General features: G+C 37.4%; 835 protein-coding genes, 2 tRNA genes, 13 pseudogenes, 1 CRISPR repeat array and 1 riboswitch (2 of these 852 only partly in view). Of the genes and pseudogenes, 466 read left to right on the top strand and 384 right to left on the bottom strand.

From position 1 onward, the window contains the following. On the top strand, positions 1–1,827 hold the 3' portion of the coding sequence (rapA, locus tag AC07U8_RS07140; RefSeq protein ID WP_034617785.1) for an RNA polymerase-associated protein RapA. It extends 1,011 nt beyond the left edge of the window; the window shows 1,827 of its 2,838 coding nt (coding positions 1,012–2,838); its start codon lies beyond the left edge, outside the window; its stop codon occupies positions 1,825–1,827. Between the two features lie 478 nt (positions 1,828–2,305). Continuing rightward, positions 2,306–4,000 (top strand): AMP-binding protein, encoded by a 1,695-nt coding sequence (locus AC07U8_RS07145; RefSeq protein WP_034617787.1) that lies wholly within the window; start codon positions 2,306–2,308, stop codon positions 3,998–4,000. Positions 4,001–4,163: 163 nt separating this feature from the next. On the opposite strand, the gene AC07U8_RS07150 is transcribed toward AC07U8_RS07145, so the two are convergent. The 3 genes from AC07U8_RS07150 to fabR all read right to left on the bottom strand — a co-directional run bounded on the left by AC07U8_RS07150 (position 4,164) and on the right by fabR (position 6,999). Continuing rightward, a complete protein-coding gene (locus AC07U8_RS07150) occupies positions 4,164–5,180 on the bottom strand; it encodes an AI-2E family transporter (RefSeq protein WP_004820310.1) in 1,017 nt (338 codons plus the stop codon). A gap of 248 nt (positions 5,181–5,428) precedes the next feature. Further along, positions 5,429–6,259, bottom strand: a complete 831-nt coding sequence (gene dapB, locus AC07U8_RS07155; protein WP_270384555.1) for a 4-hydroxy-tetrahydrodipicolinate reductase — start codon at positions 6,257–6,259, stop codon at positions 5,429–5,431. A gap of 44 nt (positions 6,260–6,303) precedes the next feature. Then, positions 6,304–6,999 carry an HTH-type transcriptional repressor FabR gene (gene fabR, locus AC07U8_RS07160; RefSeq protein WP_004721706.1) on the bottom strand — a complete coding sequence of 232 codons (696 nt, stop codon included), beginning with the start codon at positions 6,997–6,999 and terminating at the stop codon, positions 6,304–6,306. A 142-nt stretch (positions 7,000–7,141) separates the two neighbouring features. Between fabR and AC07U8_RS07165 the strand changes: the two genes are divergently transcribed. The 4 genes from AC07U8_RS07165 (at position 7,142) to AC07U8_RS07180 (ending at position 10,543) form a co-directional block, all read left to right on the top strand. After that, complete coding sequence (locus AC07U8_RS07165) at positions 7,142–8,209, top strand: ferredoxin reductase (protein WP_270384557.1); 1,068 nt, start codon at positions 7,142–7,144, stop codon at positions 8,207–8,209. Between the two features lie 12 nt (positions 8,210–8,221). Next, the gene (locus AC07U8_RS07170; RefSeq protein ID WP_004721703.1) at positions 8,222–9,316 is read left to right on the top strand and encodes a fatty acid desaturase family protein; all 1,095 of its coding nucleotides are present in this window, start codon (positions 8,222–8,224) and stop codon (positions 9,314–9,316) included. Between the two features lie 105 nt (positions 9,317–9,421). Then, a complete protein-coding gene (locus AC07U8_RS07175; protein WP_004820316.1) occupies positions 9,422–10,057 on the top strand; it encodes an SMI1/KNR4 family protein in 636 nt (211 codons plus the stop codon). Positions 10,058–10,222: 165 nt separating this feature from the next. Further along, positions 10,223–10,543: a nucleoside triphosphate pyrophosphohydrolase family protein gene (locus AC07U8_RS07180; RefSeq protein WP_004721698.1), complete on the top strand. Its 321-nt coding sequence runs from the start codon at positions 10,223–10,225 to the stop codon at positions 10,541–10,543. A 99-nt stretch (positions 10,544–10,642) separates the two neighbouring features. On the opposite strand, the gene AC07U8_RS07185 is transcribed toward AC07U8_RS07180, so the two are convergent. The 3 genes from AC07U8_RS07185 to AC07U8_RS07195 form a co-directional block, all read right to left on the bottom strand. After that, positions 10,643–11,413: a sulfite exporter TauE/SafE family protein gene (locus AC07U8_RS07185; protein WP_004820319.1), complete on the bottom strand. Its 771-nt coding sequence runs from the start codon at positions 11,411–11,413 to the stop codon at positions 10,643–10,645. Positions 11,414–11,554: 141 nt separating this feature from the next. Continuing rightward, entirely contained in the window at positions 11,555–13,759 is a 2,205-nt protein-coding gene (locus AC07U8_RS07190) for a TonB-dependent receptor family protein (RefSeq protein WP_270384567.1), read from the bottom strand. 185 nt (positions 13,760–13,944) lie between these two features. Further along, a complete protein-coding gene (locus tag AC07U8_RS07195; RefSeq protein WP_004721692.1) occupies positions 13,945–14,652 on the bottom strand; it encodes an SIMPL domain-containing protein in 708 nt (235 codons plus the stop codon). A gap of 499 nt (positions 14,653–15,151) precedes the next feature. On the opposite strand from AC07U8_RS07195, the gene AC07U8_RS07200 reads away from it, so the two are divergent. Next, positions 15,152–16,525, top strand: coding sequence for a diaminobutyrate--2-oxoglutarate transaminase (locus tag AC07U8_RS07200; RefSeq protein ID WP_004721690.1), 1,374 nt, complete (start codon positions 15,152–15,154; stop codon positions 16,523–16,525). A 3-nt stretch (positions 16,526–16,528) separates the two neighbouring features. After that, positions 16,529–18,061, top strand: coding sequence for a pyridoxal phosphate-dependent decarboxylase family protein (locus tag AC07U8_RS07205; RefSeq protein WP_034617801.1), 1,533 nt, complete (start codon positions 16,529–16,531; stop codon positions 18,059–18,061). Between the two features lie 170 nt (positions 18,062–18,231). Here the strand turns inward: AC07U8_RS07205 and AC07U8_RS07210 are convergent, their stop codons facing one another. From AC07U8_RS07210 to mutS, 4 genes are all read right to left on the bottom strand, one after another. Further along, positions 18,232–18,951: a D-Ala-D-Ala carboxypeptidase family metallohydrolase gene (locus AC07U8_RS07210; RefSeq protein ID WP_004721687.1), complete on the bottom strand. Its 720-nt coding sequence runs from the start codon at positions 18,949–18,951 to the stop codon at positions 18,232–18,234. Positions 18,952–19,091: 140 nt separating this feature from the next. After that, a complete protein-coding gene (gene fdxA, locus AC07U8_RS07215; RefSeq protein ID WP_004721686.1) occupies positions 19,092–19,415 on the bottom strand; it encodes a ferredoxin FdxA in 324 nt (107 codons plus the stop codon). A gap of 346 nt (positions 19,416–19,761) precedes the next feature. Continuing rightward, on the bottom strand, positions 19,762–20,295 hold the full coding sequence (locus AC07U8_RS07220) for a GNAT family N-acetyltransferase (RefSeq protein WP_416241969.1): 534 nt from the start codon (positions 20,293–20,295) through the stop codon (positions 19,762–19,764). Between the two features lie 175 nt (positions 20,296–20,470). Beyond that, positions 20,471–23,125: a DNA mismatch repair protein MutS gene (gene mutS / locus AC07U8_RS07225; RefSeq protein WP_270384578.1), complete on the bottom strand. Its 2,655-nt coding sequence runs from the start codon at positions 23,123–23,125 to the stop codon at positions 20,471–20,473. Positions 23,126–23,356: 231 nt separating this feature from the next. On the opposite strand from mutS, the gene AC07U8_RS07230 reads away from it, so the two are divergent. Further along, positions 23,357–23,503: a hypothetical protein gene (locus AC07U8_RS07230; RefSeq protein WP_270384580.1), complete on the top strand. Its 147-nt coding sequence runs from the start codon at positions 23,357–23,359 to the stop codon at positions 23,501–23,503. Here AC07U8_RS07230 and AC07U8_RS07235 read toward each other — a convergent pair. Continuing rightward, positions 23,485–24,084, bottom strand: a complete 600-nt coding sequence (locus AC07U8_RS07235) for a TetR/AcrR family transcriptional regulator (RefSeq protein WP_270384582.1) — start codon at positions 24,082–24,084, stop codon at positions 23,485–23,487. The genes AC07U8_RS07230 and AC07U8_RS07235 overlap by 19 nt on opposite strands. A gap of 112 nt (positions 24,085–24,196) precedes the next feature. On the opposite strand from AC07U8_RS07235, the gene AC07U8_RS07240 reads away from it, so the two are divergent. Continuing rightward, positions 24,197–24,526, top strand: a complete 330-nt coding sequence (locus AC07U8_RS07240; protein WP_004820336.1) for a darcynin family protein — start codon at positions 24,197–24,199, stop codon at positions 24,524–24,526. A gap of 57 nt (positions 24,527–24,583) precedes the next feature. Here AC07U8_RS07240 and AC07U8_RS07245 read toward each other — a convergent pair. Next, positions 24,584–24,852: pseudogene (locus AC07U8_RS07245) on the bottom strand (carboxymuconolactone decarboxylase family protein); the annotation flags it as partial. A 768-nt stretch (positions 24,853–25,620) separates the two neighbouring features. Then, on the bottom strand, positions 25,621–25,995 hold the full coding sequence (locus AC07U8_RS07250) for a DUF1090 family protein (protein WP_270384585.1): 375 nt from the start codon (positions 25,993–25,995) through the stop codon (positions 25,621–25,623). Between the two features lie 390 nt (positions 25,996–26,385). On the opposite strand from AC07U8_RS07250, the gene AC07U8_RS07255 reads away from it, so the two are divergent. The 6 genes from AC07U8_RS07255 to AC07U8_RS07280 all read left to right on the top strand — a co-directional run bounded on the left by AC07U8_RS07255 (position 26,386) and on the right by AC07U8_RS07280 (position 33,473). Continuing rightward, entirely contained in the window at positions 26,386–26,928 is a 543-nt protein-coding gene (locus AC07U8_RS07255; protein ID WP_270384586.1) for a fimbrial protein, read from the top strand. Positions 26,929–26,990: 62 nt separating this feature from the next. Further along, positions 26,991–27,737, top strand: coding sequence for a fimbrial biogenesis chaperone (locus AC07U8_RS07260; protein WP_056515329.1), 747 nt, complete (start codon positions 26,991–26,993; stop codon positions 27,735–27,737). A 17-nt stretch (positions 27,738–27,754) separates the two neighbouring features. Next, the gene (locus tag AC07U8_RS07265; RefSeq protein WP_494737579.1) at positions 27,755–30,349 is read left to right on the top strand and encodes a fimbria/pilus outer membrane usher protein; all 2,595 of its coding nucleotides are present in this window, start codon (positions 27,755–27,757) and stop codon (positions 30,347–30,349) included. Next, on the top strand, positions 30,346–31,635 hold the full coding sequence (locus tag AC07U8_RS07270; protein WP_494737580.1) for a fimbrial protein: 1,290 nt from the start codon (positions 30,346–30,348) through the stop codon (positions 31,633–31,635). The genes AC07U8_RS07265 and AC07U8_RS07270 overlap by 4 nt, the downstream gene beginning before the upstream one ends. Next, complete coding sequence (locus tag AC07U8_RS07275; protein ID WP_494737581.1) at positions 31,635–32,375, top strand: fimbrial biogenesis chaperone; 741 nt, start codon at positions 31,635–31,637, stop codon at positions 32,373–32,375. Before AC07U8_RS07270 ends, AC07U8_RS07275 begins: the two co-directional genes overlap by 1 nt. Positions 32,376–32,465: 90 nt before the next feature. Then, complete coding sequence (locus AC07U8_RS07280; protein ID WP_004820352.1) at positions 32,466–33,473, top strand: AraC family transcriptional regulator; 1,008 nt, start codon at positions 32,466–32,468, stop codon at positions 33,471–33,473. 171 nt (positions 33,474–33,644) lie between these two features. Here the strand turns inward: AC07U8_RS07280 and AC07U8_RS07285 are convergent. Continuing rightward, positions 33,645–34,187 (bottom strand): annotated as a pseudogene (locus AC07U8_RS07285) (integrase core domain-containing protein); the annotation flags it as partial. Between the two features lie 320 nt (positions 34,188–34,507). On the opposite strand from AC07U8_RS07285, the gene moaA reads away from it, so the two are divergent. The 12 genes from moaA (at position 34,508) to AC07U8_RS07345 (ending at position 46,756) form a co-directional block, all read left to right on the top strand. After that, on the top strand, positions 34,508–35,566 hold the full coding sequence (gene moaA / locus AC07U8_RS07290; RefSeq protein ID WP_004820354.1) for a GTP 3',8-cyclase MoaA: 1,059 nt from the start codon (positions 34,508–34,510) through the stop codon (positions 35,564–35,566). 95 nt (positions 35,567–35,661) lie between these two features. Beyond that, complete coding sequence (gene moaCB, locus AC07U8_RS07295; RefSeq protein ID WP_004820356.1) at positions 35,662–36,585, top strand: bifunctional molybdenum cofactor biosynthesis protein MoaC/MoaB; 924 nt, start codon at positions 35,662–35,664, stop codon at positions 36,583–36,585. Continuing rightward, on the top strand, positions 36,582–37,799 hold the full coding sequence (locus AC07U8_RS07300; protein ID WP_494737582.1) for a molybdopterin molybdotransferase MoeA: 1,218 nt from the start codon (positions 36,582–36,584) through the stop codon (positions 37,797–37,799). Before moaCB ends, AC07U8_RS07300 begins: the two co-directional genes overlap by 4 nt. 35 nt (positions 37,800–37,834) lie before the next feature. Then, complete coding sequence (gene mobA, locus AC07U8_RS07305) at positions 37,835–38,458, top strand: molybdenum cofactor guanylyltransferase (protein ID WP_494737583.1); 624 nt, start codon at positions 37,835–37,837, stop codon at positions 38,456–38,458. A 49-nt stretch (positions 38,459–38,507) separates the two neighbouring features. Further along, positions 38,508–38,759 carry a MoaD/ThiS family protein gene (locus AC07U8_RS07310; protein ID WP_494737584.1) on the top strand — a complete coding sequence of 84 codons (252 nt, stop codon included), beginning with the start codon at positions 38,508–38,510 and terminating at the stop codon, positions 38,757–38,759. A gap of 1 nt (position 38,760) precedes the next feature. Continuing rightward, the gene (locus tag AC07U8_RS07315) at positions 38,761–39,240 is read left to right on the top strand and encodes a molybdenum cofactor biosynthesis protein MoaE (protein WP_004820364.1); all 480 of its coding nucleotides are present in this window, start codon (positions 38,761–38,763) and stop codon (positions 39,238–39,240) included. Between the two features lie 131 nt (positions 39,241–39,371). Continuing rightward, positions 39,372–41,801: an FdhF/YdeP family oxidoreductase gene (locus AC07U8_RS07320; protein ID WP_494737585.1), complete on the top strand. Its 2,430-nt coding sequence runs from the start codon at positions 39,372–39,374 to the stop codon at positions 41,799–41,801. A gap of 81 nt (positions 41,802–41,882) precedes the next feature. After that, positions 41,883–42,671: a formate dehydrogenase accessory sulfurtransferase FdhD gene (gene fdhD, locus AC07U8_RS07325; protein ID WP_151803144.1), complete on the top strand. Its 789-nt coding sequence runs from the start codon at positions 41,883–41,885 to the stop codon at positions 42,669–42,671. Between the two features lie 41 nt (positions 42,672–42,712). Next, positions 42,713–43,456 carry a molybdate ABC transporter substrate-binding protein gene (modA, locus tag AC07U8_RS07330; RefSeq protein ID WP_034614135.1) on the top strand — a complete coding sequence of 248 codons (744 nt, stop codon included), beginning with the start codon at positions 42,713–42,715 and terminating at the stop codon, positions 43,454–43,456. Positions 43,457–43,465: 9 nt separating this feature from the next. Continuing rightward, entirely contained in the window at positions 43,466–44,155 is a 690-nt protein-coding gene (gene modB / locus AC07U8_RS07335) for a molybdate ABC transporter permease subunit (RefSeq protein ID WP_004820372.1), read from the top strand. A 4-nt stretch (positions 44,156–44,159) separates the two neighbouring features. Continuing rightward, positions 44,160–44,780, top strand: a complete 621-nt coding sequence (locus tag AC07U8_RS07340; protein ID WP_494737586.1) for a molybdenum ABC transporter ATP-binding protein — start codon at positions 44,160–44,162, stop codon at positions 44,778–44,780. 275 nt (positions 44,781–45,055) lie between these two features. Beyond that, the gene (locus AC07U8_RS07345) at positions 45,056–46,756 is read left to right on the top strand and encodes an Hsp70 family protein (protein ID WP_494737587.1); all 1,701 of its coding nucleotides are present in this window, start codon (positions 45,056–45,058) and stop codon (positions 46,754–46,756) included. A gap of 50 nt (positions 46,757–46,806) precedes the next feature. Here the strand turns inward: AC07U8_RS07345 and AC07U8_RS07350 are convergent, their stop codons facing one another. Continuing rightward, positions 46,807–48,771, bottom strand: coding sequence for a molecular chaperone (locus AC07U8_RS07350; protein WP_494737588.1), 1,965 nt, complete (start codon positions 48,769–48,771; stop codon positions 46,807–46,809). Between the two features lie 588 nt (positions 48,772–49,359). Between AC07U8_RS07350 and AC07U8_RS07355 the strand changes: the two genes are divergently transcribed. From AC07U8_RS07355 to AC07U8_RS07485, 27 genes and pseudogenes are all read left to right on the top strand, one after another. Further along, positions 49,360–51,105 carry a ShlB/FhaC/HecB family hemolysin secretion/activation protein gene (locus AC07U8_RS07355; RefSeq protein ID WP_434277755.1) on the top strand — a complete coding sequence of 582 codons (1,746 nt, stop codon included), beginning with the start codon at positions 49,360–49,362 and terminating at the stop codon, positions 51,103–51,105. Positions 51,106–51,175: 70 nt separating this feature from the next. Continuing rightward, positions 51,176–62,518, top strand: a complete 11,343-nt coding sequence (locus AC07U8_RS07360) for a two-partner secretion domain-containing protein (RefSeq protein WP_494737589.1) — start codon at positions 51,176–51,178, stop codon at positions 62,516–62,518. A gap of 1 nt (position 62,519) precedes the next feature. Beyond that, positions 62,520–62,840 (top strand): hypothetical protein, encoded by a 321-nt coding sequence (locus tag AC07U8_RS07365; protein WP_494737590.1) that lies wholly within the window; start codon positions 62,520–62,522, stop codon positions 62,838–62,840. 757 nt (positions 62,841–63,597) lie between these two features. Then, the gene (locus AC07U8_RS07370; protein WP_494738583.1) at positions 63,598–63,711 is read left to right on the top strand and encodes an HNH endonuclease; all 114 of its coding nucleotides are present in this window, start codon (positions 63,598–63,600) and stop codon (positions 63,709–63,711) included. A gap of 31 nt (positions 63,712–63,742) precedes the next feature. Further along, a complete protein-coding gene (locus AC07U8_RS07375; protein WP_494737591.1) occupies positions 63,743–64,213 on the top strand; it encodes an SMI1/KNR4 family protein in 471 nt (156 codons plus the stop codon). Between the two features lie 216 nt (positions 64,214–64,429). Beyond that, positions 64,430–64,702 carry a hypothetical protein gene (locus AC07U8_RS07380; protein ID WP_494737592.1) on the top strand — a complete coding sequence of 91 codons (273 nt, stop codon included), beginning with the start codon at positions 64,430–64,432 and terminating at the stop codon, positions 64,700–64,702. Positions 64,703–64,744: 42 nt separating this feature from the next. Beyond that, positions 64,745–64,915: pseudogene (locus AC07U8_RS07385) on the top strand (HNH endonuclease); the annotation flags it as partial. Between the two features lie 167 nt (positions 64,916–65,082). After that, entirely contained in the window at positions 65,083–65,400 is a 318-nt protein-coding gene (locus AC07U8_RS07390) for an SMI1/KNR4 family protein (RefSeq protein ID WP_494738584.1), read from the top strand. Positions 65,401–65,626: 226 nt separating this feature from the next. After that, complete coding sequence (locus tag AC07U8_RS07395) at positions 65,627–65,968, top strand: hypothetical protein (RefSeq protein WP_494737593.1); 342 nt, start codon at positions 65,627–65,629, stop codon at positions 65,966–65,968. 222 nt (positions 65,969–66,190) lie between these two features. After that, positions 66,191–66,751, top strand: coding sequence for a hypothetical protein (locus AC07U8_RS07400; protein WP_494737594.1), 561 nt, complete (start codon positions 66,191–66,193; stop codon positions 66,749–66,751). 80 nt (positions 66,752–66,831) lie between these two features. Beyond that, positions 66,832–69,615 (top strand): annotated as a pseudogene (locus tag AC07U8_RS07405) (hemagglutinin repeat-containing protein); the annotation flags it as partial. 8 nt (positions 69,616–69,623) lie between these two features. Continuing rightward, positions 69,624–69,932: a MafI2 family immunity protein gene (locus AC07U8_RS07410; RefSeq protein ID WP_434277752.1), complete on the top strand. Its 309-nt coding sequence runs from the start codon at positions 69,624–69,626 to the stop codon at positions 69,930–69,932. Positions 69,933–70,272: 340 nt separating this feature from the next. Next, positions 70,273–70,872, top strand: a complete 600-nt coding sequence (locus AC07U8_RS07415) for a hypothetical protein (RefSeq protein WP_434277750.1) — start codon at positions 70,273–70,275, stop codon at positions 70,870–70,872. A gap of 143 nt (positions 70,873–71,015) precedes the next feature. Further along, on the top strand, positions 71,016–71,414 hold the full coding sequence (locus AC07U8_RS07420) for a hypothetical protein (RefSeq protein ID WP_434277748.1): 399 nt from the start codon (positions 71,016–71,018) through the stop codon (positions 71,412–71,414). Between the two features lie 320 nt (positions 71,415–71,734). Then, positions 71,735–72,139, top strand: coding sequence for a hypothetical protein (locus AC07U8_RS07425; protein WP_239046004.1), 405 nt, complete (start codon positions 71,735–71,737; stop codon positions 72,137–72,139). A 38-nt stretch (positions 72,140–72,177) separates the two neighbouring features. Further along, positions 72,178–72,564 (top strand): ribonuclease toxin immunity protein CdiI, encoded by a 387-nt coding sequence (gene cdiI, locus AC07U8_RS07430; protein WP_434277746.1) that lies wholly within the window; start codon positions 72,178–72,180, stop codon positions 72,562–72,564. Positions 72,565–72,731: 167 nt separating this feature from the next. Then, a complete protein-coding gene (locus AC07U8_RS07435; protein WP_494737595.1) occupies positions 72,732–73,022 on the top strand; it encodes a hypothetical protein in 291 nt (96 codons plus the stop codon). A gap of 1 nt (position 73,023) precedes the next feature. After that, entirely contained in the window at positions 73,024–73,428 is a 405-nt protein-coding gene (locus AC07U8_RS07440; protein WP_494737596.1) for a hypothetical protein, read from the top strand. Between the two features lie 56 nt (positions 73,429–73,484). After that, positions 73,485–73,898: a hypothetical protein gene (locus AC07U8_RS07445; RefSeq protein WP_494737597.1), complete on the top strand. Its 414-nt coding sequence runs from the start codon at positions 73,485–73,487 to the stop codon at positions 73,896–73,898. 601 nt (positions 73,899–74,499) lie between these two features. Continuing rightward, positions 74,500–74,991 carry a hypothetical protein gene (locus AC07U8_RS07450; protein ID WP_494737598.1) on the top strand — a complete coding sequence of 164 codons (492 nt, stop codon included), beginning with the start codon at positions 74,500–74,502 and terminating at the stop codon, positions 74,989–74,991. Positions 74,992–75,072: 81 nt separating this feature from the next. Beyond that, a complete protein-coding gene (locus AC07U8_RS07455) occupies positions 75,073–75,267 on the top strand; it encodes a hypothetical protein (RefSeq protein ID WP_494737599.1) in 195 nt (64 codons plus the stop codon). Between the two features lie 78 nt (positions 75,268–75,345). After that, positions 75,346–75,684, top strand: a complete 339-nt coding sequence (locus tag AC07U8_RS07460) for a hypothetical protein (protein ID WP_494737600.1) — start codon at positions 75,346–75,348, stop codon at positions 75,682–75,684. A 155-nt stretch (positions 75,685–75,839) separates the two neighbouring features. Then, on the top strand, positions 75,840–76,004 hold the full coding sequence (locus AC07U8_RS07465; protein ID WP_494737601.1) for a hypothetical protein: 165 nt from the start codon (positions 75,840–75,842) through the stop codon (positions 76,002–76,004). Between the two features lie 3 nt (positions 76,005–76,007). Then, positions 76,008–76,454 carry a hypothetical protein gene (locus AC07U8_RS07470; RefSeq protein ID WP_494737602.1) on the top strand — a complete coding sequence of 149 codons (447 nt, stop codon included), beginning with the start codon at positions 76,008–76,010 and terminating at the stop codon, positions 76,452–76,454. 188 nt (positions 76,455–76,642) lie between these two features. Continuing rightward, on the top strand, positions 76,643–77,026 hold the full coding sequence (locus AC07U8_RS07475; protein ID WP_494737603.1) for a hypothetical protein: 384 nt from the start codon (positions 76,643–76,645) through the stop codon (positions 77,024–77,026). A 146-nt stretch (positions 77,027–77,172) separates the two neighbouring features. Then, on the top strand, positions 77,173–77,577 hold the full coding sequence (locus AC07U8_RS07480; RefSeq protein WP_494737604.1) for a hypothetical protein: 405 nt from the start codon (positions 77,173–77,175) through the stop codon (positions 77,575–77,577). Positions 77,578–77,951: 374 nt separating this feature from the next. After that, positions 77,952–78,938: an AraC family transcriptional regulator gene (locus AC07U8_RS07485; RefSeq protein ID WP_105714281.1), complete on the top strand. Its 987-nt coding sequence runs from the start codon at positions 77,952–77,954 to the stop codon at positions 78,936–78,938. 214 nt (positions 78,939–79,152) lie between these two features. Here AC07U8_RS07485 and AC07U8_RS07490 read toward each other — a convergent pair whose 3' ends face one another. After that, the gene (locus AC07U8_RS07490; protein WP_244015961.1) at positions 79,153–79,851 is read right to left on the bottom strand and encodes a DUF1826 domain-containing protein; all 699 of its coding nucleotides are present in this window, start codon (positions 79,849–79,851) and stop codon (positions 79,153–79,155) included. A gap of 596 nt (positions 79,852–80,447) precedes the next feature. On the opposite strand from AC07U8_RS07490, the gene AC07U8_RS07495 reads away from it, so the two are divergent. Genes AC07U8_RS07495 through AC07U8_RS07515 form a run of 5 tightly spaced genes read left to right on the top strand, consistent with a single transcriptional unit; the run spans position 80,448 to position 85,361 of the window. Further along, positions 80,448–81,695, top strand: coding sequence for a dienelactone hydrolase family protein (locus AC07U8_RS07495; protein ID WP_244015605.1), 1,248 nt, complete (start codon positions 80,448–80,450; stop codon positions 81,693–81,695). A 17-nt stretch (positions 81,696–81,712) separates the two neighbouring features. Next, positions 81,713–82,504: an SDR family oxidoreductase gene (locus AC07U8_RS07500; protein ID WP_314338596.1), complete on the top strand. Its 792-nt coding sequence runs from the start codon at positions 81,713–81,715 to the stop codon at positions 82,502–82,504. A gap of 55 nt (positions 82,505–82,559) precedes the next feature. Next, positions 82,560–83,798 (top strand): styrene monooxygenase/indole monooxygenase family protein, encoded by a 1,239-nt coding sequence (locus tag AC07U8_RS07505; protein ID WP_494738585.1) that lies wholly within the window; start codon positions 82,560–82,562, stop codon positions 83,796–83,798. Positions 83,799–83,826: 28 nt separating this feature from the next. Further along, positions 83,827–84,363, top strand: coding sequence for a flavin reductase family protein (locus AC07U8_RS07510; RefSeq protein ID WP_004721623.1), 537 nt, complete (start codon positions 83,827–83,829; stop codon positions 84,361–84,363). Between the two features lie 50 nt (positions 84,364–84,413). Continuing rightward, the gene (locus AC07U8_RS07515) at positions 84,414–85,361 is read left to right on the top strand and encodes a SphA family protein (protein ID WP_004820388.1); all 948 of its coding nucleotides are present in this window, start codon (positions 84,414–84,416) and stop codon (positions 85,359–85,361) included. Positions 85,362–85,478: 117 nt separating this feature from the next. Here the strand turns inward: AC07U8_RS07515 and AC07U8_RS07520 are convergent, their stop codons facing one another. The 5 genes from AC07U8_RS07520 to AC07U8_RS07540 form a co-directional block, all read right to left on the bottom strand. Next, positions 85,479–86,537, bottom strand: coding sequence for an AraC family transcriptional regulator (locus AC07U8_RS07520; RefSeq protein ID WP_004721620.1), 1,059 nt, complete (start codon positions 86,535–86,537; stop codon positions 85,479–85,481). Positions 86,538–87,118: 581 nt separating this feature from the next. Then, positions 87,119–88,150: an anthranilate 1,2-dioxygenase electron transfer component AntC gene (antC, locus tag AC07U8_RS07525; protein ID WP_004721619.1), complete on the bottom strand. Its 1,032-nt coding sequence runs from the start codon at positions 88,148–88,150 to the stop codon at positions 87,119–87,121. Positions 88,151–88,161: 11 nt separating this feature from the next. Then, positions 88,162–88,653, bottom strand: a complete 492-nt coding sequence (gene antB, locus AC07U8_RS07530) for an anthranilate 1,2-dioxygenase small subunit (protein ID WP_004721618.1) — start codon at positions 88,651–88,653, stop codon at positions 88,162–88,164. A 2-nt stretch (positions 88,654–88,655) separates the two neighbouring features. Continuing rightward, positions 88,656–90,071 (bottom strand): anthranilate 1,2-dioxygenase large subunit, encoded by a 1,416-nt coding sequence (gene antA / locus AC07U8_RS07535; protein WP_270386809.1) that lies wholly within the window; start codon positions 90,069–90,071, stop codon positions 88,656–88,658. A gap of 390 nt (positions 90,072–90,461) precedes the next feature. After that, positions 90,462–90,854 (bottom strand): hypothetical protein, encoded by a 393-nt coding sequence (locus AC07U8_RS07540; protein WP_004820393.1) that lies wholly within the window; start codon positions 90,852–90,854, stop codon positions 90,462–90,464. 362 nt (positions 90,855–91,216) lie between these two features. Here AC07U8_RS07540 and AC07U8_RS07545 point away from each other — a divergent pair, with 362 nt between their 5' ends. The 4 genes from AC07U8_RS07545 to AC07U8_RS07560 all read left to right on the top strand — a co-directional run bounded on the left by AC07U8_RS07545 (position 91,217) and on the right by AC07U8_RS07560 (position 95,839). Then, the gene (locus AC07U8_RS07545; RefSeq protein WP_004721612.1) at positions 91,217–92,560 is read left to right on the top strand and encodes a spinster family MFS transporter; all 1,344 of its coding nucleotides are present in this window, start codon (positions 91,217–91,219) and stop codon (positions 92,558–92,560) included. Positions 92,561–92,650: 90 nt separating this feature from the next. Next, complete coding sequence (locus AC07U8_RS07550) at positions 92,651–93,652, top strand: AraC family transcriptional regulator (protein ID WP_270386807.1); 1,002 nt, start codon at positions 92,651–92,653, stop codon at positions 93,650–93,652. Positions 93,653–93,735: 83 nt separating this feature from the next. Continuing rightward, positions 93,736–94,842 (top strand): NAD/NADP octopine/nopaline dehydrogenase family protein, encoded by a 1,107-nt coding sequence (locus AC07U8_RS07555; protein ID WP_494738586.1) that lies wholly within the window; start codon positions 93,736–93,738, stop codon positions 94,840–94,842. 1 nt (position 94,843) lies between these two features. Continuing rightward, positions 94,844–95,839 (top strand): 3-hydroxybutyryl-CoA dehydrogenase, encoded by a 996-nt coding sequence (locus tag AC07U8_RS07560; RefSeq protein ID WP_494737605.1) that lies wholly within the window; start codon positions 94,844–94,846, stop codon positions 95,837–95,839. A 54-nt stretch (positions 95,840–95,893) separates the two neighbouring features. Here the strand turns inward: AC07U8_RS07560 and AC07U8_RS07565 are convergent, their stop codons facing one another. After that, positions 95,894–96,361, bottom strand: a complete 468-nt coding sequence (locus AC07U8_RS07565) for a MarR family winged helix-turn-helix transcriptional regulator (protein WP_004721604.1) — start codon at positions 96,359–96,361, stop codon at positions 95,894–95,896. Positions 96,362–96,508: 147 nt separating this feature from the next. Here AC07U8_RS07565 and AC07U8_RS07570 point away from each other — a divergent pair, with 147 nt between their 5' ends. The 12 genes from AC07U8_RS07570 (at position 96,509) to AC07U8_RS07625 (ending at position 110,409) form a co-directional block, all read left to right on the top strand. Further along, on the top strand, positions 96,509–97,621 hold the full coding sequence (locus tag AC07U8_RS07570) for an amidase (protein ID WP_034614176.1): 1,113 nt from the start codon (positions 96,509–96,511) through the stop codon (positions 97,619–97,621). An 18-nt stretch (positions 97,622–97,639) separates the two neighbouring features. Next, positions 97,640–98,806, top strand: coding sequence for an acyl-CoA dehydrogenase family protein (locus AC07U8_RS07575; RefSeq protein WP_105714294.1), 1,167 nt, complete (start codon positions 97,640–97,642; stop codon positions 98,804–98,806). Positions 98,807–98,849: 43 nt separating this feature from the next. Continuing rightward, positions 98,850–99,377, top strand: coding sequence for a nuclear transport factor 2 family protein (locus AC07U8_RS07580; protein ID WP_034614181.1), 528 nt, complete (start codon positions 98,850–98,852; stop codon positions 99,375–99,377). Between the two features lie 30 nt (positions 99,378–99,407). Then, on the top strand, positions 99,408–100,685 hold the full coding sequence (locus AC07U8_RS07585) for an aromatic ring-hydroxylating oxygenase subunit alpha (RefSeq protein WP_004721598.1): 1,278 nt from the start codon (positions 99,408–99,410) through the stop codon (positions 100,683–100,685). Between the two features lie 10 nt (positions 100,686–100,695). Further along, complete coding sequence (locus AC07U8_RS07590) at positions 100,696–101,181, top strand: aromatic-ring-hydroxylating dioxygenase subunit beta (protein WP_004721595.1); 486 nt, start codon at positions 100,696–100,698, stop codon at positions 101,179–101,181. A gap of 11 nt (positions 101,182–101,192) precedes the next feature. Continuing rightward, the gene (locus AC07U8_RS07595) at positions 101,193–101,930 is read left to right on the top strand and encodes an SDR family NAD(P)-dependent oxidoreductase (protein WP_034614183.1); all 738 of its coding nucleotides are present in this window, start codon (positions 101,193–101,195) and stop codon (positions 101,928–101,930) included. A gap of 34 nt (positions 101,931–101,964) precedes the next feature. Next, positions 101,965–102,918, top strand: coding sequence for a PDR/VanB family oxidoreductase (locus tag AC07U8_RS07600; protein WP_004721592.1), 954 nt, complete (start codon positions 101,965–101,967; stop codon positions 102,916–102,918). Positions 102,919–102,986: 68 nt separating this feature from the next. Beyond that, a complete protein-coding gene (locus tag AC07U8_RS07605) occupies positions 102,987–103,943 on the top strand; it encodes a p-hydroxyphenylacetate 3-hydroxylase reductase component (protein ID WP_494737606.1) in 957 nt (318 codons plus the stop codon). Between the two features lie 144 nt (positions 103,944–104,087). Continuing rightward, positions 104,088–105,002, top strand: a complete 915-nt coding sequence (feaR, locus tag AC07U8_RS07610) for a transcriptional regulator FeaR (RefSeq protein ID WP_034614190.1) — start codon at positions 104,088–104,090, stop codon at positions 105,000–105,002. Positions 105,003–105,210: 208 nt separating this feature from the next. Next, a complete protein-coding gene (tynA, locus tag AC07U8_RS07615) occupies positions 105,211–107,526 on the top strand; it encodes a primary-amine oxidase (protein WP_494737607.1) in 2,316 nt (771 codons plus the stop codon). 83 nt (positions 107,527–107,609) lie between these two features. After that, positions 107,610–108,887 carry a hypothetical protein gene (locus AC07U8_RS07620; RefSeq protein ID WP_494737608.1) on the top strand — a complete coding sequence of 426 codons (1,278 nt, stop codon included), beginning with the start codon at positions 107,610–107,612 and terminating at the stop codon, positions 108,885–108,887. Positions 108,888–108,921: 34 nt separating this feature from the next. Next, on the top strand, positions 108,922–110,409 hold the full coding sequence (locus tag AC07U8_RS07625; protein ID WP_494737609.1) for an NAD-dependent phenylacetaldehyde dehydrogenase: 1,488 nt from the start codon (positions 108,922–108,924) through the stop codon (positions 110,407–110,409). 171 nt (positions 110,410–110,580) lie between these two features. Here the strand turns inward: AC07U8_RS07625 and AC07U8_RS07630 are convergent, their stop codons facing one another. From AC07U8_RS07630 to AC07U8_RS07660, 7 genes are all read right to left on the bottom strand, one after another. Continuing rightward, entirely contained in the window at positions 110,581–113,070 is a 2,490-nt protein-coding gene (locus AC07U8_RS07630; RefSeq protein WP_494737610.1) for a penicillin acylase family protein, read from the bottom strand. Between the two features lie 267 nt (positions 113,071–113,337). Continuing rightward, a complete protein-coding gene (pcaD, locus tag AC07U8_RS07635) occupies positions 113,338–114,156 on the bottom strand; it encodes a 3-oxoadipate enol-lactonase (protein ID WP_494737611.1) in 819 nt (272 codons plus the stop codon). 10 nt (positions 114,157–114,166) lie between these two features. Beyond that, entirely contained in the window at positions 114,167–115,381 is a 1,215-nt protein-coding gene (gene pcaF / locus AC07U8_RS07640) for a 3-oxoadipyl-CoA thiolase (protein ID WP_494737612.1), read from the bottom strand. 155 nt (positions 115,382–115,536) lie between these two features. Further along, complete coding sequence (locus tag AC07U8_RS07645) at positions 115,537–116,190, bottom strand: 3-oxoacid CoA-transferase subunit B (protein ID WP_166783377.1); 654 nt, start codon at positions 116,188–116,190, stop codon at positions 115,537–115,539. A gap of 2 nt (positions 116,191–116,192) precedes the next feature. Next, positions 116,193–116,876, bottom strand: coding sequence for a 3-oxoacid CoA-transferase subunit A (locus AC07U8_RS07650; RefSeq protein ID WP_004721570.1), 684 nt, complete (start codon positions 116,874–116,876; stop codon positions 116,193–116,195). Positions 116,877–117,012: 136 nt separating this feature from the next. Then, entirely contained in the window at positions 117,013–117,303 is a 291-nt protein-coding gene (catC, locus tag AC07U8_RS07655) for a muconolactone Delta-isomerase (protein WP_004820442.1), read from the bottom strand. Between the two features lie 14 nt (positions 117,304–117,317). Beyond that, positions 117,318–118,427: a muconate/chloromuconate family cycloisomerase gene (locus AC07U8_RS07660; RefSeq protein ID WP_494737613.1), complete on the bottom strand. Its 1,110-nt coding sequence runs from the start codon at positions 118,425–118,427 to the stop codon at positions 117,318–117,320. A gap of 118 nt (positions 118,428–118,545) precedes the next feature. Between AC07U8_RS07660 and catM the strand changes: the two genes are divergently transcribed. Then, positions 118,546–119,463 carry a cis,cis-muconate-binding transcription regulator CatM gene (catM, locus tag AC07U8_RS07665; protein ID WP_494737614.1) on the top strand — a complete coding sequence of 306 codons (918 nt, stop codon included), beginning with the start codon at positions 118,546–118,548 and terminating at the stop codon, positions 119,461–119,463. 192 nt (positions 119,464–119,655) lie between these two features. Here the strand turns inward: catM and AC07U8_RS07670 are convergent, their stop codons facing one another. The 3 genes from AC07U8_RS07670 to catA (AC07U8_RS07680) form a co-directional block, all read right to left on the bottom strand. After that, on the bottom strand, positions 119,656–121,218 hold the full coding sequence (locus AC07U8_RS07670; RefSeq protein ID WP_494737615.1) for a dynamin family protein: 1,563 nt from the start codon (positions 121,216–121,218) through the stop codon (positions 119,656–119,658). After that, positions 121,218–122,474, bottom strand: coding sequence for a GTPase (locus tag AC07U8_RS07675; protein WP_494737616.1), 1,257 nt, complete (start codon positions 122,472–122,474; stop codon positions 121,218–121,220). Before AC07U8_RS07675 ends, AC07U8_RS07670 begins: the two co-directional genes overlap by 1 nt. A gap of 85 nt (positions 122,475–122,559) precedes the next feature. Further along, on the bottom strand, positions 122,560–123,504 hold the full coding sequence (gene catA / locus AC07U8_RS07680) for a catechol 1,2-dioxygenase (protein WP_004721555.1): 945 nt from the start codon (positions 123,502–123,504) through the stop codon (positions 122,560–122,562). A gap of 556 nt (positions 123,505–124,060) precedes the next feature. Here catA (AC07U8_RS07680) and AC07U8_RS07685 point away from each other — a divergent pair. Beyond that, a complete protein-coding gene (locus tag AC07U8_RS07685; protein ID WP_494737617.1) occupies positions 124,061–125,326 on the top strand; it encodes an OprD family outer membrane porin in 1,266 nt (421 codons plus the stop codon). A 586-nt stretch (positions 125,327–125,912) separates the two neighbouring features. Here AC07U8_RS07685 and AC07U8_RS07690 read toward each other — a convergent pair. The 3 genes from AC07U8_RS07690 to AC07U8_RS07700 are packed head-to-tail and all read right to left on the bottom strand — an operon-like array spanning position 125,913 to position 128,504. Continuing rightward, positions 125,913–126,035 carry a DUF2474 family protein gene (locus tag AC07U8_RS07690; RefSeq protein WP_096733783.1) on the bottom strand — a complete coding sequence of 41 codons (123 nt, stop codon included), beginning with the start codon at positions 126,033–126,035 and terminating at the stop codon, positions 125,913–125,915. A gap of 14 nt (positions 126,036–126,049) precedes the next feature. After that, positions 126,050–127,054, bottom strand: a complete 1,005-nt coding sequence (cydB, locus tag AC07U8_RS07695; RefSeq protein ID WP_096733784.1) for a cytochrome d ubiquinol oxidase subunit II — start codon at positions 127,052–127,054, stop codon at positions 126,050–126,052. Beyond that, positions 127,047–128,504 carry a cytochrome ubiquinol oxidase subunit I gene (locus tag AC07U8_RS07700; protein WP_494737618.1) on the bottom strand — a complete coding sequence of 486 codons (1,458 nt, stop codon included), beginning with the start codon at positions 128,502–128,504 and terminating at the stop codon, positions 127,047–127,049. The genes cydB (AC07U8_RS07695) and AC07U8_RS07700 overlap by 8 nt, the downstream gene beginning before the upstream one ends. 344 nt (positions 128,505–128,848) lie before the next feature. On the opposite strand from AC07U8_RS07700, the gene AC07U8_RS07705 reads away from it, so the two are divergent. From AC07U8_RS07705 to AC07U8_RS07730, 6 genes are all read left to right on the top strand, one after another. Beyond that, positions 128,849–129,241 (top strand): CidA/LrgA family protein, encoded by a 393-nt coding sequence (locus tag AC07U8_RS07705; protein ID WP_081409330.1) that lies wholly within the window; start codon positions 128,849–128,851, stop codon positions 129,239–129,241. Continuing rightward, positions 129,238–129,933, top strand: a complete 696-nt coding sequence (locus tag AC07U8_RS07710) for an LrgB family protein (protein ID WP_494737619.1) — start codon at positions 129,238–129,240, stop codon at positions 129,931–129,933. Before AC07U8_RS07705 ends, AC07U8_RS07710 begins: the two co-directional genes overlap by 4 nt. 255 nt (positions 129,934–130,188) lie before the next feature. Continuing rightward, on the top strand, positions 130,189–131,985 hold the full coding sequence (locus AC07U8_RS07715; RefSeq protein ID WP_494737620.1) for a sigma-54-dependent Fis family transcriptional regulator: 1,797 nt from the start codon (positions 130,189–130,191) through the stop codon (positions 131,983–131,985). Positions 131,986–132,499: 514 nt separating this feature from the next. Then, positions 132,500–133,381 (top strand): transporter, encoded by an 882-nt coding sequence (locus AC07U8_RS07720; RefSeq protein ID WP_494737621.1) that lies wholly within the window; start codon positions 132,500–132,502, stop codon positions 133,379–133,381. Positions 133,382–133,476: 95 nt separating this feature from the next. After that, positions 133,477–134,931: a benzaldehyde dehydrogenase gene (locus AC07U8_RS07725; RefSeq protein WP_494737622.1), complete on the top strand. Its 1,455-nt coding sequence runs from the start codon at positions 133,477–133,479 to the stop codon at positions 134,929–134,931. Positions 134,932–134,964: 33 nt separating this feature from the next. Next, complete coding sequence (locus AC07U8_RS07730) at positions 134,965–136,080, top strand: NAD(P)-dependent alcohol dehydrogenase (protein ID WP_494737623.1); 1,116 nt, start codon at positions 134,965–134,967, stop codon at positions 136,078–136,080. 100 nt (positions 136,081–136,180) lie between these two features. Here AC07U8_RS07730 and tatC (AC07U8_RS07735) read toward each other — a convergent pair whose 3' ends face one another. The 6 genes from tatC (AC07U8_RS07735) to AC07U8_RS07760 form a co-directional block, all read right to left on the bottom strand. Further along, complete coding sequence (tatC, locus tag AC07U8_RS07735; protein WP_034616039.1) at positions 136,181–136,966, bottom strand: twin-arginine translocase subunit TatC; 786 nt, start codon at positions 136,964–136,966, stop codon at positions 136,181–136,183. Further along, entirely contained in the window at positions 136,963–137,445 is a 483-nt protein-coding gene (tatB, locus tag AC07U8_RS07740) for a Sec-independent protein translocase protein TatB (RefSeq protein ID WP_315077297.1), read from the bottom strand. Before tatB (AC07U8_RS07740) ends, tatC (AC07U8_RS07735) begins: the two co-directional genes overlap by 4 nt. Positions 137,446–137,462: 17 nt before the next feature. Then, positions 137,463–137,681: a Sec-independent protein translocase subunit TatA gene (gene tatA, locus AC07U8_RS07745; RefSeq protein ID WP_004721526.1), complete on the bottom strand. Its 219-nt coding sequence runs from the start codon at positions 137,679–137,681 to the stop codon at positions 137,463–137,465. Between the two features lie 565 nt (positions 137,682–138,246). Then, on the bottom strand, positions 138,247–139,008 hold the full coding sequence (locus AC07U8_RS07750) for an SDR family NAD(P)-dependent oxidoreductase (RefSeq protein ID WP_494737624.1): 762 nt from the start codon (positions 139,006–139,008) through the stop codon (positions 138,247–138,249). Between the two features lie 25 nt (positions 139,009–139,033). Then, positions 139,034–139,987, bottom strand: coding sequence for a C-terminal binding protein (locus tag AC07U8_RS07755; RefSeq protein ID WP_494737625.1), 954 nt, complete (start codon positions 139,985–139,987; stop codon positions 139,034–139,036). After that, positions 139,987–141,132, bottom strand: a complete 1,146-nt coding sequence (locus tag AC07U8_RS07760) for a fumarylacetoacetate hydrolase family protein (protein ID WP_239045962.1) — start codon at positions 141,130–141,132, stop codon at positions 139,987–139,989. The genes AC07U8_RS07755 and AC07U8_RS07760 overlap by 1 nt, the downstream gene beginning before the upstream one ends. Positions 141,133–141,423: 291 nt before the next feature. On the opposite strand from AC07U8_RS07760, the gene AC07U8_RS07765 reads away from it, so the two are divergent. From AC07U8_RS07765 to tatC (AC07U8_RS07840), 16 genes are all read left to right on the top strand, one after another. Further along, positions 141,424–142,908: an aldehyde dehydrogenase family protein gene (locus tag AC07U8_RS07765; protein WP_494737626.1), complete on the top strand. Its 1,485-nt coding sequence runs from the start codon at positions 141,424–141,426 to the stop codon at positions 142,906–142,908. A 3-nt stretch (positions 142,909–142,911) separates the two neighbouring features. After that, positions 142,912–144,429 carry a xylulokinase gene (gene xylB / locus AC07U8_RS07770; RefSeq protein WP_494737627.1) on the top strand — a complete coding sequence of 506 codons (1,518 nt, stop codon included), beginning with the start codon at positions 142,912–142,914 and terminating at the stop codon, positions 144,427–144,429. A gap of 16 nt (positions 144,430–144,445) precedes the next feature. Then, positions 144,446–145,093 carry an HAD family hydrolase gene (locus tag AC07U8_RS07775; RefSeq protein WP_494737628.1) on the top strand — a complete coding sequence of 216 codons (648 nt, stop codon included), beginning with the start codon at positions 144,446–144,448 and terminating at the stop codon, positions 145,091–145,093. Between the two features lie 39 nt (positions 145,094–145,132). Then, on the top strand, positions 145,133–145,972 hold the full coding sequence (locus tag AC07U8_RS07780) for a MurR/RpiR family transcriptional regulator (protein WP_494737629.1): 840 nt from the start codon (positions 145,133–145,135) through the stop codon (positions 145,970–145,972). A gap of 47 nt (positions 145,973–146,019) precedes the next feature. Continuing rightward, on the top strand, positions 146,020–146,733 hold the full coding sequence (rpiA, locus tag AC07U8_RS07785) for a ribose 5-phosphate isomerase A (protein WP_004820490.1): 714 nt from the start codon (positions 146,020–146,022) through the stop codon (positions 146,731–146,733). Between the two features lie 242 nt (positions 146,734–146,975). Next, positions 146,976–148,085 (top strand): sugar ABC transporter substrate-binding protein, encoded by a 1,110-nt coding sequence (locus AC07U8_RS07790; protein ID WP_327858482.1) that lies wholly within the window; start codon positions 146,976–146,978, stop codon positions 148,083–148,085. Between the two features lie 46 nt (positions 148,086–148,131). Beyond that, a complete protein-coding gene (locus AC07U8_RS07795; RefSeq protein ID WP_494737630.1) occupies positions 148,132–149,661 on the top strand; it encodes a sugar ABC transporter ATP-binding protein in 1,530 nt (509 codons plus the stop codon). A gap of 49 nt (positions 149,662–149,710) precedes the next feature. Beyond that, positions 149,711–150,709, top strand: a complete 999-nt coding sequence (locus tag AC07U8_RS07800) for an ABC transporter permease (protein ID WP_494737631.1) — start codon at positions 149,711–149,713, stop codon at positions 150,707–150,709. A 30-nt stretch (positions 150,710–150,739) separates the two neighbouring features. Then, positions 150,740–152,254: an aldehyde dehydrogenase (NADP(+)) gene (locus AC07U8_RS07805; RefSeq protein ID WP_494737632.1), complete on the top strand. Its 1,515-nt coding sequence runs from the start codon at positions 150,740–150,742 to the stop codon at positions 152,252–152,254. 188 nt (positions 152,255–152,442) lie between these two features. Next, on the top strand, positions 152,443–153,624 hold the full coding sequence (locus tag AC07U8_RS07810; RefSeq protein WP_494737633.1) for a maltoporin: 1,182 nt from the start codon (positions 152,443–152,445) through the stop codon (positions 153,622–153,624). Positions 153,625–153,818: 194 nt separating this feature from the next. After that, positions 153,819–154,859 carry an NAD(P)-dependent alcohol dehydrogenase gene (locus tag AC07U8_RS07815; protein WP_494737634.1) on the top strand — a complete coding sequence of 347 codons (1,041 nt, stop codon included), beginning with the start codon at positions 153,819–153,821 and terminating at the stop codon, positions 154,857–154,859. Positions 154,860–155,556: 697 nt separating this feature from the next. Continuing rightward, positions 155,557–155,826: a lipase secretion chaperone gene (locus tag AC07U8_RS07820; protein ID WP_494738587.1), complete on the top strand. Its 270-nt coding sequence runs from the start codon at positions 155,557–155,559 to the stop codon at positions 155,824–155,826. Between the two features lie 106 nt (positions 155,827–155,932). After that, positions 155,933–157,696 carry an alkaline phosphatase D family protein gene (locus AC07U8_RS07825; RefSeq protein WP_494737635.1) on the top strand — a complete coding sequence of 588 codons (1,764 nt, stop codon included), beginning with the start codon at positions 155,933–155,935 and terminating at the stop codon, positions 157,694–157,696. Between the two features lie 144 nt (positions 157,697–157,840). Continuing rightward, on the top strand, positions 157,841–158,065 hold the full coding sequence (gene tatA / locus AC07U8_RS07830; RefSeq protein ID WP_494737636.1) for a Sec-independent protein translocase subunit TatA: 225 nt from the start codon (positions 157,841–157,843) through the stop codon (positions 158,063–158,065). Between the two features lie 17 nt (positions 158,066–158,082). Further along, entirely contained in the window at positions 158,083–158,601 is a 519-nt protein-coding gene (gene tatB, locus AC07U8_RS07835) for a Sec-independent protein translocase protein TatB (RefSeq protein WP_494737637.1), read from the top strand. Continuing rightward, positions 158,598–159,371 carry a twin-arginine translocase subunit TatC gene (tatC, locus tag AC07U8_RS07840; RefSeq protein ID WP_096733793.1) on the top strand — a complete coding sequence of 258 codons (774 nt, stop codon included), beginning with the start codon at positions 158,598–158,600 and terminating at the stop codon, positions 159,369–159,371. Before tatB (AC07U8_RS07835) ends, tatC (AC07U8_RS07840) begins: the two co-directional genes overlap by 4 nt. A gap of 127 nt (positions 159,372–159,498) precedes the next feature. Here the strand turns inward: tatC (AC07U8_RS07840) and AC07U8_RS07845 are convergent, their stop codons facing one another. Together AC07U8_RS07845 and AC07U8_RS07850 are read right to left on the bottom strand one after the other, a co-directional pair. Next, the gene (locus tag AC07U8_RS07845) at positions 159,499–160,503 is read right to left on the bottom strand and encodes an SUMF1/EgtB/PvdO family nonheme iron enzyme (RefSeq protein WP_494737638.1); all 1,005 of its coding nucleotides are present in this window, start codon (positions 160,501–160,503) and stop codon (positions 159,499–159,501) included. After that, entirely contained in the window at positions 160,500–162,182 is a 1,683-nt protein-coding gene (locus AC07U8_RS07850; RefSeq protein WP_494737639.1) for an arylsulfatase, read from the bottom strand. Before AC07U8_RS07850 ends, AC07U8_RS07845 begins: the two co-directional genes overlap by 4 nt. Before the next feature lie 730 nt (positions 162,183–162,912). On the opposite strand from AC07U8_RS07850, the gene AC07U8_RS07855 reads away from it, so the two are divergent. Further along, positions 162,913–163,242: a hypothetical protein gene (locus AC07U8_RS07855; protein WP_096733796.1), complete on the top strand. Its 330-nt coding sequence runs from the start codon at positions 162,913–162,915 to the stop codon at positions 163,240–163,242. 77 nt (positions 163,243–163,319) lie between these two features. On the opposite strand, the gene AC07U8_RS07860 is transcribed toward AC07U8_RS07855, so the two are convergent. From AC07U8_RS07860 to AC07U8_RS07875, 4 genes are all read right to left on the bottom strand, one after another. Then, complete coding sequence (locus AC07U8_RS07860) at positions 163,320–163,910, bottom strand: tetratricopeptide repeat protein (protein WP_315077247.1); 591 nt, start codon at positions 163,908–163,910, stop codon at positions 163,320–163,322. Positions 163,911–164,174: 264 nt separating this feature from the next. Continuing rightward, on the bottom strand, positions 164,175–165,887 hold the full coding sequence (locus AC07U8_RS07865) for an electron transfer flavoprotein-ubiquinone oxidoreductase (RefSeq protein ID WP_209826412.1): 1,713 nt from the start codon (positions 165,885–165,887) through the stop codon (positions 164,175–164,177). Positions 165,888–166,063: 176 nt separating this feature from the next. Then, positions 166,064–167,314 (bottom strand): MFS transporter, encoded by a 1,251-nt coding sequence (locus AC07U8_RS07870; RefSeq protein WP_494737640.1) that lies wholly within the window; start codon positions 167,312–167,314, stop codon positions 166,064–166,066. Positions 167,315–167,375: 61 nt separating this feature from the next. Next, positions 167,376–168,527 carry an acyl-CoA dehydrogenase family protein gene (locus tag AC07U8_RS07875; RefSeq protein ID WP_494737641.1) on the bottom strand — a complete coding sequence of 384 codons (1,152 nt, stop codon included), beginning with the start codon at positions 168,525–168,527 and terminating at the stop codon, positions 167,376–167,378. Positions 168,528–168,855: 328 nt separating this feature from the next. Here AC07U8_RS07875 and AC07U8_RS07880 point away from each other — a divergent pair, with 328 nt between their 5' ends. After that, positions 168,856–170,073 carry a CaiB/BaiF CoA transferase family protein gene (locus AC07U8_RS07880; RefSeq protein ID WP_494737642.1) on the top strand — a complete coding sequence of 406 codons (1,218 nt, stop codon included), beginning with the start codon at positions 168,856–168,858 and terminating at the stop codon, positions 170,071–170,073. A 190-nt stretch (positions 170,074–170,263) separates the two neighbouring features. Next, positions 170,264–171,109, top strand: a complete 846-nt coding sequence (locus tag AC07U8_RS07885; RefSeq protein ID WP_004721467.1) for an IclR family transcriptional regulator — start codon at positions 170,264–170,266, stop codon at positions 171,107–171,109. Positions 171,110–171,189: 80 nt separating this feature from the next. Here AC07U8_RS07885 and AC07U8_RS07890 read toward each other — a convergent pair. Continuing rightward, positions 171,190–171,315: pseudogene (locus AC07U8_RS07890) on the bottom strand (enoyl-CoA hydratase); the annotation flags it as partial. Between the two features lie 50 nt (positions 171,316–171,365). Here AC07U8_RS07890 and AC07U8_RS07895 point away from each other — a divergent pair. Further along, the gene (locus tag AC07U8_RS07895) at positions 171,366–172,337 is read left to right on the top strand and encodes an NAD(P)H-dependent flavin oxidoreductase (protein WP_494737643.1); all 972 of its coding nucleotides are present in this window, start codon (positions 171,366–171,368) and stop codon (positions 172,335–172,337) included. A 63-nt stretch (positions 172,338–172,400) separates the two neighbouring features. Here AC07U8_RS07895 and AC07U8_RS07900 read toward each other — a convergent pair whose 3' ends face one another. The 6 genes from AC07U8_RS07900 to AC07U8_RS07925 form a co-directional block, all read right to left on the bottom strand. Then, positions 172,401–173,576, bottom strand: coding sequence for an MFS transporter (locus AC07U8_RS07900; RefSeq protein ID WP_494737644.1), 1,176 nt, complete (start codon positions 173,574–173,576; stop codon positions 172,401–172,403). 89 nt (positions 173,577–173,665) lie between these two features. After that, the gene (locus AC07U8_RS07905) at positions 173,666–174,508 is read right to left on the bottom strand and encodes an IclR family transcriptional regulator (protein WP_004721464.1); all 843 of its coding nucleotides are present in this window, start codon (positions 174,506–174,508) and stop codon (positions 173,666–173,668) included. Positions 174,509–174,629: 121 nt separating this feature from the next. Then, positions 174,630–175,835, bottom strand: coding sequence for a 3-oxoadipyl-CoA thiolase (locus AC07U8_RS07910; protein ID WP_494737645.1), 1,206 nt, complete (start codon positions 175,833–175,835; stop codon positions 174,630–174,632). Positions 175,836–175,849: 14 nt separating this feature from the next. Next, entirely contained in the window at positions 175,850–177,373 is a 1,524-nt protein-coding gene (locus AC07U8_RS07915; protein WP_494737646.1) for a 3-hydroxyacyl-CoA dehydrogenase, read from the bottom strand. A gap of 88 nt (positions 177,374–177,461) precedes the next feature. Then, on the bottom strand, positions 177,462–178,223 hold the full coding sequence (locus AC07U8_RS07920) for an SDR family oxidoreductase (RefSeq protein WP_209826407.1): 762 nt from the start codon (positions 178,221–178,223) through the stop codon (positions 177,462–177,464). A gap of 29 nt (positions 178,224–178,252) precedes the next feature. Further along, on the bottom strand, positions 178,253–179,041 hold the full coding sequence (locus tag AC07U8_RS07925) for an enoyl-CoA hydratase (protein ID WP_315077223.1): 789 nt from the start codon (positions 179,039–179,041) through the stop codon (positions 178,253–178,255). A 312-nt stretch (positions 179,042–179,353) separates the two neighbouring features. Between AC07U8_RS07925 and AC07U8_RS07930 the strand changes: the two genes are divergently transcribed. The 6 genes from AC07U8_RS07930 to AC07U8_RS07955 are packed head-to-tail and all read left to right on the top strand — an operon-like array spanning position 179,354 to position 185,815. Continuing rightward, positions 179,354–180,508, top strand: coding sequence for an acyl-CoA dehydrogenase family protein (locus AC07U8_RS07930; RefSeq protein WP_105712995.1), 1,155 nt, complete (start codon positions 179,354–179,356; stop codon positions 180,506–180,508). A gap of 57 nt (positions 180,509–180,565) precedes the next feature. Beyond that, positions 180,566–181,861, top strand: coding sequence for an MFS transporter (locus AC07U8_RS07935; RefSeq protein ID WP_494737647.1), 1,296 nt, complete (start codon positions 180,566–180,568; stop codon positions 181,859–181,861). 47 nt (positions 181,862–181,908) lie between these two features. Then, entirely contained in the window at positions 181,909–182,577 is a 669-nt protein-coding gene (locus AC07U8_RS07940; protein WP_004721455.1) for a 3-oxoacid CoA-transferase subunit A, read from the top strand. Then, positions 182,577–183,230: a 3-oxoacid CoA-transferase subunit B gene (locus AC07U8_RS07945; protein ID WP_034614881.1), complete on the top strand. Its 654-nt coding sequence runs from the start codon at positions 182,577–182,579 to the stop codon at positions 183,228–183,230. The genes AC07U8_RS07940 and AC07U8_RS07945 overlap by 1 nt, the downstream gene beginning before the upstream one ends. Positions 183,231–183,271: 41 nt before the next feature. Beyond that, positions 183,272–184,588 (top strand): outer membrane trimeric porin-like protein DcaP, encoded by a 1,317-nt coding sequence (gene dcaP, locus AC07U8_RS07950; RefSeq protein ID WP_056512965.1) that lies wholly within the window; start codon positions 183,272–183,274, stop codon positions 184,586–184,588. Positions 184,589–184,606: 18 nt separating this feature from the next. After that, positions 184,607–185,815: an MFS transporter gene (locus AC07U8_RS07955; protein WP_494737648.1), complete on the top strand. Its 1,209-nt coding sequence runs from the start codon at positions 184,607–184,609 to the stop codon at positions 185,813–185,815. A 25-nt stretch (positions 185,816–185,840) separates the two neighbouring features. Here AC07U8_RS07955 and AC07U8_RS07960 read toward each other — a convergent pair whose 3' ends face one another. Further along, on the bottom strand, positions 185,841–186,275 hold the full coding sequence (locus tag AC07U8_RS07960) for a PaaI family thioesterase (RefSeq protein ID WP_494737649.1): 435 nt from the start codon (positions 186,273–186,275) through the stop codon (positions 185,841–185,843). A 330-nt stretch (positions 186,276–186,605) separates the two neighbouring features. Here AC07U8_RS07960 and AC07U8_RS07965 point away from each other — a divergent pair, with 330 nt between their 5' ends. Further along, positions 186,606–188,408, top strand: coding sequence for an acyl-CoA dehydrogenase C-terminal domain-containing protein (locus AC07U8_RS07965; protein ID WP_494737650.1), 1,803 nt, complete (start codon positions 186,606–186,608; stop codon positions 188,406–188,408). Between the two features lie 40 nt (positions 188,409–188,448). Next, positions 188,449–189,237: a 2-(1,2-epoxy-1,2-dihydrophenyl)acetyl-CoA isomerase PaaG gene (paaG, locus tag AC07U8_RS07970; RefSeq protein ID WP_494737651.1), complete on the top strand. Its 789-nt coding sequence runs from the start codon at positions 188,449–188,451 to the stop codon at positions 189,235–189,237. An 824-nt stretch (positions 189,238–190,061) separates the two neighbouring features. On the opposite strand, the gene AC07U8_RS07975 is transcribed toward paaG, so the two are convergent. From AC07U8_RS07975 to AC07U8_RS07985, 3 genes are all read right to left on the bottom strand, one after another. Next, positions 190,062–191,018 (bottom strand): 3-hydroxyacyl-CoA dehydrogenase NAD-binding domain-containing protein, encoded by a 957-nt coding sequence (locus AC07U8_RS07975; RefSeq protein WP_494737652.1) that lies wholly within the window; start codon positions 191,016–191,018, stop codon positions 190,062–190,064. Positions 191,019–191,225: 207 nt separating this feature from the next. Beyond that, the gene (locus tag AC07U8_RS07980) at positions 191,226–192,011 is read right to left on the bottom strand and encodes a 3-hydroxybutyrate dehydrogenase (protein WP_096733811.1); all 786 of its coding nucleotides are present in this window, start codon (positions 192,009–192,011) and stop codon (positions 191,226–191,228) included. Between the two features lie 33 nt (positions 192,012–192,044). Next, positions 192,045–193,469 (bottom strand): GntP family permease, encoded by a 1,425-nt coding sequence (locus AC07U8_RS07985; protein ID WP_004820560.1) that lies wholly within the window; start codon positions 193,467–193,469, stop codon positions 192,045–192,047. A 652-nt stretch (positions 193,470–194,121) separates the two neighbouring features. Here AC07U8_RS07985 and AC07U8_RS07990 point away from each other — a divergent pair. From AC07U8_RS07990 to AC07U8_RS08005, 4 genes are all read left to right on the top strand, one after another. Beyond that, a complete protein-coding gene (locus AC07U8_RS07990) occupies positions 194,122–195,003 on the top strand; it encodes a LysR family transcriptional regulator (protein ID WP_494737653.1) in 882 nt (293 codons plus the stop codon). A gap of 148 nt (positions 195,004–195,151) precedes the next feature. Next, entirely contained in the window at positions 195,152–195,853 is a 702-nt protein-coding gene (locus AC07U8_RS07995) for a CoA transferase subunit A (RefSeq protein ID WP_004721433.1), read from the top strand. 2 nt (positions 195,854–195,855) lie between these two features. Then, entirely contained in the window at positions 195,856–196,503 is a 648-nt protein-coding gene (locus tag AC07U8_RS08000; RefSeq protein WP_494737654.1) for a 3-oxoacid CoA-transferase subunit B, read from the top strand. Positions 196,504–196,654: 151 nt separating this feature from the next. Then, positions 196,655–197,833 (top strand): thiolase family protein, encoded by a 1,179-nt coding sequence (locus AC07U8_RS08005; protein WP_096733812.1) that lies wholly within the window; start codon positions 196,655–196,657, stop codon positions 197,831–197,833. 161 nt (positions 197,834–197,994) lie between these two features. Here AC07U8_RS08005 and AC07U8_RS08010 read toward each other — a convergent pair whose 3' ends face one another. The 9 genes and pseudogenes from AC07U8_RS08010 to sbnA form a co-directional block, all read right to left on the bottom strand. Beyond that, entirely contained in the window at positions 197,995–198,309 is a 315-nt protein-coding gene (locus AC07U8_RS08010; protein WP_494737655.1) for a BrnA antitoxin family protein, read from the bottom strand. Then, positions 198,302–198,576: pseudogene (locus AC07U8_RS08015) on the bottom strand (BrnT family toxin). The gene AC07U8_RS08010 and the pseudogene AC07U8_RS08015 overlap by 8 nt, the downstream one beginning before the upstream one ends. A 126-nt stretch (positions 198,577–198,702) precedes the next feature. Beyond that, positions 198,703–200,931, bottom strand: a complete 2,229-nt coding sequence (locus AC07U8_RS08020) for a TonB-dependent receptor (RefSeq protein WP_494737656.1) — start codon at positions 200,929–200,931, stop codon at positions 198,703–198,705. A 162-nt stretch (positions 200,932–201,093) separates the two neighbouring features. Beyond that, positions 201,094–201,867 carry an HpcH/HpaI aldolase family protein gene (locus AC07U8_RS08025; RefSeq protein WP_419261767.1) on the bottom strand — a complete coding sequence of 258 codons (774 nt, stop codon included), beginning with the start codon at positions 201,865–201,867 and terminating at the stop codon, positions 201,094–201,096. Further along, positions 201,860–205,387 (bottom strand): IucA/IucC family protein, encoded by a 3,528-nt coding sequence (locus AC07U8_RS08030; RefSeq protein ID WP_494737657.1) that lies wholly within the window; start codon positions 205,385–205,387, stop codon positions 201,860–201,862. The genes AC07U8_RS08025 and AC07U8_RS08030 overlap by 8 nt, the downstream gene beginning before the upstream one ends. Beyond that, positions 205,384–206,589 carry an MFS transporter gene (locus AC07U8_RS08035; RefSeq protein WP_239045927.1) on the bottom strand — a complete coding sequence of 402 codons (1,206 nt, stop codon included), beginning with the start codon at positions 206,587–206,589 and terminating at the stop codon, positions 205,384–205,386. Before AC07U8_RS08035 ends, AC07U8_RS08030 begins: the two co-directional genes overlap by 4 nt. 3 nt (positions 206,590–206,592) lie before the next feature. After that, entirely contained in the window at positions 206,593–208,287 is a 1,695-nt protein-coding gene (locus tag AC07U8_RS08040) for an IucA/IucC family protein (protein ID WP_494737658.1), read from the bottom strand. A gap of 17 nt (positions 208,288–208,304) precedes the next feature. Continuing rightward, positions 208,305–209,318 carry a 2,3-diaminopropionate biosynthesis protein SbnB gene (gene sbnB, locus AC07U8_RS08045; protein WP_419261771.1) on the bottom strand — a complete coding sequence of 338 codons (1,014 nt, stop codon included), beginning with the start codon at positions 209,316–209,318 and terminating at the stop codon, positions 208,305–208,307. 22 nt (positions 209,319–209,340) lie between these two features. Then, positions 209,341–210,345: a 2,3-diaminopropionate biosynthesis protein SbnA gene (gene sbnA / locus AC07U8_RS08050; RefSeq protein ID WP_004820582.1), complete on the bottom strand. Its 1,005-nt coding sequence runs from the start codon at positions 210,343–210,345 to the stop codon at positions 209,341–209,343. Between the two features lie 486 nt (positions 210,346–210,831). Here sbnA and AC07U8_RS08055 point away from each other — a divergent pair, with 486 nt between their 5' ends. The 14 genes from AC07U8_RS08055 to AC07U8_RS08120 all read left to right on the top strand — a co-directional run bounded on the left by AC07U8_RS08055 (position 210,832) and on the right by AC07U8_RS08120 (position 230,002). Beyond that, positions 210,832–213,033 (top strand): TonB-dependent receptor, encoded by a 2,202-nt coding sequence (locus AC07U8_RS08055; RefSeq protein WP_494737659.1) that lies wholly within the window; start codon positions 210,832–210,834, stop codon positions 213,031–213,033. Between the two features lie 545 nt (positions 213,034–213,578). Continuing rightward, positions 213,579–217,163 (top strand): type VI secretion system Vgr family protein, encoded by a 3,585-nt coding sequence (locus AC07U8_RS08060; RefSeq protein WP_494737660.1) that lies wholly within the window; start codon positions 213,579–213,581, stop codon positions 217,161–217,163. A gap of 68 nt (positions 217,164–217,231) precedes the next feature. Then, the gene (locus AC07U8_RS08065; protein WP_494737661.1) at positions 217,232–222,292 is read left to right on the top strand and encodes an RHS repeat-associated core domain-containing protein; all 5,061 of its coding nucleotides are present in this window, start codon (positions 217,232–217,234) and stop codon (positions 222,290–222,292) included. A 1-nt stretch (position 222,293) separates the two neighbouring features. Continuing rightward, positions 222,294–222,752 carry a hypothetical protein gene (locus tag AC07U8_RS08070; protein WP_494737662.1) on the top strand — a complete coding sequence of 153 codons (459 nt, stop codon included), beginning with the start codon at positions 222,294–222,296 and terminating at the stop codon, positions 222,750–222,752. A gap of 317 nt (positions 222,753–223,069) precedes the next feature. Then, positions 223,070–223,318 (top strand): hypothetical protein, encoded by a 249-nt coding sequence (locus AC07U8_RS08075; RefSeq protein ID WP_494737663.1) that lies wholly within the window; start codon positions 223,070–223,072, stop codon positions 223,316–223,318. 17 nt (positions 223,319–223,335) lie between these two features. Further along, the gene (locus AC07U8_RS08080; RefSeq protein ID WP_494737664.1) at positions 223,336–223,536 is read left to right on the top strand and encodes a hypothetical protein; all 201 of its coding nucleotides are present in this window, start codon (positions 223,336–223,338) and stop codon (positions 223,534–223,536) included. 89 nt (positions 223,537–223,625) lie between these two features. Further along, a complete protein-coding gene (locus AC07U8_RS08085) occupies positions 223,626–224,048 on the top strand; it encodes a hypothetical protein (RefSeq protein ID WP_494737665.1) in 423 nt (140 codons plus the stop codon). Positions 224,049–224,152: 104 nt separating this feature from the next. Further along, positions 224,153–224,602, top strand: a complete 450-nt coding sequence (locus AC07U8_RS08090; protein ID WP_494737666.1) for a hypothetical protein — start codon at positions 224,153–224,155, stop codon at positions 224,600–224,602. Next, positions 224,599–225,093: a hypothetical protein gene (locus AC07U8_RS08095; protein ID WP_494737667.1), complete on the top strand. Its 495-nt coding sequence runs from the start codon at positions 224,599–224,601 to the stop codon at positions 225,091–225,093. The genes AC07U8_RS08090 and AC07U8_RS08095 overlap by 4 nt, the downstream gene beginning before the upstream one ends. A gap of 104 nt (positions 225,094–225,197) precedes the next feature. Then, complete coding sequence (locus tag AC07U8_RS08100) at positions 225,198–225,638, top strand: hypothetical protein (protein WP_494737668.1); 441 nt, start codon at positions 225,198–225,200, stop codon at positions 225,636–225,638. A 366-nt stretch (positions 225,639–226,004) separates the two neighbouring features. Continuing rightward, positions 226,005–226,442: a hypothetical protein gene (locus tag AC07U8_RS08105; protein WP_494737669.1), complete on the top strand. Its 438-nt coding sequence runs from the start codon at positions 226,005–226,007 to the stop codon at positions 226,440–226,442. Between the two features lie 12 nt (positions 226,443–226,454). Beyond that, complete coding sequence (locus AC07U8_RS08110; RefSeq protein ID WP_494737670.1) at positions 226,455–227,606, top strand: tetratricopeptide repeat protein; 1,152 nt, start codon at positions 226,455–226,457, stop codon at positions 227,604–227,606. 111 nt (positions 227,607–227,717) lie between these two features. Next, complete coding sequence (locus AC07U8_RS08115) at positions 227,718–228,440, top strand: tetratricopeptide repeat protein (RefSeq protein WP_494737671.1); 723 nt, start codon at positions 227,718–227,720, stop codon at positions 228,438–228,440. Positions 228,441–228,817: 377 nt separating this feature from the next. Further along, positions 228,818–230,002, top strand: a complete 1,185-nt coding sequence (locus AC07U8_RS08120; protein WP_494737672.1) for a hypothetical protein — start codon at positions 228,818–228,820, stop codon at positions 230,000–230,002. A gap of 112 nt (positions 230,003–230,114) precedes the next feature. Here the strand turns inward: AC07U8_RS08120 and AC07U8_RS08125 are convergent, their stop codons facing one another. Together AC07U8_RS08125 and AC07U8_RS08130 are read right to left on the bottom strand one after the other, a co-directional pair. Continuing rightward, complete coding sequence (locus AC07U8_RS08125; RefSeq protein ID WP_096733824.1) at positions 230,115–230,948, bottom strand: DMT family transporter; 834 nt, start codon at positions 230,946–230,948, stop codon at positions 230,115–230,117. A gap of 75 nt (positions 230,949–231,023) precedes the next feature. Continuing rightward, the gene (locus AC07U8_RS08130) at positions 231,024–232,004 is read right to left on the bottom strand and encodes a LysR family transcriptional regulator (protein ID WP_004721384.1); all 981 of its coding nucleotides are present in this window, start codon (positions 232,002–232,004) and stop codon (positions 231,024–231,026) included. 100 nt (positions 232,005–232,104) lie between these two features. Between AC07U8_RS08130 and AC07U8_RS08135 the strand changes: the two genes are divergently transcribed. The 6 genes from AC07U8_RS08135 to cntB all read left to right on the top strand — a co-directional run bounded on the left by AC07U8_RS08135 (position 232,105) and on the right by cntB (position 239,695). After that, positions 232,105–233,217, top strand: coding sequence for a tartrate dehydrogenase (locus AC07U8_RS08135; protein ID WP_004721382.1), 1,113 nt, complete (start codon positions 232,105–232,107; stop codon positions 233,215–233,217). Between the two features lie 42 nt (positions 233,218–233,259). After that, entirely contained in the window at positions 233,260–234,915 is a 1,656-nt protein-coding gene (locus AC07U8_RS08140; protein WP_151802785.1) for a BCCT family transporter, read from the top strand. After that, positions 234,912–235,865: an alpha/beta hydrolase gene (locus AC07U8_RS08145; RefSeq protein WP_494737673.1), complete on the top strand. Its 954-nt coding sequence runs from the start codon at positions 234,912–234,914 to the stop codon at positions 235,863–235,865. The genes AC07U8_RS08140 and AC07U8_RS08145 overlap by 4 nt, the downstream gene beginning before the upstream one ends. 66 nt (positions 235,866–235,931) lie before the next feature. Continuing rightward, the gene (gene cntA / locus AC07U8_RS08150; protein WP_151802783.1) at positions 235,932–237,047 is read left to right on the top strand and encodes a carnitine monooxygenase subunit alpha; all 1,116 of its coding nucleotides are present in this window, start codon (positions 235,932–235,934) and stop codon (positions 237,045–237,047) included. 128 nt (positions 237,048–237,175) lie between these two features. Further along, on the top strand, positions 237,176–238,627 hold the full coding sequence (locus AC07U8_RS08155; protein WP_270384667.1) for an NAD-dependent succinate-semialdehyde dehydrogenase: 1,452 nt from the start codon (positions 237,176–237,178) through the stop codon (positions 238,625–238,627). Positions 238,628–238,738: 111 nt separating this feature from the next. Further along, positions 238,739–239,695 carry a carnitine monooxygenase, reductase subunit CntB gene (gene cntB / locus AC07U8_RS08160; protein ID WP_287838825.1) on the top strand — a complete coding sequence of 319 codons (957 nt, stop codon included), beginning with the start codon at positions 238,739–238,741 and terminating at the stop codon, positions 239,693–239,695. Between the two features lie 192 nt (positions 239,696–239,887). Here the strand turns inward: cntB and AC07U8_RS08165 are convergent, their stop codons facing one another. From AC07U8_RS08165 to AC07U8_RS08200, 8 genes are all read right to left on the bottom strand, one after another. Next, positions 239,888–240,769: a SphA family protein gene (locus AC07U8_RS08165; protein WP_270384672.1), complete on the bottom strand. Its 882-nt coding sequence runs from the start codon at positions 240,767–240,769 to the stop codon at positions 239,888–239,890. Positions 240,770–240,843: 74 nt separating this feature from the next. Further along, on the bottom strand, positions 240,844–241,764 hold the full coding sequence (gene catA / locus AC07U8_RS08170; protein ID WP_270384674.1) for a catechol 1,2-dioxygenase: 921 nt from the start codon (positions 241,762–241,764) through the stop codon (positions 240,844–240,846). Between the two features lie 124 nt (positions 241,765–241,888). Next, positions 241,889–242,950 (bottom strand): NADH:ubiquinone reductase (Na(+)-transporting) subunit F, encoded by a 1,062-nt coding sequence (locus tag AC07U8_RS08175; RefSeq protein WP_096733830.1) that lies wholly within the window; start codon positions 242,948–242,950, stop codon positions 241,889–241,891. Between the two features lie 11 nt (positions 242,951–242,961). Further along, the gene (locus AC07U8_RS08180) at positions 242,962–243,324 is read right to left on the bottom strand and encodes a phenol hydroxylase subunit P4 (RefSeq protein WP_034615115.1); all 363 of its coding nucleotides are present in this window, start codon (positions 243,322–243,324) and stop codon (positions 242,962–242,964) included. Positions 243,325–243,418: 94 nt separating this feature from the next. Beyond that, positions 243,419–244,945, bottom strand: coding sequence for an aromatic/alkene/methane monooxygenase hydroxylase/oxygenase subunit alpha (locus AC07U8_RS08185; RefSeq protein WP_004820631.1), 1,527 nt, complete (start codon positions 244,943–244,945; stop codon positions 243,419–243,421). A gap of 67 nt (positions 244,946–245,012) precedes the next feature. After that, positions 245,013–245,282 carry an MmoB/DmpM family protein gene (locus tag AC07U8_RS08190; RefSeq protein ID WP_004721361.1) on the bottom strand — a complete coding sequence of 90 codons (270 nt, stop codon included), beginning with the start codon at positions 245,280–245,282 and terminating at the stop codon, positions 245,013–245,015. Between the two features lie 12 nt (positions 245,283–245,294). Next, positions 245,295–246,296, bottom strand: coding sequence for an aromatic/alkene monooxygenase hydroxylase subunit beta (locus tag AC07U8_RS08195; RefSeq protein ID WP_151802777.1), 1,002 nt, complete (start codon positions 246,294–246,296; stop codon positions 245,295–245,297). Positions 246,297–246,314: 18 nt separating this feature from the next. Next, positions 246,315–246,605 carry a phenol hydroxylase subunit gene (locus tag AC07U8_RS08200; RefSeq protein ID WP_004820638.1) on the bottom strand — a complete coding sequence of 97 codons (291 nt, stop codon included), beginning with the start codon at positions 246,603–246,605 and terminating at the stop codon, positions 246,315–246,317. Between the two features lie 405 nt (positions 246,606–247,010). Between AC07U8_RS08200 and mobR the strand changes: the two genes are divergently transcribed. Further along, positions 247,011–248,693, top strand: a complete 1,683-nt coding sequence (gene mobR / locus AC07U8_RS08205) for a phenol degradation transcriptional regulator MobR (RefSeq protein ID WP_494737674.1) — start codon at positions 247,011–247,013, stop codon at positions 248,691–248,693. A 337-nt stretch (positions 248,694–249,030) separates the two neighbouring features. Here mobR and adeS read toward each other — a convergent pair whose 3' ends face one another. Together adeS and adeR are read right to left on the bottom strand one after the other, a co-directional pair. After that, positions 249,031–250,110, bottom strand: coding sequence for a two-component sensor histidine kinase AdeS (gene adeS / locus AC07U8_RS08210; RefSeq protein WP_270384680.1), 1,080 nt, complete (start codon positions 250,108–250,110; stop codon positions 249,031–249,033). Continuing rightward, a complete protein-coding gene (adeR, locus tag AC07U8_RS08215) occupies positions 250,100–250,831 on the bottom strand; it encodes an efflux system response regulator transcription factor AdeR (RefSeq protein ID WP_004721351.1) in 732 nt (243 codons plus the stop codon). Before adeR ends, adeS begins: the two co-directional genes overlap by 11 nt. Before the next feature lie 136 nt (positions 250,832–250,967). On the opposite strand from adeR, the gene AC07U8_RS08220 reads away from it, so the two are divergent. The 11 genes from AC07U8_RS08220 to AC07U8_RS08270 all read left to right on the top strand — a co-directional run bounded on the left by AC07U8_RS08220 (position 250,968) and on the right by AC07U8_RS08270 (position 265,981). Continuing rightward, a complete protein-coding gene (locus AC07U8_RS08220; protein ID WP_270384683.1) occupies positions 250,968–252,212 on the top strand; it encodes an efflux RND transporter periplasmic adaptor subunit in 1,245 nt (414 codons plus the stop codon). Further along, a complete protein-coding gene (locus AC07U8_RS08225; RefSeq protein WP_494737675.1) occupies positions 252,209–255,325 on the top strand; it encodes a multidrug efflux RND transporter permease subunit in 3,117 nt (1,038 codons plus the stop codon). Before AC07U8_RS08220 ends, AC07U8_RS08225 begins: the two co-directional genes overlap by 4 nt. Before the next feature lie 502 nt (positions 255,326–255,827). Beyond that, positions 255,828–256,685 (top strand): energy transducer TonB, encoded by an 858-nt coding sequence (locus tag AC07U8_RS08230; protein ID WP_270384687.1) that lies wholly within the window; start codon positions 255,828–255,830, stop codon positions 256,683–256,685. A 41-nt stretch (positions 256,686–256,726) separates the two neighbouring features. After that, on the top strand, positions 256,727–257,323 hold the full coding sequence (locus tag AC07U8_RS08235; protein ID WP_270384689.1) for a biliverdin-producing heme oxygenase: 597 nt from the start codon (positions 256,727–256,729) through the stop codon (positions 257,321–257,323). A gap of 31 nt (positions 257,324–257,354) precedes the next feature. After that, positions 257,355–257,780: a YbaN family protein gene (locus AC07U8_RS08240; protein ID WP_004721341.1), complete on the top strand. Its 426-nt coding sequence runs from the start codon at positions 257,355–257,357 to the stop codon at positions 257,778–257,780. A gap of 17 nt (positions 257,781–257,797) precedes the next feature. Continuing rightward, a complete protein-coding gene (locus AC07U8_RS08245; protein ID WP_004820653.1) occupies positions 257,798–258,235 on the top strand; it encodes a Fur family transcriptional regulator in 438 nt (145 codons plus the stop codon). Positions 258,236–258,512: 277 nt separating this feature from the next. Then, positions 258,513–259,034 (top strand): sigma-70 family RNA polymerase sigma factor, encoded by a 522-nt coding sequence (locus AC07U8_RS08250; protein ID WP_209826368.1) that lies wholly within the window; start codon positions 258,513–258,515, stop codon positions 259,032–259,034. Then, complete coding sequence (locus AC07U8_RS08255) at positions 259,035–260,048, top strand: FecR family protein (protein WP_494737676.1); 1,014 nt, start codon at positions 259,035–259,037, stop codon at positions 260,046–260,048. It begins immediately after the preceding gene. Between the two features lie 275 nt (positions 260,049–260,323). Then, positions 260,324–263,458 carry a TonB-dependent receptor gene (locus tag AC07U8_RS08260; protein ID WP_494737677.1) on the top strand — a complete coding sequence of 1,045 codons (3,135 nt, stop codon included), beginning with the start codon at positions 260,324–260,326 and terminating at the stop codon, positions 263,456–263,458. 203 nt (positions 263,459–263,661) lie between these two features. After that, the gene (locus AC07U8_RS08265; protein WP_004820661.1) at positions 263,662–264,423 is read left to right on the top strand and encodes a Slam-dependent surface lipoprotein; all 762 of its coding nucleotides are present in this window, start codon (positions 263,662–263,664) and stop codon (positions 264,421–264,423) included. Between the two features lie 67 nt (positions 264,424–264,490). Continuing rightward, positions 264,491–265,981 carry a surface lipoprotein assembly modifier gene (locus AC07U8_RS08270; RefSeq protein ID WP_494737678.1) on the top strand — a complete coding sequence of 497 codons (1,491 nt, stop codon included), beginning with the start codon at positions 264,491–264,493 and terminating at the stop codon, positions 265,979–265,981. A 133-nt stretch (positions 265,982–266,114) separates the two neighbouring features. Here the strand turns inward: AC07U8_RS08270 and AC07U8_RS08275 are convergent, their stop codons facing one another. Next, entirely contained in the window at positions 266,115–266,810 is a 696-nt protein-coding gene (locus AC07U8_RS08275; RefSeq protein WP_494737679.1) for an alpha/beta hydrolase, read from the bottom strand. A 201-nt stretch (positions 266,811–267,011) separates the two neighbouring features. On the opposite strand from AC07U8_RS08275, the gene AC07U8_RS08280 reads away from it, so the two are divergent. Next, positions 267,012–267,908, top strand: coding sequence for an AraC family transcriptional regulator (locus AC07U8_RS08280; protein ID WP_494737680.1), 897 nt, complete (start codon positions 267,012–267,014; stop codon positions 267,906–267,908). A 228-nt stretch (positions 267,909–268,136) separates the two neighbouring features. Further along, positions 268,137–268,514 carry a hypothetical protein gene (locus tag AC07U8_RS08285; RefSeq protein ID WP_004820668.1) on the top strand — a complete coding sequence of 126 codons (378 nt, stop codon included), beginning with the start codon at positions 268,137–268,139 and terminating at the stop codon, positions 268,512–268,514. Positions 268,515–268,611: 97 nt separating this feature from the next. Here the strand turns inward: AC07U8_RS08285 and AC07U8_RS08290 are convergent, their stop codons facing one another. Beyond that, positions 268,612–269,847, bottom strand: a complete 1,236-nt coding sequence (locus AC07U8_RS08290) for a pyridoxal phosphate-dependent aminotransferase (RefSeq protein WP_004820670.1) — start codon at positions 269,845–269,847, stop codon at positions 268,612–268,614. A gap of 221 nt (positions 269,848–270,068) precedes the next feature. Between AC07U8_RS08290 and AC07U8_RS08295 the strand changes: the two genes are divergently transcribed. Then, positions 270,069–270,248, top strand: a complete 180-nt coding sequence (locus tag AC07U8_RS08295) for a hypothetical protein (RefSeq protein ID WP_004721316.1) — start codon at positions 270,069–270,071, stop codon at positions 270,246–270,248. Between the two features lie 101 nt (positions 270,249–270,349). On the opposite strand, the gene AC07U8_RS08300 is transcribed toward AC07U8_RS08295, so the two are convergent. From AC07U8_RS08300 to AC07U8_RS08310, 3 genes are all read right to left on the bottom strand, one after another. Further along, positions 270,350–271,801, bottom strand: coding sequence for a sensor domain-containing diguanylate cyclase (locus tag AC07U8_RS08300; protein WP_494737681.1), 1,452 nt, complete (start codon positions 271,799–271,801; stop codon positions 270,350–270,352). A 186-nt stretch (positions 271,802–271,987) separates the two neighbouring features. After that, a complete protein-coding gene (locus AC07U8_RS08305) occupies positions 271,988–273,391 on the bottom strand; it encodes a sensor domain-containing diguanylate cyclase (RefSeq protein WP_494737682.1) in 1,404 nt (467 codons plus the stop codon). 137 nt (positions 273,392–273,528) lie between these two features. Beyond that, complete coding sequence (locus AC07U8_RS08310; protein ID WP_096733844.1) at positions 273,529–274,308, bottom strand: A1S_2505 family phage non-structural protein; 780 nt, start codon at positions 274,306–274,308, stop codon at positions 273,529–273,531. 177 nt (positions 274,309–274,485) lie between these two features. On the opposite strand from AC07U8_RS08310, the gene uvrB reads away from it, so the two are divergent. From uvrB to AC07U8_RS08350, 8 genes are all read left to right on the top strand, one after another. Next, a complete protein-coding gene (gene uvrB, locus AC07U8_RS08315; RefSeq protein WP_004721309.1) occupies positions 274,486–276,507 on the top strand; it encodes an excinuclease ABC subunit UvrB in 2,022 nt (673 codons plus the stop codon). Positions 276,508–276,644: 137 nt separating this feature from the next. After that, positions 276,645–277,235, top strand: coding sequence for a lipocalin family protein (locus tag AC07U8_RS08320; protein WP_034613701.1), 591 nt, complete (start codon positions 276,645–276,647; stop codon positions 277,233–277,235). Between the two features lie 144 nt (positions 277,236–277,379). Continuing rightward, a complete protein-coding gene (gene rarD, locus AC07U8_RS08325) occupies positions 277,380–278,309 on the top strand; it encodes an EamA family transporter RarD (RefSeq protein WP_494737683.1) in 930 nt (309 codons plus the stop codon). Between the two features lie 112 nt (positions 278,310–278,421). Beyond that, positions 278,422–280,122, top strand: coding sequence for a hypothetical protein (locus AC07U8_RS08330; protein ID WP_494737684.1), 1,701 nt, complete (start codon positions 278,422–278,424; stop codon positions 280,120–280,122). 354 nt (positions 280,123–280,476) lie between these two features. Further along, positions 280,477–281,934 carry a glyceraldehyde-3-phosphate dehydrogenase gene (locus tag AC07U8_RS08335; RefSeq protein WP_096733847.1) on the top strand — a complete coding sequence of 486 codons (1,458 nt, stop codon included), beginning with the start codon at positions 280,477–280,479 and terminating at the stop codon, positions 281,932–281,934. 148 nt (positions 281,935–282,082) lie between these two features. Beyond that, the gene (locus AC07U8_RS08340; protein WP_494737685.1) at positions 282,083–282,550 is read left to right on the top strand and encodes a hypothetical protein; all 468 of its coding nucleotides are present in this window, start codon (positions 282,083–282,085) and stop codon (positions 282,548–282,550) included. Positions 282,551–282,673: 123 nt separating this feature from the next. Further along, complete coding sequence (locus tag AC07U8_RS08345) at positions 282,674–283,408, top strand: MFS transporter (protein ID WP_096733849.1); 735 nt, start codon at positions 282,674–282,676, stop codon at positions 283,406–283,408. 12 nt (positions 283,409–283,420) lie between these two features. Then, complete coding sequence (locus AC07U8_RS08350) at positions 283,421–284,101, top strand: hypothetical protein (protein ID WP_270384785.1); 681 nt, start codon at positions 283,421–283,423, stop codon at positions 284,099–284,101. Positions 284,102–284,161: 60 nt separating this feature from the next. Here AC07U8_RS08350 and AC07U8_RS08355 read toward each other — a convergent pair whose 3' ends face one another. Then, on the bottom strand, positions 284,162–285,013 hold the full coding sequence (locus AC07U8_RS08355) for an SDR family oxidoreductase (RefSeq protein WP_270384738.1): 852 nt from the start codon (positions 285,011–285,013) through the stop codon (positions 284,162–284,164). Between the two features lie 126 nt (positions 285,014–285,139). Between AC07U8_RS08355 and AC07U8_RS08360 the strand changes: the two genes are divergently transcribed. Beyond that, positions 285,140–285,514, top strand: a complete 375-nt coding sequence (locus AC07U8_RS08360) for a winged helix-turn-helix transcriptional regulator (RefSeq protein WP_004721299.1) — start codon at positions 285,140–285,142, stop codon at positions 285,512–285,514. A gap of 68 nt (positions 285,515–285,582) precedes the next feature. Here the strand turns inward: AC07U8_RS08360 and AC07U8_RS08365 are convergent, their stop codons facing one another. The 5 genes from AC07U8_RS08365 to AC07U8_RS08385 all read right to left on the bottom strand — a co-directional run bounded on the left by AC07U8_RS08365 (position 285,583) and on the right by AC07U8_RS08385 (position 290,163). Then, positions 285,583–286,227, bottom strand: a complete 645-nt coding sequence (locus AC07U8_RS08365) for a DUF2238 domain-containing protein (protein ID WP_270384741.1) — start codon at positions 286,225–286,227, stop codon at positions 285,583–285,585. 102 nt (positions 286,228–286,329) lie between these two features. Beyond that, complete coding sequence (gene purB / locus AC07U8_RS08370) at positions 286,330–287,718, bottom strand: adenylosuccinate lyase (RefSeq protein ID WP_034613672.1); 1,389 nt, start codon at positions 287,716–287,718, stop codon at positions 286,330–286,332. Positions 287,719–287,774: 56 nt separating this feature from the next. Next, complete coding sequence (gene hflD, locus AC07U8_RS08375) at positions 287,775–288,506, bottom strand: high frequency lysogenization protein HflD (RefSeq protein ID WP_004820699.1); 732 nt, start codon at positions 288,504–288,506, stop codon at positions 287,775–287,777. A 30-nt stretch (positions 288,507–288,536) separates the two neighbouring features. Beyond that, complete coding sequence (gene mnmA / locus AC07U8_RS08380) at positions 288,537–289,673, bottom strand: tRNA 2-thiouridine(34) synthase MnmA (RefSeq protein WP_034613669.1); 1,137 nt, start codon at positions 289,671–289,673, stop codon at positions 288,537–288,539. A gap of 4 nt (positions 289,674–289,677) precedes the next feature. Further along, positions 289,678–290,163, bottom strand: a complete 486-nt coding sequence (locus tag AC07U8_RS08385; RefSeq protein WP_004820704.1) for an NUDIX hydrolase — start codon at positions 290,161–290,163, stop codon at positions 289,678–289,680. A gap of 607 nt (positions 290,164–290,770) precedes the next feature. On the opposite strand from AC07U8_RS08385, the gene AC07U8_RS08390 reads away from it, so the two are divergent. After that, positions 290,771–291,253 (top strand): hypothetical protein, encoded by a 483-nt coding sequence (locus AC07U8_RS08390; protein WP_004820707.1) that lies wholly within the window; start codon positions 290,771–290,773, stop codon positions 291,251–291,253. A gap of 127 nt (positions 291,254–291,380) precedes the next feature. Here the strand turns inward: AC07U8_RS08390 and AC07U8_RS08395 are convergent, their stop codons facing one another. The 4 genes from AC07U8_RS08395 to AC07U8_RS08410 form a co-directional block, all read right to left on the bottom strand. After that, complete coding sequence (locus AC07U8_RS08395) at positions 291,381–291,923, bottom strand: gamma carbonic anhydrase family protein (RefSeq protein WP_034613668.1); 543 nt, start codon at positions 291,921–291,923, stop codon at positions 291,381–291,383. Positions 291,924–292,057: 134 nt separating this feature from the next. Continuing rightward, positions 292,058–293,206: a D-alanyl-D-alanine carboxypeptidase PBP5/6 gene (gene dacC / locus AC07U8_RS08400; RefSeq protein WP_004820709.1), complete on the bottom strand. Its 1,149-nt coding sequence runs from the start codon at positions 293,204–293,206 to the stop codon at positions 292,058–292,060. A gap of 141 nt (positions 293,207–293,347) precedes the next feature. Then, positions 293,348–293,722 carry an MCR_0457 family protein gene (locus AC07U8_RS08405; RefSeq protein WP_004721274.1) on the bottom strand — a complete coding sequence of 125 codons (375 nt, stop codon included), beginning with the start codon at positions 293,720–293,722 and terminating at the stop codon, positions 293,348–293,350. A gap of 183 nt (positions 293,723–293,905) precedes the next feature. Then, entirely contained in the window at positions 293,906–294,271 is a 366-nt protein-coding gene (locus tag AC07U8_RS08410) for an MCR_0457 family protein (protein ID WP_034613664.1), read from the bottom strand. Between the two features lie 116 nt (positions 294,272–294,387). Here AC07U8_RS08410 and surE point away from each other — a divergent pair, with 116 nt between their 5' ends. The 3 genes from surE (at position 294,388) to AC07U8_RS08425 (ending at position 297,144) form a co-directional block, all read left to right on the top strand. Further along, positions 294,388–295,173 (top strand): 5'/3'-nucleotidase SurE, encoded by a 786-nt coding sequence (gene surE / locus AC07U8_RS08415; protein ID WP_270384753.1) that lies wholly within the window; start codon positions 294,388–294,390, stop codon positions 295,171–295,173. Between the two features lie 106 nt (positions 295,174–295,279). Continuing rightward, positions 295,280–296,116 carry a peptidoglycan DD-metalloendopeptidase family protein gene (locus tag AC07U8_RS08420; RefSeq protein ID WP_004820715.1) on the top strand — a complete coding sequence of 279 codons (837 nt, stop codon included), beginning with the start codon at positions 295,280–295,282 and terminating at the stop codon, positions 296,114–296,116. Between the two features lie 95 nt (positions 296,117–296,211). Further along, positions 296,212–297,144, top strand: a complete 933-nt coding sequence (locus AC07U8_RS08425) for a LysR family transcriptional regulator (protein ID WP_004721269.1) — start codon at positions 296,212–296,214, stop codon at positions 297,142–297,144. A 131-nt stretch (positions 297,145–297,275) separates the two neighbouring features. Here AC07U8_RS08425 and AC07U8_RS08430 read toward each other — a convergent pair whose 3' ends face one another. Further along, positions 297,276–298,487, bottom strand: a complete 1,212-nt coding sequence (locus tag AC07U8_RS08430; RefSeq protein ID WP_270384756.1) for an aspartate aminotransferase family protein — start codon at positions 298,485–298,487, stop codon at positions 297,276–297,278. A gap of 165 nt (positions 298,488–298,652) precedes the next feature. Between AC07U8_RS08430 and grxD the strand changes: the two genes are divergently transcribed. Further along, positions 298,653–298,994: a Grx4 family monothiol glutaredoxin gene (gene grxD, locus AC07U8_RS08435; protein ID WP_004820720.1), complete on the top strand. Its 342-nt coding sequence runs from the start codon at positions 298,653–298,655 to the stop codon at positions 298,992–298,994. A gap of 258 nt (positions 298,995–299,252) precedes the next feature. Here the strand turns inward: grxD and AC07U8_RS08440 are convergent, their stop codons facing one another. Then, positions 299,253–301,871, bottom strand: coding sequence for a Lon protease family protein (locus AC07U8_RS08440; RefSeq protein ID WP_494737686.1), 2,619 nt, complete (start codon positions 301,869–301,871; stop codon positions 299,253–299,255). Between the two features lie 181 nt (positions 301,872–302,052). On the opposite strand from AC07U8_RS08440, the gene AC07U8_RS08445 reads away from it, so the two are divergent. From AC07U8_RS08445 to rpmE, 4 genes are all read left to right on the top strand, one after another. After that, positions 302,053–304,248 (top strand): AmpG family muropeptide MFS transporter, encoded by a 2,196-nt coding sequence (locus tag AC07U8_RS08445; protein WP_494737687.1) that lies wholly within the window; start codon positions 302,053–302,055, stop codon positions 304,246–304,248. Positions 304,249–304,538: 290 nt separating this feature from the next. After that, a complete protein-coding gene (gloA, locus tag AC07U8_RS08450; RefSeq protein ID WP_004820725.1) occupies positions 304,539–304,940 on the top strand; it encodes a lactoylglutathione lyase in 402 nt (133 codons plus the stop codon). Positions 304,941–305,289: 349 nt separating this feature from the next. Beyond that, positions 305,290–306,270, top strand: a complete 981-nt coding sequence (locus AC07U8_RS08455) for a bile acid:sodium symporter family protein (protein WP_004820726.1) — start codon at positions 305,290–305,292, stop codon at positions 306,268–306,270. A gap of 238 nt (positions 306,271–306,508) precedes the next feature. After that, positions 306,509–306,733 (top strand): 50S ribosomal protein L31, encoded by a 225-nt coding sequence (rpmE, locus tag AC07U8_RS08460; protein ID WP_004721254.1) that lies wholly within the window; start codon positions 306,509–306,511, stop codon positions 306,731–306,733. Between the two features lie 147 nt (positions 306,734–306,880). Here the strand turns inward: rpmE and AC07U8_RS08465 are convergent, their stop codons facing one another. Genes AC07U8_RS08465 through epmB form a run of 3 tightly spaced genes read right to left on the bottom strand, consistent with a single transcriptional unit; the run spans position 306,881 to position 311,882 of the window. Further along, a complete protein-coding gene (locus AC07U8_RS08465) occupies positions 306,881–309,118 on the bottom strand; it encodes an EAL domain-containing protein (RefSeq protein ID WP_494737688.1) in 2,238 nt (745 codons plus the stop codon). Further along, the gene (locus AC07U8_RS08470; protein WP_034612070.1) at positions 309,100–310,851 is read right to left on the bottom strand and encodes a cyclic-di-GMP receptor FimW-related protein; all 1,752 of its coding nucleotides are present in this window, start codon (positions 310,849–310,851) and stop codon (positions 309,100–309,102) included. The genes AC07U8_RS08465 and AC07U8_RS08470 overlap by 19 nt, the downstream gene beginning before the upstream one ends. A 14-nt stretch (positions 310,852–310,865) precedes the next feature. Further along, complete coding sequence (gene epmB, locus AC07U8_RS08475) at positions 310,866–311,882, bottom strand: EF-P beta-lysylation protein EpmB (protein ID WP_004721248.1); 1,017 nt, start codon at positions 311,880–311,882, stop codon at positions 310,866–310,868. A 340-nt stretch (positions 311,883–312,222) separates the two neighbouring features. Between epmB and efp the strand changes: the two genes are divergently transcribed. From efp to AC07U8_RS08535, 12 genes are all read left to right on the top strand, one after another. Beyond that, positions 312,223–312,792, top strand: a complete 570-nt coding sequence (gene efp, locus AC07U8_RS08480) for an elongation factor P (protein WP_004721246.1) — start codon at positions 312,223–312,225, stop codon at positions 312,790–312,792. 398 nt (positions 312,793–313,190) lie between these two features. After that, complete coding sequence (locus tag AC07U8_RS08485; RefSeq protein WP_004820734.1) at positions 313,191–315,290, top strand: carbon starvation CstA family protein; 2,100 nt, start codon at positions 313,191–313,193, stop codon at positions 315,288–315,290. Positions 315,291–315,322: 32 nt separating this feature from the next. Next, positions 315,323–315,625: a YbdD/YjiX family protein gene (locus AC07U8_RS08490; protein WP_004721243.1), complete on the top strand. Its 303-nt coding sequence runs from the start codon at positions 315,323–315,325 to the stop codon at positions 315,623–315,625. 197 nt (positions 315,626–315,822) lie between these two features. Beyond that, positions 315,823–316,848 (top strand): 2-dehydropantoate 2-reductase, encoded by a 1,026-nt coding sequence (locus AC07U8_RS08495; protein WP_494737689.1) that lies wholly within the window; start codon positions 315,823–315,825, stop codon positions 316,846–316,848. 141 nt (positions 316,849–316,989) lie between these two features. Further along, positions 316,990–317,949, top strand: coding sequence for an AAA family ATPase (locus AC07U8_RS08500; protein ID WP_244015720.1), 960 nt, complete (start codon positions 316,990–316,992; stop codon positions 317,947–317,949). Between the two features lie 12 nt (positions 317,950–317,961). Further along, on the top strand, positions 317,962–318,870 hold the full coding sequence (locus AC07U8_RS08505; RefSeq protein ID WP_494737690.1) for a DUF58 domain-containing protein: 909 nt from the start codon (positions 317,962–317,964) through the stop codon (positions 318,868–318,870). Positions 318,871–318,879: 9 nt separating this feature from the next. Next, positions 318,880–320,895, top strand: a complete 2,016-nt coding sequence (locus AC07U8_RS08510; RefSeq protein WP_494737691.1) for a transglutaminase TgpA family protein — start codon at positions 318,880–318,882, stop codon at positions 320,893–320,895. 44 nt (positions 320,896–320,939) lie between these two features. Next, positions 320,940–321,016: transfer RNA gene (locus AC07U8_RS08515), tRNA-Val, on the top strand. A gap of 177 nt (positions 321,017–321,193) precedes the next feature. Then, positions 321,194–322,405, top strand: a complete 1,212-nt coding sequence (locus AC07U8_RS08520; RefSeq protein ID WP_494737692.1) for a tyrosine-type recombinase/integrase — start codon at positions 321,194–321,196, stop codon at positions 322,403–322,405. A gap of 13 nt (positions 322,406–322,418) precedes the next feature. Further along, positions 322,419–323,462, top strand: a complete 1,044-nt coding sequence (locus AC07U8_RS08525) for a metallophosphoesterase (RefSeq protein WP_494737693.1) — start codon at positions 322,419–322,421, stop codon at positions 323,460–323,462. A 459-nt stretch (positions 323,463–323,921) separates the two neighbouring features. Continuing rightward, positions 323,922–324,848 carry a phage/plasmid replication protein, II/X family gene (locus AC07U8_RS08530; RefSeq protein ID WP_494737694.1) on the top strand — a complete coding sequence of 309 codons (927 nt, stop codon included), beginning with the start codon at positions 323,922–323,924 and terminating at the stop codon, positions 324,846–324,848. Positions 324,849–324,863: 15 nt separating this feature from the next. Further along, the gene (locus tag AC07U8_RS08535) at positions 324,864–325,073 is read left to right on the top strand and encodes a helix-turn-helix transcriptional regulator (RefSeq protein ID WP_199935116.1); all 210 of its coding nucleotides are present in this window, start codon (positions 324,864–324,866) and stop codon (positions 325,071–325,073) included. Between the two features lie 75 nt (positions 325,074–325,148). Here AC07U8_RS08535 and AC07U8_RS08540 read toward each other — a convergent pair whose 3' ends face one another. Continuing rightward, complete coding sequence (locus AC07U8_RS08540) at positions 325,149–325,553, bottom strand: XRE family transcriptional regulator (protein WP_494737695.1); 405 nt, start codon at positions 325,551–325,553, stop codon at positions 325,149–325,151. Between the two features lie 116 nt (positions 325,554–325,669). On the opposite strand from AC07U8_RS08540, the gene AC07U8_RS08545 reads away from it, so the two are divergent. Then, the gene (locus AC07U8_RS08545; protein ID WP_494737696.1) at positions 325,670–326,662 is read left to right on the top strand and encodes a hypothetical protein; all 993 of its coding nucleotides are present in this window, start codon (positions 325,670–325,672) and stop codon (positions 326,660–326,662) included. A gap of 50 nt (positions 326,663–326,712) precedes the next feature. Then, entirely contained in the window at positions 326,713–327,063 is a 351-nt protein-coding gene (locus AC07U8_RS08550) for a hypothetical protein (RefSeq protein ID WP_494737697.1), read from the top strand. Positions 327,064–327,200: 137 nt separating this feature from the next. Here the strand turns inward: AC07U8_RS08550 and AC07U8_RS08555 are convergent, their stop codons facing one another. Beyond that, a complete protein-coding gene (locus tag AC07U8_RS08555; protein WP_494737698.1) occupies positions 327,201–327,797 on the bottom strand; it encodes a recombinase family protein in 597 nt (198 codons plus the stop codon). Between the two features lie 205 nt (positions 327,798–328,002). Here AC07U8_RS08555 and AC07U8_RS08560 point away from each other — a divergent pair, with 205 nt between their 5' ends. Together AC07U8_RS08560 and AC07U8_RS08565 are read left to right on the top strand one after the other, a co-directional pair. Continuing rightward, positions 328,003–333,072, top strand: a complete 5,070-nt coding sequence (locus AC07U8_RS08560; protein WP_494737699.1) for a hypothetical protein — start codon at positions 328,003–328,005, stop codon at positions 333,070–333,072. Positions 333,073–333,854: 782 nt separating this feature from the next. Next, complete coding sequence (locus tag AC07U8_RS08565; protein WP_096733908.1) at positions 333,855–334,115, top strand: hypothetical protein; 261 nt, start codon at positions 333,855–333,857, stop codon at positions 334,113–334,115. A gap of 319 nt (positions 334,116–334,434) precedes the next feature. Here the strand turns inward: AC07U8_RS08565 and AC07U8_RS08570 are convergent, their stop codons facing one another. After that, the gene (locus AC07U8_RS08570; protein WP_419261819.1) at positions 334,435–334,902 is read right to left on the bottom strand and encodes a BLUF domain-containing protein; all 468 of its coding nucleotides are present in this window, start codon (positions 334,900–334,902) and stop codon (positions 334,435–334,437) included. Positions 334,903–334,941: 39 nt separating this feature from the next. Further along, positions 334,942–335,391, bottom strand: a complete 450-nt coding sequence (locus AC07U8_RS08575) for a BLUF domain-containing protein (RefSeq protein WP_419261820.1) — start codon at positions 335,389–335,391, stop codon at positions 334,942–334,944. A gap of 1,101 nt (positions 335,392–336,492) precedes the next feature. Here AC07U8_RS08575 and AC07U8_RS08580 point away from each other — a divergent pair. From AC07U8_RS08580 to AC07U8_RS08600, 5 genes are all read left to right on the top strand, one after another. Next, positions 336,493–336,651, top strand: coding sequence for a DUF1328 domain-containing protein (locus tag AC07U8_RS08580; RefSeq protein WP_004721227.1), 159 nt, complete (start codon positions 336,493–336,495; stop codon positions 336,649–336,651). 102 nt (positions 336,652–336,753) lie between these two features. Beyond that, complete coding sequence (locus AC07U8_RS08585) at positions 336,754–337,023, top strand: hypothetical protein (protein ID WP_004721225.1); 270 nt, start codon at positions 336,754–336,756, stop codon at positions 337,021–337,023. A gap of 25 nt (positions 337,024–337,048) precedes the next feature. Continuing rightward, positions 337,049–337,249 (top strand): hypothetical protein, encoded by a 201-nt coding sequence (locus AC07U8_RS08590; protein WP_004820756.1) that lies wholly within the window; start codon positions 337,049–337,051, stop codon positions 337,247–337,249. A 586-nt stretch (positions 337,250–337,835) separates the two neighbouring features. Next, positions 337,836–338,447 carry an NAD(P)-dependent oxidoreductase gene (locus AC07U8_RS08595; RefSeq protein WP_004820758.1) on the top strand — a complete coding sequence of 204 codons (612 nt, stop codon included), beginning with the start codon at positions 337,836–337,838 and terminating at the stop codon, positions 338,445–338,447. 1,299 nt (positions 338,448–339,746) lie between these two features. Further along, on the top strand, positions 339,747–340,004 hold the full coding sequence (locus AC07U8_RS08600) for a hypothetical protein (protein WP_096733911.1): 258 nt from the start codon (positions 339,747–339,749) through the stop codon (positions 340,002–340,004). A gap of 123 nt (positions 340,005–340,127) precedes the next feature. Here AC07U8_RS08600 and AC07U8_RS08605 read toward each other — a convergent pair whose 3' ends face one another. Continuing rightward, positions 340,128–341,006, bottom strand: a complete 879-nt coding sequence (locus tag AC07U8_RS08605; RefSeq protein WP_209826344.1) for an ATP-grasp fold amidoligase family protein — start codon at positions 341,004–341,006, stop codon at positions 340,128–340,130. Between the two features lie 1,737 nt (positions 341,007–342,743). Here AC07U8_RS08605 and AC07U8_RS08610 point away from each other — a divergent pair. The 3 genes from AC07U8_RS08610 to AC07U8_RS08620 all read left to right on the top strand — a co-directional run bounded on the left by AC07U8_RS08610 (position 342,744) and on the right by AC07U8_RS08620 (position 344,056). After that, positions 342,744–343,004, top strand: coding sequence for a hypothetical protein (locus AC07U8_RS08610; RefSeq protein WP_224965320.1), 261 nt, complete (start codon positions 342,744–342,746; stop codon positions 343,002–343,004). A gap of 359 nt (positions 343,005–343,363) precedes the next feature. Further along, positions 343,364–343,567, top strand: coding sequence for a hypothetical protein (locus tag AC07U8_RS08615; RefSeq protein ID WP_034612074.1), 204 nt, complete (start codon positions 343,364–343,366; stop codon positions 343,565–343,567). A gap of 81 nt (positions 343,568–343,648) precedes the next feature. Further along, on the top strand, positions 343,649–344,056 hold the full coding sequence (locus AC07U8_RS08620; RefSeq protein WP_303577037.1) for a hypothetical protein: 408 nt from the start codon (positions 343,649–343,651) through the stop codon (positions 344,054–344,056). A gap of 235 nt (positions 344,057–344,291) precedes the next feature. On the opposite strand, the gene AC07U8_RS08625 is transcribed toward AC07U8_RS08620, so the two are convergent. After that, positions 344,292–344,843, bottom strand: coding sequence for a DUF2799 domain-containing protein (locus tag AC07U8_RS08625; RefSeq protein ID WP_494737700.1), 552 nt, complete (start codon positions 344,841–344,843; stop codon positions 344,292–344,294). Positions 344,844–345,970: 1,127 nt separating this feature from the next. Between AC07U8_RS08625 and AC07U8_RS08630 the strand changes: the two genes are divergently transcribed. The 3 genes from AC07U8_RS08630 to AC07U8_RS08640 all read left to right on the top strand — a co-directional run bounded on the left by AC07U8_RS08630 (position 345,971) and on the right by AC07U8_RS08640 (position 349,337). After that, positions 345,971–346,327 (top strand): hypothetical protein, encoded by a 357-nt coding sequence (locus AC07U8_RS08630; RefSeq protein WP_004721210.1) that lies wholly within the window; start codon positions 345,971–345,973, stop codon positions 346,325–346,327. 262 nt (positions 346,328–346,589) lie between these two features. Then, positions 346,590–346,769, top strand: coding sequence for a ribbon-helix-helix protein, CopG family (locus AC07U8_RS08635; RefSeq protein WP_004721206.1), 180 nt, complete (start codon positions 346,590–346,592; stop codon positions 346,767–346,769). A 510-nt stretch (positions 346,770–347,279) separates the two neighbouring features. Then, entirely contained in the window at positions 347,280–349,337 is a 2,058-nt protein-coding gene (locus AC07U8_RS08640; protein ID WP_494737701.1) for a TonB-dependent receptor domain-containing protein, read from the top strand. Positions 349,338–349,662: 325 nt separating this feature from the next. Next, positions 349,663–350,591: direct repeats of the CRISPR family, unit length 28 nt; unit sequence GTTCACTGCCATATAGGCAGCTTAGAAA. Between the two features lie 317 nt (positions 350,592–350,908). Here the strand turns inward: AC07U8_RS08640 and AC07U8_RS08645 are convergent. Beyond that, positions 350,909–353,125, bottom strand: coding sequence for a TonB-dependent siderophore receptor (locus AC07U8_RS08645; protein ID WP_494737702.1), 2,217 nt, complete (start codon positions 353,123–353,125; stop codon positions 350,909–350,911). A gap of 254 nt (positions 353,126–353,379) precedes the next feature. Further along, positions 353,380–353,901 carry an RNA polymerase sigma factor gene (locus tag AC07U8_RS08650; protein ID WP_151802073.1) on the bottom strand — a complete coding sequence of 174 codons (522 nt, stop codon included), beginning with the start codon at positions 353,899–353,901 and terminating at the stop codon, positions 353,380–353,382. Between the two features lie 298 nt (positions 353,902–354,199). Between AC07U8_RS08650 and AC07U8_RS08655 the strand changes: the two genes are divergently transcribed. The 7 genes from AC07U8_RS08655 (at position 354,200) to AC07U8_RS08685 (ending at position 366,784) form a co-directional block, all read left to right on the top strand. Beyond that, the gene (locus AC07U8_RS08655; protein ID WP_151802072.1) at positions 354,200–355,408 is read left to right on the top strand and encodes an efflux RND transporter periplasmic adaptor subunit; all 1,209 of its coding nucleotides are present in this window, start codon (positions 354,200–354,202) and stop codon (positions 355,406–355,408) included. Between the two features lie 3 nt (positions 355,409–355,411). Further along, positions 355,412–358,525, top strand: coding sequence for a multidrug efflux RND transporter permease subunit (locus tag AC07U8_RS08660; RefSeq protein ID WP_494737703.1), 3,114 nt, complete (start codon positions 355,412–355,414; stop codon positions 358,523–358,525). Continuing rightward, positions 358,522–361,617 carry an efflux RND transporter permease subunit gene (locus tag AC07U8_RS08665; protein ID WP_494737704.1) on the top strand — a complete coding sequence of 1,032 codons (3,096 nt, stop codon included), beginning with the start codon at positions 358,522–358,524 and terminating at the stop codon, positions 361,615–361,617. Before AC07U8_RS08660 ends, AC07U8_RS08665 begins: the two co-directional genes overlap by 4 nt. 18 nt (positions 361,618–361,635) lie before the next feature. Then, the gene (locus AC07U8_RS08670; protein WP_494737705.1) at positions 361,636–363,033 is read left to right on the top strand and encodes an efflux transporter outer membrane subunit; all 1,398 of its coding nucleotides are present in this window, start codon (positions 361,636–361,638) and stop codon (positions 363,031–363,033) included. An 884-nt stretch (positions 363,034–363,917) separates the two neighbouring features. Next, entirely contained in the window at positions 363,918–365,237 is a 1,320-nt protein-coding gene (locus tag AC07U8_RS08675) for an NCS2 family permease (RefSeq protein WP_004820795.1), read from the top strand. Between the two features lie 121 nt (positions 365,238–365,358). Then, on the top strand, positions 365,359–366,360 hold the full coding sequence (locus AC07U8_RS08680) for an adenosine deaminase (RefSeq protein ID WP_004721186.1): 1,002 nt from the start codon (positions 365,359–365,361) through the stop codon (positions 366,358–366,360). Between the two features lie 70 nt (positions 366,361–366,430). Continuing rightward, a complete protein-coding gene (locus tag AC07U8_RS08685; protein ID WP_494737706.1) occupies positions 366,431–366,784 on the top strand; it encodes a hypothetical protein in 354 nt (117 codons plus the stop codon). A gap of 99 nt (positions 366,785–366,883) precedes the next feature. Here the strand turns inward: AC07U8_RS08685 and AC07U8_RS08690 are convergent, their stop codons facing one another. Further along, positions 366,884–367,435 carry a cytochrome b gene (locus AC07U8_RS08690; RefSeq protein WP_004721181.1) on the bottom strand — a complete coding sequence of 184 codons (552 nt, stop codon included), beginning with the start codon at positions 367,433–367,435 and terminating at the stop codon, positions 366,884–366,886. Between the two features lie 224 nt (positions 367,436–367,659). Here AC07U8_RS08690 and AC07U8_RS08695 point away from each other — a divergent pair, with 224 nt between their 5' ends. Next, entirely contained in the window at positions 367,660–368,037 is a 378-nt protein-coding gene (locus tag AC07U8_RS08695) for a hypothetical protein (protein WP_494737707.1), read from the top strand. 249 nt (positions 368,038–368,286) lie between these two features. After that, complete coding sequence (gene rnhB, locus AC07U8_RS08700) at positions 368,287–368,856, top strand: ribonuclease HII (RefSeq protein WP_209826331.1); 570 nt, start codon at positions 368,287–368,289, stop codon at positions 368,854–368,856. A 79-nt stretch (positions 368,857–368,935) separates the two neighbouring features. Here rnhB and csrA read toward each other — a convergent pair whose 3' ends face one another. From csrA to AC07U8_RS08725, 5 genes are all read right to left on the bottom strand, one after another. Then, positions 368,936–369,187 carry a carbon storage regulator CsrA gene (gene csrA, locus AC07U8_RS08705; RefSeq protein WP_004721174.1) on the bottom strand — a complete coding sequence of 84 codons (252 nt, stop codon included), beginning with the start codon at positions 369,185–369,187 and terminating at the stop codon, positions 368,936–368,938. Positions 369,188–369,429: 242 nt separating this feature from the next. Then, entirely contained in the window at positions 369,430–370,710 is a 1,281-nt protein-coding gene (locus tag AC07U8_RS08710; RefSeq protein ID WP_004721171.1) for an aspartate kinase, read from the bottom strand. A 63-nt stretch (positions 370,711–370,773) separates the two neighbouring features. Continuing rightward, positions 370,774–373,467, bottom strand: a complete 2,694-nt coding sequence (alaS, locus tag AC07U8_RS08715) for an alanine--tRNA ligase (protein WP_171066878.1) — start codon at positions 373,465–373,467, stop codon at positions 370,774–370,776. A gap of 243 nt (positions 373,468–373,710) precedes the next feature. After that, positions 373,711–374,487, bottom strand: coding sequence for a PA3715 family protein (locus tag AC07U8_RS08720; protein ID WP_151802066.1), 777 nt, complete (start codon positions 374,485–374,487; stop codon positions 373,711–373,713). Positions 374,488–374,534: 47 nt separating this feature from the next. Next, positions 374,535–375,281 (bottom strand): PA3715 family protein, encoded by a 747-nt coding sequence (locus AC07U8_RS08725; protein ID WP_419261830.1) that lies wholly within the window; start codon positions 375,279–375,281, stop codon positions 374,535–374,537. Positions 375,282–375,474: 193 nt separating this feature from the next. On the opposite strand from AC07U8_RS08725, the gene AC07U8_RS08730 reads away from it, so the two are divergent. Then, positions 375,475–376,497 (top strand): type I glyceraldehyde-3-phosphate dehydrogenase, encoded by a 1,023-nt coding sequence (locus AC07U8_RS08730; protein WP_494737708.1) that lies wholly within the window; start codon positions 375,475–375,477, stop codon positions 376,495–376,497. Between the two features lie 126 nt (positions 376,498–376,623). Next, entirely contained in the window at positions 376,624–376,920 is a 297-nt protein-coding gene (locus tag AC07U8_RS08735; protein ID WP_209826329.1) for a hypothetical protein, read from the top strand. A 50-nt stretch (positions 376,921–376,970) separates the two neighbouring features. On the opposite strand, the gene AC07U8_RS08740 is transcribed toward AC07U8_RS08735, so the two are convergent. Continuing rightward, entirely contained in the window at positions 376,971–377,270 is a 300-nt protein-coding gene (locus AC07U8_RS08740; RefSeq protein ID WP_004721162.1) for an AzlD family protein, read from the bottom strand. After that, positions 377,267–378,010, bottom strand: a complete 744-nt coding sequence (locus tag AC07U8_RS08745) for an AzlC family ABC transporter permease (RefSeq protein WP_494737709.1) — start codon at positions 378,008–378,010, stop codon at positions 377,267–377,269. Before AC07U8_RS08745 ends, AC07U8_RS08740 begins: the two co-directional genes overlap by 4 nt. A gap of 157 nt (positions 378,011–378,167) precedes the next feature. Between AC07U8_RS08745 and AC07U8_RS08750 the strand changes: the two genes are divergently transcribed. Further along, positions 378,168–378,623: an Lrp/AsnC family transcriptional regulator gene (locus tag AC07U8_RS08750; protein WP_167468978.1), complete on the top strand. Its 456-nt coding sequence runs from the start codon at positions 378,168–378,170 to the stop codon at positions 378,621–378,623. Here the strand turns inward: AC07U8_RS08750 and AC07U8_RS08755 are convergent. Next, positions 378,620–379,192 carry an RNA 2'-phosphotransferase gene (locus AC07U8_RS08755; protein ID WP_096733929.1) on the bottom strand — a complete coding sequence of 191 codons (573 nt, stop codon included), beginning with the start codon at positions 379,190–379,192 and terminating at the stop codon, positions 378,620–378,622. The two genes, AC07U8_RS08750 and AC07U8_RS08755, sit on opposite strands and share 4 nt — an antisense overlap. A 37-nt stretch (positions 379,193–379,229) precedes the next feature. Next, positions 379,230–379,640, bottom strand: coding sequence for an Lrp/AsnC family transcriptional regulator (locus tag AC07U8_RS08760; protein WP_096733930.1), 411 nt, complete (start codon positions 379,638–379,640; stop codon positions 379,230–379,232). Between the two features lie 124 nt (positions 379,641–379,764). Here AC07U8_RS08760 and AC07U8_RS08765 point away from each other — a divergent pair, with 124 nt between their 5' ends. Next, positions 379,765–380,307, top strand: coding sequence for a cysteine hydrolase family protein (locus tag AC07U8_RS08765; RefSeq protein WP_096733931.1), 543 nt, complete (start codon positions 379,765–379,767; stop codon positions 380,305–380,307). A 71-nt stretch (positions 380,308–380,378) separates the two neighbouring features. On the opposite strand, the gene AC07U8_RS08770 is transcribed toward AC07U8_RS08765, so the two are convergent. Beyond that, positions 380,379–380,888, bottom strand: a complete 510-nt coding sequence (locus tag AC07U8_RS08770; RefSeq protein WP_494737710.1) for a hypothetical protein — start codon at positions 380,886–380,888, stop codon at positions 380,379–380,381. A 315-nt stretch (positions 380,889–381,203) separates the two neighbouring features. On the opposite strand from AC07U8_RS08770, the gene AC07U8_RS08775 reads away from it, so the two are divergent. The 5 genes from AC07U8_RS08775 (at position 381,204) to AC07U8_RS08795 (ending at position 386,074) form a co-directional block, all read left to right on the top strand. After that, positions 381,204–382,370: an ATP phosphoribosyltransferase regulatory subunit gene (locus tag AC07U8_RS08775; protein ID WP_056510528.1), complete on the top strand. Its 1,167-nt coding sequence runs from the start codon at positions 381,204–381,206 to the stop codon at positions 382,368–382,370. A gap of 70 nt (positions 382,371–382,440) precedes the next feature. Next, entirely contained in the window at positions 382,441–383,760 is a 1,320-nt protein-coding gene (locus AC07U8_RS08780; RefSeq protein ID WP_004721148.1) for an adenylosuccinate synthase, read from the top strand. A 179-nt stretch (positions 383,761–383,939) separates the two neighbouring features. Continuing rightward, the gene (locus tag AC07U8_RS08785) at positions 383,940–384,731 is read left to right on the top strand and encodes a M48 family metallopeptidase (RefSeq protein WP_004820958.1); all 792 of its coding nucleotides are present in this window, start codon (positions 383,940–383,942) and stop codon (positions 384,729–384,731) included. A gap of 140 nt (positions 384,732–384,871) precedes the next feature. Beyond that, positions 384,872–385,177 carry a hypothetical protein gene (locus AC07U8_RS08790; RefSeq protein WP_004820960.1) on the top strand — a complete coding sequence of 102 codons (306 nt, stop codon included), beginning with the start codon at positions 384,872–384,874 and terminating at the stop codon, positions 385,175–385,177. Positions 385,178–385,288: 111 nt separating this feature from the next. After that, the gene (locus tag AC07U8_RS08795) at positions 385,289–386,074 is read left to right on the top strand and encodes a M48 family metallopeptidase (RefSeq protein WP_004721143.1); all 786 of its coding nucleotides are present in this window, start codon (positions 385,289–385,291) and stop codon (positions 386,072–386,074) included. Between the two features lie 94 nt (positions 386,075–386,168). On the opposite strand, the gene AC07U8_RS08800 is transcribed toward AC07U8_RS08795, so the two are convergent. Together AC07U8_RS08800 and crp are read right to left on the bottom strand one after the other, a co-directional pair. Beyond that, positions 386,169–387,218: an NADP(H)-dependent aldo-keto reductase gene (locus AC07U8_RS08800; protein WP_096733934.1), complete on the bottom strand. Its 1,050-nt coding sequence runs from the start codon at positions 387,216–387,218 to the stop codon at positions 386,169–386,171. A gap of 329 nt (positions 387,219–387,547) precedes the next feature. Then, positions 387,548–388,258, bottom strand: a complete 711-nt coding sequence (gene crp, locus AC07U8_RS08805) for a cAMP-activated global transcriptional regulator CRP (RefSeq protein ID WP_004721139.1) — start codon at positions 388,256–388,258, stop codon at positions 387,548–387,550. 151 nt (positions 388,259–388,409) lie between these two features. Between crp and AC07U8_RS08810 the strand changes: the two genes are divergently transcribed. Further along, positions 388,410–388,832 carry an OsmC family protein gene (locus tag AC07U8_RS08810; protein WP_004721138.1) on the top strand — a complete coding sequence of 141 codons (423 nt, stop codon included), beginning with the start codon at positions 388,410–388,412 and terminating at the stop codon, positions 388,830–388,832. Between the two features lie 184 nt (positions 388,833–389,016). Here the strand turns inward: AC07U8_RS08810 and AC07U8_RS08815 are convergent, their stop codons facing one another. The 4 genes from AC07U8_RS08815 to AC07U8_RS08830 form a co-directional block, all read right to left on the bottom strand. Then, positions 389,017–389,820 carry a peptidoglycan DD-metalloendopeptidase family protein gene (locus AC07U8_RS08815; protein ID WP_494737711.1) on the bottom strand — a complete coding sequence of 268 codons (804 nt, stop codon included), beginning with the start codon at positions 389,818–389,820 and terminating at the stop codon, positions 389,017–389,019. Positions 389,821–390,062: 242 nt separating this feature from the next. Continuing rightward, entirely contained in the window at positions 390,063–392,030 is a 1,968-nt protein-coding gene (locus AC07U8_RS08820; protein ID WP_494737712.1) for a family 2A encapsulin nanocompartment cargo protein cysteine desulfurase, read from the bottom strand. Next, complete coding sequence (locus tag AC07U8_RS08825) at positions 392,005–392,937, bottom strand: family 2A encapsulin nanocompartment shell protein (protein WP_004721119.1); 933 nt, start codon at positions 392,935–392,937, stop codon at positions 392,005–392,007. Before AC07U8_RS08825 ends, AC07U8_RS08820 begins: the two co-directional genes overlap by 26 nt. 210 nt (positions 392,938–393,147) lie before the next feature. Beyond that, positions 393,148–393,636 (bottom strand): rhodanese-like domain-containing protein, encoded by a 489-nt coding sequence (locus AC07U8_RS08830; RefSeq protein ID WP_004820984.1) that lies wholly within the window; start codon positions 393,634–393,636, stop codon positions 393,148–393,150. 604 nt (positions 393,637–394,240) lie between these two features. Between AC07U8_RS08830 and epsC the strand changes: the two genes are divergently transcribed. Continuing rightward, entirely contained in the window at positions 394,241–395,149 is a 909-nt protein-coding gene (epsC, locus tag AC07U8_RS08835) for a serine O-acetyltransferase EpsC (protein ID WP_004820985.1), read from the top strand. A gap of 57 nt (positions 395,150–395,206) precedes the next feature. On the opposite strand, the gene AC07U8_RS08840 is transcribed toward epsC, so the two are convergent. After that, a complete protein-coding gene (locus AC07U8_RS08840; RefSeq protein WP_494737713.1) occupies positions 395,207–396,355 on the bottom strand; it encodes a hypothetical protein in 1,149 nt (382 codons plus the stop codon). A 267-nt stretch (positions 396,356–396,622) separates the two neighbouring features. Between AC07U8_RS08840 and clpB the strand changes: the two genes are divergently transcribed. After that, positions 396,623–399,202 (top strand): ATP-dependent chaperone ClpB, encoded by a 2,580-nt coding sequence (gene clpB / locus AC07U8_RS08845; protein ID WP_004820987.1) that lies wholly within the window; start codon positions 396,623–396,625, stop codon positions 399,200–399,202. 501 nt (positions 399,203–399,703) lie between these two features. After that, positions 399,704–400,168: a hypothetical protein gene (locus AC07U8_RS08850; protein WP_151802052.1), complete on the top strand. Its 465-nt coding sequence runs from the start codon at positions 399,704–399,706 to the stop codon at positions 400,166–400,168. 18 nt (positions 400,169–400,186) lie between these two features. Here the strand turns inward: AC07U8_RS08850 and rlmKL are convergent, their stop codons facing one another. After that, positions 400,187–402,391 (bottom strand): bifunctional 23S rRNA (guanine(2069)-N(7))-methyltransferase RlmK/23S rRNA (guanine(2445)-N(2))-methyltransferase RlmL, encoded by a 2,205-nt coding sequence (gene rlmKL / locus AC07U8_RS08855; RefSeq protein WP_004721106.1) that lies wholly within the window; start codon positions 402,389–402,391, stop codon positions 400,187–400,189. 189 nt (positions 402,392–402,580) lie between these two features. Between rlmKL and AC07U8_RS08860 the strand changes: the two genes are divergently transcribed. From AC07U8_RS08860 to AC07U8_RS08895, 8 genes are all read left to right on the top strand, one after another. Next, complete coding sequence (locus AC07U8_RS08860) at positions 402,581–403,192, top strand: LysE family translocator (RefSeq protein ID WP_494737714.1); 612 nt, start codon at positions 402,581–402,583, stop codon at positions 403,190–403,192. Between the two features lie 164 nt (positions 403,193–403,356). Further along, positions 403,357–403,716, top strand: a complete 360-nt coding sequence (locus AC07U8_RS08865) for a hypothetical protein (protein ID WP_096733940.1) — start codon at positions 403,357–403,359, stop codon at positions 403,714–403,716. Between the two features lie 111 nt (positions 403,717–403,827). Continuing rightward, positions 403,828–404,421, top strand: a complete 594-nt coding sequence (locus AC07U8_RS08870) for a hypothetical protein (RefSeq protein ID WP_096733941.1) — start codon at positions 403,828–403,830, stop codon at positions 404,419–404,421. A 94-nt stretch (positions 404,422–404,515) separates the two neighbouring features. Further along, complete coding sequence (locus tag AC07U8_RS08875) at positions 404,516–405,532, top strand: aspartate carbamoyltransferase catalytic subunit (RefSeq protein WP_004721095.1); 1,017 nt, start codon at positions 404,516–404,518, stop codon at positions 405,530–405,532. 16 nt (positions 405,533–405,548) lie between these two features. Continuing rightward, on the top strand, positions 405,549–406,784 hold the full coding sequence (locus tag AC07U8_RS08880) for a dihydroorotase (RefSeq protein ID WP_004820993.1): 1,236 nt from the start codon (positions 405,549–405,551) through the stop codon (positions 406,782–406,784). Positions 406,785–406,977: 193 nt separating this feature from the next. Next, positions 406,978–408,528, top strand: a complete 1,551-nt coding sequence (locus AC07U8_RS08885; protein WP_494737715.1) for an OmpA family protein — start codon at positions 406,978–406,980, stop codon at positions 408,526–408,528. Positions 408,529–408,672: 144 nt separating this feature from the next. Then, positions 408,673–409,707 carry a lysozyme inhibitor LprI family protein gene (locus AC07U8_RS08890; RefSeq protein WP_096733944.1) on the top strand — a complete coding sequence of 345 codons (1,035 nt, stop codon included), beginning with the start codon at positions 408,673–408,675 and terminating at the stop codon, positions 409,705–409,707. An 88-nt stretch (positions 409,708–409,795) separates the two neighbouring features. Beyond that, a complete protein-coding gene (locus AC07U8_RS08895; protein WP_494737716.1) occupies positions 409,796–410,575 on the top strand; it encodes a Rossmann-like and DUF2520 domain-containing protein in 780 nt (259 codons plus the stop codon). Between the two features lie 42 nt (positions 410,576–410,617). Here AC07U8_RS08895 and AC07U8_RS08900 read toward each other — a convergent pair whose 3' ends face one another. Continuing rightward, complete coding sequence (locus AC07U8_RS08900) at positions 410,618–410,776, bottom strand: hypothetical protein (protein WP_004721086.1); 159 nt, start codon at positions 410,774–410,776, stop codon at positions 410,618–410,620. Positions 410,777–410,905: 129 nt separating this feature from the next. Next, on the bottom strand, positions 410,906–412,309 hold the full coding sequence (locus tag AC07U8_RS08905) for an aminotransferase-like domain-containing protein (RefSeq protein WP_494737717.1): 1,404 nt from the start codon (positions 412,307–412,309) through the stop codon (positions 410,906–410,908). A 155-nt stretch (positions 412,310–412,464) separates the two neighbouring features. Here AC07U8_RS08905 and AC07U8_RS08910 point away from each other — a divergent pair, with 155 nt between their 5' ends. Continuing rightward, complete coding sequence (locus AC07U8_RS08910) at positions 412,465–413,319, top strand: hypothetical protein (RefSeq protein WP_494737718.1); 855 nt, start codon at positions 412,465–412,467, stop codon at positions 413,317–413,319. 56 nt (positions 413,320–413,375) lie between these two features. Here the strand turns inward: AC07U8_RS08910 and trmB are convergent, their stop codons facing one another. Both trmB and AC07U8_RS08920 read right to left on the bottom strand, forming a co-directional pair. After that, positions 413,376–414,092, bottom strand: a complete 717-nt coding sequence (gene trmB, locus AC07U8_RS08915; protein WP_096733948.1) for a tRNA (guanosine(46)-N7)-methyltransferase TrmB — start codon at positions 414,090–414,092, stop codon at positions 413,376–413,378. Positions 414,093–414,231: 139 nt separating this feature from the next. Further along, complete coding sequence (locus AC07U8_RS08920; RefSeq protein ID WP_494737719.1) at positions 414,232–415,155, bottom strand: LysR family transcriptional regulator; 924 nt, start codon at positions 415,153–415,155, stop codon at positions 414,232–414,234. A 93-nt stretch (positions 415,156–415,248) separates the two neighbouring features. On the opposite strand from AC07U8_RS08920, the gene AC07U8_RS08925 reads away from it, so the two are divergent. The 3 genes from AC07U8_RS08925 (at position 415,249) to AC07U8_RS08935 (ending at position 417,910) form a co-directional block, all read left to right on the top strand. Then, on the top strand, positions 415,249–415,671 hold the full coding sequence (locus tag AC07U8_RS08925) for a PACE efflux transporter (protein ID WP_494737720.1): 423 nt from the start codon (positions 415,249–415,251) through the stop codon (positions 415,669–415,671). Between the two features lie 199 nt (positions 415,672–415,870). Beyond that, positions 415,871–417,130 (top strand): putative DNA modification/repair radical SAM protein, encoded by a 1,260-nt coding sequence (locus AC07U8_RS08930; RefSeq protein ID WP_494737721.1) that lies wholly within the window; start codon positions 415,871–415,873, stop codon positions 417,128–417,130. Beyond that, positions 417,131–417,910: a TIGR03915 family putative DNA repair protein gene (locus AC07U8_RS08935; RefSeq protein ID WP_494737722.1), complete on the top strand. Its 780-nt coding sequence runs from the start codon at positions 417,131–417,133 to the stop codon at positions 417,908–417,910. Positions 417,911–418,175: 265 nt separating this feature from the next. Here the strand turns inward: AC07U8_RS08935 and AC07U8_RS08940 are convergent, their stop codons facing one another. The 3 genes from AC07U8_RS08940 to AC07U8_RS08950 all read right to left on the bottom strand — a co-directional run bounded on the left by AC07U8_RS08940 (position 418,176) and on the right by AC07U8_RS08950 (position 420,444). Next, positions 418,176–418,985, bottom strand: a complete 810-nt coding sequence (locus AC07U8_RS08940) for a siderophore-interacting protein (protein WP_494737723.1) — start codon at positions 418,983–418,985, stop codon at positions 418,176–418,178. A 152-nt stretch (positions 418,986–419,137) separates the two neighbouring features. Beyond that, positions 419,138–419,653: a GNAT family N-acetyltransferase gene (locus AC07U8_RS08945; protein WP_494737724.1), complete on the bottom strand. Its 516-nt coding sequence runs from the start codon at positions 419,651–419,653 to the stop codon at positions 419,138–419,140. A gap of 188 nt (positions 419,654–419,841) precedes the next feature. Next, on the bottom strand, positions 419,842–420,444 hold the full coding sequence (locus AC07U8_RS08950) for a TetR/AcrR family transcriptional regulator (RefSeq protein WP_494737725.1): 603 nt from the start codon (positions 420,442–420,444) through the stop codon (positions 419,842–419,844). A gap of 134 nt (positions 420,445–420,578) precedes the next feature. Between AC07U8_RS08950 and AC07U8_RS08955 the strand changes: the two genes are divergently transcribed. Further along, positions 420,579–421,805, top strand: coding sequence for an MFS transporter (locus AC07U8_RS08955; protein WP_494737726.1), 1,227 nt, complete (start codon positions 420,579–420,581; stop codon positions 421,803–421,805). A 248-nt stretch (positions 421,806–422,053) separates the two neighbouring features. On the opposite strand, the gene dctA is transcribed toward AC07U8_RS08955, so the two are convergent. After that, positions 422,054–423,337 (bottom strand): C4-dicarboxylate transporter DctA, encoded by a 1,284-nt coding sequence (gene dctA, locus AC07U8_RS08960; protein ID WP_209826303.1) that lies wholly within the window; start codon positions 423,335–423,337, stop codon positions 422,054–422,056. 296 nt (positions 423,338–423,633) lie between these two features. Here dctA and AC07U8_RS08965 point away from each other — a divergent pair, with 296 nt between their 5' ends. Beyond that, on the top strand, positions 423,634–424,173 hold the full coding sequence (locus AC07U8_RS08965; RefSeq protein ID WP_151802038.1) for a type 1 glutamine amidotransferase domain-containing protein: 540 nt from the start codon (positions 423,634–423,636) through the stop codon (positions 424,171–424,173). A gap of 46 nt (positions 424,174–424,219) precedes the next feature. Here the strand turns inward: AC07U8_RS08965 and AC07U8_RS08970 are convergent, their stop codons facing one another. Then, positions 424,220–424,492: a putative quinol monooxygenase gene (locus tag AC07U8_RS08970; RefSeq protein WP_096733956.1), complete on the bottom strand. Its 273-nt coding sequence runs from the start codon at positions 424,490–424,492 to the stop codon at positions 424,220–424,222. A gap of 885 nt (positions 424,493–425,377) precedes the next feature. Between AC07U8_RS08970 and atzF the strand changes: the two genes are divergently transcribed. The 3 genes from atzF to AC07U8_RS08985 are packed head-to-tail and all read left to right on the top strand — an operon-like array spanning position 425,378 to position 431,523. Beyond that, positions 425,378–427,210 (top strand): allophanate hydrolase, encoded by a 1,833-nt coding sequence (gene atzF / locus AC07U8_RS08975; protein ID WP_209826569.1) that lies wholly within the window; start codon positions 425,378–425,380, stop codon positions 427,208–427,210. Between the two features lie 14 nt (positions 427,211–427,224). Beyond that, on the top strand, positions 427,225–430,827 hold the full coding sequence (gene uca, locus AC07U8_RS08980; RefSeq protein ID WP_494737727.1) for an urea carboxylase: 3,603 nt from the start codon (positions 427,225–427,227) through the stop codon (positions 430,825–430,827). Positions 430,828–430,830: 3 nt separating this feature from the next. Further along, a complete protein-coding gene (locus tag AC07U8_RS08985) occupies positions 430,831–431,523 on the top strand; it encodes a GntR family transcriptional regulator (protein ID WP_151802035.1) in 693 nt (230 codons plus the stop codon). Positions 431,524–431,614: 91 nt separating this feature from the next. Here AC07U8_RS08985 and AC07U8_RS08990 read toward each other — a convergent pair whose 3' ends face one another. The 3 genes from AC07U8_RS08990 to AC07U8_RS09000 form a co-directional block, all read right to left on the bottom strand. Further along, positions 431,615–432,652 carry a jacalin-like lectin gene (locus tag AC07U8_RS08990; protein WP_096733959.1) on the bottom strand — a complete coding sequence of 346 codons (1,038 nt, stop codon included), beginning with the start codon at positions 432,650–432,652 and terminating at the stop codon, positions 431,615–431,617. Positions 432,653–433,049: 397 nt separating this feature from the next. Then, positions 433,050–433,126: transfer RNA gene (locus AC07U8_RS08995), tRNA-Ile, on the bottom strand. A gap of 591 nt (positions 433,127–433,717) precedes the next feature. Further along, positions 433,718–433,864, bottom strand: a complete 147-nt coding sequence (locus AC07U8_RS09000; RefSeq protein ID WP_494737728.1) for a hypothetical protein — start codon at positions 433,862–433,864, stop codon at positions 433,718–433,720. Positions 433,865–434,175: 311 nt separating this feature from the next. Between AC07U8_RS09000 and AC07U8_RS09005 the strand changes: the two are divergent. After that, a pseudogene (locus tag AC07U8_RS09005) lies at positions 434,176–434,345 on the top strand (hypothetical protein). A 426-nt stretch (positions 434,346–434,771) separates the two neighbouring features. Here the strand turns inward: AC07U8_RS09005 and AC07U8_RS09010 are convergent. The 3 genes from AC07U8_RS09010 to AC07U8_RS09020 form a co-directional block, all read right to left on the bottom strand. Further along, positions 434,772–435,005, bottom strand: a complete 234-nt coding sequence (locus tag AC07U8_RS09010) for a DUF2171 domain-containing protein (protein WP_494737729.1) — start codon at positions 435,003–435,005, stop codon at positions 434,772–434,774. A gap of 211 nt (positions 435,006–435,216) precedes the next feature. Next, positions 435,217–436,323, bottom strand: coding sequence for an OmpW/AlkL family protein (locus AC07U8_RS09015; RefSeq protein WP_004821080.1), 1,107 nt, complete (start codon positions 436,321–436,323; stop codon positions 435,217–435,219). Between the two features lie 466 nt (positions 436,324–436,789). After that, positions 436,790–437,218 (bottom strand): MAPEG family protein, encoded by a 429-nt coding sequence (locus AC07U8_RS09020; protein WP_494737730.1) that lies wholly within the window; start codon positions 437,216–437,218, stop codon positions 436,790–436,792. 747 nt (positions 437,219–437,965) lie between these two features. On the opposite strand from AC07U8_RS09020, the gene AC07U8_RS09025 reads away from it, so the two are divergent. The 3 genes from AC07U8_RS09025 to AC07U8_RS09035 all read left to right on the top strand — a co-directional run bounded on the left by AC07U8_RS09025 (position 437,966) and on the right by AC07U8_RS09035 (position 441,399). Further along, positions 437,966–438,529, top strand: a complete 564-nt coding sequence (locus tag AC07U8_RS09025) for a 1-acyl-sn-glycerol-3-phosphate acyltransferase (protein WP_494737731.1) — start codon at positions 437,966–437,968, stop codon at positions 438,527–438,529. 106 nt (positions 438,530–438,635) lie between these two features. After that, positions 438,636–439,385, top strand: a complete 750-nt coding sequence (locus AC07U8_RS09030) for a YebC/PmpR family DNA-binding transcriptional regulator (protein WP_004821088.1) — start codon at positions 438,636–438,638, stop codon at positions 439,383–439,385. 559 nt (positions 439,386–439,944) lie between these two features. Beyond that, entirely contained in the window at positions 439,945–441,399 is a 1,455-nt protein-coding gene (locus AC07U8_RS09035; RefSeq protein WP_034612843.1) for a hypothetical protein, read from the top strand. A gap of 245 nt (positions 441,400–441,644) precedes the next feature. On the opposite strand, the gene AC07U8_RS09040 is transcribed toward AC07U8_RS09035, so the two are convergent. Further along, on the bottom strand, positions 441,645–442,118 hold the full coding sequence (locus AC07U8_RS09040; protein WP_494737732.1) for a GrpB family protein: 474 nt from the start codon (positions 442,116–442,118) through the stop codon (positions 441,645–441,647). Between the two features lie 164 nt (positions 442,119–442,282). Then, the gene (locus tag AC07U8_RS09045; RefSeq protein WP_004721004.1) at positions 442,283–442,756 is read right to left on the bottom strand and encodes an Lrp/AsnC family transcriptional regulator; all 474 of its coding nucleotides are present in this window, start codon (positions 442,754–442,756) and stop codon (positions 442,283–442,285) included. 299 nt (positions 442,757–443,055) lie between these two features. Between AC07U8_RS09045 and AC07U8_RS09050 the strand changes: the two genes are divergently transcribed. From AC07U8_RS09050 to AC07U8_RS09070, 5 genes are all read left to right on the top strand, one after another. Continuing rightward, complete coding sequence (locus AC07U8_RS09050) at positions 443,056–443,838, top strand: HesA/MoeB/ThiF family protein (protein WP_494737733.1); 783 nt, start codon at positions 443,056–443,058, stop codon at positions 443,836–443,838. Between the two features lie 39 nt (positions 443,839–443,877). Beyond that, positions 443,878–445,176, top strand: coding sequence for an ABC1 kinase family protein (locus tag AC07U8_RS09055; protein WP_004721001.1), 1,299 nt, complete (start codon positions 443,878–443,880; stop codon positions 445,174–445,176). A gap of 108 nt (positions 445,177–445,284) precedes the next feature. Continuing rightward, positions 445,285–445,665, top strand: coding sequence for a dihydroneopterin aldolase (folB, locus tag AC07U8_RS09060; protein WP_004720998.1), 381 nt, complete (start codon positions 445,285–445,287; stop codon positions 445,663–445,665). After that, the gene (locus AC07U8_RS09065; RefSeq protein WP_419312144.1) at positions 445,622–446,053 is read left to right on the top strand and encodes a 2-amino-4-hydroxy-6-hydroxymethyldihydropteridine diphosphokinase; all 432 of its coding nucleotides are present in this window, start codon (positions 445,622–445,624) and stop codon (positions 446,051–446,053) included. Before folB ends, AC07U8_RS09065 begins: the two co-directional genes overlap by 44 nt. 26 nt (positions 446,054–446,079) lie before the next feature. Next, complete coding sequence (locus AC07U8_RS09070) at positions 446,080–446,604, top strand: COG3650 family protein (RefSeq protein WP_244015827.1); 525 nt, start codon at positions 446,080–446,082, stop codon at positions 446,602–446,604. 120 nt (positions 446,605–446,724) lie between these two features. On the opposite strand, the gene coq7 is transcribed toward AC07U8_RS09070, so the two are convergent. Both coq7 and AC07U8_RS09080 read right to left on the bottom strand, forming a co-directional pair. Then, positions 446,725–447,360, bottom strand: coding sequence for a 2-polyprenyl-3-methyl-6-methoxy-1,4-benzoquinone monooxygenase (gene coq7 / locus AC07U8_RS09075; protein ID WP_494737734.1), 636 nt, complete (start codon positions 447,358–447,360; stop codon positions 446,725–446,727). Position 447,361: 1 nt separating this feature from the next. Continuing rightward, positions 447,362–448,681: an MFS transporter gene (locus AC07U8_RS09080; protein WP_244015829.1), complete on the bottom strand. Its 1,320-nt coding sequence runs from the start codon at positions 448,679–448,681 to the stop codon at positions 447,362–447,364. 175 nt (positions 448,682–448,856) lie between these two features. On the opposite strand from AC07U8_RS09080, the gene AC07U8_RS09085 reads away from it, so the two are divergent. Next, positions 448,857–451,601 carry an autotransporter assembly complex protein TamA gene (locus AC07U8_RS09085; protein ID WP_004821104.1) on the top strand — a complete coding sequence of 915 codons (2,745 nt, stop codon included), beginning with the start codon at positions 448,857–448,859 and terminating at the stop codon, positions 451,599–451,601. Positions 451,602–451,636: 35 nt separating this feature from the next. Next, positions 451,637–456,178: a translocation/assembly module TamB domain-containing protein gene (locus AC07U8_RS09090; protein WP_494737735.1), complete on the top strand. Its 4,542-nt coding sequence runs from the start codon at positions 451,637–451,639 to the stop codon at positions 456,176–456,178. 361 nt (positions 456,179–456,539) lie between these two features. On the opposite strand, the gene AC07U8_RS09095 is transcribed toward AC07U8_RS09090, so the two are convergent. After that, positions 456,540–458,168: a long-chain-fatty-acid--CoA ligase gene (locus AC07U8_RS09095; protein ID WP_494737736.1), complete on the bottom strand. Its 1,629-nt coding sequence runs from the start codon at positions 458,166–458,168 to the stop codon at positions 456,540–456,542. A 712-nt stretch (positions 458,169–458,880) separates the two neighbouring features. Between AC07U8_RS09095 and AC07U8_RS09100 the strand changes: the two genes are divergently transcribed. From AC07U8_RS09100 to AC07U8_RS09125, 6 genes are all read left to right on the top strand, one after another. Further along, positions 458,881–459,093 (top strand): hypothetical protein, encoded by a 213-nt coding sequence (locus tag AC07U8_RS09100; protein ID WP_004821110.1) that lies wholly within the window; start codon positions 458,881–458,883, stop codon positions 459,091–459,093. Between the two features lie 152 nt (positions 459,094–459,245). Further along, complete coding sequence (locus AC07U8_RS09105; protein ID WP_494737737.1) at positions 459,246–459,953, top strand: hypothetical protein; 708 nt, start codon at positions 459,246–459,248, stop codon at positions 459,951–459,953. Between the two features lie 34 nt (positions 459,954–459,987). Then, positions 459,988–460,953: a 2-hydroxyacid dehydrogenase gene (locus tag AC07U8_RS09110; protein WP_004821115.1), complete on the top strand. Its 966-nt coding sequence runs from the start codon at positions 459,988–459,990 to the stop codon at positions 460,951–460,953. A 172-nt stretch (positions 460,954–461,125) separates the two neighbouring features. After that, on the top strand, positions 461,126–462,523 hold the full coding sequence (locus AC07U8_RS09115; RefSeq protein ID WP_494738588.1) for a M48 family metalloprotease: 1,398 nt from the start codon (positions 461,126–461,128) through the stop codon (positions 462,521–462,523). A gap of 149 nt (positions 462,524–462,672) precedes the next feature. Next, complete coding sequence (locus tag AC07U8_RS09120) at positions 462,673–463,032, top strand: hypothetical protein (RefSeq protein ID WP_494737738.1); 360 nt, start codon at positions 462,673–462,675, stop codon at positions 463,030–463,032. Between the two features lie 38 nt (positions 463,033–463,070). Further along, a complete protein-coding gene (locus tag AC07U8_RS09125; protein ID WP_494737739.1) occupies positions 463,071–463,631 on the top strand; it encodes a GNAT family N-acetyltransferase in 561 nt (186 codons plus the stop codon). 124 nt (positions 463,632–463,755) lie between these two features. Here the strand turns inward: AC07U8_RS09125 and AC07U8_RS09130 are convergent, their stop codons facing one another. Beyond that, positions 463,756–464,202, bottom strand: coding sequence for a GatB/YqeY domain-containing protein (locus AC07U8_RS09130; RefSeq protein ID WP_004720970.1), 447 nt, complete (start codon positions 464,200–464,202; stop codon positions 463,756–463,758). Positions 464,203–464,240: 38 nt separating this feature from the next. Beyond that, positions 464,241–464,456, bottom strand: coding sequence for a 30S ribosomal protein S21 (gene rpsU / locus AC07U8_RS09135; RefSeq protein WP_001136722.1), 216 nt, complete (start codon positions 464,454–464,456; stop codon positions 464,241–464,243). Positions 464,457–464,601: 145 nt separating this feature from the next. Here rpsU and tsaD point away from each other — a divergent pair, with 145 nt between their 5' ends. Then, positions 464,602–465,618 (top strand): tRNA (adenosine(37)-N6)-threonylcarbamoyltransferase complex transferase subunit TsaD, encoded by a 1,017-nt coding sequence (gene tsaD / locus AC07U8_RS09140; RefSeq protein ID WP_239045761.1) that lies wholly within the window; start codon positions 464,602–464,604, stop codon positions 465,616–465,618. 68 nt (positions 465,619–465,686) lie between these two features. Here tsaD and AC07U8_RS09145 read toward each other — a convergent pair whose 3' ends face one another. Then, positions 465,687–466,226 (bottom strand): hypothetical protein, encoded by a 540-nt coding sequence (locus AC07U8_RS09145; protein WP_270382198.1) that lies wholly within the window; start codon positions 466,224–466,226, stop codon positions 465,687–465,689. Positions 466,227–466,336: 110 nt separating this feature from the next. On the opposite strand from AC07U8_RS09145, the gene AC07U8_RS09150 reads away from it, so the two are divergent. Continuing rightward, entirely contained in the window at positions 466,337–467,683 is a 1,347-nt protein-coding gene (locus tag AC07U8_RS09150) for an esterase-like activity of phytase family protein (RefSeq protein WP_303576213.1), read from the top strand. Between the two features lie 127 nt (positions 467,684–467,810). Here AC07U8_RS09150 and AC07U8_RS09155 read toward each other — a convergent pair whose 3' ends face one another. Then, on the bottom strand, positions 467,811–468,869 hold the full coding sequence (locus AC07U8_RS09155; RefSeq protein ID WP_004720964.1) for a type II asparaginase: 1,059 nt from the start codon (positions 468,867–468,869) through the stop codon (positions 467,811–467,813). 306 nt (positions 468,870–469,175) lie between these two features. Further along, positions 469,176–470,411: a pyridoxal phosphate-dependent aminotransferase gene (locus AC07U8_RS09160; RefSeq protein ID WP_004720962.1), complete on the bottom strand. Its 1,236-nt coding sequence runs from the start codon at positions 470,409–470,411 to the stop codon at positions 469,176–469,178. Positions 470,412–470,562: 151 nt separating this feature from the next. Here AC07U8_RS09160 and msrB point away from each other — a divergent pair, with 151 nt between their 5' ends. The 4 genes from msrB (at position 470,563) to AC07U8_RS09180 (ending at position 473,035) form a co-directional block, all read left to right on the top strand. Continuing rightward, positions 470,563–470,982 (top strand): peptide-methionine (R)-S-oxide reductase MsrB, encoded by a 420-nt coding sequence (gene msrB, locus AC07U8_RS09165; protein WP_494738589.1) that lies wholly within the window; start codon positions 470,563–470,565, stop codon positions 470,980–470,982. Then, positions 470,979–471,461 carry a glutathione peroxidase gene (locus AC07U8_RS09170; RefSeq protein WP_494737740.1) on the top strand — a complete coding sequence of 161 codons (483 nt, stop codon included), beginning with the start codon at positions 470,979–470,981 and terminating at the stop codon, positions 471,459–471,461. Before msrB ends, AC07U8_RS09170 begins: the two co-directional genes overlap by 4 nt. 35 nt (positions 471,462–471,496) lie before the next feature. Next, complete coding sequence (locus AC07U8_RS09175) at positions 471,497–472,342, top strand: AraC family transcriptional regulator (RefSeq protein ID WP_494738590.1); 846 nt, start codon at positions 471,497–471,499, stop codon at positions 472,340–472,342. A 72-nt stretch (positions 472,343–472,414) separates the two neighbouring features. After that, entirely contained in the window at positions 472,415–473,035 is a 621-nt protein-coding gene (locus AC07U8_RS09180) for a LysE family translocator (RefSeq protein WP_494737741.1), read from the top strand. Positions 473,036–473,280: 245 nt separating this feature from the next. Here AC07U8_RS09180 and AC07U8_RS09185 read toward each other — a convergent pair whose 3' ends face one another. Together AC07U8_RS09185 and AC07U8_RS09190 are read right to left on the bottom strand one after the other, a co-directional pair. Next, positions 473,281–476,451, bottom strand: a complete 3,171-nt coding sequence (locus AC07U8_RS09185; protein ID WP_494737742.1) for an efflux RND transporter permease subunit — start codon at positions 476,449–476,451, stop codon at positions 473,281–473,283. Between the two features lies 1 nt (position 476,452). Then, positions 476,453–477,628 (bottom strand): efflux RND transporter periplasmic adaptor subunit, encoded by a 1,176-nt coding sequence (locus tag AC07U8_RS09190; RefSeq protein ID WP_154130188.1) that lies wholly within the window; start codon positions 477,626–477,628, stop codon positions 476,453–476,455. Between the two features lie 431 nt (positions 477,629–478,059). Here AC07U8_RS09190 and AC07U8_RS09195 point away from each other — a divergent pair, with 431 nt between their 5' ends. After that, positions 478,060–480,237, top strand: coding sequence for a TonB-dependent receptor (locus tag AC07U8_RS09195; protein ID WP_494737743.1), 2,178 nt, complete (start codon positions 478,060–478,062; stop codon positions 480,235–480,237). 51 nt (positions 480,238–480,288) lie between these two features. Here the strand turns inward: AC07U8_RS09195 and dapC are convergent, their stop codons facing one another. From dapC to AC07U8_RS09225, 6 genes are all read right to left on the bottom strand, one after another. Then, positions 480,289–481,458: a succinyldiaminopimelate transaminase gene (gene dapC, locus AC07U8_RS09200; protein ID WP_016539515.1), complete on the bottom strand. Its 1,170-nt coding sequence runs from the start codon at positions 481,456–481,458 to the stop codon at positions 480,289–480,291. 28 nt (positions 481,459–481,486) lie between these two features. Then, positions 481,487–484,153, bottom strand: coding sequence for a [protein-PII] uridylyltransferase (gene glnD / locus AC07U8_RS09205; protein ID WP_004821140.1), 2,667 nt, complete (start codon positions 484,151–484,153; stop codon positions 481,487–481,489). A 26-nt stretch (positions 484,154–484,179) separates the two neighbouring features. Then, entirely contained in the window at positions 484,180–485,388 is a 1,209-nt protein-coding gene (gene purT / locus AC07U8_RS09210) for a formate-dependent phosphoribosylglycinamide formyltransferase (protein WP_004821142.1), read from the bottom strand. Between the two features lie 189 nt (positions 485,389–485,577). Beyond that, a complete protein-coding gene (locus AC07U8_RS09215) occupies positions 485,578–486,075 on the bottom strand; it encodes a metal-dependent hydrolase (RefSeq protein ID WP_004821144.1) in 498 nt (165 codons plus the stop codon). Between the two features lie 167 nt (positions 486,076–486,242). Next, a complete protein-coding gene (gene ygaH / locus AC07U8_RS09220) occupies positions 486,243–486,578 on the bottom strand; it encodes an L-valine transporter subunit YgaH (protein ID WP_056510745.1) in 336 nt (111 codons plus the stop codon). A gap of 1 nt (position 486,579) precedes the next feature. After that, on the bottom strand, positions 486,580–487,317 hold the full coding sequence (locus AC07U8_RS09225) for an AzlC family ABC transporter permease (protein WP_234623976.1): 738 nt from the start codon (positions 487,315–487,317) through the stop codon (positions 486,580–486,582). 102 nt (positions 487,318–487,419) lie between these two features. Here AC07U8_RS09225 and AC07U8_RS09230 point away from each other — a divergent pair, with 102 nt between their 5' ends. Then, entirely contained in the window at positions 487,420–487,902 is a 483-nt protein-coding gene (locus AC07U8_RS09230) for a hypothetical protein (RefSeq protein ID WP_494737744.1), read from the top strand. 75 nt (positions 487,903–487,977) lie between these two features. Here AC07U8_RS09230 and AC07U8_RS09235 read toward each other — a convergent pair whose 3' ends face one another. After that, on the bottom strand, positions 487,978–488,385 hold the full coding sequence (locus tag AC07U8_RS09235; RefSeq protein ID WP_419312107.1) for a hypothetical protein: 408 nt from the start codon (positions 488,383–488,385) through the stop codon (positions 487,978–487,980). A 168-nt stretch (positions 488,386–488,553) separates the two neighbouring features. Next, positions 488,554–489,255 carry a Crp/Fnr family transcriptional regulator gene (locus tag AC07U8_RS09240; RefSeq protein WP_494737745.1) on the bottom strand — a complete coding sequence of 234 codons (702 nt, stop codon included), beginning with the start codon at positions 489,253–489,255 and terminating at the stop codon, positions 488,554–488,556. A 332-nt stretch (positions 489,256–489,587) separates the two neighbouring features. Here AC07U8_RS09240 and AC07U8_RS09245 point away from each other — a divergent pair, with 332 nt between their 5' ends. Next, a complete protein-coding gene (locus tag AC07U8_RS09245) occupies positions 489,588–490,130 on the top strand; it encodes an Mpo1 family 2-hydroxy fatty acid dioxygenase (protein ID WP_494737746.1) in 543 nt (180 codons plus the stop codon). 222 nt (positions 490,131–490,352) lie between these two features. On the opposite strand, the gene AC07U8_RS09250 is transcribed toward AC07U8_RS09245, so the two are convergent. The 9 genes from AC07U8_RS09250 to AC07U8_RS09290 all read right to left on the bottom strand — a co-directional run bounded on the left by AC07U8_RS09250 (position 490,353) and on the right by AC07U8_RS09290 (position 500,284). Then, positions 490,353–490,964, bottom strand: coding sequence for a superoxide dismutase (locus AC07U8_RS09250; RefSeq protein ID WP_494737747.1), 612 nt, complete (start codon positions 490,962–490,964; stop codon positions 490,353–490,355). Between the two features lie 464 nt (positions 490,965–491,428). Next, positions 491,429–492,520: a redox-regulated ATPase YchF gene (ychF, locus tag AC07U8_RS09255; RefSeq protein ID WP_004720929.1), complete on the bottom strand. Its 1,092-nt coding sequence runs from the start codon at positions 492,518–492,520 to the stop codon at positions 491,429–491,431. Between the two features lie 350 nt (positions 492,521–492,870). Continuing rightward, entirely contained in the window at positions 492,871–493,530 is a 660-nt protein-coding gene (locus tag AC07U8_RS09260; protein WP_004720927.1) for a methionine ABC transporter permease, read from the bottom strand. Then, the gene (locus AC07U8_RS09265; protein WP_004821158.1) at positions 493,511–494,581 is read right to left on the bottom strand and encodes a methionine ABC transporter ATP-binding protein; all 1,071 of its coding nucleotides are present in this window, start codon (positions 494,579–494,581) and stop codon (positions 493,511–493,513) included. The genes AC07U8_RS09260 and AC07U8_RS09265 overlap by 20 nt, the downstream gene beginning before the upstream one ends. Before the next feature lie 11 nt (positions 494,582–494,592). After that, complete coding sequence (locus AC07U8_RS09270) at positions 494,593–495,429, bottom strand: MetQ/NlpA family ABC transporter substrate-binding protein (protein ID WP_494737748.1); 837 nt, start codon at positions 495,427–495,429, stop codon at positions 494,593–494,595. Between the two features lie 10 nt (positions 495,430–495,439). Further along, complete coding sequence (locus AC07U8_RS09275; RefSeq protein ID WP_303576197.1) at positions 495,440–496,321, bottom strand: MetQ/NlpA family ABC transporter substrate-binding protein; 882 nt, start codon at positions 496,319–496,321, stop codon at positions 495,440–495,442. A gap of 55 nt (positions 496,322–496,376) precedes the next feature. Then, positions 496,377–497,810: an LLM class flavin-dependent oxidoreductase gene (locus AC07U8_RS09280; RefSeq protein ID WP_494737749.1), complete on the bottom strand. Its 1,434-nt coding sequence runs from the start codon at positions 497,808–497,810 to the stop codon at positions 496,377–496,379. After that, a complete protein-coding gene (locus tag AC07U8_RS09285) occupies positions 497,810–499,042 on the bottom strand; it encodes an SfnB family sulfur acquisition oxidoreductase (RefSeq protein WP_494737750.1) in 1,233 nt (410 codons plus the stop codon). Before AC07U8_RS09285 ends, AC07U8_RS09280 begins: the two co-directional genes overlap by 1 nt. A gap of 36 nt (positions 499,043–499,078) precedes the next feature. Beyond that, positions 499,079–500,284 carry an SfnB family sulfur acquisition oxidoreductase gene (locus AC07U8_RS09290; RefSeq protein WP_494737751.1) on the bottom strand — a complete coding sequence of 402 codons (1,206 nt, stop codon included), beginning with the start codon at positions 500,282–500,284 and terminating at the stop codon, positions 499,079–499,081. Positions 500,285–500,680: 396 nt separating this feature from the next. Between AC07U8_RS09290 and AC07U8_RS09295 the strand changes: the two genes are divergently transcribed. The 4 genes from AC07U8_RS09295 to AC07U8_RS09310 all read left to right on the top strand — a co-directional run bounded on the left by AC07U8_RS09295 (position 500,681) and on the right by AC07U8_RS09310 (position 505,772). After that, on the top strand, positions 500,681–501,445 hold the full coding sequence (locus AC07U8_RS09295; RefSeq protein WP_004821170.1) for a glutathione S-transferase family protein: 765 nt from the start codon (positions 500,681–500,683) through the stop codon (positions 501,443–501,445). 71 nt (positions 501,446–501,516) lie between these two features. Then, positions 501,517–501,891, top strand: a complete 375-nt coding sequence (locus AC07U8_RS09300; RefSeq protein ID WP_004720910.1) for a hypothetical protein — start codon at positions 501,517–501,519, stop codon at positions 501,889–501,891. Positions 501,892–502,210: 319 nt separating this feature from the next. After that, positions 502,211–502,480, top strand: a complete 270-nt coding sequence (locus tag AC07U8_RS09305; protein ID WP_004720907.1) for a hypothetical protein — start codon at positions 502,211–502,213, stop codon at positions 502,478–502,480. A gap of 652 nt (positions 502,481–503,132) precedes the next feature. Further along, on the top strand, positions 503,133–505,772 hold the full coding sequence (locus tag AC07U8_RS09310) for a bifunctional aconitate hydratase 2/2-methylisocitrate dehydratase (protein WP_209826267.1): 2,640 nt from the start codon (positions 503,133–503,135) through the stop codon (positions 505,770–505,772). A 657-nt stretch (positions 505,773–506,429) separates the two neighbouring features. On the opposite strand, the gene AC07U8_RS09315 is transcribed toward AC07U8_RS09310, so the two are convergent. After that, positions 506,430–506,858, bottom strand: coding sequence for a hypothetical protein (locus AC07U8_RS09315; protein ID WP_494737752.1), 429 nt, complete (start codon positions 506,856–506,858; stop codon positions 506,430–506,432). A gap of 128 nt (positions 506,859–506,986) precedes the next feature. On the opposite strand from AC07U8_RS09315, the gene AC07U8_RS09320 reads away from it, so the two are divergent. Continuing rightward, complete coding sequence (locus tag AC07U8_RS09320) at positions 506,987–507,319, top strand: helix-turn-helix domain-containing protein (protein ID WP_004720899.1); 333 nt, start codon at positions 506,987–506,989, stop codon at positions 507,317–507,319. Between the two features lie 351 nt (positions 507,320–507,670). Here the strand turns inward: AC07U8_RS09320 and mqo are convergent, their stop codons facing one another. Both mqo and AC07U8_RS09330 read right to left on the bottom strand, forming a co-directional pair. Beyond that, positions 507,671–509,317, bottom strand: a complete 1,647-nt coding sequence (gene mqo / locus AC07U8_RS09325; protein ID WP_004720897.1) for a malate dehydrogenase (quinone) — start codon at positions 509,315–509,317, stop codon at positions 507,671–507,673. Between the two features lie 319 nt (positions 509,318–509,636). Further along, entirely contained in the window at positions 509,637–510,122 is a 486-nt protein-coding gene (locus AC07U8_RS09330) for an Lrp/AsnC family transcriptional regulator (protein WP_004720894.1), read from the bottom strand. A gap of 793 nt (positions 510,123–510,915) precedes the next feature. Between AC07U8_RS09330 and AC07U8_RS09335 the strand changes: the two genes are divergently transcribed. The 5 genes from AC07U8_RS09335 to AC07U8_RS09355 all read left to right on the top strand — a co-directional run bounded on the left by AC07U8_RS09335 (position 510,916) and on the right by AC07U8_RS09355 (position 516,565). Next, a complete protein-coding gene (locus AC07U8_RS09335) occupies positions 510,916–511,899 on the top strand; it encodes an ion transporter (protein ID WP_151801695.1) in 984 nt (327 codons plus the stop codon). A 170-nt stretch (positions 511,900–512,069) separates the two neighbouring features. Beyond that, positions 512,070–512,522 (top strand): hypothetical protein, encoded by a 453-nt coding sequence (locus AC07U8_RS09340; RefSeq protein ID WP_096733998.1) that lies wholly within the window; start codon positions 512,070–512,072, stop codon positions 512,520–512,522. Positions 512,523–512,853: 331 nt separating this feature from the next. Continuing rightward, on the top strand, positions 512,854–514,074 hold the full coding sequence (gene gltS, locus AC07U8_RS09345) for a sodium/glutamate symporter (protein ID WP_004720888.1): 1,221 nt from the start codon (positions 512,854–512,856) through the stop codon (positions 514,072–514,074). Positions 514,075–514,574: 500 nt separating this feature from the next. Further along, the gene (locus tag AC07U8_RS09350) at positions 514,575–515,291 is read left to right on the top strand and encodes a hypothetical protein (RefSeq protein ID WP_166782570.1); all 717 of its coding nucleotides are present in this window, start codon (positions 514,575–514,577) and stop codon (positions 515,289–515,291) included. A 260-nt stretch (positions 515,292–515,551) separates the two neighbouring features. Beyond that, positions 515,552–516,565 (top strand): diguanylate cyclase domain-containing protein, encoded by a 1,014-nt coding sequence (locus AC07U8_RS09355; RefSeq protein ID WP_494737753.1) that lies wholly within the window; start codon positions 515,552–515,554, stop codon positions 516,563–516,565. 223 nt (positions 516,566–516,788) lie between these two features. Here the strand turns inward: AC07U8_RS09355 and AC07U8_RS09360 are convergent, their stop codons facing one another. The 3 genes from AC07U8_RS09360 to AC07U8_RS09370 form a co-directional block, all read right to left on the bottom strand. Continuing rightward, positions 516,789–517,697, bottom strand: a complete 909-nt coding sequence (locus AC07U8_RS09360; RefSeq protein ID WP_494737754.1) for an alpha/beta fold hydrolase — start codon at positions 517,695–517,697, stop codon at positions 516,789–516,791. 602 nt (positions 517,698–518,299) lie between these two features. Beyond that, complete coding sequence (locus AC07U8_RS09365; protein ID WP_004720882.1) at positions 518,300–518,758, bottom strand: DUF441 domain-containing protein; 459 nt, start codon at positions 518,756–518,758, stop codon at positions 518,300–518,302. A gap of 108 nt (positions 518,759–518,866) precedes the next feature. Next, positions 518,867–519,325 (bottom strand): RrF2 family transcriptional regulator, encoded by a 459-nt coding sequence (locus AC07U8_RS09370; protein ID WP_004720880.1) that lies wholly within the window; start codon positions 519,323–519,325, stop codon positions 518,867–518,869. A 102-nt stretch (positions 519,326–519,427) separates the two neighbouring features. Between AC07U8_RS09370 and AC07U8_RS09375 the strand changes: the two genes are divergently transcribed. The 3 genes from AC07U8_RS09375 to AC07U8_RS09385 all read left to right on the top strand — a co-directional run bounded on the left by AC07U8_RS09375 (position 519,428) and on the right by AC07U8_RS09385 (position 521,504). After that, positions 519,428–520,336 (top strand): NAD(P)/FAD-dependent oxidoreductase, encoded by a 909-nt coding sequence (locus AC07U8_RS09375; RefSeq protein WP_494737755.1) that lies wholly within the window; start codon positions 519,428–519,430, stop codon positions 520,334–520,336. A 107-nt stretch (positions 520,337–520,443) separates the two neighbouring features. After that, on the top strand, positions 520,444–521,166 hold the full coding sequence (locus AC07U8_RS09380; RefSeq protein WP_315080261.1) for a pseudouridine synthase: 723 nt from the start codon (positions 520,444–520,446) through the stop codon (positions 521,164–521,166). A 2-nt stretch (positions 521,167–521,168) separates the two neighbouring features. Next, positions 521,169–521,504, top strand: a complete 336-nt coding sequence (locus AC07U8_RS09385) for a peptidyl-tRNA hydrolase (RefSeq protein ID WP_209826262.1) — start codon at positions 521,169–521,171, stop codon at positions 521,502–521,504. A 21-nt stretch (positions 521,505–521,525) separates the two neighbouring features. Here AC07U8_RS09385 and AC07U8_RS09390 read toward each other — a convergent pair whose 3' ends face one another. From AC07U8_RS09390 to AC07U8_RS09400, 3 genes are all read right to left on the bottom strand, one after another. Next, the gene (locus AC07U8_RS09390; RefSeq protein WP_209826261.1) at positions 521,526–521,969 is read right to left on the bottom strand and encodes a GNAT family N-acetyltransferase; all 444 of its coding nucleotides are present in this window, start codon (positions 521,967–521,969) and stop codon (positions 521,526–521,528) included. Positions 521,970–522,063: 94 nt separating this feature from the next. Continuing rightward, positions 522,064–522,375 carry a type II toxin-antitoxin system RelB/DinJ family antitoxin gene (locus AC07U8_RS09395; protein ID WP_004720870.1) on the bottom strand — a complete coding sequence of 104 codons (312 nt, stop codon included), beginning with the start codon at positions 522,373–522,375 and terminating at the stop codon, positions 522,064–522,066. A gap of 107 nt (positions 522,376–522,482) precedes the next feature. Further along, complete coding sequence (locus tag AC07U8_RS09400) at positions 522,483–523,400, bottom strand: pseudouridine synthase (protein WP_494737756.1); 918 nt, start codon at positions 523,398–523,400, stop codon at positions 522,483–522,485. A gap of 147 nt (positions 523,401–523,547) precedes the next feature. On the opposite strand from AC07U8_RS09400, the gene tsaE reads away from it, so the two are divergent. From tsaE to hfq, 4 genes are all read left to right on the top strand, one after another. After that, positions 523,548–524,006, top strand: a complete 459-nt coding sequence (gene tsaE / locus AC07U8_RS09405) for a tRNA (adenosine(37)-N6)-threonylcarbamoyltransferase complex ATPase subunit type 1 TsaE (protein WP_209826259.1) — start codon at positions 523,548–523,550, stop codon at positions 524,004–524,006. 65 nt (positions 524,007–524,071) lie between these two features. After that, positions 524,072–526,081 carry a DNA mismatch repair endonuclease MutL gene (mutL, locus tag AC07U8_RS09410; RefSeq protein ID WP_494737757.1) on the top strand — a complete coding sequence of 670 codons (2,010 nt, stop codon included), beginning with the start codon at positions 524,072–524,074 and terminating at the stop codon, positions 526,079–526,081. Between the two features lie 6 nt (positions 526,082–526,087). Further along, positions 526,088–527,032, top strand: coding sequence for a tRNA (adenosine(37)-N6)-dimethylallyltransferase MiaA (gene miaA / locus AC07U8_RS09415; RefSeq protein ID WP_004720866.1), 945 nt, complete (start codon positions 526,088–526,090; stop codon positions 527,030–527,032). A 90-nt stretch (positions 527,033–527,122) separates the two neighbouring features. Beyond that, the gene (gene hfq / locus AC07U8_RS09420) at positions 527,123–527,638 is read left to right on the top strand and encodes an RNA chaperone Hfq (RefSeq protein WP_004720864.1); all 516 of its coding nucleotides are present in this window, start codon (positions 527,123–527,125) and stop codon (positions 527,636–527,638) included. 164 nt (positions 527,639–527,802) lie between these two features. Here the strand turns inward: hfq and AC07U8_RS09425 are convergent, their stop codons facing one another. Together AC07U8_RS09425 and AC07U8_RS09430 are read right to left on the bottom strand one after the other, a co-directional pair. After that, positions 527,803–529,119, bottom strand: coding sequence for a peptidylprolyl isomerase (locus AC07U8_RS09425; protein ID WP_004821208.1), 1,317 nt, complete (start codon positions 529,117–529,119; stop codon positions 527,803–527,805). Next, the gene (locus AC07U8_RS09430) at positions 529,119–531,569 is read right to left on the bottom strand and encodes an LPS-assembly protein LptD (RefSeq protein ID WP_494737758.1); all 2,451 of its coding nucleotides are present in this window, start codon (positions 531,567–531,569) and stop codon (positions 529,119–529,121) included. The genes AC07U8_RS09425 and AC07U8_RS09430 overlap by 1 nt, the downstream gene beginning before the upstream one ends. Positions 531,570–531,688: 119 nt before the next feature. Between AC07U8_RS09430 and AC07U8_RS09435 the strand changes: the two genes are divergently transcribed. The 27 genes from AC07U8_RS09435 to AC07U8_RS09565 all read left to right on the top strand — a co-directional run bounded on the left by AC07U8_RS09435 (position 531,689) and on the right by AC07U8_RS09565 (position 553,118). After that, complete coding sequence (locus tag AC07U8_RS09435) at positions 531,689–532,708, top strand: aminoglycoside phosphotransferase family protein (protein ID WP_494737759.1); 1,020 nt, start codon at positions 531,689–531,691, stop codon at positions 532,706–532,708. Further along, complete coding sequence (gene murU / locus AC07U8_RS09440) at positions 532,705–533,394, top strand: N-acetylmuramate alpha-1-phosphate uridylyltransferase MurU (RefSeq protein ID WP_004821212.1); 690 nt, start codon at positions 532,705–532,707, stop codon at positions 533,392–533,394. The genes AC07U8_RS09435 and murU overlap by 4 nt, the downstream gene beginning before the upstream one ends. Positions 533,395–533,500: 106 nt before the next feature. Continuing rightward, positions 533,501–534,133: a 16S rRNA (guanine(527)-N(7))-methyltransferase RsmG gene (rsmG, locus tag AC07U8_RS09445; protein ID WP_004821214.1), complete on the top strand. Its 633-nt coding sequence runs from the start codon at positions 533,501–533,503 to the stop codon at positions 534,131–534,133. 24 nt (positions 534,134–534,157) lie between these two features. Next, positions 534,158–534,940 carry a ParA family protein gene (locus AC07U8_RS09450; RefSeq protein WP_004720853.1) on the top strand — a complete coding sequence of 261 codons (783 nt, stop codon included), beginning with the start codon at positions 534,158–534,160 and terminating at the stop codon, positions 534,938–534,940. Further along, positions 534,937–535,827, top strand: coding sequence for a ParB/RepB/Spo0J family partition protein (locus tag AC07U8_RS09455; RefSeq protein WP_004720851.1), 891 nt, complete (start codon positions 534,937–534,939; stop codon positions 535,825–535,827). The genes AC07U8_RS09450 and AC07U8_RS09455 overlap by 4 nt, the downstream gene beginning before the upstream one ends. Before the next feature lie 35 nt (positions 535,828–535,862). After that, entirely contained in the window at positions 535,863–536,495 is a 633-nt protein-coding gene (locus AC07U8_RS09460; RefSeq protein ID WP_004821216.1) for a MotA/TolQ/ExbB proton channel family protein, read from the top strand. A gap of 20 nt (positions 536,496–536,515) precedes the next feature. After that, positions 536,516–536,938 carry an ExbD/TolR family protein gene (locus AC07U8_RS09465; RefSeq protein ID WP_004821219.1) on the top strand — a complete coding sequence of 141 codons (423 nt, stop codon included), beginning with the start codon at positions 536,516–536,518 and terminating at the stop codon, positions 536,936–536,938. 3 nt (positions 536,939–536,941) lie between these two features. Next, the gene (gene msbA, locus AC07U8_RS09470) at positions 536,942–538,672 is read left to right on the top strand and encodes a lipid A export permease/ATP-binding protein MsbA (RefSeq protein WP_244015867.1); all 1,731 of its coding nucleotides are present in this window, start codon (positions 536,942–536,944) and stop codon (positions 538,670–538,672) included. 6 nt (positions 538,673–538,678) lie between these two features. Next, on the top strand, positions 538,679–539,695 hold the full coding sequence (gene lpxK, locus AC07U8_RS09475; protein WP_494737760.1) for a tetraacyldisaccharide 4'-kinase: 1,017 nt from the start codon (positions 538,679–538,681) through the stop codon (positions 539,693–539,695). Positions 539,696–539,699: 4 nt separating this feature from the next. Beyond that, complete coding sequence (kdsB, locus tag AC07U8_RS09480; protein ID WP_096734010.1) at positions 539,700–540,461, top strand: 3-deoxy-manno-octulosonate cytidylyltransferase; 762 nt, start codon at positions 539,700–539,702, stop codon at positions 540,459–540,461. Between the two features lie 66 nt (positions 540,462–540,527). Then, on the top strand, positions 540,528–541,508 hold the full coding sequence (locus AC07U8_RS09485) for a DNA polymerase III delta subunit-related protein (RefSeq protein WP_494737761.1): 981 nt from the start codon (positions 540,528–540,530) through the stop codon (positions 541,506–541,508). 26 nt (positions 541,509–541,534) lie between these two features. Then, positions 541,535–541,876 carry a PilZ domain-containing protein gene (locus AC07U8_RS09490; protein ID WP_004821228.1) on the top strand — a complete coding sequence of 114 codons (342 nt, stop codon included), beginning with the start codon at positions 541,535–541,537 and terminating at the stop codon, positions 541,874–541,876. Positions 541,877–541,903: 27 nt separating this feature from the next. After that, entirely contained in the window at positions 541,904–542,677 is a 774-nt protein-coding gene (locus AC07U8_RS09495; RefSeq protein WP_004720827.1) for a TatD family hydrolase, read from the top strand. 87 nt (positions 542,678–542,764) lie between these two features. Next, the gene (locus AC07U8_RS09500; RefSeq protein ID WP_004821232.1) at positions 542,765–543,379 is read left to right on the top strand and encodes a TetR/AcrR family transcriptional regulator; all 615 of its coding nucleotides are present in this window, start codon (positions 542,765–542,767) and stop codon (positions 543,377–543,379) included. Between the two features lie 5 nt (positions 543,380–543,384). After that, complete coding sequence (locus AC07U8_RS09505) at positions 543,385–543,951, top strand: prepilin-type N-terminal cleavage/methylation domain-containing protein (protein WP_034610211.1); 567 nt, start codon at positions 543,385–543,387, stop codon at positions 543,949–543,951. Beyond that, complete coding sequence (gspI, locus tag AC07U8_RS09510; protein ID WP_004821236.1) at positions 543,938–544,321, top strand: type II secretion system minor pseudopilin GspI; 384 nt, start codon at positions 543,938–543,940, stop codon at positions 544,319–544,321. Before AC07U8_RS09505 ends, gspI begins: the two co-directional genes overlap by 14 nt. Continuing rightward, on the top strand, positions 544,321–544,977 hold the full coding sequence (gene gspJ / locus AC07U8_RS09515) for a type II secretion system minor pseudopilin GspJ (protein WP_494737762.1): 657 nt from the start codon (positions 544,321–544,323) through the stop codon (positions 544,975–544,977). Before gspI ends, gspJ begins: the two co-directional genes overlap by 1 nt. Before the next feature lie 47 nt (positions 544,978–545,024). Continuing rightward, positions 545,025–545,981, top strand: coding sequence for a type II secretion system minor pseudopilin GspK (gene gspK, locus AC07U8_RS09520; protein WP_151801675.1), 957 nt, complete (start codon positions 545,025–545,027; stop codon positions 545,979–545,981). Between the two features lie 232 nt (positions 545,982–546,213). Further along, positions 546,214–546,810, top strand: a complete 597-nt coding sequence (locus AC07U8_RS09525) for a 6-pyruvoyl trahydropterin synthase family protein (RefSeq protein WP_004821241.1) — start codon at positions 546,214–546,216, stop codon at positions 546,808–546,810. A 74-nt stretch (positions 546,811–546,884) separates the two neighbouring features. After that, positions 546,885–547,598, top strand: coding sequence for a uracil-DNA glycosylase (ung, locus tag AC07U8_RS09530; RefSeq protein ID WP_004821244.1), 714 nt, complete (start codon positions 546,885–546,887; stop codon positions 547,596–547,598). Next, on the top strand, positions 547,595–548,716 hold the full coding sequence (locus AC07U8_RS09535) for an enoyl-CoA hydratase/isomerase family protein (protein WP_034610216.1): 1,122 nt from the start codon (positions 547,595–547,597) through the stop codon (positions 548,714–548,716). The genes ung and AC07U8_RS09535 overlap by 4 nt, the downstream gene beginning before the upstream one ends. Positions 548,717–548,722: 6 nt before the next feature. Further along, on the top strand, positions 548,723–549,247 hold the full coding sequence (gene tadA / locus AC07U8_RS09540) for a tRNA adenosine(34) deaminase TadA (RefSeq protein WP_151801674.1): 525 nt from the start codon (positions 548,723–548,725) through the stop codon (positions 549,245–549,247). 85 nt (positions 549,248–549,332) lie between these two features. Continuing rightward, entirely contained in the window at positions 549,333–549,767 is a 435-nt protein-coding gene (locus AC07U8_RS09545; protein WP_419261902.1) for an SRPBCC family protein, read from the top strand. Between the two features lie 11 nt (positions 549,768–549,778). After that, complete coding sequence (gene cmk, locus AC07U8_RS09550) at positions 549,779–550,468, top strand: (d)CMP kinase (protein ID WP_004821249.1); 690 nt, start codon at positions 549,779–549,781, stop codon at positions 550,466–550,468. Positions 550,469–550,586: 118 nt separating this feature from the next. After that, on the top strand, positions 550,587–552,269 hold the full coding sequence (gene rpsA / locus AC07U8_RS09555; RefSeq protein ID WP_004821252.1) for a 30S ribosomal protein S1: 1,683 nt from the start codon (positions 550,587–550,589) through the stop codon (positions 552,267–552,269). A 159-nt stretch (positions 552,270–552,428) separates the two neighbouring features. Then, the gene (locus AC07U8_RS09560) at positions 552,429–552,731 is read left to right on the top strand and encodes an integration host factor subunit beta (RefSeq protein WP_004720793.1); all 303 of its coding nucleotides are present in this window, start codon (positions 552,429–552,431) and stop codon (positions 552,729–552,731) included. Between the two features lie 21 nt (positions 552,732–552,752). Further along, entirely contained in the window at positions 552,753–553,118 is a 366-nt protein-coding gene (locus AC07U8_RS09565; protein WP_004821255.1) for a lipopolysaccharide assembly protein LapA domain-containing protein, read from the top strand. 141 nt (positions 553,119–553,259) lie between these two features. Here the strand turns inward: AC07U8_RS09565 and AC07U8_RS09570 are convergent, their stop codons facing one another. The 6 genes from AC07U8_RS09570 to AC07U8_RS09595 form a co-directional block, all read right to left on the bottom strand. Further along, entirely contained in the window at positions 553,260–554,327 is a 1,068-nt protein-coding gene (locus tag AC07U8_RS09570; RefSeq protein ID WP_151801672.1) for a fimbrial protein, read from the bottom strand. A 15-nt stretch (positions 554,328–554,342) separates the two neighbouring features. Continuing rightward, positions 554,343–556,847, bottom strand: a complete 2,505-nt coding sequence (locus tag AC07U8_RS09575) for a fimbria/pilus outer membrane usher protein (protein WP_494737763.1) — start codon at positions 556,845–556,847, stop codon at positions 554,343–554,345. Positions 556,848–556,871: 24 nt separating this feature from the next. Then, entirely contained in the window at positions 556,872–557,576 is a 705-nt protein-coding gene (locus AC07U8_RS09580) for a fimbrial biogenesis chaperone (RefSeq protein ID WP_419261905.1), read from the bottom strand. Between the two features lie 86 nt (positions 557,577–557,662). Further along, the gene (locus AC07U8_RS09585; protein WP_004720781.1) at positions 557,663–558,199 is read right to left on the bottom strand and encodes a fimbrial protein; all 537 of its coding nucleotides are present in this window, start codon (positions 558,197–558,199) and stop codon (positions 557,663–557,665) included. A 1,082-nt stretch (positions 558,200–559,281) separates the two neighbouring features. After that, positions 559,282–559,617 carry an AzlD domain-containing protein gene (locus tag AC07U8_RS09590; RefSeq protein ID WP_419261906.1) on the bottom strand — a complete coding sequence of 112 codons (336 nt, stop codon included), beginning with the start codon at positions 559,615–559,617 and terminating at the stop codon, positions 559,282–559,284. 1 nt (position 559,618) lies between these two features. Continuing rightward, on the bottom strand, positions 559,619–560,281 hold the full coding sequence (locus AC07U8_RS09595) for an AzlC family ABC transporter permease (RefSeq protein ID WP_419261907.1): 663 nt from the start codon (positions 560,279–560,281) through the stop codon (positions 559,619–559,621). Between the two features lie 116 nt (positions 560,282–560,397). Between AC07U8_RS09595 and AC07U8_RS09600 the strand changes: the two genes are divergently transcribed. Together AC07U8_RS09600 and pyrF are read left to right on the top strand one after the other, a co-directional pair. After that, positions 560,398–560,946 carry a helix-turn-helix domain-containing protein gene (locus tag AC07U8_RS09600; RefSeq protein ID WP_004821271.1) on the top strand — a complete coding sequence of 183 codons (549 nt, stop codon included), beginning with the start codon at positions 560,398–560,400 and terminating at the stop codon, positions 560,944–560,946. 103 nt (positions 560,947–561,049) lie between these two features. Beyond that, complete coding sequence (gene pyrF / locus AC07U8_RS09605; RefSeq protein WP_004821273.1) at positions 561,050–561,745, top strand: orotidine-5'-phosphate decarboxylase; 696 nt, start codon at positions 561,050–561,052, stop codon at positions 561,743–561,745. 204 nt (positions 561,746–561,949) lie between these two features. On the opposite strand, the gene AC07U8_RS09610 is transcribed toward pyrF, so the two are convergent. Beyond that, the gene (locus tag AC07U8_RS09610) at positions 561,950–562,858 is read right to left on the bottom strand and encodes a LysO family transporter (RefSeq protein ID WP_034610237.1); all 909 of its coding nucleotides are present in this window, start codon (positions 562,856–562,858) and stop codon (positions 561,950–561,952) included. 88 nt (positions 562,859–562,946) lie between these two features. Beyond that, on the bottom strand, positions 562,947–564,470 hold the full coding sequence (locus AC07U8_RS09615) for a flavin-containing monooxygenase (protein WP_096734021.1): 1,524 nt from the start codon (positions 564,468–564,470) through the stop codon (positions 562,947–562,949). A gap of 154 nt (positions 564,471–564,624) precedes the next feature. On the opposite strand from AC07U8_RS09615, the gene AC07U8_RS09620 reads away from it, so the two are divergent. Then, positions 564,625–565,635 carry an AraC family transcriptional regulator gene (locus AC07U8_RS09620; protein WP_096734022.1) on the top strand — a complete coding sequence of 337 codons (1,011 nt, stop codon included), beginning with the start codon at positions 564,625–564,627 and terminating at the stop codon, positions 565,633–565,635. 108 nt (positions 565,636–565,743) lie between these two features. Further along, a complete protein-coding gene (zapE, locus tag AC07U8_RS09625; RefSeq protein WP_004720770.1) occupies positions 565,744–566,892 on the top strand; it encodes a cell division protein ZapE in 1,149 nt (382 codons plus the stop codon). A gap of 203 nt (positions 566,893–567,095) precedes the next feature. Here the strand turns inward: zapE and AC07U8_RS09630 are convergent, their stop codons facing one another. Then, positions 567,096–568,448, bottom strand: coding sequence for a TrkH family potassium uptake protein (locus AC07U8_RS09630; protein WP_004720769.1), 1,353 nt, complete (start codon positions 568,446–568,448; stop codon positions 567,096–567,098). A gap of 8 nt (positions 568,449–568,456) precedes the next feature. After that, entirely contained in the window at positions 568,457–569,107 is a 651-nt protein-coding gene (locus AC07U8_RS09635) for a potassium channel family protein (protein WP_004720766.1), read from the bottom strand. Positions 569,108–569,351: 244 nt separating this feature from the next. On the opposite strand from AC07U8_RS09635, the gene AC07U8_RS09640 reads away from it, so the two are divergent. Continuing rightward, positions 569,352–569,897, top strand: coding sequence for a hypothetical protein (locus tag AC07U8_RS09640; protein WP_494738591.1), 546 nt, complete (start codon positions 569,352–569,354; stop codon positions 569,895–569,897). 48 nt (positions 569,898–569,945) lie between these two features. Continuing rightward, positions 569,946–570,443 (top strand): hypothetical protein, encoded by a 498-nt coding sequence (locus AC07U8_RS09645; RefSeq protein ID WP_494737764.1) that lies wholly within the window; start codon positions 569,946–569,948, stop codon positions 570,441–570,443. A gap of 57 nt (positions 570,444–570,500) precedes the next feature. Here the strand turns inward: AC07U8_RS09645 and AC07U8_RS09650 are convergent, their stop codons facing one another. Continuing rightward, on the bottom strand, positions 570,501–570,902 hold the full coding sequence (locus AC07U8_RS09650; protein ID WP_494737765.1) for a hypothetical protein: 402 nt from the start codon (positions 570,900–570,902) through the stop codon (positions 570,501–570,503). Between the two features lie 101 nt (positions 570,903–571,003). After that, positions 571,004–572,542, bottom strand: coding sequence for a threonine ammonia-lyase, biosynthetic (gene ilvA / locus AC07U8_RS09655; RefSeq protein WP_209826240.1), 1,539 nt, complete (start codon positions 572,540–572,542; stop codon positions 571,004–571,006). A 115-nt stretch (positions 572,543–572,657) separates the two neighbouring features. Between ilvA and rpiA (AC07U8_RS09660) the strand changes: the two genes are divergently transcribed. The 5 genes from rpiA (AC07U8_RS09660) to AC07U8_RS09680 all read left to right on the top strand — a co-directional run bounded on the left by rpiA (AC07U8_RS09660) (position 572,658) and on the right by AC07U8_RS09680 (position 575,446). Beyond that, positions 572,658–573,329, top strand: a complete 672-nt coding sequence (rpiA, locus tag AC07U8_RS09660) for a ribose-5-phosphate isomerase RpiA (protein WP_034610544.1) — start codon at positions 572,658–572,660, stop codon at positions 573,327–573,329. A 99-nt stretch (positions 573,330–573,428) separates the two neighbouring features. Beyond that, positions 573,429–574,100: a M48 family metallopeptidase gene (locus AC07U8_RS09665; RefSeq protein ID WP_494737766.1), complete on the top strand. Its 672-nt coding sequence runs from the start codon at positions 573,429–573,431 to the stop codon at positions 574,098–574,100. A gap of 52 nt (positions 574,101–574,152) precedes the next feature. Beyond that, positions 574,153–574,509, top strand: coding sequence for a VOC family protein (locus AC07U8_RS09670; protein WP_154129753.1), 357 nt, complete (start codon positions 574,153–574,155; stop codon positions 574,507–574,509). A gap of 28 nt (positions 574,510–574,537) precedes the next feature. After that, complete coding sequence (locus tag AC07U8_RS09675; RefSeq protein ID WP_154129752.1) at positions 574,538–574,960, top strand: bleomycin resistance protein; 423 nt, start codon at positions 574,538–574,540, stop codon at positions 574,958–574,960. A gap of 54 nt (positions 574,961–575,014) precedes the next feature. Continuing rightward, complete coding sequence (locus tag AC07U8_RS09680) at positions 575,015–575,446, top strand: GNAT family N-acetyltransferase (RefSeq protein WP_154129751.1); 432 nt, start codon at positions 575,015–575,017, stop codon at positions 575,444–575,446. On the opposite strand, the gene AC07U8_RS09685 is transcribed toward AC07U8_RS09680, so the two are convergent. Both AC07U8_RS09685 and AC07U8_RS09690 read right to left on the bottom strand, forming a co-directional pair. After that, complete coding sequence (locus tag AC07U8_RS09685) at positions 575,436–576,257, bottom strand: alpha/beta fold hydrolase (RefSeq protein WP_494737767.1); 822 nt, start codon at positions 576,255–576,257, stop codon at positions 575,436–575,438. The two genes, AC07U8_RS09680 and AC07U8_RS09685, sit on opposite strands and share 11 nt — an antisense overlap. A 3-nt stretch (positions 576,258–576,260) precedes the next feature. Then, complete coding sequence (locus tag AC07U8_RS09690; protein ID WP_494737768.1) at positions 576,261–577,013, bottom strand: HD domain-containing protein; 753 nt, start codon at positions 577,011–577,013, stop codon at positions 576,261–576,263. Positions 577,014–577,462: 449 nt separating this feature from the next. Between AC07U8_RS09690 and AC07U8_RS09695 the strand changes: the two genes are divergently transcribed. The 5 genes from AC07U8_RS09695 (at position 577,463) to clpA (ending at position 583,292) form a co-directional block, all read left to right on the top strand. Then, positions 577,463–578,563 carry a GGDEF domain-containing protein gene (locus AC07U8_RS09695; RefSeq protein WP_494738592.1) on the top strand — a complete coding sequence of 367 codons (1,101 nt, stop codon included), beginning with the start codon at positions 577,463–577,465 and terminating at the stop codon, positions 578,561–578,563. A gap of 120 nt (positions 578,564–578,683) precedes the next feature. Further along, positions 578,684–579,733, top strand: a complete 1,050-nt coding sequence (gene argC / locus AC07U8_RS09700; RefSeq protein WP_034610273.1) for an N-acetyl-gamma-glutamyl-phosphate reductase — start codon at positions 578,684–578,686, stop codon at positions 579,731–579,733. Positions 579,734–579,815: 82 nt separating this feature from the next. Continuing rightward, positions 579,816–580,559, top strand: a complete 744-nt coding sequence (locus tag AC07U8_RS09705; RefSeq protein WP_004720739.1) for a DUF6776 family protein — start codon at positions 579,816–579,818, stop codon at positions 580,557–580,559. A 21-nt stretch (positions 580,560–580,580) separates the two neighbouring features. Then, entirely contained in the window at positions 580,581–581,006 is a 426-nt protein-coding gene (clpS, locus tag AC07U8_RS09710) for an ATP-dependent Clp protease adapter ClpS (RefSeq protein ID WP_004720737.1), read from the top strand. A 9-nt stretch (positions 581,007–581,015) separates the two neighbouring features. Further along, on the top strand, positions 581,016–583,292 hold the full coding sequence (gene clpA / locus AC07U8_RS09715) for an ATP-dependent Clp protease ATP-binding subunit ClpA (protein WP_004720735.1): 2,277 nt from the start codon (positions 581,016–581,018) through the stop codon (positions 583,290–583,292). Between the two features lie 61 nt (positions 583,293–583,353). Here clpA and AC07U8_RS09720 read toward each other — a convergent pair whose 3' ends face one another. Next, positions 583,354–584,262, bottom strand: a complete 909-nt coding sequence (locus AC07U8_RS09720; protein WP_494737769.1) for an alpha/beta hydrolase — start codon at positions 584,260–584,262, stop codon at positions 583,354–583,356. A gap of 220 nt (positions 584,263–584,482) precedes the next feature. Between AC07U8_RS09720 and AC07U8_RS09725 the strand changes: the two genes are divergently transcribed. Beyond that, positions 584,483–584,836, top strand: a complete 354-nt coding sequence (locus AC07U8_RS09725; protein WP_151803110.1) for a YnfA family protein — start codon at positions 584,483–584,485, stop codon at positions 584,834–584,836. A gap of 13 nt (positions 584,837–584,849) precedes the next feature. Here the strand turns inward: AC07U8_RS09725 and AC07U8_RS09730 are convergent, their stop codons facing one another. From AC07U8_RS09730 to AC07U8_RS09750, 5 genes are all read right to left on the bottom strand, one after another. After that, the gene (locus AC07U8_RS09730; RefSeq protein WP_494737770.1) at positions 584,850–585,917 is read right to left on the bottom strand and encodes a hypothetical protein; all 1,068 of its coding nucleotides are present in this window, start codon (positions 585,915–585,917) and stop codon (positions 584,850–584,852) included. A gap of 134 nt (positions 585,918–586,051) precedes the next feature. Further along, positions 586,052–586,282, bottom strand: a complete 231-nt coding sequence (locus AC07U8_RS09735; RefSeq protein ID WP_004720727.1) for a hypothetical protein — start codon at positions 586,280–586,282, stop codon at positions 586,052–586,054. Positions 586,283–586,524: 242 nt separating this feature from the next. After that, a complete protein-coding gene (gene trmA, locus AC07U8_RS09740) occupies positions 586,525–587,607 on the bottom strand; it encodes a tRNA (uridine(54)-C5)-methyltransferase TrmA (protein WP_151803112.1) in 1,083 nt (360 codons plus the stop codon). Between the two features lie 162 nt (positions 587,608–587,769). Next, entirely contained in the window at positions 587,770–588,669 is a 900-nt protein-coding gene (locus AC07U8_RS09745) for a LysR family transcriptional regulator (protein WP_004821316.1), read from the bottom strand. A gap of 88 nt (positions 588,670–588,757) precedes the next feature. Then, positions 588,758–589,186 carry a guanosine-3',5'-bis(diphosphate) 3'-pyrophosphohydrolase gene (locus AC07U8_RS09750; protein WP_494737771.1) on the bottom strand — a complete coding sequence of 143 codons (429 nt, stop codon included), beginning with the start codon at positions 589,184–589,186 and terminating at the stop codon, positions 588,758–588,760. 121 nt (positions 589,187–589,307) lie between these two features. Between AC07U8_RS09750 and AC07U8_RS09755 the strand changes: the two genes are divergently transcribed. Beyond that, entirely contained in the window at positions 589,308–589,643 is a 336-nt protein-coding gene (locus AC07U8_RS09755; RefSeq protein ID WP_004720717.1) for a hypothetical protein, read from the top strand. Between the two features lie 212 nt (positions 589,644–589,855). Here the strand turns inward: AC07U8_RS09755 and AC07U8_RS09760 are convergent, their stop codons facing one another. Then, on the bottom strand, positions 589,856–590,809 hold the full coding sequence (locus tag AC07U8_RS09760) for a LysR substrate-binding domain-containing protein (RefSeq protein ID WP_494737772.1): 954 nt from the start codon (positions 590,807–590,809) through the stop codon (positions 589,856–589,858). 345 nt (positions 590,810–591,154) lie between these two features. On the opposite strand from AC07U8_RS09760, the gene AC07U8_RS09765 reads away from it, so the two are divergent. The 3 genes from AC07U8_RS09765 to AC07U8_RS09775 all read left to right on the top strand — a co-directional run bounded on the left by AC07U8_RS09765 (position 591,155) and on the right by AC07U8_RS09775 (position 595,250). Beyond that, positions 591,155–592,378 (top strand): acyl-CoA dehydrogenase, encoded by a 1,224-nt coding sequence (locus AC07U8_RS09765; protein WP_096734036.1) that lies wholly within the window; start codon positions 591,155–591,157, stop codon positions 592,376–592,378. Positions 592,379–592,626: 248 nt separating this feature from the next. Next, a complete protein-coding gene (locus AC07U8_RS09770; RefSeq protein WP_494737773.1) occupies positions 592,627–593,943 on the top strand; it encodes an MFS transporter in 1,317 nt (438 codons plus the stop codon). 77 nt (positions 593,944–594,020) lie between these two features. After that, positions 594,021–595,250, top strand: a complete 1,230-nt coding sequence (locus AC07U8_RS09775) for a CaiB/BaiF CoA transferase family protein (protein ID WP_494737774.1) — start codon at positions 594,021–594,023, stop codon at positions 595,248–595,250. A gap of 149 nt (positions 595,251–595,399) precedes the next feature. Here the strand turns inward: AC07U8_RS09775 and ppk1 are convergent, their stop codons facing one another. From ppk1 to AC07U8_RS09795, 4 genes are all read right to left on the bottom strand, one after another. Next, positions 595,400–597,505: a polyphosphate kinase 1 gene (gene ppk1, locus AC07U8_RS09780; RefSeq protein WP_315078775.1), complete on the bottom strand. Its 2,106-nt coding sequence runs from the start codon at positions 597,503–597,505 to the stop codon at positions 595,400–595,402. 206 nt (positions 597,506–597,711) lie between these two features. After that, a complete protein-coding gene (locus tag AC07U8_RS09785; protein ID WP_494737775.1) occupies positions 597,712–598,182 on the bottom strand; it encodes a hypothetical protein in 471 nt (156 codons plus the stop codon). A gap of 95 nt (positions 598,183–598,277) precedes the next feature. Then, a complete protein-coding gene (gene argF, locus AC07U8_RS09790) occupies positions 598,278–599,198 on the bottom strand; it encodes an ornithine carbamoyltransferase (RefSeq protein WP_004720705.1) in 921 nt (306 codons plus the stop codon). 128 nt (positions 599,199–599,326) lie between these two features. Further along, entirely contained in the window at positions 599,327–599,980 is a 654-nt protein-coding gene (locus tag AC07U8_RS09795; RefSeq protein WP_004720703.1) for a TetR/AcrR family transcriptional regulator, read from the bottom strand. Between the two features lie 236 nt (positions 599,981–600,216). Between AC07U8_RS09795 and prpB the strand changes: the two genes are divergently transcribed. Together prpB and prpC are read left to right on the top strand one after the other, a co-directional pair. Then, positions 600,217–601,101: a methylisocitrate lyase gene (gene prpB, locus AC07U8_RS09800; protein ID WP_004720700.1), complete on the top strand. Its 885-nt coding sequence runs from the start codon at positions 600,217–600,219 to the stop codon at positions 601,099–601,101. Between the two features lie 4 nt (positions 601,102–601,105). Further along, positions 601,106–602,242, top strand: coding sequence for a bifunctional 2-methylcitrate synthase/citrate synthase (prpC, locus tag AC07U8_RS09805; RefSeq protein ID WP_004821331.1), 1,137 nt, complete (start codon positions 601,106–601,108; stop codon positions 602,240–602,242). A 56-nt stretch (positions 602,243–602,298) separates the two neighbouring features. On the opposite strand, the gene AC07U8_RS09810 is transcribed toward prpC, so the two are convergent. The 3 genes from AC07U8_RS09810 to AC07U8_RS09820 form a co-directional block, all read right to left on the bottom strand. After that, positions 602,299–602,886: a hypothetical protein gene (locus AC07U8_RS09810; protein WP_419338289.1), complete on the bottom strand. Its 588-nt coding sequence runs from the start codon at positions 602,884–602,886 to the stop codon at positions 602,299–602,301. A gap of 12 nt (positions 602,887–602,898) precedes the next feature. Continuing rightward, positions 602,899–603,522 carry a hypothetical protein gene (locus AC07U8_RS09815; RefSeq protein WP_166782533.1) on the bottom strand — a complete coding sequence of 208 codons (624 nt, stop codon included), beginning with the start codon at positions 603,520–603,522 and terminating at the stop codon, positions 602,899–602,901. A 204-nt stretch (positions 603,523–603,726) separates the two neighbouring features. After that, on the bottom strand, positions 603,727–605,397 hold the full coding sequence (locus AC07U8_RS09820) for an FMN-binding glutamate synthase family protein (RefSeq protein ID WP_004821337.1): 1,671 nt from the start codon (positions 605,395–605,397) through the stop codon (positions 603,727–603,729). A 186-nt stretch (positions 605,398–605,583) separates the two neighbouring features. Here AC07U8_RS09820 and AC07U8_RS09825 point away from each other — a divergent pair, with 186 nt between their 5' ends. Continuing rightward, on the top strand, positions 605,584–605,799 hold the full coding sequence (locus tag AC07U8_RS09825) for a hypothetical protein (protein WP_494737776.1): 216 nt from the start codon (positions 605,584–605,586) through the stop codon (positions 605,797–605,799). 99 nt (positions 605,800–605,898) lie between these two features. Beyond that, complete coding sequence (locus AC07U8_RS09830) at positions 605,899–606,354, top strand: DUF6896 domain-containing protein (protein WP_494737777.1); 456 nt, start codon at positions 605,899–605,901, stop codon at positions 606,352–606,354. 231 nt (positions 606,355–606,585) lie between these two features. Here the strand turns inward: AC07U8_RS09830 and AC07U8_RS09835 are convergent, their stop codons facing one another. Continuing rightward, a complete protein-coding gene (locus AC07U8_RS09835; RefSeq protein WP_494737778.1) occupies positions 606,586–607,749 on the bottom strand; it encodes a ribosomal protein uL16 3-hydroxylase in 1,164 nt (387 codons plus the stop codon). A gap of 404 nt (positions 607,750–608,153) precedes the next feature. Between AC07U8_RS09835 and AC07U8_RS09840 the strand changes: the two genes are divergently transcribed. From AC07U8_RS09840 to AC07U8_RS09850, 3 genes are all read left to right on the top strand, one after another. After that, the gene (locus AC07U8_RS09840; RefSeq protein WP_494737779.1) at positions 608,154–608,396 is read left to right on the top strand and encodes a type II toxin-antitoxin system ParD family antitoxin; all 243 of its coding nucleotides are present in this window, start codon (positions 608,154–608,156) and stop codon (positions 608,394–608,396) included. Beyond that, entirely contained in the window at positions 608,389–608,682 is a 294-nt protein-coding gene (locus tag AC07U8_RS09845) for a type II toxin-antitoxin system RelE/ParE family toxin (RefSeq protein WP_494737780.1), read from the top strand. Before AC07U8_RS09840 ends, AC07U8_RS09845 begins: the two co-directional genes overlap by 8 nt. Before the next feature lie 195 nt (positions 608,683–608,877). Beyond that, on the top strand, positions 608,878–609,399 hold the full coding sequence (locus tag AC07U8_RS09850; protein ID WP_494737781.1) for a hypothetical protein: 522 nt from the start codon (positions 608,878–608,880) through the stop codon (positions 609,397–609,399). Positions 609,400–609,446: 47 nt separating this feature from the next. Here AC07U8_RS09850 and AC07U8_RS09855 read toward each other — a convergent pair whose 3' ends face one another. Beyond that, positions 609,447–610,040, bottom strand: coding sequence for a Maf family protein (locus AC07U8_RS09855; RefSeq protein ID WP_494738593.1), 594 nt, complete (start codon positions 610,038–610,040; stop codon positions 609,447–609,449). A gap of 21 nt (positions 610,041–610,061) precedes the next feature. After that, positions 610,062–610,445 carry a DUF2237 family protein gene (locus AC07U8_RS09860; protein ID WP_004720680.1) on the bottom strand — a complete coding sequence of 128 codons (384 nt, stop codon included), beginning with the start codon at positions 610,443–610,445 and terminating at the stop codon, positions 610,062–610,064. Positions 610,446–610,584: 139 nt separating this feature from the next. Here AC07U8_RS09860 and AC07U8_RS09865 point away from each other — a divergent pair, with 139 nt between their 5' ends. From AC07U8_RS09865 to AC07U8_RS09890, 6 genes are all read left to right on the top strand, one after another. Next, the gene (locus tag AC07U8_RS09865; RefSeq protein WP_105712728.1) at positions 610,585–611,772 is read left to right on the top strand and encodes a phosphoglycerate kinase; all 1,188 of its coding nucleotides are present in this window, start codon (positions 610,585–610,587) and stop codon (positions 611,770–611,772) included. Positions 611,773–611,920: 148 nt separating this feature from the next. After that, positions 611,921–612,199 carry a hypothetical protein gene (locus AC07U8_RS09870; protein ID WP_154129743.1) on the top strand — a complete coding sequence of 93 codons (279 nt, stop codon included), beginning with the start codon at positions 611,921–611,923 and terminating at the stop codon, positions 612,197–612,199. 128 nt (positions 612,200–612,327) lie between these two features. After that, positions 612,328–613,365 carry a class II fructose-bisphosphate aldolase gene (gene fba, locus AC07U8_RS09875; RefSeq protein WP_004720677.1) on the top strand — a complete coding sequence of 346 codons (1,038 nt, stop codon included), beginning with the start codon at positions 612,328–612,330 and terminating at the stop codon, positions 613,363–613,365. Between the two features lie 115 nt (positions 613,366–613,480). Further along, on the top strand, positions 613,481–614,332 hold the full coding sequence (locus AC07U8_RS09880; protein ID WP_494737782.1) for an EamA family transporter: 852 nt from the start codon (positions 613,481–613,483) through the stop codon (positions 614,330–614,332). Between the two features lie 101 nt (positions 614,333–614,433). Further along, positions 614,434–615,042 carry a GNAT family N-acetyltransferase gene (locus tag AC07U8_RS09885; protein WP_494737783.1) on the top strand — a complete coding sequence of 203 codons (609 nt, stop codon included), beginning with the start codon at positions 614,434–614,436 and terminating at the stop codon, positions 615,040–615,042. A gap of 152 nt (positions 615,043–615,194) precedes the next feature. Then, a complete protein-coding gene (locus tag AC07U8_RS09890; protein ID WP_494737784.1) occupies positions 615,195–615,806 on the top strand; it encodes a GNAT family N-acetyltransferase in 612 nt (203 codons plus the stop codon). Positions 615,807–615,828: 22 nt separating this feature from the next. Here the strand turns inward: AC07U8_RS09890 and AC07U8_RS09895 are convergent, their stop codons facing one another. The 7 genes from AC07U8_RS09895 to AC07U8_RS09925 all read right to left on the bottom strand — a co-directional run bounded on the left by AC07U8_RS09895 (position 615,829) and on the right by AC07U8_RS09925 (position 620,321). Next, positions 615,829–616,371, bottom strand: a complete 543-nt coding sequence (locus AC07U8_RS09895; RefSeq protein WP_494737785.1) for a CbrC family protein — start codon at positions 616,369–616,371, stop codon at positions 615,829–615,831. Positions 616,372–616,411: 40 nt separating this feature from the next. Further along, positions 616,412–617,452 carry an AlbA family DNA-binding domain-containing protein gene (locus tag AC07U8_RS09900; RefSeq protein WP_419338282.1) on the bottom strand — a complete coding sequence of 347 codons (1,041 nt, stop codon included), beginning with the start codon at positions 617,450–617,452 and terminating at the stop codon, positions 616,412–616,414. 201 nt (positions 617,453–617,653) lie between these two features. Beyond that, entirely contained in the window at positions 617,654–618,292 is a 639-nt protein-coding gene (locus AC07U8_RS09905) for a DUF4304 domain-containing protein (protein ID WP_494737786.1), read from the bottom strand. 21 nt (positions 618,293–618,313) lie between these two features. Then, positions 618,314–618,913: a hypothetical protein gene (locus AC07U8_RS09910; RefSeq protein ID WP_494737787.1), complete on the bottom strand. Its 600-nt coding sequence runs from the start codon at positions 618,911–618,913 to the stop codon at positions 618,314–618,316. Positions 618,914–618,960: 47 nt separating this feature from the next. Beyond that, positions 618,961–619,272 (bottom strand): hypothetical protein, encoded by a 312-nt coding sequence (locus AC07U8_RS09915; RefSeq protein ID WP_494737788.1) that lies wholly within the window; start codon positions 619,270–619,272, stop codon positions 618,961–618,963. 21 nt (positions 619,273–619,293) lie between these two features. After that, a complete protein-coding gene (locus AC07U8_RS09920; protein ID WP_494737789.1) occupies positions 619,294–619,644 on the bottom strand; it encodes a hypothetical protein in 351 nt (116 codons plus the stop codon). A gap of 26 nt (positions 619,645–619,670) precedes the next feature. Then, positions 619,671–620,321, bottom strand: coding sequence for an A1S_1983 family putative colistin resistance protein (locus AC07U8_RS09925; protein ID WP_004720662.1), 651 nt, complete (start codon positions 620,319–620,321; stop codon positions 619,671–619,673). A gap of 100 nt (positions 620,322–620,421) precedes the next feature. Between AC07U8_RS09925 and ispF the strand changes: the two genes are divergently transcribed. Next, positions 620,422–620,913 carry a 2-C-methyl-D-erythritol 2,4-cyclodiphosphate synthase gene (ispF, locus tag AC07U8_RS09930; RefSeq protein ID WP_151957366.1) on the top strand — a complete coding sequence of 164 codons (492 nt, stop codon included), beginning with the start codon at positions 620,422–620,424 and terminating at the stop codon, positions 620,911–620,913. Between the two features lie 204 nt (positions 620,914–621,117). On the opposite strand, the gene rpsT is transcribed toward ispF, so the two are convergent. Beyond that, positions 621,118–621,384, bottom strand: coding sequence for a 30S ribosomal protein S20 (rpsT, locus tag AC07U8_RS09935; RefSeq protein ID WP_004720657.1), 267 nt, complete (start codon positions 621,382–621,384; stop codon positions 621,118–621,120). 213 nt (positions 621,385–621,597) lie between these two features. On the opposite strand from rpsT, the gene AC07U8_RS09940 reads away from it, so the two are divergent. The 9 genes from AC07U8_RS09940 (at position 621,598) to AC07U8_RS09980 (ending at position 631,676) form a co-directional block, all read left to right on the top strand. After that, positions 621,598–622,263 (top strand): Rossmann-fold NAD(P)-binding domain-containing protein, encoded by a 666-nt coding sequence (locus AC07U8_RS09940; RefSeq protein WP_494737790.1) that lies wholly within the window; start codon positions 621,598–621,600, stop codon positions 622,261–622,263. A gap of 12 nt (positions 622,264–622,275) precedes the next feature. Beyond that, entirely contained in the window at positions 622,276–622,788 is a 513-nt protein-coding gene (gene rraA, locus AC07U8_RS09945) for a ribonuclease E activity regulator RraA (RefSeq protein WP_494737791.1), read from the top strand. A gap of 42 nt (positions 622,789–622,830) precedes the next feature. Then, positions 622,831–623,616 (top strand): glutathione S-transferase N-terminal domain-containing protein, encoded by a 786-nt coding sequence (locus tag AC07U8_RS09950; RefSeq protein WP_494737792.1) that lies wholly within the window; start codon positions 622,831–622,833, stop codon positions 623,614–623,616. A gap of 150 nt (positions 623,617–623,766) precedes the next feature. Continuing rightward, positions 623,767–624,150, top strand: coding sequence for a DUF6678 family protein (locus AC07U8_RS09955; protein ID WP_494738594.1), 384 nt, complete (start codon positions 623,767–623,769; stop codon positions 624,148–624,150). A 182-nt stretch (positions 624,151–624,332) separates the two neighbouring features. After that, entirely contained in the window at positions 624,333–625,274 is a 942-nt protein-coding gene (locus tag AC07U8_RS09960) for a Dyp-type peroxidase (protein WP_494737793.1), read from the top strand. 120 nt (positions 625,275–625,394) lie between these two features. Further along, positions 625,395–625,751: a hypothetical protein gene (locus tag AC07U8_RS09965; protein ID WP_244015908.1), complete on the top strand. Its 357-nt coding sequence runs from the start codon at positions 625,395–625,397 to the stop codon at positions 625,749–625,751. Between the two features lie 296 nt (positions 625,752–626,047). Further along, positions 626,048–629,509, top strand: coding sequence for a transcription-repair coupling factor (gene mfd / locus AC07U8_RS09970; protein ID WP_154129758.1), 3,462 nt, complete (start codon positions 626,048–626,050; stop codon positions 629,507–629,509). A 229-nt stretch (positions 629,510–629,738) separates the two neighbouring features. Further along, complete coding sequence (locus AC07U8_RS09975) at positions 629,739–630,173, top strand: HIT domain-containing protein (RefSeq protein ID WP_004720642.1); 435 nt, start codon at positions 629,739–629,741, stop codon at positions 630,171–630,173. A gap of 54 nt (positions 630,174–630,227) precedes the next feature. After that, a complete protein-coding gene (locus AC07U8_RS09980; protein WP_004720640.1) occupies positions 630,228–631,676 on the top strand; it encodes an adenylate/guanylate cyclase domain-containing protein in 1,449 nt (482 codons plus the stop codon). Between the two features lie 98 nt (positions 631,677–631,774). On the opposite strand, the gene fdx is transcribed toward AC07U8_RS09980, so the two are convergent. The 8 genes from fdx to AC07U8_RS10020 form a co-directional block, all read right to left on the bottom strand. After that, a complete protein-coding gene (gene fdx, locus AC07U8_RS09985) occupies positions 631,775–632,113 on the bottom strand; it encodes an ISC system 2Fe-2S type ferredoxin (RefSeq protein WP_004720638.1) in 339 nt (112 codons plus the stop codon). A 15-nt stretch (positions 632,114–632,128) separates the two neighbouring features. Continuing rightward, entirely contained in the window at positions 632,129–633,988 is a 1,860-nt protein-coding gene (hscA, locus tag AC07U8_RS09990; protein WP_494737794.1) for a Fe-S protein assembly chaperone HscA, read from the bottom strand. Positions 633,989–634,053: 65 nt separating this feature from the next. Continuing rightward, a complete protein-coding gene (hscB, locus tag AC07U8_RS09995) occupies positions 634,054–634,569 on the bottom strand; it encodes a Fe-S protein assembly co-chaperone HscB (protein WP_004720634.1) in 516 nt (171 codons plus the stop codon). 100 nt (positions 634,570–634,669) lie between these two features. Beyond that, the gene (gene iscA, locus AC07U8_RS10000) at positions 634,670–634,990 is read right to left on the bottom strand and encodes an iron-sulfur cluster assembly protein IscA (protein WP_151803435.1); all 321 of its coding nucleotides are present in this window, start codon (positions 634,988–634,990) and stop codon (positions 634,670–634,672) included. A 45-nt stretch (positions 634,991–635,035) separates the two neighbouring features. Beyond that, positions 635,036–635,422, bottom strand: coding sequence for a Fe-S cluster assembly scaffold IscU (iscU, locus tag AC07U8_RS10005; RefSeq protein WP_004720629.1), 387 nt, complete (start codon positions 635,420–635,422; stop codon positions 635,036–635,038). Between the two features lie 110 nt (positions 635,423–635,532). After that, positions 635,533–636,750, bottom strand: a complete 1,218-nt coding sequence (locus AC07U8_RS10010; protein ID WP_004720627.1) for an IscS subfamily cysteine desulfurase — start codon at positions 636,748–636,750, stop codon at positions 635,533–635,535. Between the two features lies 1 nt (position 636,751). Continuing rightward, positions 636,752–637,225: an Rrf2 family transcriptional regulator gene (locus AC07U8_RS10015; RefSeq protein ID WP_004720625.1), complete on the bottom strand. Its 474-nt coding sequence runs from the start codon at positions 637,223–637,225 to the stop codon at positions 636,752–636,754. Positions 637,226–637,375: 150 nt separating this feature from the next. Next, positions 637,376–638,029: a hypothetical protein gene (locus AC07U8_RS10020; protein ID WP_004720623.1), complete on the bottom strand. Its 654-nt coding sequence runs from the start codon at positions 638,027–638,029 to the stop codon at positions 637,376–637,378. A 268-nt stretch (positions 638,030–638,297) separates the two neighbouring features. Between AC07U8_RS10020 and AC07U8_RS10025 the strand changes: the two genes are divergently transcribed. From AC07U8_RS10025 to AC07U8_RS10035, 3 genes are all read left to right on the top strand, one after another. Further along, a complete protein-coding gene (locus AC07U8_RS10025; RefSeq protein ID WP_004821389.1) occupies positions 638,298–638,783 on the top strand; it encodes a phasin family protein in 486 nt (161 codons plus the stop codon). A gap of 160 nt (positions 638,784–638,943) precedes the next feature. Next, positions 638,944–639,216 carry an HU family DNA-binding protein gene (locus tag AC07U8_RS10030; protein WP_004720620.1) on the top strand — a complete coding sequence of 91 codons (273 nt, stop codon included), beginning with the start codon at positions 638,944–638,946 and terminating at the stop codon, positions 639,214–639,216. 129 nt (positions 639,217–639,345) lie between these two features. Continuing rightward, positions 639,346–641,220, top strand: a complete 1,875-nt coding sequence (locus AC07U8_RS10035) for a SurA N-terminal domain-containing protein (protein ID WP_494737795.1) — start codon at positions 639,346–639,348, stop codon at positions 641,218–641,220. A 122-nt stretch (positions 641,221–641,342) separates the two neighbouring features. Here the strand turns inward: AC07U8_RS10035 and AC07U8_RS10040 are convergent, their stop codons facing one another. After that, the gene (locus AC07U8_RS10040) at positions 641,343–642,263 is read right to left on the bottom strand and encodes an AraC family transcriptional regulator (RefSeq protein WP_151803437.1); all 921 of its coding nucleotides are present in this window, start codon (positions 642,261–642,263) and stop codon (positions 641,343–641,345) included. Between the two features lie 191 nt (positions 642,264–642,454). On the opposite strand from AC07U8_RS10040, the gene AC07U8_RS10045 reads away from it, so the two are divergent. The 3 genes from AC07U8_RS10045 (at position 642,455) to AC07U8_RS10055 (ending at position 646,118) form a co-directional block, all read left to right on the top strand. Continuing rightward, complete coding sequence (locus tag AC07U8_RS10045; protein WP_096734064.1) at positions 642,455–643,672, top strand: alkane 1-monooxygenase; 1,218 nt, start codon at positions 642,455–642,457, stop codon at positions 643,670–643,672. A gap of 248 nt (positions 643,673–643,920) precedes the next feature. Beyond that, positions 643,921–644,400 carry a winged helix-turn-helix transcriptional regulator gene (locus tag AC07U8_RS10050; RefSeq protein WP_004821399.1) on the top strand — a complete coding sequence of 160 codons (480 nt, stop codon included), beginning with the start codon at positions 643,921–643,923 and terminating at the stop codon, positions 644,398–644,400. Between the two features lie 419 nt (positions 644,401–644,819). After that, entirely contained in the window at positions 644,820–646,118 is a 1,299-nt protein-coding gene (locus AC07U8_RS10055; protein ID WP_494737796.1) for a hypothetical protein, read from the top strand. Positions 646,119–646,214: 96 nt separating this feature from the next. Here the strand turns inward: AC07U8_RS10055 and AC07U8_RS10060 are convergent, their stop codons facing one another. The 4 genes from AC07U8_RS10060 to tusD all read right to left on the bottom strand — a co-directional run bounded on the left by AC07U8_RS10060 (position 646,215) and on the right by tusD (position 647,695). Next, the gene (locus AC07U8_RS10060; RefSeq protein WP_004821403.1) at positions 646,215–646,526 is read right to left on the bottom strand and encodes a TusE/DsrC/DsvC family sulfur relay protein; all 312 of its coding nucleotides are present in this window, start codon (positions 646,524–646,526) and stop codon (positions 646,215–646,217) included. A 101-nt stretch (positions 646,527–646,627) separates the two neighbouring features. Then, positions 646,628–646,912: a DsrH/TusB family sulfur metabolism protein gene (locus tag AC07U8_RS10065; protein ID WP_105712710.1), complete on the bottom strand. Its 285-nt coding sequence runs from the start codon at positions 646,910–646,912 to the stop codon at positions 646,628–646,630. A 20-nt stretch (positions 646,913–646,932) separates the two neighbouring features. Then, on the bottom strand, positions 646,933–647,283 hold the full coding sequence (locus AC07U8_RS10070; protein WP_166782519.1) for a hypothetical protein: 351 nt from the start codon (positions 647,281–647,283) through the stop codon (positions 646,933–646,935). 43 nt (positions 647,284–647,326) lie between these two features. Beyond that, a complete protein-coding gene (gene tusD / locus AC07U8_RS10075; protein WP_004720599.1) occupies positions 647,327–647,695 on the bottom strand; it encodes a sulfurtransferase complex subunit TusD in 369 nt (122 codons plus the stop codon). A 69-nt stretch (positions 647,696–647,764) separates the two neighbouring features. On the opposite strand from tusD, the gene AC07U8_RS10080 reads away from it, so the two are divergent. After that, positions 647,765–648,769, top strand: coding sequence for an SDR family NAD(P)-dependent oxidoreductase (locus AC07U8_RS10080; protein WP_004821408.1), 1,005 nt, complete (start codon positions 647,765–647,767; stop codon positions 648,767–648,769). Between the two features lie 156 nt (positions 648,770–648,925). After that, positions 648,926–650,320 (top strand): class II fumarate hydratase, encoded by a 1,395-nt coding sequence (gene fumC / locus AC07U8_RS10085; RefSeq protein WP_004821410.1) that lies wholly within the window; start codon positions 648,926–648,928, stop codon positions 650,318–650,320. A 164-nt stretch (positions 650,321–650,484) separates the two neighbouring features. Here fumC and AC07U8_RS10090 read toward each other — a convergent pair whose 3' ends face one another. Next, positions 650,485–651,408 carry a metal-dependent hydrolase gene (locus AC07U8_RS10090; protein WP_151802977.1) on the bottom strand — a complete coding sequence of 308 codons (924 nt, stop codon included), beginning with the start codon at positions 651,406–651,408 and terminating at the stop codon, positions 650,485–650,487. 566 nt (positions 651,409–651,974) lie between these two features. Between AC07U8_RS10090 and cpaA the strand changes: the two genes are divergently transcribed. Both cpaA and cpaB read left to right on the top strand, forming a co-directional pair. Then, positions 651,975–653,771, top strand: a complete 1,797-nt coding sequence (gene cpaA, locus AC07U8_RS10095; protein WP_494737797.1) for a metalloendopeptidase CpaA — start codon at positions 651,975–651,977, stop codon at positions 653,769–653,771. Continuing rightward, positions 653,771–654,478 (top strand): metalloprotease secretion chaperone CpaB, encoded by a 708-nt coding sequence (gene cpaB / locus AC07U8_RS10100; protein ID WP_494737798.1) that lies wholly within the window; start codon positions 653,771–653,773, stop codon positions 654,476–654,478. The genes cpaA and cpaB overlap by 1 nt, the downstream gene beginning before the upstream one ends. A gap of 128 nt (positions 654,479–654,606) precedes the next feature. On the opposite strand, the gene AC07U8_RS10105 is transcribed toward cpaB, so the two are convergent. Beyond that, positions 654,607–655,287 (bottom strand): hydrolase, encoded by a 681-nt coding sequence (locus AC07U8_RS10105; RefSeq protein WP_004821422.1) that lies wholly within the window; start codon positions 655,285–655,287, stop codon positions 654,607–654,609. 129 nt (positions 655,288–655,416) lie between these two features. Here AC07U8_RS10105 and AC07U8_RS10110 point away from each other — a divergent pair, with 129 nt between their 5' ends. The 9 genes and pseudogenes from AC07U8_RS10110 (at position 655,417) to AC07U8_RS10150 (ending at position 662,373) form a co-directional block, all read left to right on the top strand. Further along, a complete protein-coding gene (locus AC07U8_RS10110) occupies positions 655,417–656,313 on the top strand; it encodes a LysR substrate-binding domain-containing protein (protein ID WP_494737799.1) in 897 nt (298 codons plus the stop codon). A 200-nt stretch (positions 656,314–656,513) separates the two neighbouring features. After that, the gene (locus AC07U8_RS10115) at positions 656,514–657,005 is read left to right on the top strand and encodes a hypothetical protein (protein WP_004821426.1); all 492 of its coding nucleotides are present in this window, start codon (positions 656,514–656,516) and stop codon (positions 657,003–657,005) included. An 878-nt stretch (positions 657,006–657,883) separates the two neighbouring features. Continuing rightward, entirely contained in the window at positions 657,884–658,486 is a 603-nt protein-coding gene (locus tag AC07U8_RS10120) for a nitroreductase family protein (protein ID WP_494737800.1), read from the top strand. A gap of 65 nt (positions 658,487–658,551) precedes the next feature. Further along, a pseudogene (locus AC07U8_RS10125) lies at positions 658,552–658,737 on the top strand (AraC family transcriptional regulator); the annotation flags it as partial. A gap of 252 nt (positions 658,738–658,989) precedes the next feature. Further along, the gene (locus AC07U8_RS10130) at positions 658,990–659,427 is read left to right on the top strand and encodes a DUF2946 domain-containing protein (RefSeq protein ID WP_004720578.1); all 438 of its coding nucleotides are present in this window, start codon (positions 658,990–658,992) and stop codon (positions 659,425–659,427) included. A gap of 135 nt (positions 659,428–659,562) precedes the next feature. Then, entirely contained in the window at positions 659,563–659,727 is a 165-nt protein-coding gene (locus tag AC07U8_RS10135) for a hypothetical protein (RefSeq protein ID WP_252720720.1), read from the top strand. Next, positions 659,718–661,154 carry a cytochrome ubiquinol oxidase subunit I gene (locus AC07U8_RS10140; protein WP_004720575.1) on the top strand — a complete coding sequence of 479 codons (1,437 nt, stop codon included), beginning with the start codon at positions 659,718–659,720 and terminating at the stop codon, positions 661,152–661,154. Before AC07U8_RS10135 ends, AC07U8_RS10140 begins: the two co-directional genes overlap by 10 nt. Then, complete coding sequence (gene cydB / locus AC07U8_RS10145; RefSeq protein WP_004821432.1) at positions 661,154–662,158, top strand: cytochrome d ubiquinol oxidase subunit II; 1,005 nt, start codon at positions 661,154–661,156, stop codon at positions 662,156–662,158. Before AC07U8_RS10140 ends, cydB (AC07U8_RS10145) begins: the two co-directional genes overlap by 1 nt. A gap of 107 nt (positions 662,159–662,265) precedes the next feature. Continuing rightward, positions 662,266–662,373: a DUF2474 family protein gene (locus AC07U8_RS10150; protein ID WP_004821434.1), complete on the top strand. Its 108-nt coding sequence runs from the start codon at positions 662,266–662,268 to the stop codon at positions 662,371–662,373. Positions 662,374–662,633: 260 nt separating this feature from the next. Here the strand turns inward: AC07U8_RS10150 and AC07U8_RS10155 are convergent, their stop codons facing one another. From AC07U8_RS10155 to AC07U8_RS10175, 5 genes are read right to left on the bottom strand one after another with little or no spacing between them, the layout of a single operon-like run. Then, positions 662,634–663,836: a DegT/DnrJ/EryC1/StrS family aminotransferase gene (locus AC07U8_RS10155; RefSeq protein WP_494737801.1), complete on the bottom strand. Its 1,203-nt coding sequence runs from the start codon at positions 663,834–663,836 to the stop codon at positions 662,634–662,636. Between the two features lie 53 nt (positions 663,837–663,889). Next, on the bottom strand, positions 663,890–664,288 hold the full coding sequence (locus tag AC07U8_RS10160) for a DMT family transporter (RefSeq protein ID WP_004821438.1): 399 nt from the start codon (positions 664,286–664,288) through the stop codon (positions 663,890–663,892). Then, positions 664,285–664,644 (bottom strand): EamA family transporter, encoded by a 360-nt coding sequence (locus AC07U8_RS10165; protein ID WP_004821440.1) that lies wholly within the window; start codon positions 664,642–664,644, stop codon positions 664,285–664,287. The genes AC07U8_RS10160 and AC07U8_RS10165 overlap by 4 nt, the downstream gene beginning before the upstream one ends. After that, complete coding sequence (locus AC07U8_RS10170) at positions 664,641–665,531, bottom strand: alpha/beta hydrolase (RefSeq protein ID WP_096734075.1); 891 nt, start codon at positions 665,529–665,531, stop codon at positions 664,641–664,643. The genes AC07U8_RS10165 and AC07U8_RS10170 overlap by 4 nt, the downstream gene beginning before the upstream one ends. Continuing rightward, complete coding sequence (locus AC07U8_RS10175) at positions 665,528–666,247, bottom strand: MtnX-like HAD-IB family phosphatase (protein ID WP_096734076.1); 720 nt, start codon at positions 666,245–666,247, stop codon at positions 665,528–665,530. The genes AC07U8_RS10170 and AC07U8_RS10175 overlap by 4 nt, the downstream gene beginning before the upstream one ends. 367 nt (positions 666,248–666,614) lie before the next feature. On the opposite strand from AC07U8_RS10175, the gene AC07U8_RS10180 reads away from it, so the two are divergent. The 4 genes from AC07U8_RS10180 to AC07U8_RS10195 all read left to right on the top strand — a co-directional run bounded on the left by AC07U8_RS10180 (position 666,615) and on the right by AC07U8_RS10195 (position 670,864). After that, on the top strand, positions 666,615–667,370 hold the full coding sequence (locus AC07U8_RS10180; RefSeq protein WP_419261961.1) for a MipA/OmpV family protein: 756 nt from the start codon (positions 666,615–666,617) through the stop codon (positions 667,368–667,370). A 76-nt stretch (positions 667,371–667,446) separates the two neighbouring features. Further along, positions 667,447–668,880: an aspartate aminotransferase family protein gene (locus tag AC07U8_RS10185; RefSeq protein ID WP_494737802.1), complete on the top strand. Its 1,434-nt coding sequence runs from the start codon at positions 667,447–667,449 to the stop codon at positions 668,878–668,880. Between the two features lie 23 nt (positions 668,881–668,903). After that, the gene (locus tag AC07U8_RS10190; RefSeq protein ID WP_315079314.1) at positions 668,904–669,974 is read left to right on the top strand and encodes a peptidogalycan biosysnthesis protein; all 1,071 of its coding nucleotides are present in this window, start codon (positions 668,904–668,906) and stop codon (positions 669,972–669,974) included. Next, positions 669,971–670,864 carry a hypothetical protein gene (locus tag AC07U8_RS10195; protein ID WP_315079249.1) on the top strand — a complete coding sequence of 298 codons (894 nt, stop codon included), beginning with the start codon at positions 669,971–669,973 and terminating at the stop codon, positions 670,862–670,864. Before AC07U8_RS10190 ends, AC07U8_RS10195 begins: the two co-directional genes overlap by 4 nt. A 230-nt stretch (positions 670,865–671,094) precedes the next feature. Here the strand turns inward: AC07U8_RS10195 and AC07U8_RS10200 are convergent, their stop codons facing one another. The 3 genes from AC07U8_RS10200 to AC07U8_RS10210 all read right to left on the bottom strand — a co-directional run bounded on the left by AC07U8_RS10200 (position 671,095) and on the right by AC07U8_RS10210 (position 673,823). Further along, positions 671,095–672,333 (bottom strand): type II toxin-antitoxin system HipA family toxin, encoded by a 1,239-nt coding sequence (locus AC07U8_RS10200; RefSeq protein ID WP_494737803.1) that lies wholly within the window; start codon positions 672,331–672,333, stop codon positions 671,095–671,097. A gap of 13 nt (positions 672,334–672,346) precedes the next feature. After that, the gene (locus AC07U8_RS10205; RefSeq protein ID WP_051065603.1) at positions 672,347–672,688 is read right to left on the bottom strand and encodes a helix-turn-helix transcriptional regulator; all 342 of its coding nucleotides are present in this window, start codon (positions 672,686–672,688) and stop codon (positions 672,347–672,349) included. Positions 672,689–672,905: 217 nt separating this feature from the next. Further along, entirely contained in the window at positions 672,906–673,823 is a 918-nt protein-coding gene (locus AC07U8_RS10210; RefSeq protein ID WP_494737804.1) for a LysR family transcriptional regulator, read from the bottom strand. Between the two features lie 106 nt (positions 673,824–673,929). Between AC07U8_RS10210 and AC07U8_RS10215 the strand changes: the two genes are divergently transcribed. The 7 genes from AC07U8_RS10215 (at position 673,930) to AC07U8_RS10245 (ending at position 679,513) form a co-directional block, all read left to right on the top strand. Continuing rightward, positions 673,930–675,168 carry an acyl-CoA dehydrogenase family protein gene (locus AC07U8_RS10215; protein WP_494737805.1) on the top strand — a complete coding sequence of 413 codons (1,239 nt, stop codon included), beginning with the start codon at positions 673,930–673,932 and terminating at the stop codon, positions 675,166–675,168. A 133-nt stretch (positions 675,169–675,301) separates the two neighbouring features. Continuing rightward, positions 675,302–676,423, top strand: coding sequence for a phosphotransferase family protein (locus tag AC07U8_RS10220; RefSeq protein ID WP_034610477.1), 1,122 nt, complete (start codon positions 675,302–675,304; stop codon positions 676,421–676,423). Further along, the gene (locus tag AC07U8_RS10225; RefSeq protein WP_494737806.1) at positions 676,420–677,118 is read left to right on the top strand and encodes a histidine phosphatase family protein; all 699 of its coding nucleotides are present in this window, start codon (positions 676,420–676,422) and stop codon (positions 677,116–677,118) included. The genes AC07U8_RS10220 and AC07U8_RS10225 overlap by 4 nt, the downstream gene beginning before the upstream one ends. Before the next feature lie 43 nt (positions 677,119–677,161). Continuing rightward, a complete protein-coding gene (locus AC07U8_RS10230) occupies positions 677,162–677,905 on the top strand; it encodes an SDR family oxidoreductase (protein WP_004720558.1) in 744 nt (247 codons plus the stop codon). 101 nt (positions 677,906–678,006) lie between these two features. Continuing rightward, positions 678,007–678,279 carry a hypothetical protein gene (locus AC07U8_RS10235; RefSeq protein ID WP_239045664.1) on the top strand — a complete coding sequence of 91 codons (273 nt, stop codon included), beginning with the start codon at positions 678,007–678,009 and terminating at the stop codon, positions 678,277–678,279. Between the two features lie 117 nt (positions 678,280–678,396). Beyond that, positions 678,397–679,110, top strand: a complete 714-nt coding sequence (locus AC07U8_RS10240; RefSeq protein WP_494737807.1) for an SGNH/GDSL hydrolase family protein — start codon at positions 678,397–678,399, stop codon at positions 679,108–679,110. Positions 679,111–679,198: 88 nt separating this feature from the next. Further along, the gene (locus AC07U8_RS10245; protein WP_096734085.1) at positions 679,199–679,513 is read left to right on the top strand and encodes a hypothetical protein; all 315 of its coding nucleotides are present in this window, start codon (positions 679,199–679,201) and stop codon (positions 679,511–679,513) included. Positions 679,514–679,642: 129 nt separating this feature from the next. Here the strand turns inward: AC07U8_RS10245 and AC07U8_RS10250 are convergent, their stop codons facing one another. Next, the gene (locus tag AC07U8_RS10250; RefSeq protein ID WP_494737808.1) at positions 679,643–680,002 is read right to left on the bottom strand and encodes a hypothetical protein; all 360 of its coding nucleotides are present in this window, start codon (positions 680,000–680,002) and stop codon (positions 679,643–679,645) included. A 526-nt stretch (positions 680,003–680,528) separates the two neighbouring features. Here AC07U8_RS10250 and AC07U8_RS10255 point away from each other — a divergent pair. Then, positions 680,529–681,230, top strand: coding sequence for a hypothetical protein (locus AC07U8_RS10255; protein ID WP_494737809.1), 702 nt, complete (start codon positions 680,529–680,531; stop codon positions 681,228–681,230). A gap of 320 nt (positions 681,231–681,550) precedes the next feature. Here AC07U8_RS10255 and AC07U8_RS10260 read toward each other — a convergent pair whose 3' ends face one another. After that, the gene (locus tag AC07U8_RS10260) at positions 681,551–682,252 is read right to left on the bottom strand and encodes an alpha/beta fold hydrolase (protein WP_494737810.1); all 702 of its coding nucleotides are present in this window, start codon (positions 682,250–682,252) and stop codon (positions 681,551–681,553) included. A gap of 115 nt (positions 682,253–682,367) precedes the next feature. Between AC07U8_RS10260 and AC07U8_RS10265 the strand changes: the two genes are divergently transcribed. Then, a complete protein-coding gene (locus AC07U8_RS10265; protein WP_494737811.1) occupies positions 682,368–683,351 on the top strand; it encodes an AraC family transcriptional regulator in 984 nt (327 codons plus the stop codon). 6 nt (positions 683,352–683,357) lie between these two features. On the opposite strand, the gene AC07U8_RS10270 is transcribed toward AC07U8_RS10265, so the two are convergent. The 3 genes from AC07U8_RS10270 to AC07U8_RS10280 form a co-directional block, all read right to left on the bottom strand. After that, a complete protein-coding gene (locus AC07U8_RS10270; protein WP_494737812.1) occupies positions 683,358–684,599 on the bottom strand; it encodes a Bcr/CflA family multidrug efflux MFS transporter in 1,242 nt (413 codons plus the stop codon). Between the two features lie 176 nt (positions 684,600–684,775). After that, positions 684,776–685,150, bottom strand: a complete 375-nt coding sequence (locus tag AC07U8_RS10275) for a Cif family virulence factor (protein ID WP_096734091.1) — start codon at positions 685,148–685,150, stop codon at positions 684,776–684,778. A gap of 139 nt (positions 685,151–685,289) precedes the next feature. Then, positions 685,290–686,249 (bottom strand): LysR family transcriptional regulator, encoded by a 960-nt coding sequence (locus AC07U8_RS10280; protein ID WP_494737813.1) that lies wholly within the window; start codon positions 686,247–686,249, stop codon positions 685,290–685,292. 106 nt (positions 686,250–686,355) lie between these two features. Here AC07U8_RS10280 and AC07U8_RS10285 point away from each other — a divergent pair, with 106 nt between their 5' ends. Further along, positions 686,356–687,105, top strand: coding sequence for an SDR family oxidoreductase (locus AC07U8_RS10285; protein WP_494737814.1), 750 nt, complete (start codon positions 686,356–686,358; stop codon positions 687,103–687,105). 295 nt (positions 687,106–687,400) lie between these two features. Here AC07U8_RS10285 and AC07U8_RS10290 read toward each other — a convergent pair whose 3' ends face one another. Beyond that, on the bottom strand, positions 687,401–687,886 hold the full coding sequence (locus tag AC07U8_RS10290; RefSeq protein WP_494737815.1) for a hypothetical protein: 486 nt from the start codon (positions 687,884–687,886) through the stop codon (positions 687,401–687,403). Positions 687,887–688,068: 182 nt separating this feature from the next. Between AC07U8_RS10290 and AC07U8_RS10295 the strand changes: the two genes are divergently transcribed. The 3 genes from AC07U8_RS10295 to AC07U8_RS10305 all read left to right on the top strand — a co-directional run bounded on the left by AC07U8_RS10295 (position 688,069) and on the right by AC07U8_RS10305 (position 690,234). After that, complete coding sequence (locus AC07U8_RS10295) at positions 688,069–688,422, top strand: hypothetical protein (protein ID WP_494737816.1); 354 nt, start codon at positions 688,069–688,071, stop codon at positions 688,420–688,422. Positions 688,423–688,523: 101 nt separating this feature from the next. Next, positions 688,524–689,417, top strand: coding sequence for a hypothetical protein (locus AC07U8_RS10300; RefSeq protein ID WP_494737817.1), 894 nt, complete (start codon positions 688,524–688,526; stop codon positions 689,415–689,417). A gap of 226 nt (positions 689,418–689,643) precedes the next feature. Then, a complete protein-coding gene (locus AC07U8_RS10305) occupies positions 689,644–690,234 on the top strand; it encodes a uracil-DNA glycosylase family protein (RefSeq protein ID WP_096734093.1) in 591 nt (196 codons plus the stop codon). Positions 690,235–690,240: 6 nt separating this feature from the next. Here AC07U8_RS10305 and AC07U8_RS10310 read toward each other — a convergent pair. Together AC07U8_RS10310 and AC07U8_RS10315 are read right to left on the bottom strand one after the other, a co-directional pair. Then, positions 690,241–690,731: pseudogene (locus tag AC07U8_RS10310) on the bottom strand (pyridoxamine 5'-phosphate oxidase family protein). Positions 690,732–690,889: 158 nt separating this feature from the next. After that, on the bottom strand, positions 690,890–691,753 hold the full coding sequence (locus tag AC07U8_RS10315; RefSeq protein WP_167468942.1) for a DMT family transporter: 864 nt from the start codon (positions 691,751–691,753) through the stop codon (positions 690,890–690,892). Between the two features lie 168 nt (positions 691,754–691,921). Here AC07U8_RS10315 and AC07U8_RS10320 point away from each other — a divergent pair, with 168 nt between their 5' ends. Both AC07U8_RS10320 and AC07U8_RS10325 read left to right on the top strand, forming a co-directional pair. Continuing rightward, complete coding sequence (locus AC07U8_RS10320; protein WP_096734095.1) at positions 691,922–693,319, top strand: aminotransferase-like domain-containing protein; 1,398 nt, start codon at positions 691,922–691,924, stop codon at positions 693,317–693,319. Between the two features lie 79 nt (positions 693,320–693,398). Then, positions 693,399–694,049 (top strand): class I SAM-dependent methyltransferase, encoded by a 651-nt coding sequence (locus tag AC07U8_RS10325; protein WP_096734096.1) that lies wholly within the window; start codon positions 693,399–693,401, stop codon positions 694,047–694,049. Between the two features lie 48 nt (positions 694,050–694,097). Here AC07U8_RS10325 and AC07U8_RS10330 read toward each other — a convergent pair whose 3' ends face one another. Next, the gene (locus tag AC07U8_RS10330; protein WP_494737818.1) at positions 694,098–695,576 is read right to left on the bottom strand and encodes a phospholipase D family protein; all 1,479 of its coding nucleotides are present in this window, start codon (positions 695,574–695,576) and stop codon (positions 694,098–694,100) included. Positions 695,577–695,767: 191 nt separating this feature from the next. On the opposite strand from AC07U8_RS10330, the gene AC07U8_RS10335 reads away from it, so the two are divergent. The 3 genes from AC07U8_RS10335 (at position 695,768) to AC07U8_RS10345 (ending at position 699,009) form a co-directional block, all read left to right on the top strand. After that, on the top strand, positions 695,768–696,877 hold the full coding sequence (locus AC07U8_RS10335; protein WP_004821485.1) for an S-(hydroxymethyl)glutathione dehydrogenase/class III alcohol dehydrogenase: 1,110 nt from the start codon (positions 695,768–695,770) through the stop codon (positions 696,875–696,877). Positions 696,878–697,034: 157 nt separating this feature from the next. Then, positions 697,035–697,343, top strand: coding sequence for an I78 family peptidase inhibitor (locus tag AC07U8_RS10340; protein WP_494737819.1), 309 nt, complete (start codon positions 697,035–697,037; stop codon positions 697,341–697,343). A gap of 256 nt (positions 697,344–697,599) precedes the next feature. After that, on the top strand, positions 697,600–699,009 hold the full coding sequence (locus AC07U8_RS10345; RefSeq protein WP_494737820.1) for a serine hydrolase domain-containing protein: 1,410 nt from the start codon (positions 697,600–697,602) through the stop codon (positions 699,007–699,009). A gap of 151 nt (positions 699,010–699,160) precedes the next feature. On the opposite strand, the gene AC07U8_RS10350 is transcribed toward AC07U8_RS10345, so the two are convergent. Together AC07U8_RS10350 and AC07U8_RS10355 are read right to left on the bottom strand one after the other, a co-directional pair. Next, positions 699,161–700,729 (bottom strand): ATP-binding cassette domain-containing protein, encoded by a 1,569-nt coding sequence (locus AC07U8_RS10350; protein ID WP_494737821.1) that lies wholly within the window; start codon positions 700,727–700,729, stop codon positions 699,161–699,163. A gap of 356 nt (positions 700,730–701,085) precedes the next feature. Continuing rightward, positions 701,086–702,291 carry an amino acid aminotransferase gene (locus tag AC07U8_RS10355; RefSeq protein WP_096734101.1) on the bottom strand — a complete coding sequence of 402 codons (1,206 nt, stop codon included), beginning with the start codon at positions 702,289–702,291 and terminating at the stop codon, positions 701,086–701,088. Between the two features lie 347 nt (positions 702,292–702,638). Between AC07U8_RS10355 and AC07U8_RS10360 the strand changes: the two genes are divergently transcribed. Beyond that, positions 702,639–703,409 (top strand): alpha/beta fold hydrolase, encoded by a 771-nt coding sequence (locus AC07U8_RS10360; RefSeq protein ID WP_494737822.1) that lies wholly within the window; start codon positions 702,639–702,641, stop codon positions 703,407–703,409. A 101-nt stretch (positions 703,410–703,510) separates the two neighbouring features. Here AC07U8_RS10360 and AC07U8_RS10365 read toward each other — a convergent pair whose 3' ends face one another. Further along, the gene (locus AC07U8_RS10365; RefSeq protein ID WP_494737823.1) at positions 703,511–704,698 is read right to left on the bottom strand and encodes a benzoate/H(+) symporter BenE family transporter; all 1,188 of its coding nucleotides are present in this window, start codon (positions 704,696–704,698) and stop codon (positions 703,511–703,513) included. A 484-nt stretch (positions 704,699–705,182) separates the two neighbouring features. Here AC07U8_RS10365 and AC07U8_RS10370 point away from each other — a divergent pair, with 484 nt between their 5' ends. After that, a complete protein-coding gene (locus tag AC07U8_RS10370) occupies positions 705,183–705,665 on the top strand; it encodes a hemerythrin domain-containing protein (RefSeq protein WP_096734104.1) in 483 nt (160 codons plus the stop codon). A gap of 185 nt (positions 705,666–705,850) precedes the next feature. Here AC07U8_RS10370 and AC07U8_RS10375 read toward each other — a convergent pair whose 3' ends face one another. From AC07U8_RS10375 to AC07U8_RS10385, 3 genes and pseudogenes are all read right to left on the bottom strand, one after another. Next, the gene (locus tag AC07U8_RS10375; RefSeq protein WP_494737824.1) at positions 705,851–706,225 is read right to left on the bottom strand and encodes an Imm41 family immunity protein; all 375 of its coding nucleotides are present in this window, start codon (positions 706,223–706,225) and stop codon (positions 705,851–705,853) included. Between the two features lie 314 nt (positions 706,226–706,539). Further along, positions 706,540–706,754: pseudogene (locus AC07U8_RS10380) on the bottom strand (DUF2171 domain-containing protein). 557 nt (positions 706,755–707,311) lie between these two features. Then, positions 707,312–708,928, bottom strand: coding sequence for a hypothetical protein (locus AC07U8_RS10385; RefSeq protein WP_096734106.1), 1,617 nt, complete (start codon positions 708,926–708,928; stop codon positions 707,312–707,314). 384 nt (positions 708,929–709,312) lie between these two features. Between AC07U8_RS10385 and AC07U8_RS10390 the strand changes: the two genes are divergently transcribed. After that, the gene (locus AC07U8_RS10390; RefSeq protein WP_151803392.1) at positions 709,313–710,476 is read left to right on the top strand and encodes an MFS transporter; all 1,164 of its coding nucleotides are present in this window, start codon (positions 709,313–709,315) and stop codon (positions 710,474–710,476) included. A 55-nt stretch (positions 710,477–710,531) separates the two neighbouring features. Here the strand turns inward: AC07U8_RS10390 and AC07U8_RS10395 are convergent, their stop codons facing one another. Both AC07U8_RS10395 and AC07U8_RS10400 read right to left on the bottom strand, forming a co-directional pair. Continuing rightward, complete coding sequence (locus AC07U8_RS10395) at positions 710,532–711,227, bottom strand: LrgB family protein (RefSeq protein ID WP_494737825.1); 696 nt, start codon at positions 711,225–711,227, stop codon at positions 710,532–710,534. Then, entirely contained in the window at positions 711,227–711,667 is a 441-nt protein-coding gene (locus AC07U8_RS10400) for a CidA/LrgA family protein (RefSeq protein WP_494737826.1), read from the bottom strand. Before AC07U8_RS10400 ends, AC07U8_RS10395 begins: the two co-directional genes overlap by 1 nt. 99 nt (positions 711,668–711,766) lie before the next feature. Here AC07U8_RS10400 and AC07U8_RS10405 point away from each other — a divergent pair, with 99 nt between their 5' ends. Together AC07U8_RS10405 and AC07U8_RS10410 are read left to right on the top strand one after the other, a co-directional pair. Next, on the top strand, positions 711,767–712,666 hold the full coding sequence (locus AC07U8_RS10405; protein WP_494737827.1) for a LysR family transcriptional regulator: 900 nt from the start codon (positions 711,767–711,769) through the stop codon (positions 712,664–712,666). Between the two features lie 333 nt (positions 712,667–712,999). Beyond that, positions 713,000–713,236, top strand: a complete 237-nt coding sequence (locus AC07U8_RS10410) for a VF530 family protein (protein ID WP_004720475.1) — start codon at positions 713,000–713,002, stop codon at positions 713,234–713,236. Between the two features lie 352 nt (positions 713,237–713,588). Here AC07U8_RS10410 and AC07U8_RS10415 read toward each other — a convergent pair whose 3' ends face one another. Then, positions 713,589–713,927: a hypothetical protein gene (locus tag AC07U8_RS10415; RefSeq protein ID WP_353159610.1), complete on the bottom strand. Its 339-nt coding sequence runs from the start codon at positions 713,925–713,927 to the stop codon at positions 713,589–713,591. 414 nt (positions 713,928–714,341) lie between these two features. On the opposite strand from AC07U8_RS10415, the gene AC07U8_RS10420 reads away from it, so the two are divergent. From AC07U8_RS10420 to AC07U8_RS10435, 4 genes are all read left to right on the top strand, one after another. Continuing rightward, positions 714,342–714,911: a TetR/AcrR family transcriptional regulator gene (locus tag AC07U8_RS10420; protein WP_034613038.1), complete on the top strand. Its 570-nt coding sequence runs from the start codon at positions 714,342–714,344 to the stop codon at positions 714,909–714,911. A 145-nt stretch (positions 714,912–715,056) separates the two neighbouring features. Next, a complete protein-coding gene (locus tag AC07U8_RS10425; protein ID WP_209826176.1) occupies positions 715,057–716,076 on the top strand; it encodes an MBL fold metallo-hydrolase in 1,020 nt (339 codons plus the stop codon). A gap of 197 nt (positions 716,077–716,273) precedes the next feature. Beyond that, positions 716,274–716,822, top strand: a complete 549-nt coding sequence (locus tag AC07U8_RS10430; protein WP_494737828.1) for an RrF2 family transcriptional regulator — start codon at positions 716,274–716,276, stop codon at positions 716,820–716,822. 158 nt (positions 716,823–716,980) lie between these two features. Continuing rightward, positions 716,981–718,186, top strand: a complete 1,206-nt coding sequence (locus tag AC07U8_RS10435; RefSeq protein ID WP_494737829.1) for an NAD(P)/FAD-dependent oxidoreductase — start codon at positions 716,981–716,983, stop codon at positions 718,184–718,186. Between the two features lie 92 nt (positions 718,187–718,278). Here AC07U8_RS10435 and AC07U8_RS10440 read toward each other — a convergent pair. After that, positions 718,279–718,353, bottom strand: a pseudogene (locus tag AC07U8_RS10440) (type 1 glutamine amidotransferase domain-containing protein); the annotation flags it as partial. A 247-nt stretch (positions 718,354–718,600) separates the two neighbouring features. Next, entirely contained in the window at positions 718,601–719,230 is a 630-nt protein-coding gene (locus AC07U8_RS10445; protein WP_494737830.1) for a TetR/AcrR family transcriptional regulator, read from the bottom strand. 59 nt (positions 719,231–719,289) lie between these two features. On the opposite strand from AC07U8_RS10445, the gene AC07U8_RS10450 reads away from it, so the two are divergent. Together AC07U8_RS10450 and AC07U8_RS10455 are read left to right on the top strand one after the other, a co-directional pair. Then, positions 719,290–720,162, top strand: coding sequence for an alpha/beta fold hydrolase (locus AC07U8_RS10450; RefSeq protein ID WP_494737831.1), 873 nt, complete (start codon positions 719,290–719,292; stop codon positions 720,160–720,162). A 402-nt stretch (positions 720,163–720,564) separates the two neighbouring features. After that, on the top strand, positions 720,565–720,879 hold the full coding sequence (locus tag AC07U8_RS10455; RefSeq protein WP_494737832.1) for a hypothetical protein: 315 nt from the start codon (positions 720,565–720,567) through the stop codon (positions 720,877–720,879). Between the two features lie 82 nt (positions 720,880–720,961). Here AC07U8_RS10455 and metC read toward each other — a convergent pair whose 3' ends face one another. The 10 genes from metC to AC07U8_RS10505 all read right to left on the bottom strand — a co-directional run bounded on the left by metC (position 720,962) and on the right by AC07U8_RS10505 (position 734,368). Beyond that, a complete protein-coding gene (gene metC / locus AC07U8_RS10460; protein ID WP_494737833.1) occupies positions 720,962–722,131 on the bottom strand; it encodes a cystathionine beta-lyase in 1,170 nt (389 codons plus the stop codon). 400 nt (positions 722,132–722,531) lie between these two features. After that, positions 722,532–723,317 (bottom strand): enoyl-CoA hydratase/isomerase family protein, encoded by a 786-nt coding sequence (locus AC07U8_RS10465; RefSeq protein ID WP_494737834.1) that lies wholly within the window; start codon positions 723,315–723,317, stop codon positions 722,532–722,534. 301 nt (positions 723,318–723,618) lie between these two features. After that, complete coding sequence (locus tag AC07U8_RS10470; RefSeq protein WP_494737835.1) at positions 723,619–724,839, bottom strand: acyl-CoA dehydrogenase family protein; 1,221 nt, start codon at positions 724,837–724,839, stop codon at positions 723,619–723,621. A 169-nt stretch (positions 724,840–725,008) separates the two neighbouring features. Beyond that, a complete protein-coding gene (locus tag AC07U8_RS10475; protein WP_209826168.1) occupies positions 725,009–726,100 on the bottom strand; it encodes an OmpW/AlkL family protein in 1,092 nt (363 codons plus the stop codon). 153 nt (positions 726,101–726,253) lie between these two features. Beyond that, the gene (locus AC07U8_RS10480; protein ID WP_494737836.1) at positions 726,254–728,848 is read right to left on the bottom strand and encodes a helix-turn-helix transcriptional regulator; all 2,595 of its coding nucleotides are present in this window, start codon (positions 728,846–728,848) and stop codon (positions 726,254–726,256) included. A gap of 122 nt (positions 728,849–728,970) precedes the next feature. Beyond that, positions 728,971–730,185: an NAD(P)/FAD-dependent oxidoreductase gene (locus AC07U8_RS10485; RefSeq protein ID WP_209826166.1), complete on the bottom strand. Its 1,215-nt coding sequence runs from the start codon at positions 730,183–730,185 to the stop codon at positions 728,971–728,973. A gap of 46 nt (positions 730,186–730,231) precedes the next feature. After that, the gene (locus tag AC07U8_RS10490) at positions 730,232–731,764 is read right to left on the bottom strand and encodes an AMP-binding protein (protein WP_494737837.1); all 1,533 of its coding nucleotides are present in this window, start codon (positions 731,762–731,764) and stop codon (positions 730,232–730,234) included. Positions 731,765–731,791: 27 nt separating this feature from the next. Next, a complete protein-coding gene (locus AC07U8_RS10495; protein WP_494737838.1) occupies positions 731,792–732,292 on the bottom strand; it encodes a zinc-binding dehydrogenase in 501 nt (166 codons plus the stop codon). Positions 732,293–732,462: 170 nt separating this feature from the next. Then, positions 732,463–732,897: an alcohol dehydrogenase catalytic domain-containing protein gene (locus AC07U8_RS10500; RefSeq protein ID WP_494737839.1), complete on the bottom strand. Its 435-nt coding sequence runs from the start codon at positions 732,895–732,897 to the stop codon at positions 732,463–732,465. 28 nt (positions 732,898–732,925) lie between these two features. Continuing rightward, positions 732,926–734,368, bottom strand: coding sequence for an aldehyde dehydrogenase family protein (locus AC07U8_RS10505; RefSeq protein WP_494737840.1), 1,443 nt, complete (start codon positions 734,366–734,368; stop codon positions 732,926–732,928). Positions 734,369–734,650: 282 nt separating this feature from the next. Here AC07U8_RS10505 and AC07U8_RS10510 point away from each other — a divergent pair, with 282 nt between their 5' ends. Beyond that, positions 734,651–735,826: a thiolase family protein gene (locus AC07U8_RS10510; protein ID WP_494737841.1), complete on the top strand. Its 1,176-nt coding sequence runs from the start codon at positions 734,651–734,653 to the stop codon at positions 735,824–735,826. A 56-nt stretch (positions 735,827–735,882) separates the two neighbouring features. On the opposite strand, the gene AC07U8_RS10515 is transcribed toward AC07U8_RS10510, so the two are convergent. Continuing rightward, positions 735,883–736,320, bottom strand: coding sequence for a DUF2147 domain-containing protein (locus AC07U8_RS10515; protein WP_096734125.1), 438 nt, complete (start codon positions 736,318–736,320; stop codon positions 735,883–735,885). Positions 736,321–736,807: 487 nt separating this feature from the next. On the opposite strand from AC07U8_RS10515, the pseudogene AC07U8_RS10520 reads away from it, so the two are divergent. The 3 genes and pseudogenes from AC07U8_RS10520 to AC07U8_RS10530 all read left to right on the top strand — a co-directional run bounded on the left by AC07U8_RS10520 (position 736,808) and on the right by AC07U8_RS10530 (position 740,459). Further along, positions 736,808–737,547: pseudogene (locus tag AC07U8_RS10520) on the top strand (fatty acid desaturase). A 1-nt stretch (position 737,548) separates the two neighbouring features. Next, positions 737,549–737,710 carry a rubredoxin gene (locus tag AC07U8_RS10525; protein WP_096734127.1) on the top strand — a complete coding sequence of 54 codons (162 nt, stop codon included), beginning with the start codon at positions 737,549–737,551 and terminating at the stop codon, positions 737,708–737,710. 88 nt (positions 737,711–737,798) lie between these two features. After that, a complete protein-coding gene (locus AC07U8_RS10530) occupies positions 737,799–740,459 on the top strand; it encodes a winged helix-turn-helix domain-containing protein (RefSeq protein WP_494737842.1) in 2,661 nt (886 codons plus the stop codon). Positions 740,460–740,656: 197 nt separating this feature from the next. Here the strand turns inward: AC07U8_RS10530 and AC07U8_RS10535 are convergent, their stop codons facing one another. The 9 genes from AC07U8_RS10535 to AC07U8_RS10575 form a co-directional block, all read right to left on the bottom strand. Further along, positions 740,657–741,127, bottom strand: a complete 471-nt coding sequence (locus AC07U8_RS10535) for an Lrp/AsnC family transcriptional regulator (RefSeq protein WP_004720411.1) — start codon at positions 741,125–741,127, stop codon at positions 740,657–740,659. Between the two features lie 201 nt (positions 741,128–741,328). Beyond that, a complete protein-coding gene (locus tag AC07U8_RS10540; RefSeq protein WP_494737843.1) occupies positions 741,329–742,222 on the bottom strand; it encodes a LysR family transcriptional regulator in 894 nt (297 codons plus the stop codon). Positions 742,223–742,270: 48 nt separating this feature from the next. Continuing rightward, entirely contained in the window at positions 742,271–743,623 is a 1,353-nt protein-coding gene (locus tag AC07U8_RS10545; RefSeq protein ID WP_315075910.1) for an MFS transporter, read from the bottom strand. Positions 743,624–743,668: 45 nt separating this feature from the next. Beyond that, a complete protein-coding gene (salA, locus tag AC07U8_RS10550) occupies positions 743,669–744,955 on the bottom strand; it encodes a salicylate 1-monooxygenase (RefSeq protein WP_494737844.1) in 1,287 nt (428 codons plus the stop codon). Between the two features lie 491 nt (positions 744,956–745,446). Beyond that, entirely contained in the window at positions 745,447–745,701 is a 255-nt protein-coding gene (locus AC07U8_RS10555; protein WP_004720401.1) for a hypothetical protein, read from the bottom strand. A 168-nt stretch (positions 745,702–745,869) separates the two neighbouring features. Beyond that, a complete protein-coding gene (locus AC07U8_RS10560; protein ID WP_494737845.1) occupies positions 745,870–748,077 on the bottom strand; it encodes a TonB-dependent siderophore receptor in 2,208 nt (735 codons plus the stop codon). Positions 748,078–748,234: 157 nt separating this feature from the next. Next, on the bottom strand, positions 748,235–748,573 hold the full coding sequence (locus tag AC07U8_RS10565) for a DUF6616 family protein (RefSeq protein WP_494737846.1): 339 nt from the start codon (positions 748,571–748,573) through the stop codon (positions 748,235–748,237). Between the two features lie 68 nt (positions 748,574–748,641). Further along, complete coding sequence (locus AC07U8_RS10570; RefSeq protein WP_209826154.1) at positions 748,642–749,133, bottom strand: MarR family winged helix-turn-helix transcriptional regulator; 492 nt, start codon at positions 749,131–749,133, stop codon at positions 748,642–748,644. A gap of 423 nt (positions 749,134–749,556) precedes the next feature. After that, positions 749,557–750,165 (bottom strand): TetR/AcrR family transcriptional regulator, encoded by a 609-nt coding sequence (locus tag AC07U8_RS10575; RefSeq protein WP_209826153.1) that lies wholly within the window; start codon positions 750,163–750,165, stop codon positions 749,557–749,559. 179 nt (positions 750,166–750,344) lie between these two features. Here AC07U8_RS10575 and AC07U8_RS10580 point away from each other — a divergent pair, with 179 nt between their 5' ends. The 3 genes from AC07U8_RS10580 to AC07U8_RS10590 are packed head-to-tail and all read left to right on the top strand — an operon-like array spanning position 750,345 to position 753,212. Continuing rightward, on the top strand, positions 750,345–751,397 hold the full coding sequence (locus tag AC07U8_RS10580; protein ID WP_209826152.1) for a sugar phosphate isomerase/epimerase family protein: 1,053 nt from the start codon (positions 750,345–750,347) through the stop codon (positions 751,395–751,397). Positions 751,398–751,417: 20 nt separating this feature from the next. Next, positions 751,418–752,299 (top strand): alpha/beta fold hydrolase, encoded by an 882-nt coding sequence (locus tag AC07U8_RS10585; protein WP_494737847.1) that lies wholly within the window; start codon positions 751,418–751,420, stop codon positions 752,297–752,299. A 1-nt stretch (position 752,300) separates the two neighbouring features. Next, a complete protein-coding gene (locus tag AC07U8_RS10590; protein ID WP_096734140.1) occupies positions 752,301–753,212 on the top strand; it encodes an alpha/beta hydrolase in 912 nt (303 codons plus the stop codon). 107 nt (positions 753,213–753,319) lie between these two features. On the opposite strand, the gene AC07U8_RS10595 is transcribed toward AC07U8_RS10590, so the two are convergent. From AC07U8_RS10595 to AC07U8_RS10620, 6 genes are all read right to left on the bottom strand, one after another. Beyond that, entirely contained in the window at positions 753,320–754,345 is a 1,026-nt protein-coding gene (locus AC07U8_RS10595; protein ID WP_096734141.1) for an enoyl-CoA hydratase/isomerase family protein, read from the bottom strand. A gap of 15 nt (positions 754,346–754,360) precedes the next feature. After that, entirely contained in the window at positions 754,361–755,134 is a 774-nt protein-coding gene (locus tag AC07U8_RS10600) for an enoyl-CoA hydratase (protein WP_096734142.1), read from the bottom strand. A gap of 55 nt (positions 755,135–755,189) precedes the next feature. After that, positions 755,190–756,317, bottom strand: coding sequence for an acyl-CoA dehydrogenase family protein (locus AC07U8_RS10605; RefSeq protein ID WP_096735515.1), 1,128 nt, complete (start codon positions 756,315–756,317; stop codon positions 755,190–755,192). Between the two features lie 73 nt (positions 756,318–756,390). Continuing rightward, positions 756,391–758,043, bottom strand: a complete 1,653-nt coding sequence (locus AC07U8_RS10610; RefSeq protein ID WP_494737848.1) for an AMP-binding protein — start codon at positions 758,041–758,043, stop codon at positions 756,391–756,393. 103 nt (positions 758,044–758,146) lie between these two features. Next, positions 758,147–759,037: a 3-hydroxyisobutyrate dehydrogenase gene (mmsB, locus tag AC07U8_RS10615; RefSeq protein ID WP_096734144.1), complete on the bottom strand. Its 891-nt coding sequence runs from the start codon at positions 759,035–759,037 to the stop codon at positions 758,147–758,149. 15 nt (positions 759,038–759,052) lie between these two features. Further along, a complete protein-coding gene (locus AC07U8_RS10620) occupies positions 759,053–760,570 on the bottom strand; it encodes a CoA-acylating methylmalonate-semialdehyde dehydrogenase (protein ID WP_096734145.1) in 1,518 nt (505 codons plus the stop codon). 165 nt (positions 760,571–760,735) lie between these two features. Between AC07U8_RS10620 and AC07U8_RS10625 the strand changes: the two genes are divergently transcribed. Beyond that, positions 760,736–761,617, top strand: a complete 882-nt coding sequence (locus AC07U8_RS10625) for a LysR family transcriptional regulator (RefSeq protein ID WP_004821587.1) — start codon at positions 760,736–760,738, stop codon at positions 761,615–761,617. Between the two features lie 174 nt (positions 761,618–761,791). On the opposite strand, the gene AC07U8_RS10630 is transcribed toward AC07U8_RS10625, so the two are convergent. The 11 genes from AC07U8_RS10630 to AC07U8_RS10680 all read right to left on the bottom strand — a co-directional run bounded on the left by AC07U8_RS10630 (position 761,792) and on the right by AC07U8_RS10680 (position 776,529). Then, the gene (locus tag AC07U8_RS10630; RefSeq protein WP_096734146.1) at positions 761,792–763,699 is read right to left on the bottom strand and encodes an esterase/lipase family protein; all 1,908 of its coding nucleotides are present in this window, start codon (positions 763,697–763,699) and stop codon (positions 761,792–761,794) included. An 8-nt stretch (positions 763,700–763,707) separates the two neighbouring features. Then, the gene (locus AC07U8_RS10635) at positions 763,708–764,709 is read right to left on the bottom strand and encodes a T6SS immunity protein Tli4 family protein (protein WP_494737849.1); all 1,002 of its coding nucleotides are present in this window, start codon (positions 764,707–764,709) and stop codon (positions 763,708–763,710) included. After that, entirely contained in the window at positions 764,702–767,437 is a 2,736-nt protein-coding gene (locus tag AC07U8_RS10640) for a type VI secretion system Vgr family protein (RefSeq protein WP_494737850.1), read from the bottom strand. Before AC07U8_RS10640 ends, AC07U8_RS10635 begins: the two co-directional genes overlap by 8 nt. A 339-nt stretch (positions 767,438–767,776) precedes the next feature. Continuing rightward, on the bottom strand, positions 767,777–769,981 hold the full coding sequence (locus tag AC07U8_RS10645; RefSeq protein ID WP_494737851.1) for an OsmC domain/YcaO domain-containing protein: 2,205 nt from the start codon (positions 769,979–769,981) through the stop codon (positions 767,777–767,779). A 248-nt stretch (positions 769,982–770,229) separates the two neighbouring features. Continuing rightward, positions 770,230–770,820 (bottom strand): TerD family protein, encoded by a 591-nt coding sequence (locus AC07U8_RS10650; protein ID WP_004720371.1) that lies wholly within the window; start codon positions 770,818–770,820, stop codon positions 770,230–770,232. Between the two features lie 17 nt (positions 770,821–770,837). After that, the gene (locus AC07U8_RS10655; protein ID WP_004720370.1) at positions 770,838–771,554 is read right to left on the bottom strand and encodes a TIGR00266 family protein; all 717 of its coding nucleotides are present in this window, start codon (positions 771,552–771,554) and stop codon (positions 770,838–770,840) included. Positions 771,555–771,568: 14 nt separating this feature from the next. Beyond that, positions 771,569–772,876, bottom strand: a complete 1,308-nt coding sequence (locus AC07U8_RS10660) for a vWA domain-containing protein (RefSeq protein WP_494737852.1) — start codon at positions 772,874–772,876, stop codon at positions 771,569–771,571. A 116-nt stretch (positions 772,877–772,992) separates the two neighbouring features. Then, complete coding sequence (locus tag AC07U8_RS10665) at positions 772,993–773,571, bottom strand: TerD family protein (RefSeq protein WP_004821595.1); 579 nt, start codon at positions 773,569–773,571, stop codon at positions 772,993–772,995. A 2-nt stretch (positions 773,572–773,573) separates the two neighbouring features. Further along, on the bottom strand, positions 773,574–774,683 hold the full coding sequence (locus tag AC07U8_RS10670; protein WP_096734151.1) for a DUF475 domain-containing protein: 1,110 nt from the start codon (positions 774,681–774,683) through the stop codon (positions 773,574–773,576). A 16-nt stretch (positions 774,684–774,699) separates the two neighbouring features. After that, on the bottom strand, positions 774,700–775,275 hold the full coding sequence (locus AC07U8_RS10675; RefSeq protein WP_494737853.1) for a TerD family protein: 576 nt from the start codon (positions 775,273–775,275) through the stop codon (positions 774,700–774,702). A gap of 57 nt (positions 775,276–775,332) precedes the next feature. Beyond that, positions 775,333–776,529, bottom strand: a complete 1,197-nt coding sequence (locus tag AC07U8_RS10680) for a TerD family protein (RefSeq protein WP_494737854.1) — start codon at positions 776,527–776,529, stop codon at positions 775,333–775,335. Positions 776,530–776,975: 446 nt separating this feature from the next. Here AC07U8_RS10680 and AC07U8_RS10685 point away from each other — a divergent pair, with 446 nt between their 5' ends. The 5 genes from AC07U8_RS10685 to AC07U8_RS10705 are packed head-to-tail and all read left to right on the top strand — an operon-like array spanning position 776,976 to position 781,826. Continuing rightward, entirely contained in the window at positions 776,976–777,848 is an 873-nt protein-coding gene (locus AC07U8_RS10685; protein WP_228270434.1) for an ATP-grasp domain-containing protein, read from the top strand. A gap of 5 nt (positions 777,849–777,853) precedes the next feature. Beyond that, positions 777,854–778,975, top strand: coding sequence for a phosphoribosyltransferase domain-containing protein (locus tag AC07U8_RS10690; protein ID WP_151801416.1), 1,122 nt, complete (start codon positions 777,854–777,856; stop codon positions 778,973–778,975). Continuing rightward, positions 778,965–779,744, top strand: a complete 780-nt coding sequence (locus AC07U8_RS10695) for an HAD family hydrolase (RefSeq protein WP_224963503.1) — start codon at positions 778,965–778,967, stop codon at positions 779,742–779,744. Before AC07U8_RS10690 ends, AC07U8_RS10695 begins: the two co-directional genes overlap by 11 nt. Continuing rightward, positions 779,737–780,903 carry a cysteine protease StiP family protein gene (locus AC07U8_RS10700; protein WP_419262960.1) on the top strand — a complete coding sequence of 389 codons (1,167 nt, stop codon included), beginning with the start codon at positions 779,737–779,739 and terminating at the stop codon, positions 780,901–780,903. The genes AC07U8_RS10695 and AC07U8_RS10700 overlap by 8 nt, the downstream gene beginning before the upstream one ends. Beyond that, complete coding sequence (locus AC07U8_RS10705) at positions 780,900–781,826, top strand: HpcH/HpaI aldolase/citrate lyase family protein (protein WP_419262961.1); 927 nt, start codon at positions 780,900–780,902, stop codon at positions 781,824–781,826. The genes AC07U8_RS10700 and AC07U8_RS10705 overlap by 4 nt, the downstream gene beginning before the upstream one ends. 27 nt (positions 781,827–781,853) lie before the next feature. Here AC07U8_RS10705 and AC07U8_RS10710 read toward each other — a convergent pair whose 3' ends face one another. The 6 genes from AC07U8_RS10710 to AC07U8_RS10735 all read right to left on the bottom strand — a co-directional run bounded on the left by AC07U8_RS10710 (position 781,854) and on the right by AC07U8_RS10735 (position 788,551). Continuing rightward, the gene (locus tag AC07U8_RS10710) at positions 781,854–783,383 is read right to left on the bottom strand and encodes a helix-hairpin-helix domain-containing protein (protein WP_270382378.1); all 1,530 of its coding nucleotides are present in this window, start codon (positions 783,381–783,383) and stop codon (positions 781,854–781,856) included. Between the two features lie 43 nt (positions 783,384–783,426). Next, complete coding sequence (locus tag AC07U8_RS10715; protein ID WP_494737855.1) at positions 783,427–785,304, bottom strand: PP2C family serine/threonine-protein phosphatase; 1,878 nt, start codon at positions 785,302–785,304, stop codon at positions 783,427–783,429. Positions 785,305–785,443: 139 nt separating this feature from the next. Continuing rightward, complete coding sequence (locus AC07U8_RS10720; protein ID WP_494737856.1) at positions 785,444–786,496, bottom strand: TerY-C metal binding domain-containing protein; 1,053 nt, start codon at positions 786,494–786,496, stop codon at positions 785,444–785,446. A 104-nt stretch (positions 786,497–786,600) separates the two neighbouring features. Next, positions 786,601–787,236, bottom strand: coding sequence for a vWA domain-containing protein (locus AC07U8_RS10725; protein ID WP_209826129.1), 636 nt, complete (start codon positions 787,234–787,236; stop codon positions 786,601–786,603). Between the two features lie 14 nt (positions 787,237–787,250). Next, positions 787,251–787,895: a TerD family protein gene (locus tag AC07U8_RS10730; protein WP_494737857.1), complete on the bottom strand. Its 645-nt coding sequence runs from the start codon at positions 787,893–787,895 to the stop codon at positions 787,251–787,253. Between the two features lie 17 nt (positions 787,896–787,912). Further along, positions 787,913–788,551 carry a vWA domain-containing protein gene (locus tag AC07U8_RS10735; RefSeq protein ID WP_034613146.1) on the bottom strand — a complete coding sequence of 213 codons (639 nt, stop codon included), beginning with the start codon at positions 788,549–788,551 and terminating at the stop codon, positions 787,913–787,915. Positions 788,552–788,826: 275 nt separating this feature from the next. On the opposite strand from AC07U8_RS10735, the gene yddG reads away from it, so the two are divergent. After that, positions 788,827–789,747, top strand: coding sequence for an aromatic amino acid DMT transporter YddG (gene yddG / locus AC07U8_RS10740; protein ID WP_494737858.1), 921 nt, complete (start codon positions 788,827–788,829; stop codon positions 789,745–789,747). 179 nt (positions 789,748–789,926) lie between these two features. Here the strand turns inward: yddG and AC07U8_RS10745 are convergent, their stop codons facing one another. The 3 genes from AC07U8_RS10745 to AC07U8_RS10755 are packed head-to-tail and all read right to left on the bottom strand — an operon-like array spanning position 789,927 to position 794,100. Continuing rightward, positions 789,927–791,327: an aminotransferase gene (locus AC07U8_RS10745; RefSeq protein ID WP_494737859.1), complete on the bottom strand. Its 1,401-nt coding sequence runs from the start codon at positions 791,325–791,327 to the stop codon at positions 789,927–789,929. 28 nt (positions 791,328–791,355) lie between these two features. Beyond that, positions 791,356–792,759 carry an APC family permease gene (locus AC07U8_RS10750; protein ID WP_494737860.1) on the bottom strand — a complete coding sequence of 468 codons (1,404 nt, stop codon included), beginning with the start codon at positions 792,757–792,759 and terminating at the stop codon, positions 791,356–791,358. A 51-nt stretch (positions 792,760–792,810) separates the two neighbouring features. Beyond that, positions 792,811–794,100: a flavin-containing monooxygenase gene (locus tag AC07U8_RS10755; protein WP_209826125.1), complete on the bottom strand. Its 1,290-nt coding sequence runs from the start codon at positions 794,098–794,100 to the stop codon at positions 792,811–792,813. Between the two features lie 404 nt (positions 794,101–794,504). Between AC07U8_RS10755 and AC07U8_RS10760 the strand changes: the two genes are divergently transcribed. The 5 genes from AC07U8_RS10760 (at position 794,505) to AC07U8_RS10780 (ending at position 799,411) form a co-directional block, all read left to right on the top strand. Beyond that, the gene (locus tag AC07U8_RS10760) at positions 794,505–794,918 is read left to right on the top strand and encodes a RidA family protein (RefSeq protein WP_056511249.1); all 414 of its coding nucleotides are present in this window, start codon (positions 794,505–794,507) and stop codon (positions 794,916–794,918) included. 24 nt (positions 794,919–794,942) lie between these two features. After that, on the top strand, positions 794,943–795,614 hold the full coding sequence (locus AC07U8_RS10765; protein ID WP_315075836.1) for a DUF1028 domain-containing protein: 672 nt from the start codon (positions 794,943–794,945) through the stop codon (positions 795,612–795,614). Positions 795,615–795,649: 35 nt separating this feature from the next. Continuing rightward, positions 795,650–796,636 (top strand): LysR family transcriptional regulator, encoded by a 987-nt coding sequence (locus tag AC07U8_RS10770; protein ID WP_151801405.1) that lies wholly within the window; start codon positions 795,650–795,652, stop codon positions 796,634–796,636. Further along, positions 796,629–797,771 carry an acetylornithine deacetylase gene (gene argE, locus AC07U8_RS10775; RefSeq protein WP_494737861.1) on the top strand — a complete coding sequence of 381 codons (1,143 nt, stop codon included), beginning with the start codon at positions 796,629–796,631 and terminating at the stop codon, positions 797,769–797,771. Before AC07U8_RS10770 ends, argE begins: the two co-directional genes overlap by 8 nt. A gap of 158 nt (positions 797,772–797,929) precedes the next feature. After that, positions 797,930–799,411 (top strand): aldehyde dehydrogenase, encoded by a 1,482-nt coding sequence (locus AC07U8_RS10780; protein ID WP_494737862.1) that lies wholly within the window; start codon positions 797,930–797,932, stop codon positions 799,409–799,411. A gap of 103 nt (positions 799,412–799,514) precedes the next feature. Here the strand turns inward: AC07U8_RS10780 and AC07U8_RS10785 are convergent, their stop codons facing one another. Further along, positions 799,515–800,570, bottom strand: a complete 1,056-nt coding sequence (locus tag AC07U8_RS10785; RefSeq protein WP_494737863.1) for a Rieske 2Fe-2S domain-containing protein — start codon at positions 800,568–800,570, stop codon at positions 799,515–799,517. Between the two features lie 296 nt (positions 800,571–800,866). Here AC07U8_RS10785 and AC07U8_RS10790 point away from each other — a divergent pair, with 296 nt between their 5' ends. Further along, positions 800,867–801,799 carry a LysR family transcriptional regulator gene (locus AC07U8_RS10790; protein WP_004720328.1) on the top strand — a complete coding sequence of 311 codons (933 nt, stop codon included), beginning with the start codon at positions 800,867–800,869 and terminating at the stop codon, positions 801,797–801,799. Positions 801,800–801,993: 194 nt separating this feature from the next. On the opposite strand, the gene hpxO is transcribed toward AC07U8_RS10790, so the two are convergent. Next, a complete protein-coding gene (gene hpxO / locus AC07U8_RS10795) occupies positions 801,994–803,151 on the bottom strand; it encodes an FAD-dependent urate hydroxylase HpxO (protein WP_494737864.1) in 1,158 nt (385 codons plus the stop codon). 213 nt (positions 803,152–803,364) lie between these two features. Between hpxO and alc the strand changes: the two genes are divergently transcribed. Both alc and AC07U8_RS10805 read left to right on the top strand, forming a co-directional pair. After that, positions 803,365–804,372 (top strand): allantoicase, encoded by a 1,008-nt coding sequence (gene alc / locus AC07U8_RS10800; RefSeq protein WP_494737865.1) that lies wholly within the window; start codon positions 803,365–803,367, stop codon positions 804,370–804,372. A 4-nt stretch (positions 804,373–804,376) separates the two neighbouring features. Further along, entirely contained in the window at positions 804,377–804,871 is a 495-nt protein-coding gene (locus AC07U8_RS10805) for an ureidoglycolate lyase (protein WP_034617344.1), read from the top strand. Positions 804,872–805,080: 209 nt separating this feature from the next. Here the strand turns inward: AC07U8_RS10805 and AC07U8_RS10810 are convergent, their stop codons facing one another. The 15 genes from AC07U8_RS10810 to ureE form a co-directional block, all read right to left on the bottom strand. Continuing rightward, positions 805,081–805,803: an outer membrane protein OmpK gene (locus tag AC07U8_RS10810; protein WP_494737866.1), complete on the bottom strand. Its 723-nt coding sequence runs from the start codon at positions 805,801–805,803 to the stop codon at positions 805,081–805,083. A gap of 160 nt (positions 805,804–805,963) precedes the next feature. After that, on the bottom strand, positions 805,964–806,284 hold the full coding sequence (gene uraH, locus AC07U8_RS10815; RefSeq protein WP_494737867.1) for a hydroxyisourate hydrolase: 321 nt from the start codon (positions 806,282–806,284) through the stop codon (positions 805,964–805,966). Between the two features lie 33 nt (positions 806,285–806,317). Next, positions 806,318–806,839 (bottom strand): 2-oxo-4-hydroxy-4-carboxy-5-ureidoimidazoline decarboxylase, encoded by a 522-nt coding sequence (gene uraD / locus AC07U8_RS10820; protein ID WP_494737868.1) that lies wholly within the window; start codon positions 806,837–806,839, stop codon positions 806,318–806,320. 126 nt (positions 806,840–806,965) lie between these two features. Further along, a complete protein-coding gene (gene puuE / locus AC07U8_RS10825) occupies positions 806,966–807,931 on the bottom strand; it encodes an allantoinase PuuE (RefSeq protein ID WP_494737869.1) in 966 nt (321 codons plus the stop codon). Between the two features lie 80 nt (positions 807,932–808,011). Continuing rightward, complete coding sequence (locus AC07U8_RS10830; protein WP_494737870.1) at positions 808,012–809,070, bottom strand: hypothetical protein; 1,059 nt, start codon at positions 809,068–809,070, stop codon at positions 808,012–808,014. 15 nt (positions 809,071–809,085) lie between these two features. Continuing rightward, entirely contained in the window at positions 809,086–809,667 is a 582-nt protein-coding gene (locus tag AC07U8_RS10835; protein ID WP_494737871.1) for a histidine phosphatase family protein, read from the bottom strand. Positions 809,668–809,783: 116 nt separating this feature from the next. Further along, positions 809,784–810,401, bottom strand: coding sequence for a lysozyme (locus AC07U8_RS10840; RefSeq protein ID WP_151801395.1), 618 nt, complete (start codon positions 810,399–810,401; stop codon positions 809,784–809,786). A gap of 191 nt (positions 810,402–810,592) precedes the next feature. After that, positions 810,593–812,293, bottom strand: a complete 1,701-nt coding sequence (gene ureC / locus AC07U8_RS10845; RefSeq protein ID WP_315075813.1) for an urease subunit alpha — start codon at positions 812,291–812,293, stop codon at positions 810,593–810,595. Positions 812,294–812,307: 14 nt separating this feature from the next. Further along, positions 812,308–812,616, bottom strand: coding sequence for an urease subunit beta (locus AC07U8_RS10850; protein ID WP_151801394.1), 309 nt, complete (start codon positions 812,614–812,616; stop codon positions 812,308–812,310). Between the two features lie 28 nt (positions 812,617–812,644). Beyond that, positions 812,645–812,947 carry an urease subunit gamma gene (ureA, locus tag AC07U8_RS10855; RefSeq protein WP_004720298.1) on the bottom strand — a complete coding sequence of 101 codons (303 nt, stop codon included), beginning with the start codon at positions 812,945–812,947 and terminating at the stop codon, positions 812,645–812,647. A 100-nt stretch (positions 812,948–813,047) separates the two neighbouring features. Continuing rightward, positions 813,048–813,917 (bottom strand): urease accessory protein UreD, encoded by an 870-nt coding sequence (locus tag AC07U8_RS10860; RefSeq protein ID WP_096734181.1) that lies wholly within the window; start codon positions 813,915–813,917, stop codon positions 813,048–813,050. A 43-nt stretch (positions 813,918–813,960) separates the two neighbouring features. Next, positions 813,961–814,527, bottom strand: coding sequence for a HupE/UreJ family protein (locus AC07U8_RS10865; RefSeq protein WP_209826111.1), 567 nt, complete (start codon positions 814,525–814,527; stop codon positions 813,961–813,963). 79 nt (positions 814,528–814,606) lie between these two features. Next, positions 814,607–815,221 carry an urease accessory protein UreG gene (ureG, locus tag AC07U8_RS10870; RefSeq protein WP_004720292.1) on the bottom strand — a complete coding sequence of 205 codons (615 nt, stop codon included), beginning with the start codon at positions 815,219–815,221 and terminating at the stop codon, positions 814,607–814,609. Between the two features lie 58 nt (positions 815,222–815,279). Further along, complete coding sequence (locus AC07U8_RS10875) at positions 815,280–815,945, bottom strand: urease accessory protein UreF (protein ID WP_494737872.1); 666 nt, start codon at positions 815,943–815,945, stop codon at positions 815,280–815,282. Beyond that, positions 815,932–816,414, bottom strand: coding sequence for an urease accessory protein UreE (ureE, locus tag AC07U8_RS10880; RefSeq protein ID WP_494737873.1), 483 nt, complete (start codon positions 816,412–816,414; stop codon positions 815,932–815,934). Before ureE ends, AC07U8_RS10875 begins: the two co-directional genes overlap by 14 nt. A gap of 636 nt (positions 816,415–817,050) precedes the next feature. Here ureE and AC07U8_RS10885 point away from each other — a divergent pair. Continuing rightward, entirely contained in the window at positions 817,051–817,512 is a 462-nt protein-coding gene (locus AC07U8_RS10885; protein ID WP_034616595.1) for a universal stress protein, read from the top strand. A 35-nt stretch (positions 817,513–817,547) separates the two neighbouring features. Continuing rightward, a complete protein-coding gene (locus AC07U8_RS10890; RefSeq protein ID WP_034616593.1) occupies positions 817,548–817,991 on the top strand; it encodes a universal stress protein in 444 nt (147 codons plus the stop codon). 141 nt (positions 817,992–818,132) lie between these two features. Here AC07U8_RS10890 and AC07U8_RS10895 read toward each other — a convergent pair whose 3' ends face one another. Beyond that, positions 818,133–818,363 carry a hypothetical protein gene (locus tag AC07U8_RS10895; RefSeq protein ID WP_034616591.1) on the bottom strand — a complete coding sequence of 77 codons (231 nt, stop codon included), beginning with the start codon at positions 818,361–818,363 and terminating at the stop codon, positions 818,133–818,135. 465 nt (positions 818,364–818,828) lie between these two features. On the opposite strand from AC07U8_RS10895, the gene AC07U8_RS10900 reads away from it, so the two are divergent. Then, complete coding sequence (locus AC07U8_RS10900; protein ID WP_034616588.1) at positions 818,829–819,308, top strand: CinA family protein; 480 nt, start codon at positions 818,829–818,831, stop codon at positions 819,306–819,308. 129 nt (positions 819,309–819,437) lie between these two features. Further along, entirely contained in the window at positions 819,438–819,911 is a 474-nt protein-coding gene (locus AC07U8_RS10905; protein WP_494737874.1) for a hypothetical protein, read from the top strand. Between the two features lie 209 nt (positions 819,912–820,120). Here the strand turns inward: AC07U8_RS10905 and aroC are convergent, their stop codons facing one another. The 3 genes from aroC to AC07U8_RS10920 form a co-directional block, all read right to left on the bottom strand. After that, positions 820,121–821,215 (bottom strand): chorismate synthase, encoded by a 1,095-nt coding sequence (aroC, locus tag AC07U8_RS10910; protein ID WP_419311713.1) that lies wholly within the window; start codon positions 821,213–821,215, stop codon positions 820,121–820,123. Positions 821,216–821,227: 12 nt separating this feature from the next. Beyond that, positions 821,228–822,238, bottom strand: a complete 1,011-nt coding sequence (prmB, locus tag AC07U8_RS10915) for a 50S ribosomal protein L3 N(5)-glutamine methyltransferase (RefSeq protein WP_004720275.1) — start codon at positions 822,236–822,238, stop codon at positions 821,228–821,230. 114 nt (positions 822,239–822,352) lie between these two features. Beyond that, positions 822,353–822,736 carry a lysozyme inhibitor LprI family protein gene (locus tag AC07U8_RS10920; RefSeq protein ID WP_494737875.1) on the bottom strand — a complete coding sequence of 128 codons (384 nt, stop codon included), beginning with the start codon at positions 822,734–822,736 and terminating at the stop codon, positions 822,353–822,355. 368 nt (positions 822,737–823,104) lie between these two features. Between AC07U8_RS10920 and AC07U8_RS10925 the strand changes: the two genes are divergently transcribed. The 8 genes from AC07U8_RS10925 to gcvH all read left to right on the top strand — a co-directional run bounded on the left by AC07U8_RS10925 (position 823,105) and on the right by gcvH (position 830,652). Then, positions 823,105–823,410 (top strand): hypothetical protein, encoded by a 306-nt coding sequence (locus tag AC07U8_RS10925; RefSeq protein WP_494737876.1) that lies wholly within the window; start codon positions 823,105–823,107, stop codon positions 823,408–823,410. A 151-nt stretch (positions 823,411–823,561) separates the two neighbouring features. Next, the gene (locus AC07U8_RS10930; protein WP_004720267.1) at positions 823,562–824,935 is read left to right on the top strand and encodes an ABC1 kinase family protein; all 1,374 of its coding nucleotides are present in this window, start codon (positions 823,562–823,564) and stop codon (positions 824,933–824,935) included. A gap of 258 nt (positions 824,936–825,193) precedes the next feature. Continuing rightward, a complete protein-coding gene (locus AC07U8_RS10935; RefSeq protein ID WP_494738595.1) occupies positions 825,194–826,480 on the top strand; it encodes an acyl-CoA dehydrogenase family protein in 1,287 nt (428 codons plus the stop codon). Positions 826,481–826,504: 24 nt separating this feature from the next. Next, positions 826,505–827,704, top strand: a complete 1,200-nt coding sequence (locus AC07U8_RS10940) for an acyl-CoA dehydrogenase family protein (protein ID WP_004720264.1) — start codon at positions 826,505–826,507, stop codon at positions 827,702–827,704. Between the two features lie 136 nt (positions 827,705–827,840). Beyond that, positions 827,841–828,329, top strand: coding sequence for a GNAT family N-acetyltransferase (locus AC07U8_RS10945; RefSeq protein ID WP_034616573.1), 489 nt, complete (start codon positions 827,841–827,843; stop codon positions 828,327–828,329). A 256-nt stretch (positions 828,330–828,585) separates the two neighbouring features. Further along, positions 828,586–829,035: a MaoC family dehydratase gene (locus AC07U8_RS10950; protein ID WP_004720258.1), complete on the top strand. Its 450-nt coding sequence runs from the start codon at positions 828,586–828,588 to the stop codon at positions 829,033–829,035. Between the two features lie 93 nt (positions 829,036–829,128). Beyond that, complete coding sequence (locus AC07U8_RS10955) at positions 829,129–830,160, top strand: AraC family transcriptional regulator (protein ID WP_004720255.1); 1,032 nt, start codon at positions 829,129–829,131, stop codon at positions 830,158–830,160. Positions 830,161–830,277: 117 nt separating this feature from the next. Continuing rightward, complete coding sequence (gcvH, locus tag AC07U8_RS10960) at positions 830,278–830,652, top strand: glycine cleavage system protein GcvH (protein ID WP_004720254.1); 375 nt, start codon at positions 830,278–830,280, stop codon at positions 830,650–830,652. Positions 830,653–830,737: 85 nt separating this feature from the next. Here the strand turns inward: gcvH and AC07U8_RS10965 are convergent, their stop codons facing one another. Next, positions 830,738–831,073 (bottom strand): hypothetical protein, encoded by a 336-nt coding sequence (locus AC07U8_RS10965; protein ID WP_034616570.1) that lies wholly within the window; start codon positions 831,071–831,073, stop codon positions 830,738–830,740. A 99-nt stretch (positions 831,074–831,172) separates the two neighbouring features. Between AC07U8_RS10965 and AC07U8_RS10970 the strand changes: the two genes are divergently transcribed. Further along, entirely contained in the window at positions 831,173–831,769 is a 597-nt protein-coding gene (locus tag AC07U8_RS10970) for a DUF4291 domain-containing protein (RefSeq protein WP_034616566.1), read from the top strand. On the opposite strand, the gene AC07U8_RS10975 is transcribed toward AC07U8_RS10970, so the two are convergent. From AC07U8_RS10975 to AC07U8_RS11000, 6 genes are all read right to left on the bottom strand, one after another. Further along, positions 831,759–832,283: a hypothetical protein gene (locus tag AC07U8_RS10975; RefSeq protein ID WP_034616563.1), complete on the bottom strand. Its 525-nt coding sequence runs from the start codon at positions 832,281–832,283 to the stop codon at positions 831,759–831,761. The two genes, AC07U8_RS10970 and AC07U8_RS10975, sit on opposite strands and share 11 nt — an antisense overlap. A gap of 396 nt (positions 832,284–832,679) precedes the next feature. Beyond that, on the bottom strand, positions 832,680–832,934 hold the full coding sequence (locus AC07U8_RS10980) for a hypothetical protein (RefSeq protein ID WP_034616561.1): 255 nt from the start codon (positions 832,932–832,934) through the stop codon (positions 832,680–832,682). 1,709 nt (positions 832,935–834,643) lie between these two features. After that, positions 834,644–835,042 (bottom strand): Imm44 family immunity protein, encoded by a 399-nt coding sequence (locus AC07U8_RS10985; protein ID WP_034616555.1) that lies wholly within the window; start codon positions 835,040–835,042, stop codon positions 834,644–834,646. Positions 835,043–835,044: 2 nt separating this feature from the next. Continuing rightward, positions 835,045–836,070 (bottom strand): RHS repeat domain-containing protein, encoded by a 1,026-nt coding sequence (locus tag AC07U8_RS10990; RefSeq protein ID WP_413772478.1) that lies wholly within the window; start codon positions 836,068–836,070, stop codon positions 835,045–835,047. Positions 836,071–836,081: 11 nt separating this feature from the next. Further along, a complete protein-coding gene (locus AC07U8_RS10995; RefSeq protein ID WP_494737877.1) occupies positions 836,082–841,061 on the bottom strand; it encodes an RHS repeat protein in 4,980 nt (1,659 codons plus the stop codon). 35 nt (positions 841,062–841,096) lie between these two features. Continuing rightward, positions 841,097–841,444, bottom strand: coding sequence for a hypothetical protein (locus tag AC07U8_RS11000; RefSeq protein ID WP_034616551.1), 348 nt, complete (start codon positions 841,442–841,444; stop codon positions 841,097–841,099). Positions 841,445–841,556: 112 nt separating this feature from the next. Between AC07U8_RS11000 and AC07U8_RS11005 the strand changes: the two genes are divergently transcribed. The 4 genes from AC07U8_RS11005 (at position 841,557) to AC07U8_RS11020 (ending at position 843,021) form a co-directional block, all read left to right on the top strand. After that, positions 841,557–841,892, top strand: a complete 336-nt coding sequence (locus AC07U8_RS11005) for a hypothetical protein (protein WP_034616549.1) — start codon at positions 841,557–841,559, stop codon at positions 841,890–841,892. Between the two features lie 17 nt (positions 841,893–841,909). Beyond that, complete coding sequence (locus AC07U8_RS11010) at positions 841,910–842,224, top strand: hypothetical protein (RefSeq protein WP_034616546.1); 315 nt, start codon at positions 841,910–841,912, stop codon at positions 842,222–842,224. 96 nt (positions 842,225–842,320) lie between these two features. Beyond that, the gene (locus AC07U8_RS11015) at positions 842,321–842,656 is read left to right on the top strand and encodes a hypothetical protein (RefSeq protein WP_034616543.1); all 336 of its coding nucleotides are present in this window, start codon (positions 842,321–842,323) and stop codon (positions 842,654–842,656) included. A 56-nt stretch (positions 842,657–842,712) separates the two neighbouring features. After that, complete coding sequence (locus tag AC07U8_RS11020; protein WP_034616540.1) at positions 842,713–843,021, top strand: hypothetical protein; 309 nt, start codon at positions 842,713–842,715, stop codon at positions 843,019–843,021. 95 nt (positions 843,022–843,116) lie between these two features. Here the strand turns inward: AC07U8_RS11020 and AC07U8_RS11025 are convergent, their stop codons facing one another. The 7 genes from AC07U8_RS11025 to AC07U8_RS11055 all read right to left on the bottom strand — a co-directional run bounded on the left by AC07U8_RS11025 (position 843,117) and on the right by AC07U8_RS11055 (position 850,422). After that, positions 843,117–844,172, bottom strand: coding sequence for a 3-deoxy-7-phosphoheptulonate synthase (locus tag AC07U8_RS11025; RefSeq protein ID WP_348960944.1), 1,056 nt, complete (start codon positions 844,170–844,172; stop codon positions 843,117–843,119). A 495-nt stretch (positions 844,173–844,667) separates the two neighbouring features. Further along, positions 844,668–846,776: a sensor domain-containing protein gene (locus AC07U8_RS11030; RefSeq protein WP_034616534.1), complete on the bottom strand. Its 2,109-nt coding sequence runs from the start codon at positions 846,774–846,776 to the stop codon at positions 844,668–844,670. Between the two features lie 535 nt (positions 846,777–847,311). After that, positions 847,312–848,178 (bottom strand): MBL fold metallo-hydrolase, encoded by an 867-nt coding sequence (locus AC07U8_RS11035; RefSeq protein WP_419262983.1) that lies wholly within the window; start codon positions 848,176–848,178, stop codon positions 847,312–847,314. A 6-nt stretch (positions 848,179–848,184) separates the two neighbouring features. After that, positions 848,185–848,595, bottom strand: coding sequence for a DUF6691 family protein (locus tag AC07U8_RS11040; RefSeq protein WP_494737878.1), 411 nt, complete (start codon positions 848,593–848,595; stop codon positions 848,185–848,187). Between the two features lie 2 nt (positions 848,596–848,597). Further along, positions 848,598–849,014, bottom strand: coding sequence for a YeeE/YedE family protein (locus AC07U8_RS11045; protein ID WP_151802199.1), 417 nt, complete (start codon positions 849,012–849,014; stop codon positions 848,598–848,600). Between the two features lie 400 nt (positions 849,015–849,414). Further along, on the bottom strand, positions 849,415–850,158 hold the full coding sequence (locus AC07U8_RS11050) for an ATPase (RefSeq protein WP_494737879.1): 744 nt from the start codon (positions 850,156–850,158) through the stop codon (positions 849,415–849,417). 6 nt (positions 850,159–850,164) lie between these two features. Further along, the gene (locus AC07U8_RS11055; RefSeq protein WP_004821745.1) at positions 850,165–850,422 is read right to left on the bottom strand and encodes a hypothetical protein; all 258 of its coding nucleotides are present in this window, start codon (positions 850,420–850,422) and stop codon (positions 850,165–850,167) included. Positions 850,423–850,655: 233 nt separating this feature from the next. Between AC07U8_RS11055 and AC07U8_RS11060 the strand changes: the two genes are divergently transcribed. The 6 genes from AC07U8_RS11060 (at position 850,656) to AC07U8_RS11085 (ending at position 857,726) form a co-directional block, all read left to right on the top strand. Further along, positions 850,656–850,967 carry an ArsR/SmtB family transcription factor gene (locus AC07U8_RS11060; protein WP_004720219.1) on the top strand — a complete coding sequence of 104 codons (312 nt, stop codon included), beginning with the start codon at positions 850,656–850,658 and terminating at the stop codon, positions 850,965–850,967. A gap of 126 nt (positions 850,968–851,093) precedes the next feature. After that, complete coding sequence (locus tag AC07U8_RS11065) at positions 851,094–852,821, top strand: SulP family inorganic anion transporter (RefSeq protein WP_494737880.1); 1,728 nt, start codon at positions 851,094–851,096, stop codon at positions 852,819–852,821. A gap of 169 nt (positions 852,822–852,990) precedes the next feature. Continuing rightward, the gene (gene sstT, locus AC07U8_RS11070) at positions 852,991–854,187 is read left to right on the top strand and encodes a serine/threonine transporter SstT (protein ID WP_096734212.1); all 1,197 of its coding nucleotides are present in this window, start codon (positions 852,991–852,993) and stop codon (positions 854,185–854,187) included. 32 nt (positions 854,188–854,219) lie between these two features. Then, positions 854,220–854,894 carry a YoaK family protein gene (locus tag AC07U8_RS11075; protein WP_494737881.1) on the top strand — a complete coding sequence of 225 codons (675 nt, stop codon included), beginning with the start codon at positions 854,220–854,222 and terminating at the stop codon, positions 854,892–854,894. A gap of 15 nt (positions 854,895–854,909) precedes the next feature. Further along, the gene (locus AC07U8_RS11080; protein WP_004821753.1) at positions 854,910–855,446 is read left to right on the top strand and encodes a DUF2058 domain-containing protein; all 537 of its coding nucleotides are present in this window, start codon (positions 854,910–854,912) and stop codon (positions 855,444–855,446) included. Between the two features lie 192 nt (positions 855,447–855,638). Continuing rightward, a complete protein-coding gene (locus tag AC07U8_RS11085) occupies positions 855,639–857,726 on the top strand; it encodes a TonB-dependent receptor plug domain-containing protein (RefSeq protein ID WP_494737882.1) in 2,088 nt (695 codons plus the stop codon). A gap of 129 nt (positions 857,727–857,855) precedes the next feature. Here the strand turns inward: AC07U8_RS11085 and AC07U8_RS11090 are convergent, their stop codons facing one another. From AC07U8_RS11090 to AC07U8_RS11160, 15 genes and pseudogenes are all read right to left on the bottom strand, one after another. Beyond that, entirely contained in the window at positions 857,856–858,596 is a 741-nt protein-coding gene (locus AC07U8_RS11090) for an adenosylcobinamide-GDP ribazoletransferase (protein ID WP_034616781.1), read from the bottom strand. Continuing rightward, complete coding sequence (locus AC07U8_RS11095; protein ID WP_004821760.1) at positions 858,593–859,204, bottom strand: histidine phosphatase family protein; 612 nt, start codon at positions 859,202–859,204, stop codon at positions 858,593–858,595. Before AC07U8_RS11095 ends, AC07U8_RS11090 begins: the two co-directional genes overlap by 4 nt. A gap of 30 nt (positions 859,205–859,234) precedes the next feature. Beyond that, a complete protein-coding gene (cobT, locus tag AC07U8_RS11100) occupies positions 859,235–860,287 on the bottom strand; it encodes a nicotinate-nucleotide--dimethylbenzimidazole phosphoribosyltransferase (RefSeq protein WP_494737883.1) in 1,053 nt (350 codons plus the stop codon). Positions 860,288–860,367: 80 nt separating this feature from the next. Beyond that, positions 860,368–860,880: a bifunctional adenosylcobinamide kinase/adenosylcobinamide-phosphate guanylyltransferase gene (gene cobU, locus AC07U8_RS11105; RefSeq protein WP_419359718.1), complete on the bottom strand. Its 513-nt coding sequence runs from the start codon at positions 860,878–860,880 to the stop codon at positions 860,368–860,370. Next, entirely contained in the window at positions 860,868–861,536 is a 669-nt protein-coding gene (locus AC07U8_RS11110; protein WP_096734217.1) for a 2'-5' RNA ligase family protein, read from the bottom strand. Before AC07U8_RS11110 ends, cobU begins: the two co-directional genes overlap by 13 nt. A gap of 100 nt (positions 861,537–861,636) precedes the next feature. Continuing rightward, positions 861,637–862,311, bottom strand: a complete 675-nt coding sequence (locus tag AC07U8_RS11115) for an HAD family hydrolase (RefSeq protein WP_096734218.1) — start codon at positions 862,309–862,311, stop codon at positions 861,637–861,639. Between the two features lie 58 nt (positions 862,312–862,369). Then, a pseudogene (locus AC07U8_RS11120) lies at positions 862,370–863,968 on the bottom strand (histidine-type phosphatase). A gap of 70 nt (positions 863,969–864,038) precedes the next feature. Beyond that, positions 864,039–865,334, bottom strand: a complete 1,296-nt coding sequence (locus tag AC07U8_RS11125) for an MFS transporter (protein WP_494737884.1) — start codon at positions 865,332–865,334, stop codon at positions 864,039–864,041. A 140-nt stretch (positions 865,335–865,474) separates the two neighbouring features. Further along, positions 865,475–867,751: a TonB-dependent receptor gene (locus AC07U8_RS11130; protein WP_419262994.1), complete on the bottom strand. Its 2,277-nt coding sequence runs from the start codon at positions 867,749–867,751 to the stop codon at positions 865,475–865,477. Between the two features lie 10 nt (positions 867,752–867,761). Continuing rightward, positions 867,762–869,015 (bottom strand): MFS transporter, encoded by a 1,254-nt coding sequence (locus tag AC07U8_RS11135; protein WP_494737885.1) that lies wholly within the window; start codon positions 869,013–869,015, stop codon positions 867,762–867,764. Next, positions 869,003–869,383: a hypothetical protein gene (locus tag AC07U8_RS11140; RefSeq protein ID WP_419262996.1), complete on the bottom strand. Its 381-nt coding sequence runs from the start codon at positions 869,381–869,383 to the stop codon at positions 869,003–869,005. Before AC07U8_RS11140 ends, AC07U8_RS11135 begins: the two co-directional genes overlap by 13 nt. Before the next feature lie 9 nt (positions 869,384–869,392). Continuing rightward, on the bottom strand, positions 869,393–870,031 hold the full coding sequence (locus AC07U8_RS11145) for a GNAT family N-acetyltransferase (protein WP_096734224.1): 639 nt from the start codon (positions 870,029–870,031) through the stop codon (positions 869,393–869,395). A gap of 105 nt (positions 870,032–870,136) precedes the next feature. Further along, positions 870,137–871,945, bottom strand: a complete 1,809-nt coding sequence (locus tag AC07U8_RS11150; protein ID WP_209826090.1) for an IucA/IucC family protein — start codon at positions 871,943–871,945, stop codon at positions 870,137–870,139. Beyond that, complete coding sequence (locus tag AC07U8_RS11155) at positions 871,942–873,414, bottom strand: lysine N(6)-hydroxylase/L-ornithine N(5)-oxygenase family protein (RefSeq protein WP_494737886.1); 1,473 nt, start codon at positions 873,412–873,414, stop codon at positions 871,942–871,944. The genes AC07U8_RS11150 and AC07U8_RS11155 overlap by 4 nt, the downstream gene beginning before the upstream one ends. Then, positions 873,407–875,191, bottom strand: a complete 1,785-nt coding sequence (locus tag AC07U8_RS11160) for an IucA/IucC family protein (RefSeq protein ID WP_494737887.1) — start codon at positions 875,189–875,191, stop codon at positions 873,407–873,409. Before AC07U8_RS11160 ends, AC07U8_RS11155 begins: the two co-directional genes overlap by 8 nt. Before the next feature lie 795 nt (positions 875,192–875,986). Here AC07U8_RS11160 and AC07U8_RS11165 point away from each other — a divergent pair. Further along, a complete protein-coding gene (locus AC07U8_RS11165; protein ID WP_096734228.1) occupies positions 875,987–877,306 on the top strand; it encodes an NAD(P)/FAD-dependent oxidoreductase in 1,320 nt (439 codons plus the stop codon). Between the two features lie 110 nt (positions 877,307–877,416). On the opposite strand, the gene aqpZ is transcribed toward AC07U8_RS11165, so the two are convergent. The 4 genes from aqpZ to AC07U8_RS11185 form a co-directional block, all read right to left on the bottom strand. Then, positions 877,417–878,109 (bottom strand): aquaporin Z, encoded by a 693-nt coding sequence (gene aqpZ / locus AC07U8_RS11170; RefSeq protein WP_096735517.1) that lies wholly within the window; start codon positions 878,107–878,109, stop codon positions 877,417–877,419. A 343-nt stretch (positions 878,110–878,452) separates the two neighbouring features. Further along, on the bottom strand, positions 878,453–878,782 hold the full coding sequence (locus AC07U8_RS11175) for a YcgJ family protein (RefSeq protein WP_419263082.1): 330 nt from the start codon (positions 878,780–878,782) through the stop codon (positions 878,453–878,455). 724 nt (positions 878,783–879,506) lie between these two features. Next, positions 879,507–880,286 (bottom strand): APH(3')-VI family aminoglycoside O-phosphotransferase, encoded by a 780-nt coding sequence (locus AC07U8_RS11180; RefSeq protein ID WP_494737888.1) that lies wholly within the window; start codon positions 880,284–880,286, stop codon positions 879,507–879,509. Positions 880,287–880,528: 242 nt separating this feature from the next. After that, positions 880,529–881,365, bottom strand: coding sequence for an enoyl-CoA hydratase/isomerase family protein (locus AC07U8_RS11185; RefSeq protein WP_494737889.1), 837 nt, complete (start codon positions 881,363–881,365; stop codon positions 880,529–880,531). A 99-nt stretch (positions 881,366–881,464) separates the two neighbouring features. Here AC07U8_RS11185 and AC07U8_RS11190 point away from each other — a divergent pair, with 99 nt between their 5' ends. Continuing rightward, positions 881,465–881,875 carry a winged helix-turn-helix transcriptional regulator gene (locus AC07U8_RS11190; RefSeq protein WP_096734229.1) on the top strand — a complete coding sequence of 137 codons (411 nt, stop codon included), beginning with the start codon at positions 881,465–881,467 and terminating at the stop codon, positions 881,873–881,875. Between the two features lie 295 nt (positions 881,876–882,170). Here AC07U8_RS11190 and ybaK read toward each other — a convergent pair whose 3' ends face one another. Continuing rightward, a complete protein-coding gene (ybaK, locus tag AC07U8_RS11195) occupies positions 882,171–882,638 on the bottom strand; it encodes a Cys-tRNA(Pro) deacylase (protein WP_096734230.1) in 468 nt (155 codons plus the stop codon). A 158-nt stretch (positions 882,639–882,796) separates the two neighbouring features. Between ybaK and AC07U8_RS11200 the strand changes: the two genes are divergently transcribed. The 8 genes from AC07U8_RS11200 to AC07U8_RS11235 all read left to right on the top strand — a co-directional run bounded on the left by AC07U8_RS11200 (position 882,797) and on the right by AC07U8_RS11235 (position 890,813). Next, positions 882,797–883,432, top strand: coding sequence for a CDP-alcohol phosphatidyltransferase family protein (locus AC07U8_RS11200; RefSeq protein WP_004719997.1), 636 nt, complete (start codon positions 882,797–882,799; stop codon positions 883,430–883,432). A gap of 28 nt (positions 883,433–883,460) precedes the next feature. Beyond that, positions 883,461–885,209 carry a bifunctional alpha/beta hydrolase/class I SAM-dependent methyltransferase gene (locus AC07U8_RS11205; protein WP_151802178.1) on the top strand — a complete coding sequence of 583 codons (1,749 nt, stop codon included), beginning with the start codon at positions 883,461–883,463 and terminating at the stop codon, positions 885,207–885,209. A gap of 542 nt (positions 885,210–885,751) precedes the next feature. After that, positions 885,752–887,110: a phosphatase PAP2/dual specificity phosphatase family protein gene (locus tag AC07U8_RS11210; protein ID WP_494738596.1), complete on the top strand. Its 1,359-nt coding sequence runs from the start codon at positions 885,752–885,754 to the stop codon at positions 887,108–887,110. After that, a complete protein-coding gene (locus AC07U8_RS11215) occupies positions 887,107–887,535 on the top strand; it encodes a hypothetical protein (protein ID WP_494737890.1) in 429 nt (142 codons plus the stop codon). The genes AC07U8_RS11210 and AC07U8_RS11215 overlap by 4 nt, the downstream gene beginning before the upstream one ends. Positions 887,536–887,853: 318 nt before the next feature. Then, on the top strand, positions 887,854–888,594 hold the full coding sequence (locus AC07U8_RS11220; protein ID WP_096734234.1) for a lysophospholipid acyltransferase family protein: 741 nt from the start codon (positions 887,854–887,856) through the stop codon (positions 888,592–888,594). Continuing rightward, the gene (locus AC07U8_RS11225; RefSeq protein ID WP_494737891.1) at positions 888,591–889,535 is read left to right on the top strand and encodes a phosphatidate cytidylyltransferase; all 945 of its coding nucleotides are present in this window, start codon (positions 888,591–888,593) and stop codon (positions 889,533–889,535) included. The genes AC07U8_RS11220 and AC07U8_RS11225 overlap by 4 nt, the downstream gene beginning before the upstream one ends. Positions 889,536–889,563: 28 nt before the next feature. Then, positions 889,564–890,145: a hypothetical protein gene (locus AC07U8_RS11230; protein ID WP_004821805.1), complete on the top strand. Its 582-nt coding sequence runs from the start codon at positions 889,564–889,566 to the stop codon at positions 890,143–890,145. A gap of 131 nt (positions 890,146–890,276) precedes the next feature. Beyond that, the gene (locus tag AC07U8_RS11235) at positions 890,277–890,813 is read left to right on the top strand and encodes a lytic transglycosylase domain-containing protein (RefSeq protein ID WP_004821807.1); all 537 of its coding nucleotides are present in this window, start codon (positions 890,277–890,279) and stop codon (positions 890,811–890,813) included. A 121-nt stretch (positions 890,814–890,934) separates the two neighbouring features. On the opposite strand, the gene cysK is transcribed toward AC07U8_RS11235, so the two are convergent. Then, complete coding sequence (gene cysK / locus AC07U8_RS11240) at positions 890,935–891,933, bottom strand: cysteine synthase A (RefSeq protein WP_154130056.1); 999 nt, start codon at positions 891,931–891,933, stop codon at positions 890,935–890,937. Positions 891,934–892,165: 232 nt separating this feature from the next. On the opposite strand from cysK, the gene plsB reads away from it, so the two are divergent. Further along, positions 892,166–894,367 carry a glycerol-3-phosphate 1-O-acyltransferase PlsB gene (gene plsB, locus AC07U8_RS11245; protein ID WP_270382444.1) on the top strand — a complete coding sequence of 734 codons (2,202 nt, stop codon included), beginning with the start codon at positions 892,166–892,168 and terminating at the stop codon, positions 894,365–894,367. Positions 894,368–894,521: 154 nt separating this feature from the next. Here plsB and AC07U8_RS11250 read toward each other — a convergent pair whose 3' ends face one another. Together AC07U8_RS11250 and AC07U8_RS11255 are read right to left on the bottom strand one after the other, a co-directional pair. Then, complete coding sequence (locus tag AC07U8_RS11250) at positions 894,522–895,202, bottom strand: class I SAM-dependent methyltransferase (RefSeq protein WP_270382445.1); 681 nt, start codon at positions 895,200–895,202, stop codon at positions 894,522–894,524. A 32-nt stretch (positions 895,203–895,234) separates the two neighbouring features. Then, entirely contained in the window at positions 895,235–895,864 is a 630-nt protein-coding gene (locus tag AC07U8_RS11255) for a TetR/AcrR family transcriptional regulator (protein ID WP_034615342.1), read from the bottom strand. Between the two features lie 516 nt (positions 895,865–896,380). Here AC07U8_RS11255 and AC07U8_RS11260 point away from each other — a divergent pair. Together AC07U8_RS11260 and AC07U8_RS11265 are read left to right on the top strand one after the other, a co-directional pair. Further along, the gene (locus tag AC07U8_RS11260; protein WP_494737892.1) at positions 896,381–897,622 is read left to right on the top strand and encodes an OmpP1/FadL family transporter; all 1,242 of its coding nucleotides are present in this window, start codon (positions 896,381–896,383) and stop codon (positions 897,620–897,622) included. A 193-nt stretch (positions 897,623–897,815) separates the two neighbouring features. After that, positions 897,816–898,061, top strand: coding sequence for a hypothetical protein (locus AC07U8_RS11265; protein ID WP_270382447.1), 246 nt, complete (start codon positions 897,816–897,818; stop codon positions 898,059–898,061). A gap of 78 nt (positions 898,062–898,139) precedes the next feature. On the opposite strand, the gene AC07U8_RS11270 is transcribed toward AC07U8_RS11265, so the two are convergent. Further along, positions 898,140–898,898: a phosphodiester glycosidase family protein gene (locus AC07U8_RS11270; RefSeq protein ID WP_270382448.1), complete on the bottom strand. Its 759-nt coding sequence runs from the start codon at positions 898,896–898,898 to the stop codon at positions 898,140–898,142. A gap of 182 nt (positions 898,899–899,080) precedes the next feature. On the opposite strand from AC07U8_RS11270, the gene AC07U8_RS11275 reads away from it, so the two are divergent. Beyond that, positions 899,081–899,617, top strand: a complete 537-nt coding sequence (locus tag AC07U8_RS11275; protein WP_009584082.1) for a lecithin retinol acyltransferase family protein — start codon at positions 899,081–899,083, stop codon at positions 899,615–899,617. A 99-nt stretch (positions 899,618–899,716) separates the two neighbouring features. Here AC07U8_RS11275 and AC07U8_RS11280 read toward each other — a convergent pair whose 3' ends face one another. Together AC07U8_RS11280 and AC07U8_RS11285 are read right to left on the bottom strand one after the other, a co-directional pair. Next, complete coding sequence (locus AC07U8_RS11280) at positions 899,717–900,163, bottom strand: SRPBCC domain-containing protein (RefSeq protein ID WP_494737893.1); 447 nt, start codon at positions 900,161–900,163, stop codon at positions 899,717–899,719. A 110-nt stretch (positions 900,164–900,273) separates the two neighbouring features. Beyond that, a complete protein-coding gene (locus tag AC07U8_RS11285; protein WP_270382450.1) occupies positions 900,274–901,326 on the bottom strand; it encodes an aldo/keto reductase in 1,053 nt (350 codons plus the stop codon). A 102-nt stretch (positions 901,327–901,428) separates the two neighbouring features. Between AC07U8_RS11285 and AC07U8_RS11290 the strand changes: the two genes are divergently transcribed. Next, a complete protein-coding gene (locus AC07U8_RS11290; RefSeq protein ID WP_270382451.1) occupies positions 901,429–902,331 on the top strand; it encodes a LysR family transcriptional regulator in 903 nt (300 codons plus the stop codon). Positions 902,332–902,597: 266 nt separating this feature from the next. Here the strand turns inward: AC07U8_RS11290 and AC07U8_RS11295 are convergent, their stop codons facing one another. Beyond that, positions 902,598–902,918: a pyrimidine/purine nucleoside phosphorylase gene (locus tag AC07U8_RS11295; protein ID WP_270382452.1), complete on the bottom strand. Its 321-nt coding sequence runs from the start codon at positions 902,916–902,918 to the stop codon at positions 902,598–902,600. A 136-nt stretch (positions 902,919–903,054) separates the two neighbouring features. Further along, the gene (locus AC07U8_RS11300) at positions 903,055–904,776 is read right to left on the bottom strand and encodes a glutamine--tRNA ligase/YqeY domain fusion protein (protein WP_270382453.1); all 1,722 of its coding nucleotides are present in this window, start codon (positions 904,774–904,776) and stop codon (positions 903,055–903,057) included. A 168-nt stretch (positions 904,777–904,944) separates the two neighbouring features. On the opposite strand from AC07U8_RS11300, the gene AC07U8_RS11305 reads away from it, so the two are divergent. The 3 genes from AC07U8_RS11305 (at position 904,945) to nfsB (ending at position 907,045) form a co-directional block, all read left to right on the top strand. Then, positions 904,945–905,454 carry a peptidylprolyl isomerase gene (locus AC07U8_RS11305; RefSeq protein WP_004821835.1) on the top strand — a complete coding sequence of 170 codons (510 nt, stop codon included), beginning with the start codon at positions 904,945–904,947 and terminating at the stop codon, positions 905,452–905,454. 92 nt (positions 905,455–905,546) lie between these two features. Further along, a complete protein-coding gene (locus AC07U8_RS11310; RefSeq protein WP_494737894.1) occupies positions 905,547–906,293 on the top strand; it encodes a UDP-2,3-diacylglucosamine diphosphatase in 747 nt (248 codons plus the stop codon). A 98-nt stretch (positions 906,294–906,391) separates the two neighbouring features. Then, positions 906,392–907,045, top strand: a complete 654-nt coding sequence (gene nfsB, locus AC07U8_RS11315; RefSeq protein ID WP_315079651.1) for an oxygen-insensitive NAD(P)H nitroreductase — start codon at positions 906,392–906,394, stop codon at positions 907,043–907,045. An 80-nt stretch (positions 907,046–907,125) separates the two neighbouring features. Here nfsB and AC07U8_RS11320 read toward each other — a convergent pair whose 3' ends face one another. From AC07U8_RS11320 to pyrG, 10 genes are all read right to left on the bottom strand, one after another. Next, positions 907,126–907,734, bottom strand: coding sequence for a DUF4303 domain-containing protein (locus AC07U8_RS11320; protein WP_494737895.1), 609 nt, complete (start codon positions 907,732–907,734; stop codon positions 907,126–907,128). 82 nt (positions 907,735–907,816) lie between these two features. Further along, positions 907,817–909,061, bottom strand: coding sequence for a D-amino acid dehydrogenase (locus AC07U8_RS11325; protein ID WP_034615308.1), 1,245 nt, complete (start codon positions 909,059–909,061; stop codon positions 907,817–907,819). A gap of 172 nt (positions 909,062–909,233) precedes the next feature. After that, positions 909,234–909,322: riboswitch (glycine riboswitch) on the bottom strand. Between the two features lie 292 nt (positions 909,323–909,614). After that, positions 909,615–910,274, bottom strand: a complete 660-nt coding sequence (locus AC07U8_RS11330) for an Imm19 family immunity protein (protein WP_494737896.1) — start codon at positions 910,272–910,274, stop codon at positions 909,615–909,617. Between the two features lie 18 nt (positions 910,275–910,292). Continuing rightward, on the bottom strand, positions 910,293–911,561 hold the full coding sequence (locus AC07U8_RS11335) for a D-amino acid dehydrogenase (protein WP_004719943.1): 1,269 nt from the start codon (positions 911,559–911,561) through the stop codon (positions 910,293–910,295). A 543-nt stretch (positions 911,562–912,104) separates the two neighbouring features. Then, positions 912,105–913,241 carry a rod shape-determining protein RodA gene (rodA, locus tag AC07U8_RS11340; protein ID WP_004821848.1) on the bottom strand — a complete coding sequence of 379 codons (1,137 nt, stop codon included), beginning with the start codon at positions 913,239–913,241 and terminating at the stop codon, positions 912,105–912,107. A 99-nt stretch (positions 913,242–913,340) separates the two neighbouring features. Then, positions 913,341–914,060 (bottom strand): 2-C-methyl-D-erythritol 4-phosphate cytidylyltransferase, encoded by a 720-nt coding sequence (ispD, locus tag AC07U8_RS11345; protein ID WP_494737897.1) that lies wholly within the window; start codon positions 914,058–914,060, stop codon positions 913,341–913,343. Next, positions 914,023–914,409, bottom strand: coding sequence for a cell division protein FtsB (ftsB, locus tag AC07U8_RS11350; protein WP_004719933.1), 387 nt, complete (start codon positions 914,407–914,409; stop codon positions 914,023–914,025). The genes ispD and ftsB overlap by 38 nt, the downstream gene beginning before the upstream one ends. Before the next feature lie 404 nt (positions 914,410–914,813). Beyond that, complete coding sequence (gene eno / locus AC07U8_RS11355; RefSeq protein WP_004719930.1) at positions 914,814–916,103, bottom strand: phosphopyruvate hydratase; 1,290 nt, start codon at positions 916,101–916,103, stop codon at positions 914,814–914,816. Between the two features lie 45 nt (positions 916,104–916,148). After that, positions 916,149–917,006 carry a 3-deoxy-8-phosphooctulonate synthase gene (kdsA, locus tag AC07U8_RS11360; protein ID WP_004719923.1) on the bottom strand — a complete coding sequence of 286 codons (858 nt, stop codon included), beginning with the start codon at positions 917,004–917,006 and terminating at the stop codon, positions 916,149–916,151. 30 nt (positions 917,007–917,036) lie between these two features. Then, positions 917,037–918,677 (bottom strand): CTP synthase, encoded by a 1,641-nt coding sequence (pyrG, locus tag AC07U8_RS11365; protein WP_004719920.1) that lies wholly within the window; start codon positions 918,675–918,677, stop codon positions 917,037–917,039. Positions 918,678–918,906: 229 nt separating this feature from the next. On the opposite strand from pyrG, the gene AC07U8_RS11370 reads away from it, so the two are divergent. Next, a complete protein-coding gene (locus AC07U8_RS11370; protein WP_494737898.1) occupies positions 918,907–919,371 on the top strand; it encodes an internalin in 465 nt (154 codons plus the stop codon). A gap of 144 nt (positions 919,372–919,515) precedes the next feature. Here the strand turns inward: AC07U8_RS11370 and AC07U8_RS11375 are convergent, their stop codons facing one another. Further along, positions 919,516–920,934 carry an aspartate ammonia-lyase gene (locus AC07U8_RS11375; protein WP_494737899.1) on the bottom strand — a complete coding sequence of 473 codons (1,419 nt, stop codon included), beginning with the start codon at positions 920,932–920,934 and terminating at the stop codon, positions 919,516–919,518. A gap of 145 nt (positions 920,935–921,079) precedes the next feature. On the opposite strand from AC07U8_RS11375, the gene AC07U8_RS11380 reads away from it, so the two are divergent. Beyond that, positions 921,080–921,955: a LysR substrate-binding domain-containing protein gene (locus AC07U8_RS11380; RefSeq protein ID WP_209826063.1), complete on the top strand. Its 876-nt coding sequence runs from the start codon at positions 921,080–921,082 to the stop codon at positions 921,953–921,955. 290 nt (positions 921,956–922,245) lie between these two features. Here the strand turns inward: AC07U8_RS11380 and AC07U8_RS11385 are convergent, their stop codons facing one another. Further along, positions 922,246–922,746: the 3' end of a YheT family hydrolase gene (locus AC07U8_RS11385; RefSeq protein ID WP_151803513.1), read on the bottom strand. Its footprint extends 582 nt past the window's final position; the window shows 501 of its 1,083 coding nt (coding positions 583–1,083); its start codon lies beyond the right edge, outside the window — the gene reads right to left on this strand; it ends in the stop codon at positions 922,246–922,248.

Here is a 922,746-nt window from a genome sequence, read left to right on the forward strand (position 1 = left end):
CGTTTACTTGATCCACAACGTTTTAGTTCGCTTGATCGTTTCCTTGATGAAGAAGAGCAATATCATCACACTGCTAAAATTGCTGAAGTGTTGATGTCAGATTTGCCACTTGAAGCGGAACATTTGGCAGCGGTTGAAAAATTATTAGGTCATCCGATTGAAGATCAGCCTGAACATCGTTTCCGTGCAATTCATGAACTTTTAGACCGTCATGGTACTGGTCGTATCTTGTTCCGTAATACCCGTGAAGCAATTCAAGGTTTCCCTGGACGTGATTGCCAACCTGCACCATTGCCAGCACCAGAAAACTGGTCTAAAGATGGAAAATTACGTGAGCAAATGTGGCCAGAAGAACTGCAACTTGATGGCGCATGGATGGAAACAGACCCACGTGTTATGTGGTTGATGGAACGATTACGTTCTGATTTAAAACATAAAAAAGTACTGCTGATCGCACGTAGTGGTCCAGTTGTTGAAGCACTTGAAAACGCTTTACGCATCCACGCGGGTATTCGCACCGCAATGTTCCATGAAGGCATGAGCTTATTGGAACGTGACCAAGCAGCGGCTTATTTTGCTGAAGATTCTTATGGTGCACAGATTTTACTGTGTTCTGAAATTGGTTCAGAAGGGCGTAATTTCCAGTTTGCTTCTGATCTTGTGTTGTTTGATTTGCCAGCAAATCCAGATGTACTTGAACAGCGTATTGGTCGTTTAGACCGTATTGGTCAAGAAAATCGTATTCAGATTCATGTGCCTTATCTTGTCGGTACAGCGCAAGAGCGCATGTTCCGTTGGTATAATGAAGCGTTGAATATTTTTAGTAATATTTCGCCTACAGCACAAACCTTACAAGAAAACTTTATTGTCGATTTAAAAGATTGCTTATTGGATGATAAAGGCCAAGCCTTTGAAGAGCTTCTTGAAGCGGTCAATGTACAGCGTCAAGCGCTTGAAGTTGAATTGCAAGATGGTCGTGACCGTTTATTGGAATACAATTCATGTCGTCCGATCGTGGCACAAGAAATTGTTACTGCGCTTGAAGACTATGATGACAATACTTTGTTGCCAATGTTTATGAAGCGGTTTATGGCATCGACTAACATTGACTTTGATGAGCAAAGCAATGGTACGGTGATTATTAAACCAACCGATCAAATGCAAGTGCAAGGTTTGGATATCGACGAAGAGGGCATGACTGCAACCTTCTATCGTGATCAGGCACAGATCCGTGAAGACGCGCAATATTTAACACTTGAACATCCGTTTACTGAAAGTGTGATGGAAATTATCCGCACTCAATCTTTTGGTAGTACCAATGTTGCGATTCTAAAAACCAATGCACTTAAACAAGGCACGATCTTGTTAGAAGTTTGGTTTAAAGTGGATGTGGTCGCACCTAAGGCATTAAATTTACCTTCAAGTTTGCCGACACAATTGATCCGAGTGTTATTGACTGAAACGGGTCAGGATATTACTGCCAAGCTTGATCCAGAAATTATTAAGCCGTATTTACACCATTTAGATAGCAACAGCTGTCGTCAAGTGGTAAAAGCACGTCGTGAAGTGATTGAAGAACGCTATGCACAAGCTTTAGATATTGCTAAAGGTGTTTTACCGCAGTTAAAAGAACAAGCTAAAGAAATTTATGGTAGCAAATGGCAATATGAAATTGATCGTTTAAGCTATTTAAAACAATTTAATCCAAGTATTCGTGCAGATGAAATTGAACGTTTACAGAAATTCCAGAAAGAAGGTTTAAGCCTATTGGAAGGTGTTTCTGTAACACCAGAGGCGATTCAGGTATTGGTCGTGGTTAAACCTTAATTTAGCGCAATTTTATCTAGATTCTAAAAGCTCCTTCGGGAGCTTTTTTGATGTATATATTATCCAGATTTAAATAATCAATTATTGGGTTGTTTTTATTTATTTGATTTTAAATGTAAAAGTTATACCAATTTATAAAAATTAATTACTAGCATTGTACCATTTATATGACCATGTCTTGTATGGGGGGGCTATGGACCATTCATCAATTTCACCACATCATAGAAACCCCATGTATCATTGAATGAGATCTACTTTACAACAAAAATCAATGAACGATTTACAGGGAGTTTGTTGTATACATTGCAACCGTTTTTATGCTATTTAAATAGTGTACTTTGATCTCGATTTTTTCTTTTAGAGATAAAGTTTACCCACCCATGTAATTTGATCATTCAGTATTGTGTATCCAAATAGACAAGTTCGAAAGCAACGGTCTATAGCCAAGATAAAAACTTAAAATAATGGAAGAAATGATATGGAAAACAAGGATTTTGTTGAGTTTCATGATACCCATGTGCACTATCTACTTCATTGGGAAAAGCAATTACCGCAAAAAGATGTGTTTGTACAACCATTGGCCAATGGCAATGCAGTGCATTACACATGGTCGGAAGTTGCACAACAAGTTCGCAGTATGGCGAGTTATTTACAGTCTTTAAACTTGCCTGAAAAGAGTGCGATTGCAATTTATGGTAAAAATAGTGCGCATTGGCTTATGGCAGATTTAGCGATCTGGATGTCAGGTCATATCTCAGTCCCACTCTACCCAACACTCAATGCGGAAGGTGCAGCTTATGTACTCAACCACAGTGAAGCCAAACTCTTATTTATTGGAAAATTGGACGGTAAAGCGGATAGCTGGAATGAGGTAAAAACAATCATTCCGCAAGATTTAGCTTGCGTGCGTTTGGCATTATCACCTGAATTCGATGCACCGCAATGGAATGATATTGTGCAATCTGTTGCCCCACTAGAAAACCCAATCTTGCCCAATAAAAATGATTTAGCGACCATCGTTTATACGTCTGGTAGTACGGGTGTACCTAAAGGAGTTATGCAAAGTTTTGCGACACTTTTATCGGCTGCTCGTGAGCTCAGATTAACTTATCAAGTGACAATATCTGATCGAGCCTTATCTTATCTACCACTTGCACATGTTGCAGAACGTATTTTTATTCAATCTTCATTGATGGTTTGCGGTTTTACCGTGTATTTTGCAAATTCAATTGAAACCTTTGTTGAAGATTTGAATCGTGCCAAACCTACATTATTCTTTTCGGTACCGCGCTTATGGACCAAGTTCTATTTGGGCGTTAATGAAAAAATACCGCTCCATATACAAAAGGTTTTATTTAAAATACCTGTGTTAGGTAAGTTGGTTAAAAAGAAATTACTCACTAAACTCGGGCTAAATCATGTCCGTTATGCATTTACTGCTGCGGCACCGCTACCTACAGATATTATTTTATGGTATCGAAATTTAGGTTTAGAGTTACTTGAAGTCTATGGCATGACTGAAAATTGTGGTTATTCGCATGTGACACGTGTGGGGCAGTTTGCCAGTGGTTATGTGGGGCATGCCCAACCTAAAGTGGAGTGTAAAATTGATGAAAATGGTGAAATTCTGGTAAAAAGCCCAGGAACCATGTTGGGCTATTATAAAAATCCTGAAAAAACTGCAGAAGATATGACCGAAGATGGATTTTTACGTACGGGGGATTTGGGCGAGATCGATGCAGAAGGGCGGTTAAAAATTACGGGTCGAATTAAAGATATTTTTAAAACAAGTAAAGGCAAATACATCATGCCAGTTCCGACTGAGCAAAAAATCGGAAATCAGGCCTTAATTGAATCTGTATGTATTGGTGGTTCAAGCCAACCACAACCAGTTGCCTTTATTATGTTGGCTGAAGATATTCGTAACAGTCTGAAGCAGAACCCGAAGCGAGATGAAATTGAAAACGCCTTAAAAGCATTAAGAGTGAAGATCAATGAAGAACTGGAGCCTCATGCAAAAATCAGCTTTTTTGTCGTAGTCAATGAACCATGGACCATGGAAAATGATTTACTTACTCCAACGATGAAAATTAAACGTAATAAAATTGAAAGTCGCTATGAGCCATTCTTAGACGCTTGGGCACAACAGAAACGAGAAGTGGTCTGGGAATAAAAGTTTTTAACTACATTGGTATTATTAGCAAAAAAGCCTGAATTGTAATGTTGATCAACTCAGGCTTTTTTTAATTTTCTTCTTTTACAAAGTAATACTTCATACCTTTAAAAGAAGGGTTTCTTGATGACTCAAATGAACTATGTTTTAAATCATTTCAGCTTTAAATCATTTCGGCTTGTTTAAGTTCTAACTTGAGATAGGCATAGAAAATGGGTGCAACAATTAAACCCGCTAAGCCAAAGAACGACTCAAAGACTAACATTGCCAATAACACCTCCCATGACGCTGCATGGATTTTTGTGCCAATAATTTTGGCATTAATAAAGTATTCCAGTTTATGGATAAAAATCAGATAAAGTAATGCGATACCAGCGGTAGATACTGAAATGGTTAAACCTGCCATAACAATAATGGTATTGGAGAGTAAGTTTCCGACAATTGGAATTAATCCAAAAATAAAAGTCAGGATCACTAAGGTATTGGCAAAAGGTAAATGTATATCAAAAACAGGGAGGATCAGGTGAGAGAAAATCAAAAATAAAAAGGTATTGATTAACGAAATTTTAAACTGAGCAAACACCACATTTTTAAAAGATGAAGAAAGGTTTTCAATACGTGTGATCATGGCACGCTTAAATTCTGGCTGATCCGGCTGTGGGCGCAGTTGGTTTAATGAGACAAGGATCCCCACAATCATACCAATCAACATCGTGGCTAAATTATGTAAAAAGCCTGTTCCGGTACTTTTTAAGGTGGATAAATTATCTTTGATTAAATCAAAGGTTTGATCTTTTAATTCAGTGAGTGAATAAGGAATAAATCCTGGAATATATTGTGCCACTTCAAGTTGTAGTTTTTGTAAGGTCTGATCGACTTGGTCACTGATGGCATTGATTCCCGCACCTTGCAAATCGTGTTGAACAAAGCTGATTAACCCAGTAATGCTGAGCACAATCAAAGAAATAATAAAAATGGCAAGAATAATGCTAATGGTCAAGCGCGCTCTTTGACCATCAATATATCTTTCTGTAATGCTACCTAAACTATTGATGATTTCAAAAACAACAAAACCTGCAAAAAATGACGCTAAGAGATGCAAGGGAATCAGTAAAGACAAAAAGATCAGCATGAGTAAGTAACTTGCAATAATACTTTGACGATCATTTAACAGTTTCATGTGAATAGAGCTCAATTATACAATTGATGTATAGGGGAATATAAAAATACCAAGTTAGATTTATATCACTCTAACTCGTGGCGAGATAGCTATTTTTAAATACAAAGCTTAATTCAATGTGAAAATATTTGGTCTGAATACTGGGTGAAAAGTCTTTAAAAAACGTTATAGAAAGATAAAAGATCACTATCGTGGATTGATCAGAAAAATTTTACTGTTGCGTACATTGAGCAGTACATAGAGCGCTATTAAAGCGAGTGATTCAAATGAATCACGTCATGCATATTATATAAGCCAGCGGGTTGAGACATACACCACATTGCGGCACGAATTGCACCAGTCGCAAAGTTCATCCGATTGCTTGCAATATGTTTGATTTCGACCTGTTCCCCATGACCATAAAATATTGTGTTATGTTCACCAACAATGTCACCACCACGTATAGCTTGTAAACCGATCTGTTGGGGTGTTCGCTCAGTAACCTGAGCATGGCGTTGATAGACCGCTAAATCGCTGAGCAATTGTGCTCTGACTTGAGCAATCGCTTCTGCGTACATCAATGCAGTACCTGATGGCGCATCTATTTTTTGTCGATGGTGTGCTTCGATGATTTCAGCTTCAAATCCTGTACCTAATAATTGGGCAGCAACTCGAACCAGATCAATACTAAGATTGACGCCAATGGAATAATTGCCTGAATGCACGATAGCAATATCTTGTGCGGCTTGAGCAATGTGTTGATTTAATTGCTCAGATAAACCAGTGATACCAATAATCATCGGCTTTTTAGCGTGCTGACAAATTTTTAAATGTTGCGATAATGCTTCTGCTGTAGTGAAATCAATCACCACATCACAATGCTGAATGACGTCTTCCAAACGATCTGAAATGAGCACATTTAATGGTGCTATATTGAGATACTGTCCTAGTTCCTGACCAATCGCTGCACTTGCAACTCTTGCTGTAGCAACAGTGATGTTTAGTCCCGCATTGAGACAGGCCTGAACCAGCATTTGTCCCATGCGGCCAGTCACACCCAGTATGCCTACACGAATATTTTGTTGATTGTGACTGATCATAGGGTCTTGATACTTGTATTTAATAGGCTATGAAAGAATAGCTATTATTTAATTTGCGCTTCGTCTAAATGACGCGAACCTTCGAGTAACATACGAATCATCACCATGGTTTGTTCAGCGACTTCTTTACGTTCAGCAATCGGTAAATCAATCACCTTGGCACCCATATTAAATACCAGCTGAGTAATTGCTTTGGCGACTAAATCAGGATGGGTTAATTTACTGTGATTGATGCGTTCTATTCGAATCAAATCTTCTTGGAGTTCTTGTTGGAAATAATTAAGTTGTTTGTCTACAGCAAGTTTATATTGCTTTGATCCTGTATAACCTTCACGCAGTAGTAAACTGAGGTTACCTTCATCGGCATCTAGTTGTTCAATAAATACTTCAACTGAACTGCGAATAATACTGCTTTGTCTGATTGCCTTGATTCGAGCTTCATGCAAAATTTGACGAAGCACCACACCTGAACGATCAATCAGTTCAATCGCCAACTCATCAATATCTTTAAAGTGACGATAAAAACTATTTGGCGCAATCCCAGCTTCACGAGCAACTTCTCTTAAACTTAAAGAGGAAATACTTTTTTGCGGTCCAATCAAATTTAAGGCGGCTTGGAATAATTCTTCTTTGGTAATTGTCGCTTTGCGTCCAACAGTACGTACAGAAACTTTTTCAAGCTCATGAATTTGATCTTGAAGGGTAGCTGGGTTCTGAGGTAATACGGACGTTGGATTCATAAAGTATCAAATAGTTAAAATATTTTTTTCATTATAGCCTTTGTCATTACATAAATGAAATGTCTAGATACAATACACGCGTATATACAAATATATATACATGTGTATAATAATTAAAAATCACTCAGATGGTGAGCCTAGTATGCACGCTATTGAAAAGCAAAAATCTCCCGTAAACGCTATATTTGATATGGTGTTAGGTACTCATACGACTAATTTTTGGCTACAGAAAATTAATCCATTGTGGTCAGTTCAACAAGCTTTGGGGAAAATTGTTGAAAAAGAACAATCCGCCGCAGATACGATCAGCTTAACCATCAAAATTAACCGTTTGTTTAAAATGGGGTTAGCCGGGCAGCATCATCCAATCACTGTCGAAATCAATGGTCGTCGTTATGAACGTACCTATAGTCTGACTCAATTAGATACGCAACATGTATTACTCACGGCAAAAAAAGTAGAAAAAGGCATTGTGAGTAACTGGTTGTTTGAACATGCCCAAGTGGGTGAGGTGATTGAATTTGGTCGACCTTATGGTGATATGTTATTGCCTCAAGTTGTCAGTCCATTGATTCTGGTCGCTGCGGGCAGTGGTATTACGCCGATGTATAGCTTGATTCAGGCATTGGCAGCGAACCAGCAGCTTGATCGTCAGCCAGTACATTTAATGTATTGGGTTAAAAAAAATGCAGACGTTGCCTTTAAACAACAGTTTGAACAATTAGCCCAACAGTATCCCGATTTTAAATTTGATGTGTTCTATACCCAAGAAGTACCTGCGGATGCACGTTTAAATAATGAATATTTACATATCATTAAAAATCTTGAGCAAAGCACAGTGTATGTATGTGGTCCTTCAGGTTTTGTGGCAACAGCTGAACAATTATTTGAACAGGCCAAAGTACTCAAAAGCGAAGCATTTAGCCTAAGCCCCGTGATTTCTGATGACACAGGTTATATCAATGTCACATTAACCAAATCTAATAAAGTGGTTGCAATCCCTAAAGGTCAAGCCATTTTAGTTGGTTTAGAACAACAAAATATCAAACCAGAACATGGTTGCAGAATGGGTATTTGCAATAAATGCGCGTGTAATAAAGCACAGGGTGCCACAAAAAACTTAGTCAATGGTCAAGAAAATTTTGAACCGAATAATTTACTGAGAATTTGTGTAAATACTGCCCAAACTGATTTAGTTATTGATCTTTAAGCGAGTTTTATCATGAATATGCCAGTTAAAATTCAATATTTTAAAAACACCAAAAACCGTGAACTGACCCAGACTGAGCTGGATGCTTTAGCGCGCGAGCTGGATGCAATTAAGCAAGAAGTCTTAGATGATATTGGTGAAAAAGATGCCAAATATATCAAAAAAGTATATGCCGCTATTCGTTATAGCAGTATTTTAGGCCGAGCATGCTTATTTGCGGGTTGGTTCCCACCAGCATGGTTACTTGGTACAGGTTTACTGAGCTTTGCCAAGATCATGGAAAATATGGAACTCGGTCATAATGTCATGCATGGGCAATATGATTGGATGAATGATCCACGTTTTAAAGGTACAACTTACGAATGGGACATTGTTGGAACCTCTGACAACTGGCGCCAAACCCATAATTATAAGCATCATACCTATACCAATATCAAAGGGATGGATGATGATATTGGCTATGGTTTATTGCGTTTATTCCCAGAACAACGTTGGAAACCGGGTTTTTTATTGCAGCCTTTATATGCAATTCCGTTCTGTCTATTGTTCCAATGGGGCGTTGCGATTCAAAACCTTGAAATTGGTAAATTGGTTTATAAACGTAAAACGTGGGCGCAATTTAAAGAAGAGTGGAAGCCGACTCAAAAGAAAATTGGTAAACAGTTTTTTAAAGATTATCTTTTCTTTCCTGTGATTGCTGGCCCGGCAGCTTTACCTGTATTTACAGGTAATTTAGTTGCTAATGGTATCCGTAATATTTGGACATTCAGTATCATTTTCTGTGGTCACTTTACCAAAGATGTCGAAGTGTTCCCTAAAACTGTTTTACAGGATGAAAGTCGTGGACATTGGTATATGCGCCAGATTCGCGGTTCTTCGAATTTAACTGGTTCAGAAGCATTTCATATTTTGACAGGTCATTTGAGCCATCAAATCGAGCATCATTTATTCCCTGAAGTACCTGCTCGTCGCTATCGTAAAATGGCGCCTAAAGTTGAAGCGGTATGTAAAAAGTATGGTTTAAACTACAACAATGCAAGTTTGTTTAAGCAATATGGTCAAGTCCTTGGACGTATTGTGAAATATGCATTTCCATTTAAAAAATAGTTGATTTGCTAAAGCTAAAGCCACTTTTAAGTGGCTTTTTTATTGTCAATGATTGGGTTTTTCAGTAAAGTTTATTTGACTGTTATTAAGATAAATGAGAAGAACATGATTCAAAAACAATTAGAAAATATACAAAATTGGTTAGTGCAACATGCTGCAAAGATCGCAAATCAATCACTCAATCCTGCGGCAAGTATTTCAGATATAGAACAATTTGAACAAAGGCTTTCTAAACATTTACCTGATGATTTTAAACAGTTGTACTGTTGGCATAATGGGATGAATGAAGAGGAAAATTTAGGCAGTTTATTTTATGGTATGGAATTTTTATCGCTGACCAATATTGAAAATAAACGTGCTGATCTTGCGGATCTCGTTGATGAGTTGTTTGTTCTTCAACATGCTGACCCACAAATCAATCCAACCAATGCCCACCATCGGGATTGGGTCCAGTTTGCGCATGATGGTGGGCGCACAGGTTTGTATGTGGATTTAGCACCCACCGCCGTTGGTCAAATTGGCCAAGTGATCTTTATTGATCATGAATATGATGTTGGGATTTTGGTCGCCAACTCGATTACCGATTTACTTCAACAATTTTCAGATGATTTAGACAATGACTTATATCAGCTGAATGAAGATGCTTTAGAAGATGAAAATGAATTTTTAGAAAGTGATGCAGCTATTGATCTGGTCAATTGGCATATGAGTGAACGCTGGGCGCGCCCTGATTTTACTTAGCTTTTTTGAGAAAAATCATTTTATAAAATTATGTTTGAACGCTTCACTCATAAAAAGTGTATCAATAGCGATTATTGCTAGACACTCAATTTTGAACGCATTACATTTCTAATCGAATCAATTTTACAAAATCAAGTAAGCTCTAATTTTTAAACGAGCAAAATGATGGATCATAAAATAACGGTTGATGAGGTTGTAGCACGTTCAGTAAAAATCAGAGAACGTTATCATGAGCTAGAGCGAATAAATCATCATGCTGAATGGACAGTGCAAGAGGATGCGTTGGCATTTTTATCTGATGCTGGATTGGTTGGCAGATTAGTCATGGCGCAGACAGGGAAGTGGCTACACAAAGGCGATGCTCAACAAGAGTTGCAGCATAAGTTAGGTGAATGTGTTTGGTGGTTAGCCATTATTGCCAATGAATTAGATATGGATTTAACTGAAGCCACACAATACTTTTTAGATAAAGCTGAAAAGATTTGAATCTTTGGAAAAACTTCCATAGGAAGTTTTTTTAGAATCTTAGTTTAGAAGCCCGCATTTTGGTGGGCTTCATTCAATTTTTATATTAAGTATGAATGACTAACCGATAAATAAGTCATAGCCCATTCGGCCAATTAAAAATACCAGTAAAATTAAAAAGAAAATACGAATAAAACCACTTCCATATTTAAATGCTAAAGCTGTACCCGCAAGTGAGCCTAAAACATTGCAAACTGCTAAAATGATGCCAGCCATCCATAAAATATGCCCAGAAGGGATAAAGAAAAACATGGCAGCAATATTGGTGGCGACATTGACCAATTTGGCAGATGCAGAAGCATTTAAAAAATCAAAAGCAAATACTTTCACAAACAGAAAGAGTAAAAAACTGCCTGTCCCAGGGCCAAAAATTCCATCATAAAATCCAATTAAGGCGCCAAAAAATAAACCTAACGCAATTTCTTTCTTACCCGTCTGTAACACAGTATGGACTTTACCTAAGTCTTTTTTGGCAAAGGTGTAGATCGCAATCAAGATCAGTAAAAAGAATACGATATAACGCATCAACTCTTTCGGAATCAACGAAACTGACATTGCACCTAAAAAAGAAAATATAAATGCTGCCAACATTGTGGGTAATATAAGTTTCCAATTGATCGTAACTTTCTTAAAGTAAGCAAATGCAGAAGATACAGTCCCTGCCATGGCAATGATTTTATTGGTTCCAAAAACTGTGGCGAGACTTTGATTGGGAAAGGCATGCATTAGTGCTGGGAGTAGCACTAATCCACCTCCACCCACCGCAGCATCAATTAAACCCGCACAAAAAGCGAAGAAGCCTAAACTCAGAAGTATTGTCTCGTATTCCATTACAGATTGTTCTAACTGCTATTTTAAGAGAATAATCATAGAATATATTCAAATAAAAGTAATTAAAAAGCGCTAATCTCAATCTATGAGATTAGCGCTTTAGTTTTAAATGCTTTGTAAATCTACAAGTTTTTCAAAAAATTAGAAATCAACAGAAGTTTGTAGATAGAAAGTACGTGGCTGTCCTACGTATTTACCACCTGTAGAGTCAGATGAACGAGTAAAGTATTCTTGATCAAATAGGTTTTTAATCCCACCAGCAACTTTTAAACCGTAAAAATCTTGTCCAAAATCATAACCAGTACGTACCGCAAAAGTTGAGTAACCCGGGATATCACCAGTACGACCATCTGCCGTTTCAACAGTTTGGTAAACATTGCCTGAACCCGGCGCATGTTGTTTAGATTGAGCAAACATATCTGCATTGATAGACCATTTGTCAAAGCTATAACCAAGCCCTAAATTTCCAACATGTCTTGAATAATAAGGTAAGTCCTTACCATCAAATTTACCTGCCTCAGACACTGCTTTGGTAAATGTATAGTTACTATAGACTTTTAAGCCTTGCAGAGAGTCGTAGAGATTACCAAAGTCATAACTTAGGCCAAGCTCTACACCTTTATGACTGGTTGCACCTAGATTGGTCCAAATGCCTGTACCAATATTGTCAGGGCGTTCAAGTAATAATTCTTTATCAAAGTCTAAATAGAACACTGTAAATTCAGCATTTAAACCATTGCCGAGGTATTTTGTGCCGATTTCATAGTTGTTGGATTTTTCAGGATGCAGACCATCTAAAGTGGTTATCGCTTTATTTCCTTCAACTTTAGCCAATTGGTTATATTGTTGAGGACCAAAAGAAACCGCCGCATTGGCAAAGACATTCCACTGATCATTGAAATTGTATTGCACTGCAAGGCTTGGTAAAAACTCATCAGAATTGATTTTTGGATGTACCGTATTGATGAATTTACCATTTTGGAAGGCGGTATAATCATTATGGGTTTTAATTGACTCAAAACGTACACCCGGAGTAATGGTTAGTGCACCTAGACCAAAACGGTTATCAATATACACGGCATGGGCTTTGGTTCCACCTTCACTGCTGGTGTTGGCAAGACGTTCACCTGGTGTGCCTGTTGCAGTGTTATATTGTGCTGTACGACCCGAAAACTCTGAACTGTCTTCTTGTAAGTAGCGATAACCGACAGTGACTTCATTATTCATATTGCCCAAAGTGTAGGCGCGTGAATAACGTGGTTCAATGCCAAAATATTTATAATCACGTGGAGAATTACTAATTCGACTATTTGCAGTACCTTCTACAGCTGATTCTAGATCACTGGTACGGAATGAATCGACATAATAACCAAGGATTTCAAAGTTATTGAGTTCATCTTTATGGCTGTATTTAACAGAAACATCTGAACGACGGCCAGCAAAATAGTTACGGTATTGGTTTGACTGGTATGGGTTTTTGGCATAATCCGCAGTCGTTAAGCCTTCTGGCATTTCGCCACGACCTTCATAATGATGCAAATTAAGTGCAATCGAATCTGCATCTGTAAACTGATATGACGACTTTAACATGACGTCATCAATATCTATGTCGTTATTGGCTTCGCGATAGCCATTTCCTTTGGTTCCTGAATAAAGTAGCGCAAGACCTAAACCATTATCCATAGTACCGCCGATAAAGAGGTTTGGACTGTACTTGAGTTGGTCGGTACCTGTGGCGAATTCTGTGGTTAAACCAACAGAGCCTGATAGTTTTTCAGGGATTGCTCGAGTATTAAAGTTGATGATTCCCCCCACGTTTTGAGGCCCAAAGCGGACTGAACCTGCGCCACGAACAACGTCTACAGATTCAATATTGCCCATAGAAACAGGTGCCATAGACAATTGTGGTTGACCATAAGGCGCGAAGGATAATGGAACACCATCCATCAAGACCGTGGAGCGCGGTGATAGGCGAGAGGTTAAGCCACGCACCCCCAGATTGAGTGAAACATCACTCCCCCCTGTGCCATTGCTGTCCTGAACCTGAACCCCTGGCACTTGTTTTAACGCATCACGGATAGAGGTCACCGCAGATTCGTCCATTTTTTTACGATCGATAATGGTACGTGCACCTGCATGCTTGTGAACTTTTTCAGCATTGGCTGCTTCAAGCCAGTTTCCTTCAGCTTGTACGGTGATTGTTTTAAGTGTTTGTGTTGAAGTTTCTTGATTGTCTTCGGCAAAAGCAGCATTGGATATAAAGCTAAGTGAAACAGCAATTGCAAGGCTGAGATGTGAGGGTTTAAACAGGGTGAAGTCAGGTGTTCTATGGCTTGAAATTTTCATAAAGAGATAGGCATTTGAAATTGTGCGTATCTTAATCTCTTCAAGCATATTTTTAAATCAGGATGATTATCATTTAAAACTATTGTTTAATTCAAATTAATAGATTTTTTAATCAAATATTCACTTTTTTATATTGCAATAGCAAAAAACCGTGCATAAGCACGGTCTTTATACTCATCAAAAAATTATTTAAACTGGATCGAACCATTGGCATTGACTGTGATTTTTGATTCACCAGCGGCCATGTTCTGACCACCGACTGCATCGGCAGCTTCGAACTTAGCCATAGATGCACGCGCTGCATATACTGGTTGCGGATAAGAGTTGCTGGTATTGATGTTGATATTGACCAAGTTATAAGACGATTTATTCCATGCTTGCGTTAAAATTTGCGCACGTTGTTGGAAGTTCTTTGAAGCCTCAACCATCAATTCATTTTCAACTTTTTTACGTTGTTCATCAGACACTGTGAAATTAATCGATTGTGTTTGGAAGCTGGTTTGCAACTCGTTGATTAACTGGCTTGCCGCTTTAAAATCTTTACTTTCGATTTGAATTTCTGCACGACCACGCCATTCTTTCAATTTTTGGTTGTCATTGTCATAAACAGGATAAGTGGTTTGTGAACCTGTTTCGACTTTAACTTGTGGATACTTTTTCGAAATGCTAATGGCTTGATTCATTAACTGGGTAATTTGAGAAGATAACTCAGCAGGTTGCTTGTTGTTTTTCTCAATAAAAAGTACAGCATGCATTTCATCATTAGACACTTGACGTGTCGCATCTGCTTGAACGTTGACAATATTATAGTTTAACGGGTCATTTTCTGCTGCCATCGTCATTGTGCTCAGTGTGGTTCCCAAGAGTAAAGTAGTTAAAGCTAAATAACGCATAATGAATCCTTAAAATTGTTTGACTAAATTTTATGACCGAAAGATATATTGTATAAATTGAATCTGTTTTTAATCATAAATCTGGTTTGCGGAAAACTATGGCAGATTTTGTGGTGCATTTGTAATAATTTGCATATGAATTGCAATTTTATTTTGAGTAAAATATTTTAAAAATTAAAAGCTTATCGAGATTGGTTGTGATAAAAAGTGATCAGAATGGTTAAGATTTATAAAGTGATTTTAATTATCGGCTTTTCTTTGCTTTGTCACATAGTATGATGATAATAACCAATTAGATTTAGCTAAATGTTTTTTTCGATAAATGGAGTGTGGATAAGTACATAAAAGATATTTATTTTCTTGTAAAAAACTGTATTATCGCGCTCCTAGTTATGAAGATTAAAAGCACTCTAACTAGATTTCTATAAAGCACCGAGTCAAAGGACCACAAGTCACCCGACTTATTTCTTTCAACCCATATCAGAGATGGTAATTCGATATGAGCGTTACTTCTGTAAATCCTGCTGCCACTTCCACAAACGAATACTACTTGACTCGCCAAAGTCAGATGGAATCGAATGTTCGTAGTTATCCACGTAAATTACCGTTAGCGATAGCGGAAGCACATGGTTGTTGGGTTACCGATGTTGAAGGTACAAAGTACCTCGATTGTTTAGCTGGGGCAGGAACATTGGCATTAGGCCATAACCATCCTGCGGTGATTAAAAGTATTCAAGACACTTTAGCGAGTGGTCTCCCTTTACATACTTTAGATTTAACAACGCCTTTAAAAGATGCTTTCACTGAAGCACTGCTTGCACAACTTCCGGGTGGGCAAGAAGAGTATTGCTTACAGTTCTGTGGCCCATCTGGTGCAGATGGTACAGAAGCAGCGATTAAATTGGCGAAAACCTATACAGGTCGCAATACAGTTATCAGTTTCTCTGGTGGTTACCATGGGATGACTCATGGCGCGTTAGCGATGACAGGTAACTTATCTGCTAAAAATGCGGTAAATGGCTTAATGCCAGGCGTACAATTTATGCCATACCCGCATGAATACCGTTGCCCGTTGGGTGTTGGCGGTGAAGCAGGTGTTGATGCCTTAACTTATTATTTCGAAAACTTCATTGAAGATGTCGAAAGCGGTGTAACTAAACCTGCAGCTGTGATTCTTGAAGCAATTCAAGGTGAAGGCGGTGTGGTTACAGCACCTGCGAAATGGTTGCAAAAAATCCGTGAAGTGACTGAGCGTCATAACATTGTGTTGATTTTGGACGAAGTTCAAGCGGGCTTTGCACGTTCAGGCAAAATGTTTGCTTTTGAACATGCTGGTATTGAACCTGATGTTGTGGTGATGTCAAAAGCTGTGGGTGGTAGCTTACCATTGGCTGTTTTGGGTATTAAACGTAAGTTTGATGCTTGGCAACCTGCAGGTCACACAGGTACTTTCCGTGGTAACCAACTTGCAATGGGTACTGGTCTTGCAACGATCAATACCATTAAAGAGCAAAACCTTGCACAAAATGCGCAACAACGTGGTGATTTCTTACAAGCTGAATTGAAAAAATTAGCGCAAGAATTCCCATGTATTGGTAATGTTCGTGGTCGCGGTTTAATGATCGGTATCGAAATTGTGGATGAGCGTAAGCAAGCGGATCATATGGGTTCTCTTCCTGCGGATTCACAGTTGGCTGCTGCAATTCAAACGGCATGTTTTAACAATAAATTATTGTTAGAAAAAGGCGGCCGTAGCGGTACAGTGATTCGTTTACTTTGCCCATTGATCATTACTCAAGAAGAATGTGAAGAAGCTATTGCGCGCTTTAAGAAAGCGGTTGCAGAGGCTCTTATTGCAGTTCGAGGCGCTTAATTCATGGTAGATTTTGCAGAACATCGTAAAGCGTTACTCTGCAATGATGCTCAATCTATTGCTGACTATGAGTCAGCAATGGGTGAGGCGACTAAAGCGGTCGCAGCATGGTTGCAAAATGACAAAATGTATACAGGTGGGAGCATTAAAGAACTTCGTGAAGCGATTTCTTTTGCACCGTCTAAACAAGGTCTAGGTTTACACCAATCGCTTGAGCGTATGGTTGAGCTTTTCCTGAACAAAAGTTTGAAAGTACATCATCCGCACTCTTTAGCACATTTGCATTGCCCAACCATGGTGACAAGTCAAATTGCTGAAGTCTTGATTAATGCGACCAACCAATCAATGGACTCATGGGATCAAAGCCCAGCAGGTTCTTTGATGGAAGTTCAATTGATCGACTGGCTGCGTCAAAAAGTAGGTTATGGTGCAGGTCAGGCAGGTGTGTTCACCTCTGGCGGTACTCAATCTAATTTAATGGGCGTATTGTTAGCGCGTGACTGGTGTATTGCCAAGAACTGGAAAGACGAAAATGGTCTGCCTTGGTCTGTGCAACGTGATGGCGTTCCAAGTGATGCCATGCGTAATGTCAAAGTGATCTGTTCTGAAAATGCACATTTTTCTGTGCAAAAGAACATGGCGATGATGGGCATGGGCTTCCAATCTGTGGTGACTGTTCCAGTCAATGAAAATGCACAGATGGATGTTGATGCGCTCGAAAAAACCATGGCGCATTTACAGGCTGAAGGTAAAATCGTTGCTTGTGTTGTTGCGACTGCTGGGACAACCGATGCAGGTGCGATTGATCCATTGAAGAAAGTGCGTGAAATCACCAATAAATATGGCGCGTGGATGCATATCGACGCAGCATGGGGTGGTGCACTGATCTTATCCAATGACTACCGTTCAATGCTTGATGGTATTGAATTGTCTGATTCGATTACATTGGATTTCCATAAGCATTATTTCCAAAGTATTTCATGTGGTGCGTTCTTGTTGAAAGATGAAGCGAACTATCGTTTCATGCATTATGAAGCTGAATATTTAAATTCTGCTTATGATGAAGAACATGGTGTACCGAACCTAGTGTCTAAATCTCTACAAACTACACGCCGTTTTGATGCGTTGAAATTGTGGATGACGATTGAAAACCTAGGTGAAGAGCTTTATGGTTCAATGATTGACCATGGCGTTAAGCTAACTCGTGAAGTGGCAGATTACATCAGTGCTACTGCTGGTTTGGAAATGCTGGTTGATCCACAATTTGCATCGGTATTATTCCGTGTAATACCTGATAATTATCCAGTTGAATTACTTGATACTTTGAATCAAAACGTTGCAGATGAATTATTTGCGCGCGGTGAAGCCAATATTGGTGTGACTAAAGTTGGACAGGTTCAATCTTTGAAAATGACCACTTTAAGTCCAGTTGCAACTTTAGAAAACGTGAAGAATCTTCTTGCCTTGGTATTAGAAGAAGCTGATCGTATTAAAGATGCGATTGCTGATGGTACCTATACGCCTGCAATTGACTAGATTGATATCCAGTTGATTGACGTTTGAAATAGATTAATTTTATTTCAAAAAACGCCCGATGAATTTCATCGGGCGTTTTTTATTTAAGGGTGTTTTGATCTAAAATATGATCAAATACTTGGTTATAAAAAAGAGATCTTATTGATCTCTTTTAAATTGAATATAGGGTATTAAAAATTACACATTGAGCTATTACGGGTGAGATCAGGTCCCCAAGTACGATATCCTTGAGTATCAATATGGATTTGCCCTGAAGCATACAATCCCAAGCCCATGTTTAAGCTTTGGCCATACTGCGACCAGAACTGGCATAATTTGAATTTGGTGTGTTCGATATAGGCATAATCTTGAGGTTGCGGATTTTCTGGCCCAATACGGAAATCAATGGCTGAATTGAATAAGTGGCGTGAAGATCCAGCACCACCCGCACATTGGTTTAAAGGTAAGTCTCGATATACCGAGGTTACAGTGAAGTCAGTCAGAACTTTAGAGGCAACCAAGTATTTAAATACTTTTAATGTCGGTAGTTGATTACTCCAAAGCTCACGGCTTGGAATCATATATTCAGACTTACCACACTTGTCCCAATCCCGTGCAGTTTTAAATAACTCAAAACTAGGAATAATATTTCCAGCATTATTTTGTTCAAGAAAACGTTCATAATCACGTGCACGTGACTGATTGTCTCCATAGATCAACCATTGGCGATAAGATGAAGGCATCGTTTTAGGAGGAATGGGTCGCTCAATCGTAATTTTTTCTTCGGGGATGTAAATACGCTGACCATGCGACGTGCTAATTGTTGGATTCTTTTGAGGGGAAGATGTACATCCAGCCAGAATCATTGTAGTAACACCGACAGCAAGTAAACCTTTCAAAATAAATTTCATTCTCAATATTAGCTAAAGCAAGTAACGGGCTATTTTAGTCTAGTTTGGTGCGTGTATTATGGATAAATTGCAAATAAATGTACAATTTACATATTAAAATGCAAAAAGATCAGCCTAAGCTGATCTTTTTTATACAATACTTATTTTTCTAAGTATTGTAATTTATCGGCTTTACCATTCCACTCTTCACGATCTTCAGGTTGATCACCGATTTGAGTAATGTTTGGCCATTTTTGAGCAAGTTCAGCATTTAGTTCAATAAATACTTCTTGACCTTCAGGGAGTTCATCTTCAGAGAAAATTGCATTTGCAGGACACTCAGGTTCACATAGCGCACAGTCAATACATTCGTCTGGACTAATGACTAGGAAATTTGGACCTTCATAAAAACAGTCTACTGGACATACTTCTACGCAGTCTTGATATTTACACTTAATACAATTTTCAGTGACAACAAAGGTCATGGCGTCAGCTACCTAAAAATATGGTTCTAATTAATAATGCTGTATTTTAGGGAAAACGCCGCAAACTAACAATTGCTTTTATTGATATTTAATATAGAAGAACCTGCTAAATCAATTTTTTTTATAGAAAATTCTCCTAACTTGTGATGAATTATGCATTTTTTAAAATATGCGCTGTTATTTTGATGTGGCCATAGGTGAAAAAATGCTAAACATATTCAAAAAAGAACATAAATATGAGACTAAATCACAGAAACGAAATGGGATTATCGCCTTCGTGTGCTGGTTTTTTAGTCAGTCATTATCTTTAGAATTATTTAGAGCTGTATTTTCAGTATCCGTTAGATCATGACAATGTATAGATAAGATGAATATCTTCAGGTTCTAATTCCCATAATTGTTGATCAGGTTTTTCTAAGACCTGCGCGCCTTGTTTAAGATAAAAGTCGACAGTACGCTGTGTTGGTGTTGCTGAAATATACAGTTGTTGTGCACCAAGTTGCTCAGCTGATTTTATCGCTGAGTGCATGAGCTGTGTACCAAGACCAAGACCTTGATGATTTGCATCGACATAAAAATATTGTAATAGCTTCGCCTCTGGATAATCAGTGATGACTTGATTAGATACCAGTTGCACACCAATTAATCGATTCAATTGATTAAATGCGCCCACACATCGTCCACCTTGAATAAGATGCTGCTTTAACAGCGGGGGATCATTTTCTAAATGATATTCATCCCAGCTTTGCACATCATAAAAACAATCGACCAAATGTAAATTTTGCTTTTGTTGTAGATACATTTGAGTGATTAATTCACGTCGATCAATATGTTGCCAAATGAGATCTATATCGGAAAGCTGCAGGGGCTTAAGTGAAATATTGATATTATTCTCCTAAAACTTGGCATTCAATCACTCATTATGGAGTGCAATTTTACACTTTAGACTGGCTTAAGTTATCGTCTAGATTGCTATTTAAAGATCAATAGACGCAAGTTATTTCCAGCCTAAGTAGAGAGTTTCAAACTTACTTAGACTGGATAGCTGTTACTGCTTATGCATTTAGTGCTGCTTTTAATGCATAGAGGTGATCTAGCGCTTGGCGAGGCGTTAAATCATCGACATCAATATTTGCTAAAGCATCGAGTACAGGTGATGATTTTTCAACTTCAACGACTTTTTCAATCTCAATGATGTGTTCAAGCTTTTCAGGTTCAACGGTTTCAACTTCTGCAAATAAGTCATTTTGCACAACGGATTGCAATTGTTGCTGTTGTTGTTTCTCTAAAATTTTTAAACGCTTTTGCGCTTCTTTAATCACTCCAGCAGGGATCCCAGCAAGTTTTGCAACTTGTAAACCATGACTTTGACTGGCAGGACCTTGTTGAACTTTATGCAATAGAATCAAATTACCATTTAACTCTTTGGCCGTCACATGGTAGTTATCAATTGCCACTTCTTTTGAAAGCTCAGTTAATTCAAAATAGTGTGTGGCAAAGAGGCATAGACATTTGATTCGTTTGGTTAGATCAAGCACACATGCCCAAGCTAGAGATAGTCCATCATAAGTACTTGTACCACGACCAACTTCATCCATAAGCACCAAAGACTGATTGGTTGCATGGTGCAAAATTTGAGATGTTTCGGTCATTTCCACCATAAAGGTAGATTTACCCGTAGATAAATCATCAGCAGAGCCAATTCGAGTAAATATACGGTCAATCGGTCCTAACTTCGCAGTTTTAGCAGGGACGAAGCTGCCACAATACGCCAGCAAACTAATCAGTGCAGTTTGACGCATAAAGGTTGATTTTCCGCCCATGTTTGGCCCTGTAATGATCGCCATACGATGATTGAAATCGAGTAGGGTATCATTGGGGGTAAATGGCGTTTTACTGAGTGATTCAACTACAGGGTGTCGACCAGCGGTAATTTTAATCCCGATTTCTGGGCTATATTCAGGTCGGTTCCAATTATTCAAACGGGCTTGATGGGCAAAGTTTGCCAATAAATCGATATGGGCAATCGATGCACTCATCATTTGTAAATTGGCAATATCTGCTCTTAATTCTTCCAGTAACATTTCAAAGAGTAGTTTTTCTCGCGCAAGTGCACGTGATTCACTGGAAAGTACTTTATCTTCAAAAGATTTTAATTCTGGGGTGATATAACGCTCGGCATTTTTCAGTGTTTGACGACGGATGTAATGATCAGGCGCTTGTTCAGCTTGAGCACGGGTGAGTTCGATAAAGTAACCACTAACACGGTTATAACCAATCTTCAGGGTATTGATGCCCGTGTTTTCTCGCTCTTTGATTTCTAAATCAATCAGGAATTGGCCTGCGTGATCACGGATTTTACGCAGTTCATCAAGCTCATCATCAAAACCTTCTGCAATTACATTGCCATCACGCAATAGCACAGGAGGATGTTCAACAATGGCGGACAGTAAACGTTGGTGTAATCCATTAAAATCGCCCAATTCTTCATTCAATTGCACAATCAATTTAGATTGTTGAGTCTCAAGAATCGGTTGGATTGCATGTCTTAAAAATGGGATTTGTGCACATGCTTGACGAAGCTGCACCAAATCACGAGGACGTGCACTGCCAAGTGCAACACGGCTTAAAACCCGTTCAATATCGCCAATTTCTTTTAAGACTAAGCGAACAGGACTTTCATGGTAGCCTTTGAGTAAAGTATCCGTTGCATCTAAACGTGCATCTAAGATTTGAGTATCACGAATGGGCTGCATCAAGGTACGTGCCAGTAATCGTCCGCCCATTGCGGTTTGGCAGTCATTGATTAAGCTAAATAGCGAAGTACCGTGCTCAAATAATGGATCAATAATTTCTAAATTACGGCGTGTAACAGGATCAAGTGCAATAAAATCTGAGCTTTGTTCTAATTTAATTGAACGAATATGTGGTAACGCAGTTTTTTGAGTTTCTTTGGCATAATGAATCAGCGCAGCAGCCGCCGCTTTAGCCAAGGGTAGATGGTCAATACCAAAACCAGAAAGTGTGGAAACTGCGAATTGGTCACATAAGGTTTTTTGTGCGTTATTTAAATTAAAATCGACATTAGGTCGTTTGGTAATTGGACATTCAATTTGTCGTTTAATATCTTCAATAATATTTGGGTCGACTATGTCTTCATCGACCAATATTTCGCTTGGCATTAAGCGAGCTAATTCAATCGCCAAGCTTTCAGATTTAAACTCTTGTTGTTGAACTTTAAAAATACCCGCACTTAAATCCAACAGTGCCATACCAATTTGGTTTTGTTGGAAGCAGATCGCAACTAGATTCGATGCTTGTGTTGCGGTTAACAGGGCATCATCAGTTAATGTTCCAGGGGTGATAATTCGCACTACACCGCGTTCAACAGGTCCCTTACCTGTGACTTCACCAATTTGCTCACAGATGACAACCGCTTCGCCTTTTTTAACCAAACGCGCCAAATAACCTTCTGCAGCATGGTATGGAACACCTGCCATTGGAATAGGTTCACCATTGGCTTTACCACGATGAGTGAGGGTAATACCCAAAAGTTTTGCGGCTTTTTTAGCATCGTCAAAAAACAGTTCGTAAAAATCGCCCATGCGATAGAACATTAAAGAGTGTGGATGCTGCATTTTTACTTTTAGATATTGCTGCATCATAGGGGTGTGGGAGGATAAGTCAGCCATTGTTTCCATGCTATTCATGTATGTTAAATCTCTAAATTTAAATAATAAATAAGTTTATTTTGAAAGTTTGGCAATCTAACCAATTCTAACAACTTCTGTGCAAATCTGACCTAAGCAAAGGAAAAAGCATAGCTTTAGTGTACTTTTGTTCGTGCCAAAATTGAGTCAACAATGTGTGAGGAAACAAATTGGTTTCTCTCGGCCGTCATCTTAACAAATTGAGGCTGATTCACAAAAAGGAATCCGAAGATGAGTGCGGAAATTAGCAACAAAAAGAAAATGGAGTGTTCTGTTCGTACTATTGATAAGATGAAGAAGGGGGATATCTTAAAAAGTGATATTGTTAAAATTGAGACTTGGACTGCTCAGTTTTATCTTTATATAAGGGCTAAATAACCATATATTGCTCTTTCAACTCGTCGCTGTAGATCTTCTACATCAAATTCACCAGTCATACCCGCTGTATTAATCATCCCTTTACTGATGGCGATAATGTCTCTTGCAGTCTTGAGTGCATCAGTAATTTGAAATTTAGATAGAAGATTAGACAATATTTCCTCTAATTTGTATTGAAAAGACTCTTCTTCATAATCTTTTCCGATAAATATTGAGGCAGATTCAAGTATTAACGCTAAATTAGGACGACTCAATTGATGAAATACTGCTCTTTCTATAATCATTTTCAATAGCGTTTTTAAATCTAACCGCTCATTTTGTTCAATAATTTTTAAGACACTATTATAAAGTTGATCTCTTTCTCGTCTTATGAGTTCAACAATTAATGCATTTTTTGAAGGAAAGTATTGATACAGACTACCAATACTCACTCCAGCAGTATCTGCCACAATATTAGTATTAAATCCAGAGAATCCATCTGATTCAAGAATGCGAGCTGCTGCCTCCAGAATTATATCAAATGTGATTACTGAACGCGCTTGTCGCGGCCTTTTACGTGGGTTTGGAAAGGTTTCTGTCATGGTAAAAAATGCGAGTATTAAATGTGAGTAATGACTCATATAATGATTTGGTCACTCACTCATTACAAGCAAAATCATATATCAATTGAAATCAATAGTTAATGGAGAAACTATGTCTAAAATATTTACTTTTTTTATTCATTTAAAGGCATTACCCACTTGGCTTGCACTGCCCAGAGAATATCGTAATAACTTAGGTGAAAAGACAATTCAAGAAATATTGAAAAAATATAAATCTGTTAAAGTACGTTGGTATGATGCAGAGGCATTTAATGCTCGTGCTAGCGATATTGCAGTTTTCGAGACATCATCTTTACAGGAATACTATTTTGTAATAGATGCACTTAGAGACTCAGAAATATTTTCGACTCCATATTTTGAGCTTGTAGAAATTATTCCTGCAGTAGAAGATGGCTATATAGAATATGGAGAGTCTTTGTAACTGCCTAAAAAGCCCTTAAGTGAGGGCTATGAAGTTTTTACTATATCAATTGTTTGATTAATCTCTATCACCTAGCGTGATTCTTAATCTATTTAATGCTTCCATCAAAGAAATGCTTGCCGTTAGGTCAACTAGCTCTTTCTCAGTTAAACTCTCTCTAACCGTTTCAATTTTTTCAGCCAAAAATTTAATTGCTTCCGCATATTCTAAAATAAGTCTTTGTTTGTTGGTAAAGGCATTCGAATGTTTATAGCCTGGAATTTTGTCAATGATATCTCTTGGGTGAATCCAAAATCTCTTAATTCCTTGGAATGAAAAGCGCAGCAATCAATTTATCATTCTACGTACTTTGCAAATGGTCAAAATCATTTTTATTGAATCGAAAATTATTGGAATTAAAAGAAAAGGTTAGTATGAAAAATTATGGTATTCCGAAAAATAATAATTTCCATTGTTTTTTGAAGGTAAGGGGGGCAAGGTTTAACTATGCAGATTCAAAACAACTATTGATAATTTTACGATTTTGGACTGGAATTTAAACCTCATCGAGTATGGCTTCGTTTTTTATTGTTAGATGATTAATATTATTTAAAAACAATTAATTACGATAAATTAAAGTATCTATATATTTACAAATTCAATAATTGATTGCTTGGTTTGAAATAATTATATGATTAATTGTTTTAATGTAAAGTGTTTATATTTATAGAATTTTTCTGAGTATTTGGCATTTTTGTTTTATATGATAAACAAAATGTTTAAGATGTAAAGAAAACAATAATCAATAATTTTAAAATTTAACATCCAATTATTTTAAGCAATTATTGTTTTGTCAAAATCAAGCACAAAGGTTAAACGAAAATATAATCGAACTTATCTAAGGAAAGGTGATCATGCATTTATTCTCATTTCTATCTTCTTAACGAGAGTTAAATATCAAGGTTGGAATGATGGACAAATTAAAAAAGTATTGAAAGAAGCGACAAGTAAAGATTATGAATATTTATATTTTACTTTAAAAATGAGTTTAGATAAGGAAAATATTTAAGGTATATTGGAAATTCAGTTCAAAGGAACTGAATTTCCCTTTTTAATTATTGAAATTTTAATGTTTTTATTTCATTTTCTAAGGCTTCAATTTTACGTTCTTTCTTTTTAATCTTATTTAAATTTCCAGATTTTTGCTCTAGTTGTATTTCTGATTTAAGTTTTTGTATTTTAATTTCTTTTTCTTTAATTTTAGTGTCTGTTTTTTGCTTTAATGTCACATTATTGCAATGTATCTGATTTTCTTTTAGTGCTTTTTTAAGACCATTTATTTCGTATCTATTATTATGTTGTATCGCAATTTTTAATTTACTTTCGATTTCTTGTTGTTTTGATTCGCATGATTGAAAATTTTGAGCATTTGAAGTGTTAATTGATACGAAGATTATTGAGGCTGTAGCAATACATTTATAAAAATTCATTCAGGTAATTTCCTTTTTAGCGTTTGATTGTTTTTATTTTAGTTTGAAAAATATTTTTTTTTCAAGTTATTTGATAAATAAACTTGATAAATATGATTGATTTCATTTTATTTCTTTAAGTCATTATTAAAATTCAATAATTTGTCTTGTATTGGGTATTTTATTATTTTTGTTAAACTTATCACTCTTTTTCTTGTGAGTTTTTAGTAAATTTATCCAATTGAATTCAATAAATAATTTTTTAAAATAATAAATTTCTATTTAAATTTTTAAGAAAATTTGTTTTAAATGTATAAGTAATTTGTGTGAAATGTAAAGAATTGTTTATCGCTTAAAGATTATTATCCCCATAGTTCCATTCTGCTTTATTTATCATTTAAAGGTGTATTCATGAACTTAGTAAATCGTTTTCTAGCAATAGCAACTATGAGCATAATGGTTACAGGACTTGCAAATGCTGCACCGACTGTAACATTTCAAGGGGAAGTCACAGATCAAACCTGTCAGGCTTCAATCAATGGTGGAACCAATGGCGTGGTTTTACTACCTACGGTATCAGCAAATACGTTAACTTCTTCTGGTGCCACAGCAGGTTTGACACCTTTTACGATTAATGTCACAGGATGTACTGCACCTAGCTCAGATCTTGATATTAAAACAAAATTTTTAGGTCACTCAGTAACTACGAGTGGCAATTTAGGCAATGTAGCAACAGTTAATCCTGCTACTAATGTTGCGATTCAGTTGACTAAAGAAGCTGCTGGAACAACTTCAGTTGTTTTAAATGGGCCAACAGCTGTTGAAGGTCTGAAATTACTCAATGGTGCAACAAGTGCCAGCCATGATTTTGGTGCGCGTTATATTTCTGAAGTTGGTGGTGCAACACAAGGTGCTGTGACCTCAGTTGTTGAATACACCTTAAGCTATCAATAAGGTTTTATCTGATCTGCTACTTAAGTAGCAGATCAATCAATTTTTTGGTTGGAGTGGTAAAAATGAGTAGGTGGATCGTCAATATTATAAAAAGTCATATTTTGATTGGTGGCTTAACCATAATGTCCGCTGCCTTCTCAGGTGTAGTTCTTACAGGAACACGTGTAATTTTTCCTGATGGCCAAAATGAAAAAACGATTTACTTACAAAATAAAGATCAATATCCAAACCTTGTACAAATTTGGCTAGATGAAGGGGATGAAGATTCTACTCTTGAAAAAAGCAAAGCTCCCTTTGTTGTTAGTCCACAGATTTTTCGGATAAATCCAAATACTGGACAAACTGTGCGCTTAATATTTACGGGTGAGGAAAACGTCTCAAAGGATGTTGAGTCACTGTTTTATTTAAATTTTTCTGAGTTTCCTGCACTAAAAAAACAAGACAGCGATAGTAGCCGTTTAATGATTGTATTTAAGAATCGTGTCAAGGTTTTTTACCGTCCTAAAAATTTGAAAGGTTCTACAGCAGATGCTTATAAAAAAGTTCAATTTGCCTTGGAAAATGATGGAACAAAAAAGCAATTAAACATTCAAAATTCATCTGAATATTATGTGAATATTAAAGAATTAAGTTTAGTTGCTGGAAATAGCGAAATCGTGGTGAAAAAAAATGACTTAATTGCTCCAAAAGCTAAAGTTAATTGGGTAATAAATAATAATACGCATAGTTTAAAAGATTCAAAAATTAAACTCACCCTTGTTAATGATTATGGTGCTTTAGTCGTCCACGAGATTCCTCTGAATAAATAATAAGCGAGTATAATATTATGTTTGCTGAATATTTTGGCCGTAGAAGCTTATTGTCTATATTTTTAGTAGGTTACTTGATTGGTGGTAATAATTCTGCCGATGCAAATGATCATGTTAATAACGATGGTGAATATATATTTGATCAAGCATTATTCCGTGGACAATCTGATCATCAAATTAAGCTATTAGAACGTCTAAGTGAAAAAGAAGATATATTGCCAGGCTTTTACAAAGTGGATGTTTTTGTTAACAAGCAAATTATTGAACGTATGGATTTAAAGTTTGTAGAAAACCAACAAAAAAATATTTCACCATGTTTTGATTTAGTTGCTATAGAAAAATTAGGAATTTCAGAGCAAATTTTGATAAATATTAAAAAACAGCAAGATCAATGTGTTCTCTTATCAAATTATATTCAATCCAGCTCAATAGATTTTAATTTTGAAAAGCTTCGACTTGATATTAGTATCCCTCAAAATGATATGCATAATATTCCACGAGGCTATGTTAATGCATCCCAATGGGATGCGGGTGAAAGTATTGGTTTTATCAATTATCTGGGTAATTATTATCATACTTCATATCAATTACAGGGCCATTCGCAGACTCAATCTGCTGCATATGTATCATTAAATGGTGGTGTAAACATTGGAAAATGGCAATATCGTCAACAGTCTAATATTAATTATAGTCCAGAAATAGGGACAAAATGGACCAATATTCGTAGTTATATTTCTCGCCCTATAGAACCTATTCAAGGTGTACTGACTTTAGGGCAGACCTATAGTTCTGGAAAGTTTTTCTCAGGGTTAAGTTTTAATGGATTGAGCCTTAGTTCCGATGAAAGGATGTTACCTGATTCATTACGAGGCTATGCACCAACGATTCAAGGTATAGCTAAAACCAATGCAAATGTTTCTATATTGCAAAATGGTAAGGAGATTTATCAGACAACAGTAGCGCCAGGCGCGTTTAAAATTTCTGATTTATATCCTACAAATTTTAATGGCGATTTAATCGTTAAAGTTAGAGAAGCTGATGGAACGATTTCTCAGTTTAGTGTTCCATTTTCAGCTGTACCTGAGTCTCTACGTTTAGGTGCTTCACGTTATAACTTAGATGTAGGGAAAACTCGTGATATTGGAGAGGACACTTTTTTCTCTAATCTTACTTATCAACGAGGAATAAGTAATAGCGTCACTTTAAATTCAGGATTACGTTTAGCAGATGGTTATCAAGCTGGCCTCTTAGGCGGAACATATGCATCACATATCGGTGCTTTTGGTGCTAACTTAACTTACTCTAGAGCAAGTTTACCTGATGAAAATATAATAACAGGTTGGATGACTAACCTGACCTATAGTAAGACTTTTCAGCCTACCAACACGACAGTATCTTTAGCAGGCTATCGTTATTCAACTGAAGGATATAGAGATCTAGGCGATGTTATTGGGCTGAGGAATTCTTATAAACATGGTTATCGTTGGGAGTCATCGACTTACCAACAACGCTCCCGTTTTGAAATTACGCTGAACCAAAGCCTTGGTGATTACGGGATATTATTTTTATCAGGATCAGCACAAAACTACCGTGATGGTCGTGATAATGATGTGCAGGCACAAATTGGATACGGCAAAGCATTTCAAAATGGTTTGACGCTCAATCTGGCTGTAATGCGACAACATTATGCTTATGGCAATATCATCAACAATAGATTTGATGAAATAGATTCAAAGCTACTTGATAATCGTCAAGATACCTCAGTGAATCTTTCCTTGAGCTTTCCTTTAGGGCGATACAAAAAAGCAAATTTACCGAATTTAGATTTAGCTTACTCACATTCTGAAAACGCTAAAGAGTTTTATCAAAGTACATTGTCTGGTTCTTTAACTCAGGATCAATCACTGAATTATGCAGTAGGTCTCAGCCATGATCGAAATATGCAAGTGACGACTTGGAATACAAATCTCAATAAACGTCTAGACAATAGTAATTTAGGTCTAAATGCTTCAATGAGTGATAACTACTGGCAAGTTTCAACTAATCTGCAAGGCGCATTAGCGATGCATTCTGGAGGGATCACATTTGGTCCATACCTTGGTGAAACTTTTGCTTTAGTTGAAGCCAAAGGTGCTGAAGGTGCAAGACTCTTCAATGGTCAAGGTACACGAATTAATCATCAAGGTTATGCGCTGATTCCTGCAATTACACCTTATCGCTATAACAATATTTCATTAGAACCAAAAGGCATTTCTGATCGTGTTGAGATTGAAACAAATGATCAACGTATTGTTCCCTATGCTGGTGCAGCGGTAAAAGTAAAGTTTAAAACCAGAATGGGTTATCCATTACTCATCCAAGCAAAATTGGATGCTGATGAATTTGTTCCTTTAGGTGCTGATGTAATTGATTCGCAAAATAATGTGATTGGAATGGTGGGGCAAAGTGGTCAAATGTATGTTCGTACTCCAGCAAAGCAAGGGGTTCTAACTGTCAAATGGGGCGAAGAATCAGATCAGAAATGTGATGTTCATTATCAGCTGAATGATGAACTTCTTAAACAAACGATTATTCGTCTGGAAGAAACGTGTAAATCTGGAGAGTTGAAATGATCCGCACACAATTCAAAATATTAATTTTATTGGGATTCTTTTTATCTATCTTTGCCCATGCTAACTGTACAAAAGTGGGAAACTTTCTAGCAACTGATGGTACTACTGCGGCCATTGTGTTTGGAAAAGTAAACTTAACAAGTTTATATTTACAACCTGTTGGGAGTTTAATGGGGAGTGCTGTTGTCCCTCCAACAAGTTATACCTATGGTGGAGCGAATGCCTCGACAGTATTTTGGGAGTGTGACCTTACAGATTTACCGAATATCCAATTCTTGGTAGCTACAAATGGCGATGATCGAGTAGGGGGCTATTGGGATTTGGGTGGACTCTATGATGGGCTTCCCAATGTATATGCAACTTACTATAAGTATGTTGGTCTTAAACAAACAATGGATGGGGTAGTTTTAACTCGCTATTGGAAATCCTTGCCGGTCAAAAATTATCAAACTGTCGGAAGTAAAATACGAATTAGACTACAAGATATCCCATCGCTTTATGCAGAACTCTATAGAGTGAGCCGTTTAGCACCTCAGTCTGGTTCAGGTAGCGCTTATTGTGGAACTGGTATAGACAATCAAATCACAGTGGGTTCATATACCTGTATACAGCCTAATGCATATATTCAATTAAAAGGACCGGGTTTAACCAGTGATAATGTTGGAGAAGATTCGAATACAAATTATAGATTTTGGGGGGTGAATAATGGGATAGGCTATGGAATGCGCACTGGAAACTCACTTTCGAATCAACCAACTTGTGTTGCTCGCAATGCGACTCCTATTGTTTTTTTCAATACGATTAATACTCTAGCGCTTGGTGCAAATCAATCTGTACAAGAGAACTTTAATGTATCTATTGAATGTTCCAATCAAGTTACTTCAGGTACAGCAAGCAATCAGACTGCTATTGGAATACAGACTTCAAATGGTGCATTTGCAGCAGCACAACAATTAGGTTTAGTAAATGCCCAAAATGGTGTGACTGCTTTACTCTCAGATAATTATACTGATCCACAGTCAGCAAAAGGTGTAGGAATTTTCTTAAAAAACACAAATACTGGGACAGATATGAATTTTGTTGGTCAGCCAGGTTTAGCAGGTGGGGGTACAGCTGCAGGTTGGTATCCTGTACTAAGTGGAGCACAAACAGGGGCATCAACAGAATCAGGCTATACGCATTATCTACATAATTTTACCGCAATCTTAAAAAAACTACCTGGAACTGAACCGATTAAAGCTGGAAAAGTTAATTCCACAGCATATGTATTAGTTAAGGTGCAGTAATGAAAATAACAAAATTTACACTATTATGTATTTGTTTGTTTTATTCATTTCTATGTCAAGCTGGAGTATTGGCTGCTAAAACACGGATAGTTTTTAAGGACGGTGAGCATGAGCAAAGTCTAATGTTAGCAAATACTAATGACTATCCTATTATTCTACAAACATGGGTTGATCAAGGAGAAGGGGATCCTGATATTAATAATATGCCGTTTTTAATATTACCACCTTTTGTAAAACTCGCATCAAATGACATTCACGGGCTTAGAATTTTGTATAATGGCAAGGCTCTACCAAACGATAGAGAAACTGTTTTTTGGTTAAATCTATATGAAATACCAATGATTAAGCGTCATAGCGATCAAGCTGCATATATGAATTTAGCAATGAATACTCAGCTTAAATTATTTTATCGTCCTAAACAGATCGCAAAAATGTTGCCTGAAATGATAGTAGAAAAAATACATTTCAAAATCGTTGAACAAGATAAAAAAAATTATATCGAGTGTGAAAATCCCACGCCTTATCATGCTTCATTGATCAACTTAAAAATTGAAAGTCTTTCTCAAAAAATATATATACAATCAGAAATGGACATGATGTGCTACCCGTATTCAACTAAACGTTATGAAATAGCTGGTGAACTTAATAAAAATGATAATTTATATACACTTAGCTATGATTTTCTTGATGATGATGGTAATGCAATTCACTTTCAGAGAAATCTGAACCCATTTAGCTAATGATATAGAACCTTGGTATAGTTCTATATGTTCTAATAAAATCTGATGCTTAGCGATTAATCTTTTTTAGATGTACAGGGAAAATTAAAGATGAAGCGTATTTATAGTTTAAAGTCTGTGACGAGCGGTTTAATTGATTTGTTAGAGCTTTTTATTTTAAAAAAAAATTTAAATGTCGCTAAAATTGCAAACAATTTGTATGAAGACAAACGAATTCCATTCACTGAATGGTTAGCAATGTTGAAAGCAATTGAAGAAAAATATAATAGACCATCTCTAGGATTAGAAATTGCTAGATATGTAAAACCTTCACATTTAGGTATTTTAGGATACATCGGCTTATCATGTGAAAGCTTATATGATGCACTGCCTTTTTTTATTAAATATCAAAGGCTTTGTTATGATTTTATGCAAATGGAAGTTTCTATTGAAGATGAAAGCCTTGTTGTGTCATGGGAGTTTGATGCAAACTTTAAAGCAGGTAAGTTAGCGGATGAGACAATGATTGCTATATTTTTTAATATTGTAAACATCATTGTAGCACCCAATGTTGTGAAGTTGAACAAAGTGGAGTTTGTATTCGATCGACCCAAAAATCCACGTACTTATGAAAAATATTTTGATTGTAATATTGAGTTTTCGAAAAATAGAACAAGAATGCTTTTTGCGAAAAGCAATTTAGAGTTGCCCATAAATAAGGCTGATCCTGTTTTAAAAAATATTTTAAATAGGCAAGCAGACATTTTGTTGATTGAGCTACCAGAAGTCAATTCATTTGATGAATTGGTGCAACAAAATATTATCAAAGCTATTCATCAAGGTAATATCAATATTGAATATGTTTCCAAAAAAGTAGGTCTTCCTACGAGAATTTTTCAATACAAATTACAAAAACAAGGTTATACATTTAAGCAACGTCTTAACCAAGTTAGAAAAGGACTGGCATTACAATACCTTGAGGACAGGTCATTGAACATTAATGAGATATCAGCTTTACTCGCTTATAACGAACAAAGTTCTTTCAACCGAGCATTTAAAACTTGGTTTGGTATGAGTCCAATACAATGGAGAAAAGATTTTAATAAAGATGCTATTTGAAATAGGTAAAGTTAAAGAATTATATTTGTTTTGTTAAAATCACTAAGTTTTATTAGAAATGGCTTAGGAATTACTTCTGTTAAATTTACATGTACTCGCTCAAATCTGATCTGACAGTTACCCTTTTTTAGTGTGTCTGTCAGGTTAAATTTGAGCTAGATTCTTTTCAGCCTAAATTCGCTTCCCTTCAAGTAATCTTTCTAGTGGTGTGTGACCACTGCACATTTTTCTCCTGATAAGTTCGTTCAGTATTATAGAATTTTTCCAAACGTCTAGAGCCGCTTGTAATTCCGCTAAAGTACTATATAGCTTCTTCCTAAATGTAATTTGATAAAACTCTTGCAAGATCGTCTTTATGGAAACGCTCGCATATTCCATTCGTTTGTGGGAGTGCTGGTTTTGTTTTTGTGTGATCAATATCATTGATGACTAAACATAGCTCATAATTATGTTGTTCAACCTTACCGCAATTTCCAATACCCTATCTGTCAGGATACGCAGCATTGGTAGATCCTGTGACTGATAAAATGGTAATACAGGACCATTTAAAAGATCTGCTGCTGTAATCGGTATTTTCGTTGTATAGAGCTGGCAATGAATGACTTTGCTGTAGGTGTCGATGAAAGTTTGCAGATAGATTCGACCAACACCTTTGAGATTGCCAACGTAAAAGATATCTTTTGCTCCAAGATATCCTGGATGGTGTGTTTCTATTATGTTTGCCTTTGCGTTGGTAAATACGACCACGTTTTGGATCAAAGCAGATTAAAAGATTTCATCAATTTATCAAGGCCTGACAGTAGAAGATGAATGGCTTGTATGATAGGTTTTAGGTATGGGCTTGTTGATTTGTGAATGATATTGCTGAATAAGGTCATACGGACTGGTTTTACAACAAAGTTTAATAAGAAAGGCTGATCAGGCTTTGAATGAGCAAGGTTTAGGGTACCTAGATTAGGTGTTATTACTGGTTTATCTATTTTTGCCACGCAACTTTAATGAAGCAAAACTGTTTTTAAGTGCTGAGAAATAAAATGATGAAGGTATCAAAACAAAGCTCTGTAAGCATAAGCTCTGAAACAAAAAGCCAGTTTGAATCTATTTTATCAGCACATTTACCTGAATCGAAATTAGTTGATCAGTTTCAAAGACACAAAAGAAAACTAAGAATTTCGTTGACTGATCGATGTAACTTTAAATGCAGTTATTGTATGCCTGATCATCCGAGCTGGTTAGCTAAACAGGATATTTTAAGTTTTGAAGAACTTTATAGATTTTGCGAAGTGATGATTAAGCTTGGCATCACTCAAATTCGCTTAACGGGTGGCGAGCCGTTGATGCGAAAAGGGCTCGTGAATTTTATTTATACGCTTAATCAGTTAAGACCATTAGGTTTACAGCGTGTCTCAATGACGACGAATGCTTATTATTTAGAAAAATATGCAGTTGAGCTAAAACAAGCTGGGCTTGATGATCTAAATATAAGTTTAGACAGTATTGATCCAGCCACTTTTTTTAAAATGACTCAAAAACCCTTAACACCCGTATTAAAAGGAATTGAGGCGGCAAAAGCTGCAAATATTCCAATTAAACTCAACTGTGTTTTGGTCTATGGAGAGAATCATCAGGAAATATTGTCATTAACTGAGTGGGCTTATCAAAATGACTTTGAACTACGATTTATTGAATACATGCCATTGGATCAACCTGAGCATTGGAAGCGTGAGAAAGTCGTAGTTGAGGATGACATTATCAATATACTTTCGCCACATTTTCGCATCGATAAATTAGAACGAAATAATGACCCAGCCACAATATATACACTCAATCAACGTTTTAAACTGGGTATTATTTCCACCATCAGCAAGCCTTTTTGTCAAAGTTGTGATCGTTTGCGTTTAACCGCAACGGGTGAGTTATTTACATGTTTGTTTGCCAATACAGGTATTTCTGTTCGACATTTATTGGCTAAAGCTCAGGGAAAACAATTGATAGCAACAATTTTGGATACGGTTTGGCAAAAAAAAGCAGGCTATATTGCTTACCAAGCTGCACCCATTCGTAAGATTAGTATGCATTCTATTGGAGGTTGATTTTATACATAGATATAGAATTGTATCTGCTTATTTTATTTGAAATGAATTGCTTATTGTGAAGCTGTATATTATTTAAATTGACAGGATTTTTTATGAAAAATGTAGGTATGAAGCCTGAGAGTTATCGTATTGCTACAGCAAGTTCGGAGTTATTCGCGCCACCGCATTGTTTACAATTATTAGCAGAGGGCAATACGGAAAAAGGCGATGCACTAAAAACAGCACGAATCGCAGGGATTCTTGCAGCCAAACGTACCGATGAGCTTATTCCGCTTTGTCATCCTTTACCTATTTATCGAGCTGATGTCGATTTTGAAATACTAGCAGATCGCGTCAAGATTACGGCAACCGTAGAAACGATTGCACCAACTGGTGTGGAAATGGAGGCTTTAACTGCCGCAAGTCTGGCTGCGCTCACGATTTATGACATGTTGAAACCGCATTGTGAACCAGATGAGCTGATGATTGGTCATTGCAAGCTTGAATTGAAAAAGGGCGGGAAGTCGCACTTTAAACGCCATCTTCGACAAGCAGTATCAGCTGCGGTCATTGTGTTATCAGATAGTGTCGCTTCTGGCAAAAAACCTGATACAGCGGGACGTTCTGTGGTTGAAACCTTAACTGAGGCTGGATTTGATCCAATTCACTATCAAATCATCGCTGATGAGCCTTTGCAACTAAAACAATTGATTTCAGAGTTGGTGCAATCTTATGGATGCATTATTACGGTGGGTGGGACAGGCATAGGTAAGCGCGATATTACTGTCGATACGATAGAACCATTATTGGAACGAGAACTGAATGGCCTGATGGAAGCGGCACGTGCTTTTGGGCAAAGACGGACACCTTATGCTGCAATGTCTCGTGGTGTAGCTGGTTTTATTGACCGATCATTAGTCATTACTTTACCAGGCAGTCGTGGTGGCGCATCTGAATCTATGGCAGCGATTTTACCTGCCTTAGTGCATATCTTTGATGTATGTCGAGACTTACCACACCCAGGAGGTTATGAATGAGTTGTTCTGGTCAAGGATTAATAGGTCTAGATCAAGCATTGGCAGCTTATTCTACGGTTGAATCGCGAGCGGTTCAGACTCTGCCACTGGTAGAAGCACATCAACATTATCTGGCACAAGATGTTCTGTCTGAGATTGCATTACCTCTATTTACTCAGAGTGCAGTAGATGGCTATGCCTTAAAAAGTGAAGATATTCTTGCTGGTATTACCGTGTTTGAATTGGTTGGAGAAATACGCGCAGGTATTGAAGAATATATCCAGATCGAGTCTGGACAGTGTGTTCGAATTTTTACAGGCGGTAAATTGCCAGATTCGGCTGATACAGTTGCCAGACAAGAAATAGTATCTAAACTAGATAGCCGAATCAGCTTAAATCAAGCGCTTAACAAAGGGACGGATATTCGTTATCAAGGCGAAGAATTATCTATTGGGACAATATTGGCAAAGCAGGGCCAATATCTAAAAAGTGGCTTAGTTGCATCACTAAGTATGGCAGGGGTAAAAGAGGTCAGTGTTTTTAACCATCCTCGTATTGCTGTATTGATTACAGGCGATGAAGTCAGCAAAAGTCTTGATAATAGCGCTCAGGTTTTTGATGCGAATTCGCCAATGGTTTTAACATGGTTGAAGGAAAGAGGTTTTTACTCGATCCATTTAGAACATGTGATAGATGACGAAATTGTCTTGAAAAAGGCTTTAGCAAATGCCTTAGATCATTACGATTTAGTTATCACGACTGGCGGGGTTTCAGTTGGAGATTATGATTTGATTCGTCCTGTTTCTCTTGCATTAGGGGCAAATGAAATTTTTTGGCAAGTTGCTCAGAAACCAGGCAAACCGATTTATTTTGCTGAATATAAAAAACCAAACCAGACTTCCTATTTATTAGGGTTGCCGGGTAATCCAGCAGCAGTATTTGTTTGTTTAGAAATCCATGTGTTCACTTTGCTTAAAGCAATGCAAGGTTTAAAAGAACCTAAACTAGAATGGGAGAAGGCGAGCTTAAGTGAGGCTGTAAAAGGTGATAGTCGGGAACAACTGTTGCGTATGAAATTGAATGTTGATGAGCAAGGGCAACTTAGTGTTTCAAAACTCAAAAAACAGCAATCGCATATGCTAAGTAATTTAAGTGAAGCGAATGTCATTGGTCGAATTCCAGTGTTTAACAATGCTGAAAATTGCCCCAAATTCATTGAGTTCATTCGTCTTTAGTATTTTGAGTCTGATACGCTTGGGTAACAATAAAAATGTCTCAATATCCAAATACTGACTTAGTCATTTTAGCTGGTGGTCAAGCTAGACGGATGCAAGGTAAAAACAAACTTTTGCAGCAGTTTGATCATGAAATGCAACTGCTTAAAATCTATCATCAATTTTGTGATGAGGTCGCGAAAATTTGGGTAAATAGTCATCAGGACTGTATTGTTTATCAGGAGATCATCGCTGAAATAGCCTGTTTTTCAGATGATCAGGCGGGATTTTTAGGGCCATTAATGGGAATGAAAAGTGCATGGACACATGTAACTACAGATTATATTCTGTTTATTCCCTGCGATATTACTTTTATCCCTACAGATGTCTTATCAAAAATGCATCAAACTTTATTGGAGGCGGAAAATTCTCAAGCTGTATTTATCTCTATAAACGAACAAAACCTTTACCCCTTTTGCTTGTTGAAAAGAGACAGCTTAGCTACGCTTGAAAAGCATTTGGCTAACGAGCAATTAAGTATTCGAAAGTGCTTTGATGATTTAAAGCCACAAGTCGTTAAATATGAAAACCCTATAAGTTTCCATAGCATTAATTCAGAACAGGAGCTAAGACTATACCGTGAAGAATTACACATATTCAGTCGTTCAAATTCAAGTTAGTTCGCCCTGAATATTCACTGTTGGACTTATGCTTAAGCAAAGGTGTTAAATGGCAGAGATTCAAATTAAGATTGAAACTTATGGTGCAATTGAAAGGCTGTTACCTAAAGATTTAATTTTTTCTTGTGTTGAAAGTAGTATGGTCTTAGAAATTTTGCAGCAAATTTCTGATCAATATCCTGATTGCGCTAGTCTTTTAGAGAAGTGCGCATGTGCGATTGGTGAAGAAATTATTCCCCGTCGACATCGATTAACAAGCCATTGTACATTGGTTTTATTATCCCCTGTAGCAGGAGGCTAACATGACAAATGGATCTCGGATTAAGGAAACGGATCTGAGTTTAGATGATTTTAAAACCATCGATGATTTTCCTGAATGTGGTGGTATTGGAATTTTTATTGGAACGGTTCGAAATCACCATGAAGGTCGCAGTGTTAAGGCATTAAAATATACTGCTTATACGCCCATTGCTGAAAAAATGATTCGTGTAATTGAGCAAGAAATACAAAACAAATATGCAGTATCATATATTCAGGTCATTCATAGAATTGGCGCTCTAGAAATCGGAGGCAAAGCAATCATCGCAGTGGCTTATGCGCCGCATCGAAGAGAAGCTTTTATGGCGTGTGAAGAGGCTGTAGAACGTGTAAAACATGAAGTTCCAGTCTGGAAGGAAGAGTTTTACTCAGATGGTTCCAGTGAATATGTCGCTGGCTGTTGTATCCGAAAAGATGACGATGTTTCGCATAAACATCTTCATTTGAATTCACATTCTCATTAAGTCGTTGTAAATTAAGCTGCTTAAGTTATAAGAATGATGAATGATTATTATGAAAAGTTACCATGTAAAGTAAATGAATTTTTTCTTGAGCTGATTTTTTAATCAGATAAGCCATTAAAGAGGGCACTCAAATGAACGATTTAGAAAAAAATAAAGCTGAAACAGAAGGCCAAGAACGCCATATTCAGGAGAATACTAATTTCGCGCGTATCGAACCCTATACGCACCCAGCTGGAGGTTGGGGCGCTTTGTTGAGTGTTGCTAGAAATTTAAAAAGGCAAGAAGTCTTTGCCAAAGGCTCAATTACATTAATGAATATTAACCAACCGACAGGTTTTGACTGTCCTGGTTGTGCATGGCCTGAAAAAAAAGATACGCACGCATTTAACTTTTGTGAAAATGGTGCAAAAGCTGTTGCATTCGAAGCAACCAGTAAACGAGTTACTCCCGAATTTTTTGCGCATCACACGGTGAGTTGGTTAGCTGAGCAAAATGATTTTTACCTCGAAGATTTGGGGCGACTCACAGATCCAATACGTTATGACGCGGCTACAGATAAGTATGTCCCAATTTCTTGGGATGATGCATTTAAGCTTATCGCTCAACATCTTCAAGCTTTGGATCATCCAGATCAGGCTGCATTTTATACATCTGGCCGGGCAAGCAATGAAGCGGCTTTCTTGTACCAGTTATTTGTCAGAAGTTATGGAACAAATAACTTCCCTGATTGTTCAAATATGTGTCATGAAACCACCAGTATTGGTTTGAAGGATTCAATTGGGCTCGGCAAGGGGACCGTTACTTTAGATGATTTTGATCAAGCGGATACGGTATTTAGTTTTGGGCATAATCCTGGTACCAACCACCCTCGAATGTTAGGAACTTTACGTGAAGTATCGCGTAGAGGTGGAAATATTATTGCGATTAATCCAATCAAAGAACGTGGGTTAGAGCGTTTTCAGGATCCTCAAGCAGCAATTGAGATGATGACGAATGGCAGTACGCCCATTAGTCGTTTTTATTTCCAGCCGAAAATTGGCGGAGATTATGCGCTTTTGTTGGGGATGATGAAGCATCTTCACGAATGGGATAAGCAGGCAATACTCGCAGGTAAAACGGGGGTATTTGATCGGCAGTATATTGCTGAGAATACTGTTGGCTTTGATGAAATGTTAAAAGAAGTTGACCGAACAGAATGGCGTGATATTTATCAGTATTCAGGCCTCTCTCCAGAAAACTTAGAATCAATTGCTAAAATGTTTTGCGAGTCTGAGCGTTCGATTTTTTGTTGGGGGATGGGCATAACACAACATAGACACGGTACTGCGAATGTTCATATGTTGGCTAATTTACTTTTGGCGAAAGGACAGATTGGTCGTCCGGGAGCAGGCCTATGTCCAGTTCGTGGGCACAGTAATGTGCAGGGTGATCGGACCATGGGAATCAATGAATTACCAAGTACAAAAATGCTGGATGACATTGATCGTGTTTTTAACATTAAATCGCCACGCAAACATGGCTATGGTGTGGTAGAAACGATTAAAGCGATGTATGAGGGCGATGTTAAAGTCTTTATTGCTTTAGGCGGGAATTTTGCAGTTGCGACTCCTGACACCCCATATACTCAAGAAGCGCTAAAACGTTGCTCACTGGTGGTAAATATCGCAACAAAACTCAATCGTAGCCATCTCGTGTGTGGTAAAGACGCCTTGGTTCTTCCATGTCTAGGTCGTACCGAACTGGATAAGCAACTGAAAGGGAATCAGGCGATCTCAGTTGAAGATTCAATGAGTAATGTTCATTTATCCGCTGGGCGCAATGAACCTGCATCAAAGAACTTGCTTTCTGAACCTGATATTGTTGCACGAATGGCTGAAGCGACGTTACCTGACTCTAAAATTAAATGGCGTTGGTATGTTGAGGACTATGATCGTATTCGTGATTCTATTGAAGAGGTTTTTGAGGAATTTAAAGATTTCAATGGACGAGCCTATCAACCGGGTGGTTTCCATCTGATTCATCCTGCCAATGTTAAAGTTTGGAATACCCCCGTGGGTAAAGCACAATTCCTGATTACGCCATTAAGCCAAGTCTATAACGATCAAGAAAATCAATTTTCTGCCCAGTATACAAAGAGTAAAGTCTACACTTTAATGACGATTCGTTCGCATGATCAGTATAATACGACCTTATATGGCCTAGATGACCGCTATAGAGGTGTGTTTGGCCAGCGCCGTGTATTATTTATAAATCAACAAGATATTGAAGAAGCTGGTTTTGTTGCTGATCAATGGGTTGATATTGAAAGTGTATTCTCTGATGGGGTAAAAAGAGTCGTGAAAAGTTTCCGAATCGTTCCCTATAACATTCCACCAGGAAGTCTGGCCGCCTATTATCCTGAAACCAACCCACTGGTTGCGCTTTCAAGTCATGATCAATATGCCAAGATTCCAGCTTCAAAAAGTGTTCCTGTTATTTTACATGCTGGCGATGCACCTGAGCACTTCAATTTATTTACTGAAGTCGATCCTGAGAATGCAGAAAAAAAGGTTGAGATTTAATTATTTACTGGTTTAGTGCAGGAAACATGAAATTGGATAGTAACCTATGGTTGCTATCCTGAATGGTAAGGAAAGCTCAAGTTGGAACCACAATTTTCAGGTTATGCGTCAGTTCAAATTACACGATTTGATCAAGATAAAACAGATGTTCAGTTTGATCAGGTTGTTCAAGAATATCCGATTGCATTGGTTTATAACGGTATATCTCATGCGGTGATGATGGCTACACCAACTGATATCGCAGAGTTTGCAAAAGGATTTAGCCTTTCTGAAGGAATAATTGCAAGTTTAAAAGAACTTTACTCGCTTGATATTATTCACAACAATTTTGGTATACAGGTTGAGATGAAAATTTCATCAAAAGCTTTTATGGCACTAAAAGAACATCGCAGAATGCTGATTGGTAGAACAGGATGTGGTTTATGTGGTATAGAAAGTCTTCAACAACTTCAATTTTCATTACCAAAAATTAGTTCTACAATTCAATCAGAATGGTTAAGAGAAATTCCTAACGCAATCAAACAATTAAAAAACCAGCAAAAGATTACTGCTGTGACTGGCGGAGCGCATGCTGCTGCTTGGGTTGTGGAGGGGAACATTCATGCTATTTTTGAAGATGTTGGACGACATAATGCGCTAGATAAATTACTGGGTCATATCTCAGCAGAGAACTTTGATTTGTCAAAAGGATTTGTGGTGATGACCAGTCGAGCAAGTTATGAACTGATTAGAAAATGTGTTGTATTAAATATCGCATTACTTGCAACAATTTCTGCGCCTACCAGTATGGCAATAGAGATGGCACAAGCTTCAGGTCTCACATTGGCAAGCTTTTGTCGGGGTGACGGTTTTGTCCTTTATAGTCAGTAATGCTTAGCGAACAATTTTTTGTTATTCAAAGGAAGATGTCGATGAAAAAAATTTTATTTAGTTTAAGTTTGCTTGCCATGGGCCATGCTTATGCAGAAGATACAATCACAGTCTACGCTGCAGCCAGTTTAACCAATGTTCTAGCAGAACTAGATCAAAAATATGAAAAGAAAAATAATATAAAAATTAAAACATCTTATGCAGGTTCATCGACACTGGCAAAACAGATTGAAGCAGGGGCACCAGCCAATTTGTTTATCTCTGCCGATGAGCAGTGGATGAATTATTTACAAGATAAAAAATTGATTGACCCTAAAAATAGAAAGAATCTACTTGGCAATCGTTTGGTATTGATTAGCCCGAAAAATCAAAACATACAATTCAAAATGACTCCGTCCTTTGACCCGACCACCGCATTTAAAGGCAAGCTTTGTACAGGCGATACCAAAAGTGTTCCTGTTGGAAAGTATGCGAAGCAAGCTTTAACATCATTGCAGTGGTGGGAAAAAATTCAGCCGCGTTTAGTTCAAGCAGAAGATGTTCGCGTTGCACTGAATTTTGTGGCACGTGGTGAATGTAATGTGGGGATTGTTTATTTAACTGATGCTGCAATTAGTCCAGACGTTAAGGTTATTGCTGAGTTTCCGTTAAACACGCATACACCAATTGTTTACCCAATGGGGATGGTAAAACCGACCCCTGAAACTGTTAAGTTTTATCAATATTTACAAAGTAATGAAGCTAAAACTATATTTAAAAAATATGGCTTTAGCGTTCTCAATTAGAAATCGGTTATGTTTGATGTACTGTCACCAGCAGAAATTGAAGTCTTAAAACTCTCTTGTAAAGTTGCTGGTTTTTGTCTGATTTTTAGCTTGATTCCAGCCATTATCGTTGGCTGGATTTTGGCACGTAAAGATTTTTTCGGAAAATCATTATTTGAAACATTGATTTTTTTACCTTTGGTGTTACCGCCAGTTGTGCCAGGTTTTTTACTTTTACAAGTTTTTGGTAATCGCGGCTTCTTAGGGAAATATTTAACGGAGTTCGGCCTAGATTTTGCATTTAATTGGAAAGGTGCAGTCTTGGCTTCGGCAGTGATGGGATTTCCATTATTGGTCCAATCGATTCGTCTGGCGATTGAGCTTGTTGATCAAAAGCTAGAAATGGCTGCAAAAACTTTAGGTGCATCTGCATTTTCAACTTTTATGCATGTGACCTTGCCTTTAGCGAGTAGCGGTATTTTAATTGGTGCAATTTTATGTTTCTGTCGTAGTTTAGGAGAGTTTGGCGCAACCATTACATTTGTGGGCAATGTTGAGGGTGAAACCAGAACTCTACCGCTTGCGATGTATAGTTTGATGCAACAGCCTGATATGAATCATGCATTGCAACGTCTGATTATGATTTCATTGACTGTGGCATTTTTGGCATTATGGTTTGCACAGTGGTTTCACCGCTATCAAAAGAAAAAACAGAGTTAACGTAATGCATTTCGATTTTAAAATAACCCTGAAATTTAATAAATTTAATTTAAATCAGCAATTTAAGTCTGATGAAAGTGTTGTGGGATTATTTGGACATTCTGGTTCAGGTAAAACCAGCATTTTAAATGCGATAGCTGGCTTACGTACGCCACAACAAGGCTGGATCAAAGTGAACCGAGATACTTGGTTTGATCATCAAACAAAAATCAATATCCCCACTCAAAAACGCCGTGTGGGTTTAGTCTTTCAAGATGCCCAATTATTCCCACATAAAAATGTTATGGGGAATTTAAAGTTTGGATATAACCGAATTGATATTGATCGACGTCAGTTTGAGTTGGACTATATCATTGAATTATTAAAGCTGAGCCATCTGCTTGATCGGATGCCAATACACCTCTCTGGAGGCGAAAAACAGCGGGTGGCATTGGGGCGTGCGATTTTATATTCGCCGAATATTCTGCTATTAGATGAACCTTTATCTGCATTGGATGCAGAGCATAAAGCTGAAATTATTCCATTCTTTCAACAAATAAAGAATGAGATTAAAATTCCTATGTTATATGTGACTCATGATATCGAGGAAGTCAAACTGTTAACAGATACCATTTGGCATTTATGATGATTATCGATTGGGTTTAATTTAATTCATCCTTTGAAATTTTGGTGATTTAAGTGGGGGATGTGAACGAATCAAACAAGAACTCTTATGACTCTTCTAAACATCTAAAATATGGTGTTATGTCATTTTAGCGCTTTGAGTACACTGTAATTGGCTGTTTTACAAGGCGTTATACGGAATCAATTTATCCTGTGTATTCAGTTGCTAAAAGTAATTCTGATCTACTAGAATAGCTATAAACTTAATTTCTATTTTCATTAAAATACCAGATAACAATGACAGCATTAAAACCCTTAATAGCAATAGATCTTGGAACGAGTAATTCCTTAGTCAGTGTGTTTGAGAATGGTCAAGCACGAATTATTGAAAACGTTTATGGCACTAAATTAACGCCCTCAGCAATTGCACTGGATGAACAGGGGCAAATGCTTATCGGTCAGGCTGCACTGGAACTGAGAAGTAGTGGAAGGGAGGTTCTTACCAGTTTCAAGCGATTGATGGGAACAGCAAAACGGCTGAAGCTGGGGCAGCAGGATTTTTCTGCGACTGAACTTTCTGCGCTTATTTTAGGATCTCTAAAACAAGATGCTGAGCAGGTTTTGCAATGTGAGATTGATGAAGCAGTGATCTCAGTACCTGCATATTTTAATGATATCCAGCGACAGGCAACTATTGCCGCAGCAGAATTGGCTGGTTTAAAAGTCAGTCGATTAATCAATGAACCAACAGCAGCAGCACTTGCTTATGGACTTGGACAGACTGATGACAGTTGTTTCCTGATTTTCGACTTAGGTGGTGGCACATTTGATGTATCCATTGTTGAATTATTTGATGGTGTCATCGAAGTACGTGCCAGTGCAGGAGACAATTATCTTGGTGGTGATGATTTTGTCCAGCTGTTGATAAAGCAGTTTTGGAAGCAACATGCGCATGTTTTTAATTTTACAGAAAGCACCATACCTCATGATATTGAGACCGCTTTAAAGGCAAGAGCGCAGCATACCCTACATGTCCTGAGTAAAGAGAGCCAAACCCAACTCACTTTTAAATGGGGTGGTAAGGAAGCGAGTCTGGATATTAGCCAGCATGATCTGACCAATTGGGCTGAATCATTATTAATGCGGTTACGTCGACCACTTGAACGGGCTTTAAGGGATGCGCGGATTTTACCACAACAGGTTGATCAGATTATCATGGTTGGTGGAGCAACTCGAATACCTGCTGTTCGTAAACTTGTCACCAAACTTTTTGGTCGATTTCCATCCACCAGCATACAGCCAGATGAAGCAATTGTGCGTGGCGCTGCGATACAAGCAGGGCTAAAGGCCAAGGATCAAACCCTCAAAGAAGTTGTGTTGACAGATGTCTGCCCATTTAGTTTGGGTATAGCAGTGGGATCAGATGATCAGTTTTCCCCAATTTTGGAACGTAATATTGTGATTCCTGCGAGTCGAGTCAATACTTATACTGCAATGAATAAAGGACAGCGCGAGATATTCGTAAAGATATATCAAGGTGAGCATCGGCTATGCAGTGAAAATATTTTCTTAGGGGAATTAACAGTTGCTTTACCAGCCAATGATGAGTGCTTATCCATTGAGGTGCGTTTTTCCTATAATCCCAATGGTGTTCTTGATGTAGATGTTCATATCCCAGCCACAGGTGAGAATTTACAGAAAGTGGTTGTTAATCATCAGAGTACTATGTCTAAAGAACAAGTCGAAAAGGCCCGTAAACAGTTGCAGGATTTAAAGATTCATCCGCGTGAAAATTTAGTGAATAAAAGCCTATTACTTCGTGCCGAACGCTTGTATAGCGAACATACTGGCGATCTGCGTTTACAGATCGGGGAGCGCACTCAGCATTTTCACCAAATACTGAACCAACAGGATGATAGGCAGATCAGGGAAGTACGTCAGTATTTCGAGAAATTTCTCAATGAAATTGAAGACCTGAAGCTCTTTGATGAGTATTGATGATCAATCTTGTAGGACATCAGCCAATTATACTGATGTCCTGTATTTCCTTATGAAATATTCTGTTCCCGTTTAGTTTTTATACTAAGAAACAGATAAGAACCTATGACCAAAGGGATAATATAGGTCATAAGGGTTAGGTACATTATTCCGAGATAGGATAAGTATTTTAAGCACGAAGAGAATTTTCTGGTGTTGAGGGTTGTTAGGAGTAAAGCAGCGAATCCGATACAACCTAAATACATATAGGGTTGGGATTGAGCAGATACGAGGAAATAGGTAAAACTAAACATCCAGATTAGACGTAGACACACAATACCAATGCTTCTGTAGAAAATAGCCTTATCCGTTAAATTATGCGGTTGCTTGCGGTAACCAAAGATAGCAAACAGTGGTCGAAAAGAGTCTGGTAAGAGTAAAAAACCAACAGGAATTAAGCTATATACCAGTAACCAAGGATAGTTCGGATGTCCAATGGTATAATATATAAATGCGAAGCCACCACACAGTGTGACCAGACCAGCCAGCATCATCCATCTGTCGAAATGAATATAGCTACTTTGCAGCAGTTGATTCATATCAGGCTTTGCGACCAGTTGCAGGCAACCAAATAAAAAGACAGAAAGAAGTATCCAACCATAGCTCAGAACCTGATGTAGGGTAGGATTGAACCAATGGATAAAGCTGCACAAAACCAATCCAGTTAGAAACCAGATTTGACTGAATCGGATTAGTCGTGTTTCTTGATCTGAATGTGTCGTCATGATTGCATGAAAAGCTGGCTGAATCAGAAAAATAAAAAGTAAACTGAAGACTGCTGTGCTCAGTAAAATGGCTGCTCCTGTGAGCTGCTTTCCCCAAAATGTCTGCAAAAATACAAAGGTACTCATCGCAAATATTAGATCAATAACAATAAATTTTTTGTTTACAGCTAAACTTTTTAGAAAACTGAAATTAATATTCTGCTCAGTATTTGATAAATGAAACTGGTTAAGGAGATCCATTATTTTGAGCTGAGGATGATCTTTGCGAAGCTGTCTTTGCAATTTAAGCATGCGGAAAGGCTGGAATTTCTGTGGACCTGACAGTAGCTGTAATAGCTGATTTCGCTCAGATGGTAAACTTTGCAGCAATAATTTGTTGCTCTGATAAGTGTCCAATTTAGACTGCAAAACATTGCTATAGTAAGCATAATCGTAATGATGAATATCATCTGAATAGATAGTATTCCACAGATCAAGGAAGCGTGAATATTCGGGATTTAGCACATCAGCTTCAATTTCAGCAAGAGGTCCGAGGAGCTGATCCTTGATTTGAATCTGCTGGGCCAGTGTCAGCTCAGATTGCTCAGTGAGTAATTGGGTAAATTTATCAAATACAGTATCACTAATATTCTGATCCCAGAGTGCATCGCTAACCTGATGAAGCTGAGCTAAAGGTGAAGCACTTTCATGATCAGGGATATCCGTATCTGCTGAGGTCTGGTGATATGAGTATTCCTGATCATGATGAATTACAGTATCTTCTAAAGCAGATGGATCTGTAATAGCGGTACAACTGGCAAGCTCAAAGAAGTCTTCCAACTGAAACTGCTGTAATAAATATTTTAATCGTTCCAGATATTCTGTCTTTACACTTTGATCACTTACAGCCTGTAAGGCGATCCCAAATTGTATAATTGCATCCGTTATATTAAATTTAATATTTTGTGAGGTAATCTGTTGTTCAAGATCTACAAATAATATTTCAATTTGAGTAGATGTAGTTGAAGATATGTCGGTATCCGTCGTTACATTGACATCATAAATAATTGACGGTGTTACATCTTCTTCGTATTCAGATTCATAGGCCATCATTTCTGCTTCAGCCTGTGCTTCCTGAAGGGCTTCTCTTAGTAAAATGAAAGCCTCAGCTTGCGTATCCTGATCAATGGTTTTCAGTTGTCTTGCATAAGCCCGCTTTATTTCCCGTTGATCTGAAGTGGGTTCTATTGCCAGTCGTTGCCAGGCTGTCATTTATTCTACTCATTTTTCTAGTTAAGTATGCATCTTGGACCCAGATAAAGTAGGGGTAAGATGATTTTAGTTCAAACATTTTAATCATATTGGCTGAATTTACAATTAGTGTGGGCCTTAGAATAATGAAAAATAGATGATTGCTAAAAAAATACTCAAGCTCATTAGACGAAGGCTTCTGGTCGCTTAAAAATTATACATCTCAGGGTATTCTTTAAAAATTTTTAAAAATTACTTTGGTTCATGGTTTTAATATGTATTTAACTCAGCTATGTATAGAACTTAAATACTTAAAATTATTACAATCACAATGCGGCTTACCTCAGCGTTAAAAGAGTGGAAAAAACTAAAATTAAAAAAAATGAAATTGTTTAAATTTTTGATAAATAATAAATATTTAAAATAATGCTTAATCTTTATTTAAAGAAGAGCGAGAGGAGAAGCTTAATAGGTCTAGGTTTTTAATTACTCAAATGAAGTCAAAGTGAAAAAAGCATAAATTAAGCTAATCTATACAGCTTGTCCTATTTACAAAATGTCATAATTTCGAAATAATAAAACGTGAAATACATCACAATTACTATTGACATGAAAAATTTAGAATTAAATAAAGTTTCTTTAGCTGTTTTTTTAACGATTTTAGCAACAACGACTCAGGCTGCGGAACCACCATCAAATCCAACTTTGACGTTAAATCCTACTCAACGTCAGCAACAACGTGATGAAGCATTACAAAAGCAATTACAGCCCGAAGCTGTAGTGCAAACGGGACTAGAAAAACAACTTCAAACCCAAGCACAACTGAAATATCTAAAATCAAACAGCGAAGACGTGTGTTTTAAAATTAAAAAATTTGTATTGATTGGGGATGATGCACGTCAATTTACTTTTGCGATGCGTCCCGTCACGCAAGGCCAACATAATCTCATTGGCCGATGTATTGGGGTACAAGGCTTAAACCAAGCCTTAGATCTAATTCAAAACAGTATTATTAGTCATGGTTATGTCACCACCCGCATGCTGTTACCTCAACAGAACATTGCTTCAGGTGAGATTAAACTGCAAGTGATTGCTGGGAAAGTAGATCAAATTCAATTTGTTCAAGGGACGTCTAAGCGTGCTCACAAATTTAACGCCTTGCCTGTTCAGTCTGGGGATATTTTAAATATTCGGGATATTGAACAAGGTTTAGAAAACTTTAAACGCGTGCCGACTGTTGAGGCTGACTTTAAAATCAAACCCTCAGAACAGCGTAACCAACCTGGCTATAGTGATTTAGAGTTGGCATGGCAACAATCAAAACCCTACCGGATTCATTTAGGTGTTGATGATGCAGGCTCAGATTCAACTGGGAAATACCAAGGCACAGCAACCTTATCTTTAGACCATCTGTTTACTGCAAATGACTTGTTTTATGGCAGTTATAACCATGATTTGGGTGGGGGAGATCAAGGTAAACGCGGAACGGACGGCTATTATTTAAGTTATAGCATTCCACTCAAATATTGGTTACTCAGCACCAGTTATAGCCAGTCTGATTATAACCAAACGGTTGCAGGTGCCAGTGAAAGTTATAGCTATAGCGGCAAAAGCAAACTGATTGGGGCCGATTTATCTCGGGTACTTTACCGTGATGCCAAACGAAAAACCACCGCCAGTGTGGGAGGATGGTATCGGGAATCACAAAACTTCATCAATGATGTAGAAATTGAAGTACAACGTCGAAAAACCGGTGGCTGGAAAGCCAGTTTGGATCATACAGAATATCTAGCCAATGCGACTTTAACAGGCAATTTAACCTATAAACGCGGTACAGGTGCATTTAATGCAATGCATGCACCTGAAGAGCAATTTGGCGAAGCCTATACCCATGTCGGTATTTTACAAGCCAATGCCAGTCTGCAAGTGCCATTTAAAGTCGGTAATCAATCGCTACAGTATCTTGCTGAATGGCGAACACAGTACAGTAAAAAACCACTGACCCCACAAGATCGATTCTCGATTGGGAATCGCTATACCGTAAGAGGGTTTGATGGTGAACAAACTTTATTGGCAGATAACGGCTTTTTAGTCCGTAATGAAATCAGTGGCTCGATGTTTAAGCTTCCGATGCAATGGTACACAGGAATTGACTATGGTGAAGTTGGGGGTAAAACCGCACATGAACCAAATCCATTGCTGGGAACAAGTTTAATGGGTGCTGCCTTTGGATTACGTGGGCAAGTCTTAAAATCGGTCAATTATGACGTTTTTGTTGGGACGCCGTTAAAAAAACCAGACCACTTTAAAACAGACAATGTGACGACAGGATTTAGCCTGAACTGGATGTATTAATCCATTACATCCAATGTCCATATGCAACATTCAATCTTGAAAAAATATTAAAACATTTAGGTAAAACATTATGAATAAGAATCGTTATCGCGTTATTTTTAGTCAAGCACGTGGCATGTTTATTGCGGTTGCTGAGATTGTAAAAAGCCGTACAAAAACAGCGGGGCAATCACATAGCATTGGTGAAATCGAAATAGAGGATGTCACGGGTGCATCTTCAATCACCTATAAAAAACTCAATCCTGTCAATTTTGCTGTGGTGAGCCTATTGGGTGCAGCAATTTACACCTTGCCGATGGCAACCATCGCTGAAAGTCAAATTGTGGCAGATCGATCAGCACCAAGCTCACAACAAGCCACCATTCTAAACAGCAGCAATGGTTTGACCCAAGTCAATATTCAAACCCCAAGTGCAGGTGGTGTATCACGTAATACCTATACCCAGTTTGATGTGGGTCAGGAAGGTGCGATTCTAAATAACGCACGAAATAATACCCAAACCCAATTGGGTGGCTGGGTACAAGGCAATCCATGGCTCGCCAAAGGTGAAGCCAAGGTGATCCTGAATGAAGTGAACAGCAGTAATCCGAGTCAATTAAAGGGTTATTTGGAGGTTGCGGGTAAACAAGCGCAAGTGGTAATTGCCAACCCATCTGGCTTGATCTGTGATGGTTGTGGGGTGATTAACGCAGATCGTTTTACCTTAACCACAGGTCAAGCAGTAATGCATCAAGGTTATCTTGATTCATTCCGAGTACGTGAAGGGCAAGTCACGATTGAAGGGAAAGGCTTAAATGGAAGCTTAACCCCTTATACCGATATTTATGCACGTGCTTTAAACGTCAATGCGGGTTTATATGCCAATGAACTAAAAACCGTGTTGGGTCAAAACGACATCAATGTTCAAGATCCAAACTCAACAAAGATTAGCGCAACGACAAGTACCACATCTTCACCTACACCGAGCTTTGCCCTTGATGTTGGAAAATTAGGTGGGATGTATGCTGGAAAAATCTATTTGGTCGGTACTGAAAAAGGTTTAGGGGTACGTAATGCAGGCTCACTTAATGCCACGACAGGTCAAATGCATTTGAATACCAATGGTGATTTGACCAATACAGGCAATATGATTGCCAATAAAGATCAAATTCTAATTCAGGCAAGCAATGTAAAAAACAGCGGTAATATCAGTAGTACACAACAACAAATACAGATTCAAGCCGATAATATTCAAAACACTGGGCTGATTGCGACTCGTGATGAAATTAAGCTCAATGCTCAAGGCAAGATTGATAATAATGAGGGCGTGATCAACGCAGGACGAATTGATTTTACTGCGCAAAACTTAACCAATAACAAAGGTAAAATCGAGCAAACAGGTCAGCAACAACTCAACATTGCTGCAAAAAACTTAGACAATACTCAGGGCTTAATTGGTCAGGCAACCGTCGATCCTAGTGGGACAGGGCAAACACCAGGTGGAACCACATCGCCAAGTGTGACTGATCCAGAGCAACAGTCTTCAGCGCAAGACTCAAGTACGGTTGAAGTTGCACCCACAGACCTGACACCAAAAACTTTTGAAGCAGGAAATATTCAGATTGCTCAAGATATTGCCAATGTAGAAGGTGCAATTGTCAACAATGCTGAAATCAATCTTAGAGTTGAAGGCAGTATTAAAAACAATGGTGGTGAAATTCAACTGCCTGAATTGCAATTTAATGGGCAATACTTTGACAACCAACAAGGTAAACTCACTGCGAATGTGGTGAATATCACTGCACAACAGGTGGATAATCAAAAAGGTGTAATTAATGCCAATCAAAGCTTTGATTTAACCGCACAACAATTAAATAACGATCAAGGCCGTATACAAAGCGCCAAGACACTCAACTTAAATTCAGCTGAGATTGATAATCGCCAAGGTCAAATTCTTGCTGCGGATGCATTAACTCTAAATTCTGCAAACACCAACAATACCCAAGGCGTAATTGGTTCAGTCAATGCGGATGCCAAGCTGTCTATTCAAACTTTAGACAATCGTAAAGGGGAGATTTCGGCACAGAATGTACACCTGACAGGTCAGAGTTTAAACAATCAACAGGGTACAATTCAATCCAAAACAGCAGATCTAAACATCAATATTGATCAAATTGATAATGGTACGATGCAGGATTCAGCAGGTAATCTGATTGCTGCGCAAAATCTTAAATTGAATGCTCAGCAGTTACAAAGTACTGGGCAAATCTATGCTGGCAATAGTGCTGATTTAACAGTGAATCAGTTACAACAGCATGGTCAATTGGCTGCACAGAATAAAATCAAGGTTCAAGCAAATACCATTGTCAGCGATAAAAATGCAGTATGGGTCGCAGGTCTTGATCAAGACGGGAAACTAAGCAATACAGATGCCACACTGAATATTGATGCGCAACAGGTTCAGCTGGCAGGGAAAATTTTGGCAGGTGCTGAGTTGCAAATTAAAGCAGCTCAAACAGCAGACTTAAGTCAAAGTGAAAGCCAAGCCAAAAATATCAACATTGCAACAACCCAACTGAATACCAGCAATGCAAAAATTATTGCAGATGAGCAACTGGATTTAACCGCAACACAAAGTATTGTCAATGAAAAAGGGCAATATAGTGCAAAACAGATCAATCTTAATACAGCACAGTTGAATAACAACCAAGGTTTAATTCAACACACAGGTAAAAATGATTTTATTCTGGATGTCGCAAATCAGATTGATAACAATGCAGGGCAGATTATCAGTAATGCTACAGGTACTGTAATCAAGACCAATACACTGAACTCGGTTGCAGGTGAGATTTTACATGCAGGTGATCAACAGTTAAAAATCACAGCACAAAACCTACAAGGACAACAAGGCAAAATCCAAAGTAACAGCCATCTACAACTCGATCTAGGCATTGCTAATTTAGACCAAGCGCTTACATCTGCACAAAATATTGATTTGAATGCGGTTGAACTGAGCCATCAACAAGGACAATTGCTTCAAAGTGATGCTAATGGGCAGTTGAAAGTGAATGTTGCACAAACATTGAATAATAGCTCAGGTGTGATTAGTGCTGCTGGTAGCGCTCAGCTGAATGTTACTCAACTGAATAACAGTGCAGGTAAGCTTCTTGTAGATAAACAACTGGGGATAAAAGCTGATGATATCAACAATACACAAGGTACTGTATATACAGACGATTCGCTTAATATCATTGCAAAACATGGCATTAATAATCAGCAAGGTATCTTAGCAGCCAAACAAGCGGTATATGTAAAGGCGCAATCATTAAATAATACAGAGGGTACAGTTCAATCCGAACAGTCAAATCTTGATCTCAGTATCAGTGGGGCGCTGGATAATCAACGTGGAAAACTGCTGTCTAATCAAGATATCAGTATTCAAAGTCTAAGTTTAAACAATGCATCTGGAACAATTTTTTCTAATCAAGGCTTAAACTTAGATATAGACGGGGGAATTGAAAATCAGTCTGGTACAATTGCTGCCAATAACAATATCTCAGTTAATGCTCAATCATTAGATAATACTTCAGGGCAAATACGCTCTGAAAAACAACATTTAAATATTATTACTCAGCAAAATTTAAACAATGATTCAGGCATTATTGTGGCAGCAAAAAATGTTGCGATCACTGCACAGGATCTATCTTCTCAAAATGGACAAATTCAGGCCGGTCAACATGCTGATTTAACTGTTCAATCATTGGATAATACTGCTGGTACACTCTATGCAGAAGGCCAATTAAAATTAAATGCTTTAGCGCATATTAACAATCAAGATGGTGTTATCGCGGCTAACCAAGGATTTAATTTAAATGCAGCTTCATTATCAAATAATGCTGGTAAATTAATTGCACAGCAATCTGCAATGCAGCTCGATATTGCCAATGAATTAAGCAATATCAAAGGCGAGATTTCAGCCGCGCAAGACTTAACAATAAATAGCGGTCATTGGAATAATGTTGAAGGTAAAGCTGTAGCGGGTCAAAAATTACACCTAAATACCGCTACATTAGACAATCATCTTGGTGTGATTTATGCACAAGACCAGTCTAAGATTGTAGCCACTGGTCAAGTGAATAATACTTCAGGGATTATTGCGTCTAAACAGATTGATTTAACCTCACAATCTTTGCTTAATGATTTGGGTAAAATCAGAGCAGAACAAGGTTCGTTAAATTTATCTGTAGACAATGAGCTGAGTAATCTGTCAGGTGAAATATTTGCACAACAAGAAGCGAATTTAAAAGCACAGCAAATCAATAATCAAAAGGGTAAAATACAGAGTATTTTAAAAACCAAGATTGAAACAAACACTTTAGATAATCAATCTGGAACAATCTATAGCCAAGATCAACTACAACTGTTGGCACAGTCAGCAATTCAAAATCAGCAAGGTACAATCGCTGCACAAAAAGATCTACAGATAAACAGTAGAGATTTAAATAATCAGCAAGGCATTATTCAATCAGAACAGGGACGCGCAGATCTAACGGTACAAGGTGTATTGAATAATCATCAGGGCGAATTATTTGCAAGTAAAGGATTAAATGTTGTTGCTCAAGGGATTGATAATCGCTTAGGGCAAATCTCATCACTAGAAAAATTGAATTTAGACAGTCAATTACAAACATTGAATAATGAATCAGGCAAAATTTTAGCAGATCAAATTTTGCTAAAAACTGGCTTACTTAACAATAATTCAGGTTTGATCCAATCTAATTCTGAATTAAGCATCGATACCAATCAGCAGGATTTGTTGAATCAAAATTCTGGTGCTCGTGGTGGAATACTTAGCCAAGGAAAACTCAATCTAACCCATGTCCAACAATTATTAAATGATAACGGTATTCTTGCATCAGCAGACGATGTAGAAATCAGCGCACAGCAATTATCCAATCAAAAAGGACAAATCAATAGTCAAGGCAATCTAATGATTGCTCAACAACAGTCAGGCGGGCTGCTGAATAACCAAGGTCAAATTCAAGCATTAAAAAATATTCAAATTCATACCGACCAATTGAAAAATAGTGGTCAAGGCAGTCATATTGTTGCTGGTGAGGATTTATCAATCCAAGCGCAAGTGATTGACAATCGACAAAATTTAGATGATACGATTTTGGGTGGTTTAGATGCTCAAAATATCCAATTAAATGCACGTGAGTTAAATAACCAATCTGGTGGAATTAGAGCAAGCAAAGATGCATCACTTTTGATTCAGCAGAACTTTGATAATCAACAAGGCAGTGTGACGAGTCTAGGGACATTATTGATTGGTGATTCTCAAAAAACCTTAAATATTAATAATACTCAAGGGGAACTCATCGCACAAAATCGGTTAGCAATCAGTGCGAACAATTTAATCAATCAAGGTAAAATCATTAGCCTTGGTGATGCTGAATTGAATTTAAAGCAAAGTTATACACATCAGCAAGGTGATGAACTGAGTGCCAACGGTTTACTCAAGATCAATAGTGAACATGATTTCATCAATCAATCTGCCCTAAGTGCAGGCCAAGGCCTCACCGTCAATGCTCAGAATATTTTAAATCAAACTGGGGCAAGTATTAGCAGTATTGAAACGCATTTAATCGCCAACAATGTGCTACATAATCAAGGTTTAATTAATGGTGAGTTAACCCACTTAAAAGCAAATTTAGTCTGGAATGATGGTGCTAAAATTTATGGTGATCATATTGCTATACAAGCACAGACTTTAAATAACAAATCGAACGGATCTTGCGTCGGAGCAGAGCAGTGCTCTGCTCGTTCCTCCTCAGGCGCAGTTATTGCTTCACGTGGAGATATTGATTTAGGGATTGATATTTTAAATAACCAAGCAGGAGGTTTGCTCAATAGTGACTCAAAAGACAATGCTTGGATATTGAGTATGGGGCAATTAAATGTTGGGGGTTCGCTGGATGGTAATTATCAAGCACAAGGTCAAGCCCAACTGATTAATAATCGTAGTGCAACCATTGAGTCTCAAGGCAATATGCGACTCACTGCAAAAGAAATTCAAAATTTAAATGATAATTTTTCAGTACACCAAGTATTGGAGTCATCCAAATTTGTACACAGTTATGAGGATAATCGACATCCTGGTATTGATGTTGCAGATTTGCTTGTTGAGCTGGAGAGAGACAGTGGTTTTTACTGGCTTGTGTTAAGTGATGGGCGACGTTTACGTACCTATAATATTTTTGAATATGATAAAGAAACCTATGTTCCCGAAGTATTAACCAGCACACCTGGGCAAATATTGAGTGGGGGCAATATGTTGCTTCAATCTGATCATATCGTAAATGATCAGAGCCAAATACTTGCAGCAGGAGTATTAAAGGTAGAAGGAACTGATATTGATAACAAAGCGTATTTAGCAAATAAACTCATTCAATTTAAAAATCCCAAAAAATGGTTTTATGATTCTGGTCGAAAGAGTTCAATGGCCTATGCGCCTGCTGATGAGACAGAGCCATATCAGTTAAGTGGCCTTTATGGGGGCAATAAAGTTATTGCTGTTCCAACGACAGAGATTAAAGACAAGACCAATGACACTATTCAAGTGCATTTAACAGGTTCCAAACAAGCACAAGCACTTGAATATGAAAAACAACAGGCTCAACAAAAGCAAGTTGCAGTAGATGCTGGACAACAGGTCAATGTTCAACAATCAGAAAATGCACAAAATCAGCAGATTGGTGAACTTGATCCGAATGGTTCACAACAGCAAGTCCAACCAACTGAAAATCAAAAAGTTGATTCAGCTCAACAGCTAAATGCTTTAGACAAGCAGATGTCTGGGGTAGACAAAGCATCTGACTATGAAGTGCGTAGTGTAGAACAAAAGACAATTACCTTACCAAGTAATGCGTTGTATAGCACAACCAAAGATAGCCAAGCGCAGTATTTGGTAGAAACTGATCCAGCATTTAGCCAATATAAAAAATGGCTATCATCCGATTACATGCTGAGTGCACTTGGTTTAGATCCAGCAAATCAACAAAAACGCCTAGGTGATGGTTTTTATGAGCAACGTTTAGTCCAAGATCAAATTGCACAGTTGACAGGGCATCGTTTTTTATCTGGTTATGGTAGTGATGAAGAGCAGTATAAAGCTTTAATGAACAACGGCTTAACCTTTGCTAAAAGTTATAATTTACGTCCTGGAATTGCTTTAACTGCTGCTCAGATTGCACAGCTCACCAGTGATATTGTGTGGTTAGAAGAAAAAACCATCACATTGGCAGATGGGACAAGCAGTAAAGTACTGGTTCCACAAGTTTATGTTCGGGCAAGACCTGGTGATTTAAAAGGTGATGGTACTTTGATCAGTGCTGATCAAGTGCAAATGAATATGAACGGTGATGTGCTTAATCAAGCGACGATCGCTGGACGTGAAGCACTGATCATCAATGCAAATAATGTCAACCAATTGGCTGGACGAATGGAAGCCAATCGTGTTGGGATTAAAACGCAAAATGATTTAAACAATATTGGCAGTCAGATTGTTGCAAAAGAAGCAGCATCTTTTGATATTGGCGGAAATTTAAATGTAAATAGTACATTGACCAGTAATAATAAACAAAAAGGCCGGAGTAATTATGGTTTTACCGCTATAGATCGCAAAGCAGGGATCTATGTGGGTAATAACCAGACTAGCTCAGTGGAAGGTAGTGATAATTTAAAAACGACTTTAAATATCAAAGTGGCAGGTAATACCACATTGAAAGGCGCAGAAATTTTAAATAGCAATGGTTCAACTATTCTACAAACGCAAGGGGATGTAAATTTAGCGACATTACAAACAGAGCGGATTAACAATAGTTATAAAAATAATAAAAATTATGACTTTAGTACAACGCAACAAGATGTAGGTAATCAAATCGTTGCAAAAGGCGACTTAACATTGACTGGGAAAAATATTGATATTACAGGTTCTCAGGTCAGTAGTGTGCTAGGTCGGACGACTTTAAGTGCTGATGAACAACTCAATATTCAAGAAGGGCGTGCTCGTAGTACAGTTGAACATGCAGATGAAGTGAAGAAAAAGAGCTTTTTAAGCAGTAAAACAACCCAAACTTACCGAAAAGATAAGTCAGATGAGGGCATAGCCAGTACTGTTGATGGTAAGCAAGTCATTTTAGATGCTAAAAATGTCAAGATACAAGGCAGTGAAATAATTTCAGATGAATTAACGCAAATTCAGGCCAAAGAAAATGTCAGTATTGTAGGTGCTGAAAATAGCTATTTAAATTATGACGATAAAAAAGTTAAGAAATCTGGATTGATGTCGAGTGGTGGTATTGGTTTTAGTATTGGTTCAAAAAAAGAGCGCACAGAACAGGAGCAAACTAAGCATACCAACACTGGTTCAACAGTCGGAAGCTTAAATGGCAATACCAATATCATTGCAGGAAAAACATATCAACAAACAGGAAGCACAGTTTCATCAAAACAAGGTGATGTGAATATATTGGCACAACAAGTCAATATTGAAGCTGCAAAAGAACAAAGCACTCGTGACTATAAACATGAAATGGAACAAAAAGGTTTAACGCTTGCTGTGAATGTTCCAGTTGTGACCGCAGTGCAATCTGTATTGGATTCAGCGAAACAAGTTGGTCAAAGCAAAAATGACCGTGTCAATGCTATGGCGGCAGCCAATGCTGGATTTGATGCTTATCAAGCAGGACAATCACTGAGTAAATTGGCAGATACAGCAAAAGATCTTAGTAGTTTAGCTGCTAATTCAAATGTAAGTATAAGTATCACTTATGGTGAGCAAAAAAATACGAATTTTAGTCGTTCTGAGAGTAATACTGCTAGTCAAAGCCAAGTTTATGCGGGTGGAAAAACTAATATTGTCGCCACCGGTGCAGGAGACAAATCCAATATTAATATCATTGGCTCAGATGTTGTTGGAATGAAAGGCACTCATTTGGCAGCAGATCACGACATCAATATCAAAGCAGCAGAGCAAAATATAACGGAAGAGTCTGGGAATAAGAGTGCAGGCTGGAATGCTGGTGTTGCTGTCAGCTATGGTTCAAATGGACTAGCACTTGGTGTAACAGCAGGAGGGAATATTGGTAAAGGTAATGGTACTGGTACTGAAACTAGTTATGCCAACAGCCATGTTGGCTCTAAAGACAGTTTAACGACAATCAGTAGTGGTAATGCAACGAATATTATTGGCGGTCAGGTACAAGGCAAAGGTGTACAGATTGAAGCCAATGAGTTAAATGCAGAAAGTTTACAGGATAAAGCGAAGTATAATAGCAAACAGCAGAATATTTCAGGTCAAGCCACTGTAGGTTATGGGGCATCAGTTTCAGGAAGTTATAGTAATTCTAATATTAAGGCAAACTATGCTTCAATTAACGAACAGTCAGGTATTTATGCAGGAGATGATGGTTACCAAATCAAAGTGAATAAAAACACAGATTTAAAAGGTGCCATCATTACCTCTACACAGGCTGCAGAAAACTTAAAGAAAAATAGCCTAGATACAGGTACGTTGACTCATTCAGATATCCGTAATGTCAGTGAGTATGATGCCAAAGGCATAAGTATTGGTGGTGGGATAAATGTTAAAGGTAGTCAACCGAATACAGAAAATAGCTCAAATATCTCAGGCTATAATCCCTCAAGTTCAGGTGTGAATAAATCGCTTGGATTTGGCCTAGACAGTGAAAAAGATAGTAGCGTCACCAAGAGTGGTGTCAATACTCAAAATATTACGATTCGAGATGAACAAGCACAGCAAGCTTTAACAAGTAAAGCCGCTGAACAGATTAAGTCTGAAATACTGACTAATGTTACGACTGATACAGCAGGTGACAACAGTGGTGCACTTAAAAATAACTTTGACAAAGAAAAGGTTCAAAGTGAAATTAGTTTGCAGATGGATGTGACAAAGAGATTTGGGGAGAATGCACCGAAAGCTGTTGCTGATTTTGCTGAAAGTAAGGCAGATAGTTTAAGAAAACAAGGACAAGAGAACGAGGCAAGGAAGTGGGATGAGGGTGGAATATATCGAGTAGCAGCGCATTCAGCACTTGGTGCATTAATGGACGGAGATATCGCAAGCACATTAGCAGCTGGTGCGACAGCAAAAGCGGCACCAACATTAAATACGATTCAAGATCATGTGCAATCAAGTCTTGAAGCAAGTGGATTGTCCAAAAATGTTGCAGAAGGGTTAAGTAGTTTTGTAACAACTGCCGCCGCTTTTGGAATTGGAAATACTATTGGCGGAAATGCTTCAACAGGAGCTATTTCTGCAAATATTGATATGAATAACCGACAACTCCATGTTGATGAAATTGCGATGCTTAAGAAAGAAGCTGCTAAATTAGCCACTCGAAATGGTCAAATGAGTCGAGATGGCTATGAATACTGGTTTACCCTTTTATATAGTGTTGCCTATGGTAAGGTCGATACAGAGGGGCGTGAGCAACTCCTGGTTATGGCAAAGCAATGGGATAAAGCTGGTAAAGATACTAATGATTTTAGCTTACAGCAACTGTCCAAAAATATAAAATTTGCATCAAATATAGTTGATTCGATGGCAGGTAAAGTTTTAACTGATAGTAGTAATAAGCCAATTATGGAAAATGGTGCAGCTGTAAAAACGTTCCAAGCGACAGAAGCACAAAAGAAAAATACGTCATTATTTGGATATGATTCAAATACAGCTGGGTTGAAAGCAAAAGATGATCCGAAAAGTTATGGAAGTTCAGGTACAGCAAATAAAACAGCACAAGGTACTGTAAGAAGGGAAAATGAAGATTTAGTTGATGGTTTGGAAAGAGGGTCAAAAGGTGTGGTACCTGTTTTTCCTGAAATCGAAGTAATTGGCTTAGGGGCAGGAAAGTTAAGTAAAGAATTAACAGAAAAGGCAATTAAGGCGGTTGAAAATCAAGTTGCTAAACAAGTAGTTAAAGATGCTGAAAAGGAGGCTGTGAAAAAACAGGTTATTGAAAATAATGTTCGTAGCGATGATGATTTATGGTCTCGAGAGGCATTGTTTAAAGATGAAGTAAATAGACTAACTCAAGCAGCAGAGAAAATTTCAACTGCAAAGATAACTCAATCAACAGCGCCACGAGATTTAAACGAACAAGTGGTTTGGAATCAAGTATTGAAAAATCCAGAGAGTGGCACAATGTTGAAAGATATGAATTTTAACCCAGTTACTGGAAAATCAGATTATAGGTTTCCTGCAAGTCACGGTTTTCAGAAAATGGAAGTAATACATAAATTACCAGATGGTCAGAGTATTACTATTCATTATCAATATAATCAGCATACAAATAAAGCGTACGATATGAAGATAACAACCCCTAAACCTAAACCATCTTGGAGTAAATAAAATGAGATTTGTTGAGAAAAACTCTGGATTGAAAGGTATGGTAGGCTCTATATATTTAGTCAATGGAAAATACCATTACTTGTCAATGATCGAAAATTATATTGGGTTGAGGATTTTTTTTGAAAATGAAATAGATATAACTAGTAATGATTCATGTGAGTTATTTGAGTTTAAAGCTGCCTTGTATAATGATATGCGCCAAATGCACCCTGTTCTGTATAATATATTAAAAGAGGATTGGGATTTGTATATAGATATAGTTGAAGGTGTTCCAGAGGCTTGGCAAATTTTTCTTGATGAATTAAAAAAATTTGATAAGTAAAGAGGTATTTAAATAGTTAATAAGTCAGTTATAGATAATCGATTGGTAGTAAAACGTTCAAAGTGATAGATTCCAAAAAATATATTCTAACTAGATAGTGTAGCAATAAGATTTTCAGCGCTAACTAGTTCAGGTCTTGGTATTGGCCCTGTCGCAAGGAGACTGTTCCCAGTATCCTAGACACGAGACAGCCTCATTTTGAAGCTGCCTCAAATGCTTATGGGCTTAACCAGGTATTTATTTATGAGAAATATATGTGTTCCAATTTCATCTGAAGCAATGAAAAGATTAGATTTAGATGAAAATTTAAGAGAAGATTTAGTTGAATTAAATCTTTGTCAAGAAGAGTATGAGAATTAAAAAAAAATTGGTTATTTTTCTAAACTGAATAACCAGTTAGGGATTATGATAGATGATTATGAGGATGAAAAAATTATATATGAATCATTAGTTTTAGCATTAGATATTACGAATGATTTTTCAATAAAATACTCTGATAATGAAAAATTATGGAGAAAGATTAAGAAACTAATTTCAATTGCATTAGAAAAAAGAACTGCAGTTTTTTTCTTTTTTTAAAACAACGGCTTTTTGAACAATGATCGTAAGATTAACCTTTCTTAATTTTAAGTGATAATGTGAGAGATATCTGCCTGATTTGTAGGGGAGACACGAATGTGGGAAATGATTAAAAATGATTCAATAGCTAAGAGTAAATTTTGATCTGCTCAACTGTATTAATTGCGTTCAGAAAAAAATAGATGATTATACTTGGCATCACAATCCTCAATCTTCACCCAACACTATGCAATTGGTTCCTGAAGAAATTCATAGCAACAATTTAGTCCCCCATACAGGGCAAACTCACTGAAAATAAGTAAGTAAAAGAAAAGGAGAAAATAATGCGTGTTTATCAGGATAATGGTCAAAATTCATTAAATGAGATTCAAAGAGTCCAAGATGAATTAGGTTATTTTTTCCCAAAAACTTATATTGATTTAATGCTACAGCATGATACTCTTAGGCCAGAAGAAGATTGTTTTGATTTTATCAATTTTTATGGTAAGCAAGATGACAGAGATATTGTCTTTATTAGCTTTAAAGATAATCATCTAAATGGTAATATTTTAAAAAAGCAAAGTAATATATCTGATCTAAATAATTATGGAGTAAAAAATCTTGTTATATTGGGTAGATGTGGAAATGGAGACTATATTTGCTTTGATTATAGAGATAATATTAAAAGTAATGAACCGAAGATAGTATTGGTTTATCACGATGATTTTGTAGATTTTGACGATGGAACAAGTTCTATGGTCGTGAATAGTGTAGCAAATAATTTTGATGATTTTTTAAAATTATTACATGAGTAGTAGATATTAATAAAAAGGGCTGTTATTTTTTAGCAGGCCCTTCACTTTACTTGGTGGAGAAAAAATAAATATAAAAATAAAGATGTAATCAGCTTAATAGCAATATGCATAGTCAAATAATATTAGATGCTAAATTAAATACTTGTACAGGACAAATTGCTCAAAGACATGGTTATACAAAAGTTGAAGAAATTGAAAGCAGTGGAGGAGTAACATATGTCATATTCGGAAAATAGTGAATCTTTTAATGAAATATTAAGTGGTAAAAGGCCAAGTGAAGTATTCAATGCATTTCTTTTAGAGAGTAATATTTTAGATAAATATGACTTAGCAGATATGTTTTTAGCTCATTTTACAATGTTAGACAGCAAAGTTTTACCATTAATATGGAATTGGAGAAGTATAAAATCAATAAGAGGAATAAGTGATGAACAGTTTGATGAGCTAATTATTGAAAATATGAAGAATTCTGGTTATGAACTCCCTTAAAATACTATTTTTTTAATGGATTGTTAAAATTCTGAATTTTCATATAGTCAATTAGACCAATTGCGTTTAGGAGAATCTCAAATTAATGGTTATACATGGGACCACAATGCTCAATCATCACCAAAAAATATGCAATTAGTTCCAGCTGAATTTCATTCGAATAAAGCTGTACCTCATACAGGGCAAAATTCTTTATCAAGTGGTAATAATTAAGATAGGAAAATAAGATGCGTGTTTATGATGATAACGGACAAGTATCCTTAGATATAATACATGAAGTTGAGAGTAGTTTAGGATGTAACTTTCCGATGAGTTATATTAATTTAATAAAAGATCATGATGCTTTAGCCCCAGTTTAAAATATTTTTGATTTTAAAAATATTTATAAAAAAGACGATGAGCGTGATTTAAATTTTTTAAGTTTTAAATCTGATCATTTGGATGGTGATATTTTAAGCAATCAGGATAATGTAAATGATCTTGAAAATTATGGTATAAAAGATCTAGTTGTTTTTGGAATATGTGCAAATGGAGACTATATTTGTTTTGATTATCGAGAAGACTCTCAAACTTCAAATCCTAAAATAGTATTAGTTTATCATGATGATTTTGTGGATTTTGAAGATGGAATAAGTTCTATGGTTGTTAATGATGTAGCCAATAATTTTGATGATTTTTTAAAATTGTTACATGAATAGTAGATATTAATAAAAAGGGTTGTTATTCGCTTGACAGCTCTTATATTTGAATCTGTAGAGAAATAAAATATAAAAATTAATTTAAAGATGATAAATAATAAATATTTAAATTTATAAAAAATTATTCTAACTCATTAAGACTAGACAAAGTTTTCGTAGAGTTTGTTATAGATGGTAAAAAGCTAGATCCTGTAATGTTTGAGAATAAAGCTAGTGGAGGTATAAAATGAACAAGCAGATTGAAATTTTAAATGATATTGTTAAGTACATACATGTTAATAGTATTGTGAATTGTGATTCATTCATTTTTGAATATAAGTTCAATCCTGATGAGGGATGGGTAAATTTTCACTTAGATTATTGCAAAGATAATCAGAGTTATTTAGTTAGTATACAGGACTTTGCTTTTTCAACTTTAGATGATTTAAGTAAGAAACTTCATGATGAAATGCAATCACATACAGGTGGTGATTGGAGAAAGTTTATATTAACTGTAGATGGAAAAGGTAAAGCTAAAACGCAGTTTATTTATGAAATACAGTCATGTCTGGATGAATTTAATGATTAAACTAAACAACCCTGAAAAAGTATATTTTTAGTGTTGCAATATATTAATAACTTTAATATCGGTTGTAAGTAGTGGAAACGGTACAATAAGTTAATTTTTTGTGGAATCTGTGATGAATTTAAGTCATTAATTAGTTTTTTATTTTAAATGAAATTTACGTAGGTCTTGGATGGACTAATGTATACTTAACATCTAGACAATAAAATAGTATTTGGATTGATAATGCTTAAATATATATTACTTGGCGTTTTTTTGATTTTAGTTGCTGGTTGCCAAACAGTTAAGAATTCAGGAAATATTTATTCAGAAAAATCAGATGCTCGAATTCGCTTATACGGACAGAATCAAAAGCCGATGATATTAGAGTATGCGAAAAAGGGAAAAAAAGAAAAAGTAAATGTTGGGGGGCAGGCTGGTGATGCATTTTCTTCTTTGATAGGAACTATTAAAAATCAGAGCATTGGGATAGCTCAAACAGAGATGAGTAAAAATTTGAAAGATTATAATGGAGTATTCTCAAAAATCTTTTACAAAGAGTTTATTCTTCCTGTTGGAAGTACTGTATCTGTCCGTAATACATTTATTGGTTTGTCTAATCTATCAGAAAGTCTAACACGTTCTACAGTGCATTATGAAGGATCATGTACTTCTTCAGGCCTAAATTTTACTCCTAAAGCTGGAAAAGACTATGAAGCTGTACCTAAATATAATAGTTCGTCATGTGGGTTAATTCTTTTAGAAGTTGATTCAAATGGAAATACCGCAGAAATCAGTTTTAATTAGATGATGAATCTTTAATTTATTTTATGAAAGTGTCATTTTACAATTAATTAACTGTTTGTTGAATAAATCATACTGAAACATTGCAAGACCCTGTTACAGGTGTGCAAGCCTATCAAAGTTATAGTGACATCAAAGGCGGTTCAGTTGCTAAAGCTGAGGCTGGTATAGGTTTTAGTACCAGTAAAAATCAACAAAGCAATAGTTATGCAACTTCACAACCAAACCAGATCAGTGCGGGTGGTAATGTCAATCTCACCAGTACAGCAGGTGATATTCATTTACAGAATACTCAAGTCAAAGCGAAAGAAACAATAAGCTTAGGTTCGGCTAAAAATATTCTTTTAGAATCAGGACAAAGCCAAGAAAAGGCACAGGGGAAAAATAGTAATGCTGGCTTAAGTGTTGGTGTCGGTGCATCGGTCGGGGCGCAGACAGGTGCGTATATCTATGCTGAGGCAGGCTATGGTAAAGGCAGTAATCAGCTTGATCGCAATACGCATAGTCAAACGACATTAGAAGCCAATAAAGTGAGTTTGACGAGTAAAGGTGATACAACTTTGGCTGGCGCTAAAGCCACAGCAAATCGTATTGATGCGGATGTGGGAGGCAAGCTCAGTATCATCAGTCAACAAGACCAAGTTGAACAAAAGATAGAACAAAGTGGTGCAGGAGCACGTCTCCAAGCTTCATTGGGTACAGCATGGCAAGCGTCTGGAAATCTATCCAACAGTAGTGCAAACGGTTCATCTAATAGTGTGAATCAGCAAGCAGGCCTATTCGCTGGTGATGGTGGTTACCATGTCAAAGCCGATCAAGTTGATCTCAAAGGTGGTGCAATTGTTTCTACCGCGAAGAAAGAAAATAATGATTTAACTGCAAATCGTTTGACGTTTAGCGATATCAATAATAAGAGCAGTTATGATGCGACTTCGGTGAGTTTATCTGGTGGAACACGCTTTGGAGAAGAAACCAAAACAGATAATCAGGGAAATAAATATACCAATAACGTCAATTGGCGAGATAGCACGACCTTTAGCCCAAGCTTACCACAGCATGAATCTGACAAAGACAGTAGTGTCACTCGTTCAACCTTAAGCGAAGGTAATATTACGATTGGAGGTCAAGCAACAACGACCACAGCGTTAGGAATCCATAGTGATGCGAGTACAGCACATCGAAGTGTAGACACATTACCAAATCTACAAGAGATTATCGACAAGCAAAAAACTGTAGCAGATGCGACTTCAACCATTGTGGCAGCCACAAGAACCTATAGTCAAAATCAGCAAAAACAAGCGGAACAAGAGAAGAAAAACACTGAACAAACAGCGATAGCAGAACTACAAGCCAAAGGTGGAGAAGATTGGAATAAGTATCAAAACTCAAACAATGAAGCTGAAAAACAAGAACTTCTGAAAAATAATTCGCCTAGTTATAAACAAGCTTCAGAAACAGCCCAAGACTGGGGTATGGGTGGAGATAAGACTCGAGCAGTCAATGCTGTAACTATGGCAGTTACAGGTGCATTGGGTGGCCAAACAGATTTACAAGTTGCAGCCAATGCTCTTGCACCTTATGCAGCAAATATTATTGGAAAAGAGTTAGGTCATGGAGAGGACAAAAACAAAGCAGCTCAGTTGGCTGCCCATGCGATATTGGGAGCAGCACTTGCCTATGTAAATGGCGGTAACCCAGCTGCAGGAGGCAGTGCAGCGGTTGCAAGTGAAGCAGCAGCGGATTATCTCACTAATCAATACAAAGACAAAAAAGAATATCAAGATGTCAATGGAGAGTTCCAACCGAACCTTTTACCAGAAGATGTGAAGACTCAAATTCGAGATCTGACAGCAGCGATAGGAGCAGTGGTCGGTGGCACAGTTGGAGATTCAGCGTTTAATGCGCAGCTTGCTGGCGTAGTTGGACAGAATGCGGTGGAGAATAATTTATATGCAATTTTGACTCCTGATGGTAAAAAATATGATGGTAAGAAAAATACTGAATATTTAGAGGCTTTAAGAAGTTGTAGTCATGCGCAATGTGTAAATATGGTTTTAACCAATAATGCAAAAGATGCAATGAAAACTGCACCTGAAATATTAATACTCAATGGGTCAAATTACAAAGAGGGAGAAATCATTGGTGCTGGGTTACAATACCTCGTTGTTAAAGAAAATGGAGTTTTAAAGGCAAAATTATTACCACTCAATTACCAAGTGATTAATTCAATTAAAGACCTTGACTCTTCACGGGCCTTAGCGCAAGGAGGAGCATTAACAGCCCCATTGGCAAATTTAGTAAAAGGACTTCATGATTCAACTACAGGTCAATCAATACTGACAAATGAACAGCTAAGTATGGTCGATAGGGCTTTTGCAGCAATGGATGCGGCAGGAAGTTTTGGTATGATTACAGGGGCATTTTTACCTAAAGGAGTAAAAACTACAGGTAGCTCAAAAACAATTGAAGAAAATAATATTTATCGTGATAGTGATTCTTGGAGTAATAAACCTAGTGGTAAGCAGGAATATGATCCAATATTTGAACGTCTCAGTAAACAAATTGATACGACAATTGCGCAATCACAACGAAAGCATACATTGGGTGACTCTCAACATGATCATGGTAGTTATTTCAATAATGTTCAGGATGCACAAAAAGTATTAGATGCTTTTCATAAAGGAAATACTTCAATTGTAGGATATAATAAACAAGGGCAACCTATTGTGAAATATAATGATGTAAATGGAGTGTATTCCACTATTAATAAAGTGGGGGACAAGTTTGAATCTTCTACTAATTATTTTCTTATAAAAGGAACGAAAAAAGTGAGTATAGTTCCTTATAGTCCTAAAGGTCCTAAATAGGTGAAATTATGAATATATATCAAATAACATTTTTTTTAAGTCGTAGTTGTTTAGGTGAGATTTCTGATAATTTTAGAAGAATTTACTTTTCAGTTGAGAAAAACATTTTGACATTATATTTCTTATTGAGGGAAAAAAATGAAGATGATCTGGAAAATATTCAGTATGAGATTCTATCAAATTTTGAAATGTTACTAGAGGATGAGCATGAAGATTACACAGTCAATTATGAAATTATTATTGGTGATGAGAAATATTTAAAAGATTCTGACTTTAATATTCTTGTTGAGTTTTATAGAAAAAAAGAAAATTACTAAAATTATAGTAACCTGAGTTCGACCTAAAAATAGGTACAAAAAAGCCTTGATATCTGTAACATATCGGTTTCCAAGATAAAATACTACAGAACAAGGCTTTTCATGGAACATATTTGGTCTCTTTCATAAGTCATTATTTAGAAAAACCCCGAAAGCCGAAACTTTCGGTTTTTTTCACTTATGCTGTTGAATTAAAAATGGGGGTATTACCATACGAATATGGAGCAAGTTGTTGAAGCTGTACGTACTGCCCCAAATTATACTGAACGAACATCAATATGCTATGGTTTATGATGGAGTTGTTTGAGCGGAAAAGTGCTTGGCCAAAAGGAACAAAATAATGAGTAACTTAAATGTAGATTGGAAACCTGAGTTTGGGTTTATATATACTTGGTTTGCAATGGATAAAAACGGAAAAATAGCGGTTTTAGTTAACAATTCATTTGGTGATTTACCAAAAAAACTACTAGAGATAGATAATATCGAAAATTATTTAGATTATTTATCAGAGTTTATATGGGAGGAGTCTGATAGATATCCTAATTATCCACCAAAAAAATTAGGGAGCTTTGTTGTAGATTATTTCTCTAAATGGAGGAATAAGGAAATATCTAAAGAATTATTGGAAAAGGATTTGTTAGCTGATTTAAAAGAAAATAGAAATTATAGTGAAGTTAATCTTTCAGCTAATAAAGGTTTTTTTGTATATCATGCGATTGAAGGGAATAAAGAAGGAGATGACTATCCAATTGGGTATAATGGTGAAACAATTATGGGTGATTATTTTAGATATTTAATGCCAACAATATATGGTTCTATAGAAGATTTTCCTGAAGAGCTAAGGAAGTATATTGTTGTATCTGAAAATTTAGATTTCACAATTGATAGAATTTTAATAAATAATCAGATAAATACTTATTTTAATCGCTTAGCAGCTTAAAACCCTATGATTAAAAAATAAATAACCAATAATTTTAAAAGGAAATGATGAAAAATATGTCAAACTTATTTCAGTTCTGAAAAAATAAGAGTGATTGTTGCATTACATTGTCGTAGGGATAAATAAAATGTTTAAAGGTAATCATGAGTACAATCTATATTGGAAGACATACATATAAAGATCATCTTTTTGATGTACTAGAATGTGAAATGAGTTCGACATATTGGGATGCCATTGGTGTGTTGCTAGAGGAGGTTTTCTTATTAAACTATTCTGAATTCTATGATGGAATAGCAAGAGATGAGTTTTCATTATTTGAATATTATACATTTACAGAATTATCTTCTAATGATTTTAATTTAGTAATTAAATTGATTCGTGCATATATGCCTATGTTAAAAGAGGCGGTATGGGGAGAAAAAGTTTGGATTACTGATGTCCAGTTAGTTAAATCTAGAGCTCAGCAAGTTTGGTTTGAGTTACTTGAGCCGTTAGTTACAAAAGATGATCGATATGATGATACACTATCTATACCAAGATAATAGGGCTCTTGCGAATGTAATCTTTTAGATAATTTTAAATAAGATTAAGCTTTATAAATCATGAAACTTATTCTATTTTATAGAAATGAATTTATATGATTGTAAATTGTGTAATGTCACAGCTTGTATTTAAAGTTTAAATAGATGTACACATACATATCATCACATGATAGTAAGACCTCTATGATTTATTAATATAAAAGCTAGTCAATTGATATTTGGAGCAAATATGGATTGGCACAGAATACGCATTTTTTTGACTAATGCAAGAAGTCTAAAGTAAGTTATTAACCATATAATCCAAAAAATAGTAGATTTTAATGATAGATTTTTACATTAAGCAAAATTTAGATCTAGATAATCTAAGGAGTATCTTAATAGATATTTTAAATTTAGAAATAGATGATCTTTGTCTTATTGATTATGAAGAATTTACTCCAGAAAATAAAGTTCAAGATTTTAATAAGTTCAATGTAATATGTACTTATCAATTTTGTAAAGGGGATGTTTCTTTATTAGTAAATATAATTGATGGAGATAAACTGGATAATGATATTATAATTAAGAATTTGGAAACTATAGCAAAAAAAGATAAATTAGATTTTTATATTCCAGATGAAGATGATATGGATATGGGATCTTTTGTTCTTTATTCATCAAATGGGAAAATAATAAAAAACTTAGAAATACAAGAGGAAGAAGATAGTTATGTTTTTTTCTTATAGTTAAAACACTAAGAGGTTTAGAAAAAGTATGAACGGCTATGAATAATTGGCTTGATAATAATTGGGATGATATTTTACAAAAATACCCAGAAGCAAAACCTTTATTATCATATTTTATGGATTATTTTAGTACATGTGCTGGAAAGGATAATTTTATTGATATGATTAAGTTAGCTATCCGAAAGGAAGGAGCTAGTATTCAAGAGGTGGCAGATTATTCATTCACGAATGATGTTACAGATGATGGGGAAAGAGTAGATATTGTAGAGTTCTATTTTAATGAAGAATTGGATGGTACAGTACCTGTTAAAATGTTTGTTGAAGTCTTTGAAATAATAGCATTAGCATATGCTGAATATAACCCAGAGGATAAAGAACAGATTATTCATCTTATACCATGCCTCGAACAAGCTTATGGTATTTAACTGGAATTTTATCTATTGTTTTCTTCCAAGCAAGCTTTGATGAATTTAAGCTATTTCTTGTTTTGATTCTAATGCCCAGTGATATGCAAAGTAACTTACATATACATTGGGAAGAAATTAAAGAGTCTATAAATTCTTTCTTTAAAGTCCATTTTATACAAGATTAATTGGCATTAAATGTAATAAAATCAATAATGCTTCTGCCTCAAGTGGCAGAAGCATTACTTTTATGCTGTTTTATTGGTTACAAAACTCAGCCCAGTCAGATATCAGAGCTATACATTTTTCAAGATAAGCCCTGCGTCAATGATAATATTCAGAAAAACTTAAATAAAGCTGATTTTGTACCTGTTGATTTTAGGGTACTGTATCCTGAAAATCAAAAACTCTTTTTGGATTATATTAAGACAAGACCTAAAGTTGAACAAAATAAGATTATTATCATAAGAGGAGAGTAGCATGGGCGGCATGATATTTTTTAATCAGGATGAGGCAAAAGTTGGATTAGAAGATCGATGGGCTAGTGCATATGTAAATAGTAATTATTGGGATGCATTTGGAGACCTATTAGATGAGGTATTTCTACCAGATTACCAAGTATTACAAGAAAGTATTAAACCAGAAGAAGGTGAATATTTGAAGTTCTATACTTTTGAAAGTCTTAGTCAAGAAGATTTTAATTTATCAGTTAAATTGATTAGAAAGCATTTAGAGGGACTAACTCCTGATAATTGGAAGCCACGAGATTATATAAATGATATGGCTAAATGGCAGAGCATGGCACGTCAGGTATGGGAGGAAATTGCTGAACCGTATATTATTTTAGATAGTCGATATGATATTAAACTAATTCAGGATAATTGACTCCAGTAATTGCCAGAATCTCGGCAGTCTCAAATTATGATTATGAAGTAATTGTTATGGGATCAGGACGTATTATTTTTAGTCAAGATAAAGCTAAAAATATTGAAGAGCGATGGGCTGTAGAGTATCTCAACAGTTCTTATTGGGATGCATTTGGTGATTTACTGGATGAAGTTTTTTTACCCAATTATCCACAGGTACATGAAAGTATAAAACCCGAAGAGGGGGAATATCTAAAATTTTATACTTTTGAAGATTTAAGCAAAGATGATTTTAACCTGTCCGTTAAATTGATTAGGCAGCATCTTCAACATATGAAACCAGAGGATTGGCGTCCACGAGATTATATAAATGATATGGCTGAATGGCAGAGCATGGCACGTCAGGTATGGGAGGAGGTTGCTGAACCCTTTGTGGTGTTAGATAGTCGCTATGACAAAATTAATTTAGGATATAAGTTCTATTACTAGAGTATCTTCTTGTAATAGTGTGATGCCAAAAGTACCTATTGAGAGAAAGTAAAATGCTCAAAAAATTTGTAAATAAAATGATTGAATTAGAGCGGTATAGTGATTTGTTAGATCTTTTAAGTGAAGAATCACCTTATACAACGAATTCGATTAACAATATACCTAAATCAAAAGTGGAAATAGAACAATATGCGTATGCAGTAAGTCACATTCGTTTTCTAAAAAATTTGGACATACAGATGAACTAGTACTTGATGAAGATGGACGAGCATATCGTTGGAATATCGACTATTTTAATAAATGGTTAGAAAACGGTGTTAAAGGATTAGAGGAAAATGAAGTTGAAAGTTATTTGAAAGATCATTTTTAGGTACTTTATATAAATGAAGCAATAATCAATAGTATGACTGCTGAAATGGCTTAATGTTTAAAATATTTGAAGATTTAAATAAAATGATAGTAGTCTTTAAAAAATCATGATTGAAACTGTACTTTCAGAACATCTCGGCTATGAAAAGCATTAGCCTAAGAAAGGCACTATATGTTTAAGCTAGGATGTATTATGTTAATTTAAAAAAGGTTTAAAATAGGAAAAGCAAAAATGAAAAAAACAGTAACGATTTTAAGTTTAGTACTTTTATTGTCTGCATGTTCTACACCCTATCCAGACACTAGATCTCCTGAAGTACAAAAAAATCAATTAATTAAGTCTCTTAATGAATTAATTGGAAATTATAAAGTTTTGGACAGTCGCAATGATGATTACGCTAAATTTTCATCACTTAAAGTTACGAGCGAAATTAATCAGATGAATATTATGATGTTAAGTCAAGAAAATAAAATTTTTCAACTGAATGGGAAGGATTGTATAGGTCGTTACAAAGAGCAGGAAAAGGATGCTTTTATAATTTGTAGCAAACCATCTAAAAATGTAAATTTATTTACTTTTGAACGAGTTCTGAACGAAAGAAAAATAACAGATGGAGCTGTAGTCGGTGGGTTTAAACCATTAACTGTCAAAGAAGGGGATTATTTATTAAGTTATTGGACTATAAATGGAAGACCCCATCATTATATTTTAAAACGTCAATAATTAGGTATGATTAATAAAAAATTACTAAGTTTTAATTATTTAAAATAATTCATCAGTTATATTTTCTAATGGATTACACCTATGAAATATTCTCTGTATCAAAGCAAGCAACAAACTACTTCAGGGAAAGTCAGTGTAGGAACCAATGGGGCCAAGGCATCAGCTATTTTTAGTAAGTCAAATGTAAATGCCAATTATGCTTTTATAAATGAGCAGCCAGAGTTTTTACTGGAAATGATGGTTATCAGATCAAAGTTAAGAATAATATTGATTTAAGCAGTATTTTACACCTATTGAGGAATTTAAACGTAAATTTACTGGAAAGGCAATTTTTACAAATGGAGTTAAAAAGTAATGTTAATTTTTAATGATATAAAGAATAGTTTTGTAAATCATACGGTTACTAATTTAAAAGCGATATTAGTAGTTAAAAATGATTCAAGCCCCTATTTAATAGAAGAAGATAAAAACTACAACAATGAATTTAAAATTTATTTAAATTTTAAAGATTTAAAGAGTGTTCTTTTAAATAATATTGGTTGTTTGGTAGGGGGCGTAGAGTTATATTATGATGGTGTTATTGTAAGTGGTGTTGTAAAAAGAAGTAATTTAGAATCATTTGTTTTGGATGAAATTAATAAATTTTTATTAATTCGTGAGAATGAAGAGTTTAATATTTTAGAATTAGAATAGGATTTTTTGATATTGCAACGAGCGCTTAAAGTCGGTGTCAGCCAATTTAACTAAAGCTGATAAAATCATTTTTTTAAATGATGAAACAAATGAAGAATGGCTTTGTTGCATAAAAAGCAAAAAAATGGGATGAAGTAGGGATTTATCGAATTGCAATGTATACAGCTATTGGCTCTTTGGGTACAGGCTCAATAGATGGTGCGTTAAGAACAAGTGGTATTGCAGCAGTAGCCCCTACACTGAGTACAATTCAAGAAAATATGGTCAAAACGTTGACTGGCAAAGGAATGAAAGCTGGCACAGCAAATAAACAGGGTTAATTAATGATTTCGTACTCAATTCCATGTAAAAATAATTTTTCATCTAATTTTTTGTTTAATTTTATTAAAAATCAACTAGAACAAAACAATATTTCAGATATTAAGTTAATTTTTGATGAAGATCAGAAACAATTATATATAGATACTTTAAAGGCGAGAGTTTGGGTCGATATTTATAATATTGAAACAACTTTAAGTGATCTAAAGGATACGATGTTAAGTAAGTCGTTAATTTTAAGTTGCTTTCCTGATAAAAATGAAGATGATGTTTTATATTGTTATATGTATGATGTTAGTTCAAAAAGTAGAGATCCCGAAACAATAAAAATCATGAATAAATTAGCTTATGTATTATCTAAAAGTGAAAATAGTTTCATATTTGATGATAATGGTATTTTGGCTGGAAAATGTATTTACCTTCCGGATGAGATTAGGATTTTTATTATATAGGTGCTATGGTATTTGGAGTACTAGCTGTGGCGAACAGTAATCAAGTCTTAACTGCAGGACTTTAAGCAGGAGGAGCTAAAGTTGCAGTGCTATATTTGTCTTAAAATGACTGTTAGTAAAAATGAAGTAATTATTGGTCCACCAATAGAAGTGTCAAGTAAAAAAAAAGAATTAATAGGAAATAAAAAATGAATGAAATAGTAATTGAAACTTGTGAATTCTGTGGTGGTAAATTAAAAAGTTTAATTTTAGGTAATTTAAGTGGCTTGTTTTGTGATAATTGCCAACAATGGGCTGTTGTTACCACATATATCGCTCAAATTAATTTAGATGAAAATTTATATAAGATATATTTATTAAATAAAGAAAAAGCAGATAGCTCAAATATTAAATTAATTGCCAATATTTCTAATATAAATTTTTTAGAAGCAAAAAAGTTGTTAGATAATTCAAAGCCAATTATTTATGAAGGTAAAGCTATTGAAATTGTAAAGATTATCAAAGAATTAAAAAAAGCACATTTAGAATTTAAATGTATCCCAGAATTTCCTTGGCTAGAAAATGATAGCTAAGGAAGCATCTAGTTTTTCGGAGGCAGCAGCAGTAGTACAATGATAAATAATTTTTATGAAAAGAGTATAATTGTGGTTGATGCGAAAACTGGAAAAATCCAGATACTATCTCGACATAACCAATTTATAATTTTGAGGCAATAATTATGGGCGCAAGTTTATTTATTGGAATGAATGATAAGGGTCAAAAAGCATCAAATTTTCAAAGAACAGGAGACTTTGTAAATAGTCATTATTGGGATGCATTTGGTGATTTATTAGATGAAGTTTTTTTACCCAATTATCCGCAGCTACATGAAAGTATAAAACCCGAAGAAGGGGAGTATCTAAAATTTTATACTTTTGAAGATTTAAGCAAAGATGATTTTAACCTGTCCGTTAAATTGATTAGGCAGCATTTTCAACATATGAAACCAGAGGATTGGCGGCCACGATATTATATAAATGATATGGCTAAATGGCAGAGCATGGCACGTCAGGTATGGGCGGAAGTTGCTGAGCCATTTGTAGTATTAGATAGTCGCTATAATATTAAATTAAGTGAATTTTAGGATATAAGTTCTATGAGAATATCTTCTCAAATATTGCTATAAGTTATGATTTATTAGAGCCGATAATATCCATAATTATTTGTTATCTTTGAAATTATCTGGTTTTTAGATTTCTAATAGCATGTTAAAGAAAATAATTTTTACGTTGTAGTCAGACTTTTAAACGCTGGAGAACTTTTGCAAGGGTACTTATTGGGGGAATACTTGCATACCCAAATAGTATATAAGTTCTCAATTTAATTTGTTATAAAGAATGATACAAAATTGATTTTCTACATTGTTTATGGATGAACAGAGCTTAATATTTTAAGTAAAGGAATTGGCACGTAATTTGCCCCTTAATAAGTATTGAGCGTTAGCTAGGTGAAAAGAATATGTTATCACTAAGCCAAGAGATGGATCTAAATCACTATTCCCGTCAGGCAGAATTTGCACACAGTTTAATGTCCTCAATATGTGGGGAGCATCATTTAGATACGTGCGGTCGAAATGTCTTAGATTTTCATTATGAAGGGATTCGATTACCCCACAAGCGTATGGCGATCGGTAAGATCAGCTATGGTGCAAATGTACTCATTAACACGTCTAATTTAAGGGCATATAGTATTAGCTTGCCGATTCAAGGTAAGCAGACTTTAGCAATCAATGGCACCAATTATATTTCCAGTGCGGATAAAGGCCTAATTTTATCTAATGCAGATTTACAAGATTTAGCGATTGATAAAGATTGTAAAAAATATCAAGTGGTTATTCCTGAAAAAAGTATGCAGAAGGTGTTAGGCGAATTACTACGTCGGTCTGTTGAAGAGCCCGTGGTTTTCAATCCTGAAATGAGTTTGAAGATTGATCAGGGTATCGGGATGTGGTGGCAAAATATTGATCATTTTTTGTTGCTGCGATCTCAATACAAAAGTATGCAGGGCTTACAACTTTGGTCAGAGGATTATGAAAATTTCCTGATAAAAGCTTTATTACTCTCGCAAGAAAATAATTATTCAAGCTTGTTAAGATCCTTATCTGATCAACAAGCGCCAGAATACTTACGTAAGGTATGCGACTATATTCAGAAGTATGCCCATGAGGAGATTCGTGCAGAAGATTTGCTAAGATTAGCTGGCGTATCAAAGTCTAAATTATATGCTGAATTTCAGCAGTACTATGGAACAAGTCCTTTGACTTTTTTACGTAGATATCGTTTACAACAAGTTTATAAGACCTTAAGTACCTCTATGGATAAAAATATTTCCATTTCAAAATTAGCTTTCGATTGGGGATTTAATCACTTGGGCCGTTTTTCGCATGAATATCGTGAAGAATTTGGAGAGAATCCAAGTGAAACCAAGAATCGAGTAAAAATATAATCTGTGAATATATTCGCGCTTTTAACCTGATTCTTTCCAAAATGGGAAAGCGTTAATAAACCACTTTAGACTCTTGCTTAATGTGCGAGTCGTTGATTATTTTAAAATGGAATTACACAGCATTATTTACAAGCGCGTGCTTTGATCATTCTTTTTAGACTTGTCATCTCAAGAGGCAGTTTTTCTCTATTTATTAGGTATATTGGGGCATGATCTAACAAATTAACAACAATCTATATTCGCCATCCTTTTCAACGGGCGCTCGATGAACGCAAGGTAAAACCTGTTGGGTTGGATGATCTACCGCTAAGCGCCAAAGCTGTCCTGAGCCTAAATTTACAGGTTCTGAGTCGGGTTTTGGCTGGTAATGCAGATCAAAAAAATACTCTTGTAGAAAGGTTTCAAATTCCGTTTCAGGACCGTCATGTAATGCTTTAAGCTGTTCCCTGATTTCTGGGATCAAAATTTTTTGTTCCACTTGATCATTGGAGATGATGTCACTGGCAGCGCCATGATAGGTACATAAAAAAGTATCTGTTTCAATGGGCGAACGATCAACATGATACGAATATACATCTGTAGAAATGAAATCCAGATCTTGATCCCGTTCATAATGTTTAAGTAAATTCAGTGAAGGTGATGCACCGAAATCAGTTAGAAGCTGTATATCCCTTAAGATGACATCTCTTGCCAAAATGCCTTTTTCTGAAAGTTGTAGTGCTAAAAGATCTTCAGTGGAAACTTCGGTAATATTTTCTTTTAACTCAAGTTTAGACACAATTTCTTTAAAATCACCCAGCAAATCTCTGTTCCAACAAATAGCATTTATCTCGCCTTGAAATGTCGTATTTACAAGTTCAGAGAAAGTCGTTACAACACGAACTTGATTGTTGTCAGAAAATGCAGGGTGCATATTAGAATTTAATAAATCAGAAACCATGTCTAATATATTCACTCAGCTTGGTAGAATCAGCTTTATAGAAGTTGGGACGAATCGCACAGAAGCGTGCATTACATGTAGCATTAGACATAGCTTACTGAACAACAGGGTATTGTTGCAATGTATTGCTAAGTGAGATGGACTTTAACAATGGCTTTTATTGAGAACTTTTGCAAAATTGCAGATTTACTTATTTAACTATGGCTTATTGATGTGGTGAGCAAAATCTTGTTTAAGATAATGTTGTTCAGAATAGTAGATGACAAGATATTTATAAAAAGTGGCAATCGGCTTCTATCATAAGTCTTTATTAAAACCATAATTCAAGATAAAAGCCCTCTCATCCTCGCCTTAGCCCAAAGGCAATTTCAATATCAAAATGATTCGCTCAATATGTTCATTTTTGATTTATGAAAGATCTAACAATTTCTAAAAATAAATTTTATGCATTGAATTTTCATCTTTCACAGTATTCCGCACTGATTGGATAATCCTCGCAGATTTTGGACAGACGTTAAATACCTTTCACAGACATGATAACGCTAACGGTTAGGTCTGGAGTGGATGAAATGTCAGGTCAATATATTGAAGTAAAAACACAAACAGGGAAGTCATTTGCTGGGTATTTGGCAATTGCAGAGGGCGGAAAAGGGCCTGGAATTGTACTGTGTCAGGAAATTTTTGGTGTGAATGCAGCGATGCGTATCAAGGCTGATTTTTTGGCTGAGGAGGGTTATACCGTATTGGTACCAGATTTATTCTGGCGGACTGCACCTCGCATTGAACTGGGTTATACCGAGCAAGATTTCCAAAAAGCCTTTGAGCTTTATCAACACTATGATGAAGATCAAGGTGTAGAAGATATTCAAGATAGCTTGAATTTTCTCAAAACTTTAGAGAGTTGCGATGCCAGTGCAGGATTGGGTGTCGTTGGGTATTGTCTGGGTGGAAAACTGGCGTATCTGGCAGGTTGCCGTATTCCTGAAGTGGCCTGTGCTGTGGGTTATTACGGGGTAGGAATAGAGAAGGCACTCGATGAACTTGAAAATGCCAAAGGGCGAGTAGTTTTACATATTGCTGAATTAGACAAGTTTACACCGCCAGAGGCACGCCAAAAGATTCTGGATGCTGCCGCCCAATATAGCAATGTTCAGGCTTATGTCTATGAGGGTGTAGATCATGCCTTTGCCCGACCAAACAGCGAACATTATCACAAACCTTCCGCACGCTTTGCCCATGAACGCAGTATTACCGCACTGCATCAAAGTATTGGACCAGTTTATGATTTGGTTGCACTTTGGGAAGCGCATATCCGTTATGAATTTGATACACGCGATGTGCCTGCCACTATGGCAACCATGGTGGCGCAACCCTATGTCAATCATATTCCAACATTGACAGGTGGTGTGGGATATAGCCAACTTGCCCGTTTTTATCAATATCACTTCGTTCATCAAAATCCAAAAGATATGAAGATCACGTCGATCTCACGCACTGTCGGTTCAACACAGGTGGTGGATGAATTCATTATGAGTTTTACCCATGACAGTGCAATTGACTGGTTACTGCCGGGTGTCGCGCCAACAGGAAAGTATGTTGAGATTCCAATGTTGGGTGTGATTCAGTTTCGTGGCCCAAAACTCTGCCATGAACATATCTACTGGGATCAGGCATCTGTTCTGGTTCAAATTGGATTACTCAATCCTAAAGGACTACCTGTTGCTGGTGTAGAAACTGCTCAAAAACTACTGGATGAAGATTTGCCATCCAATACCCTCATGCCGTCTTGGTCAAGCAGCGAAGGCAAATCGTTTTAACTATCTAGGAGTGGAATATGGATATTCAATTGAACCAGAAAATCGCTGTGGTCAGTGGCGGCGCAACCCTGATTGGTCAGGCCGTAGTTCAAGCACTGGTTGATGCAGGCGCAAGAGTCATTATTCTGGATATTGACCAACAAGGACAGCAAGTGGCGGATGCCATGCACGGGCAAGCGCAATTTATTCAAACTGATTTAAGTAGTGATGTGGCGATTGTAAACGCAGTGAAAACAATTCACGACAGCTTTGGCAAAGTTGATTATTTGGTCAATCTGGCCTGTACCTATCTGGATGATGGCTTTAAATCCTCACGTGAAGACTGGCTACAAGCATTGAATATTAATCTGCTTTCAGCAGTCGAACTGACCCGTGCGTTTTATGAGGATTTAAAAACCAAGCATGGTGCGATTGTTAATTTCACCTCGATCTCCGCCAAATTCGCACAAACAGGACGTTGGCTTTATCCCGTTTCAAAAGCAGCGATGCGACAACTCACTCAGTCCATGGCGATGGATTTTGCAACAGATGGGGTGCGGGTTAATTCAGTATCACCTGGTTGGACATGGTCACGGGTGATAGCCGACGTCAGTGGCAATAACCGAAGTAAAGCTGATGCCGTAGCAGCTGACTATCACTTGCTGGGACGTCTAGGTCATCCCGAAGAGGTGGCCAATGTGGTGCTGTTTTTACTCTCGCCAGCCGCAAGTTTTGTGACAGGCGCAGACTATGCCGTCGATGGTGGTTACTCCGTCATGGGGCCTGAAGGGAATCAACCAGCTATTCCACGTTTAGCCGATGAAGCGTGATAGCAAATCAAACATTTAAAACACTCAATGAATTAAAAAATATGGGAGAACCATGATGCGTCGTATCGCTATAGTAGGAGCGGGTCAATCTGGATTGCAGCTCGGTTTAGGATTATTAGACACAGGTTATGAGGTGACGATTGTCACCAATCGTACTGGCGATGAAATTCGTCAGGGCAAGGTCATGTCGAGTCAGTGTATGTTTCACACTGCCTTGCAAACAGAGCGTGATGTTGGACTTAATTTTTGGGAAGAGCAATGTCCAGCGGTTGAAGGGATTGGATTTACACTGGTCAACCCAGAAACAAAACAGCCTGCCTTTGCATGGAGTGCGCGATTGGAGCGTTATGCACAATCGGTAGATCAGCGCGTCAAGATGCCGTACTGGATGGAAATGTTTGAGCGTCGTGGTGGTCAGTTGATTATTCAAGATGTTGGAATAGATGAACTGGAACAGCTCACTGCTGAATATGAGCTAGTCTTACTAGCCGCAGGTAAGGGGGAAGTGGTTAAACAGTTCGAGCGTGATGAAGCGCGTAGTTGCTTTGATAAGCCACAACGCGCGCTTGCTTTGACCTATGTAACAGGTATGAAGCAAATGTCGCCGTATTCTCGTGTGACTTTTAACGTGATTCCAGAAGTGGGTGAATATTTCTGTTTTCCAGCACTTACAGTTACAGGTGCTTGTGAAATTATGGTGTTTGAAGGCATTCCCGGTGGGCCGATGGATTGCTGGCAAGATGCGAAATCACCAGAACAGCATTTGCAAATGAGTAAAGATATTTTAAACAAATATGTGCCTTGGGAAGCAGCACGTTGTGAAAATATTGAATTAACCGACGCTGGTGGCTATCTGTCTGGACGTTTTCCACCGGGAGTGCGTAAACCGATATTAACCCTGCCATCTGGTCGTAAAGTTTTTGGTATGGCCGATGCGTTAGTGGTGAACGACCCAATCACTGGGCAAGGTTCAAACAATGCTGCCAAGTGTAGCAAAATTTATTTCGATGCCATTTTAGCGCATGACAATCAAACATTTACAGATGAATGGATGCAACAGACATTTGAACGTTATTGGGCATATGCCGAAAAAGTCGTGGCTTGGACCAACAGTTTATTGTTACCACCACAACCGCACATGATTGAGCTTTTGGCTGCGGCTGAGCAGAACCATGCCATTGCTTCGAGTATTGCCAATAATTTTGATAATCCACGCAATTTTGCCCCATGGTGGTTTGATCCAGAGCAGGCACAGCATTTTATCGAATCGAAAAGCTGTCAAAAAGTGGCTTAACAGGAAAGCAAAGTCAAAGGTGAATGGTATGAATATCAACACATCGCAGGAACTGGATTTAAAACCGATTGATACGGAAAATCCAAGAGAAATCCGCAACCTGTTAGGGCAGTTTGCTACAGGGGTTACGGTGATTACAACCCGTGGACGAGATGGACGAAAAATTGGGATGACAGCCAACTCGTTTTCTTCACTATCACTCGATCCGCCGCTGATTTTATGGAGTTTGTCAAAGACTGCACCAAGTTTATTAGATTTTACTGAGGCCGAATATTTTGCGATTCATATGCTGGCACAAGAACATCACTCACTTTCAGGGCATTTTGCCCGTGGTTCAGAGGATAAGTTTGCCAACATTGCACATCGTGAGTGTGAGCGCGGTTTACCGTTACTAGAAGATGTATTGGCAACATTGGTATGTAAAAACGTAAATCAATATGAAGGGGGGGATCATCTGATTTTTATTGGTCAGATTGAACATTATCAACATCGTATTGGTGAGCCTTTGGTGTTTCATGCGGGCAAGTATCGTATTGCTGCAGCGCATCCAGAACTGAGTATTTAACAGCAACAATCACGATCAATTTTGATCGTGATTTTTTTCGGGGATCGAAAATGAAAAATAATGTGATCAAAAGAGGTTTTCTTGCTGGAACAGTGGTCTTAACAGCGGTTGCAGCACAAGCCTATGATTTGCCGACGGTGAATTTGGGCATGACCAGTTTTCTGGATGGTGGGCTGCCTGCTGGGCCGGGGTGGTATTCTCAAACGTATCTACAAAATTATGATTCGAACAAGTTAAAAGACAATCAAGCTCATCGGTTAGCTTTACCCAAGACCGATTTAAATTATCAAGTCATTGTTGAACAAGTCAGTTATCTGTCCGATGTGCGTGTAGGTGAACATGCATCGTTAGGATTGAATGTGCTGATTCCATTTGTCAGTAAAATGGATATGGATGATGGTTTAAATAATGCCGCGATTAAAGCCCAAGGGGGTTTTGGTGATCTGATGATTGGGCCATTTATCCAGTTTGACCCAGTCATGGGCAAAGATGGGCCCAAATTCGTACAACGTTTTGAATTTCAGGTTAATTTACCGACAGGAAAATATGATCAGAATAAAAATATTAATCCGGGCAATAATGCCGTCTCATTTGATCCATACTGGGCAGCAACTTATTGGTTTAATCCCAAGTGGACGGTTTCTACACGTCTGCACTATTTGTACAATTTTAAAAATGATGATCCAAATTATAGCTTCGGTCTTGCAGATGATATTCAAGCAGGGCAAGCGATCCATGCCAATTTTGCAACAGACTATGCGCTTACACCACAATTACGCTTAGGGATCAATGGTTACTGGCTCAAGCAAATGACCGACACGAAAGTAGAGGGTGAAAAATTAACAGGCACACGTGAACAAGTGTGGGCGATTGGACCGGGGGCGATGTATAGCTTTTCTAAACATGATCATATCGTGACAAATGCCTATTTTGAACAGGATGCAAAAAATCGTCCTGAAGGAACTCGTTTGCAATTACGTTATATTCATCACTTCTAATTTGAAACGCTATGGCAACATACTGACAGATATACTTGACCTATTTAGATACGTCTAAATAGGTTTTTTAATTTTTTATAATGAATAAAATCTCTTTAACTAAAAATCATCGGTTGCTTAAGAATACGGCTTAAACCTAAGATCTTGCTGTTCAAGGGTGCTACGGCGTGTACATGAGGGCAATTCACCATAACGACGTTTATATTCCTGAGAAAAACGCCCAAGATGACTAAAGCCCCATTTAAACGCGACATCTGTGACTGAGACATGCTCATTTTGTAGCAGTTCCATATGCGCTTGTTCAAAACGCAACTCTTTTAAATATGACATTGGCGTGGTGTTTAAAAAGCTTTTAAATCCTGCAAACAAGGTACGTACGCTTACGCCTGCCTGTTCAGCCAGTTGTTCAATGGTTAAATTTGCGTGTAGATTTTCACGCATATAGGCTTCAGTACGTTTGACAAAATAAGGTGAAATGGCTTTTTCTCGGTACTGATCGATTTGATGCAATAAGCTGTTGGCTTGGCCGTAAATCAGGGCATTAAATAGACTGGATTCAAACTGCTTAAATGCCATTGGGTGATGCAAAGGATGCTGTTCACAAGCAAGCGCATCCATCAATGTACGCATCAATTGGAAAAAATAAGCACCGCCTTGGGTAGAAAGATCAAGCTTGGGTTCAAAAATAGGAGGGTGCTGCTGTGCGTCTGGAAGATGCTGGCGGCAGTGCTGTAAAAGGTCATCTTTATCAATTTTGAGAATCAGCTGTGGTGAGTTGGCATGCCAGCGCATTTTTAGCGATTGTTCGGGTGAAATTAGAGAGGCAACTTGCGGATAAGAAATAAATTTTTGTTGATTCATTTCAATTTCTGCATATCCCTGTGTTGGGATTTGAATCAGATAAAATTTTTCTAAATGGTCAGGTTCAATATAGACATCGGCACTGTATTCCAGACGACTGATGGATAATCGTCCTGCTTTAAGATGGTGCATGGATGAGTGAAAATCGTTTTGTTGTTGTACGATTTTTAATAGATGTGGTTTGAAGATTTGCCCAACACTTTTGCAGGTTTCGCCCAAGTCTTGATGCTGAAAGACTAAGTTTTGCGATGAAAAAATGGGACATTGCTGTAAATGACGTCCATTGAATTCCATAGTAGGATCGACCTGACTCATAAATATTCCTTTTGGCTGGCTTGTTTATTACAGCTAATCTTTATGTCACATGATGACCTGATTAAAAATGCACTAAACAATACTTAAAACTTTAAGTGGCTGGCAGTGATATAAAGAGTTAAGCAAAAAATAGACCAAGTAAAATACCTCGATACAACATATTTTTAGTCTAGTTTGGCGTGATCAAATCAATAAAAACGTCATGGTATTTTAAAAAAAATAAAGGATAGCGTTGATCATGCTTTGTACTCTTTATATGATCCTATTCCTTAAGATCTATCTCTATGTATAGCAAATCTGACTAAAATGATCAATTTATTTTTAGTTGTCTTTAATGATATAACTTATTGAATAATATAATTATATTAAAAACTCTCATATTATTTTAAATATCAGGATATCACAAAACTGAAATATTCAGACGACGTAGAAAAAATATCCAAATTCCATCAATAAATCATCCTATGATTTCGCTATTTAATAAGTTTTGTTGCCCAAATAAGATTTGAATCATCTTGAGCTTAACCCTGCTGTGAGTTGGTGTCATATCTTAAGATATGACACGCATTTTGTTGTTAAAACTAAGTTCTAACTGTATTGCTCTGTAAGAATTTCTCACTGTAAATCGAACAATCTTCGATAGACTGCTCATCTAGCCAAGATTTGACGGCTTCGATCATCGGTGGCGGGCCACATAAGTACATATCGAAGCGTTGTTGTTGAAGTTGTTGTTTATCCAGATGTTGATGGATATAGCCTGATTTTCCTTGCCATAGTTCTGAGGCGCTTGAAATGATCGGATGATAACTAAAGTCTTTGATCTTTTCTGCATAGGCGATCAAACGCTTTTGTTCACATAGATCGGCTTCTGTATTGACACCATAATAGAGTTGCACTGAGGGTTGATTTGGTTGATCGGCAATATTATCGAGCATACCTAAAAAAGCCGATAAGCCTGTACCACCTGCAATAAAGATTAGAGGGCGTTCAGCTTCACGTAGGTAAAAACTACCTAAAGGTGCTTCCATCATCAGGCTTTGTCCAATCTGACAACGTTCCCTGAGATAATTACTCATTACACCATCCGGAAGCAGACGAATTAAAAACTGAAGTTGATTGTTGGCATTAGGACGATTGGCAAATGAATAAGAACGCCAATCGTCAGTCTCTGGAATTTGTAAACGTGCATATTGACCTGGTAAAAAATTCAGTTCCTTGTCAAAACTACTGGCATCGAGATGCAAGATCGCGGTGGTTTCTGAAACCAATTCAACAGCAGTAACCACTGTGGTGATTTTTAAAGCTTCACCCGCATTACAGATTTCGGAACTATGATCGAAATAAAAAGCGGCATTAGACTTAACCCGTGTTTGGCAAGCCAGCATTTTACGTTCAGCCAAATCACGTTCGCTTAATGCATCCTCATCGACATATTCTTGTTCATAAATACCCGTTTCACATTTTCCCTGACAGGTTCCACAAACACCTTCACGGCAGTCAAGCGGAAGGTGGATTCCTTGACGAACTGCTGCATCCAACAGTAATTCATCTTCCTGTACCGCGATAAAAAATGTTCTACCATCGGCAAAGTTGAGTGCAACAGAATGACTCATTGTATTTCTCCTTAGACGTGATAGAAATCGAGAACCGAATCTATCTTGTCATTAAGCAATACGCTGTGTTGACGACGAATACGGAAGCTATCTTCAGTTGGACGGAGTAAATAAGTGGCATGACCATAAAAGCATCCTTCAAGGCCCTGACGATTATAAAGCGTGCGCCAGCTTACCTTTGCCTCAACCAAACCATCTTCTTGAGTCTTTACTTGTACATTGTGAATATTATGTTGAGTGCGCGGTAAAGGCGTTGCAGAAGCTGCTTTTCCAGTGCGGATACGGAACACACGATCTTCAAGTCCTGAACGATCGGGGTAATAAATATAGGACAAACCTTGATTGGGATCTTCAACGTAGTGATGGTCATCAATCCATTGTGGGATATGATATTCGCTGTCTTCATCATAGAGTTCGAGATAAGCATCCCAATCATAGCGATCACACAGTTCCGCTTTTTTATAAAGAAATTGAGAAACTGCAAAATGAAGTTCTAGAGACATGGTTACACCTCATCAGTAACAGATTGATTTAAAAAAGTGACTTCTTGCATCTTAAGTGCTTTTTTATTGAGTCCATTGAGGAGCAGGCGTTGCCAGTGACCATGCTGGTTGACATATAGTCCTTCATGAGTAATTTCACGTCCTGTGATCACCGGTTCAATACCAAGGTCTTGTGAATTTTGTGATGGGCCATAATTCCATTGGTGATAACCGCGTGAGATATCACTCCAGCGTTCTAAACGGCCCTGAAAGCCTTTTTGTTGTTCGCGGAATTCCACCAGATCATCTGGTGTACCCAATCCTGATACATTGAAAAAGTCTTCAAACTGACGAATACGGTTACGACGTGCCTCCGCTGATTCACCTTTGACACCAATACATTGGCTGATGACTTCGGTTTTATTCCATGCCACAGGACGGACAATACGCAGTTGTGAACTGATCTGATCCATAAAGAACAGGCTTGGATAAAGGTTGAGGTTACGTAAACGGTGCATGGCCCATTTAGCGCGCTTTTCCCCAAACCTTTCCAGCAGATAAGGCATCACCACATCATAACCAGGACGTACCGCTGGATTTGGCATATCGCTAAATAACACACTATGCCCATTTTTAAAGCTAAACCAGCCATCGTCAGTTTCGGCATCACCCGCACCTAATTTACTGTAATCGAGTGTGTCGAGTTCACTGCCATTGGCTGCATTGACTTGCTGGCGATGTTGAACGGTGGAAACATAGTTATAATGCACGGTACTGACATGATAGCCATCCAGACCATTTTCATTTTGTAGTTTCCAGTTGCCTGCAAAAGTATAAGCAGATTTACCTTGTAATACTTCAAGCTCACCTGTTGGTGATTGATCAACCATCAAGTCAAGAAACACTTTAGTATCACCTAAAAAGTCTTCCAGTGAATCTGTAGCCTGAGTATCCAGACTGACAAAAACAAATCCACGATAGCTGGCAATACGGCCTTGTTTTAAACCACGGCTGGATTTATCAAAATCTTCACAATATTCATTTGGCGCTTTGACCTTAACCAAACGCCCATCCGACTTATAACACCAAGCATGAAACGGGCAGGTGAATACAGACTGATTGCCTTTGGCCACACGGGTCAAGGTTGCACCACGATGCTCACAGGCATTGACCATGGCATGTAGTTCGCCTTTACCATCACGGCTGATAATGATCGGTTGTCGGCCAATCTGTACTGTAATGAAATCATTGTTATTGGCAATTTCACTTTCATGGCAAGCGTAAATCCAGACCTTTTCAAAAATGAGTTCCATTTCGAGATCAAATAGTTCTGGTTCGGTAAACATATCGCGAGCAATTCGATAAACACCATCATTTGGTCGAAAATCGATACAGCTGTGTACAAAATTTTGCCATTCGGCGAGGTTACGTGCAGTCATGGGCTCTTCCTCTATCCAATCAGTCCTTTGTTTGATTGAACCGCGATTTAAAGAAAGGCTCTATCCAGATTTTCCATGTGTTTATCCACTTTATGCAGATTAAATGCTTGGATACATTTTTGTGGAGAAGATTGCGATAGGATTTTTCAATCTGTTTTATACATAACAAGATGCATACTTTTGAAATAAATAATATTTTTGAACTGAACTTCGCCGTAATTTTGTTTTTTAAGTAAAATTCTAATGATGGGGATGAAAACAGACAAAGTGTTTGCCAAAAACGGGGGACTAAGCTTTAAGTCGCAACTCAATCATTTATATTCTAAATTGATATCTTATTGAACTTAAAGCGTTGCATTGAAAAATGAAGTTATTAAGACTGACGGCTATTTAAGGTAAAAAGGTTTCTTGTAAATAACTCCACTGCATTTTTCCTTGAATTTCTTCAATCAGTGCACAAGAACGTCGAACTAGAATTCCTGATTCCTTAGTGTGTTTTTCAGTATAGGTGAGAACAATGCTTTGTTCGCTTTGCATCAAAATTTGTTCATCATAAATTTCAATCTGTAGATCTGGCATCTTGCCCTGATTATTGCTAAACAGACCTTTGACATCGGCTAAGGAAAAACGCTTTCCAGCTGCGCCGACCATCTCAAAATGATCGGAAAAATATTCAATAAGTAGGGGAAGATCTTGTTCTGTATGTTTCCCGTTAAAAATACGTTCAATCAGTACGTGCATGCTATGTATACTTTCAATTGCATCTTGTTTTGACAGCGGCATATCCATTTCCTATGAGAGGTGTATTTTCTATATTATGTAAAAATAAATGTAAAATTCAATATTATTTTAGAATTAAATTTTTAGCGTATGTTTCGAGAATGCTCCCAAAAGTAATTTACAATTTAAAAATGTATTATCTTATTGATATATAATATTTTAAATGAAATAAATTTGTTCGAGTTGAGCATTGTGAAGTAAAAGGTATAACTATATACTTAAAATAACATGGAAAATTACATGTAAAAATAACTATAGTGGGTTAAGCTTTTATCAAGAAGGTGGATAGGAAATGGATATTTCCTTAAATACGCGACATCTTCTTAAAGATACCAATCATAAAAATGCATGGACAAGGAAGAAAAATGGATACTCATTCACCAGAGTCAACAGGCTCTCATTCAAATACATATGCATGGTATGTTGTTTCGCTGTGCATGTTGGCTTATATATTTTCATTTATAGATCGGCAAATACTGGCACTGATGATTGAACCAATTAAGGCTGATCTAGGTTTGTCAGATACCCAATTTAGTCTATTACATGGTCTCGCTTTTTCCTTGTTTTACGCCTTCATGGGGTTGCCACTGGCCTATTTGGCAGACCGATTTTCTCGACCAAAAATTATTGCAGTCGGGGTGGTGTTTTGGAGCATTGCAACTGCATTCTGTGGCTTAAGTAAAAACTTTATTCAACTGTTTTTAAGCCGTATGGGGGTTGGAGTGGGCGAAGCTGCTTTATCTCCAGCAGCGTATTCAATGTTTAGTGATATGTTCAGTAAGGACAAATTAGGCCGTGCTGTTGCAGTATATTCAATTGGTTCATTTGTCGGTGGAGGGATTGCTTTTCTGGTTGGCGGTTATGTGATTGGCTTGCTTAAAAATATGGACACCATTCAGGTTCCTTTATTTGGTGCATTAAGAGCATGGCAGGCGGCATTTATTATCGTGGGCTTACCTGGTGTGTTTATTGGCTTACTGGTGTTACTTACAGTGAGAGAACCGCAACGTAAAGGTCAGCGTTTAAATGCACAAGGTCAAGTTGAAAAGACCAATATGAAAGATGCGTTTAAGTTTATCAAAAAACATAGTCGTACTTTTACTTGCCATTATTTAGGTTTTACTTTCTATGCAATGGCGCTGTATTGCTTGATTAGTTGGTCACCAGCATTTTACATGCGTAAGTTTGGCCTTACACCGACAGAAGCAGGCTATATGCTAGGCACGGTGTTATTGGTGGCAAATATTCTTGGCGTATTCTGTGCAGGCTGGCTCAATGACTGGTTTATTCAAAAAGGACGTAAGGACGCGCCAATGATTACCGGTGTGATCGGAATCGTAGGATTAATTTTACCAATTATGGTGTTTACCCAAGTCAATGAGCTGTGGCTTTCTGTGGTATTTCTGGTTCCTGCCATGTTTTTTGCTTCTTTCCCAATGCCAATTTCAACCACAGCAATGCAAATGCTGGCACCGAATCAGTTACGCGCACAAATCTCAGCCGTATTTTTGCTGATCAGTAATTTGGTTGCAGTTGGAATCGGTACCACGTTGGTGGCATTGATTACAGATAAAATCTTTGAAAATCCACTGATGGTGGGGATGTCTTTGTCTATCGTGGGTACGATTTCATGTGTGTTGGCATTTATCTTATTGAAAAAGGGCTGTAAGGCATTTAGCGCCAGTATGCAGCAGGAACATGCCTCTTAATTCAATGGTATTCTCAATCAGTCACAACGCCCATTCTTTGTAATGGGCTTTGTGACTTGTTTGGTCAATCCATAATCAGGGAGTGAAAGGATGGAACAGTTTTTCAAGTTGGATTATCTAAATGAGCTGCTGTTGTTTAAATCGGATGATTATCAAACCATTAAAGATCAGGTCAGCTATTATTTAAGCCCTCATCGTTTTGAAGTGGAAGTACGTGAACCGTTAAATACCCGTTTAAATGGTTTTCGCTTTGGAAATTGTGCCTTGTACGATCTTAAATATAGCGCACCTGTGATGATTACCATTGATGACGTTTCCGATTTTTATTTATTTCGATTGACACTGGAAGGTCAATGTAAAGTCGGTATAGAAGACCAACAGGTGCTACAGTCAGTCGGGATTATGTCAATTACGCATCCACATACTCAACAGCAAATCCAGACCAATCAGCATTGCCGAAATATTATTTTAAAACTTGCTCAACATGATGTAGAAACCCAATTGTTTAAAATGTTGGGGCATACCAGTCATGAACCAGTTATCTTTGATATGAGCCTGTCCTGTACCGAAGAAGGCATAGACTCGATTATTGAAACCCTCAATTATTTGTGCCATGCCTATTATCATATTCAAAATTGGAGCTTTATCTCTGCGAGTTTTACCCAGTATTTAATTGAACTGATTTTATTGAAGATTCCAAATAACTATAGTGACCAGCTTAATTTGCAAAGACAGCATATTTTGCCCGGCTATCTAAAAAAAGCACAAAAATATATTCACAATCATTTAGAACAACCGATTTCATTAGCGGATTTAAGCCAGTGTTGTGAGGTGTCGATCCGTACATTGCAAAAAGGCTTTAGTCAGTATTTACAACAAACCCCAGTCGAGTATATCCGTGATCAGCGACTTGAACGGGTACATCTGGCTTTACAGCATGCTCAAACCAATGAAACAGTGACGGATATTGTGCTGCGTCACGGCTTCCAAAGTTTAGGGCATTTTTCTACGCTGTATAAAAAACGCTATGGGTGTTTACCTTCAAAAACTTTAAAAATGAGTCCTGTTCAAATGAGTACAATGCTTTCGTAAACTGAACAGGTGTTGCGTGTTTGGATAAGCCAGCAGGTTATTGCGCTTCTATGATGAATTGAAATAAATCAGGAAGAGCAATGATGAAAATTACAGTTTTAGGTGGCGGTCATGGATGTTATGCAGCTGCGGCAGAAATGGCTGAAAAAGGGCATGAGGTGCTGTTATGGCGCCGTGATTCAGATGCTTTACAACAACTTGCTGCCACTGGGCAATTAAAGATTAAGGATTATCAGGGCGATCGCACTGTGACAGTGGGTTTTGAAAAGAGTCAGATTAATTTGTCTGATGATTTGCAAAGCGCCATTGCACATGCTGAGTTGATTATTATTCCATTACCTGCGACCACACATGATGATTTAGCCCGTCAAGCAGCGCCATTTTTTAAAGCAGGGCAAGTGGTGTACTTACCACCAGCGACATTTGGTAGTTTTATCTTTGCCAAGGCGATGCAACAAGCAGGTAACACTGCGCAAGTGGCATTTGCAGAAACTGGGACTTTGCCTTATTTGGTGCGTAAACATGGGGTGAATCAAATTGTGATTAGTGGGTATGCGACCCGGTTACCCACAGGCGTATTTCCAAGCGTATTGTCACAACAAGCATTTCAAGTACTTAAGCAGGCTTATCCTAGCGTTGAACCCGTTGAGGACAGCTTAAGTGGTGCATTGATGAATGCTGGACCAATTATTCATCCACCTTTAATTTTGATGAATGCGGGTCCACTTGAACATTTTGAAGCGTGGGATATTCATAATGAAGGTACTCAACCCTCAATTCGTCGTGTCACCAATCAACTCGATGCGGAACGAATGCAAGTACGTGAAGCATTGGGATATGCCGCACCACATTTTCCTTTGGCGGATCATTATAATCATGAAGGTGAGGGTGATGAATGGATGTATGGACGTGGGGCACATGGAAAATTAACTGACAGTGGTGACTGGCGTGAGGATATCGACTTAGATTCACATCGCTATATGTTAGAAGACACTCGTTTAGGATTATCTTTTTTAGTTTCTGTGGGACGTTGGGCAGGTGTCGCAACCCCTGTTGCTGAGGGCTTATTGAATATCGCGTCAGCGGTCACGGGTAAGGATTTATATCAACAAGGACGTACTTTTGAGTGTTTAGGTCTTGCGGATAAAAGCCCAGCAGAACTGCAAGCGATTTTGCAACAAGGAGTCTAAAATGCAGATGATCGAAAAAATTGCGGTGCTCGGTGCTGGACGTATGGGCAAAGCTATTGCGATTGCTTTTGCCTATGCAGGACTAAACGTTGATTTGATTGATGCAAAACAACGCAGTGAAGCTGAATTTGAACAATATCAAACTCAAATTCGTGCTGATTTACAGCAAGAGTTAAAGTTGCTTGAGAAAATTCAGTTTATTCAAGCGGACCAGCAAGATTTTATTTTGGATAAGATTGCGATTTTATCTAAACAGGCTGCTATAGGCATATTGCCAAACTGTGCGTTGATCCTTGAGGCTGCACCAGAAGTAAAACAAGCCAAACAAGAAATTTTTGCTTGGCTGGATCAATATCTTTCACAGCAGTGTATTGTGGCTTCGACCACATCGACATTTTTAGTGACGGATATTGCGCAAATGATTTCGCATCCTGAGCGAGTGGTCAATGCACACTGGCTAAATCCTGCTTATCTCATGCCTTTGGTGGAGTTAAGCCGTTCTGACCAGACCTCAAATGAGGTGCTGACTCAGCTTAAGCAATTTCTACTGGTGATTGGTAAGGTACCTGTGGTTTGTAATGCCAAGGCGGGCTATATCGTGCCAAGGATTCAGGCCTTGGCAATGAATGAAGCGGCACGTATGGTTGAAGATGGAGTCGCTTCGGCAGAAGATATTGATATTGCTATTCGTACCGGTTTTGGTTTGCGTTTTTCTGTTTTAGGCTTATTGGAGTTTATTGATTGGGGCGGTGGTGATATCTTGTATTATGCCTCGCAATATTTGCAAAAAGAGCTGGGTGAGCGTTTTCGTACACCTGAAATTATTGCGGAAAATATGCGTCAGCAGCGTAACGGCCTACGCGAAAAGCAGGGTTTTTATAATTATGCGGATGTGGATATTCATCAATATAAACAAGATGTTTTGCGGACCTTTTCAGATCGAATTGAAAAAAGTAAGTTAAAACCGCCATTTAATATTTTACAGTCCACAACGTGATGAACCGAACAATTCGCCCATTGCATTCAGCTAATGGGCGTTTATTTAGAGCTTTTAGCTTGATGGCATCAAATTGAATAGCTTTTTCAACTGTGCATTTAACTGATGCAATTCTTCATCTTCAAAGGCATTTAAAATCCCAGATAAAGTCACTTGGCTGATTTGATTAATCTGCTCCACCAGTTCTTTGCCTTTGTCAGTGAGCTTGACCATCGAGATACGTTCATCAGACTCTGAAGAAAAAACCTGCACAATATCATCCTCAACTAGGCGATAAATGGCTTTGGTTGCTGTGGTCAATTTAAGGGTAGAGAGGTTGGCAATTTCGGTAATACTGGCTTGTTGCAAAGCATTGGTACTTAAAATAATTTTACGACGTGTATTGTCGATACCTAATTTTTTTATTGATTTTTCAATAAGTTGTGTGTATTTACCATTCACTTGAGAAATCCAAAAGAAAGGATAGCTTTGTAAGCTGCTAGGTTCATTATTAGGTAGAAATTGTTCTAAATGAGTAAGCATAGCAAAGTGATAACTTTATAAAGATGAATATTCATCATTATACAAAAATTAAAGAAAAAATCTTTGCTCTTTCTGATAAAAACATCTTGACAATTACATTACTTTTTCCGATATTGGTATTAAGTACAAAAATACATGGAAAAGTGAATGAATATTGTTGTACAAGACGTACAAATAGGACACGGTGCTTTAAAAGTCATGGTGAAAGATTCCATTGATATTCAAGGTCTAAAGACCATGATCGGGAGCAAAGCCTTGATGGATAAGCCTTCTGCAACAAAAAATGCAGAAGTGGTAGAGCGTATTTTGGCAGCGGATTGCCAAATTACCGCAAAAACCAATCTACATGAGTTGGCTTTTGGTATTACCGGGATCAATCCTGTTTTTGGCACTGCAATCAATCCTCAATATCCTGATCTAATTCCAGGTGGTTCATCGAGTGGGTCTGCTGCTGCCGTAGCCGCAGGTCTGGCTGATTTTACTTTAGGTACCGATACTGGTGGTTCAATTCGTATGCCAGCGGCATGTTGTGGCGTGTATGGTTTTAAGCCGACATTCAATCGCGTCAGTCGTCAAGGGATACATCCAGCCATGAGTTCGCTGGATTGCGTGGGACCATTTGCCGCTTCGGTTGCAATGATTGAAACCGCGATGCAGATAATCGATCCAAGTTTCCATGCTTTGGAAAAATTAGCGCATACGCCGAAACTGGCTTGGCTTGAGGTAAATGCGAACCCAACGGTATTGAACTGTATTCAGCAATTTCTTGCTCAGGCGAATCTGTCAGCTACACCAGTGAAATCTGAATGGTTTGAACCTGCTTATGATGCAGGGATGCAAATCATTAATTATGAAAATTGGCAGGCGTATGGTGAGTTAACCAAAACTGGTTTGCTGGGTGACGATATCCATGCTCGCTTGCTCAAATCTGCGCAAACCACTGCGCAACAAGTAAAAGAGGCGGAAGCGGTCAAAGCACAATTTATCAATGAAATTGATGACTTATTGGAAAAATATGATGCCGTGTTACTGCCAACCCTTCCGCAAATCCCACCCAAATTAATCGATGCAGAACATATGGTTGCACTGTTGAACTTAACTTCATTGGTGCGTCCATTCAATTTATCTGGACATCCGGCAATTTCAATACCGCTCAAAACCAGCGAAGGGCAACCAGTGGGTTTACAAATCGTGGCGAAACGAAATTCGGATGAGCTACTGTGTGCAATTGCGAAATATATCGTGGATGCCGCGCAATAAATGACAAGGAGTTGGGTAATGAATAATTTATCGACAAAGGAATTTGTAATGGACACAACAATAACGGAATTAGAAGCACTCTGTCAGGAGATTCGAGAACGGGCTTGTACAGGCGAGTTCGATAACCAAGCGTATGTGAGTCAAGACATCATCGATAAGTTAAAGCAGATTGGAGTCTATCGTGCATTGGTACCGAAACGTTTTGGCGGCAATGAATGGTCACCTCAACAATTTTGTGAGTTGATTGAACGTTTGTCTAAAGCAGATGGGTCCGTGGGCTGGGTTGCGAGTTTTGGGATGAGCCCTGCCTATTTGGGTAGCCTGCCTGAAGCAACGCTTGAAGAATTATATAAAGAGAGCCCAGATATTGTATTTGCAGCAGGTATTTTTCCGCCGCAACCCGCAGATTTAAGAGCTGACGGCGTGGTGGTAAAAGGTCGATGGAAATTTTCAAGTGGTTGTATGGGGGCCGATATTATTGGGGTGGGGATTAGTCCACAGGTCAATAACACCACACAAGGTCTCCCCCGTTTAGCAATTATTCCTGCAAAACAAGCGCAAATCGAAATGACTTGGGATACGGTCGGTTTAAAGGGAACAGGCAGTCATGATCTGTTGGTGGATAATGTCTTTGTAAACAATGACTGGACCTTTATTCGTGGTGAACCGTCCAAACTTTCGGAACCTTTTTTTAAATATCCATCACTGTCGTTGGCAACACAGGTGTTAACTGTGGTCGGGATCGGTGTTGCAGCAGCAGCGTTGGAAGAATTCCAAAAGTTAGCGCCAGGGAAATCATCCATTACAGGTGGTGCTGAAATTGCCAGTCGCCCCGTCACCCAATATGAATTTGCCCAAGTCGAAGCTGAGTTTAAAGCAGCACGTGTTTGGTTCTACGACACTATGCAAATCGTTTGGAATGAAATTATTGCAGGTGGTACGCCAACGCCAGAACAGATCAGTGAGATGCGTTTGTCTTGTACCCATGTTGCTCGAGTTTGTGCACGTGTAACGCGCAAAATTCAAATGCTGGCGGGCATGACTGCAATTTATACCCATAACCCATTTAGCCGTTTTGTGAATGATACCAATGTGGTGACTCAGCATGCCTTTATGGGTGATGCCACTTTACAAAATGCCGCTTTGGTGAGCTTTGGTATGCAGCCAGCACCCGGTTATTTATAAGCCGAATTTAAATAATCACGAGATGTCCAAGGATGAATATGACATGAATAGCCAGATAGATTTGACCGTTATCTTACAACGCTTAGAACAGCTCGAAGCGCAAAACGCGATTCGTAATTGTATTCATCGTTATATGGAAATTTGTGATGGATTAAATGCCAAGACTGACCTCAATGAATTAATGGATTTATTTGATCAGGACAGTATTTGGGAAGGGATTGGTGAGAAATATGGGCAATCTTTTGGTCGCTATACTTCATGGCAAGCCATTTTTGACATGTTTAAAAGCTATACCCAAACCGAATCACATTTTGTGATGAATGCGCATTTTGTCAGCTCAGAACAAATTTATATTGCCGGCGATCAGGCCAATGCAAGCTGGTTGATGTTGCAAACCTCGACCTTTCTCAATGGAGATAGCCATTTAAATGCCGCAAAACTCAGCGTGAAATTTAAACAGCAAACCGATGGTCTATGGAAGATCAAGCATTTTCAGACTGAAAATATTTTTAGTCGCCCCGTGTCTCACTGGAACAGTACAGCGATATTGCCAGTACCGTCTCAGCAATAAGTTATGGATAAATTGAAAAGGATAATGGATATGAACAGTATTATTCCAATGCAGAATATTAACATTGATTACAGCGAGTTAGTTCAAAGTGATCGTGCGCATACCTCTTTATATAAAGATGCGCGTGTCTTTGATGATGAAATGGAAAAGATTTATTACAGCACTTGGGTTTGGGTGGCACATGCCAGCGAAATTCCAGATGGTGGTAGCTATAAAACCATTAATATTGGTAAGCAACCTGTGGTCGTTGTACGTGACCGTAAGAAAAAAGTCCATGTATTGCTCAATCGTTGCCGCCATCGTGCAGCAACGGTATGTGAACATAAAAAAGGCAAAACCAACAGTTTTGTTTGCCCATATCACGGATGGAGCTATGCACTGGATGGTTCATTGCGTGGTGTACCTTCGCCTGAAAGTTACGGTGAGTGTCTGGATAAATCAGAGTTTCCATTGATTAGCCTACGTGTTGAAGAATACAACGGTATGATTTTCGCCACCTTTAAAGATGATATTGAGCCTTTAGCGGATTTCTTGGGCGCTGCGAAAAAATGGATTGATTTGTTTATGAAACAAGGCGCAGGTTATCCAATTAAAGTATTGGGTGAACATCGTTTCCGTTTCCCAGGCAATTGGAAAATCCAGCTGGAAAATACCACCGATGCTTATCATTTCCCCTTGGTACATAAGTCATTCTTAAGTTCAGTCGATGAGAAGACTGAAGAATTGTTTAATTTTGAAAATCAACCTGGCTATGTTGAAGACTTAGGCAATGGTCACAGTGTCATGGTGATGATTCCTGAGCTGGTGGATTTAGATGAAGAGTTGATGGAACGCCCAATTCAGGAACGTTTTGAAGAGCTTGCTCAAGCGTTACGTGATGAAGGACATGAAGAACTTGAAGTACGCCGTATTGTACGTGCTGTGGGTGGTTCTGGTTTTAACTTAAACCTGTTCCCGAACATTGCCTGTTCAATGGCGTTCTTCCGTGTTATGCAACCGATTTCAGTCAATGAAACTGAAATTCACCATTCTGTGATTACGATGGATGGTGGTCCACAGATTGCCAATCAATATCGCTTACGTCTACATGAACATTTCCAAGGTCCATTTGGTTTCGGTACGCCTGATGACTCAGAAGCGTGGGAACGTGTGCAACATGGTGCCAATGCTGGTCATGATTTATGGATCATGTTGAACCGTGGTTTACCCGGCGAAGTAAAAACTGAAGATGGCTTAAAGAGCGATGTCAGTGCAGAAACTGGAATGCGCGCTGCTTATCAGCAGTGGAAAAAGATGATGACGGCTTAAGGAGAGTAGCATGAACATGAATTTGCAATTATTAAATGAAGTGACTGCTTTTGTTTGGGCTGAAGCTGACATGTTAGACCACAGTGAATACCGTGAATGGCTCAATCTCTGGAATGAAAAAGGCGTGTATATCATTCCGATTGATCCGACACTCAAGGATTATGAAAATAATTTGAACTATGCCTATGACAACAATCATATGCGTACATTACGGGTAGAACGTTTGGAAAATGGTGAAGCGATTTCGACTGCACCCAAAGCCAATACCGTCCGTAGCGTGTCACGTATCCGTGTCGTAAAAGATGAGGATGGTGAAATCATTTTACGCTGTGCACAAAACCTCCGTGAATTCCGTAAGGAAAGCTTAAAACATTACACCGCAGATGTGATTTTTCATTTGGTTCGTGATCCAGAACAAGGCTTTAAGATCAATCGTAAAATTATCAACTTAGTCAACTCGACCGATACTTTGGCGGGTATCAGTTACATCCTCTAGGAGCGCAAAAAATGAAACAGGTTGTTTTAGTCACGGGCGCAGCATCTGGTTTAGGGAATGTGATCGCCGAATATTTTGCAGCACAGGGGCATCAAGTGATTGTCTCTGCCAGCAGCTTAGAAAAGGCTGAAAATGCCAAAGCACGTAGTCCTAATGCCGAGAATATGTTTGCGTTAAAACTGGATATTTCAGTTGAGCAAGATTTTCATGTTGCAGTGCAGTGGATTCAACAAAAATTCAGCAAATTGGATGTGTTGATTAATAATGCGACGGTCACCAAGGCAACCCCTGTTTTAGAGATTACTGCAGCTGACTTTGACTGGATCACTCAAGTGAATCAGCGAGGAACCTTTCAAGCGTGTCAGATTATTGGCAAATATATGGCAGATCAAGGCTATGGCCGTATCGTCAATATGGCTTCATTGGCAGGGCAAAATGGAGGCACTGCAACAGGAGCACACTATGCTGCAACCAAAGGTGCAATTGTGACTTTGACCAAAATCTTTGCCAAAGAGTTTGCTGCTAAAGGCGTGACTGTAAACGCCATAGCACCTGGGCCAATGGAATCACCGATTGTACACAGTGTGGTATCTGACGAAAAAATGGCGCAATTTATTCAAAATATCCCAGTCAAAGCATTAGGTAGTATGGAATTTATTGCTGAAACCTGTGCCTTGTTGGCAAGCCCAAGCGCAGCTTTTGTCACTGGGGCGACGTGGGATATTAACGGTGGATTATTTATGCGTTAAGCCTTGGGCGAGATGCATAAAAGGGAGATAAATCATGGCTACACTCTATAACGTGGTTGTCAGAAACCGTCATGTAGAAGGTGGGAATGTTGCAGTCATGGAGTTTGAATCTGCAAATTCTGCCACATTACCAAAAATTGAAGCAGGTGCGCATATTGATGTGCACTTACCCAATGGTATGGTGCGTCAGTACTCACTTTGCCAAAACCCAAAAGATGTTGGCATATTCCGACTGGGGATTTTACGTGATCCAGAATCGCGTGGTGGTTCAGTCTCGGCTTTTGATGATTTAAAAGATGGTATGCAAATACAGGTCAGTGAACCGAAAAACCTGTTTCCATTAGTCAAAGCCAAACATGCTGTACTGGTGGGTGGGGGGATTGGAATTACCCCTTTGATCACTATGGCCTATCAATTGGTACAAGAAAATGCATCTTTTGAACTGCATTATTGCGGGGCAAGCCCAGAGCAATGTGCCTTTGTCGATGAAATTAGAAATAGTGTATTGGCGCCATTTACCACCTTCCATTTTAAATCGGAAGGGGCCAGCCATCGTGAGTTTTTTCAATCTGCCATTCAGGACATAGACAAAGCAAGCCATATCTATACCTGTGGTCCCAATGGATTTATGGATTGGGTGATTAATTTGGCATTGACGCAAAATTTTCCTGAGCAACAGATTCATAAGGAATATTTTCAGGTTGAGGTTGAAACCAACGGTGATGCATTTGAAGTTGTTGCTGAGCGTAGCGGCAAGATCATCATGGTCAATGCCGAAGAAACCATTCTGCAAGCACTGGCACGTGAAGGGATTGAGATTGAAATGTCTTGCGAACAGGGCGTCTGCGGAACCTGTATGTGCGATGTGATCGAAGGTGAGCCTGATCATCGTGATGTGTATTTTACTGATGAAGAAAAAGCCAGTAATGAACAAATACTGGTGTGCTGTTCCCGTGCAAAGTCAGCACGATTGGTACTGGATATTTAATTGCTTTTAACAGGACGAAGCAATTTCAGATACCGAGCTAAATAGGATAAAAGATTCAGGAGAGAATAATGAATTCATTAAAATCAATGGATGAAATCAAAATAGATCCAATGCAATTTAGACGGGCATTGGGTAATTTTGCTACAGGTGTGACCATTGTGACGGCACAAAATGAGCAAGGCGAGAAGGTTGGAGTCACTGCAAATAGTTTTAACTCAGTGTCTTTAGACCCACCACTCATTTTATGGAGTATCGATAAAAAATCATCGAGTTTTTCTGTATTTGAGCAAGCTACACACTTTGCGGTAAATATTTTATCGGGTTCTCAAATTGAGTTATCCAATAAGTTTTCCCGTCGCAATATCGATAAGTATGAAGGTACAAGTTATCAGGTTGGTGAAGGTCAATCACCAGTTCTAGACCATTGTTCAGCAGTGTTTGAATGTGAACGGCATGAAATTATTGAAGGTGGTGATCACTGGATTATTATTGGCAAAGTCATTAAGTTTCATGATCAAGGGCGTAGTCCGTTGGTGTATCACCAAGGTGCGTATTCAGGCGTGATTCCTCATCCATTATTACAGCTTAAAGATACTGTAGAAGCAGAAGACTTAGGCGAATTACATCAAGGGCATTTATATAGTAATGTCTGTTATTTAATGAGTCGGGCGTTTAAATTTTATCAGACTGATTATATTCCGAAGCAGTTAATCACTGGATTTCGAACCAGTGAAGCAAGATTATTATTGGTGTTAGGCAGTGGTACCGCATCCAATAAAGCAGATTTACCACGTGATATTGCCATGCCGATGCGTGAGATCGAACAAGCTGCGCTTATCTTAAAAAAAGATGGTTTATTGATTGAAACGGAAGGTTTTTTTAAGTTAACGGAAAAGGGCAAGAAAACCGCACATTATCTGTTTGATATTGCCGATAGCCATCAAAATGAAGTTTTTGAAAAATATCCTGAAAATGAAAAGGAAATTTTTATTAAAATTTTAAAGGATATTGCGGGGATTGTATAAGACTTAATTAGCTGATAGGTTGAAAGGGTCTATCAGCTTTAGACTATTCGCTATTTATATAATAAAAAAAAGAATTTATGAGCGAGAAGTATATTTAATATCGATTTTTGAAAAGTTTAAACCGTAAAACAAGGAAGTGAGCGGATGAACCAATATGTACGTGATGCACTAATAACTTGGACGCGTAATATCAAAAATGTTTGCGGTAATTTTGAAACAGATTTTGATGGTACCCGTGATTTGTTCATTGGCGAAGTCGAATGTTTTTTATTGGGCGATACTGAGATCGCTTTTATTAAAAATAATGCAAACAAAATTGTCCGAAAAGCGGATGAAATCGATCGAGTAAATAATCGTTTTTGTTTTTTGATTTTGCAGTATTCGGGCAAAATACAGTTGAACTATAAAAATGAAACCTTGAGCCTCAATGAGGGCGATATTGTATTACTCGACCCAGTTGAAACAATTTCTATGTTTCCACAAGGCTTAGTCAGTCAAATTTCTGTGCATTTGTCGCGGGAAAAATTGTTGAAAGAAAATATTAGTTCTGAATATTTTGGCAAACTCATTACGCAAAATATGAGTGGTTTTTTACTTAAAAATATTATGAAAAATATGTCTGCTGAAAACATTAAACTTTGGTATGCAACTGAAGATGGTAATGCTTTTGAAGATGCCTTGATTGCTTTAATCAAGCCGACAATTAATTATAAAAATATGCATGATTCAAACAATCTTATGGAAAAAGCAGAGCGCTATATTATTGAAAATTTAGCCAAACCTGATCTGACACCTAAGCTGATTGCTGAGCATATTGGTGTATCATTACGGCATCTTTATCGATTATTTCTTCAAGAAAATTTATCGATTAACAAGTATATACAGCTCAAACGCTTAGAAAAAATTAAAGCAGATTTGCTTGATAAAAAAAATAAGCAAAGCTCGATTACCCAAATTGCCTTGAAATGGGGATTTTGGGATGGCGCGCATTTTTCAAAAATCTTTAAAAAAAATTATGGTGTCTCTCCTAAAGAATTTAGAGAGCATGTGTTGACTTAAGTCTTTTGTTTTTTGATGTCACTTCTAGACAAGTTCGAGGTCATTCCTGAACAAGCTAGCCCCATGCAAGTGTGTTGAAATTAAATCGATGAGAACAGTTAGGAACGACTGAATAAACTTAAAAATATTCAGTTTATCTCACGAATTTCACACATAGGAATGTGCATTTAACTATCTGTCTTAGATAGTTTAGGGATAGATGAAAAGGATGAAACTGATGCGTAAACAACGATTATTCAATGACATACAAAAAATATTGGCGCTTAACTTATCTATAGCTGCGAGCTTTTGGGGACTGAACACACAAGCTTATGCGCATGGTGGGCAGGCAGAATTAGTCCCTTTATATCAAAACATGAGCGAGCAAGGCGCTAAAGTTGTAAAAGATGATTTTACCAATACGTATATGATCAGCAAAGGCTCTATAGTGGTGAGAGCTAAACCAAATTCAGATCAGGTTTTAGTCAATGGTAAACCGTTAAAGTTAAGTGTGCCATTAGTTATTAAAGAGGGTAAGCCTGTTATTGGCAAAGACTTTTTCAATGAAGTATTTCAGTCTGGCTTAGATCAAACATTTAAAATTGAAAACACATTTCACCCACTCAATAGTTTAAATACAGAAGAAATCAAAAAAACATTTGAAAGTATTAATCGCTCAAAATATGCCTATAAAAATATGCGTTTTGCCGAGTTAAAGCTGAAAGAACCTGAAAAAGCCAAAGTGTGGGATTATTTCATTAACCACAAAGACTATAAAGAAGACCGTATAGCATCTTTTATTTTATTAAAAGGTAATCAAGCGATTGAAGGTGAGGTGAACCTTCATACTCAGCAAGTTACAAAATGGAATGTATTAAAAGATACACATGGAATGATCCTGCTAGATAACTTCGAGACAGTCCAGCGTGTGATTGAGTCAAGCAAAGAATATCAGGAAGCTTTACGTAAACGAGGCGTAACAGATGTTAAAAAGGTCATTACCAATCCTTTAACGGTTGGATACTTTGGCGGTAAGGATGGTTTAGACAAACAATTGAACGTTTTAAAAGTCGTGTCATATCTAGATACAGGCGATGGCAATTATTGGGCACATCCTATTGAAAATTTAGTTGCTGTGGTTGATCTAGATAAAGAAAAAATTATTAAAATTGAAGAAGGGGCAATGATTCCCGTTCCGATGGCAGATCGACCTTATGCGACTAAAAATACGCAACCCCCGAAAATTAAACCACTGAACATTATTGAACCTGAAGGTAAAAACTTCACAATTACTGGCCAGACTGTACATTGGGGAAACTGGTGTTTCCATGTTGGACTAGATTCTCGTGTTGGCCTACAGCTTTCAACCGTGACTTATAAAGATAAGGGTGTAAAGCGTAAAGTCATGTATGAGGGCAACCTTGGTGGAATGGTTGTTCCATATGGTGACCCAGATATGGGATGGTACTTTAAATCTTATCTAGACTCAGGTGAGTATGGTATGGGAACACTCACTTCATCGATTCAACTGGGAACAGATGCGCCAGAAAATGCGGTTTTACTGGATGCCGTGATTGCTGACTACAAAGGGCAGCCCCAAGTTATTCCAAATGCGATCGCAATTTTTGAGCGATACGCTGGACCTGAGTATAAGCATCAAGAAATTTTTGGTGATCAGGATGCAAGTGAAGCCCGCCGTGAGCTTGTGGTGCGCTGGATTAGTACGGTTGGAAACTATGATTACATGTTTGATTGGGTATTTGCTCAAAATGGTGTCATTGGAATTAATGCTGGTGCAACAGGAATTGAAGCTGTTAAAGGGGTTAAAGCGCGAACTATGCATGACAGTACTGCCAAAGAAGACACTAAATACGGCACGTTAATTGACCATAATATTGTTGGTACAACGCATCAACATATCTATAACTTCCGTTTAGATCTGGATGTCGATGGGGAAAATAATAGCTTTATGCATATGGACCCAGTCGTGAAGGTAAATGACAGAGGTGGTGTTCGTACAAGTACGATGCAAATTGACAGTCAGGTGATTAGCAATGAGCAAAACGCTGCTGAAAAGTTTGATCCGTCGACTATTCGTTTGCTAACGAACTTTAATAAGGAAAATAAACTTGGTAATCCAGTTTCTTATCAGCTGATTCCGTTTGCTGGCGGTACACACCCTGTGGCGAAGGGGGCAAATTTTGCCAAAGATGAATGGTTATTTAAACGCCTGAATTTTATGGATAAGCAAATTTGGGTGACGCAGTACAATGCCGATGAACGCTACCCTGAAGGTAAATATTCAAATCGCTCAACGCATGATACTGGTTTAGGACAGTTTATTCGTAACAATGACAATATTGAGAATAAAGACCTTGTGGTCTGGATGACGACAGGAACAACCCATGTAGCACGTGCTGAAGAATGGCCAATTATGCCAACCGAATGGGTTTATACCTTAATCAAACCGTGGAATTTCTTTGACAATACACCAACCTTGAACTTGGGTGATGAAAAAGAAAATACCCAGCATGGGCATCACTAAAGATGCCAATCAGCAAGTACGGGTAACCAATAAGTTACCCAAAACTTAGCGTCTTGTAGACTGTTCACAAAAAGGAATTTTGTATGAAAACGCTACTTTCTCAAGTGATGAGAGGGACTCTCTTTGTCTCAATTTTTTCAACTGTCTATGCAAGCGAAATAGAAATCCAACCGATTTTTGAAGTCACCTTGGGTGCTTTTAGCAGTGGGAAAAGTTATAACGGTGAAAACATAGCTGAGCAAAGAATAAATTGGCAAGAAGGGCATCTTAAATATGGTGCAAAAGGACAATACACATTGAATAACAACCAACTCTATGCTGGTTTGAGTGGGATTAGCTCAGCCACATTTGGAGAGGGGGATGCAGGACAAAATAGTAATGGTAAAGAACATAAAACTGATGTGAATGAATGGGTCATTGGTTTTAAAGATGGTACTCATAAAGATCAATTGACCACATATGATTTAAGTATTGGTCGACAAAATATAATGATTGGGGACGGTTTTTTTATTGCTGGTGATGCATTAAACCTAGGGAAACTACCCGCAGATGGCACATTAGACCGTGGAGGAGCCTATTATCTGGCGGCACGACGCAGTTTTGATTTTACCAGTCTGCTGCAATATAAATTGCAAGATCATACAACCTTAAAACTGGCCTATTTAAAATCGAATAATAAAGCACAATTTTCATCAGAACTCTTTGTAACTGATCTGATGTATCAACTTAATGATAAAGGTATCGGATTTACTTACTTAAATGTATTAGATCTTGACGATGCCGAGCATATTTCAGGGCGGGAAGATCTTAAAAATTATGCTTTACGTTTGAATTATCAACTTTTACCAGAATTACAAATTAAATCTGAATTTGTTGTTCAAGACAAAAAAGAACACCAAGAAAATGCCGGTTATTTAGGACTGAACTATAACTTTTTATCCTCAAAATATACGCCTTTGCTAGGCTATCGCTTTAGTCGTTTTTCAGACCAATATGATCCCATGTTTTATGGAAATACCGTGGGATTTGGAACATGGTTTCAGGGGGAGGTTGCTGGAAACTATGCGGGTCCTTTCAATAAAAATGCCGATATTCATCAAATATCTTACATGATGAATTTAAAAGAAAATTTTATATTAGGTGCTTTGGCACATAAGTTTAAAACAGTAAATAAAGCTTTAACAAATGTTGATGGACATGAGTTGGATGTGTTTTCGGTCTGGTCTGTAAATAAAAACGTTACCGTTATTCCGCTCATTGGGCTGTATAAACCGAAGCAAGATATCCATAGTGGCGGTACTCAAAACTATGATGATAAGACCAATCTATATGCTCAATTGATTTTGCAATATATCTATTAATTAAGCCTTTTAAAGTTAAACGTGAGGAATAAAAATGAATGAAGTCAAAATATTAGATAGCGTACAGACTTTTTTGAATAGAGCGCATGGACATTTTATTGACGGAAAGTGGGTTGCTGCTCAACATTCAAATAAAGTTGATATTGTAAACCCCTCTACCGAACAAGTCATTGCGCAGATCAGTATCGCTAGTCAACAAGATGTTGTAGATGCAGTATCCAGTGCAGATCATGCTTTTCAAAATGCTTGGGCTGAAACGACACCGTATCAACGTGGTGTAAAACTAAATAAATTGGCAGATTTAATTGAGCAATATGCTGAGGAACTTGCGCAACTAGAGTCTTTGTCTACTGGAAAATTAATTCATATTTCCCGTCATCTTGAAGTGGCACAATCTATTATTTTTTTAAGATATTTTGCTGGTTGGGCCACCAAGATTCATGGTCAAACCATGCAACCTTCTATTCCTTCTACACAAGGTGAAAAATATACCGCATTTACCTTAAGGCAGCCTGTTGGGGTCGTCGCGGGTATTGTTCCGTGGAATTTTTCACTCATGATTGGCATTTGGAAAATTGGTTCAGCTTTAACAACAGGCTGTAGCATTGTGCTGAAACCCAGTGAATTTGCCAGTTTGTCATTGCTACGTTTAGCTGAGTTAGCAATTGAAGCGGGTATTCCAGCAGGTGTGATCAATGTTGTGACGGGTAAAGGCGAAACTGGGCAATATCTGATTGAGTCACCCTTGGTTAAAAAGGTTTCTTTCACAGGCTCAGTACCTACGGGGATTGCTATTGGTAAGCTTGCGATGAGCAGTGATTTAACCCGTGTTAGCTTGGAGTTGGGGGGTAAAAATGCGATTGCCATTTTGGCTGATGCAAATATAGATGAGATTTTACCTACCTTGATACAAGCAACTTTTGTGCATCAAGGCCAAGTATGTGCATCGCCAGAACGTTTTTTTGTGCATCAGACAAAATATGATGAGCTTGTTGCAAAGCTTTCTAAAGCATTATTTCAATTTAAAATTGGATCGGCGATGGATGAAAGCAGTATGTTTGGTCCGCTGTCTAACCGGCCTCACTTTGATAAAGTAAAGCATTATTTAGATTTGGCCAAAGCCAATAATCAAATTATTGCTGGTGGAGATACTTTGCAACAAACAGGTTATTTTGTCGAACCGACTTTAATTTCTTTAAAAGCGATTGATGATCCATTATTTTTAGAAGAGACCTTTGGTCCAATTGTAGGATTAATGCCATTTGAAACGGATGAAGAACTCATTCAGCTGATGAATCATTCTCGGTTTGGTTTAACCGCAAGTATTTGGACCAACGATTTGTCCAAAGCTTTGCGTTTAATACCGAAAATTGAAGCGGGTACTTTATGGGTCAATATGCATACTTTTTTAGATCCGTCGGTTCCATTTGGTGGTGTGAAAGCTTCAGGAACTGGTCGAGAGTTTTCAGATGCATTTATTGAAGATTTCACTGAATTAAAATCAGTGATGATTCGCTATTAAAAATATGCATAGATTTTTAAAAGCAAGTAGCACTGTCTGAAAGAGTGGTATCGCTAGTGATCTAGTGATTGCGAATATAGGCTTGATAAGTTCTGAAAATATATAAGCTGAACAAGCTTTAAAATCGAAACAGCCCAATATATCTATATATTGGGCTGTTTCGAGTAAAAGTTAATAAGTTAAAGTCATACTTTGTTGTGTTGCTTGATCAATTTGCTTTTGGCTTACCGCATCATCCTTACATTGATAATTTTCAAATAATGGCAGCTGATCGGCAAAGTGTGGATCAGTCTTTCCATTGCGATGAATAAATCCACTTTGACCAGGTGCAAGAATTGAACACATGCTGACTTGATTGGGATTGAGTACCACTCTAAAGGTTGCACTCCCTGTATTCCCATAGGTGCTCAGCTGTTGTTGATGCGCCTGATCAGCCCATGGAATACCCACTGAGTTTTTGTTGGAGAATCCCATTGTGGCAACAGGAATTTTCCAATCATTGGGTTGGTCTGAATGATATTGTTTTGAAAGCTGAATTAAGGTGTTTTCCAAGGCAGTTAACACCACATCATCTGCTGATTGTCCTTTTAAGAAATCAACGGTTTGAACAACGCTGGCTTGTTTGCCTTGCAGTGCATTCCAGATTAGTTTGGATGCATTGGCAGGTTGTGTACTCCGTGGGTCATTATTTACTGGGTAAAGGGTATCTGTGTAACGTGCATAAATATTTTCGGATAGATTCGGTTTAAGCACCAATTCAATCATTTGATTGAGCCATGTACGCATAATGACAGGTGCTGCGCCTTGATAGAATTTAGCTTCACTGTCAGGACGAAGTTTGAAGTCCCAACTCGCCAATATCGGTGCGATTTTCTTTGCTAAAGGTGATGCGTTCGGGCTTTGCGCAGCTTTGACCATATAGGGGATAAAATAACGCGCATTCAGATCCGACCAAGCGCCCATTTTATTGATATCCCAAATGTCTTGTTGGCTTAATTTTGTTTTACTTTCTAGGGGTTCAATCAGTTCATTGACACGGTCAACATGAGAGAAGTTGGAGGAATCGGAACGTAAATCCGCATAAGCTTTATTGTTCCAACTGCTAATATAGCCTTTTTCAGGGTTATAGGCTTTGGGATTATCTGAGAAATCATAGAAACCCTGCCATTCCATTGAGCCATCACCTTGAGCAGGCAGTTGAATATGCTGGTTTTCAGGGCGGATCGGTAAACGACCCAATGCAGCGACACCAATATTATTTTGGGTATCGGCATAAAACCACGTAATCGAAGCCGCGACACGTTTGGCTTGATCTAGGAATTCTTGCCAGTTGCTCGCTTTTGCTGCATTGGCCCAGCCCAATAAAGTTTCAATCTCTACACCTTCCCAGCTACGTTTTTGTGCATAGGCGGTATGATTTTTTTCATCCCATGTGCTGACAAAGCCTTGTTTACTTTGATACACATCTAAAACATGGTCTGGTTGATTACGAACTTTAATTTTGATCTGTTGATGTTCAAAGGGAATATAACTGCCTTGATAACGATACTGCTTTGAATTGCTCGGATTTAAGCTGAGTTGATAGACGTCATTGGTATCAAGCGAACCGACAGTTGAACCCCAGGCAATTTTTCCATTGGTTCCAAATAAAATAGCAGGTAGACCGACAGGGGTAATCCCAGTGAGATTGTAGCCAGCACCATGTAACCCAACCGCATAAGTAATTGCAGGCGTGTACCAGCCTTGTTGAGGGCCATTATATAAAACCGTTTGGCCTTCTACCGTTTTATCACCTGTGACCACCCAGGCATTACTGGCTGTAGGGACGCCATCAACCACACTTTTACCCAATGCTATACGTGCTTGAGCTAAATAGTTTTTGGCTGCTTGGTCTGAGATAGGCGCTATACCTTTTAACATGTGTTGCTGACGTGCTGAAACTTGTGGTTTTGCTTTAGATTGAATAATTGTAGGAGCACTCGGATCATCTAACCAACGTAATTGCTGATAAACTTTTAATCCTGTTTCTGGACCTTTTTCTTTTTGTAGTTGAGTCAGTAAATCTAAATTTGAGACTTCTGAACTGGCTGAAAAAAAGCGATTGAGAATTAAACCCACCCAGACCATTGCGATATCTTCTTGCTGCCATGTCGATGGTTTAAAGTCATAATCAATAAATTCTTTAGGCAACAGCTCTGGATTGGCCAAAACCTCTTGGACACGCTTATTAAAACCAGCAGCATAACCATCGAAAATGGCACGATCTTCAGGAGAAAGTCGGGCAATTTGTTGTTTAATCTGTTCAGGATTAAAGCGACTATGGGTTGCAATATCATATTGTAGATAATCGGGACCGAGCACTTCAGCAACAGTGCCTAAACCTGTACGTTTTGACATTTCCATTTGAAATAAACGATCAGTTGCGACTGCATAAGCATAGCCATAAAAAAGACCATAAGTGTCCTTGGCATAGACATGCGGTGTGCCAAAATTATCACGTTGAATCGTGACCTGTTTTTGCACTGGGTTTGATTCTAAACGAGAGGATGAACTACATCCTGCAAGCAATAAACAACTTAAAACACCTAATTTGATTAAGTGGGGTTTATCGCTCAGTTGATTATTTGAGGGGCTTTTTTTCAATTGAAATATCCTTTTCATTATTGTTGAGAAATAGAGTATTGAGAAAGAAATGTTTTTAGACGGTTTCTAAAAACAACAGATTTATCGATATGCAGGTCCTGATTAAATAAAATGATTGTTATTTTTATATGTAATTTTCTATTACTTTGTGGGTATATATTTATACTTTTAAATAAATACACTTAATTTTATCTCATCATTTTATTTTAAATATGCTTTATCAAGTCTTGGTGAAATGCCAAAAAATAAAGGGATATGTTCTATCCCTTTATGCTGTTTCAAAAATTAAGTGTCAAAGATTAAGCGTCTAAGCTCAGTCGTAAGAATTTCAGAGAGGAATTTTTCAAGTGCAGCATTGAATGCTTCAGGACATTCAATATTTGAAATATGCGATGCTTGAATTTCTACAAGTTGGGATTGTGGAATGTGCTGTTGCATAAATTGCCCATCTGCAACTGTAGTTACGGGGTCTTGCGTTCCTGCGATGACCAAAACTGGAATCGTGATATCTTTGAGTTGATTGCGGACATCCGCTTTAGCCAAAGCCTCACAACAATTGGCATAACCTATTGCGCTGCCAGCACTTAAGTCGTTACACAGATTATTGACAATTGCAGGATGACTTTGGATAAAGGGATCTGTAAACCAACGTGATGCAGCGGTTGCTGCGATGCTGGTTAAACCTTGTTCTCGGACTAGTTGAGCACGATCTAGCCATGCTTGTTCTTGTCCAATTTTTGCTGCGGTATTGCTGATAACAACAGCATTAAATCGTTGTGGATAATGGATGGCTAACCATTGACCTGTTAACCCCCCCATAGAAATGCCACAGAAACTGGCTTTTTCAATATTTAAATGATCCAGTAATCGAATCACATCTTCAGCCAATTGGGGCAAGGTATAAGGACCTTGTGGCGCAGATGAAGAACCATGTCCACGGGTGTCATAGCAAATGACAAAAAAGCGTTCTTTAAAATAATTGAACTGCTTTTGCCACATGCCATAGTTGGTCCCTAAGGAATTTGAAAAGACTAGTGCAGGGGAATTAGGGTTTCCAAAACTTTGATAATTAATCTGTGCATCCGCTGATTGAAAAGTTGGCATTGCTCGTTCCTTAATTTTGATCAACACGTTGAATAATGAGTGCGATACCTTGTCCCACCCCAATACACATTGAACATAAGGCATATTCACCCTTGATTTGTTCAAGTTGATTTAAGGCAGTCGTCACCAGTCTGGCACCTGATGCACCCAAAGGATGACCTAAAGCAATCGCCCCGCCATTAGGATTTACGCGTACATCATCATCTGCCAAACCTAAATCACGGGTTACCGCCAAAGCTTGGGCAGCAAAAGCTTCATTCAGCTCAATCACATCTATTTGCGCTAAGCTAAGATCGGCTTGTTTAAGCAGTTTCTTAATTGCAGGCGCTGGCGCAAAGCCCATAATTCGTGGTTCAACACCCACAGTGGTTGCTGCAATAATTTTGCCACGTGGTTTTAATTGGTATTTTTCTACGGCTTCATCTGAAGCAATTAATAAGGCTGCTGCACCATCATTAATCCCAGACGCATTTCCCGCCGTGACCGTACCATCAGCTTTGACCACACCTTTAAGTTTTGTCAGTGCAGCTAAAGTGGTTGATGCACGTGGATGTTCATCGGTATCCACAAGCACAGCATCGCCTTTACGCTGTGGAATAGTGACAGGCACAATCTCATTTTGGAAAAAGCCTTGAGCTTGTGCTGCCGCAGTACGTTGTTGGCTATTTAGCGCAAACTGATCTTGATCCGCACGGTTAATATTGAATTGTTCTGCCACGTTTTCAGCAGTTTGTGGCATGCTGTCCACACCATACAATTCTTTGAGTTTTGGGTTGATAAAGCGCCAGCCCATGGTGGTGTCTTCAATCTTTTGACTGCGTCCAAAAGCACTGTCAGACTTGCCCATCACATAGGGCGCACGGCTCATGCTTTCTACACCACCGGCAATGATTAAATCTGCTTCATTGGCTTTAATGGCGCGAGCTGCCATGGCAATCGCATCCAGTGATGATCCACATAGACGGTTCACAGTGGTTGCTGGCACTTGATATGGCACACCTGCTAATAATGCTGACATACGCCCGACATTACGGTTATCTTCCCCAGCCTGATTGGCACAGCCATAGATCACATCATCGACTTGCTGCCAATCTACCGTTGGATTACGTTGTATCAATGCTTGAATTGGAATTGCACCGAGGTCATCTGCGCGTACTGGCGCAAGACCACCGGCATAACGACCAAATGGGGTACGGATGGCATCTATGATGTAAGCGTTTTTCATGTTGTTTATATCCTTAAATAATCTCCCTTGCGCTGCTACAGCAGCAGCTCACCTCTTTGTAAAAGAAGAAGTTCCCCTCTTTCATAAAGAGGGGTTAGGGGAGATTTAATCATTCCGTTAGGAGAGATTTAATCATTCCGCAAGGGAGGGATTTATTATCCCAGTGTCGCATCAATCAATTGAGCACCCGTCAAAGCCTGTAATTCTTCAAAGCTCAGACCTGCAACTTTTTCAAGCACTTTTAAGCCATCAGTGGTCACATCAATCACGCATAGGTCGGTATAGATACGATCAACACAATGCTTACCTGTCACAGGATAGCTCAGTTCTTCAACAATTTTAGGTTCACCTTGCTTAGTCACATGATCTGTGGTGATAAAGACTTTCTTGGCCCCTACAGCCAAATCCATTGCACCACCCACCGCAGGAATCGCATCTGGCGCACCCGTATGCCAATTGGCAAGATCACCATTAGCCGCCACTTGGAATGCACCCAGTACAGCAATATCCAGATGTCCACCTCGCATCATGGCAAAAGAATCACCATGATGGAAAAACGAGCCACCCGTTAGCATAGTCACATATTCTTTGCCAGCATTAATCAACTCAGGATCTTCTTCACCTTTGGCGGGTGGAGGACCAAAAGCCAATAAACCATTTTCAGAATGCAGGAATACATCTTTATCTGTTGGCAGATATTTTGAAATCTTGGTCGGTAAACCAATACCTAAATTGACATAAGCCCCATCAGGAATATCTTGGGCAACACGTTCAGCAATTTGGTCACGGCTTAGTTTTTGGTAGCTCATTGTTATTCTCCATTACCATTGGCTGCATCAACTGCAACCACATGCTGAACAAAAATTCCTGGGGTAATAATGTGTTCAGGATCGAGTTGACCTAATTCAACCACCTCTGAAACCTGTGCAATAGTGACATCTGCAGCCATCGCCATGATTGGACCAAAGTTACGTGCTGATTTGTTATAAACCAAGTTGCCCCAACGGTCGCCTTGATGTGCTTTAATCAGTGCGAAGTCTGCTTTAATTGGATATTCAAGCACGTAGTCTTTGCCATCGATATGACGGGTTTCTTTGCCATCTGCCAATAAGGTGCCAAAACCTGTTGGGGTAAACACTGCACCTAAACCCATTCCAGCAGCTTGAATACGACACGCGAGATTACCTTGAGGAACCAGTTCCAGTTCGATCTTGCCCGCATGATAGAGTTCATCAAATACCCAAGAATCAGACTGACGTGGGAAAGAACAAATGATTTTACGGACTGCACCCGATTTAAGCAGTTTAGCCAGACCGTAATCGCCATTACCTGCATTATTATTGACAATCACCAGATCTTTAACGCCAAGTTCAATCAGCCCATCGATCAGCTCTGCGGGCTGTCCTGCTGTTCCAAAGCCACCAATCATAATGGTTGCACCATCTTTGATGTGGGACAGAACCTCAGACAACGAGAGCTTACTTTTATCAATCATAAGACGAACCTTTTATCCATGTTTTTAAATTTCTATACATGCCGCATTAGCAAAGATAGACATGTATAGAAATTTAAAAAACTGTGAGAAAGAACTTATCTCACAGTTATTTGGTCAATGAATTTACACCCGCTGCTTAATGGTCATCTTCTCGAATTGAAGACGGATGACGGTTTAAGGCAGTCACTTCGATATTCATATAAGGATATAAAGGCAATCCCTGTAAAATATTGTGGAGTTCTTCATTGCTCTCTACATCAAAAATACTGGTGTTTGAGTATTGACCTGTAATACGCCAGATATGACGCCATTTCCCTTGACGTTGTAAATCTTGTGAATAAGCCTTTTCAATTGCTTTAATTTCATTGGCTTTTTCGACGGGCATATCGAGGGGGATGTGTACATCCATTCGTACTTGGAAAAGCATGTCAGCTCCTTGAATTATTGACGACGTAGGTTGTCGATTTTGTCTTGATCTAGTTCAATGCCGAGGCCCGGACCAGTTGGAATTTTGAGCTCAAAATTGCCATATTGAAGCGGTGTTTTTAAAATTTCTTCAGTCAGTAGCAGTGGGCCAAATAATTCAGTTCCCGCTGCGAGATTGCTAAATGTAGAGAAGGCATGTGCTGAGGCAATTGTTCCAACAGGACCTTCAAGCATAGTGCCACCATAAAGATCAATACCTGCCAGATTGGCGATTTTGCCAACTTCGCATGCTTCAATCAGACCACCAGATTGCGCAACTTTTACCGCAAAAACTGAGGCTGCATTGGTTTTTGCCAAGTTATAAGCACTTTGTGGACCAGTTAATGATTCATCTGCCATGATCGCGATATCAAACTTACGGCTAAGACGTTGCATAGCATCAATATTATGAATTGCACAAGGCTGTTCAATCAGGTCAACGCCACCATCTTGAAGCATTTGAATCCCTTTAATTGCATTCAGTTCAGACCAAGCACGGTTAACGTCTACACGAATTGAGATGTTTGCGCCCAAGGCTTTTTTGATTGCCAATACATGCTCAACATCTTGTTCAACAGGACGTGAGCCGATTTTTAACTTAAAGACATTGTGACGTTTTAACGCAATCATTTTTTCTGCTTCGGCAATGTCTTTTTCGGTATTACCCGACGCCAAAACCCAAAGCACAGGAATACTGTCACGTAAGCGACCGCCTAGAATCTCACTCAGGGGTTGACCTAAACGTTGCGCTTGAATATCTAATAATGCAGTTTGAACAGCACATTTCGCAAAACGATTACCGTTGATATTACGATGGATCACTTGCATTGTTTGGGCAATATTGGCACCAGACAGTGTTTTTAACAATGGCGCAAAATAGGTTTCAATATTGGTCTTTACACTTTCAGGGCTTTCTTCGCCATAACCTAAACCGCCAATTGTGGTCGCTTCACCCCAGCCAATTAAACCATCTTCAGTCGTGATTTTAATCAGGACCAAGGTTTGGGTTTGCATTGTCGCAACGGCCATCTTGTGAGGACGTATCGTTGGAATTTCGATTAACAGCGTTTCTATGGACTTGTACATCGTGGTTATTTCTTAAGTATCAATCTATTTATATACCCTAATTTAATGTAATATCTTTAACTAGGCCGATTTTGGTATTTTTAGATACTTAAAAGGTATATAAAAGGGATTTATAGAGATGGAATTAAGATATCTTCGTTATTTCGTTACGGTGGTCGAAGAGCAGAGTATTACCAAAGCTGCAGAGAAACTATGTATTGCTCAACCGCCATTGAGCCGTCAGATTCAAAAGTTAGAAGAAGAACTCGGTATTCTTTTATTTGAGCGTGGCACACGTCCAGTAAGAACAACAGAAGCAGGGCAATTCTTTTACCAACATGCGGTACAAATTTTGACTCATACTGCGCAAGCCACCTCTATGGCGAAGCGTATTAGTTCAATGAATACAATTGTCCGTATTGGTTATGTCAGTTCATTGCTGTATGCGTTACTGCCTCAGGTAATTTATTTATTTCGTCAAAATAACCCTGATATTCAGGTTGAGCTGATTGAATACAGTACCAAGGATCAAATCGAAGCACTCAAACTCGGTAAAATAGATTTAGGCTTTGGTCGTTTAAGAATTAGTGATCCATCGATTAAGCGCATTTTATTGTACAAAGAGAAATTAAAATTAGCCGCGCATAAAAATCATCATTTAACCAGTTATATCGATAAAGGTATTTATTTATCGCAAATTATCAATGAACCTATTTTTTCTTATCCAGCCACACAGAAGCCCAATTTTTCAACCTTGATTCAATCCATTTTTACCGAATTAGGCTTGGTACCGAAAGATATGATTGAAGTTCGAGAAATCCATATGGCTTTGGGCTTGGTTTCATCTGGGGAGGGGATATGCATTATTCCTGAAAGCGCCAGTGAAATAGGTATGAAAAATCTGGTCTATATTCCGATTTTGGATATAGAGGCCTATAGTCCTATTTCATTAGCCGTGAGAAATATGGATCAAAGTCCTTATTTACCTAAAATTTTAGAATGTATTCGACAAGTCTTTGAAGAAGAAGGGATTCCACTTCAACTCGATGGGGATTAATCGAGTATAGGTCTGCGCTGAGATCAAGCTAAAATCCCCTCATCCTCGCCTTCTCCCAACGGGAGAAGGGACTTTAATACCAATCTAATTCACTCAATATGATCATTTTTTGATTTATGAATGAGACCTATTGAGTTAATGATTTGAAACCATGATTTTAACATATTGATTTTAAAATGACGTTATCAGTCTTTATCCTTGCATTCTTAATGAATTCGCAATGTATTGCAGTTCCTGTTCGTCATTGATTAAGCCTTGCTGGACGATGGCAATTTGCTCTTGAAGATTGCTCAGCAGTTCTTGGCATTGTGCGATAACTTCATCGCTATATAGATCAAGCTTTTGCCACAAACTATGTGAGATCTCGCTATATAAACGGTCATGGCCAATGGCTAAGATTTCGGTTGCATCATCAGCATAAATTACTTCATACGCCAGATGCTCAGCAAACTGTAACGGACTGAGAGGGGCATATTGCAGTTGATAATCCGATAAAGTATTTGCAATATGTTGTGATAGAAGCTGTTGAGCCTGTTGGGTCAGTGCACTATACAATTCATCCACTGCTTGCTGCTCGGCATGTTGCTCTAATAAGCTTGGCAGGGTTGCAATCATACTGCGCCATGTTTGCGTAATGATTTGCTGTTTATGTTGCAGCAAAGCGCTCATGGCATTGCTTAGCTGCTGCTGTAATTGATGCAGTTGTGGCACAACTTCAAGTTGTAAGGGGGCTAGAATTTGCTCTTGTAAATGATGTAACAAGGCTTCCGCAGGTTTACGCTGTTTATAAGCCAGAGCAGGTTGGATCAAATGTAAAAGTGCATCAAATAAACGATTAAAACCTGCCATTTGCATGGCCTGATCATTGAAATCCGCATTTTTCAACATCTGAGAGGAGGTTGAAATTGGCGATTGCAATAGCACAGGATCAACTTGCATTGCGATCAGTTGGTCAATAGCACGGGTTTGAACATCGGTTTCTTGCAGATAACGTTGGTCAGAGGTTTTATTGCATAGCATCTGGCAAATGTCGCCATCGACTTCATCTTCTTCAAAATAATCACTGCGTGTAAGCACTGGCAATAACGGTTTATGTCGGCGTAATTCCTGCCCCAAAGCCGCTAATTCTTTGACTTGACCGGGTGAGGAGGAACTACTGAGCCAAAGGACACCATCCGCACTATCCATAAAGCGTTGGGTTAATGCTGCATTTTCTGGCGTAACGGAATGCAGTCCTGGGGTATCCAGTAAAATGAGATTGTTCGCTAAACAAACCCCTTGTAAGCGTGTGGTGGTTTCTGTGGCACCTTCTTTAAAACGCTCTTGACTATGGATAATTTGACCTGAGTCGAGATAAAAATATTCAACGCTTTGCTGGCGTCTGTGAAAACACTCTGCCACTACGTTACAGAATGAACTTTTACCCGCATTGAATTTTCCGAAAATCAGCAAGATAATCTTATCGTCAAAATGATCTGCGATGGATTGTGCCGCATGTAGGGTCTCTAATTGTGTTTCCCAATGGCTGAGATAGCTTTCAAGCTGTGAATTGAGTACTGCTATGTCTTGGGCAATCTGACAATGTGATGTCAGTCCAATGGGATTGATACGTTGTTTATTAAGATTGATCGCCAGTTGCTGATGCCAAGTGTGCATCTTATTTAAATGCAGGATGATGTCCTGTTCATGCTGATCAAAAGCTTTGCTACTCGCAATCAGCGTCTGAATCGAATCATGGGAATCATGGACGGTCATTATACCAGCTCCAAAGTGGTTGATGCCTGTTGAGCTTGTATGATGAGCTGCTGTTGCTGCTGCAAATTAAGTAATTGCTGTTGCAACTGCATTCGATCAGAAGACAATTCAAAATAATGGGCAAATTCATCATGTAAACGCTGACGACCTGATTCTTCGACAAAAATAAGATTGAGATCCTTACGCAGTTTGACTGAAACACCCATCACCGCAACCATGACCGTATCTAGACTGCGGACATTACTTTTCTGCGAATCAGGCAAACTCACCACACCATAGCGCACCAGATGGCTATTGATTTCGATACAGGCACGAGAATAAGCCACTTGAATACGGTTACGATCACGTTTGCCTGCGGTTACTTTATACATATTGGCAAAAGAATCTGGTTCTAGCGAATTATCCTGTCCAGAGACCTGTAGGACCGGTTGTAAATCTTGACGCACTTTATCTAATATTTGATTGAGATCACGCTCAAAATTTTGGCGTTGCTGCTGTAAGCTTGTTGTAAGTTGCTGAATGTTGCTTTGAATGGTTTCTAGGTGTTGGGATAAGCGCGTTTTGAGATCAACAATGATCTGTTTTTTTTCAAATTGACGTATTGCGGGGACTTGCTCAAGCATCCGATGAAGTGTGTGTTGTAGTTCGGGGATACCACTGCGTTGTACCAGTACGGGTTTGGAATTTTCGATACCTTGACGGTGCCGTGTAGCTGATACAGGTAGTACAGTTGCAGTTGGTGCTTGATTTTGAATGCTGCCAATAATCTGCGCTAAAACGGCTTGATCTGGAATTTGGTCAATTTGAGTAAGCAGCAGTAAGCTTTGACGTTGGGTTTGCTTTGCATCTTGCTCGAATTGCTGGAATAAGTGTAATTCATAAGGATCAAACTCACCTTCACGTACCGAATGGACCATTAGGCGAATATCTGCTTTATTCCACATCGCATCTTGAGCAAGTTGATCATCGATTGTCGCCACATCAGCATCCAAACCCGGTGCATCTAACCAACGGATATGATGTTGCAGATGTTCGGAGAGTGCTACCGTTTCTCGTTTATCCGCAACTGAGAAAATATCCTGACCAATAAGCTCATTTAACAGTCGGCTTTTACCATGATTATATTTGCCAATCACTGTAACCGTCGGAAATTGACCTGCCTGTAGAATGGCACGCAGTCGAGCCAGAGCTTTCGCATCTTCAGGTACAACGGCTAAAATAGTATTGCTTGCTGCATCAAAACTATGAATATCCATCTAAATATCTTTTCCATAAAATAAATCAGGCTAAACCGTTACAGCTCGCCTGATTTCAAGATTCACAAAATGACTTTTAGCTGAATTAAGCTTGTAGGCGAGGGCGGTCAACCACATGGTTATCAACACCATCTACAAGACGGCTAAGTCTGAGGTCAAATACCATTTCGGCAAATGGACCTTCAACACCGTTGGCTTGGATCGCTGCTGCATCTGTATGTTCGATTGCGTCAACCACAAGGCCTTCACGTGTTGCATAAGCGAAGTCATCATAGGTGTACGGGTCGCCAGCAACGTTAATTTGCGTGGTTAGTTTGCGATGACCATCTGCAGATACAAAGAAATGAATATGTGCAGGACGATTACCATGACGGCCTAATTGATTTAACAATTGTTGAGTTGGGCCTTCTGGTGGACAGCCATAGCCTGCAGGCAGAATCGTTTGTACACGGTATTGACCTTGAGCATCTGTCATAATGGTACGGCGCATGTTAAAAGGCTGTTGTTCGCCAGTTGGGTCAAAGTGTGAATAAAAACCTTTGGTATTGGCATGCCAGATTTCAACTTGTGCATTTGGCAGTGGTTGACCATCTGCAGCATAAATTGTACCGTGCAAAATCAGGGTATGACCATTTGGATCACTGCCATCATCCATACGAGCAAAACCTTGGGCAACAGGTGCACCTGCGACATAAAGTGGGCCTTCAATGGTACGCGGGGTTGGGTTCTCAATACCCAAAGCGGCATCAATTGCATCCATACGCATATCAAGGAAGTGGTCAAAGCCTAAACCAGGAGAAAGTAAGCCTGCTTCATGACTGGTACCTAGCTGGTTTAAATATGCAATTGCAGCCCAATATTCGTCAGAAGAAATCTCTAAATCTTCAATGGTCTTAAATAAGTCAGAAACCACCCGATGAATGATTTGCTTAGTACGAGGATTTCCACCGTCTTGCTCAAGTCCGCTGAGTAGGTTAATGAAATTCTGTACTTCTTCCGTTTCGAAAATTCTAATATTATTGGCTGTCATGGCTATCTCCTTAATCTTGCCATAATGCTGGCTTGCGTCATATCTTTTAAGATATGTTGTGCGTTGAGCCAGCATCATTCCTAATCTTGCTTGGTTCATAAATCCTTCTATATACCTTAATTGAATGTAATCCCCTTATCTAGACTGAATTCGGTATCTTTAAATACTTAAAAGGTATATTTAACCCGCTCAAATGATAAAACTGTGATGCTGTCATGCTATAGCTTGAAAATAACAATGTTGTTAGATCATCAAAACAATAAAAACTATTTATTTTTCAATATCTTAAAATGTATTTTTATAGATAAAAAATTTTTTATCTAGATTTAAAATAGCAGTGGTATGACTGAAAAGGTATAAACATATACCACATTATACATGGAAAATTACATTAATAATTCTGATAATGGGTAGTGCTGATGTATTTTCTTAATTATATCATTTTGAATTTATTTATATTTTAAGGAAGTGCAAAAGTTTTTGTCTGGAGGATAAGACAAAGAACACCCTAGAACTTACACAACAAGAATTTCAAAGATTCAGGAAAGGATTTCCCATGTTAAAGCTAAATCTGCTTTATAGAACTCAACGAGTTGCACTTTATACGCTGTTTGGATGTCTGAGTATAGATGCCGCTTATGCCGAGTTTTTAGAAGAGAGTAACACCAGTATTTATTTACGTAATTTCTATAATGAACGTGACTACGAAGATACCAAACATGACCTCGGCAGTTGGTCGCAGGCGGCATCTGGGCGCTTTGAATCGGGTTATAGCGACACTGCGCTACAAGTCGGTTTGGATTTTGGTTTTCAATATGCCCTACGTTTAAATAATCGTTATGATGAACGTTTAGATACCGTTTTTAAATATGACAAAAGTGAAGCCCAACAAGCACGGGATTATTTAAAATTAGGTGCCACCTTAAAACTTAAATATCAAAATACAGAGCTTAAAGTGGGGGAGCTTTTTCCAAAAACACCGGTTTTATTTATTGATGATTCTCGACAATTGGTGACGACCTATGCTGGGGTAATGTTAGAAAGCCAAGACATTCAAAATTTAAAACTGTCCGCAGGTCGTTTTACCCATGTCAATGCCCGAGATGATGATGAATATAGAAAATTCACTTTGGGCAACTCTACAGATCCCAACAAAAGAAGTGATGGTTTAAATTTTATCGGATTAGACTATAAGCTTACCCCTAACTTCACTGGTTCATACTGGTTTGGTCAGTTGGAAGATATTTATCAACAACACTATTTCAATGCGGTTTATACAGAAAAAGTCAATGAGACCAAGCTAAAAGTAGATGCGCGCTATTTTAATTATAAAGAGGATGGCGATGCTTATTTTGGAAACATCGATGTCCAGTCTGTAGGATTACAAGCGAGTGCACAACATGGTCCAAATACCTTTTTAGCGGGTGTGCAAAAGCATATGGGTGAGGACAATATTCCACTTTTAAATGGTTATGTTCCGCAAGGATATTTACAGACTTGGTCTGCAATTGCATTTTATAAAGCGAAAGAGTTTACTTGGCATGCCTTATATAGTTATGACTTTAAAGATCATGGCGTACCGGGCCTGAAACTGACCTTGCGTTATTTAAATGGTAGTGACATTTATCGGGCTGGCTTTAAGGATAATAAAGAAACCGAGAAGAATTTGATTGTAAACTATACTGTTCCAGAAGGACAGTTAAAGGGGCTTGGAGTGGAATGGCGCTATATTGATGCCAATATTAAATATGGTGTTGGAAACCTTCCAGGTAGAGATTTTGTGGAAAATCGTTTTATCACAACCTATACCTTTAAATTCTAATTTTTGCTTAATCCAATAAATTAAATGGTGCCCCTATTAAAAACAAGGGGCATCATCTTTAGTAGTCAGGACATTTAAGCGTCCAAGTATAGTTAACCTGTAAAAACTGAGACACAAGAATATAATTTCTCTTAATTAACATTTTTAATTAAATCAATTGTATGGAGAAAATAAATTGTTTGATTCTAAAAAGCTTGCAATGCCACACCTTACATTCAAAGTTTAAATATCTTTGCGTAGGCGATGCCTCCCTTTTTAGAGATAAAAAGGGACAAAAATCTTTCGTTTAACAGGGCTCTTGCGCTGCAAACAAAGCAGTGCTCTATTTTTGCTCATATACCCCCGCTCAACGGCGACATCCTTGTCGCCCCACGGTAGGATAAGTATCTATGCTTCGAAAGCACAAAAAGTGAATTGATAACCAGCAGTTTCTAAACGTTTATACAAATACTTAAGCTTCATTTCTGATCAATGACTTGATGCAAATCAGTTGTATAAATAATTAGGTGGTTTGGCTATAAATAAGGATAAGCATAGTTAAATGCTTATCCTTTCTTCGCTAGTCAGATCATCAACAGGTATATGCCTAATAGGCAAAACTAAGCATTAATCTAAACAAACCCGCAATTAAAGCCAATGCTGCAAAACCGAAACACCACAATAAAATAAACCATGTCGTAGGGTTGAGTTGTTTGATGTATTTGTTCATCTAAAACTCCTTGATCAATGGTAGCCTTCATCACCAATACGGACTTTGTCTCGGAAAACCCAGTAAGACAAGAAGGTATAAGCGATAATAATTGGGATCAGAATTGCCGCACCGACCAAGGTAAATTTAAGACTTGATTCTGGTGCAGCGGCTTGCCAAATTGAAACTGAAGGTGGAATGATGTTTGGCCATAAACTAATTACAAATCCAGTAAATGCTAGAAAAACCAATGCCAGCGTATAGACAAAAGGTTTGACCTCGTATCGTTGCTTACAAGCATGTAAAATTAAACCAGAAAAGAGTACAACTAAAATAGGCACAGGGCTGAAATAGATAAGGTTTGGTAAGGCAAACCAGCGCTGGGCAATTTCAGGATGTGTGATCGGGGTATAGATACTGACGGCAGCAAAAATAATCATTAACGTAATTAACAGCTTTGGCATCAGCGTATACATGATGTCTTGTAAACGCGCTTCCGTTTTTAAAATCAACCAGCCACAACCTAAAGTGGCATACATGACAACAACACCTAAACCAGTGAAAAGTGAAAAAGGGGTAAACCAATCCCATACACCGCCACTATAAATACCCGCAGTGGTTTGAATACCTTGGATATATGCACCAAGGATAACCCCTTGGAAAAAGCTAGATAAGATCGATCCCCAAATAAAGGCTTGATCCCATAAGTATTTGGTTCGAGTTGCTTTAAAGCGGAACTCGAAGGCAACACCACGGAAAATCAATGCGACCACCATAAAAATGATAGGAAGGTATAAAGCAGAGAGTACCGTAGAATAGACCAGCGGAAAGGCTGCAAATAATCCCGCACCGCCAAGCACCATCCATGTTTCGTTACCATCCCAGACAGGGGCGACCGTATTCATCATGACATCACGTTCTTGTCGGTCTGGAATAAATGGAAAGAGAATGCCAATACCTAAATCAAAGCCATCCATCACTACATAAATCAGTACACCTAAACCGATAATGCCGACCCATATTAAAGCGAGATCAATCATGATGTTTCTCCTTATTTTGATCTAGCGGCGCTTGTTGTCCATCGATTGGATCATCCACAGCACTGAGGGGGCGTAATGGGGTTTTAAAATGCCCTAAACCGGTTATTTCAGGATCTAAATGAGTTAAAAACTCAGGTCCAGATTTCATGAGTCTGAACATATAATAAATCCCTGCACCAAATACAACGGTATACACCAGTACAAAAATGATCAGACTGAGTCCCACTTGGTCTGCTGTTACCGTATGCGATAACGCATCTTTGGTACGTAATACGCCATAAACCACCCAAGGCTGTCTTCCTACTTCTGTTGTAACCCAACCTGCGAGTAAAGCGATATAACCCGTTGGGCCCATCACAATAGCGAATTTATGAAACCATGTAGACTCGTATAGCCGATTCTTTTTGCGTAGCCATAAGGCTGTTAAAGACAGCAATACCATTAACATGCCAAGACCCACCATGACACGGAAGCTCCAGAACACGATGCCTACATTTGGACGATCTTCAGCTGCAAAGTCCTTTAATCCAGTAACTTCGCCATCTAAGGAGTGGGTTAGAATCAAACTGCCTAAATAGGGAATACCGAATTCAGTTGTATTTTTTTCTTGTTGCATGTTTGGTGTCGCAAACAGCAGAAGTGGCATCGCATGGTCACGGTTGGTCTCCCAGTGTCCTTCAATTGCTGCCAATTTCGCTGGTTGGTGTTTTAAGGTGTTTAAACCATGGTTGTCGCCAATAACCACTTGTAAACAAGAGGTTACCAGCACCATCCATAAACCCATAGAGAATGATTTTTTAATTAATTCATCACGACGACCTTTAAGCAGATGCCAGCCAGCTGTGCCCACAACCAATAATGAAGACACTAAAAATGCAGCTGTTGCCATATGTGCAAAGCGATAGGGGAACGATGGGTTAAATACAATTGCCCACCAGTCTGTCGGGACAATGATGCCATTTTCAATTGCAAAGCCTTGTGGTGTTTGCATCCAACTGTTAGAGGATAAAATCCAGAACATTGAAATACAGGTTCCAATGGCGACCATAAGTGTGGCAAAAAAATGGGCTTTTGCGGTGACTCGGCCCCAACCAAAAAGCATGATTCCTAAGAAGCCTGCTTCTAAGAAAAATGCGCTTAAAACCTCATAGGTGAGCAATGGCCCCGTCACACTGCCTGAGATACGGGAGAACTCACTCCAGTTAGTACCAAACTGGTAGGCCATGACAATGCCTGAAACAACACCCATAGCAAATGCAACAGCAAAAATTTTAATCCAGTATTTGAATAGATCTTTGTAAACAGGGTTTTGTGTCCGTAACCATTTCCATTCCAGCAGTGCAAGGAAACAGGCTAAACCAATAGAGGTTGCAGGGAAAATAATGTGAAAAGACACAGTGAAAGCAAACTGAATTCTTGCCAGTTCTAGTGCAGTTAATCCGAGACTCATTGCATGCCCCATCGTTGCTTGAGGCATTGGATCGCTATAGACCCATGACCGTCATGATTAAGTTTGGAAAAAACCATAGATCGTTCCATAAAAACTACCTACTTAGAAATAATTATTATGATCTTGCACCATTATTTAGTTGGGATGTAGGTACAGAAAATGAGGAGAAAAAATATAACAGATTTTTAAAATATGGCTGAACTGTTATATTTTTATCGGCTGATTTTGTAGCTATATTTTTTCTTTAATGCACTGCAGACTACGGATATATCACTTAATTTCAAGTTGAAAAAAGGTATGTACCGTTAAATTTAGCTTGAGTCATGATGAATATACGGATGTAAATGACAGTGTTTTATACAATATCTGAGTTAACCACGATTAAGCGCGCGAGCTACCAAATCAGCTTGATTATAGCGATTTGGGGTTTTGCATATATGTTGCAAAAACTGTTGAATTTACCCATTGCATCAGGTGTTTTAGGTTTTTTTATATTGCTGATTTTATTGCAAATGCAATGGCTCAATTTGGAAAAGGTGAGTCTAGGTGCAGATATTCTGTTGGGTGAGCTGTTGTTGTTTTTTATTCCGCCAGTGGTCGGTGTGATTCAGTATCAGCAATTGCTTTTGATCAGTGGTTGGAAAATATTTCTGGTGATTTTACTCAGTACCGCTTTGGTGATGGCAAGCTCTGTGTTGATGGTGAAAATATTCTTGCAACAGGATGATATGGAATGACGGAGTTGTGGGGGATTTTTTACTTGCTTTGGACGGTACTGTGTTACTTCTTGGCAAAGCGCTTATTTGTTTTTACCCAGAAAATATATTTTTCTCCGATTATTGTGGTGCCTAGTCTTAGTATTATTTTGATCTTTATATTTCAGCATCGCTTTCAAGACTATTACCAATACACCCAATATTTGGTTGCCATGTTAGGACCAATTACAGTGGCATTTGCGATTCCTGTATTTCGTTATAGAGCGATCGTCAAACAATATTTTTTCGTTTTAATCGTCAGTTCTAGTGTGTCTATGCTGGTGGGAATCTTAAGTAGTTGGCTATTGGCAAGTATGTTTAATTTCGACGAAATTTTGAAAAATAGTCTTTTGGCACGTTCGATTTCTATTCCATTTGCCTTGGAATTGACTGAAAAAATTGGCGGCTCAATCAGTTTAATCCCCTTGTTTACGGTCATAACAGGCTTAGTGGGGATGTTATTTGGTGATTTTTTACTGTTATGGATGCGCTATAAAAACAGTATTGCACAAGGCGCCGCTCTAGGAAATGCCGCTCATGCGATGGGGATTGCGCGAGCAAGACAACGTCATGAGTTAGAAGGAGTGATTGCTAGTCTATCAATGATTATTTCAGGAATCATCATGGTGTTATTTGCACCCTTTATGATTTCATTGATTAAACATATTGTTTGATTTCATTTTATTTAGATTGAAAAATAACATTTAAGAGTGAAGTCTAGACTGCATTTAAAGACAGTATGCGATGTGCAATATAATTGATTTACATGAATATTTATTTTAAAACTCCGTATAGGATTTTGTGATGATGCAGATTTTGTGCTACATATTTAATTGTATTTAGCCCTTGTCATATTCTAGAGAGGGTGATTTTATATTGGGATCATCAAAGGGATGATCGAAAGCAACTGCTGGATTTGGAATAGGCTTATGGATGGGTTATCTGAATTTTCTTGGCAAAATATTAAATATAACTTTTACAATACTGGAGAACTGCCAGAGATTGTGCAACGAGACTCACCTATTTTACAGCTTTGGGAAAGTGCAAAAAATTCGGGCTTAAGTCCTTTCTCCAAAATCACTGACTTACACGAGTTTCCTGTCGCTGACCTTTCACAGGGCGATATAAAATTAGCCGCATTGGCTGAAGGTGTATTAAATGATGTCTGGCGCTTATTTGGGCAACAGGATGTTATCGTTTTCTTAATTAATCATCAGCTTAAAATTATTGCTGAACGTCACAATCCTGATTTAGATGACCAATATCATTATTTATGCACGGGTCGTATCATTGAGCCCTCTGTGTTTGGTGCGATTGCACCGACATGTAGTGTGATGTCTAAACAGCCTATGATCATGACAGGGCATCAACATTATCTGGATGAATTTTCGAATTATTCTTGTGCATCGGTTCCGATATTCAATGGCTGTGGTGATGTACTCGGTGCTTTAGATATCACTTCACCACAAGGGCTTTTGGCGAGCAATTGGTTGCGTCACTTACTTTACCAAAGTTATATTTTGGAAAATAAGATTATTCAGGCAGCACTACAACTTGATCAACGGGTCCTTTATTTTCAACATTCCAAAGATTTGCTGGACAATGCCTATACGGGCATGATCGTACTGGATCAATCAGGAAAAATCCTCAAAGCCAACCAAATGGCGTTGAAATTGCTGAATTGTTCTATTGAGCAATTGTTGCAGCAACCAATGGATCATTTTTTGCTAACCGAGCATTTGAATCCATTAAATTCGAGTGATTGTTTTTTAATTCAAAGTTTTGACCATGCATTTTTTTATGCCCAGCTACGTAGTGTGAATGGGCAGTTGCAGAATAAAACAAGCAAAATCACGACCCAGCATTTGCTTGATCAAGCGCTGAAAGCATTAAAAGCCGATATTCCTGTATTGATTACCGGAGAAACCGGCACAGGTAAGGATTATTTTGCTCAGCAGTTACATCAGAAGCTGGATGTAGATTTACCTTTTATTTCGATTAATTGCGGTGCAATACCAGATCATTTGCTTGAAGCAGAATTATTTGGTTATGAAGGCGGCGCTTTCACAGGTGCTAAACGGCAAGGCGAAAAAGGTTTAATTGAACTGGCAGATCAGGGCATACTCTTTCTCGATGAGATTGGTGATTTGCCTTTACATTTACAAGTGAAAATTTTAAGAGTGTTACAAGATCAGCAGTTCTATCGGGTTGGAGGACGTAAACCGATCAAGTCAGCATTTAAACTGTTATGTGCAACACATCAGGATTTAAAAAGTAAAATACAACAGCAGTCATTCCGCCGTGATTTATATTATCGTATTTGCGGTTTTCAGGTACATTTACAACCCTTACGCTTACGTCAAGATAAACAGATCATTTTACATCACGTTCTGGATCAATTCGGCATAGCGCAATGGTCGAGCCATGTAGAACAACAATTTAATAGGCACACATGGGAAGGAAATATTCGTGAATTAATTCATGTGGTGAAGCTATCCGCAGCGTTTAAAGACAGTGAAATTTTAAATCATTTATATTTACCTGAAGCTGATTTAGCGAATCAGCAGCAAAGTAAGCAACTGATATTCAATGAAAATAAAAACTTAAATAGTTTGACCAAGCAAATGATTGTGCAGGTGTTACAAGAAGAGAATGGCAATATCGCAAGGACAGCGAAGCGCTTAAATATCTCAAGAACAACGATTTATAAATATATTGGCAATTAATACTGATTTTATTGCAACGTTTACTCCATCCAAAGCTTGATCTTGGGACTGTATATTAGGTCTTGTCGGAACAGCTTTGGCTTTTTTTTTCTGATTGTTCATCATGCTAGGGCAACTCAAAGTTGCCTGAATATACACTTATTACGTACACATTATTTTTAAACTTAACTAACCCTTATTCTCGTTTTTAATCCTTATTCATATTTAACCCCTCATCCTTGTTTTAGGCCCCCAGTGATTGTCCATTGATTGGACAGTGCATTCTCAATGCTGTCCATTTATTGGACATTGGAAAGGTAACCTTATTTTAAGTCTATGATTATTAATTATAAAAATATTGGCACGCTAACTGCAAATATTCTATGGCTCATATTTGATTAAAACAAATCTATCAATCGATTTATTAAGTGTAGATGGTCGATTTGTCATGGATGAATCGATTGATTTTTGATTAAAAATTTAAACAAGTGCAATGAGCAGTGAAAAGGATGCTTGAAACTAAAGGGAATAGATGATGCGTTTTAGCAATAAAAATAGCCTGCTTGTTATGTTGAGTGGCATGTTTGTACAGTATAGCCATGCAATTGACGTAAACGTAGGGGATTATACAGCGTTGCCAAAAGGCACCAATGCAGGTGTGTTCTATTATCAACATAGTCAAATGGAGGGTTATTACCAAAATGGTGAAAAAACCAGAGCTGAATCTAAATCGGATATCGCTATCGCGCGCTTAATTCATTACACCGACATCGCTGGTTTACGTGCAACGCCTCAAATCATTTTACCATTTGGAACAATACGGCATACGCAAATTGGTGATACTGATTTAAACAATGCTTCAGGTTTTGCAGATCCAGTGATTGCTTCTGCATTTTGGCTGATTAATCAGCCTGAACAAGGTTCATCGGGTCGTTATCTGGCATTTACCCCATTTATTTATCTGCCACTTGGGCAATATGATCGAAATGATGCGGTGAATTTAGGCGAAAACCGATTTAAGTATGATCTTCAACTGGCATGGGTACAGCCGCTATATGGCAAGCTTGCTTTTGAACTTTATCAAGATGTGATTTGGTATGGAGACAACGATGAAGCGGGAAAGGGCGATCAAACACTTTCACAAGCGACCAGCTATCAAACTCAATTTAACTTACGCTACGACTTGAATTCTAAACAGAAAATCGCCCTCGGTTATGCCGCAAATTATGGGGGTGAACAACAATTGGATGGAATCAAACTGGATCAGAACATGGAAAAGCAACAAGCGCGATTGGAGTTTCAGCAAATGTTGAATGCAAAAACTCAATTAAGTGCGCAGTTGCTTTCAGACACACGAACGGAAAGCGGATTTAGGAAGGATTACGGTCTGAATTTTCGTGTTTTTTACATTTTTTAATTTAAAGCAGGTGTAACACATTGATTGCGTCATTTTTACAAGGATGCAGTTGGAACAGTAAAGCAATTGTCTAAATAAATTTTGAAGAGGTCAGAATGTCTATATTCACAAAAGAGCTTTGGGATAAAAAATTATTTAACGGTTCATGGCAGTCAGCCCAAGACACCTACAGTGTGATTGAGGTTGCAACAGGTCAAGTGCTTGGTGAAATCGGTTATGCCAGTGCCGCTGATGTGGTGAATGCCGCACAACAAGCCAAAGCCGCTCAACAACAGTGGTGGGCTTTAAATTACCAAGAACGTCAGGCAGTGTTTGAGCGAGCTGCTGTTTTACTGACAGAAAATCAAGCGGAAGTGATTGAGTGGTTGGTTAAGGAAAGTGGTTCATTACAACTGAAAGCGGGCTTTGAAGTAAGCATTGCGATTCAAGTGCTTAAACATTGTATTGCTTCACCTGCAACTGAACAGGGCACATTATTACCTACACAAAATGGCAAATTAAGTATAGCCAAACGCTTGCCCTTAGGTGTTGTTGGGGTCATTTCGCCATTTAACTTTCCACTGTACTTAGCTTTACGTGCTGTGGCACCTGCTTTGGCCTTTGGTAATGCGGTGGTGTTAAAACCTGATGAGCGTACAGCAGTGTGCAGTGGCTATGTGATTGCACGGATTTTTGAACTTGCAGGATTGCCAAAGGGGCTGCTGCATGTATTGCCAGGTGGGGCAGAAGTTGGTGAAGCACTGACTTTGGATAAAAATATTGCCAGTATCCAATTTACGGGATCAACCCAAGTTGGACGGATTGTTGGGGCGAATGCGGCAAAGACCTTAAAGAAAGTCTCTCTAGAACTGGGTGGGAAAAACTCACTGATTATTTTGGATGATGCGGATATTGAGTTGGCAGCAGAAAATATTGCATGGGGTGCATTTTTACATTCTGGACAGATTTGTATGACCTCTGGCAAGATTTTGATTCATCAAAAAATTTATCAACAGGTCAAACAGCGTGTCATTGAAAAAGTGCAGAATTTTGTGGTGGGGAACCCTTGTGACAAGAATGTCACCATTGGGCCATTGATCAATGCCAAACAAGCGCAACGTGTAGAACAATTGGTTAGTGCTGCGGTTAAAGAAGGCGCAACATTGGAAATCGGTGGACATGCCGATGGGGTGTTTTTTCAACCGACTGTACTGACAGATGTGACTGCAAATAATTCGATTTTTAGTGAAGAGATTTTTGGCCCTGTTGCCGTGTTGATTCCGTTTAGCTCAGATGAACAGGCCATTGAATTAGCCAATGACGGCGATTATGGGCTTTCAGCAGGCATTATTACCTCCAATGTAGGACGAGGTATGCAACTCGGTGCACAGCTCAAAGTGGGCTTGCTACATATCAATGATCAGACCGTAAATGATGAAACGGTCAATCCATTTGGTGGTTTTGGTTCATCAGGTAATGGTACGCGTATTGGCGGCCCTGCCAATGCCGATGAATTTACCCAGTGGCAATGGATTACTGTACAGGCTCAAGCGCCACATTATCCTTTTTAAACAATTAAATAAATCATTACAGGACGTTATAACATGAGTGAATTAAAAGATATTATTGCCGCAGTGACCCCATGTAAAGGTGCTGACTTTGAGTTGCAAGCTTTAAAAATACGTCAGCCTCAAGGTGATGAAGTATTGGTAAAAGTGGTTGCTACAGGAATGTGCCACACCGATTTGATTGTACGTGATCAATATTATCCGGTTCCGCTGCCTGCTGTTCTTGGACATGAAGGGTCAGGAATTATCGAGGCGATTGGCCCTAATGTAACCGAGCTTCAAGTGGGCGATCATGTGGTCTTAAGTTACGGGTATTGTGGAAAATGTACCCAATGCAATACTGGAAATCCTGCCTATTGTTCAGAGTTTTTTGGACGAAATTTTAGTGGGACAGATTCAGAAGGACAACATGCACTTTGTACCCACGATCATGGTGTGGTTAATGATCATTTTTTTGCCCAATCCTCCTTTGCAACCTATGCTTTAAGTCGTGAAAATAACACGGTTAAAGTGACCAAAGACGTACCAATTGAACTATTAGGACCACTAGGTTGTGGTATTCAAACAGGTGCTGGTGCATGTATAAATGCTTTAAAAGTGACACCGGCCAGTAGTTTTGTGACTTGGGGTGCTGGTGCTGTTGGTCTGAGTGCTTTGCTTGCGGCAAAAGTGTGTGGTGCTTCGATCATTATTGCTGTTGATATTGTTGAATCTCGTTTGGAGTTGGCAAAACAATTGGGTGCAACCCATGTGATCAATAGTCAAACTCAAGATCCTGTGGCGGTGATTAAAGAGATTACCGATGGTGGAGCCAACTTTGCATTGGAATCTACGGGGCGACCTGAGATATTAAAACAAGGTGTTGATGCACTGGGGATTTTAGGCAAAATCGCCGTGGTAGGTGCACCTCAATTAGGCACAACTGCACAATTTGATGTAAACGATCTGTTATTGGGTGGGAAAACCATTTTAGGTGTTGTTGAGGGGAGTGGCTCACCCAAGAAATTTATCCCTGAGTTAGTCCGTCTATATCAGCAAGGGAAATTTCCCTTTGACCAACTTGTAAAATTCTATGCATTTGATGAAATCAATCAAGCAGCGATAGATAGCCACAAGGGTATTACACTCAAACCGATTATTAAAATTGCATAATCTTGCATGGCATGCTCATCAATGAGCATGCCATTTCTTTGATTTTAAGCATTTTGGGGTCTAAATTTTGGGTTTAGTTTTTTAAGGTGGCAGGATGAGTTTAGCGCTTTCTTCGCTTTTCCAGTAATTTTCCAAATAATAAACCCAGCTCAAACAATAACCACATTGGGATCGCAAGCATAATCATGGAAATTGCATCAGGTGGTGTTACAAACATAGCGATAAAAAAACAGCCCACTATAATAAACCGGCGTTTTGCAATTAAACTCTGAGTGCTAACCACACCAATCAAAATCAATAAAAGTGTGATCATTGGAATTTCAAAAGTTACCCCAAACACCAAAAATAACTTTAAACAAAAGCTGAGATAACTATTGATATCGGTCATGGGTGCGACGGTTTCGGGAGAGACACTGATGAAAAAGTGCAGAATAGAAGGCAGTACAATAAAGTAAGCGAAGGCAATCCCTGCGTAAAATAATAGGATGCTACCTAACAACAAGGGAAGTGCCAGTGATCTTTCTTTTTCATAAAGTGCGGGTTTAATAAAACTCCAGAGCTGATAAATAATAAAAGGCATTGCCAGCAGAATCGCCACAAAAAAGTTAAGCTTAAAGGGTGCCATAAATGTTGCAGTAACATCTGTTGCGATCATGGATGAATTGGCAGGAAGTTGTGCTCTTAACGGTTCTGAGAGTAGTTGATATGTTCGATTGGCAAAAGGCAATAAACAAAAAAATAGTGCGAATAGAACCCCTACTGTTTTAAACAAATGTTGACGAAGCGCCACCAAATGTTCAATCAGTGGCATTTGCTGTAGTTCTTCAGACGGTAGGTCTTTTGCAATCACAGCGGGTGATGAAGATTGAGGGAGCTGTGTATTCATGCGATCACCTTTAATTTTACCGGAGATGAGGCTTTAGGCTCTGTCTGATGATCATTAGATGGTGGTTGATGCTGTAAATAGCTTTGTAAATAATAGGGTGTAAATACTGAGTAATACGCTTGATTACTCAATAAATTACAATAAATCAAACTGTTAAACTTTGTTGTTTTTTCAGTAGCGCTGCTCTGTAGCTGTTGTTTAGCGTCGCTTACCTCTGTTTGCTGCCGAAGTTCAGCAAGTTGGGATTGCATTTTTTGTTCAAGCTCGGCCATACGCTGCATTTCTTGTTGGACTTGCGCACGCAGTTCGGATAATCCGAGTTCACGGTCAATATCTTGTTTGGCATTGTTCACAAAATGCATGAGTTTGGCATACCATTTCCCCGCGAAACGAGCGGCCTCTGGCAGTTTTTCTGGTCCAAGTACCAGAAGAGCAATAATGCCAAACACAAAAAGTTCAGACATTCCAACATTAAACATCTATATCATCCCTAAACTTAGCTGTTAATGGTTGAGTCGGATGGTTTCTTGGTCTCCTCATGTTCAAGCGTGTTGGTCTCTTTTAATGCGATGTTTTCTTCCTCACGCATTGATTTTTTAAAGTCTTTGACTGCGCCGCCAACATCTTTACCAATATTTTTAAGCTTAGATGTCCCGAATAATAAAATAACCACAATTGCAAAAATGATCACATGCCAAATTGATAAACCAGCCATAGTGTTCTCCCTTGTTATTCCTGTCCATGAGAATTGATTTTTACTGTATTGAGATCAACATCCATTGATTCAATTCATTGTTTTAAATAACCTAATCATTTAGGGTCTTACATTTAAAAGCAGTACATTTAAAATGAATAGGTTTTGAGCGAGTAGGTTATAAGTTAAGTTTTTAAAAGAGAAAATTTCAATAAATTCACAAGAATTTTTTCTCTTTCAGCATCATTTTCACTTTGTTTGCCCAGTCAATTAAATTCCGTTTAATCCTTGGGATATTCTTGTTAAATCGTTTTTTAATATCGAAATAGCATTGAAAATAATCATTGCTATATTTCAGTGGTTGTTTTAGTCATCTCTCCTGTAATGGGTAAATTAAGCAGATAAGGCTTGAGTTGCTTTGGGCTATTCGGCTTGATTAAACAACAAGCCGCTCAACTGGATTGCTGATCCACTATATCTGTACCATACCCCATAATCTGATTCTGTTCCAATGCTTGAATAAGATCATCTTCCATTATTTTCGAGTTAGGCCCAAGCTTAATAGATCGCATTGAGCGTGTTGATTTTAAATACAGGTATAGCCAGCATCTGCCGTAATGATTGAACCTGTGATTAGACTTGAGGCATCTGAAGCCAGAAATTGCACAATAGACGCAATTTCATGCGCTTGCCCCATACGGTTAGCCGGTGTCATATCCAGCCATTGATTGACTAAGTGATCTTGGTTTTCAAGGTTTTTTAATAACGGTGTTTTAATATAGGTGGGGGCAACAGCATTCACTCGAATATGACGTTGAGCCCATTCAACTGCAAGTGATTTCGTTAAATGATGCACGCCTGCTTTTGAGGCATTGTAGTGACATTGCGGTTGTGGCACGTTGACAATCTGTCCTGACATTGAACCAATATTGATAATCGATCCTCGTCCAGCATCCAGCATTTGACGGGCAAAGCCACGACAAGTCTTAAAGATGCCAGTCAAGTTGATGTTGATGACATTATCCCACTCCTCATCTGTCATGTGCTCAGCTGGGGTATTCGTCACAATGCCCGCATTACATACCAATATATCCAGCGCTGGTAATGCTTGAGCAAGCGCATTAATCGCTGCACTATCCGTGACATCTAATCTTTCCGCACGCGCAAGATAGCCCTTGGCCTTTAACGCTTGTGCAGTTGTTGTTGCACGATCCAGTAAGATGTCGGTACAAATAACTTCGGCGCCTGTCGCAGCAAGTGCTTCAGCAATTGCTGCGCCTATGCCTTGACCTGCACCTGTGACCAGTGCCAGTTTATTGCTTAAGTCCATTTTCTTGCGATAATCCATATCTTTTCTCTTTGTCTTTTCCATTTTATGTGATGAGTGAGCATCGTAACGGTTCACCACGTAAACTGCGTAATGCTTCTTCAGCGGCTAAGCGCTGTAAGGTATCTACCGATGTATCAGAAAAAAACGCTGCATGTGGAGACATGATTAAATGAGGTGCTGTACGTAAAGGCGAGTCTGCTGGTAATGGCTCTTGTGCAAAGACATCGAGTCCTGCGCCTGAGATTTGTCCACTGAGCAAGGCTGCGGCTAATGCTGTTTCATCAATCAATCCACCTCTTGAGCAATTGATAATGATTGAACCCTGAGGCATTTTTGCCATCGCCTCAGCATCAATCAAATGACGTGTTACTGAGGTCAGTGGAACATGTAGCGATAAAACATGGGCAGAAGAAATCACTTGCTCCTGTGACATTAAGTGAACGCCTAGTGCTTTTGCTTGCGCTTCGGTGACATATGGGTCAAAGCCAATTATATGACAACCAAAGGCAGCGAGGCGTGAGACATAAGCTTTCGCAATACGTCCTAGCCCGATTAAACCTACAGTGGTATTACGCAACGAACGAATACCTGTAACCATTTGGTCGATCTTCCATTCACCTGCGCGGATACCTTGGTCATATTGATTGAGTTTACGTGCCATCATCAAGGTCATGGCAGCTGCATGATCAGCGACTTCTTCAATACCATAATCAGGTACATTACATACCTGTATCCCAAGTTGTTTTGCGGCGACGAGATCAACATTATCGACACCAACGCCATAACGTACAATGGTTGCACCAGTTGCCATGGCCTGCATCACACGATGGGTCATGGGTGCAAAGTTGTTGAGTACTACATTTGCTCCTGCAACGGCTTGTACTGTTTCTGCTTCACTACGGCATTGAAATGCAGCAAAACTTGCCCCGGCAACTTGCGCGGCTGCTTGCTCATGTCGTGTATTGCCAAAGGCTTGATCAGTGACCACTAATTTCATTAGAGCACTCCTCGTTTTACTAAATTACGCATCAGTGCACGGGTTCCATAAGTCCATGGTTGTGCTTGATCAGCATAAACAACAGTATTACGTAATGTGCCTAAAAGCGGAGTTGAGATTTCGACCACGTCACCTGGTTTATGGGTAAAGCCAGAACCTTGACCTTCTCGATCTTGTGTTGGCGCAAACATTGTGCCTAAAAATAACATAAAGCCATCTGGGTACTGATGCGAGTCATTGTAGGTTTGTGCGACCAGATGCGCGGGTTTACGACTGATTTCCGCCATATTGGAGTGTCCCGACATGCTGAAACCATCTTCTACACCAGTTACAGACATGTGAAGCGTGGCATTCTCAATATCGCTAAGGGTGAAATCTGAGTCAAATAGACGGATAAATGGGCCAATTGAACATGATGCGTTATTGTCTTTTGCCTTGCCGAGTAATAGCGCTGAACGGCCTTCAACATCACGTAGATTGACATCATTGCCCAGCGTCGCACCACGGATATTGCCTTGGCTATCCACCGCCAGCACTATTTCTGGCTCAGGGTTGTTCCATGCTGAAATCCGATTAATCCCCACTTGTGCACCATAACCAACAGCAGACATGGGTTGTGACTTGGTGAAGACTTCGGCATCTGGCCCAATCCCGACTTCGAGATATTGTGACCATAAACCTTCAGCGATCAAGGTCGCTTTAACTTCGGCTGCTTGTTCAGAACCCGCTTGAATATTCGATAAACTGCCGCCGATTAGTGTACCTATACGTTGACGTAATGCTTCGGCACGAGCTGGATCACCCGAGGTTCGTTCATCGATGACACGTTCAACCATACTTTTGGCAAAAGTAACCCCACAAGCTTTTAAGGATTGAAAGTCACAGGGTGCAAGTAAGCAAGGACGATCTGCGTGGTAACCCATTTCTGTAGGATCAAGCACCAAATCTTCAACTCTTCCAAGTACTTCACCTGTGAGTTGGTCAAAACGACCAGCAGGATCATGGTCAAGAAAATCAGCCATTGAGATGACCGACTCGGTGACATCAATCATTATGTTGTCACGTAAGATGACAACCGATGGCCCTTTGTGAGGAAGCCAAACACGTCCAACCAATTTGGCGCTGTTGAGTGATGTGGGTAACATGGAGAATCCTTCCTTTGTTTATCATTTGTTATATCTAGCAATACTACTTTTTAATTTTAGCTTTGGTCAAGTAGTGTATTGAGTATATGCAGAGATTATTCACTTATATTAATAGATTATGTATTTATATAATTGTTTTTTAATTATAAATTATTTTATTTTTATTGTTGATTTTGATGTTTTCCCAAAGGGTTTTTAGATAATTTATAAATTATTCTTGCATAAAAATAGTATTACTATATATTTTAACAATGAATAACAAGATTACTCGCATAGGAAGGCGTGAAGTAAATGATGAAAAATAATGCTTTAGCTGAATCAATCGCTGTACTCGACAGTACTTTATATATCGACGGAAAATTTTCTAAAGGCAAAGGGTCTCGCTTGCCTGTGCTAAACCCTGCAACGGGTGAGGTGATTGGTCATATTGCTGCAGCAACAACGGATGAGATTGATGCGGCTGTTTCTGCTGCACGTCATGCATTTGCTTCATGGTCTAAGCTTGTGCCAAAAACGCGCGCGATCGCTTTGCATCGTTTAGGCGACCTTATTGCTGCAGATGCCTTAAATATGGCAATGATCATGACAGCGGAGCAAGGCAAACCTGTTAATGAAGCAAAAGGTGAAATTCTAAAACTTGCTGAAGCATGTCATTTTTATGCTGAAGAAGCCACGCGAGTGCATGGTGAAATTATTCCCAATGATCAACAAGGATTCCAAAGTTTAGTGGTACGTGAACCGATTGGTGTGGTTGCTGCAATTACACCGTGGAACTATCCCGCTGAGTTGGTGGGATGGAAATTATGTGCCAGCCTTGCTGCTGGATGTAGCATTGTTATTAAACCTGCTGAATTGACGCCATTTACTGCTTTGGCAATTGCACAAAAATGTCATGTAGCGGGTATTCCTGCAGGTGTAGTCAATGTATTGACAGGTAAAGGCTCACAAGTGGGGCAGGCACTGGTCGAGCATCCGCAAGTGGATAAAATTGCATTTACGGGCTCAAGTGCAGTGGGTTTGCATATCCAACAAAGCTGCCCACAAGTGAAACGTCTGTCTTTAGAGTTGGGTGGCAATTGCCCGATGATTATCACCGCGAGTGCCGATCTTGATGCAGCGGTTAAAGGTGCAGCACGTCGTAGCTTCCGTAATTGTGGGCAAATCTGTATTGCGATTAATCGCATCTATGTGCATCGCGCAGTCTATGAGGAGTTTGTTACTCAACTTGCAGCGGCGGCTGATGCATTGAGTGTCGATAATGGCTTGGAAAATCCAGCCGCTGATCTCGGCGCAATGGCATCTGCTGAACCTTTGGATAAAACGCGTATCCATCTCCAAGATGCTTTGGCTAAAGGCGCACGATTGGTGGCTGGTGGTAAAGCACCAGAGGGGACTCAATATGCCAAAGGACATTTTTTTCGTCCAACTGTGATCGCGGATTGTAAGCATAGTATGCAAGTCATGAGCGAAGAAACGTTTGGTCCTTTGGTTGGGGTTGCGCCTTTTGATGATTTGGATGAGGCAATCAGCTATGCCAATGATACGCCTTATGGTTTAGCAGCTTATTGTTATGCTCAAAATTTGACAGAAATTCACCGGGTTTCAGCGGGTCTTGATTATGGCAATGTTGCGATCAATAACGTTGACGCTGGAATAATGAATGCTGCTTATGGTGGTCGTAAGCAAAGTGGCGTTGGCTACGAACATGGTCGTGAAGGATTGCTTGAATATTTTAATTTCAAACATATTCGTTTACACCACGGCGTGGAGAATTGATTTATGCAAGTACTTCTAGGGATAGATATAGGAACTTCAGGATGTAAGGCTTTATTGATCGATATTGAAGGAAAAGTTGTTGCAGCCGATATCGCAACTTATCCATTGTCTAGACCTCGACCAGGTTGGACAGAGCAAGATCCTGAATTGTGGGTGGAGGGTGCACGTCAGGCTGTCGCAGGGGTATTGGCCAAAGCGCCTCTAGTGCAAATATTGTGTATTGGCTTGTCTGGGCAAATGCATGGCTTGGTTCCACTTGATGCTTCACAGCAAGTTTTACGTCCAGCTATTTTATGGAATGATCAACGTAATCAAGCTGAATGTGATGATATTGTCGTGGCTGCTGGTGGCTTAGACGGATTGCTTGCGGCAACCAATAACAGAATGTTGGTGGGCTATACCGGTGGCAAAATTCTTTGGATGCAACGCCATGAGCCTAAACTGTTTGCGCGTATGCGTAGCATGTTGAACCCGAAAGATTATTTGCGTTTACGTCTGACTGGGGTGATTGCCACTGAAGTTTCTGATGCTTCTGGCACAGGCTTGTTTGATGTGCGCGCACGACAATGGGCGATGGGCTTGATTGAAAAGATAGGAATTAACCCTGAAATACTCCCACCGGTATTTGAATCACAAGTAATTTCAGGACACGTCTCAGCAGCAGGTGCGGCACTCTTCGGTCTTCCAGAGGGATTGCCTGTTGCGGGTGGGGGTGGGGATTCGGTAATTCAGACTTTTGGTTCAGGTGTGATTGAGCCGGGTGAACTGCAAACCACACTTGGTACAGGAGGGATTCTCGCTGCTGCCTTAGATACAGCACAAGAAAACCCAAAAGGTCGTTTGCAGGTTTTCTGCAATGTCGCTGCTGATAAATGGCATTGCATGGGTGTCTCCCTCAATGCTGGCAGTGCAATGAATTGGTTCCGTGAGAATTTTTGTCATATTGCTGACGGGCAACATCTGTCATTTGAGCAAATTGTTGCTAAAGCAACAGCGAGTACCGCGGGTGCAAAGGGTTTACTGTTTTTACCTTATCTTTATGGTGAGCGTTGTCCACATGCCGACCCTAAAGCGCGTGGCGCGCTTATCGGTCTCACTGCACGACATGATTGTGGTGATGTTGCTCGGTCTGTGATGGAAGGGGTGGTGCATGCCTTGGCGGATATGTATTCCTTAATGCAGCCATTAGGGATTGAAAAGCATGTGATTAAAGCTTCTGGGGGTGGTGCAAAGTCTACCCTTTGGCGACAAATCCAGGCCGATTTATTTGGTTGTGAGGTGGTGACGACCGATGGTGCTGCTGAAGGTGCCGCCTTTGGTGCTGCATTGGTTGCTGGCTTGGCAATGGGGGTTTGGCCCGATGCACAGAGTGCGATCAAAAACTTTCGGGCAATTTCTAGAGAACAGCCAAATTTGGCAGTCGCTGAGGTGTATGCACAAGCGCATGAAATGTATCGCAGTCTCTATCCCGTATTGGGGCAAACGCTTACCGCATTAAGTTCTCCAATTTTTGACCAATAATTCTCAGGAGTTTTTTATGACTGCTTATTCTGCATTTATCTTTGATTTAGATGGCACGCTGATTGATAGTGCGCCTGATATTGCGGAGGCTTTAAATATTGGCTTTGCTCAAAATGGTTGGCCCAAGCTTGAGGCGCATTTTGTTGAAAAATTTCTTGGCAATGGTCCACGTCGGCTGATTATCGATATTTTAGATGAATTGGATGTTGCATATGACGAAGTAACATTACAGCAAACTCTACAATGTTACCAACAGGCGTATCTGGCCAATCCTGCGGGGCATACCCGAATTTTTCCACACGTACGTGAAGATCTTGAGGCGTTAAAATCGGCTGGGATAAAATTGGGCATTTGTACCAACAAAACCCATGCAATCACTGCTAAAGTGTTGCAGCAATTGGGCTTGTCTGAATTATTTGATGTGGCCTTGGGTGCGGATGCGGTACCTGCCTGTAAACCAGATCCAAAACATTTGTTGGCTGTGGCGGACGCGATGAATTTGGTTACTGGTGGTTGGGCTTATGTGGGCGATACACCCATTGATCAACAAGCCGCAGTGGGTGCTGATGTGCCTTTTTTTGTTGTACCTTGGGGCGGTGGCCCAGAAGTGGAAATTTCTGCCAAGCAACGTTTAAGTCGTTTGGCAGATTTATTACAAGTTTGATTTGATGTGCTGTCAAGTGGCGGCGAGGAGTGTAGTGGTATGACCGTCAGTTTGTTACAGCGGATTCTTCAAGAAAGTGAAAATATGCATCGTGCTGAACGACGTGTGGCTGATTTTGTGGTGACATCCCCATCTAAAGTGATCCAGATGAGTATGGCGAGTCTGTCTGAAGTCTGTTCTGTTAGTGATCCAACCATTATGCGCTTTTGCCGCCGTTTTGGTTTTGAGGGTTATCAGGATTTAAAACTTCAGTTGGCGCAGAGCTTAGTGCCATCTGCACCATTTGCTTATGAGCAAATTATTCCCAATGACAGTATTGAAAATATTGTACGGAAAACCTGCCGTAATTCACTGAATGCAATTCAGCGCTTGGCTGAAGATTTAGTGCCAGAGCAAATCACGGCGGGAGCAGGTTGCCTACAAGCAGCAAATTGGGTTGGCATTTATGCTACAGGAATGTCTGAAATTAATGCTGTGGATGCAGAACATAAATTTCAACGACTGGGTATCCGCTGTCAGGCCTTGCTTGGTACAAAGCACCAACGTATTCATGCCGATAGCGCCAGACCTGAAGAAGTTATTTTGATTTATTCGCAGTCTGGACATACACGTAAAGTGGTTGAGATTGCCAGCATTGCCCGTAAACGTGGTGCAAAAGTGGTTTCGATTACGGCACATGATAGTCCATTGGCACAGATTTCAGATGTGCTGATTGCCGTGCAGCCTTATGAGCATACCGAGCTTATGACGCCGTTGGCTTCACGTCTGAACCATCATCTGGTGACCAATATGTTAGTCACTGCCATTGCAATCGCAAGTGGTAGTCAATTTCCTGATCAATTGCCGGCGCTTGACTTATGGCACACGGACAAGATTTGATCAATTAAAAAGCAGCAGTGAAGCCGCGTAAGTAACAGGAGTACTGAATGAGTAATCAACAGGATGAAGCAAAAAAAGTAGCAGGACGCCGAGTAATTCAGGATTTTATCCATGATGGTATGAAATTGGGCTTAGGTTCTGGAACGACGTCGCATTTTTTTGTTCGAGAGTTGGGTGCACACATCCGAGAACATGGATTAACCCTGACGTGTACCACCACTTCTCGTTCAACCATTGAGGTGGCACAACAGGTGGGGATTGAAATCACGGATCCCAATGAGATCGGTGAAATTGATCTGACCATTGATGGTCCAGATGAAGTTGATCACCAGTTTAATATGATCAAAGGCGGTGGTGCTTGTTTGCTTTGGGAGAAGATCATCGCACATGCTTCTAAACAAATGATCTGTATTTGTGATGAAACCAAGATTGTCGATTGTTTGGGTGGCTTTCCGCTTCCAGTTGAGGTGGTGCAATTTGCATGGAAGCAAACCTTAGTAATGGTTGAACGTGTACTTGCACAACATGGTATTGACAATATACGGATTGAACGTCGAATGCGTGATGGGCAACCCGTTATAACAGACAGTGGTCATTTTATTCTAGACTGCCATTGTGGGCCAATAATCAAAGATCCATCACCATTAGAGATTGAGCTTAATCGAATTCCGGGTGTGGTCGAAAATGGTCTGTTTACCCGTGAAGCGGTGGGGATGGTGGTGGCGTGTTTTGATGGAACCTCTTACGTCAAAATGCGATAATATAGTAAAACTATATTTTATGGTTATAAAACTAAAATCGATTTACCAGAATAAAATGGTTGATATTTCTCTTAAATATCCGTGTTTATTATATATTTAAGCTTTTTTTGTTTAATTTTAAGTATCTATTTATTGTATCTAAAGATTATTTTTTAAATATTCTGTATGGGATGTTATTGACAGTTTAATTAAAAATGTAGTATTACTAGGTTTAATAAATAAGGAATAAAGGAGATATTCCAATGACAAAATCAAATCAGGGCGGAATAACCCGCCGTAATCTATTTAAAAGCGCAGTTGCAGCAGGTATAGGACTGAGTTTGGGGGGAGGGCTGATAGGATGTAGTCGTTCTACATCAACCGCAACTCGTCTTTCAATTCCATATTCCAATAAAAGTCTTGATTACTACTTTTTTGTGATTCAGGAAGAAGCTGTTAAACGTGCGGTGCAAGCCAACTCAGGCGAGTTTCAAGCCACCAATGCAAACTTTGACAGTACCCGTCAGCTTGAGCAGTGGCAGAGCTTACTCTTATCAAAACCATCGGCGATTATTTCAGATTCAATAGACAGTCAGGCGATTGTTTCTGCCATCCAGCGCTATAACCAGCAAAAAATTCCTGTCGGTATTATCGATACGCCTGCGGATGGTGGTGATGTCGCAATTACTGTGAGTTTTGATAATTTTCAAGGCGGTGTCATTGCTGCAGAGGAGATTGTAAGTCGTCTGGTCAAAAAGTACGGAAAGCCAAAAGGTAAAGTCTTGAATTGTTTTGGTGCTTTGGCTTCTGTGGCATGGCGTTTACGTAAAGAAGGCATGGATTCAGTTTTTGCGAAATACCCAGAAATTACCTATTTGTCTCGACCGACTGAAGGGCAACTGGAAAAAATGCTGGCGGTAACTTTATCTACTTTATCTGAGCATCCTGATCTAGATGCAGTACATGCACCTTCAGATTCTCCTGCTCGCGGTATTGCGACTGCATTGCAACAAAGAAATCGTTGGAAGAAGGTCGGTGAGGAAGGCCATGTTATTTTCGTGACGATTGATGGTGAGCCAATTGCTTTGAAATGGATTCAGGAAGGCTATATGGATGCATGTGTATCTCAAGACCCAATCGCGTATGGTGAGATTGCAGTTGAAATGCTAACTAAGCATTCATTGAAGAATGCAGAAGTGCCTTTGGGTGAATACCACAACACCAAGTACTTTTGGGAAAAAGGCATCATCGTAAAAGGTAAAACAGGACCAACACTGATTATTCCTGCTTTTGTCATCAATAAGGACAATGCCAGTGATGCAAGACATTGGGGGGCCGTGGCTGAGAAGGATTGGGGCATTCCCTATGCTTAATTCGTATTGAGTAAAGCAGACTTGTTCCAGTGATGACAAATAAGCAATGTTGAGAGAAAAAATGGGATTACATGAACGGAATATTGATAAGGCAATTAATGAGAAGATCCTAAGCATTGACAATGTGACCAAAAGTTATGGTGTGGTTCAAGCACTACGTGGTGTCACGGTTGAGATTTGTAAAGGTTCTATTCATGGCTTGCTGGGTGAAAACGGTGCAGGTAAATCCACATTGGTTGGCATCATTTCGGGACAAGTCACCCCCACATCTGGGCGAATTATTTTAAATGGACGTGTACTTGAGCATGTTGATGTCAAAGCAATGGAAGCCGCTGGGGTTTTCTTGGTGACACAAGAGCCAATGATCATTGACAACATGACCGCAGAAGAAAACCTGATGCTGGGTATCTGGCCGAATAAAAAAGGTTTTATCGATTGGAAAACTTTGCGTGGCAATGCAAGTCGTATGCTTGAAGGGACCAATATCGATGCCAAAGCGCTAGCAGGGCATTTAAATGCGGTGGCACGACGTAAGTTAAATATTCTACGGGCGATGTTCTCTGGGGGTCGGGTGATTATTTTGGATGAACCAACAGCGGCATTAACCGTTGCTGATCGCCGTCAGTTATTTGATTTTATGCATAAATTAAAAGCTACGGGGGTAACGTTTATCTTTATCTCACACTACAACGATGAAATTCTTGAAATTTGTGATGCGGTGACTGTATTACGTGATGGCAGTTTGGCAGGTGGTTCTGACAATGTGAGTAACATGAGTTCTGAACAACTGACTGAGTTGGTGATCGGGAGAGATCTTGCGCTTTTTCAACGGGAGCGATGTGATTACACCGGTCAAATCCCTGCTGTTTGTTTAAAAAATATATATGGCAAAGATTTGGCCTTGCAACAACTGAACATTGGTCTAGGCGAAGTGATTGGATTTACAGGTTTGCCTGGCGCAGGTGCCAAAGAAATTGCTCGGGCAATCTTTGGATTGCATCCTGCAAAAGGCTCAATCTCAATGCATGGCGAAGATGCGCAACCTTTAGCAACATCTCCACATGAAGCCTTTGATATGGGAATTGCTTATCTTTCTGATGATCGTCGTCATGATGGGGCGGTGGGACAGATGTCAATTGGATCGAATATTGCGCTTTCTTCTTTATCACAACGCTCAAAATTGGGATTTATCGATCAACAGGCAGAGGATTCGGTGATTCAGCATTATTTTAACGCAATGGGGGTGAAAGCCCCCAATGTTGAATATGCAGTGGATACATTGAGTGGTGGTAATCAACAAAAAGTTTGCTTGGGGCGAGTGTTGGCAGCAAAGCCGCGATTGCTGATGGTGGATGAACCGACACGTGGAATTGATATTGGGGTGAAACAAGATGTATTGCGCATCATTGATGAACTTAGTCGTGCTGGTGTTGCGGTCATCATTGTTTCAACCGATATGGACGAATTGGTTCGTGTGGTCGACCGGGTGTGTATTTTTGATCAAGGGACTGTAAAAGAAACATTGACGGGTCAGGAGATTACCGTCGACCGTCTACGCGCATCCGTTCAGGCGTGATGTCACGAGACAATAATAAGGATAGATGCAATGAGTAAGGAGAGATGCAATGGGTAATGAAATAGCAGCAGACAATAAGATCACCAACATTACAGCAAAGAAAAATACCCGCGAAATTTTAGGTTGGGTGCTCCACAACGTGGTCTGGATTTGGTTGATCGCTTTGGTCATCATTTTTGGTGCATTTAATGAATACTTTCTTACCGTGTTTAATTTGCAAAATATTATGGTGCAGGCAACCGTTTTAGGGCTTTTGGGTTTGGCTGTTGCATTGCCATTGTTGATTGCTGAAATCGATCTTTCAATTCCAGCAAATGCAGGTTTTTCCGCTGCTGTGGGTGCACTTGCTTATTCTGATTGGGGATTACCTTGGTTTGCCGCGATTTTACTGGGCTTATTGGTCGGTACTTTTATTGGGTTCTTTAACGGTTGGTGTATCACCCAATTAAAAATGGTTGCACTGATCCAAACTCTAGCAATGATGATCATCCTTCAAGGTGCACTTTTGGCCTTAACACAAGGCAAAACACTGAATAATTTTGCAGAAGCTTATACCTGGATTGGGCAAGCAACCTTCGGGACTTGGCCATTAATGCCAGTGGTATTTCTGATCATGTTGTTGATTATTGGCGTGATGTTGAAACATACCGTTTTGGGTCGTTCAATCTATGCTGTAGGTGGAAATCCTGCTGCTTCACTCTCTGCGGGAATCCGAGTGAAGCGTATCAAAATTATGACCTATACCATTTCTGGGTTTCTTGCTGCTCTTGCGGGATTCTTACTGGCTTCATGGCAAATGGCGATTACATCAAATCAAGGCTCAAGCTATCTACTTTATGCGATTGCAGCGCCCATTATTGGTGGTGTCAGTGTATTTGGTGGGCGTGGCAATGTGAAAGGCGTATTGGGTGGTGTATTGCTACTCACGATCATTCAGGTCGGACTTGCAATTATCAATGTGCCTTCTTTTTATGTCGGAATGATTGGAGGAATCATGATTTTTATTGCAGTACTGATTGATGCTTTCCGTGTCCGTTATTTTGGTTAATTTACTCAACTTGATCGAGGAAAAAGCACAATGTCTTTTCAACCACATGGTCAGCACTTAATCGCAGGGAAGTGGATTGCGACTGATCAGACTTTTACCAATAACCCGATTGATGGTTCAGTATCTCGTTTTTCTGTCGGTCATCGTGAACTTGTCAATCAAGCGTGCCAAGCCGCAGAAGATGCTTTTTGCACTTATGGTTACTCAACGCTTGAGCAGCGCGCGACTTTTCTCAATGTCATTGCTGATGAAATCGAAGCTCGAGCAGATGCGATTACCCAGATTGGAACCCAAGAAACAGGGTTGCCCAAGGCTCGACTGGAAGGAGAACGTGGGCGTACTGTGGGGCAGCTGCGACTTTTTGCTGCACATATCTTGAAAGGTGAGTTTTTGGATCGCCGGCATGATGTTGCACTTGCGGATCGAAAGCCACTGCCACGTCCAGATATTCGTTTAATGCAACGCCCAATCGGACCAGTTGCAGTGTTTGGTGCATCAAATTTTCCGCTGGCATTTTCAACAGCAGGCGGGGATACAGCATCGGCATTGGCCGCAGGGTGTCCAGTTGTGGTTAAAGGGCATGAGGCACATCCAGGTACAGCGGAGATTGTTGCTGAAGCGATTCATGCTGCGATTGAAAAATGTGGACTGCACGCTGGTGTATTTAGTTTAGTCCACGGTGGAGCATTAGATGTTGGTCAAAGCTTAGTACAACATCCGTTGATTAAAGCGGTTGGATTTACAGGTTCGTTGCGTGGCGGACGTGCTTTATATGATCTTTGTGTTGCACGTCCAGAACCGATCCCGTTCTTTGGCGAATTGGGTTCTGTTAATCCAATGTTTATTTTGCCAAATGCAATTGCCAATCGTGGTGCTGAAATTGCCAAAGGCTGGGCTGAATCATTGACATTAGGCGCAGGTCAATTCTGTACCAATCCTGGGGTCGCCGTGTTGATCGAAGGTTTAGCAGCAGATGCATATATTCAAACTGTTGTAAAAACACTTGAATCTGTTCCAGCACAGGTTATGTTAACCGATGCGATTGCCGAGGCTTATCGTGAAGGGCAAAAACGTTTGGCAAATACAGCAAATGTAAGTGAAGTCTTTAGTTCAAGCAGTGATTTGCGTAATGCGAGTCCTTATCTGTTTGTTACAACAGGCAAAGCATGGCTGGAGAATAAGACCTTAGAACAAGAAGTATTTGGACCGCTGGGTTTAGTGGTTATTGTTAAAAATATCGATGAATTGATGCACGTGGCGAAGTCCCTTGAGGGGCAGATTACCTGTACGCTTCATCTTGATCAAGCAGATCATCACGTTGCAAGTCAATTACTGCCTGTACTGGAACGTAAAGCAGGCCGTATTCTTGCAAATAGTTTCCCAACTGGGGTTGAGGTATGTGATGCCATGGTTCATGGCGGACCCTATCCAGCTTCAACAAACTTTGGTGCAAGCTCTGTAGGCACGCTAGCGATTCGTCGCTTTATGCGTCCTGTGTGTTATCAAAATATTGCGGAAGACTTGCTTCCTGTGGATTTACGTTAAGTAAAAATCAAGCCTAATGTGCTTGAAAATAAAGGCAATGAGATGAATTAAAGGAGATGATTTTATCTCATTATTAAACTCTAAATCGAATTGAAATAAATATAATTTTAATGAGTGTGCTCTTTACTCCATCCAACTGAATGAATCAGAGGGATAAGGCAAACTCATGCTTAAAAAAGGAATTTAACATGAAAACAAACGTATGGATTGTTGGAACAGCGGTTTTTTTATTGTCGCAAATTACATCTGCGATTGAATTTGGTGGCTATTTCCGTACGGGAATCGGTGCAACTGAAAATGGCAAAACACAAGAGTGTTTTCGCCTCACGGGGGCGCCGACCAAGTATCGTCTTGGCAATGAATGTGAACAATACGGTGAGTTTTTTGCCCAACAAAACCTGATCAAATTAAAAGATAATTCCGAACTGAACATCAAAGGAATGCTTCAGTTCTATAACCAATATGGGCAAACATTAAGTTTTAATGACGACAATGGTTTTACCCGAATGAACCAAATTTATTTGGACTGGAGAAATATTTCCTATCTGAATGGGGCAAATCTCTGGGCAGGTAGGCGATTTTATCAACGTAATGACATTCACATGACTGATTTCTTTTATTGGAATCAGAGTGCTACTGGCTTCGGTATTGATGATTATAAAATCAATGACTTGTCCTTAAGTTATGTGTTTTCCCGAAAAGACAATGTATTTCAGGAAAAATATATCAATCGACATGATGTGACAGTGAAAGGGATTCCAATCGGTTCTAAAAATACAATCAATACAGGCTTGTCATTGATTGATGCAGATGAGATGGGCTGGGCATTGACAGTACAAAATGTCACGGCTGAGGTATTGAATGGTAAAAATACCGTGGCGCTACAATATGGTCAAGGCGCTGGAATCGGGCTGAGTTATACCGGTAATCCTGAACTGGATCGTGATACTTCTTCATTGCGCTTTCTTGAAATATTGGATTGGACTTCAGACAGTAAGAAATTCAATGGACAAGCTCAATTTATTTACCAAAAAGACCAACTCAAGAATCAACAAGATCGTGATTGGATTTCAGTGGGCTCTCGGGTGGCATATGTGGTTCAAGATCATTTTAAAATTTCCACTGAAATTGGCTATGACCAAATTAAGGCCAATGACCAAACCCGTAATCTGACCAAATTGACACTTGCACCAACCTGGTCGATAAAGGGCACAGGCTATTATGATCGCCCAGAACTGCGCCTTTATTATACCTATGCATTTTGGAACGATAATGAGCAAAAAATGCGTGATTTGGTGATGCCGAATAACAATTTTCACAATGTGAATCGTGGTTCAAACTTTGGTGCTCAATTGGAATATTGGTGGTAAGGCTTTAATTGATTATTCAAAAATGAGTGGTCTTATAAGATCGCTCATTTTAAAAAATGTGACTCAATTGAAAATATGACTCAATTAAAAATGACATCAACCATTGCAATAGAGCCACAGTGGAATACGTCAGCAGCAGAAAGTCAAAACAAAAAAAGCAACAACGGAAAACAACACCCAAGGAAGCAATCACAATGAAAGCATTGGTACTGGAAGAAAAAGATAAACTGCAAATTCGTGATATTGAGATCAATGAATATCTAAGCGCAACTGATGTACGCATTAAAATTGCCAAAGTGGGTATCTGTGGCAGTGACGTGCATTATTATCAGCATGGTCGAATTGGTGATTTTATTGTCAATGCACCAATGATTCTGGGGCATGAAGCGAGTGGGATCATTGTTGAAGTAGGTTCAGCAGTTCAACATTTAAGAATAGGCGATCGTGTATGTATGGAGCCTGGGGTTTTTGAGCCAAATTCTCCAGAAGCGATGCAGGGTTTGTATCATCTTGATCCGAATATTCAGTTTTGGGCAACACCGCCTGTACATGGTGTATTGCGTGAGACTGTGGTCCATCCTGCAAACTTAACCTTTAAGGTACCAGATCATGTCAGCCTTGAAGAAGCAGTGCTGGTTGAACCTTTGGCCTCAGGTGTACATGTGGCTCGCAAAGTGGGTATTTCACCTGGTGATACTGCTGTGGTTACTGGTGCAGGGACGATTGGTGCTTTAACGGCATTGGCATTACTCGCATCAGGTTGTAGTCGAGTTATCATTACGGATGTAAAACAGCAAAAGTTGGATTTTTTAGTCCAGCATTATGGTGAGCGTTTAATTGGATGTAATGTCGCACAGGAAGATTTAAAGTGCTTTGTGCAACGGCACTTTGTCGGTGGTGTCGACCTATTTGTTGACTGTAGTGGTCATGCAAGCGCAATTGCAGCAGCGCCCGATTGTCTAAAACCTGCGGGCAAACTGGTTTTTGTTGGAATGCCACAACACGCTGTGCCTATGGATATTGTTGCCATGCAGGTCAAAGAGATTGAGACAATTTCAATTTTCCGTTATGCAAATGATTATGAGCGTTCTATTGCGCTGATTGCTTCTGGTCAAATTAATGTGAAGCCGTTAATTTTAAAAAAAATTCATTTTAATCAAAGTATTCAAGCATTTGAGTTGGCGGCATCGGCACCTGCAGATGTGATTAAAATTATTATTGATTTTGATCTGTAATTTCTGAATCAGTAAGCGCTTAAATAGGCGAGGAGAGATATTTAAAAATGAAGCATTTAAAAATATGTACTCCCACCCAACAGCGACATCCATGTCGCCCTATAGTAGGACATCCTATGATTCAAAAGTACAAAAAACGAATTAATAACCAATAGTTTCTAAAAGTTTATACAAAAATATATGCTTTATTTATGATCAATGACTAGATATAAATCACTTGTATGAATAATGCGTTGGTTTGACTATATTTATTATACTAATTAAATGAAAGTTAAATAATAACCTTGGATGATAAAATTTTAATTTTTTATTTATAGTCTGACTTTTTTGATTATCATAAATAATAATTAAGCATTTAATATAATCATTTTTTTATTATTCAAGTGATTTTTATTTGTATGTTTAATTCAATTGAATTTACTAAAACCCTAAAAGAAAATACTTTATACATATCGGTCTTTATATTTGTCGTAATTTGTCAATGAATTCGTGGTGAAATGTCAATACGCATATTTCTAAATTTTATACTTTAACACTGTGTTGTGAATATTTATCAATAAAATTCCACAACTTTTATAACTTTAAGAAATGATTTAAATCAATACCAATCGATAAGACAGCACGAAGGATTTGTGAATCTTGGTATGTGTTTTAGTTTGAGACGACGATATAGATCATGACAAGAAAATTTTTATAAATACGCAAGGAGCGGTTAAAAGTGTTTGGTTCTGAAGTGACCGAACGGATGGAATCTGTTGATCAATCAAGAGCGCAATTTAAAAACCAAGCAGAAATATATATGCAAAAGCGAGGTGAAATTTTGCAGCGTGATTTAAATATGCTTGATCAGGAAAAATCAATTGAAGCGCTTAGAAAAGAAATTTTTAGTGACAGATATGATAAGCGGAGAATTATCAGTTTGGAAAAAATTTATGATACGGAAAAATCGCTAGATATTCTCAATTAATGCATGTGTATTCAATGAATCAATCTAGTGAATGGGACCGTAGAGAATAAATAAAGTTAGGTCTTATTTAGTATTTGTAATCTAGCCATAGTTTAAGGAGTAAAGTATGACAGCCAAAATTACACGACGAGAACTTATTCAAAAAAGCCTATTCGGTTTTGGTGCACTGTCTTTATCTGCGGGTTTTACGGGATGTAATGACAGTTCAGATCGAGAATCAACAACACTACAAGTCAATTTTGAACATGGGGTTGCCAGTGGAGACCCTTTACAAGATCGCGTGATTTTATGGACACGCTTAACGCCCAATGATAGCAGCGCACGTTTGCAAGTGACTTGGGAAATTGCTTTAGATGATCAATTCAAGCAAATCATTAAAACAGACAAAGTCACCACAGCAAAAGCACAAGACTTCACGGTGAAAGTTGATGCCACAAACTTAAAACCAGATCAACGCTATTTCTATCGTTTTAGCTTTGGCAATAAATTTTCACCAGTTGGACAAACCAAAACACTACCAATCAATCCGACCAAGGTCAGTTTTGCGGTATGTTCTTGCGCGAATTATCCAGCAGGGTATTTCTATGTTTATCGTGAAATGGCCAAGCAAGATGTTGATGTGGTGATTCATTTGGGTGACTATATTTATGAATATGGTCAAGGTGGTTATGCAACAGAAGATGCAGTGAAGTTAGGACGTACTTTGGCTGCGGACAATAATCAAGAAATTATCAAGTTAGATGATTATCGCAAACGCTATGCGTTATATCGTAAAGACAAAGATTTACAAACATTGCATCACCGTCACCCATTTATTGTGATTTGGGATGATCATGAGTTGGCAAATGATACATGGCGAGATGGTGCTGAAAATCACCAAGCCAATGAAGGGTCTTTCCTCGATCGTAAACTTGCAGCATTACAAGCGTACTTTGAATGGATGCCGATTCGCCCTATTTCCGCAAATGATCATCTCAATATTTATCGCCAGTTTGACTTTGGTACACTGGTGCAATTGACCATGTTAGATACCCGTATCCTTGCCAGAGATAAGCAACTGGAATATACCGATTATATCACCGCTTCTGGTATGGATTTTCAACGTTTTCAGACTGACTTAACCAATCAGAATCGAACCTTAATGGGGTATACCCAACGTGAATGGTTACAGCAAAAGTTGGCTCAATCCAAGGCAACTTGGAATGTATTGGGTCAGCAAGTGTTGATGGGTAAGATATTAATCCCTGCTGAATTACTGGTACCGTTGAGTGCAGTTCTGAGTGGAAACGCAACTCAAGAGGTTTTAAATCAAATCAATACGATGATCATGGAGTTAGTGCAACTGAAAATGCGTGTGCTACAGGGCGATCCAACATTGACCGCAATTGAAAAGGCACGTTTAACCACTGTCGCACCTTATAATTTAGATGCTTGGGATGGTTATCATGTTGAACGTGAAATTCTGTATAACACTTTAAAAGCATTGAACAAGAAGGTCGTAGTGCTGGCAGGTGATACCCATAATGCATGGTCATCAGAGTTGTATAGTCAGGCGGGTGATTTTGTCGGTGTCGAGCTGGCGACAAGTTCAGTGTCATCGCCGGGAATTGAAAAATATCTCAATATTCCAGTGGAACAGTTACAGCAGTTTGAAATGGCGTTTACCACACTGATTGATGAGTTGGATTATACCAATCTAAATCAACGTGGTTATCTGAATGTCAGCTTTACTGCAACGCAGGTTCAAGCGGACTGGATCTATGTCGATACCATTAAAGAGCCGCAATATACTGTGGATACAAAACGTGGGCATCAAGTGGTGCTGAATAACCAATTGGTCAATACCCGTTCGATTAAGAAAACTGCTTAATAAAAGCCTATTTAATTTTATATCGCCTGACTACTGAAGAAGATTTAGATGCTATTGCTATCGCGTCTTTTCTTCAGTAGTGCATGGTTTAGCTGTCTATGTACACATAATGAAATAACACAAGAATATCAGGAGTAAAAAACCATGGCTGGATTATCGATTTGGCACGTACTTATTTTTGCAATTGTGGTGATCTTACTTTTTGGCACATCTAAATTAAAAAATTTAGGTAAAGATGTCGGCGGTGCGGTGAAGGATTTTAAAAAATCAATTCAAGATGATGAAACAACCACTGCTGCACTGAATGAACCAAGAGCACAGGAACATCAAAATAGTAATACTGATGTGAACTCTACGGTAAAGCACTAAAACTGGAGAATTAACACATGCTTGATGTCGGATTTTCTGAATTATTGGTTTTTGGGGTTATTGCGCTGTTGGTGTTAGGGCCAGATAAACTCCCTGAAGCTGCGCGTTTTGTTGCGAAATGGTACAGTAAATTGAAACGTCTCATCAGCAATGTTCAGAACGACATTGACCGTGAATTACGCTTATCCGAATTGCGTGAACAGATGCAGAATGAGATGCGGCGTATTCAAGAATTAGAACAAAAAATGCAGGCGCAGATGCATGAGCTACAGCAATTATCGGCTATGCCTGGAGATGCTATACAGCCAGAACAAGCGCCAGCGCTATTAAAGAAACAGCAATTAGAACAACCGCAATTAAAAGAACAGCAAATAGCCCAGCTGAGGGTGAAGCAGATTTATCAACCTGTCTCACGTGATATTCCTACTGTCTATTTGCCAAGTATTTGGCTAAAACAGGCTAAATCTAATGATGACAAACTCAGCATTGTTCCTGTTCATTCCAAATCAATATCGCAATTGAAGGTGGCCGTATGACGTCAATGATACCGCAGCTGCAAGAGCAAGCTTCTGAAGAAGCGACTCAGCTTGAAGCAATGCCGATCACCCGACATTTGATGCTGTTGCGTCAGCATTTGTTTAAAATTATCGGGGTATTGATTGTGCTTTTTTTCTGTTTGTTGCCATTTGCAAACAGAACTTATTCAATGTTATCTGAACCATTGCGTGCCCAATTACCTGCCAGTTCGACCATGATTGCTACAGATGTAACTGCAACATTTATGGCACCTTTTAAACTGAATTTCTTTATTGCGCTAATGCTGGCGATGCCTTTTATTATTTATCAGATTTGGGCATTTATTAAACCTGCGTTGTATGAAAAAGAAAAGAATCTGGCATTGCCATTGTTATTGAGCAGTATTTGCTTGTTTTATTCAGGAATTGCCTTTGCCTATTTTATTGCATTGCCTTCGATTCTGCATTTTTTTATCAGTGTTTCACCCGATACCGTTGCGCCAATGACGGACATTAACAGTTACTTAAGTTTCTGTTTAAAACTCTTTTTGGTGTTTGGGGTCACTTTTGAAATTCCAATTATTACACTGGTATTGATTTTAATCGGTCTGGTCAGCACGCAAACGCTGGTGGAAAAAAGACGCTTTATTATTGTGGGCTGTTTTTTTATTGCGATGTTTGTCACGCCACCAGATGCTATTTCGATGATCATGCTGGCAATTCCAATGTGGATGTTGTTTGAATTGGGATTGGTATTTGGCAAGATGATTGAAAAACGTAAACGTGTATAAGCACTGATTTTTAGCGAAAGTGGTTAAGTGTTGCTTTGTTCTATTCAACCTTTCTTTTTTAAAGCAGGCAAATTTATATTTAAGTGTATAAATTCGCTACATCTTTAGATTTTAACCCATCCTTGTCTCATTGATGGGGGCGTAATACTGTTCTAAACCCCACATGCGTTGCAGCCAAATCAAACTCTTGCGGATAACGACTACTATTTCGATAACGAGAGCAATAACTTGAAGCACATAAGAAAGAACCACCTTTAATCACATATTGGGTTGCTGCGATGCTTTGCTGACGCAGATCCGTATAATTTCCCATATGTTGATCATGCGCGCCTTGATATACAGAAGAGGTCCACTCCCAAACATTACCAATCATATCGAACAATTGGAACGCATTGGCAGGGTAGCAACCGACAGGTGCCACATCTGCAAAATGGTCTTCTACAGAATTATGCAATGGAAATTCACCTTGCCAATAATTGGCTTGTGGATGTTGATGGGCATCCTGAGGCGCTTGATGCAGTGGCGTATCGACTGTTGAACCTGCTTTGGCAGCATATTCCCATTCTGGTTCAGTAGGTAAATCTCGTCCTAACCAAACTGCATAATGTTCAGCATCATTTTTGGTCACATAGCGAACAGGTTCAGCAGGGCGTGGAGCTTGACCCGAAGCGCCATTAGGCGTTTTCCAAGTGTAATCAGATTTGAGTTGCCACCACTGATTAGGCTGATTGGCATCTGGTGAAAATACAGCCGCCTGTTTCTGTTGCTCTGCATCGGTTATATAGCCTGTGGCTTTTACAAAACTGCTAAATTGCGCCACAGTCACTTCGGTTTGATCGATCCAGAAACCCTCAACTTGACGTTGTTTTTGCCCAAAATTAAGTTCATCGGGATAGGCTTTATCGGAGCCGAGCTGAAATGAGCCTTTGGCAATCCAAACCATCCCCGCTGTTGGCTTTTTTTGCCATGCATCAGGTAAACCTGAATAGTGTTCGCATTGCTGCAATGAACCAAGCTGTGTAGAAGCTTTACTGCTTTGTTTGGGAGAATGATGCGAGTCGGGCGTAACCTTATTGCAGCCTGTTACAAGAAACAGGCTACACAGTGCAATTAAAAGGGGACTAAACTTCATTGAATGTTGTATTCCTTGACTCCATTTTGTTGGGTATATTTGTTATACACATCAAGTAGTTCCTGTAGTTTTTCTGGATTATTTTGTGCAAGGTTTTGGGTTTCACCACGGTCATTTTTTAAGTTATATAATTCCCAAGTTCCCGTTCCTAGCTCTGCTTTACCTTGTAAAGCAATTTTCCATTCGCCTTGACGCGCATATTTACTGCCATGCAATTCATCGGCAAAACTAAAGTTTACAGGGCGAATCGCCTGTGCTTTATTTTCAAGCACCGATTTCCATGAGGAACCACTTGGGGTATTAATCTGACGGCCTTTATATTGACCTTGTGGGACGACAATATTGGCATAATCTAAAACAGTTGGGAAAACATCGAGCACTGAAGCAAAACCATGATAGGTTGCTTGCGCTTTGTTTTGATGAGGAAGTTTAACAATGGCTGGTGCTGTGGTTGCACCTTCACCCGCAGTATCTTTCCATAAATGGAAAGGCGCAGCACTGACTTCAGCCCAACGCGGACCGACATAGTGATAAGAACTGGATGTACCGACATTACTCACCCGATTATCAAAACCTGATTCGGCTCCATAATTACCACGGATAAAGCCTTCAGCCCCATTATCTGAAACAAAGAAAATTAAAGTATTGTCGTATAAGTTATTGCGTTTTAAATACTCAATCACGCGTCCAATATTGGCATCAAGATTTTCGACCATACCCGCATAGATTTCCATTCTGCGCGCTTCTAAGACTTTTTGCTCTGCGGACAGTTCATTCCATTTGCCATATTTTTGTGGTGCATTTTGTGTCGCAATCGGTTCGGCTGCAGTAAAGTTGGCTGGAATTAGACCAAGTTGTTTTTGGCGGGCAATACGACCATTACGAATCACATCATAACCAGCATCGTACACGCCACGATAACGGTCACGATATTCTGTTGGGGCTTGTAATGGCCAATGAGGTGCGGTGTAAGCAGCATAGGCAAAGAATGGTTTTCCTGAATTTTTACCTGACTCTAAATAACTAATTAGCTTATCGGTGAAGTAATTGGTTGAGAAAAAATCATCGGGTAAGGCTGAAATTGGAACAACTTTACCATCCTCTGTATAGGTGGCATTACGTTTGTAGGCACTAGGCGCTTGTTTAAAGTGTAAATCTAGACCTTGTAATAACGTAAATGAGTGATCGAAGCCTTTTACATGTGCGTTGGTTTCAGGGGTTAAACCGAGGTGCCATTTTCCGCTGATATAGGTTCGGTAGCCATTATCTTTAAGCACTTCTGCAATTGAGAGTGAGCGCTCATTTAAGTAGCCTTCATAGCCCGGTTGGCCTTTTAAGTGAGCAGGTGTGAGCTCAGCCATAGCACCAATGCCAGCTAAATGATGGTCTGTACCCGAAATTAATTGCGAACGCGTTGGTGAGCAGGTCGGGGCAGTATGGTAGTCCGTTAAAATCCGACCTTCTTTGGTCAGTGCGTCAATATTTGGAGTGTGTATTTCTCCACCAAAAGCGCCTAAATCCGAATAGCCTAAGTCATCTGCCATGATGAATAAAATGTTTGGTTGTTTCTTGGTTTCCACCACAGTATTTGAATGGTCGGAATCATTATTATTACATGCTGAAATTGAAAGGCTGAATAATGCAATGGAAAGTGTTGTAAACAGATTTTTATGAGACATACGTGTCGACTTGGTTTTCTAAAAAATTAGGCTGAGTTTAGAGTGTTAATTTTTATGGTAAAAATAATTAAAATTTGATTGTTAATCTAAAAAAAAGAAAAGCCCTCAATATGCTTCCGAATAGATATTGAAATCATTTAAAAGTAAGTATGTTGAGCTGTTTAATAAAACCAAAATACTTCTAGGCTTAAAAAAATGAACACCATCAGCTTATAGCAAGGCCTTGGATGTGCTTTAGGCATATTAGGAATGTTTTATATTTGTAATAGTTTAATACATGATATTCAAATACACCTTTATAATATCATTGGTTTTAGCATTGCAACAATTTGAATCTATCCAGCTCTACAATTTAATTTGATTAAACTTTAAACGCCGATGTAAATAAACAAGTCACTTTGGTTGCGAATGAATATTTTTTAAACAAAAATATACAGAACTGTCTGTTTTTATGTTGATGGAGTATTGATTAGTTGAAGATTAATGTGATAAATTCTACAGAATTAGAGGGAGATCTTTTTTTAAAGATTCTTGATGCCTTGATCCTATTTCCTTTCCCCAAGGGAAATAGGAGTTTTTAAGGCTGAATAAAAAAGCAATGGATAAAGATATTTATAAAAGACAGAAAATATATTATCTCAATACGGACTCAGATAAATTTTATTAAATAATGCATTTGTATGAGTTGTATTTTAAGAGTAATAATACGAATCTATAGGTAAGTATTACGATGAAAATTTATGAAATGATATTTCATAAAGGAACTTATGAACAAACACGCTTATTTTATATTCAGAATAATAAAGCTTCACGTCAGCATTTTATTGAAAATATGCGTTTAGAACTCGAGCAAGAACTCAAGGACTTCAATCTCAGTTGTAAGTCTAAGTATAAGCATGATTTATTTGCCTTGTACAAAAAAGTCCAAAAGGAAAGCCACTTACATTTAGATGCGATGGAAGATGAATTTATACAAAATTCAAAAGCCATTTTTGATCAATGTATTTGTTTAATTGTTAAAAGTCATGAGGTCTTAAATGTTGTAAAACCGCTGCTTTAAAAAAGCATCAGTCAAAATAAATAATCATTAAAAATCAATATTATAAATTAGTAAGTTGGTCGTTTTATTGTCTTCAATCATAGTGCAGCCAATTGTCGTTGCGCTAATTCATAGCCTTGATCTGCGGCTTTTTTTAACCATGCTTTCGCTTTGTTGATATCTTGAGGTAGACCTGAATTTCCATCTAAGTATAGAGATCCCAATTTAAATTGTGCTGACACATCACCATTTTCAGCCGACTTAAGATACCAATAATTTGCAAGATCTTGATCTTTCTTTATATTTTTCCCATCTGAATATTCTTCAGCTAAATTGTATTGTGCCATGGCATTGTTCTGATTTGCAGATTTGGTCAGCCATTCAATACCTTTACGGGAATTTTTACCGACACCTGATCCCCATAAATAACTCATTGCTAAACTAAGTTGAGATTTTGCATCACCCGCTTCAGCGGCTTTTTTAAACCAAAAAACACCTTTTTCTTCATCAAAGGACACACCCTGATTGCCACTGCTATAAAGATAACCCACTTGGTATTGCGCTTTTACGTCCCCATTGTTGGCTTTTTCGAGTAGCGCTTCAAAACTTTCTGCAAATACAAGTGTAGTGGGGAACAATGTAAGAATAATCAGAGGATACAGCAGTTTTTTAATTTTAAATTTCATCATTTTTTCAATCATTTGTGTCTTTTAATCAATAAAATTAAAGTGCAAAATTAAGTTATAGTCAACTTAATTTGAGCCAAGACTTATTCTATTTTGTCTTTCAAGCTTAGCTCCCTAGGGAACTAAGCTTACCTAAATAATGAAAATGAAGAGCTTATATCACTCAACAAATTGGGGTAAAAGACGCTGTTAATGCCACACAAAATTATCTAAACACTCGCATGTTTAGTGGTGAGCAGCATTAAAGCATCGTCCTAAGTATCCAGCTTACATATTTGGATAGTTAGGCCCACCACCACCTTCCGGTGTTACCCATGTGATATTCTGAGATGGATCTTTGATGTCGCAGGTCTTACAGTGAACACAGTTTGCAGCATTAATCTGGAAGCGCTTAGAACCATCATCATTTTCCATAATCTCGTAAACACCAGCAGGGCAGTAGCGTTGAGCAGGCTCATCCCATTTCGGTAAGTTGACATTGACTGGAATAGAAGCATCTGTCAGCTTTAAGTGAGCTGGCTGATTCTCTTCATGTACGGTATTGGATACAAATACAGAAGATAAACGATCAAAGGTTAATTTTCCGTCTGGCTTTGGATAGGTCGGTTTAAATGTCGCAGCATCTACAGTTTTTAATGCACTAAAGTCAGGTGCAAGGTCATGTAGGGTAAATGGTACTTTAAAGATATTTTGATCGATAAAGTTAAATGCACCACCCATCCATAAACCGAATTTATGCATTGCTGGACCAAAGTTACGCGAACGATGTAACTCTTCTTTTAACCAACTGTTGTTGAATTTATCAGTATAGGCAGTCAATTCTTTGGCAAAGAAATCTTCGCCTTCAGCCACACGCGCAACCGCTAAATCACCACCTTTCTCATGACCTGCTTGGATTGCTTCAAATACAGCTTCACCACACAACATACCTGATTTCATCGCAGTATGAGAGCCTTTGATTTTAGCAAAGTTTAAGAAACCAGCATCATCACCAATTAAGCAACCGCCTGGGAAGGTTAATTTAGGTAGTGAGTTTAGGCCACCTTTAACAACTGCACGTGCGCCATAAGAAATACGCTTACCACCTTCAAGATATTGCTTGATCAGTGGATGTGTTTTCCAACGTTGCATTTCCATAAATGGATATACATGTGGGTTGGTATAACTTAAGTCTACGAATGTTCCCAAAGTTACTTGATTATTATCAGCATGATATAGCCACCATCCACCAGATGTCGCAGTTTCTAAAAATGGCCAGCCTGAACCATGCATCACTAAACCCGGTTTATGTTTTGCAGGGTCAATTTCCCAAAGTTCTTTGATTCCGATACCGTAATGTTGCGGATCAGCATCTTGGTCTAAGTTGTATTTAGCAATTAGACGTTTACCAAGGTGCCCACGGCAACCTTCTGCAAAAATTGTGTATTTTGCATGAAGCTCGTACCCAGGGGTAAAGTTATGCGTTGGCTCACCATCTTTACCAATACCCATATCACCAGTTTGGATGCCTTTTACACAACCATCTTCATGATAAAGGATTTCTGAGGCAGCAAAGCCAGGGAAGATAGAAACTTCTAACTCTTCTGCTTTTTGACCTAACCAACGCACTACATTACCCAATGAAATAACATAGTTACCATCGTTGTGCATGGTTTTAGGAACCATCCAATGCGGTGCTTCTTGTGACTTTTCAGCAGACATGAGGAAATAAGTTTTGTCCTCAGTCACAGGTACATTTAAAGGTGCACCTTGTTCTTTCCAGTCAGGGAAAAGTTCATTGATTGCACGAGGTTCAAGTACAGCACCAGAAAGGATATGCGCACCAACTTCAGAGCCTTTTTCAACCACACAGACGGAAAGGTCTGGAAGATTGTTTTCAAGCGCTAATTGACGAATTTTAATCGCAGCAGAAAGACCCGCAGGGCCTGCGCCTACGATGACTACGTCAAACTCCATTGACTCTCGTTGTAAATCTTTCATAAAAAAGAAATCCTATTTCGCTTGGCGGTATTTTAATTTATTGGGGTAAAAATATCAAATAAAAAAGCATCAAAAAAGGGGCTGCTTGATGAGCAAATTCAAAATGATACCCACAAAAAAGCCAGCTAGATTTAGCTGGCTTTAAAATGAGATAACTGATTTTACAAGGTCTACTTTTACGATTTTTGCGGATCGTAGAGTTTTTCCTTGATGAAGAGGGCAGGAATAACACCGCAAATTAAATAAGCAGCTCCCATCACCACAAAACCTAAACCAATAGAACCACCCGACGCCAAGTAGCCAATCGTTGCAGGCGCAAGTGCTGCACCAAGACGCCCCACGTTATAGGCACCACCAATCGCTGTACCACGAATCGCTGTTGGGAAACTTTCCGTCATATAGGTGGCATTTACACCATAAGGAATACCGTATAAAAATCCGAAAGCGATCAATAAATATAAAATGTTGCTGGGTGAGTTATAAAAAACAATCAGTGGTAGAAAAATAGCAGTCCCAATCGCACCAAAGGCATAAGTAAAGCGACGACCAAATTTATCAGCCATCATCCCCGCAAGGACTTTACCGAGGATCATGGCGGTATAGGTACCGACCATATATGCGGTCATTTCCTTAAACTTCATGCCTAATTCACTTTCTAGATATGAAGGCATCCAGTTATTTACCCCATAATAACCAAATTGCAAGAAGCCTGCTGTGAGCGCCCACAAGATAAACATATTACGATTTCGTTTATCTTTAAAAATCAGTTTAAATGCTGAAGTTTCCTCAGCGTTTTTATCACGTGTTGGTTGTTGTAAACGAGACTGTTGCCATGCGAGTGGTTCTGGTACCAAAAGATGCATTAAAACAGCAATCAACACCGGTACAATGGCAACATAAAACAGCATACGCCAGCCATGATCTGGAATAATCCATCCAGCGAGTAGCGTTGCAACAATATAGCCAACCGTCCAACCTGCTTGTAAGGTACCCAATACCGTTGTACGGTAACGTGTAGGTACATATTCCGCCATCAAGGTATTGCAGGCAATATAAAGCGAGCCTAGTCCGAGAGAAGCAAAAAAGCGTAATAGACCAAATTCAAGAAAACTTTGGGTAAAGCCTAGTCCACATGTAAGTAGTGAGAAGGTGAGAATAGAAATAACCACGATCCGTACTCGACCAAATTTGTCACATGCCCATCCCCCAAATATCCCACCAACAGCCATACCCGCCAAGGTAAAACTACCCAGCATACCTGCCTGCACGGAACTTAAACCAAAATCTGCCTTAATACTGTTGAGACTATAAGACAGCAGCATCAGATCGGCACCATCCACCAACAAGGCTAAAAATGCAAAAATAAATGCAATTTTCCAAGTATGAGGCTGTATTGAAGAGAGATGTGTATTGTAGTTTGTCGCCATAATCCATTACCTACATTTGATTTACAGCACTTCAAATCGTTTTAAAGTGCCTAAAAATTAATTAAGACGCAGCACGAATCATATTTCGCGCAATAATCATTTGTTGAATTTGGGTGGTGCCTTCATAGAGACGGAATAAACGTACATCTCGGTAAAAGCGTTCAATGGCATATTCACTGATATAGCCAGAGCCACCATGAATCTGTACGCAGCGATCGGCCACGCGACCACACATTTCAGTGGCAAACATTTTTGCGCATGATGCTTCTGTGCTGACGTTGCGCCCAGCATCACGTTGTCTTGCCGCATCTAAAACCATACATTGCGCTGCATAAATTTCTGCTTTGGAGTCAGCAAGCATGGCTTGAATCAGTTGAAATTCAGCAATCGCTTGTCCAAATTGCTTACGCTCAAGGGCGAACTTTAAGGTATCGTCTAACATGCGTATGGCAGCACCGACACTGATTGCGGCGATATGTAAACGACCTTTATCCAAGACTTTCATTGCGGTTTTAAATCCGACACCTTCGACACCACCAATCAGTGCTGAGGCAGGAACCCGACAGTTTTCAAAAATCACATCACAGGTATGCGCACCTTTTTGCCCCATTTTTTTATCTGTTTTACCCAGAGAGATTCCTGCGGTTTTGCGATCTACGATAAAAGCAGAAATTCCACCAGCACCTTTAATGTCTGGATTGGTTCGTGCCATCACCGTAAATACCCCTGCATGAGGTGCATTGGTAATAAAGCGTTTGGTGCCATTTAAAATATAAAACTCACCTTCTTTTACTGCGCTGGTTTTCAAAGAGGCAGTATCTGAGCCTGCATCTGGCTCAGTTAGGCAAAAAGAACTGATCACTTCACCACGTGCTAAACGGGGCAAGAAAAATGATTTTTGAGTTTCGGTACCATCAATAATCAGGCCACTCGAACCGATTCCATTATTGGTGCCGATCAGTGAACGAAAGGCAGGCGAAGTACGTCCAAGTTCAAAAGCAATAGACACCTCTTCTTCCATGGTCAAGCCAAGACCTTCATATTCTTCTGGAATCGTCAGTCCAAACAAACCCAAAGCTTTCATTTGCTCAATGATGGCTTGAGGGATTTGATCTGTTTCTGCGACTTCATTCTCATGAGGAATAAGGACACCATCTACAAACTGTCGAATCATATCTACCAGTTGTTGGAGTGTTTCCTGATCTCGAATCATAGTCTTGTCCTTTGTACAACATGTTGAAAACATCGAGCTGATGTTGCTAAAACCCTGCATATTGATGCGATAGTAATCAAAGGATTAGTAGAAAACAATATATTTTGAAAATTAATTTCGCAATGCGGTATATTGTGCTTGTTTTCAGTTGGCTAATTATTTGATTTAATTAATCTATATTTGTTGAATAAAAATCATCACTTTTGATGAAAAAATTAAGTTTTATTTTTAAAGTTTTCTGTGTATATTAAAAATATATATCGCTATGCGAAATTTATGTTAAATAAATTTTCCTGTAGGAAATTAATCAAAGGTTAGTGGAATAAACATGGGTGCTTTAAATGGAATTCGTGTACTTGACTTAAGTCGAGTACTGGCTGGACCGTGGTGTGGACAGATTCTTGCCGATTTAGGCGCAGAAGTGATTAAGGTTGAAAGACCGAAACTAGGTGATGATACGCGTTCTTGGGGACCACCTTGGATGAAAGATGACGTCGGACAAGAGACACGAGAAGCCGCTTATTATCAGTCGACCAATCGCAATAAACTTTCTGTTGCAATAGATATTGCAAATCCTGAAGGACAGGCACTCATCAAAGCACTTATTCAAGATACCGATGTGGTCATTGAAAACTACAAAGCTGGTTCTTTGAAAAAATATGGCTTGGATTATGCTTCTTTATCAGAAATTAATCCTAAACTGGTTTATTGCTCGATTACGGGTTTTGGTCAAAATGGACCGAGAGCAGCAGAACCTGGCTATGATTTTATCATTCAGGGAATGGGTGGACTGATGTCCATCACGGGTGAAAAAGATGATTTGCCCGGTGGTGGTCCGCAAAAAGTAGGTGTCGCATTTTCAGACTTATCAACGGGACTATATTCAACCATTGCCATACAAGCTGCTTTGCTCAATCGTCATGTAACAGGTTTAGGGCAACATATAGATATGGCTTTACTTGATGTGCAAATTGCCACAATGGCAAATCAAGGAATGAATTATCTTTCATCTGGAAAAGTGCCAGTACGTTATGGCAATGCACATGCCAATATTGTGCCTTATCAATTATTTAAAGCCGCAGATCGAGAGTTTATCATTGCTTGTGGTAATGACACCCAGTTTATCCAACTGTGTAGAAGTATTGGTTTGCCAGAGTTACCCAATGATGTTCGATTTACCCGTAATGCAGATCGTGTTAAGCATCGTGATGAAGTGATAGAAATTTTATCAAAGCATTTTTTAAGCAAGACTGCCGATGAATGGGTAAGTGCAATTTATGCTGCTAAAGTGCCCGTTGGTGTGATTAATAATCTAGAACAAGCTTTTAATGAACCTCAAGTGCTTGCGCGAGAGATGCTGGTAGAAATGCAACATCCTCAACGTGAAAAACTTACTGTGGTCGGTTCTCCGATTAAGCTTTCACGTACACCTGTAGAGTATAGAAATGCGCCTCCTTTATTAGGCGAACATACTCAAACAATCTTAGGCCGTATTATCTCTCCAGCAAAACTTGATGAGTTAAAAGCCAAAGGCGTGATAGGATAGTTTTTAAATAGATGATGTGAGCAGTCTAAAGCCATTTTTTTCAATAAAATAAGCAAATTTAGACTTTTCACATCAAGATGGATGCATCGTTTTATTTTCAAAGTGAATCAGATGATTGCTTTTTGCTATTTATAGAAAAAATAGATTATAATTTTCGCAGTGCGAAACAAATATGTGAATTGGTATAACCATGAATGATGCCGTAGATGCAGAACAAACAGAAAAATTATTAGCGCCTTTGAGGCATGAGTTATTGCATCCGATTGAAGATATGCAAGATGAAAATGATCGTCAATTTATTACAGCTTTAGGACGTGGTTTAGAACTCTTACGTTGCTTTACCCCAAAACATCAGCATTTGGGTAATCAAGAGTTATCACAAATGACCGGTTTGCCTAAACCGACCATTACCCGTTTAACGCACACATTGTCACGTTTGGGCTATATCAAGCAGGTCCCAAATTCAAGCAAATTTCAACTTTCAGTTGGGGTTTTGGCGTTTGGTTACTCCATGCTTTCTAATGTGTCTATCCGTAATATTGCACATCCCTATATGAAAAATTTAGCGGATTATGCGGGTGCTGCTGTGGCAATGGCAACGCGTGATCGTCTAAATATGATTTATTTGGATGTGGTACAAGGCAAGGGCAATATGACCATGCGTCGTCAAGTCGGTACTTATTTACCGATTCATTTAAGTTCAATGGGACGTGCATGTCTGGCTGCAATGCCTGAAGATGAAAGAGAGTTTTTACTTGATGCAATCCGTAGCAAACATAAAGACGATTGGATCAAGATCAACCGTGATTTAGATAAGGCATTTAAAGATTATCAAGATTTTGGTTATTGTTTTTCAATTGGTGAATGGCATAAAGATGTCAATTCAGTGGCAGTTCCCTTGATTCATGAACAACATGGTCTATTGGTATTTAACTGCGGCGGACCAAGCTTTATTATGAACCGCGAAAAACTTGAAGAGGATATTGCACCGCGTCTTCTGCATATGGTGAATAATATCCGCACTGAAATTAGTTAATTTTATTGCTTTAAAACTGAAAGGCCAGCAACAATCTGCATTGTTGGCCTTTTTAATAAGATGCATGTTAAATAGTTTGCTTACGGAAAATGGGTGTTTTTTTTCATCAAGGTACTCAGAGCTTGTTTAAATTCGTCACCTTGCAAACAAAGTGAGAATACAGTGGACTCATGATCGATCAGATTTAATAAATCATCGACAAGCATAGGATGCTAAGAAATGAGCCTCTAAATATAAAATAGTGAGTGGAAAGAATATGAAAACCAAAATTACAGAATTATTTGAAATTGAACATCCGATTATTCAAGGCGGTATGCATTATGTCGGTTTTGCCGAGCTGGCTGCTGCAGTTTCAAATGCGGGTGGGTTAGGCATTATTACCGGTTTAACCCAGAGAACACCTGAAAATCTAGCAAAAGAAATTGCCCGATGTCGAGAAATGACCGATAAGCCTTTTGGTGTCAATCTAACTTTCTTACCCACAGTCAATACACCTGATTATCCGGGTTTTGTCGAGGCAATTATTAAGGGTGGGGTAAAAGTTGTAGAAACAGCAGGTCGTAATCCTGAACAGGTCATGCCTTATTTAAAGGCTGCTGGAATTAAAGTAATTCATAAATGCACTTCGGTTCGGCATAGTCTAAAAGCTCAAAAAATTGGATGTGATGCTGTTTCTGTCGATGGTTTTGAGTGTGGTGGGCACCCCGGTGAAGATGATGTACCGAATATGATTTTATTGCCTTTAGCTGCCGATAGCTTAGAAATTCCTTTTGTTGCATCAGGTGGTATGGCTGATGGACGCTCACTTGCTGCCGCTTTAGCCATGGGGGCGGATGGCATTAATATGGGAACGCGTTTTATTGCAACTCAAGAAGCGCCAGTACATGCAAATGTAAAACAAGCGATCCTGAATGCTACGGAAAGAGATACCCGTTTAATTATGCGTGCTTTACGTAACACTGAGCGTGTTATGAATAATGCGGCTGTAGAAAAAATTGTAGCCAAAGAAAAAGCACTTGGAGACCAGATTAAATTTGAAGATATCATTGAAGAAGTTGCAGGTGTTTATCCTAAAGTGATGATTGATGGCGATGTCAATGCTGGGGCATGGTCATGCGGTTTGGTTGCCAGTCTGATCCATGACATTCCGACATGTGATGAACTGGTCAACCGTATTGTAAAAGATGCAGAAGACATTATTCGTGGACGTTTATTCGGGCTTTTATAAATATCTATTTGAGTTCAGCTTTATCTAGATGATGAAAGACTGCTTTTAAAGATCAGCACAACACTATGAGTTGTGCTGATTTTTAGCATCTGTAAGACAATAATATAAACACAGCAGGGCAAAAACTAAGCCCAAGATACATACACCTGTCCAGCCAAAATGTTTCCATGCATAGCTTCCACTCGTGGTCCCTAAAGCACCGCCAGCGAAATAACCTGTCATATAAATCGCATTGAAACGTGACCGTAATTGTTGGTTAAGCTTAAAGACAATACTTTGATTGGTGACATGAACAGCCGAGAGTGAGGCGTAAAGGATAAGTAAGGCAATGATATAAAAGATAAAATGATAAGGGAGCAACAAAAACAATAGCCAACTTAAAATCAGACCGATACCACAACATATCGAAATTTTATGAATATAGCCTTGATCAATAAATTTACCGGAAAAATTGGCAACGAATGTCCCTAAAACACCGACAAACCCAAATAAGCCAATCGTAAAATCACTGAAAAAATAAGGCGCAGGAGCTAAGAGTAAAGACATGGTGGTAAAGGTTAAGCTTACACAGGCAAAGGTTAATCCACCAATATAGGTTCTGATTCTTAGGCGACGATTTTGAATAAAGATTTGCGGTAGTGAGTGAATTGTTTTGAGATAATTTTCAGATTTGGTTGGAGGAAATAAGCCAATATTACGGTACAAAATAATCGCAATGAGCAATAATAAAAAACCGCTGAGCAGATAAATAACATTCCAAGCAAAAAGCGTCGACATCATCCCTGATAATGAGCGTGCCAATAAGACACCCATCATTAACCCACTCAGTAAAAAACCAACAACACGACCACTAAGTTGAATTGGAACCAGACTGGCAGCCAGTGGTAACAACAGTTGGGCTGAACTAGAAAATAATCCTGTAATGATGGTACCGAGCATTAACAGATAAATATTGTGGGAAAAACCACTAATAATTAGCCCAATTGAGGCAAGCAGCATAAATATAAATAACAACTTACGCTTTTCAAGAATATCGCCTAAAGGCATTAAAAATAGCAGACCTGCTGCATAGGTGATTTGCGCTAAAGTAGGCACCCATGCTGTGGTGGTATCTGCTAAATTTAAACTTAGACTAATGGAATGAATCAGTGGTTGGCTAAAATAATTCCCACCAGTACAGATGCCTGCTGCAACTGCCATTAAAATAATGGTTGGGGTATAGAGAGTGTTTTTCATCATGCCTATGGTTTGTCATTATGAAATCGGAACTTTTAATCCACACAACCATGTATCTGCTGATTTTAAGCATCTGATTTTAATCATCGTTGTTAAGGCGTTTCACTCAAAGCATCTTGAATGTTGTGCACCATATGGATTAAACGGGGTCCAATTTCACCTTCAAGTTTTTCAGGGTTTAAATGAAAACTTGGTGCACCGCAGTTAAACACATAAAGACCATGTTTGGAGCTGACTAAAGGTACAGCAACAGAGTTTACTTCTTTATGCCATTCACCTAAAGAAAGGCAATATCCGTAATCTTGATAATCTCGGAAAGCTCGTTCTAAAGAACGTTTAATTGCAGGCCAGTTTTCAGCATTTTTTTGTTTAAGCGCATCCAGTAAAAAGTTACGCTCACGTTCAGGTGTAGCCGCCAAGCAAGCTCGACCCATGGAACTGCTGTGAATGGGTAGGGTTGAGCCGATGGGACGGCGCATATTTAAAGCAGTTTCGATCTGAACCACGTCGATATAGACCATGTTTAAACGGTCACGGGTTGCCATCGCAACCGGTGCTTGTACATATTGGCTCATTTCTTCCATATAGCGATGTGCAATATTACGGATAGAAATATTGGACAAGGCTGCATAGCCTAAAGATAAAACACCGATATCCAAGGTATATTTGGTGGAATTAGGTAGTTGTTTTAAATAGCCTAATGACACTAAGGTATTGGTTATCCGCGCAATGGTTGGTTTTGGTAAACCCGTCATTTTTGCCAGTTCTTGGTTACCCAAGACTTGATTGTTGGCAGAAAAACAACGTAATAGCTCTAAACCACGTGCTAAAGAAGCGATAAATTGGGGGTTATTTTCCCGATGAATATGTGAAATAGGATCAAGACGTATCTCATCAAAATTTATAGGTTGTTCAGTTTCTGAATTCTGAGACATTCAATACTCAAATATAATAAAGCAACAGTTTGGCTATTATATTTCGCTCTGCAAAATAAATCCATTCATCACTGCGCTGTTGTGATGAATGGATACTCGGTTAGTGATTAAACAGTCAATGTTATGACACGTTTTCAATCACCATGGCTAAGCCTTGTCCTACGCCGATGCATAAGCTAACGACAGCATATTTCTTATTACGGCGAATCAGCTCACGCGAAACTGTCAGTGCAAGACGTGCACCAGAAGCCCCAAGTGGGTGGCCAATGGCAATTGCACCACCATTTGGGTTGACACGCGGATCATTAAAATCAACATCTAAACCTTTTAAGCAAGATAATACTTGTGAAGCAAAAGCTTCATTGATTTCAATGATATCCATATCATCTAAAGTTAGCCCTGCACGTGCAACGGCTTTTTTGATTGCTTCGATTGGGCCAGCACCCATAATACGAGGTTCAATACCTGCTGCTGCTGCTGACAAGATTTTTGCCATTGGCTTTAAGCCATATTTTTGACCCGCTGCTTCGGAACCGATGAGTAGTGCAGCAGCACCATCATTAATACCCGATGCATTTCCGGCAGTGACGACACCACCTTCAAATAATGGTTTTAATTTGGTTAAGGCTTCAACCGTTGAGCTTGGGCGAGGATGTTCATCTTCAGAAACCAGTTTTGGTGGTAACTTTTTGCCTTGAAAGACTTCAAGTGGGGTAATTTCACCAGTAAAAAAGCCGTCTTGTTTGGCTGTTTGATACTTTGCTTGTGATTGGGCAGCAAATAAATCTGCCTGTTCACGGGTAATGCCAAACTCAACTGCGACATTGTCACCAGTTTCAGGCATTGAGTGACCACCGTATTGTGCAATCAGTTTTTTGTTTGGAAAGCGTGAGCCAATTGTGGTGTCGTAAATTTTGGCCTCACGGCTATAGGCAGTTTCAGCTTTACCCATCACAAATGGAGCACGTGACATGCTTTCTACACCACCTGCAATATACAAGTCGCCTTCGCCACAGGTAATGGCACGTGCAGAGTCAATCACAGCACCCAAACCACTTGCACATAAACGGTTTACAGTTTGGCCGGGAACAGTCACAGGTAAGCCCGCGAGTAATAGGGCATTTCTGGCAACATTACGACTGTCTTCACCACCTTGGTTGGTATCGCCTAAAATAACATCTTCAATCGCTGCGCCCGGAACCCCAGTTTTTTCAAGGAGCTTTTGCAAAACTGCCGCAGCTAAATCATCTGGACGTATTGAAGCGAGCTCGCCTGCATGACGACCAATCGGGCTACGTAAACCATCATAAATATAGGCATTTAACATTGAGAAGTTCCTTTTCAAAATCCAGAATTAAAAGTAAGCGGTAAATTTAATGCGACACGACGTTGTAACCATGGGCTAGGGCGATAGCGTGGGTCATAGGTGAGTGTTGAGATACGATTGAGAATGAGTAAGATTTTTTGGCTACCGATATGATCACCCCATTCAATAGGGCCAAAGGGATAGCCTAAACCTAAACGGACTGCGGCATTGATATCATCGACACTGGCAATATTTTGTTGTGCAATATCACAACCTAAATTAATCACCATGGCTAAAACACGTTGTGCCACAAAGCCAATACTTTCAGCGATCATGCTGACCATAGCACCATCTAAATTAAACATAGAGTGGGCTGCTTGACGATACTCCGTGCTTGTCGCCAGTGACGGCATTAACGTTCTATGTTTGCTTATGCCGTATAGCATATCTATGGCAACAGCTTGTTGTGGATTGACTTTTAAACGTGTCGCTGCTTGGGTGGTATCTTCACCATAGCAAGCGAGTAAACATAAACTCTCATGTAGTGGTTCTAAACCTGTATCTAAGACAATATTTTGTTGGATTAAATAATCTTCCAGTTGTCGTTTATCTTCAGCAAAATCAGCTGCAATCCAAACTTTTGGATAGTTGGTTAAACGCTCAACAAACTGTGCAGGTTTTTCACCTGTTTTTGTGCCTGTTTCATAGTGGTAAAAGCCTTGATTGACTTTACGCCCAAGTTGTTTGGCTTCAAGCATTTGTTTGGTCAATGGATTGGGCTTGTAACGGGCTTCTTCATAGTATTGATGATAAATCGACTCCATTACAGGATGTGATACATCCAGTCCTGTTAAATCCATGAGTTCGAATGGTCCCATTCTAAAACCAACACCATCTCTTAAAATGCGGTCAATTTCACTAATGTCACAGACGTTTTCATTTAAGATTTTTAACGCTTCGGTGCCATAGGCGCGCCCCGCATGATTAATAATAAATCCTGGGGTATCTTTGGCAACAACAGGTCGATGACCAAATGCACGTGACAACTCATTTAATGCAGCTACAATACGTGGATCCGTTTTTAATCCTTGGATTATTTCCACAACTTTCATCAGGGGTACCGGATTAAAGAAGTGGAAACCGACTACACGTTGTGGTTTTTTACAGTTTGCTGCAATGGCTGTGATCGAAAGCGATGAAGTATTTGAGGCTAAAATAGTGGTGTCTGAAACGATCTTTTCAAGTTGTTGCATCAACGCTTGTTTGATATCTAAACGCTCAACAATCGCTTCCACAATCAATTCACAGGCTTTTAAATCTTCAAGTTGAGCGGCAACGATCAAATGTTTGTTGGCATTTTCCGCCTGTTCAGCGCTGATTTTATTTTTATCGACCAGCTTTTGAAATGTTGCTGCCAGCTTTTCTTTGGCCTGTAGCGCAGCACCTTCTTTGGTGTCATATAAATAAGTGGTATGACCTGATTGTGCGGCAATTTGAGCAATACCGCTGCCCATAATGCCAACACCAATTACAGCCATGCTTTGAATATCATAAGTCATGTCGATCATCCTGATAACTGATCCAGATTAAACGAAAAATTAGAGATGGAAAAAATAGAAACGAAAGAAACCAGTACAGTTTGGTGGGTTAACTCAGACATTGTTTGTCACCATCAATCGGTAAAATTTGTCCAGAAATAGAGCAACCGCTTTCCGAGGCTAAAAATATACACAAATCGGCAATATGCTTTGGATTGACAAAATATTTGAGCGATTGATTTTTAAGTGCATTTTGCGTAACGGCATCCAAAGAAGTTTGCGCGACATCTGCACGCGCTTGTAACACCCGTTGAACTCGTTCCCCATCCACTGCACCTGGAAGTATGGCATTGACTCGAATATTGTCTGCACCAAGTTCCATCGACAATGTTTTGGTAAAACCAATTAATCCCCATTTAGAGGTCGCGTAAGCCAAACGATATGGATAGCCCAAACGTCCAGCGATCGATGACATATTGATAATGACACCTGCTTCCGACCGTTTTAAAAAGGGGATGGCGAGTTGGGTGATCGCAAAGGTACTATTTAAATTAAGGTTTAATACCGCACTCCAATCGGCAAAACTCAGTTCTTCTGCTGCAATGGTTGGGCCAGAAATCCCTGTATTATTGACCAGAACATCAATATGCCCCAGTTTGCTGATGGCATCACTAAACATAGATTTGATTTCATCATGGTTAGATAAATCACATGCATAAATATGTAGTGCAGGATAGGCCTTTTGGAATTGCGCTAAGCTTTCTGCATTGATATCACAAACGAAAACTTCATCGTGATGCGCTAAGAATGCTTCTGCAATACATCGTCCAATTCCTGAACCGCCTGCACTAATCAATACTTTTCTAGCCATTTCTATTCCATTGTTGTTATCAATTAAACTTATTTGCCTTGATATGAAGGTTTACGCTTTTCAATAAATGCTTGAATGCCTTCATTTTTATCTTCGGTCGAAAACAACAATTGAAATGATTTACGCTCCAATGCCAAACCTGCATTTAATGGAACATCTTCGCTCATTAAAGCAACTTCTTTGATTTGTTGCAGGGCAATGGGTGGCATTTTTGCCAGATTTTGCGCCATTTGAATAGCGGTTGAGATGGTCTGGTCATCTTCAGTAACTTGGGAAACCAGTCCAATGCTATATGCTTCTTCTGCTTTGACCATTACACCTGTCATGATCATACGCATCGCGTGGAATTTACCCACTGCACGGAAGAGACGTTGGGTTCCACCTGCGCCAGGCATTAAACCGACTTTAATTTCAGGTTGACCAAAAGTTGCGCCTTTACCCGCAATAATAATGTCGCTATGCATGGCAAGTTCACAACCGCCACCCAGTGCATAACCATTTACAGCAGCAATCACGGGTTTAGGACATTGCGCAATTGCATTCCAATAACGTTCTGTATGACGTAGCAACATTTCTGTGGAGGTCGCGCTTGCCATTTCTTTTAAGTCTGCCCCTGCGGCAAAAACTTCCTCACCACCTGTGAGCACAATGGCATTGATCTGGTCATTAAAACTTAACTCAGTAAACACTTGAGCCAGTTGCTGACGTAGCTGTGTATTTAAGGCATTTTTAGCCTCTGGACGATTAATCTTCACGATCGCTACTTTCTGAACAGAATAGTCAACTTCAATGAAACTGTTCCCTGTTATTTCACTCATTTTTTGATTCCTTGTTTCGCAGATCAAAACTATGTTTCTTTAATAATGCGTGTTTTGAAATTTATTTCAAGTATTTTTTGTTCCTCTCGGCACTTTATCTTCAGCATATTTTTATAAGTGATTGATATTTAATATTGGTAGAGTATAAAATTTCGCTTAATGAAATTAATTTTCAAAAAAGCTTGAAATTTGTGTTTTTAATCTCGTACTATGAAACACATTCGCAGTAAACAAGATTTAAAACAGGGTATCCATTACCCAGCTGGAATAGCTGATGGATGCAATGAAGCTACAAAAGAAGGGAGATCATAGATGATCCGTGATGAAGGAATGTTGCAACAGTTGCTCACAACAATTCGTGACTTTGTAAAAAATGAATTGATTCCACGTGAACATGAGGTTGCCGAGCAGGACAAAATTCCTGAGGATATCGTGCAACAAATGCGTGAATTAGGTTTGTTTGGGTTAACCATTCCAGAAGAATATGGTGGATTGGGAATTACCATGGAAGAGGAGGTGAATGTTGCATTTGAACTTGGACAAACTTCACCAGCATTCCGTTCACTGATTGGTACCAACAATGGTATTGGTTCAAGTGCGATTTTGATTGATGGTACACAAGAACAAAAACAAAAATATCTTCCTCGTTATGCCAGCGGTGAAATTATTGGTTCATTTTGCTTAACCGAACCTGAGGCTGGTTCAGATGCCGCCTCTTTAAAAACCAGTGCGGTCAAAGATGGTGATTTTTACGTTTTAAATGGTACCAAACGCTTTATTACCAATGCACCACATGCTGCTACTTTTACCGTGATGGCGCGGACCAATCCTGATATTAAAGGCGCAAGTGGTATTTCTGCATTTTTAGTTGAAGCCAATACGCCTGGGATTAGTTTGGGAAAAATCGATCAAAAGATGGGACAAAAGGGTTCTCATACTTGTGATGTGATTTTTGAAAACTGCCGCGTTCCAGCATCAGCACTGATTGGTGGGATTGAAGGTATTGGTTTTAAAACAGCCATGAAGGTTTTAGATAAAGGTCGTTTACATATTGGTGCATATAGCGTCGGTGTGGCTGAACGGATGTTAAATGACGCACTTCACTATGCCATTGAGCGTAAACAATTTGGTCAGCCGATTGCTAATTTTCAATTGATCCAAGCCATGCTTGCAGACTCAAAAGCTGAAATTTACGCGGCAAAATGTATGGTGCTCGATGCTGCGCGTCGCCGTGATAATGGTGAAAACATCAGTACAGAAGCATCTTGTTCAAAAATGTTTGCCACTGAAATGTGTGGTCGGGTCGCAGATCGTTGCGTACAAATTCACGGTGGTGCTGGTTATATCAGTGAATATGCCATTGAACGTTTTTATCGTGATGTGCGTTTGTTCCGTTTATATGAAGGAACCACGCAAGTTCAACAATTGATTATCGCAAAAAACATGATTAGGGACGCTACAGCCTAATAACAATTAGATGCCATGAGGCAGGGGATGCCTCATATTCCTTCTGAGGATATGGACATGACAACGGAAACAGTTACACAAAATAATAGCGGTAATAATGGTGCTGGAGAGGTGATTCAGACACCCAAAAAGATTTGGATTACGGCCTTTATCTTTGCATTTTTTACTTTGCTTTGTGATGGCGCAGATTTAGGCTTTTTAGCGTTAAGTTTGAACAGTTTAAAGGCTGAGTTTCATCTGAGCGGTGTACAAGCAGGAACTTTGGGCAGTTTGACACTGTTAGGTTCCGCCGTGGGTGGTTTAGTTGGTGGATGGGCTTGTGATCGCTTTGGCCGAGTACGGGTGATTGTATTCTTTATTGCTTTTTCTTCTGTTCTGACCTGTGCATTGGGTTTTACCCATTCATATATGCAATTTGCGATTTTAAGAACAGTCGGTGCAATGGGCTTAGGCGCACTTTATATTGCCTGTAATATTTTAATGTCTGAAATGGTACCGACCAAACATCGTTCTACTGTGTTGGCAACACTGATGACGGGCTATACCTTGGGGTCTTTACTTGCGACTTTGTTGGCAGGTCATATTATTCCTGAACATGGCTGGCGTTTCCTATATTGGCTTGCAATTACCCCGATTATTTTATCAGTACTGATGCATTTTATCGTACCTGAGCCTGAGTCATGGAAAAAAGCACGCCAATTAAAAGTCATTGCAACGCCACAAAATGCACAGCCTGTTAAACGTCAGAATCCGTATTGGGAAATTTTGAAAGATAAGAAACATGGCACCATGTTTGTGCTGTGGATTTTGAGTACCGGTGCTTTGCAATTTGGTTATTACGGTGTGAGTAACTGGCTGCCGGCTTATTTGGAATCTGATCTAGGAATCAAGTTTAAAGAAATGGCGATGTATATGGTCGGCACTTTCTTAATCATGATGTTTGCCAAAATTATTGCTGGGATTATTGCGGATAAATTGGGTCGCCGCGCTGTATTTGCATTCGGCACAATTGGCACAGCTCTATTTATTCCCGTGATTGTTTACCTTAACACGCCTGCCAATATTTTATGGCTCATGCTGTTCTTTGGTTTTCTATACGGCATACCGTATGCAATCAATGCTACGTATATGACTGAAAGTTTTCCAACCTCAATTCGAGGCTCGGCGGTTGGCGGTGCGTATAACATCGGTAAAGTGCTTTCAATTTTCTCTCCATTAACCATCGGTTATTTATCACAACATGGTTCGATTGGTTTAGGACTGTTGGTGATGGCTGGGGCGTACTTTATATGCGGTGTAATTCCATTGTTATTTATTAAAGACCGACTATTTAACCCGCAAAAGGCAGAGTGACAATTTGACCTGTCACGTCAATTTAAGGATGAAAAGGGACAAGCGAAATGATAAATAAAATCACCAGTGACATTGAACCGATTTTAAAGGCAATTCCTGATGGTGCAACCATCATGACCAGTGGTTTTGGTGTGACAGGTCAGCCTGCGGAACTGATTGAAGCCTTGATCGATTTAGGTAAAAAAGAGCTGACCATTGTCAATAACAATGCTGCCTCTGGTGATCGTGGTTTGACCAAGCTGATCATTGCAGGTTGTGTCAGAAAAATGATCAGTTCATTTCCAAAGTCAGCGGGTTCGACCGTATTTCAAGACTTATATCGTGCAGGAAAGATTGAGTTAGAACTGGTTCCACAGGGCAACTTAGCCTGTCGTATTCAAGCGGCAGGTGCAGGTCTAGGTGCAATATTTACACCGACAGGCTATGGCACAAAAGTCGCAGAAGGCAAAGAAACCAGAACCATTAATGGTCGAAACTATGTACTTGAGTATCCGCTTGAAGCTGACTTTGCTTTGATTTATGCCGATCAAGCCGATCGTTGGGGGAATTTGACCTATCGTAAGGCAGCACGGAACTTTGGCCCGATTATGGCAAAAGCGGCAAAAACAACCATTGTTCAAGTGAATCATACGGTAGATCTAGGAAGCCTTGATCCTGAGTGCATTATCACACCTGGGATTTTTGTACAGCATGTTGTCAAAGTAGGAGATATCTAATGTCAGTTCAAAAACGTTCTCGTGAAGATATCGCTCAGTTGATTGCTCAGGATATTCCCGAAGGAGCTTATGTCAATTTAGGTATTGGTTTACCTACCAACGTTGCGAAGTATTTACCTCAAGACAAAGAAATCTTTCTACACTCAGAAAATGGGGTTTTGGCCTTTGGCCCGCCACCCAAAGCAGGTGAAGAAGATGAGGACTTAGTCAATGCTGGAAAGGAATTAGTCACTTTGCTGGATGGTGGTTGCTTTATGCATCATGGAGATTCCTTTGACATTATGCGTGGTGGGCATTTGGATATCTGTGTGATTGGTGCTTTTCAGGTCGCAGTGAATGGCGATTTAGCCAATTGGCATACTGGCAAAGCTGATGATGTTCCCGCTGTAGGTGGTGCAATGGATTTAGCGGTGGGTGCCAAGTCAATTTATGTCTATATGGAGCATGTCACCAAAAAGGGCGAAGCTAAAATTGTCGATGCATTGAGTTATCCCATTACAGGCGAGCAGTGTGTAGATCGTATTTATACCGATTTATGCATTATTGAATTAAAAGATCACAAAGCCTATGTCACTGAAATGGTTTCGGGACTAAGTTTTGATGAATTACAGGCAGTAACGGGCTGCCCGTTGATAGATGCACGAGACGCTTAGTTTATAAGCGTAGGAAAAAAAGCTTCTTTAAGGATTAAAAGATGAAAAAATTAATTTTAGCTACAGCTTGCGCTGTGGCTTCAGGGACTATTTTTGCAAATTCACCAGTGACAGCAGAACAACGGATTAATCTGTTAGAGACAGAGCTGCAAAAACTCAAAGCAGAACTCGAAGCTCAAAAGCTGTCACAAAATAATTTGCAGGTCAAACAAGCAAAAATTGAAGAAAATGTAGAAAAAAATAAAGCACTTGAAACCGCGAAACCAATTGCACCTTCGTGGGTGACTTGGACAGACAATGTTAAAGTCTATGGAATTGCCCGACTTGATGCTGCAGTTGATTTTAAGTCCTCACCAGATTCGGGAGGAAGAACCACCAATAGCATAAACCGTACTCCGTTTGAAAGTGACAAACGTTCCGATCATGCCCGCTCAGATGCCATGATCAATGCCAGTCGAATCGGGGTGTATTTCAACAGTCCAGATAAGGCTGTAACAGGAAATATTGAAGCCGATTTCTTTGACAGTGCCAACATGGGTACAGGCGATGGTAAATTCCGTATTCGTCATGCTTTCTTTACTTATAAAGATTGGACTTTCGGTCAAACATGGTCTTTGATGTCCAATATGGAAACACGTACAGAGTCCGTCGATTATACTCAGTTTATGGGAACCTCTTATACCCGTACACCTCAAGTGCGCTATGACTGGAAGATAAATGGCAAGAGTGATTTAAAAGTCGCATTGGAATACACTGGATCTCGGGTTTCAGCATTCCCGACATTGACAGGTCGATATACGGTAAAAGAAGGTGCCTTAACGGCTTTGGTTCAAGGTTTTGTCAATGAAAAATCAGTAGATGTTGCGAAAGATACGGTTAAAAAAGTCAGTTGGGGCGCGGGTGCTGGTTTAAAATACCAACTAAGCCCAGCGCAATCTGTACAGGCGAATTATCAATATATCGTGGGTGATCAAAAATTCATGCCATATACCACACAAACTGGCCTGACAAATGCAACCAGTTTAAATGCGGCAGGTGATTTTTCTTTAAATGCGCAAAAAACAGATTTAGAGATGAATAAACTCAATAGCTTAAATATTGGCTATTCATATAAATTTAATCCGCAATGGCGTGCAAATTTATCTGCATCAATTTTTGATTTTGATGATGATTCAGCCTATGCAAAACTCAATCCTGACGCAAATAAGCGCTTAACGGATTATGCAGCTAATCTGTTTTATTCACCGGCTGAGCAAATTGATATTGGTATGGAATATCATCAAGGTAAGCGTGAAGTGTTTGATGGAAGAACAGCAGATGTTTCCCGCATTAACTTTGTGTCGATGTACAAATTCTAAAATAAGGTGAGCTGCGCAATGGAAAAAATAGTTCAACCTGACACAACGCATATCTTGTCAAAAAGCTTTATTTTCATCATGGCAATGGCATGTGGAATTTGTGCAGGTTCGAACTATTATAACCAGCCTTTGATTTATTCTATTGCAGAAGCCTTACAGGTCAATGCAGAACAAGTCGCTTTAACAATTGTGATCGGCCAACTCTCTTATGCCGTTGGTCTGTTTATCTTGGTGCCGCTCGATGATTTTTTTGAAAAGCGTAGCTATATTTGTCTGTTAATGTGCTGCACAGGTTTTGCCCAGATCGGGCTTTCTTTAAGTCAAAGCTTGCCCGTATTGTATGGTTTTACCTTTTTAGCCACCTTCTTTTCGATTACGACACAAGTCTTGGTGCCATTTGCTGCTGGTTTGGCGAGCCCTCAAAAAAGCCCGCAAATTGTCGGAACACTGATGAGTGGCTTGTTTTTAGGCATTCTCTTGGCCAGATCAATCGCAGGCTTACTTTCGACCGTTTGGTCATGGCATGCGGTGTATTTACTCAGTGGTATGGTGATTTTAGCTTTTGCAGTAGTGATGTGGCTTAAATTACCCGTTGCTCGAAAATCTCATCAATTAACAGTGCTGCAAATTTATCGTTCATTGTTTACATTGGCCGTTGATCAGCCACATTTAATTCGCCGCGGTCTGGCAGGTGGGATCGGCTTCGGTATATTGGCGTTGATCTTTACCACCATGACTTTTATTCTTGCCAATGCGCCTTATCATTTTAATGATTTCCAAATTGGCTTATTTGGCATAGTTGGTTTGGCGGGTGTGTTTGCAACCCCTTGGGCGGGAAAACAAATTGCCAAAGGATTGGAAAATAAAGTTGCACTGATTTGTATGTGGTTATTGGTACTGGCATGGATTCCACTGTTTTTTGCCCAACAGTCTTTGCTGGCTTATGCAGGAGGTGTGATTTTGGCTTATTTTGGTTTATCGGCCTTTCATGTACTTAACCAAAATCTGGTCTATCGAATTTCAGCACAAGCACGTTCTCGAATTAATTCTATTTATATGACATTGTATTTTGGTGGTGCTGCGTTGGGTTCTTTGGTTGCGGTCTACACGTGGAAACATTGGGGATGGAGTGTCTGTGTGGCTGTGGGTTTAGCCATGGCAATTCTAAGTTTTATAATTGATCGAATAGATTTTTATGCCATGAAGAAAACAGTGATAAAAGACTAAGCCACAAAAGGGCTTAGTCTTTTTATTATTTTCGTATGATCATCAGTATTGCCGTCGCAAAAGCATAAATTTTGCCATTTTCATCCACAATTTTGCCTTCTGTGGTAATGATATTACGTCCAGCATTAATCAGTTCAGCTTGTGCGTAGTAGGCGGTATCGATCTGCATTGGGCGAATCATTTTCACATTGAGATCAATCGTGCCATAACCCACGCCATATTCCAGCAAGGTATGTGCTGCACTTCCCGTTGCAGTATCTAAAGCAGTCGCACAAAAACCGCCATGGATTGTTCCTTGTATATTTCGATGCGCTTGACTTGGCGTAACCTTATACGTCGCTTTGCCTTTAGAAACTTCGATTAACTGCATAGGAATGGTTTGCGCCATGGGCGACGCTGAAATTTCACCATTTTTTAAAGCAGTTAAGAATTCAAGACCTGTGTATTGAGGGTTATCCATAAATCATCCTTGGAGTGTTTAAGCGATCTAATTACCATACTATAAAATTTAATTTTACGAAATAATATTTTGCTATACAAAATTATTTTTTAATCAAATATTATACTTGAATTTTGATTTATTAAAATATTATTGTTCAAATACAGCTTGTTGTGTCGGTTTGTCATATTTTTGGCGGTATTTTTGAATAAGTTTAACTAATAAAAATGAAAATAAATTTTGCAATAAGAAATTTATTTGATATTTTTAAGCAATCGTAAAATAAAATTGTCATCTAAGGGAAATCATCTCTATCTGCATCATTGGCAGAAGAACTGAAAGGGAAACACTATGCCTTTATACAAAGCACCACTGCGTGATATGCAATTTGTATTGCATGAAATGCTGCAAACAGAAGAAAACTACCAAAAACTACCCAAATATCAGGAAACGGTCAGTCGTGAATTGATCAATCAATATTTAGATGCCGCAGCAGACTTTTGTGAAAATGAGCTTGCACCCATCAATCAAAATGGTGATCAGGAAGGTTGTCATTTAAATCAGGGTGTTGTTACAACCCCAGCGGGATTTAAACAGGCTTATCATAAATATACTGAATTGGGTTTTACCTCACTGACGGCGGATCCTGAGTATGGCGGTCAAGGTCTACCTACTTTATTGCGTATTGCAATCTCAGAAATGCTGTGTGGTTCTAACTGGGCTTGGGCAATGTATCCAGGTTTATCGCATGGCGCAATGCGCACCATTGAACATCATGGTACAGCAGTACAGAAACAACAATTTTTAAGCAAACTGATTAGTGGCGTGTGGACAGGGACAATGTGTCTAACTGAGTCACATGCCGGTTCAGATTTAGGTTTGATTCGCACTAAGGCCGAACCAAACCCAGATGGAAGTTATGCAATTACGGGCGAGAAAATCTTCATTTCTGCTGGGGAACATGACCTTTCAGAAAATATTATTCATATTGTTTTAGCCCGATTACCACAAGCACCAGCGGGGACCAAAGGGATTTCACTGTTTATCGTGCCTAAATTTAACCTCGATGATGCAGGTGATTGCCAAGATCGCAATAAGGTTATCTGTAGTGCGATTGAACACAAGATGGGGATTCATGGCAATGCAACCTGTGTTTTAAATTTTGATGGGGCCAAAGGCTATTTAATTGGCCCTGAAAACCGTGGGCTAAATTGTATGTTTACCTTTATGAACACAGCACGTATTGGAACAGCTGTACAAGGGTTGGCTGCTTCGGAGATTTCATTTCAAGGTGCGCTGAGTTATGCCAAAGAACGTTTGGCGATGCGTGCTTTATCAGGCGCAAAATATCCAGATAAAAATGCTGATCCGATTATTGTGCATCCAGCTGTGCGTTCGATGTTAATGACGCAAAAAGCCTTTTCTGAAGGTGGTCGCGCATTGGCATATTTTCTGGCTCAGCATGTTGATATTGTTGAAACATCCAATGATCCTGAACAACAGAAAATCTCAGATGAATTGTTGGCATTTTTAACCCCGATTGCCAAAGCTTTTTTAACTGAATCAGGCAATGAAGCGGCAAAACACGGCGTACAAATTTTTGGTGGGCATGGATTTATTGTTGAACATGGCATGGAGCAAATTGTTCGTGATGCCCGTATCTCAACCTTGTATGAGGGAACCACAGAGATTCAGTCTTTAGATTTGCTGGCACGTAAGGTGCTCAAGTCGGATGGCAAACTATTAAAAAATATGACTAATTTAATTGAGCAGTTTATTGCAGCTAATCAATCAAATACCGTATTGGCAGCTTATCTGGAAAAACTGGCGGAACTCAAGCAACAGTGGTTATCAATCACAGACAGTGTTGCCAAAAAAGCACAGCAAAACCCAGAAGAAATTGGCGCTGTTTCAGTTGATTATCTGTATTTCTCTAGCTATGTCGTGTTTGCTTATCTTTGGGCACGTATGGCACAAGTAGCAGATGAAAAGTTAAGTCAAGCAACGCAGGACGAAAAATTTTATCAGGCTAAATTAACCACAGCGAAATTTTTCTTTCAAAAATTATTACATCGTACCCAAAGTCATGCAGCTGCTATTGCATCGGGCGCTGAAGCGGTAATGGAACTAGAACAAGATGACTTTGCTTTTTAAGCAGGGTCAGGAAGTTTTGTATTTAAATGAGTAAAAATAAATGGATTTTCAACATATTTTGATTCGTCAGGAAAATCGGGTGGGCTATTTAACCTTAAACCGTCCCGAGGTGCTTAACAGTTTTAATGAGCAAATGCATCGTGAAATTGCTGCAATTTTAGACCTGTGGGCGGTTTCTACTGAGATTAAAGCCATTGTAATCTCTGGTTCAGGTAAGGGCTTCTGTGCGGGTCAGGATTTAAGAGCGAGAAATAAAGAGGTGATAAGCGCAGCTGATTATGATGCAGGTGCTGCCTTAGAAAAATTTTATAATCCGTTAGTCGTTAAAATTTCCAATATGGCTAAACCTGTTGTGGCTGCGGTCAATGGCGTAGCGGCTGGTGCAGGGGCGAACTTGGCTTTGGCTTGCGATATTGTTGTGGCCAAGCAATCTGCTACGTTTATACAATCTTTTTGCAAAGTCGGTTTAATCCCAGATGCAGGTGGGACGTGGAATTTACCACATCTGGTGGGGCTTGCCCGAGCCAAAGGTTTGACCATGTTCGGGGATAAGTTATCTGCCCAGAAAGCCTTGAATTGGGGGCTTATTTGGGAGGTCTATGAAGATGATGCTTTTGATCAGGGCGTGATTGAATTGGCAGAACGTTTGGCAGAGCAACCAAGCAGTTCGATTTCGCTAATTAAAAAGGCCTTAAATACTGCCTCGCAAAATACTTTGGCTGAACAGTTACAGTTGGAACGAGAGTTACAGCGTATTGCTGGACAATCAGACAATTATAAAGAGGGTGTTGCGGCTTTTATCGAAAAAAGGAAAGCTAATTTTAATTGATCAAATCTATGCCTAATCATGTTTAACCAGTAAAAAATTAACAAAAAAGCACTCTCTTTGGAGAGTGCTTTATAATAATTAATCACTATTTTTTATTGTTGTTTACATGATGGTTTTTAACCTTAGCAAGCTAAATAGAGCTTTTATTTTTTATATATGAAGTAAGTTGCGAGAAGAGAAGGAATACCAAAATTAAGTAAAAATATTAAGAATTCTTCTTTAACCGCATATCCTGCTTGTATGCCCATATACATATTCCAGCTCATTGCTACAAACCAAATCAAGATGAACAGAATAAAAAATAATGTTGGACTAAAGCGACCACGTAATATTCGACTTATAAAAAGAATTGCAAGGAGTAGCATTATACCAATGAGAATCGTATAGAAAGTTCGCATATTGGGTCACCATTTGAATTAGGAATTGTTTGTATTTTTCATTCGTTGTACTGAAATTGCTTTACCACATTTGTTTTAACTTTATTTTATTGTTGAGCATAATACTTCCCTTATTTGGGCGACTTAATGATTAAAGTAGCGGATAAGACAACGATAACTGCTTTTAGTAGAACAATAATGATATGAAACTTGGCATGTCTATTCGAATTTTCGAACAATCTAAAAGCTGATGGGCATTTTTGATGTAATTCAAAAATAAGCAACAAGGTTCAGTCAGAAATTGTTGCTTGGGGTGCTTTGAAATGTTGATTCAATTTTGGAGCGGGAAGGTCAATGATCCTGTTTCCCTTGGCTAAATTTTTGAAGACTAAATTCTCCAGATGAGAATTCTGGAGAATCAATGAAGCTCACTTTTGTAAAACCCGATTAAGGCAAATCTAATTCTTTACGCATCTTTAAAGATCGAAGTAATGCCTGATCACGAATTAATTGAAGATTCTTATCGCCTAGTTTTTTAACAAACTGCTGAGTTTCTTCATTCAGCATCTCAATTTTTTCTTCAGACAAGGTATAAGGGTGCATATCAGCCCACCATTCAGACATCGGTTCACCTAAATGATGCATAGCAGCTTTAAATCCATGTTGATTGGCCAACTGCATATTTAAATAAGGACCAAATATTGCCCAACGTAATCCGGGGCCATTGGTGATGGCGATATCAATATCTTCTGCGCTACATACACCTTCAGAAACCAGATAAAATGCTTCTCTCCAAATTGCAGACTGTAAACGATTGGCGACATGGCCTTTGACTTCTTTCTGAATTAAAATCGGTTTTTTTCCCAATAATCTATAAAATTCAAAAGCATCATGGATATAGTTCGCTTGGGTTTTTTCTCCACCAATAATCTCAACCAACGGTAATAAATGTGGTGGATTAAAAGGATGGCCCAGTACAATTCTTTCAGGATATAGACAATCATGTTGAATATCTGAGATTTTTAAGCCAGATGAACTTGAGGCGATAATGCTATCTTTGGGGCAGTTTTGAGTGAGCTGTGCATATAAGTCTTTTTTTAGATCAATTCGCTCAGGACCATTTTCTTGAATAAAATCAGCATCTTTTACCGCATCTGCTAGATTTTGATAAAAAGTGAGATTTTTTAAAGTGTCTGAAACATAATGATCAGAAGAGGTGGTTTGCTCTTCAGCCAATTCGAACAGATCAAGTAAATAGGTTTGAACTCTATTTTTTAAATTTAATTCTGCATCAGCTGCAGGATCAAAAGCACTCACCTGAAATCCTTTACTTAAATAGAATGCTGCCCAACTTGCACCAATAACACCAGTACCAATAATGGCAACTTTATTTATGGGTTTCATATATTCATTTTCCTTGAATAACCTGAGAACGTTGGATTGTCTCGCTATGGCACATGACAAAGTGAGCCTTTCACTTTGATAAAAACTAAAGATAGAAAAACTAAAAAACAGTAGGGGAGGATTTCCCCCTACAAATGAATATGTATTACATCTGGTTAGATGATTTACATAGAGATAAATTCATGCTCATTGCAATCATCAACTGTATTATTGAGCGGTATAACCACCATCCATAACCACTGCTTGACCCGTCACCCCCGCCGCTTTTTCACTCGCCAAGAAAACGGCATAATCTGCAATTTCTTCTACATTGAGTAAGCGCTTTTGTGGCACCATGGCTAAAATGACATCTTCAAGTGCACTTGTTTCGCTGACATTACGGGTTTTGGCTAAATCTTTAATTTGACCACGTACTAAAGGTGTATCAACATAACCTGGGCATAATGCATTGACCGTGATTCCATCACGAGCAGATTCTAACGCTGCAACTTTAGTTAAACCGATCACCCCATGTTTGGCACTGTTATAACCCGCTTTTCCAGCAAAGCCGATTAAACCATTGATCGAAGCCATATTGATAATACGGCCATAGTTTTGTGCCTTCATGATTGGAAATGCATGTTTAATTCCAATAAAAGAACCCACCAGCATGACATTCAGTAGTTTTTGATAAATGGCAGTTGGAAACTCTTCGATGGCAGCAACATGTTGAAAACCAGCATTATTGATCAAAATATCCAAACGACCAAAGGTACTATGTGCTAGACCAATAGCAGCAGCATAAGCATCTTCATCTGAAACATCACAAGGTGCAGATAAGGCTTCAAATCCATCAGTTTTTAAGGCTAAAACTGCTTCATTACATTTGTCCGCATTCATATCCGAAATCACCACTTTTGCACCTTCAAGGGCAAATTTTTTGGCAATTTCAAGACCAATACCACTTGCTGAACCTGTGATAAATGCAACTTTATCTTTGAGAAGTTGACTCATTATTGACTCCCTGTGTTCATTTTGAAGATAAACTTAGACGATACCAAACCATGTAAATGCAGCAATTGCGACAAATACTGCAACTGTTTTAATGATGGTAATGGCAAAAATGTCTTTATAAGATTGTTTATGTGTAAGTCCAGTGACAGCAAGTAGGGTAATTACTGCGCCGTTATGCGGTAAGGTGTCCATACCGCCAGATGCCATTGCAACAATACGATGCATGACTTCAGCAGGAATGCCCATTGCAGCAATAGCTGTATTATATTGGTCAGCCATGGCACTGAGGGCAATACTCATACCGCCAGATGCTGAACCTGTAATCCCTGCCAAAACGGTTGTGGTGACTGCACCATTGACCAATGGATTGGTAAATGTATGACCTAAAGCATGGCTGATCACGGCAAAACCCGGTAAGGCGGCAATAATTGCACCAAAACCATACTCAGATGCAGTGTTCATCACAGCGAGTAAAGAACCACCTATACTTGCGTTTACACCTTCTTTAAAGCTGGTTGAAACACGACGATAATCGAACATAATCGCAGTGACAATCCCAACGATTAAAGCCAAACCAACTGCCCAAATCGCTGAAGTTTTTGCGACATCGACAGTGTAATTTGCTAGTCCAAGCGCATTAAAATCAAAGCCATTTGGATACCATGTTTTAATGGCTGTAGATAAATATTTATTCATCACTGCAACTAAAATTAAGGGAACAAATGCCATGAATTGACGTAGACCAGAACCATTATCTTGTTGCTGAGATTGATTTTCGAATTGTTGAAGTTCGGCTTCTGTTAAAGTAATACCCGATGCAAAGCCATCTCCATTGCGAGCAGCAACACGACGACGCCATTCCAGATAAGTTAAACCAACACCTAAAACAAAGATTGCACCGATAATCCCTAAAAATGGCGCTGCATAAATATTGGTTCCAAAAAATGTAGTTGGAATAACGTTTTGAATCTGAGGCGTACCCGGTAAGGCATCCATGGTAAAGGAGAAAGCACCCAGTGCAATCGTGCCAGGAATCAAACGTTTAGGGATATTTGCTTGTCTAAATAATTGGTTTGCAAAGGGATAGACTGCAAAAACTACGACAAATAAACTGACGCCGCTATAGGTTAAAATTGCCCCTAGCAGAACAACGGTAAGCATTGCATTTTTAGAGCCAATTAATTTAACAATCGTTTTGGCAATGGATTCAGCAATACCTGACATTTCAACGACTTTACCAAAAATCGCACCCAGCAAAAACACCAAGAAATAATCTTTAATAAAGCCCACCATTTTTGGCATAAACACACCAGAATAAAATGGTAAAACGTTGGCAGGGTTAATCAGCAAGACGGCCAATAAGGCACAAATCGGTGCCATGAGAATTACAGAAAATCCTCTGTAGGCTGTGTACATCAACAAGCCAAGAGAAAGTAAAATTATACCCAGTTCCCACATATTTTTACTCCGTCCTTAAAGAATATATGTCAAAACCCACCTTGTTTTTATTTCAAATCACGACAAGGCTATCTCAATCATAAAAATGCATTAGTGAGTGAAACCAATAAAAATGGATATCTAGAGAAATTAATCTTGATCAATAAATTTAGCTTTTATAAATCGTCCAGACTTATAAATTGGAATATCCATTTCCAAATGATGGATAAAACTATAATCCAAATTATTCGAGGCATTGTTTGAAAATATTTATGAGTCAATATGGAAAACTAATGAATAGAAACAAGTTTCATGAGGTTTTTGCGCAATAGGTCATAGATAAGCAAAAGAAAAAGCCAAATTGGATGTGCAGACGAATGAGTATATGTTGAGCGTTTTAATTTTATTTACAACAGTGATTTTATTGACAAGTATATTGCTTGAAATACGTCGTATATCGATTTTGTCCTGATTTAAATGCATAGACATATTTTTTACAGATCACATAAATTAAAAACTTTTATTAAGACATCAATCTGAGCAAAAGCGAGATCAGCTAGCATGGATTGATATCTTATTCTATAAGCAAATCGATAGCTCAAATGACTCATTTTAGGATCAAAACTCGCTTGGTTTAGCGTATTATAGAGCTATAAATCAGTTAGGTTGCCGTATGACACTCAAACAGTTAAAAGCTTTTTTAGTTCTTGCTCGGACATTGAATTATGCCAATGCTGCCAATGAACTTTGCCTAAGTCAATCTGCTTTAAGCTTAAGTATCAAAAGTTTAGAGGATGAGTTGGGTGGCAAGCTGTTTAAGCGCAATACCCGCCGTGTGGATCTTACTGCTGAGGGAAATTCGTTGATTCCATTTGCTAAAAAACTTTTGGCAAATTGGGAAGACATGGAAAGAGATGTCAAACAGCGTTTTAAATTACATCGTGGCACATTGAATATTGCCTCGATGCCTTTCGCAACACATGCTGTTTTACCTGCCGTACTGCATGAATTTAATAAGAATCATCCCAATATCAATTTTTCAATCCATGATATTCCCAATGAAAAAATTATTGAAAAAGTCCAAGAGGGCATTTTTGAAATTGGGATTTGTTTTGAACCGCAACACAATGATCAATTAATATTTAAGCCATTTTTCAATGAAGATTTTTTAGCACTACTTCCCAAGGATCATGAGTTGGCGCAGCATAAAAGTGTGACATGGCGTGAGCTGTATGCTTATCCTTTTATCACTTTACAGAAACCTTCGATCATTCGACACGTGGTGGAAGAGAAATGTTCACAAAATAATATGATCTTAGATTTAAAACTTGAGTGTCATCAGATTAGTTCATTGTCGCATTTTGTGGCTTTTGGTATGGGGGTCAGTGCGATTCCACGTCATTTTCAAAATTATATCGATAAAGAAAATAATGTCTTGGTTGAAATTGAAGAGGGCAATGTCAATCTTTCGGTTGGGATCATTTATAAAAAAGATTTTGAACTTTCTAATATTTCTTCGCAATTTATTGAAACGATATTGGCACACCAGTTTTAAAAAGAATGTTAGCCCATCATAAAGTCCACTGTTTCAGGATCAAATCAGATTAATGAGTTTTACTCATTAGACATTTGAAAGAATCAATTTCTAAAATAATTTGCTCGATGTTAATAATAATAATTCTAAAGGACATAGAGTTAAAACGATGAACAAAGTTGTCGCGAATGCACATGAAGCTTTGGCTGATGTGGTTGCAAACAACCAGACTTTTGCAGTGGGTGGTTTTGGATTATGTGGTATTCCAGAAGCATTGATTGATGCCTTAAAAGAAATTGGCGTAACGGGTCTAACTTGTATTTCTAACAATGCAGGTGTGGATGATTTTGGTCTAGGCAAGCTTTTACAAACCAAACAAATTAAAAAAATGATTTCATCCTATGTCGGTGAAAACAAAGAATTTGAACGTCAATATTTAAATGGTGAACTTGAAGTTGAGCTGACACCTCAAGGCACCTTGGCTGAAAAGTTACGTGCAGGTGGTGCAGGCATTCCAGCGTTCTTTACCCAAACAGGTGTTGGGACATTGATTGCCGAAGGCAAAGAAGTTCGCGAATTTGATGGTAAAGATTACATACTCGAACAAGCATTGGTTGCAGATATTGCTTTGGTAAAAGCCTATAAGGCAGATAAAGCTGGTAACTTAATTTTTCGTAAGACTGCACGAAACTTTAACCCTGAGTGTGCAATGGCTGGCAAATTGACCATTGTCGAAGTTGAAGAAATTGTTGAAATTGGTGAGTTAGATCCAGATTCAATTCATTTACCGGGCATTTATGTAAGTCGTATTGTTTTAAATGCGCAGCCTGAAAAACGAATTGAACAATTGACATTGAAGACGGAGATTTAATCATGGCTTGGACGCGTAATGAAATGGCTGAACGTGCAGCGCAAGAGCTTGAAGATGGCTTTTATGTCAATCTAGGCATTGGCTTACCCACCTTGGTTGCAAACTATATTCCTGACAATATCAATGTCTGGCTTCAATCTGAAAATGGCTTATTGGGGATTGATGAATTTCCAACACAAGCTACTGTCGATGCAGATTTAATTAATGCGGGTAAACAAACCGTAACTGCACGTAAGGGTGCTGCATTTTTCTCTAGTGCTGAATCTTTTGCCATGATTCGTGGTGGTAAGGTCAATATTGCCATTTTAGGATCAATGGAGGTTTCTGAAAAGGGAGATTTAGCCAACTGGATGATCCCAGGGAAAAAAGTAAAAGGCATGGGCGGTGCAATGGATTTGGTTGCTGGGGTACAAAAAGTCGTGGTGTTGATGGAACACTGTGCTAAAGATGGTAGTCCTAAAATCGTCGCTGAATGTTCATTACCGCTTACGGGTAGACTGGTCGTAAACCGTATAATTACGGATCTAGGAGTGATGGATATTACTCCTCAAGGTGTAGAGTTGATTGAATTGGCCAAAGATGTAAGCCTAGAACAGATTCAGGCGGCAACTGGGGTAGAACTGATCACCTCAAATCTCGTTGTGGCTTGATTGCGATAAAGCAAGCTTAAAATTCTAATGTAAGCAGCCAAGTTTAAATGCTAAGTCGCTTTGGCGGCTTAGACATGTTATCAATGGATATGCTATTTTCAAAAATACCCGCTTCAAAAGTATACGCATTTAAAATACAAGGTGAACTCGAATGGAAAAGATTGTCATCGTCGCTGCTGGTCGTACTGCAATGGGAAGTTTTCAAGGCAGTTTTGCAAGTTTATCTGCACCGGATTTGGGTGCAGTCGTCATTGAAAAAGTTGTTGAACAAGCTAATGTGCCTGTTGCTGATATTGATGAAGTAATTATGGGCTGTGTATTACCTGCGGGTTTAAAACAAGGTCCAGCACGTCAAGCGATGCGAAAAGCGGGTTTACCAGATCATGTTGGCGCAACCACAATCAATAAAGTCTGTGGTTCTGGGATGAAAGCTGCAATGCAAGCCAGCGATGCCATTAAAGCAGGAAGTGCCAAAATTATTGTCGTCGGTGGTATGGAGTCTATGACCAATGCACCGTATTTATTACCTAAAGCACGTTCAGGTTATCGGATGGGGCATGGTCAAGTGATTGATCATATGTTCCTTGATGGTTTGGAAGATGCGGGTACGGGGCGTGCAATGGGAAGTTTTGCACAGGAAATGGCGGATAAAAAGGGCTATAGCCGGGAGCAAATGGATGAGTTTGCAATTCGCTCACTAACACGTGCAAAAAAAGCGATTGCAGAAGGTTATTTTAAAGACGAAATCACGCCTGTTAAAGTGGCGTTACGTCAGGGTGAGATCACTGTAGATGTGGACGAAAATCCTGAAAATGCCAAGATTGATAAAATCCCAAGCTTAAAACCTGCATTTGCCAAAGACGGTACGATTACTGCTGCAAACTCTAGTTCAATCAGTGATGGTGCATCTGCATTACTGATCACATCGGCGTCAGAAGCGCAAAAGCGTGGCTTGACTGTGTTGGCTGAAATCAAAGGTTATACAACCAATTCCCAGCATCCTGAAGAGTTTACCATTGCACCTGTGGGAGCGATTGAAAAATTACTGAAAAATCTCGGTTGGTCTGTAGATGATGTTGATCTTTGGGAAATTAACGAAGCTTTTGCTATGGTCACTATGGCTGCAATTGATGCATTTAAACTTGATCCTGAAAAAGTCAATATTAATGGTGGCGCTTGTGCACTCGGGCATCCACTGGGTTCATCAGGTTCACGAATCATTGTGACCTTGATCCATGCTTTAAAACGCTTAGGTAAAACCAAAGGGATCGCAACACTTTGTATTGGTGGTGGTGAAGCAACAGCACTTGCAGTTGAATTAAGCGCGTAATTTATTGTTTATCGTAATAAATAGCTAAATAGTTTGTGATTCAAAATTAAAAAAGCCGGTCGTTTCAATACTGCCGGCTTTTTGCTGTTCTTTGTCATGTGAGTTTAGGTCGTATTTTGATTTTATTGGAATCGTTTAAAAATAAAATCTCGCTTGCATTTTCAAGGATTGTTCTTTAATTCTTGAAGCATAGCATCTCGAAGAATTTTGTTCATACGGGTCTGATAGCCATTGCCTTGAGATTTTAGCCATTGCATAACATCTGAATCAATACGGACAGTAGTCACTTGCTTGGTGGGCTTGTAAAAGGGATTTTGCACAGCATTTTTCCAAAATTTTTCATCGAGTTGAGGAATATCTGAAAAATCTATCTTGTTGTCTGGATGTTCAGCCAAAGTTTCAAGTCTTGCTTTTTGTTCATCTGACAAGGTAGGTGGATTATTCAAATCCAGTTTGTAAGTAACGGTTTTACTCATACTGTTTCCTCTCTTTTTTCTCTGCCTGATGTGCCGAAATGATACGGATATGATCAATCCCATCATGATCCTGTACAGTATGGGCAACCAGTAAAACAGCCTGCCCATATACCAAACCTATCGCTTGCCAGCGATATTCACCATTTTCAAAGCGATCTTGATGGTATAAGCATCATAGAAAACCAGTACTGCGTCTTCAAAAGTTACACCATGCTTTTTTAAGTTTATTTCTGCTTTATGCTCATCCCGTGAAAATTCAATTTCCATCACTGCATCGCTTTTTGTTGGTATAAAAATGTTAATACAAAAATGTAAAATTCAGTCAATTTCTCGACCAGAAATATAAAAAACAATAATGCCTTATAGATTTCTATAAGGCATCATCCTCAAATCTTACCATTTATGACTATAAGTCACTTTCAATGTTGCACCTGATGCGAGTAGATGGCTGGTGTTATTATTGTTACGGAGAAGTTGGCTGTATAAAGGATAGTATTTACGGTTAAACATATTTTCTAAGCCAATCGAAACAGTATCCTTTTTATTGAGGGCAAAACTACTGATTAAATCTGCAGTGGTATATGACTTCACATCATAACGACCAAAACTGTTGACACCGTTTAAGCGATAATCTTCTGAAGCAAAATATGTCGCTTGTAAACGATTTGTCCAAGTGTCTGTTGGGCTATAAGAAATGTATCCTGTTACTTTTAGTGGTGGGATACGATAACCCGTCATATCTTGTTCTTTATTGCTGTTCTGTGGGGTTTCACGACCTTTCATCCATGTAACACTTCCTCCAGTTCCCCATACTTTTGCATCATCAAGATAATCAAGAGTCGCTTCTACACCAGTCACTTTTTCTTTGGTACGCGTCAGTATCAAGCCATTGTTAAAGGATTGAACACCACCCAGATCTGACGTTGACTGAAACACCGCTAAGCTTGAGCTAAAATTATTAAAATGACCATTCCAACCGAGCTCGTAATTATCCACCTTAACCGGTTCAAGGAATGATGATGCTAAGTTAAATCCTTCTGTTGCATTACGGATCACCACCCCTACATCGGGCAATTGAAAACCTTGATTAAAAGATGCGTAAATTGAGTGCTGATCTGTTGGCTTAAAGGTGACATTGGCATTATATAACCATGCATCGGCCGTCACTTTACCACCCTTAACGGTATAAGGATTTGGTTTGCCTAATTGTGATAATGGAACAAAGCTATCTATTTTTGCATAACTGTCTTCATAACGTGTACCAACTTCAGCAGACCATTGCTCATTAAAATTATGCTTTAATTGCGCAAAACCACCGATGCTTTGGGTGGTTAATTCCGGTAAATAGATTAGTTTTCCATTTTTAACAAATTCTAAACCACCAGATTGGTCATAAATTGTAGGATCAAACGTGTCTAGAGGCATTTCGCTTTTTTCACGGCTAAAATCGCCACCCCAAACAATTGACGTATCACCTAAAAATTCTAGTGGGGTGTTTACGGTTAGGCGACTACCAAGAACATTATTGTTTTGATAAACCTGATCGACTTTTCCACCACGTGTACTGACTTTACGGGCATCAAATGGCGAGAAGCGAGTAAAAAAGTCTCGGTAATAGATTTGCGCGTCAACTTTGCTGCCAAATAAATCTTTATTGTTATAGGTTAAATTGTAGATTTGATTTTCATTTTTATTCTGGTCTTTTAATTTAAGCCCTTTGATTGCTTTCGCAGGTACGCTACCTGCAGGAAGTTTTGCTACACTTGGGTCAGAGGCATAGTCAGAATCTTGTTCAGCGTTATAGTAATTTGCTGCAAATTGTAGATATTGGTTGTCGTCAATGTGATAGCCAAGTTTACCGCCTACGCTATATGCATCCGCATCAAATAAATCACCTTGACTTGGTTCTGGTGCAACACGATCGCCTCGGGCATCGTATGGACTACCAATACGTTGATAGCCAAAATCAAATGCATAGTCAAAGTTATTTAAGCTTCCAGAAAAATATTGATGAATATCTCCACTTAAAGCATCTGTACGAAAGTTGGTCAAAGCGCTTTGTAGCCCAATCACAGTTTTTGCAGTCGGTTCACCGCCCGCCGCTTTGGTGGTGATTGAAATCGTTCCGCCAGCAGCACCACTTCCATAAATCGCATTACTGCCTCGAATGACTTCTATCCCCGTAATACTTTGAGGATCGATTGATGAAAGACCTCTTGATGTATCACGTGTCAAATTCATGGGTACGCCGTCAACCAAGATCAAGGCATTACGTCCGCGTAAAGTTTGCCCATAATCGGTAATTGTACGACTTGAATCAGATAAGCCAGGCACAACTTTGGCTAAAACAGTGGCGATATTTCCAGAAGACGCATTTTTTAGAAATTCAATTTGTTTTTCATCTAATTTGGTCACTTGTTTTGCAGAAGAGGAGAATTCATCTGAGCGTGATGCGCTGACAGTAATGGTCGGAAGCACTGCAGCTTTGTTCTCTGTATCTGTAGCTTCTGTGGGTGAAATAGCAAAAGAGGATTGCGATAAAAAGATGAACCCACCAATTGATATAAGTGGAATGATTTTTTTTACATCAGACTTCTTATTAAAAATTTTGTTGCTTTTCATCTTGCTTCCTTTTATCTCACCCTGAGATTGCTTTAAATTGACGAAAGTATAATTGAGAATGATTGTAATTCACAGTAACAAATAAACAAACAATAAAACATTTATATTCAGCTTAAATTTAATTGAGTGGAATAGCTGATACACCACTCAAGGTTTAGAGATCTATACAATTTCTTTATATGAATCAATATGAAACTGATGTGCTCGACGGGTAATACTGCGATCATCACCGAGCACAAAAAGTTTTACAGACTGGTGCTTCCACAATGCAATATCTTCAGGCTGGCGCGGAATTGCGCAGAAATATTTACCCTGTTGTTGAGTTTTGCTATATATCTCTTGGATCTTTGCTTGAACTTGCGGATGGCGCGTTTCCCAAGGAACGCCCATAGACTGAGAAAGATCTGCCGCACCTTCAAGAATAATATCGATCCCATCAATAGCTAAAATTTCATCGATATTTGCTACACCAGCTAAACTTTCAATCATTGCGACGACAACTGTTTCTTTGTGTGCGTGTTGCACAAAATCAGTTAAGCTCTGCATGCCATAGCGATTTAACCGAGTTGAATTTAAGCCCCTTTGTCCTAGGGGCATGTAGTGGCAATAATTCACAGCTTCTTGGGCTTGTTGTGCATTTTCTATACGTGGTATTACAATTCCAGTCACGCCAGCATCGAGTAAAGGTAAGATCAAGTGATTGGCGGTTAAGGGGACTCGAACCAATACATCAAGCTGTATGGTTCTAGCGGCTAAAATCATGCTTTCAACTTGGGATGTGCTAAATAAAGTATGTTCCAAGTCAATAATAATAAAGTCATAGCCAGCCAGCCCCAATTGCTCCACATGAATTGGCGAGGCAATAGAACAGAATATGCCATACAGTGACTCACCATTTTCCATGCGTTTTTTAAAGGGAACTGAAGTTTTATTCATATTCAATTTCCTTAATTAAACTCAACGGATTTGGGGTGGTTTGTACTCTTAATCGGATTTCTGGTAGGAAGCGACGACTTGCAAGTTGTTCAATATCGATGGTGTCATCTGTAAAGTTAAACAATTCATATCTTTGTGCAAATTCTGGATGCTTTTCTTTATGTTGATTGATGATCGATCTTAACATTGTCCAAAATTTGATTTCATCAAAATCATAATGCGTGTTTAGAAATATGGCCAGCTCCGCTAGATTGACAAACCAAAGTGCATCTTGGGTAAAATCTCTTAACTCATTTGCTGCGTGTGTTTCTAAAAAAGAATTCGGGTTAATTTTGGCATGTTCTTTAGGCGCGTCTTGTAACTCGGGTAATAGCTCTGGATTTCTTAACAAATGACGACTAAAGCGAATACCATCATGGAAATCTTTTAGAGCAGCTTTAACAGGTAGACCATCTTTGTGAATTAACACCATATTTTGTGCATGAGATTCCAATGCTAAGCCGTGACACCATAAAATATGCATAATTGGCAGATAGGCATTTTTTAATAACTTCTCTAACCAAAACTCGATCCCGTATTGTTTGATCCAGTGGTCTATCAGCGGTTTTTGGTCAGTATCAAGTTGCATTAGACCTGTAACTGGTGTTGCTGATTCGCCTTCATTGAGATAATGATAAATACTTTCACGCCAAATACAGGCCAGTGCGCCATATTGAACAGCTAAGGCGATCGGCTGATTGATAGAAAGTCCAGCAATTTCTCTTAAAATAACGGGTTTACGTTGTTTTTCTAAAATATGGTCTTGCTCAACGATTTTATACAGCCAGTCACTCATTTTTGCAGCATTTTGCACAGTATGTGGTGCTAAAACACGAGAGGTCGACGTGTTAACTAAATTCATCGCTAATTTTAGTGATAACGCTGAAATATCCGTGATGTTTGATAATGTTCGGATTGATTGTTGCGGTAAATAAGTAGGTCCAGCGATTTTCAATGGAATGATCAGTTGATTGCTGATTGCATCTTGATAATATAATTCAATAATTTTATCCCATTGCCAAGGATGAATGGGGCTAAGAATATAATCATTGAAATCAACTTGATGTGCTGTCAATTCCTCACGGATTGCGTGAAGGTCTTTGTCTGAAAAATGCTGTTTATACAGTTGATTTAAGTTGATCGTTTCACTCAAAACCAATTTGCATAAGCTTTTATGAGTAGCAGCCCATTGAACAGAGAATCCTTGGGATAATTCAGGTGAGTATTTTTGATTTTCCTTAAGATCAAAGCCTATTCTAGATTTAAAACTTGGATGATAGAGATGTGCATTGTTTATACGGGCTTCTTGCTCAATATATGACAGTGTTCTTAATGGTTGGTTGGGTGATAGACCCAGTGTTTGTGCATGTTTAACATAGGTAAGATTGAGCTCATCATTAAAGCTTTGCCATTTGATTGGATCTGCATCAATGATATGTTTTAAATCAGCCAATAATGCTTTTAAATTTGGATTGCTTGATGACTTTTGAACGGCATCATAACGCACTAAACTCGATGGATTTAATTTAATTCGGTTAAAACTAAAATGTTGTTTAGCGTCGCAGCTATAAAAAAGATCATCTGAAATAAAGAATTTAATTTGCCCATTTGATTTTTCGTAGTTAAAGGCATTTTCAAAGATTAATGCTTCTAATAATTGCCCGATGACACGTCTTTCCGCTTGGACTTTATAATCAATTTGTTGCGTAGCTTGAAGTGGGGTTAGTGTTTGAGCGCCTCTGTATTTATAAATCGGATTTTCAATATCAATCCAAATCGGGTTACCACCACTGTGATATAAGGTGTTCATCATATTTGCCTTAATAGGTAAAGTGAGAGAGTTAAGCAAAAGGTTGCAGTAGTGCTGTGCTTTATCTGAGAAGTTTTCATCGATCAGGGTTTGTCTGGTGGTTTGCCAAAGTTCACTTTCTTCAATAATGCTTACTCTTGATATCGCACTAATTAGATGCGCAATATGATTGATGACTAAATAATATTGCAGAAAAATCCATGCATCCTTTTGAGAAAACCAAACAGTGCTATCTTCAGAGACTGAGGAATAATCATTGAGCATCTCAGAAACCACACTAATCCCTTCCATATCACGAATAATCAGTCGAGCAGGGAAGCCTTGTTTAAATTCCATCAAACTGTTTTGCATATGGGCTTCAACACTAATCCCTTTATTTGCAAACAATTCAATCAGTGGAACCAAGGAAACTTGAATATATTGTTTCCACCAATCAGCAAGAAAGGCTTTTGAGTGACTATTTGGAAGTCCTTGGGCTTGTGCGGCCTGATCAATAAACGCCATTAAGGGGATCTGATGATGCTCATTTTCTTCGACTAAACCACCTAGCATCCGAGTATTTTCAAGCGTTTCCGTAGCTAATCCTGCGCGATATATAATGCCAAAAGAGCTTTCTAACTCAGGGATTTTGACAGTTTTGGTTGTAAGCTCTGGAAGAATAAGCATATTTTTATAGTGTTGATTGATCTGATGCTTAAGAATGATTTTACTGGCATCAATCGCTCTTTCCATTTCATCCATAGGGTTGTTACGAATAAAACTGGTAATACGCACATCAATGGAGAGTTTTAGAAAAATATTAGATTGCGGTAACCAAACGGTTCGTACTGAAGATGTAGGCCAAACGGTTTGTCCTAAAGCACCTAAATATCGGACCTCATGATTTTCTAAATAGCGTTTTAAGGAAGGATGTAGGAGTAAAAAATTTGCTTGCCACGGATGTGTAGGCAAAAGTTCATAATTTTCGAAGTCATCTTTAAGGCGCTGTCGTGCATGCTTCAAAACGTCTTCTTCAATCAGTTGATCAACATTATTATCGCTGACAAGTTTTTGGATTAAGGATGAATGCACTGCGAAGTAGTGTAACTGAAACGTCGCACCTAGCTCTGGGCTATACTTTTTCATATCCTCTTTAGAAAAGCCTAGATTGGCTTTTGAGGTCACATGAAATGGATGTCCATATAACATGCCTTGTTCAGCAGATTGAAAACTAGAGGCCAGTTTAGGCTTTATTTGATCTACGCTGTTTTCTAAAAAGAATTTGGTATTTTCGATACTGTTTGCGATTTCTGCATAGAGATTTTGATTTTGCTTTTTATCTTTAAATCGCTGATTTAACTTTAACTCATCGGTTATCATTTTAACCAACACTTTAGGATCAGTCAGACTTTTGACAGTCTTATCTTCAGTATTGAATACACAAAAAGAGCGCTGGTAACGATGATAACCTGTGCTTGAGAAATGCTGTATCGCACCATAGATGACTGAGTTAGATGCAGTAAATGGGTATGAAAAATAGGGTGAATTATTTGCGTCATGTATTGCTAAAGGTGAATCCTGTTCTGAGAGAATATGCTGTTCGAGTTGAACTTGAAGTTCACGAAAAAAAGTATTCAAGTATTGTTCAAAAAGCTTGTAAGACCATGCATCGGTGGTAATGATCGGGTTCATTCTTGTACCTCTTCTAAAATTGTATTGGTTAAAAATTTGTTTAAAGTCACGATTAATCCAGCACCAATAAAAAATAATGCAGTGCAAATTAACGCGGCAGTGATATTGAAAAATGAGTATGTAAGGGTGACCGCAATCGGTCCAAACAGTTGACCGAGAACAAAGGCACTGTTTGAAATACCAATCACTTTTCCTTGATTTCTTGCATCAGTTTTTAAAGAAATCGTATGAAAAATAGAGGGAATAAGTGCAGCGAAACAGAAACCTTGTATTAGTCTTAAGAGCAGCACTAACCAAATATTAGTGGTCCATGTCAAAGCCAGAACCGTGATTCCACAGATCAGTGTTGCACTGACAAAATTATGAAATGAATCGCCTCTTGCATCGTTGCGTTTCCCCCAATAGGTTGCAGCAAAAAATGCAGCGCCCCATGAAAGTGCGTGGATTGTTCCTGTTAAACTCGCAATAGATAAGGGTGTAGTTATATTTCGACTGATTTCACTGATATATAAGATAAAACAGGACACTAAACCGAACCCGCCAGCTTGAACAAAGGTTCCCGCACTGAGCCAAGAAAAAATTGTTCGATCAAAGGATTGCAGTGTTGATGGTTTTTTATCGGGTTCAGTGACAGATGTCTGTACAGGTTGGCTTAATAAAATGGCAGCAACTAAGATTAAAACGATGACAATATATGCTGTGGCATTGAGTAAGGTTTCAACTTTCCAATGGTCCATAAATATGCCCCCGAGTACCGGACCACATAGACAGGCCAGTGCGACACTGCTTTGGAGCTGTCCAAAGGCAAGACCCCGTTGTCGCTCGCTAGACAAGTAAGAGGTATAGGCATAAAGAATCACGGATAGACCGCAAAATCCTAATAGAATACGGGCAAAAATAAACACAAATAGATGCTGTGCTCCCGCCATTAAAAGTATAGAAATGCAGAAACCAGCCAAGGAAAGTAACAGTGCTTTTTTATGCCCAAATGTATCTGATAGATGACCAATAAGGGGGGCTGTAAATAGACTCCCTAGAGCTGGTGCTGACAGCGCTATACCTGCCCAAATGGCGGGTGTTGCCATTTGCGCCGTTAATTTTTCCATATATAGCGGCATGATCGGTATTAAGACCATCAAGCCAAAAGTCGAAAAAAATTGACACAGTAAAATAATCAAATGATCTAGGCGAGAGGAACGCATGATTTAGATATCCATGGTCTCATAGCAAGATTGGAATAAAGCATGGTAGGGATTTGACGTCATACCAATTTTACTTGGCATCCCTGTTGAATCAGCTTGTTGGGCTAATAAAGGGGTGAGTAATTGTTTGAATGGCCAATGGCTACTTTCAAAAACATATTTTTGAATACAGTTTTTCGATTGTTCAGAAAGCGCGGCAGTTTCTATAAAGTTGACAATAATCGCTTGGATCATTTCCCAGAAATCAATTTCAGTATGATCGGTATATTTCAATGTTGCTAATGCGATAGGGTATAGGTTGATTTGTATCCCGAGGGTTATAAAATAATTAAATAAATCCTCATTTTTATTAAAGATAAGATTGTTTGGTGTACTTGTATCAATTTTATAGATTGGCGGAACAAAACCACTGTTCTGAATCGCAGGGGTGCATATTCTTAAGGTGTCATGGTCACGCAGAATAAAGCATTTAAATTGATTGTCTTGGTAACATACAAGAGTGTTTTGACCATGACACTCAGGCATAACACCAAAAGACCACAGTGTGAGAAAAGTGTGAATAAAATGGGTACTCAAATCTTTAAGTAAGTTCCATTTGTCACCTGTTATACCTAAAGCTTGCCATGGATCAATATAAGGACAACTTAAAGCAGACATGCTAATTGGTGCTATATTTTTTTCTTGGCAAAAATGAGGTAAATGCCTCACTTGACAGCCGATAACACCTAAATTTTGTACCAACGGTTCTTGTTTTCCCAAGACCCACCAATGGGTTTCATTGCTTAAAAAGAGCTGATGTTTTAATGATGGTGTTTTGTCGATGACATCATTGAGAAAATCATATGCCGCATGACCGTTGGCTAAATATCGAGCAGGCATAGAGCGAATAGCACCCAAAGTTTTGGCATTGGTCGAGAGCTTTAAGTGCTGATTTGAATTTAAGTGATTGATTAAAGTTCGTAGCGAGGATGTTGGGCAACCAATTGCAGTGGCGAGGCCGAGGTCAATCCCTAGATATTTGTTTTCTTGAAATCTTAAATAGTCATGCTGTGTTTTAAGTACAGGTATTGCAAGGTATTCATTTGAGAGAGCCTGCATTTTTTCAATAATAAGATTTTTTTCCTCAGCAGGGAGAGCCAGTTCATCATGTGGAATGGATTCCATATTATTTATGACATCTGCTTTTTTAAATGCCCACCAATACACTTCAATTTCTTTTTGAGTAATGAGTGGACTGAGTTCACCTTTCGCATGTGCAAATGGATGAAATGCACGGTCAGCGACAAGCGAAAGTTGTTCACTTATTATGAGTGGCGAAGAAAAAGAAAGTGAGGATTGTAAGATTTGAGGAATTTTTTCAGCAGTAACTAAATTATCATGCCAATACGTAATGGCCTTTTGGTGGTTGATTGATGGCCACCATGAGGATTGAGTTAAATAATTGAAAACATCAGCAATCGCGATCTCAGTGGTCTGTTGACTCAACGTGTTATGAAGTAAAACTTCTGCTTTTGTGATATAGAAAGGATTTACACTATTTACTTTTAAGCAGTTGAAATGTAGTTCCAACTCACTACTCAGATGTATTACAAGATAAGGCTTTTTATAGACAATATGGTTTCTGAACTCACCATAATTTTCCATATAGAGCGCATCTATAGTTTTCTGAAGTTGTGTTGTGTAAATCCGATCTAACATGTGCATTGTTCCTATAATTATAAAAGTGGCAAAACTGTGCCAATATTTTGTTTTTGTGCAGCATTGAAAAACCATTTCGCACAAACAATATCGTCGATCGCCATACCCATTGGATTGAGTAAAATGATTTCATCATCATTTTCACGGCCATTTTTATGCCCAATAATGATGTCACCTAGTTCAGCATGTAGTTTTTCACGGCTAAATAAACCTTCTTCAACCAGCACATTGATGACTTTCTTTTCTCTATTGGATTGATCCCAGTCATCCACAATCACTTTGTCAACTTTGAGGAAAACTTCTGGTTCAATATCCATGATTGAGATATTTGAAACGAAGCAACCTTTTTTAAGCCATTCAAACGGGATATAAGGTTTGTCAGATACTGTGCAAGTGATTAATACATCTGCTTGTTCGATCGCCGACTTGGCAGTTTCATGAATTTCGATTTGAAGATTTGGATATTCGCCAATAAATAAAGCTTTAAGTTTTTCTGCAGCTTCTGGGTTTAGATCAAATAAATGTATTTTTTTAACTTGTGGGTATTGTTCTAAGACCGTTTTGATTTGCATTTGGGCAATCGGACCACAACCAATCACACTGATATCTGAGAAGTCTTTTTTAGCGAGATATTGAATTGATACACCAGTAATTGCCGCTGTTCTCATCGCACTAATTAAACTGCCTTCCATGATTGCCACGGGGTAATTTGTTTCAGCGTCATTTAAAACAATTAAGGCACTGGCACGAGGAATATTAAATTTCTTAGGATTATGTTGGCGAGAACCAATCCATTTGATCCCTGCAATAGGATCATTTCCAGCCAAATAACACGGCATGGCAATAATTCGGTCTGCAATATGGTCCGCACCTTGCCAACGTAAATAGGGTTTTAAGGGTTGTACAAACTGTTTATTTGCGTGAAGTGTGAGGCCTTCAGTAATTGCTTCGATAAACGAATTACTGTGATTTGCACCAAGATGGAGTAAATCTGATTGACTAAGGTAACGAAGGCTAGCCAAATTACTCATAAATATTTCCTAAAAAGTGGAGTTAAACAACGGATTGCAAAGTAAAATTTTCTTGATTGAGATGATTTTTATTGAAATGTCTTCTCTTGATCATTTCGAACCATTCTTCGTCATAAACTAAATCTAAATAACGATCGCCTCTATCTGCTAAAAGGGTTAAAACGCATGATCCAGAAGGGATGGTCGGGATAAGTTTTTTTATTGCTGAAATAGATGAGCCGCTAGATCCACCCGCAAAAATGCCTTCATGTTCGAGGAGTTCTCGGCAACCTAAAGCTGACTCATAATCATCAACATAGATGACATCATCTATTTCATCTGGGGAGAGTAGGGCAGGAACGGTACTTGCACCGATACCCGGAATTTCACGTGGGCCTGAGTGACCACCAAAGAGAACAGAACCGACGATATCGACTGCAATAACTTTTAAATGCGGGAATTTTTCTTTTAAGCGGCGAGATACGCCCATGATTGTTCCAGAGGTACTTGCACCAACAACCAAGTAATCAATACTGCGATCGATTTGATTTATGATTTCTTCCGCTTCACCATAATAGTGGCTTTTCCAATTGTTCGGATTTGCATATTGGTTGATCCAAACAGCATTGGGCAATTGGCGGCAAAGTCGTTGTACTGTATCTATTCTTGTTTTTAAATAACCGCCGTTTTGATCTTTTTCAGAGACCATTTCGATATTGGCTTTATAGAGCTTTAACATTTGTAAATTGGCTGAAGCAATTTTGGGGTCAATCACGGCAGTGAATTTTAGACCGTAAATTTTGCATGCCATTGCAAGTGCAATTGCTAGATTTCCCGATGAACTTTCAACAATGTGGCTATCTTTATGAATGAGGCCAGATTTAAGTCCCTCTTGTAACATATACAATGCAGGTCGATCTTTGATACTTCCACCTGGATTGAGTAACTCCATTTTTGCGACAACGGTGATGGATTGATCGGTAAACATCCTTGAGAGTCTGATTAAAGGAGTTTTACCTATGCAATCGAGAATATTGTTATGGATCATCGTTAGAATTCTCTGGTTTTATCTGTTGCAAATGATAATCATTATTGGTTTTGTTATTATTAAAATTTACGTGAAATTTGTTGTGTTTTGTAATTTTATTGAAGAGTAAACTGTGAGAGTAAGTAATGATATTGTTTTATAAGTTTTTGATAAATATAGTTTATATTTAATTATTGGCTTAAATTATAGTGAAATTTGATGACCATTTGATTAAAATTGTTAATCAATCACTAGAAAAAATTTATAAAGCAGATGGCTATCACATTTATTTTTATTAAAGAGAATTATCGCTAGAAAAATCTTAGAAACCTCAAATGAATCAGAACTGAAATTATAAAAAGGCAAAATAAATTAATAATTTATAAATTTTTGTACTGTGTTTTTCCTAGGTTGTTGGAATTGGCCATTAGAATATTATGTTTTACATCATTAATGCTAATGATTATTATTACGATTAAAATTCAGACCTACAACTGAGGAAACAGGATGCGCCTTTCCCAATTCAGCTTATGTGTTTTATCTATTGCAATCAGTAGTCAGTTATATGCACAGGATGAAACCTCGAATAATCAAACATCAGTTAGCAATGCTCAACAACAAGAATCTGTCCAGAAATTACCACAGATTGTTATTACAGCAACACGGTCAGAAAAAAGCATTGCAGATATTGCCGGGACTGTACAGAACATCAGCGGAGCAGAGGTACAAAAACAGGCTGGGGCTGGGCGAAAAGTGGCAGATGTTCTTGCTCAATTGGTTCCTTCACTGGCGCCGTCTAGTGGTACTGGAAGTAATTATGGCCAGACCATGCGAGGCAGAACGGTACTGGTGATGATTGATGGTGTATCTCAGACGGGGTCGCGTGATCCAGCTCGCCAATTGAACAGTATCAGTCCAGGTATGATTGAAAGGATTGAGGTTATTTCAGGAGCAACCAGTATTTATGGTTCTGGCGCAACGGGTGGGATTATTAATATCATTACCAAACGTGCTGACAAATCGAAACCACTGAGTTTTGAGACGAAATTAGGGATAACTTCTGCTGATAATTTCCGAGGAGACGGTCTGGCTTATGAAGCGGGTCAGAGCGTTTCTTTCAGCAATGATAAAATGGATGGTTTTCTTGGCGCGAACTATACCAGCCGAGGATCATTGTTCGATGCGAATGGGAATCGGATTGCGACTGAACCCAATCAGACCAGCCGTAATGATACAGATACGCTAGACATAAATGGGCGCCTGAATTTTAATTTGACAGATACACAAAGCTTGAGTTTTGGTGCGCAGTATTATAAGGATAAGCAAGATACTCGTTATCTACCTGATTATGGACCGAACTATACCATTGCTAAGGGGCCGCAGTCTGAACGGGCGATTAAGGGGCTGGAACTAAGTAATCAACCATTTACGGATCGTTATGCCTTTAATACTCAATATCAAAATGAGGATGTATTGGGGCAAACTGTAAATTTGGAAGCCTATTATAGAAATGAAAAAGGGCGTTTTTTCCCAGTTTATGCAGGTGGCGCTTCGGTCAATCAATCGCAATATACGGTTGATGTGGCAGGAATCCGCTCTACAGTTCAGTCTGATTTCAAACTTGCAGAACGTGATCTTAATCTGACCTATGGTCTGGATTATGACCGAGAAAAAGATACTCAGCATTATGACGTATTGTCTGTCAGCAATAACGGTATGATTTACAAGGATACAGGCGTAAAGCGAGATGCTGGTCCTGACACTGTAATTCAGAATATTGGTGCTTTTTTACAGGCAGATTATCAACTGACTGATCGCTTTAATCTACAAGCGGGAACACGTTATCAATATATCAAGGCAGATACAGATGCCTATACACCTTCTAGACAAACACAGCCTGTAGCGAGTGATTCAACAAATGCTGACAAGTTTTTGTTTAATTTAGGCGCAGTTTATAAACTCACTGATAATCAACAGTTATTTGCCAATTTCTCTCAAGGTTTTAGCTATCCAGATGTATTGCGGATGTTGCGTGATGTCTCAATTCTGACCGTTTCAACTGCGAATATAGAACCACTGACCGTCAATAGTTATGAGCTGGGTTGGCGTCTGCAAGATGATCAAAAACTTGATTTAGGAGTTACTGGCTTTTATAACACATCAGATAAAGTCATTCAGTTCAATGCTGACCGTTCAGTCAATATTGCTGATACTGATCAGCGTGTTTACGGTGCTGAAATGACTGCGGCATATCCAATTCTGGATGATTTTAAAATTGGTGGTACGCTGGCTTATACCCGTGGACAATATAAGGATGCGGCTGGTAATTGGCGTGAGTTAAATGCCTATCAGGTATCTCCAACTAAGGGAACTATTTTTGGTGAATGGAATAGTGATGATGGTTATGGATTCCGTGTACAGATGCTTGCTGTAAAAGGGACTGACAAAGCATTTGAAGACGATAAGATTGCGGCGAACAGTGATAAGGTGGTGCCAAACCGAGCTGCAAAAATCAAGGGTTATGCGATTATGGACACCCTAGTGAATTTCCCTGCGTATAAGGGGCGGGTGGATTTTGGAATTTATAACGTGTGGAATAAAGACTATCGCACGGTGTATAGCCAGCAGTCAGAAATTACCTTTTCACCTGTGTCTAGTATGCGGGCACAAGGGCGGACCTTTGGTTTGAGTTATACTTTTAATTATTAATTGATGTTAGCTAAAAGCTGGTGCTGAGTGTTTAATTTTCACTTATCACCAGTTTTTTATTATTTATATAAAACAAATTCTTAACCAAACATGAGTATCAAGTGTTGTCAAGAATTTAAAACAATAGGATGGATAAGCTATTTAGCGGATTTTTTAGCCATGTTTGTAGAGGTCTATTCTATTTGAGTTGTCGTTGCACAATTTAAAATGAATAAAAATTCAATGAGTACATGTTGTATCGCCCTAATTTTTGGTTCAAAGCTGTTTAGTTTACCCATACTGTTTAAAACACATTATGCCAATCGACCGAATCGAAATAAAGATAATCAAACATCAGCTCAGTGTGATAATCGTGTTTTAAGCAGGGGCGTATTTTTAAATAAATATTTGATAAAACAATGAGAAATTTTTATCTTTTATATGAGTTATAATAAAAATAGATGCAGTTTTGCTTAAATGTTAAGCACAAGATAGACTAGTCTGTATAGACAAAGCCCTAAATTTTTTAGTACAATTGATCACAATTTAGAATTAAATAATAACGCATGTCTAACAATATTTACGCTGCTTTGGAGCAGCTTGGCTTATCAGCACAAAAACGTGCGATTCACGTACAATTTTCTAATTCGGCGTTGAGCCAACAAGTGTTCCTACAACGTATCGATGGAACACATCAAATCAATGAGGGTGTTCGGCTCCAACTCATCTGTCTTGCGACGTCAGCAAGCATTCCTTTAAAAAGCTTTATTGGAACTCAAGCTGCAATCGATATTGTCACAGATAAATCTGAGTTAACCCGTATTTCAGGGATTGTGACCCAAGCCGATATTGGCGCATCTGATGGTTCTCTTACCATCTATCGTCTGACTGTAGAAGACCCAACAGCACTTTGGAAACATCGTAGAAACTCTCGAGTATTTATGAATAAGTCGGTTGTGGATGTGATCCAAACTGTATTCCAAGAATGGGCACAACGCAGCCCACTGTTTGCCTCAAGTCTAAGTTTAGATAAGAGTGGACTGAGCAAAGACTATGATGTGCGCCCATTCATTATGCAGGCTTCTGAAAGTGATTTTGACTTCCTGACCCGTTTGATGAGAAGTGAAGGGATTAACTGGCTGATCGATGAAGCACAACTTAAAGTGTCGAGTTCAACAGAACAAATCCAAGCACAAAAGCTTCGTTTAATTGATGATAATTCGCAATTTAGTGCCTTAGAACGCCGCAATATTCGCTTCCATAGAAGCAGCGCCGTAGAAAAAACTGATTCAATTACCAATTTTATTGGTCAGCGTTCCATTCAACCGACTTCGATACATATCCAGCGTTGGCAAGCTGATGTATTGGATATTGATGAAGGCGCTGGCAGTGTCCAAAGTAAACACAGCCATAGTGAAAATTATGACAATGCCAGTTTAGCTTTAGAACAAGCATGGCACTTTAGCCCTGCATGGATTCAAGACTTGAATGGCGAAGATGGTGCAACGCCATCGGGCAACAGTCAGATTGAAAAGTTTAACCAAAACCTCAGTAACTATTACGATTCACAAGCCAAACAATTTACAGCAACGTCAACTGTGCGCGATGCACATGTTGGTTATTGGTTTGAACTAAATGAACATCCTGAAATAGATCAACACTCAGGTGCAGACAAAGAGTTTTTAATCACGGCTAAAAGCTTTTATAACCAAAATAATTTACCTAAAGATCTCACTGATCAAGTCACCGCTTTAGTCCAACAAAGCAATTGGCAAACAAGTCAAATCACCAGCAACACGAGTGATGAACGTCAAGCCAGTAATTTAACCATTCAACGTCGTAACATCAGCACGGTTCCAGCTTATAACCCATTACAACACCGACCGATTGCATCACCACAACGGGCCAAAGTGGTGGGGCCAAGTGGAGAAGAAATCCATGTTGATGAATGGGGGCGTATCAAAGTCCGTTTCCTGTTTAGCCGTAATGAAGACAATACCCATGATGGCGGTGCGGGTTCTAATGACAACGATACAGATTCAGCTTGGGTCGATGTCCTGACCCCATGGGCAGGTGAAGGCTATGGGGCGCGATTTTTACCGAGAATCGGTGAGATTGTTGTTATAGATTTCTTTGATGGCAACATCGACCGTCCATTTGTGGTTGGGCGCATCCATGAAGCGCAACGTCATCCAAGCAAGTTTGATGACAAAGGCAAACTGCCTGATACCAAGAAGCTGGCAGGAATCAAAAGTCGAGAGTATCAGGGCAGTGGCTACAATCAACTGAGGTTTGACGATACTACTGGCCAAATCAGCAGCCAGTTACAGAGTAGTCATGGGGCCAGCCAACTCAACTTGGGCAAACTGAGTCACCCAAAAGACAAAGCGGAAAGTGATGATCGTGGTGAAGGTTTTGAACTTCGTACTGACCAATGGGGAGCCGTTCGCGCAGGGCAAGGTTTACTGTTTTCGACCTATAAACAAGACCAAGCCAAAGGTGATCACCTTGATTCAGAGTTTGCCAAAAAGCAACTTGAAGGCAGTCAGACCAACAGTAAAGCTTTAAGTGATATTGCCAAGAATCAAAAGACGGATGAAATAGAATCGATTGAGCAACTCAAAGCTTTTGCAGAAGAAATTGAAAAAGATGTTGCTAAGTATAAAAAAGCCATCATGTTACTCAGTTCTGTTGATGGGATTGCTTTAAGTACTCCTGAAGATATCCATCTTTCAGCCACAGGCATCATTAACCATACTGCGGGCGATAGCATCAACTTGAGTACCCAAAAGAATCTTTTGGGGCAAGCTTTAGGCAAAGTAAGCCTATTTGCTGCACAAGGTGGCATTAAAGCCATTGCAGCACAGAGTAAAGTTGAAATTCAAGCACAGTCAGACGCTTTAGATGTATTTGCTAAACTGGGGATTACCATCTCATCTACAGAAGATCGGATAGAAATCAGTAGTCCAAAAGAAGTGTTGATTACTGGTGGTTCATCACAGATTGCCCTAAATGGCTCAGGGATTTTCCCCAAAACAGGTGGGAAATTTGAGGTGAATGCAGGGCAGCACACATTTAAGCCGGGTGCCAGTGTCAGTAAATCAGCACAACTGCCGCCATCGAATCCGCTCAAAGGCGCACTCGACTTATTAAAAAGCTATGGTGGGCAAGACTTCTTTAAACAAACCGGCTTTAAAGTGATTGATTCATTTGGCAAGCAAGTGTCTGGCAAGCTGGATGGCAATGGCTTTGCCCAAGTGACAGGTATTGCACCTGGCCCTGCCAAAGTTGAATTTGAAACTGATCCACGGAGTGCATGGGATAAAGCAAGTCATTTTAACCGTGATTATACTTGGTCAGAAGAAGTGGTCGGTGGTGCCACAAGCTTTGCACAAAATGCTTTAAATTCAGTGGGACAAAATATGATGTCCCAACTCAAAAACAATTTATTCTCTTTGAATGCTGACTCATTGAAAGATATGGGCAAAAACGCTTTAAAAGACTTAGGCACACAAAGCTTGGGACAATTTAAAGAACAATTTACTCAAAGTGCATTAGGTTCCGTCTCTTCAGCATTGAATTTAAATTTATCTCCGTCACAGATGATGAATGTGGGACAGATGATTGCCAATCCAAGTCAATCCCTACAAAACATTAAAGATCAAGGCATCGATTTCTTTAAAGACCAAGCCTCAGCATTGTTTGCTCAACAGACCAGCGGTTTGGTTTCTAATATAACTGCTGGAACAGGATTTGGGTCATCACTGGGGCAAGGTTTTGTTGCAGAGTCATTTGGCGCTGCTCAAAATGGGTTAGATGCCCCAGTGAAAGTGGTGGATGATTTTATTAAAAAAGATGAGTATTTCTCTCGCTTCTTAACCTATAGCATTACCACTCGAAAAGGCGATGCATCAGTACCCACGATCCCGCAAAATATTCCTCAACAAGTCAGTCAGCCTGCGCCAATTTTGACTCAACAGACTCCACAAGCGACAGCACCTGTCGAAGTGAGAAAACCGCAGTCGATTTATGATATGGATAAGGATGTGGTACGGATGGATCTGGAAGAGTCTCGTTATGTCACCAAACAAGTGACTGTGCGGAAAACGGCTGCTGAACAACCAGATGTATATAACGCGCGAAATAAATAATTGAACATTTTTTGAATTTTAATTGATTGAAATTAAATTAAAAATTAGAACGTATTAAGGTTAAGCTTATGGCATTTATAGACAGTAAAAATCAGACCGCAGGGTCAAATACACAGCAACAACCAACCGCTAAAGAGACCAAGCCAGCGGTAGAGTTGGCAGTATTTAATTTGGCCAGCCTGACGCATACAGAAGACCATAAGTTTATCGCGCATCAAATCCAAAACTATTTACAGGCTTGTGGAAATACCAGCCTAGAACAGATCAAAGCAAGCGCCAATGTAGCGACAGTCGCCAATATCTTTGCATTATCCGGCAGTGTTTTAGACCTTATTTTATTTGCCACTGAACCCAAACAAGCTGAGGCAGGCGTACAACAATCGGCATTGTTAAGCATGAACTTAATCGGTTTATTTTTACAACCGGATACAGAAGCACATGTGCGTATGGCTTTACGTCCAATGCTGGGTTTAATGGCAGAATGTTTATACCCAGCCAATGGCAAAATCAAAGAAGCTGATTTACGACGTATGCAGCTACACTTAAATGCGCAGATGGCCGGCGATTTAGAAAAATTCCTACAAGAAACACAAAGTAAATTATCAGGTTTATTGTCGAGTGCTACGACATTAGGGACTTCAATTTTCCAAGCCTTTAGCAGCAGTGCTGTAGCTGGATTACCCAGCGTTGCTGCAGCGGGAGCCACAGCTGAAAAACGTGATCCCAGCAAGCAGTTTAGCAACTGGGCACAGCCATTGATTGATTTGTTGGGTACACCTGCACAAGCTGATATGACCGCAAAGATGACCCCGAATATCGCAACACGATTAACAGAAGAAGTGCTTAAGGCGACACCACAACTTGCTACAGTGATTCAACAACAAAGCAATGCAGGAACTCAATATAGCCTTGCTTGGTTGATTCAAGAAACCCTAAAAGCCATCCAAACTCAAGGTAAAAAAGCCACAGCCAGTGTGCCGTTAAACCAAACAGGCGAACATGAGCAGCATATCAATGGTGATATTTTAGAGTTTGTCACCTTACAACCTGATGCTTTAAATGATCCGATTTGTGCTACCAAACTAGCTGATTCAATGCCGAGTGACTCAGCAACCAAACATAGTATCAGTTATGCGATTGGTGCTGAGCGGGTTAATCATTCAGATTTTTATTTACCTAAAGTTGGTTTTGCCTTTAGTCGTCAATATAACTCTCAAATGAATGAGTTTGACCACAGTATGATCGGCGCACGTTGGATGATGCCATTTTCCAATGTGATCATACAAAATCAAAATGGGTATTTATTTATCGACAGCAATGGACGCAAACATCAACTGCCTGCTTCGATCGTTTATGAAAAATATTACGTACCCTTTGAAGGCTTTAGTGTCGCGCCACATGACGATGGAGATTTATTGCTGAATTTTGGTTCAGACTGGAATTTCCATTTTCATAGTTTTAATGCTGGAAAACATTATCACCTCGTTCAACAATTTAATGATCGGACTGATGAAAAGGTGGTTCTGACCTATTTACTGTTTGAACAATTTGCCTATTTACAGGCGATTGATTTTCAATTGAAGCGTGCTAAACACTTAGTCAAATTTGCTTTTAATGAACAAGCCAAAGTCATTGCCGCATTTGTCGATGATCAAGTGGAAGCATTGGCACGTTATGAATATGATCAACAAGGCAATCTGATCAAAGCCATTGATCAAAATGGACATACACGCAGTTATGAATATAACCATGCCCATCAATTGACCCGTTATACAGACCGTACTGGGCGTGGGCAAAATATTCGATATGACTCTACCGCACCCAAAGCTAAGGCGATTGAGGAATGGGCAGATGATGGTAGTTTTAAAACCCGTTTAGAATGGCATCCACGTTTGCGTCAAGTGGCCGTCTATGATGCTTATGAAGTTCCAACCTATTATTATTTTGATTTAGACGGTTTTACCTATCGTACTCGTTTAGCCGATGGTCGTGAAAAGTGGATATCTCGAGATAGTCAAAAACGGATTACGCGTCAAATTGATTTTGCAGGCTTAGAAACAGAGCAAGTCTATAACGTTCAAGATCAATTGGTGAAAATTGTACAGCCAAATGGTGGCATTATCCTGTTTGCCTATGATGAAAATGGTAATCTGACTGAAACTAAGGACCCAGAAGGCAATATCTGGAAAAAACAATATGATGCTGATGGCAATGTCAGCAAAGACATTAATCCTTTAGGACATATCACCCAGTATAAATATAATAATGACAACCAATTGGTTGAAGTGATTGATGCCAAAGGTGGCTCAAAGAAAATTCAATATAATGATCTTGGACAGATGGTGTCGTATACCGATTGTTCAGGGAAAAGTAGTGCTTGGGAATATGATGAAGACGGTACACTGACGGCACAAGCCTCTGCGGATGCACAACAGGTTCAGTATCTCTACAGTACTCAAGGTAAAGACCGAGGACAGTTACAAGCAATCATTTATCCTGATGGATTAAAAGAACAATTTGAACATGATGAAGAAGGGCGTTTACTTAAGCATACTGATAGTAAAGGCTTAATCACCCAATATAAATACAATCAAGTCGGGCTATTAGCGCAACGGGTCGATGCCAATAGAAACCAAATCGGTTACCAGTGGGATAAACAAGGTCGAATTCAAAAACTAAGCAATCAAAACCATGCCGAATATTTATTTGACTATAATCGTTTTGGGCAATTGGTGCGTGAACAAGCCTTTGATGGTGAAGAAAAGCATTTTACATATCATGACAATGGATTTTTATTTCAAATCCGCCAACCAAATATTCTGACTCAATTCGGCTATCATACGGATGGTTCGATCGCGTCAAAAACCTATACCCATTTGCAAACTCGACATCGTCAAGTTGAAGAATTTGAATACAACTTAAATAATCAACTCAGTAAAGCGACCAATACAGAAAGCCAAATTGATTTTTATCGCAATCAACTCGGACAATTGGTACGTGAGCATCAACACTATAAAGTAGCAAATCTAACCCCACTCACAGCAGTATTACGTTATGAGTACGATGAATTGGGGAATTTGACTCAAACCATTCGACCAGATGGACAAGTACAAGCCAATCTAAGTTATGGATCAGGGCATATTTATGGTATTGCTTTTAACCAACAAGATATGGTGGCATTCCAACGCGATGATTTACATCGTGAAACCATACGATTGCTGGCCAATGGTTTAGTGCAAACTAAGAATTATAATGATGTGGGCTTACTCAGCTCACAAATCATTCGCCCAGAACAAGAAACAGCGGACAGGGTACAATTTCAAGCAGAACGTCATTATCACTATGATAACAACTATTTGCTGACTCAAGTCGATGATAGTCGTCTAGGAAAGTTAAATTACCAATATGATCTAATCGGGCGTTTAATTAAAGCGCAAAACCCATATAAGACTGGAAGCTTTAGTTTTGATCCTGCGGGGAACTTAATTGATCCGATTGCCACACAAGCTGCGCAAGTGAAAAATAACTTGATTAGCCAGTATCAAGGCAAACATTATAAATATGATGCACAGGGCAATGTGATTGAAACCACTCAAGCAGGTCAGACCTTAAAACTCACTTGGGATAACTTAAATCGTCTGATTCAAAGTGACAGCAATGGTCAAATCACAGACTATGGTTATGATGTTTTTGGTCGCCGATTATTTAAGAATAATCATCAAGACCACAGCCTAACCTTATTTGGTTGGGATGGTGATCTAATGATATGGGAGTCATATCAAGCAAACCAAACTCAATCAAAACAGCAAGACTACACCAAACACTATGTTTATGAACCGAATAGCTTTGTACCATTATTACAGACAGGTTATGCTGGCTTTATTCAGCTGATAGAAACACCTGACTATCGCCAATTCCAAAACGTACCCTATTCGATTTATAAAGATCCTGTATGGAAAACTGAAACCAGAAAGAACAAAGCTGAATTAGAGCGCGTTTCCTTTTATCACTGTGACCAAGTCGGTACACCACAAACTTTAAGTAATGAGTTAGGGGAGTGTGTTTGGGAAATCAAACAGGATACATGGGGCACTGCTTTAGAAATTAATACAACAAACCAAGACAATCCATTGGAACAAAGTAATATCCGTTTTCAGGGTCAATATTACGATAAAGAAACAGGGCTACACTATAATCGTTATCGTTATTACGAACCGTATAGTGCAAGGTATGTAAGTAAAGATCCGATAGGATTATTTGGGGGTTTACATAGCACTAAGTATGTTAGTGATCCAAATCAGTGGGTGGATCCGATGGGGTTGATGGCAAAGAGTGAAAAGGAAAAGATGGCAGCGAATAATGCTTCTGTTCTAAAGAATAAAGCAAATGAAACTCAGTTAGCTAAGAGTAAATGGGGCGTTACAAAAGTAAGTGATTACTGGATTGGTCAACAAGAAATTTATAATCCAAATGGGGTTAACTTGGATCAAAAAGTTCAAAAGAAAGAGTTCTCGGGCATGATGGGAGCTAATTCTGCTATCAATGATTATAAAAAAAGAAATGGTAATTTTGAAGGTTGTAGTAGATGTTTTACACTAGATTATATTACTGGAAGTGTAGGAAAAGGGCCATTTTCTTTTGGTGTAAGTTTAAATACACATAACAATGATATTTTTATTTCACCGATAAATGTATCTATGCAAGGTGGCAAAGATTTAACTATGGGGGTTGGTGAAAGGGCGGTAAGTGTTCTAAAAAATTCAGCAGAATTAGCTACAAATTCACTTTTACCATTTAATACAAGTATAAGTTTTGGTCATATTTTTAACATAGCAAATGCAGATGATAGAGCAGGTGGTACTAATCAATTTTTAGGAGGTGAAGCAGTAACATTAAGTGCGACCCTTCCTCGGGTGCCAGTGGCTGTGGCAGCTACAACCTCATCAGGAAACCTTGAAAACTTAGCTCCATTATACGGGAAGCCTAATTTAAAGAAATTCATTAGAGAACCTATAGGGGGAGAAATTATGATTACAAATGGAAAAGGAGTAGACTTAAATAGGAGTAATTCTATACCATTAGAAGAAGTTGTTGACAAAGTAACTAAAAAAATTGGTTGGAAAGATTAATATGTTTAAATGCCTAGTTTTTGTTTTTGTTTTAATATTCATTAGTAGTTGTGCAATTAAAAATGATAAACATGATCGTGTTAATTATGAAGAATTATCTAAAGAATTATTTTCATCATATGACTATCGATATGAAATGCACAATTCAAAAGAAACATCTGATGGAAGTAATGTATACATTTTAAAAGATAAAATGAGTAAAGAAGAATTTGAAAATGTAGTCGAAAAAAAAATAATTAATAAAGGTTGGAAAAAAATACCAGCATTATTTGATGATCAATATATGTACTGTTACGATAGAAAAAATGCAATAAGTATAGTTTATCCAACCCGAGTAAATTATCGTAATGAAGATGGTAATAGTATGAGTGTGGGAGATGGAAATTTGGATAAATGGGTTGTGTTCTATGGCTATAATGTATATGGAACTACTAATTGTAAAAAATATTTTAAAAAATAATTTATGATTACACTAATCGCAGAGCTTATAATTAGTATTTTTATATCTAATCTGAAAGCAGAGAGTCATCCCTATTTATTTTTTTAGCGGTCAATTATAATTATTTTAATGATGATTATCTAATGCCTTTTAATGACCTAATATTTTTTTAATAGCACAAGCAATAAGAGTAATAGTTTTAGTAATTTTTCTTTTAATTGATTATTTGTTTCCTGGCAAGAAAGATAAATTTTTTAAAAATAGTCATTCTAATTAATTAGTCTATAAGCTATGATACAGCTTGTAAGTTGAAGGTCTTAAATAAAACTAGAGGTGTAATGAAAAAACTGATTGCAATAATAATGTTGTGCACTTTGTTTATTTCAAGTTGCATAATTAAAAAAAGTAATGTGCCAACTGATATCGTTTATAAAGAGGATTTTAATAAGGTTATAAATACTTATTTTGTTCAATATGAGCCAAAATCATTTAACCTTATTGATAAAGATTTCGCGCAATATATGGCTATTGATATAAGTAAGAAAAAGATGGATTTTTATGAATTTCAACAAGTTCAAAAAAATTAAATAGAAATGGATGGAAATTGGTTGATCAAAATGATGGATTGTTTAAATATTGTTTAAATGAATATCAGATTTTATCAATTCTATTTCCAAGTAAAAATAATCATTATGATTCCAAAGGTAATATATTTAAATATGATGATAAAAATAATTGGGCTCTAGAATTATATTTTAATGCTTATGGTGTTGATTATTGTATGGGATATTATAATAAGCCATAAAATATTAGCAATATGTAGTGCTGCGTTTTTACATAAATTATTAAGGATGATGTGCTATCAAGAGGTTTATTTATTTAAGGACTTTGATCTTGTTTTTGCAAGCTTGTAATGGCATACATAAAGATAGTTCTGAAAACAATGAAATTGAAGTTGAGAAAGAAGTTTCTTACTTGTTTGAAGGTCATAATTATGATTTAAAGGTAGGTATGCAACGAGGTTTTGCGAACTACTATAATGTATTTATTCCTAAGTCTGATTTATCCTTGTCTGATTTTGAAATGATAAAAAGTAAAATAGAGAAAAATTGGAAGTTGGTTTATACATCTGAGGATCAGTATGTGTTTTGTTATGATCGGTATAATCAAATGACAATTATTTATCCAGAAAAAATGGACTATTATGATAAGTTTGGGCAAAAATTATATATGAAATCTAGCTTGTTGGATCAATGGAATATAGGTGTTATTTATAAGAAAGAAGGAACGTCATATTGTAAGGATGTAAAATTTTAAACCAATAGATTTCTTGCGGAACTATAATTTATTGCTTTTAATTTTATTAAGATATTGATTTTTATTTATTTTAAAATTTTAGTTAATCTAAGGGATAAAACATATTGTATAAAATTATTTTTTTAATAATTTTGAATCTATTTTTACAAGCATGTAATGATATAGATAGTTCTAAAAGCAATGAAATTAATGTTGAAAAAGAGATTTCTTATTTATTTGATGGCTATAATTATGATTTAAAGGTAGGTATGCAACGAGGTTTTGCAAACTACTATAATGTTTTTATTCCTAAGTCTGATTTATCCTTATCTGATTTTGAAATGATAAAAAGTAAAATAGAGAAAAATTGGAAGTTGGTTTATACATCTGAGGATCAGTATGTGTTTTGTTATGATCGGTATAATCAAATGACAATCATTTATCCAGAAAAAATGGAATATTATGATAAATTTGGTCAAAAATTATACATAAAATCTAGTTCTCTTGATAAGTGGGGGATAAGTATAAAGTATATAAAAGAAGGAACGTCATATTGTAAGGATGCTGAATTTTGAATGGTTTTTTATTGACAAAACTAAAATCAACTTTGGATAAAACTTATAGATTAAAAATGCATAAAATATTCTTTTCTATACTAGGATTATCCTTTTTCTTGGTGTCTTGTGTAAATAATAATCCAAATGAAAAAAGAGTTGATATTCAAAATTTTTTAAAAATTGTTTTTAAAGGGTATAAATATGAGTATGAGCCTGGGATAGTGAAGCCTAATGCTGAAATGTCTAATATTTTGATATCCAAAGATAATATGAGTAAAGTTGAATTTTTTGGTGTTGAAGAAAAGTTAATAAAAGAAGGATGGGTAAGAAAGGATGTTTATAATGGATTATATATATATTGTCATGGTATTTATAATAAATTAGGAATTTTATATCCAGAAAAGAATGAATATTTTGATAGAAGTGGAAGTAGAGTTGTCTTTGGTGATTTTAATGATTGGTTGATTTATTATGTATATAATGATGATGGTGTAAAAGGTTGTGAGTAATTTATATGGAGTTTTTATTTAAAATTATTTGGCGTGAATGAAAATTAAGATAGTAGTTTTCTTGTGTTTAAGAAAAATTGAATTCAAACATGAGGTGTAATATTTTGAAAATAGGTGAAAATATAAAAACACTGTTCTGTATTATTTCAACGGTTAACTTGATCGCATGTACAGCAGGTCTGAGGCCAGATAATTCAGATAAGTATGCTTTTGATGATAAAATGATCAAAATATTGGGTTCTGATGTTAAAATAAGAAATGCAATAAATAAATCGCAAACACAGATTTCTAATGTAGAAGTTTCTAAGGATTCAAAAAAACTTTATGAAATAATAAAGATATTAAAACAAGATGGATGGGTACTCAAAGGACAGGGTAAAGGGGTTGATACATATTGTTTAGGTAGGAATAATCGTATTAATATTGTAACTGCTAATTCAGGTCCTGTAATTGATTATCAAGGCTCAGTGTTGACTCCAGGAGATTTTTCTGTAAATGGCGTTGCGTTTATGTATCTAATTTCTGGTGTTGATTCCTGCAATTAATCTATTGATTTTAATTTTTTAAGTGTGGATCACTTTTTAAATCAGCTGTTTAAGGGGGAGCTGTAGTTAATAGTTTATATAATTGATAACTTTCAAATGAAATTAACGACTGATCTGGTATAACTCTTTGGAATTTTAGAGCAGGTCTAGCCCAACCCATAAATATAGATTGGTTAAATTTAACAACGCTAAAAGTAATTGAAACAGGGTCGAATACTTAGAAAGTAGATTGGGATGGAGAGTAAATATATTATTCAGACAAATTCGCGGTAAATTTTTAAAAAGGATAACAATAGGTTTAATTGGTTATATTTTAGGAAATAAAAATAAGTATATAAATTTTATTTATTTGAACGAAGAGATAAAATGAATCATCGTATTTTTTATATATTTTTAAGTGTTTTTCTATTTTTAGTTATCTATATTTTAGGCTACATAGGTTTTGTTTTGTCTGAAATTAAAGCAATTGGCGGTAGTGCCCAATGGGGAAGCGTTAAAGTACTATTACTTCAAAAGGCTCCAGATAGAATCTGGATCAGTATGTTCTATAAAGAAATACATATGATTAAAGAAAAAAAAGAAAGTGATAGAGTAGATTTCTATTATTCAATAATTATATTGGGAGGAGATGCTTTTATATATGATGCTGAGGCAGAAGCAATATTGTATGAGTATATTAATGAGAATGATAAGAAAATTTTATTGAAAAAATTAAAAAAATTCATAAAAACAGAAGGTTATAATAAGTTGAGTTATGAGAACAAAAAATTAATCAATAAAAGAATTACCAATTTCGAAAAATAACAAGGCAAGAAAATGAATAAATTTTTGATTTTATATTTGATAGGATGGTTGAGTGGTTGTGTAAACTCAAAAGTGAGCATTGCCGAAGAGAAAAATCCAAATATAATTTCAATTCCATGTGAAATTGCAAATGAGTATGGCACGATCAAATGTGGACTGATCCCAATAAGTCTAAGAAATGAAGTCAATCAAAAATTGATACCAAATTGTCAAATAGACTTTGAAAATTTTAATGATAATAGTAAAAAGTGCTTAGAACAGAATGATAAAAGGCCTGCTGATGCCTATATCTTAGGAAATTTAAAATATTATAGAGAGTTTTATGATAAAAATGAGGCAAAGGGATTAAAATATATCGAATATGCTGCAGAGCATCAGAATCCTCAAGCAAAATTCTGGTTAGCTAAAAAATATGAAGCAGAAGGTAATATTAATTCTGCAACTATATTAATAAAAGAAGCAGCTAATCTAGGAAATCCTCTGGCAATACATAGTTTAGGTGCAAGATATAGCAGAGGGATTGGTGTAGATAAAAATTTACATCAAACATTATTATTATTGAATCAATCGAAAGAATATATTCCTGCTTCTTTTTCAGAGATAGCTTTGATTGAACTCCAAAAAGGTAATGTTGAGGGGTTTGTTAAATATAATAATATTGCAATTGATAAAAAGTATTGGTTTTCTTATGCTGATTTAGCTGTTTTGTACTTGGGAGAAATGCCCAATCTTGAAGGTTATCGTGATTTGGATAAGGTTATTGATTTTTCGAATAAATTAATAGAAAATAATGTTGCTGTAGGGTATGCATTGAAGGCTAGAGTATTACAATATAAATCAGATGGAGTTGCTAATCCTGAGATTTGTGATTTATATAAATTATCCTTTGATAAAGGTTATTTATCTGCTGGTTTAAGCGTTGGTTCTGAATATTTGTTAGGTAATAATTGTTCTAAAAATTATAAATTAGCATTAACTATTTTTAATTCACTATATAGTCATTCAGATCAAGACGTAAAAGTTGTAGCAGCCTCAAATTTAGGTTATATGTATCTAAATGGGTTGGGAGTTAATCGTGATTTAAATAAGTCAAAAGAATATCTAGAATATGCTAAAAACTATGGATTTCAGCCTGCTATGGATATGTTGAATAAAATCCAATAAATATTTAAAAACAGCATGTAGCCTCTAAATTACTTTATAAAGTAACAAATTCTATGAGCCAATGAATGAACCTGTATATATAATAAAGATATAAACATTAGGACAACGATAATGCTAAAGAAAACGCTCTTTATATTGTTAAGCAGTACAATTTTTACAGTACATGCAACTCCTGATTTTTTAAGCTATAAAAATTGCAGTCCGCTAAATTTAAGTGATGCAAATTTTAGTCTTTCATCGAAAGATGCCTTTCCTGAATATTCATACATCACTAAAAATTATAACTTTTTGACGTTACCGATTTCAGATCAAGATCAACGTTACTGTTTAATTATCAATAATAAAAATAAAGTGATTGTGGATGCTATTCCAACAATGTTAAGCGGTATGTGTGCTGGAAAGTGGGATAAGCAAAAAGATCTACCTATTTGGGAGGCTGATGTCGGTGGGGGAAGAGGCGCAGTTGTTTATATGAATTATTCAACAAGCCAAAATTTAAAGAAATTGAAAAAGTCTGAAAGATTAGAAATAGATGAAATAATTAAAAGTATAAATTGCCAATTGCCTGTATATAGCAAAAATGATATTCAAGAGCTTAATGATTCTGCATTTTATTTATATAAATTAGGTTATTACAATGAATCTTTAAGCATTTTAAACCATGTTATAAAGCTAGATCCAAGTAGAGCAATAGCTTACTTAAATATTGCCGATATATATGTCGCACAAAAAAATGAAGCTCTCGCTAGGAAAAATTACGCTATATATTATGCAGAGATGAAAAAATTAGGTCTTTTAAGCAAAGTGCCAAATAGAATTAAAAAATACTTATAGTTAGGTTTTTTTAGAGAAGATTTTTCTCTAATTATTTTATATTCATTAGGAAAATTCGCAAAGACTCCAGCAGGTATTCTATTAAGCTATGATGACATTCATGTCTGGCAGATTTCTGTTTATAAAAGTACATCAAAGTTAGCTGCATGTAATCAAAATTCAAACGATTTTATTGATTTTAAGACGCTTTGATTTGAATCGTTGTCATAAGTTTGGTTTTTCAATAAAACCTAAAATCACAGTTTTTTTACCCCCTTATCGTGATTGAATCAATCCGCATTAAACACAGTCTGTAAATTCCGACTTTATAGTTTGCCCATTGTTTGTTGTACATAAATTCTTCATTTTTATATGAGGTTAAACAAGGATGTACAACAATGAAGAAGTTATTTCTATTTATAGGTTCAATGGGGCTTTTGGTCAGCATGCCTAGTTTTGCAGCAGATTTAAGTATAGGTAACCCTAAAACAGAATCAGGTGAACTTAAACTTTCAGGCGCAATCCGTACCCGATATATGTACAAAGATTATATCGTTGAGGCAAATGAAGGCTCTAAAAACAAGGATTGGCAGCTTGCAGATATTAAAACAGTATTGAGTTATGAAAATCCAAATTGGATTGCCTCATTAGATCTACGCTGTTACCAATACAGCCGCTTATGTGACGGATTATTTCTAAAAGATGCTTGGGCTGGGTATAAAATTTCAGACCAACAACGCTTTACCGTGGGCTTTCAGTCAGTTGATTTTGGATTTGGTCGACTGTGGGGCAACAGCTATTATGAAACCTTGCTAAATACGGTTGGCTTAGAAGATATTCAAAATCTAGGTGCCAAGTATCAGTTTAAAAATGATCAATACAATTTTATTTTAGGTTTTTACCCAACAGATGGTGGTAATTATACAGGGACATCCAAAGACGCAAGTCGCTATAGTGGTAACTTTGTTCAAGCCGATGATTTAAGCCAAGGCACAGATATCGATGAAAAAAATATGTGGGTGACTCGCTTATCTAAAAAATTTGAGTTGGACCCAGCGCAAAAGTTTTCAACTGAGATAGGTGGTTCATTCTGGTACTCAGATCTGGAAAATAATCGCACGCAGCAAGATGGTCATCGAAGTACGTGGAGTGTATTTAGCACAACCAATTATCAAGCATGGCAATGGCTCTTCCTTGCAGGTGAACAGAACATTAAAAATGCCGATAATCTTTTGCCAAATAGCTCAACCATCGGAGCATTTGATTATCCCTACCAAGTGGCCAATAAAGGCAAATTTATGGCCAATGAAATTAATTACACTTTGGCTCAACCCTTTTATCAGTTAGAAAATATTAAACCTTATCTGTCCTATAGCCGTTTCTTTAAAGATCAAAAGGGCTATCAAGATTCAGATCGTTTAATTGCTGGGGTGTATTTTAATTATAAAGCAGTAGGGATTCAGGGCGAATATATTTGGAGTCGTAATGATCCAATGACAGGCGGTAGTGCCAATGGTCTTGCACAAGGCGACAGTAATCAGTGGAATAAATTATTTTACTTATCACTTGGTTATTACTTCTAAAATTAACATTGAAGATCAACCAGTCTATTTAAAATAGGCTGGTTTTTTCGATTATGCCTACGCCAGCCATTCTTAGGAATAGTTGGCACTTAGGAATAAACGGCTGTTAGGGTTAGGCAGCTCTTAGGATCAATGCCCCGATTAAAATAATACATGACGAGACAATACGTATCACATTAACTTGCTCTTTAAGAATAAAGATCGAAATTAGCGTAGCAAATAAAATCGAGGTTTCACGCAGTGCGGCAACAATAGCAACTGGTGCAAGTGTCATCGCCCACAATGCGAGTCCATAAGAGAAAAATGAGCCAATCCCGCCAATTAAACCGAAATGCCAATTATGACGAAAATAATTACCCATCTGGTGATATTGCATTTTCAAGGCAAACATAAAAAAGATCAGACCTGAGAGCACAAAGCTCCATAAGATATAAGAAATGGGTGATCCTGAGAGACGAATCCCATGACCATCCACCAAGGTATAGCCAGCAATTAAAACTGCATTGAGCAAGGCTAAGCCAATCCCTTTTCGTCCGGTTTGAGAGGTCGCGAAGATCATAGATAAAATGCCGATGGAAATGGTAATGATCCCAAGCCAAGCATTAAGTTCTAATGTTTCATGCAGCAAGAATGTCCCTAAAACTGCCACAATAAGCGGTGCAGTACCACGCATCAGTGGATAACTTAGTCCCATGTCAGCGACACGATAGATTTTGGCAACCATGCCAAAATAGAGAATCTGTATTCCCGTTGAGGCCAAAATATAAGGCCAACTAGCGCGATGTGGTATCGGGAAAAAGGGCAGCAGTAGCGCTGCTAAAACTGCTGCTGATGCAGTCACCAATACAGTGGTTAAAAATTTATTTGAGCCTGCTTTGACAATAGCATTCCATGTAGCGTGAAATGCCGCTGCGATTAAAATAAGGCCAAATATTGCCGTGCTCATATGCTGCCTGCATGTTCATGATTGAATTAATGTGCATGATGTTGTTAAAAAAAGAAAGCAGGCAGCTGATCTCGATTATAAAAATACCTTTTCAGCGTGCTGTGTTACCGATTCTACCGGTTGAATCAGTTGTCCACGTGATAGGTTCTGAACATGCTGCAATCGATTCTGTAATTCATTTTGGATAAACAGGATACAGGTCTGTAATTTAGACGAGCTTTTTAAACGTGACGGATAGACTGCCCATACATCGGCATCTTGCCAGTATTCAGGCAAAATATGCTGTAACTGACCGCTAATCAACTCATCTGCAACATCCCAAATTGAACGTAAGATAATGCCATGACCTTCGACTGCTAATTGGTGAATAATTTCACCATTGTTGGAGATAAAACGTGGGGTGACATGTACCGACATATCTTCTGAAGCGTGGCGTAATTTCCATAATACCGAAGATTGGTCACGTTCACTGATGGTTAAACAATCATGACTACGCAAATCGTCTAAACTTTCAGGCATTCCATTTTTCAGTAAATAGCTTGGTGCAGCACAAAAAATTCGGAAATTAGAAACCATTTTTTTGGCAATCATATTGGGTGCAATTTCATTGCCAATCCGAATATCCAGATCAATACTGTGTTGAATTAAATCTTTCGTATTATCAATTGTATCAAACTGAATTTCTAATTTTGGATACATGGTCAGCAGTTTAGACAGGATTGGTGCAACATGTTTCCGCCCAAAACCAAAGCTGCTGACAATATCAAGATGCCCTGTGGGGGTACTTAATGGGTTATTGACCAACTCACTGATTTCATCAAATTCATCCAAAATATGAGCGACTCGCTCCAAAATCAGTTTGCCATCTTCAGTCAAACTGACATGACGTGTACTGCGATGAAACAATTTACAGTTTAAATTGTTTTCTAAAATGTTGATACGCTTACTAATAAATGCAGGCGAAACACCCAGTTCCTCAGCAGAATCAACAAAACTTTTACGTTTTGCGACTGTGCAAAAAACCTTTAAATCCGATAGGTTAGGTAGATTATTCACGATCCGTGTCCATTGGGGTGATAGTTTTATTATTGATCATTTTTGCTGAAAATAGCATGTTTACAGCTAAGGATATTAACCAAAGGTGTAAGGGAGCGTTATGGCAAAAAAGTATAAAGTTGCGACGATTGCAGGCGATGGAATCGGGTTAGAAGTTCTACCAGAAGGGATCAAGGTTGTAAAGGCAGCTGCAGACAAATATGGCATAGCGCTACAGTTCGATGCGTTTGAGTGGGCAAGTTGTGATTACTATCTTGAACACGGAAAAATGATGCCCGACAACTGGTTTGAAATTTTACAGCAATACGATGCGATTTTCTTTGGTGCAGTGGGTTGGCCTGAAAAAGTGCCAGATCATATTTCTCTTTGGGGGTCATTGCTACAGTTCCGTCGTCGTTTTGATCAATATGTGAATTTACGTCCAGTACGTTTAATGCCAGGGGTGAAATGCCCACTTGCAGGTAAAAAACCGGGGGATATTGATTTCTACGTGGTACGTGAAAATAGCGAAGGTGAATACTCTGCGATAGGTGGTAAGGCTTTTGAAGGTACTGAGCGTGAGTTTGTTTTACAAGAAGCTGTGTTTACCCGTCATGGTGTAGACCGCATTTTGAAATATGCTTTTGAGTTTGCCAATCAACGCGATGCTAAAAAAGTTACCGCTGCAACCAAATCAAATGGTATTGCAGTCAGTATGCCGTATTGGGATGAACGTGTTGATGAGATGGCAAAACAATATCCGCAAATCAAGGCAGACAAACAGCATGTCGATATTTTGGCCGCGCGTTTTGTGTTACAGCCTGAACGTTTTGATGTCGTGGTTGCTTCAAACTTATTTGGTGATATTTTGTCGGATTTGGGACCTGCATGTACAGGAACGATTGGTTTAGCTGCTTCTGCAAACTTAAATCCAGAACGTAATTTCCCATCGTTGTTTGAACCTGTACATGGTTCTGCACCCGATATTTATGGTCAAAAAATTGCCAATCCAATTGCTGCAATCTGGTCTGGCGCAATGATGTTGGATTTCTTGGCAGATGGCGACGAACAGGTGGTTCAAGCAGGTCAAGAGATTATGCAGGCGATTGAACATGTATTGCTACATGGCCCAAAAACACCAGATGTGGGTGGAACAGCCAAAACGGACGACGTTGGAGATGCGATAGCAGCATTTGTAACACATCAAAAAATGGACTTATTCGCGATGGAGTAATCGCCCTTAGGGAATAAACAATCAGGATCCAAGATGGATTGAATGGATATGGATAATCAAAATACAAAACTTTATACAGATAAGACACTTGCAATAACCAGTCTTGCCGTTGTGTTTATTTCGGTGGCTGGTTTGGCAATTTACTCGACTGAATCTATACAGCTTGCTGCTCAATGGATGAAGTGGACAACATCTGTTTTTACTACACCAGTGCTTTTATTTGCATTTTTATCAATTATTTTTACCTTTGCTTTGGCGTTCAGTAAATATGGAAAAATCAAATTAGGTGAAGGCAAACCGCAATACAGTACCATGTCATGGATTTTCATGTTCATTTTATCGGGTATTGGTTCTTCGACCTTATATTGGGGCTTCTTAGACTGGGCTTATTATTATCAAACACCGGGTTTAAATTTAACTCCTGAATCTGCAGAAGCATTGAAATATAGCGTTGCTTACTCATTCTTTCATTCGGGATTGAGTGCTTGGTCGATCTATGCGCTGGCTTCAATTTCACTGTGTTATAGCTACCACGTCAGAAAGAATAAAGGCTTGAGTTTGGCTTCAATGATTGAAGCGGTCACTGGCTTTAAGGCAACTGGACCTGTTGGACGCCTTGTCGATCTGATGTTCTTGTTGTGTATGTTCGGTGCTTTAACAATTTCTTTGGTGCTGACTGCGGTGACTTTTACCAATATTTTGTCGCAGCTGACAGGTATCCCCAATACCTTTATGACCAAAGTGGTGATTATTTTTGCAGTATCGATTTTATTCGCCCTGAGTTCTTATGTGGGGATGGATAAGGGCATGCAACGTCTCAGCCATATGGTGTGTTTAGGTGTGGTGTTGTTTGCGATTTATGTGCTGTGCTTTGGGCCGACCCAATTCATTATGAATAACTCGCTGATGAGCTTTGGCTTAATGGCAACCAATTTTGTCGATATGAGTTTATTTACCGACCCAATGGGCGATGGAAAGTTCACCCGTGAATGGACCGTATTTTATTGGTTATGGTGGATTTCTTATGCACCGGGTGTGGCGTTATTTGTAACGCGTGTTTCAAAGGGACGTACCATCAAAGAAGTGATTCTTGCCATGGTCATCGGCGGTAGCGTTGGTTTATGGTTCATCTTTGGGGTGTTTGAAAACTACAGTGTCTATAACTTTATTCACGGTATGGTCAATGTGCCACAAGTTTTAAGCCAACAAGGTGGTGAAGTTGCGATTAGCCAACTGCTTGGTTTATTGCCTGCAGGCAAGCTGATGATGTGGATTTTCCTTGGGATTATGGTGATTTTTCTTGCAGCACATATGGATGCTGTGGGCTATGCAGTGTCGGCAACTTGTACCCGTGGTTTACGTGAGGGGCAAGACCCATCACCAAATGCACGTTTGTTCTGGTGTGTGATGCTAACCCTTGTCCCGATTGCGATGATTTTCTCTAAAGCACCTTTGGACACCATGAAGACCGCGACCATTGTGACTGCTTTGCCATTCATTGTGATTATTTTGATACAGACCTATGGCTTGGTGAAATGGTTGATTGAGGATTATTCAAAGGTTCCATCCCATCTGATAGAGCAAATGAGTTTTAGTGAGTTGGAATCTTTAGATCAAACAGATGCAAATAAACATATGCACATTGATGTTGCAATTGAATCCACTGCGGATAAAACCAGTCAAAAGGAATTGTCATGACACAACAACCGAGCATGCACTATAGATTGAGTGAAGAAATGCAGAGTCTGGTGTATTGGAGCAGCATTTATTCACCTGCGGATGATGATATCGATTCTATTCGGGCTGCGTATGATGCGATGTGCTTACATTACACCTTACCACGTGATGGTACGGTCAATATTGAAGATAAAACTGTGCCGCAGCTCAATCATCCAGTCAATGTTCGGTTGTATTCACCATTGGGTGAAGCACCAGCGACAGGTTGGCCATGTATTTTATATCTTCATGGTGGTGGTTGGATGGTGGGAAATCTTGATTCACATGAGTTTATCACTCGCTATTTATGTCGTGATTTAAATGTTGCTGTGCTAAGTGTGGATTATCGCTTAACACCAGAACACCATTTTCCAGCTGCATATGAAGACTGTGAAATGGTATATCACTGGCTCTATCAACATGGTCTGCAATGGAAGATTAATCCAAATCAAATTGTTTTGATGGGGGACAGTGCGGGCGGTAATTTAGCGGCTGCACTTGCAGTGCAATTACAACATACAGGGGCTCAAGCCTGTGGTCTGGCAATGATTTACCCATGTTTGAGTAGTGGTTTTGATACGGCATCCTGTCAGCAGCAAGCAGATGCACCGTTACTGTCGCTAGCGGATATGCATGATTACTTGCAAGCCTATGCGCCAAATACAAGCGACTGGCAGGACTTACGTTTATCACCACTGTTGGCACAGGATTTTTCTGATATGCCCCGTAGTTTTATTGCTGTGGCTGAGTATGACCCACTCAGTGATGATGGGCGTATTTTTGCTGACAAGTTAAAACAGGCCAATATTGCAACCGAATTTTATCTCGGTAAAGGATTACTACATGGCAGTTTACGGTTAGTACGTGACTGTCCTGTGGTGCAAGATTTATATCAGCGCATGCTGAATTCGTTAAAGCCAATGTTCAATTGATTTGAACATCAGCCAATTTTAAACAAACGGTCGTTAGGACAAAAAAGAGTTTAATGGAGTAAAAACATGAATGCAGTTGAAAAATTACCAGAAGATTTCTGTTCAAACCCAGACGTTGCTTGGACATTTCCCAAAGTGTTCTATACATCGTCTCAAGTTTTCGAGCTTGAAAAAGAAGAAATTTTTGCAAAAAGCTGGATTTGCGTTGCACACGGCAGTGAAGTGGCACAAGCCAATGACTATATTACCCGTAAGGTCATTGGTGAAAATATTATTGTGATTCGCGGTAAAGACAGCGTATTACGGGCTTTTTATAATGTCTGTCCGCATCGTGGACATGAGTTGTTAAGTGGCAGTGGTAAAGCGAAGAATGTGATTACCTGTCCTTATCATGCATGGACATTTAAGCTAGACGGAAGTTTGGCGCTGGCACGTAACTGTGATCATGTTGAATCCTTTGATAAACAAAACTCAAGTATGGTGCCTGTAAAAGTTGAAGAGTATGCCGGTTTTATCTTTATCAATATGGATGAAAATGCCACTTGTGTTGAAGATCAATTGCCTGAGTTTGCACAAAAGCTCAATGAAACTTGTGCGGTCATCAAAGATTTAAAACTTGCAGCACGCTTTGTGACGGAAACACCAGCGAACTGGAAAGTGATTGTAGATAACTATATGGAATGTTATCACTGCGGACCTGCGCATCCGGGCTTTGCCGATTCTGTTCAGGTGGATAAATATTGGCATACCACACATCAAAACTGGACCTTGCAATACGGTTATGCACGTTCTTCAGAAAAATCCTTCAAGCTGGATCCATCGGTACAAGATCCAACCTTTAGTGGTTTTTGGACATGGCCTTGCACCATGTTTAATGTGCCACCAGGCGGTAATTTTATGACCGTGATCTATGAATTTCCTGTAGATGCTGAAACGACATTACAACATTATGATATTTACTTTACCAATGAAGAACTGACTCAAGACCAAAAAGATTTGATTGAATGGTATCGTAATGTCTTCCGCCCAGAAGATTTAAATCTGGTTGAAAGTGTGCAACGTGGCTTAAAGTCACGTGGTTATCGCGGTCAAGGGCGAATCATGACGGATAAGCAACGTTCGGGGATTAGTGAACACGGCATTGCTTATTTCCAAAACCTCGTTGCGCAATATCACAAATAATCATTTAAGGGAGCCTCTCAAATTATCACTGGGGCCAAGAGCTCAATCATGTGTTATTTAGAGAAGCGCTCAAGTTAAAGGTGCGGCAAATAAAGTCGTACCTTGCTTTCAAACCATAGGATCATGACATGTCAAGTTTGCAAGGTAGTCCGCTATTTCAACAACGCGGATGGGTAAATGGTCAGTGGATCAATGCACAATCCAATGCCACTGTACCCGTCACCAATCCAGCAACAGGTGAAGAGATTGGGCTTATTCCCAATATGGGGGCGGCAGAAGCAAGCCTAGCGGTTGATGCTGCATATCAAGCCTTAGCAACGTGGAAAGCCTTAACTGCACAAAAACGCGCAGATTTATTATTGGCTTGGTATCAGTTGGTATTGGCACATGCTGACGAACTGGCTCGTATCATGACCATTGAACAAGGCAAGCCTTTGGCTGAAGCTTTAGGTGAAGTGAAATATGCTGCTTCATTTATTCAATGGTTCGCAGAAGAGGGCAAGCGAGTTTATGGTGATGTGATTCCTACCACCAATAATCAACAGCGTTTTATCATTACCAAGGAACCTGTAGGTGTGGTTGCCGCGATCACCCCTTGGAATTTCCCAATCGCTATGATTACCCGTAAAGCTGCGCCAGCTTTAGCTGCGGGTTGTACCATTGTGATTAAACCTGCCAATGAAACGCCTTATTGCGCCTTGGCCATTGCCAAACTTGCAGAAATGGCAGGGATTCCTGCTGGGGTGATCAATGTTGTAACAGGTCAGTCACAAGAAATCGGTGCAGTATTTACCAGTCATGAAAAAGTCAAAAAACTGACTTTTACTGGCTCAACACCTGTTGGTCGTTTATTGATGCAGCAATGTTCAGACACGATTAAAAAACTTGCGCTCGAACTTGGTGGAAATGCGCCATTGATTATTTTTGATGATGCGGATTTAGATAAAGCAGTACAAGGTGCAATTTTTGCCAAATTCCGTAATGCAGGGCAAACCTGTGTTTGTGCCAACCGTATTTATGTACATGACAAGGTTTATCCGGCATTTACTGAGAAATTTGTGCAAGAAGTTGAAAAGTTTAAGATTGGTAATGGTCTTGAAGAAAATGTACAGATAGGGCCTTTAATTAATGAAAAAGCCGTCCTTAAGGCTCAACAGTTGATTGATGATGCACGAAAAAAAGGTGCACAAGTGGCTTGTGGTGGTAAACAGCATGCACTTGGACAGACCTTTTTTGAACCAACCGTGCTTACTGATGTGGATCAAAGCATGGAAATTGTCAAAGAAGAAATCTTTGGGCCAGTGGCACCACTGATTCGATTTAGTGATGAAGCAGATGTGGTTGCCCAAGCCAATGACACCATCTTTGGTTTGGCAGCCTATGTGTATAGCGAAAGCATTTCACGGATCTGGCGTGTCGCAGAAAAACTTGAATATGGCATGGTGGGGATGAACTCAACTGCAATTTCAAATGAAGTGGTCCCGTTTGGCGGTGTGAAGCAATCAGGGGTAGGCCGTGAAGGTTCTAAGTATGGCTTAGAAGAATTCATGACCATTAAATATATGTGTTTAGGGCTATAGGATAAAGGCGTGTTGGACATTCATTGATGATCATCCAACACGCTGCCCTCCGATGAGAAAGCGCTTGAATAAGTACTTAAAAAAGCAACATGTGGTAAAGAGGATTTAGACATGGCAAGTCATTATGAAATGTTTGCATCAGTGGTCACAGGGGTAGAGCAACTTACACCATTGATCAAACGGTTTACATTTAAACGTCAGGATGGACAAAATTTTCCTCAGTTTAATGGGGGCAGTCATATCATTGTTAAAATGAATGATCAGCTTTCCAATGCCTATTCACTGATGAGCTGTGCTCAGGATCTTAGCACTTACCAAGTATGCGTACGCAAAGATGTAGAAGGTAAAGGTGGCTCGATCTATATGCATGAGCAATGCAATGAAGGCTGTGAAATTCTGATTTCAGAACCTAAAAATTTATTTCCACTGGCTGAAAATGGCGCAAAACATATTTTAATTGCGGGTGGGATTGGGATTACGCCTTTTGTGCCGCAAATGGATGAGTTGGCTGCACGTGGGGCAGATTACGAATTGCATTATGCCTATCGTTCGCCAGAGCATGCTGCACTGTTGCAAGAGCTTAAACAAAAACATGCTGAACATATTTTTAGTTATATCGATTCAGATGGGAAATGCCTTGATCTCGATCAATTAATTTCCGCACAGCCAAAGGGCACACACGTTTATGTCTGTGGGCCAAAGCCAATGATTGATGCGGTGATTGATCGGTGTAATTTTCATCGTTATCGAGATGAATATATTCATTGGGAACAATTTGCTTCAACCGTACCTGAAGATGGTGAAGCGTTTACTGTGGTTTTAGCGAAATCCAATCAGCAAGTTGAAGTTCAAGGCAACCAGACTATTTTACAGGCGATTGAAGCACTGAATATTGATGTTGAGTGTTTGTGTCGTGAAGGGGTGTGTGGTACTTGTGAAACTGCAATTCTAGACGGTGAGGCAGAGCACTTTGATCAGTATTTGAGTGATGATGAAAAGGCATCACAACAATCGATGATGATTTGTGTATCTCGTGCCAAAGGCAAAAAATTGGTATTAGATTTATAAATAATCCTTGGCGTAAACCGAAGTGATTTATGTTGATATATTGCAGCTTTACTTTAATCCGAATTGACGGTTTCTAAATTAACGCCGAATGAGTCTCATTCGGCGTTAATGACTGGTTAAGAGTATGATTTAACAACTACATTTGAGCATCAGCACAAAAAACCAAATACTGTTGAATGCAAAGCATAGCCACTAAAAAGCCCAAACAAATTTTAATACACTGGTATGGCCTTCAGGACGATTTTCAACATGAGTTTCTTTTAAATACTTTGCTTCAATTGACCAGTTTTTATCTTGATATTGTATTGCAGGACCAATTGCCAAAACTTGTCCACGCATCGCAATATTTTCACCCTGTTGCTTATCGGACTTGGTTTGCTTAAAAGCATAGCCTTCAACAGCCACTTTAACCTGATCAGTAAGTTTATATCCAAGACTATAATCACCAGCAAAATATTCCCCAGATTTGTATTGGGTATCATCATTTTCAGTATTAAAGCTATAAGAAATTTTAGTTGAAATATCTAAACCATTTTTTGGGGCATAGCTGTAAGCAAAAATCGGTCGAACAGTATTGTAGTTTTTGCCAATATTGGCGACCAAAGGCTGTTGTGCTGTGGCCTTATCATATTGACCTGTGGCGAGTACTGTTTCTATCGCAGCAATCCAGTGGTGATCTCCTTGATGCCAACCTAACATTGACCCCAACATTAAATCACCTAAGCCACTGTTATGATCTGACATCCCCGCTGCAGATAATCTGAGATCTACCATAGGCTGTATGGCATAGAAACCCAGTTGACCACCGAGATAGTTTTGTTCTGTCATCCAAACCAAACGGGGGATAAAGGCATTTACATCTAAATGAAAATTCGCTGGGCCATTATCAAAACTTCCAGCATGGTAATTTTGATAATAGCTTAATAGATACACGCCAGCGGGTGGTAGTGCGCCCGCCATCATACCTTCTGCACCGAGGGCAAATGAGTCAGCCCCATTTTCTGTGGCACAGGCAATGCTACTGGTTAAACCGAGCATTAGTGGAATTGAAAGTTTGAACATCAATTGTTTCATAGAAATTCCTTTTCAATGATATTTTTATTGCAGGTAGCTGTAGCTAAACGGGTTAAGCATCACTACATTGTTGACTAAGCGGCTACCCGACGACGATCAACCTTTGTAGAGGGGAGTTGATCAGCGTCCTTGACCAATTGGAAATTAAACTCGATATGTTTAAAGGCTTTATCTAAATTGTATTGTTTAATTTTCGCGAGATCCGTTACATCTAGCGCAGTAGCGATCAGTCCATCACGAGTAGCAAAGGCAAAGTCATCCCAAAGGTATTTGTCACCTTCAATATTAAATTGGGTGGTCAGTTTGCGATAACCTGGCGCAGAGACAAAGTAGTGAACATGCGAAGGGCGGTTACCATGTCGCCCCAACAAATTGAGTAAAGCTTGTGTTGTACCTTCAGGTGGACAGCCATAACCGACAGGCATGGTGGTTTGAGCGATATATTGACCTTGTGTATCGGTGAAAATACTGCGGCGTAAATTAAATGCAGATTGAGATTTATCAAAGAATGAATAGTTGCCTAAACTGTTGGCATGCCAGATTTCTACTTTTGCATTGGGAATAATCTGTCCAGCAGTGTCTGTGACAATGCCTTCAATGATTAAGGCATCGACATACCCAGATTCAGAGCCATCATCCATACGAGCAAAGCCAACGGACTCAGGCGCACCTGCAACATAAAGCGGTCCTTCAATTGTTCGTGGTGTTCCACCTGTAATACCGGCTTTAGCATCTGCTTCATCTGCACGTAAATCTAAATAATGTTCTAGCCCGAGACCTGCTGCCAAAAGTCCCAGTTCATTGGCTTGACCTGCATCTGTCAAATATTCTAAGCCTTTCCAAAGCTCGGTTTGAGACATATCTAAGTCTTCAATGGCTTGGAATAAATCACCAAGTAAACGAACAACGATTTGCTGAACACGCAGATTGACTTCACCTGTTGCTGTCGCGACATTCATTTGCTGAACGAGGCTATCGATTTGTTGTCTATTCATCATCATCTTCCTTTGATTGATATGAGTATTTGGCATGAGTATCTTGAGAGCGATCTGGAATCGGTGCAGATCACTCACGCTGGTGTTGGTATATTGGATAATTTAAGGGTTCAACCACTCAACTTTAGATGTGTCTAAAAAGTGCCGAACGTGATTGCCCATTTGCACCATCTGCAGCACTTAAAAAGCGTTCGGTATGGATGTCTTTTTCAAATAAACGGCTTTGCATCAAGGTGGAGATGGCGGCATCAATCATCGGTGGCGGGCCACATAAATATGCTTTGTGCCCACTGCATTTATTTTCAAAATAATTGGCAACCGCTTCATGTACATAGCCTGTAAACCCTGTCCATTGGTCTTCTGGCTTAGGCGCATTTAAAGCAGGGATGTATCTGAAATTTGGATATTCTTTGACAAGCTGTTCGAATTTTTCACGGTTATATAATTCAGCAACATCCCGTGCACCTTGGAACAAATAAATGATACGGGTGTCACCTTGTTCTAAAAGATCCAGAATCATCGATTGAGGGCTTGAAAGACCTGAACCACCTGCAATGAAAATGACATTTTGCTGATCAGACTTACGCACAAAAAATTGTCCATAAGGTCCTGAAAGCGCCATTTCTTCACCAACACTCAGTTCATCATGCACATAGCGTGTTGCAGCACCCCCTTGCACTTTACGAATATGTAATTCGATCAGATTTGCTTCGCTCGGTGTATTGGCGATTGAAAATGCCCGGGTTCCTTCAATATTGGGGAGTTGGATATTGATGTATTGGCCTGCTTGAAATTGCATTGGTCGATCAAGTTGAAGTCGAACACCTTTAATCGTCGGCGATAAATCCGTTATTTCAATGACTTTGGCTTGGTAGTCTTGGACTAAATAGCCTAAGAAATCCTCGTCTTCATCCACATCAGCTTCGATGACCATGTCAGATTCGGGCTTGCAACAACAAGCCAACACTTTATTTTCTTCACGTTCAATGTCCATAAGCGCAAAAGGTGAGGCTTCACCAACATCATAAAAACCGTCTGTGACTTGAACTTTACATGTACCACAAGTGCCATGTCCGCAAGCAAAGGGCAACCAAACACCTTGACGCAATGCTGCATCTAAAATGGTTTGATCTTCTTCAACTTGAATGATGGTTCCTGCTGGTTCAATCGTGACTTGATAGCTCATCTGTGTTCTCCTTAAACATGTGTGCCTTGGTAACCCGTTAGATCAGGCGTTACAAAGCGCAGGAGAGATTTATGATCAAAACCCAAATCTTCTAGGGACTTAGAAAAATCAGCCTGTAAAAGATTGCGGTTTAAACGGAATTCAACTTTAGACCAATCAATATGTTTAAAATCGGGATGTTGCTCAAAACCCGCCTGAATTTGTCCATCGATCAAGGCTTGTAAGCTTTGTTTTGGTGAAACCACAAAAGCATGTGCCGAACAAAATAGGGTGTGATGATCCCAACCAATAAACAACAACATGTTTTCGCCGTAATTTTGTTGTAGATCTAGTGGTTCAAATTGATATTTTTCAACAATCGCTTGTACAGTCATGGTGTATTTCCTTAAACTTTTGAATAAATCCTTGAGCGGATGCTGTCGAATTAGACAACATCCATTGCTTATTTTTTAATTTTTGGATGAGGGTTTAAGCTGCGTTGCCTTTCCACTTTTTCCAGCGCTGTTGGTCAGGTGAACCTTCAATATCGAGATTGTCTGCACCGACATTAAAGTTGTAGTAATCCCTTAAAATACTTTCTAAATCTGGACCACCACAGTTACCCTGCAAAATTTGATGTACAGGCAACCACGCTTGGATGTATTTCTCAGGTTCGCGTTCAAAAATGTCATGACAACCATCAGAGCAAGTGTGGTAACGCTCATCTTTGTAAATTGAATCGCGATAGCTAAATAGCGTTGGGTCACCATCCATTTCAGTAAAGGTCATGGGAATTTGGCACACTTGGCACAATTGAGGTAAACCCGCGCTATAGAAGCGTTTACCTTCAGCTTCCATTTTTCGAGCAAGTTCCCAACGTGGGCGATAGTATTTATCAAACGTGTCAGGATATTTTTCTGAGAGCCAATCCATTTCCTCATCTGTTGGAATCCACGTATGGAAGCCTGCTGCATGACCGAAGTTATAGAAAATCCACCATGCTTGATGCGAAACATGTTCTTTCTCTTTGCTAATCACTTCACTATATTTCGGCATACGGATCCCGTAGCGACTTAAGTCTTTAAACAAAGCGCCACCTGCTTCTTCAAAATAAGTTTCCCAAGCTTCTTTCCATGACATGACTTTATTGGGCAACATGTAATCCATCATCATGCCGACGATGGACAGCAGGCGAGTTCCTCGCCAGAACCATTTATCAATCCATTCTTGTACGATTGGCACATTATCTTCGTGCTGTTCCAGTAAGAATTTTACGATTTCCAGTCCTAGCGTCATGTGGCGTGCTTCGTCTGATTGTGCACTAAAGCCAAATGTTACGGTCGCCATATCACCGTTGTAAGCTGCTCCCGACATGAAAGGAACGAACAATAAGTTAGTTAAGACATATTCAAAGGCAAAGCTGATTGCTAATAAAAACTCAAAAGGCCCCGCTGAACGTGCATCTTCAAAGAATGATTTAGGTACAGACAAGTACCAGACACGGTCATGCATATGTGCCCAGTCTTGGAAGCCATCAAAGAACTTGTTGTAATGGCTCATCGCATGAATCTGGGTTTGTACATGACGTAATTCATCAATGGATTGCATTTGCGAGGCGATACGTGCACCAATGCCACTGAACTGACGCCCAACATGGGCATAGCCTTGGTAAGCTTGATACTCAAGCGGGGTTACTGCGGTTAAAAACAATTTAATCGCATTGACATAACGTTCATTTGAAACATTCATTTGCCCATTGTTTTGTGCAAAAGCATCAAAAATGGCATATAGCTTCTTTTCTTTTTCTGCTTGGTATTTCCAATAGTTATCCATGGTTAAACGGAAAGGATCTTCCCATTTCGACCAGTCGGTAATTTTGATGCCTTCAAACTCTTCATACGGAAAGGCATCTTTACGATCTGCATAGGAAAAGTCCCAATCTAGATCACGGGTGAGTATCCGATAACGTTCTTTGGCATTGAGCTTTTTATTGTTTACTTTGGCTTGGCTATTCATTTTGATCATCCTTTAACTTACCTGCAGCTGCCTGCTATTTATGCTTTAAATCTAGGGGAAGTACGGCTTAGTTCCACTTCAAGGTAAAACTGTCATCATCTTCATCAACATTGCCACCCAAGGTAATCATGTTGAGTTGTAGTTCTTGGATATCCCAGTTTTGCCCAAGTTTTTCTGATACTGTTTCTGCACGTACCACCAGCTCGCCAGTGCTTTCGACCCGAATCATCGCGGGAAGATATTGAATTGTTGCTTCAGGATTGTCCTGTTCAATCGCTTCAATGATGTAGCGTGAGGTGTCATTGTCTTGCAATGCTAAATAAACTTTAGAGGTCATGATGGCAAATCCTTATGCTGCTAAATCGAGTAAAATGTTGCCGGCTTTTTTGCTACGTTCAGAGATCTTATTTAGACCTGAATCAATCCCAGAATCCGTCAGTGCAGTTTGTGCCCAAGCACTAAATGCTTGCTTAACTTGTGGTAGTAATTCCGTGATCCATGATTGAATCAGGGTTTTATTGTCTTCAGATTCTGAAATAGCAGTTTTTAAAACACTGTCTGACCACTTCGCTAAATCAGTTAAACAGTCCTTCATAAATTCAGTAAGAATGGCAATATCACGCCCGCCATTTTCAACCAGCCATTCATCCAGCTGTCCAAAAACCAGCTCTTGTAACATGCTGTCAATCAACAGATTTTGCAGAATGTAAAGTTTGAACCAGTCTTGTTCGGTTAGGCTTTGTTCACAAAGTTTACGTAAGGGTTGCCAAGTTTCATCATTTAGCCAAGCGTGTTTGGCCTGTTGTAATGATTCACCTGTATTGCCATCGAGGATTAAGCCAATACGTGAAATGTATTGCGCCATACCGAGACGATCCATTGCTGCAAAAATACATGCTTGGGTGATGACAGTGCCATAACCATAGGCACTGCCTGACATCATATGTAAGTTGGCCGTTTGTTCGACATAGCGAAAAGGTAATAAACACTGGATGATTTTTTGTTTCACTTCATCACTGAGATTATTGACCAACTGACGTTTTTCAAAAAAAGCATAATGACTTTCAGCGGTATCTTGCAGACGTGCACGATGTTGCACATAAGCACCGTAATAAAATTGGCGAGGGTCTTTAAATGCATACCAATCTTGCATTTGCAAAGCCGTATGGGTTTTATCATTTAAGGTTTTATCTGGCTTCCATAAGGGGCGATAGTGAAAATTTGTCGAAGCTTGAATATCAAAGCTGACTTCTTGATAGCGTGTTGCGGGCTTGGCTCCAAAACGGCGTTCGATATACGCATAAGTCTGACGAATCGGTTGCAAATTGGATGTTTTAATTTCTAAAGTCATTACTTTCTCCTTGTAGAATTAAGCCTGATCGTCTTGATCAGAATGTTGGCGAGCATGATTTAAAACAGTCGGTTCAATGCCATAACGCCATTTATCTTCCTGCGCATCGTTCCAAGCTTGTTGTTCTGCGGTCATTTCAATGACATGATTAATTTCACAAAAATGCTGGAAAGCCTGTTGGGGGAGAATCAGTTCAACAAATAGCGTAGGGTCTTGAATGGCAAAATCGAACTCGACAAATTTGGCATTCCGTTCACCAGTAATACGGATATATTTGACCAATGCGGTAGGTTGTTTAGCGTCAATCATGTGCTTATCCTTTTATCAACATCAAAACAATTTCGATGTAGAGCTTCATGCTCATGTGCTAGGTTTGCTCTAGATATTCCAAAAGTCGTGCCAACTTTAAAATTTAATTAAAATTCAATTGTTTACTATTTATTGGTCATTAAGGTATGAAGAACGACAGCATTATTTTCATCAAATAATGAACCTAAAGAGATGCTGATTTCATCAAAAGATGAAACAGTGATTTTGATGGGAAAGGTCGAGTTAATGTTTATAAAAACCAATAACGACTTGATATTGATTAAAATAAAAACAATATACCTTAAAGGTATGAAAATATAAGAAAAGGTAGTGAAGCTTTTGGGTCAGAATTAGGTAATATCAAGATTGCATTCACAACGACATATAGCCAAGGATGGATATATCATGCCCCCAGCCAAAGATGTGAAGGTATATAAAAAAATACTGGAACAGAACAAAGATATTCAAGATTTACTCGATAAAATCGTTTTTGATGCTCAACACGGACAAATCTGGTTTGATGAAAATCGAATGCTGTTGATGCATACCAGTATTCTGGGCTTTTTAAGAAAAGATCTCTATCAAATGCTAGGGCTTGAACGCACTAAACGCTTTTTTATTCGTTGTGGTTACCAAGCTGGCATGCGCGATGCAGAAGTGACCTCAAAACTACGACCAAATTTAAATGAAGCAGAAGCTTTTATGGCTGGACCGCAAATGCATGGCATCCGTGGCATGGTACAGGTTGACGTCAATGAGCTGCATTTAAGTCATGATTTAAAACAGTTTTATGCAGATTTTAACTGGCTTAATTCATTTGAGGCAGAGGTGCATTTAAGTGAATTTGGTGCTTCGGACCAACCCGCTTGTTGGATGTTATTGGGCTATGCCTGTGGCTATAGCAGCTTTGTCATGGGGCAGACCATTATCTATCAAGAGACACATTGCGTTGCTCAGGGTGATGAGCATTGTCGAATCATTGGAAAGCCGTTGAGTGAATGGGAAAATGCCGATGAGTTGATTCGCTTTATGTCACCCGATGCCGTCTCAGATGAAATCATTGCCTTACAGGCGGAACTCAATCAATTAAAGAAAAATATCTATACCGATGCTGAAAGTGATTACACCATGTTTAATGCGGTTGGCGAGTCGGTCGCCTACCGCAAAGTCTGTGATCTACTTAAAAAAGCAGCAGGGAGTAAAGTCGCAGTTTTATTACAGGGTGAAACAGGCGTTGGCAAAGAAGCATTTGCACGGGGTATTCATAATGGCAGTCAGCGCCAAGCGCAACCATTTGTGGCTGTGAATTGTGCCTGTATTCCTCCTGATCTGATTGAGTCAGAACTGTTTGGGGTGGAAAAAGGCGCATTTACTGGTGCGGTTCAATCTCGAATGGGAAAATTTGAACGTGCCCATGGCGGAACTATTTTTCTAGATGAAGTGGTTGAGCTTTCACCGCGTGCACAAGCTGCGTTATTACGTATGCTGCAAGAAGGTGAATTTGAACGGGTAGGAGATAGTCGCACCCGCCAAGTCGATGTCAGACTTGTTGCTGCGACCAATGAGGATTTAGAGCAGGCCGTTAAAGATGGAAAATTCCGTGCAGATTTATATTATCGCTTAAATATTTTTCCTGTGATTATTCCGCCTTTACGTGAGCGAAGAGAAGATATTCCCTTGCTGATTAATCACTTTTTGGTACGCTTTGAAAATATGTATAACAAGACCCTAAAAGGGCTCAGTGATAAAGCGAAAAACTTTATGATGAAATATGATTGGCCTGGCAATATTCGTGAGTTGGAAAACTTGTTGGAAAGAGCCACCTTACTGACCGATCATCAACAGGAAATTAAATTGGACAGTTTGTTTCCTCAACATAAGGATTTAGAAGCAGTGGGTGAAACTGCACAATCGCTGATCAATGTAGAGGATTTATTTAGTGAGAATTTCTCTTTAGATCAACTTGAACAAAATATTATTCGTAGCGCTATGGACAAAAGCCAACAGAATGTCTCAGAAGCTGCACGTATGCTTGGAATTAGTCGGGCAACATTGGATTACCGTTTAAAGAAAATTACGCTAGGTTAAAATCAAATTTGCCTCAATAACCATAGACCAATAGCCATAGAAATGTGCTTGGATAGCGCTTTGATCAGCTTCAGGCCGCTATGTTATCTGTCTATAGTTGTTGATAGTTGTCAATTTAAAACAGATGAGTTGAATGTTTGTTTAAATGAGTCGATTTTATACTTGGATGTTGAACTCCTATTTTAAATATTTAAATAAAGATCTTTCATAAATCAAAAAATAATTATGTGGAGTGAACCCTATTGATATTGAAAGTTCCTTCTCCCACTGGAAGAAGGCTAGAATGAAGGCGCTTTTATGTTGATTTATGTTTTAAAAAAGGACTTATGAAAGAAGTCTAATTATCAGGCTTAAATAAAATACTAAAACAACTTCCCCCTAAAGCTTGTGACTTGGAATATTCAATCCGACCTTCATGCGCGATCATAATTGCATTGACAACAGATAGACCTAAACCGCTGCCACCATTCTTCTTGCCTCTGGATTCTTCAAGTCGATAAAACGCATCAAATATAAAGGGGATATGCTGATCTGCAATACCGGGTCCTTGATCTTCAATGGTTAAAACCAAACCTTCTGATTTTTTTTGGGTGCTAATCCGTAAAATCCCTGCCTGTGCATAACGAATTTCATTTTCAAATAACGCAATTAAAATCTGTTCAAGCCGTTGTCGGTCAAAAAAGCAGGCTTGATCTGATAAATTGGTTTCGATGACTAATTTTGCTTGATCAAAACGGTCTTGAAGTAAGTTTACAGATTGTGTAATGACGTCAGATAGACAAACTGACTCTAGGTTAAGTCGAAGTTGTTGATTATCCGCCAGACTTAGGGTTCTTAGATCTTCGATTAAAAATGACAATTGCTCAACTTGATTGAGCAAATTTTTTAATAGGGCTTTATCAGGGGTGAATATATCGTCAAGCACGCCTTGTAAGCGACCTTGTAAGATAGTCACAGGTGTTCTTAATTCATGTGCAATTGCGGCATTCCAAATAGATGCATTGTTGACTGAGATTTCCAGTTTTTCTGCCATACGATTAAAGTCATTGATCATCTTTGTGATTTCAGCGACAGAAGAGGGATTGTCCAATTGTGCTCTTACGGAAAGATTGCCCAAACTAATTTCTCTTGCTGCAATGGCTAAAGAATTTAGCGGGGCGATAAAGCGTTGCGCTAATTTTAATCCTAAATAAACAGAGGTTAGTGAACCGAATAAAGTCACCAATAAAATCCAAGTGAGATCAACAAAATTAAATGACCAGTCTTCGGAATTTAATTGTTCAAGTGAGACCAATTTAAACTCGATGGCGACAAAATAAGTTAAATAGCCAAAAATCAAGGAAAAGCAAGTGGTTAATAAACTCACTTTGGCCATGGTGATAATCAGCTGGCGGCTAATTCCGATATTATTTTTCATCATTTTGCCTTAAACGATAGCCAACACCACGGACATTGATCAGTAAGTCGGTTTGATGATGATCTTCCAGTTTTTTACGTAATTTACTGATATGGCTGTCTACAGTACGCTCTAAGGCATCACCATCGGGCAAGCAATGGTTCATTAATTCTGATCGGGTAAAAACCTTGTAGGGTGCTTGCGACATCAACGCAAGGATCTTAAATTCCGTTAAGGTAAGGTTTAACAGTGCTTTCGAATGTTCTTTGATAATGTATACACAAAGTGTTTCTGTATTAATTTCAATTGATTTAAAGCTAATGATTTGGGCTTTCGCCTGAGATGACATCGCACTTCTTCTCAATACGGCCTCAACTCTGGCAATAATTTCATTTGGATTGAATGGTTTTACCACAAAGTCATCAGCACCGATTCTAAGTGCTGTGACTTTATCCACTTCTTGATCTAATGCGGTCAGCATAATCACAGGGGTTTGTTTGGATTGACGAATATGATTTAAAACTTCCCAACCATTTAAGATCGGCAATTTCACGTCAAGAATCACCAGATCAATCTGTTGTTGCGCATGTATTTCAATGGCTTGCTGTCCATTAAGCGCTCTGAGCACATTGAAGCCATTTTTTTTCAGATAATGCTCCACAATATCGCCGATATCATAATCATCTTCAACGACTAAAATTTGTTTACTGGCTGGATCAGACGCAAAAGAAATATTGCCCATTACTGGATACTTTAAAATGGATACAGCCCCATCATAATTTATTTTTAGTGGTTATATCCACACAATCTCCACACTTTAGTGACGCTAAGTACACAAATATTGCCAATAATCGTCATATCTAGAACTCTGGGTGCAGATGATGCCTAAGCCTTATTTTTTTATTATTTTATTGGTTGTTTTAAGTGGGAGTGCGTTAACTGGATGTAATCGCTCAGGAAATGCTGAAGCAGAACAAGCACAGCAGGCTGCACCAGCCAAAGTCAGTATTTATACCGTTCAACAGCAAGATATTCATTTGATTGAAAACTTACCTGCACGTGTACAAGCCTATCGAATTTCAGAAATTCGCCCACAAGTTGGCGGAATTATTGAAAAGGTGTTGTTTACCCAAGGCAGTGAAGTTAAGGCTGGACAACCCTTATTTAAGATCAATTCGGAAATTCTTCAAGCAGATGTCAATAGTAATCAGGCTTTATTGGCAAAAGCACAGGCAGAAGTGGTGCGTCTAAAAACCCAACAGGAGCGATATCGACAACTGCTTCCTTCCAATGCCATTAGTAAACAGGAATTTAATAATACGGAAGCCGCTTATCAACAGGCTTTGGCTGAAGTTGCTCAAACCAAGGCAGCATTGGCACGACAAAATTTAAACTTACGCTATGCGACTGTACGCGCCCCGATTTCAGGTCAAATTGGTAAGTTGCTGGTAACCGAAGGTGCATTGGTCAGCACTAGTGATACCAATCCAATGGCTTTGGTACATCAGTTAGATAAAGTCTATGTTGATGTTAAACAATCAATCTCTGAATATGAGCAATTGCAAGATCGTTTGAATGATGGTTCGTTATTACAACGTGGCGGTGCTGAGGTCAGCATATCCAATAGTCAGGGTAAATTATATCCAGTGACTGGAAAGATTTTATTCTCAGATACCAGCGTAGATCCTAATACCGGTGACGTGACCATCCGTGTTGAAGTAAATAACCCTCAACGGAAATTATTGCCAGGGATGTATGTCAGAGTTGGTTTAAACAGAGCATCACAACCCAATGCCTTGCTTGTCCCAGAACAAGCTGTGCAAAGAGATATTTCAGGTCAAGCACAACTGCTGATTGTAAAAGCAAATCAGACTGCTGAAACACGTCCAGTGAGTTTAGGACAGTTATATAAAGGTTTCTATGTGGTGAATAGTGGAATTAAAGCAGGGGAAAAAGTCATCGTTGAGGGGCATGATCGAATTCAACAGCCAGAACAGCCTTTAAAAATAACCCAGTGGAAGTCGCAATACATAACCGATGTTGGGGGCACGCAAGCACAAAATAAGGGCAGTGATCAAAGCACGGCAGGTCAGTCTTCTCCGAATACAGGAGAAAAATTATGATATCGCAGTTCTTTATTAAACGGCCAATTTTTGCTTGGGTAATTGCACTCTTTATTATTCTGTTTGGTGTCTTAAGTATTCCAAAGTTGCCGATTTCTCGTTTTCCTTCAGTTGCACCACCTTCGATTAGTATCTATGCAACCTATCCGGGAGCAACACCAGAAACCTTGAATGATAGTGTTGTCACCTTGATTGAGAGAGAGTTATCGGGAGTAAAGAATTTACTTTATTACAGCGCCACCTCAGATGCCAGTGGTCAAGCGAGTATCACCGCCACATTTAAACCGGGGACTGATCCAGAGTTGGCTCAGGTAGATGTGCAAAATAAACTAAAGTCTATCGAACCGAGATTGCCACAATCGGTTAGACAGCAAGGCCTGATTGTTGAAGCGGCATCTTCTGGATTTCTGATGATGGTCGGAATCAACTCACCAAATGATCAATTTAAAGAAATTGATTTAAGTGATTATTTGGTTCGAAATGTGGTTGAAGAATTAAAACGGGTTGAAGGGGTAGGACGTATCCAATCCTTTGGATCTGAAAAGGCCATGCGTATTTGGATAGATCCAAACAAACTGGTGTCTTATCAGTTGTCGATTAAAGATGTCACAAATGCCATTCAAGCACAAAATACGCCTATATCTCCGGGAAGTGTCGGGAGTTTGCCGGCGGTCCAAGGACAGATGATTACACTGCCATTAACGGCTGAAGGGCAGTTAAGTACAGTTGAAGAATTTCAAAATATTACTTTGCGTGCCAACCAGAGTGGCGCACAAGTCACACTGAAAGATGTTGCACGAGTGGAGCTTGGGGCGCAAACCTATAGTTTTTCTATTTTAGAAAATGGAAAGCCAGCAACCGCTTTGGCGATTCAAATGAGCCCAGGCGGGAATGCAGTCAAGACCTCTGAAGCGGTCAAAGCAAAAGTTGAGGAGCTCAGTAAAGTTTTACCAAAGGGAATGCAATATTCGATTCCTTATGATACTGCACCGTTTGTTAAGATTTCGATTGAAAAAGTAATCATGACATTGCTGGAAGCAATGGTGTTGGTTTTCCTTGTCATGTATTTATTTTTACATAACATTCGCTACACTTTGATCCCTTCAATTGTTGCACCGATTGCACTTCTAGGCACATTTGCAGTGATGTTGATCAGTGGTTTTTCGGTCAATGTTTTAACCATGTTTGGTATGGTTTTAGCCATCGGTATTATTGTCGATGATGCGATTGTGGTGATTGAAAATGTGGAACGCATCATGGCAACGGAAGGCTTATCACCAGTTGATGCGACTTCTAAAGCAATGCAAGAAATTACCAGTCCAATCATCGGGATAACCTTGGTACTGGTGGCGGTATTTTTACCAATGGCCTTTGCCAGTGGTTCGGTCGGGATTATTTATAGACAATTTACCGTGACCATGGCGGTATCTATTGCATTCTCAGCATTTTTAGCACTGACCTTAACCCCTGCACTTTGTGCAACCTTGTTAAAACCGATTGAAGCCGATCATCAGAAAAAAGGCTTCTTTGCGTGGTTTGATCGCTTTTTTGATCGCGTCAATAAAAAGTATGAAGCAATTTTAGTGAAATTGTTGAAACACATTTTTACTGTGATGATTGTATTTGTTGTCCTGACAGGTTTCTTATTATTTGCGTTTAAAGCGATCCCAACCGCTTTTTTACCTGAAGAAGACCAAGGCTCATTTATCACCTCATTTCAATTGCCTGCAGATGCCAGTCAAGAGCGGACATTGACCATTGTAAAATCATTTGAGGAACATTTAAAAAGCAGAGAAAGTATTAAAGAAAATGTCTCTGTACTTGGGTTTGGCTTTAGTGGTTCTGGTAATAACACAGCCATTGCCTTTACAAATTTAAAAGATTTCAAAGACAGAAATACCTCCGCTGCAGATGAGGTTAACGCTGTAAATGCGGCGATGGCAGAAAGTGCAGAAGGTACGATTATGTCTGTTTTACCTCCTGCAATTGAAGAAATGGGAACAACTTCGGGCTTTACTTTACGTTTACAAGATCGCGGTAATCTTGGAATGCAAGCTTTGAATGAGGCACAAGCACAGTTGATTGGTCTTGCAGCAACCAGTAAAAAACTGGCTTATGTTTATCCAGAGGGTTTACCGCCAGGTAGTAATGTCGATTTAAAAATTGATCGGAATAAGGCAGAAGCTTTAGGAGTGAATTTTGCTGATGTGACAGACACCATTTCATCTTCAATGGGCTCAATGTATGTCAATGATTTTCCAAATCAGGGACGAATGCAGCAAGTGATTGTTCAAGTCGATGCCGATTCACGGATGAAAGTTACTGATATTCTAAATTTGAATGTGGTTAATAAGACTGGAGCACTGGTTAAACTGTCTGAGATTGTAACACCTGTGTGGACACAGTCTCCGCAGCAATACAATCGCTATAATGGACGACCATCATTGAGTATTGCAGGGGCAGGCGCAGAAGGGGTTTCTTCAGGAGTAGTGATGAAGGAAATGGAGCGATTGATTGAGCAATTACCAAAAGGAATTGGTTATGAGTGGACAGGGCAATCCTTGGAGGAAAAACAGTCAGAAGCACAAACCAATTTTTTATTGGCATTGTCAATGTTGGTGGTTTTCCTCGTCCTTGCCGCACTCTATGAAAGCTGGTCGATTCCATTGTCGGTGATGTTGGTTGTACCTTTAGGTATGATTGGTGCAGTGGTTGCGGTATGGATCCGAGGGATTCCCAATGATATTTTCTTTAAAGTGGGTTTAATTACCATCATTGGATTATCTGCAAAAAATGCCATTTTGATTGTTGAATTTGCCAAAATGCTAAAAGAAGAAGGAATGACTCTGATTGAAGCCACTGTTGCGGCTGCCAAACTTCGTTTAAGACCGATCTTGATGACATCCTTGGCTTTTACCGCTGGTGTGATTCCATTGGTGATTGCTACAGGTGCAAGTTCTGAAACTCAACATGCGATTGGTACAGGGGTTTTTGGTGGTATGGTCAGTGCGACGATACTTGCAATCTTTTTTGTGCCAGTATTTTTTGTGTTTATCCTCAGTGCTGTTGAGAAATTACGTGGCAAAGCTTTACCTGTACGTAAACTGCCTTAAGCGCTCTGCGTTAAGCTTTTAATTTTAAGTCTTGTGTTTTGTAGAGGATAAGCATTTGTCCTCTACAATATTTCTAAGTCCTCCATCGCATTTATTATATGCATTTATTTGAATGCCTAATTTTTCTTCCTATTATTTTTATCTCGTATAGTTTTCTTTAGATATACAGTTCAGTTGTTTTAACTGCATTATTTATATAAGTTTATTTTTTACATTTAAATAAATACGTTCAGTGGCCCACTGTTTTATCGTCAATTCATACTCTCTAAACCATTCTTATTTACATTTAATTACATTTCTCATTAGGCATTTTTGCCTTCTCATTCGTCTATATAGATAAAGGCAGTGTTTTTTAATTCACAGCAACTGATCTGATAGACGAAGCAGGAAGGATTCATGAACAGTACAACGCAATACAATAGATTGAGCAGACAAGAAAAGCACAGGGTTTTATTCAGCACTCAGCAAATGCGCTACATTTATTTGCGCTGTATCTAAGCCTATGTCTGCTGTAATTCTCGCTTCAAATGATAAGCAAAAATACTCTACGCTTTGTGGGGTAGTGATCAGTCATATATTGTTATTATGGTCTTTGTCTTATTTAAAAACAGATGTTCGTATTGAATCACATTCACCTGAAAATGCGATTCAAATTCGTTTTATCAGCTTGAACAAAACCGATGTTGTACAACAAAGCAGTACAAAGCTGCAGACGGCATCAGAGCAAGCTGCAACGCAATTAAAAGCACAACCTCAATCTACAGTAGCAACAGCGGTACAACATCAACAACAGGTCAAAGTGATACACAGTACTGAGTCAAAAAAGTTGAAGATGGATCAAACAACACAACAGACAACGAAAACACAAGAAAAAAAACCAACCGATCAACAGACGGAAAGTAAATCTGAATCAAATCGTCAGTCAACACAAACATTCACGGAAACAAAATCATCTGCGAATACTGAACAGACTGCTTCAGGTCAGTCAAATGAGATAGCCAAACGTGCAGGTGGTGAAGCAGGCAAAGACAATAAAAAAGAACAAAACCCTGCCTCTACTTCTCAACCACAGCAACCGCTTCCCGTGAGTCGGGTCGATGTACTCAGCTTTGGCAAGCTTAATTACGATGATCGCGAATTGCAAAACCAGCAGCGCTTGTTGGTTCTCACAATCAAAATCAATCCTCAAGGGCAGCCGATAGATGTCAGAGTAAAGCAAAGCTCAGGCATGAGTAGTTTGGATGAAAGAGCTATACAAGCTGCACAAAAAGCAAAATTTAAACCACATATTGTCAATGGTGAAGCATTGGCAATCGTGGTGGATTTTCCCATTCAGCTTAAGCTTGGTCGTAATCGCTGATTGGATCATTAAACAATGAAAGGGTTTATTTAGGAGTTTTTATGAACGCATCAACAGAAAAAGTGATCAGTAGCAGTTTAATGCAACGCTTGAAACAAGAAACACTGGCAGAGCATGAACGTATGGAAATCTTGATGCAGCAATCAGGCGCGTTTGAGAGTAAAGAAAATTATGCGCAATTCACCCTGTCGCAATATTATTTTCAGAAAGATGTTGAACATCTTTATCAAGATTCACAGGTTGAACAATTGATTCCCGATTTAGATGTGCGTGGGCGTTCCGATGCAGCTTTACAGGATTTAGCTGATTTAGGTTTAACGCCTCAGCAGCAGGGTATTGTAACCGATGAAATTAGTTTTCCACAATCTTTGGGCTGGATTTATGTTTCAGAAGGTTCAACTTTAGGCGCAGCATTTTTACTCAAAGAGGCTCAGGCTAGATTTGGCTTTAATGCTGATTTTGCTGCACGTAACTTAGCGGCATATCCAGAGGGTCGTGGATTAGTGTGGAAGCGTTTCAAGCAAAGCCTAGATGATGCAAATTTTAGTTTAGAGGAACAGCAATCGATTATTGAGGGAGCTATGCAAGGCTTTCATCGTTTTGGTGAACTTTTAGCACAATTAAAAACACTGAAATAAATAATTGATGATGGATAAAGGAAATCAAGCAATGAAGCAAACGGGGTCAGAGACCAATCTAAATACCAGCATTTCTATGTCGGAGCCGAGACTTGCAAAGTCATGGTTGGTTCGCTGGATCTGTATTGCACTGGCAGGGTTATGTCTGGTCTTAGGGACGATCGGTTTGGTGGTCCCTGGTTTGCCTACGTTTGATTTTTATTTTCTTGCGACGTTATTTGCTGCAAAGGGTTCGCAGCGAATGCATCAGTGGATTGTCAATAATAAAGTCATTGCTCCAATTTTACAGCAATGGCAACTCAAACGAACTTTGCCCGTAAAAGTAAAACTATTTTCTTTGGCCAGTATGAGTGTGGCTGCTGGAATTTTAATTTGGACTGTGCCTCATCCATGGGCAGTAGGGACCATTGTTTTGATGATGGTTTGTGTGCAATTGTGGATGTGGTTAAAAGCATAAATGAGGATAATCTCAGGATGGAAATCTTTGAATATTATAAAAATACTGAAGAACTTAAACGCTTGCTGTTGCAAGCAAACTTAAAAGTAACCACAACACGATTAACTGTACTGAATATTTTAAGAAATGCACAACGAGAGCTGACAGCAGCCGAAATTTTGTATAGTCCAGATTTAAAAGTGAAAAAATTATCTTTTGCTGGTGTCTATCAAACCCTGAAACAGCTTGTTAAAGCAGGATTGTTGGTTAAATTTAAGCTGGGCAGTGAACAAGCATTATATTCATTCAAGGGAAGTCAAACCAATATGAGAATATATTGTAAAAAGTGTAGTCAGTTGCAACAAATTAATGATGAGGCTTTAGAGCAGCAAATTCGAGGACTTATTTTAGAACATGGTGCAAGTTCATATCATCTTGTTATAGAAAAACCCTCTTGTCCTTATTGTAGTCATTAAAATAACATGCCAAAGGGTAGATTATTTTATGATAAAAATATCCATAAATAATAAATCGGAATTTAAACTGAATGATAACCAAGATATTGAGGTTCAATGGGCATTAACTATTGATAATTTAACTTTATTTTTTAAGTATATTAAATGATCAAATAGAACATAAGGATGTACATAAACTAAAAAATAATCATATATACGGGGATTTTCTCTCAGGGTATCTTGACATTTAAATGATAATTATTATCATTTAATAGACCATCAAAGAGTTGATCCTATTGTGAACAAAAATCCTGCATTTGTAGATCAATTGTACCGTAATCACCAATCTTGGTTGCATCAATGGCTTAGAAAAAAAGTAGGCAATAGTGAGCAAGCCGCAGATTTGGTACAAGATACGTTTATTAAAATTCTGCAAACGCGTGATGAACTTTTTGGAGTAAAAGAACCTCGTGCATATCTGGTGACTATTGCCAGAAATTTAATGATTGATCAGGTGCGCCGTAAGCGCATAGAGCAAGCTTATCTGAATGAATTAAGTCAGATGGAATATATTCTGGATACAATTCCTTCACCAGAAGATCAGCTTCAAATTGTTCAAGCGATTGACCAGATTTGTCAGGCTTTGATACGCGTCTCTGAAAAAGCACAACAAGCTTTTGTGCTCCATTATTTTGAAGGTTTAACCCATAAAGAAATTGCAGAAATCATTGGTGTTTCAACCAAGATGATTCAAAAATATCTAGCAACGTGCCTCGTGCAATGCTACGCACTGAAACAAGAGAAGGATTTGTTTGAGTAAATGATTGAAGAAGAGAAGAGTAAGCAAAAATTAATCGAAGAAGCAGCGGAATGGATTGTGCTGCTGAGTACCGATGATGATTTACTCAAAAGGACAGCGCAAACAGATTTTGATGCTTGGAAAAGCAAGAGTCCACAACGCCAAAAAATTGCTCAAGATATCGAGCAATATATTACTTCGATTCAAAAACTGGTACAGAATCCACAACAACAGAAAATGACCCAATCTGTATTAAAAACTGGTTTACATAGTGCCCGTAAGCAAAAAAATATGCGCTATGGTGGAATTTTAACGGTGATATTGTGTTGCGTAGGGGATATTTATAGTTATTTTATTTATCATCCAGTGTCATATCTAACCGCCGATATTAAAAATCATGCAGGAGAATGGAAAACCCAAACCTTAGCAGACGGTTCACAACTTAAACTCAGTGGTCAGAGTGCGGTTAATCTAGACTTCTCAGCAAATCAGCGTGTTGTGGAGTTGGTTCAAGGGGAAATATTTGTAGATGTGGCCAAAGACAAAGCCCGTCCTTTTATTGTCAAAACCCAATATGGTCAAATTGAAGCATTGGGAACTGCATTTAGTGTTCAATATCAGCCAGACGCGACTGGGCTTAAAATGCTACATTCCAAAGTGAAAGTTCAGTCCTCGAAACAAGAGTTAGATCAAACCAAAACATCTTCTGTGATTGTGACAGCAGGGCAAGAAGTCATACTTGATCGAAATGGTATACAACCTATACATACTTTTAATTTATACAATGAACAGCAGAAATGGAATCAACGGCATTTGATTGTTGAAAATATGTCTTTGTCAAAAGTGCTAAATGAGTTGAATCGAAACAGCAAAGAAAAAATTATATTTAACGCTGCAAAGTTAGAAAAAATTAAGGTCAATGCTGTATTACCTTTAGATCATACCGAAAGTGCATTGCAATTATTAAGCAGTGTATTCCCTCAGCTAAATGTCTATCAAATCACCCCATATTTCACAGTTGTGACTTTGCAATAAACAGCATGATTTAAGCACTTGGTTTGAATCATGCTGTTTAGCTTTAAATTAAGCCTAAAATTCTAGGATAAAATTCATATCGTTTTTAATAATTGATTGATAAATATGACAAATAATAATTTTGTGAAAATAAAAGATAGATCATTTAAATTTATTTTGAATAAATGGTTCCACTTTTTCAATTCTTGTACGTCATAGTAAGTAGAAGCAAATATTAGGAATACATTTAATTTAATATATTGAATGATTCTTATTTACATTTACTGGAGCGTAAAATGAGTGAAGCTGTTTGCGGTCAAAAGCATCCAAAATATTCTTTCAAAGTGACATCATTGGCATTGGCGATTCATCTCGTTTGTGTGGGTGTAGCAATAACAGTCGTGACACAAAGCACTTATGCGCTCAGTACAGAAACGCAGTCATATCATATTCCAGCGGGTTCACTTGCCAGTGTTCTGAATACCTTTGCCGAGCAAGCGGGGACCTCGATTGCAATTGATGCAAATCAGCTCAAAGGTAAAAGTAGCTTAGGTTTAAGTGGACAATATAATTTAGAAAATGGCTTTCAACATATTTTAGCAGCAACCGAGTTTACTGTGGTGAAAGTCGGAAATGGCTATATATTGAAGCATGTGGATAAAGCTGAAATTAGACCCATTCCAGTACAATCTCAGCCGATGATAGCTGATCAAGAAAATGTCGTACAACTTAGCCCAATGACTGTTTTTGGCACAGTCAGTCGCGATACAAAAGGGCAGAATGATGTTTATGATCAAGATATTTCTAGCGTTTATGCCAGCAAAGAGCAAATAGAACGATATAAAGGTGCTCAGCCAGCAGACTTATTCAAGGGAATGGTCGGCGTATACAGTGGTGATGCCCGAAACAGTGGTGCTTTAGATCCAAGTATACGTGGTGTTCAAGGACCGGGCCGTGTTCCTGTCCTTATTGATGGGACAGAACAGGCACTCACTGTATGGCGTGGCTATAACGGTGCGAATAATCGGAGTTATATTGACCCTAATTTAATCGGTGGGCTACAAGTCATTAAGGGGCCTTCCATCACACGCAATGTAAATACAGGTGTGGGTGGTGCGGTCGTTATTCATACTCTAGCTGTAGATGATGTTTTAAAGGAAGGTAAAAATTTTGGTGGGGAGATAAAAGTAGAAACCAGCAGCAATGCAGTGAAACCTAGAGAACCACAATTACTCACAGGTCAAAGCATTTATGATAATCCAAATTATCCAGCTACAGGAACGGACTGGCAAGGCAATCCAGTGTTCGAGCCTTATTATGATCCATCCTTATTTAAAGTAGCACGGCAGAATAAAGAAAATAATATTTATTCAGGCGATGATGTTGCAACACGTATTGCTTTGGCAGGACGCAGTGATAATTTTGAAGTTTTGGCTGCTTATGCTTATCGTAATAAAGGCAATCACTTTGCAGGAAAAAATGGCAGTGATTTTTATGATAAACCTGCCACAGGACGATTTAATTACGTTCCATATCTTGCCAAAGTTTACCCGGGAGGTACAGAAGTTCCCAATACATCCCTTGAAACAGAATCTTATTTGTTAAAAGCGGCGTGGAAACCCACAGATGAACAGCGTTTAGAGTTCGGTTATCGGGACAGTTCAATCATCAATGGAGAAATTTTACCTTCACGAATTGCTTGGGGTGAAGTCGTCAAAAATAAAGCAGGGGTACCACAATGGCCTTTAAGTCATATCGACTCCAAAGCCTATAATATGGAATACAAATATCAACCTCAAAACAATAATTTAGTCGATTTCTACGGCAATATTTGGCGGACTGATACTAAGAGTCATACCTATAGTTCAGGTGGATTTCCCAATGATACCAATGCAAACTTGGGTGTTTTTGTGAACAGTGCTACCGCAAACTCAGACAATACTCGCCAAGGAATGACCTTAAGTAATAAGTTTAAATTGCTGTCTAATCTGGGTTTAACTGTTGGGGGGAGTTTTCAAAAAGAAAAACTTAGTTCGGATGATATTTATAAAGACCCGAATATTAACGGAACAAATTCGGGTTATAGGATGTTACCGAGAGCAGGTCGTCGAGAAGAAAAAGAATTTAATTTTAACTTTGACTATCAACCTGTCACATGGCTGAATTTAAACGCAGGTGCAAGATATCAAAACTATTGGGCCTTTGATGATTTTCTTAATGAACGAGTCAATGCGGGTGATCCCCAGTTTAGCCTGATTAAAAAAGCCACGGCATTAAGTATGACTTATTTTACTAAACGCCCAAATATGACACCAGAACTTGAACAGCAAACACGAGAAAGTATTGAGGCTCTTGCTTTAGCGGAAGGTTGGACTGAGGAGCGCAAGCAGGCTCGAATTTTAAGTCGAATTTATCAGAAATCTAATAAAATTGATTACAAAATGGATAACCGTGGAAAATTAACCATTGCCAATAATCCCTTTTTAAATGGGACCTTAGTACAAGGTCGGGATTATGGATATTATTCTGGTAGTGGCATTCCTAGCAGTTATGAAGATATTGATTTAACCAAAACAGGTGTGCAAAAAAGCAAAGATCATGGTTGGACACCGACAGCTTCAGCAACGGTTAATTTTAGCCCCAATAGTCGAATGTATTTACGTTATAGCGAAGCTTATAGAATGCCAAGTATGTTTGAAAGCACGATTGGGTTTTCTGGAACCTTAAGTGGTTATAAGTTACAGCCAGAGCATGCATCAAATTATGAATTGGCCTATGTTCATAATCTATCTGAGTTATTTAAAAATAGCAGTTATGCAGATATTAAGTTGGCTTATTACTATAACAAAACCAAGAATGCGATTGAACGTAGTCCAACTTTGGCATTTAGCAATGTCGATAGCCTTACCACAGAAGGATTAGAACTGCAAAGTCGCTTTGACAATGGGCGTTTCTTTACTGACTTAAGTGCCAATTATCGTTTTAAAAATAAAGTTTGTGATGAAAACTCAGCGATGCTTTTAGGGGCGAGCCACCAGTTTTTATTAAATCGTTGTGTTGATGATGGATTTGTAGGCGGATATTTAGTCAGTATGGCAACCCCAAAATATTCAGTTAATTTAACACTTGGTGGACGATTCTTTGATCAAAAACTTGAAGTCGGAACTCGTGCGAGTTATCACCATAAGTATGAAAATCCTGAAACTAAAAACTATAACGATATAGAGATGAGTTATTACGCCAATACCCCTTTGGCATGGAACTCAATGACCATTGTGGATGCTTATATCAATTATCGACTTAAACAAGACACCTTATTTGAACTGGTGGGGACTAATCTCACTGACGAATTCTATATTGATCCATTAACTCGTTCGGCAATTGCAGCACCAGGTCGAACATTTAAGCTAAGCATTACCCATAAGTTTTAAGGAACTTAGAGGTAATTAACCAAATTTATTGCACTTGGTGTGCAATAAATGTGTGGAAAATAAGACACGTACTCCTTGATTTTACACTTGAATTTAAAAATTAAAATCAGTGCAGCACATGTTTTATTTTTAATGATAATCATTAAGACTTTTATTTTTATTCTTAATGATAAAACTTTAAAACTCATATCGAGGAACTTAAAATGAAACTTCAATCTATCTCATTGGCTATTTTACTATCTGTTGGTTTAGTGGGTGTTGCACAAGCAGCTGTTGTAGGTGAATCAAGTGATATTGGTAATATTGTAGTTGGTTCTACAGGTTCACTTGGACCGACTCATCCAAACTCAGGTGTTGGTTTTGGTGTTAACACTCTTTATAACGGTGCAATTGTTGCATTCTCAGGTTTTAACGGCTATGCAGATGGCAATGGCGTTGTACGTCTAAGCCCGTACTTACCTGGGCTTCCAGCGTCTCATGCTGGGATTGGTTATGCCAACTATAAACAAGTGCCTACACAAGACGTTTGGTTTGGTGAGTGGAATGCCGAAGCCAAAGATGCCAGCGGTAAGCGTTTAGGTACGGTTGATCCAGCAACACACACTGTTTATTACAATGGTAAAGATGCGGATACCAGCGTACCGTCTACAGGTACTGCAAATTATAGTGTTCAAGGTGTCAATAATTATAATGGCTCTAATTTATTGTCAGGTACTTTTACCGCTAACTTTGCAACCAAACAGTTAACGGGTTCATTGAGCGATAGTTCACGTACCTTTAATTTGGGTACTGCAACAATTAATAACGATGCAACGATTAGTGGTTCAAATGCATCTTGGACGACTAATCCGTCAGCTGGTGCAGGGACAGTTTCAGGTCAATTCTATAATAGCCAAAGCAGCTTAGCTGGAATTGCAACATTTAACAATAATGTGCATGACGTTGCTTTTGGTGGAAAAAAATAATGATTTAAATGAGAAAGGCTTACTTCGGTAAGTCTTTCTTTTTTTATTCTATCTGGTGAGATTATAGATGAAAAAAATAGTATTGCTTGGTGCCGTATTGCAGTGTGGACAATGTGTTTATGCAGCGGATGATACCAGTATCAGGTTAAATCAGGAAATTAGCCAACAGCAATATCAAAATGATAAGAAACTACTCAAATCAGAAGACCCTAAGAACACACAAGCATTACCGAATCTGATCATACAAGGTCAAGAATATGTGGTTAAGGATGAACCCGCAGAAGTTGCATATGCACTTTACTTGGCAGTGATGCAAAAACAATGGCAAGTGGCTTTAAGCTATCTTGAAAAATATAAAAAATTTCCAAATTATGATCAGGCCTTGACTGAGTTCGCTGAGGGCGTTATGGCACGAACACAGGGGAACTTAAGTTTAGCTGAGAGTAAACTTAAACATAGCCAAGAGATTCAATCCAATAATTTAATGACCCAACTTGAGCTGGCTCGTGTCTATACCGAACAACAAAAAAATCAGCAAGGTCAACAGTTATTTCAGCAGATTCAATCTCAACTTGCTCTGTCTACAGATCCCGCTGCCCACGGTATTGGTCAAACCGTAGAGATGTATCTCAAAGGGCTTAAACAACGAGATGAATGGCATGGTTCATTGGCGTTTGGTTCACGTTATGCCAGTAATGTTAATAATGCTTCCGATAAATACGACATCATTACGTATTATGGCATTGACCCTGAGACTAAGAAGGTCGTTCCTATTGAACAAGTAAAGCGTGGCACACCTGACGCGATCAGTGCGCAAGGTTTGGACTATGAAGCGACCTTAACTAAACGATGGTCGCTTTCTGGACAACATGGTATTGCATTGCGTGGATTATTCTATGGTCAAGTTTATCCAGAGCAGACAGATTATAATGAATTAACTTTTAACTTTAATGCGGGTTATAGTTATTACAACGAACGTAATCAAGTCTTGATTGCACCCGTATTTGAACATAAATACTATGCCCACGACCCGCTGTATAGTGCCTATGGGTTAAGGGGCGAGTGGATGCGTTTTATCTCTAACGACAAAGCCGTCAAGTTAGAAGTCGAAATGAGAGACATAAAATATTCCCAATATAAAGACCAAAGTGGCTTGGAATATTCAGTCTATTCAACCTTTTGGAAAATTTTACCGAAAAACTGGACGCTATTTGGTGGACTGGATTTTGTCGACCATAATACCCAAGAACAATATTTTACGGCTTATCAACAACAAGGTGTACGTTTAGGCCTTTCCAAAAACTTTGAGTCAGGTTTTAACGCAAATTTGTTTAGTTCTTTCCGTTGGCGTCAATTTGATAAATTTACTCCAGTGTTGGAGGCTAGACGACATGATTTTGAACAAAATTATACTTTGATTCTAAGTGCACCACGCTGGGCTTTTTATGGTTTAACACCTAATCTCACTTATCAATATAATCAAAATAACAGCAATGTAGAGTGGCTATATTCTTATGATAAACACAATGTCAGTTTAAAGTTGGAGCATCGGTTTTAAAATATTGTAGAGGTTTTATTACTGAATTCTAATTTAGGCATTTATATAGCCAAATTGAATTTCAATAAATCTTAGTTTTAAATGGGTCTAAGATATAGAGGAAATCTGTTGATTTCCTCTATTCATTCATCATTTATTGAGCAAGAAAGCTGACAGCTTCCTCAATCAAGTCTGAAATTTCTTTTGGATGTGATGCCAAAGAAGCATGACTTGCATCTAGCGAAATCACTTTTTTTGCATTTAAGCGTGCAGACATGACTTTTTGATTTTCAGGGTGGATCATTCGGTCTTGAGTCGAGATTTGATACCAAGATGGTTTCGTTTTCCATGCTGGCGTGGAAATCGTATCGCCAAAAGTGCTTGCTACTGGCGCTTTTTGGGTGACACCCATTGCAAACCCTTCATCTTTGGTTAAATCCTGACAGAAACTTTCATGGAATTTATCTGCTTTAAGCCAGAGATAACCATCACTGTCTGGTTCTAAGTTTGGTGCAGCTTCAGGTAAATGTTGTTGAGTAATGCCACCAGGGCTTTCGTTTGAGTCAGGCGCAAAAGCAGCAATATAAACAAGACCTATGACATTCGCTTGATTGCCAACTTCAGTAATTACAGCGCCACCATATGAGTGACCAACCAGAAGCACATCTCCTTTAACTTGCGCAATCATTTTTCTTGTTCGTTCAACATCTTCAGCCAGTGAGCTAAGCGGGAGTTCTACTGCACGTAATGATTCATAACCTCGGTGAGACAGCTCAGTTACCACTTTACTCCAATGAGCAGCGCCTCCCCAAAATCCGTGTACGAATATAATTGTTGGTTTATTACTCATGTGTGTCTCCTAGCTAAATGCTATTGTATTTGTTGAGCTAAATGATTGAAGACTTTCTGTATAAAGATTGGATAGATACTGGATGTAATTTTTATACTCAAAAAAGCTTCTATAAGCGATTATTCATGTTTAAATTCACTTTAACAATAACAGAAACACCAATGTTTTTGCAGAAACACTTTTTAGGAATTGTGACAAAAAATGAGAGATGAATATGCTGAAAAAAGTGCTTTAACGGATATATTCTTTGATATTTATCAGTTTGCAAAAATATCAGGTGAGATCTATGACTTCGCGCGATTTACAGATCAACAACAGTTAAGCTTTAAACAGGATTGTGCATATATCCATATCGTTCAGCAGGCGACATGCAGACTTAAAGTTACATGCGCTAATCTAGATCTGGTTTTAAAAGCAGGGGATATTATTGTTCTACCTTCGGCTGGAGAACACACGATTGAATTGTTGGATGCTGAAAACCAAGCAGCCTCTGTGATTAGCTGTATTTTTAAACTTAGTGGGATTTATGGTACAGCTATAATCGAGGGGTTGCCTCGCTATATTCATGTCCCATCACACAATGATACGGATAAAATTGCAGAATGGGTGCCAATGACTGTTGCTGCGATAAAGCTTGAGCTTGAACATCCTAGCCTTGGTAGCCAAGTGATGCTTTCACGGATTATCGATCTTCTATTGGTGTGGTCAATACGGTCTTGGTTAGCAAAGGCAACCATTGAACATAAAAGCTGGATTGTTGCTTTACGTGACCCAGCGATTAGTAAAGCATTATCTTTGCTGCATGATCGTCCTGCTTATGCATGGGATGTAGAAAATTTGGCTCAATCCACCCATCAATCTCGTTCAAGTTTTGCTAAAAAATTTGTTGAACAAGTCGGTGTTTCTCCAATTCAATATTTAAAAAATTGGCGGATGAGACTGGCAAGTCAGTTTCTAAAAGAGACAGACAAAAATATCTTTCAAATTGCTGAATTAGTAGGATATAGCTCACAAGCAGCATTCACTCGTGCTTTCACACAAACATATGGATGTGCACCGAAAGTATTTAGAGCGTCATTGATACAAAGTGATCTATAAATACAAATGATCAAATTTAGTTTTTATGCTTTAAACGTGTTTTAACACTGAATCGTACTTAGCCAAACTGATCTGGAACAGCAATAAAACTTAAAGATTTAGGCTGGATTTTAGATTTTTATTAAAGACTTGCTTAGATTGATTAATGTCATAAATGTAATTCCCAAGACCGTGAATTGTATAGTTTCGGCCTCTAGAATGAAATGATATCTCAATGGGAAGAATGACATGAAAACTTTAATCAGATTAGCTGTTATTGGTCTTTGTAGTGTTTCAAGTTTAAGTTTTGCATCACATCAAAATACGCAAGAAATACGCATTGATCACTTTGGTACAGGTAGCGATGGAGATAATACGTCAGGTCTTTTATTGAAAGAGCCAATAAAGCTGGTGCCTTATTCAAAACTTGATCAAAATAAGGAGCCGAGAATTGAACATTATGGCACAGGCAATGATGGAGACAATACCACAGGGTTATTATTAGTCGATCATGAAAAGTACTATGCGGCAAACACATCTACTGTGCAAGTTGATACTGTACGTATAGATCATTACGGTACTGGAAATGATGGAGACAATACCACGGGCTTGCTCCTCAAAGATTGATTTACAAAAAATATAGAAGCTTGTTGATAAGTAAGATCAACAAAGATAAAAAATGGGTGTAATCAATACACCCATTTTTTATTTAAACCAACTAGTATTATTGTGCTGCTTTTTCAGCTGCGATTGAAGCAATTGCTGCATCAATACCGTCAATAGAATCTGCAGCTTTTTTAATACGAGCAAGTGCATCAACAAGTACTTCATCAGCAGTTGCATAAGAAATACGCATATAGCCGCCTAAACCAAAAGCATCACCAGGAACAACAGCAACACCAGTTTCTTCCAACAACCATTCTGAGAATTCTGTGCAAGATTTTAAACCTTTTGCACGAATCAAAGGACGAATGTTGGCATAAGCATAGAATGCGCCATCAGCAGGTAAGCAGCTAATCCCTTGAATTTCATTCAAACCATTCACAACTAAATCATGACGACGTTTGAATGCTTCAATCATCGGTTGAAGTACATCCTGAGGACCATTCAATGCAGCTTCAGCAGCAACTTGTGAAATCGAAGTTGGGTTTGAAGTTGATTGTGATTGGATTTTTTTCATTGCGCCAATCAATTTTGCAGGTCCTGCTGCATAGCCGATACGCCATCCAGTCATTGCATATGCTTTAGATACACCGTTAAGCACGATAACACGCTCATAAAGATCAGGCGCTACAGTCGCAATATTGTAGAACTCATCATCCCAACGGATCGGCTCATACATATCATCAGAAGCAACATAAACTTGAGGATATTTACGGAGCACTTCTGCTAAAGCTTCAAGCTCAGCTTTGCTGTAGATCATGCCTGTTGGATTTGAAGGGCTATTTAAAACCACCAAACGTGTTTTGTCTGTAATCGCAGCTTCTAGTTGAGCAGGTGTAATCTTGAAACGTTGTTCTTCACCACATTTCACGATGACAGGAACACCTTCAGCAATGATCACCATATCTGGATAGCTTACCCAATATGGTGCTGGAATAATGACTTCATCACCTTTGTTTAACAAAGCAAGTGCTAAGTTAAAGAAAGACTGTTTACCACCGCAAGACACTAAAATCTGATTTGCAGCATAGTCAAGATTGTTATCACGTTTTAGCTTCGCAATAATTGCTTTTTTAAGGCCTGGTGTACCATCAACAGCGGTATATTTGGTAAAACCGTTGTTAATCGCTGTAATAGCAGCATCTTTGATGTGTTGTGGGGTGTCAAAATCTGGTTCGCCAGCGCCCAATCCGATTACATTTTTACCCGCAGCTTTTAATTCAGCAGCTTTGTTGGTAACAGCAAGCGTTGGAGACGGTTTGATGGCATTTACACGATCAGAGAGACGTACGTCCACGGCATTATTCCTTCTTATAGGGATTAAAAAAATAAAAAGCACATTATCATAGCCTAATTTTTCATGTTTGGTCGTCTAATATCTATGCAAATTCAATAAATATTCATCAAAAGCAGAAATTAATGTATCAAGAGAATACAAATAAAAGCGAAAGTTTAAGAGCACTCGCATCAAAGCTGAAATTTACGTACAATATAGCCAGTTAAAATTGAGTGAATCACATGAGCACCCAAAATACTCCCAAAAAGAAGCCATTGGTGAATTTACCATTTCCAATGCCATCATCTTTAGAAAATGATGATGATGTTGCCCACAACAACGTCCGTCCTAAACCTGAGCAATATGCAGATCGTACTTGGATGCCACCTCGTGGTACACGCCGTTCGATGGGAAAACGCTAAGTGTTTGAGATATAAAAATAGGTGCTTGATGCACCTATTTTTATAATAAGAATTAAAAAGAATATTTTTATTAAGGCTATAACATTTATCCTTATGAATTATTAAGCACTACCATTTAACATTTCCGTGACATATTCATAATAATTTTTTTTCTTTTGATACATCAATAAATCTGCACGTTTCAACATATTGTCTATACTTTCATTTGCAGATGTTGTTGCATAACCAATGGCAATACTAATAGGCTGTGACGAATAATATTGATTGTCGATATTGAGTAATTCTTCAATGGTCATAATCATCGATTCGACGGTCTGTTCATTTGCCGCAGGCATAAGAATCACAAACTCATCTCCACCAATACGGGAAGCGGTATAACTTGTATTGGCAATGGTGCGAGTCAGAATATTGCCCATTCGTCGCAGTAATTCATCACCGACATCATGACCCAACTGATCATTGATGGCTTTTAAACCGTTCATATCAATAAAAATGGCTGAAGTCGGACGCAGTACACCACGCTCTAAACGATTAATTTCTTCGGTATAGAACGAACGATTGAATAATTTAGTCAGAACATCATGTTTCCCTAGATATTCCAAATACGTTTCTGCTTTTTTTCGTGCAGTAATATCAGTCAATGCAACTTGCACCAGACTCCAGTCATGCTCATAACCCGGGAAAACAGTGAATTGGAGCAATACATTTCGTACTGAACCATCCAGTGCATAATTTACAGCTTCGCGTTGATGATGAATTTTACCATTCCAGAGTTCAATCAATTGCTCACGGAAAGTCTGATACATCTCTTTTGCAAATACTTTATTTAAGTTTTTAAACAGCGTTTCTTTGTCTTTGGCTTTAAATAAATCAAGGGTAGCTTGATTGACATCCAATAAGATGATGTCTTCGATACACTGGTTTACAAAGTCGGTATGCACATCTAAGAAGGTGCGAAAATCTTCGATACCAATTTCACGGAGTTGATCTATACGGAGTCTTACACGACTAAAATCTTCAACCCACAATGAGGTAGGCGAGTAAATAAAGCGAGATTCTGCCAGTTGGCGATTTTTTTCTTCTAAACGGCGCGCATTTTGATAGTCAGTAATATCTTCAGTGGTGATTAATACTCGGTCTAAACTGACTTCTGAACCCGGCATGATGATACCGCGTAATTTGATATCTAATTTTTTGCCTGAGATCGTGTAATTGACGGTGGTATTTGAAAATTCAGCTTCTCCATTCCAAAGCGCAACCAGTTCTTTGATATGTGAATGAAGCATTTCTTTCTGAAAAATAATATTTAAATTCTGATACAGGTGTTGCTGATTTCTGGCTTCAAATAAATCTAAGGTTTTTTTATTGACATGAAGAATCTTAATTTTATGTGCGCAAGCCGTAATCTGATCTGGATTTTCTTCTAAAAAGCTTTGAAGATTTGTGATTCCTTGGCTTTTCCATTGATTAAATTGTTCTCTTACTTCGCTATAGTCCTCTATCCACATCGGGGTAGGTGATATATCAAAAATAGAAGAATCAGAAAATTCCATTATAAGATTCTCGTGTGTTGAGCGGTGATCTAGAATGTTTGAAATATATCCTAAAAAAGAGCGATATAAAATAATAAAATCCAAGTTATTTATTACTTATTGTATTTTATGATCGCTGGTTATCCTTTCATTGGATTTACATTGTGGTTGGTTAATTTCAATTAATTTTTTAATCTTGCAATGCTATTAATCGGCATTCAATAAATAATACGCTTGCTTATCTTGATACATAATTTGATCTGCTTTTTTTAATAAATCATCAATATTTTTATAATGGCTTGTTGTCGCATAACCAATCGCAACATGAATTGGATGTTGAGGATTGTTCAGTCGATCTATCTCTAATTCTTGTTGAATGATCTTCAATAATGTTTCTATATGTAGATGATTTGATTCAGGCATAAGAATCACAAATTCATCACCACCAATACGTGAAACAGAATAAGGTGTTTTGATGGTGGATTTTTTTAACAGATGTGCAAAACGTTGAATCAGTAAGTCGCCGACATGATGTCCCTGTAAATCATTCACTCTTTTTAAACCATTGATGTCTAAATACATACATGAAAGTGAATTAAATTTTTGAGATTGTAAGCGTTGAATTTCAGCAATAAAAAATGTTCGATTATATAACTGCGTTAATTGATCATGTTTACTGGCATGTTGCAGATGATCTTCTAATTTTTTTCGTTCCGTTAAATCGGTAAATGCAATTTGTACAGTATCCCAGTTATGTTTTGAATCTGGAAAAATAACAAACTGTTCGAGTACATGCAGCAAATCTCCATTGATTGACTGATATTCACATTCTCGTTTAAGTTGATGATGATCATTCCATAAATGTAATAATTGTTTATGAAAATTTTGTTGATAATTCTCTCTAAAAATATGATTTAAATGCTGATAAAAATGTTGTTCATTGTCGGCATTAAATAAGTCCAGTAAAGCTTGATTTACACCCACTGATCGGATGCTTTCAAAACAAAGAAATAGAAAATCTGGATTTTGCTGAATATATTGATCTAAGTCCGTGACATTATTCGCTACTAATTGATTAAATAATGATTTTATTTTGCTGTAGTCTTTGATCCAGAGGGCAGTGGGCGAATGCAAAAATAGGGATTCTGCAATCCGGCGTGCATTTTGACACTGAGAGATATCTTCCGTGGTTAATAAAACTCGATCCCAACTTTGATTGGCATCCGTTAAAATATTGGCTCTAAGTTGGATATCAATTTTTTTGCCTTTGCAGCTAAGGTTGACCACTTGAATCGAACAGTCCTGTTCTTTATTCCAAAGTGCTGAAAAAAATTGGATATGTAAGAGTTCAGTATTTTCGGTATGCATTTCTGGAAATTTTTCTAAAATCTCTGCTAAATCATGAGCTTCATATAAAATCAGGGTGCTTTTATTGATATGAATGGTACGAATCGCCGCCAAACAGGGTTTTAAACGGCTGGTGTCTTCCAATAGATGTTGCTTAATATCGGAAATACCTTGCGCAGTCCATTCATCAAATATTTTTTTTATACCACTAAAATCTTGTAGCCACATGGCAATTGGAGACAAATTAAATATCGTTAAATCCATTTGCTCCATATATTTTCCAATATCTCTTTTATTTATTTAGGGATTAATGACATTTTATCAATGCCTTGCGTTGTTTTCTAAGATTGAGTAGGCAAGGCATGAAACCGAGTTGTTCAATTAAAAATAATCAAAGCATTTTACTTTTTAGCCCGATGTTCTGCTTTTGGTGCAGCAATGGTACGCTGACCAGTCCATACTGCAATAAAGTCTGTTTCATTTAAATTATAAAGTTCTAAAAGCGCTAAAATAGCACCTCCAAAAATCATTGAACCTTCTGAATTAGACTGAAATTCAAATATTTTTCCATTTAAATTGTGCAGGATATCTTGTATTTCAAAAATACGATCTCGACCATTACTATCATTTGGATACATTGGCGTATTGAGAATAATCGTAGCAAGGCTTTTTTCAGCTTCAGTTAAATCTAAGCTTTGAATCTTTTGCTCTACATCTGAACTAAAAATGACGTCATCGGTTAAAAAACTATGCAGTAATTTTTGCGTGAGCTTAGGTAAGGTTTTTTCTACAAATGGGCGGAATGAAGCAGGGAAGATTACATTGCGTGAAATCCCTTTAAACATCGGTGCGATTTCTTCGACTTTATAGCCTGCAACGCCACAACCCACTGAAGTAATGAAATATTTCATCTTCGGGTGATTTTTTGTATAGATTTTAAAATCATCAATATAGTGTTGAATTTGTGAAAGGGGCATTTGTTGTAAATGTTCATTCATGGTCGGTATAGCAAAACTTTGTCCTGCCCAGCCACGTCCAACACCTTTGGTTGCACCAAAATGTAAATGTGCTGTTTTTGCCGCACCGCCTTGATGAGTACCCGCCATATTACTACCAAAAACAAACACAGTATCTTCTGGCAAAGTTTTGATTATGCTTTCATCATGATAGTGATATGTCATGTTTTTCAATCTTTTAATTGGCTTGTTTCCATGTTGCTATTGAAATAAAAAAGGGTCAAGGTATTTGTTGAATATTGTGTAAAAAGCCCCATCTAGAATAGGTGTCAATGTATGGGTTTAATTGGTTTCTGTTAAACTACTGTGGCTTCTTCCCGATTGGTTAAAGAGTGAATTATTGTGAGTGAACATCAACCTTTTGAACTTGTTACAAATTATCAACCTGCTGGGGATCAACCACAGGCAATAGCAAAATTAGTCGAAGGCATAAATAAAGGTTTTCACGATCAACTTCTACTCGGTGTAACGGGTTCAGGGAAAACCTATACCATGGCAAATGTGATTGCTCAAACGCAGCGTCCAACCATTGTCATGGCACATAACAAAACTCTTGCTGCACAATTATATGGTGAATTTAAAGCATTTTTCCCCAACAATGCAGTTGAATACTTCGTTAGTTATTATGACTATTATCAACCCGAAGCTTATGTACCATCTTCGGATACTTTTATTGAAAAAGATTCAGCAATCAATGATCACATTGACCAGATGCGTCTCTCTGCTACGCGTGCATTATTAGAACGCCGTGATGCCATTATTGTCGCTTCAGTATCTGCAATCTATGGTTTGGGTGATCCCAATGCTTATATGAGTATGTTATTGCATATTGTGCAAGGGGACAGAATTAGTCGTGATGACATTATTCGCAGACTTGTTGAAATGCAATATACCCGTAATGAGCTGGAATTTTTACGCGGTACTTATCGTATTCGTGGTGAAATTATCGATATTTTCCCTGCTGAATCGGATCAACATGCAGTTCGGGTTGAGTTGTTTGATGATGAAGTCGATTCAATTCGATGGTTTGATCCAATTACCGGGAAAATGGTCCGTAAAGCACCTCGTATAACAATCTACCCAAAAAGCCATTATGTAACACCAAAAGACAATTTACAGCGTGCAATTGGAACGATTCGCGATGAATTGGCTGATCGTTTAGTGTTCTTTAAAGAACATGAAAAACTCCTTGAAGCACAGCGGATCGAACAACGGACCCGTTATGATTTAGAAATGATGCAACAATTGGGTTATACCAACGGTATTGAAAACTACTCACGGCATTTATCTGGTCGCCCAGCGGGTGAAGCCCCTCCGACATTATTTGACTATATCCCTGATGATGCGTTACTGATTATTGATGAATCGCATGTAACTGTTCCACAAATTGGGGCAATGTATAAAGGTGACCGTTCACGTAAAGAAAACTTGGTCAATTATGGTTTCCGTTTACCTAGTGCATTGGATAACCGTCCAATGAAATTTGAGGAATGGGAGCGTATTGTTCCAACCACTATTTATGTCAGTGCAACACCTGCGAAATACGAACTGGAAAAATCTGAACAAGTCGCAGAGCAGGTGGTACGTCCAACTGGATTAGTCGATCCAGAAATTGAAATACGTCCTGTATTGACTCAAGTGGATGATGTGCTTTCAGAAATTAATATCCGTAAAGAACTCGATGAACGTGTTTTAGTCACCACCTTAACCAAGCGGATGGCCGAGGACTTAACTTCATATTTAAAAGAATATGGGGTGAAGGTGGCTTATTTACATTCAGATATTGATACCGTTGAGCGTGTCAAAATTATTCACGAACTGCGGACAGGGGTACATGATGTTCTGGTCGGGATTAACTTGTTGCGTGAAGGTCTGGATATGCCAGAAGTATCGTTGGTTGCCATTCTTGATGCAGATAAAGAAGGTTTTCTTCGTTCTGAACGGTCGTTAATCCAAACCATCGGTCGTGCTGCTCGTCATTTAAAAGGTAAGGCGATTCTATATGCTGACCGTATAACCGATTCGATGCAAAAAGCCATAGATGAAACTGATCGTCGTCGGGCCAAACAAATTCAATTTAATGAAGAGCATGGCATTATTCCGCGCAGTGCTGTACGTCAAGCAATTAAAGAAATTGATACTGGTGAAGTGATCAGTGATGATCAAATTGAAGCAGGTATAAGTGACCAGCATCAGGCGTTAACTGCAGATGAACGTCACATTTTATCTGATCCAAAACTCTTTACGAAGCACATTAGTAAGCTTGAAAAAGAAATGCTAAAAGCATCTAAAGAGTTGCAATTTGAACAAGCTGCGCGATTACGTGACGAAATTGTGCGTTTAAAAACCAGAATGTTAAAATAATTATCTCTTTGTGGGATGATTACACTTTGGTACTTGCTGTAGCTTTAGTTTGAACAAGGATACATAAAGCTACAGTCTAAGTTTAAATTTCTGATTATTTTATAATAAATAGTAAAAAGTAATGCTGAGGGTATAAGGTGCAATTATTCAAAATATTACCCAATTCTTATGACTTTAAAAAATTAATAATCGTATTCGGGGTGGTTTTTTCCAGCTTTTTTTATCCAAAAGTCTATGCGGAAAATTCGACTTTAGCTGCGATTCCAAAATTGGAATTGGGTCAATATTTAGGGCTATGGTATGAAATCGCCCGTAAACCAATGTATTTTCAAAAAGATTGTAAGTCAGATGTGACTGCACGATATACCGTGAATGAATATGGCAATGTTGCAGTTGATAATCGATGTGTAGATCAAAATGGACAAGAATTACGTTCATTGGGTGAAGCATTTATCAGTAATGAGCCGTTTAATTCAAAATTTAAAGTGAGTTTTATTCCAGAAGCGATTCGTTGGATGCCCGTGGGCCGTGGTGATTATTGGGTATTAAAAATTGATTCAAGTTATCAAATGGCATTGGTGGGAGAACCGAAGCGAAAATATTTGTGGTTACTGTCTAGGGATCCTCATCCAGATGAAGCAAAAGTAACTGAATTTCTTCGTTATGCGCAGACTGTCGGTTTTAACTTAAAAGATTTGATTCGAACCAAGCAGAATGCGCAAGAATAATCAAAAATTTAAGCCGATATATTTTGAATATTTCAATATTTGCAAATCTTGAGTTTGGAAAAATAATTGAATATTCAAATTAATTTTGGGTGAAGATGTTTATAATGCCTAAGAATTTATTTGAAAATCACCGTGAGGCGACAGATGTTTAAGGGCGTCGTATTGTCTGTATTGGCATCTGTAACATTTGGGGTTTTATACTTTTATACCAAATTGCTGGGCGATCTAGATAGTCAACAAACCTTTGGTTGGCGGATTATTGCCACTTTACCATTCCTAACCTTATTTATGTTATTGAGCGGTGATTTTGTTCATGTTAAAACCATTTATCATCGAATGGTCAAACAACCTGCTTTATTACTATTATTGATCATTACTTCTATCTTGACCTGTTTCCAACTCTGGCTTTTTCTTTGGGGGCCGATGAATGGGCGGGGTTTACAAGTATCGCTTGGATATTTTCTTTTACCTTTGGTTCTCGTCCTTGCAGGTAGCATTTTTTATAAAGAGAAATTATCAAAATTCCAAATGGTTGCCGTTGCTTTTGCGGTTCTTGGGGTAGGGCACGAATTATGGCGTTTGGGCAGTATTGCATGGGAAACTCTCAGTGTTGCATTGGGCTATTCGCTTTATTTTCTGGTTCGAAAAACCATTAAAACTGATAATTTAGGTGGTTTTTGGTGGGATATTTTAATTTGTATTCCCATCGCAATTTATTTCACGCAAACCGGATTAGACGCATATAGCCAATTTGTTGATGCACCCGTTTTAATCGTTGTGGTTGCAGGGCTTGGAATACTGAGTGCGATTGGTTTAGGGAGCTATATTTTAGCGAGTCGTCATTTGCCAATGGTCTTATTTGGATTGTTAAGTTATTTAGAACCTGTTTTGTTGGCCTTAGCATCCTTGGCGTTGGGTGAATCTATTTCAGCAGATGAATGGTTTACCTATATTCCAATTTGGTGTGCTGTGGGGGTTTTGGTATTGGAAGGGATTTGGCATCTCTATCAACAAAACAATAAGCGGAAAAATTTAGCCTTGAATATCGAGAAATTAGACGAAAGAATCGGTTAATCAAAAGAAAATAAATTGATAATTGTTGGGCTATAATTTTTAAAAGTGTTAAATTTATCTCATTAATCTATGTTTTAATTTGGTTTTTAAGTAGAAAAACGCTGAATATATTATGAACACAACAATAATTCCCTATCAAACACGGGCAACCTTATTGCAATTAGAGCCTAGTACCGATTTAAACTGGGAACAGGTTTTGTGTGATGTTTTTGATGAAGCCAACATCGAAGTACGCGAAGAAATTGAGCGTCAAATTTTAAGACCGAAAGAAATTCGATGGAACAAAGGTAATAACAGCTTTGAATTTAAAATTACAAATTCATTAGAAAATTTAAAATATAGCTTTGAAAATGAGCGAATGCGTTCCATTGCAACCAAATTGAGCAACTCAATCAATTGGTTAAAAAATATTACAGATAGTATTCAGATCGCAGACTATTTAGAAAATGCGTTGTATCAAATAGATTTGATTTCGGTGGATGATCATCTAAATTTACAACGAGAAAAATTACTGATTCGTCGTGTTTTTTTACAAGATGTGGCGAAATTGATCCGCACATTAAATATTGAAGCGCCAGAAGGTATTCGTAACTTAACTTCTGATCAAATTAAATGTTTTATTATTGAAGTGTTTATTAAGCAACAATTATTGGGCTATTGGTTTAAGCCATTATTGACCAAATCATCTGAATTAATGAAACGTCCTTTTTTTAAGTATTTTATTTTAAGAGAACAACGGATTCGTAAGTTTGATATTGTTAAAACCTCTGAATTTATCTATTTAATTGCACCGATTGAAAATTTTGAACAGAATCCTTATTCGATTCGACGCTTTTTGTTTGAAGAAAATATTGAATATAAAAATCAGGTCTATGTAACGGGTTTGGTACTTGATACAGATCAAATGAGTGAAAGTGAATATCGAGATAGCACTGACCTTTTGATTCAGAAAATGGTCACAATTCAGCATCAAGTTCATAGGGATGTGATTGAAATTGTGCAAGAATTTGAAGATTTCACAGAAAACAAACTCTTGCCATTTTTAATGGAACCACTCGGAATGGTGGGGAAAAATAGTGATACGGTTGCACAAAATCATATCAAAACCATTGAACAGTTGCTCACGGCCAATATATTGATGCCGTTAAGAAATGCGGTTAAAAGCGATTTATCACATATTGAAGAATTTGAATATTTGTTTATGAGTGTGCATCGAATATTTTCTGAAATTTTATCGCATTATCGTGACTTTAAAGAACAACCCGCATTATTTTTTAATTCTCATGTTCAACTGTTTGAATATCGTTTGCTGGCTTATCTAAAACTATTGGAAAAGCGTAAAGATGAAATTTTTATTCCCATGAGTCATCGAGAATGGCAAGTGATGCATGAGCGTTCACAACAACCGATTAGAAAACTTCAAGAAATTATCGCTGAGCAAGTGAAAGATTATAGGGCTTTAGACAGCTATGTTAAGCAATTAAAGAATGAACAACATGAAGTAGAAGGCTCACTGTTAAAAAAAATGATCAAAGGTGGGAAGGTTGAAAAGGATATTGTTCAAGCAAACCATGCCGCAATGTTGATAAAAAAACAAACCTATTTAGAGGTATTAACTGTTCCTAAAGGTTTAGCAAAGTATAGTGTATTTATTGAGTTTGAAAGCCTGACTTCAATGAGTGAATTGGAGCGCCATTATGCATTTCCTTCAGGGGACAATGGCATTATTCGCTTTCCTTATTTAATGAAGCTGCCTGAAAATTTAGCTGATTTTGATTTGGAGGAGTTTAATGCGTCGATTAATGACGACTAAAGCGTGTGTAAGGGGCTGAGTAGAAAGCTCAGACTGAGCGCGATAATGGGGTTTTTAACGATACAATATCAGCTTTATTTTTGTTTTTGTCTGGTTTAATTTTGTTCTAATCTACTTTATTTTTCCAGTTCCGCTGGTAAAGTCAATATCAATACTAAAATTCTACATAGATGCAAAAAACTAAAATGGCTGAAATATTGTTTAGAGATCAAGACATAATTTAAAATAAAATAGCCAGTATGACAAAATATTATAAAAATGTATCACGATTTGATTTCAACTAAATGAGAATTACATTACAATTATGGGGTTTAAAAATCCATGTCTAGATATACATAAATAGAGGACGTATCTGTGAGCAAAGACACTATCATCGCCCTACATGCAGAGCACCAAGGTCGCTGGAAAAACCGTGAAGAAATCGCGGAACGTATGATTGCATTAATCGGTCAATTATACCGTGAAAAAAACATTGTGACTTCTGTGTACGGTCGTTCTTTAGTGAACCGTTCAGTAATTCAAATCCTTAAAGCGCACCGTCGTACACGTATGATGGATGTTGAGCTTTCTGTTGTACATACATTCCCTATTTTAGAAGCTTTAGCGAAATTAGATAATATCGGTTCTGCTGAAGTTGATTTAGGTAAACTTGCAGTTGAATATAAAGAAAAGGGTGGCGATATTGATGCATTTGTTGCTCAAGCTGTTCAATCTTTAGATGGTCGTCCTGCGCAAGTTGAGCCTAAAGATGTTGTTCTTTATGGTTTTGGTCGTATTGGCCGCATTTTAGCGCGTTTAATCATTAGCCAATCAGGTCTTGGCCGTGGTTTAAGCCTTAAAGCGATCGTTGTGCGTAAATCATCTGATGGCGATTTAGAAAAACGTGCTTCATTGTTACGTCGTGACTCAATTCATGGTCCATTTGCAGGAACAATTTCTGTTGATGAGCAAAATGAAGCAATCATTGCAAATGGTAACTTTATCAAAGTGATCTATGCGTCTAGCCCTGCTGAAGTTGATTACACAGCTTATGGTATCGACAATGCACTAGTGATTGATAACACAGGTAAATGGCGTGATATCGATGGTTTATCTCAACATCTTAAATGCCCTGGCGTAAGTCGTGTTGTGCTTACAGCGCCTGGTAAAGGTGACATGAAGAATGTCGTGTTTGGTGTTAACCAAGCGGACATCATTGATTCAGACAAAATCATTTCTGCTGCAAGCTGTACCACTAACGCGATCACACCAGTTTTAAAAGTGTTAGAAGACAAATACAAAGTGATCAACGGTCATGTGGAAACTGTTCACTCATTTACTAATGACCAGAACTTGATTGATAACTATCACAAAGCAGATCGCCGTGGCCGTGCTGCAACACTGAATATGGTTATTACAGAAACAGGTGCTGCAAAAGCTGTTGCGAAAGCATTACCTCAGTTACAAGGTAAATTAACAGGTAATTCAGTACGTGTTCCAACACCGAACGTTTCACTTGCTATTCTTAACTTAACACTTGAGAAAGAAGTAGATCGTGAAGAAGTGAACGAATATATTCGTCAAATCTCGATCAACTCTAACCTTCAAGGTCAAATTGGCTATACCAACTCTACAGAAGTTGTATCGTCTGACTTTATTGGTTCGCGTACAGCGGGTGTATTTGATGCACAAGCAACAATTACTTCTGGTAACCGTTTAACAGCTTACGTTTGGTACGATAACGAAGTTGGTTATAGCTGCCAAGTATTGCGTATTGCTGAACAAGTATGTGGCGTAAGCTATCCGAAAGTACCGGCTGAAACAAATGCATAATTTGTCATAGTCGTCGAAAAGGAGCTTCAAATGAAGCTCCTTTTTTTATATTCAAAATTGATGATATATGGTTAAATTCAAATGAAAATTACTATTTGTCTCAGCAATTCGACTAAAAACATTTGATTAAGAAATTAGAGAAAATAAAATGAGAACAAAAATCTTATCCATCATGATGTTATTTACTTGTTTTGCTACACATGCCAAATCCTTAGAATTACGTCCTTTATTAAAAGACCGTTTTGAACAAAACTGTGCAATTCGGCAGCAATATGATTTTCATAATGAAGATACTGAACTGATTGCACCACTTGAACACTATACGATTGATGTAAAATATGTGGATAAACAGGTTTATGACTCAACCACTTATAAATTAAAAAATGTCACTTATGCTGGCATTCCTATTCGCAAAATAGAATTTAGTTTTGGTCGTCCAGCGCAACAATACAATGAATATTTATATTTTGATCTGAGTACTACAACAGCAAAGCAGCGATTTAAAACTCTAAAATTCAATCAAAATCATGAAAAAGGTGATGTGAGTGTTGAGTATAAAAATAATACAGCAATTGTGCAGTGCTATTGGTTAGCTGATTTTTCAAATAATCCGTAGATTAAATATCAATTGTTTATTAATTAAACAAAATTCTTCGACTTTTATACATAAAAACGCATATTAATTCACATAAGTATTTAAAATAAAAAATAATTAAGGATAAAAATTAAGGACAGGATTTTGCAGTTGAAGCAAGTTATGGCAGGAGTTGCCTTTATTCTTATTGCTACAGTGTGTGGTGTGTTGATTGCAATCTGGGTATTTAAACATTTTAATATTTATATTCCACTTGAAAATCAAGCTGTACGTATCGATTTAAAAGAGCCTTTACAAGCTAAAGTACAAATTCATGACGCATTAGATGTGGATGTCAAAGGAAAAGTGAAAGCTGAAATTCCTATTCATGAAAAGCTAAACTTACCGATTACACAAACCTTAACCCCACATGTGTATTTTGATAATGAAGTCCCAATTCAAACCACAATTCCTGTGAATGAAGTGATCAAAATCAATCAGGATATGCCGATTGATACCAAGGTTAAAGTCACTGTTTTAGGTAAAGATATTACTTTACCATTAAAAGGGAACATCCCGATTCATATGGATGTGCCGATTAATTTACAAGTGCCACTCAACCAAAATATTCATTTAAAGTTTGATGCCCCTGTAAAGGTCTTACTTAAAGAAAATTTACATGTGCCACTTGATGCGACATTAAAAACCAATATTCCAATTCAAGGCCACCTCAACGTTCCAATTAAATCAGCACTTCAAGCAACAGTAGATGTTCAAAATACATTACCGGTAAAAATTGAAAAAGGGCAGCTTAAAATTCCGCTCAATAGTTTAAGGCTATCACGTCGCGATCATCCGCCAGTAGAACCACAACAACCACAGTCCGAAGCTTTAAAATAGGGTGGTATGGAAATGTGGATCTTTAAATCTATACGAAATTTGTTGTTCACTTTTATCAGCGTCGTGTTGCTCATTGCACTGTGCGTTTGGTTATATTTGAATATTCATGCCTCAATGCAGGTTTCTGCACAAAGCGCACAAATTCAATTGTCGGAATCTTTACCGACAAAAATCCATGTGGGGAATTATTTACAAACACATGCACAAGGCGCTTTAGATACTGAGTTGACGATTGACCGTGAGTTGGATTTGCCTTTGAAAGGCAAATATTTGGCTAATTTAAGTTTTGTTGTGACAACGCCGATTGAGGTTGAGCTTGATTATGAGACTGATATTCAGATTGAAACGCTAATGCCATTAGAAACAACCACGGATTTGGTTTATCAAAATAAACTGTTGCCTCAATTTCCTTTAAAAGTGGATATTCCGATTAAACTTTCGGTGCCATTTAAGTTAAAACGACGATATCAAGTCCCGATCAAGATTATGTTTGATGGGCCGGTTTATTTAGAATTTGATGAAGTGATTCATTTATATGTTAAGCATAAACTTAAGCCAATACTGAATATTAATGATCCAATGACGATGAAAAAAATTGCGGTGTTCCGTGCAACCATGTACAACACAGAAAGACAGTCCCTCGCAGATCTGGAGATGAATATCGATTTTCCTATCAAAAATATTCATCCTTAATTACTCAGTAGAGCATGGGCTTAAATTTTGTATTTAAGCCCATGCTCATCTTTAAAATACCTAAAATAAGGCTTTAACCTGATCCTGAATATGCGTTGTTTTACGACCAATCAAATGTTCCAAGTCTTTACTTTCACTATACATTGCACCATTTACAGTCTGTACATCTGCGTCAACAATAACCGCTACCAGTGCTTGGGGTAACCCTGCCGTAAGCAGTGCCTGAGTATAATCTTCTGGGCTGATATCTTGATACTCTACAGTTTTACCTGATGCCAAAGCGATATAAGAGGCTAAATCTGCAAGGGTAAAATGATTTGAACCTGCAAGCTCATAGGTTTTATTTTCATGTCCTGAGGAAGCAAGGACTTTGGCTGCAGCTTCAGCATAATCTAAACGAGAAGCTGAACTGATTTTTCCATTTTGAGCGCTGCCGTAAAGTGTTCCTGTTTCCGCAGTATGCTTAACGTTGCCAAGATAATTTTCGTTATACCAATTGTTGCGTAAAAAAGTATATTTCAAACCGCTTTGCAGAATGAGAGCTTCTGTTTCACGATGTTCTTGTGCTAAACCGAGTGGGTTATCTGTTGCATTGAGTAAGCTGGTATAGGCAATGTATTCAACTTTGGCTGCGACAGCTGCCTCTATAACTGCTTTATGCTGAGGCGTTCGACGACCAATTTCATTGGCTGAAATTAAAAGTAATTTATCTATGTGGTTTAATGCAGGTATCAATGTTTCAGGTTGATCATAGTTAAATAGGCGAAGTTCAATCCCTTGTTGTTTAAGCGACTGTGCTTTATCTATATTTCGAACCAGCGCTACAATATTTTCAGCGGCAGTATGTTGAAGTAAGGCTTGGATCACCAGTTGTCCAAGTTGGCCCGTTGCACCTGTAATTGCGATTTTCATAATTTCACCTTTAAATATGATTTAAATTGGATGTTTTTTAAACTTGATGTTATGATCATAATCATTAAACTTACTATATGTAAGTACGTACCTAAAAGTAAGCTAATTACTGTGTAGAGAGAATTTATGAGCATCTATGCTTCAAGTGATTTAATTGGTCAAGTTTTATCCAGTCAGTGCCCATCTAGAGAAATATTGGAGCATTTAACTAGCAAATGGTCTGTATTGGTTTTACGTTGTTTAAATGATGGCGTACAACGTTTTAGCGAACTGCGTAATCGAATTGAGGGAATCAGCGAAAAAATGCTTGCACAGACATTAAAAGTGCTTGAACAAGATGGCTTTATATTGAGAACGGTTTACCCTGAAGTACCACCCAAAGTAGAGTATCAATTGACGATTTTAGGTGCACAAGCGGCTGAAAAATTAAACTATTTGATTGGTTGGATCGAGCGCAGTTTGCCCGATATCTTAGAGAATAAACAGAGATTGCAAAAGTAAAACTCAGTTGATTTTATACTCACCAAGAACTTGATCGCTAAGTGAGTATATTGGAAGGGAGGGAGGCCTTATTCTTGAGGATGATTCTCTTTTGCCGTAGCTTTTAAAGCGACTAATCCTGTTATGATTGCACCAATGGTGGCTAAGAACATATCCTTATGCGCATCCCATATATCACCTTGTTGCCCATTGTAGTTTTCAGCTTCTTCTGGGGATAGGCCAATGGCAATCCACCATTCAATCCATTCATAAAATAAACTGGTTGCCATAACAAATTGAATGACCAATAAAAATAAGGTTTTAGGCTTTAAGCTTGGTAACCACACTTGGAAAATTCGGTAGAAAAATGGGTAAAGAAATAAGCCATAGAATAAGTGTACAAAGCGGTCAAACATGTTACGTGTCCACCCCATTGCTTGATTGAGATCAAAGTGTAAGTATTTGATTGACCAATCATTATAAGGCACATAAGAATAAAGATAATGTGCAGCAATCACATGAATCACCAAGAAGAGGATGTACAATAAAAATGATGAAAATGTCAGCCCTATTTTCTTTAAACAGAAAAATAGAACAATCAGCATGAGCAAGGTGCCAATCTGATGCAGCATGTAGGATGGGTATTCTAAAGGATTGATACTGGCAAGAATGATTGCGATTGCAAGCATAGCAAGAACAAGCCAATGTTTTTTTGTTAAGGCATGATAAATCATTATGGTATTTTCTAAAAATTATTACTGCGCATTGTAATCAAAATGCAAAAAAATGCGAAGCATCGGCTTCGCATTTTTTAGGTCTTTTAGAAGATTAAAAGCTTAGATTTTAGCAATCAAATCTTTAATTTGTTTGGCTTGATCCGCAGCATTACCTGTGTAAGTTGCAGGGGTCATTTCAGCTAAGCGTGCACGATCAGCAGCAGGTACAGCTTCAAGTTCAGTGCCATTGACAAAATCAACCATCATGTCACGTGTCATCGCTTGACCACGAGTCAATGCTTTTAATTTTTCATATGGTTTTTCAACTGCATAACGACGCATTACAGTTTGGATTGGTTCAGCCAATACTTCTTGAGCATGATCAAGGTCTTCAAGAATACGTGCTGCATTAAGCTCAAGTTTACCAATACCTTTTGAACATGCTTCAAAAGCAATTAAACTTTGTGCCAAGCCAACACCCATGTTACGTAATACAGTCGAGTCTGTAAGGTCACGCTGCCAACGAGAAATTGGTAATTTTTCGCCTAAGTGCGCTAATACTGCATTGGCAATGCCCAAGTTACCTTCAGAGTTTTCAAAATCAATTGGATTGACTTTGTGAGGCATTGTAGAAGAACCGACTTCACCTTCTTTTAAACGTTGTTTAAAGAAGCCTAAAGAGATATAGCCCCAAACGTCACGGTTAAAGTCGATTAAAATTGTGTTAAAACGACGTAAAGCATCGAACAATTCCGCGATGTAATCGTGTGGTTCGATTTGAGTTGTATAAGGGTTGAAGGTTAAACCGAGTGATTCAACAAATGCTTGCGAGTGAGCAGGCCAATTGATTTCAGGATAAGCAGAGTAGTGCGCGTTGTAGTTACCTACCGCACCATTAATTTTGCCTAATAATTCAACTTGTTTAAACTGTTTGATTTGACGCGCTAAACGATATGCAACGTTGGCCATTTCTTTACCCAAAGTAGTTGGGCTCGCAGTTTGACCATGGGTGCGTGATAGCATTGGTTGTTCTGCATGTGTTTCAGCTAAAGCCACAATAGAATCAACAATTTGTTGCATAGCAACAACTAACACTTCACGACCATTTTTCAACATCAAAGCGTGAGAAAGGTTGTTGATGTCTTCTGAAGTACAAGCAAAGTGAATAAATTCGCCTGCATTTTTAAGCTCATCAATATGTGCAATTTTTTCTTTTAAGAAATATTCAACCGCTTTTACATCATGGTTAGTAGTACGTTCAATCTCTTTAATGCGGTTAGCATCATCTTCAGAAAATTGAGTAACAATCGCATCTAAAGCGGTATTGGTTGCAGCAGAAAAAGCTGGAACTTCTGTGATTTCAGGACGATTTGCAAGCGCTTGTAACCAACGCACTTCAACAGTCACACGAGCATGGATTAGACCAAACTCAGAGAGGTAAGGGCGTAATGCATCACATTTGCTTGCATAGCGTCCATCTAGTGGAGAAAGTGCGGTTAAAGCGTTCATAAAGATTCCTTAAATTTTGGAATTAGAGCGAATGGCGTAACTCGAACAGTATCAAATTAAACAACCTGATATTGTAATCGAGCAAGATCTTGAATATCTTGAAGAAGTTTGCGTTTGCTAAAGATCATATTCCATGAGCTTCCACCTAATTGACGCCATAGGTGAGCCATTTGTAAGCCTGTGAATAAGCTGGCACGGATACGATTGGTATGTGCAGAGTCTTTAAAGGCTTCTGCATTACCACGGACTAGAATTCGAGGGTTAATTTGACCAGCAGTGTCGACATAGGTTTGTGCTAAGTTGGCAATGATACTTGGATGTAAATAGTTATTATCAAAAAAAGACAGCTGTTTTAATATTTTTTGTTGAGATTGTTCAATAATTTCAACAAACTTTGGATTGCTATAAACTTTTTTTTCCAAGGCCAATAATGACATGGCATAAGTCATTGGCAGTTTTGCATTGGCAATTTTAGGAATTCTAGATTTCGGTGATGCTGAGAAAGGTTGTGTAATGCTACTTTCTAAAGTTTTTAAACCTAAGGAAATGTCTGCCAATTGATTGAAGAAGTCTAAAGTTTGACCTGATGAATTGGCAGTGGCACGGATATTGAGGCTGGCTTTGATGAGCTGTTCAAAATAGAAATTACCACTTTCACCAATACTTTGACGTCCTGACATCGCAGTCATATGCGTCAGCTGTGTTGCTTGAAACACAGCTGCTAACGCCAAAGCTCGGTTTTGGCGTTGATTCAAAGTTTGAGGCTGTTGAAAGGGCAACTCAACCATGCCTAAATTCCTTTAAATAATTTTTAATCATTACTCAATAAAATCTGGTTTTGGTGCATTGGTATGATGAATCACACCCCCACCTAAACAGACTTCATCGACATAGAAAACAACACTTTGTCCCGGTGTTACGGCACGCTGTGCTTCATCAAATTCGACACGAACACCATTTGGCGTGTTTGCATCTTTATAAATTGTACATGCTTGATCAGGCTGACGGTAACGAGTTTTTGCCGTGCATCGGAAACCTGTGTCTGGAATTGCTTGTTCACCCGCAACCCAGTCAATTGTTTCAGACCATAAAATGGTACTCTGCATCAGTGGATGTTCATGACCTTGTCCAACCACAAGACGATTACCTTCAATGTCTTTATGTAGAACAAACCAAGCACCTTCTTCTGCGCCTTTGAGTCCACCTAAACCAATACCACCACGCTGACCGAGCGTATAGTACATTAAGCCGTGATGATCACCAACCTCTTTTCCTGTATCTAAGACAATTTTCCCAGGTTGAGCAGGTAAATATTGTTTTAAGAAGTCATTAAAACGGCGTTCACCAATAAAGCAAATCCCAGTGGAATCTTTTTTCTTGGCAGTGGCTAAACCCAGTTCTTCCGCAATTTTACGTACTTGAGGTTTTTCAATCTCACCAACAGGGAACAAGGTCTTATTGATTTCACGACCATGAACCGCGTGAAGAAAATAAGTTTGATCTTTGTTATTGTCTACACCACGTAATAAAGGCGCATATTGATCACCTTTTGAATTGGTGGTTGTTTCGCCACGACGACAATAATGTCCAGTTGCAATAAAATCAGCGCCTAAATTGACAGCATGATCTAAGAATGCACGGAATTTAATTTCTTTATTACACAGAATATCTGGGTTTGGTGTACGACCAGCGGCATATTCTGCTAAGAAATGTTCAAAAACGCGATCCCAATATTCCATTGCAAAATTTGCAGTATGGAGTTTGATCCCAATTTTGTCACACACCGCTTGTGCGTCAGCAAGGTCATCCATTGCGGTACAATATTCCGTGCCATCATCTTCTTCCCAGTTTTTCATGAAAAGCCCTTCAACTTGATATCCTTGTTGAAGTAAAAGTGCAGCAGAAACAGATGAATCTACACCACCCGACATACCGACGATGACACGTTGTTGCATAGGATTAGGCATCCAAATTTGAAATTAAAGGAGAGTTTTGGTGCTCATAGATGAGCGAAAGTGGGTATTTTTGCCCAGAAAGTGCATCTTGTACAGCTTTAATGACCAAAGGACTTCTGGCGCGAGCAGATTCAAGCAGTTCTTCAAGTGTCATCCATTGTGGACCAATGATATCTGTATCCAGTTGTGCGTCTGGAAAGTATTCAGTCACATGTGCTAAAAAGCAAAATCTAAAATAAGTGCGGTCTGGAAACATGGGTGGGGTATAGGTATAGATCCCCAGTAATGAATTGATTTCTACTGCATATCCTGTCTCTTCCATGGTTTCACGTAATGCAGCTTGAATAATAGTTTCACCACATTCAACATGGCCAGCGGGTTGATTGAACACAGTATGGCTTACACCTTCGGTATATTCTTCGACAAAAAGAAATTTTCCATCTTTTTCTACAACTGTTGCAACAGTAACGTGAGGTGTCCAAGCGGTCATGACCAGCACCAAGGGAGATAAAGCGTTATTCTACAAAATTTAGCACGTGGTGGCTATGTTCATGCGGATTTTCTTTGATCATCCTAAGCGGAGATGTATCGACAATATGCTCAAAATACTTCTGGGCAAGTTTGCTTATCTTGCATTTGGAGCTGAAACCTCAGCGCTTTAACTGATTAATCTATTATTTTATATTAGCTTGTTGTAGGTCAGAATGTTTCACATAAAAATTACTATATAAACTGATGTATTTGGCTCTATCGATCCAGCTCAATATACGACTATAATATTCATGTGCAGATGTGTTAAGTGTAATATGCGATATGTTTGTATGATTATTGGGCTTAATACCCAACACAGAATTAAATACATTCGCTATTTACGGGTGTACACCACTCAAACATAAAAGACTTTATTTGTTTGAATCTACTGTATCGTCGAATGTTTTTTGGATAGAATTAAAAGACATTGGCTATAAAAGATAGTCAAATCAAAAAAGCTTGAATTGGGGCTTGATCAAGCAACGTTTTATACAGGTAAAGCCAGTTCTTGTTTTAAGATCGCTTAGCCATTCCAATTCTTGGGCATACAATAGGATTTAAAAAGTATGATAAAGAAATTATTATGTATACCTTTAGGTGTATTACTGATCACTGGGTGTGCTTCAAATCCTAATGACGCCACTTCAAATGTAGGTACACAGGGATTATTAATTTGCCAGCCAAGTGAACTTTGTCCAATCGTCACTGTGGTGTGGAATGAGACACATAAAGACTTTTTAAAGGTAAAACTTAGCTTAAATAGCGCCTATACCAAATATAATATTGAAAAAGTTGTATTTAGTGATGGTGCAAAAAGTCACTCATTTAATGTGATTGGTCCAACTGAAATTGATTTTGCATTTAAAGCAAATCGTTCTCGTAACAGTGTGCTTATTCCAGTCAACCTAATGGGGGACTTCAAAGGCTCGCAAAATATCTTTATGGAAATACATACAGATCAAGGTGTGATTACCCGCTATATTTTAAAAGACAATGTCAAAGCACCAGTATTTGAAGAATTAACCAAATACTACAAGGTCTCTGAATAGCGGTTTGATCCAAAATGTAATGCCTAATTCCACTGTAGTTCAGTGGAATTAGATTTACTTGAGCAACATGTATTTAAATAACAAGTACGCTTTTAAGCATGCCTAGGTATTTGCTTTAATCCTATGGTTAATCGTTCGCTTCTAAATAATGATTTGCTACTTTGACATAGTGTCTTGCTGAATAAGGCAAAAATTCCTTTTCTTTGTCAGTTAAAGGGCGAACCTTTTGCACTGGGCTTCCCACATAGAGATAACCACTTTCTAAGCGCTTACGCGGTGGAACCAGTGAGCCTGCACCAATCATGACATCATCTTCAATCACCACATCATCTAGAACAATTGTATTAATTCCCACTAAAACCCGGTTGCCAATGGTACAACCATGTAAGGTGACATGATGTCCAATGGTCACATCTTCTCCAATCACTAAAGGTGAGCCATTGGGTTTTGCATCATTTTTATGACTGACATGTAACATGCAATGGTCTTGTACATTAGAATAACGGCCAATTTTAATGTGATTGACATCCGCACGAATCACCGCAAAAGGCCAAACCGATACATTCTCCGCCAAAGTTACTTCACCGATTACAACCGAGAGATCATCGATATAACAGGTTGAATCAATTTTAGGGTGATGACCTAAATACGAGCGAATATTTTTTTTCATGTTGGCTTCCATGTCAAAAGCAAAATTTAACCAGTGTATTTTTACCGAGTATAAATTAAAAAGGCATCCAAATCTGTGATCAGGATGCCTGTGCTTTAGTCTAATAAATTCAATATTAGGTTTAAGCGAATAACTTAGAACAAGTTGCTAAAGAACATTTTGATATGGTCGATCAAGCGAGAGAAGAAGCCTGCTTCTTCTACAGCTTTTAACGCCACTAATGGTTTTTCAGCAATCACTTTACCATCTAAAGTTGCTGTTAATTTACCAACAACTTGACCTTGTTTTAATGGTGCATTTAAGTTGGGCTGAACAGTGACTTGTGTTTTGATGGCATTGGCTTGACCTTTAGGCATGGTCACATTGAAGTTTTCAGCTAAACCAATTTGTACATCATTTTCTTTACCAAAATAAACTTTTGCTTTAGCAAGCACTTGATTTGCAGGTTGAACACTGACTGTTTCAAAGTTTGAATAACCCCAAGCTAACAATGAGCGTGTTTGGCTGGCACGTTCATTCATCGATGGTGCACCAAAAATCACAGAAATCAAACGCATTGGGCCGCGTTTTGAAGATGTGGTTAAGCAATAACCTGCTTCATCGGTATGACCTGTTTTTAAGCCATCAACACTTGGGTCGGTATACAGTAAGGCATTACGGTTACCTTGTTTAATCCCGTTGAAGGTAAATTCTTTTTCAGAATAAATAGGATAATATTTTGAACTGTCATGAATGATATGTTTAGCAAGTACCGCCATATCTTTTGCAGTTGAGTAATGACCCTCAGCAGGCATACCCGTTGCATTGATAAAGTGTGTATTGACCATACCTACACGTTTGGCTTCTTGGTTCATTGCATAGGCAAATGAACCCTCATTACCTGAAATATGTTCAGCCATTGCTTTAGATGCATCATTACCCGACTGGATAATAATGCCTCGTAACATTTCTAAAACTGTTGCAGTACCATTTAACGGCACATACATACAAGATTCAGTACTGCTACCACGACACCATGCAGACTCATTCATGCGAACTTTTTCACTTTCGGTCAGTTCGCCTTTAAGAAGTTTTTGCTCAATGATGTAACTCGTCATCATTTTCGTCATCGAAGCAGGTGCTAATTTTTCATTTTCATTCTTCGATGCAAGAATTTGACCTGTCTCATAGTCCATTAAGACATACGATTTATTATTTAATTCTGGCGGAGTGGTTAAGACGGTTGCTGCATAAGAAAATGAAGGTAAAAGTAATAATGCAGCAATGGCGCTTTTTCGAGTCATTCTAGGTCGTTCCAATCGTTATATGAGCACAAACAGGCTAGCATTTTAGGGCAAAGCAAAGCCGACTTCTATAAGGAAAGTCGGCTTATTTCTTACTTATTGTAACTAATTCAATATTTGTTGGATAAATTGCAGAAATCGTTATGACTGATAGTTACTAATGTCATTACAAATTGCTGTGTTTTCAGTATCACCCGCTTTTTTAGCATCACTTTTTGCTTCTTTTAATGCTCTTTGGAAATCTTTTTGCTTGGCAAGTGATTTTAAGGTTGCTTTAGGATCTTTGTCATTTGGCATATAGTCTTTAAGCAAGTGATCAAAACCTTTATTAAATGCAGCATCTGTTTTGATTAGACTCGGGCAGATATCCGACAATACATAAATTGCAGCCAATTCTTCTTTAGATACTTGTTGCTGGGTGACTTCGATTTTGTCAGATGCGGCAAAAGCATGGGTCATAAATAAACCACTTGCTGAAACAAGGCTTAATGTAAGCATTTTTAACGTCATACGCATAAATAACCTAATCAATTTTTAATTTAAGAATCTGCATAGATTAAACGTAAAAACTGTGAAAAATATAGAGAAAGTGTATCGATGTTGTAGATTTATTTGAAATTTTCGCACACTGAACAATGCAAAAGATGTCAAAAAAGGATTTTTTAACATCGCATTGGGGGGGAGGTTTTTTATCTTATTTTAGTGTGGAAGTTCAAGTACATCTGCACATACTGCTTTGTGTTCAGCTTGATCAACTTCTTTGGCACTGATTTGTGCTTCTTTGAGTACAGTTTGGTATTCTGGATCTTGTTGAAGCTGAGTCAATGTTGTAGGTTTGGACAAATCCTTTAATAAGGTTTGGGTTAAACTTGCAATTTTAGTTTGAAATGCAGGGTTGTTTCCAATTAACGCTGGGCAAACTTCGGCAAGCACCTGTGTTGCGGCAATATCTTCTTTCGCAATTCGATCAGATTCTTGTGAAGTTAATGTTTCTGAAAATGCAGATTGTGCACAAAGTGTGATGAGTGCGATAGAAATAGTATGAGTAAGAGAACGTGTAATCATCTTTATAGTCACAAATTAGATTTAAAATTGAGTAAGTAACTATATATAATTGTTCAATAAATTTGAATTAAATTACTCAGTAGTCATTTAATAATTTTTAGTCAGAGAACCTTTTAGTGAATATTTTAATTGCCAATGATGATGGTGTTTTTGCACCAGGTATTCAAGCTTTAGCAAAAGCATTACGACCTCTAGGTCGAGTTGTTATTGTTGCGCCAGAAAGTGAGCGCAGTGGTTATTCAAGTGCATTAACCCTAGATCGTCCACTTCGACCGATTCAAGTTGCACCAGATATGTGGGCAGTCAATGGGACACCTGCTGATTGTGTTTATTTGTCCATGAATGGTTTATTTGATTTTGAGTTTGATTTAGTTGTCAGTGGAATCAATAGTGGGGCGAATTTAGGTGACGATGTCCTTTATTCTGGAACCGTAGGGGCGGCATTTGAAGGACGTTTGATGAAACAGCCTGCAATCGCAGTTTCATTGGCAGGCAGTAATGTACGTTCCTATGACAACCCTGAAGATTATGCGCAAGCCGCAAATTGGGTTTACAGCTTTATTGCCAAAGGCCTACCCGAGCTGCCTCCACGACATATCTTAAATATCAATATCCCCGATGTCGCAGAAATTTTAGGGGCTCAAATTACATATCAGGGGCGTCGTATACAATCAAAGCCGATGACCAGTCAGGTTGACCCGCGTGGTCGTCAAGTCTATTGGATTGGTTTAGCGGGTGAAGCGGTGACAGATCCGCAAAAAAACGCACAAAACCTGCAATCTGACTTTTTTGCCATTGCCAATGGTTGCGTCAGTATTACCCCAATTCAGATGGATGCAACCAATTACACAATTCTTGAAACACTACAATCACAACTCTCACATAGTCATTTTGATGTATGAGTGTTATAACTTTGTGAAAAAGCACTGTTAAACAGTGAAATGCGTGTGTATTTTGCTAATCTTAAGCAAATATTTTTAAATTTTAAGATTGTAGAGAGGGAAATCAATGCTTTTGGCTCGATCAACACTTCCAATTCAAATGCCTAAGCGATGGATGAAAATCATTTTGTCCACAATAGCAATCACCTCTACCATAGTGGTGACTGGGTGTGCATCGAAGCCTCAAATTAATAACCCTACACGTTATGCTGTTGCGCCTGACTATTACACAGTTCGTTCTGGTGATACCTTAAGTGCAATCTCTATGCGTTATGGTTTGAGTTATCTCAGTGTTGCTGAAATGAATGATATTGCTGCGCCTTATCGAATTTATGTAGGCCAGTCATTACGTTTGAAAAAAGGTGGGGGCAATGTCACTCGATCTACAACGAAACCGTTGACGAGCAATGAACCGCAAATTCAACGCCAAACGATTAAGTTACCAACACAGCAGCCGACATCGCCAACTGGCACAACGACGGCTCAGCCAGTAACGCCGCCGCCTGTACAAACGACGACGACAGTACAATCAACCCAATTGAGATGGGTAAAACCATCAAATGGATCTGTTATTGCAAATTATAATATTGCGAATAATATTAAAGGAATACGTTTTGGAGGGAATCAAGGTGATCCAATTTTTGCCGCAGCGGATGGACAGGTGGTTTATGCTGCAGATGGATTAAAAGAATATGGTAATCTTGTCTTAGTAAAACATATCGATGGTTACATTACTGCATATGCTCATAACAGCAAAATGTTGGTGAAAAGTGGTCAAACTGTGACAGCAGGACAGAAGATTGCAGAGATGGGATCTTCAGGTGCTAGCAGTACCATGTTGGAGTTTCAGGTACGTTTAGATGGAAAACCGATAAACCCAGCAAATATTTTACCAATAAATTAAATATTTTAATGCAAAGTGTAATTTTCTTCGTATAATACAATGAGTTGTTTTGAACAAAAAAGTGTGAAACAGCTCATAATTTCAGAGGGAAATTTATGTTAGATCAACTTCGGGCAATGGGTGTATTTGCTTGTGTTGTTGAAAAAAGCTCTTTTAGTGGTGCCGCGCGTGACCTTGGCATTACGACTAGTGCGGTTAGTCAGCAAATTAGATCTCTAGAACATGAAATGGAAGTGACACTTCTACATCGTTCTACGCGAAAGCTGAGTTTAACTGAGGCTGGTCAAGCTTTTTTCCACAGTTGTCAAGAAATGCTCGCTGCCGCAGAGCGTGGAAAAATCCGCATTAATGAGTTGCGCGATGATTTAGTTGGGGATTTGCGTATTGCGACAACCCCGGAAATAGGGGCAACACATGTTGTTCCTGCTTTATCGCATTGGATGTCTGCACATAGAGGTTTGATGGTTCATTTTGAAGCAGATAACCAATATATCGACTTGATTCAAGAGCGTATAGATATTGCTATTCGCATGTCTTCAAAAATTGAAGATGCGAATAACTTGAGCTGTATGCCACTTGCACGAGTCGATCAGATCTTAGTTGCATCGCCAAGTTATTTAAATCAAACAGCGCCTATTTCACGTCCTGAAGATTTACAGAATCATGATTTGATTCCGATAAATATCATGAAAAATTCTCAACATTTTTCATTTCAGCATGGTGCAACAGGTGAAGTTGTTAATTTAGAAATGAAGCATCGCCTTCAGACAAATAACGTATTTGTTGCAAAATCATTGTGCCAACATGGGCATGGTATTGCGCGAATCCTTTATTTAGATGTGCAAAAAGAATTAATGAACGGAACATTGGTTGAAGTGCTTCCAGAGTGGAAATTACCAACTTTCACTTTAAGTGCTGTGACCTTAAAGCGTGAACAGCAGCCGATGAAAATTCATCGTTGTTTGGATGCTTTGAAACAATATTTTAGCCAGTTGCCTGGTGGTAGAATTTTCCAAGAAGCTTCATAAAGTTCTAATTCTAATAAGTTCTAATAAAAAAGCCGCTTTAAAGCGGCTTTTCTATATCTGCAATTTGATAAGCATTCATGACAAAACCAAAAGAGATTAACGGGTTAATCTCTTAAAGCATTTATTCACAATTAGGCAAGGAACTCTTTAATTGCAGGTACTAAGCGTTTTAATAGATCATCTGCTTGCTCATGATTCATATTCAAAGCCGGCAGTAAACGCACCACATTACCTGAAGTAACGTTAATAATTAAATGATGCTTATCACGTGCAATGTTTACTAATTCGGCACAGTCTTTAGGTAATTCGATACCAATCATCATGCCGAAACCGCGCACAATCACATTTTGCTCCGCAAGTTGAGCACGGAACTGATCGACCAGATATGCTCCAATTTCAGCAGCATTTGCAACGATGTTTTCTTTTTGGATCAAGTCAATCACTGTGTAGACAACACGAGAGCCTAAATGCGTGCCACTATAAGTAGAGCCATGATTTCCCGCAGCAAGTACTCCAACACCACGACCTTGTGTCATCACAGCACCAATTGGAAAACCATTTCCGAGGCCTTTTGCTGTGGTTAAAACATCTGGAATAATATTGGTGTGTTGATAAGCAAAGTATTTACCGGTACGGCCATTACCTGTTTGAACTTCATCTAGCATCATTAACCAATTATGTTGGTTGCAAATACGACGAATATCTTCAAGGTAGCTAAAGCCTTGAGGTGCGGTATTGACACCACCTTCACCTTGGATAGGTTCAACCAAAATTGCCACAATGTCAGGATGCTGAATAGCGGCTTCTTCAATGGCTTCTACATCGCCAAAAGGCACACGAATAAAGCCTTCAACCAGTGGTGCAAAGCCTTCTTGAACCTTTTTATTGCCGGTAGCTGAAAGCGTTGCAAGGGTACGACCATGGAATGATTGATCCGCAACAATGATTTTGGGATTGGAAACACCCTGTAAATGACCAAATTTACGTGCAATTTTAATTGCACCTTCATTTGATTCTGCACCACTGTTTGAGAAAAAGATTTCTTCCATACCCGAAACTTCAGCCAGCTTTTGCGCTGCTGCAGTTTGCCAAGCGACTTCGTAAATATTGCTGGTATGGATTAATGTAGCCGCTTGTTCTGCTATAGCCTCAGCCAGAACAGGATGAGCATGTCCTAAGCCACACACAGCAATACCCGTCAATGCATCTAAATACTCAGTACCATTTTCAGTATAAAGATAAGAACCTCGTCCTCGGACAAAGCTGATCGGTTGACGACTGAATACAGGCATCAAGTGTGAAGGTTGATCAGTTTGTACCGGAGCGAGGGTGATGTTATTCATAACTAACTCTTATCTGTTAGGAGTGGAAAGGGTAAAGGATTATCTAACCAAAATATGCACAAGATTTAAAGCTTTAATATAAATAAAATTGGAAATAATCGTCTAGACATATTCTTTATTGTGGATTTAGGTATAATGCAGGCAGATGAGTTGAGGATTTAATCAATGACTGAACAAGCGCGTGATACAGAAGCGTTAATTCGCGATCAAATAGCTAAACATGCAGTACTTCTTTATATGAAAGGTACACCGCAATTTCCACAATGTGGTTTCTCTGCACGTGCAGTTGAAGCACTTAGCCAAATTGGTCGTCCATTTGCTTATGTAAATATCTTGGAAAATCCGGATATTCGTGCAACTTTGCCACAAATTGCAAATTGGCCTACATTCCCGCAATTGTGGATTAATGGCGAATTGATTGGCGGTAGCGACATTATGCTAGAAATGTTCCAAAATGGTGAATTAAAGCCATTGATTGAACAATATAGCCCAGCACCAGATGCTTAATAAGTTGATGATGTAGAAAAAGCACCGGAAGGTGCTTTTTTATTGGCTAAGATTATTTTGTTTTCGCTTGGCTATGCTGATCTGCAGCCTAGACGAGATTACGTCATGACTGATGCGCTGTTTCAATGTTTGTTTTTTGCATATTGGGTTTTGATATTTAGTAAACCACCCAAATACATAAGACAAAGCTTTGAATATTCAAAGCTTTGTCTATTTAAGGTCTAACCAAGAAGCAATTTAAGCTGACTTGCGCTTATTTTACTTTGCTGCAACTTCAGCTTGGTTTTCGTCAGTAATGATGCTTGTTGATTCAGCTTCTGCCTTTTTCGGTTTTTTCCCTTTGTTCTTTTTTTTCTTTTTCTTTGGCTTGTGCTCTATTTCAACACCATCTTCCAAGGCTTGCCAATATTCAAGCTGTGCCATCACTGCTGCATAGATTGAACCTTTGGTATAACGACCTTTTTTATCTAATGCCCCAACAGGTCGAGCCATTAAGATTTCTAAAGCTTGGTCAATGGTGTCTATTGCATGTATATGGAATTGACCCTCATTGACAGCCTCAATCACATCATGGCGAAGCATTAAATGCTGCATATTCTGACGAGGGATAATCACCCCTTGTTTGCCTGTTAATCCTTGGAGTTTGCAAGCATCAAAGAATCCTTCAATTTTTGCATTGACCCCACCAATAGGTTGAACTTGACCCAATTGGTTCATCGAACCTGTGATCGCCCACGATTGATCAATAGGTAATTGGCAGATTGCGGAAATCAATGCAGATAGTTCTGCAACCGTGGCACTGTCACCATCTACTTGACCATAACTTTGTTCAAAGGCGAGGGCAGCAGAGAAATGCAAAATCTGTTCACGACCAAAATGAGCTTTTAAGAAACTCGACATCAACAAGACACCTTTGGCATGTAATGAACCACCAAGTTCTACACTGCGCTCAATATCTAAAATGTCACCGCCACCTTGATATACCGAAGCGGTTAAGCGTGACGGTAAACCAAATTCAACATCGGCATAGTGGATCACGGATAAAGCATTGATTTGACCTAAACGATGGCCGCGTGTCTCAATCAGTTGTGTACCACGTGACAAGTCTTGCCAATAAAGCTCTCTTAAATAGCCTAAGCGATATTGACGATGTTTTAGGGCAGTGTTGATATGATGAGAGGTGACTAACTTTTCATCTGACTGTGCAGCGTGATGATGAGATTCACGGATCAAGTCACCTAGGGTCAAAGCATGTAAAGACAATGAACTCTGGTCTTCAGCTTGGCGACTTGAATCTGTTAGTAATGCCGCCAATGCTGAGCGATCAAAAGGCAGTAATTTGTCTTGTTGAACATAGTCTGCAATCAGTTGCATATAAGCTTGTTCATTATCATCATTACGTTGCAGGGTATCGGTAAAATCAGCACGAATTTTAAAAACACTGCCTAATTCTGGCTCTAGTTCTAAAATTTCATAATAAATTTCAGGTTCTGCCAATAAAACCACTTTTAAGTTGAGTGGCACAGATGCAGGCTCAATTGAAATACTGCCAGTTAAAGTCAGCATGTGCTCAAGAGAAGACAGCTTTAATTGCCCTGATTTTAATGCACGTTTTAGCCCTTGCCATGCATAAGGCTGTTCTAACAGCTGTTCTGCTTCTAAAATTAAAAAACCACCATTGGCTTGATGCAATGAGCCTGGGCGAATCAGAGTAAAGTCGGTGGTGATGGTGCCGTTTTGCGTCAGCTGTTCAACATGTCCCAGTAAATTATAGTGTGTTGGGAAGTCTTCAAAAATAACTGGGGCACCAGAGTTTGGCTTATTGCTGACCACGACATTGGCTTGGTAACGTGAAGGAACCCGATTAAATAAAGCAGGAGAGAATTCTTCACCTTCTTGATCTAAAATCGTTTCAACATTTTCAATGATATCTGCTGCAAAATGTTTTAAGTATTGATCGAGTCCGTGTACGGTTTTAAATTTACTTAAAATCAAATCTATACGAGGAATCACCACTTGTTTGGCGATATCACGATTCAGTTCAGAAACTTGATCACGTGCATCATCTTCCAAATCACCTAACTGAAGGCCAAGCCGTTCAAGCTTTTTATCCATATAACGCATATTGGAATTAATTTCTGCGCGTTGTTTACTGTCGAGCGCATTAATATCTTCCTGTGACATTTCCAATACTTTGTCATCTTTGACATGGATCGGCACAAAAATATGTTCATCGTTACGATTAATCAGTTTTAGGTCGAGGTCTTCGCCTTCTTTGGTCAGTTCAACTAAAGCGAGTTGTTGCTCATTTCCCGTGATTTGACGAATACGTTCAATACGATTGTGATAGGTTTCGGCACTAAAGCGACGTTCAAGTTGCTTGAGAATGGTTTGCCATGCTTGGTGGATTAAAGCTTGAAACTTACTGCCTTGACCCGCTTGAAAACGCAGTGCAATCGGTTGTCGCGCATTTTTAAAATTATAAACATAGACCCAATCATCAGGCGTTTGCATGGTTTTGGCATGCTGCTGTAACAAACGCTTGATCATGGTTCTTTTGCCAAGACCTGCCGTCCCCACAGCAAAAATGTTGTAGCCTGAATAAGGTAAAACAATCCCTGCTTCTACAGAGGCTCTGGCGCGATCTTGCCCTAAGAAATTATTTAAGGGCTTGATTCGCTTGGTTGAGGTAGGAATCTTGCTTAGATTCGGGATATGCGTCAGTTGTTCTGATTTTAGTGCGGTTTGTGTCAACGTGTTTTGAATTTCCGTTTGATCAAAAGCAGATGGAAAAATCGTTTCAGTTTTTTGTATTGGGGTTGCAGTCGTCGTAATTGAAACAGTGGTAGAGCTTAATTGATCGTGTCTTTGGGTCACAGGTGAAATCCAAAACTTATATGGGTTGAAAAGTTAAAGGTATACAGGATTGGGGGTAAAGATCAAGCGCCAAAAGCGGAAATATCTGTAAAAGCGCTCATCAGTTGCATAAAAGTGATTGAAACTCTAAGCATTAAGCGGTTGAATAGCACTATTTCATTTTTCAGAAAATAACAACGCAATGACAACGCAACTATCTCAGCAATCAGCTGAGCAGAATTCCACAGCAAAAAATGGGTGGAAATCTGCTTTTGCCGCTTTTATCGATCGGCGTGCTGCAATTATGCTCTTTCTTGGGTTTTCAGCAGGTATTCCAATTCTGCTCATTTTCTCAAGTTTATCTTTATGGTTAGGTGAGGCCGGAATTGAAAAAAGTGCAGTGACTTTTTTTAGTTGGGCCGCGCTGGGCTATTCTTTTAAATTTGTATGGGCACCGCTGATTGATGAATTACCCGTCCCGATACTCACCAAAAAACTGGGTCGGCGCCGTGCTTGGTTGTTGATTGCACAAATACTGATTATCTGTGCGATCTGTATTATGGCGTTTTCTGATCCCGCTTTGGGCCAAAGTTATATTTACCAAATGGCTGTGGGGGCGGTATTACTGGGTTTTTCCGCAGCGACGCAGGATATTGTGATTGATGCCTATCGAATCGAGCTAGCTGAAACCGAGATGCAAACGGTGTTGGCATCGACCTATAACGCAGGCTACCGTTTAGGGATGATTCTCGCTGGTGCGGGGGCTTTATTTCTTGCTGCTTCTTTGGGGACTGCAAAAGGGAACTATATTTATGAAGCGTGGAAATATACTTATTTAACCATGGCGCTGGTGATGCTAGTGGGCATTATCACCACTTTAGTGATCCGAGAACCCTTGGTTAATCGAGTTGATAAACACTATAAAAATATTGATTACTATCGTTTAGTTTTGGTCTTTATCTTGGCTGTGGCGAGTTTTGTTTGTTTATATATTTACTCCGATGACATGGTTCAATATCTGCAAGCGACTTGGAAAGTCGAAGACAACTTGCTGAAGTTTTTAATGGAAGCTGTACGCTTTTTAGGCTCAGGGCTCGGTGCAATTCTTGTTGCAACATCGTTGATTCGTTTTGGTGTAGTCAATAAAAAGATGGCCTATGAGACTTGGGTTAACCCGATTGCTGATTTTTTTAAGCGTTATGGGGTAAAGCTGGCATTGGTTCTGCTGTTATTGATCGGTTTCTATCGAATTTCAGACATTATTGCGGGTGTTATTTCGAATGTTTTCTATCAAGATTTAAACTTCACCAAAGAACAAATTGCAGAAGCCGTTAAAATTTACGGGGTTATTTTTAGCCTATTGGGTGGTTTTTTAGGTGGCTTACTTGCACAACGCATGAACATTATGAAATTGATGTTTGTCGGTGCAGTTTTGGCAAGTTCAACCAATTTGATCTTTATTGGATTGGTGAAATCTGGTGCACCAATGCAAGCTGTATCTGTACAGATTGGCGATAAGAAGTTTCAAGCTCAACCTGATGAAGTAGGCTATTGGAAAGTTTCTGTGCCTCGTCAGGATTTGGTAGGGGAAAATACCATTCATATCAAAGCAGCATTGGTTGATCAGGCTATTGCGAATGAATATACGGTGCCTTATTTAAAAGAAAATCCCAAGCCCCAAATTCAATTATTGCCTATTACCAGTGACAATCAATTGTCTGCAACAGAAGCGAAGCAAAGTATTGTGGTTAAGGGGCAGATTGCGGGAATACCTGTATCTGAACTTAATCCAGATCAGCCGATTACCCTTAAACTCGATGGCAAAACATATCCTGCAAAATTAGATAAAGATGGTTTGTTTAGTGGTGCGATTGACGGTAAAGCCTTATATGCTTCTGGCTCAAAAAACGTGATCGCCGTGGTCAATTATCAACACGCACAAGCAGCATTAAGTACTCAACAAAGCTATCAATTAACAACGATAAAAAGTGATATCGATGTGGATATTCAACCACTTCCAGTGATCAAAGCGGATTCCTCTGCAGCCGTTGAAATTAAGGGTAAAGTGATTGAAAAATATAGTTCTGGTTGGCTGTATTTTGCCATTGTTGTCGATAATTTAGCTTCTGGTTTAGCGGGTGCAGCATTTATTGCGTTCTTGTCTAGTTTGACCAGTGTGTCATTTACAGCAGTTCAATATGCGATCTTTAGTTCATTGATGACGCTTACACCTAAGATTTTAGGTGGTTATTCTGGAACAATTGTCACCCACATTGGTTATCCTAAATTCTTTTTAATGACCACCTTAATTGGTATTCCGATTCTATTACTTGTGTTATGGGTTGGAAAATTATTGCGAGAACATCAAGCACAAAAGGTGAGTCAATCCATCGAGTAAGCGACTGAATTACTCAAGATAGATTTATGATGATCACAAAAAGCCTACTTTATCTTATAGATAAAGTAGGCTTTTTTTATCGGAAGGTGGTTTGAATCATTGGATTGCTAACACATTCAAACAGCTTACTCGAAAGATAAAGCTGTAGTGTTTATCTAAAATAAGCGGTTATTGCTTAAAAACAATCCAGAAGATGGCATCATTGAGCAGCTGAAATATAGATAAATTGAAATATTGAACTGTATTGCCTATATTGGCAGATGATATCTGATCAAACAGGAAAATAAATCATGCGCATGTTGCATACCATGTTACGAGTAGGCAATTTAGAACAATCTTTAGCGTTCTATACTGAAGTTCTCGGTATGACATTACTTCGTAAACGTGATTATGAAGAAGGGCGGTTTACTTTAGCATTTGTGGGTTATGGTGATGAAGAACATCATACCGTGTTAGAACTTACTCATAACTGGGATACTGCAAGTTATGAATTAGGTAATGCTTATGGACATATTGCGATTGGTGTCGATGATGCCTATAAAGCCTGTGACGAGATCAAAGCACGTGGTGGTAATGTGGTACGTGAAGCGGGTCCTATGAAGGGTGGTGTCACAGTCATTGCTTTTGTTGAAGATCCAGATGGTTATAAAATTGAATTGATCCAACAAGATCAAGATGCACGAAATAATTGATGATTTAAAAGTGATGGGGCTATTGTTTATTTGGCAAAGACATATCAATAAAGATCTTTCATAAATCAAAAAATGATCATGTGGAGTGAATTATATTGGTATTGAAAGTTCCTTCTCCCTATGGAACAAGGTTAGGATGAGGGTGCTTTTATGTTGATTTTTGGTTTTAAAAAGGACTGATGAAAGAAGTCTATTAGACCTTAAATTAACTTGATATGTGTCGTAAATAAATAGTGAACATTTAGCCAAATGAGTAGCTTTATTTATTTCGCTCAGTAAGATTGAATTTTACCCGATAGTAAAATTTAACTACTGGGCTTTTTCATGTTTAAAATACAGGACGTTGCTTATGAAAATGTTGAAATTATTAGCATTGGATCGCTTTACGATACTTTTAATCGCGATGGTGGTTTTAGCTTCTATTTTACCGATTTCAGGTCAGGCAGCGCTTATCTTTGGAAAAATCACCACAATTGCGATTGCAATTTTATTTTTCCTACATGGCGCAAAATTATCACGTGAAGCCGTGATTGAGGGGATTTTGCATTGGAAATTGCATGGATTGGTTTTTGCTTTTACCTTTTTAGTTTTTCCTTTATTGGGACTCATGGCAAAACCTGTGCTTGAACCTTTGTTGGGTCAACAGTTGTATTGGGGTTTTCTGTTTATGTGCTTTTTGCCATCGACAGTACAATCGTCAATTGCATTTACCTCTGTTGCAAAAGGGAACGTGGCAGCAGCTGTATGCAGTGCCTCATTTTCAAACCTAATCGGTATGTTTATTACTCCGATTTTGGTGAGCATATTTATATTCGGTCAATCTAAGCATAATTACGATCCAACTTCTTCTATTATCGAAATCACCTTGTTGTTGTTGGTTCCATTTGTTCTAGGGCAAGTATTACGCCCTTATGTATTTCCATTGATGCAGAAAATGCCAAAGATCGTCAAAGTTTTTGATCAAGGCTCGATTTTGATGGTGGTTTATGGTGCATTTAGTGGGGCAGTGGTGGCAGGTTTATGGCATCAGGTCAGCTTATCTACATTGATTTATCTCACCTTGGCATGTTCGATTCTACTCACGGTGATTATGCTATTGGCGTTGTATGTTCCAAAATGGCTTGGATTTAGCAAAGCAGATCAGATTTCAATCTTCTTCTGTGGATCGAAGAAAACCCTTGCCAGTGGTGTGCCTATGGCGCAGATTTTATTTATTGGGCAGCCTTTAGGTATGATTGTGTTACCGATTATGATTTTCCATCAAATCCAGTTAATGGTTTGTGGGGTGATTGCAAACTACTGGTCAAAGCAAAAGCATTCTGACGAATAAATTAGTATTGATTGTTAATCGATTGGCTCGCAATTTATAAATATTTCGAGTATAATCTTGCCCACTTGTTGTGCTTAGCTCTGACGCTTATAGTCTCGGTGGGCCAAAAGAAATGGTCTGTTGTGGTGTTAACCTGCTGGTTTTTAATTTAAATCTGCTTTCCTCAAAGTTTTATTAGATTTTGAGAGTGGTTAATTGCGATGACAGCTAAACCTTTCTTAACTTAGGAGAATCGACCATGCGTGCCGATATTCACCCAAAATACGAAAAATTAGTTGCTACTTGTTCATGTGGTAACGTTATCGAAACTCGTTCAGCTTTAGGTAAAGAAACACTTTATCTAGACGTATGTTCAGCTTGCCACCCATTCTATACTGGTAAACAGAAGAATGTTGATACTGGCGGCCGTATCGATAAATTCAAACAACGTTTTGCTGGTATGTCACGTTCTGTTAAGCGTTAATACGACAAAACATAAAAAACGGGCTTTAGCCCGTTTTTTATGTTGCTAATTTTTATCTCGTGTTGATCTATTTCAGGATCAGACAAGTGATAGATTTAAAAAAAAGGTTGAGCATTTAAAACACTCAACCTTTTTTAGTATTAGACTTTATTGATCTTGAACATCAGTCAAGTGATCCAGTTTCTTTTGGAAATATTCACCTTGCAAGAATCTGACATCTACATTCCACGCATTTGCAAAAGAGTTCATATCATTTAGATTTTTCAGTAGCAATTCAATTGGCTTGATTGCATGATATTTTTCAAGGGTATGCTGGAATTGCGTCATAGTCGCATCACTATTAAGCTGCTTTGTAAACTTCTCATCCAGCGTTACTAAGCTCACATCCAATTGTTTTAAGATTGCTTCACTTGAAATGCTCGAACCAAAACGTCGAATTGAGATTTCGGCACCATGATCACGTAAAACGCCAATTTGCTTTTGAGTTTCTAAGATATTTTTTGCAATATCTTCCTCATCAAATTGTAAAATCAGTGGATGAGATTGGCGGCTTCCAACAATGGTCAATAGTTTAGAAATAAGCTCAGGGAACTGTTTGTCATGGAACAGCACATGACGATTTAAATTGACGATTAATTTTGCTTCTGGATATTGAGTGATAAAGTTATGTAATTGCTTACATGCTTCAACTAAAATCCAGCGATCTAATTTAATTGAAAGCTCAATATCATCATCTAAATCAATTAAATTACTTACTTTTTTCCACTGATTTTCAAAAATAAAACCGCTACTGACTTCATAGGTATTTAAATTGCTATCTTGTTTGTCATAAAGCTGTTGGTATTTTAGCTGAATCTCACCTTTTTCAAGCGATTGGGCAATTTGACCAAGAATCGCGGAGGTTTTAAAGATATGTGGCGCTGGCGTTTCTTGAATTTGAACTGGTTTCTCTACAACTGTATTTTCAACTTGAGGTTTTGGGGCAAATTCAATGGAGTTACTTTGTATTTGCTGCGGTTCTGCTTGATCTAATTTGGGTTCAAGCAATGACAATTCAATTTTAGTGTCTTGTAAAGTCGCCGTTAATTGTTGCTCGGATACAGAGTCTTTTTTTGCCAGACGATGATTATAAGCTTGTTCTAAAACGTCGTTAAAACTTGCTTCTGTAAAGCTGTTTTGCTGTATGTTTGAATAGCCAATCTTGATATTCAGTGGGTAGGTATGACCATCAATTTCCAATAATTGTGGTTTTTCTAAAGCATGCAGCCCATGAACACGAGATTCTAAAATGGTGTCAGACTCAGCTTGTAAAATCACTGCATACAACAACATATCAATTTGATATACAGTGGTATTGGTTTGTTCTTGAATAAAGTTTTTAAAGCCTTCTAAGTATTGAACGGCTGTTTTCCAAGGAGAAGTTAAAATATTCTCAGGACAAGCGGCAAAGCTAAACAGTACCAATGCATTCGATTTGGCAGGTTGGTTAATTAAAGCATACTGAATTTTTTGCAGACTAGTTGCGACAGTACTGATGCTTTTCTTATTCGATTCGGATGATTGTGCTTGCGGTTTTTGACTTGCCGAATTGATCTCAATGGTGATTTGAATACAGTCTTCTTCATCTGAAGGCAGAAATTCAATTTTTAATGGATTTTCAGATTTAGCATTGCTATTCAGTGTATCAATTTCAAAACGTGCTAAATCAAAATTACCTTGAGAAATCTTTTTAAAACGTTGTTTAAAATCATTGATATTCTTTGGTTTTAAAATATCTAATACAGGTAATCCAATAATTTCTGCTTCATCTTTTAGACCAAACAATTTTAAATATTCAGCATTGGCTTGAGTATGGATACCTTCCTGAATTAAGGCAATCGCTTTATGTTGTTCTTCCACCAAGGCTTGAGCTTGATTTTTTGCACTTTCAAGATCGTTTAAAAGGTGCTTTTTCGCTTGTAAGGTACGGCTATAAGACAATGCACGGATTAGGCTAATATAAAAACGATCGGTATATTCTAAATTAACAACATCATAGATGCCTTTTTGAATATAGGATTGATATTGGTTGGTTTGATAATCTTCAGGTTTTAAGAACAAAACAGGCAGATCAATATCAGCAGAGGCTTGAATTAAGGTAATGGCTTGCTCAATTTTGATGTCATAAGCACGACCAAAAATAATCAAGTCCCATGAGGTATTGAGTTGTTTTTCAAAACTTTTTAAATCATCTAATAAAAGCGCTTGTACTTGATGATTCTTACTTTGAAAAAGATCAATAATTTGATTATAACGAATCTGGTTATCATCAATAATGAGTAATCTAGTTTCAGAGAGTTTTAATTTTTTCGATAATAATAAATTTCTCACTTTAAAGCTTCCCATACATCTTGATTATTCAAATTGGCAGATTGGTGTTGAATGAACTGATCAATGCGGTCATTTTCTTCATCATTGATCAGTTCAAATTCGTACTGAATAAAGCTCTGGGTAATTAACAATGTTTTTGTTAAATACACCTTAATTTCTTCAGTGTCTAAACGTAGATAAATTGCTTGCTGTTCTTTGAAGAACGGTAAATTTGGCAAAATAATAGAAACGTTGGATTCATTTAAGTTTTGCACTTGAACCATAAGACAAGGGTGGTAGTTAATCGTCGAACGATCAGCTGGAACTTTTACCGCACATGGGTAGATGTCTTGAGCTAAAACCTCTAAACCCACTTCATAGGTTTTTTTAACAGATTGTTTGATCCAACGAATGATCGCACCTTTCCATTTGTCATTGAGGCTTTCATTGACCAAGATAAACTCACCCGTGCGTAAATTTCGTGGGGTTTCATCTGACCAGCGAATACGATAACCATTTACACTGATATCCAGTACTTGGGTTTGATAGATCTGTTTTGCTTCACGGTCTAAAGTTTTGATTTGTCCTAAGTTCGATGCTGTGCTTGAACCTGTTGAAATCGATGAATGAATATTGGACTCAGACTGAAATGCATAATTATTATTTAAATTAAGTGTTTCATAAAAATTCTTAGCTTTGGATAAATAGAAGTGTGCGGTTTGTAAGCTAAAACAAATTTGAAGTTGTGCAGAGTATTCATAACGCTCATGTTGACGTTCAGTTGTGGTACCCAAGACATTTTGCACATGAAATTTTAACGCAGCAGATAAATAGATCTGTTCATTTTTAGACAGATATTCGTCTTTATGAATCGTTGAATTAATATGTTCGAGCAGATTCTGTGTAGAAATATACAAAGAAGTACGGAAATTCGCATGTTGTTTGCGATTATAAATTGGTGGAACATCTTTAGAGCCATCAATCACATAACGCGATAAGCTGGTTTCTCTTGGTAAAATTTGGATCAGTTTGACCCAATCAAAAGTACATTGATAAAGCGCTTGTGTTTCTGAAGGGCGAATCTGATGCGTATTAAAAATATCCAAAAGCAGCACTTGTGCATAGGCTTGCTGGATATTTTGAATGGTAAAATGTGTACCTTGTAATTGGTTGATATTAATATTAAATTCTTGGTTTTTAACCGCAAGCTCATAAAGATGATGTGTGGTGAGCCATTGATGGGTCAATGGACCACTGTAGAGCATTTGCTGTTGAACCAACAATAAACCAAGTTGTTCTAAAGCATAAAAGGTTGCAAGTGTACGCGCTGTTTGTAAATTTCGTTTTTGTTTAAAATTAAAAAATGAGAATTTATTTGAAACCAGTGTCTGATGACTTCTTCGCACAATATTGATATAGACGTTGGCAAAATAGGTACGAATTCTAGAGGATAAATCAATAATATGTTCAATACGCGCATTTTGAGAAAGACCTTGATTTAAGATGTTTTTTTCAAGGCTTGATAAAATGCTTTCGGTAATTGGGTGTAAAACTTGAATTAAATCAAAGCGTAGCATTTCGCTACAATCGAGTTCGCTGATTTCACAAATCGCTTTTAAGACCGACTCTGAGGTATCGCCAAGTTGCATAATAGACAATGTGGCCACCCATGCATTGACAGATGCCACCGAATTTTCTGCAAAACTTAGACTTTCTCGTTGTAGAACCGTGATATTTTGAAAAATTTCTGAAATTTCTTTATTTATCATGAGCATTTCAACTCTTAAAAGGTTGTGACTCCAAACAGCGGTGTTTTATTATTTTCTCCCGCGACTTCTCGAACCAATTTAGGAACTAGATAACCCGGTAAACTGGCCAATACATCCTTATAAATCTGATCAATTTTTTCCGCCCCTAAATCGAAATGATGCGCACCTTTTACTTTATCTAAAACATGAAGATAATACGGTAAAATTTGTGCTTCAAAAAGTCGTTGACTTAAATTAACAAGAGTTTGTGCAGAATCATTCACACCTTTAAGTAAAACGGCTTGATTCAACACAAGAATATTTTGTTTTGCTAAATGAGATAACTTTGCACAAGTCAAATTATCTAATTCTGCAGGATGGTTCGAGTGTACCACTAGAATTACACGTAGCCTACTGTTTTTCAATAAAGAAACCAGCTCTTCATCGATTCTTTCTGGAATTACAATTGGAACGCGTGAATGAATTCTCAAGATCTTAATCTGACTGAGAGATTCTAGACGTTCTATCCAAGTGGCTAATTTTCGGTTAGATAAAGTTAATGGATCGCCACCACTTAAAATCACTTCATTGATTTCAGGATGAGCTTCTAAATAGCCTTTAATGTTCAACCAATCTTCATTTTTAGGTAAATTTTCTTGGTATGGAAAATGACGACGGAAGCAATAACGGCAATGCACGGCACATGCACCAGTGAGGGTCAGTAAAAAACGTGATTTATATTTATGTAAGACCCCAGCAATTTGATTGGCTTGTTCTTCATCAAGTGGATCTGTGACAAAGCCTTCGTGTTCTTCCATTTCCAGATGATGTGGTAAAACTTGCAGTAAAAGCGGATCTAGGGGATTGCCAACTTCCATCTTTCTGACAAATGCACGGGGCACACGTAGTTTAAATTGTCCAGACGCAAGGATTGCACCAGACAATAACTGTGCTTTAGAAAGTTCGAGTATTTCTAACAGTTCTAATGGATCAGTAATTAAATCACTGAGTTGAGATTGCCAATTTTGCTCTTGATATAAGTAATTTAACATGCCACGTGCGATAAATAGTTGAAGATAGGGAAAAGCGGATGGTATTGCTTGTTCAGATTGAATCTGTCAGGCTCAATTTGAAATGTTTCATTGGAAAAATGCTTTCAGTAGAGCTGATTTGTATTGAACAGCGGTGAATCACCAATGAATCGAAGATTTTACCCTCAATCTGACCGAACATGGGTAATTTTTCATTGCTTCACGATGTATTGCTCATTTAGAATACGAAAAATGTAAAATACATTCTTTGCTGTTTGGAATGATCACTGTCACAAATCGGGTGATTTGCTGATAGCATCGCAGTAGAGATTTAAATTAGTAAGTTCGGAGTGTGCCTTTCATGGCCTATTATTCTACAAATGATTTCAAAGCTGGCCTAAAGGTTATGCTTGATGGTAACCCATGTTCAATCATGGAAAACGAATATGTAAAACCAGGTAAAGGTCAAGCGTTTAACCGTGTAAAACTACGTAACCTAAGATCTGGCAAAGTATTAGAAAAAACTTTTAAATCAGGTGAATCTTTAGAAGCAGCTGATATTGTAGAAGTAGAAATGGATTATCTCTACAACGATGGCGAATTGTGGAACTTCATGGATCCAGTATCTTTCGAACAAATTGCTGCTGATAAAGTTGCAATGGGCGATGCTGCAAAATGGTTAAAAGACGATTCAAACGAAAAATGCACAATTATGTTATTTAATGGTATTCCATTAAACGTTAGTGCACCAAACTTCGTTGTATTGAAAATCGTTGAAACTGATCCAGGTGTACGTGGTGATACTTCAGGTGGTGGTGGTAAACCAGCTAAACTTGAAACAGGTGCAGTTGTACGTGTTCCATTATTTGTACAGCAAGAAGAAAGCGTTCGTGTAGACACCCGTACTGGTGATTACTTAGAGCGTGCTTAATCATTTTATTGAAAAATGATGACGCTGAGGGATGATGAAAATCATCCCTTTTTTATTGCGCATAAATTGAGTTGGTATATGGCTTTTTAAAAGTACAAGCCTTTATAAAAATAGAGAGTATCGGCTAAATTTTCGACTAAAGTCGTAGATCGACAGCCTATAATTAATAGTAGAGTCAGAGAGTCAGATGAATACATTGATGATAAAAATAACAAAGTCGCGATTTAAGTCACTGTGATGTCATGCTAATAGTACATATTCAGACCAGTTTTAATGCCAAAGTCTTAGATGAAAACAAAAAAATGAGGAGTAGAGTCACCAAGGAATGAGTCACGGAAATGCATTACGCTTTATAAAAACAATGGAACTGCTTTTTGTAATCAAGATGTGAGGTTTTAATGGAAAATATTCAAACAAAATCATCACCCTTATCAAAATTGATCTGGGTGATTGTCGCCATAATTGGTGCAGTATCTTTTGGAATACTTGCGGTCAGCAAGGGTGAGCATGTCAATGCGGTTTGGCTAGTGCTTGCAGCGATATGTGTCTATAGCATCGCCTATCGTTTTTATAGTTTATTTATTGCGACCAAAGTTTTTGAACTGAATCCTCGACGATTAACACCAGCACATCGTTTAGCAGATGGCTTGGATTATGTCCCGACCAATAAATATGTACTTTTTGGTCACCATTTTGCTGCTATTGCAGGAGCGGGGCCATTGGTTGGGCCTATTCTTGCTGCCCAAATGGGTTATTTACCAGGAACAATTTGGCTTTTGGTCGGGGTTGTTCTTGCTGGTGCAGTTCAGGATTTCTTGGTTTTATTTATCTCTACACGACGAGATGGGCGCTCACTTGGTGAAATGGCAAAGCAAGAGCTGGGTTCATTTGCTGGTGTGGTGGTGATGCTTGGTGCATTAGGTGTGATGATTATCATCCTTGCCGTATTGGCACTGGTGGTAGTGAAAGCACTGGCACATAGTCCATGGGGTGTGTTTAGTATTGCAGCGACGATACCAATTGCCTTATTTATGGGCATCTATATGCGTTATATCCGTCCGGGCAAGATTGCAGAAGTTTCTATCATTGGTTTTGTGTTGATGATGGCTGCAATTGTTTATGGTGGAAATGTTGCTGCTGATCCTTATTGGGGACCATTTTTCACCTTAACTGGAACACAACTTACTTGGGCACTCATCATTTATGGATTCGTGGCTTCGGTTCTACCTGTTTGGTTGTTATTAGCACCGCGTGATTATTTATCAACATTCTTAAAAATTGGAGTAATTGCAGGTTTAGCAGTGGGTATTATTGTTGCAATGCCAATGTTAAAAATGCCAGCTGTTACGCATTTTGTTGATGGTACTGGTCCTGTATTTGCTGGATCTATGTTCCCATTTTTATTTATTACCATTGCTTGTGGTGCGATTTCTGGTTTCCATGCCTTAGTCTCGTCTGGAACTACACCTAAACTGATTGATAACGAAGTCAATATTCGTGTCATTGGTTATGGTGGTATGTTGATGGAGTCATTTGTTGCAATCATGGCAATGATTTGTGCAACAGTGCTTGAACCTGGTGTTTATTTTGCGATTAATGCGCCAGCGGCAGTATTGGGTACTACGGTAGAAAGCGCAGCAGAAGCAGTACGTACACTTGGTTTTGTGGTTACACCTGAAACTTTGAGCTTGCTGGCAAAAGAAGTGGGTGAAAGTACGATTCTTTCGCGTACTGGTGGTGCGCCAACATTTGCAATTGGTATGGCTCACATCATCACGGATATTTTTAATAATCGTTCAATGATGGCGTTCTGGTATCATTTTGCGATCTTATTTGAAGCGCTGTTTATCTTAACTGCTGTCGATGCAGGAACACGTGCATGCCGTTTTATGGTACAGGATACGGTGGGTATCGTTGTTCCAGCACTTAAAAACTCACACAACTTTGTGGGGAATATGATCGGTACAGCGGTTGCTGTCGCTGGATGGGGCTTCTTTGTTTATCAAGGTGTAGTCGACCCACTTGGTGGTATTAACAGCTTATGGCCTTTGTTTGGTATCGGTAACCAAATGCTTGCGGCAATGGCTTTGATCTTAGGTACAGTGATTTTATTTAAAATGAAGAAAGAGAAATATGTATGGGTTACCATTATCCCAACAATTTTCTTATTCATTACCTGTATGACTGCGGGTTGGCAAAAAATCTTCCATACCAATCCTAAGATCGGTTTCTTGGCTCAGGCAGATAAATTTTCAACAGCAATTGCCAATGGTGAAATTTTAAAACCAGCCAAAACACTTGAAGAAATGCAAACCATTGTATTGTCCAATCAAATCAATGCTGCACTGTGTGCATTCTTTATGATTGTTGCGATTGTGATGCTGTTTGCTGCTATTGGCGCAATTCGTCGTGCATTGGCAAGTCCTACACCAACAGTAAATGAAGCTCCAGCGGTGTATGCAGATCCTGAAGAAGTGTCTGTTTCTAAATCACACTAAGTTGATATTGCAGATAGAGTGAGAGGTGAGTGATGAAGCTTAAATTTGCTCAAGGTGGTAAAACGGTGATTTATAAAATCATCAAGATGACCATCATGTCGCAAAAGGAGCTAATTTTTAATCCTAAAAATTGGTCTAGAATTGCAACATTATGGACACGCTTACAACAAAGTTTCCGTTTGATGGTGGGTGTTCCAGATTATCAAAATTATCTGGAACATATGAAAAAGCATCATCCCGATATGGATGCAATGGATGAAAAGACTTTTCATCGCTATTGTGTAGATGCCCGCTATCCAACGGCTGGTGGAACAATGAAGAAGTGTCCATGTTGATGGAAGGTATAAGTTGATTTAAAGCTTAAATAGAAACGGCACTTGGGTGCCGTTTTTTATTGAAGATGAGCGAAGTGATTTATCGGTTTAACGCAATAACAGCACACTTCATGATGAGACTTGTCGTATAACTGACAGTTGGCAAAGTCTAACTCCGCTAGAATCATGTAATACATATAAATGAAAAGGAGACTGCTATGAAAATCTGTATTTATGGTGCTGGTAGTATTGGATGTTATATTGGCGGTCGATTAGCAGCGGTAGGTGCTGATGTGAGCTTTATTACACGTCCTCGTGTATATGAAGAATTGAGGACGTCTGGTTTAAAACTGACAGATTACACTGGTAAAACGATAAAAATCGCGGCAAATGATTTACAGCTTAGTGTTGATCCTCAAATAGTCACAGATGCTGACATTATTTTTGTATGTGTAAAATCTGCTGCGACTGAGCAAGTGGCCAAGGAACTTTATGACAACTTGGGCGCACACAGACCCTATATTGTGAGTTTTCAAAATGGGTTGAGTAATGTTCCAATTTTAAAGCGGATTTTAAAACATCATTCGATTTTAGAAGGCATGGTGCCTTTTAATGTTGCAGTTCAAGCAGTTGGGCATTTTCATCAAGGGACATCTGGTGCGTTGCATGTGAAAGCATATACACAGCAACAGGATTTAGCCGAGCTTTTTAAACAAGCTGAATTAGAGATTGTTTTTGATCAGGATATGCTTGCAGTGCAATGGGCAAAAATTTTGCTGAATTTAAATAATTCAATCAATGCTTTATCAAAGTTACCGTTAAAACAACAATTGTCTAATCATCAATATCGACAATGCCTTGCTATGGCGCAACAAGAAACGTTATATCTCTTAGATTTAGCACAAATTAAGCCAGCCAAACTCACAGCAATTTCGGCACATCTATTGCCCAAAATAATCAGTTTGCCAAATTTCATTTTTAAAATATTAAGCCGTAAAATGTTGGCAATCGATCCCTTGGCGCGTTCATCTATGCAAGATGATTTAATGGCAGGGCGAACAACAGAAGTGGACTGGATCAATGGGGAAGTTGTTCAGCTCGCCCAACAGCTAGGTAAACAAGCACCCATCAATAAAACCTTAATCGAATTGATTAAACAGGCTGAAATTTCAGGAAGTGAATTTTCAATTGGTGCGCACGATTTAAAAACAAAGTTAGAACATGCTGCAAAATTAAAAGTTTAAAATTTTGGTTGATGAAGGAAGCTATAAATTTTGAAGTGTATTCAGCAAATGAAAATAAGGATTTATCGCAGTCAAGATTGAGTATTCCTTAAAACCGTGTATGTTAAGGAAGTTACAATAATTTTATTGGGGAAATAAAAGGTGATTTGGGGAACAACACAAGTAAAAGCATCAGAACAACATAGCACTGTATCAAATTTAGACCTCACTCAGTTTTACCCAAAAATTGATGACTTTTTAAGTCAAATCAACCAAATTATTTTAGATAAAAGTCATCAGACTAAACTGGCACTCTGTAGCCTATTGGCTGGTGGACATTTACTTTTTGAAGACTTACCCGGACTTGGAAAAACCACCTTAGCCAGCAGCTTGTCACGTTTAGCAGGTCTCGATTTTCAACGGATTCAGTTTACCAATGATATGCTGGCAAGTGATGTGATTGGGATCAATATGTTTAATCAAAAAGAGCATCAATTTGAGTTTAAACATGGTCCAATCTTTACCCAAATTCTGCTTGCAGATGAAATTAACCGCTGTAGCCCTAAGACCCAAAGTGCTTTGCTTGAAGCAATGGAGGAGGGCAATGTCACTATAGATGGTACACGTTACCCTTTACCACAACCATTTTGGGTGATTGCAACGCAGAACCCACTTTTTCAAAGTGGAACCTATAGTTTACCAGAGTCACAACTTGATCGTTTCTTGATGCGACTGTCTTTAGGCTACCCATCACGCGCAGCAGAAAAACTATTATTGCAGCAAAGCTCGCGCCATGATTTGATTGAAAAGTTACAAGCGATTTTCCAACATCAGGAAATTTTGCAATTACAATGTGTTGTAAATCAAATTACATTGAACGATGTTGTTTTTGAATATATGCTTGATCTAGCAGAAGAAACACGTAAAGGTCGTCATGGCTTATCTCCACGTGGGTTATTGGCATTAAAAAAATCAGCACAAGCCTATGCCTTGATTGAAAAAAGACAATTTGTAATTGCAGATGATGTACAGGCTGTGTTTGTTGCTGTGGTGTCGCATCGTATAGGATTAGGTGAGTCTGAGACACGAGCACTTATGCAAAAAGTTCCTGTAAAGGGCTAATTGGAAACGCTTATGTTAGGTCAACGATTTGTTAAATGGCTGCATCTTCGGTTTCGCTATACAGGAATCCGTACACTGAAACAAAACCAAGTGTTGGTGTTTATGTACCAACAAGGTTTTCTGTATCTGGTCCTTATTCTGATTACTTTTATCGCTGGGATTAATTATGCCAACAATTTAATTCTTGGTTTTTGTTTTTTAATCAGTGCAATTTTATGTATTAGTTTCTATCTCAGTTTTAAACAATTACATGCGATTACATTAGATGTGGTTGTTGATGAGGTGGGTAAGGTTAATGAAGCTTTTAAGGTGAGAATTAACCTACAACAAGATCGTGCTACGCCTAAGTTTTTAAACTTTAAAATTGATGAACAATTACAATCTTTTCTATTTGAAGAAAAACAACAAAGTTTCGATTTGAATTTTATTCCACAACTACGGGGTGAATTTTCAGTTCCCCCAATTCAAATTTACTCCACATATCCGCTCGGTTTGGTGCGGGCATGGACATATATTTATTTAACGGAAAGTTACTGGATTGCCCCTGAAGCGAAGCCTTTAACCCATCAATCACAGAATTATTCCAATACAGGTGAGCCTGATTTAGATGAATTTAAAGAGTTAAGGACTTTTAAATCAGGTGATTCATTGCAAAGCATTTCTTGGAAACAGGCCGCGCGTGGACAAGGATTATTTGTAAAGCAATTCGATGATTTGGTTGATACCCATGCGATGCAAATTGAATATAGCAAAATGCCAAGCGCAGACCATGAAGAGAAGCTAAGTTTTATGATGGAGTTGGTCGATCGATGTCATCAGACGGAAACACCGTACAGCATTATTTTACCGCATGCACAAACTGAAAATGGGATTGGAGAACAGCACTATATTCATATCAAAACCTTATTGGCGCAAGCGTGAGGATGAACAATGAATAAATCGATACAAATTTCAATTTTAGTTGTGCTGAGTTTGATCTGGCTGGCACAGCTGGCTTATATGCCTGTTGCATTGTCTATTTTATTCCTCATGAATATCGTGGCTTTGGCGCTGTATTATGACAAAACCAATAAACATCAAGTCTATAATCTGCCTCGATTATTTGCACAAACCCCAAAATTAGTTTTTGCACTTTTAGCTTTGCTCATCATTTATTTTGATTCCCGCACATTTTTAGGCGTAGAAGCAGGTACAGCGGTTCTCTCCACATTTTTATTTGCGAAAGCACTAGAAACCAAATCAAAGCGTGACTTTATTATTCTGTTTAACTTTGCTTTGTTCGTCAGTGCCAGTTTGTTTTTACACAGCCAAGCCTTTTGGATGGCACTGTTAGTTTTGTGCTGTTTAATCAGCTGTTTGGTTGGACTGTATCGTGTACAAATCGCCAATTTTGAAATAGAGCAACCTGTTTTCCAGTCACTTAAAAGTGATTCATTGCATATTCTTAAATTTATTGCTTTGGCACTGCCATTCTTTGTTTTACTGTTTATGTTTTTCCCGCGTTTGCCACCACTTTGGCAAATCCCCATTCCCAATAATAAAGCGGTAACGGGATTAAGTGATCGCATGTCACCGGGTGATATTGCTGAGCTTTCACAGTCAAGTGCATTGGCATTTCGAGTTATTGGCAATATGCAGCAATTGCCAAATCGTAATGAGCTGTATTGGCGAGCGATGGTGCTTGATCGTTATGATGGTACAACGTGGACAAGTGAGTTTGCCAATAAACAGGTAAAAGCTTATTCCAAGATCGCAGGGCAGATTGATGGATTTCATTATCAATATCTTGCCAGTGATCCAAGTCAGCAATGGATTACCAGTTTGGAAAAGTCCATTCCAATCGAACAACGTTTTGAGTTACACCAAGATTGGTCGATTACACCTAAACGACTGGTACAGCGTACCCAGCCAATTGAATTACAGTGGGTGGGGAGTCAGATTAGAGATATTCAGGATGCACATTTTGAACAGATGATGCTGAAAAATAATCTCAGTTATCCGAAAAAGAGTGATCTACAAGCCCAGAAGTTTGCCTTAAATCTGTATCAGCAGAGCCAGTCTAATCCTGAAGCTTATATTCAGAATGTATTGAACTGGTACAAGAAAGAAAAGTTTGTTTATACACTTGCACCTGGAAGGTTGGGGAATCACCGCGTTGATGAGTTCTTGTTTCAATCTCGGCAGGGGTTTTGTGAACATTATGCCTCAAGCTTTGTCTTGCTTATGCGTTATGTTGGAATTCCAGCGCGTGTAGTCACAGGCTACCAAGGTGGTGAGCTGTCTCCTGATGGTCAAAGTTGGGAAGTACGCCAGTTAGATGCACATGCTTGGGCTGAGGTTTATCAACACGGGCAATGGCAACGCATTGATCCAACGGCCATCATTGCACCGATGCGTATTGATCGTGGTATGCAAAATGTGATGAATGACGATCGTTCGATTTTTGGTGATGCGGGTTATTCAAATTTGCGTTTTCAGCATTCATCGCTGCTTAGAACGCTGCGTGTTTGGAGTGACTATGCTAGTTTTCAATGGCAGAGTAAGGTTGTCGGTTACGATGCAGAGAAGCAAAGTGGCTGGATGAAGAAGCTTGGCTTAACATCGGCTTATAGTTATGGTTTGGTTTTAATTTTTGGAATTCTTGGATTACTGTTGATCTATTGGGGTGTGACGCAATTTTGGCGCGCTCGTCAAATGTCAGCGCTTGAGCGAATCATTGCTCAATTTAATCATCAATTATCTGAGGTTGATCAAAAAGCAGAGTCAGAAACCTTTCAACAATGGATGCAGCGTTTAGCCTTGCAGACTGAACAAAACCATCTGTTTGAACAAGTGAATCAGATTTTTCAAAAAATTGTCTATTTAGGTAATGAAAATCAACAGGATATTCAAAATATCAAGAAATTGCTTAAAGAGTGTGCGAATGCATTAAAAGTAAAGAAATAAGGCTTGTCATCTTATTAAAAAATGAATAATATTCTCAGCACTTCAGGTGTATAGCTCAGTTGGTTAGAGCGCTACGTTGACATCGTAGAGGTCTCCAGTTCGAGTCTGGATATACCTACCAAAATATTAAATTTGTATGTCGATGTATTACGATATATGAGTTAAAAAGCTCTAAATATTATGTATTTAGAGCTTTTTTATTGCTTTGTATAACGTTATATGAATACGTATAGCGCTTCTGAATTTGTATCATCTAATGTATCATGTAAATAAATCTAACTCATGATACATATTTTTAATGAAAAGAGCAGCAATCAAGAAAAGACCATTATCAGATACAGTCCTAGCAAATCTCGAACCAGAAGAAAAAGATTATAGAGAACGTGATACAGGACCACTTTATTTCCTAGTACAAAAAACTAGCAAAAAATCTTGGCAATTGCGATATAAAAATGAAAAAGGGACGTGGTCTTGGAAAGGGTTAGGTGCATATCCAAGTGTGAGTGGAGCGACAGCAAGGCGTAAAGCGAATGAACTATCTATCAAAATAGCAAATGGTGAGATTCTAGAAACACGTAAACAAGTCAAGAATAAGCAACAAGAAATTGCTCAAAGGAAGTTTAATGTTTTAATGAATGAGTGGCTAGACACTAAAAAAACATCTTGGGGTGAGGAAACATTTGATAAAGCGAAAAAGTCGATTAATCGACATATCATTCCCAAATTTGGTGAACGAGATTTTACTGAAATTACACCTAAAGAGTGGTTTGACTTTTTTCAAGGCCTACAGCGTGGCTTGAATATCCATACTCAAGTTGAGAAGTTAACTTCTTATTGCCGTAATGCTTATGACTGGGCGAAGTTCCAAGCAAAAATAAATTTTAATCCAATCGAGGGCATGACTAAGCATTTGGATAAAAAAGTTGGCGGTAATATGAAGTTCGTTGAAATAGATGAATTTCCAAGATTAATCACAGATATTCGTACTCATCATCAACGTAAATTAGCGATTGGTTTAGAGTTAATGGCTTTATTATTTCCACGCCCTGTAGAGTTACGTTTTGCAACTTGGAATCAATTTGATTTTGATAAAGCAATTTGGGTTAAACCTGCTGAAATTATGAAAAAGGGAATCGTCCATGGTGTACCTTTGCCTAAACAGGCAATTACATTGTTAGAGGAATTAAAAGACTATAGAACTGAATCAGATTTGTTGTTTGCTGGGAGAAATAGCCTAAGTGAACCTATCTCTGATAATACATTTAATATGGCTTTGAATCGTATCGGGTACAAAGGTCGTCAAAATCCGCATGGTTTCAGGCATATTGCAAGTACAGCATTAAACAATAAATTTAGTGATAAAGAGCAAGTTGTTGAAGCATGTTTAGCCCATATGAAAAAAGGTGTAAAAGGAGCTTATGATAAAGGATCGCATTTTGAAGAACGTGTTGGGATGATGCAATGGTGGGCTGATTATATTGATGACCTAACTGAAAAATTCGTAAGTTAAGGAATTTTCAAAAGTGTCTGCATTATTTATCCAACAATTATTTGATGCTCCACTCGATATCATTGGAGATATACATGGCGAAATTGCAGCACTTCAAGATCTTTTACAAGTCCTAGGCTATGATGACAATGGAAATCATCCTGAAAATAGAAAACTAATATTCGTTGGTGATCTATGTGATCGGGGACTAGACAGTGTTGCTGTTATTCTTCTTGTTAAGCAATTGGTCGAAAGTGGCAATGCACAATGCGTATTAGGTAACCATGAATTAAATTTGCTAATCAATTCAAGACGTGAAGGGAATGGTTGGTTTTTTGGTTCACCACATGAAGATGATGACAAAACTTTTATTTTTAAGAAAGCATCTTTGGAAGATAAAAAAGTGATTTCTGAGTTTTTAAGTACTTTGCCACTTGCTCTGGAATCAAAGAAACTTAGAGTTGTACATGCATGTTGGGATAAGAAGTCTATTGAAAGCTTAAAGCAAATTCATTTGGGGTCAATTAAACACACTTATAGACACTTTGTAGAAAAAAATAAAAAAAATATGGAAATATCTGGTATTTGGATGAAAGCAGAACAAGAAGAATTTAAATATGATCTTCAACTGAATGACGTTTGTGCGAAAGTACCTATTTTGAAATATTTAGCTCAGAGAGATCTTTTTGAGCAAATGAATAATCCAATTAAAGTACTTACTTCAGGTGCGGAAACGTTAGCAGAACAAGTATTTTATGCTGGTGGAAAATGGAGAATGGTTGATCGACTTCCTTGGTGGGATTACTACGAAGATGATATTCCAGTAGTAATTGGCCACTATTGGCGAAACTTTAACACAACAGAAAAGAAGACAGGCTTCTTTAAGCATATAGATTCTCTGCAATGGTTCGGTCTAAAGCAGAATGTTTTTTGCGTAGATTATTCCGTAGGTAAAAGATATTTAGATCGGCAACATAATAGAATTTTTTCTAACAAGTTGGTTGCCTTACGGCTACCAGAAAATCTTCTTTTACTAGATGATGGCACCATATTAAAATTAAAAAAAATATTTGAATGAATTTTTGATTAAAAAAACAACTAAAAAGCACAATAGTTCTTTTTTAGAGTTCTATTGTGCTTATCAAGTTATCTTAAAAATAAAAAAACTTTTATGAGTGAATTAAGAATTATGCAAGTAAATTTACATGCGGTTCATGAATTTTGTTAGTAAATAGAATAATAGAAAATATTAATAACTTTCTCTCTTATTAAGTCAATTTATAGAAATTTGACAAATGATTTACATGCCATTATTATACGCCACCTCGGAGTGATAGAGTAATTAATTGTATTTTTAGTAAAGTTGTATCTATATAATTTTTAAAAAATAAAGTATATAAATTTCTTTAATTATCTATATTAATAGTACATTTGTTTCATAATGAAATAATAAAAAAGTATAAGTTAAATTTTAAATAAAATTTTTTAATAATTTCTATCACAAAATATAAACTAATTTAAATAGAGAGAATATTTTATGAATAAAAACAAATTTGAAATTGATCGTCTTACGATAAAAATTGATGTTAATCATAAACCAGAAAAAGTATCATCATGCTTGCAAATTTATAGTGACAAAGAACATAGTTTTGAAAGTTCTAATATTTCTTATCAAGCAAAGAAAATAATTTCTAAATTTGATAGTGTTATTACAGTTCAATCATGTTGTACAAAAGAAACATCTAATACAAGCTTAAAGCTCACTGGAAATTTATATAAATTTCTATATGGACATAATGTGACAGGTAGCCAAAATCTAATTGATCTAATCTTGCAAGTTGTTGATCAATTGAAAGAGATGAACTTAATTCAACCAACAGAAGAACAGTTAGAAAATATTCGATTTGGTCGTTTCAGAATTTTTAATATTGATATTAAAAGAGATCTAATTTTTAACAGTAAACAAAATGCTTTAGAGTACTTAAATCATCTCAAGAAATATGCAACGTACTCATATAAAGAAAAAACAATATTTGAGAATGGAATCTATTTTGGTCTATGTTCAAAGCGATGGCATATCTGTAATTATTATAAGGGCCGTGAACTCGAAGTAAATTCAAAAAAAACTAAGACTAGTGCTGAACTAAAAGCATTAGCAGATTTAATGATTCGTCAAGAGATAAGAATTCAATCAAAGCAATTAGCTACATGGGACTTGCGCTTTGGTTACCAATGGCTTGATTTAAATAATATTGAGAATTTCTTTAACAAGATACTTGAGAAAATATATATACCAGAAATCATTCTTAAAGATTCAAAAAATAATATTTGCGATAAGAGTGATCGAAAGTTCTATAATTGTGTTATCAACGGCGACCATAAAGAAGTTTACTCAAGAGCAACTATTAGTAGAAAAAGAAGAATTTTCTTAGATAAATATAATATTGATATCAATAATATATAAGTTTAGAGTTTGAAAATGAGAAAATTAAGATTAACAAAAAAAGAAGTTTGCTATATGCTTTCAATTAAAGCTGATAAGTTAAGAAAACTAATAATAGAAGATGAGACTTTCCCACGCCCGATTAAAGATGGCCAGAATAGACAATCACCAGTTTATTTCGATTTAAATGCAATTGAAGCTTGGTGGCAAAGTAGACTAGAAAACTCATTAAATAATTACGTATAAAATAAAGAAGTAAGATTTTCTAGAATCTTGCTTCTTTATATAATTTTTTAATTCTATCACTATAAATCAATAATTTTACTTATCTTTATATTTATCTGATAAAGCAATTATCATGTCTCTAATAATTTTTTTATGAGATGCTGAAAGCTTGACATAAGCTTCAAATATTTCTTTATCTTTGTATCCTAATTCCTGCTGCCATATAAGATCTCGTTGCTCAATTGCTTTTTGAATATCTTTTTCAAAAACCAATTCTTCTAACGGTACTTCTAGCCATCTTGCTAATGCAAGCAATTTGTCCCCTGAGGGAATCGCTTCCCCGATGAGCCATTTACGGACGCCGTGCAAAGTCATAGGTTTACCAGAGTAATTCATGTTGAACTCTCTTTCCAAGATAGACGCCTTTGCTTCGTAACCTTTTGATTGCATAGCTATAGTTAAGCGTTTTGCAAATAAGGTTTTTTCATCATCATTTTCCATCTCCTCAAAATAATCAGGTTAACTGATAGTTGCGTAACTATTGAATGTAGTTACGTAAAAATGTACACTTTAGTTACGTTTTCAAGATTTTACTGAAATTGATAATCGGGGGTCAAATGATTAAAAATAGTCCACTATTTATACAGAAGATAATAGTACTTACTTTATTTTCTTTACTATTTTCTTTACTTATATCAATATTTGATATGATTTATTTAGAAAAAACCTTAAAACAAGAATCACTTTTTATAATATTGATGGCTGATATTTTTGTTGGTCTCATATTTTTTTCTTTAATTTATTTTTTATCTAAAAGAAGTAACATAGCAAGAATTATTCTTATTGTTCTAATTTTCTTAGGAATATTAGCATATCTATTTATATTGTTATTTGAAAATTACTCTATATTTCAAGGTTTACTATATTTATTTTCTATAATTTTGGATGTTTATACTTTAATTCTATTGTTTGGTAGTGATTCTAATAGCTTTATTAAGTCTGGCTATATGAAAAATGAAGCTGATGGGAGCTTTAAGGCATGGTTTTCTACGTTATCAAGCATACTTCTTATTATGATTATTGGAGCAAAATTTTTAAATCAGTATGAATTTAAAAAGCAACGACATATAGAAAATAAAATGCAATCAGAAGATATGTCTATTGAAAATCAGATAGAGAGTCTTTCAGCAAAAATTGATGATGTTAAGGCTCATGGTTCAGAATGGGAAAATAGTCCAGATTTTCGAGATGAGGGGATAGGGGAAGAAAGTTATGATGATACTGTTAATACAATCAGTCAAATGGGTGAGGGGCAACCAATTGCTGTAAGGTTTAGTATTAATGATTTTAACACCTCATTATATGAAAAAGCGGCATACAACATTATTGTACAAGGCCTGACTAATGGAGAAATCACTGTATACGATGTGGTCTTAAATAGAGGAAATAAATGCGGTCTTGCTAAATATGCTAGAGAAATGCAAATTCCTGCAACATTAAAATTTGGAGAATATGTTGAATTATCAATAGGCACTTGTGATGCTCAAATGGTTCAAGAAATAGAAGTCAAAACAAATTTTGGCAGCTATATGTTTAAACCTCAAATTTAATTTTAACAAAGCTGTTTGATTTTTAAATATTCAAAATAAGGATGAGTAAGATGAAAAAAGTTTTTTTACTGGCATTGATTTCATTGGTCTGGGGTAGTTCTACTTTTGCTAATAAAGAAGCACTGCGCCCAGCAAATGGCGAACAGCCAACTTATTGTGAGCAAATAGTTTCTCTTCATGGTTTATTGAGTAGGGCTCAACTCCAATGTGGTTATAGTCAATATAATCAGGAACTCATTGATGACTCTAGCAAATGCTTTGAACATGAATTGGGGGGTAAGCGTGGAACTGAAGTATTAAAGTTCGGTATGAGAGAATTTGATAGGAATGAATCTAAGCAAGGTCGTAAGGCTATCTGTGCTGATTTGTTAAAATCTTTTCCAGAATATGTTCGCAAATAATTCCAAAATTAGGCTTAATATGCGTGAAATAAAACCCGATCTGACAGTTAAGGATAGTTGATAAAACTGTCAGCTTAGGTTTGAGCTAGTACATATTACATTGTAAGTGTACACGTCTCATTTGCTTTTAATACTTCTTAGCCCTTTAAAACTCTATAAACAGTAGCTACACCACATCCTACAACTTTAGCTATTTCTTCTTTGGTTAAACCTTTATTGTTTAACTCTTTAACTCTAGCATGTTTAGCAAGGTCAGCTTTTTTTCCAGTAGGTTTGTATCCGCTTCTTTCTAACCCTTGTTTAATTCGTTCTCTACGTTTGTCATTGTCTAATCGAGCCATAGTCGCCAATAAATCTATGAGCATATTGTTTACTAGATTTAGGATTGAGCTTGTAATAGTGTCTGTTGAACTGATAAGCATGTGTGTAGTCGGTAGATCAGCAACTACTAGCTTTAATCCTTTCTCTTTTATACGCCCCTTCAACACATCAAAGTCAGCTTGAGAGAGTCTAGATAAGCGATCTACGCTTTCAACTAACAACGTATCACCGTTCCCTGACTCATCTAATAGCCGATTTAAAATAGGTCTATCTAACTTTGTACCTGATTCATTCTCTATATATTCGTTTGCATCACCTTTAATAATAGTTTTAGCAAACTCTCTTAAATCATCTAATGCTCTTTCAGCATCTTGATCTTTGGTACTAGCACGGACGTAAATTCTAGTAGTCAATTTATTATTTAGCCTTATTTTATTAAGTACTATGATAATACTATCTTTTAATTTATATTTAAAGTCTAATGATAGATATATTGAGATTTAATTTTATTATTTTTTAGGTATAGTTATTTGATAAATTATATAGGTAAAATTTAGTAAATCTATAATTAAGCCTAATCATTTATTTCATAAGAAACTGTATTTAATGAGCAAAGAAATGAGCCTAGATATAAAGAAACAAAGTAATCCTTTCTCAACCGGAGGTGGGGGCGTAAATTTTGAGACTAGGGTTCAAGCATCATTTGCTATTGCACTATTTACGCAATCTTGTATCCCTTGCTTATCTCAAAATATGAGAGCTAAAGAATTAAAATTTCAAAATAAATATGATGGTTCTCATATAGATGATTTTGTTTTGAGTGCATCAAATAATTTTGGCAATTCGAGTAAGTTGTATGCTCAAATAAAACATGAAATATCAGTAAGTGAAGCTGAAGATTCAATGTTCACTGAAGTAATGATCAGCGCATGGTATGATTATAAAAACAAAAGTTTCAATCGAGAAAATGATTCTATCGCATTGATTACAGGGCCACTTTCTCAACATGACATTAACAATACGCTGCCTATATTAGAGTGGGCTAGATATTCCTCAAATTCCATAGATTTCATCAAGAAAATTACGACTAAAGGCTTTACTAGTAAAGCAAAGATAAATAGATTAAATATTTTTAGAGTCCAATTATCACGTGCAAATCAAGGAAAGCCTATTTCGGATGAAGAGTTATGGAGCTTTTTACGAATTTTTCATATTGTATCTTTTGACTTGGATACTAAATATTCCGTAGTTGCCCATTTATTGTGCTCTCTAATTCAATGTTATTGTGATGAACCACCATCACTTGTTTTATCTAAAGTTATTACATGTGTTCAGGAGTTTAATCAGAATGCAGGGATTTTAACTTATGAAAATATGCCGAGTGAAGTTAGTGAGTTATTTACGGTTAAAAGTAAAGTTAACTTTGAAGCAGACTTTTTAAAGTTTCAAGAACGTGGAAATCATATCTTTAGAGGTATTTCAAATACAATTCAAGGATTTCATGTTAATAGAGTGGAGTGTTTAGCTAAAATTTCAGAATCTTTTGAGGAAAGTAATTTTCTATTTGTAACAGGTGCTAGAGGTTCTGGAAAGTCGGGTATCGTAAAAGATTTTATTTCAAGCAAAGCTAAAGATGTCCCAGTTTTTTATCTACGAGCCGAAGATTTAGATTGTAGTCATCTTAATGATGTTTTCTCATCTATAGGTATGCAATCAAACTTAAGCCAAATAGGAGGGTACTTTTCTTTACTGTCTGAGAAAATTCTCGTTATAGAGTCTATTGAAAAAGTTTTAGAACTTGATCATCAAAATGCATTCATTGACTTACTTCAATTTATTCAACAGCAGGCAGGTTGGACTATCATTGCAACAGGACGTGATTATGCATTTCAACAACTTTCCTTTAACTTTCTGCAACCGAACGGAATCAAATTTAGTAGCGTAAATATCAAGGGTTTTTCTGAAGAACAATTGCAACAAGTTTGTGAACATATTCCTGAGCTTAAGGCACTAACTTCAAATGACGAATTAGGAAATATTCTTAGGATACCCTTTTTTATTGAAATAGCCGTCCGAGCGATTAGTAATGGAGCACAATTCCAAACAGGTGATACGGAAATTGAGTTTAAAAAGACTATCTGGTCTTCAGTTATAGCTAAAGAGCAAGATCGCAAATCTGGTATGCCTGTAAAACGCAGAAAAACATTTATTGAAATTGCTACACAGCGAGCAAAAAAAATGGTGTTTGGTATCTCAGCAGATCCATTTGATCCAGAAGTAATATCTAAATTAGAAGAAGATAACCTAATTTATCGAGATCAAACAAACTCAACTATTAGCTTACCACATGATGTTTTGGAAGATTGGGCATTAGAGGAGTTTATTGAAGATCAATATAAAAATAACTTGGATAATGTGACGCATTTTTTATCAGCTATCGGAAATGAGCCTGCCATAAGTAGAGCATTTAGACTATGGTTATATTGTCGATTAAAATTTGATACATCTGCTTGTGATATTGTTGAGAATATATTAAGTGCTGATGATATTGAGAGCTTTTGGAAAGATGAAACTATTGCAGCGATTTTACAGCATGATACCCCTGAGATATTTTTAGAATTAATGAGAAACGATCTTCTTAAAGATGATTGTGCATTATTAATTCGTTTTTGTTTTATTTTAAGAATCACTTGTCAAAGACCCAATTCTCGCTTTAGTAATTCACTGAAACTAGATAAAAAATCTGGGATAATCCAGACCTTGTTTTTAATACCATATGGTAAAAGTTGGGGGGCACTATTTAATTTTATCTATGAGTCTAGAAGTAATTTAAGTAAATCTACTTTGAATCATATTGTTGAGTTAATAGATGATTGGTGTGCGGTCATAAGTATTTATGATGATTTACCAGAAGAATCTAGAGTCGTTGGATTATTAGCTCTTTGGTTATTAGAGCCTTTAAAAGATGCCTATCGAAATGAAGACAGCCGAAAAAAAATTCTTGGTGTTTTACTTAAAGTATTACCAACAATCGAACCTGAATTCGACCAATTAATGGCACAAGATGTTTTTGTATCAAAAAATAATCCTCGAAGATTGAGCTATGTAGATCAGTTAACGAGTATGGCTTTGATTGGAGTCCATGTGCCGATGTTATGTAAATGTCTTCCAGATTTTATAATAAAACTAGCAATGCATGAATGGGTATTCGAGCAAAGAAAAGAAGACAGTCGATACCGAAATGAGAGTGTGAGGGGAGAAGAACGATATGGGTTAGATGAAAATCATGATTTTTTCGCACCAAGTGGGGCAAAAGGACCATTTGCATATTTATTAAAATATCACCCCAGAAAAGGTCTGGATTTTATTGTTAATCTATGTAATTTTTCAACTGAAAAATACAAGGAATTTAATCTAAAATCAGGTTCCAAAATATATTCAGAAACATTAGTTTTAAAAGATGGTACAACTGTTGACCAGTTTGTTACTACAGAGTTTTGGTCAGGATATAGGGGGCATTCAGGTATACCTTATGTATTGCAATGTGCTTTGATGGCTTTAGAAAATTGGCTAGTGGATTACATCAATAATATTGGTGGAGAACATAAAGTTGATTGGATTTATGATTATTTGTTAAAAAATAGCAACTCAGTACTGATTACTTCAGTGCTCGCATCCATTGCTGTAGGATTTCCAGATAAAGTAAGGAAGGCGGTATTTCCTATATTGAATAATGCAGAGTTGTATTCTCTTGACTTAGCTCGTGTTGTTAGTGAAATGGGTGGCGACCAGCCTCACTGGTTCAATGCTTATGATAATGATGTCATGACTAGTGTATATATTGAGGAAAGAAAAGAGTCTGCACTTAGACCTTGGAGAAAAGATACTATAGAGACGTTATTAACTAGGCTTCAGTTTTCTGATCTAAGGGAGGATGTTCTTCAAATAGTAGACAACTTGAAAAATAAGGCGTCTGTTAGCAATAAAAGACCCCTCAAATATCTTGTTAATAGAGTAGATACAAGAACATGGGTGGCTATTGATGATAAGGAAAATGATCGGATATTATTTCAGAATTCATCTGAATTACCTGAAGACTTAAAACAACACCAACAAGAATTCGATCAAAAGCATAAATTTGATAGTTCTATAATCGGGCTACATTTATGGGCAAGAGAACTGTTTGAAAAGAAACAATTTAAACAAGAGTATTTTGCTTCATATAAAGATGCTTTAGAAGCCGCCAAGCAATTATTGTTTGATTTACAAGCCAATAAAGTATCAGACTACTTACAATTGGCAGTTGAAGCCATTAAGACTGTAGCAGCAGTTTGTATCCGAGATAGTATTGATAGCTTAACAGTAATAGATATTGAATGGTGCTTTGAGATCATTGTAGATTCAGTCTTGGAAGCAGCAGATACTCCAGAGATAGGTTTTAGATATAACCAAATACACTTTGGTAATGGTGCATGTGCTTTTATTCTGCCAAAGCTTTTCGAATTAGAGCTAGAACCAGAGCAATTGAGCAATTTACACTTTGCTTTAGCCGCTACGTTAACGCATGCCAATCATAATATTTCTGCTTTAGGTGCTAAGGGTGTAAGAGATTATCTGTGGTCAATAGATGGTAACCTTGCAGCCAAATGTTTAAATGGAGTGATTGAGTACGCCAAATTTCGAGAGACACAAAAAGTGAGTACTAGATTTCACTATTTGAAAGATAAAAATCTTGAAGATGCTCAGAAGCAATGGTGGCTGAAGCTGAAAGACTTTCGCCAGCAATTAATTGAAGGAGCTTTTAATTATTCTGTTGATGATATTACTTTAGAAAGTCACGCAGCGTGGTTGCTACATCTACCTATGTTAATAATTCCTCTTAATCCAACAGATTGCCAGCAAATTGATTTAGTTAAAAAATTAGTAAAATTTATCTTTGACTCTGAATATAGTAATTACCATACGAATGATGCAGAAAAAATCCACCATGATATAAAAAGGCAAATGCAAGACTGCTTTGTTGAACAAATAATATACTCGAAAAAACATAGCTTTATGCCATTCAAAGAACTAATGATTTCTGGATGTTCAAGGGCACCGAGCTTTATTTATTCTGTAAAATTATCATTTGATGTGGCAGCAGAAAATGACAATGATTTTGATGCAATATGGTCTCTATGGAAGATACTGGAACCTGAATTACATAAAATTGCATTAAATGATGTTAATGAGCGGTATAGAGGATTACAAAGCGACTTAAATAAACTCTTACGTGGTGAGTTATATGCAGATACACCTTGGCAAGGTCATGAAAGTGATCGAAAATGTATGGAGCACGGTGCTGAACATCTATTAGCCTTTGCAAAGCAGTCTGCAAATAATAGTCATGTATTTGAAGCCTTATCCTCATTAATTTATAACTTTTATGATCTATTTTTTGATAGGGGTATTCAGATTTTAGCAGATAAAGTTACTAAAAATTCTGATTTAATAGCAAAACAACGGAATACGGCATTTTATTTGGAGATGTCTATTGGACGGTATTTACAGGTGGAAAACAGAGGAATGTTAAGCCAAAAGATGTACCGAATTTGTCTTGTTCTGTTAAATGGAATTATTGAAACGGGTTCTGCTAGAGCTTACTATTTACGTGAACACTTAATCCGCTCTAGAAAAATTGTGTCTTAAAACTTAAAAATAGTTGAAACTTTTTATAGTTTGAAGATACTTTCTTTCCTGTGACCTGACAAAAAATAATTAGGCAAGTTACTTATTTTGATTGTCAGGACATAGAAAATTGATGGAATAATGAAAAAATATTTAATCATATCTAGCCGTATATTAAGTACTTAATGAATCGGCTAGTATATTTTATTTTGTATCATTGTATGTATCATTTTGCGGAGTGTTTTATTAAATTGTTTACAATCAACACTTTGCTATTTTGTTTGGTATTGGATATACCTACCAAGATTTTTAAAGACTTATAAGCAATTCAAAAGCTTATAGGTCTTTTTTTTGCTTTTGTTGCATCTCTATTATTCGTGAATTCAGAAAAATTGCAGAAACTGGCGGTATATTCAACATGTTTGCGATAAGTTAGCAACAAAATAAAAATACAAAGACTTAGACAATGTGGCAATTTTTGGCGTCTTCAAGTCAAGTACAAACATCTTCGTGATGCTGGAACAGGAGATACCTTAGAAGAGTGTATTATTGTTAGGACTCATAGCATACACGTGCGACTTTAAATCAGGTTCTACTGTATTGAATTTAATACGGATTAAAATCTATTCACGTTATTGATATATTACTCAATAATCTTTCCAGCTTAGCTTAAATTTATCTTAAATATAGAAAGAAACATTTACATTTAATCATTAAATTACATTTTTAAAAAAATCATAATAAAAAAAAGAAATAAAAATGAGTTATAGTCTAAATGATTTTAAATTGCAGGAATCACACTATTGAGTATTCATGAAATAGTACTTCAAGATGATAAATTTCATTTACATAAACTTGTCAAAGTTAAAGATAGTATTTATGACCCAGTTAAAAAAGATCAATCTACTTTATGGTTTTGGATTTACTCAGACACATCTGAATTTTTTTACTTTGAATTATGGGATGAGCTTGATCATGCAAGAATAAATGAAAATATTAATTATAAAAATTGTAACTTTAAAGTAGTTAGTATTAATAATAACAATAAAATGAATTACTCATAAAACTTACTTATATTACAGATAAATAATTTTCATAATAATTTAAAACATGTACCTAAGGTAAAAACGATTTAACTTTATCTATCTAGGGGTAGTAAAAATATATCTCTATAGGTATAGGAAATTAAAAGTGAAAACTTAACAAGCGGCCATCAATAGATTAATCCATTCATTAACTCGATTTGGTTTCTATTGTCGCTGGAAAACTTGTTACGCTTTTTAAATTAGTAAAAGCATCTATATCTGGTGAATCAGAGCAACTGGGTGCGAGTCAATCGGTCAAACTTTAAAAGAGAGGGTCCATAACCCTCTCTTTTGATATTTAAAGAAAAGAGGAGATTCCTCGCTGATTTAAACCGACCTTTTTACGCACTCGAGTTTGCTTTTCTTTCAAAAGCTCATTTAATAAGCTATTTAAATGAGCATTATTGAGGGCTGCTGGCGTAAATGAGTCATAGCCAAGCTGATTAAAAAATAAATCAACTTTTGAGCACTTTTGTACGTATTTCATTGACCAGTTTTTAAAACTAATTTTGTCAATATTCATGATTTCAAATTCAATAATGCTATTGTGCCTAGCGTCATTTTTTATACTTTGAAATAACGCTTGAACTATAGACCTTTCACCTTCAAGACATTGAAAAAAATGATTATTAGCATAGTATAGAACACCAAAAATTTTATTTTTTCCATTGAAATCACGCGCAGTATTTAAGATAGCATTTAAATCTTCAATAAGGTCATTGGCTAATTCATTTCGAGTACTCGCATAGCACAATCGAATTAGCATACATCTTTCCTCAATTTGCGTAGATTCGTATAAAAAATCTTATTCATTGATATCAAAATTATATGCCTCAATAGCGTATTCACCCGCTAAAAGGTCGATAAAAGAAGGGATCGTCTCACTAGAAAGAAGAAATGGGTTGAAATCATCACGATGATTTTCTAGGAAAAAGTCACCAAGTCTTTTATTGACAGGGGCAAATTTCATATTCCAATGCTTAAACAAACCTATGTCGCATTTTTCGTAATATAAAATCTCACAGTTTTGATGACGTTGATCTTTTAAAATTTGATTATAGAACAGATCATCAACTTTACTTTTATGTCCTTCAAGACATTGAACAAAATATCCATGTCCATAGTAAAGAACGCCTGTGATTTCATTGCGAGAGTTGAAATCAACAGCTGTGTTAAGAATTTCTATCAAATCATTCTTAAGATCTGGATGAGTACTCGTAGCTTTACTTGCATATAAAACTCTTACAAATTCCATTAGAAGGCTTCCACGATAAATAATTACTTCGAACTAGTGCTAACGCTTTAATTTTATTAATAAGCTTTATGTATTCACATAGAAAGATTAGTAACGATGACTACAATACATTGATAATTAATCAAAAGCTAACAAATCGTACCAATGGGTCGAAACATGAAATGTAAAGTTTTTTAACACTGTTTGAGTGTTTTGTTACTTTACAAAGTAAATTTAGCCTATAGTTAAAATTAAATATTTGAAAATAATAGATTTAATAAATATATTTTTAATTTCGTGTGGTTAAAAAACATACAAATGTACGAAATTTCTCACAATCATGTAAGCCATGGATTATATCGCTAAATTTCATATTATTTATACTGCCTAGATACACCACAAGTGCTCATCATTATTATAAATCTGAATATTAATTTAAGGTGATTGTCGCTAACGCTTAAATTAAAATAATTCGTTATAAAAATGATGTGTTGAATAAAAGTGTTGTGTATTGGGGGAGTCTTCCCCCTTAGTCGGACAACTAAGGGGGGAGCATTTTTATAAATATGAAATGATAGAGGATGAAATGCAAATTTTAAAAAATATTGTTATTTTTATTGTCTCTGTTTTAAGTATTTCATTGCTTATTATTATTTTTGATCAATTGGGGATGAATAAAAAACTCAACTTGTTTTTATCAGCTTTACTATATGGTGTATTCATTACAATTTATTTGAAAAAGGTATTCCTAAGTCTATCTTTCTTCTTAGGATTCTATAGCCTTTTATTCATGATAAGTTACTCGGTTGAAGTCATCGTCATGCTTTTTATTTCTTGCTCTGTTTTATTGATTATAAAAATGATTATGCCGAAATTAAAGGATACACGTGTTGATCGATTTTTTATTCTTAATAAGTTATATAAAAAGTAATTTTTAATGTTTTTTTTATTTTTATCTTGAATTATAAGTTTATCTTAATTGGTGAGTTTAAGTGTTAATGTGGTTTTGAGTTGTAAATATTATAAACTAGAATATTTTAATCACATAAAATAACACTTGAATTAAAATATTAATTTATAGTGTTATTTTAAATCAAAATATATTTTAGGGAGTAATATAGTATGTTTCGTTGGGCGATTATCTTTGCTGTAATAGCACTTATAGCGAGTCTTTTAGGATTTGGTGGTGTAGCAGGTCTTTCAAAAGATTTTGCAGTTATTCTATTGGTTGTAGCTGTTATCCTTACTGTGATTGGTTTTATTTCTCGTGGAAAGGTATAGTCACTCTAAACCATCTAACGATAGAATTTAATCATTCTATCGTTAGATATAATGAATTTGAAAATACTTAAATCATTTAAATAAATTTGAACTGAGAACATTATGAAAAATATTAACTATGATTTTGTTTTAGAACAAATTTATAATTTTTTACTTTTAAGACCTGACTTTAATAGTAAAACAAATTTTGAGAAGATCGCTGAATATTTCAGAGCTTTAAATGAGGGCACAGATGATGAGTTCAATTTTGAGAAACCAAACAAAATCTCGGGTAAATTTGGCAGTAAAAAAAATATAGTAATAGTCAACGCACCTGAAATAAATAATAAAAATAAATTTTTGGAATGGGTTGATCGGCAAATAAATCTATAAGATTTTTTTGATTAAGGGTATTTATATGCATCATAGACATAAGCGAAAAAAAGCAGCATTGATTTCAGAATGGTCAACTGATCAAGACTGCTATTTGATTGAAAATAGTTCATTACCTATTGAAATATTAAAAGATTCTTTATCATTCTCTGAAGAAGAAATACTTGAGAGAAAGATGCAGTTAGGATTAGTTCGCCAGCAACGACAAATGATGAGAAGCAGTTGAATCAAATATTCTAAGCTTCTCAATTCATTTTTATAATTTTAGCCTTAATTTAATCGGTCTAAAGTGACTAAGAGTTATCTCATAGAGTAACTTAACTAATCAAAACTACATCCTGAATATAAGATGCTACACTTATGGTAGTTTTTAAAGATGCAAAAATTTAGGGCTGTGTGTTTAGCTACTCGAAGTGAATAATCATAACGTTTTTCTGTTTCTTGACCACCTTTAATAGGTGGAAGCTAAGGTAACTCAGCCATCTTAGTAAGTATATTTTAAAATAAGGCATAAACTTTATTCAAGTGAAAGCCAGTTACTAAAATCATTATACTTAGAATAAATGCCTATACATGAGAGCTATTAAAAAGTGACATTGTTTACATGATTTTGACAGAAAATAAACTTAACTAATAATTCAAAATGGAATTATATAGGTGATAATGGATTATCAATCTTAATCTATAAATTGTTAATTATTTCATGTGTAAATTATTTATAAAATTTTAAACATTATAAGTTTTAAGTTTAATGGTTTATAAAACGATTTGATTAAGATTTTTGAATTATCTTAAATAAGTGAGGAACGATTATGAAGATTGCTTTAATTGGTGCAACAGGTATGGCGGGTTCACGTATTTTAGAAGAGCTTGTTTCACGTGGTCATTACGTTAAAGCCATCGCACGTAATACACATAAAGTACCAGATACAGAGCGTGTCTTATCTGTAGATGTGGACTTAAATGATCATGAAGCGCTTGTAGAAGCTCTAAAAGGGCAAGATGTTGTGATAAGTGCTGTTCCTTTTCATGGCTTAGATGCGAATGCATTGATTAACACAATTCGGGATTCTAAAGTTAAGCGTTATTTGGTTGTTGGTGGTGCTGGCGGATTGACTATTCCCAACAAAAATGTACGCTTATTGGATACAGATGACTTTCCTGCTGCGTATAAACCTGAAGCAGAAGCTGCTGTAAATTTCCTTGAAAAACTTAAACAAGTCGATGATATTGAATGGACTTTTATATCACCTTCGGCAGAGTTTGGTCCAGGAAAACGTACAGGAGAATTTCGTTTAGGCAAAGATGAACTTATAATTGGTAAAGACGGCAGTAAAATTTCAGCTGAAGATTTTGCAATAGCATTATCTGATGAAATTGAAAATAACAACCATATTAATCAACGTTTTACTGTTGGATACTAAGAAGAAGTGTATAAGAGCCCTCATGTGAGGGTTTTTTTCTATAAAAATTAAATTGATGATTTTAGCGTTTTCTAGACTTATTTGTACTTATAAGTATTTTTATTTTAAATATTTTGGTCATTGCTGTAGGTCATTTTATTTATCTATATTGAATAAATATAACTATATAGTTTAAATGAATTAAGGATTGCAAATTTTAAAGATTGTGTTTAAAAGTTGAATGGACAATACATGTAATACTTTTATGATGATAAAACAGTTAATTATGGTTAATAAGCTGTCTGAAAAGTCATTGTGGATTACATTAGTGGTCATAATTGATATAAATAAGACCAAAATTAAAATATAGAACTTGCTATTGATATATGGATTTGTCATGAAAAGCTCTTTTTTGAATTGTTATACTATAACACTTTTATGGATAGACTTATATGCTGGAAATGTTATGAAACAAAAAGTATTCATTTAAAAAACTTTGAAAAATGTCTATCAGTTTCTTAATTTAATCAGTAACTTTTATTTAAGTGTATATTCGTTATAAGAATTTTAAGATATTGTTATAATGGTCTCTAAATGAGTCTTGTATGAAAATAGATGAACGCATGATGATAAATGATTTATTGTCATTGGTTTTAAAATCACTATTCTGAGTTTTCTAAATATTAATTCATTTAAATCAACAACATTTTTAATTTTTTTGTCATTTGAAGATAAATTATTTTTCGCGTTTTATTCATCAAACTTAGATTAGGTTGTACTTAGATTAGGTCATACATGGACTGGCTCGTACTTGGATTAGTGCTGAGTAAAATGATATGAACAGTTGCAACCATTGTAGATATGACTTTTAGTTTTATACTTTAGACATCTGCATAAGTCCTTTTTAAGACCATAGATCAACATAAAATCCCCCTCATCCTAGCTTTCTCCCAAAGCGAGAAGGAACTTTCAATACCAATCTGATTCACTCAACATGATCATTTTTTGATTTATGAAATATCTTTTTTAAGAACTACATGGGTATAAATATATTAGGAAATATAAGAATAGAAGGGGAAAATAACTAAAAATAGTTTTTTTATTGGCATTAAATCTCAAAATAGTAGAAATTTCAAAAGAATAGTAGTTGATTTTCAACCTAAGATTGAATTAGTATATCTATAAAATACGATATAGTGAATCGTAACTTAAGCATCAACGTCTGGATAACTGGTCTTTCTGATAAGTTAAAGAGTATTTGATTGAGAAGATACGAGATTCTTTATCTGGTTATGACTAGTGATTTAGGAAAGAGGGGATATGCACAAATTTTCAAAAATTGAGCTGGTAACAAATCATTTAACTAAAACGCTAGAGGATTATCTAAAATTAAAAATGAGCTGTGATGGCATATATACACATACTACAAAAAAAGAAGATGAAAATTATAAAATTGAAGTCGTTATTGATCCACCAAGTGATGTTTTAGAAACCTTTAAGAATATAGCACATGACATTAAAGATTATTTAGATACTATTGATTATAAAGGAAAATTTGAGTTTAAATTTATTGTGTAGCGATATATAAACTACATGCAATAAGTCATATTTTCATTGAACTAAACTTTGAGGGTTTTTTACTCACTTGTTATGATTTATATACCCACAAGTCCAGCTCTTTGTGGGTATTTTCACATCATTTTAAAATAAATGCCAATAACTACCAAGTTTCATATCCCACTCTTTGGGTTCAATGACCATTCTTCCAGCATTAGGTGTTAGGGTTATTTCACTGAAATAGATATTATTTTTTGATATCAAAAAATCTATTCGACTATAACCATATTTCAGGCAGAGCGTTTGTGATAACTCAATTAAGATGCCTAGCCGAGCTGGTTTTTTTAAATATGCAGGGCTATTGCTTTTTAAATCAACTGTAAATGGTTGGAGTGTCCACGAAGTATCGTAAATATTTGAATATTCATTTTTGAGACTATCTTGTACATCGACTTCGATAAATTTGGGTTGACCTTCAAAGCAATGGACTCTACATGTGGCAATGGTTAATTTAGTTTCTTGGTCAATCAATAATTCAACATATTGCTCAGCTAAAATTGATGGCTTAATATTTTTGTAATGCCATTCTCTTTTCCTGAAATACATATTTTGCTTTAAATGATGCGTTAATTTGTTTTCCGCATTTCTTTGATCAAATTGACACTTATCATTGCAGACGATTGCGCTGCCGCTATCATGATTGCATTTCAAAACAAATCTATCGGGCAGTCGACTAAAGTCAATTTCATTGAAAGATTGGTATACACCGATCAATGGGACCAGATGAGAAGAACAAATTTTATTGCTGATCACTTCTCTTACAGCCAATTTATCAGCCAATAAGGTATGTAATGGATCTCTTTCAAAAATCATTCTTGCTGTAACTTTTTCATTAAAACTTTTGGGCTGATCAAAATTGGGAATATAACCAAGTTTATTAATAAAACGTTTGGTTAAATATTGCTTATCTGAGACAAAATATGCTCTTATAACTTTTGCAAAATAGGTGAGATTGTCAATCATTTGTCAAAACCCAATTAATGATCGTATAAGTATAAATAACCAAAGCTTAAAAAATTTTTAAAAAGCGAATGACTTTATGTATGAGTATTATAGTAATAGGCTTATTACTCTAAATATTTCATATTTATTTTCACTTACGGGGTGATTGGAAAATTTATCGGGCTACGTTTTTGAATTATAAATTATTATATTTAATCAATATGTTGAATCCAGTTTTTATATGTGTGATATGACATATTTGAATCAAGCGCGTGGTTATTGTAATCCATGAAAATTTAAGCTTTAGATCGCTTAGACCGACAATCCTTAGGCGATTTGCTAAAGATTTAAGCAATCTGTTACATAAAATTTACGATACATATATGAAGCTTTACCAAAAGGTAAAATATTTTCTTGAATCTTAATATGAATTGTGTAAAATTTAACCAGTGAAGAAGGTTGTGCTTTTCACTTTGACTTGGTATTTAAGTCTTTAATAAACCCACCTATTTTTTAGGTGGGTTTATTAATTTTAGCCTAATCAATAAATGATAAGTATCTGGCTTCTATCTAAAAGCATAAAACGATTTGAAAAAATGAATATTAGTATCGATGGAAAGCTGAATAGTTAAGCTTTATTGAAAGAATATTGAGGATTTAATGTGATTTTAAGCACACTTTTAATAAATATGAATGAATTAATATTTGGAATAGCTACTGTAAACGGATGTTCTGCGTTCTAACTTGACATCATTGGAGTTCAAATAATGCGCTATTTGATCCAATGATGTGGTCTATTATAGTTTTGCTTAAAATTTATACGAAGGTATGGGTTGTTTATTTATAGATTTGATGTAAATTCAGAACAACATCTTTAAAATTAATTCTTATGAATATTTGTATAGGCGGTCCCTGGCATGGAAGTAAGTTGCTAGGAAATGATAATAAAAAGTCTTTTAAAGTAAAAGGTAAATTACCCAATTCAACAACAAACTATTTTAAAAGAAAGATTCAGTTTAAAAACGTATTTTATATTTTTTGGGTATCTGATGAACTGATGTTATTAGATGAGAATGAAATTATTAAAAATTTTTTACTTAAAAAATTAAATATTATTGTTTAAATAAACTTCATATAAATGAAAGATGCTAAGGCATCTTTTTTTATATTTTTTAATTTTGCCTTGCTGCATTTGGGTTACAGTGAAATGGTGATCATTTTGGATTATCCATGAATTTTCAATTTTGATTATTTGATAAATTATTTTAACAAATGGTAAAAAATATATTTTAAGTTGCTTAAATTGTTTGATATTTTACATAATTTATTGTATAAAAAAGAAACAACAATAAAATGAGGGTGAAATCATGATAGACAAATCAATAAACATCGTTTTTTTCTTTTCCGTATTTATTGCCTTAACTTTACTGGTACACCTGTTGGGAAATGTGCCAACTGGCGTATGGTTTCCAAAATAAAACTGCTCAATGGAAAAGCTCATCTTGAGATGGGCTTTTTACTTTATGGAGGGATTGATTTTGATCCAGTTATTAAAATGTATGTTTGGCTTTCATCGGGTGATTGATACGCATTATTGTAAAGACGGAGAGTTGGCGGTGTGTCATCATTGTCTAAAAGTTGTTAAAAAATAATCATGTAAATGAAATGACATGGAATACATGATATTTCAATTTTTATACTCAATTCAAAGTTAAGCTGTTCATAATATTTTTTTACTTTGCGAGTGTGAGTTTTTAAATGCCAATACCTAAAATGAATGAGACTAAAACAGATTCCAATCAAGCGCCATATTTTTCAATTGAGCAGCTTAAAAGATTTTTGAAAACACAAATTAGATTAAAAGCCGATGAAGGAGAGTTATTTGTAAGTGAATACATCACTACAGATTTCGCACAACATGACATCGTTAATCTGGGTGAAGAATTTAAGAAAGCAGGCTACAAGGTGAGGATCAAAAATGCTGGTAAAGAAAAAATATTTTCTGTTTTTTGGAATTAAAACACTGTAAGTTTTAATGTCTCCTGAAGGAAATAACCACAACTTTATTCCACCACCTAAACGAACTAAATTTTACTTTTTAATAGAGTTTAATTTTTCAATCAAGACAGTCCCAACGATGAAAATCATTTCCATAGTCTGTCTCGTTTTATTATGGGGGCGAACTATATGTTGAAAATAAGATACATATCAACAAGATCAATCTAAGACTCTGCATTTGCAGGATCAAATCAGTGAATAGATGTCAGCTATTGGCCGCGTAGAGGCAATATGGCATAGTTCTGCTATCGTGATGTAGTCAACTGAATAGCCCCTGAATTCATTGTGGAATTCTTATGCGAGGCTTATGGAAGAACAAAGTGAATAATTTAGAAAATCAAGATTTAGAACAGCAATCTCAGCCAGAGCAAAAAGATTCTAGCGTAATGAATGATATCGTGAATTCGATCAATCCTTTGGATGCCGTTGATCTGATCTTGGAAACAGGTCGGTTGATTGTGAATACAAGTAAAGATATTGTTTCTGACATTGCCAACAACATCGATATTGATATAAGTCTTTAAGATTAATTCGCAAATGTACCCATCGAAAGTTGGGACTTTAATTTATGTGACTGATCTTTACTGTAGATGACATTTAAATCAATGATGAAAAAAATTCTCTTGGCATTTCTTATATTGAATTCGAAATTTAGCTTTGCTGATCCAATAAAACCAACTTTTCTTGAAGAAAAATTAGATATTGAAAAGTTTAAAAAAGAGCTAGATGATAAACATACGTCTAAAATAAAAAAGTCGCTTTTTCTTGTAAAAAGAGAGCCGAAATTGGACCAGCCTAGATATAAAGCAGTTATGTTGAGAGTTGCTAAGGATAGGCAGGATAATTCTTTTAAATATATGAAAATGATCAATTATGTAGACTGTGATAAAAATAGAACTTATACATTTTTGTCATTTTATGATGAAAATGGCATTACACATGGTATTGGTTCATCTAATGACGATCTTGCAGGAGATAGTCCCTTAAGAAAACAAGTCTGTATCATTGAATGATGGTGAATAGTTGAAAAAGTATGCTTATTTTATGATTTAAAATTGACACATTTCACGTTATTTAGTAAAACTGTGATTGTTAATTCATTATAGTGAATAAGCATACAATAATCCTTAATCAGCGCAAAATTAAGGGGAAGCCTCACAGTGATGTGAGGCTTTTTTATTCGAATAACTTATTCCAAAGTAGTGTTCGAAATCGCTCGTGAGTCGTTGTTTGTGACTTTGTTTAAAACTAATAGAGATCATGCTCAGCTTTAAAGCGTTCCAGATTCCGAAGTGCGTCTTGATAACGTGAGCGTACTTGACTGCTATTGCTACGAAGATCAGATAATTTCTTTTTATAGTCGTCGCGATCTTTGGTAGATAGATCTTTGCTGTCTAATTTTCCAAGATAGTAATCTAGATTGTTTTGTGAAGTATTAAATTCTGAATTCGCATGATAAAAGTTACTGGCCACTTGATAATAATGACGTAAGGATTCACGTTTCTCTGCAGGGCAAACTCTAAAATTACCGCGACCTTCTAAAGCTTCATAAAAGATATTTTCAGGTTGACAGTAAGCCCCTAAACCTTTTAGGTAACCCATTTCATAAAGATTTTGACTAGGAATAATATTGGCTTTTTTACAAGAGGAATAGTATTTATCTATGTGGGATTTATTTCCAGCAGCGCCATCTTTTTCACCAACGTTAAACCAATTTGCAGTTTTACATTGTTCAACACTCATTGCAGCACAACCGGAAAGTAAAACCGTAAAAGTAGATAAAATTACTATAAGTTTCATGAAAAATTCTTCCAAACGATTTTTGAATTACTTTTAAAAAATGATTTTATCATGACAAGGTCAATAATTTCCTGATCATCAATACGGATTTACATGAAAAGTGCATCTAAAATTTGAGATAAAAAAGTGTTTTTATCATGATCCTGCAGCTATTGCCGATATCGTATTTTAACTTTGGCGTATCTTCAGATTGTGCATAATGTTTGTATTGCAGTTGATAGATATAAACCCAAGGATTCATCTTCAAAAGAACAGAACTGCTAAATTCTTAACTTCATTTAATTTAAAAATAACGGATGGGCAGTTAAATTTAATAGATTGATAATTTATTCAGATTTTTTCTAAAAATAGGATTTTCATCTAACGCTATAAAAATAAAGCGGATTAAAGCAAGACTACAAATCCAAAACATAGACAATCATTGAGCTCAGTGCAGTAACGATTATACAGAAATTTATAGTTACTTATTTAATTTCATAAAACTTATATACTATGATTTTATAGTTAAATTTACATTGATCTTTAAAGTGGCTTAATTCTAATGTTTGGGAAGATCGTTTTTACTGTATCGGTAGTCTTATCCATAGTTTTTTTTGTTCTCGGTTTAACTGAAGCTATTGTTGAGTTTATCGTTATTGGATGCCTTGGTTTTATCGCATCGGGCTTGGTTTTTAAACAAATGAAAATATCATTCAAGCAGAATGACGACTAATTTTGTGGTTTTAACCAAGAGTAGTTGTGGCTAATTTTTATTGTCAAAAAATGCTATGCAATCATGGTGTTGAATTTAAAAATTAATCGGATATTTTTAACCGTAATTATTTTTACAGATTTCTTACTTACTTTTGTCAGTGAAAAACAGAACAAACAAAAATTATAAAAGTCGCTAAAAAAGAAAGATCTAATTTTCTATAGGAATGTAAGCACTGAGCTAAAAAGTAAAAAAGGTTGATAGAGCCCTCATTGGAGGGTTTTTTTGTGTCAAGGTGCTGAAAAATATTAAAAAAAATCACATATTATTATAATAATATAATATTTTATTATCATTTTATGATATTTTTATGTTGTTATATAGCGTTATAAATCTATATAAATCATCTTATATTGAATAAAAGGGGTAAAAAATAATGGCTAAAATTGACTTAAATCCATTGGCTGAAATTGATGGCTTCACAGCAGCAGCACTTGTAGACTATACAAGCGGATTATCACTTGCCGCTCAAGGAACGGGGATCGATCTAGAGCTTGCTGCAGCTGGAAATACGGAAGTTTTAAGAGCAAAAATTAAAACAGCAAAAGCACTAGATTTGAAAGATACGATTGATGATGTTTTGATCACACTCGGGAAGCAGTACCATTTATTACGTCCACTTGAAAAGAATAGCGATTTATTTTTATATCTGGTATTGGATCGCCAAAAATCGAACTTAGCGATGGCAAGACATGAACTTCGAATTTTTGAAAAAGAGTTAGATTTTTCTTAAAAGCAGCAATTGGCTATTATATTGGATACGATGTAATAGCCATTTTAAATCATCAATACTAAGAAAATAGAATGCATATTTAGCATATAAATACAGCCCGAATATAGGCTATATAAAGATGTTAAATCTTGAGTGAAATAGTCGACTTAAGTCTATGAATGTAAAGTTATAAATATGAATACCATAAAATAAAAAAATATCATTGAAAATCTCATAAATGTTATTAGAATTCTATTTCTAAATAAATTAAGAGATTGGGGATATGGAAAATAAAACAGCAAGATTAACTATTTTGATAGACCCGAACAAAAAGGAAGCTTTTGAAGAATTGTGCAACCGTCAGGATCTAAAGCCTTCACAAGTGGTTCGCCAATTGATTCGTGAGTATTTAGAAAAGCATGGTGTTGATTACGCGACTAAACCGACTTTACCAAAAAAGTAATATTTAAATTATCAATTTTATCAAGAAATGGGACTGTGCTTTTTAGGGGGAAAAGCGGGTCTTATTTATATTGAATCAGAGAAAACTGAGTAAGATTGATCAAAAATGTTGTACTAATTATTGATGATTTTGATATTTATAAATTTTTAATATATTTGATTCTGTAAAGCTGACCAATTTGAGCTTGATGATATTGAGTAAAATAAGCAAAAGAGAGCTTACAGGCCGTTTTATGGCTTGTAAGCTCTTTTTTTTGAAAAGAAAGTCTAGAAACAATACGACAAAATAGATTTTTTTGAATTTATTTTTGACAAAACTTCAGCTTGGTTTTGACCTTTATAGCGTTGTTTTTCATATGATTATGATTAAGTATTTTTCTGTTAATTGACCATAAATTAAAATTAAATAAATGATAATTATTATTATTAGTAATTGCATTTGAGGTTTTGCTCAAATACAATGCGCAACAATTCTTTCACAATTCCTCCTTAATTTAAGTTGCGTATTAACATGAATAAACAATTAAGATTTCAAACGCTGTCAATTTCTATACTCACCGCAATGTCAATTTCAGCATATGCAAAAGATACTTCTGAAGAAGCGACAAAGTTAAAAACAATTGTAGTGACTGCGAGTAGTCAGGCAGTAGATGTTAAAGAAGCACCAGCAAGTATTAGTGTTATTACAAGCGAAGATATCGAAAAACAACCTGTGGGTAGTCTTGGAGAGTTATTGAGTAAAGTTCCTGGGGTAACAGGTGGAATTAGTCCTTCGAAGGAAGGTTCTAAGATTAAATTGCGTGGTTTACCAGACAATTACACACTGATTTTGGTTGATGGTAAACGCATCGGGTCTTCAAGAGATGTAAGTTATCGTCCAGATTTAGGTCGTCAGGATTTAAACTGGATTACACCCGATATGATTGAAAGAATTGAAGTCGTTCGTGGTCCAATGTCTTCCTTATATGGTTCAGATGCCATGGGAGGTGTAATTAATATTATTACTAAGAAGATTCCCAATGCTTGGGGCGGTAATGTCACTTTAAATTATACTCAGCCAACAACTTCATCTGATTTAGGCACTTCTTTACAAACAGGTGTCATGGCTGCTGGTCCATTAACTGATACCTTAGGTCTGCGCTTGACTGCAGGGATGACTGAACGAGAGGCAGATAAGAAATATTCAGCAGGTAACGGAACCACAGGTTCTCAAGATCAAAACTACAATGCGATGTTGCACTATCAGCCAACAGATAAACAGTCATTCAGTTTTGAAGCAGGGCACAGTATTCAAAAGAATGAAAAAGGTTCTCAAATTAACCCCAAAACAGGGGCAGAACAGGAGACCAGTTGGGGAGCTAAAAAATTAGAACATAATTCATATAGCGTATCGCATGATGGTGAGTGGGCAATTGGTAAATCTAAGTTAAGTGCATACTACAATGACTATGATTCAAGTGTGCTTGGTTCTAAGACTAAATCAAATGAATTGATTGTTGAAGGTAGCTTAACCATGCCATTTGAGCTAATGTTTAAGCAAGTCTTAACTGTTGGCGGTCAATGGAAAAAACAAGAATTAACCAATACTGACACAATTGGTACTCTACCTGGTGGCAGTTGGGATGGGAAAAGCTATACCGACCCTAAGGTGGATAATAAAAATTGGGCATTATTTCTTGAAGACAATATTTCACTGCTCGATAATTTGACATTAACAGTAGGGAATCGTTTAGATCATGATGATAAATATGGTGATCACCATAGTCCACGCGGTTATTTAGTTTATAGTCCAATGGATGATCTTGTGATTAAAGGGGGGATTGCAAAAGGTTTCCGTGCACCAACTGTGAAAGAATCATCTCCTGGTGGGGCAACTGAATCTGGTGGGAATGGTTGCAATGGGTTAAGAGGTAAAATTTGGTATGACAGTAAGCAAAAGCCAGATACCTATACGGGTGGTAGCTGCTTTATGACAGGTAATCCAAACCTTAAGCCTGAGGAAAGCACAAACTATGAAATTGGTGTAAATTATACTGGTTTTGGTACAGATTTAGGTTTGACATTCTTCCATACAGATTTTAAAAATAAAATCACTTATTCGCCGTTAGGTCACGAAGGTGGTATTTGGTTTACTCGAAATGAAAATATTCAAAATGCAGTAACGCGTGGTCTAGAAATGGTTGTAAATTTCCCAGTTTTAGACAATCTAAAATGGAATAATAATGCAACGTATTTCTTAAAAGCAAAAAATGAAGATACTGGTGCAACCTTACTGACCACTTCAAAATTAACGGTAAATTCAGCCCTAAATTGGCAACCGATAGATCCACTCAATGTAGAATTGTCTGCGCAATATTTAGGTAAGCAATATTTAACTGATAAAAGCGCTACTCCTACGATGCAAAAACCGCATACGATTGTAAATTTAGCAAGCAATTATCAAGTCAATGATAAGCTCACTGTACGTGGTGGCTTTACTAATTTACTTGATAAAAAATTGTCAAATGGTGCAGATGCATACTTCGTTGAGCGTCAAAAAGTATTTGTAGGCGCAACCTTTAAGTTCTAATCAATCATATTGAAGCGAAGACTGACTTCACTTCAATAATAAATCATGCGTTAGAAAAACCATCTTCGGATGGTTTTTTGTTATGTATTTTTATTAGGAAGTGATTTTATTTCGATGAATCAAGTGCTGTATATAAAATAGTAAAGCAATGATCTTCAGAATTTAGGAATTTTTTGTTCGTACTAAAATTTCCCCCAATATTTTTTTGATAATTTTATAGTTTAATAAAATCAGTAGGTTATATGTTTTTTAAAAAACTTTGGGTATTTTATGGTTTTTATATTTAACTTGCTGTTATCAGAATGTTTTTTGATTTAAAATTATAGTTCACTGCCATATAGGCAGCTTAGAAAGCAATGTATGCATGCGACAGGGATATTAGATTGTTCACTGCCATATAGGCAGCTTAGAAAATTAAAAATGAACCGCCATTCGAATCGATAAGGTTCACTGCCATATAGGCAGCTTAGAAAATGTTGTCATAGCCTCACCAAATTCCCAAATAGTTCACTGCCATATAGGCAGCTTAGAAATACACCATGAAACAACAGGGTATTCCCACAAAGTTCACTGCCATATAGGCAGCTTAGAAAGTGTAAAAGTAAAGCTCGCCCAATATCTCTAAGTTCACTGCCATATAGGCAGCTTAGAAAAATCAAAAGGCTCTCCTAAGCTTGAAGATACGGTTCACTGCCATATAGGCAGCTTAGAAAATCACGGGTGAGGCGGGTGACAACATTGGCCGGTTCACTGCCATATAGGCAGCTTAGAAAAAAATCAACATGTGGAAAATCATACATGTATTGTTCACTGCCATATAGGCAGCTTAGAAATCAACAAACTTTATTCCTATGGCGCTTAATATGTTCACTGCCATATAGGCAGCTTAGAAACAGATGTATTTAAGCCTGCGGTACTGCCATTGGTTCACTGCCATATAGGCAGCTTAGAAAAAAAACTTGTACTTCAGATGGTTGTTTTTGTCGTTCACTGCCATATAGGCAGCTTAGAAATTAGTAAATATACCTTCCCAGATTTTGGACATTGTTCACTGCCATATAGGCAGCTTAGAAATATCTAAAACAACAAAAGGCAAGGTCAATGAAGTTCACTGCCATATAGGCAGCTTAGAAATTTTGCAGAACGGCTTGCTGATCGTCGTAACCGTTCACTGCCATATAGGCAGCTTAGAATTTCGCCGATCATAGACATTAAATTCTGAATATGTTCACTGCCATATAGGTAGTTTAACAATCAACGGAAAAACAATAGATGAGGTATACCAGCAGAGGAGTTAATTTTAGTTATATTGATAACATTTGAATTTGTAGAGAAAATCACCTTTAAGCTAACTTTCTCTACATCTAACTCATTGGTTTATTTAAAGCTAAATCAATAAAGATCTTTCATAAATCAAAAAATGATTATATGGCGTAAATCATATTGCTATTGAAAGTCCCTTCTCCCACTGGGAGAAGGCTAGGATGAGAGGGATTTTATCTCGATCTATGTTTTAAAATGGGCTTATGAAAGAAGTCTAATGTTTAGCTAATTATAAATAGGTTTTAGAATTACCAATCGTATTTTAACCCCACTCTAAAATTAATCGGTGCACCGTAGTAGCTATTACCTGTTGTTAAATAATACTTTTTATCAAAAAGATTATTTATATTGAGATTAGCTGTTAATTTATTGTTTATTTTATAACGTGCCATTAAATCAACAACACTGTATTCACTCTGGGTAAATTTATGATCTGCTGACTGAATTTCACTTTGCCAACGAATACCTCCGCCAACGGTTAGTGCTTCATTAAGATAAGGAAGTTTATAGGTTGTATAAAGTTTGGCAGTATTACTTGGAATATTAGAGTTTAATAGCTTGCCATTACGGTCTCGGCTTAAATTTCGGGCAAAGCTTGAGGAGATTTGCCAAGCATCTGTGAGTTTTCCTGTGGCTTCTAATTCAATACCACGACTCTTGGTTCCAGATTCTGCTATATATGCTTGAGATCCATCAGGTGCTAAATGCGAGCCATCAGGCTGTTCAGGAATCGCGACCGCAAAATTATCTTCTTTATTTTCATAGATTGCGGCACTTAGATTAAGTTGATTGTCAAAAAAAGCACCCTTGATTCCAAGTTCTGTACTATTTCCTTCTAATGGATCTATATAATCTCCCGCTCTAGTTTTTAGATCTTGTGGAGAAAAAATATTTGTATAACTCGCATAAGCAGACCAATTGGGGGTGAGATCATAAACTAAGCCAATATAAGGAATGAGTTTATTTTCTTCTTTTCGGGTTGTGACTGTAATTTTATTTTCTTTATAGTCATTATCTTCTTTTTTTAACTTCCAATTTTCTAAGCGTGATCCCAACAACAGTGCTAAATCATCACTTAATTTAAACCGAGCTGCAGTATAAAATGATGAACTTGTATTATTTTCTTTGGTCCATCCTACGGCAGGGTTATTTGGACGTGCAGGCGTATTCCCATCCCATTTATATATATTATCAATATTTCCACTCCAACCATCAATCCACCAATTGGTAAAGTACGGCTGGCTATTTTCACTTCTGGTTAATGTTGAACCAAAGATCACATCATGGGTTTGGTTAAATAAATCAAATGAGCCGTTTAAGCTGACATTAAACAAGTCTTGAATTGGTTTATAAGCCCAGTGAGTAGAATAAATCGAAACCCCACTACCAGTTTCTTTGTCGGGTGTTCCACCACTTGCATAGCCAACTAATTCATCTGAGTCCGTAATGAGACGTGCTAATGAAGCCTTTAATTTCCAGTTATCATTAAATTGATGATTGACATCGGCAAAGAGTGAAGTGGTTGTTCGATCTGAGTAAGACCAACTGGGTGCTGCTGAATCTGAACGCGACCAGTTTGTTCGTGTCCCATCACTATAAAAAGCAGGCAAACCACCACGAGCTTGTCCAGTAATATAAATTTGTTGATAGCTTAAGCCTAGACTTGCTTGAGTCTTATCTGACAAATCAGTGTCAACAACCGCATAGGTCACTTTGCGTTCTTCATTGAAGCGGTCTATGTATGAGTCCGAGTTCTGATAAGCAACGACAGCACGTCCACGAAGCGTGCCCGATTGATTAAGAGGTGTTGAGATATCTCCATCGAAACGGTATGAATCCCATGAGCTAAGATCTGTACTGATTGATGCTTTAAAATCTTGTAATGGTTTTTTCCGAACCATATTAATACTAGCGCTGGCGGAACCTGCACCAGTCATTAAACCTGTCGCTCCTCGTACCACTTCAATTCTATCGAAAAGTGCAGTGTCTTGGCTTTGAAAAATAGAAGAGTAGGTACTTAGAAGTTTTACACCATCAAGTAAATAGCTATCTACACTTTTACCGCGTGAATAAATTGGTGAAGTATCGGAACCTACATTTCCAGACTGGTTAACGGTTAATCCAGCAACTTGGTTTGCAACATCAGTTAGTTGTGTAAGGTTTTGATCTTGCATTCTTTGCTGGGTCATGACACTAACTGATTGCGGTGTTTCTTTTAGGCTGAGTGCCAAGCCTGTTGATGCGGTAGTAGCTTTAGCGGTATATAAACCTGAGCCTTCGGTTGTAAGGCTATTGGTATTATTGGCAGATACAGTGATGGTAGGAAGCTGAGTAGAGTTTTGTTCTTGGCCATCAGATGGGTTCGGTGCTGCAAATACAGATCCATGTATTAAAAAAATAGATCCGCCCCAAATTGCAGTTCGAATTGCAATTGCTAATGCATGTTTGCTTTGATGTTCCTTCATTAGATTCTCGTATGAGTTATATTCATCTACTTAGTCGTTTTTATTTTAAAAAAAGCTCATTTTTTTATGATTTAAATGAGGGATATCGTTGGATGTAACAACAATAGCGAGCAGGCGCGAATAGGGAAGAGGGTTATAACTATTTGTATGATCAATAGATCGATGTCATGTAAGTTCGAGATGGATTTTTAAATATACCTAATCGGCTTTATCTACTTATTTTTATTGAATCGTTTGTTTTATAAGTAAAAAGATTATGAGTTAAATGTTGTAGTATAAATACTAGAACAGGCTAAAAAAGCTTGTTTCATATCTCGTTTTACTGTGGCTTCAGAAATATTAAGTTTTTCACCGATTGCGCGGTAAGTCATATCTTCCATTTGTGATAATAAAAAAACCTGTGCGACGCGTTCGGGTAGCTTTTCTAGCGTTTGTTGAACTTGATAGACACTTTCTCGAATACATATTTCATGTTCTACAGATGGATAGCCATCCTGTGGTGTATGTATTAGTGCATCTAGATATAAGTGTTCAACTTGTTGGTGGCGCCAATGATCAATAATCACGTGTTTCGCAATTCCCAATAACCATGCTTTGGGTTCTTTAATATTTTCAAAACAGTAGTTACTTTTTAATGCACGATAAAAAACTTCCTGACTAAGATCTTCAGAGTGGTGATGGTTGTGAAGTTTATGTTTGAACCACAAAAGTAAAGTATTTTGATGGTCTTGATAAATATGATTAAACCATTGCTGCTTTTGTACGTTCAAATTCATAAGCGTTGCCTGTTTGAAAAGCCAACAACATGGAGTTTTATTGGTTAAAGTAAGTGTTGAAAATAATGATAGTGATAATGATTATTAAATGCAATAATAAGAATTACAAAATGCAACATGATAATTAGCGAGCTAAAAGACTATTTCTTCTTGATTATTAATGAGATGGGTGGTTTGTAATTGTGAAATTTCACATTATTATCTAATTGATAAATGATGAATAACTTTGAAATTTCACTTTATTTATTTCGCAATTGTAAATTTTGATCGTTCTGCGACTGTATGAATAAGAGTTTTTATGAGTAAGCCATCTGTAAATGTAAACCCAAAAAAAAGTTTTATTGGCCGTAAGTTTCAATATTTAATTGGATTTATGCTGCTGATTATTTTCGGACTAGCAGGCTTCTATTGGAAAAAAACCTCATCCAAACCCGCAGAGGAATATAGCCAATGGAGTAAACCTGTACCCGTGCGAACTGTGCCAGTACAACGACAAGATTTACAGGTTGAAATCAAAGCAATTGGTACAGTCATTCCTACGCATACTGTGAATGTACAAAGTCAGGTTGCTGGGGTTTTACAGCAGATTTATTTTAAAGAAGGGCAAACCGTAAAAAAAGGACAGCTCCTTGCACAAATTGATCCAGCGCCATTTCAGGTCGCACTTGCACAGGCTGAAGGAACACAGCAGCAGAATTTAGCACAGTTGCACAATGCTGAAACAGAGTTGCAGCGCTATCAATTGCTGTTTAAACAAGATTCGATTGCGAAACAACAAGTAGAACAGCAATTGGCGCTGGTCAACCAGCTTAAAGGTCAGATACAAGCGAACAAGGCGCAAGTAGATGCTGCAAAACTACAGCTGTCTTATACTAAAATTTATGCACCTATTGAGGGGCGGGTTGGATTTAGACAGAAAGATGCTGGCAACCTTATTCAAGCCAATGAAAGTGCTGGTTTAGTCAGTATCACTCAAGTGCATCCAATTTTTGTGCAATTTGCAGTGGCAGAAAACCATTTAGTAAATCTGCGTCAATCCTTAAAAAATGGCGATAAGGTGTTGGCAAGTGCTTGGGATAAAACAGAACAAAAACAACTTGCGCTAGGGCATGTACAAGCAATAGATAATCAGATTGATATCAGTACTGGAACTTTAAAAATAAAAGCAATTTTTACAAATCAGGATGATGCTTTATTTCCAAATCAGTTTGTCAATGTGCGTTTAAAGACTCAAACCATTCAAAATGCAATCAGTATCCCAAGTGATGCCGTACAACATGGTGCAAAAGGCAGCTATGTTTATATTATCAATCCGCAAAACAAAGCCGAAATTCGCATGTTAAAACTGGGGATGACCTCAAATGGTCAAATTGAAGTTTTAGACGGATTAAAGGGTAGCGAAAAAGTAGTACTTGAGGGAATTGATCGTCTTTCGGAAGGCAAAGAAGTTCAAATTGTTGCAGAAAATCAACAGCCAATTTCTACGGCCAAGCCAACTGCTGGATAAATCATGAATATTTCACGATTCTTTATTTTACGTCCAGTCGCAACCACATTATTGATGTTAGCACTGCTGTTGAGTGGTTTCTTGGTTTGGCGACTGCTACCTGTCTCAGCCTTGCCACAGGTCGATTATCCAATTATTCAAGTCTATACTTTTCAACCTGGTGCCAATCCCGATACGGTACAACGCACAATCACCGCACCACTCGAACGAGAAATGGGCAAAATTGCTGGTTTAAAACAAATGTCTTCCAGTAGTTCAGTGGGCGCATCCGTCATTACCTTGCAGTTTGAACTGAGCGCAGAGCTTGGTGTCGTTGAACAAGAAGTACAGTCAGCACTCAGTACCGCCAGCAGTAAATTACCCAATAATCTACCAGCACCACCGACTTACCGTAAAGTAAATCCTGCTGATGTTCCTGTGATTACCCTTGCCATTAGCTCAGAAACTTTACCATTAACAACAGTCTACGACATGGTGGACACCCGAGTTGCACAAAAGCTTTCTCAGCTTTCAGGTGTCGGGATGGTTAGCCTTGCGGGTGGGCAACGTCCAGCAATACGCGTACAAATGAATGCTGCTGCACTTGCTGCCTATAAAATGAGTGCTGAAGATGTGCGCTCCGCAATTAATTCTGCCAATGCAAATCAACCCAAAGGTAGCTTTGATGGACCATATCGCACCACCATGTTGGATGCCAATGATCAGATTCGTTCGATTGCAGATTATGAGAATCTAATTTTACGCTGGAACAATGGCGCACCGATACGTCTTAGAGATGTAGCAAAAGTCATAGAAGGGAGCGAAGATCGCTATATGGCGGCTTGGGCAGGGAGTCAATCTGCAATCTTGGTTAATGTACAGCGCCAGCCGAATGCCAATGTGATTCAAGTTGCAGACCAGATTAAGCAGTTATTGCCTGAGCTACAAAAGAATCTGCCTGAAAATGTCAAAATTCGAGTGTTAACCGATCGAACCGAAAGTATTCGCAGCTCCATTGATGATGTGCAAAAAGAATTGGTTTTTGCCGTGTGCTTGGTGGTGATGGTAACTTTTTTATTTTTAAGAAATTTATCCGCAACGATTATTCCCAGTATTGCCGTACCACTGTCGATTATTGGTACTTTTGTCGTCATGTATTTTTTAGGCTTCTCTGTTAATAACCTGACTTTAATGGCACTCACCATTGCGACAGGCTTTGTCGTTGATGATGCAATTGTGATGCTGGAAAATATTGCACGACATCGAGAGGCAGGAGAAAGCTTATTACAAGCCGCGCTTAAAGGGTCTAAAGAAATCGGCTTTACTTTAATTTCCTTGACGATTTCCCTAATCGCAGTATTAATCCCATTACTGTTTATGGGGGATGTGGTTGGGCGATTGTTCCATGAATTTGCTGTCACTTTAGCAGCAGCAATTGCAATTTCATTGGTGGTGTCACTCACATTGACCCCGATGATGTGCGCATATTTATTAAAAAATGCCAAGCATTCCAGTTCAAACAGTCGCTGGAGTCTAGACCGAATTATTCAGCAATACGGTAAAGCTTTACAGTGGGTTTTTCGGCATCAAGTACTGACTCTTGCGGTGATGTTGAGTAGCGTCATTTTAGCGGGTCTGCTGTATTGGATGATTCCCAAAGGCTTTTTCGCTGTACAGGACAGTGGGGTCATACAGGTGGTGACAGAAGCGCCTGATGATATTTCATTCCAAGCCATGAGTGAGCGTCAACAAGCACTTGCGGGGCAGATCTTAAAAGATCCTGCTGTGGAAAGTTTGTCTTCATTTATTGGTATAGATGCCAATAATCCAAAACTGAGTAATGGACGTATTTTAATTAACTTAAAACCGCATGCTGAAAGAGATCCTGTAGATCAAATTATGGCACGACTTAGAGGACAGTTCGCTCAAGTTGAAGGGATTCAAGGCTGGATGCAACCAGTACAAGAGCTGAGTATTGAAGATAAAATTAGTCGTACTCAATATCAACTGAGTATAAGCGCTGCTAAAACGACAGATTTAGCCGAATGGACCCCTATATTTGTTGATGCTTTACGACAACAAGCTGAATTTGCACAAGTCACCAGTGAAGAGGGCGGACAAGGCTTACAAGCATTTATTGATGTCAATCGAGATGCTGCAGCACGTTTGGGTTTAAACATTGAAGATATCAGTTTAGCTTTACAAAATTTATTTGCGCAGCGCCAGATTGCAACTTTATACACGCAATCTAATCAATATCGTATTGTTTTAGAACTTGACCCAACATTCACTCAAGGTATAGATGCTTTAGGGCAAACCTATATTCACAATAAAAGTGGAGAGCCGATATTACTCAGTTCCGTTGCCAATATTGTGCAAAAACGCGTGCCTATTATTCTGCAACAGCAATCACAATTTCCAGCCAATGGGGTGTCTTTTAATCTTGCATCAGGGGTTGCGCTGGGGGATGCGATCAAAGCGATTGATCGCGTACAACAGCGTCTAAATTTACCACCAGAAGTGAAAGTAAAACTACAAGGTGCAGCCGCTGCTTATGAGAACTCGCAACAACATACGTTCTGGTTGGTGATTGCAGCAATAGTGACCATGTACATTGTGTTAGGCATTCTGTACGAAAGTTTTATTCACCCGATAACCATTCTTTCTACCTTGCCCTCTGCTGCAATTGGTGCTTTGTTGGCATTGTTTATGGTCAATCGGCCATTGGACATGATTGCCTTGATTGGAATCATTTTATTGATTGGTCTGGTCAAGAAAAATGGCATCATGATGGTGGATTTTGCTTTGGCTGCACAACGTCATGACGGATTGTCAGCACAGCAAGCGATTTATCAAGCCGCACTGATGCGTTTTCGCCCAATTTTAATGACCACACTTGCGGCACTGGTTGGGGCAATTCCGTTGATGCTTGCATCGGGTTCAGGGGCAGAATTACGTCAGCCTCTCGGGATCGTCATGGTCGGTGGTTTGATTTTAAGCCAAGTCCTTACTTTATTTACTACACCAGTGGTTTATTTATTTTTTGATCGTCTGCAATATTCATTGCAACATACCAATTCAGATTTATCTGTAGATGATTTACCCACAGATCATGATACGACAAGGAGAGAGTTTTGACCTTTCTCTCGACCTTTATTCACCGACCTGTTGCCAGTATTTTACTCGGAATCGCAATTGTATTATTGGGTATATTGGCCTATTTTCGCTTACCTGTAGCCGCTTTACCACAGGCAGATATTCCAACGATTGTGGTGCGAGCAAATTTACCGGGTGCAAGTCCTGAAAGTATGTCTGCCACCGTGGCGACGCCGTTAGAGCGTGCCATGATGGGCGTTTCAGGGGTAAAAGCGATTAATTCTTCAAGTAATCAAAGCGCAACCCAAGTGGTTTTGCATTTTGATTTAAACACTGACATCAATGAAGCCGCCAGAGAGGTCCAAGCCGCAATCAATGCTGCGATGTCACAGCTGCCTTCTGGAATGCCAAGCCCTCCTGAATATTTCAAGATCAATCCAAGCCAGAGTCCAATTTTTTATTTGGCATTGAGTTCAGAACATCTTTCTGCGGGCAAACTCTATGAAATTGCCAGCAATCAGCTGCAGCCAAATCTTGCGCAAATTAATGGGGTCGGGGAAGTCATCATTGATGGGGCATCTATGCCTGCGGTACGAATTCGACTCAATCCAAATGCCTTGATTTCACAAGGGGTATCTTTGGAGCAAGTTCGTGAAGCGATTGTAAAAAGTAATACAGTACAAGCCTTAGGGGTAATTGAAACTGAACAGTTGCGTTGGCAAGTTGAGCTTCCAAGTCATTTAAAAAAAGCGGGTGATTTTGCCAATTTGATCGTACATCAAAATGGTCAGACCGTTGTCCGTTTAAAAGATGTGGCTGAGGTACAGGATTCGGTCGAAAACCGTTATGTAAGTGGTTTTCACAATGGTAAACCTGCGGTCATTATCAAAATCAGCCGTCAGCCCAATGCAAATACCGTTGCCACAATTGAAAAGATCAAAGAAAAACTACCAGAGTTAAGCAGATTAATTCCAGCAGATTCACAACTGACCACAGTGATGGATGGATCGGAAATTATTCGGGCAGGCTTAAATGAGGCAAGGGATACTTTATTATTTTCCTTGCTTTTGGTGATTATTGTGGTCGCTCTGATGTTAGGTCGTCTGCAAAGTGCTCTTGTACCAAGTATTGCTTTGCTGGTGACTTTGATTGGCGCATGCAGTCTGGTTTATCTCGCTGGATTTTCATTGAATAACTTGTCGATTATGGCGGTGATTGTTGCGATTGGACTTGTGGTTGATGATGCAATTGTGGTTTTGGAAAACATAGAACGTCATATAGAACAAGGTGAACAGCCTATACAAGCTGCCTTAAATGGTATTCGAGAAGTTGGTCTAACTTTGCTGGCAATGAATTTGGCTTTGGTGGTGATCTTTATTTCTGTGCTATTTATGGGTGGTGTCATCGAACGATTATTTAGGGAGTTTTCTTTAACACTGATTTTTATCATTATTTTATCTGTATTTGTCTCCCTAGTCCTTACGCCAAGTCTATCTGCACGCTGTTTAAAGCCATTGGAGCGTTATCAACATCAAGCCTTATATCGCTATAGCCATCGCGTGATGCAGGGTTTGAGTCAGCTTTATTTGCATTCACTGAAATGGATGATTAAACACGGTTATTTGGTCATTTTACTATGGGGCGGTGCAATTGCTGCCTCTGTATATGTGTATCAAACATTACCCAAACGGGTATTACCTGAGCAAGATACTGGACGGGTTGAAGCTTTTATTCGGGGGGATGACGGATTCTCCTTTCAAATTATGCAACCTAAAATCGCCACCTTTAGCGAAAGTGTATTAAAAGATCCTGCAGTCAAAGATGTGATTGGTACGTCTGGTGGTGCTGGAGGAATCACCAATTCTTTTTTAATGGTGAGTTTAAAACCCAAAGCAGAGCGAGATGGCAAATCTTCACATGAAATTGTAGATAGAATTAAAAAAAATGCCCCTTGGCTGGCAGGTGCGATTTTTTCTGCACAAGTCAAACAGGAACTAGAATTGGATGATCCATTTTCAAGTGGAAGTGGGCAAGATTATTTGTTGTTACTGCAATCTGATGATGTTGCGTTGCTACGCCAGTGGGTGCCTAAAGTTGCTCAGGCAATGCAGAAGCTTCCAGAATTAGAAGAAGTTGAAACCATGGGCGATGAAGGTGCACAGCATGTAACTTTAGACATTGACCGTGAAGCAGCACGTCGTTTGGGTGTGGATATAGACAATATTTCAAGTGTACTCAATAACTCATTTTCGCAGCGCCAAATTTCGACTATTTATGATCAAACCCAACAGTTTTATGTGGTGATGGAAGTCGATAAACACTTTACTGAACACCCTGAAGCGCTGGCAAATGTACGCATTCCAAACCAACAAGGCATTGCTGTACCACTCAGTAATTTTGCCACATGGTCTTATGGCATCACCAATGATCGGGTTTATCGACGCAACCAATATGCCGCAATGGGGATTGGTTATGTGGTTAAACAAGGCTATAGCTATGAACAAGCGGATGCAGCTATTCGTAGTGTCTTGCCCGAAGTCATGTTACCCAATGAAATTTTTATCATGACAGATAAAGATGTCGAGGCAGAAAGTTTGCAGGCTGGTTTATCGACGCCGTTACTTGTCTGTGTGGTGATCTTACTTATTTATATCGTTCTCGGGGTTACCTATGAAAGTCTACTTCATCCATTGACAATTTTATCGACAGTACCCGCAGTGGCTTTGGGGGCTTTGTTGACCTTATGGTTATTTAATTTCCAATTCACCTTAATTGCACTCTTGGGCATGTTTTTATTGATCGGAATTGTTGTAAAAAATGCCATTCTTTTAATTGATTTTACTTTATTAGAAAGAAGAGCAGGCAAGACTGCATATCAGGCTATTTTATCTGCGGCAGCACTTCGTTTCCGTCCAATTCTGATGACCAATACTGCCGCGTTACTGGGTGCAATTCCACTGGCACTTAGCTGGGGAGAAGGGGCAGAGCTACGTCAGCCTTTGGGGGTGGTCATTGTAGGTGGTTTAGCCTTGGGTCAATTGTTGACATTGTATACAACGCCTGTCTTGTATTTGGTGTTGGAAAAATGTGCTGAATCTTGTTTGAAATTAAAAAATAAATACGCACTTCATTGAGGTAAATAGGAAAATATAATGCAGAGTTTAATCGTTAAAAATGTCATGTGCCTTAGTGTGTTCTTGATATTGACTGCATGCAATTCTACTGTTGTGTTGCATCCGCCTGAATATAAAGTGCCAGTCCTTCAAACGGATGATCATTATAAATATGCTGTTTTAAATTGGAAAAAAACCTCAAGCTTAGACGTCAATGCCAACACTTGGTGGGAAATCTTTCAAGATCCTATTCTCAGTCAATTGATGCAACAATTGAATCAAGAAAATTTGAGTCTGAAACAAGCAGAAGCACGATATCAACAAGCCAATGCCTTACTTGAGCAGCAACGTGCTAACCGTTTGCCAAGTTTAAAGTTAAATGGTTCTGCACAACGTAGTGGAACAAAGGTCAGTAAACCAAACAACCAATTTACGACGGGTGTTCAGGTCAGTTGGATTCCTGATTTATGGGGCAGAGTCGCTAAAGCGATTGAAGGGCAACAGGCAAATTTAGAGGCTTCACAGGCTGACTTAGCCGCAATTAAACTCAATCAACAATTATTGGGCACAGAAACCTATTGGAATATCCGAATACTGGATGCACAGTTGGATGTTTTACGACAAACCCAACACAGTTATCAGCGTTCCGTCAAAATTTTAAATAACCAATATGTTGCTGGAATGATCGCGCGTGCGGATGTGATACAGGCTGAAACACAGCTCAAGCAAGTGCAAATCCAGCAGATAGAAACCCAGCGGGAACGTGATTTACAAGAAAATATTTTAGCTGTGGTACAAGGTAAAACAGTTGCTCAATTTCAATTGGCCAAACAGAAACAGCACTTTCAAGTTCCACTATTACCCACTCAGCTACCAAGTCGGATGCTGATCCAGCGTCCTGATGTGATCCGTGCTGAACGTGAATTGGCGGCAACACATGCCCAATTGGGCTTGGCTCAAACAGCATGGTTACCTGATCTCAGTATTGGCTTAACCAGTGAATTAAATAGCCGCGTGTTGAGTCAACTGTTTCAAGCACCACAGTATTTATGGTCGACGGGCTTACAAACAACGGCATTGATATTTGACGGTGGAAAACGTAAGGCTGAGATTGCACAAGCACAAGCGAGTTATGCTGAAAAAGCAGCAGCGTATAGACAGGCTGTTTTAACGGGCTGGAAAGAGGTGGAAGACGCGCTTTTACAGTCATCCAGTTTTAAACAGCAACAATCTGAGCAGGCTCAACTATTTAAACTTGCTTTAGAAAATGAACAAGTTGTAACTCGTCGCTATAATGCCGGCTTAGTCAGTTATTTAGAGGTGGTTACAGCACAGAATTTAACCTTACAGGCGGAACAGGCAACTTTACAGCTCAAGCAGTTGCAGTTAAAAAATACAGCCCAACTGATTGCAGCCTTAGGTGGCAATATAAGTTGAAGGCACGATGTAAAAACTTAAGTGACTTGGTTTAAATCTTTGAATAGCGTATTTAAACATTACTGATTTAAAAGCTTACACACTTTAAAAGCTTACATGCATCTTAAAGTGTGCAAGCTAAGCCGTCTAAGCTTTTGTTATTGAAAACTTTATGTATTTAAAAGCTGTGTTTGATTGATTAAGTTTTATGTTGTTTTTTAATCATTATTTAAAATAAATAGCACCATTTTAGATGTATAGCAGGCTCTAAAATTTAGTATGCACTATGAAAGCGCAAGTTAATACTTGTGATTTGTCAGACAATTTTATTGTTAAAGTGTTATTTATGTCACGTTTATGTGTATAATCAGCGAAATTTATACCTTGATTTGATTTTGAAATGGTAAAGCTTGTAACTTTTTTCGTGTTGAGTAGTGTGATATTTCTAGGCTATTTTTCTTATGTCGATTCGCAACAAAAAAAACAACAAGAAATGCAAAATATTATCAAAGATGCGAATTTAACCATTCGGAAAATTGAGTCTAATCCTAATAATCACAATCATCTCAAAGTAAGTAATACTGTGATTTGATTTAGGCACTGTATATCCTTAAAGCATTAAACTTCTGAGTTCACATGAATTGGATGACTAAAAGCGTCAGATTGATAAAATTATTTAAACTGTATGTTATAATTTGTAATATGTAATCGATAACGACCGTTAAACCTTCTAGAAAACGAAAGCTGCTAATCTGCAGCTTTTTTAATTCAAGTTTTTTATCGGAAATGTCATTTTGGTATGTTTATTGAATGCTGAATTATGGCCTTAATTGACGGCATTTAGCATTTTTTTAAATGAACTCGATTTTATCAACGAATAGCTCAAACTTAACAGGGGCTCAACAATGACGAATCCAAATCCTTCAGCGGGTTTGCTTGAACGCTTATTTAAACTGAGCGAAAACAAAACAACGTTTAGAACCGAAATACTGGCAGGTTTAACGACATTTTTAACAATGTGCTACATCATCATTGTTAACCCATTGATTCTTTCAGAAACAGGTATGGATCATGGCGCCGTATTTGTGGCAACGTGTTTGGCCGCTGCGATTGGTTGTTTGGTCATGGGGGTTGTTGCAAACTATCCGATTGCACTTGCACCAGGTATGGGGCTGAATGCTTATTTTACCTATTCCGTTTGTTTAGGTATGGGCGTTGAATGGCAAACCGCTTTGGCTGCTGTATTTGTTTCCGGACTTGTCTTCATCGCAATTAGCATGTTTAAAATCCGTGAAGCCATTGTCAATGCGATTCCAATGTCATTGAAATTTGCAATCGGTGGTGGTATTGGATTATTCCTTGCACTGGTTGCATTGAAAAACTCAGGCATTATTGTTGCAAATCAAGCAACTTTGGTGGGTTTGGGCGATTTAAAACAACCTACAGTTTTACTGACATTACTGGGTTTTTTCCTGATCGTGATTATGCACCACTATAAAATTCGTGGCGCAATTATTATCAGTATTTTAGCGGTCACTGGTATTGCAACAGCTTTAGGTTTAAATGAATTTAAAGGGGTTGTTGGTTCAATCCCTTCTATTGCACCAACATTCATGCAAATGAATTTTGAAAACTTATTTACGGTAAGTTTAGTGGGCGTGATTTTCGTATTTTTCTTGGTTGATTTATTTGACTCAACTGGAACATTGGTCGGGGTTTCACATCGTGCTGGTTTATTGAAAGATGGTAAATTACCACGTTTGAAAAAGGCGCTATTTGCTGATTCAACTGCAATTGTTGCCGGTGCTGCTTTGGGGACATCATCAACAACGCCTTATATTGAGTCATCGGCGGGTGTTGCTGCAGGCGGTCGTACAGGCTTAACTGCAGTTGTTGTCGGTATTTTATTTTTAGCGTGTTTATTTTTAGCACCACTGGCACAATCTGTTCCTGGATTTGCGACTGCTCCAGCATTATTATTCGTTGGTGTGTTGATGATTCAAGGCATCATCAATATTGAATGGGATGATATTACTGAAGCAGTTCCAGCATTTTTAACCATTGTATTTATGCCATTTGCTTATTCTATTGCAGACGGTATTGCAATGGGCTTTATCAGCTATGCATTGGTTAAATTATTTACAGGTAAAGCGAAAACAGTTCCATATATGGTTTGGATCATTGCTGTGCTCTGGGTGATTAAATTCGTTGCATTTGGTGGTTAATCAATTTAAATAAGAAAAGGGTGTAAACTCAAGTTTGCACCCTTTTTTGTTTTAATCAGATTGAAATGAATCCAAGCGATTTGGATGATTGAAATTTAATTTAATAAGTTTGAGGAAAAACGTGAATAGATTAGAACTTATTCGTGCCTTACCCAAGGCAGAACTCCATGTACATATCGAAGGCACGTTTGAGCCTGAGCTGATGTTTGCGATAGCTCAGCGTAATCAAATTGATATCCCGTATAAATCTGTAGAAGAAGTCAAACAAGCATATAACTTTCATAATCTACAGTCTTTCCTTGATATTTATTATGCTGGTGCCAATGTACTGATCAATGAACAAGACTTTTATGATTTAGCTTGGGCATATTTTGAAAAATGTGCAGAGGATAAAGTTGTACATACTGAAATGTTCTTTGATCCACAAACACATACCGACCGTGGGGTTGCCTTTGAAACGGTGATCAATGGCCTACAGCGTGCATGCGATGATGCTCAAACAAAGTTGGGTATAAGCTCTCATTTGATCATGTGTTTCCTACGTCACTTAAGTGAAGAAGCAGCATTTGAAACGTTAAAGCAAGCCTTGCCATATAAAGATCAAATTATTGCTGTAGGTTTAGATTCAAGCGAAGTTGGGCATCCACCAGCTAAGTTTGAACGAGTTTTTGCTCAAGCACGTAAAGAAGGTTTCTTGGTGGTTGCGCATGCGGGAGAAGAAGGGCCTGCTGAATATGTCTGGGAAGCTTTAGATTTATTAAAAGTAAACCGTATTGACCACGGGGTGCGTTCAGAAGAAGACCCAGCACTGATGCAACGTTTAATTGCAGAAAAGATGCCTTTGACTGTTTGCCCACTGAGCAATTTAAAATTATGTGTGGTGGATGATATGGCACAACATAATATTCACCGTTTATTGCAAAAAGGTGTACATGTGACTGTCAATTCAGATGACCCATCTTATTTTGGTGGCTATATGAATGATAATTTTATTTCAATTGCTGAAGCGCTAGATCTTTCCAATACAGAGTTAAAGCAATTGGCAAAAAATTCATTTGAAGCATCATTTATTTCAAATGAAGAAAAGCAAAAATGGAACAATCAAATTGATCAATTGGCTTAAATCAAGCTATATTCTTTAAGCCTATAAAAGCAGTGTGTGAACACTGCTTTTTTTTCATGAGGAAAATAGAATGAAATTTTTAACAAGTTTAACCTTATTCATTATTTTACCTGTGACTGTTGCATGTGCTGATTCAAGTACAGAAACGATTACGCATAAGATGTTAAAACCTTTAATCGAACAGCAATGTGCCAGTGAATTAAAAGCGTCAAAGATTTGGCAAGTATCCTCATTTTTATGGACAGCTGCACAACAGCGACATGCACAGCAAAAAATCTGTGGCTGTGTCAGTGAGAACGCTTTGAATGATGTCCCTGCTAAACAGCTGGTTATGGCAACGTTTAATGAAGCTGCAAAAAATAAGTTGATTCAACAAGCGGTGATGAATAGTTTAAAAGGTTGTGCAAAGGAAGCATTAAAGTAAAGATCTAGAATTTAAGCAGCATAAATTTGAACCACAATAAAAATATAAAAAAGCACACCGTTTTGATGTGCTTTGCTAGATTTTTTAATTTATATTCGACTAACCTTGTCGTGTCATACTTTTCAATACATTGTCTTTATCAATGAAATGGTGTTTGAGCGCAGCCAGAACATGTCCGACAAGAAGTAAGCCTGCAGCCCATGAAATATAAATATGTAAAGGTTTTACAATCGCTGTTAAATCAGGGTTATCTTGTACAAGTCTTGGAATCTCAAATAAGTACAATACAGGCACGGGATGACCAGCACTCCAGCTGAATAAACATCCTGTGATTGGCAATGCCAATAACATGAAATATAAACCCAAATGACCTAAATGAGCCAAAGTTTTCATCAATGGTGACATGGTTTCAGGTAGTTCAGGTGCAGGGTGAGTGTAACGCCAAAAGATACGGATAATCACCAAAAAGATAATCACCGATGCAATATTCTTATGTAAGGTAATGACATCACCTTTAAACGGCCCATCGACATCATAGCTTAAAAAATTGCCACTATAAAAACCAATGACCCAAGCGGTAATAAAGATGATTGCCATAATCCAATGCAACCATTGTGCTGTCCTTGTATAGTATTGTGATTTTTGTTGCATGACACAGATTCCGATTTAATTTAGTGCTTATAATATGGATTTTATTAAAAGAAATCAGTTCTAAAAATTCAACGTATTGTTTTAAATTTGCAACGCTTAAAGCAATAATTGTGAAATATTTATCCATTTAGCGTCTAATGAGGTGATTATTCAAATTTTTAGTTTAATCCAAGTATAAGTTTAGGCAAAATAGCCCAGCTTTATCTCATAAAAAGGAAAAAATTGTGAAAAAACGCGTTGTCTTTCTTGCTTCAATCGCTTTAGCTCTATCGGCTTGCGCGACCAATGACCCAACAGGTGCTACAGCAGCGTCAACAACTCAGCAGTTAGGTGGTGTTGCGCTTAAAATTGCGATCAATGCGAAATGCACAACTGAACTGAATAATTTACCTGCTTGGAAGACTGCAACAAAAGTCATGACTGTAGATCAAAAAAACAATGTACAAAGTGAAATTTGTGGTTGTGTCAGTGAAAAAGCACCACAAAGTGTCAGCACTGTAGATTTGGCAACAGCTGCTTTAGACCCTCAAGCGCGTGCTACGATTGTTTCAAATGTGGTGACAAAAACAATTAATGCATGTGTTGCGGAAGCGATGAGATAATTGCATTAAAGCATCAAAGACATATGAATTTATTGATACAGATTTTTCTATATTGATAAATTCATGGTCTTAGGAGTGATGCTGTTTTCCTTATATGGCGTCATTCACGCGAAGCAAAATATTCTAAATTTTGATCAGCCGATTGAATTTATGTACAAAGAAAAGGGTTTTCAATCTGTCATCATTTCAAGATGATGATGTATAAACTCAGATAAAACCTGTTGAGCTTCTTTTATGATAGGAAAGAAAATGTTAGTTGCTGGTGTAGATGAAGCAGGACGAGGTCCATTGGTTGGCTCTGTGGTCGCAGCTGCAGTAATTTTAGATCCAAACAAGCCAATTCAAGGCTTAAATGATTCTAAAAAATTAACTGAAAAAAAACGTGAAAAGTTATTCATTGAAATTCAGGAAAAAGCGATTGCTTGGGCAATTGCTGAAGCAACACATCAAGAAATTGATGAACTGAATATTTTACAAGCTTCATTATTGGCGATGCGACGTGCTGTAGAGGCACTTAAAACGCTACCCGAACATGTGCTTGTAGATGGCAATAAAGTTCCTAAAGGCTTAAGCATGAGCTGTGATGCGGTGGTAGGCGGGGATGCTTTACATGCTGAGATCAGTGCGGCAAGTATTTTGGCCAAAGTAACGCGTGATCATGAAATGGTTGAGTTAGACAAGCAATATCCGCAATTTGGTTTTGCAAAACATAAAGGTTATCCAACCAAAGCACACTTTGAAGCCATTGCTGAACATGGTGTGATTGATCAACATCGTCGTAGCTATTCACCAGTCAGAAAAGCACTAGGTCTTGAATAAAACGGATGATGTTTTTTACTGATCAATAAAAATTTAAAGCGGCTTAAAAGCCGCTTTAGTTTCCAAAACCACTATAATCTTAACGATTATAGGTGTTTTGCGAATTATCATCTTCAAAAGAAGGCTGATAATCTTGATCAATATGTTGCAAATGCTCGTGCATAGCACGCTCATGTTGAATACGTTGATAAATTTCTTCGCGATGTACAGAAACTTCTTTTGGGGCATTTACACCAATACGAACTTGGTTGCCTTTAACACCAAGCACAGTAACACTGACTTGATCCCCAATCATCAAAGTTTCTCCGACACGGCGGGTCAGAATCAGCATGTTTATCTCCTTGCTTAAACGCTAAACCTGCGATGAATTTCTAAAAACTAGAAAACACAACTTTAAATAGCACCGATAATTTTAACAGAATAATGTGACAAGTTTTTCATTTTCACATTGCTCTATTGAAATTTCTCTAAAACCTCAAAACTAATATAACAGAGCCACTATAGAAAACACTATAGTGGCTCTGATTTTTTCTTGGTCAAAACAGCGAATAAGTAGCTATATTTGATCAAAAATTATGCACGCGCACTCGATTCGCCATGTTCACGGTCTAAACCGAAGGCTGTATGGAGTGAACGAACCGCAAGTTCTAGGTAATTTTCTTCAATAATCACAGAAATTTTGATTTCAGAAGTCGAGATCATCAGGATATTAATCCCTTCATCTGCAAGTGCAGTAAACATTTTACTTGCAACACCTGCATGAGAACGCATACCAACGCCAACAATCGACACTTTAACAATGTCATCACGCGTAGCAACTTCACGCGCACCAATCGCTGTAGCCGTTTCTTCTAGGATTGCTTTGGCTTTTTTAAGTTCACCACGATTCACGGTAAAAGTGAAGTCAGTTGTGCCATCTTCTTCAACGTTTTGGATGATCATATCCACTTCAACGTTTGCAGCACCAATAGGCGATAAGATTTTAGATGCAATACCTGGTTCATCAGGTACACCTAAAATTGTTAATTTAGCTTCGTCACGGTTAAATGCGATACCAGAAATAATTGGCTGTTCCATATTGTCTTCCGCTTCAGTAGTGATTAGTGTTCCGACATTGTTTTTGAAATCTTCGTCGAATGCGCCATCATTGTCATTATCAAAACTTGATAATACGCGTAAAGGCACTTGGTATTTTCCTGCAAATTCAACAGAACGAATTTGCAATACTTTAGAACCGAGAGATGCCATTTCAAGCATTTCTTCAAATGAAATACGATCAACTTTTTTTGCTTTAGGTGCAACACGAGGATCAGTGGTATAAACCCCATCCACATCTGTGTAAATCTGACATTCATCTGCTTTTAATGCCGCAGCAAGTGCAACACCAGAAGTATCAGAACCGCCACGGCCTAAAGTTGTTGTATTGCCATCAATGTCGAAACCTTGGAAGCCTGCAACAACAATGACACGACCTGCATCCAAATGATTTGTCATCACATCTGTATCAATAGATTCGATACGGGCTTTGGTAAACGCGCTGTCAGTTTTGATACCAACTTGGCGACCTGTGAGTGACTTAGCTTCAACACCAATTGAATTGAGCGCCATTGCTAACATTGAAATCGTTACCTGTTCACCCGTAGACACCATTTGGTCTAGTTCACGAGGATCAGGGGTTTCGGTAATGGCTTTCGCTAAAGCCAATAAGCGGTTTGTTTCACCACTCATTGCGGATACAACCACTACAACCTTGTGGCCGTGGTCATGCCAACGCTTTACACGACGAGCAACATTTAAAATGCGCTCGGGAGTACCCATAGAAGTACCGCCATATTTTTGAACGATTAATGCCATAGTTGTTCCATATAAGCCATGACCCTAATCGGCATTAGGGTCAGTTACACAAAAGGTGAAGTATTATTTTTGAGCAAGCCAAGCAGTTAAATCTGCCATCACTTGTTCAAACTTCTCGTTTAGTGGCGCGCCACCTTGTGCTAAGTCAGGTTTACCACCACCTTTACCACCAAGCTCAGTTGCTAAGTGTTTGATGATGTCACCCGCTTTTAGATTTGCAGTGAAATCTTTAGCTACAGATGCGATAAGACTAACTTTGTCACCTTCTACAGCCGCAAGCACAATCACTGCATTATCTAATTTTGATTTGACACTGTCATGAAGATGACGAACAGACTTCGCATCTTGTCCTTGAACTGTGGCAATAAGTGTTTGACGACCCGCAATTTCGGTCACTTGATTGATTAAATCAGAGGCTTGGAAATTCGCCAATTTTTGATTCAATTGCTCAATTTGTTTTTGCAATTGATGTGCTGTTTCTAGCGTTGATTGAACTTTTTCAACAGTTTGATCTTTCTGTGCTTTTAATAAATCGTTGATATGCAAAATATCTGCATCAAATTTTTGAACGATTTCAAGCGCTTTGGTACCTGTAACAGCTTCAATACGGCGAACACCTGCTGCAACACCACTTTCAGAGGTGATTTTAAACAGACCAATATCGCCAGTACGTTTTACATGGATACCACCACAAAGTTCGATAGAGAAATTTTTCTCATCTTGGATTGAACCCATAGAAAGTACACGAACTTCATCACCATATTTTTCACCGAACAACATCATTGCGCCTTTTTCTTTGGCAGCATCGATGTCTAAAAGTTCAGTAGAAACGGCGGTGTTTGCAATTACTTCACGGTTTACAATACGTTCAACCTGTTGAATTTGTTCGAATGTCACCGGTTGGTCATTGGCAAAGTCAAAACGTAAAATGTCAGAAGCAACCAAAGAACCTTTTTGTTGTACATGCTCGCCCAATACTTGACGTAAAGCAGCATGTAAAAGGTGAGTTGCAGAGTGGTTGCGTGCAGTTGCTTCACGAAGATCTGCTTTTACAATTGCTTCAACATTTTGAGTCGCTTTTAGGCTTCCCATTGTCACGATACCTTGGTGAACAAACGCGCCACCAGATTTTTTAGTATCTTGAACTTCAAAAATACCCGTATCGTTTTTGAACAGACCTGTATCACCAATTTGACCACCACTTTCTGCATAGAACGGTGTTTGGTTCAAAACGATTAGTGCTTCATCGCCTTCAACAACTTCATCAACTTGTACGCCATCTTTATAGATCGCAATAATTTGACCTTGACCTTGAGTTGCTTCATAGCCATCAAATTGAGTTTCGCTATCTACTTTCACAATACTGTTATAGTCAACAGCAAACTTGCCTGCATCGCGTGCACGTTGACGTTGTGCTGCCATTTCAACTTCAAAACCAGCTTCGTCAATTTCCAGCTCACGTTCACGTGCGATATCTGCGGTTAAATCAGCAGGGAAGCCATAAGTGTCGTAAAGTTTAAAGACGGTTTCGCCCGGAATGGTTTTACCTTTAAGGTTGGCTAACTCACCTTCAAGCAGCTTTAAACCTTGTTCAAGCGTTTTGGCAAATAATTCTTCTTCACGGATCAAAGCTGCTTCAATCACATTACGACGTTGTTCAAGCTCAGGATAAGCAGTGCCCATGGCATCGATTAATGGTTGCAACATTTTGTAGAAGAATGTGCCCGTTGCGCCCATTTTATTTCCATGACGTACTGCGCGACGGATAATACGACGTAATACATAACCACGACCTTCATTTGAAGGGTTAACGCCATCTGCAATCAGGAAGCAGCATGAGCGTGCATGGTCTGCGACCACTTTAAGTGAAGCAGGGTATTCAATAGGTTTATTGTTTGCTTGTGCAGTTGCAACCGCTTCAGATGTATCAACACCAATAATTTCAGCAGCAGACTTTAATAGGTCTTGGAATAGGTCAATTTCATAGTTTGAATTGACATGCTGTAAAACAGCAGAAATACGTTCTAAGCCCATGCCTGTATCTACAGAAGGTGCAGGAAGATTATGCAGTACGCCATCAGCAGTACGGTTAAACTGCATGAAAACGTTGTTCCAGATTTCAATAAAACGGTCGCCATCTTCTTCTGGTGTGCCTGGTAAGCCACCCCAAATATGATCGCCATGGTCAAAGAAAATTTCAGAACAAGGACCACATGGGCCAGTATCACCCATTGCCCAGAAGTTATCAGAAGCGTATTTTTCACCTTTATTGTCACCAATACGGATAATACGATCTGCAGCTAAGCCAATTTCTTTGTTCCAAATGTCAAACGCTTCATCATCTGTATGATAAACAGTGGCATATAATTTATCTTTAGGTAGTGCTAACCATTCTTCACCAGTAAGGAAATCCCAAGCAAAACGAATCGCGTCACGCTTAAAGTAATCACCAAAAGAGAAGTTACCTAACATTTCAAAGAATGTATGGTGACGTGCTGTATAACCGACATTATCTAAGTCGTTGTGCTTACCGCCTGCACGGACACATTTTTGCGACGTCGTTGCACGAACATAGTCACGTTTTTCTAATCCAAGGAAACAGTCTTTAAACTGGTTCATCCCTGCGTTGGTAAAAAGCAGAGTAGGGTCATTGGCAGGTACAAGTGAACTTGACGCGACACGTGTATGTCCTTGCGATTCAAAGTAGCGCAAAAATGCTTCACGTATTTCAGCAGTTGTCATAAAACGAGTACTCACAACCAAGTCACTCCTTAATTTTCGTATTGGCTAAAAGTGCGTTGCTGAGTCTGATTTTTGCGCTCAGTCACCACACGGGCTTATTTTTAAAAACGCCAAAGTATAACGGAAAATGTAGTGTCCACCAATGATTTTAAGGTGAATTATTGGTATTTCTATACATTTTCAACTTTCGTCTGGGGTAAATTTTGGTTGTATAAATTTAAAACATAGCCACATTGCCATTATCGGATTTAAGCTTGCTTAAAAAGGATCAATACTTAAAAAGTTATGATGCTGAAATTTATATACTTGACCATTAAATTTAAGCGTTTGTTGTTGCTTATATTGTTTTTTCACCGAAGTGCAGGTTTTATAGTTGGTTTTGGTCTGGTTTTTGGTTTCTTTTAAAATCATGTCCTGTAAGCCATGTGTCGTTTTATTTGATAAAATGAGGATACTTCTGACCTCTGAATTACTATTCTCTGGACAGTTTCCAATCCGTTCATCGCCGCTATCATTCATACTGATACCGCCAATTTCTTTAATGGGGTGTTTAGGATTAACTTTAAATAAAGTTAAATTACTGTGACTATAAGTGAAACCACCTTGATGCGACGATGAAGTTTCAATTCCCACGACATCAATATCAGTTAATGTTGAAAAACGGGTCGTATGGAGTTGTGCACCATCATAATGATCTGCATCTGAGTAAAAAGTTTCTGGTGCTTTATACTTTTGCAGAATTTTATGCTGAGAAGAGTCAATTAAATATAAATTCAGATCATGTTCCATTTCATCATAAGATTTATAAGCAATTGGTTGACTGATTGCAATAAGCTGAATTTTTTGTTGGTTGTCTAAATGGATACAGCTTTTATATGTTTTGGCTTCAGTATTGGCAAAACGCTGATTGACCAATTTAAATTGTTGAATCAATTGTTGTTGCTGTTGGTCTGAGCAACGTTGATAAGGTGCTGCAAAACTATTTCCAGCAATTAAAAGCAATGCAGTGTTCAATACAATTTGTAATGTTTTCATGATCTAACCTTTTTAATTGTAAAATTAATTTAAATAACAAAGTCTAATTAAATTCCAAAGTCTAAAAATTTAAGATGTTTAAAACGATATTTTTTCCCATCGAATTTCATAATATGGTTTTGTTTTTTGACGATATGGTGTGTTTTACAGTTTTTCTCATCAAGCGTTATACGTTCGGATTTTTCAGTTAATTGAATATCTGCTAAACCATGACTTTGCTGTTTTAAGGGATTAAGCAAAATTTGAGTCTCGGTTTGTACGTCAGTTTCACATCTAGACGGCGTATTACCACCTGAAAAATTAGTCATAAAATTATCTAAAACGAGCTGAACTTTAGCAGCATTGATTTGAAATAGTTTTAATTCACGAATTGTATAATACATTCCCCCAGAATGCCCATAAGTTAAGGCCAATCCAATAATATGAGTATGGGGAGTTTTAGAGTAAGGATTGATATCAAATTTTAAATTTTCAAACTGACTGGCATCGGAAGAGACGGTTTTCGGATAAGTATAATGATTTAAAATTTTTGAAGATACGGTATCGATCAAATATAAATTCAAATCATAATCCGCAAAGTTAGATTGCATAGCAACAGGATTGCTGATTGCAATAATCTGTTGGTGTTTACTGATCGTTAAGCAGGTTTGGAATACAGGATAACGCGCATCTAAATTTTGTTGTGTGTTTAAGTTGAATTTTTGAATGAGTTGTTGAGTCTGTGTTTCTGAGCAGTTTGAATAGGCATTTTGTGCATGTGTTGGTTGTGTATATAGAAAGGCTAGTAAAATCATGCAGTAAAGATAAAATAATTGATTTAGTTTAAAAATATTTTTAATGGATGGATACATTTATTTTTATCCTAGCTGAATCAAAAAATTATTTTTGAGAAATTTTTATGACTAAATAAAGCATATTCTAACAGTAGTCACGCTAAATCTTATAACATATAGCGCATAAAGTAGTTTGGCTGTAAAAGGACATCTGATGCAACGTGTGGCAATAAACGGATTCGGGCGAATTGGACGGAATGTATTACGCGCTTGGTTTGAAAATCCGAAAAACTTCCATTTTGAAATTGTTGCCATTAACGATATTGCAGATGTTGAAACACTGGTTCATTTATTTAAATACGATACTACCCATGGTCGTTTTGACGGTGCGGTGAATATCGTACAAGAACATGGACAGCTTTATATGTCGATTGACGCACGTCAAATTAAACAGAAAGTGCAAATTTTAAGACAAGCCAATCCTGAATTATTGCCGTGGAAAGATTTAAACATTGATGTTGTTTTAGAATGTACAGGGTTGTTTCGTTCAAGAGCCGCTGCAACACAGCATATAACAGCAGGTGCTAAACGCGTCATTATCGGTGCAGCACCTTTTGATACTGTTGATGCTGCCATTGTTTATGGGGTAAACCATCATGATGTGAAAGCTGGTGATCAAATTATATCGGGTGTGTCATGTACCACACAGGCTTTAGTCCCTTTGGTCAAAATTATTGATGATGCATTTGGAATTGACAGCGCCTTAATGACTGAAATCCATGCGGTCACAGCAGATCAATCTGTATTGGATCATGCACATCGAGATTTACGTCGCGCACGTGCCTCAGGACAAAATATTATTCCAACAACATCTTCTGCCTTGGGCGCATTAAAACAAGTCATGCCAAAAATGGAAAATCGTATTGATGGTTTTTCAATTCGTGTACCGACAATTAATGTTGCTGCCATTGATTTAACATTTGTGTCCAAGACACCTGTAACAACTCAATTAATTAACCAAATCTTAATTCAAGCAGCAAAATATGATTATGCTGAAATTATGTCCGTTACGGATGAGCTACTGGTTTCCAGTGATTTTAATCATTCACCATATTCGCTGATTGTTGATCTGACCCAAACCATGGTTGTGGGGCAGCAAGCCAAAGTACTTGCTTGGTATGACAATGAATGGGGCTATGCAAATCGCTTGTTAGATTTGTGTGAATCATTTTATTAATCTAATATTTATCAGGCTGTGATGAAAAATTTCATGCACTACTATAAATATTCATCACTTTAAAATAACTTTACTGACTTGAGTTTAATCAAGACGAAGATTGACGTGTTTTGTTGGGGGTGAATGATGTTTTATATCTATCTGGTTATAGTAATTCTTTATTTGGCCATGATGTTTGTGATTTGGCAAATGGGAAAGTTAAGGAAAGAAAACCTTGAATGGCTTAAGCATGTGCAGAATCATGAGCAACAGATCCATGCACAAGAGCAACATCTCAAACAGGCCTTACAAATTATGCAAGATTTGGCTAAAAAAATGCATGTACAGCAGCAAGTTTTAGACAATACCTCAACACGTTTGACTCAAGTTGAGTTTCAAAACGCTGAATTAATTAAAATATTACAGCAAAATTCAAAACCTTAATTGAGGTTTTGAATTGCATCAAGTCAGGAGTGACAGGCTATTGAGAACGTTTAAAGCATAAAGTATCTCAAGATACCTGTTGCAATGATACTGATCAGTACAGTGGGCAATAATGAAAAATAACAAGCTGCGAACAGTGTGATGATAATTGCAATCAAGTTGGCTGGTTGATCCGTAACAAAGTAGGGTGCAATCACTGATATCAAAACACAGCCGGGGATCACCTGTAAAATTCGCGTGGTTCTTTTGCTGAGGTGTTTATTTTTTAACAGTAAATAACCTAAGATTCGAGTTAAATAGGTTGTTAATCCTACACAAACAATGGCGATGAATGTCGTCATATGAATCATTCTTCATCTCCAATCAGTAAAAAAGCAGCAAAAATTCCTGAAATAGAACCAATCAATACATACCAGCCTTTGGGTAGATAGTAATAGGCCAGTGCGGCCGCAATCAGACTAATCAACCAAGGTAGTGCGGGTTTAAAGCCTTTCCACATTCCGCGTAAAAGCACCAGAAAAACTGCGGGGAATGCCATGTCAAAACCAAACTTTGAGACATCACCAAGGAAAGAACTAATGCCGACTCCCATCGTGGTAAAAACCACCCACATGACATATAACGCAAAACAAAGGCCGATATAAAAAAACACACTAAATCCTGCATAGGGATTGCGAGGGTTTTGTTTGTGTGCATCCGTAATGCTAAGGGCCCAACTCTCATCACACATAAAAAATAATAATGGAAGGGCTTTACGATTGGGCAAATGTCGAATATAGGGTGCTAAACTTGCACCCATTAAAATATGGCGGCTGTTGACCAGAAAAGTGATCAGAATTAAAAACAACAATTGAGGTGGCTGCGTCCAGACTTCAATAATGGCGAACTCAGAACCACCAGCAAAATTGAGTCCTGTTAATAAAGGTACTTCTAAGGCAGAAAATCCTTTTTGCGCTGCTTGTGTTCCTAAAACCAGTGCAAAAGGGATAATACCCAGTAGCATTGGAATAGAGGTTTTAAGCCCACGTACAAACTCTCTAAATTCAATTGAATAGGTCAGTTCAGTCGTAGTGTTCTTAAAACTTAACATGAGTCGCTCAATGGTCGCTAAAACAAGGTAATTTTTATTTTATGCCAAATGATTCGCTATATTTCGCTAAACTTGCTGCCTGTAAAATAATTTTTGCAATATTATTGCTGGAATATGTTATTTTTTGGTTTTATCTACTAGAAATAATTTTATGAAATTGGATCAGATAGATCGGCGTATTCTGTGTGCATTACAACGTAATGGAAAACTACAAAATAATGAATTGGCAGAACAAATAGGTTTATCCGCTTCACCTTGTTTAAGACGAGTAAAGCAACTGGAGGATGAGGGGATCATTGACCAATATGTTGCATTGGTCAATCCACACAAAGTAGATCTCAGTTTGACAGTCTTTGCACGAATTTGGTTAAAGAGTCAGGATGAACAAGCAGTCAATCAATTTATCGAAAGCATTATGAATATTTCTGAAATTGTTGAATGTCAACTTATGGCAGGTGATTGTGATTTTTTCTTACGTATTGTGGTTTCTGATTTAGAGGCATATCGTAAATTTCAAATTAATCATTTAAATAAAATTCCAGGGATCCAGAATGTCAAAACTGAAATCCCTTTACAGAAGATCAAACAGACCACAGCCTTACCGCTAGATTAGTTTTTTGATTCGCTTTCGAATAACTTTAAATATTTTATCGGCACTTGTTCAGTCAACCAAACCCCATTTTCAGCACAATAAAACTGGAAACCATCTTGGTGCATCTGTTTGGTGTCTAGGATGAAAATGATGACTTTGCCATGTCGTTGTCCCACTTTTTGTGCTGTGACTAAATCAGCAGATAAATGCACATGATGACGTTCACCTGAAATTAAGCCTTTTTCTAAAATACTGTCGACAAAGCGAGTTGCTGTGCCATGAAAAAGAGTATCGGGCGGCGTGATAGCAGCATACTCACGTTGAACCTGAGCACTAGAGTGACCTTGTACTGCGCGGATTTTGCTTTGGTCTGGTGAGAGCTGGAAGCGTTTTTTATCACTGTTTTCAACAACCTCGATCAACTCTACGAGTTTAAGCGGTCTTTTGTGTTTGATCATTTGCTGCAAAAGGATATGTACATCCGTCCAGCCTTCGGAATCGAGTTGAATTGCAATGGTTTCTGGTTGATGCCGAAGTACTAAACTTAGAAATTTACTATGTTCGCGTAATGTTTTTTCTGAAGATTTCATTTGTTGTTCTTACATGATATAGATTTAGGTATAAAAATTAAGGCTGAGCTTCAATTGCTCTTACGACACTATCTACTGAATATTGTCCCCATTCAGAGAGTTGCTCAATAAATAGATTGATTGCATGACTATCGAAATGCGCAACCAGCATATAGCAAGCGGAACCACAGACTTTATAGCAACTTTCAATTGACTCAAATTGAGCGATAAATGCCTCAAACTGTTCAAATTCATTATTCTGCATCATCACACGTATAAATTGTGTTGATTGATGCTGTAGCGTAATCGTATATTTCTGAATCGTTCCTTCATCTTGCATTCGCGCAATGCGACTTCCTACAGCTTGCCCTGTACGGTGTACTAATTTTCCGATCTCTTTATTGCTTAAGCGAGAATCAGTTTTTAGTATTTTTAAAATTTTGAGGTCAATTGGGTCATTTGGCAACATAGTGAATTGAACAAATTTTCAGTTTGAAAGTTTCTAATCGATTATTCTTTCATGAGTGACTGCAAATCGCCAGCTGTTTTGATTAATCTTATAAAAACATCAACACAAGGGTTAGGGAAACAGCATGAGTCAAACAGCATTATTAGTGATAGATGTCCAAAACGATTATTTTCCTCAAGGGAAGATGGAGTTGTTCTGTGCGGAACAGGCTTTAAAACACATCAATCGATTGGAAGATCTATTTATAAAGCGTGAGCAGCCGATTATTTATATACAGCATATTGCCAATCAACCCAATGCTACATTTTTTCAAGCAGGAACACAGGGTGTAGCACTACATTCGGGTTTACGGGTTAAGGCCGATTCAATTGTGATTGAAAAACATTATCCCAATAGCTTTTTTCAAACCACTCTAAAAGCAGAATTAGAGCGACTGAATGTTGATAAATTGGTGATTAGTGGCATGATGACGCATATGTGTGTTGATGCGACGTCACGTGCAGCGGCAGAATTTGCTTATCAACCGACGATCATTGCAGACGCTACAGCGACGCGTCAATTGAGCTATTCAGGCAGAACGGTTGAGGCAGAAGATGTACAAACAGCCTGTTTGTCAGCCTTTCAAATGTTTTCAGAAGTGGTCAGTATCGAGGACTATTTAAAATAGTTGAAAGAGTCAAAATAACAAGGAAGTACTGCGATTCGATTTTGTACTTCCCTTTAAATCTGGATAAAAATTTATGCTTGCTTTAAGAAACCTTCTTTGATTTTTTCAGGTAAGCCTGTATGCCACCATGTATAAATGGAAGATTTTATTTCGTCATCTTGTTCAGGATCATTGAAAGGTTCATCATCTTCACGAATCAATTCATCGCCTTCAAATTTAAACCAAAATTCCCACGGGTCATCATCCCCACAACCCCAAGCCAGTGTGTGAATTTCCGGGAGCAATGCTTTTAAGAAAAGTATGATTGCTTCGATAAACTCATCACCCGAAGAACCATGCACAAAATGGGCAACTGAATAGCCTGCAATGGTGTGTAATGTTTCAGGACCCAAATCAAACTCAATATTGTCAACTGTATTTAAAAGATCTTCTGCAAGTTCTTGCCCCAATTGTGAATTGAGCTCAACTGCAACAGCAATAAATTTGTCTTGTTCACCGCGATGCTCTTGAAATAAACGGCCTAGCTTTTGCATGATTTCCGTATTTGGATGCGTGTAATATAAGTTGCTATGTAGTTCCATACTTCCCCAATTTTTAGTTTTCAGTTGCTTTAAATAGATGCTGTTTTTCTAAACGAATAAATTATATTTTGAACAACGTAAATAGCAATCAACACTTGTGTGAAAAGTTAAATAAATACAAAGAATTGAAGTAGGGTAATGTGTAATAGATATTTTTTTGCCTAAATTATGCATAAGTGGTCAAATTATCTAGGCATCAAAAGTTATTTTATTAATGCATGGCGCAGATGATCGTGCTAAAATAAGAGAAATCGGGTGTGTTCCCGATTTTTTTATGCGGATTACTTCCGCGCTGACAGGATTTAGGTTTACAACATGCCCATTTCAGAGACATGGTTATTACCTGATGGTGTAGCTGATGTATTACCAGAGCAAGCGCAAGTAATTGAAAAATTGCGCCGTGAAGCTTTAGATTTCCTCGCATCACGAGGTTATCAGCTGGTGTATACGCCATTCATCGAATACATCGAATCTCTTTCTTCTCTCTCCGAATCGAATCAAGATTTAGACTTAGCCACTTTTAAAGTCATCGACCAACTTTCAGGTCGTTTACTTGGTGTGCGTGCCGATATGACACCACAAGTGGCTCGTATTGATGCCCATGTACATCAAGTACAAGGTGTGGCGCGTTACTGCTATGCAGGAACTGTACTTCATACTAAACCACAAGGTTTTAATACCACGCGTGCACCACTTCAGTTAGGTGCAGAGTTATTTGGTTCAGACAGTATTGACGCAGACGTTGAAATGATCGACGTGATGCTCAATCTGATTAATACTGCGGGTTTAGCTGATGGTATCCATCTTGATTTAGGGCATGTAGGACTGTTTAGAAGTCTGGTAAAACATGTGGGTTTAAACAAATCAACAGAAAGCCACTTATCTGATTTGTATCAGCGCAAAGCACTACCAGAACTTGCTGAATTCACTCAAGATTTAGAATTCGGTTCTGATTTTTATGCTTTAGGTCGTTATGCAAGTGATCTGGATGCATTGCAAGCGAATATTAGCGCAGAGATTTTTGCTGATGAAGCATTTAAAAATGCTTTTGAGGTACTTAAAACAACATATACAGAAATTCAAGCACGTTGGCCAAAACTCAATATTGGTATCGATGTTGTAGAGCTTCGTTCGTACCATTACCACACTGGGTTAATGTATGCCGTGTATGCACCGAACCGTGCTGCACCGTTGGCACAAGGTGGTCGTTATGATGGTATTGGTGAACACTTTGGACGCGCGCGTCCTGCAACAGGCTTTTCTTGTGACTTGTATTCCTTAAGTGCGGGTCAACGTCAACAGATTGAAAAAGTAGTTGCACCGAAAGGTACCGAATCCACTTTGCTGGATGCGATTGCCGTAGCACGTCAACAAGGTTTAAGTGTAATTCAGTTATTGGGTAATGACGATTTAAACTCAGTTCCAAATGCAACCCACCAGATGGTGAATGTTGCAGGTGAGTGGAAAATCGAAACAATTTAAGTATCAGATTGAATGTTCATGTCATTCGATTTGGTTTTCTATTTTAACAGCATGATGTAATGAGGCTATTATGGGCAAAAGTGTTGTGGTACTCGGTACCCAATGGGGCGACGAAGGTAAAGGTAAAATCGTTGACCTGCTCACAGATCAAGCAGCTGCGGTAGTACGTTATCAAGGCGGACATAACGCAGGGCATACGCTCGTCGTTGGTGGTAAGAAAACAGTTCTTCACCTCATTCCATCAGGTATTTTACGTGAAAACGTACTTTGCTTAATTGGCAATGGTGTTGTACTTTCACCTGAAGCATTGATCAAAGAGATGGATATTCTTGAGAAAGAAGGCGTACCCGTTCGTGAACGTCTGCGTATTTCTCCAAACTGTCCGTTGATTCTTCCTCACCATATTGCACTTGATCAAGCGCGTGAGAAGAAACGTGGTAATGCCAAAATCGGTACAACGGGTCGTGGTATTGGTCCTGCTTATGAAGATAAAGTAGCGCGTCGTGCGATCCGTGTTGCGGATTTAGTTCGTGGTGGCGAACATCTTAAAGCACAGCTTGAAGAGCTTCTTGAATATCATAACTTCCAATTGACTCAATTCTTCGGTGTTGAAGCCGTTAAAGTTGAAGATGTGTTGGCACTTTGTGATCAATGGCGCGAAGTGGTTAAGCCATTAGTTTTAGATGTGATTACAACATTGCATGACTATCGTAAAGATGGTGCAAACATCATGTTTGAAGGTGCGCAAGGCTCACTTCTTGATGTCGATCATGGTACATATCCGTATGTAACTTCATCGAACACTACTGCTGGTGGGGTAAGTTCTGGTTCAGGTCTTGGTCCATTGCATCTTGACTATGTTTTGGGAATCACCAAAGCCTATACAACTCGTGTAGGTGCGGGTCCATTCCCAACTGAGCTTGTTTATGATGCTGCCAATGATGTTGGCGATGCTGTTGGTAAACATTTGGGTACTGTGGGTTCGGAATTTGGTGCGTCGACTGGTCGTCAGCGTCGTTGTGGTTGGTTTGATGCTGAAATCTTACGTCGTTCTGTAGATGTAAACTCATTATCAGGTATTTGCTTAACTAAACTTGATGTTTTAGATGGTTTGGAAGAAGTAAAAATCTGTATCGGTTATGAAGCAGCAGATTCAGGTTGTGTAGGTTCTACAGATGCACTTGCATTTGAAACATTAAAACCAATTTATGAAACTATGCCTGGTTGGTCTGAGTCTACGTTTGGTGCGAAATCATTGGATCAATTGCCACAAAACGCAATTAACTATGTAAAACGTATTGAGCAGTTGATTGAATGTCCTATCGACATCATTTCAACAGGTCCAGATCGTGATGAAACAATTGTGATGCGTCATCCATTTGATGCTTAATTGATTCAAACTTTAAAAAGCTCCTGCGGGAGCTTTTTTTATTGTTGTTATTTTTAGGTGTTTTAAATAAAGTGTGATTATATTTTGATTTTTTTTGTAAAATACAACATAATTCAGCCGCTAAGAGCTGAGCTTCGTTTTGAAGCTTGCAATAAGATCTATGAAATTTGGTGAAAATAATGATTAACAAGAAACTATTACTTGGCTTAGGGTTGGCTATAGGCTTAACAGGGTGTACCACTGTTGCTGAATTAACGGGTAATGATTCTGCGACTTTAAACCTCAATGCAGCAGCAGATTATAAACTTCTTGTTGAAGATGCAAAGGCACAAAAAGCACTTGATACAACATCTGCAACATATAAGCGAGTCAATGCTGTTTTCTTAAAGATGAAACCTTTTGCTGATCAAGCAAATCAAACTGGTCAAAAATTTGACTGGCAATTGAGCGTGCTTAAATCCAATGAACTCAATGCATTTGTCATGCCTGGCGGTAAGGTTGTGTTCTTTACAGGTATCGTCAATCAATTGAAACTGACTGATGCTGAAATTGCTGCCATTATGGGACATGAAATGACCCATGCCTTAGAAGAGCATTCTAAACGTGGTGCTGGCGCAACTGCAATTACAGATTTTGCTGTGAAAATGGGCAAAACTTATGCGGGCGATAAATTGGGCTCAGTCGGCACTCAAGCTTTAGATATCGGAAGTAAATATGGTGTAGGTTTGCCATATTCACGTAGTTTAGAGTCATCTGCTGACCGTGGTGGATTAATGCTTATGGCGAAAGCTGGTTATAATCCTGAAGCAGCAATCAGCGTTTGGCAAAAAATGAACAAGATCGATGGCGGCAGTAATAATGGGGTACAGAAGTTCACTTCAACACACCCATCAAATAATGACCGTATTTCAGATTTAAACAAAAACATGGTTGAAGCAAAGCAAATCTATCAATCTGTGATTAAAAAGTAATTTGATTGTAGAACGCTAAGCCCGATGTAAATCGGGCTTTTTATTTACAGCTAAAAAAGACTAAAGTCGATATCAATTAGACTAGGTTTTCAAGTTTAGCTTGTTAAAATGTATTTTTAGATACACATTGAGTTTGTAGGATGCAAAAGAATATATCGAGCACGATATTTTATTCTCTGATTTTCGCTATGGGCGGTGCTCCAACGATCGCAATGCTGATTATTCAGGCTCAGACCAATGATCTGAATATCATCAATAATGCATTGCTTGGTCTGAGTGTGATGGTTGCATGTGTACTGGTTCCTATTATTTTGATCCAGAATGCGTTTTTGTTGATCAAAAGAAATGATCAACATTTAGAACAAAAGATTATTCCATTGAAAAACATATATTTGACCCTGAATGTAATTTGTCTCATATATTGGTTGGCGATTCAATTTTTGTGATATTTCACTTACATAATTAATATGAATTAATGGATTTTATTGATTTATCCTTATGTAACATTTGCATATAATCCACAATGCTTTTATTTGTTCTCCATGGAGTTGATTATAATGAACAATAAATTAATGCTTAGTCTTTGTGCGGCGACTGCCATTTCAATTTCAGGGTGCTCAACTATCGCGGATATGGCAGGTGCTGATTCTGCAACGCTTAATTTAAATGCAACACAAGGCTTTAATAAAACAGTGCAAGAAGCACGTTTGAACAAGACTCTAGATACAACTTCTGCAACTTATAAAAAAGTGAATGCAGCATTTATTCGATTAAAACCTTTTGCTGATCAAATGAACCAAACGGGTCAAAGATTTGACTGGCAATTGGCAGTACTTAAGTCAGATGAAATCAATGCTTATGTTGCACCCGGTGGTAAAGTGGTTTTTTACACAGGGATTGTAAATCGACTGAATCTATCTGAAGCTGAAGTTGCTGCGGTGATGGGCCACGAAATGACCCATGCTTTAGAAGAACACTCTAAACAAAAATTAGGTGCGCAAGCGTTGACCAATCTTGCAGTTGGTATTGGTAAATCTTATGCAGGCAGCCAAATTGGTGAATTAGGCAATGCGGCGCTCGATTTGGGAAGCCAAGTCGGGGTAGGCTTACCATACTCACGTAGTTTAGAAAGTCGTGCAGATGAGGGCGGCTTAATGATGATGGCGAAAGCTGGCTATAATCCTCAAGCGGCAATTACCTTGTGGGAAAAAATGGCGAAACAGGGTGGAGGAAAAGGTTCTGCATTACTGTCAACACATCCATCTGATGTCAATCGTATCAATGCAATGAAAAAGAATTTACCTGCTGCAATGGCAGTTTATACTGCGCGAGGCGGAAGATAAGTTTTTTGATAAAACCTATCGAATAGAAAAGGATGCTTATGCATCCTTTTTTATTGAAAACAATGTAGAACAACACGTGTTTTAAAACCAGTACTTAAGGTGCGGGGTTTGGCTGCTGTTGATGAATCGCATCTATTTCCGATAAGATTTCTTCAGACAATTGGGTATCAAAGGCCTGAATATTCTCTTTCAGTTGGTCGAGCGTAGTTGCACCAATAATGGTACTACTCACAAAAAATTGTTGTTTAATAAATGCCAAAGCCAATTGGGTAAGTGTTAAACCATGCTTTTCTGCAAGCAGTGCATATTGTTCAGTTGCCCAATCACTTTGTGGATTGCTATAGCGGCTAAAGCGAGAAAATAGCGTAATACGTCCTTTTTCAGGGCGTGCGCCGTGGCGATACTTGCCAGTTAAGTAACCAAAGGCCAACGGTGAGTAAGCAAGTAAGCCGACGCCCTCGTGTTGTGCGATCTCAGACATCCCAATTTCATAAGTGCGATTGAGCAAACTATAAGGGTTTTGTACACTCACAATTTTTTCTAAGCCCAATTGTTCAGCTAAATGTAAAAATTTTAAGGTACCCCAAGGCGTCTCATTGGATAAGCCGATATGGCGAATACGTCCTTTTTTAACTTCTTTGGAGAGTGCTTCTAAGGTTTCAGCAAGCGGGGTAATCTCTTGTGTACGTGCTGCGAGTTGATTGCTGTAGCCCAGCGTGCCAAAGAAGTTAACAGGGCGTTGTGGCCAATGCAGTTGATAAAGATCTATATAGTCTGTTTGTAAGCGCTTGAGCGAGCTATCAATAGCACTACTGATCTCTGCTTCTATAAACTTGGTATGCCCATCACGAATTTGACTGCCACCTTGTTGGGGGCCTGCAATTTTTGTGGCAATGATAAGTTTGTCACGCTGACCGTTTTGAGCAATCCAATTCCCAATGATGCTTTCAGTCGACCCCTGTGTTTCTGGTTTAGGGGGTACGGGATACATTTCAGCAGTATCCCAGAAATGAATATTTTGATCGAGTGCATAAGCAAGTTGTTCAAATGCTTCATTCTGATTATTTTGTTCACCAAAGGTCATGGTACCTAAACAAATTTCAGGGACCACAAGATCAGAATGCCCTAAATGATTTGACTTCATTTTATGTCCTTCAAAATTAATATTCAGTATCTTATGAGAATAATAACGTAATTTAAATTTGATAACTAAGTGAAAGAATGTTTCTAATTATCAAAATAAGATAAAGTTATCTGATTCTTTTATAAAATGCTCATTTTAGCTTGGTCTTGTTTTATAACATGGTCATGAGACCAGCTCACAGTAATTCTCTGTGTATTTATCGCAACATGAAAAAAGCAAACTCGGGAGTTTGCTTTTAAACTATATTTTAACTTTTTGACAATATTTGATATTTATCCCATTCAACATAATTCTTTAAGGAATTAAATTCTCAAATTTGTTCTCAAGCTTTATTCATCATCTGTGCTTAGTTCGTCTTCAGAAAAATTAGATTCTTCCAAAGATACATCAAATATAAGGATGGCTTTACCGTCGGTTTCGATCATGCCTTGTTCTTCAAGTGTTTTTAGAACACGACCAACCATTTCACGGGAACAACCCACGATACGACCAATTTCTTGGCGAGTAATGCGGATTTGACGGCCGTTTGGCAAGATCATCGCTTCAGGCTGTGCTGAAAGATCAATTAAACAACGTGCAATACGACCAGATACATCAATAAATGCAAGGTCAGTTACTTTGCGTGTTGTATTTTTTAAACGACGAACAAGTTGTGCAAATACGGCATAACTTAAGTCAGGATATTGTTTACTAATTTCGTGGAAATTATCATATGAAATTTCAGCAATTTCACATACGTCACGGGTTCTTACTTCCGCAGTACGTTGTGGATTTTGCTCAAATAATCCCATTTCCCCGAAAAAGTCCCCAGGGTTCAAATATGCAACAACAATTTCACGCTCATCATCTTCACGTAAAATAATTGAAACTGAACCTTTTAAAATTAAATACAGTGATTTTGACTCTGAACCTGCATCAATAATCGTTGAGCGTTTTGGAAAACGATTGATGTGGGCTCTTTTGAGCAAAGCTTTGACTGACTCAGGTAGTTGACCAGGAGACAAAGCATCTGTACTAAGTTGTGCAAAATTAGAAGACATGCTTAAAAATTCCGAATTGGATAATAACTAGATCTGTTGATCTAAATTGAACTCGTCACGTAGAAGCAGTAGAGATGAAATTCCTTATCAACTCATTTTATGCTAGTGTACAGGTACCCCGTAAATTTATAGCTTTTTTTAGGTAGTTGCAATGCAAACTAGCGTTCATTGGTTAGAGAATGTTGCTTTCGAAGCAAAATCAGAAAGTGGTCATCAAATTGTGATGGATGGTTCTGCTGAATATGGTGGTGAAAACCGTGGCCCACGTCCTATGGAACTCATATTAATGGGACTTGGTGGGTGTGCTTCATTCGATATTGTGACCATTTTAAAGAAATCTAGGCAAAATGTAACAAATGTTGTTTGTCAGCTCAAAGCGGATCGCGCAGACACGATTCCCGCTGTATTCACGAAGATACATTTACATTTTGTGGTAACAGGGCATGATGTAAAAGAGAAACAAGTAGCTAAAGCTGTTGAATTATCAGCCGAAAAGTATTGCTCAGCAAGTAAAATGCTGTCCGATGGCGGTGTTGAAATCACCCATGATTTTGAAATTATTTCCGCGGAATAACGGAATTAATTTTAAAAAAGCCAATCAAAAGATTGGCTTTTTTTTAACGTGTTTTAGCTGCTTAAGTTGGTGACTTATCCGATCAAAATTAAAAAAAATAAATTATTACAAAATGTGTATTTGTTCAAAAATAAGCATTTTTGAAACAAGCGTTCAAAGGTTTCTTAGCATTTTTCTTGCTAAATTAAGGTGATAAAAATAATTGTGGGTCAACTCTGGCATTATTTAAGCTCATTCCCCAGTGTAAATGTGGGCCTGTTACTCGTCCTGTTTTACCCACCAATCCCAATAAATCTCCTTGTTTCAAGATTTGCCCTTTTTCTACATTGATTTTACTGAGGTGACAAAACATACTGATCAGACCTTGTCCGTGATCAATCATGACAGTATTTCCATTAAAGAAATAATTGCCAGTCGCAACCACTGTTCCCGCAGCAGGCGCAACCACTTTTTGTCCAATGGGAGCAGGGATATCTAAACCAGAATGTGGAGCACGTTCTTCACCATTAAAAAAACGTTTACGACCAAATGAATTACTAAACTTTCCTGCTGTAGGTCTGATGAATTTTGGAAAGTCTTTCCATTGTGCAGGGCTAAATGAGCTGTAAACACTGTTTTGTTCTTTCGCTTCTTGGCTATAACGATCAAGTTGTTCCTGATTTGGATTGACGTAATCCTGATTTTTTACATTGAGGCGTTGTTCAGCATATTTAAATGGCTTCACTTCAATATTAATTGGGCCTGTAGAGCTTTGTAATTGCAGTGAACCCAATGGTGCTGAAAGCGGAATTCCAAAAACAATATGATTTACTGCATTTTCACCATCCACGATCAAGACAAGTTTATCTTGGTAAGTGACATTTAACACAGTTTTAGCAACAGGAATAACCGCTATGCCACCTGCACGACGTGAGTCTTGAGGTAAGGCAAAGGCTTGAGTTGCTATAATTAAGCTAGATAGTAGGAAAAGTTTTTTGATTGAAGGCATAAATAACATACAAGGTTTAATTTTTTGTAGTATCTCGCTTTTTTATTCAGATGCTCAAGCATGTGATTGTTAAATTATAAGTAGAGTATTTTTAAATCACTAATTTCATCAAAGCATCAAGTCTTAAAGATGGATCATACAATCACCACTTCGAAAAATCACATGCCTAATTAATTAAGCATGTGATTATGAACGATCAATAAAGTCATTAAGAACTAAAAATTAAACGCTAAAGTTTAAAATTAGGATTTATAAGGTTTAGCACGGCGCAGTTGATGCAATACTGAAACCAATAAATCAATTTCCTCAGTGGTATTATAAAACGCAAGAGAAGGGCGTACCGTACGTTCAACACCGAAACGGCGTAAGATCGGTTGAGCACAATGATGCCCAGTACGCACGGCGATACCATATTGGTTGAGTACTTTTCCGACCTCTTCCGTTTCATAGCCTGCCAGTGTAAAAGACATCACACTGGCTTTATTTAATGCAGTACCTATCAGACGTAGTCCAGAAACACTTTGTAGCGCATGTTGACCATATTCAAGCAAGTCATGTTCATAACGTGCAATGTTATGGATTCCAATACTTTCTACGTATTCTAAAGCAGCACCTAAGCCAACAGCATCTGCAATATTCCCCGTACCTGCTTCAAATTTATTTGGTGCAGGTTGATAGACCACATTTTCAAACGTCACATCCTGAATCATATTTCCGCCGCCTTCCCATACAGGCATGCTATCAAGTAATTCAGACTTGGCATAGACAGCGCCAATACCTGTTGGGCCAAAAACTTTATGCCCAGAAAACACAAAGAAATCGGCATCTAAGGCAGTAACATTGGTGGGCATGTGCGAAACAGACTGAGCACCATCAATCAAAACTCGCACACCCGCTGCATGCGCCAATGCAATAATTTCTTGAGTAGGCGTTACAGTACCCAAGGCATTAGAAACCTGTGTAATCGAAACCAGCTTAGTTCTTGGATTGAGCAGTTTTACAAACTCCTCGATCTGAATCTGACCTGTGTTATCTACAGGAATCACACGAAGTTTTGCACCAGTTTCTTTACTGAGTTGGTACCAAGGCACAATATTGGCATGATGCTCAAGATGGGACACAATAATTTCGTCTCCCGCTTGAATATTCTGCTTACCCCACGATTTTGCGATTAAGTTAATGCCTTCTGTTGTACCTCGAACAAAGACGATATTTTTTGCTGAAGCAGCCCCGATAAAGCGAGCAACAACATCACGTGCATGCTCATAAGCATCACTGGCACGTGCTGCAAGTTCATGTGCTGCACGGTGAATATTCGAATTTTCATGTTGATAGAAATATGAAATTCGATCAATGACCGCCTGAGGTTTATGGGTGGTGGCTGCATTATCCAACCAAACCAATTGCTTACCATTTACACGCTCTTGTAGGATGGGAAAATCCCGACGGATTTGCAAAATATCAATGGGTTGATAGTTCTGGGCATTCGCTGGTATTTGCACATCTGAATGCGGACGAGCAGCTTCAATGGTAGGTGATTGAAGAAAATAATAACCAGACGCTGCTGTTGCAGGTTTGTCATTACGATCTTGTAATACACTTTTTAATTGCTGGTCATCTGTCACATGATAATCATCAAAAGCATATGGATTTTTAAGCACATCTGTTTGAGCCACACTGGTATTGACTGTTTGGGCGCTGGCAACTTCAGGGTGATGCAGATCCAAAAAGTAATAATTCGATTGAGCTTGATGTGGCGCAGTGGTTGTTAGGTTTGATGGCGCAGTGTGTTGTGTGATTTGTGTAGGACTCAAAGACAAATCTAGCTTTTGTCCGACAGCAAATGGATCAGGAGTATTTGCACCTCCAACAATGGGCGAAGAAGACAGAATTCTACGCTCGGGATGGTCGGCGGTCGGTTCGATATAGTGATGAGATGAATCTGGGTTTAAATTTGCCTGTTGCACAATGGCAGGTATACGCCCAGACAATGCAGCAATCGGATCTTTAGGCTGTGGTTGATGGCTAACACCTTGCGATCGTTGATCGGGTATATCAAAGTTAAAACCTTGTGGGTTTTGCTTGGGTAAAGCCGAAAAAAATTCAGCAGCCAATTGTGCAATGACAGATTCACTGATGGGTGCATCAGCAATATGATCAGAAGAAATATCTGGAGTAGCTTGATTACTTGTAAGTTGTTGGATAGTCATGGTACTTGTCTACCTCCACATCTTCGAGCACAGCGAGTGCATCATCTGTCAACACAGCAAGAGAACAATATAAGGAGATTAAGTAAGAGGCGATTGCATTACGATTGATGCCCATAAAGCGTACAGATAGGCCAGGTGCCTGTTCACCAGCAAGACCTGGTTGGAATAAGCCAACAACACCTTGACGCTTTTCACCAACGCGTAACAAGATGATTTTGGTTTTGCCGTCTTCAACTGGAATTTTATTTGAAGGAATCAGTGGAATACCGCGCCAAGTGATGAACTGTGAACCAAATAGGCTTACGGTTGGTGGTGGAACACCACGACGGGTACATTCACGTCCAAAAGCCGCTATCGCATCGGGATGTGCTAAGAAGAAGCCCGGTTCTTTCCAAACTTTGCGCAGTAAATCATCAAAATCATCTGGTGTGGGTGCACCTGTCAAAGTGGAAATACGTTGTTCATCTGCAACACTTGCCAATAAGCCGTATTCAGGATTATTGATCAATTCACTTTCTTGACGTTCTTTAATGGTCTCGATGGTTAAGCGTAACTGTTCTTTGATTTGATCGTGAGGACTACTATATAAGTCAGAAACACGGGTATGAATATCCAGTACAGTGGAAACACCATTTAAAAAGTATTCACGTGGATTAACTTCATAGTCGACAAAAGTTTGTGGAAGTGTTGCTTCATCACGTTGGGTACACGCCACCTGAATGTCATCGGTATTGCTGACTTTGTTGACACGGTAAATACCCGCTTCAACAGGGGTCCATTGCAATAAATGTGTTAGCCAACGTGGTGTAATGGTGGAGAGTTGCGGTACTGTTTTTGTCGCATTGGCAAGTTGACGAGCTGCTTGATCATTCAACGCTTGGCGTGTGACTTCTTGGTTCTTAGCCATGTTTTAATCCTTGGTGGTATTGGAAATTAATTATTGATTACTGGTTTGATTTAAAAATGCTGTTGTTATCTTCTCCAATAAAGTAAAAATTTTGCTCTTGGGGTTTAATTGCGCTGTATATTTATTGGATTAATTTGAGGTTTATTGCGTGCGTTTTATTGCCATTTTCGAGGATTGATAAAAAATCATAAGGGGAATAAAGCAAAAGCCTTATTCCTGACGCCAAGGTAAATTGTGGAAACGCCATCCATTGAAAGAACCACGATGATCATTTTCATCAAGGTCGCCTTCAAAGCCTTGTTCGATATTGTAAATATTTTCAAAACCTGCATTAAAAGCTACATTTGCAGCAGCAGCGGAACGTTTACCACTACGGCAAAGCAGTAGAATGATTTTGTCTTTTCCAATTTTAGTTTCAAGTTCTTTGGCGAAGCGTGGATTGCGGTTTAGTGCAGTTCCTGTTGCCCAAGGGATATGCACGGTATCTTCTACATAGCCGACAAACTTACGTTCTTCGTTGGTGCGTACGTCGACAATCACCACATGTCCTGCTTTAAATAAAGCCCATGCTTCATGAGGTAAAATCGTTCCCGTAAATTCTAGATAATGATCTTCAACACGTTGTTTTGCTTGTTCAAAGATATTTTCAATTTGAGCCGTTGTTAATTCGGTAAAGTGTTGCTGATTTAAACTTGTCATTTCAATTGCCTTTTTCAGACTTAAATCACGTCTAAGTCATCATGTATCAGATGTATTGATAACAACTATAATGATTTTATATATTCAATAAATTAATAAAAATTGAATTGCTTATTCTTATTTTGAAATAAGATTTAAATGATTTTTAAAGATATCTTTATACGAAGAATGTTTATCTACAAGATTGCTAATAAAATAGTATCAAGGGTCTGCTAGCATTTCATATTATAGTTTGCGTTGTAGGTTAAAATGAGCATGAGGCGTATATGTCGTAACGCATGGGATAAGGAGAATAGCCAGCTTATTTCTGCGTTTTATAATGTAGGCTGAGATAATTTTAACGATAACCCAGAGTAAGAACAAAGCACTGCTTTGTTTGCAGTCTAAAGTGTAGTTGAGGGACTAGAGTGTTTTTTGCCGCTACTTCGTTACGAACTACTAGTTTAGATGACTAAATTTCGTATTTCGTGCCTCGGATCGCCTAAAAAACACTCGTCGTCGCAAACATAAACGAATTGCCAACAGACCCTGTTCATTCAAAGTGAATAATAAAATTTCATGTTAAGCGCATGGATTGTGAAAAGTCATTTCAGTAGGTAAATATATGACCCAATGGAATATCCCCAATATTGTGGATGAGCTACAACAAGCTCGAAATGAATGGCGTACTCAACGTAAAAGCTTAAAAGACTTTGGCGGTAGGGAATTACCTTCAAAAGATGAAATTAAGAAAATCATGAATGATCTGTGTGGCATCTTGTTCCCCATGCGACTGGGGCCACCTGACCTACGCCAACAAAGTGAAAATTTTTATATTGCACATGCACTTGAGAAAACTTTGCACTCATTATTGGAGCAAGTCAAACTCAATTTAACCTATGATTATAAATATAAAAAGCACAACGAAAATGCCGATGTGATTGAGGTATTGGCACAAAGTATCGTCAGTGAATTTGCGCAAAAATTACCAGATCTACGCCGTATTTTAGATACAGATGTGATTGCGGCCTATGATGGTGATCCAGCAGCGCGAAGTGTCGATGAGGTTTTATTGTGTTATCCGGGTATTTTGGCAATTATTTACCATCGTATTGCACATGAGTTTTATAAAAAAGACTTGTCACTGTTGGCACGTTTAATTGCTGAGATTGCACATTCAAAAACTGGCATTGATATACACCCAGGCGCACAAGTCGATCAAGGTTTCTTTATTGATCATGGTACAGGTGTGGTGATTGGTGAAACCTGTATTATTGGTAAAAATGTACGGATTTACCAAGCCGTTACGCTTGGTGCTAAACGTTTTGAAATTGATGATTCTGGGCGTTTACAAAAAGAATATGCACGTCACCCAATCGTAGAAGACAATGTGGTGATCTATGCAGGTGCAACTATTCTTGGGCGTATTACTATTGGTCAAGGCGCTGTAATCGGTGGAAATGTATGGATTACTCAAAGCGTTGCAGCAAATAGTGCGGTTTCTCAAAGTTCTGCAACCAAGTCAGAAGTGTAAGCGCATTAAAAGCTTAATGAGTAGCTTAGCTTAAAATTTTTATGCGGTTAAAATGCTTCATTCAGAAAGTGGAATGATGTAGTGAGTTTGATCAACCGAGATGATCAGTTTATTTCTAATTTGATATATCCAAGCAGTGTCAATGGGCAGCTTAAATTGTTTATTTTGCCCATGTTGTTTGATTTCAAATACGTCATAGCCAATCGGTGTAAACCAGAATATATAATGATTTCCTGAACCTTGAACATCATCAATACTTTGATATTTTAGATATTTGGCATTTACAGTGGGTAACTCTACTGGCTTTTTGCATTCAGGCAGTCTTATCTCATCTTCCAACTTTGGCAGAAATTTGGAAAAATCGCGGCTATAGAGATAACTTTGTGGTGTTTTTAAGAGCTGTGTTTCGGGATCAAGAATTAAATAACATTCTGCTTGGTGCTGTTGTAGATAAAGCTTTAACTGTTGAATGAGCTTTAAATTAAAAGGTTCGGCAGGTTGAGCAGGATAATCATCTGGTGAAAAATCACGTTTTGGTTGTTCAGGCTTGTCTCTAAAAATATCTTTGAAATTTTCGATTACAGATTGCTGCTGTTGTTTATGTTCTTTTTGAGCTTCTGCGGCTGCTTTGGCCGAAATATATTGAGGATCAAAATAACCCGTTGTGCCATATTCTAAGACTTTCTTTTGATATGTTTTTTCTTGCACCATTTGCTCTAAAATTGTCTGAGCAAATGCAGTATAGGAAAATGAAGTCATGGCCGTTAAATTTTGCGTCTGTGCATTGAACAAATAAGCTTGCATTGGATCATTCACACCAGATTGAAAGGTTTTTATAGTGATGAGAAAGTGATTGTGATTTAAGGCGAAAATTTGATCGATCAATTGATTTGTTTGCGCAGCAATGAAATGAGGCTGAATCTGTTGATCATGATTTAGATCGTAAGTACATATTTTAAAATTCTTTACAGGGTTCTGTTTTACATGACTTTCAGGGCAATTGTAGACAATAAAATTTTCATTGATGGCTTTTCTATTCATATCATCAGAGGTTTTAAACCATGTGAATTCTAAGCCTGATATATTCGGTGTTAATTGCTGGATATGTTGGTGCGGAAATTCTTCACTATTTGGCGATTTGTAGCCACAGGCATACAGTGCAGATACTGCAATTAATACAGATAATGATTTACCGAAAGTCAACATTGTTCTTATACTAAAATCTCTCAATACTCCTTACTCTAAAAGCATATCGTTGAAAATACAAACGCTTAAAAAACTAATCTTCTATATTTTTCCATCATCTTACTTGAAAAATAACGTTTCAGCACAGATATTAATACTGAAATCCATTCCAAGTGTTTTGGTAAGTTTTTGAAAAATATATAAATTAATTCATTATTGCTATTGAAATCGAAAAAAACGTTCCCATTTATTATTCAAGTACAAAATTTGTTGTGAGGAATAACAAGAATGCGATTTGAAAAATTTACGAACCGCCTGCAGCAAGCCTTATCTGATGCACAATCTCAGGCAATGGGTAATGATAATACCGCTATTGAAGGTATTCATATTCTTTCCGTTTTATTGGAAGAACCATCCAATCTTAGCTTGTTGCAACAGTCAGGCGCCAATCTACCTGAGTTAAAAACAAAACTGCAAAAAGCCTTAACAGATGCGCCAAAAATTGGAACACCAACTGGAGATATCAATTTAAATCCAGAAGCTGTACGTGCGCTTAATTTGGCAGATAGTTTTGCTCAAAAAGCAGGAGATGAATTTTTATCTACCGACTGGGTGATCTTGGCACTTGCTGAAACAGGTGCAACCAAAACATTGTTAACCAGTGTAGGTGTAACAACCGACAAACTACGCAAAGCAATTGAAAATATTCGAGGTGGCGAACAAGTTATGGCAAATAACCATGAAGATCAGCGAGATTCACTCAATAAATATACCGTAGATTTAACGGCACGTGCTGCGGAAGGCAAACTCGATCCTGTGATTGGTCGTGATGAAGAAATTCGTCGTACCATTCAAGTACTGTCACGTCGGACTAAAAATAATCCAGTATTGATTGGTGAACCAGGTGTAGGTAAAACAGCGATTGTGGAAGGTCTGGCACAGCGTATTATCAATGGTGAAGTGCCTGAAGGCTTAAAGGGTAAACGTGTTTTATCGTTAGACTTAGGCTCGTTGTTGGCTGGTGCAAAATACCGTGGTGAGTTTGAAGAACGTTTAAAAGCCGTACTCAAAGATTTAGCTAAATTTGATGGCGAAATCATCCTATTTATTGATGAGCTACATACGCTTGTTGGTGCGGGTAAAGGTGATGGCGCAATGGATGCAGGTAATATGTTAAAACCTGCATTGGCACGTGGTGAATTACGTTGTGTGGGTGCAACAACACTGGATGAGTATCGTCAATTTATTGAAAAAGATGCAGCTTTGGAACGTCGTTTCCAAAAAGTTCTGGTGGACGAACCAAGTGTTGAAGACACCATTGCAATTTTACGTGGTCTAAAAGACAAATATGCAACGCATCATGGTGTGCAAATTCTTGACTCTGCCATTATAGCTGCTGCGAAAATGTCACATCGCTATATTACAGACCGTCAATTGCCAGATAAGGCGATTGATTTGATTGATGAAGCAGCATCACGTATCAAAATGGAAATTGACTCAAAACCTGAGCCACTTGACCGTTTAGACCGCCGTTTAATCCAATTAAAAATGCAATTGGAAGCGGTGAAAAAAGATGCAGATTCAGTCAGTAAAGCTGAAGTTGAGCATTTGGAAAAACAAATTGCAGATGTTGAAAAAGAATATAGTGATTTGGAAGAAATTTGGATTGCAGAAAAGCGTCTAGTCGATGGTACAAATCAGGCGCAAATCGAACTTGATAAAGCACGTACTGCATTTGAAAAAGCACAACGTGAAGGTGATTTGGCAGAAGCAAGTCGTTTGCAATATGGCGTGATTCCAGAGTTGCAAAAACGCTTAAATGAAGAAGAGGTTGCGGAAGTCAATGAAGAACCGAAACTGATTCGTACCAAAGTGACTGAAAATGAAATTGCAGAAGTGGTCAGTGCTGCAACCGGTATTCCTGTGTCAAAAATGCTACAAGGTGAGCGTGAGAAATTGCTCCATATGGAAGATTTCTTACACAACCGTGTGGTGGGACAGGATGAAGCTGTGGTTGCTGTCTCAAATGCAGTTCGTCGTTCACGTGCGGGCTTATCTGATCCAAATCGTCCAAGTGGTTCGTTCTTATTCCTTGGACCAACAGGGGTGGGTAAAACTGAGTTAACCAAGGCTTTAGGTAACTTCTTATTTGACAGTGATGATGCGATTATCCGTATCGATATGTCAGAGTTTATGGAAAAGCATTCGGTGAGTCGCTTGGTGGGTGCGCCTCCGGGTTATGTAGGTTATGAAGAAGGTGGTGTTTTAACTGAAGCAGTACGCCGCAAACCGTACAGTGTGGTGTTATTTGATGAAGTTGAAAAAGCCCATCCAGATGTATTCAACATATTATTACAAGTGTTGGATGATGGTCGATTAACAGACTCACAAGGCCGTGTGATTGACTTTAAAAATACCGTGATTGTGATGACATCGAACTTAGGTTCAAGTGATGTACGTGAACTCGGTGAAGGTGCCAGTGATGAAGATGTTCGTTTAACGGTGATGAATGCCGTATCACAACATTTCCGTCCTGAGTTTATTAACCGTATCGATGAATTGGTGGTGTTCCACTCGTTGAAAAAATCACAAATTCGTGGCATTGCGGATATTCAATTGGATCGTTTACGTTCACGTTTATCTGAACGAGACATTGGATTGAAAGTCGATGATCAGGCCTTTGATATTCTGATTGATGCTGGTTTTGATCCTGTATATGGTGCGCGTCCACTTAAACGTGCAATTCAACAACAGGTTGAAAATCCGTTGGCTCAGCAAATCCTTGCTGGTCAATTTACAGCAGGTGATACCATCTTAATCAGTGCTGAAAATGGTCAACTTGATTTTGGTAAATTAAAATTAAGTTAATTTATCCAGTATAACCAAAGCTAACTACCGCAAGGTGGTTGGCTTTTTTATTGGATAAGCATTTATATTTTTGCGTGTTACAGATTTCGATGATTAGAGCTTTAGTATTCTGTAAAAGTGTAAGCAAGATCAGTGCAAGTAGAGGTAAGCAATATCGGTGCAAGGCACTTGAGTGAAGACGGCTGAGCAGGAAGATGGCACATTAAGACTTTCCGCATTATAGGGAAAACACTACACATCACAGAATTATTGCAAAGGTTAAAAGCCTGTTTAATCCCCTAATCAAACTTCCAGAGGTATAGGGATGCATAGATTTATAAACCATCCCAAACTAGCAATCGGCGCAGCCTTGGCTCTTCATCATATTATTTTAATCATCAGATATTTATGCGTGTTTATTTAGGTTTTACCTATTATCGGGTTTTTCATGAATTTATTGAAAAAACGGTCAAAAATTGATAGTTTTTTCAATGAGGAATAATAAGAAAGGAAAAGTTGATCATGATGATCAAAGATAAGGACAAATCTGATTATTTAAAAATACTCGGTTTTCTCTTGATGGCATTCAGTTCGGTAGAGGCATTGGCAGATAAATTAGATGATCAAGATCTTGCGGAGCAATCTGTAGGTGTGGTTAAACTGTCACCCATTATTATTAAAGCTGTAAAGGAAAATGCACAACAACCTGTCGAAGAGCAAAATAACTTGCATAAACAAGTTGCTCAGGAAAGGTCAGACGATGCTAAAAAAGATGAAATTTATTCTACCGTGTTAACTGATTTCGAGTGGCAGAAAAAAGACCCAGATCCAAATCAACCTGGGGATAAATATTTAAAGCCACTTGAAAAATATAGAATAATTGAGGTTGGCTATAATCCATATCAACGCCATGATGTTCGAATTACAACCCAAGATCGTGTCACACTTTATATAGGACATGAAATTGACCCCGTGGCTTATAAATAAGCCCGAGGTCTTACCTGATTAAACAGGGAAGTGTTTAATTTTCCATGCTCTATGGATTTTTTGATTACGTTTGAAATCTAAGCCAATGGTTTCATTGGTGATCTCTTGTACATCAAACATTGCATCGATTTCTTCATCCATCTCAAAACCACGGTAGTTATTTGAGAAATACAACGTTCCCTCTGTGGTTAGACGGTTCATTGCACGTTTAAGTAAAGAAATATGGTCACGTTGCACGTCAAAAGTACCGTAGAATTTCTTTGAGTTTGAGAAGGTTGGTGGGTCAATAAAAATCATGTCATATTGTTCATGACCTTCTTTTAACCATTCAAAACAATCACTTGAGAAGAATTGATGCTGTTCATCTGGGTGATCAACCGTTAAGCCATTCAAGACAAAGTTTTCTTTAGACCAATTTAGATAAGTATTGGATAAGTCAACACTTGTCGTACTTGCAGCACCACCTAAAGCAGCGTGTAGACTTGCTGTAGAGGTATAACTATACAGGTTCAGGAAATGTTTTCCTTTAGCTTCAGCTGCAATACGTAGACGCATTTGACGGTGATCTAGGAATAATCCAGTATCCAGATAATCAGTCAAGTTGATTAAAATTTTGGCTTTACCTTCTTGTACGATAAAACGTTTAGATGCAGTACTTTGTTTTGCGTACTGGGTTTTACCTTCTTGACGGGCACGGGTTTTGATAAAGATCGCATCACGACCTAGACCTGTTACGGCACGGATTGAAGCCAAAGCAAGGTTAAAACGTTTTTTGGCTTTTTCTGGGTCAATGGTTTTTGGTGGTGCATATTCTTGAACATGTAAACGATCACCATACAAATCTACAGCGACATTAAAGTCTGGTAAATCTGCATCATAGAGACGTAAACAATAAATATCTTCTTTTACAGCCCATTTCTTCAAAGCTTGCATATTTTTTTGCAAACGATTGGTAAAGTCTTCTGCACCTTCAATTTTTTCAAATTGTTGAGGTTGCCAATCTGCAAGGAAAGGTTTAACCACAGCTGCTGGTTTAATATCACCAAAACGGATATAAATTGGCAATTTACCATTCATTAAACGTAAGATTTGTGGATTGTTAAATGCCAATACATCAGCTTGTTCAACAGCCGCTGCGATAACGGCAGCATGTTGATTGGGGAAATTCTTTTGTAGAAGTGCTGACAGACCCAGATATAAAGCTCGGTTAGAAGCTTTTTCCCCTAAACGCTCACCATAGGGTGGGTTGGTGACAATAAATGAAGTTTTGCCTTCAGCTTGGAAATCAGGCCAATCTGCTAAAGTACGCTCTTCAATTTGAATTTGATCCAGTTGTTGCTCAAATCCAGCAGCAATAATATTTTGTTTGGTTGCTTTTACTGCTTCCCAATCTGCATCATAAGCATAGAATTTAGGTAAAGGTTGTTCTAAGGCAACTTTATGACGTTCAGCTGCTTCAGCTTTAATCGACATCCATAACTCATGATCATGTCCATTCCAGCCATTAAAGCCGAAACGGCGCACTAAACCAGGTGCACGATCAGTTAGGATCATCAATGATTCAATAATAAAGGTTCCTGAACCACACATTGGGTCAAGAATAATTTCTGGATTGCGTTGTTTAAGCTGTGCTTTTTGTAGGATAGCGGCGGCTAGGTTTTCTTTTATTGGGGCATCTGTCATAAAACGACGATAGCCACGCTTATGTAAAGAATCCCCAGATAAATCTAAACAATAGGTGTGTTCAGTTTTTCCAGCAAGCACATACAGGGTAATTTCAGGCTGTTTAATGTCGATACTTGGACGTTTACCGACAGCTTCCATGAAAGAATCAACCACACCATCTTTAACACGTAAAGTTGCAAACTGTGTATTGACTTTAATATCACGTTCTACGTGAAGACGAATTGCGAAAGTACTTTGTGGTGCAAAAATAAGTGACCAATCAAAATTGATCGCACCTTCATAAAGTTCTTCTGCAACGTCACGTGCGTCATGGGTAAATTCAAGTTCATGAACATGGATCGGTGTTAGTACACGAGAAGCTAAACGTGACCACATACAAACACGGTATGCATCTTCGAGTTTGCCTTTAAAGATCAAACGTCCAGGAAATTTTTCAATATCTTGAATCCCTAAACCTTGAATTTCTTCTTGCAGTAAGGTTTCTAGTCCATCTGCACAGGTAACCCAATATGTAGAAAGACGTGGTTTCGAATTCATGAATATTTCCAAAGACATTAAAAAAGCAATCGCGTATTTTAGCGTATTTTAATGACGAAAACTTATAGAATGGCCTTTTAAGTCCGAAATTTTATAAAAAGTACTAAATTCAGTTAAAAATTTGGGTTTTTTGCTTGAAATATATTCAAATATCAATATGTAGATAAGATCAAATAACGAATTTAAAAAATGCTCAGTCTTATTGTTTCAATGTTTATTTTTTCGCTGTCTATGTCGATTTCACCAGGACCTGTGAATTTAACTATCTTAACCAGCAGTATGAATTATGGTGTAAATGCAACTTTTGCATTTATTTCAGGAGCGACTATTGGTTTTACCTTGTTATTGGCATCAGTCTGTTTTGGTTTGTATCAAATGATTGTGATCTATCCTGTACTTCTTGATGTGATCACGATTTTAGGTACAGTTTTATTGTTGTGGATTGGGCTCAATATTCTACGTGCAAAAGGGACCGTTATCTCAAGTCAACCCCATGATGAAGCAAAAATACCAACCTTTATACAAGGTGCATTAATGCAATGGCTAAATCCTAAAGCATGGATTGCCGCAGTGGCAGGTACAGGGCTATTTTCAATCGGGCATATCCATGCTGTTTTATTAGTTTTTGTAGCGATTTATTTTGTTGTCTGTTATCTATCTTTAGTACTGTGGGGGATTGCTGGTGAAAAGTTAGCAAGCTTTTTAAATACAGGAAATCGGGCGCGTCTTTTTAATATCGTGATGGGATTGTTATTAATTTTGATTTCATTGGAAATGTGTTGGCGCTATTTTTATCATTAAAATTTGATTTAAAATTCTTTTATTCAACGTATGCCTTAAAAATGCGTATGCATTATTAATTCATTTAATGGTGTGATTTTGGTACACAATTTGCTTAATTATCCATCGTATTGGCTCAGAAATTTAATTGAATTTTTAATGAATTAATAAATACGGGGATTTCTATGCAAGATCTTAACAACAGCAGATTTGTTGCACATGCAGATGCGTTTTCCATTGGGGCATTAATCTTAACGCGATTAAGACGTGTGACAGGGCGTGTGATTGATGTGATGTATTTAGTGGATAATAAAAGCTATGCACAGTATGTGATTGATATGTCATTGGCGACTCAAGATCCAGAATTAAATCGTCATGCCTTGCGCTTACAGCATTTATTAGAACAGGAACAACCAGCTTCTTCTGTGAATACAGTAACGACAACACAAGTTGAGCAAAGCGAGGAAGCATATGTTTCTGGTGCAACAGAAGAAGAAATTTATCGGGCACAAGTTTCACATCACTATATTGGTGCATTGAGATAAGTCGAGTATTAAGCTCTAACTATTGGGTTAGAGCTTAATGAATACAGTGTGATTAAAATTAAAACTCATTTATAGTGTTTTTTAAGCTGAGTATGTGTGTGAGAAAATCGCTTGAGTTATACGAAATTCAATGCAGAAATTAGCAAATATTTAAAAAACAACCAAATGATTTACGTGGGTAGGGCTGATGAGTCGCAACAACAAACTGAGCTACGATTAAGTCATTATCATCAGGCAAAGGCTGCTGTGTTTAAACTGTGGATTGAACAGAAAAAATATAAAGAATTAATCTCCTGTGCGCATGGGCGTTGGTATCCTTATGAGGATTTTACTCTGCCATTGGCACAATATTTTGCTGCTCAACAGGATTTGGCACATTTAAAATTTCTTTGTGAACACGAGATCCGCTTTCGTTTAGAAGATACCTTAAAGTGCTTAAAACGTGTAAAAGAATATGATGCGACATTAACCAATATACAAATATCGGAATATCAACTGCATGATTTTGATCCACAAAAGTATCATCCAATAGCAGAATTACTTAAATGGCGTAATCAAGCCTTGCTGCGAATAGATGCTTATATTGAGCTGTTAAAAGATCAATCAGATATTGACTACCTCAATATGATTCAGCAACTTCGAGAAAAATTGATGAACTTAACACTCAAACTTGCAGACTTAAAGCAGATCAAATTTAAAATTTGATCGCTGACTTTTATGACTATTTGTCCAAAACTTCAACTGCCAAAGAAAAAGAAAATCTGTATAATACGTTAACTTAACCTCTAAGGAATCTCTCATGCACTTGGCGGCATTGCATACACCGAGTCAGATTCAACTCAATAATGACGGAAACTTAAAGCATTTCCTGACCATCGAAGGTCTTTCTAAAGCAACCCTCACCAAAATTCTAGATACAGCCCATTCCTTTATAAATGATCAAAATCAACTGATAACGACACCACTTTTAGAAGGTCGTACAGTGATGAACTTATTCTTTGAAAATTCGACACGTACCCGAACTACTTTTGAAGCAGCTGCAAAACGCTTATCTGCAAATGTATTGAATATTGATATTGCACGATCAAGTACTTCAAAAGGGGAAACATTGCGCGATACGCTATGGAACCTCGAAGCGATGGCAGCAGATATTTTTGTTGTGCGCCACTCTTCATCAGGCGCAGCGCATTTTATTGCTGAAACAGTTTGTCCGCATGTTGCAATCATCAATGCTGGAGATGGGCGTCATGCTCATCCAACTCAAGCAATGTTAGATATGTTAACCATTCGCCGCGAAACCAAAAAGAACTTTGAAGACATTAGTCTGGCAATTATTGGTGATATTAAGCATTCGCGTGTTGCACGTTCAGATATCGCAGCTTTACAGACTTTAGGCTGTAAAGATATTCGTGTGATTGCACCAAATACTTTGCTTCCATGCGGTTTTGATGAATATGGTGAAGGCGTTCGCTTGTTCAATAAAATGGATGAAGGCATTAAAGACTGTGATGTGATCATTACTTTACGTATTCAAAATGAACGTATTGATTCGCCAGCTTTGTCGTCACAAGCTGAATTTTACAAAATGTATGGTTTAAATAAAGACCGTCTTGCCATGGCTAAACCTGATTGTATTGTTATGCATCCGGGACCGATGAATCGTGGTGTAGAGATTGATTCTAGTATTGCTGATGGTGCACAGTCGGTAATTTTGCATCAAGTGACCAATGGTATTGCAGTGCGAATGGCTGTTTTGGCTTTGGCAATGCAAGGTCAGTTGCAAGAGAAAGGTTTGTTAGAAGCAATTGCGGTTTAAGGTTAAGGATAAAGTCATGAGTAGTGTAAAAATTGAAAATGTACGTGTCTTAGACCCAATTAAAAAAACTGACACTGTACAAACGGTTTATGTTGAACATGGAAAAATAGTCGAATCATCTGCCAATGTCGTAGATACAATAGACGGACAAGGAAAATGGTTGATACCGACCATGGTTGATTTGTGTGCACGATTACGTGAGCCAGGTCAGCAACAGCATGGTACCTTGAAGTCAGAAGGTAAAGCGGCACGTGAAAATGGTATTTTGCATGTATTTACCCCACCTGATTCAAAGCCGATCGTGCAGGACAATGGTGCTTTGATTCATGGACTTGTAGAAAAAGCCATGTTAGATGGTGGTATTCATTTACAAGTGATTGGTGCGCAAACCCAAGGTTTAAATGGTAAACAACCCGCAAATATGGCAGGTTTAAAAAAGGGTGGTTGTACTGCTGTTTCAAACGCCTATGCTACTTTTAAAGATGATGATGTGGTTCTGCGTACTCTGGAATATGCAGCTGGTTTAGACATGACCGTGGTGTTTTATCCAGAAGAGCACCAGATCGCAAAAGATGGTTGTGTACATGAGGGGTTTATTGCCTCACGTCAGGGACTACCTATGATTCCAGCACTGGCTGAAACAGTTGCTATTGCGAAATATCTATTGATGATTGAAGCAACAGGTGTCCAAGCGCACTTTGGTTTGCTTTCAAGTGGTGCATCTGTAGAGTTGATTAAAATTGCAAAAAGCAAAGGTTTGCCTGTGACGGCAGATGTTGCAATGCATCAATTGCATTTAACAGAACACTTGATTGATGGTTTTAATTCTTTGGCACATGTGCGCCCACCATTGCGTGCTGAAAAAGATAAAGAATTACTGCGCCAAGGTGTCAAAGACGGTGTGATTGATGCGATTTGTACCCATCATGAACCTTTAAGTGGTTCTGCGAAATTAGCGCCTTTTGCTGAAACTTTACCCGGTATTAGCGCATTTGATACCTATGTGTCTTTTGGGGTGCAATTGGTTCGTGAAGGTTTGTTTGAACCTTTAGAATGGGTTGAAAAAGTCACGCTTGCTCCTGCAAAAGTGGCCAATATGACGGATCGTTGGGTCAAAGAATCGGGTTGGGCTTTGGTTGATCCAGATTTAGAATGGGTTGTTAACAATGACAGTATTTTATCTCATGGAAAAAATACGCCATTAATCAATCAAAAAATGGTCGGTAAAGTGCTACAAACGTTTACTGCCTAAGCTGTAAAATTTACATAAGCGCAAAAATTGAAACAAAAAGCCAGCATAAGCTGGCTTTTCAAATAGATATTGAACACGCTGTGCTACAAAAAGCTATTATAACTATTAGAATTTAATCACTAGAATAAAAAATGATCAATAAAATGATTTTTAATGTGACAAATACAACAATGAAATCGGAGTGTCCAAAATTATGAATATTATTGAGCTTCTAAAAGAACGAGTGACCACAAAAGTTTTACAGGGTGATCTTCAGTTTCAAGATGAAAAAATCGGTGCTTTAAGTGCCTTTTATCCCATTCTCCTCTCTGTTTTAAAATCAAAACCAGAACTTATTAATACACTTCAACAAAATCTAAATCCTCGCTTAGGCGATATTTTCAGTCATCAACCAGAAACGGTCGCACATTTTTTAGGGCTGGTTGCGGGCAATGCACCAACCCAAGAAATTGAAACCACATTAAACCATTCCATCGCTCCGACTTTATCATTACTTGCGGATCAAGCAGGTTCAGATGATAAGCATGAAATTTTTGATTTTATCAAAGCGCAATGGAACAATATTCAAGATGCTTTGCCAGCTTGGGCAACAGGATTATTTGCCACATTGGGTTTAAGTGTGGGCGGTCTTGGTTTCGCAGCCACAACGCAAGCTGCTCCTGTTGCTGAGGCTGTTATTCCCCCTGTAGAACCTGTGGCACCGATACCTGTACAAAGTGTATCTCCCACACCAGTACCCCTTGATACGTCTACAATCACAGCAAATTCGATGCAAGATGAACCTAAAAAATCCAATTGGTTATTGCCAATTATCGCTTTGTTGGTGATTGCCGGATTAGCAGCATTGTTATTTAAACAATGCAGTAGCAAACCGCCTGTAGGGGGAGATCCAGTAAGCAGTGGTGCTTCACAAGCTGTTGCTGATGTGCAAGCCGCTGAACTGCAAATTTCTACAGATGCTGAAGGTAAATTAGCAAGTTGTCAGGCACAATCGAGCAGTCAATCTTTACTGGATAGTTTAAAAACCAGTATTGCTTCAGTATTTGGCCAAACCGATCATTGTCAACTTACAGCCAGTGCTGCTTATGCTGCTGATTTGCCAGATCAAAATGCTGTAGATCAGGTGTTGGCTAAAATTAAAGGCATTCCAAACATTTCATTGGCTTGGATTGGTGAACAACTTAGCATTCAAACACCAGATTTAGCGCAAGCACAAAAATTGGCAGATGAGTTAAAAGCTGTTGCGCCTAACCTACACATTTCTGCGCAGCAAACAGCCGATGCAAATACAGCGCCAACCAGTAGTGCTGCAAATGTAGATACAAGTAATTCACAAGCTGATCAAGCACTTTCAAGCATTCAGGCAGATAAAGCCAATGTAAATGATATTGCGGCTGCATTGAATTTACAGGTCATTAATTTTGCGACAGGTTCTTCAGGTATTCCAGAAGCCAATAAAGCGATTTTGGATAAAGCAGCGAATTTGTTAAAGCAACTACCAGATGCAAAACTCGTGGTCAAAGGTTATACCGATAATGTTGGAAATGCAGATTCAAACAAAAAATTATCTGAAAAACGCGCAAAATCAGTTGTTGCATATTTGGTTGAAAAGGGCGTCCATACCTCACAGTTAACAGCTGAAGGACATGGTCAAGATAATCCAATTGCAGATAATTCAACCAAAGAAGGGCAATTTAAAAACCGCCGTATTGAGTTTGAAGTACTTGGTGCAACAACACCATAATCCTTTTGAGTGGTATGTTCTGTGCTAAAACGGGCATAAATTGTATAAAAAGCTTCTGAATATCCAGAAGCTTTTTATTTTTTACTCGAAAATTCTTCAATTATTTGGTTAAATGAGCCACATAAAAATATGATCGGATAAACAATGAATAAATCATTAAACCCATTATTTATGATTGCTGCGATTTCTAGTACCTTGATGCTGTCAGGCTGTGATTACTTCAAAAAGAAAAAAGATGAAGGTAATGCTGAACTTGCAGAGTGGAGTTGTACCAATCAAGATAATATCAATCAAATTCAAAAATATTTGAAAGATGAGTATTTGCGTGAAGTCGCAGATAATATTAAAAATTCTGGTTATGAAGCTGACCAAGCATTACTTCAGAAAATTAACAACGCTTTAAAGTTTGAAGTGAAGAATGTTCGTACGATCACTGAAGACTCGTCTAAAACCAATCAGCTGGAATGTGAAAGTCAGTTAGTGGTTCAATTCCCGAAAGGCTTACAACAGCGTGCTGAAAACTCATATGCAGAATTTGGGCAAGAGTGTGAGGAGGGATGTGAGGGTGATGGGTATCGCAGCATACGTGAATATATCGAAGCTGGTGAATCTAAACTGGTATTGGCCAATGATCAGCTGAAAGGCAAGTTTAATTATAATGTTGTGAAAACCGACAAAGATGGTTTAACCCTTGATGTACTTAATCAAGATGCTGTTATTCAAGGGGTAACCTTTGTTACAGTGAAAGCGGTGCAATACGCAGCCTATATGAAAGAAAATAAAGACATGCGTGACCGCGAACAGGTCAATCAAATTGAAAATGCAGAGCAAACAGCGCTCGCGCAAAAAGCCATGGATATCCGTAAAAAAGAGCTAGATGAAGAAAAGCTCAAACAAGTTGATCGTTTAAACCAGACTTGGGACAATCTGAGTGATGAACAAAAAGAACAATTTAAGCAAGATCAAACAGAATGGTTTGAAAAACGTGATGTTGATTGTAAAGTCATTTCACAGAAAAGTTTTGGCGATATTCCAGACAGTGAAATTGAAACCTATCAGCAACAACGTCAATATTGGGATGATGCGATGTCTCAGCAAAATAAAGAGATGCAATATACCAAGTGCTTTAATAAACGTACCGCTGAGCGAATTATTTATTTAAACAATGCACTAAATTGATGTAATCATCATAATCTGAGAGGGATGAATTGATTCATCCCTTTTTTATTGGCATGCTGTCAGTATATTTAAAGTTTTAGATGTCGATATGCGTATTAGTATTGTTGGTTCAGGTCGTGTTGCTACACATTTTGCAAAAGTACTGTCAAAACAACATTATATTGTTCAGATTTATAGTCGGGATTTAAATAATGCACAACGCTTAGCCCAGCAGGTGAATGCTCAGGCTATTGATGCCGTTCAATGTATAGATCCTGAAATTGATTTATTGATTATTGCAGTGAGTGACCAAGCCATTGCACAAGTCATCCAAACGATTCATTCACAACTTTCAGATGTTTTGATTGTTCATACTTCTGGCAGTACCAATCTCAATATATTGACCGAACACCATGTAAAATCTGGGGTTTTTTATCCCTTACAAACTTTTAGCTTTGAACGTGAAGTGGATTGGCATAATACCCCGTTGTTTATTGAAACGGCTTTGCAAGATGATTTGTCTACTTTAACGACGCTAGCAAATAACCTAAGTAATCAGGTTTATTCATATAATTCATCGCAGCGGCTGAGCTTACATTTGGCAGGGGTGTTTGCCTGTAATTTTACAAATTATTGTTATGACATGGCTAAACAAGTGGTTGATGCACAGCAGGTCGATTTTAATTTACTGTATCCATTAATTTTGGAAACAGCAAAAAAAGCCACTCAAAATGATCCTGAAACAATGCAGACGGGTCCTGCAAGGCGTGGAGATGTGAATATTTTAAATATGCATCAGCGCATGTTACAGGATATGGGGCGGGAAGATCTTAAAGATGCCTATACACTTTTAAGCCAACAGATACAGAAAAAACACTCACTTGATTAAGTGAGTGTTTTATCAATCGTATCTTTTTAAGTCAATTGAGATCTAGTTTAAAGCAGCGTGATCTGCACCGATTGTGACAATAACACCAATACAAAACAGGCTACAGTAGATAAAAAACCAGATGATCATGCGTTTAAAGGCTTTGTCTGAAATCGAGCTATCAGCATATTGTGGTTTTTTAGGGCTTTTGTCATCATTCATCGCAAAATCTCTTTCTGCTTAATATAGGTTCATTATGGATAGAAACATGTTCACACTGTAGATACAAAAAATTAGAAAAAAACTATAACAGATAGGTAAGCAATGATGAATCTGTTATAAAAATTCAGCTTATGACCTTACTGATTTACCAATAATATAAATCAATTGGTTTAATGCATTTTGAATCTTTTCATTCATTTCAAATGAACAATTCATCCGAATAAAGTGATTTTGTTGATTACTAATATTAAATAAGCTGCTCGGCGCGACACTGACACCGTGTTCTAACATGTGCTGATAGATCTCATTACTATCGACTTGTTCAGGTAATTCAATCCATAAAAAGTACCCTGAAGGATAATAATTGACATGACATTGTTCAGGTAAATGAGTTTTTAAATAATTAAAATATTGTTTTTTATAGCGTTGCAAGGTGGATCGTAAAGTTTTTAAATGTTTTTCATAATGACGATGGGAAAGATATTCAACCAAAGCATTTTGGATAAATGAGTTGACTGAAAGGGTACTCATAAGTTGAGTGTGCTGAATATGTTCAGAGAATTTACCTGCATAGACCCAACCGATACGAAAACCTGCACCTAATATTTTGGAAAAAGAAGAACAATGTAGTACCCAATTTTGTTGATCAAAATACTTCATCGAGAGGGGTTTTTTCTGATCGTAGTAAAGTTCTTCATAGACATCATCTTCAATCAAATAAATCTGATATTGGTTGAGTAACTTCGCCAATTTTAATTTAATTTCATCACTCACAGTAAAGCCAATTGGATTTTGACCGTTTAACATCATCAAACACACTTTAATTGGATATTTTAAAATTGCGTGTTCGAATGCTTCTAAATCAATGCCATGTTCAGGATGTTCTGGAATCGTAATTACCTTTAATCCGAGTCGTTCAGCTGCTTGCCATGCACCATAAAAAATCGTCTGTTGTAATAAAATATAGTCCCCAGCTTGTGTAAGTGCTTGCAATGAAAGATTTAATGCATCTAATCCACCAGATGTAATCACAATATCAGATGGATCAGTGGGGATGCCTTGCATAGCATATTTCTGAGCAATAATTTTTCTCAGTTGATAATTTCCAGGTGGTAGACTGGGTGTCTGTTCATAGCTACGCCGTTGTCGAGCAAGCTGCCCAAGCGTTTGTATCAGTTTAGCGGAATAGAGTAACTGGCTATTGGGAAAGGCAGAACCTAAAGGGATAATGTGTTCAGACTGGGTTGATTTTAAATATTTAAAAACAACTGAGTTAATTTCAACTGTTTCATTAATCGCATGTAATGTAGTAGGGTGATCTGAGTTTTGTTCTACAACAAAATACCCTGACTTTTCTTTTGAATAAATCAGTCCTTGTGCTTCAAGCTCTTGATAAGCATTCATCACCGTAATCAGGCTTAAACCTGATTGCTCAACCTGTTGACGTAGTGAGGGTAACTTTTCATGTGCTTTCCACGTCCCATTTTCAATCAATAATTTTAGGCTATGGGCCAGCTGTTCAGATTTATACATAGGTCAATGCAAGTGGGTATTTAAAATAACTATAACAGAAGCAATCAGCACAGCTCTATCTGTTATATATTTTTTCTAAAATTTTGTGGCTATATTTCTTTTTGATTTCTTTTCAAAATAGTCGCACGCGATGCAGTATAGAATGAGGCAGGGATATGTTTGTTACGACTCAGTTGAATGTGCTCACACAAGTTTTATTTGAGCATGGTTGCTCTGAAAAAGTGATAGAACAGCTCAACCAAAGATTTGTAAACTTAGAAGCAACATTGTTGCGTGCCAAAGTCTTACGTGAATTTTCAAAAAAAAAGAGCACAGCAATTATCCAATCTGCAATTGCTTCAAATCATTTAAGTCTGGCTTATTTGTTTTCACCGTTTATTTTGGCGAATTTAAATCAAACCGTGCTTTACTCAACACTTTTGACTGTACAAGTTCAAGATATTTTAAAACCTTATTATCAGGTTGAAAAAACCATGAACTTGACCAAGGATGATGTCGTTCTAGAAAGTTTAAATCTATTTTTAGATCTACAAGATCAAACATGGGATGCACAGGAATTTGTTTATTTTCAGTTGTTCAAAGCACTGACTCAGGCAGAAGTTTATCGTATCTTTTTAATTACAGATCAACGGATCAATCCAGATTATTTGTTTGAAATAGAATGTTTTTTTAACGTTCGAATTTTCTTGGTAAATAGCGAAAATGATCAAGATGATATAAATCTGCAATTAGATCATCATGATCATAAATTAAACATGCAGAAGCTTTTGTTTAAATATAAAGATGATTTTTATGTGACTTTATGTCGTAAATTTTCAGAAATGAATGCTAAAATTTTAAATTTATCAGGTCTTTATGATCTAGCTCAAGCGCAAAACCTAGTCGAAGATATGTTTTATTCTGAACATATTTATGAAAAAATATCGGTTTATGCTGAATATATGCAGACACGATTACAGAACAATGTGTTTAGTCCAAAGTTCAAATCTGTGTCAAGTTTGCAAGTTTAGAGGCTCTTAATCAATGAAGAAGCTGTAACCAAAGTTACAGCTAAATCGAGATTTAATTAACTGATTTTCTTAAAAATAAAGTCATTAATCTTATGACCTGCCTCAATACCACGACGTTCAAACTTGGTTTGTGGACGCCATTCAGGACGAGGATAGCTATTGCCTTTGCCTGCTAAATTTTCTAAACGAGGACGATTGTCTAAAACATCGAGCATCCATTCAGCATACGGTTCCCAGTCTGTTGCAGCATGGAATGTACCACCAATTTCGAGTTTTTCTTCAACCAATGGCATACGATCATGAGAAACAAAACGGCGTTTAAAATGACGTTTTTTCTGCCAAGGATCAGGGAAATAAAGTTGAACTGTATTGATACTATTGTCAGGCATTTCACGCAGAACTTGGATTGCATCTGCATCTAAAACACGGAGGTTTTTAACTTCTGCCATACCTGCTTCATAAACACATTGCGCAATACCTGGCACATGCACTTCGATTCCAACGAAATTACGTTCAGGATTGGCTTTTGCCATCAGGACCAAAGAGCGGCCCATACCAAAACCAATTTCTACCGTAAGTGGGCGTTCTGGATGTTCAAAGTGTTGACGTAAATCACCAACAGGGTATTCCAAAATTAAATCACGATGTTGTTCAAGCGCAGTACGTTGTGAAGTATTGAGCGGTGACGATCTACGCATAAATGTCACAATTTCACGGTGTTCTTGCAAATTGTCTAATTCTACAATTTGTGCTTCAATTTGATCGTTTGACATGATTTAGGTAATACTAGAAATCTAAAAGGCGTATTGTAAGTGCTGAGCTTCGCAAGTCAAATTTTTTATAGAATTTCATTCAATTCTAATAAATTTACGATGAAAACTGGATAAAATAAAATCATTAACGCGCTCTGAGTCAAAGACTGTTCCTGTTACTCAATGCGTCGTTATGTTCATTTAGACTTTGTCTAATTAACTCGATTAATTCCCGCGATGCTTTAGGTAGTGCTTTATCTTTTAACCAAATCAGATAAATCGGAACGGAAAGTTGATTGTAGGTATTTTTAAAATCAATTTGGATTAAACGCCCAGCATCAATATGTGATTTGACCAATGAATATGGGAAATTTCCCCATCCTAAGCCGATCTCAACCATATCAATCGCCGTTTGTAGATCATTGGTTCGCCAATAAGATGCAGCAATTACCGATCTTAAATCTGCAATATCAAGCGCGCTACTCGCAACAACAATTTGCCGAACATTAACCAAATCCTCGATATAAATAGGATGGACTGCTTGATTCATCAAGGCATGATTTGCAGATATCGTTGCAACAACAACCTCCATGCTGACTAACTGTAAATGTTCTTGCATTTTAATATGTTGCCCTGAACCCGCTAAACAAATTGTGATTTGTTCTGAATACAGTAAATGCAAAATATCATCTTGTGGTGCAGTAATGATTTCGATATTGAGCAGTGGGTATTTTGCTGCAAGTTTATCAATAGCTTGTAAAAGCTTTTGATTGTTTACATCCGATACAACCCCTATTTTTAAGGTACTCTCCAAACCTAAGGACAGTTCATAAGCATGTTTACTCAATTGTTTTAATTGTTCTGAGATGATTCTTGCTTGTGGGGCTAGGGCAAGTGCTGACGCTGTTGGAATCACTTTGCGGGGTGTTCTTTCAAACAGTTGTAAACCTAATTCTGCCTCAATATTTGCGATGCCCATACTGACAGCTGATGGTACTTTATTTAAGGCACGAGCCGCAGCAGAAAATGAGCCTGTATCCAGTACTTTTACAAATAATTCTATATTTTCGCTGGTGAAATTCATAATTGGTATCAGTCAAACTGAAAGCTATTGTCTTTATCTATTATTATAACTGAAATTAAAATAGCTTTTTTGAAAATCTGTTTGGGTAAGTTTATGCAAGGTCTTAAACGTAGAGTAATTTATGTAAGTACCTATGAAATCATTGGATTGGGTATTTCTTCTTTAGGGCTGGCACTACTTTCGGGTACACAATTAACCCATACGGGGCCTTTAGCTTTCCTGATTACCACGATTGCTGTGAGCTGGAACTTTATTTATAACTTAATTTTTGAAGCATGGGAAAAACGCCAAACTTTACGACAACGTACGGTAAAACGCCGTGTAGCTCATGCGATCGGATTTCAATTAACCTTGGTGGTTTTTCTTATTCCATTGATTGCATGGTGGATGAATATTAGTTTTCTAGAGGCATTTTTATTAGATGCGGCTTTAATTGTTATCATTCCAATTTATACCTTTATTTTTAATTGGTCTTTTGATCGTTTATTTGGTGTTCCACATTCTGCTCAAGCTTAAAATGTAGTTGTTTCTGCTTAAGTTATTTGCCCATTCAATTGAATGGGCAATAATTCAGGTTTTTTCTAGCACAATAATTTCTATTTAATGCTTTAAATTTATACGACAGCTGATGTCGCAACAATAAAAAAATCACCATTGTTGACCGCTCATAATTTATATAATCACTAAAGTTCATTCGGAAAATTAGGTGTGAGTGATGACAGAGCGTATTAGAGAAAAACTGCAAATTTTAGCAGATGCTGCGAAGTATGATGTGTCATGTTCATCCAATGGCAGTAACCGTAAAAACAAAGACAGTGGGCTAGGCAATACGGGGGCTGGAATTTGCCATAGTTATACCGAAGATGGTCGATGTGTGTCGCTGCTTAAAATCTTATTTTCCAATGTGTGTATTTTTGATTGCTCATATTGTGTTTCTCGCCGTTCTAATGATGTCAAACGAGCTGCTTTTACGGTACAAGAAGTTGTTGATTTAACCATTAATTTTTATAGAAGAAATTATATCGAAGGGCTGTTTCTCAGTTCAGGAATTTTTAAGTCAGCTGACTATACGATGGAACGCATGCTACAAGTTGTTAAAAAGTTACGATTAGAAGAAAACTTTAATGGCTATATTCATTTGAAAACAATTCCAGGTGCTTCACAGGAGATTATCCATGAGGCAGGACTTTATGTAGATCGGATGAGTATCAATTTAGAAATGCCTACCGCAGAAGGTTTAAAAAAGTTTGCCCCTAAAAAAACCCATGACGAAGTGCAAAAAGATTTGGGCATTGTTCGCGATCGTTTGATTCAATTTAAAGATGAAAGAAAAATTATAAAAACTGTGCCGAAGTTTGTTCCAGCAGGACAAACAACTCAAATGGTGGTGGGTGCACATAACGAAACGGATCAGGATATTATCTTAATGGCTGATCGCCATTACAAAGAATTTAAACTCAAACGGGTATATTTTTCGGGCTATATTCCGATTAATGATGAAGAAAAAGCATTGCCTTCAGTGGGTTCAGCACCGCCATTACTGCGTGAAAATAGACTGTATCAATCTGATTGGTTAATGCGGTTTTATGGCTTTGAAGCAAATGAAATTGTTAATGCAAAGCATCCAAATTTAGATTTAGATATCGACCCAAAACTGAGTTGGGCACTACGTCATCCTGAACAATTTCCTATCGATATCAATCAAGCTGAATATCGAATGATCTTAAGAGTCCCAGGAATTGGGGTACGTTCAGCTAAGAAAATTGTTCAAGCACGTCGCTTTGGTAAAATTCATATTGATCAAATCAAAAAACTGGGAATTGCGTATAACAGGGCAATGCATTTTATTCGTTGTGCTGATACCCCTCCATTTTTAAAAGATCAATTACCCAGTCAAATTCGCCAGAAAATATTACAGACAGGGCATTCAAAATATACTCAACAACTTTCACCCCAGTTGGACTTGTTATTCTAAATGGCGAAATATATTTTTGATGGGACCATGACAGGGATTTTGTGCTGTGTATTTCGTGCATTTCAATTTAAAGAGTTTGATGTCATTGTCTCAAGTGAAAACAACACTCAAGCCGCTTTATTTGATGAAACGATTTTTGTTGAATCCAATGACGCTCAAGCCAACAGAGTTTGGCAAGGCCTAAAGTTAAAAGTTTCAGCAAGTGGTTTACGTAATTTTTATTATACTTTTTTATCTGAACAGGAAGACGCATTTCAACATCTATTTAATTTTAGTGTTTATGCCTTTTTCGCTCAAAAAGCGATTGATCGAGATTTTGGTCATCCAGATGTTTTGGCACTGTCAAAATGGGCCAAACAAGTGGGAAGAGAAAAGCACCGTATGGAAGCTTTTGTTCGCTTTAAAAAATGTAAAGATGAATTATTTTTAAGCTTAGTTAAGCCAGATTTCAATGTTTTGCCTTTGATCGAAAAGCATTTTAAAGCCAGATATCAAGACCAGCGCTGGCTTATTTATGATGAAAAACGAGATTTTGGTATCTATTATGATTTAAGACAGGTTCATCAAGTCAATATGAATGTCTTAGAGATTGATCAAAATATTCATCAAGGCTCTAGTCAGGATTTTAGTGTTGAATTAGATCATCAAGAGGTCTTATATGATCAGCTTTGGAAAGATTATTTTAACAGTGTAAATATTTCAGCGCGGAAAAACATTAAACTACATATTCAATATGTACCAAAGCGATATTGGCGTTATATGAATGAGAAAACGATTTAAATATTTTTAAATCAATAATATGGGTTCGGTTTTGATGTCTAGCTGATTTTCTCTATTACATTCATGAATGAGTTTGGAAATTTGTCAGTTTTTAGGTATTAAACTTGATTCTCTGATTATTCTATATTTCTAAGACTCGTGTTTTTTTAATTGAGTTTTTTCGAAATCAAAAACCTTATAAACGCTAGTTTATAAGGTTTTAATGCATCTATCCGAAATAATATAAACCAGATATTTCGGGATTGATCATTTATTTACTTTGAGCTTAATCATCTAACACTTTAGACAGTCGTTCATTATCTGCTTTCCCAATCTGCCAGTAAGAACAAGCATAACAATCTTCTTTGCCCCAATCACTTTGCTTTCTTAAGATATTACGACATGCGCGTACAGCTTGTAGTTCAGCGGTAATATGTGCAAAACGGCTTGCTGGTAGATTAATGAATTCAGGATGGCGTAACAATTCGTCAGCCAATAAACTTTGCTGAAGCGGGTGCGGATTGAACAGCCATGTTTGCTCTAAATCAGCTTGTGTATGTAGTTCGATTTGATCTTCTACAGTTGCTACTTCTGCAATGACATATACTTTGGCATCAGCTGTTAATTTTTCTAAGATCGCTTGAGTAACTGCAAGTCCAGTCCCATCAGTGATAATGAGATAATGATTCAGCCCTGTAGGGATTGAGTTTTTAGCGGCAGTAGACATGGTTACGCCAATTTGATCTCCAGGTTGGGCACGATCTGCCCAGTGACAAGCCACCGTATCTGTACCATGCATTGCAAACTCGATGGTTAGGGTTTTGTTGACTAAATCAATATCTCGATGGGTATAAGTCCGAATTTCTGGCATCATTTCAGGATTACTGACAATCCATTTACGCTGATTAAAATCAAAATCAGGAATTTCTATTGTGGTTTGATCATGCCTTGGAATAAAAATTTTATTGTTATCACCAATACTGGTGTGTTTGAATTTCTCTACATCTGCACAGTCAAAAATAATACGAACATAGTTTGGACCTAGATATATTTTCTCTTTCACTTGAATAAAAGTGCGATGTGCATTCAGCGCCATGATTTATTCCATATAAATAACAATAATTCTCATTATCGTATCGGCTTTTACATGAAAATGCCACTATTACCGCGAGAGTTGATGATAAAACTGCAAAGATGCTCTATATCCTGCATCAATTAATCATAAACAATTTAATCTATCTATTTGTATTATTCAGTATGAGGAGGAATAACATAAGTCACTGAATCATATTTAGGTTTATTTTTATATTCAGAAATAACTCCACCTAAAGATTCTGCGATATGACGACTGGCATAATTTTCAACAGCTACAGGATAAATAAAATTTTTAAAACTCAAGTTGCCTGAAGCCCAATGAACCATGCTTGTTACCGCATCTTTACCAAATCCTGACTTATGTCGATCTTCTCGAATCCAAATGCCTAATTCAGGTGTTTCCGTTTGTATTTGGTGCAGTCCTGCAAGGCCAAGAAACTCATGATTGGCAATGTTTCTGACGACGAAAATTAACTCATTCCCATCTTTAATATTCTCTAGCCATTTATGCCAGATCTCATCAAACTCTTGACGGCTTTGCGGAGGATCCCAAGACATATATCGAGTCAAGGTGGGAGTAATATGCTGAAATACCTCATCAGCATCTAAAGATGTAAATGGTTTTAAAACAACTTGTGAAAAATGGATCTCTATATTATTCCAGTTCAAAAAAACCTCGAAAATTCAAAATTACAGTTAATTTATCGTATATCAGACAAAAGGTACATGGTTAAAATCAGGATCGGTTTAAGCTAAAAACCAATCCTAAATTGAAGCCAACAATAGGGATGTCGATTCTAATTTTCTAATTCTATTCTGAATATCGAGTTTCATTTTAAATCCTGTATTCATAGCAATCAGAATTTATATTGATCTACTTTAATCAATAACCCGCGGAGTAAAAGGTTTAGTGCTGTTCTTCCAGACTTGAGTCTTTGATTATGGTCGTCACCATCAGCTATCCAAAATGCGGTTTCAGCTAAACTGCCATAAATTAAGCAGGCGAGTGCTTGCGGATCAGCTTGCTCAATGATTCCTTGCTGAATAAGTTGTGCTATCTGTCTTTGCATAGAATCAATACAGTGTTGTTGCGAATCTATAGATGCGCCACCCAATACCGCCCGTGCATCACGCAGTACGATGCGTTGATATTCTGATTCTATTGCCATGTCCAGATAAGTATGACAACGCTGATTAAATCCCGACCAAATATCTTTAGCTTGTTCGGAGATCATATCTAAACGTTGATCCATTTCATGATCGATTTGTGCAACGACTGCAGCAAGTAATCCTTTTTTATCACCAAAATGGTGATACAACGCACCACGAGTGAAACCTGCCTGTGCGGTGAGATCATCCATTGAGGTATCGGCATAACCACGTTCACTAAAGACTTTTCGAGCCATCGTAATTAGTGCAGCACGGGTTTCTTCCATCTCAATACGAGTACGACGAACCATCAACTTCTCCTTACATACGTTTCGTATGATTATTTACATACGCTGCGTATGAATGTATGCTTTATTCATACGCAGTGTATGTATTTTTGCTGAATCCTTATATGTTTGCAAGAGATTGTATTCAGGAGAGTCTGATGATTGGTCCATATAGAGAACTATTTTTTGTCGCGGGGACCCAAGGTTTTGCTTTGGCTGGTTTATTGGCTCGGATTGCCTTACCGATGACCGGCATTGGTATCATTGTTATGTTGTCTCAAATGAGGGGGAGTTATGCGCTGGCAGGTGGAGTATCTGCGGTATTCGTATTGACATACGCATTAGTGTCGCCCCAAGTATCAAAGTTAGTTGATCAATATGGACAAAGCCGCATACTGCCTATCGTAACAACGATCAGCAGTATCGGTTTACTGATATTAGTATTTGCTTCATGGTGGCAGGCAGCTGATTGGACGTTGTTTGTGGGGGCATTATTGGCGGGTTTTATGCCCAGTATATCTGCCATGGTAAGGGCGCGTTGGACGGCAATATATGCTGGACAAGCTCAATTACAAACCGCTTACTCACTAGAAACAGTACTTGATGAAGTCACCTTTATTATTGGCCCGCCATTGTCTGTTGGCTTATCGGTAGCAGTGTTACCACAAGCAAGTTTACTGGTTGCAACATTGTTGTTGATTATCGGTGTATTTTTACTGGTGTTACAACGAGGTACAGAACCCCAAATCGACATACAAGATTTAACTCATAAGCGTTCCAGCTCAATCATAATGCTTGTTCAGATACGCTTGCTGACATTGTTAATGGTTGGAATGGGGATCATTGTAGGCACGATTGATATCGTTAGTGTCGCCTTTGCTGAACATCTTGGTCAGCCTGCAGCTGCTAGTTTGGTGCTTTCTGCATATGCGTTAAGTTCATGTTTAGCTGGCTTATTATTTGGTGCAGTTAAATTGAAAATGTCTTTACAGCATCTTTTATTACTCGGAGGCGTGGCAATTGCAGCGAGTACATTACCCTTATTATGGGTGAATAGTATTACGATGTTGGCAAGTAGTGTTTTACTGGCAGGGGTATTTTTTGCACCGACGATGATCGTTGCAATGGCACTGGTTGAGCGCATTGTGCCAAAACATCGCCTGACGGAAGGTATGACATGGTTACTGGCTGGGTTAAATGTTGGCGTGGCACTAGGAGCAGCAATCTCTGGACAAATGGTTGATGGCTATGGGCTAAGATCGGGTTTTCTCGTTGCATTATGCGCAGGAGGTATGGTGTTGGTGATTGTATTATGGGGACATTACCGTATGGCTAATGACAGCATAGGTAATCACAGCGTAGCCATATCAAATGATCCGTCATGATGATCAGCACAATTTTTTTTGTGTGCTTCCTGGAATGGTCTTCGATTGAGGACTTTAGTTTAAGTAAATGCCATGATTCATAAAAAACCATTTCAGTGACTCAATGCTGAAATGGCTTATGGTGAAATATGAGTGCTTAAGATAGCATTAAAGGATTATATCTAAAGCATATTTTGTTGCTAATAGTGTGTTGGTTTTACTACAAGAGAAAATTCTAATTTTTACCATGACTCTGTGTTAATTACGTTTTAATTGCCCAATTCACTTTTTGCCCATTTCGGATCATCTAACATTTGATGTACACGTTTCTTATCAACATCATTTTCCCATACACCAATCACTAAAGTTGCGACACAATTACCAATCAAGTTGCTTACTGCTCTCAAAATTCCAATCAACCAATCCACTGAAAGGATCAATACCAAGCCTATCGCTGGGATAACAGGAAAACTGGATAAGGTCGCAGCGAGTACAACGATCGCTGATGCAGGAATGCCATGTGCTCCTTTTGAGGTAAATAAGGTGATTAAAAGAATCATGACAAGGTCTGAAATCGTTAGATGAACACCTGTCGCTTGTGCAATAAATACAACAGCAAGGGTAAGATAAATTGAAAAGCCATCTAAGTTAAAAGAGTAGCCTGATGGAATGACGAGGCTTACCGTGGAGTCTTTTATCCCTAATTTTTTTAGTTTATACATCACTTGCGGTAGTACAGAATCAGAAGATGATGTTCCACATACGATGGTGATTTCTTCTCTAAAATAGCGGATGAGCTTAAAAATATTGAAACCTAAGAGTTTTAATACCAGACCAAGTATCACGATCACAAAAAAAATCACAGTTGCATAATAAATTAAGACTAAATAGCCCAGATTAAGTAAAGTTTCTATTCCAAACTTTGCCACGGTAAAAGAAATTGCACCAAAAACGCCGATAGGGGCCAGTTTGATGATAATAGACATGATTTTAAAAATAACTTGAGAGATTTTGTCGATAAAAGAGGCGACAGGTTCACTGACATCTTTAGACAGCATAGATAATGCAACGCCAAATAAAATTGAAAAGACAACCACTTGCAGAATATCATTCCCTGTAAATGCCCCCACAGCGGTTTGAGGAATCATATTTAAAAAGAAATCAGATACGCCTGTAACTGCATGGATATTTTCATTGTACTTGGTCATTTGGGACGCATCTAAAGTTGAAATATCTACGTGCATACCATGCCCAGGTTTAAATATGTAGGCTGCGGCTAATCCTAAAATTAAAGCGATAGTGGTCATTATTTCAAAATAAATCAGCGTTTTTATTCCCACTTTCCCAGCTTTTTTTAAGTCTCCTGCACCATAGATTCCTAACACAATGACACAGAATATAAGCGGTGCAATCAGCATTTTGACAAGTTTGACAAAGCCATTACCAAACACTTGAAAATTGATCGCAATATGAGGCAAAAAGTAACCGAATAAACAACCAATCACCAATGCAATGATCACTTGTAAAAATAAAGAGCGTTTAATAAGCTTCATTGAGGAGATTCATAACTAAAAGGTCACTTGAAAAAGCAATAGTTATGCCATTTTTTGAATGAATAATTTTTGGTCTTTTTTCAGATTTTTTGTTGTTTCGATAATTGATCGTTTAAATATATAGACTGCTTAATAGCAGTATTGGATTATTTATAGATCAAAAAAGCATAAAAATGGATATATAACAAGCTTTAACAGAATGTCCTAAAACATTTAACAATAACAAGCTAAAACTTGTACATCTACGATCGTGTTTTTTGTTAGCTTGAAATATACCGTATTGTTGGAGTAAGAAAATGACTAAAAAAGTATTATTCATCACTTCAAATTCTGGCGTTGAGCATGATGAACTTAAAAAACCTTTAGACTTTTTGACGAGCAAAGGCATAGAAAGCATTCATGCTGCGATTGAATTAAACGATGTACGAACCGTTGTTCATGATGATGAAAAATCGGTGTCATATAGTCCGCATGCGATTTTGGAAAAAGTAGATCCAAGTGATTATGATTTACTGGTTATTCCAGGGGGAACAGTCAATGCTGATCAATTGAGAATTGATGAGAATGCTAAGAAAATCATTCAATCCTTTACAGATCATAAAAAACCGATTGCTGCTATATGTCATGGACCATGGGCTTTAATCAATGCAGAAAGAATTAAAGATAAAAATTTGACTTCATATAAAAGTATTCGTATAGATTTAGAGAATGCAGGTGCAAACTGGGTAGATGAAGAAGTTCATCGTTGTAATACGGGTGGATGGGTACTCATTACATCGCGCAGTCCAGATGATATTCCTGCCTTTAATGAGGCGATATTAAAAGAATTAGAATAAGTGGATAGAGCAGTCTAGGCAAAGTTTAAATTTTTGAGATAGCCCTTTAATCGAGGGTTATTTCATACAATCTTTGAATGTTTTGGGTTTCAATTCCCCATACAGAACCAGATATTCTACGTTGATGATTTTCAAAGCTTTGTCGATTCTCAAACACTTCATGCACGTCCCAAATTAAGGGATTTTGACTTTGTTTAACCTCAAAAGAAACACAACCTTGTTCTTGTCTGGTTAACTTGATATGTTCTGGAAGACACTTTATTACGATATTTAATTCTTCTTCAGAAACACAGATTAACTGACCACTTAGCTTAACCATCGCATTCTCCTTGATAAAATATAGCTGTTGTTTTATGTAGGCGTAGGAAGAGTTTTGCATATATTATAGGGTCTGTTGACAATTCGTCTATGTTTGCGACTACGTGTGTTTTTTAGGCAATACTAGGCGCGAAATACGAAATTTAGTCATTCTAAATGATGAGAAACATCGTTTCGCAAGGTAACACGTAGCGGCAAAAAACACGCTAGTCCCCCCGCTGCGCCTTGCGCTGCAAACAAAGCAGTGCTTTGTTCTTGCTCAGGGTTGTGGCTAAAATTATCTCAGCCTACGTTATGAAACTCGAAAATAGTCTCGCTATTCTCTTCATTTCATGCCTTGCCTGCTCAATTTTAACCTACAACGCAATCCATTTATGAAATCTCAACAGACCCTATTTATTGCGTAAAAATTTAATGTGCATTTTTTATTGGTTGCTTACATAATGCTTATAGAGAAGCGGCAATTAAAATATAAGGTTAATATTTAGAGCGTACATCGGTATATTCCTCTACATAAGAAAATAAAAATTTGTAGGAAAAGTCATAAAAAACGTAAAAGATCGCCACGATAAAATAATATTAAATCATAAAAAAACATGAGCTTTTGAAAGAGCATAAAGGCGATGCTGACTCACTCTAAAAAGCAGTTGACCGCTACGGACTTCAATCTATTTAGATGACCAAGTGGATGAAGTTGCCTAAGTAGAGCACCCATTTTATATTGCACTCATAAATAGCAAGCTTGCATTTTGATTAAAAAAATTTGATCTAAATTATTGCATGTGAGTCTCACATATATAAAAAGAATATAAAAAACAGATGGTTATTTTTTGGCATGAATCCTGCAAATGTAACTCAAACTTGTATACAAGATGGGATTCAAACAATGTACTTAGAAAAAATGAGTGGCTGGACGATTATTGATTGGCAACGGGCTTACCAAACTGGTGAAATTAATATCGAAAAATTGTGTGACTTAGTGAGTGACTTCGATCCGCAGGACAATGCATGGATTTCAATTGCGACTGCTGAGCAAATCAAACAACAGATTGAAGATCTTCAAGTCGATACTCATGACATAGAGAATATTTATAAGCAATTTCCGTTATATGGAATTCCATTCGCAGTTAAAGACAATATTGATGTAAAAGGATTTGTGTCGACAGCGGCATGTAAGATTATTTCTCATCCTGCTCAACAAGATGCCGCACTCGTGCAATTATTAAAAAATGCTGGTGCGGTTGTTGTTGGTAAAACAAATTTGGACCAATTTGCTACAGGATTGGTTGGCACTCGATCGCCTTATGGCGCGGTTAAAAATAGCTTTAATCCAAATTATGTAAGTGGTGGATCAAGTTCAGGTTCAGCGAGCGTAGTGGCTCGTGGTTTGGTGCCTTTTTCATTGGGAACTGATACTGCTGGGTCAGGTCGTGTTCCAGCTGGTTTTAACAATATTGTTGGATTAAAACCAACCAAAGGGCGTTTTTCAAATCATGGTCTATTGCCTGCCTGTAAGACTGTTGATTGTATTTCGATTTTTGCTTTAACAGTCGTAGATGCTGAATATGTAGCCAATCTATTAGAAAAATATGATGCGAGAGATAGTTACTCGCGGAAAAATCCAAAAACAGCACCAGCACGCTTTACCTCAAAACTCAACTTTGCGATACCCGACACTTTAAATTTTTTTGGTGATCGGCAATCAGAACAAGCGTTTAGCCAAGCACTAAAATTACTTGAGTCTTTTCAGGCTTCTATTACAGAGATTGATTTTACTGCATTTGAAAAACTCGCAGTACAGCTTTACCAAGGACCTTGGGTGGCTGAACGAACTGCTGCTTTAGAGGGTTTTATCGAACACAATCCTGAAGCATTTGATCAAACAGTGTTAGAAATTGTTCAACAGGGTTATCAATACACAGCAATTGATGCTTACAACGCAGAGTATCTAAAACAAGATTTGGCACGTGAAATTCAGGAGAAATTAGCTCAATTTGATGCTTTGATCGTACCAACATCACCCACAATTTACACAATCGACGAAATGAAAATTGAACCCATTAAGTTTAACTCTCATTTTGGTACATATACCAATTTCACCAATTTGGCTGATTTAAGTGCACTGGCTTTACCCGCAGGATTTAGAGTGGATGGCTTACCTTTTGGAATTACTTTAATTGCACCTGCTTGGCACGATGCTGCATTAGTTCATTTTGGAAAACTCTGGCAGCGATATCTTGATTTAAAGTTAGGGGCAACACAAGCAAAATTGAAATCTGCTCAACTGGATTTAGCCCGATCTGATCATCATATTCGTGTTGCTGTTGTGGGGGCACATTTAACAGGTATGCCACTGAATTTTCAATTGACCAGCAGAGATGCTGTACATATCGAAACAACCAAAACTGCCAGTAAATATTCTCTATATGCATTGAATGGGACAGTGCCGCCTAAACCCGGCCTTGCTCGTAATGAAGCTGAGGGGAACGCCATTATTGTAGAACTTTGGGATATTCCAACTGCTCGTTTTGGGGAGTTTGTTGCAGAAATCCCGACACCACTGGGTATGGGAAATGTGGAGCTTGAAGATGGTCGCTGGGTAAAAGGCTTTATCTGTGAACCTTATGGTTTGGAGGATGCAGAGAATATCAGTCATTTAGGAGGATGGCGTGCATATATCCAACAGCGAAATAATCCAGCACTAGTTGTATCGAATTAAGGGGGGAAAGCATCATGTTTCATACTGTATTAATTGCAAACCGTGGTGAAATTGCTGTTAGAGCCATTCGAACCTTAAAGAAATTGGGCATCAAAAGTATAGCTGTCTATTCAGACACTGATCGTTATGCTCAGCATGTATTAGATGCAGACCACGCAGTTGCTTTGCAGGGAATTAAGCCCGCAGATACTTATTTGAGTATTGAAAAGTTAATCCGAATCGCAAAAGATACTGGCGCTCAGGCGATTTTCCCGGGCTATGGTTTCCTTTCTGAAAGTGCTGAGTTCTCACAAGCATGTGAAGAAAACGATATTGCATTTATGGGGCCTACAGCCGAGCAAATTTTAGAATTCGGACTAAAACATCGTGCACGTGAACTGGCGGCTATTGCCAATGTGCCAATGACACCCGGAACAGGTTTATTAAATAGTTTAGATGAAGCACTTGAAGCTGCGGAAACAATTGGTTATCCGATCATGCTGAAAAGTACCGCTGGTGGTGGTGGTATTGGTTTAACGCGATGTGACTCAAAAGACGCTTTAATGGAAGCTTATGAAAGTGTAAAACGCTTAGGTGAGCAATTTTTTAAGGATGCTGGGGTCTTTTTAGAACGCTTTATAGATAAGGCACGTCATGTTGAAGTGCAGATATTTGGTGATGGTCAAGGTCAAGTTGTTGCCTTGGGAGAACGGGATTGTTCACTACAACGTCGTAACCAAAAAATTGTTGAAGAAACACCTGCAGCAAATTTACCTGACGCAACACGAAAAAAACTACATCAAGCTGCAATTGAGCTCGGAAAATCGGTTCAATATCGTAGCGCTGGAACCGTTGAGTTTATTTATGATGCAGCACGAGATGAGTTTTATTTCTTAGAGGTCAATACCCGACTTCAAGTTGAACACCCTGTAACAGAGATGGTAACAGGGTTGGATTTAATCGAATGTATGCTAAAAGTGGCAGCAGGGGATCGGTTGGACTGGGATGACTTAGCGCATATACAGCCCCAAGGTGCTGCTATAGAAGTTCGGGTCTATGCAGAAGACCCCGTTAAGAACTTTCAGCCGAGTCCAGGTGTTTTAACTGATGTTTATTTCCCCGAAGGGATTCGAGTTGATACATGGGTATCTACAGGCACTGAAATTTCTCAATATTTTGATCCAATGATTGCCAAGATCATCGTTCATGCTGAAAACCGTGCGGCTGCGATACAAAAGCTGAAACAAGCATTAGCTGAAGCACGCCTCAACGGTATTAGTACCAATCTTGATTATGCGCGTGAGATTATTTCAGATGTTCGCTTTGAAAGTATGCAAATCTGGACACGAATGCTAGATGACTTTAAATATACACCTCGGGTGATTGAAGTGGTTCAGCCGGGGACATTAAGTTCGATTCAAGATTACCCTGGGCGTGTTGGTTATTGGGATATTGGCGTCCCACCATCAGGCCCTATGGATGATTTTGCTTTCCAATTGGCAAATAAAATTGTAGGCAATGATGCTAAAGCTGCAGGTTTTGAATTCACCTTGATGGGGCCTACGTTAAAATTTCATGCTGATACCACCATTGCATTAACAGGTGCGCCGTGTTCTGCATATCTTGATGATCAAGCTATTCATTTTTGGCAACCGATTACAGTCAAGTCTGGGCAGATACTTGAATTAGGTCAGGTTGAATTGGGTTGCCGAACATATCTTTCAGTACGTGATGGTTTGGATGTCCCGGTATATTTAGGCAGTCGCTCGACTTTTGCATTAGGTAATTTTGGAGGTCATGCTGGTCGTACACTTCGTGCAGGTGATACGATTAAAATGGTGAATCCGACTCTACTTACGAATGAATTACCTATTGCCATTGCACAACCACAAGCATTGTCTAATCACTTAATTCCAAGCTATAGCACTGAATGGAAAATCGGCGTGCTATATGGTCCACATGGCGCACCAGATTTCTTTAAACAAGAATATATTGAAGAATTCTTTGCTTCAGAATGGACTGTTCATTTTAACTCAAACCGTTTAGGAATCCGTTTAAGTGGGCCAACGCCAAGTTGGGCACGAGAAAATGGTGGTGAAGCTGGATTACATCCATCCAATGTACACGACTGTGAATATGCTATTGGCGCAATCAACTTTACAGGTGATTTTCCTGTTATTTTAGCTAAAGATGGACCAAGTCTAGGTGGTTTTGTTTGTCCAGTAACCATTGCTAAAGCAGAATTATGGAAAATCGGACAACTTAAAGCAGATGATAAAATCTCTTTTTATCCATTAAGCGTAGAACAAGCGAATCAATTAGAACAACAGCAGCTAGATTTGATTGAAAACTTTTCAACTGCTGTTCCAGATGTAGCCCCTATTTCTAAAGCGGAAATGGGTACGACGATTTTGGCACAAAGAGAGGCTATGCAGCTTTCTCCAAAAACAGTTTATCGTCAAGCAGGTGATAGTTATATCTTACTTGAGTATGGCGACAATATTCTGGACCTCTCGCTTAGATTACGTGTCCACAAATTGATAGAACTGATACGTGCTCGTAATATTGCAGGTATTTTAGAATTATCACCTGGCGTTCGTTCCTTACAAATTAAATATGATGGCTTGATCATCCCACAAAAGAATCTAATTGCTGAACTGCTCTATTTAGAAGAACAAATGGGGGATCTAAGTCAGATTAAAATACCATCACGTATCGTTTATTTACCCATGGCATTTGAAGATAGTGCCACCCTGAGTGCAGTTGAACGATATCAGGAAAGTGTTTGCGCCAAAGCACCGTGGCTTCCAAATAATGTGGATTTTATTCAGCGAATTAATGGTTTGAAACACCGTGATGAAGTTAAACAAATCTTATTTAATGCAAATTATCTCGTGCTTGGATTAGGAGATGTTTATCTGACAGCACCTTGCGCAGTACCCATTGATCCGCGTCAACGTTTGTTAAGCTCTAAATATAATCCAGCACGTACATTTACCGCAGAAGGGACTGTGGGAATTGGTGGTATGTACATGTGTATTTATGGAATGGATTCACCTGGTGGATATCAATTAATTGGTCGCACATTACCAATCTGGAATAAATTTAAAAAGAATAAACAATTTGGTGATAAACAATGGTTTCTGCAATTTTTTGATCAAATCAAATTTTTTGAGGTCTCTGAAGCTGAATTAGATCAGTGGCGTTTAGATTTTGCCAATGGTCAAGCTCAAATTCAAATTGAAGAAACTGAATTTGATTATGCTCAATATTGTAAATTTTTAGAGGATGAAGCTGACAGCATTGAGGTGTTTAAAGAAAAACAGCAGCTTGCCTTTAAGACTGAAGTTGAACGATGGAAAGAAGATTTTATCCATCCAGAAGAAACCCAAGAGGATTACATTGAACAGCAAGATTTTAGTCACTTTGTCGCTTTAAATGCCTCAATGACAGGCAATATATGGAAAATATTGGTTGAACATGGTCAAGTGGTGAAGAAAGGTGAAACTGTAGCGATCATCGAGGCTATGAAAATGGAATTACCTGTATATGCATCTGAAGACGGTATTGTAAAAGCTGTGACTTGTCGCGCTGGTCAGACAGTACATAGTGGTGAGCCATTGGTCTATATGGAATAGGATATGACAGGAATAAAAAATCCTTTAAAAAGCTCAGACAATTTGTCTGAGCTGGTTTACCGAAGAATCAAGAATGATATTTTTGATTTTAAACTGATGCCGAGTGAGCGTTTTACTGAGTCAGAAATTGCTAAAACTTATCAAGTGAGTCGCACCCCTATACGTCAAGCTTTATATCGTTTACAGCAGGAGGGTTATGTCGAAGTTAGTTTTCGAAGTGGTTGGCAGGTAAGACCACTGAACTTTAGATATTATGAAGAACTGTATGATGTTCGCATCATTTTAGAAAAAGCCGCAATCGAAATACTTTGTACTCATATTGGGGAACCATCAATTGAGTTAGTAGTATTAAAAGATTTATGGTGTATCGAACCTGAGGAGTACCTAAAAGACATTAAGGCGCTTTCTCAACAAGACGAAGATTTTCACTGTTCTCTTGTTCGTGCAGCAGGTAATCAGGAAATGGCACGAATACATCGAGATCTGAGTGAAAAAATTAGGATTATTCGACGCTTAGATTTCTCCAAACAATATCGTATAGAGGCAACTTATGCTGAGCATCAGACTATTTTAGGTTTTATTTTTAGAAAAGAGCGGGATTCTGCCTTAAATGCGATTACCGAACATATTAAACAGAGCCGCGATGAGGTAAAGAAAATTACATTGCAAATGCTAGATTCTAGTCAATTTATTTAGACGAAGGGGTTGAACTTGAATAGTTATGAAAAACCGTTCTAGTAGAGTCGATTCTAGAACGGCTTGGTATAATAATGGGAAAATAAAATTATTAAACTTGTACTAAATCATCCTCCAAAATAATTATTTTTTCTGGAATTTCCTGATTATTAGAGAATACTTCAATGTTTTGGTTTTTAGGTGATCCCAATATTGGTTCAGGAGGAAGAATGACACTTGATGATTCAAAACTTCCAATACCTTTGTATATACCAGATTCGGGAAGTTCCAAAGAACTGCCATCTTCAAATTCTAAAACAGCTGTGCCTTTATATGGAAGACTGATTTTTCCTTCATTCAGAATGTTTTCACATGTAATTTTACTATGTGGTGGGATATCTAAATTCGTTGTGAAATTATAGGTAGTAGTTTCGCTGACAGACTCTCCAAAAGTATAAGCAAAACTAACTTCTGTTGAAATTTCCCATTTACCTTTAGCTAATAAAGGAACACCAGCCTCACCACTTGCTTTAACACCAACTTTAACACCTAATGAACAACTCCATGAAGATGTTTTAGTTACTGTTTTAGATTCAGTGTGTGAGCCTTTTTGAGTAATATCACTTTTATTAATAAAAGTGATTTTTGCTACTATTTGAGGTGCCACAGCCGTTTCAAGTTTGGATAAGTCATATGAAACATTTTTTAATTTATAGCTAAGAATATCTAAAGTATAGATAAAGCCTAAAGAATCTATATCTGATCCTGAGTTCCCAAGAATACCGACTAATTTACCACCATTTAGCGAATGAGATTCTGAATCACCAATCGGTGGGATATATAAAGTTTTATTTTTATTAGTTCTTAAGGATATTCCAGAACATCTCCCGTTACGATAATGATTTTTATAAACAATTAAAGATGTAATCGTTTCATCACTTTGAAAAGATATAGATTGATACTTATCAGTTTTACTTCCCTTTAGTGTCAATTCATCTTTAGCCGATAAAATTTCTATACCTCTAATACAGTTTTTATCGAAGAATATTGTTAATTTTTTCACGGCATCTTCTTTTAATTGTATTTTAAAAGGATTACCTCCGTTACCGCCTACTTTTTCGGTTTCACTATATTTATAATTAATAGTCATTTTATATTCCTTTTGGTTTAAGAAGTTATTTTATAAACGACCAAAAGAATTAAAAATATCCCTAGAATTGGGTATTAGATAATTAACATATGAAAAAAATAAGTTACTATGACAATCCTTTAATCTTTAATGATTGTGATGCCTAAGAAATAGCAAGTCGTATCAACTTGTACCTCATCAAACGTATAAATAAATGCTTGTCTAGTTAACTATGACAAGCAATTAATTTGATAACCAGTATTCAGTCTCAATAATGCCAAATGCAATACAAACAAAATGAATACTAAAAGTCTCGAATATCTCTAATATTTTTATTTTTCATCTGCTTTACTCTTCGATGGTCAAAAAATTTAGACAATAAAAAACCCCATAAATCAATAATCTACGAGGTTTAATATGGTGGGCCCGCCCAGACTTGAACTGGGGACCAACGGATTATGAGTCCGCTGCTCTAACCAACTGAGCTACAGGCCCTTCATCAAGTGAATTGATTAATTATCAACTACTTGGAACGTGTGCAATACTATCTAAGATTTTAGAGTTTATCAAGTTTTTTTTACAAGTAGACTGTAGAGAATAGCTTGATATAGTGTTTAGCATTGCGACAGCTAGAGATTCTATATAGGTCAACACCAAGAGTAAAGCTGACAAAGACATTTATTGATCAATTGGAGCTTAGATCTACGATTTATAGAGATAAGGAGTTGATTGGCTTTGTTGTACGTGTAAATAACAGCGATAAAACTTACTATCGCTGAAAGAAAGTTCTTAGTAGATCTGTGCGCACGACTTTGGATTATATGGAAATATCAGTCTAGGGAAAGCGCATGACTTAGCACAGGGGAAATTGCTACAAATGGCATAAGGAATAAATCCCAACCATAAAAAAGCAAAAAATATTAGAGCAGCAACAACAATTAAATATCGAGAAAAAGAAGTCTACGGCAGCTATAGCAAACCAAGCTTTTATGGATTACCTCAATTTAAAGTATCTTCAAGCAAGATCAATTATGGACTATACAATCAAAAATAAGTCATTTAAAAATAGCTGCACATTACTCTAACTTAGCCTTGCCAGCTCGCAAGCATATAGATCACAATCGCAATTAAAAATAGACCCACCAAGAGTAAAATATATTTAGGGATTCTACGCTTTTCTTGTGCTTTTTCTGATCTTTCTTGAGCAGGTGATGAGTTGTTATCATATTGCATATTAACCTCTAAGATTTATCAAGTGATTAATTTATATGGTGGACTAATCTCATCAATACTGTGTGAATAAATGTTGTTCAAAAGTGATCAATGTAGATTAAATGAAAGATTAAGTATTAAATGAAATGATGCTTTAAAATAATGGCTAGTTATTTTTAAAATAAAAACATAGTGTTAATTGGTATTCTATATTGAGTTGAAATAAATAAACAGGGCTTAAATTCACAAGTACTTACAACACTAAACAGCGAATAAAATAATCCATGCTATAAAAACAATGCTTTTATTTAACGTTATATGGAGAGGTGATTATGTCTATAGGTGATAAATCAGCATATACAGCAAAGCAGAAAAGACAAGCGCAACATATTTATGAAAGTGAGAAAAAAAAGGTCGCTCAGATGAAGATGCAGAACGTATTGCTTGGGCGACTGTAAATAAGCAGGATGGTGGTGGGAAAAGAAAAACACAGCATTCTTAACTGATTAAATCCACCTCGGTGGATTTTTTATTTGCTAAATAAACTATTAATTTCTAAAACTAAATGAGAGCATCCTAACGATGATTTTTAAAGTTTACTTATAGGGTTATTTGAAATATTACACAGTTAGTCATTATCCATATTACTACTTATAAATTCTAGAATAGAAAATATATCAACAAGCAAAAAGAGTGAATATTAATATGCAATTCAATATTGGGGGAAACGCCTTGATCTTATCAATGAAGGCGAAAGACAACGCCAATTAAGGTTAGATGAAGATACGAAAGTCTCAAAAAATAAGATTTAATCAAATATAAAACGCTCGATGAATTTCATCGAGCGTTTTATATGAAATAAGTGTCAATCTACTTCAGAACGAGACACCTATAAAATTGAATATAACTCAGTTGTAATAGGCCAAATCTATACTTCTAGCCAAGTGTCTTTAATCTCTTGAGAATCTTTAGTTAAGATAACTTTTTCGCCTTTTATCTCACCAACCCAAGATGTTGGGATGACATGGTGATGTCCATCGCCATGTTTGGTCAGCTTAATTTGGTCTGCTCCAACAAGGTGATCTACCTCACCAACTTTGGTTCCACAAGAGGCAATAACATCGGCATGATTCTTAATACTTTCAACATTGATAGAAGTCATTTGATACTTTCCTATTGAAATGTGATTTGAATATTTACCTTATATGAAATAGGTAGGTGAGTCTTGGTCTGAAATGAAAAGGCTACAAGACAGCCGAAATAATTACTTAATGAATTAAATTTTATACATGGTAATTTTTTGAAATTAATTATAAATGAAGCCATTACAGTATTTAAGTTGCTGTAATGGCTTCAGGTTTTAACAGATAGACTTAGAAACGATAACCTACACCAAGGTAAGTGATTAGTGGGTCGATCTCAATTTTAGTTTTAGCCTGAATAAGCTTTGCATTGTTGTTGGTGTTGAGGACTGTAATGGTTGCAGTATTGTCTAACTTCGCATACGAAATAGAGGCAGTCGCAAACCAGTTTTGTTTAAAGTCATAGGTAAAACCAGCAGTAACAATCGGTGCAATGGCATCAGTAGCATCTACCTTAACTTTCATGTTGCCGCTTGATTGTTTTCCTTCTAGAGAAGCACCTGCTTTACCATCATGAATGTTTTGAATCATATGTCCAGCACGTATCAAATCATTTTCAATTCCTGAATTAATTTCGATCTCGTTGAAGTAGGCATACATTAAACCAGCACCTACAAATGGTCTGAACTTATTGACACCAGATTTACCAAAATAGTACTGCGCTTGTATTGCAGGCGTCCAAGCTCTAGCAGATGCAGCAGTGTTATAACTATCCAAATCTGTAATCAAAAGATTGTTTTTTAAATACAAATCGCCTACTAAGCCTTGAAGTGGCTGAGATGTTGCTGAAAAGGGTGCATAGACAGTACCTTTCCCTTTTAGATCAACTTTTGGTGGAATCCCTGCAATCAATTGAACGGCAACATTGTCAGTGACATTATAAGTAAACATCATACCTAACGTGTCTACATCCTCAACTTCCAAACCAGCATCCGCTGACCAATTGGCAATCCCATTGATTTCAGCAATTCCTGTTAATTGGTCGATTAAGGTTGGGTCGTCTGCCATGATTACATCCAGCAGGTCATCAAATAAATATCGTCCTTCTTCATTACTTGGTGCATTGAGCAAGCTAATTAGGTTGGGATCCATCGCATCAATACGAGATTGATCGACATTATTTAAAATGGTTTGGCCTGTAATTACCCCCACAGCAGCTTTAGTACCATTACCCACAGAGGTATTAATCCTAAAAGGTTGTGCTTTCCCCATTGATGACATATGCAACCAACCCGAAGAAACCGAGAAGCGTTTAAAATCTTCAGCTTGGCTTATTCCCGCAATACACAAGAGTGAGGTAGTAACGATGGCTTTTTGAAAGATCTTTTTTATTTTCACTTTGATTCATCCTTTTAAATACAATCACTGTCTTCTTGACAATGAGATTATTAAAATTACATAAAACAACCAATAAGTAGAGTAAAAACTCTAATTTAAAAATGGTATTAAGACTTAAAAGTTAATAAATAATGATTGAAAAGTAATATAAAAAACATAAAATCATAGAGTTGTTTGAAAATAATGTATTTTTAATTATATTTTTCATATAAATAAAGTATTACAAAATAGTGACATAGTTTTACTTTTTGATAAATTTACTTTACTTTTGATTATATTGAAAAAATTATAAGATAAATTAGTAAATCTAAATTTAATTATTATTCATAGAATATTTTTGATGAATTATCGATATAAGTTGTATTATTTTTCCAACTATAGAATACAACTTATAAAGAAATGAATGATTATAAAACAGTGAATAAAGCATAAAATGATCAGTTAATGTCTATTGATATGCATTTATTTAAAATCCAATACATGTGATTATGATTTGAATCGCCAAAATAATAAGACAGATTATTCCAACAGCATAAGAAATACTGCGCCATGGTTGAATTGCACAGAGATAGGTGACTGTATGTGTGATTCTTGCAATCGTAAAAATACAAAAGACCCAGACAATGAAATCACTGCTTAGGTTTAATACGATACAAAGCCCTCCAAGCAGCCAAAACACGGGAATATTTTCTAGATCATTTGCCCAAGCTTGGCTGGCTCTGGTCACTTGTGGTAGTTCTTCGGGTCTGGCTTGAACACTGACAAAATTAGCATCTTCGGTATTTTTAAACGCTTTATTCTTTATACGATAAAATCCTTGATAACAAGAGATTGCAAGCATTTTAAAAAAAAGCAAAACCACACAAAATGCATAGATATGTAGTAGATTATTCATAGATCCCCATTTATTTTATATGCTTTAGGAAGTACTTAATTAAGTGTATCTATTTAAAGTGATTTTTTAACTTTGTCGAGCGAAATTTTTTAGAAGCAGTTTTAATGTTTGATGGCTCTGATTTAATTTTTAGAGGGGAGGTAAAATAAAAATGAATGATTAGAAACTTAACCACAATTGAAAATTAATTGGATAGTTCTAACAATGATCTAAGTTTTGAGTCAATGAGAGCTGCTGCTGAGTGTGTTGCGGTATACGATGATCTAGCGAAGTTTGTGGCTATTGAGCGGGAATAATATGCAGTGTTACTTTTTTCGTTTTTCTAAATAAATTTCAAATACGCTCCATGTACAAATCAAAACAAAGACTAAGGCACTTACACCAAATAGGGGCATCAACATATTGCAATCCTTTTGCAGATAAAATTTTGGAGCTTATGGCGCAATTAAGACTAAAGTCTAAATGATTTTAACAAGATAAAAAATATTGATTTGAGTTTTATTATTGAGATTATGATTTATATGAGTGTTTTTTATGAAAAATTTATATTTTGTTCTAGAGGAAGTTAGATGATATTGGTGCGATTAACGATTTCCTATTTTAAGCATACATTTCGGTATAGCAAAACAAGGGTTTAAAATGACAAAAATAAATATACAAATGTAAAAAATAAGCACAATAGAGATTGTCTTTTTAAGCTTTTACTCGGACAATTCGCAAATTATGATTTTATGATGTCAGGTATTTATGAAAAAGATGTTGGGAGAACTTACTTTTAAGCTCTCAGGTTGGTCATACGAAGTTGATCAAAGTGTATTAGAAAAAAAACAAGTCATCATCGGTTTTGAACATACATCCATGATGGATGCTGTGTTGTCATTGGCAATTTTTCAAATTCATGACATTAAAATCCATACTTTAATTAAAAAAGAATTATTTAAAGGGCCTTTAAAACCGATTTTAGAAAAAATTGGTGGTATTCCTGTAGATCGAAAGTCAAACAAAGACATCGTTTCTCAAATGGTTGATCTGTTTCAGAGTAATGAAGAGTTTAATTTAGTGATTGCACCAGAAGCAACTCGCGCAGAACGAGGGCAAGCACGTAAACCGATCCGTACTGGTTTTTGGCATATCGCAAAAGCAGCTGGTGTTCCTATTGTTTTAATGTATGCAAACTCAAAAACAAAACAGGGTGGGATCTTTGGAAAAATTTACCCAACAGATCTAGTTCAAGACTTAGCAGAAATTAAACGTCTATATAAACAACATACAGGGCTCGATATTGTGATTCCTGAAGCAAAAAATTCTTAATTTGCATTAAATCTAAAAAATAAGCACTTTCTCATAAAAAAGTGCTTATGGTAGAATTGCCGCAATTTGATATGGCATAAAGCCAATCTACAGGAGCATATTTCGCATGGCGGGTCATTCCAAGTGGGCCAATATTAAGCATCGCAAAGCAAAACAAGATGCAAGTCGTGGTAAAGTTTTTACCAAATATATTCGTGAATTAACCACAGCAGCAAGACTTGGCGGTCCTGATGTGGGAAGTAACCCTCGTCTACGTGCTGTTGTCGAAAAAGCACTTTCAGTGAATATGACACGTGACACGATCAACCGTGCTATCCAACGTGGTGCTGGTGGTGAAGACAACGATGATTTAAAAGAAGTCACTTATGAAGGTTATGGTGTGGGTGGTGTTGCGGTTATCGTAGAAACCATGACCGATAACCTTAATCGTACTGTGCCTGATGTACGTCATTGTTTTTCTAAAACCAATGGTAACTTAGGTACTGCGGGTTCAGTGGCATACTTGTTTACCAAACGTGGTGAGATTACTTTTGAAGATGTTTCTTTAGAAGACAAAATCATGGATGTGGCTTTGGAAGCTGGCGCTGAAGATATCGAAGTGAACGAAGATGAAATCTTAGTGATCACTACACCAGAAAGTTTTGGTGATGTACAAGATGCTTTGACTGCTGCTGGTTTAAAATCTGATAATGCAGAAGTGGTTATGAGCCCATCAACAAAAGCATTGATTGCTGATGTGGATCAAGCAAAACTCATTGTGAAAATGATTGATATGTTTGAAGATCTTGATGATGTTCAAAACGTATATACCAACGTTGAATTCACAGATGAAGTATTGGCTGAATTAGACAGTTAAGTCTGATTTGAGTTGATAAAACGCACCTTTGGGTGCGTTTTTATTATTACGTGTTTAAATTTAATTTATTAAATAAAAAACAATGGTTTATAAGTTGTTTTTCATTTGACTAAATTTAAATTACTTAAATAAAATCCTTCAACAAGATGAGATCAATATTGCTTCTGTTGATCAATCAATCAAAGATTTAATGGAAATTGGACGATTTGAATACTCTTTTAGCCTGAATGAAATTTCTGATGCACTGTCGATTTTAGTTAACACTGAAAATTTTGCCAAAACAATTATAAAGCTTGCGTATGGTGAATTTAAGATCGGATTTTGAGATGAAAACCCACTCACGGTGGGCAATGCTGGAGTTCTCTTTTTAGTTATAGACCACAGTCTTCAATAGTCAAAAATTTTTATACATTAGAATGTTTAGGTAAATTAAAAAGAGTTGAGAAGAATAAAAAAAAGTATACAATTACATCAAAATTACATTGCAATTATTAATAAAAGTAATTGTTTGAATTTTTAAACTAATAAGTATTCTTACAATGAAAAAAGGATTTTTATAATGAAAAAGGTATTTTTATCAAATGCTTTTTTGGGGTTAATCTGTTTTAGCAACCATTTAGTTTATGCAAGTTCTGAAACTTTTCAACCTATGTCAGAAAGTGAAATGTCAGCGACTACTGGTCAGGCTTTAATGAGTATGTCTTTTATTGCACCTAATGATTCAGATAACTTGGAAAGACAGCGTACTGGCGGTAGCCAGAATATCGGTTTTTATCGCTTAGGTTTGGAAGCAGAACTAGAGTTGAATGCTAATATTAAAAAATTACAGCTAGGTTGTGGGGGATTGAACGGGGCTGGTGGATGTGACATTGATATTGATAATTTAAGTTTAAGTGGTATTTCTGATACTAATTCTGGCAGAGCAAGTTCCAGTGCAAAATTAACTAACCCTTTCATTGAGTTTGCAATTAAAAATCCTGGTCAGTCATCAACAAGAGAAATGGTAGGATTGAGGCTGAGTGCCGAGAAAATACTAGGTCTGATGACTTTGGGAACAGAAAATTCATCTGTTGCGAATGGACTAAATAGTTTCTCTGGATACATGAAAGTACAGTCAGGTATTGGTACTACTGTTGCAGAACAAAGTAAAATTAAAGGATATGCCGATACTGCTGCACAGTTTATGAATCTAGCTACATATCCAATTAAAGGCAACTTAGTTGCAATTGGATTAGCAAATGCAAGTTTCATCACAACTGGAGGGGGATTCAGTATTCCAGAAATGAATAACCTTCCTTTTGAAACCTCCCAAATTGTTGTTGTAGGAAATCGTAAGACATCAGTTGGTTTATCTGCATCTGTTGATATTCCAACTATTAATTTAGGGACAGGAAATGATTATCCAGCAATAGGTAGAACAACCTTTGATGCAAATGGAACCACAACAGCAGTATACACAGCTGGTAATCCCGTAGACGCTAAGATAACAGGATGTCAAAACACGGTTTTTTTAATTCCTGCTTGTTTAGCAGCACCAACAGGGCGTCAATTTACTAATATCAAAATGAGTGGTTCAGTAAGTGGTGCGAAAGCGACTGTAAATTTTCAAGAAGCTCTTGGCTTTATTCATAGCTTACAGGTGAATTCGGCTGCATCTTTAAGCTTACAAAATCAGAGTTTATTGTGGCCAGGTTCTGAATCCTTAAATATTGCACAGCCAGGTTGGTGGTTAGCACTTGCAGATCCTATCAGTATAGGTCGAGTAGAACCAACCCAAAAATTAAGTATTGAGCCATTGCTTGGTCAATTTGCTACGAAAGCTGGAGATTATTTACAGCAATATCCTGCTAGAACGAATGATCTTGGTGGAATTATTAGTGGAAATGGACTTGATGCAAATATTGGAAATGTAAATTTATCAAATGTTGCTCCCCTACAAATGAATCTATCTAACCTTCAGCTCAATGGGCAAAATTTTGCCCCAAATTGTTATGGTAGTCTTAAATTTTGTTAATCTTAATTTACTGGAATTTGTACAGAATTTAAAAGAGAACATTACGGATACTGACAATCTGAGCATCAGTAATAAATCATATCTGGTTAAGAGTGATTCAGGCAGTGCAATAATGATAAATTTTTAATAAAACATGATTATTTTTTTAATTTAATAAATGAAAATATTGAGTGCAACAAAAATGCAACATATTGATTCAATTGAATGTTAATCGCGCCTTTGGGTGCGTTTTTTATTGAGAGAATTTATTGCTGATTTAAAACAGCAGAAATAAATTTATTTTTTTCAATCCGATAATCGATCATATCTAAATTTTCACAACGCTTTTTTAGATCATTGTACGTTTGCACCAGTTCAGGCGATTGCCGGAGTTTATCTCTAAACTTAATAAATGACTCAAATTCAGAACCTTTGACAACCAATTGAAAGGCGACATCATCACCATTGAGCGATTCCAACATACACAGTTGATCCGTTCTCAGTGTTGCTAATTTTTCTTGAAAGTTTAAGTGGCAAAGCTTTTGAATTGCATCATTAAATTCAGATTGATCCACTGCAATATAAATGTCTAAATCTCCTTTAGAGATTGCATTTGGAATCGAAGAGGCGCCAATGTGCTCAATCTCTGCATTGGTTAAAAGTGCTTTGATTTGAGTTTGATAATACGCAAACCGTGCATTGCATTGTGGTTGATATTCTTCGGCAAAATAAAATCTCATAAAAAGACCCATTCAAATACAATCTGATATCTTTGATTTTTAAATTCTACTTATTTAAAACATCATAAAACCAATGTTTAAGACCAATGAGAGTAGCTTTGCTTCGTAGACTTTTAAGTCCATTCTATTCATCGTGTAGAAACTAAACTAGCTCAATACATAATTTAAATTCGATTGAGTAGGCCAGTACAATTAAACACGCGTTTATATTCTTTAATCACAAAGCTTGAATGTAGTGCAACCACATGCTCAATTTTACCAATCCGTTTGAGTAAAATTTCACTGTAATTCTCCATATCTTTTGCGATAACTTCGACAAGGAAATCAGCGGTTTGCCCAGTCACTAAAAAGGCGTTAATCACTTCAGGGATGTTTTCGAGTTCTTCTAAAAATTTAGCAAAGGTATCGGTGTCATGTTTGCTTAGGGAAATTTGTAAAATGACATGTAATTTAAAGCCTAATTTTTCAAAATTAATATCACGCTTTAGATTGGTCATGATATCAGTTTCGATCAAGTGTTTGATACGACGATGGACAGAACTTACTGACAGGTTAATACGTTCTGACAATTCATTTAGATTGATGTCTTCATGGGTTAAAATTTCTAAAATTTGTTTGTCGTAACGATCCAGTTCCATATTTTTATCCAGCTTGAAAAAATTTTCTGTATTAATGTAGATTGATTTTTATAGTTTTTCAATATTTGAATCATTTTTGAGAATAAATATCATAAAACGCTAGGTTATGGAAAATGAAACAGTTTAAATTTGACTGTATTCTGTGTTGATTCATATTATGATGCGCTTGCAAATGAACCGTTGAAAACATTGCGCTAATTGCTAAGACATAATCAAAAGAGTTAAAGATTATTTTTAGTTATTGCTCCCCTATAAAATTTTTACTTTATACTGTTTAAAATTGAAATGTTTATCCACCCATGCTTGAACACGATCTAGAACTTACCGAATCTGAAATGCATCTCTATTCCCGTCAAATTCTACTGGATGGTTGGGATATTGAGGCACAGGAAAAATTAAAACTCGCCAATGTACTGATTGTTGGTTGCGGTGGAATAGGGTGTACCACTGCCGAATTGTTGGCGCGTGCAGGTGTTGGAAAAATTAGTTTGATTGATGCTGATACGGTTGAAATCAGTAATTTACAAAGACAAATTGCCTATGTTGCGCAAGATGTCGGGTTTTATAAATCGGAGATCTTGGCCAAGAGATTACAAACAATTAATCCTTTTATCCAAGTAGAAAGCTATACCAGTAAATTGGATGAAAATAATGCGCAAGCATTGATTGCTCAGCAAGATTTAGTCTTGGATGGTTGCGATAACTTTACCACCCGTTATCTAGTGAACCATATCTGTACCCAAATGCATATCCCGTTGATTAGTGCGTCCGCAATTGGTTTCCAAGGTCAGCTTTTTATGGTTGACGGTGACTCAGCTTGTTATGAATGTTTATTTCCCAAAGCGCAACAGCATAATGAAAGTCTACGTTGTGCTGACTCTGGTGTATTGGCCACCACACCCAATGTCATGGCAAGTTTACAGGCACATCATGCACTTCTATATTTAGGTTTAGCGAAAACCCCACTGAAACAAAAACTGATGCTATGGGATGGATTAACAATGAAACAACGAATTTTAGCCTTTGAAAAAGATAGAGATTGTACAAACTGTCAGGCAAGCCATACTGCAAATGCTGATTAATTTGCTACACTTATACAAATTCAATTTAATGTTGACATTATGAAAAATAATATCTTTTTAGATGGTCTGCGTTCAGTTGCCCGAGTTGGGGAAACTGCTGTCATCGCTGCCAAAGCTGGCATTAAATACGCCACTGAAAAACCAAGTAATGCCAAACTGATGCGTGAAACCTTTGAATCATTAGGCTCAACTTATATTAAATTGGGTCAATTTATTGCCAGCACACCATCTTTATTTCCTCGTGAATATGTTGAAGAGTTTCAAGGCTGTTTAGATCAAACGCCTTATTTACCATTTAGCTATGTTCAGGACGTGTTGGAACAAGAGTTTGCTGGACGTAATTTAAGTGAAATCTTTGCATCTATTGATGAAAAGCCTCTTGCTTCAGCGTCTATTGCTCAGGTTCATGCGGCCAAATTGGTGACCGGTGAAGATGTTGTAATTAAAGTGCAAAAACCAGGTGTAGAAACTATTCTTTATACTGATTTAAATGTATTGCACTGGGCAACAAAGGTGTTGGAAAAAGCGATTCCAAAAGTAAAATTCGCTTCATTGGCAGATATTGTTGATGAAATTAAAACTCGGATGGTACGTGAAGTTGATTTTATTGAAGAAGCACAAAATTTAGATGATTTTGTGAATTATCTTAATGTGTCGCAAAACACCGCAGCAACCGCACCAAAGGTCTATCATCAATTTTCAACACGTCGGGTACTTACCATGCAACGCTTGTATGGTGTGCCATTGACTGATTTTGATGTGGTGAGAAAGGTCGCGAAAGATCCATCTCAAGTGCTGATTACCGCCATGAATACTTGGTTTGGTAGTTTGATGTTATGCCAGTCTTTCCATGCCGATTTGCATGCAGGTAATCTAATGTTGCTTGAAGATGGCCGTATTGGTTTTATTGATTTTGGTATCGTTGGGCAGTTAAAACCTGAAGTTTGGCAAGCATGTATGGCATTTATGGATGCTTTGCAAAAGACTGATTACAAATTGATGGCTGAAAATATGTTGGGTATGGGCATGACCAGCACTCAAGTCGATACGCAGGTTTTGGCAGAAGATTTAGAACGTTTATTTAGTGGAGTACTGCTTGCAGATCCACAAAAAATTATGACGTCTAATCCATCGGATTTAAATGACATCATGATGGACATGGTGGGTGTGGGCGAGCGTCATGGTATTCGTTTCCCACGTGACTTCGCTTTATTATTTAAGCAAATGCTTTATTTTGATCGTTTTATGCGTGTTCTTGCGCCATATACCGATATTTATGCTGACCAACGTTTACAGATGGTGCAAAATATTGATCCTGTGTCGCTGTTAAAACATTGATATAGATGTTTTCCCTTTGTGAAAAGCTGGTTGAGTTTGATTGTAAAATCTTACTTGGCCCTTTTTAAAAGGGCATTTTTTTATTTACATTGAGAATTTATAAACGTCATGGATGCAATTATCATTGAAGGGTTGAAAGTTGAGACGGTGATTGGCTGCTTCAATTGGGAACGGCAAATTATCCAACCTTTAATGTTGGATCTCCACATTCAAACCAGTTTAGAACAAGCGTCTAACTCAGATGAATTGGTCGATACGTTGAACTATGCTGAAATTTGTGAAATTTCTGCCAAAGTGATTCAGGATGCTGCGCCAAAATTGATCGAACATGCAGCCAAATTGGTGTTGAATACGCTTTTCTCTACCTTTCCGCCTATTGAATCGATTATGATTACGATCCGTAAGCCTGCCATTATCCCGCAAGCCAATTCTGTAGGAATTCGTCTTGAACGACACCGAAATGATATTCGCCCTAGCTCTAGCGAGTAATCGCGATCCACAACAAAATTTTCAAAAAGCATTTGCTCAGATTGCCCTTTTGGGAATGGTGTCATTTTCTCCAATCTATTTAATTCCATGCCGTGATGGAATTGGTGCAGATTATTGGAATGCTGCATGTTTGGTTCAAAGCCAGCTGTCTGTAGATGAAATGCTATCTTTATTAAAAAAGATGGAAGCAGACTCAGGTCGTGTACGCCCATCACATCAAATTTCCTTGGATATTGATCTCATTGCATGGGGATCTCATTTAACTGCAATGCAATTTAATCCAAAGAAACTACCCTTGGCGTTGGATGTTAAAGTGCCGATGTCTGATCTTTGGGAAGATGCATTATTCACACATTCCACAGATCAATTTCCAGTTATCATTTTATAGTCTTTAAAATAACTCGGTTAAAAACAATGTATTTTAAGCCCTTGGCATTATTCAGTTGCGTACTTTTATTCAGTGCATGTCGCCATTTACCTGAACAATCCGTTACACCAGCACAAGCTGTAAGTGAAGTACAAATCTTACAACAGCGAGATAACAATCTTAAGCAAAAAGTGAATGCTTATACACAAGATCAAGCTTTATTGGATGTGGCATTTGATGATCTCAATCAAGATGGGCAAGATGAAGCCATCGTGCTTTTAAAAGGACAAGATTGGTGTGGGTCCGGTGGTTGTACAATGCTGATCTTTCAAGGCAAACCCAATCAACAGTTTGACTTTTTAAGTAAAACAACCTTGGTGGATACGCCAGTTTACGCCACAACATATCTGCATAATGGTTGGAAGCAATTGCTGGTTTATAGCCGAAAGCATGGACAAGTGATGTTGAAATTTGATGGAACTCGATATCCGCTTAATCCATCTTTATTGCCTGTTGCAACTGTAAAGTTGGCACCGAATACAGCTAAATTACTTTTGGGCGATGCTGAGTAATTTTTTATTTTAATCCACATTGCTACATCAAAATGTGAGTTAGGCAGACCCTAGTAAAATGCTAAAAAACAAGCCCAGCAAGTGGGCTTGTAAATCAGTTAAATCATACTGTTAGATAAATTAGATAAAATAACTGGTCTTGGTCATCAGTTTAGAAATAGCAGTCATGGTGATCTTTACTGGAATAGGCAGCTCTATACCACCAGCAGTTAATGCTGTATCACGATGATGCAGTTCATCTTCATTCATCTGCACCAATATTTTACGTGAGCGTTCGTCTTGAGCTGGAAGCTGACTGATATGGTGTTGTAAATGTAAGCTGACTTGGCGTTCAGTTTCAGCCACAAAACCTAAACTGTATTTATCGCCTGCAATGCCAGCAAGCGCACCCATACCAAAAGAAAGACCATACCATACAGGATTCAGCAAACTAGTATGACTGTCGAGTTCCTTTAAACGATCTTCACACCAAGCCAAATGATCTTGTTCTTCAATTGCTGCAAATTCCATTTCACGACGTACATTTGGAAGTTTGGCCGTTAATGCTTGCCCATGATAAAGCGCTTGAGCACAGACTTCACCACTATGGTTGACGCGCATTAAGCCTGCAACATGGCGTGCTTCACTGACAGCCAGTTTGGTTTCGACTGCATTGGACGGATTGCTTCTTTGTGCCGAAGTTGCACCAGGTACTAAACTTCTTAAAGCTTGGTCAAATGAATTGATCAATTTATCGATGCCAGTATATTGACGCATATTAGTCCTCCAAAGAAACCTGAGTTGTCGCTATTAATGGTTTTAAACGAATTAATAACCAAGTACTAAAAATAGCACTCAGCACAGCTGTGATACAGAATAAGATTTTAATATCTATTTTCAAAATACTTAAGATGAGAATAGAAAAAATTGCCGATGAAACCATGAATATTGCATTAAAAATATTGTTTGCCGCAACCACACGCGCACGGTGTGATTTTGGGGCATAGGCTTGCATCATGGCATAAAGGGGAACGATATAAAAACCTCCACTTATACCCAATAAGGTCACCGCAAGCATGACATGATAATAAATTGCCCCTGAGTTAAACATATCAGGAATTGCAATCAGATCACCCGTTCGTTCTGGAACAAAGGCCAAACTGCCTGCTAAATAGAGCGCAAATACCGTTAAGCCAACTGCACCAAGCGGTACCATTTTGATATTCACCTCAGCACCGCCAATTTTACGGCACAGTAACGAGCCTACACCAATGCCGACAGAAAAAAAGGTAAGCAATAAACTAACGACATTTTCATTGGCATGCAGGTTTTGCTGGGTTAACTGGGGGATTTGGGTGAGGTATGTTGCACCATAAAACCAATACCAAGAATTGCCTAAAAGTACGATAAAAATTAACGGTAAACTTTTAGCATAACGAATGGTTTGGAAACTGGTCCGGAAGAAATTCCAATCGATTTCTAAATCTTCATTTGAAGTAGACTGTTTAAGGACAAAACGACTGGATAAATAACCCACCACTGCAATAGAGACGATGGTTAAGCAAATCCAGATCATATTGCCTTGTGACAGCGAAATAACTGCACCGCCTAAAATCATCCCAATTAGAATTGCAATTGATGTACCTGACTGAAATAGGGCATTACCAGACATCAATTCATTGGGTTTTAAGATTTCAGGCAAAATCGCATATTTGATTGGCCCAAAAAAAGTGCTGTGCGTACCCATTAAAAATAAGGCGAAGAGTAAAATCCAAAGATTGCCCAATAAAAAACCCGCCGAGGCGATCAGCATGATGATGATTTCTAAAATTTTAATATTTCGGACTAAAAATGAGCGTTCGTATTTATCTGCAATTTGACCCGCGGTCGCAGAGAAGATGAAATAGGGTAGAATAAACAATAACGCAGCGAGATTGTTGAGTGTGCTGATATTGGCAGACTGATGATGAATCCAACCATAGGTAATGACGAGTAATAATGATTGTTTATAAACATTATCATTCAGGGCGCCAAAAAACTGGGTAAGGAACATCGGTAAAAAACGTCGGGTCCCTAAAATATGCTCATTTTTTTCCATTGTAGACGACTTCATTTAGTTATATATAAGAAATGTGTTGAAATGGTAACTATCTCTCAAAATCATGTATCATGTTTTTAACTTAAATCATGTGTAAAACCAATTGGTTTGGGTATTTGAAAGATTTTTAATAATTGATCTTTCTACAAATAAATTTAGGTCATTCGAGCTTGGTATGCCAGCAAAAATTAATTTTAAAAAATCTGTGCTTTCACATAGTGTACATTTACACTTTGACCGTTATCATATCAATAAACTGATATGTTCAAGTGTTTTTTTAAGTGTTTTTGCGATCCCTGTCAGTTATGCCGATCAAATACAAAGCAATCAGAACTTGCCATCAAGCTCTGAAACCATCGGTACAAGTTCTGAAAAAATCAGCAATACTCAAGAACAATTAGAATCAGCAGCCATTCAACAAGGTGTACCCAACGAAAAGATCGACCAGTTAGATCAGAAAATTCAACAAGCTCAACAAACTGATCAAGTCGATAGCGTTAAAATGCTTGAACAACAAGAAAAAAATATGGGGGTGCAAGATGATTTTAAGCCGATCCAATTTGAAGATCTTGAAGAGTTACCTGCTGTTGCTGTGGATCAGTCTTTAGCAAATGAAATTTATAAAGTTGCAGAAGATGCAAAAACGGATGCACAGAATTTTCGTAATGGGGTGACCAAAGCACCTCAAGTTGAAGTGACTAATGCGACCCAGCAAGAATTGAATGAAATTACGCAAGCGCCAGTCAATGTTGATCAGCTTATACAAACGATTCGTGCGGACAATAAAATTTCTGTAGAGGAAAATCAATCGGGTAAAACCTTGGTTGATAATACACAGAGTAATAGCGATGAAGAAAAGGCTAAACCTGGTTTCTTTAAAAGTTTAGTCAATAAAATCCGTGGGCCGCAAGACAACGGTGTACCAATTCCAAAAATCAGTGTTTCCGTGACGGGGGCGCCTACGGTTCTTGCAACTAACTTAAAAGCAAAATTAGGAACCTTTACCCAAGAAGCATATTCTGACTTTAATGGCTCGGTGCCACAGTTAAGAACACTGGCGGTACAGGCTGCTCAAGCAGTAGGTTATTACAATGCAGAATTTAAGTTTACTAAAATCGATGATACCCATTTAGGGGTTAAAGTCACCCCACATGATCCAGTCAAAGTGACTGAACAAAATATTGAGTTTACAGGGGCTGGCGCTAAACTGGCACAGTTCCAAGTTATTGGCGTACTTCCTGATTTAGAAGAAGGTGATATTCTCAATCATGGTGCTTATGAATCTACCAAAAGCCGAATAGTAGATGCAGCATCGAATAACGGGTTTTTTGATGGTTATTGGCGTTTACATGATGTCAAAGTTGAACAACCGCAAAACAAAGCTAAAATTGATTTAAAGTACGAAACGGGCGATCGTTATAAATTGCAAGATGTTGAATTTAGAATGAGTGATCCTTCTAAGCCACTTCCGATCGATTTAAAAATCTTAAAAACCTTAGCGCCGTGGGAAGATGGTGCGGATTACACCGCATGGCGTGTCAATGGTTTGGCCAATAACTTAACCAACTCACGTTATTTTAACTATACCTTGGTTGATGCGATTAAACCGGATGCAATCGTAAAACCACTTGAGCTTCCCGCAGATCTGCAAGCTTTAGTAGATCAGCAAAAAATCACTGAAACGACATTGTCTGCGCAAACCAATGCCGATAAAGCGCATTTGTCAGATAAAGAAGTAACCCAAAATGTGGTCAATGAAAATCAGTTTGCGGGAACGCAAGGTGAAGAAGTCAATCCGAACTTAAAGCAGCTTCAAGCACAACAGAAAGAAAAAGAATCCGATGATGATCTATTAAAAGATCAGGCACGTGAGAATAAAAAGATTCCTGTGATTGTGACTTTAAATGCGGATCGCTTAAACAGTTTAGAAACAGGTATTGGTTATGGGACTGATACAGGGGTACGTTTACGTAGCCAATATAGACGTGCGATCGTCAACCATTTAGGGCATTCTTTTGATGCCAATATGGAATTGTCACAAATTCGTCAAGCCATTGATGCTCGCTATAACATTCCTTATAAACATCCATTAAATGATTACTTCAGTTTGGTTGCAGGTTATGAGAGAGAAACCCGTGATGGTATTGGTAATGACATGGATTTGGTTATTGAGTCTGCGGTAGCTGGGGTAGACCGTATTATTAAAGGTTCCAGAAAAGAGTGGCAGCATATTCTTGGCGTGCGTTACCGTTTAGACCGTGTTACTCAAAATGGTCCTGTAGATATTGCCAATATTCCTGATGCTTTTTTAATTCCTGGTTCAAATCAAGAACAGCAATCATTGTTGTTGGGTTATGAAGCAACCAAAACAACCAGTGATAATCGGATCAATCCAACACGCGGATATAAGCAAAGTTATAAAATTCAGCTTGGCAGTAAATCTTTACTTTCAGATACGGATATGGCGATTACCAGTGCAGATTGGAAAGGTTTATATTCTTTTGGTCAAAATGATAATCATCAGGTGGTTGGTGGTTTGAATGTCGGCTATATTTTTGCCAAAGATTTTGAACAAGTTCCTTATAATTTAAGATATTTCGCTGGTGGGGATCAGAGTTTACGAGGCTTCGATTATAAGAGCCTATCCCCAACGGAATATGGCTATAAAGTCGGTGGTCAAGGTTTGGCTGTCGGTTCATTGGAATACAATTACCAATTTAAAGAGGGTTGGCGTGGCGCAATATTCAGTGACTTTGGTAATGCTTACGATAAATCATTTAGTAACGATACCCAATATAGCTTAGGCTTAGGAATCCGTTGGAAGTCACCAATTGGTCCGATTCGAATTGATGTTGCATCAGGTGTTTCAGATCCTGCTCGCCCAATTCGACTGCACTTCTTTATTGGTTCACAACTTTAATTAACTAAAAATATAAGAGAATTACTGGAAATATTATGGCTGATGAAGAACATCAAGATGTTCAAAATGAACAGCAAAATGATCAACTAAAGCAAGAGCAGACACCGAAGAAGCGCAATATATTGCGTAATATTCTGATGTCATTGCTTTTGGTCATTATTTTATTGATTGCTGCATTGGCTGTGATGTTTAGTACCGATAAAGGCAGTAAGTTTTTATTGGATCGGGTTGCTTCAAGCCAGAAAATTATTGATTACCAATATGAAAGCGGTAACTTGCTTCAAGGGATCATACTTAAAAATGTTTTGGTCACTCTCGCTGCGGTTGATGTCAAAATTGATCGTGCGGATGTTTCCTTGGGTTGGCGCGCAATATTAGATAAAGAAATTCATTTGAGCCATGCTGATGTTAACAATTTAAGAATTATCAGCAAAACACCACCAAGCGATGAACCCTTTAAGTTTAGCGAAATCGAGTTACCCTTTGTTTTACGTTTAGATGAAGCGAATGTAGATCATATGCAGTTGCAAACTGCCTCTACAAAAATTGATTTTAACGATATTCATTTAGAAAATGCATTGTGGTCGGGTACAGAGCTGAAGTTTGAAAACTCTAAAATGGACATGGGCTATTTATCTGTAAAAGACGCGACAGGTAATATGAACTTTAAGCAAGGCGATTATCCACTGAATGCCAAAGCAATTTTGCGGATCCCGAGTTTAAAAAGTTTGAATGTTGAAGATATTTACGTACATGCGCGTGGTTCACTCGACACGATTAAAGCGGGTGTTGCAACGAAAACGCCCGATCTTTTAACGGGCTGGGCGGTGATCCATCCGATGCGTCATGATGTTCCAATGAATGGTGCTTTGGTTTTTAAAGATTATCATTGGCCGTTGTTGCAGGAACAAGAATTACTGTCTAAAAATGGCTTGGCGAAATTTCAAGGTGATGTTAAAGGCTTAAACTTAGACATCAACACAGACATTAGTGGTAAAAATATCCCACAAGGTCAATATACTGCTTTAGCACATACCGATTTAACCAATCAGTTGAATATTAATAATTTAAATGGTCAATTGATGGGTGGTGCTTTAAATCTTGCAGGTTTGGTCAGTTGGCAAGATCATGTGCATTGGGATGTGCAAGGCCGTTTAGATCGAATCAATCCAAAAGATAAAATTATCCCACAAGTGATTCAAGACTTTTTACCTGTTTCCCTTGATGCCAAAATTGGTTCAGTGGGCGAATTAAAACAAGGTATGCATTTAACCGCCAATGTTGACTTTGATAAATATGAAGCTTGGAAGGTTAAATTAGATCAAGCTGAGCAAAAGGGTAAAAAGCCTGAACCGATGTTATTGGGGGTTAACTGGAAAAATATCGACCGAGCCGTGCCTTATGTGGGTTGGTTAAGCAGTGAACAAGGTCAGGTTGAAGTTGCACTGGTTGACGATCAGCAAAATATTCATGTGGCAACCGTTGTACGTCAACATGAAAAAGGCAGTTTACCTGAGGGCAAATACACAGCTCAGTTAGACCTAAAAGGCAATGATTTACACGTACCAGCATTTGAATATGTGGCAACGAAAGGCAGTTTATCTGGAAACGCAGTTGTTGAATTACCTACTGAAAAACGCCAGTTAAAATGGAATGCCTTACTCAATGCAAAAGATTTTAATCCACAAAGTATTGTCGCAACTGCACCAGTAGATTTAATCAATGGGCAAATAAAAGCCAATGGTTATGCGAAACCAAATCAACAATTGATTAATTTTGATGCGATTAATTTAACTGGGCGACTTGCAAATCAAGCCAACCCTGAAACAATCCAATTGACAGGTAAAAGTACAGCCGCAGTTATTTTCAATGATGCCAATGCTGGTGGAGCGTTTAAAGGCTTTGCTGTGAATTATGACGGGGCATTAAATGCGTCACAGCTAAAACAAGGCAGTGGCTTGTTAAAGATCAGAGTTGCAGGTACACCAGAGCTAATTAAAATATCTGAGCTACAGCATGATGGTGTTGCTGGAAAAATCTTAGCCAATGGCTTGGTGCATATCAGCAATGGCATCGGTTGGGATATCAACGCATCTTTGGTGCGTTTTAAACCACAATATTTTGTTTCTTCTGTCCGTGGTGAAGTTTCTGGGAATGTGAAGACTCAGGGGAATTGGTCAGATCGTCTGAAGAGAATTAATATTCAACAATTGAATATTGCAGGCATGATCAATAACAAACCCTTAAGAGGACGCGGTAACCTTGCAGTTGTTTTAAATTCTGATTTAAAAGGCTTGATGCCACAGCAATTTGAAGCCAACAACTTATTTTTGTCTTATGCCAATAACCAAGTTCAGGCGACAGGAAATGCACAGAATCTACGATTAAAAGTCAATGCACCTGCATTATATGAGCTTTATCCGGGATTACGTGGTACAGCATATGGTTATTTGAATCTACAAGCACAGCCACGTCTGAGTGCAACTGCAAACCTCACAGTCGATAATTTTAGTTTTAATGATAGTCTAAGCATTAAAAAATTAAGCTTAAAAGGTGAATTGCCAACCTCTGAAACTGTAGCGTCGAAAATGGTGGCGCAAATGGATACTTTGCGCAGTGGAAACCGTGAGATTCAGCATGCAGGGATTACACTTTCTGGCACACGTAAAGCACATTTATTACAGCTTCAGGCATGGAACTATTATTCTAAGTTCTATGTGCAGCTTGCAGGTGGATTTAATGCGCAAAATGATTGGTTGGGTCAGATTCAAAAAGGTGAGTTTGACTCAGTAAGAGCGCACTTATTACAACAACAAAATGCGCCGGTTATTTTTAACGCGTCAAAATCGGAGTTATATGTTGGGCAGCATTGTTGGTCAAGTCAGCAAAGCCAATTGTGTTTTGATCAACCGATCCGCGCAAGTCAGCAAAATGGTAATGTTTCTTTTGTTACTAAAAACCTAGATCTGAATGATTTTGCTGCGTTTATGCCAGAAGGTTTGGCACTGACGGGGAAATTAAATGGTTATGCAAAAGCATCATGGGCGAAAGGTGCACAGCCTAAATTAGATGCCAAGCTGGTTACTCGTAATGGGCAAATTGGTATTGCGGCAGAAGATCCGAATGATCCTTCAACTTCAATGAACTATGACGAAGCCAGTGTAATTGCAAAAAGCATAAAAGATGGTTTGCTATTGCGTGTTGATTTAAAAGCGCCGAATGTTGGAACAGGTTATGCCAGTGTCATTGTCAATCCATATGTCGAGTCTAAGCCGATGCGTGGTGAGGTGGCATTTAATGAAGTTCAGCTGAAAATCTTAAAACCATTTATTGCTGATGTACGTAAGCTTGATGGGACTTTATCACTTGCAGGAAAAATTAACGGTACGCTGACACAACCATTGTTTGATGGTGAAATGCGCTTGAAAAATGGTGAAATTAGTATGATTTCACTGCCTGTGAATTTGAATAATGTTCAGATTTACACTTCAATTCGTCAAGACGTTGCAACAATTAATGGTGCATTTAACAGTGGTCGTGGTGTCGGTAAAATTAATGGCAGTATCGATTGGAAAAATGATCCACATATACAATTACGTCTCAATGGCGATAAATTGCTGATTCGTCAAGCACCGTTGATCACTGCAGTTGTCGATACTGATATTGAATTGGATGCTTTACCTTTAAGTAAGAAACTGACCGTTAAAGGTAAAGTTGATGTACCTAGTGCATTAATTTCAATGCCTGAATCCAGTGCAACCGTAGTCAATGTGTCACCTGATGTCCGTATTGTAAAAGAAGGTCAAAATCAGCTTGCAGTGCTTAAAGCAGCACAGCCGTGGTCTATACGTGCAGATGTTTCAGTAAACTTGGGCGATAAAGTTATTTTCCAAGGCTTTAATAGTCGTATTCCATTGGTGGGCCGTCTTTACCTTTCTCAACGTGGTTTGGAAACTGCAATGCGTGCCAATGGTGCGATTGGTGTCAGTCAAAAAGTAACCGTTGAAGCTTATGGTCAGCGCTTAGACTTAAATCGTGCCATTGCTCGTTTTAATGGCCCATTGTCTAATCCTACATTGGATGTTGATACCAATAAGAGTATTTCTGGCAGTACGGTAGGTCTACGTATTACAGGCACAGCTTCTAGTCCAAACATTCAAGTTTATAATGATGCTGGTTTGTCAGATCAGGAAGCGATGAATGCTTTAATTACAGGACGTATTAATGAAGGTTCTAGTGGCTTAAGTAATGCTGAAGGATTTAAATCGGATGTAAACAATACGATTGCAGCAGCAGGGATCAGTTTGGGGCTAGGGGGAACGCGCGCATTTACCAATCAAATTGGACGTACATTTGGTTTAAGTGGTTTGTCTTTTGATGCACAAGGGACTGGGGATGATACGCAGGTCAGTTTGACGGGTTATATTACCCCTGACTTGTATATTCGCTATGGTGTGGGGGTATTTACACCAGTGAATAAACTGACTTTACGTTATCAAATGAATAAACGTTTATATCTGGAAGCCAGCCAGTCTTTAGAAAAAGCCATTGACGTGTTCTATCATTGGAGATTCTAGCCAAAACATTTTAAATGCAATCGGTATTGAAATGTAGTTGATCAATATTGAAAAACTCGGATTACGATCCGAGTTTTTTTATGCTTAAATCAAATGAGATGAATCATTGAGCTAAACAAAGCGCATCGTAAAATGCTTGGAATGTGATCAGCGCAAAGATCTTGTACATAGCTATTAAAAGCCAATAGGCGAGTATATTAAAGATCTTTATATTGTACTTGTCTTGCTGATTTATGCTGATTGTTTAAGACTGATCATGGGTTGAATATTTAATTTTTTAGAAGTAGAAAAGCCCAATGAAATATTGGGCTTTTAAAACTGATTTGAGGAAGGTGTTACACGCTAAAGCGCTTCAATAGCGTTATTCAGTTAATAACACATCTCCATATTGTTCACGCAAATCACGCTTTAACATTTTACCGGTACCTGTTAAAGGAATGGATTCAACAAAAATAACTTTATCCGGGATTTGCCATTTTGCAATCTTATCTGCATAGTAATCCAATAGTTCTTGCTCAGTAATGTGACTACCTTGCTGTTTAATCGCAATCACCACTGGGCGTTCATCCCATTTTGGGTGGTTTGCTGCAATCACAGCAGCCACCGCAATTTCAGGATGATTCATGGCAATGTTTTCAAGTTCAACAGAAGAAATCCACTCACCACCTGATTTAATTAAATCTTTGGCACGATCACTTAACAGCAGATAGCCGTCCTCATTAATCGTGGCGATATCACCGGTATCAAACCAACCATCAGCACTTAACGCTTTTTCAGATTTGCCATAATAAGATTCAATAATCCAATGGCCTTTGACTTGCAGGTTCCCCGTGCTATGTCCATCACGGGCAACTTCATGTGTACCATTTTCTTCATCGGTAATACGTAAATCTACGCCAAAAGGTGGGCGACCTTGAGACAAGCGAACTTTAAATTGTTCTTCTTCACTTAAATTTAGGTGTTTGGCTTTAAGTTGGTTGCCTGTGCCCAATGGGCTCATTTCAGTCATACCCCATGCATGAATAGTTTCGCAATGATAGATGTCTCTAAATGCTTTCATCATCGCAGGTGGGCAAGCTGAACCGCCAACGACATTGCGTTTAAGGCTTTCAAGAGCGCTACCAGATTGTTTTGCTGCGGCAAGCAAGCCTTGCCAAATGGTCGGTACACCGAGCGCAATACTGACTTTATATTCATCAATCATTTGTACTAAGCTGGCACCATCTAAACCCGGCCCCGGGAGTATCAATGTACAACCGACCATTGCTGCGGCATAAGGTGTACCCCAGGCATTGACATGGAACATGGGAACCACAGGTAACATAATATCTTTTGCAGATAAATTTAGTGAGTCGGGCAGTGCGATCGCATAAGTGTGTAAAATGGTTGAGCGATGACTATACAAAGCGCCTTTTGGATTGCCCGTTGTTCCTGAGGTATAGCAAAGCGAGCTTGCGGTATTTTCCTCAAAATTTGGCCACTCGTACTGTACAGAATGTTCTGCAATCAGCACATCATAGAATTTAACATCTGGGAGGGCATCGGCAATATCTTGGTCAAAAGCACCCAGATAAACGAAATGTTCGACATGAGGGGTAAGGGCTTTCACTGCTTTGATTAGCGGTAAAAAGGTTTTATCAAATAACACCACTTTGTCTTGAGCATCATTGATAATAAAGATCAATTGTTCAGGAAAAAGTCTAGGGTTGATGGTGTGACAGACCAAGCCACTTCCGGAAATTGCATACCAAGATTCAAGATGACGATGATTATTCCATGCAATCGTTGCAACTCGGTCGCCTAAGCCTAAACCCAATCCAGCGAGAGCATTGGCAAAGCGTTTCGAGTTTTCACTTACATGTGTCCAATCTGTTTTTGTAATCGTGCCATCGGTATTTTTTGAAATAATCGCAGTATCACCATGATAACGCGTAGCATGCTCAATGAGGCTACTGATTAATAATGGTTGCTGCATCATACGTCCTTGCATATAAAATTCCTTTATAATCTTGTTGATAGGCTTAAATTGTATTTTTCTCAGAAGCTTTCTAAGTGAAAAAAATTGTTAAATAGAAAAAGCTATCATTTCATCCTATATAAAAGTCAGATTAAATCAAGCTTAAAAACAATATATTTTTGCAACATTTTTATTATTTTAACCAATAAAAAACAATAGCTTAGTTGGATTATCACGATTTGAAAATTTGATCAAGAAATGTGGGATATCAGACTAAAGAACTAGGGAAAAGTATTACTCAGATATATGTATATGTGCTAAACATATTCTATGTCTTGTTAAGGCATTGATGTTTTAGGATGAAACTATATTGATGTGAGATATTAAAAGGAGTTTTAGAATGTTTCAAAAAATCAGAAAATTATTGTGTATCCACAGTTTTGAATATGAAATTGGACATAATATTGTGGTTAAAGAGTGCCGTAAGTGTGGTGCTCATCATTAATTTTCTAGAAGCGATCTCAAAATATCACTATATTATGATCATTGGATAAAATATGGTGATATTTAGAAAGCGTTATATCTCTAAATGAAAATAATAAAAATCTAGTTTTGCAAGCTGATTCATTCAATCTTATGCTGATAGATGTCATAGTTTGATTGCTTAAGGCTGTCTTGGTTTTTTCAGTATGGTTAAATTTACGTTAGAATAACCCTATTCTTGTTTTATTGTCTTTGAATCATAATGTCTAAAAATTTTTTAGCTGAAAATTATATTGTCGATGAACATCTTGCTGATACTTTAAATTGGTTATGCCAACATCAAGATTGTTATGATGCTTTTCAATTTGATGTGTTGACTCAAGAACTCAAAGTTCATCATGCCAATGGTACAGATATCATTCGTCAGGGGATGTATCTTACGGCAAAGTACGGAATTTTAATCACATCCTTATAGTGAATTGGTGCTCAATGATTGTCGCTAAAATCAGCATGTAACATATTCTTGCGTTTAAATTTAATTTATCGTGTTTTTTTACTTTGATTAGTGCGACAAAAAAGGCAAAACACAGCTAAAATATAGCTTGAATAGTGTGTATTGAATCCATAATGAATATGAATGTATCAGAACATCAGCGTAGCATTTTGGCTACGATGGGAATAGAGCTTTGGATACCCAAGGTTGATGTTCAAACACGTCATTATGAAAATGCGCTATACCGTGATATTGCTCAAGTTGAACAGGATATTGCTGTAGTGGCTGAGTTGAACACGCATTCAACTCAATCAGATGCAAAATTAGAAAATCAAAAAGTACAGCCGCCACAGATTGAAAAAGCTCATCAGCCTGAAGTTTCTTTATTAAAACGCAATCCAGAAACACAGCAAACTGAAGAAGTTTCGGCACCTGAGCAAATTCAGCAACAGACAAACTTTACTGTTGAGCCTGCATTACAAATTGCGCCATTTGAAATCCAAGCCTATTGCATTGAAAGCTGTGTCATTTTTGTCGATTGTACTCAAATCAGCGCTGACCAATTCACGCTATGGGGCAATATACAGCAGGCGCTTGTAGGGCAGTTTTATGATTTAAAATGGCCTTTTCCAATGTTGCAACTTCAAGATGGAAGAGGGGCTGCAATGTATATCCAAGGATTTGTTGATGCTTTAAGGCAAGAGCGTAAAGTCATCAGTCTTGGTCAATTGCCTTATTTAAACAATACTGAAATGTTTGAATTGGCAAGTTTACAAGAGATGATTGAGCAACCTTTATTAAAACGCCGTCTATGGCAATTTATGCAAAATAAACTGAATTAGTTTTCAAGATCTGTACTGAGAGGTTTTCTGGGATATGAATAAAAAAGTGGTTGTATTTAGTCAAATCGACTCAGAAGTTCAAGCAAAATTAGCAGAAAAATATCAGTTGGTTGTATTGAATCCTAAGCAAGGCGATATCAATGCACAAATTCGTCAAGCGGTTGTTGATGCAGATGCAATGATTGGTGCGGGTCGTTTGCTTAATGAAAGTAATATAGCCACTGCAGAAAAATTAAAAATTATCTCCTCTGTCAGTGTGGGCTATGATAATTACGATGTTGATTATTTAAATCAAAAGAAAATCTGGTTGTCGAATACACCACACGTATTAACCGAAACGACAGCGGATTTAGCCTTTACTTTGTTGATGAGTGCTGCACGTAAAGTACCGAGTTTAGATCACTGGACCAAACAAGGTGAGTGGCAACGTACAGTCAATGCGACACAATTTGGTCAAGAAATTTTTGGTAAAACTTTAGGAATAATCGGTTTAGGTCATATCGGTGCGGCAATTGCACGACGTGGATTTTATGGCTTTAATATGAATATTGTGTATCATAATCGCCGGGAAAAAATCGAAGTTGCACAACAGTTTAATGCACAATATAAAAGTCTTGAAGCACTGTTAAAACAAGCTGATTTTGTTGTGGTTGCGGTAGATTTAAATAGCCAATCTAAAGCCTTAATCGGTGCTCAAGAATTTGCTTTGATGCAAAAGCATGCTGTTTTTGTCAATATTGCACGTGGTTCGGTGGTGGATGAACAGGCATTAACAGAGGCTTTACAGAACCGCCAAATTTTTGCTGCGGGTCTAGATGTATACCAAAAAGAACCGTTGCAACAATCGCCATTGTTTGAGTTGGATAATGTCGTGACTTTACCGCATATCGGTTCAGCAACCGCCGAGACGCGCAAGAAAATGGCGGAACTGGCTTTGCAAAATTTAGTCGATGCTTTGGAACAACGCACACCAAGATATTTAGTCAATGAAAACTTCTAGTTGATGTTGAATGTTTGCTGACAATGCAAATTACATATGAAGTGTTTACAGCCCCCTAACACTTCATTGCGAATTTGTACTAAATTCAATGTTATATTTAGAATATTAAAATAATTGGGACGATCAATTGAACAAGACCTTCCTCAGCCTTTGTCTCTGCTTAAGCACTTCAATTAGCTCAGCTGATGATTTTCTGCAAACTCAGAATAGTACTCAATTTGAAGTACCTGAGATTGGCAGTGGGGTGGGGTTTATTGATCAACAAAAAGAAAAAACCATTGGTGAAAAAGTTTATCGCCAAGTGCAACAGCAAATGCCAGTTCTGCAAGATCCTTGGCTGGAAGATCAGTTTATGCTGGTTTTTTCAAAAATTCTCAGTCAGACCCAGCTTTCACAGCCAGTAGGCTTGGTGGTAATTAAAGATGCTCAGATCAATGCATTTGCAGTACCTGGGGGCATGTTTGCCCTAAATAGTGGGATGATTACAGCTTCAAGTAACATGGATGAAGTTGCCAGTGTAATGGGACATGAAATTGCCCATGTCACACAACGTCATTACAGCCGTTCACAGGAAGCATTTAAAGGTCAAGGTTTGTTGGCGCTTGCTGGAATCATTGTTGGCGCTGCATTGGCGTCCAAAGCGGATGGTGATATTGGTGGTGCGGTGATGATGGGTACACAAGCTGCATTGATGGATAAGCAGCTCAGTTATAGCCGAAATCAAGAACGTGAAGCTGACCGGATCGGCATGCAGTTTATGTATGGGGCTGGATATGACCCAGAAAGTATGGCTGATTTCTTTGAAACCATGCATCGTTCTACCAGTCGGTTAAGTTTTTTACCTGATTTTTGGTTAACCCATCCCTTAACAACTGAGCGTATGAGTGAAGCCAGATTAAGGGCAAATCAATTTCCAAAAGTTCCTTTTCGCGCCCAGCAATCTGATTTTGATATTATTAAATGGTATACCGCAGTGATTTCGGGACAAGCCACTGACCGTCAATTGTTGGCTTTAGCACAATCGAATAATTTAGCGGGTTTATTGGCTTTAAGTGAATTTTATTTGCTGCAAGGTGATTATGACAATGCGCAGACGCAGCTGAATTTAGCCAAGAAGGTCAACGCTAAGCATACTTTGGTCACTTTGATTCAAACTGATATTTATTTAGGGCGAAATAAATTAGATGATGCCTATCAAACCATCATCAGTAAGCAAATCATAACCCCAGAAAATCGTGCATTAAGTTATAAATTAGCCGAAGTTTATATTCGACAGCAGAAGCCCAAAGAAGCTGAGCAATTGGTTAATCGTTTTGTGAATAAAAATAATAAAGATATTATTGGCTGGCAACTGTTACAACAAGCGGCAAATTTAGATAAAAAGAATCCAATGCGTACAGTCAATGTGCTGAGAAATCGGGCGGAAGTTCAATATTGGTCTGGTGATGAAGAAAATGCGATTAAATCACTTTTACATGCCAAGCGTTTAGCTAAAGAAAATAATGCGATGAGTGCCCGTATCGATACACGCTTAAAAGTGATGCAAGATGAGCGGAAGTTAAAAATTTAAAAATAACATTTAAAGAACTTAAAACTTGAGTTAAAAACTAAAAATAATGGGTGATTTAAAATGTGCCATTAAAGAAAATTTACTTTCTATTCTTGCGTGAACAGGTTAAGCTAAAATCACTTAAAGTTATAATAAAGTAATTGATTCACATGAAGAAAATTTTAATCGCATTCAGCATTTTTTTCTATGCTCACTCAACATTTGCAGCAGTACCTGAAAGCTATGTTCGAGAGGTTGAGCGTATTTCGACGCAATACAGTGCCGATATGAAATTTTTTTTGCGTAGTCTAGATCCTAAATTGAGTCAGTTTAACCCGCAACAAGAGTCACAATTCTGTGGCATTGTTAAAAAATATGTCGATGATATGTATAAAACGACAGATGAAAATCGTCAATACCTCCCACCATCAGCGCAATCTATGACCAAACAAAATGTGATTGATAAAGTGATGTTGTCACCTGAAATGCAGTTACTAAAAAAATATAATATTCAGTGTGATTTGAAATAGGTTTATCTTTAACATCTTACATCTGAGCCACATCATTTATGGATTTTAGCCAATTTCAAATTGAGAATGAGCAGATTGTTCTCAACATCATTCAAGTATCTGATGCTGAAGATTTATATAGTGCAATAAAAAATACTTTAACCGAGCTTAGAAAGTTTCCTGCAAGTTTAGTATGGGCATTGGAAGAACCTAATTTGCCAGCTTCAATGGCATTCTGCCAATCTCGTTTGGTGGCGTTATTAAATAAAGAGAACTTTGTATTTATTATCCGTTTAAAAGAAACTGATGATTTTTTAGGGGTTGTCGATATCCATGCAATTGATTGGTTGCAAAATACTGCATCTATTGGGTTTTGGGGAAACTCAAAATTTAAACAAAAAGGTTATATGGCACAAGCGCTAACACTATTTGTAGGTAGTTTATTCTCGAAATGGAATTTTTTTGGTTTAAATGCCTATGTCGATGTAGAAAATATATTGGCACGAAAATTATGTGAAAAAGCAGGGTTTTTGCTTAAAGATATTCAATATCAATCTGTACAGAATCCAGTCGATGGTGGCTTTAGAGATATTTGCCATTATCAGATAGAAAATAAATGAAGTGATATTGTAGATTGACGATTTTGGGCTATTTAACAAGAAACTATTTCATTGCAAAATAATTTTTATTTAAGTTGTTAAATAGACCAAATCAAACAGAAATTCAGATTTAAGAACGTTGGGTTTAGCCAAGTTTTGCTTTAATTTTTGCAGAAACTTGTGCTGGATCGGCACGTCCGGCTATGATCGGACGTAGAGAATTCATCACCTTACCCATATCTTTCATGCTAGTTGCACCTTGCGCAGTAATAGTTTGCGCAATGAGAGAATCAAGCTCGTCCTCTGACATAGCTTCAGGTAGAAACTGAGATAACACCTCAATTTCGGCTTGTTCTTTACTAGCTAAATCTTCACGGCCTGCACCTTCAAAGGCTTTGACCGATTCTTTACGTTGTTTGATTTGCTTTTCAATGACCGCAAGAACCTGAGTATCGTCAAGCTCTATGCGCTCATCGACTTCGATTTGCTTGATTGCTGCCTGTAGACCACGAATTACCGTTAACTTACCCATTTCTTTAGCACGCATTGTTGCTTTTAAAACATCAGTTATTTGGTTTTTTAAAGTAGTCATTTATCTGTCCAGGTGAGTCAATCAATCACAAATTAATCTTAGTAAAGGCGAGTAGTACGTACTGATTCACGCGCCAATTTCTTTTGGTAGCGTTTAACAGCAGCAGCTTTTTTACGTTTACGTTCTTGAGTAGGTTTCTCGTAGAATTCACGTTTACGAACATCAGCTAAAACACCAGCTTTTTCGCATGAACGTTTGAAACGACGGATAGCTACGTCTACTGGTTCGCCTTCTTTCAATTTAACTTGTGGCATGAAGAATCCTCATTAAGTTATGGATAAGATCAGGGTCGAATTACCCTAGATCACAAGTGAAGGTCAGTATTTTACTCATTTACATCTCATACCACAAGTCTATAATAGCTTTAGCAATATTTTGAAATGGGTAAAAGGCAATTTAATGATCGTTCTGGGCTTAGAAACTTCATGTGATGAAACAGGATTAGCGCTCTATGACAATGAAGTCGGCTTAAGAGGACAGGTGTTATATAGTCAAATTAAATTGCATGCAGAGTATGGTGGTGTGGTCCCTGAATTGGCCTCTCGTGATCATGTTCGGAAGTTAATTCCTCTGATTAATCAGTTGCTTGAGCAAAGCGGTGTGAGAAAATCAGAGATCGATGCAGTGGCGTATACGCGCGGCCCTGGCTTAATGGGTGCACTGATGACAGGGGCATTATTTGGTCGTACCTTGGCTTTTGCGCTGAATAAACCCGCAATTGGCGTGCATCATATGGAAGGTCATATGCTTGCTCCATTATTATCCGAAAATCCACCTGAATTTCCGTTTGTCGCATTATTAGTGTCAGGTGGACACACTCAATTGATGGCAGCACATGCAATAGGTGAGTACGAAATTCTAGGTGAGTCGATTGACGATGCTGCTGGTGAAGCTTTTGATAAAGTCGCAAAAATGTTGAAATTACCTTATCCCGGTGGTCCAAATATTTCAAAATTGGCGGAACAAGGTGACAAAAACGCGTTTGAATTTCCACGTCCAATGTTGCATCAAGGGCTAGATTTTTCATTTAGTGGTCTAAAAACTGCTGTTTCAGTGCAGTTAAAAAAATTAGGTGAAGAACAACGTGATGCAGATATTGCAGCTTCATTCCAAGAAGCTTTAGTGGATACTTTGGTTAAAAAGTCGATTAAAGCCTTAAAACAATCGGGTTTAAGACGTTTGGTGATTGCGGGCGGTGTCAGTGCCAATAAACGTTTAAGAGAGCGCTTAGAAGCAGACTTAGCTAAAATTAAAGCAACAGTTTATTATGCAGAACCTGCTTTATGTACAGATAATGGTGCAATGATTGCGTTTGCAGGTTATCAGCGTTTAAAAGCTGGACAAAAAGATGGTTTATCGGTGACGACAACACCACGTTGGCCAATGACTGAATTGACTAAACCTGAATTAGTTTAAGTCCGATATTGAACGGATTGTTAAATTTAAAAAAGAGGCGAAAGCCTCTTTTTTTATGGATTTAAAATTTAACGCGAATAAGGCTTCCATGTTTTGCTTTTGTTATCATAGTGATATTGAACTTGATCATCGTAATTTGATTCAAAGTTTGTATGGCCATATTGATGATTGATACTAAAACAATTTTTAATATTGCTATAGGTTTCATGTGTGCCAGGGTGATCACCATCGAATTGTGAACCCATTAAGCATAATTTTGAGTCATTCAATGCAAATGTATAAGTGGGCTTCTTTTTGACATTGCCTTCATTATCTTCCCAACCCGTAAACTGATAATTGAGTGGATAGGCAATCCCTGTTTGGGTATCTAAAGCAATCATTTCTAAAGAATCTGAAGTTCCCGTATTGAGTAAAATATATTTTTTATCAAAATTGGGCTGCATTGTTTTAAGCGCATTTTTATATTTGGCAAGGTTGGCTTTAGAACAATAATCGCCATTAAAATAATCACTCTGACACTCAGAAACTTTTTTAAACGTCGTCCCAGCATATGCCAATTGTAGCGATGCAGAACAAACAATCAGTGATAGGGTAAAAAATCTTTTCATTTATATTGACTTTGAAAGTGTATCTACACAGTTTATCGCATTTCTTTTACTGTGGTTTATCTGATTTCATGATAAAAAATAATCAGAATATTAAAAAATGAGATTGGAACATGGACTTATTGTCTTCTGAACAGCATATCCACCCAAACAATATTGATACAGATCCTCAGCTTTATAAAAAATTTAGCCAAGGCGTGCGTTTACCTTATGAAGTTTTAAACATTCACAATATTCCTGATGGTGCAAAACCTGGCCATTTTATCGAGATTCGTTGTGGTGGGTTTGGTTCAGAAATTTCAGCACACCCTACAGAAAAGTATCAATTCTATGCACTTACAGATCGTGGGCCGAATACCACGTATAACGTTAATCAAGATCATGGCAAAATCTTTTTAGAGCCTGACTATACCCCTAAGATTGGATTATTTGAGTTAAAAAATGATGGAACTATTCAGAAAATAAAAGAAATTCTATTAAAAGATCCAACAGGCAGAAATATTACAGGTTTGCCTAATCAGCATTTTGGCGCAAGTAAAGAAATCGCCTATGACCAAGATGGCAAGAAATTAGCCATAGGCACAGATGAATTTGGATTGGATGCTGAAGGTTTGGTTGCACTCAAAGATGGTACTTTCTGGGTCAGTGATGAATATGGTCCTCATATTGTGCATTTTAATGCAGACGGGCTAGAAATCGACCGTATCAATGCCTATGTCTTAGATGAGCGCAGAACATCGGGGTATTTATTGCCCCAAGAATATGCCAATCGACGCCAAAATCGAGGGATGGAAGGTTTAACCATTACACCTGATCAAAAAAAGCTGGTGGGCATCATGCAATCCACCATGAGTAATCCCGATGCTTCAGTAAGCAAATCAGATCTTGTGCGTATTGTGATGATTGATTTAGAAAGCAAAGTCGTTTCTCAGTATTTGTATCAACAAGAAGGGGGTGCAAAGACCTATTCAAATACAGCAATTACAGCTTTGAGTTCCACTCAATTTCTAGTCGCAGAACGTGATGATGATTTCTATAAAGATAATTCTCAAGCATTTAAACGGATTTATAAAATCAATTTGCAACATGCCACTGATTTGGAAAAGCTAAAGCCAACTTCGACGATTCGGCAAGATGAACAATTCGGCCTGTTGATAGCGGAACAAACCTTAGAACAATATGTGTTAACAGCAGGCTGGAGTGGTCTGGCTCAACAGGGTATCTATCCGGTAGAAAAAACCTTAGTGGTGGATTTGGTTGCGCGTTTACAGTATCCGCACGATAAAATTGAAGGTCTATGGGTGATTGATGAACAGCATTTAGCAGTGCTCAATGATGATGATTATGCTTTTTCTGAAACAGATGGGGTACTGGAACAAAAGTATTTGGATCAAGATAAAACTATCATCGATGGCAATACACTTTATATCCTTGATCAATTGGATTTAACAGTGGATTAAATCATTATCCATTCAAGATAAAATTAAACCGCCAAATTTATTTGACGGTTTAATGCATAGTTTCACGCTTAACTTTGTGCTGGTTTTAAAGTTGATTCAAGTATTAAGCTTGATTCAAAGATTAAACTTAGTATTCCCAGAACATCCGTTGAATTTCTTTTGCATCTTTGGTTTTGGTGAGTGCCAAAGCGGCTAAAAGTTTTGCTTTTTGCGGATTTAAATCGTGAGCAACCACCCAACCATATTTATCATCAGGCTGCTCAGCATTACGTAACACAAAACCTTGTGGAACGCGTGAAGAACGAATGATTTGTACGCCTTGTTGCTGGAGTTGGTTTAATGTCGGAACAATATAATTCGCAACGGAACCATTACCTGTACCCGCATGAATAATGGCTTTAGCACCCGCTTTCGCATAGGCCACATAGGCATCTGGAAGCATATTGCCTGAACCATAAACGATTTGAACGATTGGTAACGCATCACCTTGAATGTTCTCAATATTAAACTCAGAGCTATTGTTAAAACGTTTTGCAACGTTTCTAAACCAATAAGGTTTACCTTCAACCAGTGTACCTAAAGCACCCCATTGGCTGACAAAAGCATCGGTATGAATATTGATGGTCTTTGACACATCGCGTGCTGCAAAAATATCATCATTCATTAACACAAAAACGCCTTTGCCTTTGGCACTGTCTGCGGCAGCAAGCGCAACAGCACTATACAGGTTCAAAGGGCCGTCAGCTGAAAGCGCTGAAGGTGGACGCATAGAACCAACAACGACAATTGGTTTATCTGTATGAACCGTAAGACTTAGAAAATAAGCAGTTTCTTCTAAAGTATCTGTACCATGGGTAATCACCACGCCATTCACATCAGGCTTTTTAACCAATTCATTTACTTTACGTGCAATGGTTAAAAGCTCTTTGTCAGTGATGCTTTCTGAAGCAACCTGTAAAGCCTGTACACCTGTAACATTGGCAAGATTTTGAATTTGCGGAACTGCATTCAACAAATCATCTACAGGAACTTTCGCAGCAGTATATGTTGCGCTATTTGTAGAACTTGCTCCAGCACCCGCGATCGTACCGCCAGTTGCGACGACAACGACATTATTTTTTGCATAACTCGTAAAGGGTAAAAGCATGCCAATTGCAAGTGTAAGTGCAGTAACCGTCTTTTTCATAAACTATCCTTTTCAATCATTGTTCTGGTCATAAGCATTTTTTGTACCAGTTTTTCAATCTATATAAATACTGAGCTGTTGCCCATACTTATTTAAAAATGTAATTTTTCAAATAATCACTCAAATTTATAGTTACATACTATTAAAACTGGATAAAGTGCTTGCCAGTGTGTTTTTTCAGCATTCAATGAAGATGTTGTGCAATATAACGGCAATGACTAAGTTTTTAGTTGTACAGATGCTTGAGCAATAAAAAAGGCATTCAATTTTGAATGCCTTTTTGAGCTTATCTCTACTTTATAAAGATTAACGCATTTTTGCCAAGAAACGACTTAAGCGATTCATTGCTTCACGTAATTCATTTTCTGCGGGGAGGAATACCACACGGAAATGATCAGGTGTAGGCCAGTTAAAACCTGTTCCTTGAACCAGTAAAACTTTTTCAGCTTTGAGGAAATCTAACATGAATTTTTCATCATCTTCAATTGGATAGATTTCAGGATCTAGTCTAGGGAAACAATACATTGCACCTTCTGGTTTTACGCACGACACACCAGGAATATCGTTAAGCATTTCCCAAGCAATATTGCGTTGTTCATATAAACGACCACCTGGGCGGATCAAATCATTAATCGATTGATAGCCGCCTAAAGCAGTTTGAATCGCATATTGGGCTTGATGGTTGGCACATAAACGCATTGAGGCAAGCATGTCTAAGCCTTCGATGTAATCCATTGCACGTGACTTATCACCCGTAATCGCCATCCAACCAGAACGGTAGCCGGCAATACGATAGGCTTTAGATAAACCATTAAAAGAAACGCATAAATGGTTTCCTGCTAATGCTGCAACAGAGACATGTTCGATACCGTCATACACAATTTTGTCGTAAATTTCATCTGCAAATAAAATCAGATCATGTTTTTTTGCCAATGCGACAATCTGTTCTAAAACATGGCGTGGATAGACTGAACCTGTTGGATTGTTTGGGTTAATCACCACAATACCACGAGTATTCGGGGTGATTTTACTTTCCATATCCGCCATATCAGGATACCAGTAGTTTTGGTCATCACATTTATAGTGAATCGCTGTACCACCTGATAGATTTACGGCTGCCGTCCATAATGGGTAATCCGGCATTGGAACCAGCATTTCATCGCCATCATCCAATAAACCTTGCATCGCCATAACGATCAGTTCAGATACACCATTCCCGATATACACATCTTTGACATGTAAATCTAAGATGCCTTTTTGCTGATAATACTGACAAATGGCTTTACGCGCAGGGAAGATCCCTTTTGAATCTGTATAACCGACAGCATTAGGCAAATTTAAAGCCACATCATTGATAATTTCTTGCGGGGCTTCAAAGCCGAACGGGGCGGGGTTACCGATATTTAATTTAATAATTTTATGACCGGCTTCTTCCATCTCATTGGCCGCTCGTAACACTGGTCCACGAATGTCGTAGCAAACATGCTCTAGCTTTGACGATTTCTTGATTTCACGTGGGGTTGTGTTACCTAAAACGGACATAATTTTATCCAATTATTTTGAGTTAAAAAAATAGATTACTGAAATATCACAATCTATGTTGAAATTTAGCTAGAAATTTTCCAAGCTCTAGCGTAAATATGGAAGTACTGAAGCATGACATTGAATGTCAAAGATTTAAAGGAGTTTAATGATGGGAAAACTCAATAAAACAGACCGAGAATGGCAAAGAGAGTTATCACCAGAGGAATTTAAAATCACTCGACAAAAGGGCACTGAAGCTGCCTTTACTGGAAAGTATTGGAATTCCAAGCAGCATGGAACCTATGTATGTCGATGTTGTGGGGAAGAATTATTCTCTTCAGAAACCAAATATGACAGTGGTTGTGGTTGGCCGAGCTTTTTTAAACCAATCAATAATACTGTTATAGAAGAACAAGATGATCATTCGCATGGTATGGAACGTGTAGAAATTATATGCCATCATTGCGACGCTCATTTGGGGCATGTATTTGAAGATGGACCACAACCAACGGGCTTACGCTACTGCGTAAATTCCGCTTCTTTAGAATTAAAATCACAAGAAAAAGACGACGAGGAAACGTATCCATGACCAACATTTATCAGTTTGAGGCTGAGCTGTTAGAGGGTGAAAATAAATCTTTTTCTGATTATGAAGGAAAAGTTTTATTGATTGTAAATACTGCAAGTAAATGTGGCTTTACCCCACAATTTGCAGGATTAGAAAAGGTTTACGAGAAATATAAAGACCAAGGTCTTGAAGTTCTAGGATTTCCTTGTAACCAGTTCGGTGGACAAGACCCCGGTACAAATGAGCAAATCGGCGCTTATTGCCAACGCAATTATGGTGTTTCTTTTCCAATGTTCGCTAAAGTGAATGTAAAAGGACCTGAAGCGCATGTGATATTCCGTTATTTAACCAATAACAGTAAGGGCATACTCGGCAGTGGCATTAAGTGGAATTTCACCAAATTCTTAATAAATAAGAAAGGTGAAGTGATTAACCGCTATGCACCAACCACGAAGCCTGAGGATATAGAACACGATATTGAAAAAGCTTTAGCAGAATAACCTGTTGTACAGACCAAAATAAGACTGAGGATATGATGCAATTAGACACTGCAGTTGAATTTTGGACTGATCCGCAAATGCCCTATGTCGAAACACGTAGGGCATGTCAAAGCCGTATTTGCTATAGATCACATAGCCATCCGACCTTTTCGATTGGTGCTGTGGATTGTGGAATAAGTCGCTTTAGTAGCTATTTTGCCAGCGAAGAGCAAATTCAAACAGGAAGCGTAGTAATCATTCCTGCTGAGGTGGAACACGCATGTAATCCACTGGAAAATCAAGCATGGAGTTATCAAATGATGCATCTAGATGCACATTGGGTTGCTCAACTTTTTTCAGAATTAGTCAAAGATATTGAGCAGCTTTATCCCCATCATATTCCGTTGCTAAAACCACAAATTTTAACAAACCCACATATATACCAAGCATTTACGCAGTTAAATCAGCTGTTATTTGATCCAACCATATCGATTTTATTCAAACAACAACAATTAATTGAAGTCCTGAGTGAAATATTATTGCCCAATTTTGAATTTACCTTATTAAAGCAATCTGATTATTTTCAAAAGCATTTGGGTGCAATTATTGATGATATGAAGCATAGTAAACAGATGCTTTCTTTAGAGGATCTCAGTCAAAGCCTCGGGATTAGTCGTTATGCCATTATTCGCTTGTTTAAAAATAATTTTGGCTTAACACCACATGCGTATCAATTAAATCAAAAAATAAATATAGCCAGAAAGCGTTTGAAGTCTGGAGAAGCAATTATTCAAGTTGCACATGATTTGGGATTTACAGACCAAAGTCATTTTCATCATGTGTTTAAATCGCATACTGGAATCACACCGAAGCAGTTTCAAGCGCAGTTTGTCATGCTCTAACTGCGCAATTATCTACAAGATAATAGGTTCTAAAAATATTTAAGCTTATCTAAATATTTTTTGGATCGAGTAATGCAACTGTTCTTTATTGTGATTGCCACCCATTTCATTGCTTTACTTTCACCCGGCCCTGATTTTTTTCTTATTTTAACCTCATTGTTTCGAAATGGGCCACATGCGGCGAGAGCTGTTTGTTTAGGGATCGTCTTGGGAAATGTTGCCGTGATTGGCCTTATTTTGAGCTCATTGTTTTTTCTTGGCAAATTTGATGATGAAATTTTAAAGTTGGTAAAATGGGGCTGTATTGCTTATTTAAGCTATTTGTCTTATCGATGTTTTATATTTGCACAACAAGCAAAGCTAACAGTGGATTACCATCTAGAACACCAAAATAAACCAACCTTTGCATGGATAAAATATGTCTTGCTGGGGATACAGTCGAGTTTATTAAATCCTAAAAATATTCTGTTTTATAGCAGTATTATTATGGCAATTTATCAACACTATAATGTTGTTCAATTGACTTTAACCTGTCTGTGGATGGTGAGTGTAGTTTTGATCTGGAACTTGTTTCTGGTGCGATTGATGACTCAAAATAAAGCTATGCATTGGTTTAAAACCAAAATCAAATATATTTATTATCTTTCATCCTTATGCTTTGGCTTATTTGCCGCAGCTTTGTTGCTGAATTAATCAAATAAGATTAGCCCAAATAAAAAAATGTCTATCTAATAAAGATCTTTGATAAATCAAAAAATGATCATGTGGAGTGAATCATATTGGTATTGAAAGTTCCTTCTCCCTTTGGGAGAAGGCTAGGATGAGGGTGCTTTTATGTTGATTTATGGTTTTAAAAAGGACTTATGAAAGAAGTCTAATAAAGATCTAGATAGGCTTTCTCTTTTACATTATGTTGTCATCTCATTCAATTTTAAAAATCAAGAATGAGATACGCTTGCTTCTTTCGATTTATTGGCTTTATTGCGCTTAAATAACATGTTGTGAATATCATCAATAAAGGTATACACAACAGGAATAACCAATAACGACAAGAAGGTACTGGTAATCAGTCCACCAATTACAGAGATTGCCATCGGTGCTCTAAAACTTGGATCTGTACCTATTCCTAAGGCAATTGGAAACATACCTGCACCCATCGCTAAAGTGGTCATAATAATGGGTCGTGCACGCTTATGACAGGCATCTAAGAGCGCATTCATACGTGAATACTGCCGTTCATTACGGGCGATAATTGCATAATCGACCAAAAGAATCGAGTTTTTACTGGCAATTCCCATCAACATGATTAAGCCAATCAAACTTGGCATCGAAAAACTACTTTTTGCTAAAAGCAGTAGCACAAACGCACCACCCAGTGCCAAAGGCAATGCTACTAAAATGGTGATTGGTTGTAAGAAGTCTTTAAACAAGAGCACCAAGACCACATAGATACACAATACGCCTGTGAGCATAGCTAAACCAAAGCTTGCAAAGAGCTGTTCCATCACATCGGCATCACCCAGATTGGTACGTTTTACCGTCGGAGGTAAGTTTTTGATGGTTGGAAGTTTATCTACAGCAGCCGCAACATCGCCTAAAGGCTGATCATTGAGCTCAATATTAAAGTTGATGTTACGTAAACGGTTAAAGCGGTCAATTTGTGAAGGACCACTTTCAATATTAACTTGTGCAATGGTGCCTAACATCACTGGACCTTTACTGCCTGTAATCATCAAGCGTTTAATCAGGTCTTGGTCTTGACGTGCAGACAGGGGCAGTTTGATGACGATCGGAATTTGCCGTTGCGAAAGGTTTAATTTTGCCAAATTTTGATCAAAATCTCCCGCCGTGGCAATACGCACAGTTTCAGCGATATTTTGTGTGGTAATGCCTAAATCCGCAGCTTTTGCAAAGTCAGGGCGAATCACCAATTCAGGGCGAATCAATGCTGCGCTTGAGGTAATACTACCAATATTTGGAATAGTCCGGATTTCTCGTTCTACTTGACGTGCTGTACTGATTAATACATCTGGGTCATCACCTGACAGCGCAATTTGATATTGGCTGTTATTGCCTGCAATACCGACTTGAATCCGTGCACCAGGCAGTGGAGCTAAACGTTGGCGCAAGTCATTTTCAATTTTTTGCAAACTTGCAGCACGGTCTGAACGTGCTGTGACTTGAATGGTTAAGGTTGCTTTTCTTGGTTCACTTGATGCACCACCCGCAAAAGGATCTGTACCTGCTGAACCACCACCAATCGTGGTATAGACACTTTTAATTTCAGGATGATCCTTAATTAAACTACGCGCGTATTCTGCTGCTTTTAAGGTATCTGGAAATTGTGAACCTGGTGGAAGCTCAACACGCACTTGGGTCTGCCCAGTGTCAGGTGGTGGAACAAAGCCTGTAGGGAGTAATGGGATGAGCATCAGTGAAGCGATAAAAAATATGATGGCACTGCTTAAGGTGATCCAACGATGATTTAAACACCACGTGACCATTCGCATATATGCGCGCATCACCCGACCATCTTTGGCACGATCATGTTGAAGTTCAAGATCACCATGATCTTTGATTGCTTGGCTTTGATCATCTAATACTTGATTGTCGTGATGACTTTCAACTTTACCAACCCAAGGTTTAAGAATATAGGCTGACATCATAGGTGTCAGTAAGCGTGCCACCAAGAGTGAGGCAAAAATAGCCAAAGCCGCTGTCCAGCCAAATTGCACAAAGAATTTACCTGCAATACCACTCATAAAGGCAGTGGGTAAGAACACTGCAATCAAGGTGAAAGTGGTGGCAATTACGGCTAAACCAATTTCATCGGCTGCCTCCATGGCCGCTTCATAAGGCGTTTTCCCCATTCGAAGATGCCGGATGATATTTTCAATTTCTACAATGGCATCATCGACCAGTATTCCAACAACCAACGACATGGCTAACAGTGTGACAATATTTAAAGTAAAGCCTAAGTAATACATGCCAATTAAGGCGGGTAGAATGGACAAAGGCAGGGCAGTTGCCGCAATGATCGTGGCACGCCAATCACGTAAAAACAGCCAAACCACCAAGATTGCAAGCAGTGCGCCTTCATACAGCAAGGACATTGAGCCTTTATAGTTATCAACCACAGGATTTACAAAGTTAAATGCTTCAGTGATTTTAATATCAGGATGCGCCGCTTTTAATGTTTCAAGTGCCTCTTTTACTCCGATTTCAACATCAACTTCACTTGCACCTTTACTGCGGGTAATTTCAAAGCCAATCACAGGGTGGCCATTTAACAGTGCAGCAGAACGTCGTTCAGCAATGCCATCACGAATGTTGGCAACTTGATCCAGCCGAATATGGCGACCATCACTCAAGGCAATATCCATTGCTGCAATTTCAGCAGCAGTTTTTACTGTGGCAATGGTACGAATAGACTGTTCACTGCCGCCTATTTTTGTTTGCCCACCAGAAGCATCTTGCTGAACAAGGCGTAATTGTCTGGTGATGTCTGTTGCTGTGGCATTTAACGCCAAGAGTTTTTCAGGATCTAATTCAACTTCAACTTGACGCGTGACACCGCCTACACGAGAAACCGCACCAACGCCTTTGACTTTTAACATTGCACGTGCAACGTCATAATCTACAAACCAAGACAGTGCTTCCTCATCCATACGAGGGGATTGGATGGTGTAGGTGAGAATCGGTGAACCTGAAAGATTGATTTTACTGACAATTGGATCACGAAGATCCGCAGGTAAATCTGAACGTACTTGTGAAACCGCGTTACGGACATCATCAACAGCTTCTTGCAGTGGTTTTTCCAGTTGAAACTCTGCGGTTACGGTGACTACACCATCTTGGATATTGGTATATTGATTTTTAAGTCCCTGTAAAGTTGCAATCGAGTTCTCAATTTTACGTGCAACTTCTGTTTCCAGTTGCGGTGGTGCTGCACCGGGTAAAGCCGCAGTAACCGTAACCATCGGTAATTCAATATCGGGAAATTGTTGGATTTTCATCCAATGAAAACACATCAAACCGGCTAAACCAAGCATGATAAAAAGCAAGATACCGGGAATCGGATTTTTAATCGACCAAGCGGAGAAATTCATGTTATTTCTCCTGCGTGCTAACGAGTTGTTTGGTCAATGGTGTATCTGGAATGGCATGACCACGTTTGATTAAATCACCATCTGACAAGAATCCTGTTCCAGAGGCAACCAGTTGAGTATTTGCTGCTAAATCAACAATTTCAACGCGATCATTTAAACGCCGACCAAGTGTGACTTTCTGTTGAGTCACTCGATTATCTTTATTGACAATAAACACATAAGAGAAACCATCACGTAAAAGTACTGCGGTTTGAGGCACTGTTAGTGCTGGCTTTTCGCCTAGATCAAACTCACCTTTGACAAACATACCCATACGAACAGCATCAGTGGTAGGTATATCCACATAAACCAAGCCATAACGTGTTTGCGGGTCAATGACTGGTGCAATCATGCGAACGCTACCTGAAACGGCTGAACGGCTAGGATCAGGTGAGGTGATATGCGCTGTCATGCCTTTTTTAAGTTTATATAAGTCTGTCGAGGTGACTTCGGCACGCCATTCCAAACGGTTATCACGGATCAAGCGGAACAGTTCTTGTCCCGTTTGTGCCAATGAGCCAACTGTTGCTGTACGTGCTGAAATAACCCCATGATCGGGTGCAATCACTTGGGTTTGTGTTAAACGAAGCTGATTACTGTCAATTTGGGCTTTGGCAGCATCTAAACGGGCTTGTGCTGTACTTTGAGAAGTCAGGTATTTTGTCGCTTCTTGTTGTGAAATTGCACCAGTATTTTTGAGTTGTTGAATACGTTGATTATTGATACTGGCATCAGCTAGTACAGCTTTCGCTTCTGCATAATTGGCCTTTGCTGTCGCCAATTCAGCACGAATACTTTCACTGTTAATTTCAGCCAAAACTTGCCCACGTTGTACGCTATCTCCAACGTTGACATTGACTTTGGTAATTCGTTGCCCTGAAAGTTCACTGCCAATCACCACTTCTTGCCATGCAGCAATATTGCCATTGGCTGTAAAGTTTTGCTTCCAGTTTTGCAGTTCGGGTTGTATCACCGTTACAGTCAGTGCTGGTTTTGCACTAGAAGCGGATGTTGCTGCATTTTCTGGAGAAGGCTGTTTTTTATTTGAAGATTTCCATCCAATAAAAGCCACGATTAGCACAATAAAAATAATTGCAATAATGATCCCGAGTTTTGAGTTTATGCGTTTTTTTTTCATTGGGTCATGCGATTTCATTTTAGTTTTTTAAATGAGTAGAGATAAGTTGAGTATCTCTAAAGGCTGTATGTTTGGTCAAGTTGCAATACAGCGCTTAATGTGATTTTTTGAAAGTTAAGCAGTTAAATTTTGCTATAGAGAGGCCGTTGAAGTTAGTGATATTTGTTGTTTTATGGCCTTGATTATTAGATGGCTTGAGCGGTTAAAATTATTTATATGTTTTTAATATAGAAACCATCAAGATCAGCATAATTTTGTATAAAAACTACAAGACCATTCACAATTTATAATATTTTTTAATAAATAAATACCATGAGATCTTGCTTTTTTATTTAAAAAATCACGCTTATAAAATGAGAAAGTAAGTTTAAGTAAGAGTGATTATCATTTAATATGGCGGCTTAATTTAGATGACTGTTTTAGAGCCTCCTATGCGAAAAATTAAACCCTTAATTGTGATGATGGCAGTGGCGACAAGTGCTGCAATTGCGCATGCTGAACAACAAGATGCTTCATCGACTCAATCGAGCAATGGCAATGCAAAACAACTGAGTACGATTACAGTAGTCGCAAGTGCAGATGCATCAGCAGAGGGTTTAATGCCAGCATTTGCTGGAGGACAGGTGGCTTCTGGTGGTAAAGTTGGGATATTTGGCAATCAGAAAAATATAGATACACCGTTTAATCTAACTAGCTATACCAATCAATATATTCAAGAGCGACAAGCTGAGAGTGTGGGAGATGTACTTCAGGCAGATTCAGCTGTGCGTACAGCAAAGGGCTTTGGGAATTTTCAGGAAGCATATTTTATTCGTGGTTTTGTGCTAGCTTCTGATGATACGGCTTATAACGGTTTATATGGAATACTTCCTCGTCAATATATTCCAACGGAGTTATTTGAACGTGTCGAAGTATTTAAAGGTGCCTCAGCATTTTTAAATGGAGCGATTCCCGGAGGAACTGGGATTGGTGGTTCTATTAATTTGTTGCCTAAAAGAGCGGGAAATGAGCCATTAAATCGTATCAATGTAGGTACAGATTTTAATGGTGGCTATATTTCATCAGATGTATCGAGACGTTTTGGTGAAGATGAAAAATTTGGTGTGCGTGTAAATACGGCATATCATGGTGGCAATACAGAAATTGACAAAGAAGATAATTCACTAGGTGTAGCTTCAATTGCGATGGATTATAAAGGTGAACAATTACGCCTCTCTGGTGATTTGGGATATACCAACAACCGTTTAAGTGAAAATCGCCCAAGTTTGCGTTTAACCAATAGCGTAACTGCATTACCAAGTGCATCACAGTATGCGAATTATCATGGTCAGTCATGGACATATTCAAATGAAGAAGATATTTTTGGTAGCTTCCGTGCAGAATATGATTTAAATGATGCAACAACTGCATATGCTGCTTATGGATTCCGTAAAACAGAAGAAGATGGTGTCTATTCAAGTCAGCAATTAAGTAATACTCAAACAGGAGCTGCCAAATTATCGGCATCGACCATTCCACGAAAAGATACCAATAACAGTGCAGAAATTGGGGTAAAAACGAAATTTGATACAGGTTCTTTAAAGCATAATGTAGTTTTTTCTGGGTCGATCTATCGAGCAGATAAACGATATAGTTATGGTTATGCAACAAGTTTAGACGATAATTTTTATAATCCTATTTATACAGATGGCTCAAATATTAATAAATGGCTAGGTGCCGCTGGTACATACCCCAAAGCTGGAGTGAATACTTTAAAAAGTGTAGCTTTAGGCGATAATATTTCTGCTCTAAATGATCGTTTGACTGTAATGCTTGGTGCGCGCTATCAAGAAATTGAACAAGATGTTTATTCATATGGTACCTATAAGTACGATATTAATAAAAACAAAGTTACCCCAGCATTAGGTGTAAGCTATAAATTAACCCCTGAAATGGCAATTTACGCTAATTATATAGAAGCTTTAGTACAAGGGGATGCGATACAGGATAGTGTCGGTAATAACTATATTGCTGATCCTTTTGTATCTAAGCAGAAAGAAGTTGGATTAAAGTTCGAAAATGATCACCTCGGTGGTGCATTGAGTTACTTCTATACAGACCGTCGAAAAGCTTCTGTGAATACTTCTGGAACTCCACAATTGAGTCAGGCAACCAATATCCATCAAGGTCTTGAATTTAATGCCTATGGTCAATTAACTGACTTCATTAAGATTTTGGGTGGTGCGACGTGGATTGATACCAAACAGAAGGATACTTATCAAGGTTTATACAATAATAATGAAGTTATTGGCGTTCCAAAGTTTCAAGCGAATCTAGAAGCAGATTGGAAATTGCCAGTTGAACAGGATATTAGTGTAAATGGTCGTGTTGTGTATACGGGTTCAACATATGCCGATAATGCCAATACGTTGAAAATTAACGATTGGACGAGATTAGATGTTGGTGCAAATTATAAAACCAAAATTAATAAAGTTCCGACAACATTCAATTTCTCAGTGACTAATGTTTTAGACAAGGATTATTGGGCTTCAGCATCTGTAAATGACTATACCTATTTGTCTTTAGGTGATCCCCGTACCTTTAAATTAAGTGCAACCTTTGATTTTTAAACACCATAAAAAATGCCCCAAATTTGGGGCATTTTTTATAACAGCATATTTTTATAAAATGGTTTTTAGACGTTGAATCACTTGCTCACATTGAGCAATATCTGCGACCAATGCCATACGAACATGACCTTCACCAGGATTGCCTTGTTCAGTATCACGAGACAAATAACGCCCCGGTAAAACTTTAATGTTGGCTTTTTCCATTAACATTTTGGCAAAGTTTTCATCATGATCGACTTTTAACCAATAATAGAAACCTGCATCGGGCTTTTGTAATGGTAAAAGATGACCGAGTTCATTTTGGAACAAATCAAATTTGGCACGATACAGTCTACGATTTTCTTCAACATGTGTTTCATCGTTCCAAGCAACAATTGAAGCCAATTGATGTTGGACTGGCATTGCAGCGCCGTGATAAGTACGGAATTTTAAATAAGGTTTAAGTAAGTTTGCATCCCCAGCAACAAAACCTGAGCGCATACCCGGTAGGTTTGAACGCTTAGACAGTGAATGGAACACGATACAATTTTTATAGTCGTCACGACCTAATTCAGCACAGACTTCCAATAAGCCGATCGGTGCTTCATCAAACCACAATTCTGAGTAACATTCATCAGAGGCAATCACAAAGTCATATTGGTCAGAAAGTGCAATTAGCTTTTTGAATTGTGCTTTTGAAAGTACCGCACCAGTAGGATTTCCCGGCGTACAAACAAACAAAAGTGCAGTTTTTTCCCAAACTTCAGCAGGTACAGCATCAAAATCACCGAGGTAATTGTTGTCTTCGGTACAGTTAACAAAGTATGGCTTGGCGCCAGCTAAAAGTGTTGCACCTTCATAAATCTGATAGAACGGATTAGGCATTACCACATAAGGTGCGTCATCACGATTAATCAAGGCTTGTACAAAAGAGAAAATCCCTTCACGTGTACCTGTTACCGGAAGGACATGATCTTCCGCACTGATCGCATTCAGTTTAAAACGACGGGTTAGCCACTGAGCAATACTTTCACGAAGTTCAGGTAAACCTTTGCTGTTTGGATAAGTTGAAAGGTGCTGAAAATTATCAATGATCGCTTGCTTCACAAACTCAGGAGCAGGATGCTTTGGTTCTCCAATTGAAAGTGGGATCAAAGGTAAATCTGCAGGTTTTACATCCTGAAAAAGCTGGCTTAACTTTTCAAATGGATAAGGATGTAATAAAGACAAACTAGAGTTCATGAAACAATTACCACGATAGAAAGTAAGATTAATGTTGCCCACAGATTTGATTGGATGCTTCATCTAATGCCGCTTTTAATTTTGCGGTAAAGACTTCAGCCTCAGCTTCAGTGAGGGGGGTGCCATCTTTTTTGGTGACAAAGAAAATATCTTCTGCTTTTTCACCCAGCGTGGCGATTCTAGCAGAATGTATGTCTAAACCTTGCATCATAAATAAACCACCAACGCGTGCAAGTAAGCCCGGTTGGTCGAGGGTAGAGATTTCTACCATATTTTGCTGCAAAGCTTCGTTAAGTGTTACATCCACGGTATTTTCAATATCGAAGTGGCGAAGTTGACGTGGAATACGACGTTGCATCAAACCCGGATATTTATCTGATTCGCTTAAGGCTTTAATTAACGCCTGTTTGACTGTTTCTTCACGTTCAGGATCGGTTAATAAGGTACCGAAACGATCCAAGACCACATAAGTATCTAAACTAAAGGCTTTGGTTGCAGTGATAATTCGTGCATCTTGGACATCCAGATTCATACGATCCAAAATTGCCACTGTGGTGGCAAACAGATTGGGTTGGTCTTGAGTATAAATAAAGATCTGTACAGCATCTTGTGCTGCTTTACGGTGCGCACGCATGAGCACCAATGGTGCAGGATTGTCACCGTGTTGCAAAATTGCACGGGTATGCCATGCAATTTCATCTGCGGATTCTTTAAGGAAGTATTCGTCCCCAAGCTCTTGCCAAACCTTTTCAACTTGATCAAGTGGAAACTCATCTACCAAGACTTCGCTTGCAGAGAATTTGGTATCTTCAATCAGCATTTGATAATCAACAGGACGACCCAAACCAGAACGAATCACATCACGCGCATGGGTATAGAGTTGACGCATCAAAGAAGAGCGCCATGTATTCCAAAGTTTTGGATTGGTGGCATTGATATCGGCAACCGTCAGCGTATAGAGATAATCTAAATGCTCCATATCACCAAGCTTTTCAGCAAACTCTTTCACCACATCTGGATCTGAAATATCTTTTTTCTGTGCGGTCATCGACATCAGTAAATGGTTTTGGATGAGCCAAGCAACCAGATTACATTCGCGTTCGGTAAATCCATGCGCAAGACAGAATTCAATTGCATCTTCGGCGCCAAGTTCACTGTGATCTCCACCACGGCCTTTGGCAATATCATGGAATAATGCAGCAAGGAATACGATGTCACGGCGGACTAAGCGTTGAAATACAGAACTGACAACAGGGTAGTCTTTAGCAAAGCCAGGTTCTTTAAAACGATTTAAGTTACGAATTAACAGTAAGGTATGTGCATCGACAGTATAAATATGGAACAAGTCATATTGCATCAACCCCATGATTTGCCCAAAAGCAGGAATATAATTTCCTAATACACCATAACGTTTCATTGCCACCATGGTTTCATATAAACGATATGGAGAGCGAATGATCGCCATGAATAATGCTTGATGGGTCGGATTATCACGAAATGCTTGATCAATGCGTTTTGCTGCTAAAGTCAAAAGACGCAATGTACGTGCACGAATACCCTCGATTTCAGGGCGATTCGCCAAGATATAAAAAATCTCTAAAATAGCGCTTGGATTTTCGGAAAAGGTTTTATGTTGTTGAACGGCAAGCTTACCATCGACCAATTTAAAATGTTCGTTAATATTTTCGATTTTACGTTCATAGTCGGGTAAACGTGGGGTAATCACCGATTCATTGAAATAAGCCAATAACATTTCATTTAAGGTCGAAACTTGTTGAGCGGTACGATAATAACGCTTCATGAACTGTTCAATTGGATAATTTGGATGATGATCATCTTCTCGTGTATAGCCAAATTTAGCTGCAATATCACGTTGATAATCAAACAATAGACGATTTTCATCACGTTTGGTTAAACGGTGTAAATGATGGCGAATTTCCCAAAGAAAGTTTTCAGCTTCTTCCAGAACGCCCAATTCAAATTCAGAAATAAAACCCAAATGAACCAAGTCGTAAATACGATTGACTCGGAAATGCCGTTTGGCAATCCAGCCAATTTGGTTAATGTCCCGAATACCGCCGGGTGCATTTTTAATATCGGGTTCTAAATTACTTTCAGTATTGTTATGTTGTGCATAGCGTTGCGCTTGTTCATCCATCTTGGCATCAAAGAACGTCTTATCTGTCCAAGTTTGGGAAACGACACGACGAGGCCATCTTGCCAGATGTTGATTGCCAATAATTAATCGCGCTTCAATCAGCGAGGTTGCCACAGTAAGATCATTGGTGGCTTGTTCAAAACAACTACGGATACTCCGTACACTGACACCCGGTTTAAAATTTCCCACATCCCAAAGTGTAGAAATAAATTGCGTCACCGTTTGTTCTTGTTCAGGAGAAAGGTCTTCTTCTGAAAGAATCATGATGTCGACATCGGAATAGGGCAACATTTCGCGTCGCCCATAGCCACCAACAGCAAATAAACCGAGATCTGTTTGATCTAGCCCTGAATGCTTCCAGAGAAACATAAGGGCTTCATCTACCACATTTGAGCGGGTACGCACAATTTCACGTATTGTTGTACCATGATCATAGGCCTCATTTAACTGTTGTTCGACATCGCTACGCCATTGATTAATCGCTTTAATGTCATGTATATCAGTTACATATTCCAACAGAGGAGAGGTGTTGATCATGGATGTCTTGTCCGCAAATATATTGGCTAGTTGTTTAAATGAACAGTGACTTTTGCAGCCGTTTCTTGTGCAAGTTCACGTGCTTGGTCTGTTGTTTCAGCACGTGCTGTTGCCACGCCCATACGACGACGTTTAAATCCTTCAGGTTTACCGAACAGGCGTAAGTCTGTCGCAGGATTTTGCAAAGCAAGATTTAAGCCAGAGTATAAAAGATTATTTGCATCCATACCTGCATAGATTACAGCACTTGCAGCAATACTATGTCGTTCAGTATTGACTGGTAAACCTAAAATTGCACGTGCATGTAATTCAAATTCACTTTGGAATTGTGATGCAAGTGTGACTAAGCCTGTATCGTGTGGACGCGGTGATACTTCACTAAACCATACTTTATCACCTTTTACAAACAGTTCTACCCCAAAAATTCCACAGCCACCAAGTGCTACAGTGACTTTATTGGCAATGCGTTTGGCTTCATTTAAAGCTGTTTCAGTCATTGCTTGAGGCTGCCAACTTTCTACATAGTCGCCTGAATCTTGACGATGCCCAATTGGATCACAATAAGCGGTTTCAATCTCACCTGTTTCTGGGTTTTTCGAACGTACAGTGAGTAAGGTAATTTCAAAATCAAAGTCAATTTGTGACTCAACGATGACCGTACCTTGATTTACCCGACCACCCGTTTGAGCATATTCCCAAGCCGCATCTACTTCTGCATATTCTTTGACACGAGATTGCCCCTTACCAGAAGAAGACATTACAGGTTTAACAAAGTTCGGATAACCAATGTCATCACATGCAGAACGGAAGCTTTCTAAAGTATTGGCAAAACGGTAAGCGGAAGTCGGTAAACCAAGTTCTTCTGCCGCTAAGCGACGAATCCCTTCACGGTTCATGGTTAAATTCACGGCTTTTGCCGAAGGGATCACGGTTGCAATATTTTGTTGTTCGATTTCGACTAATACTTGAGTAGCAATCGCTTCAATTTCTGGAACAATAAGATTGGGTTTTACTTTTTCAATTAAAGCTTTTAATTCTGTTGCATCTGCCATGTTTAAGGCATAAGAGAAATGAGCAACTTGCATGGCAGGTGCGTTTTCGTAGCGGTCTGCCGCGTGAACTTCGACACCAAGTCGTTGTAATGAAATCACCACTTCTTTACCAAGCTCTCCTGAACCTAACAGTAAAACTTTAAATGCAGATGATTGAAGTGGGGTACCAATAGTAACGCTCATGCTATTCTTCCATGCTTGTCTTATGGACTGTTAGCATAGCAGAACTCAGGCGTGTGTTAAGGGCTGATTGACATAAAATAATGATATTGTCTAACAGATTTTTTTATAAAGTTTTTAGCTTATCGGTTGTTTGCCACTACAAATGAAGTGGCTTTGAATTTGCGCAAGAAACTGATTAAGAATTTTTAATTAATTCTTTTTACGAACCAACAGAATCAACGCAATGAGGCAGATCAGTAATTCTACAAAAAATGACCAATGCAGAATAAAGTTTAACCACCACGGCTGATAACGTGAGCTGACTTCAAAAAATACATAGGGTTGATCAATAAACGGTGCAAAAAGCCAAACATCACCTACAAAAGTATCCAAGCCAATATGTAGTAGGGCAGCACCCGAAAAAAGACTGATCATCAGGGCAGGTTTAGCCGTGTATTTTGAATGGATGAAATAACATAAAGCAATTAGAAAGATTGGAATCCAAAATGAAAACCAATGTAAAAAATATTTATGGTGATGTACCGACCTATGATCGAATAAATAGAAATAGAATAGATCAATATCAGGAAAAACTGCACCAAGCATAATCAGCGTAAAAAAAGCTTTATTGGTGATTTTTGTCTGTTTAAATTTCTTGAGTAAAAGTTTAGCCAAGATATAGCCAGAAGGTAAGTGTGCGATAAACATATCGAGTTGCGTATTTTAAATATTATATTTGAAAGCAATCATACACAACTAATTAATTTACATAGTTTATTATTGTAAATTGATTAGATAAAAGCATTTTAAATCCTAAAGACTTTAAATTTAAACGCTGATTTGCTAATGCATTAAATATATTTCAAACAACAAAACTACAGATAGGTGTAGACCAAACCATAGGCCAATGCTGCTGTAAGTGTCGCTAAAACAATTCTTTTAAATTTAAAATATAATCCTGTGAGTACGATAAAGCCCACCAACATCGCAAAACTTTTATTTGGAGTTTCGATCAATGGTGGAAGAGTGGCGACAATTAACATTGAACTGATTGCTGCAATTCCAATACTGCCTAATGCAATTTTTAACCATGTTGCGCCACGAGTTTGTGTGTGTTGTTGGCTTTTTTGCAGCAGATAGAATGGACCAAAGCGTGAAGCAAAATTTGCAATACCGACCAATATCCCCACCAAGATAATCTGTAAATCCATTTTAAATACTCACTTCATCAGTTTGCTTTAAAACATAATGTTTAAATAATCCTGCTAAAATCCCAGATGCAATCCCAATAAAAATTGCTGCCGACATATTGATAAAATAACAGGCCAATGCGGAAACCACTAAAGATACGGCAACCACAAAAGTATGTTTTTTCTCAAAGGCTGCCAGTAAGAAGCTTAAGAACAATGCGGGTAACAAGAAGTCTAAAGCGGCTTGTAAAAATTGCGGCAAGTCGTTAACTTGATCTGCAAATAAACCACCTAAAAAGGAACCTAAGGCCCATGACATCCAGCTAAACAAGCTGAGTCCTAACATCCAAGACTCTGACCATTCCTGACGACGTTGGGAAAGTTTAATCATTCCAGCCGCAAAAACTTCATCGGTTAAACCCCATGCCCATACTGCGGTCTTTTTAAGGTTTAAACGGTCTTGAATCAGGTTTTGTAAGGCTGGCCCATAAAGTACATGGCGAATATCCAGTGCAATGACTGTAAGTGCTGTCATCCAAATAGATGTGCCACTGCCCAATAATGCAACCACAAGAAATTGGCTAGCACCAGCGTACATAGAGCAAGATAGAAATAAGGCTTCCCATGCACTAAAACCAAATTGGGTCGCGGATACACCAAAGGCAAAAGATACAGGCAGATAAGTAAAGATGATGGCTTGACTGTCTTTAGCGCCTTGCCAAAAGCCAGCAGTTTGGACTGAGGGATTGTGCTCTGACACAGGACACCTAAAACGAGAGTAAAACAAAAGGTAAAATCAAGATTGTGTATTCTACCCGAATTTACTAGCATAGTAGCGAAATGTTTATTTAGGCGTAACTTTATGTTCGCAAATCAGTCGAAATTATTATTGAGTATGACCTTGGTGTTAGGTGTTTTAGGTTTACAAGCATGTGGTAATTCATCTTCTGAATCTAAAGAAAAAGTTGAAATTAAAGCTGCGCCAAAACTAACCAATGATGCGACAACCTATGCCAACGAAGCATGGAAACTGATCAATCAGGTGGAACCCTTTGTCTACCGTAAGCAATTAAATTTGATTGAAGACAATGTACGTAAACCTTTACGAAAGCTCAGTACCGACTGGCGTATCAATGTCAAAATGACCGATTCGGTGACAGAAGGTAAATACGCGTTGTGTCGTAAAGCCATGACCAGTTTAGATACTTGGGCAAGATCGACATTGGAAAAAGATGGTGAAATGCAAAAAAATCAAGCGCAATATGAGCGTGATAAAGCCCAGTGTAAAGACGCAATTGAAAATCCAAGTTTAGGCAATACCAAAGCAAATAATAATATTTTTTAACAGACCCTAGTAAATGGCGCAAATATGCGCCATTTTTTATTGATACAGATCTAGGTTAAGTACGTTCATTGTTACTTAAGGTTTTAACGGATTGGTTGATGCAGTTTTCACTGCTTTGTCTTTGGCAGCAGTTGATTTTGCAGCAGCGTCATTTTTTACTGCTTTGGTTGTTGCTTCAGCTTTTGCTTTGCTTGCAGCAGTTTCAGTTTTTACCTTTGTCGCTGCTTCTTTAGGTTTCGCTTCAACAGCTTTGGTTGCAGCTACACTTTTGTCTTTTGCTTGAGTTGCATCAGCTTTGGCTTTTGTACTTGCAGCCGTCGCTTTTTGAGTCGCTTGAGCTGCAGGATTTGCCGCAACACATTTGCCGCCTTTATGGTTTGGGCCTGTACCACCAACCAATGTTGTACCTTTAGGGCATGCAAATGCAGAAGCGCTAAGTACAGTGAATAATCCCGCTGTGAGCAATGTTGTGATTTTTTTCATTTATTTCAACTTTTATTGAGATGGCATTAGCGCCTAGCTAAAATATAATTGTATTTTTCACAAAGTAGAATAAATAATTTGTATATTTTATTTATAAAATGATTATATATTCCAGCCGTTTAAGGTGAATTTAATAATTGTCTAAAAGTAGAAAAGTGATGTGTTAAATTAGAGTTGGCCGAGTGAGTGGGCAATAGAATGTAATTGATTGATATCTAATATTTCTATTTTTTTAAAGGCAATTTTTAAAACACCTTGTTGTTCGAGTAAATGTAATTCTTGATTAATGGTCTGGCGTGAGCATTTGAGCAGCAATGCCAATTGTTCTTGAGATAAATGAATGATGTTATTTTCAATACGGATATGATTGCCGTAGCCGTTTAAGATAAACATCAAACGCTGAGCCAATCGTTGTTGTATATGCTGGGTTTGAATTGAGATGAGCTCTAAAAAAGCAAAGCGAAGTTTTTGACTGGTCAATTGGGCGATATGGAACCAATATTGCGGATAGTCAGTTAAAATTTTCTGAATCGCTTGGCTGGGTAAATGTAAAATTAAACATTTTCCAACAGCAATGGCATCATGCGAACGTGGTTGCTGATCCACCAAAGAAATTTCTCCAAACCACATAATCGGTTCTGCAATAGCAGCAACGGATTCATTTCCTTCAATATCAATATAGCCTAAGCGTACCCGACCATCTAAGACCGCATAGATACCATTAAATAGATCGCCAGATCTGAAAATCGCTTGGTCACGGTCAAATTTTTGATAATGGGCTTGTTGTTGAATCAATTGTTGAAAAGGAATAGGCAGTTGTGAATACCATAAATTCTTTGATAATAATTCAAGGTCCGTTGAATTCAGCACAATATATCCTTTTATGTATCATTGTTAATCTTTGCTTTGATTTTCTAAATATATCTAACTGCATAGTTAGTAGGGTAGAAATTACATTAGATAAAATCAGTGGCGATAAGCGCAGAGTAGAACCATTTACAATCTTTCTTAAGAGCAACAATTTAGCGTGAATATGACAGAGTCACTGGCCATAATGTATCAATAAATTTATTGTGAAAGCTGTTGTTATCTACTTCTTTGCAAATTTAAATGAAAAATCAATTCAACTTGTCAGCTAGACGACAACTTTTATCTTAGCGTTTTTATATAGTGAAATGAAGAGATTAACAAGGACGCTGAAAATGAACAGATTAGAACAACTTCTTAGCCAGTACGCAGCTTATCATTTAGACCATAAAAATGTATTTACGCATTTTATTGGTATTCCGATGATCGTATTTTCAATTATGTGTTTAACGGCTAGAGCAGGGGTGATGCTTTCGGGTTTTGAAATCACTTTGGCATTGATTCTACTGGTTTTAAGTGTGATTTATTATTTAAGTCTGGATAAATCATTCGGCTTTTTAATGTTGCTTATTTATGCAGTGGCCTATCCATTTGCCTATAAAATTGCCCAATTAGGCATGGGAACTTGGCTAAGTATCAGCATTGGTACCTTTATTGTAGGATGGGTATTCCAATTTGTAGGGCATTTTTATGAAAAGAAAAAACCTGCATTTGTTGACGATTTAGTTGGTTTAGCGATTGGTCCATTATTTGTCTTGGCTGAATTTGTATTCTTGCTGGGTTTTCGTAAAGATCTACAAGAAAAAATGCTAGCAGAAGCCAGAAAGCAACGTACTGCAATGGATGAAAAATCATTACAGGCTTTACACGCGAAATAATCTGAAAGATAACCAATCAAAATCAAGATAAAACCCTTTAAGTCAGTAATTTAAACTGGCTTAAAGGTTATCGATTTCTATATTTTTGTTTATTTTAGAATAAGAATTCTTTGATAAATATCACTAAACCAAAGAAAAAAATGGCGCAACCAATATAAAATTTTATTTTTTTAATCAGTGTAGAGTTGAACATTGGCATCGTCATATGGTCTGTATAGTATTTCATTGGATTGCTTCTAAATAACGGCGATTTACTTCTTCCCAATTCACAACATTATAAAATGCCGCAATATATTCGGGACGACGGTTTTGGTATTTTAAATAATAAGCATGTTCCCAGACATCTAAAGCCAGAATCGGGATATTGCCATTCATCAGTGGTGAATCTTGATTGGCACTGCTTTCTACGATGACTTTCTTTTCAGGGGTTACACTTAACCATGCCCAGCCACTGCCAAATCGTGTCAGTGCTGCTTTAGTAAAGGCTTCTTTAAAGTTTTCAAAACCGCCAATATCTCTGTCAATTGCTTTAGCAATTTGTTTAATTGGCTCTCCACCGCCTTGAGGGCTCATCACTGTCCAAAATAAAGAGTGGTTGGCATGACCACCGCCATTATTAATCACGCTATTTTTAAGATCAGCAGGAACTTCATTCACTTTTGAAACCAGTTCTTCAATCGACAACTTTTCCCATGCTGTGCCTTCAACTGTGGCATTGATATTATTGATATAGGTTTGATGGTGTTTGGTATGGTGGATTTCCATTGTTTTTGTATCAATATTAGGTTCAAGTGCATCGTATGCATAAGGCAGTTGTGGTAGAGAGTAAGCCATGAAGCAATCCTGTGATGTTAAGTATAGTGATAATGCTAATAATTATCATTATTATATATGAACATCAAAAGTGCAACCTACTTAACTTTATTATTGTGTAGCTGATTTCAAAATAGAGATGATGAATTGAGGCAGGGTTTAGCGATAGACGTTTGGAACGTTGTATGCTGTAAATAAATATCGCGTATATTTACTGGAATATTATAATTTTAAATGTTGATAATTTTTTATAAAAACCTGAATACGTGTTTCATTAAAAAACAGGGCTGACCTTATAGAGGTGAGATGAATGATCAAGATGGTCCACAAATTAATCAATAGATCATTGAATCTGCATTTAAAAAACAAGTTTTAAATATTCGTCAGACATTTATAAACCAAACTAAAACCAGCGAAAGATTCTATGATGAAAAAAAACAGGTTGAAGAAGTCTTCAACCTGTCTCATTAAAGCATGAGATCCGTTTATACGTTAAAACGGAAGTGCAAGACATCACCATCTTGAACGATGTACGTTTTACCTTCTAAACGCCATTTTCCTGCTTCTTTAGCGCCGTTTTCACCGTTGTATTGGATGAAATCATCATATGCAATACATTCTGCACGAATAAAGCCTTTCTCAAAGTCAGTGTGAATTACACCCGCAGCTTGAGGTGCAGTTGCACCCACTTTTACAGTCCAAGCACGCACTTCTTGAACACCTGCTGTAAAGTAAGTTTGTAAGCCAAGTAAGCTATAACCTGCACGAATTACCACATTTAGACCTGGTTCTTCCATGCCTAATGCTTCAAGGAATTCAGCGCGATCTTCATCATCCAACAATGAAATTTCAGCTTCGATTTGGTTGCAAAGCGGAACAACGATTGCATTTTCCTCAGCAGCTAACTTTTTCACAGCTTCAAGGTGTGGGTTGTTTTCAAAACCATCTTCTGCAACGTTTGCAATATACATGGTTGGTTTTAATGTCATTAAACCAAAACCACGCACAAGTTTACGTTCATCATCATCTAAATCAGCTGCACGAGCTGGCTTGCCTTCATCAAGTAAAGGTAGAATTTTTTCTAAAACTGCTTTTGTTGCAAGGGCTTCTTTATCACCGCTTTTAGCTGATTTTGCCAAACGTGTAACTGCTTTCGTTACGGTTTCTAAGTCAGCAAGTGCAAGTTCAGTATTAATCGTTGCAATATCATCTAATGGATCAATTTTACCATTTACATGAATTACGTTTTCATCTTCAAAACAGCGTACAACATGTGCAATTGCATCAGTTTCACGGATGTTTGCAAGAAATTGGTTACCCAAACCTTCGCCTTTAGATGCACCCGCAACTAAACCTGCAATATCTACAAATTCCATCGTAGTTGGAATAACACGTTGTGGTTTAACAATGGCTGTTAATTTGTCTAAACGTGGATCAGGTACAGGTACGATGCCCGTATTTGGTTCAATAGTACAGAATGGGAAGTTTTCCGCAGCAATAGCAGCTTTAGTCAATGCATTGAAAAGTGTAGATTTACCAACGTTCGGCAAGCCGACAATACCGCAATTAAAACCCATGAAATAACTCACAAAGTGTTATATAAAAATTGCGGATGATTTTACATGAAAGCCATGACAAAGTCAGGTCTGCGACCTATAAGTTTTAAAATCAGATCATCTCAAATATATCAAGTGCTACATATTTGCCTGAGATCAGCACTTTTATTGAACAAAATGAGCATTCTAGGGGAGTGACAATAGTTTTAATATGATTTTTATAAGTGGATCAAATTAAGTAAAGTTACTATCCTTGGTCTAACAACGACATCCATGTCGCCCTACAGATGGATAAGCCTTGTATCATTCAACAAGGCAAAAGCTGAATCTATTTTATTTATATTGATGCGAATTAAGTTAATTGGAAAAACTTAAATCTTCCGCTTATCCAACTGGCTTGCCAAACTGTCACCAAATGCTTGAACGATCATGACCAAAGCCACCAAGACCACAATCACAGCAAACATCATTTGCATATCAAAGCGTTGATAACCATAGCGGTAAGCAATATCACCTAAACCACCAGCACCAATTGCACCCGCAATTGCAGAGGAGTTAATCATGGTGACAATTGTGACTGTAAAACCTGCCACAATACCGGGAAGGGCTTCAGGTAAAAGTACATGCCAAACGATTTGCTTACGGTTACAGCCCATCGCTTGTGCAGCTTCAATTAGACCTTGATCGACTTCACGTAAACTAACTTCTGCAATACGGGCAAAGAAAGGTGTGGCTGCTAACGTTAAGGGAACAACAGCTGCCCAGACTCCATAACTGGTTCCGACAATCCATCGGGTTAAAGGAATCAGCGCCACCATTAAAATCAAAAAGGGAACAGATCGGGTAATGTTGATCACCGTGCCCAATGCATGATTGATCTTTTTAGATGGATAAATCCCTTGTTCAGATGTATTGACCAAAATTACCGCCAAAGGTAAGCCTATCAAAAAGGCAACAATGGCAGATACGCCAACCATTAGTAAGGTATCTATGGTTCCTGTCAGCAATAAATCAATGAGTTGGTCTTGCATAGCCAAGTACCTCTATTTGCGCAATTTGATGTTTTAACCTTTCTTGTAAATTATGCAGGTCTAAATGGGTTTGTTCAGTACCGACAATCAGCGTTCCAATCAAATGGTTTTGGATATTGTCGATATGACTTTGATATAAATGTACCGATTTTTCAAAAACTTGAAAAAGTTCCACTAAATCAGGTGAGTTTTTCGGATCGGTTTCATAACGTAGTTTTAAAATGCTATGGGTTGAGTCTTGTTGCAACACTGTATGCACTGGAAAGGGTAAATCGAGTTGTTCAAGGTTTAACAATTCTTGTGTGATTTTCTGCTGAGGCTGTGAAAACACGGACCAGACTTGTCCTGACTCTACGATTTCACCATGTTCAATTACCACCACTTGATCGCAAATTTCACGAATCACTTGCATCTCATGGGTAATTAAAACAATGGTAATCCCCAATTCTCGATTGATTTTTTTCAGCAAGGATAACACCACTGAGGTACTTTCAGGATCAAGTGCAGACGTTGCTTCATCACACAATAAAATTTCAGGATGATGTACCAGCGCACGAGCAATACCAACACGTTGCTTTTGACCACCAGACAGTTGTGAAGGGTAGTTATGTGCTTTATTTCCCAAACCGACCAGTTCTAAAACATCGTTAACACGTGTTTCAATTTCAGCTTTATCGACATGGGCAATTTTTAAAGGCAATGCCACATTGTCCCAAACTGTTTTGGCAGACATTAAATTAAAATGCTGAAAAATCATCCCAATTCTTTGACGTGTTTGAATCAACTCAGCATGACTGAGTTCAGCCAAATTCTGTTGATGAATATGAATACTGCCTTCAGAAATACCTTCTAAACCATTTAAGGTTCGGATTAGGGAAGATTTACCTGCACCACTTTTACCGATGATGCCGAAAATCTTGCCTTGAGGGATATCTAAGTTGATATTTTTTAATGCATGGATCTGTTGATCTTGCCCATCATAGTATTTATTCAAATCACGAATTTTGATATGAGGGACTGAAAAATCAACATGCGAACCGAAACTTACCATTTCTATTCTCCTTATTTCCAGCCTGCAAACCACATATCTTTGCCGAAATCTTTATCTAAAATATCTCGAACTTGCTGTGAGTTTTGGAAAGCTTGAATAAATTTCTCTAACTTTTGATTTTTGTCTTGATAATCGGTACGTGTCACAAAAAGAATGGCGTACTTTTTATCAACGGGATCTAAAAACAGGGCACTATGCGGATCGGCTTTTTTTGCCATATTTAAGTAATGCGGAAAACCAAAAATCAGATCTGCATCATCATAAGCTAAAGCTGTTTGTGGACCTTCAACTTCTAAAAACTTCAACTGTTTTGGGTTTGAAACAATATCTTGAAGTGTGGAAAGTTCATTGTTGATGTCTTTGATTTGAATTAACCCCGCACGGTGTAGCAAGATCAAAGCACGCGCAGAGTTGACGGGGTCACTCGGGATGACAACACGAGCATTTTGAGGTAAGGCGGCTAAGGATTTATATTGTTTTGAATATAAACCGACATGGCTGCCGCTACCTATACCAAAAGCATGCAAATCGTAATTGGTTTGTTTAATGGCATTCTTTAAAAAAACACTTTGTTGGAAAAAGTTAGCGTCAATGTCACGGTTTTGTACCGCAACATTGGGTGCTTGCCAATCTGAAAATTCGACCAGTTTGACATGGATACCATCTTTCTCTACCTCTTTGGCAACCGTTTGTAGTAATTCGGCATAAGGTGGGCTAATGCCAATCGTGAGTACATTATCCTTTTGTTGATTTTGTACATAACGATAGGTAAAAAGTCCTAATAATACGATGAAAACAGCAAGACCAATCAGCAGGTTCTTGTTTTTGAGTTTGGAAACTTGGGACATGAGTTATTCCTTATTTCCAACCTGGGAACCATAAATTTTCACCAATATCATCATTCAAAGCCTGTTTGACCTTGTCCGAAGTTTGGTAAATTTTTACAAATTCTTTTAACTGTTTGGCTTTTTCTGGATGCTTTTGCTCATAGTCATCTTTTACAACAAACAAGATGGCATAACGTGTATTGGTATTATCATCGAGTAATAATGCTTTGTTTGGATCAATGGTTTTTGCAAGACGTAAATAAAGTGGGTAGCTAAATACTAAATCAGCATCATCTACAGCACGCGCAGTTTGAGGTCCTTCAACTTCAATAAATTTAAAGTTTTTAGGGTTTGAGCTAATGTCTTGTAAGTTTGATAAATGGTTATTCGGATCTTTCAAGGTGATGAGTTTTGCCTGTTGTAAAAGCAACAGTGCACGACCTTGGTTGACTGGGTCATTTGGAATCACCACACGTGCATTTTCAGGTACAGCCGCTAAAGAATCATATTTTTTAGAATACAAACCCACATGAGTTGCAACACCTGTGGCAATCGGTTTCAGTTTAAAATCAGTTTCTTTTAACGCATTGCTTAAAAATGGTTGGTGTTGGAAATAGTTTGCATCAATATCACCATGATTCAGTGTGATATTCGGTGTATTCCAATCTGAAAATTCCACCAGTTTAATATGAATCCCTTGTTTCTTGGCTTCCTCTGCTGCAACTTGTAAAGGCTTGGCAAAGGGTGGGCTAATACCAATGGTGATTTCTTCTGAACCGGCTTTTTTATGTTGGTTCCAATAAAAAAGTCCTGCAATCACGGCAATAATGATCACGCCAAGCAAAATAAATTTATTCTTGGAGCCTGATTTTTTGGATGGCTTACCATTTGCAGGTGAGTTTATTTGAGTCATGTGACACCCCTTAAAGTGAAATTATTCAATTCATCATGTTTGCTGATTAGGATATTTAGGCAGTTTGCTTTTGCCGATCTGCCGTTTCGATGCTGTTGTTATGATTTGAGTTTTGACATCGAAAATCAGCAGCAGGGTGTTGTTGGGTTAAATGATCACCCTGTTTAAAGATTTTGTTGCGTAAAGAACCATTTTTATATTTGGTTTTAAATCTGCCACGTTGTTGCAGTTCAGGAATCACAAAACGAATAAAGTCATGATGTGATTCAGGCGCAACAGTACGAGTCAGGTTAAAACCATCAATACCTGTTTCATCAATCAACTGAATTAATTTTTCAGCAATTGTTTCACCACTTCCAACAATCAGTGGATAACGACCACCGAGTTGATGCTGTGCTTTAAGATCATTAGGTGTGATCTGGTTTTCCTTAAATTTATTATTGACTGAAGCAATACTGTTGGTTTGTTGATATGGGATGGCTTCATCATCAGCATATTTGGATAGGTCGATACCGACTGAACTTGAGAAATGTGCTAAACCAGCTTCAGGACTTGCATAGCGAGCATATTCAGCTAATTTCTCTTGAGCTAACTCATCTGTTTCAGCTGTAACCACTGTGATTCCCACAAAGATTTTAATATCTTCTGGATTACGGCCTTGCTGTACAGCCAATTCTCGAATCTTATCCACTTGTTGTTTGATTTTTGCAGGTTGGTCCCCTCCAATAAATACACATTCCGCATGACGTGTGGAGAATGCTAAACCGCGTGGTGAAGCACCTGCTTGAAAGAGCACAGGGGTACGCTGTGGTGAAGGTGAGACTTGGAAAACACCTTGGCTTTGATAAAAGCGGCCTTGATGGTTAATTTGATGAACTTTTTTCGGGTCAGTAAAAATACGCTTTTGCTTATCTTTTTGTACTGCATCATTTTCCCAAGAACCTTCCCAAAACTTATAGCAAAGCTCTAAAAATTCTTCAGCTTGTTCATAACGTAAGTCATGATCTTTTAGACCTTTTTGCCCAATCAAGCGTTCAGCACTGTCCAAATAACCCGTCACAATATTCCAGCCAATCCGACCTTGTGTCAGATGATCTAAACTCGCGAAGCGCCGTGCGAATTGGTACGGTGTTTCATAACTTAAGTTTACGGTCACGCCAAAACCTAGATTTTGGGTTACTGCTGCCATTGCTGAAATCAAGGTGGATGGGTCATGACTCGGCAGTTGAATGGACTCTTTTAAGGTTAAATCTATACCATTCTGGTAGACATCATAAACACCGGTAATGTCTGCGATAAACAACCCATCAAATAAACCTTGCTCCAAGGTCTTAGCGAGATCAGTCCAGTAATTGAGCTCATTAAAACGATGAGATTCATCACGCGGGTGGGTCCATAAGCCGTGATTGATATGACCTACACTGTTCATATCAAAAGCATTGAGTAAGATTTGTTTTTTAGGTGCTGTATGTTGAGATGTATTTGTCATTACAATGTCCCTCTGCGTGGTGGAAGGATGTTGTTTAATACATAGTTTCCAATAAAATAATATTTCCAGCGTGATGCATCATGCAGTGTATGTACCCGTACATTGCGCCAATGTCGATCTAAACCATCGGCACGTTGACTACCACGACTTCCAGCCAACTCAATCAATTTTGAAGATGCTTTTAATGCTGTTTCTGTGCTGTGTGCACGGACTTTAGCTACATCTAGTGAGGCTTTGGCAATATTTTCAACTGTAGGTAGTGATTTTGCCGCATCAATAGATTGAGCAGCTTGTTTTAATAAAACCTCACTTGCTCTTACATCAGCGGCAACACGGCCTAATTCATAAATGGTCAGTGGATCTTGGTCTGCACGTTCTACATTGGCATCAATCCATGCGCGCGCTTTTTTAACCCGTTCTATCGTTTCTTCAAATGCTGCACGCGCAATGCCTGTTTCAATCGCAGCATGCATAATTTGTGCAAATGGCCCAACGAGGGTGGGTTCAGAAAATGCAGTGTCAAAACGAATGACATATTCAGATTCCACAAAAACTTGATTGAATTTAACGGTGCCACTGCCTGTGGTTTTTTGTCCAAAGCCTGACCAATCATTGATACGTTGTAAGCCTTGTGCATCGGCAGAAATAAAAGCCAAATATTCACGTTCTTCAGCATCACGGACTAATGTCGGAATGCGATGGGCAAATAGACTGCCCGTGCAATAGAACTTTTCCCCATTGACCACATAACCATGTTCAGTATGACTAATTTGGGTATGCTTTTGTGCAGCAGTCTTGGTCTTAAATTCAGCGAGGGCATTGCCAAAACGAGCGCCTTGAAGTACTTCGCTATAGAGTTTTTTCTTTTGCTGCTCGGTGCCTGTATTACGTAATACTTCCAGTGCATAAAAATGGTTTTGTGGGATTTGACCAATAGAGCCATCTACGCCACTGAATAATGCAATTATTTTAGCAACAGTGTGACTAGATACTTCTGCACCACCATATTGCCGCGGTACTGTGATCGCCCATAACCCTGATTGACTAAAAGCTTCAACCTCATCAAATGGTAAAATTCTTTCAGCATCACGGAGTACCGCATTTTGTTTAAATTGCTGACTCAACTGTTGCGCGATTTCTAAAGCTTCTTGATCATTTTGAATAATATGTGCTTGCGCAAAGGGATGATTGTGTACATCCAATGTTTTATTGATATCTTGATAAGTTGTCATATATATTTCCCTGATGAGTAACAAAGTCGTTTAACTTTAAATCCACGCATGGCGCTGATTTTGCGTACCATTTAAGTAATAGTTTCCAATGGCATGAAGTTTCCAACGCACAGGGTCATGTAAGGTATGCACACGAGCATTACGCCAGTGTTGATCGAGATTATGAGTTTCTAGGCTTGAACGACTACCACCCAATTCAAGTAATTTTTCAGAAATAAGTAGTGCTGCATCATTGGCATACACTTTTGCCTCAGCAACGATAATGGAGGCTTTACTGGCTTGTTCAGGACTGACGATGTCTTGTGAATCTAACTGATCTAAATATTCTGCGGCTTCATCAAGCAATAAAATCGATGCATCGAGTAAGATATTGAGCTTACCGACTTCTTGTAGGGTATATGCTTCAAAACTGGCTTTACCCACATTGGCATCAATGATTGGGCGCGCTTTATGGATTGCAGATAAAGTATCTGCAAAGGCTGCTTCTGCAATACCCACATCAATCGCAACCTGAATCAGTTGTGAGTACGCACCACGATATTTTGACGCATCGGCAAGTGGTTTTTCATCCATAATAAGATCTGGGTGAACCACAACATTCTTTAAACGCACTGTGCCACTTGCCGTTGTACGTTGTCCAAAGCCATCCCAATCATCAACAATTTCAACACCGTCAGCTTTTGCATCAATAATTGTTAAAACAATATGACCATTTGGGTGAATTGCACGTATCGCCAACCAATCGGCAAAATATGAACCCGTTGAATAAAACTTCTCACCATTTAAAAGGTATTGACCATTGATCTGTTCTAAACGTGTTTCAATGGTTCGGGTATCTTTGGTATTGCGTTCTGGGCCACCATTAGAAAGCCGTTTACCATTTAAAATTTCAGTATAAATAAACTGTTTTTGCTGTTCATTGGCGATATGCTCAATGGCATTTAACAGGCCAAATTGATTTTGAGGAATCTGACCAACACTTGCATCTGCCTTGGATAAAATACGGAAAACATGCGCAAGGGTTTTATTTGAAACTTGAGCACCACCATATTTTTTGGCAATGCGAATTCCGCCTAATCCTTTGAGGCTTAATTTTTGAATGACATCAACAGGTAAAATTCGTTGTTGATCACGTATATTTCGTTCTACCAAAGCAAAATCAGCAACTTGGTAAGCTGCATTTATCGCTTGTTGATCGTTTTGGATCACAAAGGCTGAGTTAGAAGAATTCAAACTAGACATATTGGCACCTTTCAATAGATACCAAAACGCTAAGCAATATTGCGGTAAAAATTAAACGAACTATTGTGCTTAACTTATCTAAAATTATTGTTAGGATAAAAATCGCAAAGTTTTTTAATATTGAATATATGTTAAATAATTGAAATTTATAACTTGTTTTGAATTCCTCTGGTCGAGCTCTTAGTCTGAAGCAGCTTTGTTATTCCTATCACGAATAAAGAATAAAGAAACTGATATAACCATAGAATAAGCATTGGGTCATATGACGAGCGATTGAAGTAAAAAGTACATTGTAATTCAAGCGATGAATGTCTAAAGTACACAAGATTACTCAGGATTAATCTTAACTTTTAGATTTATCTAAGCTTTTAATTAAAAAAATAATTTGGAGATTACATGCGTACGTTGTACCAATTCCCACTCTCGCATTACTGTGAAAAAGCCCGTTGGTTGCTTGATCATAAAGAATTGGATTTTGTTGCGCAGAATTTAATCCCAGGTGTCCATCGTGCATTTGCACAACTTAAAACAGGGCAAAACAAGTTGCCTATTTTAAAAGATGGAGAACGCTTTATTGCGGGGTCGACTCAAATCGCATTGTATTTAGATGACGTTTATCCTGAACATCGACTGCTTCGTACCGATCACACGCTTCGTGAAAAAACCTTAGAAATTGATTTGATTGCCAATGAGTTAGGTATTCATGTACGTCGTTGGGGATTGGCACATGCTTTAGCAGAAGGCGATGAACCGCTAGAAATTATGATTGGTGAAAAAGGTTATTTACGTCAATTTGAAAAAATTTCAAAGCCTATTCTAAAAACCATGGTTTCAAAAAGTTATCAATTGGATAAAGAGAAAGTCGAAGAATCTAAATACAATTTAGAGCTGACTATCGACAGTTTAAATAAGATTTTGATTGATAATGGTTGCCGTTATTTTGTTGGCGATCGCCTTGGTTTGGCAGATATCTCGGTATGTTCAATCCTTGCACCGTTATTAGAATTACCTGCGACACCGTGGGAAAAGGAATATGCAGAGAATATTTCTCAAGAATTTACCGAATTTAGCCAACATTTGTTAGAACTGCCTTTAGGGCAATACGTGAAAAGAATTTACGCCACTGAGCGCAATGCACGTGTAGATTGGCGAGGAATGTAAGATTTCAAAGCAAGAAACTCTCCAATTTACTGAAAAATTAAGTATCATAGTGTGGAATTGGAGATTTTTTAATGCAGAAGTTCGTAATTTTAGGTGCGATAAGCACTGTTTTATTGATGGCGGGTTGTACTGAGAAAAAGCCTGCAACTCCTGAAGAAATTTGGAAAGGTTACTGTACCAGTATTGGTAATGCTGCACGTTCTATTACTTTAGATCGTCAAAATGGGATTACCAAGAAAGAAGCAATTGAGTATGCAAATAAAGTCACTGATCCAACAACTAAGGGCTTTGTACTTGAGTATTTAGAGAAAGTCTATGCATTATCAGATGCAGAGCTAAAAGCGGATAAAGATGCAGTTCAAGCAAAGTTTAAGAACGAAGCATTTGAACAATGTCTAAATACACCGCATGATCCGACAAAAATGCCAGATTATAAACCGTTCTAAGGAGCGGTTTTTTTATGGCTTAAAGCACAACAAGCAGGATATATACCTGATCAGAAGACAATGAAAGAATACGATTTGTGTAAATTAGAAACGTGAAGTTTGAGTAATCAGTACATGCACACTTTTGAGTGTCCATTCCTTTAAATCGTTTAGGTGTATTTTTGAATAAAGATTACGATGACGTGGTTTTTTTATGTTGAGTTATCGAGAATATATAAGTAATCGACAAGCCTCGTCACAAAAAATGATTAGCATAAAAATTGAAAAGCATATATACACTATAGAAATAGAAAATAAAAAGTAGCATAGGAGTGAGACAATGGAAGTAGTTGCTTATTTACATAATGCAGATTTGCTCTTAGAAGATGACAATGGTGTCGCTGTGATTAGCGGAAGTCATTATGTACTGAGTTTAGGTGATCAAGTTTTTTTTCAAGAAGTCATTGATGAACGAGCAAAGTTATACCAAGTGAAAATTTCATTTGCGTGTACTGAACATTCAATGTTTCATGAAGATGAAGTACAAATGAAATTTGAAGGTTGTCGTACGGAATTCCAAAAGTATGTAGACAGTACGACAGTCCACTAAGGTGGAATGTACTTTGTTCTAAAAAAAAGGCAACATATGTTGCTTTTTTTATGGCTGAAACAGTCTAAAGGCAAGGTAAACATAACTTCAATTTTATTAAAGTGAAGTTCATGTTTTACAAAGATAAGGGTCTGCTGGCATTTCATAAATGGCTTGCGTTGTAGGCTAAAATTGAGCAGGCAAGGCATGAAAGGAAGAGAATAGCGAGACTATTTTTGAGTTTCATAACGCAGACTGAGATAATTTTAGCCACAACCCTTCGGGACTAGAGTGTTTTTTGCTGCTACATCGTTACGAACTATTCATTTAGAATGACTAAATTTCATATTTCATGCCTTGTATCATCTAAAAAACACTCGTAGTCGCAAACGTAGACGAATTGTCAACAGACCCTGTATTTTTAGAGCTTTTTCGAATTAATTTGAGAAATAATTTACATAAACGTCTGATGAAAGCGTACTGTGTAGATCTGTAGTTAAATGAAGCGAAAAGTGATGAGTATTTATTTATAAAATAATGGTCATCACGAATTAATACGTTCATTGCATTAACTTTTGGCTTGATTTTTAGTAAAATTTGACAGTCCATATTGCCTGTGAAGCTTTAATAAGCAGGAATTCACAGGTAAATTTTTAAAAAGAGGAATTACACCGTGCTAGAAGCTTACCGCCAACACGTTGCAGAACGTGCCGCACTCGGAGTCCCACCGAAGCCACTTGACGATGCTCAAACTGCTGACTTGGTTGAATTACTAAAAAATCCACCAGCGGGTGAAGAAGCATTTTTAGTAGATTTGCTTGAAAACCGTGTTCCAGCAGGTGTTGACCAAGCTGCATATGTAAAAGCTGCTTTCTTGACTGCTGTGGCTAAAGGTGAAGCGACTTCTCCATTGGTTTCTAAAGAGCGTGCGGTTTATTTACTAGGTACTATGCTTGGTGGTTATAACGTAGCACCTTTGGTTGAATTGCTTGATGATGCTGCACTTTCAAGCTTAGCTGCTGAAGCATTGAAAAAAACGCTTCTTGTATTTGATGCGTTCCATGACGTTGCTGAAAAAGCCAAAGCGGGTAATGCAAATGCACAAGCCGTTATGCAATCTTGGGCTGATGCTGAATGGTTTACTAGCCGTAAAGACGTTCCAGAAGAAATCAAACTTACTGTTTTCAAAGTAACTGGCGAAACAAATACTGATGATTTGTCTCCTGCACAAGATGCTTGGAGCCGTCCAGATATCCCATTGCATGCAAACGCAATGCTTAAAAACGTACGTGATGGTATCAACCCAGAAGTTCCTGGTGAAGTTGGTCCATTAAACCAAATCAAAGAACTCATCGCAAAAGGCAACCAAGTTGCTTATGTTGGTGACGTTGTTGGTACGGGTTCTTCTCGTAAATCAGCGACTAACTCAGTGCTTTGGTTCTTTGGTGATGACATTGCTCACATCCCGAACAAAAAAGACGGTGGTTACTGTTTAGGTTCAAAAATCGCTCCAATTTTCTTCAACACAATGGAAGATGCTGGTGCGTTACCTGTAGAGATTGATGTTGCTAACATGAACATGGGCGATGAAATCGTTCTTAAAATTGATCATGCTGCAGCAAAAGTCACTGCATTTAAAGCAGGCGAGCAAATCGCTGAATCTGAGTTGAAAACACCTGTTCTTCTTGATGAAGTTCGTGCGGGTGGTCGTATCAACTTAATCGTTGGTCGTGGTTTGACAACTAAAGCGCGTGAAGCTTTAGGTCTTCCAGCATCTACTTTATTCCGTGTTCCAGTTCAACCTGAAAACACTGGTAAAGGCTTTACTCAAGCTCAGAAAATGGTTGGTCGTGCTTGTGGTCTTCCAGAAGGTCAAGGCGTTCGTCCAGGTACTTACTGTGAACCGAAAATGACGACTGTTGGTTCGCAAGATACGACTGGTCCGATGACTCGTGATGAATTAAAAGACTTAGCTTGCTTAGGTTTCTCTGCTGATCTTGTGATGCAATCGTTCTGTCACACAGCTGCATATCCAAAACCAGTTGACGTTCAAATGCAACATACGCTTCCTGATTTCATCATGAACCGTGGTGGTGTTTCATTACGTCCAGGTGACGGTATTATTCACTCTTGGTTAAACCGTATGCTTCTTCCAGATACAGTTGGTACTGGTGGTGATTCACATACACGTTTCCCAATCGGTATTTCATTCCCAGCGGGTTCTGGTCTTGTCGCGTTTGCTGCTGCAACTGGTGTTATGCCGTTGGATATGCCTGAGTCTGTACTTGTTAAGTTCAAAGGAAAAATGCAGCCTGGTATCACGCTACGTGACCTTGTACATGCAATTCCTTACTACGCGATTCAAGCGGGTGACTTAACTGTAGAGAAAAAAGGTAAGAAAAACATTTTCTCTGGTCGTATCTTAGAAATCGACTTAACAGAAATGGAAACTGACCTAACTGTAGAGCAAGCATTCGAACTTTCTGATGCTTCTGCTGAACGTTCTGCTGCTGGTTGTTCAATCACACTTTCTGAAACGAAAGTTGCTGAATACTTGAACTCTAACATCACAATGTTGAAGTGGATGATTTCTCAAGGTTATGGCGATGCACGTACTATGGCTCGCCGTGTTGAGAACATGGAAAAATGGTTAGCGAATCCATCACTTCTTAAAGCTGATGCTGATGCTGAATACACTAAAGTGTATGAAATTGATCTTGCTGACATTAAAGAACCAGTTCTTTGCTGCCCGAACGATCCAGATGACGCTAAACTTCTTTCTGATGTTCAAGGCGTTAAGATTGACGAAGTGTTCGTTGGTTCTTGTATGACGAACATTGGTCACTTCCGTGCTGCTGGTAAATTACTTGATAAAGTACCAGGTGGTTCATTGTCTACTCGTTTATGGTTGGCTCCACCAACACGTATGGACGAGCATCAATTGATGGAAGAAGGTTTCTATAACATTTATGGTAAAGCTGGCGCGCGTACTGAAATGCCAGGTTGTTCATTATGTATGGGTAACCAAGCACGTGTAGCTCCGAACACAACTTGTGTATCGACTTCTACGCGTAACTTCCCGAACCGTTTAGGTCAAGGCGCAAATGTATACTTAGCTTCTGCTGAGCTTGCATCTGTTGCTGCTGTACTTGGTAAATTGCCTTCTCCAGAAGAGTATCAACAATATGCTGCTCAAATCGACAGCATGTCTGCTGACATCTATCAATACTTGAACTTCGACAAGATGGGCGAGTATACAGATGCTGCTAAAGACATCGATACTAAGAAAATTGCTGCTGCTCAATTAAGCTAATTTATTGAAAAATAGATTAAATTGAGTTAAAACTAAGGGCTGATTAATCAGCCCTTAGTTTTATGTATAAAAAAGCTTATATGTGCTATTTAATTAAATATAATGGTTAAAATGATATTCGAATGGTTTATACAATAGGGTAAAAGGAATTGCATCAATTTTATATAAACTGGTGAGAAATGGCTCAAGTACACGATTTTGTTGTTTTAAATAAAGAAACATATGCATATGAAGATCATATGCAACTGGTTAATCAAGTACCTTATGATGTATCTATACATGATGATCTAATTATGTTTTTTATGGTTTTTTACAACAGATACCAACTTATAATCCATCTAAAAAGGTTAGACATACTGGTTTAAATTACTATGGTATAACGATTATTGATTCTGAAGGGGCTTTAGTCACATATAACATAATCAGCAGTATTGTAAATGTTATAAAACTATCTCCGAAATTTCTAAAATTTAGTAAAGGATATACTTATAAATTTGCTGAAGAGCAAGAAAAATTAATATTTCAGAAATATAAAGTGGTCGACCAGTTTGACCAACTGAAAGGATGTATTAAACAAGTCATTGATTCAAATGGGCAATTGTATATTGTTCATTTAGGAATTTAGTACAGCTATTTTTTGATAAAAATAATAATTTGTTAACTATACATTTTTAAAATATCAGCCATCATATTTTTAAAATCTAAAATAACGACATAATGATTGATGCTCGATGGATCAAAATCAGTGTTCACAGAATCAAATAATGCATTTGTTAGTGAATTGATCTCTAGGTCATCGATAAGACAAGAGGAGTCTAAATTAAAATACTCAATATAATAATTAACTTTTATTTGTGCATATTCTGAGTGTTTGAAACCAGATAGAATAAACTCTTGATCATCATTGCTTATATTTTTTGAACACATGGTAAATAATAATGCCATACAGAAGTAGTCAAACTCATCTTTATCAACCACTAAAATATTTAAATCCATGAAATAGTTTTTAAGCATACTTTGAATCAAGGCAAATGAACTTGCTAAATCCGCAGATAAATTTTGAATAATATTAGAATAAGGCATCATTTTTTTAAGTTTTAGTGAATCAATGGGTATTGTATTGCAAAACTATTGTTTTGTAAAACAATACTTATGGTGCAGAATATATTGCATTGCAATACGTCTAAGATACTTTGTTAAGCTAATATCAAAGAATGAATATAGGTCATGCAATACGTTATTTGAGAAAACGGAAAGGCTGGACTCAGCAGCAATTAGCCGATTTTTCCAATACTTCAAAAAGTAATATTTCCAATCTTGAGAATGGCAATCAAGGGTACAGTCCTGCAATACTCCAGTACCTTGCTGAAGCTTTTAATTGCACTGTAGCGCAATTGTTTTTATTGGCAGAAAGCTTAGATGATGATGAAAACATTGCTGAAAACTGGGATCAGATGCCCATAGATGCACTATTTATACAACTGCCTAAAGATATTCAAGATAATTTAAAACAGCTTATACATAGCTTGATTAAAAATAAGTCTTAATTCTATATCTCATATTTATTAATATTCTACGATTGATCTTCATTTTCTATTTATTTCATTATGCATAATGATTTTAAACAATTTAATCTAACTTGATATAATTGAAATCATCTCGTATGTGTCTTTGAAATTTATCACTTTTATATTCTAACTGTGTTTTAAAATAATAATACTCATTTAACTTATAGATAAAATGATCAGACAATAAAAAGCCCCTTATTCAGGGGCTAGTCGTATAGATCACTCTATACTTATATAAGGCTCATCTCATACTGGTTGTATTAAAACACAAAATGAGATATTCAGCCATAAAAAAGATGAGCCGTAGCTCATCTTTTTTACACAAGAAAATTAATGTGCATTTGCTACAGCAGGTGCAGCAGCGGCTGTCGCATCATTTGCAGCTTTACGAGTAGGTGTGTAGTTTAAACCTAAAGTCGAGCTGGTATATGTACGCACTTGATCAAGCAGAGCAGGGTTGGTATTTAGATCCTGTTGATAAGACTTCACAATCTCATGCAATTTTGGATTCCATTTACCTTTCACTTGCTCAGGGAATGCTTTTTCCATCAAGCTCAGCATAATGTATGGAGAGGTTGATGCACCAGGAGAAGCACCAAGAAGGCCTGTGATTGAACCATCTTTAGAGGTGAAGATCTCAGTACCGAATTGAAGTGTTGCAGGTTTACCCGGTGCTTTTTTGATGATTTGAACACGTTGGCCAGCTTGGCTTAAAGTCCAGTCTTCAATTTTTGCATCTGGATAATACTTTTTCAATTCATTGAACTGATCTTGCTTAGACATCGCCACTTGGCTGACTAAATATTTCACCAAGTCCAGATTTTCCATTCCAATGGTTGCCATCGGAATCACATTGTTTTTGTTGGTCGCATCAATCAAATCAAACTGAGAACCATTTTTTAGGAACTTGTTTGAATAGGTTGCGAATGGACCAAACAATACATACTTTTTACCATCAACGTAACGAGTATCAATGTGTGGTACAGACATTGGAGGTGCACCTAATTCAGGCTTACCATAGACTTTTGCAGTATGTTGTGATGTAACAGCTGGATTGTCTGTCATCAAGAAAATACCACCGATCGGGAAGCCAGCATATTGCTTAGTTTCTTCCAGACCTGTCATTTGTAATAATCTAATCGCAGCACCACCCGCACCAATAAACACATGACGAGTTTTAACATGGCTGGTTGTGTTGGTTTTTAGATTTTTAAACGATACAGTCCAAGTTTTGTCTGCATTTTGACTAATACCTGTTACTTCAGATGAAGTTTCAAGTTTGAATTTAGGCTGTTTTTTCAAATGATCAATTAATTGAGTCGTAATTGAACCATAATTTACATCAGAACCTACGTCCATACGTGTTGCAGCAACTTTTTGGTTTGCATCACGGCCTTGCATAACTAAAGGCGCCCATTGCTTAATTTCAGCAGGATTTTCAGTATATTTTAATCCTTCGAACATTGGGCTTTGGCTCATCGCTTCATAACGTTTTTTCATGTAGTTCACGCTATCGCCCCAAACAAAGGCAATATGTGGTACAGGATTAATAAAGCTGTTTGGTTGACCCAACACGCCATTTTTGACCTGATAAGCCCAGAATTGTTTACTTACTTCAAATTGTGAAGCAGTATCAATGGCTTTTTTAATATCAACTTTACCGTCTTTTTCAGGGGTATAGTTCATTTCCATAAAGCCAGAGTGTCCCGTTCCTGCGTTGTTGAATCCCGCAGAACTTTCTTGACCTACCTGATCCAAACGTTCATACATATTGATGGTCCAGTCTGGTTCAACTTCATTGAGGTAAGTCCCCAAGGTTGCACTCATAATACCGCCACCAACAAGTACCACATCTACAACTGGTTCATCTGCTGTTGTGTTGACTTTTTTAGAAGCAATTGGTCTGAATAAAAAGATCAATCCAATAACAAAAATAACCCCGATGACAATCAGTAGGTATTTAAAAAATCTCTTCATATATTTCCTGTTTCATCAAGTTTTAATAATATTGTAATGTAGAAAAGTTACATAAATGTTAGTTTGTGTAATGATTTTTTTCGTAAATGATTTAAATATATGAAATAATTTGTTTTTAAATTTGTAAAGATGTGTACAAAAAACAACCAGATTAAAATTTGATTAGTATATTTGTGTAATAAATATTCAAAAAACTCTTAGACTAAAGTACTATTTTTTGTAGGTGTTAAGCTTTTTGTAACTTTAAAATGGCTAAAAAATATACTGAATAGAAGAGTTTTCCAGCCTCAATATGAAAACTCTTCTCAAGATTTTTTGCTTATTCAATCATCATGAGGTCTGATTTATTTTCAAGCTTTAAAGGACGTAAAGCAAAAATAGAGCGGGTATGACGAATACCTTTCATTGAATATAAATTTTTACGTAAAAAGCGCTCATAATGTTCAGCATTTTTCACCGCAACTTTGACCAAATAATCATAATCGCCTGTTACCAAGTGCGCTTCTACAACTTCAGGCATTTGACTGAGTGCATCACTAAATTGTTCTAAAATTTCGTCATCATGACGTTCTAAGGTGATCTCAATAAAAAATAGTTCATTAATCCCGATGGCTTTGGCATTAATGGTGGCAGTATAGCCTTCAATGACATTTAAAGATTCTAGACGTTTAACACGTGTCCAACATGGCGAAGAGGAGAGTCCAACCAGTTCAGAGAGCTGAGCAACCGTTAAACGACCATCTTTTCGAAGTGCCGATAAAATTTTGCGATCAATCCTATCTAAAGTGTACTGACTTTCATTCATGAGCTTTACCACAGAAAATATTTTCGAGAATAATCGAATATATGAAAAATCATTCCGAAAATACTGGAGATTTATATTAAATACGGGAAACATTCTATTCAGTAGAACGCTAGAATAAACTTATCAAATCAAAGACATTTGGGAGACTGGCTTTGATTTAGCGGATAGTATCTTTAGAGGAAAGGGTGCCTTTAACGATACTGTCCGCGACCTTATTCTACGCTTTAAAAAGATTATAAAAATAGCTTTAAAACGATAAAATTCAACCGCGCCTTCACAAATTGCATATGATTCAATAAGACATTGTAATCTTATTTAGGGTCTGTAGACATTTCAAAAATGGCTTGCGTTGTAGGTTAAAATTGAGCAGGCAAGGCATGAAACGAAGAGAATAGCGAGACTATTTTCGAGTTTCATAACGTAGACTGAGATAATTTTAGCCACAACCCTGAGCAAGAACAAAGCACTGCTTTGTTTGCAGCGCAAGGCGCAGCGGGGGACTAGCGTGTTTTTTGCCGCTACGTCGTTTCGAACTACTCATTTAGAATGACTAAATTTCGTATTTCGTGCCTAGTATCGCCTAAAAAAAACACGTTGTCGCAAACATAGACGAATTGTCAACAGACCCCATTGTATAACAAAAAATTATGCAATGAATAAGATATATTTATAATTTGAGTTCGATGCTTAAACAGTCAAAATAATCAACAAAATTGTAAACTCAAGCAGCTGAAGATGTGCAATTAAATCGAGAAGTATTAAGATGATTTATCTTTAAAATAAAGAATAATGCATGCGATTCACAGCTTGGTACACACTCCGAAAATTTGTATATGACAATTTGCATAATGAAGATTATGAAACGTGGTTTAGTCGTGCGATCAATTTCTCTTTGATTTTTCTAATCATTGGTAATGTTGTCGCGGTACTTTTAGAGTCAATCAATGATGTTTATAAAGCCTATCAGCTTTACTTCGATGCATTTGAGGATTTTTCAATCATTGTCTTTACCGTTGAATATATTTTACGTTTTTGGAGTGTTGCAGAAAAAGAACCGTTTGATTCTGAATGGAAAGTACGTTGGAAATATGTGACCAGTGGCGCTGCGATTATCGATTTACTGGCGATTTTACCTGCATATATCAACTTCTTTGTACATATTGATTTAAGGTTTTTACGGATTCTACGCTTACTGCGTTTATTAAAACTTACCCGATATTTTATTTCATTACAGATTCTACTGCGCGTTATAGAACGTGAAAAGGGTTCATTTCAAGCCGTGATTTTTATTTTGGTGATTATGATCGTGATGGCGGCAGCAGGCATTTATGTTGTCGAAGGTCGTGCGCAACCTGATGTCTTTAGCTCAATCCCTGCATCTATGTGGTGGGCGGTGGTGACGCTCACTACTGTGGGTTATGGTGATGTAACGCCAATTACCCCACTTGGACGTTTCCTTGGAGCTTTGATTACCATACTCGGTGTTGGATTGGCCGCTTTACCCGCTGGTATCTTGGCAAATGGTTTAGCCAATGAGTTGGAGTTAAGGAAACAACAACTGGAGTTGAAGTTTCGAGATCTGTTAGAAAGCTGTGAAATTGACATCATTCATGATGAAGACAAGATTGATGATATTCGTAGAGATGTTGGCTTATCTGCTGAACAGACGCGAGATATTGTTTTACAACTGATTCGTGAACGTAAAGAACAGGAATTGGAAAGAGAAAAAAACAAGTATTGTTTCTGTCCAAATTGCGGTTATAAGTTACCTGAGTGAGTATGATTCAAAAGGGATTTATACAATCAAAAATAAATGAGAAAGTGAAGTGTAACGATTAAAAATAACTTTTTCTAAAGTTACACTTCAGATACAATGTAAATGATCAGGCAATTACAACTGAACAAAAGAATGGATTGTCGACATAACGCATTGGATTGTAATGAAGTATGAAAATTAAAAGTTTATCAAAAATTGTTTTATGTGCTGTAATTTCTCTAAATACAGGTTGCGCTGCTGTCATGGCAACAAAGCAACCGACAAAAAAAGATTTATCAATATTTAATAAAGGTGTAGATCGTAGTTTAATTATTGCTGAAATTGGAGCACCTATTACATCTGAATTTAAAAATGGTAAACGTTATGAAATTTACACATTTATGCAAGGGTATTCAAAGGCCAATAAAATAAGCCGTGCGGTTTGGCATGGTGCGGCAGATGTTGTCACTTTTGGACTTTGGGAAATTATTGGCACACCAACAGAATCAGCTTTTAATGGGAAAAAAACTTCTTATGAAATGGTTTTTGATGCTGATGATCGTTTAGAAAGCTCTAAATTATTGACAATGTCAGAGTATAAAAATGATTCAAATTCTGCTGCTGAAATAGAAGTTAAAAAATAGATAAATACTTTATAAGAATGGAAACAAGGAAGCATAGCGCTTCCTTGTTTCTATTTTAATATACCTTTATCAAGGTTTAATTAGGTCATCATCTACATAGCACTATCCATTCTTAAATTGGCTGAGACGAATCAATGCTCGCTTTATTTGCGCTGAGTGCTTCACAATAACAACGATAAATTCAATCTATATAATGATGAAAATTCTTCTAAATATTTTGACCAACGAATAGCCGAATAAGAGTTTTAAATTTATTTTTTACATATTTTTTAATGAATTATTGAGTAAATTTAAGTATTAATAACGCCATAAAAGTTTTGAATGGTTAACAATGAACATTAATGTTGATATTTTTGGCACGATTGCAATTGCTGTAGCCGTTCTTTTTATTGGTTATTTTCTTGTAAATAAGATCAGTATATTGAAGCAATATAATATTCCTGAACCTGTAGTAGGTGGGTTAATTGCTGCTGCTGTAACTTTTGTGCTTTTTAAGCAATTTAATTTAACCGTAAATTTTAATGCCAATATTCAACAAAGTTTTATGTTGATGTTTTTTACTTCTGTTGGACTGAGTGCAAGTCTGCTTAAGTTAAAAGAAGGGGGCAAGTCGCTGCTTCTTTTTATGGTCTGCGTAGTGATTTATGTGCTACTGCAAAATGCTGTTGGGATAAGTTTGGCAACCGCACTCGATTTAAATCCTTTGATTGGCTTGATTGCAGGATCCGTCACTTTAACTGGTGGGCATGGTACAGCTGGAGCATGGGGCAGTATTTTTGAAGAAAATTATGGTATCAAAGGTGCGATTGTCTTAGGAATGGCGAGTGCGACATTTGGTTTGGTTATTGGTGGAATGATGGGTGGTCCAGTTGCAAAGTTTCTGATTCGTCGTTATCAATTGGCTGAAGAAATAGCACCATCTGCAGCGCGTATGCAAGCTCCTCCATCTGCTGAAACAGCGCCATTTGAATATCCAGAAAAAACCCGTTTGATTACCGCTGATGATGCGGTTAAAACCATAGGAATGTTTGCACTGTGTATCGTCTTTGCTAATTTCATGACCGGTGTTGCCAAAGGACAGTGGTTTGAGTTACCGACTTTTGTATGGGCATTGGGTTGTGGGGTGTTTTTACGGAATACACTGGAATATGTATTTAAAATTGAACTGTTTGACCGTTGTATCGATGTATTTGGTAATGCCTCGCTGGCATTATTTTTAGCCATAGCTTTGATGTCTTTGCAATTGTGGTTACTTGCTGATTTAGCTGGTCCATTGGTGATCATTCTGATCGTTCAGACGGTTTTTCTTGCTTTATATCTGTTTTTTGTCACTTTCCGAGTTATGGGTAAAAATTATGATGCAGCAGTATTGTGTGCAGGTCAGTGTGGGGTAAATTTAGGTGCAACACCAACTGCTATTGCCAATATTCAAGCTGTAACCAATACTTATGGGCCTTCGCATAAAGCATTTTTAATTATTCCTCTAACTGGCGCATTTTTTGTTGATATTGTGAATGCCGTTGTTATTCAAACCATTACAAAGTTCTTTTAAATGTTCTGTTAGAAAAAGTGATGTGATGACTTAAGCATTTGGGAAACAGCCTCAAAAAGTGGCTGTTTTTTTTGTATTTAGATGATACTCATTATTACTTTTTGAATTTAAAACGATTTAATAAAATTTATATAGATACATTAAATCGTGATTTAGACTAAGGTTTTCTGTTAGTGACTTAAACGTTATAAAAAGTAAGTCACTTTAAAATAGTATGTGGCTTTAAAATAGTAAGCAGTTTTAGGATAGAAGTTATAGCTATAAAAGGACACTAGAATGGGCTAACAAGTTCAAGGCTTTAATCTTAAAGCCATGCATAATTTTGAAAAGTCGAATGAGAATATTTCTGTACGCGCTTCTTTAACACAATCTACTATTTATTTTAGTACTGGTTCGGGCCAAGAAGATATATTTGAGATCTGTATGATAGCTTATGAATTTACAGATAGCGGTGAGTTCGAAAAATATAACCGCAAGTGGCTGAATTGGAGGCCTATTTTTTGAAAAATTTACCAGATGAATTGATTAACTTTATAAAAAATCCAATTGTATTTGAGCAGATGGAATTACCTTGGAACTATCCAGCTATTGATCATTTTGAGGATTTTCAAGTTGGTTATCGCGTTTGTGAGGGCATAGATGAAAATATAACAGGACGAAATGATGGAGCTTGGCATCCTGAAGGTTATGTTATTTGTTCAAACTATTTTAATGATCCATTTGTTATTCATCTGGATGAGGATAAAAAAGGCTATCCAGTCTATTATGCTCAACATGGCGCTGGGTGTTGGGATTTTAAACAAGTAGCCAGCAGCTTAAAGAATTTCCAATTAGATTTGATTCAAATCCAACGTATTGAACACGATAAGCAGGCATTAATTGATTACGTGGTGAGTAATAAGAACTTCAAACTAGATTTTTGGAAGGAATTGCATTTGAGTCTAGTCGAATCGTTATCTGATGAAAATATAAACGCAAATGATGAAATAGAATCTCAACCATGGATTTATGGCAAATTAATACTTGTGGAATCAGGTAAAAATAAAATTAAAGTGGTGAGTTTTCTAAAACAGCATTTCAAAATAACAGGTATGGAAGCGTTGCAAATCATCAATCAGTTACCATTGGAAATTGAAAGCGGGGCTGAGCAGTTCTGTCAATACAATAAAGACTATTTGGAGAGTATTGGAGCACATGTCAAATTTATATCGGATTAAAAATAGCCACCTATCTGTATGAATTTAAATGTAGATATATGAAGAGTATAACGAAGTAATTTTTTTCAAAAATTTAATGAACACAGTAATATACTTTAAATATGAATCATCATAATATGTATGCCACAAACTCTGTATTTGATATATTTTACGTGTTCAAGCTTTGAAATTAAGTCAGCGCTAGGCACTTGCATTTATTTCATTAGTGTAGAGTTTGACCTTATATACTTAAATTGGATCACACTCGTCTAGGATGATGTATGTCTAAAACGAAACAACCAACCTCAAAACAATTACTGTCAGTGATTCAGACGCAGACAGCAATTGCAAAATTGGGCTTGGATATCAATGCTGTCATGACTTTAGTGGCAGAGCAAGTTCAATTGATTACCCATGCAAAAGGTGCAATTGTAGAGCTCGCTGAAGAAGGTGATATGGTCTATCGTGCCGTTTCGAATGGTGCAAATCAATTTCTAGGCTTACGCTTGAAGATGGGTTCTAGCCTTTCAGGGCTTTGTATCGCGCAGAATACGACTTTATATTGTAAAGACAGTGAAACTGATGAGCGTGTAGATCGTGAAGCATGTAGACGGGTTGGATTGCGTTCTATGGCTGTTGTACCGCTAATTCATTGTGATGAACCGATTGGTGTATTAAAAATTTATTCAGAACGGGTAAATGCCTTTAAAGAAAGTGATATCAATTTACTTACACTCATGTCTGAGCTAATTGCTGCAGCAATGTATCATGCCAGTAAGTTTGGAGCTCAAGAACTCTATAAGCTTGCGACACAGGATCAGTTAACAGGACTTGCCAACCGTGCTTTGTTCCTCGATTGTTTAAGACAAGGTGTTGAACAAGCTAAACGTACACAAAAGTTACTTGGAATCTTGATCATTGATATGGATGGTTTGAAACCAATCAATGATCAATATGGACATCGTTTAGGTGATGAGGCATTAAAAGAAATAGGTAAACGTATCGTCAATATTACCCGATACGATGATTTGGTTGCACGTTTAGGTGGCGATGAGTTTGCAGTGATATTAAGTAGTCTTGGCGATCAAGAGCTGGCAAAAAAAGTCATGAATCGTATTGTTGAGGCGTGTGGATTACCGTTTGTATTTGAAAATGTCAAATTAACCATGGGTGCAAGTGTCGGTTTGGCATTATTTCCTGAAGATGGTATTGAACTCAATAAGTTGATTGAATTTGCAGACCTTAAAATGTATGAACATAAACGTTCTAGAAAAATGATTAATCTAAATACTTGATATTTAATATCTTTAATGGGAAATAAATTTTAGTGAAGTTTAGATATCATCAATATCATTTATGTTGAGTATATGCATTGAAAGTATTTGCAATCATTATGTACACGCATTTATCAATTTTATGAATTGAATGTAGCTCAAATTTAACCTGACAGTCTCAATCAAATATCGGTAACTGTCAGATCCGGTTTGAGCTATATATATTAGCGCTGATAATAACTCATTACTGATAATGATTCCTCACTACATTATTATAAGCCTCTGGATGATGTAACCAAGGAATATGCCCTGAGTTTGAAAGTGTAAATAGCTGTGCTGTAGGGTATCGATTGATCACGAAGTTTTTACTTGTTGTATAGATGTCCTGATCTCCATAGACAATGGTAATTTTAAAATCTGGTTTTTCTAATCCAGTTAACAGCGGATACTTGATGATTTCAGGTCTGGTTTTATTGATCGGTTCTGCTTTCAGTAAATCAAAATCATCAGTGAGATCTGGATGATCTGTTGCTATAAATCCTTCATTATAGTTTTTCAGGACTTGTTTAAAGAGACGTTTATAAGCTTCATCGCTTCCAAGTGAGCCTAAAAGGCTATTTAATCCCATTTTTGTCCATGCCCAAGCACTTGTTTTGGACTTGTTGAGTTGCAAGACTTCTTTTTCAGTTTGTTTCCATTGCGTATTGGTACCTGAACCTGGGCTACATAAAAAAAGACTGAGTAAGTTTTCGGGATGTTTTTCAGTATAGATTTGTGCATAAAGTCCACCCCAAGAGTGGCCCCATAAATGAAACTTATTGATTTTATAAAATTCTCGAACAGTTTCAATATCGCTTAAATAAGCCTGCATAGAATAGTCTTTATCAAGACAAGGAGATTTTTGGGTTCCTCTTTGATGAAATGTGATCACTTGAAAATGATCTTTTAAAAGATCGGCAACGGCAGAGAGATCACTTGGAAAACTAGGTCCTCCATGCAATAAAATTAGTGTCTCTTTGTCTGGATTTGGATAAACAATACTAAATAAAGTATTTCCATTATGATCGACAATGTTGCTTTGCATTTGCGTCTTATAATTTACTGATTGTAGCGTAGAAGACTGTTTTTCTATCGAATTTGCATTATTTTTCATGTCCAATATGGTTCCTCATTTTATTTGAGCAAATCAAAAAATGGTAAGGTGAACGAATCTAAAAATGTTTCTATATTGATTCTGATTTTTAAAAAGTATTTTTATACAAGCTTATATAGTAGCTTATTTATACCAGATGATAAACCCGATGAATGGGCTAAGAAAAAATCAAGCGTAGCGATGACTTGTAATTGTTTGATTAAAATATCTTGAGTTTCTATTTTAAATACGATGATTTGTTCACTTATTTTTATCATAACAAATTGTTATTTATCTGATGAATAAAGATCTTTTAAAAATCAAAAAAGATCATGAAAAGTGAGTTGTATGGGGATTGAACGTTCTTTTTTCCCTTTGGGAGAAGGCTAGGATGAGGGGGGTATGTTGAGCTTTGGTTTTAAAAAAGACTTATGCAAGAGACCAAATATAATAAGTAGATTTTAAAAAATTAATCTTATTAAAGTAGTGGAAGGATGATAAATGATATGTGAAAAATTCTAAATTCACCCTTTATCAATAGAATTACTGGCGAAAGTAAGTCTATTGATAAAATACAGCGAGCATATTCTTTTTAGATACACAATTGGTGATTTTAAAATACCTTAAGTTTTTCCAATCAGTAAAGATAGGATTCCTGCAGCAATCAAGGGACCCACAGGAACACCTCTGAGCAGTGCAACTCCAGCGACTGTTCCAATCAATAAGCCTGCAACAACATTGGGTTGGCTGCTCATTAAGGAAACGCCACGACCACCTAACCATGCAACCAATAAACCGATCGCAATGGCTGTTAATGATTTCCAGTGCATAAATGATTTTAAGATGACATCACCGGGGATTTTGCCACTGGCAATTGGAGTAAGTACGCCAATGGTTAAAATAATAATACCAACTTCTAAACCATGAGTTTGTAATAATGGGAAAAATTCACTTAATGGTGTGATTCTAAAGACGATCAAAACCCCAGCTGCAATAGTGACCGCAGTATTGTGACTAAAAATGCCGCAGGCCAATAAAACAAGGAGCACAATTAAATTTAGGTCTAGACTAGAAAGACTCATCAATATTCAGCATTAAAAATTAATATATCCATCCATTATACTGAAAAGCTGTATGTGAATTTGCCTTGTCTGGCAATGATTCACATTTAAATTCAGTCGAGTGTGGATTTAGTGAACAATAAATTTTTCAGTTTCAGCACCCAATAAATTCCATTCATACTCAAAGTCTTGCGCCAGTTTAGACAGATTTGTTGATTTAAGCTGTTGTATTAAAATGTTTTGTGCTTCTTGCATGGCTTGGTTTAAAGCTTTATTCACCACCAATTCAACCAGACAGTTGGGTGTTTCTTGTTCATTGCCAATGGCAAAAATAGTAGGTTCTCCAACAGCCTGATAAATATCAAATAAAGATATTTCCTCTAAAGCTTGTACTAAGGTCCAGCCACCACCGGGGCCTTTGTCTGCATGCACAAAGCCTGCTTTTTTTAAACCAGACATAGTACGACGTACTACGACAGGATTGGTGTCTAACATGATTGAAATTTGTTCAGAGGTGAACGGTTTTTTTTCACGGGCCATATGTAATAGCACATGCAACATTCGAGAAAGCTTACTGTCTTTACGCATAGTTTTTAAGTCAACGCTCTTTTGTTAATTGTAACATTAAAAGTTGCAATTATAAAAATAACTCAATATAGTAACTTTAAAAGTTACTTATTGGTATTGAAAATGAACTATGACGTCATAATTATTGGTGGGAGTTATGCAGGTTTATCAGCAGCATTACCATTGCTTCGTGCTAGAAAAAAAGTGTTAATGATTGATGCAGGCATGCGTCGTAATCGTTTTGCAGAACATTCTCATAATTTCTTAAGCCAAGATGGCAATACGCCAGCAGCAATTATTCGTGATGCAAAATTACAATTAGAGAAATATCAAACTTTGTCATGTATCAACGCATCAGTTACCGATGTGAGGGCTGTCGGGCAGCAATATGAGATTCAAATAGATCAAGCCGATGACACGTGTACAACCATTCAAGTCAAAAAAATAATTATTGCTACAGGTGTTAAAGATGATTTACCTAAAATCGATGGTTTAGCAGAACGGTGGGGGAAAAGCATTTTTCATTGTCCATACTGTGATGGCTATGAGTTAAATCTTGGAACACTTGGAATGTTATGTTCGGGTCTACATTCTATTCATATGGCACTGATGTTACCCGACTGGGGCAATACCACTTTATTTTTAAATGATGCAATTTCACAAGCTGAATTAGATCCCGTCATACTTGAGCAACTTAAACAAAGAAATGTGAAATTGGATACACGCAAAATTGTCAAAATACACAATCATTGTGATTTAGTTTTTGAAGATGGTGAGCAGGTTCAATTAGATGGATTATTCGTCTCTACTTTTATGCGCATCAACGCTCCTTGGGTTAAAAAACTGGGGATAGTGCTTGATGTAAATGAATATAGTGAAGCCATTCAAACCACAGCCATGAAAGAAACCAATCTTAAAGGGATATATGCTTGTGGCGATATCACCCGTTCAGGTGGGTCAGTTGCTTTCTCAGTTGCAGATGGGGCATTGGCGGGTGTTGCTGTACATAAGTCATTTATCTTTAATACTTGATAAAAGCATCTATTGATTAATCAATAAGGCTAAAAAAGCCTGAATGTTGTTTGGGTTTCAATTCACGATACTTTAAAATGTATCGTGAATTTTTAAGGTATTGATTTATGTTCTTGGAAAAAATGTTGCAATCACAAGGCTTTGGCTCACGTAAGCATTGCCAACAACTCATTAAAAATGGTGCAATTCAAATCCAAAACGAGGTTGTTACAGACCCTAAATTTAAACTTGACACTCAAAACCTAGTGTTTTCAGTCTATACCGAAACATTTCAATACCGTGAAAAAGTCTATATTGCCTTAAATAAACCGCAGGACTACGAATGTTCCCATCAATCAACACACCATTTTAGTGTTTTTGATTTATTCGATGATGTCCTTATGAACCGTGGTTTGCAAACTGTTGGTCGTTTAGATCAGGACACGACGGGTTTATTGCTATTGACGGATGATGGACAGTTTTTGCAAGCATTGACTCATCCTAAAAAGCATGTGGCTAAAGTTTATCAAATACAAACAGCAGATCCGATTACAGATGAGCAGATTCAACAACTTGAACAGGGTGTAGAATTACGCAATGAAAAGGGTACATTTGCAGCAACAGATATACAGCGCTTGGCTGAATATGCATTACAAATGACTGTACACCAAGGGGTTTATCATCAAGTCAAACGGATGTTGGCTGCTGTGGGGAATAAGGTTGAAAGCTTGCATCGTGCACAAGTTGGGCAATTAGCACTTAAAGAATTAGTTGAAGGTGAGTGGGTTTATTTGACAGAAGATCAGGTGAATGCTGCTAGAAATAGTCAAAATGAACAAATAGTGATTTGATCATGGCTTTAAAGCTCTATATTGCTGTTTTAGATGAAATGCCAGACTTTATGGTTCCAACCCTTGTTGCGCATGCGGTCTTGGCTGCGCACTTACAATTCGTTCAAGATGCTGATGCTGAAAGTTATAAAAATTGGTTAGAACATTCTTTTCGTAAAGTTGTGGTTAAGGTGAATCAAAAAGAATTTGATAAAATTGCTCAATTAAAGTGTTATTTAGGACATGAAAGTACAGTATTGGAGGGTAAAAAATCCTGTGCAGTGGTCTTTCCTATTTCACAGGACACGCTACCCAATGTACTTAAATTCGCAAAGATGTGGAAACCTACGTTGAATTGATCAAAAAACGCATTGTTAAAACTACTTGAGGAAACAATGAAATGTCTGGAATTCATTGTCTTTAACAAAGCCCATTTGCTCATAGAGCTGATGTGAATGGTAATTGTTTTTTTGGGTTTCTAAACTGATCCGTTGCGCATCTTCATGGCGTGCAAACAGAATTGCAGTATCAATCAGTTGTTTGGCAGAACCTTGTCGACGAAAAATAGGTGTTACATACACATCATCTAAAATATAGTACTTTGAACAAGAAACAGATGAAAAGCCTTGGTATAACAACACAAAGCCTGTAAAAACATCATCTTTTACATGGATGAAGATAACACTTTCTTTATTTTCAAAACGTTGTTTTAAAAAATTAAAGGACTGTTGGATATTGGAAGATGCACCGTAAAATTGGCGATATTCATCAAATATAGTAGCAAGTTGATTTAAATCTTCTTTGGTCGCTCGTCTAACGATCATTTATTACTCCTTGCAATGATTTTTATCTTTGCAAAAGAGCATAACCAAAAAATAGAAAAGTAAACTTAATTATTTGTTTAAAAATGCGACAGTGTTATTTTTTGTCACTTTCACCCAAGATGGCATTTAACTCTGCAAATAGATCTTCATCGTCATCATTTAAATCAACAGAAGAATTCAGTTGTCCGTTTTGTTGGTCTTGCTTAAGTTTTCTCAGCTTGAATAACTGATCCATATTGATATTTTGATTTTCTATGGCGAAAGGGATGGATTTTGTGATGACAACTTGTTTAAAAAACAGTCGAACTGCTTGTGCAGGCGTAATCCCCAATTGTTTAAAAACAGCAAATGCTAGTTTTTTTTCTTGTGAATCAAGACGTACTTGATAGACTTCGGTTTTTCTCATGAATAGTGACCAAACAAAATTTGAGTTTGAATGCTTATTTTAATCAAAGCTTTCGGAATTTCAATGCTTAATCGTCAAAAAGTCATATATTTGTCATTACGTCAAAATTACAGTGTCAATTCATAGTCAGAACAAAAGCAATATTTGGCTTGTGTAATCGGGTCAAGGAACTCAATTTGCTTGGCTAACAGCTGTAAGGGTTGTGAAAAATCAGCAGGATCTTTATGTAGAACTTGCGGGTAAAAAGGATCGTTTTTAATTGGAATATTTAACCAATTTAAATGTACCCGTAATTGATGTTGTTTACCTGTAGTCGGCTTTAGTAAGTATTTAGCCCAAATTTGATTATGCTCAATTAGATCAATTTCGGTATATGAGTTTGACCTTCCCTCAACAACTGTCATGGTGTAAAAGGGTTCGCTCTTTTCCATTCTCAAGTCCACAGCACATGGAAATTTTAAATCAGCATTAAATTGAGCAATCGCTTGATAGGTCTTATTGACTTGTCGCTCAGCAAACATTTGTTGATATAAACCCCGTGTTTGTGGACGTTTAGAAAACAATACAACGCCAGCAGTCTCCCGATCTAAGCGATGGATTGGGGTGAGGTCTGGGTTATTTGTGGTTTTTTTTAAACGAACTAATAAAGTTTCTTGTATATATTGCCCTGAGGGGCTAATAGTCAAAAAGTGAGGCTTGTCTACGACGATTAAGTCTTCATTTTCAAACAATATCTTTTCTTGGAATGGCACATGAATTTCATGGGTTAGAAATCGATAGTAGTAAAGATGGGTATTCTCTAGATAAGGCTGATCAACCTTTAATGCCTGACCTTGCATATCGATGATGAGTTGGTCTTGAAAACGTTGTTGCCATTCATTGGCTGAAATATGTGGAAACTGCTCACATAAATAATTGAATAAGTTTTTAGGTAAATCTGCTCGCTTGGGGAGATAAACTTTTGATGCAGTTACACCATCTCTCATTGGTGGTTGATATTCTGAAACAGGGGTGACAGGTTTCATAAGCGTATTTTTTATGCAGATAAGTTTAAAGTGAGTTGACTAAGCGTGTTGGAAAGTATCAAAACATGATTTCTAAACAATGCAACATAGGTTTTAAAGTCACGCAATGCTATCATATTGTCTGGTTTGAATCATGTCGTGAGCGTTATGCAATATTCATTTAAATTAAGTCTGAGCAATGAACAAGACACCCAAATGTTGGCACAAAAGTTAGCTCAACATATTGCAAAAGGCGTGATTTATTTAATCGGTGACTTGGGGGCAGGTAAAACCACACTTACACGCTATTGGTTGCAAAGTTTAGGTCATCAAGGTGCGGTTAAAAGTCCAACATATACCTTGGTGGAACCTTATAATATCAATGCGAAAGAGGTGTTTCATTTTGATTTATACCGTTTAAATGATCCTTATGAGCTCGAATTGATGGGTATTCGTGATTATTTGGAAGTCGAGAATGCTTTATTCTTATTTGAATGGCCCTCTAAAGGCGGTGATGAAATTCCACAGCCAGATCATGTCATTACTATTTTAAAAACAGAAGATGAAGCTGAACGAGAAGTGAAGATCGAAAGTATTTCTGCTGAATTGATTGAAGCGTTGAGTTGATCAATGTTTTCAGCATTTTAAGCCCATCATATATTTTAATTTATTTAAATTTTTAGGTTAATTGAATGCAACGCGAAGATATCAGTTTAAGACGTATCCAAAATCTAGATCCAGCACTGGCCAACCAAATTGCTGCAGGTGAGGTAATTGAACGACCATCATCAGTAGTGAAAGAGTTGCTTGAAAACTCGATTGATGCTGGTGCGACTGAGCTAATTATTCGTGTGGCAAATGGCGGCAGCACCCTGATTGAAATTATTGACAATGGTCGAGGTATTCACGCTGAGGATCTAGCACTTTCAGTCACCCGTCATGCCACCAGTAAAATTCAATCTGCTGAAGATTTACATGCAATTGTGAGTTTGGGCTTTCGTGGAGAGGCGCTTGCCTCTATCGCAGCAGTTTCGCGTTTAACTTTAACCAGTAGTCAGGATGACTCTGGTGTCGGTTACCAACTCGAAGTTAATGGTACAGCATTTGATCATCAAGATATTCAAGCTGTAGCAACCCAACAAGGTACGCATATCCGTATTCAGGATTTGTTTTTTAATGTGCCTGCACGGCGTAAATTTTTAAAGAAACCAAGTACTGAATTTGGTCATATTGAAGAAATTGTACGTCGAATGGCGCTTACGCATTTCGATATCCGCTTTGTTTTAGAACATAACGACAATATTCGCCTTAATTTGCCGATTGCAGATAGTGGTGAGCTAAGATTTCAACGGGTACAGCAATTATTAGGTCGTCAGTTCACTGAAAATGCCTATTGGATAGATGCAGACAGTATTAGCATGCGTTTATCAGGCTGGTTAGGGCATCCTTCAGATGCGCGTGCACAAGCTGATTTGCAATATGTCTATGTGAATGGACGTATTGTCAAAGATAAAACCATTTCTCATGCTTTGCGTATGGCATACGATGGTATTTTGCATGGGCATCAACATGCTGCATATTTGCTGTTTTTAGAAGTTGATCCTGAAAATATTGATGTCAATGTGCATCCAACTAAGCATGAAATTCGCTTCCTCAACCAGCGTGAAGTGCATGAGTTTGTACGGCATTTTGCTAAAGACACCTTATCTCAATTCCAAACTGCAACTGCGGATTTATCTTCTGCAATGAAGCAGGATGGAGCAACAGAAAATCAAGCATTGTCAGCGCAGCCACGCTATCAGGAACAATTTCATTTACATCGCAATGCGCCAGCTGAGCAACATGTAAGTGATCAAAATAGCCGAAGCAATTCAGATGGGTCTATTCAGCATAGTGGTTTAACAGATTTTAGTGATACACAAGCCCAAACAGTCAATTATTCCCACTATGAACCACAACAGCAGTATCGTGGCACTCAGCAACTCAATAACGCCTTGAAAAGCTATTTAGCCCCCTTACGTGAGTCTGGGGATGCTGATCAAGAATTAACAGATCAAGCGTCCTATGAGCGATCTGTACAAGAGATTCAAAATAAACAGGCCCATCAGGTTGATGAATATCCGTTGGGAATTGCAATAGCGCAATTACATGGGATTTATATTCTTGCACAGAATACGGAAGGTCTGATTATTGTCGATATGCATGCAGCGCATGAACGTATTTTGCTACAACAAATGAAATCTGCATGGGATAAACCAGAATTTTGGACCTCACAACAGTTGCTTATTCCTAAAGTCATTTCGATTACCCGTATGCAGGCAACCCGTGTTGATGATTTAAAACCACAGTTGGAACGCTTAGGCCTAGAAATCGATCAATATGGTGATGATCAAGTGATTGTACGTGGTGTACCTGCGATTTTACATAAAGCAGATTTTGAATCCTTGGTACCTGAATTACTCAATGATTTAGATCCAAATGATGAAGCGCAGGCGCTACAGCAAAAACGTGATCAAATTTTAGCAGGCATGGCATGCCATGGTGCAGTGCGTGCCCATCGGATGCTGAGTCTTTCCGAAATGAATGCTTTGTTGCGTCAAATGGAACACACAGAATTTGCCAGTCAGTGTAATCATGGTCGACCAACATGGCGTGCATTTCCATTGCCCCAATTAGATAAATTATTTGCTCGAGGAGAGTAGTTGTACATGTCAAATCAATTGCCCGTCATCAATTTAATGGGACCAACCGCAAGCGGTAAAACTGCTTTGGCATGTGAATTGTATGACCATGGGAATTATGAGCTTATTTCTGTAGATTCTGCCTTGGTCTATAAAGATATGGATATTGGCACTGCAAAGCCAACCAAAGCGGAGCAGGAGCGTTATCCGCATCATTTGATTGATATTATTACCCCACTTGAGGTTTATTCCGCTGCTGAATTTGTCGAGGATGCTTGTCAACTGATTGATGATATCCATGCGCGCGGTAAAACACCTATTTTAGTTGGCGGTACAATGCTATATTTTAAAGCGTTGCTTGAGGGGCTTTCTACAAATTTACCGAGTGCTGATTACGCGATTCGTGCTGCGATTGAGTTAAAAGGTGAAACGGAAGGCTGGCAATCGGTGTATGATGAATTAAAATCTGTTGATGTATTGGCAGGTGAAAAATTTAAAGTCAGTGATAAGCAAAGAATCATTCGTGCTTTAGAAGTGTATAAAATTACTGGTCGTCCGATTACTCAACTACAGGCGGAACAACCGAAGAATCAACCGTACCGATATGATTTTCATAATTATGCTTTATTGCCTGATCGCCTAGAGCTGCACAAACGAATTGAACTTCGTTTGGAAAAAATGTGGGAAATCGGATTTTTAAATGAGGTTGAAAATCTTATGAAAAAATACGATCTCGAAGAAAATTTACCTTCTTCACGCTCTGTTGGATACCGACAAGCGATAGATTTTTTAAAAAACAGTGATTTGAGTCAAGAAAGTGAGCGTCAAATGAAGGATAAAGCACTATTTGCGACACGACAATTAGCAAAACGTCAATACACATGGTTACGATCTTTGCAAGAAACACACTCTTTTCAAACTTTTTTTACGATAAACCAAGCACAAGAAGACTTGCGAAACTTATACGGATAAAGCAAAATTTAACAACTACCTTTTTTATAAATTTTAATTGAAAAATAAAGGTAGTTTTTGCGCTGATTTTAATTTTTTTTGGAGTATAAAATGTCTAAAGGTCAAACTTTACAAGATCCGTTCTTAAATTCTCTCCGTAAAGAACGTATTCCTGTTTCTATTTTTCTTGTAAACGGTATTAAATTACAAGGTCATATTGAATCTTTTGACCAGTATGTTGTTTTGTTGAAAAACACAGTAAGCCAAATGGTTTATAAGCATGCTATTTCAACTGTAGTACCTGCACGTAATCCACGTCCAGCTGGTGCTCCTGCTGGTGCTCAAGGCGCTGCTGGTGGCTTCGGCGGTCAAGCTGGTGGCTTCGGTGGTCAAGCTGGTGGCTTCGGTGGTCAAGGTGGCTTTGGTGGTCAACAAGGCGGCTTTGGTGGTCAACAAGGCGGTTTCGGTGGTCAAGGTGGTTTCGGTAGCCAAGGTGGCTTCGGCGGTCAAGGTGGCTTCGGTGGTCAAGGTGGCTTCGGTGGTCAAGGTGGCTTCGGCGGTCAAGGTACTGACTTTGGCGGCGAAACAAAATTTGAAGATTCACAAGAAGATGAAAACAATCGTTAATTTCTTGATTTAACAAGAACGATTGTAAAAGAGATGCCAAATTGGCGTCTCTTTTTTATTGGTTGTCCCATCCTCGATAAGGTTGACACTTTCTAAAATTAAATTTAGAGATAAAAAAACCAGTGCAAAAGCACTGGTTTTTAATTTAACGACTTAGCATAGACTTAACTTTCATTTTTCTTTGGATCTAGGCTTGGGTCTTTGATTTCAATGTAAGTATTTGCACGTAACTCTCTTAACCAGCCGTCATATTCTGATTCGAATTGACGTTCACCTAAAATTTGGCGAGCCATACGCTTTTGGTACTCTGAGGTCATATCTTGTTGACGTGTGCCTGTAACTTGGAGAATATGCCAGCCAAACTGAGTTTGAAATGGTTTGCTGATTTCGTTGACTGGTGAACTCTGCATGAGTTTGTCAAATTCAGGAACCATCATGCCAGGGCTTACCCAACCAAGACTTCCGCCATCACGAGCAGAACCAGGGTCATTTGAATAGGTTGAAGCAAGCGTAGCAAAATCATCGCCCGCTTTTAAGCGGTTATAAATACTGTCAATGGTTTGCTTTGCATTTTCAGGGCTAACAACTTCTGATGTTTTAATCAAAATATGACGCGTATTAAATTGCGGAACTAAAGCTTTTTGCTCATTCGATTTTTTTTCTAATAATTTTAAAACATGAACGCCGTCTTTTGCTGGAATTAAGTCAGTGGTTTGTCCTGGCTCAAGGGTAGTAACACGTGCAGCAAGATCTGTTGGAATATCTGAAAGCGGACGGAAGCCCATATCAGCACCATCAACTTTAACTTGAGCTGTGCTAAATTTCTTTTCTATGCTTTTAACGTCATTGCTATCTTTTAAGTCAGTACGGACTGCTTTTGCAATACTTTCTAACTCGCTTGCAGGCGCTTCTCCTGAAATACGCATATGTAGTACATGGACTTGACTACCAACAGCAGCTTGCCCTTCAGGTGATTTTAAGAAGTTTTCAACATCAAGGTCAGTGATCTTGATACGAGACATCACTTGTTGTTGACTCAATCGTTGAATGAGTAAATCTTCTGCAACACGGTTACGAAGTAATTCATAGGTACCAGGTGCAACAGCATCTAATTTTTTTTGAAAAGCTTCTAAAGAATTTGCACCAGATTGTTGGGCAACTTTCAATACGGCTTCATTTAAGCTTTTTTCATCTGCTTTTAAGCCATACTTCTTAACTTGTTCAAGCTGTGCGTCATGGGTGATGAGCTGACTCAGTACTTGCTGTTGCAGAATGTTTTGTGGTGGGATTTCTTTCTTTTGTGCCTGAAGTCGATGTGTCGCTTCAGCAACACCTTGGTCTAAATCACTTTTTAAAATTGCTGTAGAACCAACAATTGCAATGATTTGGTCCTGCGGAGCAGCATAAACTGATACCGAGGTGGAGATGAGTAAAGCTAAGGTTGATGCTTTAAATAATTTTTTAAATTTTTGCGTCTTCATTAATGTGTCCAAGATTGATTAGCTTTATCAAAACCTAAAATACGATTTTCAAGTAATGAACTTAACTTGTTGTTCAAACCACCAAGTCCTTTTAGTGTGATCTCAGCCATCACTGCGCGTTTTGGCTTTGTATCAGGAAGAGAAACGTCATCTAGATCATTAAAGTACGAGCGACCATAGACGGAAATTCCCCAACAACAAGATTCATAATTCACACCCAATAAATATTCGCGTGCGACATGGTTGTCAAGGTCATATTGAACATGTCCCATAATACGCCAGTTGTCTTTTACAGGCTGTATAAATGATGCAACTGCTTGATCATATGCACGTTGACGGTCAGGGAGGTTATTGCGATAAAAATAACCAACGTTATAAAGGTTTCCGCGTTGGCCTGTATAATACAATTGGAAGTCATGTTGAGCGCTATCACCATTTGACATCCACGCTGAATTGGTGCTCAGTGTGAAGTTTTGTGAAAGTTGGCTAGAAAGGCTCAGCACAGGACCGGTATGTTTTTCTCTGTCTAAATCATCTGTATTGTTGAGTAAAGTAACTTTTCGATCATCAAAATAATAACTTTGACCAATACTGGCTCTTAAGCGCTCTAAGCCGACTGTATCAAATAAGCTATAACTTAAACCAAGCGATAAAAAGTTATTGTCTTCTAAACGGTCATGTCCATAAAAGCGGTACGGGCTAAACAATTGATCATAGCTGATAGAAGCTGTTGTTGAATCAAAGTTTGGATAACCTGTTTGATTTTTATATGGTGCATACGCATAGAAAGCGCGAGGTGTAATGGTCTGGAGGAATTTTCCGTCCTTTTCAAAAGTTAGACCCGTATCCAAAGTAAATTGAGGAACAACAACGGATTTGTTTTTGCTATCTTGGCTTTGGTTATTTAAATTAAGTTGATCTACAGTGGTTTGATCATAGAAAGTATTTAAACTCCGAACAGAGACTTCGGGAATCACAAAAGACCATGGATTACGGAAATTATAACGTGTCGCAAATTGGTTATATAAACGTGTACCACTTGGCTGGTTGTTATAATCGGCATCATTGATGTCTTTTTGGAAATACGCAGTATCGTTGTTAAATTCGTATTCCAAACCTTGCGGATTTCCAGCGACATAGTTCAGTAAAAACTGAGGTAGGCGGGCGTATGGTTTATCTACATCTTTGATGGTTTTATCAAGGGTTTGGAAGTCCTCAACTTTAAGTTGAGCTTTTAAGCCTGGAATACCGTGATTGTAGTTGAGTTCCCATGCGCGACGTTGGTTCAGCTCTGTACGAGTGTTTGGGTTGTTATCTAGATCTGAGAAAAAATCTTTATCAGAAACGTAGTTATATTCTAAATTGGTTGACCATTGTTTAGTGATATCCCACTTGTGCAGGAAATGCAGGTCTTTACGATCTTCATCATTATAATCACGGTCAGAAGGTAAGTAACTTCCCCAAACGGTACCAGCACCAAAGTTCTCAGTTAAATAACGAAACTCACCTTGAGCCATAAGACCGCGGTCAGTAATCAGCCGTGGTGTAATGGTGGCATCATAGTTGGGCGCCAAATTTAAATAAACGGGAACTGCGAGTTCAAAACCACCATCATTGGTAAAGCCGAAACTTGGATTTAAAATCCCTGTAGTACGGCGGTCATCGATTGGGAAGTTAAAATATGGAACTGCGAGTACAGGCACATCCTTAACATAGAGTTTGGTCCCACGCGTTACACCTCGACCAGTATCTTGATCCAATTCAATTTTATTGGCCTGAATTTTCCAAGTGGGTTTTTCATCGGGTGGGCAGGTGGTGTAGGTAGCATTTTCAAGGACGATATTGGTTGGCGAAGTTCTTTCTATTTTTTCTGCATGACCATGTGCGTGGGTCAATTCTGCAATATAGAAACTATTATTTAGCTGCCCAGTTTCATCTTTCAGGTTGTAATCGATTTGATCACTTTGCGCGATGATACCACCTTGTGCCATTTGTACATTGCCTTTCGCTTTGGCGAAAGTTTGTGTTTTATCAATGGTCACTTCATCGGCACGAATCATACGTCCAGATTGGTCAATGACCACATCACCAGACAGGAAAGAGTCGCCATTGGGATTGTAATAACCATTATCTGCAGTAATCACAGATGATGCTTCTTCTGGGTTTGTTGATTTAGCTTGGGTGCTAAAAGGTGTAACCCAGACACCTTCACAATAACGGGTACTTGGATTTTTTAAATCACGTACCTGTGCTTCAGGTGAGTTTTTGTCCACATAATATTGTTCAAAGAAATTTTGCCCTGCAAAGCTTTCTTTGATGGCTGCATTCAGTTGCTTATTATTAACTTCAGAAACAGTGTCTGTCGATTCAGCATAGCTGGATACTGAACTTCCACAAAGAAGTGTCAAAATAGCAGTCGCTAAAGGATTAAATTTAAACTGATGCTTCATTTGTCTCGTTAACCAAATATGCTAATCGCAATTAATTATTGTCGCATCATAGAGAAAAAGTCGATAAGTAGCTACACTTAGCACTTCAAAAATTCAGCCTGAATTAGATTAAATTGCAAATGAATACACAACGTGAACAATTGATACAAACATGGTTAACATCTGTACTCAGTTCAGATCAATTTGAAATCAATTTTTTAGCAGGCGATGCGAGTTTCCGTCGTTATGCACGAATTACCTTGAATAATAAAACATTTATGCTTATGGATGCACCTCCTGAGAAGGAAGATTGTCGTCCTTTTGTTGCGATTGATGAATTCTTTGACACAAATAGGGTGCGTGTACCTCATATTGTTGCCAAGGATTTAGATCAAGGTTTGTTGTTACTTGAAGATTTTGGCGATGTATTGTTATCTACACAATTGAATGATCAAACGGTAGATGCACATTATGCGCAAAGTTTTAAGCAGTTGGTGCAGTTGCAGTCTATTGCTGCTGATTCATCGCACTTGCCAGCATATGCCTATGAAAAGCTGATCTCAGAAATGGAATTGTTAACGGATTGGTTGTTGCCCTCATTAGCGATCCAAGTAACAGATGAAGAGCTTGGGTTAATTAAACGAACTTTTGCTATTCTTGCCAATGCAGCTTTGGCACAACCTCAAGTAATCGTACATCGTGATTTCCATAGTCGTAATCTGATGATTCTTGAAGCTGAGAAAGACCAAGGCGTGATTGATTTTCAAGATGCAGTGATTGGTGCGGACACCTATGACTTGATTTCGATTACCCGTGATGCCTACGTACAGTGGGGTCCTGAGCGTGTGTATGGATGGTTTAAAGTGTTTTATGACTTATTACCAGAAACTGCCAAGCAAGATCGTGATTTTGATCAATTCAAACAAGATGCTGACTTTATGGCAATTCAGCGCCATATCAAAATTTTAGGTATTTTTGTGCGTTTGTTTGAGCGTGATGGTAAATCTGGTTATCTCAAAGACTTGCCTCGTGTCATGTGGTACTTATTGGAAGAATCAAAACCTTACCCAGAATTACAACCGTTTATGCATTTTATTCATGCACGGGTTTTACCAAAATTTGAAGAAAAATATGGCGTATATGAGGTGATTGCAGCATGAAAGCGATGATTTTAGCTGCGGGTCTAGGCAATAGAATGCGACCTTTGACCCTCTATAAGCCAAAGCCTTTATTAGAAGTCGGCGGCAAGGCGCTGATTGTATGGCATATAGAAAAATTAAAAAAAATCGGTGTGACTGAAATCGTGATTAATTCTGCATGGCTGGCAGATATTCTGATTGGTACCTTGGGTGATGGCTCACAATTTGGTGTGACTATACGCTGGACGCGTGAAGATGAGGGCTTGGAAACCGCAGGTGGGATTATCAATGCCTTAGCGCTTCTCGGTGATCAACCTTTTATTCTGGTCAATGGTGATGTATGGACCACTTTTGATTTTGCATCATTATTAGATATCAATCTTGCCGATGATCTTGCACATTTGGTTTTTGTCAATAATCCTGAACAGCATCCACAGGGCGATTTTACCTTGGCAAATGGTCGCGCTTATACCTTTGAGCAAAATCAGCAAGGTGAAAATTTAACTTATAGTGGTGTCGCTGTGATTAACCCAAAAATGTTTGATGGTCTGGAACAGGGTAAAAGACCACTTGCACCTTTGCTTAAACAAGGCATGCTAGACGGTAAAATCTCGGCTGAGAAAATGCAGGCAGCGTGGGTTGATGTGGGTACACCTGAGCGTTTAACAGCCTTGGATTGGCAAATAAGACAGGGCGAGTATAGTTAAGTGAGGATAAATACGCCTAAGTGCGTATTAACTCATCGTTAACTACTGTTCCACGGGCGAGAAATAGGTATACTTTCAGCTAACTTTTTAGAGATGTTATTTGATCATGCATCCATTTTTTCAAGAGTTAAAGCAAGGCAGTCTAAAGCTTGGCTTAAAACTTAGTGATGAAGCATTAGGATTATTGTTGCAATATCAAGATGCGCTCGTCCTGTGGAACAAAGCTTATAACTTAACGGCGATTCGCGATCCAAAAGAAATGTTGGTTAAACATTTATTGGATAGCTTAAGTATTTTAAATGATTTACCCGCTGGTCGTTTACTCGATATTGGTACAGGCGGGGGGATGCCAGGGATGATCATTGCACTGTGCCAACCTGAACGCCAATGTGTTTTGTTGGATTCAAATGGTAAGAAAATTCGTTTTCTGAAACAGTTTATTGCAGATTTAAAACTAAAAAATGTTGTCGCAGTTCAGACACGTGTAGAAAATGAAGATAGTATCCATGATCTAGGACAATTTGATGTGATCACCAGTCGTGCATTTGCTTCATTGACAGATTTTGTGACAGCTTCAAAACCTTATATGCATGAACGCAGTATCATTGCGTCAATGAAAGGTTTGATTCCCACTGAAGAAGTTGATGCTTTAAAAGACAAGTGGAGTTGTGACATTATTGAATTGCATGTACCTCGGTTGGACGAACAACGTCATTTACTTTTATTAAAACAGATTTAAAACAGACTAAGGGTTGGGGTTACCATGGCTCAAATTATTGCTATCGCAAACCAGAAAGGTGGCGTAGGTAAAACCACGACAGCCGTGAATTTGGCTGCCTCTTTGGCAGTGTTGAAAAAGCGTGTTTTATTGGTGGATATGGACTCTCAGGGTAATGCTACCATGGGGTCGGGTATTCAAAAAAATGATTTGTTGTATTCAGTCACCGATGTACTTCTGGGTGAAGTACCGATTGAAACTGCAATTAGTAAAGCTGAAGTCGGTTATAAAGTACTTGGCTCAAATCGTGATTTGGCAGGTGTTGAACTGGCAATCGCAGAGCAAGATGGACGTGAGTTTATTTTGCGTAACGCTTTACAGCAAATTGAAAAAGACTTTGATTATATTATTGTTGATTGTGCACCAAGTTTAAGTTTAATTACGGTCAATGCTTTAGCCGCAGTCGATGCAGTGATTATTCCAATGCAATGTGAGTATTATGCATTAGAAGGATTGGCAGATCTGACCCAGACCATTGATAAAATTCAACAGGCGTTAAACCCTGAATTGGAAATTATTGGGGTGCTTCGTACCATGTATGATGCACGTAATGCACTCACCCGTGATGTTTCTGCCGAATTAGAACAGTATTTTGGTAAGAAACTTTATGATACAGTGATTCCGCGTAATGTGCGCTTGGCCGAAGCGCCAGCACATGGATTACCGATTATTTATTTTGAGAAAAGCTCTAAAGGTGCAATTGCATATTTAAATTTAGCAGCTGAAATGTTGAAAAAGAGTAAAGTGAAAAAAGGAAATAAAGCATGACCGTGAAAAAAAGAGGGTTGGCAAAGGGTCGTGGCTTAGATGCATTATTAGGTTCAATCCAAAAAGAAAAATTACAACTTGAAGTTCAAGCATTGGATCATGGCCAATTAAAACAGATGGATGTAACCCAATTAAAACGCGGCGCGTATCAACCCCGTCGTTTTATTGGTGAGCAAGATTTACAAGAACTTGCAGCATCAATTAAAAAACATGGTGTAATGCAGCCGATTGTGATTCGTCCGATTGAAAATGACGAAACTCCCTATGAAATCATTGCAGGTGAACGTCGTTGGCGTGCTGCTCAATTGGCGGGTTTAACTGAAATCCCTGCAATTGTGCGTGATTTGACCGATCAAGTTGCGATTGCCTTGGCATTGATCGAAAACATTCAGCGTCAAGATTTAAACCCAGTTGATCAAGCACTGGCATTACAGCGCTTCCATGAAGAATTTGGGCTTAGTCATCAAGAAATTGCAGACACTGTAGGTAAAGCACGGACTACCGTAAGTAATTTATTGCGTTTATTAAGTCTAGAAGATGAAATTAAAGATTTAATGCAACAAGGTCTGTTAGACATGGGGCACGCCCGTGCGATATTGACTCTAAAAGCTAAAGATCAATTGCAAATTGCAAAAATCGTGATTGATAAGAGTTTGTCTGTTCGTCAAACCGAGCAGTTGGTGCGTGATTGGAATACGCCAAAGCAGGAAAAATCTAAAGATCCACTTGCGCCAGATGTGCAACAACTGACTCAGAAACTGTCAGAGCGCTTTAGTGCCAGTGTAAAATTAGACTATAACAAACAGGGTAAAGGCAAGCTGGTCATCAGTTATAACTCGCTTGATGAGTTAGATGGAATTTTAAATATCTGTTTACCAGAACAATAATGTTTAAGCGATTTAATTAATTTGGGGAACTAAAGATGTGGGAACTTGTTAAAGCCGGCGGTTGGTTAATGCTGCCATTGGTTTTATGTTCAATTTTTACTGTTGCGATTTCAATCGAGAGATTTATACGGCTGAAACGATCTTTAGTTTTACCTAAGTCGCTTATGATGCAAAAAGGCCGCAGTGTTGACGATGTTTTAGATGAAATGGAACAAGATCAAGCAGTTTGCCAAACGGCATTGGGCTATATTTTTAAAGATGGTATTGATGCTTACGCTCAAGGCGAGGCATTTGCACGTGCTCAGATGGAAGCGACTGCTTCGCGCGAAATTGGATATTTAGAAAAAAATATCAATTTCTTAGGTACATTGAGCGCTGTTGCACCGTTATTGGGACTATTGGGTACAGTGATTGGGATTATCGAGTCTTTTCTGGTGATTGATTTAGGTACAAATGCCAATCCAACCATGATGATTCCAGGTATTTCTAAGGCATTAATTACCACAGCTGCAGGTATGGTGATTGCTATTCCAGCACTATTTGCCTATCGTTATTTTCAGCGCCTAGTTCAGGAATATGTGGCTGAACTTGAGCAACAGTCGACTTTATTTCATGCCGCCTTATTTTTTCAGAAACACCTTGAAAATGAAAAAAAGAAAGCTGGTTAAATCCGTTTTAGGGGTGTTTCATGAAATTTAGACGCAGAACAGTTGAAGATATTCATATCAATCTTACGCCATTGATTGATTGCTTGTTATTTATATTGGTGATTTTATTACTGACCACCACCTTTAACCAGCAAAGTCGGATTAATCTTTCTTTACCGGATGCACAAGGTGTTCCGCCAAAAGAATACAAAAATAAAATTGAAGTCATGGTAGACTCGGCAGGGCATTATGCAGTAAATGGGCAGGCACTTTCGAGTAAAGAGTCGGCTGATTTAAGTACTGCAATTAAGCAAGCAGCAAATGACAATCGTGATCTGATGTTTGTGATTGCTGCAGATGCCAAAGCGACGCATCAAGATGTTATACGAGTGATGGATGTCGCAGGACAGCTCGGTTTCGTTAACATCAATATCAGTACCAAAGTTCCATCTCGAGGTTATTAATTAGTGAATCAAGATTTTAAGGTCTATGTCCGTCTTTTGGCGTATTTAAAGCCGTACTGGGGGGCAGCCTTACTCGTTATTATTGGATTTGGCGTAAATGCGGCAACTGAAGTTTCTGTAGCGAAATTACTTAAATATATTATTGATGCAATTCAAGATGGTAATCGTGGAGATCTTGATTGGTTTCCAGCGCTAATTATCTTGTTGATTTTTTTCCGTGGCTTAGGGTTGTTTATGGGTGGCTACTTTACTGCAGTCATCTCAAGAAGTTTGGTATTTAGTATTCGTCAAGAAGTTTATGCCAAACTGTTAAAACTGCCAGCACAGTATTATTTGGATAATTCATCAGGTCACATCACTGCAAAAATTATGTATAACGTGGAGCAGTTAACCGCAGCTTCCTCTGAATCGTTAAAAACATTAATTCGTGATGGTGCAATTGCTTTAGGTTTATTGGGTTATTTGCTGTATACCAATTGGCGTTTAACCTTGTGTATTTTTATCTTTATGCCGATTATTGGTTTATTGGTGCGTAAAGCTTCAAAACGCATGCGTAAGCTGTCTATTCAAGTGCAAAATACCATGGGAGATGTGAACCATATTGTGCAAGAAACAGTCAGTGCGAATGCTGTTGTCAAAAGCTTTGCTGGCGAGGAAAATGAACAAAAACGTTTCTATAAGTCTTCAGAAGAAAACTTAAAACGTGGTCTGAAAATGGTGGTTGTACAAAACTTAAATAGTCCACTTGTACAATTGGTCATGGCTTTTGCACTAGGTATCATTATTTGGTTGGCATTACGTCCACAAATTTTAGGCGATACTTCAGCTGGCGAGTTTGTTGCCTATATCACAGCAGCAGGGTTATTAGCAAAGCCTATTAAAAATTTAACAGATATCAATGAAAAATTACAACGTGGTATTGCGGCTGCATATTCTGTATTTGAAGTTCTAGACCTGCCTCAAGAAGAAAATACCGGAACTTTAACGCCAAAATTATTGGGTAATATCAAGTTTGATCATGTGTCTTTGATTTATAAAAATAATGTAAAAGGGATTGATGATTTCTCATTAGACATACAAGCAGGCCAAACCATTGCTTTGGTTGGGCGTTCAGGTGCTGGTAAGTCATCTTTGGTGAATATGTTAGTGCGTTTTCAAGAAATTAGCGCAGGGCAAATTTATCTAGATCAACTGCCTATTCAAGATATTGAACTCAGTTGTTTGCGTACCCAAGTTGCGATGGTCAACCAGCAAGTAGTGTTATTTGATCGAACAGTGCGTGAAAATATTGCATACGGCCAATTAGAAAAAGCATCTGAGGAAGCCATTATTGCCGCTGCTAAAGCAGCTTATGCACATGACTTTATTATGGAGTTACCAAAAGGTTATGACACGCCTTTGGGTGCGCAGGGCTTAAGTCTTTCAGGTGGTCAACGTCAACGTATCGCCATTGCACGTGCAATCCTTAAAAATGCACCAATTCTTATCCTTGATGAAGCCACCAGTGCTTTGGATAATGAGTCTGAACACTTTATTCAAAAAGCATTTGATGAAGCGATGCTTGATCAAAATCGAACCACGATAGTGATTGCTCACCGTCTATCTACGATCGAAAAAGCGGATAAGATTGTGGTTATGGATAAAGGGCGTATCATAGAGCAAGGTACTCATACTGAGTTATTGGCGAAGCATGGCGCTTACTATCAATTGTATGAACGTAACTTTGAGGAATAATCGAACATGTCTATTGCGCAAATCATTCAAGATGCTTGGAATAAACAGTCCAAGTGGTTGATTGCATTGCGGCCATTGTCATGGTTATATCAGTTCGGTTTTACAGTAAATAAGCAACTGTATCAAAAAGGTATAAAAAAAACCTATCAAGCACCTGTCCCAGTGATGATTATTGGAAATATTACTGTGGGCGGGAGTGGAAAGACACCGTTATTGATCCAGTTGGTGAAATATTTGCAACATCACCATGTTCGCGTTGGCGTGATTAGTCGTGGTTATGGGGGGCAAGGGCCTTTCCCTGCACTGGTTACTTTAGATTCTGTGCCTGATCAAGTGGGCGATGAACCCTGTTTAATTGTTCAGTCTACTGAGGTTCCCATGGTGGTGGGTGGTAATCGCCAAGCCAATATTGAGTTACTACTGCAACATTATGAACTTGATTTAATCATCAGTGATGATGGTTTACAGCATTGGGCTTTGGCGCGTCAAATCGAATGGATTGTACTGGATAATAACCGAGGTTTGGGCAATCAGAAGCTACTTCCTGAAGGTTATTTACGCGAGCCTGTGAGCCGTTTAAAATACGGTACCGTGATTGAGCATGCGCATCAGCCGCATTCAGCTCTCAATATGCATTTAGAAGTGACTGAACCTTATCTATTAAATCCAAGTTTTGACCAATCTGAACAGTTTGATCCTGCACTTGATTATTATGCAGTCGTTGGAATTGGTTTTCCGCAACGCTTTTATAACACCTTGGAAAGTATCGGTGTAACTCAATTTCAATGTCATGAATTTCCAGACCATTATGATTATGAAATTGATGATTTGCAGTTTGAAGATAACAATCCGATTATTACCACTGAAAAAGATGCGGTAAAGCTTTTACCGTTATTGAAAAATCATTCTACATTTAGTCGTGAGATTTGGGTGGTTCCAGTGGGAGCTGTCTTGTCTGATGAATGTTATCTATTACTCAACCAACAACTTACTCAACTTGGTATTGATCTAATACAAGGTTAATTTGATGAAACATATTGTTATTCCTGCGCGTTTTGCGAGTTCACGTCTTCCCGGTAAACCGCTTTTAGAAATTCATGGACGAGCCATGATTTTACGTGTGGTCGATCAAGCAAAAAAAGTACAGGGATTTGATGATCTTTGTGTGGCGACAGATGACCCACGTATTGCAGCGCTTTGTCGAGCAGAAGGTGTGGATGTTGTGATGACTGATCCGAATCATCCTTCGGGCACAGACCGTTTAAGTGAAGTTGCTCGGATCAAAGGTTGGGATGCCGAGGATATTATTGTCAATGTACAGGGGGATGAGCCTTTATTGCCTGCACAATTGGTGATTCAAGTAGCTGAGTTGCTGGCACAGAAAGCGGATTGTTCAATGTCGACCTTATGTGAGCCTATACATCAGCTTGACGAGTTTCAGCGTGACAGCATTGTGAAAGTGGTGATGTCTAAGTTCAACGAAGCGCTTTATTTCAGTCGTGCACAAATTCCTTACGATCGAGAGGGTGTTAAACAGGTTGAGCAAAAGCTACATCAGCATGCTTATCGCCATTTGGGCTTATATGCTTACCGTGTCAAGCTTTTACAAGAATATGTCACTTGGGATGTGGGTGTTTTAGAACAGTTGGAAAGTTTAGAGCAATTACGTGTTTTAGAAAATGGACATCGTATTGCGATTGATATCGCACAAGTAAATTTACCACCTGGTGTCGATACTCAAGCAGATTTGGATCGCTTAAACGCCTTAGATGTAGCGGTTTTTGAATAGTTTGACTTTGCATTATTTATATTTGCGTCACTTGTTTTACCTCACTTGTATTTAGGTTTTTGATTCATGGATGCTTCTAATTCTCAGGTTTATCCTTGGCAGCAACAAACATGGGAAACCTTAACAGGTCGCTTTCCAAAATTAGGGCATGGATTATTGTTCTATGGTAAAAAAGGTTGTGGTAAACATGCATTTACCCAACATTTTTTGTCATGGGTTTTGTGTTTAAATAAAACACCTCAAGGTGCTTGTGGCGAGTGTGCAAGTTGCCAGTGGCTCAAATCGGATACTCATCCTAACTATGTTAATATCACGACCGATGAAGAGAATAAGAAGCAAAACGCAAAAATTAAGATCGAGAAGATCCGTGATTTACTACCATTTGTGCAGCAGACAGTAGATGGTTGGCGCGTTATAGTCATTGAACCTGCAGAAGCTTTAAACATTGCTTCTGCAAATGCATTATTAAAAACACTAGAAGAGCCAGGTGATCGGGTACAGATTATCTTACTTGCAGAACATTATCTAAAGCTGCCAGCAACGATTCGTAGTCGATTACAGCACTTTGCTATGGATCGTATTAGCCCCACACTTTCAGAACAATATTTGCAACAGCATTTACCGATTGAAATGCATTCTAAAATCAACTTGTTGATGAACTTATCCAATAATATGCCATTACAAGCATTGGCACTTGCTGAGCTGGATTGGTTAAATCGACGTGGCGAATTTTTACAAGATTGGCAAAAACTGGTCAGTCAAAAAAGCATGCCTTTACAGTTTGCTTCAAAATGGAATAAAGAACTGAGTTTTTATGATTTTTTACAAATGTTTGAATACTTGTTGTCAGATATAATTTGTGTCAAGCTGAATCAAGTTGTAAAGAATTCAGATTTGCAATTGGATGAGCTTGCCGCGCAGTATCAATTGCAAAGCTTGTTCGCTATTTATGAAGATTTACAACAATCGAAGCTAAAAGTTGATCAAAATGTACAAACAAATCTAATTATTGATCAATTGTCTATTCAGTTAATGAATGTGACATAAAATTTGAATATTCAGGGGGAATAATCATGCAACCACGTATGGGCGGTTTGATTCAAGTCAACATCAATGATCGTGCAACTTTACAAGCCAGTTATATGCCTTATATTTTAGGCGGTGGCTTATTTGTACCATCAAAGAATCCTGTAAAAATGGGCGATGAAGTGTTTGTATTGGCAGGTTTGCCAGATCAATCACAGAAAGTTCCTTTAACAGGGAAAGTGATTTGGATTTCGCAAAAGCAAAATGGAATTAAGCCACAAGGTTTTGCAATTCAACTCACTGGCGAAAAAGGCATCTATTACAAAATGGAAGCAGAAAAACTACTCGCTGGGAGTATGTCTTTAGACCGTCCTAGCTTTACAATGTAAGCCAATTTTCAATATTTAGGAATTTCTGTGTTTGTTGATACGCATTGCCATTTAACCATGTTAAATCTTGAACCTTATGCAGGGGATCTCGATGCCGCATTACAACAAGCAAGAGATGCTGGTGTGTCCAAGTTTATGGGGATTTCTGTAGATTTGGATGACCATATCGCACTTGCAGAAATTGCCGCAAGACATTCAGATGTGGGTTATAGTGTTGGTGTACATCCATGCGAAGATCCTGCAGTGATGCAACGTGCAAGCGTTGAAAAACTGGTTGAACTGGCGCAAGCTGAAAAAGTTTGGGCATTGGGTGAAACAGGCTTGGATTATTTTCATAGCACAGAATTTATTGCTGAACAAAAAGCCTGTTTTGCACGACATATTCACGCATCGCAACAGCTTAAAAAGCCTGTAGTTGTGCATACCCGTTCAGCAAAACATGAAACCGTAGATATTATTCGGGCTGAAAAATCAACACATGGTATTTTGCATTGCTTTACAGAGGATTGGGAAACGGCAAAAGCCGTTTTAGATTGTGGTTATTATATTTCCTTCTCTGGAATTGTTTCATTTAAAAACGCGCAAGATTTAAGAGATGTTGCAAAGCAAGTGCCTTTAGATCGCTTGTTGATTGAAACGGATAGTCCTTATTTGGCACCGATGCCTTATCGAGGAAAACCGAATGAACCAAAATACGTTCCTTATGTAGCCAAAGCGCTAAGTGATGTATATGATAAAACGCTTGAAGAGATCGCTTTCATTACCACACAAAATTTTGAAAATCTGCTTCAACAAAAGTGATTGAAAAGCACTGATTTAAAAAGCAATCAATAGAAGTGCGTCAATTTATTAACGGATAGAATTAACAAGAGAGTTTATCGGGTGAAGATGGATCGACAGGCTCAGTTTAGAGCAAGAGAAGCATTAATTTTTCAGGTTGCTGAACAACTGCTTTTAGAAAACGGTGAAGCAGGGATGACATTGGATGCCCTTGCTGCAGAACTAGATCTAGCCAAGGGAACACTTTATAAGCATTTTCAGAGTAAAGATGAGTTGTATATACTGCTCATCATTCGTAATGAACGTATGTTACTTGAAATGGTACGTGATACTGAAAAAGCATTTCCTGAGCATTTGGCTTTTTTTATGTTGCACCATTTACATCATCCTGAACGTGCAGTGTTATTCCATCAGATCGAAGAGCGATTATCCACCACTGGACAAGGCATCCATCATTTATTTAGCGAACTCTATCAAGTGCGTAAACAACGGTTACGTATCATTATTCGCATGACAGAGAGCTATCTAGAATCGATTCAAAGTTTGATGTCGGTACGTGATTATTTGGCTTCGATTTGGTCAATTACGCATGGTGGAGCAGCGATACTGAATTCCAGCTTCTATCAGCGTTATTTAGGTTGTCGAGATACCTTACGTGTCGCATTGATTGATCAGGCATTGGCTGTGCCAAAACATCCACAAGCCTCAGAACAGGTGGCTTAGCTGCAATGAAAAATCTACGATCATCTCAAAAAATACGAGGTTTTACCTTAATTGAGGTGATGGTGGTGATCGTCATCATCAGTATTATTGCCTCATTGATCATTTTAAATATTGATGGCGTAGATCAGCGTAAAGCTATGCAAGCACGTGAGATGTTATTGCTCGATTTAAAGCAGATTAATCGTGAAGCCAATGATCAAGCGCGTATTTATGCACTTGATTTACACAATGCTACGGATGTTGCAGCTGCACAGTATGGTGTTATTGAGTATATTCCAGTCAAAGAAGACGCTGAGCAACGTATTCGAGTGGTTGACAATAAACCATGGAAAGAAGTGACGGACTTTCCTAAAAGAGCGTTGCCAGAATACGTTTCATTTTCTATTGAAACGGAAGATCATCAATTCCAAAATGCAAATAACTCAGAACTCTTGGGAAATAATGCACCTAAATTGATTTGGTTTGGAAATGGTGAAGTCAAACCTGTCACAATTCAAATGTATTATCAGCAAAAGCCAGTGGGTGGGGTAATTCGAGTTGATTATTTGGGTAAAGTAGATGAAGAAAAATAAAGGCTTTACTTTAATTGAGGTGGTTGTGGCTTTGGCGATTTTTGCAGTCGCAGCAATGGCTTTGACCAAAGTCGCGATGCAATATACGCAGTCGACCGCCAATGCGATTTTACGAACCAAGGCTCAGTTTGTTGCACAGAATGAAATCTCAATGATGATGATTAATCGTGAATGGCTGTCAGGAACGTCATCCAAACAAGTCACCACACAAGGTGAAACTTGGCAGGTAGATAAAAAAGCAGAATCTACACTGAGCCCAAATGTACAAAAAATAGATGTGCAAGTGAGCCTTTTTAATCCTGATACGGGTAAAGTAGAAGCAGGGATTACCAATATGGTGTTCTTTAATTATCCGATCAAAGAAAAATAATGATGAATCTAATCAAGCATAAAAAAAATCAAACTGTGTATGCACAGAAAAGCACAGGCTTTACCTTAATTGAACTTTTGGTGGCCATAGCAATCTTTGCTGTTTTGTCAGCATTGGGCTGGAAAATATTTGACTACCTGATTAAAGTTAAAGATCGTAATGTCATACATGAGGAAAATTTAGGCCAATTACAAGGTGCCTATCAACAGATTCAGCGTGATACCTTACAGATTGTTCCTATTTCTGCAAGAAGTGGTGAGGAAATTGAACCTGCTTTAGGTTTAGATAATCAAAAACTTTCTTTCAGTAAAACAGGTGTAACCGACCCGCTTAAACAGGGGTTGTCACCCTATGAACGAATTGAATATGTTTACAATGCGCAAGAGAAAAAACTTTATCGGTTAAAATATTCAAATTTAAATCGAAATAATTCAGAACAGCCCTTGTCGAGTGTGTTGTTGGCAGATGTGGATCAATATCGTATTGATGTTTTAAATCCAACAGAATTAGATCGTTGGCCAAACGATATGATTAAAAATGATGGGCAATTGCCGCGTGGGATTAAAATTAAAGTCACGATTCGTGATATAGAATATGAATGGATTTTTAGTTTGCTCAATTCTGACTATCTGATCAATAACGGCACAGCTAATTAAATCAGTATTGTGGTCGATGCGGATCAATAAATTTAGGTAAATCATTCATGCAATTAAAGCAGCAAAAGGGTATCGCATTAATTACGATTTTAGTGATGGTCGCTTTGGCAACCATCATTGCTGCGACGATTGCTAAACGTCAAAATTACACCAATGAAAGTACAGGGTTTTTAAAACGGCAAAGCCAAGCACTTTTTTATGCAAAGAGTGCGGAAGCATTTTATTCTGAGATATTGGTACAAGACAGCGAAAACAGCAAAGAGGCAGATTACTTACAGGAAACTTGGGCAAAACCGATGCCAGCATTTCCGGTTGAAGATGGATATGTCACAGGTGTGTTGGAAGATGAGTCCGGTAAATTCAATTTAAACAGTTTATTAACCAATGAAGGTAAGCCCAACGAAGCGGCACAGAAATATTTTTCTAAGCTTTTGGTTCGTGTCGGTTTACCAGCTGATGCTGTTCAAGCCGTGATTGATTGGCAAGATCCAGACAATGAAACCATAGGTTCATACGGCGCTGAAACAAGTTATTACCAAGGTTTGCCTAAACCATATTTGGCTGCAAATCGAAAATTTTCCAGTGTTGAAGAACTTAAACAAGTACGCGGTTTTGAAGAAAAAAAGTATGATTTAATTGCACCTTATATATCGGCACTGCCAGATATTGCAACAAAAATTAATGTCAATACCGCACCTGCAATGGTTTTAGCAGCCATGGATGAAAAACTAGACGTAAATAGCGTACAAACAGCTTTAAAAGCGCGACAAGAAAAACTTGAGCATTTTGCCAATGTGGGCGAGCTAATGAAAATCGCACCATTTGACAGCTTGGAAGCTGCAAGCAAAACCGAGGCAGACAAGATTTTTGGAGTAACATCCAGTTATTTTAAAGCTAAGATCGAAGTATCTTTAAGCAATCGCAAGCGTCAATTTACTACACGCTTTATGCGTAATGATAAATCACAAGTTTATGTTTATTCGCGTAGCCTTGCACCATTTTGAAAATTTTAGTGAATTTTTTTTTAACTATATGATTTTAAATAACTATAAAAGATAGTTAAAAGGTAGTTAAAAGGTTGGTTGATTGAGTAAACATGATTCGATAAGCTAAATAGGCCTAAAAAAGCAGATCATCCTTTTGGCTAATTGCAATCAACGTGAAAATTAATGCTCAGGGTTCGAGTTTTGCTTTATAATCGAGATTCTTTACCGATTTGTTTATAAAATTTGGCTCATGTTAATTCGTAAGTTATTTAAGTTTGAAAATGCACATATTGTGCGGAATTGCACGTCAGATCGTTGCAAACGGTCTATACACGGGCACAGCTATAAAGTTGAATTACTACTTAAAGCTTCAAAACTTGATCATGGTCAAATGGTATATGACTTTGGCTTGCTTAAAGGTGTAATCAAAGAAATTTTCGACAGTTTTGACCATGCGATCTGTTTTTGGCAAGAAGATAACCCTGAATATATTCAGGCGTGTAAAACTTTTAGTGCTCGTTGGGTGGCTTTGCCAGTTTCTCCATCGGCTGAACAGTTTTCACGGATATTCTTTTTTCTCGCGCAACAGATTTTAAAATCAACCATTACCCAAAATGGGGAAGGGGATGTTGAAGTCTATTCTGTGATTGTGCATGAAACCGATACAGGTTATGCGCAAAGTTTTCAAGAAGATATTGAAAATGCTCAGATGGGACTGTTGAGTCTGGATAAAATTATTTTTTCTGAGCAGGTCACATCTGAATGGTCTGACCCAGAAATGTATGAAAAATTGAAACAGGGTATTCCGTTTCAAAACCCTGAAGTGGATTTACAGGTTAAAATTTAAATGATGATTTTTGAGTGAAATCCATCTTTAGGACAAATAAATTTTTAGGAAAATGAAATTTAGGATGAAAGTTGATGCAATTATCTGAACTCGAACAAACAAAATTAAATCAAGTTCGGTTAGATCAAAGTTGGAAAGAAGGTTTAGCTGAGTTTCTTTTGAGTCAGCAAATGGATGATTTGCGTTCTTTTTTAGTTGCTGAAAAAAATGCAAATAAAACCATTTACCCACCGAGCTCACTTATTTTCAATGCATTAGACACAACGCCATTGAATCATGTAAAGGTGGTGATTTTAGGACAAGATCCTTATCACGGTCCTGATCAAGCGCATGGGTTGAGTTTTTCTGTACAAAAAGGCGTTGCATTGCCTCCGTCTTTACGTAATATCTTTCATGAATTAAATACAGATTTAGCTGTACCTGTATCCCGACATGGTGATCTCACCAAATGGGCTCAACAAGGTGTATTGCTTTTAAATAGTGTGTTGACAGTGGAAGCTGGGCAACCGACATCACATCAAAAACGCGGTTGGGAAAATTTTACAGATCATGTGATTGATGTGTTGAATGAGCATAGAGAGCACATTGTATTTATACTTTGGGGCGCATATGCTCAGAAAAAAGGACAACGTATAGACCAAACGAAGCATCTGGTATTAAAAGCTGCGCACCCATCTCCATTGGCAGCAAATCGTGGTGGCTTTTTTGGTTGTAAGGTTTTTTCAAAAACAAATAATTATCTGAAACAATATGGCATTGAGCCAATCGACTGGCAGCTGGACGCATGACAAACTCTCCCGAAATAAATAATTATCACCCAGATCTGATTATCGAAGAAGCGAAAAAGGGATGGCGAATTATTCGCTTAAATCGTCCTAAGTCGCTTCATGCACTTGATGAATCTATCGTTGCGGCATTATTGAAGCTGTTTGAGGATTTTCATCATGATGACTCAGTTAAGGCAATTTGGTTAGATTCAACCACGCCTAAAGCTTTTTGTGCAGGCGGTGACGTTCGTAAACTGCGTCAATTGGTGATCAACAATGAAGTTGAAACAGCCAATAAGTTTTTTGAAACGGAATATGCTTTAGATTTACTGTTGCATAATTATGCTAAACCTGTAGTGGTTTGGGGTGAAGGTTATGTTATGGGTGGTGGCTTAGGCTTATTCATGGCAGCGCCTTTCCGTTTAGTTACACCGTATTCGCGTCTTGCTATGCCTGAAGTGAATATCGGTCTATATCCAGATGTGGGTGCTACACGTTTCTTGGCAGATCGTGGTCCGATTGGTTTATTTACGGGTTTAACTGGATCGATCATGACTGCAGCGGGTGGTTATGGGATTGGTTGGGCAACCCATATTTGTGATGCACAACGTGATGTGGTTTTACAGAAACTGATTGATATCGATTGGGATCATTATCCTGCTGGTGATTTCCGTGCTTTAGATGACACCTTAAATAGTTTACATCGTCCAGTTTCACCTGGACCGTTGCAAAACTCTTTGGATGTGATTCATAGTGTTTGTCGTGGTGTAAACTTTGAACATGATTATGAAGCGATTATTGGTCTAAGTGATGCGCGTAGTGATTGGTTGCGTCAAGCCAGCGAGAATCTACAAAAAGGTTCACCAAGTACTGCTGCGATTACCTGGTTGTTATGGCAGTGGGGACGTCAAGTTCATCCGTGGTCTGAGGTTTTTGAATTAGAAAAACAAATTTCTGATTGGAAAATTCGTCATCCTGATTTTGTTGAAGGTGTACGCGCACGTTTGGTGGATAAAGATTTATCACCAGAGTGGGAACAGGTTGAGTCGCGAACATTGCGTGGAATCCTTGCGAAAAACCCACCTGTAACAACAATTGACAGTTGGAATACGCTGCTAAGTCAGTACGGTATTATTTAAGGTCGTATGACTGAAGAAACTCAACACTACATAGATAAACAATGGATGCAGCTGGCTTTAGAGCAAGCTGCATTTGCTGCATCTATCGGTGAAATTCCAGTAGGAGCTGTGATTGTAAGTCAGGGGCAAGTCATCGGTGAAGGTTATAATCAACCGATTGCTCAGCATGATCCAACAGCCCATGCGGAAATTCAGGCACTGCGCAATGCGTGTCAAAAGATTGAAAATTATCGCCTACCAGAAGACGCCACGTTATATGTCACACTTGAACCTTGCACCATGTGTGTCGGCGCATTAATCCATGCAAGAATCAAACGTGTGGTTTTTGGCGCGACTGAACCTAAAGCGGGTTCACTCATCAGTAGTCGTCAACTGCTAGAGATTGGCTATTACAATCATATATTTCAGTTTGAAGGTGGTTGTTTACAAACGCAGTGCTCAAGCCAACTGTCTGATTTTTTTAAAATGCGCCGTGAGCAAAAAAAACAATTAAAGTTACAACAAAAGACCTTAAATGACTCATTAAAATGATCTAAAATACACAAGATTTTGGTGACAATGAAAATTGTCAAAATAAGGGTTTAAAAATATAGTTAAAGTTTAAAAGGGTATAACAATGAATTCTATTCAAGTAAAACAAGAGTTTAATGCACCAATCGATCAGGTCTTTGACTTGCTATCAAAACATTCAACCTATAATGTGGCTTTTGCTCCCATTCAAGTTGTACGGGTAAAAGATGCTGCTGATCCTGAACGCCCAGATGGATTAGGTTCTATCCGTCGTATGGGATTTGGTCCGATCAAGCCGATTCAAGAGCAAATTACGCATCTGGATGTCAATAAACGTATTGAATATAAGTTAATTAACAATCCATTGATTAAACATCATATTGGAATTATTGAGTTTACAGCGCTTGCTACAAACAAAACCCGTGTTGACTATACGATCGAATTACAAGCACGTGCACCATTTGTGAGTAAATTAATACTTGCACAGCTTAAACTTGCGATTACACTTGGATTTAAGAAACTTGCTAAGTCTGTAGCTTAATTGGAAATTCAATGACAATTCAAATTATCACAATCGATGGGCCAAGTGGTTCTGGTAAAGGAACACTTGCAGCAAAACTTGCGCATCACTATCAATTCCATTTATTAGACTCTGGTGCGCTGTATCGTTTGCTTGGATTGTCATTGCATCAAAAAGAATTGTTGGACGCATTAGACACTGAATCTGTATTGCAACAAAGTGTGACGATTGCAACAAATTTAGATATCGTATTTAAGAGTGCTGACAACGGAATCATGATTTTGTTGGATGGTGAAGATGTCTCACAAACGATTCGTACTGAACGCGTTGGTGAATTTGCTTCAAAAGTCGCAGCAATTCCTGCGCTTAGAGCGGCATTGGTAGATCGACAACATGCTTTTGCCCAGTTGCCTGGCTTGGTTGCCGATGGGCGTGATATGGGTACTTCTATTTTTCCACAAGCACAAGCGAAGATTTATCTCACTGCCTCAGCTGAGTCCCGTGCAGAGCGTCGTGTAAAACAGTTGCAGGGAATGGGGCTGGATGTTAAAATAAGCGACATTTTAGCAAATATACAAGCTCGAGATAAAAGAGATATGGAACGCACAGTCGCTCCACTCAAGCCAGCAGAAGACGCTTATATCATTGATAGCTCAGAAATGAACATCGATGAAGTGTTTAAACTGATGACTGATTATGTCGAGTTACATTTAGCTAAATAAAGAATATTTAACCAAATATTAGCCAAAGCATAGCTTGATCAGTTTATACGGACTATGTGGATGGCTTAACTAAACCGGCCTTGTCTGATCCAAGACCGTTGACTTTACTAGGTATATCATGACCGAATCTTTTGCAGCCCTCTTTGAAGAAAGCGAATCAACTCTCAATATCGACAAAGGTGCCGTTATTAAAGGTATCGTTGTTAGCATCGACTCTGACTGGGTTACTGTTGACACTGGCCTTAAATCTGAAGGTGTTGTTGCACGTTCAGAATTCTTAAACGAACAACGCGAACTTGAAGTTCAAGTTGGCGATGAAGTTGATGTTGTTGTTGAAGCGCTTGACAACGGTATGGGTCAAACAGTTTTATCACGTGAAAAAGCGAAACGTGCTGAAACTTGGACTAAACTTGAAAAAATCTTTGAAGACGGCGAAATCGTTACTGGTGTTATTTCTGGTAAGGTTAAAGGCGGTTTCACTGTTGACATCGGTCCAGTTCGTGCATTCTTACCAGGTTCATTGGTAGATACTCGCCCTATTCGTGATACAACTCACCTTGAAGGCAAAGAGTTAGAATTCAAAGTAATCAAACTTGATGCTAAACGTAACAACGTTGTTGTATCTCGTCGTGCTGTAATGGAAGCTGAATCTTCAGCTGACCGTGAAGCGCTTCTTTCTCAATTGGAAGAAGGCCAAACAGTTACTGGTACGATCAAAAATCTTACTGATTACGGTGCATTCGTTGACCTTGGCGGTATTGATGGTCTTCTACATATCACAGATATGGCTTGGAAACGCATCAAACACCCTTCAGAAGTTGTTGAAGTGGGTCAAGAAGTTACTGTTAAAGTACTTAAGTTTGACAAAGAACGTAATCGTGTATCTTTAGGTCTTAAGCAATTAGGCGAAGATCCATGGTTAGCGATCATGAACCGTTATCCTAAAGGTTCTATCGTTAAAGCACGTGTTACAAACTTAACTGACTACGGTTGTTTTGCTGAAATCGCTGAAGGCGTTGAAGGCTTAGTACACGTTTCAGAAATGGATCACACAAACAAAAACATCCACCCATCTAAAGTTGTTCAGATTGGTGATGAAGTTGATGTTATGGTTCTTGAAGTTGATGAAGAGCGTCGTCGTATTTCATTGGGTATCAAGCAAACTCGTGCGAACCCATGGGAAGAGTTCTCTAAGTCACACGACAAAGGTGAAAAAGTTTCTGGTACGATCAAGTCTATCACTGACTTCGGTATCTTCATCGGTTTACCTGGCGGTATCGATGGTCTAGTTCACTTGTCTGATATTTCTTGGAACGAACAAGGCGAAGACGCTATTCGTCGTTACAAGAAAGGTGATACAGTTGAAGCAGTTATCTTGTCTGTAGATGCTGAAGGCAACCGTATCAGTCTTGGTATCAAGCAAATGAACAGCGATCCGTTCAATGACTTCTTAGCTGCTAACGAACGCGGTGCGTTGGTTAAAGGTACAGTAACTGCTGTTGACGCTAAAGGCGCAACAATTAAGTTAGCTGACGAAGTTGAAGCTTCTTTGAAAGCATCTGAAATCAACCGCGATCGCGTTGAAGATGCAACTAAATTCTTAGAAGTTGGTCAAGAAGTTGAAGCTAAAATCATCAATGTAGATCGTAAATCACGTTCTATCAACTTGTCGATTAAAGCGAAAGACGAAGCTGAAGAGAAAGAAGCTGTAGCAAACTTGAAAACTACAACTGCGCCTACTGGTCAAGACAATGGTCCTAAGACGATTGGTGATTTGATCAAAGCACAGATGAACCACTAAGTGATTGTTAAGAAGTATTATTTAATGTAATTAATTAATATTTTTTATTCAATTAGTGTAAAAGGTAGCGTAGTATATGATTACTGCGCTACCTTTTTGTATTTAAAAAGGATATTATCTGGTGTATATCAATTAGCATTAAAATTAATGAGGTCTTAAATGACAACTGAAGCACTTAATAAGTCTGACTTAATAGAAAGAATTGCTCTTAAAAATCCGCATTTAGCAGAGCCATTAGTCGAAGAAGCAGTTAAGATTATGATCGATCAAATGATTGCATCGTTATCTTCAGATGACCGTATTGAAATTCGTGGGTTTGGTAGTTTCGCTTTACATCACCGTGAGCCACGTGTGGGTCGTAACCCTAAAACAGGTAAATCAGTAGAAGTTGCAGCAAAAGCTGTACCTCACTTTAAACCTGGTAAAGCACTCCGTGATGCAGTAAACGAATCTGCTAATTAATAAAATTCGAATGAGGTGAGTATGCGCTATTTCTTAGTTGCATTACTACTGGTAGTCTTTGGTTATGCTTTAGCATTAGTCTTGCAGAATCCAGCTGAACTACCTGTAGATTTATTGTTTACTCAAGTACCAGCAATGCGTTTAGGCTTATTGCTATTATTAACTTTGGTACTCGGGATTGTTCTTGGATTGTTGCTTGGTGTACAGGTTTTCCGTGTATTCCAAAACGCATGGGAAGTTAAGCGTCTTCGTAAAGATATTGATCATCTCCGAAAAGAACAAATACAGACAGCACAATTGGCCGCTGCTGAAGCTGCCGCAAGTGCTCGTCATGAAAAGACGGTATTAGATATTCAACCAGAAAATAAGAATATCAATACGCTTTAATCATTATGATAAAAAAGCGCTTTACCATAACCGTAAAGCGCTTTTTTGTTGGTACTGATTTTTTGACTGTGTCGATTATTCGATATCAAAAAGTTTACTAAATATCATCAAACAAATAAAAGAATATAAGTTCGCTATTTTTTAATCATATACGATATTCAAATAAGCTTGAGATCTGACCAGACCAGGTGTCACCGTATTTGCTGTTCTTACATAATTGGCTTTAATCACATGTTGAATCAGCTGCGAAGTGCTTAAATTGCCAAAGGTCCATTTGTTAGTCGTCTTTGATTGGTTTGGATCTAGGCTAATTATCGCGTTATTTTTATCACGTAAACGAATACCTACGCCTGTCGCATATCCAGCACCGACTTGATTTTCTAATATATTTGTTGCATTGGATTGATTTAAGGCATCCGTGGTATAAGCCTTTATTTCACGACCTGCGCCATCGTTTAAATTTGCACAATTAATACTGAGGGTTGCTGTATTACTTGAACTTAATGCAGTCTCATTTCCGACTAAACCCAAGTTTCGTACACTAACATCAGGCAGTGCAATGGTGTAGCTACTTTGACTCAGTGAGCATGTGGATTCAGAGATATTGACTGTTGCATTTAAATATACTGGAATTTGTGTATTTGCAGGAATAAGAACATTATCACTAACACGTCTTAAACTGATGGTTGCTATTCGTAGATTCGAAACATTGATCGTTGTGGGGTATGAGGTCATTGTTGATGTTCTAGGTAAAACATATAATGTCACCCTCATTTTTACACCATGCGTATCACCACTATAACTATAAATTGCTAACTCAGTGGTATTTAGTGTTTTTAATGTACCACTCGCCGGTGCATCGCCCATTTCAACTTTAATCCCTAAAGCTGGGTAAGCATTTAAACGCGAAATATTGGCATCATAGGTCGTCACATTGGTGGCAAAAACATTCCCAAAAATGGTTCTATTTGTGCCAACAGTACATCCACTATAGACTCGGAAAATATCAAAATTGGCTGAAGCAACTTCGCGTGAATACACATTGGATTGTACCGACGTCCCTTCATACTTATTGATATTCATGGTGTTGGCATTCATCGTCGGCATGCTATAGCCACTGGTGAAATTGCTACCTACACTACAATCTGCAAATACTGCGAAACTTGCAGGGAGTGTAGATAACATAAATAACAATTTATATTTCAGCATAAAATTACTCCGTGCTTATTTGCAGTTTAAGCTAAAGCTTGCAAAAGGGATTTGATTTTTACTTTGTTCCAATATTTCTTTTGAAATATCGAATTGACAAGAATCAGCATTAGTCCAGTAGACGCTATAGCGTCCAGGATTTATATTTTGCATAAAAATTTGCTGACCTTGTCCTACTGTGGTGACTGTATTACCCAAAGCATCTTTCACTTGAGCACCCATTGGAATGAGTACCTGATCTGCGTGTTTTAGTTCAATTAAGGCTTTTGTGGTTTTTAACGCTTTAAAATCCACTAAAATACTTGCGTTTGATTTGGGTACAACTTGTAATTGGGTTGCATCAACATCGGTATTTAATGGAATTGTATTTGGGTTTAAGTTGATACTATTGTATTGGTAAGGATTTAGATAGGGAATAATCGCATTACCCCAGCGATCAATTTTAATATTATTTCCATTGGAGAGGCTGGTTCCCTCTAAACCTTTGGCATGAATAATTGCAAAAGTATCATTTAAATCATTGGCTAAAGTGATGCCGTGTTGATGTGCAACGATAGCACCTTGTGCTTGTAAAGAGTATTGACGTTGTTGGTCAAAGTCGGTTGTATAAGTCGATGCTAAATAAACTGGATTGGTTCGATAACTCAAAGAACTGCTGAAGAGATCTTTATCTTTACTATTTGAATAATTGAAGTTATAGCCGAACTGTTGATTTTCACCTAAATTTCCAAATATGCCGACTTGATTGGTATTGAGCGCATTATTATCTGGATAGACTTCACTACTTAGGCGTAAATTACTATTTTTCTTTTTAAACGACAGGGGAATATTCACATTTACAAAGTATTGGGTATCTTTATCTAATTTATATTGATCATTTTGAGTATGTTGCATACCCACATAGTAACTGATGCCTTTATAACTATTGCTATAGCTAATTTGATAGAATTTTTGTGTATTGACTTGATGCCAGAATTTATACTGTGAAAAACTGGCTGAAACAGCACCAAACTGATGCCCTAGGTTTTGGCTCAGTTGAATATAATTTGATGACTTGGGACGACCATTAAGCACCAATGCAGAGCTGTTGTTTTGGATATAACGATTCTGCATGGCTTCATCAAAGGAATAATATTGATCATTGCCATAAACAGTACTGTTTAAACTGAAATTTGTTTTTGCACCGTTTAGTGCCAGATTATAGCGCAGCGTAAGCAAAGAACTGTCTAAATTTTGGTTGGATTGGTTAATATTGGCTTTAACATAATTACTTTCTAAAGCGATACCACCGAGTTTGGTATTTAACGCGGTTCCTAGAATATAGGATTGATAATGATCACTGACCAGTGCTGAACTGCTCACTGAGATAAAATCATTTAATCCATAATCAAAAGATGCATTGATTAACTTCTCATCATAGGATTTGCTATTTTGACGAAAAGTACCTGCTGCAATTTGATAACGATACTGCTTTGCGCGGATAGATTGAATAAAATTATTATAAGGCAAATCAAAACTGCGGACTTCACCATTTGCTTCAATAATATCTACATTTAATGTACCACCCGTCCCAGGTGTTTGGAGATCTGTAATATTAAATGCGCCGGCAGGAACAGTGCGTTCCATAATAATTTGTTGATTTTGGCGAACTCGTATTAAAGCATTACTTTTTGCATAACCTGAAATTGTGGGTGCGTAACTTTGCAATGAAACCGGAAGCATTCTGTCATCGCTGGCAAGTTGTACCCCACGAATGGCAATACTCGAATTACTATTGATGGTTTTGGTATTGGTATAGAAATCGCCAAGAGTAAGCTGAGTTTTTAAACTAGGCAGTACTCGCATAAGCTTGTTTTCATAGCTGGTATATTGGCCTGAATGATTGCTGTCTCCCATACTAGTACTACCAGAATGACGGAATTGCCAATCATCAATATTGATACCAGAATTAATATTCAGAAAGCTAGAATCTTGTTTGTTGTCCTGACCATAATCTGAATTATAGTAATTGTAGTAATATTTGAGAAAAGCGCTATTTCCACCAGTTTCCCAAAGTGATGGATCTATATAACCAAATGGTCGTTCATTTAACATCGATTGAGGGCTTGAAACATCCACTCGTTGTTCCGCTATATTCAGCTTCCAGAACACGACATGATTCATTAAGCGTGTATCGATACAGTCACCAATGACTTTATCTAAATCGATAAGTTTATGATTGAAATCAAGCTGCTTAACAGTACTGCGTGGAATACAATAACGTTGCTTTTCAGGTGATTCAGGATCATCTGAAATATGCACAATAGAGCGGGTGATATAACGATCATTTAGGTAAATATCGAGGATGTAATCATTTGGCGCGACTTTATCGCTTGAAACAAACTTTTCAAGATCAATTGTTTTAGAATTTTGGCCGTATAAAAAACTATTATCGAATTGTGGTGCTTGCGCTATAACATTTTGATTGCATAGATATAGACTTAGCGCCAAAACACTATACCTAAGTGTGAAATGTTTCAAGCACAATTCTCCCAATAATTTAGATTAAAACTGTTTCTCTATTGTCGATAAACTGCCGTAGTCATTGATTAAATAAAGCTGTACGGACTTAGCGTCTGATAAATTTTCGACATCAATTTGTTGTTTTGAAAACGGTTCTATAAAGCTTAGATTTTTAATTTCGCTTGGCGTATCATTTTTTAAAACCAGATTCGATTTTCCAAAATTTAAGTAATAAGGTGTTGGATTATTGATTTGTAGTTGGCTGTTTACACGCTGTACTTCAACTTTTTGAAACGCTTGTTGCTGTTCCATTTTGATGCCAGTTGGTCGGTAAAACAGTTTTAAGCGATTACGTATCGCAAATTGTAAATAATTTGCTTCAGCTGTTGGCTTGGCAGGGATATCAAGCACGTTAAGCCAAAATAATGTTTCTCGATCAGTAGCAAGCTTTTGTTTTTGATTGAAAATGACACGTAAAGATTGTCCTTTCTCTGCTTCAATCGTCGTTATCGGAGGGGTAACAATAAATGGGGCTTGGGTTGTGGTTGGATCTGCAATAATGTCTTTACTGTCCACCCATGACTGTACCAATGCAATTTGATCACCTACATTGGTTAATTGCACAGATACAAATTCTTTATCACTTGGGTAAATTACACGGGTACCTGTAATCACAATACCAGCATGCGCGGATGTGATCAAAGTACTGAGCATTAACAAACTAGAAATAAAAAATGGTTTTTTCATCGAAAGACCCTTGGGGAGAGGCAAGTCTGGTTAAGATGTAGAAATTAACCAGACCTTTTTAAAAACTTACAGATCCAAATGTTTAATTATGGATAAACAACATAGTAAGTTGCAGTCGTGCTTACATCACCAGCAGTTGTTGCACCTGTTGCATAGTAACGCGCATAAAAATCAAGATTTGCAGAACCGTTTGCAGTTGCAACATTTGAAGTCACAATGTTTTGACCTGTACGATCTTTAGTTAGGTCAATCACTGCTTTTGCAGAGTTTAATAATTGAATATTTACGTTTGTTGCACCGCCAGTGGTTACGGTGTTGTTTAGACGACCTGCAGTATTAATATTTGCATTGGTGTTGTCATAATAGACACCCACATTACCTACAGGGCATGCTGTTAAATTAATCGTAAATTTAGTGTCGCCATTTGTTGTCGCCGCTGTCGCTAAAGTTGATTTACCTACAGTCGGTAAAACAACAGTGTAGTTACCAGCAGTACCACCAACTGTACAGGTTTGATCAACGATTTTACCTGTAACTGTTACTGTACCATCAGCAGCCGCAAAAACTGTTGAAGATGCTAAACCTAAGCCAATGATCGCTAAACCCAATTGAATATTTTTCATAGAATTTCTCTCAATACTGCGTTGATTTGCCCTTTACTGGTACTTTCCTAATAAAGGGGAAGTGTTTAGGAGCTAAACAATAAGGGCTACTATAAATTTTTCCTAAATAAAAACAATGAAAAAAAGAGACAAATATCACATTATTTTTATCTTATAAGCACAATATAATGTTATTTGTTTTAGATTTGTTTTTTATTATTTAAATACAAGAGTATATTTATAATTAACATGTTTATTTAATTAAAGGAAAATTTAGTTCTGTTTACCAAAAAGTGACAAAAAATGTCACTTTTTGTGAATAACGTCATATTATAGCAAATTATTTTGATCTGCTTGTATTAAGCGTGAGTATGTTTTTAAGATTTTCTAAAATAATTTATTATCATGGTTAATTAAATATTGGGTTTATTTTAATACGCTGCACTGTAATTGATCATTTTCATCAAAAAAATTTATAAGCTTGAATTTAAAGGATTTTCTTTAATATTTATTTAGCTTATTTGTAAATTATTTTTAAATTCTTAAATCAGCATAAAATCGCGTTCATCCTAGATTACTTTTAAAAACAGAAGGTGTTTTTAATGCACCTTTGCTTCACTTAATATGATTACTTTTTTGATTTATCAAAGAGATTGATTGTTTAGTTATGGTGTAATGTTTGTTTAGTTATAAAGAATATATTTAGAAATAGCGCAGATAGATTTATTAAAAATATAAATTCTAGAGCAAACATGGATGCAATGAATGAGAAAAATATAATTTTAATTTAATATTATTTTAAGTTTTTATAGGTTTTTAAATATATGAAAAAGAATTTATCTGTTGTAAGTATAAAGAACGATAAATAGAAGACTGTGTTTTGATTTTTTTATTTGTTGGAGTAAGTGAAGTGCTTCATAATGATCAATATAAAATGAATTTTAAGCGCTTTAAGATTGATTGATTAAGTATCCATAAAAAATATGCATAGAGATTAAAACATTATCTTTAATCAATAATTAAGCATGCATAGTCACTTGCATTATGCTGTTAAAAAAAGCGCTTTGATTGTTGTAAAACGCTTTTTGTAAGCTTTAACAATTCTATTGGGCTAACCAGAAAAATTCAGCAAAGCGGAATATTGTGGTGACCAGCATTGCTATTACGATCGTCGTGATAAGTGAGTGGTTTTTCCAAATCAGAAATAAGCCTACCAATACCCCCATGATTTTGCCTAAGTCTGCCCAATCCGCACCTTCAAAAAAAGTGCTGAGAATCGCAATAGAAAACAGTAAAGTTGTTGCGGCATCATTAAAAAGTTGCTCACGTTGTTGAGTGATGGTGTAGTATTGGCTGAGTGAAAGTCCTGCATATCGGATTAGATAAGTACCCATCGCCAGCAGCATGATCCCGATCAAAATGATAAATTGCTGATGCATGTTATTTTCTTCCTACAAGCAAGCCAAATAATGACATAAGTATCGGAATCCCTAAGGGTAGAAATGGAAAAGTAGTGAGGCTGATGACTGCACCAGTCATTGCCGATTTTCGAGCAGATTTTCTTTTTAATGCTTTAAAGGTCAGTGCAAACAGTACGACAGGAAAAATCGTATCGATACCCAGTAATTTTGCATAAGCTAAATGACTTCCCAATAGATAACCGCTTAAAACGCCTATGGGCCAAGCAAATAAAATTCCGACACCGCACAGCCAATAAGCACTCAGTTTTAGCTCATTTGAAGATTGGCTTAAACCAAATAAGACACTTTCATCATTCATAATATGTGTAGCAAAATATTTTAATTTATTTTTTTCTATAAAATGGGTAATCGCTAAACCAAAAGGCAGATGTCGTAAATTAATCAGCAATCCTACAATCGCAGCTGTAATCGGACTGCTTCCAGCAGCAATCATGCCAATGAAAGTAAACTCGGCAGCACCAGCCAAGACACAGATTGAAAGTAGTAAAGGTATCCAGATCGGCAGTTGATAATTGACCGCAAGTGTACCTAATGAAATCCCGATCAGTGCGGTTGCGATGCAGAGAATCACGATTGATTTTATCAGGGGCTTGGGTAAATTTTTTATTTCTTTATACTTCATTGAGATGAGCCTTGCTTAGGGTAATAAGATCGTTCGATAAAATGAACGATCATTTGTTATAATAGTTTGATTATTTTTGTTCGTCAAATAGAACGATCGTATTTTTTGGAAGGATAATGTCTATACCAATTGAAATCATTGCAAATAATCTGCAAAAAGAAAGAAAAAGTGCTGCATTATCTTTGGGAGAAGTTGCTCGACGTGCAGGCATTGCGAAATCCACACTTTCGCAACTTGAATCTGGGCAGGGCAATCCGAGTCTAGAAACTTTATGGGCACTTTGCGTGGCTTTAAATATTCCATTTGCCAAACTTATGGAAGCACAAACCCAAGCTACACAAGTGATTCGTTATGGCGAGGGCGCTTCAGTTGTTTCTGAAATATCAAATTATCAGGCTGTTTTGTTGGCGACATGCCCACCCAATGCACGACGAGACGTGTATATGCTGACAACCCAACCGGGTGAGCCGCGTTGCAGTAAACCGCATCCTATTGGCAGTGTGGAGCATATTATTATTATGCAGGGCTCTGCCAAAGTCGGTTTATTAGACAGTGCTGAGTTACTTCAAGCAGGGGACTATATTTCCTATCCAGCAGATCAAGCGCATATTTTTGAAGCACTGGAGCAAGACACACGTGCAATTTTGATCTCAGAGCAGAGATAAATCATGAGCAAGATCTAAGAATAGTTGATTGTTTTGTGCTGAAGTCGATTTTCTAGCTTTGTACATGGCGTGAATCACTTTATAATGAGCGCAAATTTATGTGATGGAACTGAGATTCGTGAGTATTATTGTTGCCTTAGATGCAAAAAGCCAATATGACGCCCTAGCAATTGCTGATCAGCTTGACCCATCACTATGTCGTTTAAAAGTCGGTAAAGAATTATTTACCCATGAAGGCCCTCTGGTTGTGAAAGCACTACATGATAAGGGCTTTGAAGTATTCCTCGATTTAAAATTTCATGATATTCCGAACACAACTGCGCAGGCAGTTTGTGCTGCGGCTGATTTGGGTGTATGGATGGTCAATGTCCATGCCTCAGGTGGGCGTAGAATGATGGAAACTTGCGTAGAACGCTTAAAAGCAGGTAACTATAAAACTCAATTGATTGCGGTTACTGTACTTACTTCAATGGAACGTGAAGATTTGCGTGATATTGGTTTAGACATAGAGCCATTTGAACAAGTGAAACGTCTGGCTAAATTGACACAACAGAGTGGTTTGGATGGCGTGGTATGCTCGGCTCAGGAAGCCAAAATGTTACGTCAGGATTTGGGTGCTGAATTTGCTTTGGTAACACCAGGGATTCGTCCAGCTGGTGCAAATGCAGATGATCAAAAGCGTATTGTAACGCCTAAGCAAGCCATGCTTGACGGTTCTACTCATTTAGTAATTGGTCGTCCAATTACTCAATCTGAACATCCAAGTAAAACCCTGCAAGATATTTTAGCGACTCTATAAAAACAAACCCTCTTTTTCAGTTGATCAAGAGGGTGATTTCTTTGATTTATATAATAAAAATTGCTGTGTATACACTGTAGTGTACCTGCGCTACTAGATCTTTCCTTCAAAAAATTAAAAAACTTTTTATTCCAGTGATTCTATTGATCAGTATTACTATTTTGTCAGATAAAGCACGATGGATGCCACATTCAGCGCTTAATTTTAAAGTGCAGCCAGAACACTTACCGCAATTGGCGCCAATACCGACAGAACAAAGCCACTGACCATTGCATGTGGAATATAATCATTGCCGCAAGCTTGTTTCACCATAGGTAAGGTGACATCCATTGCGGTTGCACCAGCAGAAGAAATTGCTGAACGTGGATAACGCCATCCAATCATATACATAAATAAAATGGCAAAAATCTCCCTAAATAAATCGTTCATTAACGCAATACTTCCTAGATGAGCATTCTTTAATTCAGTCACCACAATCCCTGTCATCGAATAGAAGCCGTAACCTTGCGATAGCATGATTAAATCTTTCATACTGATGTCTTGAATCAAGAAAAATGCCGCAACAGCACCCAATAGTGAGCCAATCACGCAGGCAATCGGTACCAGCATAATTTTCCAGTTTAACCAAGAACGATCCAGTGGCGAGTAAGCCAGATCCAAGCCGATCAGTAACATGTAAACTAAAAGTAAATTCCATGTGCTGACATGCAGTGGAACATGGAAAAGGTGGGCCAACTCTGCTAAGCCATAACCTACAGCCAGTGCAATAAATGCATAGCTGATGTTGAGTAATGAACCCATCAATAATTCAGCAGAAACTTTACCTTGTGATGGTTTGTAGCCAATCGCTGTAAATACTAGATAACAACAAAAAAATGCACCCATTGATGTGGTGAATGCAATTGTGATTGAACTGGTGAGAATCTGTGCAGGGCTGGCAATATTATGAATTGTTTGAGAAAACTCCATTGCAATCGCAATTAAAAGAATATAGGTAAAATAAGGCAGTATTTTAAAAGCTATTTTTTCAATGGATTGTGGAATTCTGCGGGCTAAAATAAACCCTAAACATAAACAAAATAAAAGTTGGAAAATAAGCCAAAGTGATTGCATGAAAAAATAGATAGGCAATGGATACCTATCTATTATAGTCGAAGCGCAGAAAAGCGGTTGAAAATTTATAGAAGAATATCAAGCAAGTTTATGCAGCTTTTGATTTTTGCTTGGCACTTTGCTCACGGCCTAATAAGCGAAAATCTGCTGGGTTTACTTTGCGGGTGTTAAGCCAAAATTTCCAGGTATAGGTTGGCCATAATGCAAAGTTTTTACCACCATCTTGTTGGTACCAACTGACACAGCCTGATTGCCATACCGTGCCTGCAAGCTGTTGCTGTACATTTTCATTAAATTGATCTTGTACTTCAGCTTTTACCGCTACCGCTTGCGTCTGTGTTTTTGCAACCATTTGAATCAATTGCAAAATATAATTTACCTGAGACTCAATCATGAAAATTACAGAGTTATGCCCCAGTACGGTATTTGGACCAAGCAATTGAAATAGATTAGGAAAGCCTTTGGTGCTGATCCCATAAAAACTTTCTGCACCGTCTTTCCATGCCGTTTTTAATTCAACACCGTGTTCGCCATAACAATCGAATGATTTTAAATAGATGCGTGGGTCTGTAATAAAACCAGTACCATAAATTAAACAATCAATTTGACGTTCTTTGCCATCTTTAGTGATGATGCTATTTTCTGTAATTTCCTGAATGCCATCGGTGATTAATTCGACATTTTTACGATTAAATGTTGGAAAGTATTTGTTGGAAATCAGAATACGCTTACAGCCCATAATATAGTCAGGGGTCAGTTTTCTGGCGACTTCTTTGTCTTTAACTTGGAATTTTATATAAGCTTCAGCAAGTTTTTGACCATATTTCATGATTTGTGGTTTTACAATGGGGACGACACGTGATTCATTTGACCAGTACAAGCGAGCGCGGTGTAATTTTCTAAACCATTCAAAGCGACTAAATAGTTTTTTATCAAGCGCATTATAGGCGCGTTCATCACGAGGAATCACCCAAGCAGGGGTTCTTTGAAATACATAAAGATTGTGAACTTTTGCAGCAATTTCAGGAATATATTGAATTGCACTACCACCAGTACCAATGGATGCTACATTTTTTTGATTTAAATTATAATCATGTTTCCAGTGAGAAGAATGAAAAACCTCACCTTTGAATTTTTCAATCCCTTTAATTTTAGGAATCTGTGGTACATGCAATGGCCCTGATGCAAAAATAACAAATTGAGCCTCAATTTTTTGTCCACTTTTTAGTGTTAAATGCCAATTGAAATTGTGCTCATCATAACGTGTAGACACCACTTCTTGATTAAATTGGATGTATTTCTTTAAATTGAATTGCTGAATTAAATCTTGAATATAGTCAAAAATTTCAGGCGCTTCGGCATAGCGTTTTGACCAATCCGTTTTAGGTGCAAAAGAAAGCGAGTACATATGTGATTGAACATCACAAGCCGCACCTGGGTACTGGTTCTCACGCCATGTACCACCAACATCATCTGCTTTTTCTAAAATGATAAAATCATGAATATTGGCTTGCAATAGGCGGATCGCCATGGCTAAACCACCAAATCCAGATCCAATAATTGCAACTTGCGTTGATTGAGTTTTTACTTCAGTCGTAGGGGCTGTACTCATTTTTGTTCGCTCTGACTTTTCCAGTTTTGCATAGAATATCGGAAATGCAGCGCTTGAAATATGATTGCACTGACACAAAAATTGATATATTCGGCAATTTGCAAAAAACCGACTTTGTAGTACAAAGTTTGGGTAGAAATCAAATGATGATCCAATGAAACGCTCGATTCTCGGTTTAATGTATTTAATTCATGGTATGCGTAATGCTGGAATCGATGTAGATTCACGACTTGCAAGTATAGGGATCAAAGCAGATGCACTTGATCCCAGCTCTATCATTCATCCCAGCTTAGAGTGGGATATACAAAAAGTGATTGGGCAGGGTGTACAGCCAGAAACAGGTTTGTTTATCGGCCAGCATTATTCTTTAGCGGGCTATGGCCCGTTGCTTATGCTCTTGGTGACATGTAGTAATGTTGGTGATGCGATTCAAAATGGTGTGCATTATCAGGGTTTAACCTATTTATACGGTGTCTTAGGGCTTGAGAAAGGCGATCATCAAGTCGCATTAACCTACAAGCCTGTAGATTTAGAAACAGAAATGGGTTTGTTGAGAGCGCAATGTGAAATCTCTGGAACTTATAAATTTCTGGATGATATTTATAAAATGATGGGACTTACAGCGCCCAACGTAAGAATCGAGTTACCCTTTCAGCAGCCTCAGGATTTAACTGTATTAAAGCAATATCATGATTATTATGGTTCAGATTTACATTTTAATTGTGAAAAAGCCGCTTTTTGGATCAATGAAGATGTGATGCAACTGCCGATTCCATCTGCAGATCCGATTACACATCGGGTTTACGAAGCCAAGTGTATTGCTGAAATCGAGCGATTAAATGCTGAAGAACAGAAAATTGCACCGTTGATTCAACGGGTAAATGATTATTTGGAATTGCAGCAAGGGATTATTCCCTCGATGGCCGAAGTGGCTCAGGCGTTGAATGTGCCTGAAAGAACCTTACGCCATCAGTTGCAGCAATTAAATACCAGCTATAAACAAATTCGGGAACAGCTGATTAAGCACAAAGCTTTGCGATTGATTGAATATAAGGAATATTCAATTGAGGTGATTGCGGAATTACTCGGCTACTCAGAACCCGCTGCATTTAATCATGCTTTTAAACGTTGGTTTGGGCAAAGCCCGCGTCAATATGGTAAATAAACAGGTAGTGCTGATATGAGATATAGAGTTAGAATTATCCCAAAGTTTTATTTATCAAAAATGAATATTCGATATACTTCCTTTAGCCTTTAAAAGTAACAAAATGATATGTTAGATCAGAATACAACTTCAACAGCATTTACTCCCGTATCACCCGCTGAGCGTTATGCAAAAGCATTGTCATCTGGACAGTTTTTACCAGATGATGCTCAGGCTCAAGCAGTACATGAGTTGGAGCGGGTATGGCAAGAATTGATCAATCGTTATAAAGCATCGAAAAAAGCTTTTCGTCGTTTCCGCCGTCAAACTGCACCGAGAGGTGTATATATGTGGGGCGGTGTAGGGCGTGGAAAGACATGGCTCATGGATCAATTTTACGATTCGATTCCTTTTCGCCGTAAAACCCGTATGCATTTCCATCACTTTATGCAATTTGTGCATAAAGAGTTAAACAAGCTTTCTGGACAGCGTAATCCTTTAGATATCGTTGCAGATCAAATTTATAAAGAAGCTGTGGTGATTTGTTTTGATGAGTTCTTTGTATCGAATGTAACTGATGCAATGATTCTCAGTGATTTATTCCAAAAATTATTTACCCGTGGCATTACCTTGATTGCCACATCAAATATTGCCCCAGATGGTTTATATAAAAATGGAATCCATCGTGATCGTTTTATTCCAACGATTGAAATGGTAAAAAAACATTGTGTGGTATTGAATGTTGATGCGGGTGTTGACTATCGTTTACGGGTATTAAAACAAGCGCAATTGTTTAAATCGCCACTGACAGATGACAATAAAGTCTGGATGGCAAAGCGTTTTAATGCATTAACCACATCGCAGACAGTGTCAGAAGAACCAATTACGATTAATAACCGTGTTGTTGAAACTTTAGGCCATACAGAAGATGTATTGTGGTGTGAGTTTAGAGAACTCTGTATGAAACCGCGTAGCCCATCGGACTTTATTGAAATTGCCAATATCTATAATACTGTTTTGGTGAGTAATGTTCCGCACTTAACTGATTTGCTGTCAGAAGGTACACGTCGTTTTATTTATCTGGTAGATGAGTTTTATGACCGTGGCGTAAAACTGTTACTGACATCTCAAGACTCGATTATTGAGATTTATGACGGAGAGAAGCTAGCTTTCGAAATTGAACGTACACGCTCTCGTTTACTCGAAATGCAATCAGATGAATATTTGCAGTCAGAGCATCGTTTGATTAAAGGCAATAGTGAGTTAGAAGTAGAATAATCATCCTTAGAAAGATGTAAAAAAGCGATCCTATCATTGATAAGATCGCTTTTTTTATGGGGGATATTGTCATCAGTTGCATTTTGCAAGGATTGTCTGAGCAATCTATTTAAGGAGTCTCAGCCTATATTAGATATATGCGATAAGATTAAAATGATCCCACAAAGCTATTTAAGTTGTATTCGTCTGATGACTAAAAACAATTAACCCACCTGAATTTCAGTATTTGGATGACGAACACGACTTTTATTCGGTGTAGCAATCAAATAAGCCAGTGTTAGTGGTCCTAAGCGTCCAGCAAACATTAGACAAATTAAAGCGATTTGGCTGCCAGCATGTAAATTTTCAGTAATTCCACGTGATAAGCCGACAGTACAAGCTGCAGAAACGGCTTCAAATAATAAGTCTAAAAACTTTTTATCAGGCTCAAGGATCAGTAGGGTAAAAAAGCCAATCAGGATCAGCAGTGAAGTAATTGAAATGACCGCCATTGCCTTAAAGGTCGCCTGATGAGAAACAGAATGCCCAAAAATGGTAATTTCATCTGAACGTTTTAAGAAGGTAATGACACTTAAAATCATAATAATAAATGTGCCGACTTTAATTCCACCAGCAGTACTTAAAGAACCACCACCAATAAACATCAATACCATGGTAATTAAGGTTGATGCATTGGTCATGCTGCTGACTTCCAAGCTGTTAAAACCTGATGAACGAGGTACAGTGGCATGGAACCACGCGTTTAAAGCTTGATCACCAACAGACATCGGAGCCAGTGTTAAAGGATTGGATGCTTCTATTGCCCAAATAACAATAAAGGCAAAAAGGTTTAAGCCCGCAATTGTAGACAGAATTAACTTACTATTGGTGGAGAGTTTCTTCCAGCGCTTGGCTCTTTTAATATCCATCAACACAACAAAACCAATCCCACCGATGATATACAGCATACTGATGGTAAATGTCACCATATACTGGTCAGAGAAGCTCATTAAGCTATTGGGGAATAAAGAAAACCCGCCATTGTTAAACGCTGAAATACTATAAAACAGTGCGTAGAAAAATGCATGTTCAAGGTCATAGTGATGTGACCATGCCATGGTTAGAATCCCTGTACCAATCGCTTCAAAGAACAATGAGTAAAGAAAAACCCCTTTTACTGTAAAGGTCGCTTTGGCCAAACTGGTTTGACCAATGGTTTCCTGTGCCATGACTTGCTGTCGAATACCAACTTTTGAGGAAAGACTCAAAGCAGCTAAGATCGCAAAGGTCATAAAGCCTAAGCCACCGCACTGGATCAGTATCATCACCACAACTTGACCGAAGGTGGTTAAGGAGTCGCCAATATTGACGACAGAAAGCCCAGTAATGGTTACAGCAGACGTGGCAGTAAACAGGGCCTCTAGCCATGTCAAATTGCCTTGATTAGCAAAGGGAAGTTTAAGTAACAATGTTCCGATGATAATAAAGCTTAAAAAACCTAAAGCAAGTAAGCTCGGTGGACTGAGATTAATACTATTATGTTTTTTGTTGATTAGTTCTTTTTTAGATAAACGCATAGTTATAACTATAAGAAACGAATCGAAAATTGTCTTAACATTTCTACAGGACCTTCAAGAATTAAAATATCCTTTTCCTGTAAAATCGTCCCCGGTGCAATATCATACAGTACATGTGAACCGCGTTGTAATAACAAGGTTGTAAGTTCGGGGGTGTTTTCCATGACCGTTTGAAATTGTGCGCCTTGTAAATTTGCACCTATTTCAATTTTGACGATATAGCGATCATTATTTAACGCCATATAACGTCTCACCATCGGATAACTGAGTGATTGCGCAACACGAATCCCCATGTCTTCTTCAGGGTGAATGATTTTTGTAATGCCTAAATGAGACAAAATCATATGATGTGATTTAGATTTGGCTTTTACAAAGATTTTTTCGATACCCAAATTTTTTAAATGCAATACGCATAGAATACTGGCTTCAATATCTTCACCAATGGCAACCACCACGGCATCACAATTTTTGATATTCAGTTCATCTAACACATGTTCATCGGTAGCATCTGCAATAACTGCATGACTGATTTTATCGGCAATGTTTTCTACATTTTTCTTTAATGTATCAATACCTATTACATCGTGATTTAAGTTGGTGAGTTCTAGTGCAACTGCTTCACCAAAACTGCCTAAACCGATGACAGCAAATTGCGCCATTCTACAAAGTCCTTATCCCGACACTGATTTTGTGTTGGTATGATCATATTCAATTTTTATATATTTTATCTTTAAAGTATTGCAACGCCAATCTACAAACTGAGAATAAAAAGCGATAAATGTAAATAAAACCAGATTTATGTCATAAAAACTTAAAATTGATCCGATATCATTGCTTTGAAATTTAAAAATGCAAAGCCAAGATTGAGCTTTCGATTCAAGAATAAAAATGGATGATAAAAAAATGGATGATAAGAAAATTTTTAAAATTCTCCAACATTGGTTCCCAGCGTTGGAGCAAAGAGATATTCCCAAAAAGAAACATCGTAAACGTTTTGTCGAGTTTCTCAATTGGATTGAAGCTGAAAAGTTTGGTGGGCGATTTCGTGGATATTTAATGAAAATTGATCGTATGCAATTTCATGAAAATGAGATTGAGCGTTGTGCGGTTTTTCATGAATATGCAGTCGATAGCTTGGGAATTCAAACTCAAATTCGTGAAAGAGCGAAGCCTTTATTTGACCATTATGAAGTACACAAAGATGTTATTGGACGCTATTACAATGTTCAAGATCAGGTTTATGATGTTGTATTCGAGGAAATATTAAAACAGGCCAGACAACATGATCATGAACTGTTGCTGATTTATGCTGAAGATTATTATTGGTTGATCGTACCGAATCATGAATATAAAATTGAAAAGTTCTGCAAGTGTTTTAATAAACAATTTCATAATGAAGATGTCAGTATAGAACATTACGCATTATTTGACTGTTCAAGATCGACTTAGTTTTTTGCAGTTAATTCAACATATTGATAATAAAATAGAGAGATATCCATGTCACAGAAAATATATTCATTACTTCAATATTTAATTCCCGAGCTAAATGCACAACAAATTCCTCAAGATACTGAATTTTATAGTTTTAGTGAATGGATGAATCAACAACATGATTTCCTGCATTATATTGAATTAAAAGAATATTATGACAATGGAATTGAAAACGATTTCTACTTTAACCAGCACAATATTGATGCTGAGCAATTGCAAAATGAAATCGAAGTCGCAATAGCTGAAGTATTTGATCAATACGATGAAGATGATGATGTTTCATTAGGTGATCAAATGGACGCAATGCAACAAACAGAAGAAATCATTTTTGATCAAATTAAACTGGTTGCAAATCAGTATCAGCTTTCTTTATTGGTTATATATCGTGAAAATCCGTATTGGATGCTTGTGCCCACACAAGATGAGCAACAATTAAATCAGATTGTGGATGCTTTTAATGACGCATTTAATGATGATGGTGATTTAAATATGGCAGTTTATTAAGTTTAATTTTTAGATTTTTACGATGCACTTTGTTTGGGGTGCATCGCTCCATCTTTTTTATAAAGGCTTTAAATTCTGTGTAGTTGTGTATTTCACTTTAAAACGTGGATCTTGAAAGAAAAAGTAAAACCCCATTGTGAGTAAAGTACTGAATAGAAGTACTGCAAAAATGGAGAGATCGAGTTGATTGAAATTGTGATTTAGTAGATATGATCTCGCCAATGAGATCAGTCCGCCTAAGATGAACACGTAGCTTAGGGTAGATATGTACGGTGCTTTAGGTGCAAGACGTAGCATAAGATATTGAGGGATTGAAATTAAAAACAACATACTAAGCAAAGCGAATAAAGTCATGATAGAAAAAACTTTAGACGGGGTATAGCCAACCACAAATACCAGTGTATTTATCAGTAGATAGGTTGCAAAAGGAATAAAAATAAACTTTGTCCATGTTTTCATTATTTTGACCTGTTTAAAGTTTTGCTCATTATACGTGAGTTACGTTTTATAAAAAATAGCCCATAAAAAATTTATAGGCTATTTCTATTTTGAAGCTCTTTCTATTTTAAGAAACGTTGATAACCTAAGTTATTGGTAATTTCTTGATATGGGTAATTGATATTTTCCAACGTCTCAATCAGTCCATCTGGGTTCTGTACCGCATCTTCTGCATCCAAGCCAACCAAAACACGTCCTTCTGCTGCACCGTGATTACGATAATGGAATAGGCTAATGTTATGGGTTGGACCAAGACGCTCTAAGAATGTTAATAAAGCACCTGGGCGTTCTGGAAACTCAACACGGAACAAACGTTCATTGGCAATATCGGCATGACCACCAATCAAATAACGGATATGCAATTTTGCAACTTCATCATCCGATAAATCATCGACATCATAATGTAATTTCATTGCTTCATAGATATCATGGCGTTCTTTTTCACCAGCCTTTAAGCTAATACCGACAAAGACTTGAGCGGCAGATGCATCACTGGCACGGTAGTTAAACTCAGTAATATTACGCCCTTGCAAAGCACGACAGAAATTCAGGAAAGAACCTTTTTCTTCTGGAATGGTCACTGCAAAAATGGCTTCTTTACGTTCACCAAGTTCGGTACGTTCAGCAATATAACGTAAACGGTCAAAGTTCATATTGGCACCGCAAACAATCGACACCATGTTTTTGCCTTCAAGACCGTGTGCCGTGACGTATTTTTTAATACCTGCGAGCGCCATAGCACCTGATGGTTCAACAATACTACGACATTCATCATAAGTGTCTTTAATTGCCGTACAAATTTCATCTGTATTGACCAGTACCACATCACGTTCAACAATTGGACCTGAGTTATCAGATTTTTGTAGTTGAATGACTTCAAATGGCTTTTCACCGATTTGAGCAACGGCTGTACCATCTGCAAATAAGCCTACAGAAGGGAGTACTACACGTTGATTGGCTTCAAATGCTGCTTTTAAACATGCAGATTCATCATATTCGACAGGAATAACTTTGACATGCGGGGCAACATCACCAAGATATGCTGCTACACCAGCAATTAAACCACCACCGCCCACAGCAACAAATACATATTCAACATCACGCCATTGACGCAATATTTCATTGGCAATTGTACCTTGGCCGGCCATAACCAGTTCATCGTCATAAGGCGGAATAAAGGTTAAACCTTCGTCATTTGCACGTTGAATGGCATATTTGTTAGCAACATCAAATGAGTCGCCGTGAAGCACAACATCACCACCCAAACGCTTTACTGCTTGAACTTTAATGTCAGGGGTGGTTTTCGGCATCACAATAATGGCGCGAATACCTAACTTTTGACCAGATAAAGCCACGCCTTGAGCATGGTTACCTGCTGAAGCAGTAATAACGCCACGTTCCAACTGAGATTTCGGTAATTGACTAATACGGTTATACGCACCGCGTAGTTTGAAGGAAAAGACAGGTTGTAAATCTTCTCGTTTAAAGCGAATGTTATTGTTTAGTTTTTCACTAATTCGTGGCGCTGCTTCGAGTGGGGTTTCGATTGCAACGTCATACACCGTTGCCTGTAATATTTGTCGAACCAAACGAGACAGCATGTTAATTTTCCATCTAACAGTTTAAAATGAGCGCTCATTGTAACAAACCGTTGTACCTTTGCGTTTTAAAATTATGCAAAATGTGCAGGAAATTGAAATTTTATTGAGAGATGTCATGAGCCTTTATGCAACCCAGGACGAGAAAAAACAAGCTGCAGCCCAAGCCGCTTTAAAACACTTACCAAGAGGGGGCATTTTGGGAGTCGGTACTGGTAGTACAGTGAACTTCTTAATTGAATTATTACCTCAGTTACAACTTGAAGCAGCCGTAGCCAGTTCAGAAGCAACAGCTCAACGTCTTAAGAAATTAGGCATTGAAGTGGTTGATATGAACCATGTTGGTGGTTTAGATGCGTATGTAGATGGTGCTGATGAAATTGATCGTCATTTACATATGATTAAAGGCGGTGGTGCTGCACTCACACGTGAAAAAATCGTGGCATCTATTGCGAAAAAGTTTGTATGTATTGTTGATGACTCGAAATGGGTCGATCAATTAGGCCGTGAATTTCCATTGCCTATCGAAGTGATTCCTATGGCACGTTCAGCAGTTGCGCGTAAAATCGTATCTTTAGGTGGTGACCCAGTTTATCGTGAAGGTGTAGTAACGGATAATGGTAATGTCATTCTAGATGTGTATAACTTAAATATTTTGAATGCATTAGAGGTCGAAAAAACCATTAACGATATTCCTGGTGTAGTGTGTAATGGCATTTTTGCGATCAATAAAGCTGATGTTGCTGTAGTCGCCACCAATGATGGTATTGAAGAGCGTACCGCAGGATAAGAAAAATTTCCCCTAACTTCTGCTTGAGTAAAGACGAGGTTTACTACCTACCTTTTTTAAGTAAGCGTTGGGGGAGATTCTAAAAATAAGCGTATTAAGATGGCAAATCTTCCTGAAATAAAAATCACACATCATGCTCGGGCAACACGTTTACGTTTACGTGTTGAACCCACGCAGATTCGCCTAACTGTGCCCAAATATTGTACCCAACGTCAGATTCAGCATTTTTTACACGAGTCTGAACAATGGATGATTGAGACATGGCATAAACAGCAGGAAAAAATACAGCAAGTTGATCAGATATTACCGACAAGCTTGCAACTGTTTAATTTAAAGCAGCCCTTAGAAATTATTTATAAAACTCAAAAAAATAGCTATATTTTAGATGAGCAAAAGCATCAGTTATTTATCAGCGAGCGTCAGCCTGAAAGCTATTTAAAAGCTTTTGTGATTGCTTATGCAAAGCATTATTTACCAATCTATTTAAAGCAAGTCAGTGGTGAAACCCGTTTGAAATTTGGACAGTGTGCTGTTCGACACCCGAAAACGCGTTGGGGAAGTTGTACAGCCCGTCATGATATTATGCTCAATAGTGCATTGGTTTTATGTGATCAACAAATTACCCGTTATGTCTGTGTACATGAATTGGCACATACCAAACATTTTGATCATAGCGCTGCTTTTTGGTCTGAAGTTGAAAAGCATGATCAACACTATCAGCAGCATCGTAAAGTTTTAAAAAGTAGTGTAATGCCTTGGTGGTGGGCGTAATAAAATAAGTAAATTTCTAGATTGCATTAAAATAAAAAATGAGGAAAAGCGTATGACTGTAAAAAGAATCATAAGTAATATTAAAGCTTTAGATTTAGCCAGTGCCCAAGCTTTTTATGGTGATTTTTTAGCGATGGACTTGGTGATGGATCATGGCTGGATCAAAACATTTGCCAGTCAGGAAATCATGCATCCACAAATCAGTATTGCTTCGGAAGGGGGAAATAATACAGATGTACCCGATTTTTCAATCGAAGTTGACAATGTGGATGAACTTTATGAAAAAGCCAAAAAATTAGATTTAGACATTCTCTATCCGTTAACCAATGAAGACTGGGGTGTTAGGCGATTCTATGTCAAAGATCCATTTGGAAAGGTTGTAAATGTTTTACAACATATTGAATATTAAAAATTAATGAATTAAGTAGGATTTTTAAATGCAGTGGAATAAATTGGTTCCAGAATTGATCGTCACCGATTTGAAGAGAAGTTATCAATTTTGGGTGGAAATACTGGGTTTTTCTGTAATGTATCAACGGACTGAAGAAAAATTTATCTATGTGGAACTTGATGGAGTTCAGTTTATGTTGGAGCAACAACAACAAGGGCAATGGTTAACAGGAGTATTGGCCTACCCATTGGGAAGAGGGATTAACTTTCAGTTCGAAGTAGACCAACTCGACAGTATTTTAAATCGTTTGGATGTCGCACAATGGCCGCTGTTTGCAGCGTTAGAAGAACGTTGGTACCGTGCAGAAACTATAGAGCATGGACAAAAGCAATTTTTAGTTCAAGATCCAGATGGTTATTTATTACGAATTGTTGAGGTGATTGGGGAAAGAGCAATAACACTAGATTAGATAAGGCTGGCTTAAATAAGCTAAGGTTATAGGGACTTTAATGGAGGTACAGCGATGCACATCAGATCTTTTCAAAATCATGACCGAGCACCATTGAGTGAACTTTTTTTAAATACCAGAAAATTAAGTTGGCCGTGGTTGGATTCTTCGAAATGGGGGCTGAGTGATTTTGAAAAATACACTGAAAATGAAATGATTTTAGTGGCTGAAAAAGACCAAGAATATTTGGGATTTACATCTATTTACCTGCAAGAGAACTTTTTACATCATCTATTTATTGCCCCAAATGCTCAAAATCAAGGTGTAGGAGCAGCATTGCTACACGCAGCAGAACAATTGTTTACGGGTACAGGCTATCTCAAATGTTTATCAGAAAATAAACAAGCTTTGTCTTTTTATTTAGGTCATGGCTGGAAAGCAATCAGCACTGGAGTAAGTGAAGAAGGTGGATATATATTGATGTCAAAAGCAAAACTTATTCAGTAAAACCATCGATCCATTCCCGAATTGTTTCGACGACTTCATCAGGCTGTTTAATCCATGCACTATGTTGATTGCCTTTGCTTTTATGGGTTAAATCCAGCGTGTTTATTTGTGGTTTTTTAAAATAACCACTTAGGCCAAGCATTGAAGACATTGGTGCAAAATCATCGCCATTTAAATAGACAAATAAGGCAGCGTTATTCACCACGTTTTCTTGCCCAATAATATGTGCATAATTTCCTGTAAAGATAACTTTAGACCAATCACGCATTAAGGATTTTGTCTCTTTATTCCCAAAAGCAATTTTATAGCCTGCAAAATAACCATCTTTTAAAATCATGGCATTGATTACCGTGACTGCTTTTAAAATATTGATTTTACCTTTTAAGTCCCAATTTTTTAAACCGATATTGCCTGTGGCAACACCAATGACTTTATTTGCATGATTTTGTGCATAAAGTGTTGCTAAATGTCCACCTAAACTATGTCCAAATAAGATTGGAACTTGTTGGTTCAGTTCTAAGGCCAGCTTTTCCAGTTGAGGAATAAAGTCATTGAGTAAATCAGCATAACCATAATCAATCTTTGCTGAAACAGGCGGAGTATTACGCCCACAATGGGGATAATCAGCCACAATAACATTCAAGCCACTTTGGCTTAAAGCGGTAATAAGCACCTCGTATTTACTGATTGCTATGCCTAGCGCAGCCAGCAAGATAACACTATGGCTGTTTTCAGGGTTTGAATAAATATCGACTAGAATTGGATATTGCCCAAAATTAATATTCTTTTGGGTAAAAGAGGTATTTTTCATGATTTAGTCCTTAAAAATATTCATTTGAATCATGTTTGAAAGTCCGAGTTTGTGCATTAAAGCAGTCCGTGATTGAGGGTTTCTTTTTGCTTCAATTGAGATAAGTTTACGCATTTCTGAATTAAAATGTACCCGTGGATATTGGTTTAAAATTTGGTTTTTAAAACTGTTTGAAAATAAGTAGAGATCAGTCCCAATTACATCACAGGAAGTGGCTTTTTGTAGTAATAGCACTTCTTTAGAAAGACTGTGATCACTTTCATCTAAACTGCCATTCATATGTAAACAAATCGCATTTGAAATATTAACCATTTTGTCTTCGGGATAATGGTGTTTGCTACAGAGTGTTTCAGCTCTTAAGGCACTTTCAAAGTTAAAACATTGACATGCATATTGATCTAAATGATTAACCAGTCCTAAATCATGCATCAAACATGAAATAACAAGACTTTCTTGATCAAATTGCCATTGTTTGGTGTGGGCGATAGCAACAGCCCAAAAATAGCTCCGCCAAGAATGATTGATGATCGCTTGAGAGGCTGTTTGTTCTAATTCGTTCATCGCTTCTTTGACAATTGCTGTGTCAGGAATCTGAAAACTATTCAATGTAAATGAAGTTGAATCATGATTCGCTTTTAGAAAAGTTTTGCCATAGTTCAGTGTGGCAGGGATGAGAACTTGTTTGATAAGCTGAGTTTTTTCTTTAAAGCTAAGTTTTCCATTACTTGTATTCATCCACGCTCGTGATCCAATCATGACCAATGCGTCCTTTTGTTGATTTTAGAGTAATTACTCTAAATTATTATGCATAAATCATTTAGCAAGACAAGACCGTTTCTTTGAATTTGTTTGAATAGTCTTTTATGCCAAAAACGAGAATTAAAATGAAAAGGTTTGTTTATCATTTTTTTTTAGAGGTTTAATTTGATGATTTTATAGGCGATATCATTAAATTACATGTTTATTTGTGTATTTATCATCATAAATTTTAAGTAAGGGTATAATGCCTTAAAAGTATTTCTTAATAAAAACAGTTAAATTACAAAATAGTCTGATTATTTTAAGCATAAGTTGGGAGTGAATTAAAAAATACACTAAACTTGGCGACTTGCCAATATTTCCTATTTCTTATCATAAAGATATCAGACGTGAATTTTGCAGATACTCATTACTTTATTTTGATTGTACCGATCTGCCTGATATTAATGGGCAGTTTACTTTTGATCTGCCATTATTTTTTTAAAGCACCTAGTTATTTATTTTGGTTGGGTCTTGGATATATCGTGCCGTCTTTTGCTTTAGCTGCACAAAGTTTTATGTCTAACCAACAGTTAACACTCTCTGCACCTATTGTTGGTGGTTTATACCTATTTGGTGCATGGGCTAGTGCATATACTATGGCATTGAGAAAGAAAGCCAGTGCGCACACTTTAGTGGCTTTCATTTTGATCCTCATCACAATATGTCTGCTGGTCTACTATTCTTTTGTTGATGAACAGCTATGGATGCGAATGCTAATTTTAAACCTGAGCATTGCCACAGTTGAATCCTTAGTTTTAGTATCTATTTTTAAAGATGATAAGCAAAGTGATTGGTTAAATAAGCTGGTCGATTATTCTTACCTTTTTATTGTTTTATATACTTTTGTCCGCGTCATTATTATTTTCTTATTTTTGAAAAATATTGAAGCCAGTATGCTGGTAAATTCAGCATGGTGGTTAATGATGCTTGCTGCCAGCATTATCCTGAGCATGTGGTTTGCGATCGTACTTTTGGGAACATTAGTACGAGATATTATTTTGAAATTAAATGATGAACGTTCTAGAGATCCATTAACACATTTACTCAATCGCCGTGGATTTTATGATGCTGCTAAAATCAATTTAATCGATTTGCCAGAAAAACAATATTTTTTGTTGATGTGTGATGTCGATCATTTTAAGAAAATTAATGATACCCATGGGCATCTGGTCGGTGATCAGATTTTGCAAAGCGTAGGTCGTCTTGTTAGTCAGCATGTCGGTGAAAAGGACTTAGTGGGGCGTTTTGGTGGTGAAGAGTTTATTGTTTTATTACAAGTTAAAGATCTAAGTTATGCCTATAAAATTGCTGAGCGTATGCGGACTGCTATTGAAACTGAGCAATTTTTAACTCAACAGATCTTATTGACAGCCAGCTTTGGCTTAACACAAGTACGACATCGTAATTTAGCGAGTGGTATAGAAGCTGCTGACAAACTTTTGTATGTTGCCAAACGTAGAGGGCGCAACTGTATTGCGCAAGATTCATTAATCGAACTTATGTGAATTTAACTTTATCATAATGCTAAAATATCATAAAAACCCAGTAAAATAGTTTAGAAAGCATCAACTTCCTGTCATACTACAGCACTACAAAATGGATACTTTTAAATCGAGGTAAAAAACGTGATTTCAGTGGGTATTGTCGGTGGAACAGGTTATACAGGCGTTGAATTGTTGCGTCTTTTACTACGACATCCGAATGTTCAAGTGAATGTACTGACATCACGTACCGAAGATGGTCGCCGTGTAGATGATATGTTTCCAAGCTTACGTGGGCACACCGAGCTTAAGTATTCAGATTTAAACATTGATGAATTAAAAAAATGTGATGTTGTGTTTTTTGCGACCCCACATGGTGTGGCAATGCAGCATGCACAACAACTTTTGGCAGCAAATAGCAAAGTTATCGATTTAGCTGCTGATTTTCGCTTGCAGAATTTAGCACAGTTTGAAAAATGGTATGGGATGCAGCATGCCTGCCCAGAGATACTGAAAGACTCTGTTTATGGTTTATCTGAACTTAATCGTGAACAAATTAAAAATGCCAATGTTGTCGGTAACCCGGGTTGTTACCCAACAACTGTTCAGTTGGGATTAGCGCCACTTTTTAAGCAAGCTGAAACATTGGTTAAACCAGAAAGTATTATCATTGATGCGAAATCGGGTGTATCAGGTGCAGGGCGTAAAGCTAGTCTAGGCATGATTTATTCTGAAAATGCAGATAATTTTAAAGCCTATGGCGTTGCTGGACATCGTCATCATCCTGAAATTGTAGAAGCATTAGAAAATATTTCGGGTCAAAAAAATGTATTTGATCAGATTCTTTTTGTACCGCATTTGGTTCCGATGATTCGTGGTATGTTCAGTACAATCTATGTTGATTTGACAGAGCAAGGTGCAGCAGCAGATTTACAAAGTCTTTATGAAAAATTTTATGCAAATGAAATATTTGTAGACGTAATGCCTGCAAATAGTTCACCAGAAACACGTTCTGTCCGTGGTGCAAACCAACTCAGAATTGCACTGTATAAACCGCATCCGAACAAGTTAATTGTTTTGTCTGTTCAAGACAATTTAGTCAAAGGTGCGGCAGGACAGGCTGTACAAAATATGAACTTAATGTTTGGTTTTGCTGAAGATGCTGGTTTACAAGGTATCGGATTATTACCATAAAAAACGCTTTATGGCTTCACACACATATAACTTTGCGGTTAAATGTGTGTTTTGATTCTATCAATAATACTTAGAGATGATGATGCAGAACACAGAAACAAATACCGCGTCACAACCAGCTCAAGCACCGAAAAAGCCTTTTTTAAAAGGGAATATGCCTTTGGTGATCGGTGGGGTTGTATTATGTGCTGGCAGTGTACTTTTAGGTTATACGGTTGGACATCGCCAAGGGCTAACGGTAGTCGGTTTTGATGCAGATGCAGAACAGTTGGTAGAAGTTGTGAAGCAACAAAAAACAACGCTGGCTAATTTAAATAAAAGCCTAAATGCTGCTGTACAGGAACGAGACGTGGCTGTTTCGAATTCTAACGATCTGTTAGAGTCATTGAACAAAGCCAATGCTGAAAAATCACAAGTTGATGTGATGAGTGCGATTTATCGTGAAGTGTTAAAACAACGTGGCGGTTTGAGTTTAACCATTCAAAATTTGGCGGTTAAGCCATTACCAGAAAACGCTTATGAATATCAGCTTGATCTTATTCAAGTTAGTCCAAGACGTGCGACGGGTTCTGTTGAAATTCGTTTGATTAGCGGTACTGAGGTGTTAACAGTGCCAATGGCAGATGCGAATTATAATTTTACTGATTATGAGCGCTTAACTGGACGTTGGACCATGCCTAAGGGCTTTAATCCACAATTTATCGAAATCCGCCTAAATGGTGCCACGCCAGTGGTTAAACGCTTTAGTTGGTCACGTGGGCAAGCTGTAGACAGTGCAGCAGCGTTTGCTGCAGAGGTTCCTCAAGCTGCGGCTAATTCTCAATAAATCATAAGTATTTTGAAAAATATGCGAACTAATAAACGTCAAATGAGTTTAAATGAAGTGAAATCATCATTCCGTGATTCAGGATTTATAGATTGGCACTTGAGTATTCGTATAAGTAATTCAGAAGATCCAAACCATCCAGACCATGATCAAGCAGATGTTGCAGTACAAACTGCACCACCTGAAGTGAAGCGACCACCGATGTATTCTGTCGTTTTATTGAACGATGATTACACTCCGATGGACTTTGTTATTGAAATTTTACAACAATACTTTGCTTTGAATCTTGACCAAGCCACTCAAGTAATGTTAACAGTACATTATGAAGGAAAAGGTGAAGCTGGTGTTTATCCAAGAGACATTGCGGAGACTAAAGCCAACCAAGTTAATAACTACGCTCGATCTCAAGGTCATCCATTGCTTTGTCAGATTGAGCCAAAAGAATAAGGGGGTTTCATGCTCAGTCGTCAATTAGAAGTTTCACTCCGTTTGGCTGTTAGCATGGCTCGTCAAAAGAGACATGAGTTTCTTACGGTTGAACATTTATTATTGGCTTTACTTGATAACGATTCAGCGGTAAATGCCTTAAAAGCATGCGGTGCTGAAATTATCAGTTTGCGCAAAGAGTTAGAGGAGTATGTAGAACAACATACCCCTAAACTAGGAGAAAACAACGACCAAGCCCCTCATCCAACTGAAAGTTTTGACCGTATCTTACAACGTGCAATTTTCCACGTTCAGTCAAGTGGCGGTGATCGCACAGTAGAGGGTGCAGATGTACTGGTTGCGATGTACTCTGAGCGAGATTCTTTTGCCGTTTATTTACTAAAACGACATCAAATCAATCGTTTGACTTTAACCCAATATTTGTCACACGGTGCGCGTAAAGAAGAAATTCAAGTTGAAGAAGAATCTGATGATTTAGAAGGTGAATCAAATGCTTCAGCAAATGCTGGACCACTTGAACTTTATACTTTGAATTTGAATATTGAAGCGCAAAAAGGCAAAACTGATCCTTTAATCGGGCGTGAAAAAGAAATTGAACGAACTGCTCAAATTCTTTGCCGTCGACGTAAAAATAACCCATTGCTTGTGGGTGATCCTGGTGTGGGTAAAACATCGATTGCTGAAGGTCTGGCATGGTTGATTGTGAATGGTAAAGCACCTAAACCACTTGCGACTGCTGAAGTGTTTAGTTTAGACATTGGTGCATTGGTTGCAGGTACAAAATACCGTGGTGACTTTGAAAAACGCTTGAAACAGCTTCTCAATGCTTTGAAAAAGAAACCAGAAGCAATTTTATTTATTGATGAAATTCATATGATCATTGGTGCTGGCTCAAGTATGGGCAGTACCATGGATGCATCGAATTTAATCAAACCTGCATTGGCGAATGGTAGTTTACGTTGTATTGGTTCAACCACTTTCCAAGAATATCGCCAAGTATTTGAAAAAGATCATGCACTATCACGTCGTTTCCAAAAAATTGATGTGAATGAGCCTTCTATTTCAGAGACAATTGATATTTTGCGTGGTTTGAAAAGCAAGTTTGAAGATTTCCATCATGTTAAATATGAAGATACTGCGCTAGTTTCAGCGGTTGAGTTGTCTGCTAAGTTTATTAATGATCGTTTCTTGCCAGATAAGGCGATTGATGTGATTGATGAAGCTGGTGCACAACGTCGTTTAAAAGCTGAACAAGATGATACCTTGATTACAGTTGAAAATATCGAAGATATTATTTCGAAGATTGCACGTATCCCGCCAAAAACAGTATCTAAAGATGATAAATCGGTACTTGAATATCTAGAGCGTGATCTTAAACGTGTGGTATTTGGTCAAGATGAAGCGATTACAGCTTTGGCTTCTGCGATTAAACTGTCACGTGCAGGGTTGAAAGCGCCAGATAAACCAGTGGGTAGTTTTGTTTTTGCAGGGCCTACAGGTGTTGGTAAAACAGAAGTGACCAAGCAACTGGCAAAATTGCTGGGTGTAGAGCTTGTTCGTTTCGATATGTCTGAATATATGGAACGTCATGCGGTTTCTCGTTTGATTGGTGCGCCTCCAGGTTATGTTGGTTATGATCAAGGTGGTTTACTGACTGACGCGATTCATAAGAATCCGCACTGTGTCTTGTTATTAGATGAAATTGAAAAAGCACATCCAGATGTCTTTAACTTGTTATTACAAGTCATGGATCATGGTGCTTTAACCGATAACAATGGGCGTAAGTCTGATTTCCGTAATGTGATTATTGTATTGACTACCAATATCGGTGCTGAAAGTATTTCTCGTAACAGTATCGGTTTTACTGAGCAAGACAATAGTAATGACAATCAGGAAGCGATGAAACGTGCATTTGCACCAGAATTCCGCAATCGTTTAGATGGTGTAATTCAGTTTAAAGCATTGCCTACCACAGTGATTGAGTCTGTCGTTGATAAATTCTTAACCGAACTGCAAGCGCAGTTAGATGATAAAAAAGTGGTACTGGAAGTTGATCAATCTGCTCGCGATTGGATGGCTGAGAATGGCTATGATCGTTTAATGGGTGCTCGCCCAATGCAACGTTTGATTCAAGAACATTTGAAGAAACCACTTGCTGAGATGATTCTATTTGGTGAGCTTGCAGATCATGGTGGTAATGTTGCTGTTTCTGTGAAGAAAGAAAATGGTAAGGCGGTAGGGCTTACATTAGAAGTCTTTGAAGATCAGACTGCTGAACCAGCATAGTTGTAAATGAGCTTTATAATAACCCGCATTGATTGCGGGTTATTTTTTCTGAATGATAAGCTTATAAAATATCAATTTTCTTTAGCCAAGCTAAGAATAATGTCGGCCATTGCGTTGTTTCAGTATTGGCTTTGCCTAAGCCCCAACCATGTCCACCATTTTTGAAAAGATGTAATTTATAAGTGATCTTGTGTTGCTGCAAAGCGGTTTGCATATTGAGACTATTCTGAACAGATGAAATCGGATCATCAATGGCATGGGCTAAAAAGGTTGGAGGCGTATTCTGTTTGACTTGTAAATCAACAGAAAACAAGATTTGTTTGGCTAAATCATGTTTTGAGCCAAATAAGCTTTTATAAGCATGGGTATGATCTAGCGGCGCTTGCATACTAATGATTGGATAAAGTAATGCCACAAAATTAGGCCGAGCGGAAATTTGATCAATCGGATCATTTAAACTCGAAAATTGTTGTTGCCATTGTGTCGCAATGATTCCAGCTAAATGCCCACCTGCGGAGAAACCCAGTACACCAATTTTGTCTGGATCAATGTTGAATTGATGTGCATGATAACGAATGATACGCAGGGCTCTTTGGCCATCTTGAAAGGGCGCAAGCAGATTATTGCCATCCTGATTAGGTAAGCGGTAGATTAATTCAAATACGGTAAATCCCTGTTCTTGTAAAAACTGTGCAGTTGGCGTGCTTTCTTTGGCCAATTCCTCTCTGGCATAACCCCCACCACTAATGACTAAAATAGCGATATGATTGCTCTGTTTGGGGGGATATACGCGCAGTTGAGGAGCGATGATATGCTCAATAGCACCATGCTTAATTAGCGTATATTGTTCACTGGATGGTGCCAGTGTCGCGCTATTGGGCCACAGGGGAAGACTCAGTGTTGCAGCATCTACATTTTGGCTAAGCCAGAGGAAAATGAAGAAATTAAACACGAAATGATTTATTTTCATCCATAAAAAACCAAAAAATGTAGATGCTGATATTTTATCCTATTTTAAACAAGGCAAATTCATCAACATATTTTAAAAATGTATGCTTTTGTGGATGAGGCAAACAACAACTACAATTTATAGATAAAAGCTTAGTTGTTTTAGTATGCTCAAAATTTTATTGCTTAGCTCGCGTGAAAATCACATATACTCTAACTTCATGATTATTCTTTGAGTATCAATGGACATTGCATTTACTAAAATTTTAACTACGATTTTATTATTTCTTTTCACAGCTGTTGCAGAAATTTTAGGTTGTTATTTTCCTTATTTGATTCTGAATCAAAATAAAAGCCATTGGTTATGGATACCTACCGTTTTAAGTTTGGCGGTATTTGTCTGGCTATTAACCTTGCACCCGGCTGCTTCAGGGCGTATTTATGCCGCATATGGCGGTATCTATATCTTTAGTGCACTGATGTGGCTGAAATTTGTCGATCAAGTCAGCTTAACTCGCTGGGATTTGTTTGGTGGATGTATTGTAATCATTGGGGCTTTGGTGATTATTCTGCAACCGCAAGGTTTGATTCGTTAAGTCTCCAACAGCATTATTCTAACGTATCTTGCATTGTTTCAAGTTGATTGATCTTACATACTTTGGGAATTGCTTTACGATATGCAGCATAATCCTGTTTATATTGTTTAAACCATTTCTGATATTCAGGATTTAGCCTTAAATTGGCAAGATTGGGTTCATTTTCAAATGAGGATGGTTCTGTATTGTTCTCATCAGAAAATTCTAATTGCTTTAAGTAGGACATTGCTCGATCCGTTTGACCAAGCAGCGCATAGAATTCAGCGAGGAATTCCTTTTCTCGTTGAGTTTGCTTACGATTCATATTCACTACAGCTTCAATTTTAGCCTGATTATCACGTAACCATTTTTCAGCAAGGTTCGGATCTTCACGATTGAGATATTTAAAATACTGTTGCGCTAAAATAATAAAATTTCCAGCATCGAAAGCTTGATTGGGATCAGATAAATAGTGAAATAAAGGCTTTTTAAGTATATTGATGAGGCGTTTTTGCTCATTCTGATCATGATGATATTTCTGTAACAGCATCAGTTTGTCACTGAGTACCGCATAATAATTTTTCTCATACTCCTCATTGTCTGGTTGCAACTTCATTAAGGTCTCAAATAATTGTTCAGCCTTTAGCAAATAGTTTAGACGTGGCGTTGGGTCTATGTTTTTTCGATAGTACACCGACATTTGTGCATAGAATAACCCTAAATTATTGATTGCGATTGTATCTTTAGGATCACGTTTTTTTAACGCAAAATACGCCTGCTCAGTAAGTTCTTGAAAAGGCTGAGAGAGCGTGGTGCAGTGTTGTTCAAGCAAATATTCAGCATATCCTGAAGTCAGAATCGCATAGTTGTGTAAATAGACAGAATCGTTATATTCAATGTCTTTGGCTTTTAACAGTTTTTGCACATTGGGTTGGGCTTTCTGGATTTGAGCCTTAATCTGTGGTTCAAGTTTGGCAAGATTTTTGGTTGCTAATACTTGATCAGTTAAATCTTCTATGGCTTGAATCTCATCATCGTTGATATCTGCATAGCTAATTGAAGCGTTGAGTGATAATAAAAAAATTAGAATTTTAATTTTCATTGTTGATTCTGCATTTATCTATTCTTTGAAATAATTGTATACAAGCTAAGGAAAAACATCAAAAGTTGTTCTATTGGAATTAAAAAAGCATCCAGTAAACTGAATGCTTTTTCTTTCTTAGCGGTCATCCATGACTATTGAATAGGTGGATGCTGTAATTGGTTTAACTCTTTTTTACTGAAACCTCTAGAGATAAGTACCTTTTTAATCCCAGTAATTACATCCTGATCTGTTGCTTTCATCAACGCTGATAAAAGTTGATCATTGGATTTACAAGAGCAATCATTTTCAACACATGCAATTTGATTTTTATGTTCATTTTGCAATGTATCTTCAGCCGTAAACAGCTTTTGCCAAAAACTCATAGAGCCTTCATACACAACCTAACATAGTTCGAAATATAGCCGTTTTTTAATAAAATACAAGATCTGAGCGAAATAGATGGTCGAGTTATAGGCGGATTTTTTCGATGATTTGATATGTTTTAAACGGTTTGTTAAAAGGCCATGTTTTAAATGATTTATAACTTAATGATATATCAATAAATAATTTAAAGAAGTAGCTGCCATGCTAATTTACATGGCAGTCTAATCTTGTAATAAATTGTTTAAATTTTTTCGAGAAGAACCCCAGATTCTACATGATGGGTGTAGGGGAATTGATCAAACATCGCAAATTTCACAATTTTATGGGTCTTGAGCAAGGTTTTTAAATTGTCGTGCAATGTATCTGGATTGCATGAAATATAAAGAATACGTTGAAAACCTTGCAATAGCATTAATGTATCGTCATCAATCCCAGCACGTGGCGGATCAACAAAAACTGTATCAAACTCATAGCCCTGAATGTCTATTTCTGCTTCTTGTAAACGACGGAATTCACGTTCTCCGTTATAGGCTTGGGTAAATTCTTCTGCTGAAAGGCGTGCAACTTGAATATTGTCGATCTGATTCTGTTGAATATTCCACTGTGCCGCATAGACCGAAGATTTCGCTAATTCAGTTGCCAAAACACGGTTAAAACTCAAAGATAAGGGAAGGGTAAAGTTACCATTACCACAGTATAATTCGAGTAAGTCTTTATTTTTGCCTGCAACGGACTGACACGCCCACTGCAACATTTTTTGGCAAACTTGTGCATTGGGTTGAGTAAAGCTACTTTCGATTTGTTTATATTGAAATTTACGCTCAAAAACTTGTAATTCTTCCACAACAAATTCATCGGTTAAGACAACTTTTTGTCCGCGACTGCGACCAATGATTTTAACATTCAGCTTTTCAGCCAATTGTTTTGCTAAAACTTCCCATTCTTCACTCAGTGGCGCACGGTAAATCAATGAAACCAGCATTTCGCCCTTGAGCGTTGCTAGAAAATGCACTTCAAAAAGCCGTTTTGATAAGACTGAATTGGCTTTTAGCTCAGCCAATAAAACTGGCATAAGCTGATTTATACTTTGATCTGCGATCGGAAATTCATCGATACGAGCAACAGTTTTTTGTTGATTTTCATCTCGTTCAAACATGGCATAGAACATATCATCTTCAGTATGCCAAATTCGGAATTCTGCACGCATACGGAAGTTTTGTTCAGGTGAAGCAAATACTTCTAACGAAGGTGGATTAAATTCTGCGAATTGAGTTTGGATTCGTTCAATTTTGGCATCAAGCTGTTGTTGATAAGATGAAGTCATATAAATCAGAAAAACATTGGAATTAAGCAGTAGCGATGGTATCAAAAATAGCACCAGATGGACACCAGATTGCAGTCCATCTTTGTCAATTTATTTAGATCGGCTTGTCTATTGAAATAATCCTAGGATTCTTTAATCAAAGTGATGATGAAGATGAGTTGTTCAACACTTACTTAAGTGCTTAACCAAATAGTCAATAAAGACTCTTACCGCAGGGAGTAAGCCTCGGCGAGAAGGGTAAACAGCGTGAAAGATCCCGTGCGGTGCTTTCCATTCAGGTAAGACACGAACCAATTCGCCTGTGGCGACAAAATCATTAGCAATCGTATCTGGAAGTAAGGCAATACCACAATTTTGACTGGCTAATTTTGCCAGCATCATTAAATCCGACCCCATGAGTATCGGGTTAACTTTAATTTTTTTCTGTTGATTTTCACTATCATGTAACACCATTTGTTGATCTAAGTGCTCATCAACCATACTTAAAATTCGGTGTTCAGATAAATCTTCTGGTTTTTTGAGCATACCAAATTCATTTAAATAGGCTTGGCTTGCAAGAAGGTGCTGTTCAATATGTCCAAACTTTCTCAGCACTAAGCTCGGGTCATCGTCCAGATTTGCGCGGACACGCAAGGCAACATCAAAACCTTCATTGATGATATCTACTCGACGATTACTGACTAAAAGTTGTACTCTGATTTCAGGATAAGTTTTTAAAAAGTCAGGAAGGATTTTGGACAATTCACTTTGCGCAACGGTCACAGGTACACTGACTTTAATCACACCGCGTGGTTGTTCACTGAGATGATCGACCAGATCATGCGCTGATTGTGCTGCATTCATCATCACTTGGGCATGACGGTAAATATTCATGCCAATGTCTGTAACTGCGAAATGACGTGAACTTCGTTGAATTAAACGAACCCCTAATTTTTCTTCTAAATTATATACACGGCGACTGAGCTTGGATTTAGGAATATCCGTTGCACGTTCAGCCGCACTAAATCCCCCATGCTCTACAACTAAACCAAAGCAGTAAAAGTCATCCAAATCAGTGAGCATAAATACATTCCATAATTGCAACAATGACGCACTATTAAACTTAATTGTTGCATCAAGTCAACTTGTTAATTGTGAAAATTTTCTAAGATTAGGCATTGCTTGTCATGAGAATATTTTGAACTTGCTTATATTCTTCTAATCTTAAAAGGTCTTTAGTGGTCGGATGTGGAATACGGGTGATATCCATGTTATCAGCAACATCTGCCAGTTTTACCACACGTGCAATTGGATTTTTTACTGCACGGTAGGCGGCTTCGATTCTAGATTCACCTTCTTTTTTGGTCAAGGCAACAACGGCATCGACAATTTCTTGACTAAAGCCAAGTGAGATTAAATCGACCACAGTGGTATCAGTATCTTCCAAGATGTCATGTAATACAGCAACAATCTGTTGATTGGGTGTTTTAACTTTGAACATCAACCTCAGTGGGTGAAAAATATAAGGCTGTTGTGCTTTATCTTTTTGGCCTGCGTGTTTACGAGCTGCTAAAGCAATCGCTTTTTCAATCGTTGACATAATATCCTTAGCTTTGTTTCGTGTATTTATAAAATATGAAAAGCAATTTTAGATTTATCTAAAACGAGTGTTTAATTTCCCTAACTCGTTTAAAATACAATTTTATTCTGTTCCAAAGCGTATGCCATTTCAACTGATCACTTTAGAAAATTCTCAAGAAAATGTTACATGCCCACATTGCCAACATGCGGTCATTGATTGGAATGAAGAACAATATCTACAACCGTGTATTCATACCTTGTTTATTGCGATGGATTTGGGCTTTGAATATATTTCAGATGAATTTGAAGCGACCATGCCCCGTAGCGTCGATGAAATCCATGCTCATGATGATCAGGGGTTGAATATTTTCAATGAATTATCTGAGAGTAATTATCCTGATTACCTGATTTATAAAACAAGCTTAGGTGTTGTAGGAGATCAAGATTTTTATCGTTATATTGGGTTTAGCGCTTAAATTTTAAGATCTGTAGTCATTCATTTGTTTCTTTTAGCCTACTCTTATTAAAGATACTGTATAGATATTAAAAAATAGCGGAGTAGGCTTGTATTTTCTGTTGTAGGCGCTGTTCTTTTCATCTCCTACAGTTTGAGTTTTTTCATCACAATATAGAAGCTAAACGGCATTCTATAAATCTTGAACAAACTATTGTTTAACTCGAAATCGCATTATTTTAAAAAAGTACTTTGTGATTGTTCAACTTCTGTCAATAACCATTCAACAAATTTAGCAATGAGGGGTGTTTGCTGTTGTTCTGCATAGACAAAATAATAGGCACGTGAACCTTTTAGCTTAATTTCTGAGGCAATAATTAAATCACCTGAGCGCAGTTCTTTTTCTAGTAGTTTTTGTGGAATAAGCGCAACCCCCATATGATGTATGGCTGCCACCGCAAGCATCGAAAATAATTCATGCCGTTGTCCTTCTAATGCAAAAGGATGCTCATAACCAGAAACTTCAAACCACTCTTTCCAAATATAGGGGCGTGTGGTTTGTTGGAGTAAGGGCAGCGCGGCAATCTCTTCCGCCGTTAAGCTTCGACGTAAATCTCCGGAAGGCCCTCTTAGCTCTGGAAAATGCTTAAAAATTAACTCAGCAGAACACACAGGAACAACATCTTCATTCATTAAATAGTGGACTTTTGCACCCGGCCAATTTTCAATTTGTGCAGGTGTACCTGTATATATAGCGGCATCGAAAATATGCTCACTGAATAAAAAGGGTTTGGTACTGGTCTCTAAATGAATGGTAATTTCAGGATATATTTCATTGAACTTATACAGTCGGGGTAAGAGCCAACGTGTTGCAAATGTCGGTACAACCCCCAATTTTAGCGTACCGCCTAAACCTTTATGGCTCATTAAATCGAGTGTGCTTTGCTCAATGCCCAATAAATGAGCTTTGATGTTTTTATAATAATGTTCACCCGCTTGTGTTAATTCAACGCCATGCCGTGTTCTGTTAAATAGATTGAGTCCTAAAAAATCTTCGAGTTGTTGTACTTGGCGAGAGATGGCACTTTGAGTAAGATGCAGCTCTTGAGCTGCAAAGGTATAGCTTAGATGCTTGGCAGCCGCTTCAAAACATATCAATGATTGTAATGAGGGAATCATTCTACGCATATTCATTCCTTGAATATCAAAGTTTAATTAAGACTAAATTTAATCTATTCATATCAAGCAAAAAGAACTTAAAGCAAAGCAGATGTTTGCAATGAAACTTTCATCAAACCCCATGGTTTTACCTCAAATGAAAATTTATAAGAGGATGTAAAGATGATAAAAATCTGTTAAAAAGCCTCGTTTAATACCCGCATAATTGAACCGTAGTCATTGAGCGAGCCATATTATAAAAACACAAGATATGCGTAAATGGAATATCTGAGTGAGAATTAATCGTTTGAAAGTATGGATTTTCACACCTAACATCACTACTAAGACAACAAGATATGTTCAGCAAAGGATGCTATGAATCAAATGGTTAATTCTACAAAAACGGCACGTGTTCAATTTAACTGGCAAGACCCATTTTTATTGGAACAGCAACTTACTTCTGAAGAACGCATGATTCGTGATGCTGCTTATGCCTATTCACAAGACAAACTGATGCCAAGAGTTTTGGAACAATTCCGCCATGAAAAAACAGATGCTTCTATTTTTCGTGAAATGGGTGAGTTAGGTTTGCTGGGGCCGACAATCCCTGAAGAATACGGTGGTGCAGGTCTAAACTATGTCAGTTACGGTCTTATTGCCCGTGAAATTGAACGCGTAGATTCGGGTTATCGTTCAATGGCAAGTGTACAAAGCTCATTGGTGATGGTGCCTATCAATGAATTTGGTTCTGAAGAGCAAAAACAAAAGTACTTACCTAAATTAGCTACTGGCGAGTTTATTGGATGTTTTGGTCTAACAGAACCTGATCATGGTTCAGATCCAGGCAGTATGATCACCCGTGCCAAAAAGGTCGAAGGTGGTTATCGTCTGACTGGCGCAAAAATGTGGATTACCAATAGTCCAATCGCTGATGTATTTGTGGTCTGGGCGAAAGAAGTTTCTGCTGAAGGCAATGTCGGTGAAATTCGTGGCTTTATCCTAGAAAAAGGTTGGGAAGGACTTTCTGCACCTGCGATTCATGGCAAAGTTGGTTTGCGCGCATCGATTACCGGTGAAATTGTGATGGACAATGTTTTTGTTCCTGAAGAAAATGCATTTCCCGAAATTCGTGGTTTGCGTGGACCATTTACTTGTTTAAATAGTGCACGTTACGGTATTGCATGGGGCGCGATGGGGGCGGCAGAGTTTTGCTGGCACACGGCACACCAATATACGATGGATCGTAAACAATTTGGACGACCACTGGCTGCGAATCAATTGGTGCAAAAGAAACTTGCAGATATGCAAACTGAAATTGCTTTAGGGCTGCAAATCGCATTACGTTTTGGTCGTATGAAAGATGAAGGTATCGCTTCTGTTGAAGGCACTTCACTGATTAAACGCAACAATTGTGGTAAAGCTTTAGATATTGCGCGTGTTGCTCGAGACATGATGGGTGGTAATGGCATCAGTGATGAGTTTGGTGTCGCTCGTCATCTGGTCAATCTGGAAGTGGTTAACACCTATGAAGGTACCCATGATGTACATGCCTTAATTCTCGGGCGTGCACAAACTGGTATTGCTGCCTTTAGTAACTAAAAATTAACTGTTTTAAAACAGGGATGCTTAAATCTAGCATCCCTTGTAGGATTTTTTGCCTTAAATTTTATAAAAACTAAGGTAAAAATAAATCAATGATAAAAGGATTCATCGTGAAAAATATCTGATTATTCTTTTAACTCTCATACTTAACTCTAGATTGATGCAATAAAAATAACAAAGAAATAAGTAGAGAGAAAGATAAAAAGTGACCGATGACTCATTTGGGAAAATGAGGTAGAGGAAAAATGAACAATGATGTTCGATCAGTTACAACTTCAACAAAATTATCCATGCCATCCAATATTGGAACCTTTGAAAAAATAGGCCCAAATACTTGGAAATGGGCACTTTTATTCGCCTATTTCGCTATGGTCGTTGATGGCGTGGATATCATGTTGTTGTCCTATAGCTTAACCAGTTTAAAAGGTGAGTTTGCATTATCTACTTTTCAGGCAGGCGCTCTAGGCAGCGCATCTCTGGCTGGTATGGGGATTGGTGGAATTTTAGGGGGATGGGCATGTGATAAGTTTGGCCGCGTACGTACCATTGCTAATTCTGTATCGTTTTTCTCAGTTGCAACATGTTTGTTAGGCTTTACCCAAAGTTTTGAACAATTTATGGCATTACGATTTATTGGTGCACTAGGGATTGGGGCGCTTTACATGGCATGCAATACCCTTATGGCTGAATATGTTCCTACAACGTATAGAACTACGGTATTGGGTACATTACAAACCGGGCAAACCGTTGGATATATTGTTGCTACATTATTAGCAGGTGCGATTATTCCTGATCATGGTTGGAGAGTCTTGTTTTTTATCACGGTTATTCCAGCATTTATCAATATTTTCTTGCAACGCTTTGTACCTGAACCAAAGTCTTGGCAGCTCAACAAAATCAATCAGCTTCAAGGCAAAAAACCAGTTGAAGCTACAGTTCCCATGAAAGCAAAAAGTGGCAGTATTTATAAACAAATTTTTGCCAACTTTAAGCACCGTAAAATGTTTTTATTGTGGATGACTACGGCCTTCTTCTTACAATTTGGTTACTACGGAATCAACAATTGGATGCCAAGTTATCTAGAAACAGAAGTGCATATGAACTTTAAAAACATGACCAGCTATATGGTGGGTTCATATACAGCAATGATTCTAGGCAAGATCTTAGCGGGATATTTGGCAGATAAATTTAATCGTCGTGCAGTATTTGTGTTCGGTACCATAGCCAGCGCTGTCTTCTTACCTGTGATTATTATTTTTAATACGCCAGATAATATTTTGTACTTATTGATCACTTTTGGTTTCTTATATGGCATTCCTTATGGCGTAAATGCGACCTATATGGCGGAATCATTTTCTACCGATGTCCGAGGTACAGCAATTGGTGGTGCATATAACATTGGGCGAGTGGGTGCAGCTATTGCCCCAGCAACCATTGGTTTCCTTGCTTCGGGCGGAACATTTATGACGGCATTTATCGTGATGGGTGCAGCTTACTTTGTTGCAGGGGTACTGCCTGGCTTATTTATCAAAGATCGTCAATATGACCCCCAACAACAATAGTCAACGCTTGTTTAAACAGATTCAGTAAATCGTAAAATTAAGGAGTATTCGCTTACTCCTGACATAGAGGTAAACATATGGGTGCATTACAAGGAATTCGAGTTTTAGATCTGAGTCGAGTACTGGCAGGTCCGTGGTGTGGGCAAGTTCTTGCAGATCTAGGCGCCGAAGTGATTAAGATTGAACGCCCTAAAGTTGGTGATGATACCCGTATGTGGGGCCCGCCTTGGATGCTTGATCAACAGGGTAAAGCGACACGAGAATCTGGATACTATCAATCTGCGAATCGCAATAAATCCTCAGTGGCAATTGATATGGCAACGAAGGATGGGCAGCGATTACTACAACACATGGTGAAAACCGCAGATATTGTGATTGAAAACTTTAAAGCAGGTTCATTGAAAAAATATGGATTGGATTATGAAACGCTCAAGCATATTAATCCAAAATTGATTTATTGCTCTATCACTGGTTTTGGTCAAGATGGGCCGCGTGCAGAAGAACCGGGTTATGACTTTATCATTCAAGGTATGTCTGGCTTGATGAGTATTACTGGCGAGAAAGAAGGAGAGTTAGGGGCAAGTTCACAAAAAGTTGGTGTGGCGGTGGTTGATATTCAGACTGGACTATATGCAACAATTGCGATTCAGGCAGCACTGATTTCTCGTCAGCAAACAGGTGTTGGGCAGTATATTGATATGTCGTTGTTAGATGTACAGGTTGCTGGACTCGCCAACCAAGGTATGAACTATTTAAGTTCAGGTATCGCACCTCAACGAATGGGCAATCATCATCCCAATATTGTGCCTTATCAGACTTTTAAAGCGCAAGATAAGGAGTTTATTCTGGCCTGTGGCAATGATAAACAATTTAAAGATTTATGTATTGCGATTGGAAAACCTGAATTGTTAGATCAACCAAACTATCTCCGTAATCAAGATCGGGTGAAATATCGTCAAGAATTGGTTGCTTTGTTGTCTGAATATTTTTTATCAAATACCGCGAAGCATTGGGTCGATGCAATTCATGCAGTGAAAGTACCTGTTGGCGTGATTAATTCTGTTGCAGATGCTTTAGATGAACCCCAAATTCAATATCGTAAAATGGTGGTCAATATTCCACATACAGATAATCCTGATTTTAATGTGATTGGTTCACCGATTAAAATGACAGGAACGCCTGTTGAATATCGTAATGCACCACCACGCTTAGGGGAGCATACCAAAGCGATTTTAGAAGAATTTTGTTCAGATGATGAATTGTTAAAGTTAAAGCAACAAGGGGTTATTGAGGGTATTGGTTTATAGTCATCTGATTTTAAAGAATATTGAAATCAACGCATAGGATCAATCAAAGTGATAGCTTGATTAGGGTGCTGCAATGCCGCATTAATCATTCAAACCCTCCTTTTTAAGGAGGATTGTTATGAATTATTGATAATAACAATATGAAAGAATTACGCTGTAGTGGGAATAATCCGTTGTTGCATCAACACCTGTTGGGCAATATAAGGTTTTTCATCATCTTTAGGTTGAACTGCATGCCATTGATCATTGGCATCGAGTTCCCAAGCACGAATATTGTCCTTTAAATAACTGAGTAGCCCATATTCAATAATCTGTTTTTTAAGCTTTTTATCTTCAATTGGAAAGCAAGTTTCGACCCGAGAAAATAAGTTTCGACCCATCCAGTCAGCACTTGCGCAGTATAAGTCCTCATTGGCATCATTATAAAAATAATAAACACGAGTATGTTCTAGGAAGCGCCCGACAATAGAACGAACTTTAATATTTTCCGAAAGTCCTTCAATTTGTGGTCTTAAACAACAAATCGAACGAATAATCAGCTCTATTTTAACCCCAGCTTGAGATGCTTTATACAAAGCTGTAATCAGCTTAGGTTCAGTCAATGCATTGACTTTAATGATGATACGGGCTTTTTTACCCGCTTTTGCATGTGCTGTTTCTTGCTCAATCAAATGTAACAGCTGAGAGTGTAAGGTGAAGGGGGCATGAAAGAGTTTTTTTAACTTTAACAATTTACCCATACCTGTCAGCTCTTGGAAGATCTTATGTACGTCTTCACAAATTTCATCATTTGTAGTCAGTAAACCATAGTCGGTATACATCCGTGCATTTCCAGCATGGTAGTTGCCTGTGCCAAGGTGTACATAACGTTTAAGTTTGTCGATTTCACGTCGCACAATTAAAATCATTTTGGCATGGGTTTTATAACCGACAATACCATACACCACAACTGCGCCAGCTTCTTGTAGAAGATTTGCGACGATAATATTGGATTCTTCATCAAAACGCGCACGTAATTCGATAATCGCTGTAACTTCTTTCCCATTGCGAGCAGCTTCTGCCAGCACTTGTACAATTTCTGAGTCTGGACCACTACGATATAAAGTTTGTTTAATTGCTAAAACATTGGGGTCTTTTGCCGCTTCTTTGAGTAGATTGATAACGGGCTGGAAAGAATCAAATGGATGATGTAATAGCAAATCTTGCTTGCTTAATATTTCAAATATTTTATTTGAATTTCTTAAGGCTTTGGGAATAACGGCTTGATAAGGCTTAAACCTTAATTCTGGAATATCAAAATCAGTAATTAGACGTGTTAAATTGACAGGGCCATTCACTTGATAAAGATGTTGTGGATCTAAATCAAATTGTTCTAATAAATAATTATTAATTGAATTTGGGCAATTATCTGCGATTTCTAAACGAACTGCACGACCAAAACGACGTGAAGACAATTCATCTTTCAATGCCACTGCCAAATCATCGACATCTTCTGCCAAAGTTAAGTCAGCATTACGGGTGACACGGAATTGATAGCATCCGGTTGCCGTCATGCCGGGGAACAAATCACTGATATGCTGTTGGATAATGGCTGACAATAAAATGTAATGTTCTGCGCCGTTTGTGAGCTCGTTTGGTAAGCGTACAACACGCGGTAAGGAACGAGGTGCGGGTACAATGGCCAGTTCAATCTGACGACCAAAAGCATCTTTTCCTTCTAAGGTGACAATAAAGTTTAAGCTTTTATTAACCAAACGCGGAAAAGGGTGAGCAGGATCTAAGCTAATTGGTGTTACAACAGGTTGTACTTGTTTAAAAAAGTAATTTTTAATCCATTCCGCGTGTTTTTCTAAAATATCATTATATTGGATGAATTTGACGCCATAGTTTTCTAACTCAGGCAATAACACATGGTTTAAGGTGTCGTATTGCTCTTGAATCGCAAGATGTGCGTTATGTGAAATTTGCTCAAGAATGACTTCGTTTGGAATACCATCTGGCGCTGTGGTAATGGTTTTGAAGTCCAGTTGTTTCATTAATCCAGCGACACGAATTTCAAAAAACTCATCTAAATTACGTGAAAAAATAATGAGAAAATTCAATCGTTCAAGCAGAGGATGAGTTTCATCTTTTGCTTGGGCTAACACACGTTTATGAAATTCCAGTAAGGAAATTTCACGATTAATATAGCTGCTAGAGCTATGTTGAAATTCAGGCGTGGTTAAACTTTTTGAAGCGGGCATGATCTGCGTCATTTGAAACTGTCTTAACGACCTTGAAGGGCATAGTAAGTATTCTACATGACAAAATTGTTACAGATAGTTAAAATTTTGAAAATTGTCTTAATCTTAAACGATTAAAAAATATTAATTTTTTAATCGTTAGATCAACTTGAAAAAAACCGAATCTGCTTAGACAAAATGTGAACTGATACAATGCACCAAGACAATATGATTACAAATTAAAATTTGCATTGCTCATTTTTGAGTTTTAGCTCATATGCTTTCTGTTCAGACATCAGTTTTATTTTTACATAATAAGGATTTTGACGTTGGAATTCATTTTCAAAAAGTAAATGACAATTTTCAAGCATTCCTTCCATCAAAAGTTGCTGAGTTTTTTCTTTACCCATGCTATTTGAAAACTGATTAAAATCTTTAGATGTAATTAAACCTTGCAAATCAACATGATCATCATACATATGAATTTTCTCAATCACTGTGTTTTGGTCGACTTGTACAGGCAGCACGCGAGAGTCTTCTTCACTTAACGCAGTTAAAACATCATCTAAATTTTGTTGATCTATAATTTTATAATCCTGTCCAATCAAATTCTTTTGAATCAAATAATCATCTAATTCAGTTGCATAACTACTTTGAGAAATGAGCATGTACACTGACATTGCGAATAAAGGAATTATTTTAAATTTCATTTGAATTATACACATATTAAAAATATGGATTTTATTATACTGAAACAAAAAATAAGCACCATAGTTGGTGCTTATTTATCTTAAAACAAAACAAATTAGTCTTTGTTTAAATTTTCATTGATTAAAAATTCAACCAAGGCTTTTTGTGCGTGTAGGCGATTTTCTGCTTCATCCCAAACCACAGCGTTTTTGTGATCCAGCATATTTTCAGAAACTTCTTCACCGCGATGTGCAGGTAGGCAATGCATAAATAGACAATCTGGATGTGCTAAATCCATTAATTTTTCATTCACTTGATACGCAGCAAACGCTTTTTCACGAATTTTTTGTTCTTCTTCTTGGCCCATACTTGCCCAAACATCCGTCACGATCAGATCTGCATTGACCGCTGCGTCTTCTGCTGATTCAAAAAGTTCTACGCAATGTGCAAATTCTGAAAGAAATTCAGGTTTTGGTTCATAACCTTTCGGTGACGCGATTTTTAACTTAAAGCCCCACATATGCGCAGCTTCAATATATGAATTACACATATTGTTGCCATCGCCAATCCAAGCCACAGTTTTGCCATTGATCGAACCACGATGTTCAACAAATGTTTGTACATCCGCAAGTAGCTGGCAAGGGTGGTGGTCATCAGTTAATGCATTGATAACCGGGACTGTTGAATATTCAGCAAAACGTTCAACAATATCATGACCAAATGTACGAATCATCACGATATCAAGCATGCTCGATATCACACGTGCAGAATCTTCAATTGGCTCACCACGACCCAATTGAGTGTCGCGTGATGAAAGAAAAATTGCACTGCCTCCAAATTGGCTCATACCAGCTTCGAAAGATACACGAGTACGGGTACTCGACTTTTCAAAAATCATCCCCATGACTTTTCCAACAAAGGGTTGAAATACTTCGTTGTTGTGCTGTTTTCGCTTTAACTCTTGAGCACGTTCAATGATACGGTTAAGTTCAGCAGTGGATAAATCACGTAAAGTAAGAAAATGTCGTAGAGCCATGGTTACTCCACAATAATTGTTTAGTCAAAACCAATAGGGAAATTGACCAACAATTCATTGTTGGTGGTTGATGAAAATAAAAAGGAGAATCAGCTAATATACTATATGAATATGAAAACGCAAAAAAATTAGACCTTTTGATGGCCCTCTAAGAAGCGATCTACACAATAACTTACGCAATTGAATATTTCTTGATCAGATTCTTTGATTTCAATCCCCATTAAAATTCGCCATTCTAAATTTCTAAGAATTCCAAAATAAAATTGTGCTGAAAATAAAGGATTTGCACAGGTTAATATTTGATTTTCTACACAACGTTCTAAGGCACATGCAATAGAGTGTTGTACTTGCTTAGGTCCTTTTTCATGAATATAGACGGCCAATTGTGGGTCTTTTTGTGAACGTTCTAAGACCAAGCGTATAAAAGCAATATTTTCAGGAATGATCATATGCTTATAAAAGTTAATCAAGGTATTGATCAAATATGCTCTGAGCTCATTCAACGCGGGGTTAAATGGAATGCAGATATCTTTAAAGAATAAATCACGACGATAGTCACAGATCGCTGTAAATAGACCTTCTTTACTACCAAAATATTTGTAAATCGAGGCTTTTGACCCGCCTGCATGATTCACGATGTCATCTAAAGATACCGCATCATAACCATGCTCTAAAAAAAGATCGTTTGCACTAATCAGTAATGCCAAGCGACGTTCATGCCCACGTTTAGTTTGTGGAAAATCACATCCTGTAGCTTCAACTTGTGCTAAATCTTCGTTCATAAATTACTGAGGAAAAATGGGTTGCCACTATTATATCAAAGATGTCAATAAATTTCTTAGCAAACGTGCTATTGGAAAAAATGATTAAAAAAAGTGCATAAAAATGAAAAAATGAATCAAAATTCATTTTTCTTTGACTAAAGTTTTAGAGTAATATACCTAAATGGTCATATGCGAAATATAAATTATGGCTATACTCAAAACTCAATAAACAAGTGACCACTGTGGAAGGGAATATGACACAACAGACGTCTGCAGGCTTAAGATTTAGACAAGCTCTAGAAGTGGAAAAACCATTACAAATCATTGGTACAGTCAACGCTTATGCAGCGATGATGGCGAAACAGGTGGGTTATAAAGCCATCTATCTTTCAGGTGCTGGTGTGGCAAACTATTCTTATGGTTTACCTGATTTAGGGATGACCAGCTTAGACAACGTATTGGAAGATGTTCGTCGTATTACAGAACGTGTAGATACACCATTACTTGTTGATATCGATACAGGTTGGGGTGGTGCATTTAATATTGCACGGACAATTAAACAAATGATTAGTGCTGGTGCGGCAGCTGTCCATATAGAGGACCAAGTTGCACAAAAGCGTTGTGGTCATCGTCCAAATAAAGAAATTGTTTCTCAACAAGAAATGGTTGATCGTATTAAAGCAGCAGTTGATGCAAAAACAGATTCAAACTTTGTTGTGATGGCGCGTACAGATGCATTGCAAAAAGAAGGTTTGCAAGCCGTGATTGATCGTGCTTGTGCATGTGTCGAGGCGGGTGCTGATGCGATCTTTGCTGAAGCAATGACCGACATTACCATGTATAAAACAGTCTGTGATGCAGTAGGTGTTCCTGTTCTTGCAAATATTACAGAGTTTGGTGATACACCTTATTACACCACCCAAGAGTTAGCTGAACAGGGCATCAGCATGGTGCTATATCCATTGTCTGCAACACGTGCAATGCAAAAAGCAGCCCTCGAAGTTTTTCGTTCAATTCGTGAAAATGGTACACAAGTTAATGTACTGGATAGCATGCAACAACGAAAAGAACTTTACGAATTCCTTGATTATCACACTTTCGAAAACACTCTAGATAAACTGTTCACCCAGGAGAAATAATAAAATGGCTGAAGGAAAAGTACTTACAGGCGCAGGATTGCGTGGTCAAGTTGCAGGCAAAACAGCACTTTCTACAGTGGGTAAGAGTGGCGCAGGCTTAACTTATCGTGGTTATGATGTGCAAGACCTTGCAGAAAATTGCCAATTTGAAGAAGTTGCATACCTTATTTTCTTTGGTGAATTGCCTACAGCAGAACAGTTGGCGACATATAAAGCCAAATTAAAATCACTTCGCCAGTTACCGCAAGCTTTAAAAGAAGTGTTGGAACGAATTCCTGCTGATTCACATCCAATGGATGTGATGCGTACAGGGGTTTCAATGTTAGGAAATTTGGAAACTGAAAAATCATTTGATCAACAGCAAGATGTGGCAGATCGTATTCTTGCAACTTTGCCAGCGATCATTTGTTATTGGTACCGTTTTAGTCATGATGGTGTACGTATTGAAGAAAATACCGATGACGATTCAATTGGTGCACAATTCTTGCATTTACTGCGTGGTGAAAAGCCAAATGAATTACATGAACAAGTGATGAATGTTTCATTAATTCTTTATGCTGAGCATGAGTTTAACGCGTCAACATTTACTGCACGTGTATGTGCTTCAACATTGTCTGATATGCACTCGTGTATTACTGGTGCAATTGGTTCACTGCGTGGACCTTTGCATGGCGGCGCAAATGAAGCTGCGATGGAAATGATTGAAAACTGGACGTCACCAGAACAAGCTGAACGTGAAATGCTGGGTAAACTTGAACGTAAAGAAAAGATCATGGGCTTTGGTCATGCGATCTATAAAGACAATGACCCGCGTAATGGCATCATTAAAATTTGGGCTGAGCGTTTAGCAAAAGATGTTGGTGATACAGTGCTTTACCCAGTATCAGTACGTTGTGAAGAAGTGATGTGGCGTGAGAAGAAGTTGTTCTGTAATGCGGATTTCTTCCATGCATCTGCATATCATTTCATGGATATTGCAACAAAATTATTCACACCAATCTTTGTGATGTCTCGTGTTACTGGTTGGGCAGCGCATGTAATGGAACAACGTGCTGACAATCGTATTATTCGTCCAAGCGCGGATTATACTGGTCCAGAACTCCGCAAAGTTGTACCAATCACTGAGCGCTCTGCGGCGTAATGAATTGATCAAGATTGATAAAAGCAGTAAAAATAAAGCCTCTTAAGAGGCTTTATTTATTTAGGAAGCTGACCTGTAGGAAATAAAACAACAGCTTCTTCACGGCTATATCCTTCATCAAAAGGTAAGCTGAGTGATTCAAAAGTAATCAGCACCCCTTTGTTTTTTGGCAGTTCAAAAGCCTGTTTAAGTTTAATTTCTGGACTGTAACTGGTTAAATTCTGTTGAAGACTTTGATATTGCGGACTGGATATTGTAAATATCGAGCCATAAATTGTTTTAAATGAGTCAGAGCTTTGAGTATCAGATGGTCTTTGTTCGAGTAGATTAACGTTAAAGTCTTGAAGCACGATCTTTTTAAGCGGTTTAAGCTGAGTCTTTATGCTTGAAAGTTTTTGCTGAAAGGTTTGTTGATCTGTAATACCTGTAAAATTTTCATCGTATTTGAGCAGATCATAGCGTTTTTCACTCAGTGAATAGCGATAAACTCTTGGAATGTCATAGCTTGCTGAATTTTCAAGAATTAAAACCGCTTTTTTATCTGAATCATAGCCGAGGACTTCAAGTGAAATATTGCTATAACTTTTTGCAAAAGCGAGAGCGCTAAAACTGAATAAGAGCGTTGATGTGATTATTTTTAACACGATTTATCCTCATTATTGTATTGGTAAGAGCAAAACAGCATCTTCAACATCATAGCCTGTTTCTTCTGGAATGCCGAAATATTTAACCACAATCAGCAGCTTATTCTGATTTGGCACGACATAGTTCTGAGTGATTTTTATTGTTTTAGCATACTGTATAGCTTGTTGGTTTTTGCTTTTTAAAGAAGCTGTTGTAACTTTGTATATGGTTTTATATTGAGGAATCTTTTGGGATTGATCATGCCAAGCAGGGACGTAATGAGTTTGACTTTGCACCACTTGAATTTTTGCTGTATTGGCATTTCCTATAAGTAACGGTGTTAAACGCTTTTTAATTTTATTTAGGTCTTTTTCAAACTGGATAGCATCTTGATCATAGTCAATTTGATGCGTTTTGGGATTAATATATAACGATTGTACTTCAATCAACTTGTCAGGTGTTTTACTGTTGAGCTGATAATAGTATAACTGTGGCAAGCGCCCACGCTCATCTTCATAGTGTCGTAACAGATAAAGTTTTTGTTGTTTTGCTTCATAACCCAATACTTCTATTGTTTGTCCACCACCGACAGTTGCATAACAATGTAATGACGTTGTAAGGATAGTGGTGGTGGTTATGTGCTTTAGAAATTTCATCCGCAAATATTCTTGATGTGTTTTAAGCTATCTTGCTTAAATATTGTTTAGATTAAAATGGCGTTTGAGTAAAAATAAACTCCAATATAAATTTAAATAAAAAACAGAAGAATAAAAATTCACAAGATTAGGTTTCTTTATAAATGCTAGATATAAAAAAGGAGATCATATTGATCTCCTTAATGAAATTTCGCTTGCGAATAATTAAAAATGTTCAGCAGTTGCTAAGTTCCACATTCTAAAATAGAAGTTTTCTTCATCTTTATTTTCACAACTGAGCAATTCGCCGTCTTTCATCCAAAAGTGCAATTGAGCATAGTTTTTGATTTCACGGTCATTAATTCGTTGTGCCAAATGATGTGCTTTAATCTCAGCAGGATGTTGTAAACCAGCTGCGGCAATCATTTCCGCAAGCGCTTTTAAGGTGTTTTTTTGGAAACTAAACACACGGTCTGCTTTAGATGGCACATCAAGTGCTTTTTGACGTTCTTTGTTCTGCGTTGCAACGCCAACAGGACATTGGTTGGTATGACAACTTTGTGCTTGGATACAACCCACCGCAAACATAAAGCCACGTGCAGAATTGACCCAGTCGGCACCCATAGCCATAGTACTGGCGATATCAAATGCACTGATAATTTTACCACTTGCGCCAATCTTGATTTGAGAACGTAAACCTGCGCCAATTAAGGTATTGTTTACAAAAAGCAGGCCTTCACGTAAAGGTGTACCCATATGATCAATCAGTTCAATAGGGGCAGCACCTGTACCGCCCTCTGAACCATCAACTACAATAAAATCTGGAGTGATTTTGGTCAGCAGCATGGCTTTTACAATGCTCATAAATTGCCAAGGTTGCCCGATACACAATTTAAAACCAACCGGTTTACCGTTGGATAGCTCACGTAATTGCTGAATAAAATGCATCATTTCAATAGGGTTGCTAAAAGCAGAATGTGTTGCTGGAGAAATACAATCCACGTCCATAGAAACCCCGCGTATTTCGGCAATTTCTTTGGTGATTTTATCTTTAGGAAGAATACCGCCGTGCCCTGGTTTTGCCCCTTGGGATAGTTTGATTTCGATCATTTTGATCTGAGGCAAAGCCGCTTGTTGCTTAAATTTTTCAGGATCAAACTTACCATCTAAAGTACGGCAACCAAAATAGCCACTGGCAATTTCCCAAACAATATCACCACCCGGTTCAAGGTGATAAGGACTTAAGCTCCCTTCACCTGTGTCATGATAAAAGTTGCCTTTTTTTGCACCAGTATTTAAAGCAAGAATGGCATTTGCACTCAAACTACCAAAACTCATTGCTGAGATATTCATGATCGAAGCGCTATAAGGTTGTGAGCACTGATCATTACCAATACTAATTCTAAATGTATTAAAATCAGCAGGTGTTTTGGGTGTCATCGAATGGGTTAAAAAACGATAGTCATCTTGATAGACATCAATAATTGAACCAAAAGGCTTATCTGCATTTTCATTTTTAGCACGTTGGTAAACTAAGCTTCTTTGTGCACGTGAAAAAGGTAATGCATCATCATCAGATTCAATGAAATATTGACGAATTTCAGGACGGATATCTTCAAAGAAAAATCGGAAATGTCCCATTAAAGGATAATTTCTTAAAATAGAATGTTGTGTTTGGATGATATCGGCAAAGCCAATTGCGGCCAGTATGGATGAAATAATCCAAGCTAAATTCAGTACAGTATCTGAAAAAAAGTAATAAATATAATGACCTTCGTTAAAGAAAATAATCCAAGTCAAATATAAAGATACAAATATACAAAGGAACCAAACAGAATAACGGGAGAAAAAAGTATTGAGAAGTTGATGTCGAATTGCTTGAGCAGGACTTGCCATGAAGTAAATATCTCATTCTTTATATAGCGCTAAATTGCCCAAATTGATGAAAAAGCTCAAGTAATGATTTGTTAGACTTGAGAATGGTTCTAGATTAATAATTGAATGATTTATTTTCTAAACAATTTGAGTTAATTTAACTGAAATATTTATTCAATATGCGATGAAAACAAAAAGGAATCGAAAATGTTTGAAGAGTTTCTGACAAAATTGTTAAACCCAAGTATCAGTTTTTTAGCCATTTATGTTTCTGTAATCGTTGTTATTGCTTATATCGGGCTATTCTTCCAGTTTTTTAAAATTAAAAATCTAAAACAGGAAAATGAGACATTAAAGCATCAGTTAAGTTTTCAAGCTCACTCAAATATCAGTTTGAGCAAGGATGAAGGAATTATTTCTTAAAATTATGCTGAAAATAAATTGATAGAAATAAAGCCTGAATTTTCAGGCTTTATTTGATAAGTTTTAATTATTTAGCTTTGAAATTTTGACAGTAATTATATGATCAACCTTACTTCTGATGTAGAACAGGAATTATTAACAGCAATTGACAACTATAAAGCCATTGCTGAAGTGCTTATTGATAAATTAATTACAGAAACAGACCAACCTGAAAAGGAAAAAATTAACGCAGGACACTATTACGAAATACAAGATGCTGATTTTTTAAATGGACAAAAAACGCTATCGGAAGATTGGTCTTTTTTTGTGCATGGAGAACACTGTATGTTTGAGAATTTAATAACAGGACAAATTCTTGAAGTTTCGCTTGGAAACAAAGAAAGTATTGGCAATCTTGACCCATATTTCTTTTATAATTTTCTCAAGACAACAGTTGAATTCAATCACTTAACAAAATACTTCGTTAATCCCTTTAGTAGTACTTTAGACTTTTTTGAAAAACTTGAACGACAAAAAATATTGACAATAGATTTCGGAGTTTATCGAAAACTATGAGAAAAAATAATCTGATAAAAGGACAATAAAGTCACAGCAAAGTCTTTATCTCTAGTGGGATGAAGTGTTTAATTTTACTTTGGTTAAGTCCTCAAGCTCACTCAAATATCAGCTTGAGCAAGGATGAAGGAATTATTTCTTAAAATTATGCTGAAAGTAAATTGATAGAAATAAAGCCTGAATTTTCAGGCTTTATTTAAGCGTTACATTGTTAGAGTTAGATTGCGAATTTTATTCGTCAGTTGGAACAAGCATCAAGATAGATTCATTTAATAATCCAGCAATGTCCTCTAATATTTCATCATCAGACAATTCATGATTGAGTTTGACACTTTGTCCATCTGCAATCTGCTTTAAATGGGGTACAAATTGTTCAGAAATACAGATCGATTCACCATTTGCCCAGAATAATAATTCATGATCCTGTTCAAGATAAATTAATCGAGAGGCTGGCTCAATTTGTAGTAAATAGCCTTGTTCAAGAACTTCTTCTAAATCTCCAGTGCCAATCGCTTCAACATCTGGAATATTTTCAGGGTACTTTGCTTCAGCCATTAGACTCATAATGGCATCTTCTAACACTTTAGAATTATTTAATTTTGCCAACAATTCAGTTTTTAAATAATCGAGTTCAGCTTGTGTCACTTGCCCAATCGGGTTTTGTTTATTCCGTAAGATGTCGATAAGCGGATTACGTAGTTGTTGGTCTTCGACAAATTTATCACTGACACGATCCATCATGTCGGCAATATTTGGCATACGGAAACCAAAAGAGTAGGTTAGGCAATCATCTTCTGCGACACCGTAATGCGACAATCCTGGTGGGACATAAAGTAAATCGCCTGGCGCTAAAACTTCATCAAAATTGATCTCCATTTCTGGAAGTAGCTTTAACGGCTGCCCTTCAACAAATTCAGATTCAGCATCACACATTTGTCCAAGTTGCCAACGGCGGTGTCCATAACCTTGTACAAGAAATACATCATAAAAGTCAAAATGCTGACCTACAGAACCACCTTTAGCAGCATAAGAGACCATAATGTCATCACGACGCCACTGTGGAATAAAAGGAAATTTCTTCCAAAGCTCTGCTAAATCAAATGAATAGTGATCAACAGCTTGAATCAATAAGGTCCAAAGCTTTGGCATTTTTTGAAAATCACCTTTGATGAGTGGTGATGATTTTACTGACCATTGATTTGGGTCTTTGTCTTTTTGCTTAATCAGGCGTGCTGTGATGTTTTCATCCAGAGCAAGCTCCATGACGTCATCTGGAACAAGGATATTGGCAATTTCAGGTAAAGCATTACGAACCAATAAAGGTTTTTTTTGCCAGTATTCTGAGAGGAATTGTTCAGCAGTAATTCCGCCAAGAACATCTAAAGGTAGGGACATGAAAATAGCCTAAGCAAATTTGAATCTATAATGTGGCTATTGTCTTATGTTAAGTAAAAGGGTGCAAGTTGATTTCTAAACCATAATTTTTAAATGTTGATAGCGAGTTTTGTTACATATACATTCAAAAGTTGAGTTGTTTCCAAATCATCCAAATTGAAATTACAATTTGCTACAAGCTGAATCAATCGGTTTCGCTTAAGAAATTTAATTAACTTTATTACTACTTAAATAACAAATAAGATATATACAGATCTGTATAGATAAACAAATAAACTTTTAAGTCTACTGAGTAAGATTTAGAAAACTTATACAATAACTGATGTCGAATAATATTTACTCTGTTTTAATTGACCACTATATATGCTAAATTGTGTTATCTATTAACACAAAAGAAGAGTCTTATGCCTAGAACAACAAGTGTAACTATTGGCTCACAACTTGATGAGTTTGTCACCACACTCATTGAATCGGGGCGTTATGGCTCAACGAGTGAAGTTATACGTTCAGCATTACGGTTATTAGAGCAGCAAGAGAATCAAGCGATGGCTCTAAGAAGGGCTATTGAAGCGGGTGATGAAAGTGGAGAAAGTGATCTCAACTTAAAAGATATAGCTGCCAAAGTTAAACTGAAACACAATGTATAAACTATCTAATTTGGCGGTAGAAGACTTTACAGCAATTTATGAATATACATTGCTTAACTTTGGTGTCATGCAAGCTGATAAGTACACTGAACATTTAGAGAGTACATTTAACCTTTTAGCCACTTCACCACTAATAGGGTATGAATGCGCAGAAATAGGAGCGAGTGTACGTCGGCATGATCATCATCAACATGCTGTTTTTTATCGCATCCAAGATCAAAATATTTTTATTATTAGAATACTTCATCAGCAAATGCACCCAATGAAGCGCTTTTTTGATCTATAGAATAAGAGATTAGAGTGAGGTTACCTAGCTAATTATCCTAGAACTGCTGATATCAACTCTTGGTTATTTATAGAAATTTGCAAGGTACTCTTGCTTATTTCAGTTATTATTCCAATCTATTTATGTAAATTTTAGTAGAAACGATGAATAGCCGCTGATTTTGTAGATACCTTTTAGTTAAATTTGCTGATTTTTATGGAACAACCAACATTATTCCTAATTCCTAAAAAAGAAGGTTTAGTAATTCTGACTTTAAAAAATGTAGGACCTTTTGATGTTACTTTAAGCAATCCTAAAAAATGGGAAGCAATACCGAAAGTAGGTGATGAAGTAAATACCGATAAAACTTGGTATGAGATTGTTTTTGGTGGCTTGTATAAGGATGTTTCATGGACTACACGATTTGGTTTAGAAAATAAATATTTAATTAAAGATGAATTGCAGTCTGATCAAGCACGTTATGGCTCTTTTATTGTTAAATCTGATACTGAAAGAACTCTACGCTTTTTAGTTCCTTACAAAGATATTGAATTTCGTTCTAATACGGGATTGATTGATGGTAATCGAACCAAAGAGGGGTATGTTTTATTGGATTATCATGCAGGAGTTTTGGATAGTAGCTGGATAATGTATATTGATTTTGGTGGTGTATTCTCTCAGCGTGTATGGAAAGCAGAAAAAACCTCAACAGTAAAAGGCTGGGTAAATTTACAATAATGCTTGCACCTTTAAACTCATAGAAAATTAATGATCAGAAACTATGATTAAGGCAGTTGGATTCCCAACTTCCTTAAAATTCCACATAACTGAATCATTGGCATACCCATCAAAGTGGTTTGGTCTTGCCCAATCATTTGTTCAAATAAACCAATACCAAGACTTTCACACTTAAAGCTACCAGCACAATGCAGAGGTTGATCAATTTCGATATAACGCTCAATTTCAGTCAAAGTTAAGTCACGAAATTTCACATGATAATGCTCGACCAAGGTTTGTTCAAAATCAGAAGCCAAATGTTGCACACTTAAGGCAGTACTAAAAAAGACATTTTTGCCTGAATTGGCTTGTAGCTGTTGAATGGCTTTTTCTACAGATAGAGGTTTTCCAATAAAATCTTGTGGTGCATGTTCACGCCAAGCCACCTGATCTGACCCAATCACAATTGCATTTGGATGATCTTGTGCAATGATTCGGGCTTTTTCAAAAGCCAAGCGTTTAGCCAAATCATCGGCATGAGACTCACCCTGTGGTGATTCATCGATTTCAGGAGAGATACAATGATAGTCTAAGCGCAAACGATTCATTAAATCTTTACGGGTTTGGCTCGATGAAGCCAAAATAATTTCAGGGTGATTCATCTTTGAATAATTCATGCCTAGTTATACTGCATATTCCATCAAGAGATCTAAGGGAACATACGCCAAAACAGCTTGATGACAGGCTTGTAGTTTTACACGAGGTGCCATATCGTTTTGATAGGCCTCAACCCAACGCGTCACACATAAACACCAAAAATCACCAGGTTGTAGTCCCGGAAAGCCGTGTTCTGGCAGCGGTGTAATTAGGTCATTTCCCACTTTTTGTGAAAAATTTAAAAATTCTGAAGTCATTTCAGCGCATACAGTGTGCTGGCCGAGGTCGGTTGTTGCTGTATGGCAGAAACCATTACGAAAATAACCTGTGATTGGAGAAAAACAACAACTTGCTAAAGGTTCACCTAAGACATTTAAACCATTGATTTTAGGATCGGGATGAAAAGACATAAGCGTATAGAATTTAAAAGTTCGCCCTATAATAATCAAATCTCAACTTTTCTACAGCTTTTCTACAAAAGTATCTAACCTTTTTTTGTGTAATCATTTAGAATCTACGCGATTTTTAATATCTATAAGAGAGCTATACATGAATTTTCAGCGTATGACTGACCTCGATTTAGCAGGCAAGCGTGTACTTATTCGTGAAGACTTAAACGTACCTGTTAAAAATGGTGTGATTACAAGTGATGCACGTTTACGTGCTGCATTACCGACAATTAAATTGGCACTTGAGAAAGGTGCTGCGGTCATGGTGTATTCTCATCTTGGTCGTCCCGTTGAAGGTGAACCAAAAGCGGAACAATCATTAGCTCCTGTAGCTGCATATTTAACTGAGGCACTTGGTCAAGACGTTAAATTATTTACAGATTATTTAGATGGTGTTGAAGTTGCAGCAGGGCAAGTGGTATTACTTGAAAACTGTCGTTTCAATGTGGGTGAAAAGAAAAATAATGCTGAACTTTCAGCAAAATATGCAGCGCTTTGTGATGTATTTGTGATGGATGCCTTTGGTACAGCGCATCGTGCAGAAGCATCAACTGAAGGCGTAGCACGCTTAGCAAAAGTTGCAGCAGCGGGCCCTTTGCTTGCAGCTGAATTAGATGCTTTAGGTCGTGCGTTGCAAACACCTGAAAAACCAATGGTTGCAATTGTTGCTGGTTCTAAAGTTTCTACTAAACTTGATGTTTTAACTTCGCTTTCTGATATTTGTGATCAATTGATTGTTGGTGGTGGTATTGCCAATACATTCTTAGCTGCAGCTGGCTTCAATGTCGGTAAATCATTGTGTGAAAATGATTTGATTGACACAGCGAAAGCGATTGCGGCAAAAGTATCTGTTCCACTTCCAACCGATGTTGTTGTGGCAGATGCTTCTGCAATCGATTTTGCAGATTTCTTAGGTTCATTGGCAAATGCTAAAGCAATAGTAAAAAAAGTTGAAGATGTAGCAGACAATGACATGATCTTGGATGTCGGTCCTGAAACTGCGAAAGCTTTTGCTGAAATCTTAAAAACGTCTAAAACGATCCTTTGGAATGGTCCAGTTGGCGTGTTTGAAGTGGATCAATTTGGCGAAGGTACAAAAACACTTTCTTTAGCGATTGCAGAATCTGAAGGATTCTCTATTGCTGGTGGTGGTGATACTTTGGCAGCAATTGATAAATACCAAGTTGCAGACAAAATTGGTTATATTTCAACTGGTGGTGGTGCATTCCTTGAATTTGTCGAAGGCAAAACACTTCCAGCTGTAGCGGTATTGCTTGAACGTGCTTAATTGAAAAATTATTTTAATTATGACGTTTATATGAAAGGCTGACCTCGTGTCAGCCTTTTTTATCTGAGAGATTCATTGTAAAGTAATAAAAATGAAATATAACTGCAATAAACTAGATCAAATCCAATCACCAACACTGGGAAATGTGATGAAATTTAAATTTACACTTGCAGCACTTCTTATTGCTCCTTTGGCATTTACTGCATGTTCTAAACAAGAAAAAGCACCAGCCTCAGAACAAACATCTTCTTCTGAAGCTGCTTCAGCAGAATCAGCAAACACATCTGCAGAACAACAAGCTGTGATTGATGCGCTTGATCAGCCTGTTTTGGATGAAAAAAATACAGATGTTCCAGCTGAAAAAGCAAATGCTCCAGCGGATGCGGCTACACCAGCGACTGAAGAAGAAGCAGCTAAAGCTCAATAATCTTTCTAAATGTTGTTATTTGTTAAAAGTCCTCGCAAACGCGGGGATTTTTTATGAAATAGTCAATATTGTTGCTGAATTGAAATAAAGCAACATGTAGAATATGGGGCATTACTTGGGAGGATATTATGGCTCTTATCTCATTGCGCCAACTCTTGGATCATGCCGGTGAACATAGTTACGGCGTTCCAGCGTTTAATGTGAACAATTTAGAACAAATGCGCGCAATTATGTTAGCCGCTGACGCAACAAATTCACCTGTAATTGTGCAAGCTTCTGCTGGTGCACGAAAATATGCAGGTGCTCCATTTTTGCGTCATTTAATTTTAGCTGCTATTGAAGAATGGCCACATATTCCAGTGGTAATGCATCAAGATCACGGTACAAGCCCAGATGTTTGTCAACGTTCGATCCAGCTTGGATTTTCATCTGTAATGATGGATGGTTCTTTAGGTGCCGACGGTAAAACACCAACGTCTTATGAATATAACGTTGATGTAACACGTCGTACTGTTGAAATGGCACATGCATGTGGTGTTTCTGTAGAAGGCGAAATTGGCTGTTTGGGTAGCCTTGAAACAGGTTTGGCTGGTGAAGAAGATGGTGTTGGTGCAGAAGGTGTACTTGATCATTCTCAACTTCTCACTTCTGTTGAAGAAGCACGTCAATTCGTTGCAGATACCAATGTAGATGCTTTAGCAATTGCAGTCGGTACTTCTCATGGTGCGTACAAGTTTACTCGTCCACCTACAGGCGATATCTTGGCAATTGACCGTATTAAAGAAATTCATGCGGCACTTCCAAATACTCACCTCGTGATGCATGGTTCAAGTTCAGTACCACAAGAATGGTTAGCGATTATTAACCAATATGGTGGCGACATTAAAGAAACTTACGGTGTTCCAGTTGAACAGTTGGTTGAAGCAATCAAGCATGGTGTACGTAAAATCAATATCGATACAGATTTACGTTTAGCATCTACAGGTGCAATGCGCCGTATGATGGCTGAAAAACCAAGTGAATTTGACCCACGTAAATTCTTCGGTGAAACTGTTGAAGCAATGAAACAAATCTGTGTAGACCGTTATACAGCATTTGGTACTGCGGGTAATGCGGATAAGATTCGCCCAATTTCTTTAGAAAAAATGGTTGATCGTTATAAATAATCTTTGATGGTTATTGATTACCTAAAAGCCCACTCATGCTAGTGGGCTTTTTGTTGAATAATAGGACTAGCTTCCGCATAAATTTTGCAATGATTGGTGAGATAAGAAATAAATTATGGAACTCATATTTTCAGCAGCACTTTGTAGTGTACTGGTTTCAATGCTTTTAAAGTGGACCAAACAAAAAGGTTTTGATGCATTGCAAATGATTGCTTGGAATTATGCAATCGCCAGTGTATTGAGCTATATCTGGTTTAAGCCTGATTTGGCCCATATTTCAATTTCAAATACACCGTGGTGGTTAATTCTTGGTTTAGGTATTGTATTACCCAGTATTTTTTTATGTCTGGCAAAATCATTACATAGTGCAGGAATTTTAAAAACTGAAATTGCACAGCGATTATCTGTGGTTTTATCATTATTGGCTGCATATTTTTTATTCCAAGAGCAATTTAATCAATTAAAAATGCTCGGTATTGGTTTGGGTATCGTGGCAGTTTTATGTATTGTACTTTCCCAATCGAGTCCATCAAATCCATCCCTCAATCAGAAAGGGATCCTTTATTTACTTAGTGTTTGGGTAGGTTATGCTTTGGTTGATGTTTTATTGAAATATACAACCAGCCTGGGCTTACAGTTCCCAGTTACATTAACCTTGATGTTTATTTGTTCATTTCTATTATCTGTGGGCTATTTGCTGATTCGAAAAACTCAATGGAAGCTACAGAACTTTGTTGCTGGTTTGGCGTTGGGGATTTTAAATTTTGCCAATATTGCTTTATATGTCAAAGCGCATATTTTATTAAAAGATTCTCCAGCCATTGTTTTTGCAGGGATGAATATTCTTGTGGTGTTATTTGGGGTCATTGCAGGGCTGTTAATTTTTAAAGAAAAGCTTAAAGTGATTACAGCTTTAGGACTGGTTTTAGGTTTGGCTGGGGTAGTATGTTTAGCCTTGGCAATATAATGACTTAACAGCAAGAAAGCTTAGTTGTTAATACAATTGATACTGATCACTTTGCAATGAAATCAAACGGTAACTTTATAGATTAAATTGGTGGATATGAGATGGATGCATTTGAACAATTATTTATTCATTTAGATTTACAACTAAATAATATTCGCTTAGTACCACTATCTTTTGAACATGAGCAAGGGCTCGCTGCAGCGTGTCGTGATGGTGAATTGTGGAATCTACGAATTACCTCTACACCACATTACACAGAAGTTAAAGATTATATTGAAAAAGCATTAATACAAAAAGCACAGGGCAGTCGTTATCCCTTTGTTGTCATAGAGCAAAGCTCTGGGAAAGTCTTGGGAACGACCAGTTATCACGATATTTTATTAAACGTAAAACGTTTTGAAATCGGCTATACATGGTATGCACAATCGGCACAGCGGACTCATGTCAATACAAGCTGTAAACTATTGCTATTAGGGTTTGCTTTTGAACAACTTCAAGCCAATACCGTGGCGTTGCGGACTGATCAATTCAATTTTAAAAGTCAAAAGGCCATTGAACGTTTAGGTGCTAAAAAAGATGGCATTATTCGGGGCGATCAAATGCGTAAAGATGGTACGATTCGAGATACAGTGTTGTATAGTATTGCCCAAGGTGAGTGGAACAATGTAAAAGCACATTTACAAGACATGCTGGCACACTATAAAAAATAACTATTTTGTTGAATTGTATATTCTATTCAAGGGCATGCAAATGCCTTTGAAATCATTTGAAAGATCGTCATGGTGATTTCATATTTTGATCATAAAACTTTCAAAAACATAGCGGACAATGGAGGAGCATTCTTTACATTGGTGTAATTGCTGTGAATCAAGATATCTTTTCAACGCTTTATACATCATTACAAACCCATCAAGTGCAGCTTTTACCGCTACAAATAGAACATGAAAACGCTTTAGTTGAGGTATGTAAAGATGGCCGATTGTGGGAATTGGAATATACATCGGTTCCACATTATTCTCAGATCAAGGCTTATATTGCCAAGGCACTTGAACAAAAATCTTTAGGAATACGCGTCCCCTTTGTTGTTTTAAATCAGCAGAATGGTCGTATTGTAGGAACCACCAGTTTCCGGGATTTTATTTGGGAGGTGCGCCGTGTTGAGATTGGCTATACATGGTATGCACAATCAGCACAACGCAGTCATATCAATACCAGTTGTAAGTTGTTATTGCTTGAGTATGCATTTGAAAAACTACAAGCCAACTCCGTTGTATTAAGGACGGATATTCGTAATGTTAAAAGTCAAAGCGCCATTGAGCGTCTAGGTGCGCATTATGATGGTGTGCTACGTCAAGATGCGCTACGAAAGGATGGAACTGTTCGCGATACTGTTATATACAGCATTATCAAAGATGAATGGCAGGGCGTTAAACAGCATTTAAGCCAGTTACTTGCTCAAAGCTATAAGGTTTGACCTATAAGTTTTGATTATGTATTTAACTACAATCTATATGTAAGCGATGTTGTTGGCAATGAATGCATTGAAACAGATAGCCTGTTAAATCACCGTCGATACTGAGGTGATCTTGGATAAGCTCTAATGGATAACCATTTTCTTCGATATCAGCTTTGACCTCATCCCAAATTGGTTTAAGCATTTCACTATCCGCATAAGCGATAAATTGACATGGTTCATTGCAATGCACCAGCCAAATTTCTTGTTGCCAACTATAATAACTTGGCGTTTTTAAGCAGATTTCATCTAAAAATTCAGGGTTGATTTTTTCGGATGGATCATTTGGGTTTGAAGAAACACCTTCAATGCCACAGTAGTCATTGTATTCTCCATCGTATTTTTGCGCTGCTGCACCATTAGCAATACACCACGGACAGATATAATCGGGTTCATCTACGCTATAGAAAGAGCATACATACTTTAAATCACGTTGTTGATTGCAAATCGAACAAATACCATCTTCTTTTTCAAACAGATCAAGTTTGTATGCATTGGGATGATATTTAAACTGAGGGTAATCCATATTTTTGATTCTTCTAGGCAGAGATTTTAACTATTGAATGCTAACAATAAAATTCTACACGAAAACTTTCAATCAGTTCAGGTGGAACACGTGTTGTTTGTCCATTGGTGCGCATAAATAATTCGCCTTTGTAATACAACGGACGGTCTGATTTATTACATTTAAAGACCAATAAGGTTTTTCCTTGAATCTGTATTTCTTCTAATGTGGTATAAATATTTGAAATTTTGTTACTTTCGTGTGCCAGTTTATCAATCAAACTCCGCTTCATTAAGTCGAGTGAATTATTAAAGTGTTCCGCAAGTTCATTTTCAATCCCGACAATGGTTAAATCGTCAGCAACACCTATAAAGACATAACCATTGCGGGTATTCATAAATGCAAAGCACGCTTTGACCCATTTATCTGATTTGCGGTTAGTTAATAGGTCCGTGGTACGTTCTTTAAATTCAATCCGTTGATTTTCACCCAGTTGAATTAAATTAAAATAGTACTCTGAACAGGAGTTTTGCCGATAATGATTGAGTGTGGTCTTAATTTTTTCTAATGATTTATATGCGGCCACGGTTTCTAAATTATGAATATCTTGCCATTGGTAAATTAATTTAATCTTTAATTCATTGGCTAAGTTGGGATCAGCAAGGTATTCAAAGCTCAAATTAAGATATTGTAAAATTTCTGTGTAAATAGCATGACTGGCAATTGGAATGGAAATTTTATTAAAGGTATTTCTAATTTTTTCTAAATTTTTGTGAAACTCAAAAGCTTCTTGGTAAAAGCTTAAATATTTAAACTCATTTAAAATATGTTCATAAGGGCGATGAAATGAGTTAGGAAACAGTTGCTTGGGCGGTATATGGATATATTTTTCAATCTGTTGGAAATAATATCTTAAGGTTGGGTACTTTAAGGCCTGATCAATATTGATTTCAAATTTTTCTGAAAGTGGCTTAGTGGTATAGGCTTGAAAAAACAGCAGTGTTTGGATTTCTTTGTATTTATTGGGGTAGTCATGCCAATGCGTTTCTAGAAACTCATTAAAATTCTTAAATTTATTGGTGAGATACATGTTCAAATCCATAGCAACACCTTTGATCCTCTATTGTTTGGTGTTCGGTATTTACAACAAATATGTCATCAGACTATTTATATACAGTTATTTATAAGTTAATTAAGTCAGGAAATAAAGCGTAAAACTTTAAATCGGATCGTGAAAGTTGTTAGAAAATATAACAAATATTTCAATTTGGTGAATAGGACCTTTGACTACTTCATTTCGCGATTAATTGATAATTTTGGGAATCGCCAAACTTGGATCATGGATAAATGATGCTAATCGTTCTTTTAATGAGGTGGCGCGTTCAGGAACAGCATCAATTGCAATCTCAGCGAGCCTCTTGACCAATTGTAAATCACCAGCAGCACCAGCCACATAGCATAGGGTACACATGTGTGCGGGATGAATCGGATGTATACAGGCCTGATGTGCTTTCTTGAGAAAATCTTCAGGCCAATGTGTCAATTCATTAAAGAAATTTTGGCTTTGACGATTCCACTCAGATACTAGAAATTGCACCATTTCGTTAGCATCTTGTTCATTTGAGGTATATGACCAATCGTTGTCATGATCATTGATTAAATAAGGTAGGATCGAACTACGCCATGCACAATCGAAATCACGCATTTTTTCAATATCTAAAGCTTTACCTGTACATCGCATAACATATTCACCTAATGGGATAAGGTGAATACCGAGATTAACTTGGAAACAATGTCTTTTAATGGAGTGTTGTATATCGATGATTCGAATAACTTCTCCCTCAACCTGCCTAAATACATCGCCTTTTTTTATAAAGCCTTGTGCTTTTAAAATGGGATAAAACTGACGTTGTAATAGTTTGGAAATGACTTTTTTATCCATTAGATATATCCATGGTAGAGGCTAGCATTGCCATAGAAATTTAGCAGTTTTCCCCTGAGGGCAATCGAATAGGTAGGCGGAACCTCCTCCACCAAAATTCATCTCAGTTCTATGATTAGGACCAGTCTCTAGTTGAGCAACAAAGCGCATAGGCTTTTGGCAGCAATTACATTCTGGTGTTTCATCATTTTGCAGCCACTCAGCTTGGCCAGAAAGCTGACCTAAAATTTCTCTCTTGGGCCCTTGCCAAAGTTCACGTGATTGTGAATAGTCTACCTGCGAATCTTGGAAAATCTTGGCGCCATATTCCGCTTCACGTAAGGTATTTTCAGATTCTAACGGTTGGAATTTTTCGAGAGCTTGAACCTCTGTAATGACAATCACTTTATTGCCACCAACGTCTGCATCCCAGTCATCACACATACCTGGATCTTGGCTACACATAAAGATCAGTTCTAAACCGAGATCAGTTTTTACTTTGCCAAGGTATTGCATTGCACCATTACAATTTGTGCAGTGAGGCCATTCAACCTGTAAGCCAATCGTTTTAACAGGAAGACCGCCAAAAGAGGTTTGATCAAGGTGTTGTGAGACTTGGTCTAAAATTAACAGTTGAGTCATGTTTATACCTTATTTTATTTCTATTTTAGCTCTGGGGGCGTTAGATCTTAACTGTGTACAACATATCCAAAGATTCCAACCAAGCTGCTCTTCTGGGTTAAGCCCAATGCAAGTCGAGGTAAGACACAACCTGTAATGATTGTTCCTTTCGGGTAATCATCAGAATTGATTTGTTCTAAAAGTGCTGAGTCACCAATCCGAACAAATGCACAGTCGATAAAATCGTGTTGTGCTGCAAACCAATCCATCATCTTGTGCCAAGGCTGAAAATATTCTGCTGGAGATTCTCCACCATCTTGTTCTACTTCTTTCCACCACTGTGTATTGGTTGTAAGCGGTTCAGTCGTAATGTACGCCAAAGGAAAAATAGTATTGGCAAATTATTGTTGAATCAGTTGAGGCGTAATTTTTTGGCTAGCTGAGTTGTGTGAATGCATGATATAAAAATCTTGAAAATAATCCCCCGAGTTTGAACCCATGCCAACTTCAACATTTGCCATGATATTGGTGATTTCAGCGCTTAGTTTTTGACAAAGTTTTAATTCATCGGAATCAATTTCATGCTGCAATGGGATATTGTGCTTTGAAATAGACCCATCATTATAAACGCTGGTAAAGCGCGAAATGATATTGTTAGGCCATTCATCTGTATCAGCACCCACATCATAATTCTGCATACATTCAGATAATATTTTTAATCTTTCTTCACTTAACGCTAGTTTTATATTCATGATTTTGCCAAATTTAATGATAAATCTTAATCATATAAACGGTAAATTCCAGTAAAGCGCTCACAGCCTTTTTGTGTTGTCGTCACAGACAAAATTGCTTTTTGGAAATTAAGCACATATTTACAGTCATGTTCATTGTCTAAAATTTGATTCTTTTTTTCAGGCGTGGTGTAAGCCAACAATGAGACAATTTGACTATCTTTACGGTTATTGGGATTTCGGTAGGCGATGCCTTCAACTTTAATCCGATCTTTAGTCAGTTGATGGATTTGTAAATGGGCGGGTTGCTTCGAAATTTTACCATGTTCATATTTGATGAAATGTTGGGTTAAGCTTTGATTCATTGAGGTGTAAAAATTTAAGTCTTCTAGGCGAATATCGAACTGTTGTTTAAAACAATCGTTGCTTTTACATTGACTTAAACGGTTGAGCCACAAACGATGTGTATCATTGATTAAGCGTATTGGTGCATCTGTGACCAGATATGCAGTGAGATAGCTCTCATTTAATTGAGCGCGTAGTTCACTATACTGCGAACCACATAACTTTTTTAAAAGTGATGAATCTTGATGCTTACAGTCAAGAGGCAGGGCGTAAACAGCTGATGTACTGATACAGCTCAAAATGAGACCAGACAAGAGTGTTTTAATTTGATTAAATTCTGTATTCAACAGCATGATCGCTTATACTTTCACAATGTTTGCATACGTACTATAGCGAAAGAGAAAGTACGAATACAAGATTTTTAAATTTTAAAAACTGCAAAAGGAGCTAAGAATGATCATACCGATTCGTATTGGGCAGGGAATGGATGTACATGCTTTTGAAGAAGGTGATTTTGTAACTTTGGCAGGCATTCAAATTCCACATACGCATGGTTTAAAAGCACATTCTGATGGTGATGTCGTGTTACACGCATTATGTGATGCTTTATTGGGTGCATTGGCTTTAGGGGATATTGGACAACATTTCCCAGACACAGATGCTGAATTTAAAGGTGCGGATAGCCGTAAGCTCTTAAAACATGTTTATCAATTAATTTTAGATCGTGGTTATAAATTAAATAATGCCGATATTACTGTGGCATGTGAACGGCCTAAATTAGCCAAACACAATTTGGAAATGCGTCAAAGTATTGCAGATGTGTTAGATGTTGATGTGACTCAAATTAGTGTTAAAGCAACAACCACAGAGAAATTGGGCTTTACTGGTCGTCAGGAAGGTATTTTATCCACTGCAACAGTGTTAATTTCACATTTAGCAAAGTAATTATTTTTATAGTTTAGAACTCTAGTCTTAATTTCACATTTAGCAAAATAATTATTTTTATAGTTTAGAACTCTTACTTATCTATCTGCTGAAAAATATTGATGCGATGGTAGATAAGTTTTGATATTTTCTGATTTTAAAGCGCTATAGTCAAATTTTAGCTACAAAAAAAGCCCTTTAAAGGGCTCTTTTCATATGCAAAAATTAGTTAGCTAACGCTTTAACTTGTGCATTCAAGCGGCTCTTGTGACGAGCAGCTTTGTTTTTATGGATGATACCTTTATCCGCCATACGGTCAATAACTGGAACTGCAGCTTTATAAGCTTCAGTTGCGGCAGCATATTCACCAGTAGCGATAGCAGCGATTGTGCGTTTGATATAAGTACGTACCATTGAACGCAAGCTTGCGTTGTGTTTACGTGCTTTAACGTTTTGACGAGCACGTTTTTTTGCTTGAGCAGAGTTTGCCACTCGTGCACTCCTTGAATTAGATGGGTCTGGGCGGGCTGAAACCACATCTGAAAACCACATCAGAGGATTATCACCAGCCCGTAAACAAGTGCCATATTGTGATTAAAGAGGCCAGTAAAGTCAAGTGTTGACATGCTTTGACAACATTTTTGTTGAAGAAAAATTTGAAATAAAACGTTAGATTAGTAATAAATCTAGGAGATTGTTTAAAAAATGACTAATTCGATAAAAAATGCGATTGTGATTGGAGCAACAGGTTTAGTGGGGCAGCGTCTCATTGAACAGCTCAACTTATTGGCTGATTGTGAAAAAATTACAGTTGTTGTGCGACGAGAGAATCCCGATTTTTTAAAATTTAAAAAAGTTGAACAATTTGTATTGGATGATTTCCTTCTACTCAATGATCAAGATGTCAGCGATTACACGCATGCATTCAGTTGTTTGGGAACGACCATTAAAAAGGCAGGTTCTAAAGAAGCTTTCTATAATATTGATTTTGAGATCAATGCGCATTTTGCAGATTTATTTGAAATGACTGAAACCCATTTACTTTTAATCAGTGCGATGGGGGCAAAAGCCAGCTCGCCAATTTTTTATAATCAAGTGAAAGGTGAACTTGAGGACTATATACAAAAGTTGAACTTATATCGTTTTTCTATTATTCGCCCATCGTTACTCCTTGGTGAACGAAATGAAAAGCGATTCTTGGAAGATGTAACGCAAAAGCTGTATGGTAAATTTTCGCATTTGGTACCCAATTCTTTTAAATATAAGCCAGTGACAGCACAACAAGTGGCTCATACTATGGTCGAGGCTGCTCAAACACAAACTCAAAAAATTGAAATTTATGATAATTTGCGTATACAAAATAGCAAATAATGGAGTGATAACGTGACTACAGTACCTTTTGTAACTTGTGATTTATTAGATGATCATCCAGACCAAGACATCCAAACCTTGATTCCATCTCTCGATGGCAAATTTTTTAGAAGTTATGGGGCGCGTAAAACCTTTGGTGGTCAAATCGTGACAGTCAAGTGTTTTGAAGATAACTCACGAGTGAAAGAGTTACTTGCTACAGATGGAACAGGCAAGGTTTTGGTTGTCGATGGTGGAGCATCCATGCGTTGTGCCTTGATGGGTGACATGATTGCAGAGTCAGCGGTTAAGCATCACTGGAATGGTGTGGTGATTTACGGTTGTGTACGTGATGTAGATGCACTCGTTGAACTTGATCTAGGTGTCCATGCATTGGCTTCAATTCCAAAAAAAAGCAATCGTAAAGGCATAGGTGAGGTCGATATTCCTCTGTATTTTGGTAGTGTCACTTTCAATTCTGGTGAATATATCTATGCAGATAACAATGGCATTGTGGTTTCAAAAGAAAAATTAGTGGATTTATAAAAAGCTTTATTTAAGCGAAAACAATCATCTAGGGGGTATAAAATGGTGCATCATCAAATTAAAGTTGTACAAGCTTTGGCTTCATCACTGACTGAGGGAGGCCGTGGTGTAACAGGAACTCCGTTTCCAAACCAGCCAGAAAAGGCTTTAAAGTTATATGAGTTTGAAGGTTCACCATTTTGCCGCCGCGTACGAGAAGTAATGACCTTGCTCAATTTGGATTATGAAGTCTATCCATGCCCTAAAGGTGGGACTAAATATCGTCAGGTTGTAAAAGAAAAAGGGGGGAAATTACGTTTTCCGTATTTCATTGATGAAAATACGGGAACAGCAATGTACGAATCGCAAAAGATTGTTGATTATTTATTTAAGCATTATGGTAAAACAGGCAAAACACCAAAGAAATATTCTCATTATCCTAAATACCCAACGGTCGCTATGGTGGGAACCATTATTAATGGTGCACGCGGGGTTTGGGTTAATAAAAAAATTGTTGATCGTGCAAGTCCAGCGCAATTATTGGAATTATGGGGGTTTGAAGCAAGTCCTTATACACGTGTTGTGCGTGCTGTGTTAACTGAATTAGAAATTCCATTTATTTTTCATAATGTGGCGAAAGAGTGTTGGCAAGATCTAGGCCCAGCAGTTTTACGTTTAAAACCGGGTAAATATGTTCCTTTGGTCGGTGGCAAACGTGAAAAAATTATTCCAGTTATGGCCCGCGCAAAGCAAGACATTCAAGTGCCTTATTTAGAAGATCCAAATACAGGTGAAAAACTCTTTGAGTCAGCAGCAATCGTATCTTATTTACAGAAACAATATGGTTAACTCTATGTGTTAAAAGCACCTAACATAGGTGCTTTTAATTGAAGGATAAATGTGGGTTTACAAGAAAATTATCTTGAATATCGAAATCATATAAATACTTTAAAGACTGACCAAGGCTATATAAAGTATATTTTGAAAATTCAGCAGGTCGTGCATCAACGGCAGTTGGTATCTTGTATGAGTGATTCAAAATGGCTCAAACTTCTGCATGCAATGACAGACTTGGATTTTCCACCTGCATTTATTGTCAAATTGGTGACTGAAAATAAAGATCTACAAGCTGAAGATCAATTTGTGAAGAAAATTCCGTGGTATTTAGGTGATTGGCATCCTTTCTATCACGATGCTATGCCTGTATTTATTGCAATTGAATATTTAATGGTAAAGCCTATGCTGAGCACACCGAGAGGAAGACTGATCAGTGATTTGATTTTAGATCAAACAGATCAATTTCGTACTTTGTTGCAGCGTTTGAATATTGTGTTTGATGAAAAAAACAGTTGTTTTAAAATTTATGCTTATTACTCAAAGTAATTTTAAAAATAATCACAATAGAGGTGTCTGAACAAATAAATCAAAACTGATTGCTTTAATCATTTTTCGCAACATTTCTATGCATATAAATATTGTGAATTAGTGGATTGTTAACGATAAAAACTTAAGCTTTAAAACAGCCTATGTTAGATTGTAACCAATAGAATATTTTGAGATAAATTATGACTTCAACTCGAATTCAACCTGTTATGAATCGTCCAGGGGAAAATGCCTTATTTATTGTTTTAGGATTAAGGCTTGGGGCTGAAGTAATAGATACAGTAATCGATTTTGCAGCAAATTTTTCAGCATTAACACGTAGTTTAACCAACCGTTATCCAGATGCACAATTTAGTGCAGTTATGGGATTTGGGGCAAATGCGTGGGAGCGTTTATTTCCTGATCAGGCTAAACCACAAGAATTAGAACAGTTTAAAGAAATTAAAGGGCCAAAATATACGGCTGTTTCAACAGAAGGCGATTTGTTTTTCCATATTCGTGCTGATCGCCAAGCGTTGTGTTTTGAAATGGCAGATATGATCAATACGCAATTAAAAGCCGTAAGTTATCCAGTGGATGAAGTGAATGGTTTTCGATATTTTGACGGTAGAGCGATTATTGGCTTTGTCGATGGGACAGAAAACCCAGAGCCTGAAATTGCAGCTGAATATGCGCTGGTGGGTGATGAAGATCCAGACTTTAAAGGTGGTAGTTATGCATTTATTCAAAAATATATGCATGATATGGACAAGTGGCGTGCGCTCAGTGATGAAGAACAAGAAAAAGTCATCGGACGTAAAAAGTTTAATGATGTTGAGCTGAGTGATGATGTAAAGCCTAAAACAGCACACAATGTAGTGAGTAAGGCACATGATGCGGATGGCAATGAAATTAAAATCATGCGTGCAAATATGCCGTTTTCAAATCCATCTAAAAATGAATATGGCACCTTCTTTATTGGTTATGCACGTAAATTTAGTGTGACTCGACAAATGTTAGAGCATATGTTTCAAGGTGATGAAGAGGGTAATTTAGATCGTTTATTAGATTTTAGTACAGCAGTGACAGGAGCCTTATTCTTTGTGCCTACTGTCGATTTCTTAGATGATTTAGGTGACGAATAACCCTGATGGTTTATGTTCAGGTAAATGGTCGTTTTAAAACGGCCTTTTACTGCGAACTTTTGTCATCTTTCTTTAGTCATCTTTGTTATGATGAATCTTTGATTTGATTGAGTTTTAATGATGTTTGATAAAATTACAGCATTATTTAAGGGTAATAAAAACGGTCCTGAACAAGTTTTTCTACAAGAAAATAATATTCAAATTGATGCTGAGCATGGTTTTATTGTAGATGGTATTGTTTTAAATCGTGAGTTATCTGAACGGCTGGAATACTTTTCTAACCGAAAACTCAATAATTTTGATGATTTAAAGGCTTTGTTCTATAAAACAATTTTGATCAATGAAAAGATTGATTTAGAAATCGCGACAAACAACTATGTGCAAAGGCTTGGCAATACAGAAGAAAATTTAAAACAATTTAAAGAAATTATTCGAAAACTCAATGATTATTATAAAGCGTTTAAACGAGAAAAATAAATCAACTTAAGGCATGGATAACATTTAGTGGAATCAGAATATTTCACCAAAGAATAATGTGTGATGTTGCTTAGTTTTTTCTCTGTTATACAAATGACTATTCTCAATTCATTTGCAAGAGCTTCCACAGGCCTACGATCCTGTGAGTTTGTCTTGAGGCTGATGTGAATTCTATCCTGATGAAGAAAATGCTGCTGTTGAGTCACTGCGAAGATAAATAGAATAAACAAAATCACTCAACTGAATAAAGTCATCATGTTAAACTATTGCTCATGTCTTTTAGACCCTATGCGATTATGTTTAAACAAGAAATCTCTGACCTCAATTTAAAACAACTGAAAGCAGGCGAAAAACGTTGGATTGGCACAATGCTCGGTTCATCTGCAGCCTTATTGTTTAAGGAGATCGCAGAGAAATCGGATCAGCTCTTTGTATTGGTTGCAAAAAATAATCAGCACTTGGGACAGTTGGAAAGTGAATTAGAATTTTATGGGGTAAAACCAACAATATTTCCAGACTGGGAGATATTGCCATATGATCGTTTATCTCCGCACCAAGATATTGTCTCTGAAAGACTGTCGATACTTTCCAATATGCCACAAAAAGGTATTTTATTGGTCTCTGCAACTACCTTGGCACAACGTGTTGCCCCTACATCATGGGTGTTGGGTGAGCATTTTGATATCCGCGTTGGTCAGAAATTCGCATTAGAACAACAAAAATTAAAACTGGTTCAGGCGGGTTATCATCTGGTTGATACCGTTTATGACCATGGTGAGTTTGCAGTACGTGGTAGCATCATGGATATTTATGCCTCTGGGCAAAATGCGCCTATCCGTATTGATTTATTTGATGATGAAATAGACAGTTTAAAATTCTTTGACCCTGAAACCCAAAGAACAACAACAAAGTTAGAGCGTTTTACCGTACTTCCTGCAAAAGAATTTCCGTTAAAAGAAGCACGTTCAACATTTCGTGATCGTTATGCAGAAAGTTTTCCAACTGCAAATCCCAAGAAAAACCCAATTTATCAAGATGTGTTAGAAGGCATTGCTTCTCCAGGATTAGATTTCTACTTCCCATTATTCTTTTCACAGCAAGCCATGCAAACACAAAGTTGTTTGGTATCGTACTTACCAAGCAATGCGATTGTCATTACAGATAAGCACATTGACGAAGGATTGTTGAGTTTTTGGACAGATGTGATGCGTCGTTACGAAGACCGACGCCATAATGCTGATCAACCGCTATTACCGCCTGAAGAAATTTTTATACAACCGAATCAACTGTTTGAGTATTTAAATCAATTTTCAAGAATTATTGCCTCAACAGAAGCCATTGAATTAAAAGCAGGCTGTATCAATTTGTCGGTTGAATTACCACCAAGATTGCCTGTAGACCCTAAACAAGACCAACCATTTAAAGCAGTGAAGCAGTATGTGGATGAGGCTAATCATCCTGTATTACTGGTGGCTGAAAGTGCTGGACGCCGTGAAACTTTAAAAGATGCTTTACGTGCAAGTTTAGGTGAAATTCCAGTTGTTGAAAGTTTTGCTGTATTTCAACAATCTAATTTCTCTGTGGCGATTACCAATGCGCCTTTGGATCGTGGATTGGTCATCAGCAATGATCTATCGGTTATTTCTGAAAACCAACTGTATGAACACCGTGTAGTACAGCGCCGTAGAAAACGTCAACAAGAGGTTTCAGAAGAGTTTCTGATCCGAAGTCTGACGGAACTCAATATTGGTGCGCCAGTGGTGCATATTGATCATGGTGTTGGGCGTTATGCAGGCTTAGTCACCTTAAATATTGATGAACAAGACTATGAGTTTCTGCAATTAAACTATGCAGATGATGCAAAAGTGTATGTTCCTGTAACCAATCTACACCTGATTAGCCGTTTTAGTGGTGGTGATCCTGATTTAGCGCCATTACATAAATTGGGTACAGATGCATGGAATAAAGCAAAACGTAAAGCGCTTGAACAGATTCATGATGTGGCAGCTGAATTGCTACATATCCAAGCGCGTCGTCAGTCTAAACCCGGGATTAGTTTTGAGTTGGATCAAAGTGCATATATGCAATTTTCCAGTGGCTTTGCTTATGAGGAAACACTGGATCAGGCCAATGCCATCGAAGCGACCTTATATGATATGCAACAAGCCAAACCAATGGATCGGTTGGTTTGTGGTGATGTCGGCTTTGGTAAGACGGAAGTGGCGATGCGCGCGGCATTTGTTGCTGTTCAAAATAATAGGCAAGTGGCTGTTTTAGTACCAACCACCTTATTGGCGCAACAACATTTTGAATCATTTAAAGATCGCTTTGCCGATTGGCCAATTCGTATAGAGGTACTTTCTCGTTTTGGAACCAATAAAAGTCATACCAAAACCATTGATGATTTAATCGATGGTAAAGTCGATATTGTCATCGGCACACATAAAATTCTTCAGGAAAACGTGCAGTTTAAAAACTTAGGTTTAATGATTGTCGATGAAGAACATCGTTTTGGAGTACGTGATAAAGAGCGTATCAAAGCCATGCGTGCAGATGTTGATATGTTAACCTTAACTGCAACACCAATTCCTCGTACATTGAATATGGCTTTTGGCGGAATGCGTGATCTTTCAATTATTGCTACACCGCCAGCACGTCGTTTAGCTGTCAAAACTTTTGTCAATGAACAAACCAATGAAACCATGAAAGAGGCAATTCTGCGAGAATTATTACGTGGTGGTCAGGTTTATATCTTGCACAATGAAGTAGATACCATAGAACGTGCTGCAGAAAATATTCGTCAACTTGTACCAGAGGCACGTGTCGCGGTTGCGCATGGTCAAATGCGTGAACGTGAACTTGAGCAAATCATGCAACAGTTCTATCACAAAGAATTTAACGTGCTGGTCTGTTCAACGATTATTGAAACGGGGATTGATGTTCCCAATGCCAATACGATTATTATTGAACGTGCAGACAAACTCGGCCTAGCACAATTACATCAATTACGTGGTCGTGTTGGACGTTCCCATCATCAAGCCTATGCATATTTGATGGTGCCATCGATTAAAGGCCTTAAAGGTGATGCAGAAAAACGTTTAGATGCCATTCAAAGAGCTTCAAATCTTGGCGCTGGTTTTATGCTGGCTACGGAAGACTTAGAGATCCGTGGGGCTGGTGAATTACTGGGTGAACAACAAAGCGGTTCAATGAATGCAATTGGTTATAGCCTATATATGGAAATGTTAGCCAAAGCGACCAAAGCAATTCAACAGGGCAAGACCCCTAATTTTGATACACCACTTTCACTTACCTCTGAAATTACCCTGCATATGCCTGCTTTGATTCCCGATGAATATTTGGGCGATGTACATCAGCGTCTTATGTTCTATAAACGTATTAGTAATACAGATACTCAGGATAAACTTGACAACATCCGTATGGAGTTGATTGATCGCTTTGGTGTCCCGCCATTGCCAGTAAAACAACTGTTTAGTGTCCATCAAATTCGGGTTAAGGCCGAAGCCTTAGAAATTACCAAAATTGATATTGGGGCCAATGGTGGGGTGATCGAATTTTCACCTGATACACCTGTGCAAGCGATCAGTATTATTCAGCTCATGCAGAAGCACCCTACTTGGTTCCGTATGGAAGGTGGACAACGTTTAAAAGTGATGGTGATGCTTGAAGAAAATGACAAGCGAATTCAGTTTATTCAGGATTTGTTAAACAATTTACTGACAGAATTAAAGCGTTAATTTATCAGGATTTTGAGCTTAAAAAATGCTCAATTTGAGATTAAAAGTGCTTATGAATTTTTTCAGGTAAATCACTTGAAAAAATTCTGTGATTCTTTAAAGTGTAATTGTGATCAGGTTCAAAACAAACTGTGTTTATTTGTACCAAAACACAAGATAACCAATATTCACACGAAAACCGATGTGTTAGTATTAGCCATCCTTTTAATTTTGCGTCATTTATAAAGATATGTTTAGTTTGCATCCACAACTTGCTCAAGATACTTTTTTTGTAGGCGATTTTCCGCTTTCAACATGTCGTTTAATGAATGATATGCAATTCCCGTGGCTGATTCTTATTCCACGTGTTCCTGGTATCACTGAGTTATATGAACTAAGTCAAGCTGACCAAGAGCAGTTTTTACGTGAATCAAGCTGGTTGTCTAGTCAGCTTTCTCGTGTTTTTCGTGCAGATAAAATGAATGTCGCTGCACTTGGAAATATGGTTCCGCAATTACATTTTCATCATGTAGTTCGTTATCAGAATGATGTAGCTTGGCCTAAACCTGTATTTGGCCTGCAAGCAGTTCCTTATAGCAATGAAGTATTAGCTCACATGCGTCAAACACTGATGTTGGCGCTACGTGGTCAAGGTGAGATGCCATTCGATTGGCGTATGGATTAAGTGTAAACAGCACAAGGGAAGTGTTTAATAAAATGACATTCGAGGTAAAATATTTTGCCATTTGAACGTATGTTAGATAAAGAGCCAAAGCAATTTGAGATATTCCAGCGATTTATGGGGTATTTGATTATTGCTTTGGTGGTCATGGTTTATTATTTCACCTCCCCAATTGCAAATTATCAATTTTATGTTCCTTTTTTTATAGGCTTTATTTTTATTGTTAGCCCTAAGCTATCGCGCTGGCTAGAATATTCATATGGCTCTAAAATTCGGAAAAACATCTATTTCTTAATTGATGTCATCGTAGTTTCTACCGCATTGGCTGCTGTACATTTAAGCCTCGTGGTTACTTTTGTGTTGTTATTTGCACTGATCTATACAGCGATTAATAACAAAATTTCTTTTATGATGGGTTCTTTGGCAATTTTAGTTGCCTTTGTTGTGTTTTATACCAATATTATTTTTATCTTTGGTTTTTATGATTATTTTCAGCAAACCAGTCCAGAGCTATCAGTCCTGTCTTTTATTAGTATTATCTTGTTTGTAAACATCGGAAATTATTATCAAAATCGCCGTATCAAAAGTGTAGAAACCAAGAAAAACACCTATTTCAATGAAATGAATCGCTATATTGAGTTATCAAATCAACTCAGTCGTTATGCGCCATTACAGCTTTGGCAAGCGATCATGCGTGGTGATACAGAAGCCAAGATTGAATATAAACGTAAAAAAATGACGGTTTTCTTTTCTGATATTCAAGGGTTTACAGAATTATCAGAAACTTTGATTCCAGATGATTTGGCCTTTGTATTAAATGACTATTTAAGTCATATGACTGAAATTGCCAAACAATATGGTGCAACCATTGATAAATTTATGGGTGATGCAATCCTGATTTTCTTTGGTGATCCTGACTCACAAGGTGTGGAGCAAGATGCGAAAAACTGTATTGATATGTCCATTGCAATGCGCCAGCAGATGAAATTTCTCCGTGAACGTTGGGTGAAAATGGGCTATGCACCTTTGCATATTCGTATGGGGGTAAGTACCGGTTATTGCCACGTTGGGAACTATGGTGCTGTGCATCGCATGGCGTATACCATTGTGGGGCGTGATGCCAATTTAGCCGCGCGTTTGCAATATGCTGCGGATATCGATGAAATTCTGGTTTCAGATGAAACCTATAAGCTGATTAAAAACGATTATCTTTGTGCACCAAAAACCCCGATTGAGCTGAAAGGGATTCAAGGTAAGGTACGCACTTGGCAAGTGATGGAAAAATACTCTGCAACCAAGAATGAAAATCAGCAATGGTTTGATTATGAGTATAAAGGATTTCACTTGGTGCTGAATTTAGAAGAAGTGCAAAACTTTGAATATCCGGAGTTGGTGGAAGTATTAGAAAAAATGGTAGAACGGATTAAGGTGCAGCAAAAACTTACCAACTCTCAAGGGGTTGCAAAGCTGAATATTGAAGATGAAGTCAACTCAAATTATTTGTAAAATCATTAAATTAAATGCTTACTTAAGGCATTAAAAATTGCTAAGACATTAAAAAACCACTCATAAAGAGTGGTTTTTTTGCCTATATGAAAAGCAACTTAGTGGTTTTCAGAAGCATGGTTAATCGTATACTTTGGAATTTCAACTTCCATATCTTCATCTGTGATTTTGACTTGGCAAGACAGACGCGAATCAGGTTCTAAGCCCCAAGCACGATCCAGTAAGTCGGCTTCAATATCATCCATCTCTTCGAGCTCATCAAAGCCTTTGCGTACAATCACATGGCAAGTGGTACATGCTTTAGACATGTCACAAGCATGTTCTATTTTAATACCATTATCAAGCAAGCTTTGACACAGATTGGCGTTTGGTTCAACTTCAAACTCAGCACCATTTGGACAAATTGTTGCATGAGGTAGTACTTTAATACGTGGCATAGTCGTTACCTTAAATTAGTTTGAGTTAGACCAATCATCAAGTTTGGTGCCTTTGAGTGCATGATCAATGTGCTGATTCATGCGTTCTGCTGCAAAGGCATCGCTATAAGTTTTTAACTGTTCAACAGCATGCTCAATCGATTTGATATCATTTGTTTCAAGCTGGGCTTTTAAAGTTTCAGCGGCTTGGGTGAGCGCAGTCAGTTGTTCTGTACTGAGCAGATTGGAGTCGACCTTTAACGCCTGTGTTAAGGCTTCAAGTTCACGCTGTGCTTCAACTTTAGTTTCATTGAGATGGCGAAGATTTTTATCTTCTTCAGCGAATTTATAACCTTCTAAAAGTAAACGTTCAGTATCGGTCTCAGATAGTCCATAAGAAGGTTTAATGTCGATTTGCGCATTGACACCTGATGTGGTTTCTTTGGCTGAAACAGTAAGCAGGCCATCTGCATCTACCTGAAAAGTGACTTCAATACGTGCCTGACCCGCGGTCATTGGTGGGATACCATGTAATACAAAACGGCCTAAGCTGCGGCAATGCTCAACTAAGTCGCGTTCGCCTTGCAAGACATGGATCAGCATGGCGGTTTGACCGTCTTGATAGGTGGTGAACTCTTGACGGCGTGCAACAGGAATGGCTGTATTACGTGAAATTAAACGTTCAACCAAACCGCCCATGGTTTCTAGACCAAGTGACAGCGGGGTAACATCTAACAGTAATGAACCATCTTTAGAATTACCAATGAGTTGATTTGCAGTGATCGCAGCACCAATCGCCACAACTTCATCAGGATTGATGGTACAAAGCGGTTCTTGCTTAAATACTTCACGCACCACTTTCTGTACAGCATAAGAGCGGGTTGAACCACCAACAAGGACTACATTTTGAATATCATCGAGTTCAAGTTTTGCATCACGCATGACACGTTTACACACATTGATCGTCTTATCTAATGCCACTTGAATGATTTCTTCAAATGTTGTGCGATCTAGCGTGAGATGATGTGTTAGAACTTTAATATCAACAGAGGTTGCATCACTGAGTGCTTCTTTGGCTTTACGCGCAGAAACGATAAAATGTGCATATTCTGCATCATCTAAAGTTTCAATATTGAGTTGTTTTTTTGCCCATTTCACAATAAGGCGATCTAGGTCATCACCACCCAGTGCGGTATGACCGCCTGTGGCTAAAACTTCAAACACACCTTGAGAAAAACGCAAAATAGATACATCAAATGTACCGCCACCTAAATCATAAATGACATAGTTGCGGTCTGTTGTTAGGTTGCTCTCTTGGTCCAAGCCATATGCAACAGCCGCAGCGGTAGGTTCGTTGAGCAGGCGTAATATATTTAAACCCGCGAGTTCAGCTGCATCGCGTGTGGCTTGGCGTTGCGCTTCATCAAAGTAAGCTGGAACCGTAATCACAGCGCCATTCACCGGATTGCTTAAGCTTTGTTCAGCGCGATCTTTCAGTTGTTTTAAAATTTCTGCGGAGATTTCTACGGGTGTTTTACGACCTTGCGCTGTTTCAAATGCTGGCATTTCATTATCAGCACCCGCAAGCGTGTAAGGGTGTTGAAATTTAACATCTGCTTTAGAACGACCCATAAAGCGCTTAACAGAAACAATGGTATTTTTAGGGTCAGCAGTAATAAACGGTTTTGCTGCATCGCCATATTCGGTTGAATTTTTAGAATAATGTACAATAGAAGGAAGTAACACGCGACCTTGCTCATCGTTCAGTACTTTGGCTTTGCCTGATAATACCGTAGCAACAAGAGAATGGGTTGTCCCTAAGTCGATACCAATCGCAATACGGTGTTCGTGTGGCGCACTTGATTGTCCTGGTTCAGCAATTTGCAAGAGTGCCATTTGTCACATCCTTAAAATAAAAACTAAAAACAAATTCGGGTAAAACATATAATGAAAGTTAAAATTTAGAAATCATCATCTAAACTAAAATCTTCATCATCTAAAAGCTGATCTTCGGCTTTATCAATATCATTCATGACTTTTTGAAAGAATCGTAACTTGCGCACCGTGTCACGTGCTTCAGCCCAATCTTCATCCTCAAAATCAATTTTGAATTCGCGAACTAAGCCATCAATCCATTGTTGTACTTCTTTTTTTAAAGAATGCAATTGTTCGGTATTGGTTGCTTCATCAAGCTGCTCACGAATTTCTAAAGCAGATTGTAAGAACTCAAAATCACTAATTGATTGATCTAAGTGATGATCTTGCTTTTTGAGTGACAGTAGATAAGCAGCACGACTGTCTACATTGGATAAAGCTTTATATGCCTGATTAATTTCACTTGATTTAATCAAAGCTTTGTCTTTATCTTCAGCTTTATCAGGATGATATTGCTGTTGTAGTTTTAGGAAATTAGCTTTTAATGTCGCTAAATCAATATCGAGTGCTTCCGGGAGATCGAACAACTCAAAATGACTCATGGGAGATACTCATCCACGATGTTTTACAGGAAAACGGTGTAATTAAATGTGATTAAAACAGTGCAAGACACTGTTTTAACATGAGAAAAAGCAGGGCAGATTATACAGTGAAAGATTCACCACAGCCACATTCACCTTTTTTATTTGGGTTATTGAACTCGAAGCCTTCATTGAGACCATTTTTAACATAGTCCATTTCCATACCATCGAGATAAACCAAACTTTTTGGATCTACAAAAACTTTTACACCAAACTGCTCGAACATTTTATCATGAGTGTCGATATCATCAACAAACTCAAGTACATAAGCTAAGCCAGAACAGCCTGAAGTTTTCACACCAAGACGAATACCTTCACCCTTACCGCGATTCTTTAAGTAATTGCTGATATGAGTTGCAGCATTTTCAGTTAGATTGATCATGAAAACTCCGTTAAAAAATCATCTGCTAAATTTGACGAACAGATATTAGGCTTTAGTTTTCTTGCTACGGTAATCTTCAACAGCAGCTTTAATTGCATCTTCTGCAAGTACAGAACAGTGTACTTTTACAGGAGGAAGTGCAAGTTCAGTTGCGATGTCGATATTCTTAATCGCCTGTGCTTCGTCAAGCGTTTTACCTTTTAACCATTCGGTTACGAGTGAACTAGACGCAATTGCAGAGCCACAGCCATAAGTCTTAAAGCGAGCTTCTTCAATTACACCACTGTCATTCACTTGGATTTGTAAACGCATTACATCGCCACATGCAGGTGCACCGACCATACCTGTACCAACATTTTCTGCATTTTTATCCAACACACCAACATTACGAGGATTTTCGTAATGATCTATTACTTTTTCGCTATAAGCCATGTTGCTTCTCCAAACCTCGGGGTCAGCGTTGATAATATGTATTTCTACAATCTAATTTGGTGGCATTTTACTGATTTTCAATAAAATGCCGCGTTTTGATTTCAAGGAACTTAGTGTTCAGCCCATTCAACTGAATTTAAGTCGATCCCTTCTTTGTACATATCCCAAAGCGGAGAAAGCTCACGCAATTTCTCAACAGCAGCTTTAGTAATCTTAATTACATGATCAATGTCTTCTTCAGTCGTATAGTGACCAAAGCTAAAACGAATTGAACTATGTGCTAACTCGTCAGAAAGACCGAGGGCACGAAGTACGTAAGAAGGTTCAAGTGTTGCAGATGTACATGCTGAACCAGAAGATACAGCAGCATCTTTTAACGCCATCATCAATGATTCACCTTCAACAAAGTTGAAGCTAACATTTAAGTAGTTTGCAACATTGTATACAGGGTGGCCATTTAAGAAGACTTGTTCTAAATCTTGTAAACCGTTCCAGAGTTTGTCACGGAGTACACGTAAACGTGTTTGTTCAGCTTGTAAAGATTTGCCAGCAAGTTCAAATGCTTCACCCATACCGACGATTTGATGAGTTGCAAGTGTACCTGAGCGCATACCACGTTCATGACCACCGCCATGAATTTGTGCTTTGATACGAACACGTGGGCTACGGCGTACAAATAAAGCACCAATGCCTTTAGGTCCATAAACCTTATGACCTGAGAAGCTCATCAAATCAACTTTCATGGTAGAAAGATCGATTTCCACTTTACCCGCAGCTTGTGCAGCATCTACATGGAAATAGGTTTTATTGGCACGTGTTAACTCACCAATTGCAGCAACATCTGTCACAGTACCAATTTCATTGTTCACCATCATCAATGAAACAAGTAACGTATCTGGACGAAGTTCAGCTTGAACCATTTCTGGGGTAATTAAACCAGTTTTAGGTTCAGGTTCAAGATAGGTAATCTCAAAACCTTCTTCTTCTAATTCACGACAAGTATCTAAAATTGCTTTATGTTCAATTTTACTTGTGATGATGTGTTTGCGTTTAGAACCGTAAAACTGAGCAACGCCTTTAAGGGCAAGGTTATCAGATTCAGTAGCACCAGAAGTCCAGACAATTTCGCGTGGATCAGCTTTTACTAAATTTGCGACTTGTTCACGTGCATATTCAACTTTTTCTTCAGCTTGCCATCCATAAGCATGTGAGCGAGAAGCAGCATTACCGAATGTACCATCAAAGGTTAAACACTCCATCATGCGTTCTGCTACTTGAGGATCAACAGGCGTAGTTGCTGCATAGTCAAGATAAATCGGACGTTTCATGTCAAATACCTGTAACCGATAAAAGGGCTGAATCAAGAGGTGCTGAATTTTGGCGAACTGCAACGGTTTGTACGTTGTCACGAGCTACTAAATCCGCAAGGGTGATTTTAGCTAAATAATCGGCAATATGGAGAGAGAGTTCTTGCCATAAATCGTGAGTTAAACACATTGCACCATTTTGGCAGTTGCCTTTGTGGTCACAACGAGTCGCATCAACGGTTTCATTTACAGCTTCAATAATTTCTAAGACAGTAATTTCTTCAGCATGGCGCGCTAAGTGATAACCGCCATTTGCTCCACGAACACTTGAAACTAAGCCATGACGTTTAAGTTTAGCGAACAATTGTTCAAGATAAGCGACAGATATCGTTTGGCGGGTTGCAATTTCTGCAAGCGTAATCGTTTGTTCAGGTGGCTGCAATGCTAAGTCAAGTAGTGCAGTCACTGCATAGCGACCGCGAGTAGTTAGGCGCATGATTCGATACACATGTTTTAGACTAGATGTATGAATTTTATGAATCCTGACTAAAATAGTCAAGTATTTTTAAGTTTAATTCTGACTAATTTAGTCAGAATTTATTATTTGAACAAAAATTACTGGAAAATTTCAATTTTTGTTCAAGTTTTATGAAAATATTTGCCAAAGATTATACACGACTAATGCCATAAATAGAAAGCCCAATACGCCTAAAGCCGTATATAAACGTTGTTGATTGAGCTGCAAGCGTTTAACACGATTTTGATATTGTTTCACTTCAACTTGGAGCGTGTTGATCTTAGAGCGTTGCTGATCAATCTTTTCAAGCAAAGGGGCAATGCGTTTTTTTGATGCTTTTGTCTGGCTGTCATCATCTGGATTTGTTAACCATTGCTTCCAGTCTGAAAGCAATTTAGGTGCAGTTAAGTGTACAACCAGATCACGGAACTGTTCCTTGAGCAGGTTATCGCCTTCCAGACGCATTTTTTTCATGCTACGACGATTAGCAAAGACAAAAATTTGGATGAAATCGATGAGTGTGCTACTCACAGAAAGGTCAATGGCTTTTTCTGGAGGCTGTAAATCAAAAAGAATACCACGATCTGTAAATTGAACATAAAAGTCAAAATAAGGAATATAACTATTCATTTTAATTGTAATCTGCTGTCCGACGAATTTTTTTGCCTGTAAGCGAACAACACGATCATGTTTTAATACGAAAGAATAAATGGTTTCCAATATAATCATGACAATGTTTAGCAACAAACGAGAATGACCTTGCTTTTGTTGCGATTCATTCATAAAAAATTCCTATAGCAAAACAGAGAGTCCGATCTCTAAATAAATTTGAAACAATCTCATCCATGACTGGAAACACAATATTTCAACAATGATATAAAAATTATCTTAATAACCATTGTCGAATTGCCAAGTGTTCCTTAACATTAAAACAATTACTTTGCTTTGTAGAACAGTTTAGCAAAAGGTTCAATAGTTTTATTTGATAATATAGCAATATTTTCTACATAATTTGGTCATATAGGTCATTACACGCTGGAGTTTGGGGTAAATGGAGCAAGATATGAAAAAGAGCAACAAAGAACAAACGGATCTTTATGAAGATCAAAATGAATTTGATGAATCTCAAATAAAGCCTAGAAATCATAAAAAGTCAGCATTAGATTTCAGAAAATATACAAAACAAATCTGGTTGGCAGGGTTGGGAGCGTTCTCCAGAGCCGAAGAAGAAGGCAATAAACTCTTTGATTCTTTAGTCAAGGTGGGTGAGGAGCTTGAATCTAAGACAGTTGAAGTCACAGATCAGACAGTCAATAAAGTCACTGAAAAAACCAAAGAGTCTGTTGCAGAAACCAAAGACAAGGTTGAAAAACTTTTAGATCAGCGTGTAAATCATTCATTAAACAGAATTGGTTTAGTGACTGCTAAAGATCTTCAGCATTTGGAAAACTTGATCCTGCAACTCCACAATAAAGTCGATGCATTGGCTGAAGAGAACCAAAACTTACGCGACCAATTGCTAAAAAAAATGAAATAATTACCATTAATCCAAAAAAATCGTAAATTTTAGTCGTAATTTTTGTGAAAAGCGTGTTTGGAGTCTTGCGTTTCCCCCCAAAGCATTGCTATAAAGTCGTCATGGCCTTTGATCTACAGCCTTGGAACTTAAACAAACGATATAAGAGGACGTAATCTTCATGAATAAATCAGAATTAATCGATGCGATTGCAGAAAAAGGGGGATTGTCAAAGTCCGATGCTGGTAAAGCATTAGATGCGACTATTGCTTCAATTGGTGAAGCGCTTAAAAAAGGCGACACAGTGACTTTAGTCGGCTTTGGCACATTCAGTGTTAAAGACCGTGCTGCTCGTACTGGTCGTAACCCTAAAACTGGTGAAGAGCTTCAGATTAAAGCAAGCAAAGTACCTAGCTTTAAAGCTGGTAAAGGCTTAAAAGACTCAGTAGCTTAATCTGAGCTTGTTAAAAGCGCGCCTTTGTGGCGCGTTTTTTATGAAATATATTAAATTATCAGTGATTGCTCGTTCATTCATTTCACAATTTCAGTTAGAATCCTTACGAAATATAATATTGGAATACTCATGGAATCGTTTCGCACTCTCATAAGGGGCTGGTTTGGTAAAGTTCTCCTTGTGTTATTTTTAGCGCCATTTGCTGTGGTTGGTATTGAAGGCTATTTCAGCGGTGGGCAAAAAGCAGACGTAGCTAAAACTGTTAATGGTCAAGATATTTCTAAAAAAGAGTTAGAAACGGTTACAAAAGGCTATACAGATCAATTATTGGCAAATCCTGCTATACATGGGGATGAGTCTTTATTGAACAAAGAATTTATTGCAAATAAAGCACTTGATTACCTGATTAGCCAAAGTCTTTTAAGACAACACGCTGATAAGTTAGGTGTGACTTTGAGCGATGCTCAAATTGAACAGAAAATTGCACAAATTCCTGCTTTTCAGGAAAATGGTAAATTTTCAAATACGCTATATGCAAATTATTTACGCTCACAGGGTTTAACTAGCCAAGCATTTATCCAAAATATTCGCCAAGATTTTGCCTTAAGCATTTTGAGCTCTACAATTTCGGATAATGCACTGATCAGTAAATTGGATATCCAGCAAATTGCCAACTTGCAATCTGAACAACGTGAATTATTCTTATCAAGCGTTAAACTTGATGACTATAAAGCCAATGTTAAAGTGACCAATCAGGAAATTGCGGATTATTACAACAAGCATCAAAATAAGTTTAAACAAGTTGCTTCAGTGGATGTGGACTATGTGGTGCTCAGCCCAGCGACATTGACACAGCCAAATGCGGCAGTGACTGATGCTGAATTACAACAAGCTTATACTCAGTTTGTAGAAAAATATAAGCAAAGTTTGAAGCGTGATGTTAAACATATTCTGATCACGACTGATTCTCGTACGCCTGAGCAAGCTGCTACACTTGCAAATGAAGTATATGCAAAAATTCAGGCAGGTACGTCATTTGCTCAAGCTGCTGCACAATATTCGGAAGACCCAGATTCTAAAGCGAAAGGTGGTGCACTTGCTGCCTATGCGCCAGGTGCCTTTGGTGATGATTTTGATAAAGCTGTGAACGCAACAAGCAATGGTCAAGTGTCTAAGCCTGTTAAAACTCAATTCGGTTATCATTTGATTGAAGTAAACACACCAGTAGATTCAGTGCCATCATTTGAGTCGAAAAAAGCTGAATTGACTGCTGAAGTTTTAAAGAATAAATCTGCTAACTACTTCTCTGACACTGTAAATAGTTTAAATGAGCAAGTGGTTAACAGTGATGCATTGGATGTCGTTTCACAAGCAGTGAAGACAGTTCAAGTTCAATCTGCAAATAATGTAAATTTAACAACAACCAATCCAGTTCTTGCTGATCCTGCTGTTAAATCTAAACTGTTTAATGAAGATGTGAAAAGCGGAAATACGATGGCTTCAAGTAATATCCAAACTGCCAATGGTGATGTTGTCTGGGTTAAAGTGCGTAAGTATCATCCAGCCGGTGTACAGCCTTTAGCACAAGCAACTGCACGTGTAAAAGCACAATTGATTGAACAAAAAGCGTTTGATGCTGCCCATGCAAAATTAAATGCCATGATTGAAGATTTCAAAAAGTTACCAGCTCAAGAGGTTACTGCGAAATATCAGTCTAATTTTGTCCATGCGGGAACATTTACACGTTCTAAAGGTCTTAAGCGTGAGATTGAGCGTGTTGCATTTAGCCAGCCAGTACCTAAAGCAGGCATGTGGTCTGTTAGCACTGCGAAGCTGCCAAATGAGTTAGTTGTTGTAGCTGTAGCGAATGTGAAAAAAGTAGATACTGCTCAGATGGATCCAGCTGAAGTTCAGCAACTTACCCAAATGTATCAGAAGTTCCGTGGTGAACAATTATTAGACGATTATTCGCGTTATTTAAAATCACAAGCAAAAATTAAATAATTCAGAATAAGATCGTTAGACTAAAAAAAGCGCCTCGGCGCTTTTTTTATGTGAAATGAAATATAGCGTGAGTACAGGAGCTATATCACTAAGATGTGATTAGCGGATGTCTCTAATCTTTTTTAGATCTGATTACGATATTGGCTTGGGCTAAGTTCAAATTGTTTCTTAAACGCCTGGCTAAATGCGGTTTCAGATGAATATCCCACTTGGTGTGCAATCTGCTGAATAGGCAGTTGTCCTTGTTTGATCAGCTGGCTAGCGAGACGTAAGCGATGTTGTTGCAAGTAGGCTAAAGGTGTTTCCCCAATAATTTGATTAAATAAGCTGGCAAATTTAGAACGTGACATACAACAGGTTTCAGCTAAGCTTTCTACGGTCCAGCTCTGTTCTGGGCGACTGTGGATGGCTGCAAGTGCATTTGAAAGTTCAGGGTGCACCAGGGCATTTAACCAATTATTGTGATCTTGCATTTGCTCAATATAGTCACGCACACACTCGATCATCAAAATACTGACGACGTGATCCATAATTTTATTCTTACCCGCCATGGTTCTACGCGTTTCAGCAGAAACAAAATATAGTCCAATTTTAAGCCATTCAGGTGCCTCATCACTTAAGGCATTTTGAATATGCAAATATGGTGGGAGGGCATTGATCAATGGACGAGCCATGATTGCATTCATATGACATCGTACAGAAAGGATGAGGGTCTTTTCTGAGCTTCCTTGACCAAATTCAATCGCATCTTGTCTTAGTCCGTCAAAGAGGGATTCTATATTGAGGCTTTCAACTAACTGCGTGTCTAAATGATTTTTTACAGTATGTGCTAATCCTGCTGGGATTAAAAACATATCACCGGTTTGTAGTGCAACAGTCATTTTGGGTGAAAATTCTAAATAAGCATTTCCATACAAAACGATATGCGCGATCACTGCTTCTTGTTTTGGACTCTGAAACGACCAATCACCTTGAGCTTGAAGGTAAATATATTCTGAATGGTTGAGATGAATATCATCAAAAATTTTACTTAAAGCATCCATAGATTCAGTTCAAATTTCCTGTTCTCAAATAATAAAAATGTTTCATGCTATTAAAACATGTGCGCAAAGGACAAACTCTATGTTGAAGATGCCAAAGACTTTTTCATAGGTTTTATGGACGCTTACAACTGTCTTTAAGTTGAATTTTACATAAATATATAACTAAGTAGAAAGATAGGGAAGATATAGCCATGAATGCACCAGTTCAACTGACAGAGCAGCAATTGCAACAATTAAAACCAAAGTCAGGTTTGGCACTTGATAAAAAGCGTTATCTTTGGATGATTAGCCCATCACTTCCAGTGATTGGGTTAGGAATTTTAGCGGGATATCATGTTGCACCTAAGCCACTGAAAAAAGTTTTTGCATTGGGTGGGCCACTGGTACTGCATGTGATTATTCCAGCCATAGATTCATTGATTGGTAAGGATAAAAACAATCCGACCAGTGAAGATGTAAAATTACTTGAGCAAGATCCGTATTATTCACGTTTGGTCAAATCTTTTATTCCGATTCAATATGTCGCCAATGTATATGCTTGTTATCTGGTGGGGCGTAAACAAACATCACTTTTAGATAAGATTTTGCTTGGTGTCTCAATGGGTGCAATTAATGGTATTGCCATTAACACAGCACATGAGTTAAGCCATAAGCATGACCGTATGGACCATATTTTATCGCATTTGGCATTGGTTCCATCAGGTTATAACCATTTCCGTATCGAACATCCTTATGGACACCATAAACGCGCTGCAACGCCTGAAGATCCAGCTTCATCGCAAATGGGTGAAACCCTCTATGAGTTTTTACCACGTACCGTCATTGGTTCATTTAAATCAGCGATTGAAATTGAAACCAACCGTCTTAAACGTAAGGGCCTTGGATTCTGGTCTAAAGATAATGAGTTATTGCAAGGCTGGACAATGACCGCAGCATTCCATTCATCTATGGTCGGGTTATTTGGTAAAGGTATTTTGCCTTATTTGGCAACCCAGTCAGCTTATAGTATTACGTTGTTTGAGATCATCAATTATATTGAGCATTATGGTTTGTTGCGCCAGAAAGATGAAAATGGCAAATATGAACGCACAATGCCTGAGCATAGTTGGAACAATAACAACATCGTAACGAATTTATTCTTATATCAGTTACAACGTCATTCAGATCATCATGCCTTTCCGACACGCCCATTCCAAGCGTTACGTCACTTTGATGAAGCACCTGAATTACCAAGCGGTTATGCAAGTATGCTGTTGCCAGCGATGATCCCATCGTGGTGGTTTAAAATTATGGATAAGCGTGTATTTGATCATTACAAAGGTGATTTAAATAAGGCCAGTATTTATCCAAAACGCCGAGCAAGTATTTTCAAAAAGTTTGGTGTCGTGGACAAGTTGTTGAATAAGTAAATTTAATTTTAAGATAAAAGCCCAGAAATGGGCTTTTATTGTTTTTGAGCATTAAAATATTTCAGCATTTTTAAATGTTGACTAACGCTACTTTTAGTTGTGAGTCATCCTTGTTAAAGCATAAGCACTTGTCGCTTAATTTTAATGAATGTAAAAAAAATCCCTGAAATACTATCTTTCTTTTTCTGTTTATTTCATAGTATTCAACAATGGTATTTTAAATTTACAAATGTAATTTGGAACTTCGTATGAAATGGGAAGAAATAGGCAATCAACCGTGTTCAATTGCGCGTACATTATCTGTATTGGGTGATCGATGGACCATGCTTATTTTACGTAATGCTTTTATGGGTTTACGTCGTTTTGATGATTTTCAAGAAAATTTAGGTGTGACAAGACATGTATTGTCTGAACGGCTAAAACGTTTGGTTGAGCATGAAATACTGGTTAAAGTGGCTTATGTCGATCGACAAGAGCGTTATGAATATCGCTTAACTGAAAAGGGCTTAGATCTATATCCTATTTTATTAACCATGGTGGCATGGGCGGATAAGTGGATGGATGAGGGGCTGGGTGCACCTATGGTGTATCAACATACCGTTTGTGGTCATGAGTTTACTCCGATATTGGTATGCTCAGAATGTCAGCAGGCGGTGAATGCAAGACAGGTGAAGCCAATCGTTAGCTCTGCGTTTTTCCAATACTTAGCGCAGAAAAAATTAGCTTGATTGCTATTCCCTAGCTGATTTTCAATATTTATCATGAATTAATTTTAGATTAAGTTGTTGGTAAATATCATAAAAATATAAAGACATGTGCACTCATGATCTTTAGTGTTGGTGAAAATGTTTAGATGAAGCGTAGCAAGTAATTTGAAATTTTAATTACTGATATTATTTTTGATTTTTGTTAAAAAGATATAAAATATATGATTGTTCAATTTAAAAAATATATAATTTAAATTAATAAGTAAAAGTATGAAAAACAGTAACTGTAATCCTAGTTTAGAAAATAAGGTTTATTGCTTGATAAAGAATAGAGCGATTTTTTAAACAGATAATTTTGATCAAGTCATTCACTTTTATATACTTATTTAACTGATGCAAAATTTTAATAATTTATAAAATATTTAATATGGAGTAATCGAATGGGAATTGGTTCAAGCCCAACAGTCGGAAGTACCTGTGATACGTGCCTACAGAAGTTTACGATTCATTTTCGAAGATGTGAAGATAACATATATGATGGAAGTTATGGTTTTGATTGGTACAGACCTGAATACTTTAAAAAATTAACCAACTATAGACCGAATGCAGCAACAAAATTTGGAAACAAAGTTGCTTTAGTCAATGGTTCGATACAATCATTAAAAGCGACATATACTCAAGACCAAATTACCAAAATTAGCCCATTTGGCACAGAATATATCCCTGCATGGTTAGCAATGTACCCAAGCTCACAGGAGGATAACAATAGTTCTAACCCTGTCAATCAAGGGGTTAGGCTTATTTTAGAGTTGAGACTATTAGATTCAGAAAATAATTTTTCATTAAAAAATGATGGAACAAAGATTAAGTTTGAAGTTTCAAATCCGAATATTATTATTGAACCAGCAGAGCTCAGTGTCGAAGATTTTATTTACGCCAAAAAAATGACGCGAGATTTAGGCGAAGATACTAAAAGAGAAGAAGAGATTTATTATCTAGCTTCAGAAATAGTGAATATTAAGTGCACAGGTGCTTTGCAAAAACATGAAGAAATCATTGTAACAGCAATAAAAGGAGAGACCCAAGAGAAAGTTGGGAAGCTAATGCTTTATCATAATGCTGTGATTCCTACTATATCGGTTATCTTTGTAGACGTTATAACTGATGGAAAAAAACCAAGCCGTTCACATGATTATGAAAATTTTTTAAAGCATAACTCATTTAACCAAGCTTTAATTAATGTAGAAATAAAAAATGCCCCAACATTTGATTTAAACAAATATCGTAGCAAAGACGATGATGTTAATATATCTTTGAATAAATTAAATATAAATGACACGGGTTATTTTTTAAGTGACTTAACTAAGTTTTATAAAAAATATCAAGATAAAAACTTAGCGACTAAAAATTATGTTTTCGTAACAACTGTAGAGATAAAGAATGCAGTTGGTGCTGGTGGTGACAGCGTTACCTTATTTAACTGTCCTCAAAATATATTTAATCAAGTCGTGGTACATGAATTAGGGCATCGTTTTGGATTAGATCATTTGTTTGAATCACAGAAAATTACAGCCAAAGGATCGAGCTTTCAATTTATACAGGGTACTACAGCTAATTTTTTAGATTATGATCATTCGGATGGCGTTAATTTAAAAAATAAAACTGCAGTCAATCCAAATCAAACACTAAAATATTTTTTTAAATACCAATGGGATTTTCTCAGGAAGAAAGTGAAATAATTTATGCTATCGCCAGTTTAGATATTTACTTGCTATATTGATGGGTTTGATCTGATATTGAACTTAATGAATCAATATTTAATATTTACTGACCGATCACAAACAATTTGCAGGTTTAGGGATACCCGCCAAACGGCTTAAATGGCGGGCAACCAGTCCAGTATTAAACTTATCTTGTAGAACAGCATTATCAATTGCTGGATTGATCGTTTTCATTAAAAATTTAATCAGTGGACGAGTCGCAGGAGAGTGGCCAAACTGGGTATAAAATTGACGTACTGCATGCAACACTTCAAAATGCCATGGGGTCAGTTGTAGATCTAAACTTTGTGCTAACTCTTGGGCAACCTGTTCATTCCAAATGGTGTAATCTACTAAATGACCATCTTGGTCTAACTCAAAGCTCATAAAACCACCTAAACAAAACAACTGAAACAATGTAACTTTTGATCAACAAAACATCAAAGATTGATTTTTAAAAAATCGAAGATAATTGACAACCTAGCCCACTATTTTAAACTGATACAACGGCTAAAGTCTAAAACCAACTGAGCAAATTGTGGGTAAGAAATTGATTTAAAATTTTCAGGAATGGATTCAGATAAAATCTCAGCATCATTTTCAAGAAGATAAAGATTCTGTTTGTTTGTTAAACGCTGATCTGCTGCAAACAGTACCGCATCACCCATTAAAACAATGTGATCATGAGAAACATACAGCTGATCTAACTGATTCAATATATGGTCTGTATGTATAAAAGAAGATTGAATTAAATAAAGCGTTTTATCTGACATTTGAACTTTCCATCCACAGCTTACCAATACAATACATGATCAAAAGACTGAATAAATTCAGCATTCAGTTCTACAAACTCCAACTCTTGTTGTGATTGAGTAACAAAAGTCGAGGATTTATTCATATTTTCTACTAAAACTGGTGTTAAATCATAGAATTCAAAGCTATCGACCAGATTTGAAGCAAGCTTAAATACGTGATTTAATTGGCTAAAAGCCATTTCTGATTTAAGTAGGCTTAATCCAGCGTCTTTAAGTAACACTTTGACTTTACAGCCAAAAGTTGCAAGCACCATGGTTGCTGACAAGCTTTCATGTATCTGCAATGTATTTAAATTTGCTTGAGTTATCACAACGAGCACAGTATTCACACAAATTACCTTTTAAATGCAACACGCTAATGGGATGATCAACTTAGAATTGAATGATACGATCTGTAGATTGAACAGCATCTGCAAGTTCGCCTAAACCCACAAGCTCAAAGCCTTTTGCAAGATTATCGGCTGGAATTTGGTGACGTTTGGCATTCTCTTGATCTGTTATCCCCCGCGCTAATGCAGCACTCACACAGACAGGAAGTCGAATTGAGAGTTTTTGCCATTCTACAGATAAATTACGTTGATCGTCAGGAACCCATTGCAAGTTGTTCGCAACTTGTACACCATCTTGATAAAAGAAAACACGAAATTCTTGATCTTCAGCTTGCAGTGCCTGCGCTAAACCCAATGCATGCCATGCATGGATTGAAGTCGGTGCTGCGGTGATTAGTAATAAAGTACTCATTTGATGGCGATTCACTTGGAGAATGGACAGTTTGCAACATTCAAACTTGATAATGATAGGTAGTATACAATGATTTTAGTGACTGGTGGTTTAGGCTTTATAGGCTCGCATGTGGTTTTAAGTTTGCTAGCTCAAGGGCAAGCGGTCGTCATTGTGGATAATCTAGCCAATGCCAATCTGCAATGCTTAGAGCGCTTAGAATTTATTACAGGAATGTATATTCCCTTTGTCAAAATTGATATTCGTAATACCCCCGCTTTAAATAAAGTATTTGAACAATATTCAATAGATACCGTTGTGCATTGTGCGGGTTTTAAGTCTATTGAAGAGTCAAACCTAAAACCACTTGAATATTATAATGACAATCTCAGTTGTATTATGAGTTTATTGCGCGCGATGCAGCGTACCGGTGTCAGAAATTTGGTACATCTTTCTAGCCTTATGGTTTATGCGCAATCAAGTTTAGAGCTGAATGAACAAACCGCATTTAATTATAGTTACCCTAATCCTTACATAAAATCTCAGCAAATGATTGAAGAAATCATTAAAGACACATTCAAAACTGATGAAGAATGGAAAATTGCCATTTTAAGAGTTTCAAATGTCGTCGGTGCATTTGAGCATGGCGTCTTGGGTGAGTTTGTTGCACCACTACCTAAAAATGTTGTCCCTTTGGCTTTACAAGTTGCAGCTCAACAACGTGATCTAATTGAAGTACAACGTAATTCAGAGACTGCGGATAAAACGACTGAGCGTAGCTTTGTCCATGTTCTTGACGTGTGTGAAGCAATTAAATCAACTATTCTTTGGCTACATGAGCAGGGCAATGTTTATCAAAGTTTTGATATTGCAGGTCCTGTCAGTTCGATACAAAACCTGATCAACTTGATCGAAGAGGTTACAGCGAGTCAAATCCATCAAATTGATGCGGTGTATAAATTAGATGAACTGGATCAGGTTGCATCTACCAGCCAAAAAGCTTTTGAGGTTTTAAAATGGAAAGCACAGCGCTCTCTTAAACAAATGATTGAAGATGAATGGCGTTTTTATCAAAATACCTTAAACAATCGATAAAAATCCAGAATAGATGATTATTGTAAATAATTATCATTTACATGTTTGGTTGATTTGTTTAGCATAATCGCTTCGCTGAAGCTGGTGTTTTTACGCAGATGTTGTCAAAACAAGCTTTAACTTGAAAATAAGATATGGATAAAGAAGAGGTTGAAAATGCAAACACGTATTGAACATGACACAATGGGCGATGTTGAAGTCCCAAGCGAAGCAATGTGGGGCGCACAAACTCAGCGAAGCGTAGAAAACTTTAAAATTGGTACAGAACATATGCCGCGCCCGATGATTCGAGCGATGGGGTTGGTCAAAAAGGCAGCGGCAATAACCAATGCCAGCTTAAACCAAATTCCGCATGATCTGTCACAGTACATTGTCGATGCTGCCGATGAAGTAATTTCAGGCAAATGGGATTCACAATTTCCTTTGGTGGTTTGGCAAACAGGTTCAGGTACGCAAAGTAATATGAACTGTAATGAAGTCATTGCCAATATTGCCAATCAAAAATTAGGTAATCCATTAGGTTCGCAAAAGCCAGTGCATCCGAATGATCATGTCAATCGTGCGCAATCTACCAATGATTCATTTCCAACAGCGATTCATGTGGCTGCTGCGGTACAAATCAATGAATTGCTTATTCCAGCAGTAAAACGCTTACGAGACACTTTGCATCGCAAATCTGAAGCGTTTGACGATATTGTTAAGATTGGTCGTACTCATTTACAGGATGCAACACCACTTACATTAGGTCAGGAATTCAGTGGCTATGTTTCACAGCTGGATCATGGACTAAAACGTTTACAACAGGCTTTGGTGTGGCTCTATGAGTTACCACTAGGTGGAACCGCTGTTGGTACAGGTTTAAATGCGCATCCTGAATATGCAGACAAAGCAGCGGAAGAATTAGCCAAACTGACGGGGTTGCCATTTATCAGTAATCCAAATAAGTTTGAAGCACTTGCTGGTCGTGATGCTGCTGTATTTGCTTCTGGTTCATTGAAAACCTTAGCTGCGAGTTTAAATAAAATTGCCAATGATATACGTTGGTTAGCAAGTGGACCACGTTGTGGTTTGGGCGAGTTGCGTATTCCTGAGAATGAACCTGGTTCAAGCATCATGCCTGGTAAAGTCAACCCAACCCAATGTGAAGCAATGACCATGGTGGTTGCGCAAGTAATGGGGAATGACACCACGATTAATTTTGCAGGTGCAGCGGGGAATTTTGAACTGAATGTTTATATGCCTGTGATTGCATATAATCTTGTTCAGTCGATTCAATTGCTTGGCGATGCATGTAACAGCTTCGACGAACACTGTGCTGTAGGAATTGAGCCAAATCGTGAAAAAATTGATTACTTCTTACATAATTCATTAATGTTAGTAACAGCACTGAATCCTGTGATTGGTTATGAAAATGCAGCTAAAGTTGCTAAAACGGCTTATAAAGAAGATAAGACTTTAAAAGAAGTTGCGATAGAACTTGGTTTTGTCACGGCTGAACAGTTTGATGAAGTGGTACAACCTGAAAAAATGGTACGTCCAAACGCGAAATAATGAGTTGTAAGCGACTATACTTTTGATGATTTATTGAGAAAGCATCAGTCGTTTAAAAAAGCACCTTATGGTGCTTTTTTATTTTGAATTTGGAGGAGTTATAGGACTCGCATTAACCATGTTTCTTCCGAGCTTTATGGTCATTTTTATTATGTGATGACCCTCTAATTGAGCGCCGTTTTCTCAAAATACTGAACAGCGGGTGAACGTGACATATAAGCTAAAGCCTGTTCTGTATCGCCTTCATGAATTGGGTTAAACTTTGGAGAGGTCCAACGTAGAGTGGCTTTCCATAGGTATTTAATGGTCGGTAGGTGATCTGTTTTGGTTGCAGTTTTTTCAAACTCTCGAATAAAAGCAAAGAATCCACGGCGCATTAATTTTTGGATTTGTTGATGTTCAGTATCTTGTTGGCCCAGACTACGAGCAAAATCAACGAGGAAGTAAATAAAAAGCGGAAAAATTCCCATCATAATGATTTGTCTGGAAACATAAAAACCTAGCTTTTGTTGTAATAAATGCTCAAACAAATCATAAGCGACACAACGATGTTCAACTTCTTCCGCAAGATGCCAGCGGAATAAATCAGCCATAGCTGGATCTGCTTTATCCCAAGATTTGCTATCAAGTGTCCATTGCCCAATTGTACCTGTAAAGTGCTCGATCGCTGCAATAACACCTACACGAAAGATTAACCAATATTCGTCAAATTTTTTCCCTTTTAAAAAAGGGATTCCTAATGGTTTGTCACCTAATAGAATGTTGAAAACAAGATGGGCACGATTTAATGGTTCTTGTATGTCATAGCCATTTTCTCTTAAAAAGTCTTGTACTTTTTCATGTGCACGTGCATGTGCAGCTTCTTGACGGACAAAGCCAATAACTTCTTGTTTTAATTTTTCATCGCTAATATGTGGAAGGGTTTTATTAAATACTCGACAAAACCAAAACTCGCCCGCAGGCAAAAGCATATTGATACCATTGGCGATATGTGAACAGAGTGGATCATCTGGCATCCAACATACAGAAGACTCAGAAAAATCGAAATATACTTTTCTTGCTTTAATTTGATGACTTTCCGTGATCATTGTGGTTATCCAACATGAAACTGTTAAGCGATTAAAAGTTTTTACCATTTAGAATAATTAGCGACCATATCCTTTGAGGACACTTTTTTTGTGATTTTTACTCTTTTGAATAGAAAATATTGCTTTAGAAATTTAATATTATTTTTTTAAGTTATTGATATTGTTATTTCTTAATTTAAAAATCCAGAAAATAAAGACGTGAAAATCAATGTGGATTAGATGATATAAAAATAATTTTAATGGGTTGAATCATCTATAGAAATATCAAATTTCTATATTGCAATACTGAGATTTAAACTCAGCGATTATTCAACAAAAAAAGAAGGATAATTCACGAATTATTGATTGGTTTAGATTGATGATTTTACTAAGTTTTATTTTATAAGCTCTACATTGTTTTTGGGTTGTAATATTTACTTTTATTTATATATCAGATATTTGTAATTTAATGAAACCTAGGGTTGCTGTTGGTTTTATCGATTTTATTAACAATTTTTAATTTTATTTTTCAATAAAAATTAATTTATAGTGTCAGCTCAACTTTATAATATTGACTCAGGTATAACATGAATAAAAGAAAAGTTATTACAGTCTTCATTACAAGTGGTATGGTCACTTTTGCCATAGCCGCAACCACACTATCACCAAACCAGAATAACCAGAGTGGAATCATCCCAACAGGCTATGATGATCTGATATTTAGTGTATCCAATGGCAATTGGGTAAAGAATATTTCCTTACCGAATGTAGCAAAAGAAGGTGCCCTAATTACAATTCAATCAACTGCGGGTTATGACAGTGATATTGATTTAAGTAATGTAAATATTGAAAAAAAAGGCGTTCTCACACTAAAGTCTGGAAACAGTTATCGTTTTAAATTTAGTAATGGAAAATGGGAGTTTTATGCGCCTGAAACTGCCAATTTTACGCCTGAAAAAAATGGCAATACCATTCCCGTATTTCAACAATCACAGGCCCAATATGTTGTAAGTGATGCTGCTTGGACTGAGACAATTCATTTACCGCAAACAGGTCAGAATGGCCAGATCCTTGTGGTTAAGTCTAATGCGCTTAAATCCTCCAAAATTAATTCACAAAATGCTTTATTTCCAAGTACATTGGTTGTCAATAAAAATGATGCATATATCTTTCAATATAATCAAGAACTGAGTAAATGGCTTCCACTGTCTGTTCCGACACGTATTATCAACGTGATCAATGGTAATACTGCGGCATTAAATACGGCTTTGCAAAATTTAACTGCAGCTAAAACAGAAATTCGTTTTGCTGATGGGGCGTGGGTGTCTTCATTAAAATTACCGCAAACAGCAAACGATCGAGATCGTATCATTGTTAGCTCAACTGCAAGCTGGCAATCAGTGATTGAAAATGAAAATACCAATACCACCGCAACCCTAAAACTCAATAAGGGCAATCGTTACGAGTTCATTTATATTGCAGATAAATCGTATTGGGTGTTGGCTTCGTCTCCTAAAACCGTATTCACTGCAAACACCGCTGCACAAGGTTTCACATTTAAAACCCCTGTCGTTGAAATAACCGCTGATAATGCGCAATGGGCACCTGTTGTAAATTTGCCAATGGCTCAGTCTGGTGACAAGGTTATTTTATCTAATTCTGCGGATACAGCGTTTACAGTTTCAGGTAGCAACATTAGTGCAAGCTTAAAAAAAGGCGATAAAATCCGTTTGGTATTTAACAATGGGGTTTGGAACACCGATAGCTATCAGATTGATCTATTGCTTGTGAATAGCCCGGTAGTCAATGATAAACTCGGTGCAACTGCTGCAAAAATTCAAGCCCGTGAAGCACTCAGATTAACCAATGAAGCGCTTGAAAACTCGCAAGCAAAAGCCTACTACAAAGAAGTCGGATACTTGGATTATCGAATTCCTGGAACGACACTCGGTGATGCGATTAATTTAGGACGTTCAGATGCCACTGTACAAGCGGAAAGAACCAGAACAGGGGCCGATGCGATATATACCATTACAGATCATTCGGGTTGCGGTCTCGCCTATGTAAATAGCACACCGAGCAAGTACAACATGATCGGATCACATAACTATGGTTGTGGTATTACTGCAATGCGACATGAGTTAGGGCATAACATGGGACTCGGACATAGTTTTGATCGAACTACAGGTTATAACTGGGGATTCGGTCATCCTTTAGGTAGTACCATTATGGGTGGAAATCAAATTGGCTTATATTCAAGCCCAAATATCTATAGTCCTGAATATGGTGTGCGTTTAGGTGAAACTGACAAATTTGATGGCTTAAGAAAAATTAATGAGAATGTTGAAGCCATTTCAAAATTTTTAGTGGCGGTTAATCCATAATGAATAAACGGATATATCTCATTATTTCCGTTGTTTTAACTGTTTTGGTGGTTTCTTTGTTGGCTTGGTTCATCTCAGGTCAACAGGAGACAGCTGATACAGCTAAAGCGATTGCGTCTAAACAAAATGAACAAATCGATCAAGTGAATTCACCGAAGCTAAATACAAATCTAACCGAAACACAAGTATTGCAACGTATAAAAGACAGCCATGCTCGCCGTAAACTTGTAACGCTGGATGAAGACAAATTACGTGCAGGAATTTTCAATCAACAGATGTTCAATTTGAGTACTGTTGATACCGTGTCTATGCATAATCCTGTTCCTTTGACAGATGCACAAAAAAAAGATGGGCGAATATTTCTGAGGAATGATCTATATACCTTAGAGGCGAAGAATACCGGCGATCAAATCGTATTTAATGTGCCAGGCTATGGTTTAAACAGACAGGCCGTTATAGAACGTATAGAGGTAGATCCAGATGAAGATATTGTCAGTTGGTCAGGCTCTCTAGAAGGAGGAGATCAAAATAATGAGAAGTTTCATATTACTCAAACGATTAAAGACAATTTTACCATGGGTACGATTACAGCAGATGGTAAAACCTATGCCATTTTGATGAAAAATGGCTATGGATGGGTCAATGACGTTGCCAATGAATCTGCCGCACTTGAGGCAGCGGAAAAGGAGACGGATCATGTACATTAATTTTTTAATCTAAAGACATGATTTATTCTCTAAACTTGAAGTAGCAACAAAATGAAAATAGTCATTACTGCGTCATAACAAAGATTTAGACACCTCGAAAGGTGTCTAAAATCATCATTGATTTAAAATTATTTACGCACTGAATCAAGTACTTCTTTGTTTGTCACAACTTCTTGTGCTTTTGAATAACTTTCAATCAGTAATTGATAAGCAGGGAAGATTTGAGTGTACACTTGAGCCCATTCAGCAGCATCTTCACGGTTCCAAGTTTGTTGAATTTCTGAAGCAACCGCCGCTGTATCCATCGGTACCGCACCTGCTTGAACCACACGTGCTAAGGTAATTTCTTGTGCCATTTTGCTATATGTACCTGATGCATCAACCACAACAAAAACTTTATAGCCATCAGCAATTGCACTAATCGCTGGAAAAGCCATACACACGCTGGTAATCGTACCCGCAATAATCAGGGTCTTTTTACCTGTTGCTTTAACCGCTTCAACGAATTCTTGATTATGCCAAGCATTAATTTCGCCTTTACGTGCGACATATTTTGCATGGGGCGCATTTGCGTGTATTTCAGGAATCAGTGGGCCATTGGGGCCTTGAGGAACTGAGGCCGTGGTAATGACAGGCATGTTTGATAATGATGCTATTTTAGCTAAGGCTGCTGCGCGTTGGCGTAGTTCTGTCATTGGCATATCAGCAACGGTTTGAAATAAACCACTTTGATGATCAATTAACAGCATAACGGAATCATTTACATCAATCACTGGGGCTTGGCCATTAAAATTAGCTGGAGTAGACATTTTATATATCCTTAGTTAAGCAATCATTTGCTGTTTTTAATACTAACAGTAGGACAAATATTGAATTATGCTATTTATATGACATATTGTCTTATATAAAGAACAGTTGCGATATTTAAGGGGGATATGATGAAAGACTTAAATGACCTGTATTATTTTACCAAAGTGATTGAATATGGCGGCTTTTCAGCTGCAAGTAATGCGTTGGGTGTGACCAAATCATTGTTAAGTCGAAGAGTTGCGGAATTGGAAAACCGTTTAGGAGTAAAACTTCTCAATCGAACCACCAAAAGAATTTCGATTACAGATGTCGGGAACATATATTTACAACACTGTAAAGCAATGCTTGTGGAAGCTGAATCAGCTGATGAGGCAATTGCACTGTTAAGCGCAGAGCCGACTGGAATTGTAAAAATTTCTTGTCCTACAAATTTATTGCATATTAATGTCAGTAAAATGTTGAATAAGTTTTTAGCGCGTTATCCGAAAGTTAAATTACATGTGGGAGCGACAAATAGAAAGGTAGACTTGTTTAATGAACGTTATGACGTTGCAATTCGGATCAGACCCTTACCTTTAAAAGATAGTGATTTGATTGTACGTAGCCTATCCATTTCAAAACAATTTATTGTCGCAAGCCCTGATTTGTTGAATCAACATTTCTTGATTAAAACACCAGAAGAATTAACAAGATTGCCTATTTTAATGATGGAGTCTTTGTCCTTTGAATATCATTGGAATCTTTATAATTCTAATAATGAACTATATGTGGTTAAGGATGAGCCGAGGCTAACGACTACAGATTTAAGTGCATTGCATTTAGCGACTTTAGATGGCTTGGGAATTGCAAAACTACCTGAATTAATTATTGCTGAAGACTTAAAAGCGGGCAGACTGGTTAAAGTGATTCCTGAGTGGGAACCGATGCCAGAGCTTATTCATTTGGCCTATACTTCTAGAAGAGGCCTATTACCATCGGTAAAAGCTTTAATCGAGTTTTTGGTCACTGAGTTTGATCAAGTTTAGTTCTTTACAAGAATCAGCTTTATTCACCCACCAATATCTTTGATCGACAACAGGTGAATACTGCAATTGGCATTGAATAAACTGTCATAATTGTTAGAATGCATTTCTTTCGCTGTTTTCATGTTATTTTTATTTTGTATTTAGGCTGCAAGATGACCAATAACGTTATAGTAAACAGTATTTTAATTAAGGATTTTTTAATGTTATCAATTTATTTAACAGATGTTCAGGAAAATGTGCAGTTTAAAGATTACCCTGGTGAGCACCCTGTTAAATTTATTTTAAATTTCAAAAAGATTTTTCCAAGTGTAATGGAAATTTTACTCCCAGTACTTCCTGATGATGAAGACTTGGATAAAATGACTTGGGAATCTACAACTGAAGATTTTGAGATTTTTAAGAAACTCCTTACAGGTTGGGGTGTGATTGAGTTACGTTTACAAGCGATTAGCCAATATAAGAATAAAAATTTCGCAGACCAACTGCTTAAACAAGCTCAAGCCAAACGTAAAGAATTTGCAAAAAAGCAGCAACAATTGTCTACGGTTGAACTGGACTACTTATTTATGCATGAAACACATGCATTGATTGACGCTGAATTGGTTGAGTTAGGTGAAAAATTCTATTTACCTACTTTGCGAGATATTTGGAAAAATACTGTACCTGCCAAAGTGTTGAATGCTAATTTCTAGTCAAACATAAGCAATAGATTGAAATAATCAAATTCAAGTATAAAAGGCAGTTTTAAACTGCCTTTTATTTTTTATTCATCTGTTTAAGTTTTTTAAATTGTAGGCCCAAGCGTATAAAACATAAAAAATAGAATAAATATTGAACTGATGATACTTAATATATTTAAAACTTTCATTTTTTAACCAATTGCGATATCTAAATTTTGAGTGGAAACATTTTTAATGCTTAGATTTTATTCGGCAGTTGTTTAAGCATGATGACAATGATTTAAATGAGATCATTCATTTAGCAAGTCTTTATGATTTAATTTTAAATGCTGGTACTTCTTATTCAATCTTCTTTATTACGCGTTTGTAGGATAAAACTTCTGATTGTTGATTGATGGATGGTATATGTCGTGATTTCTATATCTAGGAGTTGCTTAGGGTCTGTTGACAATTCGTCTATGTTTGCGACTACGTGTGTTTTTTAGGCGATACTAGGCTCGAAATACGAAATTTAGTCATTCTAAATGAGTAGTTCGTAACGACGTAGCGGCAAAAAACACACAAGTCCCGAAGGGTTGTGGCTAAAATTATCTCAGCCTACGTTATGAAACTCGAAAATAGTCTCGCTATTCTCTTCGTTTCCTGCCTTGTCTGCTCAATTTTAACCTACAACGCAAGCCATTTATGAAATGTCAACAGACCCTTATATTTCTGCTAATTCAGTTTTGCTTAGAAACATATGACAAAAGTAGATATTTCTAGCAAGTTTTTTTATGCTGTAATACTTTTGGTTTTAATCAATTCATACTTGTTATGATTTTTTAAAATATCTTGATAATCTTTTTTAAAGTATCGGATTTCCCCGGGGATATATCCAAGGATATTCAGCAATGTCGAATAATTTTTTAGATTTAATTCATAAACGCCGTACAATTTATGCGATTGGACGTCATGTTAATCAATCTCCTGAGCATCTTACTGATTTGATTCAGCAAGCGATCAAACAAAGCCCATCTTCTTTTAACTCGCAATCATCTCGTGCAGTGATCTTGTTTAATGCTGAACATGAGAAGTTCTGGAACTTTGTAAAAGTTCAACTCAAAGCCTATGCCAAAGATGAAGCAAGTGCCTTAAAAACAGAGACTAAAATAGACAGTTTTATCGCAGGCTTTGGTACCGTTCTTTTCTTTGAAGATTTAGATGTGATCCAAAACTTACAAGAAAAATTTCCAGCTTATGCAGAAAACTTTCCGATTTGGGCTGAACACTCTACAGCAATCGCACAATTTTCAACGTGGACAACCTTAAATAGCGAGGGTATTGGTGCATCCTTACAGCACTACAATCCAATTGTCGATAAACAAGTCCATGCGGAATGGGATATACCCAAAACTTGGAAACTTCGTGCACAGTTGGTGTTTGGTTCAATTGAAGCGGAGGCTGCTGAAAAAGCCTATATCGATGATGCTGTGCGTTTTAAAGTGTTTAAATAATAGTTTTATTTTCTCTAGCTTCTTGGCTTGCTCAGCCAAGAAGTTTTGCTATTGAAAATGCTAATCAATCCATTGATCTGATTATGCAAAGTGTCGGTTATCTAGACCCAAGTTCTTTTCGCAGATTGTTTAGAAAGAAAACCGGCTTAACACCCTTAGAATATCGTTGTAGATTCAGTCGTCGAGTATCAGCTTTTCAATTGAATTTAGCTCGAAAGTTGAGCTGGTGCTATTTACTCACTAAAAGCTGAGGCGACGATGGATGCTTTTTTAAGTTTTATTGATCATTGCTATATAATAAACAAATCATTAAAAAAGAAAACGATTTCCAAAAAAGTGCTAAAGAGGCTTTGATTTAAAATTTAAATGTACTATAGTAAAACTAGAAAAGTTGAGTGATATGCTTGGTTTTTATGCAGTTGATTCTTTATTTCAAATTAAAGATCTACAGTTAAAAGCAAACTTATACTTTTTTCTATCTCTCTCAATATGAGCAATCAATTGTGTTAAGAAGCAGTGGTCTGTTGCTGGCATTTGCGACAGTATTTTTACAGCTTGCGGTTTTTTTACAGCCGTTATTACCTGAGCAGTATCAAATTGCTCCGGTCTGTGAAGACATCACTCAAGCTTTATTGCGACCAACACATGCACATCTTCATCATGAGCAAGAATCTAGTTTTATTCATCACTATTTGCATTTAGATCAAGCCCAGCAAGCAAGCAGCTCAAGTCATGATCATCATGACATTAACCACCAGTGCCAGTATTGTGTGGTATATGGCAATTTAGTGATGCCACCAGAAATTGGCGTAAAAGAAATCCTAGTGCGTATTCAAGTACGTTTAATGGCTTATGTTGAAAACTTTCAGCATGTCTATTTTCAATTACAACGCCTGTTTCTGATTCCTCAAGGGCGAGCCCCACCTGTAGTCTTTGCATAACACATTCACCGATCCATAGGTTTAGCATTTTTAAATAAAGGCTTTAAAGCCATGCGATCGTATTTCGAATTTATTGTGTAGAGAATGATCATGATTTTTCAAAATTTCCTCGATTTGCAGGAAAGCAGCCTTTGCATGCTATTTTTAGTATTGTTTAAAAATACAGCAAAAAGAAAACAACAGATTGTACTGAATGTTCAGGCGTATGCTGAGCTTGTACAACAAAAAATGTTTATCAATGTATTCAAAACTCAATCTTTACCAACTTTACCAATGAATAAGGTGATGTCATGGATCTAGGATTAACTGCTTTAGAATTGGCGCGTATTCAGTTTGCTTTTACTGTTTCTTTCCATATTATTTTTCCTTCAATTTCTATCGGGCTTGCAAGCTTTTTAGCTGTACTTGAATGGCGCTGGCTAAAAACTCAAAATCCTGTTTACCAAGATTTATTTAAATTCTGGGTAAAAATTTTTGCTGTCGCTTTTGGGATGGGCGTGGTTTCTGGTGTGGTGATGAGTTATCAGTTTGGAACAAACTGGAGTGAATTTTCACGTGTTGCAGGCTCGGTAACTGGTCCATTACTGGCTTATGAAGTGCTGAGTGCATTTTTCTTAGAAGCTGGTTTCCTTGGCATTATGCTCTTTGGTTGGGGGCGAGTAGGTCCTCGGGCGCATTTCTTTGCAACGGCTATGGTGGCCATTGGTACCTGTATTTCAATGTTTTGGATTTTATCTTCAAACAGTTGGATGCAAACACCACAAGGCTTTAGCATCGAAAATGGGATTATCGTGCCGCAAGATTGGTTTGCAATTGTGTTTAACCCCTCATTTCCTTACCGTTTAGCCCATATGGCTGCAGCAGCATTCCTTGTTTCAGCCTTACTGGTGGCTGCAACTGCTGCTTGGCATTTATTAAAAGGACGCCGTGACGCATTAATCAAAAAATCGTTTTCTATGGCATTGTGGATGATTCTGGTCCTTGCACCATTACAGGTTCTGATTGGTGATAATCACGGTCTAAATACCTTAAAACATCAGCCTGCTAAACTTGCAGCGATTGAAGGGCATTGGGAAACCAACAAAGGTGAGGGCATGCCGCTATATCTGTTTGGTATTCCTGATATGCAGGCAGAAGAAACCAAATATGCTATCGGTATTCCAAATCTTGGCAGCTTAATCATGACCCATACGCTGGATGGTGAGGTAAAAGGCTTAAAAGAGTTTGCACCTGAAGATCGTCCTAATTCTACCGTGGTGTTCTGGAGTTTTAGAATCATGGTTGGAATGGGCATGCTGATGATTCTACTTGCCGTGATGGCATTGTTTCTACGCAAAGGCGGCAAGCTTTATGAAAACAAATGGTTACACCGTTTTGCTTTTGCTATGGGACCTTCAGGATTTATTGCATTGCTCGCAGGCTGGTTTACCACAGAGGTTGGTCGTCAGCCGTGGGTGGTATATGGTGTGATGCGAACCAAAGATGCTTTATCTCCAGTATCTGCGGAACAAGTTGGTCTCACTTTGATTATTTTCGTTGTGGTGTATTGCATCGTATTTGGCATAGGCATTTACTATATGTTGAAATTGATGCACAAAGGTCCACAATTTATCTACGCCACACCAGAAAGCGTAGCGCATAGTGAAGAAGCGGTTATTTTGGCCTCTAAACGTCCATTGACGAGTGTTGAAGATAGCGTTGATTCCAATGAACAGGAGCGTAAATAATGATTGATTTATCTCTGATTTGGATTGTCATTATCGCCATTGGTGTATTCATTTATGTGGTACTAGATGGTTTTGATTTAGGGATTGGGATTTTATTTCCCTTTGTTAAGGATCAACACGAACGTGATGTGATGATGAACACCGTTGCACCTGTTTGGGATGGTAATGAAACCTGGATGGTACTGGGCGGTGCAGCATTATATGCAGCGTTTCCAATGGTCTATGCCACTGTATTATCCGCGTTATATATGCCAGTTATCCTTATGGTGATTGCTTTAATTTTCCGTGGTGTGGCTTTTGAGTTTCGTTTTAAAGCCAATCGAACCAAGCATTTATGGGACAAAGCATTTATTGGTGGTTCAATTCTTGCTAGCTTTTTCCAAGGGATGATTCTTGGTGCATATATCCAAGGGATTAAAGTTGAAAATCATATGTATGCAGGTGGTGGTTTAGACTGGTTATCGCCGTTTACTGTGTTTACAGGTATTGGTGTCGTTGTGCTTTATGCAGCATTGGGTTGTGGATGGTTAATTTTTAAAACTGAACTTGATTTACAAGATCGTATGTATCAGTTGATGCCTAAATTAATCGTTGCTTTGTTTGTTATCTTTGGGGCAGTCAGTATTTATACCCCGATGGCGCATCCTGAAATTGCAGCACGCTGGTTTAGCCAACCACAATTGATGTATTTTAGTCCTGTACCAATATTGGTGGTGCTGTTTACTTTCCTTGTGCTTCGCGCATGTAAAAAGCGTTATGAACTAAGCCCATTCCTTTATACCTTGGCTTTGGTTTTCCTTGCTTATACTGGGTTTATCATCAGTTTGTGGCCTTATGTGATTCCGCCATCAGTGACTATCTGGGAAGCTGCTGCGCCACAGAGCAGTCAATTGTTTGCTTTAATTGGCGCATTGATTTTAATTCCAATTATTTTGATCTATACCGGGCTTTCATATTGGGTGTTCCGAGACAAAGTTCGAATTGGTGATGAAGGTTATCACTAAACTTAAACGTAGCATCTTTAGTCTTTTGGCTTGAGTAAAAAATAGCCTAAGCAAGATTAAACATGCAGCAGGGTAAAAATTTAAAGCTTTAAATGAGGTAAGCAAGTATGAAACTATCTCAAACACAATGGTTTGTCGTGTTATGGCTAGGTGGATTTCTAACATTGGCGATTATTGCTGGTTTTTTTAGAATGTTGATTCAATTGGCCTACTAAGGTTTTACTGAATAAAAAATGAGGAACTATGTTCCTCATTTTTAATTTAATTTTTTGTTTTAGCGAATGGACAATAAAAATAATCTGTATATAAGCGGCTTCTAACAAATTAATAAATTTTTTTCATCAATCAAAAAATGATCATCTTTGATTAAATCAGGCCAAGGGTGAAAATGGTTTGGTTTTTATTGAATGGGTTATATGACGTGACAAAGGTAAATTGTTTTTTTAAATAGATGTTACTCAGATTGGGCTTAATTCTATGTGGTTAGAATTTTTTCTAGTACTTTAAAAATAATTTGAAAATCATCCTCCTCTAACCAAGCTGAATTACTAATGGTAAAACTTTGTGCTGCGAAGCGCGTGGCATTTGGCGTATCGGCATGTATATGCGATAACGCTGGATAGTGGGAAATTGAACGTACAAAAAGTTTGGTTATGCCTAAACCTGAGCACCAAAGTTCATCTAATATTTTTTGACATAATCTTTCGTTTTCTACAAAACAAATCAAAAAGGGAAAAGTTGCCTGAGTATTTATCTGTTCATCAAATATATGTAAGTTTGGCAATAATCTTAATTGTAAGATACGCTTTTTAGCTCGCTGTCTTGCTTGTTGCCAATGTAGTGGAAGGCGTGTACTGGCATGTGCTGCAACTTGACTGCGCCATTTTCCAAGTTGATGAATAGGGATACTGTCTAGATCAAAGTTATCACCTACAGCTGTGATTTCATCATGGTTTTCTAGCGCCTTACGCAAAGGTTTGCCATAGAGCCATGTTAAAGTTTCAGGACGATAAAGCAAACTATACGCCATCAACTCCAAACAACGTTTCAGCTCCCATTGCTTGAGCATAGGTAATGTTAAGGAACTCTCATAAAGTTGCTGGTTGATTTCTAGATCCCGACTAAACAATACACCTCCTTCAGCACTGGTTAGTCCTTTGCCAAAAGCCAGACTAAAAAATGCAATATCTCCAATTAGCCCTACGCTTTGATAATGGGTTTTAGCACCCATAGATTGAGCAGCATCTTCAATGATAAAGGTCTGATAATGCCGGGCAATTTCTTGGACTAAGCTAAAATCATAAACCAGACCAGCAAAATGAGTCACCACAATTGCCAAGGTATTTGCATTGGTTAATTGTTGTAGTTGTTGAATCTCAAAATTTAAGCTATTGGTTTCTATGTCACATAGAACGGGCGTTAATCCTATTTTCTCAATCGCCAGTGCCACCAACGGACATGTCCATGCTGGAATAATGACTTGTTTACGTTGTGGCTGTCTTTTTTCTAGCGTTTGCAAGGCAAGAATTAGAGCAACTGTACCTGAGCAAGTTAAACTCGGTTGAGGAATGTTGAGTAAATTGCTTAGATATGTAGATAGATCTGTTTGACGAGCAGAAGGAAACAGATCTCTAAAATTAATCGTGAGGCCATTGGTCGGTGGGATTTCTTTTTTCATATTTAGATGTCGTAAGTCATATTCCCATGTTTTGGTTCAAATAGGGTGTGGTTTTACTTCAGTACTTCATTGGTTGAAAGATGTTGTTTTGACTCATCTTTTGCTAAGAAAAGTACACCAATTAAAATCAGTGTTGCGCCTAGTACTTTTGCAAAGGTGAGTGGTTCATTAAACAACCATATAGACAGAAGCGTGACGCTAATCAACTCCAAATGTGATGCAGCAAAGGCAGGTCCAACAGGTGCATGTTTGAGTAAAGTCATCCATGTAAAAAAGGCCCCGATATAGCCAATAATTGCCCCATAAATCCAATAATGACTCAAGATACGGATTAACCAAGCCATATCATAAGTCAGTGGCATTGCATGGATGGACGCAAATTTAAAACTGATTTGGGCCAAGGTGTCAAAAGACATTAATATGATAAAACCGATGATATAAAATAGCTTCATGTGCCTAATCCCACAACAGTGACACCTAAACTAATTAAGATGACACCGATCAGTCGATTACGTGTGAGCTTTTCATTAAAAAATAAACGTCCAGCGATAAGAATGACAACGATATTGATACTGCCTAACATCACACCATCAGACAATGGGACTAAGGAAAGGAAAATAAGCCAAGTGAAAAACTCAATGATATAACTGGTGATACCAATCCAAATCCAGGGGCGTATTGCCATTGCTTTCCAATGTGCAATGCCATCATGTTGAGTATTTTCTGACGCTGCTGCCTTAAAAGCCAGTTGACCGACAGTATCAATGACAATAGTTAGAAACCAGACAGCAGCAATAGCTAAATTCACGCAGGTTCACCATGTTTTAAATTCGCTTCAACAGTGCTTATTTCAGCTGACTTTTCTACAGGGTTGGAAATAACAGCCAATTGTTGATGTTGCTTGATGAAATTTAATGATGCTTCAATGACTTGTTTACGATCGTTATCAATCGTGATCATATGGTAGCTTTCGTAAAGCCAAATTAATTGTTTTTGGCCCGATACTTTGTCATAGATCAACTGACTATTTTTTTTATCCGCAATATCATCATGAAATGCATGTAAACAAAGCGTCGGAGCGGTAACTTTATATAAATTTTTACCAACATTTTTGGACAAGCGTTGCATCTGATAAAGTGAATGCCAAGGATTACCTGGCAATCCAGCTTTACTACTATCATCACTTTTCATGGCTTCTAGAATACGCATACGCAATTGTTGGTTTTTAATGCCGTAAGGCTCAGTTTCATCAAAGGCACTATTTTTAAAAATATTTAAATGCGAAACGATGGGTAAAACGATAGGGGCGAGTATTTTTGACCATCGTGGAATACTCCAACCATCAAATTTAAATGTTGGGCTATAACAAATCACTCCAGCAACTGGATGTTCTGAAGCATATTTAAGTGCCAATAACGAGCCCATAGATAATCCAATGACAAATATTTCATCAGTATGCTTTTTTAATTCTTCAGCAGCTTGGCAAATACTTGTATACCAGTCTTCCCATTTGGTTTGGACCAAGTCTTGCATTGTTCCGCAATGTCCTGCGAGCTGTACGGCTAAGACACTATAACCCATTTGCTGACAGGGCTTTGCCACACTACGCATTTCATTAGGTGTGCCTGTTAAACCATGGATCAGTAGTACACCAGTACGACTTCCATTCATGAAGAATGAGTTATCTTTAATCATGCAAGCACCATAATCGTTGGATCAAGTTCAAAATCACTCATCAGTAACTTTTCTAAAGGTTGATGAATTTCTGTAATATTTTTAAAAGGCGTATATAAAATTTGTTTTTCGCGGCAATGTTCAATCAGGGATTTTTTTGCAAAGACATAATTTGCACTTTCGGCAAGACAAAAATCTGAACGACCATCGCCAATTAAAATAATATTTGCCTGATGATTCATCTCAGCAATTTTGCATTTACAGGTGCCACTTGCACTTTTACAGGCTAAATTGGTATTTGGAAATTCTAATCGCCATTGGTATTCATTTACTTGAACCAAATGATTCGCGATAACTGGAAGATGCCCAAGATTATACTTAGATAAAATATATTGAATCACCAGATCTAAACCATCGCTAACAATGGTCAGCGGTATGTTATGTAAGGCGCTTAATTGCACTAGATTTAAAAAACCAGCATCAATTTCTATTTGATCTAAACATTGATAAAACGCTTGTTGATTCATATGCAATAAAGCGATTTGTTGTTGCATACATTGCTTTGAGCCAATCAATCCTTGTTCCCATTGCTGCTCAATGGCTTGCCATCCATCTAGGGCAAAAGTTTCCAATAAATGATCAGTTGTATCATTTAAACTAATAGTCCCATCAAAATCACATAATATATGCCAAAGGTTTTGTGAGGTCGTATTCTGTTGCGGGCTTATCAGGAACATAATAAGTTTTACCACTGTTATTTTAATAAACTTGTCACATAAATTAATTTTCGATTCTTAATTAAATCTTATGGGAAATTAGTGGCAAAAAGATGACGTTGCTGTATTGTAAAAAAGTGTAATTTATTAAAATTATTTAATTTATTAAAAATGAATAGCTTATTTTTTTATAATCTTAAATTAAATGAATTTATAATTCATATTTTTAAATGAATTAAGTTTCGGGTCACAAAACAAAACAATGTTAATGGAATTTTACTTTTTTTTAAGATTCGCATAAGAAAGCAAATTCATATTTAGCCCACATCGCAAATATGCTGATTTCAGATTTGAAGTCATTATAAAAATGCGTTGAATGGACCGAAATATGAATAATCATTTAAAACCCATAAAACTTGCGCCGATTATCGGAATACTACTTAGTTCATCCTATGTATATGCAAATGATGATCAGCCTGCAGCTTTAAGTATTGGTGCAAATTACACTGTCGATTTTCAGCCATATAAAGGAAAACGTACCTATCAGAGCTTATTACCTACAGCTTTCTATGATAACGGTTGCGTTTATTTAGAAGGCGATGAAGCCGGTGTTTATCTTTTAAATGATGATCACAATGAACTGCGGTTAAATGCTGCATACGATGGCAGCAGTTATGACCCGAGTGGGGAGCTGACTGGACTACAACGCCGTAAATGGTCAGTCATGGCGGGTGGTAGTTATATGCGAATAACACCATTTGGGGGTTTTAAGGCCCAGATTGGAACAGACGTACTTTCTCGAAGTAAGGGCACGATTGCCACAGTATCTTATCTGGCCGAAATCAGTCGTGGTAAATGGTCTTTTTATCCTGAAATCGGCGTGCAATGGAACAATGCTAAATATAACCAATATTACTATGGCGTAAGTTCATTAGAAGCCCAACGCACAGGTATCAGTTCTTATCAACCCAGCTCAAGCTTTCATCCTTTTTTAGGGATGGCAGCTGATTACCAGATTTCAAAAGATTGGAGTGCTTTTGGCACTTTAAACGTCGATTTTCTTTCAAAGGAACAAACAAATAGTCCAATGATTGACCGACGTACAGATATTTATCCATCCATCGGCATCAAATATAAATTTTGAATGTAACTCATTTCTCCACTCAGATTTTGTTTCAAAACAAAACTGAATCAATTAAAAGCTCGAAAAAGGTAACAACATGAATATCAAAGAAAACCATCTTTTTTCAGAAGGTCAGGCCATGACAAAACGTGAACCATTAGATGAAGCACAACTCTTGGCGGATGAAGCCAAATATTGTTCATATGGCGATACCGTGCATTATGTCAATCCGCCTAATATTTTTACAGATTGTCGAGGTAGCTATGTTTATAATGACCAAGGCACGCCATTTCTTGATCTTCAAATGTGGTATTCAGCAGTTAATTTTGGTTATAAAAACCCACGCCTAGACCAAGCATTAATTAATCAAATTCATACCTTACCTCAAATTGCCAGCCAATATTTACACCCAACTAAAATTGAATTGAGCAAAGTCATTGCCGAAGATATGTTGAAAAAGACCGGCGAAAAGGGACGTATTCACTATAATGTTGGTGGATCACAAGCGATCGAAGATTCATTGAAATTGGTGCGAAATTTCTGTCATGGTAAAAGCCGTATGTTTGCTTTTGAAGGCGGCTATCATGGTCGAACTTTAGGGGCTTCTTCAATTACCTCAAGCTATCGCTATCGCCGTCGTTATGGTCATTTTGGTGAACGTGCTCAATTTATCCCTTTCCCATATCCTTTTAGACGTCCTAAAGGGATGACAGCTGAAGAGTATGCAGTAAAACTTGTGGCTGAGTTTAAACGCTTATTTGAAAATGAATATCATGGTGTTTGGGATCCTAAAGTTCGCGAAAGTGAATTTGCCGCTTTCTATATTGAAACGATTCAAGGAACAGGTGGTTATGTCATTCCACCTATGAATTTTTATCCAGAGTTAAAAAAAGTTTTAGATGAGCATGGGATTTTATTGGTTGTTGATGAAATCCAAATGGGCTTTTATCGTACTGGTAAATTGTGGTCATTTGAACATTTCGGTATTACCCCAGATGTATTGGTATTTGGTAAAGCTCTGACCAATGGTTTAAATCCACTTGCAGGCGTTTGGGCAAAAGAAGAAATCATTAATCCTGAAGTTTTCCCTGTTGGATCAACGCACTCGACTTTTGCATCAAATCCATTGGGTACGGCGGTGGGGCTTGAAGTCATGAAAATGCTGGCCGAGAAAGATTATGAAAAACAAATTATGGAAAGTGGTGCATATTTCCTTGAAGGCTTAAAAGATCTACAAAAATGCCATCCTGAAATTGGTGATGTTGATGGGTTAGGCTTAGCTTTACGTGCAGAAATATGTCAAGTGGATGGCTTTACTCCAAATAAAGCATTATTGGACAAAATGGTAGATATTGGTCTTTCAGGTACTTTGGAGTATCAAGGTGAAAAATGTGGTCTAGTCTTAGATGTGGGCGGCTATTACAAAAATGTGATTACATTTGCGCCCAACTTGGAAATCTCACGTGCTGAAATTGATCAAGCAATGGTTTTATTAGAGCAGTTATTATTACGTGCTAAAAAAGAGCTGTGATTCAGTAGGTTGAATTTATGACAATGCAAACCGATCTCAATCAATTGGAACCACATTCACTGGTGGATGCTTTTATTCAGCATCCACCTAAAATGTTTGATGTAAATGATTCAAGCGATTTTTTAACTTTTTTTACAACAGATTTTAATCTACTCACGACTTTAGATCTTCCTGTAAAAAAACGCATTGAATCTACATTAGGTTATTCATATTGGGGTCGGTTTTTGCATTTAAAAACATGTTTTATTGGAACCACCGTAACCGAATATACCCCGCTTATCAGTAGTTTACCGGTCAGTGATTTGCTGCAACAACTCAAGCAACGTATAGGCCAGCAAAGTTTAACGATTATTAAAGATTTACCGATAAATTCGCCTTTATTAACTGCGCGAGAGAATCTCTATAGTCAGCAATTCATTGAAGTTGCAGAGCGTGCCGGTTTTCTGGCGATAGAAGGGCAAGCTTTGGCTTATGTGCCAATTGATTTTGAAAATCGAGAAGATTATTTAGCAAAATTTTCAAAAAGCCGCCGTAAAAATTTGAAACGCAAGTTGAAAAGCTTAGACGATTTACGGGTTGAGATACTCGATACAGGTGCGCAACAATTTGCACAGCACGCATTTCGAGCGCAGTTATATCAGTTATTTTTAAATGTTTACAATCAAAGTGAGGTTCACTTTGACTTACTCACTGCTGAGTTTTTTGATGAAATTTTGCAAGATGCTGAGAATGGTGGCAAAGTCTTTTTGTATTGGAAAGCGCAAATTTTATTGGGATATAACATTTGTTTTGAGTACAAAGGGAATCTTGTTGATAAATATATTGGTTTAAATTATCCCTTAGCCATTGAATATAATCTTTATTTTATCAGTTGGTTCATCAATCTGGATTATGCCAAACAACATCATTTAAAATTCTACATTGCTGGCTGGACAGACCCTGAAGTAAAGGCTCAGTTGGGTGCTAAGTTTACTTTTACACGGCATTTAGTATGGATTAAACAACCTATATTAAGATTTGCACTCAGACGACTACGCCATTTGTTTGAAGCAGATGCACATTGGCATGAAAGTATGCAGGAGTCAAAATCATGAATAGCATTAGGCAACATGTTGTTCTCAATTTTGATGGTTCAGTCGAGATTTCGAATGCTGCTCAAAACATCGATCTTGCCAGTTGGCAAGAACAAATCCGTTTTGGATGTCATTGGAAAAAATTTCAGCAACTTGAAGATTATCTAGCTGAGCAATTACCTCCATCAGATCAATTGGGTTGTGTATTTATGGGAAGTGGTGATTATCATCATATAACCCAGCTGCTTTTAAAACGGATAACAAACAATGAACCTGTTCATTTAATTGTTTGTGACAATCACCCTGACAATATGCGTTATCCGTTTGGAATACACTGTGGTTCATGGGTGTATTGGGCCAGTCGATTGCCGCAGGTCGCCCGGATCGATGTGATCGGCATCAGCTCAAGTGATATTAGCTTAAAACATGCATGGGAAAACCATTGGTCTCCTTTATATAAGGGTAAATTGCATTATTGGAGTATTCAACAAAAGGCGAATTGGACCCAATGGATTGGCGCACAACATGCATGGCATGGTTATGATGAGCCAGACCAATTAATGTCAGATTTTTTTAATGAAATACAAAAAATTGATCTACCTATATATTTATCTATAGATAAGGATGTGTTGTCTAAAGATGTGGTGATGACCAATTGGGATCAAGGGCATTTTTTAGAAAAACATTTGCAGGATCTAATTCAAACTTGTTCAGCGCGTCTAATCGGAGCCGATATTACTGGGGATGTCTCAGCTTTTCATTATCAAAGTCGATTGAAAAGGTTTTTAAGTGAATCCGATGGGCAACAAGAGCCGACCCAAATCGAAATTGCTCAATGGCAAATACATCAGCAAGCATTAAATCAAAGATTGCTTAACAGTATTCATCACGCCTGGAAAATAGATGAATAAAACAGATCGTATTCGGTCTCATGTTATAACAACAAAATAGCCTAAGCAAAACTATATAAATACAATTGGATTTTCTCTTTTATAATGACATAAAAAGTACTTTATCTAATTTAAGCTGGATTTTATGTCATGTTTGAATCATTTTCTTGCCAAGATTGATAACTAAATACCGATTCATTCTGATCAAAGTTTTCATTATCCATAGTATAAATGGCTGGCATTGTTAAGCTTTAGTTTTTGAGGATATCTAGATAGAAATAGGGTTCTAATTGACGAATTTCTGTGGGTTTAAGACCCGCATCTAACAGGTATTTTTTTCTATTTTCGAGAACATCACGGACATCCTTAATACATTCTCTGGCTTGATCTAGGTTTAGTCCAAAGGCATTGCTACGACTGATAAGGTTGTCATAGCTTCCAAAACGTCCATCATTGCCTAAAACCAGAGCATGTTCATTTGGAAATGAGCTTGGCATACCATGTGGTAAAACATCAAAAAGCGGGCTTAAAGCATAATGTTGCTTTTTCATGTCATACATTAAAAAACCATGATTTTTTAAATGATCGTCAGTATTGCTAATCATGACATTCAGCACCATCCGCTTATAGAGTTCTTTTTGATTACTGATAGCATCAAAACAAATCTGACTACAGACTTTGGCAATACTCATATAGGACATTTTAGGATCTCCTATACGAATTTTCTGAATATTGAGCAAACTATTGGCACTTATATAGTGTTTTTTACGTTCAGGGCAGTTTCGATCAAAGCGTTCAACTAAGAGAATAGGGCGACCAGCACATTCTGTTAGTTCGGCATTACATGTATTGAGCCCCATTTCTCGTGCCATATTCAGCGAAGCATATTCAACTTTACAGGTATCAAACAAATCATCACTTTTATTAAATTTGGCAATCCATTCTTTATTTTTATACATCACAAGGGTTTTGGGTCTGGCTCCGCCCATTGAAGCCCCGTTATATAACAGCTTATTTAATTCGAGTTGTTCAAGTTTCATCTCAAACGGATCTCGTTTTTTTTCGATGAGTTCAGTAATTTGTATGAAAGTTTCTAATTCTTCATATTGAATGATATTTGAATTGTTTTTTATATGCGATTTAGACAAGCTTCCAACAATACAGCCGACTGAATTTCCTTGTGAAGCGAGTAACCATTCCAATTGATTTAATGGTGTTCTACGGTGTAAGGCATTGGTTAAGCGTTTCCCCCAATTGTCTGGTGTTGCATCTGCAAGTACACCAAAACCATCTTTAGAAATAGTTTCATATGGTTTGTTATAAGACTGAAAGCTTAGATTAAGTGGATCTAAAGGGAAGGCATCTGCACGTTGTAAGTATGATTGACCATAAAGAAAGCGATAAATTGGCTTTTCATAAGAATAGTGTGCAGCAATTGTTGGCTGGGAGCCTGTATCTATGAAAACATAACATCCTTTAACTTCATCCATGTTTATTTACCTATCAGAAATCATCACTAATCACAGACTGTTTTTTTAATCTTGCACGTACTGAACTATTACGATTTTCGAGTGCTAAGCCAACTTCATCCAACTCAGGATTCGCGAGTGAGCCTAGGGTATGTTCAAGGCCAAAGATCACTAAAACTGAAATCACATTTTTTAGGCTGGTACTTGGATCACCTTTTTCCATACGTGAGATCGTTCGGTTATCTACATGAATGCGATTGGCCAAATCATGAATGGTCATATTACGTCGAAGTCGGGCTTTTTTGATATTCGTCCCAATTTGAGTCAACATGTCTTCCACACCATCAAGCATAAAATTATGCGCCGAAGTTCTCATCGCAACATCATCCAAAACATGACATAAAATGTATATTATCATGGTTAACATGGATTTTATGTCTTATTTTTATAATTTGAGTTCAATGTATGAAATGTCGAATGGAATAGATAAGTGGCTTAATTTCACCAACTTGATTGAAAAAAATCTCGTAAGAATAGAGATGATAGTACATAAGCGGTTAAACGCATGTTAAATCAATTGTTTATAAAATAGCCTAAGCAAAAATTTTAGAAATTTCTTCTCTTAAATAAATATGCCTAGAATTTTCATTTAGCGCACCGTGCCAATAAATTCCCATATTTAATACAGGTAGATCAATAGGATGCTCAAAAATATTGATACTTTGATCAACTTGTAAATGTGCCAGTATCTGCTTTGGAATGGTTAACATCGCATCAGGATATTGTGCTAAAACTTGCAGAGCAGTTGAATAATGCTGACAACGCATAAAAATCTGACGGCGGAATTGCGCTTGATTTAAATATATGTCCTCTAAAAGCAAACCAGTACGGCGTGAAGAAACACCGATATGAGGTGATGCAAAATACAGTTCAGAATTGATATTTGTATGCTGAGAACAAATCACAAAATGATCTTGAACCAAATTTTGATAATTAATTTTATCACCATAATTTTGTTCTAGATCAATGACAAAATCGACTTGTTGAGCAGCCAAATCAGCAATTACATTTTTGCGGTCAAGCTTGGTACTTAGAAACTGAATGGTTGAATTCAATTTTTGAAAATGATGAATCAATTTAGGAAAAATAATCGGTTCAATTTCATCATGTATTGCAATGCGTAAGGTTTGTACTGAACTGGGATCAAACTGTTGTTTTTGTTTGGAGATATTTTGAAAAGCAAATAAAGCATTTTGTACAGATGGATAAATCTGTTCAGCAAAAGGGGTAGGCAGCATTTTACTCCCAGCGCGAACAAATAAATCATCTTGCAAATGCTGCCTAAGTCTTTGTAAAGCATGACTTGCAGCAGACTGAGTAATACATAAAATCTTTGCCGCTTTTGAAATATTTCTTTGTTCATAAATGGTGATAAAAAGCGGGTATAAATTAATATCAATATGATTGAAAATCGACATATCAAGATTGGTTTTATTATGAATCATATTCATAGTGAGGTATTGAATTAAATCATTTGGTTCATAATAGGTTTTCAGCTAAGGTAAAGTAAAGAGTCACGATTCAAATATTTATCCATATATTTACAGGAAGATAAGCATGTTTGAACTTTCAGCACGTGCGCAAGAATTTGTAGAACGTACCAAAGCCTTTATTAAAAATGAAATTGAACCTGTAGAAACTGATTTTTGGAATGAAGTCCATCATCTGAATCAAGGCGGTGATTGGACAAAATGGCAATGGCCAGCACAACTTGAAGTCCTGAAAAATAAAGCAAAAGCTGCTGGACTTTGGAACATGTTTCTACCAGATCCAGTATTGGGTGCAGGTTTATCTGTACAGGAATATGCCCATATCGCAGAACTGTCAGGCCGCAGTTTATTAGCACCCACAGTATTTAATTGTAATGCTCCAGATAGTGGCAATATGGAAGTGCTATGGCGTTATGGTTCAGATCAACAAAAACAACAATGGCTTAAGCCGTTATTAGAAGGAAAAATCCGTTCAGTATTCTGTATGACTGAACCAGCAGTTGCTTCATCGGACGCAACCAACATGCAGGCAACTGCAGTGGTAGATGGTGATGAAATTGTATTGAATGGTCGTAAATGGTGGTCTTCAGGTTTGGGAGATCCAAATGCGAAAATTATTATCTTTATGGCGCATACGCCTGATGAAAGCAAAGATCGTCATCATCAGCATTCCATGGTTTTAGTGCCTGTGGAGACTCAAGGCGTAACCATTGAACGTATGTTACCTGTCTTTGGTGATTATGATGCGCCACATGGTCACGGCGAAATTAGTTTTAATCAAGTTCGTGTACCTGTGAGTAATTTTATTGGTGGTGCTGGACAAGGGTTTGAAATTGCACAAGGGCGTCTAGGTCCGGGTCGTATTCATCATTGTATGCGATGCATTGGTGCTGCTGAAAAAGCATTAGAATTAATGATTGATCGAGGAATGAGTCGAACTGCTTTTGGTAAAGAAGTGCTTAAATTAGGTGGAAATTTAGAACGTGTGGCAGATGCTCGTGTTGCGATTGATCAAGCACGACTGTTAACCCTGTATGCGGCGTATAAAATGGATACTCAAGGGACTATGGCTGCGCTTACCGAGATTTCAGCCATTAAAGTTGTTGCACCTTCAGTTCTTGAAAAAGTAGTTGATATGGCCATTCAAATTCATGGTGGCATGGGCGTATCACGAGATACACCTTTAACAGGATTCTTTGCTCAAGCCCGCAGTTTACGTTTAGCGGATGGCCCAGATGAAGTGCATAAAGGGATGATTGCAAAATTAGAATTAAAAAAACGAGGTTATGGCTCGCGTAAAAAATAACAATTTGCTGATAAAAAATAACTGCTTTATGTTAGAGGTGTTATATATAAAGTAGTGAGCAAGCGAAGTTTTTAGTTAAAAGTATCATTCTTTATAGATGTATGGTTTAAAACATAAGATTCAGGGAAATAATATGTCAGTCATTGATATTGGTGGAAATATACGTGAAGGCGAGGAGTTGGACATTCGTGCTGTCGGAAATTGGCTTATTGAAAATGGATCTGAAATTTCAGGCAATGTAGAAGTGACTCAATATTCTGGCGGAGCTTCAAACTGGACCTATCGTTTAAAATATGACAATGCTGATTTAATTTTACGTCGCCCACCCAAAGGGACAAAGGCGAAATCTGCACATGATATGGCGCGTGAATATCATGTACAAAAATGGCTTGCACCATACTACCCAGTTCTTCCTGAAATGGTCGCGCTGTGTCAGGATGAATCCGTAATCGGTTGTGACTTCTATGTGATGAAACGCATTGAAGGTATTATTCCGCGTGCCAAACTGCCCCCTGAACTGAATTTTACTCAACAGCAAGTGCATGAATTGTGTATTAATGTCTTAGACAAGCTGATTGAATTACATCAAGTTCCATATCAAGGCACCGAACTCGAAAAACTTGGAAAAGGTGATGGGTATTGCCGTCGTCAGGTTGAAGGTTGGGATGCACGTTATGAAAAGGCGCACACCATCAATGTGCCGAGTTTTAAATTTGTACGTAAATGGCTTAATGAAAATATTCCTGCTGACTCAAACACGTGTTTGATTCACAATGATTGGCGTTTTGATAATGTCATTCTTGATCCTAAAAACCCAACCCAAGTGATTGGTGTATTGGATTGGGAAATGGCAACCATTGGTGATCCTCTCATGGATTTAGGTTCTGCTTTGGCCTATTGGGTGGAGGATACAGACAACCAAATTTTTAAATCAACCCGTCGCCAGCCTACACATTTAAAAGGCATGCTTACCCGTAAAGAAGTGGTTGAATATTATTTAGAAAAAACCGGATTAAAACCCGATAATTGGGCATTCTACGAAGTATTTGGTATTTTCCGTTTAGCTGTAATCGCACAGCAAATTTATTATCGTTACTATCATAAACAAACAGATAATCCAGCTTTTAAAGATTTTTGGATTGTGATTCATGCCTTACATATTCGTGCATTAAAACTTATCGGTTTACAAAAAATTGAAGCCAATGAAGTTGCACAGAAATATCTTGAAAAATTTAAGGAAATTTTAGGAAAATGACCACAATCTACCTCGTTCGTCATGGACAAGCGTCATTTGGTGCAGAGAGTTATGACAGACTTTCACCCAATGGCGAGTTACAAGCCAAACTATTGGGTCAATATCTCGATAAAATTTTGAAAGAAGAGCCTTATGTGGTTGCAGGTTCAATGTTACGCCATCAGCAAACAGCAAGTTTTGCTTTGGCTGAAAGTTTTTCTGATGCTCAAATTGTGACGGACCATCATTGGAATGAATTTAACCATCAACAAGTTTTTGCTCAATATGATCCGCGTTTTAATCAACCGCATCTACTTAAACAGGATGTTGCCAAAGAAAAAAGCCCACGTGCCTACTTGGCAAAAATTTTTGAAGGGGCAATTGACCGTTGGACTGGTGGTGAATATCACCATGAGTATGACGAATCTTGGCCAGATTTTAAAAACCGTGTAGAAACGGCTTTACAGAATTTATGTGATGAGCTGGTGAAGACTAAACCTCGCTATGCAATCGTATTTACTTCTGGCGGTGTTATTTCAGTTGTTGCAGGAAAACTCTTGGAGTTAAGCGCCAATAAAACTTTTGCATTGAATTGGGCAATTGCCAATACCAGTTTAACCACATTACGACTGGTGGGAAATGAACCGCAATTATTGAGTTTGAATGAACATCATTTTATTAAGGCTGAAGATCCGCAACTATTGACGTGGATTTAAAGTCGCACTTTTAGAAATATAAAAACAGTTTAAGGAATTTGTCATGGCAAAAACCATTTTAATCACTGGCGCAAGTTCTGGAATTGGTGCGGGAATGGCACGAGAATTTGCGCAAAAAGGTTATAACTTAGCCGTCTGTGCGCGTCGTTTAGAGCGTTTAGAAAGCTTAAAACAAGAGTTGGAGTCTAAATATGGTATCAAAGTGATTGCCAAAACTTTAGATGTGACCAACTATGAGCAAGTATTTCAAGTCTTTCGAGCATTCAAGCAAGACTTTGGTAAGCTCGATCGTATTATCGTCAATGCAGGTGTTGGTGATGGTCGTCGAATTGGCAATGGTAAATTTGAGATTAACCGTGCAACTGTAGAAACCAATTTTATTTCTGCATTGGCACAGTGTGAAGCTGCTGTTGAAATATTCCGTGAGCAAAAGTTTGGTCATCTGGTTGTGATTTCGTCTATGAGTGCACTTCGTGGTATGCCTAAACACTTGACCGCATATGGCGCAAGTAAAGCTGGTGTAGCTGCTTTAGCGGAAGGAATACGTGCTGAGTTAATTGACACGAAAATTAAAGTTTCTACGATTTTCCCGGGTTATATTCGTACTGAAATTAATGAAGGGGCAAAAAAACTACCGTTTGAGGTTGATGTTGAAACAGGTTCTCATTTATTGGTTAAAGCAATTGAAAAACAACCTGTTAAAGCTTATGTACCACAATGGCCTTGGTTGCCGATAGGCCTAGCTATGAAAATATTGCCATTAAAAATTGTGAATAAACTTGGTTGAGCTTTATTTAGCTTTAAAAGACCCAGCAAGGGTCTTTTTTATTGCATTGCATAGATAAAGCTTTAAAATCTAACTGGATAAAAAATAATGAGAATTTTAATATGTTTATCGTATTGGGTTTTTTCCTGACCAGCTTTTTAGTTTTTCTTGCGCGTATCTTGTATCTCTTCTTTTTTGAAAAGCACTGTGAAATTCAACAATGCCTGATGCAAATGGATGATATTCAAAAGTTAATGTATCTTGGTATTATTTTAATCGGGACCTATAATGCCTATTTGATGAGCAAAAGCAGGAAGTATGCTGTTTTAGTTTTTGAGTTTATTGGTACATTTATATTTGCTTTCGCCTTAAATTTTGTTGATTTAGCCCAATAGCAACTTGGCCATACAATTAAGTAAAATCGACATTGAACTTTATGATTTTAATATTGTGACAAACTATATCTGACTCTGACTGATTTTGAGATAGCTTTGTTGGATTGGTACTCAAATATGCTTTTAAAAATTTCGACCATTGTTCTTGTTCCCGCGTTAATTCTTCAAGGTTATCGCGTAAAGAAAAATACACCTCGATTAGCTGAACCTCAAGGATTGCGAAAAGGTGTTATAGGACAAGGAAAAGCACTATCTATTTTAATTTTGGGTGACTCTGCTGCCGCAGGTGTGGGGGTTGAAGATCAACGTGAAGCCTTATTGGGGTGTTTACTCGATGAATTAGCCTCTAATTTTGAAGTCACTTATCAATTAGAAGCGAAAACAGGGGATAGTACCTTAGAAATTTTGCAAAGAACCAAGCAATTAGACAATCAGCAGTTTGATGTTGTGATTACATCGGTTGGAGTAAACGATGTCACAAAACTTATTTCACCACACAAATGGATTCAGCAACAAAGGGGGCTTTATACAGAAATTGAAGCTAAGTTTTTGCCAAAGATGATTTTAGTCACGGGTGTTCCCCCAATGAATCTGTTTCCAGCATTACCAAATCCATTGGGATGGCTGTTTGGACAGTATTCGAGTGCAATGAATCAGAAGTTAGCCCAATTCATCGAAAATAAAATCAATTATCAATTGATTCGTTTTGATTTAGCCCATTTTAAAACTTTAAATTTACAAATGGCACGTGATGGTTTTCACCCGAGTCAGGAAATTTATCAAATTTGGGCAAAACAAATTTCACAGTGTATTTTTAGCAAATTCATGTGATAAAATTAAGCAAATTCAAAAAGAACATAAAATATGAATTATTACGCGAAAACTCTCTATTAGGTTTTAACTACCTAATGAGAGAAATATGGATAAACTGAAACACCTTAAACAACAATATGTAAGCGTTGTTAAAAAAGGTTTAACTGGCGATTATGATGATGAAATTTTTCCACATCGCCAAGATACTTATTATCGCCACTACAGCGTTAAGCAAGAAAAAAGTAGTTTTTTCTTACACGAGATTGAGTATAGATCTTATTTTCTTAAACTAAGATGCAGACGTGGTCGACCATTGATGGATTCATGGGTTACAGAGCCAACACCTTTTTTTTGCTATGGTGGAAAAAACTGGAAACACCATTCAAAAAGAAAACATCAATACTACCGTGAAAAGAACTAAAAATAGGGAGCTTTTAAGCTCCCTATTTTTTATTAGATACCAAACACTTAAACTATTTATATAAAACAAACATTTAATCTAAATTTTTTTTAAAAATTGTAAGCGCTAAAACTTGATAAATGACCATCACTATCTTGTAACTTTACACTGAATATTTTCTTTTTCTTTGTAATAGTTTAAAGCAATATCTAAGTCTGAAAGTAATTTAGCTTCAGTATAGTTCTCTGGATTTAATTTAAGTAAATTTGGCATGTAATTCGATTTGTATTCTTTAGGATAATCTTGACATACGATTCTGGTCTTATCATCCAATGTCGTATTTGGATCATCAAGTTGATCAAGATATTTACTAATCATTTCATCTGATTGTTCAAATTGTGCAGTGAGGGTAGGTCGATCTGTTTGCGCAGTTGTATGCTGCTCAGGCTCTTTATTGCAAGCAGACAGGGCAATGATCAAGAATAATGCTGTAAAAAGTTTAATGTTCATAACGAATTGATTTTTAATGTTAAGAAAAAGTTTTCGGTTGTATAAAGTCAGTTAATATTTAGATAAATCTTAAAGAACCTTAACTATCAAATATATTACCGAGATATGCAATGATTTTTATTACCATATCTTGAAATTGTTACAAATTCAAGATATTTAATTATTTTATTTGAACTTTCCGATTAAAAACAGCACATCGCCAAGTTTTGTATTTTTTATATGGGGGCAAATTGACGCAACGACTTTTATTAGAACTAAGAATATTGATTAAAGCTTTGTTCTATATGAAATTTCTAGTAATTTTTTAAAGCCAGTAATCACAGCAGCAATAAAGAATTGACCCTTCATAAAGAGATTTGATGCAAAATAGTTTTGTCGGAATGTTGCTAAAATTTATTTAAAAATAATAGCTTAGTGGTCAAGTTGAAAAAATCAGCTAATGTGTTGTGTTAAATAAATTTTTTGTAAGGTTTATTTCTGATCTCAACCTGAGTATCTTATCCCCAAAATATTAAGAGGGTATTTCATGAAAAAAATATTCATTATTGCTTTAACAACCTTAGCATCAAGTTTCTCCTTTGCAGAGAACTTACAGTGTGAAAAAAGCTATGAGATTTTTAATAAGCAAGCTGACAAGGAAGTCGAAATACTAAAAAATGGTTCACTTGATGATGTTCTAAAATTTTATGATCAGATTGAATATGACCGTAAACTTAAACCTAAGCATCAAGGACAGACTTTTTCTTCAGGCGAATGGATCAGTGATGCTGAGTATAGAAAAGACATCAAATTACAGCAAGATTTAGCCAAAGATGGATCTTATAAAAATATAGATTCTACATTTTTAAAACCAAAATTAAACTATATTTCTAGTGTAGGTGAAGTTTGTGTTGTGCCTATGCAATCACAAGATGAAATATTTAAAAAACGTATGCAGACTGAAGCTGACATAATTTTTATACGCGATATTCAAACTAATGAATGGCGAAGATTTATCTATTTTGGAATTGAAGATAAAAAAGACTTTAATGAGTTTTTCCCTGATTTTCCTAAAAATGTAAAGCTTGCTCAAATGTTAATAGATAACAAAAATTTTGCAGAGAGCACTTCAGAATTTGGTTTGTTAATGCTTGAAGAGATGGGTGTTGAGATCACAGCAGAGATGAAGGAAATGATGAAAAATCAAACAGAGCCTTTTAGAGTTAAGTTAAGCGCGAATGGCTACTGAGTTTTATTGTGTTTGTCGCATTTAAACCACCTGCGGGTGGTTTAAATACATTGATTTTGAACATCTAGCCATAACTATATTACTGATCTATAAAGGACTTAGCATCAATTACAGTCATTTTAGGCGTTTCCTCCATTGGTATGTGACCAACTCCTGCATATTTTATAACAGTTATATTTTTTGCATCATTTTCCCATTTATTAATCTGCGTTGATGGCAACCATTTATCGTCAGTACCCCATTGAAGTAAAATTGGATTTTTAATATATTTTATTTGTTTTTTAGCTCATCTTTCAGATTTATTTCTGTTAATATTTTAGCTAATTCAAGCATAGCCTCTCTATTACCTTCGCGTAAAAAAGCTCATGATATCGTCGAGAAATTTCAGGGGTTATTCGTTGTTTATTGCTGTATACATCTTTTAATCCTAAATTAAATAATATTCTAGGCGCTGTTAGCTTGGCCAGTATTAATAATTTTGAATCTAAGATATGTTTTAATATCTTGCTAGGTTTGAAATGATATGCGCCTGGATTTAATAAGATTAATTTACCTATTTTGTTGGGAAATTTTCTAGTAAATAACCATGCAATTAATCCACCCATTGAATTACCTGCTAGATGAAAATCGTGTATATCTAAATGTTGAATAAATTCAGAAAGAAATTCAACATAATCATCAGGATGATATTTTTTTTGAGGATGTGGGCCTGTTAAGCCAAATCCAGGTAAATCGATACTTATAACTCGATAGTCTTTTTTTAGATACTCAGCCCAAGCTTCCCATGTATGCAAAGAAGACAATATGCCATGCAGTAGGACAATGACTTGTCCATGTCCCTGATCTGTGAAATGTACATTCATTCCTTGGATCATGGCATATCTAGAATGTACCGATTCATATCGACTACGCAGCTCAGATAATGGAATTTCTTTCAATCCTAATTCTTTATTAAGCACCTCACTGATGAATGAAAAATTCTGTTTGATTTTATTCAGTTTATGAATAAGTTTAATTTCCATATAAATCCCTTAGAACTTTTTTAGGCTTTCAATAGATATTTTCGTATTTCTTCTAGGAGAAAAATTGGTAGTATCACTCTATAAATTAGGAATTCACGCCAAAATAGGAATTTTTATGGCAATAGCAAGAATATCTACATATTACTTTCAATGGTTGCATCAATATTTAAGTGAACTAAAGATTGATCATGAAATGATGAGAAAGGTTTTAGATTTTGATTTTAATACTGATTTTTTACCTATGAAAGAATGGCGTAGATACTTGAAAACTGCAGAGGAAATAACAGGAGATCCAAATTTTAGTTTGAATTTTGCAAAAACGATAAGATTTAATAGCTTTGGAATAGCTGGATATTTACTTTATAGCAGTGAAAATTTAGCCGAATCTTTAAATTTAATGAAATTATTTCAAAAGATCTTTTTTGATGTCCACGAATTGGAGATAAGAGAAAGTGAGAAAGACTTTGTTATTGTCGGAAAAATCGAACTCTGTTTACCAGGTTATCAAGAAGAGTTATTTTCTTTAGCTGCTCCAGTTCAATTTATAAAAATACTTACGGGTCTTGAAGTTAAGCCGATCGCTTTAGGAATGAGAAACGCTGCTAAAGAAAACACTCAAGAACTGATAGATTTCTTCTCTTGTCCAATCAATTTTGAACAAAATGATATGTGGATTAAGTTTGATAAATCAGTTTTTGATATTAAAAATCTAATGCCTGATACGATTTTAAAATCTATACTAACAAAGCAGACATATGATTTATTAAAAGACTTAGAATATAAAGACGAACTCATAAAAAAAGTTCAGTTACAGATTATTCATCATATCGCTTTAGGCGAACCTAAATTGGCCTTAATTGCATCTAGCCTTGCTGTTTCACCGCGTACTTTAAATAGGCAGCTACTCAATAAAGGTATAACTTTTCGTGAATTATTACAGGATACAAGAAAAAAATTAGCTTTAGAGTACTTAAAGGATAAAAGTTTAAATTTAACAACTATTGCAACTTTAATCGGGTATTCAGAACAGAGCACGTTTATTCACGCATTTAAGCAATGGACAGGAAAAACACCAAATATTGTTAGAAAACAAATGTAATATCAATCATCTAGTGAAATTTAGTTGGCTTTTCTGATATATCATTGTGAGGATTAATGCCAGCATTGTACAAATCATAATAATCATTGATAGATTCATAAGTGGATTAAAATGAAAGGTATGGCTGATCGGCACCACAATTAAGCAAATTAAGAATTGAATAGCACCTTGAAGTGCGCTTGCAGTACCTGCACGTTGACCTTGTTGAGATAATGCCAATGCATTACTGTTTGCACTTACCAATCCAAGACCTGCGACAAGACCAAACAATCCGAGCATGGTTGAGGATAGATTGACCAAATCATATCGAGGCGAGATAAATAGCCAAATCGCACTCATCACTTGAATCAGAATACCGAGTAATAAGATTCTTATAAGGCTAAAACGACCAATCAGACGAAGATTGATTTGCGAGAAAATAATCAAGCCAGCGGCATTTATACTGAAATAATAACCAAAATTTTCAGGTTTTATCTGGAATTGATCAATGAAAATCGCTGGTGCAGCGGCAATATAAGAAAAGAATGCTGCATAAGACAAACTACCTATAAGTGTAGGGGTTAAAAAACTTTTGTCCCGACAAACATGGAAATAATTGATAAAAATATCGCCAACATGAAGAGATTTTCTTTTATGGTCATTCAGTGTTTCTTCAAAATAAAAATGCACAAGAACAATATTGATGACACCAAAACAGGCAAGGAAAATGAAAATACTTTGCCATCCCCAATTGACTAAAAGCCATCCACCTAATATCGGGGCAAGAATTGGTGCCAGCCCCATCATGAGCATCATGCTGGATAAAGCTCTTGCAGACTGTTTAGGTGTTAATCGATCACGAATCGCTGCACGAACCATAGCCATTCCAACGCAACCACCTAAAGCTTGCAATACTCTTGTCATTAACAATTGATCTATTTGTGTGGTAAAAATACACAAAACAGATGCGATCACAAATAAAGTTAATCCAAAATATAGCGGTGGTTTACGTCCAAATCGATCACTAATCGGGCCATAAACAAGTTGACCAATGACTAAACCTAAAAAATATGCGGGCAATGATGATGACACAACACTGGTTGTCACACCAAACTCTACTGCAATTTCAGGAAATGCAGGTAAATACATATCTATTGACATAGGACCGAGCAAGGTTAAAAAGCTTAAAATACTGATCCATGCTAGGGTATAAGGTTTTGTTTCAGAGGGGTTATCAGTTGATTTCTGTATATGGGGTGATCGAGGCATAATCTTACCTAAATGATGATCTTCCGCAGAATGGATGAAAAAAAACAGCGTCACTCAGATTTATGCATTGTGCTCATTGCTTAAAATAAGAAGCATTTCATCCATTTTGGGAATGTCTAGATAGAATGTATTGGCTAATTTAAATTCAGCTGACATGTATTTATTTCTGAGATTCGTTAACCGAAATGACAAGCAAAGGTTTGCACCACGATTTTATTGTTTTTCACAATCAGCGTATCCGTGGCCATTTTTGCATTAGGCGCTGACCAGCGAATATAGGCGACTTCACCATAGACTGTTTTTTCTTCTATACTAATTTCACGTGTACCTTCAGGGAAAAAATCCCGATATACACTTATAAATGTTTCTCGAATCTGATCGGTACCACGTATTACCGTATCGGTTCCATTGATAATGATGGCATCAGATGCATAGTCTTGCACTGTTAAGTCTACATCACCTAAGCGGAAAGCATTTAAATGCCTTTCTAAAACAGCTAAAGTTTCTGTTATTTCACGATTTTCAGTATTTTGTATATTCGTAGTATTCATAAATGGATCTCCAACATTGCTCTAGATAGGGGCCGTATCTAACGACTGATCAATACATTATTGTTGTATTGAAGTGTCCCTTGTAGCTACAGAACAGTTGAAACACTTATTCCGATTTGTTGAAAATCTGTCAATAAAACTAATTTTTAATTGAAAGTGTGGTGTTTTTTCCCATATTCAAAGCAGATAGTTGTTGATTCAATTTTAGCTGTTCAAATTTAAGCGCAATAAAATCGATAAAACATCTAGTTTTTGCTGGCATGTGTTTTTTGCTAGAAAAATAAAGATTGGTATTTCCTAAATCTGCATACCAGTCAGGTAGGATTCTAATTAAAGTTCCATCTTCTATATATTTTCTTGCATGAGCAGTGGAGATCGCAGCAACACCTAATCCTAAAGCGGCGCCTTGATGTAATGCACTTGGATCATCTGCGATAAGTTTTTCATTTAAATTAAGGTAAAACTCTTGTTCATTTGGACCTGTAAATTGATATTCATGTAACTTACCGGTTTGAGGAGATTTCATGACAATCCCATCCCAATCGGAAATTTGCGCTGGATGATTGGGCCGTGTTTTATGTTTTAAATAATCAGGTGAGGCAACAATAATCATGTGCAGCGGGGATAGTGGTCTGATAATGATGCCTTGACCTAATTTAATCCCACTTCCAATTGCCACATCAAAATTATCTGTTATTAAGTTGACCTGTCTATTAGATAAGTGCCACTCAAGTTTGATATCTGGATAGTTGTCGATAAATTCAGGCATCAATGGCAGGATATATTCCACCCCAAATCCAGCACTTAAACTGACTTTTAAAATGCCTTTGGGCTTGCTCGAATCAACATTAAATTCTGAAATAGTTGTCTGAATACTATTTAAACTGTCTCGAATACTGATAAAAAAGTGTTCACCATCTTCCGTCAATTTAAGATTTCTGGTACTTCGATGAAAAAGCCGAACACCTAAATTTTGCTCTAACTGCGCTACATTTCGAGACACTGCGGCAGGTGTTAGGCTTAAATGTCGTGCTGCGGCAGAAAAACTTCCATATTCTGCACTTTTTATAAATGATTCGAGATTAGACAGCGTTTCCATATTCTATTTTCAATTTTTACTTGAAAAAGATTATAGCAAAAGCACTCTACTTCACAATGAGTACTGATTTTATAGTCGGGAGACTTTAATGAAAGAGTAATGTGAAATGTTAAATAAATTATCGCTGGTTGGAAAAGTTGCGTTAGTTACCGGTGGATCGCGAAGTATTGGTGCTGAAATTGTCAAGACGTTAGCCGCCCATGGCGCTATAGTTGCTTTTACGTATCATTCTTCGCAAATCAAAGCTGAAGAATTGATTAAAGAAATCGAGTTTCATGGTGGGCAAGCCATAGCGATAAAGGCAGATTCAGGGTATCCTGAAATGCTAATCAAAGCGATAGAAGATGTTGCTAAAAAATTCCATAAAATCGATATATTAATCAACAATGCTGGAATAAGTCATTTAGGCAGTCTAGAGTCGGTATCAATCAGTGCTTTCGAGCGATTGGTGGCTGTCAATATTATGGGGGTATTTTTGGCCACTCGTGAAAGTTTAAAACACATGGGGAAAGGTGGAAGAATAATAAATATAGGCAGTACGATGGTCAATTATTCTGGTTTTAGTGGAGCATCAATTTATATTCTTACAAAAGGCGCAATCACAGGGTTTGCACGAGGGTTAGTCAGGGAGCTTGGCGTTAAAGGTATTACAATTAATACCATTCATCCTGGTCCAACCAATACTGATATGAACCCTATAGATGGACCAATAGCAAGCCTATTACTGCCTAATATCCCGGTAGGTCGATATGGCGAGGGCATTGATATTGCGAATTCTGTTTTATTTTTAGCGAGTGAACAGGCGAGCTATATTAGCGGTGCTGAATTAAGTGTCGATGGTGGTTTTATTGCTTAATTCCTTTGGATCAAAATAAAATTTATATGTTCAGTAGTTAGAAAATGAATTGAAATTTTTATCCCATATCTATGGAAAAGCCCTCTATTTATAGAGGGTTAAAACAATTCAAAAATCATACTGTTTCAATAGATTGCTGCTTAGCTTGTTTTCACATCAAAATTCGAACTCAAATACAAAATGTTTTTCGGCTCAACTAAAGAGACATTTTTCTTTTCATCTATTACAGCACAAAGGGCAGAACCACATAAAATACGGTACTGTTTAAGATTATTTTCATTGCCAGTAATTTTTATTAAAGGTAATTCTTTAATATTGGAAAGTACTTCTGAACCATTTTTTTACCTTTTTCTTGTGTGTCAAGAATAGATGTGAACAACATGAATGAACAACCTATGATTAAAGATACATAGATAGTAAAAGTTGTGTAATTTTTCTCTAATTTATCAGTCTGGCTTGAATTATGTGGTTTAACTTGATGTTTTAATCGAAATTTGATTTTACGTCTTAAGAAATCAACAATCTTTTGATCTAACTCGAGTGAGACATAGATGTATTTCAAAACATAAAGAGTTATGCCAATTAGGAAAATAGTTATTAAAGGGTTTAATGCTTTAAGAAATCCCCAATAGATTTTGTCTTGAACGCTAAAGTTTAAGACTATAGGATCAACATAGAAAGGGCGTAAAAAACCGCCTAAATAAGCTTGACCAGATACAAATAGAAAAATGGCTATCAGTGAAATAATGATTGCTGTATCCAACGAGAAATTAAACTTCATTTTCTTTCCTTATTATTGATTTTTAGAGCAATGCTTGACATATTTTGCAATAAAAATGGCTAGAAATGCATCATAAAACTAAAGAACCTCATAATTGCTATTTGATACGATTAAGACTTTCATAAAAATTTAATTGTAGTATATTTAATATGTTGTTTATAAGTAAATTATTATGGATAAATATGAGGTATGAAGTGAAAATAATATTTTTTTTGAGTCTGATTCTTTTGGGAACTGTTCATACTGTTTATGCGGAAACATTTATTCCGAGAAGTGTTAGTGGTGACAAAGGTAAATACTATTTGCTTGAATCTAAAAAAAATGGAAATACCATAATCGCAATTCACAAGCGAGTTGGTGTATATGATACCTACTATACTAAGACAGAAACTAATTGTTCTACGATGAAAATGCGTGAAATAGGCGGTAGTGATCTTTCTGTGAAGGATATAAAGAGCGATCCTACTAAATGGTTTGATTTAGTTTCAGGCTCAAGTAAAAGTGATCTGGCTAATTTTTTATGTAACCGTAAATAAGTAAATTTTGTATGATATATATATATAAACTATTGTCTTTAGATAAAAGTAATTTTATAAAGCACTTATCGGGTTTTATAGTAAACATATTCATCTTAATAATGCTTTTAGGGCTTATTTTACTAACTGGAGGTTTTTCGATATATGCAATTTATTATATTTTAATAGTATTTTTTAAAATATTAATTTCTGCTAATGTTTTTTATAAAATTTGGATTTTATTTTTTCTAATTATTTGGATAAGACTTAGAGGCAATGTAGATGTTGCACAAGAGATAGATTTTAAATTAAAAGAATATTTTAGAAGTAAAGATCAAGATGGTCTAAATAAATATAAAATGATTTTAATGATGTTGTGTATTTATATTTCTATTTGTTCTGTAGGTTTTTATTTTTATATTTTTATTGGTGGAAAGTGGAGTGAAGATAATATGCCTAATATAATAAATATTTTTATTTGGGCAACTTATCTTATTGGACCAATCGTTGCTATATGGGTATATAGTGACTGGAGAGAGCCACATAAGTTAAATAAAAAATTGGAGTTAATTAATGAGATAGAAGATCAAATACTTGGACTAGAACGAAGCTCAAGAGAGTTAAATGAATTAATAAATAATTATCTTGATAGACTAGATGAGCCTTATAGCAAATTGCAGCTTGAATACAATCAATTTACCAGAAAAATGGCCAATTTGGAAATTTTATCACGCCAATTGGAAATGAATGATGAACTAAAACAAATTTCAAAAAAACTATCAAGTTTTAATTTTTCATTCGTTAGTTTTTCATTATTTCCTTCAGCATTGTTAAGTATCCTTAAAAAAGAGAATATTCAATTTTGTGAAGAAAACTCAAAGGATAAGGATTTTAAAGATAGAATATCTATGCTATTAAGAAGTGACGATAGGGAAAAGTGGCTATCTCAATCATACGGAGATATTTTTGAAATTCAAAAAGAACTAATAACTTTAAAAAGAGAGTATATATTTTAGTTTTATATGATTTATTTATATTTTTAGAGAGAAAGCATGTTTATAACATGCTTTTTTATTATTCAGAGCGAATTATCCGTGTAATTAATTCTGTCAGTCTGGTAAACTGAATGCTCAATAAAAATAACGGTATTATTAAAGTAAAAGATAAAAAATGATAACCCACGCTTAGCAAGTAAAAATGTTAAGATAACAGCATAATTCTTAAATTATTTCTTATTTATAAATGACTGATATCGAAATAGAAACCCACCCACTCAAACCATTTCTTCCTGCAAATGCCAAGTTATTGATGCTTGGTAGCTTTCCACCGCCTCAAAGCAGATGGAAGATGGATTTTTACTATCCGAATTATCAAAATGATATGTGGCGGATTTTTGGGCTTATTTTCTTTGAAAATAAAGACCACTTTTTAGATTTACCCAATAAAAATTTTAAAGAACAACGCATTCGTGAGTTCTTAATCGAAAAAGGTATCGCAATTTTTGATACGGCGTATCAAGTTATTCGCTTAAAAGGAAATGCCTCAGATAAATTCCTACAGATTAAAACCCCCACAGACCTAGCACAGCTTTTAACGCAAATTCCTGAATGTAACAGCATCATGACCACTGGAGATAAGGCAACAGATACCTTGATGTTATCTATGCCTGAAGAAACTGAAAAGCCACAGATAGGGCAATCCTCACAAGCTATATTTGCTGGACGAGAGATAGGTTTATATCGGATGCCTTCTTCATCAAGAGCGTATCCATTAGCACTGGATAAGAAGGCAGAGGCATATAAGAACTTATTTAATGAAATAGGCTTACTTTAAGTAAGTTTAAAACTCATAATTTGGCATCATGGTTGGGTATTGAACCCATTTAAAACCAGTCACGTTAAAATCTCGAACATGGGTAAAACTAGACCAAATCAATTGGCTCCCTTTAGTCCATGAGAGTGGTTTGATACGCTGTTCAATCATTATTAATTCTTCAGCAGTGGCAATACGTAGTTCACCAATTTCGATATTTAAACGAACACCGGGAAAATCTGAAAATTTACCAAGAATCATCGATTTCAACCAGAAAAAACGTTTGCTATTCACTGCTTGTAAACATGCTTTGCTATTGTTAGGAATGTTTTCTTTAAATGATTCACTATAAGTATCAAAGAAAAATCCAGTTTGATCATTTTTAAGAATACTGTTCCTATAAGCGTTATATTGGGTTGCCCCAATTGATCGACAGTTGCAATCGAACAATGCATAGAGGCACGTTGAACAGTTGAAATGGTTTTTATTATTTGTTGCCAATTTTGAGAATCACTCATGTTTTTTCTCCTTAAAGCGTCAACATGTTGAATAAAATTAGCAAAATAAACCATATCTGTAATTGACAGTTTTTGTTTTAGCTTAGGCATTTATCCCATTGTACTTGATTAAATCGATATACAGATATAGTCAATAAATGCTTAAGCTTTTCCATTTCCTATGCAAATCGTTTTGCCAGAGCAACACAGATCACAACTGCAAAACAAACAACAATCATTGCAAAACTTACATGCTCACCCAATAGAACCGCTGAAAGCATTAAACCAATAAACGGTTGTACCAATTGAATTTGTCCAACTTTGGCAATTCCGCCCAACGCTAGACCTTTGTACCAAAAAATAAAACCGATCAACATACTAAACAGTGACACATAGATTAAACCAATTGTTTCTGGCCAATGAATATTTGCAAAGCTTGATGGTAGGTAATATAGACTTGAGATAAGCATCAAGGGTAATGCAACCACTAAAGCCCAACAAATCACTTGCCATCCACCCAGTTCTCTTGAAAGCTTTCCACCTTCAGCATAACCCAATCCACAGACAACAATTGATGCAAGCATATAGAGATCACCCACACTAAAACTTAAATTACGGTTTTCATAAAACATAAATCCAACCACAATGGCGCTGCCAATTAAGGCAAATAACCAAAATTGTGTAGCAGGTTTTTCACCCCCACGTAAAACTGCAAAAATTGCAGTCGATAAAGGCAAGAGACCAACAAAGACAATAGCATGTGCCGAGGATACTGTTTGTAAAGCTAAGGCCGTAAATAATGGAAAACCAATCACCACACCTAAAGCCACAATAACCAATGATTTAAATTGGGCAAAAGTAGGTTTTGATTGCTGTAAAATAAACAGGCAGATTAAAGCAATACTTCCTGCAATGGCTGCTCGAGCTGTGGTTAAAAATTCTGGACTAAACCCCATGACGGCAATACGGGTTGCAGGCAAAGAGCCAGCAAAAATCGCGACACCAATAAAACCATTCAGCCAGCCAATATTTGTTTTATCCATCATCAATTACTCAGTCAATTTATGATGATTTAATCGCTATTTACTGGAAATATATATGTACACTACAGTACAATTTTAAATAACTGTTATGCTATTTTTACCAGTACAATTCTATTCAATCTAACGCGTTTTCTCAGATTTCTTATTTTTAAAATACGTGGTTTTTAAATGGCGAAAACAAAAATTGAACAAACAGTGCTGATGATTAAAAATCAAATTTCGAATAAAAGTTTGATTGCAGGTTCACGCTTACCTTCAGTCCGTCAGTTTGCTACACAAACAAATTGTTCTGTTTCAACGATCGTTGAAGCCTATGCCAGATTAGTTGCGGAAGGTGTTTTAGAATCTCGTCTTGGTTCTGGTTACTATGTATTAGGTAAAGCCGAACCGATGCAAATGATTGATACTGAAATACAGTATCAACGTGAAATAGATCCCTTATGGATTTCAAGGCAGTCATTAGAGGCGAAGACCGATGTGCTAAAACCGGGTTGTGGCTGGTTACCCACCACTTGGATGCCTGAACAATCGATCCGTAAAGCATTAAAACAAGCTGCTAAGTCTGAAATCATCATGCTCACCGATTATGCAACACCGCATGGACATTTGGAGTTACGTAAATTTATTGCCAGAAAAAAAGAACTGTATGATTTAAAATTCAAACTGAATCAAATTCTTATTACTGACTCAGCAACCCAGTCCATTGATTTAATTTTCAGACACCTACTTAGCGCAGGTGATGTGATCTTGATTGATGATCCTTGCTATTTTAATTTCCGCGCTTTGATTAAGGCACATCATTTAAAAGCCGTTCCAATTCCATTTACAGAAACTGGACCAGATGTAGAGAAATTTGAACAAGCATTGAATTTAAAGCCTAAAATCTATTTAACCAATTCAGGGATCCATAATCCAACAGGGGCCACGATTTCGCTACAAACAGTTTATCAAATTTCTAAGCTGGTTGAGAAAACTGATTTATTGATTATTGAAGATGAAATTTTTGCTGATTTTGAATATACACCAGCACCACGTTATGCTTCATTAGCAGGTTTTAAGCATGTCATTCAGATTGGCAGTTTTACCAAAACTCTATCAGCTGCAATTCGTTGCGGTTATATCATTGCAGAGTCAGAACTGATTGATCAATTGATAGATTTAAGAATTGCGACCAACTTTAGCAATAGTCATTTAAATGCAGAAATTATTTATCAGGCTCTAATGGACAGCAGTTATCCTAAACATTTAGATTGGTTAAAGAAACATTTGCTTAAAGTCAGCAATGAAATGATGCAAAAGTTGGGGCAACTCGGTATAAAACCGTGGATTGTGCCAACAGCAGGGATTTTTTTATGGTGCAAATTGCCAGATGGTATACAGGCTGCTGAATTATCAAAGTTATGTCTTAAACAGGGCGTAATTCTAGCGCCGGGTAATTCTTTTAGCCAAGCTGAAAATGCAGGACAGTTCATGCGCTTTAATGTTGCACAATGTGTAGATAAAAAAGTCTTTGATATTTTGGCGATGTCAATTCAGCAGTTAAAAATAAATAACTTACAAAGTTAGCGAAAATCCGTTTCCTTATTGCTTTAAAATATGGGTAAATAGTAAGCAAATTTATATTGATTTCAGTGGAATAATTATAATGAGTGTTCAGGATGTACCAAGTCCAATTGATTTAAAAAATCCGCAAGATGCTTTGCAATGGGCAAATGAAGCCAATGAAAAACGCCCTTGGCGTTATGAGTTTTTTGACTATTATGTGAATTTAATTCAAAAAGCAGCCAAAGAGAAACACTATCAAACTGATCAAAACACGCAGTTCAATATTTTAGAAATAGGTTCAGGTCCTGGTTTTCTTGCCAAACATTTACTTACCCAGTGTGCTGATATTGAATATACAGCGCTAGATTTCTCTGATGCAATGCATGAGCTTTCTAAAAGTAAGCTACTTTCTTCTGAGTTAGACAGAGTGCAATATCTGATTGCTGATTTTAAAAATGAAGATTGGCGCGATCAGCTTGGACAATATGATGCCATCATTATTCATCAAGCTTTACATGAGTTACGCCATAAAAACTATGCAAATCAATTTCATCAACAAGTAAAGACATTATTAAAACGTGATGCTCTGTATTTGGTCTGTGACCATATTTTTGCATCAGATGCGATGAGCAATAATGACTTGTATATGTCGAAACATGAACATTTTCAAAGCTTAAAATATGCAGGCTTTACTGACATAGAACTGGTTAAAGAGATCAAAGGGCTCTGTCTGTTTGAGTGTTATTTGTAGCAGTAAATATTTAATACGTTTGGTATATGCGTTGTCATTACACTAAACTTACATCATCCATTCAAGTGGTAAATATGAGACGCTGTACATGACAAATCGTTGGAATCGTGTTGTTTCAGGGTCAACTTTATATTCAATCACTTTGCCATCGGCACGATGATCTAACCAGATCAGTTCACCTTGTGGATTAAGTTTTAACTCATAAGCAACCCTAAATAGAGTTTGATCCAATAGATTTGAAATTTGCTCTTGTAAAGGATCTGATTGAACAACCAGTCCAACTTCGGTATTGATATTGAATGATCTTGGATCTAGGTTAAATGAACCAATAAAGACTTTGTCATCAATATTGATAAATTTTGCATGCAAACTGGATTTATTTTTGCCTTTTTTCGGAATGATATTTCCTGTAAGGACCTCATACCAAGTACGGCGATTGCGTTCTATATAAGGTTTAAATTCATAAAGTTTTGCGCCTCCTTTAAGCAGGTCAACTCGATACTTTTGATAAAACGCATGGACAAGCGCAACATCATTTGCCATAAAGGAGTTGGTTAAAATTCTGACTTTGACATTTTGTTTAGGGAATTGGTTGATGAAATCCGTCCCATTTTTTGTAGGAACAAAATAAGCGGCAATCAAATCCATTTCTTGTTTGGGATCACCCAAATGTTGGTGAATTTGGTGTGAAATTAATTCATTACCGTGTGCTTGTCCTAAACTTTTCTTTGGAGAATCTGCCAGAAAATCGGCATAAGCCCAATTGATTTTATTTTGATTAAGCTCATTGGCGAGTTCTTTCTGCTCAAGATTTACCTTTTCATCTGTCGTATGTTCAGCTTGTTCAAGTCGTTCAAAGCTTTTTCGCAAAGTTAATAAATCTTGCTCAGAACCTTTATGAATAAATTGATCAATCGGATAGCTTAATTGAAAATTCCAAAAATCGGTAAAAACTTCATTTGCACGATTGACTGCTTTACCAAAAAATAAAATATCCATATCGGTAAATTGGAAAGATTCACTGGCATCAAAATATTCACTGCTGATATTTCGTCCGCCTGTTACAGCAATTGCACCATCAGCAATAATTAATTTATTGTGCATTCGATGGTTGATTCTGTTCATTCTAAAAATATAATCCATTACACGAAAGTGTCGGAATTTATAAGGATTGTATAATTTGATCGAAATGTTTGGATGTGTCAGCAATGCACTTAATTGCCGATCTATTTTTGTTCCGTTTTGATCATCGATTAATAAGCGTACTTTTACACCGCGGTCAGCAGCTTTAAGCAATTCGTGTAGCATTAAATTGCCAATAAAATCATCTGCCCAAATATAGTATTGTAAATCAAGTGTATATTTGGCTTTTCTAATCAGATGGATACGTGACGCGATACTTTGGAAAGCATCATTCATGGCTAAATATGCAGTGAGACCTTGAGTAAGCATCTGTTTTGCTTGAGGCTCATTGATCCAATGATCTGCATATACTTTAACTTGTTGTTCTTGTTCTGGTTGATTCATAGGTAAACTGCATCCAGTGATTGAAAAAGCCAAAATAACGAAGGCAAGTGAAGTCTTTGAATGATTCATTCTTTCAATGAGTACTTTAAATTTTACTAAATCATATCATCAAGTTAATGGTTGAATCTGTAAAGAGAAAAAGGTTACTGTAGTCCAACTGTTAAAACACAAACCTATTAGGATATTTAGCTATGAAATCACGTGCTGCTGTTGCATTTGGTCCAGGAAAACCTTTAGAAATTGTGGAAATTGATGTTGCACCTCCACAAAAAGGCGAAGTCCTTGTTAAAATTACCCATACAGGGGTTTGTCATACAGATGCATTTACTTTATCAGGTGATGATCCAGAAGGCGTATTTCCAGCAATTTTAGGCCATGAAGGTGCTGGTATTGTTGTTGAAGTTGGTGAAGGGGTAACTTCGGTAAAACCTGGGGATCATGTGATTCCTTTATATACGGCAGAATGTGGCGAATGCTTATTCTGTAAATCAGGCAAAACCAATCTGTGTACAGCCGTTCGTGCTACACAAGGTAAAGGGGTTATGCCTGATGGAACGACACGTTTTTCTTATAATGGCGAACCTATTTATCACTATATGGGTTGTTCAACTTTTAGTGAATATACTGTCGTTGCTGAAGTGTCATTGGCTAAAATTAACCCAGAAGCAAATCCTGAACATGTTTGTTTGCTAGGTTGCGGTGTAACGACAGGGATTGGTGCAGTCCATAACACAGCAAAAGTACAAGAAGGCGATTCAGTTGCTGTATTTGGTTTAGGTGGTATTGGTTTGGCGGTTGTACAAGGTGCGCGCCAAGCTAAAGCTGGCCGTATCATTGTTGTGGATACCAATCCTGAAAAATTTAAGTTGGCAGAAGAGTTTGGTGCGACTGATTTCGTTAATCCAAAAGACTATGATAAACCTGTTCAAGAAGTGATTGTTGAAATGACAGGTTGGGGGGTAGACCATTCATTTGAATGTATCGGCAATGTCAATGTAATGCGTTCAGCGCTTGAATGTGCTCATCGTGGGTGGGGACAATCAGTCATCATTGGTGTAGCCGGTGCAGGTCAAGAAATTTCTACCCGTCCGTTCCAGCTTGTGACTGGTCGTACATGGAAAGGAACCGCATTTGGTGGGGTAAAAGGCCGTACACAATTGCCAGGTATGGTTGAAGATGCGATGAAAGGTGATATCCAACTTGCACCTTTTGTTACCCATACAATGGGCTTAGATAAAATTAACGAAGCATTTGATTTAATGCATGAAGGTAAATCAATCCGTACAGTGATTAACTTTTAAGCTTAAATACTGAGCACGACCAAGAACCAGTGATACATGATGTATCACTGGTTTTTATTTGCATGATAAATGTATGAGTTTTATATATTAATTTTCTAAGCTTATCTTTTTTTGTTATGTTATGGCTTTAAAGCAAAAAATCAAAATAGGTCGTCTTATGAAAAATGTTACAATTTTAGCTCTTGGTATCATGGCTTTAACTGTATCAGCATGTTCTTCGCTTCAAACCAATGCAACGCAAGATCAAACAGCACAAAACACTCAAACCACATGTGTTGCTGAACGCGCAACTCAATTGATTGGTCAAAATGATATGTCTGAAGCGAAAATTAAGCAGCTTACACAGGCATCAATCGTACGTAAAGTTGCGCCAAATCAAGGGGTAACTATGGATTATCGTATTGAACGTGTGACGGTAACTGTAGATCCTGCGACCAAAAAAATTACCCAAGCGACTTGTGGTTAATGACACAAATTTAAGTCTTATATGATTGAATAAATACTAATTTATTCAATCATGATTTTAAAGTTTAATTTAACAGATTCACTTCATCTATTCGACACAGAACAATCATTATAAAAGACTAAAATAACAATGTTTTGCTACTGATTGACAGATAATACTTGCTTAAAGCAGTTTTTTTGTTATGTTTTAAGCTGTACTTTTGGATGTGTTGCGTTAGAGCACAAGACTTTAATTCATTAGCTATTATTAAAACCTTATGAAAAGACTATTTTTAATCCTATTTGTGATTTTGATATCAAACTCAATATTTGCTCAGAGTGAAAACTATAAAATTGCCATGGACAATTTTATAAACAACTATAATGCTGATCAGTATGAAAAAATTTATGATGAATTTTCTGTTGAAATGAAAAAGACATTGCCGCTTGAAAAGACAAAGCAATTTTTCTCAGGATTGAAATCTCAGGCAGGAAAAATTGAAAGCAAAGAATTTCTCAGCGATCAACAAGGAAGTTATGTCAGTTATAAAACCAAGTTTGAGAAAATGGTGTTAACGGTCAATATTTCGCTTGATCAGGAAAATCATATCAAGGGACTTATTATGAAGCCTAAAGAAGTCCAAAAAGAGATAAATAGTAGTAATACTGTGAATGCGCTTAATGCTTATCCAAAAGAAATCTCAGACATCATTTTTTCAAATAGCCAAAATTTTCCAAATAATACGCAACTTTCTATTGCAGTCGTTCAAAATCAAAAAGTGAAATATTATGGGGTTATCAAAACTGAAGGTATGATCAAACCGATCGAAAACCAGAATAAGGTTTTTGAAATTGGTTCTATTACGAAAGTTTTTACATCGACCGTTTTAGCTTCGCTTGTTGATGAAGGAAAAATTAAATTAACGGATGAAATCAATCCATTTTATCCATCTTTAAAATTTAAAAATAACACTCAACTGAATTTTAAAGACTTGGCTAATCATACCTCCGGTTTACCACGCTTACCTGAGAATCTAGATTTATCGAATCAAAGCAATCCCTACAAAGATTATGGTAAAAGTCAGATTGAACAATACCTTAAAGATGATTTGAAAATTGAAAATGAGCCTGAAAAAAAATATGTTTATTCTAATTTAGGGGCGGGGTTATTAGGCTATACGCTTGGCGTATCACAAGGAAAAAGCTTTCAAACATTATTACAAAAGAGAATTTTTGATAAATACACAATGAAAAACTCATTTGTAAACTCGCAAAATCTAGATACTAAGTTAGTAAAAGGGCAAAATCCTGATGGACAAATCGTATCAAATTGGGATTTTGACGTTTTGTTTGGTGCTGGCGGGCTATTATCAACCACAGAGGATTTAGCAAAATTTGTAATCGCACAATTCGATCCTAAAAATACCGAATTGACTTTAACGCGTACACCGACCTTTGAAATGAACAAAGATATGAAAATCGGTTTAGCTTGGCATTTGTTAAAATCACAAAATGGAAAAGATTTGGTTTGGCACAATGGCGGAACTGGTGGCTATTCATCTTCAATGGCAATAAATGTTGAGGATAAGACGGCTGTTATTGTGTTATCTAACCTCTCAGCTTTTCATCCAAAAACGAAAAACATTGATAAATTATGTTTTCAGCTCATAGATGAGAAGCAAAAATAATATTTGGATTTTACATATAGGGAAACTTAATACTGCAAATATTTTGAGTAGATTGGAGATTTACTTTTAGTTTGACCAGTGCAATCCGCCATATGGGCAATAAACCATTGGCGGAAAGTTTTTCAAAATGATCAGAATGAAGTAATACTTTTTAACTCAGTAAATATGCTTCATTTATTCCAGATTGCTCAACAAAACAATCATCATGAGAGACCAGAATGACAGCACCTTTAAATTGCTCAATGGCTTGCGCAAGTAATTCTCGTGACTCGATGTCTAAGTGATTTTCAGGTTCATCCAATAACAATAAATCAATATTTTGATGATGCTGACTTATTCCAAGTAATGCAACTTTAAGTTTTTCGCCACCACTGAGTTGCCCCAATTTTAAAAGTGCTTTTTCGCGGCGGATGCGCAGTTGACCTAATAAATTTCGCCATTCAACCTCCAGCATATCTGGATTAAATTTCGCTAAATTCTCGATCACAGAAAAATCATCATTGAGTAAACTAAAATTTTGATCCAAATATAAACTTTGTCCGGTAAAGAAAATTTCAGTACTTTGTGATTGATCAATCATTTTTAATAGGGTGGATTTACCCACGCCATTTGCACCTTTAAGCTGGATTTTTTCACCGGCTTTGAGTGACAACTTTATGTTCTGTGTGGTGGCATAAGGCAATTGTAAATCGTGAATTCTTAATATTTCACCTTGTTTAGATGATTGAAATTGAAAGTCAAATCGTTGTGGTTTAATTTTTTCTAATGTTGTTTGTTTCTCCTGTAAACTGCTCTGTGTTTCATCAGCTTGGCGAATTTGCTGTGCACGTAATTTCCCAAAACTTTGCCCAGCTTGCTCTTTTTTAAAATCCAGTAGAATCTTGGCTTGAGAGTTCGAGTCACGCAATTGAGCACCTTTACGTTGACGTTTTTGTGCTTTCATTAAACTATCATGCTGTTGTTGCTTTAACTGTTTAAATTCACGTTTTTCTTGTTGAATAGACTGAGTTAAGGCATGGATTTGTTGTTGGTGCTGTTGAACATAATCAGCATAATTTCCCGAAACATGTTGTAAACCTTGCGCGGTTAAAGCATAAATATACTGCACTTGATTCAGCAATTGAAGATCATGACTAATAATACAAACTCCCGCCTTATGTGTCTGAATCGATTCAATTAACCATTTTCTTGCCATGGCATCTAAATGATTACTTGGCTCATCTAAAAGTAGATAATGATCTTGTTTTAAAAATAAGCGACACAAAGCCAGCTTGGTTTTTTGACCTTCACTTAAGTAGTGTATGGGAAAATTTAAATCAAGCGGCAGTTGTGCATTGCTTAAAATTTGTTGCCATTTTTGAGGTAAATCCCAACAGTTTTCCACCAAATCATAATCTTCAAAACTGGCACTACTGTTTTCAATACGCTCAAAAGCATTGTGTAGATGAGAAATGTCTAAAGCTTCAGCTATGGTTTTGGCATTTAATCGTTGTAATTGTGCTAAATAATCATGTTGGATATGCCATGCAATTTGCCCTGAATAGGCTAAATCTGAATACTGTTGTAGGTGTAATAGTTTAAAAAGTAATGATTTTCCCAAACCATTACGGCCAATCACAGCAGAAGTTTGCCCTGAAAAAAGCACAAAATTTAGTTGCGTAAACATTGTTTGAGTGGGGAATGCCAAACTCAAATTTGAAATAATACATGCTTGTTGCATTCAATGATCCTCATATAGAGGATGCACAAAATAGTATGTAATAAAAGCTTTAAATAACAGTAGATTATTTAATTTATCGTAAAGACGGTATCAGAACCAAAAGATAAGTATAGCCTTGAGTAAAATCTATTTTGCACATCAAAAATTAAATAAATAATGATGAGAAAATGACTTACTTCATTGGCGTTACTCTTTTAAGAAGGGGATAAGAATGCTTATTGTATAAAAATAAATCTGTATGTCAATGTTCAGTTTTTAAAATGCTCATTAAAAAAGAATCATCTCAAAACTTAACTCCCTTATGAAAAGGGAGTTAAGTGGCAGTTGATTGAACCAATCAACGCTTATCAATTTATTTAAGCAGTTGCTTTAATGACTTCTGCAACAGATGTTGCTACATAATCAATATTTTTTAAATTTAAGCCCGCTGCACACATACGGCCACTACGTAGCAAATAAATGGCATATTGATCTTTCAATATATCCACTTGTTCAGCCGTTAAACCAGTATAGCTAAACATACCTTGTTGTTCTGTAAGGTAATCAAAATTACGACCAGGTAAAGCAGCGGTTAATTTTGCCTTTAATAGTTCGCGCATTTGGATGATACGCTCACGCATTTCTTTAAGTTCTGCATGCCATTTTTCAGTTAATGTTGCATCATTCAATACATTATCAACCACTAAGGCACCTGTCGTTGGAGGGCTTGAGTAGATACGGCGTACAGTTGCTTTAAGCTGACCTAAAACTTTTTGTGCAGTTGCTTGGTCATCACAAATAAAGCTTAAGCCACCAACACGCTCACCATATAGTGAGAAAATTTTAGAGAATGAATTGCTAACAATGAAATTTAATCCTGACTTATCTAAAGCACGAATTGCATAAGCATCTTCTTCTAAGCCTTGGCCAAAACCTTGGTAAGCAATATCGAGGAATGGAATTAAATCACGTGCTTTCAATACTTCAATTACACGATCCCATTCAGCAGGTGTTAAATCTGCGCCTGTTGGGTTATGGCAACAAGGGTGAAGAAGAACAATGCCTTTTGCAGGGATTTGCTGTAAATCCTCTAACATGCCTTCAATATTGACACCATTGGTTGCTGCATCAAAATAACGGTAGAAATGTGAATTGATTCCTGCACCATTAAAAATTGCAATATGGTTTTCCCATGTCGGTTGGCTCACCCAAACATCAGATTCAGGGAAGTATTTTTTTAGAAAATCTGCGCCTACTTTAAGTGCACCAGAACCACCTAGGGTTTGAATGGTCACTGCACGGCCATCTTTACGTGCTTGGCTATCTGCACCTAAAACCAGTTTCTGGGTTGCTTCGTTATAAGACTTTGAACCATCCATCGGTAAATAAAGCTTTACCTTGTCATTGCTTGGTTCAATATTTTTCAAAGCCGCTTTTACAGCGTCTAACTGAGGAACAATGGTGTCCTCATTATAATAAAGACCAATACTTAAATTTACTTTGTGTGTCCGTTCATCCTTACCAAAGGCTTCCATTAGAGAAAGAATTGGATCACCTGCATAAGGATCTACATGTTGAAACATGGTCTAAAGTCCTAAATCAATCGAAAAAATCAAGTCTGATAATATAGGTAATTCAAACCCCGACTCAACAGTAGATTGAGGTTTATTTTTTATTATTTATTCAACTTTAGATTAAGCTCATCGCACATTTGTCTATATTTATAGCCAAATGTGTATTCTCTACAAAATAGAGGATAAATAAGATAAAACTTAAACAATGTATCAAGTGCGGTATTGGAAGAGAGATAGTTAAGATATTGATTGTTTTTAAGTCGCAGTATTGTTAATGAATGATAAAACTATTGTTCTGCATTTCTCTTCTTGTCATCATAGCGCAAGCGCAATATTTAAATTCTGGATGGTTTTTAATGTTACTGAATTATCAATACGATCAAGCTCAAGATAGCCATGGAACTCAAAAAGCCACACTGGTATTGGTTCATGGATTATTTGGAAGTTTAAGTAATTTGGGCATTATTGCACGTGAATTTCAAAGCAAATTCAACTTATTGCAAATTGATGTTCGAAATCATGGCCATTCTGCACATTCAGATGAAATGAATTATCAATTGATGGCTCAGGATGTTTTGCAAACACTTGATCATTTAAATATTGAAAAATTTATTGCGATTGGACATTCTATGGGTGGAAAAATTGCAATGAAACTTGCAGATTTAGCGCAAGATCGTATGCAAAAAATGATTGTCTTGGATATGACACCTTTTGCATATCAAGAAAATCACCATGATCAAATTTTTAAAGCATTATTTGCGGTTGAAAATGCACAAATTGAATCTCGTAAAGAAGCAACAGAGATTATGCGTCAATACTTAAAAGAAGAAATGGTGATTCAATTTTTATTAAAATCATTCAGTAAGGGAAAATGGCTGTTTAATGTCCAAGCCTTATTTAATCATTATGCTGATATTTTAAGCTGGGAAAATCAGCAGGTGAATCCTATTCCAGCATTGTTTATTAAAGGTGGAAACTCACCTTATATTTCAAAAGCTGAACATTTTTCTGCAATCGAAACCCAGTTTAGTCATAGTCAAGTTAAAGTCATTGAACAAGTCGGGCATTGGTTACATGCTGAAAAACCGGCTGTAGTCAATCAAATGATTTCTGGGTTTATAGAATGAGGTTTTAGACTCTGAATAAATTAAAACAGCATATTTAAAGGTAATATGCTGTTTATAAATGATTGTTTTATAAGCACTACCAGTTCTTTAGTCCAGTAGGGTCAAGAAAGTGTCTTGGTTTTGAATTTTCCATTGAGTACTAGATATGAAATTAGACCTAAAACCAAACCCCAAAATGCACCCCCAACACCAAATAAACTGATATTGGCCGTCGTTGCGAGAAAGGTAATGAGTGAGGCTTCTCGGCAATCAATATCACTCATCGCATTTGCAAGACTTCCAGCAATTGTACCTAATAATGCAAGTCCTGCTAGAGTGCTTATAAAAGCGACTGGAAACGCTGCAAAGACAGCTGCTAACGTTACACCAAAAATTCCAACAAGAATATAAAACACACCTGCGGCAATCCCTGAAATCCAGCGTTTTGATGGATCTTCGTGGGATTCCTTTCCAGTGCAAATTGCAGCAGTGATCGCAGCAAGATTAAATGCATGTGAACCAAACGGAGCCATGAGGAACGAGCCTAAGCCTGTCACGATAAGAATCGGTTTAGCATTGGTGTGAAAACCATCATTTTTAAGAACCAGTAAACCTGGCATATATTGTCCTGTTAAGGTAATTAAAAATAAAGGTAGGGCAACACTCAGTATCGAGTTTATAGAAAAAGTTGGTGTGGTAAAAATAGGCGAGGCTAATTTTAGTTCAAATCCAGAGAAATCAATCCGTGATTGTAAAAGTAAGAAAATAAAGCCAAAAATCAAGACACTAATAATGGCAAATCTTGCAGAAAAACGCTTGGTAATTAGGTAAATAAAAAATAATGAAATTGCCAAAAAAGGATCAATTGTCATATTGGTAAAGGCAGCAATCCCAAATTGCAATAAAATACCTGCCAAGAGACCAGAGGCAATACCCGTTGGAATTAGACCAATCAATTTTTCAAAATAGCCCGTAATTCCCAAGATCACAAATGCCAGTGCAGAAAGTAAATATGCGCCAATTGCTTCGGAATATGGCACAGTTACAAGCGTCGTAATTAAAAATGCAGCGGCAGGCGTAGACCACGCAGTGATAATGGGTTCGCGGGTATACCAACTTAATAATATTCCTGTGATACCAACCCCAATAGAAATAGACCATACCCATGAGGCAGTGAGTTCATGGCTAAGACCAGCCATCTGTGCAGCTTGGAAGATTAAAATAAAGGTACCACCATAATTAACAATGACCGAAATTAAACCAGCCATAATGGGGGGAAGAAAATCATTAGAATGATGTTGAAAAGACATAAACTCTACCCCTAAGATTTAAAAAAGAAGTAGTAGAGTGTATTTTTAATGTGGTATTGCCATAAGATACACTTTTAATATTTTTTAAGGTACCAGTTTGGTGATATGATTTTATCGACTGCTTTTTTTAACTCTGGTAAAGGTGAAGGCGTTAAGAATGGTTTTTATTATGTTTTATCTACTATGATTTGATTTTAAGAAGTAATTTTTGCTGGAACAAAATTGTTATTTTTACTAAAAAATAATTTTAACAACTTGTTTATAAACAAGTGCTCTACAAAAGTAAGCCAATCATAACAAAGATAAATCACTTAAAATCATGATAACATATTGAAAATCCAAGTGAATGCAACTTGAATTTCATAGATCGTACAATATAAACAGTTATTACAATTAAAATACTATTGAAACAATAATTCAATAATAAATATGAGTTTATCCTCTAAGATTGAATATTAAATAAATTTTTCGATAGGATAAAAGTATGAGCCATAGTAAGCAACTCACCATATTTGATGTCTTAAAATTTAGTCATGAAAAGCAAAGAGAATTATCTGATAAGTTAATTGAAACTACTGGAAATTCAGAAGAAAGAAAGCATTATTTCTCATTGTTGAAAAATGAATTATTTGCACATGCTGTAGCTGAAGACAGGTATTTTTATATACCTCTTATGATGACAGATGCAGGTTTGAATATTACAAGGCATGCTCTGTCTGAGCATCACGAAATAGATGAGCTACTTGAGCAACTTACTGAAAAAGAACTCAATAATCCGAGTTGGTTACGTATAGCAAATCAGCTACGTAAGCTTGTACATCATCATTTAGATGAAGAAGAGCATAAATTTTTCCAACAATCTGGCAAAATTTTAAAAGATGATGAAAAACTAAGCTTAGCTAAAAAGTATCAACATGAATATGATAAATATATTGATAAAGACAAAACGAGTTTAGTTCATCAATGATTTAAACTTTTTAAAATTTAGTTAGATAAGGCAGATTTGAAAATGATCAAATCATATTAATTGTTTTGTCTCTTTTCTCAGCTGTTTCGGTTCACTCAATCTTTATAGGAAGCTGATCTTTAAAGATTGAGTGAAGCATGGCGCTCACTCTGAGGGCAGTTTCATATAACTCTAATTATGATGAACTAAGAAGATAGTAAAGGATTCTTTTTTTCAAAAAAAATTTGTTTAGGCATTAATTCGGAGAAATAACCCTCAAATACTATTTGAGTTCGTTCCCTAAATTCATATATCAATGGTAGTTCCAAATTCTCTATTTTAAAGGAGTCATTCATATCTAAATGAGAGCTTATGGAAAGCATAATTAAGCTAAAAATCCTAAATAGCTCCCAATCTAATATAGCAGATGAATTCCTTTCAACATTATAAATTCCCCATTCTAAAAGCCAATATTCCTCCATATCCCATATTTTTTCTTCGTGCAACTTTCCTATAAATGATAAGTTTTCATATAAGTCATTGTGAGGAAAATTGCGCTGTATAATTTTTTTTGCATTCATAATTTATGTTCTTTAAACACTATCTAAAATTAATTTAATAAAAATTTTACGAAATTCTTGAATTACTTTAATAATATCTCATAATTTACAGGAATGTGAAAGCAACTGATGAACATGTAATTGATGTATAAAGATTGAGTGAAGTAGATGTATATTCATCTGAGTGAGGGCTAATTCATCTAGGACCCATTATATTAAATTTGATAATATTTTATTTTAAAATCTGCTAAACACTGAAGATAAAAATGCCAATCAAATTGATTGGCATTCCTGAAATAGCAAATTACTTTAGGTAAAAGCTATAATGTTTGCCACTAATTTCTTGCTTTTTCTGAATTTTTATTCAAAATTACGTTTCCATCTTTAATTTCACTCACCCAACTAATGGAATCAGATGATGTTCATCATCACTTCGAGTCAATTTAATTGAATCTTGTCCCTCAAGATGATCAACCTTGCCGATCTGTGTACCACATGAAGCAATAACATCAGCGTGGTTTTTAATACTCTCAACATTGATAGAAGTCATGTGATTCTTTCCTATTGAAATGTGATTTGAATATCCACCATAGCCTAAAGATTTCAGAGAGTCTTGAAATGAAAAGGAAACACCACAAGACCCTCCAAACAATTACCTAAAGTTGTCACTTTGCTACATAGTAATGTCTTGAAATAAAAAAATCGCAGTATAGTTTTTTATAGTAAATTGTTTTTATTGATTATTTTTGTGAATTTTAACACTTCTATTAAAGTTTTGACAAAACTAAAAGTGCATTTTAATTGAATCATTAAAATGCACTTTTGCTTTGAAACAGAGAAAATAAAGCGGTTATTTATCATCAAGAATGATAATAAATGACAGACTAAGTGGAGACTTAAGCTTCTAGAATATATCTCATTGAATCGGTTCAACATGAGTTCAAATGTCATTACATGAACCTGTATATTTCACTTAAGGAGTTGAAAATGTGGAAGATACTGGTAGGTGTCCAATAAAATATTGATCAAACTACCAATAACATAATAAAAAAATAATATTTCTAATGAATATTCAATAACTTGTATTGAACTTATAGCTTTTTAACTTTAGTAATGCGATTTTTTAAATAGTTGGGACGGTGTAAAAAGATGAGTTGTAATTTGATCTGCTTGAACTTTTCTAAAAATAGTTTGGTAGGTATTAAATTTTGAAATCCGTTTATCTTCAGTATAAGAATAATCCATAATATTATCCGTAAAACCTTGATGAAGTCTCATTTTATCATTTTGAAATGTATGTAATAAGCCTAATGTATGACTTAATTCATGCGCAATCACATCCATGTAGGGTGGAGCATCAGCATATATAACGACTGATTTTCCCCATTCTATATCCTTAGTTTTATATAGAGGATCTATGTCTGGTTCTCGTTTAAAAAGTCGAGTATCAGCCTCAAAACTCGCAGATCCTTCAATGACTGAGCCAGGCTCAACCATTGTCATAACTTCTTTCTTCAGGACAGGATCATAAATCTTCTCATAAATAGGCTCATATCTCATTGCGATTGGTGCAAAAAAGACATATCTGTGAGACTCATAAGATGAATTTATGGGTAATAATTTAAAGTTCTTTGTTTCATATAATTTCAATAATTCTGCTTTAAATTTTTCACTATTATCCTCAACTAAATAAGTGACTTCTCCATCTGCGGTATCTTTTTTATGAAAATCATTCACTGGAACATATAGCTGGTCTGGATCTCCAATTTTAGTTTCATCTTCAATCTTGATTTTTTCTGACCACCATTTTTTTACAAATTTTTGGACTTCGGAATCAGTTTTAGCAAGGCGATCTAAATCAAATACTTCTTTTTTAACTACATCTGCAATCATTAAACATTGGTTAAATATTCTATTTTTTAATTCCCATTCATAATTTTTCGGTTTTTTTAAAATTTTTCCATTTACTTTAACATCAACCATAATTAATTTAATCACAAAAATTTCTTTATTCTTAGCGACTAAAAGCATACCCACATTTTGTATTTTTCCTGACTTTTTTGCTTGTACCAAAATATATTCATTTTGGCTCAATGCGTCTCCTGAACAAATAATATTAATAGCTTTTTTCTTTTTATAAGAAAAACGTTTTTGTGTTGCTAATTGTTCTGAAATTCGACCAGAGTTGATAAAATTTGCCAGCGGTTCTTCAACCATCTGAGACTGTTGGTTTTTTTCAAATGTTGAAATTTTTAGACAGGGATTTGAAGACTTAAAAATTAGAATACTGCCATCATCAGTTAAAGGGCTTTTATCATCATCTGGACTTTGATGAATCTCTAAATCAAGATCAGCGCCTTGACTATTGATTTGATCGCTGCCTAATGTTCCAGAACAATTTGTTGCAAAAATGGATAGCCAAGCGGGTAAATAAAGACCTTTATTAATAAATACACCTCTAGTACCATCGAATTGTTTGTTAAGCATTTGTCGCACACTGTGATCATAATCTTTAATTACGGTATCTTTTTTATTTTCATCAGTATCGATAATTGTTAGTGGATATATATACTCATCACGAATCCAGTCAAAACCAAATTCACCATTATAATCTGCTGCAACAGGCTCCCCAATTTTATAAGGACGTCTAAAGTGTACAAAGAAATTTCTTAAGCATGTCTGGCATACACTACCTTTCTCTGGGCTAGATTCAATGCTCATCATTTTTTATTATTACTCCAATTAATCAAGATCTTTCATCTATATTGATATCAAACAAAACAGTAATCTAAAAAATTTTAACTAATTAAAGTGTAAAAATTATTTGTCATTTTGTTTAAATTTAGGAAAATACTACTTAAGTATTTGATATTTATTCTTAATAACTTAAATTAAATAAATTATTTTCTTGGAATTTATTTTACTACTCAAATAATTATCTATCAATTGGTGTTTAGCCAATTTGTTAAAGAGTGAGAAGAATGTTAATTGAACATCTATGTTTAGATGATAGGCTCAATAATAACGATATATAAAACAGTAGAATAAATTCAAATTTGTTAAATCCTTATGTGCTAAGATATTGAAAATACGTAGAAATCTAAGCTTATGCGTGCTTTTCCTATCCAATACAGACTGAGTGGATTCTACTTTTGGTATTATTCAATAGTTGGAACTTTTTTGCCGTATTGGAGCTTATATCTTCAAGATCAAGGATTTAATTATAAAGAAATCGGATTACTGTCCTCTATAGCCATTTTAACTCGTATATTTGCACCTTTTATTTGGGGATTTATCGCAGATAAAACGGGCAAACGAATGTTGTGGGTACGTGTGGCAACCTGGATGGAAGCTACAATCTGGTTTTTGATTTTTATTATTCCCAACAATATGCAATCAATTGCATTTCTGATGTTGATTTTTAGCTTCTTTCAAAATGCCATACTTGCGCAATTTGAAGGTGTAACGCTGTTTTGGCTGGGTAATCAACATACAGCATTGTATGGAAAAATTAGAAAATGGGGTTCTATTGGATTTATTATTGGCGTATTTAGTATCGGTGCGATTTTAGAAGTTATTGCAATTCAATATTTACCAATGATGTTGTTATGTATTGCATTTACAGCTTTTATTTGGTCCTTTTCGATTAAGGAACCTAGCGCAGCACCGAGTGCACAAAAAATATTAGAGCCATTGCTTCCCATTCTAAAAAGACCAGTGGTTTTTTCATTTTTTATCATTGAATTTATTATGCTTTTTGCACAAGCACCATTTTATAGTTTTTATAGTAATTATTTAAAACTTGCTGGTTACAGTACAACTCAGATTGGCTTTTTATGGTCAGTTGGTGTGATTGCTGAAATTATCATGTTTAACTATGCAAATTTCTTCCTAAATCGTTTTTCATGGCGAAGCTTAGTCGCACTTTGTTTAATCATGACCAGTATTCGATTTATTTTGGCAGGTTTATTTTCAGAAAGTTTCATTATTCAATTTATTTCTCAAACTTTTCATGCATTTAGTTTTGGTTTATTTCATATTATTGCAATGCGGGTCATTTTGCAGAACTTTGCAGCCAAACAACAGGGCAGAGGGCAAGCACTATACAGTACCATGTGGGGACTTGGTGTTGCGTCAGGCAGTATTTTAGCTGGGCAATATTGGGAAAAATTATCAGGAGAATATATTTTTATCCTTGCTGGATTTTCAGCCTTGCTTGGTTTGCTATTGATTAATTTTTTACCTAAAACACTACAAACGATTCAAAGATAAATGAATCTCTTTGCAGAAAAGAGATTCAGAACATTCAAATCGATACTGTATGGGGTTAATTTAGTAAATAAACAATGAGGTGTACAATAAAAGGTCCAACCAATACCATAAAAATACCAGCTAAAACCATGGTTAAACTGGCAATAACACCTTCATCTTTATCACGCATATAAGCTTTACTTGTACCAAAACCATGTGCCGCATTACCCAAAGACGCACCTTGTGCAAAGCTTGATTTCAGTCTTAAACCGCCTAATACCAAATCACCAATTAACATACCAGTCACCCCAGTAATCATGGTGAATAAAATCACCAGTTCAACTGAACCGCCGATATGGGTTGTTAACTCCATTGCAAATGGTGTGGAGATTGAACGAGCCATTAGACTATAGGTTGTTGTTTGATCCAAATGAAATAATTTAGCAAGGTAGAATGCACTGATCATCCCAGCAAGCATACCAATGACCACACCCATTGAAATTGAAATGAGATGTTCTTTAATGATTTGGCGATATTCAAAAATTGGGATTGCAAAGGCAACAGTTGCAGGCCCTAACATCCATATAATCCACTGACTATCAAGCATATAAGCATCATAAGAAACATGCGCTGACAGTAAAATGGTGATTAAAACAATCGGAACCAAAATTGCTGGAGATAAAATTAAATATGGAAACTTACGATAAAGTTTTTTGACCAACACATACGCGACTAATGTGATCACTAGGCAAAATATTGAAATGGCAGACATTATTTATCTCCCTGTAATACATGTACGGTTTTATGAACATGACGTTGTTTCAACTTCCGTTCTAGTTTAAAACCTATATGCACACTATAAGCAGTAAATACCATCACACAAATTGTACCCAGTACAACCACAACAATCAGTTGCCAACCCTCAGTCATAAATAGGTTTTTATATTTCATTAACCCGATAAAACAAGGAATAAAAAATAGTACCAATTCACCTAGAATGAAATCTGAGCCTGATTTAATCCAATTTAACTTAAAAATACCTGTCATGAGCCCAATCAAAACCATAAATAAGCCAATCACAGCTGCCGAAATAGGTAAATTAAATTGTTTTTGAATGATTGAACCAATCCACCAAATCAAAATTAAAAGCCCAATTTGCAGTGTGACTTTATAAATTGATGAAATTTGGTGGCTTTGAGTACGCGTAGACATTTTATTGCAGATATTTTAAAAAGATGAGTTATTTTAGTTGCAAACATCACAGCATATTATGAATAATTAAACCATAATTATGCGTTTTTGGAATAATTTATGGACATTAAAAATCTTAAAATTTTTGTAGAAATCGTCAATTGCGAAAGTTTTACCTTAGCTGCCGATCGTTTGTTTATGACACAGCCTACAATCAGTAAATCAATTAAACATTTAGAAGAAGAACTTGGTACAGCTTTGTTTAAAAAAGGTGAAGCTGGAAGAAAAAGGGAAGTTGTACTTACCTATATTGGTGAATTAATTTATCAACATGCTTTAAATATATTAAATGAACAAAAGCAAATCTTTGAAAATATAGATCAAGTACAGCAGTTAAAAAAAGGTAAATTAACCATAGGCTTACCACCATTAGGTTCGGTATTACTCAGTCCTTTAATTGCTTTATTTCATCAGAATTATCCTGATATTCAATTGAAATTCTTAGAAGTTGGTGCCAATGGTATTGAGGAAGCAATTGCTGATAAAAGTATTGATGTTGGGATTTTACTCGGTAATTTAAGACCAAGTTTTGCGGCAATTCCTGTGATAGATTCACCAATGTGTTTATTGGCTAAGAAAAATTCACATTGGAATCAAAGAGATTCAGTAAATTTGCATGAACTTAAAGAAGAAACTTTTTTACTTTACGCTGATTCTTTTACATTAAATAAGATGATTATACAGGCTGCAAATTCTGTAGGTTTTGAACCAAAAGTGGTGTGTAAAAGTAGCCAGTGGGACTTTATCACCAAAATGGTGGAGTTTAATATGGGGATTGCCATATTACCCAAAATTTATTGTGATCAGTTGGATCAGGGGAAGTTTTGCTCAGCAATCCTTAATGAGCCTAAATTACATTGGACATTGAGTATGGCTTGGAATACGACTGTAGCAATGAGTCCTGCAACAAAAGCTTGGTTAACGATTGTAGAGATGCATCGAGATAAAATTCATTTCTAGATGGATTGATAGCTTTTAAGTCTTAATAAATTGAGATTAGCATGACTCAGGTGTGAATTTCATAAATATTAAAACTATTTATATCAAATGTTTAATTATACTAATTTCGCATAATGTATATTATGTTAAATAGAATATTATGTAAGTTGTCTACTCACATGTTGTTTGCAATGGCTACCTAATTATTAGAATTTGACTAATTTATATTTCGAAAAAAGTTAACTAGAAAAGAAGCTGTAATTTTCTATGTTAATTACGCTTAAATTCCAACCCTCTCATTTTTCAATTAGCTCAGGTTATAATGATGGTCTCCCAAAATATGGTTGATCTATTATGAACGCCTCCAATGACCCTCTACACGGCAAAAAACTTGCTGACATTTTGGATGAATTATTAGATTACTACGATGGCTTTGAAGGCTTAAGTCGTAAAATTGAAATTAGATGTTTTTGCATAGATCCAAGTGTTAAGTCATCATTGCGATTCTTACGTACTACCCCATGGGCACGTGAAAAAGTAGAAAGCTTATATTTGTATGTCTTACGCCAAAAAGCCAAACAGAAATCGTAGCTATCAAAACCCTGACTCAGCATAGACAAATTTAGTCTATTCTTAAGACCTTTTTAGTAGGAAACTATGTATTCATAGCTAGGTTCATGAACCAAATATTTTATAAATTGTTATTTTAGTGCTCTAAGTAATTAAATTTATTGTTTATTAAAAATAAATTAAATTATGAAATAAATTCTATGTGAACATAAGTTAAATAGAATATCAGAGACTGTGGCTACACAATGCTGTTGTTGCTACAGCTCAGCAACTTGAATCAGTAAAATTATATTCAAGTTGCTGAGTATCCCAAGTAACATAATATAAGTTATGCTGAAATCAGATCGCTACTCGATTTTGTATGGTTATGACTTCAATGTACTTTCGTATTTGCTTCAGTTAAATAAGCTTTCTTCGATGTCTTATTCCATAAACACAGTTCTTGCCCTGTTTTGTTTTTCATATGTGCTTGCGGATATTTTCCTTGAATCAAGAGTGCCGAATATCCAACACGATCATCAAACAGCATGACATTGCTTACTGTCTTGGCATTTTTAAGTTGACTTGCTTTTATACAAGCCGTTTTTATTTCCTGATCATGCTTGTTCCATGCCTGCTCGGAACTTCCGAAAGCTACGCTAGTTACAGCAGAACTTGCCACAAAACCTAAAATAGAAAGATATTTTAAAAATATACGATATCTCAATATCATGATGATTGTCCTGTAAATTCGAGTGTCTGGATCTATACTGAAACAATCTGATGAGATAATCTAGCAATTTACACATGCTGTAACAGCAGATATTCAGGATTACACATATCTCTGAAAAGTTGTCCGTGATTTAAATTTTAAAATATAGATCAAAGACTTAAAAATAGTTCTATTTTATAGAAGCATTACCTGACTCACGTGATTTCATACACTGATCAATAGTTTCTCGCATCTTATCGGTTGCGGAAATTATAATTATGACTATTAATTAAAGCGCTAACTTTGCTGTGTGGCCCTGTCTATGTGATGCTATAGCTTGTGATCTTGAAAAGCCCATCCCTTTTTAAATATATTTCTTGCGCTTTGTCTATTTTTATGTATGATTGAGTAATCACTCAATTAATATATTTGTCTATGGCCCGTCCTCGTAGTGAAGATAAACGTAATGCAATTTTAAATGCTGCTATTGAAACATTGGCAGAACTTGGAGAGCGTGCATCTACTTCAAAAATAGCCAAAGTCGCTGGTGTAGCAGAAGGTACTTTATTTACTTATTTCAGTAATAAAGAGGAATTACTCAACCAATTATACCTTTCGCTAAAGGCCGAACTGCGTCAGGTCATAATGCTGAATTATCCGAACAACTCAGATCTACAAAGCCAAATGTTTTATATCTGGCAAAGCTATTTGGACTGGAGTTTAGATGCCCCACTCAAACGTAAAGTAATGGCGCAGTTGTCGACTTCAGAACAAATTACAGAGCAGAGTAAACACATTGGTATGCAAACTTTTTGTGATTTTACTAGGACTATTCAAGAACATATTGATGACGGCAAATTAAGAGATTATCCACCCTTGTTTATCGGTTCGATTTTGGGTGCACTTGCCGAAGTCACACTCAACTTTATTGCTCAAGACCCTTCTCAAGCTGATCTTTATCGGAAGTCTGGTTTTGAAGCTTTTTGGCATGCAGTTTCAATGTAGATAAAGACTAAAGTAAGGATGTGCAGCATTCTTATTTTTTAAATTAATTAATGAGTGATTAAATACTCATTTAAATAAATCAAAATAAGCACTTATCTCAAGTTCTTATTTACAGATATAGGTTGTTCCACTCAAGGAAAATAAAATGACAATTTCAAATGCAACAGACTTGCCTTCTCCCTTCATGTCATCACAGCAGCACAATGGGAAATATAGCAATACACGGCCGAATCTGCACACACATTCTTTCGGAAAAACGCTAGGCTTAATGTGGAAATTTTTATTTAACAAACCCAAAAATACGGTGCCAAACCGAGAAATTCCTGTGTTAAGTTTATCAAAAGAACAACTCATGAGTGCCCCAGACCGTTCTCTATTTCGTCTTGGGCATTCGACCATTTTATTAAAATTGCGTAATGAATTTTGGTTAACCGATCCTGTTTTTTCTGAGCGTGCCTCGCCTTTTCAGTGGATTGGCCCAAAGCGTTTTCACCAACCACCGATTAGCATTGCAGACTTACCACCCATTAAAGGCGTGATTTTGTCGCATAACCACTATGACCATCTTGACTACCATGCAGTAATCCAGCTCAGAGACAAAGTTGAACACTTCTTAACACCACTTGGTGTTGGTGACACACTGATTAAATGGGGCGTGCCAGCTGAAAAGGTTCAACAACTTGACTGGTGGGAAACAACCCATGTGGCTGGTCTTGAACTGATTGCTACCCCTGCCCATCATTTTTCAGGCCGTGGTATGAGTGATAGCAACGCAACGCTTTGGGCATCGTGGGTGATTATTGATAATGATCTACGAGTGTTTTTTAGTGGCGATACTGGTTATTTCGATGGGTTTAAAGAGATTGGACATCGTTATGGTCCTTTCGATCTTACCATGCTAGAAACTGGGGCCTATGATCCAGAATGGCCAGATGTTCACATGCAACCTGAGCAAACTTTACAAGCGCATATCGATTTAAAAGGACGTCATTTGTTACCTGTCCATAATGGGACTTTTGACTTAGCGCTTCATGCTTGGGACGATCCATTTGAACGTATCGTGGCTTTGGCTCATCAAAACGACTTAGCGATTAGTACGCCTCAAATGGGTGAAGTATTGAACTTAAACCAGCCAAATGTCGAAAACTATTGGTGGCGTCCGTAATTTTTTTAATCCTTTTTTAATTATTCATCTCACTCAATTCTTAGGTTAAAGGTATTTAAATTCAGTGATATAACCCTATTGTTTTCATCTAGATTTTCTTTTAATTAAACTAGGACTAACTTTGTCCTAGTTTAATGATTGACTTAAAACACAGACTACATTAGTCTGTGTTTGTAATTGATCAATTATGAAATGAAATGGCTTATATCACTAGTAGCGTCGAGTATGCGATTCACTGTCTTCTTTTTCTTGTAAATAATGAAGATAAACCATTGAGTAGTAAGGATTTAGCTGAATTGCAAGGTGTCTCTCCTAGCTTTATGGCCAAGATATTTCCTAAACTTGAAAAGGCAAAACTTGTTTTGGCGCAAGAAGGTGTTCGTGGCGGGTATTTACTGGCCCGATCTGCTCACGAAATCAGTTTTCTTGATATTGTGAATGCAATTGAAGGTGAAAAACCGCTTTTTGAATGCCAAGAAGTACGTGGAAAATGTGCGGTCTTTAACAATGCCCCACCCGATTGGGCAACCAGTGGTGTGTGTGCAGTGCATGCAGTTATGCTACAGGCGGAAAAAGCCATGCGAGATGCTTTAGGTGCTCATACACTTGGTGATATTGCAGACCGTTTTGGCTGTTATGCACCCGACGTATTTTTTAGTGATGTAAATGGTTGGATCAATGAACGCATTGAAGGAAGAACAGCAAAAATGCGGAAAAGTAAAATATCACGGGATACGCCCGACTAATGAGCTTATAGGGCATTCATCCCTAAGGTAAAACATCTCTAAACGTTTTAAACGCCTTCTCAGATTTTTCGGACAGTCAGAGAAAGGATTCGCTCACCCAAAATTTTGGGATGAGCTGGAATTTGTATGTCCGAAAAACCTATCAAAAGGATAATCAAATGAGTAAGCGTATTATTATTGCAGGTTCTGGCTTTGCGGGCTTATGGGCTGCACTTGCCGCACAACGAGCAATTCATTTGGCTGCGCAAGAACAAAATATCGAAGTGCTGATGGTTTCCCCGAGTCCGAATGTTGATATTCGTCCTCGTCTTTATGAAGCTGTACTTGAAAACATGTACCCTGATATTTCAAAGTTATTAAGTGTAGTTGACGTTAAATATGTGGCTGGCTGGGTAAATGAAATTGATACTACTGCACAAAATCTTGTGATTACCACAACTCAGGGCGATAAACAGACTTTAAGCTATGACCGTTTTATTCTGGCAACTGGAAGTACTACTTTTATGCCACCTATACCGGGGCTTACTGAACATGGATTTAGCGTAAGTACATTAGCAGATGCTGAAAAACTAGACCAGCATCTTAAAAACTTAGCCAATAAACCTACAAATGCAGCACGTAATACCGTAGTCGTTGCTGGTGGTGGACTTACAGGGCTTGAAACAGTTGCCGAAATGCCTGAACGCCTGTGTAGCATTTTAGCTGAAACTGATATTCGTGTGGTTTTAGTCGATTCATCAGCAGAAATTGGTGCAGCATTGGGTGGCGAAGCTGCAGTGGTAATTCGAGAAGCTCTTAGCGAACTCGGCGTTGAAGGTAAAGCTGGGCTACGCGTTACTGCACTTGATGCTTCTGGAGTAACACTTTCTAACGGCGAAAGAATTGAAACAGAAACTGTCATTTGGACTGCGGGCATGCGAGCGAACTCGTTGACCTCTCAAATTGTAGGTGAAAAAGATAATTTAGGTCGTATTTTAGGTGATGCTTATTTACATGCACCAGAGGCCAAAAATATTTTTGTGACGGGTGATACTGTAAAAGTTCCAACCGACAATTTAGGTAATTTTAACGTGATGTCATGTCAGCATGCCATGAGCCTAGGCCGCGTAGCGGGTTACAATGCCGCGGCAGAATTGGTTGATTTGCCATTACATGTGTATAGCCAACCAAAGTATGTGACTTGTGTCGACTTAGGCCCATGGGGAGCACTTTACACTGAAGGATGGGATCGAAAAGTTCAATTTGTGCGTCACGAGGCAAAAAAAATTAAGCAAGAAATTAATACGGTATGGATTTATCCGCCAGTTGCAGACCGTGAAGCTGTTTTTGCAATAGCAAATCCTGATTTTGTAATTGTCCCTTAAAATTAGTTTTGCTAATACAGATCATTTTATTTAACTCTCCTAAAAGTAAAACCATAACTGGTTTTACTTTTAGGTTTTTTTGAGTCATTAAGTTATGACTTTTCTAACTCTTCTATTATCGCTAAAGCCGTTTTTTTAGCAGAAAACGTGTTTTGCCCTGTAATTAATGTGTGTTGTGATCATTGGCAATGAATCTAAAAAATATCATAAATCATATCTAATCAATATCTTAAGTTACTATTTTTGAAAAATTATCAGTTTAAATTATTAAATTTAATAAGTATATTTCTCCTTATAATTATGAACTAGATTTGATATAAACATAAGTTAAATAAGATATCCAAGACTGTGGCTACACAACACTATTGTTGCCACAGCTCAGCAACGTGAATTCTAAAAGTTAATTAACAATCATCACTCATTATTTTTATGCAGCATATTAGTTAGAAGCATGTTTAAACCTAACTCAAAAATTTGATCCTGATCTTCTGTCGTCCAATATGACTTAGCGTCTTCCAATAAAGGATATTTTTCTAATTTTAGGTTTTTACCTGCTAGTTGATATCCTTTAGCCTCATCAATTCCTACCCCTATTAAATAATAATTTAAAATTCTCAAAAAATAACTCGCATCTTTTACAGCTAGATTGGCATTCTTGAAAACGAGCAAAATCCCATTCATAAAGTTATATCCAATATCTGTATTCAATGGATGAACAGCTAAGATAGGAAAAAATTTTGGATATTCCTGAGATAATTTTCTCCATTGTTTTGCTATATACATTAATTGTTCTTCGGGATCATCTAGTTGATTTTTAAAATTAATTTTTGAAACCAAAAAATCTACGATTTGATCAAGAATTTGTTCTTTATTCTTCATGTGATAGTAAATACTCATAGCTTCACAATTGAGCTTGTGAGCGAGCTTACGCAGACTGAAGCCATCTATACCGTTCTCTTCTATCATCCATAAAGCGGTTTGAATAATTAGATCCTTCGACAAATTGGCTTTTGTTTTTTTGTGATTCTCAGTTTGATTTGACATAAAAGTATTTACCTTATAATCTACCTTACAGTGTAAGTTTAGCAAAAAAAGGAATAAAAATGAAGCACACATTACAATGCTGGGAACAAGAAGGAAATTACCTGCCTTTTAAGGATTATAAAATCTTCTATAAGTTTTCACCTAAACTGAATGCTCAAACGATTTTCTTAATTCATGGTTATCCTACAAGTTCATATGACTGGGCAAAAATCTGGGATACATTAGCTGAGAACTATCAAGTACTTGCTATCGATTTACTTGGATTAGGATTCTCTGATAAACCAAGTAAATATGTATATTCGGTTCAAGATCATGCCGATCAAGCTATTGCCTTGATTGAGTATTTAAAGCTAGAGGAAGTTCATTTAGTCGGTCATGATTTAGGGGTAGGAATCATTCAGGAATTGCTCGATCGACTGCAGAACAACCTTTTAGCATTTAAAGTTCAATCTTCTGTTTTTATGAATGGTAGTTTATTTCCTGAAGCATATCGCCCTCGCCTAATTCAAAAACTTATGGCGTCTTTTGTTGGACATATAATTACGTCGTTCTTATCTTTTCGTGTTTTCTCAAAAAATATGAAAAATATGTTTGACCAAAAGAATCAACCAAGTGATCTAGATTTAGAACAATGGTATCAACAATTAAATATAAATCATGGGAAAAAGAGTCTAGTTCAATTAAACCGTTCAATTTTCGAGAGGTTTAAGCACCGTGATAGACTTGTCAATGCTTTGGTTAACAGTCAGATTCCGCTATTACTGATCAATGGGAAAAGTGATCCTAATTCTGGCGAACATATGGCGCAAAGATATAAAGAAATTATTCCTAACCCCAAAGTAATTGAAATTGAAAATTGCGGACACTGGACTCCTTGGGAGCAGCCAACTATCGTAGGGAAAGAAATAAAGACTTTCTTATCTTCATTTTGAATATTTATTGAATGTTTCCGCTACTTAACTGAAATCAATAATATCAAATGGTTATCGACCTTTTATGTTGAGTATCTTCTTAATTGGAAGATGCTCAATTTACAGGGTAAATCCATGAAACATTCAGAATTTTATTAAGTTAATTCTTTGAAATTATTCATCATAGTTGCTTTAGCCCCATGAACTTAGTTGTTAAGGAAAAATGTGAATATATTTGCTCAAAAGTACTTAATTTATATCTTTAATGTGCAATTTTTTGCTCATAACTTAAAAACCTTGTAAAAATGAATGATTTAATGAAATATAGAACAGATATACTAAAAAATAAGATTAATCATTTATATAGATTAACATTTGAGTATATTTTAGGTGAGAAATCTCCCTGTTTTTTATGGAAAATAAATGAAAATTCTAGTTATTATTTTAATCATTGTGGCTCTTGGAATTCTTATTGTTAAAAGTAAAAAATCCAATCAACAAAATTTAAAGGAATTAGTGAAAAGAACTTTTCCAAAACATACAATTATTGAGAAATTTGGAACAGTTATGATTTGTGAAATCAATCATAGAAATGAACCAGATGAGCTTGTTTTTATAAGAATAAACCCAAATAGAAAAAAGAACATCAATAGAAATGGGCGTAGATTAAATGCTGAATACCCTGCTATTCCAACAACAAAAGAATTAAAAAATGACTTCAAGCATTACTTAAATTAATGCTTGATAGAATCAAGCCTTAGATATTCAGCTTTAACAAAACGATTGCAATGGGAATTAAGAAAACGTAAAACTCCAAGAATTAAGCTATCGCACACTGCGCAACAGCCAAAGCCTCATCTAAATCCGCTTTTAAATCGTCTACATGTTCAAGTCCTGCATGTAGGCGCACCAAATATCCACGACTAGGCAAATGACTTTGAGTGCGATAAGGTGTTCCAACTGGCAAAATCAGGCTTTCAAATCCACCCCATGACAAGCCAATGTGGAAAAGCTTTAAAGAATCAAAGAATGTCTCAACAAAACACGGATTGTTTTGTTTGAGGTAAAAGGAAAATAAGCCTGTAGAACCAGAGAAGCTCTGTTGCCATAATTTGTGATATGGATTCATTGCTAAAGCTGGATGATTTACCACATCGATTGCTGGATGTTCATTTAGATAATGAGCGAGTATCACGCCATTCTCCTCATGTTGTTTTAAGCGAACGGCTAAACTACGCAATCCACGTGATGCTAGATAAATATCATCTGGACTTGTCGTTTCACCAAAAAAATGTACTACTTTATTCAATTGTTCTATGGATGCCGCATTTGCAGTTGCAGTCCCCATGAGAATGTCAGAATGCCCACCAATATATTTTGTGACAGCCTGAATTGAAACATCTGCACCATGTTTTAAAGGTTGAAAAAACAATGGGGTTGCCCAAGAGTTATCCACTAAAACCTTTGCATTCATAGCATGGCTTATTTCTGAGATTGCAGCAATATCGCTAATTTCAAAAGTAATTGAACCTGGTGACTCTACAAAGACCACACTGGTTTTTTGATTAATTTTGTTGTTTAACTCATCTAAATCACATGAGTTAAAGTATTCAACATGGATTCCCAGTTTGGGCAACATACTGTCTGCAAAACTTCGTGTTGGCCCGTAAATATTATCAGCAATCAGAACATGATCACCTGCAGCAACAAATGCCATTAATGCATGCGTACAAGCTGATAGTCCGGATGGGAAAACCATGCATCCTGCCCCACCTTCTAATGCATTAATTGCACTTTCAAAAGACTTTGCTGTAGCAGCACCAAAACGGCCATAATGTTTATAAACACCGCCATTTTGCTTATGATCTTCCCATTCTTTAAAACTATCGACAACGATGGTTGAGCCTCGGTAAACAGGTGTATTCACCAAACCATCAAAACGCTGAGGGGTTCTTCCCAAATTTATGACTTGTGTACAAAAGTGATTCATAGCAGCACCAGCATGATTTCTAACAAATATTTCTATAACCAATGATAGATAAAATGCATAGAATTTTTATTTTAAATAAATCACTATTTTTCTAAAAAATTAGAATTTCAATCTACATTTGAGCACACAAAAGGAATTTTATTTCCATATTGAGATAATAAGGTAAATACTCATGATATGGCTGGTTGCTATCTTTATTGTTTTATCGAATAATTCTTTTAAGTGGCATTTGCTTAAAAAAGAGAGTTTGTATATCTGATTTTTATTGGCAATTTACTTTTTCTACTATTTATTGCTCGCTATTCGTCAGACCATCCATGGAGTTTGGACAATACTTAAAATCACAACTTTACCAAACATATTAAGGCGTAAATTCATTTATATAGAGATCTGTAGTGTTTTAAACTTTTTTAAAATCTGGACGTCGTTTTTCTAAAAATGCAGTAACACCCTCCTTAACGGTGGCATCAACACTAACTGCTGAAATAGCTTGTGCTTCAAGCTCTAAATGAGTTTCCAAACTATTTTGATGGCTAGAAAGTAGTAATTGGCGAATACTATTGAGTGCAGGCAAAGGTTGATTTGCTAACAGAGTTACATTTTCTTTTACTTGTTGATCAAAGTCTGCATCTGAAAAAATCATTGTTAATAATCCATATTCAAGTGCCGTATTTGCACTCATTTTTTTATTTGTCATTAAAATTTCCTGAGCTCGTCGCAAACCCACAATTTTGGGTAAATACCAAGTGAGCCCTGCATCAGGACTGAGTCCTATACCAGTATATGCTGGACAAAATTGAGCTGAATCTTTTGCTATAACGATGTCACCAATGAGCGATAAACTCATACCAGCGCCAGCAGCAGTACCATTTACAGCAACTAGAAGTGGTTTATTCATTCTAATCAAACGAGAAATCGCGAGATGAAGAATTCCGGCGAGTCCGCTTAAAAATTCTGAGATATTTTCACCAGCAGCTTGAAATTCATCTAAATCACCTCCTGTGCAAAAAAAGCGACCTTCTGCCGTTAGAACAACACAGTGTATGAATTTATTTTGATCACAATAAATAGCTGCTTTTAATAATTCTTTAGCAAGATTCAGCGTGATGGCATTACCGTTTTTGGGCCGATTTAATTTGATATACGCTATAGCGTTTTCTACTGTGACTAAAACGTCTTTGTACATAATTAAATCCTTATTTTTATATTAAATTTTCAACACTGTTATAAACAGCTTAGAACGTATATAAATACAATCATCATAAATGTCGTCAAAAGTGAAAATGTTTTTAAGAACTACTTGAGCAATTCTTTTTTTTTGATAATCAAAAAATCTATCTATCTAACGCTGATATACAGTGTGTCTACCTAGAGACCAATAAAATGATGCAAGAGATTATTACCCTAAAATTGTTGGATAAATAATGTATAAGTTATTCATAAATTGACAAAAATCTTGGTTCTATATTTGAGAAAACTAAATAATATTAACCAGAAAATGCTCTACCAAACAAATTCCGTGCAATCACCCAACGTTGAATTTCATTGGCGCCTTCATAGATTTCTCCAATTTTGGCATCTCTATAGATAGATTCCAGTGGGTAATATTCCCCTGTTTCTTTAAGCTGTTGGACAAAGCCATATGCACCACAAACTTGAATTGCATCTCGGGAGACCTCTACTGCTAATTGACTGCCTGCAATTTTAGACATTGCTGCTTCAATTTCTGCGTTACCTTCAATATCATAACGGTAAGCAGCTTTAATATATAAATTTCTGGCATTTTCAATATTGAGAGCATGATCAGAAAAAGTATATTGCCAATGTTGAAAACGAGCTAACGCTTGACCAAAAACCTTTCTGTTTTTGCTGTAATGAATAGCATAATCAAGCGCTGATTGAGCCATGCCTACGCCTATCGCACCAATACCCATTCTTCCAAGAGTCAAAGCAGCTAAAGCAACATTGAGTCCTTTTCCAACTTCACCAACAACATAGCTATCTAAAATAAAAACATCGTTGATGTGTACGTCTGCTGTAAGCTGTGCCTTATTGCACATTTTTATATCTGGATCACCAACATGAATATTTTTATTATCCATATCAATGAAAAACATGGTCAAACCGTGATCTGTAGCGCATAACATCAAAATATACTCTGCAACTACTGAGTTGGTAATCCAGCGCTTATGTGCATTAACAATCCAGCCTCCTTCTACTTTTTGCGCATAGCTCTGCATAGATCGAACACTTAAATCTGTACTTGTTAATGGCTCACTTGTTGCGAATGCTCCAACAAAGGTACCTTTTACCAATTTACTTAAATACTTTTCTCGCAAATATGAACTTGCTTTATCCAACGTATTGCCGACCAACAGCGCTTGACCATCAAATAATGCAGAAGTAGCGCCAGCTGAATAATAAGCTAGTTCTTCCATAACAGTTAAAGTTGCTAAAGTTGGATATTTTAAACCACGTCCACCTACATCTTGTGCAAAAGGAATTTGGTATAAACCATGCTCGGTCATGAGATCAAAAACTTCTCTTGGAAAACTGGATTTACTTTCTACAGTATTATTTAATAAATGTGCTTTTGGTTTAATATACTTCTCAGCAAAATTTCGCGCTTCATTCCGAATTTCTTTGATTTCTTCAGGTAAAAAAATATCACTAAACATTTTTTCAGAATTTCTGATTAGCATATCCATATGAATATTCCATACTATCATTAAGAAAAATTATATAAATAAAACAAAAAGTGCCATATGGGTACACCTCCACAATGATTACTTTTGACACTTCTTTTCATAGATTACATGCACCCGATAAAGGTAATAATTGAACAGTTTTCCTTTAATACCTATAAATGTTCTGTTGTTAAAAGCGATAGCCAATACCCATGTAACTAATCAATGGATCAACATCAATTTTAACTTTTCCTGAAATCAGGTTTTGATTGTTATTTTGGTTATTTACATCAATTTTCGCGTCAATATCCATTTTCGAATAAGATAATGAAGCTACAGCAAACCAATTCGAGTTAAAGTCATAATTAAATCCGACACTAAATATTGGCGCAAAAGTATTTCTGGTGCTGACTTTAAGAATAGGTTTGGCATCTGAACTTATGCCAGCAAGGCTATTTCCCGCATTACCTGTGAGAATATTCTGCACCCGATGACCAGCAAGAATGAGGTCATTTTCAATACCTGAATTGATTTTTACATTTTCTAAATAGGCATATAGTATGCCAACACCAACATACGGACGGAATTTATTAGTACCGCTTACACCAAACTGATAATGGGCTTCAATTGCGGGCATCCAAACTCTAGTATCGATTGCATATTTGGACTGGGTAAGATCCGTTATATAGAGTTGTTGTGAAATGGGGATACTATCTGTACCAATAAGTGCTGTTGATGTGGGTGGTAGATTTACCTGACCAATAACTGGAGCATATACCTGACCAATTCCTTTTGCCTTAACCTTAGGTGGTATACCCGCTTTAAGCTCTAACGAAATATTATCATTTAAATAATAATTAAACATGATACCCATGGTATTAATGTTTTCAACTTCTAGGCCTGTATTAGGGCTAGTCCAATTAGAAGGTTGATTTAGAGTAGCAGTACCACTTAAATCGGCTGAAAGGCTTGATATGCCTAGGCCTTGTATACTGGTAATTACCGTATGTGCTTGTTGCCCTTGAGTTGTTGACTGATCAATTGCGCCCAGAATATTCTGGGTTGAGACTTCACCTACGCTATAAGTACTGCCTGCTGGGATCGCGGTAGTATTATTTATATTGTTTGCATCACCTAAGGGTTTTGCATACAACCAGCCAATAGAAATCGAATAGCGTTTAAAATCTGTTTTATCACTTGGTTTAAAATAGGAACTGGCATAAACAGTTTGTACAGATACAGCACATATAGCTAAAGTATATATATAATTTTTTAATTTCATGGATCCATCCAATAGATTTTAGTACTTTGAATGAATATTTGACGACAAAATTGAATTAATTTGTATCGTCAAAAAGAACTAATTTATTAGAAATTTTTAATGATGATATAAAGCCAATATTTTTGTTGTTGCTCAAAAAAGAGAGATTATTCTTTAAATTAATGCATATTTCCTAGCAATAACTAATGCCCCGGTTCTATTTTTTACACCTAATTTTATATAAATATTATTAATATGCCATTTTACAGTTGAAAGTGAAATGAAAAGCTCATCTGCTATTTGTTGATATTTTAAACCTGACTCTAACATGCGCAGTAATTCTAATTCTCTTTTTGAGAAAGCTGCTCTATTAAATTTAATCTGATCACTTTCATCATCTAAGCAAAGGTGGTTGCTTAATTCATTGAGAAAATTTTTATAATTTTCATCTAAAGTAGATATTGAACTCTTAATTAATTGAAGTGAAGCTATAGAAAATTTTTCAAAATCAATAAATACTCTAAAATATCCATTTTCAGCAGCCAAAAATAAAGCATGTTTAATCCGTTCCAATGCTTCTTTGTTATTTTTTTCATATTTTAAGGCAATAAATGATTTTAAAATTAAAATTTTACTGAACAAAAATTGGTTTTTTTGCAATTGATTATCATAAAGAAACTCATCGAGAAGTTTAGACACTAAGTTGAAGTTATTTTCATTCAGTTGCATTAATATATTGATATACTTATGATAAATTTTAACTTCTGCGCACTGATCAGTACTATCCTCCACCCTAATATCTATGCTATTTAAACAACTAAAGTCTTTTTCAGTCTTATTTGAAAGCAAATACAATTCAACTTGCTGGTACTGGAGTAATATATGCAGTCGTTTCGGATAAATTGAGATAATACCTTGAAGGTTCTCCCTTAAATTTTGTGTGTCAGCCCAACTTTTTTGAAGTTTATAAGAAGTCGAGATTCCAGCAAATGCTGTTTCAACTAAACCATGATTTTTAATATTTTTATATCCAATTTCAACATATTCTTGAGCTTTTGAAATTTGATTGACTTCATAGTAAATCGCTGATAATAATTGTGAAATTGTAGGTAAAATAGAAGCATCTTCACCTATTTCTTCAATTGTTTTATAAAATTGCCTTTCTAAAACTTTTTGTGCACGATTATATAGACCACAATCAAGAAGAAATAAGCCGTAAAGTAGATTAACCCAAATTTCACCATATATACTGCCTGTATCTCTAATCACTTGTAGTGCATAGTTGATTGATTTTTGAGCTAATTCATACTCAACATTCAATCTGTAACTTAAGTAACTTGCACAAGATACAACTGCCTTATCAAAATTATCGGTATTTTTATTTTTTTTAAACCAAATTTTTGATTTTTCTAAACTTATTTGGCGCTTATCCTGAAATGTTAATAAGACAATTTCAATCGAATCTAATTTAGCAGAATAAAACTGAAAATCCATTTCATTTAGATACTGATCATTTTGTAAAGCTAGTCTGAGATCATTTACTCTTTGTTTTGACTCCTCCCATTGATATGAAAATGCGAGCGACCATGCCAGCCAGTAAATTATTTTATTCCAATTAAAATATTTCTCATCTTTTAACTCCTTGACCCAATTAATCACTGTAGGTAATTCACCTAAGTTCTTAACTAAAATTTCACTGGTTTTATCAATCACTAGGTTTTGAATATGATGGTCTTGACTTAATTTTGCATAATAAGCAGATTTTTTATAATATTGATTTCTAATTGACCATATTGATGCTCGGATAAGTATTTTCTTTGATTTATTAATAACTTGCTGGCTTAGTAGAAATTCACGTAAGAGTGGATGGACTTTAAATTCTCTATTATTTCGATCGATATTTTCGACAAATGCTCCACTATGATACAACTGTTTTAATCTAGATTTACTATCAGTATACTTTAATGCATAGTTGCAAAGTTCAGTATTAGCCGTTTCAAGAGTAGACAAACCAATCAGAAATTCTTGCATATCAGAATCCAAATTATCTAAAATCTGTTCTGTAAAGAACTGTGAAAATACATAATCCTCACCTGAAAGCTCAAATAGCTTTCTTGCATTTTGTTTATTATTTAATAAATTCTTGCAAATAGATATGGCATATGGCCATCCTTGTGTTTTATTAAAAACAAATTCGAGTTGACTATTTGAAATGTTAGTATCTAAATATTCGAAAACTTCGAAGCTATTAAAACTTAAACTTGATGAATTGAATATTTTAATTTTCTGATTGAGCTCTAAATAGGATATTCTAAATTTTGGAAATATACGTGATGCAATGATCACATGATAATTAACTTTTTTTATATCTAATAAAGTATCAATTTCATTATTAAAGCGAGCGCATTCTATTTTTTCGTAATCATCAATAAAAATATAACATTGACCTGAAGTATATCTTTGTAAAATTTTTTCAATCGTTGAATCTTCATCCACTTGATGACTAAAAATAAGACTTAAAGCAACCAACAAGGAACCGCTTTGCTTTGGGTCAAAATTTGTCTCATCTAGCCAAATACAGCAAATACCATTACTTAGTTTCTCGAAATATTCGAAACAATATGTCAAAACTGATGTTTTACCATAACCGCCTGGTGCAAATAAGAAATTAAGCTGGATATTCTCTATAGACTGCCGAACTTTATAAAAACAGGAATGAATATAAATATTTTCATTCTTATTGTGCCTTCCTTGGCTTGCTGAAAGCATTATCTTTCTTCCATAAATAATTTATCATTATTTAAAAATTCTCTATAGCTATTCTAATAATGATAATTTCTTCCGATATCTTTATTGTAGGGTATATTTTTTGAATGACAATGAATTTATGCTTATTTTTTAAGCACACATTTTTTTAAATCAGACTGCGTTTGAACTACGTTTAAATCAAGCGCAGTTTTTTGTACAATCAGTTGTTTTGCTGCAATAAAATCTTTTGCTGAATTTACGCAGACTGCCATTTTTAGCAGATTACCTTGAAAGTATAATCTTGAAAATCCACCATTTGCGAAACTCTGCCTAATAATGACTTGTTCATAGTGATCTATTACACCAGCTACTTGTAAACGTTTGTCATATTGTTCAGACCAAAACCATGGTAATGCACTATGCGGAATTGAGTTTCCACTGAGTGTAGCTGCTGCCGTCTTGGCTTGATCAACTGCATTTGCTAAGCATTCCAATCGAACTGATCGTTGTAAATGGTTGCTAGGAAAGAAAGTACAATCACCAGCTGCAACGATATCTATGTTGGACGTACATGCAAATTTATCTACGACAATTCCATTTTCAATTTCTAGTTCTGCAGTTAATGCTAATTCTACATTCGGTATCACACCGATGCCGATGATTACAGCATCTGCATCGAATTTAGAGCCATCATCGCATAACACACTTTCTACATGGTGCTGCCCTTGGATTTCCCTAATCCCAATATTCGTTTTTATTTCAACGCCATGTTCAGCATGGAGTTGCATAAAGTAATTCGACATAGCTTCGTCAAGATTTCTTGACAAAATTCTTGAATTTGCTTCAACAACTGTTACTTCAATGCCTTGTTCTACGAGTACTGCTGCAATTTCTAAACCGATAAATCCAGCACCAATAATGACGACTTTTTTAACATATTTAAGATGCTCTCGTAGTTTTTGAGCATCACGAATATCTCTCAGATAATGTACACCTTCTAACTTAGAGCCGCGAATATTGAGTTTTCGAGCTCTCCCACCTGTACATAGCGCTAATTTGTCATAATTTATTACTTCACCAGAATCCAATTCAATGCTTTTATTATGAATTTGAATAAAGTCTACTGATGTAGATAATCGAAATTGAATCTGATATTTTTCAAAATTTGATTCTGGATAAATCAAAGTTGTATCTGATTGTTTTTTTAGGAATGTCTTTGAAAGTGGTGGACGATGATAGGGTAATATATCTTCATTGCCAATCATCAATATTTCACCTTGCCACCCATACTGTCTTAATGATGTAGCAAGATGGATGCCTGCATGACTCATCCCAACAATGATACATTTCTGACTCATCTAAGTACCACCCTCAGATCATTGACTTAGTTTTAAATAATATTCATCACGTAATTAAACGCTTCAGCAATTTCCCATTGGGTTCTCGAGGTAAGTCCTGACGAAATTCATAACTGCGTGGACATTTGATGGTAGAAATATGGCTTCGGCAAAAGCGATCCAGTTCTTTTATTAATTCATCACTTGCATGATGATGATTATACAATTGCACCACCGCATGCACAGATTCACCAAAATATGAATGTGGTATGCCAATCACTGCAATATCCATAACTTCTCTGTGTTGAATCAAGACATTTTCAGTCTCTTGAGGGTAGATGTTAACTCCAGCAGAGATAATCATATTACTTTTACGATCAGTTAAATATAAGAATTTATCTTCATCTAGATAACCGATATCTCCCACACATGCCCAACCTTTAATGTTATAAGCATCTAGAGTTTTTGTAGGATCTTTATGATATGAAAATTTTGCAGAGTTAGAAAAATATACATTTCCAATTTTTCCTGCTGGTAGTTCTTCACCTTCATCATCAAGAATATGGATAACGCCATAAATTGCTCGGCCCACAGTACCAGGATGATCAATCCAGTCCTGAGTATTTGACATCGTCATGCCAATTTGCTCAGTACTACCGTAATACTCATAGATAATAGGTCCCCACCATTCAATCATTTTCTGCTTGGTTGGAATGGAGCATGGAGCGGCTGCGTGGATTGCAACTTTCAAACTTGAATAGTCATACTGATTAAGAATACTAGGTGGCAAATCCAAAATGCGATGAAACATGGTTGGTACCCACTGACTATGGGTAATTTTATATTTTTCGATAGTTTCTAATGCTTTTTCAGCTTCAAATTTTTCCATTATGACTACTGTACCCCCCAGCGTTAATATCGCTCTGCACCATTTAACTGGTGCCGCATGATAATATGGCGCTGGTGACAAATAGATCGTCTGATCTGTTACGGCAAAAGCTTTTTCAATTTGGTTTGCAATAATTTCTGTTGTACCTACAGGCAACCTAGTTAATTCAGGTTTAATACCCTTCGGTTGACCAGTCGTGCCCGCCGAATATAACATTTCATTCCCTTCAAGTAGTGTTCGGTTCACTTGTATAGATGTCATTTCTAGAAGAGGCTCGAGTATGATAATGCCAGAAACATTTGTATCATCTAAAACGAATATGATTGGTTTTTTTTCTAATTGTTGAATCGCATCTACCAATTCTTGAGTACAATATTGAGCGCTCAAAATAATGATTTTTGCATCACAGTCTTCGACGATATAAAGAACTTCGGGAAGTTTTAAACGAGTATTAATAAAGGTGTAATACAAACCTGCATAGTGAGCACCGCATTGCAAAGCTGGGCACTCAATTCGATTTTCTGTCAAAAAGGCAACATGATCACCGTATAGCAAGCCAAATGAATCATAAATATTCACAAATTTTAATGCATATTCATGTAAATCCTTATAACTTAAAGTTTGTTGAGTTTCAGCGATAATAATCGCTGCTCTATCGGGAGTTTCTGTCGCATATATTCCTGCATAGCGGATTGTATTCGCAACATTCATCTTTTTATCCTTTTATTAATATTTAAGTTATTGACTGATTAATAAAACAGGCTTGATACAATCCCCAAGCTGATTGGCTGTAATGGCTTCGTTGATTTGCTCGAATGGATAAGTTCTGATCAATTTATCAATGGGTAATTGTCCTTTTTCGTAATAGTGAATTAATTCAGGAATAGACTGATCTGGATCACTGTCGCCTTCAATAATTCCTTTAAAGCAAATCCCTGCTGGTACCATTTGCATAACAGTTCCAGGTAGTTTTTGTTCAATCTTTTGCGGTACACCTACAAATCCATAGACGGCTTTGGGAGCCAAAACATTAAAAACATGCTCCATAACGATATTTACGCCTGAAGTATCTAAAGCATAATTAACACCAGCTGGTAATATCTTATGGACTTCATTTTCAATGTCTTGTTGGTGAGGATTAATCACAGCTGTTGCACCTAGCTCAAGCGCTAAGCGACGTCTAGCTTCATAAGGTTCAATCAAAATAATATGTTTACATTTCTGAATTACAGCAGCCATTACTGCGGTCAAACCAACGGTACCCCCACCAATAATTAATACTGAAGAGTCAGGTTCACATGCTAAAGAGCGGGTAATTGCACCAAAACCAGTTTGTATACCGCATCCTAATGGTCCAATTAACTCTAATGGGATATTTTTAGGTACTGAAACGACATTACGTTGGTGAGCTATGGCATGACTTGCAAAAGATGATTGTCCAAAAAACTGCCAGCAATAGGATTATGTTTGGAATCATGTAAGATTGGGCCATCTTTTCGTGTTCCGGCAAAGTTTAAAGATGCAAAGGAATAGCAATATGCTGGCTGATTTTTTTTACAACTGTTACATTCACCACATGAGGAAAAACTCACTGCGACATGATCACCAACTTTAACTTTTGATACTTTTTTACCAATTTTCTCGACTATACCTGCCCCTTCATGGCCTAGTACTGCTGGTGAAATAATAGGAAAAACTCCTGCATGTGCAACAAGATCTGTATGGCAAATTCCAGCAGCAACAATTTTAACCAATACTTCTTCATCACTTGGCCCAGTGAGATCCAGTTGTTGAATACTAAATGGCTGACTTAAACCGTATGAAACAGCAGCAATAATTTTCATTATTCAATCCCTTTTTCTATGATTTTTTTCATATAACCTTAAATAGGAAATCTAAAATCCATCGTGTTGTTTTGGTATATGGCGGGTAGAATATGTGAGTCAAAAGCATGTTCGTTGTTAAAATTGCACGTTCATGTGAAAAAGCTTTAATCCCCCACTCAGCATGGTAATTGCCAATTCCAGAGTTATTTACGCCACCAAAAGGCAAATTATTTTGAAGAAAATGCACCATCGTATGATTAATGCAAGTTCCTCCAGCACTCGTGTTCTGGATCACATGCTCGATACGTACTTTATCTTTACTCCAGATGTACAGTGCTAATGGCTTTGGTGCAGCATTAATTCTATCTAAGACTTCTTGAATATTTTTAAATGAAATAATGGGTAATATTGGTCCAAAAATTTCTTCTTGCATGATTGCAGCATCAGCTGGAATATCTGTAAGTAATGTAGGGGAAATAAAACATTCTTTTTGTATAACAATCCCACCATAGAGCAGTTGTGCGCCTTTTTCTTTTGCATCCTCGAGTAAATGTGCAATACGTGCTGTGTGGCGCTCATTTACAATACGTGCCAGCTGAGCATTTTTTACATTTTCACCTTCACCATATATATTTGAAATATGTTGATTGAACTTGGAAATAAATTTATCTTTAATACTTTCAGCAATATATAAATGGTCTGGTGCTACACAGGTTTGACCGCAATTCAAAAATTTCCCCCAAGCAAGCGTTTTCACTGCCATATCCAAATCAGCAGTTTCATCAATAATGGTGGGCGACTTACCCCCGAGCTCTAAAGTTACACTGGTTAAATTTTTAGCTGCTGCAGTCATCACCACTTTTCCAATAGCAGGTGATCCAGTAAAGAAAATATGATCAAAAGGTAAATTTAATAAATTTGTAGCAACAGAACCATCTCCTTCAAAAATAGCAACTTCGCTTTCATCAAATGCTTCACGAATTATTTTCACCATGATTTTAGATAAATTTGGTGTTAATTCAGAAGTCTTAATCATGACCGTATTTCCAGAAGCAATTGCCGGAATAAGAGGTCCTAAAGTCAGCGTCAGTGGATAGTTCCAAGGAGATATAATTAGACAGCAACCTCTAGGCTCGTAACGTACTTGTGATGATGTACCTAACATCATCATTGTTGTTTTAATTTTTTTGGGTTTGAGCCATGCTTTTAAATACTTACAAGTATGCTCAAGCTCCATGATTACCGATAAAATTTCAGTAATCTCTAACTCCATGGCTGGTTTATTAAAATCAGCAGCACCAGCAACAATAATTTCGGCTTTATTATTTTCTATGCTTTTACGCAATTTTTTTAATTTTGCAATTCTTTGACCAACAGTTGAATGACGTAATCTTAAAGCAGCAGGTTGTTGTAATCTAAAGACACGGATTAATTCATCATTTGAAGCATTTTTATCAGACTCTGAAAAGTGCAAAGTTTCAGCATTCATTCTCGTATTCCTTTTAAATAAATTCGCCTCACATTAAAACTTCAATGAAAGTGCTAATTTTCCTTATTTTTTACTATGAATGATTAAAAAAAAATGCACATCGTCAAAAAGGACTAATCTAAAATGAAGAGCTTTAAATAGATTGTAAGTATCTGTTTTTTTAAATTTTAATTAAAATTGAAGCCATCTTAATTATTATAATTAGTCCATATGATCGATGTATTTAAAAAAAATGTTTATACAATTTTTATATTCGACCACTTTGGCAATTAAGGAATTAAGATGGGACAAGCCTATATTATTGCTGCAACGCGTACAGTTAATGGCTTAAGTCATGGAATAATTTCGTCATTTATACCAAGTGAATTATTATCTTTTGTTTTTAATTCATTAATTATAAAAACTAAATGTGATCCTAAATTTATTGAGCGTGTTTTAATAGGTTTCGTAAATCATCCAAATTCAAATATCAAAAAAATTATAAATGACGCCTTAGCACACTCGATACTCTCCCCACAGCAACTGGTAAATAGGCTTGAATATCAACATAATACTGCACAGCAAACGTTACACTATGCAGCACAGATTGTAATGTCTGAAACACACGATATTGTTATTGCATCAGGAGTCGAAAATCATCTCAGTTGTGATCAGCAGATGTGGATACCCAACCATGCAAATAAATCTACATTTTATTTAAAGGATACCGCTTTAGATCAAAATGCGCATATGCTTTCAGTAAAGCAACTAAGCTATGCTATGGAGTTATTAAAAAAATATCGCTTAAATCGAGATTTGCTTGATTATTATAGCTTTAATAGTCACTTTAAGGCACTCAATGCTTGGCAAGAAAATAAATTCGAAGCTGAAATTATTCCAATGCTACACAACTTTAAAAATTCCTATGCACCCCATATGCGTATTCAAGATGAATCTATAATTGAATATATGTCTTGGTCTTTTTTTACTAAATCTCCGACTATTTTACCTGATATCCCGATGACATCTAAACATATCAGTTCTAATGCATATGGTGCATCAGGATTAATTCTTGTTAATGATCGAGGTCTAAAATTATTGAAAACACCGCCAATTGCACGAATTTTGTATATGAATAGCTTGCAGTTCAACCACAATGACATTGATGCAAATATATTTTTTGCCACACAAAATGCATTAGAAAAAACAGGATTGACCATTCATCAAATTGATCTCTATGAAATGAATGAGGTTTTTACCCCCCTTCCACTCGCTTGGTTGAGTGTTCTTGGGGCTGACCCAGACAGATTAAATATTCATGGTGGGACACTAGCCCTTGGTGAATCATGTGGATCTATAAGTACACGTATGATGACGACGCTATGCCATGCATTAATAACGACTCAGGCGAGATATGGGATGCAAATTCAATATGACAAAAAAGATTGCATTCAAATTACGATTATTGAGAAAGTTTAATTCTAGGTATTGAACTAAATTTGCAACACCCAGAATCGGGATGGGAGAGTTTTTATTTAATTAACCCTTAGCCAAGTTTGACTTCGCCCCAATGCTGAAATTCCTAAATAGCCTCGAAGCTTTAGTTTTTTCCCATTTTCAACTAATTCTCCTTCCAAGCTATAAATACGACCAGAATCAGGATCTAAAATTTTTCCATCTTTAAATTTTCCACTTTCTACTAATTTTAAACTATTAATGACGGTTGTACCCTGTAGGCGTTTTCCCATTAACCTACCGTTACAACTTTTACAAGTTAATTTGTTCTCTACATCAAAGACATCTACAATACTGCCATTATAGACATTGTCTTTTACTTTTTTAATTTCTATCAGAAATTTGGGTTTGCCAGTTTTATCATCAATGGTCTTCCACTTTGTGCCTTGAATCGAATCATTTGCCCAAGAAGCAGAAGCTAGAAAAGCACTTGCTGCTAAAATTAAAATTTTATTCATAAACGTATCCTTTTATTTATGGCCTTATTTCCAAGCCAGAAGCTAAACTCATATGAGTTTCAGAAAATTTATTGTTTTTTAATAACTGGATTAAAAACAAACAAAAGGCAAGCTAACAAAAGGTGGCTCTGATTTATTCATCACAAAGAACTAATTTATAGTTTTACCTGCCTTAAGATTTAGCCATTAGCCAAATAGAAATAACGAATCAAAAAAACGTAATGACAAAAACCAACCTTTTTCTCAGGTTTATTTTCTCCATTTTTTTGTCATCTTGATGAAGATACCAAATTACATCAGGGTGAAAACCAAGGAAATGACAATGAGAACGATGAGTAAGTCTAAGCCATTCGATCACGCATTACGCGAGTTAACTAAAGCCCCTTTAATAGCTTTACCAACTTTATTCTTGTTTATTATCTGTCTAGCCATTCTGGCAATTGTTGATTACTGTGTAATCCTTGGGATGATTCCACTATGGGTAGGTATGATCATTAATGGATTTACAATCTATTTTTTATTTAGCCCTATACATGATGCATCTCATGGTGCATTTTCGCAAATAAAATGGATCAATGAAATTCCAGGTCATATTGGTATGATTTTCTTTGGTCCGATTGCGCCATTCAATCTAGCACGTTTCATCCATATGCAGCATCATCGCTGTACCAATGAAAAAGAAAATGACCCAGATTATTTTGGACATAAGATGGATATTTTTTTCCATTCCGTTGGAGCAATTTTGACTATTATTATTCAAAATATTTCTTTTTACGTGCTAGTCAGGCAATGCGTAAACGTTTACTACCCCACTTAGTCATTCATTTCTCTGCAATCATTGCTGTATTAGCAGCTCTAATTTATTTTGGATATGGTCTTGAAGCGCTTATGCTATGGATTTTACCAACAAGAATTAGTTCATTCCTATTTGTTTCTGCATTTGTATTCTTACCACATGAACCATTTCAAAGTACAGCGAAAGAAAATGAGTATCGGGCAACTAATGTGCGCCCAGGTGTTGAATGGTTACTTACACCACTACTTGCGTACCAAAATTATCACTTAATGCATCATCTTTATCCTACTGCACCCTTCTACCGTATGTTGAAACTGTGGGAATTAAAATATGACCATCATGTAGCAAATGACCCGTTGATCATAAAAACTTTTGGTCTTGCACCAATAAAAAATGATCAGTCAAAAACGACAAATGATGTGAGTACATAAGATGAAAAAATGGCAATGTCGATATTGTTCATTTATTTATGACGAAAAAGTTGGAATTCCTGAAGACGGGATAGCACCAGGAACATCTCTGGATCAATTTTCAGATGATTGGATGTGTCCAGATTGTGGTGCTACTAAAGAAGATTTTGAGGAAATATTCTAAAACTCATTTTGAGGCAATCAATCTGTAATGACTGATCTTTGCCTCACTGTAAGTGTTCTAAAGATTTATTTTTTCAAGGAGTGAGAAAATGGACAATCTTTTTTCAAATACAAGGTTAAATAACAATATTTTAATGACAAAGCTCATTCCACCAATATCAATAAAACCGCAGATTAAACGGACTCACTTATTTAATCACTTAAACAAAAATACCAAGGTTAAATTGATTTCTGTGATGGCGCCTGCTGGATTTGGTAAAACTGCATTTTTAAGCCAAATTTATATTCATCAAAAGAAATATCGTAAAGTCATTTGGATGACGCTTGATAATGCAGACAATGACTTCAATCATTTTATTCAACATTTATCATATATTTGGTTTAAAACGACTAATCAAGCTTTTAATAGTAATTTTCTTGAAAATATTACTCAGTATTCAGAACCTTTTTCAATTTTTTTGGATGAAGCAGAACATATTTATGATGAATCAACGCTCAACTTTTTACAGCAGATCATCGATTATTTACCCTTACATAGCCAAATTATCATCAGCTCCCGCCAGTTATTGCCTTTAAAAATTGCCTCATTACGTATTCATTGTCAAATACTAGAAATTACTCAAGAAGCACTCAGTTTTAGTGCTGATGAGATAAATAAGCTCGTCCTAAACAATTATGGATTTCAGCTTCATCCAAGTGAAATTAACTTATTACTCAAAAAAACAGAAGGTTGGATTATTGCTATTCACCAATTCGGTTTAACTTTAACTTCGAGACATTCTCTACGTACGCAGATTCAGAAGTTTTCAATTCATCATAGTGAATTGAATCATTTTTTAAGCGAAGAAATTTTAAATCAATTACCCAATAATCTTCAGGATTTTTTATTGAATTGTAGTGTCTACTCGCAATTTTCTGTGGCTGATTGTGATTGGTTGCTTAAAATAACTAATAGCGCTTATTTACTTAAACAATTAGAGCAAAAAAACCTTTTTCTTATCCCTATGGATCAACAACATGAAAAGTATCGTTTCCATGGTTTATTTTTAAGTTATTTACGTAATCAGTTTCAACGTTTATACCCTATAAAATTTAAGTCACTACATTTACGTGCTGCAGAACGTCTACTTTATTTAAACCAACCTATTGAAGCAATTGAGCACTATTTACTTGCAAAAGCGTTTGGCAAGTGCATCGAAATTTTGACTCTACATAGCCAAACATTGCTAGAAAAAGGTAGAATACGGTTTTTATTACGCTGTTTGGATCAAATACCAGCTCATATTTTTGAGAATTTGCAACACTTACAAACAGCATATTCATTAGCTTTAATTTTAAATCGTCGTTATGATGAAGCTAAATATGTGATCGGTAAAATGAAAAAGCAAAAATTGCTCTCTTATACTGAAACTAAAATATTAGATTGCTTATTGCTCACAATGACTGATCATATCGAGGAAAGTTTTGCTCTCTGTAAAATAATTTATAATGATCAAAATACATATGATAGCTTGTTGAATAATTTTATTATTTTAATTTATTCCCATTATTTAATCGCAAATAACAAAATTGATTATGCTCGAAAAATAATTCATAAAGTTATCAACAATTCTCGATATAATAGAAATGCTTTTGTACAAACTATTTATGAATACAATGAAGCATGTATAGAGTTACAATACGGGCATTTAAATCAGGCTTATATTCGATTGTATACAAATTATAATTGTAGCTGGCGAGATCATCAAAATAATGTATCTGGTGGTCAAGCAATGATTGGAGTTCCTTTAGCTGAAATTTTATATGAAAGAAACCAATTAGAAGAATCATTCAGTTTAGTCAAAAATTGCCTTCCGTACGCACGTCAAAATGGTCATATAGATTCATTAATATCTGCCTATACGCTATTCGCTAAAATTGAATATTCATTACATCATGACAAAACAGCAGCACTATGTTGTCTTAAAGAACTAGAATATATTGGAGCAGATTTTAACTTTATGCGTGTTAAGGCCAGTGCTCTCCTTGAACAAGCGCGAATACATTGGCTGAATAAAGATTATTATCTTGCACGGAACATTTTGAATGAAATCATTGCTTGGGATATTTGGCATACGCTAGATCATTTTTATATGCCAGCTCAGTATCTTGAAACCCCTCAAATGCTTATATGGCGAATTGATATAAGTCACAGTGACGGGAAAAAGCATGAGGGAAAAATTCAAGACTTCATTAAACATACAAAAAATTTACTTCATGAAAGGCGTGCAATTAAATTAAAAATGATACTTTCTACTCTGTATTTTAGCGAAAATAATCATAAACAAGCATTTGATTGTTTTAGAAGTATATTGTTAGATATTGGTAATGAAAAGTACCTTAGAAGCTTTTTAGATGAAGGTCCTATTATGCATAAATTAATTTATGCTTTTTATGAAAATTATAGTGAATCATTTCATCTAGATTCAAATACTCGTAAAATTTTGGAAATTTTAATTTCACTAGTCGATTATTCTACAATCAAAGAAATACCTCCAAATAGAAAAAATGTATTTTATGAAGCTTTAAGCAAACGAGAATTAGAAATTTTAAGTCATGCCGCTGAAGGACTACGTAATCAAGAAATTGCAGATAAAATTTTTTTAGCAGTAACAACGGTTAAGGCCCATCTTAGACGTATACACTCTAAACTGGATGCACACTCTCGTACAGAAGCTGTTGCCATAGCGAGGAAAAATGGCTGGTTATAGTGATCAATTGGTATTTTTCTCTTGTTAAACCATTAACGGCGTATGATTTTGCTGTTGAATATTTAAAAGTTTAATTTTCTTGCTGTTCCTTACATTTAAGTTACAGCTTGGATAGAAGCTTAGAATGCCCACCCATATATTTTCTAATCGCCTGAATCAAGAGATTTGTTTCTATTTCTATGAAAAAGCATCAATGATCACAGAAAATTTAAAGGTAATTCAGTCGTATATTTAATTTGCTCCATCGCAAAACTGGAGCTCACGTCAGTAAGGCCAGAAATTTGAATTATTTTTTTATAGACTTTGTCATACTCAAGCACATCGGGTACAGCGACTTTTAGCAAATAATCTGTCTCTCCAGCCATTCGATACACTTCTATAACTTCATCGATTGTATGGATATGATTGTGAAATTTTTCAATCCATTCTGCATTATGTTGTGCTGTTTTAATAAAAACCATAACAATCACATTGATATTTAGTTTTTTACGATCGAGTAAAGCAACTTTGGCGCGAATGATGCCTTCTTCTTCCATTTTATGAATCCGTCGCCAACATGCTGTATTACTTAATCCAATACGATCTGCGATATCGCCAATCGCCCAGGTACAATCTTTTTGTAATAGTTCCAAAATCCCACGATCGTATTTATCTAGCTGTAATTTCATGCAGTTCACTTTATATAAGAAATTAAAAAAATGAGTCACTGATTTATCTATGATTGGAATGATATTCTATTTTTTACAAGATAAATAGATTTTTAATTCTTAATGCTGATTACTTGAAAATCTCATTCAAATAAAGAGCAGTTCAGATAAGTTATGGCTCTATTCACTGTTTTTTAACGCATTGCAAATAAAAATACGGCGTTAAAGCGATTGGAAAAGTTCTTGTAGTGTTTGGATAAACCATGTTCTGGCTTCTATGTCATCTCGATGGTTATACCAATTGGCACTTACATTAAACGGTTTAACTGAAAATGGTAATTCAAAAATATTGACATCACCATTACGCGCATATACTTTTGCTGCCCTTGAAGGCAAAGTCACTAATAATTCAGAACTGGTCACAACATCTTGTAAAACACTAAAATGAGGAAGCTCAAGCATGATTTTTCTTTTTAAGCCCAATTCTTTCAGCCTTTGATCAATTTCAATATGACCTGTTGAAGATTTAATAGCAGCATGATTTTCTTGAAAATATTGTTCTAAACTCAGTGTGTCTCTTATACGTGGATGGTACTTATGCGCAATGCACATATAGCGTTCTTCAAATAAATTACGTGATTCAATTTTAGGCATAACGGTATAACTACTATTGAATACAGCAACATCTAAAAAACCTTCAGTCAGCCATTCTTCTACTTTATGCGATTGAATTTCTTCAATTTCCACCTTAATAAATGGTGCTTCTTTAGAAAGGTACTGAATTAAGGAAGGTAGTAAACATATTTCACCCAAATCAGATAAGCCTAAACGAAATATCCGAGTTGAGGTTTTTGGGTCAAAGTATTTAGACGCTGTAATTGCTATTTCAATATCGGTAATTGCTTGTCTAAAGCTTGGGTATAAACTTTGTGCCAACTTGGTCGGTTTGACCCCAAATTTGTCTCGTTCAAATAAAGGATCATTTAAAAATTTACGTAGGCGATTTAGATTATAGGTGACAGATGGTTGGCTTAAATTAAGACGCTCAGCCGCATGACTAATATTTTTAGTTTCAAAAACGATAATAAAAACTTTAATAAGACTTAGATCAATCAATTGTAATATCTCTATTGAATGAGGGAGGTAGACCTCCCTGCTCTACTTTTAGATTTGTAGCGCTTTCACCGCCAATTTTGTTTTTTTCAAGCGTAAGTGAATCATTGAAACGCTCATTACTGCAATAATACAGGGGATTGATAATGCGATAAAATTATAATTAATGGGCAGACTTAAGCTTAGCAACCAACCACATAAGATTGGCCCTAAAATTGCACCTAAGCGCCCCACACCTAAAGCCATTCCTAAGCCTGTTGCACGAATATTGGATGAATAAAATTGAGACATATACGCCAATAATAAGATTTGCCCACCAATTGATGCAGCACCTGCAACAGCAATACAAAAATAAAGAATGATCGTTGGTAAATTATAACTCAGTAAAATTAATGCGATCGCACCACTTAAAAACAGTGAGCATAATACCTTTGCCAGATTAAAACGATCCGCTAAGTAGCCACCACAAATTGCACCAAGCATTCCCCCAATATTTAAAGCCAATAGAAAAACCAGACTGGTCGATAAATCATAGCCGGCTTCTACCATTAATTTAGGTAACCAATTGCCTAAAGCATAGACCAATACAAGCGCCATAAATACACTGCCCCAGAATAAGAGTGTTACCATCCCACGATTTTCTGCAAATAAATCCTTGATCGGGGTTTTAGAGGTAGATTGATTGTCTTGATGAAGACCAATTTGAGTCTGAGACGTATAGGTAATATTTCCGTCAATTTGTTTAAGGATCTCAATGGCTTGATCAGTTTTATCACGGCGCACCAAATAATCAATCGATTCGGGTAACAGCTTCCAGATTATGGGAATGAGTAAAAGTGGTGTACCTCCTAGAATAAACATGATTTTCCAACCAAATTGTGGGACTAACCACATTCCTAATAAAGCTGAACACATCCCGCCGACTGCATAGCCACTAAACATTAAGGAAACCAAGGTTGAACGTAGTTTTTTAGGTGCATATTCAGTCATCAAGGCGATTACATTTGGCATGACTCCGCCTAAACCCAAACCAGCCAAAAACCGAAAGATTCCAAAACTTTGTGGATTATTGGCATAACCACAAAGTAAAGTAAAACCACTGAATAAACAGATACATAAAATAATTAATTTTTTGCGGCTGAATCCATAGCTTTCTAATTTATCACTCAGGCTACCGAAAATAATCGCACCAAACATCATCCCAAATAAGGCGACACTGCCCAAAAATCCAGCCGTAATACTGTCAATTTTCCATTCTGCCATCAACTTGGGTAAAGCAACACCGTAAATCACTAGATCATAACCATCAAAGATAATGATCAATGCGCTGAGTAAAATCACCCGCCAATGAATGGCTTTTAATTTAGCATGATCAATAATTTCATTTGCATTTATGAATTGCATAATAGACCTCCCTGGTCATATTGTCCTGTTTGTAATCTTTGTTGTTTAAGTCGTCATTTCAGTGTGCTGTAGTTGTTTTGCTAATGCTGCTTTAGCTGTCTGAATATCATCTTCAAGCGAATGCTGCCACAACCAGTCAAAACGCTGTGCCAAATGTTGGCCTATTGATTCAAAATCAGGATATTTCGATGAATATAGCTCATAGATTTCACCTGATTCACGCGAGGTATTTTGAACTTTTACGGCACGCGCTAATCGAACTTGCTCATAGATTTCTGATACAGCTTTGATAGATTCAGATGTCAGCTCAGGGTTTTCTAATAACTTAGCTAAAATCAAAGCATCCTCTAAACCTTGTCCGGCACCAGCACCTTGATGCGGTAACATGGCATGAGCAGCATCGCCAATCAAAATCACATTATTGCTTTTGTTTTTATAGCTTTCTAAAGGTTGAATTTCATGTAATGCCCAAATTGTTGGTGAGTCGATCAGATCCAATAATGCCTTACAACTCTCGCTCCAGTCTGCAAAATCAGCCAGCATGGCTTGTTTTGAAACAGGTGATGTCCATGGTGTATTCTCTGCTAATACAGTTTGAGTGCGATCTGACTTAAATGCCACAATATTAATTTCTTCACCCTGACGGATTGGGAAAGTTAAGATATGTTTATCTTTCCCTAAAAGCATTTGCGGTACATCGGCAATTTCGGCATCATTTCCCAGTTTTGCAATGGCTTGCTTAAAATCTTGAAATTTAATAATTCCACGATATGCCCACGTCCCTGAAAACTGAGGTTCAACACGCGCTAATTGATTAGAGTCAAGCACATGGTTTCGGACGACTGAACGGATCCCATCACAACCAATCACATAATCAAATGTAATATGTTGACCATCGATAAAGTGAATTGTCGCTTGTTCTTCATCTGCCTCAATTTCTTGTACACGTTTATTAAAATGTACATTTGTTAAAGGCACCAACGGAATTAAGCTATCAAGAAAATCTGCACGATGTACCGAAGATTGTCCAACTTGTGGCGCAATCGATGCGGATAGATACTCATCGGTATAACCATTACGCCATTGAAACCAAATATCGGTATAAGGTGCTTTTACCTGATCTGCAATAGATTCATACTCTTGGCTTAGACCTAATAATTGAATGGCTTTAACTGCATTGGCACCAAACGAAATCCCTGCACCGATCTCGGAAAACTGCGATGCGGATTCAAAGAGATGTACATCTAAATGTTTATTTTTGACCAATTGAGTGGTGAGTGCTAAGCCCGCAATACCGCCACCAATCACAGCAACTCTAATTTTTTTGTCCATTTTAGCATTCCTTACTAAATTACTTAGAATTCTATGATTGGTTATTTTTTAGAATAAATCCAATTTATATTTTTAGTTTTATACTATCTATTTTTTTGATATTAATTTAAATAAATCTCTTTCATAAATGAAAAAGTGATCATGTAGCGTGAATCATATTGGTATTGAAAGTTCCTTCTCCCCACGGGAAAAGGCTAGGATGAGGGAAATTTTATGTTGATTTATAGTTTTAAAAATGACTTATGAATGAAAGCTAATGTATTGATATAACTAAATTAGTATTTTATTTCTTGAAGAATATTTTAAATATCACGTTAGTTGTATAAATTTATTTGAAATTTAAATAAAATATTTAAGAACCTTGTCTATACAACACTTTTTTTTCTTATTGAGATCACTTTTTAGATTTTGATTTTTAAAATACAATTTCTAAATTTTTATCTTTTCTGAAATTGCGTAAATAACCATTTGTCTCAAAATCATTAAAGGGATCAAACATGTTGAGTTTCATCAAAATAACGGCCAAGCAAAATCAACATTTGTGAACCATCGATCACATTTGCTCGACGTAAAGCAATCACTAATTTTTCAGTTTCGTCTGGTTTAACATCATCATCAGCTAAACGAGTAATCGTTTGAGCCAATAGACTACTTCCAGTATTGATATAGCTTATATGGTTTTGACGTGCAAGTTTCGCTATATATCTTTTCAACCCTTTATGTGGAATTTCATTCACATTCAGCATCACAAAGTTCCTTAATAAAACTGCCCCTCTATTATAACAACATGGGTAACTTCTACGCTAATAAAAAATGAGATGCTATTGACGGTTCGTTAATTAAATTATCTAACCGTCAAATATTAACTTAGTCTACATCTCAATTTAAATTACCAATAGGCTCAGCAAGTTGCTTTAAAAACCCACAGTCCACGAGAGTTGTGCAGTACGTGGTGCGCCAAGAAATAAATAGTCATCGCCTAAGAAACTCGCCGCATCGCGCCAGTATTTTTTATTAAACACGTTATCAACATTAAATCGAAGCGTATTGTCATAACCGTAAGCACGGAAGTTATAAGCTGTACCTACATCAAACACGCTATAGCCTGATACTTTTACTGTACCCGTTTTATTGGCATACTTACTGCTGCTGTACTGCATGCCAGCCAATAAACGTAAGCCATCTACTTGTGGTACTCGATACGACAGATGATTAGCAAAACGGACACTCGGTACATTCTGAGTTTGATGACCTTGATAATCTGCCACTTGTATTTCTTTTAAACGTGAACGAATTAAAGCTAAAGAAGAAGTCATATCTAGATTTTGCCCGAAGCGTCCTTGTAAGCCCAATTCCAAACCAAGGTTATGTTGCTTACCATCCGTGACAAAGTATTTGTCTGCGTTGGTGTATTGATTGTCTTGGGTTAAATCGAACAATGCCGCGGTAAACAGTAATGTTTGCCACTGCTGCTTAATCCCCAATTCATACTGAGTTGAATTTATCGGTGCTAACGTTTTAAAAGCATTACCTTCAATACCTTGATCAGGAATACCAGTAGCAAACCAAGGGGCTTGTCCGCCATCACTTAAACCTTTGGCATAAGAAGCATAGAGATGAGTCTGTTCCCAAGGTTGATACATCAACGCAAACTGCGGTAAGAAACGATTGAAATTCGTCTCTCGGATGTTGTTTGCATCTTCATCATAGGCATTTTCATTTAAGTGCATCAATTTGCCACCCAACAAAACTGACCATTCAGCGTTAAAGTCAATCTGGTCAAGTAAGTTCAATGCGGTTTGTTGACTGTCTAATGATTTATAATGTTTACCTAAAGTTTTATCAGTAGGCGCATACGTTATAGGATCATTATAAATATTTCCTGTACCGACCAATTCATTGATTGCATTATATTGTGTATGCCGTTTCCCTGTATGTGACAGTTCTAAACTTAGCTTATGTTGCCAAGCCCCTGTACTAAACTTGCCGTTTAATCCTGCTTTAAATTGATTGGTTAAGAAGCTGTCGTCTGGATTACGGAAATCGTAAATATCATAGTTACCATTTTGATCAAAAGTATTACCTAAACCTGTCATTTGGCAAGTACTGCTATAACAACCCCACGGAAATGCTGAATAATCATCAATCACGACACGGCTTTGTGCAGCAGACAGATTTGTGGTCCAGTTGTCATTGACTTGGTAAATATATTTTAAGCTGGCATTTAGACTTTCATTGGTCACTGGTTTACTCCAGCTTTGATAGCCAAGTAAACGATCCCATTTGACGTCAGTCGGTACGGTTGTACCATCCAGTAACTGATAACCTGCGACTGAGCGCTGACGTTGACGCTGTGATTCAATGTCAAATTCTAATTTTGAGCGATCTGAAATCTTCCAGTCTAATGCCAAAGCGCCAAATAAACGCTGCCCATCTGCATGCTCAACATAAGGATGAATTTCTTCTTTGGCCAGATTCAGTCGATAACCAAACTGCTGCTCTTCTCCCAACCAGCCACCCAAGTCAGTTGCGACACGATTGCCACCATGACTATCTACTTCAACGGTAATAGCATGAATGTCTTCTGGACGTTTAGTGACATAATTGATGACACCACCCGGTGTTGACATCCCACTTTGGATTGCACTTATACCCTTTAGAATTTCAACTTGTGCTTTGTTCTCAAGCGCCACATTTTGCTCACCACGCAACAAATTGCCATTGAGCAAATAACTTGACCCTAAATTTAGGTTAAAGCCACGCATAATAAAGTTTGGATAATAACCAATGGGTGCATAGCCATCACCGATTGCTGCATCATTTTTAACAACATCCGTCAGGGTTTTTGCATGTTGGTCAGCGATACGTTCCGCGGTGACTGTACTGATAGATGCAGGAATCTCAGCAAGATTTTGCTGAGTAAATCCTGATAAATTTACCTTGGGTTGATAATAAGCAGTTGGTGTTGTTTCTTCTGTTTGAACGCTTACTTTAATCGTTTTAAGTTGTTGTGTATCTTTTTCAGTATCAGCATGTGCCAATGCTGAACTTAGCCCTAGACATGAAAATGAACCAACTGCCAGTAATGCTTTTTGTAAACGAGAAAATGGATACGTTTTCACAGTAATTGTCTAACCCCAAAGATAATCTTACAGCCTAAATTTATGCGCATGAGTATTCACAATTTTCTTCGATTGAACAAGCATTTCTATAAGATATTTGGGCTTTAAAGAACACTTTGATATGACCTTGAAATAAATAAGCATTTTTTAAGAGAAATTAAAACTTCGCTAAAGCATCAAGATGTTGCTGAAAATCACCTTCCACCCCTGCAGCATTTACATGATCGAAGTAATCATACCAACCACTTGCTTGAATACCTGTTAATAATTCATCCCGTGCCTGTTGATTTGGAAAGCGCCAAATCCCCATAAAGCGATGATGACTACTTTGATCAACGGCTGTATCAATCTCGGTGAGTGTTAAAAGCTCAACACCCAGATTAGACAAGCCTCCCATAGCCGCGCCAACATCAGCCAAATATTGTTGACGCTCTTGTACAGGTAAAGCTTGCCAGACAGCATTGGGTGTATAGAGTTCAATTAGATAGTGATTCATGATTATTCCTTGATTTAATTCAACGTTTTATATCGATAATTTAAAAAGATTTTCGTATAGATATTTTATCAGCGCTTATCAACAAGATTTTTCGCCACTTTTTCAAGTAAACCTGTTAATTGTTCATGCTCAGCTTGGGTTAACCCAGCAAACAGACTGGCAATCCAGCGACTATGCTGATCAAACACAGTTTTTGCGACTTGCTTTCCCTTTGCCGTCAGCCGAATACATAACGCGCGACGATCTTCTGGATCTGCATGACGTTCTACTAATTGTTCACGTTCTAAGCCATCCAGTAGTCCAGTGACTGTGGCACGGGTAACTCCCGCTTGTTCAGCTAAAGTTTTAGGCGCTACAGCATCATTAGCTGCATCAAGGAGAAATAAAAGCACAAATCTCCCTTCAGATAAGCCATAAGGTACAAGCTGTGCGGCACAGTCTCGATCGATACTTGAAGCGAGTGAAAGCGTTTGAAAACAGAGGCGCAAATTTTCAATATCTGCCATTTTACGGCGTTGCGCTTCATGCAAAAGCGCGGTGTATTTCTGTTCTAAATTCATTTAGTATTTAGCCATATAGTATGGTGACTAACTATATATTGAATATTTTACCTGTGTCAAGATAGATTCTTTACCAAAAAAACAGGGCTTAAATTGATCAATTTTAAAGGGACTAAAACAGATTTTTTCAGATTAATTTTTATGTTTAATTTATCTCGTGTTAAATCGCTAAAATAATCCTTAATATTATTTTGAATAACATAGAGCCTAGCTTATGATGTTTTATAATTTATTGAAATATATTGTTAAAGTTTAATTTGTTCATCAATTAAAACCCATTCAATATTGCCATTTCAAAGTGATGAGACGCCCATTTATTCGCCGTAAAGCAAGGCTTAAAACTCAACAAAATAAGTCGCAATCATACGATGTATATTCCAAGTCAATATTCATCACTTATACATTGTTACTGCTGATCTAGGTCTAAGCTTTTGAAGATGAAACCAGATATTGATCTAAATTTTTAAGGGAAAAATCGATGATTTGCACAAGCATTTGTTCTGAATAACCATCTCTGGCTTGAACGGATAATCCATGTAGTACTAGTCCGTAATACTGCCCTAATATTTCAGGGTCTGCATGTTCTAATAATTGCCCATCCGCTTTCGCCTGTTTAAAGCGCTTAACTAGACTTTGACCACGTTCAATACGCTGTTGCTTCATCCAGTCTAAAAGGCTTTGATTTTCCTGACTTAATACGCTTGCAGATGACACAACCATACAGCCATATGAATGGTTATTCTGGGTATAGAGTTTGATTGCATCTTGAAATAATTGACTGATCGCATCCTTAATATTTGCTTGTTGTAAAGCGTGGATCGCAAAGCCGCCTTCATTTTCTTCGTAGTGTATAACAGCTTCTCGAAACAACGCTTCTTTAGAGCCAAAGGCTTTATAAATACGCGCGGAAGCAATACCTAAAACCTCGACTAAATCTGACATCGAAGTCCCTTCATAGCCATGTTGCCAGAAAAAATCACGCGCTTGAATCAATGCTTTTTCCCTATCAAATTCTCTTGGTCTACCAGCCATAACGACGCTTCAATCCGATTTAGTGTTTTTTATTATCATTCGAAAAAATTAATTTCGCAAATAAATCAATAGGATTTGTTGGAGAGGCTGCCCTTTTTTAAATTCTTTTTTAAAAACTTGTTGTTTTTATTCAAAAGAAAGCCTATTGTTTGTCGATCGACAACTAATTGGGTTTAGCTATGCAAACCATCAAAGGTCCAAGTATTCATCTCGCACAATTCAGTGATGATATTTTCCCATTTAATAATTTAGAGAGCATTGCCGCATGGGTTTCCGATAAAGGCTTTAAGGCTGTGCAACTGCCTGCATGGGACAAGCGTTTATTTGATGTTAATTTAGCAGCCACAAGCCAAGATTATTGCGATGAAATACAAGGGGTTTTACAAAATAATGGTTTAGAAATTAGTGAATTGACAACGCATATTTTTGGTCAACTTATGGCTGTGCATCCAGCTTATGATGCTTTATGTGATGCTTTTGCACCTTCACATTTACATGGAAATTCAGTAGCTAGAACTCAATGGGCTGAACAACAAATGTTGGCTTCTATTCAGGCATCTGCCCGCTTAGGTTTGCAAGATATGGGAACTTTTTCAGGTTCACTGGCATGGCCTTATATCTTTCCTTTTCCTCAACGCCCCGCTGGACTTATTGAAACCGCTTTTGATGAACTTGCACGTCGTTGGATGCCGATCCTCAATGCTTGTGATGAACATAATGTCAACCTGTGTTACGAGATTCATCCTGGCGAAGACTTACATGATGGTATTTCCTTTGAAATGTTCCTAGAACGGACACACCACCACCCACGTTGTCAGATTCTTTTTGACCCGAGTCATTTTATTCTGCAACAACTGAATTATTTGGAATATATCGATATCTATAAAGATTTTATTCGGATGTTCCATGTCAAAGATGCTGAGTTTAATCCGACAGGACGCCAAGGGATGTATGGGGGTTATCAAAATTGGGGAGATCGTGCAGGTCGATTCCGTTCAACTGGAGATGGTCAGGTTGATTTCAAAGCAATTTTCTCAAAATTGGCACATAACGACTATCAGGGCTGGGCAACTTTGGAATGGGAATGTTGTTTAAAAAATAAAGAGGATGGCGCAAGTGAAGGTGCTGAGTTTATTCAACAACATATTATTCATGTTACTGATAAAACATTTGATGATTTTGCCGCAGCGCCTGTCAATCAATTGCAAATAAATCAACTTTTGGGTATCTAAGGCAGCGATTGGAATTCACTATGACAACCATTACAACACATGAAAATTTAGTCGATCAATTTCAGCATCATTACATTCATATAGACAGTAAAAAACTTCATTATGTCTCTACAGGCCGTGGTCCTGTTGTATTACTTATCCCCGGTTGGCCACAAACATGGTACGCATGGCGAAATGTAATGAGCGTCTTGGCGGCCAACGGTTATCAGGCAATTGCTGTGGATCCACCGGGAACGGGATATTCTGTGCCGCTGAATGGAAGTTATGATACGGGGCGAATTGCGACAATTTTATCCAGCTTAATGTCAAAACTTGGACACGATACTTATTCAGTGATTGGTCACGATATCGGGATGTGGGTTGCTTATGCACTTGCAGCTGATTTTCCCCAATCTGTTACTTCTTTGGCTGTGACTGAAGCTGTTATTCCCGGATTGGCAACGCCACCCTCTATTTTTGTTTCAGCTGATGAAAATATTTTTCTATGGCATTTCATGTTTAATCAAGTGATGGACTTACCTGAAGCTTTGGTCAGTGGACGTGAAGAAACTTATCTTAATTATATTTTTGATAAATGGTCGTGGCACAGAGATAAAGTCGCCGCTGCAACTTATATTGAGGCTTATAAAGTATCGGGACGTTTAACGGCAGGTTTTAATTACTATCGTTCAATCCCCGAAACCATTCGTCAAAATAAAATCCGCGCAACTAAAAATCTAGAAATGCCTGTATTGGCGATTGGCGCAGAACAAGCAACCAATGATGCACCTTATGAAACTATGAAAAAAGTTGCACCACATTTAACCAGTGCAATTGTCAAAGATTGTGGTCATTTTATTATGGAGGAACAACCCGAAGCGTTTTGTTCCCTGATTTTAGAATTTCTACAACAGGAGCAATAAGATGCCTTTAGATCATCAAATTGCAGACTGGCTTAACACTAGACCTGCTGCAACAACTGCAAACACACTTTGTGAATTAAGAGCGCAGGTAAATCAGGACATCATACAACAGCAAGGTATTGAGCAAGATCCCAGCTATCAATCCAGTTTTTGGGTCACAACTTCTGATCAAGCTCAAATCCAAGTTCGGGTATATACGCCCTATGCTTTGGTGCAGCTACAAAGCAACCCAGCTTTAGTATTTGCCCACGGCGGTGGATGGTGTTTGGGGAGTTTAGATGCATGGGATCGTTCATGTCGTTTACTGGCAGAGTCAACACAGCATGTTATCTTTTCAGTGGATTATCGCCTAGCGCCTGAATTTAAATTTCCAGTACCGCTGACAGATTTTTTTACAGCACTTCGTTATATTCAAGAACATGCTTTAAGTTTAGGGCTTGATCAAAATCGTATTGCTGTGGGTGGTGATAGTGCGGGAGCTAACCTTGCAGCGGCTGCATGCTTACTCGCTAAAGCGCATCCAGAAATCCAGATTAGTCAACAACTGCTGTTTTATCCAGCCTTAGATGCCACGATGCAGGGTAAATCCTATGAAACTTATGCGGATGGTTATGGCTTAACCACTGCAACAATGGCGTATTGTTGGGATCAATATTTAAATAGTGATTCCGACAAAACCAATGAACTGGTGAGTCCTCTACTGGCACATTCATTACAAGGCTTACCTGAGACAACAATTTTTGTCTGTGAATATGATCCACTGCGTCATGATGGTGAACAATATGCTGAAAGATTGAGAGATGCTGGTGTCTCGGTGAAATTTCATTTTCTAGCAGGAATGATTCATGGTGCAATTCATATGACTGCAATCACAGAGAAAGCCAACGCTATATACGATAAGATTGATTTATAGGTGATTTTGATCATCGTGAAAAAAGGAAATCGCATGATTTCCTTTTTTGCTATTTCAAAAGTATCTGAATGTTTATAAAAACAGAACTGATATACGCATTAAAAAGACTAACCTAATTCAGCCAATATTTTATCTAGTGTAGCATTCTGTTGCTGCCATTTTGGCTGTTTATCTTTGTCGACAATTAAAGCGCGAACACCTTCAAGAATATCACCATGTTCAAACCAGATATCCTGTAAATTTCGTTCCAGCTGCATACATTGTTGTAATGACAATCCCCGTCCCAAGTATTGCAGTCGTAAACTGGTCTTTTTCGCCACCCAAGAACGTTGTTGCAAAGTGCTTAAGACTTTGCTTGCCCATGCTTGATGCTGTTGGTCTTTTTCATTTTCAAGACTTTTTTCAATATCTTGCAAATTTTGAAAGCCAAAATGCTTACGAATGTTCTCAACCGATGCACTGAGTTCACTTTCTACAGGACGGGTAATAAATTTAGAAATTATCTGTTCAATATTGTCTTTGCTTAAATTGCTTGATTGGCTTAATGCATCAAGTAAGGCATTAAACTGTTGGCTAGGAACATGATAATCAATCAAATCTAAATATAAGGCATCACTGCTACTGATTTGGTCGCCAGTGGTTGCCAGATAGACCCCAATATCATCTAAACGCGACAAGAAATGCGTTGCGGCAACATCAGGAAAGAAACCAATCGCTGTTTCAGGCATGGCAAAACGTGATTTTTCACTGCTGACAATAATATGACAGGCTTGTGCCAGACCAAAACCGCCACCTAAGACATAACCATCTAACAATACCACAACTGGTTTTTTAGACGCGCGAATGCTATTCAACATGTCATATTCAGCGATAAAATAGCCTTTATGGCCGTCTGTACCATTTTGATAACAATCATAAAGATAACGAATATCACCGCCTGCACAAAATGCTTTTGGGCTATTGGATTTGATCAGTATCGCTTGAATGCCAGCATCATTTTGCCAAGTTTCAATTTGTGTACGGATACCATTGATCATATCCAAAGTTAGTGCATTCAGGCTGGACACCCGATCTAAGGTAATCACACCCAGAGCTGCGTTCTGTTCGATGATTAAATGATTTTCAGTATTCATCCCATCTTCATCCTATTATTGATTTTTAAAGTTGGCTTGGCGTTTATCAACAAAGGCTTGCATGCCTTCTTTTTGATCCAAAGTAGCAAAAATTGAATGAAAGGTTCGTCGTTCAAATCGCAAACCTTCCACCAAACTCACTTCAAAGGCACGATTAATTGATTCTTTAATCATCATTGTCGCCACCAATGATTTTTCAGCAATTTTTTCAGCAGCACTTAAAGTCTGGGTTAAAAGCTCTTCGGGGCTAAACACACGGGCAACTAAACCACTCAGTTCTGCCTCAATTGCCCCCATTTGTCGAGCGGTTAAACACATTTCCATCGCTTTGGCTTTACCTATGGCAAGGGTTAAACGCTGCGTACCCCCAATGCCTGGAATCACGCCTAAAGTGACTTCAGGTAAGCCAAATTTGGTATTATCTGCACAGTAAATAAAATCACACATCAGTGCCAACTCACAACCACCACCCAAGGCATAACCACTGACAGCTGCGATTAAGGGTTTACGGCGTTGCGCAATTCGATCGGCAAGATTAAAAAAATCATCAAAATAAATATTGGGAAAGTTCAATCCCGCCATTTCTTTAATATCAGCACCTGCTGCAAAGGCTTTTTCTGAACCAGTCAGCACCATACAACCAATATCCTGATCTTTTTCTAAATCATCTAAAGCTAAATTTACTTCTTGGATTAATTTTGAATTTAATGCGTTTAAAGCCTTTGGGCGATTGAGTGTAATTAAGCCTACGCCTTTGTGTTTTTCCAGTAAAATCGTTTCAAATTGCATATTCATTTCCTTATCTGTTTTATCTTATCATCTGATACACACCGATTAACTCTATTTATAAACTTCGCGCAATCACCAAACGCTGGATGTCACTGGTGCCTTCATAGATTTGGCAAATACGTGCATCACGATAAATTCGTTCAATTGGAAAATCTTTTAAATAACCATAACCACCAAAGATTTGTAGTGCAGCAGAACAGACACGCTCTGCCATTTCAGAGGAAAATAATTTTGCCATTGAGGCTTCATTGAGACAGGGCTTGCCTGCTTCTTTCAATCGTGCGGCATGATGGACCAATTGACGAGCTGCTTCGATTTCTGTTGCCATACTGGCCAAACGAAAAGCGATTGCCTGATGTTCAAAAATCGGTTTTCCAAAAGTAATCCGTTCTTTGGCATATTTGCTGGCTTCTTCTAAGGCAGCACGTGCCAAACCCACCGCTTGCGCAGCAATACCTATACGACCGCCTTCCAGATTAGACAGTGCTATTTTAAGCCCTTCACCTTCTTGACCTAACATTAAGCTTTTGTGTACACGCACATCAGTCAATGCAATTTGACAGGTATCTGAAGCATGCAATCCCAGTTTTTCTTCAGTCCGAATCACTTCATAGCCCGCAGTTTCCCGTGGCACAATAAAGGCACTGATACCTTTTTTACCAGCACTTGGATCGGTCACTGCAAATACAATAATTACACCAGCATTATTTCCTGAAGTAATAAATTGTTTTGCACCGTTAATAATCCAATCCTCACCATCTTTGACAGCTCGGGTTTTCAGTGCTGCTGCATCAGAACCAGTATGCGGTTCGGTCAATGCGAAAGCACCTATCATTTCACCTTGTGCCAAAGGCATTAAATATTTTTGTTTTTGTTCTTCATTACCAAATTTAGCAATCGGAACACAACCGACTGAATTATGCACACTCATAATGGTAGAGGTTGCGCCATCGGCCGCCGCAATTTCTTCAAGTGCAAGGACATAGGCTAAGTTTCCAGTATCTGAACCACCCCATTGCTCTGAAATCAGCATCCCCATAAATCCCAATTGCCCCATTTGTGACAAGGTCTCTTTGGGGAAAATGCTGTGTTTATCCCATTCCGCTGCATTTGGTTTAATTTGTTCTTGGGCGAAACTTTTCGCCATGTCCTGAATCAATAATTGTTCTTCAGTAAATTGCATTTCATATTCCTTAGCATCATTTAACATCCTACATTCGGCAAGTTTAGCTTGTGTAGGATGATCCTTACTGGCTTTATACACTTAATTGTTGTTTAGCAATTTCTTGATTCCGTAGTAAAAAGCGTTGAATCTTGCCACTTGGAGTCTTGGGTAGTTCAGTAACAAATTCAACTTGTCTTGGATAAGCATGGGCAGACAGACGTTTTTTGACAAATTGCCCAAGTTGTTCAGCCAATTCCTCAGATGGTGTTTTATTTTCTGCCAAAATCACAAAAGCTTTAACGATTTCTGTTCGCTCTGGATCAGGTACTCCAACAACAGCAGCTTCAATCACTGCCTCATGTTCAAGTAATGCACTTTCTACATCAAAAGGTCCAATACGATATCCAGAGGTGGTAATCACATCATCACTACGTCCAACAAAGCTCATACTTCCATCTGCATGTAATTCAGCAGTATCACCGGTCAAATAATAATTTTTGATAAATGGTGATTTACGACTTTCTTTATAGCCAGCAAACCACATCATCGGTGATTGACTGATATCTACCGCTAAAATTCCAGCGGTATCGGCAGGCAACTCATTGCCTTGATCATCTACCACAGCAACACGATAACCTGGGCTGGCAAAACCAGCAGCGCCTGCACGGACGTCGTGGCTTAAACCATGATGATTGCACACCACCATGCCCACCTCTGTCTGTCCATAATGATCAAAAATAGGCGCATCAAGCACTTGTTTAAACCAACGAAAAACTTCAGGATTTAAAGGTTCACCAGCACTACTCACAACCCGGAATTTACCTTTTAGTTGTGCCATTTGAGTGGGATCCGCGGCCATCATCATCCGATATGCTGTAGGTGCACCTGCCAAATTGGTAATTTTATAATCATCAATAATTTGACATAAACTGTCTATGCTAAAACCACCTTCATAAAACAAAGTGGCATGGCCTAACAATAATGGTCCTGTGATACCGTAATATAAGCCATACGCCCAACCTGGGTCAGCAATATTCCAAAATGCATCATCTGCGCGTAAGCCGATCGCATCTTTCATATAGTTGCCAAAAGCAATTAAGGCTTTGAGTGGAACTTCTAAAGGTTTTGCAGGCCCCGTGGTGCCCGAGGTAAACATGAGTAAAAATGGATCTTGAATGCTTTGCATGACCAGATCACATTGCTCAGCATGTTGATTGAGTTCTTTCCAAAAATCTAAATCGTCTTGTTGTACAGCATGACCCTGTTGATCAGAGACGGTCATAATTTGTGGACACTGTGCAACTTCATCCAGTTTGCTACGATTGCCGATATCGGTCACAACCAATTTGCTTTTTGCCAGCTGAACTCGATGTTCAATCGCCTTTGGGCCAAATGCAGTAAATAGCGGTTGATAAACTGCACCAATTCGCCAAGCAGCGAGAATCACCACCAATAATTCGGGAGTTCTTGGTAATAAACCCGAAATACGATCACCGGCTTGAATACCCTGTGACTTTAAAATATTGGCAAACTGACTCGACCATTTTTTCAGTTGAGCAAAGGTGTATTGTTCTTTACGGCCATCTTTACCTTGCCAATATAGGGCAACTTTTTCGCGATCTGCTTCTGCATGTCGGTCACAGCATTCATAACAGGCATTCAGTTGATCAACCGAGCCTGAGAGCATCTCTTGAACCGCACCATCTAAATTAAATGTTTTAGCAACATCATGATAATTCAACATATTATATACTCCGGCCTGGATTTATTGTTATTCATGACACGAGTGAATCTATTGGTTTTTCACCACCCATTGGTGGTGAAATTGACTATGCTTCGATTGATGATTAAGTTTCTTTAGGCAAATATTGCTGAATGATGCTGGAAAAATCGAGTTGAGCATTACCTTGCATACACAGTTGCTGATAAAGCTGCTGTACCAAACCACCTAAAAGCAAAGGTTGTTTGACTTGGCCTGCGGCTTCAACAGCCAAACCCAAATCTTTAAGCATCAGTTGAGAGGCAAAGCCATCACTATAACCACGTCCAGCAGGTGCATTTGCAGAAATACCCGGCCATGGGTTACACACTTCAGAGCTCCAGCAACGACCACTTGAACTATTGATTACGCCTGCCAACGCTTGTGCATCGATACCGAGTTTTGCCCCTAGCGCCATGCCTTCAGCCACTGCGGCCATTGAAATGCCTAAAATGAGATTATTGCAAATTTTAGCAATTTGTCCTGCACCCACTTCACCACAGTGCACGATGTTCTTACCCATTGGTGCAAGCACAGATTTAACTTGTTCAAAGGCTTTATCATCAGTTCCTACCATAAAGGTTAGCGTACCTGCTTGGGCCCCGATCGTGCCACCTGAAACAGGTGCATCACAAATTTGAATTCCTTGCTCTGCACCAATTGCAGCAATGTCTTTAATGGTTTGTGGATCAATGGTACTGCTGTCGATACATAAGCTGCCTTGTTTAAGCACAGCAAGTACCCCATTTTCACCCAAATAGACCTCTTTAACATGCTTTGCGGCTGGCAGCATGGTAATTACCACATTAGCATTTTCTGCTGCTGCCTGCGGACTATTACAGGCAATTCCGCCTGCTTCGGTGAAATGTGCGATTGCAATATCACTTAAATCAAAGCCATAAACCGTTAAGCCTGCTTTGAGTAAATTATGGGCCATTTTACCGCCCATATTGCCTAAACCAATAAATGCAATATCCATCCTTGAACTCCTGTATTAACGCAAGCTGATGGTGGTATTCACTTCACCTTTTTCTTGTGTGTCTTCGAACCAACGACTGGTTATGGTTTTGGTTTGAGTATAGAACTGTACTGCTTGTTTACCATAAGGCCCTAAGTCCCCTAATTTTGAACCTCTTGACCCGGTAAAGCTAAAGAATGGAACTGGCACAGGAATTGGAATATTGATACCAACTTGACCGATATCAATGGTGCTTTGGAAAGTACGTGCTGTGGCACCACTTTGAGTAAATAAACCCACACCATTGCCGAATGGATTGGCATTGACCAATTCAATGGCTTGTTCAAGCGTATCAACATGAATAATGGCTAAAACCGGGCCAAAAATTTCTTCAGTATAGATACGCATATCGGTAGTTACTTGATTGAATATGGTTGCACCAACAAAATTGCCATTTTCATAGCCTTGGACTTGTACGCCTCGACCATCGAGTAAGAGTTGCGCACCTTGTGCAATACCGCTATTAATCAAATCTATAACGCGAGCTTTGGCACGTGGTGAGATCACAGGACCAATATCTGTTTGCGGTTCATGCCCAGCATTGACTTTGAGTGTTTTGGCTTTTTCAACCAATTCATCCACCCAGTTTTTAGTTTCACCGACCATTACAGCAACAGACAATGCCATACAACGTTGTCCAGCCGCACCAAATGCAGCACCAACTAAAGCATTTAAGGTTTGTTCTTTGTTGGCATCTGGCATGACCACGACATGGTTTTTTGCACCCATCATCGATTGCACACGTTTACCATGCTGACCTGCTAAGTTATAGACATGCGTGCCTACCGCTGTCGAACCTACAAATGAAATGGCTTTAATGTCCGGATGCGTACATAGACGATCCACCACTTGTTTGCCACCATGTACCACATTGAGTACACCAGCAGGTACACCTGCTTGTAATGCCAATTCAACCAGCATCATGGTCGATAATGGATCTTGCTCAGACGGTTTAAGTACAAAGGTATTGCCGCAAACAATCGCCATTGGAAACATCCATAGTGGAATCATGGCAGGAAAATTAAACGGGGTAATTCCAGCACATACACCCAATGGTTGCTGCAAGGTATAAGTATCTACACCACGGGCTACACCTTCAGTATATTCACCCATTTGCAAGGTGCCAATCGAGCAAGCATGTTCAACCACCTCTAAGCCACGTTGAATATCACCTTCTGCATCAGCCAAGGTTTTACCTTGTTCTGCGGTCAAAACACGTGCGATATCTTTCATATTGTCACGAATCAAATCTTGCAGTTTTAGCATGATACGCATACGGGCTTGAATCGGTGTAAAACGCCAAGTTTTAAATGCTTCTTGTGCCGCAGCAATTGCAGCATCAACTTCGTCTAAAGTTGCCATTGGGACACGACCAAGTACCTCTTGGGTCGCTGGATTTAAAATGTCTTGCCACTCAGTAGTATTTGATTCGGTAAATTTTCCATTAATTAATAATTTAGCCGTCGTCGAATGAATATTTGACATTGTGTTCATAACCTCTCCATAGGCAATATTTTTTGTTGTTACATTCTTAGAAAATAGCCAAAAGCAGTATTTTCATCAGTGCTGTTTCAAATCAAACTAACAAAGAAAATATAGATGACCAATAGAAATTAACGCACAATTAATGTGCAAATATGCACAAGGATGTCATACACAATGAAAGTCGATTGGGATCACCTACAGTTTTTTTTAGTTTTAGCGCGTGCCAAGACGTTAACCAATGCAGCTCGTATTATTGGGGTCGAACACAGTACCGTGTCTAGACGGATACAGGCGCTAGAATTAGCTTTAGGAACGCCGTTGTTTAGACGCGAAGCCACAGGCTATGAACTAACTATGGAGGGCTTGGCGTTGGTGCCCCGTGTCGAGCAAATGGAACAAGCTTTTTTGCAAATTGAAAAACCCAACTTACCTTTACAAGGACATGTGCGAATTGGCACACCGGAGGGTTTTGGAACAGCATTTTTAGCCCAGCTATTGGCAGAACTGTCTAAACAATATCCTTTACTCACGATTGATCTTATCCCGGTTCCAAAAATGATTAAGCTGTCGCATCGTGAAGCTGATATTGTGATTTCCATTGATCGTCCTAAGTCAGGACCTTATATTATTACCCGTTTAACCGATTACTGTCTTAAAATTTATGGCAGTAAAGGCTATCTAGAAAGCACTCAAGCGATTAAAAAACTTGAAGATTTAAAAAACCACCAGTTTGTAAACTATATTGACGATTTAATTTACAGCCCTGAACTGTATTGTTTAGAACGTCTGCCCTTACAGCTCAATGCAAATTTTAGAAGTAGCAGTATTTTGGCCCAACAAGTTGCTGTGAGTGCAGGTGCTGGATTGGCAATTTTGCCAAAGTTTTTGGCAGAAAATAAACCAGAACTTAAACAGGTGTTACAAGACGAAGTTCGTTTTATTCATACCTTTTGGATGCTAACTTTAGTCGATTTACAGCATGAACCGCGTATAAAATTGGTTTGGGATTTTTTAAGAACACAAGCTGATAAATATCAAAATTTATTGATGGATTGAAAATTTTCGGTAGAATTTAAATTCTTGATTTTATAAAATATTGCCTAAATCGTCTTCAAATTTTTCCCTTAATATAAAGTCAGAAATATTGAGAACAATTAAGACCAGATAAAATTAGACTTCTATCGTTAACCTTAGAAGTCCTTAAAATTATTTACTTAAACTCATATAAAATTATAAACGCTTGGTTTCACTCTCACATTTTTCTGATGTTGAAGTTTGTTTAATAATATCGACGATGTTTGCAATGCAATATATTGTATTCAATTGGACATGTTTATTGTCATAGCTCTTTGCATGTACATAGCCATTGATAATAAAGGTTTCAATTGGACTACGCCCCTCTGCACGAACATCTTGCCCAGACTGATAACATACCGTTCCATCTCCTTTTGAAGTGGGTTTAAGATCTAAATAAAATGTGGCTTTATTGGTTTTAGAAATTTTAGATTTTTCATCAAGCAAAATTTCTCTTACACCATCTTCTTTATAGGCGTTGTCTTGTAAATTATGAGTTTTCGAGCCTTTAATGCTTAAATCTGCATCATTTTCTGGAGGATTATTGGGATCATCTTCTTTAATATCACTTCGATCTTTGATATCCGGGAACTGGATTAATTTTTTCTTGCCATATAAGCTCATTAATTCAATCAATTCATTTTCACTGCTAATATTTAACTCTTCTTTACAGCGCCACACCACCTGACCAAATGCTTTAAAACTATTGTCAGCAGCATAGTTGGCATACGTAGTGGGATGATAAGCATCTTTAATATGATCATGTAATTTTTTGACAATAACTAAAGTATCTCTATAAACATCAAAAATACTATCATATCCGTCTTTATCTACAGTTTTTGCAACCAATCCAGCAGGATCAATAAAATCAGGATTGATCATCGCCCACCAACAATCTTTTCTTTTATAAATATCATTATATGGGTCATTACTTTTTGGTAATGTGGCGGTAATTTCACCGCTAGGTGTTTTGGCTTTAATGACTAACCATGCTTTAGGATTTTTGGGAAAATCCACAGCATTGGAATAATTTGAGAAAGGTAATAGTTCTAATCCCCCAGGCGCATTTGCCAATGTTGCGGTGAGACGTTCAGAAGTATTTCCAAACATAAATTTAGTTGCCCACGCAGCAGCACTTTTAAAGAGTCCTGTTGACGCTTTCCAACCATCCCAGCCTACAGTGAGACGCTGATATACCGCTGGCGCACCACTGGCAGGCATCGCACCATGTACCACACCGGCAATCTTATCTTTGACTTTTTCATTTTGAATCAAGGCACGAGTCACTAATCCTCCCATAGAGTGACTGACAATAATAAATTTCTTAAATTTTGCGCTAGGAAATTCTTTTTTAACTTGTGCCATAACTTCATTATTGAGTCGGTCCGCAACTTGATCCGCTGACTTCATGTTGGTCTGTAACCAGTTATAGCCACAAGCAAACACTGGAAAAGCATAATCAGCCAATTGCTCATGCTTTTCTAAACCTAATAATTCAACTGTTTTTTCAGCAGACCAATTTTTAAGTATTTTTTCAGTTGCTTTATTGCCCGGATGGACAATTTTTTCCCATTCAGTTGTACCATTAAACTGGGCTTTTTTGTGCTCACTTAACTTTTTAAAGGGTTGATTAAGCTGACTTTCCATAAAAATCAATAAATCTGCATAACCAATGGTAATCACTGAGCCCCAACCGCGTGCCAAAGCCACGTCTTTGGTGATATGTGGAATTCGCTTTTTACTTATTTTTACATCGCCATCATAACCCACCTGAGTTGTTGCTGGATTCAAGGCAATTTGTCGTTCTCGTGCATCTCGTTTACTGTATTCAATAATCGTGGAAAGTGATATTCGAGGATACCAAACCTCTTTATCATCTGCGGTATCTTTAATATTTGAGCCCATAATGCCTGGAATAAAAATAACCGGCACAACATGTGTTACAGGTGCAGGGATTTCACACTCGGTATTGACACTATCCGGTGTGGTGTGTGAAACATAGGAAACACTTCCAGATTTATAAAGCCTTTCATAGGCCTCATGACGATGTATATGATTTGACATTGTTATTCTCAGAATTTACGTATGGTTTTTAAAATCGACTCATAAAGTTTTAAGGCGTCATATTGTTGTAAACTACTACTCTGTGTAAGCGGAGATGAACGTGCTGTATCTACCTCAAAACTAATCAATGGATCCTGATTATTATTGGCACTGCCCGTATGTTCCCATAGGGCGCTAATGCCATTTTTGCCTTTCATTTTTTCAACGGAAATCCATTCTTGCCCTGTTAAATAAGCCGTATCTTTTTCACCTTTACGGATATTGCCTTTATCAATTTGACGTTGGCTTTGCCCAACCTCTTTAAACTTTTTTTCTATCCGGGGAATCATTGCTAAGACATATTCATCATTTGTTTCTGCTTCAAAACGTAACACTACTGTTGGATAGTCCTTAAATCTAAAACCAAGTTTTTGGATACTATAACGGTATTGTTTGGTTTCATCTTTAATAAAACCTTGATAAATACATTGTCCTATTTCTTTGGGAATCTCGTATTCATTACGATAGTGTAAGTTTTTCACTAAATTATGAATTGCTTCATTACTTTTCTTGGTTCTTTCTGGGGAGTCACTATGTCCTCCTTCAATTAAAAATAACGTATTTTTATCGAGTACAAATCCAAAGACCGTAAAAGGATGCCCCTTATCTTTCGATTTTTTTCCTTTTATAATTTTAGAAATACGTCCATCAATTTTTTGTTCTTGAGGGTCATCGGTGATAAACCAACCATCATCAGAATATTCTTTTCTCACTTTTTGAATAGCAGTATCAAAATCTTGACGTGTTGCTTTAGTTTGAGCCTTAATGGTAAAAGAATCATATTTATCATAACGTTCTAATGGATTTGCTTCAGCGGGGATATCAACCACATAGCGCCCAATGCAATAAGTTTTGGTTTTTTCTAAATTGATCATGTTATTTCCAGTATTTTTTATTTCTGATTTTGCAAATGCACATCCTGTGTTGATGATACAAATAGTGAATAATAAACAAGAGCGTAATTTATTCATCGACATATCCTAATAATGTAATGACTACTTTGGTCATAGCCAGTGACGTTACTTTCTCTGTTTTACCTTCGGCATCCGTAATACCTTCGATGGTTTTTCCATCTTCTGTTTTTATTTTATATTTCATATTTGGCATGGCTTTGCCTGCTTTATTACGTAACACAAAGCATTCACCATAATCCATTTGAAGTTTTGGCATGGCTGCTAAATCAGTAGTTAAAGTACTGCCTGGCATGGTTTTAATTTGCCCTGCTTTTAAGGATAGGGTGCCTGGGCAAACAATATCTATATTGCCATCTTCAATTTTAATGAAGCCACCACCAGATGAGATCAATATTCCTTTACCACTTTCGACTTTGACAAAGTCATTAATCGCATAAATATGCATCAGTTCTTGTGAGGCGATTTTCATGCTGCTTGCTTGTGATTCAATTTCGACTGCACCTTGTCCAGCTTTGATTTTGATACCCGCTGCTTGAGCAAAGAGTGAAATTTTATCTAAAACATTTGCCAGAAAAGCTCGACCTGAAAAAATTTGAACATTACTTTCTGAACTTATATCAATGTTTTCTTTGGCTTGGGCAATTATGCCTTTATCTGCATCGAAAATAAGTGAATCCTTTGCATCGATTGCAATATAAGGAGTTGAATCTGATTCATTCCAGTTCGGAAGCGCTATTTTTATGGCTTCTTGTAACTCCAATGCTGGCGCAGAAGTTTGGTGTTGTTTCGCTGCTTCCTGAATGGCTTGATTAGTTGCTAAGAATTTTTCGATATTATTTTGAAGATTGTCGCGATCAAGTTGGTTTCCAGCAGCATTACTTGCTATTTCTGTTGTAATTAATATTCCTTTAGACGCACGTATTCCGCCCCAATCATCGGTCCTTAACTCAAACCCTTCACCACGACCATCACTTTCTGCGGTTTCTTTGGGATGACTTAGATTACCTAAATTTAGCTGTGTTGCACCGTGGCTAGATTGTAGCTGTGTACTTAGTTGCCCAGTGCTATCGTCAAATCTGAGTTGCCCAAAGCCTTCCCCCGAAATCTCTTTTGATCGAATACCACTCAGCTTTTTGGTTTCTGGCAATTTGCCTTTGATATCAAATTGGGTTGGACTTCGATGTCCTTCATGGATTCGTCCTGTAACAAAGGGTCTGTCAATATTACCATCAAAAAAATCAATCACTACCGTCTCACCAGCACGAGGTAGAAATCTTGCACCATAACCTTCACCCGCCCATGGCGTCAGTACATCGACCCATGCAGAATCGGTATCAGTATCGTTTGAACCAGCACCACCATCATGAGCATGATCTTCAATTCGAGTAAATAGGAAACGTACTTTTATCCGACCCCATTCATCCACATAGATTTCATCACCATCACTGACCACTTTGGCACGTTGTACGTGAGCCGTTGGTCGATGTTTTAAAGGGTCATATTCAGGAACGATATCAATGTTACGACGAACTAAGGTAAGCTCATTGGCTTGACGTTCTTGTTTACTGTCTTTATTGCTTTGCCAATGGCTGAGGGTGAGTAGTTTTTCAACTTGATCTTGAATATCTTTGGGAAAGTTGTTCTGATGGTAAAAGTGCTTATTCAGTATAAGCAGTTCCTTATCACTTCCACGATGATTTCTGTCCAACTCTGGATGATCAGTCAATTGAAACCAATAGCCAACCTGTGTATCACGGACACTACTATGCGCGGTAAAGTATTTGGCTTGCAAAGCTTGATATTGATTCAGTTGTTTATTCAGTTTATCGAGTTGGCTATTTCCTGATGCTGTGGCTTGGTCTTCACCTTTAAGGTCACGGATCCATGCAGGAGAGATATTCCAAGCTTGTTCTAGACTTAGACTCTCATTGTCGCGTTGTGCGCTGTGTTTGTGTGAACTTAGGACGGAACCACTGGCGTCTTCTTGAGTTAAACTGTCTGCTTGCCAACGCTGGACGTGGATTGCTGTAGATTGTAATTGTCTCTTTGCGATAAAACTGGTGATACTGTCATACTGTTCCGTTGCATTCGATCGATGATAACGAATGGTTCTACGCTCAAGGGCCTTAAATTGGGCATTGTCATCAATTAATCTTAGTTTCTGTGGTTCAATACTATTACTAGAAACCAAGTAATTCGACTCATCGATCAGCCAGTTAATTGATTCTTCACGTAAAATCCGAGTAAGGTATTCATAATCAGATTCGTTTGATTGCATGGAGAATGGACGAACATCATAGTCTTTGGTTAAGCCACTGCTATCCAGTATTAAACTTGCTGCAAACAAGGCACTTTTGGATTGCCATTCTTTTACGATAATTTCGCAAATTTCCACAACACGCTTATCCATGAACACGCGGCTATTACGTCTTTTATGCCATAAACTGGTTGGATCTTGCATGGTTAATCGATAAAGGCTCAATGCACCATCGGATTGTCCCTGACTTGCACCTGTGATAATCCCTGTCGTTCTAAACAACCTGCCTGAATCTGTAACTTGGTCCACACTCACCTGACAACCAATAAATTGTTTTAATTCTATAAATGGATTTAAGGATAAACAGATCAGTTCTGCGGATAAGCCCTCGTTGACAGCATGATAACCATCAATACGTTGTAACATGATTTGGGAATTGAGTTCCAAATTTGAAAATTGGACACTCATCGCACGTTTTTGAGTTCCGAAGCCAAACTTATCCAAGAAGATAGAAATATTATTCAACATTTTATTATTATAGCCTTACAATTGATAAGTAAAACTTAACATAAAATTTAGTATGGCTCAAATTTACTGGATTATTGTTGTGTTCCAAATTCAATATTCATCTAGAGATATAAATTTAAATTAGGCTTCTTTCATAAGTCCTTTTTAAAACTATAAATCAACATAAAATCCTCCTAATCCTAGCCTTCCCAAAGGGAGAAGAAACTTTCAATATCCATATGATTGCTCAACAGGATCATTTTTTGATTTATGAAAGAGATCTATTATTGATATTATTTTGAAAAATAAAAACCCAAGACGAATCTTGGGTTTTTCACTTAAGTTATCAATAAAACGTGTTTAACTTGCTAAGCCAACAGCTTTAGCACGTGCCTTATGTAATTTCTTATAACTGTCAATAAGTCTTAAATGACGATCAAGCCCTTCAAGCTGCATACTGGTTTCAGTCAAACCATAAAAACGCATACTGCCGTCTAGAGAACCAATAACTGCATCCATTCGTTCATCACCAAACATACGACGGAAATTCGCCTCATAGTCATCTAAATCCATGTCGTCATCTAGTTCAACTTCAAGCATTATATTCATACACTGGTAGAACAAGCCGCGTTCTACAGTATTGGTATTGTATTGCAGGAATTGTTCAACTAAATCTTTGGCTTCTTCAAACTGTTGTAAAGCAAGATAAATCAACAGTTTTAACTCAAGGATGGTCAGTTGCCCCCACACAGTATTATCATCAAATTCAATCCCAATTAAAGTCACGATATCGGTGTAATCATCCACTTCAACCTCTTCAAGACGTTCAACTAAAGCTTCTAGTTGCTCATCATCTAAACGATGAAGATTTAAGATATCTTCACGGAATAACAATGCTTTGTTGGTATTGTCCCAAATTAAATCTTCAACCAAATAAATTTCAGAATAATCAGGCACAATGATACGGCAAGCTGTCGCGCCTAAGTGCTCATAGACTGCCATATAGACTTCTTTGCCCATTTCCTCAAGAATGTTCAACATGGTCTTTACTTCTTCAGCATTGGCATTTTCACCCGCACTGCTAAAATCCCATTCAACAAAGTCATGGTCTGATTTTGCACTAAAGAAACGCCAAGACACCACACCACTTGAATCGATAAAATGTTCAACAAAATTATTCGGTTCAGTCACCGCATTACTGCTAAAGGTTGGTTTAGGTAAATCATTTAAACCTTCAAAACTACGACCTTGTAACAATTCAGTTAAGCTACGCTCTAAAGCAACTTCAAGCTTAGGGTGTGCACCAAACGATGCAAATACGCCACCTGTACGTGGGTTCATCAACGTGACACACATCACTGGAAATTCACCACCCAACGATGCATCTTTAACCAAGACTGGAAAGCCCTGTTCTTCTAGGCCTTTAATGCCCTCAACAATACGTGGGTATTTTGCTAAAACGTCTTCAGGTACATCTGGAAGTGCAATTTCTCCCTCTAAAATTTCACGTTTAACCGCACGTTCAAAAATTTCAGATAAACACTGTACTTGAGCTTCGGCTAAGGTATTTCCTGCACTCATACCATTGCTTAGATATAAGTTTTCAATCAAATTTGATGGAAAATATACAACTTCTTGATCTGATTGACGTACAAACGGTAATGAACAAATCCCACGCTCAGTATTACCTGAGTTGGTGTCATACAAATGTGTACCTAATAATTCATTGTCTGGGTTATATACCTCTAATGTATATTCATCCAATATTTCTTTAGGTAGCGCTCCATTTGGTCCTGGTTTAAACCATTTTTCATCTGGATAATGTACAAACTCAGCATTGGCAATGTCTTGACCCCAAAACTGGTCGTTGTAGAAGAAATTACAATTTAAACGCTCAATGAACTCGCCTAATGCCGAAGCCAAAGCACTTTCTTTGGTTGAACCTTTACCATTGGTAAAACACATTGGAGATTGCGCATCACGAATATGTAATGACCATACATTTGGAACAATATTTCGCCATGAGGCAATTTCTATTTTCATTCCCAAACCTGCCAGAATCTCTGACATATTGGCAATAGTTTGCTCTAAAGGCAGATCTTTACCTTCAATATAAGTTGAGCTTTCTTGTGCTAAGTTTGGCATGAGCAATGCTTGTGCATCGGCATCAATACTTTCAACTTCTTCAATAACAAATTCAGGACCTGTTTGGATGACTTTTTTAACGGTACAACGGTCGATCGAACGCAAAATACCTTGACGATCTTTATCTGAAATATCCGCAGGCAGTTCAACCTGAATTTTAAAAATTTGTTTATAACGGTTTTCAGGATCGACAATATTGTTTTGCGATAAACGAATATTATCTGTTGGGATATCACGAGCTGCACAATACACTTTCACAAAGTAAGCAGCACACAAAGCAGATGATGCAAGAAAATAATCGAAAGGACCCGGCGCAGAGCCATCACCTTTATAGCGAATGGGTTGATCAGCAATTACTGTAAAGTCATCGAACTTGGCTTCTTGTCGAAGATTGTCGAGGTAATTGACTTTGATTTCCATGTGGGCACCTAAATATTCTTATGTGTTGGCATGGACACATAAAATTTAAATATTGAAAAATAAGCCGAATCACGGAGAAGAAATTGACTTAAAAACGAACTAACCGCAACTGAGGTCAGTAATAATGGACGCTATTATAGAATTATTTTACACAATTGATAACTTTAGAATGGAAAGATTGAAAATACTTTAAACAAAAAGCCATTTCTAGAAATGGCTTTGTTGATTAAAAATTTTTACAGCCGCGCTTAAAGCACCGGAATGATCGAAGGAAGCATGTCATGAATGGTCTTACCATTACAAGTATCGCCAATCGCAGACATTTTCCATGCGCCATTGTGGCGATAAACTTTAGCGATAATCAAGGCAGTATAATTGCCTTTTGCTGAAAGGTTATATTTTGCGATTTCAGTATTGGTATTTGAGTCAACTAAACGACAAAAAGCATTTTCAACTTTTTCAAAAGTTTGACCGCGGAAACTACTAATTGTAAAAACCAGTGCTTTGACTTGCGGTGGGATTTTGGTTAGATCAACATGAATCACTTCATCATCGCCATCACCAGCACCTGTACGGTTATCCCCTGAATGCCAAATACTGCCATCCTTGCTTTTTAATTGTCCAAACCATACTGCATCAAGTGGTTGGTTGTTTTCATCAAAAATAATGACAGACGCATCAAGGTCAATTGAATCACCACCACCGCCACCAAAAAGACCACCTAAAAATCCACCACTTTTAGCCACATCCCAGCCTGCACCAAGATAAATTTTAGTCAATGATGAACCATCACCTTTTTCTAAAGAGATTTTTTGACCTTTTACTAAACTAATACTCATATGTTTCCCTCATAGATTTAATTGTTTCTATTTAAATTTAAAGCTGAAGATAACCATGTGAGGTAGCTCTTGCGATTTCGGGAACAAATAATGACTTTGCCATTGCCCCTAAACTTAAGCACCATACCTTCACCACTGGTAAAACTGTTTAAAAGATTTCCAACAATTCCGCGATTTTGTGAACTTGGCATCCCAATGTTGTAACTTAAAGACGAATCCCATGCCACAACATGACCATTATCAATGGTGGTTTCTCCATTCTGAGTGCTTACATCGACTTCCATCAAGGTACCACAGCCTGAAATACACAGTTGTCCTTGTCCTGATGATTCCATCACCACAAAACCACCTGTGTCACCAAAGAATCCACCGCCTAAATTTGCTTGAATTTTGGCTTTGACATTGACATGTTCTGTTGCTGCAACAAAAGCCCCATCAGATAAAGTGTATTGCTGAGGGCCAATGTTAAGAATCTGCATATCACCATCTATGTTTGGAGAAAGTAAACACTGTCCATGACCAAATGATGCTTTGATTTCTTGCTGAAACAGCGACTCCCCTGTGGTAAATCTACGCATAAATGATTGAAATAAGCCGCCACGTAAATTTCCTGCCAATTCTAAATTTTGCTCAATCATGACCATAGCATCAGATTCACAAAATATTTTTTCTCCCTGTACCAAATCGACCAATAGAAATGGTTCTGGACTGCCTACAAGTTCAAATTTAGCCATCGATTGTCCTCACTTTATCGAATAATGTTTTTATTTTTCGCTTCTTTTAACCACAGTGGAAATTCCTGAAGTAGCGCATCATACAGTTGTGCTTCAGGCATACTTTGAATATTGCTCATTTCAAAAAAATTGCAATTATCTACCACTCGCCCATCCATCGTATCGAGTTGTTCGAGCACACCGTAGTTACGCCCCCCGATACCCACGAACTGCCAAAAAATAGGAAAACTGGATGCATTTTTAAGAATATTTTTAATCTTTTTACTTTCACTGACCCCACCATCTGAAACAAATACCACATAAACGGGTAAGTGAGATGGATTTTCTTGGGTAAAATATTGAATCACGGCTTCAAGTACAGCAGGTTCATTATTATAACGTGCACCCGCTTTCCACTTTGGGTGTCCGCCTTGATCTGTATTGACAAAATTTTCTAGGTTATTCAGGGTTACATCGCTTAAACGCAAGGATTTTTCTGCAAATGCCCAGCACTCAAAACTACCATCATCATCAAAATTGACTGCCAATGGCATAATTCGGTCGAGTACTTTTTGCACATCACCTTTTATATACTGTTGGTGCATTGAACCTGAATAATCGAGGACTAAAGCTACGCGAGCTTTTACATCGAGTAAATTATTTTTTTCTAAACTGATCAAAGACTTTTTAGTAATATCTACCAAATGTGGGGCTGCATTTTGGATTTTATCCAATACCACTTTCTTTTTCAGATCAATCGTAGATGCGCTATTGCTTGTCGATGGGTTTGCTGTTGATGGAGTAGCTGCTGCACTTTCTTCAACCTCTCCCCCAAAGTGCTCAACTAAAGCCTTTAAGCCACCATTAAAACCTTGACCAATTGCAGCGATACGCCAAGCATCACTTTTAAAGTAAATCTCAGTCAGCATCACAGCTTTTTCTTGGCTAAAATTAGAACCATTTAAAACATAACTGGCAACAACCTGACCCTGTTGATTAGATAACTCGACCTGAATCGATTGTATATTTTGGATTTGAGACTGTTCATTGGCTAAGGTTGCACAAATAACAAAACGTGATGTTCGTGTTGCGTCTATCTTGTTTAAATCAAAGGTAAAACTATGTATGTTGCCTTGAAGCTGATATTGAACTTCGCCTTTCGGAGCCTGTGGCTGATTATAGAAAGTCATATAATCATCATGGAAAAGTTTATCGTTTGGCGCAATACCAAAACTAGAAATATCAATTTCAAAAGGTGCTTGAACTTGAACACGTACTTTAAACTGTGTCTCTGTCTGCAACAATTGGTGAAGTGCCAGTTTTTGGCCAGTGATGAATTGCATTGTTGTTCTCTATTTAGTACTTGAAAATAATTTTTACTGTGTTCATAAATGAACCGATTTAAACCGAATCACTTTCAAGTACTAAAAGATAAATCTTTTAGTACTGATTTTAAAAATTAAACTGCAACACCATAACTTGCAGCCAAAGCACCTAAGCCACCGTTAAAGCCTTGGCCGACTGCTTTGAATTTCCACTCGCCGCTATGACGGTATAACTCACCAAAAATCATCGCAACTTCTGTGCTACCGTCTTCAGATAAGTCAAAACGTGCAAGTTCTTCTGCATTGCTATCTTTATTGATTACACGGATATAAGCTTTATCCACCATACCGAAGTTTTGACCATTTTGTTGGCCTTCATGAATGGTTACAGCAAATACAATTTTTGCCACATCAGCAGGAACTTTAGATAAATCAACTGAAATGGTTTCGTCATCGCCATCACCGTCACCTGTACGGTTATCACCGTTATGGTTGACAGAACCACAAGGAGAAGTTTTTTGGTTAAAGAAGATGAAGTCGCCATCTAAACGAACTTTGCCATTTTCACCAGTCAGAAAAGCAACAGCATCCAAGTCAAATGCTTTACCATCTGTAACACGAGGATTCCAGCCTAAACCTAAGTCTACTTTATTCATGGTAGGCGCTGTTTTAGACAGGTTGATGTTACCGCCTTTTGATAAATTAATAGCCATTTTTAGTTTCCTTTTTCAGTTGTTGTTTCAAGAGATTGTTTTTTACTATAAGAAATTGATGAGATTACTGCCCAAACAATAAACGCGACACCAATCAAACCTGTTACGACCTCAGGTATATGTAAGCCTGTACCACTTGCAAGCATGATGAATGCAAGTGCACCAATCGCATAATGTGCACCATGTTCTAAGTAAACATAAGCATCGAGCGTACCTTTTTCTACAAGGTAAACGGTCATAGAACGCACGAAGATTGCACCAATTGCCAAGCCCAGCATAATAATTACCACATCACTGGTAATTGCAAAAGCACCGATTACACCATCGAAACTAAAAGACGCATCAAGAACTTCAAGATACAAGAAGCCACCGATACCGCCTTTGATAATTGTACCTGTGACTGGTGCACCATTATTTGAAGTTGTTTGTTCAGATGCTTCTTGCTCATCATCATGTGAACCGCCTTCAAGCAAGTGTCCGATCACCTGAACACCGACATAAACCACAATTCCCCAGATCCCTGCCATTGTTACAACAAGACGAGAAGTTTCAGGTACAAAATTAGCCATAACCAATAATGCACATAATGAAATAAACACTGAAATCGCTTGAATATTGCCTAGATCAGCGAGTTTTGACTCCAACCAATGGAACCAATGCTCATCTTTTTCATCATCAAATAAAAAGTTAAGGAAGACCAAAAGTAAGAACATACCACCGAATGCTGCAATTTCAGCATGGTGTGCCATAAGCTTTTCAGAGTAGGTTTTTGGATCGTTCAGCGCAAGTTTTGCGACCTCTATCATGCTCATGTCTGCAGTGACGCCAACAATGAGTAATGGAAAGATTAAACGCATACCAAATACAGCGATCACAATACCGACTGTTAAAAATAAGGTTCGCCAGAAATGATTCCAGTGCTTAAGTACTGAAGCATTTACCACTGCATTATCAAATGATAAAGAAACTTCCATTACTGCAAGAATTGCAGTAATTGCCAATGCCTTGAACATGGTCATTAGGCCAGCTTGGGGGCCATGTGTGAAACCCCAATACGCTGAAATTGCTAAACAAATGATGGTAAAAAGAATCGAAAAGCGAAAATGTTTCATCCATTGAACTCTTATATTAGATGCTTATACCGAACTGTTGGCACATTGCGCTTAAACCGCCAGCATAACCTTGTCCTACAGCTCTAAACTTCCACTCACCATTATGGCGATATAATTCACCAAAAATCATGGCAGTTTCTGTTGAATAATCTTCATTCAAATCGAAACGCACAATTTCAGTATTGCTTTGATCATTTACCACACGAATAGACGCATTTTGAACTTGACCAAAATTTTGACCGCGACTTTCGCCTTCATGAATGGTGACTGTAATTGCAATTTTTTGAACATCTGCAGGTACTTGTGCCAGATTAATGCGAACTGCTTCATCATCACCATCACCCGCACCTGTACGGTTATCACCTGTATGTTCAACAGAACCTTCAGGTGAACGGGTTTGGTTATAGAAAATGAAATCGTGTTCACCACGGACTTTACCGCTTTCGCTCAATAAAAATGCTGAAGCATCTAAGTCAAAATCTGTACCATCGGTTGCACGCGCATCCCAACCTAAGCCAACCAAAACTTGGTTTAAACTTGGGTCAGTTTTGCTTAAAGATAAGTTGCCACCTTTGTTTAATGAAATTGCCATTTATATTTCCTCTACTTTATTGCAGTGTGCATTGATTGTTTAAATATATGCACTCGATTAATTTTTAGAACCATGTGTCCATCGGAAACCGAAACCATAATGTTCATCTAAATATTTTTGATCTTTAAAATAACGAACTTCTCGGTTGGCTTGTATAGTGCCATTGTTATTCTTTAATTCTACAATAGAACATGTTGTCAATTGATTACCATCCGTCAAATGAACTTCAATTTCAGGTTGATCTGGGATCTTAATGGTGACCACGCCATCCGTTGCTGCCCATTGCGCAGCACCTTGATAAATATAAGCATAAATCACAATACGTTCAATTTGATCCCACTGATTACCATTAATGTGCAGATTTTCACCCTGTACAGATGAACCTGTACGATCATCGCCATCAAGCTGAATAAATGGTTTGACCTCAAAACGGCCAAAACGATTACCCAGCGGTTGTACTAAATCAATTTCACCATTTTTAAGTTGCACCATCGCGCCAAGGTCTAGATCTATTGCACTTGAACCCGATAGTTTCTGAAAAAATGATTGGGATTTGGGCTGGCTTTTATTCCAGTTTAAATTGACTGAAATTTTTCCAAAACCATTGCCTTTCTTGCTTAAATTGATGCTTGAATTGTTTTTATCCAATCGAATTTTAGAAAGATTAATATTTGTAGGTGTAGGTGTAGGTGTAGGTGTAGGTGTAGGTGTAGGTGTAGTATTTTTCACTTCATCGGCAATCACAACACCAAAGTTTTCTGCCAATGGCTTTAATCCACCATTAAATCCTTGACCAACAAAACGAAATTTCCATTGGCTGTTATGTAAATAAATCTCTGCAAGGATTAAGGCTTTTTCAGTTCTATTCCGAGTATCCAAATGTGCAGTCGCAATACGCTGTTGCGCTGCATAAAGCTCAATATCAATCGGAACAATATTTCCAATGGTGTTTGGTTCATTGATCGTGACACAAATAGCGATTTTTTGAATTTGTGCATCTAAAAGTGCAGTATTGATTTTTAATTTAGTGAGATTTGGGTTCTTAGATGATGATTCTAGCAAAACCACACTTTGATTGGAGGTTTGACGTTGTCCATAAAAAATCATGTCCTGATCACCACGCACTTTAAGCGTGCCTTGGGCCAGTAAATATGCTGTAACATCTAATTCTATGTCAGATGAAAAACCTGTTTTTATACAAATTTCAATATCCTGAGCAGGTATTTGAATATTTCCACCAGCAACCAGCTGCATAAATCCTCCACTTTATAGGTATATTATCGCTTTTTGATAAAATGAATTTAAAATCATGCGTTGTTCAAATGAAGTTTTTAAATTAACTTTCTTTATAAAAAACAAATAAAAATAGATATGCTATGTTTTACCATAAAAATTCCTAATCTCAAGTGTTTCAGTGTTTTTTTCTTGGTATTTGATTACTTTTACAAAATATTAAAATTAAATATTGTATCACTATGGGGAATTGTTATATTTTCCAGCGCATCAGATAGTCGCTTTAAAAACTTCGTTATTCTTTATAAAAATTTGAGATTAAATTACCCGTGCTACAGCAATATAAAATTTGGATCGCCGAGTGTTATTCCTGCCAAAATGATATGATTCAATTACTGAAAAGTTCGAGTATATCAAAACAGCTGACTATATTTTGTTCTCACAGCCGTAACCGCCCCGAGCTTGCATTGAGTGCTGATTTTTATCTTGAGCAGCCTGCTATTTCAAAGAGCGCTGAATGGTTATTGGAACAATGTATTGAACATAATATCCAACTACTCTTTTGTGGAAAACACAGTCAGCATATTGAGCCGTTTAGAACCCAATTTGAACAACATGCTATTCAGTTGATTACTGGTACACTCAGCTCAGAACAGCATGAGTTGATGAACAATAAATATCAGTTTACCTTACATTGTGAAGCGCAAAATTTATCTGTCATTCCAGCGTTATTAGCCAATTCCACAGAAACGCTGAAGACATCCATTGAAACATTACAGCTACAACATAGTGAGATCTGTGCTAAGCCTGTTTATGGGGTTTATGGTGCAGGCTTTGTCCGTTTACAGAATCATGTATCGTACTTTAAAAATTTTAGCTCACCGACCAAATGTAATACTCAGCAATTTATAGAGGCATATAGTCAACAGGAGGAACCTGTTGAATATCTGATTATGCCTTATTTGGCTGGGCAAGAATGTTCAGTTGATATTGCTTGTAGTCAAGGAAAGATCATTGCTCAAGTAACCAGAATCAAACATGTTTATTTCCAAGAGTGTTTTTTGCAACATCCTTGTCATCAAATTTGTATAGATTTAGTCGATTATTTTCAATGTGATGGACTAATTAACATCCAATTTAAACAAGATGAAAGCTTGCAATGGCATATTCTTGAGATCAATCCACGCCCTGCTGGTGGTTTTGCTTATACACAACATACGGGAGTCAATTTGATTGCCGAACTGATTGCTGAAAAATTAAATTTGAACTTAGTTCGAGCACCGCAACAATCGCCTGTTAAAGCTTTACCGATTGCCCATAGTATAAAATTGGATTTGTAATATAGATGAAGCATATAGATTTAAGTCGTGGGCGAATCACTGTTCAAGTTAACCAACAACATAGCCACTGGGCTTTAGATGATTTATTAGATTTTGCAGAAAGAATTAATCCTAAAAGAGCATTTTTATTTGTTTCCAAAGTATTGGGGAAACATATCCCTGTCGCACCCTCTGTCATGCAGCGCAGTTATAGCGATTTAGCCAGTTTAGTACCTACAGATTTGGCTGGGCCAATCTGTGTCATTGGTATGGCTGAAACAGCCGTCGGTTTGGGTGCTGGGGTTTATCGTGAATTAAAAAAACAACATGGCAAAAATGCGATTTTCTTAACCACAACACGACACCCTGTATCGACTTTACCGACATTGGGGCTTTTTCTAGAAGAACATAGCCATGCACAAGATCAGTTTATTCTAAGCAGCCATGATTCAGTTAAACATCAGCAAGTGATTGATTCAAAGACTTTGATTTTAGTTGATGATGAAATTTCGACTGGAAAAACCTTTAAAAACCTGATCAATAGTTTAACCAATTCCGGTTTGCAGCAAGTTGAACGCGTGATCTTGGTCACCTTGGTGAACTGGGCTGAACACAGTCTTGCAACGGATGAGCTTGATATCCCTGTGGAAGTGGTTTCATTATTGCAAGGAAATTGGCAGTGGCAAGCGAATCAACACAATATTCAGGTTAATATGCCCAATGTCAGCTCCACTGAGCAACAGGCACAGAAAATTATTGCACCAAATAATTGGGGGCGTGAGCCAGGTTATTTAGAATGTACGCCATGGGAACATATTCACATCAATCATCCAGGCGAAAAAATACTTGTACTCGGTTCAGGTGAGTTTAGTTGGATCCCTTTTCTTATTGCAGAACAGTTGGAACAACAAGGTGCTGAAACTTATTTTAGTTCAACAACCCGTTCACCGATCATGCAAGGACATGCAATAAAAAGTATTTGTCAGTTTCATGATAACTATGGGCTCAATATTCAAAACTTTGCTTATAACGTAAAACATCAAGAATTTGATCGGGTGCTTTTAGTGATTGAAACACACCAAGATAGCGTAGACCCAAGCTTGTTTGAACAAATTAAAAATTTGGAAGTGATCAGTTATGAACCCTAAACCTTTAGTCTTTGTCGACTTGGATGACACTTTATTTCAAACTTATCGAAAACAGCAACCGACTCCACAACATCAAATGGTGACTACAGATGTTTCAGGACAACCGCTTTCATATATGAGTCCAAAACAGCAGTCTTTTTTGAATTGGTTGCTTGAATCTGCTGAAGTTGTGCCTGTAACTGCTCGTTCAGTTGAAGGCTTTAAACGTGTACAAATCCCTTTTAAATATGGTGCGATTTGTTCACATGGGGGCACGATTCTGGATCAGAATTTAGCGCTAGATACAGACTGGTTTAATCTTCAAAAACAACATGAAAATCAACTCAATGGCATACTGACTGACTTGCCAGATGCTTTGCATGACTATGCCAAAGATTTGGGTGCAGTAAGAACTTGGACTTTAGTTGAAAATGAACTGAGTATTTATTCTGTTGCAAAGCAAAAACAAGCTGGTGCTTTATTTTTAGATCAGCTTGTTGAGAAATTACCTCAACCGCTACTGGAACAGTGCTATATCCATATCAATGGCAATAATTTGGCGATTATTCCACATCATGTCAGCAAACAAAGTGCGGTTGAGTTTTATATTCAAAAACATGATCCGCAACGGGAACGTATTATTTTAGGTTGGGGCGATAGTCTATCAGATGCTGGATTCCTCAGCTGTTGTGATTGGTTTGGAATGCCGAAAAGCAGTCAGTTGGATAAGTTTCTCAATACGCATTTAAGCCATGATTTTGACACTAAAGGATATTTAGGTCATGTCTAATTCATTGATCACACCACTCAATCCAATATTGAACGAACTTGGCTTTCACGGTTCATATCGTCCCGAAGATGTCACTTTTTTGATGCAGATTGATGATATTCAACCCACTGCAGTTGAAGAAAAAGAATATCTGATCCAGTCAGGAAAAATGCACTATTCACAAATGATCAGTGCTGAACATCCGCCAACGGATGAACAAATGCAACATTATCAGCATGCCTTTGAACAAGGTGCACAGCGCCTTGCCGAAGAAGTTCAAAAAATTGGTAACAGTTTGCTGCAACGTTTTCCCAAACAAGAGGTTGTTTTGGTGAGCTTGGTTCGCGCTGGTGTTCCTTTAGGTGTTTTACTCAAACATTACCTTGAAAAGCATCAGTCTTGCTATCACTATGGTATTAGTATTATTCGTGATCGCGGTGTCGACTTTGCCGCACTGCAAGCAATTATTGAACAACATGGTGCTCAGAATATCGTTTTTGTAGATGGCTGGACAGGTAAAGGCGCGATATGCAAAGAACTCACAAAAAATCTACAAGACATTCCTGAGCTCTTTGATGAAAATTGGCAGATCCCGCGTTTAGTTACCTTGTCTGATTTGGGTGGTTATTCTTGGTTAAGTGCCAGTACAGATGATTGGTTGATTCCATTTGGGATATTGGGTTCGGTGATCTCTGGACTGACTTCTCGAACGATTTTAAAAGAAACCATAGAACAGCAAGATGCTCGAAACAATTGCTATCAGACACAAAAATGGCACAGTTGTTTAATCTATGATCAGCTAAAACCTTATGATCTTTCTGTCAATTTTATTGAGAAAATACGACTATTGATTGAACAAAACCCAACTGATAAACAGGTGAATTGGAACAATCAAATTCGTTTAGCACAACAGCAACAATGTGCAGAAACGATTGACTGGATTGCAACACAATATGCAATTCAAAATATTAACCATATAAAACCCAGTATTGCTGAAGCAACACGTGCAGTTTTAAGACGCGTACCTGAACGAATCTTATTGAAAGATGAGTCTAATCCTCATGTACAATTATTATTGCACTTTGCACGTGAGCGAAATATTCCAGTCGATATTCTGGGAACAAAATTAGGTCCTTATCACGCAGCGACATTGATAAAAAAAGTAGAGAAGAAAAAATGAAGCCACTTTTACACGCCATTGAGCTTGGCGCGACTATGTATATTCCCGCAACACATGAACAATTGTGGGAAGTTACCCAAGGAATTAAATTTCCGCAGATTAAATCAATTGCGGTATGCCTTGAAGATGCTGTACTCGAATCAGATGTTCAAACGGCAATGGTGAATTTAAAACATTTATTGCAAAGACGACTAGATGAACCCAGTTTAAAAGCCCCTGCCATTTTTATCCGCCCTAGAAATATGGAAATGGCAAAGCACATTGTCGACTGGGATCTAAATCAAACATTTAATGGCATGATTTTGCCCAAGTTTAATGTATTTAATCTCAAAAATTGGATGAATGTATTACCTGCCAATTTGCAATATATGCCAACCCTTGAAACCAAAGAAATCTTTGATGTGGCACACAATATTGAACTTTACCAAGCTCTTAAATATGACTTTCATAAAACATTATGTTTAAGAATTGGTGGCAATGACCTCTTGTCCTGTTTAAATTTGCGTAGACCCAAAAACACCACGATTTATCAAACGCCCGTGGGCATTTTGATTTCACAATTGGCGGGATTATTTATTCCCAATGGTTTTCAGTTGAGTTCACCTGTCTGTGAACATTTTGAAAGTACACAGTTATTGATGCAAGAGCTGGAACAAGACATGAATAATGGAATTTATACCAAAACGGCAATTCACCCTGCTCAAATTGGGCATATTCATCATGCCTTACAAGTTCAACCTGAAGAGTTTCATGAGGCTCAGTTAATCTTAGCCCACGATGCTAAAAGTGTATTTAAATGTCATGGTTCAATGATCGAACCTGCCACTCATAAAAACTGGGCTGAAATGATTTTACTTAGATATAAAACTTTTGGTTTGGTCAAATCATCGTGTTCAACACACGATAAAATCTTGGTGGTATAAGCCTTATTTGGAGGTTGAAGCAGCGCATTATGCTTCAACCATTTGTACCACAGCTAAACGACCGCCATCTTGTTTAGAAAATAAAATTTGAACACCATCTTTTAGCTCAATTTTACCACCAATCGGGATCTGCGTTTTATTGGCAACATCGGTAAGATCAGGCATATCTTCATTGACCAACCACCACACATCATTATGTAAAACGAAATAGCCTTTTCGCTTGGTCTGTTCTGCGGTCAAGCGTTCATTCGGTGCAATCATATTATTGGTATGCCATGCGTAAATAGATTGGCCTGTCCATACCATTAAACGATGATTATCGGGTCTAAAATTACCTTGTTGCCGTGCTGAGTATAGATTGAGAATAGGTAATTTACCTTTAAACGGCGTATGGCAAAATGGGCACTCAGGTTTAGTGGAATTATCAAAGACATACCACTTTTGACCACAACGGGAATTATGACACGGCTGAATCAAATCCACGGTTTTGACCAAGGCTGTTTCCCAGTCGTTGGCTGAGGGGCGCTTGGCAGGATCATGTAAACCTTCGACAAAGCTTTTGATAAAGAGCTCAGACAAATACGGTCCAGTCACTGTAAATGGTATTTTTGCAGGATCCCCCCACGGTTGCTGACTGACTTTAAGTTGAGTCGGTTTCACCTGATTACTATGATCTGTTGGGTGTTCAATAAACAGCGCTTTTTCACCCATTCCCAGCGTTTCATCCTTTTGCGGATCATTCATATCATGAATTTTTCCACCTCGTAACGGATGTCGATAGAGCAAATACATATAAATCAATACCGCCAAAGCATGTTTATCTGTTGCAATACTGGGCAAATAACGATCGGGGTTATCCTTGGATAAATGACTGGTGCGTACCACTTCTGGCGCAATAAAATCAGGAGTACCGACAACGTCCGGTGGGTATTTTCCAGGTACCACCAAACCATCAACGTCGATAACACTGGCACTCCCAGAAACAGGATCGACCAAAATATTTTTATAAGATAAATCTGAATGGGCCAAACCCGCAGCATGCATACGGCGTACTGCGCGGGAAATTAGAATTCCTATTTTAAGGTAATTTAGCCAAGTGCCTTTTTCTTTGTCGTCGAGAAATCTGTTTTGGTTATTTGCACTTGCAAACCATTTCCCTTCTTTTTCTTTGCCTTTGATTTGCAGAAAATCATTATTTTTTGAACCATATTCAAAGAAAAATTGTTTCCTATAGGTTGGGGCGGTAATCCCAAGCAAATTATTATATTCCACTAAACCATCTGGCCAGCAAAAAATATTCTTCCAATAATCCCCACCAATCCCATTAAAAATACTTTGCCACTTATTGCCTACAATTTCTTTTAAACGATCTTTTTGCTGCTCAAAGGTGGCTTTAGAGTCATAAAACTTATTCTTTTCTTTACTAAAAAAGCACACCACATAGCTACGATCAGGTGAAAAATATACATCTTTCATTGCACCTGAACCGATAATTTCATCTACAAATTCTATTTCACGTCCATCAACGGTGGTACATTTAATAATTTTTGCTGACATACTTGCCACCTTACACTATATTCTTCAAATACTTAGATATTATTTATACAGATATTGTTGAATGCTTATTCCATAATACGGCCATGGTACGATCATCATGATGCCCAGCTGTAAAGAAATGCATCCATTCCAACAACGCAGTATCAGCTGCTTCATCCTGTAGCAGCGGATCCAGTTCACGGTATAAACTTTGCCATTTGTCAAAATTGGATAAGCCAGAATCTGTTTCAAATTTTGGATCTGAAATACCATCTGTCATCAACATAATCGCATGGGTATCTTTAAAGCAGCCTATTTTTAAACGGTTTGGAAATTCTGTAGCAATACTCAGATCTAGAAATTTGGTCTGTCCCGCATATTCTCCACCATCTGGAACATTCATCAGGCGCACGTTGTTCTCGCTATATACTGCGATTGCACCGTCTCCCACTGAGAATGCACTGATAAAGGTTTTGTCAGCTAATTTACATACGACCGCAACCAGCAATGTGGTTGAAAAATCTTTAGTATTTGCCCCAATCTGCTCTGCTTGTAATTTGATTTGGTTAATAATTGATTTATAAATTTCATAATATACATGATGAAACTGCTCATTTAACTTCTTAGCAACTGCAACAGTTTCAGCATCCTGACTAGCCACTTGCCACTTTTCTAAATCAGCAATCAGGCTTTCAACCGTGTGTGGGTTTAAATAGTTTTTAAACTCATTTTCAACAATCTCTACCGCAATTCGAGAACCTTCTCTGGAGTATTGCGCACTGCCTGCACCATCTGCCACAGTCAAGATCGACCAAGGGGTATTGTCGATTAAAGTAATGGAAAAATCGTCATCTCTAAATAAGCCTGCGTGTTCATGTGAACGGCCACGACGACTTGCAGCAATAATTTTATAGTCCACGGCATCAATCAAGGCTTGATCTAAATGCGGCTTGCTAAATTTCTGACCAGACTCAGGCTCAATGACTTTCCATAAACTGCGTGGGTCTGCAATGATATTCAACCGACACTGGGCGGAGCGTGTTTCTCCATCAGCAATAAACTGAAAAGAAAATTCGATTGAATCTGCTTGTTGTGGCTGACCATGAATACGTTGTGTTGCTTCATCGAAATAAAAACTTGTATCTGGAAATTTAAAGCTTTCAGATTTGAATGTTAATTGACTGACATCATGTTGAGAAATCACTGAAATTTGAGATTGATAGTGTTGTCCAACTCGGGCATTTTCAACCTGAAATTTAATGTCTTCATATTTACTTCGTCTAAACACAGATTCGATCTCTAATCTATTCTTCTCAGTTTCAGAAGATATTATTTCAGGGGTTGAGCTTATATTTTCAGGATCAATCGTCAGCTTGTTTTCTAAATTGAGTTCAGTTGCAGGGGCTGATGCTTCCTCGACTTGATCTGCAACAACTTGCTGTTCAACCTGTAGGATCGGTGTCAGTTGCAATGTTGTGTGAAGATCTAAAGTGATACTTTGCGCATCGGAAATTACTTCAACTGGGTCGGTGTTTTCAGATGATGTGTGGATTTGATTTGCATCGACTAAAGGCTCAACACAATTTTGTTGAATATTTTCATCAAGCTTGACTTGTTCATTCACGCTAATGTATTTATTGGTTCCAGTTTGCTGATTAAGACAAGCTTGCTCTTGAACATTATTTTGTACAGTGGCTTGGGTTGTACCCGAGCTTATATTTTCATGCTGAGACTGAATTACAGATGCATTATCCAATAAATCAGCTTCATCGATATTGTTCAAACGCGGTGAAGCTATCTTCACTTTTTCCAATTCATTAATGAGCTTTGAAAGTTGTTTGAGATTTTGTGGATCACTTAATAAAAATTGTGAAAATGTCTCACTAAAATCTGCGGGATTTTGTTCCAAAATCTGCTTTAATTTGCATACATCACTGTCCATTTTACCCTCTAGCCATTTTTTCTATTCTATTCGCTTGGTCACTCACCAATCACGATGCACTTAAGCGTTTAGCGATATAAGTTTTTAATATTGTTCAATATAGCAATGCTTCAATAATCTATTCATCAACCGATAAAGCCTAACCTTGCCCACGGGTTAAATCAAAATCTCTATCACCAGAAGAAAAACTGATTTGTCGACGACACCACGGGCAAACCACAGATTCCCGATATCCGTCATAACACATCAAATTACCGCATCCACATACCGCAAAAGCGGTCTCAGAAAAACAATGTGGACATTCAGGGAAACCATCGAGTTCGGCTGTATTGATCTGCTTATTGGATGCATTATGATCTGACCAAGTAAAATACTCCTCAGATATCGCACTACAGGTATCCAACTTAAAGTTATAGATATTGATATTTAAATCAGCTGGACCTTTATACTGTAAGTTGCGTATATATTTGATGATATAAGGTTTATTCATCTTTTGGCAGCGACCGACAAATATCGCACAATGATCATCAGCTTTATTTTTTTGCAGGGACAATGCATCTTTTGCCAAGCGCATATAACGCTCATCAATCGGCAACAGGTCATCTTTTTGTTGATGGCTACCAATACTGATACTTTGTGACACTACAGAGGCTGTGATCCACTTACACAAACCTTTGACATATTCTTGATTGATCTGATCAATTGAAATGGTATTTTCAGTGATCTTACTCAGCACAGAAAAATCAACATCTGCACCTAGACCAATGGCGACAACCGTCGCTTTATGCGCATATTTGGCATTCCAACGTTGAATTGCCTGATCATATTCATCGGTTGGGCGGCCATCGGTAAATATATAGACCATTGGCTTCCAATCGCCTTTGACTTCACTGGTGGTTTTCATCACATAACGATCAATTTCCTGACCCAAATGATCTAAAGCTTTACCCAAATGTGTCCCACCACCCAAGGGCAAATTAAAATGATTAAAGGCAAATAACTCAGTTAACGGGACCAATGTTCTAACAATCCCTGCATATGCAATTACTGAAACATATACAGTTTCAAGCGCATAAGGATCTTTTCTTAAACTGCTTAAAATAAATTCCACACCCTCTTGAACAGATTCAAGCGGCTGCCCGACCATTGATTCAGAACAATCAAGAACAAAAAATACCGGTAAACGGCGCATAACTTCACCTACATTATTTTTATCATATTATTCAAATACTTAAATTAAAGCAGATAAGCACTGATCTGTTTGATTTAGCATTTTTATCGTCACATCATATTCAGTTATAAAACCAGCTGAATTTCGGCGGGTGGTGGTGGTAAAGAAATTGAATCAGATACCCCTGCACTACTGCTACCAGCGACTACACTTGCAGAAACCCACTTAAAGAAGCTGGCAAAACTATTTGAGTCCATGGTGTCTAACACAACCACTTGATCCGTCAGTTGCAACAAGGATTCAGTTTTCGCTTTTGGCCCCGCAGCACAAGCGACAATCGTGGCAAAATTAAGCTGTTTAATTGTGGGAACGATTTGCTGATAAGCATAGACATCTGAGGGTGAACCATCTGTCATCAAAAACAATAACGGACGCCAATCGCCTTTAACATCATTGCTACTTTTCTGCACATTCTGTTGTACTTCTTGTACCAGTAATTCCAATGCTGCACCCATAAATGTTGCACCCACATTGGGCACATCGAGATCTGGAATTTGCACCTGATCCAAAGGGGTGAGCGGTAGATAAACTTTTGCTTCAATATCAAAGGTGATCACACTTAAATACACGCTTTCAAGCGCATAAGGATCTTGCCTTAATGCACTGAGCATTGACTGCAAGCCTACATTCACCGAGTGAATTGGCTCACCACGCATAGAGCCAGATGTATCTAATAAAATATATACAGGTAAACGGCGCATTATACTCTCATTTTTTAACTATATTTTTTTAACCATTCCACGAAATTATCCGCGGAAGAAGCATTGCCAACCGCGTTAAATTTCCAGCCACTATTTTCTCTGACCAGTTCAGCAAATAATAATGAACGTTGTTGATCATATTGACCGATACCCGATAAATCAAAACGCACCATTTCTTTGCCAGTACCATCGACAGCACGGATAAAGGCATTTTTCACCTGACCAAAATGCTGATTGTTTTTTGCACCATTGTAAATTTGCACAATAAAGACAATCTTGTGATATTCAGCTGCCAAGCTATTTAATTTGACAATAATTTGCTCATCATCGCCGTCACCAGCACCAGTGCGGTTATCTCCAGTCAGCCAGATTTGCCCTGAACGATGCTTTAAATTATTAAAAAAGATAACATCACTATTTTCGAGTGTGGCTTGACCCGCGGCATTCCAGCCGAGATCTTTTACTTTTCCGCTGGCATCACATAAGAATGCCACCACATCTAGATCGTGTTCTTCGCTCTTTGCGCCTGAAAATAATCTGCCTAAAAAGCCTTTCTTTTGTTCAGTGATATCCCAACCGAGTCCAATCGTCACTAACTCTAAATCATGTTTAGATTTTTCAAGACTGAGTCCCTGACCTTTCGCCAATGTAATTGCCATGCTAGTTTCCTTTATTTTTATAGAACCACATTCACTTCAGGTGGTGGTGGTGGAAGATCATTTAAGCCTGTGACTTCTTTTTGACCGGCATCTACTTTTTGGCTACCCGTAGAAATACTTGCAGAAACCCATTTAAAGAAGGCTTTAATGGTATTTGAATCTGCGGTTGCAAGTTCTACTACAACCTCTGTAATTTGTTTGAGAATACTGCTATCTGCATTATGTCCCGCTGCACAAGCAATGATCATCCCCGTCTTGGCTTGTTTTAGTTTTGCAAAACCTTTGGTCCAGTCATCCGTTGGTGCACCATCTGTCATAATAAAAACTAAGGGTTTCCAGTCACCACGGGTATCAGGTGTGGTTTTTTGCACTTCCTGATCAATTTTATCTGCCAGTAATCCCAGTGCTTCGCCCAACTGTGTAGTACCCGTTGCCTGTAATTGAGGGGGTTGAAACATTGCAATTTCAGTTAAAGGAATCAGCTGTTTGGCTTGAGTATCGAAGGTAATAATAGACAAATAGGCTGTTTCAAGTGCATAAGGATCTTGTCTGAGTGAAGAAACCAGTATTTCAACACCATTTTTAACGGCTTCAATCGGTTCACCATGCATCGAACCTGAGGTATCTAATAATAAATATACGGGTAATCTTCTCATTTGTTTATCTCTGTTTAATGTCTCGTTAATTTTTAATCTTTATGCATATGTTTATATAAAAAATCGAACTAAAAACAAAGCTTTTTTATCATTTTTAATACTTAATTTTTTACCCAAATATCGAATTTTGCTTAAATCCCCTATTTTTAACTAAGCTCATCATGGCATAGTATTTATTTTATGCTGGGTGATATTTTAAAAATAATCATAGAATTGTAAGCTATAATTATTTCATTACTTACCTTAATCTGAATCCTCAGATTTTAAAGCCCAATATGTCAAAAAATCTCGCAACGTTGATTGGTTTAAGTGCCATTTTACAATGGTCTTCCATCGTCGGTTTATTGAAAAAAATCAGTTTTAGTTTGGGCCCTGAGTTGGCTGTGCTGCTGATGTATACACTGAGCACTTGTATTTTATTAATATTTTTTAAAATCCCAGATTTAAAATTAATTTCAAAAAAATATCTGATTTTTTCTACCTTATTGTTTGTTATTTATGAATTATGTTTTTCTTATGCCATTGCACTGGCACAAACTGCACAACAAGCCATAGAGGTTAGTCTAGTCAATTACCTCTGGCCGGGCTTAACAGTTGCGATGCTGATCCTATTTAAAGAAATTAAATTTAATGTCTTTGTTATTGTCGGTTTAGCCATCAGCTTAAGTGGAATTATTTTGATTCAAACCGGACAAGGTGCTTTAACCTGGTCTAATATTTTATCCAATATTCTGGAAAATCCAATCAGTTATATTTTGGCATTTGTTGGGGCAACGCTGTGGTCGTTATATTGTGTGATTACCAAAAAATATAGTGATGGGCATAATCCAATTTCATTTTTCTTTGTGGCGATCAGTATTGTACTGTGGACTAAATACTTGTGGTCACATGGATTGAGTTTAAATGCAATTCCACAAGTTGAACTTACAACAATAGGATTATTAGGCATTGTTTCAGTGGTGATGGCCTTGGGCTATGCCGCTTGGAATATTGGTATTATCAAAGGCAATATTACGATTTTGGTGACTTTATCTTATTTTAGTCCAGTCATCTCAACTTTGATTTCAATGTTTATCTTACAAACCAATCTACCAACAGAGTTTTGGTATGGCGTGATCTTGGTGACTTCAGGCTCTTTAGTGTGTTGGATTTCGACAAATTGGCACCAATTAAAAGACAAACTATTCAGTGTGTAAAATTAAATGCTTGCCGATTAGCAAGCATTTTAAATAAATACAATCCAAGCAATGATTCAACAGCTTAAGCTGTATTTAATCCTTATTGAATGATCAACTCAGTAAATGGCCCCGCTACTTTTGATTCAGTTTAGGGGCCATGAATTGTTTAAATTGTTTGCTTAGATTTATCTGTAAGTTTAACTAGACAAATAACCTTCACGTTTAAGATCAGCAGTGGTACTCAGAATCGCTTTGCGTAATGTTGTGACGATAAAGTCTACATGATCCTTATTTAAAATTAACGGTGGCGACATAATATTCATATGACCCACTGGACGAATAATTAATCCATCTTTCTGGCAATAATCTGCAATTCGAGAACCTACATTGACTGAACTTGGGAAAAGTTCCTTGGTGTTCTTATTGGCTAAGTTTTCAATACACATCATAAACTTCTTACCACGAACCTCTCCGACAATCTCTAAGTCAATCAGTGTGTGCAATTGATCTTCAAAATATTGACCTACATCATTGACGTGTTGCAATAAGTTTTCACGCTCGATAATTTCAATATTTTTTAATGCTGCTGCACAAGAAACAGGATGACCCGAATAGGTAAATCCATGGGTAAATAACGCACCATCCGCCTGAGGTTTGCCAATCACTTTAGCAATATCATCAGATATAATCGTTGCACCTAAAGGTAAGTAACCTGAAGATAACCCTTTGGCACAAGTAATAATATCTGGAACGATATCAAACTCTGATTCTGAAGCAAAAAAGTGTCCTAAACGACCAAATGCCGTCACAACCTCATCGGACACATATAAAACCCCATATTTATGGCATACTTCGAGGGCTTTTTTATGGTAGCCCGGCGGAGGTACAATAACACCGCCAGCACCCATAATTGGTTCTGCAAAAAACGCAGCGACATTTTCTGGACCCAATTCCAAAATTTTATTTTCTAACTCTTGTACCTTTTCATTGCAAAAATCTTCTAAGCTTTGACCTTCCGCTCTACGGTATGGATTGGGGCATGAAATCTGGTGGACCAATTCACGATCAATATCAAAACCGATATGGTCAAACTCAACACCAGTTAATGACATACTAATATAGGTACTGCCATGGTAGCCATCTTTGCGCGAGATTAATTTTTTCTTGCTTGGTTGACCGAGTTGATTGAAATAAAAGTGAATAAGTCGTACCGCAGTATCATTGGCAACTGAGCCACCACAGCCAAACAGCACATGATTCAAATTTCCAGGCGCCAGTTCAGCCAGTTTTGCAGATAATTTTGCAGCGGGGATCGAAGTATGGTGACCAAATGCAGAATAATAAGGAATTTGCATAATCTGTTCTGAAATAGCATCGGCAATTTCTTGACGCCCATAACCCACATTGACGCACCATAAACCACCAATACCATCCAGATATTTATTGCCTTCAGCATCAAAAACATAACACCCTTCACCGTGTGCAAGAATCATGGCACCTTCATCTTTAAAGGTTGCAAAGTCAGTCCATGGATGAATATGGTGATCTTTATCTTTTTTCCAAACTTCTGTAATTTCTGTTGTTGATAACTGTTTCATAAGATAACTCCTTGTTAAAATTCTGCTTTTATTTGGTCAAACTTTCGATGGATTCTGGTTGAAAGAGCTGTCTTTTCATCACCAATTTGATCCAAAGAATACTGATGATTGTGGTAAAACCAATCACGATTCCGACCCAAGTAAATATTTTGACTCTCAAATCTGGGGTAGGCACAGCATAGAAAATCGTAAGTACCATCCCGATAATGCCAATGATTTGCAGGAATGGATAAAATGGTGCTTTATAAGGTCTTGCCATCTGTGGGTAGCGTTTACGCAACACAATCACGTTGATATGTGCAATCACATAAGCGATCAACCAAGAGATACATGCTGCAGTTAACAGCACCTTTATCACTTCGGTTTCATTCTGTGAGAACAGCATTGGTATCATGATGATGACCGCAACAAATACAACGCCCACCCAAGGCACATTATTCTTCTGATTGACTCGGGCAAAAATTGATAACACTTGTTTATTGCTTGCCATGCCCTGCAACATACGCGGTAAGGCAGCTAAAGTCGCATTTAAGGTACTTAAGGTGGCAAATAAAGCGCCAATCGCAATAAAGATTAAGCCTGTCGGACCAAATACCGCCGTTGCATATTCAATATGTGGGGTCAAAGAATTGACCAGATGCTCTTGGGGTAAGAAATAAAGTGCACCCACGCCATATAAAGAAATGGTGATAAAAATCATGGTTAAACCGATATACATCGATCTTGGAATATTTTTACTGGGATTTTTGGATTCTTCGATCATCGGGACAACAAACTCGACCCCGACAAATCCCCAGAAAGCCAATGCAACCAGTGCCACAGTATTTGTATCAAAAGTAATTGTATAATCAACCACTTGTGTATGCGGATAAACCCAGCCGCTGATCGCAAATATACCGAGCAAAAGTAATAAAACCACCATGACAAAAGCTACGGTATTTTGAACTTTGGAGAAGATATCAATTTTCAGCAGATTTAAACCCACTGAAATAAATAAAATCAAAAAGCCAATGCCAAAATAGGGAACATCCAGTTTAAATATTTTTTTGATCACATCATCGATTAAAATCAGCTCCGCTGAAACAGCAAACATCGCCACCAAAATATACCCGCAAAACACCGAAAGCATTGCGGGTAAATGCCCTGTTGCGACTAGACTATAATCACTGATACTGCCACTTTTAGGAATTAATAATGCCAACTCTGCAAAAGATGTCGCATAGCTCAGTGCTAAAAAGAATCCGATAATCAGCGGAATAAAGAAACTTATTCCGCTTAAGCCAAATCCTTGCAAAATAATCACCATCACACCTTGCGATAGCACTAAACCTACTGCAATGGCGATTAAATTAAACAAAGTTAACTTTTTTGCATTCACCTGTTTTGCTTGATCGATTAAACGACTTCCTTGCTTATTGTTTTTTCCTGTCATGTGCTCCTCCCTCCTAGAGTGGGCATTAAACCTTGAAATTTAAAACTTATTTCATGCTGTTTTTTCTTCTTTATTGATTTGCTTTCTTTGGTTTTTATCTTGATACTCTAAATACTGACGTTGAATATCAATGTGGCCTGCCACGCGTTTTGCATCATGCCAAACGCCCCAAATAAAGCTTGAACCACGCCCAGATAAATAAGGAAGACCAATAAAATAAATACCGGGTTCTGTTGAGACACCAAGCTTATGGTTAGGCCGACCATCCGCATCAAAAGCATTGACTTCTAACCAACTATGATCAAAGCCAAAGCCAGATGCCCAAATGATTGAGGTGATCCCTGCTTGGGCTAAATCAAGCTCTAAAATAGGCTGTTGAATACACTCAGCATCATCTAAAATAATCCGAGCTTCTGGTTCCTCAGGTAAATCTATACCTGTACGTTGAACATAAGCATCTGCAGCATCTAAAAACTCAAAATAAGCTTTATCACCGTCGGCCAATGACTGTTGCAAATCATTTTGAAAACGTACCTGCGCTCCTTCAAATTGCATCGTCATCCCCAATAAGGTGATGCCTTGTTGTGCTAAACGTCTAAAATCAATGGAATGCCCACCATGTGCACCACTTACAGCCAAACCTTTCAGCGGTCCTGTATCGGTTTTAACGCTATCCCATCCGCCCAACACCCCGAGCCACCAAACATTATCGCGTTGACGATAAACACGCGGTGGACGTTCATGTGCCCCAACAGACAAATAAACTTTTTTACCTGCGCGATTTAATTCATCTGCGATTTGAATACCTGAAGAACCTGAACCCACCACTAAAACAGCACCCTCGGGGATTTGTTGTGGATTTTTATATTGATCTGAATGGATTTGGTATAAATCTGTTTGCTGAGGTGCAATCGAAGGAATAATGGCTTTTTGGAAAGGCCCTGTTGCCACAACGACACGTTGTGCTGTTAAAGTGCCGTTAGAGGTTTCAACAACAAAACCCGCAGCTTGCGCATTTGCTTGAACCTTTTTGACTTCAACATTACTATAAATTGGTGCATTGAAGCGCTTGGCATATTTTTCAAAGTATTCAGCAACTTGGTCATGATGTACAAAACTATCTGGATCAAGATCAAATTCCATATTGGGAAAGCGATCGTGCCAGCAAGGTCCATTCGCTACCAAAGAATCCCAACGGCGTGTACGCCAAGCTTCTGCAATACGGTTTTTTTCTAATACCACATGTGGAATTTTAAGCTCTGTCAGGTGCTCACTCATCGCGACTCCAGCTTGGCCAGCACCAACCACAACGGTATCTATTTCTAATTTATCTAAACTCATCTTTTTTCCCTTGTCAGATCGAGGAACGTCCTTGCAACAACAACTCTTTTGCTGAATAGACATTTACCAACTACTGCCAATCACATGTGTTTGGCAGTATGTGTTTGCTGCAGATTTCTTGTTAAAAAATGAAATATCAAAGCTGCGCAAAACATGATTTAAGAAAAATATAGGGAGCCCAGCAGCAAAGCGAAAATAGAATATCCAAAACAAATGCATCAAAAAATCTGAAGCCACACACTAAGCACATGAAATAAATAGAAAATATATGCCAGACTATAATTCTTTTTAAATTATTTTTATTACTACGGAAAAAGTAAATTACTAGAAAGGAAAACACAAATTGTGAGTGCTCACGAAGTAAGCATACTAGAGAAACATCATAATTAACTGAGGATTGAGCAGTGAAACATACCCGTATTCGAACATTTAATACCAAGAAAACTTATCCAGAGCAGAATTTAGACAATGACCTATGCCAAGCTGTAGTTGCACGTGGGCGAACTGTTTTTCTTCGCGGTCAAATTGGACAAAATCTGGATACATCGGAAAGTGTTGCGATAGGCGATGTCAAGGGTCAGACCGAACAGGCGATGTACAACATTGACATGCTACTCAAAGAAGCTGGGGGAGAATTGGCAGATATTTGTAAAATTACCATATATATCGTTGATCCACGCTTCCGTGAAGATGTCTATGGTGTTGTCGGCAAATGGCTCAAAGGCGTTTACCCTGTCTCAACGGGTATTGTTGTTTCCGCTTTGGCACGTCCAGAGTGGCTTGTCGAAGTTGATGCAATTGCCGTTATTCCAGACTAAAAACCATCAAGATGTGAGGGAAATATGACGTTTTCAATTATTGCGAGATGTAGTGAAACAGGACAGTTCGGTGCAGCAATTAGTTCCTCCTCTCCAGCCGTTGCATCAAGATGTATACGTGCCAAAGCTGGAATTGGTGTTGCAGCAAGCCAAAATATAACTGATCCTCAATTGGCCAGCATTTTACTTGAAATGACCAAATATAATATATCGCCTAAAAATGCGATTACAGAATTAACCAAAAATACCGATTTTATTGAATACCGCCAATTAACTTTACTTGATGCGGTGAATGAGCCTTTTGCCTTTAGTGGAGAAAATACATTAGGGATCTATACGCAACATATAGGGAAACATGCCGTTTGTGCGGGTAATTTACTTGCAAATGAGAATGTTACTCATGTTATGCTCAAACACTTCGAACAAAGTAAAGGCGCTTTAGCTGAACGTTTACTTTATGCATTAGATGCTGGAAAACAGGCTGGTGGAGAAGCTGGAGAGGTACACTCTGCTGGTCTTTTAGTAGTTGACAAGTTGGAATGGCCAATTGTTGACTTACGCGTGGACTGGTCAGATCAACCCATTTCCGACCTCATTGCACTATGGCAGATATATGAACCGCAAATTGATGATTATGTTTTAAGAGCTTTAAACCCGATCAATGCTCGTAGCTATGGTGTTCCAGGAAATGAATAAACTTTTCGAGGGTATACAATGGAGGTGTATCCAAAGTGTTAAATCGAATTTCTTTAAGACAAATGGAATACTTTGTTGCAACAGCTGAATGTGGCAGCATCATTATTGCTTCGGAGAAGATACATGTATCCTCTCCGTCTATTTCTGCCGCAATCGCACATATTGAATCAGAATTACAAACCCAATTATTTATTCGCCAACATGCGAAAGGCTTGATTTTAAACACTGTCGGTAAAAGTGTGATGTTGGAATGTAAGAAGATCTTAAACCAAGCTTCAAGTTTATATTCGCTTGCTGCAGAATTTTCTGGTTCCATACGTGGACCATTAAAAGTGGGCTGCTTCCCAGCTTTTACCCCGATGATCTATGCCGATATTATCAATGGATTTTCCAATTTATATAAACAAGTTTCTTTAGACCTTTATGAAGATGATCAACAAGCACTTCTAAATGCGCTTATACGTAATGATATTGATCTTGCTTTAACTTACGATCTCAATATTGATGAAAATATTATTCATTTTGAAGCTTTAACAAAATTACCACCCCATGTACTGGTCAGTGAGGAGCATCCTTTAGCTATACTGCCTGTTGTGAGCTTAGAAGAACTTTCACAGTACCCGATGATTCTTTTAGACATGCCTTATAGTAATGAATATTTCTTATCATTATTTAGAGCTCAAAATCTTACCCCCAATGTTGTGCGTTCTTCAAAAAATATTGATGTCGTTCGTTCCATGGTTGCCAATAATATTGGCTACACAATTTTGAATGTTCGCCCGAAAAACACCTATAGCCTTGATGGTAAACGTCTGGTGCGTATTCGTATTGCGCATGAACATCGCCCGATGTATATCGGCATTGCAACACCGAAAAATGTACCCAAAAATATTGTGGTTGAAGCTTTTATCAGTCGTTGCAAAAGCTTTATCTCGGATCACTTTATTTCAGGTATGAGTTCGCCACATTTTTACGATCCATATATGAAAACCCAAACACAAAAGGATTCCTCAGATGTCTAATCTGTCGAGTATTCAACTACTTAAAAAACTTGTTGCATTTGATACGACGTCCTACAAAAGTAATTTAGAACTGATCATGTTCGTTAAGAATTTACTTGAACCTGCGGGAATCAGTATCACTTTAAATTTTAATCCAGAACAGACCAAAGCCAACTTATTGGCAAGTATTGGTCCTAAAGATCTAGCTGGTGTATTGCTCTCTGGGCATACCGATGTAGTTCCAGTTGAAGGACAAGCGTGGAGCAGCGAACCTTTTCAAGCGCTAATCAAAGACGATAAAATTTATGGTCGTGGTACTGCGGATATGAAAGGCTTTATCGCCTGCGCGATGCATGCCATGTTAAAAGCAGCACAGATGCCAGAATTGACTAAACCATTACACCTATGTCTTTCCTATGATGAAGAAATTGGCTGTATTGGTGTACGGGGAATTCTTGGCCTACTCTCTGAATTAATTATTCAACCAGAGCTTTGTGTGATAGGTGAACCTACCAGTATGAATATTGCCACAGGCCATAAAGGCAAAGCAGTATTTAAAGCAATTTGTCGTGGACAAGAAGGTCACTCCGCTTTAGCCCCGTTATATGTCAATGCGATTTATTGCGCTCAAAATGTTGTTGAGGCAATTACTACGACACAAAAACAGATCGCAGAAGGTCCAATTGTCGATATGGACTACGATGTGCCTTATACCACTGTACATGTCGGGAAAATACAAGGCGGTAAAGCTTTAAATATCGTTCCCAATGAATGTGTTTTAGACTACGAAATTCGTAATGTTGCAGAACAAAATACGGAGACTGTTCAAGAAAAAATTTTTGAATATGTCGAGCAAAGCCCTTATGCAAAATTTGTCAGTTTTCAGGAAATCAACCAATACCCTGGACTAAATACCTCAACAACCATTCAAGCGGTCAAATTTTTACAAACACTGCTAGATCCAGCAACAGAATTACAGAAGATTTCATTTGGTACAGAAGGTGGATTATTTCATCAACAGTTAAATTCTGCGGTATTGGTTTGTGGTCCTGGTTCTATTCAAGTCGCGCATAAACCCGATGAGTATATTGAAATCTCACAGATGCAGGAATGTGATGCATTTTTTGAACGTTTACTCAGCCATATTAAGCGTTAAGATGTTGCTATTGCTTTAAAAAGTTATTTTTACAACAAATAAGCAAAGCATTTAATTTGTTTTTTTTAAACCCAAGGCTTGTATAAAACAAATTCACAAAATTGGCGAAAAATAATACGGTTAAACCTACTATATAGCTAAAATTTTAAGGAAATTGCATGAAACTAAAACAGGATTGGCTAGATCAACGTGCACAGATAACACTGCCTACTCGTGCTTTTATCGCCGGACAATTTGTCAACACAACGCAGACCTATAAAGTATCAAATCCAGCCACAGCTGAATTTTTAGTCGATATGTCAGCATGTGATGCCAATGACGTTGAACAAGCAGTTCAACATGCGAGAAAGACCTTTAACAGCGGTGTCTGGTCTCGGTTAGCGCCGCGTGAACGTAAGCAAATACTTAAAAAGCTCGCTGAACTTATTCGTGAAAATGCTGAAGAGCTTGCCTTACTCGAAACCCTCAATGTGGGTAAACCGATTCAGGATTCACTGCATGTTGATATTCCTGGTGCAGCGTCCTGTTTTGAGTGGTATGCAGAAAGTATTGATAAAATTTATGATGAAATTGCCCCCACAAGTGTAGATCAACTGGCGATGGTTAGTCGTGAACCCATAGGCGTTGTTGCTGCTGTAGTACCGTGGAACTTTCCGCTTGATTTGGCAAGTTGGAAGCTTGCACCTGCCTTAGCAACAGGAAATTGTGTTATATTAAAACCCGCAGAGCAATCACCCTTTACTGCATTAAAACTCGCTGAACTCGCAAAACAAGCTGGGATTCCCGATGGTGTATTGCAAGTGGTTACTGGCTTAGGACATATTACAGGTCAAGCCCTTGGACGCCATCCAGATGTCGATTGTTTAGTCTTTACTGGATCGACCGAAACGGCAAAAAAGTTTTTGGCTTATTCTGCTGAATCAAATATGAAACCTGTTTGGCCTGAAACTGGTGGAAAAAGTGCCAACATTATTTTTGCTGACGCTGATTTAGATAAAGCGGTCGATAAAGCGATTTTTGGCGCATTTTATAATCAAGGTGAAGTGTGTTCGGCAAATTCACGGATTTTATTAGAAAAAAGCATTTCACAACAATTTGTAGAGAAATTTATAGCCAAAGCCAAAACAGTTAAGATTGGAGATCCTCTAGATCCCAATACCACGATGGGCTGTTTAATTGATCGTCAACATGCGGATAATGTCAGAGCTGCTATTGATCAAGCCAAGGCTCAAGGTGCGCAATCTCATATTATTCCGTTAAATTTAGATGCAGCTTTAGATCCAGCAACCTATGTAGCACCAACCATTCTAACGGGTGTCAATCCTGAGTTTAAAATCTTCCATGACGAAGTTTTTGGTCCTGTGGTTTCAATCACAACTTTTGAAACCCAAGAAGAAGCGATTGAACTTGCCAATCACTCCATTTATGGGTTAGCTGCCTCAATTTGGACCAAAGATATTCAGAAAGCAATTCTTCTGTCTAAACAGCTTTTAGTAGGAACAGTCTCTATCAATACAGTAGATGCTTTAGATGTCAGTACCCCATTTGGAGGATACAAACAATCAGGTTATGGCCGTGATTTATCTTTACATGCGATTGATAAATTTACACAGTTAAAAACCACATGGATTCAACTGTAATTGTACAAAATGGTTTAGATTGACTGAATTAAAATTGTAAATCCGAGAGAGCACTCAATCGGTCAAAAATGATTGTATGTGCTCCTGACGCTATAAGGAAAATTTACACAATATAGCGTTTGCTTAACCCCCATTCTGCCAATATTCGACGATAAGTTGTAGATGAACGATCTGCTTCAAAATGTGCTTCCGTTGTAATATCTAATGGAAGCTCTTCTGGTTTTTGACTCTCTACCATGTCCTGATCTTCTGCAAAAATTTGCGCATTAAAATCGTAAACTGCCTGCAAGTCGCCTGTGGTATCAAAATTACGGGTCAGTGGTACAAATAAGCGGGTTTTGTTATGTGATACAGGACAACAGGCATTTAAAATTTTCAACATACCCTCGCGTGGAAATTCAACCTTTAACACCGCTGAAAAGGGCGGGTAAACATCAAAAATTCGTTTCCATAAAAAACCCTCTGGTGCCAGATGCTGTAAGCCATGCGGGTAGTTGCTCACATTACTTACATATTCTGTGTGTAAACCATAGGCTGTACGCTCAGTGGTGTATTTGGGTACGACAGGATTATCAGCATCAGCAAAAGACTGCTGATGTACCCAAGCAAAATGTGCAACATCAATAAAGCCTTCCAATTGCCGCCCGCTTGAGCCGGCAATATCAACAAATGGCGGCAGTACGGGTTGATGCTCAGGATCATCCCAAGTGTCCAATATTGGAAAGTTTGCTTGGCTTTCATCACGGCTAAATAAACTTGTCCAAACCAAACCATATTTTAAAACCACAGGAAATTTGGTGAGACTAAAGCGCTCTGAAATTTGTGTCAGTTCTGGCTGTGCGGGAATTTTTGTACATTGACCTGCTGTGTTGTAATGCAATCCGTGGTAGGGACAAACGATCTCTTCACCTTGCACCCAACCTTTGCTGAGTGGTACACCACGGTGCGGACAAATATCACGCACCAACTGAATCGCACCACTTGCAGTTTGATAAAGTGCCATTTTCACATCGAGGAGTTGTACTTGTTGTGGGGCTGTTGTGACATCTTGCTCACGTGCGACAGGATACCAATGCTGAGCAAGTATTTCCCAGTCTTTAGGCTCAAAACCACTACATTGTGGTTGACTAAATAAGTTCAGAACTGGAATTGCATTCATACAAAACTCACAGAATATATATTTAACTTCATGATCTTATGCTGTGATTTCAGCATGTTGCTGAGCTAAAATCATGGCTGAGTTTTAAATTACGAATTTTGTCTAATTCTGTCTATTAGAATGTTTTGCTTATCTCGTTCTAAAAAATAGAACACCTATCTGAAAATTATTTTTAGAAAAAACTCATCATTGGCATAAAAATCGCTTAGTGATCTGTGATTTTAGCGAGTTTTAAATTTCCTTGATTTTCATTGCTTAGGAATAAGTCCGTGAAATATAAATAATGGACAGCCCATATGCCTGTGAATACAACTTTTTCACGATTTTCTGATTATTTTATTGCAGTTGCCAAGACAGGCAGCTTAAGAAAAGCAGCAGATCAACTCTATATTTCCGTATCAGCGGTACATCGTCAAATCGCACTCGCTGAGGAAGAGTTTGGCATTGATCTGTTTGAACGTTTACCCAGTGGATTAAAACTGACACTTGCTGGAGAGTTACTTTATGCGGATTTAATTAAGTGGCAAAAAGAATTTCAATTAACCCGTAATCGTTTTGATGAAATCCAAGGGCTTTCTCGGGGAACAATTGATTGCGGATTGATTTCCGCACTCAGTGATGGCTTTGTTTTAGATTCAATTCAATATATGTATGACAACTACCCTTGGATCAATTTTAATTTTCATATCCAAGACAGTGAAACTGTGTCAAATATGATTATGGACGCTGAAATTGATTTTGGAATTTTATTAAACCCGAAAGGCCATCATCAATTAGAGGTTTTATCTTTTGTCGAAATCCCAATCGGTTTTGTTTTACCTAAAGATCACCCTTTAACAAAAAATGAGAAAGTTTATTTGTCAGATAGTGTCAACGATAAACACTTGATTCCTGGCGCTCCATTAATTATTCATGATTATGTGCAGACCTTGTATAAGCACCATAAATTTAGCCCACAGCAGCACTTAGATTGTAATGACATTCGAATGATTATGTCATTAATTCAAAAGAATTTAGGTATTGGTTTATTGTCATTTATTGATGCATATCCATATTTAGAACGTGACGAGCTTGTTTTTAAGCCGATTCGAGAAAAGGGTTTATATCCATTAACACTGGCTTTATGTGTTGCGCCAAAACGACAACTTTCACGCGTATCGCAAATTATGATTAAGCATCTTATTGAACAAATCGAAGCATTTAAGCTCAAGCTGATCCCTTATCAATAGTCAGCTTTAGGTATGTTGTAATACAAATCCTTGATTTACAGAAATGAACAACAGACCCTTAAGCGACAAAGCAATCATGAATAGCTGAGTAATGACTAGCAATAACTCCCTAAACTTATATGAATCAAAAGCGTTAGATTTCCAATGCTGAATTTAGATTCAGTAATTTAAATTCAGCATTGACCTAGCAACATTTAATCTAAAGGATTACCAATAATATTACTGATAATGCCACGCATAATATGTGGGCCTTGTTCTTGACGTAAGTCTTGATACCACGCTTCGGTCACAGCTTCATCTTTCATATGGGTCACATCACAGCGTTTGCGGGCACGTAATACCAACTCATTGGCGCGCTCATTACGTTTATTTTGATAACGCTTTAAGGCATCCTCTAAACCTAATGTATTGATTTGCAAAGCCCTTGCTAAGTAAATTGCATCTTCCATAGCTTGGCAACCGCCTTGACCAATATCAGGTGTGGTACTGTGAGCCGCATCTCCCATAATCACCACTCGGCCTTTATAAAACTGGGTAAAAGGTTCAATATCATGAATTTCTACTCGATTGGTTTTTTGCTCATCAATCGCTTCAATTAAGTTTTGAACGGGTTGGCACCAGTCCTTAAAATATTGTTTAAAGAGTGTTTTATATTGGGCTTTACTGTTTTCTAAACCTACAGGTAATGGTACATCAAAGAAGAAGTAAAAACGTTGCTCTGCCACTGGCATAAGCGAAACACGTTTTCCCTCTCCAACAAAGGTTGTCCATTGATCTGCTTGGGCAAATTTATCTGAAATTTCGACTAAGCCATTCCAATTAACATAACCTGCATAACGACGTTCAATCTGTTCACCCAGTACATATTGGCGGGTCAGCGAATGTGTTCCATCAGCACCAATTAACAATGCTGTGGTGACTTCACTGCCATCTGCAAACTGAACTTTTATGTGTTGATCTACTTGTTCTAGTGCAACCATTTTTTTCCCAAGATGAATATCCTCACGGCCAAATTCATCCATCAACATGTTTTGTAAATCTGCACGGGAAACTGGATAAGGCCGTTGCCCAACCTCTTCAATCAAAGGCATTAAACTAAACTGAGTCATGTGCTCACCAGTTAAGCCATCGATATAGGCTAAATGATCCATTTGACCACCAAGTTTGGCAACTTGATCCGTTAAGCCTAAATAGTTTAAACACTTAACACCGTTTGACCATAAAGAAATAGCAGCACCTACAGCTAGAATTTGTTCAGTTTGTTCATAGATGGTGACCGTATGTCCGAATTTTTTTAGTGCAATACCTGCGGTTAATCCCCCCATACCTGCACCGATAATAGTAATCTCCATCTATTTCTCCTCTGTCTGTTTCTTTAACACTTATGACTAAAATGCTAAAAACGTGCCATTTATTTAAAAATCACAACATTCCTTAAGCAAAGTTGGCATAGGCTATGCATGATGAGGACGCTAAGATATTGTTTTTATGAGTGCTTATTGAGCTTTAAGTGCTGATATCAATCAATAAAATGATATAAATCGTAATATGAATGGTAAATAAATATGGCAACTTTACTTGCACCAAGTTTTGAGCTTCCTGCACATTTGCTACAATACAGCAATTTGGCAGATCCCCGAATTGGTACAAAAGTACTTGAATGTTCAGATGATTTTTTTGCAGAAGCACAACGAATGTTGCAATTTAATCCACCCATTTTTGTAGAAGATAAATTTGATGATCATGGCAAATGGATGGATGGATGGGAAACCCGCCGTAAACGCCATGCAGGCTATGACTGGGCAATTGTTAAATTAGGTGTTGCTGGAAAAATTACAGCATTTGATCTTGATACCACTTTTTTTACGGGGAATTACCCTGCTTCTGCTTCAATTGAAGCCTGTTATGCACCAAATGGGGACTTAAGCAATGCACTATGGCAGCCCATTCTAGACAATTCTGTGCTTGGCCCAAGCCAACATCATATTTTTGACATTAAAAATTCAGCAGTCTTTACCCATGTCCGCTTAAATATTTTTCCTGATGGTGGCATTGCACGTTTTCGCGTCTATGGTGAAGTGCAAATACAGATCCAAGATCGCCAACATACATTAGATTTACTGGCACTTGAAAATGGTGGACGCGTGATTGCCTATAGTGATGCCCATTTTGGCCATCCTCGTAATTTGATCAATCCGAATCGTGGGATCAATATGGGTGATGGTTGGGAAACCAAACGCCGCCGTGCACCTGGATTTGACTGGTGTATTTTGGCGCTCGGTCAAAGTGGTGTAATTGAAAAAATTGAAATTGATACCGCACATTTTAAAGGCAATTTCCCCGCTCAAGTATCGATTCAAGCGATATATATTGAAAATGCGACTGATCCACAATTGATTCCGCAAAGTATGTTTTGGCCATTTCTACTCAATGCTCAGGATATGCAAATGGATCATATTCATGATTATGTAGCTGACATTTTAAAACATGAAAAAATTTCACATATTCGTGTCAATATGATTCCAGACGGTGGCATTAGCCGTATCCGATTATGGGGTAAAATTGCAGAGTGATTTTATGAAATATATTCAAATTCAGCCATTAACTGCTGAAGCTTTTGCAGCATTCGGTGAGGTCATTGCCTGTGCTGGCAATGACTTTTTCCATATCAATGGCGCGCATACGGAACGCTATCATGCTTTATCCTTGGCCCAAGCGGCCAATGCTGAAGTCGGATTAAGTATTTTCCGTAATATTCAAAAAACCCAAGTGCCTTGCGAAATTCAAATGCTTGAACGCCATCCAATCGGTTCACAGGCATTTATTCCGATGCAAGGTCAATCCTTCTTGGTTGTTGTTGCAGCGGCTTTAGATCAAGATCAACCTGATCTTGATCATATTTATGCCTTTATAAGCAATGGCCAACAGGCTGTAAACTATCGTGCAGGCACTTGGCATCATCCGTTATTGACGCTTGAAGCACCGAGCGACTTTACTGTAATCGATCGGATTGGTGAGGGTCACAATTGTGATGTTTTTCAATTTAATGAAAATATTGTCCTAACCTTATAATTTTCATTTCATAACAGCAAATAAAAAATGCATGGATCAAAACATTCACACTAAAAGTGCTGAGGAGTGTTGCGATAAGACTTTACTTCACCCTATGTTGTTAAAAAACCAGCGCAACATCATTCAGTGTTGCGCTGGTTTGAAAAATTTATCTTAAGCTTATCTCAATCCTATTCATGCATTTAAAAACATGATCAGATAAAGATCATTTAAAAATGATATTTAATTAAAGCACTGACATTATTTTCATCTTTACCTGAGATGCCGTATTTATTATTCCAAACAGAATATTCAACGCCTAAATACAATTTCGTATCTGGTGAAATATGTTTACCCGCATTCCATTTCCATTGGGTGGTCCAGTTTAACTCACTGGCATGATCATCTTCAGCGGTTGACCAATCCAGAAAACCATCAACAAGAAAGTCTTCTGATGCAATTTTGAAAGGCACACCAAAAACAAAAGTCAGCTGATAATCATCATTTGTGTTCTTGTAATTGTCTGCTTTATAAAAGTTTAATTGTGCATATTGGAAATATGGAATCGCCAAATCTACCCCGATCCCATACAGATAATTATTAAACCCTTCACCGCCTTCCCATGTTGTAGCAATAAGAACGTCTTTGATTGGCCCTGCTTCCAACTTATACCCTGAAATCGCGCCTAAGCTCAATCGTGGTGAAACTTCAAAATAAGTCTCATTGCCTGAAACATCATTATTGGTACGATCCGCAAATGCAAAGAAGTCCCCATATTTTAATTTGGCTGCATATTCAAAAGTAATGGTCGATTGGTCATCTTCCCGAGCAATTAATTCATAATTTTTTCCATATAATCCAGTAATGCTAAAGTCTTGCCAAATAGGCGCAGCATGAGTGCTAAAAGCGGTGCAAACGAAAGTTGAAAGCGCAGCAAATTGTGTTAATTTCATTGTATAAATTCCCCATCAGAAATAGCGGTAAACACCTGCGTGAATAAGCAAAAACAAAGCCAATTTTTTACACTTGGTCAAAATTTCAAAAAAAAAGCCCAAATCAATGGGCTTTAAAATCATGAAAAAATCTAGTTCTATAAATCTAATTCTACAAAAGCTAGCTTCCACGATACGTGGAATAAGCAAAAGGGCTGATTAATAGAGGAATATGATAATGTTGTGCCCTATCAAGGACTGAAAAATTAATCACAACTTTTGGGAAAAACGTTGCTAAGGCCAAACGGTCAAAATATTCAGCAGTATAAAAAACCAAACTATAATCCCCCGTTTTGATTTCACTTAAATTTAGGTCTGCAACCCGACCATCCTCATTGGTCCTTGATTCTGCAACAATATTGTCTTGGCTATCCAATAATTTTATCAGAACATTTACGGCAGGCTTGCCAAGATGCGTGTCTAAGATATGGGTACTGATCATGTTATTTCCTTTCTAAACATTATTTTAATGTAATCAATCATTTAAGCTTTCATTTTCACTCAGTTCTTGATTGAGTCTTAACATTGCAATTTCACCAAGTTGTTGTTTAACAATACGCTGTTCAGTTTCAGGATCATTTAATAAACGATATTTCAGTGCTTGTAGAATTTCTGTCTGATCTAAGCCCATGGCACGAATTAAAAAAATATGACCAAATTTCTTTTCATAAGCAATATTGCCTTGCAATAAAGCAAGTTGTGTTTCAGTGCTCTGTTTTATTGCTGATTGCTCTTGATGAGAAAATGCTTGCTCTTTTTCACTCAGCACAGCCTGAGCCTTTTTTTCACCGATTCGTGGGTGTGTCGCTAATGCATTTGCAATTTCTAACCATGTCCAAGTTGAGGCTTGTGCTTTTGCAAAATCCATTAACGCTTGAGTGTTGACAAATGGACGTTGTGACAAAATTTCATCTGACCAACGTTGAATGTGCACACAATGCTTGAGCAAGGTTGTAAGCTCTTCTGATGATGCTTGATTAAATTCTTCTATGTTCACGAATAATACCTATGCTTGAGTTCGCTAAAATTTTCAAACACTTTTATATAAACTTTGCTGCGCGCTTTACTGCATTCAATTAAAAATAAAGTGCTTACCTTAAAAGCGACATGCTCATAGCGACAATTATGCGGCTGGATGGTGTTTAAACCAATGTTCAGCGATATCACCACGACGACAGATCCAGACTTTTTCATGTGCCTGGATATAATCTAAAAAACGCTGTAATGCTTTAAAACGACCGGGACGTCCCAGAATACGACAATGCATTCCAATCGATAGCATTTTCGGCTCAGTTTCACCTTCTGCATAAAGCACATCAAAGGCATCTTTTAAATATTGGTAAAATTGCTCGCCACTGTTAAAACCAGCAGGCGCACAGAATTTCATATCATTACTTTCTAATGTATATGGAATGATCAGGTGCGGGCGGCTTTGGCCTTGTAAATTAGTTAAGTTTGTCCAAAATGGCAAATCATCACCATAGTAATCGCAGTCATATTTAATCTGTGGAAATTCAGCCAATAATTTACGGGTATTTGGGCTGTCGCGCCCTGTATACCAACCTATTTGTGTAGTGCCAAATAAGGTTTCTAGAATACTGATTGCTTGATCAATATGCTGACGTTCCGTTTCAATATCTATATTTTGGTAATTTAGCCAACGCTGTCCGTGTGAAACCACATCGTAAGAGGCTTGTTGAATGGCTTCCACAATATATGGATTACGTGCCAGCGCCATGCCCACTCCAAATATGGTCATGGGTAAGTTACGCTTTTTAAACTCATGATGAATACGCCAGAATCCTGCACGAGCGCCATATTCATACATCGAATCCATCGACATATGTTTGTCGGGAAAACTTGCTGCTCCCACGATATCAGATAAAAACTGCTCAGAACCGGCATCACCATGTTCGATATGGTTTTCAGCACCTTCTTCATAGTTAAGGACAAACTGTACCGCTATTTTTGCTTGATTGGGCCATGCTACTTTGGGTACTTCACCGTGATAGCCAATGAGATCTCGTGAATAGGGAGTATTTTGGATTTGGTCTATTAAGTCTTGCCCACGTAAATAAGTTTTACTCACTCAAACCGCCTTTAAACTTTTCAATCACCATTTTTTAGTGTGAATGATCAAGCAGTTTTTATGCCAATCTCACTCATGCTTTAGTCAACGGGTTGGAAAGTTAACTGCATGTGATGACTTTTTCCATTGAAAATATAGTGGTGTTTTCCAATTTGAAAACTTTGATTAGGTTGAAGAGCACTTTCCTGCTGAGTACGTACAATCATCGCATTATTTTCATTCGATTCTTTTAACAAGAATTGATAAATTTTATCCGTCATCTCTGCATCTAATAATTTATGCTGGATTCTATTTTGTAGATATTGATCTAAACGTTTTGTATAAAGTTCTATAAGTTTTTTATCACCAGAACTAAAAATGCGATCAAAATTATTTAAAGAAGCCACCTCTTTATTTACTGAGCTTAATCCTGTGGTTTTAATTGCATTCACTTCAAATTGATCAGTACGTTCAAAAACCAGATTCAGACTTTCGAGATTGTCTGAAAAATTTGCATCTTGCTGTGAATATTGTTCATAGATATCACGAAAAAGTTTTCGATATTCATTGGATATCGACGCGTAATCATACAAATCAAAGTATTGCACCTTACTTACATCAGCTAAGTATTCAGCACATTTTTTCCCACATTGATCTTTTTGTTGTTGACTGATTGCATTGGTCACTAAGTACTGTGTATAAAATTGATGCGCATCATCTAGATATTGAATCTTATGCGTCCATTTATATTTCACCAAACTTGCATCACCTGCTGCAAGGTAAGTTTCATATCTCAGGATTTTTCTCTCTTTTGGTAGATCTTTCTCCCATAAGTTACGATATTGATTCAAAATTTTAACACCTGAGATGGTGAAATCAGATGCCGCTAAAGCACAATTTTTATCTTCTAAATAACCCAAAAAATCTGAAACAAAAATAACATCCATCGAATACACATCTATTTTTTCAGAATTTGAGCGATTTAAAAATTTATGCAACATGTTAAGAGGCATATAGCTTTCAAGCCCCTTACATTGTGTTTCAAGAGGTTGCGCAAATTGAGTTAAATCTGACTTTAAAGCCACAATATCTGCATATGTAGATACAGGTATAAACGTAAAAACCGTCAATAGAGCAATTTTTCTTATTATAAAATTCATGCTGTTAATCTCATTTTATTTAAAAATAAAAAACTCTGTATTGTCTAATTGATGATTTAACAATGCATAACGAAAATCACGCATTAATTGTGATGATAATTCTCGCTTTTGCTCTACCAGCATTTTCAATAACTGTAAAAACTGACCATGACTAAATACCAGTAAATGATCATGTTGATAGTGTACTTTTAACGAATCCAAGTGCACAATAAAGTCCGTAACGCGTTGATAAAAATTGGCAAAAGATTCAGCACCTTCACTTGTCACAAGGTTCACATCTGCTTGATTCCAATAATCATCGACCCAAGGTTTTCGTTCCTCTAAAGTGGTATTTTTACATCGCGTATCGGATAAGTAAGAAAACTCCTGAATATCCAAAACTTGAGGGGTAATCTGATCCCGTAATAAAATTGGTTCAGCTGTTAGACGTGTACGGAGGAATGGCGAGATAAAAATCTGCTTTGCTGGAGGTAGAACATCAACAAGTTTTTGCGCCTGTTCATGTCCAAATTCGGTTAAAGGAATACTTGCATGTGACTCAGTTTTACCGTTTACATTACCCAAACTTTGCGCATGGCGGATTAAATAAATACTCATATAAACCTTAACTATTTTAATTTTTAGACAACATTTTAAAAAATGATAATTCAAAATGAATCATCTGGAATTTAACAAACGTTTAAAGAACACCAGTTGAGCAAAACACTCATATATTAGCGCTTTAGAAACAAAGTTTTCTCTACTGCTCTTCGGTTTACTAAACCTTGTACTGTTTTGCCACCTGCTTTGATCCAAACATCAAATTGATGACTGGCAGCGTAATAATCAGAGGCGTTCAATAATTTTAATAAAGTTGAATTTTTAAAAGCACCAATACCAATGTTATAGCTCAATGAAACCAATGCATCAAACTGATTTTGATTTAACGGCACATTTACAGCAGCACTTACTGCTTGTTCAAAACGTCTAAGGTCATATTGCATATAGGTTTTTGCTTGTTCAATGGTACAAGTATCACCATACTGAACAGCTTTTCCATGCGGGTAAATGGTTGTTCCGTAACCGATGGTACACACACCGACACCATCATCATAGGCTTTAAGCTCTAATCCCTCAAAACCACAGATCAAATCCACACCTTGAGGACTGACCTGAGTAATTTGATCTTGTGCAAAGCCAATCTCCGTAGCATCTGTATCCACAGCAACGGCAACGTCTAAACCAGAATAAGCTTGATGATGTTTATTCGATTCGCGCTGCTGTTGATTCAATAGCTTTGAAAACAACGTAGAAAATAACTTGGAAAAAAATTTAGACCAAAATTGCGTCATCAATAAAACTCAAAAAAAGAAAAGGGTTGTATCGTTGTACCTATAGCACCCAATATTAAACATAGCTTTTTGAATTAATAAAGTTGTCTTTGGTTGCATTGGGTATAGATCTATTGATTTTAAATAGAAAAACTCCGCTCTTATCATAAGAAAGGAGTTTTATCTTCTTGTTGCTGTTGATATCCGTTGAATTAAAACAAGAAATAACGCTGTGCCATTGGTAATACTTCAGCAGCTTCGCAAGTTAAATGTACACCATCTGCACGAACTTCATAAGTTTCAGGATGCACATCCATCACTGGACAGTAGCTATTATGCTTCATGTCTTGTTTAGTGATGTTTCTGGTATTTTTACAAGGTGAAATTAACTTCTTTAATTGTAATTTTTCAGCAACACCAAGTTCAATGGCAGCCTGTGACAAGAAAGTAATACAGGTATTATGCACACCTCTTGGATATGCCCCAAACATTGGACGGTAATGTACCGGCTGTGGTGTTGGAATTGAGGCATTAATATCCCCCATTGGCGCTGCCGCAATCATTCCACCTTTAATGATCATCGACGGTTTTACCCCAAAAAACGCGGGTTTCCACAACACCAAATCAGCAAGTTTCCCTTCTTCTATAGAACCAATTTCATGGCTTAAACCATGAGTAATGGCGGGATTTATTGTATATTTTGCAATATAACGCTTCACCCGATTGTTATCATGATACTGATTATCGCCTTCTAATGGCCCACGTTGCACTTTCATTTTATGCGCCGTTTGCCAAGTACGTAAAATCACTTCACCTACACGTCCCATGGCTTGGGAGTCAGAAGACATCATTGAAATTGCGCCAAGATCTTGCAAAATATCTTCTGCGGCAATCGTTTCACGACGAATACGGCTCTCAGCAAATGCGACATCTTCAGCTATCGCTGGATCTAAATGGTGGCAAACCATGAGCATGTCTAAGTGCTCATCAATGGTATTGATGGTATATGGGCGGGTTGGATTGGTTGAAGATGGTAAAACATTTGCCTGACCAATGGCTTTTAAAATATCAGGTGCATGACCACCACCCGCACCCTCAGTATGATAAGTGTGAATAGTACGATTTTTAAATGCCCCCAATGTTTCTTCAAGAAAACCACTTTCATTTAAAGTATCGGTATGAATCGCCACTTGTACATCATATTCATCTGCCACAGTTAGACAATTATCAATTGCAGCAGGGGTAGAACCCCAATCTTCATGCAATTTGAGCCCCACCACACCTGCTTTAATCTGCTCCGCAATCGGTTCAGGTTGACTCAAATTACCTTTACCCAATAAGCCAATATTCATAGGTAAATCATCAATGGCTTGCAGCATGGCTGAAATATGCCATGGCCCGGGTGTCACCGTTGTTGCAGATGTTCCTGCAGCAGGTCCAGTACCACCACCAATCATGGTCGTTGTTCCTGACATTAACGCTGTTTCAACTTGTTGGGGGCAAATCCAGTGAATATGAGTATCAATACCACCTGCTGTAAGTATTTGTCCTTCACCGGCAATCACTTCGGTTGCCGCACCTAATGGAATGGTAATATCGGGTTGAATATCCGGATTGCCAGCTTTACCTATTTTCCAAATTCGCCCATTTTTCAATCCCACATCGGCTTTAATAATTCCCCACCAATCAACAATCAATGCATTGGTAATCACCGTATCGGCAACGTCCGCTGCAAGTAATTGAGATTGTCCCATCCCATCGCGGATAACTTTACCACCACCAAATTTAACTTCTTCACCATAGGTGGTGAGGTCTTGTTCAACTTCTATAAAAAGTTCGGTATCTGCTAAACGTACTCGATCCCCAACAGTAGGACCAAACATTTCAGCATAAGCTCGACGTGACATTTTCATTATTGATTATCCTTTTAGTCCAACTTACCCATCACACGCCCTGCGAAACCATAGACTTCACGTTTTCCGACCAGTGCAACGATTTCTACATCACGTCGCTGCCCAGGCTCAAATCGAACCGCGGTACCAGCCGCAATATTTAAACGAAAACCTTTGGCACGTTCACGATCAAATTGCAAAGCATCGTTGGCTTCATAAAAATGAAAATGTGAACCCACTTGAATCGGCCGATCACCTATATTTGACACTGAAATTTTTAGTACTTCACGACCGACATTCATTTCAATATCACAATCAGGTGTAATAATTTCACCAGGGATCATATGCTTATCCTAATTTTAAAGAAGTCTTCTATACAATCGGTTGATGGACTGTGACGAGCTTCGAGCCATCTGGAAAAGTAGCCTCTACCTGCACTTCGGCAATCATCTCAGGTACACCCTCCATCACATCATCACGACTGAGTAAGGTGGTGCCAAAATGCATCAACTCACTGACGGTCATTCCATCTCGTGCACCTTCAAGCAGTGCTGCGGAAATAAATGCAATAGATTCAGGATAATTGAGTTTTAATCCACGTGCTTTACGACGTTCTGCAACCAAACCCGCTGTAAAAATCAGCAGTTTGTCTTTTTCAGTGGGATTGAGTTCCATATGTATTTCCTAAAGTTCTCACATTTTTTTATGCAAAATATGTGCTCAGTTTTAAATTAAACACGCAGATTTTATTTCTAAAAGGTGATCTTTAAATGAATCAAGTTCGCCAAATGCGTGGAAATGCTTCATCCAAATCAAACCAATATCGCCTTAATCTGGCACGAATTGCAGCAAAGGCGTCATGACAATGTCGAACATCATCGCCTAAAAAACGTGCACTGATAACATCACCCAATAAGGTTAACCTTACAGGCATATCCATTCGCATCATCAACTCACGAATTAAATCGATATGTGCCTCTAAATAAATGTTTGCTCGAAATTTTTCAGGAGGAACTGCCCATAAACTGCCCATAACGGCATGATTATTCATTCCTAGACAAGAGCTTAGCCAACGATCATTGCCTTTAAAACTCAGTGTGTCTGCCACCAGTAATTGCTGATTTCGCCATAATTTAAAATGGCTGTGATAAGCACCAGATTGAAATTTTTCATCTCGAGCTTGTCGACCAATTACCAACATATCCCACCCAATAAAGCTTGCTGTCTGATCAAGCTGAATCAAGGTTTCTGAGTGAGCATTGGCACCATCAAATAACATGGTTTCTTGTGGAAGCCATTCAAACACAGCATTGTGTTTAACTGAGATATGGATATGTTGATAAGCTTGTTTGCCATTGGTTCGGTACCATTTACCAGCACCTGGGGTTGTAACTAAGGCATGGGCAGCAGTATCTACACTGATCTCAAATGTTAAATGATCACCACCAGCAATACCCGCAGGCGGATGGACAATAATGGCATGACAAATTCCAGTTTTTTCTGGCCATAGCATCTTCTGCACACGTACAGGTCCAAAATGTCTACGATGCGCCAATACCGTTCGCTCAGTCTGAGCCTGAAAACCCAATTCGAGTTTGGCATACCACAGGCGCTGATCAGGAAGATGTTCCACTAAACTTATCATGACCGCCTTTATAAATTGATATCAGCAATTAAGCGCTTACACATTAAGCCAAACCAATAACCGCAACTATTGCAGCCAAAGTACCAATAATTTTCTTGCCATATGGAACGTACTTTTTGATAAAAGCACCAATGCCCAATCCACCCGCATAGATCAATGCCATTGCTGTCACCATGCCTAAAATCAGTAAGCTGGCATGACCTGATTGGCCTAATTCAGCACCATGCGCAACGCCGTGAAAACTTGCCAATAAAACTGCTGCAATAGGTAAAACTTGATTTGTTTTTGTCCAAAGCGCAACAGCCAATAAAATCAATGACGCAATGATGCCGTACTCAGCAACTGCTGCTGGAATAAATCCTTGGCTACCGATCATAAAGCCAATCACCATCGCTACAGCTAAGCCAATCAAGCCGAAAAGCTTCCAGCGTTGATTTGCCGTCCACATCAATACACCAAATGCGATTGCCATCATCAAATGATCTAAACCTGTAAATGGGTGAATAAAACCTGCCCAAAAACCAGTATGGTGATCATGTCCAGGATGAGCCAAAGCCAATACAGGTAGATATGCAGCACATGCCATCAGACTGTGTCTCAAAAAACGCATTCGAATTCTCCTTTGATTATTTTTCAATTCAAATAGTTACCACTATTTTTAATATCGCGACTAAGCTTCAATCTCTACGCTAAGCTTTAAATAAACCTTGTTTTTCAATAAATTCAATGATTTGCTTTAAACCATCTTGAGTTTTCATATTTGAAAATAGAAAAGGTTTGTCACCACGCATGCGTTTTGCATCTTGATCCATCACATCGAGATTTGCACCGACCATTGGGGCTAAATCTGTTTTGTTAATAATCAATAAATCCGACTTGGTAATGCCGGGACCACCTTTACGTGGGATCTTTTCACCACCTGCAACATCAATCACATAAAGAGTTAAATCAGATAATTCAGGACTAAACGTAGCCGCTAGATTATCTCCACCACTTTCGATAATAATCAGCTCTAAACCATCAAATTTTTCACAAAGATCATCAATTGCAGCCAAGTTAATTGAAGCATCTTCACGAATTGCAGTATGTGGACAACCCCCTGTCTCAACACCAACAATACGTTCTGGTGACATCGCTTCATGACGAGTTAAAAAATTAGAATCTTCTTTGGTATAGATATCGTTGGTCACAACCGCCATATTATATTTGTTGCGTAAAGCAAGGCATAAATTCAGGGTTAATGCTGTTTTACCTGAACCAACAGGACCACCTATTCCAACACGTAAAGGGCTACGTTCTGTCATCTTTTTTTCCTTTTCTATGCTTCATTCTCTATTAAAAATAGCGAATGAAGCGTGTCATTTATGATCTGAATAATCGTGAATATAGAGTTTCATGCGACATACTTAACATCGCATAATTGGGCAAGGCACTACTTAACTCATCATCTTCTAAGGCTAAGGCACTCACTACCGCTTTAGGAATTAAGCCATGTAAATGCCACAAAATTCTTTGACCACTCATTTGCCCTAAAGGGACAGTTTTAACCGCACCTAGCACTTGGTTTTCTAAAACAGTAAAGCTATATGCTGTCAGGACATCCACCAGATTAAGTTTTAATGTCCCGCATAAATGTGCATAAACTGGTACAAAACCAAACTGCTTTTTAATCTCAGGCGGCTGTTTTAAAACATCACGAATCCAAGCATTCAAAGAAAATGCCAACTGCTGAGATTCAGCCCTCAATTCTTTCGACTCACGGCTCGCTTTATAAAAGTTAGCCCAATTTAAAAATTCAGCTTCGTCTAAATAATGTTGCATCAGACGTTTTAAAACGGGGAGTTCAAACCTAACCAGCAACATTTCCAGCACTTCTTCAAAATAAGCAATACTGCTTGCTTCATCATGAATCAAACCCTGATCAATCGCACTTTCTACCCCTTGTGAATAACAATACGCACCGATGGGTAAGGCTGTCGATGACAGGGTCAATAGACTTAATAGTTGCGATGCGTTAGTGATGGACATGATGTAAAGCCTTAATCGGGCTTAAACGATGATCATGCTGATGTTGGGCATATGCCCCACTTTCAGGTTCAAATGGATGTTCAACTTCATCTACAGTTAGTCCTAAACCTTGGATCATTTCTGCAAGGACATGATCAGGTTCAAAATAAAGTGCACTTGGGGTAAGCATTAACGGAACATGACGATTTCCCAGATGATATGCAGCTTTAAGTAAATCAAAACTATGCAGTGCCGAAACTTGCATTAATTTTTCAGCTTTGGCATCTACACGTAACACTTCACCTTGTTCAGTTGCAATATAAGAACCACTACGCAAAATGCCTGTACGTGGTAAATCCGCACCAATATCGTGCCCATTATTTAAAGTTGCACGAAAACGGCTCTTTTGCCGAGTATCAAAAGTCAATTCAATACTTTCAGCCTCAATGTTTGACTCTATATGGTCTAGACGTTGCGTATAAATTTTCATACTGATCCACTTATCTATGGCACTTGATTTAAAATGTTCCAAATTGATGCCAAAATTTTATTCATAAATATCGGTTTGCATTAAATTAAAGCATTTATCATGCCAGTTTTTAGAATCGTAAGAATTCAAACTGCATCTTATTTAGAACACCAACCTAAAACCTAAGATCAAATTTACATGAGCGAGATTTCAATAAAAAATCAGAACAATTAAACGTTACAAAATAAAACCATAATAAAATTATGTGTATTTCACAAAAGCTTGAAATAACACACTTTTGATCAACTAAAATTCTTATCGACAATTTGCGACTAACAGCGCAATGTGTTATCAATGAATAAATAATGACGGGGTCTGTTGACAATTCGTCTAGATTTGCGACTACGTGTGTTTTTTAGGTGATACTAGGCACGAAGTATGAAATTTAGTCATTCTAAATGAATATTTCGTAACGACGTAGCGGCAAAAAACACGCTAGTCCCGAAGGGTTGTGGCTAAAATTATCTCAGTCTGCGTTATGAAACTCGAAAATAGTCTCGCTATTCTCTTCGTTTCCTGCCTTGTCTGCTCAATTTTAGCCTACAACGCAAACCCTTTATGAAATGTCAACAGCCCCCTTAAAAGGAGAAACTTATAATGGCTTATCAACATATCCTTCTTGCTGTAGATGACTCTCCTATTTCTTATGCTGCACTTGAACATGCAGAGAAACTTGCACTTGCTTTTAACTGTAAAATTACTGTGATGAGTGTGATCGCAGTTGATCCTTTTAAAGGCGTCGATTTTTATAAAATAGCGCCTGCTGTAACTCAATATTTATTTGAAGCTGAAAAAAATGCTTTAGCACGTTTAAAAGATATTCAAGAAACTTTAGTTCACCATGGTGTAACAACAGTAGATACCAAAGTGGTACGTGAAGTGCCTCCAGCTACTGGAATTTTAGATGCTGCAGATGAACTCAATGTGGACCTTATTGTAATGGGTTCTCATGGACGTACTGGTCTGAAGAAATTCTTCTTAGGGAGTGTTGCACAAGAAGTGTTGTCGATTTCTCCACTGCCTGTGTTGATTATTAAATCTACCCAAGAAGAAACTTAATTTTTATTGGAAATGTTAATTAAAAAGGTGTGATTATGACTTATCAAAATATTCTTGTCCCAGTTGACGGTTCTGACATTTCTTTTTCTGCATTAAAACATGCTGCTGCGATTGCCAAAGCCTTTGGAAGCAAAGTCACTGCGATCAGTGTCGTTGCTGAAGACCCTTTTGCTGCTGCTGATTTTTACTATTCGCCAGATATGTTAAAAGATTACATTCTAGAAGCAATTAAAAATGCGGAAGAAGGTTTGGGTAAAGCCAAACAATTGGCTGAACAGCAAGGTGTTCAAATTGATACACAAGTCGTGAGAGACTCGGTTGCAGCTGAAACCATCATTAAAACTGCTGAATCATTACATACAGATTTAATTATTATGGGATCGCATGGTCGTAAAGGCTTCCAAAAGTTTTTCTTAGGCAGTTTTGCGCAAGATGTACTGGGTCAAACCAAACTTCCTGTATTGATTGTCAAACAGTGATTGATTAGGGTCTATTAACCGTTCATAAATGATTTGCGTTGTAGACGAATTGTCAAATGCCCTAAAACTAAATAAATAAAACCCAGTTTAGCTGGGTTTTATTTATGCAATGTCCAGATCAAAGATAACTTGGAAAAATTATTAAACCGCGATAACTTTGACTAAAATTGTTTGAGATTCTTCAAAATCATCAAAAATTTGCTTACGGCTAAGTTCTTTGGACTTTACTTTAAAATTATGATTTTGATAGTGGATGACCTCAGGTATTTGATCAAAATAATTTCCTTCGGCTTCAATACTTTCTTCAAATAAGGCTGTGCCAAGCTGATATTCTCTACTTTTTAAGACAACATACTTAACAGTCGTTTTCATCATTCGCACTCCATTTTCATATGCACTTTATTTTTATTTATATCACTTTTTGACGCGTTTGAAATATAAAAATTCATCATATTGCATAGTAATTCTACAATTGGCCCAAAAAAGGAAAACCCACCTGTTGAGAAGTGGGTTGACTGCATATTTACAGACTTTACGCTGATTATTCTTTTAACTTTCTGTGATTGTTATTTGATGCTTATTCTTGGTTTTTGTTGTTTTGTGCCGTCATTATGGCAAATAAATATGACAAGCTTATTTCAACTCAGCGCTCTTTTGATTTATTTTGTCTTTAATAAACCATATAAGCTAATATTATGATTTATATATAAAAATATCCGAAAAATAATTAAGTTCATGGCTCAATATGCTTATTTTTTGTTTGGTTTTCTTGCAAATTCTCTCAATTCACTTATAGTTAAATTATTGAATATAAATAATTAATTTAGAGCCATACCAATGCTTTTAAAACAATGTTGTGATCTGCTTGAAAGAAAGAATTTAACAGTCGCATTTATTGAAAGTGCAAGTTCTGGTTATTTATCCAGCCAATTTTCGATCTATAAAAACAGTGGTGCAGATATTTTATTAGGCGGTTTAGTTAGTTACGACCCCTCTATTAAAATTTCAATTTTACAAGTTGATCCATCCCTCATCGAAAAATATAGCGCTGAATCAGTTGAAGTCACGAAAGCAATGGCAGTTCAAGGGAAAAAACTCTTTAGCGCTGCAGATATCATTGTCAGTTGTACGGGCTTACTTAAACCTGGTGGTAGTGCTAGTATTGAAAAACCAGAAGGTACTTTCTTTATCTCAATCTATTATCAAAACACATTGTCGAATTTTAAATATTTTATTGAAGGTGAGCCGTTGACTCGTTTAAATCAATTAACTGAAAATGTTGCAAAGGAAATATTAAAAATCTTAAATTTTGTTTAAGATTTATGCTATGTCTTAACTGAAATACAAATTACTGAAATATTTAATTCACTTTTTAACTAAAAAGCGGTAAATTTTACATAGATTATCAACATATCAATAACACAAATGAACTTATTAGGAAGCGGTATGAAACTTCAATTTGCGGTAATTTCTTCTTTAGCATGTTTAACTTTGGCGGGTTGTGCTGGCTCTTATCCAGAAAGAGTTGTTACAAAAGGCCCTTTAATCTGTGAAGCAAATGAAGTTTGCCCTGAACTTTCTATGCGTTGGAAAGATGAAGTCCGTGATGGCTTTAAAATCACAGCAGAAATTAACAATCCAACAAAATATGATATTACCCAATTTGTCTTTTTAGTGGATGGTCGGCCATATACATATTCAACCATTAACACGACACAATACGCGGGTACAGTTTCATCAAACTCGATTAATGTTCCTGTCAGCTTTCTTAACTCATTCCGTAATGGTAAAGAAATTTCACTTAAATTGGTAACCAATCAGGGTGATGTTGAACGTTCAATCTTAAAGGCAGATGGTCAACAGTCTTCTGCGTATCTGACGTTCTTAAAGGGTTATACAGGTCAAATTGTTACTCAATAAGACTGAGCAAGTATAGATATAAAAAACCAGACAAAATGTCTGGTTTTTTTAACTCAAAATCTTTAACTTAAAATAATGAATCCAAGATCATTCAGCTAAATTTGTTGAGCAATAACTCTATTAAGTAAAAAACAAATCATTTGAAATTTACTCTAATAATTAAAGGTATTTCAAAACTAAAATACCCTCTCTTATCTCAAATATATTTGCTATTTAGGTTCAATTGGGGCAAATGGTGCAACCACATCCGCATTTTGTGCACGGTGACGCATAAAATGATCCATCAATACAATGGCAAGCATGGCTTCAGCAATAGGTGTCGCACGCACGCCCACACAAGGATCGTGACGACCTTTGGTGAGTACATCTGTATCTTCACGATCTAGATTAATGGTTTTCCCTGATGTCGTAATACTTGCGGTTGGTTTTAACGCAATCGCTACACGGATGGTTTGGCCTGAAGAAATACCACCAAGAATACCACCAGCATGATTGGCTAAAAACCCATCTGTGCTAAGTTCATCACGGGTTTCATGGCCAAATTGTTCTGCAACTGCAAAACCATCACCAATTTCAACACCTTTCACCGCATTGATTGACATCATGGCATGGGCAATATCAGCATCTAAACGATCAAATACGGGTTCACCCCAACCTACAGGTACTTTTTCTGCAAGGATCTCAAGCTTTGCACCACAACTGGTCCCCTGTTCACGCAATGATGTCACCAGCGCTTCAAAACGTGGAACAGCATTGACATCACCACAGAAGAACGGATTATTCGGAACTTCATTCCAATCTAAAGCTTGTGCTTTTTCAGTACCAATTTGCGTCACATGTCCACGAATCACGATCGCAAATTTCTCAAAAAGAAATTTCTTTGCAATCGCACCCGCTGCCACACGCATCGCCGTTTCACGTGCACTTGAACGACCACCACCACGATAATCACGGAAACCATACTTTTGCGTATAGGTGTAATCTGCATGGCCTGGACGGAAAGTTTGCGCAATATTGCCATAATCTTTAGATTTTTGATCTGTATTACGGATCAATAAACCAATTGAAGTTCCTGTCGTTTTACCTTCAAAAACTCCAGAAATGATCTCAACCTCATCTGGCTCTTTACGCTGAGTGGCAAACTTAGACGTTCCTGGTTTACGACGATCTAAATCAATTTGTAAATCTTCAGCAGATAATTCAAGACCCGGTGGCACACCATCAACAATTGCCATCAAGCCTACGCCGTGAGATTCACCACAAGTCGTTACACGGAAGAGTTGTCCAATACTGTTACCTGCCATGCTTACGACTCCTTAAGCTTGAATAGATTGAATAAATAAATCACGGAATGTACGACATTGTTCAGCAGTCAAAGCAAAAATACCTGTACCGCCTTTTTGGAACTGTAACCAGTAAAAATCAATCGTGTTAAAATTCTGTTTCATTGCCCATTCTGAGTTACCTACTTCAATCACGATTAAACCGTCTTCAGTTAAATAATCAGCAGCTTGGGCCAACATTTTTCGAACTAAATCCAAACCATCTTGACCCGCAGCTAAAGCAAGTTCAGGTTCATGATGGAATTCATCCGGGAGATCTGCCATATCTTCGGCATCCACATATGGTGGATTCGAAACAATCAAATCATATTGATTTTCAGCTGGAATTTTGGCAAACAAATCTGACTCAAGCAAAGCCACCTGATATTGCTTATTGTGGTGCTCCGCATTAATAGAAGCCACTTCTAATGCTTCTTTAGAAATATCAGTTGCATCTACTTCTGAATCAGGGAATGCATATGCCAGCGCGATCGCAATACAACCTGAACCCGTACACATATCTAAGATACGTTGCGGTGTTTTTGGATTTGGGTTTTCAGGTAAATTATTCACGCCTGCACGTGTTTGTCCATTTTCATCTAAACAATAAGGTGCAAAACGGTTTTCGATCAATTCAGCAATCGGTGAACGAGGAATTAACACACGCTCATCAACATAGAATGGCTTACCAAAGAAATAAGAGAGGTTAAGTAAATAAGAGGTAGGAATTCTTTCATTTACACGACGTTCGAGTAAATTTAAAAACTCAGCTTTTTCACTTGGCAATAATTTTGAATCTAAAATTTCAGCATCTGCCTTCCATTCCAAAGAAAGCGTTTGTAAAACCAAGGCAGAACTTTCTGCGAAATAATCTTCTGTACCTTGACCCAAATGTGCATCGTATTGACGTAAAGCTGTAACCCCAAAACGAATAAAATCACGAATTGTTGATAGGTTTTCAGCAGCTTCCTGTAAATGTTCAGGGCTAATAGTCGGTCGATCCACTTAAGGTTTCTCCAAGGTCATATTTTTAAACGCCTTATGATACCTTGTTTTGCATGACATTTATAATGCTTTACGACAATTTACTTAGCAATTATTTTATAGCGCAATAAAGCACTATAAACGATAGCTTTGTTTCTCTAACATATTGGCTCTATTGACTGTTTGTTTGAGGGCACAATTGTAATACTTCATTTTATAATCATCAGAAACTGATTTATTCGACTCATCACACTGCTGATCTCGAAGTTTAAACCATTGTTTCTGATATTTCTTTTGAGCTTTCTGTTGCTTGTCTGTATACAGGCCCAGTGTCTGTTTAAATAATGATTTCAAACGATCATCTTGCTTACTCAACTCAGTTTTCATACAGCTGGCAAGTGTTGCCGAGCTTGAACCTGCCGAATTCATACAGCTTAAATAATCTGAGCTATAACCGATCGCCTGCGTGTGCATTGGCAATAATACCACTAAACTGATACCCCAATACTTTAAATACATCCAATTCCCCTATCCCAAAATCATTATTTTAAGTCAAAAACTTTTAATCCAAAGAACTCAGGCACTGATTAGCAACAATCCTCTATGCAAAAGAGTGTAAAAGATTTGAAACTAAATACAATCATTGTAGATTAATTATTATTAAAACTTGATTTAAAACAATCAACTTTGTTTTGCCATATCACTCGTTTTTAGATTTATTTTCAAGCCTATTGTTGTATGTTTTTAAAACAAATCAATCTGCTTGGTTATAAAATATAAACTTATTTGTGGCAAAATTGCTGAGATTGAGCACTTAACTTGAAATTGGGTCATTTCACCTTTATATATACAACAAGTTTTTAAATATTTATGAATTTAGTCAATTTATGAGCTACAAACATAATAACCTCATGGCGATGCGTCAGTCATGGTGGGATGATGAATCCACTCCAAATGTCAAAATTGAAAAGCAGTTTTTTCAACAAACCCTCTCTGAACAAGGTGTTTACGAAGCGCCTTCTCTAGACGATGTAAAATATTTTTTCTTTAGCTTGCCCAGCATTATCATTGTTAAAGGCTATGCACTTGGTTTTACTAATCAAAGCGTTAAAGATCTGATCATCAATTACATTGCTTCAAATAAGCAAGGTTTAATACTCCGCAAAGAGCTTAAAATCCAATTGAGAATGTAAATTTTAATATTGCTTAGGCTATTTTGATGGAATTAATTTAATTCCCCCATTCAGCGAATTGAACTGTTTAAATACAGTCATTCCATGTAATATTCCTTACAATTAGTCATCTTTTTATCTTTTCGAATCTCTTATAAAGGATTTTATCTTCATGTCAGATCAGAACGAAAAGCTCAAACAGTTAAAAACCTCATCAATGGATCGTCGCTTATCAATTGCAAAAGCATCATTATTGGCAGGTACACGCTGGGCAGCTTCAAGTGCGAGTTCAATCTTTTCAAGTGAAGAAGAAAAAGAAAAAAAACGTAAACAAGCTATGAAAGAACAAGCCAATTACCTTGTTCAAGAAATTGGCAAGCTAAAAGGTTCAATTGTTAAAATCGGTCAAATGATGGCGCTTTATGGCGAGCATTTTTTACCTGAAGAAATTACTCAAGCATTAAACACCCTCAATAATCAAACAGTTGCCCTTGCATGGCCTGCGATTAAAGAGCAATTGGTCAGCCAATTGGGTTCAAAACTCAACGATCTCACCATTGATCATGAGCCGATTGGTACAGCTTCTTTGGCTCAGGTTCACCGCGCAACACGTAAGTCAGACGGATTAGAGTTAGTTCTTAAAATCCAATATCCAGGTGTAGCCGACGCCATCGACTCAGATATGAGCCTATTTCGAAATATGCTTAAATTGACACGTATGGTGCCACAAACCCGTGAGTTCGATCAGTGGTTTGATGAAGTGCGTGAAATGATGCATCGTGAAGTTGATTATAAAGTTGAAGCGGCAACAACCCGTCGTTTTGGCCAGCGACTTAAAGAAGATCCACGTTATGGCGTGCCACAAATTATTGATGACTATTGTACCAATCAAGTCCTGTGCATGACCTTTGAACGTGGTGTACCCATCAACAGCCCTGTCATGCTGTCTTTACCACAAGAACGACGTAATCTTTTAGGTGAAGCATCACTTGAAATCGCAGTTCGTGAATTGTTTGAGTGGGGCGAAATGCAAACCGACCCGAACTTTGGCAATTACCTTGTTCGCTTGGGCAATGGTGAAGAGATAAAAGATAAAATTATTTTGTTAGATTTTGGCGCTATACGTCAGTTCGATGACCAATTACTTCGCGTTGCTTGTAATTTAATCAAAGCGGGTTATAACCACGATGCTGAAGCAATGGTTAATGCGATGTCGGGCTATGAGTTCTTTGATGCAATGCCTTTAAGCATTAAACCCGATATGGCAAAAGTATTTTTATTGGCAACAGAAGCATTTAGTACACCTTTAAATAATCCAGATTTACCTGCTGGGGTGATGGATCAACATAACCGCTATGACTGGAAAAAAAGCCAGCTACATAGCCGTGTGATGCAACGTGCTTCAAAATCAATGGCTTCGCGTTACTTCAGTATTCCACCAAAAGAATTTATGTTTATCAGTCGTAAATTTATTGGTGCTTATACATTTATGACGGTGATTGAAGCAAAGACCAATGTACGTAAAATGATTGTACCTTTTGTTTAATCTTTTTAGTTTTCATACAGGTTAAACGAGATTGTAAACGTTTTAAAAATGTCACTTTTACCAATACCCAACAAATGTTGGGTTTTTTTATTTTTAAATAAACAATAAAAATCAAAATATTAATAACAAATATCTCATTCACTCTACCACTCATCTAAGGTCAATCACTTTGTCAGCTTTGACATAGTTTTTTATTTTTATGCATGTCAGGATTGTTGTATACCGACACTAAAATACAGGGACTTCGGCATGACCAATATGGTAAATAAAGCTCAAGGTTTGGGTTTAAATCTAATTACAAAAATTGCAGGTAGTGATTTACTTGATCAGTTTAAATTGCGCAAATTTATCGAAAGATCACTTTATCAAGGTTCTAAAGCTGGTTTTAAAACCTTAAGTGCAACACAAAAAGCATTTAAATCAGATTCAAATGTAACCAAACAACGTCTACCCAATCAGCAAAAGTCCCTATTTGATCTGAGTTTGACTGAAGAGCAGCAAATGACGGTGGATGCCATGGATCAATTTGCTTCCGAAGTACTTTATCAGTTGGCCCATCAAGCGGATCACGACGAAAAGTTTCCAGTTGAACTTTGGCAACACAGTACTGATTTAGGACTAAATTACTATGCTCTGCCTGAAGCTTTAGGTGGCGTCGCATCTGAAAAAAATATTGTGAGTAATATTTTAATTGCTGAACGCTTGGCTAAGGGTGATTTTTCACTTGCTGCAGGTCTGCTTTCTACTTTTAGTGTCATCAATGCAATCACGCAATGGGGTTCTGAAAAAGTTCAATCTGTTTATTTAGCAAATTTTGCCAATGATACTGATATTCAAGCGACTTTTGCAGTACAAGAAGCAACCCCTGCATTTAATCCCTTACGCTTAAAAACCAAAGCGACTGCCAACAATGGACAATTCAGCATTACTGGAGAAAAAACTTTAGTGCTGTTGGGTGCAACAGCAGATTTATTCCTTGTTAGTGCTGACTTTAAGGGTCAAGCGGACGTTTTCGTTGTAAAGCGAGATCCAAGTATTACAGTGAAAAAATCACCGGCAATGGGTTTAAAAGCAACTGAAACGGTAACTTTGAAGTTTGACAATACCCCTGCCCAACGTCTAGGTGACGACGATTTTAATTACCCTGCATTTTTAGATTTAGGCAATCTAATGTGGTGTGCAATGGCTGTTGGTAGCTGTGAAGCGGTTAAAGATTACAGTATCAAATATGCCAATGAACGTACTGCATTTGGTGAACCTATCTCACACCGTCAAAGTGTGGCATTTATGATCGCAGATATGGCGATTGAAATTGATGCAATGCGTATGCTGATTTTAAATGCTGCCAGTCTTGCAGAAGCAGGACAACCCTTCCATAGAGAAGCGTATTTAGCCCGTCTACTTTGTGCAGAAAAATCTATGAAAATTGGTACAGATGGTGTGCAAATTTTAGGTGGACATGGTTTTACTAAGGAACATCCGGCTGAGCGTTGGTACCGCGACTTACGTGCAACAGCCGTTCTACATTCAGGCTTACACGCTTAACTTAGAAGATAAAGGATAAAAATCATGAATTTACAAAATCCAAAAAAATTCCAGATGCTTTTAGATCAAGCACACGAGACTGCATTAAATGTTTTACGCCCAATTTCTCGTAAATACGACAAAGCAGAACATGCCTATCCTAAAGAACTTGATATGCTGGCTTCTTTACTGGATGGTATGAATGACGGTGGTGATGGACTCAATGCTGGCGCTGCAATCAATAAACGTGGCGATATCGACAGCAATAATAAAAATGGCACCAATATGTCGACTGCCTTGGGTGTGATCGAAATGTGTTATGGCGATACAGGCCTACTGCTGACCATGCCTCGTCAAGGGCTGGGCAATTCTGCGATTGCTGCCGTCGCCAATGATGAACAGCTTGAGCGTTTTAAGGGGACATGGGCTGCAATGGCCATTACTGAACCTGGTTGTGGTTCTGACTCTGCTGCGATTCGCACAACCGCAACCAAAGATGGTGATGATTACATTCTGAACGGTGAAAAAATATTTGTCACTTCTGGGGAACGTGCTGACTCAGTCGTGGTTTGGGCAACTTTAGATAAGAAATTGGGCCGTGCTGCAATTAAATCTTTTGTTGTACCTAAAGGTACACCCGGCATGAAAGTTGAACGCCTTGAACATAAACTTGGTATTAAGGCATCGGATACAGCCGCAATCAGTTTTATTGACTGCCGTGTTCCTGGAGCAAATTTACTCGGTAATGCAGAAATTGATGTAGCCAAAGGTTTTGCAGGGGTGATGGAAACCTTTGATAATACCCGCCCACTTGTTGCTGCTATGGCTGTGGGCTGTGCCAAAGCATCTTTAGAACGTATTAAAGACATCTTTAAAGATGAACTAGATCCCGACTATGCAACTCCATATTTGCAAACATCCAATTTGGCTGCACAAATCTATCGGATGGAAGCAGAATGGGAAGCTGCACGCTTACTCACCATAAAAGCCACATGGATGGCAGATAACAAAAAACCAAACTCTCGTGAGGCCTCTATCGCCAAAGCAAAAGCTGGACGTATTTGTAATGAAATCACTTTAAAATGCGTAGAGTTGGCTGCCAGTGTGGGTTATAACGAAGATGAATTATTAGAAAAATGGGCGCGTGATTCAAAAATTCTAGATATTTTTGAGGGAACACAACAGATTCAACAGCTGATTATTGCCCGTCGAGAATTGGGTAAATCTTCGAGTGAATTAAAATAGTATTGCAGCAAGACCTGTAAATTTACTTATTTACCACTATTCAAGTGGTAAAGTTTTGATCAGTTGAATTTTTAACTGATCACAAAAGGTAGAATTTTTGTTATAAAAATTCTACCTTTTTTATTTTCATTTACTTATGTACCAAATTAGAACGATACAAATACAAGACAATCCGTCGATCGCACAAGTTATTCGTGAAGTATCTAAAGAATTTGGCTTAGCACCTGAATCAGGCTTTGCTGTAGCCGACCCGATCTTGGATGATTTATATCAGGTATATGCTCAACCCAATGCCCAATATTGGATTATTGAGGATGCAAATGGTCGCGTTGTTGGTGGCGGAGGTCTTTCACCATTACAAGGTGATGCAACTGTTTTAGAGATTCAAAAGATGTATTTTTTGCCTGAACTCCGTGGTTTAGGATTTGCTAAGAAAATTTTAGAAAAGTGTTTTGAATTTGCACAACAACAAGGCTTTCAGTCTTGTTATTTAGAAACCACTCAAGATCTCTGGCAAGCCATTAAACTCTATGAGAAGTTAGGCTTTAAGCATTTATCACAACCTAAAGGTAATACTGGTCATAGTCATGTTTGTGAAGTTTGGATGCTTAAAACATTGCTTTAACGCACCATAAGCTTGTTCAATTCACTTTGGTCGTATTTTCATTACTTTCAGGACATAACACAATGTTATTATGGTCTAAATCACTCGATATTTTGAGTGATATTTCAATTCGACTTAAAAAAATGGATGATTGGCAAAACAGTCATTGAAATTGCTTAATGGTGATTTACAATGAAAAAGTTTAAATAATTTAATTTTTATGCGTAGAACATCATTATTTATGAGTATTGTGTGAAATTAAGGGAATGTATAAACAATGTTGTATTTGGAAGATTTAAATATTGGTGATCATTTTAAAAGTCGTGAATACGAAATGACTTTGGATGAGGTTTTAGAGTTTGCACATAAGTATGATCCGCAAGTTTTCCATACGGATGCTGAAAAAGCCAAAGATCACCCGATTTTTAAAGGACTTGCTGCAAGTGGATGGCATACCTCAGCGGTCACCATGCGCCTTTGGACTGAATGCTTCCCTGTTGCTTATGGCTTAATTGGTTCAGAATCAAGTTTAAGATGGCCAAAACCCACGCGTGTGGGCGATAAAATACATGTCGATGTCGAAATTGTATCTATCCAGCCCTCTAAAACCAAAAATGATCGCGCAATTGTGACCTATGTAACACAAGCAAAAAATCAAGATGACGATGTATTGCTAATTTCAACCACTAAAATTGTGGTATTTAAGCGCAATTTTGATGCACATTAATCCTAAATTTGTCTTACAATATTTAAGGGTTTTTCCATATCATGACAATATGATTAAACAAGTAAAAACAATGTTTAGAGCAATGGAAAGCACATGAAAACAGTCTCAGCTCGCCAAGATCAGGGAATTCCTGGTGTTTATGGACTATTATTATTAGATATTGTTTCTCGTTGGGGATATAGCGCAGAGACACTTTTCGCACCCTTTAATTTTACCAGCGAGCAGTTAGCAGATCCTGAGTGTCGGATTCCGACACCACTTGCCAATGAATTGATTAAACACGCATTAAAACTTACAGGTGAAAGCACCTTAGGCTTTCATCTTGGTACACAAATGCGTATCTCCATTCATGGCTTTATTGGTTATGCCATCATGACAGCACACGATATTACCGATGCGCTTGTCTTAGCCAACCGTTTTATCCAGTTGCGTATGCCCTTTCTACAATTGTATTTTTCTACTTTTGGTGAAAAAGCCACACTTCAATTGCAATGTGATATCGAAATCGAACCTTTACGCACGGAAATTGTGATGGGGCTAACCTTTGGTATTATGACCATGGCAAAAGCCTTAACTGGTATTGATTATTTGCATGGCGATATCGATTTTGATTTTCCCAAGCCTGATGGTTTTGACAAATACATCGAGAAACTGGCAAAGCAATACAATATGCGTTTTGAACAGCCACATCTCATTGCAAGTTTTGACAAATCCTACTTGGGCTTAAAAATGGTCAATGCTGACCCGATTGCCAGTCAAATTGCGATTAATCAATGTGAAGCAGAACTTTCAGCTTTGGGTGAAAGGCGCCGCTTGGCAATGCGTGTACGTGATATCTTGACTCATTCGGAACAGCATTATTTAAGTATTGAAAATGTCGCAGATCGTCTGCATATGTCAGACCGTACATTAAAGCGTCAGTTGGCTGCCGAAGGTACTTCTTTCTCTACATTGGTAGATGAAGTACGTTATCGCCATGCCACATCGTTACTTTCCCGTACTGACTATACACTGGAACAAATTGCAGATGAACTCGGTTATAGTGATGTTGCAAACTTTAGTCGTGCATTTAAACGCTGGAGTGGTCGTAGCCCAAGTAGTTGGCGCAAAGACCCATACTTATAATGTGATTTATCACGATTATTTGTTTCGATGAATAAGTTTATCAGTATCTCTGCTTTCTGTTTTGATTAAAAAACCTGTATAACTCGTGCCAAAAATAAATTGATTAATGGAGTCATTATGAATCATCCTTCAGATTTGAAATATGCAGCAACACATGAATGGGTAAAAATTGAAGGTGATCTTGTGATTACTGGTATTTCTGACCATGCTCAAGATGCTTTAGGCGACTTAGTCTACGTTGAAGCGCCTGAAGTGGGTAGCCATGTGGTTGCTGGCGCTCAAGCTGGTGTAGTTGAATCCGTTAAAACAGCATCTGATATTCATGCGCCTGTTTCTGGTGAAGTTGTAGAAGTGAATACTGCCCTTGAAGATGATCCAGATTTTGTGAATGACGACCCGTATGGCAAAGGCTGGATTTATAAGATTAAACCAGACAATATTGCAGATGTTGAAAAGTTACTCAGCAATAGCGAATATGAAGCTGGGCTTTAATTTTTAAAATCCTAATGCTTAAAAATAATGTTTAAACACAAAAAGATCAGATGATTCTGATCTTTTTTTTAAAATTTGATTAAAATTATTTTTTTAAATCAAGGCGAGTAAGAATAGGTCTACTTTCTCCTATAGTATGGCAACCATTAGTCCAACCTTGAATTACAGTTTGGCTATGAAAAGCAGATAAAAGTGCAGCATACACTTCTTTGAATAATGGATGAGTTTTTCTTAATACTACTTGATTTGCTATTTGACATCCCTCACCTGTCGCTACATTAGCTTTCAATTCAATAATTATATCTGTTCCGTTATCATGTACGACTAATCCACTTATTTTTGTGGGTGAGAATGGACTATTTGCAAATACAGAACTGCAAAATAGTAGATTAAAGCAAAATGCTATAAGTATATTTTTCATGTGTTGACCAGTTTTTATATTTTAAATGATTATAACAAGAATGAGCCAATTATCAATTTATACTATAAAATATAATCATATTTTTTTCTGAGTTAAAAAATGAATAAATATGATGAAAAAGTTATTCGGGCTTTTCAAACAGAATCTACCATTAGAGTATATCAAGCTTTTTCTAATGAATTAGCCTCATTAGCAATTAGAAATAAATCACTTAAGGATAATCCTCATTTCAAAATGACTAGAATGACATGGATAAAGCCTTCATTTCTTTGGATGATGTATCGCGCTGGCTGGGGACATAAAGATAATAAGCAACAAAAAATTTTAGCAATAGATATATCAAAAAATGGCTTCGACTGGGCATTAAGTCATAGTTGTTCAAGCCATAAGCCTATAGCAATTAAAGAAGATGAATGGAATATAGTTAAATCCAAAACTCCTGTAAGAATACAATGGGATCCTGAACGGAATTTATTATTAGAACCTTTAAAATACAGAGCTATTCAGATCGGGCTAAGTGGAATTGCAGTTGAACATTACATCAATAAATGGGTAACTGATATCATTGATATAACAGAAGAAGCAAAAGAAATCTCTAATTTAGTAGTAGAGCATAAATTTAAGGAAGCAAACTTATTACTTCCTAATGAAAGTATTTATATTCCAGATCAAACTATTGATGTGGCTAAACTTTAATTCCTAAGATCTTAAATTGTTCATCGGCAAATCCTCTTAGTGTTGGGTCTGGATCATTAAGAAATTGATTCAGATATTCCAAAGCTTTGGGACAAGAAATATTTCTTCCGAATCCAAAGAAAGCCCTTCTTGCAATTGATCTCTCCTCAAAACCTACTAAATATTGGGGTACAAATATTATAGCTTCATATAAAAAATCAATATATTCACAACTCTCTTGCCTAGAAAATGTATCAATAATGTTTTCATGCTCATGGTGCCATTCACTAAAGTATATTTTTTTAATAAAAGAAAATAATTCTGATTCCAGTTTTCTACCATCTCTAAATAAATAACCCATTCCTATCGCCAATGCAAACTCTTCTTTATTGTCATTAGCTAATTTGAATAATTCAGCCCCAAATATTTGATTATCCTCAATATCTAAACCAAGTATTTTTTTAAACCTATATTCACTTATTCTCCCAAAAGCATAATTTTCGATCGCAGTTTTTTGCTCTACACTTAAACTCATAACACAACTCCTAAAATTATCTTGGAACTTCTCTGAATCTTATAATATTTTGATAAAATGAATCTACAAACACTTAGTTAAATTAATTTTTACTTATAAATCGAGTATTAAATGTTAATAATTTTATAATTTATCCAAGGGGTAATAATTTGTAATATCAATTTCATCTAATTCGACTCTTATTTTATCAAAATCAAAATATACATTGAGATAATTGTCTTTAAAACCTGATATCTCAACCAACTTACTTGAACTGGAATAACAAAATTTTATCGTAGATTTAGAAGGTATATCCATGGCTCAATTACCAAGATAATATTACTCTTGGAATTGTTTGTGTAAGAAAAAACATTATATTCCATAATAATCACCCTAAGCCTATTCTTAAAAATTATATTAACTACGTGTTCCATATTCACTTTTCAAAAGTACTAAAACTTTGTTTAATTGTTGAGTAATTTGGCTTTCATCATTCATATATTCACCACCTCCTGGTCTATATGATGCTAAAAATAAAATTGTTTCAGTAATTAATTCATCTTTAATAATTAAATTTTCCAAAAGAACTTCAATCTCTTGAGTGTTTTTTAGTGAGATATCATCTTTGTTAACAAACTTTTCAATTTTATCAATTAATTGATTGTAATCCATATTACTTAACCCACGAATTAACAAATACAGGAATTCAATTTCTAGCCACTTTTATTTAGTTTTCTTAAATTTTTTTTATATTAACTCAATAAACGGTAAAAGCACTAAAAAAAATAAAACAAAAACAGAAGAATAATTAATTTTTTTTACTACCTCCCTGTCTTCAACGTAAGAAAAATAATCACACACAATCACCCATAATATTTTTAAAAAAATAGAAAAAAATATGCTAGTCCAAATTAAAATTCCAGTTACCCAATCATTCTCAACCCTTATAACATATTGACTATATACATAGATAGATACAGGGAATAATAATATTAAAAAAATAGTTATTGATATTAGCATATTCAATATACTGAAAATTCGATTCATTTATCTTAAACCTTGTTTGTAAAGATATTCTGTTAATTGTAGGCTCTGTTGATGACCCTCTTTGATTCTTAGATTCATAACAAAAGCAGTATGTATTATTTCATTTGTGGTAGTACTGTCCTCAATGAGGGATAAACCATTATTTTTGTATAGAATAGACCTTAATTATTCGTAATCAAAAAAAATTTCTACACATGGCAACAATTTATTAATTAATTTACAATATGCTTTTATATTCGCATATTCCATACTAATAAAGGCTATGTATTCATAAAGATACTGTAATAATCCTCTATAATCACTAATGAAATTTTCTTGAATTTTTTAAATTAATCATATACCACCCTATCAATAAGTGTAAATTAAATAATTAATCAATTTTAAAGAAACCTTATTCCACCTAAATATTTTAGAATAAAATATAAAGTTAATTTATCTCTATATTCCTAATTAAATAATTAAAATTTAAATCATGGATGTATTTTACTCCTTCTTATATATTCTCGATCTATTTTATCAATTTTTATTTCAGTAGGTATGTAATTATAAAACTCTTCAATTTTCCAGTTACATGTTTCCAATCTTTCTCTCAAATCCATTGGTAATTCACTAATTCTCAAAATAACCAACACCATTTTCTTCTCAGATAATATTCATATTTTTGACAGTGCACATGGTGGTTCACCAATAAAATAAACTTTTCCATCATTTAAAATTAATAATATACCTTTTACATTTTTATACTCCATGCTACTATATAAAAATTATTGTTATTTTTCATTAACCCACATCCACTTAATATAATAGATAAAAATATTAATATGAGATACATACCGAACACCATTTACTTTATCTTCTTCAAGATTACATTTATAATTGGTAAAAAATAAAAACATAATAATTAACAAATTTAACATACCTCTTTGAAATAAATATTTCATTTCTAAAAAATATTATTTTTATAATAAATGAAAATAAATAAACAAAACCAGTTAAAATTAAGAAAATCCAAATAATCACTCCTAAAAACCAATCTTTTTCTAGTTTTAAAATAAACTGACTTTTAATATAGCAATATAAAGGATATGTTATTAAGATAAAAGCTAGTGTAGATTTAAAAAAATCTACACTAGCAAATACTATCTTCTTCTTCATCTAAATTTTTCCTATTAAAGTACTCTATTAGATAACCTTAGAACTAAAAAATAAATCTGAAATTTTCAGTTAAGAAAAAGATCATATTATCTTAAGCCTTGTCTATAAAGATATCCTGCTAATTGCAGTCTCTTTTGATGAGCTTTCTTGATTATTAGGCTCATAATAAAATTAACTACTTAAATAAAACCATAATTCACAAACCAATTTTCTAATTTTTTTATTAGTTCATCCGATTTAAAATCTTGAAATTTATATTTTTTTAGTACCTGTGATAACTCTACTAAAAGCGTTTTACAAATTTGAGTGATTCTTTGTTCGAATGTCATATTATTAAATAGATCATAATCCAACATAATATCCATGTACAAGACTTTTTCTTTTTTTGATAATCGTAATCGTTTTTTAAAAACAATTTCAGGTTTACGACACATTAATATAATTACTATTCCATTTAAATCACTACCATAATTCTCAGATGTAATATATTTATTAAATCCATTTGAAGTAATTTGTTGCTTTGCTATTAAAATTCCTGATTCAGAGTCAGTATCAGATAGTAATTGAAATTTAAACATGATTATTTAACACCTTTATTACCAGGAGGGAGCTCACCATAAACTTCTCTATAATTTCGAATATATTGATTTTGAATAGCTTTTCCATCTGCAGGTAGCAATCCTTTCTTACTGATGATTTCCATATCTAATCCCCTACCAGTATTTGCTAGTTCTTTCGTGGAATATCTTGTCGCAGGATGTATAGTTTCGCCTATTTTCCATAATTGCCCAGCTTCTAACCAAACACCGCCCTGTGGTTCTTTAAATCCCCATTTCATTATTGGGTAAAAACCACTTTCAGCTGCCGATAACTGATAAACATAAGTAGGATTATAAAGATTACTAGTACCTGATGTTAACCATAATACAGGTGAAATTGATGCGCCATTTTGTGCTATATTATAATAAGTAAGTTCAGCGGTTGACATTGATGCTAGTCTAGCTGTAAATAGCATAGATCCAAAGCCATATCCAGCAAGAGCAGCATCGCCAATTCCACTTGGTGGGATATTATTAGCATTTGGTGTGTCTGACCTTAGATTATCTATAAGCCATATTCCTAGGACTATAAAAGGTAGCTGTACTGCTCGTCCATTTGGATCATTAAAAGTATAAGTATCATTCCATCCATATTGATAACGGTTGGTCTGTCCATGACCCTTCTCTAAGAAAGTCACAGGATCAGGCTGATAAAATCTTCCTAATACAGGGTTATAGTGACGTTGCTTTAAATAAACCAAATCATCAGCATCTTGAACCCCACCAACAAAAGCATTGGGATTCTTTAAATTGCTTGGTTTCTTATATTGCAGTTGTTGACCAAAAGGCGCGTATTGATAAGACTGACTGACCACGCCCTGTTCATTGATCACTTTTAAGGTTGAACCATCAAAGTTCTGGACATGATATTGAATCCGATCCTTAGCCAGCGTGAGCTGACTAAGAACTAGGAAGAGACTTAATACAATCAATTGAGCTGTTATCAACCAGATCTTATTTGGCTGCATATTGTTATTTTTCATTAGGTCTTTCATTTTTGTTTTCATGATTTATCCCCTTAGTCATCTTCCAAGATCATATCTAAGATTGCAGGCAACCATGCTGCCATATCTTCATCAGGATCAGGCTCACTTGGTTGAATCAGCGGGTCTAAAACACCTTTCGCACCCAATAATTTGTATTCATAACCATCTTTATGACCATCACCATCTGAGTCAGGATTATTTGGATCAGAACCGATAAAGCGTTCGATATAATCAGGTAAACCATCATCATCACTGTCCACATAACTCTCTAACAAGCTATTGATACCAAACTCGGCTCCTTCAAAATCATTCATCAAATCAAAGCCTTTACTGTTGGCATCTGGATAACGTTCTAAAGTTGCAACTAATTTCCCAGTAACATAAACATAGGCTTTGCTATAACCTGATTGATGGTTAATGTCATAAACCAGATTACCTGCTGAATCATAAATATAGTCAGTAATACCATCATCACGAACTGCACGAACACGCAAACCATCTGTATTGTAGATATAACTTTCATTACCATTTTTACTGATACGGTAATAAGCATCATAATCTAAGGCACGGATACCATCATTAGTGACATTCCCCATCGCATCATAGCTAAAGTTATATGCTGAACCACTAACATTCGCTAAGCGTGATGTGCCATTCACATAGTTATAAGTGTAGGAAGCAGGTGCAACCATTTGACTCTTAGAGGTAATATTGACTGAACTAATATCATCATTGTTATATAAATACTGATAACGTGCCTGATCAAGTTCAACCTGTTTCATCAAGCCTGTACCAAAACGGTCAATTGTGGCGTTATAGGTCGCACCACAATGATCACTCATTCTATTGATACGGTTTAATGCATCATAACCATATCCAATATTGAGTACACATTTGTTCAAACTGGTAGAACTTACACCTGTAGGCAAGCCATTGTTTGAGTACGAATACGTCCAAGCTACATCAGCATTTGCTTGTACAGATGTAAGTTGACTCAATATATTGTAGTTAAGCCCTTGAATCACATTAGGTATTGAATAGACTTCACCCAAAGCATTTTGATCTGACAAATTAACAGATTTGCCATTTGGATAAATAATTGAAACCACTTGGTTCAAGTTGTTATAACCAAATGTGGTGGTATAACCATAATTAGCATTATTGGAATTAATATTTTGTGTGAGTGTTACAACACGACCAAAACCATCACGACCATAGCCTTGCGAAGTATTGGCATTATTGGTTGAATTTAAACGCCCTGCTAAGCTATAACCATAATTGGTGGTTACACCACGCCAAGCGCGAGAACGAATCAAATCATTGATTGGATAATATTCAATTGTTTCGACTGAACCATCTTGATGGCTAATGGTTTTAATTCGCCCAGTCGCATCATAACCATAACCCTTTTGCCCATTGATACTATTGTCTTTTTCGGTCGCCAATGTGCCATTACTGTTATAGGTATAACTTTGTGTTGAAGCACCTGAAGCTGCAAAAGTTGGTTTTAACAGACCTAAATTATATTCAGTTGAGGTTGTGAATACAGAACCATCACCACCTTTACGACTGACCAGTGTTTTTAGATTTGCACTAAAATCGCCAGCAGCTAAATAATCAGTTTCAGTGACACCATAAGCATCTGTTGTTAATGCAATAGCACCGTTACGCCCACCACATGATTGATAGCAGTAGTTTACGGTTACGCCATTATCAATTACAGTTTTTGGTCGGTCAAAGACATCATAACTTGTAGAAATCCCCTCACTTGTACTTCCAGTAGATGGATTTGAACTAAAGATTACATTTCCAAAAGCATCATATTTACTTGAATTTACCACCGTCTTATTTGATGTATTTGCAGCAGAATAGATCAGTAAACCATCACCATTATATTTTTCAGTTTTGTTATAACTTGCGCCATTTTGCATTGTTCTTACAATGTTTAAACCATTGTAATCAATAGTTGTATAGCTTAAACCAATAACTGGTGTTTCAATTTTTAAACGACCTGCATCGTCATATTGGTTTTGTGAACGAACACCATCTGCATCTGTATGGAAAATAATATTACCAAAGTCATCGATCACATTGGTTTCTAGGCCACCATTGGCTAAACGGATATTGGCTGGTACACCTTTTTTATAGGCAGAGTATTGAGTAATTTGTTGACCATTGCCCACATCAACTTCCATTGGTAAGCCTGTGTGTTTATCTCCTGCAACATAGCTTGAAAAACAACTAGCAAATTTTGACCAAGCAAAATCAGCAAGGTTACCTAAACATGAACTAAATGAAACAGTTTCATATTTAAATTTGGTGATACGTCCTTCTTTGCTCTCCTTCGTGATTGCACCTTGAGCATCATATTCAAGAGATTGTGTAGTGTAGTATCCTGAAGCCTTTTCACGAGGTAAACCTATAATCCATGGTAAACTACCATCATTAACTGAAGCATTTGTAGGGTCTGCATTAAAATAAGCAATATACGTAACTGGTAACGAAATTGAGCGAGAGCCATTTAAACCTGTAAATTCAGTTACTTGTGGATTACCATATTGATCAAATTTACTATAAATTGTGCTATATGTACCATGATGATTAATCGTTTTGAAATATAACCTAACAAATAACACATCTTCATAATCAGTATAGTTATCGCTGGTTATTTTTGGCTTCTGTCCAATAGTGTTTAATGTTGTCCAATTATAGGATTCTGTACGTGCATCAATTGTTACTTTTTTAAGTAGTCCATGTTGAAAACTTTCAGCACTACCACCTTCAAAAGCATTCATGACATAGACATATACTTTAGATAAACCTGTAGCATTGTCCTTGGTTGTTACTGTTGTTGTTTGTTCTTTGTTATCTTTATTTCGACCGTAGTTATAGATAATTTGTAATGGATTAACATCTACGCCTGTATAGCTAGAACTGTTTACTTTAAATGATTTAGTTTCAACAAAGCCTGGACGAGACTCGTTAAATAGATAGTACGACCAACCAACAGATTTCGCATTTACAAGACCATTTGAGGAGCCTTTAAAATATTTAATCCCAGTCAAATCACTATAAAACCACATATAGCCTTGTGAAGTAACACCATTAACAGACTTAGGATGGTTTCCTACGATTCGATACGGTCCACCATAATCATATGTAATCGCATCTCCACTTACATCACCAACAGTTCTCAAATAGACACTTGCAGCTTGTTTATTTTGAACCTGACTAACAGTATTGGTACTACCTGGAATAGTGTCATTATTTAGATAGTTACTGTTACTCCCTTGATAATATACATAGGCTTTCCATACTAAATATTTATTATTTATGTATCGGTTAATTTTAGTTAAAACCACGTCACCTTCGAAATTAGAAAAATCATTTTTATTTTCTGTAACTATTGATCCATTTTTATATTTAGCATATGACAATACCACTTCATCATTGTCTGATATATCTTTCCCATCAAGTTGATGCTTAATACTTTCTAAAAATAATTTAGATGAATTATTATAGCCTTGATAGGTTTGATTGGTATTTTCCATCTTATGATAATTCATGAGATAGGATTCACCAAACTGATTTTCTACTTTTGAGGCATAAATGCTTACACGTCCAGCAATATATTGACTTGCAAATACAGTTGGAAAGCCTGTTTGGTTTTCTCTATTTTGACTAGGAAATAAATAATTAGACCCATTCGGAGCTCGTACTCTAAAATCATTTCCACCATTTTCACATGAAATAAACCAGTTATCTTGTGAGATATAACGAGCTGATTGAGGATAACCAGCTACATTACTTTTAATTGGATAGAATGTAATATTTTTTTGACCAGGAAGATACAGTGTAATTGGTCTTTGGCGAGTGTCCACCTGTGAATATAAAGAAAAATCCGTTCTAGATGTATAAGTTCTTGAGTAATCCCACTTTATTGAATCAACAACACCATAGCCATTCCATTTTTTCTCAAGTAGAGCCAATAATGTATTTGCATATGCATTTGTATTTACAGAAGTAATAAATCCAGCCATATTGACTGGCCTACCATTCCCATCTTTTAAAACCACAGGTGAATTAGAACCCTTAATATAGAAACTAATATCAATATTTTGCATTCCTAGTAAACTACTACTAAAATTTTCAACTAATTCTTTAGCAAATACATCATAGTTATTTGAGTTTTTATAAATCTCCTTTACACCATAATTAGTTCTAATAGATACTTTAATTATTTTATTATTTTCAAGAGCAGTTTTATACGTAAACAATGAAATATTTAAATTAGTAACTAACGCATTAATTACAGCTTCATTGTCTTTTTTATTTTCAGATAACAATAAGTTACTATAAGTTTGTAGCGCATCTGGAACAGTAGTATTCATCCCGGGTATTCCACCTAAGGGGTTGTAAGGAATTCTGGTGTCAATTTGGAATGCTAATCCAACATTTTCATTTGATCGCGGATCAACATTTCTTTGTGCTGCTGTAGATACTGCAATCGCATAAGCTAAATTTTTAAAATAATTCGCATTAGCTAATGATAAAAAATCTTCTCTAGTTTCATTTTTATATCCGCTATCAATAATATTCGTATCGTAGATAGGATTTCCAAAACTATTATTGCCAGTTTTGGCATCTCCATTGGCTATGCATACACCAGCTCCGCCATCGCCTTGAAGTTTTGTAGATGCCCCTGTCATCATCACCAATCTTGGTGACTCTAGCTCCCAGTTCCCCATAGAGCGAAAACCATTATTTACTTTTCCATAAGAACGAGACAGAGTAAAATTCAGACCTCTCTCACCTTTTAATGTGACTTCAGGTACATCATAAACAAGGTTACCACTCATTAAATCGACATAACCATTGGGTGTTTTTTCTTGTCCTGTATCGCCTACACTTTGATCTGATGGAAAAGATGTCATTGCAACAGACCAATCTATTGCTCCAGCATAAAGTATTGAACTAAATAGGCTTAAAACAAAACTCATTATTATTCTCATGAGCGATATCCTTTTTTATTTATCTATTTAATTACCTATTTGCGTTGCAAAATAACTGATTGAATATCTTCACCGTCAGGCCATCTTGTACATACATTCGCTCCTTCTACACCTACATTTCTATTTGATGCTTGTGCCAACATTAACATTGCTAATTGCCGCTTTCCCGTTGCACTATTTTCATTTTTTATCATCATATAACTTGTGTTTTTAGCACAATCCGGGATATTACTTGATCGACTACCGCTAAAATAAATATAAATGAGTCCATCCGAGTCACGTACTACAATTGATTCAACTTTTCCTGTGTAGTCACTGGCTAAAACATTTCCAGCAAACACTAGTTGAGACATCAACAAAACAAAGAACACTACTTTTTTCATTTTTAACCCTATTTACTTTTTTTAATAAGTTGTATATAAAAAATACATATTTTTAAGAAAAAATACAAGTTCAACACAAAATATTCACAATTCATCATGAGAGTGGAGAAAAATGTTAAGAAAAATCACAATTGTTCTTATTTTAATGACAGCAAATACTTCTTTATATGCTGCTGAGAATATTACATATCGGAAAATTACTACCATTGGTTGCCATCATGTAGACGGAACATGTTATGCAAGTTTGTCAGGGGAGCCTTTTGGTAACACTTTGTCTTGTCCATATAAAAATGTAAATCAATTCCGTTTTGACGCTAGCACTACAAATGGAAAAAGAACATATGCCTCGCTTTACGCAGCTTATTTAAGTAAGAAATTTGTAGATGTTTATTTAGATGGATGTTCCTCAGATGGTAGGCCATCTATCGTTTGGTTTCATATTTATTAATTTAGCAAGGTATACTTATGAAAATTATAATTATTTTTATTAGTTCATTTTTCTGTAATCAGTGTTTTGCTCAAGTAGATTGTGGACCATATAAAGTAATGCAAATTCAAACACAAGAAACTGATTTATTAGCATTGCTTAAATCTTCAAGTGGTCGAGAATCTTGGAAACAGATTGGCTCATGGTCAAAACCATCAACGAAGCCATACTTAGGTATCCTAATGCAAGCATATGCGATGAAAAAGAATATAACTTTGCGTTATATACAGGACAATTATAATTGTGAAGAAACTGATTATGTAACTGTACCATGGATGGTAAGAATGTGGTAATTCAAGAAATTTTTATACTTTGACATCATTTATCACAGCACCAAGGGTTTCTTCTTATAAACTAATTTTATTGAATTTAATTCAGAGGTGATACTAATGAAAAAAATTATTTTTTTAATACTTATTTTGATTAATCAATCCATCTTTGCTGCAAGCTGTACTGGAAGAGTGAGTGGTGTATCTATAAATCCGAAAACTGGTGGACTTTTAGCTAACACTGTAGGTGGTTTAAATAGTCCTGTATTATGTAGTACATCAACAACTTGGAATGAAATCCCCCCATCGAATTGTAGTAAATTGTTTGCTGTATTACTTACTGCTCAAATTACTAAAAAAACTGTAACATTGATTTTTTCTGGTCCCCAGAGATGCTCTGATTTCCAACCATGGGCTTTGGCTGAAGGGTTTTATCACTATATTTTAAATGATTAATTAGCTATGGATTGCTAAATTCAAAAATTAATTTTTAAAATTATGGGAACTGAAACATGAAAAAAATTCTATTACTTTCAGTGTTATTAACTCAGCAAATTTTTGCAGCTGAGACATATGTATATGGAAATATGACATCTATCACAAGTGTTTCGGAAGGATTACTCATTCGGCTTGAATCAGGAAACCTTCCAACTGTTTGTAATGGCACTCCTTATGGTTGGATGCTTATTCCTCAAACAAGTAAGGTTATTCTTGCTGTGACTTTGGCGCAGTGGTATCAAAAAAAGAGAGCTGTAGAAGTGTATGTTGAATCATATTCTGGCAATGGCTACTGTAAAGTGATTCAAGTACAACCAAAATAACAAACTTTAACCTTTATCCCATCATATCAAAATATGATGGGATTTTTTATAAAGGACTATTTCAAAATTATAAAGACACAATTTGATATTGTGTTTTACGCTGTCTGCAACAACTCCTGTTTCGAAAGTTGCTCCGCAACATCCAACAACAATTGCTCCGTCTTATTCCAACCCAAACAACCGTCTGTAACAGATTGACCATAAGTCATATCACAAGAAATTTTTTGATTACCATCCACCAAATGACTTTCTAACATTACACCACGTACATGGGTCACATGTCTTTCTTCAATGATTTGCTGCAAAACCAACGGTTGCTTTAAAGGATCTTTACTGCTGTTACCGTGACTACAATCAATCAGCAATGCGGGTAATTTCCCTTGATGCTGTTGGCGGATCTGCTGAATCGATTCTGCATCATAGTTTGTGCCCTTATTTGAACCACGTAAAATGATGTGTGCTAAAGGATTACCATGACTATGCACAATACAAGGCAATCCCTTTTGACCCATGGCTAGAAACTGATGAGGATGACTTGCAGATTGGATTGCATCTAAAGCAATTTGAATCGAGCCATCTGTCCCATTTTTAAAGCCAATACTAAAAGGCATATGACTTGAAATTTCACGATGAATTTGTGATTCACTGGTCCGTGCACCAATTGCACCCCAAGCCAATAAATCATCAAAATATGCAGTTGCCATAGGACTTAAAATTTCGCTGGCGATCGGCAAGCCTTTTTCAATAATTTGTAAATATAATTGACGTGATTTTTCTAAACCCAATTGCATATTGGCAGATCCATCTAAATTTGGATCGTATAAAAACCCTTTCCAGCCCACTGTTGTACGTGGCTTTTCAATATATGCACGCATCACTAGAAAGATCTGATCTGACACTTTTTCTTGTAATTGTATTAAGCGATCTGCGTATTCCAATGCGGATTTTTCATCATGAATAGAACATGGGCCAGTAATCACCAACAGACGATCATCTGTACCATCGAGAATATTTTCAATTGTTTGGCGTTGCTCAGCAATTTGTAAAGCAAGCTTATGTTTTAATGCAAATTTTTCTTTTAACTCATAAGGCAAACTGAGTTGAGTTTCTATGGTTTGATTTTGTTGTAAAGCAATATTTAGTGCATTCATGATGTATTCCTTTGGACTCTTACAAAGTCCGAACTTTTATTTGAGCGTATGGGATCTATTCAAATGGGCGATCAGGTTTTTCACTTGACCAAAGTAAGTCCAATAAAAGTTGCTAAAGTATACGTAGTTAAATTTCATCATGACATTCTCCAAAATCTTTACACTTAATTGATTCAAAATATTTTTAACATTCAGATATAAAAAAACCTGATCGGTGTTGCCGATCAGGTATTAACTTTGATGGGCAACCAATTCATTGCCCGAACGACTTCAGGCAATTATCTAAAGAATTGCCAGAAATAATAAGAAGTAGCGATTACAGGTTGCTTTTTCATCTTTATGTCGTTCATAAAAATCTATATTGAATTTACAATACCTGTAGTCTGTAGACTTTTCAAGCCCTTTTTTAAAGTTTTTCTATATTTTATGTATGGAATACAAATGATTGAGTTAAGGCACAATTTAACTCAATCAATAGTGTTGATCCAAAGCCCCTTACTGCAACATTTCTTGCACTTGTTCAGCACAAATTGCTTGGCTAAATAAGAAACCTTGGCCAAATTTACAGCCCACGGCTCTTAAATTTTCAAGCTGCTGAATCGTTTCAATCCCTTCTGCAATAATATCTAAAGAAAGGATTGGACCTAATTTTGCAATCCCTTCCACGATCGCTTTAATTGACTTTTCTTCATGCATACGATTTACAAAGTTGTAGTCAATTTTTAAACTATCTACAGGGTAATCACGAATATGCGTCATCGATGAATGCCCTGTTCCAAAGTCATCTAAGGCAATCCGCACGCCTTCTTGTTTAAGTTTTTTTAACGCGCGAATGACATATTCATATCCACGATCAGCCAAAACATGTTCAGTAATCTCGACTTCAACAAGATGATGTGGAATGGCATACTGGGTTAAGCGCTTTAATAAAATTTCAGCATAATTATCCCGCATAAACTCTACAGGTGAGGCATTGATTGAAATCGGTACAACGTTAAAGCCTTGCTTGATCCAATGAGAAATATCTGTAAATATTTTATCGTGCATGGTTTCGCTGATTTTGGTCGCTAACTCAAAATCATTAAATGCTTCAGCAACAGTCGCAGGTAAATAAACATTGCCCTCTACATCTCGCCATCTGAGTAAAGCTTCAAAACCAATAATTGAGCAATCATCCAGTTTCACTTTAGGTTGGTAAAATGGTTCAATTTGATTGTTACGGATAATTTGGCGCGCTGTATTTAATTGCTTGGCTTTACTTTGGGCAATTTCAAACATGTCTACACCAAACATACGAATTCCACCACGACCCCGTTCTTTAAGGTCATTTAAAGCAGCATCTGCACATTTCAACAATCCTGAACCATCTTTGGCATCATGCGGATAAATTGAACCGCCGATACTCATACCACCATTCAGCAATTTACCGCTATAAGTAATAGGCGCATCGAGTTGTTGTAATAATTTTTTGGAAACAGCCTCAATCTGTGCATGACTTTCCACATGGTCAATCACCACCGCAAACTCATCACCTCCGAGTCTTGAGATATAGGCATTTTCATCTAAACAATGCGCAAGGCGTTTAGATAAAACCTTAAGTAAATGATCACCAGCAGAATGACCTAATGTGTCATTAATATGTTTAAAATGATCTAAATCAATCAATAATAATCCAATTTTGCTTCGGTTTTCTCTGGCTTTAGAGATTGATGCCTTTAATCTTCTTTTAAATGCACGACGATTCATCAAACTCGTCATTTCATCAAATTCACAGATCACTCTGAGTTTTTCTTCGGCAATACGTTGTTTGGTTATATCTCGTGAAACACATAAAATACTGGTGGTTTGACCATTTTCATTGACAACTGGGGTTAAAATATTGTCCCAATACATGGTTAAATTACCAAAGACACTTTTACCTGCAAATCTGGCGTTTTTGCCTTTTGCCGCTTCTTTAATGGCTTTTTTACCCTGTTCACGCACTTCTGCTGGTAATAGTCCGAGCCATTCCATACCAAAAGTTTTTACTTTTTCTTGTCCTAGTAATGCAATACAACCAGATTTGTTCATATGTGACACATAACCATCTGGTGTAATAATTTTGATACAGTCGACACTGACATCAAGCATATCTGTATTGGCTTTTAGTGACTCACTGGTTTCACGTAATAACGTTGCACGTTCATGAATATTGGTGCAGGTTATAGTCCAATCAAAAAACTGTTGTTTATAAACCGTACTTTGAGCAATCAGTAAAAACCATTGATAGTCGCCATTCACATGACGGATACGACATTCTTTTTCAAAACGCTGACCCGTTTTCTGCGCTGTTATCCAAATATTATAGATATGTTCTGCATCATCAGGATGTAAGCATTTAATCCAATCGGAATCGCAAATATTGTGCGTATCTACACCAATAAATTCTTTTAATGGGGTATTACAATAGCCAATCCCCAATTTTGTCACCCAAATAAGGTGTGGTATCAGATCTAAAGCTTCTTTGACTTCATTCAAAATTTGTGCAGATCGAGGAGTTATAGACTTTGGAAATGAATCCACCTGATTCAAACTCGAATGCAAAGGTAAATAAATGCCTGCCATAAATTAATCCTATCTATCAACGCAAAATTAAGATAAACCATTGTTCAAACTTATATGTATTTTAAATAACCACAGCTTCTTGTATAACCCAAGTGTCGAGTCGTTATTTTTTTAAAAAAACCATGTGATATAAGTCACACTTTAGCCAATAAGTTTAAATTGTATACAATAACGTTTATAAAATCTATTCTTTTAAGTTTTTAGGTATGTTTCAAATTTATGACAAACCTATGTTTATTTAAATTATCTTTAAATATCAACCTGATAAATAAATTTTATATTTTGTAATATCAGAAAAAATCCCCCCCTGTTATGATTTATTCTAAAGAGACTCAATTCCATGATTGAGTTCTGCACTTATTTACAATAATCTTAACAATATTCATAAAAAAATCAATCATTGCGTAATTTTCAAGCATATTAAAGAAAATTATTTTAAAAAACTAAATAAATAATCATCGTGATTAAATCGCATAATTATTGAACAAAAATTCAAATCATTATCATTTAATAAATACATTTTAATTTAAGCAATTTACCTAAAATAATTTAAAGGTAATTTTAAATAACGAATACCATTTATTTCAGGTTCAGGAAATTGACCTGCATTCATATTGATTTGAATGGCTGGAAGGATCAATTTCGGCATAGCCAATGTAGCATCACGCTGTTCCCGCATCGCAATAAAGGCTTGTTTAGTCACCCCTGTATGGATATGGATGTTTTCTTCACGTTGGGTCTTGATGTCTGTTTGGCAATGATAATCTAGGCGTGATTCAGACAGGTAATCATGGCATAAATATAACCGAGTATGCTCTGCTAAGTTAAAAATTTTCATCACAGAGTCATAAAGTTGTGCCGCACTGCCCTTTGGAAAATCACAACGCGCTGTGCCATAATCAGGCATAAACAAAGTATCACCAACAAAGGCTGCATCACCAATCACATAGGTCAAACAAGCTGGGGTATGACCAGGCGTAGGGAGATTATATGCCTCTAACTCGCCAATCTTAAAAATCTCATGATCTTTAAATAAATAATCAAAGGAATGCTGTGCTTTTAAAGCCTCATAATCAATATTATAAATTTGACTAAAAATATCTTGAACAGTCACAATTTTTTCACTCATGGCGATTTGACCACCTAATTGTGCTTTTAAGTATTGCGAAGCTGTTAAATGATCTGCATGTACATGTGTTTCAAGAATCCACTGCACTGTAAGCTGATGTTTTTGAATATACTCAATAATATGGTCTGCATGTATTGTCGATGTTGTTGCAGATGCCGCATCATAATCCAATACACTATCAATAATGGCACAGTATTGAGTTGCAGGATCGACCACCACATAACTAAAGGTATTACTGGCTTCATCAAAAAAATCTTGTACAAATGGATTCATAAAAAATTATGCTCCTGTCACTTTGCGATGAATCAATACGCCAAACAGCATGGCAACAATAAAATATAGGGCTTGATAATGACCTAAACCAATCAATGTAAATGCGGGTGCTGGACAAATTCCAGCAATTCCCCAACCTATACCAAAAATGAAAGCGCCTGCAATTAACTTTGTATCGAGTTGGGTATTTTTTGGTAATTCGATCACTTCATTAAACACAGTCACAGGATGACGTATCGCTTTTTGAAAAGGAATAAATGCGACTACAATTGCACCGATCATCACAAAAGCCAGACTTGGATCCCACTGGCCAAATATATCTAGAAAACCGATGACTTTTGCTGGATTCGACATGCCTGAAAGCATTAAACCTACAGAAAATAGCCCGCCAAAGATAAATGCAAAGATATTTTTCATGATTAAGCTCCAATCACATGACGCATCACATACACTGTGATAAATCCAGCCAGCATAAAGGTACAAGTCGCAACAATTGAGCGTTTAGACAAACGACTTATTCCACAAATTCCATGACCACTGGTACAGCCTGATCCTAATCGTGTGCCAAAGCCAACCAATAGACCTGCGATGACAAGCAAAATTGGGCTTGTCGTTAGCATCACGATTTCAGGATTAAAAATCACTCCATAGATAAATGGTGTGCTGAATAAGCCCAATAAAAACCACAAAGCAGGTGTTTTAAAAATTCTGTGTGGATTGAGGACTTGTGCAATTAGACCACTTACCCCAGCAACACGACCATTTACAAATAAGTAGCCAACTACAGCCAGCCCAAGTAGGACTCCCCCCAAAAAGGCCAGTATAAAATCATGCATTGCTTTAAATCCATACAATATATGTTTTCATAATATATAATTATTTAAATTAATCAACCTCATCTTCAGATAAGGATATATAGAAATATGCAAATCAAAGTCATAACTGCAAATACAATCGCTATATGATTTGCTACAGGATTGCACAGCCTAATTTTTAATTTTGATTTAAATCTCTGAATAGCTTTATTCATATTTATAATGAACAATCAATAGCTTATAATTTATTTTAATTTTTAATATTTTGCCAATAAACTTCGTTTATCAACCCTTTTTAATACGATAAATCAATATAAAACCCCCTCATTCTTGCCTTATCCTAAACGAAGAAGAAACTTTTAATACCAATATGCTTCACTCAACATGATTTTTTGTTTATCAAACAGATCTAATCTTCAAATTAATTAAATTCACTCAATACTTTGTCTACAAACCATTTAGGGAAATGCTCTACAACAGGATTTAGTTTTAGTACTTCAGCCTTTTCGATCTCTGCAATAAAAGCTGCTTTTTCACCGTGACTTGAATTATCAAAAATATATGCACGATCTGAGGCTTCAATTGCCAACATCAATAAATCTAAACTACGGTAATAGCGCTCACAGATTTTCTGCACTGGTACAGCATGACCACCTGTAGCGACCCGATATTGCACACGTCCAATATTAATTTTTGGGTCAACGGTTGCCACATAGTACAGATACGTTTTAAAGCCTTGTTTCTGGGCTTCACGTAGAAACTCTACTTTGCTGATATGCGACATCACAGTTTCAAAAGTGAAACTCATTTTTAACCTTAAAAATTCCATCCGAATAAAATCGATAATGCGTGCGCAAAGATAGGAATCAATTTCATCTCGGTTAAATACAATGAGTCCATCCACAATTTGTGGTTTTGAGGATAATAGCGGCACGATTTGGTCATTCTTTTTACGTTTTTTTTGTTTTAAAAATTTCAGTAACGCTAAGCTAGATAAATCATGATGATAATCATCTAAGCACAAACTTTGAGTCGCAGATAATTGTTTTTCAAGCTCATCTGCATTTAAATATGCCCCAATCTGATGGGGCGCTAAATAGTCTTTAATTGTGCTTTTACCTGATCCGTTTGGACCAGCAAACATTCTTATTCTCGGCTGTCGCATATAAAGTTATGCCATCACCTCTTGTTTCTTTTTACGTTTTAACACACTGTGTTTAAGCTTGGGAACCACATAGGCAGAAGATAAATCTTCAACAACTTTGATTTCACCATTGCTTTGTTGAACCAGCTGTTGATCTTTTACATAAGTGATTGTAGCGTTTGACTGACTTGCATGATTAAATGCCGCACTAAACGCATCGATAGCAAGCACTGGAATCGTTGCTTCCTCACGTAATGTCGTCTTCATTGCTGTAAATGTCGTCATGTCAAATATCCTCAGCTTGATTTTTAGCTGTAGTTACATCTTAACATATCACTTATTTTTGTCTATTTATTCAACTGTAAACAGAGAAAATCTAGTTCTGTAGAAAGTTAAAACAGAATGTGAAGATATATTCACAAAATTGATTTAGAAATTCATCAAAAAACATAAGCTAAAAGCCATACGACATGCACTGACACAGTTATACTGTATTAAATAATGGATGGAACCTACCGATGTCTAGTGATCTTGAAATTGATGTAATGCGTGAATCAGCTGCATCAGTCGTGACTATTTTAAAATCTTTAGCCAATACAGATCGCTTACTCATTTTATGCCATCTTGCTCAAGAAGAGTTAAATGTTTCGCAAATAGAAGAAAAAACTCAGATTAATCAACCGACGCTCTCTCAACAATTGATGATGTTACGTAAAAGTGATGTTGTTTCAACACGTCGTGATGGGAAGCAAATTTATTATTCTATTAAAGATCAAAAACTGACAGTGGTATTAACTACCTTATATGATTTGTATTGCCCACAGGTTTAATACACATCTTAGCGTCTAGATAAATTTAAAATAAAAACAAACAATTCAGTATATAAGTTAGCTGTCGCTATTTTTCTTAGCATTTTTTCTGCATAATATATATGAAAATATGCTAATGAAGTTCCAATGGCTGCCCCAAAAGTTCAACTCAGTAAAATACTCCCTGCATGGCAATGGCTGCAAGACTATAATGTCCCTAAATTTAGGGCTGATCTACTTGCTGCTTTAATCGTCATTGCAATGCTTGTACCTCAAGGTATGGCTTATGCCATGGTTGCTGGGTTGCCTCCTGTGACTGGCTTATATGCCAGTATTTTACCCATGATCATCTATGCCATTGTTGGTGGCAGTCCAACGCTTTCTATTGGTCCTGTTGCACTGATTTCCATGATGACCTTTGCTACGCTTGAACCGCTCTATGAGGTGGGTTCACCTGTATATATTCAAGCAGCATGTTTATTGGCACTTCTCGTCGGCATACTTTCAAGTTTACTGGGAATTTTTAGATTCGGCTTTTTAATCCGTTTAATCAGCCATCCTGTGATTAAGAGTTTTATCATCGCATCCGCAGTATTGATTGCACTCAGCCAAGTTAAGTTTATGCTCGATGTTCCCTTAAAATCAGGCAATATTATCGAGTTTATTCAAAGCATATGGCAATACATTAGCTTTACCAGTATTGAGACTTTAATTTTTGGTGTCTGTGCGATTCTGTTTTTGATTTACATCCCCGTTTTTTTTAAATCTAAGTTATGCCAATCTTATGCACATTCTCTACAATTCTGGGTGAAAGCACTGCCCTTGGTTCTGGTGTTTATTTCGATTGCGTTAATACATTTCCTGCATATAGACCAATTTGGTATCAAAACCGTAGGTGAGATTCCTTCGGGATTTCCACCAATTGCCATGCCTTACTGGCGCTGGGATTTGGTGATCCAGCTTTTACCCGGTGCAGCCATGATTACCATGGTGAGTTTTGTCGAATCTATTTCTATTGCACAGACCACAGCATTTCAACAACGTAGTGAGCTCAATAGTAATCAAGAGCTGATTGCACTGGGTTTAGCCAACTTTAGTGCAGGTGTCACGTCAGCATTTCCTGTGACTGGCAGTTTATCACGTACAGTGGTCAATGCAGATGCAGGCGCAAAAACGCCTATGGCTGGTGTGTTATCTTCAATTTTTATCGTGATTGTGAGTTTATATTTTACCGGTTTATTTAAACAACTTCCTTTAGCGATTCTCGCTGTCACCATTATGGTATCCATTTGGAAATTGGTTGATTTTAAACCCTTCATCGAAACATGGCGTTATTCCAAAGCGGATGGTATTGCCATGTGGGTCACATTCTTTGGGGTGTTGTGTATCGATATTTCAACAGGTTTGATTATTGGTATTGTTTCTACATTCCTATTGTTGTTATGGCGTATTAGCCGCCCCCATATTGCCGTCATTGGCTTAGTTGAAGGTACTCAACATTTCCGTAATATTTCAAGACACGACGTTTTGACCAGTACCAATATTGTGTCTATTCGTATTGATGAAAATCTAAGTTTTTTAAATGCCAATACCTTAAAAGAGTTTATCATTTTAGAAGTCAGCAAACATCCAGCGCTACATCACGTGGTGATCAATTGCTCAAGTATTAGTAATATTGATGCAAGCGCTTTAGAAACTTTGGAAGAAATTAACAGTGATTTAAATAAATTAAAAATCCAAATGCATCTCACGGAAGTCAAAGGTCCAGTCATGGATCGTTTAAAACAGTCCAATTTAATTAAACAGCTCAGTGGAAATATTTATTTAACGCATTATCAAGCCATGCATCAGCTGGATGCTCAAACATTTAGTTAAAAAATCGTTTAATTTATCAACAAATTTTATTATCATTGCTAAAAAAGCTACATATTTTTTAATATCTTAATTTTTATGGCGAAATTGTATTATTTAAGTTTTCGCTTTTAGGTATAGAATACGCGGCTTGTTCATCGATTTTAGACCAGTTTAGGCATAAAGGTTCAACATGTTTGCTGTCCTAGCACGTTTAAGTTTAGTTACTCGTATTCTTATTGCCATTATTCTTGGTTTTATAGTTGCGTATCTATTCCCCAATTCAGCCCAATATTTTATTATTTTAGGCGAGCTTTTTATTAAAGCATTAAAATCCATTGCGCCAATTCTTGTATTTGTATTGGTTCTTGCTTCAATCGCCAACTTTAAAGTTGGTGAAGGTGCAAGTAATTTAAAACCAATTCTTGGCTTATATGCTATAGGTATGCTATTGGCTGCCATTAGTGCAATTACCATAAGCATGATGTTTCCAAGCACTTTAATTTTTACCCATGCAAGTGATGCAGCTTTACAGCCACCAGGTAGCGTAGCGGAAGTATTAAAAAATTTACTCCTTAGTTTTATTACCAATCCAATAACAGCGCTACATGAAGCGAATTTCATTGGAATTTTAGCATGGGCTGTAGGTTTAGGCGCAGCACTTCGTCATGGTTCAGAAACCACCAAACAAGTCATTACAGATGTTGCGGATGCAATTAGCGCGATCATTCGAGTCGTGATTGCTTTTGCACCAGTAGGTATTTTTGGTCTGGTTGTTGCAACTTTTGCACAAGCGGGTTTAGAAACCTTAAAGAATTATGCACACTTGATTGCAGTACTTGTAGGCACTATGCTTTTTGTTGCACTTGTTATCAATCCACTGATTGTTGCTGTCGTGATGCGAAAAAACCCGTATCCGTTGGTGCTAAAGTGTTTAAGAGAAAGTGGAATCACTGCATTCTTTACCCGTAGTTCTGCCGCCAATATTCCAGTAAACCTTGACTTGGCAAAACGTTTAGGGGTAAATGATACCACTGCAAACGTTGCAATCCCTTTAGGTGCAACAATTAACATGGCGGGTGCAGCTGTGACAATTACAGTACTGACCCTAGCGGCTGTACATACACTTGGTATTCAGGTTGATATTGTCACTATGGTGATATTATCTATCGTATCTGTTGCGTCAGCATGTGGTGCTTCTGGTGTTGCAAGTGGTTCGTTGTTGTTAATTCCTATCGCTTGTGGTTTATTTGGTATTCCTTCAGAAATCTCAATGCAAGTGATTGCAATTGGTATGGTGATTAGTGTGCTTCAAGACTCAACAGAAACAGCATTGAATTCCTCGACTGATGTCTTATTTACAGCAGCAGTTGATCTTTCTAAAAAGTAATATACAGCGTATATGAACAAAAAGAAGGAATTATGCCTCTACAGTATTTGCCCGTTTGGATTCAACTAGGTGCGTTTATGCTTGCAGTCAATGCAGGCATAATTAATGTACTTGGTTTAATTACCGTCCTTCATCAATCCATCTCTCATATGACGGGCAATGCCAGTTTATTTGCGCAAGCGCTTATTCATCAACAATATGATCATGTACTTTATCTTTTGCTGGTGATGCTCAGTTATGTGAGTGGTTCAAGTTATAGTGGCTTTATTTTAGGCAATAGCAATTTTAAACTCGGACGCAGATATGGTGTTCCACTGAGTCTTGTCAGTGTATTTATTTTACTTTGCTGGTTGTTTATTCCTTATTATCCCAAATATGCTTTACTCTGGGCAAGTACCGCAATGGGAATGCAAAATGCCATGGTCAGCCACTATAAAGGTACGATTATCCGCACCACTCATCTCTCAGGGGTTTTAACCGATCTTGGTTTGGCTTTAGGCTATCTTTTTCGAGGCCTCGGTATTGAAAAGCGCCGTGTCACATTACATTTATTGATTCTTTGCGGATTTATTCTGGGTGGGCTGATTGCCAGTATCGTGTATCCTTATTTACAATTAAATTCATTCCTTATCCCTGCTGGATTAAGTTTAATACTCAGCTTAACGTATTGGTTTATTTATTTTCGGCATGGTTCGAAACACATTTAATGGTTGGTTATTGTTATGGTCAAAAACGCATTGCAAGCACAGTTACTCAAAGCTGGCTTAGTGGATAATAAAAAAGCAAAGAAATTGTCAAAGCAGGCACAGCACGAGCAACGTACAGGTCAGAGTAATGAAGCTGAGCTTAAAGCTAAAATTGAACAAGACAAACAAGAGAAAATCAGTAAAGACCAAGCGCTGAATCAAGAGAAACAACGCATTTTAGATGAAAAAGCCTTAAAAGCTTCAATTATCCAAATGATTGGTCAACATAAAATCACAGATACAGATGGCGATGCGGTCTATCAGTTTATCGATGGTTCGGTTAAGAAAATCTATATCAATCAGCAAGTTTATAATGCCTTGGTTTCAGGCAGCTTGGTGATTGCACATGACAATAATGATGCCTACGCAATTTTACCCAAAGCTTTGGGTGAACGTATCAATGAAAAAATGACTGGATTTATTATTGTCAATAATTCTGAGAAGAATGAACAAGTGACAGATGAGGAAGATCCTTATGCTGCTTATGTTATTCCAGATGATTTGATGTGGTAATCCCCTGTTCTATTTTTCAGTTTATATTTTTAGAAATTTCATCAGCCTAATGCTTCAATCATTAGGCTTTTTTTTGATTAAAATAAAAAAATTCAGCATTAAATTTATTTTTCATCCATGCGCTTTTCCTCAAAATTTCTACATAATTGTGCGCTAATCTTACGCGAAATTACATAAACGGAACGATGCAACATGCACCGTACAAAACTTTACTGGGGTACATTGAGTACTTTAAGCCTTGCAATATTCGCCATCACCTCTGCAAGCCTTGCAAATGATGAAACGATATCTGCAAATAAAACCACTGAAGCGACTCAACTTAAAGAAAATGAATCACCAAAACAATTAAAAACCTTGGTTTTTGCAGCAGAGCAAGCACCTACTAAAGATCCTGATATCAGTGTGGTCGCTAAAACCATTGTAACACGCGAAGAAATGCTGCAATTCGGCGATCAATCGGTCAATGATGCTTTAAGACGTGCAGCAGGTTTTCAAATGCCAACACCTGGACAAGGACCACGTGGATCAAGCGGTTCAGGCAGCATGCGTTTTCGTGGTGGTGGCGCACCAGTATTTTTGATTAATGGTGAAGCCGTACAAGGTGGACCACGTGGTGGTATGTCTATTGTTGACTCAATTACGCCTGAAATGATTGAACGGATTGAAATCACCAAACAACCCAGTGTAGCTCAAGCCTCAGTTGCATCTTCCGCAGTAATCAATATCATTTTAAAAGAACCCTTAGACGATGCTCGAATCAGTGGCAATGTTAAATTAGGATATGGCATCACCCAATCGGATCAAAAAGAAGAACAGCGTAAAAATATCAGTGTACAAGCAGATGGGCGTGATGGTGCATGGATTTACAGTGTTTCAGCCAATCAAATGTGGAATGACAGCAAATCAAGCACAGAAATTGAAAATATAAATGGTACACGCCAACAAATACGCACTACCAATCGTACAAATACCATGTTTGCACCACGTGTTGAATATCAAATTGATGATCAACAAAAACTGGTTTCAGAAATTTTTTATCGTAAGAATGAAAGTGATGGCTCTAGTAGTAATCAAGTTCAAAATGATAAAAATGACAGTATTCGTTTAAATACCCGTTATGAGCGTAAAGATAAAGGTGACTCAGACAAAGTTCGCTTGTCTATTGAAAAGCAAAATGAAACTGAATCCACTCGTTCCAATCAATACAGTTCTTATATTGATGAAACTGTGAATGAATATGGCTTAGCTTATGATGGGGTACGCAAGTTTGACGAAAGCAAACAAGTAAAATTTGGACTTGATGCGCGTGCCAATGCGCTAGCAAGCAATATTGCTGATACATTAGATGAGCAACGTTATGCACTTTATTTGGAAGGCAGTTGGAAGTTTTCAAAACGTCAAACGCTTACCGTGGGTGCGCGTCAGGAATGGTTAGAACGTTCAGGCTTGGTTGAATACAGTGATCAAAACCTCAGCCCTGTGCTTGCACACCGTTTTGACTTTAGCGATCAATGGTCTTTGCAAACCAATATTAGCCGAGCCTTTAAAAGTCCAAATAGTAACAATCTCATGCCGACTGTTTCCATTTCAACAGATGCTGATGCAGGCACTATCAATAATCCAGACCGTGGTGGTAATCCCAATCTTCGACCTGAAAAAATTACCGCACTGGAAACGACCTTGGGTTATAACACTACTGCAGGTGGCGTAAATATTACGGCTTTTCATCGAGATATTGATGATTATATCGAAAAAGTGATTCGTCAAGAAGGCACACGCTTTGTTGAACGTCCGTATAACCAAGACCAAGCAACAACCTATGGCGTAGAAATTTCAGGTCGCTATGCTTTAAAACAAACCGAAAATGGTCATTCATTTATGTTGAATGGACAATTATCGACGGTACGCGCCAAAATCGAAGATACCGACCATAATACCCGTTTAGCCAGTGATGTTGCCCCTTATACAGCAAGTACAGGCGTTTCATACAATTACCAGCCTTGGCAATTGGCAAGCAGTATTAATCTAAGCTACACGCCTGAATTTACCCGCGCTTTAGACAATCTTCCCTATGATCGTACAACCAATCAACGTGTAAATGTGGATATTAGTGCGACAAAACGCTTCCCTAAAGGCTGGGCAACCACACTGAGTGCTCGTAATATTTTGAGTACAGATTACAAAGAGCGCTTAAATAATCAAAGTGATGGTGCTTTATATGAAGCTCGGGTCAATGATGCTATTCCAAGCTTCTTGTTCAGTGTAGAGAAAAAATTCTAATTTTGATTAGTACAGGTAGATAAATCAAAATTTTATCAATTATTTATTGATAAATAATGAGTAGATAAACATAAATAAGTGATCAATTTAAAAACCGAAGTTTTAAAAACTTCGGTTTTTTTAATCTGATTAAATATAAAAACCACAAATGATAAAACAGAGTAAACAGACGGTTTCTGCGATTTCTATACTGGCACCAATGGTGTCACCCGTAATCCCATCGATTCGTTGAATAAACTTATAGCGTAGATAAATTAAGGTGAGGATAAAAATTGTCGCCGTCACTAAACCAACCCAAACAAAATAACCCGCACCCAATAAACTGATACCAAAAATGATCATTGCCCAAGTTTTAGGAATATATTGAGCAATGGACCAGCCTAAGCCCTTTTCACGGACATATTCAGTGGTCAGAAATAAAAATAATGGTGTTAAACGCCCTAAAATAGGAAATAGAATCAAAGCAGTATAGTGTTGTTCCTGTAATAACACATACAGTGCAGACCATTTAATCAAACAGATAACAATTAAACTCAGCACACCAAACGGTCCACATGCTGGGTCTTTCATAATTCTTAAGGTATTTTCTTTATCACCAAAGCCACCGACCCAAGCATCCGCAGTATCCGCTAAACCATCTAAATGTAAGCCACCTGTGAGCAAAATCCAGATGACCAGAATAATGGTACTGAGTAAAACTACAGGCAAAACATGTAGAAAACTGGCAACGGCAAACAGAACCAAACCAATCAAAAGTCCAATCACTGGATAAAATAGCAGTGACTGACCATTTTGTTTTGGCGAAGGCATATTTTTTAAATAAACAGGGAAAATCGTTAAAAATTGCAATGCAATAAAAAATGGGGTCATTTATTGCTCTCCAATAACTCTAACTGCATGGTTTCGCTGTCCAACATAAAGCGATTTAATTGCCCAAGCTCAGCAGACATTTTTAAAATATCATCAAGAGATTGTTGTAGCGCCATACATTTTAAAAGCTTAATCACACCACCATGCGTCACAATCAAAGCTGTTTGACTTTGTGTAATCAGCATTTGCTCTTTGATCGCTTGTAATGCTTGCTTAATTCGATACTGAAAATCTAAATATCTTTCAGCATTTGGTGGAGTATAACGTGTCGGAGATTGCCAAAAATTTTCCAATAACTCAGGCGTTTTTGCATAAATCTGCTGTGTTGAAATACCTTCCCAATCACCAAAATGAATTTCTTGTAATCGATGATCTTGCATCAGTGGTATTTGAACTTGTTCAGAAAGTCTCTGTGCAAATGAGAAACAGCGCTTTAAAGGCGAGCTAAACATAAAATCCCATTGTGTTTGCACAGAGGATTGATCATAGGAAATGGTCTGATGCATTTGTTGCCAGCCCAATTCTGTCAATTCATCATCAGTCGAACCACGCAAAGTATGATTCAGCGTAGTTTCCCCGTGACGTAATAGATCAATCCTCAGTTTCATGCATATGCTCTTTTTGAATTATGAATAAATTTAAACTTTCTCGCCAATCACCGCAGCTTCTGCAAAGGTGGCCATGTTGTTATGTAAACTACATGCCAGCTTAATCACACCTAAAGCAGCACCCGCACCACTGCCTTCCCCTAAACGTAAATTAAGCTTTAATAATGGATCAGCATTCAATTCTTGTAATAGGCGTTGGTGCCCATATTCAGCAGACTGATGACCGAACAACATCCATTGTCGAACTTCAGGATTGAGTCGTACCGCGACTAATGCCGCCACAGAACTAATAAAACCATCAACAATTACAGGCATCCCGAGTTGAGCACAGCGAATATAAGCTCCTGTCATTGCAGCAATTTCTAAGCCACCTACAGCACACAAAGCTTTAAATGCATCATTTCCAACATAATTTTTATGTAATTCAAGTGAATGCTGAATGATATTTTTTTTATGAATCAACTGATCAGCGCGAATCCCCGTGCCTACACCTGTCAGTTGCTCAGCAGGTTCATTTAATAAGAAACATGCAATCGCTGAAGCTGAACAGGTATTTCCAATCCCCATTTCTCCAGCAATATAAATTGAAGCACCCTGTGCAATGGCTTTTTCTACACTCTCACGACCCAGCACCATGGCTTGCTGACATTGTTGCTCAGTCATTGCCACTTGTTGAGCAAAATTGGCAGTCCCTTGAGCAATACTATAACGCTCAACGCCTTGATATTGGTAAGCTTCACCTACCGTGCCACAGTCAATGACTTGTAAGGTCGCAGCATATTCTTTAGCAATTACACTGATACACGCGCCACCTGTTGCAAAGTTTTGCAGCATTTGGCGAGTTACCGCTTGTGGATATGCAGAAATATTTTCAGCCATTACCCCATGATCACCTGCGAAAATCGCAATCCAAGGTTTATCTACATTGGGTTTTGAGTTACTTTGCAAAGCAGCCAACTGCACGGCGACATTTTCCAAAACAGACAGTGAGCCTGTTGGCTTGGTCAATTGCAATTGACGTTCTTCAGCCTGCTGTTTTGTTTCTGCGTTTGGCACTTTACATGCTTCTAACCACCAATTCATTGTTGCTCTCCATCTCATATTTTAAAAGTTCATTGTTAATCGTTAAAATGCTCAAGTTTATATGATAAAAATCACAATATTTATCCTTTTAATAACATCGGGAAACCTGCGATGCAAAACACTACTTTATCAGCTATTTGGCCTAATAGTTGATGTAAACGTCCTGATTCATCAACAAATTTTCGGGTTATTTCACCCATTGGTATAACACCGAGTCCTGTTTCATTGCTAACTAAAACAATTTGAGACTTTAATGTAGGTAGAATTTTCAGCAATTTTTCACATTCGATACGCTGAAGATTTGAGTTCTCATGCATCAATAAATTACTCATCCATAAGGTTAAGCAATCCACCAAAATCACTTGTTCTTGTTGATCTATGTGTTTTAAACAATCGGCTAGATAAAGTGGTTCTTCAATCAGTCGCCATGCATCAGGTCGTTGTGTCTGATGGTGTGAAATACGTTGTCGCATTTCATCATCCCAAGCTTGGGCAGTAGCAATATAAACAACTTGTAGATTTGAGTCTTTTGCGATCTGTTCAGCTAATTTACTTTTGCCTGAACGCGCACCACCTAGGATTAATTGCAACATAAATTTGACTTCCAAGATCCATCTGTTTTTTTCGGATTGAGTATAAGCTGATGTAACGTAGCTAAAGGCCCCTGTAAGACTTGCGCTTGATATATACCAAAATTAAGCTGATCAATGCCAATTTCAAAACTTTTTTGATCAATCGTTTCGATAGCCTTAAATATTTGTTGCGCTTTAAATTCAGCTGAATACAAACCTAAGGTGATATGCGGGCAATAATCTAAAGCAGCAATTTCATGGCTTGGATAGGATAATAATTGTCGAATATTGCTTAGGCTATTTTCATGATCTTGAATTTCTATAAATAAAGCACTGCTAAAACTATTTATTTTTCCTGTTGTTAATTTAAAACTATTTAACTGGTTTTGGCTCAAAATTTTAAGCTGTTGTTGAAATTTGCTTTGGATAAAATCATCATCAAATTGCTTTTTATCTTCCGTTAGAAAACCACAAATATACAATGTGATATGAAATTGGCGTGTATTGGGGTGCAATAAATAGTTTGAGAATTTTTCTGTTAAATCGCTTAAATAAGCCAATAATTCAGGATGATGAATTTCGATATACCATAAGGCGTAGTGTTTTCTCCCTTTATGCCACTCGGGATAATCATGTGTCTCAGTTGGAGTTGTTAAACTTTGAGAACCTAAAAACACATCAAATTCACATTAATTTTAATGCTTCTATTAAAGCACGTAATTATCATGTTTAAATCTTGAATTGACTGAGTGTTGTTCAATTGAAAATGAATTTTATTCAGTCAGACTTTATGATTGATTGATAAAAATCCAACATAGATTCAAAGTAGTAATCTGCTCTTGCCAGCATGGTCTGATTTGGCGCTTTAATATCCTCAATCAAAATTGTTACTCCCCCAGCCAAATGTGCTGAAGTAATCCCATTTTCAGAATCTTCAATCATCAAGCTGTGTTGCGGATTTAGATTTAATAAGGTGCAGGCTTTGTTAAAAATTTCTGGATGTGGTTTACCTTGTATCACGTCATCGCCACAGACCAACAAGGTAAAATAATGATCAATTTTTGCAAGTTTTAAATATTTTTCAGCAATTTTTCGGGTACTCGATGTAGCGACAGCCAATCGGATATTTTGAGATTGCAAATAAGCTAATATTTCTAAAAGTCCAGCTTTCACTGGTACGCCTTGCGACAAAATCATCTCAAGTTCAATTTGTTCAGCACGTTGCCGAATGTGCTGGTAAGGGATATCTTGGCCATAAAACTTTTGTGCTAACTGTTCTGAGCTTAACGCATTAAGCCCTAAACATTGCATCAAATAATCTAAGCTAAATTCTACACCGATGATTTCCAAAGACGCTTGTTTTAACACATCAAACCTAAGCCGTTCAGTGTCCAGCATCGTACCGTCCATATCAAAAATAGCAGCTTGAATCGTATGTTGCTGGAATTTCACAGTGTTCCTTTTATAAACAAAAGGGAGAAACCCGTTCTCCCTCAAATTTTATAGCAATCTATTGAATACTATAACATTGTTTCAACTTTAAATAATCATAATAATAGCTGTTTACTTTATAGCGGGCATAATCACAATCTTTTTTAAAAGCAATCTCTTTTTCGTTATAGAGCATTTTTAACAAAGTCTGCCCTTGCGAATTCTGATAAATATCCCACTGTAAGTTTGCTGCCATCGGTGAGATATCTTCACCACGCCACGCACTATTTGAATAATTAAACGTCTACGTCAAGGGCACAGATTGCATCATCCCCTTTAACTCTAAGCTGGTGGCTAAAGGGATTATGATTTCAGCATGAGCAAATCTTAATACAGCAACATTCTTTTGTGTAATGCTCATAACATCATCAACTTGTTTAAATAAATCCTGTTTGAGTGATTTGGCAATATCTGTTGTTACAGCTTTGCCTGTATCAAAGCTTGGGCCCTTACTATAAAAATCATTGGCATCGTTATATTGCGCATAAAACTTAGCCGCTTCAATTGGCATATATTTTTTAAAATTTGTCGCCCCAAGCTCGTCTTGCATTCCGCCAGTGATTGAATACAACTCGTACACATAAGCAGCAGCATCTACTGCACTGGCAATGGTATTTTTCCCCTTTCCTTTTTCAGTAATCTGTTCACCTTTAGGGCTTGTTACAGTGAATGATCCTGAATTACTAAAGCTATAGCCAGTTTGACCAATTTTTTGAATAAACGCTGTTTTAAAAATTGGGTTTAATACTTCTGTTGCGATTTTCTGCGCATTAGGATCTGCACTTAACTCTTTTATTTTTTGTTTTAAGTTAACGTCATTCTCTTCAAAATCTTGATATTTTAAACTAGCCGCATAGACTGTTTTGTCTAAATCCGTTTTGACATTGGCCAAATCGTCTTGTGCATTTAAACTATGAAAATACAGATGAAAGCGATTTACCCCGCCATCGACAATACTTGGTATAGAGGTACTGTTGAGGCTTTGATAGCTTGCTGGTGTAATTGTAGTCTTTAAACTTGGCTGCTGTTTCAACAATTCATTGGTAAAAAATTTAGCACTGTCCACCGCACGATCCACACCCGAGCTAACGATCTGTACAGATTTACCTTGTTGACTGGCTTGATTAAACAATTGTGGTAAGCGTTGTAATAAGCGATCTGCAATACCCTGATGTTCTTTAATACCTACAGAAGTTTCGTTGCCATAGCCATACTGGCGTATACCTTCCACTCCATAACCCAATAGAATATTGGCTTTCATCATGGCTTCTAAATCAGCACCCAATTGTTCACCCAATGGCGTTAAGGCATTTTCCTGTTTTGCTTTTAACCACATGTTGTATAAAGCTAAATCATATTTAATACTCGATAGACCTCGTGAACCATGTCGAGCAACTAATTCTGTAAAAACTGCACGATAACCTACGGGCATTGCTTCATAGCTGCTTAATTTCTGCTGTGGTTGATAGGGTTGTTTAGTCTGTAAATAAAGTGATGTATCTGCCTTAGGTGGCGTAACAACAGTTGAATTTTCATCATGATCATTATTGCAGGCTGTTAAAAATAGTCCTGAAGCAAAACAAATGATTAGCGAATGTTTAATTTTAAATGGTTTCATCATTGAAATGTCATATTTGATTTAATGCAGGCAAACTAATCAAAGAACATGACACTGGTATGACCATCCTCTATTTATTCCATTTAAAAACAACAAAATAAAAAGACAGCAATAAGAAAATACTAAGCAGTAAATAATATGGGAAAATAATGTTAAGTTGGTACAGCCCTGTGCTCATTAATGGTGCAACAACTAAACTGAGCGCTTCCGCCATGGTGCATAAAGCAGCAATTTTAGTTTGCAAATTTATCGAAACTGATTGTGATGCACCTGTGGTAAATGCAGGCATTAGACATGCCACAGCGATACCATAAAACACATAAGCCAACTGAAAAATCACGATCTGCTGGGTATAAATTGACAAGATCAACCCAATCAGCATTGAGCTTAATCCAACCATTAAAAGCTGTGTTAACGACCAGTTTAGCCATTTAGAAATCGCAATTTGCATCAAAACCGATACAATCCCCACAATCAACAAACATTGAGAAAAATAGAGGGCGCTTTGCTGAATGTTAAATTGAAATTTATCTTGAATATAAAAACCTGCAGTTAAATTCAAAGTAATAATCGCGATATATAAACTAAATCCGAGGATCAACCAAATCATTGATTTTCTTAGATCATCATCACTCAGACGAACCAATTGCGAATGATTAGAATCTTGCTGAGAAATCTCTTTTTGTAAAAGTGGGTCTTGGATATGCTGATCTTCATCAAAATGATAGGTTAAAGCCGAATGGTTTGGAGCATGACTTTTTGAATGTGACTGTTGAGCATTTTCCCCGTTGTGTTGATATAAACATACAATCAGCATACTCATGACAGTCAAAAGTAATACGGCGAGCCACAAAGGAATCAATATTCCCCAAATAATGAGTAATGTGGTTAAAAATGGCCCTAAAATTAGCCCTGCACTGTTTAAGGCACCAAAGCTTGCCATCTTTTGACTGCGTGTCGTTTCATCTAAATATCGCGTCATCACATAACTTTGTAATGCGATTTGCGGCATTGCCATAAAAAAGCCAATACTGCTTCGTGTAAGCAATAATAAAGTGAAAAGTAGTCCAATTGGCAAGCTATACATTAGTCCATAACTTAATACCCCTGCAAATAGCCCCCAAGTTATGCTCATTCCAATAAAACCGATACTCAATAAATAATAATGATTTTGAAGATTTGGTTTTTTAGAAATCCACATTGCAGTCAAACTCATCAGCAATGCACTGGCAGACACCATCAGACCTGTCTGAAGCTCTGAGATTTTTAATAGACGAATAAGAGGTGCGAGTAAAGGTAAAATCATGGATAAGCTGATCCCGTTGAGTAAGGTTGCCATCATCCAAATATCATTATTTTTATTCATTTGAATCTTCTAAAATATCAGACTTGACTGATTAGGAAAATTTTTATTGGATTTATATAATTACCCACGATTCAGTATTTTTCATCGAGATATTGCTCAATAAAAAACCTCTTTCAAATTTTAAAGAGGCTTTATCTGGGTTAATACTTCAGCGTATAAGTTAAACCGTAGCTACGACCTTGTGCAGCCAAACTTGAAATGGCCCCATAGGTTGGCGCAACCGCTTGACTAAACACCGTTTTATAATCTGTATTCCATACATTATAAACGCCAAAACCTAATCTGCCTGGGCCTACTTTTGCACTGGTGATCACATCCATAATCGCAAACCCCTTAATCTCAGCGGGTTTTCGAATACTGCGGTCATTTAATGGATTGACATAGTCTTTAGCAGCCTGATCTGTACCCCCAATTGCTAAAGTCTGTACGCGTAAATTGATATCATCTGCAAATTGCCATTCTGAAAATAGCGTGCCTTTCAGTGGTGCAACCCGTACAGCATCAAGCTCTTGCCAATCACCGAGTATATTTTTAAATTGACCTCGTGTATAAGCAATGGTTCCTCCCATATTCCACATATCTGAAATTGCATATTTTACATTGGCTTCCAAACCATAAATGCGTTCATCGGTATCAATCACTTCAATATTAAAATTTGGGGCAGCATTAAACCTCACAGATTTATCAGAATCATTATAAAAAGCAGCCAGCCCTAGATTGAGTCCATTTTGCTCTTGTAGGCGCCAGCCGAGTTCATAATTATTCACTTTAATCGGATCAATATTATTACTGGTCACAACAAAACTTGCTGGAACATCTCGCAGCATCCGTTGTACGTCTGGAATACTAAAGCCTTGAGAAAAATTAGCAAAAATTTGTTGCGTATCATTTAAGTGATAAACCCCGCCCAAATTAAATAAAGTCGCATTATGTTTTACTTCACCACCTTTTAAACTTTTCGCCGTATAGCTAGGATCGAAGTCAGCGACAATACTTTCAGGGTACGGGGTAGAATCACTGACATCACTATTAATTCGTTCGTTACGCACGCCTGCCTGTATATTTATACGATCCGTAACTGCATAATTCGCTTGAACAAATGCACCCAGTTTTGCCACTTGAACATCTGGTCCCATCGCATAGTTTTTTGTCGCTTTATGATTTAAGCCATTACTCGCAATAAAAGTATTAGTATCATACCTTTGCCCTTCTTGACCATTTTTCTCATTTTCAAAATCTAAACCGTAACTTAACCCTAAAGCCCGATCTGCAACTTTAAAATCTTTCTGTAAGGCTAAACGTGATCCCCAAATATTAATATCGGTATTGGACTGCATCACAACAGGAATACTTCTATTAGGAGGAGGTAATTGCGGATGCGGTAAACTTACTGCGGTTGGAAACCATCTTGCCTGCTCTTTACGGTAGTAAGCTTCCAAGGTTAAGCTTTGCCCCAATACATCATTATGATTATATTGGGCGTGCGTTGACCAGCGTTTTGTTCTAGGTTGGTCTTCGAGTTGTAAGCCTTTTAATGCTTTTAAACTGGGTGTAGCTCCTCTAAATATGACAGATAAACCCTGACCATAATCAGGTCCATAATCACTGTCTTGTTCATCATTATAATATTGTGCGCCAACGGTTAAGTGCTGTTGATCTGAAATGTTCCAAGTGAGTTGTCCATTGACATCAAGGGTTTGGGTATCTTGACGATCTGTTTGCGCAACCTCAGGCCCAATACGATCGCCACGACTGTCTTGAATTTCACCCCGTTTAACATAGCCAACCCCCAAATTACCTTTGATGCGTTCTTGGTTAAACGAAACATTTTGTGAAGCTTCATAAGCCAAGGCATCGCCTTTAAAATTATTCCCTGAGGTTAGCCCCAATTTGGTTTCAAAACTTAAAGCTTCGTCACCGCCTTTTTTGGTAATGATATTGATAATACCGCCTGTTGCACCTGAGCCATAAATACTCGTTGCCCCAGACACAACTTCTATTCTGTCAATCATTGAAGGAAGAATGCTATTGAGCTGACGCGATCCATCCCGTGAACCTGTTTGTGGTATCCCATCAATCATATATTGCACCACACGGCCGCGCATGGTCATGCCATAGTTAGAGGTTGTACCAGTATTTGGCGTGAGTGAAGGAACCAATAGCCCTAAAATTTCTGCCGTGCTTTTACCCGCATTGGCTTGCTTTTCAATTTCGCTACGCTCAATACGATACACCGTCCCTGCAATGTCTGAAATACTTTTTGCAGAACGTGTTGCCGTGACCACGATGGGGGCTAGACTTTTTACGTCTGACCCAGTATTTTCAACTTTTTGAGTTGTAGGCTCTTGCGCATAGATCTGTGTCGCAATAGCCAAACTTAAACACGTCAGTTGTATTTGAATTGATTTTCTTTTCATGATTTATCCCTTACATCATCTCTGATCTTCGCGTTTTTTGTGATTTGGAAATAATGAGTTGTGAGAGAATCAAACTCACTACAGATGCAATAGCTAGAACAATATAAAAATTGCCATAACCTAATGATTTGGCCAGAAAACCTGAGCCAGCCCCGCCAATAAAATAGACCAGCAATTCAAAACACACCAAAATTGTAAAGTCGGTCCCAGCTTGCTCTTTTGAGCTACTCTGCATGAAATATGCATATAAAGAGGTCATTGCGATATAACGAATCGCAAGAAATGCAATCACGAAAACACCCAGCAAAAGATGCCACTGATTTAACCAGCCGAATAGAATAGCGACTCCCAAAAGTCCGTATAACAGCGTTCTCACCCATCCAGCCCAAACTAGTAATTGTGTTGCATTTCGCTTTTTGAGTAGCAATGCAGCAGAAACGGCTGCAAGCAATCCAACTCCTGCACCCACCACCGACATCAACACACCAATTTGTGAAAGTGACCATTTTTGATCAATCAGCATTGGATTGAGCATTGCCATTGCGGGGGCTTCTACAAAGCGATAACAAACAATTAAAAGTAATGCCCAACGAATTTCAGGGCGTTTAAATGCTCGAATTAAGCTCGGCGGGTTTTTAATTACGTGTTCTGAGTTTTTTTCTTGTATTTGAAAAACCGCAAACATCGTCAAAGCCGTCAAGGTCGCTAAACAAATCAGTGCTGTTTGCCACCCATAATATTGATACAGCCAAAGTGTTGCAGCACCACCGAGCATACTTCCAAGAGCAACACCAATGCTTTGCGCCATACTGCCAAAACGGTAATCTTGTGGTGAAAATGCTTCGACGGTATATCCATCAATGGCAATATCTTGGGTTGCTGCAAAACTCGATATCCATAAACCAATGATGACAAAGACCAGCAGCCCATAAGAAAACTGGGTCAATGCAAGTGCAATAATCCCTAAAACCAAAGCAATTTGAGTAAACAGCAGCCACGTTTTACGTTTGCCTAATTTTTTGACATAAAAGCGGTCAATAAGTGGTGCCCAAAAGAATTTGAATGCCCATGGAATATAAAGTAATGACAATAGTCCAATCCAGCGCAGGTCTACCCCTTGATGCCTTAAAATCGCAGGCAATGCCACATTGTAAAAATACAAAGGCAAGGCATGGGCTAAATATAAAACAACCACAACGCCTAGACTAAGTACGGAAACTTGTTGAGTAACAGATTGGTTTGATAAATTATTTATGCGTTGCATAGCCACCTCTGTACAGACCATTGCAATGCATCCGAGCGATCTAATGTCACATAATAAGGAACCTGCCATGCAACATGTAATGCTGGTGTATTGAGTCGTTCTAGATCGGCTTGATCTAACCCTATCCGCACTAAACCCACGCAGTATTTAAAAAAATTGGCTTTATTTTTTTTATACCACCTCGCTTGAATCTGACGGTATTCCTCTGGAAATGTAGTCCCTTTAGCACTTCTCATCACCAAAACAAAATTTTGCTGCTGGCGTAGAAATGTTTCAACTTCAGCCAACCAAAACTGAAATTCAACGATCGAGACATCTTTGGCGAAAATCATCTCTTTGATCTGAATATGTATAGATTGATAACTCATAGGACAAATTCAACTTACTGGATTTTGTATTTGTTGTTTTTGTGCTAAATATTGCTGAGATTGGATTAAATATTCACCAAATTTTTGGTAAAAAGTTTCTCTAAAACAATAATATAACATCGCATCTTTCTCTGGCATTGCAACAATACCCTGAGCCTCATAACACATTTCTTTGACAACTGCTGCGTAGGGTTTAACTGTTGAATCGGGTTCACCTACGATTTTCAACGAGTCTGTATATTCAAAAATGTAAAAATTTAATAAACGGGCAACTGTTCGAAGATAGCCTTTACCAAATGCCGATATTTCACCAAACAGCAAATGCCAGCCTAAATCTAGTTCATGCGCAGAATAATAACGACCTAATCGATCACGTTTTGCTTCATAGATTTCGGTATAACCCACATCTTGTCCTTCGACACCAACGATAAGTAAGCGGTGATGATCATCAGCCAATTGTTTTTCAAAATAGACCTTCAGATCTGTTTCTGATTTATTCAGTTGCCATTGTGGAATCACATGCGGTTCATGCATCCATTGATGTAATAAAGCCATATCATCAGGGTATTTCACTTGACGTAAATAAAACTGATTGCCGCTCTCATAATATTCATAAAAATCTGGTAATTGCTGTGATAAGGTTTTCATCACTTTCACCTTTATTGTATTTGTTAGATTATTGAGCTTTTGACTCGTGTTAAATCTAGGTATGACACAGATAAATACACACTCACTCTGCGCAGGCACGGTTTATCATGCTGGAGCAGATGAAAATTGTGCTGTCCAATTTTTTAAAGTCTCTGGGCTTACAGGGTTTGCAATCAAATCCAGAATGACCGGTACCGGGCGTTCTGCTTCATCGTTATAACTGGTGGTAAATAGACGAACACGATTTAAGCAAACCTTATTATATTGATGTCTAAACAGCGCAAACTTTTCAATTCTTGCTGCAAACTCTGGATGCTGTTGATGAAACTCAGCAATCACATTCGATACGGTTTGCCAGAATTCAATCTCATGATATTGTGGAAAATCCTGTAGAAATACATTACAGATATAGCGGTAATGCACCATAAATAAGCCAGTAAAAATAAAGTGACTGAGGTCTTGTGCTGAATGCCTCAATAAAATTTTAGCTTCATCTGGAAGATCGGCCACCTCAGGAAAATCCTCATCGACAAGATTCATATCGTCAATAAAGTCTTTGAGTACCATGGCTTTAGGTACCCCATTTTCATGAATTAACATGGTATTTTCACCATGTGGTGAAAATGCTAAACCGTATTTATAAAGGCAAATCAGGAGTGGCTGAATACTGACAGTAATGAATTGCTTGAGCCAATCTAATGGTACTAATTCTGAAGCTTGAATAAGTACAGTTAAAATGGAAAGCCCCTGAATATCACGGTGTAATAAGGCAGCTTGTGATAAAACCTGCTGATGATATTCAACAAATGGATCTACACTCTCACGCCATAAACAGCCAAATAACTCTTTGAATTGATAAGGCGCACCTGCAATGTGATCATAACAAGGTTGCTGAATGGTCAAAGTTGCAATCTCGCCTAAAAAAACTACACCCGTTTTTTGTAAATCTACATCTTGTTTTAAAATATTTTTCAACCACGCTGTAACCGCTGGTGCTGCTAAATTTCTTTGAGCAGGCAATCCGCGATAAACAGCGGTATTTAAAATACTCAATGGTAGTTTAATGTAATGACGTTGTGCATCTGATGTGTTACATAAAGTGCGAATTGATTGCATTGGCACATAATTATCCTGTCCAATTTTAAGTTCTACAATTTTTTGATCTACAATTTCATTGGCATAAGTTGGTACAATCCATTGGTGCCATTGCCAAGCATGTACAGGAACTAAATAATAATCCTCTGAATTTAAAACAAGGTTTTGCATTTTTTCGCGAAATTCTAGCAATTCCTGCTCGTCAAACTCATGGCAATATAACTGTCCTGCATACCATTCAGTGGTAGAACGAAATTCTGCCAAATCTCGATGCACAGCCAGCCATAGTACTTTGACTCTAGGTAAAATCTCAGGCGCTGAGTTCAAATAATCATCATAACCAAAACCCATTCGGCCCTTACTCATAATTAACCAAGGATGACCGCGCAACATCGCTTCGATTTGATAATGCGGTGCAGTCAGCACTGCCGAACTGGTTAAACGATTTTCATCCAGTACATGCGCTTCAGCTAACCATGTATTGTTCATCTCTTTAATTAAATAAGCTTTGGTAAAGGGTTTAACTTCAACCTGATTGGAAAAAGCGGCAATAAATTGATGCAAATTCCAAGCAGGCCTTTTCGTATCCAAAGTTAAATCACGTACTGAACCCTCTTGAATCCGCCAATGTCCCAATAAGTACTGTTGTGCATTAAACTGATAAATTCGGTCATCCAATCTCAATTGAAATACATCATCACCCAGACTTTCCGCCTGAATAATTTCTTCATATAAAAACTCAGCGATTGCCATTTCAATTAAGCGCTGGCCTGCACTTCGCCATTGTTGCTGATTAATTTGTAACTGTGCAAAACTCATATGCTGTTCTCAATATTCGAATATCGTTGATGGTTTTGTTGATGCTGAGAATGTTGTGTACTTGGGCTTTGAGATTGAAAATTGACATTTTTAACCAAATCTTCAACATGCTGAGCATGCACATGATGCTGTGTTGTGATATTTTTCGAGATCACTTGGACTTGCGGATTCTGCAAAGGATCAAAATGTTGGAAACATTGGGGGGCTGTTGCTAAGTCATATAGCACATATCCCACTAGCTGATTGGCAATTGTCGACGCACGATAAGCGCCTAAACCCAAATCAGGTGTGCCAACACCATGACTATGCATATCCATGTTCTGAACAAAAATTTTGCCAATACCAGCATATTCAGCAGCATAATTTGCTGAAATATTCCATTGTCCTTGTGGATTGGTTTTAATCAAGGGCTTCAGTTGCTTGAGAAATTGAAATTCAGGACGGCGATAGCCTGTAGCACAGATCACATAGTCACTGTCTAGACTGAACTGATTTAAAGTCACTCGATCTTGAAAAATCAGTCTAATTTTCCCCTGTTCCGTTAAAACAGCATCAATTAGGTTGGACTGACTGTGCAAATGCGTCGCTAAATCATTTCCAGCAAGATGTCGATGGTAAAGTTTCTTATATATTTCACGAATGGTTTGCGCACTGATTCCTTTATATAAAAGTGACTGTTTATTCAACTGTAAATCTTTATTGAGGTCATCAAAGCAATGAAAATGTTGACTATAATCTGGACTAAAATGTTCTAAAGCTAATGGCGTATATTCCATAGGGAAAAAACCATTGGCTCGTGTCAGCCAATTGAGATTGAATTTCGGTTTAGACACCTGATCGAATTGAAATTGACGATCGAATAAATCTACAAAGATTTCTGCCGCAGATTGCCCTGATCCCAGTACCACCACATTACCTTGTAAATTTTTTGGCTGATGCTCTAGATAATGTGCTGAATGTTTACATCGCTCTGGATAAGTTTGGATCAAAGTCTGCATACATGGTGGGATATAAGGTACATTTCCCGCCCCTAATACAATGTTTCGACAACGATAGCGCTGATAAATCCCCGCTTGAAAAACGAGAACTTCAAAGCCATAGGATTTGGGTACAATTTCTGTGACTACAGATAAATATTGAATATGTTCAATTTGATCTGCAACCCATTGGCAATAATGATTATATTCTTTACGAGGGATATGTGGTTGTTCCAAAAAATAGAACTTATAGAGTCGCTGTTGCGCTTTTAAATAATTGAGAAAACTAAATGGGCTGGTCGGATCTACCATAGAGACTAAATCAGCCATAAAAGGCACTTGCAACATTGTGTTTGGAAGCTGCATTCCTTCATGCCAATCAAACTGAGCTTGTTTTTCAAAAAACAGATATTTTAGCTTTGATTTTTGTTGTAACAAGCTGGCTAAACTCAAATTAAACGGTCCTAAACCCACAGCAATAAAATCAAGCATAAATTGCATCCTTTTGTTTTAGACATAAAGGATTTGGCAACTGAATATAAATTGATTGCTGTTCTACAGGCGCAATCAGTTCATCCAGCTCATATAAACGCGTGAGTAAATTCCCTTTATATGGCAAGGTTGGTTGATATAATAAGCCTTGTAATAAACTACTGTCAGGATACTGTTGATATAATTCCATCAATTTATCTTGCAATAGATCAATAAGTTGCTGTTCTGAAACACTCCCTGTTGCTCCAATTGCGTTGATCATGCCAAATAAAGTATTAGCAAAAAAATAATAGCTAAACCTTTCATCAACCAAAGTTTTTGGCCCAACAGCCTGCGCTTTTTCATCAAGTTCCGGGTATTCTTTTAATATTTCAGTGGCGTATTCTTTGATGTAATAAAAACCCTGATTGTCCCTTAACCATAAATTTTGAGGATACGCATTTTCCAATTCGACCAATACATTCTGCTGATGTGACTCAAATGCCATGCCATAGTGATAGTATAGATACATCATGGGAACTAAACTGATCGCTAAAAATCGCTCAAACCAATTTAAAGCAATTTTTTCTATACTTAGCTGCGGTTCTGCCTGTGCAATTTGTTCAAATAAATGATCAAAGCGATTTAATTTTTTTGCTGGATGATCTTGGCATAAGGAGGCAATACATGTCACTTGCTGCTGTCGATCAAAGGGTTGATCTCTAAAAATACAAATCGTTTCATTGACAATTGTTCCGTCGATGATTAACGCAGTCCATGCGGGGTCATGAATTGCTTTCAATGTAGGACAAGATTTTAAAATCGATTGACCTATTGGCCCCTGCCAAAGTTGACGCGTGATTTCTCCACGATGACATTCTTTGGCCAAATTGACTCGGATAGAGTTGGTAATCATCACGGATAGTGAAAGTTTCACCATCCACGGTGCTGAATAGCTGACCAATGTTCTCACGGATGTTGTTGCAGAAAAATGCCAAGCCTTTTCACCAAAATCAATCAGCTTTTTCTTGGCTTTTAATTCTTTATACCAGTCTTTAGTCTGTAAATAACGTGCTTGCCATGGATGCAATGTCAATAATTTATAGCTTGAATGTGTATGAATTAAATCTAATTCTGCTTCGCTCAAATACCATTGCATATGCTTTATGAGTTGGCTCGTGATTGGCTGATCTGATGTCGCACTTTCTGCCAGATATTCTGGTGCAACTAACCAATAATACAGTTGTGTTTGCCCCTTATGTTCTGGTGAGAACTTTAACCAATCTTCATGAACAAAACCTGTGCGACTCTTAGGCGCTGGATGCATACTGTGCCCGAGAATCAATGCTTGTTCTGTCTGAATGAAATCTTGCTTTGCTTGAATCAATTGGTCAAAATCATATTGACGCTGCTTTAAAAACTCAGCTAAAGCATCTCGACTTTGTATCCATTTTTCAACCAATGATGCTGAATCTAAGGATTCAACAGAATTTCGTAGCAGCTCTTCTAGAAGTAAGCACACCATCGCAATTGGACTAAACTTTTGCGTTTGTCCTTTATTAAAAATCTGCGGCAGTTTATCTATTCGATGTCGCCCTACAAGACTTCTATATGAAAGTGGTACATATAATTGGGATTGGATGGATTCCAATGGAATCATTAACAAGGTCAAGCCTTGGCTAAACGCAAGTTGTGTAGAGTTTTGCTGATATTTCTCCAGTAAAATTCTACTTCCTGTTTCTTGTGAGTATGCATTGATTAGGTGCTGCATCGCCAATCGGCTGGCAAGCTCTTTCATCTGACCATATCCTCTGTACAAGACTTTTTACTGCACTAAAAAGATCTAGAAATTTGATTTATGTTTTTCTTGGATCGTGTAGCTCTGCTTAACACAAAATAATGATAATCATTCTCATTTAATAATTCAATGCTATACCCTGCTTGTCTATACAGGTTTAACACTATGATTCTATGAATATTTATGATGAATTGGTCTTTTTCTTATGGTTTATATTTTAAAATTTTCAATTGTAATAAATGATAATATTCTCATTTAGAATTGAGAAATTTCATCGAAATTTTCATTTTAAGAGATTATTTAGCAAGTTTTATCGATCTATAACTTCACTAGCATATTTTAATATATTGCTTATCTATTGATTTATTGTGATATTTTTAATGAAAAAATAAAAAGAAGATTTAACAGCATACGGGAATTATCTCGCTTCTTTAAAATCATATCTCGTCTTTGCCAATTTTGCTGTTTTTAGTATTTCTTCACTGTAGCAACGTTTATACGGGATGTAGTTTTGATTGGTTAAGCTCGTAGAAACGATCACTTAAGAACCTCATTATTCTTAATCTTTTAAAGAGCTGTGCTTACTTGCTGTCGAAATTGATCGATTAGAACTTGATCAAAAGTTGAATGAATACCCTTTTTATACTGCAACAATTATCATGAAAAACAGTACTAAAATCTAGAAAAAATAATATAAGATATTGATTTTATAAGATAATAATCAAATAATTCTATCTTAGATGTATAAGGTGTATTATCTTAATTTTAGGATATAGAACAGAGCTATAAATTTTTATGTTAGAACAGAGTGATATTAATTTACCGATTATTATTATTGGCGCTGGGATAGCAGGAATTGCATGCGCTAGAAAATTACAAGAAAATGGTGAAAAAGTTACCATACTCGAAGCGAGATCTCGCATCGGTGGACGTATAGATTCATTGCAATCTGATGCCGATGTTTTTGATTTAGGTGCATCATGGATTCATGGTGTTGAAGATAATCCTATATGGGACATCGCCCAAGAAAATCATATAGAAACAACTGTATTTAACTATGATAAATCGCAATATTTTCATGAAAATGGGTTGTTATTTTCTGATCAAGAAGTGCAAGAGTTTGAATCTTATGTAGAGGAAATAGAAAAGCGACTTTCTCAAACACAAACGCTATCGGCCCTCAAGGCGACTGAAGAAATAATTTCTTCTTTACATTATTCAGGTAATACATTTTCAGAAGATTATCTTAAACAATTATTATTTAACTTTTTCAACCGAATAGCAAATGACCCATTTGCGACAAATCTTGAGCTACTTTCATCGAATTATAAAAATTTTGAAGGTTATTTTGAAGGCGACGAAGTTATATTTCCACATGGTTATGCTCAAGTTATAGATGCACTTTCACAAAAAATAGACATTCAATTCAATGTAGATGTAAAAAAAGTCATTTGTGAAAATGCTTATGTGAAAATTATTGATTCCAATGATAATTTTTACCTCGCTTCCCGCTTAGTGGTTACTGCCCCTCTCGGAATTTTAAAAAATAATCATATAGAATTTTATCCACCCTTACCAAATCACTATGCTCAATCTATTCAAGATATTGGGTTTGGGTCTTTCAATAAAGTGTTTTTTGAATTAGAACAACCACTTTCTTTTAGATCAAAAATACCGATAGACAAGATAAGTGATTTCTATTGGAATGAGATTGGCTGTTTTAATATTCTAGACTTATCTGGAATTTATAAAAAACCAATTTATTTAATGTTGTTCGGAGGAAAGCAATCAGAATTTATCGATAATTCTGCAGATCATGAAATATCAAACTTTATTTTTAGTAGCTTACAAAAACAATTCAACAATATTCCCCACACACCCAAAAAACTCATCATTACGCGTTGGGGTTCTGACCCTTATAGTTATGGTTCTTTTAGTTTTCCCTCACTAAAGCACACAGAAGACATTGTTAAAGTATTGCATCAACCAATTCGAGAAAAAATCTTCTTCGCCGGCGAACATTGTAGTTTGAAATATGCAGGTACTGTTCATGGCGCATATTTAAATGGCGATGCAACAGCTCAAAAAATATTAGGAATAGTTCAACCGATCTAAGACCATTATAAGAAGTAACTCTCATCGATTAATTTCTCTATCTCAACCATTAAAAAAACCTCCCGAGGGAGGTTTTCATATACCGTCTAGAATTAGGCGCATTGATAACGTTATTGGCTATTTTTTTGCTCAAAACACTTATAAATTAAAGCGCCAATTACAGCACCAATAATCGGTGCAACCCAGAAAAACCATAATTGACTCAGCGCAGCTGTTTCAGCAAATAGAGCCACTGCTGTACTTCGTGCAGGATTGACTGAAGTATTGGTAACAGGAATACTGATTAAATGGATCAATGTTAATGCCAAGCCAATAGCAATAGGTGCAAAACCAGCTGGCGCACGTTTATCTGTAGCACCAAGAATTACAATTAAGAAAATCGCAGTTAAGACGATTTCAATTAATAATGCAGAAAGCAAAGAATATTTTCCTGGCGATAAATCACCAAAACCATTTGTTGCAAATCCACCCGTACCTGTGAATCCTGCTTGACCTTGTACAATCAAATACAATATAAATGCCGCGAAGATACCACCAAGGACCTGCGCGATGATGTATGGCGCTAAGTCTTTTGCATTAAAACGACCGCCAACCCACAAACCGACACTTACTGCAGGATTAAAATGTCCACCTGAAATATGACCTAATGCATAAGCACCTGTCAGTACAGTTAGACCAAACGCGAGTGCAACACCGACAAAACCGATACCCAATTCTGGAAAAGCTGCAGCAAGTACTGCACTACCACACCCTCCAAAGACCAGCCAAAATGTTCCAATAAATTCTGCAAAATATTTATTCATGTTCATTACTTTTCTGTTCAATAAATCCATGCGAAATTTAGCAAAATAAATCACATTTTTAAACAAAAACATGAATTATTTTACAAAAAATACAAGTAATTGATGGAATGAATAAATTTATAATTTTTATAGCACAAACCCCTCGAGTGAAGGGTTTGCTAGACAAATTAAAATTCCAATTCAGAGGGGAAATAAGAAATGACTTAACTCATCTATTGGTAATTATTAACAGGTGGGTAAATTTATACAATCTTATTTTATAGAACACAGCATTCTAAAAATTTGAATATAAATAAAAAAGCCCACCTTAGGGTAAGTCATTGAGCCTATTTATGGCAAAGAACTACTTATTATTAAAAAGCTGATCTGTTATCTTTTTATCCACTTTGCTTCGATTTCCATTGTCAAAATATCGGTCTACATGGCATCGTTTTGTATTTGTATCGCAGAATACTCCATTTGAGAAAGTAAATGCAGAGCGATCAAAATTACCTTGTGAGAAAACTTTATTCGCCTTTTTAGTTCCTAAATATTGAGCTGTAAGAGACTTCGATACACCTTTCTTATCTACACAAATATATTGATCACAAATCACACCTTTTTTAGGTGAAATCAAACTCGTGCTTGTTTTAGCGATCGCTGAAGAACTAATGATTAAACATGTATAAGCAATAAGGTTGAGTAATCCTTTAGAAATTTTCACTTTTAAACCTGCAAAACAATACAAAAAAATAAAGTAAAATTATAAGATCAATTGGATTTAAGATATACAACAATTATGTTTAAACCTATATAAGAAAACACATTAGGCTTCTTTTATAAGATATTTTTAAAACGATAAATCAACATAAAAGCCCCACATCCTCGCCTTCTTTCAAAGTGAGAAGGCGATTTCAATAGCAATATGAATCACTCATTATAAACATTCATTCAGTTTAGAAATAATCTAGAGATATTATGATTAACAGCAGGATTATCGATAAAATCAAATAAGTATTGATATTATTAAAGCTCTTAAGATAATTTAACATTCGTCATTTCCCATAAGAATTTAATAAAATACTATATGGCTGACGGATAGATAAAAGACTAGGAAAAGAAAAGCAGACAAAAAAATACCATCGATAATAAAATTGGTTAAAAACGCTGCACGATGAAATTTAAATAAACTTGTAAAGCTAATAAATTAACAATTTTATATTCATAAAAACTTAAATCACAAGTTAAGCTAATAAACAGTTTTACCTATTTTAAATAAGTTCATTTTAAAAACCAAAGTTTAGATTCATTGGTGATATAAAACTTTAAATCAGTGGCTCCACTAACTCTCTTCACTTATTTATTTAAAATTTAGCGACGTAAAAAGACAATTAAGTATTTTTAGATAATGCTTGGAATCAATTCAATTCATCAAGTTTTAAAAAATAATTCCTTTTGTCAGGTCTATCATTTTTTAAATGCTTTAAAAATATTTTAGCAGTTTCCTCCGATGCATCCTCTCTTAGGCAACGTTCAACAAAGGATATATCTACAAATTCATCTGCTAACCCAGCACGGCCAAGATCTAAAAAATAAATTTCATTGAATTTATCTATAAAAATATTACTATCCGTGATATCGCCATGAGAAAAAACCAATCTTTCTTCAACACGAGTCTCGGTTAACTCATTCCATAAACTTAGGTAAGTTTTATGATCTCCCCATAATTCAGCCTCAAAATCATCTTGATCTATATCGTCAAGGAGTTGGTTATCAATAAAAAATTTTGACTCTTTTAACCGATGATCAATGTTTGAAATAAATGGACAATCAATAATAGCAACTGAATTTAACAGATTGAGTGCCTCCTTATAGATAGCAAGCAATTCTTGGTCTGTTAAAAAAAGCGCTGAAATTGGTTTTGCATTGATCGCTTTAGTGATCATGAATTCAAACTGCTCATCCTGAAAAGTCATGATGAGTTCAGGCACCTTTAATTTCTCAGAGAGCCAACTCAACATTTTCGCTTCACGAGAGACACTGTATGTGGTCTCTGTATATAAAGTGCTAGATCGCTTAAGAAAAAAAGTTTCATTATTTCGATTAAAAGAATAAACATCCGATGGCGACTGACCAATTTTATTTGGCTCTAAAACGCTGTTTCCAATAAATTGTTGAATGATATTGGGCAATTCCATCAAGTTTTCCTTTTATTCAGCATTAAAAACCCCGCAAATGCGAGGCCTAGTAAATAGATGATCTTAATTTGGTTCACTGTAGCAAAAATATGGCTTATTCCCTATAGATGATCAATACTTCAAACTATTGTCATCGCCTCTCAATTGCATAAACTGTATTAGACTTAAAAAGTGGGGGCAGTATTTCTCTGTCTCAAATCTCAAGAATAAGCTAGAGCAGAATATTAGACAGCAGCAAGACCTCAAGATGCAGATAAATCGCGGAGTAGCTGCTCCAAATCCTGTTCGCCTACTTTTGTTTGAGCACCTGCCTGCAAGCCGCCACGAATGAGTTTTTCAGCAGCAGGACGCGCAAACAGACCAGCCCATTCCTTGTGCTCTCGAAGGAAGTCTTCGCTTAAATCCGCAGGTGGGATTGCTTTCTTTGCAGCGGCGATGACCCCGTCAGGTAAAGCTGCAATATTTGTGGCAATGCGATGAACAAAAGCGTCTAATTCATTTGCCGGAAGCGCACGATTTACCCAACCATATCGTTCAGCTAGCAAAGCGTCAATAAGGTCAACACCAAGAATTACCTCTAATGCACGCCCCCGTGTCATACGCTGTGAAAGATATTGAGTACCACCACCGCCAGGAATAATACCCATCAATGCCTCACATTGGGCGAGGCCAGCACGCCCAATAGCAGCAAATGCCATGTCCACTGCTGCCACAAATTCGGCACCGCCACCACGCGCCAAGCCTTCGAGCTTAACAATCGTTACTTGCGGCTGTGCCTGAATCATCTCTCCCACAGCCTGAAATGGATTCAATCCATTGGGCACATCTTTCGCGAACTGGTCAAAAGCGTGTGGCTCATCAATCAAGGTCATATCTACATGAGCGATGAAAAACTCAGGATCAGCGCTTTGGAACACGATTACACGTGTTTGTGGGTCATCACGTACCTGAGTGAGAAAAGCTCGAATATCACTCATCAAGGCAACATCCAATACATTAACTGGTGGATTGTTAATACTGACAGTCGCCACGCCTCGATCATACTCAATGTGAAGTGTGGAATAAGTTGGAATGGTCATCATATACCCTTGATTTTAGCTGTGTGCAATCATGGTATCCTATGTATACTTAGTGTCAATTACGCACCTTAAGCATCCTAAGTATCTTGGAGCATACCTATGAACCCTGATCACGATCCAATCTACCGTGCCGACTGCCCAAGCCGTGCCATTCTCGATCAAATCGCAGACAAATGGTCAATGCTGGTTTTGATGGTGTTACATGAACCACGTCGCTTCAACGCCATCAAACGGCGCCTTGATGGTATTACCCAACGTGTATTGACACAGACACTTCGCAAGTTAGAACGCAATGGTATGGTGACACGCACCGTTATAGATGGGAAAACGCTGGGCGTGGAATATGCCTTGACGCCACTTGGTCAATCACTCAAATTACCTTTTAACGCGCTCTACGACTGGACCGTCGAGAATATGGACACCATTCAGGTGTGCCAATTTCGCTATGACCAATCTGATGATGTTATTCGCACAGCGACCACCCAGCAATCAGGCATAACACTGAAATAACGTGTGTAGTCGCTAGCTTGAAATATAAGAGTTTGGCTTGTTCGTCCAAAATCTGATGAATATAGAAAAGATTATTTAGGTTTTAAAACTACCACCTGTTTTGCTTACTTAATTTTGTTCCTCATTCATCTATTCAATAAAAACCACCGCAAAGGTAGTTCATATCTTGAATGAATGACAGTAATCTTTGTCTGTAATTTTCAGTCCTATTGTCTCAGTGGAGTCAATATTTTTGTGCGTGACATAATGAGTCACATTATTTTTTTTAATTAAAATTCATCAATAAAAGGATAGATTATTCATCAACAATATCAACAAAATTTGCACCTAACACCTTGGCTAAGTCTTGAGGTTTCACTCCGATGTCTAAACCACGTTTACCACCACTGACATACATCATTGCTAATGCTGTTGCGCTAGCATCAATCACCGTTTTTAAACGCTTTTTTTGACCTACAGGACTAATTCCACCGACTAAATATCCAGTTAAACGCTCTGCATCTTTAGGATCAGCCATATGTAGTTTTTTACAAGCAAAAGTACTCGCCACTTTCTTTAAATTTAATTGATGGTTCACTGGAAGGATGGCAATAAAATAGTTTTTATCATCTGTCACCATCAATGTTTTAAACACTTCTTCAACATTTAAACCTAATTTTTCAGCAGCCTCTAAGCCAAAACTTTTTGCATTTACATCATGTTCATATTCATGAATTGAAAATTCAATTTTATTTGATTTTAAAACTTTACAAGCAGGTGTCATAGAATAAACAAGATCAAAATTAAGAAGACATTTGAATTATAGGACTATTTATATAAATTTTAAAATAACAATACAAATTTAAATGATGAAAATTAATACTTGTAAAATCATGGATAACTTGATTAAAATCCTGTCATATACCTTATATTACTAGAACAATGCCATCAATCTATCAATTAAAACCAGCATTTCAAAACTTACTGCGCCCTTTTGTTCAAAAGCTTTTTAATATCGGAATCACGGCAAATCAAGTCACCTTATTAGCGATGTTTATATCGCTCGGTTTAAGCTTTTTTCTATACCAGTATTATCTGAATCATGCTGTAAATGGGTGGTTATTGCTCTTTCCCTTGTGGATGCTGCTACGAATGGCTTTCAACGCCATCGATGGAATGCTTGCCCGTGAATTTAAACAACAATCCAACTTAGGTGCGTTTTACAATGAGTTGTGTGATGTTATTTCGGACACAGCACTCTATCTATGCTTGATTGCTTTTGGCTTTATTAATGCAAAATTACTGTTATTGATTGCTTTCCTTGCAATTCTAAGTGAATACACTGGTGTAATGGCGCCACTGATTGGGCAAGAACGTCGTTATGACGGTCCAATGGGAAAAAGTGACCGTGCATTTTGGTTTAGTTTAATCACAGTCGTGATTGTCGCCTTGCCATTATTCACTACAAATTTACAACTTCTCGGCTTAATCTGTAATGGCATACTCATTTTAATTGGTCTGCTGCTTAGTTTAACCATCTATAACCGAATTAAAAATAGCTTAAAAACAGCTTTATAAAACAGTTTCATATTCAGGGTAAATTCATATGTATAACAACAGTCATCACACCTTTAAGAGTCATGATGGAACAGAATTGTTTTATCAACATTGGGCAACCAACTCACCGAGCGAAACAAAAAAAGCCATTCTTCTGTTTCATCGTGGACATGAACATTCAGGACGTATGGCACATTTGGTCAAGGAACTCAATTTAAGTGATTTTGATTTCTTTGCATGGGATGCCCGCGGTCACGGCGATTCCCCTGGTGAACGCGGTGATGCACCTAGCTTCTCAGCATGTGTAAAAGATATTCAATATTTTGTCCAACATATTGAAGAAAACTATGGTATCGATGCCAAGAATATTGCTGTAGTTGCACAAAGTGTAGGTGCGGTATTGGCCGCAACATGGGTACATGATTATGCGCCTAAAATTCGCGCCTTGTGTCTCGCGTCCCCGGCTTTTGACATTAAGCTTTATGTGCCATTTGCCGAACCAAGTTTAAGAGTTATGGAAAAAATTCGCGGTAATTTTTTCATCCAAAGTTATGTTAAAGCCAAAATGCTGACCCATGATGAAGAACGTGCCCAAAGCTATGATACTGATCCTAAAATTGCTAAAGCAATTTCGGTGAGAATGTTGCTTGGACTCTATGATGCCTCAAAGCGTATCGTTGCAGATTCACAAAACATCTTTGTACCAACTCAAGTGTTATGTTCAGGTTCAGATTTTGTAGTTTTTCAAAAACCGCAACGTGAGTTTTACCAAAAGCTTCCGCATCCTAAAAAAGAATTACATATTTTAGATGGCTTCTTTCACGATACTTTAGGTGAAAAAGATCGCCATATTGCAACAGAAAAAATACGCCGATTTATCCAGCAATGTTTTGCGGTTGAATATCAAGCTCCAGACGTTTTAAATGCGGACAAAATTGGTCCAAGCTGTGCTATAGCAGAAGATCTTAGTTCACCATTACCCGCTAAATCAATGAAGAATGCATTTTGGGAAATCACCAAAAAGAATCTAAAAATTGGTAGCCATTTATCTAAAGGCTTAAAAATTGGTGAAGATACCGGCTATGACTCTGGAAGTACTTTAGATTTTGTCTATCGTAACCAATCTGAAAGTAGCAATCCTATAGGCAAAATCATTGACCGCCAATATTTAAATGCGATTGGTTGGCGTGGGATCCGTGTTCGTAAACAGAACATTGAACATTTGGTACAGAAATATGCGGATATTCTGATTAAAAAACGCAAACCATTGAGAATTATGGATATTGCATCTGGTCATGGACGTTATATTTTAGATGCTGTGGTTCAACTACCAAAACGACCAGATTCGATTTTATTACGTGATTATAGCGATATCAATGTACAAGCTGGTCAACAAATGATTGCATCACGTGGACTCAATGACATTGCTGAATTTGTTCAAGCAGATGCATTTGATACACAGTCTTTGGCCGCTGTTAAACCGAAACCATCACTTGCCGTGGTTTCGGGTTTATATGAGTTATTTGCAGACAATGATTTGCTACGTCAATCACTTGAAGGCTTAAGTAAAGCAATCCTTAAAGATGGTTATTTGATTTACACTGGTCAAATTTGGCACCCACAGCAAGAATTTATTGCGCGTGCGTTAACTTCACATCGTGAAGGTGATGCATGGGTAATGCGTTTACGCTCACAAGCGGAAATGGATGCACTTGTTGAAGCTGCTGGCTTTAAAAAGGTTGACCAATGTATTGATGAATTTGGAATATTTACCGTCTCAGTCGCACAGAAACTTTGACACCATGTAATCAAGTTAGGATCAATCAAATGCGTAAGGATGCGCACTTAACTTAAAATGGATTAAAGAATATGTACACACTTGAAGATATGCGTAGATTTCCACTTTGGCCTAAAAACCAATTCCGTCTGAATTATGATGTAGATTTTGATGGTGATAATTATGAATGGCGTGAGTGTGTAACACATATTTTAAATGTATTAGAAAAAATTTATCCTATTAAGGTCATTTCAGAACCGCCTTTCGAACCATATGAAGATTTTATTGAACTTACATATTTAATTGGCGATGAAAAAATAACAATAGGAAATGATTTTGCATTTTCTACAATTTGGATTCAAGCAGATAGCGTAGAATTTGCTTTGGAAATTAAAAATATCCTTTCTCAAGAGGTTCACCTACCTAAAGAAAGACTTTTAAAACCAAATCATTCAATAACTGAAATGAATACTCTATCTGATTCTGAATCACACATTACGGATACAGAGATTTTTTCTGATTATTCTAAAAATCTCCAACTTTATCAACTTAATAAAAATTTTATGAGCAATAATCTAATCAAAGAAACTGGGACATGGAAATGGGGCGTACTTTGCTTAGTTTTTCTTGCGCCTTTCTTTTTCCTCACTTATGGCTTTGCAAATCAATATGCATCAGGTCTGAGTGATGTTCCAAGTATTGTCTTTGCTTGGGAAAAGCATATTCCACTTTGGGCTTGGACGATTGTGCCATATTGGTCAATTGACCTGTTTTATGGCCTCTCCTTATTGCTTTGTTGGAACAAGTTTGAGCTTAAACAACAAGCGCTTAGGCTATTTTTAGCGCAAGTGATTTCGATTAGTTGCTTCTTACTGTTTCCTTTAAAGTTTAGTTTTGAGCGCCCACCTTTAGATGGTTTTTTCGGTCTATGGTTTGATGTCCTGATGGGCTTCGATAAGCCCTTTAACCAAGCGCCCTCATTACATATTGTTCTACTGATTATCCTTTGGGATTTCTATCGCCGCCATGTATCTGGGACATGGAAATATTTGGTCGATTTTTGGTGTGTGCTGATTGGAATTTCTGTACTCACGACATGGCAGCATCATTTTATTGACCTTCCAACAGGAATACTGGTTGGCGCTTTATGCTTATGGTTATTTCCAATTTCAGTAAAATCCCCATTTAGAAAAGATGGACTGCAACTTTTAACAGCAAAACATTTAAAGCTTGGTAGTTATTACCTTTGTGGTTCAGTGATTTTCTTTATCTTAGCCTACGAGTTTAGACCTTGGGGATTGTGGTTAATTTACCCTGCTGTGAGCCTATTTATCGTTGCACATAGCTATAGTTTTGTACGTCCACATTTTTTTCAAAAACAAGAAAATGGTAAAATGACGGTTGCTGCGCAAATACTGCTTGCGCCTTATTTAATCTTTGCGTGGCTTAATAGTCGTATTTGGACAAAAAAACATCCCGAAGATTCTTTTATCATTCAACATGAACTTAAAAAAATCTATATTGGAAGAATTCCAACACAACAAGATCACCACCAATACAATGCAATATTTGATTGTGTTGCTGAGTTACCCTTAAACCAAGCAACAGCATATCAGCAATATCTCAGTCTAGATCTAATTCCATTACAAGCCAATCAGCTTGAGTTAGCCGTAGCGCGATTAAATGATTTAATGTCTAAGCTTGAACAAAGCTCTACCCAAAATATTCTTATCTTTTGTGCCTTAGGTTATTCAAGAAGTAGCGCTGTACTCACCGCTTGGCTGATTCAACAAAACCAAGATGCCAATATTGATGAAATGGTAAACATTATTCGTAAAGCTCGCCCTTGGGTGGTATTAAAACAAGCTCAACTTGAAGAATTAGAAATTTACCATCTAAAACTGAAAGGTTTAGCGCCATGAAAATGAATTTTTATGTGGTTGCGCAACTGTTGTCTGCAACCACAGCTATATTACTTTCAGGTTATTTGGCTTTTGCCTTATCTATTTTTGCCATCCTGTTCAAAGGCTGGCAATCCTTTGAGTTTTGGACGTTCATTGTCATTACATTGTTATTATCTGGGCTTCATCACTACCTCTCATTTAGAGTTAAGTTTGATGCTCAACTCATTAAAATGATTGCACGAGAATCCCAAACTGAATCTATTGAAAACTTAACCCTGCAATTTGATCAAACCCTAATGAGTATGAAATTGATGCCCGCATCCAAAGCAGGTCGTGATTGGTCACAGCGTTTTGCAGGATGTTTTAAACTTTTAAAACTTCAAATTGCTTTATTATTGCTACAATATCTGGTTTTAATGATTTTGATTTCTAGAATTATTTAGAGCTATTTTAACCTCAACTGATACAGTTTTAGCTGATATATTCAATTGTTATTGTATGATGGTTTGAATCATCTTAAATCAAGAAAATTCTCAGCTTCTCAGCAGTGAAGATCTTGAAATGCTATAAAATTCTTCTATGATTCAAAAAATAGAAATGATAAATTTATAAAAGGAGACCAAGCTTTTTACTTTTTATTCAAAACTAAGTTTGGTTATATTTTTATTTTAATCACTTAAAAAGTAGAATTTTATACTTTAATCATCTTATTATACAGCTTGCCCCACAATAAAATGCTTCAATATCAATCGGCTTAGAGAATGAATCAACTACCTGAACAACGTTCCGAACAAGATAAAGAGTCATACAATAAACCGTCTTTAGAGCAAAAGACTCAACACTTAGATTCATCTAATGGAAATTTAGCATCACACTCTATTGCTCGCTTTATCGCATTTTTGACACGCCGTGGCGCACGGCTCTTAACTGGTGCTCGTAGCTTGTGGGTTGGTTGTCAGCCTGAGATGAAACAACGTATTTACTATGCCAATCACAATAGTCATATCGACTTTATCTTATTATGGTCTTCACTTCCCAAACTGATTCGTCGTAAAACTAAACCTGTGGCTGCTTCAGATTATTGGCTGAAAGATGGTTTTAGACAATTTTTAATTAAAGACACCTTTAATGGTGTCACGATTCAACGTAATCGTGAAGATAATGCAGACCCTTTACAACCTGTGAAAGACGCTCTTGCTCAGGGTTATTCGATTATTTTCTTTCCTGAAGGTACTCGAAATCTTGATGATGATCTTGAGCTATTACCTTTTAAAAGTGGCCTTTATAACTTACATAAACAATTTCCTGAGATTGAGATTGTCCCTGTTTGGATTTCAAATCTAAGACGTGTCATGCCAAAAGGTTCTTTTGTTCCTTTGCCTTTACTGTCTACTGTATGCTTTGGCTTTCCTTTAGAACAACATTTAGAAATGGATAAAGCCACATTTATAGATTATGCACAGAAGCAGCTATTACAATTAAAAGAGGTTGAGAATCAATGATTTTAGATAATCTGAATAAAACCTATCTTTTATTTGGTATTTTTGCGGGAATTTTAGTTTTTGCCTCTAGTGTGGGATTTATTCTCAAACAAAAAGCTGGGCAAAAGCCTTCATCAGTAATTGATAATTTAAATGCACGAATCAATGCTTGGTGGGTGATGTTGATCGTCATTGGCGCAGCAATCCTATTGGGTCAAGCTGCATTTATTGTCTTATTTGGGATTATTTCCCTGTTTGCTCTACGCGAATTTACCAGTCTATTGCCAACACGGCGTGGTGATTATTTCCCTTTACTGATCGCCTTTTATTTTGTTATTCCCTATCAATATTATTTGATCTATATCGACTGGTACGGCTTATATTCAATTTTTATTCCACTTTATGTATTTTTACTGATTCCGATTGCCAGTTTAAAACAAGAAGATACCAAACACTTCCTTGAACGTAGTTCTAAAATTCAATGGGGACTCATGGTTTGTGTTTTCTGTATTTCCCATGTTCCTGCATTACTCAATTTAAAACTAAATGGTTTTAAAGGTGAACCGATTTGGTTAGCAATCTGGCTAATTATGGTTGTTCAAGCATCCGATGTTTTGCAATATGTCTGTGGTAAGCTTTTTGGAAAGCATAAGGTTGCACCTGTCTTGTCACCATCAAAAACAGTTGAAGGCTTAGTGGGTGGTATTGTTTTAGCCACAGCTTTAGGTGTTGCTATGGCATGGCTCACTCCATTTAGCTACCTACAAGCTGCATTGATAGGACTGGTTGTGTGTATCTTTGGCTTTTTCGGTGGTTTGGTGATGTCAGCCATCAAACGTGACCGCGGTGTCAAAGATTGGGGACAGTTGATTCATGGTCATGGTGGAATGTTAGATCGGATTGATTCTATCTGCTTTTCTGCACCCATCTTCTTTCATATTTTAAGATATTGGTGGAGTTAGTGAATAAATATGATTGTGAGAGATATAGATGAATTACAAAATAATATTTACAATGCTCTGTGTAGGTTTTGGTCTGCAAGGGTGCAGTTTATTTAATCAGTCTGAATGTAATAATCAACAAGTGACTGATCGTGTAAAAAAACTCTACTCAAGTCAGGTAAATATCAGTTTTGGATCAAAATTAAATCAACTTACTCAACAATTTAATCCAAATGCAAACAAAACAACAAAAACCATACCTTCTATAGAAGGAATCACTTTAACTAAAATAAAGCGATTAAATCTGGAAAAATTACAGGCTGATAAAGACAATCAGGATTCACAAAATCTAATCGATTTGATTACTGATCGTTTTGAAGGTGCACAATATATTTGCCAAGGTGTAATTCAACAAGAGATTAGCACCAATGTACTTGCAGATATGACCAAAGAACTTTTAGATAAAGACTCAAATGTGATTGAAGAAAATAAATTAAATATTCCAGTAATTTATGCTCTGTACCAGCACAATGGAAATCAACAATTTGAAGTCCAATATACTGCTCAGAATCCATTGCATTTAATGTTGGCAATAATGTTACAGAAAAAACAAGCAAAAATGACGAAATAACGCCTAAATAGCAAGCAACCAACAGCTTAAGATACAAATCACGAATAAATCTACCAATTTTCATAGATTGACAGGTTTAAATCAGCTACTTAACATCAGGGCAATCTTGGATACATAGCATTGGTTTTATTTTGAATTTTCAGTATCAGTTAAAAATAATTTCTGCAGTAGGCTTAACACTTGCGATCACAGCATGTTCGTCTTTGGGTGGCGGCTCTGTGCAAAAACGTGCTGCTAAACTATCGACTGGAATCCAAAAAGCCTATTCTGTCTCTCCCGATGTTGCCAATCGTGTATCCCCAATGATTGTACAAAGCGCAGATCAATATGATGTAGATCCTTTACTGATCGCAGCGACCATCCGTCAAGAATCGAGCTACCGTAGTTATGTCACCTCTCCATCTGGTGCTGTTGGGCTTACCCAAATCATGCCGCGTTATTGGCAACAAGCTTGCCCTGGTGATTTGTTTGATGAATATACCAATGTTCGCTGTGGCACTATGATCTTGGCAAAATATAATCAAAGTGCAGGAAGCTGGAAAAAGGCCTTAGCCTACTATAATGTTGGACCCACAAATTACCAAACAAATCGTAAAATGAAACGCCAAGGTAAACGATACGCGAAACAAGTCAAACAACATGAAAAACAGTTAAAGTCTTCATTATAAATTTTAAGAATAGAAACTGAATATCAATAAAATAAACCCACTCTTGCAGATACTTGAGCGGGTTTATTTTTTAGTCTATGACAATAATACACAGCATAGATATAGACGATTTAATTTAAACTTAATCTGCTGAAATATCTTCAAACAAAACGGAAGACAAATAACGTTCACCCGCATCTGGAAGAATCACCACAATGGTTTTGCCTGCATTTTCAGGACGAGCAGCTAATTGTGCAGCAGCAGCTAACGCCGCACCACTAGAGATACCGACAAAAATACCTTCTTGAGTGGCACTTTGACGGGCAAAATCAATCGCTTCTTGGTTGTCGATAGCAATAACTTCATCAACTAAGTCTAAATCCAAGTTTTTAGGAATAAAGTTTGCACCAATCCCTTGGATCTTATGTGGCCCAGGCGTTAAAGTTTCACCGCGTTTGGTTTGTCCAATAATTGGTGAATCTGCGGGTTCTACAGCAACGGAGTAAATCGCTTGCTGCTTGACCTTTTCAAAATAACTTGAAATACCTGAAATAGTACCGCCAGTTCCGACACCAGCAACAAGAATATCGACTTTACCGCCTGTTGCAGCCCAAATTTCAGGACCAGTTGTTGTCTCATGTATTTTAGGATTGGCTGGGTTTTCAAATTGTTGCGGTAAATAATATGTTTCAGGTTGTTCTGTTGCTAAACGTACTGCCTCATCAACTGCGCCTTTCATACCTTTTGCGGGCTCAGTTAAAATTAAATTTGCACCCAACGCTTTTAATACTTTACGGCGCTCTATACTCATACTTGCTGGCATAGTTAAAGTGATCGCATAACCTTTTGCCGCTGCTACAAATGCCAATGCAATACCAGTATTTCCGCTGGTTGGTTCTACAATATGCATGCCTTTTTTCAAAAGCCCCTTCGCTTCTGCATCTGCAATAAGTGCAGCGCCAATTCGATCTTTAACAGAAAACGCAGGATTACGACTTTCAATTTTTGCTAAGACCGTTGCGCCACCTGTAATAAGACGATTGATACGAATAAGTGGTGTATTTCCAATTGCCTCAGCATTATTAGAATAAACAGCAATACCTAAGTTTTCAGTTGCTGGAAAATTTGGATCTGTAGACATGACCTTTCCTTGAATTTAAATGAATTTATATCAATCTATCATAATGCTTTTCTATGAAACTTTGATATTGAGTAACTGAATTTAATTATACCAATATCGAAATAGTTTATTGATAAAAATCATAAGTTTAGTTTTTAGGCAAAGTGTTTGACCGATTTGTCGTCAAATCAAACTATATATTTGTATATTATTTCAAGCATAATAACGATATGACTCATATTTAGAGAATATTATGGCAAGCAATGCTTATCAAAAATTTTATCGTCAATTTACAAAAAAAATCTTAGATAAAATCGTCAGCCCACAAGTTTTAGGCGATACAAAAACTCTTGAAAATACAGTTAATGATCCAAACACAGCTAATTTTCCGATTTGCTATGTCATTCAAGATGACTCAACTTCAAATAAAGTCTTGATCGACAATGAAACAGAAAAAAGAAAACTCAGCCCTGCTTTTGCGCCACTGAATCTAGGGGCAGATTATCAGGAAGATGATCGTTTTATCACTTTAGAACCTACCAAAAGCAATGCTTCTGCATACTACCCAGATAAAATTATTCGCTTAGTCGAATATTTATTGAAACATCCTGAGCAAGATGTGCTTTTAGTGCCAACAACGATTTTATGGGGACGTGCACCAGAGAATGAAGATAGCTGGTATAAAGCATTGATGACCGATGCTTGGGCTAAACCAACGGGCATTAAACAAGCACTCAACATTACCCTGTATGGCCGTAATAATTATATTGAATTCCATCAAGCAGTTTCTTTACGCCAGTTAATTGACTCAGCCATTGAACTCACCCCCAATTTTTCACCAGCGCATTATGTGGTGACTGAGCTCAATAAACAATTTAATGGCTATAAAGAAGCAATTCTTGGTCCTGATATTTCAGATCGTCGCAATGTGATTAACAAACTCATGGTGAGTGATGCGGTCAAAGAAGCCATTCTCAATGAAAGTATTCATAAAAAAATCAGCATTAATGAAGCCGAAGCACTCGCGCATAAATACCTCGATGAAATCGTCTCTGATTTTTCTTATTCAACCTTACGCTTTGCTGAAATTGCTTTAACTAAATTATGGACCCAGCTCTATGACGGTATCGAAGTACATAATTTCGATACAGTTCGTGAACTTGCCAAAGATTATGAAATTGTCTATACCCCTTGTCATCGCAGCCACATTGACTATTTGTTATTGTCTTATGTGATTTATAACCGTGGCTTGATGGTTCCCCATATTGCAGCAGGTATTAATTTAAATATGCCTGTGGTTGGGCAACTGATGCGTGGTGCAGGTGCATACTTTATTCGACGTAGCTTTAATGGTAATGCGCTTTATACCGCTGTCTTTAAAGAATATATCTACAGTATGCTCAATCGAAATACACCAATGGAATATTTTATTGAAGGTGGTCGTTCTCGTACTGGACTTTTATTGCCGCCTAAAAAAGGGATGCTCGCAATGACCATCCAAAGTTATTTGCGTGGGGATAGCAAACCGATTGCCTTTATTCCAACTTACTTTGGATATGAAAAACTGATCGAAGGCAGTTCATACATAAAAGAACTGGGTGGACAGAAAAAACAAGCTGAATCACTATTTGGACTACTTAAATCTATTCAAAAGATTGAAAAAGTCTTTGGTGTTGTCCACGTCAATTTAGGTGAACCAGTTTTCCTGGAAGAGATCTTAAAAAAGAACAATGCACCTCAACGTGTTGCTTTGCATGAAGAGATGCCTGAGTCTGTTAAAGCCACGGTCAATGATGTTGCATTTGATATTTTGGAAAATATCAATAAAGCCGTAGTGATTAATCCTATCAGTTTGATTTCTCTAGTCTTGTTAAATGCACCAACGCATGCTTTGGCAGAGCGTGAAGTATTGGTACGCTTAGAGCAATTCCGCAATCTACTCAAACAGCATCGTTATGATGATCGTATGCAAATCACCGAGCTTTCCAACACAGAAATCATTCAATATGCCATGAAGCTTAAACAAGTTGAATTGATTGAGCATGATAATGAACGTTGGGTGAAAGTCAGTGATATACAGGTGGGCTTGCTTAAGTATTTCAGTAATAACATTCTGCACACGTTTATCCTGCCAGCACTGATTGCCAAAGTATTGCGTGTTGAAACAGAGCAGCAGCAATTTGAGATTTCAAAATCTGATTTATATACCCAAGTCATCGAACAATACCCACTTATACAAAAAGCCTTCTTTTTAAAATGGGATGAGTCTGAGATTGAGAGTGAAATCACACAAATTGTCGATTATTTTGTTGCGGAGAAATTAATCACACTTGAAGCAGATCAAAGCATTAAGATTTCAAATGCAGATCCTAAAATTCGTTTACTTTCCGCCCTTGCTCATCTATATGATGTCAATGTGGTGAAAGAACCTGAAAAAGAAAGCAAAGAGAAATAATCCTTTATGTTTTGGTTTTGATCTGCAATAAAAAAGTTCCTTCAACCATTTGGATAAGGAACTTTTTTATAAGCGTATATAGCTCATAGAAATATGACTGATTGATTTACTTTAAAGCAAAAAATGATTTTTAGTTATTACTTAGAGGTTTTTCTTAATCCGTTTTAAATGCAATAAAACCATGATAATTCAATACTTGAGCAAAGTTTTCCACACGCTTAAAACCTGCTTGTATATACAAAGCACTCATTTCATCAACAGAAATTAAAGCAAAATCTTGTTCAATACGATCGGTCATAAGTTGCGCCTGTTTTTCTGTTAATCCGGTTGCTAAACTCAGATTTTTTAAAGCTTGTAATTGTTTGGTATTCGAAATTTCCATCAGCTCATAACTTAAACATAGACCAGTATTGCTTAGGTGATTTGCAATATCTTTTAAGAATTGTGCTTTTGCATCAACTGGAACAAAATGTGAAACCAAAATCGCCAAAGCCACATCAAAATTCTCATCGACTTGTTTAAGAACAGATGTATCACCTTGTATAAACTGAATTCGAGAACAAAGCCCTAAATCTGCTATATGTTGTTTGGCTTTATCAATCATATTTGCTGCAGGATCGATTGCTGTAAAATTCCAATGAGGAAATTGCTCAGCCAAATATTGCAGTTCATAACCTGTACCACATCCCACGACTAAAATCTTCGCTTGAGTCGATACATAGCTCTTTAATACAGCATGGACTTGTAAATGTATCAGTTCATAACCGGGAATTAATTTACGAATATGTGCATCATATCCTTCAACTACAACTGGATTATTAAAGTCCTTTGCCATTTCTTTAAGCCTTGCAATGATGATTAATATTATTATTCCTGAGGATGTTTGACTTTCACTGCCTGTAAACAAAAATCAGCGATTTGTTTTACAAAATACTCTTTATAGCTTTTATCAAAACGCTTGGTCTTGGCGATACTTAAAGGTTCAATCACAACAAAAGTCATTGCACCCACGATGCACAATGCCGTGGTGTTTAAATCCTCAAAAATAAACTCACCTGAATGACGTCCTTCGGTCAAAATTTTAATAATACTTTCTTTAATCAATTGCTTGCTTTGAAAACGTTCTAATTCAAATTGAGGATCGACAGGTTCAAACAATAAAGAATAAGACAGTCGAGGGCTGTTCATTGCCCTTTTTACAAAGGTTGTGACAGCTCGATCTAATTTTTCTACAGCGCTGAGTTGGGTATGTGCAATATCATTGAGAATATTGACTTCGATATGAATCGCCGCATTTAAAACTTCAATCAGTACCTGATTTTTATTTTCAAAATAACGATAGACCAGTCCACTTGATACGCCTGCCCGATCTGCAATCGCTTGAATTTGTGCATCTTTAAATCCTCCTTGTGCAACCAGTTCTCGTGCAGACAATAAAATCATCTCGCGGTTCTGTTGCATTTTCTCTTCCATGACAGAGGATCTTTTATAGTTCATAGCGATATGCAAATTCCATTCCAAATAAACTGGCAGCGAATAGTTTACCCTGTTGATACCACAAGGTAATTTAGATTAAATACTAATAAATTTTGCAGCAATAAGCTATCCACCTAGATCGCTTGATTCAATATTTAATAAATCATTGATCAACTTAATCATCTTGTTGAGGTTATTTTGTACCATTACTGATCTATCAATTCCTCATCGATCAACGCATTCATTTTAAATTACTTCTTTTTAGAAAATGATCTTTTTTAAATCAGCGATTGATCCTTCAATATTCTTCAATGATCTAAGGCAACTTCTTAAGACAATGCACATATGAATTGTCCGATAATCCCCCCTTAAATTGGTCATTACACCCCTTTATTAAATCCAGTAAAAATGATTCACTAAAATCATCAAGCTTTCAGATAAAACTTAAATAAACTAATAGCTTAACCTCTATTATTCACTATAGTTTTGTCTGAATTTTATATGCGAAATAAAAAAAACATTCAAGGAAAGAAAAGCATGAAAACTCAATCACTCATTCTCAGTATCCTCAGCATTTTACCCACTGCTTATACTCATGCAGCTGCGATGGATCAATCTGGACAATCGATACTGGCGTTTCTTGAAGACAAGAATTATTTCGAAGCCAGTATTGCCGCAGTTGACCCGAAAGTATCAGGCAAAGTCCGAAATCGACCTGATTTAGTTAATGCAGGCAGCAATGATTTGAGTACAGGTGATATGGCACAATCATATCAATACTATAATGCAGCATTAAAACTGCAAATCGCACCAAAAGTTTCCTTTGGGCTCATCTATGATCAACCTTATGGTGCTGCAATCGAATATCCTTTACGTAGCAATAATACCTTCTCTGATACTGAAATCAGTATGAAAGGTACCCTTGCGGATGTTGATACTCAAAATATTGCGATGCTATTTGGTTTTCAGCCAGATGCTCATTTTAACCTCTACGGCGGTGGCGTATACCAGACAGTCAAAGGTAAAGTGTCTTTACGTGGTAATTCGATGAATGTGTTTAATGGCTATGATGCCAACTTTAAACAAGATAGTGCTGTTGGATGGCTTGCTGGTGCTGCTTTTCAGATTCCTGAAATTGCTTTAAAAGCAGCAGTGACTTATCGTTCTAAAATCAAGCACAAAATAGATGCTCAAGAAACCATTTTTGGACAACCTTTAGCATTCACCACTGATAAAGATACAGAAATCAACACGCCACAATCGGTAAATTTAGATTTTCAAACTGGTGTATATAAAGATACGTTGGCATATTTAAATGCGCGTTGGGTAAATTGGAAAGATTTTAGAATCCGTCCAACACAGTTTGGTGCACTCACCGAACTGGCAACAGCTGAGTTAAGCCAAGGCCTATATGCTGGCGGATTTAATCTTGATGACTATCAAAAAGACCAATACAGCATCACTGTTGGTTTAGGACATCAGTTCACACAAAAATGGGCTGCGTCGGCTGATGTTTCATGGGATTCAGGTACTGGAAATCCTGCTTCTGTATTGAATCCTACCAAAGGCGGTTGGGGCTTAGGGTTGGGTGTTCAATACAATCCTGCTGACAATTACTTTATCGCAGGAGGCATCAAATATATTTGGATCGGGGATGCCACGGCACAAGATGGTACCTATTACATTCCGATACCCGGTGCTTCAGAAATTGCCCAACAAGGTGATTATCGTGACAACAATGCCATAGGCTATGGTTTAAAAATAGGTTACCGTTTCTAATGCTCAATGCGTGATCTTGTTAAAATTATTTTTTAGCGTAGACTTCATTCTAGTGTATATACTTGAGAATGAAGTCTTTTTCTTTTTATTCAAAGACAAATTCATTTTTCCGTCATTTGTATACGCTATAAATTTTAATGATCAATATGAATAAACCTCAGTAAAAAACCAACTTAAATTAAAGGATCAGAATATGAAATTATTACGTTTAATTCCAATTCTCGCTTTAGGCACTATCTTAACCGCATGTGGTGGTATGCCAAAGGAATGTGAAGAATCTTGGAAGCATATGGAAGACTTGGCAAAACAAAGTGGCATTCCTGAAGATTCACTAAAAGAACAGAAAAAAGCCTTTGAAGAAGAAATTAAAAAATTGTCAAAAGAAGATGCTATACAGGCTTGTAAAGCTCAATCTTCAATTTTAGGTATGGTTAAATAATAAATTTCCAAAACATTAAGCTATAAAAATGGGTATATTGCATCAATATACCCATTTTAATTGATGATCATTAATTTTTTAATGACCACATTGAGACGATTCTTGATAGACGAATATTGGTCCTAAGTCATAAACTTGATCATTCCTTTTTGCTTGTGGAATGTATGCACTTGAAATGCTTCCATCTAAATATAAAGCTTGATCATTCTTGAGCTGTGTTTTAAAAATATCAGCGAACTCATAAAAATTAATTTTGCCACGACTAATCACAAAATAGAGCTGATTATTTTTGATTCCAACTCCATTCCTAATTTTCAACGAGTCTGAGTCTTTTACAAAGATTGGATTAATTTGTCCATTGATGACCAGCATCGGACCCGATTGTGTCGCAAAGCGTGCTTTAAACTTAGACTTTTGATACTGGGTTGTGGTTTGAATGACAGCTTGATGATCATTCCAAGCCACCACACCATTGGGTTGCATAAAGAAGTTACCAAATTTATTCTTTTGTTGATTTAATTCAACCTGTTGTTTGTTTTGCTCAATATACAGCCCAACAGGTGTAAAATTGGCATGATACATTCCTGCATTCATAGCAAAACTGATATTACATTTCTTTAGGTTCTTTTGTAACGTAGTAAATTTCTTGTAGGGTTGTGCATATTGATCTTTAAGGTATAACTGTAATTTACTCAGATCATCAATTAGCACCACATCTGCAATCACCTTCTGATCTTTACTGATTTTAGTATATGTCGTCTCAGCATGTAGCTGAAATGAAAAAGTACTCAATCCTATACTGGTCAAAAAGGTATAGATCCAATATCTCAAACGCATAAACTTTAATTCCAAACCATCTTTTCAATTTTTTAATTCATAATGTATGCTATTTTGCATTTTAAATGTAATTTTTTACTTAATTATCACTTTAAGGGCTATTAAATTCATTACGCATCGCTATAATCATTCTATCCTTTCAATTAAATACATGTGTACAATTTATTTGAACTGAGTGGAATATGCAGACAAAACAAATAACCAAATACCCGATTGGAGCACATTTAATCGTCAAACATTTTGGCTATAGCCATCATGGCATTTATGCAGGACGAGGTCGTGTGATTCATTATTCTGGTTTTGCACATTTCTTTAAAAAGCGTCCGATAGAAATGACCTCTCTCGAAAAATTCTCACATGGTAAATCCATACGCGTACGTCTTTATGAGCAACCCAAATTTTCAGGTCGTCATGTCGTACGTCGTATGCGCTCACGTATGCATGAAAACAGCTATCATTTAATTATCAATAATTGTGAACACCTTTGTAGTTGGGCAATCACAGGGGTAGAAAGTAGTCCACAAGTGGTTAAAATGATGAATCGTTTAACCACAATTGGTTATATTAGTTCAATCATGACCTATATGAATGGATTATTCTTAACCGTGGCGACCACATGCTTTGCATTGGTGTTATATATAAAAATGAAACTCAGGGCTCAATCAAAACTTAAACTTCCTGCCTATCTTTCGATGAAAGACCAACACACCAAAAAGTAAAATTTTTAGGCTTTATTCATTTATATAATGAGCAATCTATAGCACCCACTTCAAGTAAAAAATGAGTGCCAAATCATGGGATATGATGCTTTCATCTTTTTAAAAAGGTGGAAATTTATCTTCGACCAAATTCAGCACCAAGCCATGTTCCAAATATGCTTTTAGACCATCCAATACCGTCGTAAATCCGCCAGTCGCATCAATTATAAATTTAGTCAGTTCAGAGCCTTGTAACGGTATGTCATAATTTCGAATGGTGACATAAGTTTGCTCAATACTGACCACTTCAAAAATAAAATCTACAGACGTTTTAGGATCTTCGCCCCATGCAATTTGAATCAATTTATTTTCAAGAATATTAAAAACCATGACTTTTGATTTTACTTGATACTTATCCCAAGCCCACTGCAAAATTTTTCCTTCTTTTAGAGGTCCAGTGGAACTGCTAAACCAAAACTTAGAGGTTATTGCTGGGTCTATAAAAGCATTAAAAACCTCAGCTACAGGTTTACGAATTAACATTTGTGTTTCAATGGTTGGATTCATTCTTATGGCTCTATTTAATTTATAGGAATAACAATTGGATCAATAGGAAGATACTGATAACACAACTGCGTATGAATCAGTATCAGGTTTTTGTTAATCAATTTAAAAGCTTATTTCTGAATAAATGAAGATTCAACTAAAGCTTGATAGCGTTCGGAGAATTGACCATTCCAATACGGATAATATGGATATGGTGGATATACCGCACTGATTTGGTTTAAACGCTGTAACTGTGTTTCTGTCAATATGACATCTTTTGCAATGAGATTATCTTGTAGCTGTTGCTGGTTACGAGCACCAATTAATACCGTAGAAACTGTAGGACGCGTAAGCAACCACTTTAATGCAATTTGTGCAACTGAATAACCTGTATCTAATGATAATTCTTTCAAAGTATCAATAACCTTATAAAGATATTGATCATTTACTGGTGGTGCAAACTGCGCTGTTGCATGTAAACGACTTTGAGTTGGGATGGGATGCTCTCGATCAAACTTTCCTGTCAAACGTCCCCAACCCAATGGGCTCCAAACCACAGCACCAATGTGCTGATCATGATTTAAAGGCATTAACTCCCACTCATAGTCACGTCCAATGAGTGAATAATAAACTTGATGAGCGACCATTTTTTCATAACCATAACGATCAGCAATTGACTGTGCCTTCATCAATTGCCAACCTGAGAAGTTTGATGCGCCGATATAACGCACTTTTCCACTACGAACTAGCTCATCTAAGGTTTTCATCAATTGTTCTACACAAGTAAAACTATCAAACTGATGTAACTGTAATACATCAATATAATCGGTATTGAAACGTTTTAAAGATTGTTCAACGGCACGTATTAAATAATCACGGCTAAAACCAACTTGATTCACTTGTGGATCTTTACGAATACCCACTTTGGTTGAAATAATTACATCTTGTCGATACGGTGCTAATGCAATTCCTAGCATTTTCTCTGACACACCCTCTGAATAGGCATCAGCGCTATCAAAAAAATTAATCCCTGCGTCTATACAGGATGCAACCATTTGATTAGCATCAATTTGTTTGGTCTGTCCCCATGCAGAAAATAAAGGTCCTTTTCCACCAAAAGTTCCTGCACCAAAACCAAGCTCGGATACTTTTAATCCCGAACTTCCTAGAAGATTATATTTCATGACCATTCACCTTGTTTCAATAATCGATATTGCAAAAATAGCAATTTCAATTTATTTAAAAAATCAGGATAATCAGAAAATACTTTTTCGATTTTATGGAAAATGAATACAGAAGATTTTCAATTCTTTCTTCGTGTTGCTGAACTTGGCTCGATCAGCCAAGCAGCAAAGCATGCCAATATCGCTGTTTCAGTGGCAAGTCAGCGCATTCAACGATTAGAAAATCACTTATCGCTTAGGCTATTTTATCGCACTACCCGTAAATTGCGTTTAACTGAAGAAGCCAAGACGTTGATTGAACAGGGTCAGCCATTGTTAGCAAGTTTCCAAGCTTTAACTGAAAATCTAAAACAACAAGATCAAAAACTTTCAGGAAATATCAATATCACCGCTTCTGCTAGTTTTGGTGTGCATGTATTGGTCAAAGTTATTGCTGATTTTTTAAAGCTGCATCCTGAATTGTCGATGAACTTAGATTTAAATGATCAAAATGTAGACTTGATTGCGCAAGGAATGGATATTGCCATTCGAATTGGAAAGCTACAAGATTCATCATTGATTGCCAAACCCTTATGTATAAATAAACGTTTACTTTGTGCCTCTCCAGTTTACCTTAAGCAGTACGGCACACCTCAGCATATTGAAGATTTAGCACGACATCGCTGTATCGTTCAACGCCATCAAAAAGGTGTGAGTCATACTTGGAATTTTATTCATCCAGAAAAATCTGAACAATTATTGAGTGTCCATGTGCAAGGACACTTTATTACCAATGCTGGAGAAGGTGTGCGTCAAGCTGCTCTATCAGGGTTAGGTATATCGAATCATTCTTATTGGCATGTTCAAGATGACTTGAATGCAGGCAGATTAGTGCAAATTCTACCTGAATTTATCGTCGAACCAACGGCGATATATACTGTAGTCCCTGATCGAAAACTCATGCCAAACAAAGTCAAAGTTTTGATTGAATATCTGCAAGACCATTTCAAAAACTTTAACAAATAATTGATTTAAAGATTTAAAATTTAATTTATACCAATCAATATAACGAACTAAACCTGAGTCTTATATAAAATTCTTGATATAAAATGATATCCGTAAACGTTCTTCACAATTGTTTGAAGCAATATTTCTTTTATAAAATATCCTTATTACAAATTATTGAATACTTCGCTGATAGCCGACGGGTTTTACCTTGAGCAAAACTGTCGCTGTGCATAATGGTTTGCCCTTACGGAGCTTTACTGCTCACGCTGCAACAAAGAATGGGGTTATTCCAAATGACAAATATAATCGACTACTTCTGTGGATTGCATACTAAAACGGCTATTTGCTGGAACAGTAAAAAATTCACCTGGATGATACACCTCAGTTTCTTCACTCTGCTCTCTTTTTATAAAACATTTTCCAGAAATAATTTCGATTTTTTCGCTGACATGTGTTTCAAATATCAAAGGTTTCTCAGTAGGTAAAATCCCCCCTAATGTCTTTTTTGAACCATCTTGGCATTCAATTACATAGCTAATCGAACGTCCTTTATAATGGATATTGGGTTTAATACGCACCGTAACTGCATCAAATTGAGAAGACATTGGCTGACCCTGATTATTATTTGTACGTTTAATATATCGCTTTTATATCCCTCAGCTCAATCAATTTTATTGAACATAAAAAACCTAGCCGAAGCTAGGTTTTAAATTGAGATTGACTGAATGCTCAACGCAATGATTATTTACCCGGCTTAAAGCTGTCTTTCAAATCCAGAATACGGTTAAACACAGGTTTTTCAGTCGTATGATCATATTGATCTGCAACAAAATAACCTTCTCGCTCAAACTGAAAACGATCTTCTGGTTTTGCTAGAGCCAAAGCAGGTTCAACCACTGCTTGTACGATTTTTAAAGATTCAGGATTTAAAAACTTCAAGAAATCATCATCGGCATCAGGCGCAGCTTCTGTAAATAAACGATCATAAATGCGCACTTCGGCAGGAACCCCTTGAGTTGCAGAGACCCAATGAATAACGCCTTTTACTTTACGACCTTCTGGATTTTTACCTAAAGTTTCAGGGTCAATTGAACATTTCAGCTCAATAACTTCTCCATTTTCATCTTTAATCACTTCGTCACATTTGATCACATAGGCATGACGTAAACGAACTTCCCCATCTGGAACCAAACGCTTAAAGCCTTTTGGTGGCACTTCTTCAAAATCTTTACGATCAATATAGATTTCTGTGCTTAAAGGAATAATACGATCACCCATATCTACATTTGGATGGCGTGCATGTTTAAGTTGCATATCCGCTGGTAGATTGGTTAATGTCACCTTCAATGGATTTAATACAGCCATACCACGCGCTGCTGTATTTTCAAGCGACTGACGAATACAGAACTCAAGCATAGCCACATCAACAATACCATCCGTTTTAGACACCCCAACACGCTTACAGAAATCACGTAAACCTTCAGGAGTAAATCCACGACGACGCATCCCCACAACAGTTGGCATACGCGGGTCATCCCAACCATGAACATAGTTACCTTCTACCAATTTACGTAATTTACGTTTAGAGGTAATCGTATAGTCTATATTTAAACGGCTAGATTCATACTGACGTGGAACTGATTGTGAATGCACTTTCTCAACCACCCAATCATAAAATGGACGATGGTCTTGAAACTCTAAAGTACATAATGAATGGGTAATTCCTTCAATCGCATCTGACAATGGATGAGCATAGTCATACATTGGGTACATTTTCCATTTATCACCCGTTTGGTGATGTTCTGAATGAAGTACACGATATAGAATTGGATCACGCATATGTACATTTGGTGAGGTCATATCAATTTTGGCACGTAATACTGCTTCACCTTCGGCCAATTCACCATTGTTCATTTTTTCAAAACGAGCAAGGTTTTCTTCAATAGATGCATCTCGATAAGGTGAGTTTTTACCTGGCTCGACAAAATTACCACGGTTAATTCTAATTTCTTCTGGGCTTTGTAGATCTACATAAGCATCGCCCTGTTTGATCAACTGAACTGCCCAAGTATGTAATTGGTCAAAATAGCTTGATGCATAGCGAGGTTCGCCATTCCACTCAAAACCTAACCATTTTACGTCATTGGCAATACCATCAACATATTCTTGTTCTTCAGCATCTGGGTTGGTGTCATCAAAACGTAAGTTACACAAACCATCGTATTCTTGAGCGATGCCAAAATTTAAGCAAATAGCCTTTACATGGCCAATATGTAGATAACCATTTGGCTCAGGTGGAAAACGTGTAACAACTTTTTGTGTACGGCCCGCTGCCAAATCTTCTGTAATGACTTGGCGTACAAAATCTAAGCCCGCTTGTTGTTCTTGCTGCGCATTATCGACAGGGCTTGGACTATTTGTCGGGGTTTTCGGCAGTTCTGAAACAACATCATTTGGCTTCATAGTTGATAAATCACTTCTAAAAGTTAAAATTGAATATAGAAAATGTGATTTTATCCTTTTTTAACAAAAGAATTTCACATTTTTACTTGCTATGTAGTTTACAGTTTGCTTATGCTTCTCTCAACCAAAAACCCATGACATTTTTAGTCATGATTAGGAGATTATAGAATGAGTTTTCCTCAAGTCGAATTAAACACCAACAAAGGACGCATTGTTCTTGAACTTAACTCTGAAAAAGCACCAAAAACTGTTGCTAACTTTTTAGAATATGTTCGTGATGGTTTTTATGATGGCGTAATCTTCCATCGTGTTATTGATGGTTTCATGATCCAAGGCGGTGGCATGGATGAAAACTTCAAAGAAAAAACCACACGTGATTCAATTGAAAATGAAGCGGACAATGGTTTAAGCAATGACGAAGGTACGATTGCAATGGCACGTACTCAAGCGCCTCACTCTGCTTCTGCACAATTCTTTATCAATGTAAAAAACAACTCTTTCCTTAACCATACAGGTAAAACTGCTCAAGGTTGGGGTTATGCAGTATTTGGTAAAGTAACTGAAGGTTTAGACATCGTTGAAGCAATCAAAGGCGTTCGTACAGGTAACCGTGGTTATCATGCTGATGTTCCTTTAGAAAACATTGTGATTGAATCTGCAAAAATTATCTCTGAATAATTTATAAATCCTCCCGAAGCTGACTTTTAAATAAAGGAATACTGTCCCCTTTACAAAGCAAGCTTGGGAGAATTATTAAATAGGAAAAATAAGTGACCTATCTGTTTATCGCTGATTTACATTTGTCACCAGAACACCCTCGACTGGTTCGAGGGTTTTTTGATTTATTAGAACACTATAAATATCAAAATACGCAACTGTTTATTCTCGGTGACTGGTTTAATGCTTGGATTGGGGATGATTATACTGCGCCTTGGTTAGATGAAATTATTGAGCATCTAAAACAATTTTCCTTGCAAGCTGGTAATCAAGTTTATTTTCAAGTGGGTAATCGTGATTTTGCCTTAGGGCAAACGTTTTTAAATCAGTTTAATGGAAAATTACTACCTGAATTTTATACATTTAGCATTGGTGAAAAAAAATTCCGTCTTGAACATGGCGATGCCTTATGTACCGATGATATTTCTTATCAACGATTTAAAAAAATTATTCGCAATCCGATTGTATTGGGACTTTTAAAAAGCACCCCACTTGGTTTTAGACAAAAACTTGCCAATGGTTTTCGTAAAAAAAGCCGTGAATCTCAACAAAATAAATCCTATGAAATTATGGATGTTAACCAACAAGCAGTAGAAAAAGCAGTTAATAATGTCGATCTGTTGGTTCATGGTCATACTCATCGCCCTGAAATTCATGATGTAAATGGTAAAGCTAGAATTGTTTTAGGGGATTGGCGTGAAAAAACATCTGAAGCAATGATTTTAGAAGTGGATGAAAATGCGGATTGGAAATTTATTAAATGGAAAATTTCAGACACAAATCACTTTACCCATGATTAAAAATCATAATTTTTCACTTTTATTTACGTTTTGAAGATTCAAATTTCGCGATTTTAGCATACAATATATCGAAAATTTACGATATATGAGATCGCCTTATGGATGTATTAAATGTAGCAAAAACACGTTACACCACAAAAGCTTATGATTCTTCTAAAAAGATTCCTCAAGCACAATTTGCACGTTTACTTGAAATCCTGCGTTTAACCCCCTCGTCAATTAATATCCAGCCTTGGCATTTTTTTATTGCTGAGAATGATGCAGCTAAACAACGTATTGCTAAAGCCTTAGTCGGAAAATATAGCTACAACGCACCAAAAGTTTTAGATTCATCACATACGATTTTATTCTGTACCAAAGCAGATATTACAGAACAGCACCTGAGTAATTTACTTCAGCAGGATGATCTCAGTGGCCGCTTTAAAGATGACAAGGCCAAACAAGGTCAAAAAGACAGTCGTACAGGCTATGTCTCTTATTATCGCAATGAAAAAGGTGATATTCAGCGCTGGGCGGAAAATCAAACCTTTATCGCACTGGGTCAAATGCTGTTAGCTGCAGGTATTGAAGGTATCGATGCAACGCCAATCGGTGGTTTTGACGAAGATATTCTGACTGAAGAATTAGGCTTAATTGAAAAGAATTTGGTCCCGTCTGTGATTATGACACTCGGTTATCGTAGTGATACTGACTTTAATGCAAAATTGCCCAAGTCTCGTTTGACCCAAGAAGAAGTCTTTACTCGTCTATAACGTTTAAAGTGCTTGCTTCCACTCAAGAAGTGCTGTGGGGCACATCACGTCCCTCAGCATTGAATCATAAGCATATTTTGTTAAGAGAAATCACTTTCACAAGCATCCATAAATTCATTGATTAACGCGCTTGGATTGGCTCTTTTGGTCCACGAAATGGGTTCTTCATAATATTCAAGCTCATGAATAATGACTGGAAGATTTTTCCCAAATGTATCTTGAAGAATATTTTCAGAAAATAGTTGCTGAACCATTTTGATTATTTGTGTAATAAACAATTGAGCAAACTGCTCGCCTTTTTCTAAAAGTTCATTAAATAGTGCATCATCTTCTTGTTCAGCATATTCCATCTGTTTTTGAGAATAATAAAATGGCGTTTGCTCAAACCATTGTGCCAAAAGCTGATCACTCTCCCCACCAATATCCCAAGATGGCTGTTGTAACCAATAGGCATAATTCCATTTCGCTTCAGCTTGACTCGAAGCTTCAGAAATTTGCGCTTGAAACTGTTCATTGGTATTAAAGTTAAGTTCAACTTTGGGAAAACAAGGTTCATCATCGTCACAATAGTAGTACAAGGCCAAGGCATACACATCGTGATAATTTTGTGCAATATATTGAATCGATTCAACTAACTTTGCATAACTCGTTTCATACCAGTGCTTTTGCGTTGTTGATTCTATATTCATAACACACCTAATTATTTTTACCAGCACTCTGGTGAATATGGACATTCACCAGAGTGCAAATACCTAAGTATTGCCTATACGATTAAATCGGATGCGAGCTTGCAATTTCCTGACTAATCATCACAGCTGTTGCAGCAGACAACGTCCAGCCCAAATGCCCATGCCCTGTATTGTAAAATACCCGTTCACGTTTTCCACGTTTTACCACTGGCATCATGTTCGGCATCATCGGACGCAAACCTGCCCACGGGATACAATGCTCGGTTGAAATATCGAAGTTCTTATTGACCCAATCTGTTAAAGGTTGGATACGATCTGAGCGGATATCTCGATTATAGCCATTAAATTCAGCTGTTCCAGCAATACGTAAACGATTAGCACCTAATCGTGACGTGACGATTTTCGCACTTTCATCGAGCAAGCTGACCCAAGGTGCGCCATTGATACTTTTCTCATCATCCAATTGTACGGTGATTGAATAGCCTTTTACAGGATAAACATTCACACGGTCGCCCAATTGATTGGCCAATTGGTAACTGCCAACACCACCACAAATCACCACGGCATCTGCACTGAGTTGTTCAACTGCTACTGAACCACCTTCCATGTTTTCAACACTCGAATGATATTGAATATTTACCCCATTGGCAGTGTGTTCTACATTAACGACTTCCATACCAAATAAATATTTTACCCCATATTTTTCAGTGGCTTTGGCAAGTCCAGTGGTAAATTTATGGATATCACCAGTTGCATCACCTGGGCAATAAAAACCACCATAGTATTCACCCGTCAAACTCGGTTCGATGGATTTAATTTCTTCATTGGTCACGGCATGGCGTTCTAGGCCACCTTTACATAACAGCGCATTGACGTTGGTTGCCACTTTATAATCATATTCAGAATGGTAGAAATGTAAGATGCCACGTTTTTCTAAATCAAAATCAATGCCTTCTTGTTCAGCAATATTAAATAGCCTTTGACGCGCTAAAAGTGCCATTTTCACTGTATTTTGAGTATTTGCTTCATAGTGTTTGATATTGCCAAGGAATTCGACCAGCCATGCATATTTGTGCAAATCAAAAGATGGATTGAGCAATAATGGTGCATCTTTCTTCGCCATCCATTTAATGCCTTTTAACACAGTGGATTTTTGATTCCACACTTCAGCATTACATGCAGACAGCTGCCCACCATTGGCAAAAGATGTTTCCATGGCGGGAAACAAATGTTTATCAATAACAGTAACTTGATAACCTAATTGAGCAAGTTCATAGGCAGAGGTAACACCTGTAATACCTGAACCAATAATGACGACATGACACATACGCACACTCCGTTGAAATGCAATATTTTTTATTACATTGTCAATGTATGCCCCATCTGTCATGTGTACCTGAGAGCTTCGATAAAAACCTAAACTATTTAGGCTTTACCATCCCCTTCGGTGAGTCATTTCTTTTTTGTTTTCAATAGAATGACTTCTCTCCAGAGGTTTTACAATGATTACAGTCCTTTTGCCTGAGAGTTTCCGGGGTCGTTGCTCCTTCGGCGAGTCCGCAAGAGACTTCTCTCCTGCAATCATCTTTCCTTGTATTAGCAATTAATATGCCATGAATTTGTTCGAATACAAGTAAAATATGTTCAATTATTCTCTAATTTTTAAATTAAACATTAAGATCTTTAAATTGCTTAAGAATTAAATAGCTTAGCGATTAACTTGTTCAGCGACTCTGGCTCTGTTGTAGCTTGATTGAAGTCAGCATCAAGCTTTGTCAATTCTTGAAAAGTTGTCGAACATCTTGCAAAGTTACAGCGAATGTTTTTCATTTCCCTATTTCTAATCGCGGTAAACAACGCTTTTATTATTATTTTCATATTTAATTATGCTTTAAAATAAGATTAATGGTTTTTATATGTTCCAAATCATCAGGATATAACTCAACATTACGCATACTATGATTTTGTCGATTTAATATCCCGATTTGTTCATCTTTATAAAATTCTTGATTCATCTTTAAACCATTCACAATACAATTTGCGATGTAATCTTGTTGCCCTTGAAATGACGGAATGTTATTTAATCTTTTTGATATTTGAATTTTAGCCTCTAAAGTCTGTTGAGGTTCAACACCCAGCATCGTTAAAAATAATAAGAAATGCTGATCATTCAATTGAAAACTCAAAAACTCTTCTAGCGTAAAAAACCATGCTTCAAAGTGCCCACCCAGATTGCCTATGTATAGATCATTTAGATAATAATTGATCTGTTCTTGAGCAAACTGGATATCTACCCGAATATCCGCACTAATAGAAAATTGGTAATTTCGAATGCTATTATTTTCACTGAGTAGAAATGATTGATACCACGTGGCTAATTCTTTGTTATATGGGTCTAAGCCAACCGCTTCCTGAATCGCCTCATCTAAATTCAGCTCTTTTTCTTCATCAAAACCACGAAGTAAAAGCAGAAACCAATGCCAAAAATGCACATTGGAAAATGAAATTTCCTGTTCTGCGACTTGGTGATTTTGATTCATATCGCCTTAACAATCGTCTTAGTGATTCACTGAGTCATATCGGAACACATTCAAATCATCATATTCAATTTGTGGGGTGGTTCCAGAAATAATATCGGATAATAATTTTGCTGAACCACATGACATGGTCCAACCTAAAGTTCCATGCCCTGTATTGGTATATAGGTTTTGATACCTTGTTTTACCAACAATCGGGGTTCCATCAGGCGTGGCTGGTCTTAAACCCGTCCAGAAATGTGCATCTGATATGTCACTTGCATTTGGAAATAATTGTTGTAAAACCATAAGCAAAGTGTCTTCACGGCTAGATTTTAAAGAGCGATCAAAACCATTAATTTCAGCCATCCCGCCTACACGAATTCGATCATCAAAACGGGTTAAGGCAATTTTATAAGACTCATCTAAGATTGTAGAAACCGGTGAAAGTGCCGGATCAACAATTTTGGTGGTGATCGAATAGCCTTTTAAAGGGTATACAGGTGCATCTATCTCTAATTGTTTGAGCATCTCATGACTATAACTGCCCAATGCCATGACATAAGCATCTCCCTTGATTTTGCTACCATCTTTCAAGTGAATCGCGGTAATCCGTTCAGCATCTTTTTCGATTGATTCGATTACCGTATTAAATAAAAAATTGACTCCTTGCTTGGCAGCAAGTTCTGCCAACTCCGTTGTAAATTTTTGGCAATCGCCTGTCTGATCATTGGGTAAACGCAAACCACCAACAAAATCAACTGTTGCATGGGCTAAAGCAGGTTCAGCCTTGATAACCCCAGCTTTATCCAATAACTCAAATGGTACACCTTCATGTTTTAAAACTTCGGTATCTTTGCCTGCCACATCCAATTGATGTTGTTTACGAAACAGTTGTAATGTGCCTAGTTGACGCTCATCAAAATGAATCTTGGTCTCTGCACGTAACTCATCCAGACAGTCACGACTATATTCAGAAATTCGTACCATTCGCTCTTTATTGATCTGGTAGCGATTGATATTACATTCAGCCAACATACGCACCATCCACTGATACTGATGCATATCGCCTGTTAGCTTAATCGCCAGTGGTGAATGTGGTTGAAACATCCATTTAAATGCTTTTAGTGGGATACCTGGCGCAGCCCAAGGTGATGCATAACCCGGAGAAATCTGCCCAGCATTGGCAAAACTGGTTTCTAAAGCCACATTGGGTTGCCGATCAATCACAGTGACTTCATGACCTGCTTGTTTTAGATAGTAGGCGGATGTTGTACCAATAACACCTGCCCCCATGATGATGATATGCATACTGAACCGAACCTTATACGAATTAATCGTCTTATAATAAAAATGATGTAGTTAGAGAAATAATTTATATGACTATTTTAATTTAGCACTTAGAACAGATTTAGCAATACCGATTTGATGTTGAAATGTCAGCTTTTATTCAACTTTAAATAGATGAATCATTCACAATATCACATGATTTTTAAACTATCAGTAAGCTATAGTCAAACCACCTAGTTATTCATAAAAGTGATTTCTATCAAGTCACTGATGATAAATAAAGCTTATGTTTTTTGAAACTAAAGCTCCCTCATCCTAGCCTTCTCCCACAGGGAGAAGAAACTTTCAATACCAATATAATTCACTCCACAGGATCATATTTTGATTTATGAAAGATCTTTATTAATGAGGAGAAATTGTATTTTTGTATCTGCGTTTTTGATAGGTTGACTATATAAGCGATTTAATTTTAAGAAAAATATTTTTATTTATGTTTGATAGCATCCTTCTCTTAAAAAAGAGAAGGAATAGCTTTAGATTGAGAAACTCTAAATTGCAAAGATTTTATTTATGCGTATGGATAGACATAACAATACCAAAACTCGCTAACAATGCAATTACGGCTGATCCACCATAACTCATCAGCGGTAATGGATCGCCAGTTACAGGTAAAATCCCACTGACCATACCCGAGTTTACAAATACATAGAAAAACAAAGACAAACCAATCGTACCTGCCAATAAGCGACCATAGTTATGGAAGCTGCTTAAGCTAATGATCATACATCTAAAAATCATTGCAGTATAAAGTGCAAATAAGAAGAACACCCCAATAAAGCCAAATTCTTCTGCATAGGTCGACATAATAAAATCAGTATGATGCTCAGGTAAATAACCCAGCTGAGACTGTGTTCCTTCTAAGAATCCACGCCCAGTCATTCCGCCTGAACCAATCGCAATTTTAGATTGGATAATGTTCCATCCTGCCCCAAGCGCATCTGACTCAGGGTCAAATAAGGTCATAATCCTTTTCTTTTGATAAGCTTGTAATACAAAAGTCCAAATTAAAGGAAAAGCCAGTGCCAATGCCGCTAAGGTCCCAATAATTAGAGTCCACGACATGCCACTTAAAAACAAAGCAAACACGCCACCAATCACGATACCAATTGCTAAATCAGGCTGTAACAACGCCAATACGAAAGGCACCATCATGATGATCAAAGCAATTACAATGTGTTTAAACTTAGGCGGCAACGGGTTACGTGCAAAATACCATGCCATCATCAATGGCATGGCAAACTTCATAAATTCGCTGGGTTGCATACTGCCAATCCCTGGAATAGTCAGCCAGCGCTTTGCGCCTAATCGAACATCACCGACCAATAAAACCAGAATCAACAACAAAATTGCAAACAAATAAAACCAAGGACTAATCGCTTGATATACTTTTGGTGGAATTTGTGCGCAAATAAAAAGTAAAACAAAACCAACACCGAAACTCACGGCTTGTCGAATGACCATAGACATATCTTCAGAAGATGCGCTATAGACCATCAATAAACCCAAAATCGCATTGATAATTAAAAAGCCCAATAACCAAGGATCAAGGTGTAGTTTGTCCCACCTTGAAACTTTTTGATTAATACTTAAACCATCTCTGACTGATTGACGTAAAAACTTATACTGTGGCGATGGTGTCATGAATACAAATCTTAAACCTAGTTTAATCTGGTCAAATTATAGAGATAAATAGCGGTTGAGAAAATCAATCAATGCATAATTATTTTTATTTTCGTTGTTTTATTGCTGCGATTGCAAAATTAACTTGGCTAACTCCAAATCGTCTGGATAGGTAATTTTAATATTATCAGAACGCCCCATGACCACTTTGACAGGTTCATTGATATATTCCAATGCACTCGCCTCGTCTGTAATGACAATATTATTCACTAAAGCTGTTTCGATTGCTGTTTTAAGCTTTGAAAAGGTAGAAATTTGTGGTGTTTGTGCTTGCCACAATTGATCACGACTGACTGTTTTATTGATATCTTGCTGATTTTTAACACACTTCAAAGTATCTCTTACAGGAATTGCAAGAATCGCACTGCTGTTCAGGTTTATTGCGGTATCGACTAAGTTTTCAAGACATTGCTGTGTCACACAAGGACGAGCAGCATCATGTACAAAAACCAAATCATCGGCTTGTGCAAATTGTTCTAAATAACGCAACGCATTTAAAACCGAATCAACACGCTCTGCACCACCCAAACAAAAATGACTCAAATGTTTATTTTTTAATGGCAATGTTTGCGCATAGTGGTCTTGCTCACCAACAGCCAGTACATAACCCGCAAGCGGTAAATCGTTTAGACGCGCTATGGTATGCGCTAACACTGTTTGATTTTGGATGACTTGGTATTGTTTAAGTTCGGTTTTTGAAAAACGACGCCCTGAGCCAGCCGCAGGAACAATTGCCCAAATTTTACGGTTGTTCTGGCGCAGGTTCGTTGTCATCTTCATTGGTTCTTAAATCTACACTTGGATCGGTATAAATAGGTTTGTAATGGGTACTGATGGTACTCATCTGTACAAAAGTTTCATGTGGCTTGACTAGACCAAGGTCTAAACGTGCATGTTCTTCTATGGCTTCAGCACCATTTTTTAAATCATACACTTCAGCAGCAAGAATTCGGTTGCGTTCTTTTAACTCAGCATTGACTTCAGCTTGCTGTTCAATTTGCTGTAGTAAAGCTTGATGAGGGAAATGACCACCCTCACCGAACCAAAAGCGATATTGTAATACCACAACGATTAAAATCGCGAGTACTGCAATCACTTTACTTGAAGTTGTTTTAAAGACTTCTAACATGGATTTGCGTCTTGAGTAACAGCATTAAATTAAGATGCTAATATACATCAAATATTTTGTATGAAGAACACTAAACTATGCGAAAACTGCAAAACTAGAACAAAATAAGTTTTCTATCTTTATAAAAAATAAGTGGGTGATCAATAATCTACTTTGTAATTAAACATCTAAAAATTATCTTTATGCTAAAAACTCACATATCGCGATATTATTTATTATAAATTTTCTTTTTCAATAAACTAAGTGAATTAAATTCTTACCTTAAATTTTATTATCAATCAATTACATGATATTAAATTTCTCTTAAAACAGACTATTCATGATTATTTTTTAGCGTATAAAAAAGCCATTCCCTATATCAAATAAAAGAATGGCTTTTTTTTAATTTAAATCAATAAAAGATATTAATTTAAACCTTTAAACTCAGCTTTACCGCGATAAGCAGCATGAGTCAATTCTTCAATACGAAGCAACTGGTTATATTTTGCAACACGGTCAGAACGGCAAAGTGAACCAGTCTTGATTTGACCCGCTGCTGTACCCACTGCAAGATCTGCAATTGTAGAATCTTCAGTTTCACCAGAACGGTGTGAAATCACAGTGCTATAACCATTGGCTTTAGCAAGATAGATTGCATCTAAAGTTTCAGACAAAGTACCGATTTGGTTGTATTTGATTAAGATAGAGTTACCTACTTTCTCATCAATACCACGTTGTAAAATCTTAGGGTTTGTAACGAACAAATCGTCACCAACCAATTGGATTTTATCACCAAGGATAGAAGTTAAATAGCTCCAACCTTCCCAGTCAGACTCATCTAAACCATCTTCAATTGAGATAATTGGATATTGTTTAACAAGGCCAGCAAGATAGTCAGCAAATTGGTTGCTTGTGAATGCTTTGTTGCCTTCACCTGCAAGAATATATTGACCATTTTTGTAGAATTCTGAAGATGCACAATCAAGCGCAAGCATAATATCAGAACCTGCTTTATAACCAGTTGTTTCAATTGCAGAAAGAATAACAGTAATTGCTTCTTCATTTGAACGTAAGTTAGGTGCAAAACCACCTTCATCACCAACTGCTGTATTTAAACCTTGCTTTTTCAATACAGATTTCAAAGCATGGAAAATTTCAGCACCAGCACGTAAAGATTCAGCAAAAGATGTGAAACCTACAGGCTCAATCATGAATTCTTGAATATCAACAGTGTTGTCTGCATGTGCGCCACCGTTCAAGATGTTCATCATTGGAACAGGCATAGACAAAGTTGTTTGACCACGAAGATCTGCAATGTATTGGAACAATTCAGTTTTCTTCTCAACAGCAGCCGCACGTGCAGCCGCCAAAGATACAGCCAATGTTGCATTTGCACCTAATTTTTCTTTGTTTTCAGTGCCATCAAGCGCAATCATTTTGTCATCAAGCGCTTTTTGTTCAAATACGTTTTGACCTTTTAATAAGTCTTTGATTTGACCATTTACGTTTTGAACTGCAGTGCGAACACCTTTACCTAAGTAACGTGATTGATCACCGTCACGAAGTTCTAAAGCTTCACGAGAACCAGTTGAAGCACCAGATGGTGCACATGCACGGCCAACAACGCCAGAGTCTAGGATTACGTCTGCTTCGATGGTTGGGTTACCACGAGAGTCCAAAATTTCACGTGCACGAATGTCAACGATTTGGCTCATGAATAATTCCTCAGTTGATTAAAAATAAGATGCTTTCTAAGCGCATCAATGTGTATCTAACTTTTTGAAACCTTTAACTAAGGTATCCAATTCTTTTAACTGTGCTAAAAATGGCTCAAGCTGTGACATACGTAATGCACAAGGACCATCACATTTTGCATTTTCAGGGTCTGGATGACTTTCTAAAAATAAACCTGCAAGCCCTGTTGCCATACCCGCACGTGCTAAGGTCGTGATTTGCGCACGACGACCACCTGCTGAATCAGCACGACCGCCTGGGGTTTGCAATGCATGCGTGACATCAAAAAATACTGGCACATTCATTTCTTTCATGATGTCGAAACCCAACATATCAACAACTAAGTTGTTATAGCCAAATGACGTACCACGTTCACACAAAATGAGCTTGTTATTACCCGCTTCTAAACATTTGTTTAGAATGTGGCTCATTTCACGAGGAGAAAGGAATTGTGCTTTTTTGATGTTGATAATGGCTTGAGTTTTCGCCATTGCTTCAACCAAATCAGTCTGACGACTGAGAAATGCAGGAAGCTGGATAATGTCAGCAACTTCAGCGACAGCTGCAGCTTGGTGAGGTTCATGAACATCGGTAATAATCGGAACATTAAAATGCTTTTTAATGTCGCCTAACCATTCGATGCCTTTTTCCAAACCGGGGCCACGGAACGAATGTAAGCTTGAACGATTGGCTTTATCAAAACTGGCTTTAAATACATACGGTATCTCTAAACGAGTACAGATATCGACATACGTTTCTGCAATTTCAAAAGCCAAGTCTTTCGACTCAAGTACGTTCATGCCGCCGAATAATACAAATGGCAAGTGATTTGCCATTTGTATATCGCCTAAACGTACAATTTCTTGTGGTTTTAATTGTGACATTTAAACTTCCTAGTTTAAGTTCTTACATACTTACTTGCTGTTTTGGTGCTGCTTTTTAGCGGCATCGATAAAACTAGCAAATAATGGATGTCCATCACGTGGTGAACTTGTAAATTCCGGGTGGAATTGTACAGCAATAAACCAAGGATGTTCAGGAATTTCTACAGTTTCAACAAGATGCTGCGCTGTCGAATAACCTGAAATTTTCATACCTGCCTGTTCAATTGCAGGAATAAAGCGATCATTCATTTCATAACGGTGACGATGACGTTCCGTAATTTCAGCTTTGCCGTAAACTTCACGTGTTTTAGTGCCTTCAACCAATTCTGATTTTTGTGCACCTAAACGCATTGTGCCACCAAGGTTTGACTCAGTACTACGATGCTGGATTTCACCACGTTCATCTAACCATTCAGTAATTAAACCAATCAATGGGAATTTTGTTGAACGATTAAACTCTGTAGAAGTCGCTTCTGGCATAGCAGCAACATGACGAGCAAATTCAATCACGGCCAATTGCATACCTAAACAAATACCCAAGAAAGGTACTTTGTTTTCACGAGCATATTGAATCGCCTGCATTTTGCCTTCAGTGCCACGTTCACCAAAACCGCCAGGAACCAAGATTGCATCAATACCTTTTAATACTTCAGCAGGATTTTGGCTTTCAAGCTCTTCAGCATTGATATAGTCAATTTGAACTTTGACACGATTTTGAATACCCGCGTGTAAAAGTGCTTCATTGACAGACTTATATGCATCTGGCAATTCAACATATTTACCCACCATCGCTACACGAACTGTGTACTCTGGATTCAATAATGCTTCAACCACATGATCCCAATCCGAAAGATCGGCTTCAGGCAAGCTGTCATAACCAAAACGTTCACAGATTAAATCATCAACATTTTGTTCATAGAATGTACGTGGGATTTGATAAATTGAACGTGCATCTTTACACACCACAACAGCACGCGCTTCAACGTTTGTAAAGAGTGCAATTTTACGGGTGGTATCTGCGTCAACATCATGTTCAGTACGACAAATCAGAATGTCTGGTTGAATACCAATCGACAATAATTCTTTAACAGAATGTTGAGTTGGTTTGGTTTTAAGTTCAGCAGCAGACTTGATATAAGGTAATAAAGTCAAATGCATCAACATGGTACGTTTATGACCAAGTTCAACCATCAACTGACGTACAGATTCCATGAATGGGAGAGATTCAATGTCACCTACTGTGCCACCGATTTCCACAATGGCAACGTCATAACCTTCGCCAGCGCGAAGAACACGTTCTTTAATATTATCCGTAATATGTGGAATAACTTGTACTGTACCGCCGAGGTAATCACCACGACGTTCTTTATTTAAAACGTCTTGATAAACACGACCTGATGTAAAGTTATTTAATTTGGTCATTTTGGCACGACGTAAGAAACGCTCGTAATAACCCAAATCTAAGTCAGTTTCAGCACCATCTTCTGTGACAAATACTTCACCGTGCTGGAATGGGCTCATAGTCCCAGGATCGACATTAATGTATGGATCCATTTTGACCATGGTTACTTTTAAACCACGGGCTTCTAAAAGTGCAGCAACTGAAGCAGCTGAAATACCTTTACCTAGTGATGATACAACACCACCAGTTACGAATATAAAATGGGTCATTAAGTTTCTCGTACAATGGAGCCTAAATTGGCCTACAATGTTGTGCGATTTTACTTTACCTTGTACCAAGAAAGCAAAGTCAATTCACATCAATTCATAGAACAATAAACAATTGGCTATTCTATCAGCATTTCCAATAAAAAATTAGCACTTGATAAGGTGATTTTTAAATATCATTTTGCTGTTATACTAAGTAACATCTCTTTAATACGTTTTGTTTTGAGTCATTATGAATAAGAAATTTTTAATTTGTGGTGCAATTGCGACAGCGCTTTTGGTATCTGCTTGTGTAAAAAAAGAAGAGCCTAAAGAAGCTGAGCCAGAGAAAGTTGAAACTGCTCAACCTGCGACTTCTGAACCTACACAGTTTGAAAGCTTACCAAGCGTTGAGCAGAATAATGCACAACAAGTCGAAATTCCGGCGCATGTAGAAGTTGAACGCACAGAAACAGTAAATACAAGCACTGAAATTCGCCGTGAAACAACGCATGAAGCCCATGCAACTATGCCAAGTGCACAAGCGGAAAGTAAACCTGCTGCAACTGAGGCGAAGCCTGCAAAAGCAGAGTCAGTAAAAACTGAAACTGCACAAACCAAAACACCAGCACCAAAAGCAAGCTCTGGTTCAGCACAATCTGAAGATGATGCTGTTGCCGCTGCCATCGCTGCTGCTACACCAGCTTTGAAAAACTAAGATTTTGCATTGCTAAAAAAAAGGGAAATGATAATTTCCCTTTTTTTATAACTCCGTATAAGTATTCAGTTGCATATGCCATATGAAACTTAATTTCTTATATAAGTCATGAATGAGTTTAATTGTACCTTTAGCTTTTAAAAACTAAGCCGCATGTTGTTTTGGCTGAACCAGATTATGAACAGCAAGAACATCTGCTAAAATTTCATCTGAAAGTAATCCCTCTGCTTTAATCAAAGCCAAAACACTCTCCCCAGATTCATTTGCCATCTTTGCAATTCGTGTAGTGGTTTCATAACCTAAATATGGGTTTAACACCGTAATGATACCAATTGAGTTATCCACTAAATGCTGACAATGCGCCGCATTGGCACGGATATTTTGGATGCATTTTTCATTCAGCATTTGCATCGCTTTGCCTAATAACTCAATAGATTCAAATAGTTTAAGTGCAATTAATGGTTCAAACGCATTTAATTGTAGTTGACCACCTTCTGCAGCCAAAGTAATTGCTAAATCATTTGCAATAATTTGATAGCACGCCAAATTCATCGCTTCAGGAATTACTGGATTTACTTTTCCTGGCATGATTGAACTACCGGGCTGGCGCGGTTCCAATTGTATCTCACCTATACCAGTGCGCGGTCCACTCGATAACAAACGTAAATCATTAGAGATTTTAGACAACTTGGTTGCAGTACGTTTGAGCAAACTCGATAAAAGTACAAAGTCGCCCATATCTGTAGTCGCTTCAATCAAATCAGGTGAGCTTGAAATGTTTTTACCCGTGATTTCTGATAAAGCTTGAATGGCATTTAAGCGATACTCAACCTCGGTATTAATCCCCGTACCGATTGCTGTCCCACCTAAATTAATCACACTGAGTGAATCTGGCATAATATGATTTAACGTTTGCAAATCATTTTGTAAGGTATGCGCAAAAGCACTAAATTCTTGCCCTAATGTCATCGGTACCGCATCTTGTAACTGAGTACGTCCCATTTTCAAGATATCAGAGAACTCTTCAGCTTTGCGACCTAGGCTTTCAATTAGTTTTTTAAACGGAACATTGAGATGATCCAATGCAAATAATAGACCTATTTTTATTGCACTTGGATATACATCATTGGTCGATTGAGACATATTTACATCGTTATTGGGATGTAGATATTGATATTCGCCTTTTGCATGACCAAGAAATTCTAATCCAATGTTTGCAATAACTTCATTTGCATTCATATTTGTAGAAGTTCCTGCCCCACCCTGAATCATATCAATAGGGAATTGATTATGGTATGAACCATTTATTAATTGCTGACATGAATGTTGAATCGCTTTATATTTATTTTCTTCAATTTTATTTAATTTAAAATTAGCCTCTACACAAGCTGACTTCACCATAGCAAGCGCTTGAATAAAAATAGGAAAATGACTTAATTTATGGGCGCTTAGGTTAAAGTTCTCAACCGCTCTTAATGTTTGTACACCGTAATAGCAATGAAATGGGACTTCTTTCATTCCCAATAAATCTTTCTCAGTTCTCGTTTTAATTTCAATGTTCATTTGCAATGTAACTCTACGAAGATAATCAATTCATCTTAGGTGAAACAATCTAAACTTGACCAATGTAAAAAAATATATCTGTATGCATTTTTTGCATATCACTTGTTATACTTTGCTTGAGTTAAATATTGATTGGTGATTGAACATGACGCTTGAAATTCGGTGGATAGAGGATCTTCTTGCATTAGACCAAGAAAAATCCATTTCTAAAGCTGCAGCGATACGTCATATCACTCAATCGGCTTTTACACGCAGAATACAAAATATTGAAGAGTCGTTAGGGTTTCAAATTTTAAAGCGTTATAGTAAAAACATTGATTTTACAGATGCTGGTCAAGTCTTGCTTTCTACAGCAAAAAATATTCAGAACCAAATGGATACAACAATAAAATATTTAGAAAAAAACATTAAAGATAATGAACTCTCAATTAAATTTGCAGTATCACACTCACTCATCACGCAGTTTTTTCCAAAATTTATTCAAAAACTATACTCAGACTATAATGATCTAAAGTTGGAAATTATTGCTGCAAATCTGCAACAAGGCATACATTTATTAAAAGAAGGTTCTTGTGATTTTCTCATTTGTTATTGTGATCAACTCACTTTACAACAATTGGATCTCACACTTTTTACCTATCATAAAATTGTAAATATGCAAATTGTACCTGTTACAGCCAGTAAAAATGGATTACCTAATTACCAACTCAATCAAACATTCCCTCTTTTAGCCTATAGTAAACAAGCCTATCTGAGAAAATGCGTAGATAAAATTATAGAAAGTAAACTCAATTACCGAACGTTATATGAAACGGATAATGCCAGTGACTTAAAAGCCTTGGCTTTACAAGGCTTAGGTGTAGCTTGGCTACCTCGCTTACTGATTGAAGAAGAAATAAATGAAAATAAATTAAAAATACTTGATGGTTATAGTTTCTTTCAAGATATTTATATCGTTCGTAGCAATATTATTTACTCGCAAAAGATAAATTTTGTTTGGAATTATTTAGCGCTTAAATAAGCCTTTATTTTAAATAAAGATCTTTCTTTCTTCAAAAAATGATCATGTAGAGTGAATCTATCGATATTGAAAGTGCTTTCTCCCACTGGACGAAGGCTAGGATGAGGGGAATTTTTATGTTGATCTGTGTTTTAAAATGGACTTATGAAAGAAGTCTAATATTTATCTTAACCTAGCAACTTAGGATCAATAAAACACCCAGTTGCGCAATTAAAACTGACAAATCAAATGATAATAGTTTGATCTGTCAATTTTTAACTTAAATAAATATTTATTGATACTGCGTATCATCATGAATACTGTCTTAAAAAATCAGCCATTAAACGAGAAGCCCACGATTTGGTATTGAGTCCTTCATAAAAACCACAATGACTGCCCTTTTTGGTTGTCACCACCACAACATTATCCATATTTTGAATGGTTTCTTTAAACGGCTCTAAATTCTTGATTGAACATACAGGATCATCTTCTGAGTTTAGAATCATTAATGGAATTTTAACATTTTCAAATACATAAATTGGATTGGTGGCTTTTGAATAGCTTTCATAATCTGAAAAACCAGCCATTTCAAAATATTCAGTCTGAAACTCTTGTAGGGTTTTCGTTTGTAGAACATTTTGTACAGAATGTAATGGTGTCCATGTTTGCTCATAGGGCTTAATAAATGCCTTAAACAATTTTTTGGTCATGACTTTGGTGTAGAAAGGATGGACATTTTGAAATCCAAGCTCAGTATCATAACCAGGGCACATGGCAAAAGCAGCTTTAAAAGGTGTATCTAGGCCTTGTTC

Source organism: Acinetobacter sp. GW821-FHT01E09, assembly GCF_059422385.1.

What these genes read in the sequence shown, in the direction of transcription:
- AC07U8_RS07145 (WP_034617787.1), top strand. Translation starts at nt 2,306, where the DNA reads ATGGAAAACAAGGATTTTGTTGAGTTTCATGATACCCATGTGCACTAT.
- AC07U8_RS07150 (WP_004820310.1), bottom strand. Translation starts at nt 5,180, where the DNA reads ATGAAACTGTTAAATGATCGTCAAAGTATTATTGCAAGTTACTTACTC.
- dapB (WP_270384555.1), bottom strand. Translation starts at nt 6,259, where the DNA reads ATGATCAGTCACAATCAACAAAATATTCGTGTAGGCATACTGGGTGTG.
- fabR (WP_004721706.1), bottom strand. Translation starts at nt 6,999, where the DNA reads ATGAATCCAACGTCCGTATTACCTCAGAACCCAGCTACCCTTCAAGAT.
- AC07U8_RS07165 (WP_270384557.1), top strand. Translation starts at nt 7,142, where the DNA reads ATGCACGCTATTGAAAAGCAAAAATCTCCCGTAAACGCTATATTTGAT.
- AC07U8_RS07170 (WP_004721703.1), top strand. Translation starts at nt 8,222, where the DNA reads ATGAATATGCCAGTTAAAATTCAATATTTTAAAAACACCAAAAACCGT.
- AC07U8_RS07175 (WP_004820316.1), top strand. Translation starts at nt 9,422, where the DNA reads ATGATTCAAAAACAATTAGAAAATATACAAAATTGGTTAGTGCAACAT.
- AC07U8_RS07180 (WP_004721698.1), top strand. Translation starts at nt 10,223, where the DNA reads ATGGATCATAAAATAACGGTTGATGAGGTTGTAGCACGTTCAGTAAAA.
- AC07U8_RS07185 (WP_004820319.1), bottom strand. Translation starts at nt 11,413, where the DNA reads ATGGAATACGAGACAATACTTCTGAGTTTAGGCTTCTTCGCTTTTTGT.
- AC07U8_RS07190 (WP_270384567.1), bottom strand. Translation starts at nt 13,759, where the DNA reads ATGAAAATTTCAAGCCATAGAACACCTGACTTCACCCTGTTTAAACCC.
- AC07U8_RS07195 (WP_004721692.1), bottom strand. Translation starts at nt 14,652, where the DNA reads ATGCGTTATTTAGCTTTAACTACTTTACTCTTGGGAACCACACTGAGC.
- AC07U8_RS07200 (WP_004721690.1), top strand. Translation starts at nt 15,152, where the DNA reads ATGAGCGTTACTTCTGTAAATCCTGCTGCCACTTCCACAAACGAATAC.
- AC07U8_RS07205 (WP_034617801.1), top strand. Translation starts at nt 16,529, where the DNA reads ATGGTAGATTTTGCAGAACATCGTAAAGCGTTACTCTGCAATGATGCT.
- AC07U8_RS07210 (WP_004721687.1), bottom strand. Translation starts at nt 18,951, where the DNA reads ATGAAATTTATTTTGAAAGGTTTACTTGCTGTCGGTGTTACTACAATG.
- fdxA (WP_004721686.1), bottom strand. Translation starts at nt 19,415, where the DNA reads ATGACCTTTGTTGTCACTGAAAATTGTATTAAGTGTAAATATCAAGAC.
- mutS (WP_270384578.1), bottom strand. Translation starts at nt 23,125, where the DNA reads ATGAATAGCATGGAAACAATGGCTGACTTATCCTCCCACACCCCTATG.
- AC07U8_RS07230 (WP_270384580.1), top strand. Translation starts at nt 23,357, where the DNA reads ATGAGTGCGGAAATTAGCAACAAAAAGAAAATGGAGTGTTCTGTTCGT.
- AC07U8_RS07235 (WP_270384582.1), bottom strand. Translation starts at nt 24,084, where the DNA reads ATGACAGAAACCTTTCCAAACCCACGTAAAAGGCCGCGACAAGCGCGT.
- AC07U8_RS07240 (WP_004820336.1), top strand. Translation starts at nt 24,197, where the DNA reads ATGTCTAAAATATTTACTTTTTTTATTCATTTAAAGGCATTACCCACT.
- AC07U8_RS07250 (WP_270384585.1), bottom strand. Translation starts at nt 25,995, where the DNA reads ATGAATTTTTATAAATGTATTGCTACAGCCTCAATAATCTTCGTATCA.
- AC07U8_RS07255 (WP_270384586.1), top strand. Translation starts at nt 26,386, where the DNA reads ATGAACTTAGTAAATCGTTTTCTAGCAATAGCAACTATGAGCATAATG.
- AC07U8_RS07260 (WP_056515329.1), top strand. Translation starts at nt 26,991, where the DNA reads ATGAGTAGGTGGATCGTCAATATTATAAAAAGTCATATTTTGATTGGT.
- AC07U8_RS07265 (WP_494737579.1), top strand. Translation starts at nt 27,755, where the DNA reads ATGTTTGCTGAATATTTTGGCCGTAGAAGCTTATTGTCTATATTTTTA.
- AC07U8_RS07270 (WP_494737580.1), top strand. Translation starts at nt 30,346, where the DNA reads ATGATCCGCACACAATTCAAAATATTAATTTTATTGGGATTCTTTTTA.
- AC07U8_RS07275 (WP_494737581.1), top strand. Translation starts at nt 31,635, where the DNA reads ATGAAAATAACAAAATTTACACTATTATGTATTTGTTTGTTTTATTCA.
- AC07U8_RS07280 (WP_004820352.1), top strand. Translation starts at nt 32,466, where the DNA reads ATGAAGCGTATTTATAGTTTAAAGTCTGTGACGAGCGGTTTAATTGAT.
- moaA (WP_004820354.1), top strand. Translation starts at nt 34,508, where the DNA reads ATGATGAAGGTATCAAAACAAAGCTCTGTAAGCATAAGCTCTGAAACA.
- moaCB (WP_004820356.1), top strand. Translation starts at nt 35,662, where the DNA reads ATGAAAAATGTAGGTATGAAGCCTGAGAGTTATCGTATTGCTACAGCA.
- AC07U8_RS07300 (WP_494737582.1), top strand. Translation starts at nt 36,582, where the DNA reads ATGAGTTGTTCTGGTCAAGGATTAATAGGTCTAGATCAAGCATTGGCA.
- mobA (WP_494737583.1), top strand. Translation starts at nt 37,835, where the DNA reads ATGTCTCAATATCCAAATACTGACTTAGTCATTTTAGCTGGTGGTCAA.
- AC07U8_RS07310 (WP_494737584.1), top strand. Translation starts at nt 38,508, where the DNA reads ATGGCAGAGATTCAAATTAAGATTGAAACTTATGGTGCAATTGAAAGG.
- AC07U8_RS07315 (WP_004820364.1), top strand. Translation starts at nt 38,761, where the DNA reads ATGACAAATGGATCTCGGATTAAGGAAACGGATCTGAGTTTAGATGAT.
- AC07U8_RS07320 (WP_494737585.1), top strand. Translation starts at nt 39,372, where the DNA reads ATGAACGATTTAGAAAAAAATAAAGCTGAAACAGAAGGCCAAGAACGC.
- modA (WP_034614135.1), top strand. Translation starts at nt 42,713, where the DNA reads ATGAAAAAAATTTTATTTAGTTTAAGTTTGCTTGCCATGGGCCATGCT.
- modB (WP_004820372.1), top strand. Translation starts at nt 43,466, where the DNA reads ATGTTTGATGTACTGTCACCAGCAGAAATTGAAGTCTTAAAACTCTCT.
- AC07U8_RS07340 (WP_494737586.1), top strand. Translation starts at nt 44,160, where the DNA reads ATGCATTTCGATTTTAAAATAACCCTGAAATTTAATAAATTTAATTTA.
- AC07U8_RS07345 (WP_494737587.1), top strand. Translation starts at nt 45,056, where the DNA reads ATGACAGCATTAAAACCCTTAATAGCAATAGATCTTGGAACGAGTAAT.
- AC07U8_RS07350 (WP_494737588.1), bottom strand. Translation starts at nt 48,771, where the DNA reads ATGACAGCCTGGCAACGACTGGCAATAGAACCCACTTCAGATCAACGG.
- AC07U8_RS07355 (WP_434277755.1), top strand. Translation starts at nt 49,360, where the DNA reads ATGAAAAATTTAGAATTAAATAAAGTTTCTTTAGCTGTTTTTTTAACG.
- AC07U8_RS07360 (WP_494737589.1), top strand. Translation starts at nt 51,176, where the DNA reads ATGAATAAGAATCGTTATCGCGTTATTTTTAGTCAAGCACGTGGCATG.
- AC07U8_RS07365 (WP_494737590.1), top strand. Translation starts at nt 62,520, where the DNA reads ATGAGATTTGTTGAGAAAAACTCTGGATTGAAAGGTATGGTAGGCTCT.
- AC07U8_RS07375 (WP_494737591.1), top strand. Translation starts at nt 63,743, where the DNA reads ATGCGTGTTTATCAGGATAATGGTCAAAATTCATTAAATGAGATTCAA.
- AC07U8_RS07380 (WP_494737592.1), top strand. Translation starts at nt 64,430, where the DNA reads ATGTCATATTCGGAAAATAGTGAATCTTTTAATGAAATATTAAGTGGT.
- AC07U8_RS07395 (WP_494737593.1), top strand. Translation starts at nt 65,627, where the DNA reads ATGAACAAGCAGATTGAAATTTTAAATGATATTGTTAAGTACATACAT.
- AC07U8_RS07400 (WP_494737594.1), top strand. Translation starts at nt 66,191, where the DNA reads ATGCTTAAATATATATTACTTGGCGTTTTTTTGATTTTAGTTGCTGGT.
- AC07U8_RS07410 (WP_434277752.1), top strand. Translation starts at nt 69,624, where the DNA reads ATGAATATATATCAAATAACATTTTTTTTAAGTCGTAGTTGTTTAGGT.
- AC07U8_RS07415 (WP_434277750.1), top strand. Translation starts at nt 70,273, where the DNA reads ATGAGTAACTTAAATGTAGATTGGAAACCTGAGTTTGGGTTTATATAT.
- AC07U8_RS07420 (WP_434277748.1), top strand. Translation starts at nt 71,016, where the DNA reads ATGAGTACAATCTATATTGGAAGACATACATATAAAGATCATCTTTTT.
- AC07U8_RS07425 (WP_239046004.1), top strand. Translation starts at nt 71,735, where the DNA reads ATGATAGATTTTTACATTAAGCAAAATTTAGATCTAGATAATCTAAGG.
- cdiI (WP_434277746.1), top strand. Translation starts at nt 72,178, where the DNA reads ATGAATAATTGGCTTGATAATAATTGGGATGATATTTTACAAAAATAC.
- AC07U8_RS07440 (WP_494737596.1), top strand. Translation starts at nt 73,024, where the DNA reads ATGGGCGGCATGATATTTTTTAATCAGGATGAGGCAAAAGTTGGATTA.
- AC07U8_RS07445 (WP_494737597.1), top strand. Translation starts at nt 73,485, where the DNA reads ATGGGATCAGGACGTATTATTTTTAGTCAAGATAAAGCTAAAAATATT.
- AC07U8_RS07450 (WP_494737598.1), top strand. Translation starts at nt 74,500, where the DNA reads ATGAAAAAAACAGTAACGATTTTAAGTTTAGTACTTTTATTGTCTGCA.
- AC07U8_RS07455 (WP_494737599.1), top strand. Translation starts at nt 75,073, where the DNA reads ATGAAATATTCTCTGTATCAAAGCAAGCAACAAACTACTTCAGGGAAA.
- AC07U8_RS07460 (WP_494737600.1), top strand. Translation starts at nt 75,346, where the DNA reads ATGTTAATTTTTAATGATATAAAGAATAGTTTTGTAAATCATACGGTT.
- AC07U8_RS07465 (WP_494737601.1), top strand. Translation starts at nt 75,840, where the DNA reads ATGTATACAGCTATTGGCTCTTTGGGTACAGGCTCAATAGATGGTGCG.
- AC07U8_RS07470 (WP_494737602.1), top strand. Translation starts at nt 76,008, where the DNA reads ATGATTTCGTACTCAATTCCATGTAAAAATAATTTTTCATCTAATTTT.
- AC07U8_RS07475 (WP_494737603.1), top strand. Translation starts at nt 76,643, where the DNA reads ATGAATGAAATAGTAATTGAAACTTGTGAATTCTGTGGTGGTAAATTA.
- AC07U8_RS07480 (WP_494737604.1), top strand. Translation starts at nt 77,173, where the DNA reads ATGGGCGCAAGTTTATTTATTGGAATGAATGATAAGGGTCAAAAAGCA.
- AC07U8_RS07485 (WP_105714281.1), top strand. Translation starts at nt 77,952, where the DNA reads ATGTTATCACTAAGCCAAGAGATGGATCTAAATCACTATTCCCGTCAG.
- AC07U8_RS07490 (WP_244015961.1), bottom strand. Translation starts at nt 79,851, where the DNA reads ATGCACCCTGCATTTTCTGACAACAATCAAGTTCGTGTTGTAACGACT.
- AC07U8_RS07495 (WP_244015605.1), top strand. Translation starts at nt 80,448, where the DNA reads ATGTCAGGTCAATATATTGAAGTAAAAACACAAACAGGGAAGTCATTT.
- AC07U8_RS07500 (WP_314338596.1), top strand. Translation starts at nt 81,713, where the DNA reads ATGGATATTCAATTGAACCAGAAAATCGCTGTGGTCAGTGGCGGCGCA.
- AC07U8_RS07505 (WP_494738585.1), top strand. Translation starts at nt 82,560, where the DNA reads ATGCGTCGTATCGCTATAGTAGGAGCGGGTCAATCTGGATTGCAGCTC.
- AC07U8_RS07510 (WP_004721623.1), top strand. Translation starts at nt 83,827, where the DNA reads ATGAATATCAACACATCGCAGGAACTGGATTTAAAACCGATTGATACG.
- AC07U8_RS07515 (WP_004820388.1), top strand. Translation starts at nt 84,414, where the DNA reads ATGAAAAATAATGTGATCAAAAGAGGTTTTCTTGCTGGAACAGTGGTC.
- AC07U8_RS07520 (WP_004721620.1), bottom strand. Translation starts at nt 86,537, where the DNA reads ATGAGTCAGGTCGATCCTACTATGGAATTCAATGGACGTCATTTACAG.
- antC (WP_004721619.1), bottom strand. Translation starts at nt 88,150, where the DNA reads ATGAGTCATTCTGTTGCACTCAACTTTGCCGATGGTAGAACATTTTTT.
- antB (WP_004721618.1), bottom strand. Translation starts at nt 88,653, where the DNA reads ATGTCTCTAGAACTTCATTTTGCAGTTTCTCAATTTCTTTATAAAAAA.
- antA (WP_270386809.1), bottom strand. Translation starts at nt 90,071, where the DNA reads ATGACTGCACGTAACCTCGCCGAATGGCAAAATTTTGTACACAGCTGT.
- AC07U8_RS07540 (WP_004820393.1), bottom strand. Translation starts at nt 90,854, where the DNA reads ATGCCGCTGTCAAAACAAGATGCAATTGAAAGTATACATAGCATGCAC.
- AC07U8_RS07545 (WP_004721612.1), top strand. Translation starts at nt 91,217, where the DNA reads ATGGATACTCATTCACCAGAGTCAACAGGCTCTCATTCAAATACATAT.
- AC07U8_RS07550 (WP_270386807.1), top strand. Translation starts at nt 92,651, where the DNA reads ATGGAACAGTTTTTCAAGTTGGATTATCTAAATGAGCTGCTGTTGTTT.
- AC07U8_RS07555 (WP_494738586.1), top strand. Translation starts at nt 93,736, where the DNA reads ATGAAAATTACAGTTTTAGGTGGCGGTCATGGATGTTATGCAGCTGCG.
- AC07U8_RS07560 (WP_494737605.1), top strand. Translation starts at nt 94,844, where the DNA reads ATGCAGATGATCGAAAAAATTGCGGTGCTCGGTGCTGGACGTATGGGC.
- AC07U8_RS07565 (WP_004721604.1), bottom strand. Translation starts at nt 96,361, where the DNA reads ATGCTTACTCATTTAGAACAATTTCTACCTAATAATGAACCTAGCAGC.
- AC07U8_RS07570 (WP_034614176.1), top strand. Translation starts at nt 96,509, where the DNA reads ATGAATATTGTTGTACAAGACGTACAAATAGGACACGGTGCTTTAAAA.
- AC07U8_RS07575 (WP_105714294.1), top strand. Translation starts at nt 97,640, where the DNA reads ATGAATAATTTATCGACAAAGGAATTTGTAATGGACACAACAATAACG.
- AC07U8_RS07580 (WP_034614181.1), top strand. Translation starts at nt 98,850, where the DNA reads ATGAATAGCCAGATAGATTTGACCGTTATCTTACAACGCTTAGAACAG.
- AC07U8_RS07585 (WP_004721598.1), top strand. Translation starts at nt 99,408, where the DNA reads ATGAACAGTATTATTCCAATGCAGAATATTAACATTGATTACAGCGAG.
- AC07U8_RS07590 (WP_004721595.1), top strand. Translation starts at nt 100,696, where the DNA reads ATGAACATGAATTTGCAATTATTAAATGAAGTGACTGCTTTTGTTTGG.
- AC07U8_RS07595 (WP_034614183.1), top strand. Translation starts at nt 101,193, where the DNA reads ATGAAACAGGTTGTTTTAGTCACGGGCGCAGCATCTGGTTTAGGGAAT.
- AC07U8_RS07600 (WP_004721592.1), top strand. Translation starts at nt 101,965, where the DNA reads ATGGCTACACTCTATAACGTGGTTGTCAGAAACCGTCATGTAGAAGGT.
- AC07U8_RS07605 (WP_494737606.1), top strand. Translation starts at nt 102,987, where the DNA reads ATGAATTCATTAAAATCAATGGATGAAATCAAAATAGATCCAATGCAA.
- feaR (WP_034614190.1), top strand. Translation starts at nt 104,088, where the DNA reads ATGAACCAATATGTACGTGATGCACTAATAACTTGGACGCGTAATATC.
- tynA (WP_494737607.1), top strand. Translation starts at nt 105,211, where the DNA reads ATGAAACTGATGCGTAAACAACGATTATTCAATGACATACAAAAAATA.
- AC07U8_RS07620 (WP_494737608.1), top strand. Translation starts at nt 107,610, where the DNA reads ATGAAAACGCTACTTTCTCAAGTGATGAGAGGGACTCTCTTTGTCTCA.
- AC07U8_RS07625 (WP_494737609.1), top strand. Translation starts at nt 108,922, where the DNA reads ATGAATGAAGTCAAAATATTAGATAGCGTACAGACTTTTTTGAATAGA.
- AC07U8_RS07630 (WP_494737610.1), bottom strand. Translation starts at nt 113,070, where the DNA reads ATGAAAAGGATATTTCAATTGAAAAAAAGCCCCTCAAATAATCAACTG.
- pcaD (WP_494737611.1), bottom strand. Translation starts at nt 114,156, where the DNA reads ATGCCAACTTTTCAATCAGCGGATGCACAGATTAATTATCAAAGTTTT.
- pcaF (WP_494737612.1), bottom strand. Translation starts at nt 115,381, where the DNA reads ATGAAAAACGCTTACATCATAGATGCCATCCGTACCCCATTTGGTCGT.
- AC07U8_RS07645 (WP_166783377.1), bottom strand. Translation starts at nt 116,190, where the DNA reads ATGAGCTACCAAAAACTAAGCCGTGACCAAATTGCTGAACGTGTTGCC.
- AC07U8_RS07650 (WP_004721570.1), bottom strand. Translation starts at nt 116,876, where the DNA reads ATGATTGATAAAAGTAAGCTCTCGTTGTCTGAGGTTCTGTCCCACATC.
- catC (WP_004820442.1), bottom strand. Translation starts at nt 117,303, where the DNA reads ATGCTTTTCCAAGTACGAATGGATGTACACATCCCCCTCGATATGCCC.
- AC07U8_RS07660 (WP_494737613.1), bottom strand. Translation starts at nt 118,427, where the DNA reads ATGTACAAGTCCATAGAAACGCTGTTAATCGAAATTCCAACGATACGT.
- catM (WP_494737614.1), top strand. Translation starts at nt 118,546, where the DNA reads ATGGAATTAAGATATCTTCGTTATTTCGTTACGGTGGTCGAAGAGCAG.
- AC07U8_RS07670 (WP_494737615.1), bottom strand. Translation starts at nt 121,218, where the DNA reads ATGACCGTCCATGATTCCCATGATTCGATTCAGACGCTGATTGCGAGT.
- AC07U8_RS07675 (WP_494737616.1), bottom strand. Translation starts at nt 122,474, where the DNA reads ATGGATATTCATAGTTTTGATGCAGCAAGCAATACTATTTTAGCCGTT.
- catA (WP_004721555.1), bottom strand. Translation starts at nt 123,504, where the DNA reads ATGACAGCCAATAATATTAGAATTTTCGAAACGGAAGAAGTACAGAAT.
- AC07U8_RS07685 (WP_494737617.1), top strand. Translation starts at nt 124,061, where the DNA reads ATGTTAAAGCTAAATCTGCTTTATAGAACTCAACGAGTTGCACTTTAT.
- AC07U8_RS07690 (WP_096733783.1), bottom strand. Translation starts at nt 126,035, where the DNA reads ATGAACAAATACATCAAACAACTCAACCCTACGACATGGTTTATTTTA.
- cydB (WP_096733784.1), bottom strand. Translation starts at nt 127,054, where the DNA reads ATGATTGATCTCGCTTTAATATGGGTCGGCATTATCGGTTTAGGTGTA.
- AC07U8_RS07700 (WP_494737618.1), bottom strand. Translation starts at nt 128,504, where the DNA reads ATGAGTCTCGGATTAACTGCACTAGAACTGGCAAGAATTCAGTTTGCT.
- AC07U8_RS07705 (WP_081409330.1), top strand. Translation starts at nt 128,849, where the DNA reads ATGACAGTGTTTTATACAATATCTGAGTTAACCACGATTAAGCGCGCG.
- AC07U8_RS07710 (WP_494737619.1), top strand. Translation starts at nt 129,238, where the DNA reads ATGACGGAGTTGTGGGGGATTTTTTACTTGCTTTGGACGGTACTGTGT.
- AC07U8_RS07715 (WP_494737620.1), top strand. Translation starts at nt 130,189, where the DNA reads ATGGATGGGTTATCTGAATTTTCTTGGCAAAATATTAAATATAACTTT.
- AC07U8_RS07720 (WP_494737621.1), top strand. Translation starts at nt 132,500, where the DNA reads ATGCGTTTTAGCAATAAAAATAGCCTGCTTGTTATGTTGAGTGGCATG.
- AC07U8_RS07725 (WP_494737622.1), top strand. Translation starts at nt 133,477, where the DNA reads ATGTCTATATTCACAAAAGAGCTTTGGGATAAAAAATTATTTAACGGT.
- AC07U8_RS07730 (WP_494737623.1), top strand. Translation starts at nt 134,965, where the DNA reads ATGAGTGAATTAAAAGATATTATTGCCGCAGTGACCCCATGTAAAGGT.
- tatC (WP_034616039.1), bottom strand. Translation starts at nt 136,966, where the DNA reads ATGAATACACAGCTCCCTCAATCTTCATCACCCGCTGTGATTGCAAAA.
- tatB (WP_315077297.1), bottom strand. Translation starts at nt 137,445, where the DNA reads ATGTTTAATGTTGGAATGTCTGAACTTTTTGTGTTTGGCATTATTGCT.
- tatA (WP_004721526.1), bottom strand. Translation starts at nt 137,681, where the DNA reads ATGGCTGGTTTATCAATTTGGCATGTGATCATTTTTGCAATTGTGGTT.
- AC07U8_RS07750 (WP_494737624.1), bottom strand. Translation starts at nt 139,008, where the DNA reads ATGGATTATCGCAAGAAAATGGACTTAAGCAATAAACTGGCACTGGTC.
- AC07U8_RS07755 (WP_494737625.1), bottom strand. Translation starts at nt 139,987, where the DNA reads ATGAAATTAGTGGTCACTGATCAAGCCTTTGGCAATACACGACATGAG.
- AC07U8_RS07760 (WP_239045962.1), bottom strand. Translation starts at nt 141,132, where the DNA reads ATGTTACCCACATCACTCAACAGCGCCAAATTGGTTGGACGTGTTTGG.
- AC07U8_RS07765 (WP_494737626.1), top strand. Translation starts at nt 141,424, where the DNA reads ATGATGAAAAATAATGCTTTAGCTGAATCAATCGCTGTACTCGACAGT.
- xylB (WP_494737627.1), top strand. Translation starts at nt 142,912, where the DNA reads ATGCAAGTACTTCTAGGGATAGATATAGGAACTTCAGGATGTAAGGCT.
- AC07U8_RS07775 (WP_494737628.1), top strand. Translation starts at nt 144,446, where the DNA reads ATGACTGCTTATTCTGCATTTATCTTTGATTTAGATGGCACGCTGATT.
- AC07U8_RS07780 (WP_494737629.1), top strand. Translation starts at nt 145,133, where the DNA reads ATGACCGTCAGTTTGTTACAGCGGATTCTTCAAGAAAGTGAAAATATG.
- rpiA (WP_004820490.1), top strand. Translation starts at nt 146,020, where the DNA reads ATGAGTAATCAACAGGATGAAGCAAAAAAAGTAGCAGGACGCCGAGTA.
- AC07U8_RS07790 (WP_327858482.1), top strand. Translation starts at nt 146,976, where the DNA reads ATGACAAAATCAAATCAGGGCGGAATAACCCGCCGTAATCTATTTAAA.
- AC07U8_RS07795 (WP_494737630.1), top strand. Translation starts at nt 148,132, where the DNA reads ATGTTGAGAGAAAAAATGGGATTACATGAACGGAATATTGATAAGGCA.
- AC07U8_RS07800 (WP_494737631.1), top strand. Translation starts at nt 149,711, where the DNA reads ATGGGTAATGAAATAGCAGCAGACAATAAGATCACCAACATTACAGCA.
- AC07U8_RS07805 (WP_494737632.1), top strand. Translation starts at nt 150,740, where the DNA reads ATGTCTTTTCAACCACATGGTCAGCACTTAATCGCAGGGAAGTGGATT.
- AC07U8_RS07810 (WP_494737633.1), top strand. Translation starts at nt 152,443, where the DNA reads ATGAAAACAAACGTATGGATTGTTGGAACAGCGGTTTTTTTATTGTCG.
- AC07U8_RS07815 (WP_494737634.1), top strand. Translation starts at nt 153,819, where the DNA reads ATGAAAGCATTGGTACTGGAAGAAAAAGATAAACTGCAAATTCGTGAT.
- AC07U8_RS07825 (WP_494737635.1), top strand. Translation starts at nt 155,933, where the DNA reads ATGACAGCCAAAATTACACGACGAGAACTTATTCAAAAAAGCCTATTC.
- tatA (WP_494737636.1), top strand. Translation starts at nt 157,841, where the DNA reads ATGGCTGGATTATCGATTTGGCACGTACTTATTTTTGCAATTGTGGTG.
- tatB (WP_494737637.1), top strand. Translation starts at nt 158,083, where the DNA reads ATGCTTGATGTCGGATTTTCTGAATTATTGGTTTTTGGGGTTATTGCG.
- tatC (WP_096733793.1), top strand. Translation starts at nt 158,598, where the DNA reads ATGACGTCAATGATACCGCAGCTGCAAGAGCAAGCTTCTGAAGAAGCG.
- AC07U8_RS07845 (WP_494737638.1), bottom strand. Translation starts at nt 160,503, where the DNA reads ATGAAGTTTAGTCCCCTTTTAATTGCACTGTGTAGCCTGTTTCTTGTA.
- AC07U8_RS07850 (WP_494737639.1), bottom strand. Translation starts at nt 162,182, where the DNA reads ATGTCTCATAAAAATCTGTTTACAACACTTTCCATTGCATTATTCAGC.
- AC07U8_RS07855 (WP_096733796.1), top strand. Translation starts at nt 162,913, where the DNA reads ATGAAAATTTATGAAATGATATTTCATAAAGGAACTTATGAACAAACA.
- AC07U8_RS07860 (WP_315077247.1), bottom strand. Translation starts at nt 163,910, where the DNA reads ATGATGAAATTTAAAATTAAAAAACTGCTGTATCCTCTGATTATTCTT.
- AC07U8_RS07865 (WP_209826412.1), bottom strand. Translation starts at nt 165,887, where the DNA reads ATGAAAGATTTACAACGAGAGTCAATGGAGTTTGACGTAGTCATCGTA.
- AC07U8_RS07870 (WP_494737640.1), bottom strand. Translation starts at nt 167,314, where the DNA reads ATGGCGACAAACTACAATACACATCTCTCTTCAATACAGCCTCATACT.
- AC07U8_RS07875 (WP_494737641.1), bottom strand. Translation starts at nt 168,527, where the DNA reads ATGATTCGAGATCAGGAAACACTCCAACAACTGGTAGATATGATTCGA.
- AC07U8_RS07880 (WP_494737642.1), top strand. Translation starts at nt 168,856, where the DNA reads ATGGGTGCTTTAAATGGAATTCGTGTACTTGACTTAAGTCGAGTACTG.
- AC07U8_RS07885 (WP_004721467.1), top strand. Translation starts at nt 170,264, where the DNA reads ATGAATGATGCCGTAGATGCAGAACAAACAGAAAAATTATTAGCGCCT.
- AC07U8_RS07895 (WP_494737643.1), top strand. Translation starts at nt 171,366, where the DNA reads ATGAAAACCAAAATTACAGAATTATTTGAAATTGAACATCCGATTATT.
- AC07U8_RS07900 (WP_494737644.1), bottom strand. Translation starts at nt 173,576, where the DNA reads ATGATGAAAAACACTCTCTATACCCCAACCATTATTTTAATGGCAGTT.
- AC07U8_RS07905 (WP_004721464.1), bottom strand. Translation starts at nt 174,508, where the DNA reads ATGTCTCAGAATTCAGAAACTGAACAACCTATAAATTTTGATGAGATA.
- AC07U8_RS07910 (WP_494737645.1), bottom strand. Translation starts at nt 175,835, where the DNA reads ATGTTAAATGCCTATATTTATGATGGTTTACGTAGCCCGATTGGTCGT.
- AC07U8_RS07915 (WP_494737646.1), bottom strand. Translation starts at nt 177,373, where the DNA reads ATGACTTATGATATTCAAAGCATGGCTGTAATTGGTGTTGGCATTATG.
- AC07U8_RS07920 (WP_209826407.1), bottom strand. Translation starts at nt 178,223, where the DNA reads ATGGCTAGAAAAGTATTGATTAGTGCAGGCGGTTCAGGAATTGGACGA.
- AC07U8_RS07925 (WP_315077223.1), bottom strand. Translation starts at nt 179,041, where the DNA reads ATGAGTGAAATAACAGGGAACAGTTTCATTGAAGTTGACTATTCTGTT.
- AC07U8_RS07930 (WP_105712995.1), top strand. Translation starts at nt 179,354, where the DNA reads ATGATCCGTGATGAAGGAATGTTGCAACAGTTGCTCACAACAATTCGT.
- AC07U8_RS07935 (WP_494737647.1), top strand. Translation starts at nt 180,566, where the DNA reads ATGACAACGGAAACAGTTACACAAAATAATAGCGGTAATAATGGTGCT.
- AC07U8_RS07940 (WP_004721455.1), top strand. Translation starts at nt 181,909, where the DNA reads ATGATAAATAAAATCACCAGTGACATTGAACCGATTTTAAAGGCAATT.
- AC07U8_RS07945 (WP_034614881.1), top strand. Translation starts at nt 182,577, where the DNA reads ATGTCAGTTCAAAAACGTTCTCGTGAAGATATCGCTCAGTTGATTGCT.
- dcaP (WP_056512965.1), top strand. Translation starts at nt 183,272, where the DNA reads ATGAAAAAATTAATTTTAGCTACAGCTTGCGCTGTGGCTTCAGGGACT.
- AC07U8_RS07955 (WP_494737648.1), top strand. Translation starts at nt 184,607, where the DNA reads ATGGAAAAAATAGTTCAACCTGACACAACGCATATCTTGTCAAAAAGC.
- AC07U8_RS07960 (WP_494737649.1), bottom strand. Translation starts at nt 186,275, where the DNA reads ATGGATAACCCTCAATACACAGGTCTTGAATTCTTAACTGCTTTAAAA.
- AC07U8_RS07965 (WP_494737650.1), top strand. Translation starts at nt 186,606, where the DNA reads ATGCCTTTATACAAAGCACCACTGCGTGATATGCAATTTGTATTGCAT.
- paaG (WP_494737651.1), top strand. Translation starts at nt 188,449, where the DNA reads ATGGATTTTCAACATATTTTGATTCGTCAGGAAAATCGGGTGGGCTAT.
- AC07U8_RS07975 (WP_494737652.1), bottom strand. Translation starts at nt 191,018, where the DNA reads ATGAAACCCATAAATAAAGTTGCCATTATTGGTACTGGTGTTATTGGT.
- AC07U8_RS07980 (WP_096733811.1), bottom strand. Translation starts at nt 192,011, where the DNA reads ATGAGTCAACTTCTCAAAGATAAAGTTGCATTTATCACAGGTTCAGCA.
- AC07U8_RS07985 (WP_004820560.1), bottom strand. Translation starts at nt 193,469, where the DNA reads ATGTGGGAACTGGGTATAATTTTACTTTCTCTTGGCTTGTTGATGTAC.
- AC07U8_RS07990 (WP_494737653.1), top strand. Translation starts at nt 194,122, where the DNA reads ATGACACTCAAACAGTTAAAAGCTTTTTTAGTTCTTGCTCGGACATTG.
- AC07U8_RS07995 (WP_004721433.1), top strand. Translation starts at nt 195,152, where the DNA reads ATGAACAAAGTTGTCGCGAATGCACATGAAGCTTTGGCTGATGTGGTT.
- AC07U8_RS08000 (WP_494737654.1), top strand. Translation starts at nt 195,856, where the DNA reads ATGGCTTGGACGCGTAATGAAATGGCTGAACGTGCAGCGCAAGAGCTT.
- AC07U8_RS08005 (WP_096733812.1), top strand. Translation starts at nt 196,655, where the DNA reads ATGGAAAAGATTGTCATCGTCGCTGCTGGTCGTACTGCAATGGGAAGT.
- AC07U8_RS08010 (WP_494737655.1), bottom strand. Translation starts at nt 198,309, where the DNA reads ATGAGTAAAACCGTTACTTACAAACTGGATTTGAATAATCCACCTACC.
- AC07U8_RS08020 (WP_494737656.1), bottom strand. Translation starts at nt 200,931, where the DNA reads ATGAAAAGCAACAAAATTTTTAATAAGAAGTCTGATGTAAAAAAAATC.
- AC07U8_RS08025 (WP_419261767.1), bottom strand. Translation starts at nt 201,867, where the DNA reads ATGAATAAAACTTCAGTTCCCTTTAAAAAACGCATGGAAAATGGTGAG.
- AC07U8_RS08030 (WP_494737657.1), bottom strand. Translation starts at nt 205,387, where the DNA reads ATGAACCCGATCATTACCACCGATGCATGGTCTTACAAGCTTTTTGAA.
- AC07U8_RS08035 (WP_239045927.1), bottom strand. Translation starts at nt 206,589, where the DNA reads ATGCGTTCCTCTCGCCTAGATCATTTGATTATTTTACTGTGTCAATTT.
- AC07U8_RS08040 (WP_494737658.1), bottom strand. Translation starts at nt 208,287, where the DNA reads ATGTTAGATCGGATTTACACAACACAACTTCAGAAAACTATAGATGCG.
- sbnB (WP_419261771.1), bottom strand. Translation starts at nt 209,318, where the DNA reads ATGAGTAATTTGGCTAGCCTTCGTTACCTTAGTCAATCAGATTTACTC.
- sbnA (WP_004820582.1), bottom strand. Translation starts at nt 210,345, where the DNA reads ATGATCCATAACAATATTCTCGATTGCATAGGTAAAACTCCTTTAATC.
- AC07U8_RS08055 (WP_494737659.1), top strand. Translation starts at nt 210,832, where the DNA reads ATGCGCCTTTCCCAATTCAGCTTATGTGTTTTATCTATTGCAATCAGT.
- AC07U8_RS08060 (WP_494737660.1), top strand. Translation starts at nt 213,579, where the DNA reads ATGTCTAACAATATTTACGCTGCTTTGGAGCAGCTTGGCTTATCAGCA.
- AC07U8_RS08065 (WP_494737661.1), top strand. Translation starts at nt 217,232, where the DNA reads ATGGCATTTATAGACAGTAAAAATCAGACCGCAGGGTCAAATACACAG.
- AC07U8_RS08070 (WP_494737662.1), top strand. Translation starts at nt 222,294, where the DNA reads ATGTTTAAATGCCTAGTTTTTGTTTTTGTTTTAATATTCATTAGTAGT.
- AC07U8_RS08075 (WP_494737663.1), top strand. Translation starts at nt 223,070, where the DNA reads ATGAAAAAACTGATTGCAATAATAATGTTGTGCACTTTGTTTATTTCA.
- AC07U8_RS08105 (WP_494737669.1), top strand. Translation starts at nt 226,005, where the DNA reads ATGAATCATCGTATTTTTTATATATTTTTAAGTGTTTTTCTATTTTTA.
- AC07U8_RS08110 (WP_494737670.1), top strand. Translation starts at nt 226,455, where the DNA reads ATGAATAAATTTTTGATTTTATATTTGATAGGATGGTTGAGTGGTTGT.
- AC07U8_RS08115 (WP_494737671.1), top strand. Translation starts at nt 227,718, where the DNA reads ATGCTAAAGAAAACGCTCTTTATATTGTTAAGCAGTACAATTTTTACA.
- AC07U8_RS08120 (WP_494737672.1), top strand. Translation starts at nt 228,818, where the DNA reads ATGAAGAAGTTATTTCTATTTATAGGTTCAATGGGGCTTTTGGTCAGC.
- AC07U8_RS08125 (WP_096733824.1), bottom strand. Translation starts at nt 230,948, where the DNA reads ATGAGCACGGCAATATTTGGCCTTATTTTAATCGCAGCGGCATTTCAC.
- AC07U8_RS08135 (WP_004721382.1), top strand. Translation starts at nt 232,105, where the DNA reads ATGGCAAAAAAGTATAAAGTTGCGACGATTGCAGGCGATGGAATCGGG.
- AC07U8_RS08140 (WP_151802785.1), top strand. Translation starts at nt 233,260, where the DNA reads ATGGATATGGATAATCAAAATACAAAACTTTATACAGATAAGACACTT.
- AC07U8_RS08145 (WP_494737673.1), top strand. Translation starts at nt 234,912, where the DNA reads ATGACACAACAACCGAGCATGCACTATAGATTGAGTGAAGAAATGCAG.
- cntA (WP_151802783.1), top strand. Translation starts at nt 235,932, where the DNA reads ATGAATGCAGTTGAAAAATTACCAGAAGATTTCTGTTCAAACCCAGAC.
- AC07U8_RS08155 (WP_270384667.1), top strand. Translation starts at nt 237,176, where the DNA reads ATGTCAAGTTTGCAAGGTAGTCCGCTATTTCAACAACGCGGATGGGTA.
- cntB (WP_287838825.1), top strand. Translation starts at nt 238,739, where the DNA reads ATGGCAAGTCATTATGAAATGTTTGCATCAGTGGTCACAGGGGTAGAG.
- AC07U8_RS08165 (WP_270384672.1), bottom strand. Translation starts at nt 240,769, where the DNA reads ATGAAACAATTGATGTTCAAACTTTCAATTCCACTAATGCTCGGTTTA.
- catA (WP_270384674.1), bottom strand. Translation starts at nt 241,764, where the DNA reads ATGAATAGACAACAAATCGATAGCCTCGTTCAGCAAATGAATGTCGCG.
- AC07U8_RS08175 (WP_096733830.1), bottom strand. Translation starts at nt 242,950, where the DNA reads ATGAGCTATCAAGTCACGATTGAACCAGCAGGAACCATCATTCAAGTT.
- AC07U8_RS08180 (WP_034615115.1), bottom strand. Translation starts at nt 243,324, where the DNA reads ATGACTGTACAAGCGATTGTTGAAAAATATCAATTTGAACCACTAGAT.
- AC07U8_RS08185 (WP_004820631.1), bottom strand. Translation starts at nt 244,945, where the DNA reads ATGAATAGCCAAGCCAAAGTAAACAATAAAAAGCTCAATGCCAAAGAA.
- AC07U8_RS08190 (WP_004721361.1), bottom strand. Translation starts at nt 245,282, where the DNA reads ATGACCTCTAAAGTTTATTTAGCATTGCAAGACAATGACACCTCACGC.
- AC07U8_RS08195 (WP_151802777.1), bottom strand. Translation starts at nt 246,296, where the DNA reads ATGACTTTAGAAATTAAAACATCCAATTTGCAACCGATTCGTCAGACT.
- AC07U8_RS08200 (WP_004820638.1), bottom strand. Translation starts at nt 246,605, where the DNA reads ATGATTGACGCTAAACAACCTACCGCATTGGTCAAATATATCCGTATT.
- mobR (WP_494737674.1), top strand. Translation starts at nt 247,011, where the DNA reads ATGCCCCCAGCCAAAGATGTGAAGGTATATAAAAAAATACTGGAACAG.
- adeS (WP_270384680.1), bottom strand. Translation starts at nt 250,110, where the DNA reads ATGAAAAATAATATCGGAATTAGCCGCCAGCTGATTATCACCATGGCC.
- adeR (WP_004721351.1), bottom strand. Translation starts at nt 250,831, where the DNA reads ATGGGCAATATTTCTTTTGCGTCTGATCCAGCCAGTAAACAAATTTTA.
- AC07U8_RS08220 (WP_270384683.1), top strand. Translation starts at nt 250,968, where the DNA reads ATGATGCCTAAGCCTTATTTTTTTATTATTTTATTGGTTGTTTTAAGT.
- AC07U8_RS08225 (WP_494737675.1), top strand. Translation starts at nt 252,209, where the DNA reads ATGATATCGCAGTTCTTTATTAAACGGCCAATTTTTGCTTGGGTAATT.
- AC07U8_RS08230 (WP_270384687.1), top strand. Translation starts at nt 255,828, where the DNA reads ATGTCTGCTGTAATTCTCGCTTCAAATGATAAGCAAAAATACTCTACG.
- AC07U8_RS08235 (WP_270384689.1), top strand. Translation starts at nt 256,727, where the DNA reads ATGAACGCATCAACAGAAAAAGTGATCAGTAGCAGTTTAATGCAACGC.
- AC07U8_RS08240 (WP_004721341.1), top strand. Translation starts at nt 257,355, where the DNA reads ATGAAGCAAACGGGGTCAGAGACCAATCTAAATACCAGCATTTCTATG.
- AC07U8_RS08245 (WP_004820653.1), top strand. Translation starts at nt 257,798, where the DNA reads ATGGAAATCTTTGAATATTATAAAAATACTGAAGAACTTAAACGCTTG.
- AC07U8_RS08255 (WP_494737676.1), top strand. Translation starts at nt 259,035, where the DNA reads ATGATTGAAGAAGAGAAGAGTAAGCAAAAATTAATCGAAGAAGCAGCG.
- AC07U8_RS08260 (WP_494737677.1), top strand. Translation starts at nt 260,324, where the DNA reads ATGAGTGAAGCTGTTTGCGGTCAAAAGCATCCAAAATATTCTTTCAAA.
- AC07U8_RS08265 (WP_004820661.1), top strand. Translation starts at nt 263,662, where the DNA reads ATGAAACTTCAATCTATCTCATTGGCTATTTTACTATCTGTTGGTTTA.
- AC07U8_RS08270 (WP_494737678.1), top strand. Translation starts at nt 264,491, where the DNA reads ATGAAAAAAATAGTATTGCTTGGTGCCGTATTGCAGTGTGGACAATGT.
- AC07U8_RS08275 (WP_494737679.1), bottom strand. Translation starts at nt 266,810, where the DNA reads ATGAGTAATAAACCAACAATTATATTCGTACACGGATTTTGGGGAGGC.
- AC07U8_RS08280 (WP_494737680.1), top strand. Translation starts at nt 267,012, where the DNA reads ATGAGAGATGAATATGCTGAAAAAAGTGCTTTAACGGATATATTCTTT.
- AC07U8_RS08285 (WP_004820668.1), top strand. Translation starts at nt 268,137, where the DNA reads ATGAAAACTTTAATCAGATTAGCTGTTATTGGTCTTTGTAGTGTTTCA.
- AC07U8_RS08295 (WP_004721316.1), top strand. Translation starts at nt 270,069, where the DNA reads ATGAGCACCCAAAATACTCCCAAAAAGAAGCCATTGGTGAATTTACCA.
- AC07U8_RS08300 (WP_494737681.1), bottom strand. Translation starts at nt 271,801, where the DNA reads ATGGAATTTTCTGATTCTTCTATTTTTGATATATCACCTACCCCGATG.
- AC07U8_RS08305 (WP_494737682.1), bottom strand. Translation starts at nt 273,391, where the DNA reads ATGGATTTAACGATATTTAATTTGTCTCCAATTGCCATGTGGCTACAA.
- AC07U8_RS08310 (WP_096733844.1), bottom strand. Translation starts at nt 274,308, where the DNA reads ATGACATATCACTATCATGATGAAAGCATAATCAAAACTTTGCCAGAA.
- rarD (WP_494737683.1), top strand. Translation starts at nt 277,380, where the DNA reads ATGTTTAAGGGCGTCGTATTGTCTGTATTGGCATCTGTAACATTTGGG.
- AC07U8_RS08330 (WP_494737684.1), top strand. Translation starts at nt 278,422, where the DNA reads ATGAACACAACAATAATTCCCTATCAAACACGGGCAACCTTATTGCAA.
- AC07U8_RS08340 (WP_494737685.1), top strand. Translation starts at nt 282,083, where the DNA reads ATGAGAACAAAAATCTTATCCATCATGATGTTATTTACTTGTTTTGCT.
- AC07U8_RS08350 (WP_270384785.1), top strand. Translation starts at nt 283,421, where the DNA reads ATGTGGATCTTTAAATCTATACGAAATTTGTTGTTCACTTTTATCAGC.
- AC07U8_RS08355 (WP_270384738.1), bottom strand. Translation starts at nt 285,013, where the DNA reads ATGAAAATCGCAATTACAGGTGCAACGGGCCAACTTGGACAACTGGTG.
- AC07U8_RS08360 (WP_004721299.1), top strand. Translation starts at nt 285,140, where the DNA reads ATGAGCATCTATGCTTCAAGTGATTTAATTGGTCAAGTTTTATCCAGT.
- AC07U8_RS08365 (WP_270384741.1), bottom strand. Translation starts at nt 286,227, where the DNA reads ATGATTTATCATGCCTTAACAAAAAAACATTGGCTTGTTCTTGCTATG.
- purB (WP_034613672.1), bottom strand. Translation starts at nt 287,718, where the DNA reads ATGAACGCTTTAACCGCACTTTCTCCACTAGATGGACGCTATGCAAGC.
- hflD (WP_004820699.1), bottom strand. Translation starts at nt 288,506, where the DNA reads ATGGTTGAGTTGCCCTTTCAACAGCCTCAAACTTTGAATCAACGCCAA.
- mnmA (WP_034613669.1), bottom strand. Translation starts at nt 289,673, where the DNA reads ATGCAACAACGTGTCATCGTCGGTATGTCGGGTGGTGTAGATTCATCT.
- AC07U8_RS08385 (WP_004820704.1), bottom strand. Translation starts at nt 290,163, where the DNA reads ATGACCGCTTGGACACCTCACGTTACTGTTGCAACAGTTGTAGAAAAA.
- AC07U8_RS08390 (WP_004820707.1), top strand. Translation starts at nt 290,771, where the DNA reads ATGATAAAGAAATTATTATGTATACCTTTAGGTGTATTACTGATCACT.
- AC07U8_RS08395 (WP_034613668.1), bottom strand. Translation starts at nt 291,923, where the DNA reads ATGAAAAAAAATATTCGCTCGTATTTAGGTCATCACCCTAAAATTGAT.
- dacC (WP_004820709.1), bottom strand. Translation starts at nt 293,206, where the DNA reads ATGACTCGAAAAAGCGCCATTGCTGCATTATTACTTTTACCTTCATTT.
- AC07U8_RS08405 (WP_004721274.1), bottom strand. Translation starts at nt 293,722, where the DNA reads ATGCGTATGACGTTAAAAATGCTTACATTAAGCCTTGTTTCAGCAAGT.
- AC07U8_RS08410 (WP_034613664.1), bottom strand. Translation starts at nt 294,271, where the DNA reads ATGATTACACGTTCTCTTACTCATACTATTTCTATCGCACTCATCACA.
- AC07U8_RS08420 (WP_004820715.1), top strand. Translation starts at nt 295,280, where the DNA reads ATGCTTTTGGCTCGATCAACACTTCCAATTCAAATGCCTAAGCGATGG.
- AC07U8_RS08425 (WP_004721269.1), top strand. Translation starts at nt 296,212, where the DNA reads ATGTTAGATCAACTTCGGGCAATGGGTGTATTTGCTTGTGTTGTTGAA.
- AC07U8_RS08430 (WP_270384756.1), bottom strand. Translation starts at nt 298,487, where the DNA reads ATGAATAACATCACCCTCGCTCCGGTACAAACTGATCAACCTTCACAC.
- grxD (WP_004820720.1), top strand. Translation starts at nt 298,653, where the DNA reads ATGACTGAACAAGCGCGTGATACAGAAGCGTTAATTCGCGATCAAATA.
- AC07U8_RS08445 (WP_494737687.1), top strand. Translation starts at nt 302,053, where the DNA reads ATGACAACGCAACTATCTCAGCAATCAGCTGAGCAGAATTCCACAGCA.
- gloA (WP_004820725.1), top strand. Translation starts at nt 304,539, where the DNA reads ATGCGCATGTTGCATACCATGTTACGAGTAGGCAATTTAGAACAATCT.
- AC07U8_RS08455 (WP_004820726.1), top strand. Translation starts at nt 305,290, where the DNA reads ATGAAAATGTTGAAATTATTAGCATTGGATCGCTTTACGATACTTTTA.
- rpmE (WP_004721254.1), top strand. Translation starts at nt 306,509, where the DNA reads ATGCGTGCCGATATTCACCCAAAATACGAAAAATTAGTTGCTACTTGT.
- AC07U8_RS08465 (WP_494737688.1), bottom strand. Translation starts at nt 309,118, where the DNA reads ATGGGAAGCTTTAAAGTGAGAAATTTATTATTATCGAAAAAATTAAAA.
- AC07U8_RS08470 (WP_034612070.1), bottom strand. Translation starts at nt 310,851, where the DNA reads ATGATAAATAAAGAAATTTCAGAAATTTTTCAAAATATCACGGTTCTA.
- epmB (WP_004721248.1), bottom strand. Translation starts at nt 311,882, where the DNA reads ATGTTAAATTACTTATATCAAGAGCAAAATTGGCAATCTCAACTCAGT.
- efp (WP_004721246.1), top strand. Translation starts at nt 312,223, where the DNA reads ATGGCCTATTATTCTACAAATGATTTCAAAGCTGGCCTAAAGGTTATG.
- AC07U8_RS08485 (WP_004820734.1), top strand. Translation starts at nt 313,191, where the DNA reads ATGGAAAATATTCAAACAAAATCATCACCCTTATCAAAATTGATCTGG.
- AC07U8_RS08490 (WP_004721243.1), top strand. Translation starts at nt 315,323, where the DNA reads ATGAAGCTTAAATTTGCTCAAGGTGGTAAAACGGTGATTTATAAAATC.
- AC07U8_RS08495 (WP_494737689.1), top strand. Translation starts at nt 315,823, where the DNA reads ATGAAAATCTGTATTTATGGTGCTGGTAGTATTGGATGTTATATTGGC.
- AC07U8_RS08505 (WP_494737690.1), top strand. Translation starts at nt 317,962, where the DNA reads ATGTTAGGTCAACGATTTGTTAAATGGCTGCATCTTCGGTTTCGCTAT.
- AC07U8_RS08510 (WP_494737691.1), top strand. Translation starts at nt 318,880, where the DNA reads ATGAATAAATCGATACAAATTTCAATTTTAGTTGTGCTGAGTTTGATC.
- AC07U8_RS08520 (WP_494737692.1), top strand. Translation starts at nt 321,194, where the DNA reads ATGAAAAGAGCAGCAATCAAGAAAAGACCATTATCAGATACAGTCCTA.
- AC07U8_RS08530 (WP_494737694.1), top strand. Translation starts at nt 323,922, where the DNA reads ATGAATAAAAACAAATTTGAAATTGATCGTCTTACGATAAAAATTGAT.
- AC07U8_RS08535 (WP_199935116.1), top strand. Translation starts at nt 324,864, where the DNA reads ATGAGAAAATTAAGATTAACAAAAAAAGAAGTTTGCTATATGCTTTCA.
- AC07U8_RS08540 (WP_494737695.1), bottom strand. Translation starts at nt 325,553, where the DNA reads ATGGAAAATGATGATGAAAAAACCTTATTTGCAAAACGCTTAACTATA.
- AC07U8_RS08545 (WP_494737696.1), top strand. Translation starts at nt 325,670, where the DNA reads ATGATTAAAAATAGTCCACTATTTATACAGAAGATAATAGTACTTACT.
- AC07U8_RS08550 (WP_494737697.1), top strand. Translation starts at nt 326,713, where the DNA reads ATGAAAAAAGTTTTTTTACTGGCATTGATTTCATTGGTCTGGGGTAGT.
- AC07U8_RS08560 (WP_494737699.1), top strand. Translation starts at nt 328,003, where the DNA reads ATGAGCCTAGATATAAAGAAACAAAGTAATCCTTTCTCAACCGGAGGT.
- AC07U8_RS08570 (WP_419261819.1), bottom strand. Translation starts at nt 334,902, where the DNA reads ATGCTAATTCGATTGTGCTATGCGAGTACTCGAAATGAATTAGCCAAT.
- AC07U8_RS08575 (WP_419261820.1), bottom strand. Translation starts at nt 335,391, where the DNA reads ATGGAATTTGTAAGAGTTTTATATGCAAGTAAAGCTACGAGTACTCAT.
- AC07U8_RS08580 (WP_004721227.1), top strand. Translation starts at nt 336,493, where the DNA reads ATGTTTCGTTGGGCGATTATCTTTGCTGTAATAGCACTTATAGCGAGT.
- AC07U8_RS08585 (WP_004721225.1), top strand. Translation starts at nt 336,754, where the DNA reads ATGAAAAATATTAACTATGATTTTGTTTTAGAACAAATTTATAATTTT.
- AC07U8_RS08590 (WP_004820756.1), top strand. Translation starts at nt 337,049, where the DNA reads ATGCATCATAGACATAAGCGAAAAAAAGCAGCATTGATTTCAGAATGG.
- AC07U8_RS08595 (WP_004820758.1), top strand. Translation starts at nt 337,836, where the DNA reads ATGAAGATTGCTTTAATTGGTGCAACAGGTATGGCGGGTTCACGTATT.
- AC07U8_RS08600 (WP_096733911.1), top strand. Translation starts at nt 339,747, where the DNA reads ATGCACAAATTTTCAAAAATTGAGCTGGTAACAAATCATTTAACTAAA.
- AC07U8_RS08605 (WP_209826344.1), bottom strand. Translation starts at nt 341,006, where the DNA reads ATGATTGACAATCTCACCTATTTTGCAAAAGTTATAAGAGCATATTTT.
- AC07U8_RS08610 (WP_224965320.1), top strand. Translation starts at nt 342,744, where the DNA reads ATGCCAATACCTAAAATGAATGAGACTAAAACAGATTCCAATCAAGCG.
- AC07U8_RS08620 (WP_303577037.1), top strand. Translation starts at nt 343,649, where the DNA reads ATGATGAAAAAAATTCTCTTGGCATTTCTTATATTGAATTCGAAATTT.
- AC07U8_RS08625 (WP_494737700.1), bottom strand. Translation starts at nt 344,843, where the DNA reads ATGAAACTTATAGTAATTTTATCTACTTTTACGGTTTTACTTTCCGGT.
- AC07U8_RS08630 (WP_004721210.1), top strand. Translation starts at nt 345,971, where the DNA reads ATGGCTAAAATTGACTTAAATCCATTGGCTGAAATTGATGGCTTCACA.
- AC07U8_RS08635 (WP_004721206.1), top strand. Translation starts at nt 346,590, where the DNA reads ATGGAAAATAAAACAGCAAGATTAACTATTTTGATAGACCCGAACAAA.
- AC07U8_RS08640 (WP_494737701.1), top strand. Translation starts at nt 347,280, where the DNA reads ATGAATAAACAATTAAGATTTCAAACGCTGTCAATTTCTATACTCACC.
- AC07U8_RS08645 (WP_494737702.1), bottom strand. Translation starts at nt 353,125, where the DNA reads ATGAAGGAACATCAAAGCAAACATGCATTAGCAATTGCAATTCGAACT.
- AC07U8_RS08650 (WP_151802073.1), bottom strand. Translation starts at nt 353,901, where the DNA reads ATGAATTTGAACGTACAAAAGCAGCAATGGTTTAATCATATTTATCAA.
- AC07U8_RS08655 (WP_151802072.1), top strand. Translation starts at nt 354,200, where the DNA reads ATGAGTAAGCCATCTGTAAATGTAAACCCAAAAAAAAGTTTTATTGGC.
- AC07U8_RS08660 (WP_494737703.1), top strand. Translation starts at nt 355,412, where the DNA reads ATGAATATTTCACGATTCTTTATTTTACGTCCAGTCGCAACCACATTA.
- AC07U8_RS08670 (WP_494737705.1), top strand. Translation starts at nt 361,636, where the DNA reads ATGCAGAGTTTAATCGTTAAAAATGTCATGTGCCTTAGTGTGTTCTTG.
- AC07U8_RS08675 (WP_004820795.1), top strand. Translation starts at nt 363,918, where the DNA reads ATGACGAATCCAAATCCTTCAGCGGGTTTGCTTGAACGCTTATTTAAA.
- AC07U8_RS08685 (WP_494737706.1), top strand. Translation starts at nt 366,431, where the DNA reads ATGAAATTTTTAACAAGTTTAACCTTATTCATTATTTTACCTGTGACT.
- AC07U8_RS08690 (WP_004721181.1), bottom strand. Translation starts at nt 367,435, where the DNA reads ATGCAACAAAAATCACAATACTATACAAGGACAGCACAATGGTTGCAT.
- rnhB (WP_209826331.1), top strand. Translation starts at nt 368,287, where the DNA reads ATGTTAGTTGCTGGTGTAGATGAAGCAGGACGAGGTCCATTGGTTGGC.
- csrA (WP_004721174.1), bottom strand. Translation starts at nt 369,187, where the DNA reads ATGCTGATTCTGACCCGCCGTGTCGGAGAAACTTTGATGATTGGGGAT.
- AC07U8_RS08710 (WP_004721171.1), bottom strand. Translation starts at nt 370,710, where the DNA reads ATGGCATTAATCGTTCAAAAATATGGCGGTACTTCTATGGGTACTCCC.
- AC07U8_RS08720 (WP_151802066.1), bottom strand. Translation starts at nt 374,487, where the DNA reads ATGAAAACATTACAAATTGTATTGAACACTGCATTGCTTTTAATTGCT.
- AC07U8_RS08725 (WP_419261830.1), bottom strand. Translation starts at nt 375,281, where the DNA reads ATGATTTTACTAGCCTTTCTATATACACAACCAACACATGCACAAAAT.
- AC07U8_RS08730 (WP_494737708.1), top strand. Translation starts at nt 375,475, where the DNA reads ATGCAACGTGTGGCAATAAACGGATTCGGGCGAATTGGACGGAATGTA.
- AC07U8_RS08735 (WP_209826329.1), top strand. Translation starts at nt 376,624, where the DNA reads ATGTTTTATATCTATCTGGTTATAGTAATTCTTTATTTGGCCATGATG.
- AC07U8_RS08740 (WP_004721162.1), bottom strand. Translation starts at nt 377,270, where the DNA reads ATGATTCATATGACGACATTCATCGCCATTGTTTGTGTAGGATTAACA.
- AC07U8_RS08745 (WP_494737709.1), bottom strand. Translation starts at nt 378,010, where the DNA reads ATGTTAAGTTTTAAGAACACTACGACTGAACTGACCTATTCAATTGAA.
- AC07U8_RS08755 (WP_096733929.1), bottom strand. Translation starts at nt 379,192, where the DNA reads ATGAAATCTTCAGAAAAAACATTACGCGAACATAGTAAATTTCTAAGT.
- AC07U8_RS08760 (WP_096733930.1), bottom strand. Translation starts at nt 379,640, where the DNA reads ATGTTGCCAAATGACCCAATTGACCTCAAAATTTTAAAAATACTAAAA.
- AC07U8_RS08765 (WP_096733931.1), top strand. Translation starts at nt 379,765, where the DNA reads ATGAGTCAAACAGCATTATTAGTGATAGATGTCCAAAACGATTATTTT.
- AC07U8_RS08770 (WP_494737710.1), bottom strand. Translation starts at nt 380,888, where the DNA reads ATGGAACTACATAGCAACTTATATTACACGCATCCAAATACGGAAATC.
- AC07U8_RS08775 (WP_056510528.1), top strand. Translation starts at nt 381,204, where the DNA reads ATGCCCATTTCAGAGACATGGTTATTACCTGATGGTGTAGCTGATGTA.
- AC07U8_RS08780 (WP_004721148.1), top strand. Translation starts at nt 382,441, where the DNA reads ATGGGCAAAAGTGTTGTGGTACTCGGTACCCAATGGGGCGACGAAGGT.
- AC07U8_RS08785 (WP_004820958.1), top strand. Translation starts at nt 383,940, where the DNA reads ATGATTAACAAGAAACTATTACTTGGCTTAGGGTTGGCTATAGGCTTA.
- AC07U8_RS08790 (WP_004820960.1), top strand. Translation starts at nt 384,872, where the DNA reads ATGCAAAAGAATATATCGAGCACGATATTTTATTCTCTGATTTTCGCT.
- AC07U8_RS08795 (WP_004721143.1), top strand. Translation starts at nt 385,289, where the DNA reads ATGAACAATAAATTAATGCTTAGTCTTTGTGCGGCGACTGCCATTTCA.
- AC07U8_RS08800 (WP_096733934.1), bottom strand. Translation starts at nt 387,218, where the DNA reads ATGAAGTCAAATCATTTAGGGCATTCTGATCTTGTGGTCCCTGAAATT.
- crp (WP_004721139.1), bottom strand. Translation starts at nt 388,258, where the DNA reads ATGTCTTCTAATTTTGCACAACTTAGTACAGATGCTTTGTCTCCTGGT.
- AC07U8_RS08810 (WP_004721138.1), top strand. Translation starts at nt 388,410, where the DNA reads ATGCAAACTAGCGTTCATTGGTTAGAGAATGTTGCTTTCGAAGCAAAA.
- AC07U8_RS08815 (WP_494737711.1), bottom strand. Translation starts at nt 389,820, where the DNA reads ATGCCTTCAATCAAAAAACTTTTCCTACTATCTAGCTTAATTATAGCA.
- AC07U8_RS08820 (WP_494737712.1), bottom strand. Translation starts at nt 392,030, where the DNA reads ATGACTATCCAACAACTTACAAGTAATCAAGCTACTCCAGATATTTCT.
- AC07U8_RS08825 (WP_004721119.1), bottom strand. Translation starts at nt 392,937, where the DNA reads ATGGCTAAGAACCAAGAAGTCACACGCCAAGCGTTGAATGATCAAGCA.
- AC07U8_RS08830 (WP_004820984.1), bottom strand. Translation starts at nt 393,636, where the DNA reads ATGACAAGTTTAAATCAGCAACACTTTACCGAATTAACAACGGCTCAA.
- epsC (WP_004820985.1), top strand. Translation starts at nt 394,241, where the DNA reads ATGACCCAATGGAATATCCCCAATATTGTGGATGAGCTACAACAAGCT.
- AC07U8_RS08840 (WP_494737713.1), bottom strand. Translation starts at nt 396,355, where the DNA reads ATGTTGACTTTCGGTAAATCATTATCTGTATTAATTGCAGTATCTGCA.
- clpB (WP_004820987.1), top strand. Translation starts at nt 396,623, where the DNA reads ATGCGATTTGAAAAATTTACGAACCGCCTGCAGCAAGCCTTATCTGAT.
- AC07U8_RS08850 (WP_151802052.1), top strand. Translation starts at nt 399,704, where the DNA reads ATGATGATCAAAGATAAGGACAAATCTGATTATTTAAAAATACTCGGT.
- rlmKL (WP_004721106.1), bottom strand. Translation starts at nt 402,391, where the DNA reads ATGAATTCGAAACCACGTCTTTCTACATATTGGGTTACCTGTGCAGAT.
- AC07U8_RS08860 (WP_494737714.1), top strand. Translation starts at nt 402,581, where the DNA reads ATGCTCAGTCTTATTGTTTCAATGTTTATTTTTTCGCTGTCTATGTCG.
- AC07U8_RS08865 (WP_096733940.1), top strand. Translation starts at nt 403,357, where the DNA reads ATGCAAGATCTTAACAACAGCAGATTTGTTGCACATGCAGATGCGTTT.
- AC07U8_RS08875 (WP_004721095.1), top strand. Translation starts at nt 404,516, where the DNA reads ATGCACTTGGCGGCATTGCATACACCGAGTCAGATTCAACTCAATAAT.
- AC07U8_RS08880 (WP_004820993.1), top strand. Translation starts at nt 405,549, where the DNA reads ATGAGTAGTGTAAAAATTGAAAATGTACGTGTCTTAGACCCAATTAAA.
- AC07U8_RS08885 (WP_494737715.1), top strand. Translation starts at nt 406,978, where the DNA reads ATGAATATTATTGAGCTTCTAAAAGAACGAGTGACCACAAAAGTTTTA.
- AC07U8_RS08890 (WP_096733944.1), top strand. Translation starts at nt 408,673, where the DNA reads ATGAATAAATCATTAAACCCATTATTTATGATTGCTGCGATTTCTAGT.
- AC07U8_RS08895 (WP_494737716.1), top strand. Translation starts at nt 409,796, where the DNA reads ATGCGTATTAGTATTGTTGGTTCAGGTCGTGTTGCTACACATTTTGCA.
- AC07U8_RS08900 (WP_004721086.1), bottom strand. Translation starts at nt 410,776, where the DNA reads ATGAATGATGACAAAAGCCCTAAAAAACCACAATATGCTGATAGCTCG.
- AC07U8_RS08905 (WP_494737717.1), bottom strand. Translation starts at nt 412,309, where the DNA reads ATGTATAAATCTGAACAGCTGGCCCATAGCCTAAAATTATTGATTGAA.
- AC07U8_RS08910 (WP_494737718.1), top strand. Translation starts at nt 412,465, where the DNA reads ATGTTTGTTACGACTCAGTTGAATGTGCTCACACAAGTTTTATTTGAG.
- trmB (WP_096733948.1), bottom strand. Translation starts at nt 414,092, where the DNA reads ATGTCAAACGATCAAATTGAAGCACAAATTGTAGAATTAGACAATTTG.
- AC07U8_RS08920 (WP_494737719.1), bottom strand. Translation starts at nt 415,155, where the DNA reads ATGAATTTCACCAGCGAAAATATAGAATTATTTGTAAAAGTACTGGAT.
- AC07U8_RS08925 (WP_494737720.1), top strand. Translation starts at nt 415,249, where the DNA reads ATGCAAGGTCTTAAACGTAGAGTAATTTATGTAAGTACCTATGAAATC.
- AC07U8_RS08930 (WP_494737721.1), top strand. Translation starts at nt 415,871, where the DNA reads ATGACAGAGCGTATTAGAGAAAAACTGCAAATTTTAGCAGATGCTGCG.
- AC07U8_RS08935 (WP_494737722.1), top strand. Translation starts at nt 417,131, where the DNA reads ATGGCGAAATATATTTTTGATGGGACCATGACAGGGATTTTGTGCTGT.
- AC07U8_RS08940 (WP_494737723.1), bottom strand. Translation starts at nt 418,985, where the DNA reads ATGGCGCTGAATGCACATCGCACTTTTATTCAAGTGAAAGAGAAAATA.
- AC07U8_RS08950 (WP_494737725.1), bottom strand. Translation starts at nt 420,444, where the DNA reads ATGGTTCGTCGTACTCGTATTGAGATGGAAGAAACCCGTGCTGCACTA.
- AC07U8_RS08955 (WP_494737726.1), top strand. Translation starts at nt 420,579, where the DNA reads ATGATTGGTCCATATAGAGAACTATTTTTTGTCGCGGGGACCCAAGGT.
- dctA (WP_209826303.1), bottom strand. Translation starts at nt 423,337, where the DNA reads ATGAAGCTTATTAAACGCTCTTTATTTTTACAAGTGATCATTGCATTG.
- AC07U8_RS08965 (WP_151802038.1), top strand. Translation starts at nt 423,634, where the DNA reads ATGACTAAAAAAGTATTATTCATCACTTCAAATTCTGGCGTTGAGCAT.
- AC07U8_RS08970 (WP_096733956.1), bottom strand. Translation starts at nt 424,492, where the DNA reads ATGGTTAAGCTAAGTGGTCAGTTAATCTGTGTTTCTGAAGAAGAATTA.
- atzF (WP_209826569.1), top strand. Translation starts at nt 425,378, where the DNA reads ATGTACTTAGAAAAAATGAGTGGCTGGACGATTATTGATTGGCAACGG.
- uca (WP_494737727.1), top strand. Translation starts at nt 427,225, where the DNA reads ATGTTTCATACTGTATTAATTGCAAACCGTGGTGAAATTGCTGTTAGA.
- AC07U8_RS08985 (WP_151802035.1), top strand. Translation starts at nt 430,831, where the DNA reads ATGACAGGAATAAAAAATCCTTTAAAAAGCTCAGACAATTTGTCTGAG.
- AC07U8_RS08990 (WP_096733959.1), bottom strand. Translation starts at nt 432,652, where the DNA reads ATGACTATTAATTATAAATATAGTGAAACCGAAAAAGTAGGCGGTAAC.
- AC07U8_RS09000 (WP_494737728.1), bottom strand. Translation starts at nt 433,864, where the DNA reads ATGCAATATGATAACAACTCATCACCTGCTCAAGAAAGATCAGAAAAA.
- AC07U8_RS09010 (WP_494737729.1), bottom strand. Translation starts at nt 435,005, where the DNA reads ATGACTTCTATCAATGTTGAAAGTATTAAGAATCATGCCGATGTTATT.
- AC07U8_RS09020 (WP_494737730.1), bottom strand. Translation starts at nt 437,218, where the DNA reads ATGAATAATCTACTACATATCTATGCATTTTGTGTGGTTTTGCTTTTT.
- AC07U8_RS09025 (WP_494737731.1), top strand. Translation starts at nt 437,966, where the DNA reads ATGAAAAAGATGTTGGGAGAACTTACTTTTAAGCTCTCAGGTTGGTCA.
- AC07U8_RS09030 (WP_004821088.1), top strand. Translation starts at nt 438,636, where the DNA reads ATGGCGGGTCATTCCAAGTGGGCCAATATTAAGCATCGCAAAGCAAAA.
- AC07U8_RS09035 (WP_034612843.1), top strand. Translation starts at nt 439,945, where the DNA reads ATGAAAAAGGTATTTTTATCAAATGCTTTTTTGGGGTTAATCTGTTTT.
- AC07U8_RS09040 (WP_494737732.1), bottom strand. Translation starts at nt 442,118, where the DNA reads ATGAGATTTTATTTTGCCGAAGAATATCAACCACAATGCAATGCACGG.
- AC07U8_RS09045 (WP_004721004.1), bottom strand. Translation starts at nt 442,756, where the DNA reads ATGGAACTGGATCGTTACGACAAACAAATTTTAGAAATTTTAACCCAT.
- AC07U8_RS09050 (WP_494737733.1), top strand. Translation starts at nt 443,056, where the DNA reads ATGCTTGAACACGATCTAGAACTTACCGAATCTGAAATGCATCTCTAT.
- AC07U8_RS09055 (WP_004721001.1), top strand. Translation starts at nt 443,878, where the DNA reads ATGAAAAATAATATCTTTTTAGATGGTCTGCGTTCAGTTGCCCGAGTT.
- folB (WP_004720998.1), top strand. Translation starts at nt 445,285, where the DNA reads ATGGATGCAATTATCATTGAAGGGTTGAAAGTTGAGACGGTGATTGGC.
- AC07U8_RS09070 (WP_244015827.1), top strand. Translation starts at nt 446,080, where the DNA reads ATGTATTTTAAGCCCTTGGCATTATTCAGTTGCGTACTTTTATTCAGT.
- coq7 (WP_494737734.1), bottom strand. Translation starts at nt 447,360, where the DNA reads ATGCGTCAATATACTGGCATCGATAAATTGATCAATTCATTTGACCAA.
- AC07U8_RS09080 (WP_244015829.1), bottom strand. Translation starts at nt 448,681, where the DNA reads ATGGAAAAAAATGAGCATATTTTAGGGACCCGACGTTTTTTACCGATG.
- AC07U8_RS09085 (WP_004821104.1), top strand. Translation starts at nt 448,857, where the DNA reads ATGCCAGCAAAAATTAATTTTAAAAAATCTGTGCTTTCACATAGTGTA.
- AC07U8_RS09090 (WP_494737735.1), top strand. Translation starts at nt 451,637, where the DNA reads ATGGCTGATGAAGAACATCAAGATGTTCAAAATGAACAGCAAAATGAT.
- AC07U8_RS09095 (WP_494737736.1), bottom strand. Translation starts at nt 458,168, where the DNA reads ATGCAAGGACGTATGATGCAGCAACCATTATTAATCAGTAGCCTCATT.
- AC07U8_RS09100 (WP_004821110.1), top strand. Translation starts at nt 458,881, where the DNA reads ATGTCTAAAAATTTTTTAGCTGAAAATTATATTGTCGATGAACATCTT.
- AC07U8_RS09105 (WP_494737737.1), top strand. Translation starts at nt 459,246, where the DNA reads ATGAATATGAATGTATCAGAACATCAGCGTAGCATTTTGGCTACGATG.
- AC07U8_RS09110 (WP_004821115.1), top strand. Translation starts at nt 459,988, where the DNA reads ATGAATAAAAAAGTGGTTGTATTTAGTCAAATCGACTCAGAAGTTCAA.
- AC07U8_RS09120 (WP_494737738.1), top strand. Translation starts at nt 462,673, where the DNA reads ATGAAGAAAATTTTAATCGCATTCAGCATTTTTTTCTATGCTCACTCA.
- AC07U8_RS09125 (WP_494737739.1), top strand. Translation starts at nt 463,071, where the DNA reads ATGGATTTTAGCCAATTTCAAATTGAGAATGAGCAGATTGTTCTCAAC.
- AC07U8_RS09130 (WP_004720970.1), bottom strand. Translation starts at nt 464,202, where the DNA reads ATGACTACTTTAAAAAACCAAATAACTGATGTTTTAAAAGCAACAATG.
- rpsU (WP_001136722.1), bottom strand. Translation starts at nt 464,456, where the DNA reads ATGCCACAAGTTAAATTGAAAGAAGGCGAACCAGTAGACGTAGCTATC.
- tsaD (WP_239045761.1), top strand. Translation starts at nt 464,602, where the DNA reads ATGATCGTTCTGGGCTTAGAAACTTCATGTGATGAAACAGGATTAGCG.
- AC07U8_RS09145 (WP_270382198.1), bottom strand. Translation starts at nt 466,226, where the DNA reads ATGAAAAGATTTTTTACCCTATCACTGATTGTTTGTTCTGCATCGCTA.
- AC07U8_RS09150 (WP_303576213.1), top strand. Translation starts at nt 466,337, where the DNA reads ATGGACTTATTGTCTTCTGAACAGCATATCCACCCAAACAATATTGAT.
- AC07U8_RS09155 (WP_004720964.1), bottom strand. Translation starts at nt 468,869, where the DNA reads ATGAAAAAGACGGTTACTGCACTTACACTTGCAATTGGCATGCTTTTA.
- AC07U8_RS09160 (WP_004720962.1), bottom strand. Translation starts at nt 470,411, where the DNA reads ATGTCCGTTTTAGGTAACACAACCCCACGTGAAATCAAGAAATCGTCA.
- msrB (WP_494738589.1), top strand. Translation starts at nt 470,563, where the DNA reads ATGGGAAAACTCAATAAAACAGACCGAGAATGGCAAAGAGAGTTATCA.
- AC07U8_RS09170 (WP_494737740.1), top strand. Translation starts at nt 470,979, where the DNA reads ATGACCAACATTTATCAGTTTGAGGCTGAGCTGTTAGAGGGTGAAAAT.
- AC07U8_RS09175 (WP_494738590.1), top strand. Translation starts at nt 471,497, where the DNA reads ATGCAATTAGACACTGCAGTTGAATTTTGGACTGATCCGCAAATGCCC.
- AC07U8_RS09180 (WP_494737741.1), top strand. Translation starts at nt 472,415, where the DNA reads ATGCAACTGTTCTTTATTGTGATTGCCACCCATTTCATTGCTTTACTT.
- AC07U8_RS09185 (WP_494737742.1), bottom strand. Translation starts at nt 476,451, where the DNA reads ATGAATTTCTCCGCTTGGTCGATTAAAAATCCGATTCCCGGTATCTTG.
- AC07U8_RS09190 (WP_154130188.1), bottom strand. Translation starts at nt 477,628, where the DNA reads ATGAAAAAAAAACGCATAAACTCAAAACTCGGGATCATTATTGCAATT.
- AC07U8_RS09195 (WP_494737743.1), top strand. Translation starts at nt 478,060, where the DNA reads ATGCGAAAAATTAAACCCTTAATTGTGATGATGGCAGTGGCGACAAGT.
- dapC (WP_016539515.1), bottom strand. Translation starts at nt 481,458, where the DNA reads ATGAACTCTAGTTTGTCTTTATTACATCCTTATCCATTTGAAAAGTTA.
- glnD (WP_004821140.1), bottom strand. Translation starts at nt 484,153, where the DNA reads ATGATCAACACCTCTCCTCTGTTGGAATATGTAACTGATATACATGAC.
- purT (WP_004821142.1), bottom strand. Translation starts at nt 485,388, where the DNA reads ATGAGCGTTACTATTGGTACCCCACTTCAATCATCTGCATTTAAAGTT.
- AC07U8_RS09215 (WP_004821144.1), bottom strand. Translation starts at nt 486,075, where the DNA reads ATGTTTATCGCACACTTACCTTCTGGCTATATCTTGGCTAAACTTTTA.
- ygaH (WP_056510745.1), bottom strand. Translation starts at nt 486,578, where the DNA reads ATGGATTTACAGATTATCTTGGTGGGGATATTGGTCGGTATTGCAAAT.
- AC07U8_RS09230 (WP_494737744.1), top strand. Translation starts at nt 487,420, where the DNA reads ATGTTCGCAAATCAGTCGAAATTATTATTGAGTATGACCTTGGTGTTA.
- AC07U8_RS09235 (WP_419312107.1), bottom strand. Translation starts at nt 488,385, where the DNA reads ATGAAAAAAATCACAACATTGCTCACAGCGGGATTATTCACTGTACTT.
- AC07U8_RS09245 (WP_494737746.1), top strand. Translation starts at nt 489,588, where the DNA reads ATGAACAGATTAGAACAACTTCTTAGCCAGTACGCAGCTTATCATTTA.
- AC07U8_RS09250 (WP_494737747.1), bottom strand. Translation starts at nt 490,964, where the DNA reads ATGGCTTACTCTCTACCACAACTGCCTTATGCATACGATGCACTTGAA.
- ychF (WP_004720929.1), bottom strand. Translation starts at nt 492,520, where the DNA reads ATGGGTTTTAATTGCGGTATTGTCGGCTTGCCGAACGTTGGTAAATCT.
- AC07U8_RS09260 (WP_004720927.1), bottom strand. Translation starts at nt 493,530, where the DNA reads ATGCAAGACCAACTCATTGATTTATTGCTGACAGGAACCATAGATACC.
- AC07U8_RS09265 (WP_004821158.1), bottom strand. Translation starts at nt 494,581, where the DNA reads ATGGTAAGTTTCGGTTCGCATGTTGATTTTTCAGTCCCTCATATCAAA.
- AC07U8_RS09270 (WP_494737748.1), bottom strand. Translation starts at nt 495,429, where the DNA reads ATGTCCCAAGTTTCCAAACTCAAAAACAAGAACCTGCTGATTGGTCTT.
- AC07U8_RS09275 (WP_303576197.1), bottom strand. Translation starts at nt 496,321, where the DNA reads ATGACTCAAATAAACTCACCTGCAAATGGTAAGCCATCCAAAAAATCA.
- AC07U8_RS09280 (WP_494737749.1), bottom strand. Translation starts at nt 497,810, where the DNA reads ATGACAAATACATCTCAACATACAGCACCTAAAAAACAAATCTTACTC.
- AC07U8_RS09285 (WP_494737750.1), bottom strand. Translation starts at nt 499,042, where the DNA reads ATGACAACTTATCAAGATATCAATAAAACATTGGATGTACACAATCAT.
- AC07U8_RS09290 (WP_494737751.1), bottom strand. Translation starts at nt 500,284, where the DNA reads ATGTCTAGTTTGAATTCTTCTAACTCAGCCTTTGTGATCCAAAACGAT.
- AC07U8_RS09295 (WP_004821170.1), top strand. Translation starts at nt 500,681, where the DNA reads ATGCGTACGTTGTACCAATTCCCACTCTCGCATTACTGTGAAAAAGCC.
- AC07U8_RS09300 (WP_004720910.1), top strand. Translation starts at nt 501,517, where the DNA reads ATGCAGAAGTTCGTAATTTTAGGTGCGATAAGCACTGTTTTATTGATG.
- AC07U8_RS09305 (WP_004720907.1), top strand. Translation starts at nt 502,211, where the DNA reads ATGGAAGTAGTTGCTTATTTACATAATGCAGATTTGCTCTTAGAAGAT.
- AC07U8_RS09315 (WP_494737752.1), bottom strand. Translation starts at nt 506,858, where the DNA reads ATGATGCCTTATTCTAATATTATTCAAAATTTATCTGCGGATTTAGCA.
- AC07U8_RS09320 (WP_004720899.1), top strand. Translation starts at nt 506,987, where the DNA reads ATGAATATAGGTCATGCAATACGTTATTTGAGAAAACGGAAAGGCTGG.
- mqo (WP_004720897.1), bottom strand. Translation starts at nt 509,317, where the DNA reads ATGAAGAGATTTTTTAAATACCTACTGATTGTCATCGGGGTTATTTTT.
- AC07U8_RS09330 (WP_004720894.1), bottom strand. Translation starts at nt 510,122, where the DNA reads ATGAATGAAAGTCAGTACACTTTAGATAGGATTGATCGCAAAATTTTA.
- AC07U8_RS09335 (WP_151801695.1), top strand. Translation starts at nt 510,916, where the DNA reads ATGCGATTCACAGCTTGGTACACACTCCGAAAATTTGTATATGACAAT.
- AC07U8_RS09340 (WP_096733998.1), top strand. Translation starts at nt 512,070, where the DNA reads ATGAAAATTAAAAGTTTATCAAAAATTGTTTTATGTGCTGTAATTTCT.
- gltS (WP_004720888.1), top strand. Translation starts at nt 512,854, where the DNA reads ATGAACATTAATGTTGATATTTTTGGCACGATTGCAATTGCTGTAGCC.
- AC07U8_RS09355 (WP_494737753.1), top strand. Translation starts at nt 515,552, where the DNA reads ATGTCTAAAACGAAACAACCAACCTCAAAACAATTACTGTCAGTGATT.
- AC07U8_RS09360 (WP_494737754.1), bottom strand. Translation starts at nt 517,697, where the DNA reads ATGAAAAATAATGCAAATTCGATAGAAAAACAGTCTTCTACGCTACAA.
- AC07U8_RS09365 (WP_004720882.1), bottom strand. Translation starts at nt 518,758, where the DNA reads ATGAGTCTTTCTAGTCTAGACCTAAATTTAATTGTGCTCCTTGTTTTA.
- AC07U8_RS09370 (WP_004720880.1), bottom strand. Translation starts at nt 519,325, where the DNA reads ATGCGTAAAGACAGTAAGCTTTCTCGAATGTTGCATGTGCTATTACAT.
- AC07U8_RS09375 (WP_494737755.1), top strand. Translation starts at nt 519,428, where the DNA reads ATGAACTATGACGTCATAATTATTGGTGGGAGTTATGCAGGTTTATCA.
- AC07U8_RS09380 (WP_315080261.1), top strand. Translation starts at nt 520,444, where the DNA reads ATGTTCTTGGAAAAAATGTTGCAATCACAAGGCTTTGGCTCACGTAAG.
- AC07U8_RS09385 (WP_209826262.1), top strand. Translation starts at nt 521,169, where the DNA reads ATGGCTTTAAAGCTCTATATTGCTGTTTTAGATGAAATGCCAGACTTT.
- AC07U8_RS09390 (WP_209826261.1), bottom strand. Translation starts at nt 521,969, where the DNA reads ATGATCGTTAGACGAGCGACCAAAGAAGATTTAAATCAACTTGCTACT.
- AC07U8_RS09395 (WP_004720870.1), bottom strand. Translation starts at nt 522,375, where the DNA reads ATGAGAAAAACCGAAGTCTATCAAGTACGTCTTGATTCACAAGAAAAA.
- AC07U8_RS09400 (WP_494737756.1), bottom strand. Translation starts at nt 523,400, where the DNA reads ATGAAACCTGTCACCCCTGTTTCAGAATATCAACCACCAATGAGAGAT.
- tsaE (WP_209826259.1), top strand. Translation starts at nt 523,548, where the DNA reads ATGCAATATTCATTTAAATTAAGTCTGAGCAATGAACAAGACACCCAA.
- mutL (WP_494737757.1), top strand. Translation starts at nt 524,072, where the DNA reads ATGCAACGCGAAGATATCAGTTTAAGACGTATCCAAAATCTAGATCCA.
- miaA (WP_004720866.1), top strand. Translation starts at nt 526,088, where the DNA reads ATGTCAAATCAATTGCCCGTCATCAATTTAATGGGACCAACCGCAAGC.
- hfq (WP_004720864.1), top strand. Translation starts at nt 527,123, where the DNA reads ATGTCTAAAGGTCAAACTTTACAAGATCCGTTCTTAAATTCTCTCCGT.
- AC07U8_RS09425 (WP_004821208.1), bottom strand. Translation starts at nt 529,119, where the DNA reads ATGAAGACGCAAAAATTTAAAAAATTATTTAAAGCATCAACCTTAGCT.
- AC07U8_RS09430 (WP_494737758.1), bottom strand. Translation starts at nt 531,569, where the DNA reads ATGAAGCATCAGTTTAAATTTAATCCTTTAGCGACTGCTATTTTGACA.
- AC07U8_RS09435 (WP_494737759.1), top strand. Translation starts at nt 531,689, where the DNA reads ATGAATACACAACGTGAACAATTGATACAAACATGGTTAACATCTGTA.
- murU (WP_004821212.1), top strand. Translation starts at nt 532,705, where the DNA reads ATGAAAGCGATGATTTTAGCTGCGGGTCTAGGCAATAGAATGCGACCT.
- rsmG (WP_004821214.1), top strand. Translation starts at nt 533,501, where the DNA reads ATGCATCCATTTTTTCAAGAGTTAAAGCAAGGCAGTCTAAAGCTTGGC.
- AC07U8_RS09450 (WP_004720853.1), top strand. Translation starts at nt 534,158, where the DNA reads ATGGCTCAAATTATTGCTATCGCAAACCAGAAAGGTGGCGTAGGTAAA.
- AC07U8_RS09455 (WP_004720851.1), top strand. Translation starts at nt 534,937, where the DNA reads ATGACCGTGAAAAAAAGAGGGTTGGCAAAGGGTCGTGGCTTAGATGCA.
- AC07U8_RS09460 (WP_004821216.1), top strand. Translation starts at nt 535,863, where the DNA reads ATGTGGGAACTTGTTAAAGCCGGCGGTTGGTTAATGCTGCCATTGGTT.
- AC07U8_RS09465 (WP_004821219.1), top strand. Translation starts at nt 536,516, where the DNA reads ATGAAATTTAGACGCAGAACAGTTGAAGATATTCATATCAATCTTACG.
- lpxK (WP_494737760.1), top strand. Translation starts at nt 538,679, where the DNA reads ATGTCTATTGCGCAAATCATTCAAGATGCTTGGAATAAACAGTCCAAG.
- kdsB (WP_096734010.1), top strand. Translation starts at nt 539,700, where the DNA reads ATGAAACATATTGTTATTCCTGCGCGTTTTGCGAGTTCACGTCTTCCC.
- AC07U8_RS09485 (WP_494737761.1), top strand. Translation starts at nt 540,528, where the DNA reads ATGGATGCTTCTAATTCTCAGGTTTATCCTTGGCAGCAACAAACATGG.
- AC07U8_RS09490 (WP_004821228.1), top strand. Translation starts at nt 541,535, where the DNA reads ATGCAACCACGTATGGGCGGTTTGATTCAAGTCAACATCAATGATCGT.
- AC07U8_RS09500 (WP_004821232.1), top strand. Translation starts at nt 542,765, where the DNA reads ATGGATCGACAGGCTCAGTTTAGAGCAAGAGAAGCATTAATTTTTCAG.
- AC07U8_RS09505 (WP_034610211.1), top strand. Translation starts at nt 543,385, where the DNA reads ATGAAAAATCTACGATCATCTCAAAAAATACGAGGTTTTACCTTAATT.
- gspI (WP_004821236.1), top strand. Translation starts at nt 543,938, where the DNA reads ATGAAGAAAAATAAAGGCTTTACTTTAATTGAGGTGGTTGTGGCTTTG.
- gspJ (WP_494737762.1), top strand. Translation starts at nt 544,321, where the DNA reads ATGATGAATCTAATCAAGCATAAAAAAAATCAAACTGTGTATGCACAG.
- gspK (WP_151801675.1), top strand. Translation starts at nt 545,025, where the DNA reads ATGCAATTAAAGCAGCAAAAGGGTATCGCATTAATTACGATTTTAGTG.
- AC07U8_RS09525 (WP_004821241.1), top strand. Translation starts at nt 546,214, where the DNA reads ATGTTAATTCGTAAGTTATTTAAGTTTGAAAATGCACATATTGTGCGG.
- ung (WP_004821244.1), top strand. Translation starts at nt 546,885, where the DNA reads ATGCAATTATCTGAACTCGAACAAACAAAATTAAATCAAGTTCGGTTA.
- AC07U8_RS09535 (WP_034610216.1), top strand. Translation starts at nt 547,595, where the DNA reads ATGACAAACTCTCCCGAAATAAATAATTATCACCCAGATCTGATTATC.
- tadA (WP_151801674.1), top strand. Translation starts at nt 548,723, where the DNA reads ATGACTGAAGAAACTCAACACTACATAGATAAACAATGGATGCAGCTG.
- AC07U8_RS09545 (WP_419261902.1), top strand. Translation starts at nt 549,333, where the DNA reads ATGAATTCTATTCAAGTAAAACAAGAGTTTAATGCACCAATCGATCAG.
- cmk (WP_004821249.1), top strand. Translation starts at nt 549,779, where the DNA reads ATGACAATTCAAATTATCACAATCGATGGGCCAAGTGGTTCTGGTAAA.
- rpsA (WP_004821252.1), top strand. Translation starts at nt 550,587, where the DNA reads ATGACCGAATCTTTTGCAGCCCTCTTTGAAGAAAGCGAATCAACTCTC.
- AC07U8_RS09560 (WP_004720793.1), top strand. Translation starts at nt 552,429, where the DNA reads ATGACAACTGAAGCACTTAATAAGTCTGACTTAATAGAAAGAATTGCT.
- AC07U8_RS09565 (WP_004821255.1), top strand. Translation starts at nt 552,753, where the DNA reads ATGCGCTATTTCTTAGTTGCATTACTACTGGTAGTCTTTGGTTATGCT.
- AC07U8_RS09570 (WP_151801672.1), bottom strand. Translation starts at nt 554,327, where the DNA reads ATGCTGAAATATAAATTGTTATTTATGTTATCTACACTCCCTGCAAGT.
- AC07U8_RS09580 (WP_419261905.1), bottom strand. Translation starts at nt 557,576, where the DNA reads ATGAAAAAACCATTTTTTATTTCTAGTTTGTTAATGCTCAGTACTTTG.
- AC07U8_RS09585 (WP_004720781.1), bottom strand. Translation starts at nt 558,199, where the DNA reads ATGAAAAATATTCAATTGGGTTTAGCGATCATTGGCTTAGGTTTAGCA.
- AC07U8_RS09590 (WP_419261906.1), bottom strand. Translation starts at nt 559,617, where the DNA reads ATGCATCAGCAATTTATCATTTTGATCGGGATCATGCTGCTGGCGATG.
- AC07U8_RS09595 (WP_419261907.1), bottom strand. Translation starts at nt 560,281, where the DNA reads ATGAAGTATAAAGAAATAAAAAATTTACCCAAGCCCCTGATAAAATCA.
- AC07U8_RS09600 (WP_004821271.1), top strand. Translation starts at nt 560,398, where the DNA reads ATGTCTATACCAATTGAAATCATTGCAAATAATCTGCAAAAAGAAAGA.
- pyrF (WP_004821273.1), top strand. Translation starts at nt 561,050, where the DNA reads ATGGAACTGAGATTCGTGAGTATTATTGTTGCCTTAGATGCAAAAAGC.
- AC07U8_RS09610 (WP_034610237.1), bottom strand. Translation starts at nt 562,858, where the DNA reads ATGCAATCACTTTGGCTTATTTTCCAACTTTTATTTTGTTTATGTTTA.
- AC07U8_RS09615 (WP_096734021.1), bottom strand. Translation starts at nt 564,470, where the DNA reads ATGAGTACAGCCCCTACGACTGAAGTAAAAACTCAATCAACGCAAGTT.
- AC07U8_RS09620 (WP_096734022.1), top strand. Translation starts at nt 564,625, where the DNA reads ATGAAACGCTCGATTCTCGGTTTAATGTATTTAATTCATGGTATGCGT.
- zapE (WP_004720770.1), top strand. Translation starts at nt 565,744, where the DNA reads ATGTTAGATCAGAATACAACTTCAACAGCATTTACTCCCGTATCACCC.
- AC07U8_RS09630 (WP_004720769.1), bottom strand. Translation starts at nt 568,448, where the DNA reads ATGCGTTTATCTAAAAAAGAACTAATCAACAAAAAACATAATAGTATT.
- AC07U8_RS09635 (WP_004720766.1), bottom strand. Translation starts at nt 569,107, where the DNA reads ATGGCGCAATTTGCTGTCATCGGTTTAGGCAGTTTTGGTGAAGCAGTT.
- AC07U8_RS09640 (WP_494738591.1), top strand. Translation starts at nt 569,352, where the DNA reads ATGGATGATAAGAAAATTTTTAAAATTCTCCAACATTGGTTCCCAGCG.
- AC07U8_RS09645 (WP_494737764.1), top strand. Translation starts at nt 569,946, where the DNA reads ATGTCACAGAAAATATATTCATTACTTCAATATTTAATTCCCGAGCTA.
- AC07U8_RS09650 (WP_494737765.1), bottom strand. Translation starts at nt 570,902, where the DNA reads ATGAAAACATGGACAAAGTTTATTTTTATTCCTTTTGCAACCTATCTA.
- ilvA (WP_209826240.1), bottom strand. Translation starts at nt 572,542, where the DNA reads ATGCTGTCTCGTTTGGTTCGACAAATATTACAGGCAACGGTGTATGAC.
- rpiA (WP_034610544.1), top strand. Translation starts at nt 572,658, where the DNA reads ATGAGCCTTTATGCAACCCAGGACGAGAAAAAACAAGCTGCAGCCCAA.
- AC07U8_RS09665 (WP_494737766.1), top strand. Translation starts at nt 573,429, where the DNA reads ATGGCAAATCTTCCTGAAATAAAAATCACACATCATGCTCGGGCAACA.
- AC07U8_RS09670 (WP_154129753.1), top strand. Translation starts at nt 574,153, where the DNA reads ATGACTGTAAAAAGAATCATAAGTAATATTAAAGCTTTAGATTTAGCC.
- AC07U8_RS09675 (WP_154129752.1), top strand. Translation starts at nt 574,538, where the DNA reads ATGCAGTGGAATAAATTGGTTCCAGAATTGATCGTCACCGATTTGAAG.
- AC07U8_RS09680 (WP_154129751.1), top strand. Translation starts at nt 575,015, where the DNA reads ATGCACATCAGATCTTTTCAAAATCATGACCGAGCACCATTGAGTGAA.
- AC07U8_RS09685 (WP_494737767.1), bottom strand. Translation starts at nt 576,257, where the DNA reads ATGAAAAATACCTCTTTTACCCAAAAGAATATTAATTTTGGGCAATAT.
- AC07U8_RS09690 (WP_494737768.1), bottom strand. Translation starts at nt 577,013, where the DNA reads ATGATTGGATCACGAGCGTGGATGAATACAAGTAATGGAAAACTTAGC.
- AC07U8_RS09695 (WP_494738592.1), top strand. Translation starts at nt 577,463, where the DNA reads ATGGGCAGTTTACTTTTGATCTGCCATTATTTTTTTAAAGCACCTAGT.
- AC07U8_RS09705 (WP_004720739.1), top strand. Translation starts at nt 579,816, where the DNA reads ATGCAGAACACAGAAACAAATACCGCGTCACAACCAGCTCAAGCACCG.
- clpS (WP_004720737.1), top strand. Translation starts at nt 580,581, where the DNA reads ATGCGAACTAATAAACGTCAAATGAGTTTAAATGAAGTGAAATCATCA.
- clpA (WP_004720735.1), top strand. Translation starts at nt 581,016, where the DNA reads ATGCTCAGTCGTCAATTAGAAGTTTCACTCCGTTTGGCTGTTAGCATG.
- AC07U8_RS09720 (WP_494737769.1), bottom strand. Translation starts at nt 584,262, where the DNA reads ATGAAAATAAATCATTTCGTGTTTAATTTCTTCATTTTCCTCTGGCTT.
- AC07U8_RS09725 (WP_151803110.1), top strand. Translation starts at nt 584,483, where the DNA reads ATGGACATTGCATTTACTAAAATTTTAACTACGATTTTATTATTTCTT.
- AC07U8_RS09730 (WP_494737770.1), bottom strand. Translation starts at nt 585,917, where the DNA reads ATGAAAATTAAAATTCTAATTTTTTTATTATCACTCAACGCTTCAATT.
- AC07U8_RS09735 (WP_004720727.1), bottom strand. Translation starts at nt 586,282, where the DNA reads ATGAGTTTTTGGCAAAAGCTGTTTACGGCTGAAGATACATTGCAAAAT.
- trmA (WP_151803112.1), bottom strand. Translation starts at nt 587,607, where the DNA reads ATGACTTCATCTTATCAACAACAGCTTGATGCCAAAATTGAACGAATC.
- AC07U8_RS09745 (WP_004821316.1), bottom strand. Translation starts at nt 588,669, where the DNA reads ATGCTCACTGATTTGGATGACTTTTACTGCTTTGGTTTAGTTGTAGAG.
- AC07U8_RS09750 (WP_494737771.1), bottom strand. Translation starts at nt 589,186, where the DNA reads ATGTCAACGATTGAAAAAGCGATTGCTTTAGCAGCTCGTAAACACGCA.
- AC07U8_RS09755 (WP_004720717.1), top strand. Translation starts at nt 589,308, where the DNA reads ATGCCATTTCAACTGATCACTTTAGAAAATTCTCAAGAAAATGTTACA.
- AC07U8_RS09760 (WP_494737772.1), bottom strand. Translation starts at nt 590,809, where the DNA reads ATGCGTAGAATGATTCCCTCATTACAATCATTGATATGTTTTGAAGCG.
- AC07U8_RS09765 (WP_096734036.1), top strand. Translation starts at nt 591,155, where the DNA reads ATGAATCAAATGGTTAATTCTACAAAAACGGCACGTGTTCAATTTAAC.
- AC07U8_RS09770 (WP_494737773.1), top strand. Translation starts at nt 592,627, where the DNA reads ATGAACAATGATGTTCGATCAGTTACAACTTCAACAAAATTATCCATG.
- AC07U8_RS09775 (WP_494737774.1), top strand. Translation starts at nt 594,021, where the DNA reads ATGGGTGCATTACAAGGAATTCGAGTTTTAGATCTGAGTCGAGTACTG.
- ppk1 (WP_315078775.1), bottom strand. Translation starts at nt 597,505, where the DNA reads ATGACGCAGATCATGCCCGCTTCAAAAAGTTTAACCACGCCTGAATTT.
- AC07U8_RS09785 (WP_494737775.1), bottom strand. Translation starts at nt 598,182, where the DNA reads ATGAAATTTAAAATAATTCCTTTATTCGCAATGTCAGTGTACATGCTC.
- argF (WP_004720705.1), bottom strand. Translation starts at nt 599,198, where the DNA reads ATGGCTCTACGACATTTTCTTACTTTACGTGATTTATCCACTGCTGAA.
- AC07U8_RS09795 (WP_004720703.1), bottom strand. Translation starts at nt 599,980, where the DNA reads ATGAACGAAGATTTAGCACAAGTTGAAGCTACAGGATGTGATTTTCCA.
- prpB (WP_004720700.1), top strand. Translation starts at nt 600,217, where the DNA reads ATGACACAACAGACGTCTGCAGGCTTAAGATTTAGACAAGCTCTAGAA.
- prpC (WP_004821331.1), top strand. Translation starts at nt 601,106, where the DNA reads ATGGCTGAAGGAAAAGTACTTACAGGCGCAGGATTGCGTGGTCAAGTT.
- AC07U8_RS09815 (WP_166782533.1), bottom strand. Translation starts at nt 603,522, where the DNA reads ATGAAATTTCTAAAGCACATAACCACCACCACTATCCTTACAACGTCA.
- AC07U8_RS09820 (WP_004821337.1), bottom strand. Translation starts at nt 605,397, where the DNA reads ATGGCAAGTCCTGCTCAAGCAATTCGACATCAACTTCTCAATACTTTT.
- AC07U8_RS09825 (WP_494737776.1), top strand. Translation starts at nt 605,584, where the DNA reads ATGTTTGAAGAGTTTCTGACAAAATTGTTAAACCCAAGTATCAGTTTT.
- AC07U8_RS09830 (WP_494737777.1), top strand. Translation starts at nt 605,899, where the DNA reads ATGATCAACCTTACTTCTGATGTAGAACAGGAATTATTAACAGCAATT.
- AC07U8_RS09835 (WP_494737778.1), bottom strand. Translation starts at nt 607,749, where the DNA reads ATGTCCCTACCTTTAGATGTTCTTGGCGGAATTACTGCTGAACAATTC.
- AC07U8_RS09840 (WP_494737779.1), top strand. Translation starts at nt 608,154, where the DNA reads ATGCCTAGAACAACAAGTGTAACTATTGGCTCACAACTTGATGAGTTT.
- AC07U8_RS09845 (WP_494737780.1), top strand. Translation starts at nt 608,389, where the DNA reads ATGTATAAACTATCTAATTTGGCGGTAGAAGACTTTACAGCAATTTAT.
- AC07U8_RS09850 (WP_494737781.1), top strand. Translation starts at nt 608,878, where the DNA reads ATGGAACAACCAACATTATTCCTAATTCCTAAAAAAGAAGGTTTAGTA.
- AC07U8_RS09855 (WP_494738593.1), bottom strand. Translation starts at nt 610,040, where the DNA reads ATGAATCACCCTGAAATTATTTTGGCTTCATCGAGCCAAACCCGTAAA.
- AC07U8_RS09860 (WP_004720680.1), bottom strand. Translation starts at nt 610,445, where the DNA reads ATGTCTTTTCATCCCGATCCTAAAATCAATGGTTTAAATGTCTTAGGT.
- AC07U8_RS09865 (WP_105712728.1), top strand. Translation starts at nt 610,585, where the DNA reads ATGAATTTTCAGCGTATGACTGACCTCGATTTAGCAGGCAAGCGTGTA.
- AC07U8_RS09870 (WP_154129743.1), top strand. Translation starts at nt 611,921, where the DNA reads ATGAAATTTAAATTTACACTTGCAGCACTTCTTATTGCTCCTTTGGCA.
- fba (WP_004720677.1), top strand. Translation starts at nt 612,328, where the DNA reads ATGGCTCTTATCTCATTGCGCCAACTCTTGGATCATGCCGGTGAACAT.
- AC07U8_RS09880 (WP_494737782.1), top strand. Translation starts at nt 613,481, where the DNA reads ATGGAACTCATATTTTCAGCAGCACTTTGTAGTGTACTGGTTTCAATG.
- AC07U8_RS09885 (WP_494737783.1), top strand. Translation starts at nt 614,434, where the DNA reads ATGGATGCATTTGAACAATTATTTATTCATTTAGATTTACAACTAAAT.
- AC07U8_RS09895 (WP_494737785.1), bottom strand. Translation starts at nt 616,371, where the DNA reads ATGGATTACCCTCAGTTTAAATATCATCCCAATGCATACAAACTTGAT.
- AC07U8_RS09900 (WP_419338282.1), bottom strand. Translation starts at nt 617,452, where the DNA reads ATGGATTTGAACATGTATCTCACCAATAAATTTAAGAATTTTAATGAG.
- AC07U8_RS09905 (WP_494737786.1), bottom strand. Translation starts at nt 618,292, where the DNA reads ATGGATAAAAAAGTCATTTCCAAACTATTACAACGTCAGTTTTATCCC.
- AC07U8_RS09910 (WP_494737787.1), bottom strand. Translation starts at nt 618,913, where the DNA reads ATGACTCAACTGTTAATTTTAGACCAAGTCTCACAACACCTTGATCAA.
- AC07U8_RS09920 (WP_494737789.1), bottom strand. Translation starts at nt 619,644, where the DNA reads ATGAATATAAAACTAGCGTTAAGTGAAGAAAGATTAAAAATATTATCT.
- AC07U8_RS09925 (WP_004720662.1), bottom strand. Translation starts at nt 620,321, where the DNA reads ATGCTGTTGAATACAGAATTTAATCAAATTAAAACACTCTTGTCTGGT.
- ispF (WP_151957366.1), top strand. Translation starts at nt 620,422, where the DNA reads ATGATCATACCGATTCGTATTGGGCAGGGAATGGATGTACATGCTTTT.
- AC07U8_RS09940 (WP_494737790.1), top strand. Translation starts at nt 621,598, where the DNA reads ATGACTAATTCGATAAAAAATGCGATTGTGATTGGAGCAACAGGTTTA.
- AC07U8_RS09950 (WP_494737792.1), top strand. Translation starts at nt 622,831, where the DNA reads ATGGTGCATCATCAAATTAAAGTTGTACAAGCTTTGGCTTCATCACTG.
- AC07U8_RS09960 (WP_494737793.1), top strand. Translation starts at nt 624,333, where the DNA reads ATGACTTCAACTCGAATTCAACCTGTTATGAATCGTCCAGGGGAAAAT.
- AC07U8_RS09965 (WP_244015908.1), top strand. Translation starts at nt 625,395, where the DNA reads ATGTTTGATAAAATTACAGCATTATTTAAGGGTAATAAAAACGGTCCT.
- mfd (WP_154129758.1), top strand. Translation starts at nt 626,048, where the DNA reads ATGTTTAAACAAGAAATCTCTGACCTCAATTTAAAACAACTGAAAGCA.
- AC07U8_RS09975 (WP_004720642.1), top strand. Translation starts at nt 629,739, where the DNA reads ATGTTTAGTTTGCATCCACAACTTGCTCAAGATACTTTTTTTGTAGGC.
- fdx (WP_004720638.1), bottom strand. Translation starts at nt 632,113, where the DNA reads ATGCCACGTATTAAAGTACTACCTCATGCAACAATTTGTCCAAATGGT.
- hscA (WP_494737794.1), bottom strand. Translation starts at nt 633,988, where the DNA reads ATGGCACTCTTGCAAATTGCTGAACCAGGACAATCAAGTGCGCCACAC.
- hscB (WP_004720634.1), bottom strand. Translation starts at nt 634,569, where the DNA reads ATGAGTCATTTTGAGTTGTTCGATCTCCCGGAAGCACTCGATATTGAT.
- iscA (WP_151803435.1), bottom strand. Translation starts at nt 634,990, where the DNA reads ATGATCAATCTAACTGAAAATGCTGCAACTCATATCAGCAATTACTTA.
- iscU (WP_004720629.1), bottom strand. Translation starts at nt 635,422, where the DNA reads ATGGCTTATAGCGAAAAAGTAATAGATCATTACGAAAATCCTCGTAAT.
- AC07U8_RS10010 (WP_004720627.1), bottom strand. Translation starts at nt 636,750, where the DNA reads ATGAAACGTCCGATTTATCTTGACTATGCAGCAACTACGCCTGTTGAT.
- AC07U8_RS10015 (WP_004720625.1), bottom strand. Translation starts at nt 637,225, where the DNA reads ATGCGCCTAACTACTCGCGGTCGCTATGCAGTGACTGCACTACTTGAC.
- AC07U8_RS10020 (WP_004720623.1), bottom strand. Translation starts at nt 638,029, where the DNA reads ATGAATGAATCGCAACAAAAGCAAGGTCATTCTCGTTTGTTGCTAAAC.
- AC07U8_RS10025 (WP_004821389.1), top strand. Translation starts at nt 638,298, where the DNA reads ATGGAGCAAGATATGAAAAAGAGCAACAAAGAACAAACGGATCTTTAT.
- AC07U8_RS10030 (WP_004720620.1), top strand. Translation starts at nt 638,944, where the DNA reads ATGAATAAATCAGAATTAATCGATGCGATTGCAGAAAAAGGGGGATTG.
- AC07U8_RS10035 (WP_494737795.1), top strand. Translation starts at nt 639,346, where the DNA reads ATGGAATCGTTTCGCACTCTCATAAGGGGCTGGTTTGGTAAAGTTCTC.
- AC07U8_RS10040 (WP_151803437.1), bottom strand. Translation starts at nt 642,263, where the DNA reads ATGGATGCTTTAAGTAAAATTTTTGATGATATTCATCTCAACCATTCA.
- AC07U8_RS10045 (WP_096734064.1), top strand. Translation starts at nt 642,455, where the DNA reads ATGAATGCACCAGTTCAACTGACAGAGCAGCAATTGCAACAATTAAAA.
- AC07U8_RS10050 (WP_004821399.1), top strand. Translation starts at nt 643,921, where the DNA reads ATGAAATGGGAAGAAATAGGCAATCAACCGTGTTCAATTGCGCGTACA.
- AC07U8_RS10055 (WP_494737796.1), top strand. Translation starts at nt 644,820, where the DNA reads ATGGGAATTGGTTCAAGCCCAACAGTCGGAAGTACCTGTGATACGTGC.
- AC07U8_RS10060 (WP_004821403.1), bottom strand. Translation starts at nt 646,526, where the DNA reads ATGAGCTTTGAGTTAGACCAAGATGGTCATTTAGTAGATTACACCATT.
- AC07U8_RS10065 (WP_105712710.1), bottom strand. Translation starts at nt 646,912, where the DNA reads ATGTCAGATAAAACGCTTTATTTAATTCAATCTTCTTTTATACATACA.
- tusD (WP_004720599.1), bottom strand. Translation starts at nt 647,695, where the DNA reads ATGAGTACTTTATTACTAATCACCGCAGCACCGACTTCAATCCATGCA.
- AC07U8_RS10080 (WP_004821408.1), top strand. Translation starts at nt 647,765, where the DNA reads ATGATTTTAGTGACTGGTGGTTTAGGCTTTATAGGCTCGCATGTGGTT.
- fumC (WP_004821410.1), top strand. Translation starts at nt 648,926, where the DNA reads ATGCAAACACGTATTGAACATGACACAATGGGCGATGTTGAAGTCCCA.
- AC07U8_RS10090 (WP_151802977.1), bottom strand. Translation starts at nt 651,408, where the DNA reads ATGATCACGGAAAGTCATCAAATTAAAGCAAGAAAAGTATATTTCGAT.
- cpaA (WP_494737797.1), top strand. Translation starts at nt 651,975, where the DNA reads ATGAATAAAAGAAAAGTTATTACAGTCTTCATTACAAGTGGTATGGTC.
- cpaB (WP_494737798.1), top strand. Translation starts at nt 653,771, where the DNA reads ATGAATAAACGGATATATCTCATTATTTCCGTTGTTTTAACTGTTTTG.
- AC07U8_RS10105 (WP_004821422.1), bottom strand. Translation starts at nt 655,287, where the DNA reads ATGTCTACTCCAGCTAATTTTAATGGCCAAGCCCCAGTGATTGATGTA.
- AC07U8_RS10110 (WP_494737799.1), top strand. Translation starts at nt 655,417, where the DNA reads ATGAAAGACTTAAATGACCTGTATTATTTTACCAAAGTGATTGAATAT.
- AC07U8_RS10115 (WP_004821426.1), top strand. Translation starts at nt 656,514, where the DNA reads ATGTTATCAATTTATTTAACAGATGTTCAGGAAAATGTGCAGTTTAAA.
- AC07U8_RS10120 (WP_494737800.1), top strand. Translation starts at nt 657,884, where the DNA reads ATGTCGAATAATTTTTTAGATTTAATTCATAAACGCCGTACAATTTAT.
- AC07U8_RS10135 (WP_252720720.1), top strand. Translation starts at nt 659,563, where the DNA reads ATGCTATTTTTAGTATTGTTTAAAAATACAGCAAAAAGAAAACAACAG.
- AC07U8_RS10140 (WP_004720575.1), top strand. Translation starts at nt 659,718, where the DNA reads ATGGATCTAGGATTAACTGCTTTAGAATTGGCGCGTATTCAGTTTGCT.
- cydB (WP_004821432.1), top strand. Translation starts at nt 661,154, where the DNA reads ATGATTGATTTATCTCTGATTTGGATTGTCATTATCGCCATTGGTGTA.
- AC07U8_RS10150 (WP_004821434.1), top strand. Translation starts at nt 662,266, where the DNA reads ATGAAACTATCTCAAACACAATGGTTTGTCGTGTTATGGCTAGGTGGA.
- AC07U8_RS10155 (WP_494737801.1), bottom strand. Translation starts at nt 663,836, where the DNA reads ATGAAAAAAGAAATCCCACCGACCAATGGCCTCACGATTAATTTTAGA.
- AC07U8_RS10160 (WP_004821438.1), bottom strand. Translation starts at nt 664,288, where the DNA reads ATGAAGCTATTTTATATCATCGGTTTTATCATATTAATGTCTTTTGAC.
- AC07U8_RS10170 (WP_096734075.1), bottom strand. Translation starts at nt 665,531, where the DNA reads ATGATTAAAGATAACTCATTCTTCATGAATGGAAGTCGTACTGGTGTA.
- AC07U8_RS10175 (WP_096734076.1), bottom strand. Translation starts at nt 666,247, where the DNA reads ATGTTCCTGATAAGCCCGCAACAGAATACGACCTCACAAAACCTTTGG.
- AC07U8_RS10180 (WP_419261961.1), top strand. Translation starts at nt 666,615, where the DNA reads ATGAATAATCATTTAAAACCCATAAAACTTGCGCCGATTATCGGAATA.
- AC07U8_RS10185 (WP_494737802.1), top strand. Translation starts at nt 667,447, where the DNA reads ATGAATATCAAAGAAAACCATCTTTTTTCAGAAGGTCAGGCCATGACA.
- AC07U8_RS10190 (WP_315079314.1), top strand. Translation starts at nt 668,904, where the DNA reads ATGCAAACCGATCTCAATCAATTGGAACCACATTCACTGGTGGATGCT.
- AC07U8_RS10195 (WP_315079249.1), top strand. Translation starts at nt 669,971, where the DNA reads ATGAATAGCATTAGGCAACATGTTGTTCTCAATTTTGATGGTTCAGTC.
- AC07U8_RS10200 (WP_494737803.1), bottom strand. Translation starts at nt 672,333, where the DNA reads ATGGATGAAGTTAAAGGATGTTATGTTTTCATAGATACAGGCTCCCAG.
- AC07U8_RS10205 (WP_051065603.1), bottom strand. Translation starts at nt 672,688, where the DNA reads ATGAGAACTTCGGCGCATAATTTTATGCTTGATGGTGTGGAAGACATG.
- AC07U8_RS10210 (WP_494737804.1), bottom strand. Translation starts at nt 673,823, where the DNA reads ATGAATATGATTCATAATAAAACCAATCTTGATATGTCGATTTTCAAT.
- AC07U8_RS10215 (WP_494737805.1), top strand. Translation starts at nt 673,930, where the DNA reads ATGTTTGAACTTTCAGCACGTGCGCAAGAATTTGTAGAACGTACCAAA.
- AC07U8_RS10220 (WP_034610477.1), top strand. Translation starts at nt 675,302, where the DNA reads ATGTCAGTCATTGATATTGGTGGAAATATACGTGAAGGCGAGGAGTTG.
- AC07U8_RS10225 (WP_494737806.1), top strand. Translation starts at nt 676,420, where the DNA reads ATGACCACAATCTACCTCGTTCGTCATGGACAAGCGTCATTTGGTGCA.
- AC07U8_RS10230 (WP_004720558.1), top strand. Translation starts at nt 677,162, where the DNA reads ATGGCAAAAACCATTTTAATCACTGGCGCAAGTTCTGGAATTGGTGCG.
- AC07U8_RS10235 (WP_239045664.1), top strand. Translation starts at nt 678,007, where the DNA reads ATGTTTATCGTATTGGGTTTTTTCCTGACCAGCTTTTTAGTTTTTCTT.
- AC07U8_RS10240 (WP_494737807.1), top strand. Translation starts at nt 678,397, where the DNA reads ATGCTTTTAAAAATTTCGACCATTGTTCTTGTTCCCGCGTTAATTCTT.
- AC07U8_RS10245 (WP_096734085.1), top strand. Translation starts at nt 679,199, where the DNA reads ATGGATAAACTGAAACACCTTAAACAACAATATGTAAGCGTTGTTAAA.
- AC07U8_RS10250 (WP_494737808.1), bottom strand. Translation starts at nt 680,002, where the DNA reads ATGAACATTAAACTTTTTACAGCATTATTCTTGATCATTGCCCTGTCT.
- AC07U8_RS10255 (WP_494737809.1), top strand. Translation starts at nt 680,529, where the DNA reads ATGAAAAAAATATTCATTATTGCTTTAACAACCTTAGCATCAAGTTTC.
- AC07U8_RS10260 (WP_494737810.1), bottom strand. Translation starts at nt 682,252, where the DNA reads ATGGAAATTAAACTTATTCATAAACTGAATAAAATCAAACAGAATTTT.
- AC07U8_RS10265 (WP_494737811.1), top strand. Translation starts at nt 682,368, where the DNA reads ATGGCAATAGCAAGAATATCTACATATTACTTTCAATGGTTGCATCAA.
- AC07U8_RS10270 (WP_494737812.1), bottom strand. Translation starts at nt 684,599, where the DNA reads ATGCCTCGATCACCCCATATACAGAAATCAACTGATAACCCCTCTGAA.
- AC07U8_RS10275 (WP_096734091.1), bottom strand. Translation starts at nt 685,150, where the DNA reads ATGAATACTACGAATATACAAAATACTGAAAATCGTGAAATAACAGAA.
- AC07U8_RS10280 (WP_494737813.1), bottom strand. Translation starts at nt 686,249, where the DNA reads ATGGAAACGCTGTCTAATCTCGAATCATTTATAAAAAGTGCAGAATAT.
- AC07U8_RS10285 (WP_494737814.1), top strand. Translation starts at nt 686,356, where the DNA reads ATGTTAAATAAATTATCGCTGGTTGGAAAAGTTGCGTTAGTTACCGGT.
- AC07U8_RS10290 (WP_494737815.1), bottom strand. Translation starts at nt 687,886, where the DNA reads ATGAAGTTTAATTTCTCGTTGGATACAGCAATCATTATTTCACTGATA.
- AC07U8_RS10295 (WP_494737816.1), top strand. Translation starts at nt 688,069, where the DNA reads ATGAGGTATGAAGTGAAAATAATATTTTTTTTGAGTCTGATTCTTTTG.
- AC07U8_RS10300 (WP_494737817.1), top strand. Translation starts at nt 688,524, where the DNA reads ATGCTTTTAGGGCTTATTTTACTAACTGGAGGTTTTTCGATATATGCA.
- AC07U8_RS10305 (WP_096734093.1), top strand. Translation starts at nt 689,644, where the DNA reads ATGACTGATATCGAAATAGAAACCCACCCACTCAAACCATTTCTTCCT.
- AC07U8_RS10315 (WP_167468942.1), bottom strand. Translation starts at nt 691,753, where the DNA reads ATGGATAAAACAAATATTGGCTGGCTGAATGGTTTTATTGGTGTCGCG.
- AC07U8_RS10320 (WP_096734095.1), top strand. Translation starts at nt 691,922, where the DNA reads ATGGCGAAAACAAAAATTGAACAAACAGTGCTGATGATTAAAAATCAA.
- AC07U8_RS10325 (WP_096734096.1), top strand. Translation starts at nt 693,399, where the DNA reads ATGAGTGTTCAGGATGTACCAAGTCCAATTGATTTAAAAAATCCGCAA.
- AC07U8_RS10330 (WP_494737818.1), bottom strand. Translation starts at nt 695,576, where the DNA reads ATGAATCAACCAGAACAAGAACAACAAGTTAAAGTATATGCAGATCAT.
- AC07U8_RS10335 (WP_004821485.1), top strand. Translation starts at nt 695,768, where the DNA reads ATGAAATCACGTGCTGCTGTTGCATTTGGTCCAGGAAAACCTTTAGAA.
- AC07U8_RS10340 (WP_494737819.1), top strand. Translation starts at nt 697,035, where the DNA reads ATGAAAAATGTTACAATTTTAGCTCTTGGTATCATGGCTTTAACTGTA.
- AC07U8_RS10345 (WP_494737820.1), top strand. Translation starts at nt 697,600, where the DNA reads ATGAAAAGACTATTTTTAATCCTATTTGTGATTTTGATATCAAACTCA.
- AC07U8_RS10350 (WP_494737821.1), bottom strand. Translation starts at nt 700,729, where the DNA reads ATGCAACAAGCATGTATTATTTCAAATTTGAGTTTGGCATTCCCCACT.
- AC07U8_RS10355 (WP_096734101.1), bottom strand. Translation starts at nt 702,291, where the DNA reads ATGTTTCAACATGTAGATCCTTATGCAGGTGATCCAATTCTTTCTCTA.
- AC07U8_RS10360 (WP_494737822.1), top strand. Translation starts at nt 702,639, where the DNA reads ATGTTACTGAATTATCAATACGATCAAGCTCAAGATAGCCATGGAACT.
- AC07U8_RS10365 (WP_494737823.1), bottom strand. Translation starts at nt 704,698, where the DNA reads ATGTCTTTTCAACATCATTCTAATGATTTTCTTCCCCCCATTATGGCT.
- AC07U8_RS10370 (WP_096734104.1), top strand. Translation starts at nt 705,183, where the DNA reads ATGAGCCATAGTAAGCAACTCACCATATTTGATGTCTTAAAATTTAGT.
- AC07U8_RS10375 (WP_494737824.1), bottom strand. Translation starts at nt 706,225, where the DNA reads ATGAATGCAAAAAAAATTATACAGCGCAATTTTCCTCACAATGACTTA.
- AC07U8_RS10385 (WP_096734106.1), bottom strand. Translation starts at nt 708,928, where the DNA reads ATGATGAGCATTGAATCTAGCCCAGAGAAAGGTAGTGTATGCCAGACA.
- AC07U8_RS10390 (WP_151803392.1), top strand. Translation starts at nt 709,313, where the DNA reads ATGCGTGCTTTTCCTATCCAATACAGACTGAGTGGATTCTACTTTTGG.
- AC07U8_RS10395 (WP_494737825.1), bottom strand. Translation starts at nt 711,227, where the DNA reads ATGTCTGCCATTTCAATATTTTGCCTAGTGATCACATTAGTCGCGTAT.
- AC07U8_RS10400 (WP_494737826.1), bottom strand. Translation starts at nt 711,667, where the DNA reads ATGTCTACGCGTACTCAAAGCCACCAAATTTCATCAATTTATAAAGTC.
- AC07U8_RS10405 (WP_494737827.1), top strand. Translation starts at nt 711,767, where the DNA reads ATGGACATTAAAAATCTTAAAATTTTTGTAGAAATCGTCAATTGCGAA.
- AC07U8_RS10410 (WP_004720475.1), top strand. Translation starts at nt 713,000, where the DNA reads ATGAACGCCTCCAATGACCCTCTACACGGCAAAAAACTTGCTGACATT.
- AC07U8_RS10415 (WP_353159610.1), bottom strand. Translation starts at nt 713,927, where the DNA reads ATGATATTGAGATATCGTATATTTTTAAAATATCTTTCTATTTTAGGT.
- AC07U8_RS10420 (WP_034613038.1), top strand. Translation starts at nt 714,342, where the DNA reads ATGGCCCGTCCTCGTAGTGAAGATAAACGTAATGCAATTTTAAATGCT.
- AC07U8_RS10425 (WP_209826176.1), top strand. Translation starts at nt 715,057, where the DNA reads ATGACAATTTCAAATGCAACAGACTTGCCTTCTCCCTTCATGTCATCA.
- AC07U8_RS10430 (WP_494737828.1), top strand. Translation starts at nt 716,274, where the DNA reads ATGGCTTATATCACTAGTAGCGTCGAGTATGCGATTCACTGTCTTCTT.
- AC07U8_RS10435 (WP_494737829.1), top strand. Translation starts at nt 716,981, where the DNA reads ATGAGTAAGCGTATTATTATTGCAGGTTCTGGCTTTGCGGGCTTATGG.
- AC07U8_RS10445 (WP_494737830.1), bottom strand. Translation starts at nt 719,230, where the DNA reads ATGTCAAATCAAACTGAGAATCACAAAAAAACAAAAGCCAATTTGTCG.
- AC07U8_RS10450 (WP_494737831.1), top strand. Translation starts at nt 719,290, where the DNA reads ATGAAGCACACATTACAATGCTGGGAACAAGAAGGAAATTACCTGCCT.
- AC07U8_RS10455 (WP_494737832.1), top strand. Translation starts at nt 720,565, where the DNA reads ATGAAAATTCTAGTTATTATTTTAATCATTGTGGCTCTTGGAATTCTT.
- metC (WP_494737833.1), bottom strand. Translation starts at nt 722,131, where the DNA reads ATGAATCACTTTTGTACACAAGTCATAAATTTGGGAAGAACCCCTCAG.
- AC07U8_RS10465 (WP_494737834.1), bottom strand. Translation starts at nt 723,317, where the DNA reads ATGTACAAAGACGTTTTAGTCACAGTAGAAAACGCTATAGCGTATATC.
- AC07U8_RS10470 (WP_494737835.1), bottom strand. Translation starts at nt 724,839, where the DNA reads ATGGATATGCTAATCAGAAATTCTGAAAAAATGTTTAGTGATATTTTT.
- AC07U8_RS10475 (WP_209826168.1), bottom strand. Translation starts at nt 726,100, where the DNA reads ATGAAATTAAAAAATTATATATATACTTTAGCTATATGTGCTGTATCT.
- AC07U8_RS10480 (WP_494737836.1), bottom strand. Translation starts at nt 728,848, where the DNA reads ATGCTTTCAGCAAGCCAAGGAAGGCACAATAAGAATGAAAATATTTAT.
- AC07U8_RS10485 (WP_209826166.1), bottom strand. Translation starts at nt 730,185, where the DNA reads ATGAGTCAGAAATGTATCATTGTTGGGATGAGTCATGCAGGCATCCAT.
- AC07U8_RS10490 (WP_494737837.1), bottom strand. Translation starts at nt 731,764, where the DNA reads ATGAATGTTGCGAATACAATCCGCTATGCAGGAATATATGCGACAGAA.
- AC07U8_RS10495 (WP_494737838.1), bottom strand. Translation starts at nt 732,292, where the DNA reads ATGGCTGCTGTAATTCAGAAATGTAAACATATTATTTTGATTGAACCT.
- AC07U8_RS10500 (WP_494737839.1), bottom strand. Translation starts at nt 732,897, where the DNA reads ATGAAAATTATTGCTGCTGTTTCATACGGTTTAAGTCAGCCATTTAGT.
- AC07U8_RS10505 (WP_494737840.1), bottom strand. Translation starts at nt 734,368, where the DNA reads ATGAATGCTGAAACTTTGCACTTTTCAGAGTCTGATAAAAATGCTTCA.
- AC07U8_RS10510 (WP_494737841.1), top strand. Translation starts at nt 734,651, where the DNA reads ATGGGACAAGCCTATATTATTGCTGCAACGCGTACAGTTAATGGCTTA.
- AC07U8_RS10515 (WP_096734125.1), bottom strand. Translation starts at nt 736,320, where the DNA reads ATGAATAAAATTTTAATTTTAGCAGCAAGTGCTTTTCTAGCTTCTGCT.
- AC07U8_RS10525 (WP_096734127.1), top strand. Translation starts at nt 737,549, where the DNA reads ATGAAAAAATGGCAATGTCGATATTGTTCATTTATTTATGACGAAAAA.
- AC07U8_RS10530 (WP_494737842.1), top strand. Translation starts at nt 737,799, where the DNA reads ATGGACAATCTTTTTTCAAATACAAGGTTAAATAACAATATTTTAATG.
- AC07U8_RS10535 (WP_004720411.1), bottom strand. Translation starts at nt 741,127, where the DNA reads ATGAAATTACAGCTAGATAAATACGATCGTGGGATTTTGGAACTATTA.
- AC07U8_RS10545 (WP_315075910.1), bottom strand. Translation starts at nt 743,623, where the DNA reads ATGCAATTCATAAATGCAAATGAAATTATTGATCATGCTAAATTAAAA.
- salA (WP_494737844.1), bottom strand. Translation starts at nt 744,955, where the DNA reads ATGGACAAAAAAATTAGAGTTGCTGTGATTGGTGGCGGTATTGCGGGC.
- AC07U8_RS10555 (WP_004720401.1), bottom strand. Translation starts at nt 745,701, where the DNA reads ATGCTGAATGTGAATGAAATTCCACATAAAGGGTTGAAAAGATATATA.
- AC07U8_RS10565 (WP_494737846.1), bottom strand. Translation starts at nt 748,573, where the DNA reads ATGAATCACTATCTAATTGAACTCTATACACCCAATGCTGTCTGGCAA.
- AC07U8_RS10570 (WP_209826154.1), bottom strand. Translation starts at nt 749,133, where the DNA reads ATGAATTTAGAACAGAAATACACCGCGCTTTTGCATGAAGCGCAACGC.
- AC07U8_RS10575 (WP_209826153.1), bottom strand. Translation starts at nt 750,165, where the DNA reads ATGGCTGGTAGACCAAGAGAATTTGATAGGGAAAAAGCATTGATTCAA.
- AC07U8_RS10580 (WP_209826152.1), top strand. Translation starts at nt 750,345, where the DNA reads ATGCAAACCATCAAAGGTCCAAGTATTCATCTCGCACAATTCAGTGAT.
- AC07U8_RS10585 (WP_494737847.1), top strand. Translation starts at nt 751,418, where the DNA reads ATGACAACCATTACAACACATGAAAATTTAGTCGATCAATTTCAGCAT.
- AC07U8_RS10590 (WP_096734140.1), top strand. Translation starts at nt 752,301, where the DNA reads ATGCCTTTAGATCATCAAATTGCAGACTGGCTTAACACTAGACCTGCT.
- AC07U8_RS10595 (WP_096734141.1), bottom strand. Translation starts at nt 754,345, where the DNA reads ATGAATACTGAAAATCATTTAATCATCGAACAGAACGCAGCTCTGGGT.
- AC07U8_RS10600 (WP_096734142.1), bottom strand. Translation starts at nt 755,134, where the DNA reads ATGCAATTTGAAACGATTTTACTGGAAAAACACAAAGGCGTAGGCTTA.
- AC07U8_RS10605 (WP_096735515.1), bottom strand. Translation starts at nt 756,317, where the DNA reads ATGCAATTTACTGAAGAACAATTATTGATTCAGGACATGGCGAAAAGT.
- AC07U8_RS10610 (WP_494737848.1), bottom strand. Translation starts at nt 758,043, where the DNA reads ATGTTGAATTATCATGATGTTGCTAAAACATTTAATTTAGATGGTGCG.
- mmsB (WP_096734144.1), bottom strand. Translation starts at nt 759,037, where the DNA reads ATGGATATTGCATTTATTGGTTTAGGCAATATGGGCGGTAAAATGGCC.
- AC07U8_RS10620 (WP_096734145.1), bottom strand. Translation starts at nt 760,570, where the DNA reads ATGAACACAATGTCAAATATTCATTCGACGACGGCTAAATTATTAATT.
- AC07U8_RS10625 (WP_004821587.1), top strand. Translation starts at nt 760,736, where the DNA reads ATGAAAGTCGATTGGGATCACCTACAGTTTTTTTTAGTTTTAGCGCGT.
- AC07U8_RS10630 (WP_096734146.1), bottom strand. Translation starts at nt 763,699, where the DNA reads ATGTCAAATCATATACATCGTCATGAGGCCTATGAAAGGCTTTATAAA.
- AC07U8_RS10635 (WP_494737849.1), bottom strand. Translation starts at nt 764,709, where the DNA reads ATGAATAAATTACGCTCTTGTTTATTATTCACTATTTGTATCATCAAC.
- AC07U8_RS10640 (WP_494737850.1), bottom strand. Translation starts at nt 767,437, where the DNA reads ATGTTGAATAATATTTCTATCTTCTTGGATAAGTTTGGCTTCGGAACT.
- AC07U8_RS10645 (WP_494737851.1), bottom strand. Translation starts at nt 769,981, where the DNA reads ATGGAAATCAAAGTCAATTACCTCGACAATCTTCGACAAGAAGCCAAG.
- AC07U8_RS10650 (WP_004720371.1), bottom strand. Translation starts at nt 770,820, where the DNA reads ATGAGTATTAGTTTAGTAAAAGGTCAAAAAATCTCTTTAGAAAAAGGT.
- AC07U8_RS10655 (WP_004720370.1), bottom strand. Translation starts at nt 771,554, where the DNA reads ATGGCTAAATTTGAACTTGTAGGCAGTCCAGAACCATTTCTATTGGTC.
- AC07U8_RS10660 (WP_494737852.1), bottom strand. Translation starts at nt 772,876, where the DNA reads ATGCAATTCATCACTGGCCAAAAACTGGCACTTCACCAATTGTTGCAG.
- AC07U8_RS10665 (WP_004821595.1), bottom strand. Translation starts at nt 773,571, where the DNA reads ATGGCTATTAATTTATCAAAAGGCGGTAACATCAACCTGTCTAAAACA.
- AC07U8_RS10670 (WP_096734151.1), bottom strand. Translation starts at nt 774,683, where the DNA reads ATGAAACATTTTCGCTTTTCGATTCTTTTTACCATCATTTGTTTAGCA.
- AC07U8_RS10675 (WP_494737853.1), bottom strand. Translation starts at nt 775,275, where the DNA reads ATGGCAATTTCATTAAACAAAGGTGGCAACTTATCTTTAAGCAAAACT.
- AC07U8_RS10680 (WP_494737854.1), bottom strand. Translation starts at nt 776,529, where the DNA reads ATGCAGCTGGTTGCTGGTGGAAATATTCAAATACCTGCTCAGGATATT.
- AC07U8_RS10690 (WP_151801416.1), top strand. Translation starts at nt 777,854, where the DNA reads ATGAAGCATATAGATTTAAGTCGTGGGCGAATCACTGTTCAAGTTAAC.
- AC07U8_RS10695 (WP_224963503.1), top strand. Translation starts at nt 778,965, where the DNA reads ATGAACCCTAAACCTTTAGTCTTTGTCGACTTGGATGACACTTTATTT.
- AC07U8_RS10700 (WP_419262960.1), top strand. Translation starts at nt 779,737, where the DNA reads ATGTCTAATTCATTGATCACACCACTCAATCCAATATTGAACGAACTT.
- AC07U8_RS10705 (WP_419262961.1), top strand. Translation starts at nt 780,900, where the DNA reads ATGAAGCCACTTTTACACGCCATTGAGCTTGGCGCGACTATGTATATT.
- AC07U8_RS10710 (WP_270382378.1), bottom strand. Translation starts at nt 783,383, where the DNA reads ATGTCAGCAAAAATTATTAAATGTACCACCGTTGATGGACGTGAAATA.
- AC07U8_RS10715 (WP_494737855.1), bottom strand. Translation starts at nt 785,304, where the DNA reads ATGGACAGTGATGTATGCAAATTAAAGCAGATTTTGGAACAAAATCCC.
- AC07U8_RS10720 (WP_494737856.1), bottom strand. Translation starts at nt 786,496, where the DNA reads ATGCGCCGTTTACCGGTATTTTTTGTTCTTGATTGTTCTGAATCAATG.
- AC07U8_RS10725 (WP_209826129.1), bottom strand. Translation starts at nt 787,236, where the DNA reads ATGCGCCGTTTACCTGTATATATTTTATTAGATACATCTGGCTCTATG.
- AC07U8_RS10730 (WP_494737857.1), bottom strand. Translation starts at nt 787,895, where the DNA reads ATGGCAATTACATTGGCGAAAGGTCAGGGACTCAGTCTTGAAAAATCT.
- AC07U8_RS10735 (WP_034613146.1), bottom strand. Translation starts at nt 788,551, where the DNA reads ATGAGAAGATTACCCGTATATTTATTATTAGATACCTCAGGTTCGATG.
- yddG (WP_494737858.1), top strand. Translation starts at nt 788,827, where the DNA reads ATGTCAAAAAATCTCGCAACGTTGATTGGTTTAAGTGCCATTTTACAA.
- AC07U8_RS10745 (WP_494737859.1), bottom strand. Translation starts at nt 791,327, where the DNA reads ATGAAACAGTTATCAACAACAGAAATTACAGAAGTTTGGAAAAAAGAT.
- AC07U8_RS10750 (WP_494737860.1), bottom strand. Translation starts at nt 792,759, where the DNA reads ATGACAGGAAAAAACAATAAGCAAGGAAGTCGTTTAATCGATCAAGCA.
- AC07U8_RS10755 (WP_209826125.1), bottom strand. Translation starts at nt 794,100, where the DNA reads ATGAGTTTAGATAAATTAGAAATAGATACCGTTGTGGTTGGTGCTGGC.
- AC07U8_RS10765 (WP_315075836.1), top strand. Translation starts at nt 794,943, where the DNA reads ATGACGTTTTCAATTATTGCGAGATGTAGTGAAACAGGACAGTTCGGT.
- argE (WP_494737861.1), top strand. Translation starts at nt 796,629, where the DNA reads ATGTCTAATCTGTCGAGTATTCAACTACTTAAAAAACTTGTTGCATTT.
- AC07U8_RS10780 (WP_494737862.1), top strand. Translation starts at nt 797,930, where the DNA reads ATGAAACTAAAACAGGATTGGCTAGATCAACGTGCACAGATAACACTG.
- AC07U8_RS10785 (WP_494737863.1), bottom strand. Translation starts at nt 800,570, where the DNA reads ATGAATGCAATTCCAGTTCTGAACTTATTTAGTCAACCACAATGTAGT.
- AC07U8_RS10790 (WP_004720328.1), top strand. Translation starts at nt 800,867, where the DNA reads ATGCCTGTGAATACAACTTTTTCACGATTTTCTGATTATTTTATTGCA.
- hpxO (WP_494737864.1), bottom strand. Translation starts at nt 803,151, where the DNA reads ATGGAGATTACTATTATCGGTGCAGGTATGGGGGGATTAACCGCAGGT.
- alc (WP_494737865.1), top strand. Translation starts at nt 803,365, where the DNA reads ATGGCAACTTTACTTGCACCAAGTTTTGAGCTTCCTGCACATTTGCTA.
- AC07U8_RS10805 (WP_034617344.1), top strand. Translation starts at nt 804,377, where the DNA reads ATGAAATATATTCAAATTCAGCCATTAACTGCTGAAGCTTTTGCAGCA.
- AC07U8_RS10810 (WP_494737866.1), bottom strand. Translation starts at nt 805,803, where the DNA reads ATGAAATTAACACAATTTGCTGCGCTTTCAACTTTCGTTTGCACCGCT.
- uraH (WP_494737867.1), bottom strand. Translation starts at nt 806,284, where the DNA reads ATGATCAGTACCCATATCTTAGACACGCATCTTGGCAAGCCTGCCGTA.
- AC07U8_RS10830 (WP_494737870.1), bottom strand. Translation starts at nt 809,070, where the DNA reads ATGAATTTTATAATAAGAAAAATTGCTCTATTGACGGTTTTTACGTTT.
- AC07U8_RS10835 (WP_494737871.1), bottom strand. Translation starts at nt 809,667, where the DNA reads ATGAGTATTTATTTAATCCGCCATGCGCAAAGTTTGGGTAATGTAAAC.
- AC07U8_RS10840 (WP_151801395.1), bottom strand. Translation starts at nt 810,401, where the DNA reads ATGACGCAATTTTGGTCTAAATTTTTTTCCAAGTTATTTTCTACGTTG.
- ureC (WP_315075813.1), bottom strand. Translation starts at nt 812,293, where the DNA reads ATGAAAATGTCACGTCGAGCTTATGCTGAAATGTTTGGTCCTACTGTT.
- AC07U8_RS10850 (WP_151801394.1), bottom strand. Translation starts at nt 812,616, where the DNA reads ATGATCCCTGGTGAAATTATTACACCTGATTGTGATATTGAAATGAAT.
- ureA (WP_004720298.1), bottom strand. Translation starts at nt 812,947, where the DNA reads ATGGAACTCAATCCCACTGAAAAAGACAAACTGCTGATTTTTACAGCG.
- AC07U8_RS10860 (WP_096734181.1), bottom strand. Translation starts at nt 813,917, where the DNA reads ATGATAAGTTTAGTGGAACATCTTCCTGATCAGCGCCTGTGGTATGCC.
- AC07U8_RS10865 (WP_209826111.1), bottom strand. Translation starts at nt 814,527, where the DNA reads ATGCGTTTTTTGAGACACAGTCTGATGGCATGTGCTGCATATCTACCT.
- ureG (WP_004720292.1), bottom strand. Translation starts at nt 815,221, where the DNA reads ATGACAGAACGTAGCCCTTTACGTGTTGGAATAGGTGGTCCTGTTGGT.
- AC07U8_RS10875 (WP_494737872.1), bottom strand. Translation starts at nt 815,945, where the DNA reads ATGTCCATCACTAACGCATCGCAACTATTAAGTCTATTGACCCTGTCA.
- ureE (WP_494737873.1), bottom strand. Translation starts at nt 816,414, where the DNA reads ATGAAAATTTATACGCAACGTCTAGACCATATAGAGTCAAACATTGAG.
- AC07U8_RS10885 (WP_034616595.1), top strand. Translation starts at nt 817,051, where the DNA reads ATGGCTTATCAACATATCCTTCTTGCTGTAGATGACTCTCCTATTTCT.
- AC07U8_RS10890 (WP_034616593.1), top strand. Translation starts at nt 817,548, where the DNA reads ATGACTTATCAAAATATTCTTGTCCCAGTTGACGGTTCTGACATTTCT.
- AC07U8_RS10895 (WP_034616591.1), bottom strand. Translation starts at nt 818,363, where the DNA reads ATGAAAACGACTGTTAAGTATGTTGTCTTAAAAAGTAGAGAATATCAG.
- AC07U8_RS10900 (WP_034616588.1), top strand. Translation starts at nt 818,829, where the DNA reads ATGCTTTTAAAACAATGTTGTGATCTGCTTGAAAGAAAGAATTTAACA.
- AC07U8_RS10905 (WP_494737874.1), top strand. Translation starts at nt 819,438, where the DNA reads ATGAAACTTCAATTTGCGGTAATTTCTTCTTTAGCATGTTTAACTTTG.
- aroC (WP_419311713.1), bottom strand. Translation starts at nt 821,215, where the DNA reads ATGGCAGGTAACAGTATTGGACAACTCTTCCGTGTAACGACTTGTGGT.
- AC07U8_RS10920 (WP_494737875.1), bottom strand. Translation starts at nt 822,736, where the DNA reads ATGTATTTAAAGTATTGGGGTATCAGTTTAGTGGTATTATTGCCAATG.
- AC07U8_RS10925 (WP_494737876.1), top strand. Translation starts at nt 823,105, where the DNA reads ATGAGCTACAAACATAATAACCTCATGGCGATGCGTCAGTCATGGTGG.
- AC07U8_RS10930 (WP_004720267.1), top strand. Translation starts at nt 823,562, where the DNA reads ATGTCAGATCAGAACGAAAAGCTCAAACAGTTAAAAACCTCATCAATG.
- AC07U8_RS10935 (WP_494738595.1), top strand. Translation starts at nt 825,194, where the DNA reads ATGGTAAATAAAGCTCAAGGTTTGGGTTTAAATCTAATTACAAAAATT.
- AC07U8_RS10940 (WP_004720264.1), top strand. Translation starts at nt 826,505, where the DNA reads ATGAATTTACAAAATCCAAAAAAATTCCAGATGCTTTTAGATCAAGCA.
- AC07U8_RS10945 (WP_034616573.1), top strand. Translation starts at nt 827,841, where the DNA reads ATGTACCAAATTAGAACGATACAAATACAAGACAATCCGTCGATCGCA.
- AC07U8_RS10950 (WP_004720258.1), top strand. Translation starts at nt 828,586, where the DNA reads ATGTTGTATTTGGAAGATTTAAATATTGGTGATCATTTTAAAAGTCGT.
- AC07U8_RS10955 (WP_004720255.1), top strand. Translation starts at nt 829,129, where the DNA reads ATGAAAACAGTCTCAGCTCGCCAAGATCAGGGAATTCCTGGTGTTTAT.
- gcvH (WP_004720254.1), top strand. Translation starts at nt 830,278, where the DNA reads ATGAATCATCCTTCAGATTTGAAATATGCAGCAACACATGAATGGGTA.
- AC07U8_RS10965 (WP_034616570.1), bottom strand. Translation starts at nt 831,073, where the DNA reads ATGAAAAATATACTTATAGCATTTTGCTTTAATCTACTATTTTGCAGT.
- AC07U8_RS10970 (WP_034616566.1), top strand. Translation starts at nt 831,173, where the DNA reads ATGAATAAATATGATGAAAAAGTTATTCGGGCTTTTCAAACAGAATCT.
- AC07U8_RS10975 (WP_034616563.1), bottom strand. Translation starts at nt 832,283, where the DNA reads ATGAGTTTAAGTGTAGAGCAAAAAACTGCGATCGAAAATTATGCTTTT.
- AC07U8_RS10980 (WP_034616561.1), bottom strand. Translation starts at nt 832,934, where the DNA reads ATGGATTACAATCAATTAATTGATAAAATTGAAAAGTTTGTTAACAAA.
- AC07U8_RS10985 (WP_034616555.1), bottom strand. Translation starts at nt 835,042, where the DNA reads ATGTTTAAATTTCAATTACTATCTGATACTGACTCTGAATCAGGAATT.
- AC07U8_RS10990 (WP_413772478.1), bottom strand. Translation starts at nt 836,070, where the DNA reads ATGAAAACAAAAATGAAAGACCTAATGAAAAATAACAATATGCAGCCA.
- AC07U8_RS10995 (WP_494737877.1), bottom strand. Translation starts at nt 841,061, where the DNA reads ATGAGAATAATAATGAGTTTTGTTTTAAGCCTATTTAGTTCAATACTT.
- AC07U8_RS11000 (WP_034616551.1), bottom strand. Translation starts at nt 841,444, where the DNA reads ATGAAAAAAGTAGTGTTCTTTGTTTTGTTGATGTCTCAACTAGTGTTT.
- AC07U8_RS11005 (WP_034616549.1), top strand. Translation starts at nt 841,557, where the DNA reads ATGTTAAGAAAAATCACAATTGTTCTTATTTTAATGACAGCAAATACT.
- AC07U8_RS11010 (WP_034616546.1), top strand. Translation starts at nt 841,910, where the DNA reads ATGAAAATTATAATTATTTTTATTAGTTCATTTTTCTGTAATCAGTGT.
- AC07U8_RS11015 (WP_034616543.1), top strand. Translation starts at nt 842,321, where the DNA reads ATGAAAAAAATTATTTTTTTAATACTTATTTTGATTAATCAATCCATC.
- AC07U8_RS11020 (WP_034616540.1), top strand. Translation starts at nt 842,713, where the DNA reads ATGAAAAAAATTCTATTACTTTCAGTGTTATTAACTCAGCAAATTTTT.
- AC07U8_RS11025 (WP_348960944.1), bottom strand. Translation starts at nt 844,172, where the DNA reads ATGAATGCACTAAATATTGCTTTACAACAAAATCAAACCATAGAAACT.
- AC07U8_RS11030 (WP_034616534.1), bottom strand. Translation starts at nt 846,776, where the DNA reads ATGGCAGGCATTTATTTACCTTTGCATTCGAGTTTGAATCAGGTGGAT.
- AC07U8_RS11035 (WP_419262983.1), bottom strand. Translation starts at nt 848,178, where the DNA reads ATGAATCCATTTGTACAAGATTTTTTTGATGAAGCCAGTAATACCTTT.
- AC07U8_RS11040 (WP_494737878.1), bottom strand. Translation starts at nt 848,595, where the DNA reads ATGAAAAATATCTTTGCATTTATCTTTGGCGGGCTATTTTCTGTAGGT.
- AC07U8_RS11045 (WP_151802199.1), bottom strand. Translation starts at nt 849,014, where the DNA reads ATGCATGATTTTATACTGGCCTTTTTGGGGGGAGTCCTACTTGGGCTG.
- AC07U8_RS11050 (WP_494737879.1), bottom strand. Translation starts at nt 850,158, where the DNA reads ATGCGACAGCCGAGAATAAGAATGTTTGCTGGTCCAAACGGATCAGGT.
- AC07U8_RS11055 (WP_004821745.1), bottom strand. Translation starts at nt 850,422, where the DNA reads ATGACGACATTTACAGCAATGAAGACGACATTACGTGAGGAAGCAACG.
- AC07U8_RS11060 (WP_004720219.1), top strand. Translation starts at nt 850,656, where the DNA reads ATGTCTAGTGATCTTGAAATTGATGTAATGCGTGAATCAGCTGCATCA.
- AC07U8_RS11065 (WP_494737880.1), top strand. Translation starts at nt 851,094, where the DNA reads ATGGCTGCCCCAAAAGTTCAACTCAGTAAAATACTCCCTGCATGGCAA.
- sstT (WP_096734212.1), top strand. Translation starts at nt 852,991, where the DNA reads ATGTTTGCTGTCCTAGCACGTTTAAGTTTAGTTACTCGTATTCTTATT.
- AC07U8_RS11075 (WP_494737881.1), top strand. Translation starts at nt 854,220, where the DNA reads ATGCCTCTACAGTATTTGCCCGTTTGGATTCAACTAGGTGCGTTTATG.
- AC07U8_RS11080 (WP_004821753.1), top strand. Translation starts at nt 854,910, where the DNA reads ATGGTCAAAAACGCATTGCAAGCACAGTTACTCAAAGCTGGCTTAGTG.
- AC07U8_RS11085 (WP_494737882.1), top strand. Translation starts at nt 855,639, where the DNA reads ATGCACCGTACAAAACTTTACTGGGGTACATTGAGTACTTTAAGCCTT.
- AC07U8_RS11090 (WP_034616781.1), bottom strand. Translation starts at nt 858,596, where the DNA reads ATGACCCCATTTTTTATTGCATTGCAATTTTTAACGATTTTCCCTGTT.
- AC07U8_RS11095 (WP_004821760.1), bottom strand. Translation starts at nt 859,204, where the DNA reads ATGAAACTGAGGATTGATCTATTACGTCACGGGGAAACTACGCTGAAT.
- cobT (WP_494737883.1), bottom strand. Translation starts at nt 860,287, where the DNA reads ATGAATTGGTGGTTAGAAGCATGTAAAGTGCCAAACGCAGAAACAAAA.
- cobU (WP_419359718.1), bottom strand. Translation starts at nt 860,880, where the DNA reads ATGTTGCAATTAATCCTAGGTGGTGCGCGTTCAGGCAAAAGTAAATTA.
- AC07U8_RS11125 (WP_494737884.1), bottom strand. Translation starts at nt 865,334, where the DNA reads ATGAATAAAAATAATGATATTTGGATGATGGCAACCTTACTCAACGGG.
- AC07U8_RS11130 (WP_419262994.1), bottom strand. Translation starts at nt 867,751, where the DNA reads ATGAAAAGAAAATCAATTCAAATACAACTGACGTGTTTAAGTTTGGCT.
- AC07U8_RS11135 (WP_494737885.1), bottom strand. Translation starts at nt 869,015, where the DNA reads ATGCAACGCATAAATAATTTATCAAACCAATCTGTTACTCAACAAGTT.
- AC07U8_RS11140 (WP_419262996.1), bottom strand. Translation starts at nt 869,383, where the DNA reads ATGAGTTATCAATCTATACATATTCAGATCAAAGAGATGATTTTCGCC.
- AC07U8_RS11145 (WP_096734224.1), bottom strand. Translation starts at nt 870,031, where the DNA reads ATGAAAACCTTATCACAGCAATTACCAGATTTTTATGAATATTATGAG.
- AC07U8_RS11150 (WP_209826090.1), bottom strand. Translation starts at nt 871,945, where the DNA reads ATGAGTTTTGCACAGTTACAAATTAATCAGCAACAATGGCGAAGTGCA.
- AC07U8_RS11155 (WP_494737886.1), bottom strand. Translation starts at nt 873,414, where the DNA reads ATGCTTGATTTTATTGCTGTGGGTTTAGGACCGTTTAATTTGAGTTTA.
- AC07U8_RS11160 (WP_494737887.1), bottom strand. Translation starts at nt 875,191, where the DNA reads ATGAAAGAGCTTGCCAGCCGATTGGCGATGCAGCACCTAATCAATGCA.
- AC07U8_RS11165 (WP_096734228.1), top strand. Translation starts at nt 875,987, where the DNA reads ATGTTAGAACAGAGTGATATTAATTTACCGATTATTATTATTGGCGCT.
- aqpZ (WP_096735517.1), bottom strand. Translation starts at nt 878,109, where the DNA reads ATGAATAAATATTTTGCAGAATTTATTGGAACATTTTGGCTGGTCTTT.
- AC07U8_RS11180 (WP_494737888.1), bottom strand. Translation starts at nt 880,286, where the DNA reads ATGGAATTGCCCAATATCATTCAACAATTTATTGGAAACAGCGTTTTA.
- AC07U8_RS11185 (WP_494737889.1), bottom strand. Translation starts at nt 881,365, where the DNA reads ATGACCATTCCAACTTATTCCACACTTCACATTGAGTATGATCGAGGC.
- AC07U8_RS11190 (WP_096734229.1), top strand. Translation starts at nt 881,465, where the DNA reads ATGAACCCTGATCACGATCCAATCTACCGTGCCGACTGCCCAAGCCGT.
- ybaK (WP_096734230.1), bottom strand. Translation starts at nt 882,638, where the DNA reads ATGACACCTGCTTGTAAAGTTTTAAAATCAAATAAAATTGAATTTTCA.
- AC07U8_RS11200 (WP_004719997.1), top strand. Translation starts at nt 882,797, where the DNA reads ATGCCATCAATCTATCAATTAAAACCAGCATTTCAAAACTTACTGCGC.
- AC07U8_RS11205 (WP_151802178.1), top strand. Translation starts at nt 883,461, where the DNA reads ATGTATAACAACAGTCATCACACCTTTAAGAGTCATGATGGAACAGAA.
- AC07U8_RS11210 (WP_494738596.1), top strand. Translation starts at nt 885,752, where the DNA reads ATGAGCAATAATCTAATCAAAGAAACTGGGACATGGAAATGGGGCGTA.
- AC07U8_RS11215 (WP_494737890.1), top strand. Translation starts at nt 887,107, where the DNA reads ATGAAAATGAATTTTTATGTGGTTGCGCAACTGTTGTCTGCAACCACA.
- AC07U8_RS11220 (WP_096734234.1), top strand. Translation starts at nt 887,854, where the DNA reads ATGAATCAACTACCTGAACAACGTTCCGAACAAGATAAAGAGTCATAC.
- AC07U8_RS11225 (WP_494737891.1), top strand. Translation starts at nt 888,591, where the DNA reads ATGATTTTAGATAATCTGAATAAAACCTATCTTTTATTTGGTATTTTT.
- AC07U8_RS11230 (WP_004821805.1), top strand. Translation starts at nt 889,564, where the DNA reads ATGAATTACAAAATAATATTTACAATGCTCTGTGTAGGTTTTGGTCTG.
- cysK (WP_154130056.1), bottom strand. Translation starts at nt 891,933, where the DNA reads ATGTCTACAGATCCAAATTTTCCAGCAACTGAAAACTTAGGTATTGCT.
- plsB (WP_270382444.1), top strand. Translation starts at nt 892,166, where the DNA reads ATGGCAAGCAATGCTTATCAAAAATTTTATCGTCAATTTACAAAAAAA.
- AC07U8_RS11250 (WP_270382445.1), bottom strand. Translation starts at nt 895,202, where the DNA reads ATGGCAAAGGACTTTAATAATCCAGTTGTAGTTGAAGGATATGATGCA.
- AC07U8_RS11255 (WP_034615342.1), bottom strand. Translation starts at nt 895,864, where the DNA reads ATGAACTATAAAAGATCCTCTGTCATGGAAGAGAAAATGCAACAGAAC.
- AC07U8_RS11260 (WP_494737892.1), top strand. Translation starts at nt 896,381, where the DNA reads ATGAAAACTCAATCACTCATTCTCAGTATCCTCAGCATTTTACCCACT.
- AC07U8_RS11265 (WP_270382447.1), top strand. Translation starts at nt 897,816, where the DNA reads ATGAAATTATTACGTTTAATTCCAATTCTCGCTTTAGGCACTATCTTA.
- AC07U8_RS11270 (WP_270382448.1), bottom strand. Translation starts at nt 898,898, where the DNA reads ATGCGTTTGAGATATTGGATCTATACCTTTTTGACCAGTATAGGATTG.
- AC07U8_RS11275 (WP_009584082.1), top strand. Translation starts at nt 899,081, where the DNA reads ATGCAGACAAAACAAATAACCAAATACCCGATTGGAGCACATTTAATC.
- AC07U8_RS11280 (WP_494737893.1), bottom strand. Translation starts at nt 900,163, where the DNA reads ATGAATCCAACCATTGAAACACAAATGTTAATTCGTAAACCTGTAGCT.
- AC07U8_RS11285 (WP_270382450.1), bottom strand. Translation starts at nt 901,326, where the DNA reads ATGAAATATAATCTTCTAGGAAGTTCGGGATTAAAAGTATCCGAGCTT.
- AC07U8_RS11290 (WP_270382451.1), top strand. Translation starts at nt 901,429, where the DNA reads ATGAATACAGAAGATTTTCAATTCTTTCTTCGTGTTGCTGAACTTGGC.
- AC07U8_RS11295 (WP_270382452.1), bottom strand. Translation starts at nt 902,918, where the DNA reads ATGTCTTCTCAATTTGATGCAGTTACGGTGCGTATTAAACCCAATATC.
- AC07U8_RS11300 (WP_270382453.1), bottom strand. Translation starts at nt 904,776, where the DNA reads ATGAAGCCAAATGATGTTGTTTCAGAACTGCCGAAAACCCCGACAAAT.
- AC07U8_RS11305 (WP_004821835.1), top strand. Translation starts at nt 904,945, where the DNA reads ATGAGTTTTCCTCAAGTCGAATTAAACACCAACAAAGGACGCATTGTT.
- nfsB (WP_315079651.1), top strand. Translation starts at nt 906,392, where the DNA reads ATGGATGTATTAAATGTAGCAAAAACACGTTACACCACAAAAGCTTAT.
- AC07U8_RS11320 (WP_494737895.1), bottom strand. Translation starts at nt 907,734, where the DNA reads ATGAATATAGAATCAACAACGCAAAAGCACTGGTATGAAACGAGTTAT.
- AC07U8_RS11325 (WP_034615308.1), bottom strand. Translation starts at nt 909,061, where the DNA reads ATGTGTCATGTCGTCATTATTGGTTCAGGTATTACAGGTGTTACCTCT.
- AC07U8_RS11330 (WP_494737896.1), bottom strand. Translation starts at nt 910,274, where the DNA reads ATGAATCAAAATCACCAAGTCGCAGAACAGGAAATTTCATTTTCCAAT.
- AC07U8_RS11335 (WP_004719943.1), bottom strand. Translation starts at nt 911,561, where the DNA reads ATGCATATCATCATCATGGGGGCAGGTGTTATTGGTACAACATCCGCC.
- rodA (WP_004821848.1), bottom strand. Translation starts at nt 913,241, where the DNA reads ATGACACCATCGCCACAGTATAAGTTTTTACGTCAATCAGTCAGAGAT.
- ispD (WP_494737897.1), bottom strand. Translation starts at nt 914,060, where the DNA reads ATGAAGATGACAACGAACCTGCGCCAGAACAACCGTAAAATTTGGGCA.
- ftsB (WP_004719933.1), bottom strand. Translation starts at nt 914,409, where the DNA reads ATGTTAGAAGTCTTTAAAACAACTTCAAGTAAAGTGATTGCAGTACTC.
- eno (WP_004719930.1), bottom strand. Translation starts at nt 916,103, where the DNA reads ATGAGCCAAATCGTTGACATTCGTGCACGTGAAATTTTGGACTCTCGT.
- kdsA (WP_004719923.1), bottom strand. Translation starts at nt 917,006, where the DNA reads ATGTCACAATTAAAACCACAAGAAATTGTACGTTTAGGCGATATACAA.
- pyrG (WP_004719920.1), bottom strand. Translation starts at nt 918,677, where the DNA reads ATGACCCATTTTATATTCGTAACTGGTGGTGTTGTATCATCACTAGGT.
- AC07U8_RS11370 (WP_494737898.1), top strand. Translation starts at nt 918,907, where the DNA reads ATGAATAAGAAATTTTTAATTTGTGGTGCAATTGCGACAGCGCTTTTG.
- AC07U8_RS11375 (WP_494737899.1), bottom strand. Translation starts at nt 920,934, where the DNA reads ATGAACATTGAAATTAAAACGAGAACTGAGAAAGATTTATTGGGAATG.
- AC07U8_RS11380 (WP_209826063.1), top strand. Translation starts at nt 921,080, where the DNA reads ATGACGCTTGAAATTCGGTGGATAGAGGATCTTCTTGCATTAGACCAA.